This is a genomic window from Tenacibaculum mesophilum, from assembly GCF_003867075.1.
In the GTDB taxonomy this organism is placed as follows: domain Bacteria; phylum Bacteroidota; class Bacteroidia; order Flavobacteriales; family Flavobacteriaceae; genus Polaribacter; species Polaribacter mesophilus.
The window spans coordinates 2,595,071-3,344,078 of the sequence record NZ_CP032544.1 but is presented as its reverse complement, the minus strand read 5'-3'; the positions used below and the strand labels follow the sequence as shown (position 1 = coordinate 3,344,078).

Annotated in this window: 703 protein-coding genes, 10 tRNA genes, 1 other RNA gene, 2 pseudogenes and 2 riboswitches (1 of these 718 only partly in view); of the genes and pseudogenes, 337 read left to right on the top strand and 379 right to left on the bottom strand. The window is 31.7% G+C overall.

The features are described 5' to 3' along the window. Positions 1–51 precede the first annotated feature (51 nt). From rplF to rpsL, 20 genes are all read right to left on the bottom strand, one after another. Positions 52–597 carry a 50S ribosomal protein L6 gene (gene rplF, locus D6200_RS15230; RefSeq protein WP_047789825.1) on the bottom strand — a complete coding sequence of 182 codons (546 nt, stop codon included), beginning with the start codon at positions 595–597 and terminating at the stop codon, positions 52–54. A gap of 15 nt (positions 598–612) precedes the next feature. Continuing rightward, positions 613–1,011: a 30S ribosomal protein S8 gene (rpsH, locus tag D6200_RS15225; protein ID WP_047789826.1), complete on the bottom strand. Its 399-nt coding sequence runs from the start codon at positions 1,009–1,011 to the stop codon at positions 613–615. Positions 1,012–1,378: 367 nt separating this feature from the next. Beyond that, complete coding sequence (gene rpsN, locus D6200_RS15220) at positions 1,379–1,648, bottom strand: 30S ribosomal protein S14 (protein ID WP_028890738.1); 270 nt, start codon at positions 1,646–1,648, stop codon at positions 1,379–1,381. Positions 1,649–1,652: 4 nt separating this feature from the next. Further along, complete coding sequence (gene rplE, locus D6200_RS15215) at positions 1,653–2,204, bottom strand: 50S ribosomal protein L5 (protein ID WP_047789827.1); 552 nt, start codon at positions 2,202–2,204, stop codon at positions 1,653–1,655. A 2-nt stretch (positions 2,205–2,206) separates the two neighbouring features. After that, complete coding sequence (rplX, locus tag D6200_RS15210; protein ID WP_047789828.1) at positions 2,207–2,521, bottom strand: 50S ribosomal protein L24; 315 nt, start codon at positions 2,519–2,521, stop codon at positions 2,207–2,209. Positions 2,522–2,535: 14 nt separating this feature from the next. Beyond that, positions 2,536–2,904 carry a 50S ribosomal protein L14 gene (gene rplN / locus D6200_RS15205; protein WP_047789829.1) on the bottom strand — a complete coding sequence of 123 codons (369 nt, stop codon included), beginning with the start codon at positions 2,902–2,904 and terminating at the stop codon, positions 2,536–2,538. Between the two features lies 1 nt (position 2,905). Further along, positions 2,906–3,163, bottom strand: coding sequence for a 30S ribosomal protein S17 (gene rpsQ, locus D6200_RS15200; RefSeq protein WP_028890734.1), 258 nt, complete (start codon positions 3,161–3,163; stop codon positions 2,906–2,908). Between the two features lie 18 nt (positions 3,164–3,181). Then, positions 3,182–3,373 (bottom strand): 50S ribosomal protein L29, encoded by a 192-nt coding sequence (rpmC, locus tag D6200_RS15195; protein ID WP_028890733.1) that lies wholly within the window; start codon positions 3,371–3,373, stop codon positions 3,182–3,184. Between the two features lie 12 nt (positions 3,374–3,385). After that, the gene (gene rplP, locus D6200_RS15190) at positions 3,386–3,817 is read right to left on the bottom strand and encodes a 50S ribosomal protein L16 (protein ID WP_047789830.1); all 432 of its coding nucleotides are present in this window, start codon (positions 3,815–3,817) and stop codon (positions 3,386–3,388) included. A gap of 19 nt (positions 3,818–3,836) precedes the next feature. Next, positions 3,837–4,553, bottom strand: coding sequence for a 30S ribosomal protein S3 (rpsC, locus tag D6200_RS15185; RefSeq protein WP_047789831.1), 717 nt, complete (start codon positions 4,551–4,553; stop codon positions 3,837–3,839). Between the two features lie 11 nt (positions 4,554–4,564). After that, positions 4,565–4,969 (bottom strand): 50S ribosomal protein L22, encoded by a 405-nt coding sequence (gene rplV / locus D6200_RS15180; RefSeq protein WP_028890730.1) that lies wholly within the window; start codon positions 4,967–4,969, stop codon positions 4,565–4,567. Between the two features lie 9 nt (positions 4,970–4,978). Continuing rightward, the gene (gene rpsS, locus D6200_RS15175) at positions 4,979–5,257 is read right to left on the bottom strand and encodes a 30S ribosomal protein S19 (protein ID WP_028890729.1); all 279 of its coding nucleotides are present in this window, start codon (positions 5,255–5,257) and stop codon (positions 4,979–4,981) included. Positions 5,258–5,263: 6 nt separating this feature from the next. Continuing rightward, positions 5,264–6,088 carry a 50S ribosomal protein L2 gene (rplB, locus tag D6200_RS15170; protein WP_047789832.1) on the bottom strand — a complete coding sequence of 275 codons (825 nt, stop codon included), beginning with the start codon at positions 6,086–6,088 and terminating at the stop codon, positions 5,264–5,266. A gap of 11 nt (positions 6,089–6,099) precedes the next feature. Beyond that, a complete protein-coding gene (gene rplW / locus D6200_RS15165; protein WP_047789833.1) occupies positions 6,100–6,390 on the bottom strand; it encodes a 50S ribosomal protein L23 in 291 nt (96 codons plus the stop codon). A gap of 8 nt (positions 6,391–6,398) precedes the next feature. Continuing rightward, complete coding sequence (gene rplD / locus D6200_RS15160) at positions 6,399–7,028, bottom strand: 50S ribosomal protein L4 (RefSeq protein ID WP_047789834.1); 630 nt, start codon at positions 7,026–7,028, stop codon at positions 6,399–6,401. Continuing rightward, positions 7,028–7,645: a 50S ribosomal protein L3 gene (gene rplC, locus D6200_RS15155; protein ID WP_047789835.1), complete on the bottom strand. Its 618-nt coding sequence runs from the start codon at positions 7,643–7,645 to the stop codon at positions 7,028–7,030. The genes rplD and rplC overlap by 1 nt, the downstream gene beginning before the upstream one ends. 290 nt (positions 7,646–7,935) lie before the next feature. Continuing rightward, positions 7,936–8,241 carry a 30S ribosomal protein S10 gene (gene rpsJ / locus D6200_RS15150; RefSeq protein WP_024740605.1) on the bottom strand — a complete coding sequence of 102 codons (306 nt, stop codon included), beginning with the start codon at positions 8,239–8,241 and terminating at the stop codon, positions 7,936–7,938. Between the two features lie 5 nt (positions 8,242–8,246). Continuing rightward, the gene (gene fusA / locus D6200_RS15145; RefSeq protein WP_047789836.1) at positions 8,247–10,364 is read right to left on the bottom strand and encodes an elongation factor G; all 2,118 of its coding nucleotides are present in this window, start codon (positions 10,362–10,364) and stop codon (positions 8,247–8,249) included. Positions 10,365–10,370: 6 nt separating this feature from the next. Then, the gene (gene rpsG / locus D6200_RS15140; RefSeq protein WP_028890723.1) at positions 10,371–10,847 is read right to left on the bottom strand and encodes a 30S ribosomal protein S7; all 477 of its coding nucleotides are present in this window, start codon (positions 10,845–10,847) and stop codon (positions 10,371–10,373) included. A 32-nt stretch (positions 10,848–10,879) separates the two neighbouring features. Continuing rightward, complete coding sequence (gene rpsL, locus D6200_RS15135) at positions 10,880–11,260, bottom strand: 30S ribosomal protein S12 (protein WP_028890722.1); 381 nt, start codon at positions 11,258–11,260, stop codon at positions 10,880–10,882. A 340-nt stretch (positions 11,261–11,600) separates the two neighbouring features. On the opposite strand from rpsL, the gene D6200_RS15130 reads away from it, so the two are divergent. The 5 genes from D6200_RS15130 (at position 11,601) to rlmB (ending at position 22,110) form a co-directional block, all read left to right on the top strand. After that, complete coding sequence (locus D6200_RS15130) at positions 11,601–14,828, top strand: SusC/RagA family TonB-linked outer membrane protein (protein ID WP_073181431.1); 3,228 nt, start codon at positions 11,601–11,603, stop codon at positions 14,826–14,828. A 12-nt stretch (positions 14,829–14,840) separates the two neighbouring features. After that, positions 14,841–16,343, top strand: a complete 1,503-nt coding sequence (locus D6200_RS15125; protein WP_073181433.1) for a SusD/RagB family nutrient-binding outer membrane lipoprotein — start codon at positions 14,841–14,843, stop codon at positions 16,341–16,343. A gap of 130 nt (positions 16,344–16,473) precedes the next feature. Further along, entirely contained in the window at positions 16,474–19,755 is a 3,282-nt protein-coding gene (locus tag D6200_RS15120) for a SusC/RagA family TonB-linked outer membrane protein (RefSeq protein ID WP_125064443.1), read from the top strand. Between the two features lie 20 nt (positions 19,756–19,775). Then, entirely contained in the window at positions 19,776–21,287 is a 1,512-nt protein-coding gene (locus tag D6200_RS15115) for a RagB/SusD family nutrient uptake outer membrane protein (protein WP_073181435.1), read from the top strand. 85 nt (positions 21,288–21,372) lie between these two features. After that, entirely contained in the window at positions 21,373–22,110 is a 738-nt protein-coding gene (rlmB, locus tag D6200_RS15110; RefSeq protein WP_073181437.1) for a 23S rRNA (guanosine(2251)-2'-O)-methyltransferase RlmB, read from the top strand. 30 nt (positions 22,111–22,140) lie between these two features. Here the strand turns inward: rlmB and D6200_RS15105 are convergent, their stop codons facing one another. Continuing rightward, on the bottom strand, positions 22,141–22,902 hold the full coding sequence (locus D6200_RS15105) for a rhomboid family intramembrane serine protease (RefSeq protein ID WP_240627187.1): 762 nt from the start codon (positions 22,900–22,902) through the stop codon (positions 22,141–22,143). A 22-nt stretch (positions 22,903–22,924) separates the two neighbouring features. On the opposite strand from D6200_RS15105, the gene D6200_RS15100 reads away from it, so the two are divergent. The 3 genes from D6200_RS15100 (at position 22,925) to D6200_RS15090 (ending at position 26,097) form a co-directional block, all read left to right on the top strand. Continuing rightward, complete coding sequence (locus D6200_RS15100; RefSeq protein WP_047789843.1) at positions 22,925–24,196, top strand: replication-associated recombination protein A; 1,272 nt, start codon at positions 22,925–22,927, stop codon at positions 24,194–24,196. Between the two features lie 18 nt (positions 24,197–24,214). Continuing rightward, positions 24,215–25,096 carry a LysR family transcriptional regulator gene (locus D6200_RS15095; protein ID WP_047789844.1) on the top strand — a complete coding sequence of 294 codons (882 nt, stop codon included), beginning with the start codon at positions 24,215–24,217 and terminating at the stop codon, positions 25,094–25,096. A 77-nt stretch (positions 25,097–25,173) separates the two neighbouring features. Beyond that, positions 25,174–26,097 (top strand): YeiH family protein, encoded by a 924-nt coding sequence (locus tag D6200_RS15090; RefSeq protein ID WP_073181441.1) that lies wholly within the window; start codon positions 25,174–25,176, stop codon positions 26,095–26,097. 20 nt (positions 26,098–26,117) lie between these two features. Here the strand turns inward: D6200_RS15090 and D6200_RS15085 are convergent, their stop codons facing one another. The 6 genes from D6200_RS15085 to radC are packed head-to-tail and all read right to left on the bottom strand — an operon-like array spanning position 26,118 to position 31,517. Further along, complete coding sequence (locus tag D6200_RS15085) at positions 26,118–26,861, bottom strand: hypothetical protein (RefSeq protein WP_047789846.1); 744 nt, start codon at positions 26,859–26,861, stop codon at positions 26,118–26,120. Beyond that, the gene (locus D6200_RS15080) at positions 26,862–28,244 is read right to left on the bottom strand and encodes a DUF5723 family protein (protein WP_073181444.1); all 1,383 of its coding nucleotides are present in this window, start codon (positions 28,242–28,244) and stop codon (positions 26,862–26,864) included. Further along, positions 28,244–28,816, bottom strand: coding sequence for a hypothetical protein (locus D6200_RS15075; protein WP_125064442.1), 573 nt, complete (start codon positions 28,814–28,816; stop codon positions 28,244–28,246). The genes D6200_RS15080 and D6200_RS15075 overlap by 1 nt, the downstream gene beginning before the upstream one ends. Beyond that, positions 28,817–29,491: a YjjG family noncanonical pyrimidine nucleotidase gene (locus D6200_RS15070; RefSeq protein ID WP_073181445.1), complete on the bottom strand. Its 675-nt coding sequence runs from the start codon at positions 29,489–29,491 to the stop codon at positions 28,817–28,819. 5 nt (positions 29,492–29,496) lie between these two features. Next, positions 29,497–30,804 carry a polysaccharide deacetylase family protein gene (locus D6200_RS15065; RefSeq protein WP_073181447.1) on the bottom strand — a complete coding sequence of 436 codons (1,308 nt, stop codon included), beginning with the start codon at positions 30,802–30,804 and terminating at the stop codon, positions 29,497–29,499. 26 nt (positions 30,805–30,830) lie between these two features. Continuing rightward, positions 30,831–31,517, bottom strand: a complete 687-nt coding sequence (gene radC, locus D6200_RS15060) for a RadC family protein (protein ID WP_073181449.1) — start codon at positions 31,515–31,517, stop codon at positions 30,831–30,833. Positions 31,518–31,682: 165 nt separating this feature from the next. Between radC and trkA the strand changes: the two genes are divergently transcribed. From trkA to D6200_RS15025, 7 genes are all read left to right on the top strand, one after another. Next, positions 31,683–33,029, top strand: coding sequence for a Trk system potassium transporter TrkA (gene trkA, locus D6200_RS15055; RefSeq protein ID WP_047789852.1), 1,347 nt, complete (start codon positions 31,683–31,685; stop codon positions 33,027–33,029). Then, entirely contained in the window at positions 33,029–34,528 is a 1,500-nt protein-coding gene (locus D6200_RS15050) for a TrkH family potassium uptake protein (protein ID WP_073181451.1), read from the top strand. Before trkA ends, D6200_RS15050 begins: the two co-directional genes overlap by 1 nt. 281 nt (positions 34,529–34,809) lie before the next feature. Continuing rightward, positions 34,810–35,400, top strand: a complete 591-nt coding sequence (locus tag D6200_RS15045) for a phage tail protein (protein ID WP_047789854.1) — start codon at positions 34,810–34,812, stop codon at positions 35,398–35,400. Positions 35,401–35,593: 193 nt separating this feature from the next. Next, on the top strand, positions 35,594–39,337 hold the full coding sequence (locus D6200_RS15040; RefSeq protein WP_073181453.1) for a beta strand repeat-containing protein: 3,744 nt from the start codon (positions 35,594–35,596) through the stop codon (positions 39,335–39,337). Positions 39,338–39,360: 23 nt separating this feature from the next. Then, positions 39,361–39,543 carry a hypothetical protein gene (locus tag D6200_RS15035; protein ID WP_047789856.1) on the top strand — a complete coding sequence of 61 codons (183 nt, stop codon included), beginning with the start codon at positions 39,361–39,363 and terminating at the stop codon, positions 39,541–39,543. Positions 39,544–39,606: 63 nt separating this feature from the next. Further along, positions 39,607–40,728: a phosphoenolpyruvate carboxykinase (ATP) gene (locus D6200_RS15030; RefSeq protein WP_073181455.1), complete on the top strand. Its 1,122-nt coding sequence runs from the start codon at positions 39,607–39,609 to the stop codon at positions 40,726–40,728. Then, positions 40,718–41,785, top strand: coding sequence for a nucleotidyltransferase domain-containing protein (locus D6200_RS15025; protein WP_073181457.1), 1,068 nt, complete (start codon positions 40,718–40,720; stop codon positions 41,783–41,785). The genes D6200_RS15030 and D6200_RS15025 overlap by 11 nt, the downstream gene beginning before the upstream one ends. Here D6200_RS15025 and D6200_RS15020 read toward each other — a convergent pair. Then, positions 41,766–43,121: a UDP-N-acetylmuramate--L-alanine ligase gene (locus D6200_RS15020; RefSeq protein WP_073182646.1), complete on the bottom strand. Its 1,356-nt coding sequence runs from the start codon at positions 43,119–43,121 to the stop codon at positions 41,766–41,768. The genes D6200_RS15025 and D6200_RS15020 overlap by 20 nt on opposite strands. A gap of 197 nt (positions 43,122–43,318) precedes the next feature. Here D6200_RS15020 and D6200_RS15015 point away from each other — a divergent pair, with 197 nt between their 5' ends. The 4 genes from D6200_RS15015 (at position 43,319) to D6200_RS15000 (ending at position 54,019) form a co-directional block, all read left to right on the top strand. Then, the gene (locus tag D6200_RS15015; RefSeq protein ID WP_073181459.1) at positions 43,319–49,390 is read left to right on the top strand and encodes an alpha-2-macroglobulin family protein; all 6,072 of its coding nucleotides are present in this window, start codon (positions 43,319–43,321) and stop codon (positions 49,388–49,390) included. A gap of 42 nt (positions 49,391–49,432) precedes the next feature. Continuing rightward, positions 49,433–49,930, top strand: a complete 498-nt coding sequence (locus tag D6200_RS15010) for a hypothetical protein (protein WP_047789860.1) — start codon at positions 49,433–49,435, stop codon at positions 49,928–49,930. A gap of 265 nt (positions 49,931–50,195) precedes the next feature. Further along, entirely contained in the window at positions 50,196–52,943 is a 2,748-nt protein-coding gene (locus D6200_RS15005; RefSeq protein WP_073181461.1) for a TonB-dependent receptor, read from the top strand. Between the two features lie 2 nt (positions 52,944–52,945). Next, on the top strand, positions 52,946–54,019 hold the full coding sequence (locus D6200_RS15000) for a phytase (protein WP_073181463.1): 1,074 nt from the start codon (positions 52,946–52,948) through the stop codon (positions 54,017–54,019). 187 nt (positions 54,020–54,206) lie between these two features. On the opposite strand, the gene D6200_RS14995 is transcribed toward D6200_RS15000, so the two are convergent. From D6200_RS14995 to D6200_RS14985, 3 genes are all read right to left on the bottom strand, one after another. Then, a complete protein-coding gene (locus tag D6200_RS14995; RefSeq protein ID WP_073181464.1) occupies positions 54,207–54,722 on the bottom strand; it encodes a DUF4136 domain-containing protein in 516 nt (171 codons plus the stop codon). 102 nt (positions 54,723–54,824) lie between these two features. Continuing rightward, entirely contained in the window at positions 54,825–56,309 is a 1,485-nt protein-coding gene (locus D6200_RS14990; protein WP_073181466.1) for a S8 family peptidase, read from the bottom strand. 171 nt (positions 56,310–56,480) lie between these two features. Further along, entirely contained in the window at positions 56,481–57,479 is a 999-nt protein-coding gene (locus tag D6200_RS14985; RefSeq protein WP_073181468.1) for a M28 family peptidase, read from the bottom strand. A gap of 67 nt (positions 57,480–57,546) precedes the next feature. Between D6200_RS14985 and kdsA the strand changes: the two genes are divergently transcribed. The 3 genes from kdsA (at position 57,547) to D6200_RS14970 (ending at position 60,342) form a co-directional block, all read left to right on the top strand. After that, positions 57,547–58,365 (top strand): 3-deoxy-8-phosphooctulonate synthase, encoded by an 819-nt coding sequence (kdsA, locus tag D6200_RS14980; RefSeq protein WP_073181470.1) that lies wholly within the window; start codon positions 57,547–57,549, stop codon positions 58,363–58,365. A 39-nt stretch (positions 58,366–58,404) separates the two neighbouring features. Next, complete coding sequence (locus D6200_RS14975; protein ID WP_073181472.1) at positions 58,405–59,355, top strand: transglutaminase domain-containing protein; 951 nt, start codon at positions 58,405–58,407, stop codon at positions 59,353–59,355. Positions 59,356–59,445: 90 nt separating this feature from the next. Next, on the top strand, positions 59,446–60,342 hold the full coding sequence (locus tag D6200_RS14970) for a transporter family protein (RefSeq protein WP_073181474.1): 897 nt from the start codon (positions 59,446–59,448) through the stop codon (positions 60,340–60,342). A 94-nt stretch (positions 60,343–60,436) separates the two neighbouring features. On the opposite strand, the gene D6200_RS14965 is transcribed toward D6200_RS14970, so the two are convergent. Continuing rightward, complete coding sequence (locus tag D6200_RS14965; RefSeq protein ID WP_073181476.1) at positions 60,437–60,808, bottom strand: DUF1801 domain-containing protein; 372 nt, start codon at positions 60,806–60,808, stop codon at positions 60,437–60,439. Between the two features lie 78 nt (positions 60,809–60,886). Here D6200_RS14965 and D6200_RS14960 point away from each other — a divergent pair, with 78 nt between their 5' ends. Genes D6200_RS14960 through D6200_RS14945 form a run of 4 tightly spaced genes read left to right on the top strand, consistent with a single transcriptional unit; the run spans position 60,887 to position 63,707 of the window. Continuing rightward, complete coding sequence (locus D6200_RS14960; protein ID WP_073181478.1) at positions 60,887–61,495, top strand: hypothetical protein; 609 nt, start codon at positions 60,887–60,889, stop codon at positions 61,493–61,495. A gap of 32 nt (positions 61,496–61,527) precedes the next feature. Continuing rightward, the gene (locus D6200_RS14955) at positions 61,528–61,824 is read left to right on the top strand and encodes a winged helix-turn-helix domain-containing protein (protein ID WP_047789877.1); all 297 of its coding nucleotides are present in this window, start codon (positions 61,528–61,530) and stop codon (positions 61,822–61,824) included. 57 nt (positions 61,825–61,881) lie between these two features. Then, on the top strand, positions 61,882–63,267 hold the full coding sequence (gene creD, locus D6200_RS14950; RefSeq protein WP_073181480.1) for a cell envelope integrity protein CreD: 1,386 nt from the start codon (positions 61,882–61,884) through the stop codon (positions 63,265–63,267). Between the two features lie 59 nt (positions 63,268–63,326). Further along, positions 63,327–63,707, top strand: a complete 381-nt coding sequence (locus D6200_RS14945; RefSeq protein ID WP_073181482.1) for a ribosomal maturation YjgA family protein — start codon at positions 63,327–63,329, stop codon at positions 63,705–63,707. Here D6200_RS14945 and D6200_RS14940 read toward each other — a convergent pair. Both D6200_RS14940 and D6200_RS14935 read right to left on the bottom strand, forming a co-directional pair. Beyond that, a complete protein-coding gene (locus D6200_RS14940) occupies positions 63,687–63,902 on the bottom strand; it encodes a DUF3820 family protein (RefSeq protein WP_047789880.1) in 216 nt (71 codons plus the stop codon). The two genes, D6200_RS14945 and D6200_RS14940, sit on opposite strands and share 21 nt — an antisense overlap. 39 nt (positions 63,903–63,941) lie before the next feature. Then, the gene (locus D6200_RS14935) at positions 63,942–65,150 is read right to left on the bottom strand and encodes an NAD(P)-dependent oxidoreductase (protein WP_073181484.1); all 1,209 of its coding nucleotides are present in this window, start codon (positions 65,148–65,150) and stop codon (positions 63,942–63,944) included. A 230-nt stretch (positions 65,151–65,380) separates the two neighbouring features. On the opposite strand from D6200_RS14935, the gene ssrA reads away from it, so the two are divergent. Further along, positions 65,381–65,776: a transfer-messenger RNA gene (ssrA, locus tag D6200_RS14930) on the top strand. Positions 65,777–65,848: 72 nt separating this feature from the next. Here the strand turns inward: ssrA and D6200_RS14925 are convergent. The 24 genes from D6200_RS14925 to D6200_RS15470 form a co-directional block, all read right to left on the bottom strand. Continuing rightward, positions 65,849–66,868 carry a hypothetical protein gene (locus D6200_RS14925; RefSeq protein ID WP_073181486.1) on the bottom strand — a complete coding sequence of 340 codons (1,020 nt, stop codon included), beginning with the start codon at positions 66,866–66,868 and terminating at the stop codon, positions 65,849–65,851. Next, positions 66,855–68,561 (bottom strand): AAA family ATPase, encoded by a 1,707-nt coding sequence (locus D6200_RS14920; RefSeq protein WP_073181488.1) that lies wholly within the window; start codon positions 68,559–68,561, stop codon positions 66,855–66,857. The genes D6200_RS14925 and D6200_RS14920 overlap by 14 nt, the downstream gene beginning before the upstream one ends. Positions 68,562–68,656: 95 nt before the next feature. Continuing rightward, complete coding sequence (locus D6200_RS14915; RefSeq protein ID WP_073181490.1) at positions 68,657–69,616, bottom strand: phospholipase D family protein; 960 nt, start codon at positions 69,614–69,616, stop codon at positions 68,657–68,659. Positions 69,617–70,308: 692 nt separating this feature from the next. Further along, positions 70,309–70,893, bottom strand: coding sequence for a hypothetical protein (locus D6200_RS14910; RefSeq protein ID WP_073181492.1), 585 nt, complete (start codon positions 70,891–70,893; stop codon positions 70,309–70,311). Between the two features lie 96 nt (positions 70,894–70,989). Then, positions 70,990–71,547: a hypothetical protein gene (locus tag D6200_RS14905; protein ID WP_083574753.1), complete on the bottom strand. Its 558-nt coding sequence runs from the start codon at positions 71,545–71,547 to the stop codon at positions 70,990–70,992. A gap of 71 nt (positions 71,548–71,618) precedes the next feature. Continuing rightward, positions 71,619–71,843: a hypothetical protein gene (locus D6200_RS14900; RefSeq protein WP_073181494.1), complete on the bottom strand. Its 225-nt coding sequence runs from the start codon at positions 71,841–71,843 to the stop codon at positions 71,619–71,621. Between the two features lie 122 nt (positions 71,844–71,965). Continuing rightward, positions 71,966–73,726: a type VI secretion system tube protein TssD gene (tssD, locus tag D6200_RS14895; protein ID WP_073181496.1), complete on the bottom strand. Its 1,761-nt coding sequence runs from the start codon at positions 73,724–73,726 to the stop codon at positions 71,966–71,968. Positions 73,727–74,046: 320 nt separating this feature from the next. After that, positions 74,047–74,670 (bottom strand): JAB domain-containing protein, encoded by a 624-nt coding sequence (locus D6200_RS14890; protein WP_073181498.1) that lies wholly within the window; start codon positions 74,668–74,670, stop codon positions 74,047–74,049. 459 nt (positions 74,671–75,129) lie between these two features. Further along, positions 75,130–75,282, bottom strand: a complete 153-nt coding sequence (locus D6200_RS15365; RefSeq protein ID WP_159432105.1) for a hypothetical protein — start codon at positions 75,280–75,282, stop codon at positions 75,130–75,132. 620 nt (positions 75,283–75,902) lie between these two features. Beyond that, the gene (locus D6200_RS14885) at positions 75,903–76,586 is read right to left on the bottom strand and encodes a hypothetical protein (protein ID WP_073181502.1); all 684 of its coding nucleotides are present in this window, start codon (positions 76,584–76,586) and stop codon (positions 75,903–75,905) included. Between the two features lie 517 nt (positions 76,587–77,103). Next, positions 77,104–77,481, bottom strand: a complete 378-nt coding sequence (locus D6200_RS14880; RefSeq protein ID WP_073181504.1) for a hypothetical protein — start codon at positions 77,479–77,481, stop codon at positions 77,104–77,106. 103 nt (positions 77,482–77,584) lie between these two features. Continuing rightward, complete coding sequence (locus tag D6200_RS14875; RefSeq protein ID WP_073181506.1) at positions 77,585–77,863, bottom strand: hypothetical protein; 279 nt, start codon at positions 77,861–77,863, stop codon at positions 77,585–77,587. A 3-nt stretch (positions 77,864–77,866) separates the two neighbouring features. Continuing rightward, the gene (locus D6200_RS14870; protein WP_125064440.1) at positions 77,867–78,559 is read right to left on the bottom strand and encodes a hypothetical protein; all 693 of its coding nucleotides are present in this window, start codon (positions 78,557–78,559) and stop codon (positions 77,867–77,869) included. 132 nt (positions 78,560–78,691) lie between these two features. Then, entirely contained in the window at positions 78,692–78,922 is a 231-nt protein-coding gene (locus D6200_RS14865) for an RHS repeat-associated core domain-containing protein (protein WP_073181510.1), read from the bottom strand. A gap of 131 nt (positions 78,923–79,053) precedes the next feature. After that, the gene (locus tag D6200_RS14860) at positions 79,054–79,557 is read right to left on the bottom strand and encodes a metallophosphoesterase family protein (RefSeq protein WP_125064438.1); all 504 of its coding nucleotides are present in this window, start codon (positions 79,555–79,557) and stop codon (positions 79,054–79,056) included. A gap of 14 nt (positions 79,558–79,571) precedes the next feature. After that, a complete protein-coding gene (locus D6200_RS14855) occupies positions 79,572–86,180 on the bottom strand; it encodes a polymorphic toxin type 23 domain-containing protein (protein WP_073181514.1) in 6,609 nt (2,202 codons plus the stop codon). A gap of 12 nt (positions 86,181–86,192) precedes the next feature. Then, complete coding sequence (locus D6200_RS14850) at positions 86,193–87,983, bottom strand: T9SS type A sorting domain-containing protein (protein ID WP_159432106.1); 1,791 nt, start codon at positions 87,981–87,983, stop codon at positions 86,193–86,195. A 259-nt stretch (positions 87,984–88,242) separates the two neighbouring features. Then, positions 88,243–88,716 carry a JAB domain-containing protein gene (locus tag D6200_RS14845; RefSeq protein WP_317125564.1) on the bottom strand — a complete coding sequence of 158 codons (474 nt, stop codon included), beginning with the start codon at positions 88,714–88,716 and terminating at the stop codon, positions 88,243–88,245. A 1,284-nt stretch (positions 88,717–90,000) separates the two neighbouring features. Then, complete coding sequence (locus tag D6200_RS14840; protein WP_073181519.1) at positions 90,001–90,918, bottom strand: primase-helicase family protein; 918 nt, start codon at positions 90,916–90,918, stop codon at positions 90,001–90,003. Between the two features lie 6 nt (positions 90,919–90,924). Then, the gene (locus D6200_RS14835; protein ID WP_073181522.1) at positions 90,925–91,245 is read right to left on the bottom strand and encodes a hypothetical protein; all 321 of its coding nucleotides are present in this window, start codon (positions 91,243–91,245) and stop codon (positions 90,925–90,927) included. Between the two features lies 1 nt (position 91,246). Continuing rightward, positions 91,247–91,450 (bottom strand): helix-turn-helix domain-containing protein, encoded by a 204-nt coding sequence (locus D6200_RS15580; RefSeq protein WP_394364718.1) that lies wholly within the window; start codon positions 91,448–91,450, stop codon positions 91,247–91,249. A 320-nt stretch (positions 91,451–91,770) separates the two neighbouring features. Beyond that, entirely contained in the window at positions 91,771–92,682 is a 912-nt protein-coding gene (locus tag D6200_RS14825; protein ID WP_073181523.1) for a hypothetical protein, read from the bottom strand. Positions 92,683–92,696: 14 nt separating this feature from the next. Next, positions 92,697–93,065 (bottom strand): tyrosine-type recombinase/integrase, encoded by a 369-nt coding sequence (locus tag D6200_RS15475; protein ID WP_317039776.1) that lies wholly within the window; start codon positions 93,063–93,065, stop codon positions 92,697–92,699. Positions 93,066–93,149: 84 nt separating this feature from the next. After that, positions 93,150–93,941 (bottom strand): phage integrase SAM-like domain-containing protein, encoded by a 792-nt coding sequence (locus D6200_RS15470; RefSeq protein WP_240627186.1) that lies wholly within the window; start codon positions 93,939–93,941, stop codon positions 93,150–93,152. Positions 93,942–94,353: 412 nt separating this feature from the next. Here D6200_RS15470 and D6200_RS14815 point away from each other — a divergent pair, with 412 nt between their 5' ends. Beyond that, the gene (locus tag D6200_RS14815) at positions 94,354–96,495 is read left to right on the top strand and encodes a S46 family peptidase (RefSeq protein ID WP_073181525.1); all 2,142 of its coding nucleotides are present in this window, start codon (positions 94,354–94,356) and stop codon (positions 96,493–96,495) included. 161 nt (positions 96,496–96,656) lie between these two features. Here the strand turns inward: D6200_RS14815 and D6200_RS14810 are convergent, their stop codons facing one another. The 5 genes from D6200_RS14810 to D6200_RS14790 form a co-directional block, all read right to left on the bottom strand. Continuing rightward, entirely contained in the window at positions 96,657–97,421 is a 765-nt protein-coding gene (locus tag D6200_RS14810; RefSeq protein ID WP_073181528.1) for an MBL fold metallo-hydrolase, read from the bottom strand. A gap of 58 nt (positions 97,422–97,479) precedes the next feature. Then, the gene (locus D6200_RS14805; RefSeq protein ID WP_073182651.1) at positions 97,480–98,058 is read right to left on the bottom strand and encodes a Crp/Fnr family transcriptional regulator; all 579 of its coding nucleotides are present in this window, start codon (positions 98,056–98,058) and stop codon (positions 97,480–97,482) included. A gap of 7 nt (positions 98,059–98,065) precedes the next feature. Continuing rightward, on the bottom strand, positions 98,066–98,698 hold the full coding sequence (locus tag D6200_RS14800) for a transglutaminase-like domain-containing protein (RefSeq protein WP_073181530.1): 633 nt from the start codon (positions 98,696–98,698) through the stop codon (positions 98,066–98,068). 133 nt (positions 98,699–98,831) lie between these two features. Continuing rightward, complete coding sequence (locus D6200_RS14795) at positions 98,832–99,227, bottom strand: peroxiredoxin-like family protein (protein ID WP_240627185.1); 396 nt, start codon at positions 99,225–99,227, stop codon at positions 98,832–98,834. A gap of 48 nt (positions 99,228–99,275) precedes the next feature. After that, positions 99,276–99,869 carry an NAD(P)H-dependent oxidoreductase gene (locus D6200_RS14790; protein WP_073181532.1) on the bottom strand — a complete coding sequence of 198 codons (594 nt, stop codon included), beginning with the start codon at positions 99,867–99,869 and terminating at the stop codon, positions 99,276–99,278. A gap of 104 nt (positions 99,870–99,973) precedes the next feature. Here D6200_RS14790 and D6200_RS14785 point away from each other — a divergent pair, with 104 nt between their 5' ends. The 5 genes from D6200_RS14785 (at position 99,974) to D6200_RS14765 (ending at position 105,196) form a co-directional block, all read left to right on the top strand. Further along, the gene (locus tag D6200_RS14785; RefSeq protein ID WP_073181533.1) at positions 99,974–100,333 is read left to right on the top strand and encodes a winged helix-turn-helix transcriptional regulator; all 360 of its coding nucleotides are present in this window, start codon (positions 99,974–99,976) and stop codon (positions 100,331–100,333) included. 611 nt (positions 100,334–100,944) lie between these two features. Beyond that, on the top strand, positions 100,945–101,604 hold the full coding sequence (nfsB, locus tag D6200_RS14780) for an oxygen-insensitive NAD(P)H nitroreductase (protein ID WP_073181535.1): 660 nt from the start codon (positions 100,945–100,947) through the stop codon (positions 101,602–101,604). 10 nt (positions 101,605–101,614) lie between these two features. Continuing rightward, the gene (locus tag D6200_RS14775) at positions 101,615–102,457 is read left to right on the top strand and encodes a DUF4437 domain-containing protein (protein ID WP_047788398.1); all 843 of its coding nucleotides are present in this window, start codon (positions 101,615–101,617) and stop codon (positions 102,455–102,457) included. 243 nt (positions 102,458–102,700) lie between these two features. Next, complete coding sequence (locus D6200_RS14770) at positions 102,701–103,294, top strand: NAD(P)H-dependent oxidoreductase (protein ID WP_047788399.1); 594 nt, start codon at positions 102,701–102,703, stop codon at positions 103,292–103,294. A gap of 3 nt (positions 103,295–103,297) precedes the next feature. Then, entirely contained in the window at positions 103,298–105,196 is a 1,899-nt protein-coding gene (locus D6200_RS14765; RefSeq protein WP_073181537.1) for a monovalent cation:proton antiporter-2 (CPA2) family protein, read from the top strand. 128 nt (positions 105,197–105,324) lie between these two features. Here D6200_RS14765 and D6200_RS14760 read toward each other — a convergent pair whose 3' ends face one another. The 7 genes from D6200_RS14760 to prfA all read right to left on the bottom strand — a co-directional run bounded on the left by D6200_RS14760 (position 105,325) and on the right by prfA (position 114,807). Next, positions 105,325–105,999, bottom strand: a complete 675-nt coding sequence (locus tag D6200_RS14760) for an SDR family NAD(P)-dependent oxidoreductase (protein WP_073181539.1) — start codon at positions 105,997–105,999, stop codon at positions 105,325–105,327. 124 nt (positions 106,000–106,123) lie between these two features. Beyond that, complete coding sequence (locus tag D6200_RS14755) at positions 106,124–107,017, bottom strand: helix-turn-helix domain-containing protein (RefSeq protein ID WP_073181540.1); 894 nt, start codon at positions 107,015–107,017, stop codon at positions 106,124–106,126. A 75-nt stretch (positions 107,018–107,092) separates the two neighbouring features. Beyond that, positions 107,093–108,571: an efflux transporter outer membrane subunit gene (locus D6200_RS14750; RefSeq protein ID WP_073182654.1), complete on the bottom strand. Its 1,479-nt coding sequence runs from the start codon at positions 108,569–108,571 to the stop codon at positions 107,093–107,095. Positions 108,572–108,573: 2 nt separating this feature from the next. Next, the gene (locus D6200_RS14745; protein ID WP_073181542.1) at positions 108,574–111,714 is read right to left on the bottom strand and encodes an efflux RND transporter permease subunit; all 3,141 of its coding nucleotides are present in this window, start codon (positions 111,712–111,714) and stop codon (positions 108,574–108,576) included. A 121-nt stretch (positions 111,715–111,835) separates the two neighbouring features. After that, positions 111,836–113,023, bottom strand: a complete 1,188-nt coding sequence (locus D6200_RS14740; protein WP_083574757.1) for an efflux RND transporter periplasmic adaptor subunit — start codon at positions 113,021–113,023, stop codon at positions 111,836–111,838. 202 nt (positions 113,024–113,225) lie between these two features. Beyond that, the gene (gene rpsU / locus D6200_RS14735; RefSeq protein ID WP_047788404.1) at positions 113,226–113,414 is read right to left on the bottom strand and encodes a 30S ribosomal protein S21; all 189 of its coding nucleotides are present in this window, start codon (positions 113,412–113,414) and stop codon (positions 113,226–113,228) included. A gap of 316 nt (positions 113,415–113,730) precedes the next feature. Beyond that, positions 113,731–114,807 carry a peptide chain release factor 1 gene (gene prfA / locus D6200_RS14730; protein WP_047788405.1) on the bottom strand — a complete coding sequence of 359 codons (1,077 nt, stop codon included), beginning with the start codon at positions 114,805–114,807 and terminating at the stop codon, positions 113,731–113,733. 78 nt (positions 114,808–114,885) lie between these two features. Between prfA and D6200_RS14725 the strand changes: the two genes are divergently transcribed. After that, entirely contained in the window at positions 114,886–115,317 is a 432-nt protein-coding gene (locus D6200_RS14725) for a hypothetical protein (RefSeq protein WP_053056640.1), read from the top strand. A 46-nt stretch (positions 115,318–115,363) separates the two neighbouring features. Here D6200_RS14725 and D6200_RS14720 read toward each other — a convergent pair whose 3' ends face one another. From D6200_RS14720 to D6200_RS14685, 8 genes are all read right to left on the bottom strand, one after another. Then, on the bottom strand, positions 115,364–116,542 hold the full coding sequence (locus D6200_RS14720) for an AIR synthase related protein (RefSeq protein WP_047788406.1): 1,179 nt from the start codon (positions 116,540–116,542) through the stop codon (positions 115,364–115,366). Positions 116,543–116,648: 106 nt separating this feature from the next. Next, positions 116,649–118,148: a carboxypeptidase regulatory-like domain-containing protein gene (locus tag D6200_RS14715; protein ID WP_073181545.1), complete on the bottom strand. Its 1,500-nt coding sequence runs from the start codon at positions 118,146–118,148 to the stop codon at positions 116,649–116,651. Between the two features lie 11 nt (positions 118,149–118,159). Next, complete coding sequence (locus tag D6200_RS14710) at positions 118,160–119,506, bottom strand: CsgG/HfaB family protein (protein ID WP_073181547.1); 1,347 nt, start codon at positions 119,504–119,506, stop codon at positions 118,160–118,162. A 31-nt stretch (positions 119,507–119,537) separates the two neighbouring features. Further along, entirely contained in the window at positions 119,538–119,954 is a 417-nt protein-coding gene (locus tag D6200_RS14705) for a curli assembly protein CsgF (RefSeq protein WP_047788409.1), read from the bottom strand. 12 nt (positions 119,955–119,966) lie between these two features. Continuing rightward, on the bottom strand, positions 119,967–120,707 hold the full coding sequence (locus tag D6200_RS14700) for a CsgE family curli-type amyloid fiber assembly protein (protein WP_073181548.1): 741 nt from the start codon (positions 120,705–120,707) through the stop codon (positions 119,967–119,969). Between the two features lies 1 nt (position 120,708). Then, positions 120,709–121,164: a hypothetical protein gene (locus tag D6200_RS14695; RefSeq protein WP_073181550.1), complete on the bottom strand. Its 456-nt coding sequence runs from the start codon at positions 121,162–121,164 to the stop codon at positions 120,709–120,711. A 73-nt stretch (positions 121,165–121,237) separates the two neighbouring features. Beyond that, positions 121,238–122,146, bottom strand: coding sequence for a hypothetical protein (locus D6200_RS14690; protein WP_073181552.1), 909 nt, complete (start codon positions 122,144–122,146; stop codon positions 121,238–121,240). A 412-nt stretch (positions 122,147–122,558) separates the two neighbouring features. Then, entirely contained in the window at positions 122,559–124,742 is a 2,184-nt protein-coding gene (locus tag D6200_RS14685) for a glutamine synthetase III family protein (protein ID WP_073181554.1), read from the bottom strand. A gap of 184 nt (positions 124,743–124,926) precedes the next feature. Here D6200_RS14685 and D6200_RS14680 point away from each other — a divergent pair, with 184 nt between their 5' ends. Next, positions 124,927–125,937 (top strand): glutamine synthetase beta-grasp domain-containing protein, encoded by a 1,011-nt coding sequence (locus D6200_RS14680; protein ID WP_073181556.1) that lies wholly within the window; start codon positions 124,927–124,929, stop codon positions 125,935–125,937. A gap of 70 nt (positions 125,938–126,007) precedes the next feature. Here D6200_RS14680 and D6200_RS14675 read toward each other — a convergent pair whose 3' ends face one another. The 3 genes from D6200_RS14675 to D6200_RS14665 all read right to left on the bottom strand — a co-directional run bounded on the left by D6200_RS14675 (position 126,008) and on the right by D6200_RS14665 (position 130,584). Next, positions 126,008–126,949 carry a calcium/sodium antiporter gene (locus D6200_RS14675; RefSeq protein WP_073181557.1) on the bottom strand — a complete coding sequence of 314 codons (942 nt, stop codon included), beginning with the start codon at positions 126,947–126,949 and terminating at the stop codon, positions 126,008–126,010. A 78-nt stretch (positions 126,950–127,027) separates the two neighbouring features. Next, on the bottom strand, positions 127,028–128,110 hold the full coding sequence (locus D6200_RS14670) for a PepSY-associated TM helix domain-containing protein (RefSeq protein WP_083574758.1): 1,083 nt from the start codon (positions 128,108–128,110) through the stop codon (positions 127,028–127,030). Positions 128,111–128,199: 89 nt separating this feature from the next. Beyond that, on the bottom strand, positions 128,200–130,584 hold the full coding sequence (locus tag D6200_RS14665; protein ID WP_073181559.1) for a TonB-dependent receptor: 2,385 nt from the start codon (positions 130,582–130,584) through the stop codon (positions 128,200–128,202). A gap of 591 nt (positions 130,585–131,175) precedes the next feature. On the opposite strand from D6200_RS14665, the gene D6200_RS14660 reads away from it, so the two are divergent. From D6200_RS14660 to D6200_RS14645, 4 genes are all read left to right on the top strand, one after another. Then, positions 131,176–131,328: an SsrA-binding protein gene (locus D6200_RS14660; protein WP_073181561.1), complete on the top strand. Its 153-nt coding sequence runs from the start codon at positions 131,176–131,178 to the stop codon at positions 131,326–131,328. Positions 131,329–131,339: 11 nt separating this feature from the next. Then, positions 131,340–131,573, top strand: coding sequence for a putative signal transducing protein (locus D6200_RS14655; RefSeq protein WP_047788418.1), 234 nt, complete (start codon positions 131,340–131,342; stop codon positions 131,571–131,573). A gap of 75 nt (positions 131,574–131,648) precedes the next feature. Then, positions 131,649–131,722 (top strand) — tRNA-Arg (locus D6200_RS14650). Between the two features lie 186 nt (positions 131,723–131,908). Next, positions 131,909–132,352, top strand: coding sequence for a carboxymuconolactone decarboxylase family protein (locus D6200_RS14645; protein ID WP_073181562.1), 444 nt, complete (start codon positions 131,909–131,911; stop codon positions 132,350–132,352). A 73-nt stretch (positions 132,353–132,425) separates the two neighbouring features. Here the strand turns inward: D6200_RS14645 and D6200_RS14640 are convergent, their stop codons facing one another. From D6200_RS14640 to D6200_RS14600, 9 genes are all read right to left on the bottom strand, one after another. Beyond that, positions 132,426–133,004: a YdeI/OmpD-associated family protein gene (locus tag D6200_RS14640; RefSeq protein ID WP_073181564.1), complete on the bottom strand. Its 579-nt coding sequence runs from the start codon at positions 133,002–133,004 to the stop codon at positions 132,426–132,428. A 124-nt stretch (positions 133,005–133,128) separates the two neighbouring features. Further along, positions 133,129–133,575: a heavy-metal-associated domain-containing protein gene (locus D6200_RS14635; protein WP_073181566.1), complete on the bottom strand. Its 447-nt coding sequence runs from the start codon at positions 133,573–133,575 to the stop codon at positions 133,129–133,131. A 13-nt stretch (positions 133,576–133,588) separates the two neighbouring features. Next, positions 133,589–135,292 carry an efflux RND transporter periplasmic adaptor subunit gene (locus tag D6200_RS14630; protein WP_073181568.1) on the bottom strand — a complete coding sequence of 568 codons (1,704 nt, stop codon included), beginning with the start codon at positions 135,290–135,292 and terminating at the stop codon, positions 133,589–133,591. Between the two features lies 1 nt (position 135,293). Continuing rightward, positions 135,294–136,529 (bottom strand): TolC family protein, encoded by a 1,236-nt coding sequence (locus D6200_RS14625; RefSeq protein ID WP_073181570.1) that lies wholly within the window; start codon positions 136,527–136,529, stop codon positions 135,294–135,296. Continuing rightward, entirely contained in the window at positions 136,519–140,337 is a 3,819-nt protein-coding gene (locus D6200_RS14620) for an efflux RND transporter permease subunit (protein ID WP_073182661.1), read from the bottom strand. The genes D6200_RS14625 and D6200_RS14620 overlap by 11 nt, the downstream gene beginning before the upstream one ends. Positions 140,338–140,441: 104 nt before the next feature. After that, positions 140,442–140,861, bottom strand: coding sequence for an HYC_CC_PP family protein (locus D6200_RS14615; RefSeq protein WP_073181572.1), 420 nt, complete (start codon positions 140,859–140,861; stop codon positions 140,442–140,444). A 50-nt stretch (positions 140,862–140,911) separates the two neighbouring features. Continuing rightward, complete coding sequence (corA, locus tag D6200_RS14610) at positions 140,912–141,976, bottom strand: magnesium/cobalt transporter CorA (protein ID WP_073181574.1); 1,065 nt, start codon at positions 141,974–141,976, stop codon at positions 140,912–140,914. A gap of 9 nt (positions 141,977–141,985) precedes the next feature. Beyond that, a complete protein-coding gene (locus D6200_RS14605) occupies positions 141,986–142,363 on the bottom strand; it encodes a hypothetical protein (protein ID WP_047788426.1) in 378 nt (125 codons plus the stop codon). 2 nt (positions 142,364–142,365) lie between these two features. Beyond that, positions 142,366–143,199, bottom strand: coding sequence for a universal stress protein (locus D6200_RS14600; RefSeq protein ID WP_073181576.1), 834 nt, complete (start codon positions 143,197–143,199; stop codon positions 142,366–142,368). 94 nt (positions 143,200–143,293) lie between these two features. On the opposite strand from D6200_RS14600, the gene D6200_RS14595 reads away from it, so the two are divergent. From D6200_RS14595 to D6200_RS14565, 7 genes are all read left to right on the top strand, one after another. After that, entirely contained in the window at positions 143,294–143,821 is a 528-nt protein-coding gene (locus tag D6200_RS14595) for a mechanosensitive ion channel domain-containing protein (protein ID WP_047788428.1), read from the top strand. A 411-nt stretch (positions 143,822–144,232) separates the two neighbouring features. Continuing rightward, positions 144,233–145,624 carry a type III PLP-dependent enzyme domain-containing protein gene (locus tag D6200_RS14590; RefSeq protein WP_073181578.1) on the top strand — a complete coding sequence of 464 codons (1,392 nt, stop codon included), beginning with the start codon at positions 144,233–144,235 and terminating at the stop codon, positions 145,622–145,624. A 13-nt stretch (positions 145,625–145,637) separates the two neighbouring features. Next, positions 145,638–146,576: an agmatinase gene (speB, locus tag D6200_RS14585; RefSeq protein ID WP_073181580.1), complete on the top strand. Its 939-nt coding sequence runs from the start codon at positions 145,638–145,640 to the stop codon at positions 146,574–146,576. Between the two features lies 1 nt (position 146,577). Next, positions 146,578–147,357 carry an RMD1 family protein gene (locus tag D6200_RS14580; protein WP_083574760.1) on the top strand — a complete coding sequence of 260 codons (780 nt, stop codon included), beginning with the start codon at positions 146,578–146,580 and terminating at the stop codon, positions 147,355–147,357. Between the two features lie 74 nt (positions 147,358–147,431). Next, positions 147,432–148,400, top strand: a complete 969-nt coding sequence (locus tag D6200_RS14575; RefSeq protein WP_047788431.1) for a deoxyhypusine synthase family protein — start codon at positions 147,432–147,434, stop codon at positions 148,398–148,400. A 4-nt stretch (positions 148,401–148,404) separates the two neighbouring features. Next, positions 148,405–148,686, top strand: a complete 282-nt coding sequence (locus tag D6200_RS14570; protein WP_047788432.1) for a hypothetical protein — start codon at positions 148,405–148,407, stop codon at positions 148,684–148,686. A gap of 21 nt (positions 148,687–148,707) precedes the next feature. Then, on the top strand, positions 148,708–148,968 hold the full coding sequence (locus D6200_RS14565; RefSeq protein WP_047788433.1) for a hypothetical protein: 261 nt from the start codon (positions 148,708–148,710) through the stop codon (positions 148,966–148,968). A gap of 39 nt (positions 148,969–149,007) precedes the next feature. Here D6200_RS14565 and D6200_RS14560 read toward each other — a convergent pair whose 3' ends face one another. The 8 genes from D6200_RS14560 to D6200_RS14525 all read right to left on the bottom strand — a co-directional run bounded on the left by D6200_RS14560 (position 149,008) and on the right by D6200_RS14525 (position 153,984). Then, positions 149,008–149,433, bottom strand: coding sequence for a tellurite resistance TerB family protein (locus D6200_RS14560; protein WP_047788434.1), 426 nt, complete (start codon positions 149,431–149,433; stop codon positions 149,008–149,010). 2 nt (positions 149,434–149,435) lie between these two features. After that, positions 149,436–149,765: a hypothetical protein gene (locus tag D6200_RS14555; protein ID WP_125064436.1), complete on the bottom strand. Its 330-nt coding sequence runs from the start codon at positions 149,763–149,765 to the stop codon at positions 149,436–149,438. Positions 149,766–150,226: 461 nt separating this feature from the next. Beyond that, on the bottom strand, positions 150,227–150,499 hold the full coding sequence (locus D6200_RS14550) for a hypothetical protein (RefSeq protein ID WP_047788436.1): 273 nt from the start codon (positions 150,497–150,499) through the stop codon (positions 150,227–150,229). 2 nt (positions 150,500–150,501) lie between these two features. After that, a complete protein-coding gene (locus D6200_RS14545) occupies positions 150,502–150,777 on the bottom strand; it encodes an ATP-dependent Clp protease adaptor ClpS (protein ID WP_047788437.1) in 276 nt (91 codons plus the stop codon). A 5-nt stretch (positions 150,778–150,782) separates the two neighbouring features. Continuing rightward, positions 150,783–151,616, bottom strand: coding sequence for a 50S ribosomal protein L11 methyltransferase (gene prmA, locus D6200_RS14540; protein WP_073181584.1), 834 nt, complete (start codon positions 151,614–151,616; stop codon positions 150,783–150,785). Beyond that, the gene (gene tpiA / locus D6200_RS14535; protein WP_073181586.1) at positions 151,616–152,374 is read right to left on the bottom strand and encodes a triose-phosphate isomerase; all 759 of its coding nucleotides are present in this window, start codon (positions 152,372–152,374) and stop codon (positions 151,616–151,618) included. Before tpiA ends, prmA begins: the two co-directional genes overlap by 1 nt. Positions 152,375–152,433: 59 nt before the next feature. Then, positions 152,434–152,907 carry a TlpA family protein disulfide reductase gene (locus tag D6200_RS14530; RefSeq protein WP_073181588.1) on the bottom strand — a complete coding sequence of 158 codons (474 nt, stop codon included), beginning with the start codon at positions 152,905–152,907 and terminating at the stop codon, positions 152,434–152,436. Beyond that, on the bottom strand, positions 152,908–153,984 hold the full coding sequence (locus D6200_RS14525) for an ABC transporter permease (protein WP_073181590.1): 1,077 nt from the start codon (positions 153,982–153,984) through the stop codon (positions 152,908–152,910). Between the two features lie 63 nt (positions 153,985–154,047). Between D6200_RS14525 and pyrF the strand changes: the two genes are divergently transcribed. Then, positions 154,048–154,863 carry an orotidine-5'-phosphate decarboxylase gene (pyrF, locus tag D6200_RS14520; RefSeq protein WP_073181593.1) on the top strand — a complete coding sequence of 272 codons (816 nt, stop codon included), beginning with the start codon at positions 154,048–154,050 and terminating at the stop codon, positions 154,861–154,863. A gap of 108 nt (positions 154,864–154,971) precedes the next feature. Here the strand turns inward: pyrF and D6200_RS14515 are convergent, their stop codons facing one another. The 4 genes from D6200_RS14515 to D6200_RS14500 all read right to left on the bottom strand — a co-directional run bounded on the left by D6200_RS14515 (position 154,972) and on the right by D6200_RS14500 (position 164,849). After that, complete coding sequence (locus D6200_RS14515) at positions 154,972–156,636, bottom strand: RagB/SusD family nutrient uptake outer membrane protein (protein WP_073181595.1); 1,665 nt, start codon at positions 156,634–156,636, stop codon at positions 154,972–154,974. 11 nt (positions 156,637–156,647) lie between these two features. Next, entirely contained in the window at positions 156,648–159,716 is a 3,069-nt protein-coding gene (locus D6200_RS14510; protein WP_240627184.1) for a SusC/RagA family TonB-linked outer membrane protein, read from the bottom strand. Positions 159,717–160,195: 479 nt separating this feature from the next. Next, positions 160,196–161,683, bottom strand: a complete 1,488-nt coding sequence (locus D6200_RS14505) for a RagB/SusD family nutrient uptake outer membrane protein (RefSeq protein WP_047788445.1) — start codon at positions 161,681–161,683, stop codon at positions 160,196–160,198. 13 nt (positions 161,684–161,696) lie between these two features. After that, the gene (locus D6200_RS14500; RefSeq protein ID WP_231128381.1) at positions 161,697–164,849 is read right to left on the bottom strand and encodes a SusC/RagA family TonB-linked outer membrane protein; all 3,153 of its coding nucleotides are present in this window, start codon (positions 164,847–164,849) and stop codon (positions 161,697–161,699) included. A gap of 420 nt (positions 164,850–165,269) precedes the next feature. On the opposite strand from D6200_RS14500, the gene D6200_RS14495 reads away from it, so the two are divergent. Both D6200_RS14495 and D6200_RS14490 read left to right on the top strand, forming a co-directional pair. After that, positions 165,270–166,040: a LytR/AlgR family response regulator transcription factor gene (locus tag D6200_RS14495; protein WP_073182666.1), complete on the top strand. Its 771-nt coding sequence runs from the start codon at positions 165,270–165,272 to the stop codon at positions 166,038–166,040. Between the two features lie 33 nt (positions 166,041–166,073). Beyond that, entirely contained in the window at positions 166,074–166,832 is a 759-nt protein-coding gene (locus D6200_RS14490) for an ABC transporter substrate-binding protein (protein ID WP_073181601.1), read from the top strand. Here D6200_RS14490 and D6200_RS14485 read toward each other — a convergent pair. The 5 genes from D6200_RS14485 to D6200_RS14470 form a co-directional block, all read right to left on the bottom strand. Continuing rightward, a complete protein-coding gene (locus tag D6200_RS14485) occupies positions 166,815–167,012 on the bottom strand; it encodes a hypothetical protein (protein ID WP_047788449.1) in 198 nt (65 codons plus the stop codon). The two genes, D6200_RS14490 and D6200_RS14485, sit on opposite strands and share 18 nt — an antisense overlap. 150 nt (positions 167,013–167,162) lie before the next feature. After that, entirely contained in the window at positions 167,163–167,870 is a 708-nt protein-coding gene (locus D6200_RS14480) for a DUF4197 domain-containing protein (RefSeq protein WP_073181603.1), read from the bottom strand. Positions 167,871–167,923: 53 nt separating this feature from the next. Continuing rightward, positions 167,924–168,088 (bottom strand): DUF5522 domain-containing protein, encoded by a 165-nt coding sequence (locus D6200_RS15360; protein WP_159432107.1) that lies wholly within the window; start codon positions 168,086–168,088, stop codon positions 167,924–167,926. Positions 168,089–168,170: 82 nt separating this feature from the next. Then, positions 168,171–168,698 (bottom strand): DUF4136 domain-containing protein, encoded by a 528-nt coding sequence (locus tag D6200_RS14475; protein WP_073181605.1) that lies wholly within the window; start codon positions 168,696–168,698, stop codon positions 168,171–168,173. A gap of 11 nt (positions 168,699–168,709) precedes the next feature. Further along, positions 168,710–170,704: a urocanate hydratase gene (locus tag D6200_RS14470; RefSeq protein WP_073181607.1), complete on the bottom strand. Its 1,995-nt coding sequence runs from the start codon at positions 170,702–170,704 to the stop codon at positions 168,710–168,712. Positions 170,705–171,001: 297 nt separating this feature from the next. Between D6200_RS14470 and D6200_RS14465 the strand changes: the two genes are divergently transcribed. The 5 genes from D6200_RS14465 to D6200_RS14445 all read left to right on the top strand — a co-directional run bounded on the left by D6200_RS14465 (position 171,002) and on the right by D6200_RS14445 (position 177,196). Next, positions 171,002–171,325, top strand: coding sequence for a hypothetical protein (locus tag D6200_RS14465; protein WP_047788453.1), 324 nt, complete (start codon positions 171,002–171,004; stop codon positions 171,323–171,325). Between the two features lie 70 nt (positions 171,326–171,395). Continuing rightward, positions 171,396–174,836 (top strand): methylmalonyl-CoA mutase family protein, encoded by a 3,441-nt coding sequence (locus tag D6200_RS14460; protein WP_073181609.1) that lies wholly within the window; start codon positions 171,396–171,398, stop codon positions 174,834–174,836. 206 nt (positions 174,837–175,042) lie between these two features. Continuing rightward, complete coding sequence (locus D6200_RS14455; protein WP_073181611.1) at positions 175,043–175,969, top strand: M43 family zinc metalloprotease; 927 nt, start codon at positions 175,043–175,045, stop codon at positions 175,967–175,969. Between the two features lie 140 nt (positions 175,970–176,109). Further along, positions 176,110–176,592, top strand: coding sequence for an RNA polymerase sigma factor (locus D6200_RS14450; RefSeq protein WP_047788669.1), 483 nt, complete (start codon positions 176,110–176,112; stop codon positions 176,590–176,592). Further along, positions 176,576–177,196, top strand: coding sequence for a hypothetical protein (locus D6200_RS14445; protein WP_073181613.1), 621 nt, complete (start codon positions 176,576–176,578; stop codon positions 177,194–177,196). Before D6200_RS14450 ends, D6200_RS14445 begins: the two co-directional genes overlap by 17 nt. Positions 177,197–177,234: 38 nt before the next feature. Here D6200_RS14445 and D6200_RS14440 read toward each other — a convergent pair whose 3' ends face one another. Both D6200_RS14440 and recQ read right to left on the bottom strand, forming a co-directional pair. Then, the gene (locus tag D6200_RS14440; RefSeq protein ID WP_073181615.1) at positions 177,235–177,951 is read right to left on the bottom strand and encodes a hypothetical protein; all 717 of its coding nucleotides are present in this window, start codon (positions 177,949–177,951) and stop codon (positions 177,235–177,237) included. Positions 177,952–177,957: 6 nt separating this feature from the next. Further along, positions 177,958–180,063: a DNA helicase RecQ gene (recQ, locus tag D6200_RS14435; protein ID WP_073181617.1), complete on the bottom strand. Its 2,106-nt coding sequence runs from the start codon at positions 180,061–180,063 to the stop codon at positions 177,958–177,960. A gap of 129 nt (positions 180,064–180,192) precedes the next feature. Between recQ and D6200_RS14430 the strand changes: the two genes are divergently transcribed. Beyond that, the gene (locus D6200_RS14430) at positions 180,193–180,801 is read left to right on the top strand and encodes a TonB-dependent receptor plug domain-containing protein (protein ID WP_073181619.1); all 609 of its coding nucleotides are present in this window, start codon (positions 180,193–180,195) and stop codon (positions 180,799–180,801) included. A gap of 70 nt (positions 180,802–180,871) precedes the next feature. Here the strand turns inward: D6200_RS14430 and D6200_RS14425 are convergent, their stop codons facing one another. The 10 genes and pseudogenes from D6200_RS14425 to D6200_RS14380 all read right to left on the bottom strand — a co-directional run bounded on the left by D6200_RS14425 (position 180,872) and on the right by D6200_RS14380 (position 192,470). Continuing rightward, positions 180,872–184,039 carry a S41 family peptidase gene (locus D6200_RS14425; protein WP_073181621.1) on the bottom strand — a complete coding sequence of 1,056 codons (3,168 nt, stop codon included), beginning with the start codon at positions 184,037–184,039 and terminating at the stop codon, positions 180,872–180,874. A 66-nt stretch (positions 184,040–184,105) separates the two neighbouring features. Continuing rightward, positions 184,106–184,876, bottom strand: coding sequence for a tryptophan synthase subunit alpha (gene trpA, locus D6200_RS14420; protein WP_073181623.1), 771 nt, complete (start codon positions 184,874–184,876; stop codon positions 184,106–184,108). Positions 184,877–185,004: 128 nt separating this feature from the next. After that, complete coding sequence (gene trpB, locus D6200_RS14415; protein ID WP_073181625.1) at positions 185,005–186,180, bottom strand: tryptophan synthase subunit beta; 1,176 nt, start codon at positions 186,178–186,180, stop codon at positions 185,005–185,007. A gap of 10 nt (positions 186,181–186,190) precedes the next feature. Continuing rightward, positions 186,191–186,820 carry a phosphoribosylanthranilate isomerase gene (locus D6200_RS14410; protein ID WP_073181627.1) on the bottom strand — a complete coding sequence of 210 codons (630 nt, stop codon included), beginning with the start codon at positions 186,818–186,820 and terminating at the stop codon, positions 186,191–186,193. 115 nt (positions 186,821–186,935) lie between these two features. Beyond that, a complete protein-coding gene (gene trpC / locus D6200_RS14405; RefSeq protein WP_047788469.1) occupies positions 186,936–187,724 on the bottom strand; it encodes an indole-3-glycerol phosphate synthase TrpC in 789 nt (262 codons plus the stop codon). Between the two features lie 26 nt (positions 187,725–187,750). Next, positions 187,751–188,104: pseudogene (locus D6200_RS14400) on the bottom strand (four helix bundle protein). Between the two features lie 26 nt (positions 188,105–188,130). Next, entirely contained in the window at positions 188,131–189,120 is a 990-nt protein-coding gene (trpD, locus tag D6200_RS14395) for an anthranilate phosphoribosyltransferase (protein ID WP_073182668.1), read from the bottom strand. Positions 189,121–189,130: 10 nt separating this feature from the next. Continuing rightward, positions 189,131–189,724 (bottom strand): anthranilate synthase component II, encoded by a 594-nt coding sequence (locus D6200_RS14390; protein WP_047788470.1) that lies wholly within the window; start codon positions 189,722–189,724, stop codon positions 189,131–189,133. 83 nt (positions 189,725–189,807) lie between these two features. Next, positions 189,808–191,199, bottom strand: coding sequence for an anthranilate synthase component I family protein (locus tag D6200_RS14385; protein WP_073181629.1), 1,392 nt, complete (start codon positions 191,197–191,199; stop codon positions 189,808–189,810). Positions 191,200–191,405: 206 nt separating this feature from the next. Then, a complete protein-coding gene (locus D6200_RS14380; RefSeq protein ID WP_073181631.1) occupies positions 191,406–192,470 on the bottom strand; it encodes a hypothetical protein in 1,065 nt (354 codons plus the stop codon). Between the two features lie 95 nt (positions 192,471–192,565). Further along, positions 192,566–192,763, bottom strand: a riboswitch (cobalamin riboswitch). 251 nt (positions 192,764–193,014) lie between these two features. On the opposite strand from D6200_RS14380, the gene asnB reads away from it, so the two are divergent. Then, entirely contained in the window at positions 193,015–194,676 is a 1,662-nt protein-coding gene (gene asnB, locus D6200_RS14375) for an asparagine synthase B (RefSeq protein WP_073181633.1), read from the top strand. An 87-nt stretch (positions 194,677–194,763) separates the two neighbouring features. Here the strand turns inward: asnB and D6200_RS14370 are convergent, their stop codons facing one another. Continuing rightward, positions 194,764–195,942: a DUF3103 family protein gene (locus tag D6200_RS14370; protein ID WP_073181635.1), complete on the bottom strand. Its 1,179-nt coding sequence runs from the start codon at positions 195,940–195,942 to the stop codon at positions 194,764–194,766. Positions 195,943–196,371: 429 nt separating this feature from the next. On the opposite strand from D6200_RS14370, the gene gyrB reads away from it, so the two are divergent. The 4 genes from gyrB to mdh all read left to right on the top strand — a co-directional run bounded on the left by gyrB (position 196,372) and on the right by mdh (position 202,517). Beyond that, on the top strand, positions 196,372–198,309 hold the full coding sequence (gene gyrB / locus D6200_RS14365) for a DNA topoisomerase (ATP-hydrolyzing) subunit B (RefSeq protein ID WP_047788474.1): 1,938 nt from the start codon (positions 196,372–196,374) through the stop codon (positions 198,307–198,309). Between the two features lie 91 nt (positions 198,310–198,400). Next, positions 198,401–199,420, top strand: a complete 1,020-nt coding sequence (locus D6200_RS14360; RefSeq protein WP_073181637.1) for a DUF6588 family protein — start codon at positions 198,401–198,403, stop codon at positions 199,418–199,420. 124 nt (positions 199,421–199,544) lie between these two features. Then, on the top strand, positions 199,545–201,464 hold the full coding sequence (locus D6200_RS14355; protein WP_073181639.1) for an outer membrane protein assembly factor BamB family protein: 1,920 nt from the start codon (positions 199,545–199,547) through the stop codon (positions 201,462–201,464). 126 nt (positions 201,465–201,590) lie between these two features. Beyond that, a complete protein-coding gene (mdh, locus tag D6200_RS14350; RefSeq protein WP_073181642.1) occupies positions 201,591–202,517 on the top strand; it encodes a malate dehydrogenase in 927 nt (308 codons plus the stop codon). Between the two features lie 374 nt (positions 202,518–202,891). Here mdh and D6200_RS14345 read toward each other — a convergent pair. Then, positions 202,892–203,414: pseudogene (locus tag D6200_RS14345) on the bottom strand (cell division ATP-binding protein FtsE); the annotation flags it as partial. Positions 203,415–203,538: 124 nt separating this feature from the next. Between D6200_RS14345 and D6200_RS14340 the strand changes: the two are divergent. The 18 genes from D6200_RS14340 (at position 203,539) to D6200_RS14255 (ending at position 221,665) form a co-directional block, all read left to right on the top strand. Further along, positions 203,539–206,559, top strand: coding sequence for a tetratricopeptide repeat protein (locus tag D6200_RS14340; protein WP_083574761.1), 3,021 nt, complete (start codon positions 203,539–203,541; stop codon positions 206,557–206,559). 39 nt (positions 206,560–206,598) lie between these two features. Then, complete coding sequence (locus tag D6200_RS14335) at positions 206,599–208,380, top strand: TonB-dependent receptor (RefSeq protein ID WP_073181647.1); 1,782 nt, start codon at positions 206,599–206,601, stop codon at positions 208,378–208,380. A 49-nt stretch (positions 208,381–208,429) separates the two neighbouring features. Beyond that, the gene (locus tag D6200_RS14330; protein ID WP_073181649.1) at positions 208,430–209,869 is read left to right on the top strand and encodes a M20/M25/M40 family metallo-hydrolase; all 1,440 of its coding nucleotides are present in this window, start codon (positions 208,430–208,432) and stop codon (positions 209,867–209,869) included. 3 nt (positions 209,870–209,872) lie between these two features. After that, the gene (locus tag D6200_RS14325) at positions 209,873–210,232 is read left to right on the top strand and encodes a MauE/DoxX family redox-associated membrane protein (RefSeq protein WP_073181651.1); all 360 of its coding nucleotides are present in this window, start codon (positions 209,873–209,875) and stop codon (positions 210,230–210,232) included. Continuing rightward, positions 210,232–211,845, top strand: a complete 1,614-nt coding sequence (locus D6200_RS14320) for an amidohydrolase (RefSeq protein WP_073181653.1) — start codon at positions 210,232–210,234, stop codon at positions 211,843–211,845. Before D6200_RS14325 ends, D6200_RS14320 begins: the two co-directional genes overlap by 1 nt. Positions 211,846–211,896: 51 nt before the next feature. Beyond that, a complete protein-coding gene (locus D6200_RS14315) occupies positions 211,897–212,232 on the top strand; it encodes a DUF3703 domain-containing protein (RefSeq protein WP_047788484.1) in 336 nt (111 codons plus the stop codon). A gap of 260 nt (positions 212,233–212,492) precedes the next feature. Continuing rightward, positions 212,493–213,032 carry a sigma-70 family RNA polymerase sigma factor gene (locus D6200_RS14310; protein ID WP_047788485.1) on the top strand — a complete coding sequence of 180 codons (540 nt, stop codon included), beginning with the start codon at positions 212,493–212,495 and terminating at the stop codon, positions 213,030–213,032. Between the two features lie 116 nt (positions 213,033–213,148). Further along, on the top strand, positions 213,149–213,838 hold the full coding sequence (locus tag D6200_RS14305; RefSeq protein ID WP_073181655.1) for an NUDIX domain-containing protein: 690 nt from the start codon (positions 213,149–213,151) through the stop codon (positions 213,836–213,838). A 64-nt stretch (positions 213,839–213,902) separates the two neighbouring features. After that, complete coding sequence (prs, locus tag D6200_RS14300) at positions 213,903–214,739, top strand: ribose-phosphate diphosphokinase (RefSeq protein WP_073181657.1); 837 nt, start codon at positions 213,903–213,905, stop codon at positions 214,737–214,739. 19 nt (positions 214,740–214,758) lie between these two features. Further along, entirely contained in the window at positions 214,759–215,727 is a 969-nt protein-coding gene (locus tag D6200_RS14295) for an ADP-ribosylglycohydrolase family protein (protein ID WP_073182673.1), read from the top strand. Further along, the gene (locus tag D6200_RS14290) at positions 215,717–216,223 is read left to right on the top strand and encodes an O-acetyl-ADP-ribose deacetylase (RefSeq protein ID WP_073181659.1); all 507 of its coding nucleotides are present in this window, start codon (positions 215,717–215,719) and stop codon (positions 216,221–216,223) included. Before D6200_RS14295 ends, D6200_RS14290 begins: the two co-directional genes overlap by 11 nt. Continuing rightward, a complete protein-coding gene (locus D6200_RS14285; protein ID WP_073181661.1) occupies positions 216,216–216,689 on the top strand; it encodes a macro domain-containing protein in 474 nt (157 codons plus the stop codon). Before D6200_RS14290 ends, D6200_RS14285 begins: the two co-directional genes overlap by 8 nt. 11 nt (positions 216,690–216,700) lie before the next feature. Then, a complete protein-coding gene (locus D6200_RS14280; RefSeq protein ID WP_073181663.1) occupies positions 216,701–217,255 on the top strand; it encodes an RNA 2'-phosphotransferase in 555 nt (184 codons plus the stop codon). A gap of 5 nt (positions 217,256–217,260) precedes the next feature. Beyond that, positions 217,261–217,986 carry a metallophosphoesterase gene (locus D6200_RS14275; RefSeq protein WP_073181665.1) on the top strand — a complete coding sequence of 242 codons (726 nt, stop codon included), beginning with the start codon at positions 217,261–217,263 and terminating at the stop codon, positions 217,984–217,986. A gap of 66 nt (positions 217,987–218,052) precedes the next feature. Beyond that, the gene (locus tag D6200_RS14270; protein WP_073181667.1) at positions 218,053–218,706 is read left to right on the top strand and encodes a hypothetical protein; all 654 of its coding nucleotides are present in this window, start codon (positions 218,053–218,055) and stop codon (positions 218,704–218,706) included. Further along, positions 218,678–219,718 carry a hypothetical protein gene (locus D6200_RS14265; RefSeq protein ID WP_073181669.1) on the top strand — a complete coding sequence of 347 codons (1,041 nt, stop codon included), beginning with the start codon at positions 218,678–218,680 and terminating at the stop codon, positions 219,716–219,718. Before D6200_RS14270 ends, D6200_RS14265 begins: the two co-directional genes overlap by 29 nt. 78 nt (positions 219,719–219,796) lie before the next feature. Further along, entirely contained in the window at positions 219,797–221,269 is a 1,473-nt protein-coding gene (locus tag D6200_RS14260) for a nicotinate phosphoribosyltransferase (RefSeq protein WP_073181671.1), read from the top strand. Between the two features lie 141 nt (positions 221,270–221,410). After that, entirely contained in the window at positions 221,411–221,665 is a 255-nt protein-coding gene (locus D6200_RS14255; RefSeq protein WP_073181673.1) for a hypothetical protein, read from the top strand. Positions 221,666–221,699: 34 nt separating this feature from the next. Here the strand turns inward: D6200_RS14255 and D6200_RS14250 are convergent, their stop codons facing one another. Further along, positions 221,700–223,652: a YgiQ family radical SAM protein gene (locus D6200_RS14250; protein WP_073181674.1), complete on the bottom strand. Its 1,953-nt coding sequence runs from the start codon at positions 223,650–223,652 to the stop codon at positions 221,700–221,702. A 143-nt stretch (positions 223,653–223,795) separates the two neighbouring features. Here D6200_RS14250 and D6200_RS14245 point away from each other — a divergent pair, with 143 nt between their 5' ends. The 13 genes from D6200_RS14245 to D6200_RS14185 all read left to right on the top strand — a co-directional run bounded on the left by D6200_RS14245 (position 223,796) and on the right by D6200_RS14185 (position 238,180). Then, positions 223,796–224,353: a hypothetical protein gene (locus tag D6200_RS14245; protein ID WP_073181676.1), complete on the top strand. Its 558-nt coding sequence runs from the start codon at positions 223,796–223,798 to the stop codon at positions 224,351–224,353. A gap of 104 nt (positions 224,354–224,457) precedes the next feature. Beyond that, positions 224,458–226,956: a zinc-dependent metalloprotease gene (locus D6200_RS14240; RefSeq protein ID WP_073181678.1), complete on the top strand. Its 2,499-nt coding sequence runs from the start codon at positions 224,458–224,460 to the stop codon at positions 226,954–226,956. 72 nt (positions 226,957–227,028) lie between these two features. Next, positions 227,029–228,951, top strand: a complete 1,923-nt coding sequence (locus tag D6200_RS14235) for a CocE/NonD family hydrolase (protein ID WP_073181679.1) — start codon at positions 227,029–227,031, stop codon at positions 228,949–228,951. Positions 228,952–229,104: 153 nt separating this feature from the next. Further along, the gene (locus D6200_RS14230) at positions 229,105–229,902 is read left to right on the top strand and encodes a hypothetical protein (RefSeq protein ID WP_125064435.1); all 798 of its coding nucleotides are present in this window, start codon (positions 229,105–229,107) and stop codon (positions 229,900–229,902) included. Between the two features lie 65 nt (positions 229,903–229,967). Then, positions 229,968–230,576, top strand: a complete 609-nt coding sequence (locus D6200_RS14225) for a Pr6Pr family membrane protein (RefSeq protein WP_073181683.1) — start codon at positions 229,968–229,970, stop codon at positions 230,574–230,576. Between the two features lie 10 nt (positions 230,577–230,586). Then, entirely contained in the window at positions 230,587–231,012 is a 426-nt protein-coding gene (locus D6200_RS14220; protein ID WP_073181685.1) for an META domain-containing protein, read from the top strand. 3 nt (positions 231,013–231,015) lie between these two features. Beyond that, on the top strand, positions 231,016–231,819 hold the full coding sequence (locus D6200_RS14215) for an META domain-containing protein (protein ID WP_073181687.1): 804 nt from the start codon (positions 231,016–231,018) through the stop codon (positions 231,817–231,819). A gap of 18 nt (positions 231,820–231,837) precedes the next feature. Further along, entirely contained in the window at positions 231,838–232,305 is a 468-nt protein-coding gene (locus tag D6200_RS14210; RefSeq protein WP_073181690.1) for a hypothetical protein, read from the top strand. 18 nt (positions 232,306–232,323) lie between these two features. After that, the gene (locus D6200_RS14205; RefSeq protein WP_073181692.1) at positions 232,324–233,004 is read left to right on the top strand and encodes an aspartate/glutamate racemase family protein; all 681 of its coding nucleotides are present in this window, start codon (positions 232,324–232,326) and stop codon (positions 233,002–233,004) included. Between the two features lie 80 nt (positions 233,005–233,084). Next, entirely contained in the window at positions 233,085–233,744 is a 660-nt protein-coding gene (locus tag D6200_RS14200) for a VOC family protein (RefSeq protein WP_073181694.1), read from the top strand. A gap of 249 nt (positions 233,745–233,993) precedes the next feature. Then, on the top strand, positions 233,994–236,012 hold the full coding sequence (locus D6200_RS14195) for an NHL repeat-containing protein (protein WP_125064434.1): 2,019 nt from the start codon (positions 233,994–233,996) through the stop codon (positions 236,010–236,012). A gap of 198 nt (positions 236,013–236,210) precedes the next feature. Continuing rightward, positions 236,211–237,071, top strand: a complete 861-nt coding sequence (locus D6200_RS14190) for a helix-turn-helix domain-containing protein (protein ID WP_073181698.1) — start codon at positions 236,211–236,213, stop codon at positions 237,069–237,071. Between the two features lie 89 nt (positions 237,072–237,160). Then, positions 237,161–238,180 (top strand): alpha/beta hydrolase family protein, encoded by a 1,020-nt coding sequence (locus tag D6200_RS14185; protein ID WP_083574762.1) that lies wholly within the window; start codon positions 237,161–237,163, stop codon positions 238,178–238,180. A gap of 149 nt (positions 238,181–238,329) precedes the next feature. Here the strand turns inward: D6200_RS14185 and aat are convergent, their stop codons facing one another. Together aat and D6200_RS14175 are read right to left on the bottom strand one after the other, a co-directional pair. Next, positions 238,330–238,953, bottom strand: a complete 624-nt coding sequence (aat, locus tag D6200_RS14180; RefSeq protein ID WP_073181701.1) for a leucyl/phenylalanyl-tRNA--protein transferase — start codon at positions 238,951–238,953, stop codon at positions 238,330–238,332. Between the two features lie 159 nt (positions 238,954–239,112). Next, positions 239,113–240,492 carry a short-chain fatty acid transporter gene (locus D6200_RS14175; RefSeq protein ID WP_073181703.1) on the bottom strand — a complete coding sequence of 460 codons (1,380 nt, stop codon included), beginning with the start codon at positions 240,490–240,492 and terminating at the stop codon, positions 239,113–239,115. 66 nt (positions 240,493–240,558) lie between these two features. On the opposite strand from D6200_RS14175, the gene D6200_RS14170 reads away from it, so the two are divergent. The 3 genes from D6200_RS14170 to D6200_RS14160 all read left to right on the top strand — a co-directional run bounded on the left by D6200_RS14170 (position 240,559) and on the right by D6200_RS14160 (position 243,093). Further along, positions 240,559–242,115, top strand: a complete 1,557-nt coding sequence (locus D6200_RS14170; RefSeq protein WP_073181705.1) for an NAD(P)/FAD-dependent oxidoreductase — start codon at positions 240,559–240,561, stop codon at positions 242,113–242,115. Positions 242,116–242,196: 81 nt separating this feature from the next. Next, entirely contained in the window at positions 242,197–242,832 is a 636-nt protein-coding gene (locus D6200_RS14165) for a YqaA family protein (RefSeq protein WP_047788676.1), read from the top strand. Between the two features lie 12 nt (positions 242,833–242,844). Then, positions 242,845–243,093 (top strand): DUF1456 family protein, encoded by a 249-nt coding sequence (locus tag D6200_RS14160; RefSeq protein WP_073181707.1) that lies wholly within the window; start codon positions 242,845–242,847, stop codon positions 243,091–243,093. A 240-nt stretch (positions 243,094–243,333) separates the two neighbouring features. On the opposite strand, the gene D6200_RS14155 is transcribed toward D6200_RS14160, so the two are convergent. After that, a complete protein-coding gene (locus D6200_RS14155) occupies positions 243,334–243,699 on the bottom strand; it encodes a DUF3127 domain-containing protein (RefSeq protein ID WP_047788508.1) in 366 nt (121 codons plus the stop codon). Between the two features lie 7 nt (positions 243,700–243,706). Then, positions 243,707–244,567 carry a flavin reductase family protein gene (locus D6200_RS14150; RefSeq protein WP_047788509.1) on the bottom strand — a complete coding sequence of 287 codons (861 nt, stop codon included), beginning with the start codon at positions 244,565–244,567 and terminating at the stop codon, positions 243,707–243,709. 75 nt (positions 244,568–244,642) lie between these two features. On the opposite strand from D6200_RS14150, the gene D6200_RS14145 reads away from it, so the two are divergent. Beyond that, complete coding sequence (locus D6200_RS14145; RefSeq protein ID WP_073181709.1) at positions 244,643–245,791, top strand: sensor histidine kinase; 1,149 nt, start codon at positions 244,643–244,645, stop codon at positions 245,789–245,791. Here the strand turns inward: D6200_RS14145 and D6200_RS14140 are convergent. The 3 genes from D6200_RS14140 to greA form a co-directional block, all read right to left on the bottom strand. Beyond that, the gene (locus D6200_RS14140; protein WP_073181710.1) at positions 245,788–245,973 is read right to left on the bottom strand and encodes a hypothetical protein; all 186 of its coding nucleotides are present in this window, start codon (positions 245,971–245,973) and stop codon (positions 245,788–245,790) included. The two genes, D6200_RS14145 and D6200_RS14140, sit on opposite strands and share 4 nt — an antisense overlap. Positions 245,974–245,985: 12 nt before the next feature. Next, positions 245,986–246,378, bottom strand: a complete 393-nt coding sequence (locus D6200_RS14135) for an HIT family protein (RefSeq protein ID WP_073181712.1) — start codon at positions 246,376–246,378, stop codon at positions 245,986–245,988. Positions 246,379–246,479: 101 nt separating this feature from the next. After that, entirely contained in the window at positions 246,480–246,953 is a 474-nt protein-coding gene (greA, locus tag D6200_RS14130) for a transcription elongation factor GreA (RefSeq protein WP_047788513.1), read from the bottom strand. Positions 246,954–247,147: 194 nt separating this feature from the next. Between greA and D6200_RS14125 the strand changes: the two genes are divergently transcribed. The 8 genes from D6200_RS14125 to D6200_RS14090 all read left to right on the top strand — a co-directional run bounded on the left by D6200_RS14125 (position 247,148) and on the right by D6200_RS14090 (position 255,820). After that, positions 247,148–247,558: a Rieske (2Fe-2S) protein gene (locus D6200_RS14125; RefSeq protein ID WP_073181714.1), complete on the top strand. Its 411-nt coding sequence runs from the start codon at positions 247,148–247,150 to the stop codon at positions 247,556–247,558. A gap of 66 nt (positions 247,559–247,624) precedes the next feature. Beyond that, positions 247,625–248,782 (top strand): 5-(carboxyamino)imidazole ribonucleotide synthase, encoded by a 1,158-nt coding sequence (locus D6200_RS14120; protein ID WP_073181716.1) that lies wholly within the window; start codon positions 247,625–247,627, stop codon positions 248,780–248,782. Between the two features lie 38 nt (positions 248,783–248,820). Beyond that, a complete protein-coding gene (gene purE, locus D6200_RS14115) occupies positions 248,821–249,300 on the top strand; it encodes a 5-(carboxyamino)imidazole ribonucleotide mutase (protein ID WP_073181718.1) in 480 nt (159 codons plus the stop codon). Between the two features lie 82 nt (positions 249,301–249,382). After that, on the top strand, positions 249,383–251,410 hold the full coding sequence (locus D6200_RS14110) for a M3 family metallopeptidase (RefSeq protein ID WP_073181720.1): 2,028 nt from the start codon (positions 249,383–249,385) through the stop codon (positions 251,408–251,410). Between the two features lie 138 nt (positions 251,411–251,548). Beyond that, the gene (locus D6200_RS14105; RefSeq protein WP_047788517.1) at positions 251,549–251,887 is read left to right on the top strand and encodes a hypothetical protein; all 339 of its coding nucleotides are present in this window, start codon (positions 251,549–251,551) and stop codon (positions 251,885–251,887) included. A gap of 193 nt (positions 251,888–252,080) precedes the next feature. Further along, positions 252,081–254,441 (top strand): TonB-dependent receptor, encoded by a 2,361-nt coding sequence (locus D6200_RS14100; protein ID WP_083574763.1) that lies wholly within the window; start codon positions 252,081–252,083, stop codon positions 254,439–254,441. Between the two features lie 19 nt (positions 254,442–254,460). Beyond that, complete coding sequence (locus D6200_RS14095) at positions 254,461–255,285, top strand: hypothetical protein (RefSeq protein ID WP_073181722.1); 825 nt, start codon at positions 254,461–254,463, stop codon at positions 255,283–255,285. Positions 255,286–255,346: 61 nt separating this feature from the next. Further along, positions 255,347–255,820: a DUF4625 domain-containing protein gene (locus D6200_RS14090; RefSeq protein ID WP_073181724.1), complete on the top strand. Its 474-nt coding sequence runs from the start codon at positions 255,347–255,349 to the stop codon at positions 255,818–255,820. A gap of 3 nt (positions 255,821–255,823) precedes the next feature. On the opposite strand, the gene D6200_RS14085 is transcribed toward D6200_RS14090, so the two are convergent. Both D6200_RS14085 and D6200_RS14080 read right to left on the bottom strand, forming a co-directional pair. Continuing rightward, positions 255,824–257,053, bottom strand: a complete 1,230-nt coding sequence (locus tag D6200_RS14085) for a glycosyltransferase (RefSeq protein ID WP_073181726.1) — start codon at positions 257,051–257,053, stop codon at positions 255,824–255,826. A gap of 4 nt (positions 257,054–257,057) precedes the next feature. Beyond that, positions 257,058–257,528: a heme-binding domain-containing protein gene (locus D6200_RS14080; RefSeq protein WP_073181727.1), complete on the bottom strand. Its 471-nt coding sequence runs from the start codon at positions 257,526–257,528 to the stop codon at positions 257,058–257,060. 187 nt (positions 257,529–257,715) lie between these two features. Here D6200_RS14080 and lpdA point away from each other — a divergent pair, with 187 nt between their 5' ends. Next, positions 257,716–259,116 carry a dihydrolipoyl dehydrogenase gene (lpdA, locus tag D6200_RS14075; RefSeq protein ID WP_073181729.1) on the top strand — a complete coding sequence of 467 codons (1,401 nt, stop codon included), beginning with the start codon at positions 257,716–257,718 and terminating at the stop codon, positions 259,114–259,116. A gap of 119 nt (positions 259,117–259,235) precedes the next feature. Beyond that, positions 259,236–259,604, top strand: coding sequence for a hypothetical protein (locus D6200_RS14070; RefSeq protein ID WP_073181731.1), 369 nt, complete (start codon positions 259,236–259,238; stop codon positions 259,602–259,604). Between the two features lie 58 nt (positions 259,605–259,662). On the opposite strand, the gene D6200_RS14065 is transcribed toward D6200_RS14070, so the two are convergent. The 7 genes from D6200_RS14065 to D6200_RS14035 all read right to left on the bottom strand — a co-directional run bounded on the left by D6200_RS14065 (position 259,663) and on the right by D6200_RS14035 (position 267,275). Then, positions 259,663–261,780 (bottom strand): peptidylprolyl isomerase, encoded by a 2,118-nt coding sequence (locus D6200_RS14065; protein WP_073181733.1) that lies wholly within the window; start codon positions 261,778–261,780, stop codon positions 259,663–259,665. 105 nt (positions 261,781–261,885) lie between these two features. Next, the gene (locus D6200_RS14060; RefSeq protein WP_073181736.1) at positions 261,886–263,178 is read right to left on the bottom strand and encodes a hemolysin family protein; all 1,293 of its coding nucleotides are present in this window, start codon (positions 263,176–263,178) and stop codon (positions 261,886–261,888) included. Beyond that, entirely contained in the window at positions 263,178–263,375 is a 198-nt protein-coding gene (locus D6200_RS14055; protein WP_047788525.1) for a hypothetical protein, read from the bottom strand. The genes D6200_RS14060 and D6200_RS14055 overlap by 1 nt, the downstream gene beginning before the upstream one ends. Further along, positions 263,375–263,947 (bottom strand): LPS export ABC transporter periplasmic protein LptC, encoded by a 573-nt coding sequence (lptC, locus tag D6200_RS14050; protein WP_047788526.1) that lies wholly within the window; start codon positions 263,945–263,947, stop codon positions 263,375–263,377. Before lptC ends, D6200_RS14055 begins: the two co-directional genes overlap by 1 nt. 9 nt (positions 263,948–263,956) lie before the next feature. Next, the gene (locus D6200_RS14045; RefSeq protein ID WP_047788527.1) at positions 263,957–265,267 is read right to left on the bottom strand and encodes a hypothetical protein; all 1,311 of its coding nucleotides are present in this window, start codon (positions 265,265–265,267) and stop codon (positions 263,957–263,959) included. A 15-nt stretch (positions 265,268–265,282) separates the two neighbouring features. Then, on the bottom strand, positions 265,283–266,551 hold the full coding sequence (locus D6200_RS14040) for a hypothetical protein (RefSeq protein ID WP_073181738.1): 1,269 nt from the start codon (positions 266,549–266,551) through the stop codon (positions 265,283–265,285). Beyond that, the gene (locus D6200_RS14035) at positions 266,544–267,275 is read right to left on the bottom strand and encodes a type III pantothenate kinase (protein WP_047788529.1); all 732 of its coding nucleotides are present in this window, start codon (positions 267,273–267,275) and stop codon (positions 266,544–266,546) included. The genes D6200_RS14040 and D6200_RS14035 overlap by 8 nt, the downstream gene beginning before the upstream one ends. A 109-nt stretch (positions 267,276–267,384) precedes the next feature. Here D6200_RS14035 and D6200_RS14030 point away from each other — a divergent pair. The 6 genes from D6200_RS14030 to D6200_RS14005 all read left to right on the top strand — a co-directional run bounded on the left by D6200_RS14030 (position 267,385) and on the right by D6200_RS14005 (position 278,164). Further along, a tRNA-Phe gene (locus D6200_RS14030) sits at positions 267,385–267,457 on the top strand. Positions 267,458–267,521: 64 nt separating this feature from the next. Next, a tRNA-Phe gene (locus tag D6200_RS14025) sits at positions 267,522–267,594 on the top strand. A gap of 590 nt (positions 267,595–268,184) precedes the next feature. After that, entirely contained in the window at positions 268,185–270,005 is a 1,821-nt protein-coding gene (locus tag D6200_RS14020) for an AAA family ATPase (RefSeq protein WP_073181740.1), read from the top strand. A 4-nt stretch (positions 270,006–270,009) separates the two neighbouring features. Continuing rightward, entirely contained in the window at positions 270,010–270,645 is a 636-nt protein-coding gene (locus D6200_RS14015) for a 4Fe-4S single cluster domain-containing protein (protein WP_073181742.1), read from the top strand. Continuing rightward, positions 270,642–276,833, top strand: coding sequence for a protein kinase domain-containing protein (locus D6200_RS14010; RefSeq protein WP_073181744.1), 6,192 nt, complete (start codon positions 270,642–270,644; stop codon positions 276,831–276,833). The genes D6200_RS14015 and D6200_RS14010 overlap by 4 nt, the downstream gene beginning before the upstream one ends. Then, positions 276,830–278,164: a hypothetical protein gene (locus tag D6200_RS14005; protein ID WP_073181746.1), complete on the top strand. Its 1,335-nt coding sequence runs from the start codon at positions 276,830–276,832 to the stop codon at positions 278,162–278,164. The genes D6200_RS14010 and D6200_RS14005 overlap by 4 nt, the downstream gene beginning before the upstream one ends. Positions 278,165–278,280: 116 nt before the next feature. On the opposite strand, the gene D6200_RS14000 is transcribed toward D6200_RS14005, so the two are convergent. Continuing rightward, positions 278,281–279,261, bottom strand: a complete 981-nt coding sequence (locus tag D6200_RS14000; RefSeq protein WP_073181748.1) for an endonuclease/exonuclease/phosphatase family protein — start codon at positions 279,259–279,261, stop codon at positions 278,281–278,283. Between the two features lie 101 nt (positions 279,262–279,362). Here D6200_RS14000 and D6200_RS13995 point away from each other — a divergent pair, with 101 nt between their 5' ends. After that, positions 279,363–279,827 carry a hypothetical protein gene (locus D6200_RS13995; RefSeq protein ID WP_073181749.1) on the top strand — a complete coding sequence of 155 codons (465 nt, stop codon included), beginning with the start codon at positions 279,363–279,365 and terminating at the stop codon, positions 279,825–279,827. Between the two features lie 79 nt (positions 279,828–279,906). Here the strand turns inward: D6200_RS13995 and D6200_RS13990 are convergent, their stop codons facing one another. The 4 genes from D6200_RS13990 to D6200_RS13975 are packed head-to-tail and all read right to left on the bottom strand — an operon-like array spanning position 279,907 to position 284,061. Beyond that, a complete protein-coding gene (locus D6200_RS13990) occupies positions 279,907–280,422 on the bottom strand; it encodes a gamma carbonic anhydrase family protein (protein ID WP_073181751.1) in 516 nt (171 codons plus the stop codon). A 6-nt stretch (positions 280,423–280,428) separates the two neighbouring features. Continuing rightward, positions 280,429–281,163, bottom strand: a complete 735-nt coding sequence (locus D6200_RS13985; protein WP_047788537.1) for a LytR/AlgR family response regulator transcription factor — start codon at positions 281,161–281,163, stop codon at positions 280,429–280,431. Between the two features lie 2 nt (positions 281,164–281,165). Then, positions 281,166–283,355, bottom strand: a complete 2,190-nt coding sequence (locus D6200_RS13980) for a tetratricopeptide repeat-containing sensor histidine kinase (protein ID WP_073181753.1) — start codon at positions 283,353–283,355, stop codon at positions 281,166–281,168. Further along, positions 283,348–284,061 (bottom strand): hypothetical protein, encoded by a 714-nt coding sequence (locus D6200_RS13975; RefSeq protein WP_125064433.1) that lies wholly within the window; start codon positions 284,059–284,061, stop codon positions 283,348–283,350. Before D6200_RS13975 ends, D6200_RS13980 begins: the two co-directional genes overlap by 8 nt. A gap of 243 nt (positions 284,062–284,304) precedes the next feature. Here D6200_RS13975 and D6200_RS13970 point away from each other — a divergent pair, with 243 nt between their 5' ends. Next, the gene (locus D6200_RS13970; protein WP_073181754.1) at positions 284,305–285,435 is read left to right on the top strand and encodes a VWA domain-containing protein; all 1,131 of its coding nucleotides are present in this window, start codon (positions 284,305–284,307) and stop codon (positions 285,433–285,435) included. Positions 285,436–285,483: 48 nt separating this feature from the next. On the opposite strand, the gene D6200_RS13965 is transcribed toward D6200_RS13970, so the two are convergent. Further along, entirely contained in the window at positions 285,484–286,278 is a 795-nt protein-coding gene (locus D6200_RS13965) for a glucosaminidase domain-containing protein (protein ID WP_073181756.1), read from the bottom strand. Continuing rightward, positions 286,278–287,219 (bottom strand): 1-aminocyclopropane-1-carboxylate deaminase/D-cysteine desulfhydrase, encoded by a 942-nt coding sequence (locus D6200_RS13960; protein WP_073181758.1) that lies wholly within the window; start codon positions 287,217–287,219, stop codon positions 286,278–286,280. The genes D6200_RS13965 and D6200_RS13960 overlap by 1 nt, the downstream gene beginning before the upstream one ends. 606 nt (positions 287,220–287,825) lie before the next feature. On the opposite strand from D6200_RS13960, the gene D6200_RS13955 reads away from it, so the two are divergent. Further along, positions 287,826–289,586 (top strand): DUF262 domain-containing protein, encoded by a 1,761-nt coding sequence (locus D6200_RS13955; RefSeq protein WP_073181760.1) that lies wholly within the window; start codon positions 287,826–287,828, stop codon positions 289,584–289,586. A 217-nt stretch (positions 289,587–289,803) separates the two neighbouring features. After that, positions 289,804–290,436 carry a hypothetical protein gene (locus D6200_RS13950; protein ID WP_073181762.1) on the top strand — a complete coding sequence of 211 codons (633 nt, stop codon included), beginning with the start codon at positions 289,804–289,806 and terminating at the stop codon, positions 290,434–290,436. A 166-nt stretch (positions 290,437–290,602) separates the two neighbouring features. Here the strand turns inward: D6200_RS13950 and abc-f are convergent, their stop codons facing one another. Then, positions 290,603–292,519, bottom strand: coding sequence for a ribosomal protection-like ABC-F family protein (gene abc-f / locus D6200_RS13945; protein ID WP_073181764.1), 1,917 nt, complete (start codon positions 292,517–292,519; stop codon positions 290,603–290,605). A 119-nt stretch (positions 292,520–292,638) separates the two neighbouring features. On the opposite strand from abc-f, the gene D6200_RS13940 reads away from it, so the two are divergent. Then, positions 292,639–293,034, top strand: a complete 396-nt coding sequence (locus D6200_RS13940) for a DUF983 domain-containing protein (protein ID WP_047788549.1) — start codon at positions 292,639–292,641, stop codon at positions 293,032–293,034. Between the two features lie 47 nt (positions 293,035–293,081). Here D6200_RS13940 and D6200_RS13935 read toward each other — a convergent pair whose 3' ends face one another. The 7 genes from D6200_RS13935 to topA all read right to left on the bottom strand — a co-directional run bounded on the left by D6200_RS13935 (position 293,082) and on the right by topA (position 302,549). Continuing rightward, positions 293,082–294,131, bottom strand: coding sequence for an NAD(P)/FAD-dependent oxidoreductase (locus D6200_RS13935; RefSeq protein WP_073181766.1), 1,050 nt, complete (start codon positions 294,129–294,131; stop codon positions 293,082–293,084). Between the two features lie 76 nt (positions 294,132–294,207). Continuing rightward, on the bottom strand, positions 294,208–295,068 hold the full coding sequence (gene porN, locus D6200_RS13930) for a type IX secretion system ring subunit PorN/GldN (protein ID WP_083574764.1): 861 nt from the start codon (positions 295,066–295,068) through the stop codon (positions 294,208–294,210). Positions 295,069–295,088: 20 nt separating this feature from the next. Then, positions 295,089–296,624 (bottom strand): type IX secretion system motor protein PorM/GldM, encoded by a 1,536-nt coding sequence (porM, locus tag D6200_RS13925; RefSeq protein WP_073181768.1) that lies wholly within the window; start codon positions 296,622–296,624, stop codon positions 295,089–295,091. Between the two features lie 43 nt (positions 296,625–296,667). After that, positions 296,668–297,315 carry a type IX secretion system motor protein PorL/GldL gene (gene porL, locus D6200_RS13920; protein ID WP_073181770.1) on the bottom strand — a complete coding sequence of 216 codons (648 nt, stop codon included), beginning with the start codon at positions 297,313–297,315 and terminating at the stop codon, positions 296,668–296,670. Positions 297,316–297,366: 51 nt separating this feature from the next. Continuing rightward, complete coding sequence (gene porK / locus D6200_RS13915) at positions 297,367–298,746, bottom strand: T9SS ring complex lipoprotein PorK/GldK (protein WP_073181772.1); 1,380 nt, start codon at positions 298,744–298,746, stop codon at positions 297,367–297,369. A gap of 96 nt (positions 298,747–298,842) precedes the next feature. Continuing rightward, positions 298,843–300,003, bottom strand: coding sequence for a formimidoylglutamase (locus tag D6200_RS13910; RefSeq protein WP_073181774.1), 1,161 nt, complete (start codon positions 300,001–300,003; stop codon positions 298,843–298,845). A gap of 59 nt (positions 300,004–300,062) precedes the next feature. Then, entirely contained in the window at positions 300,063–302,549 is a 2,487-nt protein-coding gene (topA, locus tag D6200_RS13905; protein WP_073181776.1) for a type I DNA topoisomerase, read from the bottom strand. Between the two features lie 199 nt (positions 302,550–302,748). On the opposite strand from topA, the gene miaB reads away from it, so the two are divergent. From miaB to D6200_RS13860, 9 genes are all read left to right on the top strand, one after another. Further along, positions 302,749–304,203 carry a tRNA (N6-isopentenyl adenosine(37)-C2)-methylthiotransferase MiaB gene (gene miaB, locus D6200_RS13900; RefSeq protein WP_047788556.1) on the top strand — a complete coding sequence of 485 codons (1,455 nt, stop codon included), beginning with the start codon at positions 302,749–302,751 and terminating at the stop codon, positions 304,201–304,203. Between the two features lie 80 nt (positions 304,204–304,283). Next, the gene (locus tag D6200_RS13895; protein ID WP_073181778.1) at positions 304,284–305,516 is read left to right on the top strand and encodes a sigma-54 interaction domain-containing protein; all 1,233 of its coding nucleotides are present in this window, start codon (positions 304,284–304,286) and stop codon (positions 305,514–305,516) included. Between the two features lie 40 nt (positions 305,517–305,556). Then, positions 305,557–306,063 carry an LptE family protein gene (locus tag D6200_RS13890; protein ID WP_047788558.1) on the top strand — a complete coding sequence of 169 codons (507 nt, stop codon included), beginning with the start codon at positions 305,557–305,559 and terminating at the stop codon, positions 306,061–306,063. Positions 306,064–306,067: 4 nt separating this feature from the next. Further along, complete coding sequence (locus tag D6200_RS13885; protein ID WP_240627182.1) at positions 306,068–306,811, top strand: hypothetical protein; 744 nt, start codon at positions 306,068–306,070, stop codon at positions 306,809–306,811. Then, a complete protein-coding gene (secG, locus tag D6200_RS13880; RefSeq protein WP_047788559.1) occupies positions 306,812–307,156 on the top strand; it encodes a preprotein translocase subunit SecG in 345 nt (114 codons plus the stop codon). A 164-nt stretch (positions 307,157–307,320) separates the two neighbouring features. Continuing rightward, the gene (locus D6200_RS13875) at positions 307,321–307,596 is read left to right on the top strand and encodes a co-chaperone GroES (protein ID WP_047788560.1); all 276 of its coding nucleotides are present in this window, start codon (positions 307,321–307,323) and stop codon (positions 307,594–307,596) included. 98 nt (positions 307,597–307,694) lie between these two features. Next, on the top strand, positions 307,695–309,332 hold the full coding sequence (gene groL, locus D6200_RS13870) for a chaperonin GroEL (RefSeq protein WP_073181780.1): 1,638 nt from the start codon (positions 307,695–307,697) through the stop codon (positions 309,330–309,332). A gap of 103 nt (positions 309,333–309,435) precedes the next feature. Then, positions 309,436–309,864: a hypothetical protein gene (locus tag D6200_RS13865; protein WP_073181782.1), complete on the top strand. Its 429-nt coding sequence runs from the start codon at positions 309,436–309,438 to the stop codon at positions 309,862–309,864. A 77-nt stretch (positions 309,865–309,941) separates the two neighbouring features. Beyond that, positions 309,942–312,368 carry a hypothetical protein gene (locus D6200_RS13860; protein WP_073181785.1) on the top strand — a complete coding sequence of 809 codons (2,427 nt, stop codon included), beginning with the start codon at positions 309,942–309,944 and terminating at the stop codon, positions 312,366–312,368. A 47-nt stretch (positions 312,369–312,415) separates the two neighbouring features. Here the strand turns inward: D6200_RS13860 and D6200_RS13855 are convergent, their stop codons facing one another. The 14 genes from D6200_RS13855 to D6200_RS13790 all read right to left on the bottom strand — a co-directional run bounded on the left by D6200_RS13855 (position 312,416) and on the right by D6200_RS13790 (position 326,125). Then, positions 312,416–313,393 carry a polyprenyl synthetase family protein gene (locus D6200_RS13855; RefSeq protein WP_047788564.1) on the bottom strand — a complete coding sequence of 326 codons (978 nt, stop codon included), beginning with the start codon at positions 313,391–313,393 and terminating at the stop codon, positions 312,416–312,418. Between the two features lie 328 nt (positions 313,394–313,721). Then, a complete protein-coding gene (gene rlmN, locus D6200_RS13850; protein ID WP_172644833.1) occupies positions 313,722–314,762 on the bottom strand; it encodes a 23S rRNA (adenine(2503)-C(2))-methyltransferase RlmN in 1,041 nt (346 codons plus the stop codon). 70 nt (positions 314,763–314,832) lie between these two features. After that, positions 314,833–315,882: a tRNA preQ1(34) S-adenosylmethionine ribosyltransferase-isomerase QueA gene (gene queA, locus D6200_RS13845; protein ID WP_047788566.1), complete on the bottom strand. Its 1,050-nt coding sequence runs from the start codon at positions 315,880–315,882 to the stop codon at positions 314,833–314,835. Positions 315,883–315,949: 67 nt separating this feature from the next. Next, positions 315,950–317,179 (bottom strand): 3-phosphoshikimate 1-carboxyvinyltransferase, encoded by a 1,230-nt coding sequence (locus D6200_RS13840; RefSeq protein ID WP_073181788.1) that lies wholly within the window; start codon positions 317,177–317,179, stop codon positions 315,950–315,952. Between the two features lie 6 nt (positions 317,180–317,185). Continuing rightward, a complete protein-coding gene (locus tag D6200_RS13835; protein WP_073181790.1) occupies positions 317,186–317,434 on the bottom strand; it encodes a hypothetical protein in 249 nt (82 codons plus the stop codon). After that, positions 317,435–317,761, bottom strand: a complete 327-nt coding sequence (locus D6200_RS13830; RefSeq protein WP_073182681.1) for a nucleotide pyrophosphohydrolase — start codon at positions 317,759–317,761, stop codon at positions 317,435–317,437. 47 nt (positions 317,762–317,808) lie between these two features. Continuing rightward, positions 317,809–318,186, bottom strand: coding sequence for a VOC family protein (locus D6200_RS13825; RefSeq protein ID WP_073181792.1), 378 nt, complete (start codon positions 318,184–318,186; stop codon positions 317,809–317,811). After that, the gene (locus D6200_RS13820; RefSeq protein ID WP_073181794.1) at positions 318,177–319,394 is read right to left on the bottom strand and encodes an MFS transporter; all 1,218 of its coding nucleotides are present in this window, start codon (positions 319,392–319,394) and stop codon (positions 318,177–318,179) included. The genes D6200_RS13825 and D6200_RS13820 overlap by 10 nt, the downstream gene beginning before the upstream one ends. A gap of 507 nt (positions 319,395–319,901) precedes the next feature. Next, positions 319,902–320,651, bottom strand: coding sequence for a cyclase family protein (locus D6200_RS13815; protein ID WP_073181796.1), 750 nt, complete (start codon positions 320,649–320,651; stop codon positions 319,902–319,904). Between the two features lie 12 nt (positions 320,652–320,663). Beyond that, the gene (hemW, locus tag D6200_RS13810; protein WP_073181798.1) at positions 320,664–321,788 is read right to left on the bottom strand and encodes a radical SAM family heme chaperone HemW; all 1,125 of its coding nucleotides are present in this window, start codon (positions 321,786–321,788) and stop codon (positions 320,664–320,666) included. A 1-nt stretch (position 321,789) separates the two neighbouring features. Then, positions 321,790–322,341 (bottom strand): crossover junction endodeoxyribonuclease RuvC, encoded by a 552-nt coding sequence (gene ruvC, locus D6200_RS13805; protein ID WP_073181800.1) that lies wholly within the window; start codon positions 322,339–322,341, stop codon positions 321,790–321,792. Between the two features lie 8 nt (positions 322,342–322,349). Next, the gene (gene ade / locus D6200_RS13800) at positions 322,350–323,972 is read right to left on the bottom strand and encodes an adenine deaminase (RefSeq protein WP_073181802.1); all 1,623 of its coding nucleotides are present in this window, start codon (positions 323,970–323,972) and stop codon (positions 322,350–322,352) included. 93 nt (positions 323,973–324,065) lie between these two features. Continuing rightward, on the bottom strand, positions 324,066–325,658 hold the full coding sequence (gene pckA / locus D6200_RS13795; protein WP_073181804.1) for a phosphoenolpyruvate carboxykinase (ATP): 1,593 nt from the start codon (positions 325,656–325,658) through the stop codon (positions 324,066–324,068). Positions 325,659–325,744: 86 nt separating this feature from the next. Beyond that, positions 325,745–326,125 (bottom strand): DUF423 domain-containing protein, encoded by a 381-nt coding sequence (locus D6200_RS13790; protein ID WP_073181806.1) that lies wholly within the window; start codon positions 326,123–326,125, stop codon positions 325,745–325,747. An 80-nt stretch (positions 326,126–326,205) separates the two neighbouring features. Here D6200_RS13790 and D6200_RS13785 point away from each other — a divergent pair, with 80 nt between their 5' ends. The 6 genes from D6200_RS13785 to D6200_RS13760 all read left to right on the top strand — a co-directional run bounded on the left by D6200_RS13785 (position 326,206) and on the right by D6200_RS13760 (position 333,670). After that, positions 326,206–327,576, top strand: coding sequence for a saccharopine dehydrogenase family protein (locus tag D6200_RS13785; RefSeq protein WP_073181808.1), 1,371 nt, complete (start codon positions 326,206–326,208; stop codon positions 327,574–327,576). Positions 327,577–327,689: 113 nt separating this feature from the next. Next, entirely contained in the window at positions 327,690–328,259 is a 570-nt protein-coding gene (locus D6200_RS13780; RefSeq protein ID WP_073181810.1) for a Crp/Fnr family transcriptional regulator, read from the top strand. Between the two features lie 82 nt (positions 328,260–328,341). Then, positions 328,342–329,616, top strand: coding sequence for an NAD(P)/FAD-dependent oxidoreductase (locus D6200_RS13775; protein ID WP_073181812.1), 1,275 nt, complete (start codon positions 328,342–328,344; stop codon positions 329,614–329,616). Positions 329,617–329,623: 7 nt separating this feature from the next. Beyond that, positions 329,624–330,379: a DJ-1/PfpI family protein gene (locus D6200_RS13770; protein ID WP_073181814.1), complete on the top strand. Its 756-nt coding sequence runs from the start codon at positions 329,624–329,626 to the stop codon at positions 330,377–330,379. Positions 330,380–330,491: 112 nt separating this feature from the next. Next, a riboswitch (cobalamin riboswitch) is annotated at positions 330,492–330,678 on the top strand. 186 nt (positions 330,679–330,864) lie between these two features. Then, positions 330,865–333,189: a 5-methyltetrahydropteroyltriglutamate--homocysteine S-methyltransferase gene (metE, locus tag D6200_RS13765; RefSeq protein ID WP_073181816.1), complete on the top strand. Its 2,325-nt coding sequence runs from the start codon at positions 330,865–330,867 to the stop codon at positions 333,187–333,189. Between the two features lie 55 nt (positions 333,190–333,244). After that, positions 333,245–333,670, top strand: coding sequence for an acyl-CoA thioesterase (locus D6200_RS13760; RefSeq protein WP_073182683.1), 426 nt, complete (start codon positions 333,245–333,247; stop codon positions 333,668–333,670). Positions 333,671–333,709: 39 nt separating this feature from the next. On the opposite strand, the gene D6200_RS13755 is transcribed toward D6200_RS13760, so the two are convergent. The 4 genes from D6200_RS13755 to D6200_RS13740 form a co-directional block, all read right to left on the bottom strand. After that, positions 333,710–334,429 carry a tRNA1(Val) (adenine(37)-N6)-methyltransferase gene (locus D6200_RS13755; protein ID WP_073181818.1) on the bottom strand — a complete coding sequence of 240 codons (720 nt, stop codon included), beginning with the start codon at positions 334,427–334,429 and terminating at the stop codon, positions 333,710–333,712. A gap of 171 nt (positions 334,430–334,600) precedes the next feature. Beyond that, a complete protein-coding gene (mnmD, locus tag D6200_RS13750; RefSeq protein WP_073181820.1) occupies positions 334,601–335,260 on the bottom strand; it encodes a tRNA (5-methylaminomethyl-2-thiouridine)(34)-methyltransferase MnmD in 660 nt (219 codons plus the stop codon). 7 nt (positions 335,261–335,267) lie between these two features. Continuing rightward, the gene (locus D6200_RS13745) at positions 335,268–335,690 is read right to left on the bottom strand and encodes a hypothetical protein (RefSeq protein ID WP_073181822.1); all 423 of its coding nucleotides are present in this window, start codon (positions 335,688–335,690) and stop codon (positions 335,268–335,270) included. Further along, entirely contained in the window at positions 335,690–336,202 is a 513-nt protein-coding gene (locus D6200_RS13740; RefSeq protein ID WP_073181824.1) for a DUF4920 domain-containing protein, read from the bottom strand. Before D6200_RS13740 ends, D6200_RS13745 begins: the two co-directional genes overlap by 1 nt. Positions 336,203–336,322: 120 nt before the next feature. Between D6200_RS13740 and D6200_RS13735 the strand changes: the two genes are divergently transcribed. Continuing rightward, positions 336,323–337,372: a branched-chain amino acid aminotransferase gene (locus D6200_RS13735; RefSeq protein WP_073181826.1), complete on the top strand. Its 1,050-nt coding sequence runs from the start codon at positions 336,323–336,325 to the stop codon at positions 337,370–337,372. 67 nt (positions 337,373–337,439) lie between these two features. Further along, positions 337,440–338,321 (top strand): TlpA family protein disulfide reductase, encoded by an 882-nt coding sequence (locus tag D6200_RS13730; RefSeq protein ID WP_053056649.1) that lies wholly within the window; start codon positions 337,440–337,442, stop codon positions 338,319–338,321. 44 nt (positions 338,322–338,365) lie between these two features. Here the strand turns inward: D6200_RS13730 and D6200_RS13725 are convergent, their stop codons facing one another. After that, positions 338,366–338,752 carry a pyrophosphohydrolase domain-containing protein gene (locus tag D6200_RS13725; RefSeq protein WP_073181828.1) on the bottom strand — a complete coding sequence of 129 codons (387 nt, stop codon included), beginning with the start codon at positions 338,750–338,752 and terminating at the stop codon, positions 338,366–338,368. Positions 338,753–338,910: 158 nt separating this feature from the next. On the opposite strand from D6200_RS13725, the gene D6200_RS15355 reads away from it, so the two are divergent. Beyond that, on the top strand, positions 338,911–339,078 hold the full coding sequence (locus D6200_RS15355; RefSeq protein WP_159432108.1) for a hypothetical protein: 168 nt from the start codon (positions 338,911–338,913) through the stop codon (positions 339,076–339,078). 60 nt (positions 339,079–339,138) lie between these two features. Here D6200_RS15355 and D6200_RS13720 read toward each other — a convergent pair whose 3' ends face one another. Next, a complete protein-coding gene (locus D6200_RS13720) occupies positions 339,139–339,870 on the bottom strand; it encodes an SDR family NAD(P)-dependent oxidoreductase (RefSeq protein WP_073181830.1) in 732 nt (243 codons plus the stop codon). 39 nt (positions 339,871–339,909) lie between these two features. On the opposite strand from D6200_RS13720, the gene D6200_RS13715 reads away from it, so the two are divergent. Then, positions 339,910–340,122, top strand: a complete 213-nt coding sequence (locus tag D6200_RS13715) for a hypothetical protein (RefSeq protein WP_231128378.1) — start codon at positions 339,910–339,912, stop codon at positions 340,120–340,122. 81 nt (positions 340,123–340,203) lie between these two features. On the opposite strand, the gene D6200_RS13710 is transcribed toward D6200_RS13715, so the two are convergent. Both D6200_RS13710 and D6200_RS13705 read right to left on the bottom strand, forming a co-directional pair. Then, positions 340,204–342,237, bottom strand: coding sequence for a dipeptidyl-peptidase 3 family protein (locus D6200_RS13710; protein ID WP_073181832.1), 2,034 nt, complete (start codon positions 342,235–342,237; stop codon positions 340,204–340,206). A 45-nt stretch (positions 342,238–342,282) separates the two neighbouring features. Then, entirely contained in the window at positions 342,283–342,843 is a 561-nt protein-coding gene (locus D6200_RS13705) for a DNA-3-methyladenine glycosylase I (protein WP_047788590.1), read from the bottom strand. Positions 342,844–342,942: 99 nt separating this feature from the next. Between D6200_RS13705 and D6200_RS13700 the strand changes: the two genes are divergently transcribed. Both D6200_RS13700 and sppA read left to right on the top strand, forming a co-directional pair. Then, a complete protein-coding gene (locus D6200_RS13700) occupies positions 342,943–343,368 on the top strand; it encodes a DUF6146 family protein (protein WP_073181834.1) in 426 nt (141 codons plus the stop codon). 72 nt (positions 343,369–343,440) lie between these two features. Beyond that, complete coding sequence (gene sppA, locus D6200_RS13695; RefSeq protein ID WP_073181837.1) at positions 343,441–345,186, top strand: signal peptide peptidase SppA; 1,746 nt, start codon at positions 343,441–343,443, stop codon at positions 345,184–345,186. Positions 345,187–345,234: 48 nt separating this feature from the next. On the opposite strand, the gene D6200_RS13690 is transcribed toward sppA, so the two are convergent. After that, positions 345,235–345,999, bottom strand: coding sequence for a hypothetical protein (locus tag D6200_RS13690; RefSeq protein ID WP_073181839.1), 765 nt, complete (start codon positions 345,997–345,999; stop codon positions 345,235–345,237). A gap of 247 nt (positions 346,000–346,246) precedes the next feature. After that, positions 346,247–347,500, bottom strand: coding sequence for a methionine adenosyltransferase (gene metK / locus D6200_RS13685; protein WP_073181841.1), 1,254 nt, complete (start codon positions 347,498–347,500; stop codon positions 346,247–346,249). 321 nt (positions 347,501–347,821) lie between these two features. Here metK and trxA point away from each other — a divergent pair, with 321 nt between their 5' ends. From trxA to D6200_RS13630, 11 genes are all read left to right on the top strand, one after another. Beyond that, entirely contained in the window at positions 347,822–348,139 is a 318-nt protein-coding gene (gene trxA, locus D6200_RS13680; RefSeq protein WP_028892415.1) for a thioredoxin, read from the top strand. Between the two features lie 70 nt (positions 348,140–348,209). After that, positions 348,210–349,130, top strand: a complete 921-nt coding sequence (locus D6200_RS13675) for a DUF58 domain-containing protein (protein ID WP_073181843.1) — start codon at positions 348,210–348,212, stop codon at positions 349,128–349,130. A 54-nt stretch (positions 349,131–349,184) separates the two neighbouring features. Continuing rightward, positions 349,185–349,258 (top strand) — tRNA-Asp (locus D6200_RS13670). Between the two features lie 35 nt (positions 349,259–349,293). After that, positions 349,294–349,367 (top strand) — tRNA-Asp (locus tag D6200_RS13665). A gap of 261 nt (positions 349,368–349,628) precedes the next feature. Then, complete coding sequence (locus D6200_RS13660; RefSeq protein ID WP_073181845.1) at positions 349,629–350,453, top strand: prephenate dehydratase; 825 nt, start codon at positions 349,629–349,631, stop codon at positions 350,451–350,453. Continuing rightward, on the top strand, positions 350,450–351,592 hold the full coding sequence (locus D6200_RS13655; protein ID WP_073181847.1) for a pyridoxal phosphate-dependent aminotransferase: 1,143 nt from the start codon (positions 350,450–350,452) through the stop codon (positions 351,590–351,592). Before D6200_RS13660 ends, D6200_RS13655 begins: the two co-directional genes overlap by 4 nt. Beyond that, positions 351,592–352,458 carry a prephenate dehydrogenase gene (locus D6200_RS13650; RefSeq protein ID WP_073181849.1) on the top strand — a complete coding sequence of 289 codons (867 nt, stop codon included), beginning with the start codon at positions 351,592–351,594 and terminating at the stop codon, positions 352,456–352,458. Before D6200_RS13655 ends, D6200_RS13650 begins: the two co-directional genes overlap by 1 nt. A gap of 11 nt (positions 352,459–352,469) precedes the next feature. Further along, positions 352,470–353,552 carry a bifunctional 3-deoxy-7-phosphoheptulonate synthase/chorismate mutase type II gene (locus D6200_RS13645; RefSeq protein WP_073181851.1) on the top strand — a complete coding sequence of 361 codons (1,083 nt, stop codon included), beginning with the start codon at positions 352,470–352,472 and terminating at the stop codon, positions 353,550–353,552. A 65-nt stretch (positions 353,553–353,617) separates the two neighbouring features. Continuing rightward, on the top strand, positions 353,618–354,559 hold the full coding sequence (gene rsgA, locus D6200_RS13640) for a ribosome small subunit-dependent GTPase A (protein ID WP_047788599.1): 942 nt from the start codon (positions 353,618–353,620) through the stop codon (positions 354,557–354,559). Positions 354,560–354,632: 73 nt separating this feature from the next. After that, on the top strand, positions 354,633–355,085 hold the full coding sequence (dtd, locus tag D6200_RS13635; RefSeq protein WP_047788600.1) for a D-aminoacyl-tRNA deacylase: 453 nt from the start codon (positions 354,633–354,635) through the stop codon (positions 355,083–355,085). Positions 355,086–355,150: 65 nt separating this feature from the next. Further along, positions 355,151–355,795, top strand: a complete 645-nt coding sequence (locus D6200_RS13630; protein WP_073181853.1) for a YceI family protein — start codon at positions 355,151–355,153, stop codon at positions 355,793–355,795. 48 nt (positions 355,796–355,843) lie between these two features. Here the strand turns inward: D6200_RS13630 and lipB are convergent, their stop codons facing one another. Next, positions 355,844–356,548, bottom strand: coding sequence for a lipoyl(octanoyl) transferase LipB (gene lipB / locus D6200_RS13625; protein ID WP_047788602.1), 705 nt, complete (start codon positions 356,546–356,548; stop codon positions 355,844–355,846). A gap of 86 nt (positions 356,549–356,634) precedes the next feature. On the opposite strand from lipB, the gene D6200_RS13620 reads away from it, so the two are divergent. From D6200_RS13620 to D6200_RS13605, 4 genes are all read left to right on the top strand, one after another. After that, entirely contained in the window at positions 356,635–360,336 is a 3,702-nt protein-coding gene (locus tag D6200_RS13620; protein ID WP_073181855.1) for a reprolysin-like metallopeptidase, read from the top strand. 168 nt (positions 360,337–360,504) lie between these two features. After that, positions 360,505–361,119: a deoxynucleoside kinase gene (locus D6200_RS13615; RefSeq protein ID WP_047788603.1), complete on the top strand. Its 615-nt coding sequence runs from the start codon at positions 360,505–360,507 to the stop codon at positions 361,117–361,119. Positions 361,120–361,530: 411 nt separating this feature from the next. Continuing rightward, positions 361,531–361,758: a hypothetical protein gene (locus D6200_RS13610; RefSeq protein ID WP_047788604.1), complete on the top strand. Its 228-nt coding sequence runs from the start codon at positions 361,531–361,533 to the stop codon at positions 361,756–361,758. A gap of 76 nt (positions 361,759–361,834) precedes the next feature. Continuing rightward, entirely contained in the window at positions 361,835–363,079 is a 1,245-nt protein-coding gene (locus D6200_RS13605; RefSeq protein ID WP_073181856.1) for a radical SAM protein, read from the top strand. On the opposite strand, the gene D6200_RS13600 is transcribed toward D6200_RS13605, so the two are convergent. Continuing rightward, positions 363,076–363,810: a TrmH family RNA methyltransferase gene (locus tag D6200_RS13600; RefSeq protein ID WP_073181858.1), complete on the bottom strand. Its 735-nt coding sequence runs from the start codon at positions 363,808–363,810 to the stop codon at positions 363,076–363,078. The two genes, D6200_RS13605 and D6200_RS13600, sit on opposite strands and share 4 nt — an antisense overlap. 71 nt (positions 363,811–363,881) lie before the next feature. On the opposite strand from D6200_RS13600, the gene tamL reads away from it, so the two are divergent. The 6 genes from tamL to folK all read left to right on the top strand — a co-directional run bounded on the left by tamL (position 363,882) and on the right by folK (position 372,621). Continuing rightward, positions 363,882–366,335, top strand: a complete 2,454-nt coding sequence (tamL, locus tag D6200_RS13595; protein ID WP_047788608.1) for a translocation and assembly module lipoprotein TamL — start codon at positions 363,882–363,884, stop codon at positions 366,333–366,335. A gap of 95 nt (positions 366,336–366,430) precedes the next feature. Beyond that, positions 366,431–367,489 (top strand): class II fructose-bisphosphate aldolase, encoded by a 1,059-nt coding sequence (fbaA, locus tag D6200_RS13590; protein WP_047788609.1) that lies wholly within the window; start codon positions 366,431–366,433, stop codon positions 367,487–367,489. Between the two features lie 51 nt (positions 367,490–367,540). Next, positions 367,541–368,398 (top strand): acetyl-CoA carboxylase, carboxyltransferase subunit beta, encoded by an 858-nt coding sequence (gene accD, locus D6200_RS13585; protein WP_047788610.1) that lies wholly within the window; start codon positions 367,541–367,543, stop codon positions 368,396–368,398. A gap of 129 nt (positions 368,399–368,527) precedes the next feature. Then, complete coding sequence (gene rpsO / locus D6200_RS13580) at positions 368,528–368,797, top strand: 30S ribosomal protein S15 (RefSeq protein WP_047788611.1); 270 nt, start codon at positions 368,528–368,530, stop codon at positions 368,795–368,797. A gap of 187 nt (positions 368,798–368,984) precedes the next feature. After that, positions 368,985–371,213, top strand: a complete 2,229-nt coding sequence (locus D6200_RS13575) for a polyribonucleotide nucleotidyltransferase (RefSeq protein WP_047788612.1) — start codon at positions 368,985–368,987, stop codon at positions 371,211–371,213. A 277-nt stretch (positions 371,214–371,490) separates the two neighbouring features. Further along, a complete protein-coding gene (gene folK / locus D6200_RS13570) occupies positions 371,491–372,621 on the top strand; it encodes a 2-amino-4-hydroxy-6-hydroxymethyldihydropteridine diphosphokinase (protein WP_047788613.1) in 1,131 nt (376 codons plus the stop codon). 29 nt (positions 372,622–372,650) lie between these two features. Here the strand turns inward: folK and gldC are convergent, their stop codons facing one another. Both gldC and gldB read right to left on the bottom strand, forming a co-directional pair. Beyond that, positions 372,651–372,989, bottom strand: a complete 339-nt coding sequence (gldC, locus tag D6200_RS13565) for a gliding motility protein GldC (protein WP_047788614.1) — start codon at positions 372,987–372,989, stop codon at positions 372,651–372,653. Next, on the bottom strand, positions 372,989–373,951 hold the full coding sequence (gene gldB / locus D6200_RS13560) for a gliding motility lipoprotein GldB (protein WP_073181860.1): 963 nt from the start codon (positions 373,949–373,951) through the stop codon (positions 372,989–372,991). Before gldB ends, gldC begins: the two co-directional genes overlap by 1 nt. A 92-nt stretch (positions 373,952–374,043) precedes the next feature. Here gldB and nadE point away from each other — a divergent pair, with 92 nt between their 5' ends. After that, complete coding sequence (gene nadE, locus D6200_RS13555) at positions 374,044–374,832, top strand: NAD(+) synthase (RefSeq protein WP_073181862.1); 789 nt, start codon at positions 374,044–374,046, stop codon at positions 374,830–374,832. Positions 374,833–374,879: 47 nt separating this feature from the next. On the opposite strand, the gene dnaG is transcribed toward nadE, so the two are convergent. After that, positions 374,880–376,889, bottom strand: coding sequence for a DNA primase (gene dnaG / locus D6200_RS13550; protein WP_073181864.1), 2,010 nt, complete (start codon positions 376,887–376,889; stop codon positions 374,880–374,882). A gap of 137 nt (positions 376,890–377,026) precedes the next feature. On the opposite strand from dnaG, the gene D6200_RS13545 reads away from it, so the two are divergent. Then, positions 377,027–377,944 carry a leucine-rich repeat domain-containing protein gene (locus D6200_RS13545; protein ID WP_073181866.1) on the top strand — a complete coding sequence of 306 codons (918 nt, stop codon included), beginning with the start codon at positions 377,027–377,029 and terminating at the stop codon, positions 377,942–377,944. Positions 377,945–378,017: 73 nt separating this feature from the next. Here the strand turns inward: D6200_RS13545 and clpX are convergent, their stop codons facing one another. The 4 genes from clpX to D6200_RS13525 all read right to left on the bottom strand — a co-directional run bounded on the left by clpX (position 378,018) and on the right by D6200_RS13525 (position 381,891). Further along, complete coding sequence (clpX, locus tag D6200_RS13540; protein ID WP_047788619.1) at positions 378,018–379,256, bottom strand: ATP-dependent Clp protease ATP-binding subunit ClpX; 1,239 nt, start codon at positions 379,254–379,256, stop codon at positions 378,018–378,020. Between the two features lie 44 nt (positions 379,257–379,300). Then, positions 379,301–379,960, bottom strand: coding sequence for an ATP-dependent Clp endopeptidase proteolytic subunit ClpP (gene clpP / locus D6200_RS13535; protein ID WP_047788620.1), 660 nt, complete (start codon positions 379,958–379,960; stop codon positions 379,301–379,303). 129 nt (positions 379,961–380,089) lie between these two features. Further along, the gene (gene tig / locus D6200_RS13530; RefSeq protein ID WP_047788621.1) at positions 380,090–381,412 is read right to left on the bottom strand and encodes a trigger factor; all 1,323 of its coding nucleotides are present in this window, start codon (positions 381,410–381,412) and stop codon (positions 380,090–380,092) included. Between the two features lie 131 nt (positions 381,413–381,543). Next, on the bottom strand, positions 381,544–381,891 hold the full coding sequence (locus D6200_RS13525) for a phage holin family protein (RefSeq protein ID WP_047788622.1): 348 nt from the start codon (positions 381,889–381,891) through the stop codon (positions 381,544–381,546). A 196-nt stretch (positions 381,892–382,087) separates the two neighbouring features. On the opposite strand from D6200_RS13525, the gene D6200_RS13520 reads away from it, so the two are divergent. The 4 genes from D6200_RS13520 to D6200_RS13505 all read left to right on the top strand — a co-directional run bounded on the left by D6200_RS13520 (position 382,088) and on the right by D6200_RS13505 (position 384,387). Beyond that, positions 382,088–382,654 (top strand): Crp/Fnr family transcriptional regulator, encoded by a 567-nt coding sequence (locus D6200_RS13520; protein ID WP_047788623.1) that lies wholly within the window; start codon positions 382,088–382,090, stop codon positions 382,652–382,654. A 62-nt stretch (positions 382,655–382,716) separates the two neighbouring features. After that, positions 382,717–383,295: an NAD(P)H-dependent oxidoreductase gene (locus D6200_RS13515; RefSeq protein ID WP_047788624.1), complete on the top strand. Its 579-nt coding sequence runs from the start codon at positions 382,717–382,719 to the stop codon at positions 383,293–383,295. Between the two features lie 121 nt (positions 383,296–383,416). Then, entirely contained in the window at positions 383,417–383,911 is a 495-nt protein-coding gene (locus D6200_RS13510; RefSeq protein ID WP_053056652.1) for a DUF2867 domain-containing protein, read from the top strand. Next, on the top strand, positions 383,899–384,387 hold the full coding sequence (locus D6200_RS13505; protein WP_083574765.1) for a TlpA family protein disulfide reductase: 489 nt from the start codon (positions 383,899–383,901) through the stop codon (positions 384,385–384,387). The genes D6200_RS13510 and D6200_RS13505 overlap by 13 nt, the downstream gene beginning before the upstream one ends. A gap of 9 nt (positions 384,388–384,396) precedes the next feature. Here D6200_RS13505 and D6200_RS15350 read toward each other — a convergent pair whose 3' ends face one another. Further along, positions 384,397–384,543 carry a hypothetical protein gene (locus D6200_RS15350; protein WP_159432109.1) on the bottom strand — a complete coding sequence of 49 codons (147 nt, stop codon included), beginning with the start codon at positions 384,541–384,543 and terminating at the stop codon, positions 384,397–384,399. Between the two features lie 6 nt (positions 384,544–384,549). Further along, positions 384,550–384,768, bottom strand: coding sequence for a hypothetical protein (locus tag D6200_RS13500; RefSeq protein WP_073181870.1), 219 nt, complete (start codon positions 384,766–384,768; stop codon positions 384,550–384,552). 145 nt (positions 384,769–384,913) lie between these two features. Between D6200_RS13500 and D6200_RS13495 the strand changes: the two genes are divergently transcribed. Beyond that, complete coding sequence (locus D6200_RS13495) at positions 384,914–385,171, top strand: hypothetical protein (RefSeq protein ID WP_047788627.1); 258 nt, start codon at positions 384,914–384,916, stop codon at positions 385,169–385,171. Positions 385,172–385,245: 74 nt separating this feature from the next. On the opposite strand, the gene D6200_RS13490 is transcribed toward D6200_RS13495, so the two are convergent. Beyond that, entirely contained in the window at positions 385,246–386,013 is a 768-nt protein-coding gene (locus tag D6200_RS13490) for an alpha/beta fold hydrolase (protein WP_125064430.1), read from the bottom strand. A gap of 2 nt (positions 386,014–386,015) precedes the next feature. Next, entirely contained in the window at positions 386,016–386,729 is a 714-nt protein-coding gene (locus D6200_RS13485; RefSeq protein WP_073181874.1) for a pyridoxine 5'-phosphate synthase, read from the bottom strand. Positions 386,730–386,788: 59 nt separating this feature from the next. Between D6200_RS13485 and D6200_RS13480 the strand changes: the two genes are divergently transcribed. The 8 genes from D6200_RS13480 to murI all read left to right on the top strand — a co-directional run bounded on the left by D6200_RS13480 (position 386,789) and on the right by murI (position 394,729). Then, the gene (locus tag D6200_RS13480) at positions 386,789–387,448 is read left to right on the top strand and encodes a CBS domain-containing protein (protein ID WP_047788630.1); all 660 of its coding nucleotides are present in this window, start codon (positions 386,789–386,791) and stop codon (positions 387,446–387,448) included. Positions 387,449–387,479: 31 nt separating this feature from the next. Continuing rightward, positions 387,480–388,376, top strand: coding sequence for an NAD kinase (locus D6200_RS13475; RefSeq protein ID WP_082118619.1), 897 nt, complete (start codon positions 387,480–387,482; stop codon positions 388,374–388,376). A 104-nt stretch (positions 388,377–388,480) separates the two neighbouring features. Continuing rightward, positions 388,481–389,161, top strand: a complete 681-nt coding sequence (gene porG / locus D6200_RS13470) for a type IX secretion system protein PorG (protein ID WP_073181876.1) — start codon at positions 388,481–388,483, stop codon at positions 389,159–389,161. Positions 389,162–389,163: 2 nt separating this feature from the next. Then, positions 389,164–389,916, top strand: coding sequence for an isoprenyl transferase (locus D6200_RS13465; RefSeq protein ID WP_047788633.1), 753 nt, complete (start codon positions 389,164–389,166; stop codon positions 389,914–389,916). Next, on the top strand, positions 389,909–392,452 hold the full coding sequence (gene bamA, locus D6200_RS13460) for an outer membrane protein assembly factor BamA (protein ID WP_073181878.1): 2,544 nt from the start codon (positions 389,909–389,911) through the stop codon (positions 392,450–392,452). The genes D6200_RS13465 and bamA overlap by 8 nt, the downstream gene beginning before the upstream one ends. A gap of 63 nt (positions 392,453–392,515) precedes the next feature. Continuing rightward, positions 392,516–393,319 carry an OmpH family outer membrane protein gene (locus D6200_RS13455; RefSeq protein ID WP_047788635.1) on the top strand — a complete coding sequence of 268 codons (804 nt, stop codon included), beginning with the start codon at positions 392,516–392,518 and terminating at the stop codon, positions 393,317–393,319. A 37-nt stretch (positions 393,320–393,356) separates the two neighbouring features. After that, positions 393,357–393,866: an OmpH family outer membrane protein gene (locus D6200_RS13450; protein ID WP_047788636.1), complete on the top strand. Its 510-nt coding sequence runs from the start codon at positions 393,357–393,359 to the stop codon at positions 393,864–393,866. A gap of 74 nt (positions 393,867–393,940) precedes the next feature. Beyond that, positions 393,941–394,729, top strand: coding sequence for a glutamate racemase (gene murI / locus D6200_RS13445; RefSeq protein WP_073181880.1), 789 nt, complete (start codon positions 393,941–393,943; stop codon positions 394,727–394,729). Here the strand turns inward: murI and D6200_RS13440 are convergent. Further along, complete coding sequence (locus D6200_RS13440; RefSeq protein WP_073181882.1) at positions 394,726–395,706, bottom strand: PorP/SprF family type IX secretion system membrane protein; 981 nt, start codon at positions 395,704–395,706, stop codon at positions 394,726–394,728. The genes murI and D6200_RS13440 overlap by 4 nt on opposite strands. Before the next feature lie 93 nt (positions 395,707–395,799). Further along, positions 395,800–396,645, bottom strand: coding sequence for an AraC family transcriptional regulator (locus tag D6200_RS13435; RefSeq protein ID WP_073181883.1), 846 nt, complete (start codon positions 396,643–396,645; stop codon positions 395,800–395,802). A gap of 155 nt (positions 396,646–396,800) precedes the next feature. Here D6200_RS13435 and D6200_RS13430 point away from each other — a divergent pair, with 155 nt between their 5' ends. The 5 genes from D6200_RS13430 to D6200_RS13410 all read left to right on the top strand — a co-directional run bounded on the left by D6200_RS13430 (position 396,801) and on the right by D6200_RS13410 (position 403,599). Further along, positions 396,801–397,724, top strand: coding sequence for a dihydrodipicolinate synthase family protein (locus D6200_RS13430; RefSeq protein ID WP_073181885.1), 924 nt, complete (start codon positions 396,801–396,803; stop codon positions 397,722–397,724). A gap of 22 nt (positions 397,725–397,746) precedes the next feature. After that, positions 397,747–399,333 (top strand): aldehyde dehydrogenase (NADP(+)), encoded by a 1,587-nt coding sequence (locus tag D6200_RS13425; RefSeq protein ID WP_073181887.1) that lies wholly within the window; start codon positions 397,747–397,749, stop codon positions 399,331–399,333. 156 nt (positions 399,334–399,489) lie between these two features. Next, the gene (locus D6200_RS13420; protein WP_047788642.1) at positions 399,490–400,497 is read left to right on the top strand and encodes a 4-hydroxyproline epimerase; all 1,008 of its coding nucleotides are present in this window, start codon (positions 399,490–399,492) and stop codon (positions 400,495–400,497) included. Between the two features lie 59 nt (positions 400,498–400,556). Further along, positions 400,557–401,801, top strand: coding sequence for an NAD(P)/FAD-dependent oxidoreductase (locus D6200_RS13415; protein WP_073181889.1), 1,245 nt, complete (start codon positions 400,557–400,559; stop codon positions 401,799–401,801). A gap of 10 nt (positions 401,802–401,811) precedes the next feature. Beyond that, complete coding sequence (locus D6200_RS13410; RefSeq protein WP_073182687.1) at positions 401,812–403,599, top strand: aminopeptidase P family protein; 1,788 nt, start codon at positions 401,812–401,814, stop codon at positions 403,597–403,599. Between the two features lie 11 nt (positions 403,600–403,610). Here D6200_RS13410 and D6200_RS13405 read toward each other — a convergent pair whose 3' ends face one another. Continuing rightward, the gene (locus D6200_RS13405) at positions 403,611–404,684 is read right to left on the bottom strand and encodes a proline racemase family protein (RefSeq protein ID WP_073181891.1); all 1,074 of its coding nucleotides are present in this window, start codon (positions 404,682–404,684) and stop codon (positions 403,611–403,613) included. Beyond that, positions 404,684–405,637 carry a bifunctional Delta(1)-pyrroline-2-carboxylate/Delta(1)-piperideine-2-carboxylate reductase gene (gene lhpI / locus D6200_RS13400; protein WP_047788645.1) on the bottom strand — a complete coding sequence of 318 codons (954 nt, stop codon included), beginning with the start codon at positions 405,635–405,637 and terminating at the stop codon, positions 404,684–404,686. The genes D6200_RS13405 and lhpI overlap by 1 nt, the downstream gene beginning before the upstream one ends. A 97-nt stretch (positions 405,638–405,734) precedes the next feature. On the opposite strand from lhpI, the gene D6200_RS13395 reads away from it, so the two are divergent. Next, the gene (locus D6200_RS13395) at positions 405,735–407,075 is read left to right on the top strand and encodes a S28 family serine protease (protein ID WP_125064429.1); all 1,341 of its coding nucleotides are present in this window, start codon (positions 405,735–405,737) and stop codon (positions 407,073–407,075) included. An 18-nt stretch (positions 407,076–407,093) separates the two neighbouring features. Here D6200_RS13395 and D6200_RS13390 read toward each other — a convergent pair whose 3' ends face one another. From D6200_RS13390 to D6200_RS13350, 9 genes are all read right to left on the bottom strand, one after another. Beyond that, positions 407,094–408,191, bottom strand: coding sequence for an alanine racemase (locus tag D6200_RS13390; protein WP_047788646.1), 1,098 nt, complete (start codon positions 408,189–408,191; stop codon positions 407,094–407,096). Positions 408,192–408,193: 2 nt separating this feature from the next. Continuing rightward, on the bottom strand, positions 408,194–409,348 hold the full coding sequence (gene alr, locus D6200_RS13385) for an alanine racemase (RefSeq protein WP_073181892.1): 1,155 nt from the start codon (positions 409,346–409,348) through the stop codon (positions 408,194–408,196). After that, entirely contained in the window at positions 409,348–410,484 is a 1,137-nt protein-coding gene (locus D6200_RS13380) for an amidohydrolase (RefSeq protein WP_047788648.1), read from the bottom strand. The genes alr (D6200_RS13385) and D6200_RS13380 overlap by 1 nt, the downstream gene beginning before the upstream one ends. After that, positions 410,472–411,905, bottom strand: coding sequence for a sodium:solute symporter family protein (locus D6200_RS13375; RefSeq protein WP_073181893.1), 1,434 nt, complete (start codon positions 411,903–411,905; stop codon positions 410,472–410,474). The genes D6200_RS13380 and D6200_RS13375 overlap by 13 nt, the downstream gene beginning before the upstream one ends. A gap of 3 nt (positions 411,906–411,908) precedes the next feature. Continuing rightward, complete coding sequence (rpsU, locus tag D6200_RS13370; protein ID WP_073181894.1) at positions 411,909–412,103, bottom strand: 30S ribosomal protein S21; 195 nt, start codon at positions 412,101–412,103, stop codon at positions 411,909–411,911. 56 nt (positions 412,104–412,159) lie between these two features. Next, positions 412,160–413,023, bottom strand: coding sequence for a sigma-70 family RNA polymerase sigma factor (locus D6200_RS13365; RefSeq protein WP_047788651.1), 864 nt, complete (start codon positions 413,021–413,023; stop codon positions 412,160–412,162). Position 413,024: 1 nt separating this feature from the next. Further along, entirely contained in the window at positions 413,025–413,462 is a 438-nt protein-coding gene (locus D6200_RS13360; RefSeq protein WP_083574767.1) for a GNAT family N-acetyltransferase, read from the bottom strand. 541 nt (positions 413,463–414,003) lie between these two features. Continuing rightward, positions 414,004–416,001: a protein-disulfide reductase DsbD family protein gene (locus D6200_RS13355; protein WP_073181896.1), complete on the bottom strand. Its 1,998-nt coding sequence runs from the start codon at positions 415,999–416,001 to the stop codon at positions 414,004–414,006. 18 nt (positions 416,002–416,019) lie between these two features. Next, a complete protein-coding gene (locus D6200_RS13350; protein ID WP_047788654.1) occupies positions 416,020–416,466 on the bottom strand; it encodes a protein-disulfide reductase DsbD domain-containing protein in 447 nt (148 codons plus the stop codon). 465 nt (positions 416,467–416,931) lie between these two features. Here D6200_RS13350 and D6200_RS13345 point away from each other — a divergent pair, with 465 nt between their 5' ends. The 5 genes from D6200_RS13345 to D6200_RS13325 all read left to right on the top strand — a co-directional run bounded on the left by D6200_RS13345 (position 416,932) and on the right by D6200_RS13325 (position 423,065). Then, a complete protein-coding gene (locus D6200_RS13345) occupies positions 416,932–419,172 on the top strand; it encodes a tetratricopeptide repeat-containing sensor histidine kinase (protein ID WP_240627181.1) in 2,241 nt (746 codons plus the stop codon). Further along, positions 419,147–419,884 carry a LytR/AlgR family response regulator transcription factor gene (locus tag D6200_RS13340; protein WP_073181897.1) on the top strand — a complete coding sequence of 246 codons (738 nt, stop codon included), beginning with the start codon at positions 419,147–419,149 and terminating at the stop codon, positions 419,882–419,884. The genes D6200_RS13345 and D6200_RS13340 overlap by 26 nt, the downstream gene beginning before the upstream one ends. Before the next feature lie 128 nt (positions 419,885–420,012). Continuing rightward, positions 420,013–420,579: a hypothetical protein gene (locus D6200_RS13335; protein ID WP_073181899.1), complete on the top strand. Its 567-nt coding sequence runs from the start codon at positions 420,013–420,015 to the stop codon at positions 420,577–420,579. A gap of 28 nt (positions 420,580–420,607) precedes the next feature. Next, the gene (locus D6200_RS13330; protein ID WP_073181901.1) at positions 420,608–421,600 is read left to right on the top strand and encodes a hypothetical protein; all 993 of its coding nucleotides are present in this window, start codon (positions 420,608–420,610) and stop codon (positions 421,598–421,600) included. A 46-nt stretch (positions 421,601–421,646) separates the two neighbouring features. Next, on the top strand, positions 421,647–423,065 hold the full coding sequence (locus D6200_RS13325; RefSeq protein ID WP_073181903.1) for a cadherin domain-containing protein: 1,419 nt from the start codon (positions 421,647–421,649) through the stop codon (positions 423,063–423,065). A 26-nt stretch (positions 423,066–423,091) separates the two neighbouring features. Here the strand turns inward: D6200_RS13325 and D6200_RS15345 are convergent, their stop codons facing one another. After that, positions 423,092–423,244 (bottom strand): hypothetical protein, encoded by a 153-nt coding sequence (locus tag D6200_RS15345; RefSeq protein ID WP_159432110.1) that lies wholly within the window; start codon positions 423,242–423,244, stop codon positions 423,092–423,094. A 135-nt stretch (positions 423,245–423,379) separates the two neighbouring features. On the opposite strand from D6200_RS15345, the gene D6200_RS13320 reads away from it, so the two are divergent. The 21 genes from D6200_RS13320 (at position 423,380) to D6200_RS13220 (ending at position 434,897) form a co-directional block, all read left to right on the top strand. Further along, the gene (locus D6200_RS13320) at positions 423,380–424,324 is read left to right on the top strand and encodes a hypothetical protein (protein ID WP_073181905.1); all 945 of its coding nucleotides are present in this window, start codon (positions 423,380–423,382) and stop codon (positions 424,322–424,324) included. Between the two features lie 13 nt (positions 424,325–424,337). Further along, positions 424,338–424,679 (top strand): hypothetical protein, encoded by a 342-nt coding sequence (locus D6200_RS13315; RefSeq protein ID WP_073181907.1) that lies wholly within the window; start codon positions 424,338–424,340, stop codon positions 424,677–424,679. 8 nt (positions 424,680–424,687) lie between these two features. Further along, a complete protein-coding gene (locus tag D6200_RS13310; protein WP_073181909.1) occupies positions 424,688–424,942 on the top strand; it encodes a hypothetical protein in 255 nt (84 codons plus the stop codon). A 4-nt stretch (positions 424,943–424,946) separates the two neighbouring features. Next, on the top strand, positions 424,947–425,558 hold the full coding sequence (locus tag D6200_RS13305; RefSeq protein WP_073181911.1) for a hypothetical protein: 612 nt from the start codon (positions 424,947–424,949) through the stop codon (positions 425,556–425,558). Between the two features lie 20 nt (positions 425,559–425,578). After that, positions 425,579–426,838, top strand: coding sequence for a PA3715 family protein (locus D6200_RS13300; RefSeq protein WP_073181913.1), 1,260 nt, complete (start codon positions 425,579–425,581; stop codon positions 426,836–426,838). 50 nt (positions 426,839–426,888) lie between these two features. Continuing rightward, the gene (locus tag D6200_RS13295; protein ID WP_073181914.1) at positions 426,889–427,230 is read left to right on the top strand and encodes a DUF6678 family protein; all 342 of its coding nucleotides are present in this window, start codon (positions 426,889–426,891) and stop codon (positions 427,228–427,230) included. A gap of 106 nt (positions 427,231–427,336) precedes the next feature. Then, entirely contained in the window at positions 427,337–428,104 is a 768-nt protein-coding gene (locus D6200_RS13290) for a hypothetical protein (RefSeq protein ID WP_125064427.1), read from the top strand. A gap of 9 nt (positions 428,105–428,113) precedes the next feature. Next, positions 428,114–428,425, top strand: a complete 312-nt coding sequence (locus D6200_RS13285) for a hypothetical protein (RefSeq protein ID WP_073181918.1) — start codon at positions 428,114–428,116, stop codon at positions 428,423–428,425. A gap of 17 nt (positions 428,426–428,442) precedes the next feature. Then, positions 428,443–428,736 (top strand): DUF7677 family protein, encoded by a 294-nt coding sequence (locus tag D6200_RS13280; protein WP_073181920.1) that lies wholly within the window; start codon positions 428,443–428,445, stop codon positions 428,734–428,736. A 24-nt stretch (positions 428,737–428,760) separates the two neighbouring features. Then, the gene (locus D6200_RS13275) at positions 428,761–429,051 is read left to right on the top strand and encodes a pentapeptide repeat-containing protein (RefSeq protein WP_073181922.1); all 291 of its coding nucleotides are present in this window, start codon (positions 428,761–428,763) and stop codon (positions 429,049–429,051) included. Positions 429,052–429,108: 57 nt separating this feature from the next. Further along, positions 429,109–429,420, top strand: coding sequence for a hypothetical protein (locus D6200_RS13270; protein WP_073181924.1), 312 nt, complete (start codon positions 429,109–429,111; stop codon positions 429,418–429,420). A gap of 61 nt (positions 429,421–429,481) precedes the next feature. Then, complete coding sequence (locus tag D6200_RS13265; RefSeq protein ID WP_073181926.1) at positions 429,482–429,832, top strand: hypothetical protein; 351 nt, start codon at positions 429,482–429,484, stop codon at positions 429,830–429,832. A gap of 46 nt (positions 429,833–429,878) precedes the next feature. Further along, entirely contained in the window at positions 429,879–430,505 is a 627-nt protein-coding gene (locus tag D6200_RS13260) for a hypothetical protein (RefSeq protein WP_073181928.1), read from the top strand. A 43-nt stretch (positions 430,506–430,548) separates the two neighbouring features. Beyond that, complete coding sequence (locus D6200_RS13255) at positions 430,549–431,019, top strand: hypothetical protein (RefSeq protein WP_073181929.1); 471 nt, start codon at positions 430,549–430,551, stop codon at positions 431,017–431,019. 12 nt (positions 431,020–431,031) lie between these two features. Further along, positions 431,032–431,409 carry a hypothetical protein gene (locus D6200_RS13250; protein ID WP_073181931.1) on the top strand — a complete coding sequence of 126 codons (378 nt, stop codon included), beginning with the start codon at positions 431,032–431,034 and terminating at the stop codon, positions 431,407–431,409. Positions 431,410–431,505: 96 nt separating this feature from the next. Then, positions 431,506–431,727: a hypothetical protein gene (locus D6200_RS13245; protein ID WP_073181933.1), complete on the top strand. Its 222-nt coding sequence runs from the start codon at positions 431,506–431,508 to the stop codon at positions 431,725–431,727. A gap of 85 nt (positions 431,728–431,812) precedes the next feature. Beyond that, positions 431,813–432,109, top strand: a complete 297-nt coding sequence (locus tag D6200_RS13240; protein ID WP_073181935.1) for a hypothetical protein — start codon at positions 431,813–431,815, stop codon at positions 432,107–432,109. Positions 432,110–432,261: 152 nt separating this feature from the next. Then, the gene (locus tag D6200_RS13235; RefSeq protein WP_083574768.1) at positions 432,262–432,642 is read left to right on the top strand and encodes a DUF6210 family protein; all 381 of its coding nucleotides are present in this window, start codon (positions 432,262–432,264) and stop codon (positions 432,640–432,642) included. 23 nt (positions 432,643–432,665) lie between these two features. Beyond that, positions 432,666–433,172 (top strand): DUF6678 family protein, encoded by a 507-nt coding sequence (locus D6200_RS13230; RefSeq protein WP_073181939.1) that lies wholly within the window; start codon positions 432,666–432,668, stop codon positions 433,170–433,172. Beyond that, positions 433,159–433,878 carry a DUF6304 family protein gene (locus tag D6200_RS13225; RefSeq protein ID WP_073181942.1) on the top strand — a complete coding sequence of 240 codons (720 nt, stop codon included), beginning with the start codon at positions 433,159–433,161 and terminating at the stop codon, positions 433,876–433,878. The genes D6200_RS13230 and D6200_RS13225 overlap by 14 nt, the downstream gene beginning before the upstream one ends. Before the next feature lie 2 nt (positions 433,879–433,880). Continuing rightward, the gene (locus tag D6200_RS13220) at positions 433,881–434,897 is read left to right on the top strand and encodes a hypothetical protein (protein ID WP_073181944.1); all 1,017 of its coding nucleotides are present in this window, start codon (positions 433,881–433,883) and stop codon (positions 434,895–434,897) included. Positions 434,898–435,146: 249 nt separating this feature from the next. Here the strand turns inward: D6200_RS13220 and D6200_RS13215 are convergent. Beyond that, positions 435,147–435,219: transfer RNA gene (locus tag D6200_RS13215), tRNA-Met, on the bottom strand. A 368-nt stretch (positions 435,220–435,587) separates the two neighbouring features. Continuing rightward, a tRNA-Met gene (locus tag D6200_RS13210) sits at positions 435,588–435,660 on the bottom strand. Between the two features lie 140 nt (positions 435,661–435,800). Between D6200_RS13210 and era the strand changes: the two genes are divergently transcribed. Further along, positions 435,801–436,682: a GTPase Era gene (gene era / locus D6200_RS13205; RefSeq protein ID WP_073181948.1), complete on the top strand. Its 882-nt coding sequence runs from the start codon at positions 435,801–435,803 to the stop codon at positions 436,680–436,682. On the opposite strand, the gene D6200_RS13200 is transcribed toward era, so the two are convergent. Next, positions 436,679–437,191 carry an ABC transporter ATP-binding protein gene (locus D6200_RS13200; protein WP_047790734.1) on the bottom strand — a complete coding sequence of 171 codons (513 nt, stop codon included), beginning with the start codon at positions 437,189–437,191 and terminating at the stop codon, positions 436,679–436,681. The two genes, era and D6200_RS13200, sit on opposite strands and share 4 nt — an antisense overlap. A 104-nt stretch (positions 437,192–437,295) precedes the next feature. Between D6200_RS13200 and der the strand changes: the two genes are divergently transcribed. From der to D6200_RS13185, 3 genes are all read left to right on the top strand, one after another. Beyond that, positions 437,296–438,603 carry a ribosome biogenesis GTPase Der gene (gene der / locus D6200_RS13195; RefSeq protein WP_073181950.1) on the top strand — a complete coding sequence of 436 codons (1,308 nt, stop codon included), beginning with the start codon at positions 437,296–437,298 and terminating at the stop codon, positions 438,601–438,603. A 78-nt stretch (positions 438,604–438,681) separates the two neighbouring features. Further along, on the top strand, positions 438,682–441,456 hold the full coding sequence (locus tag D6200_RS13190) for an outer membrane beta-barrel protein (RefSeq protein ID WP_073181952.1): 2,775 nt from the start codon (positions 438,682–438,684) through the stop codon (positions 441,454–441,456). A 184-nt stretch (positions 441,457–441,640) separates the two neighbouring features. Further along, positions 441,641–443,038: a receptor L domain-containing protein gene (locus tag D6200_RS13185; protein ID WP_073181955.1), complete on the top strand. Its 1,398-nt coding sequence runs from the start codon at positions 441,641–441,643 to the stop codon at positions 443,036–443,038. Positions 443,039–443,117: 79 nt separating this feature from the next. On the opposite strand, the gene D6200_RS13180 is transcribed toward D6200_RS13185, so the two are convergent. The 4 genes from D6200_RS13180 to D6200_RS13165 all read right to left on the bottom strand — a co-directional run bounded on the left by D6200_RS13180 (position 443,118) and on the right by D6200_RS13165 (position 448,768). Next, a complete protein-coding gene (locus tag D6200_RS13180) occupies positions 443,118–444,416 on the bottom strand; it encodes a PepSY-associated TM helix domain-containing protein (RefSeq protein WP_073181957.1) in 1,299 nt (432 codons plus the stop codon). Further along, on the bottom strand, positions 444,407–447,142 hold the full coding sequence (locus tag D6200_RS13175) for a TonB-dependent receptor (RefSeq protein ID WP_073181960.1): 2,736 nt from the start codon (positions 447,140–447,142) through the stop codon (positions 444,407–444,409). The genes D6200_RS13180 and D6200_RS13175 overlap by 10 nt, the downstream gene beginning before the upstream one ends. Positions 447,143–447,264: 122 nt before the next feature. Further along, a complete protein-coding gene (locus D6200_RS13170; protein ID WP_073181962.1) occupies positions 447,265–448,173 on the bottom strand; it encodes a FecR family protein in 909 nt (302 codons plus the stop codon). A 67-nt stretch (positions 448,174–448,240) separates the two neighbouring features. After that, positions 448,241–448,768 (bottom strand): RNA polymerase sigma-70 factor, encoded by a 528-nt coding sequence (locus D6200_RS13165; protein ID WP_231128400.1) that lies wholly within the window; start codon positions 448,766–448,768, stop codon positions 448,241–448,243. 277 nt (positions 448,769–449,045) lie between these two features. Here D6200_RS13165 and D6200_RS13160 point away from each other — a divergent pair, with 277 nt between their 5' ends. After that, positions 449,046–451,430 carry a hypothetical protein gene (locus tag D6200_RS13160; protein WP_047790726.1) on the top strand — a complete coding sequence of 795 codons (2,385 nt, stop codon included), beginning with the start codon at positions 449,046–449,048 and terminating at the stop codon, positions 451,428–451,430. On the opposite strand, the gene D6200_RS13155 is transcribed toward D6200_RS13160, so the two are convergent. Next, positions 451,423–452,658: a Pycsar system effector family protein gene (locus tag D6200_RS13155; RefSeq protein WP_047790725.1), complete on the bottom strand. Its 1,236-nt coding sequence runs from the start codon at positions 452,656–452,658 to the stop codon at positions 451,423–451,425. The genes D6200_RS13160 and D6200_RS13155 overlap by 8 nt on opposite strands. Positions 452,659–452,755: 97 nt before the next feature. Between D6200_RS13155 and D6200_RS13150 the strand changes: the two genes are divergently transcribed. From D6200_RS13150 to D6200_RS13135, 4 genes are read left to right on the top strand one after another with little or no spacing between them, the layout of a single operon-like run. Continuing rightward, positions 452,756–453,775: an XdhC family protein gene (locus D6200_RS13150; RefSeq protein WP_073181966.1), complete on the top strand. Its 1,020-nt coding sequence runs from the start codon at positions 452,756–452,758 to the stop codon at positions 453,773–453,775. A 4-nt stretch (positions 453,776–453,779) separates the two neighbouring features. Then, complete coding sequence (locus D6200_RS13145) at positions 453,780–454,364, top strand: nucleotidyltransferase family protein (RefSeq protein WP_073181968.1); 585 nt, start codon at positions 453,780–453,782, stop codon at positions 454,362–454,364. 45 nt (positions 454,365–454,409) lie between these two features. Next, complete coding sequence (locus D6200_RS13140; RefSeq protein WP_073181970.1) at positions 454,410–458,069, top strand: ShlB/FhaC/HecB family hemolysin secretion/activation protein; 3,660 nt, start codon at positions 454,410–454,412, stop codon at positions 458,067–458,069. 12 nt (positions 458,070–458,081) lie between these two features. Then, positions 458,082–458,465, top strand: coding sequence for a DUF423 domain-containing protein (locus tag D6200_RS13135; RefSeq protein ID WP_073181972.1), 384 nt, complete (start codon positions 458,082–458,084; stop codon positions 458,463–458,465). Between the two features lie 42 nt (positions 458,466–458,507). Here D6200_RS13135 and D6200_RS13130 read toward each other — a convergent pair whose 3' ends face one another. The 6 genes from D6200_RS13130 to D6200_RS13105 all read right to left on the bottom strand — a co-directional run bounded on the left by D6200_RS13130 (position 458,508) and on the right by D6200_RS13105 (position 464,957). After that, positions 458,508–459,998 (bottom strand): M48 family metallopeptidase, encoded by a 1,491-nt coding sequence (locus tag D6200_RS13130; RefSeq protein WP_073181974.1) that lies wholly within the window; start codon positions 459,996–459,998, stop codon positions 458,508–458,510. A 13-nt stretch (positions 459,999–460,011) separates the two neighbouring features. Then, a complete protein-coding gene (locus D6200_RS15380; RefSeq protein ID WP_073181976.1) occupies positions 460,012–461,172 on the bottom strand; it encodes a DUF6882 domain-containing protein in 1,161 nt (386 codons plus the stop codon). 20 nt (positions 461,173–461,192) lie between these two features. Beyond that, positions 461,193–461,834, bottom strand: a complete 642-nt coding sequence (locus tag D6200_RS13120) for a hypothetical protein (RefSeq protein ID WP_073181978.1) — start codon at positions 461,832–461,834, stop codon at positions 461,193–461,195. 33 nt (positions 461,835–461,867) lie between these two features. Beyond that, positions 461,868–462,278 carry a hypothetical protein gene (locus D6200_RS13115; RefSeq protein WP_073181980.1) on the bottom strand — a complete coding sequence of 137 codons (411 nt, stop codon included), beginning with the start codon at positions 462,276–462,278 and terminating at the stop codon, positions 461,868–461,870. Between the two features lie 92 nt (positions 462,279–462,370). Further along, on the bottom strand, positions 462,371–463,120 hold the full coding sequence (locus D6200_RS13110) for a LytR/AlgR family response regulator transcription factor (RefSeq protein WP_047790718.1): 750 nt from the start codon (positions 463,118–463,120) through the stop codon (positions 462,371–462,373). A gap of 1 nt (position 463,121) precedes the next feature. After that, the gene (locus D6200_RS13105) at positions 463,122–464,957 is read right to left on the bottom strand and encodes a tetratricopeptide repeat-containing sensor histidine kinase (RefSeq protein WP_073181982.1); all 1,836 of its coding nucleotides are present in this window, start codon (positions 464,955–464,957) and stop codon (positions 463,122–463,124) included. 163 nt (positions 464,958–465,120) lie between these two features. On the opposite strand from D6200_RS13105, the gene D6200_RS13100 reads away from it, so the two are divergent. Then, positions 465,121–465,573 carry a hypothetical protein gene (locus D6200_RS13100; protein ID WP_053056785.1) on the top strand — a complete coding sequence of 151 codons (453 nt, stop codon included), beginning with the start codon at positions 465,121–465,123 and terminating at the stop codon, positions 465,571–465,573. Between the two features lie 69 nt (positions 465,574–465,642). On the opposite strand, the gene D6200_RS13095 is transcribed toward D6200_RS13100, so the two are convergent. Continuing rightward, a complete protein-coding gene (locus D6200_RS13095; protein WP_073181984.1) occupies positions 465,643–466,497 on the bottom strand; it encodes an SdiA-regulated domain-containing protein in 855 nt (284 codons plus the stop codon). Positions 466,498–466,821: 324 nt separating this feature from the next. On the opposite strand from D6200_RS13095, the gene D6200_RS13090 reads away from it, so the two are divergent. From D6200_RS13090 to D6200_RS15335, 6 genes are all read left to right on the top strand, one after another. Further along, a complete protein-coding gene (locus tag D6200_RS13090) occupies positions 466,822–470,229 on the top strand; it encodes a toxin VasX (RefSeq protein WP_073181986.1) in 3,408 nt (1,135 codons plus the stop codon). 9 nt (positions 470,230–470,238) lie between these two features. Beyond that, positions 470,239–470,961 (top strand): hypothetical protein, encoded by a 723-nt coding sequence (locus tag D6200_RS13085; protein ID WP_073181988.1) that lies wholly within the window; start codon positions 470,239–470,241, stop codon positions 470,959–470,961. A gap of 13 nt (positions 470,962–470,974) precedes the next feature. Further along, positions 470,975–471,274, top strand: a complete 300-nt coding sequence (locus D6200_RS13080; protein ID WP_073181990.1) for a hypothetical protein — start codon at positions 470,975–470,977, stop codon at positions 471,272–471,274. Positions 471,275–471,511: 237 nt separating this feature from the next. Next, positions 471,512–471,685, top strand: coding sequence for a hypothetical protein (locus tag D6200_RS15340; protein ID WP_159432111.1), 174 nt, complete (start codon positions 471,512–471,514; stop codon positions 471,683–471,685). Between the two features lie 13 nt (positions 471,686–471,698). Then, positions 471,699–472,409 carry a hypothetical protein gene (locus tag D6200_RS13075; RefSeq protein ID WP_073181992.1) on the top strand — a complete coding sequence of 237 codons (711 nt, stop codon included), beginning with the start codon at positions 471,699–471,701 and terminating at the stop codon, positions 472,407–472,409. 13 nt (positions 472,410–472,422) lie between these two features. Then, complete coding sequence (locus D6200_RS15335) at positions 472,423–472,563, top strand: hypothetical protein (protein ID WP_159432112.1); 141 nt, start codon at positions 472,423–472,425, stop codon at positions 472,561–472,563. On the opposite strand, the gene D6200_RS13070 is transcribed toward D6200_RS15335, so the two are convergent. The 7 genes from D6200_RS13070 to D6200_RS13040 all read right to left on the bottom strand — a co-directional run bounded on the left by D6200_RS13070 (position 472,550) and on the right by D6200_RS13040 (position 477,702). Continuing rightward, positions 472,550–472,867, bottom strand: coding sequence for a hypothetical protein (locus D6200_RS13070; RefSeq protein ID WP_073181994.1), 318 nt, complete (start codon positions 472,865–472,867; stop codon positions 472,550–472,552). The genes D6200_RS15335 and D6200_RS13070 overlap by 14 nt on opposite strands. Positions 472,868–473,146: 279 nt before the next feature. Further along, entirely contained in the window at positions 473,147–473,593 is a 447-nt protein-coding gene (locus D6200_RS13065; RefSeq protein ID WP_073181996.1) for a hypothetical protein, read from the bottom strand. A gap of 54 nt (positions 473,594–473,647) precedes the next feature. After that, complete coding sequence (locus tag D6200_RS13060; RefSeq protein WP_073181998.1) at positions 473,648–474,115, bottom strand: hypothetical protein; 468 nt, start codon at positions 474,113–474,115, stop codon at positions 473,648–473,650. A gap of 34 nt (positions 474,116–474,149) precedes the next feature. Further along, positions 474,150–474,482, bottom strand: a complete 333-nt coding sequence (locus tag D6200_RS13055) for a hypothetical protein (RefSeq protein ID WP_125064425.1) — start codon at positions 474,480–474,482, stop codon at positions 474,150–474,152. Between the two features lie 352 nt (positions 474,483–474,834). Continuing rightward, positions 474,835–475,158 carry a hypothetical protein gene (locus tag D6200_RS13050; protein ID WP_073182002.1) on the bottom strand — a complete coding sequence of 108 codons (324 nt, stop codon included), beginning with the start codon at positions 475,156–475,158 and terminating at the stop codon, positions 474,835–474,837. A 151-nt stretch (positions 475,159–475,309) separates the two neighbouring features. Continuing rightward, positions 475,310–475,789, bottom strand: a complete 480-nt coding sequence (locus D6200_RS13045) for a hypothetical protein (protein WP_073182004.1) — start codon at positions 475,787–475,789, stop codon at positions 475,310–475,312. A gap of 11 nt (positions 475,790–475,800) precedes the next feature. Next, complete coding sequence (locus D6200_RS13040; protein WP_073182006.1) at positions 475,801–477,702, bottom strand: hypothetical protein; 1,902 nt, start codon at positions 477,700–477,702, stop codon at positions 475,801–475,803. Between the two features lie 786 nt (positions 477,703–478,488). Between D6200_RS13040 and D6200_RS13035 the strand changes: the two genes are divergently transcribed. Then, complete coding sequence (locus D6200_RS13035; protein ID WP_125064424.1) at positions 478,489–479,214, top strand: DUF6261 family protein; 726 nt, start codon at positions 478,489–478,491, stop codon at positions 479,212–479,214. 275 nt (positions 479,215–479,489) lie between these two features. On the opposite strand, the gene D6200_RS13030 is transcribed toward D6200_RS13035, so the two are convergent. The 6 genes from D6200_RS13030 to D6200_RS13005 form a co-directional block, all read right to left on the bottom strand. Next, on the bottom strand, positions 479,490–481,193 hold the full coding sequence (locus D6200_RS13030) for an alkaline phosphatase D family protein (RefSeq protein ID WP_073182010.1): 1,704 nt from the start codon (positions 481,191–481,193) through the stop codon (positions 479,490–479,492). 86 nt (positions 481,194–481,279) lie between these two features. Continuing rightward, on the bottom strand, positions 481,280–482,128 hold the full coding sequence (locus D6200_RS13025) for a TPM domain-containing protein (RefSeq protein ID WP_073182012.1): 849 nt from the start codon (positions 482,126–482,128) through the stop codon (positions 481,280–481,282). A 22-nt stretch (positions 482,129–482,150) separates the two neighbouring features. Beyond that, positions 482,151–482,588, bottom strand: coding sequence for a TPM domain-containing protein (locus D6200_RS13020; RefSeq protein WP_073182014.1), 438 nt, complete (start codon positions 482,586–482,588; stop codon positions 482,151–482,153). A gap of 4 nt (positions 482,589–482,592) precedes the next feature. Then, on the bottom strand, positions 482,593–483,189 hold the full coding sequence (locus D6200_RS13015) for a LemA family protein (RefSeq protein ID WP_073182016.1): 597 nt from the start codon (positions 483,187–483,189) through the stop codon (positions 482,593–482,595). Between the two features lie 19 nt (positions 483,190–483,208). Then, positions 483,209–483,538 carry a MerR family transcriptional regulator gene (locus D6200_RS13010; RefSeq protein WP_047790038.1) on the bottom strand — a complete coding sequence of 110 codons (330 nt, stop codon included), beginning with the start codon at positions 483,536–483,538 and terminating at the stop codon, positions 483,209–483,211. Positions 483,539–483,559: 21 nt separating this feature from the next. Then, entirely contained in the window at positions 483,560–484,528 is a 969-nt protein-coding gene (locus tag D6200_RS13005; protein ID WP_047790037.1) for a M23 family metallopeptidase, read from the bottom strand. 153 nt (positions 484,529–484,681) lie between these two features. Here D6200_RS13005 and alaS point away from each other — a divergent pair, with 153 nt between their 5' ends. Together alaS and D6200_RS12995 are read left to right on the top strand one after the other, a co-directional pair. Then, positions 484,682–487,297 (top strand): alanine--tRNA ligase, encoded by a 2,616-nt coding sequence (alaS, locus tag D6200_RS13000; protein ID WP_073182018.1) that lies wholly within the window; start codon positions 484,682–484,684, stop codon positions 487,295–487,297. 51 nt (positions 487,298–487,348) lie between these two features. Beyond that, a complete protein-coding gene (locus D6200_RS12995) occupies positions 487,349–487,807 on the top strand; it encodes a hypothetical protein (protein ID WP_073182020.1) in 459 nt (152 codons plus the stop codon). Here D6200_RS12995 and D6200_RS12990 read toward each other — a convergent pair whose 3' ends face one another. The 27 genes from D6200_RS12990 to D6200_RS12860 all read right to left on the bottom strand — a co-directional run bounded on the left by D6200_RS12990 (position 487,808) and on the right by D6200_RS12860 (position 508,679). Further along, positions 487,808–489,094, bottom strand: a complete 1,287-nt coding sequence (locus tag D6200_RS12990; protein ID WP_073182021.1) for a cryptochrome/photolyase family protein — start codon at positions 489,092–489,094, stop codon at positions 487,808–487,810. After that, positions 489,084–489,569 (bottom strand): SRPBCC family protein, encoded by a 486-nt coding sequence (locus D6200_RS12985; protein WP_073182024.1) that lies wholly within the window; start codon positions 489,567–489,569, stop codon positions 489,084–489,086. The genes D6200_RS12990 and D6200_RS12985 overlap by 11 nt, the downstream gene beginning before the upstream one ends. Before the next feature lie 3 nt (positions 489,570–489,572). Further along, on the bottom strand, positions 489,573–489,971 hold the full coding sequence (locus D6200_RS12980; RefSeq protein ID WP_047790033.1) for a DUF2452 domain-containing protein: 399 nt from the start codon (positions 489,969–489,971) through the stop codon (positions 489,573–489,575). 2 nt (positions 489,972–489,973) lie between these two features. Beyond that, complete coding sequence (locus D6200_RS12975) at positions 489,974–490,516, bottom strand: glutathione peroxidase (protein WP_047790032.1); 543 nt, start codon at positions 490,514–490,516, stop codon at positions 489,974–489,976. Position 490,517: 1 nt separating this feature from the next. Further along, a complete protein-coding gene (locus D6200_RS12970) occupies positions 490,518–491,042 on the bottom strand; it encodes a CIA30 family protein (protein WP_083574769.1) in 525 nt (174 codons plus the stop codon). Positions 491,043–491,052: 10 nt separating this feature from the next. Continuing rightward, positions 491,053–491,730, bottom strand: a complete 678-nt coding sequence (locus tag D6200_RS12965) for an SDR family NAD(P)-dependent oxidoreductase (protein WP_047790031.1) — start codon at positions 491,728–491,730, stop codon at positions 491,053–491,055. After that, a complete protein-coding gene (locus D6200_RS12960) occupies positions 491,727–491,942 on the bottom strand; it encodes a hypothetical protein (RefSeq protein ID WP_047790054.1) in 216 nt (71 codons plus the stop codon). The genes D6200_RS12965 and D6200_RS12960 overlap by 4 nt, the downstream gene beginning before the upstream one ends. A 5-nt stretch (positions 491,943–491,947) precedes the next feature. Next, positions 491,948–492,643 carry a GTP cyclohydrolase I FolE gene (gene folE / locus D6200_RS12955; RefSeq protein ID WP_047790030.1) on the bottom strand — a complete coding sequence of 232 codons (696 nt, stop codon included), beginning with the start codon at positions 492,641–492,643 and terminating at the stop codon, positions 491,948–491,950. Next, positions 492,606–493,022, bottom strand: coding sequence for a 6-pyruvoyl trahydropterin synthase family protein (locus D6200_RS12950; RefSeq protein ID WP_047790029.1), 417 nt, complete (start codon positions 493,020–493,022; stop codon positions 492,606–492,608). Before D6200_RS12950 ends, folE begins: the two co-directional genes overlap by 38 nt. Further along, positions 493,023–493,289: a TIGR03643 family protein gene (locus D6200_RS12945; RefSeq protein WP_047790028.1), complete on the bottom strand. Its 267-nt coding sequence runs from the start codon at positions 493,287–493,289 to the stop codon at positions 493,023–493,025. It abuts the gene before it with no gap. Continuing rightward, positions 493,286–493,705, bottom strand: coding sequence for a hypothetical protein (locus D6200_RS12940; RefSeq protein ID WP_073182028.1), 420 nt, complete (start codon positions 493,703–493,705; stop codon positions 493,286–493,288). The genes D6200_RS12945 and D6200_RS12940 overlap by 4 nt, the downstream gene beginning before the upstream one ends. 4 nt (positions 493,706–493,709) lie before the next feature. Beyond that, positions 493,710–495,173 (bottom strand): cryptochrome/deoxyribodipyrimidine photo-lyase family protein, encoded by a 1,464-nt coding sequence (locus D6200_RS12935; RefSeq protein WP_073182030.1) that lies wholly within the window; start codon positions 495,171–495,173, stop codon positions 493,710–493,712. A 69-nt stretch (positions 495,174–495,242) separates the two neighbouring features. Then, positions 495,243–496,775 carry a cryptochrome/photolyase family protein gene (locus D6200_RS12930; protein WP_073182033.1) on the bottom strand — a complete coding sequence of 511 codons (1,533 nt, stop codon included), beginning with the start codon at positions 496,773–496,775 and terminating at the stop codon, positions 495,243–495,245. Then, positions 496,775–498,064 carry a DASH family cryptochrome gene (locus tag D6200_RS12925; protein ID WP_073182035.1) on the bottom strand — a complete coding sequence of 430 codons (1,290 nt, stop codon included), beginning with the start codon at positions 498,062–498,064 and terminating at the stop codon, positions 496,775–496,777. Before D6200_RS12925 ends, D6200_RS12930 begins: the two co-directional genes overlap by 1 nt. After that, positions 498,031–498,174 carry a DUF2256 domain-containing protein gene (locus D6200_RS12920; protein WP_073182036.1) on the bottom strand — a complete coding sequence of 48 codons (144 nt, stop codon included), beginning with the start codon at positions 498,172–498,174 and terminating at the stop codon, positions 498,031–498,033. Before D6200_RS12920 ends, D6200_RS12925 begins: the two co-directional genes overlap by 34 nt. Positions 498,175–498,185: 11 nt before the next feature. After that, positions 498,186–499,598 (bottom strand): SDR family oxidoreductase, encoded by a 1,413-nt coding sequence (locus D6200_RS12915; protein ID WP_073182039.1) that lies wholly within the window; start codon positions 499,596–499,598, stop codon positions 498,186–498,188. Between the two features lie 2 nt (positions 499,599–499,600). Then, the gene (locus D6200_RS12910) at positions 499,601–500,155 is read right to left on the bottom strand and encodes a flavin reductase family protein (RefSeq protein WP_240627180.1); all 555 of its coding nucleotides are present in this window, start codon (positions 500,153–500,155) and stop codon (positions 499,601–499,603) included. Between the two features lie 56 nt (positions 500,156–500,211). Next, positions 500,212–501,522 (bottom strand): ABC1 kinase family protein, encoded by a 1,311-nt coding sequence (locus tag D6200_RS12905; RefSeq protein WP_073182042.1) that lies wholly within the window; start codon positions 501,520–501,522, stop codon positions 500,212–500,214. Beyond that, entirely contained in the window at positions 501,519–502,172 is a 654-nt protein-coding gene (locus D6200_RS12900; RefSeq protein WP_073182044.1) for a TetR family transcriptional regulator C-terminal domain-containing protein, read from the bottom strand. The genes D6200_RS12905 and D6200_RS12900 overlap by 4 nt, the downstream gene beginning before the upstream one ends. 3 nt (positions 502,173–502,175) lie before the next feature. Next, positions 502,176–502,649, bottom strand: coding sequence for a TspO/MBR family protein (locus D6200_RS12895; protein ID WP_073182046.1), 474 nt, complete (start codon positions 502,647–502,649; stop codon positions 502,176–502,178). Next, a complete protein-coding gene (locus D6200_RS12890; protein WP_047790018.1) occupies positions 502,636–503,337 on the bottom strand; it encodes a lycopene cyclase domain-containing protein in 702 nt (233 codons plus the stop codon). Before D6200_RS12890 ends, D6200_RS12895 begins: the two co-directional genes overlap by 14 nt. Beyond that, the gene (locus D6200_RS12885) at positions 503,334–503,789 is read right to left on the bottom strand and encodes a sterol desaturase family protein (protein ID WP_172644857.1); all 456 of its coding nucleotides are present in this window, start codon (positions 503,787–503,789) and stop codon (positions 503,334–503,336) included. The genes D6200_RS12890 and D6200_RS12885 overlap by 4 nt, the downstream gene beginning before the upstream one ends. After that, positions 503,786–504,232, bottom strand: a complete 447-nt coding sequence (locus D6200_RS12880; protein ID WP_073182048.1) for a hypothetical protein — start codon at positions 504,230–504,232, stop codon at positions 503,786–503,788. Before D6200_RS12880 ends, D6200_RS12885 begins: the two co-directional genes overlap by 4 nt. Continuing rightward, complete coding sequence (locus D6200_RS12875) at positions 504,229–505,071, bottom strand: phytoene/squalene synthase family protein (RefSeq protein ID WP_047790016.1); 843 nt, start codon at positions 505,069–505,071, stop codon at positions 504,229–504,231. Before D6200_RS12875 ends, D6200_RS12880 begins: the two co-directional genes overlap by 4 nt. After that, positions 505,055–506,536 (bottom strand): phytoene desaturase family protein, encoded by a 1,482-nt coding sequence (locus D6200_RS12870; protein ID WP_073182051.1) that lies wholly within the window; start codon positions 506,534–506,536, stop codon positions 505,055–505,057. The genes D6200_RS12875 and D6200_RS12870 overlap by 17 nt, the downstream gene beginning before the upstream one ends. A 74-nt stretch (positions 506,537–506,610) precedes the next feature. After that, complete coding sequence (locus D6200_RS12865; RefSeq protein WP_073182053.1) at positions 506,611–507,564, bottom strand: fasciclin domain-containing protein; 954 nt, start codon at positions 507,562–507,564, stop codon at positions 506,611–506,613. Positions 507,565–507,761: 197 nt separating this feature from the next. Then, positions 507,762–508,679, bottom strand: coding sequence for a MerR family transcriptional regulator (locus tag D6200_RS12860; RefSeq protein WP_073182055.1), 918 nt, complete (start codon positions 508,677–508,679; stop codon positions 507,762–507,764). An 87-nt stretch (positions 508,680–508,766) separates the two neighbouring features. Here D6200_RS12860 and D6200_RS12855 point away from each other — a divergent pair, with 87 nt between their 5' ends. After that, positions 508,767–509,717, top strand: a complete 951-nt coding sequence (locus D6200_RS12855) for a GSCFA domain-containing protein (RefSeq protein ID WP_073182057.1) — start codon at positions 508,767–508,769, stop codon at positions 509,715–509,717. Positions 509,718–509,727: 10 nt separating this feature from the next. Here D6200_RS12855 and D6200_RS12850 read toward each other — a convergent pair whose 3' ends face one another. Beyond that, positions 509,728–510,009 (bottom strand): rhodanese-like domain-containing protein, encoded by a 282-nt coding sequence (locus D6200_RS12850; protein WP_073182694.1) that lies wholly within the window; start codon positions 510,007–510,009, stop codon positions 509,728–509,730. Between the two features lie 34 nt (positions 510,010–510,043). After that, positions 510,044–511,801 carry an aromatic amino acid hydroxylase gene (locus D6200_RS12845; protein ID WP_073182060.1) on the bottom strand — a complete coding sequence of 586 codons (1,758 nt, stop codon included), beginning with the start codon at positions 511,799–511,801 and terminating at the stop codon, positions 510,044–510,046. Positions 511,802–511,916: 115 nt separating this feature from the next. Here D6200_RS12845 and D6200_RS12840 point away from each other — a divergent pair, with 115 nt between their 5' ends. Next, positions 511,917–512,684 carry a M48 family metalloprotease gene (locus tag D6200_RS12840; RefSeq protein ID WP_047790010.1) on the top strand — a complete coding sequence of 256 codons (768 nt, stop codon included), beginning with the start codon at positions 511,917–511,919 and terminating at the stop codon, positions 512,682–512,684. 393 nt (positions 512,685–513,077) lie between these two features. Here D6200_RS12840 and D6200_RS12835 read toward each other — a convergent pair whose 3' ends face one another. Beyond that, positions 513,078–513,584: a hypothetical protein gene (locus D6200_RS12835; protein ID WP_073182064.1), complete on the bottom strand. Its 507-nt coding sequence runs from the start codon at positions 513,582–513,584 to the stop codon at positions 513,078–513,080. 120 nt (positions 513,585–513,704) lie between these two features. Between D6200_RS12835 and gpmI the strand changes: the two genes are divergently transcribed. From gpmI to D6200_RS12815, 4 genes are read left to right on the top strand one after another with little or no spacing between them, the layout of a single operon-like run. Further along, on the top strand, positions 513,705–515,222 hold the full coding sequence (gpmI, locus tag D6200_RS12830; protein ID WP_073182066.1) for a 2,3-bisphosphoglycerate-independent phosphoglycerate mutase: 1,518 nt from the start codon (positions 513,705–513,707) through the stop codon (positions 515,220–515,222). Between the two features lie 11 nt (positions 515,223–515,233). After that, complete coding sequence (locus D6200_RS12825; RefSeq protein WP_073182068.1) at positions 515,234–515,764, top strand: thioredoxin family protein; 531 nt, start codon at positions 515,234–515,236, stop codon at positions 515,762–515,764. Between the two features lie 29 nt (positions 515,765–515,793). Further along, the gene (map, locus tag D6200_RS12820; protein ID WP_073182070.1) at positions 515,794–516,612 is read left to right on the top strand and encodes a type I methionyl aminopeptidase; all 819 of its coding nucleotides are present in this window, start codon (positions 515,794–515,796) and stop codon (positions 516,610–516,612) included. Between the two features lie 3 nt (positions 516,613–516,615). Beyond that, entirely contained in the window at positions 516,616–517,386 is a 771-nt protein-coding gene (locus D6200_RS12815) for a class I SAM-dependent methyltransferase (RefSeq protein ID WP_073182072.1), read from the top strand. On the opposite strand, the gene D6200_RS12810 is transcribed toward D6200_RS12815, so the two are convergent. Further along, positions 517,383–518,354, bottom strand: coding sequence for an FAD:protein FMN transferase (locus tag D6200_RS12810; RefSeq protein WP_073182074.1), 972 nt, complete (start codon positions 518,352–518,354; stop codon positions 517,383–517,385). The genes D6200_RS12815 and D6200_RS12810 overlap by 4 nt on opposite strands. A gap of 130 nt (positions 518,355–518,484) precedes the next feature. Between D6200_RS12810 and D6200_RS12805 the strand changes: the two genes are divergently transcribed. From D6200_RS12805 to D6200_RS12750, 12 genes are all read left to right on the top strand, one after another. Continuing rightward, entirely contained in the window at positions 518,485–519,333 is an 849-nt protein-coding gene (locus D6200_RS12805; protein WP_047790002.1) for an OmpA/MotB family protein, read from the top strand. 314 nt (positions 519,334–519,647) lie between these two features. Next, the gene (locus tag D6200_RS12800) at positions 519,648–522,116 is read left to right on the top strand and encodes a TonB-dependent receptor domain-containing protein (RefSeq protein ID WP_047790051.1); all 2,469 of its coding nucleotides are present in this window, start codon (positions 519,648–519,650) and stop codon (positions 522,114–522,116) included. A 210-nt stretch (positions 522,117–522,326) separates the two neighbouring features. Continuing rightward, on the top strand, positions 522,327–522,782 hold the full coding sequence (gene rplM, locus D6200_RS12795; RefSeq protein WP_047790001.1) for a 50S ribosomal protein L13: 456 nt from the start codon (positions 522,327–522,329) through the stop codon (positions 522,780–522,782). Between the two features lie 2 nt (positions 522,783–522,784). Then, on the top strand, positions 522,785–523,171 hold the full coding sequence (rpsI, locus tag D6200_RS12790) for a 30S ribosomal protein S9 (protein WP_047790000.1): 387 nt from the start codon (positions 522,785–522,787) through the stop codon (positions 523,169–523,171). Between the two features lie 142 nt (positions 523,172–523,313). Continuing rightward, complete coding sequence (rpsB, locus tag D6200_RS12785) at positions 523,314–524,060, top strand: 30S ribosomal protein S2 (protein WP_047789999.1); 747 nt, start codon at positions 523,314–523,316, stop codon at positions 524,058–524,060. Between the two features lie 92 nt (positions 524,061–524,152). Further along, a complete protein-coding gene (tsf, locus tag D6200_RS12780) occupies positions 524,153–525,121 on the top strand; it encodes a translation elongation factor Ts (protein WP_047789998.1) in 969 nt (322 codons plus the stop codon). A gap of 110 nt (positions 525,122–525,231) precedes the next feature. Next, positions 525,232–525,942 (top strand): UMP kinase, encoded by a 711-nt coding sequence (pyrH, locus tag D6200_RS12775; RefSeq protein ID WP_047789997.1) that lies wholly within the window; start codon positions 525,232–525,234, stop codon positions 525,940–525,942. 47 nt (positions 525,943–525,989) lie between these two features. Then, positions 525,990–526,544 (top strand): ribosome recycling factor, encoded by a 555-nt coding sequence (gene frr / locus D6200_RS12770; RefSeq protein ID WP_047789996.1) that lies wholly within the window; start codon positions 525,990–525,992, stop codon positions 526,542–526,544. Positions 526,545–526,640: 96 nt separating this feature from the next. Beyond that, positions 526,641–529,004 carry an efflux RND transporter permease subunit gene (locus tag D6200_RS12765; RefSeq protein WP_073182076.1) on the top strand — a complete coding sequence of 788 codons (2,364 nt, stop codon included), beginning with the start codon at positions 526,641–526,643 and terminating at the stop codon, positions 529,002–529,004. A 147-nt stretch (positions 529,005–529,151) separates the two neighbouring features. Continuing rightward, a complete protein-coding gene (gene asnS / locus D6200_RS12760; RefSeq protein WP_073182078.1) occupies positions 529,152–530,585 on the top strand; it encodes an asparagine--tRNA ligase in 1,434 nt (477 codons plus the stop codon). 83 nt (positions 530,586–530,668) lie between these two features. Next, the gene (rpoN, locus tag D6200_RS12755) at positions 530,669–532,132 is read left to right on the top strand and encodes an RNA polymerase factor sigma-54 (RefSeq protein WP_073182079.1); all 1,464 of its coding nucleotides are present in this window, start codon (positions 530,669–530,671) and stop codon (positions 532,130–532,132) included. Further along, positions 532,132–532,731, top strand: a complete 600-nt coding sequence (locus tag D6200_RS12750) for a hypothetical protein (protein WP_073182081.1) — start codon at positions 532,132–532,134, stop codon at positions 532,729–532,731. Before rpoN ends, D6200_RS12750 begins: the two co-directional genes overlap by 1 nt. Here the strand turns inward: D6200_RS12750 and D6200_RS12745 are convergent. The 6 genes from D6200_RS12745 to D6200_RS12720 form a co-directional block, all read right to left on the bottom strand. Then, positions 532,726–533,394, bottom strand: a complete 669-nt coding sequence (locus D6200_RS12745; RefSeq protein ID WP_073182083.1) for a porin family protein — start codon at positions 533,392–533,394, stop codon at positions 532,726–532,728. The genes D6200_RS12750 and D6200_RS12745 overlap by 6 nt on opposite strands. 86 nt (positions 533,395–533,480) lie before the next feature. Beyond that, the gene (locus tag D6200_RS12740; RefSeq protein ID WP_047789990.1) at positions 533,481–533,951 is read right to left on the bottom strand and encodes an ExbD/TolR family protein; all 471 of its coding nucleotides are present in this window, start codon (positions 533,949–533,951) and stop codon (positions 533,481–533,483) included. A gap of 17 nt (positions 533,952–533,968) precedes the next feature. Further along, complete coding sequence (locus tag D6200_RS12735) at positions 533,969–534,595, bottom strand: ExbD/TolR family protein (protein ID WP_073182085.1); 627 nt, start codon at positions 534,593–534,595, stop codon at positions 533,969–533,971. A gap of 6 nt (positions 534,596–534,601) precedes the next feature. Then, the gene (locus tag D6200_RS12730) at positions 534,602–535,045 is read right to left on the bottom strand and encodes a hypothetical protein (RefSeq protein ID WP_073182087.1); all 444 of its coding nucleotides are present in this window, start codon (positions 535,043–535,045) and stop codon (positions 534,602–534,604) included. Positions 535,046–535,052: 7 nt separating this feature from the next. Continuing rightward, positions 535,053–535,781, bottom strand: a complete 729-nt coding sequence (locus D6200_RS12725) for a MotA/TolQ/ExbB proton channel family protein (RefSeq protein ID WP_073182089.1) — start codon at positions 535,779–535,781, stop codon at positions 535,053–535,055. 252 nt (positions 535,782–536,033) lie between these two features. Then, positions 536,034–537,065: an asparaginase gene (locus D6200_RS12720; RefSeq protein WP_073182090.1), complete on the bottom strand. Its 1,032-nt coding sequence runs from the start codon at positions 537,063–537,065 to the stop codon at positions 536,034–536,036. A gap of 94 nt (positions 537,066–537,159) precedes the next feature. Between D6200_RS12720 and D6200_RS12715 the strand changes: the two genes are divergently transcribed. After that, positions 537,160–537,858: a zinc metallopeptidase gene (locus tag D6200_RS12715; protein ID WP_047789985.1), complete on the top strand. Its 699-nt coding sequence runs from the start codon at positions 537,160–537,162 to the stop codon at positions 537,856–537,858. Positions 537,859–537,970: 112 nt separating this feature from the next. On the opposite strand, the gene lepA is transcribed toward D6200_RS12715, so the two are convergent. From lepA to D6200_RS12695, 4 genes are all read right to left on the bottom strand, one after another. Further along, on the bottom strand, positions 537,971–539,767 hold the full coding sequence (gene lepA / locus D6200_RS12710) for a translation elongation factor 4 (RefSeq protein ID WP_073182092.1): 1,797 nt from the start codon (positions 539,765–539,767) through the stop codon (positions 537,971–537,973). A gap of 167 nt (positions 539,768–539,934) precedes the next feature. Next, positions 539,935–540,132 carry a hypothetical protein gene (locus D6200_RS12705; protein ID WP_073182094.1) on the bottom strand — a complete coding sequence of 66 codons (198 nt, stop codon included), beginning with the start codon at positions 540,130–540,132 and terminating at the stop codon, positions 539,935–539,937. Positions 540,133–540,142: 10 nt separating this feature from the next. Then, positions 540,143–541,534 carry a radical SAM protein gene (locus D6200_RS12700; protein ID WP_073182096.1) on the bottom strand — a complete coding sequence of 464 codons (1,392 nt, stop codon included), beginning with the start codon at positions 541,532–541,534 and terminating at the stop codon, positions 540,143–540,145. Then, entirely contained in the window at positions 541,515–542,267 is a 753-nt protein-coding gene (locus tag D6200_RS12695) for a prolipoprotein diacylglyceryl transferase (protein ID WP_047790050.1), read from the bottom strand. The genes D6200_RS12700 and D6200_RS12695 overlap by 20 nt, the downstream gene beginning before the upstream one ends. A 65-nt stretch (positions 542,268–542,332) precedes the next feature. Here D6200_RS12695 and dusB point away from each other — a divergent pair, with 65 nt between their 5' ends. Next, positions 542,333–543,334: a tRNA dihydrouridine synthase DusB gene (gene dusB / locus D6200_RS12690; protein ID WP_047789981.1), complete on the top strand. Its 1,002-nt coding sequence runs from the start codon at positions 542,333–542,335 to the stop codon at positions 543,332–543,334. Between the two features lie 8 nt (positions 543,335–543,342). Here the strand turns inward: dusB and D6200_RS12685 are convergent, their stop codons facing one another. The 5 genes from D6200_RS12685 to D6200_RS12665 form a co-directional block, all read right to left on the bottom strand. Further along, positions 543,343–544,545 carry an ABC transporter permease gene (locus D6200_RS12685; protein WP_073182098.1) on the bottom strand — a complete coding sequence of 401 codons (1,203 nt, stop codon included), beginning with the start codon at positions 544,543–544,545 and terminating at the stop codon, positions 543,343–543,345. Between the two features lie 38 nt (positions 544,546–544,583). Then, a complete protein-coding gene (gene rbfA, locus D6200_RS12680; RefSeq protein WP_047789979.1) occupies positions 544,584–544,979 on the bottom strand; it encodes a 30S ribosome-binding factor RbfA in 396 nt (131 codons plus the stop codon). Positions 544,980–545,000: 21 nt separating this feature from the next. Further along, positions 545,001–545,648 carry a response regulator transcription factor gene (locus D6200_RS12675; protein ID WP_082118668.1) on the bottom strand — a complete coding sequence of 216 codons (648 nt, stop codon included), beginning with the start codon at positions 545,646–545,648 and terminating at the stop codon, positions 545,001–545,003. Positions 545,649–545,700: 52 nt separating this feature from the next. Then, positions 545,701–546,450: a sensor histidine kinase gene (locus D6200_RS12670; RefSeq protein WP_073182099.1), complete on the bottom strand. Its 750-nt coding sequence runs from the start codon at positions 546,448–546,450 to the stop codon at positions 545,701–545,703. A 595-nt stretch (positions 546,451–547,045) separates the two neighbouring features. Continuing rightward, a complete protein-coding gene (locus D6200_RS12665; protein ID WP_047789975.1) occupies positions 547,046–547,624 on the bottom strand; it encodes a hypothetical protein in 579 nt (192 codons plus the stop codon). A gap of 397 nt (positions 547,625–548,021) precedes the next feature. Here D6200_RS12665 and D6200_RS12660 point away from each other — a divergent pair, with 397 nt between their 5' ends. From D6200_RS12660 to truB, 8 genes are read left to right on the top strand one after another with little or no spacing between them, the layout of a single operon-like run. After that, positions 548,022–548,615 (top strand): DUF2589 domain-containing protein, encoded by a 594-nt coding sequence (locus D6200_RS12660; RefSeq protein WP_047789974.1) that lies wholly within the window; start codon positions 548,022–548,024, stop codon positions 548,613–548,615. A gap of 59 nt (positions 548,616–548,674) precedes the next feature. Continuing rightward, the gene (locus D6200_RS12655) at positions 548,675–549,346 is read left to right on the top strand and encodes a hypothetical protein (protein ID WP_047789973.1); all 672 of its coding nucleotides are present in this window, start codon (positions 548,675–548,677) and stop codon (positions 549,344–549,346) included. 2 nt (positions 549,347–549,348) lie between these two features. Then, entirely contained in the window at positions 549,349–549,891 is a 543-nt protein-coding gene (locus D6200_RS12650; RefSeq protein ID WP_073182101.1) for a hypothetical protein, read from the top strand. Positions 549,892–549,921: 30 nt separating this feature from the next. Beyond that, complete coding sequence (gene mce / locus D6200_RS12645; RefSeq protein ID WP_073182103.1) at positions 549,922–550,326, top strand: methylmalonyl-CoA epimerase; 405 nt, start codon at positions 549,922–549,924, stop codon at positions 550,324–550,326. Between the two features lie 58 nt (positions 550,327–550,384). Beyond that, positions 550,385–551,263, top strand: coding sequence for a cell division protein FtsX (locus D6200_RS12640; protein ID WP_073182105.1), 879 nt, complete (start codon positions 550,385–550,387; stop codon positions 551,261–551,263). Positions 551,264–551,270: 7 nt separating this feature from the next. Then, the gene (locus tag D6200_RS12635) at positions 551,271–551,513 is read left to right on the top strand and encodes a DUF3098 domain-containing protein (protein WP_047789969.1); all 243 of its coding nucleotides are present in this window, start codon (positions 551,271–551,273) and stop codon (positions 551,511–551,513) included. A gap of 2 nt (positions 551,514–551,515) precedes the next feature. Continuing rightward, complete coding sequence (locus tag D6200_RS12630; RefSeq protein WP_073182106.1) at positions 551,516–552,310, top strand: undecaprenyl-diphosphate phosphatase; 795 nt, start codon at positions 551,516–551,518, stop codon at positions 552,308–552,310. Further along, complete coding sequence (gene truB, locus D6200_RS12625) at positions 552,311–552,994, top strand: tRNA pseudouridine(55) synthase TruB (RefSeq protein ID WP_073182108.1); 684 nt, start codon at positions 552,311–552,313, stop codon at positions 552,992–552,994. Here truB and D6200_RS12620 read toward each other — a convergent pair. The 3 genes from D6200_RS12620 to D6200_RS12610 form a co-directional block, all read right to left on the bottom strand. After that, a complete protein-coding gene (locus D6200_RS12620; RefSeq protein WP_073182110.1) occupies positions 552,989–553,468 on the bottom strand; it encodes an ABC transporter ATPase in 480 nt (159 codons plus the stop codon). The two genes, truB and D6200_RS12620, sit on opposite strands and share 6 nt — an antisense overlap. 92 nt (positions 553,469–553,560) lie before the next feature. Next, on the bottom strand, positions 553,561–554,151 hold the full coding sequence (locus D6200_RS12615; protein WP_047789965.1) for a thioredoxin family protein: 591 nt from the start codon (positions 554,149–554,151) through the stop codon (positions 553,561–553,563). A 111-nt stretch (positions 554,152–554,262) separates the two neighbouring features. Further along, positions 554,263–555,228 carry an NAD-dependent epimerase/dehydratase family protein gene (locus D6200_RS12610; RefSeq protein ID WP_073182113.1) on the bottom strand — a complete coding sequence of 322 codons (966 nt, stop codon included), beginning with the start codon at positions 555,226–555,228 and terminating at the stop codon, positions 554,263–554,265. Between the two features lie 183 nt (positions 555,229–555,411). Here D6200_RS12610 and D6200_RS12605 point away from each other — a divergent pair, with 183 nt between their 5' ends. Continuing rightward, the gene (locus tag D6200_RS12605; RefSeq protein ID WP_073182115.1) at positions 555,412–555,936 is read left to right on the top strand and encodes a hypothetical protein; all 525 of its coding nucleotides are present in this window, start codon (positions 555,412–555,414) and stop codon (positions 555,934–555,936) included. Here the strand turns inward: D6200_RS12605 and D6200_RS12600 are convergent. The 5 genes from D6200_RS12600 to D6200_RS12580 all read right to left on the bottom strand — a co-directional run bounded on the left by D6200_RS12600 (position 555,923) and on the right by D6200_RS12580 (position 563,176). Then, a complete protein-coding gene (locus D6200_RS12600) occupies positions 555,923–556,393 on the bottom strand; it encodes a regulatory protein RecX (protein WP_073182117.1) in 471 nt (156 codons plus the stop codon). The genes D6200_RS12605 and D6200_RS12600 overlap by 14 nt on opposite strands. A gap of 70 nt (positions 556,394–556,463) precedes the next feature. Further along, positions 556,464–559,931 (bottom strand): efflux RND transporter permease subunit, encoded by a 3,468-nt coding sequence (locus D6200_RS12595; RefSeq protein WP_073182119.1) that lies wholly within the window; start codon positions 559,929–559,931, stop codon positions 556,464–556,466. Positions 559,932–559,953: 22 nt separating this feature from the next. After that, on the bottom strand, positions 559,954–561,138 hold the full coding sequence (locus D6200_RS12590; RefSeq protein ID WP_073182121.1) for an efflux RND transporter periplasmic adaptor subunit: 1,185 nt from the start codon (positions 561,136–561,138) through the stop codon (positions 559,954–559,956). An 11-nt stretch (positions 561,139–561,149) separates the two neighbouring features. Further along, positions 561,150–562,562, bottom strand: a complete 1,413-nt coding sequence (locus D6200_RS12585; RefSeq protein ID WP_073182123.1) for a TolC family protein — start codon at positions 562,560–562,562, stop codon at positions 561,150–561,152. Positions 562,563–562,567: 5 nt separating this feature from the next. Then, positions 562,568–563,176 carry a TetR/AcrR family transcriptional regulator gene (locus D6200_RS12580; protein WP_047789959.1) on the bottom strand — a complete coding sequence of 203 codons (609 nt, stop codon included), beginning with the start codon at positions 563,174–563,176 and terminating at the stop codon, positions 562,568–562,570. A gap of 126 nt (positions 563,177–563,302) precedes the next feature. Between D6200_RS12580 and D6200_RS12575 the strand changes: the two genes are divergently transcribed. The 7 genes from D6200_RS12575 (at position 563,303) to D6200_RS12545 (ending at position 569,351) form a co-directional block, all read left to right on the top strand. Next, positions 563,303–564,274 (top strand): polyprenyl synthetase family protein, encoded by a 972-nt coding sequence (locus D6200_RS12575; RefSeq protein ID WP_082118667.1) that lies wholly within the window; start codon positions 563,303–563,305, stop codon positions 564,272–564,274. 53 nt (positions 564,275–564,327) lie between these two features. Then, positions 564,328–564,401 (top strand) — tRNA-Ile (locus D6200_RS12570). Positions 564,402–564,737: 336 nt separating this feature from the next. After that, on the top strand, positions 564,738–565,895 hold the full coding sequence (locus tag D6200_RS12565) for a hypothetical protein (protein WP_073182125.1): 1,158 nt from the start codon (positions 564,738–564,740) through the stop codon (positions 565,893–565,895). A 19-nt stretch (positions 565,896–565,914) separates the two neighbouring features. Then, a complete protein-coding gene (locus D6200_RS12560) occupies positions 565,915–567,531 on the top strand; it encodes a BCCT family transporter (RefSeq protein ID WP_073182126.1) in 1,617 nt (538 codons plus the stop codon). A 3-nt stretch (positions 567,532–567,534) separates the two neighbouring features. Next, positions 567,535–568,404: a universal stress protein gene (locus D6200_RS12555; protein WP_053056727.1), complete on the top strand. Its 870-nt coding sequence runs from the start codon at positions 567,535–567,537 to the stop codon at positions 568,402–568,404. Between the two features lie 155 nt (positions 568,405–568,559). Next, complete coding sequence (locus tag D6200_RS12550; RefSeq protein WP_047789954.1) at positions 568,560–569,021, top strand: hypothetical protein; 462 nt, start codon at positions 568,560–568,562, stop codon at positions 569,019–569,021. A gap of 6 nt (positions 569,022–569,027) precedes the next feature. Beyond that, positions 569,028–569,351, top strand: a complete 324-nt coding sequence (locus tag D6200_RS12545) for a hypothetical protein (RefSeq protein ID WP_073182128.1) — start codon at positions 569,028–569,030, stop codon at positions 569,349–569,351. 20 nt (positions 569,352–569,371) lie between these two features. Here the strand turns inward: D6200_RS12545 and D6200_RS12540 are convergent, their stop codons facing one another. Together D6200_RS12540 and D6200_RS12535 are read right to left on the bottom strand one after the other, a co-directional pair. Beyond that, complete coding sequence (locus D6200_RS12540) at positions 569,372–570,916, bottom strand: patatin-like phospholipase family protein (protein ID WP_159432113.1); 1,545 nt, start codon at positions 570,914–570,916, stop codon at positions 569,372–569,374. A 29-nt stretch (positions 570,917–570,945) separates the two neighbouring features. Then, complete coding sequence (locus tag D6200_RS12535) at positions 570,946–571,536, bottom strand: riboflavin synthase (RefSeq protein WP_073182131.1); 591 nt, start codon at positions 571,534–571,536, stop codon at positions 570,946–570,948. A gap of 63 nt (positions 571,537–571,599) precedes the next feature. Between D6200_RS12535 and pdxA the strand changes: the two genes are divergently transcribed. From pdxA to D6200_RS12490, 9 genes are all read left to right on the top strand, one after another. Further along, positions 571,600–572,634, top strand: coding sequence for a 4-hydroxythreonine-4-phosphate dehydrogenase PdxA (gene pdxA / locus D6200_RS12530; RefSeq protein WP_073182133.1), 1,035 nt, complete (start codon positions 571,600–571,602; stop codon positions 572,632–572,634). Between the two features lie 74 nt (positions 572,635–572,708). Then, complete coding sequence (locus D6200_RS12525; RefSeq protein ID WP_073182135.1) at positions 572,709–573,245, top strand: YceD family protein; 537 nt, start codon at positions 572,709–572,711, stop codon at positions 573,243–573,245. 8 nt (positions 573,246–573,253) lie between these two features. Further along, positions 573,254–573,448: a 50S ribosomal protein L32 gene (gene rpmF, locus D6200_RS12520; RefSeq protein WP_047789948.1), complete on the top strand. Its 195-nt coding sequence runs from the start codon at positions 573,254–573,256 to the stop codon at positions 573,446–573,448. Between the two features lie 150 nt (positions 573,449–573,598). Then, positions 573,599–574,594: a beta-ketoacyl-ACP synthase III gene (locus D6200_RS12515; RefSeq protein ID WP_047789947.1), complete on the top strand. Its 996-nt coding sequence runs from the start codon at positions 573,599–573,601 to the stop codon at positions 574,592–574,594. 24 nt (positions 574,595–574,618) lie between these two features. Beyond that, positions 574,619–575,101, top strand: coding sequence for an acetyl-CoA carboxylase biotin carboxyl carrier protein (gene accB / locus D6200_RS12510; protein ID WP_047789946.1), 483 nt, complete (start codon positions 574,619–574,621; stop codon positions 575,099–575,101). An 87-nt stretch (positions 575,102–575,188) separates the two neighbouring features. Further along, positions 575,189–576,529, top strand: a complete 1,341-nt coding sequence (gene accC, locus D6200_RS12505) for an acetyl-CoA carboxylase biotin carboxylase subunit (RefSeq protein ID WP_073182137.1) — start codon at positions 575,189–575,191, stop codon at positions 576,527–576,529. A gap of 69 nt (positions 576,530–576,598) precedes the next feature. Next, positions 576,599–577,837, top strand: a complete 1,239-nt coding sequence (locus D6200_RS12500; protein ID WP_073182139.1) for a 3-deoxy-D-manno-octulosonic acid transferase — start codon at positions 576,599–576,601, stop codon at positions 577,835–577,837. Next, positions 577,837–578,397: a YeeE/YedE family protein gene (locus D6200_RS12495; RefSeq protein ID WP_083574772.1), complete on the top strand. Its 561-nt coding sequence runs from the start codon at positions 577,837–577,839 to the stop codon at positions 578,395–578,397. The genes D6200_RS12500 and D6200_RS12495 overlap by 1 nt, the downstream gene beginning before the upstream one ends. Before the next feature lies 1 nt (position 578,398). Continuing rightward, entirely contained in the window at positions 578,399–578,812 is a 414-nt protein-coding gene (locus D6200_RS12490; protein WP_073182143.1) for a DUF6691 family protein, read from the top strand. 38 nt (positions 578,813–578,850) lie between these two features. Here D6200_RS12490 and D6200_RS12485 read toward each other — a convergent pair whose 3' ends face one another. The 9 genes from D6200_RS12485 to D6200_RS12445 all read right to left on the bottom strand — a co-directional run bounded on the left by D6200_RS12485 (position 578,851) and on the right by D6200_RS12445 (position 590,862). Next, positions 578,851–580,158: a hypothetical protein gene (locus tag D6200_RS12485; RefSeq protein WP_083574773.1), complete on the bottom strand. Its 1,308-nt coding sequence runs from the start codon at positions 580,156–580,158 to the stop codon at positions 578,851–578,853. 40 nt (positions 580,159–580,198) lie between these two features. Further along, positions 580,199–580,801, bottom strand: coding sequence for a DUF4230 domain-containing protein (locus tag D6200_RS12480; RefSeq protein ID WP_073182145.1), 603 nt, complete (start codon positions 580,799–580,801; stop codon positions 580,199–580,201). A gap of 44 nt (positions 580,802–580,845) precedes the next feature. Further along, positions 580,846–581,436 carry a lipoprotein signal peptidase gene (locus tag D6200_RS12475; RefSeq protein WP_047789939.1) on the bottom strand — a complete coding sequence of 197 codons (591 nt, stop codon included), beginning with the start codon at positions 581,434–581,436 and terminating at the stop codon, positions 580,846–580,848. Between the two features lie 124 nt (positions 581,437–581,560). Next, on the bottom strand, positions 581,561–583,456 hold the full coding sequence (locus tag D6200_RS12470) for a M61 family metallopeptidase (protein WP_073182147.1): 1,896 nt from the start codon (positions 583,454–583,456) through the stop codon (positions 581,561–581,563). A 75-nt stretch (positions 583,457–583,531) separates the two neighbouring features. Beyond that, on the bottom strand, positions 583,532–584,179 hold the full coding sequence (locus D6200_RS12465) for a hypothetical protein (protein ID WP_152376945.1): 648 nt from the start codon (positions 584,177–584,179) through the stop codon (positions 583,532–583,534). Between the two features lie 47 nt (positions 584,180–584,226). Continuing rightward, the gene (locus D6200_RS12460) at positions 584,227–584,604 is read right to left on the bottom strand and encodes a TraR/DksA family transcriptional regulator (RefSeq protein ID WP_047790047.1); all 378 of its coding nucleotides are present in this window, start codon (positions 584,602–584,604) and stop codon (positions 584,227–584,229) included. Positions 584,605–584,608: 4 nt separating this feature from the next. Beyond that, entirely contained in the window at positions 584,609–588,016 is a 3,408-nt protein-coding gene (gene ileS / locus D6200_RS12455; protein WP_073182149.1) for an isoleucine--tRNA ligase, read from the bottom strand. 118 nt (positions 588,017–588,134) lie between these two features. Further along, positions 588,135–590,048, bottom strand: coding sequence for an OmpA family protein (locus D6200_RS12450; protein ID WP_073182152.1), 1,914 nt, complete (start codon positions 590,046–590,048; stop codon positions 588,135–588,137). A gap of 52 nt (positions 590,049–590,100) precedes the next feature. Continuing rightward, entirely contained in the window at positions 590,101–590,862 is a 762-nt protein-coding gene (locus D6200_RS12445) for a TerB family tellurite resistance protein (RefSeq protein ID WP_073182153.1), read from the bottom strand. A gap of 117 nt (positions 590,863–590,979) precedes the next feature. On the opposite strand from D6200_RS12445, the gene D6200_RS12440 reads away from it, so the two are divergent. Continuing rightward, complete coding sequence (locus D6200_RS12440) at positions 590,980–591,390, top strand: BrxA/BrxB family bacilliredoxin (RefSeq protein ID WP_073182156.1); 411 nt, start codon at positions 590,980–590,982, stop codon at positions 591,388–591,390. A 66-nt stretch (positions 591,391–591,456) separates the two neighbouring features. Here the strand turns inward: D6200_RS12440 and D6200_RS12435 are convergent, their stop codons facing one another. Both D6200_RS12435 and D6200_RS12430 read right to left on the bottom strand, forming a co-directional pair. Next, positions 591,457–591,915 carry a LexA family protein gene (locus D6200_RS12435; RefSeq protein ID WP_073182158.1) on the bottom strand — a complete coding sequence of 153 codons (459 nt, stop codon included), beginning with the start codon at positions 591,913–591,915 and terminating at the stop codon, positions 591,457–591,459. Positions 591,916–591,940: 25 nt separating this feature from the next. Further along, complete coding sequence (locus D6200_RS12430) at positions 591,941–593,197, bottom strand: Y-family DNA polymerase (RefSeq protein ID WP_073182161.1); 1,257 nt, start codon at positions 593,195–593,197, stop codon at positions 591,941–591,943. Positions 593,198–593,259: 62 nt separating this feature from the next. Between D6200_RS12430 and D6200_RS12425 the strand changes: the two genes are divergently transcribed. The 6 genes from D6200_RS12425 to D6200_RS12400 all read left to right on the top strand — a co-directional run bounded on the left by D6200_RS12425 (position 593,260) and on the right by D6200_RS12400 (position 597,991). Next, positions 593,260–593,721: an Lrp/AsnC ligand binding domain-containing protein gene (locus D6200_RS12425; RefSeq protein ID WP_047789927.1), complete on the top strand. Its 462-nt coding sequence runs from the start codon at positions 593,260–593,262 to the stop codon at positions 593,719–593,721. Positions 593,722–593,730: 9 nt separating this feature from the next. Next, the gene (locus D6200_RS12420; RefSeq protein ID WP_047789926.1) at positions 593,731–594,312 is read left to right on the top strand and encodes a HupE/UreJ family protein; all 582 of its coding nucleotides are present in this window, start codon (positions 593,731–593,733) and stop codon (positions 594,310–594,312) included. 65 nt (positions 594,313–594,377) lie between these two features. Next, positions 594,378–594,809, top strand: a complete 432-nt coding sequence (locus tag D6200_RS12415) for a deoxycytidylate deaminase (RefSeq protein ID WP_047789925.1) — start codon at positions 594,378–594,380, stop codon at positions 594,807–594,809. Next, entirely contained in the window at positions 594,796–596,367 is a 1,572-nt protein-coding gene (locus D6200_RS12410; protein WP_073182162.1) for a S41 family peptidase, read from the top strand. The genes D6200_RS12415 and D6200_RS12410 overlap by 14 nt, the downstream gene beginning before the upstream one ends. 207 nt (positions 596,368–596,574) lie before the next feature. Next, the gene (locus D6200_RS12405; RefSeq protein WP_073182163.1) at positions 596,575–597,165 is read left to right on the top strand and encodes a TetR/AcrR family transcriptional regulator; all 591 of its coding nucleotides are present in this window, start codon (positions 596,575–596,577) and stop codon (positions 597,163–597,165) included. Positions 597,166–597,235: 70 nt separating this feature from the next. Then, complete coding sequence (locus tag D6200_RS12400) at positions 597,236–597,991, top strand: HD domain-containing protein (protein WP_073182164.1); 756 nt, start codon at positions 597,236–597,238, stop codon at positions 597,989–597,991. Here D6200_RS12400 and D6200_RS12395 read toward each other — a convergent pair. The 9 genes from D6200_RS12395 to thiL form a co-directional block, all read right to left on the bottom strand. Beyond that, entirely contained in the window at positions 597,981–598,547 is a 567-nt protein-coding gene (locus D6200_RS12395) for an MOSC domain-containing protein (protein ID WP_047789921.1), read from the bottom strand. The two genes, D6200_RS12400 and D6200_RS12395, sit on opposite strands and share 11 nt — an antisense overlap. 9 nt (positions 598,548–598,556) lie before the next feature. Next, positions 598,557–600,053, bottom strand: a complete 1,497-nt coding sequence (locus tag D6200_RS12390) for a GH3 auxin-responsive promoter family protein (protein ID WP_073182165.1) — start codon at positions 600,051–600,053, stop codon at positions 598,557–598,559. Between the two features lie 13 nt (positions 600,054–600,066). Beyond that, positions 600,067–600,930, bottom strand: coding sequence for a M23 family metallopeptidase (locus tag D6200_RS12385; protein ID WP_047789919.1), 864 nt, complete (start codon positions 600,928–600,930; stop codon positions 600,067–600,069). Positions 600,931–600,978: 48 nt separating this feature from the next. After that, positions 600,979–601,563, bottom strand: a complete 585-nt coding sequence (gene nadD / locus D6200_RS12380; RefSeq protein ID WP_073182166.1) for a nicotinate (nicotinamide) nucleotide adenylyltransferase — start codon at positions 601,561–601,563, stop codon at positions 600,979–600,981. 24 nt (positions 601,564–601,587) lie between these two features. Then, on the bottom strand, positions 601,588–602,190 hold the full coding sequence (gmk, locus tag D6200_RS12375; protein WP_047789917.1) for a guanylate kinase: 603 nt from the start codon (positions 602,188–602,190) through the stop codon (positions 601,588–601,590). 2 nt (positions 602,191–602,192) lie between these two features. After that, entirely contained in the window at positions 602,193–603,059 is an 867-nt protein-coding gene (locus tag D6200_RS12370; RefSeq protein WP_231128374.1) for a YicC/YloC family endoribonuclease, read from the bottom strand. A 31-nt stretch (positions 603,060–603,090) separates the two neighbouring features. Continuing rightward, positions 603,091–603,990 carry a DMT family transporter gene (locus D6200_RS12365; RefSeq protein ID WP_073182167.1) on the bottom strand — a complete coding sequence of 300 codons (900 nt, stop codon included), beginning with the start codon at positions 603,988–603,990 and terminating at the stop codon, positions 603,091–603,093. A 152-nt stretch (positions 603,991–604,142) separates the two neighbouring features. Further along, positions 604,143–604,613, bottom strand: coding sequence for a peptidoglycan-binding protein LysM (lysM, locus tag D6200_RS12360; RefSeq protein ID WP_047789914.1), 471 nt, complete (start codon positions 604,611–604,613; stop codon positions 604,143–604,145). A 157-nt stretch (positions 604,614–604,770) separates the two neighbouring features. Continuing rightward, positions 604,771–605,820, bottom strand: a complete 1,050-nt coding sequence (thiL, locus tag D6200_RS12355) for a thiamine-phosphate kinase (protein WP_047789913.1) — start codon at positions 605,818–605,820, stop codon at positions 604,771–604,773. Positions 605,821–605,959: 139 nt separating this feature from the next. On the opposite strand from thiL, the gene D6200_RS12350 reads away from it, so the two are divergent. The 9 genes from D6200_RS12350 to D6200_RS12310 all read left to right on the top strand — a co-directional run bounded on the left by D6200_RS12350 (position 605,960) and on the right by D6200_RS12310 (position 615,453). Further along, positions 605,960–607,168: a choice-of-anchor B family protein gene (locus tag D6200_RS12350; protein ID WP_082118666.1), complete on the top strand. Its 1,209-nt coding sequence runs from the start codon at positions 605,960–605,962 to the stop codon at positions 607,166–607,168. After that, positions 607,169–608,494, top strand: a complete 1,326-nt coding sequence (locus D6200_RS12345; protein ID WP_073182168.1) for a hypothetical protein — start codon at positions 607,169–607,171, stop codon at positions 608,492–608,494. Between the two features lie 3 nt (positions 608,495–608,497). Further along, complete coding sequence (locus D6200_RS12340; RefSeq protein ID WP_073182169.1) at positions 608,498–609,256, top strand: MbnP family protein; 759 nt, start codon at positions 608,498–608,500, stop codon at positions 609,254–609,256. A gap of 2 nt (positions 609,257–609,258) precedes the next feature. Continuing rightward, positions 609,259–610,326 (top strand): cytochrome-c peroxidase, encoded by a 1,068-nt coding sequence (locus tag D6200_RS12335; RefSeq protein ID WP_073182170.1) that lies wholly within the window; start codon positions 609,259–609,261, stop codon positions 610,324–610,326. 136 nt (positions 610,327–610,462) lie between these two features. Further along, the gene (locus D6200_RS12330; protein WP_047789909.1) at positions 610,463–610,792 is read left to right on the top strand and encodes a HesB/IscA family protein; all 330 of its coding nucleotides are present in this window, start codon (positions 610,463–610,465) and stop codon (positions 610,790–610,792) included. Positions 610,793–610,825: 33 nt separating this feature from the next. Continuing rightward, positions 610,826–612,274 carry a Fe-S cluster assembly protein SufB gene (sufB, locus tag D6200_RS12325; RefSeq protein WP_073182171.1) on the top strand — a complete coding sequence of 483 codons (1,449 nt, stop codon included), beginning with the start codon at positions 610,826–610,828 and terminating at the stop codon, positions 612,272–612,274. Positions 612,275–612,365: 91 nt separating this feature from the next. Beyond that, the gene (sufC, locus tag D6200_RS12320; protein WP_047789907.1) at positions 612,366–613,118 is read left to right on the top strand and encodes a Fe-S cluster assembly ATPase SufC; all 753 of its coding nucleotides are present in this window, start codon (positions 612,366–612,368) and stop codon (positions 613,116–613,118) included. Positions 613,119–613,214: 96 nt separating this feature from the next. Next, positions 613,215–614,528 (top strand): Fe-S cluster assembly protein SufD, encoded by a 1,314-nt coding sequence (gene sufD / locus D6200_RS12315; protein WP_073182172.1) that lies wholly within the window; start codon positions 613,215–613,217, stop codon positions 614,526–614,528. A gap of 259 nt (positions 614,529–614,787) precedes the next feature. Further along, the gene (locus tag D6200_RS12310; protein ID WP_159432114.1) at positions 614,788–615,453 is read left to right on the top strand and encodes a LytTR family DNA-binding domain-containing protein; all 666 of its coding nucleotides are present in this window, start codon (positions 614,788–614,790) and stop codon (positions 615,451–615,453) included. 3 nt (positions 615,454–615,456) lie between these two features. Here the strand turns inward: D6200_RS12310 and D6200_RS12305 are convergent, their stop codons facing one another. Beyond that, a complete protein-coding gene (locus D6200_RS12305; protein WP_125064423.1) occupies positions 615,457–616,059 on the bottom strand; it encodes a hypothetical protein in 603 nt (200 codons plus the stop codon). Between the two features lie 7 nt (positions 616,060–616,066). Next, entirely contained in the window at positions 616,067–616,813 is a 747-nt protein-coding gene (locus tag D6200_RS12300) for an alpha/beta hydrolase (protein WP_159432115.1), read from the bottom strand. Between the two features lie 569 nt (positions 616,814–617,382). Here D6200_RS12300 and D6200_RS12295 point away from each other — a divergent pair. Then, the gene (locus D6200_RS12295; protein ID WP_073182176.1) at positions 617,383–618,102 is read left to right on the top strand and encodes a DUF547 domain-containing protein; all 720 of its coding nucleotides are present in this window, start codon (positions 617,383–617,385) and stop codon (positions 618,100–618,102) included. 42 nt (positions 618,103–618,144) lie between these two features. On the opposite strand, the gene D6200_RS12290 is transcribed toward D6200_RS12295, so the two are convergent. The 3 genes from D6200_RS12290 to D6200_RS12280 form a co-directional block, all read right to left on the bottom strand. Next, positions 618,145–618,516 carry a VOC family protein gene (locus D6200_RS12290; protein WP_047789902.1) on the bottom strand — a complete coding sequence of 124 codons (372 nt, stop codon included), beginning with the start codon at positions 618,514–618,516 and terminating at the stop codon, positions 618,145–618,147. Between the two features lie 208 nt (positions 618,517–618,724). Next, positions 618,725–619,933, bottom strand: a complete 1,209-nt coding sequence (gene odhB / locus D6200_RS12285) for a 2-oxoglutarate dehydrogenase complex dihydrolipoyllysine-residue succinyltransferase (protein ID WP_206337263.1) — start codon at positions 619,931–619,933, stop codon at positions 618,725–618,727. 117 nt (positions 619,934–620,050) lie between these two features. Beyond that, the gene (locus D6200_RS12280) at positions 620,051–622,777 is read right to left on the bottom strand and encodes a 2-oxoglutarate dehydrogenase E1 component (RefSeq protein WP_073182178.1); all 2,727 of its coding nucleotides are present in this window, start codon (positions 622,775–622,777) and stop codon (positions 620,051–620,053) included. 272 nt (positions 622,778–623,049) lie between these two features. Between D6200_RS12280 and D6200_RS12275 the strand changes: the two genes are divergently transcribed. Together D6200_RS12275 and D6200_RS12270 are read left to right on the top strand one after the other, a co-directional pair. After that, positions 623,050–623,123, top strand: a tRNA-Asn gene (locus tag D6200_RS12275). 60 nt (positions 623,124–623,183) lie between these two features. Further along, positions 623,184–623,257, top strand: a tRNA-Asn gene (locus D6200_RS12270). Positions 623,258–623,371: 114 nt separating this feature from the next. On the opposite strand, the gene D6200_RS15465 is transcribed toward D6200_RS12270, so the two are convergent. The 16 genes from D6200_RS15465 to tssD (D6200_RS12185) all read right to left on the bottom strand — a co-directional run bounded on the left by D6200_RS15465 (position 623,372) and on the right by tssD (D6200_RS12185) (position 636,305). Further along, positions 623,372–623,548 (bottom strand): RHS repeat domain-containing protein, encoded by a 177-nt coding sequence (locus tag D6200_RS15465; protein ID WP_240627179.1) that lies wholly within the window; start codon positions 623,546–623,548, stop codon positions 623,372–623,374. A gap of 410 nt (positions 623,549–623,958) precedes the next feature. Then, positions 623,959–624,513, bottom strand: a complete 555-nt coding sequence (locus D6200_RS12255; RefSeq protein WP_073182179.1) for an imm11 family protein — start codon at positions 624,511–624,513, stop codon at positions 623,959–623,961. 8 nt (positions 624,514–624,521) lie between these two features. Then, positions 624,522–624,977 (bottom strand): SMI1/KNR4 family protein, encoded by a 456-nt coding sequence (locus tag D6200_RS12250; protein ID WP_073182180.1) that lies wholly within the window; start codon positions 624,975–624,977, stop codon positions 624,522–624,524. 204 nt (positions 624,978–625,181) lie between these two features. Continuing rightward, positions 625,182–625,376, bottom strand: coding sequence for a hypothetical protein (locus D6200_RS12245; protein ID WP_073182181.1), 195 nt, complete (start codon positions 625,374–625,376; stop codon positions 625,182–625,184). A gap of 43 nt (positions 625,377–625,419) precedes the next feature. Further along, entirely contained in the window at positions 625,420–625,617 is a 198-nt protein-coding gene (locus D6200_RS12240) for a hypothetical protein (RefSeq protein WP_073182182.1), read from the bottom strand. A 48-nt stretch (positions 625,618–625,665) separates the two neighbouring features. After that, positions 625,666–626,046: an immunity 22 family protein gene (locus D6200_RS12235; protein ID WP_073182183.1), complete on the bottom strand. Its 381-nt coding sequence runs from the start codon at positions 626,044–626,046 to the stop codon at positions 625,666–625,668. Between the two features lie 132 nt (positions 626,047–626,178). Next, positions 626,179–626,415, bottom strand: a complete 237-nt coding sequence (locus tag D6200_RS12230; protein WP_073182184.1) for a hypothetical protein — start codon at positions 626,413–626,415, stop codon at positions 626,179–626,181. 17 nt (positions 626,416–626,432) lie between these two features. Continuing rightward, positions 626,433–626,618, bottom strand: a complete 186-nt coding sequence (locus tag D6200_RS12225) for an RHS repeat-associated core domain-containing protein (protein ID WP_262509478.1) — start codon at positions 626,616–626,618, stop codon at positions 626,433–626,435. A 24-nt stretch (positions 626,619–626,642) separates the two neighbouring features. Further along, positions 626,643–627,611, bottom strand: coding sequence for a hypothetical protein (locus tag D6200_RS12220; RefSeq protein ID WP_073182185.1), 969 nt, complete (start codon positions 627,609–627,611; stop codon positions 626,643–626,645). 3 nt (positions 627,612–627,614) lie between these two features. Then, positions 627,615–631,016, bottom strand: a complete 3,402-nt coding sequence (locus D6200_RS12215; protein ID WP_073182186.1) for an RHS repeat-associated core domain-containing protein — start codon at positions 631,014–631,016, stop codon at positions 627,615–627,617. 21 nt (positions 631,017–631,037) lie between these two features. Continuing rightward, positions 631,038–631,625 carry a hypothetical protein gene (locus tag D6200_RS12210; RefSeq protein ID WP_047790812.1) on the bottom strand — a complete coding sequence of 196 codons (588 nt, stop codon included), beginning with the start codon at positions 631,623–631,625 and terminating at the stop codon, positions 631,038–631,040. 6 nt (positions 631,626–631,631) lie between these two features. Beyond that, a complete protein-coding gene (locus tag D6200_RS12205; RefSeq protein ID WP_073182187.1) occupies positions 631,632–632,960 on the bottom strand; it encodes a tetratricopeptide repeat protein in 1,329 nt (442 codons plus the stop codon). An 11-nt stretch (positions 632,961–632,971) separates the two neighbouring features. Continuing rightward, positions 632,972–634,732, bottom strand: a complete 1,761-nt coding sequence (locus D6200_RS12200; protein WP_083574775.1) for a type VI secretion system Vgr family protein — start codon at positions 634,730–634,732, stop codon at positions 632,972–632,974. Positions 634,733–634,744: 12 nt separating this feature from the next. Next, positions 634,745–635,347: a hypothetical protein gene (locus D6200_RS12195; RefSeq protein WP_125064422.1), complete on the bottom strand. Its 603-nt coding sequence runs from the start codon at positions 635,345–635,347 to the stop codon at positions 634,745–634,747. Between the two features lie 3 nt (positions 635,348–635,350). Then, entirely contained in the window at positions 635,351–635,848 is a 498-nt protein-coding gene (locus D6200_RS12190; protein WP_047790808.1) for a hypothetical protein, read from the bottom strand. A 58-nt stretch (positions 635,849–635,906) separates the two neighbouring features. Further along, entirely contained in the window at positions 635,907–636,305 is a 399-nt protein-coding gene (gene tssD, locus D6200_RS12185) for a type VI secretion system tube protein TssD (protein WP_073182189.1), read from the bottom strand. A gap of 280 nt (positions 636,306–636,585) precedes the next feature. Here tssD (D6200_RS12185) and D6200_RS12180 point away from each other — a divergent pair, with 280 nt between their 5' ends. The 5 genes from D6200_RS12180 to bioA are packed head-to-tail and all read left to right on the top strand — an operon-like array spanning position 636,586 to position 641,099. After that, entirely contained in the window at positions 636,586–637,713 is a 1,128-nt protein-coding gene (locus D6200_RS12180; RefSeq protein ID WP_073182190.1) for an aminotransferase class I/II-fold pyridoxal phosphate-dependent enzyme, read from the top strand. Positions 637,714–637,721: 8 nt separating this feature from the next. Further along, entirely contained in the window at positions 637,722–638,102 is a 381-nt protein-coding gene (locus D6200_RS12175) for a putative signal transducing protein (protein ID WP_073182191.1), read from the top strand. Beyond that, on the top strand, positions 638,099–638,707 hold the full coding sequence (gene bioD, locus D6200_RS12170) for a dethiobiotin synthase (protein ID WP_047790665.1): 609 nt from the start codon (positions 638,099–638,101) through the stop codon (positions 638,705–638,707). Before D6200_RS12175 ends, bioD begins: the two co-directional genes overlap by 4 nt. Further along, positions 638,708–639,856, top strand: a complete 1,149-nt coding sequence (locus D6200_RS12165) for a hypothetical protein (protein ID WP_073182192.1) — start codon at positions 638,708–638,710, stop codon at positions 639,854–639,856. It abuts the gene before it with no gap. Next, the gene (bioA, locus tag D6200_RS12160) at positions 639,834–641,099 is read left to right on the top strand and encodes an adenosylmethionine--8-amino-7-oxononanoate transaminase (RefSeq protein WP_073182193.1); all 1,266 of its coding nucleotides are present in this window, start codon (positions 639,834–639,836) and stop codon (positions 641,097–641,099) included. Before D6200_RS12165 ends, bioA begins: the two co-directional genes overlap by 23 nt. Here bioA and D6200_RS12155 read toward each other — a convergent pair. Further along, positions 641,085–641,522 (bottom strand): cytochrome c oxidase assembly factor Coa1 family protein, encoded by a 438-nt coding sequence (locus D6200_RS12155; protein WP_047790668.1) that lies wholly within the window; start codon positions 641,520–641,522, stop codon positions 641,085–641,087. The genes bioA and D6200_RS12155 overlap by 15 nt on opposite strands. A gap of 88 nt (positions 641,523–641,610) precedes the next feature. On the opposite strand from D6200_RS12155, the gene D6200_RS12150 reads away from it, so the two are divergent. Together D6200_RS12150 and bioB are read left to right on the top strand one after the other, a co-directional pair. Next, positions 641,611–642,774, top strand: a complete 1,164-nt coding sequence (locus D6200_RS12150; protein WP_073182194.1) for a beta-ketoacyl synthase N-terminal-like domain-containing protein — start codon at positions 641,611–641,613, stop codon at positions 642,772–642,774. Positions 642,775–642,880: 106 nt separating this feature from the next. Continuing rightward, positions 642,881–643,978: a biotin synthase BioB gene (bioB, locus tag D6200_RS12145; RefSeq protein ID WP_073182195.1), complete on the top strand. Its 1,098-nt coding sequence runs from the start codon at positions 642,881–642,883 to the stop codon at positions 643,976–643,978. Between the two features lie 38 nt (positions 643,979–644,016). Here bioB and D6200_RS12140 read toward each other — a convergent pair whose 3' ends face one another. From D6200_RS12140 to D6200_RS12125, 4 genes are all read right to left on the bottom strand, one after another. Next, positions 644,017–644,598 carry a class I SAM-dependent methyltransferase gene (locus tag D6200_RS12140; protein ID WP_125064421.1) on the bottom strand — a complete coding sequence of 194 codons (582 nt, stop codon included), beginning with the start codon at positions 644,596–644,598 and terminating at the stop codon, positions 644,017–644,019. 112 nt (positions 644,599–644,710) lie between these two features. After that, positions 644,711–645,298, bottom strand: a complete 588-nt coding sequence (locus tag D6200_RS12135) for a porin family protein (RefSeq protein WP_073182196.1) — start codon at positions 645,296–645,298, stop codon at positions 644,711–644,713. A gap of 24 nt (positions 645,299–645,322) precedes the next feature. Further along, positions 645,323–646,096, bottom strand: coding sequence for a membrane metalloprotease (locus D6200_RS12130; protein WP_073182197.1), 774 nt, complete (start codon positions 646,094–646,096; stop codon positions 645,323–645,325). Between the two features lie 115 nt (positions 646,097–646,211). Continuing rightward, positions 646,212–647,264: a hypothetical protein gene (locus tag D6200_RS12125; protein WP_073182701.1), complete on the bottom strand. Its 1,053-nt coding sequence runs from the start codon at positions 647,262–647,264 to the stop codon at positions 646,212–646,214. 128 nt (positions 647,265–647,392) lie between these two features. Between D6200_RS12125 and D6200_RS12120 the strand changes: the two genes are divergently transcribed. The 4 genes from D6200_RS12120 (at position 647,393) to D6200_RS12105 (ending at position 652,347) form a co-directional block, all read left to right on the top strand. Beyond that, positions 647,393–647,902 (top strand): RNA polymerase sigma factor, encoded by a 510-nt coding sequence (locus tag D6200_RS12120; protein ID WP_047790673.1) that lies wholly within the window; start codon positions 647,393–647,395, stop codon positions 647,900–647,902. A gap of 49 nt (positions 647,903–647,951) precedes the next feature. Then, positions 647,952–648,863 (top strand): FecR family protein, encoded by a 912-nt coding sequence (locus tag D6200_RS12115; RefSeq protein ID WP_073182198.1) that lies wholly within the window; start codon positions 647,952–647,954, stop codon positions 648,861–648,863. Then, positions 648,853–651,381: a TonB-dependent receptor gene (locus tag D6200_RS12110; RefSeq protein ID WP_073182199.1), complete on the top strand. Its 2,529-nt coding sequence runs from the start codon at positions 648,853–648,855 to the stop codon at positions 651,379–651,381. Before D6200_RS12115 ends, D6200_RS12110 begins: the two co-directional genes overlap by 11 nt. A 96-nt stretch (positions 651,382–651,477) precedes the next feature. After that, a complete protein-coding gene (locus D6200_RS12105) occupies positions 651,478–652,347 on the top strand; it encodes a cupin-like domain-containing protein (RefSeq protein ID WP_073182200.1) in 870 nt (289 codons plus the stop codon). 493 nt (positions 652,348–652,840) lie between these two features. Here D6200_RS12105 and D6200_RS12100 read toward each other — a convergent pair whose 3' ends face one another. The 8 genes from D6200_RS12100 to D6200_RS12065 form a co-directional block, all read right to left on the bottom strand. Continuing rightward, entirely contained in the window at positions 652,841–653,122 is a 282-nt protein-coding gene (locus tag D6200_RS12100) for a Sec-independent protein translocase subunit TatA/TatB (protein WP_047790677.1), read from the bottom strand. A 102-nt stretch (positions 653,123–653,224) separates the two neighbouring features. Next, on the bottom strand, positions 653,225–653,518 hold the full coding sequence (locus tag D6200_RS12095; RefSeq protein ID WP_047790678.1) for a F0F1 ATP synthase subunit epsilon: 294 nt from the start codon (positions 653,516–653,518) through the stop codon (positions 653,225–653,227). A gap of 43 nt (positions 653,519–653,561) precedes the next feature. Further along, positions 653,562–655,073 carry a F0F1 ATP synthase subunit beta gene (atpD, locus tag D6200_RS12090; protein ID WP_047790679.1) on the bottom strand — a complete coding sequence of 504 codons (1,512 nt, stop codon included), beginning with the start codon at positions 655,071–655,073 and terminating at the stop codon, positions 653,562–653,564. Between the two features lie 170 nt (positions 655,074–655,243). Then, on the bottom strand, positions 655,244–656,599 hold the full coding sequence (locus tag D6200_RS12085; protein WP_047790680.1) for an OmpA family protein: 1,356 nt from the start codon (positions 656,597–656,599) through the stop codon (positions 655,244–655,246). Between the two features lie 119 nt (positions 656,600–656,718). Continuing rightward, positions 656,719–657,912, bottom strand: a complete 1,194-nt coding sequence (kbl, locus tag D6200_RS12080; protein ID WP_047790681.1) for a glycine C-acetyltransferase — start codon at positions 657,910–657,912, stop codon at positions 656,719–656,721. 46 nt (positions 657,913–657,958) lie between these two features. After that, positions 657,959–661,087 (bottom strand): UvrD-helicase domain-containing protein, encoded by a 3,129-nt coding sequence (locus D6200_RS12075; RefSeq protein ID WP_073182201.1) that lies wholly within the window; start codon positions 661,085–661,087, stop codon positions 657,959–657,961. Positions 661,088–661,176: 89 nt separating this feature from the next. Then, on the bottom strand, positions 661,177–662,013 hold the full coding sequence (locus D6200_RS12070; protein ID WP_073182202.1) for a ZIP family metal transporter: 837 nt from the start codon (positions 662,011–662,013) through the stop codon (positions 661,177–661,179). A gap of 26 nt (positions 662,014–662,039) precedes the next feature. Then, on the bottom strand, positions 662,040–662,699 hold the full coding sequence (locus D6200_RS12065) for a metal-dependent transcriptional regulator (protein ID WP_047790684.1): 660 nt from the start codon (positions 662,697–662,699) through the stop codon (positions 662,040–662,042). 133 nt (positions 662,700–662,832) lie between these two features. Here D6200_RS12065 and D6200_RS15535 point away from each other — a divergent pair, with 133 nt between their 5' ends. The 4 genes from D6200_RS15535 to D6200_RS12045 all read left to right on the top strand — a co-directional run bounded on the left by D6200_RS15535 (position 662,833) and on the right by D6200_RS12045 (position 671,388). Beyond that, positions 662,833–665,163, top strand: coding sequence for a TonB-dependent receptor (locus D6200_RS15535; protein ID WP_073182203.1), 2,331 nt, complete (start codon positions 662,833–662,835; stop codon positions 665,161–665,163). 135 nt (positions 665,164–665,298) lie between these two features. After that, positions 665,299–668,046: a TonB-dependent receptor gene (locus D6200_RS12055; RefSeq protein WP_073182204.1), complete on the top strand. Its 2,748-nt coding sequence runs from the start codon at positions 665,299–665,301 to the stop codon at positions 668,044–668,046. A 121-nt stretch (positions 668,047–668,167) separates the two neighbouring features. Next, positions 668,168–670,120: a hypothetical protein gene (locus D6200_RS12050; protein WP_073182205.1), complete on the top strand. Its 1,953-nt coding sequence runs from the start codon at positions 668,168–668,170 to the stop codon at positions 670,118–670,120. 149 nt (positions 670,121–670,269) lie between these two features. Next, a complete protein-coding gene (locus tag D6200_RS12045; protein ID WP_073182206.1) occupies positions 670,270–671,388 on the top strand; it encodes a thrombospondin type 3 repeat-containing protein in 1,119 nt (372 codons plus the stop codon). 157 nt (positions 671,389–671,545) lie between these two features. Here the strand turns inward: D6200_RS12045 and D6200_RS12040 are convergent, their stop codons facing one another. The 5 genes from D6200_RS12040 to D6200_RS12020 all read right to left on the bottom strand — a co-directional run bounded on the left by D6200_RS12040 (position 671,546) and on the right by D6200_RS12020 (position 674,550). Then, on the bottom strand, positions 671,546–672,187 hold the full coding sequence (locus D6200_RS12040; protein ID WP_047790689.1) for an O-methyltransferase: 642 nt from the start codon (positions 672,185–672,187) through the stop codon (positions 671,546–671,548). A 111-nt stretch (positions 672,188–672,298) separates the two neighbouring features. Then, a complete protein-coding gene (locus D6200_RS12035) occupies positions 672,299–672,559 on the bottom strand; it encodes a hypothetical protein (protein WP_047790690.1) in 261 nt (86 codons plus the stop codon). Positions 672,560–672,563: 4 nt separating this feature from the next. Next, complete coding sequence (locus D6200_RS12030; protein ID WP_073182207.1) at positions 672,564–673,136, bottom strand: sigma-70 family RNA polymerase sigma factor; 573 nt, start codon at positions 673,134–673,136, stop codon at positions 672,564–672,566. Between the two features lie 15 nt (positions 673,137–673,151). Beyond that, positions 673,152–674,072, bottom strand: a complete 921-nt coding sequence (locus tag D6200_RS12025) for a TolB family protein (RefSeq protein WP_047790692.1) — start codon at positions 674,070–674,072, stop codon at positions 673,152–673,154. 4 nt (positions 674,073–674,076) lie between these two features. Further along, positions 674,077–674,550, bottom strand: coding sequence for a nuclear transport factor 2 family protein (locus tag D6200_RS12020; protein ID WP_047790693.1), 474 nt, complete (start codon positions 674,548–674,550; stop codon positions 674,077–674,079). Positions 674,551–674,718: 168 nt separating this feature from the next. Here D6200_RS12020 and panB point away from each other — a divergent pair, with 168 nt between their 5' ends. The 5 genes from panB to D6200_RS11995 are packed head-to-tail and all read left to right on the top strand — an operon-like array spanning position 674,719 to position 677,710. After that, positions 674,719–675,537: a 3-methyl-2-oxobutanoate hydroxymethyltransferase gene (gene panB, locus D6200_RS12015; RefSeq protein ID WP_047790694.1), complete on the top strand. Its 819-nt coding sequence runs from the start codon at positions 674,719–674,721 to the stop codon at positions 675,535–675,537. A gap of 52 nt (positions 675,538–675,589) precedes the next feature. Then, entirely contained in the window at positions 675,590–676,528 is a 939-nt protein-coding gene (locus D6200_RS12010; RefSeq protein ID WP_047790695.1) for a 2-hydroxyacid dehydrogenase, read from the top strand. A 24-nt stretch (positions 676,529–676,552) separates the two neighbouring features. After that, entirely contained in the window at positions 676,553–677,011 is a 459-nt protein-coding gene (locus D6200_RS12005) for a DUF1801 domain-containing protein (protein ID WP_073182208.1), read from the top strand. Position 677,012: 1 nt separating this feature from the next. Beyond that, a complete protein-coding gene (locus D6200_RS12000; protein WP_073182209.1) occupies positions 677,013–677,405 on the top strand; it encodes a VOC family protein in 393 nt (130 codons plus the stop codon). 35 nt (positions 677,406–677,440) lie between these two features. Next, complete coding sequence (locus D6200_RS11995) at positions 677,441–677,710, top strand: TM2 domain-containing protein (RefSeq protein ID WP_073182210.1); 270 nt, start codon at positions 677,441–677,443, stop codon at positions 677,708–677,710. A 34-nt stretch (positions 677,711–677,744) separates the two neighbouring features. Here D6200_RS11995 and D6200_RS11990 read toward each other — a convergent pair whose 3' ends face one another. The 4 genes from D6200_RS11990 to rimP form a co-directional block, all read right to left on the bottom strand. Further along, entirely contained in the window at positions 677,745–678,167 is a 423-nt protein-coding gene (locus D6200_RS11990; RefSeq protein ID WP_073182211.1) for a hypothetical protein, read from the bottom strand. Between the two features lie 364 nt (positions 678,168–678,531). Further along, on the bottom strand, positions 678,532–681,387 hold the full coding sequence (infB, locus tag D6200_RS11985; RefSeq protein ID WP_047790700.1) for a translation initiation factor IF-2: 2,856 nt from the start codon (positions 681,385–681,387) through the stop codon (positions 678,532–678,534). Between the two features lie 137 nt (positions 681,388–681,524). Next, positions 681,525–682,781: a transcription termination factor NusA gene (nusA, locus tag D6200_RS11980; protein WP_047790701.1), complete on the bottom strand. Its 1,257-nt coding sequence runs from the start codon at positions 682,779–682,781 to the stop codon at positions 681,525–681,527. 12 nt (positions 682,782–682,793) lie between these two features. Next, positions 682,794–683,255 carry a ribosome assembly cofactor RimP gene (gene rimP, locus D6200_RS11975; protein WP_073182212.1) on the bottom strand — a complete coding sequence of 154 codons (462 nt, stop codon included), beginning with the start codon at positions 683,253–683,255 and terminating at the stop codon, positions 682,794–682,796. A 164-nt stretch (positions 683,256–683,419) separates the two neighbouring features. On the opposite strand from rimP, the gene D6200_RS11970 reads away from it, so the two are divergent. After that, positions 683,420–684,247, top strand: a complete 828-nt coding sequence (locus D6200_RS11970; protein ID WP_073182213.1) for a universal stress protein — start codon at positions 683,420–683,422, stop codon at positions 684,245–684,247. Positions 684,248–684,277: 30 nt separating this feature from the next. On the opposite strand, the gene D6200_RS11965 is transcribed toward D6200_RS11970, so the two are convergent. Beyond that, a complete protein-coding gene (locus tag D6200_RS11965) occupies positions 684,278–685,006 on the bottom strand; it encodes a glycosyltransferase family protein (protein ID WP_047790704.1) in 729 nt (242 codons plus the stop codon). 27 nt (positions 685,007–685,033) lie between these two features. Beyond that, positions 685,034–685,972 carry a hypothetical protein gene (locus tag D6200_RS11960; RefSeq protein WP_073182214.1) on the bottom strand — a complete coding sequence of 313 codons (939 nt, stop codon included), beginning with the start codon at positions 685,970–685,972 and terminating at the stop codon, positions 685,034–685,036. 101 nt (positions 685,973–686,073) lie between these two features. Between D6200_RS11960 and D6200_RS11955 the strand changes: the two genes are divergently transcribed. The 3 genes from D6200_RS11955 to mscL are packed head-to-tail and all read left to right on the top strand — an operon-like array spanning position 686,074 to position 688,237. Then, positions 686,074–686,688, top strand: a complete 615-nt coding sequence (locus D6200_RS11955; protein ID WP_073182215.1) for a thymidine kinase — start codon at positions 686,074–686,076, stop codon at positions 686,686–686,688. After that, complete coding sequence (gene alr, locus D6200_RS11950) at positions 686,681–687,784, top strand: alanine racemase (protein WP_073182216.1); 1,104 nt, start codon at positions 686,681–686,683, stop codon at positions 687,782–687,784. The genes D6200_RS11955 and alr (D6200_RS11950) overlap by 8 nt, the downstream gene beginning before the upstream one ends. A gap of 51 nt (positions 687,785–687,835) precedes the next feature. Beyond that, positions 687,836–688,237 (top strand): large-conductance mechanosensitive channel protein MscL, encoded by a 402-nt coding sequence (mscL, locus tag D6200_RS11945; protein ID WP_073182703.1) that lies wholly within the window; start codon positions 687,836–687,838, stop codon positions 688,235–688,237. A 69-nt stretch (positions 688,238–688,306) separates the two neighbouring features. Here mscL and D6200_RS11940 read toward each other — a convergent pair whose 3' ends face one another. Next, complete coding sequence (locus D6200_RS11940) at positions 688,307–688,897, bottom strand: carboxymuconolactone decarboxylase family protein (protein ID WP_073182217.1); 591 nt, start codon at positions 688,895–688,897, stop codon at positions 688,307–688,309. 120 nt (positions 688,898–689,017) lie between these two features. Here D6200_RS11940 and D6200_RS11935 point away from each other — a divergent pair, with 120 nt between their 5' ends. The 3 genes from D6200_RS11935 to D6200_RS11925 all read left to right on the top strand — a co-directional run bounded on the left by D6200_RS11935 (position 689,018) and on the right by D6200_RS11925 (position 691,561). Further along, on the top strand, positions 689,018–689,443 hold the full coding sequence (locus tag D6200_RS11935; protein WP_073182218.1) for an OsmC family protein: 426 nt from the start codon (positions 689,018–689,020) through the stop codon (positions 689,441–689,443). Positions 689,444–689,464: 21 nt separating this feature from the next. Then, positions 689,465–691,150, top strand: coding sequence for a single-stranded-DNA-specific exonuclease RecJ (gene recJ, locus D6200_RS11930; RefSeq protein WP_073182219.1), 1,686 nt, complete (start codon positions 689,465–689,467; stop codon positions 691,148–691,150). A 66-nt stretch (positions 691,151–691,216) separates the two neighbouring features. Next, the gene (locus D6200_RS11925; protein WP_047790766.1) at positions 691,217–691,561 is read left to right on the top strand and encodes a hypothetical protein; all 345 of its coding nucleotides are present in this window, start codon (positions 691,217–691,219) and stop codon (positions 691,559–691,561) included. Between the two features lie 32 nt (positions 691,562–691,593). On the opposite strand, the gene D6200_RS11920 is transcribed toward D6200_RS11925, so the two are convergent. Further along, positions 691,594–692,646 (bottom strand): endonuclease/exonuclease/phosphatase family protein, encoded by a 1,053-nt coding sequence (locus tag D6200_RS11920; protein ID WP_073182220.1) that lies wholly within the window; start codon positions 692,644–692,646, stop codon positions 691,594–691,596. A gap of 188 nt (positions 692,647–692,834) precedes the next feature. On the opposite strand from D6200_RS11920, the gene D6200_RS11915 reads away from it, so the two are divergent. Further along, on the top strand, positions 692,835–695,594 hold the full coding sequence (locus D6200_RS11915; protein WP_073182221.1) for a carboxypeptidase-like regulatory domain-containing protein: 2,760 nt from the start codon (positions 692,835–692,837) through the stop codon (positions 695,592–695,594). 14 nt (positions 695,595–695,608) lie between these two features. After that, positions 695,609–697,576, top strand: a complete 1,968-nt coding sequence (locus D6200_RS11910; RefSeq protein ID WP_073182222.1) for a DUF5689 domain-containing protein — start codon at positions 695,609–695,611, stop codon at positions 697,574–697,576. Positions 697,577–697,638: 62 nt separating this feature from the next. On the opposite strand, the gene D6200_RS11905 is transcribed toward D6200_RS11910, so the two are convergent. Then, positions 697,639–699,720: a M20/M25/M40 family metallo-hydrolase gene (locus tag D6200_RS11905; RefSeq protein ID WP_083574776.1), complete on the bottom strand. Its 2,082-nt coding sequence runs from the start codon at positions 699,718–699,720 to the stop codon at positions 697,639–697,641. Positions 699,721–699,914: 194 nt separating this feature from the next. Between D6200_RS11905 and D6200_RS11900 the strand changes: the two genes are divergently transcribed. The 3 genes from D6200_RS11900 (at position 699,915) to D6200_RS11890 (ending at position 704,605) form a co-directional block, all read left to right on the top strand. After that, the gene (locus D6200_RS11900) at positions 699,915–700,799 is read left to right on the top strand and encodes a metallophosphoesterase (protein ID WP_073182224.1); all 885 of its coding nucleotides are present in this window, start codon (positions 699,915–699,917) and stop codon (positions 700,797–700,799) included. Between the two features lie 308 nt (positions 700,800–701,107). Continuing rightward, positions 701,108–702,271, top strand: coding sequence for a porin (locus D6200_RS11895; protein ID WP_240627177.1), 1,164 nt, complete (start codon positions 701,108–701,110; stop codon positions 702,269–702,271). A 72-nt stretch (positions 702,272–702,343) separates the two neighbouring features. Continuing rightward, positions 702,344–704,605 (top strand): inorganic phosphate transporter, encoded by a 2,262-nt coding sequence (locus D6200_RS11890; protein ID WP_047787860.1) that lies wholly within the window; start codon positions 702,344–702,346, stop codon positions 704,603–704,605. Positions 704,606–704,665: 60 nt separating this feature from the next. Here D6200_RS11890 and D6200_RS11885 read toward each other — a convergent pair whose 3' ends face one another. From D6200_RS11885 to D6200_RS11855, 7 genes are all read right to left on the bottom strand, one after another. Beyond that, positions 704,666–705,538, bottom strand: a complete 873-nt coding sequence (locus D6200_RS11885; protein WP_047787861.1) for an acyl-CoA thioesterase — start codon at positions 705,536–705,538, stop codon at positions 704,666–704,668. A 29-nt stretch (positions 705,539–705,567) separates the two neighbouring features. Next, on the bottom strand, positions 705,568–706,536 hold the full coding sequence (locus D6200_RS11880; RefSeq protein ID WP_231128372.1) for a peptidogalycan biosysnthesis protein: 969 nt from the start codon (positions 706,534–706,536) through the stop codon (positions 705,568–705,570). A 284-nt stretch (positions 706,537–706,820) separates the two neighbouring features. Further along, on the bottom strand, positions 706,821–707,777 hold the full coding sequence (locus tag D6200_RS11875; RefSeq protein ID WP_073182227.1) for a hypothetical protein: 957 nt from the start codon (positions 707,775–707,777) through the stop codon (positions 706,821–706,823). 106 nt (positions 707,778–707,883) lie between these two features. Then, positions 707,884–708,351 (bottom strand): hypothetical protein, encoded by a 468-nt coding sequence (locus tag D6200_RS11870; RefSeq protein ID WP_047787864.1) that lies wholly within the window; start codon positions 708,349–708,351, stop codon positions 707,884–707,886. Between the two features lie 82 nt (positions 708,352–708,433). Further along, on the bottom strand, positions 708,434–708,886 hold the full coding sequence (locus D6200_RS11865; protein ID WP_125064420.1) for a hypothetical protein: 453 nt from the start codon (positions 708,884–708,886) through the stop codon (positions 708,434–708,436). Positions 708,887–708,993: 107 nt separating this feature from the next. Next, positions 708,994–711,975, bottom strand: coding sequence for a leucine--tRNA ligase (locus D6200_RS11860; protein ID WP_073182229.1), 2,982 nt, complete (start codon positions 711,973–711,975; stop codon positions 708,994–708,996). Positions 711,976–712,138: 163 nt separating this feature from the next. After that, the gene (locus D6200_RS11855; protein WP_073182230.1) at positions 712,139–712,789 is read right to left on the bottom strand and encodes a hypothetical protein; all 651 of its coding nucleotides are present in this window, start codon (positions 712,787–712,789) and stop codon (positions 712,139–712,141) included. A gap of 205 nt (positions 712,790–712,994) precedes the next feature. Between D6200_RS11855 and D6200_RS11850 the strand changes: the two genes are divergently transcribed. After that, positions 712,995–713,993: an SAM-dependent methyltransferase gene (locus D6200_RS11850; RefSeq protein WP_073182231.1), complete on the top strand. Its 999-nt coding sequence runs from the start codon at positions 712,995–712,997 to the stop codon at positions 713,991–713,993. Positions 713,994–714,070: 77 nt separating this feature from the next. On the opposite strand, the gene D6200_RS11845 is transcribed toward D6200_RS11850, so the two are convergent. From D6200_RS11845 to tyrS, 6 genes are all read right to left on the bottom strand, one after another. After that, positions 714,071–714,613, bottom strand: a complete 543-nt coding sequence (locus D6200_RS11845; RefSeq protein ID WP_073182232.1) for a DUF2911 domain-containing protein — start codon at positions 714,611–714,613, stop codon at positions 714,071–714,073. Between the two features lie 122 nt (positions 714,614–714,735). Further along, on the bottom strand, positions 714,736–715,722 hold the full coding sequence (locus tag D6200_RS11840; RefSeq protein WP_083574777.1) for a transporter family protein: 987 nt from the start codon (positions 715,720–715,722) through the stop codon (positions 714,736–714,738). After that, a complete protein-coding gene (locus tag D6200_RS11835; RefSeq protein WP_073182233.1) occupies positions 715,685–716,716 on the bottom strand; it encodes a cytochrome-c peroxidase in 1,032 nt (343 codons plus the stop codon). The genes D6200_RS11840 and D6200_RS11835 overlap by 38 nt, the downstream gene beginning before the upstream one ends. Before the next feature lie 98 nt (positions 716,717–716,814). Beyond that, complete coding sequence (locus D6200_RS11830) at positions 716,815–717,609, bottom strand: MbnP family protein (protein WP_073182234.1); 795 nt, start codon at positions 717,607–717,609, stop codon at positions 716,815–716,817. Between the two features lie 163 nt (positions 717,610–717,772). Then, positions 717,773–718,141 carry a hypothetical protein gene (locus D6200_RS11825; protein ID WP_239178205.1) on the bottom strand — a complete coding sequence of 123 codons (369 nt, stop codon included), beginning with the start codon at positions 718,139–718,141 and terminating at the stop codon, positions 717,773–717,775. 431 nt (positions 718,142–718,572) lie between these two features. Beyond that, positions 718,573–719,877, bottom strand: a complete 1,305-nt coding sequence (gene tyrS / locus D6200_RS11815; protein ID WP_073182235.1) for a tyrosine--tRNA ligase — start codon at positions 719,875–719,877, stop codon at positions 718,573–718,575. A 62-nt stretch (positions 719,878–719,939) separates the two neighbouring features. Here tyrS and D6200_RS11810 point away from each other — a divergent pair, with 62 nt between their 5' ends. Further along, positions 719,940–720,941 carry an SDR family oxidoreductase gene (locus tag D6200_RS11810; protein WP_073182236.1) on the top strand — a complete coding sequence of 334 codons (1,002 nt, stop codon included), beginning with the start codon at positions 719,940–719,942 and terminating at the stop codon, positions 720,939–720,941. Between the two features lies 1 nt (position 720,942). Here D6200_RS11810 and D6200_RS11805 read toward each other — a convergent pair whose 3' ends face one another. The 4 genes from D6200_RS11805 to D6200_RS11790 are packed head-to-tail and all read right to left on the bottom strand — an operon-like array spanning position 720,943 to position 724,003. Next, the gene (locus D6200_RS11805; protein ID WP_073182237.1) at positions 720,943–721,434 is read right to left on the bottom strand and encodes a DUF4296 domain-containing protein; all 492 of its coding nucleotides are present in this window, start codon (positions 721,432–721,434) and stop codon (positions 720,943–720,945) included. Then, positions 721,435–722,775 carry a dihydroorotase gene (locus tag D6200_RS11800; RefSeq protein WP_073182238.1) on the bottom strand — a complete coding sequence of 447 codons (1,341 nt, stop codon included), beginning with the start codon at positions 722,773–722,775 and terminating at the stop codon, positions 721,435–721,437. Between the two features lie 6 nt (positions 722,776–722,781). After that, positions 722,782–723,243 (bottom strand): GNAT family N-acetyltransferase, encoded by a 462-nt coding sequence (locus D6200_RS11795; protein ID WP_073182239.1) that lies wholly within the window; start codon positions 723,241–723,243, stop codon positions 722,782–722,784. Between the two features lie 4 nt (positions 723,244–723,247). Continuing rightward, the gene (locus tag D6200_RS11790) at positions 723,248–724,003 is read right to left on the bottom strand and encodes a polyprenol monophosphomannose synthase (RefSeq protein WP_231128370.1); all 756 of its coding nucleotides are present in this window, start codon (positions 724,001–724,003) and stop codon (positions 723,248–723,250) included. 45 nt (positions 724,004–724,048) lie between these two features. Here D6200_RS11790 and D6200_RS11785 point away from each other — a divergent pair, with 45 nt between their 5' ends. From D6200_RS11785 to D6200_RS11745, 9 genes are all read left to right on the top strand, one after another. Beyond that, positions 724,049–724,687: a DUF4271 domain-containing protein gene (locus D6200_RS11785; protein WP_073182241.1), complete on the top strand. Its 639-nt coding sequence runs from the start codon at positions 724,049–724,051 to the stop codon at positions 724,685–724,687. A gap of 14 nt (positions 724,688–724,701) precedes the next feature. Then, positions 724,702–725,448, top strand: coding sequence for a uroporphyrinogen-III synthase (locus D6200_RS11780; protein ID WP_047787881.1), 747 nt, complete (start codon positions 724,702–724,704; stop codon positions 725,446–725,448). 111 nt (positions 725,449–725,559) lie between these two features. Beyond that, entirely contained in the window at positions 725,560–726,261 is a 702-nt protein-coding gene (locus D6200_RS11775) for a TIGR04282 family arsenosugar biosynthesis glycosyltransferase (protein WP_073182242.1), read from the top strand. Positions 726,262–726,361: 100 nt separating this feature from the next. After that, a complete protein-coding gene (locus D6200_RS11770) occupies positions 726,362–729,577 on the top strand; it encodes a SusC/RagA family TonB-linked outer membrane protein (RefSeq protein WP_073182243.1) in 3,216 nt (1,071 codons plus the stop codon). An 11-nt stretch (positions 729,578–729,588) separates the two neighbouring features. After that, positions 729,589–731,013 (top strand): SusD/RagB family nutrient-binding outer membrane lipoprotein, encoded by a 1,425-nt coding sequence (locus tag D6200_RS11765; protein WP_073182244.1) that lies wholly within the window; start codon positions 729,589–729,591, stop codon positions 731,011–731,013. 38 nt (positions 731,014–731,051) lie between these two features. Then, entirely contained in the window at positions 731,052–732,401 is a 1,350-nt protein-coding gene (locus tag D6200_RS11760; RefSeq protein WP_073182245.1) for a sodium:solute symporter family transporter, read from the top strand. Further along, entirely contained in the window at positions 732,377–733,213 is an 837-nt protein-coding gene (locus tag D6200_RS11755) for a metallophosphoesterase family protein (RefSeq protein ID WP_073182246.1), read from the top strand. The genes D6200_RS11760 and D6200_RS11755 overlap by 25 nt, the downstream gene beginning before the upstream one ends. A gap of 34 nt (positions 733,214–733,247) precedes the next feature. After that, a complete protein-coding gene (locus D6200_RS11750) occupies positions 733,248–734,132 on the top strand; it encodes a sterol desaturase family protein (RefSeq protein ID WP_073182247.1) in 885 nt (294 codons plus the stop codon). Between the two features lie 90 nt (positions 734,133–734,222). Beyond that, positions 734,223–736,316, top strand: a complete 2,094-nt coding sequence (locus tag D6200_RS11745) for a S46 family peptidase (RefSeq protein WP_073182248.1) — start codon at positions 734,223–734,225, stop codon at positions 736,314–736,316. Positions 736,317–736,428: 112 nt separating this feature from the next. Here the strand turns inward: D6200_RS11745 and D6200_RS11740 are convergent, their stop codons facing one another. The 3 genes from D6200_RS11740 to D6200_RS11730 are packed head-to-tail and all read right to left on the bottom strand — an operon-like array spanning position 736,429 to position 739,612. After that, complete coding sequence (locus tag D6200_RS11740) at positions 736,429–737,727, bottom strand: POTRA domain-containing protein (RefSeq protein WP_083574778.1); 1,299 nt, start codon at positions 737,725–737,727, stop codon at positions 736,429–736,431. Next, on the bottom strand, positions 737,711–738,721 hold the full coding sequence (locus D6200_RS11735; RefSeq protein WP_073182249.1) for a glycoside hydrolase family 113: 1,011 nt from the start codon (positions 738,719–738,721) through the stop codon (positions 737,711–737,713). The genes D6200_RS11740 and D6200_RS11735 overlap by 17 nt, the downstream gene beginning before the upstream one ends. A 21-nt stretch (positions 738,722–738,742) precedes the next feature. Further along, complete coding sequence (locus tag D6200_RS11730; RefSeq protein ID WP_073182250.1) at positions 738,743–739,612, bottom strand: hypothetical protein; 870 nt, start codon at positions 739,610–739,612, stop codon at positions 738,743–738,745. A gap of 140 nt (positions 739,613–739,752) precedes the next feature. Here D6200_RS11730 and D6200_RS11725 point away from each other — a divergent pair, with 140 nt between their 5' ends. The 6 genes from D6200_RS11725 to D6200_RS11700 are packed head-to-tail and all read left to right on the top strand — an operon-like array spanning position 739,753 to position 746,725. Continuing rightward, a complete protein-coding gene (locus D6200_RS11725) occupies positions 739,753–741,096 on the top strand; it encodes an NAD(P)/FAD-dependent oxidoreductase (protein WP_073182251.1) in 1,344 nt (447 codons plus the stop codon). A gap of 1 nt (position 741,097) precedes the next feature. Beyond that, complete coding sequence (locus D6200_RS11720) at positions 741,098–742,720, top strand: 4Fe-4S binding protein (protein WP_047787892.1); 1,623 nt, start codon at positions 741,098–741,100, stop codon at positions 742,718–742,720. Further along, on the top strand, positions 742,710–743,186 hold the full coding sequence (locus D6200_RS11715; protein WP_047787893.1) for a toxin-antitoxin system YwqK family antitoxin: 477 nt from the start codon (positions 742,710–742,712) through the stop codon (positions 743,184–743,186). The genes D6200_RS11720 and D6200_RS11715 overlap by 11 nt, the downstream gene beginning before the upstream one ends. A gap of 3 nt (positions 743,187–743,189) precedes the next feature. Then, positions 743,190–743,882, top strand: coding sequence for a glycosyltransferase family 2 protein (locus D6200_RS11710; RefSeq protein WP_047787894.1), 693 nt, complete (start codon positions 743,190–743,192; stop codon positions 743,880–743,882). Further along, entirely contained in the window at positions 743,882–745,372 is a 1,491-nt protein-coding gene (locus D6200_RS11705) for a cellulose synthase family protein (protein ID WP_073182252.1), read from the top strand. Before D6200_RS11710 ends, D6200_RS11705 begins: the two co-directional genes overlap by 1 nt. Then, positions 745,373–746,725, top strand: a complete 1,353-nt coding sequence (locus D6200_RS11700) for a mannosyltransferase (RefSeq protein ID WP_073182253.1) — start codon at positions 745,373–745,375, stop codon at positions 746,723–746,725. 123 nt (positions 746,726–746,848) lie between these two features. Here the strand turns inward: D6200_RS11700 and D6200_RS11695 are convergent, their stop codons facing one another. The 3 genes from D6200_RS11695 to D6200_RS11685 all read right to left on the bottom strand — a co-directional run. Then, positions 746,849–747,430 carry an acyltransferase gene (locus tag D6200_RS11695; protein WP_073182254.1) on the bottom strand — a complete coding sequence of 194 codons (582 nt, stop codon included), beginning with the start codon at positions 747,428–747,430 and terminating at the stop codon, positions 746,849–746,851. A 48-nt stretch (positions 747,431–747,478) separates the two neighbouring features. Then, complete coding sequence (locus D6200_RS11690; protein WP_073182255.1) at positions 747,479–748,222, bottom strand: energy transducer TonB; 744 nt, start codon at positions 748,220–748,222, stop codon at positions 747,479–747,481. Between the two features lie 105 nt (positions 748,223–748,327). Further along, a protein-coding gene (locus D6200_RS11685) for an energy transducer TonB (RefSeq protein WP_047787899.1) crosses the window boundary here: on the bottom strand, positions 748,328–749,008 show its 3' portion. The gene runs 42 nt beyond the window's last position; the window shows 681 of its 723 coding nt (coding positions 43–723); the start codon falls outside the window, past its right edge; it ends in the stop codon at positions 748,328–748,330.

Sequence of the window (749,008 nt, the reverse complement as noted above, 5' to 3'; positions counted from 1 at the left end):
ATCGTTGTCTTTTTCAAGCTTTGATAATGCCATAATAATTTCTCTTATTTATTATGCAGATTTACCTGCTTTTCTTCTTAATACTTCTCCTACAAACTTAATTCCTTTTCCTTTGTAAGGTTCTGGCTTACGGAATGAACGAATTTTTGCTGCAACTTGACCAACTAATTGCTTGTCATGTGAAGTTAATTTTACGATTGGGTTCTTACCTTTTTCAGATACTGTTTCAACCTTAACTTCTGGAGCTAAATCTATTACAATATTGTGAGAGAAACCTAAGGCTAAATCTAATTTTTGTCCTTGGTTAGATGCTCTATAACCAACACCTACTAACTCTAACTCTTTAGTAAATCCTTTGCTAACACCTTCAACCATATTATTGATTAAAGCACGGTATAAACCATGTGCTGCTCTATGATCTTTACTTTCTGATGGTCTTTCTAAAGTAATGGTACCATCTTCAACTTTTACAGTAATATCAGACTTAATTTCTTGAGTTAACTCTCCTAATTTCCCTTTTACTGTAACCACATTTCCGTCTACTTTTACTTCAACACCTTGTGGCAATGCGATTGGATTCTTTCCTATTCTACTCATCTTACAAAATGTTTTTTAGTAAACGTAACATAATACTTCACCACCAACGTTCTCTTGTCTTGCTTTTTTGTTTGTCATTACACCTTTTGATGTAGAAACAATAGCAATACCTAATCCGTTCAATACTCTTGGCATTTCTTTAGCGCCAACGTATCTACGTAAACCTGGTGTTGAAATTCTTTGAATCTTTCTGATTACTGATTCTTTCGTGTCACGATCGTATTTTAAAGCTATCTTAATCGTTCCTTGAACCTTATCGTCATTGAACTGATAACTTAAAATGTAACCTTGATCGAACAAAATCTTCGTCATTTCCTTCTTCAACTTTGAAGCAGGAACTTCAACTACTCTGTGATTTGCTGCAATAGCATTTCTCACTCGAGTAAGAAAATCCGCGATTGGATCTGTATACATAGTTAATTAATTTTCGGTTTTGGTTTTTAGCATTATTATCTTATCAACGCAAATACTAAACCTGAAACCAGTTAATACTTATTTATTTGTTTTTTGAGTAAAATCTCATAAGCATTATACCATTTAAGTGGTATTTACTTACAAGGCGTAATTTACCCCATAAAAACAGAGTGCAAATATACATAAACTTTTTGAAAATCAAACCTTTTTGATGATTATCATTTTTAGTATCAAAATATTACGTTTTTGTAAGAGTATTTTTATTTTAAAATGAAATTAAAGTATGTATTAATTACACCCTTTTGTTAAGCAAAAAGGTGTACAACTTTGTTTAGTTATACACCTTTATTTTGTATGGAAGAGCTTCTTACCAGCTTGCTTTCTTTACTCCTGGAATTAATCCTTGGTTAGCCATTTCACGGAAAGTAACACGTGAAATTCCGAACTGACGCATATATCCTTTTGGACGTCCAGTTAGTTTACAACGATTGTGCATTCTAATTGGTGATGCGTTTTTTGGCAACTTTTGTAATGCTTCATAGTCTCCAGCTTCTTTTAAGGCTTTTCTCTTTTCTGCATATTTAGCAACCATTTTAGCTCTTTTGCGCTCACGCGCTTTCATTGATTCTTTAGCCATCTTATTAATTCTTTTTAAATGGTAATCCTAATTCTCCTAATAATGATTTAGCTTCCTTATCAGTGCTTGCTGATGTTACAAAAGTAATATCCATACCACTAATTTTTTTCACTTGATCAATATTAATCTCTGGGTAGATGATTTGCTCAGTAATTCCTAAATTGTAATTACCTCTACCATCAAAACCATTTGCTTTGATACCGTTAAAGTCTCTTACACGTGGTAAAGAAGCTGTAACTAATCTATCTAAAAATTCGTACATTTTATCTCCTCTTAACGTAACTTTTGCTCCAATAGGCATTCCTTTACGTAATTTGAAGTTTGCAACGTCTTTCTTAGAAATTGTAGGTACTGCTTTTTGACCAGTAATAGTAGTTAACTCATCAATAGCGTATTCTATTAATTTCTTATCTGCTATAGCTGCACCAACACCTTTACTTACAACTATCTTTTGTAATTTAGGCACTTGCATTACATTGCTATAACCAAATTCATCAGTAAGAGCTTTGATAACTCTGCTCTTGTACTCTTCTCTTAATCTTGGTACGTAACTCATTGTTATATTGCTTTATCTGATTTTTTTGAAACTCTGAACTTTTTTCCACTTTCCTTATCAAAATCATACCCTACTCTAACAGCTTCACCGTTTTCGATTAAGGCTACATTCGATATATGTAATGGAGCTTCCTTTTTTACAATTCCTCCTTGAGGGTTAGCAGCACTAGGTTTAGTGTGTTTAGACACCATATTTACACCTTCTACTACTACTCTATCCTTATCTTTAAGGATTTGTAAAACTTTTCCTTCAGATCCTTTATGATCCCCTGCTATAACTTTAACAGTATCTCCTGATTTAATTTTAAATTTTTTCATTTTAAAATCTGATTTTATAACACCTCAGGTGCTAATGATACTATTTTCATAAATTGTTTCTCACGTAATTCACGAGCCACAGGTCCGAATACACGAGTACCTCTCATTTCCTCTGAAGGATTTAAAAGTACACAAGCATTATCATCAAATCTGATATATGATCCGTCTTTACGTCTAACTTCTTTCTTAGTACGAACAACAACTGCACGAGATACTTGACCTTTCTTTACAGTTCCGTTTGGAGTTGCAGATTTTACTGAAACTACAATTTTATCTCCAACGCTAGCGTAACGCTTTTTTGTTCCTCCTAAAACTCTAATCACTAAAACTTCTTTTGCTCCAGTGTTATCTGCGACTTTTAATCTTGATTCTGTCTGTAACATATTATTTAGCTCTTTCTAGGATTTCTACTAATCTCCAACGCTTAGATTTACTCATAGGACGTGTTTCCATGATCCTTACAGTATCACCTTCGTTGCAATCGTTATTCTCGTCATGTGCAACGTACTTCTTAGTCTTCAATACGAACTTTCCGTACATTGGGTGCTTTACTCTTTTTACCTCGCTAACTACGATAGATTTCTCCATTTTGTTGCTAGATACTACACCGATTCTCTCTTTTCTAAGATTTCTTTTTTCCATCTTTAAAACTGACTAGAATTATTGTAATTCTCTTTTAGTTAACTCTGTAGCAATTCTTGCTACAGTTTTTCTTAAGCTACGTAACTCTAATGGGTTTTCCAATGGAGTTATGGCGTGAGCCATCTTAAGATCAGTATAATTTTTCTTCAACGCCCCTAGCTTTTCTTGTAAGTCAGCTGTTGATAATTCTTTAATTTCTGATTGTTTCATGATCTAATAGAATTAAGCGTTATAATCAAAATCTCTTGCTATTACAAACTTCGTTTTTACAGGAAGTTTTTGCGCTGCTAAACGTAAAGCTTCTTTTGCTACTTCCATTGGTACTCCACCAATTTCGAACAAAATTCTACCTGGTTTTACAACTGCTACAAAGTGATCTGGTGCACCTTTACCTTTACCCATACGTACCTCTAACGGTTTCTTTGTTATTGGTTTATCTGGGAAAATCTTAATCCAAAGTTGCCCCTCTCTTTTCATATAACGAGTTGCCGCAATACGAGCTGCCTCAATTTGACGAGAGGTAAGTAAGTTCTGGTCTAATGATTTGATACCAAACATTCCGTTAGAAAGTTGAGTACCTCTACCAGAGTTACCTTTCATATTTCCTTTCGCCTTCTGTACCTTACGGTATTTTACTCTTTTTGGCTGTAACATTGTTAATTTCTTTTAAAAATTATTTTCTTCTGCGAGGTTGACGTTTACCACCTCCTTTGTTTCCACTACCTTTTTGCTTAGATAGTCCAACTAATGGAGATAATTCACGTTTTCCATAAACCTCACCTTTCATAATCCATACTTTCACACCGATTCTTCCGTATGTAGTATGTGATTCAACAAGTGCATAATCGATGTCTGCTCTAAAGGTAGAAAGAGGAATTCTTCCTTCTTTGTAATGCTCAGAACGTGCCATTTCAGCTCCGTTTAAACGGCCTGATAATTGAACTTTAATTCCTTCTGCATTCATTCTCATTGCAGCAGCGATTGCCATTTTAGTAGCTCGCTTGTAAGAAATTCTATTTTCAATTTGACGTGCAATACTAGCAGCAACTAATTTTGCATCTAATTCTGGACGCTTAATTTCGAAAATATTAATTTGAACTTCTTTACCAGTAATTTTCTTAAGCTCTTCTTTTAACTTGTCTACCTCTTGACCTCCTTTACCAATAATGATACCTGGACGTGCAGTAGTGATAGTAACGGTTACAAGTTTTAAGGTACGCTCAATAATAATTCTTGATACACTTGCTTTAGATAATCTAGCATATAAATACTTTCTTATCTTATCATCTTCAGCAATCTTATCTCCGTAGTCATTTCCACCATACCAGTTAGATTCCCATCCTCTGATAATTCCTAAACGATTTCCTATTGGATTTGTCTTTTGTCCCATTTCTACTTTGATTAATTACTATTATTTTTAGTTCCTAACTCTAAAGTTACGTGATTAGAACGCTTACGAATTCTATGTGCACGACCTTGCGGAGCTGGTCTTAACCTTTTTAACATACCTGCGCTATCAACACAAATTGATTTTACGTATAATCCAGCATCTTCAATGCTTGCATCTTCATTTTTAGCTTGCCAGTTAGCAATAGCTGATAATAATAACTTTTCTAAGTTACGTGATGCTTCTTTTGGACTGAACTTTAAGATTTGTAAAGCTTTTTCAACTTCTACTCCTCTTACTAAATCTGCTACCAAGCGCATTTTCCTTGGTGATGTAGGACAATTAGTTAATTTAGCGAAAGCTCTAGACTTTCTAGCTTCTTTTAACTGTGTTGCCATGTTATGTTTACGACTTCCCATAATTTCCTACTATTTTTTACCTTTATTTTTTGCACCAGCATGTCCTCTAAATGAGCGTGTTGGTGAAAATTCGCCTAATTTATGACCTACCATGTTTTCAGTAACGTAAACTGGTACAAACTGACGTCCGTTGTGAACTGCAATTGTTTGTCCTACGAAATCAGGAGTAATCATACTTGCTCTAGACCAAGTTTTGATAACTGACTTACTACCTGCTTCTACGTTAGCTAACACTTTTTTCTCTAACTTATAGTGAACGTAAGGTCCTTTTTTTAATGATCTTGCCATGGTTTATTATTTCTTTCTACGTTCTACGATATACTTATTACTAGCTTTGGTCTTTGATCTAGTCTTAAATCCTTTAGCAGGAATACCGTTTCTAGATCTTGGATGCCCTCCAGAAGAACGTCCTTCACCACCTCCCATTGGGTGATCAACTGGGTTCATTCTTACTGCATTTGTTCTTGGTCTTCTTCCTAACCATCTACTTCTACCTGCTTTACCTGAAACTAATAATTGGTGGTCTGAGTTAGACACTACTCCAATTGTAGCCATACAAGTTAATAAGATAAATCTTGTTTCTCCAGAAGGTAATTTAACAGTTGCATATTTACCTTCTTTTGCAACTAACTGAGCAAAAGCTCCAGCAGAACGAGCCATAACAGCTCCTTGACCTGGGTGTAACTCAATACAAGAAATTGTAGTTCCTAAAGGAATTTCACTTAAATACATAGCGTTACCTACTTCTGGAGCTACTTCCTTTCCTGAAATGATTGTTTGACCTACTTTTAATCCGTTTTGTGCAATCACATAACGTTTTTCACCATCAGCATAACTAACTAATGCAATAAATGCAGTACGGTTTGGATCGTACTCAATAGTTTTTACTGTTGCAGGAATACCTTGCTTATCTCTTTTAAAATCGATAATACGGTATTTTTGTTTATGACCTCCACCGATGTTACGTGTAGTCATTCTACCCTGGTTGTTTCGACCTCCAGATCGTTTTTTCGGAGCTAATAAAGATTTCTCCGGCTTATCAGTAGTAATGGTGTCGAACCCATTTACAACTCTAAAACGCTGACCTGGTGTTATTGGTTTTAATTTTCTAACTGACATTCTGTCTTTTCTTAAAGATTGTTATAAAAATCAATAGTTTCTCCTTCAGCTAACTGAACGATTGCCTTTTTGTATCCACCTGTTAATCCAGTAACTAAACCTTTTTTAGTGTATTTAGTTTTTCTTTGTGCTGGATAATTCATTGTTTTTACAGATTCAATCGCTACACCATAAGCAGCTTCTACAGCTCCTTTGATTTCTAATTTGTTAGCTTTTTTATTTACAACAAATGTATAACGGTTGTTTAACTCGCTATCATTTGTAGCTTTTTCTGTAATAATAGGTTTAATTAAAATACTCATCTTGTTCCCTATTTACTTAAATTAGACTCAATTCCTTCTAGAGAGCTTTCTGAAATAACCACTTTATTAGCATTTAAAACGCTATACGTGTTAATACCTGAAGCATCTACTACTTTAGAACCTTTTAAGTTACGAGATGATAAGTAAACATTCTTACTTTCTTCACCTAATACGAATAAAGACTTTTTAGCGTCTAATTCTAAAGCTTTTAATACATTGATAAACTCTTTAGTTTTTGGAGCTTCAAAATTGAAATCTTCAACAACCACTAAATTGTTTTCTTTTGCTTGAATACTTAAAGCTGACTTACGTGCTAAACGCTTTAAGTTTTTATTTAACTTAAAAGAATAGTTTCTAGGTCTTGGACCAAACATACGTCCACCACCTCTAAAAACACCAGACTTGATACTACCCGCACGAGCTGTACCAGTTCCTTTTTGTTTTTTTATCTTTCTTGTACTACCAGCAATCTCAGCTCTTTCTTTCGATTTATGAGTACCTTGTCTTTGATTAGCCAAATACTGCTTTACATCTAAATAAATTGCATGATCATTTGGCTCAATTCCGAATACCTCGTTAGAAAGTTCAACTTTTCTACCAGTATCTTTTCCTGTAATATCTAATACTGCTACTTTCATTATTTCTCGATAGTTACATAAGAGTTTTTGTGACCAGGAATTGCTCCTTTTACAACGATAAGATTCTTATCTGCAACCACTTTTAAAACTCTTAAATTTTGAACTTTTACTTTGTCTCCACCCATACGACCTGCCATACGCATTCCTTTGAATACTCTTGCAGGGTATGATGCTGCACCAATTGAACCTGGAGCTCTTAAACGGTTATGTTGACCGTGAGTTGCTTGTCCAACCCCGCCAAAACCATGACGTTTAACAACACCTTGAAAACCTTTACCTTTAGAAACTCCTGATACATCAACGAATTCTCCTTCAGCAAAGTGTTCAACAGTAATTGAGTCACCTAATTTATACTCACCTTCGAATCCTTGGAACTCAACGACCTTTCTTTTAGCAGATGTACCAGCTTTTTTAAAGTGACCATCTAAAGCCTTGTTAGAGCTTTTTGCTTTTTTGTCATCGAAACCAAGTTGTAACGCGTTATAGCCGTCAACCTCTTCGGTTCTGACTTGGGTAACAACGCAAGGACCTGCTTCGATTACAGTACAAGGAATATTTTTCCCGTTTTCATCGAATAAGCTGGTCATTCCTACTTTTCTTCCTATTAACCCAGACATATTTGTTAATTTTCAGACGATAGATTTTAATTTATCCAGCGCGTCTATTAATAAAATAATTTTTTGAAACAAATGTTTCTTGTTTTCCTTCGAATTTCTCAAAAAAAAAGAGCGAAAAACATCTTCACTCTTTGAATTTGTTTTACCGTTTTTCCTTCGCGAAACCCTCAGGACATGTCATTTCTGAATACTTTTCAGAAATTTCCACACTCCGAAAACTAAAATTTCGGTGTGCAAAAGTATAAAAAACTTTCGGCTTAACAAAATTAAACCGAAAGTTATTGATTTACTTATACTTTGATCTCAACTTCAACTCCACTTGGTAACTCAAGTTTCATTAGCGCATCAATAGTTTTTGAAGAAGAACTATAAATGTCTAATAATCTTTTGTAAGCAGATAATTGAAATTGTTCTCTTGATTTTTTGTTTACGTGTGGTGAACGTAACACTGTAAAAATCTTTTTATTTGTTGGTAAAGGAATTGGTCCGTTTACCACAGCACCAGTACTCTTTACTGTTTTTACGATTTTCTCAGCAGACTTGTCTACTAAATTATAATCGTAAGATTTTAACTTTATTCTAATTTTTTGACTCATCTTAATTAACCTTTAGCGTTTGCGATTACTTCTTCTGAAATGTTACTTGGAGTTTCTGCATAGTGAGAGAATTCCATAGTAGAAGTTGCTCTACCTGAAGATAATGTTCTTAAAGAAGTAACATATCCAAACATTTCTGATAAAGGAACGATTGCTTTTACTACTTTAGATCCAGCACGATCGCTCATATCGTTTACTTGTCCTCTTCTTCTGTTTAAGTCTCCAACGATATCTCCCATGTTCTCCTCTGGAGTTAACACTTCTAATTTCATCATTGGTTCCATGATTACAGCTCTTGCAGCTTTTGCAGCAGCTTTATAACCTAACTTAGCAGCTAATTCGAATGATAATTGATCAGAATCTACAGGGTGGAAAGATCCATCCTTTAAAGTAATCTTCATCGAATCCATTTCGTAACCAGCTAAAGGACCATTCTTCATTGCCTCTTTGAATCCTTTCTCTACAGAAGGTACAAATTCCTTAGGAACGTTACCTCCTTTAATAATAGACTCAAATTGTAACCCTGTAACACCTTCATCAGCAGGCTCCATAGTAAATACAATATCAGCAAACTTACCACGTCCACCAGATTGTTTCTTATAAACCTCTCTGTGATCTGCAGTAGCTGTTAAAGCTTCTTTGTACTCTACTTGTGGTTGTCCTTGATTTACTTCAACCTTAAACTCACGCTTTAAACGATCAACAATAATATCTAAGTGTAACTCACCCATTCCTGAAATTACAGTTTGACCTGAAGCATCATCTGTTTTTACAGTAAATGTTGGATCTTCCTCTGCTAATTTACCTAAAGCCATACCTAACTTATCAACGTCAGCCTTAGTTTTTGGTTCAACAGCAATACCGATTACTGGATCTGGGAAATCCATTGATTCTAAAACAATTGGATTCTTTTCATCAGATAAGGTATCTCCTGTTTTAATATCTTTAAATCCTACAGCAGCTCCAATATCTCCAGCTTCAATAAAGTCGATAGCATTTTGCTTGTTAGAGTGCATTTGGTAAATACGTGAAATACGTTCTTTTTTACCTGAACGGTTGTTCAACACATAAGAACCTGCATCTAAACGACCAGAATAAGCGCGGAAGAATGCTAAACGTCCTACGAAAGGATCGGTAGCAATTTTAAATGCTAAAGCTGAAAATGGCGCTTTTGCGTCTGGCTTACGTGTTTCCTCCTCACCAGTATCAGGATTAGTTCCTACGATATTATCTCTATCTACTGGAGAAGGTAAATAACGACATACAGCATCTAATAAAAACTGAACACCTTTATTTTTGAATGATGAACCACATACCATTGGAATAATAGACATATCCATTACAGCAGCTCTTAATGCAGCGTGCACTTCTTCTTCTGTAATTGAATCTTCATCTTCCATGTACTTCTCTAATAAGTTTTCGTCATAAGCAGCAACCTCTTCGATTAACTTACCACGTAACTCACGAGCTTCTTCTTTTAATTCTTCTGGAATTTCTACAACATCGAAAGTTGACCCGTAGTTGTCATCATGCCATACAATAGCACGGTTTTTAACTAAATCAACAATTCCTTTAAAATCTGCTTCATCACCAATGTTTAATACGATTGGCACTGCATTAGACTTTAACATGTCTTTTACTTGCTGACATACAGCTAAGAAGTTTGCTCCTTGACGGTCCATTTTGTTAACGAAACCGATACGTGGCACTTTATAGTTATCAGCTAAACGCCAGTTAGTTTCAGATTGTGGCTCAACTCCGTCTACTGCAGAGAATAAGAACACTAACCCGTCTAATACACGTAACGAACGGTTTACCTCTACGGTAAAATCAACGTGACCTGGAGTATCAATAATATTAAAATGGTATCCCTTAGCATCAGCTGTAGGCTGTCCATTTTCGGTTGGAAATTGCCAAGTACAAGTAGTAGCTGCAGAAGTAATTGTAATACCTCTTTCAGCTTCTTGCTCCATCCAGTCCATTGTAGAAGCACCATCGTGAACCTCTCCAATTTTGTGAGACACCCCTGTATAGAAAAGGATACGCTCAGTTGTTGTTGTTTTACCAGCATCAATATGAGCAGCAATACCGATATTTCTTGTATATTTTAAATCTCTTGCCATTTCTTATTAAAATCTAAAGTGTGAGAATGCTTTGTTTGCTTCAGCCATCTTATGAGTATCAACTCTTTTCTTAACAGCAGCACCTTCTTCTTTAGCAGCAGCTAAAATCTCAGCAGCTAAACGTTGTGCCATTGTTTTTTCATTACGCTTACGCGCATAAGAAATCATCCATTTAATCGCCATAGAAACCTTACGGTCTGGACGAATTTGCATTGGAATTTGGAAAGTTGCACCACCAACACGGCGAGAACGAACTTCTACGTGAGGCATCACGTTAGACAAACCATCTTTCCACACTTCTAAAGCCGACTTTTCTTCGTCAGTTTTCTTTTCGTTTACGATATCCATTGCATCGTAAAACACTTTGAACGCTACAGATTTTTTACCGTCCCACATTAAGTTATTCACAAAACGTGTAACTAATTGATCGTTGAATCTTGGATCCGGTAACAAAACTCTTTTTTTAGCTCTTCTTTTCCTCATGTCTTTACATTAAAAAAGTTACTAATTAATTTTTACTTTTTGTCTTTTGGGCGTTTTGCACCGTACTTAGATCTACGTTGGGTTCTACCCTCAACTCCAGCAGTATCTAATGCTCCACGTACCACGTGATATTTAACACCTGGTAAATCTTTTACCCTTCCACCTCTAACTAATACTATCGAATGCTCTTGCAAGTTGTGTCCCTCACCTGGAATATACGCGTTGATTTCATTACCATTTGTTAAACGCACCCTTGCAACCTTACGCATCGCTGAGTTAGGTTTCTTAGGTGTAGTGGTATACACACGCGTACAAACTCCACGTCTTTGTGGACATGCTTGTAAAGCAGCCGATTTACTCTTCTTAGTTATTTTGGCTCTTCCTTTACGAACTAATTGTTGAATAGTTGGCATACTAAATTATTACTTGTTTTTAATTTGTACTTAAATTACTCTAATTTTAAGAGTGTGCAAATGTACGACAATTTTCTATTTATTCAAATATCAAGGAGTTATTTTTAACAAACCTCAAAAAAAAACTTCAAAAACTCAAACTCACAGCGCCTCTTACACCTTCTCTAAAACATAAAAAAATAAACAATATGTTAAAAAAAACAAACAATTTCAAAAAACAAACAACAACCTTACATTCCACACCAAAACAAACACTTTATTTTAGAATTATTTAACAAATACCTTGTTTTTTTAAGTTTTATTTATGATTTTTGGCTCAATTAATTCAAATAATTACATAATGAAAACAAAGTTTAATGGAATTTTAACGCTAATCTTAGCGTTAATTGTGCAAATATCCTTTGCACAAGAAAAAGTAATTTCAGGAACAGTTTCTGACGAAACCGGACCTCTGCCTGGAGTTAATGTATTAAAGAAAGGTACAACGATAGGTGTAGAAACTGATTTTGACGGAAAATACACTATTAATGCTAAAACTGGAGATGTTCTTGTTTTTAGTTTTGTTGGTATGAAAACTATCGAAAGAACAGTTACAAGCTCTAACACAATTAATTTAACAATGACTACTGACAATGTACTTGATGAAGTTGTTGTTACCGCACTTGGACAATCAAGAAGTGAAAGAGCTTTAGCCTTTGCAGCTCCTAAAGTAAAAGCTGCTGAATTAAATGCTGCTCAGAACGACAATGCCATAAGTGCTTTATCAGGAAAAGTAGCTGGTTTAAAAATCAATTCTCCTTCTGGTAATATAGGGGGATCTCAAAGAATCCTAATTAGAGGATCTAATTCTGTTACTGGTGAAAATCAACCTTTATTCGTTATCGATGGAATACCTATGGATAACTCAAATTTTAACAGCTCTAACGCCCAAAGAGGTGCTGGTGGTGTTGATTTTGGTAGTACTATTAATGATATTGACCCTAGTAATATTGAAACAGTTACTGTTTTAAAAGGAGCAGCAGCAGCTTTGTATGGGTCTAGAGCCTCTAATGGTGTTGTGTTAATCACTACCAAGACAGGTAAAAATTCAAAAAAACTAGGTGTAAGTATTAATTCTTCTATTACTTTTTCTGAAGTTGCTATCTTACCTGACCTTCAAAGAGAATATGGTGGAGGTTCTATAATTCCAGATTTTGATGACAAAGGTAACAGAATAGGTCGTAATGGTTTTGCTATACAAAATATTGGTGGAGCTGAATACATGTTAGTTCAATATAACACTGATGAAAGTTGGGGACCTAAATACAACCCTAATTTAAAAGTATTACACTGGGATGCTTTTGATCAAGCTAGTTTTCCTAATGATTATTTAAAACCAAGAGCTTGGGTAGCACCTGAAAACGACGTAGACTCATTTTTCAAAACAGGTATTTCTACAAACAACACCTTAACTCTAACTTCAGCTAGTGATAAAGGTAGCGTATTATTTTCTGCTGGTATTCAAGAAAATAGTGGTATAGTACCAAACACAGAGGTTAATCGTCATTTTGCAAAGTTTAGCATCAATCAAAAACTATCTGATGATTTAACCGCTGTTAGTAGTATAAATTATGTTCAAACATCTGGTTCTAGACCTGTTATTGGCTATGACGACAATAGTGTTACCCAAAAGTTTTTTCAATGGGGACAAAGACAACTAGACTATAAAAGGTTACAGAAGTATAAAAATGATGACGGAACCCAAAGAACCTGGAATAGAAATTCATGGAACAATCCTAAACCTAAATACTCTGACAACCCTTACTGGACAATTAACGAAAATCTACCTACCGACAGAAGAACTCGTGTATACGGAAATGCTAGTTTAAATTATCAAATAACAGATGACTTAAGTATTAAAGGTAGTGTATATGCTGACACATATAACTTTAGAAACACAGAACAAAAAGCTATAGGTTCTCAAGCTCAATCTGAATTCTTAGAAAGAGCCTACAATTTTAAGGAATACAACTATGAGTTTACTGCTAATTATAAAAAAGATTTTTCAGAAAACTTTAAACTATCCGCTTTGTTTGGGGCTAACAAAAGAAATCACACCTTAAATTATCGCTTCAACCAAACTACTGGTGGCTTATCAGTACCTAATATTTATAACATTAACAATGGTAAGGGACCTTTAGAGAAAAATGTTGATAATATAGATAAAGTAGTGAATAGTTTATTTGGAAGCGTTAGCTTATCTTTTGCTAATCAATTATTCATTGACTTAACAGGTAGAAATGACTGGTCTTCTACTTTACCAGAAGATAATAACTCATACTTCTATCCTTCTGCTTCTGTTGCATGGGTATTCAACGATGTTTTATTTCCTGAATCAAACTGGTTTAACTATGGTAAATTAAGATTTGGGTGGGCACAAGTAGGAAATGATACAGATCCATACAGAGTTATAAGCACTTTAACTTTAGACACTCCTTTTAAAGGTGATGGTAGAGTTACATCTCCTTCAAGCCTATTAAACTCTAACTTAGTTAACGAAACAACTACTACATGGGAAGTTGGAACAGAGTTAAACTTTTTAAATAGAAGAGTAAATTTAGATGTTACATATTACAGCAACGAAACAACAGATCAAATCATACCTGTTGACCTTTCTTATGGAACAGGTTATGGCTCTCAATGGATAAATGCGGGTAAAATGACTAATAAAGGGGTAGAAATACAACTAGGCTTAAAACCAATAGTTAATGAAAACTTCACATGGAACATTGATGTGAATTTCGCTAAAAACGAAAATGAATTGGTTGAATTAAAAGAAGGGCTAAACTCTATTCTTTTAACAAACGCTCCTTTCCAAGCTCAACTAGCTGCAACAGTTGGTAAAGCTTATGGTTCAATCATGGGTACTGACTTTATTTATGATGATCAAGGAAATAAAGTAATTACTAGTGATGGTACATATGCAGCGACTAATGATTTAGTTGCTTTAGGTTCTGCTAACCCTGACTTCAGTGCTGGTTTAAGAAATAGTTTTAAATACAAGAACTTTGACTTAGGAATTTTACTAGAAATGAGTAAAGGAGGTAAGTATTTTTCTACATCACACATGTGGGGAATGTACTCTGGTATGCTGCAAGAAACAGTTAACAATAACATAAGAGAAGATGGTATCGTATTACCTGGAGTAACTGGTACTGTAACTTATAATGACGATGGAAGCTACACTGTTACTAATACCGCTCCTAACACAACTAAAATATCTGGTCAAACTTACGGTACTTCACACTACGGTGGTTTTGGAACTCCAGATGCTCAAAATGTATTTGATGCTGACTTTTACAAAATAAGAGAGGTTTCTCTAGGATATACTTTTAAAGGAGAATTTTTAAAAGTTTTTGATAACGCTAGAGTTAGTTTATTTGGTAGAAATTTATACACCTGGGGGCTTGATTACGACGGAATTGACCCTGAAACAGTATCAACAGGTTCAGGTAACATTCAAGGTTTAGAAGGAGGTTTACAACCTTCTGTTAGATCTTTTGGTATGAACTTAAACTTATCTTTCTAAAACTAATATAAGATGAAAAAAATAAAATATATATTCGCTTCACTTTTGCTAAGTTCTTTTTTAGCATGTGATACAGATTACATTAATGACCCTGACAACCCTGAAACAGCACCTTCTACTCAGTTAGTAACTAGTGCTCAATTTAATTTAGCTTACGAATTAAATGATCAGTGGACTGGCGCGAGAGCAACATTAGCATTTGCTCAATTCTGGGCTGATGAATTTTATACTGACGAAAATAGATACGCCTTAAGAGTTTCGCAAGTAGATGATTTATGGCAGGAACCTTATTTAATTTTAACTGACTTAAAAAAAGTCATCGAATTAAATGAAAATCCTGAAACTGCTAATTTAATGTCTGCTTATGGCGACAATAACAATCAAATACAAGCTTCAAGAATAATGATGGCATTCACTTTTTCTAAATTAGTTGATGTTTTTGGAGATGTTCCTTATTGGAGTTATGGACAAAGAGATAATACTGCTTTTGAAGCTTTACGTCTAGAAGAAGGTATTAATAGTCCTGCTTATACTAGTGCTGAAACTATTTATGAAGACTTATTAGCTGAATTACTTGATGCCGCTAACAAAATGAATACCTCTAAAACTGTATTCACATCAGGAGATAATATTTACAATGGAGAGCCTGCTTTATGGGTTAAATTTGCTCACTCTATAAGACTTAGACTGGCAACTCATATTAATAAATATGATAACGCATTGGCTATGACAGTTTATAATGAATCTAATACCAAAGCTTTTACTTCTAATGCGGATAATGCTACTTTTGAATATGGTACTGATGATATAACTGGAGGCCCTTGGCATAACGCTTTTACTGTTGGAGCTCGTAAAGACTTTGGTCCTGCCCTATCTTTTACAGACTTACTATATAATCGTGTTGGACCATTCTCTTCAATCACAGAAGAAGACCCTAGGGTTACTAAATATTTTGATCCTTTAGGTACAACTGAAATTATTGGTATTCCTTATGGGTTTGGTAACGCTGTTGCACGAGCTGTGGAAAATGAAAGCATACCTAGCTCTGAAATAATCAAACCAGACTATAATCAGATTTTATTGTCTTACGCGGAAATGGAATTTATTAGATCTGAATTCAACGGATGGAACCAAACAAATTATGAAAATGGCGTTAAGGCTTCAATGCAGTCATGGGGAGTTCCTTCATCAGATGCTGATAACTATGTAGCAATGCTACCTGTTGCTAATGAAGAAAATGTCTTGACTCAAAAATATATTGCTTTATATATGGACGGGCTGGAAGCTTGGACTGAGTATAGAAGAACTGGATACCCTAATACTTTATCTGTGCCTGGAGATACTTTTGGTTCTGCTACCTTTACTACCTTAGTACCTGGATTAAACACGATACCTAACAGAGTTAACTACCCACAGAAAGAACAATTATTGAATAATTCTAATTGGGATGCTGCTAGGCAAGGTCTTTCTGATGGAGACACCATGATATCTAAATTGTTTTGGGATGTAAATTAATATACTACGACCTAAAACAAACACTTTTTATTAAAACGCCCTGATATCAGGGCGTTTTTTTATGTTAAAAAATTGTTTATTTAAGATATATTTATGATTTTAGCGATTAATTAATTCAAATAATTACATAATGAGAACAAAGTTTAATGGAATTTTAACGCTATTCCTAGCGTTGATTGTGCAAATATCCTTTGCACAAGAAAGAACGATTTCAGGTACTGTTTCAGATGAATCTGGTCCATTACCGGGAGTTACGATCTTAAAAAAAGGTACTGCACAAGGTACTGAAACTGATTTTGATGGAAATTACTCTATTCAAGCTAAAACAGGAGATGTTTTAGTTTTCAGTTTTGTTGGTATGAAAACTACTGAAAAAACTGTTGGAGCTTCTAACCAAATTAGCGTTGTGTTAGAAACAGATAATTTATTAGAAGAAGTAGTTGTTGTAGGTTATGGTACTACTACAAAAAAATCTTATGCTGGTACAGCATCTGTGGTTAAAGCTGAAAACATTGAGGCTAAATCTTTTTCTAACGTATCTCAAGCATTAGCTGGTGAGGTTTCGGGTGTAACAGTAATTAACACTTCAGGGCAACCAGGTTCTATTGGTACTGTACGTATTCGTGGTTATGGTTCTCCTTTAGGTAATCGTAGTCCATTATATGTGGTCGATGGAATCCCTTTTGCTGGAAATTTTGATTTGAACTCGATCAACCCTTCTGATATCAAAAACACTACGGTACTAAAAGACGCTACAGCAACAGCTATTTATGGTTCTAGAGGTGCAAATGGAGTTATTCTTATAACTACAAAAAGTGGTAGCAACAACTCTGAAAGAAGCTCTATAGAGGTTGATGTTAAAACAGGTATCAACACACAGCTTATACCTAGATATGATGTTCTAACATCTCCTGAAGAATATATCGGTTATACATGGGAAGGTATTTATAATGAGGGCGTTCTCGATAGTAGTACTGACCCTGTAGCTTATGCCAATGCAAGATTATTTACTTCAGTTGGAGCTGGTAACGGTTATAATATGTGGAATGTTGCTGATGCTTCTGCTTTAATAGATCCTGCTACAAAAACTGTTCGACCTGGTGTTCAACGTCTTTTTACTCCAGAAAAATATGCAGATTTAGCTTTTGGTACTGGGATAAGACAAGAAGCTAACGTACGTTTTTCAGGCGGTTCAGAAAAATCTAAATATTTTGCTTCATTTGGTTATCTTGATGACAGTGGTTATTCTTTAAACTCAGATTATAGAAGATATACTACAAGACTTAATTTAAACTCTGATGTTAAAGATTGGTTAAATATAGGAGTAAATATAGGTTATGCTTATTCTGAAAGCACAAATAATGGTCAGATTGAAGGAGCTGAAAATGTATTCGAATTTGCTGATAAGATGGCTCCTATTTATCCAGTATATGCGAGATACCCTAACTCAGGCCAATTAATTCCTGATCCTATTTATGGTGGCAACCAATTTGACTATGGTGCTCCAACAGGAACTACAAATGGTTTTGATAGAGATAGACCTATATCAAACTTGTTAAATCCTATTGGTTCTGCTATTTTAGATTTAGATGCATTTGATACTCATGCATTAAATGGTAGTTTTAGTGCTAATTTTAAATTAACTGATAAATTATCTTTTGAAACTAAATTTGGAGGTCAATACTCTATAGAACAAAGAAATAATGTTAGTAACCACGCTTACGGTACTGCTGCTGGAGTTAATGGAAACATTACTGTTAGAAACAGAGTTAGATGGTCTCAAACATTTTTACAACTTTTGCGTTATAAAACCTCTTTTGGAGATCATAATTTAGAGGCTTTGGCTGCTCATGAAACTTTTGAGAGAAGATTTGTACAAGATCAAGCTTTTAAACAAAATATAGTTGTTCCTGGCTTATATAACTTAAATAATTATTTAGAAGCTAGTGCTGCAGCCTCAGGCTATGAAGTTGGCTCGGGAATTGAGTCTTATTTTGGACAAGTAAACTATAACTATGCTGGAAAGTATTATTTCACAGGATCGTTGAGAACGGATGGTTCTTCTAGATTTGTAAACGATAAGTGGGGTGTATTTGGCTCAGTTGGTGCTTCATGGGTTGTTAGTGAAGAAGACTTTATGCAAGACAGTTTTATTTCTTACTTAAAAGCAAAAGCTTCTTGGGGTGTAACAGGAGATCAAGACGGTGCCTTAAATACTTCTGGTTTTGATATATTCAATGTTAATTTTATTGGAGGTGGTGCTGCTATTGATTTACGTTTAGCTGGTAACCCTGATTTAACTTGGGAAACAACTAGAATGTTCCAAACTGGTGTTGAATTGAGTTTAGGTAATTATGTTGATGCTAACTTTGACTATTATATAAGAAATACTGATAATTTATTTTTCAACAGAAGACTTGGACCTTCTTCAGGACTTTCTTCTATTTTGGTAAATGATGGAGAAGTTCAATATAACGGATTCGAGTTTGATGTTACTACACATATAATAAATAAAGAAAACTTTAAACTTGACCTGTCTTTGAACGGAGAAGTCTTAAGTAATGAAATGAAGACTATGCCTTTGGATCCTTCAACTGGTTTACCTAAAATTCTTGATTCAAATTCAAGTGAGGATGGAGGTTACGCTTATGCTCAAGGACGTTCTATTTTTGACTTTTATATGCAAGAGTGGGCTGGTGTAGACCCTAATGATGGTGCGCCATTATGGAATCAATACTATAATGATGCAAATAACAATGATGTATTAGATGCTGGTGAAGATGATTTTAGCACTTTAGAAAATGGAGATGACAGTACTACTGGTTCTCTTTATGAATATAGATTAAACGCATCAAATGCTAATATTAAAAAAACTACAACCAAAAACTACTCTAATGCAACTCAAGTATTTCTTAATAAGTCACTAATTCCTGATGTAAGAGGTGCTTTTAGATTATCTGGTAAATTAAGTGACTTTGATTTTTCTACTCAGTTTACTTATAGTTTAGGAGGATATGCATATGACAACACTTACGCAGAACTTATGTCTGGAAATAACAACTTTCACGTAGATATTAGAAATAGATGGCAAAATCCTGGTGACCAAACTAATGTGCCTCTTTTAGCTAACGATTCTGATGTTGTTGCTAATATTTCTTCTGCGTCTTCTCGCTTTATAACTAGTACTGATTTTATAGCATTAAACAATGCTAGAATTGGGTATACCTTACCTAATAAGTTCTTAGGAGAGTCTGGTATTGATTTATTAAATATTTGGATATCTGGAGATAATCTTTTTAACGAAACTACTAGAAGAGGTTTTAACCCTGCTGTTACAGAAACTGGAAGCTCTGCACGTAGAATATACGCTCCTGCTACTACGTTAACTTTAGGTGTAAGAGTTAAATTTTAAATTTTATTAACATAATAATTATGAAAAAAATAATAAAAATATCATTAGCAATTATGACTATAGGGTTTTCATATAGCTGTGCTGATGAACTATTAGATAATAGTGGAGTTTCTGGTGATAGTCAACCTACCCAGTACCTTACTAGTGCTCAAGCTGAATTTGGCACAAACACAAATCCAGATATACCTGCTGCTTTTGCTAATGGTATTTACGCACAAATGATTCAAGTTGGTAGTGGTGGTTCTGACTCTCAAACTGACTTTGGACAAAAAGGGCAAGATATTTATGCTGATATTGTATCTGGAGATATGGCTCTAACTGCTTCTGCTTTCCGCTGGTATAATAGAATATCTCAACTTGATGTTACTCAAAACTTCATAAGAGGTGAAAATAGAATCATTTGGAGATATTATTATAGAATCGTTAGATCAGCTAATACAGTTATTAAGAGTTTAGGTGGTAACGACTTTACTCCTACTATTGATGAAAACAAGTTTGCAATGGGACAAGCTAAAGCAATGAGGGCTTATGCTTACTTTTATTTAACTCAATATTATCAAAGAGAATATAATCCTAGTGAGTTAATTTTACCTATGCCTATTGAGGCTACTAGTACAAATCTTCCTAAATCTTCTGCTCAAGAAGTTTATGACTTGATGGAGAAAGATTTAACAGAGGCTATAGCTTTATTAGACGGTTTTGAAAGAACTTCTAAAAACCAAGTAAATAAAGATATTGCTCAAGCTTTATATGCATATGTTTTAGGTGCTAGGGGTACTGACTTCCCTAAAATGGCAACTCTAACGCAAAATGTTATTGATGCTAATAAGTTTATTATTAAGTCTGCTAATACTGTTACCGATGGCTTCAACAGTGTTAATGACCCTAGTTGGATGTGGGGTATTGACATAGTTCCTGAAAATGGATTAGGTTTAGTTTCTTGGTGGGGTCAAGTCGATGCCTTTTCCTATAGTTACGGATGGGCTGGTGATTATAAAGCCATTGATATAGGGCTTTATAACCAAATCCCTGCTAATGATGCAAGAAAAGCTCAATTTTTTGCGAACTCATCAAGTACTAGATATTTACAACCTTTATTTAAATTCTATTGGGCTCCTAATGTAGATGTAGGTTCTGGACCTCAAACTGGTCTTGGTGCTGATTATGTTTATATGCGTATTGAAGAAGTTTATTTATTAAACGCTGAAGCAAATGCTCGCTCTGGTAATGAAGGGGCTGCTAGAAATAGTTTGAAAGCTGTTATGCAAAATAGAGTTCCAGATGTTACTTATATTGATGCTTTAAGTGGTCAATCATTATTAGATGAGATATACTTGCAAACTCGTATTGAATTATGGGGAGAAGGTAAGAGTTATTTAGCAATGAAGCGTTTTAAAGCTACAGTAAATAGAGGTTCAAATCATATTTTCTTAGCTAATGAATCAATGGATTATAATGAAGAAAAAATGACTTTTGAAATTCCTCAAGATGAAATTCAAAACAATCCTTTCTTGAATGATCAAAATCAATAATTATAATAAGACATAATTATTCATAGTCTTAACCACCTCTAACGAGGTGGTTTTTTTATACCATAAAATCAACTACATTTGCAACATGGAACAAAACACAAATATTTTCGGTATTAGAGCCATTATTGAAGCTATAGAAAGTGGAGCTTCAATTAACAAGGTATATCTTCAAAAAGGTTTACGAGGAGAATTATTTTTTCAATTAGATAAGCTCCTAAAGAAGAATAAAGTATCAACTAGTGTAGTTCCTACTGAGAAGTTAGATCGTTTATCTAAACATAACAATCATCAAGGTGCTGTAGCTAAAATTTCACCTATTGACTTTTATGATTTAGAGAACTTAATTGAAGAAGCATTAGAATCTGATAAAACTCCCCTATTTTTATTATTAGATCAAGTTTCTGATGTAAGGAATTTTGGGGCCATTATTAGAACAGCAGAATGTACTGGTGTAAACGGAATCATCATTCAAAAAAGTGGTAGTGCTCCTGTAAATGCTGAAACCATTAAAACTTCAGCTGGAGCTGCTTTTAAAGTACCTATTTGTAAAGTAGATCATATTAAAGATGCCATTTTTCAACTAAAAGCTGCAGATATTAAATTAGCTGCTGCTACTGAAAAAACTGAAGATTCAGTTTTTGATGTTAATTTTAATCAACCTATGGCAATCATCATGGGTTCTGAACACAAAGGAGTAAGTAACTCTGTTTTAAAAATGGTGGACTATAAGGCTAAATTGCCACTTCTAGGTGAAATTGAATCTTTAAATGTTTCAGTTGCTTGTGGTGCGTTCTTATATGAAGCTGTAAGACAACGTTTATAATATTTTAAATCCTGCTTAGTGCAGGATTTTTTATTCCTCTTCCTTGTAGATATAACGGTATTTTATTTCCTTCAATTCTAACTCGGCTTCTTCTACAATTGGTGGAATATAGTTTCCATTTTTATCAAACATATCATCAAATTCTGTTTTAGAGAACTCAAACCTTTCCTTAATTATACCTTTATTTTTGTATAACAAAGCTAATACTATTCCTGTAATTAACCCTGATAAATGACCTTCCCAAGACATTTCTTCTTTAATCGGTAATACATACCAAACCATACTTCCGTATAAAAATATGGTGATAAAAGAAACAGCTACTAACCTGTAGTTTTTCTTTATAATCCCACTAAAAAGAACAAAACTAAAAAGCAAATACACAATTCCACTCGCTCCAATATGGTAGGATTCTCTTGCAATTAACCAAGTTAGTAATCCAGTAATAATCCCTCCAAATAACAAAACTTTAATTGCTACTTCCTTATAAAAATAAAAAAGACAAGCTGAGAGCACAAATAAAGGAACTGAATTATTAAAAAGATGCTTGGTGTCACTGTGAATAAAAGGAGAGCACAAAACCCCTTTTAAGCCACTAAAATTTCTCGGAAAAACTCCAAATTTATTGAAATTCCATCCAAATTTAATTTCTATCCAGTATACAAGCCAAATTGTAAAAACAAACAGGAAAGGAATAGTAAAAACTGTTGAAGAAAATTTTAGTTGCTGTTCTGTGTTCATAGCCTTTAAAATAACAAAAATAAATCCAAAGCAGTATTTCTGAAGTTCTGTCATAAATCTTTGCTATTTTTACATTATGAATCAACCTTTGGCAGAAAGAATCCGTCCACAAAGTTTAAGTGACTATATTAGTCAACAACATTTAGTGGGCGAAAATGGAATTTTAACCAATCATATAAAACAAGGAATTATTCCTTCACTAATTTTATGGGGGCCTCCAGGAATTGGAAAAACTACCTTAGCCAATATTATTGCAAATGAATCTGGACGTCCATTTTATACCTTAAGTGCTATTAGCTCTGGAGTAAAAGATGTTCGCGAAGTAATTGAAAAAGCAAAGAAAAGTGGCGGATTGTTCACACAAAAAAACCCTATTTTATTTATTGATGAAATTCATCGTTTTAGTAAATCACAACAAGATTCTTTATTAGGCGCTGTTGAAAAAGGTTGGGTAACTCTAGTTGGCGCTACCACTGAAAACCCAAGCTTTGAGGTTATACCTGCCCTACTCTCTCGCTGCCAAGTGTATATATTAAATTCTTTTGATAAAAATGATTTGGTTGCTTTGTTACATCGCGCAATGGAAAAAGATGAAATCATTTCTCAAAAAAAAATCAACTTAAAAGAAACCGATGCACTGCTTCAAGTTTCTGGCGGGGATGCGAGAAAACTTCTGAATATTTTTGAATTATTAGTTTCTGCTGATGATGAAATTGAGGTTACTAATGAATTGGTGTTATCTAAAATTCAAAAAAATACGGTTCGTTATGATAAAACAGGTGAACAACATTACGATATTGTTTCTGCTTTTATAAAATCTATCAGAGGAAGTGATCCCAACGCAGCAGTGTATTGGTTAGCTCGTATGATAGAAGGCGGAGAAGACGTGAAGTTTATTGCTCGTAGAATGCTTATTGCTGCTTCTGAAGATATTGGTAACGCAAACCCTACTGCCTTAATTTTAGCCAACAATACCTTTCAAGCTGTTTCTGTAATTGGCTATCCAGAGTCTAGGATTATTTTAAGCCAGTGCGCTGTATATTTAGCAAACTCTGCCAAAAGTAATGCTTCTTATATGGCTATAGGTGAAGCACAAAATTTAGTTAAAACAACTGGTGATTTGTCTGTTCCGTTGCATTTACGTAATGCTCCTACTAAATTAATGAAAGACCTAGACTACGGAAAGGAATATCAATACTCTCACAACTACGCTGGTAATTTCGTAAATCAAGAATTTTTACCCGATGAGATAAAAAACACAAAATTGTATGAACCAGGTAACAATGCTCGTGAAAATCAATTTAGAGAACTACTGAAGCAACGTTGGAAAGATAAATACAATTATTAGTTACAATACAAATAGGTTATGAATTATAAACTAAAAACTTTTATCAAAGTTGCTCAGTATTCAAGTTTTACAATCGCTTCTAAAGAGTTGAATATTTCACAACCTGCCGTTTCTAAAACTATTTCTAAATTAGAAGAAGAATACAATACAACTTTTTTTAATAGATCACGAAATTCTATTTCATTAACAAATGAAGGAAAAATTTTTCTTGATTATGCTTATAAAATTACTGAGTTATTTGAAGAATTAAAAAATTCTTTTCTTTTAAATGAAGAGAGCGTTTCTCTTGAATTTAATATAGGATTAAGCACCACAATTGCTACGTATGTGATACCAAAAGTACTTGCTAAAATACAACAAAACTCTAATAATATAAAGTTCAATATAATTAGTGGTAATACAAAAGATATTGAACATAAGATTTTAAATCAAGAATTAGAGTTTGGTATTGTAGAAGGAAAATCTTCTAATCAATTATTACGATACTCAAAATTTATAAAAGATGAAATTGTGCTGGTTACAAGCACTAACAATAGCAATAGTAAAAGCTCTATATCAAAAAAAGAACTAAGTGAAATACCTTATGTAAGTCGTGAAATTGGTTCGGGTACACGTGAGGTAATTGAAGAAACTTTAAAGAAAAACAACATTACTACACTAAACAGAGTAATAACATTAAATAACACAGAGGCTATTGAACAGTACTTACATTACTCTAACTCTTATGCTCTCTTATCTATCCATGCTGTAACGGAAAAACTCATTCAAAACAAATTAAAAATAGTTGATATTAAAGGGCTTTCTTTTGAGCGTGAGTTTGATTTTGTTTGTAGGACAAACTATCAATCAAAAAAAATGGACCTACTTTATAAATTAATTAAAACCAACTATAACTTTTAGTTATTCTGTATAACTATTTAATTTCCTTTTTAGCTATATTTCAGTCGTAGTTTTGTTTCATCAAATTCTTAGAAAAAATGAAACAATTCTATCTAATTATCTTTTTTATATTCTCTATAACACTAGCCTTGGCTGGCTACATTTCTAGCCCTTTTGCTTTAGTATTTGGCTTTATTTTGACATCTATTTTTGGTAATCCTTTTCCAGAAAAAACTAAAAAAACAACTCAAATTCTTTTAAAAACGTCTGTTATTGGTTTAGGTTTTGGAATGTCTTTAACTGAAACTATACAAACAAGCAAAGAAGGGTTTATTTTAGCTACTTTATCAATTATTTTAACCGTAACTCTAGGTCTCTTTTTTATTAATTTTTTCTCAATTGAGAAAAAGTTAGGCTTTTTAATTATTTCGGGGACTTCTATTTGCGGCGGAAGTGCTATCGCTGCTATTTCACCTGTAATTAAAGCTAATCATAAAACTATAAGTATCGCTATTGGAGTTGTTTTCTTTTTAAATGCTATTGCCTTATTTATATTTCCTCCTTTAGGACATCTTTTTGGTTTAACTCAACAACAATTTGGAATTTGGTGCGCCATAGCTATCCACGACACCAGTTCTGTTGTAGGGGCTGCTTTAGAGTATGGTGATGAAGCTTTGCAAATAGCAACTACTGTGAAACTTGCTCGTACTTTATGGATTATACCTTTATCTTTTTTTGCTATGCTTCTTTTTAAGTCTAGTGATAGAAAAATTAAAACCCCTTATTTTATAATTGGATTCATTGTAGCAATGCTATTCAACAGTTATCAAGTTGTTCCTGAAAGTTTTTCAATAAACATCGTAGAATTATCTAAAAGACTTCTCGTAGTAACCTTATTTTTAGTAGGAATGAATTTAACTGGTAAGGATTTAAAAGAAAGTGGTATTAAGCCTGTTATTGTTGCTTCTCTTTTATGGATATTTATAAGTGTTTTTTCACTACTCTTTATTATTGTTTCTTAAAGAGTAGTGAAAAATATGCATTAGAACTTTATTTGATATTGTTTTGTTGTTTTAGTTCCATCCATATAATACTCAGCAAACCAAAAATCTCCATTTTTATATAAAATTCCATTCTTATCTTTAATTACAAAAACGTCTTTTACATTCGTTTTTAATACTTGAAAAACAACTTCAGGTTTTGTGTTTACTAACTGGAATCCGTTAGTTGTTAATTGTGCATACAATACATTCTTTGTTGTGTTTTCTTCATTAGCCTGCACTGTTTTATTTTTTACTACCTCAACAGTTGAAACCACTGGAGCTACTTCTTCTTCTTTTACAGTAGTTACTTCTTTTGATGGTGTATACTTGTACTTTAATGCCTGTACTGATTTAAAAGCATTACGAATAGCTTCATGATAGGCCTTTTTGTAATCTTTCTCTTTACTTCTTCCTTCTTTAGATGCAAACACCACTTTGTTATTACAATCTTTTAACTCTACAATACTCTTTGTTGTAAATAATCCTGATTCATCTCTTACTGTACCTGTTAAAGCTAAACACCTATTATTTACAACTTCTTCTGGTAACTTCTCATCTTCTAATAGTGCTGTAAAGCCATACTTATTGAATAAGAATTTTGTTAATGAACTTGTTTGGTATTTATCTTTACCTTTTAAAAAGTCAAACTTTGTTGGTACAATAACATACTTATAAGTATTAATAGATTTTTGCGCAAAACTTGTTGCTGTGATTAATAATAAAACGTAAACTATTTTTTTCATTTATTTAAATATTAAATTAACTCCTAGTTGAAAAGAGGTTGTATTGGCATCAGCAATATCGGCAATTTTAAACAAATTGTCCACTACACCGTATATGTTTAACTTTCCTGTTTTTACTGATAATCCTAATCCAAAATTAGTGTATGAAAAATCATCAATTGTATAGGTTATTTTACTCCTCACTCCTTTTATTAAAATTCTTTCATAAAAACTTGTAAATGCGAATTTAGGTCCTGTAGGTCTAAAAACAGCAAACAACTGACCACCAATAGCATTGTTATAAAATTTATTATACGTCATATCGTAGCAAGTTTCTTCTCTTCTTGATTTTCCCCAACTATGTTTAACTGAACTATTAAACTTTATAGGGCGCATTACTGTATATGAATTTTTATCTTCTTCATTAGGTATTTGGCTTTCTATGTCGTTCTTTAAGTCTTCCCAATAATTACGATTTGTTCCATCGTATTTAAACTCAATACCAGAAAAATCATAACTTCCTTTTACAGATGCATTTCTATTTCCTTTTGAATAATTCACAAAACCTACATCTAACAAACTAGCTGTTAATTCAGTTTGTTTATTAATCTTATAGGTAATTCCAAAATCTATACCTAAGCCCAAGTTTCCTCCCAAAAGTGATCTACTAATGATATCTTTTGTAGAAATTTCAACATTATTATTTTCATTATAAATACCAGAGCTATAAAGCGCGGCATCAATATTATTTAAATGGTGTGTGTAAATATTATCTTGACCTAATTTTGTTGCAAAACTTCCTTTATTTTCAGTAGAAGTAACATTAGCTATTCCCGAATAAATTTTTAACCTCCCCCCTACTATTAACTTATCATTTACTTTTTTTGAAATACCAACATGGAGAACACTTAATACTTCAGATTTTACCGAAACTTCTGATGCCAAAAAATCTTTATTTAAGTTGGAAGCATTGCCATCATTAATTAGTTGTAATATATTTTTTGGCACCGCCATAAATGCGTCTACTTCTGTATAAAAACCTCCAGATATATAATACTTATCATTAAGTTTATAGCCTGCATTTAGTATTTCTATTTGTGTGTTTAACTGTACATAATCGTTAACTGATAATTTATTTAATGCATTCCTATACTTAACATTAAAATTAATCATGTCATTTCTAAAAACATCAGCTATTGTAACATCACCTGTTACTCCGGCTTGAAAAGACACTCCTGATAAAAAGGGAATTCCTACATGATATTTATAATTAACGGTTGCTCCTGGGTTTAATAATAATGTTTGTGGTATTTCATCGAACCCATATAAAACTTGTTTATTTTGACTGTTTATTTCGTGTATTACGATTATAAACAACAGCAATAAAATGTATAAATGTTTCATTAATTTATTTTAAAATAAAGGGTTCCTGCTGATTTAAAAGTAAACTTTTTGGGTTCGTTGATATCAATCACGGTACCGTCTGAACTTGGTAATAGCTCAAGAATTAATTCAATTTTAGTTGAATTTAAAATACTTGAATTACTCAAAACATCAATAACCTCTTGAAAGTTAAAAGCCTGAGTGTTTTTTGGAATATTAATTGATGTAACTCTATACGTTACTGCATTATTCTCGTCGAGAAAATTAAAATTAAGTTTAAAGTTTCTATCAAAAGGATTATTTATTTCAAAATTAAGTTCAATTTTATTTAAATCTTCAGCTCCTTCATTATTAAAAACTTCTAACCTTGAAACCTCTCTTATTCTTGCTATTTCAATTCCTGTTGGTGTAACTAATGAAGTTTGATCAAGATTGGCATACACTAATGATGCAACAATAACTGGTGTTATTTCTATATCTTCTGCTTGACTAAAATCAATATCTTTTATACATGACATATGTGTTATTAAAACAAATAATATAAAGAAGTGTTTTACTTTCTTATTTTTATTTATTTTCAGAATATTATTCATTTATAAATATTTTTTTAATTCAATTAATGAAGTTATTTGTTGGACATCTTTACTTTTTATTTCTTCTGAAAAGTGAATTACTTTCATTTCTGAATTTAGAGCACCAATAATATCAGCCTCATAATTGTCACCTATCATAACAGACTCTTTTGCTTTAGCTCCGGCTTTTTCCAATGCAAACTTAAAAACCTTCGAATTAGGTTTTTTAGCTCCAACACATTCAGATGTGATTACTTGTTTAAAAAAATTACTAATTCCTGACTTTTTTAGTTTTAATTTCTGCACCTCTTCAAAACCATTAGTAATGATGTGTAAATCATACTTCTTTTCTAAGTACTCTAGTACCTCTTTAGTATTATCAAATAGGTGGTTAAAGTTTGGTAAATATTCTATGTAATCTTTAGATATTTGGTTTATTAAATCATCAGAAACTTCATAATTTAAATTATCAAATGTTTCTTTTAATCGATAATACCTTAAAGCTGATTTTTCTATTTTATCTTCTCTGTATAGTTTCCAAAACTTAAAGTTCAAAGGCATATAAACTTTTAAAAAATCACCTACTGGAATAGTTATATTTTGTTCTTTAAAAATTTGATTAAAGGTTAGTTTAGAGTTTTTATCAAAGTCCCATAATGTATGATCTAAATCAAAAAACAAATGTTTTATATCCATATTATCTATGTATTTCTTACTATTTTTATCATTGAATTGTATAATCTATTCCAGCCTCTCCATCTTAAATAATTACTTAAACTTTCATTATGAAATACTGTTATAAAAGTACCATTTACCGCCTTTACTTCATTTTTTAAATCTCTAATTTTTCCTAATGACTGTTTTGGTGTTAACTTCATGTAATCGTTTAACGTTGTATCCATCAAAGCAAATGGGAATATTTTTAATGGTGTTTGAATTTCAAAATCTAAATCGTAAAAGTGAAAAGGTGTACATGTAGTTGCTCGAAAACCAACATGTGTTGTATATCCCATTGAATAGTCTTCATCTATCTCTAAATCTATTAACTGTTGATATGTTTCTGGTAAAGACACTCTTAAATAGTGTTGTCTTGAACGCTTAATAGGCATATTAGTTATGTTTTCTAAACGCTCTTTTTCCTTTTTTAACATAGCCGCATTATTAACGGTGTAATAAGAAGGATGTAAGCCTACACGAGCGTAATCAACCATATCTTTTATTAACAATTTAAATTTTCTTTTAGAAGCAGAAACATTAGTATCGAATGTAGTATAATCACCTATTAAAAAGAAAAATATAGTTCTTATGTTATATGTTTTCTTTACATCTATTATTTCTTTAAAGGTATCAAATGGGTCTTTTTTAATATTAAAAAAGACAGCAAATCTATCCCAAACTGTAAAAATCTTAAACTGAGAAATGTCTTTTAAAAAACCTCCCAATATCCTAATAAAACTTTTATACTTATATGCATAAGCATTATCCACATCTATTGTAGATATATACTTATATTTTCTTGTAGTATGTTTAAAATCAGGAAATTTTTGCTTTAAAGTATCGAGAAACTTATATGCCCATATATCAACAAGTGGCTTTTCTAAAAACCCATTTTGATATGCTATACTTTCTTTTACCGAAAAACGGCCATGCTCGTCTTTAATATGCGGTAAATATTCTTCATATCTTGATATTAAATAAAAACTAGCAGCAAAAATATCAAATGGGATCTCAGAAGTTTCAGCCGTTGAAAAAAAACAAGGAGCTTCATCCCATTTTTGAATAATTATTTCTACATCCTTTACACCTTGTTGAAACAACAACTCATTACTTTCAACAAAAAACTCTTTTCCTAAAGGAACATTTGTATATGAAAACTTAGGTCCATTATAAGCTACAAATTCCTCTACTTTCCCTGTAAAATCAATCTGAACTTGTAAAATACGAGTAAATATATGTTTAAAAATATAACGTACTCTAGGAGTAACTTTATGGGTATAAATAAGTATCATAAATAGTAACTAGAATCGTAAAACGACTATAAAATTCCTTCATCTGCAAAGCTAAAATAAGCTTTTTCAGTAACTATTAAGTGATCTAGTAATTTAATATCTAAGGTAACACCTGCTTGCTTTATTTTTTTAGTGATATCAATATCTGATTTACTTGGTGATAATTTTTCTGAAGGGTGGTTATGACAAACAATTACTCCAATTGCAGAAAGCTCTAAGGCTCTCTTATACAACAATCTTACATCTACCAAAGTAGCGGTAAACCCTCCTTTACTTAATTGGTGTTTTGCTAATACTTTATTTGAGTTATTAAGATATAATACCCAAAATTCTTCGTATTGTAAATCACCTATAAGTGGTTGCATAATTTTTGCTACATCAATAGAACTTTTTATTTTAGGCACACTTGCTCTTCCTACAAACTGTCTTCTTTTACCAAACTCTAAAGCAGTTACCACAGATATTGCTTTTGCCTCCCCTATTCCTTTAAATTTCATTAACTCCTCTATAGATAATTTTGCTAAAGCATTTAAGTCGTTGTTTACTGATAATAATATTCTTTTTGCTAAAGCAACTGCACTTTCATCTCTATTTCCAGAGCCAATCAAAATAGCTACTAATTCGGCATCTGACAATACTGTTTTTCCTTTAGACATTAACTTTTCTCTTGGTCTATCATCTAATGCCCACGATTTAATAGAAATCTTATTCATATTATTTTTTTTTCTTTTCACAGTCTTATAAATACGTAAATAAACGTAGTCGTTTAATTACAAAACTTTAATTGTTTTTTCTTTTAAATTTATAAATATAATTCATTTTTTGCACAACCAAAAGAAGCACAGTATCTTTGCATTCTATCTTTTTTAATTTTTAATATGAAGATTATTATAGCCGGGGCTGGAGACGTTGGTTTTCATTTGGCTAAACTCCTTTCTTACGAAGCACAAGACACATATGTAGTCGATTTTGATGGTGAAAAATTAGAATATCTAAACAATCATTTAGATGTTATCACCAAAAAAGGAGACGCTACCTCTATAAAGTTATTGAAAGAAATAGGTGTAAGCTCTGCCGATTTATTATTAGCAGTTACTGAAAGTCCTAATACAAACTTTACGATTTCTGTAATAGGTAAAGCATTAGGTGTTAAAAAAACAATTGCTAGAATTAGTAATCCTGAATTTTTAAATAACCCTTGTATTAATTTTAAAGATTATGGTGTAGATTTTATGATCTCTCCAGAAGAATTAGCTGCGGAAGAAATTAAGTCTCTACTAAATCAGTCTTCATTTAATGATACTGTTGCTTTTGAAAATGGAGTTTTCAATATCATGGGAACAACACTTGGGTATAAATCTCCTATTTTAGACCTTACTGTTAAAGAAACTAAAGAGAAATTTTGTTTGGTAGACTTCATTACTATAGCTATAAAACGTGAAGGGACTTCTCAAACAATTATTCCTCGTGGAGATACTGAGTATAAAATAAACGACCAAGTATATTTTTCTGTACCAAAATATAGTATTGATAAACTATACCCTATCATAGGAAAAGAATATATAGATATTAAAAATGTAATGATCTTGGGAGGAAGCCGTGTAGGAAGAAAAACAGCGAGAAAACTCTGCAAAGATAACTTTAAAGTAAAGCTAATTGAAAAAGACAAAGACAAAGCCTTACAACTTGCAGAAGATTTACGTAATACATTAGTTATTTACGGTGATGGTAGAGATTTAGAATTATTAGAAGAAGAAAGTATTAGAGAAATGGATGCTTTTGTGGCTGTTACTGGAGACTCTGAAACCAACATCATGTCTTGTTTAGTAGCTAAATCTAAAGGTGTTAAGAAAACAGTAGCTTTAGTGGAGAATATGGATTATATTAACATTTCTCAAACTATTGGTATTGATACATTAATTAATAAAAAATTAATTGCTGCAAGTAATATTTTCCGTCACATTAGAAAAGGGGAAATTGTAGCTTTAGCTAATCTGCATAATGTTGATGCTGAAGTTTTTGAATTTGAAGTGCATCCTGGTGCTAAAGTAACTCAAAAAATCATTAGAGAATTACGCTTTCCTAGAGAAGCCATTATTGGAGGTGTAATTAGAAATGGAGAAGCATTAATGTCTTTTGGTGATTTTCAAATGCAAAGCGGTGATAGAGCCATTGTTTTCTGCTTGCCTGAAGCTATAAATATCGTAGAAGACCTATTTAAGTAATGGAAAACCTTAATCTTAAATTAGTCTATCGTTTTTTAGGAGTTACAGCTATCCTGAATGGGTTATTTATGTGGCTTGCCTTACCCATAAGTTTTTATTACAACGAATCCGCCAAATTAGGAATTCTAAATGCCGGAATTATTACGATAGCAATTGGTTCTTTATTGTTTTTTTTCAATAAACCCGATAATAAAAACATTCATAAAAAAGAGGGATACCTTATTGTTACTTTAGGATGGCTTACCTTATCGTTCACAGGAATGCTTCCCTATCTACTCACAGAAAGTATACCGAACGTAACTAATGCTTTTTTTGAAACAATTTCTGGTTACTCAACCACAGGTTCCTCTATTTTAACCGATATAGAATCTATGCCTAAGGGTATTTTATTTTGGCGAAGTTGTACACACTGGATTGGAGGCATGGGAATTATTGTACTTACTATTGCTATTTTACCTTTATTAGGTATCGGAGGTATGCAACTTTTTATGGCTGAAGCCCCAGGTCCTTCTGCTGATAAACTACACCCAAGAATTACTGATACAGCAAAACGCTTATGGTTAATTTATGTATTGTTAACTGCTATTGAATTTTTACTACTAAAAGTAGCTGGAATGACTTGGTTTGATGCTATTAATCATGCTATGGCGACCGTAAGCACGGGTGGATTCTCTACTAAAAATGCTAGTGTAGCTCATTGGAATAATGCTCCATTAATTCAGTACATTATCATCTTTTTCATGTTTATTGCTGGTACTAATTTTGTACTCACCTATTTTGCATTAAAAGGAAAAGTTAGAAAAGTTATACAAAGTGAAGAATTCAAATACTACCTTTTTGGTATTCTTGGAATAGCTACCATTGTAGCTTTAATGATTATCTTTTTTCAAGATCCCAATCTACAAACTACTATAGAACATCCTAAAGTATGGGGTGAAGTAGAAAGTGCAATAAGACATTCTTTATTCTCTGTTATATCTGTAGTGACCACAACTGGTTTTGTTACTGCCGATTTTACAATGTGGAGCTTTTTTGTTACCGCAATATTTTTCTCTTTATTTTTTTTAGGAGGTTCTGCAGGGTCTACATCTGGAGGAGTGAAAATTGTTCGTCACATTATCATGTTGAAGAATAGCTTTCTTGAATTTAAAAAATCATTACACCCAAATGCCATAATACCTGTTCGTTATGACGGAAAAGCAGTTAATCAAACAATTATATTCAACATACTTTCATTTTTTGTACTCTACATGCTAATTTTTATAATTGGTACTGTTGTTCTAGCCCTTTTAGGTTTAGATATAAAGTCTGCTTTAGGAGCATGCGCTTCTTCATTGGGTAATATCGGACCTGCTATTGGAAGTGTTAGTCCTGTAGACAATTTTAACCATTTATCAGCAGGTGCTAAATGGTTTTGCTCTTTTCTAATGTTAATTGGTCGTCTAGAGCTATTTACTGTGTTAATTTTATTAACTCCTTTTTTCTGGAGAAAAAACTAACTTAAGTAATAAACTTACCTATAAAAAACATCTCTACTTATACGTATATACCTTAAAAGTACACGTTTGCATATTAATCGAATACGCTTAAACAATAGAATTAAAGTTTAGTGCGGTTTGTTTTTATATTTGGTTTATAGAAAACAAATATTCAACATTTAGCAATTTTACACACTTGTAACAAAAAACTATAACCAACAAATAATTAAACAGTTACACAAAGCATATTATTTTTTTTACTAAATTGTTGTTCTTAACATTAACTACTAAACTTTTTATTTATGGAACCATTTTTAGGTCAAATTACGATGTTCGGAGGAAACTTTGCTCCAAGAGGTTGGGCATTTTGCGATGGACAATTACTGGCAATTTCACAAAACTCTGCTTTATTTTCAATTTTAGGAACCACGTACGGAGGAGACGGAAGAACAACTTTTGCTTTACCCGATTTAAGAGGTAGAGCTCCAATAGGCCCTAGAAATGGCCCTGGCTTAAGTGATTATAGATTGGGTCAAAGAGGAGGGGTAGAAACGGTTACCTTAAACATTACTCAAATGCCAAGTCATAATCATGCAACTCAAAACAATACAGCTGCTGACCAACATATTCAATTAAGTGCTGATGCTGGTATTCGTAGTACTCCTCAAGCAGGAGATGTTCCTGCTGGAGCAAGTTTTGGATCTGGTATTAGTGCCACACCTGTAAATGCTTATGGACCAGCTAACAATACTGTTAATGGACAAACTATTAGTGCTAATGCTGGTTTGAATATACTTAATACAGGTGGAAACCTACCACATACTAATGTACAACCTTACTTAGCTGTTAATTATATTATTGCTTTGGTAGGTGTTTTTCCTTCCAGAAATTAACTTATTTGCTATAATTCATTTGATAAAATAAAACTCTAGTGAAAATCATTAGAGTTTTATCTGTAAAATTATTTAACCAATCATATACTAAATAAAAATGAAACATCGTTACTTTAAATTCTTATTGAATATACTTGTTTATTTTGTGCTTATTTTTTCTAATAAGCAATTGAACGCTCAGACCCCTAGTACTATGGAATTTGGTTCATCAACTGTGGTTTTAGCAACTGGTACAAATCCTAGTGCTGATCAATCAGTTAATTCTCTATTAAATAGCTTTGATATCTCTAGTACATCTAGTGGCAACATTGTTCTTGCCTTTGCCACAAATGGGAACGGAGTAGGTACTGATGCAATTGGTGGAGCCTCGGATGCTGTATTAGCTTGGGCAGGAAACGGTACTTTTTCTGTTAGTTCTGGAACACTATCAACAGATAGTGGTGGGGAAATAGGTATTACATCAATGCAATTTGCTTACCAACAAGCTATAGGTGGTAGCACACTTGATTTCACATTCATTGGTAAAAAAGATGGTGCAACAGTTGGTACACTTGTCTTAGTAGACCCTGCTCATAACTCTGCTATAAATATAAACTTAGCTTCACCTACTACAGGTTCTTTTTCAGATATTGACGAAATAGTTATAACACCTGCTACTCCTATTTTTGGGGGATTTTCAATAGATGGTATGGTAGTTACATCTGCTTTTTCCAATACAGCACCTGTAATTGGAGGAACAACCGCTGGTCAAAGTGTAAATGATAATAGTACTCTTTCTCCTTTTTCAAGTATCACAACTACAGATGCAGATGGAGATAACTTATCTGCTACCATTACATTAGATAATAATGCAAAAGGAACATTAACAGGTACCGGCCTTATTGGTTCTGGTCCTTATACAATTTCAAGTACTACTCCCGCAGACCTACAATCAAAACTAAGAGCTTTATCGTTTAATCCAACAGACAATAGAACATCAACAACAGAAACGACCACTTTTACAGTAGTTATTAATGATGGTACTGTTGATGATACGGATAACACAACAACTGTGATTTCAAGTGCAGTTGCACCTGCTGTTTCTAGTGTGAGTGTACCTACCAATGTAACTTACGTAACAGGACAAAATTTAGATTTTACCGTAAACTTTGACGAGGATGTAACTGTAAATACTACAGGAGGAATACCGCAAATAGCTATTACCATTGGAGCTACCATACGCCAAGCAACCTACATTAGCGGTAGTGGAACAAGTGCTTTGGTTTTTAGACATACGGTTCTTTCAGGGGATCTTGATACTGATGGTATTGCTGTTGGCTCTTTAGCTGCTAATGGCAGTACTTTAAAAGATTCTGGAGGAAAAGATGCTAATCTAACATTAAATAATGTGGGGGCAACTACTGGTGTATTAGTAGATGCAGTCGCCCCTACTGTAACAAATGTTAATGTACCTGCAAACGCCACTTACATATCAGGTCAAAACTTAGATTTTACTATTAACTTCAATGAAAACGTAATCGTAAACACTACTGGAGGAACTCCTCAATTAAGTATTACAGTAGGAGCAACTACTCGTCAAGCAACCTACATAAGTGGAAGCGGAACAAGTGCTTTACTGTTTAGATATACTATACAATCAGGTGATTTAGATTCTGATGGTATTGCTATTGGTACATTAGCTATAAATGGTGGTACTTTAAAAGACGTCGCTACTAATGATGCTAATCTAATTTTAAATAGTGTTGGAAACACAACCGCTGTATTAGTGGACACAGTTGCTCCCATTATAACAAGTGTTAATGTGCCTTCAAACGCTACTTATGTTACAGGTAATAATCTAGATTTTACCGTTAACTTTAATGAAAATATTATAATCAGTACTACTGGAGGAACTCCTCAATTAAGTATTACAGTAGGAGCAACTACTCGTCAAGCAACTTACATCAGTGGAAGCGGAACAAGTGCTTTACTGTTTAGATATACTGTACAGTCAGGTGATTTAGATACTGACGGTATAATGGTTTCTTCTTTAACTGCTAACGGTGGTACTCTAAAAGACACCGCTACTAATGACGCTAACTTAACTTTAAATAGTGTTGGAAGTACAACCGCTATATTAGTAGATACAATTGCTCCTATTGTAACAAGTGTTAATGTGCCTTCAAATGCTACTTATATAGCAGGTAATAATCTGGATTTTACTGTTAATTTTAATGAAAATATTACAATCAGTACTACTGGAGGAATTCCTCAAGTCGCTATTACTATTGGGGCTACTATACGTCAAGCAACTTACATCAGTGGTAGTGGAACAAGTGCTATAGTCTTTAGATACACAGTACAATCAGGTGATTTAGACACTGATGGTATAACGATTTCTACTTTAACTGCTAACGGAGGTACTTTAAAAGACGCCGCCACTAATGACGCTAACTTAACTTTAAATAGTGTTGGAAATACAGATGGTGTTCTTGTAGGAGTACAAACTATTACTTGGACAGGAGCTAGTGATAATGATTGGAATACAGCTTCAAACTGGGATTCTAATAGTGTTCCATCAACAAATTCTGATATTATTATTCCATCTGGATTAACAAATTATCCAACAGCTTCATCTGCTATTACTTTTAATTCTCTAACAATTAGTAATGGGGCTTCTTTTATACCTCAAAGTACTGTTACTGGTACCGTTACTTATAAAAGAAATTTACCAACTACAAACTGGTATTTAGTATCACCCCCTGTTGCTGGTGAAACTTTAGAAGATATTATTGCTAATCATACCTTGGCTTCTGGTACTGGTGGTAATTTAGGACTTGCTCCTTATAGCAATATTACTGGCCCTGCATGGTTATATGTTCAAAGTGGTAATACAGGAACCATTACTAATGGAATAGGTGTTTCTATTAAATTAGCTACTCCTGGAGAAGTTTCAATCAGTGGAACAGCTAATACTTCTAATATTACTAAAGCTATTTCTACAGGTAGTAGAACTAATTACAACCTTGTAGGAAATCCGTATACATCATACATTAATTCTGCTAGTTTTACAGCTGCTAATTCTGCTGTACTTACCAGCGAAACTATTTGGTTGTGGAATGGAACTCAATACATGACCAAAAACGCTATCAATCCAATTGAAATTGCTCCGGGGCAAGCTTTCTTTGTAGAAGCTGCGGTAAACAATAATGTTATCTTTAGTTCAGCCAACCAAAGTCACCAAAATTCAGATACATTCATGAGACAGGAACCTATTCCTTCAATTGAATTATCTATTGACAATAACGATGTTAAAAGATCTACAGATATCTTTTATGTTTCAGGAAAGACTACAGGATATGATAGAAGTTATGACTCAAAAATGTTTGGGGAAGATACTTCTAACTTAGCTGTTTTTACTGAGCTAATAACTAATAACCAAGGAAAACAATTAGCTATTCAAACATTACCAAACACTAATCATGAAAATATGATTGTTCCTGTTGGTATTAAAGGAAAAGCAGGTGAAAAAATAACCTTTTCAACTATTTCTAAAAATCTACCAGCTAATCTTAAAGTATACTTAGAAGATAGAACAAATAGAGTTTTTACTAATTTATCTGAAGATAATTATACTATAACTCTTACGAATGATACAAACGGTATTGGTCAATTCTATTTGCATACTAGCTCTAAAAAACTTGAAACACCTTCTGTTACCCCTTCATTAGATAATATTAGTATATATAGTTCTTCTAATAATGAAGTTACCATTGTAGGATTGCAAACTAAAGCCAATATAGTTGTTTACTCAATCTTAGGGAAAGAAATTTTAAATCAAAACATAAACTCTAACGGAGTAAGTAAAGTAAGCCTTCCTGAGGTATCTAGTGGTGTATATATTGTAAAGTTAAATTCTGAATTAGGAGAAATCACTAAAAAAATAATCTTAAAATAAGCTAGCTATAAAATCAAGTAATTATGAAGAAAAACATAAAAAAGACTGATACAGATTCTAAAAATATCACTCGCAAAGAAGCTCTAAAAAAAATTGGCGGTTATAGTAAATATGCTGCTTTAACGGCTTTAGGAACTTACATGATTTTAAATCCTCAAAAAGCACAAGCACAAAGCGCCCCAGAAGATCCTGGTAGTGGATTTTAATCTTAAAAACTTCATCCAAAAAACCTCGATAAAATTATCGAGGTTTTTTATCTTTAGTCAATCATGATAAATAAAATAATTAAACGAAATATAGATAATAAAAGTATTGTTTGGTTTCAAGATAACAATGAATATCTTGTTGTAGATCCTCTTGTGGCTGAAATACTCTCTCTTTTAGATCAAAACGTTGATAAGCAAGAGATAACTACTCAGATTACTAAGCAAGTTGATATTACTTATAAAGAAGCGCTCAGTTTAGTTATAGATATTGAGACTTTACTTATCTCTTCAAAAGAAACTAACAATAAAAGCAAAGTTCATCCTGTAGTTAAACCAACATCTTTTGCTTCAATAAAATATTATAAAATAAAGGATATAATTTTAGAGGTAAAATATGCTTCTGACATAGAAACTTCTCTAATTCATCCTAAGTTTGCTCATTTAGAAACTGAAGAAACTAAAAATATCAATCATAAATTTGAAATCTTTAGTAATGACAATAGCATTTCTCTTTCCGTAGATGATATTGTTATTGATACTTGGAGCTTGAGAGAAGTACATTATTTTCAGGGCAAATTTTCTATGGAATTAGTACAAAAAATCTATAAAAAAAATGAAGATGAATGGATAGGTGTTTTTCATGCTTCAGCAGTTAGCAATAACAATAATTCTATTTTATTTTTAGGAGACTCTGGAAATGGAAAAAGTACATCTTTAGCATTATTACAAGCCAATGGTTTTACTTGTTTAGCCGATGATTTTGTACCTGTTGACAACTCTTTAAATGTACACAGTTTTCCTTCTGCTATATCTATCAAGAAGAATAGTCTAAAAACCTTACTTCCAATATACCCTGAGTTAAAAACATCTGCCGAATATCATTTTAAAAGACTAAATAAAATTGTTCGTTATCTGCCTACAAATAATCATGATTACTCTTTAAAGTTACCTTGCAAAGCTTTAATTTTTATTAAGTATCAAAAAAACAGTGGTTTAATCATTGATAAAATTTCAAATATTACAGCCTTTGAACAGTTAGTTCCTGATTCTTGGTTGTCTCCAATATCTCAAAATGCAGGGCTTTTCTTGGATTGGTTTGAAAAGCTACCATGCTATCAATTAACCTATTCTGATAATCAAAAAATGATTACTACTGTCAAAAACATCTTTGCTGATGAATTATAAAGAAACCCTTTTATTTGTTGCAAAATGTTTAACAATCACTCATGAAAGAGACAATTGTAAACTGGTTGAAGAAAAAATAAAAAATAATACGGTTGATTGGAACACTATAGTTAAAGTAAGTACAGCTCAATATGTGTTTCCTGCTTTATATTGTAATTTAAAACGAGCTGACTTCTTACACTATTTACCAACTGATTTAGTAGAGTACATGCAACACATTACTGGTCTAAACAGAAAACGAAATGAACATATTATAGCTGAAGCTAAAGAAATCAACGAGCTTTTGCTCTCAAATAATATCACTCCTATTTTTTTAAAAGGAACTGGTAATTTACTTGAAGGGTTATATGAAGATATTGCTGAACGTATGGTGGGAGATATTGATTTTTTGGTAAACCCTAAAAGCTTTCACTCCACTGTCAACCTTCTTAAAAAAAACGGATATATAGAAAAAACTCCCCACTATATAGATAATACAGTCTTAAATAGACACTATCCAAAAATAACTAAGAAAGGTAAAATTGCTGCAATTGAAGTTCATTACAAAATGATTTCTAATGAGAAAGGGTTTGACTTTAATTTTATTGAAAAAAGTGTAAATAAACTAGCTAATAAGACCACCGTTCTTTCTTATGGGAACCAAGTTCTCTTAACTAGTTTTAACAAGCAAGTCAACGACAAGGGACAATGGACTAAAACTATCTCTTTAAGAAACTCTTATGACCTTTATAGGTTATCTAAAAAAACCTCTGTAAAAACCGTTTTAAACAATTTTGATCATTCAGAGTCCAGTTATTTAAAAAACTTTCTCGCAGCTACTAACTACATATTTAACTCTCCTCAATCATTAGAATATAACAAAACTCATAAATCTGAGAAATACATCAAAAAAGTGATTTTCTTTATGAATACCCCTAAAAAAAGCACTCATAATAAAAGAAAATGGGAATTATACTTTTTATACAAACACCGTTTTTCTATTATTTTAAAGTCTTTTTATGTAAAAGAATATAGGAAATATCTGTTTGATAAATTTTTTAATCAACCAAATCCCTAACCTCATCAAAGTCTAAACCGCCATAATTACCAGAACTCATTAGTAACAAAGCAGTATTTTCAAGATTTTTACTAAATAAGAAGTCTTTAAACTCTTGTGGATTCGTATATATAATCAAATCATCTTGTTCAAACGCTTTAGCTATTTGTTCTTCAGAAACTTCATCTAACTGTTTAATTTTTACAGCATGGGGAGAATAAAATACTACTGCTTTGTCTGCTTTATCTAAAGCTCCTTTATACTCCGATAAAAACTCAGCATTTAAGCTCGAATAAGTATGCAACTCTAAACATGCTAACAAAGTTCTATTTGAGTATTGATCTTTAACCGCTGCTGTCGTAGCCGCTACTTTAGATGGTGAATGTGCAAAATCTTTAAACACAACTGTTGAAGAATTTTCAGCAATCTTTTCCAAACGTTTACTTGCACCTTTAAAGCTTGCTATCGCTTCATAAAACTCATCTTCATCAATTCCCATGTGTTGACAAATCCACTTTGCTCCTGCCAAATTTTGTAAGTTATGTTCTCCAAAAATTTCTAACGGTAAATCTCCTTCTTCAGTTTCCAAATAAGTAATTCCATTATCAATAAAATAATCTGGGGTTTTATAAGGATATTTTTTTATCGGGTGATTAGAACTTTCTACAACTTCTTTTAAAATCGCATCTTCCTCATTATACACCATAATTCCACCATTCGTTAAAGAATCTGTAAAAATTGAAAACTGTTCAACATAGTTTTCAAACGTTGGGAACACATTGATATGATCCCAAGCAATTCCACTTAACAATGCAATATTCGGTTTGTACAAATGAAACTTCGGGCGCATATCTATAGGAGAACTTAAATACTCATCACCTTCCAAAACAATAAATTCATTTTCTTCGGTTAAATGTACCATTGTATCAAAACCATCTAGCTGAGCTCCTACCATGTAATCCACTTCTCTATCATGATAATTCAACACATGTAAAACCATAGAAGTAATTGTTGTTTTTCCATGAGAACCACCTATAACCACACGAGTTTTATCTTTAGACTGCTCATATAAGAATTCTGGATATGAATAAATTTTCACTCCAAGTTCTTGCGCTTTTAATAACTCTGGGTTGTCTTTTTTTGCGTGCATTCCTAAAATTACAGCATCTAAATCAGCGGTTATTTTTTCTGGAAACCAACCAAACTCATTCGGTAATAAACCTTTATTTGCTAAACGAGTTTTTGACGGGTCATGAATTGTATCATCACTTCCTGTTATTTGGTATCCTTTTTGTTGTAATGCGATTGCTAGGTTATGCATTGCGCTACCTCCGATAGCTATAAAGTGAATTTTCATAGTGTTGTTATCTGTAATGTAAGCGTCAAAAATACAAAACCAAGAGAGAATTTTAAGTATCTTTAAATCGAAACTCATTAAATAGCTATGTTAACTCACTCAAATAGTATCTTTACAAACTTTAACTTGTAAAAAACTACTGTTTTTAAGTGTTTTGTTCATATAAATTTACGATTAGCATCAAAAAATATAGATAAATGAAAAGAATAACCCCTATTTTACTAATGATTTTATTTTCAACCTTAGCACACGCCCAAGAAAACTATGCCAACCTATGGGAAAAGGTGCACGAGTTTGAAGCTGAAAACCTACCTAAATCTGCTTTAAAAATAGTAAACACTATTTACGATAAGGCTGAAAAAAGTAACAATGCTCCTCAAGTTATAAAATCATTGTTTTATAAAAGTAAATACGCTCTAACTTTAGAAGAAAATGCACAATTAAAAATTATTGATGAGTTTAAACAACAAATTAATCAACATAATTTTCCGACGAAAAATGTATTAGAAAATGTATTAGCTAACTTATACTGGCAGTATTTTAATCAAAATAGATGGAAATTTTACAATCGTACCCAAACACAAGAAAAAGTAGATGGAAATGATTTTAGAACATGGGACTTAAATACGTTGTTTGCAGAAATTCATTGTCACTATCAAAATTCTTTAGAAAATGAATCTGCACTACAAAAAACAGACATTTATACTTTTAAAGATATTATTCAAGCAGAAAAAGACTCTAAAAAATACCGCCCTACCCTATTTGATTTTTTAGCGCACAATACCTTAGAGTTTTATAAAACCACAGAAACTAACATCACAAAGCCTACTTATCAATTTAAAATTGATAACGCTTTATACTTAAGTGAAGCTGATAAGTTTTCTGCTTTAAACCTTACTACAAAAGATGATTTATCATTGCAGTTTAATGCCTTAAAAATCTATCAAAAACTCATTAACTTTCATTTAAAAAACAAGAATCTTAATGCCCTTGTGGATGCTGACATTCAACGATTACAGTTTGTTAAGCAGCATATAACTTTAAATAACAAACAAGAGTTATTATTACAAACACTAAAAACATCAGTTAATAATTACAAGAACAATGAAGTTTCTGGATTGTATAGTTATGAAATAGCTAGAAATTATAATCAACAAGCTGGATCTTATAAAACTAAAAAAAACGAAGACTTTCGTTTTAAAAACAAAGAAGCACTTGCTATCTGTAAAAAGGTTATTAAACAATTTTCTAAGAGTTTAGCTGCTGAAAAATGTGAAACTTTACAACAACAAATCACAGCTACATCTCTCAGTATTCTTTCTGAAAAATTTGTACCCATCCAATCTCACTCTAGGTTACTAGTTACTTACAATAATATTGACAAGCTGTACTTCTCTGCTTATAAAATTGATCATAAACAAATAGAAGAGCTTCAAAAAATTCACAAAGAAGAAGAACGCTTTAACTTTATAAAAAAGCTTACAAAAGCTACTTCATGGAATAGTAACTTACGAAATGAAAAAGATTATTTATTACACACAACTGAGGTAGTAGTTCCCGAATTAACTCAAGGAAACTATTTAATCATAGCACACCAGAATGATACTTTTAACTCTGAAGACTTATATGCTACTGCTCATTTACAAGCAACCAATTTAGTTTTGGTTGAAAACAATAATGATGGTGTAAAAACCTACCAAGTTGTTGATAGAAATACTGGAAAGCCTGTTAAAGACGCTGAATTATTATTACAAAACAAGCAACATAGGTATGGAAAATCGATTCACAAAAAAATAACAACTGATAAAAACGGATTTGCTTCTTTTAAAAGTGATGCTAGTTATGGTAATGTGTACGTTACTGTAACTCACAAAAACGATTCAGCAGTTTTTGGTAACTATTACCTGAATAAATATCAAAAACAAGCCTCTCCAACTACAAATGATAATCGTATAAATATTAAATCTTTTATTTTTACTGATAGAAGCATTTATCGACCAGGACAAACTGTATACTTTAAAGGAATTTCTATAAAATTTTCTAAAAACAACTCTAATGCTTTATCTAATAAAGATGTAAATATAAAAGTTGTCGATGCCTCTAGAAATAATGTTACAGACCTAAAATTAAAAACTAATGATTTTGGTTCTTTTTCTGGAACATTTGTTATTCCCAACAATGGGTTAACTGGCGAATTTTCTATTAGAACTAGTGTAGAAAATCAACTAAACTTTTTCCCTTTTCAAGTAGAAGAATATAAACGTCCTAAGTTTAAAACAGAATTTAAACCTGTAACAAAAACCTATAAGTTACATGACAGCATTACAGTAAACGGATTTGCAAAAGCTTTTGCTGGTTCAACTATCACAGATGCTAAAGTAGTATATCGCGTGCATCGTAAAGTACAATACCCTATTTGGTGGTACTGGCGTAAACCTCAGTTTACTTCAGAAGCACAAGAAATTACACACGGTGAATTAACAACTGATGCACAAGGTAACTTTTCAATTACTTTCAAAGCCTTACCTGATGAAAGTGTAAACAAAGAAAACTTACCTGTTTTTGAATATGAAATCACAGCTGATGTAACCGATGTTAATGGAGAAACTCGCTCAGCAACCTCTATTGTAAAAGTTGGGTATCATGCATTACTTGCTACTTTACAAATTCCTTCTACAATACATAAATCGGACAAGGAAACAACAATTGAAATATCAAGTAAAAATTTAAACGGGGAATTTGCACCTGCTAAAGGAAGCATTAAAATATACAAATTACAAGCTCCTAAAAATCCGTTACGTAAAAGATCTTGGGATACTCCAGATTATCAAGATATTTCAGAAAGTGAGTTTAGAAACTTATTTCCTCATGAAGCTTACACTTCGGAAGAACAAAATCCTCATAATTGGAAAAAAGAAAAATTAGTATTTGAGCAAAATTTCAATACAGAAGAATCTAAACAAATTATACTTAATAACTATAAAAAATGGGCTTCTGGTAAATACATAACCGTATTAAGTTCTAAAGATAAGTTTGGACAAGATGTTACAGACAAAGCTCTTTTTACAATAATTGATAACAAAGAAAAAAGTGTAACCGACAATCAGTTGTTCACGTATAACACAAATAAAACAACTTATAAGCCAAATGACATTGCTAAGTTACAAATTGGTTCTGCTTCAAAAGATGTTACGGTTATAGTTCAAATAGAAAAGAATCATACCATCGTAAACACAGAGCTTATTCATTTAAATAACAAAATCAAAACAATTGAAGTTCCTGTTACGAAACAAGATGTTGGCGGGTTTGTTATTAAATACTATTTTGTGAATTACAATAGTTTTGTAAGTGGAATAATTCCTATTTCTGTTCCAAATGAACAAGATAACATTACTATAGAAACCAATACATTTAGAGATAAATTACAACCTGGAACTCAAGAAACGTGGAGTTTTACCATTAAAAACGATAAAAACAACAAAGTAGCAGCAGAGATGCTTGCAAGTATGTACGATGCTTCTTTAGATGAATTTAAACCTCATAACTGGGAGTTTTCACCTATCTCTACTTCTACATATTACTCTTATAGCGGTAACGCTAATGCATATCAAAGTTTTGGTAATGAACGTTTCAGAGTTTTTAACAATACTTATCCATCATCTTTTAAAACTCAACGATATGACCAATTGAATTGGTTTGGTTTTTACTTCGGAATAAATAGAAATATTCGTTTAAGAGGCTTAGCTATGAGTGCTAAAATGCAACCTTCTCCAGAAAGAGAAATAATTGTTGAAGAGAAAGAACTTTTAGATGCTCAAGAAGCTGATTTGGCAAATGATTCAGTTATGACGGGATACGCTAAAAAAGAATCTAAACAAGAAAACGTTTCTTTAGATGGAGTTCAAATTCGTAAAAACCTTCAAGAAACTGCTTTTTTCTATCCTCATTTACAAACCGATAAAGAAGGGAATATCACCTTTAGCTTCACCACTCCAGAGGCTTTAACACGATGGAAATTGCAGCTATTAGCACACACAAAAGAATTGCAATCTGCTACCAAAACATTAACTACTGTTACTCAAAAAGAGTTAATGGTAATGCCTAATGCTCCTAGATTCTTAAGAGAAGGTGATCAAATTACATTCAGTACTAAAATTGCTAATATTTCTGATAAAAACTTAGAAGGTACAGCACAACTTATATTAACTGATGCTATTACCGGAAAAGAAATCAACCTGTTAAGTAATTCTTCTAAAAACCAGTCTTTCAGTGTTAATTCTAACGGAAACACGAATGTATCTTGGAACTTATCAATTCCTGATACTTATCAAGCAATTCAATATAAAGTAATTGCCAAGGCAGGGGATTTTTCTGATGGAGAACAAAATGTATTGCCTGTTTTATCAAACAGAATGTTAGTTACAGAAACACTACCTATGTGGGTTCGTTCAAATCAAACCAAAACATTCACATTAGATAAGCTTAAAAATCAAACTTCGACTACGCTCAGCCACCATAAATTAACGTTAGAAGTAACTTCTAATCCTGCTTGGTACGCTGTACAGGCTTTACCCTATTTAATGGAATACCCGTACGAGTGTAGTGAACAAACCTTTGCTCGTTATTATGCAAACACACTCGCTAGTCATATTGCAAATTCAAATCCAAGAATACAAGAGGTGTTCAATGCTTGGAAATCTTCAGATGCTTTATTGAGTAACTTAGAAAAGAATCAAGAGTTAAAATCATTGATTATCCAAGAGACTCCTTGGTTACGTGATGCTCAATCAGAGACTGAACAAAAAAAGCGTATTGCTTTGTTATTTGATTTAAACAAAATGAAAAACGAGCAACAAAACGCTATTAATAAACTATTGCAAATGCAATTAAACAATGGAGGGTTCCCTTGGTTTAAAGGGAATGATAATCCTAATGTTTATATCACGAATCATATTGCTACTGGTTTTGGACATTTACAAAAATTAGGTATCGATAATAAAGATGATTCTTTACAGAAAATGCTTGTGGATGCTATCCGCTTTTTAGATGCTGAAATTGAACATACCTACAAGAAGTTATTAGAAAGTGCTGAACGCATTAAAGCTGAAAAAGGACAAAAAGAATACACTAAGTATCTGAAAAAAAACCACCTAAACTACTTTATTATTCAGTATTTATACATGCGTTCTTTTTATACAAATATTGAAGTTAACGATACGGCAAAAACCGCTTTTGAATATTACAAAAATCAAACAGCAACTTACTGGAAAGAGTTTAGTTTATACGGAAAAGGACAAATTGCCCTAATACAGTTTAGAAACGATAATACATTAGTTGCTAATAAAGTTTTAAAATCTTTAAGAGAAAACAGTATTACTTCTGATGAATTAGGAATGTATTGGAAAGAAAATCAACCGAGTTGGTACTGGCACCAAGCCCCTATTGAAACCCAATCGTTGTTAATTGAAGCTTTTTCAGAAATTGAAAATGATATTCAAACTGTTGATAATCTAAAAATATGGTTACTAAAAAATAAACAAACCAATCGTTGGAAAACTACCAAAGCAACTACTGAAGCTGTATATGCATTATTATTACAAGGTAGTGATTGGATTTCGGTAACTGATATAGTGGATGTAACAATTGGAGAAAAAACAATCAATCCTTCTAAATTAGAAGACACAAAAGTTGAAGCGGGTACTGGTTATTTAAAAACCTCTTGGAATGGTTCTGAAATTACTCCTAATATGAGTACTGTTAGTATTTCTAAAAAAGGAAAAGGTATTGCTTGGGGTGGATTGTATTGGCAATATTTTGAAGATTTAGATAAAATTACCTCTGCTAAAACACCTTTACAGTTAAAGAAAAAACTATTTAAAAAAGTAAATACTAATGCGGGTAAACAACTTCAAAAAATTACAGAAAATACACAATTAAATGTAGGAGATTTAATGACTGTTAGAATTGAACTTCGCTCTGATAGAGATATGGAATTTGTACACATGAAAGATATGAGAGTAAGCGGAGTTGAACCTATTAACGTATTATCACAATACAAATGGCAAGATGGTTTAGGGTATTATGAAAGTACAAAAGATGCTGCAACAAATTTCTTTTTCGATCGTTTACCTAAAGGAGTATATGTATTTGAGTATGATGTTCGTGTAAATAATGCAGGAAACTTTAGTAACGGAATCACAACTATTCAAAGCATGTATGCTCCCGAGTTTAGTAGTCATTCAAAAGGAGAAAGGTTACTAATTAAGTAAAATAATTTATCTTAGCATTCACAAAACACTAAATTAAAAATTATGAAGAAAATCTTTTTATTCATCGGTTTTTTAACCATTTCATTTTTCACTGCAAATGCACAAGAAATTTCAAATAACGCAATAGGTCTTCGTTTAGGAGATAACGATGGTTTTGGAGCTGAAATTTCTTACCAGCGTAAATTAAGCAGTAACAATCGTCTAGAAATTGACTTAGGTTTAAGGAATGGTAAAAATTATGACGGCTTTAAAGCTACAGGTTTATACCAATGGGTTTGGCAAATAGAAAACCGCTTTAACTGGTATGCTGGTGCTGGTGGAGGTTTAGGATTCTGGAGTTTTGATGATGTTTCTTCTGGTGGAACAACTATAGAAGGAAGTTCAGAAACGTTTGTTTTCGTATCTGGAGTTGTTGGTATTGAATATAACTTTGATATTCCTCTTATCTTATCTTTAGATTTTAGACCTGAGATTGGATTTAATGATAGCTATGACGGGTTCAACTCTGACTTCGGTTTAGGTATCCGTTACCAATTCTAAAAAACGTTAAATACATATAACAAAAGCCTCCAAATTAATTTGGAGGCTTTTTTATTTTAAAACTTCAAAAGTTAAATATCAAATGTTTTTAAAAGGTAAATTTTATATTAAATAAAGAACACTTAAACATTATAAAAACCTCAACTAATTAACATATAATCAACCTTATGTATAAGTTTTAATAATTTTTTACTAACAAATTTGAAATCTTGTTGCTAGTTATCGTAAATAATTTCGCCGTGGACAATTCACTAAAGATTTCAAAATGAAAAAAATAATACTAATTACACTTTGCTTGGTAAGTATTTTAGGATACTCACAAAGCAAATCCGGTTTAAAAGGAAGAGTTTTAGACGAAACCAATCAACCTTTACCTGGAGCTACTATTAGCATTCCTTCTTTACAAGTTGGGTTTTCTACCGACTTTAATGGAAATTATGAACTTTTAAATATTCCTGTAGGAAATTACGAGGTTCAAATATCATTTTTAGGTTATCAAACCCTAACAGAAAACATTACGCTTACAAACAATATTCAATCTAAAAACTTTTCGCTAACACCTAAAATAGATAGGTTGGATGAAGTTGTTATTAAAGGAAGTATTGGGAAAGGGCAAGCTAAAGCCTTAAATCAACAAAAAAACAAAGAGAATATAACCAACATTATTTCTGCCGATCAAGTAGGAAAGTTCCCTGATGCCAATATTGGTGATGCCTTAAAACGTGTTCCTGGTATTTCTATGCAAAACGACCAAGGAGAAGCTAGAGATATAGTTATTCGCGGATTAGCTCCTCAATTAAACTCGGTAACCTTAAACGGTGACAGAATTCCATCTGCTGAAGGAGATAACCGTAGAGTTCAAATGGACTTAATTCCTTCAGACATGATTCAAACTATTGAAGTTAACAAAGCAGTAACTCCTGATATGGAAGGAGACGCTATTGGTGGCTCTGTTAATTTAGTTACACGTTCTGCTCCTACTACTTTTAGAGCTTTCGTTGCTGGTTCTTACGGACAAAATCCTGTAAGAAATACACCTAACTATAATGTTTCTGCTTTGGTTGCTAACAGAGCTTTTAAAGACAAACTAGGCTATGTAATCAATGCTTCATACAACTCTAACGATTATGGTTCAGATAATGTTGAGTTTGAGTGGGAAAAAGAAAATAACAAAACATACATTGGTGAACACGATATTAGACGTTACGATGTAAAAAGAAATAGAATGAGTGTTTCCGCCAACTTAGACTGGACACCTGACAACAACAATACACTTTTCTTTAAATCAATGTACAACCAAAGAAACGACTATGAAAACCGTTATAGAGTGCGTTTTAGAAAAATAGACGAACCAGATGCTACAGGAGTATCAAAAGCTGAAGTACGTCGTCAAACTAAAGGAGGTATCAACAATGATACGAATGACAACACACGTTTAGAGCGCCAAAGCACTTACAATATATCTGTAGGTGGAGAACACATTATTTTCGGAAACATTAAACTAAACTGGAAAACAGGAACTGCCAAAGCCAAGGAAGAACGTCCAGACGAACGTTATATTAGTTTTGAAAACGATGATATTGAAGTTATGCAAGACTTCTCGCGAACAAACTTCCCTGTATTACGACCAACAAACAATGACTTTAACGATCCTTCAACTTTTGATTACAAAGAAGTAACCCAACAACAAGGATTTACACAAGAACGTAAAATCAGTTCTAATTTTGATGTCTTGGCTCCTATCAATGCTACAGGAGCTTACAAAAACTCTTTAAAATTTGGTTTTAAGTACAAGTACAAAGAAAAAGTAAGAAACAATAGCTTTTATGAGTATGATTTAGAAGATCAATTTCCGACCATGAATACTACCACTACTAAAGACTATACTATTAATGGTTATTTAGCAGGTGATGATTATAAATCAGGTCTTTTCGTTTCAAAAGAATTTTTAGGAAATTTAAACCTAACAGGTGGTGAACTTGTATTAGATGAATTTGTTCCTGAAAACTACGATGCTAATGAAAACATTTATGCTGCATACGGAATGTTACAACAAAACTTAGGTAACAACTTTTCTTTTATAGCTGGTGTAAGAGTTGAAAAAACAACAATAGATTATAACGGTTTTGCCATTGATGTTGAAACAGCTGATGATTTAAGTGATGTAACTAAAACATCAGGAACTCGAAACTATACCAACTGGTTACCTAACCTACAAGTTAAATACAATATTAATAAAAATACTATTGTTAGAGCTGCTTGGACAAATACTATTGCGAGACCTAACTATTACGATTTAGTACCTTATAGAAACATTAATAGTGATGATATTGAAGCTGAGTATGGAAACCCTAATTTAGATCCTACTGAAGCAATGAACTTTGATTTAATGTTTGAACACTACTTTAGTAATGTCGGAATTATATCAGCTGGAGTTTTTTATAAAGATTTAGATAAATTTATTTACAATTCAGTTACTGAAGAATCAATTACCATTGGAGGTGTAACAGAAACTTATGATGTTACACGACCTTTTAACGGAGGTACTGCCGAAATTTATGGTTTTGAAGTGGCTTTACAACGTAAATTAAACTTCTTACCTGGCTTCTTAAGAAACTTAACAGTGTATGGTAACTATACCTATACAGATTCTAAAACAGATGGTATTGCCGACAGAGAAGATGGGTTACCTTTGGCTGGTGCTGTTAAAAACATGTTTAACGGATCGTTGGCCTATGAAAGTTCTAAACTATCAATTAGAGCCTCTTTAAACTTTGCTGATGATTATATTTTTGAATATGGGGACGATGCTTTTACAGATGTGTTTTATGACGAACAATTGTTTGTAGACCTAAATGCTTCTTACCGTATTACTAAAAACTTACAAGTCTTCGCAGAAGCAAAAAACTTAACCAATCAAGAATTACGCTTTTACCAAGGAACAAAACACCAAACAATGCAAGCTGAGTTTTATAACTATAACTGGAATGCTGGTTTAAAATACAATTTTTAAGAATGAATAATGTATACAAAATAACACTTACTTGCCTTATTTTAAGTGCTTGTAAAGTTGAAAAAATAGTCCATCAAAACCCGCAAGCCAAACCAGTAGTAGCTTTAGTTGCTGATGCTGAAACAGAACCCGTTACTTCTTTTGATGATGCTGCTGATGATCCGTGTGTGTGGATAAATCCCGCTGATGTAACAAAATCAACCATAATTGGCACAAACAAAAAAGAAGGTTTAGAAGTTTATAATTTAGAAGGAGAACGTTTGTATTCCTATAAAATAGGACGTGTAAACAATGTTGATATTCGTGATGGATTCTTATTAAACGGAAAAGAAGTTTCGGTTGTTACCGCTAGTAATAGAACCTACAATACTATTTCTATATTGATTGTAAAACCAACAGGTGAATTAGAAGATGCTGCTGCACGAAAAATAACTTCTAACTTAAAAGAGGTTTATGGTTTAGGGATGTACAAGAGCCCTAAAACTAACAAATTTTATGTTTTTATGGTTGGTAAAAAAGGCGGTGTTGAGCAATGGGAATTGTTTGAAAACAACACTCAAATTGATGCCAAGTTAGTTCGTGAATTTTCATTAGGAAGTCAAGGTGAAGGTATTGTTGCTGATGATGTACATGCCAAAGTATATATTGGAGAAGAGAACAAAGCCCTATGGAAATATGATGCAGAGCCTAATGCTTTAAACAACCGTGTAAAGGTTATCAGTACCAAAGACTTGAATATGAAAGATGATTTTGAAGGTGTTACCTTATACGACGCTGGAAACGGAAAAGGGTATATTATTTTATCGTCACAAGGAAATAACAGTTATGCTGTTTTTGATAGAGTTAGCAATCAATACCTAGGAAGTTTTTCATTAAAAGACGGTACTATTGATGGTACCTACGATACGGATGGAATTGATGTAACTTCTGTTAATTTTGGTACAAAATACCCTAAAGGATTCTTTATTGCGCAAGATGGTGCTAATACCCAAGGTAAGGACAGCTTGCATCAAAATTTTAAAATCATTGATTGGCAAAAAATTTCTAAAAGCCTACATTTAGATTCGTCAAATTAGTGTGTTTGTTGTGTAATTTGAAAAGCCTTTTGGTAAAACCAAAAGGCTTTTTTAATACTAAAAAAATTAGCTTAAAATATAGTCTTTAAAAAACACCTTGATGTTTTGATGAAAACATCAAGGTCTTTTTTGTAAGTCTTCTTAGTGTTTTGTTTTTATAGGTTGTTAAGTGTTAGAAAAGTAGCTGTTATTTTGGAGGATAATTATTAATCACTTTACCAATTACTTTTTGAAAATGTAATTTCTTTTGTTCTGGTGTTGCTTTTTCTCTTATTTCACTAGTAGCAATTCCTTGCCATATTAACTGGTTGTCTTTACTTTCAACAAAATCAATGGTTAACTGCTGGTTTATTTTTCTACTTTCAATAGGAATACCTCCTGATATTCCAAACCCTACATTTCTTCCTCCACTTCCTAAACCAACACCTATCGTATTTCTATTAAGAGACTCTCTTTCTTCAGCTAAAATATTAATATACATATCTGGGTTTTCAGTTAATCGCATCCCTTTAGCTTCCAAAGCAGTCGTTATTTCATAAGTGACTCTTTTTACATCTAATTCATTTAAACCTTTACCTGCATCTTCAAAAAAATTGAAGGTCTTATACTGACTAAAATCTGTTTGGCTATCGTAATCATATACCACTTTAGAAGAGGCACAACCAATAATAACTAACAGAAAAAAATATTTGTAATACTTCATATATAAATTCTTTACAGTGTACTTAATCAAAAACTATACCTCATAAAAATACAAAAAGCCTCGAGTAAACGAGACTTTTTTCTAAGGTTAGTTAGTTGTTTTTTATTGAACTGCTTTTAGAGCATCAATATTTCCATATCCAAACTCTGAATGTTTGTTCGGATAAAAATCAGCCGATTCTCTCATTTTTTGTAAAACTTGTTCTCTTGACCAACTTGGATGTTTTGCCCATACTAACGCTGCAATACCAGCAGTTGTTGCTGTTGCTACAGATGAACCTCCTACATAATTTGCTTGTCCATCATAATAACTCAATACAGGAATTTTATTATCCGTTCCGTTAGTACGTTGCATTTGTACCGTAAAATCTATTTGTGATCCGGTATGACATACATCACACTTACTATATTGTCCTTCTTTAACACCTGTTACCGCAACAGTTTCAGACATACTTGCTGGAAAAATTACTCCATACCAAGTAGTAAACGAAGTAGATGTTCCTCCTGCTGCTAAAATCATTTTTCCTTTGCTATGTGCATACTTTACTGCATCCGATACATTACCAATACTAAAAGGAGAACCTAATGACATAGAAATAACTTTTACATCACTTCTATTTGCCAAGGCTGTTAACGCCTCAACAATACCTCTTTTTTCATGATAATCATCAATTACTACATTTTCAACAGCCCTATACGTTACTAAGTTTGCATTGTAAGCAACCCCTACAGGTAAGTTGTCATTATTTCTTGGAGCAGTCGCTACTGCAGCCATTTTGGTTCCATGACCACACTTATCATTTACTCCATCATAATTATTAGACCACGCCCACCAAGAATCTACAAACGTTCCATATTTCTGAACTGTTCTTCCTGATGAATATCCATCGTTAAAATATTGATTCATCCATTTTTGTTCTGGTGATAGACCTGAATCAACTACTGCTACAGTAATTCCTGACCCAGTACTGTAATTCCAAGCTTGTGAAATATTGTGCGCATCAAAAGACCATGGTAATTTAGCTCCTGGTGCTACTGTTCTATAGTCATTGGTGCTTAAAGTAGCCGTACCATAGCCACATCCTGAAGAACCTGATGAACTTGACTTAGCTTGTGCAGTAGACTCTAAAAAACTATAACCTCCCGGTTCTATATAACGAACTCTACTATCTTTTAATAAGACATTTATTGTTTCCTTGTTAGTAACTCTAATATCTAATACATTAATATTTTCATTTACATACAGCTCCGTTTCTCCCTTAGCAGAAGTTGATTCAAAGCTTTTTACTAATGCTATTAACTCATCTTTTATATTAGTACTTTCTTCACTCCTAGCATAATTGTTTTTTGAAGTACCATAACCAATTGTTAAGATATTTTCTCCATGATTTACTGCACTCCATATAGTATGAGCATCTTGTGACATCCATTTGAAATCTCCAGTTTTTTGTAAAGATTCCTTAATTTTTGAATTAATTTCTTTTTTGGTAAGTAAATCTTGATCTTGTTTTATATCTAATGCTTCATCATTATTAGAACATGAGATCATAGTTAAAACAACCGTTAGGCTTAAAAGTGTTTTTTTCATTTTCGAAGGGGTTTAAATTAAAACTTTTCGAATATAGTAAAATTTTAATACAATTTTAACACTTTAAACAATTTAACCTATACAAAGTTAACATTTTATTAAAAACAAAACACCTAACCCCAATAAAAAAGGAGCTCATGGCTCCTTCTTTACTTTAAGTTTTCAATATGTTTACTCCATCTTTACTCTAGTAGGCGTGTCTTTTCCTTCAATAATACTTTGAGTTCCTCTAGCAACTGCTTTAACAGTTTCTGTTAATACAGTCATATTTAAGGTTTCAGCTTCATCTGTTACTTTATGATAATCCGCATCGATATCAATCGGAGTGGTTGAAAATGTATGAGACGGCACCCCTAAACGTGCTAGAGAAGCATTGTCTGATCGTAAGAATAATTGAAATTTAGGGTATGGATCTGGAAATAACTTATATCCTGACCCTTCCAAGTTCTTTTGAATTATTTTACCAAAATCCGATTTATCAAAACCAGTTAACCATGCTGTTTTTGGTCCTGTTTTAGGTTGTTTCCCTATTAACTCTAAATTAATTCCCGCTACAAACTTATTCGCATCAATTCCTTTTCCAAAGTACTCAGAGCCTACCAACCCCATTTCTTCAGCAGTAAAACATACAAACAAAATACTACGCTCATTGTTTCCTTTTTTAGCATAATATTCAGCCAATGATAATACACCAGTAACACCAGAAGCATCATCATTCGCACCATTAAAAATTCGATCTCCTTCCCCGTCTTTCTTTACCCCTAAATGATCGTGATGTGCAGATACAATAACAAACTCATCTTTTTTAGACTTCCCTTCTAACAAGCCTATAATATTACTCATCTTGATTCCTTTATACTCAAAATTTTGGCGATACGTAGTTAATGTATCAAAAGTTTTTAAACCAATTCTTTTGTATTCATTTTCTATATACTGAGTTGCTTTTTCCATTCCCTCAGTACCTGGTTTTCTACCTTCCATTTCATCTGAAGCAAGTGTATATAAGTGTTTTCTTACTAAAACAGAATCAATTAACTCTTCTTTATTTTCATTTTTCTGAGTTACCTCAACAGTATTCATAGCAACCTCGCTACTAGTATTTTTAGTTTGCTTACACGACAGTAAAATTGATACACTTACAAGTGCTAATGGATATAAAACTTTTTTCATTCTTTATTTATTTAAAAGCCTAAATATAGCCAATTTAATTTCTTAATTTTGTTGAAAATTTTTAAGGATGGCTTTAACTGATATTCCAAACATAAAACATACTGATTCAAACAACTTTTTCTTACTTGCTGGTCCTTGTGCCATCGAAGGAGAAGATATGGCAATGCGTATTGCTGAAAAGGCAATTACCATTACTGACAAATTAGAAATTCCTTATGTATTTAAAGGAAGTTTTAAAAAAGCGAATCGTAGTAGAATAGATAGTTTTACAGGAATTGGTGATGAAAAAGCATTAAAAATTTTACGTAAAGTTTCTGAAACTTTTAATGTTCCTACCGTAACCGACATTCATGAAGTTTCTGATGCTGAAAAAGCTGCTCAATATGTAGATGTATTACAAATTCCTGCTTTCTTAGTTCGTCAAACCGATTTAGTAGTTGCTGCTGCTAAAACTGGTAAAGTTGTGAATTTGAAAAAAGGACAATTTATGAGTCCTGAAGCCATGCAACATGCTGTAAAAAAAGTTCATGATGCAGGAAATAAAAAAGCGTGGATAACTGATAGAGGTACGATGTTTGGGTACCAAGATATGATTGTTGATTTCCGCGGAATTCCTACGATGCGTCAATACGCTCCTACTGTGTTAGATGTTACCCACTCCTTGCAACAACCAAACCAATCAAGCGGTGTTACTGGTGGGCGTCCTGATATGATTGAAACCATTGCTCGTGCTGGTGTAGTAAATAATGTAGATGGTTTATTTATAGAAACACATTTTGATCCTGCAAATGCAAAAAGTGATGGAGCTAACATGTTACACCTTGATTATTTAGAAAGTTTGTTAACCAACTTGGTTAGCATTAGAAAAACTATTAATAATTTATAGGCACAGTTTTTGTTTCATACAATTGTTTTTAGTTTATATATGAAACAACTTCTTTTTTTATTCTTTCTAGCTACTACTATCGTAAGTGCACAAGACTTTTCTTTAATTGAAGAGAAAGTAAATGGGTATTCTAAAATTAATGAAGTAGAACGTCTGGCTCAACAGATAGAAAGCGATTTTAAAACTAACGAACAACAAGTACAAGCTGCTTTTTATTGGCTTAGCCATAATATACGATATGATTTGGATGCATTTTATCGTCCAAAAAACAAACGAATTTCTTTTAGATACAGGAATGAGCAAGAGAAATTAGCAAAGCTACAGGCTATAAAAGACGATATTGTTAACCAAACTCTATTAACTCGTAAAGCAGTTTGTGAAGGTTATGCACAAACTTTTGCTAAAATATGCTCTATACTTCAAATTGAAAACGAAGTTATAAAAGGGTACATCAGAAATTCATCAAATGATATAGCTAATCCTAAAATCAATTCCAATCATGCTTGGAACGCTGTTAAATTGAATGGAAAGTGGATTTATATTGATGCCACCTGGGCAGCTGGAGTTGTAAATAATAACAGATGGCAACCTTTATTTAATGCTTACTACTATAACATTCCTAAAGAAAAATACTTTAAAACACATTTTCCAGAAAAAACACTTTGGCAGTTAAGAGTTGGTAGAATGGGGAAAAAAGACTTTTACAATCAGCCTATTTACGATGCTTCTTTTTTAAAATCTGACTTAGAGCTAATTTCACCTTTAAAAGGGATATTAGATAAAAAAGCTACTATTGAACTAAAAATTAAAAACATACACCCTAATCAATCAATATTCTTAGGCTATAGTGGATATCGATATGCTGTTAAACCAGATAAAATATCTACTAAAAATAATATTACTACAGTTACAACAACTCCACTTGATAATAGCAAACAGCTATTTTTAATCGTAGATAAAGAGGTAATGCTTGAATTTTTAATTGAATAACAATATTTTCTTCTTTTGATTTATTAAAGTAAATTTCTCTGTAATGATTTAAAAGAAAATCGACAAAGGGTGAAAACAAATTAACATTACATGAAAAAATTTTACACCCTCCTATTCTTTTCTATTTTATTAGGAATTTCAATAACCTCTTACGGTCAAGGTCTATATGATGGCTTTACTCCAAAGAAAAATAGTTTATCTATTACTACTTCTTTTACCAAAAGCGAGTATGAAAAATTTTATCTAGGTAAAACTAAACAAAACGCTACTCCTGTTCATGAAAAGATTAATCAGAATATTTATTCTCTTTATGCAAAATATGGTATCACTGATCGACTTTCAGCTATTGTAAGCATTCCTTTTATTGATGCTACAAATACTAGTAATCAACCAGACCCTGTAAACGGGTTAACCTCTATCTCTGAAGTTCAAGACATTTCAATAGCTTTAAAGTTTAATGCGCATAAGTTTCAGTTTAAAAGTGGAGATTTAAATATTATAACAGGTATTACTACCGTTATTCCTACAGGGTATGAGCCAAACGGAATATTATCTATTGGTAACGGAGGCTTCGGATTTGATTTAAAAGCTGGTTTACACTTAAACACAAACGTTGGCTTTTTCTCTACCATTTTTGCAGGTTACAACTTAAGAGGAAATGCTGATAATAATTTAACTCCTGGTGGTGACTTTGGTGTTCCTAATGCCTTTACCACTACTGGTAAAATTGGTTATGCTAGTAGCTTTATTTATGTAGAAGCTTGGGCAGATTATTATAACTCAGAAGAAGGAGTAGATATCGGAAGCCCTTCATTTAAAGGTAATTTCCCTGAAACTGATGTAGATTATAAGAGTGTGGGTATAACTGTTTATAAAAATATTCTTCCTAAACTAGGAATTGGAGCTGGTTACGGTAAAGTAATAGATGGTAGAAATATTGGTGAATCTTCTACTTACTCTGTAAGCCTAACGTATAATGTCCTATAATCAAACACAATTAGATAAAAAAAAGAGCTTTTAAAAAAAGCTCTTTTTTATAGATATTCTTTAACAAGATTAGTGACGTTATAAATTCAATTAGTTAATCTTTCCTCCAAAAACCTTTATGATTGTGTTTTGCTACTTCTCCTATAACTTGTAGTAGTATTTCTTCATTAATTTCTTCTATTGATGAATAACGAAGTGATTTTACAACTGCTCTTCCTTCTGAAACTAAAAAAGTATCAAAGTCCTGTAAAATACCTTTTGCCCAAAATCCAACGTCAACAAATCCTTTTTTATGGGATGCATTTATATAACATAATTGCTTACCATTAACATAATATACTGGAATTTTCCATTTGTATTTTAATTCTAAAATTTGAAAATTCCCTTCTATCAGTACTTGTAAATGCAGTAAAATAGACTTGAATGGTTCTGGCTGTTTAAGTATGTATTCTTCGGCTGGTTTCATTCTTTCAAAAATACATCAAATTTTTATTTGTATGTTTCATAAAATTAAGTTTACTTTGTTTTTCAAAGTTCTTTAAAAATGAGTTCAGAAGATTATTTAAAAGACATATCAGAAATTAAAAACTTAATGAATAAATCATCAAGATTTATATCATTAAGCGGCTTGTCTGGTATTTTAGCAGGAATTTATGCTCTAATCGGTGCAGCTTATGCCTATTGGTTAGTCAATATTAATTCTAGTGGTTATTTGATACTAGATGGAAAAACTTTCCAAATAGTCATCCTTGATTTATTGTTAGTTGGCTTTTTGAGCATTACTACCGCCATTTTTTTAACTACGAGAAAAGCTAAAAAAAACGGTGAAAGAATTTGGGATGCTACCACAAGAAGGTTATTATTGAATTTCCTTATTCCTCTGGTTTCTGGAGCTATCTATATCATTATTATTTTAGGACATCAGAAATATGGACAAACTGGGGCTTTGATGTTACTTTTTTATGGCTTAGCATTGATTAATGCTTCAAAATATACTGTAGGTGATATTAAGTATTTAGGGTATACTGAAGTTGTTTTAGGACTTATTGCTGCTATGCTTCCCGGTTATGGTTTTTGGTTTTGGGTTCTAGGGTTTGGAGTTATGCATATTGTTTATGGTACTGTCATGTATTTTAAACACGATAGAAAATAAGCACTATTTTCGTACTTTAAAATTTATCTTTTTTGAAAAACATTATTCTAAATATAAATAAAGCTTTTGATCATAGAATCAGACTCGGAATTATGTCTGTTCTTATGGTTAATGAATATGCTGAATTTACTACATTAAAAGAATTATTAGGTGCTACAGATGGTAATTTGGCAAGCCATACCAAAGCATTAGAAAAAGTTGAATTTATTAGGATAGAAAAACAATTTATTGGTAGAAAACCCAATACAAGATACTATGCTACAGAGCTTGGTAAGCAAGAATTTAAAAAACATATTGACGCTTTAGAAAAGCTAATTAAAAATAAATAAAAACTATTTTTTTATCATTAAACTTTGAAATTCAAAGTTCTTTTAAAACAACAAACTATGGAAATATCAAACAAACAAAACGGAAGATTCGGAAAGTGGGTAAAAACATCAATTACAGCTAGGATGCTAATGATTGGATTTTTAATTCTCATACTTTTAATTCCTTTATCTTTTATTAAAAGTTTAATTGTTGAGCGAATGAATCGACAGCAAGAAGTTGTACAAGAAATCAATCAAAAATGGGGTAAAGAGGTCTTGCTATATGGACCTATTTTAAAAATTCCCTACAAAACTTATAAAGAGAAATTTGTTCGAAATCAAAAGACAAAAGAAACTCAAACTGAGATTGAAGAAAAGATTAAATATGCTTACTTTTTTCCGAAGAAACTAAATGTCAAATCTTCTATAAACCCTGAAGAGAAAAAGCGTGGTATTTATAAAACAGCTGTATATAATAGTAAAATAGATATTGATGGCAGTTTTACAACACCTGATTTTAGTGAAAAAGATATTAATGAAAAAGACATACTTTGGAACAAAGCTCGTTTAATTATTAAAACTTCTAATTTAAAGGGGGTAAACAATTTAGTTGAAATAAAACTGAATAAAAACAACTACGCTTTTACTTCTAAATATGAAGATGATGCTAGTAATGAAAAAGCCTACTACAACTATTTAAACCTTCATAAATTAGAAAGTAAATTTTTAAATGAAGAAGACCTTCCTAAAAAATCAGACACGAACTTTAATCTATCACTAAGCATCAATGGTAGCAAACAAATTCGTTTTATTCCTATCGGAAAAGAAACAACTGTTCATATAAATTCTGACTGGAAAACCGCTAATTTTATTGGAGAATACCTTCCTTTTAACTCCGACAAAATCTCTGAAAATGGCTTTAATGCTAAATGGAAAATACTGGATATAAATAGACCTTTCTCTCAACAATCTTTTAACGGAATTCCTAACTTAAAAGAATATGCTTTTGGTGTAAACTTTATGATTCCTGTAGACGAATACCAAAAAAGTGAACGATCTGCTAAATATGGCTTTATGGTTATTGGACTTACATTCTTAATTTTCTTTCTAATTCAAACAATGAGTAAAATATCCATTCATCCCTTTCAATATTTAATGATTGGCGTTGCCTTAACTATGTTTTATACCTTACTAATATCAATTTCTGAACATAGTAGCTTTTTAAAAGCTTACTTAATAGCTTCGATAGCTGTTGTATTGCTAATTTCTTTGTATTCTAAATCCATTTTAAAAAGTAATAAATTTCCTTTATTTGTTGGAGCTTCTCTTACCACATTATATGCCTTTATTTTTGTAATTATTCAACTAGAAAATTATGCTCTTTTGGTAGGTAGTGTAGGACTGTTTATAATTCTTGCTTCAGTGATGTATGCTTCAAGAAAAATAGATTGGCAAAACGGTTAATTAACAACAATAAATAAGCAAACTATTATATTATGTAATAGTTTGCTTAATATATGATTATGAAATTCAATATAAAATACTTCATTGCCTTTATATTTCTTCTTTTGTTAGAAATTATAATAGCTCAAACTTCAGGGTTTATAAGACATACTTTTGGTGACTTTTTAGTCGTTATCTTACTTTTTTATTTGGTGAAAGCTTTCTTTAACTTCTCTGATAAAAACACTGGAGTTTCAGTACTTATTTTTGCTTATTTAGTAGAATTTTTACAGTTAACTCCTCTTCTAGAATTTCTCGGTTTAGAAAATAACCGATTGGCAGTAATCGTATTTGGTACTACTTTTAGTATTGGTGATTTAGTAGCTTATACCTTAGGAATTGTCACTGTTTTACTTTTAGAAAAATTTTTAACTCGCAAATTATCTTCTAATCTTTCGTAAAATGTCTTCTAGTCCGTTTAACTTCAATTCGTAAACTAGCTCTAGCATTGTGCCTAGTTTCCCTTGTGGAAATCCTTTATTCTTATACCAAACAATATAATACTCAGGAATGTCAATTAAATACGTTCCTTTGTATTTACCAAAAGGCATTCTCATGTTTGCTGTATCAATTAAGAACTGTTTGTCTGGTATCATATTAAATAAAAATCCCGCTGAAGCGGGAGTTATTAAGTGTTATTCTTTTCCGTCTACGTAATCCTGCAAATATGCATAACGTTCGGTTAATTTACCAGTATTTGTTGTCATTTTTGATCGAGCTAAAATTCCGTCTTTATCATCATTATAAAATGCTGGAATTACATGCTCCAAAAACATTTCTCCAAAACCTTCACTTGCATCTTTTGGTAACTCACAAGGTAAATTATCAACCGCCATTACTGTAATGGCTTTTTCGTCTTTAAAGTCAATTTCTGATTCTGTTTCTGGGTTGTAACCGTAAATAGGGTCTGCAATTGTTGACGCACGAAGTGTTGTTGCTACTGGTCCATCAATATCACATGAAATATCTGCTACATACTTTATTCTAAACTCAGGATGTTTTACATCTTCACGTGTAAATAAATACGGAGCTCCGTCTCCATAAAAATGCCCTGCTATAAAGAAATCAGTTTGTTTCGCATACGCCATAAAATTACTTTCGTACCCTGTTGGATCTTTATAAAACTCAAACTTATCTCCTACTTTACCATCTTTACGTTTGGCATACTCCATAACATCGGCTATACAATATACTGGTTCAGTAAACTCACTTGTTAAATATAAAGCATCGCTTACTTGTTTAATTTGTAAATGATCTAAAATTTCTTGGGCTCCTTTTGCTACTTTTCCTGTTCCTGTTAGTAAAATTTTGATGTTTGGTAAAGTTATTTTATCTAATTCAACTTTTACAGCATCTAAATCGGGTAACGTTTCTACTTTGGGTAAGTTGAACAATCCTTCACGTATGCCTAAGGCTCTAAAACCATTATAAGCACCTACCAAACCTGCATAACGACCAAAACCAATTAAACGAGCTCCATTTTCTTCAATAATGGTTTCATGATCAAACATTTCTATATTTCTATCAAGCATTGCTTTTAACAACTTACGATTATATGGTTGCTTTTTAATCGTATGACTAAAGAAAAAATATTTTTTATTTGGAATTAAATTGTCTACAGGAACTTCTTTTACTCCTAATAACACATCACAATCAGAAACATCATTGGTTACTTCAAAACCTGCTTTTGTGTAAGCCTCATCAGAAAAAACTCGGATATCAGAACTTTCCACGACTATTTCTGCTTGAGGAAACTGTTCTTTAAACTCTTGCAATTTTTCTGGAGAAAACACAACTCTTCTATCTGGTGGATTTTTACGTTCTTTAATAATTCCGAATTTCATAATTGACCTTTGTATTAAAATTAAACAATTTCACATATAATGTTATAGTTTATAACAATTGCAGCGAAAATACTTGTTTTAAAATGATTGTACAAGTAGTATTTTTTTATATTTGCATCCTCTTGTTTCAACAGTATTGTTTTATATTGCTGTTAAACGAAATTGCATAGAATCAAAAAGATTATCTGGTATATTTTTTGCACGGGTACATATAGCATCTTTGACATATTGGGGACGACTGGTTTTGACAGCAAGATTAGTAAAAATGTAAGCATACCGAGGAGTGAAATGACAACTCGTTAAACTTATTTCAAACATTTAAACGGCGAAGATAACTACGCTTTAGCTGCTTAATCTGAATTAATAGTAAGATAGAGCCTCGGCGCACAAGGTGCGCAAGCTAAATGTCCACGAAAAGCCTTGGTTTACGGCGTTTCACTTTTGGGCATCGTAAAAGTAAACATAGAAAACTTAGGGCTTCGATAGGTTTTCGAAACTAAAGAAGATAAGTTAAGATTGGACGGTTTTTGGTCAGGTCTTAATCGAAAATTAAGCAAAAACTAAGTATGTAGAAAGCCTTTGAGCTACTTGTTTGGACCCGAGTTCGATTCTCGGCGTCTCCACAAACAACCCCTGTAAACATTAAGTTTACAGGGGTTTTGTTTCTAAGGTGTCAATTTAGGTGTCATAAAAAGTAATTATATAACTCCTATTTGATTACAAACATCTCTTTTAAGCTTTCCTAAGCGCTTTTTATTAATATCATCAACATTAACGGGTACTCCTTGACTAGCTAATAAATTTTTCTTACTAATTAATACAGATGAACACAATCCTTTGAGTTGTTCTATTATTGTCCTCTGTATTTTTGGAGAATTATTTTTAAATAGTTTGACCATTTCAAAAATTTCTTCTTGAGCTGTACCTTGATTATATCGTTCAGTAATTTTTAAATCTTTTAATGTTTTATCTGAATGTGGTACCATACAATGAGTTTTTATTTCAGATTTATTAAATGGAAAAGATATATCTATTTTAAAAACAAAAAAATCATTAAAACTTTTATGAAAGGGATTAAAATGTGTTTCTATATTAAAATCTTTTTCCTTTTTTAATACTGCATTACAATTATTACACCCTGGAATTAAATTAAAAAAAGATAATGATAAATATGGATATCGTACTCTTGGGTAAAAATGATCTAACTGATGAAGTTTATTTATGATTTCTCCATCTCCTTCTTCATCAACTATTTCTATATTCATTACCTCCTCTTTATTACAATAAGGACAGAAATTAATTTCAAAAGCTTCAAAGTATTTTAATGGATTTACAGAACCTCTATACGTTTCGTAGTTAAAAACTTTTTTCACAATGGCACCAAAGCTCGTTAAGTTCGCATTATGATAACTTATGCTTTTTGATAATAGATTATTTCCAATTAATTTTTCAATCTCATTTATTATTTCATGTAACTCATCGGGTCTTCCTGTAATAACTCTATGTAAATTAAAGTAATCATTTTTTAAAAAATACTCCCAAAAAAGAACTCTTTTAGGGTAAACTATATCTTTTAAAAATTGTTTTTGAATTCTACCTATCAATGATTGACTAGCGTGATAAGAACCATCTTTTTTTCTAGCTTGTGATAAATTATTAAAATGATCCTGAGCTAAATCATCTAAATCTACACCTGTACCATTATCAATCTTTATCATAAGTTTCTTTTAAATTTTCAATTTGAATTTTAATAAAATCATCCCCTAATAAATCAAATATTTTTTCATCTTTTTCAGTAAAGCCTGTTTTTACTTTATTAATCAAGTTTTGAATTTTATTAGCAGCAAAACGACTTATTAACCCCCCATCCATAAAAAAGGCATCTATATATAATTCACCTATATTACCTCCAAAAGTTTTAATTTTATTATTATTACAAATCTCTTCTGAATAATTTTCAGAATTATTACTAAGAAAAACTATACTTTGCTTTGGTAAATCTGAAGCTAAGAAAGGAGAATGTGATGTTAACACAAATTGATAACTTGCTTCTTTAAATCTTGGTACTAAGTTTATCAGTTGATAAAAGAAATCAGACTGCCATTTAGGATGTAAATATAAATCTCCTTCATCAATGCATATTATTACATTATCTTCTCTTATCTTATTAAGTTCGTATCGTAATAAAGAAAACAAATTCAAATATGCTTTATTACCTGAACTTAACCCTAACCAATCCAAATATATTTTATTATTTGAGTCCAAGAAATTATAAAATCGTTGATCTAACCGACTTGAACTATTATTAAAGCCCAACACAAAACCTTCTGTTTTCCTAGCCCCAACACCTTCTTCTATTGTCTTTATGTTTTTTGTTTCAATAAACTCGTCAAAATCATCTAAAAGTTTAATGTTTGACTCAATAAATTTAATTTTCTTATAACTCCTATTACTCTTATCATAAAAACTAAAAGCGTGTTTAATAATATTACTACACCAATCTTTCCATCTATTTGCTTCTGCTAATTTACTCTTGTAAGTTAAAGATATTTCCTCAAGCTCCTCTATTAACCATTTAGTTTCTTTTTGTAAAGTATCATCAAACAAATCAGCTTCAAGACTAAGTCCTTGTATTAAATATAAAACCTCAACTATTTGAGAATAGATTAAAAAACCATATAATTTTTCTTTACTTGAACTAGATTTCTTTAAACTTGAGTAAAAAGACTTAAAAGCTAACACTAATCTTTTATCAAATTCAGAATTTGAGGTAAGTCTTTTTTCCCAATAAGATGAATTATGTGTATTATACTTAGGCATAACCAAAATTTCCTTTGGTAATGGAATCTCCGATGGAACAAAAGCTTCACTCCTTATAAACTGTAATTGTTTTACAAAGTCTGTAGTTTTTCTAGCTGAAGGTCTACCTGCGTATCTTTTGTTTGCTGATAAATCAGAAATTTTACTATTAAAACTTTGAATCCTTTCATCATAAATATTAGAAAAATAAATAACTTTTAAATTTTCAACTCTTCCCGAATAGTTAGATGTTTTTAATGTAAAGTTACTTTTAAAGACTATAACACCATTAAAATTATGATAACATTTATACTCTTTATCTTCTCTTATAATAATTAAGAATTCTGAAGTTATGCTTGTTTTCCCGTCTTTAAGAATCTTACAAACCAACTCTAACAAGTTACTTTTCCCTGACCCATTTCTTCCTAAAATACCCATGACGCTTGAAACATTTTCACCATAAAAATCATTAGGTATATTATTAATCATCTCCTTTTTTAAATTAAAGCTTTCCCTATCAAAGCTAAACTTTTCATAACTAGAAAGGTTAAATCCAAAATTTTCAAAGTTTCTAAACTTTTCAACCCATATATAGCATATTTTTAAACTCATAATAATTATTTCTTTACTTTATATTAGCGTTTTTCTCTTTCAACATCAACTAACAACTACTTTACAACAACTTGCTAACCACATGAAAATCTACCTTATTTATAAATCCCTTTTAATATTGGGTTTCCCATACTTGTTTTTCCGTGTGATTCTTTACCTGTTTTATGGCAATAGTTTTCTGGGTAATCGTAGTTTCCATATCTATCCCACATACGATATGCACTTAATGAAAATGGTTTCTCAGGATTAAAAGGAATTTCTTTTCCTGTTCTGATACAATAGCCTACTTCTTCTTCTTCATCATTTGTTGTTTTTGAAAATTGTAACTCTTTATCAACTTCAATTGTTTCTTTTAAATTCTCATTAGAGTTTACATTTTCTTTTGGAATTTTTGCATTTTTAACCTCTCTAGTAGGTTTAATGCTAAATTTCTTTTCTACAATAGATTCAACCTCTAAATCAAAGCTATCAAGAACTTTTTTTTCATAATTTTCGTTGTTTGTAAAGAAATCTTCTGAAATATCATATATGATTTTAGAATCTTGATACTTTTTACCTAAACCTAAAAGCCCCTTAGAATATTGCGGTTTTTTTAGATAAATAACATCTGACTTTTCATACAACAATTCATCTGTAAATGCTTCTGTTTCTCGAAAAAGTTTATCTGTACTTATAAGACTATCTGTAAAATGCACTCCATACTCTACGTTATTTATCATAGAATAATCATATAAATTTAAAGAGGTTATTAATCCCTCATTTTCATTGCAATAATGTTTTGCGTGTAAGTCTTTATTATAAAGAATGGTTATATTTTTAAATTCAGTAAAGTATTGAAAGTCTTCTTCGCTTATACTACGATTGCGACTATTCTCATTTTTACCAAATAATAAGTAAAACTTTATATCGTGATGCGTTTTTACTTTTTCTAGTATGTTTTTTACATAATCATCTAATTTGATAAATGGCGATACTATGATTATGTACCTTTTTGCGTTCCAGATTATATCTGTTAGTTTATCTTCTAATTGTTTTCCTGTTAAAAATTTACTCATTTTTTTTAGCTATTTTTATTACCTCTAAAATTACTTTAAAAAAAATAATGTGCAATTGTTATTAATAAGTTATTTATGATATTATTTTTATTCTTTCTGACAGATAAAAACCTATACCCTTTATTATAAACATAACAACTTATTTTGGTAATAAAGTAATGAATTAAACAGGTTTACTTAATTCCCATAATCTAAAATAAAATCACTAATTTTACACCATTAAGAGTTGTTTAAACCTTTGACAATTGGAGTCTTCTGGTAATTAAGCAACTCTTTTTTTGTTTTTAAGTCTAGTCCTTTACACAGGTATTGCGCTTTTTTATAAAACGCTATTAATAAAAACTTCTACACAAACAAACACAGCACACTATAAACAAATGAATTACTTACCTTTAATCTCTTTTGCGTTAAACGCAAAAGACGCAAAAAAAATTTGGTCGTTCTAAAACAATCAATAACATTAGCATCTTTTTTATTTAAGTAGACAACTATAATAAAATATTCTGTCTTCTCTAAAAATTACGATTCATAAAGTTTTGCTTAAAATTGCGCTTTCTTGCATTTATTTTATTTTTTTTAGAAAAGTCTCTATTAACTATTCTACTTCACATTTAGCTTTTAGTACTTAAAATATTTTTACAAAAATCAAAATTGTTTTGCGTTGCGCAATATGAGTTTCTTTTAGATTCTTTCTAAAAAATAAGTTGTTGAATCTTCCAAACTTTTTTCTTTTTATTATAACTATGTAAGATTAAAAAAACTTTTTCTTCTTCTGTAATGGAGTGTCGTTTAATATCTTTTGAGTCTTTTCCTATAAAATCATAATAATCTTCTTGTGTCAATTCGCTTATAGGCACATACAATACAATAGAACCTCTACAGATGCTCTGTTTGCTTGTTCCTATATTTTCATTAGCTAAATAATAAAGTGTCGTATCATTATTACTACCTTCCTGATAAAAGTATTCAAACATACTTACAGTATATGGATTTGGAACTGATATATTAAGATGTTTTGTAGTTTCTACAACTTCATTGATACCTTTATATAATTCTATCTCTAATTCATCATTAAAATGTATAATATTACCTACTTTGTTCTTTATACAATACGATGGGTTTAAAATATTCATAGAAACACTATTCCATATACAATTTCGCAAAGTATTTAGGATATGAAAGTCATATTTTGGTTTAGACTTATCCAACCCTTTTACATTTACCATTATCGTTGGCTCAAGTATTCTTTCTATAGTTTTATCTATATTCTTTTTCATAGAGACACATTATATTTTAGCTTAAAATCCTAATAAAGGATACATTAAAGTATTACATTTTATCTTCATTGCAATAATTTTTACTATTAATATTGCTTAATTACCTATAAACTCTAAATCTCTTCGTTTAATTTCTTTTCCTGTTTTTCCATCAAGTGTAACTTCTATATACTCATCTGTTTTAGGCTTGTAATAGCTTATTGTCCATACCTTTTTACCTTCTTCTTCATTCTTGTAAATTTCAGTTTTAATACCACCTCGTTTAGGATACCCCTTTTCTAATTGAATATCTTTTTTATGGCAATATTTTATAACATCTAACCAACCAAAATCGTAACCTTCATCTATATTTTCTTCTTCAGTTAAATTTCCTTTTTCATCGTAATGATACCATGTTCCATATTCTGAACCATTATTAAATCGAACCCCTTTAATTTCAATATTACCATTTAAGTAGTAATTATTCACCACACTAAATGCGCTTTTGTCATAATACACTGATTTACTATAACCATTTGAATAATCAAGAAGAATTATTAATTTATCATCTTCTTTTTTACGAACTTCTTCATTTAGTTTTTTGGTATTAAATTCTTTAATATCAAAAGTTTCAAACTCTTTAGTTATTTCTGGTATAATAATTTCTTGTTCCATTTTTAAGTTTTTTTGAGCTATACAGCTAGTGAAGCTTAGTATTATAAATATAAATACGAGTTTTTTCATTTTTAAATAGAATTATTAGCTTTAATCCATTGCCAATGAAATAGGCTACAACGATTATTGTTATTTCTTGGATTATGATGTGAATAATCTAACAGGTTATCTGTTTTACTATATTGATAGGTAAATTCTGCATTAGCAGAAGCTTCTATATTCGTAAAAGTATGCGCTAAATTTAATGAATGCAGAAACTCATGCGCAGCAGTTTGGTCGTTAGCCGACTTAAACACTACGACATAGTCTGCATTAGCAGCAGAGAAGCCGCTTAAATTACCGTTGGGATGATAACCATGCTCAGCAAAATAAAAAGCTTTAAAAAAGTCAGGGTTATCATATTTAGCATCTATACTTTTTAGTTTCTTTTTAAATAACTAACAATACTTTCTCTAGGAATCGCAGGTTTTGCAGGAGTGGTAGCAGTTGCAGGTATTGCAGCCACAGGAGTACTTACTTTTTGAATTTTATTATTTTTAATAAACCTTGAAAAATCAGAATCACTTGTTAAATCTAAAGTAACAACCACAGAATCTGGGTGCAATTGTATATAGGCTTGTTCTAAATATTTATTAATTCTATTTTTTTCTGGTAAAACATTTGATTTTTGAACACTGGCTGTTCTTGATATTTTTGTTTTTAATTGTACAAATACTACTTTTTTCTGTTTGTGCTTAGACGCATCGTTTGCCCATACATTAATTTTACCTGCCACAACACCTTCTTGCTGGTTTTCTTTATACGCTTTTATAATTATTTCTTGGCTGGCTGTAAACTCTTTATCGCATTTTATGGTAACAATATCACTTAGCTTTTTCTTTCCTCCCTTGTTTTTAATATCTACTTTTTTAGGAATAATGGTAAAATGTTCATTGTCTTCAAATAGTAAATAATCTCCTTTTTCGGTAACATCTATATGAATTTTAACCTTAGCTTCTTTACCTTTTTTTAAACTCATCCATTCTGTATAGTGCGTATAGTCAACTTGCTTACCACTAGCATCTGTAACCTTCTTCCATGGTACTTTGACAGAACCGTAATTTTTCTCTTTTAATTTTTTAAACTGATTGGGGTCTTTTTTAAAGTGTCCCTTGTATTGGTTTGGGTTTTTCTCTAAAATAGTGTGTGTACTATCCTTATATTGTTTAGATATAATATCTTCAAATTTAGTATCTCTAAACAAACTGGTATCATTTATTCTAATCCAATCAAACCCAAACTCTCCTTTCCAATTATCATTTGGTCTAAAGTTTACTAATATTTTAGGTTTTGGTTCTATCTTTAATTGTGTACTTTCTTTAGTACTATTAAAATAGGTTGCAGTAGCAACCAGTTCATCTATCTCTACATTTTTAAAATCTTCCCACTCTTTCTTTATTTTAAAGTCGGTTATAGTTACTTTATTACCAGTAACATGTTCTTCTAATACTATTTCTTTAGTATTATTATCAAAATTGGTATTATCTTTTTTTGCAATACTAATTTTTACCTTTCCTCCATTAGGATTATTCAAACCTATTTCAAGACCTAAGTTTTCTTCGTAATGACTACTATTTACTACTTCATTACTCTTATTAATCCAGTTTACTTTTACAACACGAGGTGTTGTGTCTTCTTGTGCCTTATGAGGAGTATCTTCTATAGGTCGTATAAAACTCTCTTGCCATGGTTTTATATAACGAGTTCTACTTTTTCTTCTCCAGTCAGTACTATTGTTAAAAAAACGATAGTCTTGCATTGCAGGCGATATAGTTAAGGTAACCTGCATACCTTTTTGATTATCAAAAACCTCATGGTAGTTTATAAGCACACCATCTTGAAAGTTGTATTGGAATAGCTCTACACCATCAAAATCATCTTCATAAAAAACTACTTTCCCATCCCTTAATAGGTAAAGATTAAAAGGGTGACGTATTTTTTTATTGTCTTTTCTATCGGCTATAATCCATTCAATAAAGGTGTCATCGTACATTTCTGGTTTAAAAGTAACGGTAAAAGTACCTCCCATTAGGGCTGATGTAGGTTTGCCGTTCCAGTCAGTAAGTCGAATGTAATTTAAACTGGTAGAGATTAATTCTCGCTCCTCTCCACATACAAAGAGCTTCGCTTTTATGTTCATAGATATATTTTTGAAGGGTTAACAATTTTTGACCCTAAATATATAAAAACATTTAGAAAAATAAGCAGATAGTTTTCTGACTCTTAAGCTATTTGCTATAAGACATTGTATTTTAAGGGCAACTAATCATATTTGTACGAAATTTGTGCGTACATAAATAATATTGTGTACTTAACAAGTTGTTAAGTAGTACTTGTCTTTTTGCTTCTTTAATTCAATTTCTGAGTACTTGAGTAGTTCTATCAGGAAAAATAAGAGTATTAACGAATTAATTTTGTTGCCTTTTGATTAGAATTTGTTCGTTAAAAATATGTATGCTTTTAAGACCTTTTTACACGCAACTTCTTCACTTCTTCTTCCGTTAAGCCTGTAGCATCTGCAATAGTAATTATATCAAGACCTTTTCTTTTTAAATTTTTAGCTATTTCTATTTTCTCACTACGTTTTGCTATTTCAGATGCCTCCTTTTTTAAACGCTGTTCTAACACATATTTAGGAACATATTTAGTGCTTTTTGCCAGCTCCTGCAAAAGACCATTATCAGCAAAACTCAAATAACTTTTATCAGAAATAATTAAATGGTCTATTACATGGGTATTTACTATAATACCAACTTGTATCAACCTATCTGTTAGGTTTTTGTCATTGTCTGACGGAGTTAATTCACCACTTGGATGGTTATGACATAATATTATTTTTACAGCTCTCTTTTGTAGCGCAAAGCTAAATACCTCCATAGGCTCTACCAAGGTTGCATTGACAGTTCCTAAACTTATTAGTTCAATAAAAAGAATACGGTTGTTATTTGCTAAACCAATAACCCAAAAATGCTCACGATTTTGGTCTATTTTATTATCTCTTAATAAAATGCGTTGCATAATTCCGTAAATATCATCGGAATTTAAGATTTTTATCTTTTCTTGTTCTGTCAATTTTATATCCATAAAAACAAAAATAAGATTTTATTTTGTTTCTTTTTACTGTAAATTATGTTCATTAATTATATATTAAATATTGTGTATAGTAATGCCATTCTTATCACAAGAATTAGTTATTGTTCCTTTTTGCATTTCGTTGCGTCTCTTAAAAGTCATTTTTCTCTTAGGATTCCATTATTTTATTTATACTCTTACGTTAAGTATACTAATATCATTTATCATAGAAACTATTCCGTAAGTTGGTTTACACATGGGAGAATATAATTTTTATGTTTCCTTGCGATTTCCATGATAAAACCCTCAAAAGTATAGCTTACACCATTTAAAAAACTATAATCAAGCACATTACATATATTTTAAAAACATAATTTACAGTTTTGCGTTTGTTGTTGCGCTTTTTTGCTTAATCATGAAATACATTCACAGCATTATTTAATTCTTCCTTTTTTGAGGTTTCCTTATTGATTAGTTTTCTCTTGCTTTTAAAGTTCTGTTTTTATTATTATGATGTATCGTAGCGGGCAATGCAAGTAGATAGCTATGTAGTAAGTCAACTTGTACATAGGTGTATAGTTCTTTTGCAGTATAATTGTCTTTTTTATATTTCTTGATAGCCATTGTAATTTTCTTTTGATAGGTGACTTTGCGCTTTCTTGCGTTTTTATTCAATTTGCGCAATTAACGCAAAACGTAATAATTTACCATTATGCAAAAACAAAATAATTAAATTTCTGTTGCCTTGTTGAACAATAACAATAACTGTTAGTAAAATGAAGGGGTGCAGGCTCAACAAAAAATCAACAGTTGGTCAACATCCGTTTTTGCGTTTTATGTTGACCAACTGTTCAACTCTTGTTTACCTCTGAATATTACCGTATCACTAGTTAATAAATATATTTGTCAACAATCAACAGTATTTCTATAAAATCTTTCTTTTTCAACCCCATAACACCTCACTTTAATAGTTTCAAAATCAACTATTTTCTCCTTTTACACTAAAAGAATCTTCTCAATAGTTACAGTAGAACTGTTTACTACATACCTTATCTTTAGGTATTTTTCATATGAAAATATTCTTACGGAACAAATATCTTATTTTGTATTTATTATAAACTCCGATTTTAGGTCTACTTTCCTTTGCTTATTACTTATTCTAACATACCCAGTAACTGATCTCTAATTTATAATTGATTTCTTTTTTTAAATTATAGAGATCATACAAACCATCTACTAAAAAATCAATTAATATACTTTTTATTCTTTTTAAGAACTTTAATTAATTTTTCTTTATCAAGATTAGTTATAACACCTTTTTCACTTATATACAAAACAGAATAAGAATATTTAGAATCACCAGTCCCATCATCTATATCATAGCCATCATCATACACTAGAACATTAACAATATTATTGTCTATAAGGTATGTCTTAAAAAAATAAGGATTCTCATTCATGCTTTCAAAAACTTTAACATAACCCAAAATACAATTGGAATTAGCCAATAACAAAAAACCTTCTGTTAAACCTCTAAATTCTTTAGAGTATAAATAGAGAAAAAGATTATTTTTAATTTTCTTTCTTCCATGGACAAAAGCATTTCCTCTACTAGGTATCGATTTTAAATAAGAATAAACCTTATCAATTCTTTGTTCTCCATGAATTGATTTTAAGGAAGCTATTTTTTTCTTCCTATTAATGAATTTATCATCTCTAACGTGTATTGATGTTAAAACAGGAACATTAACTTTATCTTCTATAAGAAAAATATTGATTTCTGCAGGTATTTCATTTTTAACTAGATTAAAATTATCAGGTAAAGGTTGACGAAAAGAGATAAAATTATTCTGAAAGATAATATAATTTTGTGAATACCCTAAAGAGCTAAAAACACAAAAAAATATTAGAAAAACTTTTTTTATCATGGTAAATGTTTTTTTACTTCTCTAAAGAAATCGTATAAAATAAGTATAAAATCTAAAAACATATTATTTTGTGTGTTTAATCATTGAATCTATTGAAATATTAATACCATCAAAATATTTATTTTTCTTAAAATTAAGGTTTTATTCCGATATCCGCTTTCCCGTTCTTTTTATAGCTTTATTATAGCCCCAAAATTATCATTATAATCCTATTCTACTATGGACATTTCTCATTCCTCAAGCTTTATAATTTTATTTGTTGAATTAGAATATACTCGTTAGGCAATATTACCTCTTCGTTGTCTATGTATATTTTCCCCATAAACTTAATTTTAAGTTCATATGATTGTGAGTTTTTAATGTTTGCATATATTTATATATTTCGTTTATTTTTTTCTCATAAGTAAATGAAATAGTTTGATTTGGTTTAAGAACAGCATATTTATCTTTACTAATAATAGGTTATAACTTTATAACTATATAATTCAATTTCTTCGTATAAATTATATTTGAAGTGTTACCAACGTAACTTGAAGACTTTATCTTCTTCTAAGTCCTTAATCTTTAACGTATCTATCCTGTAAAAGGAAACATAATCTCTGTCTGTGCGGATAGTATCTCTAAAAAAACGAATACTATAATCTCCTTTTTCACTGGTTTTAAAACTAATAAAGCCTTCATCGTTTGTTCTTAGTGTATGAAATAAAATAAACCTTCTCATTGAAAAGAGAGGATTCTTAACCTTTAACACTTCAACTTTTATATTCTTCCTAGGTTGATTTTTCACTATATCAATTGCCTGAATTTTCACTTCTATTGTTTCTTGTTTTGATGAGCAGGATGTAAAAGAAATAGCTAGCAAAATAAGAACTACTATTAAGTTCTTATTTTTCATTTTTTTTTAACATTTTTTATTTCTCTAAAGAAATCATACAGAGTAAGTATAAAGTCTAAAAACATATTATTTTGTGTGTTTAATGATTGAATCTATTGAATTATTAATCACCATAACCTATTTCAACAACTAAACTATCGTTTTTATTAAAAACTATTGAGTAGTCATCTGATGCTGTGAAAGGTGAATTATAGTAGTAAACAAACAAATTAGTATCCCAATAAGCGTCTTTTATTAACTTAGGATTATTTGTCATTATTGATTTTACTCTAGTTAGATGCATATTTATTTTTACTTTCTGTAAGTCTTCAAAATTTTTTTTCTCTGACGATACGCATCCTAAGCCTATAAGTATCAATCCTAAGACTATTCTTTTTTTCATTATCTATGGTTTGTAATTTTTAAATAATACCTTATACTGTGTATCTATAAATCTTTTAAAGTCGTACGCCCAACTATTACTAGACCAAGTTCCTACGCCTCTTAACTGATAAAAATAGGCGCCTATTTTATTTGAATAATAATCTTGAGGGTCGTAAGCACTTCCCCTTGTGCTTGAATGAATATTTTGGACATGTTCTACCAAATTACCTATACTTTCACCGTATCCATATCCTACAACAACCACATGTCTCATATCCATAACATTTCCATCAATAGGATTAAGTATATATCTCCATTCTCCTATAGGTCCTAAAGGTTGTCCCTGTTTCCATCCAGCTTCTGTAGCAATACTTAACCAACTCTTATCCTTATATCTTTTCATCCATTCTTTTAAAGTGTGTTTTACTTTATTTTTATGCTTTTTTAAAGGGTCAGTTATTTTCTTTTGAATTGTATGTGCCACATGATTTAAAGAAGAACTGATAGCTCCATTTCTAAATCCATCCCAAAATTTACCTCCAGAAATAACACTTCCAACCCCACCAGATAAAGAACCTGCCCCAATAGTTCCTGCTGCTTTCCAAAAATTACTTGCAGATTTTAATGCCGCTTGTGCACCAGAAGCAACCACAGAGCCAACAGCACCAGCTGCAAAACCACTAAAATAATCTCCTCCCATTGCTGCTGACATCATGCCTCCTAAATGCCCGTATGCTACAGCTTGTACACCAACTTTTAGAATCCCTTTAAGCCCTTGAACTGCATTACCTATTATCTTAGCAAAAGCTCCTCCAATTGCTCCTGTTATAGCAGCTAAACCAGCACCTTAGAAGAAAGGTCTACCTTCTATTATATTTATTATTCCATTGGTAGCTACACTAATTAAAGCTCCAATTAAAGCTGCTATAAAAAACTCACCACTAGGATCAGTGAATTTAAGAGGGTTATTCCAAGCATACCCAAAACGATTAAAACTTTGCGTATTAAAAGGTTCTTGTATATAATTATCAGGAGAAAAAAAACGACTTAATTCTACATTCTTTTGACTATCGCTCAAGATAAACTCCTATAGGACCATTCATATATTAAAGCAATTCTTATTGTAATCTTAACTTATGTTAAAGAACGTTTTACTTAAAACACTATATACCAATACACGAAAGGATTCGTGTGGTAGCAGGGTAATTATCAATAATCAGGTTTCCAATCCAACCATTCTCTTGGAACTTTCATCTTTTTAAAATAACTAAAAAACTCATCTTTTCCATTCTTAGAATATATAACCAATGTATCATCTTTCATTCTAATTTCTGATTGAGAAAAACCTCCTCCATCTATTATAGAATATGTCATTAAAAAATATTTCTTGCCTTTTTTTATAGTAAAACCAATATCTCCTTTTTTTGGGTTAAAGGATAATTTATTTAGGTTCTTACTTCCGTAATCATTAAAACGATAACATGTACCATTTTTGTAGAAACGAAAATAATCTTTCTTAGCATTTTCACTCTTAAATAGTTCGCCATTTTTGTAATAATGAGAATCTATATATATAATATCAGTTTTTATTTCTATAGTATTAGGATTAATTCTTTTATCAATATATCTCTTGTAAAAATTCTTACTTCTCAAACCATTCGAAGAAGTTAAATAGTGATCTCCACAAGAAGATATAATAAATATAATTATCAAAATTATTATTTTTTTTACCATAATGTGTAAGGATTATATGACTGATATTGAAAATAACTAGCTGGCTGAGTATTTAATACCTTAAACCATGGTTGGTAGGAAATTTTAGTATGGGCAACTTTATTTTGAATAGCATGTCTAATACCTTCTGAATTTCTACCAAATCTAAAACCTTTATAACTAAAATAAGCAGCACCTAACCTGTATTTATCAGCATTACCGCCATTATATTGTCCACCTTTTTTATTAGCACTTAAAGTAGGATGTCCAACAACTGATTCAGTTGATGCAATCTCTCTTTTTTGCAATCCTTCTCTAGGGTCTCCAGTAAACAAATTAAACCCAATACTATAGTCTTTATAGCTTAAACTCATAGCTGCGGTTCTATACCTATCACTGTTTTCTCCTGTAAATATATTTCCCAAATAACTAAAAGGGCTACCATCATTTTCGTATCGTATATTCCACTCTGCATACCCTAGAGAAAGTCCAGCAACTCTTTGAGTAGTTTCTCCACTTTTAAAATATGTTGAATATACAGAAATATTAAACTTTCCACTGTTATAACCTATGGCATAAGAAGTTCTATACTCCCATCCTTTATGACCTGTACCATGTGCTGAACCAAAATATGTAACTCCAAAACCTGCTGACATGTTAAAATTTCCATCGTTATAAGATACACTTACATTTGCTCCCACTCCAAAAGCTTTTCCAAAAGCGATAGCAGGGCTTAGTCTTAGGTTAAAATCTCCTATAGGAACGTTAAAACCAGGTAAAAAACTTGTGGCTACGCCTACGCCTACAAGTCCTAAAAATTGTCCTGTACTTAACATTACAGGAATATTGCCTGGTGCTATGAAGCCTGCTAATGCTCCTGTTACAGCACCTCCTAATATTGCCATTCCAAAACCTCCCCAACTCCAATTTCCTGTTATCGCAGCATTGACAACATAAGAGACTGCTCCTACAGTAGCACCAATAACAGCCCCAGCTATGATAGCAGCTAAAAAGATAAACTCACCACTTTGATCAGTGAATTTAAGCGGATTATTCCAAACATACCCAAAACGATTAAAACTTTGCGTACTAAAAGGTTCTTGTATATAATTATCAGGAGACAAAAAACGACCTAACTTTGCATCATACATACGCCCATTCATATGTATTAAAGCCACTCCCATAAAGTGTTCATGCCCTGTATAGCCTCTATTTAGTAGAGTTGTATCGTGTTCATAATCAATTTCACTATTTAAACTCTTAAATTTATCTACTTCTCCCCATGCACCAAATTGACGTTGTTCTTGTACTGTTCCATCACTCTTAGTTATAGCCAGAACACTACTTAAATAATCTCTATGCAAATAGTGATAGCCATTAGCGCTACCCGAAGCTGTTTGTTTTACATACATTAGGGGTGCTGAATAGGCATCTCCACCTATATAGGTAATAATTTTTGTGTTTCCTTGCTTATCTACTTCTATTTCAACAGGACTTATTGCTGAATAATGTTTTTGATACCTACGATCTAATTTATTAGTTTCATTACCTCCGTAATAGGCATGACTTCTATTTTGTAATAAACCATATTCAAAATCTACTTTGGCTTTATCCTTTACTGAAATTGATATAGGCTTTTTATAAGCATTGTATTTAATTTTTTGTAAAGGGTGGTTTTGATAATATAAATCTCCTTGAGTATTTAAGTCTACTTCTTGTAAACGATACGAAGTAGTACTGCCATAATTATACGTTCCTATTGTTGAATTGGAAGTAATACGACCTCGACCATCGTATTCTTGTGCTCTACTTACCGAACCAGAAATATTGGTTAAACGATCTAAGTTATCATAACTAAAGTTTTCATTCCAGCCTAAATTATTGTTCTTTCTACTGTTTAAATTCCCTCGAACTGTATTGAAGCTATAATCAAGATGTAAGGCTTTTTTTGATGCATCAGAAGTTTGGTCTAACATTTTTGTCAAAAAACCATATTGGTCATAGGTTCTTTTCTTAATCATGCCATTACCTAATAGCATCTCTTTGGCTTGTCCTCTTTCATTTACTTCTTTAATTTTCCACAGGGTAGTATTCGCATTAAAGTCTTGTATTTCTGTTAAAACACCCGAGTTAGCATCATGCACATTTTTAACCTTAACCGTACTACTTACATTATTTCCTGTATTTTTACTAACATAAGTTTCTGTATTTACTCTACCATAGGCATCTCTTGTTACTTTATGTTCAAAGTAAGCTTTGCCATTTTGCTCCTTAGTAATATAAGGTCTTTTCTGACTATCATATACATAGGTATAGGTATAATTCTCATTAGTACGAGCATTATTCCCTTGAATAGAAGTTAATAATTTAGTGGTTGAATTATAAGTGTAACTCAAATTCATATTTGTTTCTTCTCCACTAATTTTTTTAGTTGCTATTTTGCCATAAGCATCATAGGTGTATGTTGTTGCCCCTTTAGGCGTAGTCTCTTCTAGTACTTCTCCTAAATTATTGTAACGATAGGTATAGACACCAGCTGAAGGGTCTATTAGTTTTGTTTTCCTTCCCCAACCATCTATTTCAGTACTTACTACATGGCTACCATAATTCGTAGATTTCATGACTCCATTACCATAATAAGTATAGGTAATAGTTCCACCAGGGTCTTCCATTTTTATGATGTTACCACTACCATCTTTCGTAGTTTTTACAGTTTTAGTTCCATCATCAACTGTAGTTCTTAAACCACTATAACTAATGTTAGCTACTAAACCGTTGAAACTAGTTCTAGCTATTGCTCGACCATAATTATCATAAGAAGTAGTATTCCATTGACTTGGAAAACTAAAATAAGGTTCACTTTCCTTTATAACTCTTCCAACAACATCATATTGCACACTTTTGTATGTCCACTTATTATTAAGACCTAACATACCACTTTTGGTAACCCAACCCAAAGCATTATACTCTTCAATCTCATCAGCTCCTTGCGGATAGTTGGTTGTTTTTTTCAAACCACCTCCACTTAGTTTGGTATAAGAAAAAGTTGTTGTTTTTCCAAGGTAATTTTTTTCTGAAATTAAACGATTCCAGCCATCATAGGTAAATGTAGTAATTTGATTATACGGGTTGGTTGTCGTTAATGGATTGCCAAAAGCATCATAAGTAAATTTAGTTTTCAATCCCTCAATATCAGAAGATTCAATTAAAAACCGACCACTAGTATCGTACTTGAAATTTTCTATTCTTGCTGATAAACCACTTGGTATTAGCTTTTTTTGAGTCACATTACCAAAAGCATCATAGGTGAAAGACTCTGTATTCCAAGAAGTTCCATTTCCCTTTACTTTTTGTTGCGTTAAAAGGTTGTTACTGTATGTATATTGTTCTTCGGTTGCAAAAGCATTTCCTCCAATAGTATTTGTTTCTGCTTTTTTGGTAAGTCTACCAACATGATAGTATTCATTACTTACAGAAATATTATTACTGTATGTGTATGTAATACTTTCACTACCTCCACTATAGGTTGTATACTCTGTTAAAGGGTTTTTATAAGAGTCATAGGTAAGTGTTTTAGTAGTAGTTATACCAGTTAAAGCACTATGTTGTACTATTTTTGTAGGAGTTATGGTAAATATTTTATTGCTTGCTAAACTTGAATTATAGGTGTTTGTTGTTTTAGACATGTAATTACTTCCTTCATTGTAGGAAGTAGTAACCCATTGTTCAGTAAGTGCCCCTTTTTTTAAAGGGTCATATTTTGAAATTGTCCATAACGTACTTACACCATTTCCATACCAATTACTCCGTTTGGTCTTTAAAAAACCTTGAAATCCTATATCGACGTTAGAAACTGCACCTTCGTATCTAAAGTCTTGATAACGTTTTATTCCCGCTCCTTCTTCTGTCAACTTTTTTACCAGTTGAAAAGAGGGAGATTTGTTCACATTTATATAAGGATAAACTTGATTATAGTCCTCAGTATATATTACTGGGCCAAAATCATTTTCTGGCATCCCTAGGCGCTCATACTCTACAGTTGTTTTAACTCCATTGTTTGTAGCGCTTTTCAATAAAACATCTTTTCTATGGTCTTTCGCAAACTCATACATAAAGATATTATTCACACTTACATATCCATACTCTAAGTTCCCATTAGTACGATTAGATTCTAAAAAAATAGGAAAACCACGCTTTCCAACTTTTCCACTAGTATCAGTGTATCCTGTTTCATAAGAAAAAGTTGGGGTTGTACTTGAAGTACTTTGATTGTTTTTATATATGCTTATATACTCTACAGATCTATCGTATGCTGAATATGGTGCAATGGTATTATGCATGATTAAATCTGTCTTCCCATCTCCATTTACATCTTGTGCAGTATATCGATATTCATAATATGGATTTTTAATATAAACACCACTTTTTGTTACAGAACCAGGTATTAATTCATCTTGATAATAAGCTAAAGGTAGTGTCTTGGTTTCTTTATGAAATGTTTTTCCTTTGGATATGAAGTATTTCCAATTCTTAGACTTTTTCCCTGTAGCTATTAAAAAATCTGTTTTTCCGTCTCCGTTATAATCCCCTAAAAGAACTGGAATTAGATAGTTGCCATCTCTTAATTTTATTCCTGAATCTGTTTCTTCCCTAAGTAATGTTAAATTATTATTTGTATCTAACGTATAAATGTAAACTTTTCCTTCTTGAAAATGATATATATCTTGTTTTCCATCTCCATTATGATCTCCTACCTCAATTCTGTCTTTAGATCCAATCCCTTTTCTTAAATACCCTGAATATTTTGCAAAATTTGAAGTTTTTGTTCTATCTAAATCAATAAAATGAGTCCTTGCATTATATTGATTCTGTGTATAAGAATTACAATCACAACATTCCTCAATAGGTAGTCGTGCTAATTTGTCTTCGGCTTTGTTGCTTTCTTCTTTTTTTAACTCTATAGGCTCTAATCCACCACCTCCATTACAGTCTCTTGGATAACAAGATCTAGACGTATATTGTTTTTCAATAGCAATAACATCTGTTAAGCCATCTCCATTAAAATCTCCTGAAATATACTTTCTAGGTATAGTCCTATAGCTTGAACTTCCACAATAATTATCTGTTTTATATTTAGGAGTGCTCCAAACTTTATCATACTGATGAACTGGTCCATAGGCTGCCATAGCAAAGGTTCTAAAACGAATAGAACTAGATGACGAACTTAAGTTAGAAGTCTCCTTTGTTGTTGTTATAGCTTGTTGGCTTAAAATTTTATTATTATGAGATAATATAGAGGAAGAAAAAACTTCTGAAAAACCTCCTGTATTTATTTCGTAAGCAAGGCTAAGTTGATTCTCGTACAACCTACTATGGACGTATATTTTATCTTTAGCATTTTCTTTATAAAAAACAACATCTGTTCTACCATCTCCATCATAATCTCCAGCTATTAAACTACTTGTTTTAAAATCAAACCCTGGGTACAGATCTCCTGAAACAACCCTATCTTTAATCCATGCTGAAGAAGTATCATATCCAAAAGTAATAGGACTTAGTGCTTTATTATCTTTATTATACTCTTTGACTGAAGTTAGGCGTTGATACCCTAATGAAGTAGTACCATGCGTTAAATTATATTTCCTATATTGAGAACTACCAGAAGTTACTTGAATACTTTTTAATAAATTGGTTCTTTTAAATTGATATTCACCAACATAAACACTTTCTGGTCTAGTTCTGGTAGTGTATGTGAAGTTTATTTGGTTCTTTGATGATGTCGCGCCAACTCTCCCTCCATACTTAATTGTTTTTATACTTAATAATCCATTATCCGATTGGTAATTATAGTCAATATAATTTCCTTGTGGGTCTCGCCAACTAAAAATAGCCCATTCTAATCTACTTCTCGAATTTCCTGAACTCCCATACCAAGCTCTCGTGCCATTAGGATAATAGACTATAAAATATGAAGGACCATATGAAGCTCCGTAAGGAGAGGTTCCATGAGCAACTACTTTAATATTTGAGTAATTTTCTGTTTGATATATAGAGCCATTTGCTCCATATGTACCTGATTTTAAAATTAATCGTTGTCCATCAATGGAAAAACGATCGTCATTATAGTCTATTCCATCATGTTTATTATCATAATATTTCGTTGCAGGTATTCGGCTAATTGTAGACAGCCCTGAAATATTCCATCCCCAACCTGCTAAACCATTTGCTCCTTGACTTGAATAGCTAATAGCAATGTTAGGGGCTACATTCTTAATACTCGGAGGTATCATAATAGGTATTGAATAACTTGCACCACCTGTTAAGGAAACTGATAAACTACCTGCGGTACTTCCTGCTTCTGTTGTGGTTACTGGGTCAATTGGACCTGGATCAACACATTCTCCTGTGTTAGGATCCACAAGGCAAGGTTCAACGGGTGTTCTAGCAGCAACATTGCTCGAATTTCTAGCTTCATTAAATGTTTTTTCTGTCTTTAATTTTATTTTCTTGTACTTTATCTTAACAGAAGAATTACCCCCTACTACATTAGGGTCTTGTGCATTAGAAAATTGTATTCCTACAAACAATAAAAATAAAACACAAGTGTATAAATTTCTTTTCATCTTCTTGAACTTTTACTTTTTAACAATTTTTTTTGTAATACTTTTTCCTTTATTCAAATGAATATGAACAAAATACATTCCTACTGCCATAGTACTCATATCTAATTGAATGCTATTACTTGTTACTTTAATGTTTTTTAATAAAACTGAATTTGAATTGTATAGTTTTATAGAGTGTAGATTATTTAACAAATCATCACTTAAATTGAGAATGGTATAATCTGATGTTGGATTCGGGTAAATATGTACGTCATTATTGAAAACCTCTTTCTCCTTTTCTACATCTTCCTTTTCTTCTTTCTCATCATCATTACTCACAATTATTGAAGAAGGAGTTTCATCCTCTTCTTTTACTTTTTTAGCAGCTGGAGGCGAACAATATGAAGGGTCCCCACAATAAAAAGTTTGTGTTTGATTTCCAGCTACATCATAAGATACAATTAATTTCGATTCATTGTTTATTCTTAATAAATCTTCGATTGTTGGTTCATTACCTGTTATTCTATCTATTCTAGGGGCATAAAAATATTGTCTATCTAGTATATTTGTATCATAATACAAATATGAACGGTGTCTTAAAGCTGTTACTGTATTTTTAAGCTTATAATCAGTTATTGTTCTTATTTTTTCTCCTGTAGTACCGTCATAAATACCACCTGTATTTGTTGTTCCTGTATGACTACTTTTATGAACGTAGCCTACAATTAAATACCATCTATTTAATTTAGGTAAATCACCAGACCAGAAATAAGGGTTTTTATTATATGTCCCATCAAGTTTTAAAGAACCTTCATTATTGGCGTAAAAACCTAAATAAGTTGACCCATAATTAGAATTTGTTTTTTTTATCCATACACTAAAACGATAAGACACATCATCTGATGCATTAATCCATCCAGTACTCCAACCACCATCAGCATCGCTAGCCGATCCAGGAACAGCTTTCCATAATACAACTTCTTCTCCTACATGATTTTTTCCTAACTCTCTTACATTTTCATTTTCAGCTCCATTTCTAGTAAACCCTGAAGTACTACCTGTTCCTACAGCCCACTTAGAATAATCTAACATATTTGATGGATCATTACTTTTATTTAATCCTAACAGTTCTTGAATAGATGGTTCATTTCCATCTACTAACTCCATTCTTGGTGCGTAGAAATACTGACTATCAGAGGTGTTTGTGTCATAAAATAAATATGTTCGATGCCTTAACTTTGTTGTAGAGGAAGAAAATTTATAATCAGTAATATTCACAACTTTATTTCCTGTGAGAGGATCATAAATTCCACCGTAGTTTAAACCTGAATTATAATTGCTTCCATGAACATACCCTACTAACATATACCATTTATTGAGTTGGGGTAAATCTCCTGCCCAAAAATAAGGATTCTGCCTTATGTCTCCATTTAACTTTAAAATGGTATAATTTTGTAGACTCATATCTGAGCTACTTTGCCACTCTTGACAACCAAAATAACTACTCCCATCATTTGAGTTTGTCTTTTTTAACCAAACAACTAAGCGATAGGTTTTTGTATGATCTATGTTTGAATAAGAAGAGTTCCAGCCACCGTCAGCATTACTAGAAGCATCAGGGGTAGCTTTCCATAGTAATACACTTGCTCCTTCAGGTCCAATTCCATATTCTCTACTATTTTCTGAAGTAGTACCATTCTGACTAAAACCTGATACAGAACCTGTACCAACTGTCCACGAACTAGTATTCAGTAAGTTTTGAGAATTTGCAGTAAAAAAAGTTATACAACAGAGTATAACCACATAAGGTAGTCTTGTTTTCATAGAATTTTTTTTAAAAAAATCGTATAAATGTAATATTATTTTCAAAAAAAACAAATTTATTTTCATGATAAACAGCAACTTACTAACAAGACACACTATAAAGGTATTCGTAATCATGAAAAACAAAGAGGTTCATACTTTTAGCTACATCTACTATTTCAAACCAAATAGAGATGTTTTTAACGTTACAGTAAAGGAAGGTATATTAAATTGTAGTATAACTCTTAAAAGATAATTTTTAACTCATTGAAGTAATTTGTTATTTATTTTTAACACGCAACTTCTCCACCTCTTCGATAGTAAGACCTGTGGAGTCTGCAATGGTACCTGTATCAATACCTTTCCTTTTCAAGTTTTTAGCTATTTCTATTTTTTCATTACGTTTAGCAATTTCAGCAGCCTCTTTTTTAAGACGTTGCTCTAGTACATATTTAGGTACGTATTTAGTACTTTTCTCTAACTCTTGTAAAAGACCAGTATTAGCAAAACTCAAATAACTTTTATCAGAAATAATTAAATGATCTATTACATGTGTATTTACTATAATACCTACTTGTATCAACCTATCTGTTAGGTTTTTGTCATTTTCTGACGGAGTTAACTCACCGCTTGGGTGGTTATGACATAACATTATTTTTACAGCTCTTTTTTGCAATGCAAGACTAAAAACTTCCATAGGTTCTACCAAAGTAGCATTGATAGTACCTAAGCTTATTAACTCAATAAAAAGAATACGGTTGTTGTTTTCTAGCCCTATAACCCAAAAGTGTTCACGGTTTTGGTCTATCTTACTTTCACGAAGTAATATTTTTTTGCATTATTCCGTAAATATCATCGGAATTTAAGATTTTTATCTTTTCTTGTTCTGTCAATTTTATATCCATAAAAACAAAAATAAGATTTTATTTTGTTTCTTTTTACTGTAAATTATACTCATTAATTATTGTGTATAATAGTGCCATTCTTATCACAATAATTAGTTATTGTTATTTTTTCTCTTAGGATTGCATCATTTTATTTATACTCTTACGTGGAGCATATTAATATCATTTATCATAGAAACTATTCCGTAAGTTGGTTTACATATGTAAAGAATATAACTTTTATGTTTTCTTGCGCTTTTTGCGTGTATGCTCTTTTGTGTTGCTCTAAAAATCATCAAAAGTATAGCTAATACCATTTAAAAAACTATAAACAAACACATTACATATGTTTTAAAAACATAATTTACAATTTTGCGTTTATCGTTGCTCTTTTTGCTTAATCCTGAAATACATTTACCGCATTATTTAATTCTTCCTTTTTTTGAGGTTTCCTCATTGATTGGTTTTCTCTTGCTTTTAAAACTCTGTTTTAATTATTATGATGTATCATAACAGTTAATGCAATAGTAAGTCAGTTTGTACATAGGTGTATAGTTCCTGTAGCATAATTATCCTTTTTATATTTCTTGGTAGCCGTTGTAATTTTCTTTTGACAGATGACTTTGCACTTTCTTGCGTTTTTTATTCAATTTGCGCAATTAACGCAAAACGTAATAATTAACTTAATTAAGAAAGAAACTAATAATTAAATTTTTGTTGCTGTGTTGAACAATAACTATAACCCTATATAAAAGAAGGGTTACAGATTCAACAAAAAATCAACAGTTGGTCAACATGCATTTTTTGCGTTTTGTGTTGACTAACTGTTGAACTCTTGTTTACCTCTGAATGTTGCTATTTTACTCACGAATGAGTTACTTTGTCAACAGTCAACGAGCTGTCTATGAAATCACTTTTTAAAAACTCATAGTACCTCTCTTTTTTTATTTCAAAATCAGCTATTGTTTTTTGTGAAGTATTTAGAGTAAAATAGAATTTTTTATAACTTCCATTAAAAGGTTCTAACTTATAATCATTTTTCAAGCTTTTTGATATTTTTGACCGAGTGGTTCTTAATCCTTTACTTAACTTTTCAAATAAATCTGTTGCGGTGTAACGCAAAACATCAACTTCAAACGCAATGAAATCATCTGTTATAATTTCTTTATTTCCTGACTTAAATATGTTTTGTTTCCTTTTACAACTTTATCTAACGCAGGCGTATAAATCTGTTGTTTTGTAAACCACATTCTTGTTTTTCTTTCTGAAACAATTTTTCGTTTATTCAAGAAATGCAAAAAATGAGGAATTTCTTTTTTTAACTTCTCCAACATATCTACATCTTCAACTTGAAAAGAGTTTACTTTAATTACCCAATAGCGAATTTCGTTTTCATCTATTTGAATAAAATTTTCTTCATTATTAGAACACAATATAAACTTACCAAAGAAATTGGTTTCTAATTTGTCTTTTCCTTTAGATTCAATTTTATACGTGCCCGCAGTAGAAAGGTTTTTAATTCGCTCACTATCTTCTCTTCTATCTAAAAGAACTTCATCGACTGAAATAATTAGTTTAGATGCCCAGTCGCTATTAAATCGACTTCTAAAATCCTCATTTTTATTAATAGTCATATTACCTTGAAATATAAGTTTCAACCATTTTAAAAATGAAGTTTTCCCTGTGTTCCGAGAATTGCTAACCAAACATAAAACAGGTAAAATTTGCGTTGGAATTTGCCATAATAATGTAAGATAATCTAAACCTAACTCATATTGTTCTCCAAAAATATGTTTCAAAAACTCCTTTGTTTTATCAAACTTACCTTCCTCTAAATTATATTCTAACTTTTCATATTGATTATAAAAAGAATTTATCTCTTGTTTATAATTTTGATGATCTGGGATAGTAATAAAGCCATCATACTTCTTGATTGATTGCAAAAAGTCTTTGCCTTTATCTGTAATTATTTCACCTTTTGACCATTTAAACAATGTTCTATTTACGTCTCCACAATAAAGCGGTACACTACAGATCTTGTAATAATCTGTACCTATTCTAACATAATCCATAACAACCTATAGTTTAAAGTTTAGCACTACTCTATTAGGACTTACATCATGTTTCCAGTCGAAAAAAATATTTGCTCCCGTTAATGACTTATCTTTTTTAAAATTAGAGTCAATTTCTTGTTCTAAAAGTTGCCATTTAAACCTCGGATTATTTCCTATCAAACCTTTAATCTTATCTATTTCATTAGTATAAAATTCTAAATGTTTACTTAACAGAAAATCTGATACTCTGTTGACTTTCAATTTGTACATTTCTGACTGAAGATTATCAGCTATAAGAATCAAATTATTATTAAAGAACTCACTTTGCATATTAAAATCTTCCATACTATCTACGATATTTCAAAGATTTAACCTCCTTTAATGTATTCTCCAAAGCTTCAAGGTTTATAACAATTCTTCTTCCTATTTTTGAGGCATCAATCACTCCTTTTTTAATGTAGTTTCTTATCGTAAGTTCTGTAACGTTTAACCTTTTTGCTGCTTCTTTAACCGTTACATTTTCTTTTTTTGGATTTAACTTACTGTTGATTAAATCTTCTAATGGATTGATTCTTGTTGATACTGCTGTATCAATTAAACCTATAAGTTCTTCTGGTGTTGTTACTATTATATTTTTCAGAATATGTTTTTTTATTTTAATTAATATTTAAAAACATACCATATTCAGTAATTACTAATATCCATGGATTGAATATTTATGTTTTATTACCGCAAAGATTATTGGTTTAATGGTAAAATTAAAGAAGATAGAGTAAGCTCGGGGGGAAGCTTGGAGCAAAACAACAAATTAAATTTCAACAACTTAAACAATATTTAATTAATAAAATCAGTAACTTTTGGAGTAAAAAATTATATTTTTGAAAGCTGATTGTGTAAATATTGTGAGAATACTTTCAGTTCATAGGCTTCACATTTATCTATTAAAATATTTAATTTATTTCTCTTTTCTTTCTTCGAGACACTATAGTAATCATACCCTTTATGATATTTTTCATAAACAGTATCTTTAACTTTTTCGAGTCTTTTATCTGTAAATACCCCACAAGAAATTTTTAAAATTAGAGTTAATTCATAAACTGATAACTTCTTTTCTTGTGATCTTTCATGTTTAAACAAATAATGTATTAAAATAAATTTTTCCTCTTCGGTAAAAGGATTTTCATGTTTTTCTTTATTCAAGTTAACATTCTTTGTTTCTGCTTTTTTATCAACTTCTTGTAAAGTAAAGTTTTCTTTATTTTTATTTTCAGAAGTTTCTAAATGCTTTTTACTTATAGTCAATACATTTAAATCATCTTTAATATACTTTATATTAAAAAATTCATTTGCTTTTTCTTCATCTAATAAAGAATAAAAAAGCTTTCTGTTTTCGTTCAAAAAGCTTCTATAACTATGAAGAGTTAAGGACTTTGAAAAACACTGAATGAAATGACTAAAGTTTTTATACTGAGAACACTTTCCATTACTTAAAAAATATTGATACACATCTCTGTTTATTATATTTTCTACTCTATTAAATTTATACTCTTTACCATACATATAACCTAAGGATATACCAGTTAAAGATGATTCCTTCATACCTATATTATCCTTTTCTTTAAGATTATTAACCCTTCTTTGAATTTCGCTGTTATACTTAGAGTATAAATCATTTGCCATTTCAGGAGATCCATAGTCTTTTTCAATTCTTTCTGTAATAACTTTTTTAAAAGCAGAAAGTTCTTCATTGTATAGTTTTATAAACTCTTTTCCGTAATTCATTTTTTACTATTCTTTTAAAATTTTATATCAAAAGTTTCATTTACAGCATCTTTAACATCTTCATTTGAAACTTGGTAATATTGATTTAGTGTTTTCATATCATTATGTCCAGAAATTTCCGCTATTAGTTTATCACTCTTACCATTTCTTTTCATCATAGTAATAAAGGTTCTTCTAGCTGTATGAGAGCTTATCCTTTTATAAAATGGCTTTTCTTCTCGAAGTATTTCTTTACCTCTTGTAGATGTTTTTATAACATTATGTGTATATCCAGCTTTTTCAAAAACTTCTTTTACATAGTCATTAAATTTTTGATTACCTATTAGAGGTAAGGTATAATCATACTTGTTTAAAATATGTAAAGCGATATTGCTAAGTGGTATTTCTCTGCTTTTTTACCAGAGCCTTTTTCTTCTTTAAGTAATAGTATTTTACCGTTTATGGTATTTTTTGAAACAAACTTTAACTCACCAAAGCGCATTCCTGTTACACATGAAAAAAATAAATATGTCTTTAACTCGTTCTAATTTTTTAGACGGCATTTCCTTTTTTAATAGAAGTTGTAGATCTTCTTTTCTTAACGCAATTTGATTGGTTATTACTTTTGGTTTCTTTTTAAATTTTATAAAATCTGCCTTATAGGTATGACCATTTTTTAAAGCCCAGTAAAGAAATGTTTTAACCAATCCAACATTTCTAGTAAAAGTATTATTGATATGCCCTCTATGAACCATGCAAAAATCTGTAAACTCAGTATAAAACTTTTGATTTATGGTATTAAAAGTGATTTTATAGTTTTTTGTTTTTTCAAAATCTTCAAGTAGTGATTTAATATTATAATATCTCTTAATAGTAGCTTTAGACCATTCTTGATTTTTTTGCTTGAATAACATAAACTCATCATAAGCTTCATAAAACTTATTTTTTCCTTTAGCTACTCTTTTGAATTCCTTGTCAAATTCTTTTCTTACTTTTTCAACAGTTAATTCTTGATTTGTGTTTTTAAAAGTTTCAGTTACTTGTATAAAAAAGTTAGAATATCGATCAAGTTTCCTTTTTATTGTTCGATGAGAATTTGCTTTTGAAGTTCTTCCTGTAAGATTATTTGGCTGTCTGTTTTTTATATCCCATTCTTTTGGATGGATAAATTCTCCTGTTGAGTATACAAATCTTTTACCCTCATTTTTAAAATAGGCTTTCAAATAAATAAGTGTTAATCCATCTTTACTTTTTTCTTTTAGATTGAATGTATATGTCATAGCTATCAGGTGTCAATTTAGGTGTCAATTTAGGTAGTATTTAACATCTATTTCAGCATAAAAAGAAATATAAAAATTTTACAAATTCAGTATTAATAGTAGTTATAGCGTGGGTTAAGGTGTAATAAGGCAAAAGAAGGTCTATTCTCGGCGTCTCCATAACAATCCCTTACAAGTCTGGTTTTGTAAGGGATTTTTTTATTATAAAGCTCATTTCTACGCTATCTATTATGCTAAAATTAACATGCGTATCCTTATATTTTTTTAACGTTTACTTCCTTATACAAAATAAATTATTGAGTATTTTTACAAGCTGATTCTTTAATTGATTAAAGAACTTAATGTTTTTTAAAAGGAGATATTCTAAACTAAAAAACAAAATCAACCTAATTTTTATTATTCAAATTATATTATGAAAAAAACAAGTCTTTTTTTAATTGCTTTTTTAATCTTACTACCTGCTTCATTGTTCGCTAATGAAGGAATGTGGTTTTTAATGCATATTAAGCGTTTAAACGAACGTGATATGCAAAAAATGGGACTTCAACTAACCGCTGAAGAAATTTACAGTATCAACAATCAAAGTCTCAAAGACGCTATCGTTCAATTTAACGGTGGGTGTACAGCTAGTATTATTTCTGATAATGGATTAGTACTTACAAATCACCACTGTGGTTATGACGCCATTGCAGAATTATCTTCTGAAGAGCAAAATCACCTTAAAAATGGGTACTGGGCTAAAACATTAAAAGACGAGCTTAAACCAGAAAGTCTTTTTGTAAGATTCTTTGTGAGAATGGATGACGTTTCTAAACGTATTTTATCTAAAGTAAACGATTCTATGACAGAAAAAGAACGTGAAGCTGCTATTAACAAAGAAATTGCAAAAATAGAACAAGAAAATAATGAAGGTGGTAAATATACTGTTTCTGTACGTTCTTTTTTCCAAGGAAATGAATATTACTATTTTGTATATGAAGATTATAAAGATGTACGATTAGTAGGTACACCTTCTGATAAAGTTGGTAAATACGGTGGAGACACTGATAACTGGGAATGGCCACGTCACACAGGAGACTTTTCTTTATTTAGAGTATATGCAGATGCAGAAGGAAACCCTGCAGAGTATTCTGAAAACAACGTGCCATTGAAAGCAAAATATCACTTACCTGTTAACATTAAAGGGGTAAAAGAAAATGATTTTGCTATGATTTTAGGATACCCTGGTAGAACAAACCGTTGGATGCCTGCAGAAGGAATCGAACAAAACGTAAATTACGCATATCCTGCTTGGGTAGAAGGATCTAAACTTAGCATGGATGTAATGAAAAAATACATGGATAAAGATGCATCTATCAATTTAATGTATGCATCTCAATATGCTAGAATTGCCAACTATTGGAAAAACAGACAAGGTATGATTGATGCTTTAACAGCTCATAAAACTACCGAGGCTAAACGTAACGTAGAAAAGAAATTTGACAAATGGGCTAACAAAAAGTCTAACAAAGCAATTTACGGAGATGTTGTTACTAACATCAATAATTACTACAACTTAACCAACAACAAAGCAAAGCATGATAATTACTTAATGTTATTATTACGTTCTAGTAAATTTGCAGTTTTACCATATCAAATAGGTAAAGGATTTGAGTCTTATATTAATGCTAATGAAGCTGCTCGTAAGAATTTAATGCCTCGATTGAATGCTTTTATAGAAAGTAACTACACAAATTATCATTTACCTTTAGAAAAAGAAATTTTAACTGAGCAACTAAAGTTATATTCAGCTAAAGCAAATTACGAATTACCAGAGATTGTAGCTAAAATTGCTAAGAATGGTAATTTTAACGACTACGTAAATTCTATTTTTGAATTAAGTATTTTTACATCTAAAGAGCGTGCTACGGCTTTCTTAAAATATCCTAATAAAGAATTGTTAGCTAACGATCCTTTATATATCTTATCTTCTCAATTACTAGATAAGTATAGAGAGCAACCTGAAAACTTAGTACAACCATTAAACGATTATCAAAAATCATTTAGACTATTAGTAGATGGTTTACGTAAGTCTGGTCTAAGCAACATTAAATATCCAGATGCTAACTCTACTTTACGTTTAACTTACGGAAAAGTAAGAGCTTTACCTAAAGATTCTAGAAACGACGCTAGCATTAACAACTACACAACGTTAAAAGGAATGGTTAAAAAATATAAGCCAAACGATAGCGAGTTTGATTTATCTAAAGATATGTTAGATATCTATGAGAAAAAAGATTACGGAAGATATGCTAACAGTAAAGGTGAATTACCTTTAAACTTCTTATCTGATAATGATATTACCGGTGGAAACTCTGGTTCTCCAGTATTAAACGGAAAAGGTGAATTAATCGGGCTAGCATTTGATGGTAATATTGAAGCGATGGCTGGTGATGTTATTTTTGACAAAAACCTACAACGAACTATTAATGTAGACATTAGATATGTACTTTGGTTAATTGATAAGTATGCTGGTGCTAAACGTATTGTAGATGAACTTACTATTGTGAAATAAAGTATAACACTGACACGAACTAAAAAAACGTAGCTATTTCTTTAGCTACGTTTTTCTTTTTTAGATAATTCATGATTTTTTTTACACATAAGATATTTCTTTTAATAAACGTTTTATAAAAAAATCATATTTAAAATATTTACTAATTAATATAACTAACCTTAAAAACTTATAGTTTCTCCATCATCAGGTACATATACTTTTTTAGACAAATCTAAATTTAACACTTCTGCTCTCAATTCTTCACGCCTTGTAGGGCAATGATTTACTGCCTCCATATGATTGGCGATGACTTTACCTGGTGCATTTTTAGCAAATTTTAAAATATCATCCATAGTCATTAATAAAGGTTTAAAAATATCAAACTGAGCCGATCCTGCTGCAACTACGCTAATATCTGGTTTATAGTTTCTAAAAACTTTATCTACTGTATCTGTATAAACAGTATCGCTACTTAAATAAATTGATGGTTGATTAGGTAATTGTATAAAAAATCCCATAACATTACCTGCTGGTTTGGCTACAAAACCATAACCATGTTTTGCCGGAATTCCTTCTATACTACCATCTAAAAATTCAGATTTAGTCCAATATTCAATAGTTTTTACAATGTTTAAACCTTTCTTTGAAAATGTTTTTTCATCTTTTACACTACAAAACACAGGGATATTCTTCTCTTTTAAGAAATCTTCTGCAGGTTTGTCAATATGATCTGGATGGTTGTGCGTTATAACACAATGCGTAATTTTATCTAAAAAGGTTTTACTAATTTCTGGTAATTCTACAATAGGATTTTTAACAGGTTTAAACCTAAAAAATGTAAATGGAGGCAAAGATCCTTTTGAGCCTAACATAGGATCTATTAAAATAAAATGACTATTAGCTTCAATAACCATTGTGGCATTTCTAAAGTGATGAATTTTCATAATGCTTAAATGTTTTTGCAAAGGTTACAAACGTATTACACTTAAGCATTGATTCAAATCAAGAAATGCGTTTTCGAATACGACTTAAAGTTTCTGGTGTAACATTTAGGTAGGATGCAATGTGGTATTGTGGAATATTGTCTAGCCAGTTAGGTCTATAAATAATTAGCTCTTTGTATAGTTCATCTGCTGTTTTAGTAATACGATTATATTCAAAAAGTTCTTTTTGTTTCAATAATCGTTGAAACGAAATTTCTATAAACGATTTTCCGCATTCGTAATTATCCAACAGCTTTCTAAAGGCACTTTTTTCAACAGATAATAGTTCTACTTCTGTTATGCATTCTTGGTTTTTGTTAGTAGAGATATTATTAATAAACGAACTTAAGTCTGTGATAAATTGTGGTTCGGCGTAAAAATTAATGTTGGTCTCTTTGTCTGGTGTAGCATAATACTCTCGCACCACACCAGAATTAAGAAACCTTAAATAATTTTCAGTAGTATTTGCAGCAAGAAGCATTTCGCCTTTAGCTACTTTTTCAACTTTAAATAAACCGAATAATTCTTTTAAACCTTCTTGATTCAGAGGGTATTCGGTGTTAAAAAATGCTTGTATTTGACTTAGTTCTGATTGCAAATCATTCTTATATTTTGATATGATCCTGATCTTTAAATTTTTCATAAAGACTAGGATAATTTGATTTAAATGTTTCCTTTATAAATTCCAAAGGTACATCATCAAAATGACCATAATCTTCTATATAGGTCATAAATTTATGGTCGTCTTTATTGTATTCTTGCAACACTGCATCTTCGACACCATTAAAATCTAAAACATCAACATTGTAAATGGCACACAGTTCTTTATTAAACGCAGGCGAACATTTAACCCATTTATCATTATAAAATACATCTACCAAACCATGAGGAGCTAATTCATTAGTTCCAATCACTTTTTCTAAGCGCTCTGTAGCAATATGGTTGGATACTTTGGCTAAATGTAATCTTGCTGGAATATTGAAGGCACGTAAACAAGCAATGTATAAAATGGCTTTATCAATACAATGTCCATCTGGCTTTTTTGCAATATTACTAGCTTTAAAGTGCTCTTTAGTTAAACCAATATTAAAAGGTAAATAACGCCAACCATCTCTAACCTTTAGATATAATTGCTCTATAATATCTTGTTGAGAGGTAAAATGCTTAACGTCTTTTATAACATCTTCAATAACTGAACTATTATAATCGAAATAATAGGTTTTTTCGGTGTATTTCATATTACAAATTTATAACATTTCGCCTCTTGCAGGATAATCTGAAGACACAATATAATCTACAGCTTTTACAAATGAAGGTAAATAAGGTCTTCCCCAAGGATTACTATTCATAGCAGAATAATAGATTTGATTGTTATTGTCTTATTAAAAAAAGTCCTGGTTCACTAAATGTGTTTGGTTCACCATCTTTTATACCTTTGCTTAAATATAACCCCCAGTTTTTAGCAGTTTCTAAATCTAAGTTATACCCTAATTTTAATTCTGATAGCTCCCATTTTTGACGTGATAAGCGTGCTCTAGACTCAGAGTCCATACTTACAGCAACAACATTAACACCTCTTTCTTTAAATTCTGGTAATAACTCTTCTAATTGTTGTAAATATTTTTTACACAACGGGCAATGCAAACCTCTGTAAAAAACCACTAAAGTAAATTTTTCTGGTTGTTGATTGTTAATCTGCCATTCGTTACCATCTAATACTGGAAAAGTTAAATTTGGTGCTGTATGCTTTGGTGTTGGTCTGTTCATTTTATGTGTATTAGTTGTATTCTATTAAACGTGAAAACTTTCAATGGATTATATTTTTTGAAGTAATTCTTCATTAATATGTTTTTCAAATCTTACAAAGTCGCTTTCAATCTCCGGATTTTTCATCACGTCGTAAGCAAAAAATGTTTTTAAAGGTTCTAAACCAAACCATTTAAAGTTGAGATGCATTGGTAATAACAAGTCGTCTTCACTTTTACCAGCAAAAAAAGGCTCATCAGGATTGTTAAAAGCCTCTTTAGGCGCATTTGCAGTTACAGACATCATATATTTGCCTTTTAACAAACCACCTAAACCATAATTCTTTTTTGGTGCTTCAGAAGTACGACCATCACCTTGCGATAGTTTCCCCATCATACCTGCAGTGAATACATCATCCATATATTTTTTAAACGACCAAGTAATTCCCATCCAGTTTAAAGGCGTTTGTAAAAATACAACATCTGCCCAAAGAAATTTTTCTACTTCCTCATCTACATTATAGTCATTTTGAGTTACGGTAATCTTTATATTTAAGTTAGCTTCTTTTAATTGAGCTGATAGTTTTTCAATAAAAGATTGATTTAATTTTCCTTCTGCAAATGGATAATATTGATGACCATTAATGATTAAAATGTTTTTCATTTTTATAAAACTTTAAATTAGTATTGCAAAGAAACTAATAATAGTTTATTTTTGAAACCAAAATAATATAATCACATTAAATAGTGGTTACAAAATGGTAACTAATGGGAAGAAAAGTAATTGATAATCCAAATGTGTGTTCGTTAGTTCACGCGATGAACGTAATTGGAAATAAGTGGAAGCCTATTTTAATTTACTTATTAGCAAACGGAAGTTTACGCTTTGGAAAACTCTTAATATTTACTCCTACTATATCAAAAAAAGTGTTAACAGAGCAATTAAGAGAGCTTGAGGAAGATGGTATCATAATTAGAAAAAAATATGCTGAAATACCACCACGAGTTGAATATTCACTATCTAAAAAAGGTGAAGCTTTACTGCCAATTCTTAAAAGTTTGAGTGAATGGACTCAAGATAGTTTTAAGGACATTGAGTTTGAAGCCTGTAGAATAGTAACTTTATAAAATACCAGTAAAATTACTCTAATACTCTTCCCTTTTTAACAACAACTTCTCTCTACTTAACTATAGTAGCCAACAAAATTCTTACGACTTCTTCAAACGGAGTTTATTCGTACTTTACTTTTAAAGACATGTTTTTTGTATACCTTTTTCTAGTTATTAAGCCGTCTTTCTCTAACTATTTTAATTGAAGACTTAATGTATGTTATATAATGATGGAAGTTAACTCGTATAATTTGTTACAGCACTTTTTTCGTTCAAAAATAAATAAAAAATTATACTTTTCCTTTTACCTCCTATCAATTAAATAGTAATACTTGTAGAACTATAAAGCTCTCTATAATTATACTTAATTAATCTTTTATTTTGCCTGCTCCAAATGCTACTATAATTTAATGTTCCAAAAACATTATACTATCATTAATTATAAAACTTTACTTTTTATAGTAAATTTAACATTACCTATAAAGCTATTAAAAATAGTAGCTAACAGTGTTTTTTAACATAAAAAACATACTATCATTTTTGACCGTTATTGCAAAAACCTTAAACTATCAATACTTTTGACACTATACTTTTGATAGTCTGAATTAAACAAATAAAAAACAATTAAAATGAATTTAAAAGACATATTAAATTGGAGATATACCACAAAAGAATTTGATCCATCTAAATCAATTTCTAAAGAAAATATGGAGCAAGTAAAACATTTACTACAAATGAGTCCTTCAAGTGTTAATCTTCAACCTTGGCACTTTATTATCGCTGAAACTAGAGAGGGTAAAGCACGTATTGCAAAAGGCACTCAAGGTTTTTTCCACTTTAATGAACCTAAAGTAACTAATGCTTCAGCTGTTATTTTATTTTGTGTAAAGACTAATACTGATGAAGATTATTATAAATATATAGCGGAGGTAGATGATAAAAATGGACGATTTCCTAATGAAGATGTTAAAAATGGATTTATAGGCGCCGTTAAAACCTTTGCAGATATTCATAAATATGACTTAAAAGATCTTCAACATTGGATGGAAAAGCAAGTATACCTTAACGTAGGAAGTTTTTTGCTAGGTGTTGCAAGTTTAGGTATAGATGCCACACCAATGGAAGGTATAGATGTAAAAGCATTAGATGAAGAATTTGGTTTAAGAGAAAAAGGTTATACCTCATTAGTTGCTGTTTCTATTGGATACAGGGCAAAATCCGACTTTAATTCTACTGATAAAACTCCTAAATCAAGATTGTCACAATCTGAAGTTTTTACAGAAATCTAAAAATATTAAAATGATTAAAACTGTCCTGTTAGCTTCATTTTTTTTAATGTTTACAGTTAAAATCAATGCTCAGACTTCAACTATAGATCACACAAAGACTAAAAACGAAGTAGTAACCACTGAACAAATAGAATGGAGCTGGCTTAATCCGTTACGTGGAGACAAAAGTCCAGCTGCGGGAAAACTTTGGGGTGATCGTACCAAAAACGAACCTTCAGGTTTTTTAGTAAAATTTAAAAAAGGTTTTTCATCTCCACCACACATTCATAATGTCACTTATCGAGGTGTAGTTATTAAAGGGTTATTGCATAACGATGATGAAAACGCAAAAAAACAATGGTTACCTACAGGATCTTTTTGGATGCAGCCTGCAGGCGAAACGCATATTACTGCTGCCAATGCTGAAGACAATTTAGCATATATTGAAATTCAAGAAGGTCCATATTTAGTAAAACCTACAGATGAAGCTTTTGATAATGGTGAACGACCAATAAATGTAGACCAACACAACCTCGTATGGTTAAATGCAAACGATATTACTTGGGTTACAAATAAAAGTGATATTAAAACTGCATTTTTATGGGAAACACATAAAAACAATAAACTTCAGGCTATTTTAGTTAAATTACCTGCTGGTTTTAAAGGTAATATTAAAAACCTAAGCGAGAATTTTAGAGCTATAATAATAAAGGGTAAAATAGTGCATCAAATAGAAAATAATAAGGTTATAAATGTGCTTGAAGCAGGGAACTACTTTAGTTCTAAAAAAGGAACTAAACATACAATAGCTGTAAAAAACAACAAAGAGTCTATTCTCTACATAAGAAGCAACGGAGACTTTAAAATTCACTAACAAAAACCTAAAACACTAAATAACAGTGTTATAAATTTATTTTCATAATAAAAAAATATAAGAGCCACCAAATGTAAAACATTCTGTGTGGCTTTTATTTTTATAATTTATAAACTAGCTTAATAATTACTAAAAAAAATTACTCTTGCGCTTTTAGCATAAACAACAATGATTTTAAATTATTAACTTTATCAAAATACAATCATAAAAAACATATTTTCCAACATAAAACTAAATAAACTCATGAAAAAAGTACTTATTCTTTTTGCCCACCCAAAGTTTGAACAATCGAGAGTTAATTCAACTCTAGTTAATCGTTTAAAAAATAAAGTACATGTAACTTTTCATGATTTATATGAAAACTATCCTAATTTTCATATTAATATACAGCGTGAACAAGAATTATTACTCCAACATGATATTATTATTTGGCATCACCCTTTATATTGGTACAGCAGCCCTGCTATTTTAAAACAATGGAAAGATTTGGTGTTAGAGTTTAATTGGGCTTATGGTCCTGAAGGAAAAGTACTTCATAACAAAACTATTTTTAATGTTATAACCACGGGCGGTTCTCGAGAGGTATATTGTACCGAGGGTTATAATACCTATACAATTAACGAGTTTTTAAGACCATATGAACAAACTGCTAAATTATGTGGAATGAATTATTTATCTCCATTTGCAGTAATGGGTACACATAATTTATCTGATGAAGATTTACTGGATTATACCAACCAGTACGAACAATTAATAGATTTACTACAAGGTGATTTTAATACAACGCAATTATCAAATTGTTCTTTTCTTAACGATTTAGAAATTTTAACAACCTAAGGTATGTCTGGAAATTTATTATTTGAAGCTATTGTATTTCTTGCTGGTGCTATTATTTGCGTTTCTATAGCAAAACGATTAGGGTTAAGTTCTGTTATAGGTTATCTACTAGCTGGTGTACTTATTGGTCCATATGTACTTGGCTTTATTGGTGAAGAAGGTGAAGATATTCTACATTTTGCTGAGTTTGGAGTAGTTGTAATGCTATTTTTAATAGGATTAGAAATTGAACCTAAAAATTTTTGGAATATGCGAAAAACTATTCTCGGTATGGGGGGAATACAAGTCGCTTTAACAATTGGCTTAACTTATATATTGTTTACATTTATAGGTTATGAATGGCAAGTAGCATTGGCCATTAGTATGGCTGTTGCTTTATCATCCACCGCAATAGCTTTGCAGACCATTAAAGAAAAAGGCCTAATGAATACCACTTTTGGCTCTAGCTCCTTTTCCATACTATTATTTCAAGATATCATTGTAATATTTATGATTGGTGCTTTACCACTATTAAGTAATTCGTCGGAACACACAAGTAATGAAGCTTCTCATTCAGCATCAACTTTAATTCAAAGTTTACCTATTGGTTTACAAACATTGGCAATTATACTTTCTGTTGTGATTATTATTTTAGCTGGTCGTTTTATAGTGGTACCAATGTTACGCAAAGTAGCTAAAACTGGCGTTAGAGAGTTATTAATAGCTTCTGCTTTTTTAATCGTTTTTGGAATTTCATACTTAATGGAATTTGTTGGTTTAAGCCCTGCATTAGGTGCTTTTTTAGGTGGTGTTGTTTTATCTACTAGTGAGTTTAAACACGAGCTAGAAAGCACACTAGAACCATTTAAAAACCTTTTACTAGGACTCTTTTTTATGGCGGTTGGTGCGTCTATTAACTTTGTAGTTATTGCGAATAGCCCGTTAACTATTAGTGGTATTTTGCTCGTTATTATTATTATAAAAGCATTGGTTTTATTTATTACAGGTCGTATTTTTAATTTAAAAATAGACCAAAATATACTGCTTACTTTTAGTTTAGCTCAGGTTGGTGAATTCGCTTTTGTTTTATTGTCTTTCGCCTTTCAGCTTAATATTTTAGAACAAGAGCAAATGGACATAATGTTAGTGGTTACCGCAGTTTCAATGTCCTTAACACCTATTTTAACAGTAGTAAACGAACGTTTAATTCTTCCAAGAATTGGCACCAAAGAATTTATTAAACGACCTATGGATCATATAGCTAAATCTCAAAAAGTCATATTAGTAGGCTTTGGTCAGTTTGGTAGTACTGTTGGACGTTTTTTACGTTCACATGGTGTTGAAACAACTATTTTAGATTTTGATTCTAATCGTGTTGATTTTCTACGAAAAATGGGGTTTGAAGTATATTATGGAGATGCAACAAGAGAAGATTTATTAGAGTCTGCTGGAATAGCTGAGGCTAAAATTTTAATTTGCGCTACTAATGAAGTTTCTGTTTCTAAAGCAATTTCAAAAATTGTAAAAAGAAAGTATCCACATATAGAGTTAATGGTTAGAACTAAAAGTAGATTTGATGCTTATGAATTACTTAATTTAAATGTTAATAATATTTACAGAGAATCATTAGATACCTCTTTAGCATTAGCAAGTGATGCTCTTAATAAATTAGGTTTCAGAAAATACACCTTAAATCGTCAGGTACAGAACTTTATTAAATATGATGAAGCCAGTTTAAAAAGATTAGCAGCAGACCCTAATAGAAATGAAAATTATATTTTTAAAGTTAGAAAAGAACTGGAACAACAAGAACAATTATTGGAAGATGATTTTAAAAGAGGAATTGTTACCTTTGATAAACATTGGGATGGAGAACATATTCGAAATATATTAAGTAAAAATAAAAAAAGTAAAAACTCTTAATTTCTGAGTGCTTTATTTTGTGTGCATATAAAGTTAAATTTATCATATTTAACTCAGAATATAAAAGCCTTCGTTTTTTGAAACGAAGGCTTTTATACTTTATACTTACTTAAAAGTATAAATTTTATTTAACTCTTTTTTTCATAACTAATAAGCTCTAGTAATTCATCCATAACATCATTACATATTACCACTGAATTATGAGTACAATTTTTTAGAGCAATTGGGTCAAAACCTTTTACACTTATTCTTGAAGGACTAAATTCTTTACTCTGTAAATGTGTATACATATTTAAGGCTGCTTTGGAACTAGCATAAGCAGTCATACAATAATTAGAATAACAAAATGACTCATCCGACATTTTATTAAGGTCTCCCATAGCGCTTGTAACATTAATAATTCTAGGGTCTTCACTTTTCTCAAACAAAGACTTTAATATTTTTACAGTACGCATTACAGCAAAAACATTCATCTCATAAAGAGATTTTACCTCTTCAATATTTATTTGTTCTATTTTCTGACCAAAACCATTAGCTTTTTCAACATTGTTAAACAATAAATCTAAATGACCAAATGTATTAATAATTGTGTTTTTTAACTCAAAAACACTTTCGTCAGATGTAAAATCTGTTTTAACTAATTTGTATTTATGCAAATCATCTGTCTCTATAGACAGGTTATCAAAACTATCTTGGGTTGCAGCTAGAATAACGTTGTACTCATTTTTAAGTAAAGTATTGGCAAAAGTTCTTCCTAACCCATTGCCAGAATCTGTAACTACTGCTGTTCTTTTTACATTCATACATTCTAATTTTAATAATCAAATTTAAATATAAATTAACTTAAAAAATAACCACTTTCTTTACTAAGGCATTTAAAATTAAAAGCTCTATTTTTAAACTTTTGGTAAGTGGTTAAATAATAATTTACATGCCCTCTTGTCTAAAACGGTTTGGTGTAGTACCGCTTAATTTTTTAAAAAATCTGGTAAAATGCGTTGGCTCTTGAAAATTTAAACGATAGCCAATCTCTGCAATATCTAAATCTGAAAACTTCAGTAAACTCTTGCTTTCTAACAATAAACGGTTTTGTATAATATCTTTAGCGCTTTTGCCTGTTTGTTTTTTTATCATAGTGGTTAGATAACTTGGTGTAATATTTAATGCTCTAGCATAATCGCTTACATTTTTAGTATCAACATACATTTTTTCTACCAAATTTTCAAACTTCTGTGTAATAATTTGCTCTCTAGATAAATTGTTTTGAGTAGATTTATGTCGTTCATAAATAGCCTTACAATAGTAGAGTATCGACACCAACATACCTTCCAACATTTTTTCTTGATAAGGGTGTGGGTTTTCAAATACTGAAACCATACGTTTTACATCAAAAAGCAAAGAATTCATTTCATCTTCTGTCATCATCAACACTTGATTTTCAGTCATTTTTAAAAACGGAAAATCATCTGTTAACTTAGGTATTCCATTTATTAAAAACTCCTTTTTAAACATTATGTTATACCCTGCAATATCTTCATCTCTAATCCAAGACACCACTTGCCCTGGAACTGTAAACCACAAAGGGTGATTTCCTAAGTCTAACCAATCTGTATTAATGTTTAATCGGCTGTTACCAACATAGGTTAACAAAGCTATTTGAAAAAAATCTTGTCTATACGGAGGCATGCATCGACTAGAAGCAGGCTCTAACTCATCAATTGCGTGAACATCAAAATTAGGTATATGACTTCTATGAGGAAAACCAATAGCTTTATATAAATCATTACTATTTTTAAAAACAGGAACTTGTGTTTTAGACATATTGTTCTGTTGATTAAATACTTTTTTGGTAACGAAACGACCCTATATCGGTCGTTCCGTTTTGCATTTCATTACTTAATTTATTGTAGTTTCTTTTTGCTTTAATTGCATCATTTTCACATCTATATCTTCTTCTGTTATAATATCCCATCCACCACCTAAGGTTTTATATATAGCAATTAGATATGTAGTTGCTGCAATTTCGCTTGTTGCTAATGAATTTTCTGAAACCAACATGGTATTTTCAGCACTTAAATAATCTATAAAATTATCTAAACCTGCCTCGTAACGTTGTTTAGCTATGGTAGCTGCTTTAGCACTGGCTGCTGATGACGCGCGTAAATTTTCTCGTCGCTGTAACTCGTTAACATAATTTGTTAATGCAGTTTTGGTTTCTTCTAGAGCTTTTAAAACTGTTTTTTCGTACTTATTTAAAGCTGCAAGCGTTAATGCATCATTTTCTTTAATTCGTTGTTTTACACGACCTAAATTAAAGGCTTCCCAAGATATACTAGGTAAAATACTCCATGTAAAAGACTCTTTTTGTGCAAAGTTAGAAAAATCTACTGCCGAAAACCCAATAGAACCACCAAATTGTACTTTAGGATATAAATCAGCTACCGAGATATTGTATTTTGCAATCTGGATTTGCAAGGTTGCTTCGGCACTTCTAACATCTGGTCTGCGACGTAACAACTCGTTAATATTATCATCTAATGCAACCGATTCAGGTAAGCTTGGTAATGGCTGTTCTGTTAATAAGGTATCATCTATCTCCCCTGGTATTTCGCCAATTAACACATTTAAACTATTTTTTAAGGCTTCAATACGTGCTTTTAAAGGATGAATTGTAGCTCTGGTATTTTCTAATTGTGCCAATGCTCTTGAAACATCTAAATTACTACTTGTACCAGCTTCTAATAATTTTACTGTTAAATCGTAAGTATTTTGTTGACCTTTTAAATTACGTTCAGCAATACCTAACATGTGTTGTGTACCTCGTAACTCCATATAGTTTCTAGCAGTTTCTGCAAACATGCTAATGTATACGCTTTGCATATCTGCTAAAGCTAATTGACTGTTAGCATAAGCGCCTTTAATACGGTTAGACACACGACCAAAAACATCGGCTTCCCAAAATGCATCAAAACTACCATTAAAGTTATTGTACGTTGGGTTTGCACCGGGTACAAAAACATTTTCTCCTAATCGTGTTCTGGTATAATTACCGTTTAACGTTACCGTTGGAAAACGGTCTAATTTTGTGTTTTTTAAAAAGGCACGAGATGCTTCAAAATTAGCTACAGCAACATTAATATCTAAATTATGCTGCATAACTTTATTAATTAATGTATCTAAAATAGGGTCATTAAATTCTGTCCACCATTTTTGAGCAGTTTCTTTACTTACAAAAATACCCTCCTTTACATTATCTTTTAAAAAATAGTTAGATACATTCACACCAGACTGCACATTAAAATCGCGCTTTGTAATACCACAAGATGTTAGTATTATAGTTAGTACGACAAGATTTATATAGTTTATTTTTTTCATTATTATACTGTTTTTTTTGGGGTTGTCCATTTTCTACCTAAATAATAAAATACAGGTGTTAAAAAAATACCGAAGATGGTAACTCCTAGCATTCCACTAAATACTGCGATACCTAAAGATACACGTAATTCTGCACCAGCACCGGTTGAAATTGCTAATGGTACTACTCCAAGAATAAAAGCCATTGCTGTCATTAAAATAGGACGTAAGCGCAATTTTGATGCTTGTATAACGGCTGTTTTTAAATCTGTTCCCTGGTCTTCTAATTGTTTTGCAAACTCAACAATAAGAATCGCGTTTTTACTTGCTAAACCAACTAATACAATTAAACCAATTTGTACCATAATATTGTTGTCTAATCCTGCTAAATCAATACCAACAATTGCCGACAGTAATACCATAGGCACAATAAAAATAACCACTAATGGTAAAACTAAACTTTCAAATTGAGCAGCTAATAATAAGAATACAAACACCACAGCTAATAAAAAAGCGATACCTGCTGTGTTACCCGTTTGTTTTTCTTGGTAGGCCATTTCTGTCCATTGATATGAAATTCCCTGTGGCAAAATTTCTTTTGCTAATTGTTCCATACGCTCTAATGCCTGACCTGAACTGAATCCTGCAGCGACATCTCCATTTAAAGATGCTGAAGGATACAAGTTAAAACGTGGTATTCTAGCTGGACCAGAAATATCTTTCTGTGTAGCTATGGTTCCTAATGGTACCATTTCTCCTTTATTGTTACGTACTTTAATACGAGTAATATCGTCTGGTGTTAAACGGTTTGGTGAATCTGCCTGTGCTGTTACTTGAAAGGTTCTACCTAAATAATTAAAATCGTTTACAAATGCAGACCCCATATAGATTTCCAATGATTGAAATATTTCATTGATATTAACTCCTAATTGTTGCGCTTTGTTTCTATCGATATCTAAATACAACTGAGGTGTTTTATCGTTAAAAAAAGTAAACACATTACTTAAAACAGAGTCTTGATTGGCAGCCAAGGCTAAATTATTTGTAGCTTCTATTAACGCTGCTGTACCCAAGTTAGCACGATCTTGCAGCATCATCCTAAATCCACCAGCATTACCTATTCCTGCAACCGATGGAGGTGGAATAATAAATACAACCGCATCGTCTACAACAGCTACTTTACCACGCAATGTATTTAATAAATTGTGGTAATCAATTCCTTTTTTTGTTCTTTCATCAAAATCTTCTAATGTTATAAAAATAGCTGCTGCATTTGATGAATTGGTAAATGAAGGTGCATCAAATCCTGTAAAAGATACAGCTGTTTTTACACCATCAGTATCTAAGGTTAAATCTAAAATGTTTTTTACCACCTCATCAGTTCTACTTATTGAAGAACCAGGGGGTAACTGTACTACCGTTACAAAGTACTGCTGATCCATTGCTGGTACAAACCCTTGCGAAACACGACTGAACTCAAATCCTGTTAAAGCTATTAATCCACCATAAATTAGCATAACCATAGTACTTGTACGTATTAATTTTTGAACACTACTACCATACTTTTCAGAAACCGTATCCATAAGACGATTGAAGGTATTCCCCAAAAACACAAACGGCTTTAATACCAATGGTGTATTTTTCTTTTTAATTTTATCTTCGTGTCGCATTAATAAAGCTGCCATAGCTGGACTTAAAGTTAACGATACAAATACCGAAATAGCTGTTGCCACAGCAATGGTTACTCCAAATTGTTTATAAAACTGACCTGAAAATCCGTCTAAAAAAGCAGTAGGAATAAAAACAGCTATTAACACCAATCCAATTGCTATTAAAGCACCTCCAACTTCGTCCATAGTTTTAAAAGCTGCTTCTTTTGGTGAATAGCCTTCTTCGAGATAACGCTCCATATTTTCTACTACTACAATTGCATCATCTACCACAATACCAATGGCTAACACCAACCCAAATAAGGTTAAGTTGTTAAGAGAAAAACCAATACCTTGCATAATAGCAAATGTACCTACCAATGATACCGGAATTGCTAAAATTGGAATAATAGCTGCACGCCATGATTGTAGGAATAATAAAATTACTAAAATCACAAGGATTACGGCTTCTAAAATTGTACTGTATACTTGATCTACCGATTTTTGAATAAATTCAGTGGGGTTATATTCTATCTTGTACTCCAAATCTTCTGGAAAGCTTTTGGATAACCTTTCCATAGTTTCTTTAATACTTCTAGCGGTTTCTAACGCATTACCTCCTGGTTGTTGAAAAATAGGCATAGCAATTGCTGGCTTCTTGCCTAAATAGCCTTTTGTAGCGTAATTTTGTGCACCTAATTCAACACGACCAACATCTTTAAGTTTTACTATTCTGTTATCTTCTGCTGATTTAACGATCACATTTTCAAATTCTTCAGGTGTAATTAGTTTTCCTTGCGTCTGAATATTTACCTCGAATGCTGATTGCGTGCCTGATGGTAAGGTGTTTAATGTACCACTAGCTATTTGTACGTTTTGAGCACGTAAGGCTGCAACTACTTCACCAGCTGTCATATCTAAATTAGCAATTTTATCTGGGTCTAACCAAATACGCATGGCGTATTCTGCCGCTCCAAAAATTTGGATATCACCAATACCTTTTAATCGTGCCAACTCATCTTTAAGTTGTAACGTAGCGTAATTACCCATATAAATCTGGTCATAGGTCTCATTAGGTGAAATTAAGTTAACCAACAGTAAAATATCTGGTGATATTTTCTTTGTGGTGATTCCTAAACGTCTTACCGATTCTGGTAAACGTGGTTCTGCGATAGCAACTCGGTTTTGTACTTGTACTTGGGCGCGATCTAAATCTGTACCCAGTTCAAAGGCAATTTGTACTGTTACTCTACCATCAGCTGATGATTGGGAAGTCATATAAATCATACCTTCAACACCATTAATTTCTTTTTCTAAAGGCGCTGCTACAGTTTCTGACAGTGTCTTGGCACTCGCACCAGGGTACATAGCAACTACTTCTACCGTTGGTGGGGCTACATCTGGAAACTGTGAAACGGGTAATGAAAAATAGGATAAACCACCAACAATAAGTATGAGTACACTTAGTACTGCAGCAAATATTGGTCTTTTGATAAATATGTGACTAAATTTCATTGTATTTTGTTAAAATTTGAACATAACTCTAAGATTTTCATATCCTTATTTAAAGACATAAAACTATAAATGAGTTTATTTTTTAATATGGTTTTACTACTAACTTGTTATTGATTTACAGTTAGCTTTTTGGGATTTCTAAATTAGTTTCAACGGGGGTAACTACTGTACCTGGCCTAATTTTTTGAATATTATTAATTATCAACTTATCTGTTTCTAATAATCCTTCTCTAACAATACGAAATCCGTTAGAATGTAATGGTCCTAAAATGATGTTTTTACTGGTTACAATATTGTTTTCTCCTAAAACATAAACATATCGTAGTGACTGGTTGGTACCAATAATATCCTCTGGTATCATAATCGCTTTATGTGCTGTGCTTTCACTTATTCTAGCTTTACCAAACATTCCTGGCTCTAACAGTAAGTCTTTATTTGGTAAAATGGCTCTGTTTTCTATTGTACCTGTACTATTATCAATTTGATTATCTACGAAGTCTATTTTTGCTTCATGTAAAAACTCATCTTCATCTTGAAGTTTAATATGTACCGGAAGTCCGTCTGTGCGAACCGCTTTTCTTTCTCCATTATTTGCCAATCGTACATAACGCAAGTAATCAGACTCGCTGCTTGTAAAATAAAAGTGAATAGGGCTTGTAGCTACAATAGTGGTTAATAATGTAGAATTTGAAGAACCTCCATCTATAAGGTTTCCTTCGTTCACACGATCTCTACTCACTAAACCTGAAATTGGAGCTTTAACACGTGTAAACTCTAAATTTAATTTAGCATCAGCCACGTGTGTTTCCGACACCTGAATACTAGCTTTAGCATACTCTAGAGCTTGTTTTCTACGATTGAATTCTTCAATAGATACTGCACCTGTTTCCTTTAAATCTTCGACACGCTTAAAATTGTCTTGTGCAATTTCTAAATTTGCTTTGGCTTGAGCTAAATTGGCATTAGCTTTATTTAAGGCTATTTTAAAAGGTCTGTCATCAATAATAAAGAGCGTCTGTCCCTTTTTTACAATTTGTCCAGCTTTAAAATTTACACGCTCTAAAAAACCACTTACACGTGCACGAACTTCTACTTTATTACTTGCTTCGAAACGTCCTGTATACTCATCCCATTCCGTAATAGTTCTGTATATAGGTGTTGTAACTTTTACAGGTAACTTTTGAGAAACTAATTCTGTTTTTTTTACTTCTGAAGAACTAAATGCATAACTAGAAACTATAACTATAAATAAGCCTATAATTGTGTAAGTTAATACTTTATTTTTTTGGGAAGTATTCTTTTTTTTCATCTTAAATTAATCATTTATTATTTGAAGGGCAAAATTAATTTAGATGTTAATGTCTTTTTTAACCAAAATTTTTGCAGGAATGACCAAAATTTAATCTTTTGCTTATTTAGCTACTAAAAAAATACTATTAAATGTTAAAAGCTATTCTATAAAAAAACGCAACCCCTTCGGATTGCGTTTTATATTTTGTGTTGTATCAAAATTATTCTTCGTTAAATAATTGCTCTTTATAAGCTGCTTTTTGAATTTGAGCTCTTCTTGTTACTGATGGTTTTACATATTGCTTTCTTTCTCTTAATTCTTGTAAAACTTTTACGTCTCTAAATTTTCGTTTATAACGTTTCAAAGCTCTATCAATATTTTCGCCTTCTTTTACTACTATTCTTAACATATGATATGGTTTTTAATTATTAAATCTTACAACATGAAAGTAACTTCACAGCACTTCATAATAAGTTCTATGATTTTTATATGATATTATTTTTTTGATTAAAAATTCTATTGAAAATAAATTTATAAAGAAACTGAAGACTAAAAAACTGATGTATAACAGAAAAATAGTGTAGAGACTTGTAGATTTTCTCCTAAAAAAAGGATAGAACATTAATATTATGACAAAGGTAGGGTTTCTTTATTGGCTCTACAAGTATTCATAGTTCTAATTCTTTTCTATAAAAAAAGCGTTACCAATATGGTAACGCTTTTTACTAAATAGTTTCTCCTAATTCTTTTAGTTTAGAAGTATTTTCCGCAAGCATTAATTCGTCTATAATTTTTTGAATATCTCCATTTACAATATTTGATAAATCGTATAAGGTTAACCCTATTCTGTGATCAGTTACACGTCCTTGCGGGTAGTTATACGTTCTAATTTTCGCGGAACGATCTCCTGAGGTTACCATCGATCCACGTTTTGCAGCGTCTTCCTCTTGCTTTTTAGCTAACTCTAAATCGTATAAACGAGAACGTAATACCTTAAATGCTTTTTCTTTGTTTTTATGCTGTGATTTTTGATCCTGACATTGCGCCACTAACCCTGTAGGAATATGCGTTAAACGTACTGCTGAATAGGTAGTGTTTACCGATTGACCTCCTGGTCCTGACGAACAGAAATAATCAATACGTACATCTTTTGGGTTGATTTCTACATCAAACTCTTCTGCTTCTGGAAACACCATACATGTTGCTGCCGATGTATGTACACGTCCTTGGGTTTCGGTTTGCGGTACACGTTGTACACGATGTACACCAGCTTCAAACTTTAAAGTTCCGTATACATCTTCACCAGAAACTTCAAACTGAATTTCTTTAAATCCACCATTGGTTCCTTCAGAAAAATCTACCGTAGATACTTTCCATCCCTTGCTTTCACAGTACTTGGTGTACATTCTAAATAAATCACCAGCAAAAATACTTGCTTCATCTCCACCCGTACCTGCACGCAATTCTACTACCGCGTTTTTAGCATCTTCTGGGTCTTTAGGAATTAGTAAAAACTTAATCTCCTCTTCCAATTCTGGAATACGAGTTTTTGCTTCATCCATTTCCATTTTAGCCATTTCTACCATTTCTGCATCCGATCCGTCAGCAATAATCTCCTTAGCTTCTTCTATATTATTTAATAAAGTTTCGTACTCGTTTGCCTTTTTTACAACCTTTCCTAAGTCTTTATACTCTTTATTTAATTGTACATAACGTTTTTGATCAGAGATAACATCTGGTTGGATGATCAAATCTGATACCTCATCATAACGTTGCTTAACTATCTGTAATTTATCTAGCATAGTATCTTTTCTTGGGGTGCGAATTTACGATTTTTTATCGAATTTTATTCATATCTTTAATTCATTAAGGCTTTTGTTATGCGAATTTTAATCTTATTTTTTACTTGTACACTACTTTTTTCTTGTCTACAAGAAAAGAAAATTAAAAAACCTACTTGGCTGTTTGGTAAATGGAAACGTATTTATAACGAAGCTGGTAAAAGAACTTACGAGTTTTGGGAAAATGATTTTTCTGGAATTGGTTTTTCCTTACAAAAAAACGATACTGTATTTAAAGAAGTCTTACACATCATTACTAAAAATGATTCTTTGTTTTTACAGGTTACAGGCGTGAATGAAACCTCGACATTATTTGCTTTTACACAACAAACTGATACTTCTTTTACTGCGGAAAACAAACTAAACGAATTCCCTAAAACAATACAATACTGGAAAGAAAACAATCTACTAAAAGCTAACGTTAGTAACGATGAGTTTTCAATTGATTTTGTGTTTGAAAAAATGAAATAAAAAAATCCTCAGAGAAATCTGAGGATTATACTTTTATTTTACAGTATTAATATTCAAAAGTTCCATATTGACTTTTGATTGTTAATTTCTTTTTATCAGAAGTTTCAACTCTACCAACAATCTGTGCATTTACGTTAAACGTTTTTGAAATAGTAATAATCTCTTCTGCTATTTCTGGAGATACATATAACTCCATTCTGTGTCCACAGTTAAACACTTGATACATTTCTTTCCAATCTGTTTTTGATTGCTCTTGTATCAATTTAAACAATGGTGGAATTGGAAACATATTATCTTTTACGATGTGTAAATTATCTATAAAATGTAAAATTTTTGTTTGAGCTCCTCCTGAACAGTGAATCATTCCGTGCACTTCTTCCGAAGAAAATTTCGATAAAATTTCCTTGATAATTGGCGCATAGGTTCTTGTTGGCGATAACACTAGTTTACCAGCGTCAATCGGAGAGTTTTCTACTTCATCTGTTAATTTTGTATTTCCTGAATACACTAAATCTGACGGTACTGAAGCATCAAAACTTTCTGGATATTTTTCTGCTAAATAATTATGGAACACATCGTGACGTGCAGAAGTTAATCCGTTACTTCCCATACCTCCGTTGTATTCTTTTTCATACGTTGCTTGTCCGAATGACTCTAAACCAACAATTACATCTCCTGCTTTAATATTTGCATTATCAATTACATCGGTACGCTTCATACGAGCGGTTACCGTAGAATCTACAATAATAGTACGTACTAAATCACCAACGTCAGCAGTTTCACCTCCTGTTGAATGAATCGTAACTCCGAATTCTTTCAACTCATTAATTAACTCTTCTGTTCCATTAATAATTGCCGATAAAACTTCTCCTGGAATATTATTTTTGTTACGTCCAATAGTAGAAGATAACATAATGTTATCGGTAGCACCCACACACAATAAATCATCAATATTCATGATTAAAGCATCTTGAGCAATACCTTTCCATACCGAAATATCTCCTGTTTCTTTCCAGTACATGTATGCTAAAGACGATTTTGTTCCTGCTCCATCTGCATGCATTATTAAACAGTAATCATCATCATTTGTTAAATAATCTGGAACTATTTTACAGAAAGCTTTTGGAAATAATCCTTTATCAATATTTTTTATAGCATTGTGTACATCTTCTTTAGATGCCGATACTCCGCGTTGTGCGTAGCGTTTAGATACTTCGTTACTCATTTGTTGTGTTGTTGTTACCTGCAAATTTAGGTTTTATTACGCTTTTATCAAGAAAAAAGCGAACGTTTTTTATACGTTCGCTCTCTAAGTAATAGTTTGTTTTCTTTTATTCCCAATCTGGCATTGTCGCATTTTCAAACAATGCTGTTCTAGTTGTAGATCCTTCACTAAAAGGTACTTTATAAATTGTTTTTGTAGAAATACCATCATTGGATGTATTCACAAAGATAACTTCAGCCTCATTAGGTGATAAACGTGGGTCTAAATCATTTGTTCCATCTGCTTTTCCTTCTGATAAATCAGTAACTTCTGCCGTAGCAAATTCATATAAAAATAGATGACTGTTTAATTGCCTATAATTACTTGATTCATATCCAGAAATATCTCTAGTATACAACAGCGAGCTTCCATCTATTGTAAAATTAATTCCACCTGCAGCTCCTTGCATTCCTGTTAAAACAGTATCAATTATATTTCCTGCCATATCAATCGTATAGATTTGTGCATTATAGCCACTTGTGTTATTGGTTTTCAGTGCTATTTTAGATTCATCATTATTCCATTCACATTCAGTAATGTAACTACCGTCTGTTGTTTGATAAATTTGCTGTAAACCACTTCCATCTTTATTTATCAAGTATAATTTATCGTAATGCGGATATATAATTCGATCTCCGTTTGAAGACCACGAGAAATCAACTTCGTTTAAATCAAATGCAACTACAGGAACATTAGATGTAACTTTTTTAACATCTGAACCATCAGTTTTCATTGTATAAATATGAGTTTCGTTATTATCTGTTCGTAAGAAGGCTACCAAATTTGCCGCTGAGTTTTTTCTTGGTCTCCAAGAGTTTGTTGTTGGTAATGTTAACAGTAATTCATTTACAGAGGCTTCATTGATAAAATCTCCAGAGTATATTACATTATTTCCTCCCTCTTGTCGTGTATAAAAATATCTGTTATTGGGTGTTGATGTAATTTTAAATGTACTCACTGTACTTAATACTTCGGCATTAATACCATCTGATGCTCCTATTTGCCAAAAATATTTTACTCCGAATTTTAAATCGGAAACTGTGTATAAAGTGTCTTTTACATTTTCAAAAGATATAACATCATTATTTAAGTCGTTTTTAATTTCTATCCTGTATGTTATTTCATCTTCATCAGGATCAATTGATTTAAAACTTAATTCTACTGTATTATTTAAATCTTCTATGCCATTAGCTGGAGCTCTAAGCTCTGGTGCTGTTGGTGGGTCATTTAATGCTGTTTCTATATCTAATTCAAATACTATATTAATTTCTGTCCCTGCATCTAAACCTACAGGTTGAAAACCTGTTAAATACCCCTCTTTAGTGGCACTTACCGAATATTCTTGTGCTGGTACATCTTCCATTAAGAAGTAACCATCTTCATCGGTAAAACTTGTGTTATTGGTAGGTGATAATGCAATTTTTGCATTTGTAATAGGTTCGAAACTTTTCTTTTTAACTACACGACCTTTAATTGTTCCGAACTCTACATAATCTACAGTATCTTCACTACAATTAAATAAGGTTACACAAATTAAGAGTATTGTTATTTTTATTATTTTTTTCATTATTTCTTTTCTTAAAAATAAACATTTATACCTGCTCCTACTCTCCAAATAAAATCATTTCTCTTTCCTCTAACTAGCTTATCTAAGTTGTCTGAACCTAAAAGATAATTTTCTCCATAAAGAGTTAATCCTATTTTATTTGTTACTAAATACTCTAACCCTAAACCATATTGAAATTTAAACATAGGATTGTCTAGGTTTTTCTCTAAAACTGAACCTACACCTATGTATGCATACGGTGTTAACCTATCGTAAGGCATCATATTGTATTCTAGAAAAATACTAGATGTTAAAAAAGTATTTTTAAAAGATTGTTCGTTTTCTAACTCAAACCTTCCTATGCTTCCTCCAAAACTAAATCGAGGGTTCTTAAAAAAATATCTGTATTTTAAGTCAAAACCAAATCTTGCTACGGGTTTTGAATAATCTCCTGAAATTATTGAAGCGCCTCCCATTACAGTCATTGAATTTTTTGCTCTTCTTGTTTCCTGCTTTCTATTAAAAAGTAATGTGTTGTCTGCTTCATTTTTTTCTTTTAAATACTCTTTTTTAAAGAGGTTGACAACCTTATCACCTCCTTGAGGAGTCCATAAACCATCTACAACACCTTCTATAATCAACTGTTCAACTGCTTTATCTATCGCTTCTTTTACAGCTAATTGCATAGGTTCATTTTTGGTTACTCCTGTTTCTACTTCTAACAATCTTCTTAAAGAAACATATCTATATAAGTTTGCTGAAATTCCTTGAGAGAGTACTGTTTTTGATACGTAAATATTTTTTAAAATTTGTCCATTTGATGTAGATACGGCTCTTAAATAAACGGTTATTCTATCTTGTCTATATTGATTAGATGCTCCTGCTCCAAAATATCTAACTCCTGAACCTCCTGTAATAATATTAGAATCATAAGAAACCACACCTCCTTCTAAAATAATTCCAGCAAAAAGTAATGGTGGCATTTTTGTAGAGTTAACTCCTTGATATTCTTGCCTTGTTGACCTTATTATTTGTCGTTCATTTAATAAATTAGCGATATTTTCTCTTTCTATTGGAGTAAACCATTTTGACTCTTCTAGTGATTTTAATAGAATTGATGTACCTCCTTGCGTTACCGCGGTACTAAATGTAGAACCGTTTTCAGTCGGCTTGTATTGTCCTGTTTGATCTCTAAATTTATAAACTCCTACGATTACTTTTTCGACAGGTAGAATATTCTTAATTAAATCGTTTTGTAAAGAGGTGTTTTCCCCTATTCTAGCATTCGTTGTTTGGAATGGCTGATTTAGGTATGCTCCACAACTAGAAAACAAGATAAAACTTAAAGAGAATAGTAATTTGAATAATAATTTTCTCATAAAATTTAAGTTATGATTAGTCGTTTTGTTGTTAATTGTTTGGTATTATAATTTGTGTTTGTTCACCTGTTTGGGTATTTAAAATATTTACAGATAAACCTCCACTGGTAGGTGTTACTTCTACTACTAAAGATCCAAACACATAAGTTCCAACAGTTAATCCTTGATCTCCAAATTGTTCTTGAAATAAATCTTGAGATAATGAGTTTAGTAGTTGCCTGTTTAAACTATTAGTAAAGTTTTCTAAGTCTGATGGTTGTTGAAAAGGATCTTGTGTTTCTTCTTGAAAATCGTTTTGTGCATTTGCTGATGCCAAAATTTGCTGATACCCGAATGGATTATTTCCTCCAAAAAATGGATTAACTGGTTTATAAACTAGTTCTTGTGAAAAAGTAAATGAACTTATTAAAAATAAAACAATTGTTATAAGTTTGGTTGCTATTTTCATAACTTACTTTGTTTAAATTTTATAACTTAATAATGTATTTCTCTGTTTTGAGTAACTACTTAATCTTACCAAAGATGCTTTAACAGCTCGTTTAAGAAAATCTTCTCCTGGCATTGTCATGAACTCAAAAATCTTTTTATCATCAGCTTCAATAATTAAAACTGTAGTTCTTCTTAATCCTGGTTTCTCTTTTATTTTTATAATGAAAGGATACTTTAAGCCTGAGAGCAGGTATTCTTGGTAAAAAAAATCATAAAAGTCTTTCCCTATTTTTGTTATTGCTTCTTCAATAACCAATCCTTTTAACACAAAATTAGATTCGTCTATTTTTTCTTTTTTTATTATACCTACCTTTTTAGGTACTATTACTAAAGTATCTTTATCTATTAAAGTTTCCTTGTGCTTTATAAATAAATAAGCTCTTAGCTCTTCATCAGGGTTTAAGCTTAACCTTATTAATGAAAGTTCTTTTTTTTCATTAGGTTTTAAAGAAAATTCTCCTGATTGTTTATTGTTAGAGTAGCTTCCATCTTTATTCTTTTTTAACACCAATAAGTTGTAATTAAACTCATCTTTAAACAATACTCCTTCATTTTCAGCTTGTGCTTTTACTGCTATAAAATTGTCTTTTTTAAGAATAAGAATTTTGGCTTTTACCTGATTTATTTCTTGAGCATAACTTGTTGTTATACAAAGTAAAAACAGAATAATATATTTTATTTTTCTTTTAAAGAAATTAAACCTTAGCATCATTTTAATAGTTCCTAACTATAATTGTTTTATAATTAGATTTTTGAATGATTTTTACATTTTCCATTAAAGAGTTTGTTCCGTACACCTGTAATGAATTTGCATTCCCCTGTTGAAGAATATTCATTTTTGTAGAAGAAGCATTGTAATAATCTATAAAGCTATAATAGTTGTTTTTTCCCTTTTGCCCCACTAACTGTACATCTCTAACTCCACTTTTTAATTCTGCTACATTATTTATTCCTACTTGATTTATTGTTAGGTAATTTTGATTAGCTGCTGAATAGGTAAAATCTTGTGAATTATTTAATGAATTAATATTTTTCTCTAGTATTACAAAAGAAACATCATTTCCTATTTGAGGTACAGATACAAAATATGTAGATGTTTTTTGCTGTGACATAATAGTAAGATTAAAAGTAACCAGCATTATAAATAATATTGTTTTCATATCTTTCATTACCTTCATTTTAATAAGTTAAGAGAAGAGAGAAGAGTTCCTCCCTTCTCTTAAAGTTTTATTAATAAATAAATTATAGTCCTGTTTGTTCAACACAAGCTTTATTCATATAACCTGCTTGACCGATAAAGCTAGCATTTCCTGAACCTTGTGCGTCTTGAATAACAGACGCATGATTTTCTACACCAAACTGACTAATTAAACTTAAGTTAATACCAGCATCAGCGTTTTGATCAACACAAGCTTCATTCCCCGAACCTGTCTGTCCAATACCAGAAATATTTATCCCCCCTGTTGATGTTTGCGTAGTAGAAGCCATATTTCCGTTTCCAAATTGAGCTATTCCATCTATATTAAAACTACCTCTTTGTACTTGTTTAGCCTTATTATAGTTACCGACTTGTAAAATACCTGCTACACTACCTGGTGCACCATTAGTTCCTGTACTTTGATCTTGGTGAGCTAAATTTCTTCTACCAGATTGTGCTACAATAGCTACATTATTATCATAACGTTGTTTTTGAATAGAAGTATTTTGACGTCCTGTTTGGTAAGCATATGCTCTGTTATTTTCTGCCCAACCTACACCTACATCTTGTTGTGCGTAGTTTTTATATCCTACTTGATTTACAAAACCAGAATTGTAATCTCCATGTTGTTTAATGTCGGTTTCGTTCTTTCTTCCTCTTTGGTATACAGTCGCTTCGTTTCCTAAACCTCCAGAAAATCCTTGGTTTTGACCATCTTGATCGATATTTGATAAGTTACCTACTCCAGTTTGAACTACACTTGCATCATTCATGTGTCCTGTTTGATCTACGTAACTCGTGTTTATTGCTGCTCCTCTATCTCCATAAGAAGGACCTACTTGTGCTACTGAACACCCTAAACAGTTAGCTTTTGGTGTTGGTAATGGGTTTGCGAACTGTGCGAAAACGGTTCCTGAAGCTAAAAAAATAGCTGCTAATAAAAAATTTTTCATAATAGATAATTTTAAAATACGTTAATTGATTTTTAGCATACCCTATGTATGATATAAGCATACAAATACTAATAATGCTTATTATGGGAGAATGCTAAGTAAATAAGGGTAAGATAAAATTATGGGGTAAAATGTAAGATTAGTTTGGTAACTGTAATTACATCCATCAGTTTAAAATAAAACTGTAAGAATCTATATATAGACTGTTTGTTTAAACATAGCTAATATACAATTTTTTTTAGCTTCAAAAACCAATCAAGATTTCTATACTTAAAAAAATAAAATAAGAAAAAGCCAAAAACACGCTATAAACGTAGTCTTTGGCTTTGTTTTTTTCATTTTCATTTTTATTAAAAAAAGGGGTTTTCCCCCTTTTTTAATAAATGTTTTTTCTCATTCAAAATAGGTTATTTTATCTAGTAAACAAAAGCTCCCTGTACTTAGTTAAAGGCCATAAATTATCATCTACCATTAATTCTAATTTATCACAGTGATAACGAATTTCGTCAAAATAAGGTTTCACTTTGTTACAGTAAGCATCTGCATTTTTTTGTCCTTCTAGTTTATTTGCCTTTTTACGTTCTTCAATCATATCTTCTACTTTAGAGTTAATTTCAGCGATATGATTAGATATTTTCTGAATTAAATCGATTTGTTCGTTAGCGTATTTCTCAAAATTATTTCCAAAAATCTCTTTCAGTCCTCTTACATTTTCTATCAACGTATTTTGGTATTGAATAGCAATAGGTATAATATGGTTTCTTGCAATATCACCTAGCACTCTACTTTCTATTTGTATTTTCTTTGAATATTCTTCTAACTCGATTTCATGACGAGCTTCTACCTCAACCTTATTCATCACTTTCATTTCTTCAAAAAGAGAAATTGCTTTTTCAGAAACTTTTGCTTTTAATGCTTCTGGAGTTGTTTTGTTATTCGACAACCCTCTTTTCTTAGCCTCCTTTTCCCATGCTTCTCCATAACCATCTCCTTCAAATCGAATATTCTTTGATGCTTTAATATATTCTCTCAATACATTAAATATGGCTTCATCTTTTTTAAGTTTTTTGGTATCAATTAACTTATCAACTTCTTCTTTAAATTCATTCAGTTGTCTTGCTATAATTGTATTCAATACAGTCATAGGCCCTGCGCAGTTAGACCATGAACCTACTGCACGTAGCTCAAATTTATTTCCTGTAAAAGCAAAAGGTGAAGTTCTGTTTCTATCTGTGTTATCTAATAAAATTTCTGGAATTTTCCCTACAATGTTTAATTTTAAATCTGTTTTTTCTTCAGGTGATAGTTTTCCTTTCGTTACATTTTCTAGCTCATCTAATACCGATGATAATTGTGAACCTATAAAAACTGATATAATTGCTGGTGGTGCTTCATTAGCTCCTAAACGATGATCGTTACTAGCACTTGCTATCGACGCTCTAATTAATTCTTCGTAATCGTGAACTGCTTTGATGGTATTTACAAAAAAGGTTAAGAATTGTAAGTTTTTCATCGGGGTTTTCCCTGGACTCAGTAAATTAACTCCTGTATTGGTAGATAAACTCCAGTTATTATGTTTTCCTGAACCATTAATCCCTGCAAATGGCTTTTCATGGAATAACACTTTGAATTTATGACGTTGCGACACTTTCTCCATCACATCCATTAATAATGAATTGTGATCTACTGCTAAGTTTGCTTCTTCAAAAATTGGCGCTAACTCAAACTGATTTGGTGCTACTTCATTATGTCGTGTTTTAACAGGCACTCCTAAGAGCATACATTCATTTTCCAAATCACGCATAAAGTTCAATACTCTAGTAGGTATTGATCCAAAATAATGATCGTCTAACTGTTGTCCTTTTGCTGGTGCATGTCCTAACAATGCTCTTCCTGTCATCATTATATCAGGACGTGCTGCTGCTAATGCTGTATCAATTAAAAAGTATTCTTGTTCCCAACCTAAGGTTGCGTTTACTTTTGTTACATTTTTGTCAAAATATTTACAAACTGCTGTCGCCGCAGTATCAACCGCTTGTAATGCTCTTAATAAGGGTGCTTTATTATCTAACGCTTCACCTGTATATGCCACAAAAACAGTTGGAATACATAAGGTCGTACCATAAATAAACGCTGGTGATGTTGGATCCCATGCCGTATAACCACGTGCTTCAAAAGTATTTCTAATTCCTCCGTTAGGAAAACTTGATGCATCTGGCTCTTGTTGTACTAACTGACCTCCATCAAACTTCTCCATTGCTCCTCCTCCGTCAACAGTTTCAAAAAACGCATCGTGCTTTTCTGCTGTAGATCCCGTTAAAGGCTGAAACCAGTGTGTATAATGCGTTGCTCCTTTAGATAATGCCCAATCTTTCATGCTTACCGCAATCTGATCAGCGGTTTTCCTATCAATCTTAGTCCCAAATTCAATAGCATCCATTACACTTTGATATGCCTCTTTGGTCATATATTGACGCATTGCTTGCTCATTAAATACGTTTTTACCAAACAATTCTGAACGACGTTCGTTTTCTTCTACTACAACAGTTTTTCTATGTAAAACCTCTTGTAATGCACTGAATCTTAAAGTTGACATATAATAAAATATTAAATTAGACACTCAAAAATACAAACTTTAAACAAAACACCCCTAAAAAAACAGGGGTTAAATTAACTTAAAGTTAATTTTAAACAAAAACACCCTTAAAAATTTTGCCTTTCAACAAAAAATACTCAATTTTGCTTCGTAATTAACTCAAAACAACACAAAAACAAAAATCATGAGTAAATCAAAATTAGAATACATTTGGTTAGATGGTCATGAGCCAACTCAAAACATGCGTAGTAAAACTAAAGTTGAAGAAAACTTTAGCGGTAAATTAGAAGACTGTTCTATGTGGTCTTTTGACGGAAGTTCTACTGAGCAAGCATCTGGTGGTGCTTCTGATTGTTTATTAAAGCCTGTTGCTATTTATCCTGACCCGACTAGAAAAAATGGATTCTTAGTAATGTCTGAAGTTTTAAATGCTGATGGAACTCCACATGCTTCAAATGCACGTGCTAAGATTGATGATGATAATAATGACTTTTGGTTTGGTTTTGAGCAAGAGTATTTTTTAATGGATACTAAAACTGATTTACCTTTAGGATTCCCTCGTGGCGGATTCCCTGGACCTCAAGGGAAGTACTACTGTTCTGTAGGAGGAAGATACACTTGGGGAAGAGATTTTGTTGAAGAACATGCCGATTTATGTATTGAAGCAGGTTTAAACTTTGAAGGGATTAACCAAGAAGTTGCTCCAGGACAATGGGAATTCCAATTATTTGCTAAAGGAGCAAAAAAAGCTGGTGATGAAATTTGGGTTGCCCGTTACTTATTAGACCGTTTAACTGAAAAATATGGTTACTACATTGAATACCATCCAAAACCAGTAAAAGGAGATTGGAATGGTTCTGGTATGCATGCAAACTTTTCTAATACTACATTAAGAACTTGTGGTTCTCAAGAGACTTACGAAAAGATTTGTGAAGCTTTTAGACCTGTTACAGAAGAACATATTGATGTATATGGAGCTAATAATGACGAGCGTTTAACTGGTTTACATGAAACTGCTCACGTATCTGACTTTAGTTATGGAGTTTCAGATAGAGGTGCTTCAATCCGAATTCCTATCATTACTGTAGAAAAAGGATGGAAAGGTTGGCTAGAAGACAGAAGACCTGCTTCAAACGCTGATCCTTACAAAGTAGCTGGAAGAATTATAGAAACCGTAAAAGGTGCCAATATATAATTAACACAACAACAACACAACTAAAAAGCCGCTAATAGCGGCTTTTTTATACTTTCTTTCTCCCTCACTTTTAAGAGATCGTTAAATACACAAAAGTAATGTAAGAAACCAACAACAGCACTCCGTCTCTCCAACCTAAACGTAATCCTTTTGGAATAAATACTAAAGGTAATATGGCAAACGAAATTCCTAACATCCAATAAATATCATTATTAATCAAACTATAGGCATCTGGTTTTACCTGAACAGGCGTAATCATTGCTGTAATACCTAAAACGGCTAAAATATTAAACACATTAGATCCTACAAGGTTTCCTAATGAGATGGCTTTTTCTTTCTTTAACACTGCAATAATTGAGGCAGCCAATTCTGGAACACTTGTCCCTACTGACACTACAGTTACTCCAATAATCGCGTCACTTACTCCAAAATGTTGAGCCATAGCTACCGAACCATTAATCAATAGTTCTGAACCGCCCCATAAACCAACTCCTCCAACAGCTAGAAACAAGGCTATTTTATATAAGGGTAACTCTTCATCGTCTTCAGGCATCTCATCAACAACTGCTTGTTTTTGAAAACGTAATAAATAAATTAAAAATACTAGCAACATTCCAAATAATATAGCTCCTTCATAAAATTGAATAGTCTTGTCATTCGCTATAAAAAAATACAGTAGTACTGAAGCAATCATCATTACTGGCCAATCTGTTTTATAAAAACTTTTTTCTACATCAATTGACGATAATATAACTGTTATTCCTAAAACCAGACCTAGGTTTGCAATATTAGATCCAATAACATTTCCTACTGCTAACCCAGTAGCTCCATTTAAAGCAGACTTTATGCTTACAATTAATTCTGGTGCTGAAGTTGCAAACGACACTACTGTCATACCTATTACTATTTTTGGTATATGTAGTTTAAGTGATAAGCCTACCGCTGCTTTTAACAGCCAATTTCCTCCTAAAACCAACAATGTTAAACCAATAATAATATATAGAATGCTCATAAGATATTTTTTGGGCGAAGATAAGGTTTTTACCCAGCAAAAATGAAAACAAATTCAAGCTCCTGAACCAATAAAACCTTAATTAAGTTGCCTCTTTAATTTTTTGCGTTTTAAATTATAAACTTTAAAGCCTGTTATCAATAACACCAAAGGCACTAAACCAGATACAAATACTAAAACTCTACCCAATATCCCTCCTATTTCTCCTATATGTACTGGGTAAAACTGAGCCGCTATTCGATTATTATTTGCATCAAAATCAAAACTTGACAGTATTCGTAATTTACCTTGCTGATTTAACTCCATTTCTTTTGTTCTTCTAAATCCTGCTTTAATAAATCGATCTTTTATATACCGAAGTTTATATACTCCTAAGCTATTTTTCGGGTAATAAATAGCTCTTAAAGCATATTTTCCATCAGTTTGTAAAACTGCTTCTTCTAATGAAAAAACCTTTTCTTGTTTTATTTCTTCATTCATGATTACTTTATCTGAACTATTGAATATAGATAAAACAGATTTATAGGTTTTATGATACGTGAAGTAACCTCCTGTAAAGGCTATTACTAGCAAAGGCAACAAAAAATAAACTCCGAATACTTTATGTAGATTGAAGTAAAATCGTTTCTTTTTGGGTTTCCACTTCATCGTAAATCCTTTTGACAGATTGTTTTTATATATTTTCCACCACATATAAAACCCTGTTGTTAATAAGAAGAAACAAAACAATAAAGCACTTGTACCTATAACATACTTACCAATTGTAGGCATTCCTAACGTACGGTGTAACTTCAGGAGGGTTTCAAAAAACTGTATTGACACCGATTTTTCACCTAACAAAACTCTGGTTTTCGGGTGATAATACAATGTTTTACCGTTTTTATAATTTATTGAAATCGTTTGCTGCTCTCTATAAGGCAAAAAAACTTTATTTACTTTTCCCTTATTCTGTGTAGCTAAAAAATAAGCAGAACTTAAAATTGTTTTTTCGTTTATTTTAGAAAAATCTTCAACCTTTAATAATTTCGGATTTAGTAATGAAGTTATTTCAGGTTGCCAAACATACAATGCTCCCGTTAAACCAGAAAAAGAAGCAATAACCCCACAACTAAGACCTAACCATAGGTGTATTTTCCAAATTATTTTATGTATCTGCTGCAATTGGTATCTCCTATTTTTAAAACCCAGAACCTACAATTTAATAGGCACTGGGTTCTTAATTTTGCAAATGTAAGATGTTGTTTATTATTTTAGAAGCTATACAACACACTTAATTTAGCATTTGTCCCTTCTCCAGTTCCTGTAAAAGTTCTTAAAGGTGCTGCCCATTGTGATCTTGCTGGTAAATAATATTCGTTTAACAAATTATTTACAGCTAATGAAACCGATATATTTTCTTGCAATTTATAGTTCATAGACCAATTAAGTAAAGTGTATCCTTCTACAGGAAATTGTGTATGTCTAAACGTATAATTATCACTTGCATCTAAATACGGATTAAAACGATTTCTATCTCCTAAATTAGTCATACGTAAAGAAGTACTTATTTTCTTTGTTGGAACCCAAGTTACGTAAGCTGTTAATTTTGGAGCTGAAATTACATCACCTCCTAAATAAGTTAAATTATTTTCATCTCCCACATTATGAGTTAAACCTTCAACATAAGAATATGATGTTCCTACTTTTAGTTTACTATTAAAAGCAGTATAATCTATTGCTATTTCTCCTCCATAAATGTTCTGCGGCTTTTTAGATGGCACAAAAGAATTTATATTTTCATCAAATGCAACGCCTGTGCCTAAATTAGAAACACTATAATACCCTACAGCTTCTAACCTAAAGTTTTTAAACTTTGATAAAAATCCGAACTCATAATTTTTGGTTACTGCTGGTTCTAATTGAATATCTTCAATATTATCGGCAGTTGCAGAACGTAAAACAGAACCTAAATCGGCAATTGAAAAACCTTGTGAATAACTTACATAGGGGATAAACTCTTGATGCTTAATATACCTTACACCAGCATTAAACGCTAAATTATCAAATCCTATTTCACCTCCTGTTACCGCTACTGATGGATTAAAATTACCATCTCCTAAAGGTGAGTATGGTAACGTATTATAATCATCTATTGTAAGATTCATATCATCATATCTTAACCCTGCTTTTAAAACCCATTCGTCATTAAATTTTACTGTAGATTGTATGTATTGTGCCCAACTAAACATATCAATATTTGGCACCCATAATCTACCATCTAACAATCCTTGATTGGTTTTATCTTTTAACAAATCTAAACCATAGGTTAATGAAATCTCTGTTGATTCATTTGGAGTAAGTGTAGTGTTAAAATTTGGTCTTAAACCATACTTTTCTGCATTAATTACTGATTGACCTCCGTTTTCAAATTTATCTGAATAAAAGAATATGTTTTTTGTTTTTTGATAATACACATCAGCTGTAAAATCTGTTGTTCCATCAAAAATATTATTTAAATCATATTTCAAGTTACCATTATACAGTTTAGATCCTGTAGGTTCTTGTCCTTCAATAGAGCCTTCAACACCATAACCAGGTGTTAAAGTATAATCTCCATTCTCATTATACACTTCAAAAGATCCAAGAACAGGTACAAATGGAGTGTCTTGTAAAGAATTATACAAGTTTCCTCCAATACTTATTTTTTGTCTATCAGATATTTCATACTCTAACTTAGCTAAAGCTGTATAAATTCTTGTATTATCTAATCCATAAGTAGGAAGTATAACTTTACCATCTGCATCGTATTTATTTCCTGTTTCTTCATAACTACCACTTATGTAGTAATTAAACTTATCTATTTTTCCTCGTAATGACTGATAAGCCCCGAATCCAAAAGCATCCTTAGTCTTTGTTAAGTTAGAAGTTCCCCAAATATTAGTAGTTCCTTCAATTTTTTCATTACTATTAGGCTTTTTTGTTATATAATTAATAAAACCTCCATTTCCTCCATTTCCAAAAATAGAGGTTGCCCCTTTTATTACTTCTACGCGACTAATATCGTTAGGGCTAACAGATTTTATTCCTAATTGACCGTTACGTAAAGGAGTAGATTGAGGAACACCATCAATCATAACTAATAAAGAACGACCACGTAATGTTTGTCCCCAGTTAGAAAAGGTTCCTGTAGACACAGCTAAACCTGGAACAGTAAATTCTAAAATTTCATTAATATTAGTTGTTGAGTTTGATAAGTCTGTTAATTGTTTTTGGTTGACAACAGTTATTGATGCTGGTATCTCGGAAAGGTATTCTGAACGTCTACTAGCAGAAACAACAACTTCGCTTAAACTCTCCGAATCTTCCTTTAATGTTTGTAAAATCTCCACAGTGTTGTTTTGGGTAAATGCTATTTTACTTATTTCTGTTTTGAAACCCACCATACTAAAAGTTACCTTAAAAGCTCCTTCTTTTATATTTTTTAATATAAAGCCTCCATTTTCATCAGAGGTAGTACCTTTTTGAAGTTCTGAAATATGAATATTAACCCCATAAATTGGTTGACCTTGTTCATCCTTTATTTTTCCCTTTAAACTAGACTGAGCTGATACTCCTAAGGTTAAAAATAAAGCCACTGCTGCTATGTAAAATTTCATTATATTTATTTAGATTTATTTTAAATCGCGAATATATCTCCTCTCAAAATAGTAGCAAACATTTATTACAAAAAACTTATTTTTTTCTTTCTGAAGAAATGAAACACCTAAAAACTGCTTATTTTAAAGATACTTTTTCCTTTACTTTTCAAATTCCGTAAAAAAAGCCTCTTTAAAAGCTTATTAAACATGACTAATAGAACACTTTTAAGTTTCATTTAATAATTTAAACATAGATTATAAGGTTATAAATTAAAACTAATAGTGTTTTTATAGATTTAAATTCAAACTCAATCCAATTAAATTAGATTCCAAAGTTTGGTTGTAATATTTCCTTTCTCCTATATTGAAAAAACAATTCCGGAATTCATCATTATTTACTAACTAAAAACACATGAACCTAACATGATTATACTTGCTTTAAAACTAATTCTAATAACTATTAAAATTGCTTATTTATTACTGGATTTTATCTTTTAAGAAATTGACTAACCTTAGCTTATACTTTTCATTTTAAACTAAGTAAAAGTTTAGTTCTTCTTATCATATCAAATTATTTTTCGTTATTTTTGATAGTAAAATCAACTACTAATGAAAAAAAGTTTTTTTAAGTTTTTAGCCAAACTAAACAAGGCGCTACTACCTTGCTTTACTAAAAAGGAATTGGATATTTCGAAAGCATCAAAATTTCAATTGGCTATTATTGGATGGCGTGCTTATATTACAATAAATTCGTTGGATTAAAATTTACCATTATGAACAAGCATATTAAAGTTTTCTCAGGCTCTCAAATCTTTGTGAACAGATTAAGTCAGCTACTTAACGAAATTGAAGTTCCATATTTAGTAAAAGATAATAAAGAAGCCGGAAGAGTTGCTGGTTTTGGAACTTTAGGCAATTCTATTGACGTATTTATCTATGAATCAGACCTTGAAAAAGCTCAAGACACTATTGATAGTTTTAAAGAAGAAATAGCAGAAGAAAAATAAATTAAAAAAGGTGAAAAAATATTATTTTTTTGCTTTACAATTTAAAAAACATTCTTATATTTGCACCCGCAAAACGGCCTCGTAGCATAACTGAATAGTGCACTTGATTACGGCTCAAGAGGTTGCAGGTTTGAATCCTGCCGAGGTCACAAAAACCCTGTTAGAAATCTAACAGGGTTTTATTTTTTATAATATTTCCTACTCAAAACATACTACATAAAAATCAATTTGATTTTTTTAAATTACTTCTAATAGAAAAGTATTATTCTTTCTTAAACCAGCTTAAGTTGTAACAATAGTCATAATAATACCTTTGATTTTATAAAATAAAAATCATGAAACAAAGACTAAACATTCAAGAATTAGAGCCAAATTCTTACAAAGCTATTTTAGAAATTTTTAAATATCTTGAAACAACATCCCTCTCAAAAGACATTAAAAATCTTATAAAAATAAGAAGCTCTCAAATTAATTCTTGTGCTTATTGTATAGAAATGCATACTTCGGAGGCTCTAAAAAATGGAGAAAAACAAAACAGAATTTTTGCTTTAAGCGCTTGGAAAGAATCTCCTTTATTTTCTAAAAAAGAAAAAGCCTTGTTAGCTGCTACTGATGAAATAACACAAGTAAGTAATAATGGATTATCAGAAAACACCTTTCAGGAACTTAAGGAACACTTTACCGATAATGAAATAGCACAAATTATTATACAAATAGGAGAAATTAATATTTGGAATCGTATTGCAGTATCTACACTAATGTTTCATCAATCATCATAATGGTTTGTTATAAGATTAATAAATAAAGTCTTATCTAAATTTTCAATAAAGCTATTCTTTTTGAGTAGCTTTATTACCTTTCATTATGTCCTTTACCTTGGAACATTTTAGGTATGGACTTTTCTATTCTTGACAAACGTGTTTTTGATTGTTTAGCTTTAGAAAAATACAGTAAGTAACTTCTTTGTCTTCCTGGTGTTAAGCCTTCGAAAGCTTTTTGTAAATCTGAGTTTTCTTTTAGGGTTTCTTTAAACTCACTTACCATTTCAAATTCTGAAGTTTTCTTAGTTTCCACCTTTAAACCTGCTTTTTCAACTGCTATCGCTTCAAAAATATATTCTTTAATCGTTTTTGCTATAACAACTATTTCTTCTGGCTTTGTAAACCTAATTTGACGAGCAGATTGTACATTTTCTGTTTGTTGAATTAAAACCTCGTTTGTATCTTTTAACAATGCGCCTTTATGAAAAAGTAGTGCACAATAATCTTTAAAACCATGAATCAATACAATATTTTTTCCTTGAAAGGTATAACAAGGATGCATCCATTTAAAATCTTCTTCAAGACCACAGTCCAAGCAAATTTGTCGTAACAGCTTTGTTTCTTCTTTCCAGTTTTTTATTTTTTCTATGTATTTATCTACTTTCTCCATTACAACTTTTTGTGTTCTTTTTAAATATGCAGCTTCAACAGAAACTTTGCTTAAAGTTATTGATTTTTTAAGTATAACTTAAAAAAGTGTAACGATTTTAAACTTTCGTTACACTTTTTTCCAATTAGTGGTTAGACGTTTCGTCTGCTTTTACTTCACCTTTTAAGCTCATTTCCATTCCATGATCATATTGACAACATCCTGGTAAGTTTCCATAAGCTTCTTCATTTCCTGCTACCTTATCAGTATCATATCCTGAAGCTGCAATAGCATTATGAATTGCATCTACATTTGTTTTAGAGTCATCAAAAGATACGTTGATTTGCTTTCTTACTTTATCCCAATCTGCTGACGCTACTCCATCTATACCATTTACAGCTTTTTCGATAGTACTTTTACACATTCCACAGTTACCTCTTACTCCAAAAGTTGTAGTAGTCATTGCTACTTCCTGAGTAGTTGTTTGCTCTGTTTGTACTTCTTTTGTTTCTGTTTCTTTTTTAGCTTCGTTTTTACAACTTACTAAACCAATTGTAGCCAACATAGCTACTCCTAAGATTACTTTTTTCATTTTGATTTGATATTTAATTATTAGTAATTATTTCTTTTACTTCACCACATTTTAGCATACCCTCACCAAAATACGGATTTAACACTTGTTTTTCTTTACTTAACCAATAAGCTCCTTTATCACTATCTGCCATAGGACAGTATTGTTTATAGGTAACCTCATTTATTCCAAAAGATTGAACTGCTATAATAAAATGCTCTGATAATACTTTAAAATACTTTCGCTGAGCACTTACATCAGTAGTTTTTCCAATTTCTGCATTGCTTGACTTTAGCGCAGGAACTAATTGCATCCACTGCTTATGAGCTTCTTCATTCGTTAACAACTTCATATCAACCGATGTTAAGGCTTTTTGTAGGTTGCCTGCACTTATTTTTGCTGCATTTGCATCAGTTTTTACCAAAGCATCTTTTAAGACAATGTAGGCTTTATAAGCTTTTTGCAATTGCTCTTTAAACTTTTTTGATGTACTAAAAGATTCCATAATCTCTTTTGTATGATTCATCATTGACTTCTTCCCTTGTAATTGTGCTGATGCATCAATTGTGAACACACCATTCGTAACAATCTCTTCTCCTGACTTCAACTCTTTCTCTACTAAATAGCTCTCTCCTGCTCTTCTTCCTAATACCACTTCTCGCATTTCAAAAACTGGTTTACTTGCGTCAGGCTTTACGTATACAACTGAACGTTTTCCTGTCCATAAAACTGCTGTAACCGGAATACTTAATTGTTGTTCTGTTTGCTTTCCTGTAGCTTCCACCTTTCCTGTAACAAACATAGCTGGTTTAAACTTTCCTTTGTTGTTATTTAACACGGCACGCATGGTTATAGTTCTGGTTTCTGGGTTCATAACAGGATCTATAAATGAAACTTTAGCATTAAAAACTTTATTCGGATACGCATTCGTAGTAATCGATATATTTTGACCTACTTTAAAATTACTGATTTGATTCTCATATACATCAAAGTTTGCCCATACTGAATTCAAATTAGCTATTTTCAATAAGACCTGTCCTTGACTTACATAATCTCCTTGTTCTACTAGTTTTTCTGATACTGTACCAGAAACTGTAGCATACACAGGAAAGTTTTCTTTGACTTTCCCTGTTTTTTCAATTTGATTAATTTGGTTTTCAGACAGCTTCCACAATTTTAGCTTATTTCTAACTGCTTTATACAATGCTGGCTGATTTTCTTTTACTGACGCTGCTGTTAATAATTCTTGCTGTGCTTTTACCAATTCAGGAGAATATACTGTTGCCAACAACTGACCTTTACTTATTTTTTCTCCTGTAAAGTTCACGTTTAAACGTTCTATCCTTCCTGCAAAATAACTCACTTGTACTGCATTCGACTTTTCGTTTTCTGCTATTTTTCCTGATAGTGTAATTGTATTATCTGCACTCATAACATTACCAATCACAGTAGTTTGTACATTTGCTAGTGCCAATGCATTTTTAGTCAATTTAAACTGATTTGCAGCTAGTCCTTCAGCTCCTGCTTCCGCAGGGATTAAATCCATTCCACAAATAGGACAATCTCCTGGTTCTGTTTGCATAATTTGTGGGTGCATAGAGCATGTCCACATTTTACCTTTTTCTACTGCAGTATGGTCATGAGCTGCCTCACTTTTTGAGGGACCTCCACCAAAAAGTAGCCATCCTAAAAATATCCCAGCGATTAAAACTCCTATATAGATTATATATTTTTTCATTTTATTGTATTAAGTAATTAATGATAGTACTTTGTGTATAGTAATTTACCACCGACGTAATCATATTCGTTTGAAACTTTAACTGTAACTCCTGAATATCTAACACATCATTAAAATCGATTGTACCTGTCTCGTAACTTTTTACCAAAATTTGTTCAGCATTTTTTGCTTGCTCTAAATTTTTAAGTTGTGTTCTGTGACTTATCATCGCTGCATTTCTATCTGAAACTGCTCTATACAATACAGATTCTAGCGTATTATATCGTTGTTCTTTTTGCGATAGAATTTCCTCTTGCTGTAACTTATTTTGTTTGCTTATAGATTTATTTTTCTTATTGAAAATAGGAATTGACAACGATACCATTGGCATTATAATATCTTTTCCATTATCTACCATATTCATATCCGTGCGCTTCTCAACATTTACATAATCAAGCCCAAAACCAATCATAGGTTGTTTTTCTTTTTGGTTCAAGAACTCTGATTGTTCTACGGAAGTGTATAACTTATCAAACTTGATTAACTCTGGGTGTAACTTTAAAGTACTTGGTTGTATTTTATCAGCTTCTTTCGGGACTTGCAAACTATTAACCACAGAAATTGATGTATTAACTTCTTGATTCAATAATCTATTAAATGCTTTTTCTATCCCTGAAAATGTTTCTACTAATACTTCTTTTTGTTGATTCAACTCATTCTGTCTTATCTGTAACCTTAACACATCTACCGCTGATGCCTTACCTACTTCTACTGAAGTTAATGCTAACTTTTCATACGTTTTAAGCAATTCTATATTTTCATCCAATACTTTTTGCTTTGCTTTAATTTCATAGAGTTTATAATACAATTGCGCTACTGATGTTGCTAACTTACGTTTTACAATTACAATATCTTGATAAGCTGCATCAGCTAATGAGGATACATAGTTTTCCCGTGCTGTTATGGTTCCGAAGAAAGGAATCATTTGTTTTACAGACAACTTAAATCGTTGTGGACCTGTACGTGTTTCTGGTGTACTCACAAAATACCCTGCCCCAAACTCGGTATTAGGCAAAGTATTTACTTCTTCCTTTTTCTCAGAAATACGTTTATACTTCGTATCAAACTGTTGTACTTCTGGATTATTTTCTAAAGCAGTCTTAATATACTCCTCTAGATTTTGTCCTTGCATCGTAAAAGCAAAAAACACAGTAGCTAGAAATAAAGCTGCTTTTTTATTATTCCTTTTAAAACTCATCTCTTTTCATTTTACGTTTTAATAAAAATTCTTCACGCCAACTATATAATACAGGTACTATAAAGTATGAAGTCACATCTATAATCATTCCTCCAAAAGCAGGAATTGCCATCGGAATCATAATATCACTTCCTCTTCCTGTTGAAGTTAACACTGGTAACAAAGCTAAAATGGTTGTTGCTGTGGTCATTACACATGCTCTAATACGTTTATTTCCTCCATGTAGTGCTGATGCACGAATGGCTCCAATTGTTTGAGGTTTGTCTTTAGTAAATGTTTGTTTTAAGTACGTTGCCATTACTACACCATCATCAGTTGCGATTCCGAACAATGCAATAAACCCTACCCAAACAGCAACACTCAAGTTAATTGGATGCATTTGAAATAGCTCTCGCAAGTTTTCTCCAAATACACTAAAATTTAAGAACCAATCTTGCCCGTACAACCACATCATAATAAACCCTCCTGCAAAAGCAATAGTAATTGCAGTAAATACCATTAACGAAGTAGCTAATGAACGAAATTGAAAATACAGTATTAAAAAGATAATCATCAATGCTAATGGCACCACAATCGACAGTGTTTTTTCTGCTCTTAACTGATTTTCATAAGTTCCTGTAAATTGATAGGATATTCCTTTCGGAACAACTAATTCTCCTGAATCTATTTTTTGTTGAATTACATTTTGAGCAGTTTCTACAACATTTACCTCAGCAAAACCATCTAACTTATCAAACAACACATACCCGATTAAGAAAGTATCTTCGCTCTTAATCATCTGCGGTCCTTGCTCATAACGGATCGTTGCTAATTCGCTTAAAGGAATTGGAGTTCCTTTAGCTACAGGTACATAGATATTTTCTAAATCAGTCGGATTAGAACGTAACTCTCTAGGATAACGAACACGAATACCGTAACGTTCTCTTCCTTCTACTGTCTGCGACAACTGCATACCTCCTACCGCTACTTTCAACACATCTTGTACGGTTTGAATAGCAATTCCGTAGCGCGCTAATTTTTCTCTATCTATATCAATTAACAAATAAGGTTTCCCTACGATTCTATCCGCAAAAACAGCCTCTTTTTTAACACCTTCAACTTCTTTTAAAACTCCTTCAAGTTCCACTCCAAAAGCTTCAATTTGTTTTAAATCTTGTCCTTTCACTTTAATTCCCATAGGTGCTCGCATTCCTGTTTGTAACATTACCAATCGAGTTTCAATGGGTTGTAGTTTTGGCGCTGATGTTACTCCTGGCAGTTTGGTTACTTTTACAATTTCATTCCAAATATCGTTTGGAGATTTGATATGCGGACGCCAGTTACGATAAAACTCTCCGTTTTCATCAGGAATAAGTTCCATTTTTGCATCAATAGATTGCCACGCTTCACCATATTTCGCTCGCAATGACATTCCTTCTTTCAGTATAAAATCACCATTTTCATCAACCTTAAATCGCTGGCGTTCTCCATCAGAATTTAATGCGTATTCAGGCTTGTAGTTAATTACGTTTTCATACATCGACAGTGGTGCAGGGTCTAACGCTGAATCTGTTCTTCCTGCCTTACCAACTACCGTGGCTATCTCTGGTATATTAGCTACCGCCATATCTAACTGTTGTAATACCCGTTTATTTTCTTCTACACCCGAATGCGGCATAGAAGTTGGCATCAATAAAAATGATCCTTCATTTAATGAAGGCATAAATTCTTTTCCTGTATTTTTAAAAATAAGAAATCCACAGGTTAACACGGTCAACGGAATGATTAAAAACAACAACTTGTTATTCAACGCCCAACACAATATCTGATTGTAATATTTTTGAAGTAGACTAAAAAAACCTAGTAAACCAAAACAGATAAGTGCTACAAATAAAAGATTAGTAGCGATACTTTTGTCTACTCCTAAAGGCCTCCAATATTCTGCCAGTAAACCAACAATTACTAATGCTGATATGACAATATTAATTGTATTTATTGAAAACGTAAAACTATAATTGGAAAACGAAACATAAATTGTTGTTTTGCCTAAGTAATTACTCCAAAAACCTACGACTCCAAAAGCTACTAATGTGATACCTAACCAATATCCATAAAAAACGGCAATGATACCTAGAACTGATAAAACTCCATTTAAAATGTACTTAAAGTTTTTTGTCAGGTCTTTTTTTCTGAATAGAATAGCTGCAAACGGAGGTATTAAAAATAACGCAACTATAATAGCAGCGATTAACGCAAAGGTTTTTGTAAACGCCAATGGACGGAATAATTTACCTTCGGCTCCAATCATTGTGAATACAGGTAAAAAACTAATAATAGTTGTCATCACTGCAGTTACAATTGCTCCTGAAACTTCTGCTGTAGCATTGTAAACTATTTGGTTAATAGATAGAGATTCCTCATCACTCATACCTTGTTCTGTCGGAATGACATTACTAGCTCCTCTACTTTCTTTTTTCTCTTTTCTCTTTTCTCTTCTCTCTAAATGACTTATGATATTTTCGGAGAGTATAACCCCAACATCTACCATGGTTCCAATAGCAATAGCAATTCCTGATAAGGCTACAATGTTTGCATCTACTCCAAAGGCTTTCATTGCTATAAAAACCATCAACACTGCTACAGGTAATAACCCTGAGATTAGTACAGAAGCTCGTAAGTTGAAAACCATCACTACGATTACTAAAATGGTTATCAGTATTTCTAGTGTAAGTGCTTCGTTCAGCGTATCTAAAGTTTCATGAATTAACTCTGAACGATCATAAAATGGAACAATCGTTAATTGAGAGATTCTACCATCTTTTAATTTTTTACTTGGTAAACCTGCACTTAACTCTTTGATTTTTGCTTTAACATTTGTAATTACTTCTAAAGGATTAGCTCCGTAACGAGACACAACAACTCCTCCAACAACTTCTGCTCCTTCTTTATCTAAAATTCCTCTACGTGGTGCTGCTCCTAGTTTTACATTAGCAACATCTTTTACTCTAATAGATGTATAATTTTCCGACTTTACAACTGCATTTTCAATATCAGCAATTGATTTTATATAGCCTAAACCACGTACCAAATATTCTGCTTGATTTATTTCTATCGTTTGCGCTCCAATATCTTGATTACTCTGTTTAACCGCAGCTACTACTTGCTGCAAACTGATATTGTATTGACGCATCAATTCTGGCTTTACGTCTATTTGGTATTCTTGAACATAACCTCCTATTGAACTTACTTCTGACACCCCATTTGCAGATGAAAGTGCATATTTTACATAGTAATCTTGTACACTACGTAACTCATTTAAATCCCAACCACCTGTAACATTTCCATTCTCATCTCTTCCTTCAAGTGTATACCAAAAAATTTGACCTAAACCTGTTGCATCTGGTCCTAAAGACGGACTTACTCCTTCTGGCAATAAATTACTAGGTAGTGAATTTAGTTTTTCTAGAATTCTTGAGCGACTCCAATAAAAATCTATTCCTTCATCAAATATGACATAAATACTTGAAAGCCCAAACATAGAGGAGCTACGAATGGTTTTTACTCCTGAGATTCCTAATAAAGATGTTGTTAATGGATAGGTTATTTGGTCTTCTATATCTTGTGGTGATTGTCCATCCCACTTTGTGAAAACAATTTGTTGATTTTCCCCAATATCTGGTATGGCATCAACCGCTACAGGATCGCTCGGTAAAAAGCCTGTATCTAAATTAAATGGTGCATTTACAGTTCCCCATCCTACAAATAAAACGAGTAATATAACTGCTACCAGTTTATTTTCTATTAAAAATTTGATGCTTTTGTTTAGCATAAAAAATGATTTTAAACAATTAAACATTGATGTTAGAAAAACATCGAATACGACAAATCATCCTAATGAGTTTCTCAAAAGGATAACTAGTTATTGTTTAAAAATCATATTAAATATACTTCATCAAGTACATGAATGTCCTTGATGACCAGTGGAGGTGTATAATCTTTAAAAGGAATTACTTTATTGTGAATTCCTTCAAATAAATTAATATAGCTATAATAAAATGAAGCTATAAAGACTTGTTGATTAAAAGATAGTTGATCCAAAGATGTAATCTTTAAAGTATCTTGACCTTCAACTACTGAAGCCACATCTTGACAACAATTCTTTTTCATCACTGAACAGTCTTCAGATTTTATTTCTTGCTTCATATCCATTCCACAAGATTCAGCCTTTACAAAATAGCTTGTACCCACTAACATGTCTCCACAAAAGTGACTATTAACGGTAAATGACATTGTAGATAACAACACTACAAAAGCTATTACAATAGATGCTATTTTATGAAATACTTTTTTCATTTTACAACACAAAAGTACAAAAAATTAAATTTCAAAAACTTAAACAATCCTTAAAACCACTTTTTGTATTTAAAATACCCTAACATAATCAACACTGTAAGCAAGATAACTCCCCACATTACAAAATACCCACTACGGTACCTAAGTTCTGGTATATACTCAAAGTTTGTCCCATATATACCCGCTATAAAAGTAATAGGAATAAATATTACTGAAAATATGGTTAGTATTTTCATAATATCATTCAAACGATTATTTACATTCGTTGAATATACCGTTAATTGCTCACTTAACATGTTTTTATAATTTTCAACTGAGTCATAACTTCGTTGTACTAAATCATGTAAGTCATTAAAAAAAGGTTGTTCCTTTTTAGTAATTAATTCTGTTTTTAAAGCTTTAAAGTTATTTATTGCTTCTCGGGCTGGTCTTATTGCTTTTCTAAAGTAATTAAGTTCTATTTTATATTTATTAATTTCTTGTAATATATTTTTATTAGGTTGAAGTAAGATTTTATCTTCTAAATCTTCTACTTTTTCTCCAAAGGTTTCCATTAAGAAATTATAATTATCTACAATTACATCTAATAAACAATACTTTAAATATGTTACGTTATAACTTCTAACTCTTCCTTTTTTATTACGCAACCTTTCTCTTACCGGCTCAAAAACATCTCCCTTTCGCTCTTGAAAAGTAATAAGTATATTTTTCAATAAATACATAGAAACCTGTTCTGCCTCTAACTGATGCTTCTCTTTATTCAAAAACATCATTTTGATGCTCGTAAAAATATAATAATCCTCTATATCTACTCTTGGTCTTTGATCGGTATTTACTACATCTTCCAAAACAAGTGTATGGATGTCAAACAACTCCCCAACCTCTCCTATTAAATCCACGTCATGTAAGCCATCTATATTAATCCAAAGTCTCTTGTATTTATTTATATAATTTTCTAATTCATTTATTGTTTTTAACTCAACTTCTATAAACTCAGTTTCATCATACCCTATTAATCGTATTCTTGTATTTTCTTCTTTTTGACTGCCTACAAAAACTGGACTTCCAGGAATTACATGTTTTGTGTTTTTTTGTTTTATTATAAATCGAGTCATAATTTATTTTTAAGCAAGTTTTAATAGTTTATGCAACTTTGCCAAAATTATGAGTTCTGACTTATTTTTTCCAGCATAGGCATCAGAAATTTCGTGTGATGCCGCTAAAAGATCATGAATTACTTTTTTTGAAAATTCTTTTTTATGTGCCAAATAGTAAGCCTTAAAGTTTTCATAGGCTTCTTCAGAAGTTATTTTTTCTTTAATTAATCCTCTTATAGTCTCATAAATTAGTTCGCTATCGGATTTATTTTCTGAAGTAGACCAATTTATTTCTACTCTTTTAACAATGCTTCTTTTTTCTTCTACAGTCATATTCTTATCGGCCATAGAAACTGCATAGAACAGGTTAGCTATACATTTATAAAACTCTTCCGTAAATTTCATAATTAAGTTATTTCTGGTAGTATTAATATAGGAATTTTACTATTGAATGCTGATTTTTTTATTACATTTTCTTCTAACAATCGGTTAAAAAAATTATACTTATGGTTTATTAAAACCAATAACTCGCTTTCTGTTTCTTCTATATGATTTTCTAAAGTTAATGTCTCAGAGTCTTTCCAATCTATTTTTTTATATTCAACATTTAATTCATGGAATAATTCTCTCAATTTCACTTTATTCCTTTGCTGATTTTCTGATAAAAAACTTTCCTCTGAAAGATTCACAACTTCTAACATACATTTTTTAATTGTGATTAAATTAATTAAAAATTGTAATTCTTTCACTGTAAACAACCTTTTGTAGTTTGTTGAAAATACAATTTGATGTAATGGTTTATACTTATAATTCATAGGAACCACAAGTATTGGACATTTGTTAACTACATTAATCATTTTCATGGTATTTGTACCAATAAATGTTTCTGCTAAACTTTTTGCTCCTTTTGTACCCGTAATTACTACATCAATATTCCTCTCTTCAATTGTTTTAGTAACCGCTTTTGTTAATGAGTTTGATGCTACAACATACTCATAATTAAAACTGGTATTCTCTCTTCTTAAGACTTCAATTAGGTATTTTAATTCATCTTCAATTTCATTATCCATTTCATTAAACCATTTTTCATTTTCTTCGTCGCTCAATAATTCTGATGGTTGACTTACATACACATCTAATAAATAAATAGTTACCTCAACACCTTTAAACAGTTGTTTTGTGTAATTTAAAGCATTAATAGCTGCTTCTGAAAAATTATAGGGTATTAAAACATTCTTCATAACGATATATAATTATGGTTTTCAATCAAATATAATTTTTTATTTTGAGATTATATTTAAAAAACCAGAAGTATATTTGTATAAAAATATAATAATGAAAAATCGCTTTCTAGAGTTATCTATATACAATCCTTTTTTACAATTCTTGCTTTTGACAGCTTCATTATTTTTTTTAATTCATGTAACAAAAAAGTTAACTAGATCTTACATTGTAAAAAATGCTATTGAACCTCATAGGAGAAAACTGATACTAAACCTAAGTTACTTTTTATATTACACATTAGCTCTCTTTATTTCTTTAATTATTTTTGGTATTAATTTTAAAGAAGTAATTGTTTTTGCATCTTCAATACTTGCTGTACTTGGGGTTGGTTTCTTTGCCCAATGGTCTATCTTATCAAACCTAACAGCTAGTATCATCTTATTTTTTTATCATCCAATGCGTATAGGTGATACTATAAAAATTATTGATAAAGACTTCGATTTACAAGGTGTGGTAAAAAACATTACAGGTTTTTACGTTCTTTTATACATGCCAGAAGAAAAGAGAGAAATAACTATCCCTAATACTATTATTCTTTACAAAGGAATTGAGTTAATAAAAAGGCAAAACAACACTTAACACACTACACAACAAATATTTAAAAAAAATAAAAAAAAGTTTGTTGTATTAAAAAATAGTTTACATTTACGGCATCTTATTATATAAGTCGAATGTTACGTTTTACTTATTTCGGTAATAACTTTTACGGGAAGATTAAGGGTTATTTAGTGTTTTGGAAACACAACGAAAAAATTAAGGATTCTTCCATTCCTGAATACTCTCTACCACTGAATTTTTATAAACAGTGCGGTGATTGCTTAGCTTTAAGAGTCTAACTATTCATATTATTTTAGTTTAACAATCTTGTTTGTTATAACAACAACAATGATACTTGTTATACAATTTATTTAAAAAAGTTTTGGCGCATGCCTTAACTGCTTTTTGAATTATCTATCTGTACTCAAAAAACAGATACAACTAAAAATAATAATGAATACTAAATATAAAGACTTAATAGAACAAACGTTTGATTTTCCTCAAGAGGAGTTTCACACAGAAAACAACAACTTATTTTTTCATGGTATTGACTTAATGCAATTAGTCAAGCAATATGGTGCGCCCTTAAAGTTCACTTATTTACCAAAAATATCAGAAAATATAAATAAAGCTAAAGCTTGGTTTCATAATGCTATTGAAAAACACAATTACAAAGGAAACTACAATTACAGCTACTGTACTAAGAGTTCTCACTTTAAATACGTATTAGATGAAGCTTTAAAAAATGATATTCACATAGAAACATCATCTGCTTTTGATATTGACATTGTAAAGTCATTAAAAAAAGAAGGAAAGCTAAGTGATGATGCTTTTGTGTTGTGTAATGGTTTTAAACGCGATCAATACATCGCTAATATTGTTAGTCTAATTGATGGAGGGCATACAAACTGTATTCCAATCATAGATAACTATGAAGAGCTAAATTTACTTTTAGAAGAAACTAAAAGTAAATTTAAAGTAGGAATTCGTATAGCTTCTGAAGAAGAACCCAAGTTTGAATTTTATACTAGCCGTTTAGGTATTGGATACAAAAATATCGTATCATTTTATGAGCGTGAAATCGCTAATAACCCTCAAGTTGAATTAAAGATGTTACACTTCTTTATCAACACAGGTATTAGAGACAACGCATACTATTGGAACGAATTAATGAAATGTTTAAATGTGTACATCAAGCTTAAAAAAGTTTGCCCAACCTTAGACAGTTTAAATATAGGTGGAGGTTTCCCTATAAAAAACTCATTGGCTTTTGATTACGACTATGAGTATATGGTAGACGAAATTATAAACCAAATTAATGTCGCTTGTAAAGAGGCAGGTGTAAATGTTCCTAATATTTTTACAGAATTTGGAAGTTTTACTGTTGGAGAAGCTGGAGGTGCTATTTACGAAGTGTTATACCAAAAGAAACAAAACGATCGTGAAAAATGGAATATGATTAACTCATCTTTCATTACTACTTTACCAGATTCTTGGGCCATTAATAAACGTTTTATCATGCTTCCCTTAAATAAATGGAATCATAGATACGAACGTGTTTTATTAGGTGGTTTAACTTGTGACAGCGATGATTATTACAACTCTGAACAACACGTAAACGGAATATACCTACCTGTATATGAAAAAGAAAGTCCTCTGTACGTAGGCTTTTTCAATACGGGAGCATACCAAGAAACTATTGGTGGTTTTGGAGGATTACAACACTGTTTAATCCCAACTCCAAAACATATATTAATTAATAGAAACGAAAACGGTGATTTAACCACCAAACTATTTAAAGAACAACAAAAGAGTGAAGAACTATTATCAATTTTAGGATACTAGTAAAAATATTAAGATGAAAAAAAGAAATTACGCAGGAATACCTGATCAATACGCAAAATTAGAGAACGCTAAGGTTGTACTTATCCCTGTTCCTTATGACGGAACTAGTACTTGGCAAAAAGGAGCTGACAAAGGTCCTGAAGCTTTTTTAGATGCTTCAGAAAACATGGAATTATACGATATAGAAACTGATAGTGAAGTATATAAAGAAGGTGTTTATTTAGCGGATGCTGTTACAGAAGATTCTTCTCCAGAAGCTATGGTAGAAGCTGTGCATGCAACGACTAAAAAATTTATTAATAAAAATAAGTTTGTAACACTTTTTGGTGGAGAACATTCAATTTCTATAGGAACAATCCGTGCTTTTAACGAATGTTTTAACAACCTTACTGTTTTACATATTGATGCACATGCCGATTTACGTAAGGAATATGAAGGTAGTTCTTGTAATCACGCTTGCGCTGTATACGAAGCGAGTCAAACAACTAACTTAGTACAAGTAGGTATTCGCAGTATGGACATATCAGAAAAGTCATCTATGAATATGGATAAAGTCTTTTTTGCACACGATATGGCTGTAAATGAATACTGGATGGATGAAGTTATTGATCAATTAACAGGTAATGTTTTTATTACTTTTGATTTAGATGCTATTGATCCGTCGCTATTACCAAGTACAGGAACACCGGAACCAGGAGGATTATTTTACTATGAAACCCTAGAGTTTTTAAAAAGAGTGTTTACTGAAAGAAACGTTGTTGGCTTTGATATTGTGGAGTTATGCCCTAACGAAAATGAAAAATCATCAGACTTTTTAGCGGCTAAGTTATATTATAAAATGTTGAGCTATAAGTTTTCTTCTACTATGGAAGATGAAGAAGATTACGATGATGACGAAAGTTCTCCATTTAACAAATTAGCGAAGTTTAAAAACGACGACGACGATTACTAAAATGCACTTACAAACAATTGCATATCACCTTGAAAGACGAATAGCACTTAGTGCTATTCGCTCTCAGTTTGAATCGTATGAGTTAGTAAAAAGAGAACATTCTTTTTTACTATATAAAATCACAAACAATTCATACATCTATATAAAAGATTATGGAAGTGTTGTTTTTATGAACTGTACAAATGATTTAATTAATCAAATTGTTAGTTTTTTAATTAATAAAGAAAATTCAAATATCAACAACCTGCCCTCAGAAAAATACAACATCACTTTTTCTGATACTATAGAAGTTGATTTCGGAACTATTCAAATTAAAGAATTAAATGATGATGTAGCACATATCATTATGCTTAACCTAGCACAATCGGTAGCATTGATGAACTATGTAAACAAAACATCTTATTTGCACGATAAAACATTAGTGTATTCAAAGCAATTAGAAAAGACAGGAAGTTTTAAACTTTCTAAAATTCAAATGCGAAAATTTATTGGTAAAACCTTAAATTTAAAAAATAATATTGCTGAAAATTTATTTGTTTTTGACTCACCAGATGTTGCTTGGAATAACAAAGACTTGTCTGATTTAGATTATAAACTAAAAGATGAATTAGATATTTTAAAACGTCATCAAGGAATAGAAAATAGTTTAAACGTAATTAAAGAAAATTTAGATTTATTTAACGATATACTACAACATAAGTACAGTAGCATGCTAGAATGGATCATCATTCTTCTAATTCTTTTTGAAGTAGTACAGGTAATTATTGAAAAGCTAATTTAAAAAACACAAGGGCTTATAAAGTTATTACTTCTAGCATTAAAGAAGCAGTTTTATAAGCTTAAAAAAATAATAAGATGAACAAACCTATAACAAATTTTATAGAAAAATACTTTTTACACTTTAATGCAGCTGCACTAGTAGATGCTGCCAAAGGGTACGAAGCACAATTAGAACAAGGCTCTAAAATGTTAGTATCTCTAGCAGGAGCCATGAGTACTGCAGAATTAGGAAAAATTTTTGCAGAAATGATTCGTCAAGACAAAGTACACATCATTTCTTGTACAGGAGCCAACCTTGAAGAAGACATCATGAATTTAGTAGCGCACTCTCATTATAAAAGAGTTCCTAACTACCGTGATTTAACTCCACAAGATGAGTGGGATTTATTATTAAAAGGATTAAATCGTGTTACAGACACTTGTATTCCTGAAGAAGAAGCTTTTAGACGCCTACAAAAACATATTTTTAAAATCTGGAAAGATGCAGAAGAAGCTGGCGAACGTTATCTTCCTCATGAATATATGTATAAACTATTATTATCTGGAGTTTTAGAGGAATATTATGAAATCGATTTAAAAGATTCGTGGATGTATGCAGCAGCAGAAAAGAACTTACCAATTGTTGTTCCTGGATGGGAAGACAGTACTATGGGAAATATTTTTGCCTCTTATGTAGTAAAAGGAGAGCTAAAAGCATCAACTATGAAGTCTGGTATTGAATATATGACCTTCTTAGCTGATTGGTATACTGAAAACTCAGAAAACGGTATCGGGTTTTTCCAAATTGGTGGTGGAATCGCTGGAGATTTCCCTATTTGTGTAGTACCAATGCTATATCAAGATTTAGAAAGAGAAGACACTCCTTTCTGGAGTTATTTCTGTCAAATTTCAGATTCAACGACTAGCTATGGTTCTTACTCAGGAGCTGTTCCTAACGAAAAGATTACTTGGGGAAAATTAGACATCGATACACCTAAGTTTATTATAGAAAGTGATGCAACTATTGTTGCTCCATTAATATTTGCCTATTTATTAAAAATGTAACCTTATGAAGAGAGTTATTGTAGACTATGCCAAGTTAACTACTGATATTCTAGATTTATTGGTAGAAAGATATCCTGATGGATATGATCATTCAGATATTATTTCCTTTAAAAATAGTAAAGGAGAAACAATTAAAGCGGTAGAAGTAAATACCGAAGATACTCTTTTTTTAGTAAAAATAAGTTCTCAGTTACAACAGTCAATGGAGGACCATGAAACCGACGATGAAGAAAATGACGATACCTTTGATGAAATTGAAATAGCTGATGACTTTGATAATGAATAAATAGTAAACTGTATTTAAACCATGGCTTATTATAACTCACAACAAACAGTTACATTAGTCGGCGTTTATCAAGGATATACAAACGGCTATTATGTTTTTGAATTAGAAAATGGAGATATTATTGACTTTGAACAAATCAATAAAAAGAATCTTGAACATTTAGACTTGAAATCATCTAATTATAAAAACAAAAGTTTTGAAATTACGTACAAAGAAATTTTTGATGATGTAGACGATGAAGATCTTGTAATTTTTAAGTTAGAAAAATTACAGTTACTTTAAAAAACAAATCCCATTCTGTTTAGAATGGGATTTTACTTTTTATAGAATGTTTAATATCAATTTATACTGATCTAAATCAATTTTACCACTAAAAATTTTTATAGTTTTAGAAATAATTTCTTCTGCTTTTTCTTGTGAAAAACCGAGTTGAATAGCATATCGTAAAATTAATTTTAATTCTGCTTCATCAATTTGATGGTCTGAGTAAATTATTTTAAATAAATCTAACAAACGTTCTAACCTATCATCAGTTTTTGCTTGGGGCATTACAGGGTGTTTTTGTGAGTTTTTTATTATTTCATTATACTCATCTTCTGTTATATCTAGTTTCCTAGCAAAACGATTTATTAATTTTTCTTCATCTTCATTTAAATCTCCATCAACAATGGCTAAATTAAAAATAGCATTAAAATGCGCTACATTATTTCTATGTTTGCTTGATTCATATAAATCTACAATACTCATAATTATTTTACTTTTTTTATTGATTGTAATATAGGTTCTTCAATATCATCATCTGATTTTTTATACTCATATATGATTTCAAATTCTTCCTCTAAAAACTTATTATCTTTTAAATTATACATTTTTAATATTTTATCTGATATAGTTTCAAAAGTTACTACATCTTCATCTCCTTCTTCGTTTATAAACGAAAAAGTAAAACCATATTCATCATAGCCTTGAAAAGTTGCTAAAGTTTTAATAGGGTTTGTAAATTTATATTGTTTTGTAGTAAAAGATAAACTTGCTCCCACAAATAAAATAAAAACTGTTTTTATTATAATGTTTTTCATTTTCTTTAAAATTATAGTTATTAAACTTTTTCCTTGGATATTAACCACAACAAGTCCAAGCTTCTTTTAGCAAAAGCTACTCTTTAGCTTTGCTCGTGGTGTTAAAGAAAATGATATTACATAAGCGTTTATTTATCTATATAAAGATACATTATTTTTCATTCTTTTTTACTTTATCTTTATTTTTTTTTAGTTAAAAAAACAATAATAAAAAGACCTTAAACTTATAGTTTAAGGCCTCTTCGTCTAACCAAACTTAGTATAAAAACTAACTACTACTATTTTTAAAAATTAAATAACTTCCCTTTACAAGCTTTAGGCAAAAAAGAGAAGTTATGCATTTAAGAGGTAATATCTTTTAAAAAATTATATTCTTTTATTTTGCTTACATTATTATGACACTATATTTTTAATTTGGTCACCTAAAAACATAAAAAAAACTCAAAATAAATTTTGAGTTTTTAATATAAATATTTTCTAAGTACTATTCTGTGCTCTGGTATAGACTTATCGTAATTTTCTATCAATAGCTCCAGTATTTCTGGTGGCTCCTTCCCTATACTCTTTTTTGAGCTGTATTTTGATACGTACAAGTTATATTGTGAATCTTTTTTTTCAAAAATTAAAAAATGTTCTTTGTTCAGTTCCGAAAAACTTATTTCGTTTTCTTGAAACGTTCCTGAGTTATCTTTTAAAAAACCTGAAAATTCGTAATACCTAAAAATGTTCTCCATTCTTATATTATCTCTGCTGATAAACCTAATTCTAATAATTTAGAGCATCTTGGTTCTAAATCTTTATACTCTCCTGTTTTAACCGAACACTTACCTTTATAATGTACTAAGATAGTACATTGTTCTGCCTGCTCTAATGTATGATCACATACAGTTACAAGGCTATCAATTACAAAATCAAAAGTATTTACATCATCGTTATGCAAAACAATTTCATGCTTTCTTGTTTCATTTAATAAAACATCAAGCTCTTCTTGAATTTTTTCTATCGTACTCATTTGTTTTATTTTTGATACTGCAAAGCTACCCAATTATTTCTTTTTATGGTATCTTTTAATGTTAAACTGTACTTAGAAACCTCATTATCAATCACTGGAATATCTTCACTATAAAATCCACTTAATAATAAAACTCCTTTTTCAGTTAAGCAACTCGTGTAGGTTTCCATATCATTTAACAAAATATTTCGGTTGATATTCGCTATAATAACATCATATTTTTTCCCTTTTAATAAAGATGCATCTCCTTCATAAACCGAAATATGTTTACAGTTATTTCTTTCTACATTCTCTAATGAATTCTCATAACACCAAACGTCAATATCTATAGCATCAATAGGTTGTGCTCCTTTCATTTCTGCAAAAATTGCTAAAATCCCTGTACCACACCCCATATCTAGTACTTTTTTACTCGCTACATCTAAATTAATCAAATGTTGTACCATCATGTATGTAGTTTCATGATGTCCTGTACCAAAACTCATTTTTGGCTCAATAACGATATCGTACTTCAAGTTAGGGTTTTCATGAAATGGAGCTCGGATACTAACCAAATCGTCTACTTGAATAGGATTAAAATTCTTTTCCCATTCTTCATTCCAATTCGTTTGTTCTATCTCTTTGTGTTTATAGTCAATTGAAAACTCTTCTGAGTTTAAAACAAAAACATCATTTAAAATATCTTTATTCCAATCTTCTTTTTGGATATATGCTATAACTCCATTTTCATTTTCAACAAAACTTTCAAACCCTAAGGCACCTAACTCAGCGATTAGAATTTCTGTAGTTGGTTCTTTTGGTGTTACTTCAAAAGTATATTCTATATAAATATTGTCCATTAAATTGATTTAATTATTGCTGCAAAATCTTCAACTTTTAATGCCGCTCCACCTATTAAACCTCCATCAACATCTGGCTTAGAAAAAATTTCTTTAGCATTGGCTGGTTTTACACTTCCTCCATACAAAATTGAAATGGTATCTGCTATTTCTTTTCCATACTCTTTAGCAAAAATTTCTCTTACAAAAGCATGCATTTCTTGTGCTTGCTCTGGTGAAGCTGTTTCTCCTGTTCCAATAGCCCAAACTGGCTCATAGGCTAAAATAATATTCTTAAAAGCTTCTTCTTTTAAGTGGAACAATGCTTTTTTAACCTGACTTTCAACCACCCCAAAATGATTTCCTGACTTTCTATCTTCTAATAATTCTCCAAAACAAAAAATTACTTCTAATCCGTTCACCAAAGCAGCATCTACCTTTTGAGCTAATAACTCATCCGTTTCACCAAAGTATTCTCTACGTTCAGAATGCCCCAAAATTACTATGCTAACACCTAAATTTGTTAGCATATCTGCTGAAACCTCTCCTGTGAACGCTCCACTTTTAGATTGATGCATGTTTTGTGCGGCAACTTCTACAAGTGATTCTTCAGTGTTTTTTACTGCTGACTCTAGGTTTACAAAACTAGGAGCAACTATCACTCTAGTACCTTCTTCTAAACCAGTTTTTACTTCTTCCTTTATTCCCTCAATTAATTCTTTTGCTTCATCAAGGTTTTTATTCATCTTCCAGTTACCTGCAACTATTTTTTGTCTCACGTGTGTTATTTTTTCTGGTTATTGATTTTATGTTTGCAAAATTACATTTTTTCTAGGCTTTAACGAATTAATTTATCCGACACCTTTGACGATTTAAATATCTCAATACTTCCTTCTTCATCAACAATTAAAAATCGTGGAATTGTTTTTAGTTTTAAAAACTTTCCAAGTTCACCTTTACCTTTCTTCTGAATGTAATAGTGCTGTCCTTTAACAGGAATACTTTCTAAACCTCTTTTCCAATCATGGTACGAATGGTCTACCGATAAAAACACATATTCAAATTGTGAGTTTTTCTTTTGAAATGAAAGCACATCTTTAAAGCTCTTTTGACTATAGGGACAATAGGTTGCAAATATTTGTACAAATATCTTTTTGCCTTTATTTCGCTTTAAGATTTCCTTAAATGAAATTGACTCTCTTTCTAAAGTTAGTAATTCTTCATTCAAAGATGTTTCAGTAAAATGTTTTGGCTGAAAAACAGCGCAACTTGATAAAAAAACTATGATTGTTAATAAAAAAAATGTTCTCATTTATTGTAATCTTATTCGAGGGTCTAACCAGCTATATAAAATATCTACTATAATATTTATGATTATAAATAACGTAGCCACTACTAAAACAGCTCCCATAATTACGGGTAAATCAAGAGTATTTAGCGAGTTTACTATTTCTTTTCCTAATCCGTTCCAGTTAAAAATATACTCTACAAAAACCGCACCTGCTAACATAGATGCAAACCATCCAGAAATTGCTGTTATTACTGGGTTTAATGAGTTTTTTAAGGCGTGCTTTTTTATTACTTGATACATCGTTACCCCTTTTGATTTTGCAGTTCGTATGTAATCTTGACTCAGCGTTTCTAACAACGAGTTTCGCATTAACTGAATTACTACTGCTAACGGGCGAATACCTAACACTATTGCTGGTAGTATTAAATTTTTCCATTGAATATGCATTCTTTCACCAAAATCATCTACTTCGTACAAACTTCCAGTCATTTCTAAACTTGTGTACTTGTGTAATACAAAACCGAATAACCAAGCAAATAAAATTGCCGAAAAGAAAGAAGGAACACTCATTCCTAAAGTACTAATGACTGCTATGATTCTATCAAAAAATGTATCTTTAAATAAGGCTGAAAAGACTCCTAAAATAATTCCTAAAATTAAAGCAATGGTTATGGCTACCACCGCTAGAATTGCTGTATTGGGTAACGTTTCTTTAATTACTTCGGAAACATTTTTTCCATTTTTTTGAAATGATTGACGTAAATACGGCGTTTTTACAACCACCTCTGTATTCCCAACAGAAAACAAGGGTTGCGCATTGTATTTCTCTTCAGATAAGAAAGTATAATTCTCTTTATTATTACTGTGAAACGACAACGGAGAAACATCATTCAAATAATACAAATACTGTGTGAATACAGGTTTATCAAATCCGTATTTTTTTCGAATATTTTGTAGTTGTTCGGTGTCTTCTCTCTGATCTAACATCATACGAGCTGGATCTCCAGGTAAAATGTTAAACAGTAAAAAAATCACAGTAACTACACCAAACAGTGTTAAGAATCCGTAAAAAATTTTGTTAACGATATATTGAAACATATATAACAAAGATAACAGAAACTGCTAAATTTATGTACTTTTGCCTAACTTTTACAACAACACATGACAACACAACAACTTGTATCTGAAATTCAAAAAAAGAAATCATTTTTATGTATTGGATTAGATGTTGATTTAAACAAAATTCCAGCACATTTACTTCAAGAGGAAGATCCTATTTTTGCCTTTAATAAAGCTATTATTGATGCTACGCATCATCTTTGTGTAGCTTACAAGCCTAATACTGCTTTTTATGAAGCTTATGGAATTAAAGGCTGGAAATCTCTTGAAAGAACGATTAATTACTTAAACGAAAAACATCCTGAAATTTTTACCATTGCTGATGCTAAGCGTGGTGATATTGGTAATACTAGTACCATGTATGCAAAAGCTTTTTTTGAAGACTTAGCTTTTGACTCGGTAACGGTTGCTCCATACATGGGAAAAGATTCTGTTGAACCTTTTTTAGCTTTTGAAGATAAACATACCATTATGTTGGCTTTAACTTCTAACCAAGGCGCTTTTGACTTCCAAACAAAAACTGTTGATGGTAAAGAGTTATACAAACAAGTAATTGAAACTTCTAAATCTTGGAAAAACTCACAGAATTTAATGTACGTAGTTGGCGCTACGAAGGCTGAATATTTAACTGATATCAGAAAAATTATTCCTGAAAGCTTTTTATTAGTTCCTGGGGTTGGTGCCCAAGGAGGTAGTTTAGAAGAAGTTTGTAAATACGGGATGACTAAGAACACTGTAGGCTTATTAATTAATTCTTCTCGTGGAATTATTTATGCTTCTAACGAGAGTGATTTTGCTGAGGCTGCTGCTGCTAAAGCTAAAGAGTTACAACAACAAATGGAAAATATTTTAAAATAAAAGAAAGCCAAGGTTAATGACTCCTTGGCTTAAAATTAATTCAAATAACTACATTAAATGAAAACAAAAATTTAATGTAATTAGCTTCTTATTCTATTCACAACTCTTTTAGTTTTGATCACTTGGTGATATGTTTGGATTGGCATTTATCTCTGCTTGAGGAATTTTAAAAATCCAGTCATCATTTAAAGAAGGTTTTTCTATTTGATAAGCTCCTTGGTAAAGTACTGCTGAAGCTCCCGAACCTCCATTGGCTCCATGGTCTATCCCTTCATCCCAACGAATTTTATCTGTATATCCAAAACCTTCTCCCCATAATTCTACTCCTCTTTGAAACTTAATATGATCCATTAAAGATTCTTGTGTATTATAAACTGTTACATCATAAGCACTATCACGCTCTTCACCTAATGGCTTTAAAGCATTTTGTGCTCCTGTTATATCGTTCATCATTGCTTTTGCTTCAGCTTCAATTAAATACATTTCTGAGGCACGCATATAAATTATATCATCAGGATCAATAGATCCAGGATTCTTATTCTTCAATTTAAAATGCATATAAGGATGTTGGTTAAAACTATTCGTAATACCATACTCTGAATTTATTTCAGCTCTTCTGGCATTATATGCATCTAGATCACTTGCATAATTAGGATCTCTTGGTAATCCTGTATCTGAATCAAGTCCTCCTTCATTGTTTGCCGCAGAAAAATTCGTATTAGGTGCGTCAATTATGAATACATCTTTTCTATAATCTGTATCAGGAATTGCATCAACCAATCTTCTATCAGCTATTTTTGGATTATTTCTAATTTGACTTCCATTAAAAGTATTGCTAGCTAGATAAAAATATGAGCGGAAAAATGTTGTTTCTGTTTGAATAACATTACTTCCCCAAATAACTTCCGAAAGATCATTTGAATTAAATCCTGCTTTCCATTCTGATTCATTCATTAACGGATAATTTTGACGTGCAGCCACAGCAGCATCAGCAGCTGTTTGCCAGTCTCCTTTAGAAAGAGCCCATCTGGCTTTTAATCCATAAGCTACATCTATATTCAACTGAGATTTTACCTCTGGTCCTCCTGATGGTCTTGTAGATCCTTTTTCAAAAGCACTAATAGCAGCATCTAAATCTTGTCCTATTTGATTATAAATTTCTTCAACTGTTGATCTTGGTTCGCTAGTAAATGGTGATTCTGAAGAAAAAAGTAAAGGTACACCTGAATCAGTACTAGGGTTACCAATTAAATACCCTTTACCATAATGTTGTACTAAAGATAAATATGCATAGGCTCTATATGTATAAGCTTGCCCTAAAATTGAATTTAATGTTGGGGTTTCTGTTAAGTTCCCTTCTAAAATTCCATTAATCAAAAGGTTTGCATGTAAAATAATGTTATATCGATGATACCATAATAATTCATTCGTAAGTGATGTTGGTTGAGTATGAGAATTCCATTGCATCTCAGTTCTCCAACCTAAATTATTAGCATTAGCACTATGAATTAGTCCTCCAGACAAATTATCTCCTAATGGAACCCAATAATGATTGCCTGCTCTTTGAGAGTCTCCTCCTGGAAATATTGTTTGTGACTGAGAGTATAAACCTCTGTGCACTCCATCTAGTACTAATTGCATGTTGGTTTCGTTAGCTAACGCATCAGATGCAGAAATAGCATCCGTTGGGGTTCTTTCAAGAAAGTCTTCTTTACAAGATGTTATCGAAATAAGGATAACAGCTATTAATAAGTATTTTAATTTATTTAACATAATGATTTTTTTTAGAATGAAACATTAATACCAAAAGATATAATTCTTGGGGGAGAAAAATCATCACCAGATGGTGTACCTGCTAAATTATACTGAGGATCTAAACCTTTTCTCTCACTTCTTAAGAATAAATTCTCTCCTGATAAATTGAATCTTATGTTATCCATATTAAGTGATTCTACAACTTTTTTATCTAACGTGTAACCTATGTTCACGTTTTTTAATGCCCAGAAAGAAGCATCGGTTAAAAACCTATCTGACTGAGTTCTTACCAGATCAGGGTTTCCATTTTCTAACCTTGGAACATTTGTTATATCTCCAGGTTGTTTCCATGCATTCAATATATCTGGATGTAGAGACCTTCCGTAACTTCCACTATGCATCATAGATGAATATGCGTTGTCTAGCACTTTTCCACCTATACCATAGGTAACTAAAAAATCAAAAGTGAAATCTTTATATGTAATTTTATTTAAAACTGAACCTAAAAGATCTGGCACAGAAGAATCTCCAGTATATGCTCTTTCTGTATCTTGCCAATCATTTGTTGTTTCATGATTACCATTTGCATCTAAAACAGGAACACTTTCACCGTTTTCATCCTGTTCATACATATAGAACAACTGATCTCCATTATCAGGATCTACCCCTGCAGTTCTTAATAAAAAATAATCAAATCTCGATCTACCTTCAGCCCAACGTTTTGATCCATTTATAAATGGATCTGGTAATTTTGTGATTTCATTTTTGAATGTAGAAGCTTGTAATGTTAAGTCCCATTTAAAATTTTCTTTATTAAAAAGATAAGCTGTCAATCCTACTTCCCAACCTGAATTAAACATATCTCCTGCGTTTACCGGAACTTCATTCAATCCATTACTTGGTGCAATAGGTAATAGGTAAAGTAAATCTGTTGAATTTTTCTTATAATATTCTACAGAACCATCTAAAAAGTTATCGAATAGTGCAAACTCCAATGCTACATCAAAATTCTCAATGGTTTCCCACTGCAAATTAGCGTTACCTATATCTGTAAAAATGATGGCTGGATTAGCTGCATTAGATGTAATTGAAAAACGAGCCTGCGACAGATATGAATCTAGAAGATCATCATTCCCTACTTCTCCGTAAGATGCTCTTAATTTTAATTTATTTATAAAAGATACATTTTTCATGAACTTTTCTTGGTCAATACGCCAAGAAGCCCCTACAGAGTAAAAAGTACCCCATCTTTTATCCATATCAAACACAGAAGATCCATCACGTCGAACAGAACCACTAAAATAATATTTATTAGCATAATTATAATTAGCTCTAAAAAGATATCCTTCAATTGCTTTATCAAAAGTTGCTCCATCTAAATCTACAATATTTGAAAAATTGGCAAATTCAAAAATCCCATTTGCCGCTTGTATTGTTGCTAGTCCCTCAATATTAGAGATAGATCTTTCAAAACTCTCATGACCTGCAAGCAATTCTAAATTATGGTTACCAAAACTATTAACATAAGTTAAAATTTGATTAAAGTTTTGTACTTCTCCTCTTCCTCTGTCTTCACTCAATCTTCCATCTGGCTGAGCATCTCCAATAATTGCGTTTTCATACTCTCTTTCAAATAACTCATTTATATCTCTACCATAAGTTACTTTTAAATTAAGCCCTTCTAAAAGTTTAATGTCTCCATAAAACCTAAACCCATAAGTATTATTCTTATCACTTTCATTATTAAGTAACAATTCTTGAAGTGCGTGACGACCTTGGTTCGTGGGTCTGGAACCTATATTATACTCTGGGAAACCTTCACCTGAGTCAAAAACTGGATTTCCAAATTCATCCCTTACAATATTCCCTTGTAAATCATTTACATATACTGGGTAGACTGATCCCATGCCTAGTGCAAAACTAAACGGATTTACAATGCTTCCGGTTCCTGCTGAACTTGGACCTCTTGCTTCAGTAAGTGCAATATTGGCACTACCTCCTATTTTGATACTTTCGCTTACATCAAAATCAGCATTTAACCTTGCTGTTATACGCTCAAAACCAGATGTTACAACATAACTCTCTTCATCCAAGTATGACGCTGAAAAATATACTGTATGATCATCACCTCCTGCTGATATACCTACATTGTAGTTATTTCTAATTCCGGTTTGTTGTAGTTCATCAAACCAATCAAGACTCTTATATATAACGCTTGCATTAGGGTTTAACTTTCCATCCACTCCAACTATTTGATCATTTGGCACATTAAACGGATTATAACCTAATTGATTATAAATATTTGCACTAGCAAATGCAGGATCACCTCCACCAGCACTAGAATTCTTCAGAGCTTCCCACATAACTTCATAATACTGACCTGGCGACACTTGGTTATATGTTTGAACACCGTTTGCCACAACTCCAGATTGAGCAGTAAGGTTAACTCTTACTCCGCCTTTCTTTCCTTTTTTGGTGGTAATAATTACAACTCCATTAGCAGCTCTTGAACCATATAATGATGTAGAAGAGGCATCTTTTAGTACTGTAAAAGACTCTATATCTTCTTGATTTATTGTATTTAACTCTCCTTCATATTGAATACCATCCACTATAAATAAAGGATCAGTATCTCCATTTAATGTACCTACACCACGAATTACAATATCTGGTGATGCTCCTGGACCTGCAGATGATGTAAATTGTATACCTGTTGCACGACCTTCAATAGCTGCAATTGGAGAAGTTACGTTACGTGTGGCTAAATCTTTCACACCTAAAACACTCGCTGAACCTGTAAATGCTTCTTTAGTAGTGGTCCCATAAGCTACAACTACCACTTCGTCTAACAAGTTAGCGTCCTCTTCCATTTTAATATTTAAAATAGAAGTTACTCCAACTGTTCTTTCGATAGTTTTAAGCCCTACAAAACTAAAAACAAGTATATCTCCTTGGTTTACTTTTATGGCATACTTCCCATCAAAATCTGTTTCAGTACCTTTATTAGTACCTTTTATAATAACACTAACTCCTGGTAGTGCTCCAGTTTTATCAGTTACTGTTCCTGTAACCGTTTTTTCTTGTGCTAATATTGACATATTTACAAGTATTAATATTAGCAATAGGTAATTTTTTAATTTCATAAATTAAAATTTTTAAACTTAAAACTCTCACTACAAGAGCCTTAAAATTGATATCTTATAAAATTAAAAAAACAATAAAATAAAACTAAAAAAACTGTAATTTTAACATAAAAAAAGTTAAAAAAATAACAAAAAAAGACAAAAGAAGATAAAAAACAACAAAATAACTATTTATAAAACAAAAAAAGCCAAGGTTAATGACTCCTTGACTTTATAATAATTAATTCAAATAATTACACCAATGAAAACAAAGTTGGTATAAGTTACAGCAAATGTATTAAGCTTAACTTTTCATTATTATAACTTTGATTTGAATTACCTTTTATTTGAATTGAAAAACTATTACTATACTATAAAATGGGCAGAGAATTAATTCTCTGCCCATTTTTTTTAGGGGAACGCTTATTTTTTAGTAAATCGATTTACTAAAAAAATTAATTTATAAATGGATTATTTTGAACTTCTGCTTGTGGAATTTCAAGAACTAATCTATCATCATTATAATTCATAGAATCACCTGCTAAATATAAATGATTTGAACCTCTAGTTAAAGTTGCTTTATTTCTTTTTAGTGCTAAGTAACTTTTTCCTTCACCCCAAAACTCAATTCTTGTTTGTAAATAAATTTCATCTTGCAAAGCTTGTCCTGATAAACCATCAACGTATGCATAATCAGCTACGTCATCGTATCTTTCTGCTAATAAATCTTTTAAACGATTTTTAGCATCTCCCTCTAAACCTTCTTTGGCAGACATTTCAGCAGATAATAAATACATTTCATCAACTCTCATATAAATATAATCAGTATCTACATTTCGTTGACCTCTAAACTTTTTTGCTGGGTGATAAAACTTATTAATTGGCATTAAATAACTTCCTGAGTCTGTATCACCATCAAACTGAGTTTTTCTAACATCCTTATCTTTTATAGAGTTATATAAACCTAAATCTATTTGTTTTAAATCTCCAAACGACTGGTAACTGAATGTATAGTAATCCATTTGTCCCCACCAAGACACTAAATCTAGTCCGTTGTCAATAGTAAGATCAACTCCCCACATCCAACTCGGATTTTCAGCTACATTATTAAAACCTCCTGTAACTTTCTTTTTAGAAGTCAAAGGAAAACCTCCTTCAGTTATAACCTCTTCTGCTAATTCTTTAGCTTTGATATTGTCATCATTTAAACCTCTTGACGCATAAACATAAGCTAAGAGACCTTTTGCTACATGTTTATTTATTTGGTATAAATTACTTCTACTGTATGAATCTAGAAGAGAAATTGACTCCTCTAAATCTTTTATCATTAACTTATACACTTCTTCTGTTGTACTTTGTGGTTGAGCTTCAGAATTAGCTTCAGTATATATAGGTAAAACCTTAGATGTAGGTGTATATTCTGGAATATATAACTGAGTTAGGTAAAAATAACCATAGGCTCTTAAAGCTTTAGCTTGTCCCATTTGCTCTCTATTAGCATCAGTAATTGCAGCATCATTACCTCCTAATGATTTTATTACTAAATTACTAGAATTAATTATTCTATAATAATATCTCCAAGCTATAAAATTTGGAGTCGTAAACGTGAAATCATTAGTAGAAGTTAATTGGGCAACATTACTGTATCTATTATAGATATTTTGAGCTAATGCAATGTCACCAGACAAAATATCACTTATAAGGTCGTAGCCTTTTTGTCCATAATCTTCATGGTCTTCAGTCCCTCCTGTTTCTACCTGAAACATAGTTTCATATATACCTCTTAAAGTTCCATCTAAAATATCTGGGTAAATCTTTCCTGTTTCAGCCACATCGTTAACAGTCACATTTTCTGTAGGGCTTTCTTCAAGAAAATCATCACTACAGCTTACTGAAAAAGCTGTAATTGCTCCTAATAATATTGGTTTTATATATTTTTTCATATGTTTTTAAAATTTAAAATTTAGCTCTTACACCAAAAGTTATTGTAGATAATGGCTGATAGCGATATACACTTGATGAACCTGTCTCAGAAGTCATAGGATTAAAACCTTCTCTTGCACTTAATAAAAATAAGTTATCACCCGCTATCCATAGATTTAAAGATTTTACTCCTGAGTTTTCAATAAAACTACTAGGAACTGTATATCCTAATCTTACATTACTTAAAGCTAAATAGTCTGTTGACGTTATAAAGCGAGACGATACAGAGTTTACTTGTAAATTTCTATCACTTATTAATCTTGGTACGTTAGTAACATCTCCTGGGTTTTTCCAGCTATTTCGAATATCAGTATGCCAGTTATCTGACCCTACTTGACTATTATCCATTAAACCTGCATATACATTATCATATGAGTATCCTCCTAAACTATAACCAAATAAAGTGTTTATTGTAAAGTCATGTATTTTAGCATTCAATCTGAACGCTCCTCTAACTTTAGGAATAATAGATTTTCCTATAAACTTTTGAGTAGCATCACTGTACTCATTTGTTGTAGTTTTGCTAATTGCGTTATTTGGAAATTGTCTTTTATATTCAGTTAAACTTTTAATACCTTCACCAGCATCTACTGTTCCATTATTATTAGCATCATGGTAGTATTGATTCCAAAGAGGGTTCCCTGTTTGTGTATCTACCCCAGCCCATTCTCTTAAATAATAATCATAAATTCCTTTATCTTTAGCTCTACCATAACCTCCTGAAATATCTAAAACCTTTCTTTCTCCTGTAGATGGATCAATAGGCATTTCTGTTAACTTACTGTTAAACATCTCTCCATTAATACCAAAATCTAATTTATAATTTTCTTTATCTAATAAATGTGCAGTTAAATCAAATTCAAATCCAGAGTTTCTTAGCGTACCATCATTTACATCTAAAATTTCATTACCTGTAGATGGAGCTACACCTCTTTCAAAGATTAAGTCTTCTGTGTTCTTAACATAATAATCAAAAGCACCTTCTAACTTATTATTAAAAATAGTAAACTCTAAACCAGTTTGAAACATCTTAGAAGTTTCCCAAGTTAAATACGGGTTTTGTAAATCATTTGGTCTTAATGAAATTTCACCTCCTAAGTTACCAATAGTATATGTATTTCTCCCTGAGTATATATCAACTCCGGCTTGATCACCTAAAATACCATAACTTGCTTTAAACTTTAAAAAATCAATAAAATCTATATTTGAAATGAAATTTTCTTCAGATAAAACCCATGAAGCACCTACTGAACCAAAAGTACCCCATTTATCTTTTGCAAACCTTGAAGAACCATCACGTCTTATAGCTCCTGAGAAATAATACTTTCTTTTGTAGTTATATGATACTTGCCCGAAATAACTTTCTAAAGCTGACTTAGTTCTATACCCTGTTGGAGGAGCTGACACTACCACATAGTTATGAGGATCTTTTAATCCATTTTGTAAATTAACTACCTTATTTTTACTCAAAGTACTTGTTTCATACTCACTTTGGTTTGTTTCGTGTGCTGCTAAAGCAGAAAAACTATGGTTTCCAAATTTTTTATTAAATCTAAAAATATTTAAAAAGTTTTGTGTTAGAGCACTAGAGTTTCTTTTAAATAAAGTTCCTCTTTGCTGAACAGCAAAACCATAAAATGGGTTTTGAACTTCATTATAGATTCTACTATAATATTGAGCCCCATATTGTGTTTCAAATTCTAACCCTTCTAAAAGAGATACTTTAAATGAAAAATTACCATTTAATGAGTGACGATCAGAACCAATAAAATTATGTTGAGCATTACCTAAAGCATTTGTACCTCCACCAAAACCTCGGTCTCTATAATCGTATTTATTTCCTCCATATTTTGTATCTTTTATAGGATTACCTTCTGCGTCACGTTCGAATAAAGGATAAATCGAAGGGATATTATCTACAAACCAGAAAACACTACCTGAATCTTCCGACTGCCCATTTTGTGTTGTTCTTCCTAATGTATATCCAACATTAGCCTTAGCTGTTAACCATTCTGCTGGTTTATGTGTAATATTTAATCTTGATGCATACCTTTTATAACCTGAGTTAATCGAATATCCTTTATCGTCTAGATATCCAAAAGAACTAAAATATTTAGTATTTTCACTCCCTCCACTCATCTTAACATTTGCTTCAGTTCTGATTGATGATTGAAAAGCATAATCTGACCATTCTTCTGGAGTGTACTTTCTAGACACCCCAGGTCTTACTTTTCCTGTTACTGGGTCAATTATTTGAGAAACATCATTTGTTGAGAAATAATTAAAAACATCTCTTATACCTCCTCTTGAAAACAAATTTTGGTTTGCATAAGCTGCTCCATCATTTGTTTTTCCATCAAACAAACCTTGGTTAGCCATTGCGTGCCATGACAACTCTATATACTCATCTGGTGATTTTATTACATCATATCTTGGTAATAACTGAAAGTTAACCCCTGTTTTTAAATCAACTTCAACTGACGTTTTTCCTGATTTTCCAGTTTTAGTAGTAATCATAATCACACCATTTGCTCCTCTAGAACCGTAAATAGCTGTTGCTGACGCATCCTTTAAAACAGTTGTAGATTCAATATCTGATGGGTTTATTGAGTTAATAGAACCAGAAAAAGGCACACCATCTACTACATATAAAGGATCTCTGTTTCCATTAACAGAACCAAAACCACGAATACGAATAGTAGCAGCTGTTCCTGGTTGTCCTGATGTATTAATTACATTAACCCCTGCTATTTCTCCTGCTAAAGCCTGAGACACATTAGAAACACTTTTTGCTTCTAAATTTTCTGTTTTAACAACTTTTGCTGTACCTGTAAAAGATTGTTTAGTTGTTGTTCCATAACCAACAACTACTATTTCATCTAATATGTTAGCATCTTCTTTCATTAAAACATTTAGTTCTGATCCTGCTCCCACTGTTCTCTCAGTTACTTGCATTCCAACGAAACTAAAAACTAAAACATCTCCTGTTTTTGCGTTTAATGAATACTTACCATCAAAGTCTGTTTCAGTACCCATGGTCGTACCTTTTAAAATTACATTCACACCAGGTAAAGGTCCTGCACTATCAGATACCACTCCAGTGATTTTTTTCTCCTGTGCGCTCATATTCAGTAAAAAACTGAAGAATAAAAATACACAGATTACATTTTTCAAATGTAGATTCATAAATTATTAAATTTTTATTAATTAACAGTTGTAAATCTAAAGGCTATAAGTTTTTGTTAACACCTTTTTGAAGTTAACACCTTTTAATTTGATGTGAAAAAACAATTTTAAGAAGTTAACAACATGCTCATTAAAAAAAGCCACCTGTTAATTAATGTTAAAATATTAAAAGCCTACTATTTTTACTAGCTTTTAAAGGAGTTCTTCTTTATTTTTGCCACAAATTGTATTCAAATAGTAAGTTCCTTAAATTACTAATTTGGAAGTATAATTATTAAATCTCAACAATTGTTAAACAACTATGAAATTAGGGTATTCTATAACTTCAACTGTTACAGTTCCTAGGAAAATAAAATGAAAATGAAAATATCAATTCTAATCGTTGACGAAGAAAATTCTGCTAGACTTCGGTTTAAAAACTTAGTGAGCGATTACAGTTTTATAGAAACTGTTGATGAATCTTCTAATGGCTTAGACGCTATAAAGAAAATCAACACTTTAAACCCAGATGTTGTATATCTTGACACCAAAATAAACGATATGACTGGGTTTGATATTATCGAAAAAATAACTCTACCTAAAAAGCCTATTTTTATTTTCACAGCTTCTTCTAACGAACATGCTGTGAAAGCTTTTGACTACTTTGCTTTTGATTATCTTTTAAAACCATTAAAAGAAGATCGTTTTTATGCTTCTATTAAAAAGGTTATTGATTATAAGAAAATAGAAAAACTTTCAGATTTAGATAACATCATAGATCTAGTAAAAGAGAAGACTCCTATTGAAATGCCTGTAAAAGGAACCAAGATTAATATTAAATCGGGAAACAAAATAATTTTCTTAGAACGAAACGCTATTAAGTATATATCCGCTTCAGGTTATTATGTAGAAATTTTCACTACTGATAATAAAAAGTATCTACTACGTGAATCTTTATCAAGCATAATTAAAAGGTTAAACTCTAATTTTTTTGTTAGAATTCACAGATCTACTATAATCAACTCTAATTTTATTGATGAGATCATCACTTCCAATTATGGTGAGACAGATGTAAAAATTAACGATAACAAAACTTTTAGAGTAAGTAAAAGCTATAAAAAAGATTTTCAAGAACTTATGGGTGTTAAATAAAAATCCTTTCTTTTGAATCATTAATTTTGTTTAATGAACACTAACAAAAAATATAAAAGAATTATTTCTTTAGTTCCTAGTCAAACAGAACTTTTAGTTGATTTAGGTCTCGAAGACAATATATTAGGAATAACAAAATTTTGCGTTCACCCAACACACTTAACTAAAACAAAAACTATTGTTGGTGGCACCAAAAACATAAAAATAGATAAAATTAAAGAGCTTCAACCAGACATTATTCTTTGTAACAGAGAAGAAAACACCAAAGAAATAGTAGAAGCCTGCCAGCAAGTAGCGTTTACCCATGTTTCTGATATTTTTACACTTACAGACTCCATAGAGTTAATTTCTTTGTACGGAAGTTTTTTTGAGAAGCAAATTGAAGCTAAAAAAATAACTAATAAATTAGAGTCAAAAATAATTGATTTTAAAAAGTTTATTAAAAATAAAAAAAGTAGAAAAGTTGCTTATTTTATTTGGAGAAATCCTTGGATGGTTGCAGCAAGTAATACGTTTATAAATCACCTGCTAGAATTAAACAAATTTGAAAATGTTTATGCTAACGAAAAAAGGTATCCAGAAGTTGACATAAAAAATATCAATAAGAAAAAACCAGAATTAATTTTACTTTCTTCTGAACCTTTTCCTTTCAAAGAAAAACACATTCTTGAGATTATAGAACACACTAACAACCTGACTCCTATATTGGTTGACGGTGAATACTTTTCTTGGTACGGTAGTAGACTGTTAAAAGCTTTTGATTACTTTAAGGAGTTACACAACAGGGCTTGACATATCTTCATCTAAATATTTTATTCTATTTAGTTTTTCCAATATCTTCATCGCTTTGAATGCTGAGCGATCACTTTTGCACTCATCTTCATATTTATAATCATTAGCTGTCTCAACCAACCTTAGATATCTCTCTTCAAGATGTTTTCTGTATCTACGTAATTGATTAATTCTTGACATTTATAATTGGGTTAACACGGATTATAAATATACATATTTATTTGATTTACAGCAATATAAAAAAACAATTAAATATAAAATGGGGAAAACCCCTATTTTTAATATTACTAATAACAAAAAAGCTCTTAATTTCTCAAGAGCTTTTTAATTCTATTTACTATCCTGTAACGCAAATACCTGACGTAATAATGCTGTATTACGTAATCCTACTTTATTACGTATTCCTTTTTCTTCAACTGAAATCATAGTAAACACACCATCTAACGCTTCAGTTGTTACATAGTCTGTTAAGTCTGGATTCACTTTTTTAACAAACGGAATACTATTGTATTTCGTGATTAAGTTTGACCAAATTTTATCAGCTCCTACTTTCGAAAATGAGTTTTTAATAACTGGATTAAACTCAGCATATAATGCAGAAGTTGTTTTTCCTTCTAAATAAGAAGTCGCTGCGTTATCAGCTCCTAATAAAATATTTTTTGCATCTGTAAACGTAATTTCCTTAACGGCGTTCACAAAAATTGGAGTTGCTGTTTTTACAGCATCCTCAGCAGTTCTATTAATTGCTTTTAATCCTTCATCAGCTAAATTACCTAAACCTATCTTTCTCAACCCCTTGTCTACTGCTTGTAATTCCTCTGGTAATAAAATTTTTACCAAGTCATTTTTATAAAAACCATCTTTTGAAGTTAATTTAGTTACTTGATGCTGAATTCCGTTATCTAAAGCTTGACGCAAACCATTACCAATCTGTTCTTGTGTTAACACCCCTCCTTGTGGTAATTGATTTACTACTTTTTGTAATTCTGCACATCCCATAAAAGTAAGTGCAATAAAGAATACTGTAATTTTTTTCATGTCTACTTGTTTGATTTTATCTATTAGAAACAATAAACTATTTATTGTCACATTTATTTGAAACTATCGGTATTTTTATCATATCCATACGGACAGTGTTTACAACCACTTTTACAACAATATCCTCGTCGTAAATGATACGCTTCTTTAAAAACCCTATACCCTTGCTCATTAGTATAATACTCATCAGGAGTGGGTTTTAATATCTTATTTCTCATACTACAAATATCATAAAAAAATACGTTAAACAGACTTTATAGCTCTGCTTAACGTATTTGTATATCTTAAAAAATTTAAATCTTACTTTTTAGCGTTAGGTGGATACTCCGCCATAATCTCAGCCACAAATTCTTTAATACGAGCTTCCTTTCTTTCTACACTACTTGTACTCAAAGCTCCCGTTCCTATCCCTTGCCATACTAACTCTTTTTTGTCAGCATCTAACAAATCAATAAACAACGTACCTTCGGTATATTGAGAAACAGTTACTGGACTTGGTCCATAATACCATGGATAGTAAAATCCTCCATAGAAATTATCATTCACATTAATACGTTCACGAGACTTTGTAAACAAACTCACTAAAACATCTGGGGTAGCTGACTTTGTCATCCCTTTCGCCGTCAACTCTGCTTCAATAGCACGCATAATACGTTTTTTATCTAAATCAGAGATTGGAGCTTTGTCTATGCCTGTTTTGTAAAACGCAAACGTTTTGTATTTATTAAAATCTGTTTGTGTATCATAATCCGTTACTACTCTTACTGAACTACATGAAGTAATTAGTAAAGCTACAATTGGCAAAAAAAGTAATTTTAAATTTTTCATTTTCTAAGAGTTTACATGTTTTCTAATAACGCATCGTCCACTAAGTTTGGAAGTGTAACTTTTAGTTTCTTTTCAACTTCCATGGCACGTTTAATCGCAAAAACAGCTTCATTATTTCGTGCCCAACTACGTCTTGCTATTCCGTTATTCACATCCCAGAAAAGCATTGATTTTAAGCGCCTTGATGCATCTTTAGAACCATCAAGAAGCATGCCAAACCCTCCATTAATTACTTCTCCCCAACCTACTCCACCTCCATTGTGAATAGAAACCCAAGTAGCTCCTCTAAAACTATCTCCTATTACATTATGAATTGCCATATCTGCTGTAAAGCGCGAACCATCATAAATATTAGAAGTTTCACGGTAAGGTGAATCAGTTCCAGATACATCATGATGATCACGACCTAAGACTACTGGACCAATTTTTCCTTTCTTAATTACTTTGTTAAACGCTTCTGCTATTTTCATACGTCCTTCAGCGTCTGCATATAAAATACGTGCTTGTGAACCTACAACTAACTTATTTTCTTGCGCTCCTTTAATCCACTGAATATTATCTGCCATTTGTTGTTGGATTTCTTCTGGAGATTTTTTCATAATTTTCTCCAATACCTTACAAGCAATCGCATCCGTTTTGGCTAAATCTTCTGGTTTTCCTGAAGTACATACCCAACGGAAAGGCCCAAAACCATAATCAAAACACATAGGCCCCATAATATCTTGTACATAACTAGGATACTTGAACTCTCTTCCCAACGTCGGATTTGGGTTCATTACATCAGCTCCTGCTCTACTCGCTTCCAATAAAAAGGCATTCCCGTAATCAAAGAAATACGTTCCTTTTTCTGTATGTTTATTAATCGCTTTTGCGTGACGACGTAAGGTTTCTTGTACTTTTTCTTTAAACAACTCTGGATTATTCGCCATCATTTCGTTTGATTCTTCAAACGACATATCTACTGGATAATAACCTCCTGCCCATGGATTGTGCAACGATGTTTGATCTGAACCTAAATCAATATACACATTTTCTTCAGCAAACTTTTCCCAAACATCCACTATGTTTCCTAAATATGCTAACGAAACAACTTCTTCGTTTTCCTTTGCTTTTCTAACACGTGCTACTAATTCATCTAAGTCTGTGATTTTTTCATCAATCCAACCTTGATCTAAACGAACCTGCGTTATTTTCGGATTCACCTCAGCACACACTGTAATACAACCTGCTATATTTCCTGCTTTTGGTTGCGCACCACTCATTCCTCCTAAACCAGCAGTAACAAATAAATTACCTTTTGGAGACTTTCCTATTTTTCTGAATCCGTTTAACACAGTAATTGTTGTTCCATGTACAATTCCTTGTGGACCTATATACATGTAACTTCCTGCTGTCATTTGCCCATATTGAGTTACTCCTAACGCATTAAACTTTTCCCAATCATCTGGTTTTGAATAATTCGGAATCATCACACCATTGGTAACCACTACTCTTGGTGCATCTTTATGTGATGGGAATAATCCCATTGGGTGTCCTGAATACATTACCAAAGTTTGTTTATTGGTCATTTCAGATAAGTACTTCATGGTTAATAAATACTGTGCCCAATTAGAAAATACTGCTCCATTACCACCATAAGTAATTAATTCGTGAGGATGCTGTGCTACTGCATAATCCAAATTATTTTGAATCATTACCATAATCGCTTTTGCTTGCTCTGATTTCCCTGGATACTCTTCAATAGGACGCGCGTACATCTTATAATCAGGACGGAAACGATACATATAAATTCGTCCGTACTTTTCTAATTCTTCAGCAAATTCTGGTAATAATGCTGAATGATGTTTTTTATCAAAATAACGCAATGCATTACGTAAAGCCAATTTCTTCTCTTCATCAGTTAAAATTTCTTTACGTTTTGGTGCGTGATTTATGGTGGTGTCATACTCCTTTTTTGGAGGTAATGTAGTAGGTATTCCTTGTTTTATTTGTTCTTTAAAAGTCATTTTATACGGTTTATAGTTTCCAATTAAAAAATGAAAACTTATTAATTTTAAATCTGTTTATAATCGTAAAAATGAAGAAACTATGGATAACGGATATCGGCTCTGTGATACTGAGCTTCAATCCTCTTTTTATATTTTAGAGTTAAAAAATCCATTTCTTTGAAGTTTGCACAAATATAAGTCTATACAGTTAAAAACAGCATCTTTAAAAAGTATAAATTTTTCTTCTTCTTGTATTTTTACTCTTGTCCTAACAATAAATTGTACCTTTGGTAAGTTTATTGCATGAACAAGTTTATGATATTTATTTCAAAACATATAATACCAAAAGGATTTTCTGGAATGACATTATACCCTTTTATATTCTTAAAAAGAGAAGATTTAAAAGGTGATCCTGTTTTAATAAATCATGAAAAAATACACTTAAAACAGCAATTAGAGTTACTAATTGTCTTCTTTTATCTTTTCTATTTTTTAGAATGGCTTATTAAGCTATTAATTTATCGAAAAACATCATTAGCTTATAAAAACCTAAGTTTTGAACGAGAGGCCTATCAAAATGAACATAATTTAGAATATATCTCTACTCGAAAGAGATGGGCATTCCTTTCTTATTTATAATTGTTAAAACATCCGTCTATTTTTTAAGATTTCCGTAAATTGCGTACCCGAAAATTAAGACAATTTACGAATGGAACAAATAACTCCCTATAAACCTAAACACAAAGTACGAATTGTAACTGCGGCTTCTTTATTTGATGGACACGACGCTGCCATTAATATTATGCGCCGAATTATTCAATCTACTGGGGTTGAAGTAATTCACTTAGGACATGATAGAAGCGTTGAAGAAGTAGTAAACTGTGCTATTCAAGAAGACGCAAATGCAATTGCTATGACTTCGTACCAAGGTGGACATAACGAGTACTTTAAGTACATGTACGATTTATTGCAAGAAAAAGGAGCTGGACATATTAAAATATTCGGAGGTGGTGGTGGAGTAATTCTACCAGAGGAAATCAAGGAATTGATGGACTATGGAATTACTCGTATTTACTCTCCTGATGATGGTCGTGAACTGGGATTACAAGGAATGATTAACGATTTAGTTCAACAATCAGACTTTGCCATTGGAGATGCGTTAAATGGAGAAGTAGACAAATTAGCCGATAAAGAAGTTGGCAGTATTGCTCGTGTAATTTCTGCTGCGGAGAACTTCCCCGAAGTTGCTAAAGAAGCTTTAGAAACCATTCATAAAAAAAATAAAAACTCCAAAACTCCAGTATTAGGTATCACGGGTACAGGTGGTGCTGGTAAATCGAGTTTAGTTGACGAATTAGTCCGTCGCTTCTTAATTGATTTTCCAAACAAAACTATCGGATTAATTTCTGTTGATCCTTCAAAAAGAAAAACAGGTGGTGCTTTGCTAGGTGATCGTATTCGTATGAATGCTATCAACAATGAACGTGTATACATGCGTTCATTAGCTACACGTCAGTCAAACTTAGCATTATCAAAATATGTAAATGAAGCAGTAGAAGTATTAAAAGCTGCGGAATTTGACTTAATCATTTTAGAAACTTCAGGTATTGGACAATCAGATACAGAGATTATCGAACATTCTGATACTTCTTTGTATGTAATGACTCCCGAATTTGGTGCTGCAACACAGTTAGAAAAAATCGACATGCTTGATTTTGCTGACTTAGTAGCCATTAACAAATTTGATAAAAGAGGAGCTTTAGATGCTTTACGCGATGTAAAAAAACAATACATGCGTAACAACAATTTATGGGATGTTCATATGGATGACATGCCTGTTTTTGGAACCATTGCATCTCAATTTAACGACCCAGGAATGAATTCGCTATACAAAGCGATTATGGATAAATTAGTTGAAAAGGCGGGAGCTGATTTACAATCTACTTTTGAAATTACGAAAGAAATGTCTGAAAAGATATTTGTAATTCCACCTAGTAGAACACGTTATTTATCTGAAATTTCAGAAAACAATCGCGCTTATGACAAAAAAGTTGATGAGCAAGAAAAAGTAGCTCAGAAATTATACGGAATCCATCAAACCATCTTATCTGTCATTCCGAACGAAGTGACGGAACCTTTCCTTACCAAAAACGGAATTGACCAAGATGCCATTCAGAAACAAGTTCAGGAGGAAGAACAACCATTTGTAAAGTTATTATTTGCTCAATTCGATAAAGTAAAACTAAATCTTGACCCACATAACTGGGAAATTATTTTAAACTGGCAAGACAAAGTAAAAAAATATAAAGATCCTATTTACTCGTTTAAAGTACGTGATAAGGAAATTAAAATAGAAACACATACTGAGTCACTTTCGCACACACAAATTCCGAAAGTAGCGTTACCAAAATACCAAGCTTGGGGTGATTTATTACGTTGGAATTTGCAAGAGAATGTTCCTGGAGAATTTCCTTATGCTTCAGGATTATATCCATTTAAACGTACTGGGGAAGATCCAACACGTATGTTTGCTGGTGAAGGTGGTCCTGAACGTACCAACCGTCGTTTTCACTATGTGAGTTTAGGAATGCCAGCAAAACGTTTATCTACAGCATTTGACTCGGTTACATTATATGGTAACGATCCAGGACACAGACCTGATATTTACGGTAAAATTGGAAATGCAGGAGTATCTATTTGTTGTTTAGACGATGCTAAAAAATTATACTCTGGTTTCGATTTAAGTCATGCTATGACTTCTGTTTCTATGACTATTAATGGTCCTGCTCCGATGTTATTAGGATTCTTTATGAATGCTGCTATCGATCAGAATTGTGAAAAATACATCAAAGAGCACAAACTAGAGAAAAAGGTTGAAACAAAACTTAAAGAATTATATGACGATAAAGGTATAGAACGTCCTAAATATAATGGAGAACTTCCTGAAGGTAATAACGGATTAGGATTACTACTTTTAGGCGTTACAGGTGATCAAATTTTACCTGCGGATGTTTATGCTGAAATTAAAGCAAATACCTTAGCACAAGTACGTGGTACGGTTCAAGCAGACATTTTAAAAGAAGATCAAGCACAAAATACGTGTATTTTCTCTACGGAATTTGCATTACGTTTAATGGGTGATGTACAAGAATATTTTATTGAAAAAAATGTTCGTAATTTCTACTCAGTATCTATCTCTGGATATCATATTGCAGAAGCTGGTGCAAACCCTATTACACAGTTAGCCTTAACACTAGCAAACGGATTCACTTACGTAGAATACTACTTATCAAGAGGAATGGATATTAATAAGTTTGGACCAAACTTATCATTCTTCTTCTCTAATGGTATTGATCCTGAATATGCAGTAATTGGTCGTGTAGCACGTAAAATTTGGGCAAAAGCTTTAAAACACAAATACGGAGCGAACCCAAGAGCACAAATGCTTAAATATCATATTCAAACTTCTGGACGTTCATTACATGCTCAGGAAATTGATTTTAATGATATCCGTACAACCTTACAGGCGTTATATGCAATTTACGACAACTGTAACTCATTACACACGAATGCATATGATGAGGCCATTACGACGCCTACAGAAGAATCAGTACGTCGTGCGATGGCCATTCAGTTAATCATCAATAAAGAATTAGGATTAGCTAAGAATGAAAATCCAATTCAAGGTTCATTTATTATTGAAGAATTGACTGATTTAGTTGAGGAAGCAGTGTTAACTGAATTCGATAGAATTACGGAGCGTGGTGGTGTTTTAGGAGCAATGGAAACGATGTACCAACGTTCTAAAATTCAAGAAGAGAGTTTATACTACGAAACCTTAAAACATACAGGTGAATTCCCAATTATTGGAGTAAACACCTTCTTAAGTTCTAAAGGTTCTCCAACGGTAACCCCACAAGAAGTTATTCGTGCTACCGAAGAGGAAAAACAATTCCAAATCAAAACGAAAGAGAATCTGAACAAAGCACATGAAGATAAAATAGAACAGCTTTTATCTGAAATGCAATCGGCAGCTATTAACAATCAAAACCTTTTTGAAAAATTAATGGACGCTACTAAAGTTTGTTCGTTAGGTCAAATTACCTCAGCTTTATTTGAAGTAGGTGGTCAATACAGACGAAACATGTAAGAGGCAATGCCTTTAAATAAATATTTAAAGCCTCACTTAAATTTAAGTGAGGCTTTATACTTTTAAATATCTTCTTTATTAAAAAAGTTTCTATTCCTTAAACTTTTGTTTTAAAATAATAAAACGTTAAATAAAAAAATTACACGCAACCTTTCGCTTTCTATAGCGTCTAGTCAATAATAATTTGATACAACTCCATTAATTCTATGAAAAAAACCTTTTTAATAACTACTCTTTTCTCTTTACTATTTGCTTGCAGTAGTGAAACTAAAATTGATTTACCAGAAAATCCAGAACCTCCTTTAGATAACTTAGAAGTCTACACCTTACCCTTAGTCGTACACATAATACATGGCGGAGAAAGTATAGGCGAAGGCTTTAACCTAGCTACCGAACGTATTAAAGAACAAATTCAATCTTTAAATCACGACTTTAGAAGAGTAGCAGGCACTTTAGGAGAAAACAATTCCCCGCTTAGTAGTGACTCTTTTATTCAATTTAAACTTGCAGAAATAGACCCTAACGGGAACCCAACTAACGGAATTAACCGTATTAATTATTACGACAACACTCCCGTAAGAGGTGATAAAGACAGATTTGATTGGCTTCCTGAGTTTGAATATTGGAACCCTAATAAATATATCAACATTTGGGTATATAGCGGGTATGCCCCTAATACATTTGCTGGCGCAGCTTCTTTTCCTACCACTAACTTACCTGGAATAGAAGATGAGTTAAAAACCATAGGTGATGGTATTTTAATTAATGTTCATCACTTTGGAAAATCCGATGTTTCTGGAGGTCTCAATCTTGGTAAAACATTAACCCACGAAATGGGACATTTCTTAGGTTTATTACATATTTGGGGAGCTGTTCTTGAAGGAAAACCTTGTTATGACCATGACGATTTTATTGAAGACACACCACCTGTAAGTAGTTCTATTGATGGTTGTGATGGGACAATTCCTAAAGCCTGTGACGGACAACCTGCTCCTGTAAACAACTATATGAATCTTACTGATGATAGATGTATGAATGTATTTACCAAAGGACAAATTAAACGAATGAGATATGTACTTGAACATGCAGAAAGAAGAAAAACACTAATTACTTCTGATGTGATTAGCAGATAACCCATAAAATAGTATTTTCTATTACCTCATTGTCAAACTTCATCCTTACAATTAATTTTGTAAGGTTTTTTATTTTCAAAAAAAATAAACTTTCTTGTAATAATTTTACTTTTCAGAATACCTATCAAGAAAACCAAATTTTGAGTAACGATTTTTATATAACATCCATTTTACCACATGCTGGTATTATTATTAAAATATGTAGAGCTTATACAGACTCTCAAGAGGATTTTGAAGACTTTTATCAAGAGGCTTGTTTACAAATATGGAAAAGCAGAGATGCATTCCAAAATAAGTCGAAATGGTCTACTTGGATTTACAGAATTACGCTAAATGTTTGTTTAACCTTAGCGAAGAGAAATGCTAAAAAAGAATATTCTTTAGAGAAAACTCCCAATTTATCGGAGGATAATAAAGCTTTTCAAAACGAAGATTTAAACTTGTTATATGATGCTATTAAAAAATTATCTGAAGTCGACAGAGCGATAATTTTACTGCATTTAGAAGAAAATCCTTACAAAGAAATTGCTGCAATTATTGGAACTAGCGCTAACAATATTGCAGTACGTATTAACAGAATTAAAAAACAATTAAAAATAATATTAGATGGAAAAATCAATTGAAAAAAGATGGAATGAAGCTTTTATTAATGAACAATCATTAATAGCTCCAAAAATTAACGATATATACAACCAGAAATCTAAATCGGTTATTAATAAAATTAGAAGAACCTACGAGTTTGACAATAAAGGATTGCTTCCTATGGCAGGAATTGTAGTTATCGGTGGGATTCTTTTATCTGAAACTATTATTGGTGCATACGGTGCTTTTTTAATCCTAAGCTTGTACTTCTTTAATACAAGATTATTAAAAAGATTTAAGACTATTGATGTTAAATCTGACAACTTAACATATTTAAAGAACTACAGAAGTGTAATTAACTCGGTATCTAAAGCCACAAAAAAGTTATTTGTTTTTGCAATTCCACTAGCTATTGTATCTATTTTTGCTCTGGCTTACGGTGTGAAAGAGAAAAGTTTTTTATCTAACTATATTTCCAGTGACTCTTCATTCTTACATATTATAGGAGTTGGACTCATCGTAGCAATTGTGACTGGAGTTATTGGTTTCGTGGTATACAACATCTCTACTCGAATTTTATATCACAGTCTTATATCAAAACTAGACGATATTATTAAAGAAATGGAAGAATTAAAAACTTCTTAATTAATCATAAATCAGAATTGTTCTTTTATAATTCTGGTTTATTTTTTTGTTCTGGTTCGTTTACGAAGTTTAAAAATTCTATCGTCATAATAGACTTTTAGTTTCTCAACAAATGACATAGGATTTTTGTATGTTGTTAAAACTTTATAAGTATAACTATCTAACAAATTGGTTAATTGCTTTTCTAAACGTTCTACCTCATTTGTTAAATAAGTAGTGTTGCTAGTTGTTTTTTTTACTAATGTTATATCTTTATTAAAACTCAACGCTGTATTACCTCCAAAAATATGAGCATGAAAAGCCTCTAACTCTTCCAAGCTTCCGTTTTGATATATTTCAATCAGCTTTGTTGTTGTTTCTAATGCTTTTTGTTGCTCATTTTCTTGCATCGAAAACTTATCAGGATGCACATACAACATTGCTTCTTTATATAATCTCTTCTTCTCTTTTTGATTGACTTTCTCTACTTCTTCTTTTTTCAAAACAGGTACAATACCTGTAGGTTCTTTGTAATTTTTACCTTTTCGTTTTTGTGCTAACCTTTTTTCCTTTTTAGCTTTCTTTTGTGCTTTATATAAAATTGTTAACTCTCGTTCTTCTATTAACAAATCAGCAATTGAATTTCGTAACGATTGTTCAAAAGGAAATAGCTTGGTTTCAATTGCTTCAATCTTACCTTTTAACGCTTTTATTTTCTCTTCTAAGTTTAAAATAGCGTCTGAATTAGCATCGACAGGAAAACAGTTCTCGTTCATAATACACTATCCTTTCCTTTGTAAAATGGTCAATCCTACTCGTATTTTTTCATACGGAACTTTCTCTCCTAAAAACTCAAAATAAGGTTTTAAAGCTGTCTCATTTTTCAATACTTTTTTTGCATTAGCTACCAAAGCTAATGTATCTGCCTCTATAAACTCATCCAAGCTCACATCTTTTCCTTCTAGGTATAACTTAGATAAATGAGAAAAAATAGTGGTAGGTTTTAACCCTCGGCTCTCTGCTATTTCTTCAACCGTAAATCCTTCTTTATATAACTTAAACGTTTCTAAAGTGGTATCTTTTTTAGTTTTCTTCTTTTCGTTTAAAAAAGTTTTGATTTCTTCCATAAACTCAGCTCCATACACTTCTAATTTTCGCTGTCCCACTCCACTTATTGCTAGAAATTCTTCGTCAGATTGTGGTCTTTCATTCTCTATTTCTTTAAGTGTAGCATCATTAAAAACTAAATATGCTGCAATATCTTCTTCTTGGGCAATGCGATAACGCAGTTTTCTCAAACGCTCAAATAACGTGTCTTTAACTGCTTTTTTCTTTTTCTCTTTTGTTACCGTTTTTACTTCCTTTGTAAACGCTACTGGAGTTGTTAATTGTACTTTTTCTCCTTCAAAAAGCACTTTATTCGAAAACTCGGTAAGCTGTAAACTGTTGTTTAAATGAAAAGCTATTTGACAATATCCTTGATTGGTTAACTGAATTAAATAATGTTGCCAATCTCTCCAAGAAATATCGTTACCAACACCGTAGGTTTTCAATCTATCGTAGCTTTTATCTAAAACCGTGGCATTTTTGGCTCCTCTAAGTACATCAATTACAGTTCCCATAGCTTCTTTTCCTTGTAATCGATAAATAGCTGAGAGTCCTTTTTGCGCAATAACAGTTCCATCAAAAAATTGTGGAGGATTCTTACACACATCACAATTTCCGCAGTTTTCTTCAATTAGTTCTCCAAAATAACTGAGTAATATTTTTCTTCGGCAAACCGTAGCTTCCGCAAATTGCTTCATACGTTCTAATTTTGCCTCTTGAACTTCTTTATTTCCTGTGTTTTCTATAAACTGACGCAACTGAATAACATCCGCATAACTATGAAAAAGTAAAGCATTTGCTGGTAATCCATCACGACCAGAACGTCCAATTTCTTGATAATAGCCTTCAATGTTTTTAGGCATATTGTAGTGTATTACCCAACGAACGTTCGATTTGTCAATTCCCATTCCAAAAGCAATAGTTGCGCAAATTACTTCACAATCATCTTTAATAAAAGCCTCTTGAGTCTTAGCTCTTTCTTCAAAAGATAATCCTGCGTGATATGCCTTTGCATCAATATTGTTTTGTTGCAGTTTACTAGCTAATTGTTCTGTAGCTTTTCTACTTAAACAATAAATAATTCCTGCTTCATTAGGCCTTCTTTGGATAAACTTAATAATTTGTTGCACTCTATCATTTGCAGGACGCACTTCTAAAGCAATATTTTCTCTGTTAAAAGAACTTATAAATTGTGTAGCATTAGGTATTGTTAATTGCTCTAAAATATCCTGTTGCGTTGCTTTGTCAGCCGTAGCCGTTAACGCTACAATAGGAACATCTGGTAACGATTTTTTTAAAAATGCTAGTTGTTTATAAGAAGGACGAAAATCGTGCCCCCATGCAGAAATACAGTGCGCCTCATCAACCGCTATGCAACTTATATAAGATTGGTTCAATACATTTTGAAGCAATGATAAACTTTCTGGTGCGACGTACAATAATTTTATACTTTTTGAAGCCATTGCATCAAATACTTGTTGCTGCTCTTCAGTTGATTGACTACTGTTAAAAAAAGTAGCAGGAATTCCGTTTGCTTTTAAGCTATCTACTTGATCTTTCATCAAAGCAATTAATGGAGAAATCACCAACGTAACACCTTCAAAAAATAATGCCGGTAATTGGTAACAAATAGACTTTCCTCCTCCTGTTGGCATAATAACCAACGTATCTTTTTTTGCTAAAATATTTTCGATAATAGCTTGTTGCTCTAAACGAAAACTATCGTATCCAAAATTTACCTTTAATTTTTCTAACAATTCTTGTTCTGTAATCTGCATCATTTGGCAAAAATAGGAATAAAAAAGCATCAAGATTATACTCGACCACTGACTACCTCTTGAAAAAGACACAATAAAACATTAGAAACAAGTAATTTATTTTTTTATATTGTGATAATAAAAATAGATTACATGTATACAAAAATACTCTTACTTATTACTTCTCTCGTTTTTTGTTTTTCTATTAGTTCACAAACAAAAAAACTAACAATCAATGTTGTAAACAACAAAAGTCAGCCTATACCTGGAGCCATTATTCTTTTTGATAATGTGAGACAAAAAAGCTGGACAAACTCTAAAGGAGTTTTCAAAATAAAAATCTCTGAAGCTCCTAAAGAAATAAGTGCTTTCTCTCCTAAAGTAGGAATAAAAAAGATTAAGTATAATAATGAAAAGGAAATTACAATAACTATAGATGAAAAAAATGACTTAACCTTAGTAGGAAATACAAATGTAAAAAACATAAGTACTTCTCAATATAGAAATATTTACGATTATATAAGGGGAAAGGTTCCTGGTGTTCTTGTTGGTGCTGACAATACGATTTTAATAAGAGGCTACAATACAGTTAACGGAAACTCTACTCCTTTATTTGTAATAAATAATAATGCTGTTGACCAATCTGTTTTTTCAGATATTGTACCTTCAAATATAATATCAATAAGAATCCTCAAAGGACCTGAAGCAGCAAAATACGGCTCTAGAGGTGCCCATGGAGTTATTGAAGTTATTAGACATTAAACTCATTACTACTGTAAACTATTAAACAAAACCTGAATAAAAACTCAGGTTTTGTTTTAACTTATCCATATTACTTAATATCTTGTAACAGCACCTCCACTGCTTTTTTTAACTGAGCATCTTCTCCTCTATCTTTCCATCCTGGTGCATTTTTCACTAAGTAATCTGGTACTGCCGGTGCTTCGTTCTCCATGTTCTCTCCTGTTTTCTTTACAAACCATGCTCTAAAAGGCATACGAATCATTCCGTTAGCTAATCGTTTACCTCCTGTAGATACAACAGCTCCAAAAGTTGGCTGACCAACTAACTTCCCTAACCCTAAGCTCTTGAAGGCATGTGAGAAAATTTCAGCATTTGAATAACTATTTTCATTACATAATGCTACCACTGGTTTTGTGTTTACCGATAAAATAGCACGTTCATTAAACGGATAGTTATCTGCAAATTTTTGATGATTTTTTAAACTCTTTGCTGCTCCTCTTGGAATTGTATATGCATGTTGATCTACATTTAACACTGCCATTAATCTATCAGTAGTCCATCCACCACCATTGTAACGAACATCAATTACGATTCCTTTTTTACCATAACCACTTGCTTTTAGTTCACGTTCAAAACGCTCGAAACTTGGCATGTTCATTCCTTGAATATGAATATACCCTAACTGACCGTTAGAATATTCATCTACCAATTTCTTTCTAGAGTTTACCCATTCCTCATATTGTAAACTTCTTAACGACCTTTCTGGGCGTAATACTACCTCTTTACCGTTACCTAAACTCAACAAAATCTCCTTAGTTTGAGTATTCTTTAGTAAACTATAAAAATTCGTATTCTTTTTAATTTCTTGTCCGTTAACAGCAGTAATAATATCCCCCACTTTTAACTTACTGGTTGATTTATCTGCTACTGAATTTGGTAACACATAAGAAACCTTTACTCCTTTTTTAGTGTTCTCTACTTCTAAACCTAATACTCCAACTTTATCACTTGTATTTCTTGGAGCACTTCCTCGGTAGCCCATATGACTCGCATTTAACTGTCCTAACAACAAATTAAACATATAGGTATAATCTTCGTGAGTGGTTGCTGACAATACCCAAGGCTTGTACTTCTTTACTAAAGCATTCCAATTGTATCCGTGAAATTCTGGATCGTAAAAACCAGCTGTTAATGCACGAATTCCTTCTTCAAAAACCTGTTGATACACTTCTTTTCTATTTGTTGTGTACGTCGCACTGTGAGGCAATCTTGTTACTTTATCTGATTTTGTATTTAATTCAGCTAATTTTCCTCTTGAAGTAAAATAAATTTTCCCTTTGTTTTCAGTAAAGTTTCGTGCATTAGCAACTCCTTTTACTAATTTTGGCTTGCTACCATCCCATTTAACTTTATATGTACTTCTTTTTTCTGTAGCAGGGTTGGTTGCTGAAAAATAAATGAAATCACTATCTGCACTAAACACAGGACTATACTCATCATCTTGTAAAGAAGTAACTTGTACTAGACGGTCGTAAATTTTATCTTCATCTATTTTTACAACTACTTTTTTCTTCTTTTTCTTTCCTTTTTTTGCGTCTTTCTCTTTAGAAGGTTCTTCTTTCTTCTCAGGATAATAAGCTCCTTCTTCGTGATCTAGTTTTGACTTTTCCCAATCAGATTTTTCCAACCAAACCATCCAAACATCGTAATTGATTCCGCTTCTATTTGATAAAAATGCTAACTTTTTTCCGTCAGCACTCCAAACTGGATTTCGGTCACTTCTAGGATGCATAGACACATTCATTTTAGTAGAAGGATTCTCTACAGATTGAATAAAAATTTCGCTATCAAAATTTAAGTCTTCTTGAGAATAGGCTATGTATTTACTATCTGGACTCCATGAAACTCCTTCAGCAGCTGCCCAAGAATTAGAGTATTCTTTAGCATTTGTTATTTTTCCTTTTTTAATATCAGCAATCATTAAAATTCCTCTTCCCACCTGATAAGCTATCTTCTTTCCATCAGGAGAAACTAAGGAATATTCAATATCTTCTTTGCTATTTGTTAGTTTAGAAACTTTTGTTTTTAAACTACGGTGCAACCCCACCAAAGTATCTGTAGAAACTGCACTGTAGAATTGATAAACTCCGTCTCTATCTGAAGAAAAAACAACTGTTTTATCGTCTAACCACTGTGGATTAATATCTCTATATGGATGCTTGCTCACATTGTTTGAGCGCTTCTTTTCTTTATTATTCTCCTTTATAAAGATTTCTCCATTAATTTCTAATGCTACGTTTTTTCCATTAGGTGAAACTGCATAATTACCAATGTTTCCTGAAACTGTTTTAGTTTCTTCTTCTTCAAAACGATTATCTGAAACAATATCTAAGTTAATTTTTTGAGTTTTTCCATTTTCTAACTTGAAAGTATCTGCCCCACTGGTATAAACAATCGTTCCATTATTACTTACTGAGAATGTTTGTACACCGTCTTTTGTTTGATTTGTTAATTGAGTAGCTGTACCATTGGCAGTTCCATTTGCAGAAATTACTTGTTTATAAATATTATAACGTCCACTTTTTGCTCCGATGTAGTATAAATTCCCCACTGCATCCCAAACAGGAGAGTGATCATTCTTGTTACTTGTTGTTATTTGATGATATTCATCTGTTTCAGTATTATAAACCCAAATATCACGTTGCGCAGAACCTGAGTAATCTTCACGAGCAATACGGCATGCTCCTTTGGTAAAAGCAATTAATTTTCCGTTAGGAGATACCGAAGCCATTTCACCATAAGCAGTTAATAATCGACGAGGTGTTTCTCCCTTTTCATTAACTACATACATTTGTTTATCCCACTCTGGACCTCTTAACACACGACCAGTCGTAAAAACAATATCTCCTTCTTTTGTCCAATCTGTAGGAATATTGGCTGTAGGGTAGTATGTTAACTGTTTAGGAACTCCTCCTTTTATAGAAGTTACAAATACATTATCATTTCCTTTTCTATTTGATGAAAATGCAATCTCAGTTCCTTTTTCATTCCAAACAGGGTTACTTTCGTAGCCTTTATGAATAGTCAACCTTTTTGTTTGCTGATTGTTAAAGTTATATAGCCAAATATCGCCATAATAACTAAATGCCATTTGAGAAGCATCAGGGCTAATCACAGGCTTACGAATTAGTGTATGTTGGGCAAATAAAAAATTACTTGCTATTAAAGCCACCCCTAAGAATATCTTTTTAGTCATGTTATTTGATTTTAAATCACCAAATTACTTTATTATGACTAAAATTCTCTTAAAATTAGGAATATATTAACAGTTCTTAACAGTTCTCACAAAATTACTTATCTCTTCAATCCCATTTTTTTCTAATTCTTTAATAAAAGCTGAACCTATAATAGCTCCATTCATGTACTCGCAAGCTGTAGTAAAAGTTTTGTTATCTGAAATACCAAAACCAACAATTAACTTACTTTGCAAATTCATCGCTTGAATTCTTTTAAAGTAATTTATTTGTGCTGATGAAACTTCACCTTTGGCTCCCGTAATAGATGCCGAAGCAACTACATAAATAAAAGCATTGGTTAAAGAATCTATTTTACGAATGCGTTCTTCAGACGTATGTGGTGTAATTAAAAATACATTTGTAATTCCGTATTTTTCAAACAACTGTTGATAATGGTTCTCGTATTCAACCATAGGTAAGTCGGGAATAATTACAGTATCTATTCCGCAATCTCTTACTTCTTTACAGAACCTATCTTCCCCGTATTTAATAATCTGATTCAAGTATCCCATTAATACTAAAGGGGTTTTATTTGAACCTTTTATCGTTTGTAATTGCTTAAAAACCACGTCGAGATTCATACCGTTTCTCAACGCTACATCACTACTATGCTGAATAGTTGGTCCATCTGCAAGTGGGTCAGAATATGGCAAACCTACTTCTATAAAATCTACTCCACTATTACTTAACTTAGCAATAACTTTTGTAGTATCTTCTAATTTTGGAAAACCTGCGGTAAAAAAAATTGATAATAAATTGTTTTCCTTTTTATTGAATATATGTTGAATTGAGTTCATTTTCTATGGTTTTGTCAGTTCGAGTGATTTTCGACTTTAGGAGGAAATCGTATCGAGAACTTATTACATCTCGATACAAATTTATTCGTTCCTCTCAAATTCACTCGATGTGACATTCTTTTTAACTATTAGCTTAAATGTTTTATATACGTTTCTAAATCTTTATCTCCTCTACCTGATAAATTCACCACAATCACCTGATCTTTTTGTAAATCCATTTTTGGTAATACTGCTAATGCGTGTGCACTTTCTAATGCCGGAATAATTCCTTCTATTTTTGTTAGTTCGTAAGCAGCATCTAGTGCTTCTTTATCCGTAGCATTCATAAATGTTGCTCGTTTTGTTTCATGTAAATAAGCATGTAACGGTCCCACTCCTGGATAATCTAATCCTGCAGAAATAGAATATGGTTCTACAATTTGTCCGTATTCATCTTGCATTAAGATGGTTTTACTCCCATGAATAACTCCTACTTCTCCTAATTGTGACGTTGCTGCACTTTCTCCAGAACTCACTCCTAATCCTGCTGCTTCAACTGCGATTAGTTCCACTTCTTTATCTTCTAAATAATGATAAAAAGCACCTGCTGCATTACTTCCTCCACCTACACAAGCTATAATAATATCAGGATTTTCTTTCCCTGTTTGTTCTTTCAATTGCACTTTCATTTCTTCTGAAATCACTGCTTGCAATCGCGCTACCATATCTGGATACGGATGCGGACCTACCACAGAGCCTATTAAATAATAGGTATCTGGGTGTTGAATCCAATAACGGATGGCTTCATTCGTAGCATCTTTCAAGGTTTTGCTTCCACTAGTTGCTGGTATTACTTTAGCCCCCAACATTTTCATACGGGCTACATTCGGCGCTTGACGTTGAATATCAGTTTCTCCCATGAAAACAACGCATTCTAATCCCATTAAGGCACATACTGTAGCTGTAGCCACTCCATGTTGCCCTGCACCTGTTTCTGCTAAAATTTTAGTTTTTCCTAAATGTTTTGCGATTAGAATTTGACCAATGGTATTGTTTACTTTATGCGCGCCTGTATGATTTAAATCTTCTCTTTTTAAATAAATAGCTGCTCCATACTTTTCTGATAACCTTTTTGCTAAATACAGTGGACTTGGACGACCAACATAGTGTTTTAATAAATCTTTATATTCCTCTTGAAATTCTTCAGATTCTATAATTTTTATATAATTATCTTCTAATTCTTTTACGTTTGGGTATAACAATTCTGGTATAAATGCTCCTCCAAATTGTCCGTAATATCCGTTATTGTCTGGTTGAAATTTCATATAATTTGTTTTAGCTGTTAGCCGTTAGCTTTTTAAACTTTTTTATTTTTTCTACTGATTTTACTCCTGGCTTGGTTTCAAACTTGCTATTCACATCAATTGCATAGCAGTATTGTGATTCTTTTCTTTTAAGAAAGGATTGTAATTCTCCTACTTCTTCTAAGCCTATTCCTCCGCTTAAAAAGTAAGGTTTGGTTGAGTTATAGTTTTGTAAAATTTGCCAATTAAATGTTACTCCGTTTCCTCCGCGCTCTTTACCTTTGGTATCAAACAAAAAATAATCTATTACCTCTTCATAAGGTTTTAATATCTCAAAATTAAATTTGTCTTTGATTCCAAACACCTTAATAATTTCTAGTTTTGGTAAATGTTCCTTTAATTTTCGAATATATTCAACAGGTTCATCTCCATGCAACTGAACCGAATCCAGCTGATATTCTTCAACTAAAGAAACTACAATCTCCAAATACTCATTTACAAAAACACCTACTTTTTTGATTCCTTTAGGTAGTTTCGGAATGATGCCTTCAAAATTTCTTGATGATTTTTCATAGAAAATAAACCCTAAATAATCAGGTTGTAACTCAGCTACTTGCTGAATATTTTCTATAAACTTCATTCCACAAACTTTTAGTTTCATATTATTTATATTTCGTCATTTCGAGTAATTTTCGACTTTGTGAGAAAATTGTATCGAGAAGTACTTGTTCTCGACACTAATTTATTCGTTCCTCATAAATTCACTCGAACTGACATTATCTAATTTGATCGATAAACTCTTGACATGCTTGACCTGGATTTTCTGTTTTCATAAAGTTTTCCCCTATTAAAAAACCATGAAAACCATGTTCTTTTAATCCTGTTATAATCCTTGGATCTGAAATTCCACTTTCTGAAACTTTTACAACTGTATCTGGAATTTGACTTGCTAAATTTATTGAGTGTTCTAAATCAACTTCAAACGTCTTTAAGTTTCTGTTGTTAATTCCTATAATTTTATTATCCAAATCTCCAATTTTATCTAAGTCTTCTTGGGTATGGATTTCATATAAGACTTCTAATCCTAAATCTGTTGCTAATTGACCGTAATTCTTCAATTGTTCGGCTGTCAAACAAGTAGCTATTAACAACACCACATCAGCACCAATTGCTTTAGCTTCTACTATTTGAAACCCATCAACAATAAAATCTTTTCTTAAAATGGGTTTTTGTTGATTAATTACTCGTGCTTCCATCAAATCTGCCATGGTACCTCCAAAAAAAGAAGTATCGGTTAAGATTGATTGTGCTGCTACATTAGCATCTAAATATCCATTCGTTACTTCAGTAATCGTTGCTTTGTCATTGATAATTCCTTTAGAAGGCGATTGACGTTTAAACTCTGCTATAATTCCTGTTGAATAAGGCTCCAACAATGATTTTTTCAAAGAAATTGGTTGTCTTTTAAAATTCGGACTTTCAACCAGCTTTTTAACAGCAACTTCAGCTTTTATTTTTGCTACTTCCTGTTTTTTAAAGGCTATTATTTTATCTAGTATAGTCATTTCAATTATAAATTATGATTTTTTAATTATGAATTACGAATTGTCTTTTGGATACTTCCTATGATTCTAAGTATTTTCTCTGTATCATTTAAAAATGATTATGCTGTATCTTTTGAAAGAAAACTAGTGTCTTTTAACAAACGAATCCAATAATGTGTTTCTCTTGCTTCTTTATATGTTATGGTTAGTTTAGCATAAAAATCTTTTCTGCTCTGACCACCAATTGCTTCTTCTATATTCGCTCCAATTGATGTACCTGAACGTAATAATTGTTTACTTAAAACAAACACCTTTTTCTCTTGTGATAAATGTTTGTACAAGTTCACAACTCTCACAGCAAAATCATAGCTCTTTTCCTGAATAATATTACCCTTCTTCATAATTAACAACTTATAATTCGTAATTACTAATTCGTAATTAATTTATTTAAACATTCTTTCGCTCTTAACCCTAATAACGAATCTTTAGCTTCTTCAAATGCGATTTCAAAACTCTTATTTTTATTAAACGTTTTTAAGGCAAATGCTGCGTTAGTTAATACCACATTATTTTGCTCTTCTGTTCCTTTTCCATTAATAATATTTACGAATATTTCAGCAGCTTCTTTAACGGTATTCCCTCCAAAAATAGCTGATGGAGAAATTTGTTTTTGTCCTAAGTCAGATGGAGAAACTTGTTGCTCTGCCTCTTTTGTAAATAATTTAAAATCTCCTGTTAACGATATTTCGTCGTACCCATCTAATGCATGTACCACACCATAATTTACTTCAGATTGTTGCAACATATAATTGTACACTCTGGCAACCTCTAAATTAAATACGCCCACCAATTGATTTTGTGGACGACTTGGATTTACCAATGGCCCCAACATGTTAAAAAATGTTTTTACTCCTAATTCTCTTCGAATAGGTGCTACAACTTTCATCGCCGGATGAAATAACGGTGCGTGTAAAAAACAAATATTTGCTTCTTCTAACTGACGCTTTAACGTAGTCTCATCATTTGTGAAATTGTATCCTAAAAACTCTAACATATTAGAAGAACCTGATGCAGAAGACACACCATAATTTCCATGTTTTGCAACTTTATGTCCTGTTCCCGCCACAATAAATGAGGTTAATGTTGAAATGTTGAACGTATTTTTTCCATCTCCCCCTGTTCCGCATAAATCAATCGTATTAAAGTCTGATAAATCTACCTTTATCGCTAATTCTAATAAAGCTTCTCTAAACCCTGATAATTCATCAACCGAAACTGGTCGCATTAAAAACACGGTAATGAATGCAGCTATTTGTGAAGCATTGTATTTTTCTTGTGCAATATTTATCAAAACTTCTTTCGATTGTTCCTTGGTCAATCGTTTTTGTTCAAATAGGGTGTTTAGTATTTTTTTCATATCAATAGCTTTAAGCTTTTGGCTTTTGGCTTTCGGCAAAAGCAATAAAATTCTGAATCATTTTTTTTCCGTCTGGAGTTAAAATACTTTCTGGGTGAAACTGTACTGCTTCAATAGCAAATTCTTTATGGCGTAATGCCATAATGCTTCCTTCTTCATCAACTGCTGTTATTTCTAGTTCCTCAGGAAAGTTGTTGTGTGAAGCAATCCAAGAGTGATAACGTGCAGCTTCAAAAGTTTCTGAAATATCTTTAAAGGTAATTGCATTATTTTTAGTCACTTTCATTTCAGTAGCTACTCCATGAAATACATCGTTCAAGTTTTCTAACTTACCTCCAAAAACTTCCGTTATTGCTTGCAAACCCAAACACACTCCAAAAATTGGAATTTTACCTGCATAGGTTTTTATAGTTTCCTTTAAAATACCTGCTTCATCAGGAATACCTGGTCCTGGTGACAGAATAATAGCATCGTATTTTTTAATTTCATCTACTGAAATTTCATCGTTACGATACACATCTGGCAACTTTCCTGTTATATCCTCCACATAATGTACCAAATTATAGGTAAATGAGTCGTAATTATCTAATATTAATATCTTCATATTTATAGTATTGAGTATTGAGGTTTGAGTAATAATAAAACATGTATATCCTACATGTAAATACAAACATCTCAATTCTAATTTTATATTTCTTCTGCTAACACCAATGCTTTTTTAAGTGCTGCTAACTTATTATTTACTTCTTGTAGTTCGTTTTCTTCTTTAGAATTAATTACAATTCCTGCACCTGCTTGGTAAAACAAAGTATTATTTTTACTTACAAAAGAACGAATTGCTATGGCTTGATTTACATTTCCGTTCAGTCCAATAAAACCAACACATCCTCCATAAAATCCACGGGTTTGATTTTCGTATGTATCTATCAATTCCATGGCTTTGTATTTTGGTGCTCCACTTAATGTTCCTGCTGGAAATGTATCTCCAACAATTTCTATTGGGTTTCCTGTAATTTTACCTGTTACTGTTGATACCAAGTGAATTACATGACTAAAATATTGAACCTCTTTATAGGTTTCAACTGTTACATTGGTTGCATGTTTACTTAAATCATTTCTCGCTAAATCAACCAACATTACATGTTCTGCATTTTCTTTCGGGTCATTTGCTAACTCTTTCGCCAACTCTCTATCTTTTTCATCATCACCTGTTCTTCTAAAGGTTCCTGCAATTGGATTAATAATAGCCTGACCTTCATTTATCTTAATTTGTGCTTCTGGCGAAGACCCCATCAATTTAAAGCTTCCGTAGTCAAAATAAAATAAATATGGAGAAGGGTTTATAGAGCGTAATGCTCTGTACACATTAAATTCATCTCCTTTAAATTTTTGTTGAAATTGACGTGATAAAACCAACTGAAAAACATCTCCCCTTTTACAATGTTCCTTTGCTTTTGTTACACTTTGCTTAAATTCCTCATCCGTGATATTCGAAGTTTCTTCTCCTTGAAAAGCAAAGTCGTATTTAGCAAAAGATTGAGAATTTACCAAGTTTTCAATTTCTGATAATCGAGATTCTTCTCCTTCTGGTATATTTTCTATCAAAATCATTTCATTTTTAAAATGATTGATTGCTACAATAAATCGGAAAAAGCTATACTGTAATACTGGAATTTCAGAAGGTGCTTTATCTGATTTTAACTGAATTGTTTCAAAGTATTGAACCGCATCAAAAGTTGTATAACCATACAATCCATTAAATGATTTTATTTCCTCTGAACAATTTATCGAAATAACATTGCTATACGCATCAAACTTCTCATAAAAATTTCTTTGAATAGGCTCTCTTTCTAATTCTTCTTTTCGATACGACAATAACAATTCATCATTTTCTGCCTTGATGGTTATCAAAGGTTCTATACACAAAAACGAATAACTATTTTCTTTACTATGATAATCTGAACTTTCTAACAGCAAACTATTCGCATACTTGTCTCTTGTTCTTAAATACAAGCTAACTGGCGTTATCATATCTGCCAATTGTTTTTTTGCTATTGTTTTAAAGGTAATTTTTTTCATTTTATTTAATATGTAAAAAACAAAAAAGGCTTATCATGAGATAAGCCTTTTCGTTGTATTATAGATATAACAAGATGGTCTCACTAACGTAAGTTATGAGTTTTCCACCACCAGTTATTTAATTGTTGTTTTATCATTATGCTACAAATGTATAAAGTGATTTTGATTTTACAAACTTTTTCGTATTAAAAATAAATAAACAATACTTAATTTACAGAAAAATCTTCTTTAGAGAAGCAAATATCTATTGGCGAGTTACCTATTCCTTTTACAGTTTTAAAAACAGATTTATCTTCATTATAAATAGTAAGTATACTTTTATCTGTATCAAAAAAATCTTCTGCACCTAAAACATATACTTTTCCTGTAATAGGATGCTCTCTTATAACAGTTGTAAGCATTATTCCTTCTGTAGTTGGATTAATAAATTCTTCTGCTTTTTTTGTTTCTGTGTTAAAACGGTGAATCACTCCTGTTGACACTTCTGACCAATAAACATAACTACTTGATTCACTTACAGAAAGCATACTATTCTTATACAAATTCACTCCTGTTAATGTAACCGTTTCATCAATACCATAATCAGTTGCCAAACTTACAAACTTAGCATCTCCAACTCTTTTCTCAGTTCCTATCCAAATTTTATTGTTTTTATCTTTTAAGATTCCTGAAATTACATCATCAAATATTACTGTGGTTTTTATTGACTTATCTTTGATATTTAATACTTTCAACTCTTTATCGTCAGCAATCAATACGTTTTCTCCATCTACCAATACTCCTGATTTTGAAAACAATACTTTTGAAGAAACTCCATCAATCTTATCTTTCACTCCTTCACTTATATTAAAAAACGATAAATCATATGTTCTTCGTCTTCCTCTTCCACCAGTAGAAATGATTACTCCATCAGTTTCTGAGTACATAGCCAAGTACGAAGGACTACTTACCTTAGATGTAGTCACTGCTACTTCTTCTGCAAGATCTTTTAAGTTTAATTTTGTAACAAAATTAGGTCCGTCTTGAGACACTATGAATAAACTATTTTCAAAGTTTGTAAAAGATATTGAATTTTTATTTAGAGACTCATATACATTTGGGGTAAAAACTTGACTTTCATCTAAATGCCCTACCACTGTTTTGTCCCCCTCATAACTTAGTATAAAAGAATTATCATAAATTGGAGTTGGTTCTTGTTTCGTTGAATCACTTGAACATGAAAAAAAAACTGATATTAAACATACCAATACAATACTATAATTACGTATCATTATTATAATTAAATTTAAAGTTTCTGAAAACAAAAAAATACAAACATTATATTTCAAATGTTCTTTACTGCTTCTTCTTTTAACCCGAAAGAAAAGCAATGAATTAAATTTTGGCAGGTCTCCTGACTAACATCTTGCTACTACCTTCCCGTAAAAACAGTGGCGTAAGAAATAACAAGTATCTATAGTTTTAATAGACTAAGTTTACAGTTGCGGGTACAGTTTAGGATTCTCACCTAATTCCCTTTTAATTTTCTTTACAATAAAGAAAAACCGCGGCAAATATATTTTAGTCGTAGGAAAGAAACACTAATTTTACTGTTAAAATTACACTTCCTTCTTTTTCGATAAAAGTAAACTCTCATAATTGTTATAAGAATAATTAAAAAGTAGAATAATAATAGCTTAAAACGCAAATTAAAGTTAATTAAAATATGTTTTTCAACTTTTAAAGTTATAATATATAATCAAAAAAAGCATAATTGTTTAAAAATAAAAACATCATTCAGTTATTTGCATTATAATAAACAATAAAATTAAAATTATGTGTGGAATTGTATGTGCGTTTGATTTAAAACAATCTTCAGATAAATTAAGACCTCAATTATTAGAAATGGCTAAGAAAGTTCGCCATAGAGGTCCAGACTGGAGTGGAATTTATAGCGATGAAAAAACAATTATGGCACATGAGCGACTAGCAATTGTTGATCCTGCCTCTGGACAACAACCTCTATTTAGCCATGACCGTAGATTTGTCTTAGCTGCTAATGGAGAAATATATAATCATAAAGAAATAAGAAAACAACTTAAGGAAAAACATGAGTTTTTAACTAAATCTGATTGTGAGGTTATCTTAGCTTTATACAAAGAAAAGGGAGTTGAGTTTTTAGATGATTTAAACGGGATTTTTGGTTTTGCTGTATACGATTCAATTACAGATGAATATTTAGTAGCTCGTGACCATATGGGAATTATTCCTTTATACATGGGATGGGATAAACACGGAACTTTTTATGTGGCCTCTGAGTTAAAAGCGCTAGAAGGAGTTTGTAACAAAATCGAAATTTTTCCTCCAGGACACTATTATACGCGTGAAGACGGATTACAAAAATGGTATTCTCGTGATTGGATGGAATACGAAGCTGTGAAAGACAATAAGACCTCCATAGATGAAGTTCGCGATGCTTTAGAAGCCGCTGTTCATAGGCAACTAATGAGTGATGTACCTTATGGAGTATTACTTTCTGGTGGATTGGATTCTTCCATCACCTCTGCTATTGCAAAAAAATATGCTGCTAAACGCGTAGAATCTGGTGATAAAGATGCTGCTTGGTATCCGCAATTACATTCATTTTCTATTGGTTTAGAAGGTTCACCTGATTTAGCTGCAGCTAAAAAAGTATCGGAATATATTGATACTATTCATCATGAAATAACCTTTACTATTCAAGAAGGCTTAGACGCAATAAAAGATGTTATTTACAACTTGGAAACTTACGATATTACAACAGTTCGTGCCTCTACTCCAATGTATTTAATGGCACGTGTTATTAAATCTATGGGAATAAAAATGGTCTTATCTGGCGAAGGTGCTGATGAACTTTTTGGAGGATATTTATACTTCCATAAAGCCCCTAATGCAGAAGAATTCCATAAAGAAACTGTACGAAAACTAGATAAATTGTATCAATACGATTGTTTACGCGCCAATAAAAGTTTAATGGCTTGGGGAATTGAAGGTCGTGTACCATTTTTAGATAAAGAATTTATGGATGTAGCAATGCGTATTAACCCAGAAGACAAAATGATTAATGATGAACGTATGGAAAAATGGGTGTTACGTAAAGCTTTTGAGAGCTATTTACCAAAAGAAGTAGCTTGGAGACAAAAAGAACAATTTTCTGACGGAGTTGGCTACAACTGGATTGACACCTTAAAGGAAGTTGTAGAAGCTGCTATTACTGACGAAATGATGGCAAATGCTCCACATCGCTTTCCTACGCAAACACCAAGAGCTAAAGAAGAATACTATTATCGTTCAATATTTGAAGAGCATTTTCCAAGTGAAACTGCTGCTTTAACAGTTCCATCTGTACCTTCAATTGCTTGTAGCACTCCTACTGCACTGGCTTGGGATAAAAGTTTTCAAAACCAAAACGAACCTTCTGGTAGAGCTATCAAAGCTGTACATGAAGACGCTTACTAAGAAAAATTCTTAGTTTTTTTCAAATTTTAGTTGTAAAGAAAACCTCGCTTATTGGCGAGGTTTTTGTTATTCCTTTAAATTTATTTTTTAATTTGGAGCTACATAAAAAGGAGATAAGTTCACCTTTGCATTTCTTCTAGCTCCATAATAATTATAGTAACTCTTATTTTTTTCAATTGTATAAAACGAATCTACATAATCATCATTATTGGCATACCAGCTATCAGGCATCGCTTGAATTATTGCTCCAGCAATCTGACCCAAAACATTAACCCAAGGTTGTGTTGAAACTGTTCCTATAATTTGAAAAACTCCATTTACAATAGCAGAAACTAAGTCTTTATAATTTGTATTGTCATCTTTTTCAAATAACTGAATATTTGCAGCTTGGTATTGATAATCATCCCAAAACAATAATATTTGATTCGGATAATAATCAGTATCATCATGATCTAAATAATACATAGGTATTACCTTAATTTCAGGATTGTTTTTATCATCTTTAATACCTGATGTTATTGCATATACCTCAGCAGCACCACTTATCCAAGGTTCTTCATCGTCATTTAATCTTATTTTATCTAACTTCGTAGTTTCTAATCCAGTGTTTCTTGCAGATTTAGTACTTAAATCTAATGAAGACTTTAAAAACCTGTTGTTTTGAACTCCATTTTCTTGAAGATACTCATTCATATAAATTACCTCTCTCTTCAAGGCTTCAAAACCATCAGTTTCAATAACAATAACTGTTTGACTTGGTGCTTCTTTAGGATCAAGATAAACAACTTCTTTATCTATTGTATACGCTTCAACTCTCTCCCAAGTTTTCTCATCTCCTTCAGGAGCAAAAGAAAATAATACATTAGAAAAATCTTCTATTCTCTCTCCATTGTGCATCCAAACTTCCAAAATCTCTATCTTTTCAGGAGCGGCTTCTTTAGACGCCTTACCTTCTAACATAGTGGTTTTAGACATTAACATTTTATATGACTCTTCATCACTTACAAACTCAGAAGTTTGGTTTAAAATTTTAGACATCGCTACACTTGGTTGCTGATTATTCAACAACTCAAGAGTCTTTTCTTTAAAGCTTTGATTCTTCATCAAATCAATAAATTGAAAAGTAGCTTCTTTCTTATTTGTTAAACTAGAAATTTGCTCTTCTGTCAAACTTTCTGAACCAGTAACTAATTCTTCAGAATTGTTACAGCCAATAAACAACATAGAAGCCAATAAAGCTCCTAATAAAATTCGGGGGGTTTTCATTTTAAAAAAAATTTAATTTATTAATACTAGCTTCAATATTAACAAAAAACACAATAAAAACCTTAAAAAATGTTAATTTTTTACAAAAACATAAACAAAAAACCATCAAACACTAATTTAAATTCATTTATTTAACACCAAACAAACAATTTTATAACTTTACTTTTATAAAACATTTTTAAAGCCAAATAAGCTATTTTTATAAAAAAAGATTAAACCAAACTATCCATTTATCTTCAAATTCTAATTTAAAAGTGTTTTTAGCCGTTTTAAGGGCTTTTTTATTTCTTAAGCAATTGTTGATAAAACATCACAAAAACCTCTTAAAAACTTTATTTAAAGTTTATAAAATCGTAAATTTGTAATGTAACAATAATCGCTCCCGAGCGATTATTTTATGATAAAGACTTTAATTTAATTCTCTTTATAATGAGCGAAGAAAAAAAACATAATTATTCTGCCGATAGTATCCAGGCGCTAGAAGGAATGGAGCACGTACGCATGCGTCCTTCCATGTATATTGGAGATGTTGGAGTACGAGGATTACACCATTTAGTATATGAGGTTGTAGATAACTCTATTGACGAAGCCTTAGCTGGTCACTGTGATGAAATATCAGTAGATATTAATGAAGATAACTCTATTACAGTAAAAGATAATGGTCGTGGTATTCCTGTTGGAATTCATAAAAAAGAAGGAGTTTCTGCACTACAGGTTGTAATGACCAAGATTGGTGCTGGTGGTAAATTTGATAAAGATTCATACAAGGTATCTGGTGGACTACATGGTGTTGGGGTCTCTTGTGTGAATGCACTTTCTGATCATTTAACTGCAACTGTACATAAAGAAGGTAAAATTTGGCAACAAGAATATGAAAGAGGTAAAACTTTATACCCTGTAAAAACTATTGGAGATACAGATTTTACTGGAACTATTGTTAGCTTCTTGCCAGATAAATCAATCTTTCAACAAACAACAGAATACAACTACGATACCTTAGCTACACGTATGCGCGAATTGGCATACTTAAATAAAGGTATCACCATTACGTTAACTGACAAACGTAATCAGGATGATGAAGGAAATAATATTTCTGAAACATTTCATTCTGAGGAAGGTTTATCTGAATTTGTGAAATTCTTAGACGGGACAAGAACACAGATTATTCAAGATGTAATTTCTATGGAAGGTGAAAAAAATGGAATTCCTGTAGAAGTTGCTATGGTGTACAATGATTCGTATGCTGAGAATTTACACTCATACGTAAATAACATTAATACACACGAAGGAGGTACACACCTATCAGGTTTCCGTCGTGGTTTAACGCACACATTAAAAAAGTATGCTGATGAGTCTGGTTTACTTAAAAATGTAAAATTCGAAATTGCTGGTGATGACTTCCGTGAAGGATTGACAGCAATTGTATCTGTAAAAGTAGCAGAACCTCAATTTGAGGGTCAAACAAAAACAAAATTAGGTAACCGTGAAGTAAGCGCTGCTGTATCACAAGCGGTATCTGAAATGTTAACAGATTACTTAGAAGAAAATCCAAACGACGCTAAAACCATTGTTCAAAAGGTTATTTTAGCTGCACAAGCACGTCACGCAGCACGCAAAGCTCGTGAAATGGTACAGCGTAAAACAGTAATGAGCATCGGTGGTTTACCTGGTAAATTATCTGACTGTTCTGAAACTGACCCTGCTCAATGTGAAATATTCCTTGTTGAGGGAGACTCGGCAGGCGGTACTGCAAAACAAGGTCGTGACCGTAACTTCCAAGCTATTCTTCCTTTAAGAGGTAAAATCTTAAATGTAGAAAAAGCTATGCAACATAAAGTTTTTGAAAATGAAGAAATCAAAAACATGTTTACTGCATTAGGAGTTACTATTGGAACAGAAGACGACCCTCGTGAATTAAACTTAACCAAATTACGTTACCATAAAGTAGTTATTATGTGTGATGCCGATGTGGATGGTTCCCACATTGCTACTTTAATTTTAACATTCTTCTTCCGTTACATGCGTGAAATGGTTGAACAAGGATATATTTACATTGCTACTCCTCCTTTATATTTAGTTAAAAAAGGGCAAAAACGCGAGTATGCATGGGATGACAATCAACGTGATTTAATTGCTCAAAAAATGGGTGGTTCAGTAACTATTCAGCGTTATAAGGGTCTTGGAGAGATGAACGCAGAACAATTATGGGACACTACCATGAATCCTGAGTTTAGAACATTACGACAAGTTACTATTGACAACTTAACTGAAGCTGATAGAATATTCTCTATGCTAATGGGTGATGAAGTTCCTCCACGTAGAGATTTCATAGAAAAGAATGCAAAATATGCGAATATTGATGCATAAAACAATTTCTTAACGACAAAAAAGCTCAATAAAATTATTGAGCTTTTTTTTATTTTATATTTTTACCGCTTAAAACAACATCCTCATAATTATGAAAAAAATTCTTTTACCACTTTTAACTTTAATGGTAAGCTTTAGTGTTAAAGCTCAGGAATTAGAAACTATTTTATTAGCAAAAGAAGACGCTAGCAAACTAACAAATGCTTATTTAGATCCTGCTATGAAAGGTTTTATTTATAGCATGAACAATGGCTGGTATCATACTGCTAAAGTTCACAAAAAATTTGGCTTTGATATCACTATTGGTGCTAATGCTTCTTTTGTACCTTCTGAAGATGAAATATTTAATCTAACAAAAATAGGATTATCTAGTAATACTACCTATAACCAAAATACTACACCAACAGTTACTGGAAGCAATTCCCTAACTCCTGCAGAATTAACATATAGAACAACCGTTAATGGACAAGAAGTTGAAGCTAACTTTACAATGCCTGAAGGCGTTAAAGATGATCTACCTGCTAATGCCGTACCAGCTCCTTCTGTTCAAATTGGATTAGGACTTCCTTATAAATTTGAAGCAATGGTTAGATATGTACCAAAAGTAGGCTCTGATGATGTAAAAGGAGGATTGTTTGGAATAGGAGTAAAAAAAGAAATTACCAATTGGTTTGGTCCTATGGATAAAACACCATTGCATGTTTCTTTACTAGCTGCCTACACCAATATGAATGTTGATTATACAATAGGTGATGTTTCTGGTGATGTATCAACCGAAAATGCTTCTGCAGAATTTAAACTAAATTCATATACTGTACAAGCAATTGCATCTTTAAACTTTCCTGTTATTAATATTTACGGAGGTGTAGGATATAATGGAGGTAATACCAGACTAAATATGCTTGGAACCTACATTCTTAGATACGAATTCAATAATATTCCAGTAGATGAAGAAAGAGTTACTGACCCTTTATCTTTAAAGACTAATACAGGTAGCTTTAACACCACATTAGGTGCTCGTTTAAGTTTAGGTTTCTTTAAAATCTTCGGAAGTTATACCTTACAAGAGTATAACTCTGTTAATGCAGGTATTGCTTTTAGTTTTAGATAAAACTCACTTTATGAACCAATAATAAAAAAAACCTATTTTGTAAAAATAGGTTTTTTTTATTCTCTATATTCGCAACTAATTTTTTTACTTTAACAAAATTTTAACCTCTTAATTTTTAAGTGTTATGAAAACAAAATTATTCTTATTACTTCTATTAATCTCTATATTAGTATCTGCCCAAAAGGCCCCTGATCACACACTTACTCTCGATAGTAAAATTAGTGACGTTTACCTACACAACCTAACAGGGATTCCCGTGATTACAACAGACGGTGCCGTATATGGAGTTAATGGTGAAACAGGTCAAAAAATATGGGAGTTCAAAGAAAGTGGATTTATTAAAAATCTTAATGCTCTTGGTCAAGATGGAGGTTCTTCTTTTAGTGAAGTAGCATTATCTCCATTCGGAAAATTTAATCAAACAATTTTCAACATCAAAACGGGTCATAAAATTTTAGACGAAAAGACCAATGGATACAAAGGAATTTTTGATGACAAGTTTGTTTTTGGCAAAAATGCTATTTTATTTTTTGCAAAAACTGATAAAACTGAAGCTAAACTATTTTTAACTAGCATTGAAAATGATAACATCATTTGGGAAAGCTCTATAAAAACCAATAAGAAATTAGGAAGCTTATTATTAGGAGGTGCAGGTGCTTATAACTTTATCCAAAACGAAGATAAAATTGCTTTTACAGCTGGTAAAACTGTTTTTTTAATCAACAAATCTGATGGTAAAGTTATATTATCAGAAAAATACGACGCTGGTAAATTGTTTTTTACAGAAGATAATAAGTCTTTAATCGCTGTTGAAAACAAAAGTAGTTCTTTAGTTGGGGGAGCTATTAAAGCTGGTTTTACCATGGGATTATCCCTAATAGGGAAAAAAGTAATTGGTAAAGAGCTTATTGCTTTTGATGTAAATTCAGGTAAAGAAACTTGGAAAAAACCTATTAAACTAGATGAGGGGTTTGTAGACTATCAATTTGAGGATGGAAAATTATTTTTAATCCACGAAGACGGAGCTAAATTATTTGACTATCATACTGGTGAAGATGCTTGGAAAAAAGAATTCAAAAGAAAAAAAGTTAAAGGTGTTGAAAAAACTTCAGAAGGTTATATTGTTTATTACAAAAACAAAAAGCATTTGGTAGATAATACTGGTAAAAAAGTTTGGAAAAAACCTCAAAAGGTTATTAAAAATGTAGATTTTGAAGTAGACGACGAAGAAGAATTCACTACTTTCTCTTATGATAAAGGTACTATTTTTGTAACCCCATACAGAATAGAATATTTCCAAAACGGAGAAGAGAAAAGAGTATACAAAATTAAATTAGATGAAAAAAATGATAAACTAACCTATCATGAGAAAAACAACTCTTTAATTTTATTAAGTGGTAAAAAACTATACATTTTAAACCCTGACAAAGAACTTGGAAAAGACCAAGTAAAAAAGATTAATTTTAATGATGCTAGTAAAATAACCTCTGTTGAAATAAGAGACAATGGTTATTTCATCAACAGCAACTGGGAATATGTAATTACAGACTTCAAAGGTAATGTAATAAAGAATGAATACTTTAAACAACCTGGCGAAGGGTTTAGACATTTAAAGAATTTTGGTTCTTATGCATTAGGTTTTACTGGTTTTGGAATGCAAGGACTTGGATACGCTAACGCCACATATGGATCAGCACTAGTTGGATCAGGAGCTTTTGTAGGTAAACAAAACACAATAAATCGCGGTATAAAACATGCTAACAAAGGCGTATCTCAATTTAACGACGGAACAACGATTTCTGAAATAGGAGAGTTATTATGGGATGGAGACCGTCACAATGCTTTTAAAGCCACTAAAAATAATGCCTTCTTCTATGCAAACAAAGGAGGTAAAAAAGTTTTAGTGCAAGTTAACAAAGATTCTGGTGACACTGTTGAAACATATGAGTTTGGTGTAGATAAACCAAAATACAAAATTGACAAGCCCGCTAAAAAGATTTATTTTTCTAAAGGAAAAGACTTAAAAATATTTAGCTACAACTAACAATATAAAACCCGTTGAAATATCAACGGGTTTTTCTTTTATATCCATAGCCAAATCGCTATTTTTGTGCATCTTGTGCGGATTCCGCACTTATAAACATAATTAATTACAAAAAACATATATAAAATGAAAGTAACGGTTGTAGGAGCAGGTGCTGTAGGTGCTAGTTGTGCTGAGTACATTGCTATTAAAAATTTCGCTTCTGAAGTTGTTTTAGTTGATATTAAAGAAGGTTTTGCTGAAGGTAAAGCAATGGATTTAATGCAAACTGCTTCTTTAAATGGTTTTGATACTAAAATTACAGGAACAACAGGAGATTATAGCAAAACTGCTGGATCAGACATCTGTGTAATTACTTCAGGTATTGCTCGTAAACCAGGAATGTCTCGCGATGAGTTATTAGGAATCAATGCTGGTATCGTAAAATCAGTAGCTGCTAGTTTAGTTGAGCAATCTCCTAATACAATCATTATCGTAGTATCTAACCCAATGGATACTATGACATATTTAGTACACAAAGCAACTGGATTACCTAAAAATAGAATCATTGGTATGGGTGGAGCATTAGACTCTGCTCGTTTTAAATATCGTTTAGCTGAAGCTTTAGAAGCTCCTATTTCTGATGTTGACGGAATGGTTATTGGTGGTCACTCTGACAAAGGAATGGTACCGTTAACTCGTTTAGCTACTCGTAACTCTGTTCCTGTATCTGAATTCTTATCAGAAGAAAGATTAGAGCAAGTAAAACAAGATACTAAAGTTGGTGGTGCTACCCTAACTGGTTTATTAGGTACTTCTGCTTGGTATGCTCCAGGTGCTGCTGTATCTGGTTTAGTACAAGCAATTGCTTGTGACCAAAAGAAAATATTCCCTTGTTCTGCTTTATTAGAGGGAGAATATGGTTTATCTGATTTATGTATTGGTGTACCAGTAGTATTAGGTAAAAACGGAATTGAAAAAATCGTTGAAATTAACTTAAGCGAGGAAGAAAAAGCTGCTTTAACTTCTTCTGCTGAAGCTGTTAAAAACAACAACACTACTTTAACTTTCTAGGAAGTTAAAAACGTAGAATCTAAAAGTCCTGAGTAATGAATTTACTCAGGACTTTTTTGTAATTTTTTGTTAAAATTCAAATAGTGGTGTAAGATTCTGCTAATCTGAACGTCTTTATTATGGAGAAGCATTAGTAGTGTTTCTTTTCATAGTTTTTCATAGCAATTTTCCCACTTCATTCTTGAAGTGGGTTTGTTTTTTTTTTATAAAAAATTAAACTGCTTGCTGTACTACTTCAAACAATTCTCCACCTTCGCATTTAATTACTTTTTGTTTAAACTTTACAATCAATTGATAATCGTGCGTAGCCATAAGAATCGTTTTTCCACTTTGGTGAATTTCATTCAATAACTCCATCACCTCTAGTGAAGTTTTTGGATCTAAGTTCCCCGTAGGTTCGTCTGCTAAAATTAATTCAGGATTATTTAATAATGCTCTTGCAATTGCTACGCGTTGTTGCTCTCCTCCAGACAATTCAAAAGTTTTTTTATAGTACTTTTCCTTCATTCCTACCTTATCTAAAACTTCATGAATTTTATCTTTCATTTCAGTTTTATCTTTCCACCCAGTTGCCTTTAATACAAACTCTAAATTTTCAAATACGTTTCTATCGTTTAATAGTTTAAAATCCTGAAAAACGACACCTAATTTTCTTCTTAAAAAAGGAATATCTTTTTCTTTCATTTTCTTTAAATCAAAATCAACGATGCTTCCTAAACCACGTTGCAAACGTAAATCACCATACAAGGTTTTTAACAAGCTACTTTTCCCACTTCCAGTTTTACCAATTAAATAATAAAAATCACCTTTATTTAAGGTAAAGTTTACTTTTGATAACACTAAATTGTCTTGTTGATAAATATCTGCGTTTTCTAGGTGTAAAACAGGATTTTCCATGGAGTGTAGTTTTTTACAAATCTAAAATTTTATAACGTAATTCTCTAACATTTCTTACTTTTGATAAAAAGTCTCCCAACAAAAATAAAAAACTAACGTTATAGTTTCTAGATAACTAAAAAATATGAGATTTAACTGTTTCAAAAAAAGCTGCTACTTATTTCTTTTTTTAACCATTACAACAGCGGTAATAGCGCAAGAATCAGCTATAAATACTGATGTAAATGCCAATTTTCATAAAGCAATGCGCCTGTATAATAATAAAGCTTACGCTGCTTCTCAAGAAGTTTTTCGCGAAGTTTCTATAAACTCTGAAAAACATCATAACTTAAAAGCTGATGCTGACTATTATGATGCTATGTGTGCAATAAAATTACAACAAGATGATGCTGATTATAGAGTTAATCAGTTTGTTGAAAACTACCCTTACAACAATAAAAAAGAAAAAGCATTTTTAAATGTTGGTAATTATTATTTTGCCAACAGAAAAGCTGCTCACGCCCTAAAATGGTATCAAAAAGTAAATGAAAAACTATTGAGTCCAGAAGAAAAAAATGAACTCAATTATAAAATGGGCTATGCATTATTAGTTTCTAACTATTTAAAAGATGCTAAATCTCGTTTTCAAACTCTGTTAGGAAATCCTATTTATGGTAACGACGCTCGTTACTATTACGGATACATAGCCTATAAAGAAGAAAACTTTGGAGAAGCAGAAGACAATTTAAGTCAACTGGCTAATGATGCTACTTACCAAGCAAAAGCAAATTACTATATATTAGATATTAGTTTTAAAGCTGGAAGGTTCGATAAATCAATTCAAATTGGAGAACAATTACTAAAAACTACGAAAGATCAAAAAGAGATTTCTGAAATTTCTAAAATTGTTGGTGAAAGTTATTTTAACCTTAAAAAATACGAAAAAGCTATTCCGTTTTTAAAAGCCTACAAAGGAAAAAATGGTCGTTGGACAAATACCGATTACTATTATTTAGGCTATGCTTATTATCAACAAAAAGATTATGAAACTGCTGTTAGTAATTTTAATAAAATTATTGGTGGAAATAACAAAGTAGCGCAAAATGCTTACTATCATTTAGGAGAGTGTTATTTAGAATTAGATAAAAAAACGGAAGCTTTAAACGCATTTAAAAATGCAAGTGAAATGGATTTTGATGCTCAAATTACTCAAAGTTCTTCTTTAAATTATGCGAAGTTAAGTTACGAAGAAGGAAATCCGTACGAAAGTGTTCCTGATGTTTTAAAAGGCTTTTTAGCTAAATACCCAACATCTCCATACGCTGCTGAAATTAGCAATTTGTTAGTGACTTCATACTTGCATCAACAAGATTATCAAGGTGCTTTGGACTTTTTAAATACTTCAGAGACTCCAGAAAGTAAAAGTATTATTAATGAAGTTTCTTTATACAGGGGAATTCAATTATATAACGAAACTAAAATAACAGAAGCCAAACCATACTTTGTAAATGCAACTCAGTCAGAGAACGCTACTGTGAGTAACAAAGCTGCTTACTGGTTGGCTGAAACCGAATATTCTTTAGGAAATTATCAAAGCGCTCTTAAACACTTCTTATCTGTTACTGATAAGGATATTAACGAGGCTAAGATGCTTAATTACCAAATTGGATACACAAACTTCAAACTAAAAAGTTATCCGAATGCTGCAAAATATTTTCAGCAATTTTTAGAACAAAATTTGGATGATAACGATTTAAATGATGATGCTTCCAATCGCTTAGGAGATTCTTTTTATGCTTCAAAAAGCTACACAAATGCTATTAAGGCATATAATAAGGTAATACAAGAAGGTGGTGTAGGATCAGATTATGCACAATATCAAACAGCTATGAGTAATGGTTTCTTAGGTAAAAACGATGTAAAAGTTCAAAACCTTGAAACTTTAATTAGTAACTATGATGGTTCTCAATTAAAAGACGATGCTTTATTTCAGTTAGCAACAACCTATACAACCATGAATAATGCCTCAAAAGCACAAAAAACTTACGAACGTTTATTAAAGAATCATCCAAAAAGCAACTACGTTCCAAATGTATTATTACGCCAAGGATTATTATATTATAGCAACAACAATAATAGAAAAGCTATCGAAAAATATAAAGAAGTTGTTGCGAAGCATCCTAATTCAAACGAAGCAAAACAAGCAGTAACCAACGTTAAAAATGTATATATCGATATAGGTAAAGTAGATGAATATGCTGCTTGGGTTAAAAACATACCTTTTGCTAATGTTAGCAATGCAGAATTAGATAACGCAACCTATCAATCTGCTGAAAATAAATTCCTAGAGAACGACAACACTAAGGCTATTGAAGGATTCAATAAATACTTACAACAATTTCCTAACGGGATTAATGTCTTAAAAGCTCATTTTTACTTAGCTCAAGCGTATAACAACACAAAGTTATTTGATAAAGCTATCCCTCACTACACCTATGTAAACAAACAAACAAAAAGCGAGTTTACAGAAGAATCTTTAACGAAGTTAGCTAATATTTATTTACAAAAAGAAGATTGGAGCAACGGTATTGTAGTACTCCAACAACTAGAAAAGGAAGCTAACTACCCACAAAACATCATTTTTGCTCAAAGTAATTTAATGAAAGGGTACTATAAAAAAGATGATTACACCAATGCTATTACTTATGCTGAAAAAGTGTTACTCAAAGGAAAGGTAGATACTAATATTGCTGAGGATGCTAAAATAATTTTAGCACGCTCTTCTTTCAAAAACAATGACTTTTTAACTGCTGAAGAATATTTTAACGAAGCTAGTAAAAAAGCTACTGGTGAACTGAAAGCCGAATGTTTATACTACAATGCTTTCTTTTTGCATGAGAATAAAGAATATGAAGCATCTACCAAAGCTGTACAAGATTTAATTGCCAACTACTCATCATATAAGTACTGGGGAGTTAAAAGTTATATAATAATGGCTAAAAACTATTATGCTTTGAAAGATGCATATCAAGCAACATACATCCTGGAGAACATCATCAAAAACTTTACACAGTATAAAGATGTAATTGAAGAAGCAAAAAACGAGCTTCGTACCATTAAAAATAAAGAAGCAAAAACAAACGAATCAGTAACTACCCAAAACTAAAATTTGTTAATAACAAACGAAAGTTAAATGACTAGATCGATGAAAAAGCACTTAAGTTTACTTGTTTTATTTGTAGTAGCATACACAAATGCACAAGAAAAAAACACCACTAATAAAGCTAAAGACACTATTATAAAAACCGAAGTTGTAAATGTTGTAACTTCATATGTTCCTAAAATTACTGATGCTTTTAAAATAAAGCAAAAACCTGTAATTGAACACACAAAAGAAACTCAGAAAAAAGCTTTAGAATATCAAATATTTTCGGTCCCTGTTGCCTCTACCTTTATCCCCAAAAGCGGAACAATGAAAAAAGTTGACTTGGGCAAAAGAGAAAAGTTATATCCAAACTACGTATCAGTTGGATTTGGAAACGTCCTTTCACCTTTTTTAGAAGCATATGTAAGACGTAGCGAAAGTTATAATAGCGAATTAGGAGCGCATTTAAAGTTTTTATTATCATCCGACCCTGTAGCTGACACAGAATTAAGTAGTACTTTTTATAATATTGACCTAAACTTAAACTATATCCAACAAGAACGTTATTTTCAATGGTCAGCAGGTTTAGATGCTGAAAAAGACAAATACAACTGGTACGGTTTACCTACAAATATTACGTTTACAGAAGCTACTTTAAATGCTATTGAAGAAGCCCAAAGTTACAATCACATAAAAATATTTGGTCAAATAAAACCAGATGACTCTTTTTTAGATGAAGCTAATGGGTCAATCGCTTTTTTCTCTGACTCGTTTGAAAGTGCTGAATTTTTAGTTGATGGTAATGCACAATTTCGTTTTCCTTTAGATAATTTTCATCGCCAATTAAACGATTTGTATATAAATACCACTATTAATTACTTAGGAGGTTCTTATGCTTACGCATACGATGCAATTACTCCGATAGATTATAACTTCATTACACTTGGAGTACATCCTACTTACAAATTCAATGTACAAGATTTAGCTATTCAATTGGGAGCAAAAAGTTACTTCTCAATGGATACAGAAAATAGCGAAAATAACTTTTTTATCTACCCTGACGTGGAGATTTCTTATCCTATAGTTAAAGAACTAGCAAATGTATTTCTTGGTGCTTCCGGTGATTTAACCACAAATATGTATCAATCTTTTACAGATGATAACCCATATTTGTCTCCTACTCTTGACATGAGACAAACTAATAAAAAGTTTGATGCTTTCGGAGGAATTAGAGGTAAACTAAATCATCAATTCAGTTATAATGCAAAAGTAAGTTATGCTGACATAGAAAATAATCCATTTTTTGTACTGAATCAATCAAAATCGGAGGGTGATAACATTGCTGGAACTAATGGATTTACATTCTATGGATATGAATATGGGAACTCTTTTAAAGTAATTTATGATGATATTAAGTTAATGACCTTCTTTGGTGAAGTTGCCTTTGATGGCATTAAAAATCTTACTATTGGAGCGAATGCTCAGTTTAATAAATTTACCTTAACCAATGAAGAAGAAGCTTGGAACACGCCTAAAATAAAAGGAGAAGTTTTTGGAACCTACAAAACCAATAAATGGTTTGCTGGTGCTAACTTATACTTCGTAGGAAATCGTAAAGGAAGAGTTTATGACACTTTACCTGCTGAGACCTTTACTTCAGTAGACTTAAAAAGTTATTTTGATGTAAACTTTAATGGTGGGTATCATTTTGATGATTCGTTCTCTGTTTTCTTAAACTTAAACAATGTTTTAAACAACAGCTATCAACGATTCAACAACTTTAATGTACAAGGATTTCAAGCAATGGGCGGCTTAACCTGGAAGTTTGATACACTGTTCTAAAAATTAAAATATATAACTTACATTTAGGGTGTTAAAACTAATACCCTAAATGAAAAAACTAACTTTTTTATTACTTACAAGTATTACTTTTTTTGCTTGTAAAACAGAACAAAAACAACCTACAACAGCTTCAAACACCTACACAGAAGCAAACTACAAACAAGATTCAACACAAGTAAAAAAACTATTCAACACTGCACTTACCCAAGGTAAATCATATGAATGGCTACATGATTTAACACAAAATATTGGAAGCCGTTTATCTGGTTCAGAAGGTGCAGCTAAATCAGTTATTTGGGGAGAAAAACTCATGAAAGAAGTTGGTTTAGATTCTGTTTGGCTACAACCCATTATGGTGCCTCATTGGGTTCGTGGAGAAAAAGAAGTTGCTAATTATGAATTTAACGGAGAAAAAATAAATGTCCCTATTTGTGCTTTAGGAGGCTCAATTGCAACACCTTCTAACGGAATTATAGCAAAAGTTATCGAAGTAAAAAATATTGAAGAAGCTAAAAACTTAGGTGATAAAGCCAATGGTAAAATTGTATTTTTCAATGGTGCTTTTGACAACACTCTTATTAATACCTTTCAAGCTTATGGAGGTTGTGTAGGACAACGCTATGGAGGAGCTGCCATAGTTGGAAAATTTGGAGCAAAAGCAGTCATTGTTCGCTCTATGACTAATGGAATTGATGATTATCCACACACAGGTTCTATGGGGTACGGTGATATTCCAAAAGAAGAATACATTCCTGCAGCTGCTATTAGTTCTCGTGCTGCTGAAAACTTAAGCAAGCATTTAAAAGAAAACCCTAACTTACAGTTTTATTTTAAACAAAGTTGCGAAAACTTACCTGATGCCCCTTCACACAATGTCGTAGGAGAAATTAAAGGAAGTGAATACCCTAATAAAATTATGGTTGTTGGCGGACATTTAGATTCTTGGGATTTAGGGGAAGGCGCACATGATGACGGAACCGGAATTGTACAATCGTTAGAAGTTGCTTATTTGTTTAAAAAGAACAATATTAAACCTAAAAACACAATCCGTATTGTATTTTTTATGAATGAGGAAAATGGTTTACGTGGCGCTACTGAATATGCTCGTTTAGCAAAGGAAAATAACGAATTACATATTGGAGCTTTAGAATCTGATGCCGGTGGGCATACTCCAAGAGGTTTCTCTATCGATGCTAATGAAAGAAACTTGCAATTAGTTCAAAGCTGGAAAAAGCTTTTAGCACCTTACGGATTACATGATATTACTGCTGGAGGTGGCGGTGCTGACATCGGACCTTTAAAAGACGACCATGTTACCTTAGTAGGCTACCGACCAGATTCACAACGCTATTTTGATTATCATCATGCAGCTACAGATACATTTGATAAAGTAAATAAACGTGAACTTGAGTTAGGAAGTGCTTCTATGGCTAGTATTGTATATTTAATGGATAAATATTTATATAATGAAGAAGCTTTAAAACCTTAATTCATGGATACTTTTACCGTAGTATTAAAAATTATTTTCGGAATATTTTTCGCCTTTGCGGGTATTATGCACATTGTAAAACCTAAGATTTTCAATCGCTTTATTCCTGATTTCCTTCCCAAATTAGTTGTAAACTACATAGCTGGTTTATTAGAACTGCTTATTGGTATTGGATTACTAATTAATCAAACTACCAAACAAGCAGCCTTAGCAATGTTTTTATTAATGTTAATTTTCTTACCTATTCACATTTGGGATGTTTTTAGAGAAAAACCTGCAATTGGATCTAGGAAAATAGCCATTATAAGAGTGCCTCTTCAGTTTTTGTTATTATATATTGCCTATTTAATTTACACACACTAATGAAAAAAACACTACTCCCTCTACTTGTTTTTAGTTTCCTACTTTCTTGTAAACAAAAAGAAAAAGTAGATACTATTGTTATTAATTCCTATACATACACGGTAAACTCTAATTTTGACACCGCTGAAAGTTTTGCTATTAAAGATGGAAAATTTATAGCCATAGGAAACAATAAAGAAATACAAGAAAAATACACAGCAACTAATCTTATCGATGCTAAAAATAAACCTGTTTACCCCGGATTTATCGATGCACACTGTCATTTTTTCGGATTAGGTTTACAACAGCAAAAAGTAGATTTGGTAGGAACTGAAAGTTATGATGAAGTATTACAACGATTAATTGATTTTCAAAAAGAAAAGAATACAACCTACATCACAGGTCGTGGTTGGGATCAAAATGATTGGGAAGTAAAAGAGTTTCCTACCAAAGAAAAATTGGATAGTATATTTCCAAACACACCTGTTGCTATTCGTAGAATTGATGGTCATGCAATGTTAGTCAATCAAGCTGCTATTGATTTAGCTGGAATAACTCTTGACTCAAAAATTAACGGAGGAGAATTTATAAAAAAAGACGGCAAGCTAACAGGAGTGCTTATTGACAATGCGATGAATTTTATTAATAATCCAAAACCATCAAAAAAGGAGCAAATTCAAGCTTTAAAAGATGCTGAAAAAATCTGTTTTGATTTAGGATTAACTACCGTTGACGATGCTGGTTTAGATAAAGAAGTTATTGAGTTAATTGATAGTTTACAAAAATCGGGGGATTTAAAAATGCGTATATACGCTATGATTTCTAACAATCAAAAAAACCTTGATTACTACCTCAACAATGGCATCATTAAAACGGATAGATTAAACGTTCGTTCAGTAAAAGTTTATTCTGACGGAGCTCTAGGTTCTCGAGGAGCTGCTCTTAAAGACGAGTATTCTGATAAAAAAGGACATTATGGTGCTTTGGTAAACTCTTATGAGAACTTACAAAAATTAGCTAAGAGAATTGCTGCCTCCAACTATCAAATGAATACCCATGCAATTGGTGACTCTGCCAATTATGTGATGTTAAAAACCTATAACGAAGTATTAAAAAACAAAACTGACAGACGTTGGCGTATTGAGCACGCTCAAATAGTAGATGTAAAGGATTTTAATCTATTCAAAAATGTACTTCCATCTATACAACCAACACATGCCACTTCTGATATGTATTGGGCTGAAAATCGTGTAGGTACTGAAAGAATTAAAGGCGCTTATGCTTATAATGATTTATTAAAAGAATACGGAAAAGTTGCCTTAGGAACGGACTTTCCTATTGAACATGTTAGTCCATTATATACATTTTACGCAGCAACCATCAGAAAAGATTTAAAAGGATATCCCGAAAAAGGTTATCAAATGGAAAACTCTTTATCCAGAAAAAATGCCTTAAAAGGAATGACTATTTGGAATGCTTATGCAAACTTTGAAGAAAAAGAAAAAGGAAGTATAGAAGTTGGTAAAGTAGCTGATTTTATCATTTTAGACAAAGACATCGTGAAAATCGACGGAAAAGAAATTCCGAATACAAAAGTTTTAGCAACCTATATTAATGGTGAAAAAGTAAATTAAAAATGCATCTTTTTCTATTCGTTATAGTCTGATTTACAAAATCAATAAATCATGACACAACTACAACGAAAACAGGAGTTTTACAAGCAGTTAACTTTAGCTAAAAAGGCACTTAAAAGCAAAAGCTTTCAGGTGTCTTTTTATCATTTAGAAAACGCTCATGTATTAGGACAAAAACATGTTTATAGACACTCTATATCTCATTATTACATGTTAGTTTACGGAATAAAAACAAACAGCAGTAAAGAAATTATTGGCCAACTTTTTAGAATTATAGCCTCTATTTTATTTACTTTAATTTGGGTACCTACAGGAAACACAGGTGGCTCTAACATATCTGCAATTAAACCTATTCCTGTTAGAAAAGAACTTCAAAAATATTTTTAAAAATAAATGCATCTTTTTACCCTTTTCCTAGTCTATTATATAAACACACAAAACATATAATATCATGAAAAATAATAATCAATGTACCTGCACTTGCGAAGGATGTAAAACAAATGACTGCTCAAATTGTACATGTGAAAACTGCACATGCAACAACTGTAACTGTTAATTAAATCAATTTTTAAATGTTTTGTCACGCTGAATAAAATGAAAAACAAATGTTTATTTATTCAACGTGGCATTTTTCGTAAATTTATAGAATGACAACGCAACAAGTTTGGAAAAAATACGCAGATGATATAAAACACTTTATTTTAAGTAAGGTGAAAGACACTACTGTGACTGATGACCTCTTACAAGAAACATTTATAAAAGTTCACACTAAACTTCATACATTAAACGATATCACCAAACTAAAACCTTGGATTTTTACGATTGCTCGGAATACGATGATGGATTACTTCAAGAATACTAATCAAACAATTGAATTTAAAAATTTTGAAGTTCAAACAGACATAAAAGAACAAGAGCATACCGAGAAAGATTGCTTACGTGGAATCTTACAAAGCTTGCCTAAAAAGTATAGAGATCCACTATTTTTATCAGATATAAAAGGCTTAAAACAGCAAGAAGTTGCTGACATTTTAAAACAAAATTTACCAACCACTAAATCTCAAATTCAACGTGCTCGTAAATTAATTGCTCAAGGTTTTATGGATTGCTGTGGATTTTCACTTAACGAAGAAGGAAAATTAGTAGGTGAAATTCAAGACAAAGAAGATTGTAAAGTTTGTAAGTAGATTTTATTATTCAAATTGCACAAGCTACATTAAAAAAACAATTAAAAAGTACCTTGTTTAAAATATGAATCTATAATTTTTAAAACTTTCGTAACTTTGTGTAAATTCAACACTAAATGAAGATATCACAAAATATAAAAGTTGCTGTAGATGCTGTTGTTTTTGGCTACCAACAAAAAGAACTTTCTGTCTTATTAATAAAAAGAGGCATCGAGCCTTTTAAAGGAGCTTGGGCATTGCCTGGTGGATTGGTTTTAGAAAACGAATCACTAGAACATGCAGTTGAAAGAGAATTATTAGAAGAAACAGGAGTTACTATCGATTATCTTGAACAACTATATACATTCGGAACTCCCAAAAGAGACCCAAGAAACAGAGTTATTTCTGTTACCTATTTTGGTTTGGTAAGTCCCAATCATTTTAAAATTAGTGCTGATACTGATGCCGCTGAAGTACAATGGTTTCCTATTCATGAACTCCCCAAACTAGCATTTGATCACAATCGTATTTTAACCACAGCTTTACAAAGACTTCAAAACAAAATAAACTACCAACCTATTGGTTTTGAATTACTAAAAAAAGAATTTCCTTTTTCTGATTTAGAAAATTTATATCAAACAATCCTTAATCAAAAAATTGATAGACGTAATTTCAGAAAAAAAATTATGAGCTTTGGAATACTTACCGAAACCGACAAAATACACCAGCCTTCTAGTGGTAGACCTGCAAAACTTTTTAAGTTTAATGCTAAGAAGTATAAAGAACTAGAAAAGAAAGGATTCCACTTCGAAATTAAGTTTGCGTAAAAAAAACACTAAAACATTTTTTATTTTAAAAAACCGCATTATATTTGTGTAAAAATTACGCAATATGATTTTAAACTTAGATAAAAGCTTTGCTCCTTACGGAACAGAAAACAATGTAGACTATAATTTCTTTACTTTTTCAGGAGGGGAACCACATATTAAAATCATTTCTGAACTTGAAAATGTGTCAGAAGTTACCATTACACATCGTATTCAGTCTTTTAATGATATAGGTACGCTTTTATTGGCTACTAATGCATTAAAAAACATGGGGATTACAAAGTTAAACGTTGTCCTTCCCTATTTTCCAGCCGCTCGTCAAGACAGATTAATGGGATCAGGCGAACCATTATCGGTAAAAGTATATGCAGATATTATAAATGCGCAAAACTTTAAGTCAGTAACTGTTTTCGATCCACATTCTGAGGTAACTCCTGCCCTATTGAATAACTGTAAGGTTATCGATAATCACAAATTTATAGAGCTAGTTACACAACAGCTTTCAGAAGATTTGACATTAATCTCTCCTGATGGCGGTGCTTTAAAAAAGATATACAAAGTTGCTGCTTACCTTCAAAACTATGAAGTAGTTGAATGCTCAAAAAGCAGAAACGTAAAAACAGGTCAGTTGACAGGTTTTAAAGTATATACTGATGACTTACAAGGAAAAGATTGTTTGATAGTAGATGATATTTGTGATGGTGGAGGTACTTTTCTAGGGCTAGCTAAAGAACTAAAAGCTAAGAATGCAGGAAACTTATACTTAGCGATAAGTCACGGAATATTTAGTAAAGGTTTTGATGAACTTGAAAAACACTTCACCAAAATTTTTACAACAGATAGTTTTAAAACTATAGAAAACGATAATTGCATACAGATTGAATTGGGAAAATTGCTATGAAAATCATAAAAAAACTACTATGAAAAATAACATTATAAAGTCAACATTTATTGGATTAGCTGTAGCTGATGCTCTAGGGGTACCTGTGGAGTTTAAAAACAGGCAAGAGTTAAAACAAAATCCTGTAATAGACATGAGAGAGTTTGGAACACATCACCAACCAAAAGGAACTTGGTCTGATGATAGTTCTCTTACATTTTGTTTAGCTGAAAGTTTATGTCAAGGGTACGATTTAGTGGATATTTCATATAAATTTATCCAATGGATGAATGCTGAGATATGGACTCCACACGGTAATGTTTTTGATATTGGAATCCAAACAAGAAAAGCGATTGAACAACTTTCAAAAATCATAAATAAAGAAGACTATAAAGAACTAGAAATTTTAAAATATTCTGATGATGAATATACCAATGGTAACGGTTCATTAATGAGAATTATTCCTTTACTCTTTTACATAAAGGGTAAAAAAATAAAGGACCAATTTAATATTATTTGGCATGTTTCATCACTAACACATCCACACATAAGGTCGGCAATTTCTTGTTTAATATATTTAAAATTAGCTGAACATATTTTAAATGGATTTTCAATTGTAGATTCATATAAAAAGATACAAAAGGAAATTACTGTCTATTTTTCAGAAAGAAGTATTTCTTCTTACGAGCAAAATCATTTCTCTAGAATTTTAAAGCAAGATATATCTAACTTAAAAGAAAAAGATATCAATTCCAGTGGCTATGTTATAGATACATTAGAAGCTTCACTTTGGTGTTTGCTCAACACTACTAATTATAGTGAGGCAGTTTTAAAAGCTGTAAATTTAGGGGATGATACTGATACCACAGCTACTGTAGTTGGAGCTATTGCTGGTATGTATTATGGAATAGATAATATATCTCAAGAATGGGTAGATTCATTAGTAAGAAAAGATGATATTCTTCAATTAAGTCTACAATTTGCTAAAAAATACAACTATGACAATTAAAATTATAAAAGGAGATATTACAAAAGTAAGAGTTGACATTATAGTTAATGCTGCTAATTCAAGTTTATTAGGAGGAAGTGGTGTCGATGGAGCTATACACAGAGCGGGCGGCTCTTCTATTTTAGAAGAATGCCAACAAATTAGGAACAAACAAGGTAAATGTAAAACTGGGGAAGCTGTAATTACAACTGCAGGAAATCTTCCTGCTAAAAAAGTTATACATACTGTTGGCCCTGTGTACCAAGAAGGAAAAAATAACGAGAAAGAATTATTAGCCAACTGTTATAAAAACAGCCTGTTACTTGCTAAAGAAAACAATTTGCATTCCATCGCTTTTCCTTGCATTAGTACAGGGATTTATCGCTTTCCTAAACAAGTAGCAGCTGAAGTAGCTCTTTCAACAATAAAAAGTACTCCAATATTAGATGAAGTAATTTTTGTATGTTTTGATAATGAAAGCTACATGATATATAAAAAAATATTAAATGATGAGTAATATCAACTATATAAAAGGAGACGCAACCCTACCAAAACAAGAAGGTAGTAAAATTATTGTTCATGTTTGCAATGATATTGGTGGTTGGGGAAAGGGTTTTGTAATGGCAATTTCTAAAAGGTGGAAAGCTCCTGAAAAAGAATATCGTAACTGGTATAAAACTAAAGAAAATTTTAGTTTAGGAGAAGTTCAATTTATACAAGTTGAAGAAGATTTATGGGTAGCAAATCTTATAGGGCAACACAAAATTAGAAAAGATGAAAATGGTAATCCTCCAATTCGTTATAAAGCTATTCAACAAGGATTACAAAAAGTACATGAAAAAGCAAAAGAGTTGAACGCATCCGTTCATATGCCAAGAATTGGCTGTGGATTGGCTGGGGGAAAATGGGGTAAAATAAAACCCTTAATTATAAAAGAACTCATTGAAAATTCTGTTTCTACTACAGTATATGACTTTGAATAAAATTGAAAAAAATGAATGAGAGAAATACAAAAAGAATAAGTAAGTTTTTAAGCCTGATATTAAGGCATCAGCCTGAAAAAATTGGGCTAAAATTAGACATCAACGGATGGGCTTCAATAGAAGAACTTTTGAACAAATCAAGTAACAACGGAGTTACTTTTACAAAAGATGAATTGGAGTTTATCGTAAAAAACAATGACAAACAACGATTTTCATTAAATGAAAATCAAACAAAAATAAGAGCCAATCAAGGACACTCTTTAAAAAATGTAACCATAGTAACTGAAACAAAGACTCCTCCTCCCTTTTTATATCATGGAACAGTAGCTAAATTTATTCCTTCCATAAAAGAAAACGGATTACAAAAAATGAGTAGGCAACATGTTCATTTGAGTTCCGATGTAGAAACTGCTAAAAAAGTAGGCAGTAGAAGAGGTAAACCTATAATTTTGACTGTTCAGTCAGGTGTTATGCATAAAAAAAATTATGAGTTCTTTTTATCTGAAAATGGAGTTTGGCTAACTAATCTTGTTCCTACTGAGTTCATTAATTTTGAAGATTTATAATAGATATGAGAACATTAGTCATTGGTGATATTCATGGAGGCTTAAAAGCCTTACCCCAAGTTTTAAAAAATGCCAAAATCACTATAGAAGATGCCTTAATTTTTCTTGGTGATTATGTGGACGGTTGGAGTGAATCTGCACAAGTCATTGATTTTTTAATAGAGTTAAACAAAAAGCATGAATGTATTTTCATTAAAGGAAATCATGATTTGTGGTGTGAAGATTGGTTGAGAACTGGTGAAGGTGAAACCATTTGGTTAGCACATGGTGGAGAAGAAACCAAAAAGAGTTACGAATCTTATTCAGAAGAACAAAAAAATGAACATCTAGCATTTTTTCAACAAATGAAACCTTACCATATCGATAGTAAAAATCGTTTGTTTATTCATGCTGGATTTACCTCTATGCACGGAGTTGAAAAAGAGACATTCAAATTAAATTATCATTTTGATAGAACCTTATGGGAAACAGCGTTGGCTACTGATAAAAACTTATCTGAAAAATCTGAACTATATCCTGAAAGGTTTACACACTACTCAGAAATATACATTGGTCACACCCCAACTATACGCTATAGTTCATCAATACCTATAAACGCCTTAAACTTATGGAACATTGATACAGGAGCTGCATTTACAGGATGTTTAACAATTATGGATATCAACAACAAAGAGTTTTGGCAAAGTGACCAAGTAAAAAATTTGTATCCAAATGAAAAAGGGAGAAATTAAAAAGATCTTTTAACTTATCCAAAAAGGAAACATTCAATAATTTTACGAAATATCCTTAGAAGTAACATGCTAGAACAAAATCATTATCAAAAGCTCAACTTAAAATATAATCCTTTTTCATTTCTAAATGAACAAGAATTACTAAAGGTTACAGAAGAACGAATCAACCTTAACGATTTGGCTTTAAAAATAATGTCAACCAGTTCTTGTTTTATTGAGTTTTATGGTAAAAAAGGAAGGGGAAAATCAACTCTTTTGCAATCATTACACTCAAAACACTTAGCTAACTCAACTTTCTTCAAACTAAAGAAGAAAGAACATTCATATATAAATACAATCCCTGGCATTCTCATTATAGACTCCTTTCAACTCTTGTCCACAAAAAACAAACTGGAACTACTTACAAATCAAGACAAGCTAATTATTGGTGCACATTACTCTCATAAAATTCCGTATTTCCCGAAAAGAAAATTATATAAAAAAATAAATTTTAGCAAACTAGAATTAAACATAAACCTTTTTAGAAAAATTGTACATAAAAGAATTGAACTCGCCTGTTTAGATTCTCATAAAGAATCTATAAAAATTAAAGATGCACATCTTCAAAAATTATTAGAAGATCACGGTAATAATTTACGAAAAATTCAACTATCCTTGTATGATTTTTTCTTAAACCCCAATAACGAACTATATGAGTTATCAACAATTTGTAGATATTAAGGTTACACTTGACAAAAACGAGTTTCAAGCAAATGAGACAATTTCTGGTGAAGTTTTTATTAAAAACCATAGTCCTATTCACTTAGATATTGAAAACATTCAAATTAAATTATCTATAAAACACCAAGGCAAGGGGGAAACTGATGAAATTACCTTGGACTATTATTCCATAAACGATTGTGAAAAAATTTCTAAAGGCCAAACCATAGCTTCTACATTTACCTTTAAACCTGTTTATAACGTTTCTTTTATCGGGGAAAATATGACACAAACGGTTTTGCTAACAGCTAAAGTCGACATAAAAAAAGAAAGTGAAAAACAGTTACGAAAAGAAAAATTATCTGACTTTAAAATAGGAGGTTATTTAAAAGGGCTCATTCGTCCTGATTTTTATCATGAAATTCCCATCTTACTAATAAAAGGAAACTCCACTTATAAATTTAAAAAAACTTCAGGTAGCATCAAACCCGGTATCAAAAAAGCGCAAACAATTTTATTTTTTGGTCTTATAATAACAGGAATTATAAGTGCTATAATTTATTCACAACTAGGTAGATTAGAGGTTTTTTATGTCTTTTTAAGCATATATGCCATACTGTGCGGAATAGTTTATTTTTATAAAATACAACCTTCACTGGCTATTGGAGCAATTAACTACAAACTAGAAGCGTTAGATGAACACTACTACAAAACTAACTTCAGGTTAAAAAAAAGAACAAATACAATACAACATATAAACTGTCAGTTAATAGGAAAAGAAAGAGTTACCTATGATAACGGTAGTAGTAGATCAACCAGTATTAAAACTTTTTATAAAGGAGAAAAAACAAAAGTAACCCCTATAAATATTTCATCTTTTAAATCTAAATTCCCCGAAGAATCCCTCCCTATCTCTATTAAAAATAACGATTTTGAAATTATGTGGTATCTTAAAATAGAGGTGCTTACGAGAAACAATAAACGCATAGAGGGAGAAGACTTAATTCTTATAGACTTCGAAAAATTACTATAATTATTTATAAAAAAAATAAGATTCTATTGTGAAGTAAAATTAATTTGCGTAAATTTGACACAAACAAAATGACATACTATGAATCCATTATTATATACAGACGGTTACAAAGTAGACCACAGAAGACAATACCCTAACAATACTACCTTAGTATATTCAAACTGGACACCAAGAAAAAGTAGAATTCAAGGAGTTGAAAAGGTAGTCTTTTTCGGACTACAATACTTCATTAAAAAATATATTATTGAAGAATTTCAAACCAACTTCTTTAACAAACCAAAAGAAGAAATTTGCAAACAATACAGTAGAAGAATCAATAATTATTTAGGTGAAAATTCAGTAGGTATAGAACATATTGCTGCATTACACGATTTAGGGTACATTCCTATGACTTTTAAAGCATTACCTGAAGGTGTCGAGGTTCCTATTAGAGTACCCATGTTTACCATGTATAATACATTGCCAGAATTCTTTTGGTTAACCAATTACTTTGAAACCTTATTATCTACCACGGTTTGGTTACCATGTAATTCTGCAACCATTGCAAAACAATACAGAAAAATATTAGACAAATACGCACAAGAAACCTCATCTGTTCCTGAAATGGTAGATTGGCAAGGACACGACTTTTCTATGAGAGGAATGGCTGGTTTAGAAGCTGCTAAAATGAGTGCTGCTGGTCACTTACTAAGTTTTACTGGTACAGATACAATTCCTGCTGTAGGCTTTTTAGAAAAATATTACAATGCAGATTCTGATAATGAATTGATTGGTGGTTCTGTTGCAGCAACTGAACACTCTGTAATGTGTATGGGAACCAATAGTGGTGAAGAAGATACTTTTAAAAGATTAATTACTGAGGTATATCCAAACGGTATCGTTTCTATTGTTTCTGATACTTGGGATTTATGGAAGGTTCTTACCGAATACTTACCTAATCTAAAAGAAGAAGTCTTAGCCAGAGATGGAAAAGTAGTCATAAGACCAGACAGTGGTGATCCTGTGGATATTATTTGCGGAAATCAAAACGGTAAGACAGAAGTAGAACAAAAAGGGGTTATACAGCTGCTTTGGGAAGTTTTTGGAGGAACAACCAATACAAAAGGATATAAAGAACTAGATACTCATATTGGAGCTATTTATGGCGATAGCATTACCCTTGAAAGAGCCACACAAATTTGTGAACGTTTAAAACAAAAAGGGTTTGCATCTACCAACGTAGTCTTAGGAATTGGTTCTTTCACCTATCAATACAACACCAGAGATACCTTTGGATTTGCCATGAAAGCTACTTACGGAGAAGTAGATGGAGAAGGAAGAGAAATCTTTAAAGATCCAATTACTGATGACGGAACTAAAAAATCTGCTAAAGGGTTATTAAAAATAACACTAGAAGATGGAGAATATACATTACACGATCAAGTAAGTTGGAAAGAAGAACAAAAAGGCGAATTACGAGAAGTTTTTAAAGACGGAAAATTGTTGGTTGATGAAAAACTAAGTGAAATAAGACTCCGTACTAAAAACAACGTATTAGAATTTTCAGAATAACAAAAAAGCAGGAATTTTACTCCTGCTTTTTTGTTATTTAAAAACCTACTAAAAACACTAAATACCAACACCTTACAAACTACCTAATTTGCTTAACTCTTGATTTTTTCATATCTTAATTGCAACTAAAAAAAGAAACTTATGACAGATCAAGAACAGAAAAGACTCGATACAATGAACTCTGTTTTAGTTAAAATGGAAGACATTAAAAACACGCAAAAAAGTTTAATTGAAAAAATTGGTGTGGTTGAAGTTCAACTATTCGATATCCAGTCAAAAGACTTAGACAAAGAGTTGGAAAATGTAATGGTAAGAGCTTCTGACACCTTAAATATTATAAAACAAGCTACCGAAGCTTTTGAAATGAAACGAAACCGTTTAGAAAACGAAGCATAAATAAAAAATCCGCCTAACAGCGGATTTTTTATTTTTATCGTCTCTTCTTTTTAAAACCTTTATTCTTTCTTCTAGAAGGCTTTGATGGTTTATACGTCACAGTATCATCAAAGGTGTTTTTAGCTTTTCCTGCTTTATTTTTTCGCCAAGAAGTGTCTTCTGGAAGTAACTTTTTCAATAAATCAGTACGTCCAACTTTGTTTAACGTATCTTTAATCCATTGCTTATTTTCCTTTTTATACCAAAAGAAAAACTTATGCTGATCTTCCTTCTCCTTTTTTGTTTTCGGAGTTTTCACCTCTTTTAAAGTATACGGATGATATCCACTGTAATAAATTACCGTAGCTACCGTCATAGGTGTTGGCGTAAAGCCTTGTACCTGTTCTAGCTGAAACCCCATATCTTTAGTCTCCGCAGCTAAGTTTGCCATGTCTTCTGCCTCACAAGCTGGGTGACTCGAAATGAAATACGGTATTAATTGAAGTTTTAATTTCTTTTTAATATTAATACGATCAAACCTATCTTTAAATAAATGAAAATACTTAAACGACGGTTTACGCATTAACTTTAGTACGGGATCAGAAGTGTGTTCTGGTGCTACTTTTAATCGCCCAGAAACGTGTTTTGTCATCACCTCTTCTGTATAGGCATCTAACTCTTTAGGGTCCGCATTTTTATTGAACTCAGGCACTAACATATCGTGTCGAATACCACTACCAATAAATGATTTTTTCACCTTCGGATGTGCATCAACAGCTTGATATAATTCAGTTAATGGTTTGTGTGAGGTATCTAAATTACTACAAATTACGGGTGAAATACACGACGGAGCAACACATTTGTCGCAAATCGATTGTACTTTACCTTTCATTTTATACATATTCGCAGAAGGCCCACCAATATCAGATAAGTACCCTTTGAAATCATCCATTTGAGCAACTTGATCTACTTCTTTTAAAACAGATTCCTGACTTCTACTCGCAATAAACTTTCCTTGGTGTGCTGAAATAGTACAAAAACTACACCCTCCAAAACATCCACGGTGAATATTTATGGAAAACTTAATCATTTCAAACGCAGGAATAGGTCCGCGTTTGTTATACTTTGGATGCGGTAATCGTGTAAAAGGCAAATCAAACGAAGCATCAATTTCTTCCTCTGTCATTGTTGGAAACGGCGGATTAATCATCAACTTTTTATTCCCAACCTTTTGAAAAATACGACGTGCATATAGTTTATTTGACTCCTGCTCTATCACTTTAAAATTAGAAGCATAGGCTTTCTTATCCTTCAAACAAGTTTCATGCGAACTAATTTCTACATCATCCCAGTTCTTGTTTTTAGGAGTCTTTTCATTCTCTTCTAACAAAACTGCTGTCTGCTTAATCGTTTTTAAACTCGAAAACGGCACACCCTTTTGCAACAACTCAACAATTTCTCTTAGTGGCTGTTCTCCCATTCCGTATACTAACATATCGGCTTTAGAGGTTTCTAAAATCGTTGGTAGTAATTTATCGGACCAATAATCGTAATGCGTAACACGACGTAACGAAGCCTCAATTCCTCCAATTAATACAGGAACATCTGGAAACTTTTCCTTTAAAATTTTAGAATATACTGAAGTTGCATAATCAGGTCTAAACCCTTTATCTCCATTAGGAGTATAAGCATCTTTATCACGACGGCGTTTACTAGCCGTGTAATTACTAACCATTGGATCCATACAACCACCTGTTACTGCAAAGAATAATCTTGGAGTTCCTAGCTTCTCAAAATCTTGCAAATTGTCATGTACACTTGGTTGCGGAACAATTGCCACACGCAAGCCGTAACTCTCTAAAATACGTCCAATTACTGCAGGACCAAATGATGGATGATCTACATATGCATCTCCACTGAATAGGATTACGTCTAATTCATCCCATCCTCTTAACTTCACCTCCTTTTTCGTAGTCGGTAACCAATCTGAAAGTCGTCTAATTCTCATGCCGCTGCAAAGGTACGGGGTTTTATTTACACTGCAATACAGTAAAAAACTGAAAACTACATTATAAACATATCTAACAGAAAAATAAACTCATAATTTTTAACTAGATTTATCTCCTAATTAATTTAAATAATACCCAAAAAATGAAAAAAAGCATTACTTTTCTATTACTATTATTTTTATCACTTCAAACCTTTTCTCAAATACAAACCGAAAAAATTGTCCCTCCAGCCAAAGGTAAGTCGGTAATTTACTTTCTTAGAACAAGCGGTTTAGGTGCCCTAATGAACATTAGATATTTTGATAAAGAAGAATACTTAGGAAGATTTAATGGTATTAACTATTTACGTTATGAATGTGATCCAGGAGAAAAAGTTTTTTGGATTAAAGCAGAAAACATTGATGTCTTAGAAGCTAATTTAGAAGCCGACAAAGTTTATTTAGTTGAAACCAATGCTGTAATGGGAGCTTTTTCTGCTGGTGCGAAATTTAAACTAGTTGATTTCAACAAAAAGAATCAAGTTAAAAGAATTAATAAGCTTTTAGAAAAAAAAGAACCTAAGACTTTTACTCAAGAAACTCTACAAGAACAACTACAGAAAATGAAAGATGTTGTAAACAAGGGACTAAAAAAAGTAAGAAAAAAGATAGATCGTAAAAAGACAACTAAGTTACCATCTGATATGAATTATGAAGTATAAACTACTCACACCATTTAGTTTAACTTCCCTTTAACAATTAATTAAGATAATACCGAAAGTAGTTTTACTAATTTCCGCCCTTATTTATTCTTATAATTTTTACAATGACTAAAAAAATACTTTCAACTATTTTAGTAGTATTTCTTGTTTTAGGATTTTCTTTGAATGCAGAAGCACAACGAAAGAAGAAAAAAGACACAAAAAAAGAAACTACTGCTAAAAAAGACAAACTTAAAAAGGGCGGCATACAACCTTATGAAAAGGTAGTTACCAAAAAACACAAAACAGACGAAGGTTTGTTTAAAGTTCACTCAAAAGATGCTAACTATTTATTTGAGATTCCAGATTCTCTTCTGAACCGTGAAATGCTAATGGTGACTAGAATTGCCAAAACAGCTAGCGGAATTGGCTTTGGTGGTGGAAAACAAAACACACAAGTGCTACGCTGGGTAAAAAACAAGAAACAAATTTTACTAAAAGTAGTTTCTCACAATGTTGTAGCAGATACCATTTTACCGGTACACGAAGCCGTTGTAAACTCTAATTTTGAGCCTATTTTATTTGCTTTTCCAATCAAAGCATTTAGCAAAGACTCTACAGCTACTGTAATTGATGCTAGCCCTCTTTTTGAAGGTGATGTAAAAGCAATTACTTTTCCACAAAGAAGCAGAAAACGTTATAAGATTTCTAAAATGGATAAAACAAGATCTTATATTGACAGAATTAGCAGTTATCCTCAAAACATAGAAATTAGAAATGTAAAAACTTACATTGCTGGGAACCCTCCATCAAACTCAAGTGTAGGTTCTGTAACTATGGAGTTGAGTAACTCTATGATTTTACTTCCTAAAACCCCTATGAAAAGACGTTATTTTGATGAGCGTGTAGGATGGTTTACGAGTTCTCAAACAGATTACGGTTTAGATGTTCAAAAAAGTAAATCAGTTACCTATTTAGACAGATGGCGTTTAGAAGTAAAAGACGAAGATTTAGAAAAGTTTAAAAGAGGTGAATTAGTAGAGCCTAAAAAGCAAATCGTTTATTACATCGACAGAGCTACTCCAAAAAAATGGCGTAAGTACATCAAACAAGGTATTGAAGATTGGCAAATTGCTTTTGAAGCGGCTGGATTTAAAAATGCCATCATCGCTAAAGATGCTCCTACTAAAGAAGAAAATCCTGATTGGAGTCCTGAAGATGTACGTTATTCTGTAGTTCGTTACTTAGCATCTCCAATTCCTAATGCAAATGGACCTCACGTTAGTGACCCTCGTTCAGGAGAGATTTTAGAATCAGACATTAACTGGTACCATAATGTAATGACTTTATTACACAACTGGTTTTTTGTACAAACAGCTGCAATCAATCCAGATGCAAGAGGAAATCAATTTAAAGATGAAGTTATGGGACGCCTTATTCGTTTTGTTTCTTCTCATGAAGTTGGACATACTTTAGGATTACCTCACAACATGGGAAGTTCTGTTGCATATCCTGTAGATTCTTTACGTTCTGCTGAATTCACTAAGAAAAACGGAACAGCTCCTTCAATCATGGATTATGCTCGTTTTAACTATGTAGCACAACCAGAAGACAAAGGAGTTGCTTTAATGCCTAATATTGGACCTTACGATAAATATGCTATCAACTGGGGATACAGACCAATCTTAGATAAATCAGCTAAAGATGAAAAAACAATCTTAAATCAGTGGATTAAAGAAAAAGCAGGAAATCCTGTGTATAGATTCGGACACCAACAAGTTCGTAATATCATTGACCCTAGTTCTCAAACAGAAGATTTAGGTGACGATGCCATGAAAGCAAGTGCTTATGGTATTAAAAACTTACAACGTATTTTACCTCGTTTAGAAGAGTGGACTACTGAAGATGGTGAAACTTACGAAGAGTTAAAAACTATGTACGGACAAGTAGTTGGGCAATTTAATAGATATATGGGACATGTGAGTTCTAATATTGGTGGTGTATATGAATACTTTAAAACTGCCGATCAAGACGGTGCTGTATATATTCACGTTCCAAAAGAGCATCAAAAAAGAGCGTTAAAATTTGTAAATAACGAATTGTTTAAAACTCCTACTTGGTTAATTGATGAAAACATCATCAGTAAAACACAACACTCAGGAATTATTGAGCGTATTAGAGGTTTACAAGTACAAACCTTAAATAGGGTTTTAAAAACTGGAAGGTTAACTCGTATGATTGAGAATGAAACTTTAAACGGAACTAAAGCATATTCTCTTATTGAAATGATGGGTGATTTACGTAAAGGTATTTGGAGCGAAGTATACGCTAACAAAACCATTGATCCGTATCGTAGAAACTTACAACGTGCACATTTAGACAGATTGGACTTTTTACTAAACAAAGCAAAAGACCAAAAAGCACCAAGAAGTGATAGAGGCTATTTTAAACAAACAGCGGTTACTATTAATCAATCAGATATTAAACCTGTGGTAAGAGGAGAGCTAAAACGTTTACAAAAAGATATTAAACGTAGTATTCCTTCAGTTCGTAACACAATAACCCGTTACCACTTACAAGATGCAGCAGATAGAATAGACACTATTCTAAACCCAAACAACTAATTTTTCTTACATAACAGCAATCTACTAGATTGCTGTTATTTTTATACTTTTATTATACATCAACAAAACCAAATGAAAAAAAACTTAATTCTATTCTTTATAGTTGCAATTTCATTTGCTAGTTGTACTAAAAAAACAACAGTAAAGAAAGCTGAAAAGAAAGAAAACACTTACGTTAAAGACCATTACACTAAAAAAGAGGTGAAAATTACAATGAGAGATGGTGTAAAACTACACGCCACTATCTATTCACCAAAAGACACTAGTAAAACCTACCCTATTTTACTACAACGTACTCCGTATAGTTGTCAACCTTATGGAGAAGATAAATTTAGAAGGAAAATTGGTCCAAACCCAGTTTTAATGAAAGAAGGAAACATCATAGTATATCAAGATGTTCGCGGACGTTGGATGAGTGAAGGAGTGTATGACAATATGCGTGCTTACATTCCTAATAAAACAGAAAAACAAACCGATGAAACTACCGATACCTATGACACTATCGATTGGCTAGTGAACAATGTAGCTAACAATAATGGTAAGGTAGGTACATGGGGAATTTCATACCCTGGTCATTATGCTACTGTTTCAACCATTGATGCACACCCTGCTTTAAAAGCTGCTTCACCACAAGCGTGTATTGGTGATTTCTTTTTTGACGATTTTCATCATAACGGAGCTTTTTTATTAAGCTATTTCAAAGCTATTTCTTTATTCGGAACTTACAAAGATCAACCAACTGATTCAGCTTGGTACTCTTTCCCTGATATGAAAACTCAAGATCAGTATCAGTTTTTCTTAGATAAAGGACCTCTTAAAAACTTAAACGAATATTTTCAATACGATAAGCTAGACACCAAAGTTACCGACAATAAGGAGCGTATTGATGATTTCTTTTGGAAGGAAATTGTAGAACATCCTAATTACGACTCTGTATGGCAAAGCAAAGGAATCATTCAACATTTAGATAAAGTTCCTTCTACCGTAGCAACAATGATTGTTGGAGGCTGGTTTGATGCAGAGGACTTATACGGACCTTTAGAAACTTACAAAAACATTGAAAAAAATCAACCAAACAACTATAATACAATTGTTTTTGGACCTTGGGATCATGGCGGATGGTCTAGAAATAAAGTAGCTAACAAAGTTGGTAACTACTACTTTGGAGATTCTATCTCTTTAAAATTCCAAAAAGAAGTAGAAACAAAATTCTTTAACCACTTCTTAAAAGGTGATGGTTCTAAAAACTCTGGATTACCAGAAGCCTATGTTTTTGATACAGGTAAAAAAACGTGGAAATCATACGATGTATGGCCACCAAAAAATGCTCAAAAACAAACATTTTTCCTTTCAGAAAACCAAGAATTAACGGCAACTCAAAAAGGAAATAATAAAGTTAGCTTTATTAGTGATGTTAAGCGACCCGTACCCTATTCAGAAGATATTAAAACGGTATTTACTCCGCGTAAATATATGACAGATGATCAGCGTTTTGCTGCTCGAAGACCTGATGTATTGGTATTTGAAACAGAGGTATTAACAGAAGATTTTACCCTTGCTGGTGATATTTTAGCAAAGCTACAAGTAGCTACTACAGGTTCAGCAGCCGATTGGATTGTAAAGGTTGTTGATGTGCACCCTGCTGATTTAAAAAACGACAACAAAGAAATGCAATCACATTTAAAACTAAGCAACTACCACTTAATGGTACGTAGCGAAGTAATGCGTGGACGTTTTAGAAATAGTTTTTCAAACCCAGAACCATTTACTCCAAATCAAAAAACAGCCGTAAATATTAAACTACAAGATGTTTTCCACACGTTTAAAAAAGGACATAAAGTGCAAATACAAGTACAAAGTACTTGGTTTCCTTTAATTGATTTGAATCCGCAAACCTATGTAGATAATATTTACAAAGCAGACGAAAAAGATTTTAAAACACAAACACACTCAGTATTTACCGATTCTAGTATAGAATTTACTGTGTTAAAATAACAACAAACTTTTTTTCTATTTAAAAACTCACAACACTTAAGTATTGTGAGTTTTTTTAATCAAAAAAACAGCTTATTTATTACTAGATTTTCTACGCAACCTTTTTACACTTTAAGCATCTATTTTAAAATGTATAAACTCTTAATAAGTAATATGATAAAGCAACTACTACTTTCAATAACCATCGGAGCTTTTTTCTCTTGCTCCAAAGACAATCATAAAGTTATTGATGATATACCAGACTCAAATAACATAGAAGAACAAATAGTAGGCAGGTGGATGCCAGTACAAACACTCCTAAACAATCAGGTGACATACGATAGAAATATCCATACTGGATTAGAAAATGACACACATTACGAACGCAGATTATATAAAGAAGATAAAACAGTTCGCTTATCTAATAGCGACGGTAGTATTAATTTGTTTACTTGGGAGCTAAATCCAGCAGCCGACTCTATCACCATAGCTAAAGGTTTATCTAATGAACGACGTTATTTAATAGAATATCTTTCAAAAGATAGCTTATCCTTTTCTATAGAACCTTTCTCGGGTCATAAAGTAGTGTATAATTTTAGTAAAGAACATAATGAAGCCATACACCGAAGCGACTTAATAGCCAAAGACTGGAAATACGATTTCGTTTGGGCTCGCTTATTTAGTATGGATGGATATAAATATGTTAGAAACGGTTCTGTTTCTAACGATTTTTATGAAAATGCAAAAGTAAGTTTTCACGACGATGGTTCATTTATCATAACTTCTGGTAATAATACTATACACGAACAAGGAACTTGGCATCTTAACTTAGATGACATGCAACTGGTAATTGAAGGTGATTACAAAAGAGAAGCAACCTTATTAGAACTGAACGAACATAAAATGGTTTTTGTGTTTAAAAACCCACAAGACAATAACACAAACTATCAAATGGATTTCTCCACTTATTAAACAGTAAAATTCATCACTTTAAAATAAAACAGTATATTTAAGACACTGATAAATAAAGGTCTTAAATGAAAAGGAAAGCTGAAATCATTGGGTTTTGTATTACCTGGTTTGCCATTATTACTCAGTTTGTTTTAATGATTATAAACAGACAAACTGATGTCCAAGAAGCAATTATTCGTTTTTTCAGCTTTTTCACTATTCTAACCAACACACTCGTCGCTTTATTCTTTACTAATAAGATTACAAGAAAAATGAATACTTTTAATAAAAACGGCGCTTTAACAGCTATTACTTCCTTTATTTTAATAGTTGGACTAGTATATCAAGTTGTGCTTAGAGCAACATGGAACCCCACAGGGTTACAATTAGTTGTTGATGAATTACTCCATACTATTATTCCCACTTACATGTTTATATATTGGTTATTATATGCAAAATCAAATAATTTAAAACTCAAATATATTTTACCTTGGTTAACCTACCCTATTTTCTATATCGTTTATATAATGATTAGAGGTAACCTATCTGGATTTTATACTTATCCTTTTCTAAATGTTACAAAAATAGGGTTGCAACAATCAATAATTAATATTTCAGTAATACTAATCGTTTCACTCATTCTTATGAGTCTATTAATTTTAATCGGAAAAAAACTAAAATCAATAAAACTATAAACCACTAATAATGAAAAAAAACATTTTCATAACACTTTTTGTATTCTCTTTAATTTCTTTTTCTTGCGCTTCGTTAAAAGATGCGAACAATAATAAACTTTACGAATCTACTTGGGAGTTAGAATATATTTCAGGACCTCGAATTGCTTTTCAAGGCTTGTATCCTAACAAAAAGCCTACCATTTCTTTTAACAAAGAAACCCAAAAAGTTGAAGGAAATAATAGCTGTAACGGATATTCAGCTCCATACACTTTAGAAGCTAACTCAATTTCTTTTGGTCAACCAGGACCTACTACTTTAATGTTTTGTGGGCAAGGTGAACAAGTGTTTTTAAAAACAATAAAAAAAATTAATAAGTATAACATTGATGCTGAAGGTAAGCTTAACCTAATGATTGATGACGTGCCAATGATGCGATTTAAAAAAACCAAATAAAACATGAAAAACCTTATACCAATACTACTAAGTGCTTGCCTAGTAATTTCAGCATGCTCAAATAAAAAAGAAAAGAAAACTTCTGAAGAAAAAACCGTTACTACTACCGATTCTGTTTCAAAAACGCCTACAGCTACTAAAAATACTATAACAGATGCTTATTTTAAGGGGCATGGTGTTGAACCTTTTTGGAGTGTGACAATTTCTGACAAAATGATTACCTTCAAAACACCTACCGATTCTATTTCTACTCCACACATTGAGCCTATCTATGCGCAAGACAGTAACGTAAAACTATATACTTTACACACCGAATTGGCAGCTCTTAAAATAGAAATCATTCAAATGGAATGTATTAATGCGATGTCGGGTAAATCATTCCCATATTCGGTAACTTTAAAATACAAAAAAGGAAAAGAAACGGAGTTTACAACCCTAGAAGGATGCGGACAATACATTACCAATTATCGCCTACATGATATTTGGGCTTTAGAAGAATTGAACGGTGTAAAAGTTAATAAAGATGATTTTGGTAAAGAATTGCCGTATATAGAAATAAATGCTGCTGAAAATAGTTTTATGGGAACTTCAGGTTGCAACAGAATTATGGGTAAACTATTTTCTGAAAGAAATAAAACTCGATTTACCAATATTGCTTCAACAGAAATGTTATGTGCTAAAGGAAATGAAAAAGAGCAAGAGTTTACAAAAGCGCTAGAAAGTACTATATCTTACACAATTGCTAATAATCGATTAACACTTTTAAATCCTGATAAAACCTTATTGGTTTTTAAAAAAGTAGACTAACCAATTAAACTATAAAAGATGAAAAAAATTCTAATTCTATTCTTAGTCACTACACTAGCTATAAGCTGTAAAAAGAAAGAACCTAAAAATGATGCAACCAAAGAACCTGTAGAAGTTGTCGTTGAAACTCCAACAACTTTAATACAGATAGGATGTTACGAATACAATAAAGATGGGAACCAAATTTTATTCGAAATTACAGAAATTAATACTACCGTAGAAGGGACTATCAACTATGCTTTAGCAGAAAAAGATGCAAACACAGGTACTTTTTCAGGAACACTAACCGATAATAAATTAATTGGTATCTACACCTTTTCTTCTGAAGGAACAGAAAGCACAAGAGAAGTTGCTTTTATGGTAAAAAACGGTCAATTAATAGAAGGCTTTGGTGAATTAAATGAAACAGGAAATGCTTTTAAAAATAAGAACAATATTAGTTATACTTCTACAATGCCATTAACCAAAACTGATTGTACTAAATAAATTAAAAATTAATATAAAATGAAAAAAATAGGATTGGTAGGTGGCATTAGCTGGACCTCTACTTTAGATTATTACAAATACATTAATGAAGGAATCAACCAAAGGTTAGGTGGTTTAAATTCTGCTGAATGTTTAATTTACTCACTAAACTTTTCTGATGTTCAAAACAAAGGTTGGACAAACTCTTTTGATCTAATTTATAATGCCTGTTCAAACTTAGCATCTAGTAATGTTGATGCTATAGTTTTAGGCGCTAACACAGCTCATTTATTTGCTGATGAAATTCAATCAAAAATTAATATTCCAATTATCCATATTACAGAAGCAACCGCCAAAGAGATAAAAAAAGAAAAACTACATACAGTAGGTTTATTAGGAACAAAGTTCACAATGGAAATGGACTTCTATAAAAACAAGCTAAAAGAAAATAATATTGCAACCATTATTCCCTCTGATAAAAAAGACATTGAAGAAATACAACATATTGTTAAAAATGAACTTGGGAAAGGAATTGTAAGTAAAGAATCTAAGCTTAAATTTATGCAATACGCAAACGAATTAGTAGAACAAGGAGCCGAAGGAATTATTTTAGGATGTACTGAAATTCCCATGCTAATTGGACAAAATGATTTTGACTTCCCTGTATTTGATACTACTAAAATTCATGTTGAGAGTATTATAGATTTTGCTTTAACATAATTAGCTAATCGTCATTATTAATGTATTTTTACATTGGTTTAGGTATATGAAAATAGATACATTCATTAAAAACCACCAAGATGACACTAAACGAAATAGAAATAAAAACTGCCAATATACAAACAGTCAAGGCTTTTTATACAAATGTCTTGGAGCTCCCAACTACGCAGATTAACAACAAATCGATACGTATCAAAATTGGTACTTCCTATTTAAAATTCATAGAAGATTCTAAAAACCCTTCACCTGCCTACCACTTGGCTTTTAACATTCCTGAAAATAAATTACAAGAAGCAATCGAGTGGTCTGCTGGCAGGTTCGAATTTGTAAAAAAAGAAAACGAGGTACTGATTACTAACTTCGAAAACTGGAATGCCAATTCGGTATATTTTTATGATGTTGACGGAAACATATTAGAGTTTATTACTCGACACGATTTAGACAATGCCACTACAGAACAGTTTAATAGCAATCAAATTTTAAACATAAGCGAGTTTGGAATTGTTAAAAACCGTCCTGATATATACGGAAAGTATTTGATTGACACTTACGGACTCCGTTTATTTGAAAAAAATCATAACAGTGAAACATTCACCGCCCTTGGTGATGACAACGGATTATTAATCATCGTTAAAACCAACCGAAATTGGTACCCAACAGAAACCCCATCTAAAGCTAGTACAGCAACTATTAAACTTAACAATTCGGGTACCGATGTTATTCTAAAAACAACAACATAAATAGCTTTGACTTCACTCTAAAAGCTTATTAAAAGCATTATTAGCAAACCTACTGCTCCTCTCATTTTATACTTAAAAAAAGCACTTTTATTCCTTTATATTAAGATGTAAGAACATCAAGAGTATATATGTAAACTAGTTATTAGTAACTTGGAGAATGTTTTCGCTATTAAATTCACGTATTATAAATTCACTGACTATTTAATTGCTAAAACAAATTCTTTTTCAACTTTAAAACTAACTAAAACTATGTCTAATCAAACCACTATTAAAGGAGATGTATCGTTTAACCAATCTAATAATATTACTGCAATTGTAAAATTGTGGGAGGCAAATAATAAAGCAGCAATTGGTGAACACATCATTTCACCTGAAGCAAAAGGAAGGTTCACCATAAAAGCAACCCCTAAATCAAAAGATACTGTTCTCTATATTACTGCTGAACTGCAAAACTCTAAAGTAATGCTACTCTCTGTACTGTCACCTAATTTTGAAGAAGACATTACAAAAAAAGGTGCTGTTGTAAATGAATTAACTACAGTAGCCTCTGCCTTTACCTGTGCTCAGTTTTTTAACGGACTTCAGTTAACAGGGAATCTACACGGAATAAGAATTGCCGCTAAAAACACTCCTAACCTCATCAATCCTGTAACAGGAAGTTATGGAGAAGTTTTAATGGATCCTTTCAATATTACACAAAACGAAACACTCGCGCGATTAAATACATTAGCCGCATTAATCACAGCCTACGGAACGGTAGAGATTGAAGGGTACAACTGGAAGGAAAGTTTCATGAAGTACACAACACCGTTAGGTGGTAAAAAACCACAAAATACTGCCGAAGCTATGATTGGTGTCGCCCAATCTCCTTGGTTATATCCAACGAATTTATTTCATCTTTTTGATAAAGCCTATCCATCACCAGAAGATGGTTTCCCTGCTAAACCTAATAGCAAAGTTCCTACGAGTCGACGCAATGCTCCTTTTGTACCTTATCTAAGTTTTGCTCCAGAAGATTTCGCTATGATTTTAGCTTTCGGTCAAGGAGGAATTTGCGCTCCTGGAAAACTGTCTCTTGACAAAGAAGGAAACTTATGGACGGGGTTAAACTGGATGCCAGGAGCACAAAATGGCGTGTATCAAGGTATCGGGGGCGGACTTGTAAAATTGGACTCTACTGGTAAATTAGTATCTCCACCAGTTACGGGTTATACCGGAATGGGCGTTGATGGTGCTGGTTGGGGTACAGCTGTAACCAAAGACGGTACTTGCTGGGTAACGAGTTTTAACGGTTCTATTGGAGTGTATAAATTAGAAGACGGTTCACCAGTGGTCGAAAAAGCTCCAGAACATATAGCGGAAGCTTTAGATGAAATTGGAGGCTTACAAGGTATTGGAGTAGCTCCAAACGGTGATATTTGGATTGTTGGAACCTCATCTAACATCATGCTTCATTTTCCTGATGGAGATCTTACCAGAGGTAGAGTTGTTATAAATGAAAAACTTAATGAATCTCTTTCTGCTCCGTTTGCTGCTTCGATAGATACTAACAATCGTGTATGGATTAGTAATACCAACGGTGTATCGTTAGTACGTTATGCTCCAAATGAAAAAAACAGGCCTGTAGAACGTTTTATTCTTGCAGGTGGCGGACGCGGTGTTGCTTTAGATTCAAAAGGAAATTGTTGGGTAGCCTGCAATACGAGTCCAGACTTCCCTCATACCACTACTACAGATGGCGTTTCTATTATTGAAGGATTTGCGCTTGGATATCCGCACTTACAACAAACAGTGGGACGTAAGCATAAAACAGGTTCCGTTTTTATGATTCCTGCGGATGCTACACCTATAGATACGATTGATAAAATTACCCATAAATCTAACTTAACACCTTACGGAGATGGTGAACTAAATGCTCCTTGGGGAGTATCAATTGATGGAAATGATGATGTTTGGGTTGCCAATTTTATGGGAAGAGGTGTATCGTTTATGGCTGGTGCTTCACCAACTGGACGAACTGAAGATTTTACTACAGGAGAGGTGATTCACACCATTCATTCAGGTAGTATACAAATGCTAACCGATGTAGTAGTTGACCAAGCAGGGAACCTTTGGTGTGCCAACAACTGGAACCTACCTCAAACGGTGATGGAAGCAAAACCTGACCCTGCTTATTCTACTTGGGGTGGTGGCTCTGGTGTCGTAGTAGTTTACGGAATTGCTAAACCTGCTCAAACTCCGCTTGCTGGTCCTGTGAGTGCAGTATAAAATTTATAATACTAAATAAGCGTCTTTAAAACAGACGCTTATTTCTTCAACACTTTTTTAGATTCTTCTTCTCTTTTATCTTTATATTTGGATAAAATAGCACGTATATATATAAACAAGCTTGCGGTAATTTCGGAAAACATCTAAAATTTAGTATTTTTCTTCAAAAAAAGACAAATCCTTATTAACAAAAAACTATTGAACCAAAAATATAACATACCAGATTTTGCTAAATATCTAAATATAGATAGCCCAAAAGACGAAGATATTTTAATGGTTCTCTATGATTATAAAAGTAAAGTTCCTCTTAAGTCTGAACCAATAAAAATAGACTTTTACCTTTTGGCTATAAAATTGGATTTTGACGAAAGTATTAATTACGGACAAACAAACTTTGACAAAACAGACTCACTTCTTTATTTTGATGCACCAAATAATAATATAGAATGGGATTTGGAAAAACCTATGACTGGTTATAACATCCTAATCAGCTCTAATTTTTTCGACAAATATGCAAAGCGATATAGTTTTATGCACTATAATAATCACGAAGCTTTGTTTGTAAGAGATGAAGAGAAAAAAATTTTATTAGATTTATTTGAAAAAGCATACTCTGAATACAATAAAACACAGTTTTCAAAAGAGATTATAACATCGTATGCTAATTTAATTTTAACGTATATTGAAAAGTATTATAAACGACAGTTTGATACAAGAAGTTCATTATACAACAAAGTAGTAGCCGATTTTCACAAAAATTTAGATGCGTATTTTAATGATGCTACAGAAATCAAAAAACTACCAACTGTAAGTTATTTTGCAAACAAATCTAATCTCTCTTCAAATTATTTTGGGGATTTAATTAAACATTTCACAGGAAAATCAGCTCAAAACTATATTCAGCAATACATTTTACAGATTGCCAAATCAAAATTAAAACAAACAACACTTTCAATAAGTGAAATTGCTTACAGTTTAGGTTTCGGTTATCCAACTTATTTCACTCGATTTTTTAAAAAAGAAGTCGGTGTAACACCTACTATTTTTCGCAATCAGTAATTTGTTTCAGTCTTCAAGTAATCTGTTTTAGTACTAAACAGATATCTCACTGTAATTTTGTTGTATTATTAATTTAAAATTAAAATACAATGGAAAATCAAGTAAATTTTGCAGGAAGCGAAAGAGCTTCAACTCATAAATCAAGAATGTCTAAAGAAAGAATAGAAAATGCTATTAAACAGTTAAATGAAATTTCAGAAGCAGATTATGAGAAAGTAATAGGATTGGCTAATGTTTGTAAACCCTTTAGAAGTGTAATTCATAAAACACCAGACGACTATGGAATGACAGATTGGGAAGATGTTTTCCTTAAAGGTGTTGATGGTGTGCCTTTAGATGGTTGGTACATTCCTGCAAAAGGCGGAGAAAGTAACAAATTAGTAATCTTCAACCACGCATTACCTATGTGTCGTTCAGGATTTCAAGGGCATTTTGGTTTACCTTTTAGTGGATACGATAATGTTGAGATTGACTTTGTAGTACAAATGAAACATTTAACAGATGCTGGTTATAACGTATTGGCTTATGACATAAGAAATCACGGAAGGAGTGGCTCATCTAACAATGGAATAAGTGGAATAGGTCAATTAGAATGGAGAGATTGCGTTGGTGTAAAACAATATGTAGACAATCATCCAAGATTAAGCAAAATGAAAGTTGCTCTTTATAGCCAATGTATGGGAGGAAATTCACAGTACGAGGCAATTAGTCGCTACCCTGAATTATTTGAAAATGTAAAATGTATGGTAAGCCCAATGGTGGTATCTATGAGAGCTATCTACGAAGCTTTTTCTGGACTACAAGGTGTAAGTCAATATTTAGATTTGGTTGACTTCGAACTATTAAAAATGGGAGGATGGTTAATGGACGAAATGACACCACATACAGCAGCACCAAATGTAAAAATGCCAGTATTTATGATACAAGTAAAAGACGATGCTTGGACTAAAAATCCTGAAGATGGACAAAAAACTTTTGACCTTCTTGGTAGTAAAGAAAAGGAAATCCATTGGATTGAAAATACGCCTTTTAGATTTAAAGATGGTTACAATTACTTTGGTAGAAATCCCGAAAAAGTTCTTTCGTTCTTGGATAAGTATATGAACTAAATTAATAGGCGAAAAAAACTACCGCTAACAAAACGTATAAGCAATAGCGGTTCGGGTGACAACTCGAATCGCTATTTCATTTTAAAAAGATATATTACATTCCGAAAAGTAGTTGCGTAAAACCCGCTACTACTCATACACAAAACCGTTCACAACCACTTCAAAAACTCCTCTCTAGGAATTTCTCTCGCGCCTAAACTTGCTAAATGGTCATTATATACTTGACAATCGATGAGTTTGTAGCCTCCCTTTTGAGCTAAATGGATAAACGCAACTTTACTCATATTGCTTACTTTACTAAACATACTTTCGCCACAAAAAACGCCATTTCCTAAATCTACTCCATACAAACCTGCAACCAGTTTGTCGTCCATCCATACCTCAATAGATTTTGCATAGCCTTTATCGTGTAGGTTTATATAAGCATCTTCCATTTCATCGGTAATCCAAGTACCTAATTGGTCAAAACGATTGATGTGTCGGCAATTAAAAATCACCTCATCAAAAGCTTTGTTTTCCGTTATCGTAAAACCACCTTTTCGCAATACCTGTTTCATTGATTTGGAAATTTTCACTTCCTCAGGAAATAACACCATACGCTCCCATGGAGAATACCAAACAATCGGCTCCCCTTCATTAAACCACGGGAAAATTCCATGTTGGTAAGCATACACCAATCGTTCAGCCGATAAATCACCGCCCAAAGCCAGTAAACCATCATCAGTAGCCAACTCATACGGAGGAAACTCTATTTTTTCAGAAAGCCAAATCATTCGTTACATTCTTTTTTACAAAAATACTATATCCGTGAATTCAACATCAACGTTTTATTAATAAAAACGTGGTATAGTCGCCATCAGCGAAGTTCGTTGGCATTTCCTCAACACAACGAAACCATCAACGTGACGCGCTGATGTTTCCTCAATAAACTCTTAAAACAAGGTAAGTCCTAACAAATAAATTACGCTACCTACCACCATTGCAATTAACGTATAGGGTAAAATTTCTTTTGCTTTTAGTTTCGTAATTCCTAATAAGGGTAATGCCCAAAAAGGCTGTAACATATTCGTTATTTGGTCTCCGTATGCTAATGCCATAATTGCTTTAGGCAACGGAACCCCTAATTTTAACGCACTTTCTACCACAATAGGTCCTTGTACAATCCACTGCCCTCCCCCACTTGGCACAAAAACATTGACCAAACCAGCACTAAAAAATGTAAATATGGGTAAGGTCGTTGCAGTTGCTATCGACACGAAAAAATCAGAAATTAAAGTAACCATCCCCGTACTTTTCATCACGCCCATAATACCAAAATACAATGGAAACTGAATTAAAATTCCAGATACATCACTAATTGACTCTCCCACAGCATTGGTAAACTTTTTAAAACTTCCGTGTAGTATAATTCCTAATCCTAACATAAAAAAGTTAATTAGGTTAGGCGTAATTTTTAACTGCTGAATGTCTGCCCAATAACGATAACCAAACGCCACTAAAATCAACACACCAAAAGCAATGGCTAACCATTGAGAACTATCCAATCTTTCTGCTTGTGTACTAACCTTTTCATCGGTATGCATTTGATATTCTGGTAAATTAATCGCTGTTGGAGCTGCTTTCTTTCCTAAAAAATAAAAGGTTGCCGATACCGCCGCTACTACCACGAAAAAAATCAGCAAATTCCACCAACTAAAAATCGTTTGAGAATAATCAATCACATCAGGTATTTGAGCTAAAACCTCATCCGAAGAAACCGATTGCATAATACTTTTAATATGTCCGCTTTCGTTAATTTTTATCGGTGCCGATCCTGAAATTCCACCATGCCAAACCATCAATCCCATATAACCCGCCGCTCCAATCATTGGATAATTTAGTTTGATATTGTGTTCTTGTGCATGTTCTGCTACTTTACGTGCCAACAAAGCACCAAAAATGAGTCCTAGCCCCCAATTAAAAAAAGCTACCAACATAGTAGTACAACTTACAATAGCTGCGCTGTTTGCTGTGTTGGTACAGAATTTTGTTACTTTTAAAATTAAATTACTCACAGGCTTACTCAACACCAATACATGCCCTAATACCAAAATCAACATCATTTGATAGGCAAAAACAAGTAATCCGTTAGACCAAATTCCGTTTTCCCAAAATTGTAACACCTCTAAAGAATAATTAACCACAGAACTTTCTTCTGGTTTTGTAAAAAACAGTGCTAATAAAAGAGTTAACAGTGTTAATAATATAGCGATGGTAAAAGGTGAGGGTAAATATTTTTTAAAAACATTTTCTATAACCTGCGTAATCTTCATTGTTTAAAGTTTGATTTGCTAAAAATAATCAAATAGAATAAATAGTTTTTTACCTAGTTTTGCAATATGGTAAAAGAACTTCAATTACGTGTTAATTTAGTAGAAGAACGCAAAGACAATATTTTACAGCTAAAAGCTGCTAAAAAGCTAGGTATTAGCATTGCTGATATTACTAGCGTAAAGGTGTTACGTAAATCGATTGATGCACGTAAAAAGGAAGTTATCTTTAATTATAAAGTAGCGGTGTACATTAACAAACCGCAACCTGATACTCCTGATTATATTTTTGAATATCAAGACGTATCAAATGCGAAAGAAATTCATATTGTAGGTTTTGGTCCTGCGGGAATGTATGCAGCACTTCGCTGTATTGAGTTAGGCTATAAACCTATTGTACTTGAACGTGGTAAAAATGTACAAGATCGTCGTAGAGATTTACGTGCTATTAATCAATTTCATGAAGTAAACCCAGACTCTAACTATTGTTTTGGTGAAGGTGGTGCAGGAACGTATTCGGACGGAAAGTTATACACCCGTAGTTTAAAGCGTGGTGATGTTCGTAAAATATTTGAAAATTTAGTATATCACGGTGCTACCGATCAAATTTTAGTAGATGCGCATCCGCACATAGGAACGAACAAACTTCCGAAGATTATTCAAAATATTCGCGAAACGATTTTAAAACATGGTGGTGAAGTTCATTTTGAAACTCGTGTGACCGATTTTATTGTTAAAAACAATAAACTACAAGCTATACAGTTACAAAACGGGACTGAAATGGCTGTAAATGCTGTTGTTTTGGCTACTGGGCATTCTGCAAGAGATATATACGAGCTATTGCATAAAAAAGACATTTTGCTAAAAGCGAAATCGTTTGCTATGGGGGTTCGTGTAGAGCATCCGCAAGAAATTATCGATCAAATTCAATATAGTTGTTCAGGTCAACGTGATGAGTTATTACCTGCTGCTGCATATAGTTTAGTACACCAAGTAGGAAACCGTGGAGTGTATTCATTCTGTATGTGTCCTGGTGGATTCATCGTTCCTGCTGCAACTGCTAATGGTGAAGTGGTGGTAAACGGAATGTCACCATCGCGTCGTAATAACAAGTTTGCAAATTCGGGTATTGTCGTTGAAATTAATGTTGATAAAGACTTACCGAAGTATGAGAAATATGGAGTTTTAAAAGGCTTACAATATCAAAAAGATTTAGAAAAGTTAGCGTTTAACGCAGGTGGAAGAAGTCAAGTTGCTCCAGCACAACGTTTAACCGATTTTGTGGAAGGTAGATTGTCTTCTTCTTTAAATGACTGTTCGTATCAACCCGGATTAAATTCTTCTCCGCTACATTCGTTACTTCCTAAATTAATTGGAAGCAGATTACGTAAAGGTTTTGCGGCTTTCGGACAAAAAATGCACGGGTACTATACTGCGGAAGCAAACATTGTTGGAGTGGAGTCTAGGACTTCATCACCTGTAAATATTCCAAGAAAAGAAAACCTTGAACATCCACAAATTGAAGGGCTTTTTCCTTGTGGTGAAGGTGGTGGTTATGCCGGTGGTATTATTTCAGCTGCTATGGACGGTGAACGTTGTGCTGAGGCTGCTATTACAAACCTGTAATAATTAACAACTATTTGTTAGTGTAATTTCTAATTACCTCGTACTTTTGCTATTCCTAAAAATTAGATGCTTTTTTTAGCGATGAGTAAAAAGAATAAAAAAAATAACAAAAAGAAAATAGATAAACCGCATTATAAACGTTTACACAACTATTATAATCGCACTGGTTTTTATATGTTTATATGGGTAAGCTTAAAAAAAGCTTTTTGGCCAATTGTAGGCGTTATTGTAGGGTTATTATTATTTAACAAGTATGTTTATAATATTAACGATGGTTTACAAACCATGACCGAAACCTTTTCTAGAACAGGAGTTTTAATTACTTTTTTTATCTCTGAAACAATTTTAGGATTAATTCCGCCAGAAATTTTCATCGCATGGTCTAAGAAAACTGAAGATCCTATTGTAAATATTTCTTTGTTAGCGACACTATCTTATTTAGGAGGTTTGTGTGCTTATTTTATAGGAAGAGCTTCTTTAAAGATTGACTCTGTAAGAAATTATTTAGAGGTTAAAATGGCTAAAAACCTTAAAAACACAAGTAAATGGGGAGGTTTTTTAATTTTGGTAGGTGCACTATTACCACTACCCTTTGCCATTAGCTGTTTAACTGCTGGTATGATTAAATATCCTTTTAAAAATGTAGTTTTTGTAGGTTTATTTCGTTTTGCTCGTTTTGCTATTTATGCATGGGCTATTTTTTCAGTAGTAAATTAACTTAAAATAATTATGGGACTAACTAACAACGATATTTTTAAAAAGCTACGAGTAGCACATAAATTAAGAGATACTGATATTATTGACATCTGCTCTTTGGTAGATTTTAAAGTTTCTAAATCGGAAATCAACGCTATTTTTAGAAAAGAAGATCACCCTAAGTATATGGAATGCGGTGATCAGTTTTTACGTAACTTTTTAAACGGATTAATTATTCATTTAAGAGGTCCGATGCCTGAGAAAAAGCCAACAAAAAAGTAACCACACCACTAACACTTATATAATTAAAAAACCTTCTGATTTAATATCAGAAGGTTTTTATTTCCCCTTAAATTTTTCAATCAATAATTATTTATTGAATGATTATACTACAAATATATAACTGATTTTTAACTTATTAAAAGGGATAACCGTAAGTAAATATGTAGTTTTCCGCAAAACATAAAAAGAGCGCAAATTTTGCGCTCTTTTTTGTTGTATTCATATTTTTTCTAAGTATTCTTAGAAAGGTAGGTCATCTGGTTCGTTTGCAGATAAATCTGGAGCTGGTTCAAATTGATCAGCAGGTGGAATGTTTTGAGGAGCTGCTTGTGCTAAGTTTTCAATTCTCCATCCTTGAACAGAATTAAAGTATTTTGCTTCTCCTTGTGGGTTAATCCATTCTCTTCCTCTTAAATTAATAGAAACCTTTACATCTTGCCCTACTTGATAATTATTTAATAAATCACATTTATCTTGAATAAACTCAATCATTATCATTTGTGGGTACTGCTCATCAGTAGTTACAACCATTTCACGCTTTCTAAATCCGTTAGATCCAAATGTTTGCGTTTCGTTAATTAATTTGATTTTCCCTATTACTTCCATTTCTTATCTATTTAATTAAAAGTACCTTCCAAGCACTTTCTACATCATTGTTTTGTAAATACTCTTGTGCAAAAGTATGTTTTTTTTCAGTTGAAATACCCACAAATTGTGAATGTTCTTTTGCAAAGTTATTAACAGCTTCTTCTGTAGGTAGCTGTTCTACATTACCTAACATCCCTAAATTATTTCCTGTTAATATACTACTGTTTCTTATTTCAGCAGGTATTTGGTCTACTCCAATTCCTAAGGTAGTTAGTGGTTTTGGTATTTCAAAAAAGCCATCTCTGGCTCTACTGTAATAATTTCCTCCTGCTCTGGCTACTAAATCTATTTTATGTTGATCTATACTGCCATCTTCTGCTAACACATTTTCGTTTACGTGTAGTTTTACTACTTCACACACAATTAAGTTTCCTGCTCCGCCTTCTTCACCTGTATAAATAATGTCTTTTACTTTACACTCAAATTGTACAGGAGATTCTGCTACTCTAAACGGCTTTACCTCATCTGAAGGTAACATTGTAAAACCAGCTTTTATAAATTCATTAACTCCTTTAGGATACATCGTACTACTCAACGACATTTGCTGAACAATATCGTAATTCACAATATTAATAACCACTTCTTTTGTAGCTTCAGCATTATCTAACGTATGTTTGGTTTTATTTCCTCTTACACTACGTGCTGGAGAAAAAATCATAATTGGTGGGTTTGCCCCAAATACATTAAAAAAACTAAATGGTGATAAATTTGGGTTTCCATCTGCATCTACAGTACTTGCAAAAGCAATAGGTCTTGGTGCTACTGCTCCTAATAAATATCCATGCAGTTTAGAAGTTGGTATATCTTTAGGGTTTATTGATAACATTCTATATAATTTTAGTGTAAATATACTACCTATTTATAAATTTAGTTATTCTAGAGAATAGTTTATATTTGATTGATGGCTTTTTTTACAAACACTTATTGGGTAAAGCGAATTGCAATTAGTATTTCCTTACTTATCGTTTTATTTATTTTATGGAATACCTATGTGTTTTTTCAAAAATTTAAAAAAGATGAACGCGCTAAAATGGAGATTTATGCTACTGCAATTAAGGAGGTAGCTTCAAACCCTGACTCTAATGGTAGCTTTAATTTAGTAAACAAAGTTTACGAAACCATAGAGAACATTCCTTCTATTTTGGTTGGTAAAGATGGCGAAATAAAACAGTTCCATAACTTAGACTCTATAAAGTCTACGGATCCTAAATACCTTCAAAAGCAATTGAGCATCATGAAAAATCAAAATGAGCCAATTGCGATAGAATACTTAGGAATTAAAGAACATATCTACTATAGAAATTCTGACCTTTTATACAAGCTCAAATACTATCCGCTTGCCTTAGTACTAATTTTAGGGTTGTTTCTTACCATCATTTACATGGTGTACAAGTCTAACAAAGTAGCTGAACAAAATAAGTTGTGGACAGGAATGGCTAAAGAAACGGCACACCAAATAGGAACGCCACTTTCTTCATTATTAGGCTGGATAGCTATTTTACGTGCTGAAAATGTAAGTAACGATTATGTTGATGAAATTGAAAAAGATGTGCGACGCTTAAATACCATCGCAAATCGTTTTTCTAAAATAGGGTCTCTTCCTGAGTTAAAACCCAATAACGTTGTATCGATTACTAAAACTGCTTATGACTACTTAGAAAATAGAAGTTCTAAACAAATTTCTTTTTCTTTTACTACCGAAACTGAAGAAATCCGAATCAATATAAATACCGAATTATATGGTTGGGTAATAGAGAACTTAATTAAAAACGCTATTGATGCTATGCAAGGCAAAGGAAGTCTATCTGTTAGCATTAGTGAAAGTTCTAAAAATGTAAAAATCTTAATTTCAGATACTGGTAAAGGGATTCCTAAAACACAATTTTCACAAATATTCAACCCAGGATTTACCACAAAAAAACGTGGCTGGGGTCTGGGTTTATCGCTCTCTAAGCGTATTATCGAAGATTACCATAACGGAAGAATACATGTGTTAAAATCTGAACTAGGAAAAGGAACTACTTTTGAAATCTTATTGAATAAGGTTTAACTGTCTCTCTTTAGTTTGTTCATTAAAAAACCGTAAAAGAAGCCTCCTGCTCCCCATATAAGCGCTCCTACAAGCATTCTTTTTAATGTAATTTCCTCTCCATCATACCACGGAAAGAATATTACCATTATTATAAACATAATTACTCCCCAGGTTAAACCTTCTTTAACCCACTTTTTCATAACTCTTTTTATTTATTCAAAATTCTTAGTAATTTCTTCTGCCACTGCTACAAACTCTTCATTTGTTAATTTTTCCTTCTTTATAAAACGGATATCCTCCATCGTTTTCAACGGAATTAAGTGTACATGTACATGAGGCACTTCTAAACCAATTACACTCATTCCTACGCGTTCACACGGAATTGTTTTTTCAATAGCTTTGGCTACTCTGTAAGAGAAAGACATTAATCCGTCGTACTCTTCTTTCGATAAATCAAATAGTTTATTTTCTTCACGTTTAGGAATTACTAGCGTATGTCCTTTTGCATTTGGATTGATATCTAAAAAAGCAAAATAGTTGTCATCTTCAGCTATTTTATACGATGGAATTTCTCCGTTTATAATCTTTGTAAAAATACTTGCCATGTCTCTTTAATTTAATTTTACAGTAAAAGTAAAAAAGAAATCGGGTTCTAGCGAAGCTAAAACCCGAATAAATCTTTACTCTTTTGTATTTGTTTTTTCTCTTATCGAGAAATCTCCATTACTTCAAACTTCATAATTCCGTTAGGCACTTGTATTTCGGCAACATCACCTACTTTTTTACCTAACAATCCTTTACCTATTGGTGAATTAACAGATAACTTTCCGTTTCTTACATCACTTTCGCTATCTGCTACTAGCGTATACGTAAACTCCATTCCGTTTACTGTATTTTTAATCTTCACTATTGAGTGGATTAAAATTTTAGAGGTGTCTAACTGACTTTCATCAATAATACGAGCGTTAGCTACTACGTTTTTTAATTTTGCAATTTTTGTTTCTAACAACGATTGCTCTTCTTTTGCAGCGTGATATTCTGCATTCTCACTCAAATCTCCTTTATCACGAGCATCTGCAATTTCTTGAGAAACACGTGGTCTTTCTACTTGCTCTAAATGCGCTAATTCTTCTTTAAGTTTCTTTAATCCTTCTTCCGTATAATATGATACATTACTCATCTCTTCTCTCTTTTTAAAATCAACAAACTTTTATACACTTTCTTTAACGTTTTGTAAGAAGCATATAACTTTTCTTCCTATAACCCTGTGGGTTAAATTTAAAAATCTCACGCCGTTAGGAATGAGATTGTCTTACAAATGTACAAAATATTTGTAACTTCGTTGCGTTACAATAACAACTTCTATACTAAAAAATGAAAAAAATATTTTATTTATTTCTTGTTATAATTTGTTTTAGCTGTAGTGATAACACTCCTATTAACAACTGTTTTTCTGGAATAAAAATGAATGCTATTATTGATTTATCTCTTCCAGAATTTAGTGGTTTATTAGTTCCTGGAGGAGAATCGCAAAACGTAATACAAGGGCGAAATGTTTTTATTTTTAGAACAGGAACTTCTGGTTACAGAGCTTTTGATCAACAATGTCCTGAACAAAACTGTAACTCTTTAATGACTTTCAACGGAGTGGAAATAACCTGTCCGTGTGATGATAAAAAGTATAACTACCTTTCAGGTGGTACTCCTTTAGATGGTGAGGGCTGTAATGCATTAATGTATTTTGTTACTCCTATTAGTAACAATCAGTTAAGAATATCTCGTTAATACTATTTGTACTAACAATTAGATTCTTATTTTTGCAGCAACAACAACACAATTAACACATTTATCGTGAAAAATTACTTTTCTTCAAACTTTAAATTGGGTGTACTCGGAGGCGGCCAATTAGGAAGAATGTTACTTACCGAAACGCAAAAATTCGACATTTATACTGTTATTTTAGACGGAAACGCTGATGCTCCTTGCGCTCAGATATGTAACGAATTCCATCAAGGAGATTTATTAGATTATGATACTGTTTACAATTTTGGAAAGCAAGTAGATTTGTTAACCATAGAAATTGAAAACGTAAATATTGATGCTTTAGATGCTTTAGAAGCTGAGGGACTAACCATTTTTCCAAAGCCTAAAAACTTAAGAACTATTCAAAACAAAGCACATCAAAAGGTGTTTTATCACGATAATAACATCCCTACTGCTGACTTTTCTAGGTTTACTTCTTTAGAAGAATTAAAACATGCTATAAGTAATGAAGCTGTTAGTTTTCCTTTTGTATGGAAATCTGCTCGATTTGGATACGATGGTAACGGAGTAAAAATAGTTCGTGCCATCAGCGATTTAGAAAACCTACCTACTGGTGAGTGTATTTCTGAAAAACTAGTTCCTTTTAAAAATGAATTAGCTGTTATTGTTGCAAGAAATGCAAGCGGAGAAACTAAAACTTACCCAGTAGTTGAAATGGAATTTCACCCAGAAGCAAATCAGGTAGAGTATGTAATTTGTCCTGCTAGAATTGAAGATGCAGTTGCTAAAAAAGCGCGCGAAGTTGCTTTAAAAGTTGCGGATGCATTTGATTTTGTTGGATTGTTAGCTGTGGAAATGTTCCAAACTGAAAATAACGAAATTTTAGTTAATGAAGCGGCTCCAAGAACTCATAATTCAGGGCATTATTCTATTGAAGCAAGTTATACTAGCCAATTTGAACAACACTTACGTAGCATCTTAAACCTTCCGTTAGGAAATACCGAAAGTAAAGTAGCTGGAATTATGGTGAATTTAGTGGGGGCAGAAGGCTATACTGGTGATGTAGTATACGAAAACATTGAAGAAATTTTAAAGATTGACGGCGTTACTCCTCACATCTACGGAAAAAAGACAACCAAACCTTTCCGTAAAATGGGACACGTAACTATTGTGAATGAAGATATAAATGAAGCGAGAAAAGTCGCTCAACAAGTAAAAGAAACTATTAAGGTAATAGCAAAATAACCTCTCGACTACGTTCGAGATGACAAAAACATAAATTTATGGTAGGAATTATCATGGGAAGCGATTCAGATCTTCCAATTATGCAAGAAGCAATTGATATTTTAGAGAGTTTTGATATTCAAGTAGAAGTAGATATCGTATCTGCACACAGAACTCCTGAAAAATTATTCGATTACGCTAACAATGCACACAAGCGTGGCGTACAAGTTATTGTTGCCGGTGCTGGTGGTGCTGCTCATTTACCTGGAATGGTAGCCAGTATGAGTCCGTTACCAGTAATTGGAGTTCCTGTTAAAAGTAGAAACTCTATTGATGGTTGGGATTCTGTGTTATCTATTCTTCAAATGCCAGGGGGTGTTCCTGTGGCTACAGTTGCTTTAGATGGGGCAAAAAATGCAGGAATCTTAGCAGCTCAAATTATTGGAGCTTCAGACAAATGTGTGTTAGACAAAATTATCGCTTATAAAGAAGGCTTAAAACTGAAAGTTGAAAAAGCTTCTGAAAGCGTAAAAAAATAAGTACCTTAGTACAATATTAACTTGAAGGCCTCACAGATTTTTTTATTTGTGAGGTTTCTTCAATTTTTTAAACTAAATTTTCATGACTAAAAATCCACTTTTACAAGATTTTAATACGCCCCCTTTTTCTCAAATTAAAGAAGAAGATTATAAACCCGCTATAAAAGAAGCTATACAAATAGCTAAAGACGAAATTGATGCTATTGTAGAAAACTCTGAAACTCCAACTTTTGAAAACACTACAGTCGCTTTAGACAATACAGGTAATAAGTTAGATAGAGCTACTTCTATCTTTTTCAACTTAAACTCTGCCGAAACAAATGAAGAAATTCAAAAAATAGCTAAAGATATTTCTCCTTGGTTAAGTGAGTTTAGAAACGACATGATTTTAAATGAAAGGTTGTTTAAACGTGTAAAAACTGTATACAATCAATTGTCTGATTTAAACTTGACTCCTGAACAAGAAATGTTGCTAGATAAGCAATACAAAAGCTTTGCGCGTAACGGAGCAAATTTAAATGAAACTGACAAAGCTGAGCTTCGCAAAATTGATGCTGAGTTAGCAAAATTATCGTTACAGTTTGGGGAGCATGTATTGGCTGAAACCAATGCTTTTGAATTATTAATTACCAATGAAGATGATTTAGCTGGCTTACCTGAAAGCGCTAAAGAAGCTGCTAAAGAACTTGCGAACTCAAAAGGTAAAGAGGGTTGGATGATTACCTTAGATTATCCAAGCTATATTCCTTTTATGACCTATGCTGATAATAGAGAATTGAGAAAAAAGTTAGCAATAGCTTTTGGTAAAAAAGGTTTCCAACAAAATGAATACAACAATGAGCAAATTGTAAAAGATATTGTAACCTTACGCCACAAACGTGCCAACCTATTAGGTTATAAAACCCACGCTCATTTTGTATTAGAAGAGCGTATGGCTGAAACTCCTGAAAAGGTTATGGAGTTTTTAAATGAATTGTTAGAAAAAGCGAAACCTGCTGCGCAACGTGAATTTGATAATTTAGAGGCCTATGCTAAAAAACTAGACGGAATAGACCAGTTACAAAAATGGGATGGTGCTTACTATTCTGAAAAACTAAAAAAGGAGTTGTTTAACTTAGATCAAGAATTATTAAAACCTTATTTTAAGTTAGAGAATGTAATTGATGGTGTATTTACTGTAGCTAACAAATTGTATAATTTACAGTTTGAAGAAATTGACACTATTGATAAGTATCATGAAGATGTTAAGACGTATGCTGTAACTGATACTGATGGTAATTTTGTTTCGTATTTTTATGCTGATTTTCATCCAAGACCAGGAAAACGTAACGGTGCGTGGATGACTTCTTACAAATCACAATATAGGAGTAACGATACTAACGAAAGACCACAAGTCTCTATCGTTTGTAACTTTACCAAACCAACACAAACCAAACCTTCTTTATTAACTTTTAACGAGGTTACTACCTTATTCCACGAGTTTGGTCACGCCTTACACGGAATGTTGGCAAATACTACTTATAAGAGCTTATCAGGAACTTCTGTTTCTTGGGATTTTGTGGAATTACCTAGTCAGGTTTTAGAAAACTGGTGTTACGAAAAAGAAGCGTTGGAATTGTTTGCAAAACATTACGAAACTGGAGCAATTATTCCTATGGAATACGTTGAGAAAATTAAAGAATCTGCGAGTTTCCATGAAGGAATGCAAACCTTGCGTCAATTAAGCTTCGGATTATTAGATATGTCTTGGCACTCTGGAGATTCTCCTGAAACCATTACTGATGTAAAAGAGTTTGAAACGAATGCTTTTGCTGAGACTAAATTATATCCTGATGTAGCAGAAAATTGTATGAGTACTTCTTTTTCTCATATTTTTCAAGGCGGATACTCAGCTGGATATTATTCATATAAATGGGCAGAGGTTTTAGATGCCGATGCTTTTGAATATTTTAAAGAGGAAGGTATTTTTAATAAAGAAGTTGCAGATAAATTTAAAAACAATGTATTATCTAAAGGCGGAACAGAAGAGCCTATGGAGTTATACAAACGTTTTAGAGGTAGAGAACCAAAACCTGATGCTTTATTAAGACGTGCTGGATTAATGAGCTAAATCTCTTTATTACTTTATCTAACAAAAACAGCTTCCTCTTATTAGAAAGAAGAAGCTGTTTTTTTAATAAAAATTAACATAATTTAATATAAAAAAATACAACAAGCATTTATTTTTGCCATTTATCAGTTATAAAAAATGAGCTTATATAAAAATAGCATATTTCGTAAAATCACCTCTTTATCATTGGTGGTTCTTCTTATGCTTCCTATTCTTATAAAAGCTACTCATCATCATGATAATGAAGCACACCACCATAACTGTAAAGAAAAATCTACTCACTTACACGAATCGGTAAACGACCATTGTGATATTTGTTATTTTTCTTTTGCTTCTTTTGATGTACCTACACAAAATTTCTCACCAGCTTTAGCTATTCTTCCTAGCAAGACGATAGTAGATAATTACAAGTCAATTATCTTACCTTCTTACCAATGTCTGAATAGAAAGCTTAGAGGACCTCCAACTTACTCATAACATACTAAATTTAGAACATACTTAACTTTCTTGTATTAAGAATTGTTGTAAATATATATGCATATAAACCTACTAAGTCTGTACTGTATTTACCATTTACTTTTTCTATTAGTTAACTATCTGTTCTATATTATTTAATCAATAGTTGAGCGCTTACAGTTCAACTACTACAATTCGTTTAATTCTATTTACAATGACAAAACAAAGCTTAGGTGCTTTATTTTGTGTATTGTTTCATACTATTCTTTTTGGTCAGAACACTAATTCTGTTACTATTAAGGTTATCGATGCAACAACACAAAGTGAGTTACCCAATGCTCACGTGAGTATCGGTTCAAAGCACGCATACACAAACACTAGAGGAAGTAGTACTTTTTTTAAACTTTTAAACAAAGAATACCTCTTAACTGTTACTCATGTTGGGTATGTTACTTATAAAGAAAGTATTTCTCCTACTAATTCAGTAATAGTTATTCCTCTAATACAAGACAATTCAGTATTAAATGAGGTGGTTATTGCACAAAACCCTAAAAAAACACTAACAAAGTTCTCTAGCAACACACAAAGGATTGATGTTGATTTTTTAGAGAAAAACAGGGATAATAGTTTAATGCAAACTCTTAAAGACATACCAGGAGTTAGTACAATAACTATAGGTTCTGGTCAATCCAAACCTACCATTAGAGGTTTAGGTTTTAATAGAGTTGTTGTTGTTGAAAACGGTATAAAACACGAAGCACAACAATGGGGAGCCGATCATGGTTTGGAAATAGACCAATATAATATTGACAATATAGAAGTTACTAAAGGAGCTGCTTCTCTACTCTATGGTTCAGATGCAATATCGGGTGTAATTAGCCTGAAAAACAATTTACTACCTGATGTTAATTCCTTTACTGGTGAACTAAACCTTACCAATAGAAGTAACAACGATTTTTATGGAGTTTCTTTAGGTGTTAAACAACGTTATAATCATTGGTATTACAAAGCTAGAATAACTCATGAAGATTATGGCGATTATAAAGTTCCTACCAAAAAAATAACGTACGATAATTACATTTTTGATTTGCATAAAAATTACTTACGTAATACAGCAGGATTTAATCATAATGTTGGAGTTTCTATAGGTTATGTATCTGATAATATAAGCTCTATAACTTCTTTTAGTAATGTTAATTCTAAAAACGGTTTTTTCGCTAATGCTCATGGTCTGGAAGTGAGAACTTCTAAAATAGACTACGATGTTGACAATAGAGATATTGATTTACCATATCATAAGGTCAATCATTTTAAAATAACAAATAATACCAGTTTTCTATTCCCCAATTATACGTTAGATGTTGAGCTTGGGTTTCAAAATAATCATCGCGAAGAACACTCAGAACCTGTTCCACATGGTTATATGCCCAAGCCGTCATCTACAATGGAACGCTTATTTAAAAAGAATACCTATAGTCTTAATGTAAAAAGTCAATTACATAACTTTAATAAACATAAAGTTACTACAGGTGTTAATTTAGAGTATCAAGATAATACTATTGATGGTTGGGGGTTTCTTATTCCTGAATATACTCGTTTTACAGCTGGGGCTTTTGTGTACGATCAAATAAAACTCAACGACAAATTATATTTAGATGGTGGTATACGTTACGATTATGGTATAATAAAAACACAGCCATATTACGAGTGGTTTTTATCTCCTGTTACTGACGAAAACGGAAACACTACTCAGCAACAACTACAGCGATCAAAAAGAAAGAGCTTAACTTTTGGAAGCTTAAGTGCTTCAGCTGGATTAAGTTATGGACTTAAAAATACATCATATAAAATAAATATAGGCAAGAGCTTTAGAATTCCACTGGCAAACGAATTGGCTTCAGACGGAGTAAACTATCACATGTATCGATACGAAGAAGGAAGTCTTGACTTAGAACCTGAAAGTTCTTATCAAATAGATGGAGAGTTTAAAGCTAACTTTAGTAGAGGATCTATTCAAATCACGCCATTTGTCAATTATTTTGATAATTATATTTATTTAAGTCCAACGTCAGAGTATTACGAAACACTTCAGAAGTATCAATACAATCAAAGTCGTGTTTTTAGATATGGTGGCGAAATTATGGCGCAATATGAACCTATTGATAAATTATCTATTACAGGTTCTTTAGAATATGTAAAAGCAAGACAGTTAAGTGGAAAAAAGAAAAACTTCACACTTCCTTTTTCCCCTCCATTAACAGGAGTTGTTTCGCTTGAATACACATTGAATCCTTGGTCTACTTTTGGAGAAACTAAAATATTCTCTAGTGTACGATTAGTTTCAGATCAAAACAATATTGTTCCTCCTGAAAAAACTACAGGAGGGTATTCTTTATTTAACATCGGTTTACATACTAGTGTAGATCTTTTCTCAAAAAAGCAGCCTCTTAAAATTCAAGGTAGGCTAAATAATATTTTAAACAACAAAGTATTCGACCATACAAGCTTCTACAGACTGATAGAGGTTCCTGAACCTGGAAGAAACTTTTCAATAACAATTATACAAACATTTTAATTATTTAATTTTTTTAATCATGAAAAACACATTTAAATCAGCAATCTTATTTTTCGTAAGTCTTTTAATCATTTCTTGTAGTGATGAAGATAACATCCCAGATACTTTTGATGAAAATATTAATACAGAAAATTTCAAAGGCTTGGAGTTAGGTAATTCTGATTTTGTTTTACCACAATCGAACATAGATGTTCATATTGAATTTGGCTATGAGGGTACTAGCAAAGTTTCTAAAATTTATTTTGACGTAGAATCTTACGATGTTCCAAAAGTTAAAAACGGTGAACTAATTTGGGAGTTAAAAAACCATTTAGTACCTGTTGACCGATATGAAGGCCAATTAAACCCTCATATACATTACCATGTATATTTTGATGAAGAGAACAAGTACACTCCTTCTTTTACACCTGCTGAAGGGATTTATAAATTCAAAATTACTGTTGAACATGAAGACGGAACTAAAAGTGCTATTACTAAAAAGTTACATATCATTCAAAAATTTAAAGACTTAGAAATTGGGGAGAACAACTCAATCGCTTTTGGAAAAGATGAGTTACACACAGAATTTGAATATGTTTCTGGTAATAATACTGTTACTGAAATTAAATATGAGTTTTGGTTCGAAGAATGGAGAGAAGGACAGAATGTTGAAGTTGGAAAGTGGGACAAAGTAATTACTGTTTTACCTAAAAATTTATATGAAGGAGTTAAAAACCCACACATACATTATCACTACGATTTAATTCCTGGAGCTCCTGTAGGAAACTACTGGTTAAACATTTACGCTAAAGAAAGTGGTGAAAGTGAAACAGTAAAGCTGTCTATTCCTCTTGAAATAAAATAATTATAACTAATTAAAGACTACTTGATTTTCTCAAGTAGTCTTTTATAAATAATAAACTACCATGAAATTATTAAAAATAACAAGCGCTTTACTCTTCTTAACTTTGGTAAACTTTGGTTGTAGTAGTGATTCTGAAGAACCAGATACTGAAAAACCAACTATTACCATAAATTACAACGAAGGGTTTCCTAAATCGTGTGCTGTATTAGAAAAAGGAAAAGAGTACACAATACGTGTAAAAGTGTCTGACAACATAGCTTTGGCCACTTATGCTATTGATATCCACCATAATTTTGATCATCACACGCACGATGACCAAGGTTCTAATTGTGAATTATCTCCTATAAAAGATCCTGTTTCTCCTTTAATTTTTATGGAAAATTACACAATTGATAATAATCGTAAAGAATATGAAATAGCACAAAACATTACAATTCCTACTGATATTGATTCTGGTGATTACCATTGTCAAATTTCTGTAATTGATGTTACTGGATGGCAAAGTAGAACCTCTGTAGATATTAAAATTGAATAAGTTCTATTTTTTATTCTTCTCTTCAATCCACTTGCTCATAAACTTAGTAGTCTGTAAAGTTTGATGTTGCAACAAACTTCCAAGAAAATTTTGTGTACGATGTATTTCAAAATTTTCTTGGATTTTTTTAATCCCCCTAATAAAAGTAACACCTAACTTGTCTTTATCATATAGTGAATTAATTATTTCTATACCTTTTTGTTGAGACTTTTTCCAAAGAATATCATAAGTATATAACTCTATAGCTTTGTTAGCAAACTTCTCAAAATTATCTTCTATAAATCCGTTCCAAGGTAAGTTGTCATACATTCCTTCTGCTCCTATCGAAGTAGTAACACTTGGAGTTCCACATTCCATTGCTTCGGTTAACTTTCCTTTAATTCCCGCACCAAAACGAATGGGAGCTAACACGACTCTAGCATTTTTAACTACTTCGAGCGCATCTTCTGCAAAACCTTTAATTATAAATCCTTCTTTTGGTTTATGCAATTGTTGAATTTGTTGCGTAACATAGGCTCCGTAAATATGTACTTCTGCTTTGGGTAGTTGTTTTCTGATCTGCTTCCATATTGTTTTTAATTGCAAAACAGCATCAACATTTGGAGCATGAAAAAAGTTACCTATAAACACAAAATGTTTTCGTTCTTCAAAAGATTTCCATTTCTGAGTAGTTTCAGCATCTATTGTATCCAACAAAAAAGGCAAATGATATAGTAAAGATTCATCAACTTTAAAAACGTCTTTTAATAACTGCATTTCGTAAGTTGAAATAATCAAACTCATATCACAACGTAAAATAGCAGCGATTTCTCGTTTTGCTTCATTCGACTTCAACAATGCTTCTGTAGAAAATTGTTTTCCTTTTTTTAATTGTTTATGGCGTGTTTTACGTAAAAAGTGTAAATCTTCTGTATCTAAAACCCGTAAAGCTTTCGGGCAATGTTCTGCAACACGCCAACCGAATTGTTCTTCCATCATAAAACGATCGAACAACACAACATCAGGTTGCAGTTCTTTAACAAAATCATCAAAAGAACTTGAATTCAATTCGATAGCTTTTTCTTCAATTCCTAATTCAGCTAAGTTTAGAGAGTTTTCAGTTTTTTGAGCTGGTGTGGCAAAAGTAATGATATAATTATGGTTTTTAAAAACATTGATTAGCTGTAACATTCGGTTACCAGCTCCTGTTGTTTTTTCTATCCAAACATACCCAATAATTAAAAGTTGTTGCATTAATTTAGTTCGCTAATTGCGTTTGGTAGTTATTTTGAACGCTTTTTGCCCACTCAGTGATTTGTTGTACTTCTTCTTTAGACAAACGAGCATCGGCATGCGTCCAAGTATATGAATCTAATGGCATTTTTCCTTTTTCAACTTCTACCCAAACCTCTTTCATTTTGTGTTCCTTTCTTTTTAAAGAATAGGTAGCCCATTCAGAAAAATTCAATTCTTCTTTTCCGTGATTTACATGATCTGCCAACCAATAATTCACAGGCGTAATACTGCTATACCAAGGATAACGTGTTGAGTTACTATGACAATCAAAGCAAGCCGTTTTTAAAATTTTATGCACTGCATCATTTGGCTTGGTTTCTTCTATAAAATACTGAACAGAAGTAATTTCTCCTTCATTTTTTTCTGGTTGAAAAAATTGTACTATTACTAACAATAGTAATAAAACTATGATTATTTTTTTAAAAATTTTCATACAATGCGTTTAAGTTTTAAAGATATGAAAACTAATTTTATCGACAAATAATTGTACTTTTGTACTTCATTTTTACGAAAGCCCAAAATGGGCAATTGCAAACAATGGTTAACATAAACACAAATAGTTGAACTATTAGTAATGGACATTGTGCAATATAAATAGATGAAATTATAAAACACAACTCATGAAATACGATTTAATCGTTATTGGTTCTGGTCCAGGAGGATATATCGCTGCTATCAGAGCCGCTCAATTAGGTTCTAAAGTTGCTATCATTGAAAAATACTCAACTTTAGGTGGAACTTGTTTAAATGTTGGATGTATTCCTTCAAAAGCTTTATTAGATTCTTCGCACCATTACTATGATGCAGTAAATCATTTCGAAGAGCACGGTATCTCTGTAGAGAAACCTTCTTTTGACTTCGGAAAAATGGTAGCTCGTAAAGCAAATGTAGTAGAAACTACTACAGGAGGTATCAAATATTTAATGGACAAAAATAATATTGAAGTTTACGAAGGTTTAGGATCTTTTGAAGATGCTACGCACGTAAAAATCACTAAAAATGATGGTACTGAAGAAGTAATTGAAGGTACTAACATTATTATAGCTACTGGTTCTAAACCATCTTCTTTACCATTTATTACTATTGATAAAGAGCGTGTAATTACTTCTACAGAAGCTTTAAAACTTCCTGAAGTTCCTAAGCACTTATTAGTTATTGGTGGTGGTGTTATTGGTTTAGAGTTAGGTTCTGTTTACAAGCGTTTAGGTGCTGAGGTAACTGTTATCGAATACGCTCCTACGATTACTCCAACCATGGATAAAGATGTTTCTAAAGAACTGACTAAAGTTTTAAAGAAACAAGGAATGAAAATTAATGCTAGCCACGGAGTTACTTCTGTTGAAAGAAATGGTGACGAGGTTGTAGTAAAAGCTACTAATAAAAAAGGTGAAGAGGTTACTTTCACCGGAGATTACTGTTTAGTTTCTGTAGGTCGTCGTCCGTATACTGAAGGATTAGCTTTAGAAAAAGCGGGTGTAAAAGTTACTGAAAGAGGAATGGTTGAAGTAAATGATCATTTACAGACTAATGTTTCTAACATTTATGCAATTGGTGATGTAGTTCGTGGAGCTATGTTAGCGCATAAAGCAGAAGAAGAAGGTGTTGTGGTTGCTGAATATTTAGCTGGACAAAAACCTCATATTGACTATAACTTAATTCCTGGTATTGTTTACACATGGCCAGAAGTAGCGGCTGTTGGTAAAACTGAACAAGAATTAAAAGATGCTGGTATTGATTATAAGTCTGGAAAATTCTCAATGCGTGCATTAGGACGTTCTCGTGCAAGTGGAGATTTAGACGGATTTGTAAAAGTATTGGCTGATAAAAACACTGATGAAGTATTAGGAGTTCACATGGTAGGTGCTCGTGTTGCTGACTTGATTATGGAAGCAGCTGTAGCAATGGAATACAGAGCTTCTGCGGAAGATTTAGCTCGTATTTGTCATGGACATCCAACCTACTCTGAAGCTGTAAAAGAAGCAGCGAAAGCAGCTTGGGATGGTAAACCATTAAACGCTTAATAAAAAAGCTTTAAACATACTTTAAAAAGCAATCTCGTATGAGGTTGCTTTTTTGTTTTACTTAAATTAACTTCGTTAATATAAAAACAAGAATCATTCTTTTAAAAGTTATAATAAATTTGATATTAGAAACTATTCATAAATATTTAAAATATATTTCTAACGAATGTGACAGACATTTAAGAGATAAAGAGGTTAATTACGATGAAATCAATCAATTGAGTATTGAGCTAGAAAGATTTATTAATATGGTAAACGAAAGTGAACTTTCAAAAGAAACTAAATCTCTAATCAATGAACTTTCATTTGAGACTGACAATAAAAGTATTCGAAAAAGCTGGATTAAAAATTTAATAAATAGTTTGTTATTAAACGATGAATCTCCAACGAATATATCATACTACAACACTCAAAAAACTAGAACAGAAAGTCTCAAAAAGTTGAAAAATGATGTTTTAAATTTAAGTTTGAAATTAAAGATAAAATAACAAATAAAAATCCCGAACTGAATAGTTCGGGATTTTTTTATTGGTATGACGTTATTTCTTATTGAATTCCGTAAAAAGAACTCATGTTATCTTTAATTTCAGACGCTTTTTTAACCGCCTCATACATTTGAAATGTCTTATTCTGTCTTTCAGCAACAATACGCTTTCTATACGTGTCGTAGTTAGGTAATGCTGTTGGCTCTTCTCTCTTTTCTACTACAAAAGCAAATACACCTTTATCTCCTGCAACATTTTTAACCACCTTGTTTTCTTTAGCGTTCATCATTGCTCCTACTACTTTAGGCTCAAATCCTACACCAGAAATTGTTGGTGATTGTAAGTTTACATCGGTTGCTGCTCTCACTGACTGATTCACAGATTTTGCGATTTCTTCTAAAGTAGCTCCGCTCATCTTATCTTCAATCATTTTGGCTTTTCTTTCGTTTGTTAATATAGGACGAACAGAAGTAATTGCCTTATCAACAGGCATTAAACCTTTAGCTGTTTTTGCTGTTAGTACCGCTACAATATATCCTCCTTCAACATCAAAACGCTTGTAACTTCCTTCTTCAGTCTCTGGTTCAAAAGCCCAAGTAATAATTTGTCTTTCGTTACCAACTCCTGGTACGTTTTCATCTAAAGATTTTAATCCTACTGCTGGTAGTGAAGTTAAGTTTTTTTCTTTTACAGCTTCTTCAAAAGCTTTTCCATTAGCTAATTCTAAAGCTAATGTTTCTGCATTTTGGAATACTGCATTCTCCGTTTCTTCTGAAGCTTCTATCTTACGTCCAAAAGTAGCTAACTTCACTACTGGTTGGAAATTCTTTTGCCCATCAATTTTAATTACATGGAACCCAAATTGAGTCTTTACAACCCCCATATCTCCTTCTTTACCTTCAAAAACGAAATCTCTGAATGATGGTACCATTCTATTGTAAGCAAACCAATCGTAAAATCCTCCTTTTTCAGCAGAACCTTGATCAGATGACATTTTTTTAGCTAAATCTGCAAACTTAGATTTATCTGCTTTAACAACAGCTAATAAGCTATCTGCTGTTTTCTTAGCTTCCCCTTCCGTTTGAACAACAGTAGCATCAGCACTAGCAGAACCAACAAAAGGAATTAAAATATGACTTGCTTTCGCAGAGTCTGGTAATTGTTTTACCTCAGTAATTTTAGATAACTTAAAGAATCCTGCATCTTTGTATGGTCCGAATACATCACCTTCATTTCCATTGAAAACCTCTTCTGCAATTACTTGAGGAACTTGTATTTTAAATTTATAACTATTATCTAATCTTAAATCAGAATCATTTTCTTCTAAAAATTCATTGTAGTTAGTAGTATTTTTTAACCCTTTAACTGGAGTGTTATTTACTACAGAATCATCAATTAATTTGGCCACATTAGCCTTAATAGCTTCTTCATCTTTTGCTGAAGGTTCGATATTAAATTTTACAAAGTTAATGTCTCTTGAAGCTTCTACTTGAAAAGCATCTTGATGTTCGTTTATATAATTTTGAATATCGCTTTTCTTTAAAGTTACTAAGCTATCTGCAATTGTTGTATAAGGTACATATACATACCTACCAGATACTTTTGTGTTTTCAGTTAAATATCTAGACTCCCCTTCTTTTAAAGAAGCTCCTAAACCAGCAGCTACTAAGTTGTCGTATGTTGTTTTTTCTATGTTACTTTTAATAGAAGCCATGTAATTTTGCCATGCAGCCCATTCTTGTCCATTTTCTTCTTTTATAGTAGCTAAATGTTCTTTTAACTTGTTTTTATCGAAAATACCTGAAGTTTGGAATCTAGCATCATTTTGAACTACAGGAGTTTCATATAAGGCATTTAAAATATCTACATCTCCTACAGTAATTCCAGCTTCTTCTAATTGTTTTTTGTATATTTTTTGACGGATTAAATTATTCCATACTGCCTTTGCTGCTTGCATCTCAGACATACTATTTCCTGTTTGCGCTTTGTAAGCTTCTAGTGCTTCAGCAAACTCTTGACGAGAAATGGCTTCTCCATTTACTTCACCTATTTCGTTTACTTTACTTGCGCTGAAAAAATCTGATATTGTAGAAGGGTCTAATACAAAAGCAAAAAGTGCTAAACCAATTACAAGAATTAAGAACATTGAACGTTCTCTAATTTTCGATAAAATTGCCATACGTAATTTATTTTATTAACAGTGTGCGAAAATACAATTTCACATTAAATAATGCAATGTTTTTTTACGCTGTTTTTGAGGGAGTTCTAAGTAAAAGAGGCTAGCTTAATCTTCTTTGTAAATTACTTTAAAATAAATTTCATCAATCTTAGTTGCACTTACTTTTAAAATTTTGATTTGGAAATTTTCTATATCTAATACCTCATCTTGTAATGGTATTGTTTCTGTATGGTTTAAAATAAAGCCTCCTAAGGTTTCATAAGCTTCTTCTTTAGGAATTCCTAAACCATATTCTTCATTTAAATAATCTACCTCTAAACGAGCTGAAAAATTAAATTCATACTCACTAATTCGTTCTTCTAATAATTGTTGCGTATCATGTTCATCTTCTATTTCTCCAAATAACTCCTCTACAATATCTTCAACTGTAATAATACCTGAAGTTCCTCCATACTCGTCAACTACAACAGCAATACTTTTACGCTTTTTTATTAAATTATTAAGTACATCATTAATAATCATTGACTCAGGAACAAACTCTACTGGTAACAAAATCGACTTAATAGAACGTGGTTTTTTAAAAAGCTCAAAGGCATTTACATACCCTAAAATATCATCTAATGAATTTTTATAAACCAAGATTTTCGATAACCCAGTTGTAATGAACATTTTTTTGAGATTACTTACCGTTTCGTGTAAATCAACCGCAACAATTTCTGTCCTAGGCACCATAATTTCACGAGATTTAACCTTATGAAACTCTAATGCATTTTGAAATATTTGAATTTCTGAATCAACTTCTTCTTCATCGTTTCCTGAATCTAATTGTTCTAAAATATAATTTCCTAATTCTTCTTTACTAAATTCGGTCTGAATTTCATCTTCTTTTGTTCTAAAAAATACATGTAGAAAAAAATCTGATATTCTGGTAATTACCCATGTAACCCCATAAAAAATAACATAAAAAATATAAGCTGGTAGTGCAAAGAACTTTAGCATTTCGTTTGCATAAATTCTAAAGATAGCTTTTGGCAAAAACTCTGCTGTTACCAATATAATTACAGTCGAAATAAGGGTTTGAGTTAATAAACTTACGTCTGATAACACATAGTTTACAACCGCATAATCTGATGGTAAAAAAGATTGAAACCATTTCATTAACAGCTCTCCCATAAAGTAACTATAAATAACTAAAGCTACATTATTACCTACTAACATAGTGGTAATAAACTTTGAGGATTTTTCAGTTAGCTTAGTTAGAATTTTAGAGAGCAAACCGTCTCCCTTTTTTTCTAACTCTATGTGAAGTTTATTTGCAGATATAAAGGCTATTTCCATCCCAGAAAAAAAGGCTGAAAATAAAATAGAAGTAAGAATTATTAAGAGTTCGGGTTGCATTAACGTTCTTTGTTTCTTTTTTCTACTTTTCTTCTAAAGTGTCGTTTGAAGAAGAAAATTAATATGATAAAGATAGCAAATCCAAACATAATAAATGCTTCTTGTCTGTCTGAATTCCATTTAAAGATTCCTTCAACAAAAAAGATTATTCCTATAATCAAGTATCCGTATTGTAAATATTTCCAAAGTATGTTCATTATATATCTTTTTGTGTAGTTTCTACATCTCCAGTAATATCTTTAGCTATCCATTTAGTTAAGTCTTCGCTCGACTCAAATCCAAAACCATTAATTACAGATTCAGGTGTTGTAAATCGAAAACCGTCTTCTGTAAAAAAATAATGCTCCTTTTGATCCCAAAACAACTGGTTAGTTTCTAATTTTGTTTGATTGCTATGGTTAGTGATAACAACATTACCTCTAATTTCAGATATTTTTGTTTTATTATAGGTTAATGCATAATTACCAGAAATTGTTGTTGAATCTGCTCCTTTTTTTTCTATTGTTACTATTTCTATTCCTTTTGGAAACTCACTGTAAGGGTGTTCTTTTCTATTTGAATAGTCATAAAAAATAGGTGCTTTTGTTTTTGAACTTATTCTTCCAGAATCTTTGTGAACATGATAAATATTTACTGCCGAACCTACTGGTAAATTTTTATCAGCAAGAAAATCTCGCACCTCCTTTTTAGAATTAGTACAAGAAAAAAACATTGCCACCAAATAAATGGTAGCAATGCTATTGTATATATGTTTTGCTCTTTTAAGCATTAACTTCTATTAAGGTACACGAACAGTTTCTCCAATCCAACATCCTACTCTATAACTTGCACCTGAAGACATTCCTTTTTGGAAAATTAACTTTTTAGATGGTACATTTTTTTTGTAACTAGAAATATATCTTCCTGCTCCACATCCTGGATCAACTTTTTGTGCTTTTAAAGCTTTATTTAAGGCTGCTACATATACCATTCTTTTTTCAAACTCGTCGCTACCACATGAATTTGCGCTTCTTTGGTATAAACTTGCAATAAACAAATATGCTTTACCCATATTAGGATTGTATTTCAAAGCTTCGTAAGCTAAAGCTCTTCCTCTACTTCCACCAGCATTTTGGGCTTCTCTTAATTTATACTTAGCTTTTTTAAATGGATCTGTTTCTAAGTCAAATGCTTTTTTTCTCATCTCAGCAGCTCCACCTTTATCTCCATTTTTAGCCAAAACTCCTGCTAAGAAGTTATATGCATCTGCAGACTGTGTTACTTTAGCATACTCGTTTGCTAATTTTTCAAATAAAGGATCTGTTTGACACTCTTTGTTATACATTCTTGATACTGCTCTTTTTAACCAAACACCATCAGTTTTATTTTCTTCAAAATCTCTAGAATAAATAGGTATTAATCTCTCGCAAGTTGCTATCTTAGATATTTTAGCATCTAAACCACCTTCTACTTGACCTAATGAAGAAGAGTTAATAGTATATGCTCTTAAAAGACTCTTTTCTCTTGATGTAATAGTACCCACAGAATCTTTCTCTTGTAACTTTGCTATCTTCTTACTGTAATCTTCCAGCTTTTCATCAACCGATTCCATTACATCATCATAAGTATCAAATACTTTTTGTGGATTTGTATCTTGATACTTATCAGCTATCATTTGGAAGTATCTAAAGATATTTTTTACCCCCATATCTTTAGGAGAAATATCATAAGCCTTTTTTAAGATTTCAAAAACTTCATCATCAGAAGCTAATTTATTATCTATTAAAAACTCAGCGTAATCACTATGCGCTTTTGCTGCCCCTTTCTTTGGATAATTAGCTAATCTTGTTTCATATACTTTTTTAGCTAAAACAGGATCTTTTAAGTTCTCTGCAACTTTTGCTCCATACTTATATATGTTAATAGACAATGTAGCACAGTTATCTAATAAGTATTCTAAATTAGGTTTTGCTTGGTCATATTTTTTAGTTGTAGCATCTCCTTTAAAAAGATTGTATTTAATATGACACTCTTGACTTGCTTGCGCTTTCGCTCCACTTACGGCTACAAACAAAAATAATCCTGTTAGTAAATACGTAATTTTTTTCATCGTTCTCAGTTTATGTTAATCTATTCGTGTTTTTTGGAACCACTTAATACTATTTAAAGATAAACTTAATCTTACATTAAAGTAGTCTTCTTTTATTAAGTTATTGTTAGTAGTACCTCTTTGCCCATACTCAAACCCTATATTAACGTTTGATAGTTGTCTTGGCAACGGTAATCCTAATCCAACATTTATGCCAAAGTCTTTCACAGAAGTAAAATTATCGGTAGTTTTAACTAGCAATCCTGTATCTTCAAAACGCAAACCAGCCCTATAAGTAACTCTATCCCAATAACTTGAAATAGAATTTATTTTCGGTATAAAATATCCTCCTATTGCAAATTTATTTGAATCTTCATATTTATGAGATGATCCATCTGCTATAAAAACACTATTACTTTCTAAAGCTGTTTGAAATTCTTGATTAATTCCTACATACCATTTATTTTCTTTTCCTAAACCAAAACCATAAATACTTTTTAAAGGCATGTTGATATTACCATTTAAAGTTCTATTGAATAGTTCATTTCTAGGAACTTCTTGCCCTGATCCATTAAATGACAATGAATACATTTTCTCAGATCCTTTAGCAGATAAATCTGTAGACAAAATAAATGATGCTCCTGTAGATAGTTGTAGTTTATTTTTAAGTTCTGTTTTATATTGTATACCTAACTTAAACTGTCCTCCTCTTAAATTGAAAGACTCTTCATGTTTAGTTGCTAATGCTACATCTGCTCTTTGATTTAAAACGCTATTATCTATGCTTCCAAAAATAAATCCCGCTTCAGCACCAATAGACAAGCCTTTATAAACATACATACCATAACTAGCATATATCTTATTGGCTCCTCCTTCACCTGTGAATAAAGTAACATTATCAGCATTTTCATCATTTAGCAAAGAGTAGCCTACAGATGAAAAAGGTTGCAAACCAATAGATAAACCTGCATTTTTTCCTACAGGAAAACCTAACGATATATATCTTAAGTTTGTTGAGTTACCTGTTTGAGAAGCATTTTGTTCTTTAACTGTTAAAAAAGTCAAACTACCACCTATTGCGTAGGTTGCTGCTTTTAAATCAGCATTTGAAGCTGGGTTTGTAAAATTTAGGTGATGATAATCTTTCATTGCAACACCTATACCTCCCATAGAAGCTTGTTCTACTGTTACTGCCTCAAAACTCTCACCAATACCAAAATAAGAATAAGGTGATGCACTATTTCTTTGTGCTATTATTACTGATGAAGTAAGTACAAAAACTCCTAATATAAATCTCTTAATCATTCGCTAAATTGTGTATCAAAATAGTATGTAACCCCTCCAAAACAAAATTTGGATGGGCAAATATGACACTTTTTAATTGTTTTGACAAAAAATATGTATCTCCTCCTGTTAAAACTACTGTTAAATGTGGATATTTTTTTTGATATTGTACTATAATCCCGTCTATTTCATTACAAACTCCATTGATAATCCCTGAATGAATTGAACTTTCTGTATCTGTACCAATAAAGTTTTCTAATTCTTTTGCTTTTAATAACGGTAATTTAGAAGTAAAAGTATGTAGTGCCTTATACCTCATAGTTATCCCCGGTGAAATAGCCCCTCCAAGATAATTTCCTTCATCTGTGATAAACTCATATGTTATACAAGTACCAGCATCTAGTACCAATACATTTTTATTTGGATATTTTTTTATCGCTGCTGATGCCAATGCTACCCTGTCTACTCCTAATGTTTTTGGCGTTTTATATAAGTTCTTAAATGGAACTTTGGTATTTGAGTCTAAAAAAACCGGATTCAAAAGTTCAGCTATTTTTTTCGTTTCCTCATCTGTAAAATTAGCTACAGACGATATAATACTATTCGAAATTGAAAAATTTGAAATTATTTTTTTTAGCTCTGAAATTATATTTGTTTTTTCAAAAGTAAAGACTTCTTTAATAGTATCTATTTCAAAAACAGCTACTTTAACTCTTGTATTTCCTACATCTATAATTAGGTACATATTTCATTTCTTAGAGCTTGTAAATTTACGTTACATTTTTTTAAAGTTTTTACTTTGTATAATTAAAAAACGATTGTATATTTGCATCCGCTTAACGAAAGTAGCAACTGGTGCCTTAGCTCAGTTGGTAGAGCAAAGGACTGAAAATCCTTGTGTCCCTGGTTCGATTCCTGGAGGCACCACAATAAAACTAGTAAAATTAGTTGCGAGTTTTATTTTAAAGATGTTACTTTTTAAGTTATGACTGGTGCCTTAGCTCAGTTGGTAGAGCAAAGGACTGAAAATCCTTGTGTCCCTGGTTCGATTCCTGGAGGCACCACGATAAAAACCCGAACAAAATTGTTCGGGTTTTTTAGTTTTAACAATAAATCAAAATGTTCTCATACATTTTTATTTTTAATACAAATTCTTGCAAAATTCTATCATCTAAGAGGTCTTAATATTTATTTCAGTTTCAAAAAATCAGGATATATAAGTAAGACTATGCATCTACCGCTGAACACCTCACTAAACATGATTTATAAATACTTACTTTTTGAAAAAACTTATATATTCTTTAATTTTCTTTAATCGTTTTTGTAATTATATATTTGTTTATTTTTAAATTGGTCATGTTAAAACAAGACCAATAAATACTTAGGAACCTTATCGTATGAAAAGAACAATGAGTCATACTCTTGAGATACTTCTCAGGTAGTCGAGTCTTGATAGTGTGTTAATTAGTAAGGTTAAGGAAGAAGAAAAAATTGCAAGACATAAAAATATTAATCAACTCATTTAGTTTCCAATCTAAATACAGTAAACGCTATGATACTTTAATTAACAAATTAAGCGATATATAACAGTTAATTTAGATTAAGTATTAAACGCTTCAAAAATTGTAATAAATGAGTTAAAACAAAAACAAGAATGAATAACACCAAACCTCGATGGCTACAAGACTTTAGAAGGTTTGTTCCTTTAAAAAGTCAATTTTTTCTTTCGGGTAATATTAAGGATTTTCAGTTACTGGAGAACGATTTTGGCAGCTACAGTTGGCATCGATTAGAAAATGTAATAGATTCTGAATTAAAAAACATAGGGTATACACATGTGGTTTACTATAACCCGTTAAGTGGTTTTGACATTCCCTTTTTTACAGGAAATTCAGATGAAAAAAAAGTGTTTTTTCAAAAACTTCAAATTCCTCTTCAGCAAGAAGGTGTCTATAACGATTTACAAACCTTTAATACGGTACTGCAAAAGATTATTCACTATCCTGATGAACCCATTGGGTTGATTGTCGATTTCGCTTCTCAGTTTTTAATGAATCCTGAAAATTTGGTAAAAGCAGAACACGATTCTTTTAGTATAGCTCATATCTTATCTCAAACCACAGAAACCAAACCTTACGGTAACCCTCCTAATCCGTATTACAACATTGTAATATGGTTAGTTGATAAAGAGGGAGACTTACCCGATTGGATGGTGGTTAACAACCCTAAAATAAGACATATACCTATTGGAAAACCTAATCACATTGCTCGTAGAAGATTGGTTCACCCGATTGTGGAGAGCCTAAGCAAAGATAAAGCTAATGTAGATGCTTTAGTTACTGAATTTGTGGAAGAAACTGAAGGTCTTTTATTGTTAGACTTAGTGGCAATTATAGAACTAGCAAGGTCAGAAAACATACCAATATCTATGATAGCAGATGCAGTACGGCGATACAAAGTAGGTGTAACTGAAGACCCTTGGATGAAAATTCAACGTAGCAAAATTGAAAACGGAGAAGCTTTTATCAAAGAACGTGTTATTGGACAAGATCATTCTGTACAACATATCATGGATATTGTAAAGCGAGCCATCACTGGAGTGGGTAATTCTAAAAGAAATAATCGCCCAAGAGGTGTAGTTTTCTTAGCAGGGCCTACTGGTGTTGGAAAAACTGAATTAGCTAAAACCTTAACCAGTTTATTATTTGGTGATGAAAGTGCCTATATTCGGTTTGATATGTCTGAGTTCAGCGCTGAACATTCCGATCAACGGTTAATCGGTGCTCCTCCAGGATATGTGGGTTACGATGTTGGTGGCGAACTCACCAATGCTATAAGAGAAAAACCATTTAGTGTAGTCTTATTTGACGAAATTGAAAAGGCACACCCTAGAATATTAGATAAATTTCTTCAGATTCTAGATGATGGGGTTCTTACGAGTGGACGAGGAGACACCGTTTATTTCTCTGAGACACTAATAATTTTCACATCAAACCTTGGAATTTATAAAAATTCAACTACTGGTGAACGATTACCAAATGTGACTTATAAAGATAGTTTTGAAACTGTTGAAAAGAAAGTACGACATGAAATTGAGCGCTATTTTAAGTTTGAACTCAATCGACCTGAACTCCTCAATAGAATTGGAGACAACATTATTATTTTTGATTATATACGTAAAGATGTTGGTGAAATGATTTTTGATATGATGATGAAAAATAATATCAAAGGGATTCAAAAACAATTAAATATTACACTAAATATTCACCCCACAGTGATGCAAACATTAAAAGAATTATCTGTTGCTGATTTAAACAATGGTGGTAGAGGCATTAGAAATAAAATTGAGTACCATTTTATCTCACCTTTCTCTAGAGCTTTGTTCTCTTTAAATCCAGACAAGGGAGAAACGGTAGAAGCAACTTCTATTTCTTTTGAAAACCGAAGTACTACCATTCATCTAACTAAAAAATAATTGAATGAAAATAGGAATCTCTCGTTTACACTTTCCAGTAACTACACTTGGTCCAGGGCAAAGAGTTGGCATTTGGTTTCAAGGCTGCTCTCTACATTGTGAAGGATGTATCTCAGCAGATACCTGGCAATTCAAAACCAATTCAATAAATATAGAAGAAGTAAAAAATCTATTAAAAAAGTGGCTTCCAACATGCGATGGAATTACTATTTCCGGCGGAGAACCCTTTGATCAAGAACCTGCTTTACAAAATTTGCTAAAATTTCTTAAACCTTATAAACTTTCCTTGTTAGTTTACAGTGGATACTCTTTCCAAGAATTAAAATATAAAAAAGTTGTTCAGGAGAAATTAATCGATGTGTTAATTTCTGAACCTTATGACTATACAAAAGCCCAAACCCGAGCTTTATTAGGAAGTGACAATCAACAAATTCATTTTCTTACTAATTTAGGAGCGCAAAGCTTTGCTAAATATTTAAACAAAAAACCCGAAAGTAAATTAGACATTCAGTTTAATAATGAGACTCTTTGGATGGCAGGCATACCTATTAATGGAATGAATAAAATAACTGAAAGTTTTCGACAAAACAACGTTGAAACAACCAATACTCAAGCGGTGATAAAGCAACATAAGAAATGAAACACATACGACTTTGTCCTGCATGTAATACTGAACGACCAGTAACCGAAATGTATTGCCAAAACATAATCAGTAATTCAACATGTAGTTGGTTATTAATGAATGTACCCCAAACTCCAGTAGGCGGTCGAATCGAAATTCATCCTGAAGCTGAAGAATCAATCAAACGCCTTTGTGAAAACGGGCATGAAGTTGGAGAAGACGATTTTATGTGCATGGAATGTGGTGCTGACATTCAAGAATTAACAATTAAAGAAGAAGCCCTCAAGAAAATTGATGCATACACCATTATTGAACCTATCGAGATTTCAGGAGCTACCAAAGAATGTTTTTTAGTTAAAGACACTAATGAAAAACACTTTTTTTTAACTTACTATCATGAAAATTCTGAGCCTGATAAAACAATTTATGATGTACTGCACCGAGCAGATGTTGATCATATTGCTAGATTAGTAAAAACAGGTTATTGGAACAATCGATTTTTTGAAGTTTCTGAGCATATCGAAGGAGGATCACTCAATGATTTAGGATATATAAAAGAAAACAGACTCGAAACTTTAGTAAACGAAATCGGTCGAGCACTACGAGATTTCTCAGAAGCTGGTTTTAGACATCGTAATTTATGTCCTAAAAACATTCTAATCCGTGATAATGAAACCTTCGATTTGGTAATTATCGATTACAGTTCTGCAAGGTTATCAGATTATGATCTTGATACCGATACCCCTATACAATTAACTCGGTATACAGCTCCGGAAGCTATCATTGGCGGAGTAAGTCCTGCCTCGGATTGGTGGAGTTTAGGAATGATAGTTTTAGAGCAAATTACCAAAGGAGCGTTCTTTGAAAACATTAATGACAAGGCGTTCATGATCCATTTGGTAACCAGAGGCGTTCAAATTCCAGAAGGTATTGATGAACGTATACTTTTATTGCTAAAAGGCTTGTTATGTAGAGACCCTCTTAAACGTTGGCGCTGGGAACAAGTAGAAAAATGGCTGAATAAAGAATATGTTGCTCCTCCTATAGAAGCTACTTCGGGGACTGATCAAAAAAAGGAAAAAACCATCCAACTTGGAGATACAACTTACACCAATGTAAGCTATTTTGCACTTGCGGCAGCAGAGGAAAATAATTGGAAAAAAAGTTTGACCTTATTTACTTCTGGTGAAATTTCAAATTGGGTAAAAGAAATCCTTGGAGAAGGAAAAATAGCTGCTACTATTAGAAACTTACGCTCTAAAGAAGATATCGATTTGGAGTGGAGGTTTTCCTTAGCTTTAATGCACCTCAATGAAGCTTTACCACTTACTTGGCGAGGACAAATTATTATTCCTGCATGGTTACTTGGCAATCCAACACTCGCTTCAGAGCTTATAGAAGGAAACATTCCTGATTATTTAAACACACTTTCACGTGAAAAATGGTTGGTTAACCTCAAGAGTAGAAAACAAAATGTTTTGCAAAAAGCAAAGAGTTTAGGTATTGAATTGGATAATGACAAGCTCAAGATTAATACACTAAGTACTTCTAGGGTACGATTAAAATCTGAATTGAATCTGTTACGTCAAATTTATCCTGATGCCAAAAACATCAGTTTATCTGATTTAATGGGAGACATCCGACTTAGTGAAGAAGATTTGATACTTATTTTAAGCGCTCAACAAGATCAATTTATCTCCTTAAATCAATTAGTAAAAGAAGCTACTAATTTGGCAAGAGAAATAAAAATTGAATCTAATGAAAGTTTTTTTAGAGAAACTCTAATAAAATCCAGACTAGAAATTTACGAATCTCTACACGAGCTTTTAGAAGGGTTTTCACTAAGTGATAACAATAACTTAAATCGTTGGGCAGATCGTTTCAGGATAGAAAGACGATTACCCATATTGCAATCAATTTTATGTTTATCTATTCCCAAAGATAAATGGATTACACCACCAAAGCATGAATATGCTTCTAGTTTATTAAACTTTTTTGAAAAAAAGATTATTCATACTTCCTCTAGAGGTCCTTTAGTTAGATTAGTTATTTCTAAACATTCACCTCGTTTAGATTTAAAGACATTAGGAACCTCATTAAAACCTTCAGAAAAAATACTCAATAGTATTATTAATCGCTCATCTAGTACGGAAAAAATAGATCCATTAAGTTTCAGCCAAAACCCATTACTTAGTTACCGAACAAGGAGGTTAGTTTTAAGAACAGCAAACTTTAAACGCGATACCGGTTTAGACTCTTTATATTTAGGGTTTCCGTTCCTAATTAGTCAGTTCAAAAAAAATAATCGTCCCCGAATATTACCTATTATTTTATGGCCAATTACACTGGAATTTAAATACCGATCAAACCCTACACTAAAAATTGGTTTCGACAAAGTTCGTGAAGAAATTCGACTAAACCCAGCTCTTTCAAGCTCCTTAGAACCTGAAAATTACAAAAGAATAACACAAATTTATAATGAGGTTTTAAGTAGGCAATCTCTAAGTGTTTCTGAGGTTATCGATGCCTTCGGTTCATTTGTAAAACACAAAACTTCAAAACTTGTTACTCATCCTGAAGTTACTTACATGATGGAAGATATAGGTCTTGAACTACATAGCTCTGGAGTAATTTTTAATGCCAATTTTACAGGTCAATCAATTAGTGAAGATTTGCGTTTACTTCAAAAATTACCACATTCGGGAACAGCTATGGAACCAATTTTAAAAATAAGCACGCCACAAACACCCGAATATAAGCCCATACAATCAGAAAATAATCGATTTACTGTCGTTAATGTAGATCCTTCACAAGAACACGCAGTAATGCATAGTCGATTAAAACCAGGTATTGTCATTGAAGGTCCACCTGGAACAGGGAAAAGCCAGACGATTGTTAATATTATTTCCGATTGTATTGGTAGAAAGGAAAAAGTATTAGTAGTCTCTCAAAAAAGAGCAGCAATTCAGGTAATTATGAAACGGTTAGAGGCTGTAGGTCTAGAAAAAAGAGCTCTTTCTATCACTGATATTGCTAAAGATAGACAAGAAATTATTCGAAGTATTCGTGAACAGGTTTCTTTCGATTTAAACAAATCTGAGCAACAAAATATTCTTGAAAAAATCACATTCAAGCGAAATAACTTGGCAAAACAAATTGATAGAATCGAATCGAAATTGAATATAATTTCTAAAGAGATTCATGTACTGGACGATCAAGCAGGCGCAAGTTATCGAAACATTTTATCTGAACTCATTGAAATTCAACATAGTGATTATATTGATATTCCTGAAGCCCGAAATTTTCTAGAAAATACTTCAGCAGATGATTTGAACATTCTTGAAACGGAAATCAGTACGTTAATGCGTGAATGGGTGCCTTCAAAATATGAAAATAATGCGCTTTCCAATTTAAAAATAACACAATATGATGACGCAACAAAAAAAGCAATTAAGCAAGATATAGAGCTTTTTAATGAGATTGAAGAAAAAAGAGTAGATTGTATAAAACAAACCACAGGAGTCTATGATAATGAACACGCTCAATTTTATAAAGCATGGCTGTATAAAAACGAACAAAAACTCCTAAATATTACTGATACAGAAGCTAAAAATGCTAAAATTTGGCTTGATTTTATTTGGGATGAATTCAATGAAAAGTCCATTGGTGACGATATTCTTGATGAACTAAAACAATTACTATCAGACCTCAAAATACTGATTTTCAAATACAAAAAAATCTATTTTTCGAGTTGGTTAATACAAACTGATAATGAAATCCTAGAAGAAGTAATTCGAGCTTGTGACAGCTATCTAAATACATCCATTTTTAAGTTTCTTAATCCTTTAACATGGAAACATCAATTTCTATTGAAGAAAGTCTTAAAAGAACTTGAACTTCACTCCAATAAAGAAAATATAAAACTATTAAAAACAAATTCTGAGTACGAAATTACTTTTAGAGCTTACCGAAATCACTTTAATGATATATTAATAAAGTTAAACAATACAGTAGAAACCATTACAAACCCTAAGTTTCTTGCTGTGAAAATTAGTGATAAAATCAGCGAACTATTAGACACGATTGTTTTAGTAAAAGCATTAAAAAAATGCCCTTTAAAAGATGAAGCTAAAAAAGTTTTAAAATCCGGAAAAGAATCTGAATTTCAAAATTTCATAAAAGAATTAAGCAGTGCTAGTAATCGTTTTGAAAAAAGACAAGAATCCTACGAAAAACTAACTGACTTAAAACAATGGTTAATAGATTCTAGTTTTAATTTTTTCCATTCAAACATAAAAAATAACAATACCGATTTATCTGTCATTCAAAAAATGTCCCAAGACATAAACCACTTTATTCCATATCAAAAATTTAGGATAAGACTAGGAGATAAACTTCAAGAAGACAAAACATTACAACTTTTAGCAATTTTTAGGAATTACGAAAATAAAATTACTCAATACACCTCTGAACGTTGGCCTAAAATTATCCAAAAAACAATACGACGAGAAGGTTTATTGGGTTGGAAACAACGTATTGAAAAAGAAACACCAGCCTTACTAATGGCTGATAGTGAAATTGACCAAAATGTACGATTGTTAGAAAATAGTTTAGCTGAAATAAAAACATTAAACAAAGAACTACTTAACTTAAACTATGACTTTGAAAAAATTGGCTCAAAGTCACAATGGCATGGTATTACACGTCTACGAGGGCAGAACTATAAAAAACTACGAGAATTTATTCATTTAGGCAACAATTTAGGCTTAATGAATATTCGTCCAATTTGGTTGATGAGCCCAGAGGTAGTTTCACAAGCTTTACCTTTACAAGCGGGATTGTTTGATGTAGTAATTTTTGATGAAGCTTCTCAAATGTTAATTGATCATTCAATCCCTTCACTTTATCGTGCAAAACGTGTAATTGTAAGTGGTGATGAAAAGCAAATGCCTCCGGCAAACTTCTTTGGTCATAAAATGGATGATGACGAAAGTGAAGGCATAAATATCGAACTCAGTGAGGATAATTCCGAAGAAGAATTAACTCTATATGAAGAGGCTTGGAATAAAAAAGAAGTCAAAGATTGTCCAGATTTATTAACATTAGCCAAAACGGTTCTTCCCACCACAACACTTCAAATTCATTACCGTTCTCAATACAAAGCACTTATCAACTTTTCTAACCATGCCTTTTATGCTGGTCAATTACATATTCCTGCTTATCATCCTAAAAACGAAATTAAAAAAGTAAAACCTCTAGAAGTCATTCGAGTTAATGGTGTTTATAATGAACAAACCAACGAAACTGAAGCTGAAGTGCTAATTGAATACTTATATAACCACTGGCAATTAACTGAAAATGAAATTTTAAGTACAGGTATTGTAACCTTCAATAAAAAACAAGCAGATCTTATTGAAGATAAAATTGAAGAAAAAGCGCTTTCAGATGATGCTTTTATGGAAGTTTTAAATCGTGAACGTAACAAACAACAAGAAGGAGAAGCCATGGGCTTTTTTGTTAAGAATGTAGAGAATGTTCAAGGAGATGAACGTGATATGATTTTATTTAGCACTACATTTGGTTTTAATAAACAAGGAGTTTTCCGCCGCAATTTTGGAGCTTTAGGGCATCGTGGTGGAGAAAGAAGACTCAATGTAGCTATTACAAGAGCAAGACATAAAGTAGTTATTGCCACCTCAATGCCCATCAAAGATATTTCTGATATGCTTTCTACAGGACGATCTCCATCAAAACCAAGAGATTATATTCAGGGCTATTTGAAATATACCGAAACACATTTTAGTAATCAAATAGAGGTTGCTAATCAATCGTTAAAAAGGCTTTCATCAAGAAAAATAGAAGAAAGTAAAACACTAAATAACGATGGTTTTAAAAATACTGTTAGAAATTACATTCACAGCTTGGGTTATGAAACCGTGGAAAATAATGATAACAATGTTTTTTATTTAGATTTAGCCATTGAAGATAAAAACACAGGACGATTTGTTATTGGAATTGAATGTGATGTACCTCAAAACTCATTACTTAAAGATGCAAGACATCGTGAAATATGGCGCCCATTGATTTTAAAAAAATCGATTCCTCATATACATAGAACTACCTCTTATAAGTGGTTACAAGATACAGATAATGAAAAATTAAGGCTGAAACACGCCATACAAAATGCTTTAAACAACACACCATGAGCGGACCAAAAGTTGTACGAATCGTTACCCCAGCTGAGCGAAAATTGATAAAGAAAAGGTGGTTAACTAGATTAAAAAACAAAATAGAACACGTGAAGGCTTATGCCATCAAACATAATATGTTTACAGAAGAACTTCAAGGTGCTTTGGATGAAACATTGGAGTATTACCAAAATATTTCAGAAGATGATTATAGAAAAATAGAGCGAGAAGTTTCGGGACAAATCGAGTTTCTAGATAAGGAAAAAAAGAATTTGGTAAAAAAAGTAGTTAAAATTAGGACTTCTAAATGGGAATCTTTTAAGAACCTAAAGAGTACACATAACGAATTACGCTTTTTACTTAAAAACAAAAGCATTGATTTCCAAGATTTCGACACTCCTTCAAATATAAATGAAATAGAAGAATATCGTGAAAAAGTAGATTATTTGTATAGCCTTTTAAAAGAAGCTTCTTTTAATTCTCAAACACTGACAAATGAACAAAAAGCAATTCAAGAACGATTATCTTCTGGTGACAGTTTGCTGTCTGTACAAAAATGGCGTTCCAATCGTCCTAAAGTAATTTCCAGACTAAAAAAATTGGAAAACGCGTTAAAGGAAATGTATATTTCTGAAATTCCTCAGAACAAAATACACGAATTTATGAATCGTTGTGCCGAATTAGAAGAAGAAGCTCCTAATTACGATTTGTTATTGGATTCATTAACTATTCAGGTAGCCGAGTTCAGTAAAAATCAATTGGCATTACGGGAAGCTAAAGAAAAGCTCAAAACAGCCATTGACCAATTAGAATCTTTAGAATTGAATCTGAGTTTTATTGATAAATGGATAGCCTTACTTAATTCAGATAATCTAAATGATGTAAAAGATGCCTTAGAAAAAGCCAAATACTTGTATACTGAAGTTTCGGAGAAAATCATTATTGAAACTCGACGAAAGGCTATTAAAAAGGCATTACAAAATGCAGGTTATGAAGTTAATGACACAATGGAAACTGCATGGGTTGAAAATGGGAGCTTAGTGGTAAAAAAAGCTAAAAATTCGTTATATGGTGTAGAGTTTATGAGTCCCAAAAACCTAAGCCGCATTCAAGCACGAGTTGTTGCCGATAAAAATAGAAATAATGAACGAAGTCCAAATCTAGACAAAAATCAGGAAGAAATTTGGTGTGATGAATTTTACGATATTAAAACTATTTTAGAAAGCCAAAATTTATCTATTGTTGTGGATAAAGCAGAAGAAGCAGGTGCAGTAAAAATGAAAGAAATTGCTCTAGGTAATGATTATGTAAAAAGAGAAAATCAATCCAAGAAAAGAAAAAATGTTTAAATTCAATACAAAAATATGTATAACTACATACCACTATAGACAGTATCTTATTGTAAGGTAGCTATGAAAACAACTCTATATTTAAATAAAGAAGCTTGGAGCTTTACCAAGCTTCTTTATTTTTTTAATTTAAACTTCATTTCAATAGGCAAATGATCTGATGCCTGTCCGAACTTTTTTAATACACTTCCCTCTACATACTCTATAAAATCCTTGGTGTAAAAAATATAATCAATACGTTCTTCTGGATTTTTTGTATCAAAAGTATTCTCAGGATTTTCAGTTGAAAAAGCAGCATTTCCTACTCCATCCATTGCAAACATTTTTTGAATAACGGCTTCACTATCTCTAGCTTTTGAGTTAAAATCTCCTAATAAAATTGTAGGGTATTGACTCTTATACTTATTAAAAAGATTCAATACGTACTCAAACTGTCTTACTCTCGTTGCTTTATCAAATGCTTCTAAATGTAAATTTATTACTACCACTTCTTTTCCTTCTACCTTAACTTTTACCACTTGTACCAACCTGTCTAAATACAAAGCGTCTCTATAAAAAGGGTTATCAGCTACTCGTTCTAAAACGATACGCTCATAGTCTTTTAACTCATATTTACTTAAAATTGATTGACCTGAAACTATTTTACCAAAGTGCATACTTGGTGGCCAGTATGGAAAAGGCACATAATTCTCATCCCAGTTTACACCTCTTGCTACATAATTATAACCTAGTTCTGCTAGTTTTTCTTCTTGGTTTACTTTATAAGATCTAGCTGCATTGTAATCAACTTCTTGAAGCGCTATAATATCTGGATTTACTTTTTTTATTTCAGTTAATACCTTTTTCATATTTCCTTCAAACAATTGCTTAGGTTTTGCTACTGCTCGGTTATTTGTCATCCCACTTAAGTACCCAATATTGTAGGTTACTATGCTATAGATTGAATCATTATCAGTTGTACTCGCATACTCATGCGTAATAACTTTAGCATACTCTGCTTCATCCATTGTTGGGGATGATGCCCAGAAAAAAAAGATTGCAAACACTCCTATAACCACCAATAAAAACCTTACAGCAATTCTGAAAATTAACTTCATAAAAAATAAAAAAATGTTAAATATAGTTTCAAATTTAAACTTTTTTAATCTGCAACGGTCTTAGAAGCGTAAATAATTAATAAACCTTAAAATTTAACAACATGAAGAAAGCACTAACACTCTTGATTTTAGCAGTTGGTTTTACTGTTACTACTCAAGCTCAAAAGAGAGATAAAACTAAACATGAAAAATTAACTGTAGAGCAAAAAACAGAATTAGCTGTAAAAAAAATGACCTTACAGCTTGATTTAACAGAGTCTCAACAAAAACAAGTGAAGCCTTTAGTAGCAGAGCAAATTTCTGAAAGACAGGAAATGTGGGCTAAAAGAAAAGCTATGAAAAAAAGCGGTACTAAACCTACTGCTGATCAGAAATATGCTATGAAAAGTAAAATGCTTGACAAACAAATTGCTTACAAAACTGAAATGAAACGTATTTTAAATGAGCAACAATATGAACGTTATGAAAAAATGGCTGCTCGAAAAATAAAGAGACATAGCAAGAAAGGTGATCGCAAAATACACAAAAAAAGAAAGCATCATAAAGAAAATAAAAGCGATAGGTAATATCGATTTATAGTAGATTAGTTTTTGATTGAAAAAAAAGCTCGGTTTTGGAAACAGAACCAGGCTTTTTTATTTTTCATTATTCTTTAAACCAACTTGAATATTTCACATAATTATTGGCAATTCGATCAATTTCATCTGAAATAAGTTCTTTGGAAATATCTTTTACTTTTTTTGCTGGAACCCCAGCGTACACACTTCCACTTTCAATATGTGTATTTTTAGTAACTACAGCACCTGCTGCAATAATAGAATTTGACTCTACTACACAATCATCCATGATAATACTTCCCATACCTACCAACACATTATCATGAATAGTGCACCCATGTACTAAGGCATTATGACCAATAGACACATTATTTCCAATAGTTGTTGGTGATTTTTGATATGTTGCATGTATTACTGCACCATCTTGTACATTTACTTTATCTCCCATTTTTATATAGTGTACATCTCCGCGAATCACTGCATTAAACCATACACTACACGACTCCCCCATTTGTACATCGCCTACAATAGTTGCGTTTTCTGCAATGTAACAATCATTTGGAATTTGTGGGTGTTTTCCTCTTACTGGTTTTATAATTGGCATAAATTTTTATTTAAAATATGATAATAAATTTGCTTTTTTTGATGCTGAAACCATAATTTCTTTCTCGTTTGATAGCACAACACTTCCTCCTTTTCCTTTTTTATACTTTACTATTTCATTAACGTTGACTAAATACGATTTATGTACCCTAACAAAAGAACTGTCTTTTAAAGCTTCTTCAAAATATTTAAGTGTTTTACTTACCACTTTTTTAGAATTATCAAAATAGATTTCCGTGTAGTTATCATCTGCTTTGCAAAATAAAATTTCCTCAACAGCTACTACTTCAAATCCATCTTGTTGCGGAATCGTAATTTTCCCATTTACTTGATGAGTCATTTTGGGAGTTAACACATTAGTTTCTAACTCATTTTCTTTCTCTTTAATTTCAGTTACAATACCTACTGCTTTAATCAACTCGTCGATTGAAATTGGTTTTAACAAATAATAAGTTGCTTGATTATTTAATGCCTCAATCGCGTAATGATCGTAAGCAGTTACAAAAACTGTTTCAAAAGTTTGATTTTCTACTTTTTCTAACAAGTCAAAAGCATTTCCAAAAGGCATTTCTACATCTAAAAACACCAAGTCCAATTCGTGTTTTTCAATTAGTTTTAGTGCTTCTTCAATATTACTTGCTTCTCCTAACAAGGTTACATTAGGACAGTATTTAGTAATATAGTTTCGTAAAATATCTCTACTTATTTGCTCATCTTCAACTATAATTGCTTTTATTTTCATTGCTAATTTTTATCCTTTTTTAGTATCAATGCTACTTTAGTTCCGCTTCCATCTTCAAAAGCATTTAAAACCACCACAGATATTTTATCCTGATACATATTATTTAAAATAGCAATTCTATTTTTTATTGTACTCATTCCTTTTGATTTTTGTTTGAGTTGGTTCTTCGTCTTCATTTTTATTGATTTCTCTCTTCCAACCCCATCATCTTCAATTAAAATAGTAATAGAATCATTATTTTTTGGAAGCATTGAAATTTGAAGTTTTCCCTTTTCTTGTTTGTATCTAAGTCCATGCCAAATTGCATTTTCTATATACGGTTGCAATAACATTGGTGGAATCGAATATTCATCTAAAGGTATACTTTTGTCTATATTAATAGTATAATCAAACTTATCTTTAAACCGGTTGTGCTCTAACTTCACATACAATTCTAACAACTCAATTTCTTTGGTTAACGGTATGAAATCTTCATCTGAATTTTCTAATACCGAACGCATTAATACCGAAAACTCTGACAAATATCTATTTGCGCTTCGCTCGTCACTTACTGCAATAAAACTGTTAACTGAATTCAATGCATTGAAAATAAAGTGCGGATTCATCTGTGACCGCATCGATTTTAAAGCCAATAAATTATTGGCTAACTTTTGTTGTTTATTCGTTCTAAACATAAAATACACCAATAAAACCATTAATAAAAAACCTCCAATTAATGAATAAATAATCCATTTTTGACGTCTATTACTCTCCTCTACCAATTGCTGGTCTTTGTATGCTAAACTTATTTTACTATCTGTTAATTCTTTGTCTTTTTCTAAACTTACTATTCTGTTTTGGTTATCTGAAATTCGTTTACTAAAACGTTTTACTTGTTGAATTTCCTGTTCTTTTCGTGAATATAAAGTATCTACCAATTTTACATAATCTTGATACGTTTTTAGAGCTTCTGTGTAATCTCCAACCGTAGCATATACTTCCGATAAACGCTTAGTCGCGTCTTTTTGAATAATTAAGTCTTTGTTTTTATCCGCATCTGCAATACTCTTTTTTAAATACGGGATTGCCTCTTCATATTCAGATTTTTGCATGTAGGCATTTCCTATTTTATAGTTGATTTTTTGTGAGGTAATTGAATCTACCAAAGATTCGTTGCTTTCCGCTTCTACAACTATATTATCTGCTTCTTTTAGGCTTTCTTTTCGCAACTGAATTTCTTCGTCGTATCGTTGAGATTTATTATAAAAATCGGCTACTTTTTGCTGTTCTTTTAACGAGCGCTTTTTGTTTTCTTCGGATGCTAATTTTAATGAGTTTTTAAAATAGCCATCTGCTTTTTGTGTGTTTCCTTGGGCTGCAAAAACTTCTGCTAGCTTAGAGTTTAAGTCTGTTATTTTAGGTGTGATTAAATTCTTTTTCGCAATTTCTAATCCTTTTTCGTAGTTTGCTTTAGCCTTGTTATAGTTTTTTTGAGCTAAGTACACATCTCCCAATCCTTGGTATGCAGTTAAACGTAAGTAATTATTAAGCACCCCGCTTTGTAGGCTTTGTATATAGTTTTGTTCACTACTGTTATAATCTTCCGATAAAAATGCTGCTTTTGCCAGTTTCAAACGAACCCTAGGCGAGTTTACTTCTTGTAAGGAAATTTGATAATTCTCAACCGCTAAATCGTACTGTTTCCAATAAAAGTACACCTCAGCTAATTCTTTAAACACAGTAGCTCTTTGGCTTTTATTTGGGTCTATCAACAACGTCTTTTCAACAAAAGACAAGCTCTTATCAATATTTTTCTTTTTGTAAAACTGAACAGAATCTAAATATTGTGAATATAAACCTGTTTGTTTTCTTGTACTATAAGAGCTTAGTTTTGATTTTTTTTGGGGCGTAAAATCTTCTACTTCCACCTTTATATCTTCATCATCTCTAATTGTATAAAAAACACGATTAAAACTAGGATGTGATACTTCTAATTGGCTTCCTACTGTGGCTTTTACTGTATAGCTTCCCGTTATTTCAGAAAATCGATATGTTCTTCCATTTACTTCTACACTCGCATCTTTTATAGGCTCACGCGTCTCTTTACTAACTACTTGAACTTTTACTAAAAAATCTTTAGCTGTATTTTCCTTTGTTTGAGAAAAAGCAGCGAATGAAAGGAAAAGAAATACTATGTATATTTTTTTAATCATTTACTGGAAAATATTCAACCACATTAAAATTTTCATTAGTTAAATCAACATAAAAATAATGTATTTGTAATTTATCTTCTTCTGATTTTATTTTTTCTGTTGTTTTAAAATACAGTCTTTTATTTTCAACTAACTCCTTAACATTTATTACTTTTTGTTTTTGAGGTGAAATTTTAATAAAATTTGTACCATCAATTTTACTTAAGTACAAACTTATATCATCCTCATAACCGAGTTTTTTATCATCATTAGTATCGCTATCAATAACTTTATACATTAATATTTGCTGTTTTGTAACATTAAATATCTCTCTTAAAAAGCTTACAGAAGATATATGGATATTTTCTTTCGTTAATGATGTAAACTTATCTGACCCTAATTTTTGAAATTTAAGGTTAATCATCATTCCATTAATTTCATTATCATAGAAATCTGTCAAATGATATGTTTTTCCTCCTTTGCTTAATGAAAAATAGCTTTTATTTACTTCCTTATTATTTCCATATCCTACAGGGTGTATAAGATAATTTGTACTATCAATATGTATAGGTAAATCAGCTATTTTAATTAAAGAAGTATCGACTTTAATTTCTTTTTTAGTTTTATCTAAAACAGTTATTTCATTAGTTTCATTTCTGGTTTTCGGCTCACAACTCAAACATATAATTCCTAAAAAAAGGAATATTAAAATTACTTCTTTTCTCATGTTTATTAATTTTTTATTTGTGTAAACATACTCACAAAAAGCCATACAAAAAAACACCTAAACCATTAAAACTCCACAAAAAACAGTCAAAAAATAGATGTTGCTCATTTAACTTGTTATTTCCCTAAATGAAACAACCTATTCACTCATTCTGTATTTTTTAAGAAGAAAGTTGGAAGTAATTTTGAATAGAAATTAACACCAATCAAACTTATACCCAATTAATAACTAAAAATAAAAATTATGAAAACGTACACATTAAAAGTATTTTTCTTTTGCTTAATACTACTAACAACAACTACATTTGCCAACAAAAACACCCCTATAAGAAAGGTAAAAAAACAAACTGTTAAAGTTGCTTTGTTACTGGATACCAGTAATAGTATGGATGGACTTATCAATCAAGCAAAAGCTCAACTATGGGAGATTGTAAATGAGTTATCATATGCTAAATGTAATGGCATTACTCCTAACTTAGAAATTGCTTTATACGAATACGGAAATTCAAGTTTATCTCCTAAAGAAGGATATATCCAACAGGTTTTACAATTTACGAGTGATTTAGATGAGATTTCTGAACATCTTTTTTCTTTAAGCACTAATGGCGGAAGTGAATATTGTGGTCAAGTAATACAAACTTCTTTAAACGAATTGGATTGGGGAACTAATAAACGTGATTTAAAAATGATTTTTATCGCCGGAAACGAGCCTTTTACTCAAGGAAAAGTAAACTATAAAGATGCTATTACTAATGCTAAAGAAAAAGATATTATAGTTAACACAATATTCTGCGGTGATTATAACCAAGGGATTACTGGAAGATGGCAAGACGGAGCTATTTATGGAGATGGTGATTATATGACTATTAATCAAAACAAACACATTGTACATATTGTAACACCTTATGACAACGATATTATTATTTTAAACAAACGTTTAAATGCCACCTATATTCACTATGGTTCTTATGGATATTCTAAATATAGTAACCAAGCGAAGCAAGACATGAATGCTGAGAGTTTAGATGAAGCTGTAGTTGTAAAACGTGCCGTAACTAAAAGCTCTAAACTATATAAAAATGCTGAATGGGATTTGGTGGATGCTTCAAAAGAAAAAGAAATTGATTATGGTTCTTTAAAAAAGAAGCAGCTTCCTAAACAGTTACAAAACAAATCTGCCAAAGAAATTAAAATGTATGTGGAGAAAAAACGTAAAGAGCGTACTGAAATTCAACAAAAAATTCAAGAATTAAATAAAAAAAGAAAAACGTATGTAGCTAAAAAACAAAGGGAAAGTTCTAAAAAAAATGAGTTAGAAAGTGTTATGATTAAAGCTATTAAAAAACAAGCAGAAAAGAAAAATTACTCTTGGTAGTTTTAATTGGGGTTTGGTTAGTTAAAGCGGAGTAAAACTCCGCTTTTTTTATTTTACCAATAGATCTTGCCCAATACTAATGTTATTATCACTTAAACCGTTCATCTTTTTCAATTGTTGTACCGAAACATTATATCTTCTTGATATAGAGTATAGCGTATCTCCTTTTTGAACTTTATGTGAAGTTGTTTTATACGTTGGCGTTTTTACTGCTAAAGAACCATCTCTTCTAACTCGATCGTATTTATCTAAGTTATACTTTGTAATAATAGAAATTAATTTTTGAGGATATTTTCTGTCCGTTGCATATCCTGCTCTTTTTAACCCGTATGCCCAACCTTTATAATCTGTATGCCTTAATCTAAATAAACTTGCATATCGTTTACGAGTTAGTAAAAACTGTGAGTGATCTTCATACGAAGTTTCAGGGTATTTATATTTTCTAAAACATTCTCCTTTTTCATCATCATCATGAGTTACACTATTACCTTGCCAACCTCTATGACATTTAATGCCAAAGTGATTGTTTGATCTTCGAGCTAAAGGGCTTCTTCCACTCCCCGATTCCAATACTCCTTGCGCTAAGGTAATACTAGCAGGAATACCATGTTCGTGCATTTTCTTCACTGCAATTGGTGCAAATTTTTGAATATAGGCCTCGGTATGGTTTGTAGTTGTTGATATTGGCTTTTGTATTTGCTCTAACTGTGGTAACTCAGGCATTTTTTCTTCTCTAGGTTCTAAAACCACCTCTTTTGGTGTATTTTTTACCACATTTTTACCCGACCCGCAACTTGTAAATATTGCCGCACAAACTACTAAAAAAACTACCTTTATTTTCATTAAACCTTTATTAACTCTTTATTTTTATTCTTTAATTTCTGGTTTACTCCTGCTATTCCTTGTAAACCTCCTGTATGAATTACTAGTATTTTACTGTTTTTCGAAAACATATCTCTTGCTACTAAATCTAGTATTCCAAATAACATTTTCGCTGTATAAACTGGATCTAATAAAATACCTGTTTGCCCTTTAAATTCATTTATAAAACGGATTAACTCTTCAGTATATTTTCCGTAACCTCCAAAATGATAGTTGGTTTGCAAGTTCCAATTTTTACTTTCTTTTGCATAAGGTGTTATTTCTTCTGCTAAGAAATCACCTTTTAGTGCAGGAAACCCAATTACCTTTTGATTCTTTTTGGCCGAATTTATCAATCCAGAAATCGTTCCTCCAGTACCTACTGCGCAGCAAATATAATTGAATTTTTCATCTTCATTTGTTAAAATCTCCTCGCAACCTTTTACAGCTAAAGCATTTGTTCCTCCTTCAGGAATTAGGTAAAAATTACCAAATTCTTTTTTTAACTGATTAATAAATTCTTCAGATGTTTTACTTCGGTAGGCTTCTCTAGTAATAAACTTAAATTGCATACCACTTTCGTAAGCTTTTCTCAAGGTTTCGTTTTGTAAAAGTGTTTTGGCTACATCCTTTCCAAGTTCATCACCTCTAATAATTCCTATTGTTTTAAAACCTGCCATTTTTCCTGCAGCAGCAGTAGCTGCAATATGGTTTGAAAAAGCGCCTCCAAAAGTTAATAAGATTTCTTTTTTTTGTTGTTTTGCTTCTGCAATATTATACTTCAGTTTTCTGAATTTATTGCCTGAAACGAATGGATGAATAGTATCTTCTCTTTTTATAAAAAGTTCAACCTCTTTTGTTGTTAAAATAGGTAAGTGAATTTGTTGGTTTTCTGGTATGGGAATTTCTAGTTTAAACAGCATTTTAAAAAGTTATCAATGCAAAAATAAGCCTTTAATCTATTTTAGTTTATCCCCTACTATACCAATGGTAATTTTTAAAAAAAATAACAACATAGTAGTGAAAAGTATTAACTAATCGTGCCGTGGTGTCTTCGGAGCATGCCGTAATATCAGCGACCCATGCCGTGGTGTCTTCGGAGCGTGCCGTGATATCAGCGACCCATGCCGCAGTGTCAACGGAGCATGCCGTAATATCAGCGACCCTTGCCGCGGTGTCTTCGGAGCACGCCGTGATATCAGCGACCCATGCCGCGGTGTCTTCGGAGTATGCCGCGGTGTCTTCGGAGCACGCCGTAATATCAGCGACCCAATAAGGAGACTATTCAATAAAGTGTGTCAACTTGTTTAAAGTTGCTCCTATTACTGAAAGGGAAGACAACCCCTATTAGACTTCGTTTATAATCCCGATAAAAAAGTTACCCTTTTTATCTTATTTCTTTATATTTGAAAGTGTTAATAAAATTGCTAAAAGTTACGCATATCCTACCGTAAAAGGAATATATAAGTAATTTTATTACGCATATAAACTAGTTAGCACACATTTGAACAAAACCAACAGAAATAGAAATGTCATACGAAACAGCTTTGAAAATATCGGATGTTGTAAATAGCATCCACAAGAAAAAATACTTACTTCCAGCAATCCAAAGAGAATTTGTTTGGAATACCTACCAAATTGAAAGACTGTTTGACAGTATAATGCGAAATTATCCGATAAGTTCCTTTCTGTTTTGGCAAGTGGACAAAGAAAGTGTGAACGATTATGAATTTTACGAGTTTCTACGAGAATTTCACGAAAGAGACAGACGACACAATTCAAAAGCTGACGTTAGCGGAGAAGAAGGAATTACCGCAATTTTAGACGGACAACAAAGATTAACTTCAATTTACATTGCATTAAAAGGGAGTTTTGCAGAAAAATTACCTCGAAAAAGATGGGATAATGATTTAGCATATCCAAAGAAAAAACTCTATCTAAATTTAGTAGGCAAATCAGAAGATTCCGAACTTGAATATGATTTTACCTTCTTGACAGACGAAGAAGCATCAGAAAATGACGAGAACAGTTATTGGTTTAGAGTTGGCGACATTTTAAATTTAAAAGAGCCAGGAGAAGTAAATTCATACCTAATAAGAAATCAAATATTTCAAAATTACACGCCCGAACAGGCAGAATTTGCAAATAACGCCTTGTTCAAACTTCATAACGTCATTCACATAACGCCTTTGATAAGCTACTACAAGGAACAAAGTCAATCTTTGGATAAGGTGCTTAACATCTTCATTAGAATTAACAGCGGTGGAACTGTTTTGAGTTATTCAGACCTTTTACTGTCTATCGCAACGGCTCAATGGGAAGAAAAAGACGCAAGGGAAGAAATAATAAAGTTTGTAGATGAAATAAACGATATTGGTGGTGGTTTTAACTTTAATAAAGATTTTGTACTAAAATCAAGTCTCGTAATTAATGAATTTTCAGATTTTGCATTTAAAGTAGATAACTTCAACAAAGCCAATATGCTCAAAATTGAGCAGAATTGGGATGCTCTTACAAGTGCAATCAGAATAGCTGTGAAACTTGTTTCAAGTTTTGGCTACAACCGAGAAACTTTAACTTCTAACAATGCTATCATTCCAATTGCATACTATCTGTATAAAATCGGAGCAACTGATAGCTATCCAACTTCAACAAAAAATTTAGCGGACAAAGAGAAAATTAAGAAGTGGTTAATTCTTTCACTTGTCAAAAGAGCATTTAGTGGACAACCTGACAACGTTTTAAGACCAATTAGAAAAATAATTCTTGAAAACCACGATAATTTCCCGACAGAATTAATAATTGACAAGTTTAAAGGAACAACCAAATCATTGCTCTTCTCGACAGAAGACATCGAAAATTTGACACATTACAAATACGGACAAGGATTTACGTTTTCAATTTTATCATTGCTTTATCCTCAATTAGATTACAGCAATCAATTCCATATTGACCATATATTCCCAAAAAGTCTTTTTACAAAAGCAAAATTGCGAAAACGTGGAATTTCGGAAGAAGATATTGAAACGTTTTATGATTGGTTCAACTACATCGGAAATCTGCAATTAATCGGAGCAATTCCAAACATTGAGAAAAAGGATATTGAATTTAAAATTTGGTTAAACAAAATTTATCCAGACCAAAGAAATCAAGACCAATTTAAAGAAGTCCATTACATTCCGAACGTAGAATTGGACTTTGAAAATTTTATCGAATTCTTTGAAGAAAGGGAAAAATTGTTGACAGAAGAGTTCAGTAAAATATTGCTGACCGAAGAAACTGTTGAATAAAAAAAACGTGTGCTAACAATGGCTATAAGTAATGCGGGTTTAAGTGCTAAATCGAAGTTTCGGGCTTCCATTCCGCCAAAGCTACGCTTTGACGTTTTCGGAAAAATAAAAGGTAAAACGCAAAGCGTAGCTTTGGCTACCGTCCGTACCAAACCGAAAGTTTTCGGCTCTGAAATCCCGCACTACTCATAGCCTAGACCGTTGCCAGTAATTTAAAATGACCGAAATTTTAAAGAAATATTTAGTTACAAAATGGAGGATTCCAATATTGCTTTTCGGAATTTCTATTATTCTTTTTATTAGTGGAGCGATTTTTCCAAATACCGATTTCGGATTTTATCTTCTCATATTTTTTGGATTTGTATTACTAATTTCATCGGTTTTGCAATTTTTCAAAAGAAGAATCTTAATTGGATTTTTTCAATTATCATTTTTGGCAGTACCAATTTTGTTCTTTGGATTTATGGCATATATGTTTGCTGGAATAATGAACAAACCTGATGGAGAATTAGCTTTGGACAGAATTGAACCGTTAATTGAAGAAAAAACAGACTTAATTATCCCAGAAGATTTTAAGGTTTTGGAAAATCTTATTGAACACACAGAAGGAGCTTTTGATTCTGATTATTCAATCGGACTGACAATCGAATACAAACAATCTGACGAGAAAAAAATTGTAGAACAAATTCTAAAAAGTACGGAACTGGAATCGAACAAAGGCTCGTGGAAAAAATACGATAGTGGATTTAATTTTGAACATAATAACAACGAAATAAATAGAGCTGAACCGTTTTATTTCAAAGTAGATACTTTAACCAACATAATGGAATTGAATTTAAGTCACTTATGAATAAAAAACTACTGGCAACAAAGAACTGAGGTAAAAAACAAGTAAATTTTATACTTTTTTAAACCAACGTACTTTTATATTTACTACTTTTTACTATGGCAAAAGATTCTTTTAGTAGCTTATTACACACCGTTATTAAAACAAGTTTTTACTTTTATTCTTAATATTAAAAATCAACTAACTGCTCCTCAACTTGTTCCCACTCTTCCATTAGTGCATCAACTTTCGCCTTTTTTGCTTTGTAGTTTTCGAAGAAGTTAGGACGTGAAGATACTTCATCGTAGTTCTGTGCTAATTCTAAATCTATTTTTTCTATTTCAGCCTCTAAATTTGCTATTTGTGTTTCAATTTTATTTAGCTTATTTTTTAACTTTTTTAATTCTTTTTCTTGCTCTCTTGATAATTGATAGGCTTCTTTTTTAGAAGTATCTTTTTCTTTAGTTACTACGGTTCTTTTCTCAGCATCGCGCAAACTTTCCATTTTGTGTTGCTCTAAGAAATAATCAATATCTCCTAAATATTCTTTTATTTCACGGTCTTTAAATCCGTAAACCGTAGTTGTTAATCCTTGTAAAAAATCACGGTCGTGAGATACGACGATTAACGTACCGTCAAAATTTTGTAGTGCTTTTTTCAACACATTTTTAGAAGCAATATCTAAGTGGTTGGTAGGCTCATCCATTATTAACACATTAAATGGCGATAGCAACAACTTACACAACGCCAAACGATTTCGCTCACCTCCTGATAGTACTTTGGCTTTTTTATCTACCGCTTCTCCACCAAATAAAAACGAACCTAACATGTCTCTTACACGCATTCTATTACTATCCGTAGCAGCATCTTCCATAATTTCTAGCACCGTTTTCTCTGGTGGTAATTCTTCCGACTGATTTTGTGCAAAGTAACCTATTTCTACATTGTGTCCTAGTTTTAAGTCTCCTTCAAACGGAATTTCCCCTACCATCATTTTGGCCAAGGTAGATTTTCCTTGTCCGTTTTGTCCTACAAAAGCGATTCTACTATTGCGCTCAATCAATAAATTTACATCTTTTAAGACCTCTTTTTCTCCGTAATTCTTGGTTAAATTTTCAGCTTCAACAATAATTTTACCAGGTTCTTTTGATATAGCAAAACGAACATTCATTACTGAATTATCATCTTGGTCTACTTCAATACGTTCTACTTTTTCTAACTTTTTAATTAACGATTGTGCCATGGAAGCTTTGCTAGCTTTTGCACGGAATTTCTCTATTAATTTTTCGGTATGTTCTATTTCCTTCTGTTGATTTTTCTGTGTTTGCAGCTGCTTTTCTTTAATCTCTGCTCGCAGTTTTAGGAACTCAGAGTACGGTTTTTTATAATCGTAGATTTGACCTAACGAAATTTCTATAGTACGATTGGTTACATTATCTAAAAACATCTTATCGTGCGATACTAAAACGATAGCTCCTGCATAGTTTTTTAAAAAGTTTTCTAACCAAATAATCGACTCAATATCTAAGTGGTTTGTGGGCTCATCGAGTAATAAAATATCATTATTCTGAAGAAGGAGTTTTGCAAGTTCAATACGCATACGCCAACCTCCAGAAAAAGTATCAGTTAACTTATCAAAATCTTCTCGTTGAAAACCTAACCCTTGTAAAATCTTTTCGGTTTCTCCTTGGTAGTTATATCCACCAAGTAACTCGTAACGTTCAGTTTTCTCGTTTAAATCAATAATTAATTGATTATACGCTTCACTTTCATAATCAGTTCTTTCTGCTAGTTGACGATTAATTTCATCAAGCTCTAGTTCAATTTCTTTAATTTCAGTAAATGCTTGGTATGCTTCTTCTAAAATAGTTCTTCCATGTACAAAATCAATATCCTGTCGTAAAAACCCTATACGTACATCTTTATCAAATGCCAGTGTTCCGCCACTACTTTCAATATCTTTTGATAAAACTTTTAATAAGGTAGATTTTCCTGCTCCATTTTTTCCAATCAATCCAATTCTGTCTCCTTTTATTAACTTAAAAGTGATTCCAGAAAACAAATCTGTTCCCATAAATGAAACTGATACATCGTGTACGTTTAACATATTTTTAGCAAATTACTTTAGTTTTGTAACTAGAGTTACAAACGATAGTTTTATTTTTGTTGAAATTTGTACAAACTTACAAAAAGCAAATAGTTAATCGAACTTAATACCCATAAGAAATGTTTGGAAAAGGAAGTAAATTGTATAGTATTTTTAATAGTAAATGTCCTCGATGTCATGAAGGAGACTTCTTTAAATACAAACTTAACTTCAACCCTAAAAAAGTAACTACTTTACATGAAAATTGTCCTCAATGTAATTTTAAGTACATGATGGAGCCTTCTTTTTTCTTTGGTGCGATGTATGTAAATTACGCGCTTGCAGTAGCTCTTTTTGTTGCTATTTTTATTATTGCTAAAGTTTTTATTGGCTTATCTATTTTACATAGTTTCATAGCTATAATAGTTGTTTCTTTAATATTAACACCTATTACATTAAGACTTTCAAGAATTATTTGGATTAACCTATTTGTGGGTTATAAAAAGAACGCCAAAGAATTACAATCAGAAAAATAACTCTACTAGGAATAAGTTTATTATTTCTTAAAATATAAAAAGGTTCGTTATTCAACGAACCTTTTTATATTTATTTCTTTATCCAACTCTTCACCCTTCTCGAGATGATTATATAAGTTTTCTGCAACAGTTGGGGCAATCATTACACCACGTGTTCCTAAGCCGTTTAAAATAGCTAATTTTTGATATTCTGGATGTTTTCCTACTAAAGGTCTTCTATCTTTTACTGTAGGGCGTATTCCTGCTGATTGTTCAATTACTGTATATGGAACTGATATTATCTTTTGTAATTTTTCTTCCAACTCTTTTCTTCCTTCTTCTGTTGGAACTGATGTTTTATCTGTCCAATTAAAAGTAGCTCCTACTTTATATGTATCGTCACCTAACGGCATTATAAATACACTGCCTTTTAATAAAAAATCTATTTTTAGTTCGGGAGCATGAATTGTTATCGTTTCTCCTTTCGTTCCATTTAAAGGCAAATAATTAAAAAATGGGTTTTTCTTTAAACCAAATCCTTCACTAAACACAATTCTTTTTGCTGTAATATTATCATAACTTACTTTATCTTCTTGAATAGTAACTTTTGAATAGTCAAAGGCTTGTTCTAGGAGACTTTTTAATGATTTTATATACTCTTTATAAGACTTTACTAATAAAGGGGTATCAATTCTTCCTGTTCCTTTTAATTCTCCAAATCCATAATTACCTATAATTCCTTTTATTTTTTTTTTTGATATTTTTGGATTCATATAGTAAGACAACATTGGTTTATCTGATGCAATGAACCAATTGTTTTCATCTCCTACACTTGAAAATACTTTTTTAGTAGTAAATTTATAATCTAAGTTAAGTTGTAACTTTTCTTCTAGTTCTTCATAAAAAGGGATTGCCTTTTCTAGTTGTTCATGTCCATTCCAAACTGGCGTAAATCGTTTTAAGATTACAGGATTGTATACTCCACCAGCAACTACTGAAGATACTTGTGAAGTATTTTCAAAAACAATAAAACTTTTATTGTTTTTAATTAATTGTTCTGTAAAGGCTATTCCTGATAACCCTAAGCCAACGATGATATAATCTACCTCTTTATTCATAATTCAAAAGTACTACTATTGTAATAAAAAAGAGCTTGCAATGCAAGCTCTTTTTTGTTTATACTGAAAAGGAATATTAATAATTCCACATATCCATTTCTCTATTACGAATACCTTCTTTAATTCTATTTGCTTCTAACAATTGAAATAAAGAGTTACCACGAACATAATCAGAAATAGCTCTGTCTCCATAAATGTTCTCTTCTCTCAAAATGGTTGAGTTAAAACGTCTTGCATTTAACAAGTTGTCATAAGAAAGTGGTTGTGCTGAATTTTCTGGGTTGAATACTTTCGAACTATGTAACGTTTCACGAGCATCTGGGAAAAACACCCAAAATAATGGATATACATTTTCACTATCGTCAATTTCTTCAACTCCCATTACTTGTACATCTGGCCCCATAGGTGCTAAGGCTAATAAACGATATTTTAACTCACCTTGGCGTTTGTCAAAATACCAAATACCTTTCAATTTAAATCCTTTAATATCCTGAGACTGTACATAATAATCATCCACATAATCTCCATTTTGACGTTGATTATGAACCATCATTTCTATATCGTTCATACCAATCTTTGTAGTAAAATAAGAGTCGTTATAAACCTCAGTTATTTCACCGTTTTTGATACCTTTTAATAAAGTATCAAATAAAGAACGTCTTGTAAGACCTGCATTCATAGTATCAATTGGGTAATAATAAGGTAGATTTATTTTCTGGTTTAAATCTACATATTCCCACACCACTTTAGACCATAACACATCTCTATCACTAATGTAGCCATAAGGAAGTGGTTTGTCATCTTCTGAAGCTATTTGAGCTTCAGATTTAACTCCAATTTCATCTACCTTTTTAGCATTTAAAAGGTTAGCTTGTGCACTTGCATAGCTTGTCGCAGCAAACGCGAATAAAACCATATAAAAACGCTTCCAATTCATACTTTCTTATTTTTTACTTATTAATTTGTAATTTCTACGCTAACAGGTAATACTTTTTTAATTTTGTAGTTAGAACCTGATACTGATGCTTTGATATCAAAAATCGTAATTACATCATTTCTTCTAGCCTTATTTATAGCTGCTTTAGCTCTAGAGTTTAAGCCTCTACCACTAACTGAAATAGCTACTTGTCCTGGTACTTTAACCTTAAAGCTAGATACGTTTAGTTTTAAATCAAATAAGAAGTCTGGTAATCCTGCAGCTACGCTTATTCTTCCTAAACTAGCTTTTGGCATTTTTACGGTACCATATTGACCTCTAACCATACCTACTGCTGGTGGTATGTCTTTAATTCTAAATTTCTTAACAGAACGTACACCTTTTGATGCACCCGTTGGAGTTCCTGTAACTACGATGTTTACCTCACTACCTTTTCCTGGATACATAGTATACTTGTCTCCTCTAACTCTTTTCAATCCTGGAGCTTTTGCAGAAACTTTATTTCCTGGTACTCCTGGAATAGAAATAGTTAACGGGTTAGCTAAACCACGGTATACTACATTCATTTTATCTGCAGAAACTAGAGCTTCATTTGGTCTAGGAATAACAGCATAAGCTCCTTTAATATCTATTTTTACAATAGAATCTCCTTCTTTAAATTGGAACTCTCCTTTTAATTCCTTATCTCCTACATTACCTGCTGGACCGTCTAGAATAACTTGTCCTGCTTGAATTTTTTCTTGCTCAACTTCTTTATCATTAATAATAACTTTCTCTGCAGTTAAATTAGGATCTTTTTTTCCTAATACAATTCTACCTGATAAGTTTTCTCCAGGATAATAAGCACTCTTATCAAAAACAACCATTGCTTCATATTTGGTCATAGATACAGCACTTTGTAATTCTCCTTGTAATAAAGCTGTTAAAGCATCAGATTCTGTAGCTTTAATATCTGCTTGGATTTGAGTTAACTTAGTTAAAGACGCAATTAAAGGGAAACCTTCAAAATGATATTTTAACCAGTCAATTTTTTTACCGTCTTTATTTTCTACTTTACTTGTATTAAAACGAGCGGCTATTACATCTGCTACTTCTGTACCTTCTAAAGCAGCAACAGCATCATTTCTGAAAGCATCTATCTTAGCAACAAATTCTTGTCCTTTTTTTGATATTTTACCTCCTTTAAAGAACAATTCATCTAAAAATTTAGACTTATCCATTGTTTCATATGCTTTTTTATCTTCTAAATCACCAGTCATTTGGCTCTTTAAATCTCCTACGTAAGCATATAATTCATCAGCTGCTACTTTTAACTTATCTGTTTTCTCCTTAGCTTCACCGTATTGCTTAGCTTGTTCTGCTGCCTTTTGAGCTAACGTTTCGTAAGCTGTTTTATTTTTCTCTGTTGCTTTTTGGTTAGCTACTGTTAACTTTTCATTCATTAATCCAAAGGCAGATAATACTTCCTTACTCATGTTCATTGCTAACATTGCAATAAACACTAAGTACATAAGGTTAATCATCTTCTGCCTTGGTGATAGTTGTCCTCCTGCCATATTAATTAGTTTGTTTAGTTAATAATTAGATTAAACTAATTAATTATTTGTTAGACATTGCAGTTAACATTCCTCCATATACTCCATTTAATGAAGATAGGTTTGTTGCTAACGATTGCATTTGCTCTTGTAAACGTTGAGAGTTTTCTACCATAGCTGAGTTTAAATCGGCTTGTTTACTAGCATTTTCTACTTGAGTTTGGTATAAACTATTTAATGATTCCATTTGAGCTGCTGCTCTAGACATTTGTTCATTGTAACTATTAGTAGCTGAAATTGATTGAGAAGCTGAAGCTAATGGCTCTACTGCTCCTTGGAAGCTTTTAATACTGTCTCCTAAACGAGATACTAATTGAGCATCTAATTTAGCTTCACTTAGTATATTGTCTAATTTTTGAGATAACATGCTTTGTGCTTCTTCTGGTGAAGCAGAAACTTTTTTATCTCTTTTGTTACCTGATGATTGTCCATCTGCTAACTCTGGGTATACTTTTGTCCAATCTAAATCGTCTTCAACTGCTTCAAACGCTGACAATGCGAAAACTGCTGCTTCAACAATCATACCTACCATTAATACTTCATTTCCAAAAGGCCAGTGTAAAATTTTAAATAATGCTCCAATAATAACTACTGCGGCTCCTAAACCGTAAGCCATGTTGAACATTTTTTTAGTTGATTTTGATTGTGCCATAATTCTTGATTTTTAAAATTTGGGGATTAATATTTATTCTTGTTTTCTTGTTTAATTACTTTTATTGGTACCTAAATAATCTTGTACGGTTCTAAATCCGATATAACTTCTTGCGGTGTCAGCGTATTCCCAATCACGAGAACTTACCTCTAAGAAATATGCTACATCTTTCCAAGATCCTCCACGTATTATCTTTCTTCTATTTTCTTTTATTTCAACATTAGGGTTCATGGTAGACCCCATATAATAAGACATTTGATTGTAAGCTGTATTTGTCCATTCTGAAACATTACCTGCCATATTAAACAATCCATACTCATTAGGATTATAAGACATTGCTTCAACTGTGTAAAGGGCTCCATCAGCTGCATAATCTCCACGAACTGGTTTAAAGTTTGCTAAAAAACATCCTCTATCACTCGTTGTACTAGGTCCTCCCCAAGGATATTTACCATAATCTAATCCTCCACGTGCTGCATATTCCCACTCTGCTTCTGTAGGCAATCTGAAAGCAGGCACTAAACCTAACTTCTTTCTAGATCTTTGAAAATTATTTTTTGTTTGGGTTCTCCAATGACAGAATGCTTTTGCTTGATTCCATGTTACCCCTACTACTGGGTAATTCTCATACGCTTTGTGTCCGAAATACTCTTGATGCATTGGATCATTGTATGAATAATTAAAGTCTTTTATCCATACTGTTGTATCTGGATACACATTTATAACTTCGTCTTTTAAGAAATCTCTTCTATTCTTACCTGTTCTTGCTGCAGCTTCATTATCAAACCAATAATACCTATAGTTTAATAATTTTGTATTAAATGTTCTAATTCCATTTAAAGCCTCATCTTTTCTAATATATAAAGAGTCCATCACCTCTACATAATCAGCATCAGGATATTCTTGTGAATCCCAAATTAACTCTTCTTCCCAGTTTAATGGTTTTAGTGAATCTAATCCTTCTCCTAATTCGTAATAATTTTCACGCATGTACTTATCATACGGAGTTTCATTAACAGTATCTTTTGATGCAAAAGCATATAATTGTATTCCTTGTGCATTTTTACCTGTATTAGCTGCATCCTCTCCTCCTAAAGAAGCAAATTCTGCTTGATAAGCTAATTTAGTTCTTGTTATGGAATCTCTTACCCAATGAACAAAAGCTTTATACTCACTGTTTGTTATTTCAGTCTCATCCATGTAAAATGGTTGTACCGTAACTGTTTTAGTTGGAGCATTCATAGCCCCCATAGGGTCTTCATCTTGTTTTCCCATAGTGAAAGATCCTCCTGGGATTTTAGCCATACCATATGGTTTTTCAGCAAACCATTTCCTTTTAGATTTCACTCCTACTAACTCTCCCCTATCACCACTTGAACCACAAGAGTAAATGATAGATGCTAACAATGCAAGTACTGTTATTTTTTTCATATTAAATCTTTCTTATAAAAGAGGCGTAAACCTATTATTTTTTTTATTAAAAAACAATTACGAATTATTATTTTTTACAGAACATACAACTTTCTTTTAAACAAGCTTTTGCAAAGCCTTATACCACCTTTCTGGTATTTTTTGTTGTAATGCTTGTTCATAATCTCGATAGTTACATGGTATTAACGCATGTCTTTTGTGTTTATTATTTGATATTAAATTTATTTCCATCCACCAACGACCGCTTTTATCACTCTTATAAAAGTTTATTGGATCATCATCATTTAAAAGTACCGTAAACTTTTGGTAACTTTCTTTGGTTACAAATGGGTAATCTTTAGCTCTTGAATTTACTCCTTCTATGAAATACCAAATTACTTGAGCTATTAATTTTGCTGTTTGATGATTTAAATCTAAAAGGCTATTGTACTCGTATATTCCAAAAGATGTTACCTTATCACTTATCCCTGCATAACGTGCAACAGCACATAACTCTTCTCCATAAAATCCATTTGGCGAAGCATTTTTATTTGCAGGAGCATCGCTTTGACGTACACTGCCTATATCTACGCTTACAACATCTGCGTCACGCATTATTGGCTCTACCAATGTTATGTTTTTAACTTCTCCTAATCTGTAGGCTTCAAAATATAATTTATCTAATAGATTTATTTCTTCTTGAGAATTAAAGTAGGTTTGGTACCCTATATTACTGAAGTTAAACAGATTATTAGGTTCCTCCATTACAATTCTACTTAAATAAGATTGAGAGTTTAATTCTTCTTCTATTGAGCCTAGATCAAACCGACTATCAACAACTACTAAGTTAACTGTTTGCTCTAGTTCGTCGTAAGCTCTATAATTTGCGTAAGTTAAATCTTGTCCTCCTCCAATTATTACAGGAAGTATATTTTTTTTTAGTAAAAATGCTACTGATGATTTAACAGCAAAGTAGGTATCTTCTAATGTATTTCCTTTCTCTATGTTTCCGAGATCTGCTATACGAGTATGCCAGTTACCAGGAAATAATTGATACAAATGTTTACGAATTTCGTGTAATTCTTTACCACTCCCTAAATTACCTGCTGCTCCTCTATCATCTTTAACCCCTAAAATTGCGATAGTTACTTCTGTTAAATCTGGAAAACCATCTTGAACAGTATGTAGTTGAATAGTTCTTCCTAATACAGAAGAAGGCTGTAAAACTACACTAGTAGCTACAGAATCTTCAATAGGGGAAAAGAAGTCTATATTCATTTATTAGGGGAATTTTTGGAGTCGCAATATACTAAACTATTTTTTTTCTGAAAGCTTCTTTATTTTTTTTTGGTTGCTTTCTTTTTAGCTGTTTTTTTCTTAGGTGTTTTTGCTTCAATCATTTTAACAGCCTCTTCTTGTGTTAGTTTTTCTATCTCTGTTGTCTTTGGAAGTTCTACCTTTATCTTTCCTTTTATTACATTAAAACGTCCCCAGCGTGCTTTTTCTACACGAATACCAACCTCTTCAAAATTGTGGATTAGCTTTTCACGCTCTTTTCTTTTTTTATCTTCTATTAATTCTTCTAAATCTGCTTGACTTAAATTATCAAAGTCGTATTTTTTATTTACGTTGATAAAAATAGAGTTCCATTTAATAAAAGGGCCAAAACGCCCTACTCCCTTTTGAATTGGCATTCCTTCATATTCTCCAATAGGAGCATCTGCTTTTCTTTTTGCTTCAATCAATTCAATAGCTCTATCCATATCTACAGACATTGGATTTTCTCCTTTATCTAACGATACATATTTACCATCAAATTTAATATAAGGACCAAATCTTCCATTAGCTACAACTACTTCTTTCTCTTCATAGTCTCCCAATGTTTTTGGCAACTTAAATAAATCCATTGCCTCTTCATAGGTAATTGAATTCATTGTTTGGTCACCTTGTAAACTTGCAAAACGAGGTTTCTCTTCATCAGTTGCCTCTCCTATCTGCACCATTGCTCCGTAACGCCCTAAACGCACATACACATTCTTTCCACTTTCAGGATCTACACCTAATAAACGTTCCCCTTTTGCTTTTTCTGCATTTGCAGCAACATCTTCTACAACAACATGAAAGTTTTTATAAAAGTCTTTAATCATTGCTATCCAATCTTCTTTTCCGTCTGCAATTTCATCAAATTCATTTTCTACTTTAGCTGTAAAACCATAATCTAAAATTGCATCAAAATTTTCTACTAAGAAATCATTTACTATATTTCCTATATCTGTTGGCACGAGCTTTCCTTTATCTGAACCTACTCTTTCAGTTAAAATTTGCTCTGACACTTCTTGATTGGCTAAACTTAATTGAGTGTAATTTCTTTCTTTTCCTTCTACAGTCCCTTTTTCAATATACTCTCTTCTTTGAATAGTTGAAATGGTTGGTGCATACGTAGAAGGGCGACCAATACCTAACTCTTCTAATTGTTTTACCAAGGATGCTTCAGAAAACCTTGCTGGCGGACGTGTGTAACGTTCAGTTGCTGTTATCAACTCGTTTATTAATTCTTCATTTACTTCCATTTTAGGTAACATTCCTGCCTGTTCTTCCTCTTCGTTGTCTGTCCCTTCTAAATATACTTTTAAAAATCCTTCAAAAGTAATTACCTCTCCATTTGCAGTAAACTGCTTTTTATTCTTATTGTTATCTATTTTTACGACGGTACGTTCTAGCTTAGCTTCACTCATTTGTGAAGCTAATGTGCGTTTCCAAATTAAGCTATACAACCTTGTTTGATCATACTCACCTGTAATTTCATGATTCTCCATGTTAGTCGGACGAATTGCCTCATGCGCTTCTTGTGCTCCTTTAGACTTAGTTGCATAATTACGTGGCTTGCTATATTCTTCACCATAAGAAGCTATAACTTCTGCTTGAGCAGCTTTTTTTGCATCATCAGATAAGTTTACACTGTCTGTTCTCATGTAGGTTATTAACCCTGCTTCATACAAACGTTGTGCTACCATCATAGTTTTGGCAACTGGAAAACCTAATTTTCTTGATGCTTCCTGTTGCAACGTCGATGTAGTAAATGGCGGTGCTGGAGATTTTTTTGCTGGTTTTTTTTGTAAATCAGCAACAGAAAATTCTGCTCCTAAACAAGAATTCAAGAAATTTTCAGCTTCTTTTTTTGTTGAAAAGTTCTTTGCTAATTTTGCTTTAAACTTTTTTCCTTCTGCATTTACAAACTCTGCATCAACACGATAAGAAGCTACTGGTGTAAAACCTTCAATTTCTCTTTCACGTTCTACAATTAAACGTACTGCAACCGATTGTACCCTACCTGCTGACAATCCTGGTTTTACTTTTCTCCATAATACAGGAGATAATTCATATCCTACAATTCTATCTAACACACGTCTTGCTTGTTGAGCATCAACAAGATTATAATTAATTGTACGTGGGTTTTCAATTGCTTTTAAAATTGCATTTTTAGTAATAGAGTTAAAAACAATACGCTTAGTGTTTTCATTTTTCAACTTCAATTGTTCCGCTAAGTGCCATGCTATAGCTTCTCCCTCGCGGTCTTCATCGGATGCTAACCAAACAGTTTCTGCTTTCTTTGCTAAGTCTTTCAGTTTTTTTACTACCGCTTTTTTATCGGTAGAAACTATATACTTCGGTTTGAAATCTCCTTCTACATTTACTCCCAACTCCTTAGATGGTAAGTCTGCAATGTGTCCAAAACTCGATTCAACCTGAAAGTCCTTTCCTAAAAACTTTTCTATCGTTTTCGCCTTAGCAGGTGACTCAACTATTACTAAATTTTTTGCCATACGTCTTATATCTCTTATCTCATTTTACACTTTTGTAATATAAGTGTAATTCAGTTTGCAAAAGTATATAGTTTTTTTTTAATGGGTCTTTTTTAACAAAATTTTACTTTTTCTTAAAAAAACAATCCATGTCAATTTGTCACAAATTACACTTTTTGGTTGTATCTTTGCAGCCTATTTTAGTACGATTTAAGGATTTATGGAACACGTAGAGAAAGTAATTGATGAAAAAAAACAAGGAAAAGCCCTTGTTACAGAACACAAAGAAGGAAACAACAAAAAACTTTTTATAGAAAGTTATGGTTGCCAAATGAATATGAACGATAGCGAAATTGTGGCGTCAATTTTAGCAGAGCAGGGTTTTAATACCACTCAAAATTTAGAAGATGCTGATTTAGTATTGGTAAATACATGCTCTATTCGTGAAAAAGCAGAAACCACTGTTCGTAACAGACTCCAAAAATACAATGCTGTTAAAAAGGTAAATCCAACGATGAAAGTTGGTGTACTGGGTTGTATGGCAGAACGATTGAAAGAAAAGTTTTTAGAGGAAGAAAAAATCGTTGATTTAGTTGTTGGTCCTGATGCTTATCGTGACTTACCTAATTTAATTGAAGAAGTTGATGCAGGTCGTGATGCTGTAAATGTAATATTGTCAAAGGAAGAAACGTACGCTGATGTTTCTCCTGTTCGTTTAAACTCTAACGGAGTTTCTGCATTTGTATCAATTACTCGTGGTTGTGATAATATGTGTACATTCTGCGTAGTTCCTTTTACTCGTGGTCGTGAACGTAGTCGTGATCCTAAGAGTATTATTGAAGAAATTCGCAGTATGCAAGAAAAGAACTTCAAAGAAATTACTTTATTAGGTCAAAATGTTGATTCTTATTTATGGTATGGTGGTGGATTGAAAAAAGATTTCAAAAAAGCATCTGAATTGGCACAAGCTTCTGCAGTAGATTTTGCTCAATTATTAGACATGTGTGCTACTGAGTTCCCAAAAATGCGTTTCCGTTTTTCTACGTCTAACCCACAGGATATGACACTGGATGTAATTCATGTTATGGCTAAACACCAAAATATTTGTAAGTACATTCACTTACCTGTTCAAAGCGGGAGTAACAATATGTTAAAAGCTATGAATCGTCAACACACTCGTGAAGAGTACATGGAGTTAGTTGATAATATTTATAAAATTGTTCCTGAAATGGCTTTAAGTCAAGATATGATTGCGGGGTTCTGTGGAGAAACCGAAGAAGACCATCTTGACACTTTAGACATGATGAACTATGTAAAATATAGCTTCGGGTTTATGTTTGCTTATTCAGAAAGACCAGGAACCTTGGCTGCTAAGAAAATGGAAGACAATGTTCCTTTGACTATTAAAAAACGTCGTTTACAAGAAATAATTAATCTACAACAAGAACATAGTTTATACAGAGCTAAAGAGCATGTGGGTAAAATTCAGGAAGTTTTAATCGAGGGAACTTCTAAAAGAAATGAAAACGAATGGAAAGGTCGTAATACACAAAACACTGTTGTTGTTTTCCCTAAAGAAAACTACAAAATGGGTGATTTTGTAAATGTAAAAATTGAAGATTGTACTTCTACTACCTTAAAAGGTACGGCTGTTGGATATTCTGACAATAATTAATTTATAGAAAAGAGTGTAAAGAGAAAAGAAAAAGGTATAAGCTTTTCTCTCTGCTCTTTTTTCTTTATTCTAAAAAAGAAATGGAAAATTTACAAGCTATAAAACAACGCTTTGGCATTATCGGTAACGATATGCAACTAAATCGTGCTATTGAAAAATCGATTCGTGTTGCTCCCACTGATATTTCGGTATTAGTTACTGGTGAAAGTGGTGTTGGAAAAGAAAGTATACCAAAAATAATTCATCAATTATCACACAGAAAACATGCAAAATACATTGCAGTTAACTGTGGAGCGATTCCTGAAGGAACAATTGACAGCGAATTATTTGGACATGAAAAAGGAGCTTTTACAGGAGCTACACAAACCCGAAAAGGCTATTTTGAAGTGGCTGATGGCGGAACTATTTTTTTAGATGAAGTTGGTGAACTGCCGTTAACCACGCAAGTACGTTTATTACGTGTTTTAGAAAATGGAGAATTTATAAAAGTAGGATCTTCACAAGTACAAAAAACAAATGTTCGTATTGTAGCTGCAACCAACGTTAATATGCACGAAGCCATTTCTAAAGAGAAATTTCGTGAAGATTTATATTACCGTTTAAGTACTATAGAAATTCCACTACCTCCTTTGAGAGAACGTGGTGAAGACATTCATTTATTATTTAGAAAGTTTGCTGCCGATTTTGCACAAAAATACCGAATGCCTACCATCAGGTTAAATGAGAATGCTGTAAAGGTTTTATTGAACTATCATTTCCCTGGTAATATTCGTCAATTAAAAAACATTGCCGAACAAGTATCAATAGTTGAGGAAGATAGGCTAATTACCCCTGAAAAACTAATTCAATATTTGCCTGAAAACCGTAGTAATCTACCTGCTGTTGTAGGTGACAGAACTACAAGTCAATCAGATTTTGCTAATGAACGAGACATCATGTATAAAATCTTGTTTGATATGCGTAATGACATTAATGATCTAAAAAAGCTAACGCTAGATTTAATGCAAAACGGAGACTCTGAACAGGTACAAGAAGACAATCATCGTTTAATTGAACGTATTTATCAAGATCAAGATTTATCAGAAGCTTCAAACATTGAGGTAGTACAAATTCCAAAATCAACTTCTCATCAAAATGATTATGATTATGCGGAAACCATTGAGGAAGATGAAAGTTTATCGTTACAAGAAAAAGAAATAGAAATGATAAAAAAGTCTCTCGAAAAAAACAATGGTAAGCGTAAATTAGCTGCCAAAGAATTAGGAATATCTGAGAGAACCTTATACAGAAAAATAAAACAATACGATTTATAATAGCTACATTGTTTACTTTTAAAAAATTATTCAACTTTAAATGAAAAAAACTCTTTATATAGTATCGTTACTTATTACTTTTACAACCATTATTGGTTGTGGAGCATACTCTTTTACTGGTGGAAACACAGGAAATGCAAAAACAATTCAGGTTGATTTTTTTCCTAACCAAGCACCTTTAGTTGAACCAATACTTAGTCAAAAATTCACACAAGATTTACAAGACTTATTTACACGTCAAACTAATTTAACCTTGGTTAGCACTAGTGGTGATTTACATTTTTATGGTGAAATTGTTGATTATCGCATTACACCAATGAGTGCCACAGCTCAACAAACAGCTGCTCAAAACCGATTAACAATTACTGTAAATGTTAACTTTGTTAATGCTTTAGAAGAGAAAGATAATTTTGAAAAACGTTTTTCTTTTTACTACGATTATGGAGCTAATCAACAATTAACTGGAGGAGTTTTAGAAACAGCTTTAAATGAAATCATAGAACGTATTACGCAAGATATTTTTAATGCCTCAGTGGCAAAATGGTAATTTTTTGAATAAGGATTTATACATACAGTTATTAGAAAAGCCTGAATTAATTTCGCAAGAACATCTTTCAGACATTACTGATATTATTCAAGAATATCCTTTTTTTCAATCAGCTAGAGCGCTTCGTTTAAAAATTTTAAAAAACCAAGAAAGTTATAAATACAACAACGAGTTAAAAATAACGGCAGCTCACACCAGTGATAGAACTATTTTATTTGATTTTATTACCTCTGAAGCTTTCAAAGAAGCTCCTATAAAAGAAGAAAAGATTAGTTTAAAAGACAAAATTCTTCCTAAAAGGAAACAAGTAAAAGTTTCAGCAATAGAAGAAGATTTAGCTATTGGCAAACCTCTTTCTTTCACACAAAACGAAACCTTTTCTTTTAATCAATGGTTGCAACTATCATCTAAAAAAACTATTGTTAGAACTTTAGATAATAAAATTTCAGAAAAACAAGCTAAAGAAATGCCTGTTAAGTCTGAACATGAAGCTATTATTGATCGTTTTATTGAAACTGCTCCAAAAATTTCTCGTCCTAATAAAACAAATACTTCGGATATAAAAATATCCGAAAATCAACAGAACAACCAATTAGCTACTGAAACTTTAGCTAAAGTATATTTAGAACAAAAGAAATACGACAGTGCTATTCAAGCATATAAAATATTAAGTTTGAAATATCCAGAAAAAAGTGGTTTCTTTGCAGACCAAATTAAAAGAATACAAATTTTACAAAACAATAAATAGATGACAACGTATACTTTACTTTTAGTTTTAATATTGATTGTTGCAATAGCATTAATCTTAATTGTAATGGTTCAAAATCCTAAAGGTGGAGGATTATCTTCATCATTTGGAGGCGGTGGAGCTCAAAATATTGGAGGTGTACAAAATACAAATAGCTTTTTAGACAGAACTACTTGGACATTAGCTATTACTATGTTTGCTTTAATTTTATTAGCAAACTTCGCTATTCCAAGAGGAAATGCAGCTGACGCTCCTCAATTAAATGAAACCTTAAACAATATTGAAACTACAACAACTCCTGCTACACCAGCAGCAACAGATACAGCTAAAGACAGCGCTCAGTAGTTTTTCAAAAAATAGAATATAAAATGCCAACGTAAATGACACGTTGGCATTTTTTTTTATTTATTAATCCAATGTATTAGAAAAATTGTCAGCAAAAATCTAATGGCATAATTTCTGACAAAATACTACCAGTAAAATTAATTTAATCAATCAAAATATATAAAATGGGATTAAACATTAAACCTTTAGCAGACAGAGTTCTTGTTGAACCAGCTGCAGCAGAAACTACTACAGCATCAGGAATCATCATCCCTGACAACGCAAAGGAAAAACCACAAAAAGGTACTGTCGTAGCCGTAGGGAACGGAACAAAAGATGAGCCTTTAACTGTAAAAGTTGGTGATACTGTTTTATACGGAAAGTACGCTGGTACAGAGCTTAAATTAGAAGGAAAAGATTATTTAATTATGAGAGAAAGCGACATTTTCGCTATTATCTAAAATTTCTTTGCTATTAGCTTTTCGCTATTAGCCTATTAAACAAAAAATTTAAAACCAAGCCAACAGCTATATGCTAACGGCAAAAAACTTAAACAAACATGGCAAAAGATATAAAATTTGATGTAGACGCTCGCGATGGATTAAAACGCGGGGTAGATGCATTAGCGAATGCAGTAAAAGTAACTTTAGGGCCTAAAGGACGTAACGTTATTATTTCTAAATCTTTCGGAGCTCCTCATGTAACTAAAGATGGAGTTTCTGTAGCTAAAGAAGTAGAACTAGAAGATGAGTTAGAAAACATGGGAGCTCAAATGGTAAAAGAAGTAGCTTCTAAAACTAACGATTTAGCAGGTGATGGTACTACTACTGCTACAGTATTAGCACAAGCTATCGTAAAAGAAGGTTTAAAAAACGTAGCTGCGGGTGCTAATCCCATGGATTTAAAACGTGGTATTGATAAAGCTGTAGCTGCTATTACTGAAGATTTAGCTAAACAATCTAAAGAGGTTGGTGATTCATCAGAGAAAATCAAGCAAGTAGCTGCAATCTCTTCTAACAACGATGCTATAATTGGTAACTTAATTGCTGAAGCTTTTGAAAAAGTTGGTAAAGAAGGAGTAATTACTGTAGAAGAAGCTAAAGGGACTGACACTTATGTTGATGTTGTTGAAGGAATGCAGTTTGACCGTGGATACTTATCTCCATACTTCGTTACAGATGCTGATAAAATGATTGCTGATTTAGAAAATCCATATATTTTATTATTTGATAAAAAGATTTCTAACTTACAAGAAATCTTACCTATTTTAGAGCCAGTTGCTCAATCAGGAAGACCTTTATTAATCATTGCTGAAGATGTTGATGGACAAGCATTGGCTACTTTAGTTGTGAACAAACTACGTGGTGGATTAAAAATTGCTGCTGTTAAGGCTCCAGGATTCGGAGACAGAAGAAAAGCAATGTTAGAAGACATCGCTATTTTAACTGGTGGTACTGTAATTTCTGAAGAAAGAGGTTTCTCTTTAGAGAATGCTACTTTAGATTTATTAGGAACTGCTGAGACAGTAACTATTGATAAAGACAATACAACTATCGTAAACGGATCTGGTGATGAAGAACAAATTAAGGCTCGCGTAAACCAAATTAAAACACAAATTGAAACTACTACTTCTGACTACGATCGTGAGAAATTACAAGAACGTTTAGCGAAGTTAGCTGGTGGTGTTGCTGTATTATATGTTGGTGCTGCTTCTGAAGTAGAAATGAAAGAAAAGAAAGACCGTGTTGATGATGCTTTACATGCTACAAGAGCCGCTGTAGAAGAAGGAATTGTTGCCGGTGGTGGTGTTGCTTTAGTACGTGCTAAAAAGGTATTAGAAACTATTACTACAGAAAATTTAGACGAAACTACAGGTATTCAAATTGTTAATAGAGCTATTGAATCTCCATTACGTACGATTGTTGAAAATGCTGGTGGTGAAGGTTCTGTTGTAATTAACAAGGTATTAGAAGGTAAAAAAGACTTTGGATATGATGCTAAATCTGAACAATATGTAGATATGTTAGAGACTGGTATTATCGATCCTAAGAAAGTAACTCGTGTAGCTTTAGAAAACGCTGCTTCTGTTGCTGGAATGATCTTAACTACTGAGTGTGCTTTGGTTGACATTAAAGAAGATGCTCCTGCAGGTGGTGGAATGCCTCCAATGGGTGGTGGAATGCCAGGAATGATGTAAGTCGAGAAGCTCGACACCTAGATAGTAAAAAACCTCGAGAAAAATTCTCGAGGTTTTTGTTTGGCGTGATTTTTGCTTTTTTTAAAATTAAAAACTTAATAGTATGAAAACAAAAAAATATTTACTACTAATTCTTGCTTTTATTTCTTTAAACTTATCTGCTCAAGAAGAGAAAAAAACAAAGAAAGAATCATTTGATATTATAATCAATAACAACGAAATCAAATCAAACCAACTGCTTTTAGACTTTTTACAAAGAGATTCTAGACTTAAAGACATGCAGATAAGTAAATTAATTGATTACCAGAGAAAAAACAACACAAGCAACTTCGAAAACGCAAATACAAGGAAATTAAAAAAGTTTGGTAAGCCAAGTCCAACGGTTACTACAATTATTGTTGATAATGAAGTTATTTTAGGAGACGGTATTAACAGACTTTATCTTTTAGATCAAGTAAGGATGAAAAATATAAATAAAATAACTAGATCTAATCCTAGTTTTGATCAAGAAATTCATATTCATATGTTATAAAAAATAAATCCATAAGAAACTCGAGAGCTTCTCGAGTTTTTTATTTACATAAATTTTCTTAGTTTTAAGAAAAATTTATGCAAAAAATAATACTCTATCTAGTTCTTTTCTCTAACATATTTACTTTCTCTCAAGGACCTCTTATTACTCAAAGCTATTCTTCTTATTTTGAAAACACCAGAGAAATACCTTTCTTACATATAAATAAAACTACATTTTTAACAGGACAAGAGCTTTGGTTTAAAGCTTATATACTTGAGCAAAATTCACAAAAGCTACACCCAACAACATCGAACCTATACGTATCTATTTTTGATTTAGAAGGAAAGTTAAAAACTCAAAAATTAATACATATTAAAAACGGGCTTGGTACAGGTAATATTTTATTAGACTCTACTTTTGTAGATAATTCTTATTACATAAAAGCCTCTACAAATTGGATGAAAAACTTCAAAGAAGACAATTCTTTTATTCAAAAAATTTCCATCATAAACAGTAATAATAATAATAATAATAATAATGATAGTAAAATAATAAAAGAGAGTGCTTCATATGAATTTAAACTGTTTCCAGAAGGAGGCCATATTCTTTCCAATACAATTAACAACTTTGGTATTCTAATAAAAAATAAAAACGGAGAAGGAATTAAAATTAACAAAGGAGTAATAAAGAATAACTTAAACGAAATAGTCAAAAACTTCTCTACTAACTCTTTTGGGTTGGGTAATACAAATTTATTAATTAGAGGAGGTGAAACTTACGAATTTGAAGCTGTATTAGAGAATGGACAAACTATAAAATCATCAACCCCGTTACCTAAAAATAAAGGAGTAACTCTCAGAGTTATTAATTCAAATCCAAATTTTTTCTTAATTAATATACTTACTAATAAAAACTCTTTAAATCAACTAAAAAACCGCTCTTTTAAAGTTCTAATTCACAACACAAGGAAATTTATATCTTATAATTTTAATTTTAACTCTAAAGACACTAAATACTCTTTGTTTATTAACAAAAATGATATTGATAAAGGAGTTAATATAATCACAGTTTTTGATTATAAAAATACTCCTATCTTAGAGCGACTTATTTTTATTAATTCTCCTTCCCTTTTTACTGATATAAATATAAAAAACACTCCTGATAACTTAAGTGATTCCACCTCTATTCACTTAAAAAACAACACAAATGAAAAGGTTTTCTTAAGTTCTTCTTTTCTTCCTATAAAAACAAAAAGCTATTCCCCTGAAAACAACACAAATACATCTTTTTTATTAAAACCCTATATTAAGGGAAACATAGAGAACCCTAGTTATTACTTCAATAACATTAACAATAAAAAACTTAGAGAACTTGACCTATTGTTGATAACACAAGGCTGGAGTAAATATAATTGGTTTGATATATTTAATAATCCTCCTAAAACTAATTATTCATTTGAAAATGGTATCAATATTGTTGGAACTCTTTCTAGTTCTTTAAATCAGAAACAGTCACTTTTAATATATTCTTCTAATAATAATATTATTAGGGAGATTAAAGAAAAAAATCAATTCATATTAAAAAACACATCTATTAAAAAAAACACTTACATAAATTTTGGGATAAAGACTAAAAATAATATTCAAAAAGTATCTCCTTATCTACAGTTTTCCAATACTATTTTAATTGATTCAATCAATAAAAATAATTTGCTTTCTAATAGCTTTGAAAATTCAAGCACTGAATTACCTAACTCTATGTTTCAATTAAAGAAATTTGAAACTTTAGATGAAGTTATAATCAACAAAAAGAAAGATATTAAGTCTGAAAATAACCCCTATGGTGCAGCTACAATGCTAACTAGAAAAGTCATCGATAATACAACTATAGCTTCAGGTGAAACAATTTTAGATTATTTAAAAAGCAAAAACTACAAAACAACAACAAAAGATGGCTACCTATATATAAGATCTAGGGGGTTAGGAAAATCTACTTCTAACCTATCACAATTAAGAAAAAACACTGAAGGAGGTGATACTTCCATTAGTCCAGTAAATTCTAGAGATCGTCTTAAATTAGACGTACGAGTTTTTTTGGATGAAAACGAAATAAGTTATGACTTATGGATGCTTGAGAGTATTTATCTTAATACAGTAAAAGAGATTTATTATGGTAGAGTTCATGATGTTAGGTCTAATGAACATATTTATATTTACACCTTATCTCCAAGAGAATATAGCAAGAATAATACTTCTTTCTTTAGTGAGTATAAAGTAGAAAAAGGATTCTCTATCGAAAAAGAATATTACACTCCTGAATATAACTCTTACGTAGACAATACTTATAAATATTATGGTGATATCTTTTGGGAACCAAATATAGAAATAAAAGCAAACTCTAAATTTGATTTTAAAATCCCACAGAATTTACAAGAAAAAGTCATTGTTTATATTGAAGGGGTTTCTGAGTCTGGAAAACTAATATCTAAAAAATATATTATTTCAAAAAAAACTAATCCGTAACAAAAATCTCGAGAAATTCTCGAGGTTTTTTATTTCTAGTACTTTTTTTAAATCTTTCGCTCTACTACATAATCAATCATTTGCAGTAGGGAATTTTTATAATCTGAGTCTGGATAATTGTCTAAAATGGCTAATGCCTTATTTTTATAGTCGTGCATTTTAGCAGTAGTATACTCCAATCCCCCATTTTCTTTGACAAAAGCAATAACTTCTTTTACCCGTTTTTTGTTTTTGTTATGCTTCTTAACGGAATTTATTAACCACGATTTTTCTTTTGGAGAACAAGTATTCAAGGTATAAATTAACGGAAGTGTCATCTTTTGTTCTTTGATATCTATTCCTGTTGGTTTACCTATTTTGTCTTCAGTGTAATCAAATAAATCATCTTTAATTTGAAAAGCAATACCAATATACTCTCCAAACTTACGCATCTGTTGCACTGTTTTATTATTTGCTCCTACCGAAGCAGCACCAATACCACAACAAGCTGCTATTAGCGTAGCTGTCTTTTGACGGATAATTTCAAAATAAACTTCTTCAGTAATATCTAGTTTGCGAGCTTTTTCAATTTGTAATAACTCCCCTTCACTCATTTCTCTAACCGCAATAGAAATCAGTTTTAACAAATCAAAATCTTCATTATCTATAGAGAGTAATAATCCTTTGGATAGTAAATAATCACCTACTAAAACAGCTATTTTATTCTTCCAAAGTGCATTAATTGAGAAAAAACCTCTACGTCTATTACTATCGTCAACTACATCATCATGTACTAATGTTGCTGTGTGGATTAATTCTACTACTGAAGCTCCTCGATATGTACGTTCATCAAAACCACCATTAGAAACCATTTTTGCTACCAAAAACACAAACATTGGTCGCATTTGCTTTCCTTTTCTGCGGACGATATAATAGGTAATTCTGTTTAATAATGGAACTTTAGACAACATCGAATCTTTGAACTTTGTTTCAAAGAGTTCCATTTCTTTAGCAATCGGAAGTTTTATTTGCTCAACTGGCTTCATATAGTGAACAAAAATAAGAATAAAAAATGTTTACTTTTGATTAAAAACAAAATATGAAACACTTAAAGACAAGAGCGATTGTTTTTCTTATAATCTGCACCTGTTTAATATTATTAGGAAGCTACATTTCTGACGGTAATCAACGCTCTTGTTTAGGTAATCCAGTTATTTTACCATACATTTTTTTAGGTCTCCCTTTTGTATTTTTGTTAGGTATACTGGATATTATCGTTTTAACTTTTTTAAAGAAACTAAGACTTTATAAAATTATTATTAACTTAAGTTTAATTCTAGTTTCTTTTCTCATTGCTTTTCTATTTATAGAGTACTAAGATTTATTAGCTAATTGCCCACAAGCAGCATCAATATCTTTTCCTCTAGAACGACGCACATTTACCACAATATCGTTCATTTCAAGATTAGAAATATAATTGTTTAAAGCTCTATCTGATGCTTGTTGAAACTCTCCGTCATCTATTGGGTTGTACTCAATTAAATTAACCTTACACGGAACATATTTGCAGAATTGCACCAAGGCATCAATATCTTCTTTTCGATCGTTAATTCCATTCCAAACAACGTACTCATACGTTATTTTTCGTTTAGTCTTTTCATACCAATACTCCAAAGATTCCCTTAGATCTTTTAATGGAAAAGTAGCATTAAATGGCATAATAGATGTTCGAACCTCATCAATAGCGGAGTGTAATGAAACTGCTAAATTAAAACGTACTTCATCATCTGCCATTTTTTTAATCATTTTAGGCACACCAGAAGTTGATACGGTAATTCTTCGAGCTGCCATTCCCAAGCCTTCTTCTGAAGTTATTTTATCAATAGCTTTAATTACGTTGTTGTAATTCATTAAAGGTTCTCCCATTCCCATAAAAACAATATTTGACAATTTATGATTATGGTATAACCTACTTTGTTTATCAATTGCTACAACTTGATCGTAGATTTCATCCGCATTTAAATTACGCATACGTTTTAAACGAGCTGTTGCACAAAATTTACAATCTAAACTACATCCTACTTGACTAGATACACAAGCTGTAGTACGTTTTTCTGTAGGAATTAAAACTGACTCTACAATTAATCCGTCATGAAGTTTAATTGCATTTTTTATAGTACCATCATTACTACGCTGCATTGTATCAACTTCAATATGATTGATTACAAAGTTCTCATCAAGCATTTTTCTTGTTACTTTAGATAAACTTGTCATATCATCAAACGAATGTGCTGCTTTATGCCATAACCATTCATATACTTGGTTACCTCGAAAGGCTTTATCTCCGTTTTCAACAAAAAAGTCACGGAGTTGTTCTTTGGTTAATGCACGTATGTCTTTTTTCTTTACTATCATCATCAGGTACAAAAATACACAAAACCTCACAAGTAACTTGTGAGGTTTTGTAAATGGTTTAAAAACTGTTTTATAAAATTAACATCGCATCTCCGTACGAGTAAAATTTATATTTTTCTTTAATTGCTTCATGGTATGCTTCCATAATAAAATCGTGCCCTGCAAATGCAGAAACCATCATTAACAATGTAGATTTAGGCGTATGAAAATTCGTTACCATAGAGTTAGCTATACTAAAATCATAAGGAGGAAAAATAAACTTATTCGTCCATCCTTCAAAAGCGTTTAATTGATTGCTTGAAGAAACAGATGATTCTATAGTTCTCATTACAGTAGTTCCAATTGCACATACTCTTTTTTTGTTGGCTATAGCATTATTTACAATATCTGCACTAGCTTGTGGGATAATAATTTGCTCAGAATCCATTTTGTGCTTAGATAAATCTTCAACCTCAACTGGATTAAATGTACCTAAACCTACATGCAATGTTGTTTCAGCAAAATCTACTCCTTTAATTTCTAATCGTTTCATTAAGTGCTTAGAGAAGTGTAATCCTGCTGTTGGTGCTGCTACTGCTCCTTCGTGCTTAGCAAAAATAGTTTGGTAACGATCTTCATCTTCTGGCTCTACCTCACGTTTTATGTATTTTGGTAATGGAGTTTCTCCTAACTCAATTAATTTTTTTCTAAATTCATCGTAAGGTCCATCAAATAAGAAACGTAATGTTCTACCTCGTGAAGTAGTATTGTCAATAACTTCAGCTACTAAACTTTCATCGTCTCCAAAGAATAATTTATTACCTATTCTTATTTTTCTTGCTGGATCTACTAATACATCCCACAAACGATTTTCAGCATTTAATTCACGTAATAAAAATACTTCAATACGGGCTCCTGTTTTTTCCTTGTTCCCGTACATACGAGCTGGAAAAACTTTCGTATTGTTCAACATCATTACATCTCCTTCATCAAAATAATCGATTAAATCTTTAAATAGTTTATGCTCGATTTTTTGTGTGTCACGGTGCAATACCATTAATCGTGCTTCATCTCTATGCTCTGAAGGATATTCTGCCAATAATTCTTTTGGCAATTCAAAATTAAAATTTGATAATTTCATTTGTAAAATTTTCTTAACGGTGGCAAATATACAATTTCAACATAGGGGTTGTCAAGCTATTGCCCTATTATTTTATGGTAACATTCTGAATTCCTACACTCAGCATATCTTTCCAAAAACTTCTATACGATTTAGTTACTACTTCTGCTTCTAAAATTTCTATGGAAACTTTTAATGCTAACGGAGCAAATGCCATTGCCATACGGTGATCATTATAAGTGGCTATTTGAATATTCTCTTTAATTTTTATAGATGATTTTAAGTGTAAACTTTCATTAGTAACAGAAATATCTGCTCCTAATTTTGTTAACTCTTCACGTAATGCTTCTAAACGATCAGTCTCTTTAATTTTTAAGGTATGTAGCCCTGTTAAATCACAAGTAACACCTAATCCGAAACATGTAACTGCAATAGTTTGGGCTATATCTGGTGCATTTTTTAAATTTTCTTTCAATACAGCTGAACTATGTTCTTTTTCTTTGGTTAAAAGAATTGAGTTGTCTTTAAAAGTAGTCGTTACTCCAAAGTGTTTATAAATTTTTTCCAAGCAACTATCTCCTTGCAGACTATCTTTTTTATACGCTGATAATTTCACAAAGGAACCTACTTTACTCAACGCTATAATCGAATAAAAATAAGACGCTGAACTCCAATCAGACTCAACTACAACTGTTTGTTTCTCTAAAGTTAATTTAGGTTTTATTTTAATAACCTGTCCTTTAAACTCAGCTTCAACCTTCAATTGATGTAATAGCTGTAAGGTCATATTGATGTAAGGGACAGACGTTATTTCACCTATTAACTCAATCTCTAATCCGTTTTGTAAACCTGGAGCAATTAACATTAATGCTGAAATATATTGACTACTTACATTTCCATTAATCGAAACCTTATCCTTTGCTAGTTTTTTCCCTGATATTTTAAGTGGCGGGTATCCTTCTTTTTCAACGTACTCTATAGTTGCTCCTAAATCACGGAGCGCATTAACCAAAATTTCAATCGGTCGATTATGCATGCGGTCTGATCCTTGCAATATTTTTGTAACGCCTTCTTGTGTTGCAAAAAAAGCAGTTAAAAAGCGCATCGCAGTTCCTGCATGTCCAATATCTGCAACTATATCATCAGAGGTTAACGCTCCTTGTAAATGGTGTGTATCGTCAGAATCTGATAAATTTTCTATCCGTAAACCTGAATATAATTGCTGTAAAATCAACAATCTATTCGATTCACTTTTTGAACCTGAAATGGTTATGTGAGTACCTGAATTAAATTCTTCAGTTTTTAATCTTAAATCCATAAAAAACTATTTCGTTTTTTTATTTACAATGTATACACTATAAATAAGTGCGATTACTATTTTGCTCAACCAAAAACGAATCCACTGTTTATTTGCGAAATGTACATTGTACACAGTTTCAAAGTCTCCTGAAAAAATAGCCCCTCCTGTTTTAAATAATAAAGAAAATACCGCTACGATTATTAAAAAAGGAGTTCCTACTTTTAAAACATTAATCCAAAAACTTCCTTTTTGTATATTATTAATGAGACTCATTTATTGTAGTTTTTTGTTATTGTGATGACGATCGTGATCTCTTTTAGTTTTAATATCCAACTTCTTATCAAAGGCTTCTTGCAAATTTACGCCTGTTTGATTTGCTAAACACAACACTACAAACATTACATCGGCCAATTCTTCTCCTAAATCTTTGTTTTTATCACTTTCTTTTTCACTTTGCTCTCCATAACGACGCGCAATAATTCGAGCAACCTCTCCAACTTCTTCTGTTAGTTGCGCCATATTTGTTAACTCGTTAAAGTAACGTACTCCGTGATTTTTAATCCAATCATCTACCTGTTTTTGTGCGTCTTGTATATTCATATTTTCTGCTTTCTTATTAAACATTCAAAGATAAAAACTTCTATTTCTTAATCGATTCGCCAAGGCGGATTTTTTCTGTGTTCTCCTGCTTTAAACAGAATTAATTTATTACCATCTGGATCTAACAAGTGGGCTTCTCTCCATAACCATGTTTGATCTTTGGGTAATTGGGTGAATTGAACTCCCTTTTCTTGTAGTTTCTCTACTAATTCATCTAAATTTTCATCTTCAAAATACAATGTAACACCCTCTCCTTTAGGCAGCTTCTCTACTTGATGAATTGAGAAAGTTGTATTACCATCTGGCACTTCAAATCGGACATATCTAGGGCTTGCATCTACAATGAGAAGCAAGCCTAGTTTTTTATAAAATATTACAGATTCATTTACATCTATAGACGGAATTGTTACTTGATTTAAGTCCATGCGATTACTTTCTCTCTTTTTACAATTCGTATTAACATTAATAAAAATAATACTCCTATTCCCGATAATACAATCATAAAATTCCATGTATTATCAAATCCAATATTATCAATTAATTGCATTCCAGAATTGTGTCCGAAAATATGCGACATAGAAAATGCAATACTATAATACGCCATATATTCTCCTTGATTTCCTCTTTTGGCTCGTTCCATTACAAAGGCGTTTGAAAAAGGGAAAGCTATCATTTCTCCAATAGTCATTAACAACATTCCTACAATTAAAATTCCAGCCCAACCTGTTAAATTGATTACTACAAAACTTAATCCTGTAAGTGATAAGCCAAAAAACATTAAGAATTCTTTAGTATACTTACTTTTTTCTAACCAAGTAATCAGCGGCATTTCTAATAGGAAAATGAAAAAACCGTTCATGCCCATTAACAGTCCTATTTCTAACTCTGTTAAATGATGTATATCTTTATAATATAATGGCATGGTAGAGAAATATTGTAAAAAAATAAACCCGAACACAAACATTCCTACAAAAAATATCCAAAAAGCCTTATCTGAAAAAATCGACTTTGGATTTTCTACCTTTACTTCATCTAACACTCTTGCTTTTTTAGGATGTAATACATTTATCAATAATAAAGTTGCTAAAACACAAGTAACTCCATCTACCCAAAACAGCCCGCTATACCCCATTGAGGTAATTATTAATCCTCCAACTGCTGGACCTGCAGAAAACCCCAAGTTAATTGCCAGACGGATTAAGGTTACTGAACGTGTTTTATTTTCTGGTTTACTATAAGTATTTAAGGCTACAAACATAGCGGGTCTAAAAGTATCTGCTACTAGCATCACCAAAAAGATACCAATACAAAACCCCCAGAAAGTTTCTACAAATTGTAAGGATACAAAGAGTAATCCTGTTAAAAACAAACTGGTTTTCATTACCTTGTAAAAACCTATTTTATCTGCTAATTTTCCTCCCAACCAAGAGCCTACAACAGAACCTAATCCAAAGCAAGTCATAATCCAACCTACATCTTTTAAAGTAAACTGTAAACTTTCTCTTAAATACAAAGACATAAACGGAATTACCATTGTACCTGCCCTGTTTATTAGAGTTATTAAAGCGAGCCACCATACTTCGATTGATAAACCTTTAAAGGTATCTAAATAATTAAAATAGAGTTTTTTCATGTGGTTTGGTTTTAGTGTTGATGTTGATATAAAAATAAAAAGTCCGACTATGAAGTCGGACTTTTTATTATCGTTATATTTTATGTGAACATAATTATAATACATACATTGCCCGATCGTCTTTGTGTCTTACCACAGTCGATTTACATTGCTTATATGTATTAAAAATTGTCATTACTTTAATTCTACGGCTGTAAATTTATAAAAAAACAAATTGTTTCTACAAAAATTTTATTTTTTATTTTTTTTAATAGTTTTTACACACTTAAAAGTTTACTTTTAACCATTCGTCTACAGTAACACTCTTTTAATCTTATTTTTTATTTTCACTTTAATATCTACATTATCTTTGAAGTGTAAGTGAAACATAAAGTAAATCTCGCCGAACAGATAGAGATCCCTAAAAAGAAACATTTACTAAGTAACATCAATAAACTATTCTATTTTAAATATTCAGAAAAGCATGCTTATCTAAAACTTTTCAGTAGTTTGTTTTTATCATAACAATTAACACAATTTATAAAGAATTGGCTTACTTGGAGTAGCATCATTTTCAAATGGTGCTATCATAAGGTTCAAAAAGTAAGTTCCATCCTCTATTCTATTAGGTACATATATAAATTCTGTTATTGTTGCCTGCATTCTAATTTCTCCTTGTGTATCCCAAAAAGCATTATGTGCTAACAATTTTCCTTCGTCTTTTTCTTTATCTACAGATGGTAAGTCAATTAATAAATGTTCTATTCCTTTTTCTTTTAAGTATATAGCACCTTCTTCTAACAAATAGGTTGGATTTGTGTTTGAATACCGCATCGATTTTTTGTCTGAAAGGTTTGGTAAGGTTCTGATTACAATTGCATCACGCTTTTTGTTCCCTAAAACATTTTGTAATTGTTTTTTTGAAATTACAAAGTCCTTATTTTTTAACTGCTCAGGAGCAATAGTCACTACTTCTGCTAAGAAGAAAAATTTTGATAGTTCTTTGTTTACTGAATAAACTTCTTCTGTTATATGCCCCACACATTCGGTATGTGTAATATGTGAGTGCGGATTAAACTGTATGTTATTAAAATTTACATCAGCTCCTTGTTGTACACTTCCAATCCAATTCCCATCTGAAACAGGAAAAATTTTAGGATCATCAAGATACCATGCATTTATATTTTCTTTTGAGGTATCAATTGCTATTGAAATGTCTAGTGGTTTTGATAAATCTATTTTGTATTTTCTTGAGTTGTATTCAATTGTTGCAATCATACTCAAATATACTTAAATAATAAATAATTCGGAAGCCAATCCATCTGCTAAGAACTTTCCCTTTTCTGTAGTCTTCAAAACTTCATTTGTAATGACTAGTAGCTCTTGCTGGATAAACTTCTCAGCATTTTTAAGGAGATTTTTTCTAAATTCTTCCCCGAAATCTTCCTCTATTTTCTCTAACGACACTCCCCAAATGGTTCTTAATCCTGTCATCAAATATTCATTAAACTGATCTTTCTTAGTGAGTTTTTCTTCTTCTAAAGGGAGTTTTCCTTCTTGAATTGCTTTTATATATTTTGCATTGTTAGCTACATTCCAACTACGGTGTGTTTTATTAAACGAGTGTGCAGAAGGACCAATTCCTATATATTTTTTTCCTAACCAATAACTAGTATTGTGCTTTGAAAAATAATTAGGTTTTCCAAAATTGGAAATTTCGTAATGTACAAATCCGTTTTTAGTGGTTTCTGCTACCAAAACATCAAAATGTTCTTTGGCTACTGTTTCGTCAACATCAGGATATTTTCCTTGCTTGATAAATGAATCTAATGCTGTTTTAGGTTCTACCGTTAACGCATATGATGAAATATGATTGATCTCGAAATCAAAAGCTATTTGCAAATTTTCTCTCCAACGTTCATTATTCATATTCGGAACTCCGTAAATCAAATCAATAGTAATATTATCAAAGTAGCGTGTCGCGACAGACAAGCAGTTTTTTGCTTCTTGTGCATTATGAACTCGATTCATCAATTGTAAATCTTCTTCAAAAAAAGATTGTATTCCTATGCTTAAGCGATTAACAGGGGTTTTAGATAATTCAATTATTTTTTCTTCTGATAAATCATCTGGGTTCGCTTCTAAGGTGATTTCTGGGTTGGCTATTACTACATAGTTTTGATAAATAGTATCTATTAACAACCTCAATTCTTCATATGACAACAAACTTGGGGTTCCTCCTCCAAAATAAATCGTTTCTATTTCTTCATTTTGTAACTCTTCCTTTCGCAATTCTAGCTCTTTCACCAAGCAAGAAACTAACTCCTCTTTCTTTTTTAATGAAGTAGAAAAGTGAAAATCGCAATAATAACATGCTTGCTTACAAAATGGGATATGTAGATAAATTCCTGCCAAATTATTTCACTTTTCCAGGGTTCTGTTTTACAAACGCTGCCCAACCTGTATAGTTCTTACCTCCTACTTTTGTTCCTGAATTATAAAAATGACATACCGCAGCTGCTAAACCATCCGTTGCATCTAAGTTTTTAGGTAGCACTTTTAAATTCAATAACGATTTTAACATTAAGGCTACCTGTTCTTTACTTGAAGTTCCTTTTCCTGTAATGGCCATTTTTATTTTCTTGGGCGCATACTCGGTTACTGGTATTTGTCTTGACAATCCTGCTGCCATGGCTACTCCTTGTGCACGCCCTAATTTCAACATGGATTGTACATTCTTCCCATAAAAAGGAGCTTCCAACGCTATCTCATCTGGATGATAAGTATCAATCAATTCAATGGTACGTTCAAAAATAATTTTGAGTTTTAAATAATGATCGTCATATTTTTTTAAGAGCAATTCATTCATTTGAACAAATTCCATCTTTTTCCCTACTACCTTTATAATTCCAAATCCCATAATGGAAGTTCCTGGGTCAATCCCTAATATAATTTTTTCTGTCTTCAAACTCTCGTTTATTTAACTTCTAAAGAAGTAAATTTAAATGTGTTCCCATCAAACAAGCCTTTGTCTGATAGTTTTAAGGATGGAATTACCAACAACGCCATAAAAGATAAGGTCATGTACGGAGCTCGTAATTTGCTACCTAGTTGTTTTGCCATCACATCTAATTCTGCATAGGCTTTTCCTATTTCAACTGCTGGTTTATCTGACATGATTCCAGCCACAGGAAGTGGAACAACTTTTTCTTCAGAAGATGTTACAGCACAAACCCCTCCTTTATTTTCAATCAATAAATTTACCGCCTTACAAATCAATTCATCCGATACTCCTACAGCAATAATATTATGAGAATCATGTCCTACAGAACTTGCTATCGCCCCTTCTTTTAATCCGAAGTTTTTGATAAACGCAATCGAAGGCTCTGCATTTTGATAACGATTTACTACCGTCATTTTTAGCACATCGTTCTCTACATCAGAAACTAAATTTCCTTCTTTTATCAACGAATCTGCTTCTATTTCATTTGTCACTAATTCTCCATCTAGAGCTTCTATAACTCGAATCTTTTCAGATGCTGAATGGAATTCAAAATCGGAAACGTTTTTTGCATCAGTGTCAAAATTATTCAACACTTCAAAATCTACATGCTCTACAAATGATTTTCCGTTTTCAGCCACTAACTCACCATTAATATACGTTTGTAGTATTTCAAACTTTTGTAAGTCTTTCACCACAATAAAATCAGCATCATCTCCTTCGTTTAAAATCCCAACATCCAAATTGTAATGCTCTACTGGGTTTATACAGGCTGCTTGCAATACTTTAAAAACATCTATTTCTTTCGCTACTGCGCGCTCACATAATTGGTTAATATGTCCTAATAACAAATCATCGGGATGTTTATCATCGGAACAGAACATCATGTTCTCATAATGCTCAGGTAGTAAATCAATTAATGCTTCAAAGTTTTTTGCAGCACTACCTTCACGGATAATGACTTTCATCCCTTTTTCTAACTTCTCCAATCCTTCTTCATAGGTAAAGCATTCGTGGTCGGTATAAATTCCTGCCGCTATGTATTTATCTAAATCTTCTCCACGTAGTCCAGGTGCATGACCATCTACAGGTTTGTTGTAATGTTTTGCCCAAGCTATTTTTTGCAACACTTCTTCATCTTGATAAATAACCCCCGGATAATTCATCATTTCTGCTAAATATTTGATATCAGGATTCTCCATCATTTTTTTTATGTCTTCTGAATCAATTACTGCTCCTGCACTTTCAAAAGAAGTCGCTGGCACGCATGATGGTGCTCCAAAATTGAATTTCAACGGGACTTTCTTTCCGCTTTCAATCATAAAATCAACCCCTTTTACCCCTAGCACATTGGCTATTTCATGCGGATCAGACACCGTTGCTACCGTACCGTGTGTTACGGCTATTTTAGCAAATTCTGAAGGCACTAACATTGAACTTTCAATATGAATATGTGCGTCTACAAATCCAGGTAAAATATAGTTTTCTACAGTATGTTCTACTGCTCTAATTTGTGTAATCTTTCCTTCTTTAACCTCAACTTCTCCTTTAAATATTCGTTTGTTTTGAATATCGACTATATTTCCCTGTACAATCATGCTAAAATTTATTTATTGCTAAAGTACTGAGTATTTTTCACAAAAAAAGCACCCGTAACGGATGCTTTTTTGATAAGTATATTTTTTTTAAGGTTACGCTATTGGTCCTCCTTTAATAATTTCCTCGCTTGCCATTTCTTCAAACTGAGCAAAGTTCTTTCTAAATGAATTCGCTAATTCCATAGCTTTTGCATCATAAGCATCTTTGTCTGCCCATGTTTGCTTTGGATTTAATACTTCATCAGGAACATTTTCACAAGTAGTTGGCATTGATAATCCAAAAATTGGGTGTTGTACAAATTCAACATTTTCTAAATTACCTTCTAAAGCTTCTGTAATCATAGCACGAGTATACTTTAATTTCATTCTGCTACCAGTACCGTAAGCACCACCTGTCCATCCAGTATTAATTAACCAAACGTTTACACCTGCTTCTTGCATTTTCTTACTTAACATTTCAGCGTAACGCGTTGGGTGTAATGGCATAAATGGAGCTCCAAAACAAGCTGAGAAACTTGGTAATGGTTCGTTAATTCCAGCCTCTGTACCTGCTACTTTTGCTGTGTACCCAGAAATAAAGTGATATGCTGCCTGCCCTGGTGTTAATTTAGAGATTGGAGGCAGTACTCCAAAAGCATCTGCTGTTAAGAAGAAAATATTCTTTGGGTTTGCACCTTTAGATGGTTTTTGAATATTTTCAATGTGATAAATAGGATAACTTACACGAGTATTTTGTGTAATTGATGTATCATGAAAATCTACATTTCCTTTATCATCCATCACAATGTTTTCAAGGATCGCTCCTCTTTTAATTGCTCCGTAAATTTCTGGCTCTTTCTCTTGAGATAAGTCAATTACTTTTGCATAACATCCTCCTTCAAAGTTAAAGATTGTGTTTTCAGCAGTCCAACCATGCTCGTCATCACCAATTAAACTACGGTTTGGATCGGTAGATAAGGTCGTTTTACCTGTTCCTGATAATCCAAAGAAAATAGCTGTATCACCATCTTTACCAACGTTTGCAGAACAATGCATTGGTAACGTGTTTTTGAATACAGGTAAAATAAAGTTTAATGCAGAGAAAATTCCTTTTTTAATTTCCCCTGTGTATCCTGTACCACCAATTAACGCTACTTTTCTAGTAAAGTTTAAAATAGCAAAGTTGTGTTGGCGTGTTCCATCCACTTCAGGATCTGCCATAAAACCTGGAGCGTTTACTACTGTCCACTCTGGAGAAAAGTTTTTTAACTCCTCTGCGGTAGGACGTAAAAACATATTGTGCGCAAACATGTTACTCCAAGGGTATTCATTTACAACACGAATATTTAATTTATAATCTTCGTCTGCACATGCATAACTATCACGTACAAATACTTCTTTGTTAGATAAATAATTAGTTACTTTATCGTATAGCTTGTCAAATTTTTCTGAATCGAAAGGAATATTAATATCTCCCCACCAAACTTGGTCTTTAGTTATATCGTCTTTAACAATAAAACGATCCATTGGAGAACGTCCTGTGAACTCACCTGTTTTAACAGCTAATGCTCCAAAACTGGTTTCTACTCCTTGTTCTTTTTCAATAGTGATGTCGTGTAACTCGTCTGAAGTTAATTGATAACGAACCGTAGCGTCTTTTATGCCTAAGTTATCTAACGATATCGTTTTCGTATCAAGATTTGTCATCTTAAAAGATTTTAGTTGTGTTTAATTTTGGACAAAAATAGTTCTTTTTGATTAAACAGCTATATCATTAAATGATTTTATCAACTTTAACCTTTAATAACTTTTTTAAAAAAGCTATATGCTAAAAGGCTCCAACCAACGATTAATAACACTCCTCCTAACGGCGTTACAAACCAAATTGCTTTTGCAGGAACATTCGCTAAGTAAATTAAATATATAGACCCAGAAAACAATAAAATCCCAGCTATTAAAAAATAACTAATTCTGTTTTTTTCTTTGTTAGTAAGCTCAGTAAACATATTTACAAAAAGTAATAAAAACACATGAAAAAACTGATAGCGTACAGCGGTTTCAAAACTCTCTAAAGCTTCTGGTGTTAATCTTGTTTTTAAAGCATGAGCTCCGAAGGCACCTAAAATCACAGCAATCATTCCCAAGACTGCAGCTATTGTTAAATTTTTATACATTATTTTAATTTTTGTTTAAATTTAAACTTTTTTAGCGATATTGTCGCCTCAAATTTTATACACAACAAAAATAATTATAAATGAGAAATATATTGATTATTGGTGCTGGTAGATCGAGCTCTTCACTTATAAAATATTTATTGGATAAATCTTCACAAGAAAACCTACATATAACTATTGGTGATGTTTCGTTAGAAAGCGCTCAATCTAAAATTCACAATCATTCAAGTGCTACAGCAATACAGCTAGATGTTTTTAATGCTGAGGAGCGCTCAAATGCAATTCAAAAAGCTGACATTGTTATTTCAATGTTACCTGCTCGTTTTCATATTGAAGTAGCTAAAGATTGTATTACTTATGGAAAACACATGGTTACTGCGTCTTATATTTCTGATGAAATGAAAGCTTTAGATGAAGAAGCTAAAGCTAAAGGTTTAGTATTTATGAACGAAATTGGTCTGGATCCAGGAATTGACCACATGAGTGCTATGCAAGTTATTGATCGTATAAAAGAACAAGGAGGAAAAATGCTATTATTTGAATCTTTTTGTGGTGGATTAGTAGCTCCTGAAAGCGATACCAACTTATGGAATTATAAATTTACTTGGAACCCAAGAAATGTAGTATTAGCTGGTCAAGGTGGAGCTTCAATGTTTATTCAAGAAGGAACCTATAAGTATATTCCATATCAAAAATTATTTAGAAGAACTGAATTTTTAACTATTAATGGCAGTGGAAGATTTGAAGCGTATGCAAACCGTGATTCTTTAAAGTATAGAAGTATTTATGGTTTAGAAGATATTAAAACCATGTATCGTGGAACTATTCGTAAAGTTGGTTTTTCTCGTGCTTGGAATGTTTTTGTCCAGTTAGGAATGACTGATGACACTTACACTATTGAAGATTCTGAAAACATGAGCTATCGTGATTTCACTAACCTTTTCTTAGCCTATTCTCCTTCAGATTCTGTTGAATTAAAATTCCGTTCGTATGCAAAGATTGATCAAGATGATTTAATGTGGGATAAATTTGTAGAGTTAGACATCTTCAATCCGAACAAAAAAGTAGGCTTAAAAAACGCTACCCCTGCTGAAATTTTACAAAAAATATTGATGGATTCTTGGACTCTTGAAGCTGAGGATAAAGATATGATTGTAATGCATCATATTTTTGGGTATCAATACAAGGAGGAAAATCATCAAATAGAAAGTAGTATGGTTATTAAAGGTGATGATCAAACCTATACTGCTATGGCAAAAACTGTTGGCTTACCTGTAGCTATGGCTACGGTACGTATTTTAAACGGTGACATCACAACTCCTGGAGTTCAATTACCGATTAACGAAGAGGTGTACGAACCAATTTTAAAAGAATTAGAAGATTACGGAATTACTTTTGTTGAAAAAGAAGTTCCGTATTTAGGCTATAACCCTGAGAGTATAAAAGGATAAAGTCTTCCAAAACGAACACAAAAGGCATCAATTTATTTGGTGCCTTTTTCTTTTAAAAATAAAAGGAATCTCTATAAAGTTGGTATTTTTACCTTTAAATACTAAACTAAGATATGGGTAAAAGCATTTTAAAAAATCATATTAAAAATTACACAAATCTTTCTGAAGAAAAATTAACGGAAATACTTTCTTTTTTTGATTGTCAATCCTACAAAAAAAAAGAAATTTTATTACTCACAAATAAACGTTGTAATAAACTATTTTTTGTTACCAAAGGTTGCTTACATTTATATTTTATTGATAGTTTGGGCTACAAAAAAACTACACAGTTTGCTCTAGAAAATTGGTGGTTAACTGACTTTTTAGCTTTTCGGAACCAAAAACATGCTAACTTTACCATAGAAACAGTTGAAAACTCTGAAATTTTGTCAATCTCCTTTTCAAAATATAACGAGTTATTAAATAAGTTTCCCTTATTAGAAAAATATTTTAGAAGTATATATGAAACCGCATACGGAGCTGCTTTAATGCGTTTAAAATACATTAACAGTTACTCTAAAGAAGATATCTTTTTTAGATTTAGAAAAGACTTCCCTGATTTTGTACAACGAGTACCCCAATATTTATTAGCTAGTTTTTTAGGATTAACTCCTGAATATTTAAGTGAAATTAAAAGAAAATAGCTATTCTTAAGTTAGTTTATTTTTTACTAAAACATACTTAACTACCTTTGCATTTATATTAATTTAAGGGCATAATAGCATTATGAAAAACATGAAAAAAATTGTCGTTGTTGGCGGCGGTTTTGCTGGGTTAGAACTTATAAAAGGGTTAGGAAATTCTGAAAATTATCAAATTATTTTAGTAGATAGTAATAACTATAATTTCTTTCCTCCTTTAATCTACCAAGTATCCACAGGTTTTATGGAACCTTCTGCAATTAGTTATCCATTCAGAAAAATTTTAAGAAAATTTAAAAATGCTCGTTTTCGTCTGGGTACACTTGAAAAAGTTGTTCCAGAAGAAAATAAAATAGTGGTAAGTAATGGAGAAATAGCATATGATATCTTAGTAATGGCTACTGGTACAGAAAGTAATTTTTTCGGAAACAAAAACATTGAAAAGTACAGTTTACCAATGAAAACTATTAGTGACGCCTTGTCACTTAGAAATGTTATTTTAACTCGATTTGACCGTGCTACTAGAATTCACAATCCTGAAGAAAGAAAGAAGTGTTTAACTTTTGTAATCGCTGGAGCGGGTCCTACTGGGGTTGAACTTTCTGGTATTTTATCTGAAATTAAAACTTCAATTATCATAAAAGATTATCCAGAGTTAGATAAAAATGATTTTGGAGAAATTCATCTTATTGATGGTCAAAGCTCTGTATTAGCTCCTATGTCTGAAAGAGCACAAGAATATACCTCTAAAAAGTTAAGTGAACTCGGAGTAACATTAACGATGAACACCATGGTTAATGATTTTGATGGTGAAACTGTATATTTATCAAACGGAGAAGAAATACATACTAAAAACCTTATATGGGCTGCCGGTGTATCTGCTAAAACATTTGATGGTTTTTCAAAAGAAAACTTTGGTGCTGGTAGAAGGTTAAAAACAAATCAGTTCAATCTAGTACACTCATATGATAACATTTATGCTTTGGGTGACTGTGCTTTGATTTTAGGAGACGAAAGCTATCCTAAAGGGCATCCTCAATTAGCACAACCTGCATTACAACAAGCTAGAAACTTAGCTAAAAACCTTTCTAGAAAAGATACAAACTGGAAAACTTTTCAATATAATGATAAAGGTTCATTAGCTATTATTGGAAGAAATAAGGCTGTATTAGATTTCCCAGGACAAAAACAATCATTAAAAGGTTTTGTTGCATGGTTAATTTGGATTTTTGTACATATTATGGGGCTTGTAAACTTCAAAAATAAAGTAAGAACTCTATACAACTGGTTAGGCTATTACATATACAAAGACCAATATTTTAGAATGATTATTAAACCTACTCAAAGAGATACTAAATAAAATACGCATGAAAAATTTAAGCATTGTAGTAATACTACTTTTTACAATTATTACTGTTGGTTGTAATTCAGAAAAATCGAAAACCAATAAAAAAACAGAAGGAGTTGAACAAGTTGTATCTCCATCTGACACACTAACTAAACACCTAAAACCATTTAATCCTAATTTACCAACTATTGGACTTTTAATGTTTAATGGGGTTTTACAAGGAGAAGTTATAGCAACGTCAGATGTATTTGGAAAAGCAGATAAAGATGGCAAACAACTTTTTAATGTAGTAGCTATTGCTGAAACAGCTAAACCCATTACTACTGAAGAAGGAATGCATTTTGTTCCCGACTATACTTTTGAAAACTGTCCTAAACTAACGGCTTTGTTTGTACCAAGTGCTTACGACATGTATGCACAAGTACATAATAATAAAGTTGTAGATTTTATAAAAACAAAAAATCAAGAAACCCAATACACTGTTAGTAATTGTGCTGGAGCTAATTTAATTGGTAAATCTGGTATAGCAGATGGTCATAAAATTGTAACATGGATTGGCGGCGGTGAGCAACTACAAAAAGACTACCCAAATTTAAAAGTGCAAAACGACAGCTTGGTAACTTTTGTTAAAGACGGTAAGTTTTTATCTTCAAACGGAAATTTAGCAAGTTATATTTCAGCGTTAGAACTTCTCGAAATTATGACAAATACTGAACATAGAAAATTTGTTGAAAGCTATTTATACTTGGATCAACTTAAAAACTGGAAAAAATAAACATTAATTATAAATTTTCTTTTTCAAACATAAGCATCAATTTATTGGTGCTTTTTTTTATTACCAGTTCTAAAAAAATAATACATACATTTACCCCGATAAGTTCTTTACATACTTCATCAACCGAAAAGGTTTTACTTAACTGTAGATTAATAGGGAATCGTGTGCAAATCACGAACTGTCGCGCAACTGTAAGTAACACACCAAAAGTTTTTATCCTAGTATATCCACTGCCAAAAGCGGGAAGGATGATAAAAGCTGTTATAAGTCAGGAGACCTGCCTATTCGGATATTGACAATGCTTTCGCGATTTGAAGCTTTTGGGTCATACCGATGATATATTTTTAACGCACACTTTCTTTATGAAATGCTGTGCTTTTTTGGTATGTCATTATTTTTCCTCAAACATCTTATCGTTTTTAGCATTGCGAAGCATCTAAAAGAGCTTTTAAAATTAATGTTTAATTATAAAAGTTTAAAAGAAAATGCAAACGCACATTCTTGGCTATCCGCGTATTGGTAGCAACAGAGAACTCAAAAAAGCCTGCGAGCAATATTGGTCAGGCAAAACTAGTTTACAGGAACTTCTTGAAACAGGAAGAAATATCTGTCAACAAAATTGGAAAACACAACAAGAAGCAGGCATAGACCTTATTCCTTGTAATGATTTTTCTTATTACGATCAGGTGTTAGACATGACGCTTACTGTTGGAGCTATTCCTAAACGTTACAATGAAGTAATGTTAAAAACTTCAAATTCTGAACTTGACCTTTACTTTGCTATGGCAAGAGGATATCAAAAAGATGATCTTGATATCACTGCTATGGAAATGACTAAATGGTTTGACACCAATTACCATTATATCGTTCCTGAATTTTATAAAAATCAGGAATTCAAACTATTTTCTAGCAAAATTGTTAATGAGTTTGTCGGAGCTAAACAAGCAGGGATTAATGCTAAGCCTGTAATTATTGGTTTGGTTAGCTACCTTCTTTTAGGTAAAGAAAAAGAAGAAGGTTTTGATAAATTAGATTTAGCCCCAAAACTACTCCCTGTATATATTGAAATTCTACAAGAACTTCAAACACAAGGTGCAGAATGGATTCAATTTGACGAACCTTTTTTAGCATTAGATTTGAGTGAAAAAGCCAAAGAAACCTATCAATTTATCTATAATGAGATTAGAAAAAAGTTTCCTAAACTAAAGTTTATAGTTACTACTTATTTTGAAGGTTTAAAAGACAATCTTTCATTAGCTAACATACTTCCTTTAGACGCATTGCATATCGACTTAGTTCGCTGCGAAGAACAGCTAGATGATGTATTGAATACTCTTCCTAAAAATAGAATCTTATCGTTAGGTGTTGTAGATGGAAGAAACATTTGGAAAAATGACTTTGAAAAGTCATTACAGCTAATAAAAAAAGTCACTGATAAGTTAGGTTCTGAAAAAACCTTTATTGCTTCTTCTTGTTCTTTGTTGCATTCTCCTTGTGATTTAGATTTAGAGATCTCTCTTGACACTGACATTAAACAATGGCTTTCTTTTGCTAAACAAAAACTTACCGAAGTAAGCTTATTAAAAGAGTTATCTGAAAACACTAGTGATGAAAATATTTTAAATGCTTATGAAGAAAATAAAAAAGCTATTGCCAATAGAAAATCTTCAGCATTAATCCATCATAACGATGTAAAACTACGTGTTGATTCCATTAACGAAACAGATTCTAGAAGAAAAAATAGTTTTTTAATTCGTAAAGAAGCACAAGAAAAAGTATTGAATTTACCGCTATTCCCTACTACAACCATTGGCTCCTTCCCTCAAACTAAAGAAGTAAGAAGCTGGAGAGCTCAATTTAAAAAAGGTATCTTAAGTAGTGAAGATTACAAGTATTTGCTAAAAGAAGAAACTCAAAAAACCATTCAATGGCAAGAAAAAATAGGGTTAGATGTATTAGTTCATGGTGAGTATGAGCGAAACGATATGGTAGAGTATTTTGGTGAACAACTTGCCGGAGTTACATTTACTAAAAAAGGTTGGGTTCAAAGTTATGGTAGTCGTTGTGTAAAACCTCCTATTATTTATGGGGATGTACACAGACCACACCCAATGACTGTTTATTGGTCACAATATGCACAATCTTTAACTGACAAATGGGTTAAAGGAATGCTTACAGGCCCTGTTACTATTTTACAATGGTCGTTTGTGCGTGACGATCAACCTCGTAGCATTACTTGCCAACAAATTGCACTGGCTATACGTGATGAAGTTAGAGACCTAGAAAATGCTGGTATTAGAATTATTCAAATTGATGAGCCTGCTATAAGAGAAGGTTTACCATTACGAAAATCAGGGTGGAATGATTATCTAAAATGGGCTATTGAAGCTTTTAAAATTTCTTCTTGTGGTGTAAATGACGCTACACAAATACATACACATATGTGTTATTCAGAGTTTAACGACATTATTCAAAGCATTGCTGAGATGGATGCCGATGTAATTACTATTGAATGTTCTCGCTCTCAAATGGAGTTGTTAAACGCTTTTGCAGATTTCAAATATCCGAATGAAATTGGACCTGGGGTTTATGACATCCACTCACCAAGAGTTCCTTCAAAAGAAGAAATGGTTGAATTACTACAAAAAGCACAAAAAGTTATTCCAGCTTCTCGTCTTTGGGTAAATCCTGATTGTGGTCTTAAAACTAGACATTGGGATGAAACTGAAAAAGCTTTAATAGCTATGGTTTCAGCTTCAAAAGAAGCCTCTTTAAGCTATAATGCTAACACCTTAGAAACTGTAAATTAATAATAAAGTGCCTGAAAAGAATATTTCAGGCACTAATTATACTAACATATATAAAATGACCACAGAAGAAAAAATAACAAAGTCGGAAACACGTATTTTCAAAGCCGTATTTCCAAATACAACCAATCATTATGACACCCTTTTTGGAGGAACCGCTATGCAACTAATGGACGAAGTTGCTTTTATTACAGCAACACGATTCTGCAGGCAAAAAGTTGTAACCGTAAGTAGTGATAAAATTGATTTTAAAAAGCCTATCCCTGCTGGAACTATTATTGAATTAGTAGGAAAAGTAAGTTATATAGGTAACAAAAGTTTAAAAGTTACTGTTAAAATTTTTACTGAACAGATGTACTCTCAACATAGAGAAAAAGCCATTGAAGGTGAATTCACCTTTGTTGCTATTGATGAAAATAAAACCCCTATTGCTGTCATAAAAACTGGCACTGAAGAACTACATTACTCACAAGAACATAGTTAAAACTAAATAGAAATTTTGAAAGTATACCCTCATAAGAGATTACATCTTCAAATAAAAATCTTTCGTAAGGTTAATATAGGCATCAGTGTACTGGTGCCTTTTTGTTTCTATTATCAACTCTTCTTCTTGGATTGTAGTCTCTACAAAGGACATTTCTAATAAACTACGTTTGATTTCAGTAGTAGGAGTTCCTTTTACTCGACAAACTCTGTGTAGGTATAAATTATGATTTTTAGCTAGTTCTATAAAATTTTCTTCTTCTTTAAACGGTATAATAGTTGAAAACTTTCCATACTCCGACAATATTTCACTCACTCCTTTCAATAACTCTTCAAAAGATAATGAACTCGTAAAGCGCGCTTTGTTTCGCGATACATCTTCTGTTTCGTAGTTATCAGTATAAAATGGTGGATTGGATACAATTATATTATACTCTTCTTCATCTTCAGACATTTCTTCTGCAAATTCCACAAAAGAAGCATTGTAACAAAAGAGTCTATCTCCCCAATCAGACTGCTCAAAATTCTCAACCGTTTGCTCATAAGCGTTTGTATCAATCTCAACTGCATCAATAGTCATCGCATCACTTCGTTGTGCTAACATTAACGAAATGATTCCTGTACCAGAGCCAACATCTAATATTGTGTCTGGAAACTCTCCTAAATTACACCACGCTCCTAATAATACTGCATCGGTACCAACTTTCATCGCTGTTTTGTCTTGATGCACTGTAAACTCTTTAAATTTAAATGGTTTCATTTATAAAAATTTTCCAAGAATTTTTTCTGCGTTGAAAAATAAGTACAACACAACAATTAATAAAACTACTAAAAACAACCCTCTTTTAGGATTCCCTCTTTTTCGATTACCGAAACGTCTTTTAAACTCCATTTCTTTATTTTCTAATTTCTACATTAATCACGTAAAATATCACGTTATAATTTTTGTTCCTCGTAACATTTCTCTTTTACCTGGAGGCCCGGGTAAACGCTCAACATCAAAACCTACTGCTTGCATTGCTCGTCGTACACTTCCCTTTGCTGAATAAGTTACTAAAACACCCTCTGGTTTTAACGCAGCAAACATAATTCTAAAAATATCCTCAGTCCACAAATCGGGTTGTACTCTTGCTCCAAAAGCATCAAAATAAATCAAATCAAAACTATTCTCATCGGTAATTTCAGCAAAAAATTGTTTGCGTTTAGTTAATGAAAAATTGGGAGTAATGTTGTGTTTTTCTTCCCAAGAAACTTCGTGAATTTTTTCAAAAAATTCTCTTTTATCATCGGCGTCCAACTCCGCAACATAATTTAATTTTGCTACTTCTTCTTTAGCTACAGGATATGCCTCTACTCCAACATAATCAATCTCCTTTTTAGCTTCCAATAACGTGATAAAAGAATTAAGTCCTGTACCAAAGCCTATTTCTAGAATAGAAACACTTTTAGTGTCTACATACTTCAGTCCATTTCTAATGAATACATGATATGCTTCTTGTATTGCTCCGTGTTTAGAATGATATTGTTCATTCCATTCTGGTAAATGAATGGTTGTAGAACCATCTGACGTTATGATAATTTCTCGTTTTATAACTAAACTATTTAATTAGTAATTTTTTAATCCTAGGTATTGGTCCAGTGCAAGTTGTTTTATGGCAGGCAATACAACTATTTACAGCTTTGTTGAAATTTTGCTTTATAGAATCTTTTGAACCCAAATATACTTGCTGTATATTTTGAATATATAATTTTGAAAAAGCTTCAAAACTTGCATTTCTATCTGCTGGGTCTGTTAAAACAGCACTATGAATATTCAAGTAAGTTTCAGGAAAGTCACCTATTGGCTCTCCTTCTAAAATCTTATTTTTAACGGTCATATTCCCTTCGTACATAGCATTCATTAAAGCTGCCATTTCAGAAGACTGATACATTATAAGTTCCTCTTTTGGTTGTTTCTTTTCCTCTTTTTTGCAAGAAAAAAGCACCAAAGACATCAATAAAACAATAATTAATTGTTTCATTATTTTTTCATTAACACTCCATCTGCTTCAAAAGCATAGGTGTATTTTGGTTCTATAATTTTTGCTATTTCTTCTTCTGATTTTCCTGCATCTTTAGCATAATGTTGTAATTCATCAACAGAAATCTCAGTAACAAAAGCTTTACCGTTTACTACCACTTCTTTATTATCTGCATTTAAAGGCATGAAAAAACCATAATCTTTAAAACGCACCATTGACTCTTGTTCTTCCCCTAAATCTAACTTCATCCAACACCCTTTTTTCTTACACACTTCATTTATCGTTGAAGTAAATTTTATGTTTAGAGTATCCCCTTTTTTTAAGTTTTTGAATTTTATTCGCATTTCTTCAGCAGAAATAGCATTGCTATCTGTAATCTCATCTCCAAAAGACGCATAGGCAATCTTTTGTTCTTTAATACCATTCGCAGCAGGAGCTGCATCTTTCTTTTCAGTTTTACAAGCACTAAACATTACGCTTAAAAGCGTAGCAAAAACTAGTAGTCTTTTCATTTTCAAAAAATTAAAATTAACATATCAACAAATATACTCATATTTCTTCAAGCTGGTAGTTAACCTCAAAACATACCACTAGATTTCGTATCTTCGTAGCACTTCTAAAACAATCACATAATGAATATTGATATTGAGCTTATACAAGAGTCTAAAATAAATACGGTAGATTTTAACAACTTAGTGTTCGGTCGCACTTTTACTGACCATATGCTAGTTTGTGACTTTGCTAATGGAGAATGGAAAACACCTAAAATTTTACCTTATGGACCTTTAACTTTTGAGCCTTCTGCTAGGGTTTTTCATTACGGGCAAGCTGTTTTTGAAGGAATGAAGGCTTATAAAGATGAAAACAATGATGTCTTTTTATTCCGTCCAGATGAAAATTTTCATAGAATTAATAAATCTGGGGCTCGTTTAGCAATGCCTCCAGTTCCTGAAAATGTATTTTTTGAAGGGTTAAAAAAACTTCTTGAGATAGATGATGCATGGATTAAGAAAGGAATAGGAAACTCGTTATATATTCGTCCGTTTATTATTGCTTCAGAAGGAGCTATTGCTGCTTCACCTGCTGAAGAATATAAATTCATAATTATTTGCTCACCTGCTCAATCATATTATGCTGGTGAAGTTAGAGTACTATTTGCTGAAGAATATAGTCGTTCTGCTGACGGTGGTGTTGGTTTTGCCAAAGCCGCTGGTAACTATGCTGCTCAATTTTACCCTACTAGTTTAGCACATAAGGAAGGGTATCAACAAATTATTTGGACTGATGCAAACACCCACGAATACCTTGAAGAAGCAGGTACAATGAATATCTTTTTTAGAATAGGTAATAAACTTATAACTGCTCCTACTAATGATAGAATTTTAGATGGTGTTACTCGTAAATCAATTATTCAACTTGCAAAAGATTATAATATAGATATTGAAGTTAAAAGAGTTTCAGTTGCTGAAATTAAAGAAGCTGCTAGACAAGGTGAACTGTTGGAAATTTTTGGTTCTGGTACTGCTGCTGTTATAAATCCTATAAAAGGATTTAAACACCAAAACGAAACTTTTGAATTACCTGAAACAAATGATTCTTATGCTTCTTTCTTTAAAGAAAAACTACTCAACATTCAGTATAACAAATTAGAAGACAAGCACAACTGGAGAGTTAAAATTTAATCATTTCATTTAAAAAAGCTATATTAGTAAACGGAATTAAGTTATTTTAATAAAAAATTCTAAAGAAATGAGAAATATTATACCTGCTTTATTATCAATAGGAGTTGGTTTTGTTATTTCATTTTTTGGATTGGATTTCTATTCTAATTCATTAGAAAATGAAAATAATATCATAGCCCAAAGTAATAAAATTACTTCTTCTAAAGAAGACACTCCTGAAGAGCCCTTATCTGTTGATAATTCCTCAACAGGTTCTTTTTCCGTTGACATCGAAGACATTCAAAAGAACTTTGATAACTGGGAAGCTTATGCAAAGGAAAACATTGATTTAATGTCTACCTTTATTCCTCTAGATGATGAAGGTGCAGCTATGGAAAAAGGTATCTTTTTAACCTTACTACGCACAGGCGCTTATATTCCGATTAAATCGGAAAAAAAAGGTAAAGTACAATACCAGCTTACTGGTATTGATGCTTCTTCTGATGAAAAAATAAAAAAATCAATCGTTAGTAAGGCTTCAATAGCACATCAATATTTTAAGATGGAAGGCAAAAAACTTCCTGATTACAATTTTGTTGATTTAAATGGTAACGCTCACAATAAAGCGGATACAAAAGGAAAATTATTAGTGCTAAAGTGCTGGTTTATTACATGTAAGGTATGTGTAGAAGAGTTTCCTGAATTAAATGAACTGGTTGATAAATACAAGGATGATAAAATAGAATTTGTTAGTTTGGCTTTTGATAAAAAAGATGAATTGATTAAATTTTTAGAAACTAAAGAATTTAAATACCCTACTATTCCTGAACAAAAGGATTATATGGCTAAGAAACTAAAGGTTAAACAATATCCTACACATTTAATTGTAGATGCTAATGGTATTATTATTAAAATGGTTAATAATGTAAAAACATTAACATCAGAATTAGAAAGAATTATGGGTAAATAAATAGAAAAACAAAATGTAAAAAAGCTCCTTAATAAGGAGCTTTTTTATTTATCTAAAATTTCTTTAATGTTTGGTTTAAAGTAATTTGGTCCTTTCAGTACTTTACCATCTTCACGATAAATAGGTTTACCGTCTTCTCCTAACTTACTCATGTTACTTCGTTGTATTTCATTGAATACTTCTTCTATTTTATGTTGCATACCGTGTTCTATTATAGTTCCACATAAAATATACAATATATCGCCTAAAGCGTCTGCTACCTCAACCAAATCGTTATTTTGTGCTGCTTCTAAATACTCTTCATTTTCTTCTTTCATTAAATTATAGCGAAGTAAGTTTCGTTCTTCTCCAATGTTTGCTGTTGGTTCATTTTTTATTCCTAACCCGAAAGCTGAATGAAATTCGTGTACTGCTGCTATTCTTTTTTTCATTATAGTTATGATTTTAATTCAATAGTTATTAGTCAATAATGTTTTTATTTATATCATCATTTGACACATTTTATGGTTTTACCATACTTTTTTTAGTTTTTTTATTCCTTTATATATTTTAAGTTATTTAACTTTAAGAAACTCAAAAAAAATAAATTATGTTAAAAGAGATTTCTAAATTAGGTTCAACCCTAAATAAAACTGAACAAAAATTAATAAACGGTGGTACAGGTCGACCTTTACCCTGTAGCTCTGCCCCAACTTATTACAATGGATATTGTTACTTATGTGGTGAACAATACGAGATAGGCTCTAGTTACTGTTAGAATTAATAGAAAAGCGGACTTGTTTCGCTTTTTTGTTTACACTTTAACTTATCTAAAGTATTATGTTGCCATTTTTAAAATTCTTGCTGGTACTATTTTTAGTACCCAAGCTATTAACCTCCATCTTTTTGAGATATAAGCTACTCGTTTTTTTCGTTTTATTGCTACATAAATTTGATTAACTGCTTTTTCTAGAGGAACCATCCAAAAAATACCATCACCTAAAACCATTGCTGTATCAACAAACCCCGGACGGATATCTGTAATAAAAACTTTTTTTGTTTTAATAGATTTTGTTTTGATATACAAACTCTCTAAATACGCTTTTTGATATGCTTTAGAAGAGAAATAATCTGGTGCTGCTCTATTTCCACGTAGTGAAGCGATAGAAGAAATACCAACTAAATGACCAAAACCTTGTTTTTTAAACAATTTATAAGCTAATGCATATAGTTTTGTTACACCTAAAACATTCGTGTTTATAGTTTGCTCTTGTTTATCCCAGTCTAACTTTGGGTTTACAAATCCAACTCCTGAAGATTGTATCACCAAATGAACTTCTCCTAATTCATTTACTAACTCATTAAACACTTTTTCTACCTCATCTACTTGTTGGATATCATTTTGCTTAATAAGTATTTGATTAGAATACCTCTTCTTTAACTCTTCCAATTTTTCAAGCCTTCTCCCGGTTACCGCTACGATATAATTTTCTTGTATTAGTTTTTCTACAAGTCCTTTTCCAATACCAGAAGTGCCTCCAAAAATAATTGCTGTTTTAGTTTTTTTCATTCTAAAATCATTCTTTAACTTTGCTAAAAATACAATTTTATGTTTATACTTATTGCTGCAAAAATGTTTACTACAGGTAGAATTATTTTTGCGAGTTTATTTGTTATAGCTTTTATTCTTTTAATGTATTTTAGTTATAAAAAAGATGCTAAAAACAATAAAAAGCATTATCAAAATGGAGCTTTATACGTTGCCATAGCAATAGCGGTAGTAATTGCGTTATTGTTTTTATCAAAATTATTAACTAAATAATAAAACTCTTAAGAGTTTCTTATAAAAGCAAAAAACCGATTCTTTTCAGAATCGGTTTTTTTTATTCAAGTTTATAACTTTTTAATTTTTTATTGGTAAGAAGTTATAGTTTTTAGCGTAGAACTTCATTTGCTCTTCAAACGTTTCTGGTTGCTTAATCTTAATATCAGTAATATTTCCTTCAGTATCAGTTACTGGCTCTAATACTGGATTTACAAATCCGCTATAAGGAGCTGATGTAAATTGAGCATTACGATCTAAAACTTCTTTATGAATATCTTGATCTACTTTTACTCCATAACCTTCCACTAATGCTTTTGCCGCTTCAAAATCTCCTTCAGATTTAATTCTTTGTGTTTCTTTTAATAAACGCCCGAAAATTTCACGAAGTTTTTTATAATCATTAATATTATAAAAAGTTTTTCCATCTCTGGTAACTTTTTCAATTACATTATCTTTCGCTCCTTGCTCAAAAGCCCAAGCTGAAACCCATTGACGGTTTACCATGTGATCTTCTTCAATATCGTCTCCTAAATTAATTCTAATTAACTGTGTCATTAATCCATTTCTGATATACCCGTCATAAGCAGCTTTTCCTACTTTTTGCCAATCATCAACTAATCCTAATTCTTGTAATTTAGGATCCATTAAGTAATAAAGTCCAACTAAATCTGCTCTACCCTCTTCCATTGTAGAAGCGTAGTTTTTCAAAGTTTCTTTTGGTTGACCAACTCCGTCGTTAATTACACCTGAAGCATGCCCAATTACCTCGTGTAATGCCGTGTGTAATTTATCTGCTAACTTCCCATATTTAATCTCTAAATCAATTTCTTCTTGATCGTTAGCAAACTCTGTTAAACGTCCAGTTCCTCCAGCATTATTATAAGATCCTATGATATTTCCTAACGATACCGATTTAGAACCGTGTTGTTGACGAATCCAGTTATTGTTTGGCAAATTCACTCCAATTGGAGTACTTGGAGATGCATCTCCTGCTTCACCAGCGACATTTACTGTTTTATACGAAACCCCTACAACATCTTTCTTTTTGTGACTTGGATCTAACGGAGAATTATCTTCAAACCATTGTGCTTTGTCTGATAATACTTTCATCTTTTTAGACATATCAAAGTCTTTGATTTGTACAATTGTTTCGTACGAACCTCTATACCCTTTAGGATCATTATAAACTTCAATAAAACCATTAATCCAATCAATATTTCCTTCTGTAGATTCAACCCAAGCAATTGCATATTCATCCCAAGTATGTAAATCTCCTGTTTTATAGTATTCGATTAATAACTCTAAGGTTTTTGCTTGCTTTTCATTTTCTGCTACTTCTTTAGCTTTTTCTAACCAATAAATAATTTTATCGATTGCTTGTCCGTACATTCCACCAGACTTCCAAACTTTCTCCACTAGTTTTCCATTCTCACGAACTAGCTTCGAGTTTAATCCTGCCTCAATTGGTTGCCCTTCTGGTCCTTTATCAGCTTTCGCATAAAAGTCTTCTACATCTTTACTTGTAATATCTGCTCCGTAAAAATTTACTGCTGATGCTAATACATTATCCACTCCAGCTTTCTTGTTTACTTTTTTAGCATCTTTATCATTAAAAATAACTTCTAATGCTTCCGTAGATAACTCAGTATTAGTTTCTTTTAACAACGTTTCTAAATACTCTTTAGAAAATGTAGGTTTTAACTTATCGTTAGAGTAATGATGATGGATTCCGTTAGAAAACCACACTCTTTTCAAATAGGTAGTGAATGCTTTAAAATCTTCACTTTCTTTATCTCCTTTGAAGCTATTGTTAATATTTTCTAAAGCTGCTCTAATTTCAAGATTGTGACGGTAGTTTTGATCCCACATAATATCACGTCCAGATAAACCAGCTTGTGTTAAATAGTACACTAATTTTTTTTCTTTTAGTGTTAACTCATCAAACCCTGGAATTTGATAACGTAACACTTTTATATCAGCAAATTGCTCAACAACATATTCAAATTCTTTTGCCTTTTTTTCTACTACTTTAGGCTCTTTTTTTGCGTCTACACCACAAGAAGTTAATACTCCTGCTGCTGCAAACACAAAAAGCATTTGTTTTAGTTTCATTTATATATTTTTAAATTTATTTTTTGAACGCTAAAATTACGAAATTTAAACTTCATGATATCGGAAACAGTCGGTTGTATGGTCGTTTACCATTCCTGTCGCCTGCATATGTGCATAAATTACTGTTGAACCTACAAACTTAAATCCTCGTTTTTTTAAATCTTTTGAAATCGCGTCAGAAAGCTCTGTTGTTGCCGGTACTTCTTCTCTCTTTTCAAACCTATTCACTATCGGTTGTCCATTAGTAAAAGCCCAAATATATTTTGAAAACGTACCAAACTCTTCTTGTACTTTCATAAAAGCCTGAGCATTGGTTATAGTCGCTTTTATCTTTAATTTATTTCTTATAATTCCAGCATCTTGAAGCAATTCTTCATATTTGTCTTCAGAGTATTTTGCTATTTTTTTATAGTCGAAATTATCAAATGCCTTTCTAAAGTTTTCTCTTTTCTTCAAAACTGTAATCCAACTCAAACCTGCTTGGAAAGTTTCTAATATTAAAAACTCAAACAGCTTATCGTCATCATATACAGGCACTCCCCATTCATTATCGTGATACTCAATATATAGTGGGTCATCACTAACCCAAAAACATCTTTTCTTCATTTTCTATTATTTAATGCTGAAAATTACTGTTAAACAAATTAAAAATCAATGAAAAATGGAATAATTTTTGCAACTTTATAATTACAAACCACACTGATTATGAAAACCTTACAACATATTCTTTTTCTTAGTATTATTGGAATTATGATATGGGCTTGCAGTTCCTCGCCTATAAAAAATACTTCTAACACTCCTAAAGAGGAACCAGTTGTAATTGCTAATGATAGTTTAGAATATGAAATTATAATTATTGACCCTGGTTTTACTACTTATTTAAACAGTATAGCCAAACCAGAAGGCTTTTACTCACAACAATACCTCGAAAATAAAAACCGTTTGTATGTAAATACATGGAATTACCGAGCTAGAAATCCTTTACAATTTAATTCAAACGTTTATGAAAACGTAATTGATTATAGTCCACACGTTGATTATGGCTATGAAGTAAACTATAAACTTTTTAATTATTTTGAGTTCGCCCAACGAAAATACCGCATGAATTTGGGTGTAGGAATAAATCGTTAGAACTAGTAAAACCTTAGTAAAAGACGTCTTTCGAAAAACTGTATATTTGCTCAAAAAAATTAACCATACAACATGAAGTTTTTAAGAAATTTACTCGCCTCTATTCTAGGTTTTTTTATTGCCCTATTTTTACTGTTTGTTTTCTTTTTTATTATTGCTTCTTTTATTGGAGCTGAAGAGGAAATTGTTGTAAAATCAAACTCGGTTTTAGAATTAGATTTATCAACTCCTATTAAAGATTATGCTCCAAAAGAAGACAATCCTATTGCTGAAGCTCTAGAACTAACAGATGAAAAATTGGCTTTAAACAAAATTATCAACGCTATTGAAAATGCAAAAACTGATGATAAAATAAAAGGAATAAGTATTAAAACACCTTTTGTTAATGCTGGTATTGCCCAAACACAAGCCATACGAAACAAAATTGAAGAGTTTAAAGAAAGTGGTAAGTTTGTATATGCATATAATGACATTTATACTCAAAAAAATTACTACCTAAGCTCTGTTGCTGACAGTTTATTCTTAAACCCAGTTGGAGCTATTGACTTTAGAGGTTTATCTACCGAAATTTTATATTTCAAAGACTTTGAAGACAAATATGGTATTAAAATGGAGGTTATTCGTCACGGAAAATATAAAAGTGCAGTTGAACCTTTCTTGGAAAATGAAATGAGCGAAGCTAACCGCGAACAAACCACTTCATTTTTAAAATCAATTTGGTCAGAAATCACAGATGATATTAGTAAGAGTAGAAACATTTCTATTGAAAAACTAAACCTTATTGCTGATAATTCTAATGGAAGAAATATTACTGTAGCAAAAGAAAATAATTTAATAGATGCTTCTATTTATGAAGATGAATACGAAAAGAAGTTAGCTATGGGTTCTGATAAGAAAGTAAATACTATTTCTATTGAAGACTACATAAACTCTGGAAAAGGAAGAATTTCTTCTACTGCTAAAGATAAAATCGCCGTGATTTATGCACAAGGTGATATTGTGTATGGAGAAGGAAGCGAAGACTATATAGGACAAGGAATTATAAACAAAGCTATCAGAAAAGCCCGAAAAGATGATAATGTAAAAGCTATCGTACTTCGCGTAAATTCACCTGGAGGTAGTGCTTTAGCCTCTGAATTAATTTGGCGTGAACTAGAATTAACAAAAAAAGAAAAACCTTTAGTAGTTTCTATGGGTAACTATGCAGCTTCTGGAGGTTACTATATTGCTTGTAATGCTAACAAAATTATTGCAGAACCTACTACAATTACAGGATCTATTGGAGTTTTTGGAGCCATTCCTAACTTTAGTCAATTTACCGATAATATTGGTATCAATGCAGAACAAGTATCTACTAACAACAGCGCTTCTTATAGTGTTTTTGAGCCAATGAACCAGAAATTCTACGATGTAACTAAAGAAGGTGTTGAACAAATCTACACTACTTTTGTTAACCGTGTTTCTGCAGGGCGTAACATGACTTTTGAGCAAGTAAACGAAATTGCACAAGGTAGAGTTTGGACTGGTAAAGAAGCTATTGAAAATGGCTTAATAGATCAATTAGGAGGATTAAATGACGCTATTAAAGTTGCCGCTGAATTAGCAGAAGTTCAAAATTTTAGAGTTCGTAATTACCCTAATTACAAAACTGACTTAAAAGAGGCTCTAAAATTCTCTCCATTCATGAAAGCTTCAAAAGAAGAAATACTTAAAGAAACTTTAGGTGATGAAAATTACCAATTATACCATAATATTCACAAAATGAAAAACCTAAAAGGAATTCAAGCTAGAATACCCTTTGTATTTCAAGTGAAGTAAAAAAGAAAAGCCTCGACAATGTCGAGGCTTTTTTTATTATAATCTAGTTTATTCGTAACTATAAGTAGTATTTATAGCAATTGATTCTTCACCAGCAACAGCTACTCCTTTTCCTATTAAAGGGTACCCATCCGAATCATAAGTATAATCTACAGTTAAAGTACCTATAACGTTATCACCTCCGTCTTTATAGATAATCTTCGTTACGTTATTTAATGGTAATAATCTTCTAGCTTTAATTACTTCTGATGCTTGAGGACTTACACCAAAACTAACATCAACTCCATCTAAAATTTCAATAAGCCCAGCAGATTCTAAAGTAGAAAAATACATATTTGGCTTATTGTCATAAAATATTTCTGCTGTATAATTTTCAACAACATTCATTTCAGTTTCCCAATCATAAACCTCAACTTGAAATAAAACTTTACTAGGATTTTTGTTAGAATCATATTCTAATGCCATTCCTGTTTCATAAATATTATATGGTGATTGATACAACTCTTCTATTGAAAGGCTTTCTGAAAGATCGCTGTCTTCTGTCACCTTAATAGTACTCCCGTCATTGCTATAGTTTATTAAAGTAGCGTCTGTTCCATTTGTTCCAGAAACACTTACCAATTCTTTTTCAGCATTATACATAAACTGTGTAGTAATTGTTTCATTTTCTTGATTTGTCGCTGCAACAGTTTTTAATCTTTTCTTTTTAGCTTCTCCGTTAACCTCATCAAAATCGTCTGAAGCAGAGCTACTACATGAGGTTAATAATACTACTCCTAATCCAATAGCAAAAACATACTTTAATTTTTTCATTTTTTGTGATTTTTAATGAACTTATTTTTATTGTTCAAGCAAAAACTAAGTATTTCCCCCTACATAAAATCTTTAAGACAATTAATAGAAATGAGTAAAAGAAGAGAACAGCAATTTTTAGCAATTTGAAAAATATAAAAAACAAGTTCGGTTTATATTGTTTTTAAATTTCATACAAAAATAGCTGTATAAAAAAATACCTGCAATAAAATTACAGGTATTTTTCACTATGTTTTTATTTCGTTTATTACAAACTGAAACTCTCTTTTACTTTAGACACATAATCTAATTTTTCCCAAGTAAACAATTCAACTTCCATTGTTTTACTTTCTCCATTAGGTTGTGTAAATGTTTTAGAAACTACTTCATTTTTTCTTCCCATATGCCCGTAAGCTGCTGTTTCACTATACATTGGATTACGTAACTTTAAACGATCTTCAATAGCGTGTGGACGCATGTCAAAAATTTCAGAAACTTTTTGAGCAATTTCTCCATCAGTTAAATCCACTCTTGAAGTTCCGTAAGTATCTACAAAAATACCCATCGGTTCTACTACTCCAATAGCATACGATACTTGTACTAAAACCTCATCAGCCACTCCAGCAGCTACTAAATTCTTAGCTATATGACGTGTTGCATACGCTGCAGAGCGATCTACTTTACTTGGATCTTTTCCAGAAAATGCTCCGCCACCATGTGCTCCTTTTCCTCCATAAGTATCAACAATAATCTTACGGCCTGTTAACCCTGTATCTCCATGAGGTCCACCAATTACAAACTTTCCTGTTGGATTAATATGATATTTAATATCATCATTAAATAACGCTTGAATTTCTGGAGTTAATTGTGCTTTTACTCTAGGAATTAAAATCTCAACAATATCTTTTCTAATTTTAGCTAACATTGTTTTATCATCAGCAAAATCATCATGTTGAGTAGAAACTACAATTGCCTCAATGCGTTGCGGTACGTTATCGTCAGAATACTCAATAGTTACCTGACTTTTAGCATCTGGACGTAAATAAGTAATTTCCTTATTCTCTCTACGGATTGCTGCTAATTCCTTTAAAATTATATGTGATAAATCTAACGCTAACGGCATATAATGCTCAGTTTCGTTTGTCGCATAACCAAACATCATTCCTTGATCACCTGCTCCTTGCTCTTCTTTTGAAGCTCTATCTACTCCACGGTTAATATCATCTGACTGTTCATGAATTGCTGATAACACTCCACAAGAATTACCGTCAAACATATACTCACCTTTGGTATATCCAATTTTATTAATTACCTCACGAGCAATTTTTTGAACATCTAAGTAAGTAGAAGACTTAACTTCTCCTGCTAATACTACTTGACCAGTTGTTACTAATGTTTCACATGCTACTTTTGAATTTGAATCAAAAGCTAAAAAATTATCTATTAGAGCATCAGATATTTGATCTGCTACTTTATCTGGATGTCCTTCAGAAACACTTTCTGAAGTAAAAAAATATGACATAAATACTTTTTTTTTAAATTTAACTAAAAGAAAAAATCTGAATTGCTAAGTCGCTAAAAGGAGTAGAAATTACTGCTTTAGCATTTTTATTTTGAATCATTGTTCAATGAGGTTGCAATCAGTCAAATTTTTCCTCAAAATATATTTGACAAAGTTATAGATTATTTTACATACACAAAAACAAACTTACACGTAAATAAATAGAAAGTATTGATATTATGATAATAAAAAGTAATTTTTGTAAAATTGTATTGGTAAAATATTTGTTTACATTTGTACGTAAATAAATAAGAAAATAACTTTAGATAAAACATAAATAAAATGGCATTAGAAATTACAGATGCTTCTTTCGAAGAAGTAGTATTAAAATCTGACAAACCAGTATTAGTAGATTTTTGGGCAGCTTGGTGTGGACCTTGTAGAATGGTATCTCCTATCGTTGATGAAATTAGTAATGAATACGATGGTAAGGCTGTAGTTGGAAAAGTAGATGTAGATGCAAACCAAGAATTTGCCGCTAAGTATGGTGTAAGAAACATACCAACTGTATTAATCTTCAAAAACGGAGAAGTTGTAGACAAACAAGTTGGTGCTGCTCCAAAAAAAGCATATACAGATAAAATTGATGCTGCTTTATAAGTAAAGATATTATTTGATATTATAAAAAAGGTTTGGCTATCGCCAAACCTTTTGTTATTTTCGGTAATCTATGATTGATTTAAACAGTACTGCTTCAAAAATTAACAACCTTGAGCTACTTGCTAAACAAGTGGTAGAAGGCTTTATTACAGGAATGCATAAAAGTCCATTTCACGGATTTTCAGTTGAATTTTCTGAACACAAACTCTACAACAAAGGAGAAAGTACTCGACATATAGATTGGAAGCTATTTGCCAAAACTGAAAAATTGTACACTAAAAAGTACGAAGAAGAAACGAATCTTAGGTGTCATATAATCATTGATAATTCTGCGTCGATGCATTATCCTCCAAGCAATAATGAATCAATAAATGATTTAAATAAGATTGGTTTCTCTGCAGTAGCAGCTGCCTCTTTAATGGATATCTTAAAGCGACAACGTGATGCTGTTGGTTTAAGTATTTACTCTGACACTTATGAATACTATGCTCCAGAAAAAGGTAGTGAACGTCATCGTAAAATGTTATTACATCAATTAGAGCATTTATTATCATCTAATTCTACTTCAAATACAAAAACCTATCAATACTTACATGAAATAGCAGAGAAGATTCATAGAAGGTCTTTAATTTTCTTATTTACCGATATGTTTCAAACTTCAAAGAATGAAGAAGAACTTTTTAATGCTTTAAGACATCTAAAATTTAATAAACATGAAGTAGTATTGTTTCATACATATGATAAAAAAACAGAATTTTTGTTTGATTTTGATAACTCACCAAAAAAATTTGTGGATGTTGAAACTGGAGAAGAAATAAATTTATACGCAGAAAATGTACAGCAAAAATATCAAGAATTGAGCTCCTTTTTTTTCAAAAACCTAAAAAACAAATGCTTACAATATAAAATAGATTACATTCCTGTAGATATTAGTGAAGGTTATGATAAAGTGCTTATAGCTTATCTTATCACTAGACAGAATTTTTTATAAATAACTCTTTTTTATTTAAAAAAAGGTTATATATTTGCATCCGCTTAGAGCAACGGTCTGGTAGTTCAGCTGGTTAGAATACATGCCTGTCACGCATGGGGTCGCGGGTTCGAGTCCCGTCCAGACCGCTAAAGTTTCTCTAAAACATATTGCTTAAAGCAACGGTCTGGTAGTTCAGCTGGTTAGAATACATGCCTGTCACGCATGGGGTCGCGGGTTCGAGTCCCGTCCAGACCGCAAAAAGCTTCTCATTTTGAGAAGCTTTTTTCTTTTTTACACTTTTTTAAAAAAAAATTTGGTTTAGTTAAATTTATTTCTAAGATTTGTTCCGTACAAAAAACACAAATACAATGATGTTACAAAACGTATGGCAAGGTTTCTATTTTTACTTTTACTTTTTTAGTAAGAGACGAGACTTTGTATCATATTGTTAACCTAACAAAAAATATATACCCAATCAAAGTCTCGAATTTATCGAGGCTTTTTTTTTGATGTAAAATGAAAAAAATAGCCATTCAAGGAATACAAGGAAGCAACCACCATATTGTTGCAAACAACTACTACGGAGAAAACATCGACTTACACAAGTGCTTATCTTTTGACGTATTGGTTGATAGCCTTATTAATTCAAGAAGTGAGCAAGCAATTATGGCTTTAGAAAACACCATAGCAGGCTCAATCATACCCAACTATGCCCTAATTGACAAGTACAATTTGCATATTTCTGGTGAGTATTACTTGTCTATACATCATCATTTAATGGCGTTACCTGACCAACGAATTGAAGACATTACTGAGGTTTGTTCGCATCCGATGGCATTACTACAATGTAAAGAATTTTTCAAACAACATAAACACATTAAGTTAGTTGAAGATGTTGATACCTCTGCTGTTGCAAAAAGAATCGCAGACCAAAAATTAAAAGGAGTTGCAGCAATTGCACCTAAAATGGCTGCTGATATTTTTAAATTATCAGTTATTGAAGATGAAATTCAAACGATTAAAAATAACGCAACTCGATTTGTATTTCTTCAAACAAGTCTTCCAAAAAATGGTAAAAGTGAAATCAATAAAGCTTCATTAAAATTTGAACTAGATCACAAAAGAGGAAGTTTAGCTACAGTGCTAAATGTAATGAGCGACTGTAAATTAAACCTTACTAAAATACAATCGCTCCCCAAAATCGAGACGCCTTGGAAGTACTCTTTTTTCGTAGATGTAACTTTTGAAAAATATGAAGATTACGAAAAAGCAAAAGCCATCATACAAATTATGGCAGAAGAATTTAAAATATTAGGCGAATACAAAAACGGAAGATTATGATACAGTTTGCCAATCGATTACAAACCGTGCAAGAATACTACTTCTCTAAAAAATTACAAGAAGTACGTCAATTAATTTCAGAAGGTAAACCAATTATAAATATTGGAATTGGGAGCCCTGATTTACAACCTCCAACATCAGTATTGAAAGCTATTCAAGATAGTTTACAAGATACTGGAGCACATAGTTATCAGAGTTATCAAGGCTTACCTGAATTTAGACAAGCTGTTTCAAGTTTTTATCATAAAAACTATCAAGTTAGTATTAATCCTGCTAACGAAGTACTTCCCTTAATGGGAAGTAAAGAGGGAATTATGCATATTTCATTGGCTTTTTTAAACGAAGGAGATCAGGTATTAATTCCTAATCCAGGATACCCGACCTATAGTTCTGTGACCAATTTATTAGGAGGAGAACCTATTTTTTACGAGTTAGAAGAAACAACTAACTGGCAACCTAACTTTGAAGCTTTGGAAAAACTCGATACTTCAAAAATAAAGTTGATGTGGGTAAATTATCCACACATGCCAACAGGTGCTGATGCTACCAAAGAAACTTTTCAAAAGTTGATTGACTTTGGAAAAAAACATAACATAGTTATTGTAAATGACAATCCGTATAGCTTTATATTGAATGAACACCCTCAAAGTATTTTACAAATTGAAGGCTCAAAAGATGTTGCTTTAGAATTAAACTCAGTAAGTAAATCTTTTAACATGGCTGGATGGCGTGTTGGAATGTTATTAGGCAAACCTGAATTCTTAACTGAAATTTTAAAAGTAAAAACTCAAATGGATTCAGGTATGTTTTATGGAATTCAGAAAGGAGCTACCAAAGCATTAGAACTAGATAAGGATTGGTTTACTCAACTAAACAACACCTATAAAAAAAGGCAAAAACTAGTGTTTGAGTTAGCAGAAAAATTAGGATGTACCTACGATAAAAACGCATCTGGAATGTTTGTTTGGTGCAAACTTCCTGATGGAAAAACATCTGAAGAAATGATTGATGATTTATTATATAATAAACATATTTTCGCTGCCCCAGGAACTATTTTTGGCAGTCAAGGCGAAGGTTACATTCGTTTTTCATTGTGCGTTCCAGAAGAAAAGATTAACGAAGCAATCAACAGAATATAATGAACGTATTTATCATAGGACTAGGATTAATCGGCGGAAGTTTTGCCTTAGATATTCAGCTAGGATTTAAAAATGCTACTATCTACGGAATAGATTCCAACGAAGAGCATGGAGACCTTGCTTTAGAAAGAGGAATCATCCATCAAAAAGCGACTCTTTCAGAGTTAAAAAATGCAGATATAGTCATTATTGCTATTCCTGTTGATGTTTCACGAGAGGTTATTTTGAAAACATTGGATAATATCTCTGATACCTGTTTGGTTTTCGATGTAGGTTCGACTAAAGAACTAATTTGTGATGCTGTTAAAAACCATCCGAAAAGAAGAAATTTTTTAGCAACACACCCTATTGCTGGAACTGAGTTTTCAGGACCCAATGCAGCATTGACAAATTTATTTAGAAATAAAACTAATATTATTTGTGAGGTAGAAAAAACAGCTTTCAAATTACAGGAAAAAGCATTAGATATATTTTCAAAATTAGGAATGCGTATTCGATACATGGATCCAAAATCGCACGATAAGCATATAGCCTATGTATCACATTTATCACATATCAGCTCTTTCATGTTAGGTAAAACAGTTATTGAAAAAGAGAAAAACGAGCGTGATATTTTTGATATGGCTGGTAGTGGATTTGCTTCTACTGTGCGTTTAGCAAAAAGCTCACCAGCAATGTGGACACCTATTTTTGAGCAAAATAAAGAAAATGTTATTGAGTCTCTGAATGAATATATTCATAACTTACAACAATTCAAAACTTTATTAGAAAACAACGATTTTCCAGAAATCTATATAGAAATGGAAAACACCAATCATATAAAACAAATATTAAATGGAATTTTAGAGGGAATACCTCAACAATAAGAATATCAAAAATGGAGAATACAAAAGAGTTAAAAAAATGGTTAGATGCTTTCGGGTTAGGGCATCCACTAGTAATTGCAGGACCTTGTAGCGCCGAAACAGAAGAACAAGTACTACAAATTGCACACGAATTAAAAGATACAGATGCTACTGTTTTAAGAGCTGGAATTTGGAAACCTCGTACAAGACCAGGTAATTTTGAAGGTGTGGGTGCTTTAGGGCTAAAATGGTTACAAAAAGCAAAGCAAGAAACAGGAATGTTAATTGCTACTGAAGTAGCCAACAAAGATCACGTAAAACTTGCAATTGAGCACGACGTAGACATCTTATGGATTGGTGCTCGCACTACCGTAAGTCCTTTTATTGTTCAAGAAATAGCAGATGCTTTAGAGGGTACAGATAAAATTGTTTTAGTAAAAAACCCTGTAAACCCCGATTTACCATTGTGGTTAGGTGCCATAGAACGCTTGTACGCTAAAAACATTAAAAAACTAGGGGTTATTCATAGAGGATTCTCTACTTACGAAAAAACAAGATACCGTAACAATCCTGAATGGCAAATTCCTATTGAATTACAAAACCGTTTCCCTGATTTACCACTGATTTGTGATCCGTCACACATCGCTGGTCGTCGTGATATTATTTTTGATGTTTGCCAAACTGCCTTAGATTTAAACTTTGATGGTTTAATGGTTGAAACTCATTACGATCCAGATAATGCATGGAGCGATGCAGCTCAACAAATTACTCCTAAATCATTAATTCAAATGATGATTGATTTAAAAGTTAGAAAAGCCACAGATACAGAAACTGAATATAGAAACGCATTGAACACCTTACGTACTCAAATTGACGTAGTAGATCATCAATTAATTGAAATGTTAGGTAAACGTATGAAAATAGCAGATTCAATTGGTAAATTGAAAAAAGAGAAAAACGTTGCTATTTTACAAACCAAACGATGGAACGAAATACTAGGTAAAATGATTTTAGAAGGTGATGAACGTGGTTTAAGTGAAGAGTTTGTACTTAAAATGTTCAAAGCAATACATCAAGAAAGTATCAATCATCAAGAAAAAATTATCAACAACTAAATATTAAATCCCGCAAAAGCGGGATTTTTACATTGAGTTTTCTAATTTATTCTCATCTTTGTTTTATGATAGGAACAGTTTACAAATCTACAGGAAGTTGGTATTGGGTAAAATCTGAAGGCGAGCTATATAAGTGTCGTATTAAAGGAAAGTTTCGTATCAAAGGAATTAAAAGTACCAATCCCATCTCTGTAGGTGATATTGTTGATTTTTCGTTAGAAACTAAAAATGATGAAGAAACAGGATTGATTACTAATATTCATGAACGAGAAAACTATATCGTTCGCAAGTCTGTTAATCTTTCAAAACAAACTCATGTTATTGCTTCTAATATTGATCAGGTGTTTTTATTAATTACTATTGACAACCCTCCTACATTTACGACTTTCATTGATCGCTTTTTAGTTACTTCCGAAGCCTATTCAATTAAAACTATATTAGTTTTCAATAAAATTGATTCTTACGAAATTGAGCAGCGTGCCGAAATTTTGTATTTAAAAGATATTTATGAAGCCATCGGTTACGAATGCATTGAAGTTTCCGCGACTAAAAACATCAATATTGATAAAATAAAAGAGATGATGACAGACAAAGTAAGTATGTTTGCAGGTCATTCAGGAGTTGGAAAAACAACCTTAGTTAACGCTATTGAACCATCTTTAGACTTAAAAACGAAAGAAATTTCTGAACAACACAAACAAGGACAACACACTACTACGTTTGCTGAAATGTTCGATTTAAGTTTTAATGCTCGTATTATTGACACTCCCGGAATTAAAGGTTTTGGTGTAGTTGATATGGACAAAGATGAATTAGGCGATTACTTTCCTGAGTTTTTTGCTTTAAAACAAAACTGCAAATTCAACAATTGCATTCATATTAACGAACCACAGTGCGCAGTTAAAGAAGCCCTAGAAAATGAAGAAATAGCTTGGTCTCGTTATAAAAGTTATCTACAAATTTTAGAAGGCGAAGAAGAACACTACAGAACCGACATTTGGGAGTAATATAATTTTTTAGTCTAATCTCCACTAAGGTTCAAAACATTCAAATATTTAAAAATTCAACAATTTATATAAAATGAAAATTGTCATTCAACGTGTTTCAAAAGCTAGCGTTACTATTGAAGGTGAAAGAGTAGCTAAAATACAACAGGGGCTTTTAATTTTACTTGGAATTGTTACTGAAGATACACCTGATGATATTAAATGGCTCTCAAACAAAATAACAAACCTTCGTATTTTTAATGACGAAGAAGGTGTTATGAATAAATCGATTAAAGATATAAATGGAGATGCTATTATAGTAAGTCAATTTACTTTACACGCTTCTACCAAAAAAGGAAATCGTCCTAGTTATATTAAAGCTGCCAAACCTGATGTTGCTATTCCTTTATATGAAAAGTTTGTTCAACAAATTGAGGTTGATTTAGGTAAAAAAGTACAAACAGGTCAGTTTGGTGCGGATATGAAGGTAGAGTTGCTAAATGATGGACCTATAACTATCATTATTGATTCCAAAGATAAAAAATAATTTCCATGGGAATTATTTTTAATTATATTTGTATCTGATTAAGTATCATTATTAAAAACACAAAAATGAAAAAAACAATTTTAGCTATTGCATTTGTTGCAATTGGAGCTGTTTCTTGTAAAACAGATAAAAACAAGACTACTGTTAGTGACGAAATTAAAGAAGTTGCAAAAACAGAGAATGTTATTAATACTTATAAGGCTAACATCGCTGAATCTTCTGTTGCTTGGAAAGGTAGCAAACCTACTGGTTCTCATAATGGTGTCGTAAGTTTAAGTAAAGGAACGTTAGAAATCGAAAACGGAAACGTAAAATCTGGTGAGTTCATTATTGACATGACTACTATTTCTTGTGAAGATTTAAAAGCTGGAGACGGTAAAGAAGATTTAGAGGGACACTTAAAAAATGCTGATTTCTTTGATGTTGAAAAATTCCCTACTGCTAAATTTCAAGTAGCTAGCTCTGAAGTAAAAGGTGGAAAAGTACACGTTACAGGGAACTTAACTCTTAAAGACGTTACTAAAAGTATTACTATACCTGCTACTATTACAGAAGCTGATGATATGGTAACTTTTAAAAGTGATACTTTTAGTATTGATAGAACTGACTTTGGTGTTACTTACAAGTCTAAAAAAATTGACGCTGCTTTAAAAGACAAATTCATCAATGATTTAATGGAAATTTCTTTTGAAATCAAAGCTAAAAAATAATTTTTAGTTCTAAAGCATAAAAAAAGGTTGACAATTGTCAACCTTTTTTTATGCTTTTATAAACTCTTCCACTTCAAACAGTTCTTTAAAATGTTTTATAATTTTCTCTTTTACCTCTTCTTCCGAGACCTTTCTACCTAATTCAACTTCCATTGAAGTAACAGCTTTTCCACGTATTCCACAAGGAATAATATTATCAAAATAGCCTAAGTTAGCATTCACATTTAAAGCAAAACCGTGCATAGTTACCCATCTACTGGCTCTAATTCCCATGGCACAAATTTTTCTAGCAAACGGCGTACCTACTCCAAGCCATACACCTGTTTCTCCTTCACTTCTTTCTCCTTCCAACCCATACTCTGCTATTGTTAAAATGATTGACTCCTCCAACAAACGTAAATATTTATGGATGTCTGTAAAAAAATTTTCTAAATCTAAAATTGGATAACCAACAATTTGTCCTGGTCCATGATAAGTTATATCCCCTCCTCTATTAATCTTATAAAAAGTTGCTTCTTTCTCTTTTAATTTTTCTTCATTCAACAAAAGATTTTTTATATCTCCTGATTTTCCTAAGGTGTACACATGCGGGTGCTCTACAAACAAAAAGTAATTAGGAGTTTCTATTTCACTATCTCCATTTCTTCTTTCTCTTTTTAATGATACTATTTCATCTAAAAGATTCGTTTGATAATCCCATGTTTCCTTGTAATCTTTTCTTCCTAGATCACTAATTCTTATTTTTTTATTCATAAATTGTGGCGCTAAACTACCCTACAAAGGTAGGGAAATTTAGAGTTTTACTGTTATAAACTAAACGTATATCAATAACAAAAATCATGTTTAAAAAAAGTACCCTTCCTTTTTTATTTGCTTTCTATTTATCAATAGCTAGCTTGTTTTCACAACAACTATGGACAAGGAGTCATAAAGACGCCATTACTCAACAAAAGAAAGAAATTTTTAATACAAATAATACTTTACCTAAAGAATACATTTTAATGAGTTTAAACTTAGAAGGCTTTAAAAATACATTGCCTAACTCATTATCTAAAAATACACCTAATTCAAAAATTATCCAGCTTCCTAATGCTAACGGACAACTAGAAAGATTTTCTATAAAAGAAACTTCTTATTTAGCTCCTTCCCTAGCTGAAAAATATCCTATGATTAAATCTTTTTCAGCTCAAGGAATTGACAATCCTTCTTCTTCGGCTAAGATAAGTATTGGAAAAGATGGAGTTCACGTAATTATTTCTTCAGCAAATGAAGGTACTTCCTACATAAATCCATACACCAAAGACTATAAAGAATATATTGTTTATAAAAAAAGTAGTCTACCTCCAAGCAAAGATGAATTTTCGTGTAAGGTAGAAGACACTGTACAAAAAAATAACATATCACCACATCAACGAAGAAATGCTGATGATGGCAATTTAAGAACCTATAGAATGGCCATTGCTTGTACAGGTGAATATGCTCAGTTTCACATAAACAACCAAAGAGTACCATCTACAGCTAGTGATGCAGAAAAAAAAGCAGCTGTACTATCTGCTATGAATACTACAATTACTCGTGTTAATGAGGTTTATGAAAGAGATTTAGCTGTAAGAATGGTTATCGTGGACAATAATGATGCTTTAATCTTTTTAGATGCTGATACAGATGGCTTAACAAATGATAGTGCCAGAACCTTGATTGATGAAAGTCAAGAAAAATGTGATGAAATTATTGGTGATGCTAATTATGATATTGGACATACGTTTAGTACTGGAGCAGGAGGACTAGCTCAGCTAAACTCTGTTTGTGCTACAAACTATAAGGCTCAAGGAGTTACAGGAAGAAGCCGACCTATAGGAGATACTTACGATATAGATTATGTTGCTCATGAAATTGGACACCAATTCGGAGCTACTCATACATTTAATAATTCATGTGAGGGGAATAGAAGCTCTAGTACTGCTGTTGAACCAGGTAGTGGTTCAACAATTATGGGATATGCTGGTATTTGCGGTCCAAATGTACAAAATGTAAGTGATGACTATTTTCATGCGGTTAGCATTGCTCAAATGTGGAATCATATTCGAGGTTCAGGGAATTGTGCCAGCACTTCAAACACAGGTAATACTGCTCCTACAGCTAATGCGGGAAATAATGTTAGTATTCCTAAATCGACACCATTTGTTTTAAAAGGAACCGCTACAGATGTTGATGGAACAGAATCTTTATCTTATACCTGGGAACAAATTGATAATGAAGTAGCAACCATGTCTCCATTATCTACAAATACAGGAGGTCCTATGTTCAGATCATTACTTCCTTCTTCATCAGCTGATAGATACATGCCTGCACTATCTACCGTATTAAGTGGTAATACTTCTACCACATGGGAAGTTCTTCCTTCTGTGGCTAGAGAATTAGATTTTGCTTTAACTGTAAGAGATAATCACGCAGGTGGAGGTAGCTCAGCTAGAGATGATATAAAAGTAACTGTAACAGATGCAGAGGCTTTTATTGTAACAAGTCCTAATTCTGCCGTATCTTGGGGAGTTGGTTCTACCCAAACCATTATATGGAATAAAGGAACTACAGACCAATCACCTATTAACTGTGCTAATGTAAACATAAAACTTTCAACAGATGGAGGCCTTACTTACCCTATCATTCTAAAAAACAATACACCGAATGACGGTTCAGAAGATATTATTATACCTGATACCCCTACTACAAATGCACGAATATTAGTAGAAGCTTCAGATAATATTTTTTATAACATAAACAATAGCAATTTAACCATTTTCCCTACAGCTCCAACGTATTCAATAGCTAATAATACAGGAGATTTATCTGTATGTAATATAGCTACAAATGAGCTTGTTTTTGATTTTGACTACAATGCTTTATACGGATTTAATGAAACAGTAAATTTGTCTTACTCAGGAGCTCCTGCTAACTCTACTGTTACGTTAAGTAATTCTTCAATAAGTAGTAGCGGTAAGTTTACCTTAACCGTAACTAACCTTACAAATATTTCAAAAGGAGATTATACAATTACTGTTACAGCTACGTCAGGTTCAATAACTAAATCTGTTGATATACTTTTAAACGTAAATGACAATCTTTGTAATTCTTCTGGAAATATTGCATCGCAATTGAGCATTACGAATGTTACCTTTAATAGTATTAACAATAACTCTACTAAAACAACTGGTTATTCTAACTTCACCAGTCAAAACACTGAGGTAGTTAGGGGTAACAACTATAATTTAACAACTACTATTAATACAGCTGGAAATGATAATGTAAAAACATTTGCTTGGATTGACTGGAACCAAAATTGTGTTTTTGATACTAATGAAACTTACGACTTAACCTCTACTAGCGCTATTTTAATCACGGTTCCTGAAGGCATCCCAACAGGAGAAACTATTATGAGAGTTTCTACAAGGTCAGACGCTGACCCAAATTCTTGTAACTTGGGCTTTAATGGTGAAGTTGAAGATTATACTATTACAGTTTTAGAACCTACTTTTTCTATTTCTAATAGTACAGGAGACCTATCTGTATGTAAACAAGCTACAAATGAAGTAACCTTTGATTTTGATTATACAGCTTTGTATGGGTTTAATGAAACTGTTAACCTTTCTTATTCAGGAGCTCCAACTAATTCTACTATAACATTAACCCCTACTAGTATGAATGCTAGTGGAAAATTTACCTTAACAATAAGTAATTTAACCGCCGAAGAAGAAGAAGTAGTAGTAGTAGATACAGGAGATTACACAATTACTGTTACTGCAGCATCAGGTTCAATGGCTAAATCAGTAAATATCCTTTTAAACGTAAACAACAGCCTTTGTAATTCTTCAGGTAACACTGAGTCTCAATTAAGTATTACTAATGTTACTTTTAATGGTATCAACAATAATTCTGATAAAGCAAATGGGTACTCTGATTTTAAATCAGTAACAACCCAAGTAGTTAGAGGAGAAACTTATGATTTAACAACCACTATCAATACAGCAGGAAACAGTAATACAAACACATTTGCTTGGATAGACTGGAACCAAAACTGTGCATTTGATGCTAATGAAACTTATGACTTAACTTCTAATACTCTTTCTATTATCGTTCCTGAAGATGCTTTATTAGGTTCTACAACTATGAGAATTTCTACAAAAGTAAATAGTAACCCTAATTCTTGTGGATTAAATTTTAATGGTGAGGTAGAAGACTATACTATTACCGTTGAAGAGAGTTTTGCTACCGATAACACTTTATTTGATGACTTAGAGATAGGTCCAATCCCAATAGATTCTGGAAAAGCTTTTGAAAAATTTAAATTCACTGTAAAAGATAAAAAATCAACAATTATTAGACTTTTTGATTTTAGGGGAAGATTACTTGAAACACAAAAATTTTCAACTATTTCTAGTCAGTTTAATGAAGAAATACAATTAACCAAAGCTGCAAGCGGACTTTATTTATTACAAGTTGAAAATGCGGGTAAACAAGTGACAAGAAAAATAGTTGTTAAGTAGGTTATAAACTATGTCTGAAAAGTAAAAAGCAAGCTAATTGGCTTGCTTTTTATTTTTATCTAATATTCATTTATTAAACTTGTTTCTTAATTCCTTTTTTTATGTAATTTTACCACCCCCTAATCTGGCTGTGCCAGCAATATTAAAAACATTTTTACACAAACAATTATGCACGTAGCAATTGCCGGAAACATAGGCGCGGGAAAAACCACTTTAACTAAATTATTAGCAAAACACTACGATTGGGAAGCTCATTTTGAATCGGTTGATGAAAATCCATACTTAGATGATTTTTATGGAGAAATGGAGCGTTGGTCTTTTAATTTGCAAGTATACTTTTTAAATAGCCGTTTTCGTCAAGTTTTAGAACTTCGTAAATCTGGTAAAAAAATAATTCAAGATAGAACTATTTATGAAGATGCTCATATTTTTGCTCCAAACCTACATGCAATGGGGCTTATGACCAATAGAGATTATAGTAACTATTCTTCATTATTTGAATTAATGGAAAACTTAGTAACCCCTCCTGATTTATTAATTTATTTGCGTGCAGATATTTCTACACTCGTAGGTCAAATTCATAAGCGTGGTAGAGAATATGAAAACTCTATCAGTATTGATTATTTAAGTAGGTTAAATGAACGCTATGAAGCTTGGATTAGTCAATACAATAAAGGTAAATTATTAATTATAGATGTTGATAATTTAGATTTTGTTGATAACCAAGAAGACTTAGGTTTTATTATCGATAGAATAGATGCTCAAATAAATGGATTATTTTAAGTTTTAAAGAATTTAAGCCTACAATAACAACCTCTTTGTTTTTTAGTAAAAACGAAGAGGTTTTCTTTTATCAATCTATATCTTTATAGCGTATTCGCTATCCTAAAAAATAAAAATCTACCTTCAAACAGAAATCTTACTCTCAAATCTCTTCTCTTCAGAAACAAGTTAATTACCCCTCTAAAAGGGTGTTATAATTTTTAAATTATGCATCCATTTTTTATAAATAGTCACCTAGTCACCTTACTTTTTCATCTCAAATCATTAATATTTGTTGCAATTCATTTAAGAAACTTGTTTAAAAACAAGCCTATTAACTTCTATTAGTTTAATGATTTACAGGTAGCTGAAAATGTAATCTTTTAAACTTAAAAAGAAATAGAGTAAGCAATTAACTTAAAATTAATAATTATGAAGAAAACATTTTTTTTACCAAAGGGATTAGAAAAGTTCACAAACTTACAAGCTGACAATCTAGACCTTATTAAAGGAGGAGCTATTTATGTGGAAGAAGAAATTTATTACCCTACTAGTGGAGGAGGAAGAGTATGTCCTGACGGATTAGTTTGGAGTAACAAGCTACAAAAATGTGTGAAATTAATAGAAGTTGAAGCTGAAAAAGAGCACTTCAGATTATAACACAGAATTTTAAAATCTTCTCAAGGAAATTGTACACTGTATAGTTTCCTTGTTTTAACCAACACCTTTTCTAATTATGAATTTTAATTCTTTAGCTATAAAAATTGCTAGTAGATGTAATCTTAATTGTTCATACTGTTTTATGTATAATCTTGGAGACACTACCTATAAAAACCAACCTAAATTCATGTCTTCAGAAGTTGTTGATAATATTATTGAAAAGACTAAAAATTATATAAAAAAGTATAATAAAAAAGAATTTTCCTTTATTTTCCATGGAGGCGAACCTCTACTCGCTTCTAAAGATTTTTATATTAATTTTATAAATAAAGTGCACAAAGTACAACAAGAACTAACCGATGTATCTTTTTCTTTTGACTTGCAAACAAACGGTGTTCTTTTAGATAAAAGTTGGATACAGCTATTCAAAAGCTTGAACATTTACCCTAGTGTAAGCGTTGACGGAACTAAAAAGGCACACGATATGTATAGAGTAGACCATAAAGGAAATGGCAGCTACGACACAGTTTTTGAAAGTGTCAAGTTATTAAAAAATGAAATGAATTTTGCTGACATAGCTTGTGTTATTAATATTGAAGAAAGCCCAAAAGAAATTTACGATAGTTTTAAAAAAATGAATGTTAGTTATGTAAACTTTTTAATTCCTGATTACACACATGACAATTTTCCCTTCGATAAAGACAAAACCTTAATGGCCGATTGGTTAATTAATTTATTTGATATTTGGATTAAAGATACAAAGCGATTTAAAATCCCATTATTTTTAGGCTTGTTAAATTCTCTAATGAGAGTTAACGAAAAAGCAAAAAATGAATCAACCGTTTTAGTTATCGAAACAAATGGAGAAATCGAGGCTATTGATTCTCTTAAAGCTTGCGGTCATGGTTTTACTAAAACAGGTCTTAATATTAAAAAGAACAATTTTCAAGACATACAACATACCTCTTTAGGTAAATTATATTTTAATGATTTTAACACAAAGCTTTGTACACAATGCTTAGAATGTCCATTAAATGAAATTTGTAAAGGTGGTAGATTGGTTCATCGTTATAGCAAAAAAAATGGTTTCAATAACCCTTCTGTTTACTGTAATGATTTAATTAAGCTTATTGCTCACATACAAAAGTTCTTTATATCATGTTATCCAGAGCTACATAAAAAAGAGAACATCCAACCAATAAAACCTATAGAAATTACAAATTACCTTTCAACTTTTGCTCAAAGCACTTACACTCCTTACAAAAAAGAATTGGAAGCTTTCTCTAAGAAAAATAAAGCATTAGCTAATCAATCATATTAAATCAAGTTTCTTTTAAACTCACTTAATAATATAGCTGTAGCAGTGGCAACATTTAAACTCTCCGTTTTTTGTAAATCGCCAAACCTTGGGATGGTTACAGTGTTTTTTACAATATCAGCAACTTCAAGAGAAATTCCATTTGCCTCATTTCCCATTACTAAAACTGCTTTTTGGGGTAATGGAGTAGTATAAACATTATCACCATGCATATCTGCTGTATAAACAGGCAATGGAGTACTCTTTAAAAACTTAGGCAAATCAACATATGAAACCTGAACTCTAGTTAACGACCCCATGGTAGACTGTACCACTTTTTGATTATAACAATCAACCGTATTTTTAGAACATACCAACTCAGAAATCCCAAACCAATCACATAAACGAATAATTGTTCCTAGATTTCCTGGGTCATTAATACCATCTAAAGCAACTATAAAATTGCCCTTATTAACCTCTTTTTTGTTTGGAATTTTAAAAATTCCTAAAACTTTGTTTGGTGTTTTTAAAGTACTAATCTTTTTTAACTCATTTTCAGAAATCAAAATAACCTCTACATTTTTTGAAGAAATAAAAGACTCTTCTGTAGTATATAATTGTTCTACTACCAAAGAAGACGCTAGTAATTCATTAACCACCTTTACACCTTCTGCTACAAATAATTGATGCTTTTGTCTATACTTTTTTTGCTGTAAACTAGTTATTAACTTTATGTTGTTTTTAGATAAATTCATTAAATTATTTTTAACACTCTAAAACCACTAAAAAATAGTATTTTTGATTCTTAATACGAGGCGTAAAGTTAATGAAAAAACTTTCTTTCTTCTTTTTATTAGTAGGCTTATTCAGCTCATGTAGCACAATTAAATATGTTAAAAAAAATGAGTTATTACTAGCTAAAAACACAGTATATATTGATAGTGTAAAAAACTCTAGTGATAATATTGCTGAATTATTATTACAACGCCCTAACGCTAAGGCTTTGGGTATACCATTATCATTACATTTTTATAATTTAGGAAATCCCGAAGCTCCAAAAACACCTAGTGAATGGGCTAAAAAAAATCCAAAAACCTATAATTTTTACAAAGATGTATTTTCAGAAAAGCAAAGTATAGCTGTAGCTAAAACACTTATTGGTTTTAATAATTGGTTTTTAACTAGTGGGGAACCCCCAATTATTATTGACGATAAAAAAACAGATAAAACTGTAGATAACTTAAAAGCTTACTTTCAAACTGAAGGATATTTTAGAGCTAAAGTTTTCTCTAAAAAAGATACTATTGGTAAGAAAAAAGGAGAAATTAGCTACCATATTACCAAAGGGAATCCTTCTTATTTAGATAGTATTAAAACTTTTATTACATCTCCAGTTCTTGATTCTTTATATCAACTTACAAAAAAGAAAAGCTACCTAAAACCTGGAGATCATTATAAGAATGACAACTTTATAAAGGAAGCGAATCGACTTGTAAAACTTTTTAGGAATAAAGGAATATATCAATTTAATGAAAATTATATCTCCTTTGAAAATGACACTTTAAAAAATTATGAAAAAACCGATGTAGATATCAATATTTCTGATAAAACTATTCCTTTTCAAATTCAGAAATTAAGAAAAGTAAACGTTTATACCGACTATAATTATAGCACTAGAAACTCTAAGCATAAAGACAGTGTAAGTTATAATGGAATTAATTTTTACGCACTTCGAAAACTAAAATACAATCCTAAGTACTTATCTCAATCTTTATTCATAAAACCAAATACCGTTTATAGTGACTCACTAAGAAATTTAACACGCACACATTTAAGAGGATTAAAAAACTTCAAAGCAACCTCTATTCGATATAATGAATTAAGCGAAAACGAACTGGAAGCCAATGTATATTTAACCCCTATAGAAAAATACACTTTAGGTTTTGAAACAGAATTATCACGTTCCAACATTCGTAACTTTGATGTTTCTTTAAAGTTTTCATTAACTAATAGAAATACATTTAAAGGTGCTGAGCTTTTTAAACTCTCTACTTTTGGTTCTTATTTTAACTCCAATAATGGACCCGGTTGGGAAATTGGTTCGGATATTTCACTAGAAGTTCCTCGATTTATGGCTCCTTTCGGATTGCATAAATTGGTTCCAAAAAGAATGTTTCCTAGAACTAAGTTTTACTCAGGAATAGGAATTCAAAAAAACATAGGATTGGATAAACAAAATATATCTATTGGTATAGATTACAAATGGGACTATAACAAAAGAAAATCCATTCAATTAGAACTATTAAATACTCAATATATTAGAAATCTAAATGTTGATAATTATTTTTCTATATATAATTCTGAATATCGAAAATTATCTGAAGTCGCTGAAATTTATGATCCTTCATATACGTTTCCAGACAATACCCCTAGTAACTCAGGTGAAATAATTAATTTCATTTCAGGCGTTCTTACCGATGCTAATTTTGCAGCATCAAACCCAATTGAGTTTCAAAACGTCTTAAACCTTGCTAACAGATATAATATTGTAACATCCGACTTTTTAATTCCAGAAATAGCCTATAGTTATACCTATAATAATCAAGAAAGTATTAAAGATGCTAGCTTTTCTTTTTTTAAGTTTAGAGTTGCTAACTCAGGAAATATTATGGGGCTTTTATCAAATAAGAGCAATAGTTCTGGACAAAAAACTGTTTTTAAAATTCCTATTGCTCAATATTTTAAAACAGATATTGAGTATAAAAAATATTGGGATTTAGGTGATAACAATGTTTTAGCGCACAGAACTTTTCTTGGAGCTATTTTTACTTATGATAATTCTGGCGTTCCTTTTTCTCGTAGTTATTTTGCAGGAGGTTCTAACGACATACGTGCATGGAGAACCTACGATTTGGGTCCTGGTACTAGAGCACCTCTTCTTGAATACAACATTGGTAGCTTAAAATTTTTAACTAGCTTTGAATACCGTTTTAACGTTTTTGGTTCTTTAAAGTCTGCTTTATTTATTGATGCAGGAAACATTTGGGATATAACCAACACAGAATTTGTTGATGATCCAGCTAAATTTAATGGTTTTAAATCGTTAAAAGATATGGCTGTTGGTGCTGGTTTCGGGCTTCGTTACGACTTTAAATTTTTAATTGCAAGATTGGATTTAGGATTCAAAGCACATGAACCATATTTAACTAATAATAAGTGGTTCCAAAACTTCAATTTCTCTAACTCTGTGCTAAATATAGGTATTAATTACCCCTTTTAACAAAGTACTTTCTAATAAAAATTTATCGCAACTTGTATAAAAAAGTGTAGATTTGTTCCTTAAACTAAGTAACACACTACTAAACAAAATAAAAAATGATTAAACCTGGAGTTGCCACCGGAAAAGAAGTTCAAGCAATTTTTAAATTAGCAAAACAAAAAGGTTTTGCTTTACCTGCTGTTAATGTTGTAGGATCAAACACAATTAATACGGTTTTAGAAACAGCTAAAGAACTTAACTCGCCTGTAATAATCCAGTTCTCTAATGGAGGTGCTCAATTCAATGCAGGTAAAGGCTTATCAAACGATAATGAAAAAGCTGCTATTGCTGGTGCAGTAGCTGGCGCTAAGCATATACACTTATTAGCTGAAGCATATGGTATTCCTGTTATTTTACACACCGACCATGCTGCAAAAAAATTATTACCTTGGATTGATGGTTTATTAGATGCTAGTGAGCAATTTTATAAAGAAACAGGAAAACCTCTATACAGTTCTCACATGATTGACTTAAGTGAAGAACCAATAGAAGAAAATATTGAAATTTGTAAAGAATACCTTGCTCGTATGAGTAAAATGGGAATGACTTTAGAAATTGAATTAGGAATTACTGGAGGTGAAGAAGACGGTGTTGATAATACAGATGTTGATAGCTCTAAATTATACACACAGCCAGAAGAAGTGGCTTATGCTTATGAAGAATTAATGAAAGTTAGTCCACAATTTACTATTGCTGCTGCCTTCGGAAATGTTCACGGAGTATATAAACCAGGAAACGTAAAATTAACTCCAAAAATTTTAAAGAACTCACAAGAACACATTTCAGAAAAATATAACGTTCCTCATAACACAATCGACTTTGTTTTCCACGGAGGATCTGGTTCTACTTTAGAAGAAATTCGTGAAGCAATTAGTTACGGAGTTATAAAAATGAATATCGATACTGATTTGCAATATGCATTTACCGAAGGTGTTCGTGATTATATGAAAGAAAAATCTGCATATTTGCAATCTCAAATCGGTAACCCTGAAGGAGATGATATTCCTAACAAAAAACATTATGACCCTCGTAAATGGTTACGTGAAGGAGAACAAACTTTTAAAGCTAGATTAAAGAAAGCTTTTGAAGACCTAAATAATGTAAACACATTATAAAATTCTTTGAAAAAAGAAAAACCAAACAACTAAAGATTAAAAAACTAAATTATGGCTTGGTTTAAACGTACAGACAAAGGGATTCAAACCCCAACAGAAGAAAAGAAAGACACACCAAAAGGCTTGTGGTATAAAACCCCAAGCGGAAAGATAATTGACACAGACGAACTTAAAAAAAATTTATACGTAAGTCCAGAAGATGGATATCATGTACGTATAGGGAGTAAAGAATATTTTGAAATATTTTTTGACGATAATAAGTTCACAGAACTTGATCCAAAATTATCTGCTAAAGACCCATTAAAATTTGAGGATACTAAAAAGTACCCTGAAAAACTAAAAGCTGCTCAGAAGAAAACAGGATTAAAAGATGCTGCTCGTGCTGCTGTTGGTAAATCAATGGGAAAAGATTTAGTAATTGCTTCAATGGATTTTGCTTTTATTGGTGGATCTATGGGAAGTGTTGTTGGTGAAAAAATAGCAAGAGCTATTGATTATTCTATCAAAAACAATATTCCTTTCTTAATGATTTCTAAATCAGGAGGAGCTCGTATGCAAGAGGCTTTACTTTCTTTAATGCAATTAGCTAAAACTTCTGCAAAGCTAGCGCAATTAGCAGAGGCTAAAATTCCATACATATCTTTATGTACCGATCCAACTACTGGAGGAACCACAGCTTCATTTGCCATGTTAGGAGATATAAACATTGCTGAACCAAATGCTTTAATTGGATTTGCAGGACCTCGTGTAGTAAAAGACACTACTGGTAAAGATTTACCAGAAGGCTTCCAACGTTCTGAATTTTTATTAGAACACGGTTTCTTAGATGGTATTTACGAACGAAAAGACTTAAAAAAACAGGTAAACTTGTATTTAGATTTAATACAAAATCAACCTGTAAGAGCATAACAAAAAAGCTAGCGATTGCTAGCTTTTTTGCTTTCTAACTTTTTCGTTACCATTCAAAAAAATAATCGTACATTTGCATCTTCAATGTAAATGCATTGAGTACATAATAATCATTTAAATAATATTGGCATGTATTTAACAAAAGAAGTTAAAGAACAAATCTTCGCAAAACACGGTAAAGGAGCAAATGATACTGGTACTGCAGAAGGTCAAATCGCGTTATTTACGCACAGAATTAACCACTTAACTGAGCATTTAAAGAAAAATCGTAAAGATTTTAACACAGAACGCTCGTTAGTACGTATGGTAGGTAAGCGTAGAAGCTTATTAGATTATCTAAAGAAAAAAGAGATTAATAGATATCGTGCGATTATTAAAGAATTAGGAATTAGAAAATAATTCTACAAGAAAAGAGGCTCTATAAACGTGCCTCTTTTTTATTTTTACATGAAGTTTATTTCTGACTAACAAACAGAAATTTATATATAAAAAGCTCAAAATTACTAACAACAATTTTGATTTTCCATTGGAGCAACAACAACACAACAACAAACAAAAACGAATTAAAATTTAGAAGAATTAATTTATGATTCCAAAAGTATTTAACCAAGTAATAGAACTTGGAGATGGAAGAACCATCACATTAGAAACAGGAAAATTAGCAAAACAAGCAGATGGTTCTGTTGTTGTAAGAATGGGAGATACAATGTTATTAGCAACAGTTGTATCAGCAAGAACTGCAAATCCAGGTATTGACTTTTTACCATTAACGGTAGATTACCGTGAAAAATTTGCAGCTGCAGGTCGTTACCCTGGTGGATTTATGAAGCGTGAAGCACGCCCTTCAAACGAAGAAATTTTAACAATGCGTTTAGTAGACCGTGTATTGCGTCCACTATTCCCAAAAGATTACCACGCAGAAACTCAGGTAATGATTCAATTAATGTCTCATGACGAAGAGGTAATGCCAGATGCCTTAGCTGGTTTAGCCGCCTCTGCTGCAATTCAATTATCAGACATCCCTTTTGAAGCACCAATTTCGGAAGTACGTGTTGCGCGTATTAATGGTGAATTCATTATCAACCCTAGTGCTACTCAATTAGCTGAAGCGGATATCGACTTAATGGTTGGAGCTTCTAATGACTTTGTTGCAATGGTTGAAGGAGAAATGGATGAAGTTTCTGAAGAAGAAATGGCAGAAGCAATCCGTGTGGCACACGAAGCTATTAAAGTACAATGTGATGCTCAGGTAGCATTGGCAGAAGCTTTTGGTAAAAAAGAAACTCGTGAGTATGAAGGAGAAGCTGAAGACGAAGAGTTAGCACAAAAAATTCATGATGCAGCTTACCAAAAATGTTATGACATTGCTAAAAAAGGAACTTCTAAACAAGAAAGAGGATTAGCTTTTTCTGAAGTTAAAGAAGAGGTTATTGCAATGTTCACCGAAGAAGAATTAGAAGAATACGGTGATTTAGTAGGAAAATATTTTAGTAAAGCACACAAAGCTGCTGTTAGAGATTTAACTTTAAATGAAGGTTTACGTTTAGACGGACGTACCACTACTGATATTAGACCTATTTGGTGTGAGGTAGATTACTTACCAAGAACTCATGGTTCATCAATCTTTACACGTGGAGAAACTCAAGCATTAGCTACAGTAACTTTAGGTACTTCTAGAGATGCAAACATGGTAGATTCTCCAACAATGCAAGGAGAAGAGAAATTCTACTTACACTATAACTTCCCTCCTTTTTCAACTGGAGAAGCACGCCCTTTAAGAGGAACTTCTCGCCGTGAAATTGGTCATGGTAACCTAGCTCAAAGAGCTTTAAAAGGAATGATTCCTGAAGATTGCCCTTATACAGTTCGTATAGTATCTGAAGTATTAGAATCTAATGGTTCTTCTTCAATGGCTACTGTTTGTTCGGGTACAATGGCACTGATGGACGCAGGGGTTCAAATGAAAAAACCAGTTTCTGGTATTGCAATGGGGTTAATTTCTGATGGTGATCGTTATGCAGTTTTATCTGATATTTTAGGAGATGAAGATCACTTAGGAGACATGGACTTTAAAGTAACTGGTACTGCTGATGGTATTACAGCTTGTCAAATGGATATTAAGATTAAAGGATTATCATATGAAATCTTAGTAAAAGCTTTAAAACAAGCTCGTGATGGTCGTTTACATATCTTAGAAAAATTAACGGATACTATCGCTACTCCAAATGACGATGTTAAATCTCATGCACCTAAAATGGTAAATAGAGTAATTCCTAACGACTTAATTGGAGCATTCATTGGTCCGGGTGGAAAACATATCCAAGAGTTACAAAAAGAAACAGAAACTACGATTGTTATTAACGAAGACCCTGTTACTGAAGAAGGTATCGTTGAGATTTTAGGAACAAATCAAGAAGGAATTGATAAGGTTATCGCTCGCATCGATTCAATGATGTTTAAACCTGAAAAAGGTTCTGTATATGAAGTAAAAGTAGTGAAGTTATTAGATTTTGGTGCTGTTGTAGAATATACTGAAGCTCCAGGAAATGAAGTTTTACTACACGTTAGCGAATTGGCTTGGGAACGTACAAACAACGTAACTGACGTTGTTAATTTAGGGGATATTTTAGATGTAAAATACTTCGGAATTGACCCAAAAACACGTAAAGAAAAAGTATCTCGTAAAGCCTTATTACCTAAACCAGAAGGTTATGTAGCAAGACCACCTAGAGATAACAACAAAGGAAGAGATAATCGTAATCGCGATAATCGTCGTGACGATAGAAAACCTAGACAGGATAAAAAAGAATCATAAAATTCTTTAGATATAAAAAAGCAACCTTATAAGGTTGCTTTTTGTTTTTATACACCTCTTTAAATAAAGAAAGGCTGCTAAAATTAGCAGCCTTTAACTTTAGAGTTATTTCAGATCATTCCCCAATAATCATATAAAAATCTTACTCTATAAAGAAATCCATTACTACAACAGTTGAAAAATAAAATACCCTACTTTTTTTTTGAAAAATTTATTTAAATAAAAATCTTTTTTTAGCCTTTCTTTTTTTAGTTTTAGTTTTCTTTGCATCCCATTCATGAAAATACAACGAATCACATACATTTCTATAGGAACCAACCAAGGAGATAAGCTAGCTAACATTCAGAAAGCAATTAACTTAATTGCAGATAAAGTAGGTGCTGTATTAAAAGTAGCATCTGTATACGAAACTGCTTCATGGGGATTTGACAGTAATAATTTTTACAACACTTGTATTAAAGTTTCAACATATTTACCTCCTGAACAATTAATACTTAGGTTACTCTATATCGAGAAAGAGCTTGGAAGAACTAGAAAAAATGCTGAAGAATATTCTGACAGATTGATTGATTTGGATATTTTATTATTTGATGATGAAATTATATTTTCAAAAACCTTAATTGTTCCACATCCACGAATGTTAGATCGTAAATTTGCTTTAGTTCCTTTGGTTCAAATTGCTCGTAATGTTATTCATCCAATTGAAAAAAAGCATTTATACATTTGTTTAGAAAACTGCGCAGACACTTCTGAAATTATCAAGTTAGATGTAAAATTAGAAAGGCCAATTCCTATTACCGAAAAGTATAATTATATAGCTATTGAAGGTAATATTGGTGCCGGAAAAACATCATTAGCCAATATGATGTCTGATGAATTTAATGCAAAAATTGTCTTAGAACGTTTTGCGGACAATCCGTTTTTACCAAAGTTTTATAACGACAATGAACGCTATGCTTTTCCTTTAGAAATGAGTTTTTTAGCAGATCGTTACCAACAGCTTTCTGATGATTTAGCACAGTTCGATTTATTTAAAAATTTTATTGTTTCAGATTACTACATTTTTAAATCACTTATTTTTGCTCAAATTACTTTACATAGTGATGAGTATAAATTGTACAGAAAAATGTTTGATTTAATGTACAAAGAAATCACAAAGCCTGATTTATATGTGTACTTATATCAAAATACTGAGCGTTTATTAGAAAACATTAAAAAACGCGGGCGCGATTACGAACAAAATATAGAAGCAAGTTATTTACAAAAAATCCATGATGGTTACAGTAATTTCATTAAAACACAACCTGATTTAAACATCCTAATTGTTGATGTTTCTGATTTAGATTTTGTAAACAATTCTAATGATTATGAAACAATTATTAATAAGATAAAAAATTACAACGCATAAAAAAAAGCAGCTTTTAAAGCTGCTTTTTTTTATTTCTGAATTAACTCAAGCTTTTCAGCAAAGTAGTCGCAAAAATCGCGCATGGTAGCACTCATTTTTTCATCATTTGTAGCTCTTTCAAAAGAGTTTGCCATAGACACTAAGGTTTGATGAAAAAACTGCTTCATTTCATCTACAGGCATATCTTTAGTCCATAAATCCATACGTAACGTATCTTTTTGTTTATGATCCCAAACAGATAGCATAATTGCTTTTGAAGCTTCATCTTTTATACCTCCGTCTTCTGCATTCCAAGTAATTTCTTCTGGAATTCTATTTTCGTCTAGCCCTACTTTAAATGTTATTTTTGATGTATGTTCTATCGCCATTATCTTTTTGGTTTATATCTTGAGTTTTTGAAAATCTCCTCTTCACTCGTTTGTAATAATTGATGCAAAGATACATCATTCTTTTGCATGTACGAACTTACGATTTGCCAACCAATCCACTCTCCTATTCTTCCTGGAGATTGACTATCTTCTTCCATATAAAACTTAGAAAAAGGAGCTAAATCTAAAAAGCGTTTATCTACATCTTTACTAGTACTGTACAACAAATCTTTTTCTATAAAATACATCCATATTTGTTCTTCATTACTCTCTGCCCACTCTAGTTTTTTTTGTGAATACCCTATTTTTACAGCATCGGCTACGTTAGGTAAATAAGCATCTAGCAAATACATTTTTTTTCCTCGATAAATCATTTTATCTATGAAACTCCTTGCCATACTAGGTAGCATTTGTTTACCTACTATAGCCTTGGCAACGTCAACTACGATGTGCTTTTTAGTATTATTTTGTTTTACATAAGCTGGATAATCATTATAAAACTCATGTTTTTCACCTAAATAAGCATCTAAAGAAACCAACAACAAACTATCTGTATATACAATTCTGTTATTATAATCAATATTTGTTAGCATGGTAATCACTTTCGGACTAACAAACCTTGGATTATAATATTTTACATGTTTAAATAATGATATTAACTGCTCCTTTTCTTCTTCGACATCAGAAAAAACCTTTTGAGTTTCAGTAAATAATTCTTGCTCATCTTTATTATTAATCTTATTTATCCAAACACTATCAGGTTGTGGAGGGAAAAGCATCGGGTACTTTTCTTTTGTCTTAGTAAGCTCGTTTGTTTTAGTTGTATAAAAGTCAACATCAAAACGTTCTAAATTGACATTTACACTAATATTAGATACATCAACATCTAACTTATTACTTTCTTCGTTTTTACATGAAAAACTTATAAAAACTAAGGCAACTAGTGCTAAAATTTTTCTCATGAACTTTAGTATATTTACATTCTAAATTACAACGTCGAAATTACTAAATTAGTTTTTACCTCTTAACTGTAAACTCTTAAAATATCACAAAAATGAATACTCCTAAGGTTGCTGAACACATTATAAATTGGTTAAAAGATTACGCTACTAATGCAAAAGTGAATGGTTTTGTTGTAGGAATTTCTGGTGGTATTGATAGTGCAGTTACCTCTACTTTGTGTGCTAAAACTGGTTTACCTACGTTGTGTGTTGAGTTACCTATTCATCAAGCTAAAAGTCAGGTAAACAGAGCTAATGAACACATAAAACAATTAAAAGAACGTTTTAGCAATGTGAGTGAAGCAGAGGTAAACTTAACCTCTACTTTTGAAGATTTTAAAACGGTGGTTCCTCCAATAGAGTCTTCTCCTAAAGTTGATTTAGCTTTAGCAAACACTCGTGCTCGTTTACGTATGACAACCTTATACTATTTTGCTGGGTTGCACGGTTTATTAGTTGCAGGAACTGGAAACAAAGTGGAGGATTTTGGTGTTGGGTTTTATACCAAATACGGTGATGGCGGTGTAGATTTAAGTCCTATTGCTGACTTAGTAAAATCAGAAGTATATGAATTGGCCGCATATTTAGATGTTCCTTCTTCTATTCAAAAAGCACAACCTACCGATGGTTTGTTTGGAGATAGTAGAACTGATGAAGACCAAATTGGAGCTTCATATGATGAGTTAGAATGGGCAATGGAAATGCAAGATGCTGGTAAAACTGTGGATGAATTTTCTGGTAGAGAGTTAGAAGTATATAAAATATACACACGTCTCAACCGAATTAATCAACATAAAATGATACCTATTCCTATTTGTGAAATTCCTAAAGAATTTAAATAATAAAATAATTTTACTTTTCTATTAATTTTATTCTTAGTGAGTGATATTTAGATTACACGGTTTAATTTTTCAAAAAGACGTTTTTTCAACCCTGTATAATTACTTATTTCTTCTAGATTTGGAACTGCTTTTTGCTCTTGGCTTTCTTGTAGGATTTCTTTAATTTTTTCTTCAATCAAAACTCTACGTAAGTTTAAAATAGCATCCGTTACCAACTTTGGAAGAATTTTTACGGTTTCCGTTACAAAAACTTCTTTACGCTCCCAATCGCTTAGATTGTATTTTTCTTCATCCATCAAAATATTCGTTACTAAGCTAGATATTTGTGGATTTTCGTGCATTACCAAATGATCTACTTTAATTTTTTCATCTTGATTTAATTGATGAATTAACTCATAATAGGTTAATCGAAATATTTCGTTGGTAAACTCTATTTCGTCTTCTTGTAAGTTCAAGTACAACTCGTTTGAAACCGTATTTTGATATTCTTCTTTTTCTAAAAATGGACGCCCTCTTTCATCAACTGCATCTACCCAGTTTACAAAATCAACAACTTCATTTCCGTATAACAACAATATTCTAATAACTTCTTTTTCAAGAATATTTAATTGGTTGATATTGTGTTGCAACTTCCCTTTTCCTCCTTTTATTGCTTCCATTGAAGCTTGTCCTTGCTCTTGAAAGTATTCTGAAGGTGGTTGGTTAGGGTCTTGCCCTGCACTACTCTTTCTCATTGCTGTTGCTCCTTTTTTTAACAACTGGGCTAACTCACTAAATAATACTCTCTCGGAAATGTCCATAATACGTGCACACTCTTGCACATACACTTCCCGTTGAATACCATCAGGAATTTTAGAAATACTTGTAACTATATCTCGAATTAAACCTGCTTTTTTTACAGGGTCGTTCGCCGCTTCTTTCATTAATAAAGAAACTTTAAACTCTATAAAGTCTTGTGACTTCTCTTCTAAATACTGTTTTAATTCAGCATTTGAATGTGCTTTGGCAAAACTATCAGGGTCTTCACCTTCAGGGAAAGCCACTACCCTTACATTCATTCCTTGCTCAAGAATTAAATCTATTCCACGAATTGAGGCTCTAATTCCAGCTGCATCACCATCAAAAAGCACAGTTATATTCTGTGTTAATCGATTTACCAAACGAATTTGATCGGGTGTTAATGCTGTACCAGAAGAGGCTACGACATTTTCAATTCCTGATTGATGAAATGAAATTACATCAGTATATCCTTCTACTAAAAAACAGTTATCTTCTTTCGCTATTTCTTTTTTAGCTTGATATAGACCGTAAAGAATTTTACTTTTATGATAGATATCACTCTCAGGAGAATTGAGGTATTTTGCGGCCTTTTTATCGTTAGTAAGTATTCTACCTCCAAAACCTAAAATACGACCAGACATACTGTGAATAGGAAACATCACACGCCCTTTGAATCGGTCGAACTTCCTATCTTCTGCTCCTCCTTCTTTTACAATCGTTAAACCTGTAGATTTTAGATATTTTAAATCATACCCTTTGTCCAATGCTGCTTTGGTAAAATTATCCCATTCGTCTTTACAATACCCTAAATCAAATTTTTCAATAGTATCTTCTCTAAATCCTCTCTCTTTGAAATAAGACAGCCCAATTGCTCTTCCGTTTTGTGTATTCATTAATACATCATGAAAGTAGTCTTTGGCAAATTTTGAAACCAGGAACATACTTTCTCGCTCATTCATCTGCTGTTTTTGTTCATCAGACTGCTCGGTTTCTTCAATTTCAATATTGTATTTTTTAGCTAACCACCTTATTGCTTCTGGGTAGGTATAATGCTCGTGTTCCATTAAAAATGAAATTGCATTCCCTCCTTTTCCCGTACTAAAATCTTTCCATATTTGTTTTACAGGCGATACCATAAACGAAGGAGTACGTTCGTCTGTAAACGGACTTAACCCTTTAAAGTTACTTCCTGATTTTTTTAACTGAACGAATTCTCCTATCACCTCTTCTACTCGAGCGTTCTCAAAAACTTTATCAATGGTCTGTTGGGTTATCATATACTACAGAAATACAGCAAACAAATATACTACTAGTTTTAAAAGTTATTTTATTGTTACAAAACTCTAGGCAAATTTAATTTGCTAAAAACATATAATTACATAATTTTGACAAAAATTTCCCCAAATACAAATTAATGAAAATAATTACTTCAGCTTGTTTTGCAACTTTTTTTGCATTTAACATATATTCACAAGAAACAATTCGTATTCCTGATATTGGCTTAGAAGAATGTTTAATTAACTTAAAAATTGACTCGAATGGTTTGAATGGTAGTATTACAATTAGTGATGCTGAGTATGTTACCAACTTAAATGTTAATGATCCTGTTACTAATAAAGATTTACCTAATGTATATTCTAAAATTAAAGACTTAACAGGCTTAGAAAGTTTTCCTAATTTAAGACGTTTAGATTGTTTTGGCAATGAAATTACTAAAATTGATTTATCACAAAGCTCTTCTATTAGTTTTTTAAACTGTAGTGAAAATAAAATTGAACGTTTGGATGTTAGCAAAAATCATAATTTAACTTATATAAGTTGTGATTATAACAAATTAACATCTTTAATACTTGGTGAAAACCCAAACATTCAAAGTTTATACGCTAGTTACAATCAACTTACTACGTTAGACGTTTCAAACTGCCCTAACTTAGAAAGTATGGATGTTACTGGTAATAAAATTAAAACTATAATTGTTAGTGAAAAGCAATTAGCTAACATTCCTCAAGGATGGTATAAAGACGAAAAAACTACATATACAACCAGTAATGGTACTGTTTCTGATAACAAGGTAGCAAAAGAAGAGATTGTTGTAGAACAGGAAGAAAATAAAGTAGAATCTACTGAAAACAAACCTAAGGAAATAAAAAAACCTGTACAAAAGTATGCCGAAAGCTTTATAAAATTGGTTGTTTCTGAATATGAAAAAAGTGTATTAAACGAAACATATTTAAAGCAGATAAGAGAAGATCTTATGTACAAATATGATATTAAAGACGAAGAGATTACTAAATGGATACAGCAATATAGTAAGCTTCATAAAACAGAATAACATATTTAGTTTCAAACGTACTAAAAAAGCCATCAAATTTGATGGCTTTTTTTATTTCTTTCAATTAATATTTTTAAGATGCTGCTCTTAATTTTTTTAATGCCGATTTTGTTAGTTTAGATTCAGCATATTCTTTTGTTACCTTAAATTCTTTTTCTTCAGAACTTGGCATATCGAACATCGCATCGGTTAAAATAGCTTCACATAACGAACGTAATCCTCGAGCTCCTAGTTTATACTCTACTGCTTTATCAACAATAAATTGCAATGCATCTTCAGTCATTTCAAACGTTACATCATCCATTGCAAACAGTTTTGTATACTGTTTGATTATTGAGTTCTTAGGCTCTGTTAAAATAGCTCTAAGTGTTTTTTCATCTAACGGATTCATATAACTCAATACTGGTAAACGACCAATGATTTCTGGTATTAAACCAAAAGACTTTAAATCTAGAGGTGTAATGTATTGCAATAAGTTATCGTGGTCAATTTTATCTTCTTCTACCGAAGCACTATAACCAACTGCTTGCATATTTAAACGCTTACTAATAAATCTATCAATTCCAGAAAATGCTCCTCCTGCAATAAATAAAATATCTTTAGTATTTACTTCAATAAACTTTTGTTCTGGATGCTTTCTTCCTCCTTTAGGAGCCACATTTACAACTGCTCCTTCTAATAACTTTAATAAAGCTTGCTGCACACCTTCTCCAGAAACATCTCGTGTAATTGATGGATTGTCTCCTTTACGAGCTATTTTATCTATTTCATCAATAAATACTATACCTCTTTCTGCTTTTTCAACATCGTAATCTGCTGCTTGTAACAAACGACTTAAAATACTTTCTACGTCTTCTCCTACATAACCTGCTTGTGTTAATACAGTTGCATCTACTATAGAAAATGGTACATTTAGCATTTTAGCAATTGTACGAGCCACTAAGGTTTTTCCTGTTCCAGTTTCTCCTACTAAAACAATGTTCGATTTTTCTATCTCTACCTCATCTTCATCATCTCTAGTTTGTAACAATCTTTTATAATGATTGTATACAGCTACAGACATAGCTCTTTTGGTTTGATCTTGCCCTATAATATATTCATCTAAAAAAGCTTTGATTTCTCTTGGCTTTTTCAAGGTTAAATCTTTTGATAAATCGCTTGTTTTAGCTTCAGCTATTTCCTCTTCTACAATTCCATAGGCTTGCTCTATACATTTATCACATATATGTGCATCTAAACCAGCAATTAATAAATCGGTTTCTGGTTTTTTACGCCCGCAAAAGGAACATTGTAAATTTTCTTCTTTCGACATCTTATCAGCTTATTGCCAATAGCTCAGTGCTATTAGCTTGTTTATTATTTTCTAGTTAAAATTTCGTCTACCATACCGTATGCTTTTGCTTCGTCGGCCTTCATCCAATAATCTCTATCAGAATCTTTGTTTACTTTTTCTACTGTTTGACCTGAGTGCTTAGCTATGATTTCATACAACTCATCTTTTAATTTTAAAATTTCACGAGCTGTAATTTCAATATCAGATGCTTGTCCTTGTGCTCCACCTAGTGGCTGATGAATCATAATACGAGAGTGTGGTAATGCTGAACGCTTTCCTTTTTCTCCTGCACACATTAATACAGCTCCCATTGAAGCAGCCATACCTGTACAAATTGTTGCTACATCTGGTTTAATAAATTGCATAGTATCGTAAATACCCAAACCAGCATATACACCACCTCCTGGTGAATTAATGTAAATTGAAATATCTTTTGATGCATCTACACTTTCTAAAAACAATAATTGTGCTTGAATTACATTGGCTACTTGGTCATTAATTCCAGTACCTAAAAAAATAATTCTATCCATCATTAAACGAGAAAAAACATCCATTTGAGTAATGTTCATTTGGCGTTCTTCCATAATATATGGAGTTAAGCTACTTGTTATTTTTCCTAAGTAATTACTATTTATTCCGTGGTGTTTTGTTGCGTATTTTTCGAACTCTTTTCCGTAATCCATTTTTAAAATGTTTTTGGGTTATAAAGATGTAAATATAAGAACTATTTCTTTAGTATTTTGTTACTGTTAATGGCTAAAAAAACCTGAATGTACATTCAGGTTTTTATTTATAATTTTAGTAATTAACTATTACTTGTATACTTCTTTAATGAAATCTTCGTAAGAAACTTCTTTTGTATCAAAGCTCATGTTTTCTTTATAAAAAGCTAATAATTTTTGGCTTATTAATTGAGATTGTAATTTTTGAGCTTCGTCTTGATTTTGTAAGATTCTTCCTGCGATATCATCTAACTCTTTTTCTTCTGGATTCATGTTTCCAAATTGAGCCATTTGAGCTCTAATAAATCCTTTTGCATAGTCTACTAACTCTGCATAGTCTAATTTGATGTCGTTATCTTTCATAATCTTTCCTTCGATTAATTGGTAACGTAATCCTTTTTCAGACTTGTTATATTCTTCAACAGCTTCTTCAGCAGTTAATTCTTTTTCTCCTGCAGTTTGTAACCACTTTTGTAAGAATTCAACTGGTAAATCAAACTTTGTGTTATCCACTAAGTTCTCGGTAATTGCGTTTAACAATTGTTGATCTGCTTGTTGTTGGAATTGCTTTTCTGCGTCTTCTTTAATTTTATCTTTTAATTCAGTTACAGTTTTTACACTTCCATCAGCAAATAACTTATCAAATAACTCTTGATCTAATTCTGCTGGTTCTATCTCAGTAATTTCTTCAATAGTAAATGTTACAGGAATATCTAAGTCATGAACCTCTTCGTGAGATACTCCTAAAGCCCCTTGTAACTTGTGCTCGTCTTCAAATAAGTTTTTAGTTTTTAATTCTAAAACGTCTCCAACTTTAGCACCTACAAACTTCTTTAAGTTTGTTTTTCCTTTAATATCTTTTACAGAAATTGTAGATTTTTTGTTGATTTCTTTCTCTTCGTTTACAAAAGTACCAGTTACATTAGTTTGTTCAGCAACTTCGTCTTTAGCTGACATTTTACCGTAACGAGATTGGATGTTTTCAACTTCTTTCTCGATTAACTCGTCTGTAGCAACAATGTTATATTGAGTTACTTTGTTTTTTGGTTGTAAGTTTACGTCGAACTCAGGAGCTAATCCTAATTCGAATTCAAAAGAGAATTTATCTGCATCCCAATTGAAATCTTCTTGAACTCTTGGTAATGGGTTACCTAAGATATCTAACTTCTCTTCAACTAAGAATTTGTTTAACGACTCTTGTAAAAGCTTGTTTACCTCATCAATCATTACTGATTTTCCGTACTGCTTCTTTACCATTCCCATTGGTACATGACCTTTTCTAAAACCAGGAATGTTAGCTGTTTTACGGTAATCGTTTAATACTTTTGTTACTTTATCTTGATAATCTTCTGCAACAATATCAACTTTTACAACTGCATTTAATGCATCTACGTTTTCTTTTGTTATATTCATCTTAAAAATCTGTTTCTTAAAAAATCGGGTGCAAAATTACTACTTTATTTATTGATAACCAAGACTTTTAGTTATAAGAATATTATCTTTTTTACTTCCCTTATTTTCTAGTTTTTAATGTTTTAGGTTACTTATTCGTCTCCTTCTTTTAATAGTGAAAACATTAACGATCTGAAAATTGACAGCAACACACTGAACAAGAGTGCTGTAAAAAATCCGCTAACTGCAAACCCTGACACTAATTTATCTGCCAATAATATAATCACTGCATTAATCACAAATAAGAATAACCCTAATGTAACGATGGTTGCTGGTAGTGTAAAAAATACTAACAACGGACGTACAAACAGGTTTAACAACGCAATTACTACTGCTACAATTACTGCAGTTGTATAACTAGCTACTGTTACTCCTGGTAAAATATTTGCCAATACAATTACTGCTAATGCCGTTAACAATACTTTTAAAAATGTTTTCATATTTCTTTTTTATTTAATTGGTTATGAATTATAAATTTACTCTTTTTCACTGAAACTATTAATTCGTAACACTTCATATACTTTACCATAACCATACCAAAACAGAAACCTGCTGTTTTGACAGGTTTAAAGCTTTGTTTTAATTTTTGATGGATTTTTATTTTAACTTCGTCTTATTTTTAATTAAAACAATAAAATGCTCAAAAAACACTTGGCCTCTTATAATATTCTTTCCGAAGAAGAAATAGACAACTTTGTAAATTTAGTTAGATATAAAAAACTTAACAAAGGTGATTTTTTTATTCAAGAAGGTAACACTTGCAAAGAAGTAGCTTTTATAACTTCTGGTATTTTTAGGTCGTTTTATCATTCGTCTGACGAAAAAGAAGCTACTTATTGTTTTTTATCAGAAAACTCATTTGTTACTGCATATTCATCTTTTATTTCTCAAACAAAAACTAATGAAAATATTCAAGCGTTAACCAACGCTGAACTATACATCATTACCAAAGAACAATTTGTAGCACTAGAAAACTCAAGTACCAATTGGCTACGCCTTTTTAAAATATTTGCTGAACAAGAATATATAAATCTTGAAAACAGAATATTTGTTTTGCAAAATGAAAGCGCTGAAAACCGTTACAAAAAACTGTTAGAAACGCACCCAAACTACCTAAAAACCATTCCATTACAGTACCTAGCTTCTTATTTAGGAATTACACAACGACATTTAAGCCGAATTAGAAAATCGGTTTTTTATTAGACAATTGTCCTTTTTAAGCTTATAAAACCACCCGTACTTTGCTTTATAATCTTAACTATATTATGAAGCATATTTTATTAATAAACGGACATCCTGATAAAGAAAGTTTTAACCATGCACTGGCAGCTTCTTACAAAAGAGGCGTTTTGGAAACCGATGCTATTATTGAAGAAATTACCATCACTGACTTAAACTTTAATCCCAACCTTAAATTTGGTTACCGAAAAAGAACGGAACTTGAACTTGATTTACAAGAAGCTTTAACTAAAATTAAAAAAGCAGATCATATTGTATGGTTTTTTCCTATTTGGTGGGCTGGTTACCCTGCTATAATGAAAGGTTTTATTGATAGAGCTTTTTTACCAGGAATAACTTTTCAACCTATTGAAGGAAAACCTTTTCCTAAAAAACTTTTAAAAGGTAAAACTGCTCGACTTATCATTACTTCTGACACCCCAAGCTGGTATGATTATCTTTTTATGAAAAGACCCGCTATTAGACAGTTTAAAAAGGGAACCTTAGAATTTTGCGGTATAACTCCTGTAAAAACTACTTTCTTTTCAGTAATAAAAGATTCAACTCCTAAACAAAGAAACTTATGGTTACGTAAAGCATATACTTTAGGTAAAAACAAACAATAACTCAACTTTCTTTTTTTGGTTAAAAAAATACTAGTTTATGTTAAAATTTAAATAGCTATATACTAAAATTCTACAATTACTATTTATATATTTACATTCATATTTTTATGAGATTAGTAATATGAAAAAAGTTAAAGAAGATAAAACTCTTTTGAATAAAGACATTAAAAAACTACTTCCTACAATAAATTTTCATGACACATTCTCTACCACTAATCATACAAACACAATAGAAGAAATTGTAAATTTAATTTTTAATAAACCTCCAGTTTGGGTAGACTTTTTATTTAAATTACGTAATAAAATTGCTGCTTTTTTTAATTTAAAAAACAACTACCCTGATGATTATAACGAGCGGTTTGATGTTGGCGGATATGTAAGTTTCTTTAAAATTTTTTCTATATCAAGTAATGAAGTTGTATTAGGTGCTAATGACACTCATTTAAATTTTAGAGCAATCGTACACAACAATCACGATCCTTTTTATAACATCAAAGTTATTACGTTAGTTGAATACAATAATAAAAAAGGTGAAGTATACATGAAGCTTATAAAACCTTTTCATAGGTTAGTTGTTAAGAGAATGGTTAAAAATGCTTATAAATTAAACAATTAACTTTTTGTACTTTTGAGCTATTAAAAAATAACTCTATCAAACCTGTAACCTCAATAAAAGTAACCGATTTTAATCAAAACGAAGTTAACTTACTTGAAAAGTATGCTAACAAAATTCTATTATTGTTGTTTTACAACAATGCTTGTTTAGGTTGCACTGGTAGAGCCATTCCACTAGCCTATAAGTTTAAACAAACATATAAGGATATTGAAGTTATTGGTATTCATAGTAACTTTAGCAGTAACAATGTTACCAGGGATGATATCTTGAGTATTTTTACTATAAACGAACTCCCGTTCCCTATTTATATAGATAACAACCACAAAATGTATGATTTTTTTAATTCGGAAGGAACACCTCAATGGGTACTAATAACCCCTAATGGTGAAGTGTATAGATCTATCTTTGGATCGCAAGATAATGCTCAAAATAGATTATATTACGCCTTAGAAAGTTTAACCAAAACAAGTAATTAGATTAGCTAGTTATTCTTTTAACACCTTCGCTACTTGACTGGCTATTGCCTCTTTAACTTCTTTATCTTCTTGTAACAAATACAACAAACTATCTTTTAAACGACTATTAATATCTTTGATTTTATATATTGAAGAAGGTTCGTTTGTTACTGACAAAAGCATTTATTCTTTACCTGTTAATAACCAAGTTGGGTTTATTTCAGGAAAAGAATGTAGAATTTTGTTTAAAACATTACTTTTAAATGATGATTTTCTTCGTATTGCCGTTCCAATAGAGTTGTTAGAAACATCAATAATTTCTTCAAAAGACCTTATATTTAACCTTTTATAGTTAATCACCTCCTCTACCCTTTTATATGTTTCATCTACAAAGTCGCTCATTAAAAATAACTTTTTTCTAAAATTTATTTAATTTTGTTTTCGTATTTAGATTTTTGTTTGTATTTTTACTTCGTAATAAGTACACAATACGTACAAATATAAATTAAAAAGTGCTATCAACTTCTAAAAAACAACTTGAGTTTTTATGATAACTGCTACACAACGAAAAGAATTAGAAAAAATTAAGCCACCTAAATACCGCGACAAGGTAAAAAACTACTTGAGTAAAAACGGTCATGATTTCTCTTTAGAAACCATACAAAAAGTATACTCAGGTAAAAGGAAAAACTTAATTGTTGAAAAAGCTATAGTAAATGTTTTTTACAACTACATGAAAAACCAACAAATAATTGATGACAATATCAACTATTTAATTGACGAGATAAACAGTGATTTCCCTTAATAATTTTTTTGTTTTTCGCCGGGGGGCGATTATTTTAAGCGAGGGACTAGGGATTAATAAATTCCTCCTCGCTTTTATTTTAAAAAAGTTACAGCTTCTTTATAAAAATATTCTGGATTTTCAGCATGCAGCCAGTGTCCAGCATTGAGTATTGTTTTTATCACTGCTTTTGGAAAATGTGCCTGAATTAATGGCTCATCTTCTTTTGATATATATCCTGAATTCGATCCACGCAAAAACAACGTTTTTCCTTCAAAAACTGTAAAAGACGGCAACGCAACACCTACTTCACTATTATTTTCTGTTAACGACTTTAAATTAAAACGAAACCCTAATTCGTCTTTCGTTTTTCTGTACACATTCTTTGCTAAAAATTGACGGATTCCTTTTTCTGGAATTAACTCAGCTAATTTTTCATCTACTAACTTACGTGAAGTTTGCACCGAAAAATCTACGGAGTTTAACGCCGCTAAAATTTCGTGATGATGTGGCGGATACATTCTTGGAGAAATATCAGCTACAATTAGTTTATTTACTAACTCAGGGTATTCGGTTGCAAATAACATTACTGTTTTTCCTCCCATAGAATGCCCTAACAAATCTACTTTTTTAAGATTATGATATTGAATGTAATTATACAAATCTCCTACCATTAACTCATAATCAAAAGCGTCCGAATGAAAACTTCGCCCATGATTACGTTGATCTATTAAATGCACCTCAAAACCATCTTCTGCAAATTTATTGGCATGCGACTTCCAATTGTCTCCCATACCAAAGTATCCATGCAAAATAAGTAACGGGGATCCTTCTCCAATGATTTTTGAATGTAATACTTCCATAATTATTGCAAACGATGTAAATACATATTCACAACATTTTCTAAGCCTAAATATAAACTTTCAGATATTAACGCATGCCCTATAGACACTTCAGCCAAATGAGGAATATTTTGTTTAAAAAATTGAATATTATCTAAGCTTAAATCATGACCTGCATTAACTCCTAAACCTAATTCATTTGCTAAAATTGCAGCTTCCGCGTATGGTTTTACCGCTTCTTTGTTTCCTTTTTCGTACTGCGTGGCAAACTCCTCTGTATACAACTCAACTCTATCGGCTCCTGTTTTAGCAGCAGCTTCAATTAACTTTAAATTTGTATCAATAAAAATTGATGCTCTAATTCCTGCTTCTTTAAACTCAGCAATCACATCTTTTAAATACGATTGATGTGTTATAGTATCCCAACCAGCGTTAGATGTAAGTTGATCAACGCTATCAGGGACCAACGTTACTTGTGTTGGTTTAATTTCTAACACCATTTGTTTAAATTTATCAATTGGATTTCCTTCAATATTATATTCAGTTGTTACAATTGATTTTAAATCATAAGCATCTTGGTAACGAATATGACGTTCATCTGGCCTTGGATGAATTGTGATTCCTTCGGCCCCAAAACTTTGTATGTCAGTTGCTACTTTTAGTAAATTAGGCACGTTACCACCTCTAGAATTACGAAGTGTAGCTATTTTATTAATATTAACACTTAACTTTGTCATGTTGTAAAATTATAGGACAAAGGTAACGCATTCAAACATTTTAAACTATATTCGTAGTAATGAAAATCAATGATTTTATATTAAAAGAAATTAAAGCACTTACGCTAAACGACACAGTGAAAAGTGCTCAAAAGCTGTGTAATGATTTACCTATAACTCATATTCCTGTTGTTGAAAACGACAGATTAATAGGTTGTTTACCTGAAAGTGATATTCAAACTATTGAAAATAAAAATCGTACACTGAGTGAATACTCTTATTTACTAGATCATTTTTACACAAATGAAAATGCTACACTACTCGATTTAATTACTTTATTTGCTGATAACGACTCGAATTTAATTCCTGTTATAGATAAAAACCTGCATTATGTAGGCTATTATGAATTGAGTGATATTTTAGATGCTTTTGCTAACAGCCCTTTTTTACATAATGAAAGTGATACTTTAATTATTGACAAGAATAAAACAGATTATTCTATGGGGCAAGTAGCTCAAATAGTTGAAGCCAATAACGGTAAATTATTAGGTGCATATATTTCTTCAGAAAACATAAATAGCATTGAAGTAACCCTTAAAGTTGTTTCAGAAGAAATAAATGAAATTATTCAAACATTTCGTAGGTACGGTTACAACGTTATTACACAACACGAAGATGATTTTTATTTAGAAGAACTTAAAGATAGAGCTGCTTATTTAAGAAAGTACTTGGATATGTAATTTTTTCAATAACCAACACAAAATTTTAACAGTGAAAAAAGTCGCTATTTACGGTCAAGCATATACTACACTTGCAGATAAAGAGGTTAAAATTCTTTTAACTATCTTAGAAAAACATAATATTGTTGTTTTTTTTGAACAACAATTCTATAATTTATTTCTTGAAAAGAATTCACTAAATAAAAAGTATCCTACCTACGCACATTTTAATGACTTATCAAACACTTTTGATGTAATGTTTACCATAGGTGGAGATGGTACTATTTTGAGAGCTGTAACCTACATTAGAGATTTAGATATTCCTATTATGGGTATTAATACGGGGCGTTTAGGTTTTTTGGCCACCATACAAAAAGATCAAATTGAAGAAGCAATTAACTTAATGCTTAAAAAAGAATATACACTTCAAGAACGATCTTTATTACAAATAGAAACTTCTCCTACAACTGAAGATTTTTCTGAACTTAACTTTGCTCTTAATGAGGTTACTATTGCTAGAAGAAACACAACTTCTATGATTGGAATTAAAACCTCATTAAACGAAGAATATTTAACAAATTATTGGGCTGATGGATTAATTATAGCAACACCAACAGGTTCTACAGGATATTCACTTAGTTGTGATGGTCCTGTTATTTTACCTAATTCAAAAAGCTTTGTTATTACTCCCATTGCACCACATAATTTAAATGCGCGTCCAATGGTTATTCCAGATGATACTGATATTCTTTTAGAAGTAAGTGCTAGAGAAAAAGATTTTTTAATCTCTCTAGATTCACGCATTACCACTGTTTCCTTAGGAACTGAAATAAAAATACAAAAAGCACCATTTACCATAAAAAGTATTTTACCAAAGAATCAATCTTATTTAAATACCTTGCGCGGAAAACTTTTATGGGGAGAAGACATACGAAATGAATCGTTATAACTATAATGATTACAATAAAACCGTAAAAAAAAAGTTAATCAAAAAGACAGATTATTAACTTTTTAAAGCAAATTCAATTCCCTATATTTGCACGCTATTTTACAATGAGAGGACTTATTTTATTAATATTATTGGCTTGTGTAGTAACACCTCTACAATCACAAACACACGAAATTGGTTTCTTTGCCGGTGGTTCTAACTATGTTGGTGATATTGGTAGTACCAATTACATACACCCTAATGAGTTTGCCGGTGGTCTCATATACAAGTACAACCTAAACCCAAGAATTGCCTTAAGAGGAACATATACTTACATTCCTATTTCTGGTAATGATAACAATGCTGATAATGCTTTTCGCCAAAATAGAGGTATTAGCTTTTCAAACACCATTCATGAATTTGCAGCTGGAGTAGAATTTAATTTCTTTGATTATAACATCAGCGATTACAGAACTTCATTTACACCTTATATATTAGCTGAAATTGCTGCTTTTAATTACAAAAGTCCAGAACCAACTTCATCAAGTAATACAGTTCTCTTAAAAAACAAATTTTCTTATACTATTCCTGTAGGTATTGGATTAAAAGGAAGATTAACCGATAATTTTGCCATTGCTTTTGAAACAGGTATACGATTCACATTCGTAGACGATTTAGACTTTACAACAGATAAAATAAACTCACTAGATTTTGGGGGTAATGGAAATGACTGGTATGTATTCTCAGGAGTTTCTATCGTATATACCTTTGGAAGACCACCTTGTTTTGGTGGAATAGCACAATAATTATGGAAGAAAAACTACAGCGTATTAATTTACAAAAAGTACCAAACCATATAGCCATTATTATGGATGGTAACGGTAGATGGGCAAAAGGTAAAGGTATGCAGCGTGTTTTTGGACATAGAAATGCTTTAACAGCTATTAGAGAAACAGCTGATACTGCTTCTGAACTTGGTGTTAAATTTTTAACCCTGTATGCCTTTTCAACCGAGAATTGGAATCGCCCAAAACTAGAAGTAGATGCTTTAATGAGTTTATTGGTAACTACTCTAAAAAAAGAACTCCCCGAATTTCAACGTAAAAATGTAAAAGTCAATGCTATTGGTAACTTAGCAAATTTACCAAGCAATGCCCAAAAAGTATTGAGTAAGGTTATTGATGCAACTAAAAACAATACTAAAATTACTTTAACCTTTGCTTTAAGCTACGGTTCAAGAGAGGAAATTGTTAATGCTATCAAAAACATATCAAAAAAAGTTGTTAATAACGAGATAGAAATTGAAAAAATTAACGAGAAAATTATAAATAATCATTTATATACGTTTAATTTGCCCGATGTTGATTTAATGATACGTACAAGTGGGGAACAAAGAATAAGCAATTATTTACTGTGGCAAATGGCTTATGCTGAGTTATATTTTACTGATGTACTATGGCCTGATTACAGAAAACAACATCTTTATAACGCAATAATTGATTATCAAAATAGAGAAAGAAGATTTGGAAAAACCAGTGAACAGATTGAAACAAATGAATAAATATTCGTATTTACTAGTATTTTTTATCACCCTATTTGTGGTGAGTACTCAAGCGCAAGACACAACTCCTAAAGAGAGTACTGTCACAAATATTATTTCCTACGAAAAAGGAAAAGAGTATATTTTAGGAGGTATAACTGTAACTGGCTTACAAAAATTTAGCGAACAAACAGTAAGAGTATATACTGGTTTAGTTGAAGGACAACCAATTAAATTACCAGGAGACAAACTTACAAGTGCCATTAAAAAGCTATATGAAAGTAAACAATTTAGTGAAGTAGATGTTTATTTATCTAAACGCGATGGTGAAACAGTATATCTTCAATTTGATGTAACTGAGTTACCTCAATTAACTGGAGTTACCATTTCTGGGATAAAAAAATCACAAATTAAAGAGATAAAAAAAGAAACAGAATTAAAAAAAGGGGTAATGGTCACAGACAACCTTATTGTTACCACTCGCAACTTTATTAAAAAGAAATATACAGATAAAGGTTTCTTAAAAACAAAGGTTTCATTAGATACTAAAAAAGACACTTCTGATGTTAACACTGTTAGCATGTCTATTTTTATCGATAGGGGTAATCGTATAAAGATTAAAGAAATTAATTTTACTGGCAATAAAGCCATGTCTAACGCTACTTTGCGTGGTGCCATGAAAAACACCAAACGTAAAGTTTTTGGTCGTTTTTGGAAAGCTTCTAAATATATTTTAGATGATTATAAAGAAGATTTAAAAAGTATTCTTGAAAAATACAGCGAAAACGGATATCGTGATGCTAGGATTTTATCTGACAAAGTTGTTTGGAATGATGACAATACCATTAATCTTGAAATTGAAGTTGAAGAAGGCCGTCAATACCGTTTTGATGAAATTGTTTTTATTGGTAATAAACAATATACAGATGAACAGTTAAGTAACATACTCCGAATAGACAAAGGAGATATTTACAATGGAAAGGTTTTAAAAGAGCGTATCTCTGGAGATGGTACACCTACTTCTCAAGACATACAAACTCTCTATCATAATAATGGTTTCTTATTCTCTCAAGTAAACGCTGTAGAAACTAAAGTAGAAAATGACTCCATTACCGTTGAAGTTCGTATTAGAGAAGATGAACCTGCAACAATAAAAAAGGTAACAGTAACGGGTAACGATAAAACAAACGACCATGTAATTTATAGAGAATTACGTGTTAAGCCGGGAGATTTATTTAGCCGTGAAAATATTATTAGGTCTATTCGTGAAATTGGACAATTAGGTTTCTTCGACACTAATGTAACACCAGATGTTAAACCTGATTATCAGAATAAAACTGCTGATATTGATTTTTCTGTTGTTGAAAAAGGAGGAAGTCAAATTGAGTTACAAGGAGGTTATGGTGGTGGTTCCTTTATAGGTACTTTAGGTCTTTCTTTTAACAATTTCTCAGTTAGAAACATCTTTAATAAAGATGCTTATAAGCCACTACCTATGGGAGATGGTCAAAAACTTTCTCTTCGTTTACAAGCAAGTAGAACTTACAATACCTATAGTTTTTCTTTTACAGAGCCATGGTTAGGCGGTAAAACACCTCAATCTTTATCTTTCTCTGTATATTTTTCAAATCAATATCGTTATGATTTTACTACGAACGATGTAAATAAAGATGAAAGTCTTAGTATAATTGGTGCATCTATAGGTTTAGGTAAACGTTTAAAATGGCCTGATGATTATTTTACTCTTTCTCAAAACATTAGTTATCAAAGAATAGAATTACAAAACTATGGTTATCGTGTAGGTTCTTCTAATAATATTCTTAGCCAAGGAGATTTAAACAACTTAGCATATACAGTAGCACTTAGCCGTAATTCTGCAGGTCCTAGTTTAATTTTCCCTACTTACGGTTCTGAATTTACTTTAAAAGCTAAAGCTACTTTCCCTTATTCATTAGTTAATGGAAAAGACTACACTGAGCCTACGAACCCAACTTCTGATGAAAGACAAGCTTATTTAGCTGATAAATACAGATGGTTAGAATACTATAAAATTTCTGCTAAAGGTAAGTGGTATACAGCCTTAGCTAACAAGTTAGTATTAATGTCTAATTTCGAAGTAGGTTATTTAGGTTCTTACAATGATGAATTAGGCTTAACGCCAGTTGAAAGATACTTTGTGGGAGGAGACGGTATTGCACAAGGTCAATTAGATGGTCGTGAAACAATTGGATTAAGAGGATATGAGAACAACCGTATCTCTTCTATTGATGGTGGGGCTATTTATAACAAATTTCAATTAGAACTGCGTTATTCTATTACAGATAAGCCTACTGCATCGATTTACACTGTAGGCTTTTTAGAAGCAGGTAATTCTTATGACAATTTTAGCGAATTTAATCCGTTTAAGTTAAAGCGTTCAGCTGGAGTAGGTGTTCGTATATTTATGCCTGCATTTGGATTATTAGGTATTGATTTCGCTCATGGTTTTGATCCTTTACCTGGCTTAACCGAAAAATCTGGTTGGCAAACCCATTTTATAATTGGAAGACAGTTCTAAAATCATGCATTCATAATGCGTCTAGGTTTTGGCACGGTTTTTTCTAAACACATTATATCAAAGATGAAAAAAAGTATTTTATCAATCGTTCTTTTACTTATAGCAAGTATAACCGCTGCCCAAAAAAATCAACGTATAGCTTACATTGATATGGAGTATATTCTTCAAAGTATCCCAGCATATTTAGAAGCACAAAACTCTTTAGATGCTAAAGTAGAAAAATGGAAATCTAAACTAGATAAAGAGGCTCGTGCTATTGAAGTTTTGAAAGTTGATTTAACTAACGAAAAAGCCATTTTAACTAAAGATTTAATTGAAGAGCGTGAAGAAGACATCACCATTAAACAAGAATCTTTAAGAAGGTTAGAGTCTTTATATTTTGGTCCAAACGGTGACATGTACAATTTAAGAAAGCAATTAGTAAAACCCGTGCAAGACCAAGTATACAATGCTGTACAAACGATTGCTTCTAGAAAAAAATACGATTTTGTTTTTGATAAATCTAGCGATTTAGTTATGCTATATTCCAACAAAAAACACGATATTAGCGACCTTGTTGTACAAATGATTAATATCGATCAAAGAAGGCAAGCTAAAAAGGATAAAATTGAAGCTAAAAAGTCATTACTTAAAAATGATAATTTAAGTGACGAACAAAAAGAAAAAATAGCTAAAAGAGAAGAATTAAAAAAGAAAAAAGAAGCTGATAGACTTGCTAAAATTAAACAAATAGAAGAAAAAAGAAAACAACGTTTAGAAGAAAGAGCTAATAAAAGAAAACTTTTACAAGAAAAGAGGAAGGCCTTATTAAAAGCACAAGAAGAAGCTAGAAAGAAAAAAGAAGAGGAAACAAAACAGAACAAATAAATCAAGAATAAAATAACATTAATTAAATTAAACAAAGATGAAACATTTAAAAACGTTATTATTAGTTGCAATTTTTACGGTTGGATTAGGTGGTGTGGCGAATGCACAGAAAACTGCACATATTAACACTGATAAATTATTAGCTGAAATGCCTGCTACAAAAGCTATGAAAGCAGAACTAGAAAAGCTAAACAAAACATATCGTGATGACATTGAAACAATGTATAAGAAACTTGAGGCTAAAATGAAGAAATATGAAGCTGAAGGTAAAAGTCAAACACAAGAGGTAAACCAAAAAAGAGCTGTTGAAGTTCAACAAGAAAGATTAAGAATTAGCCAAGCTGAACAAGCTGCTGGTAAAGAAATGCAAAAGAAATATCAAGAAAAAACTATTCCTATTTTAAAGAAAGCTGAAGATGCTATTAAAGCTGTTGCTTCTGAAAAAGGAATTATATACGTTTTCGATGCTGCACCAGGTAAAGGTTTAATCGTTTACGACAAAGGAGAAGATATTTATGATGCTGTAAGAGCTAAATTAGGATTCTAAAAAGAATACATATATTTATATAAAAATCCTGCTGTTTAAACAGCAGGATTTTTATTTTTGTTATACGTATGAAAATGATTACACAACAACCTATTGGTATTTTTGATTCTGGTATTGGAGGTACATCTATTTGGAAAGAAATCCATCAGCTTCTGCCAAAAGAAAACACTATTTATTTATCAGATAGTAAAAATGCTCCATATGGTCAAAAATCAACACAAGAAATAGTTAATTTATCAATAAAAAATACTGAATTTTTAATTGATAAAGGAGCCAAAATTATAGTTGTTGCTTGTAATACAGCTACTACTAATGCCATTGAATATCTAAGAGCTAATTATAAAATACCTTTTATTGGTATAGAACCTGCTATAAAACCAGCTTCATTACAAACTCAAACGGGTACTATTGGTATATTGGCTACTAAGGGAACCTTAAATAGTGCTTTGTTTGAAAAAACAACCTCAAGTTTAAATGATCAAATTAATATTATTGAACAAGTAGGAGAAGGATTAGTTGAACTTATAGAAAATGGAAACATCTATTCTAATAAGATGACTTTATTATTAAAAAAGTACCTAACACCAATGCTAGATAAAAAATGTGACTATATTGTTTTAGGCTGTACTCACTATCCTTATTTATTACCTCAAATACAAAAAATTACGGGTGAAAATGTAAAGATTATTGACTCTGGCGAAGCTGTAGCCAGACAAGTTAAAAATGTTTTACTTCAACAAAATTTACTAAATAATAGTAATGAAGTTACCGAAAACACATTTTATATTAACAAAGAGGCTGATGTTTTAAAATCAATGTTGAAAGACTATAAAAATAGTACAATAAAATTCTTAAATTTTTAATACGTAAAACTTCCATTAATATTAGGACACGCAGCTGCTCTTCTTTTAGTACAGAATAGATTTACACCTAATGATAATTGATGAAAACCTCCATTTGAAAATACTACATCACCTGTTTGCTGTGTATAAGTATAAGCAAACATCCATTTTTTATAATTAACTCCAACTATTGGAGTTACGTATTGTGAATCTCCAAAGACATTTCCTCCAAAGCTCTTTCTATAAGATAAGGCAGCCCATATTTGAGTTGTATTTAGTGTTTTGTATACTTTAAAATTTATGTCTGCTATTTTTTCTTTAGTCTGTTCTTTGTATTGAAACATTAATGAGGGCTCAAATTGTAACTTTTCTTTATCACCAAAAAAGTATCCTCCTCCAAGAATATAATTTCTAAGATTATATGATTCAAAATCTGGGTTTAAATTGTTTTTTGCTGATAAGAAAATATTTTTTATAGTAAAATAAGATGACAGCCCATTTTTATGATATGCCATTCCGAAATCAGCATTAAAATAAAAATCACTTTCTATAACCTGACTTACTGTAGGATCGTTTATAAAAGCCCTTTGATCTCTTTCATTCTGAACCACAGAAAAAGACAATCCAAAAGATAACTGATTAAAAAGGTTTTCATTTCCCATATCTATATGATAAGCATAGGTACCTTGAACTCCCTTTTGTGAATGATATCCATTTTTATCATTAAAAAGAATTACTCCAACTCCTGTGTTAGAGTATTCTCCTAGCTTTGTATGAAAACTTGCTGTTTGTAAAGCAGGAGCATCATCAACCCCTAACCATTGTTGACGTGCTGTTAATCTTATTTTCCCACAATCTCCTATACCTGCAGCTGCAGGATGTAATAAATATACATTATCTGACAAATAATCAGCATAAATTGGTAATGTTTCCTGTGCTGAAACATTGTAAACTAAACTTAATAATAAAAAAAAAACAGAAACAATTACCCTCTTCATAATTTTTTGAAAATAAAAAACAAATATAACTAAGAAATATTGCTTTTTATGTTAAATTTTAAGAAACAAAATAACTATTATTCAAAAAACTATTTATATATTTTTATGTCTAAAAATTGAAGGGCTTATTCCTTTAACTTCTTTAAATTTTCTATTAAAATTAGATAAATTATTGAATCCTGATTTATATGCTATTGAGCTAATTGGAAGGCTTTTGTCTGACACTAATAATTTACAAGCATTCTCTACACGCAATTCATTTAAAAAAGTAAAGTACGTTTTATTTGTTCTTTGTTTGAAATATCTGCAGAAAGCATTGGGAGTCATATTTGCTTTTTCTGCTATTTCATATAAATCTATATTTTTTTCAAAATTATTTATTGTAAAATCCATTACATCACGCATTCTTTTTCCTTCATTATCTGTATATCTTTTAGGGTAGATAAAGCTAGCAAGCTCTATTGTATCAGAATCAACTAAAATTTTTAAAACTCTTAGTAAACCTATGAAACGATTAAGATTACTTGATTTTTGTAAACTTAATAAAATTCTTATAACTTTTTTTTTGTTATTTAAGAGTTTAAATCCTGATATAGATTTTTCAAAAAAAGGAATTAATTCTTTAAAGTCATCTAACTGGAAAAAACTCTTCCCAAAAGATTCTTTTGTAAAAAAAAGGGAAATCATAAAAGACTCTTTAATAACGGAAGCATCACTTTTAAAAACATGTGGTAAATTACCTCCTATAACTAAGACATCTCCAGATGAATATTTATTAACAGTATCACCAACAATTAAAGTTCCCTCTCCCTTCACTATTACACATAATTGTATTTCCTCATGCTGATGGAATTTATCATAAAAGAATTGTTCTTTATCCTCCTGATAGATCAAACCAATATTATGAGTTTTTGGTATTTTAAAGGGTAAAACTTTCATTAATAAAACTACTATTAGTATTCAAAAATATGCAAATACTACTAACAAATACTAATCAAAATAATTAATAAGGTAATATTATACCAGTATTAGGTAATTTGAAGCTAAGACAGTCACTTCTTCACTTATAACTTTGCCAAAAAAACAATACTAAAATGAGTATAAATTGGAACGGTGTAATGCCAGCAGTAACTACAAAGTTTACAAATGATGATGCCCTAGACTTAAACATGTTTGAAGTGAACATAAAAGCACAATTAGATGCTGGTGTACACGGCATAGTATTAGGCGGTACGCTAGGAGAAGCTAGTACTTTATCTGATGATGAAAAAAGGATATTAACCCAAACTACCGTAAAGCTTGTTAATAATAAAGTGCCTGTATTAATTAACATAGCTGAACAAACTACAAAAGCAGCCATAGAAGCAGCTCAAAAAGCTGAAGAAGATGGGGCAAAGGGTTTAATGATGCTTCCTCCCATGAGATACAAGTCTGGGGACAGAGAAACAGTAGAATACTTTAAAGCTGTAGCAAAAAACACTTCACTTCCAATTATGGTTTATAACAATCCTGTTGATTATAAGATTGAGGTTACACTAGATATGTTTGAAGAATTATTAAAACATGATAATATTGAAGCTGTAAAAGAGTCTACAAGAGACATTTCTAATGTAACTAGAATTAAGAACCGTTTTGGTAATCGATTAAAGATAATGACTGGTGTAGACACAATAGCTCTGGAAAGTTTATTAATGGGTGCTGATGGTTGGATTGCTGGTCTTGTTTGTGCTTTTCCTAAAGAAACAGTAGCTATTTATGAACTACAAAAAGCGGGGCGTATACAAGAAGCTTTAGAAATTTATCGTTGGTTTTTACCGTTGTTGGAATTAGATATAAACCCTAAATTAGTGCAAAACATTAAACTAGCAGAAGTAGCTACAGGTATCGGTACTGAAAACGTAAGAGCACCAAGGCTACCATTAATTGGTGAAGAGCGTAAACACGTTTTAAGCGTAATAGAAACAGGCTTAAAAAACAGACCAACTTTACCCAATTATAAAACTTTAGCTACTCACTAATTAACTCTTTGTCAATTTAAATATGATTACAGGAAAAAACTATATAGGAAATCAGTTATCGAATTTAGGAAGTACAACTTACAAAACATTTAACCCTGAATTAAACCAGGAAAATGAATATATTTTTACCGAAGCGACTCCAGAAGAGATTAATAATGCTGTCGATTTAGCTACAACAGCGTTTAAAGAATACCAAACTATTTCTGGTAAAAGAAAAGCTGAATTTTTAAATGCTATTGCTGATGAAATTTTAGCCTTAGGTACTAAATTGATACAAACATATTGTGCTGAATCTGGATTACCAGAAGGTCGTGCAAAAGGAGAACGAGGAAGAACTGTATTTCAATTACGCTCTTTCGCTGATTTAGTTGAAGAGGGCTCATGGGTAGAGGCTACTATCGACACTGCAATTCCTGATAGAGAACCAAGTCCTAAATCAGATTTACGTAAAATGAATATTCCTTTAGGTCCTGTAGTTGTTTTTGGCGCAAGTAATTTTCCTCTTGCCTATTCTACAGCAGGTGGAGATACTGCAGCTGCTTTAGCCGCTGGTTGTCCTGTGATAGTTAAGTCGCACCCAATGCATGCAGGTACGGGTGAACTTATAGCTTCAGCAATTATTAAAGCTGCTGAAAAAACTGAAATGCCTAACGGTGTTTTTTCTAACTTAAACTCTAGTGGTATTGAAGTAGGTCAGCAATTAGTAGCTCACCCTAAAGTAAAAGCTGTTGGCTTTACAGGTAGTATCCGCGGAGGAAGAGCTTTATTAGATTTAGCTGCAAAACGAGAGGAGCCGATTCCTGTATTTGCTGAAATGGGAAGTATTAACCCAGTTATTATGCTTCCAAAAGCTTTACAAAATAAAGCCAAAAGCATAGCAAGTACTTATGCCAATTCTATTACGTTAGGTACAGGACAATTTTGTACGAATCCTGGATTGATCTTAGGAATAGAAAGCGATAGTTTAGATAATTTTATTAATTCTTTAGCTAAAAAAATTGTAGAAATAAATCCAACTTGTATGCTACATCCAAACATTGTTGGAGCATACGAGAGTAACAAATCTAAAGCTATTGCTCAAGAAGGATTAACTGTAGTTACTAACTATAAAGAGGAAACACAAGCCAACTATGCTTCTCAAATAGTTACAACTGTTAAAGGAAAAACATTTTTAGACAATCCTACTTTACACCAAGAAGTATTTGGCCCATATTCTATTGTGGTTCAATGTAAAAACGAAAAACAGTTAGAAGAAATAATTTCGAGCTTAGAAGGGCAACTTACAGGAACAGTTATTTCAGATGATAATGAAGTAGCTAACTACCCTACTATAGTTTCAGCTTTACAAAACAGGGTTGGAAGAATTATTTTTAACGGTGTTCCTACTGGTGTAGAAGTTTGTCCATCAATGGTTCACGGAGGTCCATACCCTGCATCAACAGACAGCAGATTCACAGCAGTAGGAATCAACTCTATTAAACGTTGGGTACGTCCATTTAGCTATCAAGACTGGCCTAATTATCTGCTTCCTCAAGAACTAAAAAACGAAAACCCTTTATATATTTTACGTTCTGTTAACGGTACATTAACAAAAGAGAAAATAGTATAATAAAATTTAATAATTTCTTTAGAAAACCTGTAAGTTCAAAACCTTACTTTTGGAGCATCTAAAGAAATTGAAATAAAGCCAGCTTCGTCTTTCCAAAATAGAAAAATTTGAAGGGTTTTTTCTACTACAGAATACAAGCTGGCAATTCAATTTAAGATGAAAAAAACTTTTTTTTGTGTAGATGCACACACTTGTGGTAATCCTGTGAGAGTTGTTGCAGGAGGTGGTCCTAACTTAATAGGAGCCAACATGAGCGAAAAACGTCAACACTTCCTTAGAGAGTATGATTGGATTCGTAAAGGTTTAATGTTTGAACCTCGTGGTCATGATATGATGAGTGGCTCAATCTTGTTCCCTCCTCACAACCCAAAAAATGATTTTGCTATTTTATTTATTGAAACTTCTGGATGTTTACCTATGTGTGGTCACGGAACAATTGGAACAATCACTATAGCAATTGAAGAAGGCTTAGTTACACCTAAAGTTCCAGGAAAGATTAGAATGGAAGCTCCTGCTGGCTTAGTTGAAATTGAATATCAGCAAACCGGAAAAAAAGTAGATTGGGTTCGTTTGACAAATGTAAAAAGTTATTTAGCAGCTGAAGAACTCACAGTAGATTGTCCAGATTTAGGAGAAATTACTTTCGATGTAGCTTATGGTGGAAATTATTATGCAATTGTAGATCCTCAAAAAAACTTTTCGGGTGTACACAATTTTACAGCATCTAAAATTATTCAATACTCTCAAGTTGTTCGAAATCGAATAAATGAAAAATATCCTGACATGTTTATTCATCCAGAGAATAAAACTATTAGAGACGTTACACATATGCTATGGACAGGTGATCCAATAAACCCAAGCTCATCAGGAAGAAATGCTGTATTTTATGGTGATAAAGCAATTGACAGAAGCCCTTGTGGTACTGGTACATCTGCTAGATTAGCTCAATTATTTACAAAGGGAAAATTACAAATTGAAGAAGACTTTATACATGAGAGCTTTATAGGTAGTAAGTTTATTGGTCGTGTAGAAAAAGAAACAACTTTAAATGGTAAACCAGCTATTATTCCCAGTATACAAGGATGGGCAAAAGTATATGGGTATAATAACATTATAATAGATGATAAAGATGACCCATATGCTTATGGTTTTCAAGTTATTTAAATCATTAATTTTAGGTTATTGGTAAAAAACAATTAATAAACAATTAAAACGTTACATTATTGAAAGATTGTATTATAATTGGTGGAGGAATTATAGGTTTATCTACTGCGTATTTCCTTCAAAAAGAAGGTCATAAAGTAACTGTTATAGATAAATCTAACTTTTCTTCGGGTGCTTCCTATGTTAATGCAGGTATTATAACACCTAGTCATATTATTTCACTAGCCGCACCAGGCATTATTAATAAAGGTATTAAATGGATGTTTAGCTCTACAAGTCCTTTTTCTATTAAACCTCAGCTAGATTATGACTTTTTTCAATGGGCATGGTTATTTAAAAAATCTGCTACACATAAAAAAGTTTCAACTTCTATTCCTATTATCAAAAATATTAATGTATTTAGTAAAGAGCTTTATGAGGAAATTAAAACTTCTAATGATTTTGATTTTCATTATCAACATAAAGGTTTATTAATGCATTATAAAACTGATAAAATGGGGGAAGAAGAGTGGAATATAGGAAAATTAGGCATAAAAGAAGGGTTAAAAGTAGAACATTTAACTAAAGAACAAACTCAAAAATTAGAGCCTAATATTAAACTAAATATTAAAGGTTCTATCTACTATCATTCAGATGCTCACATGACACCTAATGAGTACATGAACCAGTTAAAGCTATATTTAACACAAAATAATGTAACTTTTTTAGCTAACGAACAGGTTACTGATTTTCATATCAAAAACAATAAAATACAATATATCAATACTCTTAATGATACAATTACTGCAGATGAATTTATATTAGCAACTGGCTCATGGACACAAAGAATAGCTAAAAAACTTGGTATTAATATTCCTATTCAAGCAGGTAAAGGCTATCGGGTTAATGTAAAAGAGAATACGGGTATTACAATTCCTGCTATATTAACTGAGGCAAAAGTAGCTGTAACACCTATGAATGGTTTTACTCGTTTTGGTGGCACCATGGAAATTGCTGGTATTAACAATAAAATAAACCTAAAAAGAGTACATACAATTACTCAAGCCGCTAAACAATATTACGACAATTTACAAATTACAAAAAAAGACATTGATAATGTAGAGAGCGGACTCAGACCTTGCTCTCCAGATGGGTTACCATATATTGGTAAACTCTCAAAAATTAAAAATGTGACAGTAGCTACTGGTCATGCGATGATGGGATGGAGTCTAGGTCCAGCAACGGGTAAATTAGTTTCTGAAATCATAAGTAATAAAAAAACAAGTTTAGATATAAAACCGTTTAACATTGAACGTTTTTCTTAAAAAAGCTATTATGGTTAATGAAAGATTAAAAGCTTTACGTGACTTCATGTCTATTCAAAAGATTGATGCTTTTATAATTCCTTCAACTGACCCTCATCAATCGGAATATGTGGCTGATCATTGGAAACTTCGTGAATACTTTTCTGGTTTCACAGGGTCTGCTGGAACTCTAATTGTCACAAAAGATAGAGCTGCTTTATGGACTGATTCTCGATATTTTTTACAGTTTGAAGAAGAGTGCAAAACTTCTGAAGTACAACTACATAAACAATCTATTCCTCATGCTCCAGAACATGTAGCTTGGTTATGTAATTTACTGAATACAGAAACTTGTATTGGCTTAGACTTTAGGTTGTTTTCCATATCACAAATAAATTATTTAACATCACATACAACTTTAAAAAACATACAACTTAAAAATCAACCTAATTTTGCAAAAAATATATGGATAAATAGGCCTAGTTTACCTAATACACCTATTTACCATCATTCAATTAAATACAGTGGAGCTTCAACTTTATCTAAAATTAGAAAAATTCAGGAAAGGTTAAAAGATAAAAATGTAGATTTTTATTTCTTCTCATCATTAGATGAGATTGCCTGGTTATTTAACATTCGTTCTAGTGATGTCGACTATACCCCTTTGGTTACAGCTTATGCTCTTATAGGTAAACAAGATATTTATTTTTTTTGTGATAAAAAGAGATTTACACCCCCGGTTATTAATGATTTTGACGCTAATAATGTTTTTATAAAAAACTATGATGAAGTCATAACTTATCTGTCTGAAATAACTTATAATAAAAAAACCATTGTTGACTTTTCTACTTTAAATTATGAGTCTTTTGTTAATTTAAAAGGAACCCTTATTTCTGAAAAATCTTATGCTAAAACTCTTAAATCAGTTAAAAATATTACTGAGATTGAAGGTTCCAAAAAGTGTATGATCAAAGATGGAGTTGCTTTAACTAAGTTTTTTATTTGGCTTGAAAAAAAACTCTGTAAAAATGTTGTTTCTGAATATGAAATAGGACAAAAACTTAATTATTTTAGGCAACAACAAGATTTATATAAAGGTGAGTCATTTGCTACAATTGTAGGCTATAAAAAAAATGGAGCCATCATTCACTACACTGCTACTAAAGACAATTGTTTGCTTGTAAAAAATGAAAATATTTTATTGTTAGATAGTGGTGCCCAATATGAAGATGGAACTACTGATATTACCAGAACTATTTGGCTTGGAGGCACACCTTGTAAAAAAATAACAACAGCATACACAGCTGTTCTAAAAGGTTATATTGGACTTGAACAACTTGTTTTTCCTAGAGGAACAACAGGAGTACAATTAGATGCTTTTGCTAGAGCTCCATTATGGAAAAATGGATTAGATTACCCACATGGAACAGGACATGGTATTGGTAGTTTTGGTATGGTACACGAACCTGACCAAGGATTTGCTAGCACTACAGTAACTGAAAGAGGTACAAGTTCACATTTTGAAAACCAACTAACAACTATTGAACCAGGATTATATATTTCTGGAGAATTCGGTATTAGGATAGAAAATATAGTTCTTTCAAAAATACAAAAAACTTCTAGTTTTGGTATTTTTTTAGAGTTTGAACCACTAACACTATGCTATATTGATACCACATTAATTAATGCAAACTTACTTACTATTGATGAAAAAAACTGGTTAAATGCTTACCATAGTAAAGTTTACCAAACACTTTCTCCTTTCTTAACTAAAGAAGAAAATATTTGGCTAGCTAAAAAATGCACAAAAATTAATTAATATTTTGGGGTTTATCGAAGTATAAACCCTTTTTTCATTGGATCTTTTGGGTCTATTATAAAAGTTTGTACGGCTGTTATATATGCGGTTCCCTCAACTTGAGGAATTACAGCTTTAAATGCTCCATAATTTTCTTCGGAGATTACAGAACCTTTGAAAGTAGAACCTGTAATACTTTCAATACTCATTACTTGATTAAAATCTATTTCTTTCCTTGCTTTGTGAATTGCCATTCGCCCTGAAACACCTGATCCTGTAGGGCATCTATCTACTTCTCCTTCTGCAAAAACACATACATTTTTACTATCATTACCAGACATTTGTTTAGTATTATCAATAAATATAGTTCCGTATAAAAAGCTTAAATCATCCTCAAAAGGATGTAAAATTTCTTTGTCTTGCAACATTACTTCATTTTTAATAGCCATTCCTGCGTTTATTAAATTTCTATAGTTTCTTGCAGATAAATCAAAATCAAAATTATTTTTACACATGTCTACATATGCATAAAAAGCTCCACCATAAGCTAAATCATATGTAACTTCTCCTAGCCCTTTTACATTTACTGTACGGTCTAAGCCAACAACAAAACTAGGTACACAATGAAATTTTACACCTATTACTTCATTGTTTTTCACCTCTGTATAAGAAACAATTCTACCACAAGGGGCATCTATTTTCAATATATTCTCTCCTTCTACAACCTCTATCCATTTCATGTGTATTGCAAGAGTAGAGATTGCAATAATGGCATGACCACACATAGTTGAGTACCCTTCATTATGCAAAAAAATAATACCAAAATCTCCTTCATCATCATTTGGAGGCAATAAAATACATCCATACATATCTGCATGTCCTCTTGGTTCAAACATTAAAGCTGTTCGTAAATAATCATAATTTTCTTTACAAAATCGTCTATAATCTAAAACTGATTTCCCTTCTAAGTCTGGAAATCCTTTTATTATTACTCGTAACGGTTCTCCCCCAGTATGCATGTCGATAGTTTCTATCTGTATCCAATCTTTGGGAATAGTAAATGTTGTTTTTTGTATAATATTTTTATATGTTTTACTCCTATTCATTATATGTATTGTTTATAATAATAATTTGCCGCTATTAAATCTTCTAAAGCATGACCTACTGATTTAAAAAGTGTAATTTCTTCTTCTGATGTCCTAGCTAAAATGTTATTAGCACACAGCCTAAATAAATCTGCTTTAATATCTTTTTCTTCTATTATCCCTTGGTTTAATGGAATTACAATATCTCCACTCTCTTTAAGCCCTCCTTGAAAAGTATCCACAAAAACTGTTGATTTAAGTATAGCTGAGTTGTCAGCTTCTCTCATGTCTTTTTTGTAAGCTCCTACAAGATCTATATGTTGCCCTTTTTGTAATAAATCACCATTAATTAATGGCATTTTAGATAATGTTGCTGAAGATATAATCGCTACTTCCTTTATTTTTTCTTCTATTGTCTCTACTGGTACTACTTTTACAATATTACTATTACACTGCTTTGCTATTTTTTTCGCTTTTTCATAGTTTCTTCCCCAAACATATACCTTTTTTATTGGTCTAACTGTACAATGCGCTTTTATTAAATTAGTAGCTAAAGCTCCTGTACCTATCATTAATAATGAATCTGCGTTCTTTCTTGATAAAAAAGAAGATGCTAAAGCAGAAGCAGCCGCGGTTCTTTTTGCTGTTAAGCTTTTAGCATCTAAAATTGCTTTAATAGTTCCGTTTACAGAATTTAACAAAATATATGTTCCATGAATAGCTGGTAAGTTAAATTGATGATTCTCTGGACTAACGGTAACTATTTTTATTCCTGCTGTTTTTCCTGGGTTCCAAGCAGGCATTAAAAGTAAGGTTGAATCTTGAGTTGCTTTAGGATTTGTAAAATCATGATGGTGCCTTAAAGGTACTTGTACCTTGTTGTCCGAAAATGCTTTTTTAAGTTCATTTATTAACTCTTGAAAAGATGTATTACTTTCTATAAACTGATTATTAATTTGTACAATTTGTTCCATAGCTAAATGTACGTTTTTTAAAATCTTGCGATAGAATCTACCCTTAAACTACTTAATATTTGCACACTGTTAGATAAAATAGTATCAATTTAAAAAAATGAAAGCCTATAATTTTATACAAAATTATTTTATGAAGTTAATTCCTACTTTTCTTTTTACTTTTATTATTACTGTTTTACTTTCATGTAACACAAATAATAATAAATCTTTTAAAAGTAAACTACAAGAAGTTTTTCCTAATGCTAAAATTAATACTATAAAAACTGAAGATCATTTTATAGAGTCTTATCAAGTTATTTTAAATCAATTTTTGGATCATAAACATCCGGAAGAAGGTACTTTTAAGCAATATATTTACATATCACATAGTGACTATAATAACCCTACTATTTTGGTTACAGATGGGTATGCTTCCCATAATAGAACTACCGAATTAAGCAAGATTTTTAAGGGTAATCAAGTTATTGTAGAATACAGAATGTACGGAAAATCTAGACCTGATGAAATTCCTTGGAAATATCTAACAAATGATAATGCCACAAACGATTATCACTTTATTGTTGAGAAGTTAAAATCTTTGTACAAGAATAAATGGATTTCTACGGGTATTAGTAAAGGAGGAGAAACTGCATTAATTTATAAATATAATTTTCCTAATGATATTGATGTAACTGTGCCTTACGTAGCTCCTTTAATAAACGGTACAGAAGATATTAGAACTAACGATTTCATAAATACTATTAAGAATGAAACTTGTAGAGATAGAATTAAAACATTTCAACGTGCTATTTTACATAAAAGAAGCGATATAATCCCATTACTAAAAGAATATGCTACGACTAATGAGATTACTTTTAATGAAGTTCCTTTTAATGAAGTTTTAGAATATGCTGTATTAGAATTTCCTTTTTCTTTTTGGCAATGGGGAGATGGCAAGTGTGATAAAATACCTGAGAATAATGATGATATCAACGTATTATTTAACTTTTTAATAAAGAACTCTGATATTACTGTTTATAGTGATTGGGGATATAACTATTACCTTCCTTCCTTTTATCAACATATGACAGAATTAGGGTATTATGGATATGACTTAACACCTGTTAAAGATTTGCTTCAAGTGGTTACCAGTAGTTCTAATAAGCGTTTCGCTCCTAAAAATATTGATATAAGCTACAACCCAAATTATATAAAAAAAGTGCGCAATTATGTAGAAAATAAAGGGAATCGAATTTTATACATTTACGGCGAAAATGATCCTTGGTACGCTTGTGCTCCTATACCTAAAAAAGAGGTTGATGCCTTAAAAATGGTATTACCTAATGCAAATCATGCTACTAGAATAAGACATTTTTCTGACGAAAAACAAAAAATCATGTATGATAAATTACAAGCATGGTTAGGTAATACCATTACTATCTACCCCCTAAAAAAGTAGAGGGTAGATATCTTTATTTTATACATAAACTTTATCTATAAATTTAGAACTTAACAATCTTGCTACCCCCATATAGCTAAGTGTAAACTTTACTTTATCACCTACTTTATATTTTGTATCTCCTGCTTCATTTTTATTCAACCCAACATCAATTACTAACATATCAGAAGTAATTCCCACAAAAGATATACTTTTATCCTCAACTTCAATATCATTTTTATCTACATCTAATAAACCAAAATCTAAAATTGCCTTGTACGATGTTTCTTGTACATCGTTTTCATCATAAGTAGATGTATGTCCAATACTTGCTTCACTTATAATGCCATCGGGAACTATTTTTTTCTTTTCCAACTCTATTACATTAGCATAAAACTCAAATGTTTCTGTATGCAAATCTTTAAACTGCTTATTCTCTAACGGACTTACTCCAAAGAATGCAGCTTCTCCAATTCTAAAATGGTTTATATCTTTAGGAGCGACTCCATTTTCCACCAATGGTAACGTAATTGATGTACCGCCTGACACATATTTTAAATCCTTATTAAATTTAGCCGATATTAATTCTTTATATAACGATAATTGCAATAGCTTATCATAAGTAGGCTCTACTCCGTACATACATCCTAAATTTGAACCTATACCTATTACTTCAATATTCGGTAGATTGAATACTTTTTCATAAAACCCTAAAATATCATCTCTTTTTACTCCTTCTCTTAACTCACCCATTTCAATCATGATAATAATTTTATGAATTTTATTTTTCTTCTTCGCTGCTTCATTAAGTGACTCTATAGTAGATAAAGAGCTGTTTAAAGAAATATCTGCGTACTCTACCACATCATCTGCATAAATATTTGCTGGGGGTTTTATGTAAATAGTACGTAAATCTGGATTCACCTCTCTTAAGTTTCTTAAACTTGTTAATCTAGAATCTCCAATCGAGTTTATTTTTTCAGTTACATCCGGAGTTAAAATTGCTTTTAAAAATGTTTTATCTCCCGAGAAAACTTTTGTTACCAAGCTCCATTCGATATGATTTTTTTCAAAGAAATTACTTAGTTTTTTTATGTTATCTTTTATTCTTTCAGAATATATAATTAATTCTGCCATAATTATTTTGTTATTATTCTTGGTAAATTCTCAGGAAGTCGTGTTAATAATTCATAATTAATTATTTGTATTGAATCGTTGAATGATGAAACTGTTATTTCAACATCACCTTGACCCCCTATTAATACAACCTCATCTCCTTTTTCAATAGTATCGGCATGTGTTATATCTACTGCCATCATATTCATATTAATGGATCCTACTATTTTATGTCGTTGTCCTCTTATTAAAACTTTTCCTTTATTACTAAGAGAACGGCTATATCCTGAAGAATATCCAACTGGTATAATTGCTATTTTGGTTTCTTGGTTTGTAAAGTATGATGTACCATAGCCAATAAACTGACCTGCTTTTATCGTTTTAACATCCATAACTTCTGTTTTCCAAGATATGATTCTTTTTAACGGATTCTCTACAATTTTTTCTTTGGTTAAATAATGAACCAATATCTCTTTTGTTGGAAAAAATCCAAACTGTAAGATACCAACTCTTACCAAATCTAACCTTGTTGTTGGGTATCTAATTGTAGCTGCTGAACTTGCTAAATGGTAATTTGGATTGAATAAATCAAGTTCTTTTACTCTCTTTCTTACATTTTTAAATTTTTTCTTTTGATCGGTTATTCTCTTGTAATTTGATATACTTTCTGCTCCTGCTAAATGAGAACAAATTCCTTTAACATCAACAAACTCTTTATGTGTCTCAATATATTTAAGAACTTTTGTTGTTTCTTTTGGAACAAAGCCTGTTCTGTTCATTCCTGTTTCGATTTCTAAATGAATTTTAGCTCTTCTTTTTACTTTTTTTGCTGCTTCTATCGCTTTTTGTAGTCTATTTTCTTCAAAAACAAAAAACTCTATCTCATTTTCAATTGCCCATGGTAACTGGCTATTTTCAATCATTCCCATTATCATAATGGTTACATCTTCATAAGGTAGTGTTTTTTTTATATCAAAAGCCTCATTCGCATCAGAAACGCTAAAATGTCTTACTCCGTATTTGTATGCCAACATACAATAGGTTTTAATTCCATGACCGTAAGCATTTCCTTTTACTACAGATGAAAAAATAGTAGTATCTCCTATTATTTCACGTATAAAATTGATGTTATTTTTTATTGCTGATTCAGATAATTCTAAATAAGATGTATGAGTCATTATTGTTGAACTTCTTTTAAAATATTATAAAATAATTGTGCTCCTGTTACTGTTATATCATCAGGAAAATCATAATCTGGATTATGTAGTGCAGGAGTGTTTTTCCCAGCTCCTAGTCCAAACATAGCTCCTTTATATTGTTGTGTAAACAACCCGAAATCTTCGCCCCATTTAAACGGGCTATTTATTTCGTTAATTGATAAATTTAGTTGTTCCGCTACCTTTTTTATATACTCAACAGCTTCTTTGTTATTTTTATTTGCGTAAAACTCTTCAAACCAAGAAGTATTAATACTTAACTTTTCTTTTTCTTGAAGCTTTTGAAGTAATTGTTCGAGGTTATTCTGTTTTTCTTTCATTAAACGCGTACTCCAACTTCTTAATGTAAGATGTACTTCTCCATATCCTGCTGATACTCCATAGGCTTTTTCTCCCATTGTTACGTATATGGGAGTAGCTAAAAAGAAATCAGAATCTTCTGGTATATTTTTTGTTTCTTGTCTTACAAAATGAAGAATTTCAGCAATTGCATTAGCTGGGTTGTAGCCTTTTTCTGGCTCTGCTGCATGTGCTGTTTTTCCTTCCAAAGTAATTATAACACTTTTTACATTGCTAGTAAACTCATGTTCTTTTACAATTATTTCTTGTTTGGTAAAACCTGGTAAATTATGTAGCGCAAAAACATAATCTATATTAAGTTGTTTAAAATAAGTATCTTCTAAAATAGACTGCGCTCCTCTTCCATTTTCTTCTGAAGGTTGAAAAAGTAATACTACTTTTCCTTTAGACAACGGTTTTTCCGTAAGAAGCTTTGCTACTCCAAGTAAAATAGTTGTATGCCCATCATGTCCGCATTTGTGAGAGACTCCTTCATTTACAGATTTATGTTCGAAACTATTTATTTCTTGAATAGGCAACGCATCAATATCAGCCCTTAGCATAACTGTTTTCCCTTCTTTTTTTCCATTGAAGATTGCTAACAAACCTGTTTTAGCCACTGGTTGTATCTCACAAAATGTGTGTTCCTCTAAAAAAGTTTGTATTCTTTTTTTAGTTTCATATTCTTCTTCAGAAACTTCAGGAAACTTATGTAATTCTTTTCTTACCTTCTCTAAAGTATCCTTTAGGCTTTCCATGATTTTGGATTATTAATTAACTGAATTATTGAAAATACAATAGCTGATAATGTAATTCCGAAGAAATTTGCATCCAAACCAAAAGGTAATTTTACCTCTAAAATAATTAATAGTAAAGTGGTCAATCCTCCTGAAATCATTGCATAAAAAGCAGCAATTGGTGATGGTTTTCTCAGTAATAATGTTCCTAAAACAGGAACTAACAACCCTGATACCATAAAGGCATACGAATACAGCATTAACTCTAATACATTTTGCATTTTTGTTGCCAATACAATAGCTAAGCCACCTATTAAAAAAGTTATTAATTGTGAGTTTTTTATACTGATACTTTTCTTGAAATACCCAAAAATATCTGTTGTTAAGTTTCCTGAAGCTGCCATTAAACAACTATCGGCTGTAGACATAATTGCCGAAAAATAAGCCGACATCATTAACCCCATTAAACCCACTGGTAAAATACTTCTCAGCAACAATGGAAGTCCCAATTCTGCATCCAATTCTACTCCTGGGGCATACCCTATACTAGCAAACATTCCTTGCTCATAGGCTACTCTTGAAAATAACCCTAAGGCAACTCCCATAAACGCCATTATTGGGTACTCAAAAAGTCCCGCTATTTTCCATGCTTTTTTTGCTGTTTTTTCATCTTTACAAGCATAAATTCGTTGGTATAAAGTCATTCCAACAAACCAAATAGGTACTATTGTGATTATCCAGTTAAACATATCAATAAACGAAACATTGGTTAGTGATAAAAAACTGGCTGGTAATATTTCTTTAATGCCACTCCACCCTCCTATTTCAGCATAACCGATAGGGATTCCAATTCCTATTAGCCCTATCATTAGAATTATCCACTGAATGGTATCTGTATAAATCACAGCTTTTATTCCTCCAATAACTGTATACACCACTGCAATGACTCCCATAATTAAAACTGCATTAGTAATAGATATAGAAGGAAATGTAGCGGATGCTAGTTTTGCTCCTGCTAAAATTTGTGAGCTTGTAAAACCTATGTACCCTATTAACGAAATAATTCCTGCCATTAGAGCGACTTTTGCATTGTAGTGAAAAGCTAATGACTCTGGAAACGTTAGAAAATGATGTTTTTTTGCTATTGGATATACTTTAGGGATTAAAAAAACGGCGCTTATCCAAGCACCTAATAACCCTGTAAAAAGCATCCAGCTACCGGAGAGTCCCATTAAAAAACCAAGACCTCCTAAGCCAATAGAAAAGCCCCCTCCAACATCAGTTGCAACAACAGATAACCCTATATGACCTGCTGACATGTTTCTTCCCCCTACATAGTAATCGTCTTTTGATTTGTTTTTATTCATGAAGTATACTCCTACTCCAAGCATAAAAACTAGATATAACACAAATATTAATAGATCAATAAAATGTATATCCATATCTTATTTTTCCTGCTCTAATAAAAACTGCTCTTTATACTGAGCCTTTTTTAATTGCTCCCTTCTGCTTACAGATGGTTTTGTGTACTCTTTTCTATCTCTTATTTCTTGTAAAACTTTTGTATTTCTATATTTTCTTCTGTAGCGTTTAATCGCTCTATCGATATTTTCACCTTCTTTTACTTGTATTATTAACATATTTAGATCTTTTTAAAATTATTATTTCTGTTTTTATGGATTAAACAAAGTCGAAACTAGCCTAAATAAGTTTGTAACACTTTAGTTCTCGATCTTTGTTTGAGTCTTCTAAGTCCTTTTTCTTTAATTTGGCGTACGCGCTCCCTTGTTAAGTCAAAAGTTTCTCCTATTTCAGTTAAACTCATAGGGCGGTAATCTTCTAAACCATAAAATAGCTTTATGATATCAGATTCTCTTGGAGATAATGTTTCTAAACTTCTACTAATTTCCAACTGTAAAGATTCTTGCATTAAATCTTTATCTGGTTTAGGAGCTTCTGAAGCTTTCATTACATCGTATAAATTTGATGTTTCTCCTTCTTTTAAAGGTGCATCCATAGAAATATGTCTTCCAGAGTTTTTCATTGACTGTTTTACATCTGAAACAGTCATATCTAAAACTTTAGCTATTTCTTCTGGAGTTGGCATTCGTTCATTACTTTGTTCAAGCTTAGAAACTGCTTTATTAATTTTACTAATGCTTCCTATTTTATTCAACGGTAAACGAACCACACGAGATTGTTCTGCTAAAGCTTGTAAAATAGACTGACGTATCCACCAAACGGCATACGATATAAACTTAAATCCACGCGTTTCATCAAAACGTCTTGCTGCTTTAACCAAACCTATATTTCCTTCATTAATTAAGTCAGAAAGGCGTAATCCTTGATTTTGATATTGTTTTGCCACCGACACTACAAAACGTAAGTTAGCATTTACCAAAGTTTCTAATGCTCTTTGGTCACCTGTTTTGATTTTTTGAGCTAACTCAACCTCTTCATCTGCAGTAATCAAATCAATCTTACCAATTTCTTGTAAGTACTTCTCAATAGATTTTGATTCTCTATTGGTAACTTGTTTTGTTATTTTTAACTGTCTCATATTATCTCTTTAGTCTCATTTCTAAATACGGAGTGGTAAATCCTAGCTTTTCGTACAAAAACTTTGCTGGATTATCTTTTTCTACATGTAAAGCAATATCTCCTTTACAGTTTTCTATAGCATGTGTCATTATTTTTCTTCCTACTCCTTTCCCTCTATATTCATTATGAGTGGCTATGTACACTAAAATGTTTTCTGGGATATACTCATCCATTCCAGTTTTATTTATTACCACTGCACCTATAATTTCACCTTTATCTTCTATCGTAAAAACATATCCACCTAATCCTGTTCGCTCTTTTGCTGCATAGTCTATTGCTTTACGAATTGCTGATTTTTCATCTCCATATTTTTCAAGATGTTTGTATAAAAAGTTAGTTACTCTTTCTATTTCTAGAGGGGTTATACGATTAAATGCATCGTAAGTTTTTATTGTCATAATTTGATTTTTATAAAAAAGAATAGGTATGTAATAATTGTAAGTTTCTTTAGTTTTTTCTACTGAAACTTAAATAGCAATAAATACAAAACCTATTTATTTTGGTATTTGTCTTTTAATGCGGAATACTTTTTAGAAAAGTGTACGATTATCTATAAACGGATACTCGTAAGGTCAAAAAAAACATTTTATAAATCTATTTTTTAACTGGTAAATAGTTCTACAAAGTGTTTTTAAATATATTAGAGAAACTTCTCACAAAGGAGGAGTTATTGTAAACTTAAATTAGAACCCTGGTGGGATAAACTTGTCCGATTGATTACGGAACACAAGGTAGTTGAATGTAAAAACTCGTTGATTTTTTTTCTCGTGTGTAGTATCTACCATATCGTACAAAGGTACGAATTTTATAGATAATTTCAAAACAGCTACTGTAAAAGAACCCTTTACAATGTTTTCTAGGTTTATAGCACAATATAATTAAACAAAAAAACACTTCAGATTTTTCTGAAGTGCCTTTTAATTATGATATAATTTCTAATTACTTTTTGAAATTAGTAATCCCATTTTCAAGCCAGTTATAATATTCATCTACATCTGGTGTGTATGCTATAGGGTCTATTATATTTGATTCATCATGATTCATTAATACATAAAATGGTTGTGAGTTTGCTTTATACTTAATAGTTTGCATTTCACTCCATTTTTGACCAATATATTTTAGTTTTTTTCCTGGGTTTAACTTTGATTCTACCACCTCGTCTTCTTCTAATGGTCTTTTATCATCTACATACAAAGAGATTAAAACTACTTTGTTTTTCAACACGTCTAAAACCTTTGGTTTCACCCAAACGTTTTGTTCCATTTTTCTACAATTTACACAAGCATGTCCTGTAAAATCTAACATTACTGGCTTTCCTACTTTTTTAGCATAAGCTAATCCTTTATCATAATCATGAAACGACATAATATCATGTGGTGGCATTAAATGTGCTCCTTCTGGCAAACGCTCATGTCCATTTTCTTGATTACCTGAACTTACTACTGCTTGTTTTGTAAATCCTACTCCATAAGGTGACTCACTATAATGTTGTGGCGGTGGAAATGCACTGATTAAATTCAACGGTGCTCCCCATAACCCAGGAACCATATAAATGGTAAAAGATAATACAATCAACCCTAAACTTAATCTTCCTACAGAAATATGACTGATTGGACTATCGTGTGGTAATTGTATTTTTCCGAAAAGATAAAAAGCTAAGGCTCCAAAAATAGCTATCCATATAGCAATAAACACCTCTCTTTCTAGTAGATGTAATTGTAATACTAAATCGGCATTTGATAAGAATTTAAATGCTAAGGCTAATTCCAAGAACCCTAAAACTACTTTTACCGTATTTAACCATCCTCCTGATTTTGGCAATGAATTTAACCATCCTGGAAAAGCTGCAAATAAGGCAAATGGTAGTGCAATAGCTGAAGAGAACCCTAACATTCCAACAATAGGTGCTATTCCTCCTTTAGAAGCTGCTTCTACTAACAAAGTACCTACGATTGGTCCTGTACACGAAAAGGATACAATTGCCAAGGCTAACGCCATAAAAAAAATTCCAATTAACCCTCCTCTATCAGCTTGAGAATCTACCTTAGTTGCCCATGAACTTGGTAAAGTAATTTCAAAAGCTCCTAAGAAAGACACAGCAAAAATCACTAAGATTAAGAAGAAAACTATATTAAACCATACGTTCGTTGATAATGCGTTCAAAGCATCAGCTCCAAAAACAGCAGTTACTACCGACCCTAATAATACATAAATCCCTATAATAGATATTCCGTAGATAATTGCATTTCGAATTCCTGCTGATTTACTTTTGCTTTGTTTTGTGAAAAAGCTTACTGTCATCGGTATCATAGGAAATACACACGGAGTTAACAATGCTGCAAACCCAGATAAAAAAGCAATGAAGAAAATTCCCCATAAACCTTTCTTTTCTTCCTTTTCACTTTCTTTTGAAGCTTCTTTATCTGTTGTTTTTGTTTCTTTAACGTTATCTGAAGAAACTTTAACTGCTGTCGCTTTAGTTAAATCAAACACTAAATCTACCTCTTTTGGAGGCAAGCACATCTCATCTGTACAGGCAATAAACTCTACAAATGCGTTTATTTGAGTTAAACTAGCATCAATCAACTCTACTTTCTGCTTAAAAACTGCTTTGTCTGCAAAGGATTTAATATTCATTCCTTCTTCACCAAAAAGTGTGGTAAACTTAATTTCTCCTTCTGGCTCTGTAGTATTTCCTACAATTTTAACTTTCCCTCCATCATCATCATACGTAAAAGTTGTTGGAATAGGCCCTCCACTAGGAACTTGTTGTGCATACAAATGCCAACTTCCTTGTATTGTCGCAGTACTTACTAAGTTATATGTTGTTTCAGAAATTTTCTCTACACTCGTTTTCCATGCTATTGGATTGTGAATTTGGCTCATTGCCGAAAACCCAACAGTAAAACAAAACAAAAATGCTAGTATTTTTTTCATCTTATTTGGGGAAAGGGATTAATTTACATTAAAAGTTAATTCTACTTCTTTTGGAGGTAAGCAGTTCATTCCTGTACACACCATATATTCTACCACTCCTTTAACTGTAAACTTTTCTGTAGTTTTTAAACGGATTCTCTGAGTAAAAGTAGCTTTAGTATCGAAATATTTAATTTTCATTTCAAAGATTGGATCGTCCACTACATGTCCTGCTTCTTCTTTAGTATTTCCTTTTTTCAAGTATTTAGTATCTCCTTCAAAAGTAAATAAGGTTGGAATTGGTCCTCCTTTTGGAATCTCTTGTGAATACAAATGCCAATCTTTTTGAATTGTTGCGGTAGCTACTAACTCTGCTTCTTTATCTGATATCTTTTTTACTGAAGTACTCCACTTTACTGGATCGTGCACTTGGGCAAATGTAGTAGTACAAACAGCCAATAATAGAATTAAAAATAATTTTTTCATTGTTTTATTTTAGTTGCATTATCTTAAACCTGTAAATGTAACGCCTTTATTTGCTAAAAAACAAAAGATTAAAAAAAGTTTAACATTAACAACTAAGCACAAAACAAAAAAGGTTTTCAATTTAATTGAAAACCTTTGCTTAGTAACGGGAACAGGACTCGAACCTGTGACCTTCGGGTTATGAGTTCGAAGGAATGCCAATTTTCTCGCTTTTTTATAATTAAAACTTACAAAATAGTTTACGATATTGTTTACTGTAAATTAAATATTATTCTAAACCAAATTTAGAATAATTTTATATGGTATTTACAAAACTGGTTAAATTTTTTACTAGATTTAATTTTTAACGAATATTTAATGAGTCCTAGCAATTATTATTTAACCTATTTCAAAAAATAATTATTGTTTTTTTTTATATACTTAAAAAGTTATTTTTAAATTTTTGCTATAAAACAAATCAATAATTTGTTTGAAATCTATGCTACTTTTACCATGAGCCTAACCTTAAAATGTATTTCTGTTTTAATCAGTTTTTTTCTTTTACCTGTAAGTTTAATATCTCAAAACAAAAAAATAGATAGCCTTAAAATTGAATTAGAAAATTATAAGTTTAATGATACTATTCGTGTTAACTTATTATATGATTTGTCGCGTGCTAATTTTAGAAAGGATATTGGTGCAACCGATCGTTACCTAAATGAAGCTGATAGCCTAAGCACTATTTTAAATTATGAAATGGGAAAGGCTCGTGTTTATTATTTAAAAGGGATGCTTGAGAATATCAAAGCTAATTACACAGAAAGCTTACATTTTTTTAATAAATCGCTTAAGTATTATGAAATTATTCAAGACAAAAAAAGAGTTGCTGATGTATATGTAGCTTTCGGAATTACCAATTATGATTTATCCAGATATGATGAAGCTATAAAAAATTATCAAAATGCAACCAAAATTTACAGGGAGCTAAACAACAAAAGAGAAATTGTCACAAGTCTTATAAATACTGGAAATGTATATTCGGAAATTGGAAATTACAATGATGCCATTTCTAACTATAAGGATGCTCTTATTATTAGTGAAGTTATTAATGATGAAGATGGTATTTCTTATGTTCATAGCAATTTAGGTGTTGTTTATAAAGTGCAAGGTAATTACCCATTAGCTATCGATAATTTTAATAAAAGTCTTGATTATGATAAAAGGATAGGAAATATATTAGGTATGGCTAGAATGCATAATAATTTGGGTGAAACATATATTTCTATAAAAAAATATGATAAAGCATTACAACATCTTTATGAGTCTTTGAGCTTATCTCATAAAACTAAAAATAAGAAGCTTATATCCGTTAATAAGAGTAATATCGGCAATGTTTATTTTTACAAGAAGGAGTATTTAAAAGCTATTGAATATTTTAGTGAATCTTTGCAAGTAAGTCAAGAAATTAATGATTTAAAGCATACTTCAATAACCTACATCAATATTGGGAACGTCTATTTAAAACTTGGTAAACCAATAATTGCTCGTAAAAATTACACAAATGCAAAAAGCATAAGTAAAAAAACAGAAAACAAACGTATTTTGTCCACTAGCTTTTTAGGTATTGCAGAAACTTACTTACATGAAAGGCTTTATTTGCAAGCGCTTACTTTTGCTTTGCAAGGCCAACAGATAGCCAAAGAATTAGACTTGTTAGAATCTCAAAAAACAGCTGTAGACATACTCTCTGAAGTTTATCAAAATACAGGACAATACAAAAAGGCTTTTGAAAGCCATCAAGAGCTAAAAAAGCTAAATGATAGTTTGTTTAACAAAGAAAATATTGAAAAAATTACTCAAATAGAATACGAGTACAAATACAAGCAAGCTTTAGATTCAGCTAGTCTTAGAGAGCTGAAATTAACAAGAACAGTACTTGATACCTCTCAAAACTTAAAAAAGTCTCAACGAAATTTACTGTTCGGTATCGTTTCTTTTTTAATAACAACATTAGTTTTAGGTATCATCATTCTATTCTTAAAACTGAGGAATCAAAAATCAAAAACACAAAATGTAATCATCGAGCAAAAACTATTGCGTTCGCAAATGACTCCACATTTTATTTTTAATTCACTTTCAGTTTTACAAGGCATGATTTTGAACAAAGAACAGAAAAAATCAGTTTCTTATTTATCTAAATTTTCAAAATTACTTAGAACTATTTTAGAAAATTCTCGAGATAGAACTGTATTACTTTCTCAAGAATTAATAGCTATAGAAAACTATTTAGCACTTCAAAATTTAGAAAATGAATCATATACTTATACCATTTCTGTAGAAGAAGATATTGATACATCGCTTTTTAAAATTCCTCCAATGCTTATTCAACCATTTGTAGAAAATGCTATAGAACATGCTTTTGTTAACCTAATAGGAAATAGAACTATTAATATAGAACTCAGTTATTCTAACCAAGAGTTAATTTGTGTTATTAAAGATAACGGCGTAGGTATAGATTATTTAAAGAAAGATAAAAATCAAGACAAAAAATCATTATCGACAACGATTACTTCAGAGCGATTAGAAATACTATCAAAAGATTTTAAAATGAATGGCTCTGTTATTACGGAAGATAGAAAAAAATATAATGAACAAGGGACTGTAGTTACCTTGACAATCCCTTATATAAAAATAGAAAGTATTGAAAACATTAATAATAGAAGATAAAGAATACATTAGGAAAGGTTTACGAAATCTATTGCAGTTACTTGATACTGAAATAACTGTGTTAGGTGAATGTGAATCCGTAAAAGATGCCATAGTAGTTGCTAATGCTTGTAAACCTGAATTGGTTTTTTTAGATATTAATCTTACCGATGGTACAGGGTTTGATTTTTTAGCACAAACCGAAAACCTAAATTTTAAAGTAATCTTTATTACTGCTTATGAAGAGCATGCCTTACGTGCTTTAAAAATTGGAGCAGTAGACTACTTGTTAAAACCTGTTGATATAGATGAATTACAAATAGCACTTCAAAAAGTAGCTCATCTTCCAATAGATCAACAAAAGCAACAAGTACAAGTAGCAAAACAGGCTTGGAATAATGAAGATTCAAAACTAATTTTATCATTACATGATAGTTTTCAAGTAATTGATTTAAACGAATTGTTGTTTTGTGAATCAGACAAGGGTTACACTACATTTTATTGTAGTAACAATAAAAAATATATGGTTTCAAAAACCTTAAAAGAGTTTGAAGAACGTCTGTGTAAAGCCAATTTTACACGCCCGCATCAATCTTACATGGTTAATTTAAAGTTCATAGATAAATATGATAAAACCGGAGTTATTCATTTAAAATGTGGCAAAAAAATACCAGTTTCTTCTAGAAAAAAAGAACATTTTCTAAATACTTTTTTAAACTGGACAAATAATTAACCTCCTGTTTTACGGATATTTTATAAAGTATTTCACTTATTTATTCAAAAACCTCAGAAATAGATTCTCTATTTCCTACTTCACTTTAACTATATACTTTTAGTCGTGTAATTATAAAAAACACGAAAATGAAAGTAGTAAAATTCATAGTAATCATAGCAGTATTTACTTTGTTGGTTTCTTGCGGAAATTCGACAAGTAAGCAAACAGCCAATAAAGAAGGATTCACTGCTATAGAAAAAGAACTCAAAAACGAATTTGGTAATAAGGCATATTATACAGATTTAACAATTACTCATAATAAGTCAATAGGGAATATTATTGGAGTAACGGTTACTTCAGCTCCTGAATCTTTAAAAATGGAACAATGGAATCATATGCAAGATAACTGGAAGCAAAACTCAGAAATTTCTTTAGAAGTACCTCAGGGAAGTAACGCAGCAGATTTTATGTTTCAATTAAATAACAGCATCAACTTATCTATACTAGGTGAATTGGTTGAAAAATCGAGTACTCAATTAACTGCAGAAAAAAGTATAGAAAATCCTGTTTTAAATATGGCATATATCAAATTTCCAAAGAATGGAGATGTGACTAAAACCGAATATGTGGTCATGTTAAACCCTGAGAACGGAGGTACAACATTTACATTCAGGTATAAATTAAATGGAGATTTTATTGAAATGGATTATTAAAATATAATAAACTTAAAAATTAGATAATATGAAAAATGTAAAATTAGCTATAAGCTTACTAGTGATAACTTTATCTCTTTTTGTAAGCTGTTCACAAGATGAGAATAACCCTACAAAAGTAAGAGCAACCTCTACAGAGTTTAGTCTGCTTAAAGCAGCAGCTATGCAAAGTAAAATGCAAGATTTTCAGTTAAATGTAAACCAAACACAAGTACTTACAACAGAAAACGGCGTGCAATTTGTTATCAATGGAAACTGCCTTTCCAACAATGGAAATCCTATTACAGGAATTGTTGATATAAAAGTGATTGAACTTTTTAAAAGTGGAGGTATGGCAATCACAAATAAACCTACTATGGGGAGAATGGAAAATGGAGATAAGGCACTTTTAATTTCAGGAGGAGAATTTTTTATCAATGCCACTCAAGGAGGAGTACAATTACAATTGGATTGTCCTATACAGGTTCTTGTGCCTACTAGCCTTACTGGACAAGTAGATAATGAAATGATTTTATGGAAAGGAATAGGTATAGATGAAGACTGTGATTTACCCATAATCTGTGACAATATAGTTTGGGAAGAAATTGAGAACAAGGAAGTAGAAATTGCTAATGGAGATAATGGAGAAACGTTTTATGTTGCTGATTTTGGTGAATTTGGTTGGACGAATGTCGATAGATTTTCCCAAGACTCAAGACCTAAAACAACATTATTGGTAGATGTTCCCAACGGTTTTAATAACACAAACAGCAGTGTATATATATATTATAATGGAGAGCCAAATGCTTTAGGTGAGTTAGATACCTATATTGAAGAACAACAACTTTTTAGCGAGCATTATGGTCAAATTCCCATTGGTCTTGAATGTCACATCATTTTCACTAGTGAAGATAGTGGTAACTGGCTATATGCTATAAAACCTGCTACCATTGTAGATGGAGAGATAATCACTATTTCTGATGCCGATTTAAACACGGCAACGGCAAATGAACTGGAGTCCCTAATAAATGACTTGCCATAACCATAGTTTAAAGAAAATTTTTTAAAAAACAATAAAAAATAAACTGATGAAAAACATAACTAAATTTACAAAAACATTAATTCTTACACTATTAATAATAACCTATAGTTGTAGTAAGGACGACGATCCAATTATTATTAATCTTCAAAATTTAGAGGTTACAATAGATGAAAATCCTACGGTTGGACAAGTTATAGGAACCGTTGAAAGCGATAATAATGCTTCCTTAATCTTTAGCATTACTTCGCAAACACCAAATGGAGCTATCGAAATAAATGAAAATACAGGAGAATTAACCGTTGCCGATGCTACCTTATTCGATTTTGAAACAAACCCTACAATTACAGCAACTATTGCTGCGGATAAAGCTCAAAACACCGCTACGGTAACCATTACTGTAAACAATACAAACGAATTAAGCGTTCAAGATTTTTCTACAACTATTGATGAAAATCCTACCGACGGACAATCATTAGGAACTATTTCAGCAAGTGGTGATGCAACTTTAACTTATAGTATTACTGCTCAATCACCAAATGGAGCCTTAAATATAAATTCTAACTCAGGTGAATTAACCGTTGCAAATCCTACTTTGTTCGATTTTGAAACCAACCCTACAATTACCGCTACAGTTTCTGTTGATAATGCAGGTACCGTTCAAACAGCAACCGTTACCATTAATCTTAATGATATAGATGAAGTATCTGCTCAAAATACAAACCTAACTATTAATGAAAATCCATCAAACGGAGATGTTGTGGGGGCTTTACAGGCAAGTGGTTCTAACTTAACATATACTATTACCTTTCAAAATCCTGCTGGAGCTTTTAACATCAATGCAAATACAGGTGAATTGAGTGTTGCAGATGCTACTTTGTTTGATTTTGAAACCAATCCTAATATGTTAGCCACTATTTCGGTAAGTAACGGTACCCAATCGGTTTCTGCAAATGCTTTTGTTGCTCTTGCCAATATCAACGAGGTAGGCGACTATAATCATGGAGGGGTGGTTTTTTGGGTAGATCCCGCAGATAACAGCCATGGCTTGGTGTGCGCTCTTGACGAACAAGGCTCAGTTCAATGGGGCTGTGAAAGTGTTTTTATAAATGGCGCTACGGGAACCGCAATTGGAACTGGTCAAACCAACACCCAAGAAATCATTGCCGTATGTCCCGAAGTACCCATTGCAGCCAAACTTACTTCAGATTTATCCTTGAACGGTTACGATGATTGGTTCTTGCCCAGTAAAGATGAGATTCACGAATTATACATCAATAAAAGTATTGTAAACGAAACGATAACCGCCTATGGGGGAAGTCCTTTTACCAATACGACCCATTGGAGTTCTTCCCAAGATAGCACAACTACAGGGTGGGCATTTTATCAAGCCTTTAATGGATTTGAAGGCAGTGAGCAAAAATCACTAGAACTTCATGTAAGGGCCGTTAGAGCGTTTAACCAGTAATAAATAAAATATTATCACCCCTACAACTATCTATGTTGTAGGGGATGTTTTAAGAATGGTTTCAATAAAGTAGCGCCAGATATTCCAATATTACTATGAATAAAGTCGACACCTATTATCCACCCATACACCCCAAAAAAGGCATCCACCAAATAAGATAAAAAATGGGATGATGCCATTGCGTTTTTTAATAGCAAAAACTACAAAATGGTAATACTAAACTTATTAAAATATTTTCACCAAATTTAATTTATAAGATTTCTCAATTTATACGATTTTTCATTTACTTTAAAATTTTTAACTCATTTACAATCATGATAGACTTTTTTAATCAATACCCAATTGTGAAATGGATACTAATAGGATTAGGAATTCTTTACTTTTTAGACAAATATGGCATTTTTAGTCCTGTAGATAATTTAATAAACCTCATAGGTAGGTATAAATTTAAAAGTCATGCACATTTAAACGACCTAAAACTTAAAGAAGTAATCATCTTTTTTAATAAAAGACAATTTAGCAATGTAGAGCAAACTTTAAAAAGTATGAATTCTAGCCAACGTTCGTTTGCTTTTGAAAGTTTGGGGCAATATGGAAACATTAAGATAAGTGATGAATGGATTACTAAAGACAATAATAACGATTTACCCAAAATAATTAAAGGATATCAATTAATTCATAAAGCTTGGCAAATCCGTGGTCGCGGAACTATTGATAGTGTATCAAACGAAAAGTTAGCATCTTTTAAAAAACACCTAAAAAAGGCCGAAGCTATTTTAATTGAAGTTAATAATAAAAACAGCAGTTTTAAAACCAATATAATTTCTTGTTTATTAGATGTTTACAAAGCCATCAATGCAAATAGACAATATGTGCATCAACTTTTCGAAAATGTGATAAATGAATTTCCAGATGATGCCGAATTGCATAAAAATTATTTAGCGTTTGTATCTCCCAAATGGGGAGCAAGTGTTGAAGAATATGAAAATTATTTAAATCGTATGAATGAATGGGCACCTTTTATTCAGCAATTAATATTAGCTCAATATTATTTTGATTTGATTTATTTTCATAACTATCAAGATGACGAAGGGAAAATAGAACAATTAATGACCGAGGTTAGAACAGCGCCTATTGAAAACATTAATTTACATCGATATGAACTGTATAAGTTATTATATTGGGCAGCAAGTAATTTAGGGCTAATTGAACATGAAACATATTATAAAGAAAAGGCATTACCTTATTTAGAAGATTAACCTGTTTGAAAATTTGAAAAAACTAAAACAACTTTTTACTTATATATTATGGACAATAGTTTCCATAACATTAGGTATAACCTATATGCGGATTGTTTTAGGGGCTAATAATATACCTAAAGAAGGATTGGGGTATTTAGCCCATATGTTCTACAACTGGGGCTTAGTTACCGTTGGAGGAATCGTTGGATTGGTCATTGCTGTTCTATTTATTCTTTTGGATGTTTTTTACTTAAAAAAGAAGTTAAAAAATAAAGGTAAACTAATTTCTATTCAGTTTGGAGTTCTTATGATAGTTACTGCTTTTGTAATAGTAGTACATTACCTGTTAGAAAAAGTGATTGATATAATTTAAAAAAATAAATGACCAACAAGCAACTATATAAAACCTTATTAGAACTTGCTAAACAAGGCAATTGTTTTAACGAAGAAGTTAGAAAAGTATTGTTTACTTTTAAAAACTCTGGAAGGACACAAAATATAGCTATTGAAATATTAAAAAAAATAAAAATTGAACCTCCAGCCAACCAAACCTTGCAAGGCGGAGCTGATGATATTTTAGATATGGTCACAGGATATTGTAATACTACAATGCGTGTTTGGGAACAAATAAAATAGTAAAATGGAAATACTCCTCATCATTTTTTTACTCCTATTAGCTGGTTTAGTTTTATTTCTACTCTACAAAATTTTAAAGTGGATTGCAGCAAAAAGAGTGAGAATTATTGTGGCAGCAGCATTGTTAGTTATTGCTATAATTGGCAACACCCTCAACCGTCTATTTTTCACCAAAATGGAAATGATTCAATCTACCGTTTATCCCAATTTATATTTGGTGAAACACCCCATTAAAGATCGAGATTCCTTAAACAATATTATAAAAAGCAAGGTAATTGAAGTAATAGGTAAAAACCCAATAATCAATCAAAAAATATATTCTGAGAACACATACGAAGCACCTTATGCTACATTGGCATTTTACACATATAGCAAGAACTCAAAACTATCTATATTTCAAGATTACGGAACGTCTTATTTTATAGATAACCAAGAAGATTTAGGCGGTATGATTGTGGAAGATTTGAGCATGTATCAAACTCAAAAATTGGCAACCTATAATATCAAAGCTTATAAAAATGATATCACTCGCTATTACGGTGCGTTAACGTATTTCAAAGATGCATATCCGGTTAAAACAGATACCATTAACAACAATGTCCTAATCAAAGACTAACACTACTTAATTAACTAAAAATGAAATTTCTTTACCTCATAATTATCTTACTAATCTTTTGTTCTTGCAATAATAACATCAAAGAAAAGAAGGTAGAAACTGTAGAAGTAGAAAACGCTGTTGAAGCGGCAGCAGAACCGTCAAAACACACCACTACAACCTTTAAAGAAGAATTTCTAAAACTGAAACTAAAAAATCTCCCTGTTATCGAAAACTCTTCGTTTGATAGCCATACAGATAAAGGCGATTATCAAGAAGTAAATACCGAAGCATTAAATCTGGCTCTAGTTTATAAAAATTGGAATATCCTCAAATCCAATTATCGTATCATTGACGCATACCGATTAAAGTTATCTAAAGATTTTTATACTGTAGTCATAACAGCAATACAAAGCGATGAGGAAATAGAATCGAGACTTATCAACTATGACATAGAAGGAAATATCATTGCTTCAGAAATGGTTGCTTACGATGCAAAAATACAAAATTGGACTAGTACAAAATCAAAAATTGAAGCAAATCGCATTACGATTAATTACCATTTTAAGGCAGGTGAAGAAACCGGTATTATTAGAATAGAACCCAACGGAAAACTTAAAATATTAAACACCAAAGAAATATTTTATGAATTGGTGATAAATGAATTAAACATAGACCACTCAAAACTAATACCAAGCTTACAAGCATTTAAAATACTGCCTAACCGTCCGCACGAAGCCATAGTGGTTATTCCCGAAATCGTAGAAGGCAGCGAAGAAGAACATTTCTTTTCGCTCGATACTCATATTGCTTATGTGAATATAGAAAACAAACAGGTTTTATTTCACTATTTTGAAAGTGCTGAAACAAACGGCTGGACGTCAGATGCCATAGTGCTACTAGAAATAGTCATAGACACAGCACCCTGTACCATTACAGAAAACGAACGTGCTTTTGGCGTTAAAACCCATTTTGTTGGTAGTTCGCGTGTAAATCCTTACGAAAGTGAGCAACTTTCCTTGTTTATAGTAGCCAATAACAATTTACAGAAAGTCCTACATAATTTTGAAATACTGGACAATAGAGGTGAATGGGATGGTAATTGCGAAGGTGAATTTATAAACGAAAAAAGAACACTCATTATTTCAGAAGAAAAAAACAATGGTTATTTTGATATTTTAGTGAAACATAAAATCACCAATAATATAGTTTTTGAAGATGAAAATAGTGGTTGTATTAGTAAAGATACCATTACTACTAAAACATCGGTATTAAAATTTGATGGTAAAACCTATAAATAAAGGAAACGAAGCGAATTAACATCATCATTGATGAATCTGAAATTAATACGATGTCAACCCCTAATACATATCAACTGAAACTACAAGAAGAAATCATAAAAAAAGTTAGTTTTATGAACACTACAAAGTGGCAGAAGTTATTTTCAATTGTAAAAGAAATAGACCCGAAATGCATAGTGAACATAAAACTTTTATTAGACGATAACGCAAAAGAGATGGTGATTCCCAACATAGAAGATATCATCAACAAAAAATTTATTGAAGCATATTGGGGTATTTTTGATTTAAAAGAAATTGAATGGTTATTTATTCCTTCCATAATACAAACAGAACAAAAAAATAGAGAAGAACGGCTTACACCTAAAACTCATACCCAAAAAACACCAAACTAATTGCTAAAGCATTGCAAGTAGGAACACAATTTGAATACGAAGAATCCAGTGAAGGAATAAAAATATATGGATACAAATAGATTAAAATCAACTATAAAAAAACAAAATGAAAACTAAAACCACTCCACTTTTACTCCACATATTCTTGCTTATTATTGGCTTAACATCTTGTAAAAACACATCAAAAAAATCTACTGAAACAGAAATTAACACCATAATTAATACAGCGGAAGACAATAAAGACACAATAAACCTTCTTTCAAAAACAGAAGAAAACAAGATTCCAGACCATTTTACAAGTCGCCTAAGACCTAATGAACAATTGAAATGGGGAAGAATTTATACTGATACGGTTGTCTTTGTAGATTTCAACAATATGGATTATGACGATGTACTATTTAGAGTAAAAAACAATGACAAAACAGTTGTGTTGATTAGTGATGATAAATGGGAAGGAACGTTTAGTAATGAACAAAAAATTATGATAAACTGGAGAATAGATAGTATTAGACCTGCTGGTGATCCTGAGTATTTAGAGTTTAGAGAATTTTTGGTCTCAGCAACGAATGTAAATAACCCAACCAATGAAAATCATTCATTTGTAATTTCCTGCGGTTCTGGTTGTGCAATCACCTATACTCAAAACAAAATTGTAAGCAACAACAACACGCACGAAGTTACCTTTAAAGTAAAAATGTATGTCAATGAGCTTCTATCAGAGGAATATTACGAATCTTATTTTTTTACCTGTACCCCTTCAAATGGCGATGCTGGAATAAAATTAAAAGAAGATAACGAAGTGAATAGCGATAATGTAAACCCAGAAGTATTAAAACAACTGAAATTATATATCCCTAAATTGTGTAAAAACTAACATCGCAATATGAACTTTCAAGAAGCTAAAAAACACATTGCTAAAGAGTATCAATCAGACGATGGATTAGACACCTTGTTTAGAATGAGTGCCGATGTAGAAGAAGAACGAATTGCTCGGTTTCTTCAAGCATTACGGTGTTTACAAGAACATTACACAGAAAAACCGGTTATAGAAAAAGAAGTGGCATTTCAACTGTTTAGCATCAACGAAACTTTAAAAGCAAGCATGGGGCATTGGAAAGTAAACAGGCCTAAGGGATTAGACCATAATACTTGTTGGAAAATTATTGAGAGTATAAGATGTATTTTTAGTGACTAACACAACCAAAATTATATATGAAACTAAGCGAATCATTTAGCGGAGCACTCAGAAGTTTTGCCTATTTTATGGCAAGTGGTACGCATTACCAATTAAAAGGTATTGATTACCTAAAACTATATGGTGAAGAGCCCAGTGCCATAGAACAAGCCTTTGCCATTTTTGCCAACGTTATAGAAATGGATGAAAACGGAGAAGTGCTCAATGCAAAATATGCTGAAAAACGAGCAACAGATTACATCCGTTCGTATTGCGATGCTAACTTTAAAGTAGAACCTCCGTACGAAGATTGGGAAATAGAGTTGTATTAAAAGAATACATTGAAACTAGAAATTATGAAGAATGTAAGTAAATTAATGATAACGTCAAATAAAGAGTTTAGTGCAAAAACTTTTATCAATCAGCATTATTACAGCTCTTTTATTGAAAAATCATCATTCTTCGGAATAGAATTTAGAAATATAATTTTTGCTAAAGTATCCTTCAAACAATGTGAATTTAAGCAGTGTCAGTTTAGAAATTGTGACTTTGATAATGTTACTTTTTGGGAATCACATTTTTGTGAAACCAACATTAAAGATTGCAGTTTAGAAAATATTATTTTCTCAAAATCATCCGTATGCTAAAAAAGCATAGAAGATTCCTCTGATTTTTTAAGCCTGTTACAACAAGACATTTGAAAAATGACAATAAAAGAATTTGAAAAACGTGCAGAATATCAAAACGGATATGATAGAGAATTTGATAACTGGAAGATAATTAACATTCATCAAATACCTGATGAATTTATGGAAAACCACGAAATTGATTTTTATTGTTCTAATGGGCTTAAGGTTTATTTATTAAGATTTAGAAATAGAACAACGGAATCCTATGTAATAAATGATGACTCTAAAGATTCAGGTTATCCTCCTTATTTGATTGCAGATTTTCCGATTCTAAGATTAGATAATGAAGTTATAAAAATGACATTAGAAAAGTTTAATTTAATATAATACACTGTTTTAATATGCTAACTTTCGTGAATTTTAGCATCGTCAGTAATTAAAAATTATAATGAACAATTATCGTAAATATAAAAGAACAATTTTAGAAAATCTTGAGAACAAAGAACGTAAATTAATGTTGGAAAGATTGGAAGTTGATTTGACTGAGAGATTGAAATCATTTACAAATTGGGATGAATACTGGCAAGAAGTGGATGAAATAATAACCATATTAAAAAACAACGGACACGACTTATGGAGTCATGATTATGATGGAAATGGCAAACATTTATGGGGATGGGATTATATGAGAATGGAGACAGCTGGTTTTTTACAAATACGGTTTGATTTTAATGGAACAGTAAAAATATTTTGGAGAGAAGATAATCCACAACTTGGAATAAAGAGTAAAGATAATTAAACCAAACGCAGCAACATAAATTTTAGTGTTGGTTAGAATTGAAATAATGAAACTAAAAACAGAATTTCAAAAAATAAAAGAGCTTAGAAACAGATTGTCAATTCCTATGGATTTAGCCAAAGAATTGATAATTAATAACGATGGTGATTTATTGACTTGTGAACAAGAGTTTCATAGAAACAATATCAATTCTATATGCAGACTCGCAGAGTGCAATGAAACAATAGCTAAAAAATATTATAGAATTTGTGGATTTGACATAGAGAAATCTATAAACAAAATTCACGAACAATTATTTTACTTGACAGTTACACCTAATGAACCAATTGATAAAATTGGATTTATTTTATGGGCAGAAAATGAAAGCCTTGATAAGTATATAACCTTAAGAGATAAAAGTCTTTTTATTCAAACTAAAGATTTTGAATATGTTATCGATGCTTTTAAATCAGTTTTTCCATTAACTAATTCTAACACTAGAGAAACACAAAATTGTTTTAATATCGTTAGTGGAAACTTTTTTGATAATAAGACAAGTAGAATTATTGTTGGAAGAATAGCTACGATCAAAACAAAAGACCCAAACGTAGAAATGTTTTTAAGAGATTTAATTAAATGGTTTAATACTCAATTGAGATATGCTGACGAAATTGTTGTGTACGGAAATTTATAAAAACGAATTTTAATCTCCCAATTATAGTAAATTTAAGAAAAACATGAATTTTGCAGAAACTGAAAGCTGGATAAAAGAAAGTATTATAAAAGGTGGAAATTTTTCACTTAATGCTTTTATAAAGGGAAACAAAATTTTTGAAAGCCCATTTAATTATGTTAAAGAGGATTTTGCATCAACCAATCTTAATGTTTTCCTGAAAAAAATCGGAAAATCATTAAAAAAGAGTAAAAATATTGACTCTGTTTATTGGTTTAAAATAAATCTAATTGACAATGCAGTAACCGACTTAGTTGGATTAGGGGAATTATCTGATTTTGAAGACTTAAGTTTTATGTCTAGTCTCGTAAAATATGATAAAGCTGATCAGAGTGGGGATGTTACAGTTGGAATTTTTGACAAAACAAAAGAGTGGTTAATAAAGTTAACAAATAATCAAGATAAAAATCGAGTTTATATTCGTTTGTATGGGAAAGGGAAAATAATCGAGTTGTTGAAAGAATTATCTCGATAAACAAAAATATTTATGAGCGAAGGAAACAAAACGCCACAAGATAATATATCATTTAAAGATGAAGACGAAAGCCTTGTTTTTAATCACTATTCGTTTTGTGAGTTAATTAAGCACATTATGGTAAAATATGGAAAAATCTCCTATAAAAATGCTAACGAAAAGCTAAAGCAAAGCTTCTTAAGAAATACTCCAAACACTTTAGAAGATGTGTACCAGCTAATCCATGAGTTAGAATATCATTGGGCTATGTTGTTGGTTCACGGAAACATGTATTGGACCAAAGGAATACCAAGTGATATTAACAGTTTTAAGGATGAATATTTAGCATGGGAAAAAGAAATTATAAAAAAATATAACCTTAAGAAGACTTGTGAATATAACAGTTGTTAAACTCAATTTATCTTTTACTTTTTATGTAACATTAACAAAACAAACTAAAAACATTGAACCTATATTGAATAGAATCCTGTAATCATAAACAAACCTATGGCATTAGATTTTCACAGACTTGACAACCAAGAATATTTGTTCGGACTTAATGATAACAAGTGTAAAAATCTTTATGAAGTTTTTACTGAATATAAAAATTGGACAGGCGTTTTAATTGACCCATATAGCGACATAAAATTGACCATTGAAAATCAAAAAATGTTTGTAAAGATAATTGACATTTATATTGAGAAAACAAACTTAAACATGGATAAGTAAAAAATAATCGACATTTTAGAATTTAGAACATTATTGAAATATTTTTCAGACAAAAATTTAGATATCAAAATATTAGGCGACTAAAATGGGGTTCGAATATAAATTAAGAGCAAAACTTCCTAACAAACAAACTAACGACATCCAATTTTTGCTTTTGGACAATATAACTTTTGACAAAAAGTACAAGTTTGACAATAAGGTATTTTGGGAATTCAGAGAAGCTGAAAATAATGGAAAATTACCAAACGTAACTATCGTCTTTGAGAATGACGGCATTTATATTTGTCAATACGGTTCCTCTTATTTGTGGACAAACCTTGACAAACTAAAAGATTACATTAAAAGCAATAAAATTGAATATCAATCAATTAACTATCAATAATAAACAAACAACTATTACTTACATGTTGTGTAAGTAATAATGATATATAAGATAAGACAAAATAAAATAAAATAAAGAAAATGAATCAACCTTTAATTGAAATATGGGATTCTGTTGGACTCGGAATAATAATTGAGTATCCGACTGGAATAATGATTTCAAACCAAACTGGTGGAACTGCTTGTTTGCATCCGAAAATTGAAGGAATATTTTTGCCATTATCTAATGACTACTCTAAAGAGAATTTGGAGTTTAAAAGTCCCGAAATAGAATTAATAAATTACTTTATTGGTACAAAATATAATGGTAATGGAGCAATAAAAGGAATTGACTATGAAGATGTAGACAAAATAAATTCGATTTTATTCAGATATGGATTAAACGAAATAATAGAGGTTGATGTAAATAGATTAACAGAATCTCACGAGGCTTGGATTAGAATAAAAATCAATAAATCTCAAAAAAATGATGTAATGAAAGGATTTAATAAATATCCTCTAAGCGGAATATTAACTTGGTCAAATAGTGATTAAAACACCCAATAAAAATTAAACCTATGAAAACCGAGGAAAAGCATAATATTTATGCAACTGTAGATTCGCTTGGCTTATCATTATTCGAAAAGTACAAATACCTGACAGAAAACGATAAAGATATTGTAAAACTGAAACAACAAGTAAACAAAATTGTTGAAAGCCGAAACCTCTCGTCTGTAATGAATGATACCAAGTGGCTCGAATTACAACAAAACATAGATTCGTTACCATTTCCTCCAGCGTATAACGAAAAATTAATCTTACAGGAAAAAGCTGCATTCACTTTTAAAGACTTTAAAGACCCACCCAAATACCAAGGAGATTGGTCAAGTTTTTGGGAAGAAGGCTTGCCTACATTTTTTACTATTGAATGGCTAGAAATCAGAGCAACCCAACAAATACACCAAGGTCGCTTAGTACCATCAAAAATTATTGATGCTACCAAAGAATTGATTCAATTATTAAATAAACTAAACATTCCTTTTGAGCAAGATGGCGATATTATCACTATATATGGATATAAATAATAGGTTAATGCGTCAATACAAAGCCACATACCAAGACAAAAGAGGAACAGAAAAAATTATCATAAAATCTAATGGTAGTGTGTTGTTTTCAACCATTAGAGGCATTGATTTTTATGGAGGAGATTTTGATCAACTCACGACAAACAGCATTGACAATACCAAGTTTGATTACAATATGTTTGCCGATGGTTCGGGAGATATCACCAATTTTAGTCTCAAGATTATATTTCTTATTCAATTCTTTAATGCCACAACTAACCAAACAGTTACAGAACACTTAATTGTAACTGTAGTAGTTGGAGAGCACGCAACTATAGACAGCTTGGATCATGAAATTAACAGCTTAACCCTAAACGCTTCTTTCGGAAAATTTATAGTCGAAAATAAGTTGGAATGGATGGAAGAGGCCCTCATTGCACTTCAAAATCAACTACCACCAAATATTTATTTAAAAACCTGTTTAAGCTGTAAGTTCTCTAACTATCATCCTGTAGGAAACGGGATATTCGGGTCATTGTGTTGTTTTAAAAATTATAAAAAGCAGCTGAAACAAATACAAAGTAAATTCGATTTATTAGACTTATGGACAGAAGAAAGAATAAAAGCCAATAAATTATTCTTTGTACAGGAAACTTTTGATTGTAAAGAGCATCAAATCCCAACAAAAGCGGATTGGTTCTATAAAAATTGGACTAAAACAATCTAACTATGAATGGACTAGAAAACGTAAAACGTAGTAAATTTTATACTGAACTTAATGCCTTATTACGAGCAGAACTGCCAAAATTGAAAGAAGATATTAGTCCTTTATTCAACAAAATACTTAAAGAAAAGAAGTTTCGAAATCCATTACCTATTGTTCATAAATCTGAATATGCTGCTTGGGGACGCAATAGTCAATGGCGATTAGAGTTGGATTTTGATGATTACCAGTGGTCATACAAAACAGGGAAACCTCACTTTCTAGCCGCTTTAATAAGTATGGATATAGGGGATGAGATGATTCATTTTAAATACCAACTTTGTAGTTCTTTTAACGATGAATTACAACCCCAACAAGCAGAAAAAATAGCGCTTTCAAAACTCAATAATTTAGAATTTATTTCATCAAAAATGAAAGCCGTAAAACAATTTTTAGACCTATTGCCTGAACACTTTATAGCAGAAGTAGAACACATAGATTTTAATGATTTAGAATATACAATGCACCCCAAAATACAACAAAAATGGCAACAAGGCTATCTTCCTGGTTATGATTGCATCATTATGGGTGATGGCGAAATCATAATTGGAAACACAAATAGCGTTTGTTATTCAAACACTAAAAAAACAAGACAATATTGGTCACCATTATGTGATACATCTATTGAAAGTTTAGAAAAATACAATGATGATATTTGGACAGAGATTGATATTGTGAAAGGCGCTTTTACACATAAAAATCAAGAATTTGTGTTTGGTAGTGGTGCTATGGGCAACGAAGGATTTATAGCGTCAATCTCTCCAAACAACATTTTAGATTGGGCAATATTTGAAGATTGCGTTTTACTAGCATCACCGAAAAGTTCAGCTTCTAGCTCTGAATTATCTATATATGGATTAAATCCTGCTTGTAATAACTCTAGTAACGCTTTTTGCATTGTTCGTAAAAATGCGATTCGTTCTTGCTTTGTCTTTAATTTATTAACTCCTGCCTTAATATGTGGCTGCCTTTGTAATTTTTGAGTTTTAGGGTTTCTATAAGAATAATATACAAACCAATCCTTTTTTAATGCAATTTCTTTTTCAGATTTTGTCAACTTCGACCACTCTGAAATTCGTACTCCACCTGTATATATTTTAGGCTCTGAAAAATTCAATTTCATATTAAAAACGTTTACGCTAGCATTTACGGTACGTAAAAGTAAGAAAGATAAAGACATAAAAAAACGGATTGTGGTAAACAATCCGTTGATTTAACAAGCTTTAGCTTAGTAGCGGGAACAGGACTCGAACCTGTGACCTTCGGGTTATGAGCCCGACGAGCTACCTACTGCTCTATCCCGCGATTTGCGGTTGCAAATATACATCTTTTTCTTTGTACTATCCAAATAAAAAGCAAATAATCCTTACTTTCATTCTAAAGATGGAACTACATCTTAACAAACTAAACAGAAAATCAACATTTCTCTTAATAAAATATAATAAAAGATGGTTATTACTTGGTTACACTCAAATCATAAAACAAAAAAATCAACACTATTATCAATACAATTCAGTAAAACATAATCAAATGGGAACAAATTGAGATGGGTTTAGGCTTTCTAAGACTTGAAATAAAATTTCATAAGAATTGTGTTTAAATATTAAAACATGTCAACACGAATTTTTAATCACAAAAAAAGGTTTTCAATTTAATTGAAAACCTTTGCTTAGTAGCGGGAACAGGACTCGAACCTGTGACCTTCGGGTTATGAGCCCGACGAGCTACCTACTGCTCTATCCCGCGATTTGCGGTTGCAAATATACATCCTTTTTCTTGTTCTGCCCAAATAAAAAAGCATTTATTTTTCATATAAATATATCCCTTTAAATAACAAGCATGTAAAAAATAAATACTCCTTACACAAAACAACCTATCTTTGCATCATGACACATAAAGCAGGATTTGTAAATATTATTGGAAACCCAAATGTTGGGAAATCTACCTTGATGAACGCACTAGTTGGTGAAAAACTATCTATCATCACTTCAAAAGCGCAAACTACTAGACATCGTATTTTGGGGATTGTCAATGGAGACGATTATCAAATTGTTTTTTCGGATACTCCAGGAATCATAAAACCAGCTTATGAGTTGCAAGAATCTATGATGGATTTTGTAAAATCTGCCTTTGAAGATGCCGATGTTCTTATTTACATGGTAGAAGTTGGTGAAACAGCTCTTAAAAACGAAGCTTTTTTCAACAAAATAATTAATAGCAAAATTCCAGTAATTTTGCTGTTAAACAAAGTTGATAAATCGACTCAAGAAGAGGTTGAAGCTAAAATTGAATACTGGAAAAAGAAGGTTCCAAATTCTTTTGTGTATGTAATTTCTGCTCTTGAAAACTTTAATGTAGATACCGTTTTTTATAAAATTATTGAGCTTTTACCAGATTCTCCTCCTTTTTACCCAAAAGATCAGTTAACCGATAAACCTGAACGTTTTTTTGTGAATGAAAAAATTCGTGAAAAAATTCTTCAACATTATAAAAAGGAAATCCCTTATTCTGTAGAAGTTGAAACTGAAAGCTTTGTTGAAGAAGATAATATTATAAAGATTCGTTCTGTTATTATGGTAGAACGTGAAACACAAAAAGGAATTATTATCGGACATAAAGGAAGTGCAATCAAACGTGTTGGAACTGAAGCTCGTAAAGACCTTCAACAATTTTTTGATAAAAAGGTTTTTTTAGATTTACATGTAAAAATCAATAAAAATTGGCGATCTAACGAACGTCAATTAAAACGATTTGGATACAAAGACTAGCCTCTTTTTATTGTTCGTAATAACTGTTTCGTATACTCTTTCAATTCATCCATTTGTTTTTTTCCTGTTGATTTCCCTAGGCTTCCTAACAAGTATAAAGCAACCCATACAATAGGTAAAACAACCAGCATTACTATAGGCAGCATCGTTATTTTTTTTAACGTCCAATTGCTGTAAGCTATAATGGCAAAAATCACAAAAGCTGTTCCCACCAAAAAGTGTAAAAACATGAAAAAAGTCCACACTTGAGGTTTGGGACCAAACAAACCTTTTATATTTGATGAAGTTTCTGAAACCTCTTCTATTTCAATATGCAATTGCGGTGACCATAAATGCGATTCCTTCTCAGGTACATCAATAACCACATGATTATCTACAACCTTCATTTTGTACTTAGAAACATCGTTTAAATGCTTCTTTATTTCTTCTAACAAAACCTGAGAATTTATTTCATACTCTAATTGAAAACGAGGTTTTAAAAAAATCTGGTTGTATAATTTATCATCCATTAAATAAAACATTAGGTGCCAACAATATAGCAAAAACTATATACTATCTAAAAAACATTACAAATCATATACTAAATTGTATCTTTGCACAAATTTTTTGCAAAATGAGTATTATTGCGATTGTAGGAAGACCAAATGTAGGTAAATCCACTTTATTTAACCGATTAGTAAAACGTCGTGAAGCTATTGTTGATTCTGTTAGTGGAGTTACAAGAGATCGTCACTACGGAAAATCTGAATGGAACGGAAAAGAATTTTCTGTAATTGATACTGGTGGTTATATTGTTGGATCTGATGATATTTTTGAAGGAGAAATACGTAAACAAGTTCAGTTAGCTATTGATGAAGCTGATATTATTGTTTTTGTAGTTGATGTTGAACAAGGTATTACCCCTATGGATGCTGAGGTTGCCAAAATTTTACGTCAGGTTGAAAAACCATTATTTATGGCTGTAAACAAAGTTGACAATGCAATGCGTGATGCTGATGCTGTTGAGTTTTACAACCTTGGATTAGGAGACTATTACACTATTTCTTCCATTAACGGAAGCGGAACAGGAGAGTTATTGGACGCTATTGCAGAAGAAATTCCTGAACCTGAAGAAGATGAAGAAAAACAAGACGAATTGCCTCGTTTTGCTGTAGTTGGACGTCCAAACGCAGGAAAATCATCGTTTATTAATGCTTTAATTGGAGAAGACAGAAATATTGTAACCAATATTGCAGGAACCACACGAGATTCTATTGATACAAAATACAATCGTTTTGGATTTGAATTCAACTTAGTCGATACCGCTGGAATTAGAAAAAAATCGAAAGTAAAAGAAGACTTAGAATTCTATTCAGTAATGCGTGCTGTACGTGCTGTTGAGCATTGTGATGTTGCGGTATTGGTTATTGATGCAACTCGTGGATTTGAAGGACAAGATGAAAAGATTTTTTGGTTAGCAGAGAAAAACAGAAAAGGTATTGTTATTTTAGTAAATAAATGGGATTTAGTTGAAAAAGAAACCAATACTATGCGTGATTTTGAAGCTAAAGTTCGTCAGGCAATTGCTCCTTTTACAGATGTTCCTATTGTCTTTATTTCTGCATTAACCAAGCAACGTATTTTTAAAGCTATTGAAACTGCTGTTGAAGTTTTTGAAAATAGAAAACGTCGCATTCAAACAAGTAAGTTAAACGAAACGATGTTAGAGATTATGGAGCATAATCCTCCTCCAGCAACGAAAGGTAAATTCATAAAAATAAAGTACTGTATGCAGTTGCCAACACACACTCCTCAGTTTGCTTTCTTTGCTAATTTACCTCAATATATTAGAGATCCTTACAAGCGTTATATTGAAAATCAGTTACGCGAACATTATAACTTTAATGGAGTACCTATTAGTATTTATTTCAGACAGAAATAAGTTTAACAATATTTAACTCTTAGAAAGTAGTTTTTTCTTTTTATTTGTAGCTCTTTGAAAATCATTTTGCTATAAACAATGAAAAAACTACTTTTTATTTTTACCTTATTACTTACCAGTTCAATTTTTGCTCAATCTTATCCGTTTAAAATTACTGGTACTATTAACTCTGAAAAAGATAAAACTACTATTGAGGCAGCTACAGTTCATCTTGAGAGAGCTAAAGACAGCTCGATTGTTACTTACACTATTTCTAACGACAAAGGAAAGTTTTCTTTAGAAGGAAAATCTTTTAGTAAAGACGTAAAACTCTTTATTTCTTATGTTGGCATGGATAGTTTCTCTAAACTTATAGAGCTAGACAAAACCTCTAATCTCAATTTAGGTACAATTTTTTTAAAAGAAGAAAGTAATGTGCTTAGTGAAGTAGTTATACAATCACGAGCTCCAATTACTGTTAAAAAAGACACTTTAGAGTTTAATGTAAAATCTTTTAAAACTAAAAAAGACGCTAATGTTGAAGATCTTTTAAAGAAACTTCCTGGTGTTGAAGTAGATGAAAATGGAAAAATTACTGTAAACGGGAAAGAAGTCAATAAAATTTTGGTTAATGGTAAACCTTTCTTTGGAAATGATCCTAGTATTACCACTAAAAATTTAACAAAAGATATTATTGAAAAAGTTCAAATAACAGATACCAAATCTAAATCAGAAGCTTTTACTGGTGAAAAAGGAGATGCAAATAACAAAACTATAAACCTTACCATAAAAAAAGAAAATAATAAAGGTTGGTTTGGTAGAGTATCTGGTGGCGCTGGAACCGACAAACGCTTTGAAGGAGCTGCCATGGTAAACCGTTTTGATAACAATCAACGATTTAGCATATTAGCCAGCACAAACAATATCAATTCTCCAGGTTTTAGCTTTGGAGAAATTCAAAAAATGTTTGGAGGAGGTGGTAATATTTGGATAGGTGGAAATGGTAGTTTTAATGTTAATGGAAGAAGTTTTGGAGGCGGTAGCGGTATTATAAAATCAAAAACTGCTGGTGCAACCTATGCTGATGAATTTGGTAAAGGTTTAGATGTAAACGCAAACTATTTTTACTCAGGAAGTAATTCAAACAACGAATCGAAAAGTAATAGAGAGTACACACTTCCTGATAGGAAGTATTTTTCCAACTCTACTACTACTTCTGATGATGAAAATCACAATCATAGTTTTGATACAGAGTTTGACATTGAAATAGATTCTACTCTTTTAATTAATGTTAGACCTACGTTCATTTTTAACAAACGTGAAAGTAATAGCCGTAGACAAGAAGAATCTTTAAATGAAAATAATACACTTACGAATAGCTACGTGAGTTCAACCTATTCTAAAGCAACAGCAAACAATTTTCAAAACAAATTAGATATTACCAAAAAAATTGGAGCTAAAGGTTCCTTTATTAAAGCCTCTATAACTAACAGTATTGATAAAACAGATACCGAAGAATTTAACAAGTCTATAATTGAAACTTTTGGAAATAATGCTAGCACAGAAAATAGAGACCAAAAAAGCATTATTGAAAATAACTTAACAGGACTTTCCTCACGTCTAACCTATCGTTTTCCTCTAATTGCTAAGAAATTATTTTTAGATACTAAGTATAGTTATCAACGTGATGAACGAAAAAACCAAGAAAACACTTTTGATTTTAACTCAACAACGCAACAGTACAGTGACTTTAATACTGAATTGAGTTCTGACTTTACATATAATGATATTACTAAAACCCCTTCAGTAGATTTAGTGTATAGATCTAAAAAGTGGCGTTTAAATTTTGGTACTGGTTTTGTTAACAGAACCTTAGAAAACAATGATAAATTGCGCCCTGAATTAAGCTTAAAAAAAGAATACAATAATTTAGATTTAGATGCTAGTTTCAGATATAGATTTGACTCCAAAGCCTCTATTTACTTTGATTATCGTTTAAACAATAATGCTCCCAGCATTAATCAAGTTCAACCTTTTTCTGATGTGACCAACCCTTCCAATATTGTTACCGGTAATCCAAATTTAAAACCAGCTCAAAATCACAGAGCATATATTAATTTTAACAAGTTTAACTGGCAAGCTCGTACTGGTTTTTGGTTTTATATAAGTGGTACTCTTTATGAAAATCAAGTAATAACAAACACCTCTATTGACGATAATTTAGTCAGAAAAACCTCTTATGAAAACAATGATGGGGGTTATGATTTATGGGGTGGTGGTAGCTATACAAAAAAAATAAAACTAGACTCCATCTCTAGTATTAAATTTAGAGCTGGTGGAAACATTGGCTCCAATAAAAACTTTAATATCTTAAATAACATAAAAGAAGGAGCTAAAACAACTTCGTTAACCCCTAATTTTGGAATCACATTAGAGTGGGACAAACTGGCTTCTATAGAAACACAGTATCGTATTTCTTTTTCAAATACTAAATACGACGTTAACACTGATCAAAATCAAGACTTCACTAGACATTCTGTTAATATAAGAACAAAAACAAACATCCCAAAAAAGTTAGAATGGTTAAATGACATTCGTTACACATACAACCCTAACGTAATTGGATTTAATAAAGCTGCTTGGTTTTGGAATGCTACATTAGCTTATTCTATTTTAAAAGATCAAGGTACTATTAGCTTAAAAGCATATGATTTATTAAATCAAAACACCAACGCTCAACGTAGAGCAACCTCAAACTACATAGAAGATTCCGAAAGCACCGTATTGCAACAATATTTTATGCTTGGGTTTAGTTGGAAATTTAATAGTTTAGGTAAAAAAGGTAAAATACAAAACTACGATTTCCGTTTTTAAATCTCCATTCAAAAGAACTATAAATCCCTTATCAAAAACTGGTCAGGGATTTTTTATTTTTTACTCCAATACCTAAGCATTATATTTAACATATAATTTAACTTTTCACGCCATTTATATCGTTTCCTTTTTTTGTTAATTTATCCCAATATTTACTTAAATAAAATTAAAAATTAGCTATACAATGCCCAAATACAATTTATATAAATTAATAGTTATAATCCTACTCTTTACATCTTGCTCTAAATCAGAAGAAAACCAACTACCTCCTTCTACACAACTAACTGTAAAAATTAGTTCAACTAATCCGTTAAACAGCAAAATAGAATGGACTAATACTGATAATTCACAAAACAAAACCACCTATTACGACCTTTACTTAGGCGATGAACTAATAGCTGAATATATTGACGGTAACACTTTCGAATTTGAAGAGCTTAAAGGCTTAACTGAATACCAAGGTAAAGTAATCGCCAAGGACATAAATAACAAAACTATTACTTCTACTGAATACAAATTTTTTACTGATAAAAAACAATTTGAAGGTAATATAGAGTTAAAAAGTCAAGAAGATATTGATAACTTTACCTCTAAAGGGTACAATGCTATCAAAGGAAATCTAATTATAAACGGTAAAACTTCCTCTGTAAAAAGTCTTTCTAATTTTAATGACCTTAGTCAAATACATGGAGACTTGTTTATTATAAATACCTCTCTTAAAAACTTAAGTGGTTTTGAAGGTGTAACATTAACTTCTAATGAAGCTAGACTCGTTATTATTAACAACAATGAGCTTACCAATGTTGAAGCTTTATCAACAATTACGGCTTTGGGTTCTCTTCGTATTCTAAACAATAAGTCGTTACAAAACTTAAGCGGATTTCATAAACTAAAAACTATTCGACAAGAGTTATCAATCAGTTTGAATCCTTCTATAAATAATCTAACTGCTTTACAGAATCTTAGTAAGCTTCATAAAGTTAATATTATTGGAAATGATTCTTTAGAAAACTTAAACGGTTTAGAACAAATAACAGAAGTCAACGCTGTTGTAATTAAAAATAATACTTCTTTAAAAACTATGGAAGGTTTACAGAACTTAACATCTTGTGAACTTTACTTTACTATTGAAAACAATACTAAACTTACTAAGTTAAATGGTCTTTCTAGTTTAAAGAGTGTTGGCGCTATTAAAATTATTAACAATGCTTCTTTAGCAAGTATTTCTAACTTATCATCTTTAACGTCTGTTAGTTATTTAATAGAAGTAAAAGATAATTCTAATTTAACTTCTCTTAATGGAGTACAAAATATAGTTTACGATAACAGCCCCACAAATAAGGAACTTTTTATTCAAAACAATCCTAAAATTACAACCTTAGATGCTCTTTCAAACTATACTTTTGAAAGAGGTGTTATAGACATTTCAAATAATAAAAAACTTGTTAATTTTTGTGGATTAAAAAAGCTACTAACCGAAATTAAGCATAAAGATTTTGATGAAAACAACTTTATTTATAACAATGCGTATAACCCCAGTATAAATGACATTTTAGGTAAAAAATGTAATTCATCATTATAATTTTACAAAATACACCTCATAAAAAAAAACACGCTGTTTAAAAATATACAGCGTGTTTTTTTATTACTTCTTTTAAAAATTATTTTACTTTTTTCATCCAATAAGTAAGTATACCTATTGTTGTTACTCCCCATAAAACAATAAAACAAACTATGGGAGCGGGTGTTTTAGGTAAACTACCGTTAACTCCATAGCGAGTTATTTCTTCAACTCCTCCCCAAAAAGACAACCCTAAAATTATCACAGTAATACTGTATGCTATAATTATTGATATTCTATATTTTTTCACCCCTGACTTCAGCTTTTGGCGCTTTGCTTGTAAGTACGCTCCTGTTAAACACAGCACAGACAATGAAAGTCCGAAAATAAAATACAACCATTTAGACCACAATCCTGCAAAATTGCCAAAATGTAAAACATCTACAGTTTCCCACCATCTATGATACATGGTTAACTCCTCAGGTTTTTGAATCTTAATTACATCTCCTGTTAAAGTATTCAGAGTAATATGTGCTGTTCTTTTTCTTACAAGTAATGCTCCATTATCACCTTCAAATGATAAAAGTCCTTTATTGTAATTGTAAAAAAACAAACGCTGAATTTCCAATTCAGGAAACTCTTTTTCTGCTTTTTCTACCAGTTCATTAATACTTAAATACTTTTCCTTATTTTTTTGTGTAATTTGTGAAGTATCAATATGTGGCGGCTCTGGAAGCCACCATTCCAACAAATACCAAGTTCCAGTAAGTCCTATTAATAAACCAAACCATAGTGACCATAATCCGATTAACTTATGAGTATCTGACCAAAGCCTTCTAGCTCCTTTTTTAATATTTAACTTAAAAAAACCTGATCTCCATTTTTTGTAAAATAAAAAACCTGTGAGAGTTGAAAGAACTAAAACAAACCCTAAACATCCCACTATGAAGTACCCAAAATTTACTCCAAAAATACGTGATACATCTGGATCAAAAAGAGACATATGGAAACTTCTAAAAAAGCGTTGTACATTAAAATATGTTGTTTCTTCTTGTATATTATAAGATGAAGGGTTCATATAAAAACGAAAAAGTTCACCACTTTGCTTCCTTCCCCACCCATGCAATGTATAACCACTTTTTTCTGCTTCAGCTAACTCTCCTAATTCAGATTTTGGATATTTTATATGAAAAGAATTATATGCTTTTTGCCAATTAACTTCTTTTTTATCGTTTTTTATGTAATCACTTTGAAGTTTAGAATTTAGTAACCAATCTATTTCATGAGAAAAAACGGCAATACTGCCAGACCAACATATAACAAATAGTAAAAGTCCGGCAGTAATACCTATCCAAGAATGAATAGTAAAAAAAGTTTTTTGCTTAATTTTTAAAGCCATTTTTTAGTTAATGTAATTTGAAAAAGACGCCTATCTCCCACTCCAATTTGATCGGATCCTCTTAAAATATTGTCTTGTGCCGAGGTATAATAAGTTGTATCAAAAACATTAAACACATTATAACGTATTTGTAAATTGTTTTTAAATGTGTAACCTAAAGCAAAATCCATACGAGTATACCCTGGTAGTTGATATTGATTTCCACTGTTAGCTTCACGTTTTCCTTGATGTACTACACCCAAACCAATATCTAACCCTGATAAACCTATACTTTTTCCATTATAATTAGAAAACCCGCTAAATTGAAACTCTGGGATGTTTGCAAACTTGTTTCCTATAATATCTTGATCACTTTCTGTTATTTCAGAATTTTGGAAACTCATACCTCCCATAAAAGATAAATCTCTAGTTAGCTTTCCTGTTAATTCAAACTCTATTCCTTTTATTTCTGCGCTTCCTAACGGTAACATAAAGCGTTCTTCAGGCGTATTGCTTGGATCTGAAATAGCTATGTTTTTTCTTTCTAAAAAGTAAGCAGATGCTGTTGCTAAAGCTTTTCCGTTAAACAGTTGCCATTTTAAACCTCCTTCAAAAGAGTTTGCTCTAATAGGTTTAATTCCATTTCCTTTACGAGTTACTCCATTTTGTGGTTGTGCTGATGATGAATAACCTACAAAACCTGTTAATGTTGATGTTACGTCATATGATGATCCTAACCTAAATGAAAATAAATCATCATTATAATTACGGTTAATTAAGTTAATTGGATTAGGTGCAGATTGTGCTTCTAATTTTGCTAATACTTCTGGGCTAATACCATTTAAGTTTTGTTCTGTTATCTTTTTTACATCATCATATCTCATACCTACAACTGTTCTAAACTTAGGTGTCCATTTACCCAGCCATTGCCCAAAAACTGCATTAATTTTATCTCCAACTCTAAAGTTTGGGCGTATACTTTCTCCTACAACATTAGGCTCTTGATTATTATCTGGATTAAAAACATCTAAAGTATTTTCAAAACTTCTATACACAAAGTCTCTATCAGCATCAGTATAAGTAGCATCACTAACTGCAGTGCTTCCTCCAAAATTAAAAGCATGTCCAACACCTTCTTCATTTGTAAAGTCTCCGTTAAAATTTACCTGTACCGTTTCTGTACCAATGTCAGCTCCAACTTCAGCAAAAAATATTGGTACTACTGAATTTCCTGAAAAAGTGACTCCATCTTCTTTAAAAAGAGGCCCCCAACCACCTTCTGCATCAGCATTTCTAAATGAATGTTCTTCTGATTTTTGAGAAAAATTATGATATTGTACCGTTGCTGAAATTTTATCGTTGAATTTATGATTTAACGTTATATCAAACCTATTAGAGCCTATTTTATAATCGTCCTTTTCTCCATGAAAAGTAAAATTTCTAGGTAAAAAATTATTTTTCAATCCAGCTCCTTCAATATAAATAGTTCCTCTATCTAAAGGATCATTAGCCCAATTATATTCATATTCTACAATAAGGTTTGTTTTATCTGTTATTTTCCAATCAAACGATGGGGCAATAGTTACATACGGCCTATCATCCTGTCCATTTCTCCAAAATTGCCTTTTTTGATAACCTGCAATTAAACGACCATTTAATTTTCCTTCAACTAAAGGGCCTGTAACATCTCCAACTACACGCATAAAATTATGATCTCCTCCTCCTAAAATTACTTCAGCAGCAAAAGTGTCTTTTGGTTTTTTTGTGATAATATTCATAAAACCTCCTGAAGAAGTTAATGACGCTTCAACACCAGAAGGTCCTTTTAATATTTGAACTCTTTCTATCGTTTCTATAGCTCTAACTCCTTCTGGAGCTCTTTGTTGTCGAATACCATTTATATAAGATTCTGATTGTGGAAAACCTCTAATTATCACATTTTCTACTTGTCCTCCACCATTATCGGCATTACTAACACCTGGCACAAATGTTATAATTGTGCTTAAATTTCTAGCTCCAATATCCTCTAAAAAATTGTCACTTAAAACAGCTATTGAAGCTGGAGCTTTTAGTGTTTTTATTGGTGTTTTTAATGCATTAGTTAACGGAACAATATACCCTTGATTTCTTGTTCCTGTTATCACAATTTCATTTAAACTTTCAGCAGTTTCAGTTAAAGAAAAATCTAATGTATTCTTTTGATTTGCTAAAATTGTTACTGTTTTTTGTTCATTACCAAATCCTACTGAAGACGCTATAGCAATGTAATTTCCTTCTGGTGCATAAAAACTATACCTACCATCTTTATCAGAAGATGCCCCAAAACTAGTTCCTTTTAATACTATTGATGCATAAGGTAAAGGAAGTCCTTTATCATCTAAAATAGTTCCTGTTATTACACCTTTTTCTGCTTGATTTTGTATTAAAATAGTGTTTCCTCTTACCTTATAATAAATGTGATATTTAACTAATACTTCATTAAGTATTTCTCGTAATGTTACTTTTTTATACTCTTTGGTAATAATGTTTTTCCTCTTTTCATCGATAGACTCAAAAGCGAATTTACAACTTGCTTTTTCTTCTATTTTTCTTAAAGCAGTTGGTATCGTATTATTTATAAAGTTTATTGAAATTTTTTTATCTAATATAGATTCTTGTGCAAATGAACTTTGAACTGTAATGCAAAAAACTATTATTAGTATACTTTTTACAGTTCTATGAATAGCTGTATAATTTATTTTATTCATATATTTATAGTTTGTGATTTAATCGTGTTTTTGGTTGAATTACTTTTAACCAGTATGAAGTTTTGCCGACAGAATACTGGTTTTTTTATTTTGTTTTCTATGTCATTTGTATTTATTTTTTTTTAAAAAATTATTATTCTATCCCCTGTCTTTTTGAAATTAAAATTCAACACAAAACCAATATCTTTCATTACTGTGTCTATTGATTCTTTTGTATGAATTCCGTTATATTTTCTCCTTTTTAACTCTTCTTTTTTTATCTCTATGCTACAATTATAAAATCGTTCTAACACTTTTATTACACTACTTAAGGTTTCATCTTTAAAAATTAATTTTTGTTGCATCCATGCCGTATGGTCATTTTCTTTAAAAACCTTCTTTACCAACCTTTCTTTAACAAGTATTGCTTTCTCTTTTGGATTTAGTGTCATTCCTTTTTCTTTTCCTTCTTTTTTTGAGAAAAAAAACACTTTTCCTTCATCTAAAAATATAACGTTATTCTCTCCTGTATAAGCAGATAAATTAAATTTAGTTCCTAAAACTTTTGTTACTGTTTTTTCTGTTTTAATTACAAATGGAAGTTGAGCGTTCTTTTCTACTTTGAAGTAACCTTCTCCTTTCAATATTACATTTCTATGTGTTTTTCCATACTCTCTTGATACTTCAAGAGACGATAATGCATTTAAGGTAATTCTCGTACTGTCTTTAAGTACTATTGTTCTTACTTCACCTGCCTGTGTTGTATATATTATTGGTTTGTTAACAACAAAAAAGGCTGACACTAATAAAAAAACAGTAAATGTTGCTGCTACACTCCATCTAAAAAAGAAGTTTCTTTTTGTTGACTTTATTGTATCTTTTGCAATGGCATTCCAAAGTTTCTCTTCAATATGTGATGATGTCTCAATATTGGTTTCAGGAAATTTGATCTCGTTTTCGGTGGTATTCACCCATTCCTCTATTCTTTTTCTTTCAGTTTCTGTACACTTTCCTTCTGCATATCGTGTTAAAAGTTCAGGTGTTATTTCCATATAAACTACTTTGGTTTATATATAGGAACGGATATAGTTTGACAGAGTCCTAAGCGATAATCAAATTTTAAATAATTTTTAAGTTTTCATGAATAAAAGCCAAAGCTTTAGTAAGGTGATTCTTTACCGTTTTTGGTGATATCTCTAACTGAATAGCTATTTCTGCTGTAGAAAGTTGTTGCTCTCTACTTAATCGATATACTTCTTGGCATCTATTTGGTAATCGATTAACAACTAATTGTAAATCATTCTCTAAAAAATTGGTAACTGCCAGATTATGCTCTATTGACTTTGTTTCTTTTAAAACACAATCTGATGTTACTTCCTCCAATTTTTTTTTATTCTTATAAGAATTTTTAGAGCGATAGTAGTCTACAATTTTATTGCGAGCAGATTTTAATAAGTAATTTTGAGTTTGACTAGTAAATTCTATTTTATCAACCCTTTTCCATAAAGAAATAAATACATCTTGAACAATCTCTTCTGCTGCCTCTTTACTATTGGTTTTAGAATAACATAAGAGGTATAAGCTCTTCCAATGAGTTCTATAAAGTTTTTCAAAACTTTTCTCTTTTGTAAGCCTATATGTTTTTATTCTTTTAATGGGAAAAACTTTTGTTAAATTAACTCAGCAAATATAACAATCATTACTTATTTAGATTTATTAAAAATAAATTTTATTTGAATTTATAACCCTATTTGTCAAAAGTTATTTAATGTTTTGTAAAAACATTACTTCTACTCTAAAACATAATTGTATTAAAAATAATTTTAAAGCTTTTAAAGTTATTGTTTTTGAAAGGGAGTAGTAATAAAAACGACTGATTACTTACAATTTTGTAAATTTGTATTGATTATTTTTTTATTACTCTATGAACATAAGACGAACAAAAGACATTCAAAATCTAGAACTTCCTTTTAAACTAAAAATAAGTTTTGAAAAGGTAGTCGCTTTATTTCAAAAATATGCTTCTAAAGAGTATGAAAAACATCCTTATCATCAATCATCAATAAACATAGTTCGAGAGGCAAAAAAAGCTCCTGAATTGATTAATGGGTTTTCTGATGAATCAATATTAGAAAAACATAAAGAAGCTATTGACTTATTGCTTGAACCTTTGTTTCCTGAATTATTATTAGAAAATGAAATTAAAGCAGTAAGCATTCCATTTACATTTACTTCTTTCAAGTTTACTACTCGATTTGAAAAAATTTTACAAAATGCTGGAAATGATTATGAATTAAAAGTTCGAAACTTTGAAAGTGATTTAATGTATATTTATGCATGTAGTTTAATTTTAGCCAGTGTTTACGATTATCCTATTGATTTAAAACGACCTTTTTTCTTTGATATCCCTGATAAAACAATTAATACTATAAAAAAATATCGCGCAGCTTTTAATGCTGATTTTATGGAAATTTTTCCCGCAGAAGGCACTCCTAAAATCACTGAAGAGGATATAAAAATATTACTTGATAATTTTGAAGATATAAATATTTGGAAAGAAAAATTCCCTCCTAAATCTTATATTTTTAAAGGTTTTGGGATTATGAACTTGTTTGACGTTACAACAGATGAAATTATTTCAGAAATAAGAACTAGCCTTATAAAAAAAGACGATAATTTAGTTCATACCTTAGAAGGCATCTTTCAAAGGTTTTTTGGAATTCCAGACCTCTCTTTAGGGTTTTCTATTTTTGAAACAGATTCTAATAACTTTTCCTCTTCACACATAAATAAAGAAGAAAGTTTAGTATTAAATTACGATAAAGATGTTTCTTGTGATTGCATTTTTTGTAATTACACTTTAGAAAAACTTTTCATAAACAATGAAACTCTTGCTATTTCTGATGTAGAAAAGTATGGAAATCAAGCTGAAAATAAAAACCTTTATCAACGTTTAAAAGACAAAAATATTGGCAGTATAATTTTGGTTCCTATACAAGCATCAACAAAAAACAGTATAGCTATTATTGAGTTTGCTTCTCCTAGACCTTTTGAACTAAACTCTATTAATCAAAATAAATTACAAGACTTAATTCCACTGTTTAAAATTGCGGTTGATCGTTTCTCTGAAGAACATAAAAACATCTTAGAGGCTACAATTCAAGAAAATTATACATCTATTCATCCTACTGTAAAATGGCGTTTTTATGAAGCCGCTGAAAGGTTTCATAGAGAATCATATGAAGCAAAGGAAAAAGTTAAAATTGAGGATATTATTTTTCCTGACGTACACCCTTTATATGGACAGTCTGATATTAAAGGTTCATCGGTAGCTAGAAACGCTGCTATTAAAGAAGACTTAATAACCCAACTTTCTCTAGCTATTTCAGTATTATTAGAAGCCTGTAAAGTTGAGAGCCTCCCTATTTACAAAGAGTTACAATTTAGAGTTCAAGAATATTTATCAGATGTAAAAGAAGGTTTAAAAGCTGGTGATGAAATTGCTATTTTAGATTTTTTAAAACGTGAAATTTATCCTGTTTTTAACCACATAAAGGAAGTAAACAATGATTTAAGCATATTAGTAAAATCTTATATCAATCGTTTAGATCCTGATTTGCAGGTTGTATATGAGAAAAGAAAATCTTATGAAGATAGTGTTACTTTATTAAACGATAAACTAGCTTCTTTTATAGATATTAGGCAAGAAGAAGCGCAAAAGATGTTTCCTCATTATTTTGAACGCTATAAAACAGATGGTGTTGAGTATAATATGTACATAGGACAATCTTTAACAAAAGAAAAAAAATATGACGACTTATATTTATACAACCTTAGGTTATGGCAACTACAGGTGATGTGTGAAATGGAAAATATAGCTTTAAAAGCTGCTGAAAAAATGGAACATAAACTTAGAGTAGCTTCTTTAATTTTAGTTCACAGCAATCCTTTAGCTATAAAATTTAGAATGGATGAAAAACAGTTTGACGTTGATGGTGCTTATAATATTCGTTACGAAATTATTAAGAAACGTATTGATAAGGCTCACATTAAAGGAACTGAAGAACGATTAACAGTCCCTGGTAAGATAGCAATTGTGTACTCTCAAGACAAAGATGCAGATGAGTATTACAAATATATCAAGTACTTACAATCTAAGAAACTATTAGGTAATATAGAAAAATTAGATATTGAAGATTTGCAAGGTGTTTCTGGATTAAAAGCCTTACGTGTAGAGGTTATTTACAACAAAGACTTTGATACTCAAAAAACAATGACTATTGACGAACTTATTCAGGAGTTTAAATAGCACACATTACAGAAACAGTTTCTCCTAACTTTGTTGCTTGTTCTTGTTGATAAAAAGCAAATACAAAAGCAACAACACTTACCAAAATACCAATCATAAAAACTGTGTATGTAATACGCAACAACTTATACTTTCTATTTAACACTAATCCTAAGAAGTATAAGTCTTTAGTAAGTGATCCATATAAATAATCACGATCCTTCATCATTTCGCTCATTGCCCAATCAAAATCAGGCAATTGCATTTGATGAAAATTCCCAAAAAACAAAAGATTTACTTTTTTATTAGCTACATCTTCTTTTGTGAATTTCCCTTCAGTAACATTGGGTCTTGTTGCTAAAACCGATAACACAATAGATATTACCGTAAAAATTGAAAAAATTAACGTAGGTATTATTAGGTAGTAATTAGATGGATTATCTAATTTAGGGATTAACGTTGACAATGTCATCGAAATAATGATTGCATTTACGGATAGTAAAATATTTGCCTTTGTATCTGCAATATCACTTAACGTAATATGATTACGGAGTGCTACACGAAACATAGTTTCAATACCCCTCTCTGGTAATTCAATCTTATTTTTTTTATATGCTAACTCTTCTTTTTTCTGTTTAAGTTTAGCGGCTTCTTGCAACTCTTTTTGTTTTCTCTTTAAAAGTTGAGCTATATTTTTACTTTTTTGTTTTTCCCAAAGCTTAGAAGCTTTGCTTGTATAAAAACGATGTTTTGTTAAAAACTCAAGATTAGCGTCATCCCATTCAACAGTTTTAATTTTTCTCTTACATACTAGTTCTCTTTCCTTTCGTAATAATTCATTAAAGTCTGTATAATTTTTACTTCCAACATGAGAACAATCCGCATCTCTTAAAACCTTCTCTAATTGTCTTTTAGGTTTTGCTCCCATTTTAGTTGAAGCTATTAATTTAGATACTTCATCTATAACACTTCCTAATACTTTTTTACTCTTTAAAAACTCTGTTGCTATTTTTATACCTTCCTCTTCATGATTTTCAGGATTAACTGTATATCCAACATCATGAAACCATGCTGCTAATGTTAAAATTTGTTGCTGCTCTTCTGAGAAATTTTCTCCTTCAATTAATTCGAGTGACTTCTCAACCACTCGTTGAGTATGGGCAATATTGTGATATACAAAGTTTTTATCTAAATTTTCATTTAATAAATCAATTACAAATTGCTCTGTTTCTTGTATCAAACTGTTCATGAAAAAGGTTTTTGCTAAAATAATAAATTATTAACCAGTATTAATTTTTAATAAAGTGATAAAAAAGCGTACTTTTAAAAGAGTATTTTTACACGAAATGACACACGAATTTAAAGAAATAATACAACAAGCCTCTATAAATCAACAACAAGGCATACAAAATATTTTAGCAACGGTTGTAGATTTAGATGGCTCTTCTTACAGAAAACCAGGAGTTAGAATGTTACTATCTTCTAATGGAAAAATAATCGGTGCTATTAGCGGTGGTTGTGTTGAAAAAGAAATACAACGTAGAGCACAATCTGTTTTTGAAAACAACAAACCAAAAATAGTGACCTATGATGGTCGTTACCGTTTAGGTTGTGAGGGAATATTGTATGTTCTTTTAGAACCCTTTTATCTTTCAACTGAATTTATTGATGCTTTTTCTAAAAATAGTAAAGAAAGAAGACCATATGATATTATATCTTTTTTTCAAAAAGAAGATGAAGCACACGGAGATTTCGGTTCCATAATTCAGTTTAACAATCAACAAATATTTACTTTCAGCAAAGAGTTTAATACTGAAAAAACAGGTCAGTTAGCTAATTTTAAACAAACTTTACAACCACTATTTCGTTTGCTTATTATTGGCGGAGAGCACGATGCTGTAAAACTATGTACACTAGCCACTCAGTTAGGCTGGGAAGTCGATGTAATTACCTCTATAAAAGATCCAAAAGAATTAATCGATTTTCCCGGAGCTAAATCGGTAGTTGCACAAACTCCAGAATTAATTCAACTTTCTCAAGTAAATAACAATACTGCTATTGTTATTATGAATCATAATTTCACTTACGATTTACGTTGGCTTATTAAATTACAAGAACAAAATCCTATTTATATAGGTATTTTAGGTGCTGCTAAACGACGAGAAAAACTATTTAACGAACTGTTTGAATTTTCACCCGATATTACTGATGAATTTTTAGATAAAATTCATACTCCCGCTGGATTAAATATTGGAGCAGAAACCCCAGAAGAAATTGCTTTATCAATCTTAGCAGAAATACTATCCGTAATTCGTAACAAAGAAGTTTTTTCTCTAAAAAAGATTACTGGACGAATCCATGAATAAATAGATGCAAAAAACAGCAATTCTCATATTAGCTGCTGGAAGTGCTTCTCGAATGGGAAAAATAAAGCAACTGCTTCCTTATAAAAACACTACGTTACTGGAATGGACTATTGAACAAGCTCAAAAATCGACCATAAAAGATGTTTTTTGTGTATTGGGAGCTAATAAAAATGTGATTGAAAAGCAACTTTCAACAAAAACTGTTGAAGTCATTTACAACCCTAATTATAAAAACGGATTAAGTACTAGCATAGTAGAAGGAATTAATCTTTTACAAAAACACTGTTTTGACAATGCTCTAATAATGTTAGCAGATCAGCCTCATGTTACATCTGAATATTTGAACTCCTTAATTAAAGTTTCAAAAAAAAATCCTTCTAAAATAATTACTTCCAATTATCAAGGAAGTGTTGGAGTTCCTGCCGTATTTCCAAAAGAATATTTTAATAAGTTACTAAACTTAAAAGGTGATAAAGGAGCTAAAAATTTTCTATTACAACATGACGATAATATTTTCAAAGTAAACTCCTCTTTAAACTTACTAGATATTGATACTCCTGAAGATTATCAGTATTTATTAAAACAGTAATTTTACTCTAAAAAGCCTTATTTTTACATAACTAAAAAATAAGACATGAACTTTACCAAGTTTTGCATGTATCTAACTATAATTGTTGTAGTTAGTGCTTGTGCATCCTATAAAGCTAAGTACGCAGATAAGACTTCACCAAAAACAATTCAAATAAATAAAGAATTGTTACACTCCTTTTATTTAATTGGAGACGCTGGTAATGCCGAAATGGGACAAACAACTCCTACCTTAACTTATTTTCAAAAAGAATTAACCAAAGCTCCTAAAAAATCAACTACATTATTTTTAGGAGATAACATTTACCCTTACGGAATACCAAGTAAAGAACACAAAGATAGAGCCTTGGCAGAGCATCGTTTACAAACACAAATTGACGCTCTGAAAGACTTTAAAGGAAATACAATTTTTATTCCTGGAAATCACGACTGGTATAATGGTGTTGATGGCTTAAAAGAGCAGGAGCGATTGGTTGAAAAAGCTTTAGGTAAAAACTCCTTTTTACCTGAAGGTGGTTGTGGACTAGACAAAGTAAAAATTAACGATGACCTTACTTTAATTCTTATTGATAGTCGTTGGTTTATTATGAACTGGGACAAAGAGCCAAAAATGAACGATAACTGCGACATTAAAACTCGTGAACACTTTATTCAAGAGCTTTCTAGTTTATTTAAAAAAAATAGATATAAAAATGTTGTAGTAGCTGTACACCATCCTTTATATAGTAATGGTCCACATGGAGGAAGTTTTTCTGTAAAAGATCACATGAGTCCACTACCTGTTCTAGGTACTTTAAAAAATGCGTTACGTTCACACGTAGGTATACAAACCGATATTTTTAATAAAAGTTATAGTGACTTTGTTACTCAAATACAAACAGTATCTAATGATTTCACAGACAATGTTGTATTTGTTTCTGGTCACGATCACAACTTACAATACATAGAACAAAACGGGTTTAAACAAGTAATTAGTGGCTCGGGTTCAAAGCAATCAGCTGCTTTGGTTGGTTATGGAGCTCAATTTACCTATGGTAATCATGGATATGCTAAATTAAATTACTACAAAGATGGTTCAGCTGTTATTGAATACTATGCTGCCAATACCACAGATGGTCACAAACTTTTATTCAGTAAAGAAATTGTAAAACCAAAACAAACAAAAAAATATACTAGCTTTCCTGAATACGAAGAGCATAAGAAATTTGTAGAAACCTCAATTTATCCTCCAGAATCCACAGAGGTTAGTGGTTTTCATAAATTTATGTGGGGAGATTTAAACAGAGATAAGTACGGAAAAACAGTAAGAGTTCCTGTTTTGGAGTTAGAGAATGTCTATGGAGGCTTAACTCCTATCAGAAGAGGTGGTGGTAACCAAACCAATTCGTTACGATTAGAAAACCCTGATGGTAAACAATACGTGTTACGCTCAATGGTTAAAGATGGAAGTCGTATTATGGGTGGTATTCTAAAAGGAACATTTTTAGTTGATGTAGTTCAAGATATTTTTACCATGTCGCACCCATATGCTGCTTTTGTTCTTCCTGATATGGCAGAATCCGTAAATATTTACCATACCAACCCCAAATTATACTACATGCCTAAGCAACCCGCTTTAGGTAAGCATAACGACATCTTTGGCGGACAGTTATACTTGTTAGAAGAACGACCTGCTGATGACCGTAGTGAATTAGACAACTTTGGAAATTCAGACGATATTATTAGCACATTTGATGTGTTAGAAAAAATTAGAAAAAACGGTAAGCACTCTATCGACCAAGAATGGGTAATTCGCTCTCGCTTATTTGATATGGTTATTGGTGACTGGGATAGACATGAAGATCAATGGCGATGGGCTTCTTTTAAAACCAAAGATGGTAAAAAATATTATCGCCCAATTCCAAGAGATAGAGACCAACCTTTTTCTAAGTTTGATGGAGTTATGATTCCGCTTTTTCAACAGTTTGCACCCTTAGTAAGAAATATGCAAACTTTTGACAACGATATCAAAAACATGAAATGGTACAACAATTATGCTCGCTTTTTTGATGCTGCTTTTTTAAATGAATTAACACTAGATGACTGGAATAAACAAGCTAAGTACATTCAACAACATTTAACTGATGAAGTAATTGAAAAATCAATCCAACAATTACCAAAGGTTATTTATGATATTGATGGAAAAGAAACCATTGCTAAAATTAAAGCTCGAAGAGATAAATTAAAAGAAATTGCTAAACGTTATTACACCAAACTAAACAAAGTTGTACATGTAGTTGGTACAGATAAAGACGATAAATTCATTATTAAACGTTTAAATGATGAAGAAACTAGCGTTGTTGTTTTTAGAAAAGATAATGAAATTTATAACCGTGTTTTCAAAACAAAAGAAACCAAAGAAATACAACTTTATGGTTTAAATGGAGATGATGAGTTTTTAATTTCTGGTGATGTACATGATGGTATTTTACTACGAATTATAGGGGGACAGAATCACGATGTATACACTGATAAATCATCTGTTGCAGGTTGGGGAAAGAAGACTAAAATCTACGATTTTAAATCAAAGAAAAATACAATAAACCCTAGTTCTGAAACTGCGGATTTACGTTCAAATAGTTACTTCAAAAACACCTATGATGCGCATGACATTAACAACAACACTACTGTTGTTTATCCGAGCTTAGGTAGCAATCCAGATGACGGTTTCTTTTTTGGTGCTTCGGTTACACATACACAACAAGGCTTTAAAAAACAACCCTTCGCTAGCCAACACACATTAGCGGCAAACTATTATTCTGCGACTAGTGGCTACGATTTAGAATACAATGGTGAATTTACAGAGTTAATTGGCAATTGGAGCTTACACTTACGTGCCAAAGCCACTAGCGATAACTATTCCTTTAATTTCTTTGGATGGGGAAATGAAAGTATTTACGACCAAAGTTTCAATTTGGATCATTATCGTGTTAAAAAAGAAGAAATTAGTTTTTCTCCTTCTTTATTAAAGCGCTTACGAGGTGGAAGTACCTTTAAAATTTCAGGTCTTTTTGAGGCTATTGAGATTGAAGATACACCTGGTAGATTTATTAATAATTTTGACAATCAACCTACAGCTATTTTTGATACTAATTATTTTTGGGGAGGTGAATTGAACTTTAATCACAACCGAGTAGACAATAGTAGTTTTCCTACCAAAGGTATGAACTTCGATTTAGCTGTTGGAGCTAAAGCCAACTTAGACGATTTCGACAGACGCTTTGGTTACATTAAAAGTTCTTTGGCTATGTATCAAAACCTAGTATTCAACCGCTCATTAGTTTTTGCTTCTGAAGTTGGAACTCAAATTAATGTAGGGAATCGTTTTGAAATTTACCAAGCGGCTACTTTAGGCGGTGACCGTAATTTACGTGGTTTTAACAGAGAACGTTTTTCTGGAACCGAAAGTTTTTATCATAGTAACGATTTACGTTTACGTTTTGGACGTATTCATACAGGAGTTATTCCTATAAAAGTTGGTATTACTGGTGGTTTTGATTACGGTCGAGTATGGTCTCCATATTCACCTAATTCAACGAAATGGCATACTAGTTATGGTGGTTCTTTTTGGCTAAGCGGAATCGACTTATTCACAGCTAATATTTCATACTTTAGAGGAACTTCTCAAGAAGACAGGGTAGCTTTTAGTATTGGTTTTTCTTTTTAATTGTTAAAAAACATGACACAACAAATTGTATTAATTACAGGAGCTTTATTTGGTATGCTTGCTGTAATATTTGGAGCTTTTGGAGCACATGCTTTAAAGAAAATTTTAAATGAAGAGCAATTAAAATCATTTGAAACAGGTGTAAAATATCAAATGTATCATGCACTCGTTTTATTATTCGTTGGAAGTTATTTTGACGCACCTAGCTCAGCAGTATATTACGCTTTTCTAATTGGAATTATACTGTTTTCCTTTAGCATTTATGGTTTAGTATTATCTGGCGCTAAAGGTAAAAAAATGACCTTTTTAGGTCCTATTACTCCTTTAGGAGGTCTACTACTTATTGTTGGATGGGGTCTTTTAATATATAACATAAGCCAAACCATACACAGTTAAATATGTATAGTTTGGCTAGCATGGTAAACAAAAATTATGTTATTAATCAACGCCTTGGGCGTCGCTGATAATTCTATCAATAAATTCTGTTTTTATATATAATTGTCTTGCTAAATTGTAAAGTACATCAACTTCAGCAGCATCTATGCTTCCATCCGCATAAGATATAATAGATAAATCTCTTAGAATATTTAATTTTTGCATCACAGAAATTACAATATCCAACTCTTTTGCTAGCGCTATAATCTCATCAATAATATCTTGCTCTGTTAATCCTTTAATAGTTAACATACACTGAGCAAAAACTGATGGAGACACCACACTACTCAACGCCTGTATTTCAGAATCATCCACAACTCCATCTGCCTTTGAAATCATATAACCACCTAAGAACATAAAACGTTGAATTTTTTCTGAATGCTCAGTTTCATTTCCTAAGTCTTCTGGTTCCATTAACGACATAATTCGTTGTATTTCTAGCTCCATCGCTTCCTCTGTTATTTCTCCTTTAACTTCAGGGTTGAATAACTCATACGTTTTACTCTTATTGAATAACTCTAAAGCTTTAATACGAAGTGGACTAAACGGGTGACTGCTATACCAATCTGACGGATCATGTGTGTCATCATTTAAAACTTCTTCTAAATCTGAAAACTGATTGATATACTCGTTTAGTTTAAAATCTAAAGAATCAGAAGTTACTCCAGACGATAGCTTAAAGAATGTTCTTGCTGCTGCCTCAAAGCTCTTACAACATAATAAACCAGCTCTATCGGCACTAATTTCAGCGTTACGATTCCATGCATATAACTTCATCGCATGAATTGGCGCTAAATCGTTTGCTCCTTCGTCTAAAATATGTTTTACTGGATAATTAAAGTGTTCGAATAATACATGCCCTATTTCATGACCAATGACAAAAGCTAACTCGTCTTTTGTAAAACGTTCTAAAATTCCTGAAGTTAAAATAATATACAGTTTATCTTCATCTGGCGGATAACATGACGCATTGAATTTATCGTTTTGATACACAAAAAACTCAATATCAGCTTTCAATTTTAAAACCTCTTTACAATGCTCTCCAATTTCGTGAAGCACTGGAGCTAACATTTTTGTTAATCGTAAACTTGATTTCAACAAATGTCTTCTCGATTTAAAAACTGGATTGTTTTCTTTTATTCTTTCTAAGGTTTTTTGAATTAACTCATCTTCTTGAAACTCTAAAACATAATCTCGATCACCGTCATATACCAATGCGTTTAAGTCAATATCTGCTCTAGAATTATCATACACCTCTTGAATGTTTTCTGTTACATTTTTAAGGTTTAACTCATTAATTTCTTCAATACGTTTAGTGTATTGTTCTGCTAATTCTTTAGCTACGTTTTGAAAATGAACACTTGCTTGGTGAATTAAATCGTTATCACCGTTCTGTTGTGCAAGATTCAAATCTTCCATCATCTTATTTTGCGCCTGAGTTAATGCGTCTTGATGCTCTTTTTCTAATTCTGATAGTGTGGTAGATTGATACATACTTTTTCTTTTTTTAAGCTCCTACAGGAACTGTTGAGTTAGACAACTTTAATAATCTTCCTTTTAGGTCAAAAATTCCTAAAATTTGATCTTCTCCTTTTTTAGCAACGATATTATTTCCTGATACCTCAACTTCATATCCTTTTTGAACTAAATAGCAAAACAATGCATGCTTGTGTTCAAAATCCATACGAGTAGTTGTTTTTGAGAAGTGTGAACAAATTAAAGCAGGAATGTTTATCTCTTTTTCATCAACTATATCCGTATATAATAATACATACACAGTAAGCCCTTTAAAAGGTAATGGTGCATAACAACTTGCCTGATTTACTCCTGTTGCTACGAATGAGAAATAATGTCCTGGATCGTGTTCTGTTTCTATTTTTGAGGAAAGTAAGTCTTCTATTCCATGGCGTTCTCCTAGAGCTTTCATTTGTAATGAAGCTTCTAAAAATTGTTCTGGAATACCGCTTTGTTTATTTGCCCAAGCCCATAACCATGATTTTTCATTGTGAGAGTAGGTTCCTAATACCTGCATTTTAAAAGTTAAATCACCGTAGGTTACCGTTCCTTGAAGCATATCACAAGTCCAAGGTAAATCCTCAACAATATCTGCTAAGTTATCTTGCTTTTCAAAAGCTAAAGCTACATATTGGTTGTGCAACTGAGGTAAGCTCAACTTTATAGTGTTATCTACCTTCCCTCCTACAATATTATTTGGGTTTTCTGTACTTTCAACACTAGCTTCACTTCCTGCAAATTCTTCTAAATGAGTTTCTAAAAGGTGTACAATTCTTTCTGTTTTTTCTTCCACCTTATCTGCATTCATAATTGGGCTGTGATTAATAGTTAACACCCCATCTACAAAAGTGATTGCTCTTTCTAAATTGTGCTCGTTATTTTCATTAACAATTTTTACTTCTTTTAATCCATTTTTTAGCAATTCTCCCCCAATTTCATCAATGTTTACAGCTTTGATTGCTTCAATTAACGGTTGAAAATATATTTTTGGAAACGTATCATTGTAAAGGTGAGAAAACTTATCTTCTACCAACGTATCCCATGCTATGTTTAATAATACATTAAATCCTGCTTTATTGTTTATTTCCGCTTCTAATGCTGGAAATGATTCGTTTTTAAATGTTTGAACTGCTCTTTTTTCTTTAAGACCCATTTTTTAATAATTTTAGTATTCTACAATATTTCTTCTATCTTTTCAACAAAAAGATGCTCTAACTCTTTTGGTAGAGCTTTGGTAATTTCAATACCAATTTTTAATACATTTCCTTCTTTACTTACCTGCAATTTTTCTGTATTAGTAATAGCTACAGTTTTTATTTCTTTCCATGCAGCTAATCCCATTTCATCCTCTATTATTAATTGTTTTGCTTTTAACAAACTTGCAATAACATCTTTACTATTTAATCGAGCGTTTGCTTCTTGCAATACTGATTTTTCTAACGATAAGTTGATTGTTGCATCTAGCAACGATTCTTGATCTACAATCCATCTTCTTAATTGTAAAGCACTTATGGGCTCCTCTCCTAACGGGCGACTGATACTTCCTTTAGATAAAGAAACAGCTATTTTTTTAGGGTGTTTAATTCGTAAAACGGATACTTCTTGGAGGTCGAAAAACAATACTTCTTGTTCTTCGGTTTTCATACACACAAATGTTTGGTATTCTTCCTTAGCAACATCAACCACAAAACCTTCTATATAAACTCCATTTTTTAATGACAAAGCAACTTTTAGTTGTTTCTTTTCATTAAACATATCTTGAATTATAGCCGCTGGTGATTGCGCTTTAAATTGATTGATATAATCTGTTTCCATAGCAATTTTTATTTTTTGTTATATCTTATTAGACTATAAGTTGTTTTCTAATAAATCAACAAGTGCATCTGTTCTGTCTTGAACTTTATCTGCGTTTAAAATTGGGCTATGGTTTACTTGTAAAACTCCTTCTTCAAAAGTATAAGCATGCGTTGGGTTGTGGTGATCGTCTTTGTTGGTAATAACCACTTTCTTTAACGATTCTGCTAATGCTTCTTTTCCCATATCATCAGTTGCTATGGCTGAAAAAGCATCAATAAGTGGTTGGAAGTAAATTTTAGGGTAACTATCATCATATAAGTGTAAAAACTTATCTTCAAACATAGTGTCCCACTCTACATCTATTGTTACATCAAAACCTGCTGCATTGTTTATTTGTTCTTTTAATGCAGGATATTTTTCTTCTTGAAAAGCTTTTGTAAATCTTTTTTCTTTAAGTCCCATATGATTGTTTTTTTAAGGTTACTTTCTATTATTTACCTCAAAATTACAGGGAACTTTAGTACTCTTTTAATGAGTTTTATATGTGTTACTTTCTATTTTGTATTCGTATTAAAGTTCTCTAAAAACTGCTTTAAATACGTCTTCTTTCTTGATGATAAAGGAACGTTTTCACCACTTGATAATTTAACTGTATTGGCACTTACTGAAGCTAAATATTTTATATTAATTAAGTGAGATTGGTGTACCCTAGCAAAGGCATGTGTGCTTAAAATATTTTCGTAATACTTTAAATTTCTAGCACTCATTATTTTTTTATCTGTAGTATAAAAAACGGTATAACTTCCATCAGATTGGCAACGTACAATATCATCTACATGCAAAAAATGTTGCTCTTCAGTAGTTTTAATAAGCAATGTTTTTTGAGCTTCTTTTTTATCTAATTCACTTATTTTATGTAGCGCTTGTGTATATTTTTTATCTTTTTCAAATTCAGTTCTAAAACGACCTATACAAGCATTTAACTCATCAGAATCTATGGGTTTTAATAAATAATCTACCGTATCAAACTTAATTGCTTTTATAGCAAACTCATCGTAAGCTGTGGTAAAAATCATTTTAAAGTTTATGGTTTCTAAAGCTTCTAATATTTGAAAAGCATTTCCACCAATCAACTCAATGTCTATAAATACCAAGTCTAAATTGTTGTTACTTAAAAAATCTATAGCTTCATCTACATTATCAATTTTAGCTACAATTTCTATATCTTTTTGCGTGTATTGCAACAGCTTTGTTAAAGTGTTTAGCGCATTAAACTCATCTTCTATTATAGCAGCTTTTATCATTTTATAACTTTAATTTAAATACAACTTTTGTTCCTGATGGATTTCCTTCTTTATCGTGTAAATCTTCTATGGTAAAAGATTTTTCTTCCCCTTTATTTCTTATCTGTAGTCTTTCAATAAAAATATCGGTAGCGTGTAAATCTTTTGCTATTTTTTCTTGACTCTTTTTTTGCTTTCTTCCTACTCCATTATCTTCAATTTCAAAAAACAGTTCTTGTGCTGTTTTTCGAATATTGAGACTCAATATTCCTCCTGATTTCTTTTCTTTCAAACCATATTCAATAGCATTTTCTACAAAAGGTTGTAATAGCATTGGAGGTACTTTTACTTGTTTTGTATCACAGTTTTCAGAAATATGTATGTGATAACTAAAACTATTGTTAAAGCGTAATTGCTGTGTATCTATATAGTTAGAAATCATAGCTAGTTCTTCTTCTAAACTAATTTCTTCTTTTCGAACATAATCAAAATTTTGTCGAATGAGTTTTGAAAACTTAGCTATATAGTTTGAAGATTTTACTGGGTTTCCTTCTAACGTTATGTTTTGTATCGCCGCTAAGGTGTTGAATATAAAGTGTGGATTCATTTGGGCTCTAAGCAATCGCTGTTCTAATTTAGATGCTTTATTGGCTGCTCTTAATTTATTATTATATCCAATAAACAATGCTATAATTAAAATAAGTACCAACGAAACAATTACACTAATTCCTAACCACCAATTTTGTTTATTTATTTCTTTTTGATGTGTTAACGCTATTTCTTTTTCTTTTATTTTATAGTTTACATTGGCAAAATGAAGTAGTTTTTTATTTTGTTTTTTATTTTTTACCACCTCTATACTATCTCGTATAATTTGATGGTTAAGTGCTACTTCATACTGTTTTTTAAGTATGGCTATTGATATTAATTTATCTCGTATTTCTACTTCTTCTGAAAGGTTGTTTTTACTTTTGTAGATTGACATTGCCTTATTATAATTTACTGCTGCCGAATCTAACCTATTCGTTACCAAAAAAAGGGTTCCTAATCCTTTATACGGAGCTCCGTTAATTGTTTTAATTTTTTGGTTAAGTTTTACTGCTCCTCGTAAGAACTTCTCCGATTCTTCAAAACGTTTTGCTTCCAAATACGTATATCCAATATTATTAAGAACACTTACAATTGTCTTAGGGTCTTTTGCAGACTCACCCAAAGCCAATGCCTCTGAAAATTGTTCTAGGGCTTTGTTATATTGCTTTAACATTAAATAGACGCCTGCAATATTACTTTTAATTGCTATAATTGAATTAGGATCATTTGGATCGGTAAATAATTCTTCAGACCTTTTTATGTAAAACAATGCCTGTTCGTAGTCTTTTAATATAAAATGAAGATTGAATAGCTGATTATTTGCCTTGGCTTGTAACCTTGTGTTTTTTATTTTTTTTCCTATTTCTAAAGCTTCTAATGCGTACTTCTGAGCCTCCTCTAGCTCATTTAATTTCATACAAGTAGCACTTAATGTTATTAAGCTCCTACCTTTATTATAATCGTCTTTTAGTTTTGTAAATAACCTATACGTTTCTAAATGAATATTTTTAGCCTCTACTAATTTATCGTTTAAGTAAAATAATTCTCCTTTACTAAATAATAATAGCGCTTCGTTTTTAGAATTTTGTTTCTTTTCTAATAAACTATCAATTTTTCTTAACCCTTCATTGGGTTTTTGCTGAGAAATGCTATCAATAGTATATAAATATTCTTGTAGTTTTTTATCTACTTTATTTTTCGTACAAGCTGCAAAAAAAACACAAATACTAATAGCGTATAAAAAGTTGGTTCTGGTTACCAAAAACATTTTCTGTAAAAAATTAAGCAACTAAAGTAGTTATATATTTTTATTCTGCCTTCATCTCATTCACTTTAACAAAGCACTTATAAAATTAACATCTACGCATACAAAACATTTATAAAACAAAAATCTATTTTCTAAGATATTTGACTAAAATAAAATGATAAAAATGAGTACAGTTGAAACTATAGAAGAAGTTATTAAAACAGGATCTTGTGATTTAACAAGTTTTGAAAAGATTGAAGAGATTTCTAAACCTAAAGTTAGTATTGATGGAGCCTACTTATTAATTTATAATTGGCCAGATGATCCTAGTGGTGCTAATACTACTATTCACGTTGATCTTACTTATTTGTTTATACATAACAACCAAGAATACAAAGCTATTACAAGAACTAAATTTTATGATTTTGATGTTGCTAAGTTTGAAAACTTACCTAAAAAATACTTTATAACCGAATATCATAAATTGGTAGAGCAGGCTTTAATGTTATCTAAACAAACAATAGAAGAGAAGCTTAAAGAACCTTTAAGCTCTGTTATTCCGTTTAGTTTTAGCCGAGAAGATTCCATTTTATTGGCTATAAATGCGGGTTATTCTAGGCAAATAGATTACGTGTAAGTATTTAACAATATACAATTCCCCTCCCCTTTTCAGTTATCATTGCACATAGCTTTGGTAACTGTTTTTTTAATCTTTTATTACAAATTCATATAGCTTGCTGTTTCCTCCTTTAGCGGCTTCATCAGTTATGTAAAGCGTTGTATTATTTTTAAAAGTAACCCCTTCTTTTTGAGAAACATGGTTAAAAGAATACTCTTTTACATCTCCGCTAAAAAAATCATCTTCTTTAAAATTGGCATATACTAATACGGATTGATGTGTTAACAAAACTACTTTTTGTTTATCAGGAGATATTGCTGCTGCTGTAATTGCACAATGTAAAGCATCGCAGTTTGTATACTCGGAAATATATTTAGCAGTATACTCTCCTTTTGTTGCCGGAACTTTATACAACATTGTTTTACCTTGCTTATTTTTAACCCTACTTTTGGTAAAAATATACAGAAACCCATCTTTATAAATTAACGATTCTGCATCAAAAAAACGGTCTTTCTTTTTGGGCGGAAACTTAGTTTGATTGGGATATGAAAATTGTATTTTTTCTACCTCAACATTGTCTCCTTTTAGCAATTCTTCTTCCTTAATTTTTAGAATTACTAAGTTCTTTCTTTTGTTATTATTGTTACCAAAATCGGCGATGTATATGTTTCCATTGATATCAGAAGTTATGTCTTCCCAATCGTGATTTTTCACTGCTAATGCTCTTTTTTGTAAAATTTTTCCTTGCGTACTAACTTTAAATAATTCCGCTGCATTACCACTGTCGTTATGCATCCATAGTACATTTAAGTCGTTACTTTTCTCTACTCCAGAAACTTCTTTTAAATCTTCCGATAAGTACGACACTAGCTTCAGTTGCCCATAATTGGTACAACTAGTAATTAATAAAATGGTTAACAATGGTAATAATAGCTTTTTCATATCATAAGTTTTGTAGCTGTAAAAATAAAAAGATTTATGTTAAGATTCTTTCTTCCGTCCTAAACACCTCATCTCTTTATAACACATGAATTCCTTTAACAAAAACAACATTATTTATAAAAAAACAAACTTTTTTTGATTAATAAACTTTCTATCTATACATTTGAAACATCAAAAGAGTACTTATTTAAAAAATTGCTAGCGTGCTTTTTTGAAAAATTGTAATCCAAAAAAATATTCTCCCCCTGTGCTATGCTGTAGCTATTATTGCTATGGTCATGTTTTTGCTATGCAAAAAACATGAAAAAAAGAAAATAATAAATTATGAAAGAAAACATTGCATTAGAAAAATTTCAAGAAGACGCCTATAATGATAATATAGGTACTTATAAATTTGAAATAAAAGGACCGGACGGAAAAACCAACATTAGTTCTGACTTACAAGCTAAGAAACAAGGAATTGAATTACACTTTTTAAGATACGGGATTTTTAATCCATTTCCCTACTATATACAAGACAACAAGTTTGTTAGAGCCCCTGATATTGAAGTTGAAGTTGAGCCACACGATAAGAATGACAAAAAAACAATTGATTATAAACTTAGTGAAGTTGTTGTATCTGCAAAACGAAAAAGTGCCAATCCTTCTAATTTAGCTCCCAAACTAACCCATAGTTGTTACGAAAGAACAGGTTTAAGACATGGATATTTATATATTTTACATGACGAGGAACCTAAAAAATGGCTTGAATACGAAATAGATACAAGTGGGCTTTTAAATCCTATTTATTGGAAAGACAACAAAGAAAATGGAGAATATAACGATATACGAGACGCTACAAACACCTCAGGTAAAGAAACTTACATTGTAGCACCAGATTCTGTAATTTGGGTAGCCTATTCTCATGTGCAATGGTCTATGCAACAATTGGAACAAATTGCTTCTTCGCCAGAAGAAAACGAACGAATGATAAAAGTTGAGTGCAAAGGCTACGAAAAAGGGAAAGAGTTAAAAAAAGCAGAAGTTATACACGACCGTCCCTATCATTCTTTTATTGCAGTATTTGATTACAAACACTTTCCAGAAGCTACTAGACTAGAAGAAAAACTAAAAACCATTCATGCTATTGAAAATGCCGACGACCCTAATAATGAAAACACGTTATTAGAGGATATGTTTATTACACTCCCAGACCCTGTTGGCTGTGCCTATGACCTCGTAGATATCATTTTTTATAAACTAGATTATTTACGTTCTATGGTAGAGTGTTTAGCTACCTCTGTACACCATATGGATTTATATAAGTACAAATTAGGGCTTATAGACTATGGAGAAATACAAAATGATGAAATTTCTGAAGAGGAAGCAGAAGAACTAAAATACATCTTCTCAATTGCCTTAACTACCTATAAGTTTGTTTACAACAATCCTGAACTAAAAGAAGACTATACACGTAAAAGAGGAGAATGGTATTTAAACCATGGTATATCGCACGATAAATTAGACCACATACTCGCTATTGAAGAACGCAAACGTATTCGTAAAGTAATAAACGGATTTAGAAACGATTTAGGAAACCTCTTAAAAAGCGAGTACTACAAAACCGCTATTGACGTTTGTTATGAAAATAACCCTACCCCATTAGCTAGTATAGAGGGTAAAAATATAATTTCAGACCACTTATTGTGTTTGGCACATTACCCCGAAATGATAGACAGGCAATTACTACCCGAAAGTGAATACAAACCGTATGAAGATACTTGGGTACAAGAAATTATAAAAACCAGTAAAGGTAAAAGTTCTTTAAAACATATAAACGACGTACTCTTCTACCCAATTGAAGTTACCGATTTAGAAAAACAAGACACCAAAGACTGGAAATACATAGTTAAGTTTGAAAAAAAATTATTTAGTCACTTTCAAAAAGTGAGTAAAACCTACATTGGCTTTGGTAAAGCAATAAAAGTTGAATTACTGAGAAACCAATTTGATTTAATAACTCGTACTAACAACGGAATTAAAGAAACCCACTTAGTTACAGCAGGTAAAAATTTAATTTATAAAGAGTTTTTAAACGATTTTGAAAAAGTTAAGAAAAACATAGCTTCTAAACACCCGCAACATAAACGTATTGATGCTATAAAACACGCCAAGGTACCCGTTACTTATTGGTTATTGGTAGAAGAACAATTTAAAGGAGAAATAGACGCTAAAATGGCAACCGCCAAAACTAACCCTGAAAAACTAACTATACATATTAGAAATGGTAAAAAACTTCCTTATGCTCACAAGTTAGAAAGCATTATAGAGAGCCAACAATTCAGAAGTGCCTTATTAGTTTTTGAAATGTTTTCACTAACAAGTCACATAGATAGCATGTTGAAAAAAAAGATTACTGGAACTGAAGACTACATAAAACTTTTTGGTATTGGTATAAAAGTAATTTCATCAGGGTTAAACCTAGCCGAAAGTATATCTAACGATATTGCCCAACAAAAATTTAAGATATTTGTCACCACACAACCTAAGGCTACTGCTACAGAAGTAAAAGATGCAGTAGATAAAATAAAACGATCTTCTTTTGCTACTAAAGGTTCAGGATTTATAAAAGTTTTTAAAGGTTTGGGGTCTGCTTATACCTTATATGCTACCGTTGAAGATGTAAATAAAAGTTTAGCAAAAGCTGACAACGATGCCGCCTTAGCGTATAGCGGTGCTGCAGTGCTTTCAGCAGTATCTTTACTAGGGTCATTAAAATTAATTTCGTTAACAGGAGTCACTGGTTTAATTGTGGGAGGATTAGGGTTGGCCTTTTACGGATTAGCATACTATTTAACTGATGATGAGTTAGAAACTTTTTTTAAGTTTTTTCCGTTTAGTAGCAAAACCTATATGAAAAATCCAAGTTATTACAATCCATACTACAATGCACGCTTAATGTACAGAGGCAAAGAAAAATTAATTAACCCCTATAAAAAAGAGTACTTACCATCAAGCTTTGATGAAAGCTATAAAAGTGTGTATGTACGCTTACTAAATTTAATAGTTGGTAGTGCCATTACTATAAAAGCAAATAGTACACGGTATGCTTCTCCCAAAAGTACCACTCCAACTTTTCGTGCCGCTAACCAAGACTTGCATAAAAACTGGATTGACAACAGTGCTACCCTTTGGAGTAACCTAGCCATTGATATTTCGTTTGGGACGTTTTTTAACAATCCAAGCGGACTAACCTACGAGCTTTATTTGGTACAATACAATGATCCTTTATTAGGTAATAAAAGCTACAAGCTACCTAAACATTGTTACGACACCGTAGTTACGGCTCCCTCTACAGTTGATGACAAACCAGAATTTAAAGAACAATCGTTACGCAACGGAAACATGGACGCTTCATTTAAACAATTTCACATTTGGGTGCGAGTACCCAAATACTTACAAGTAAAACACCAACTGGCTGCCAATAATATCGTTAAGCAAGAATACGAAGGAAACAAAGTGTATCTAAACAAATACTCACATATTGCTGTATTATGTAAGTACACCGATGCACAAATACAATTACCTTTACACCCAAAAGATAAGCAAGGCTATTTATGGAATATTATGCCTTTGGTAAAAGACAATAAAAAAGAAGAGGAATACATTACCTTTAGAAACGTTAAAGCAGGCAAAGCAACCATCATCGAAGATGCATCCTTGTTTTTTAATAAATTTCCCTTACAACATTAAAATAATACTATGAGTTTTTTAAAAGCCAAACCCCTACCACATGAAATAGTTGACTACCCTATTACCCAATTTGCAGAAGATTTACAACCGAATAAACCTGAAAAAACTCAAGAAGCCAACGATGAATATTTTGTCCTAAACATGGCAAGAGGTTTTAGTTTGTTTAAAATATATACATTCTTTGTAGGGGGGGGGGGGCTTTTATTATTATTCTTAATTCAGTTTATAATAAAGAAACCTACCCCATTACATGTTTATTTAATTCCCTTACCTTTTATTATCATAGGTTTATTTCATTTAGCGGTATATTATTACAACCCACATAAAGAACTAGTCTTAGACAGAATGAACGGTACCATAAGTTATCCCCGTTTATTTTTTAGCAGAAAGCAAGAAACCGTGCCTTTTTGGTTGGTTACAGTATATAAAAGTTTAGATACTGGAGGAGATTTTGCTCCTACAGGCTTTAGTTTGGTATTACGTGACCGTAAACAAGACTTTGCTTGGACACTAGCTAATAGCGACGTAGAACGTTATTGGAGCTTTATGGTATGGTATATGGACAAAAACAGACCACTCCCATTTGGCGATGTTTTCCATCCATACAGGCAAGCAGATTTTGACCGTAGATTAAAAGAAGGCTTTCCAAAACCTTTGTATCCAAGCTTTGTACCAACCGATGAACACACACCAGAACAACAAGCTATGCGTAGGCATATGGCGGGATGGTAAATAGTTGTAAAAAATGAGTAAACACCACCAACCTTTTAAAATTTTAACTCAACCTACTTTGGTAAATGTAGAAAGAGTATATCCTAGTAGAAAATATGTTATTAAAGAAGCTAACGATAAGTTTTATAGAACAGATGAAATGACGTTACCAAAAGTATATGGTTTTTTTGGGTTACTTGGTATATTTTGTGGGATTTGGTTATTGAATAGTAATGATATAGATATTTATTACGGTTCTTTCTCTGTTTTGATGATATTAGTCGGTTCCTTTTTATTTATTTATCGTCTTACAGTTAAAAGCAAACATAAATAACTGGTATTAGACAGGTTAAATGGTACGGTTAGTTATCCTGATTTTTTTTATAGCAAACCTTTACAAGGTAAGTTTTCAGAACTAAAAGCTGTAATCTCTATTAGTGGAGATATTGATGGTGCACCAGGTGATGAAAAACTAAAGTTTGTAAATACCTTTAGACCTCGAAAAATAGATATTTTACGTACTATTAGTTACGATGACCCTTACCAAGAATGGAGTTTATTTGTCTGGTATATGGATAAAAACCGCCCCTTGCCACCGGGTACTGCTTTTGACCCATACAGACAGCAAGATTTTGAGCGCAGAAAAGCATTAGGTTTCCCAAAACCATTATATAAAAGTACCATACCAACACCCGAATTTACGAAAGAACAACAAGCAGAGCGTAGGCGCATTGCAGGATGGTAAATAGTTGTAAAAAATGAGTAAACACCACCAACCTTTTAAAATTTTAACCTCACCTACTTTGGTTAATAAAGAAGATGTTTTCCCAAACAAAGGAGTGTTAGTTAAAGAAGCAAACGATAAGTTTTATAGAATAGATGAAATGGCGTTACCAAAAGTATATGGTTTTTTTGGATTGCTTATGCTAGGTTTTGGGTTAGTTCTTTTAAGATATGAACATATTGGATTTTGGGAATATTTTCAAACATATTCCTTAATTTTAATAGGTTTCTTTTTATTTATTTATCGTCTTACAGTTAAAAGCAAACATAAAGAACTGGTATTAGACAGGTTAAATGGTACGGTTAGTTATCCTGATTTTTTTTATAGCAAACCTTTACAAGGTAAGTTTTCAGAACTAAAAGCGGTAATTTCTGTTAGTGGTGATATTGATGGTGCACCAGGTGATGAAAAACTAAAGTTTGTAAATACCTTTAAACCTCGAAAAATAGATATTTTACGTACTATTAGTTACGATGACCCTTACCAAGAATGGAGCTTGTATGTCTGGTATATGGATAAAAACCGCCCCTTGCCACCGGGTACTGCTTTTGACCCATACAGACAACAAGACTTTGAGCGCAGAAAAGCATTAGGCTTTCCAAAACCATTGTATAAAAGTACTATACCAACACCTGAATTTACGAAAGAGCAACAAGCGGAGCGCAGACGCATTGCAGGATGGTAAATAGTTGTAAAAAATGAGTAAACACCACCAACCTTTTAAAATCTTAACTCAACCTACTTTGGTAAATGTAGAAAGAGTATATCCTAGTAGAAAATATGTTATTAAAGAAGCTAACGATAAGTTTTATAGAACAGATGAAATTACGGACATTTAGTACTTTTCGCATCACTTTTTGCATATCGTTCATTGTTAATTATTTTTTGAATTGCTGTTTTATTTGGTAGCTTTTTATAAGCATCCGACGATTCTAATCCTCCCCAGCTCATGGCTATATAATAGTCCATGCTTTGCTGGTGATTGTCGTAAGCGGATAGAGAGTATGCCATTGCTTCTATATACTGACTTATAAATTTGTGTTGTGTTAGATTATTAGCAATATCATGTGGGTAATTTTCTCTAAACTCTTTGTAATAATTAGCTATGGATGTATAAAGGTCTGATCTTCTATTAGTTTTCATAATATAATTAATATATACATGTAAACTTTCATGTATTAAAGTTTTGGCTATAGAAAGTTGGGTAGCGCAAGTACCGTCATAATATTCTTCTATAAGTTCTTTAAACTCTTAATAAAAATGCTCAATAGTTATGCTACTAGTATTACAATCTCTTTAATGTTATTGATATATAAAAACAAGAAGATTTATACCAATTTTTCTTAAAAGATAAAAGTTAAGAACTAAAACAGGGTTTAGCCCTTAACTATTATTTTTATATACCGTGTTATAATTTGTATTTTATTCGATATTTTCCCAATCTAATTTTACTTCTCTTATCAGAATTTTATTGTTTTTAACTTCAGCTTTATCAATTAAAAAAATTATTTTTGCACCTAATAATAGTTTAAAAGATTCTTGCCCACCTATTTTGTCTAAAATTTCTTTGGTAAGTATAATTTCCTTATTCTTTTTAAGAAAACTTTTATCTACTTCAAAAATGATACTTTTATTGATTTGTGAAATAGCATCATCAAAATCGTGGTAATCGGAATAGTTTAAATTGAATAAAGCCCTCTTAAAATTATTCTCTTTAAAACTATAAAAATAAGAGTAATTATAAATTGTGGTATCTTTTTGTATTCTACCCACTGGAAATTTTCTAGTCGATTCGGATTTTTCAAAAAGTATGAATAATGTTTCACCTTTTAAATCTTTAGTATATCTATTTGTAACCGTACAACTCAAGGTTATAAGACTACAAAAAGCTAGAAATATATAACTCTGTGTTTTCATAATTTATTAATTACAATTTTTACTGAAATTTCTTCCTTTAGCCCTGTAATGATTATACAGAGCATATTTTTTAGTATGACTTTTAATTTCTGTTTCAAAAGATTCTGTTTCGTGTAAACCTTCTAATACACTATAATAATAAAAATCTTGCCAATTCCAATCAGTCATAATACCCTGTACGTCATATGGAGTACTTTCTATATAATCAATATTACTTTGTGGTATTAAATCATCTCTAACTTCAGTAAAAATTTTTGATAATGTTGGTACCATATAATCAAACATAAATTCATGTTGTTCTTGTTTGGTAGCGCAAGTACCGTCATAATATTCTTCTATAAGTTCTTTGAACTCTAAATTATTTAAATAATCAATTGTTATGCCAGCATTATAATCTTTTCTTTTAACACTTAAAAAAGCATGGATACTTTCATGTACAATGGTTTTAGCCATTAAAACATTAGAGAGTTGCATACTTGTAGCAGTAAGTTTATTTTAAGGAATACATTTATTCTTCAGAAAAAAAGTAAGGTTTAACGTGTCTTATTAAAACTTTACCTTCTTTAATTTCATCTTTATCTATTAAAAAAATAGTTTTCGAATTACCTATTAGTTTACTAAATTCATAATACCCTATTTTTTTTATAAAACTTGGTGTAACTATAATGTCTTTATTTCTATTTATAAAACTTTGATTTATTTTAAATTTTATTCTCTTATTAATATTTTTGTCATAATCGTCATAATCATCATAATCTGAATATGTTAAAAGAAAGGATGCATGTTTTTTTTCGTCTTTAAAATGATAACTATAAGTGATTGCTTTAAATGATTTATTCATTGAAAAACTTTTAGTCGAAACTTGAGAATTTTTATAAAGTACAAATAATATTTCTTTGTTTTTCAACTCTTTTAGTTTTGGTAAAGACGAGCAACTAAAAAAAGATAAAATAATGAATAGTAAATATATTTTTTTCATGATACTAATTGTTCATAGCTTTTAAAAACGGTTTTAGAAGTATAATCCTTGACTTTAAGAAATAAATGTTTATTCCTCAGAAAAATAACTATATTTTACTTGTCTTACTAAAACTTCACCTCCCTTAATTTCATCTTTATCAATTAAAAAAATTGTTCTAGCATTATAAAGTATCCGTCTTATTCTATTAACTCCAAACTGATTTATAAGGTCATTAGTAATTATTCTTATTTTTATTAGCTTTTAAAAAACTTTTATTGATTTTAAATTTTATTTTTTTTCTTATATCTTTTTCTAAATCAGTTAAATCATCATAGTCTGTATATGTTAAGAAAAAATCAGATTTTTCACCTTTTTTATTATTAAATTGATAATAATAGGAGACACCATTCATCAAGCTAAATTTACTTTTTTTTATAAACTCTGATTTTTCATAAAGTAAAAATACTACTTCATGATTTTCTATTTTTTCTAAATTTCTTGTAGAAGAACACCCTCCAAAAAGTATTGCTATTATAATTATATTCAAATATTTCATAGTTTAATTACAGTTTTTATAAAATTTTTAGCGTAATAATTGACATGTTTTTTTTAAAGCATCATATTTATATCATTTGCTATTTTGTCCTTATAATACTTTCTGTACCGTATGACCCCTAAAAAAATAAGCCTCATTTTTGAGGCCTATTTTACTCTTCAGCATAAGATTGATATTTAACTTGTCTTACCAAAACTTTATTACCTTTTATTTCCTTTTTGTCAATTAGAAATATATTCTTGGAACTGCCTAAAAGTTTAAATACTTTATTTACCCCTACTTTGTCAATTAATTTTTGGGTAATAATAATATCCTTATTTTTTTGAAGAAAACTTTTATTCACATAAAACACAATACTCTTATTTGTTTTGTTTAACATATCATTAAAGTTTTCGTAATCAGAATACTTTAAAAATGGAGTGAAAATCCCATTAATCTCGTATTTTAAATAATTTAATCCTTTATAGTTTTTTGTTTTCTTTCTAATCTCTATATTTTTATAATTTTCATCAGAGCTTTTTTCTAAATAAATAAATAAAGTATTTTTATTTTTTAGTTCTTCAAATTTTGGTAAAGAGGAACAACTACTAAAAAAACTAATAAATAATATTAATAAAATTATATTCTTCATGATGGTTTATTTTAATTACAGTTTTTACTGAATCCATATGCTCCTGAAATATAATGTTCAAAAAGCGCTTTTTTCCTAGAGTCTTTTTCTATTTTATTTTTAAAAGCTTCTGTATTGTGTAATCCTTCTAAAGATAAATTATAGAAAAAATCATTCCAATTCCAATCTGTCATAATACCAAGTACTGGATCTGGGTTATTTTCAACATATGTAATTTGGCTAGCAGGTATTACATCGTCTTTAACCTCGGCAAGAATTGGAGCTAATGTTCCTACTAAATAATTAAACATAAACTCGTGTTCTTCTTGAGCAGTGGCACATGTGCCATCGAAATATTCTTTTATGAGTTCTTCAAATTCTAAGTTATTTAAATGTTCAATAGTTGTGCCAGCGTTACAATCTTTTCTTTTAACATCTAAAAAGGCATGGATACTTTCGTGTACAATGGTTTTAGCCATTAAAATACTAGATATTTCTCTTCCACTACCTGTTGTTAATTTGTTCTTATTTATTTTAATCACCACATTGGCTGTTTTAATAGAGCCATCTGCGTTTAATGAGTAATTTTTTAAACCGCAATTACCATTAGCTTGTCTTCCATTAGGTTTTGTTACAAAATCATCTGCAATTTCAAATGTTACATTAATATCTTTATTTGTTCCGAAAAGGTCAATAAATAAGTCTTTAAATTTAGGTGATTTTGTTACTTTATCATAAATACATTTAAACTTTTCGGCAGCGATTTTATTTTCTGGGTTTACATTAGGTAGTATTATAGAATCGAGCACCTGGGTCATGTCTACTTTAAAGGGAGATTTTAGAGTAAGATTAAAATTTTCTTTAATATTTTTTATAGATCTATTTTTAATAGCTTCATTAGTAAAAGCTTTAGCTTCTGGAGAGGTGTTTTCAAATAAAAAGGACTCTACCTCTATAGTAAGGTTTAAATTATTACTATCTGATAAATAGTACAAATCTGAAGGTGATAAGGTATTATCTAAAGCTCTATTAATATTATTAGCTCTAATTTGTGCTTCTGTATAAGTATTTCCATCAGCATCTTCTACAGGGGTTGTTATTATAGGGTCTCCTCCTGTTGAACTTCCTGAACCTCCACCTCCTGATGAAGTATCATCTGTTGGTATATCGTTTGAAGGGCCACCTGGTGGGGTATAGTTTGTACAGTGTGAAAAGTCTATAACATAACCTGTTAATTGACTTCTGCTACAATATGATCCATCCCATTGTTTTTGTGGAGAATGACCATCTGCATTTCCTCCTGCATCACAGCTTTTATATTCAGGTATCCATACTCCATTACATGGTGTACTTCCTCCACCACCTCCATAATCACCATCGTCCTCTCCTGGTGTATCAAAAGAGTCGCTCCTTGCTTGTATATCTAGTTCACTAAAATCAAAATCTTCTTTTGATAGGCTATACAATAACGACTTTTCTGTATTCTTTCCGTTATTAGTATTATTTTCTCCTTGGTACGAAACCAAAAAATAGCTAAACTCATTATTATACTTTCTTACTAGTAAGTTCTCAAAAACAGAAGCTTCTTTTAATGTGTTTTCAAGTTTAAACGTCCAAGAAATTGTTGTTTTGGTTTTTATTTTAGCAATTTGATTGGTTAAAATAGAGAGTCTTTTTTTACCTGTACTTCCTTTACTACTTACATTTTTAGTACTCAGGTTTTTTTCAATTTTCTTTAAGGATTTTGAAAATTCGGCATCGTGAGTAAGTTCTTTATAATTTAATGTTGCTAGTGTATATGGTTTTGTTGTATTATCTGTGTGGGTATTAGGTATAATTTCATCTTTCTCACAATTCCACAGCAACAGTGAAATCCCAAACAGGAAAACGCCTAGTTTTAAAAGATTAGCAATTTGTTTGTTTCTTTGTTCCATACTATTTATAGTTTTAAAATTAGTTACAATTTTTTATTTAAAAGTAGTTGCTCATGGTTTTTTACACAATAAGGGGTTTCCCTTGTTGTTTTAACTTCTTCTCAGGGATACCCCTGAGTTTTCTTTAACATTTTTAGCATAAAAACCTAATATACTGCTACTTGACTCCAAAGTAAAACATAAAAAATTAGAAACAGGTAAGTCAGTGACTTACTAAAAGTAAGTCACTGACTTACTTTTTCAGTACGTCAATTGTACGATTATCAGTATTTTAACTCTCAAAAAAAGGCTTTTTTGTACATTTTTCATAGAAACCATCAGCGTGATGCGCTGAACATTCCTCAACACAACGGAACCATCAGCGTGATGCGCTGAGCATTCCTCAACACAACGGAACCGTCAGCGTGACGCGCTGAACGTTCCTCAACACAACGGAACCATCAGCGTGATGCGCTGAGCATTCCTCAACACAACGGAACCGTCAGCGTGACGCGCTGAACGTTCCTCAACACAACGAAACCATCAGCGTGACGCGCTGAACGTTCCTCAACACAACGAAACCATCAGCGAAACTCGCTGAGTGTTCCTTTAAATAACAAAATTCTCCACAAGTTTCCTTACAGTGCACCCTGTTAACTATAGTAACCTATGTAAACCTCGCTTAGTGAGTAAATTTTAACAATTGTTAACTTTTTTAAAAACTTTTATACTCTTAAATTGCTAATGCTATGAAAGTTACCAAATCACTTTCTACAAATATTTAATATTAATTTAAAAAATTAGCTTATGAACAGTCCGTATTTAAACCGGTACCGTAATGGTGAATATCTACAGTACATGAAAGATATTTTACAACTTGTAAACTTACAAGACGTTGATGCGTTAGCATTGACAAACCCCACTAACGAATTAACAACCATTGTTAATCGTATTGATTCTTTATACCAACAAGTGCAGGGAAGCACCCTAACACAAGAAATTATAACTCTTGACACTAGAAGGGATAAAGCTATTTCTGGAATTAAAATGATTTTAAATGGTTATGAGAACCATTTTAATGAAGCTATAGTAAGTGCCGCCAAAGCACTACTTGCTACTATAAATGCACATGGTACTAATATTATTCGTAAAAGCTACCAAGAACAAACCGCTATTTTAGATAGTATTTGTAAAGATTTTGAAACTGAACCTGAGCTTATTCAAGCCATTTCTTTACTTGATATAGCTACTTGGGTTGCTGAATTAAAAAATGCCAATACCGAGTTTTCTACCAAGTATATTGAGCGTGTAGGTGAAACTGCAGCTTCACCAGAAAACAATATTGAAGAGTTGCGTACTGAAGCTACGCTTGCTTACAGAAAACTTGTATTACATATTGAAGCGCATACAACACTTTCAGATAATGAAGCCTACCCAACATTACTTAATGAGATTGATGTGTTGGCTAAGCAATATAATTTAGTAGTGGATAATAGGTCTAAATCTAGTACTCCAACTACCGAAGAAGTATAACATTAGTTGATTTCGTATTTCTTTTATAGCATACAAAAGGCTCCTGAATAATTCAGGAGCCTTTTAATGTATTGGTAATGTTATGTAAACCTTGTACATTTTGAGTAAAATTTGTCAATTCGAGTGAATTTTGCGGGTAAAAACCCGTAAAATTAGTATCGAGAATAAAATTTTACAACTTAGACTATTGTTCTCGATACGATTTTCTATCGAAAATCACTCGAACAGACATTCTTTCGGCTAAAAACTTCAAAAATGCACAACAGGTTATGTAATTATAAGGTTACAGTTTTTCCTATACTATTTGAATAGGTTTTGTTGGTAACGGTATCTACATAGTTCCAGTCAGTTTGTATACCTGCTGCTGTTACTGTAAGTTTCATATAGCCTCTTTGAGAGAAATTACTGTATTGTAAATCGTCTATTAACAAGCCTAAAGCGCCTTCTAATTCTGTTGCAGATGCTCCTAAGTAAGTTTCTAATCCTGGTGATGATACTGAACTTGTAGCTACCTCTACGGCTACTTTTTCTCCAGAATTATCTTTTAAATCGCTATACCACGCATTGTGAGTGTCTCCTGCCAGCACTACTACATTTTTACTTTTAAAGCTCGCTAAAATGCGTTCTCTCTCCATAAAATAACCATCCCAAGCATCTAAGTTATATGGTAATACGGTTTGTACTCTTGCTTTTTCTTCTGCTGTTAACGTAGGGTCGTTTTGTAAAACTCTTGTTTTAATCGTTACTAATTCTGTTATCGTTTTTTTAAATTGATTAAAAGTTGCTTCACTTGCCCCACCTGTTGCCGATGCTTCTGCCACCACTGTTGCTAACAGTGTTAATAATTCAGCAGGAACTAACATTTTTCCCATTAATACTTGCTGCCCTATTAGTTGCCATGTACTATTGCTTGCTGCTAACTCACTTTCTAACCATCCTAATTGGGTAGTTCCTAAAAGGGTGCGTTGTGGGTTTAACCATGCTTGCTGAAAAGCCGCTGCATCAAACGCTCCTTTTTCATCATAATACGCTGAATACTCTAGTTGCTTATCTCTACCAACAATACGCGTATCTAACATAATTAAATCTATCAAACTTCCAATTTTCAAGTTTCTGTAAATAATTGAATTATCTACCAAATTCGTCATGTTAGGTAAGTATTCGCTATACGCTTTTAAGGCACTTTGTTTTCTTGAACTAAAGCTTCCTTCATTTTCTTGATGGTTTTCCGCTCCGTCTTTATACGCATCGTTAGTTACCTCATGGTCATCCCAAACACAAATAAAAGGTTTGGTTCTGTGCAATTCTTTTAATTGCTCGTCTGAACGGTATTGGCGGTAGCGGATACGATAATCGTCTAACGAAATAATTTCTCCTTTTGGTTCTGGTGTTCTAAACGAACCGTAAGTGTTCTCTCCGTATTCGTATATATAATCTCCTAGGTGGATGACAACATCTGCATCCGATTTTTTTATTTCTTCATATACGTTAAAGTAACCGTAGGCAAAGTTTGCACAAGATGCTACTGCTAGTTTTACTTCACTAATTGATTCGCTAAATGTTAGGGTTTCTCCTATTGGTGATGTTGCTTTATCGTCAACACTTACAAAACGGTAGTATAGTTTTTGTCCTGCATCTAAGTCTTTAATTTCAACAGCTACGGTAAAATCTCTTGAAGCGTCGGTAGTTACTTCTGCTTGACGAACAATGTTTTTAAAATTTTTGTCTTTTGCGAGTTGCCAAACTAAGGCTACTGAAGCGTTTTGCGTGGTGTAACGAGTCCAGATAATAACTTGCGAGTTTGTGGGGTCAAAACTAGCAACTCCTTGCTCAAAGTTTTTCTCTGCTAAGTTATCTGGAATAGGTAGCTCATCAATATCATCATCTTTACAACTAATAAAGTTAGGGACTAAAAGTAGTCCTCCAGTTGCTAATAATGAGTTTCTTAAAAAGCTTCTTCTTTTAATGTTAGTCTTCATACATAGGGGTCTTTTAATTTCCCTGCATAAGTACTATTTCAACGTTGCTTTAACGTTAACTAACCTTTACCAAATAAATGAAGTTACTACCAGCCTCCTGTGGCTCCACCACCACCAAAGCCTCCGCCTCCGAAACCTCCGCCGAAGCCACCTCCGCCACCAAAGCCTCCTGACGATCCTCCACCGAAGCTTCCTCCGCCAAAACCACCTCTTCCTGCGTTGCTTAAAATAATGGTTTCTAAAATACCTCTTGCTACATCCGATTTTCTATAACCTCTTCCTCCTCCACGGTTTCCTCTACTTCCGCTTGAAATAATGATAAAGAATACTACCAGAATGATGATAAAGATAATAAAGCTAAAGTCTGTTTTTTTAGATTGTTTTCTAGAGCCTTTGTATTCACCACTCATTACTTTAAAAACAGCATCTACACCACTGTTTAACCCAGCGTAATAGTCACCTTGTTTAAAGTAAGGAATAATGTCGTACTCTATAATTTGTCGAGAAACATAATCTGTTAATAAATGTTCGGTTCCATAACCTGTTCGGATGGTTATTTTGCGATCGTCTTTTGCCAGTAACATGAACACTCCGTTATCCTGCTCTTTGCTTCCTCCTATTCCCCATTCATGCGCCCAATTGGTAGCTAAATAGCCTATTTCTTCTCCTTGGGTTGAGCTTATAATTGCTACCACTACTTGAGTTGAAGTAGTATCAGCATACTTAATCAGCTTGTTTTCTAAGCTTTTCTTTTGATTGGGTGATAAAAGGTTGATATAATCGTAAACACTTGTTTGCTCTTTAGGTGTCTCAGGGATTTCAAATCCTTGTGAGAAAAGAGTGTGTCCACATAAAAATGCAATAAAAAAAAGAACAACTTTTACCTTCTGTAACTTGTTTGTTCTTTTATATAATGACGTTATATTTTTTATCATATTTCTTCCTTCTATGAAGGTTTTAGCCTTTTGAAATTTCGTTGCTCAGCTCATCTTCATCATCTGTAGTCCATGGAAAGTGAGCTTGTAATTCTTTTCCTGCTTTTAGCACACCATCTATAATTCCTTGTTTAAAGTTTCCTTGTTTAAATTGGTTTTGGATGGCTTCTTTGGTTGTTTCCCAAAAGTTATCGGGAACTACGTTGTTAATACCTTCATCGCCAAAAATTACAAATTTATGATCGTCAACAGCGATGTACAATAACACACCATTTCGTTGTTGGGTATTAAACATTTTTAGCATTTGAAATACTTCTAGTGCTCGGTCGTAGTGAGAACCTTCCGTAGTTCTCTCTATATGTACACGAATTTCACCAGAAGTATTTCGCTCTGCTTGTCGAATAGCCTGAACGATTTCCTCTTCTTCTTTGGCAGTAAGAAAATCTTCTACGTTAGACATATTGTTAGAATTTAAAATCTACATCAGGCGCATTCTCTGAACCTGCATCAGCCTTGTAACGTGCCATTTCAGTTAAGTTAAACATCCCCGCTAGCAAGTTACCGGGAAACATTTTAATATGCTTGTTATATTTATTAACGCTTTCGTTATAACGATCACGTGCTACGTTAATTCTGTTTTCTGTTCCTTCTAACTGACTTTGTAATTCTAAAAAGTTTTTATTTGCTTTGATATCTGGATAACGCTCTACAGATACTAATAACTTAGATAAAGCTCCGCTTAACCCTGTTTGTGCTTGTTGAAATTGTGCCATTTTCTCTGGCGTTAAATCTCCTGCATTTATATTTACTGAAGTTGCTTTTGCTCTTGCGTTAATTACGTCTGTTAACGTGCTTTTTTCAAAATCGGCAGCTCCTTGTACCGTTTTTACTAAGTTGCCGATTAAGTCGTTTCTTCGTTGGTAAGAACTCTCTACATTAGACCATGTAGTTTTGGCGTCTTCTTGGTATGTTACTGCTGTATTATAAAATCCTTTTGCCCATGAATAAATTCCAAATACTAGAACTCCTATAATAATTAAAGGCACTAACCATTTTTTCATAATTCTTGATTTTTTGTAATTATAATTGATTTTTAATTTTAATTAATTCTGCTTTTACAGTTTCTAATCTACTAATAATTTCCTGATTATTTAAGACTCCCTCTGGGTTTTTCTTTAGTTTTTGTTTTGCGCCATCTAAGGTAAAACCTCTTTCTTTTACAAGGTTGTAAATAATTTTAAAGTTTTTTACGTCTTCTTGTGTAAACAATCGATCGCCTTTGGCATTTTTTTTAGGATTGATAATTTCAAACTCTTTATCCCAAAATCGTATAAGTGAACTATTCACCCCAAAAGCTTTAGCAACTTCTCCTATTTTATAATACCGTTTATCGGGTAAGTCTACATACATTTTTCACAGCTTGTTACGTGTTTAGTCATACGACTGACCTTTTTGTTGCGAAGCTTTTTGCATGGCTACAAATTCTTCTGGAGTTAAATCTCCGTAGTAATAGTAAATAGGATTTACAGGTCTACCATTTTTATGTACTTCGTAGTGTAAATGTGGTGCTGCAGAACGTCCTGTATTTCCTACATACCCTATTAAATCACCACGTTTTACTTTTTGTCCTTTCTTGGCAAGTATTTTACTCATGTGAGCATAAACAGTTTCGTAACCATATCCATGGTTTATGTAAACTACTTTACCAAAAGTAGAGCTTCTATGTGCTTTTTTTACAATACCGTTTCCTGATGCAAAAATTGGTGTACCCGTAGGTGCTGTAAAATCCATTCCATTATGCATACGCCACGACTTTAATATAGGGTGCAAACGCATACCATAACCCGATGCCATTCTTTTTAAATCTTGATTTTTTACTGGCTGAATAGCAGGTATTGAAGCCAACATTTTTTCTTTTTCTTTAGCTAGCTCAACAATTTCATCTAACGATTTAGATTGTACTACCATTTGCTTTGATAAAATATCTAACTCTTTTGTTACCTTTTTTACCATTGAGCTATTATCAAAACCATCTAAGTGTTTATACCTATTTACACCACCAAAACCTGCTTTTCGTTGCTCTTCTGGTATTGGACTTGCCTCAAAGTATGTTCTGTAAATATTGTTATCTCTTTCTTGTAAATCGGTTAAGATTTGAGCACTTTCTTCCATTTTTTTAGAAAGCAACTCGTAATGTAATTTTAAGTTTTCTAATTCTCTCTTTTGAGCACGCTCTTTTGGAGACATTAAAAACTGGCTAAAACCTATAAAACCGAAAAAAGCAATTAATAAAAAACTAAGTAGTCCCAAGATAGTTTTCTTATATTTTTCACTTCTTTTAACCTCTATCTTTCTATATGATAAAGTGTCTGGGTCATAATAATATTTTACTTTTGCCATAATGCTAAATGTACTATTTTTGTGCTTTTTAAATGAAGCATCCTAAGGGGATGTACAATTTGAAAACTCACAAATTTACAAAATCTTTTAAAACTTCTTTTTACAAGAGGTTTTTTAAATATATTTTAACAAAACACAGATACCCAGAGTTGTATGAAATCTCAAGATATTAGAGCTAAATTTTTAGATTTTTTTAAATCAAAACAACACGAAATAGTTCCTTCAGCACCTATGGTGTTAAAGAACGATCCTACTTTAATGTTTACCAACGCTGGTATGGTGCCATTTAAAGAGTTTTTCTTAGGAAACTCAACTTCTAAAAATGGTAGAGTTTCTGATAGCCAAAAATGTTTACGTGTTTCTGGTAAACACAACGATTTGGAAGAGGTTGGTTACGATACTTACCACCACACCATGTTTGAGATGCTAGGTAACTGGAGTTTTGGTGATTATTTTAAGAAAGAAGCTATTGCTTGGGCTTGGGAATTATTAACTGAAGTTTACAAAGTAGATAAAGACATTTTGTATGTAACTGTTTTTGAAGGTGACGAGAGTGACGGTACAAAAATGGATCAAGAGGCTTACGATATTTGGAAACAGTACATTGCTGAAGATCGCATCTTAATGGGTAACAAAAAAGATAACTTCTGGGAAATGGGTGAACAAGGTCCTTGTGGTCCGTGTTCTGAGATTCATGTTGATATTCGTTCTGCTGAAGAAAAAGCTAAGGTTGATGGAAAATCGCTAGTAAACGAAGATCATCCTCAGGTTGTTGAAATCTGGAACTTGGTATTCATGCAATACAATCGTAAAGCAGATGGTTCTCTAGTAGAGCTTCCTGCGAAACATATTGATACCGGTATGGGATTTGAACGTTTATGTATGGTGTTACAAGGTGTTCAATCGAACTACGATACTGATGTATTTACTCCTTTAATTCGTGAGATAGAAACAATTACTGGTACTAAGTACGGAAAAGATGAAAAAATTGATATTGCTATTCGTGTAGTTGCTGATCACGTTCGTGCTGTTGCTTTTGCGATTGCAGATGGTCAGTTACCTAGTAATAATGGTGCGGGTTATGTAATTCGTCGTATTTTACGTCGTGCTATTCGTTACGGATTTACTTTCTTAAACCAAAAAGAGCCTTTTATTTATAAGTTAGTAGAGACTTTAGCATACCAAATGGGAGGTGCATTCCCTGAAATTAGAAAACAAAATACTTTAGTACACAATGTTATTAAGGAAGAAGAAACTTCTTTCTTACGTACATTAGATCAAGGGTTATTATTATTAGATCAAGTTATTGCAACTACTAATGGTAAAACTGTTTCTGGTAAACGTGCTTTTGAATTATATGATACTTACGGATTCCCTCTTGATTTAACGCAGTTAATTGCTCGTGAAAAGGGGTATGAAATTAATGAAGAGGAATTTAATGCTGGTATGAAAGCTCAAAAAGAGCGTTCTCGTGCAGCTTCTGCTAGTGAAACGGGTGATTGGGTTACTTTATTAGATGATGATGTTGAAGAGTTTATCGGTTACGACATATTAACCACTAATGTAAAACTAACTCGCTACAGAAAAGTTAGTACCAAAAAAGGCGGAGACCAATATCAACTGGTATTCAACATGACTCCTTTTTATCCAGAAGGTGGTGGACAGGTTGGTGACAAAGGATATATTGAATCTCCTAATGGTGATATTATTTATGTGCTTGACACCAAAAAAGAGAACAATGTTATCATTCATTTTGCTAAGAATTTACCTAAAAACTTACACGAAACTTTTAAGGCTGTTGTAAATAAAGAACATAGAAGTTTAGCTGCTAGTAATCACTCAGCTACTCACTTATTACACCAAGCGTTACGTACTATTTTAGGAGACCATGTAGAACAAAAAGGTTCATTGGTGAGTCCTGATTATTTACGTTTTGACTTTTCTCACTTTTCTAAAGTAGACAATGATCAACTAGAAGCTGTTGAAGAGTTTGTAAACGCTCGTATTCGTGAAAATCTTCCATTACAAGAGCAAAGAAATATACCAATGCAACAAGCTATTGATGAAGGTGCTGTTGCTTTATTTGGAGAAAAGTATGGAGATAGTGTTCGTACCATCCGTTTTGGACAATCTATGGAATTATGTGGAGGTACGCACGTACAACAAACAGGTGATATTTGGTATTTCAAAATAAAATCGGAAGGTGCTGTTGCTGCTGGAATTAGAAGAATCGAAGCAATTACTAATGTAGCTGTTGGCGATTACTTTGAAGATGTTGAGCGCAACTACGATGCAGTAAAACAGTTATTGAAAAACCCTAAAGACGTTGCTAAATCAGTAAGTAGTTTACAAGATGAAAATGCTACTTTAAAAAAGCAAGTTGAGCAACTATTAAAAGATAAAGCTAAAAACATGAAAGGCGAACTTAAAAACCAATTACAAGAGGTAAATGGAGTTCAGTTTTTAGCAACTAAAGTAGATTTAGATCCTAACAGCATTAAAAACTTATTATTTGAGTTAGGAGGAGAAGTTAACAATTTATTTGTGGTATTTGCTACCGCTCCTTCTGCTGAAAAAGCAATGTTAACGTGTTATATTTCTAAAGATTTGGCTAATGAAAAAGGCTATGATGCTGGAAAGGTAGTTAGAGAATTAGGAAAGCTAATCCACGGTGGTGGTGGTGGACAAAATTTCTTCGCAACCGCTGGTGGTAAAAACCCTGGAGGAATTCCAAAGGCATTAGAGAAAGCAAAAGACTATATTGCTTAATACATACTAAAAAGGTTCAGAAAATTCTGAACCTTTTTTTATATATGAAATATGGAATATATTACTAAAGGAGAGTTAAATTCTAATCTTGAAATTTTCCTCAAATCAAAAAGGATTTATCATTCAACGTTGACTAAAAAATGGTTTAAATCAGATATAATTAAAGTATATAATTCAGAAAACTCTTTGCTTGTTGAAATAAAAATTAAACCCTTTACCAATGAGTATATTCTAAGCTACATTAATAACAATCTACTAAATGGTAAATTATTTTTAAAAAACTCTAAGAAAATAATAGTAAATGACAAGCTAACTTTCAATTATGTAAAAAACTGTATACCATATAAATCAAATATACTTTTAAATCAAAAAGAAATTGCCAAGGTAGAAACCAAACTTTTAAGTTTTAACCACAATCATAAAATTACTTTCAGTAATGAAAACAAAGAACATGTCAAATACTCTTTAATTTTATTTCTCATCTCTAATACTTTCTTAGACTTAGAGTGATTATTGCAGTGCTTTTTTATAGGTATTGATCGCTCGTTCTCTCGCAAACTTGTGTTCTACCATAGGTTGTGGGTAAGTTAATTCATCAAGGTCTTTTACCCATTTTCTAACATACTGTAAATCTTTATCAAACTTTTTTAATTGAGATTCTGGGTTAAACACTCTAAAATACGGGGCTGCATCGCAACCCGTACCTGCAGCCCATTGCCAATTTCCGTTATTTGCTGACAGGTCATAATCCAACAGCTTTTCTGCAAAGTACGCTTCTCCCCAACGCCAATCTATTAATAAATGTTTGCATAAAAACCCAGCAGTAATCATACGAACTCTATTATGCATGTATCCAGTTTCATTTAACTCTCGCATGCCCGCATCAACCATAGGGTACCCAGTTTTACCTTCACACCATTTTTTAAATTCTTCTTCGTTATTTCTCCAAGGAACAGCATCGTACTTTTGCTTGAAATTCTGAGTAACTACTTTCGGGAAATGATATAAAATTTGCATAAAAAACTCACGCCAAATTAACTCACTTAAAAAAGTTTGATTGGTTTTTAACGCAAAACGAATCATTTTTCGTGTACTAACCAATCCAAAACGTAAATAAGGTGATAAATACGAGGTTTTATCTTGCGAGGGAAAGTCTCTCACCTCATCATACGAATCCAAACTAGATAGGTTGTATGGTTTTACTTTAATCGTACTTTCTTCAAAACCTATGAAAGCTAATGATGGAAATTCAGATAAAAACTGATAAAAATTAGCAAAGTCTATCGTAAAGTCTTGCGTATCTTTTTTTTCAGAGAAGTTTTGCAACCACTTGTTTTTATAGGGTGTGAAAACTGTATATGGAGTTCCATCGTTTTTCAAAACTTCGTTTTCTTCAAAAATTACTTGATCTTTAAAAGCATTAAATCTTATTCCTTTTGATGTTAAAAAGTCAGCTATTTCCTTGTCTCTTTTAATGGCGTAAGGTTCATAATCTTTATTTGTGTAAACTCCCTGAATCGGATATTCTTCTATAAGCTCCCTCCAAACTTCTAGAGGTTTTCCTTTTTTAACTATAAGAGATGATTGATGTTTTCTTAACTCTTTATCAAGTTGTTGTAGCGTTTGATAAATAAACGTTACACGCGCATCATTTTTAGGAAGGTTTTCTAAAATATCTTTATCAAAAATAAATAATGGTATTACCTTATGACCTGATTGTAGCGCTTCATGCAAACCTTTATTATCTTCTAAACGTAAGTCTCGACGAAACCAAAAAATAGATACTTTATCTTCCATTAAATAATTTTTCTAACGCACTATAGCGATGTTCAAAAATTTCTTTTAACTGCCTTTTTATAAAGATTGATTGGGCGATATGTCCTAAAAAACCAAAAGGTATCTTGTATGAAATTTTGTCTTTCATTAACGTTTTTCCATTTGGCAACTCTTCAAACCAGTGCTCGTGATGCCACATGCTATAAGGACCAAATCGCTGTTCATCTATAAAAAATTGTTGTTCTTTTACTTGTGTAATTTCGGTAACCCAACTAGACTTAATACCTGGTAAAATTCCTACTTTGTAGGTAATTATTTGTCCTGCATAGGCTTTTTTATCAACCTCTGAAGTAATTTGAAACCCCATATGTGAAGGGGTTATTTTTTGCAAATTTCCTGGAGCACTGAAAAATTCCCATGCTTTTTCTAACCGAACGTTTAATATTTGTTCAGTAGATAAGGTATAAATACCCGAATGCTTTTTAAATAGTACCATTGTTTATTTTACTTTTTTCCAGACTTTGTCTGAGTTAAGTTGAAAACTACCAACAAAATTGAAACCACATTCATTAGGGCTTAATATTGATAAAAATAACGTGTTTTTTTCTTTTCTATACAAATGATAGACCTTACCTACAATTGGCTCAAAGTTAAACTTAGCACTATAAATAAGCTCATTATATTGATACTCTTTTACAAGATTGTTGTATTGTTGTTTTATTTCTTCAAAAGATGCTAAAAATTGAGCATTTGCCTGGTAAATGTTTTGTTTTTTCCAGCTTATTGAATTACTTTCTTTAATAACTGGTGCTGTAAAATTAGTTGCATATGGTTTTAAATACGCATCATATTCATTTGTTTCCTCATTAAAAACTACATTATCTGGTTTTTTCTTCATTTTTATATTAATTTGGTAATTTTCTTACTCATTGGTTTGGTTATTGAGTAAAAAACATCAATTAACTTTCCTTCTTCATCTACCAAGTATTTTTGAAAATTCCATTTTACTGAAGAACTCATTTTTCCATTTTTATCTTTTTGTGTTAACCATTGATATAACGGGTGTTGATTTTCTCCTTTAACTTCAATTTTTTCTGTCATAGGAAAATCTACTCCATAGGTTACACTACAAAACGATTGAATTTCTTTTATTGTTCCTGGTTCTTGGCCTCCAAATTGATTACAAGGTAATCCTATGATTACTAATTTATCTTTGTGTTTTGAATACAGTTCTTGCAAACCTTCATACTGATTGGTAAAACCACATTTCGATGCTACATTTACAAATAATATTTTTTTCCCTTTAAACTTGTTGAGGTCTAAGTTTTCTCCATTAATACCTTCAATATTTATGTCGTATAACGATTCTTTAGGAGTTACTGTTTGCGCTTTACCTGATAAACTAAATAGTGCCATGATTAAGAATATTTTTACTGTGTTCATTTTATTGAATTGCTATTTTTATGATTTCTAACGAAAAATCTTCGTCTTTTTTATTTCCTATTAAAATTGCTACCTCTTCTATTTGATTATCAGAGAAATTACCAAAATTTAACTTTCTACCCCTAAAGGTAGGATAAAATCCTGTTAATGGTAATGTAATTTCTTGTTCTTGTGTATTTGTTCTAAATACTTGTACGTATGAGTAACGTTGAGACTCATTTGATTTTAATCGTAGTTGATATTGTTTACCATCTCCTTTTACTTTTAATACAATTTTTGAATGTTGTTTGTTTAAACCTATGGCTATTGGCATTCTCGTCATCGAAAATCCACCATTATTTTCAGTAGATACTTTCCCCGAAAAGATTAAGTTTCCCTTATCATTAATTTTTACAGCTGATGTAGAAATTCCTCCCATCACAGTATCATTAACAACATACCAATTTTGGGTGTTATTATCTTTGTCAAAAATTATAATTTCATCATTTAAACACATAAGAAAACTTAAAATTAAAAGCCATTTCATTATTTACTTTTTAAATTTTTACACTTACAATTCCTGCATCTACAGGAATTACTTGTCCAGTAATTGCTGATGCTTCGTCAGACAATAAATAGGTAGCTAAACTAGCTACTTCTTCTGCTTTTAGGTATTTTTTTAATGGGTGTCTGTTCTGCATACTCTCTTGTTGTTTTTCATTTCGTAATAAGCGAGCTGCTAAAGGTGTATCAGTAACCGTAGGAGCAATTGCATTGAATCTAACTTTCGTAGCGTATTCTGCTGCCAACGATTTGGTTAACCCTTCTACTGCTGATTTACTAGTTGCTATGCTTGCATGATAAGGCATTCCTAAAAATGACGCTACCGTACTAAATAACACTACACTTCCATTGTTTTGAGTTAGCAAACTTTCATAAGATTTTAGCGTTTTAATTGCTCCAAGAACGTTAATATCTAAATCAGATTGAAAGTCTTCTAATTTTAATCTTGAAAAGGATTTTAGATTAATGCTTCCGGGACAATAAACTAATCCATGAACTTTTTCTAATTCTGGAAGTTCGTCTTTGGTAACATCGCATGCATAATGTTTTATATTTTCAATATTAGACGGTGCTGTTCTACTAATGTTAATTATTTTATGTGTGTGTTTTAATTTGGTTATTATCGCCTTACCAATACCACTACTACCACCAACTACAACAATTGTTTTCATAATCGTCCTTTTAATCGTTTTTCTACTTTTTGTTTAACAGTTGTTATGCGTTTCATAACATCCATCAACTTTTTATCTTTACTCTTTTTATACACTTCATTAATTGATAAAATAATTTCTTTCGCTTTCCTTGATGCTAAAATTTTTTCATTTCTTGTTTTAAAAGATTTGTAATTTTTCTCAAATTCTAAAGCTTCTTGAAGTAAGTTTATTGTACTCATTTTAAATAATTTTGAAGTTCAACAATTTTTTCTGAGGTATTAAAAATGCCTCCATAAAAACAGGTAACTGTTGATGACGAATCATCTTTAACTCCTCTAGAAGAAACACATAAATGCTTTGCATCTATAATTACAGCTACGTCTTCTGTTTGTAATATCTCTTGTAAATCTCTGGCTATTTGATTAGTTAAGCGTTCTTGTACTTGGGGTCTTTTAGCATAAAACTGAACAATTCTGTTTAATTTTGATAAGCCTATAACTTTTCCTGATGAAACATAAGCCACATGTGCTTTTCCTATTATTGGTACAAAATGATGTTCGCAATTAGAATAAAACTGTATGTCTTTTTCTACCAACATTTGGTTATATTGGTACCTATTTTCAAACAATGCTATTTTAGGCTTATTGGCTGGATTTAAACCTGAAAAAATTTCATCTATATACATTTTAGCTACTCTTTGTGGAGTACCTTTAAGAGAGTCATTATTTAAATCAAGCCCAATAGTTTGCATTATTTCTGAAAATAATTGTGCTATTTTTTCTTTTTTTTCCTCATCAGAAATTAAAAAAGCATCTTCTACCATAGGCGTTTCAATTCCTGTATAAATATGATCATCTCCAATTTCTTCAACCGATAAGTTCTTTATATTATCGCTAACAGGGGTATTCAACAAAGTTTCTAGGTGTTTCATAAAGTTTTATTTTAATTTCTAAATGATTATTTATCACTAACCTTAGTTTGTTATAAATTACAATTGCTATATTTTCTACTGTTGGATTGAGTGTTTTAAATTCTTCTACTTCTTTATTTAAGTTTTTATGATCTAAACAATCTATTATTTCTTTTTGTATATGGTTAGATAAAACTTTTGTATCAATTACATATCCTGTGTTTTCATCTACTTCTCCTACAATAGTTACTTCTAACTCATAATTATGGCCATGAAAATTTGGATTATTACATTTGCCAAAAACTTCTTTGTTTTTTGCTTCAGACCATTTCGTATTATGCAACCTGTGGGCTGCATTAAAATGTTCTTTTCTCGTAATAGCCACTTTTGCTTGCTTCATTTATCGTTTTGCTATTTTATTATTACTTATACTTCTTTGTCTGGTACATTTAAACCTTCCTTTATTAAATATTCTTTTTGCTTGATGTTTTGTTCTTCTACCCTGTACTCTTTTCCTCCATAATTTAAAACTTGATGGTTTTAATTCTCTTCGCATTAAATTAATTACTTCTTGTTCTTTTAAGTCAAATTGAAGTTTTATAGCGTCAAAAGTTGTTCGATCTTCCCAAGCCATTTCAATAACTCTATCTATCTCTCTTAATGTCATAAAAAATAACTTTGTGTTGATGTCATTTTCAAATCCATCATTTTTTTTATAAATTTTTTATTCTGATTATATTTATTATCTTTTCTAAACCTAATAAAGTGGTTATCGGAATGAATACTAAAGAATTCATGATTAAAAACCACTATTTTATAAAAAGGTATTACCCAGCAAAAGCGTTGTAATTTATTAGTTATGTAAACTATAATTCCTTTAGGACGTATTTCTATACTTCCGTAATTTAAATCGCTAATTGTTGTTAAAATACTTTTAAAGCTTTCACTTACTCCTTCAACAATCATTCTACTTGAACCAACTCCTTTAATTTTTAAAGATTGTAAAAAAGACATAGGCTCTCCTACTAATTCATTGATTTTTAATACACTTTCTTTATTATTGTATGTTATATCAAACAACATTTTTTTATTTAACTACATGTTTGTTTAAAATTCTATAGCTTTCTTTTATCACCTCTGGATCTTTACGCATTTTCCAAATAGTATCTGAGGCATTTTTTCTAGTTACACCTATATCTACTATTGGTTTTGGGTAATCATTACCAAGAGTAAACCCATACATTTTTTGTTCTAAAGCTGTCATTTTGTATGGTTCGTGCTTAAACGCTAATGGTAATCCTTTAAGTTCTGGTATCCATTTTGAAATAAAAACTGCTTCAGGATCGTGCTCTAAACCATTTTTTACTGGGTTATAAATTCTAATCGTATTAATTCCAGTTTCTCCTGCCTGCATTTGCAACTGAGGAAAGTGAATTCCTGGTTCAAAATCTAAAAACAATTTTGATAAATATTTTGATGCTTCTTGCCATGGTTGCCAAAGATTGTGTGTAAAAAAAGACACTAACATAGCTCGCATTCTAAAATTCAAATATCCTGTATGAATTAAACAACGCATACACGCATCAATAAATGGAATACCTGTTTTTCCGTTTCTCCATGCATATATGTATTTTTTAGTAATATTTTTCTTTAACTTATGAAACCCTTTATTGATACTTTCTTGCTCCATTATACATTCCATTTCGAATTTCTGGATGAAATGTGCCTGCCATTTAAGTCTTGAAATGAAAGCATCTATTGCTCTTTTATTTCTTGAACCAGAACGAATACTTATTGCTAACTGATATACCTCTCTTACTGAGATATTCCCCCAAGCAATATAAGGTGACAGTCTGCTACAGCTCTCTCTTGCTTCTGTTGGCTTTGAAATATTTTTTGCATACCCCTTATACCTTTTGTTAAAAAAACTATGTAAATACTTAAGAGCCGTAGCTCGTCCTCCTTTTTGAAATAGCTTTTCTTCTTCTGTATCTAAATTTACAATTGTCAAGTTTTTTGCTATTTCTTTTATTTCTGTTATTGTTACAAAAGAAACATTTGTTGAATCAAATATTATCTGACTTGATTTCATGTAGTTTTCCCAATCCTCTTTCCAACCTTCTCTGTTTTCTCGCCCCCTAAATACTCCATTATGAATATTTTCTTTCCATTCTATTACATTATTCTTACAAAACCTTTTAAAGGTTTTATCTCTATTATAAGTTGCAAGAATACCTGTTTCTATATGAGAGTAGACATTAGTAACATTTGACACCGACATTAAATACCTAAAAAAAGAAAGCACCTCTGAGTTTACTGTTAAAACCTGTGTATTATACAGCAACAACTCTTGGTTTATATCTCGTATAGATTCTTTAACAAAATCCCAATGTCTTTTAGAATAATGTTCATCTTGTATAATGCTTTCTTCAAAAATATAAACAAATAATATTTTCTTACCTGAAGTTATTGCATTAAAAACAGCCTCGTTATCCTGCAACCGAAGATCTCTTTTAAACCAAACCACTGCTATTTCTCCTGTTATTTTCAATCCAATGTGCGCTTTGAATCAAAAATACAATTTTTGTTTAATTAATAAAAGAAATAATTAAACAAAAAGTTAATAGCTATTAATTTTTTGTTTAATTGTTTTTGCTTTTTCTAGAATTTCTGAGAAGTCTTTTGATATTTCCATTTTTTGCATTAAAGTATACATCATACGCATTCGGTGGTTATTTTTCAACTTCTCTTTATTTTTGTAAAGAAACTCCCAATACAAAGTATTATACGGACACGAATCTTCTTCTGTTTTTGTTTTGTAATTATAAAAGCATTCTTTGCAATAATTACTCATTTTATTAATATAACTTGCGCTAGATACATAAGGTTTTGTGGCCACTATCCCTCCATCCGCGTACTGACTCATCCCTCTTGTATTTGGTAATTGCACCCACTCTACAGCATCTATATATACTCCTAAATACCAAGCATCTACCTCATCTGGATGAACCTCTAACAATAACGCTAGGTTACCTAAAATCATAAGACGCTGTATATGATGCGCGTATGCATTATTTAACGAGTTTTTTAACGATTGCTTCACACAATTCATTTTTGTTTTTCCTGTCCAAAAAAAATCTGGCAATGAAACTTTATTATTAAAAAAATTCTTTTTTTTAAAATCTTCTCCTAATTGCCAATAAACACCTCTCATATACTCTCTCCATCCTAATACTTGACGAATAAAGCCCTCTGCCTGAGAAACGGCTATTGAAGGTTTCTTATAAAACACATCAACAACCTTCTCTACAACTTCTCTCGGGGTTACTAATTTTAAATTAAGAGCAAATGATAATCGAGAATGAAACAGAAAATCTTGTGATGAATGCATTGCATCTTGATAATCTCCAAAAAACTCTAACAAATTGTCACAAAAAAAATCTAGTTGCTTTATTGCTTGTTCTCTATTTATTGGATAAGTAAAAGTTAATGTTTCTTCTCCAAATGTAACCACTTCTGCTTCATTAAGCTCTTTTAATAATGCTTTACAGTCAATATTAGTCTCATAAGGCAAAGGAACTAATTCATCTTGATTCCATTTTTTTCTGTTAGATGCATCATAATTCCATTTACCGCCAACTGGTTCATTATTTTCTACAAGTATCTTATGCTTTTTCCTCATATAGCGATAAAAATCTTCCATAACTGTTTTCTTTCTACCTTCAGAAAACTCTTTTAACTCATTCCTTGTAGTGTAAAAATGTTCTGTATCATACGATTTAACTGGTATCTGTAAGCTCTTGAGTTCATTTTTAAATTGCACATCTAAACGAAACTCGTCAGGCAACTGATATTCAATTTTTGTAATTGAGTATTTTTTTTGTAATACTTTAATATTTTTTATAAGATTGTGCGTGTTATGCGAATCTGATATTTTAAAATACTCTACTGCGTGACCTTTCTCTTCTAGTTTTTTAGCAAAACTCCTCATTGCTAAGAAAAACCCTACAACTTTTTGTATATGATGTTTTACATACTCCGTTTCTTGCTTCATTTCAAACATAGCATACACTACTTTTTTGTTTTTTTGCTTAAACCAGCTATGAGATTCGTTTAACTGATCACCTAAAAGCACTCTAAGTATTACGTCCATTACTTATCAATCCATTTAGCTCTAAATTCCCCATACTTATCATATGTATTAGCTTGCCATTCTATATCAAACTTTTTACTCTCAGAACTATTTCCTACTCCTGCTATATACATCCAGTTACCATAATTACTGTGCGGATCATAATCTACTAACAAAGATTCAAAGTAGGCTGCCCCAATCCTCCAATCTTGCTGTAAGTTATGTACAAAATAAGATGCTACGTTTTGCCTTCCTCTATTACTCATCCAACCTGTTTTTCTTAACTCTATCATATTAGCGTTTACAAAATCAGATGTAGTATTACCTAAAACCCAATTTTTTATCACCTTATTATCATGAATACTTAGTATCGTTTTTTTCTGAATACCCCCTAATTTGAAGAAGTTATTTTTGTGATAACGAACTGCATGTTTAAAGAACTCTCTCCATAACAACTCAAAATACACCCAATATGTTGATGAATTTGCCTCATATTCGTCTTCAAATCTCTTTAGTTCTTTATAAATTGTTTTTACACTAATAGATCCATTAGATAACCAAGGTGAAAATTTTGTACTACAATTTATTCCTAATAAATTATTTCGTGTTTTCTTGTAGTCAATCACTTTTTTTGTTTCAAAAAAATAACTTTTCAACCTTACTGACGCTTGCTTTTCTCCTCCTTTAAAAGGAAAAGAATTTCCTAAAAATTTTTCTGCACGAGAACAGTTTGGTATTTCAAAAAATGCCTGAGAATATATATCCTGATAGGGTAAATGATAATTTAATTCTGTGTCTACATCTAATTTTTTTTCAACTTTATTTCTAAAAGATGAAAAAGACAACGGGTATTTTTTGTTAAATAACGTATCTATTTGATGTGGCTCATACAAATATTGATTTGTTACCCTTATCTTTTTTACCTTACTACCAACTACTTTTCTTACTCTCTTTTCTATATCTTTTTCATCACTAGTTTCATCTTCTTGATAAACTAGCGTAGTAATTAAGAAATCGTTTTGAATCTCTCTAACAACGGTTTCTGTTTTTTTTAACCCTACATAAAAAGGTATATTATATTTAGCTAAATTCTCTTTTAATTCTTTTAATGTTTCAATTAAAAAACAAAGACGGAATTTTCCTGTTCTCTCAAAAGAATATTGACGTTTAAAAAACACAGGATCAAACGCATAAAAAGCCACCAAATAACGTTTAGTCGCTATTGCTTCTTTTAACAGTTTGTTATCACGAACTCTTAAATCGTTTCTAAACCAAATTAAGGTGCATTCTTGTTTTTGTTTTTCCTGCATTTTTTACTACAGTATTTTACTTCACTCCAACTAGCTTCCCATTTCTTCCTCCATGAAAAAGAAAGCCCACAAACTTTACAAATTTTGGTTGGTAAGTGCTGTTTTTTCAATTTTGTACAAATTATTTTGATAAAAAATTAATGAGTTGCTTAAATATAAGTCCATGAAACGGTAAAACAGCAAACCAATAAACTCTACCCCATATTCCTTTAGGTCTGAATACTGCTTTTTGATAAAGTAAGCCGTCTTTAATAACATACTCTAACCATGCCTCTCCTGGTAGTTTCATTTCTGCAAAGAGCAATAAACGTTTATTATCTTTATCCGCTAATAATACACGCCAAAAGTCAAGCGCATCTCCTGGCTCTAACTCAGTCGGATCTCTTCTACCTCTACGCAACCCAACACCTCCAAAAACTTGATCTATAAAACCTCTTACTTTCCATAAAAAAGTAAATTTATACCAACCTCGCTTACCTCCTATTTCCCATATTTTCTTAAGTGTTATGTTTTCATCTGAAACTTTTCTGATTCTTTCATCAATAAAGCACCCATACTTAGGAAGGTTTATGTATTGAAAATATTCTTTTCTAAAAACACCACTTACCTTAGCATCTTTCCAACTTGATATAACGGAATTTTGCGCTATTTTAACAAAAGCTTTTTTTACCGCCTGTTTATAAGTAATAGGTGTTACTTCAATTATTTCATTAATATTGCTTTTACTCCCTATAACCTCAACAGTCATACTATCTACGAGTGATTTTGCCAAATTAAACGAAGTTGAGGTAACAAAGTACAACCAATAAGATGATAGCTTTGGTGATAAAAATGGCACTGTGAATATAATTCTATTTAACTTTCTTACCTCAGCAAACTGTAATAACATTTCTTTATATGTGAGAATTTCTGGACCATAGATATCAAATGATTTATCGTACACTCTCTCTTCTAATAACGATTTTGTTAAGTATGTTAAAACATCTCTTATTGCAATAGGCTGTGTTTTTGTATACAACCATTTTGGAGTTATCATAATAGGAAGTTTTTCTACAAGGTCTCTTATAATTTCAAATGACGCACTACCACTTCCTACTATTATTCCTGCTCTAAAAGTTGTTACTGTATACGTTTTTGATTGTAGTATTTTTTCTACCTCATATCTCGATTTTAAATGCTTTGACAATGAATTATCGTTTACAATACCACTCAAATACACAACCTGCTTACACATAGTTTTTTCTAATAGACTCTTAAAATTATTTGCACAATCCGATTCTAACTTAGAGAAGTCACTACTACTTGTAGACATAGAGTGTATCAAATAATAAGCTGCATCAATATTTTTAGGCAGCTCTTTTTTAGGCTTTAAGAAATCTATTTCTAGAAAAGATATTTGTGTATTATCTTTAAATTCTAATGGAATTCTACGTACATCTCTAACACAGCATACAAGTTCATGCTGTTCTGACAACAGCATAGGTATTAATCTTTTACCTATATAACCCGTTGTTCCTGTGATTAGAATCCTCATTATTATTTTGGTCTTTGATAAGACAGTCTTTTATAATTCTCTGCTACCATATAGGTATCCAACCCATTAATTGCAGCTACTTTTTCTTTTGATAAGTTTAAAAAACCATCTTCTGAAAGCATAGAGTCCTTAAAATACAAATCAGTAACTTCACCTAACACTAAAATAGTTCCATTAACTTTTATATAGTGCTCTTCTAAAAACTTCATCCCTATTTGTAAGGGTGATTCCGCAACAAAAGGAGCATAAAAACCATTCTTAAACTCTTCTGACAATGTTGTTTTATCAAATTCTGAAATCTCTGACGGGTATTTAGCAGAAGTATGATGTGCCTCCTCAATCATTACTTTATTAATAGCATTAATAGTATAATACCCTGTTTCTTTTATATTGTTATACGTATTCCTAACAACGGTTGTGGGACGTAATACAAACCCTAAAATTGCTGGACTTGAACCATAATGCACCACCGAACTAAAAACTGCAACATTGGTTATATTATCAGTTGATTTTGTTGCAATAAGGTTTGCTGGTTTATAACCAGAAATACTGTTCATCAAATTTATTTTATACAGATGAGGAAACTCGTCTATTTGCTGACGTGTAATGTGCATTATATCTTATTAAAATTATTAATTTTTACCTTGTTTGCTTTTAAATCGTGCATTAGGTTATATAAACCAAAAAAAGTTCGATTAATGTAAATGAAGTGTTTTGACCCTCTATTTCCGTTCATCTTTTTAAGCTCGGTACTCTTGGCATATTTCTGACCTAAATCTGCTATTTTCCCGAAGAACTCCCCATCTGAAAAATCAAATTCTTCTTGCTGAAAAGGTTGTGTAAAGAGTGATAACATTTCATAAAACAATGCTTTAAAAAAGGTTATTTCTTCTGGTGTATCATCTTTTCTCAAGATTTCTAACTCATAGAGTTTACTTTCAAAAAAAGCTGGATTATCTATATTTTCTCTTTTTGCTAGTTCGAAATAAGGCACATAAAAACTTTCAGGAACTTCTTTCATACATCCAAAATCGATAACGATCAATTCATTTGATTTGGACACTAAAAAATTCCCTGGATGCGGATCTGCATGTACCTTTTTTAACTTGTGCATTTGATACATGTAAAAGTCCCACAAAGCTTGCCCTAGTTTATTTGCAACACCTTCAGGTTGCTCATTTTTAGTAAACTCTGACAGGTGAACTCCATCCATCCAATCCATCGTTAAAATTCTATCTGATGACAAATCTGGATAGTATTTTGGAAATTTTAAGTTTGGAATATGTTTACAGGCATCAGCAATTTCATTACTCTGCGCAAGTTCTAATTCGTAATTAGTTTCTTCCAAAAGCTTTTCTTCAACTTCTTTAAAATATTCATCTGAACCTTCTCCTCTAATGTTAAACATTTTCATCGCAATAGGTTTCACCAATGCTAAATCGGTTGAAATACTATCAGCAACCCCTGGATATTGAATTTTTACAGCTAGTTCTTTTCCATCTTTAGTGGCTTTATGAACTTGTCCTATACTTGCTGCATTTACTGATTCTGCTGTAAACGTATCAAAAACTTCGTTTGGTGTTTTACTGAAGTATTTTTTAAACGTTTTGATTACTAAAGGTCCTGATAATGGTGGAACTGAAAATTGTGATAATGAAAATTTTTCTACGTAAGCATTGGGCAAAATATTTTTTTCCATGCTTAGCATTTGTGCTACTTTTAATGCTGACCCTTTTAGTTCTTTTAATCCATCGTAAATATCAGCAGCATTATCTTCATTAAGTTGCTTTTTAGCTTCCTCTTCTGATTTAGTGATTTTATTGCCGTAGTACTTGGCATAATTTACACCAACTTTCACTCCTGTTGAAACCAACTTGGTAGCTCGTTCTATTTTTGACGTAGGTATTCTGTTTAAGGTTTTCATGTCATTGGTGATTTTTCCTTCCACAAAAATTTCGCTAAATCAATCACACTTTTTACAGGTGCTATTTGTTGAATATCAAAACTTACCTTTACTGATTTTTCTATAAATAAATCTGTTTTCTCAAAGTTTGATGACTCATCTTCTATCCAAAACTTTAAAATAAGCAATAGCTGCATCCAATACCCCTCTGCAATAGTTTTATCTTGAATTTTGTTGATTTTATCATTTTTAAAATCAATTTTTTCAAGGCTTATTTCATTTACAAAATGAATAAACTCAGTACGCAGTTCTTGCAATACTTTTAATTTCGAAAAATCTGTTTTTATCCTTTTTAACTGCGCCAATACATACGACCTATTTATTGTTAATAATTCAAAAAAGGTAAAATAGAAACTTAATAGTTTATCTTTTGGCAAATAGTCTTTATAAGCTTCTGTTTTGTGTAGTAAATGAATGGTTTCTTTAGCGAAAATTCCGAAAACAGCTTTTTCTAAGCTTTCAAAGCTTGAAAAGTGTTTATAAAATTCCGCTTCTTCAAAGTTATTTTCTTTCGCAAAAGAAAATATTGAATTCGGTTGACCTGATAATAGTACCGTATTCATATACCATTCTATTATTTTTTCTTGTGTTATGTTCTTTTTTTTGGCCATAGTTTAATTATTTAATACAATATATGCGTTGAGACTAGTTGCAATCGTCATCCATATTAAATATGGAAGTACAAATAGAGTATACCACCTTACTTTTTTTAAATACTTAAAAGTGAAATAACCAATAAGTAGCCATAATAAAGCGATTACAACCAAGCCTAATTTTGTTAAATGTTGATTAAAGAAAATATAGTTCCAGCTTACGTTTAAAATCCACTGATCTACATATAAAATGAGTACCTTTTTGTTTAAAAATTCATGCTGAAAACTCACTTTTGTCATGTATACAGAAAACAATACCATAATGATTGTCCAAGCTACTCCAAAAACCCAGCCTGCTGGTGTCCATGGAGCTTTATTTAAAGACAAGTACCAATCTGTTCTTGGTCCTTCATTCATTAACCAAACACCAATACCTAAGGCTGAAAGGTTAGCTATTAAGAATATTAAAAAACGTATGTATTTATTTTCTTTCAAGTTTTCTGTTTTTTAAGAAATTAAAAATTAACTGTACTGAAAATAACATTGTAAATGCATAAAAAGCATCTTCTATAGGTATCGTAAAAATTCTAAAATCTAAATTCTCTGCGTTATTGTACCAAACTACCGGTTCTTCTATAAAGCTTCCTGTTAAAATTCCATTGACTAGTAGAAAAGGAATTAATATTACCAAGAAGCTAGGGTAGTATTCTTGCAATGTATTTAAATGATTCTTTAGCGCATAACCTAACAAAAGTAAAAACAGCACAAAATTTACTGTGGTGTACCACTTTCCGAAGTTAAAGATCAACAATAAGCTCACTAAAAAAATGAGGAAAAAGCTTACAATTACTGTCCCAGGTTTTGACATTTTAAATTTTGGAAATAAAAACTTCAACGCTTCATGTGTAAATAAACATGCATAGGGTATACAGAAAAAAAACATCCATTCTTCTATTGGCATATTCAGCAGTTTTAGCGATAAATGATAATCTGGATTAAATCCCCATACTCCCATTTGCGTAAACCAACTGTCCCAGATTAAAAAAAACAAGGCGACTAACAAAATACTAAGCGCTGCTTGTTTGAAATATTGTATAAAGTGTAGTTTTTTTTCAAAAACACTATACAATAGCGGAATACTTAAACTGCCTAGATTTAATATTAGATATAAATACTGACTCACTGTCTTTTATTAAAATATTTAAAGGGCACAAACAACATACCGAAACATTCTCCGTCGTGTTTCCCCAAATGTTTATGATGAATTTTATGTGCTTTTCGCAATCCTTTTAAGTATTGATTGTTTGTTTTGTCGAACCACTTGAACCTTCTGTGAATTAACACATCATGCACCAAGAAATAAGCAATACCATAAAATAATATTCCCAGACCTATGAAAAACAAAAAGTTTAACTCTGGTCGAATTCCGAAGTAAAATAATAACATACTAGGTATTGCAAAGACAACAAAAAAAGCATCGTTTTTTTCAAAAACATGCGGATACCCTGGTTGATGATGATCTTCATGTAAGTACCAACCAAACCCATGCATCACATATTTATGCGTGCACCAAGTAACCCCCTCCATGACAATAAACGTTAGTGTAGTTACTGCTATGTAAATTACTATATTCATAATGATGTATTGTTAATTATATATGTATGTAAATAACTTACACTGTCTTTTTTTTGAAGCACTTCTTTTAAAAACTGCTTGTCTTTTTTAATAGAAGATGTATATCCTAAAACACTTGGTGTATTTTCTTGTATTATTAACCTTAGATACCTTAGGTGAACATTATTAGGATTCTTTAAAATCAACTCTTCTAATTTGTTTTTATTTGTGTTAAAAACTTTTAGTTTACTCCAAGGCATTATTTTATATTTTGCCTGTTTCATTTCAAGAGAAATTATATAGCCTTGAATACTCACTTCTTTACTATTTTTATAATTGGCTATATAGGCTAACTCAGCTTCTTTTGTAACTAATTCATGGTATTTTTTAACATGATTAGGTACATTATTGAAGCTTATTATCGACATAAATAACAGTACTCCTAAGATACCATTTTTTATCATAAAAAGTTTAATTTATACCTTACATAACTTCTTGCTAGAAGATTAATTTTCATCGGGTTTGAAATTCGAATCCTTGTGTCCATGATTTTTGTTGAAGGTGTATTTTTTAGCTTTTTTAATAGTTTTTTGTAATACCTGTATGCCATATATACTCCAAATTTTGCTTCAACAGGCAACTTTAAAATCCCGTTTTTATAAGCAACATCAAAATCATCTTCTATTTCTTTAATAATTGCATTTTTTCCTTCTGTACTTAAATCTCCAAAATTGATATTTGGAAAGTAAGACCTATTCAATTCGTTAAAATCTTCTTTTAAGTCTCTTAAAAAATTTACTTTTTGAAACGCTGACCCTAAACGCATTGCAGGCTCTTTTAGCTCCTCATATTTTTGCTGATTCCCATTTACAAAAACCTTTAAACACATTAACCCAACAACATCAGCAGAACCATATATATATTCATTATACTCTTCTGTAGTTGTATATGCTGTTTTATACAAATCTGCTTTCATACTTTTTAAAAAAGCCTGAACCTGCTCATCAGAAATTTTGTACTTATTTACAGTATGTATAAACGAGTTTAAAATAGGGTTTAAACTAATTCCTCTATTTTTAGATTCGTAATAATCTCTTTCGAACTTTAATAATAATTGTTTCTTATCGTACTGATGAAAAGAATCTACTATTTCATCCGCAAAGCGTACAAAACCATAAATATTATAAATATCTGTACGTATTTTTGGTGATAACATCTTCGTAGCTAACGAAAATGAGGTGCTGTATTTTTGAGTTACTAACTTACTACATGCATAAGAAACCTCATCAAATAATTGTTTCATCTTTATACGTTTTTAAAATTAAATCTGATGCTATTTTTCCTGAAATTAAAGACGGAGGAACTCCTGGTCCTGGTACCGTTAATTGTCCTGTAAAAAATAAATTCTCTACTTTTTTACTTTTTATTTTTGGTCTTAAAAATGCTGTTTGTGTTAAAATATTTGCCAAACCGTAGGCATTTCCTTTATACGAATTATATTCCTTAATAAAATCATTTACACAAAAGCTTTCTTTAAACAACACATGTTTTTTTACTGATTGATTTGTTAGTCTTTCTAACCTCTCTATTATAATATTAAAATAACGTTCTCTTAGCTCCGGAGTATCTTCTATACCAGGCGCCAATGGAATTAAAAAAGTAGCAGCCTCTTTTCCATTAGGCGCAAAAGAACCATCTGTAATTGAGGGAAAGCTAGCATAAAACAATGGTTCTTTTGGCCAACAAGGAACATCATATATTGTTTTCGCATGCGCATCAAAATCTGTATCAAAAAACAAGGTATGATGACATACATTTTTTAACTTCTTGTCAAACCCTACATAAAAAAGCAAAGATGAAGGCGCAAATGTTTTTTTATCCCAATAACTTTCTGAATATTGCCTTAAATATTTAGGCAGTAAAGTTTCAGTATGATGATAATCTGCTCCACTTAACACTACATCAGATTTCATTAATTTTCCATCTACCGCAACCCCAACTGCTTCACCTTTATCGTTTACTACAATTTCTTCAACATTTACATTGGTTTGAAATTTTACACCTAAGCTCGATGCTAGTGTAGTCATAGCCTCAATTACTTTATACATTCCTCCTTTTGGGTGCCATGTACCTAAGCCAAAATCAGCATAATTCATAAAATTATAAAACGCTGGGGTGTTACTTGGTTTTGCCCCCAGAAACAACACTGGAAATTCTAAAATTTGAATTAGTTTTTTACTTTTAATTTTCTTTCTTACCTCATGTCTGATAGTAGAAAAAAACTGAAATATCTTCCCCATAGTAACTGGAGTTACCAATTCTAAGGGAGAAACTCCTGGCTTATAAACTAAATCATTTATAGAAACATCATAATTATATTTTGCTGATTTTAAAAAAGACTTCAGGTGTTTTGAACTTCCTTTTTCTTCTTTTTCAAAAACCTCATAAATCTCCTCTAATGTTCCTGGAATTACTATTGAATCTTTTTCTCCAAAGTATACTTCATAAGCAGGGTTTAATCTTTCTAACTCATAGTAATCTGAAGGTTTCTTTTCAAAGTCTGCAAAAAACTTTTCAAAAACATCTGGCATCCAATACCATGTAGGTCCTATATCAAAAGTAAAACCTTCTCTTAATAACTGCCTTGCTCTACCACCAATTGTGGCATTTTTTTCCAAGATTACCACTTTATATCCAGCTTTTGCTAAATAGCAAGAAGCTGATAAAGAAGAGAAACCTGAACCTATTATATATACCTTTTTTTTCAAATTATTTCTTATAAAGATAATTAAAATTAATTGCGAACAAAAAAATCGCTCGCAATCAATACATTAAATTAAGTTTATGGTAAAAGAACACTATCTACTACATGAACTACACCATTTGTTCCTTGTACATCTGTCAATGAAATTACAACAGATTGTCCTGAACTTGTTTCTAATTTTGCTCCATTTGATAAATCAACAGTCACTATACTTCCATCAAACATTGTGATTTCTTGATTATCACTTAATTCATCTGATTGCACATTTCCTCCAGCAAATACATGATATTTTAACACTGCCTCTAATGTTGCGATTGGAATATCTGCTAACGAATTCCAAGAATCGTTACTATCTAATAACGCTTGAAATGCATCATTTGTTGGAGCGAATATTGTATAAGGTCCTTCTTGACTTAACAAAGAAACAAAATCAGTAGTATGACGGCTATCTGTTAAAGCTGCAACCAAAGAGGTAAAACTACTATTATTCAACGCTAAGGTTACTACATTAGCTGGCAACATTACCTTATCAATTGTGTGTATAACTCCATTTGAAGCCATAATATCTGTAGCAATTGGCTTTGAATCTCCATTAAACTCTACTGCTCCATCAACTTCCACTTGCAATGACAACATTTCATCGTTTGGACCTGTTGACAATGTATTTACGTAGGCATTGGATAAATCAGCTGCCTTTACTTCTCCACTTATTACATGAAACAACAATACTGACTTTAGTGTTTCTGCCGGAATATCATCTAAAGTACTCCACGAATCATTGCTATCCAATAAGTTTTGAAATGCTGTATTTGTAGGTGCTAGAACCGTAAAAGCTCCATCAACTTCCAAAGCCGATACTAAATCTGCTTTTTGTAAAGCAGACACAAGAATACTCAAATTTGCATCTGCAACTGCTGTATCAACTATATTTTTCTGCTTTTCTACCACAGGATCATCACTACATGACGTCAAAAGATTAAAACTTAAAAAAAGTCCTAAAAAAAATACCAATGTTAATTTTTTTGATTTCATAATTACACTCTTTAGATTAATTGCATACTCTTTTATTTTTTTAAGTCTGTTTTTCAGCTACCGCAGACTTTGTTTATCTTAAAACAAAAAACATTAAACAAAAATAGTTTTTGCCAAAAAAATGTGCTTTAATTTTAAAACACACTTCAAAGTTACTTATTTTGTTTAACAAAAACAAAAAAAAGTTAAACACAATATTAAAACCGCTCTAATAACGCCACCAAAGAAGGATACATGGTTATTTTCGCTTTAAAATCAATATGACTAACCGTCATCGCTTTATTTCCTATTGCTATTAGCTCATGATTAGTATTTTCTAACATTTTGTCTATTTCAAAAAAATATTCTTCTACTTTATCTTCATATGGCTGAACAGTCATGGAAGTAATAAAACAAATTTTTGTTTCATTTTTAAAAAAGTAATTTAAGTTATCCAAGGGTAAACTTTGCCCTAGATAAATAGTATTATACCCCCTTAATATGAGCTCATAATTTAAATACATAAGCCCTAATTCATGAATTTCATTTTCTGGAAGAAACAACACATAACTTGTATCTGAGTTATTACTAACGTACTCTAACTTCTCTATGTTAATCTGAATTTTTTGTATGATTAAATTAGATATGAAGTGTTCATGTGCTGGCAATAAGGTATCTGTTTGCCATAATAACCCTACATGATTTAAAAAAGGAATAAAAACATCTTTAAAAACCTCTCTAAAAGTCTTTGTTTTCAACAATCTATTGTAAGCATTGTTAAATAATATTTTATCGAATTGAAACATTGCTAACTTAAAAGAATTAACAGCTTCATCGTTTACTGCCATTTTAAAAGCTAACTCTCTTGCTTTCAAAACAATAGTATCATCAGACATTTCTGCTATTTTAGAAATCTTTATACTATTTTTATTCAACAAGACAACATTAAGTAATTTCTGTAAATTTTCTGAAGAGTAATAACGAATATTGGTATCGGTTCTCTCTGGCGATAACAGATTGTAGCGTTTTTCCCAAATTCTAATTGTATGAGCTTTTATTCCTGAAATATTTTCAAGATCTTTAATTGTAAAAACTGATTTTATATTGTTCAATGTATTCTTAATTCTTTTGAACAAAGATACAAATTTTAACTAATTACAAACCTACACCACTTCTTATGAAGATTTTATACTTATTTTTGATTGTTATTTTTCTTTAAATTTATGAATCTTCAAACGCGAATACCACTTACGAAGCAAAAACATAATCAAATTAATTATCAGTCAAAACTACTTTTACTTGGTTCTTGTTTTTCTGAAAATATTGGCGACAAACTTAACTACTACAAGTTTCAATCAAAACAAAACCCTTTTGGTATTTTATTCCACCCTAAGGCTATTGAAAACTTAATTACAAAAGCATTAAACAAAGAAGAATATACCGACAAAGATGTTTTTTTTCACAATGAACGATGGCACTCTTTTGAAGCACATTCAAGTTTAAGCGCTATAAATAAAAATGGATTATTAAACAGCTTAAATTTATCCATACAACAAACTTTTGAGCAACTACAAAACACCACACATCTTATCATTACACTAGGTACAGCATGGGTATATAGAGAAATTGCCTCGGATAATTTTGTAGCCAATTGCCACAAAGTTCCTCAGAAAAAATTTTTAAAGGAATTATTAAGCGTTCATGAAATTTCTGAAAGCTTAGAAGCTATTAACTCTCTTGTTAAGTCAGTAAATAAAAACATTTCAGTTATTTATACGTTATCTCCTGTACGACATTTAAAAGATGGTTTTACAGAAAACCAACGTAGTAAAGCACACTTACTTTCAGCTATTCATGAAGTAGTGGAACCGAGAAATGCTATTTACTATTTTCCTTCATATGAAATTATGATGGATGAATTACGTGATTATCGTTTTTATAATGAGGATATGATTCACCCAAATAAAACTGCTGTGAATTACATATGGGAAAAATTTAAACAGGTTTGGATTACAGAAGATTCATGCAAAACGATGCAGCAAGTCGAAACCATTCAAAGAGGAGTAAACCACAAACCTTTTAACTCAGAATCTGAAGCTCATCAGTTATTTTTGAAAAAACTACAACAAAAAAAGGAAACACTTTTACAAGCATTTCCTTTTATGAATTTTTAATCTTCTTATTTTATTTCACTAAATATTGATCAACATTTTGCCAAGGCCCTCCGTTAATTACATCAATCCCATGGTTTTGTAAAAACTCTGCTGCTTGCCCGCTTCTACCACCACTTCTACATACTGCAATTACTGGCTTATCCCACGATTTAATTTCCTCTACATTTGTAGGAATCGTAGCTAAAACAATATGCTTAGCTCCTTCACTATGCCCTTCATTCCATTCCGCTAAAGTCCTTACATCTAAAACAACTGCTCCTTTAGCTAAATATTCCTGTATTTCGTTACTCATATTCTTCTTTCTAAATAAATTAAATAATCCCATTTTATACTTCTTGGTAATTTTCCAACAAAAGTAAACCGTTTTCTATTAACGTAGTGTAACTCTTGTTACTTTTCATTTCTTCAAGATATTCACGTAACGCTCCTTTTATTGAAAAATTGTTTAGTGTTGCCAATTCTAACAGCTCTAACGACAACAACCAATCATTTTTATAATTTGATTTTACTTCTGTAAAAATTTCCTCAATGTCTTCCTCAGAAACCGTACCACCTTCCCTTAGTTCTCTTACTCTGTCATATAAACTATATAACTTTCTATCTGAATCAGAATATTGAATTTTGTGCGTTTTGGTTTCCGATACTTTTCCTACATCCCCAAATGAAGCCACATCTGCAGGACCTGCAAAAGCAGATACCACCTCTACACCCACAGCCATATCGTATACTCCCCAATCTGGGTGAAATAACAACGTGTCTCCATGAGTTACTGTACAGTTTTTAAAAGAAATTAGTAAAATCCTACCTCTTAAATCCCTTGTTCCTGTAATTACTTCTCCTACTACTTTTACTCCACCTTCAAACTCTAAGGTAACCTGCTCTCCTTCATAAATACCATAAGCTTTCAAATCTCGCGGACTCATATTCTCTATTGGAATATTAATCCCTTTTAACTTTCCTATTGGACTTCCAAAACCTTCTGCATGATAATTTGTTCCGTGACCTATTAATTCTTTATCTCTATTTGCTAACGCAGTAGGACCAGTTGTTTGTACATAAATGGCTTTATTATTCTCATCAGTTATTACATTGGTAAAAATCCCTGACACTTGAATACCTGTACTCAACTCGATAGTTCCTAAATTTTTAGAATCTATCAATTTTTCTATTCCTTTTAATCCACCAGTTCGTATTGCCATTTTATTAGCAAACTGCTCCAACACTAAACTTAAATGAGCAAAATCTGGAGTAACAAACAACTGAGGTTGAGGTTTTGTAATATCAAAACTTACATTCGCAGCATCTAATGTATATGAAACTTTTTCGACCTCATCTTTCATACACCATTTACTCTCTCCAATAGAAGACAATAACCCTGCTCCATAAATTTTTGGATTTTCTAGGGTCCCTATCAATCCATACTCCACTGTCCACCAGTGTAAATTTCTAATTTGAGCCATTTCTGAAAGCTCTCCCATGTTATTTTGTAACCACTCAACTTGTTCTTGTGCTTCATCAATATCTTTTTGAGTAGAATTAGGATCTTCTTTTAAAATAGACAACAAACGAATAGCTTCATACATTTCGTAATCTTTTGCTGAAGAAATCGCTTTTGCGCCAATTTCACCAAAACGGCGTAAATATTCAGCATACTCTGGATTTGCTATAATTGGTGCATGTCCTGCAGCTTCATGAATAATATCAGGAGCTGGCGTGTATTCAATATGATCTATCGTACGCATGTCAGACGCAATCACTAACACATTGTACGCTTGAAATTCCATAAAAGCATTCGGTGGTATAAATCCATCAACAGATACTGCCGCCCAACCTATTTCTTTTAAAATACGATTCATTCCTTGCATGTGAGGAATTTTCTCAACGGAAATGCCTGTCTTTTTCAATCCATCTAAGTACGAAGCATGCGCTACTTTCCCTAAATAATCTACATTCATACGCATTACATAACGCCATACAGCTTGGTTTTGAGCCGTATATTCATCATACGGTTGTTTTACCACGAACTTATGTAAATGCTTGGGTAACTTCTTAGTAACTTCGTTTAACTCAAAGTGAGGCTCCATAATGTTGTTTGTTTTGCTGTGTAAATTTAAGTTTTTTATAGTTCACAAAAAATTGATATCCGTTAAATTATATATTTTGTACTTTTACTTTCGGGACTAATAAAATAACTTATTGATGAAAATTAAAGGAGGTTTAAAAACTCGTTTGCTTGTAGGTATAGCTATTGTTGCTTTTGCTTATCTACGTAAATGCAGTCAACAAGAGGTAAACCCTTATACAGGGAAAACACAAGCAGTTAGTTTATCTCCAGAACAAGAAATTGCTATTGGACTACAACAAGCTCCTATGATGACTCAGCAACACGGAGGCTTGTATCCTAATGAAAATGCTCAAGTACTTGTAGATAAAGTAGGTGCAAAGCTCGTAAACAACACGGTAGCTAAAAAATCAGGTTACCAATTCGATTTTCATTTATTAAGAGATGAAAAAACAATCAATGCTTTTGCCTTACCTGGAGGGCAAATTTTTATAACTCATGCTTTATTCACTCAATTAAAAAACGAAGATCAACTAGCAGGTGTACTAGGTCATGAAATAGGACATGTCTTAGGAAAACATTCTAACGAACGAATTACCGATGCTAATTTTTGGAAACTTTTAACCATGGGAGCTTCTGTCGGCGCTGATTTAGGAGAACTGGCGAATAGTATTGGACAACAAACTTTATTAAAAAACGGTCGTGGTGATGAATTAGAAAGTGATGAGTTAGGTGTTAAATTAATGATTGATGCAGGTTATAACCCTGAAAACTTGATTGGCGTAATGGAAATTTTAAAAGCTGCAGCTGGTCCAAATAGAGTTCCTGAATTTCAAAGCACCCACCCTGACCCTGAAAATAGAATTGAAAAAATTAAAGAAGCTATACGTAAATATAAAAAGTAATGTTGTTACTGTAACATTTAATTAATCGAGTATACTAATAATTATATATTTAAATTAGTTGCTATGAGTTTCAGTGGGTCAGTATCGTCAATGATTACGAGTTTAAAAAACAATAAAAGAAAAAGAACTAGCGCTTTTGAAAAGTTAGAACGTTTTCAAAAAGAAAAAAACGACAAATTATTTTTTAAAAAAACTGCTAATGAAAAGCAGCTTAAAAACATTCGTTTAAAGATAAAAAGACAACAACAAGTTAATTTTATAAAAAACATTCTGGCTTTGATAGCCACCTTTTTAACATTACTTTATATTATCTCATTAGTTTAATCAATATAAAAAGGTTGAATTTTATAAAAAATCCAACCTTGTGTTAATAACAGATCCCCTATCTTCTTGTTACTTACCTTGAATAATATTGTAATTTATTCCAACACCTACAGAAGAAGGAGAAATACCATCAGACGAAACCCCTTGGTAATACCCGAAAATATTCCACTCGTCGTTGTGATACCCTATTTCTGGCCTGTAATAAAATCCACCAGTTTCACTTCCTTCAGTAAAAAAAGCATACCCTAAATCCGTTCCTAAAAAGAAGTTTTTTGTTGGGTAAAACCTAAACAATCCTGCTACAGGGATTAGTCCTGAATCAGAGAATTCAATAACACCTTCTTCTTTCCCAAAATAATGAGTATACCCTGTCGAAGCTCCTATAGCAAAACTTTCTGCATTTAAAAACTGATATTTCAAATCAACCCCCAAAACAAAAGAAGAAACATCAGAAGCATCACCAACAGGAGCACCTCCATGGATCCCTAATTTCAACCAATTTGTACCTTCTCCCACTTGAGCATTCGCAACTGAAAAACTCGTTATCGCTATTACTAATAAAATTGTTTTATTCATATTATTGTTTTTTTAGTTACGTAGCAAAACTACCTCAATAACTTTTTCAATTTTACCTCTTTTGACATAATTATTAACCCAAAAGATTTTACTTTTAATACAAAGAAGTAAATTTGTAACATGAACAAGAAAGTAATTTTAATGATTTTGGATGGATGGGGGATTACCCAAGACCCAAAAGTATCGGCTATATACAACGCAAAAACTCCATTTATAAATTCGTTATACAATAAATTTCCACATGCACAATTAAGAACCGATGGAGAACATGTTGGTTTACCAGTAGGACAAATGGGAAATTCTGAAGTCGGACATATGAATTTAGGTGCTGGTAGAATTGTATATCAGAATTTAGCCAAAATTAACAAAGCTGTAAAAGAAGGAACTTTAGCACAAGAAAAGGAACTTCTAAACGCTTTTGAATATGCTAAAACAAACAATAAAAATATCCATTTTTTAGGATTGGTTTCTAATGGAGGAATTCATTCTCATATTGATCACCTGAAAGGTTTGCTATCTGCAGCTAACAATTTTGGTTTAGATAATGTATACCTACACGCTTTTACTGACGGTCGTGATTGTGATCCTAAATCAGGAAAGTATTTCATCAACGATATTCAAGAACACATGCAAGAAACTACGGGTGAATTGGCAACAATTACTGGTCGTTACTATGCAATGGATCGTGATAATCGTTGGGAACGTGTGCAACTTGCTTACGAAGCTTTAGTAAACGGAAAAGGAACTTTTTCTTCGGATGCTCCAGCTAGTATTCAACAAAGTTATGATGCAGATGTTACTGATGAGTTTATCAAACCAATAGTAATGGTTGATGAAAGTCAACAACCAAAAACTGTAATTAAGGAAGATGACGTTGTTATTTTCTTCAATTTTAGAACAGATAGGGGTCGTCAATTAACAGAAGCTTTGAGCCAAAAAGATTTTCCTGAATTCAACATAAAAAAACTACCGTTATATTTTGTTACCATGACAAGCTATGACGATACTTTTAAAAACACCCATGTTATTTACGATGGAAAGAACATTGAAAACACTTTGGGTGAAGTATTAGAGTCAGCTGGAAAAAGTCAAATTAGGATTGCTGAGACAGAAAAATATCCACACGTTACTTTCTTTTTCTCTGGTGGAAGAGAAGATGAATTTACAGGAGAAAAACGTTTGCTTTGTCCATCTCCTAAAGTAGCTACCTATGATTTAAAACCTGAAATGAGTGCTTATGAAATTCGCGACGCTATTGTTCCTGAACTACAAAGCGGTAATGTTGATTTTGTATGTTTAAACTTTGCTAATGGTGATATGGTAGGACACACAGGTGTTTTCGAAGCTGCTGTTAAAGCTTGTGAAGCAGTTGACAATTGTGTTGAAGACGTAGTAACAACTGCGTTAAATAATGGCTATACCACTATTTTAATTGCAGATCATGGAAACTGTGAAACAATGATTAACCCAGATGGAACACCACATACAGCGCACACCACCAATCCTGTCCCTATGATTTTAATTGACAAGGAGTTAAAATCAATAAAAAGTGGTATTTTAGGCGACATTGCTCCAACTATTTTAAAATTAATGGGTATTGAACAACCTAAAGAAATGACACAACATTCGCTTATTTAAAAATATATTTCATGAAAAAAATCGTATACCTTTTTATAGCCTTACTTATTATTTCTTGTGCATCGACACCAAAGAGCCTAGCAACAAAAAATGAAAATGGAAATTTAGTTGGTATTGCCACTAAAAAAGACTTCCAACAAGAGCCATACGGAAGTGAGTGGTTTAACGATTTTTATTCATATTACCAAACAGATAAAGCTACCGTAGAAAAACTAAAACCATATTTAAAAGACATAAAAATAAAAGGTTTTATGGGAACTTGGTGTGGAGATAGTAAAAGAGAGATTCCTAATTTTTATAAAATCTTAGACGAAGCCGAATTCGATTATAAAAACCTTGAATTAATTACAGTAAACCGTCAGAAAAAAGCTAATGGTTTAGAAGAAGGTTTCAATGTAATTCGAGTTCCAACCTTCATTTTTTATAAAGACGGAAAAGAAGTTGGTCGTTTTGTAGAACACGCTATTGAAGGTAGCTCAGTTGAAGAAGATTTCTTAAAAATACTATCTGGTCAAGAATACAAACATCCATATCTAAAATAACTGTAAATTTGCGCCTCAATATTTTTACCATGATTAAACCAAAAACTAGAGAAGAAATTGAATTAATGCGCGAAAGTGCTTTAGTAGTATCAAAAACCTTAGGTATGCTTGCCAAAGAAGTAAAACCTGGTGTTACTACATTACAACTTGATAAACTTGCTGAAGATTTTATTCGTGAGCAAGGAGCTATTCCTGGTTTTTTAGGTCTATATGATTTCCCTAATACACTTTGTATGAGCCCAAACTCACAAGTGGTTCATGGAATTCCAAATAACACACCTTTACAAGAAGGTGACATCATCTCTATTGATTGTGGTGCTATAAAAAATGATTTTTACGGAGATCACGCTTACACGTTTGCTGTAGGTGAAATTGCCCCTGAAACTCAAAAACTACTTGATATCACTAAAGAAAGTTTATATGTAGGCATTCGTGAACTTAAAGTAGGGAATCGTGTTGGTGATGTAGGTTTTGCTATTCAAAACTTTACTGAAAAACATGGCTACGGTGTTGTTCGTGAACTGGTAGGGCACGGTTTAGGTCGTAAGATGCACGAAGATCCAGAAATGCCTAACTATGGACGTAGAGGTCGTGGTAAAAAATTTATTGAAGGTATGGTAGTTGCTATTGAGCCTATGACCAATATGGGAACTCATAAAATCCGTCAACATATTGATGGATGGACAATTACCACTTTAGATGGTAAACCATCAGCACACTTTGAACATGATGTAGCCATAGTTGATGGTAAACCAGAGTTACTATCTACCTTTAAGTATATTTACGATGCTTTAGGTATCGAAAGTAATGAAGAAGACGAATTTAGACAACAACCATTAGTTATATAATTTGTGTCTTTATTTAAAACGATACTTAATACTATTCCTAGACCTATATTAATCAAAGCCAGTTATTGGGCTCGTCCCATTATTACTTGGTGGTTAAAAGGAGATAACTTTACAGATCCGATTGACGGAAAATCATTCAAAAAGTTTTTACCTTACGGATATGGAGTTCAACGTAAAAATGCACTTTCTCCTTCTACACTGTCACTAGAAAGACATCGTTTAATGTGGCTTTTTTTACAAGAGGAAAGCAACTTCTTTTCTTCGGATAAAAAGTTAAAAGTATTACATATAGCTCCAGAGCAATGTTTTTTAGATCTTTTTAGAAAACAAGCGAACCTAGAGTACACTACTTCTGATTTAGAATCGCCTATTGCGGATGTAAAAGCCGATATTTGCGATCTTCCTTTTAAAGATAACTCTTTTGATGTCGTATTTTGTAACCATGTATTAGAACACATTCTTAACGACACAAAGGCGATGCAAGAATTGTATCGAGTAATGAAAGTTGGTGGATTTGGTATTTTTCAAATTCCGCAGGATTTATCAAGAGAAGTTACTTTTGAAGATAATTCTATTACCGACCCTAAAGAACGCGCAAAAATATTTGGTCAGTACGACCATGTACGTGTGTACGGTCGTGATTATTTTAATAAACTACGTTCTGTAGGATTTAAAGTTGATGAAATAGACTACACAAAAAAAATCGCTCCAGAAAAACTAGAACGATTTGCTTTAATGAAAGGCGAAATTTTGCCTGTATGTTACAAAAACTAGTTTACGAATTCTGCTAGTTCTCCTACTTCATTATGATATAACAACACCACTTTAAGCTCTGGATGTTCTTTTAGAAACTCTTTTGTTTTTTCTAAACCCATTGCTAAAAAAGCCGTTGCATAAGCATCTACATCGGCACAGTCACCTTTTAATCGAACTGACACACTTAACAAATTACTCTCTTCTGCTAGTCCTGTTTTGGCATTTACCGTGTGTACTATCTTTTTTCCTTCAGTATTTAACTTGTACTTTCTATAATTCCCTGAAGTTGCCATAGATTCATTATCCAGCTCAATTATTTTTTGAACAGAACGTGTTCCATCAGCATTTGGCTTTTCAATCGCTACTTTCCAAAGCTTTCCGTCTTTCGTTCCTCTAGCTCTAATCTCTCCTCCTATTTCTACTATGTAATCATCAATGTTTTTCGACTCTAAAAACCTCCCAACAACATCTACTCCATAACCTTTAGCAAAAGCATTAACATTAAACTCTATATTTTCACTATCTCTATGAACTTTTCTGTTTTTTAACACAACTTTATCAAATCCTACATTCTCCATCAAAGCCGCTATTTCTTCAGAGGTCAAATCTTTCTTTTCTTTTCCTGAGCCAAAGCCGTAAGCATCTATCAATCTACCAATCGTCGGATCAAAATAACCATCAGTTTTCTTGTAAATTCTTTTAGCCTTTTCAAAAACTTCTACAAACATATCATCAACTATTACAGTGGTGTCTCCTTGGTTAATTTTTGAAATATCAGAAGTAGGCATGTATGTAGACAATGATTTGTTTACCAAATTAAACAAACTATCAATAGGTTTTTGATAATCAACCTTATTCAAATAGGTTATATGATATGTAGTCCCAAAAACAGCTCCTTGTAATTTAGTTATCTTTTCTTTTTTTTCTTCCTTACAAGCTATTACTAACAATAATGAAACTACTAAAAGCGTTATCCTTTTAATCATCTTTAAAAAATTTAGTCACAAAAATAATGTATTCACACTTCATAAAAGATTGTTAATTCTCTTTTTTGTGTCTTCATTTTTATAAATTTGCTTAACTTTTAATAAATACATCTAAAAAAATCAGAATAAAATGAGAAAAATATTTTTATTCCTTACTGCTTCAATTTTACTAGCATCTTGTGCTTCAACAAAAGAATTAGAAGCAATAAAAGCTAAACACGAACAAACAAAAGAAGAGTTACTAGCCGTAAAAGCTAACTTAACAAAATGTTTAGTTGAAAAAGAAAACTGTGAAGACAAAGCATTTTCTTTAGAGTCAAGAGTAACAGAACTAAAGAGAGATAAAGAAAATACTTTACAACAAGTTGAAAACTTAACAGTTTTAACTAAAGGCGCTAATGATAACATTAAAGAGACATTATCTCAATTAAGCAAGAAAGATAAGTACATCAACAAAATTAGAGAAGCTGCTTCTAAAAAAGATTCTTTAAACTTAGTAGTTGCTTTTCACTTAAAAAGAGAATTACAAGACGGTATTGATGACGAAGATATTGAAGTAAATGTTGAAAAAACAGTTGTATTCATTTCAATTTCCGACAAGTTATTATTTAAAAGTGGAAGTTACACTATTAACGACAAAGCTTCTAAAGTGTTAGAAAAAGTTGCTACTGTAGTTAACGGACAGCCTCAAATGGATGTAATGGTTGAAGGACATACAGACAACACTCCTGTTTCAGCTGGATCAGCCTTAAAGGATAACTGGGGATTAAGTGTTTTACGTTCTACTGCTATCGTTCGTGAGTTACAGGGAAAGTATAATGTTGCTCCTGAAAGATTAATCGCAGCTGGTAGAAGTAGTTATGTTCCTTTAGTAGAAAACAACAGTCCTGCTAACAAAGCCAAAAATAGACGTACAAAAATCATCATTTTACCAAGATTAAATCAGTTCTTTGATTTATTAGATCAAAAAGTAGAATAGTATTCTATATAGATACTTTTATTAAATACCCTCAAAAGTTAAACACAATTTTGAGGGTATTTTTATACCTAAAAAACAACACACATTTGAATTTAGATATAAGTGTATTCAAAAACACATAGAAGAATGTTCTTCTATTAAATTTCTTCAGCATCAAGAAAAATAAGCTAATAAAAACCTAAACTCATACTATAAAAACAACTTTTGTTGGATAATCTAAATATAAGCACTTTTCTTGTTTAACATTCTTTTAACTAACCTCCATTAAACTTTTAGGCAGATTTGTTGTCAAACAAGCTTTATAAATTAACATGATGAAAAAACTTACACTACTTTTTATTTTACTTATTAGTTTTACAGCTGTTGCTCAACGTACTACAAAAGGTATCGCTTCTAAAATCACTTTAACGGGTAAGGTCTTAGAAACAAACTCTAAGCAACCTTTGGAATATGCAACTTTAGTACTAACAAACACCAACACAAACCAAGTTATTGGAGGTGTTACAGACGTTAACGGAAACTTCTCTATCGATGCTTCATCTGGCACGTACAATATAAAAGTTGAATTTATAGGGTTCAAAACTAAAAGTTTAGGAAATCATGATTTAAGTCAAAATAAAAACTTAGGAAATATATTACTATCCGAAGACGCAGAGACATTAGATGAAATTGAAATAATAGCAGAAAAATCGACAGTAGAAATACGTTTAGATAAAAAAATATACAACGTTGGTAAAGATATGACTGTAAAAGGAGGAAATGCATCTGATGTTTTAGATAACGTCCCTTCTGTTAATGTAGACGCAGAAGGAGCTATTAGTCTACGCGGTAACGAAAATGTTCGTATTTTAATAGACGGTAAACCTTCTGCTTTAGTAGGCTTAACAGGAACAGACGCTCTTAGAAATTTACCCGCAGACGCTATTGAAAAAGTAGAAGTTATCACTTCTCCTTCTGCTCGTTACGACGCTGAAGGTACAGCTGGTATTTTAAATATTATTCTTAGGAAAGGAAAAATCACAGGTTTTAATGGCTCTGTAAACCTAACTTTAGGAAATCCTGATATGGTAAGTATTTCTCCAAATCTCAATTATAGAACAAAAAAGTTTAATCTCTTTTCAAACCTAGCTTATTCCTACAGAAACGGACCTGGTAACTCTAATAGTTTTTTCACAAACTTCAACAAAGATGGTGATATTACTAGTTATAGAGATGAAGACAGAGTTTTTGATAGAAAGAGTAATAACTATAACGGATCCTTAGGGCTAGAATACTACATTAATGATAAAAGTTCTATTACCGGAACTTTCTTTTATAGAGATTCTAAAGATGATGATGTAGCTACCAACAATACTACTTTTTTTGATAATAATAGAGTTATAACGAAAGAACAGGTAAGAATAGAAAACGAGAAAGAAGAAAATACAGATATACAATACTCTTTAAACTATACAAATAATATTGATGATAAAGGACAAAAACTAATTATAGATTTACAATACGGTGAAAGTGATGAATTTGAGCCTGCCGATATTTTTGTTGACAGAAACCTTTCTGAGCGAAATAGACAAACAACAACCTCTAAAGATCGCCTTTTTCAAATAGATTATGTATTGCCTATTGGAGAAAAAAGTCAGTTTGAAGCTGGACACAAAGTCACCTTACAAGATTTAAATTCAGACTTTAGAGTACGTGATGCCCTCGGAAACCCATTGCCTAACGATCCTTCAAATGCAATTGAATTCAAACAAAATATTTATGCATTCTATACTCAGTTTGGAAGTAAAGTTGATAAGTTTTCATACCTGTTAGGTTTAAGAGCAGAAGTTACTGATATTGATTTAACAGTGTTTACAACCGACCAGTTTAAAGAAAAGAATTATACAGAGTGGTTTCCAACAGTAAACCTAGGGTATGAAATCAATGATAGTGATAACATTTCATTAGGGTATAGTAGAAGGTTACGTAGACCACGTCATTGGTTTCTAAACCCATTTGAAACCAGAAGTTCTGCAACCAATGTATTTAGAGGAAACCCTGACTTAGATCCTACCTTTACTAACTCTGTAGACTTTGGCTATAACACACGTATAAGTAAGCTAAACTTAGGAGCTTCTTTATATTATCAATACTCTACCGATATTATGCAAGGTGTATCTATTTTAGAACAAAGAGTTATAGAAGGAGAAACAACTAACGTAACAGTTAGACAACCAGTGAACCTTAACAATGAAAGTCGTTATGGATTTGAATTTACAACTAACTATAATCCTACTAAAAAGGTACGATTATCAGCTTCATTTAATTACTTTAAATTTAATACAGATGCTTTTACATACGTATATACCGCTGCTAATGGAGACCAAGTAACAACCCCTTTAGACGAGGTAAATGAAAGTAGCTGGTTTGCACGTTTTAACTCAAGGATTACCTTACCTTGGAAACTACAATGGCAAACACGCTTAATGTATCGTGGAGCACAAGCAACAGCTCAAGATAATAGAAAAGGAATGTTTTCTGCTAACCTTGCCCTGAGTAAAGACTTGTTTAAAGAAAAAGCTTCATTGGTATTAAATGTGAGCGATTTATTTAACACTCGTAAGCGAGAAAGCACTACTTTTCTATATGATGATGAGGGATTACTTAACACTATTAACGACGGTTCTTTCCAATGGCGTGAGCGTCAAATAACATTAAGCTTTACCTATCGTTTTAACCAAAAGAAAAAAAGAGATCGTCCAGAACAAAATGGTGACTTTGATGGAGGTAGTGAAGGTTTTTAACCCTATTAATTTAACCGATAAAAAACAACCTCATTATAAAAATACCCTTAAACTGTTAAACACAGTTTAAGGGTATTTTTCTTGGTAAAACAAGCTAGTTGTAAATTAAACTAACACGCTATTTGTCAATCAAATAATTAATCGTACATTTGCAGACCTTTTTAAAGGATAAAATTTAATTATTAATAAACAAAAACTAATCGTGTAATTATGAACACATTAAGTTACAAAACAGTATCAGCTAATAAGGCTACCGTAAACAAAGAGTGGGTTTTAGTTGATGCGGACGGGCAAACATTGGGTCGTCTAGCTTCTAAAGTTGCAAAACTTATTAGAGGTAAGTACAAGCCAAATTATACTCCTCACGTAGATTGTGGAGACAACGTTGTTATTATCAACGCTGAAAAAATTAACCTAACTGGTAAAAAGTGGACAGACAAGTCTTACATTCGTCACACAGGTTATCCAGGAGGCCAAAGATCATTAACTGCTTCAGAAATGTTCGAAAAAGATCCTACAAGATTAATCGAAAAAGCAGTTAAAGGTATGTTACCTAAAAACCGTTTAGGTAGCGCGTTATACAAAAACTTATATGTTTACGCAGGTACAGAGCATGGTCAAGAAGCTCAAAAACCTAAAACTATTAACCTTAACGATCTTAAATAATTATGGAAACTGTACACAAAATAGGTAGAAGAAAAACAGCTGTTGCTCGTGTTTATGTTTCTCAAGGAAGTGGAAACATCACTATCAACAAAAGAGAGTTTAAAAACTATTTCACTACACCAACTTTACAATACAAAGTTCAACAACCTTTAATGTTAACTGAAAACTTAGAGGCTTACGATGTAAAAGTAAACGTATACGGTGGTGGTGTTACTGGTCAAGCTGAAGCTATTCGTTTAGCAATTACTAGAGCATTAGTAGCTATTAACGAAGAAAACAAAGCTGTATTAAAACCAGAAGGATTATTAACTCGTGATCCAAGAATGGTTGAACGTAAAAAATTCGGTCAGAAGAAAGCACGTAAGAAATTCCAGTTCTCTAAACGTTAATATTTTACTGAACTTGTTTCAGTATTTAAATGTTTCGAGACTGTTATTTATAAATCAATTTTTAACAGTTTAGTATCTAAATATTTCAGACTTAATAACTACTGAAATATTGCGAAAACAGAACGTAAACACATTTATTAAAATGGCAAACATTCAAGAATTATTAGAAAGTGGTGTTCACTTTGGACACTTAACTAGAAAGTGGAACCCTAACATGGCTCCATACATTTATACAGAGCGTAATGGTGTTCACATCATCGATTTGTACAAAACTTCAGCTAAAATTGACGAGGCTTCTACTGCGTTACAAAAAATAGCTAACTCAGGACGTAAAATCTTATTCGTTGCTACTAAAAAGCAAGCTAAAGATATCGTTGCTGAAAAAGCTAAAGCTGTAAACATGCCTTACATTACTGAGCGTTGGCCAGGTGGTATGTTAACAAACTTCGTTACTATCCGTAAAGCCGTTAAGAAAATGACTTCTATTGATAGAATGAAGACTGATGGTTCTTTTGATGCATTATCTAAAAGAGAAAAATTACAAATTACTCGTCAACGTGAAAAATTAGAAAAGAACTTAGGTTCAATTTCTGATATGACTCGTTTACCAGGAGCTTTATTTGTAATTGATGTAAAGAAAGAACACATTGCTGTTGCTGAAGCACAAAAATTAAACATTCCAATCTTTGCAATGGTTGATACAAACTCGGATCCAAGACCAATCGACTTTGTAATTCCTGCAAATGATGATGCTTCTAAATCTATCGATAAAGTATTATCGTATGTAACTGATGCAATTGCTGAAGGCTTAACAGAAAGAAAAGCTGATAAGGAAAAAGCTAAAGCTGAAAAAACAGCTGACGCTCCAGCAAAAGAAGAAGCAAAATAATTTTTTAATTTAAAGGTTTCATTACATTGGAACCTTTAAATTTTTACAACTTTGTACAACAATATATTTACAACTAAAAAATAACGATAGAAATGTCAGTAAAAATTAGCGCTGCAGACGTAAAGAAATTAAGAGAAACTACCGGAGCTGGTATGATGGATTGTAAAAAAGCATTAGTAGAAGCTGAAGGTGATTTTGATAAAGCTATTGAAATTTTACGTAAAAAAGGACAAAAGATTGCTGCTAAAAGAGCAGATCGTGAGTCTACTGAAGGTGTGGCAATCACTAAAATTAGCGATGACAACACATACGGTGTTGCTATCGTATTAGCATGTGAAACAGATTTCGTAGCTAAAAACGATTCATTCAAAGCATTAGCGCAAGAATTTGTTGACATCGCTTTTAACCACAAAACAAAAGAAGAGTTCTTAGCTGCTGATTTTGGTGGTGTAACTGTTGCTGAAAAATTAATCGAGCAAACAGGAGTTATCGGTGAAAAAATCGATATCACTGCTTTCGAAAGAATTGAAGCACCATACGTAGGAGCTTACACTCACGTTGGTAAAATTGCTGCAATGGTAGGTTTAACTGCTGCTGTAGATAATGCTGCTGAGTTAACTAAAGACTTAGCTATGCAAGCTGCTTCAATGGGTGCAACTTCTTTATCTTACAAAGATTTTGATCCTGCTTATGTAGCTTCTGAAACTGAAGCTAGAATTGCTGCGATTAAAAAAGACAACGAAGAATTAGTGCGTTTAGGTAAAACTTTAAAGAACGTTCCTCAATTTGTTTCTCGTTTACAATTAACTGATGAAGCTTTAGCGAAAGCTGAAGGAGAAGCTAAAGAGCAATTAAAAGCTGAAGGTAAACCAGAACAAATCTGGGACAAAATCTTACCAGGTAAAATGGAAAGATTTATCTCTGACAATACTACTTTAGATCAAGAACAATGTTTATTAGATCAAAAGTTTATTAAAGACGAAAAGAAAACTGTTGCAGAATACGTTTCTTCTTACGGTGATGTTGAAGTTAAAAACTTCGTAAGGGTTACTTTAGGATAATTCTCAACGACAATTTTATATGAAACCATCCATTTTTGGATGGTTTTTTTTTATGTGTTAAAATTAGAATAAAAAAAATATGTAGCTTTGCACAACTTTCAACAAAACAAATGCAATACAAAAGAATTCTTTTAAAATTAAGTGGTGAGGCACTAATGGGTGAGCGTCAATATGGAATTGACCCAAACAGACTTAAAGAGTATGCCCAAGAGATAAAACAAGTTATAGATAAGGGTGTAGAAGTAGCCATTGTAATTGGTGGTGGAAATATTTTTAGAGGAGTTGCTGGTGCTAGCCAAGGTATGGACCGTGTACAAGGTGACCATATGGGAATGTTAGCTACTTGTATTAATGGCTTAGCTTTACAAAGTGCCTTAGAAGACCAAGGAATTCACACTCGTTTACAAACTGCTATTGAAATTAAAGAAATTGCAGAACCATATATTAAGCGTCGAGCTAATCGACACTTAGAGAAAGGACGCGTAGTAATTTTTGGTGGAGGAACAGGAAATCCGTATTTTACAACCGACACTGCAGCTGTTTTAAGGGCTATTGAAATAAATGCAGACGCCATTTTAAAAGGTACACGTGTTGATGGTATTTATACAGCAGATCCAGAAAAAGATAAAGATGCTGTTAAGTATGAAAACATTACATTTAAAGATGTTATTGAAAAAGGCTTAAAAGTAATGGATATGACAGCCTTTACCTTGAGCGAAGAAAACAAATTACCAATTATTGTTTTTGACATGAACACACAAGGAAACCTTCTAAAACTTGTTTCTGGAGAAAATATTGGAACAATAGTTGACAACGAATAAACCGAAAAATTATCCTCAACCTATTTGAGGTTTTAAATACGAACAAAATGAACGAAGAGATTGATTTTATTTTAGATTCGACTAAAGAGGCAATGGATAAAGCTATTAGCCACTTAGAAAAAGAATTAGCAGGTATTAGAGCAGGTAGAGCTACTCCTGCTATGTTAAGTACGATTATGGTAGATTACTACGGTTCTCAGACACCATTATCACAAGTGGCAAACGTAAACACTCCTGATGCTAGAACCATATCAGTTCAACCATGGGAAAAAAACATGTTACAAGAAATCGAAAAAGCAATAATGCTTGCTAACATCGGTTTTAACCCAATGAATAATGGAGAAAATATTATAATTAATGTTCCACCATTAACAGAAGAGCGTCGTAAAGGATTAGCTAAACAAGCAAAAGCTGAAGCTGAACACGCTAAAGTAGGTGTTCGTAATGCTCGTAAAGACGCAAACAATGAAATTAAAAAAGTTGATATTTCTGACGATATGAAGAAAAATGCTGAAGCTGATGTTCAGAAATTAACTGACGATTACGTAAAAATAATCGACGAAAAGTATACTGTTAAAGAAAAAGAAATTATGACTGTATAATTTCTTTTAAGAAATAGTTAAAAAAGAGCATCATATGATGCTCTTTTTTTCGTTTAATTAATTCATTTAGCATAACTTTGCTGAAATTTTTTTTGGATGACTTTTTGGACTAAAATCGCAGGCTTCTTATTGCGAAATCGTTACTTAGTTTTAATTACTATTGCTATAATTACAGGGCTTTTAGTCACTCAAATGAAACATATGCGCTTCTCCTATACAGAAGCCAATTTACTTCCTACAGACCATGAGGTTAATATAGAATACAATAAGTTTTTAGAAATTTTTGGAGAAGAAGGCAACCTCATTATATTAGGAGTAAAAGATTCTACAATATTTACTCCTCAAAAATTCAATGCTTGGAATAAACTTGTTAAAGATTTAGATAGTTTAACACAAGTGGATTTTACTGTTTCTATTGCTGATGTTCAGCAGTTAAAAGCAGATAGAAAACAAAGAAAATTTGTTGTTGAACCACTTTTTGAACAAGCTCCTTCGACTGATGAAGAAATAAAAAATATAAAAAAACAACTTTTTGAGAAGCTACCTTTTTATAACAACCTATTATACAACGATAAAGGCACTTTACAAACAGCAATTTATTTAAACAAAGATATTGTAAACACCCCTATTCGTAGAGATTTTGTGTTCGACATTCTAATTCCAACTATAAACTCTTTTGAAAAAGATCATAATATTGATGTTCGTGTTTCTGGTATGCCCTACATTAGAACCTTAAACTCTCAGAATATAACTGACGAAATGGGAATTTTTGTAATTGGTGCATTATTAATAACAGCCATTATCTTTTTCTTCTTTTTTCGTTCATTTAGAGCCACTTTTATTACACTACTTGTAGTTAGCATTGGAGTTACATGGGCTTTTGGGTTTATGGGATTATTCCGCTATGAGATTACAGTATTATCTGCTCTAATTCCACCATTAATTATTGTAATTGGTGTACCCAATGCAGTTTTTCTAATTAATAAATATCAGCAGGAAGTAAAGAAACACGGAAACCAAGCAAAATCTTTACAACGTGTAATTTCAAAAGTTGGAAATGCTACATTAATGACCAATATTACTACCGCTTCTGGTTTTGCCACTTTTATATTTGTTAAAAGTAGACTAATGCGAGAGTTTGGTGTTTTAGCCTCTGTAAACATCATCAGTATTTTTATTCTAGCATTATTAATCATTCCAATTATATATAGTTTTATGCCTCTTCCAGAGCAGAAACATTTGAACCATTTAGAAAAAAAATGGATGGGAAATGTTGTTTCTTGGATGGAACGTATGGTAAAAAAACAACGAATTGCCATTTATATCACTACTGTTTCCATAATAATTTTAAGTATGATTGGCCTTTACATGATTCGTGTATCAGGTAGTTTAATTGAAGATATGCCTAAAGGAAAACAGTTTTATAAAGATATTAAGTTTTTTGAATATGAGTTTGGGGGAATTATGCCTCTTGAAATTTTAATTGACACCAAAAAAGAAAAAGGTGTTATGAAGCTTTCTACTTTAAAAAAGATGGAAAAACTCAATGAAACTATTGAAACTTTCCCTGAATTATCCAAACCTATATCTATAACCAATCTTGTAAAATACTCTAAGCAAGCCTACTATAACGGAAATCCTAAATACTATCAACTTCCAACAAGTCAAGAAAAAAGCTACATTTTTTCGTATACTAAAAACTCAGATAGTAACTCTGGAATGCTAAAAAATTTTGTGGATAGTACTGGTCGTTATGCACGTATTACCACTTTTATGAAAGATATTGGTACTGATAAAATGGATATTATCCAAGAACGACTACAAGCTGTAATCAATAAGCAATTTCCTGATGAAAAATTTGATGTTTCATTAACAGGGAAAGCATTAGTGTTTTTAAAAGGAACCAACTATTTAATTAAAAACTTAGTTATTTCACTATCATTAGCTATTATATTAATATCTATTTTTATGGCGTGGATGTTCCGTTCACCTCAAATGATATTAATATCATTAATTCCTAACATGCTTCCTTTATTAATTACTGGTGGATTGATGGGATTCTTTGATATACCTATTAAACCTTCAACAATTTTAGTTTTTAGTATTGCTTTCGGTATTTCAGTAGATGATACTATTCACTTCTTAGCTAAATATAGACAAGAGTTGCTGGCCAATAACTGGAAAATAAAACCTGCTGTTTATTCAGCATTAAGAGAAACTGGAGTAAGTATGTTCTATACTTCAATAGTCCTTTTCTTCGGTTTTTTAGTATTTACTGTTTCAAGTTTTGGAGGTACTATTGCATTAGGAGGTCTAGTTTCAATTACATTATTATTAGCTATGGTTTCAAACTTACTATTATTACCTTCTCTTCTACTTTCTTTTGAGAAAAGAATAGCTAATAAGAAAGTTTTAAAAGAAACTAAATTTAAAATACTACCTCCAAAAGAAGACAAGTAAATATTCAAAAACAACCATTTTAAATAAATATGGTTGTTTTTTTATTAAAGCTAACTTATAAAAGTTAACTCTTTATTCTTGGGTCTCTTTGTTGCTAATTAACAGCAAAAAAGTATCTTTGCTTGATTTTATTGAAGATATAAAGACATGAAAAGAAGTAGCGTTAAAGATTTATTACAATCTGACAAATTTTTACAAGAAGTACACGTAAAAGGGTGGGTAAGAACTTTTAGAAGCAATCGTTTTATTGCTTTAAATGATGGTTCTACTATTAATAATATTCAGTGTGTTGTAGATTTTGAAAATACCGACGAAACTTTATTAAAAAGAATAAATACTGGAGCAGCTGTAAGCATTCAAGGTACTTTGGTTGAAAGTCAAGGTAGAGGACAAACAGTAGAAATTCAGGTAAACAATTTGGAAATCTTAGGAGATTCAAATCCTGATGAATATCCAATTCAGCCCAAAAAACACAGTTTAGAGTTTTTACGTGAAAATGCTCATTTACGCGTAAGAACTAACACTTTTAGTGCTGTAATGCGTTTACGTTCTGCATTATCATTTGCAGTACATCAGTACTTCCAACAAAACGGGTTTTACTATGTAAATACTCCAATTATTACAGGTTCTGATGCTGAAGGCGCTGGAGAAATGTTTAAAGTAACTCAGTTTGAAGCAAACAAAGCTCCTGTAAACGAAGAAGGTAAAATTGATTATTCTAAAGATTTCTTTGGAAAAGAAACTAACCTAACAGTTTCTGGTCAATTAGAAGGTGAAACCTATGCGATGGCATTAGGTAAAATATATACTTTCGGGCCTACTTTTAGAGCTGAGAACTCTAATACTACACGTCATTTAGCAGAATTTTGGATGATTGAACCAGAGGTGGCTTTTAACGATTTAGATGCTAACATGGATCTTTCTGAAGACTTTATTAAGTATGTATTACAATATGTATTAGACAACTGTAAAGATGATTTGGCTTTCTTAGACAATCGCTTAGCGCAAGAGGAAAAAACGAAACCTCAAGCGCAACGTAGTGAAATGGGCTTAATAGAAAAATTAAAATTTGTTGTAGACAATAACTTTAAGCGTGTAAGCTATACAGAAGCAATAGATATTTTAAGAAATTCTAAGCCTAACAAGAAGAAGAAATTTCAATTTCCTGTTAACGAGTGGGGTGTTGATTTACAATCAGAACACGAGCGTTATTTAGTAGAAAAACACTTTAAATGCCCTGTAATTTTATTCGATTATCCAGCAAATATAAAAGCATTTTACATGCGTTTAAATGAAGATGGTAAAACAGTACGTGCTATGGATGTTTTATTCCCTGGAATTGGAGAAATGGTAGGAGGTTCTGAAAGAGAAGAACGCTTAGACGTTTTAAAAGAAAAAATGGCTGAACTAAATATTCCTGAAGAAGAATTATGGTGGTACTTAGACACTCGTAAATTTGGTACAGCTGTACACTCTGGATTTGGTTTAGGTTTTGAACGTTTAGTTTTATTTGCAACTGGAATGAGCAATATTCGTGACGTTATTCCTTTTCCAAGAACACCACAAAACGCTGAGTTTTAAAAAAATCATAAAACTTATAAATATCAATCGTCATTCCTTTACGAATGGCGATTTTTTTTGTCCTATTTCATATCTTTGTATATATGCTAAAACAAAGTTTACATCAAAAATTACTTCAAAAATTATCTCCACAACAAATACAGTTGATGAAGTTAATTCAATTGCCTACGCAAGCTTTTGAAGAACGTTTGAAACAAGAAATTGAAGAAAATCCCGCATTAGATACTGGTAAAGACGAGCCTGAAAATTTTGAGGATAGCTTAGCCAATGATGTTGATTATGACGATTCGGGTAATGAAAAAATAGATGCTGAAGATATAAACATTGATGAGTATTTAAGTGATGATGAATACCCTAGTTATAAAACGCAAACTAACAACTATTCTTCAGATGATGAAGACAAGCAAATTCCTTATGCAGCAGGTACTAGCTTTCATCAATCTTTAAAAAATCAATTAAATACTTTTAGAATTGACGAAGAAGAACGTGCTATTGCTGAGTTTTTAGTGGGTAGTATTGATGATAGCGGTTATATACGTAGAGATATTATAGATCTAGTTGACGACTTAGCTTTTACCCAAAATGTTTTTACTACTGAGGAAAAAGTACAAAATGTTTTGATAAATGTTGTTCAAAAATTAGACCCTACTGGTGTAGGTGCTTTAAATTTAAAAGAGTGTTTAATCATTCAATTAAAAGCTAAATCTGAGAATGAAAGCAGAGCATTAGCAATAAGAATTTTAGAAGAAGCTTTTGATCATTTTGTTAAAAAGCACTACAAGAAGCTTCTAGAAAAATTCAATATTTCTGAAGAACAATTAAAGGAGATTATTAGCGAAATAAGCAAACTAAACCCAAAACCTGGAAGTTCTTACGCTGGAAATAATAAAATAGCAGAGCAAATAGTTCCCGATTTTTCAATTAAAATTATTGATGGGAACTTAGATTTAACTTTGAACTCTCGTAACGCTCCAGAATTGCATGTTTCTAGAGAATACAACAATATGTTAAAAGGGTATCAAGATTCTAAAGAGAAAACTAAATCTCAAAAAGATGCTGTACTCTTTATAAAGCAAAAATTAGATGCTGCAAAATGGTTTATTGATGCTATAAAACAACGTCAGCAGACCCTTTTAGTAACAATGAATGCGATTATGCATCGTCAGTCAGCATATTTTTTAACAGGTGATGAGCGTAAGTTAAAACCTATGATTTTAAAAGATATTGCTGACGAAATTGGTATGGACGTCTCAACTGTTTCTCGTGTTGCTAGTAGTAAGTATGTTTCTACACCTTACGGTACAAAATTGATTAAGGAATTCTTTTCTGAATCGATGAAAAACGACCAAGGAGAAGATGTTTCAACTAGAGAAATTAAGAAAATTTTAGAAACTGTAATTACAGAGGAAGACAAACGAAAACCTCTTACCGATGAAAAATTATCTAAAATTTTAAAAGAAAAAGGATACCCTATCGCTAGAAGAACAGTTGCTAAATATCGTGAACAATTAGACATTCCTGTCGCGAGGTTACGCAAAGAAATTTAATGCGATGGCATAAATTCATATCAACCATTCTTCACCCTATTGTAATGCCTACTATAGGAGTTATATTGTATTTCCTACTTTCTCCAATAAGCTTAAATAAACAACAACAATATACTATATTGGCAATAGTATTTGTAGCTACATACATTATACCTATGCTTCTGCTAGTTTTCTTAAAGTCTATTGGTCACATAAAATCTTTTCGCGTATATAGTATAAACGAACGAAAATTTCCAATTTTCTTTATGATGACTTTATTTTTAATTCTAGGAAAAATGTTTGCTAGTATGAGTATTTTAAAAGACGTTAGCTACCTCTTTTACGGAACTGTATTTGGTTTAGGCTTTATTTACTTGCTATTTCCTTTTAAAATTAAAGGAAGCCTCCATTTGTTTTCTATGGGAGTTGCAGTTGGATATTTCTTATTGTTTCAACAAATACAAGCTGTTTATGTACTCCCTATAATTATATCATTTATTTTTTTAGCTGGCATTCTTGCAAGCTCAAGATTACATTTAAAAGCTCATAAGGTAAGAGAAGTATACTTAGGTTTTTTTATTGGCTTATTAAGTCCTTTTATTGCCTATTGTGTATTATAGTAAATAAAAGCTTAGGCCTAATTTAACTATTTTACTATCTATTGATTTTCCATTCAGAGTTACATTTTTAAACATAGGTGACAATCCGTAATATACATGGAAATTAAATGTACCATAACCTGCAGACAAAGTTAATCCTGCTTGCCATTTATTGTATTTTTCAATATTTGAAAAACTAACTCTTCCTGTTGGTGAGTCGTATCGAAAGCTATTACTTATGTTATAAGAGACTTTAAAACCCGCATAAAAACGCCAAAATGAATACGTATTTGCATCTGAAGATCGCCATCTAAACTGAATAGGCATTTCTAAATTGTGAAGTTTTATTTTGTTGGATGAAATGTCTGGGTCAGTTTCATACTCTTTTACATTTCCTTCTAGCACTTTTAACCCATGACTGAATGAGTCATAATTATACCCTAAACCTATAGCCATTGCTGTTCTACCATTTATATTAAAGGGTATATCCTTCATGTAACCGACACCTAGACCATAAGAGAAACCAGTCTTCCCGATTCCATCTGGTTGATCTTTTAATAAGTTATATGTTATATCAATGTATAACTGATCTTCCCAATACTTATCCCCTAACTGTAAAGAATCTTTCTGGCAAAAAGTAGTTAATGACAGAAAAAACACGAAAAAACTTACTATATACTTCATAGATAATTAACTAACGATAAAGATACTTTTTTTGTATAAAAAAAGAGCAATCTATTGATTGCTCTTTTTGTTTTATTTAAAAGTAATTACTTCTTAATAACATCTCCCTTGTGAGTAGATAAACTTAATTTAAGAGCGTTAACATCTCTTAATTTCTCACGAATGTCAGCTAATGTACCTACACTCGATTCTCTATCTGCTTTTATAGAAGTTGTCATAAAAGGTACTTCTGCTTCAGAAACATTATCTCTTTCAAGATAGATAAAAGAAGGAACTTCATCTGGAGTCGCTATTTTATCATTTAACTGTATTCTATTGTACCCTGTTCCATACTTTGGGTCTTTAGCTTTACCAACATAAATTGTACTCACCAAACTTTTACGCTCAAGCTTCTTTACCTCACTGGCACTTGGTAAACGAGGTGAATCTATTTGTAAATCTGTTTCTCTCATGGTAGTAGTTACCATGAAGAAGAATAATAACATGAAAACAATATCTGGTAAAGACGCCGTGGATAATGCTGGCAATCCTTTTTTCTTCTTTTTAAATTTAGACATATTCTATTGTTTTACTATTATTGAACATTTGTTGGTTCAGAATCAGATATAATTTGAGGATAACTCGCTTTAATATCTTCAACTTTCTTTCTTAATGACTCATCTTTTCTTGCGCTGTCTTTAAAAGCTTGTTCTAACTCAGTAAAGCTCATACCATATTTCTCTTGGCACAATCTATCACGCAACTCTGTATAAGCCCTTAATAACTCATTCTGTACAGCTACATACGTACCGAATTCAGTACCTCTATCGCTTTCAACAGAAATTACTGCTTTGTTTGGATGATCTGACGACTCAGGGTCTTTTTCACCTTTACAGTAATCACAAGCAGCTCCTGCTTCTTTTCCTGGCATTGGATTACCAATACCTCCACCATTATCTATAAATTTGATTGCTGCATCTTTTAAGTCTTTCAACTCCATAATTTCTTCTTCAACTAAAAGTTGATTATTACGGTTGATACTAACTTGAAAAATATTTTTCTCTTTAATAATTGGTGGCTCTACATCAGTTTTTTCAGCTAACTTTTTTGGGATACCTGAATCAACATCCATTGTAGTTGTTACAAGGAAAAAGATAAGTAGCAAGAAGGCAATATCTGCCATCGAACCTGCATTAATTTCTGGGTTTTCTCTTCTTGCCATATTAACTTATGATTTAACTATTCCTTTTAATAAATCCCAAACAAAGAAACCTCCTGCGATTACTATTAATATAATACTTAGCCAAATACCTGTACTTGTGTATTTAGAAACACTACTACCTGCTTCAGCTACAACCTCTTTAGTAGCCCCTAAAACTTGGCTATCACTAGCAAGCATATAAGAAATTACTAATAACACTCCCATCGCTAATAAGCCAAGTAATGACTTCTTCAAAGCTTCTGGATTCTTAAATAAACTCAAAATTGAAGCTAAAACTGTAACTCCTGCTGTTAATATTAGTAATATCAGCGAATAAGTTACTAACGGAGAAACTGCCTTTGATAAAGCAATTGGATCCTCTTCATCAGCTCCCATTGTCATAATAAACAAGACTATCCCTACTAGAGAAAGCAATGCTACTATTATTGTTATTAATTTACTGTTCTTCATTCTTTAATTATTTTTTATACTTAGCTAGTAAGTCGATTAAAGAAATAGATGCATCTTCCATATTATTAACAATACTATCTACCTTAGAGATAATGTAGTTATAAAAAATTTGTAAGATAATTGCTACTATTAATCCAAATACTGTAGTTAAAAGTGCTACTTTAATACCAGTTGCTACTACTGCAGGAGAAATATCGTTAGCTACAGCAATCGAATCAAATGCTCCGATCATACCAATTACAGTCCCCATAAATCCTAACATTGGTGCTAACGCAATAAATAACGAAATCCATGAAATGTTCTTTTCTAATAAGCCCATTTGTACACCACCGTATCCTACAACAGCTTTTTCAGCAGCTTCTAATCCTTCATCTGCTCTTTCTAAACCTTGGTAAAAGATAGAGGCAACAGGACCTTTTGTATTTCTACAAACTTCTTTAGCAGCTTCTACACCACCTGAACTTAATGCTTCGTCAACGCTAGCTACTAATTTTTTAGTATTAGTTGTAGCCATGTTTAAATAAATAATTCTTTCAATTGCAATGGCTAAACCTAAAATTAAGGCTACTAATACAATTCCCATAAAACCAGGCCCACCATCAATAAAGTATCTTTTTAAGATTTGGTGAAAAGTTTCTGATCCTTCTGCCGCTGCTGCGTCTTGAGCATAAGTTGACTGAATAGCTCCTAAAAACATAAATCCTGCAATAGTTAGGATATTTACTACTTTTTTCATTTTGTTATAATTAATTTTAAATAGTTAACGGGTTAAAAATACAAATTTTACCATGAAAAACTTAATTTTTTACAAATAAGTAATTCTTTACTTGTACTTATTACGCTTTTAATTTTACAGAGTGGCAAGTAACAAAAAAATGTTGGTACATTAAAAAAAATCTCTAGGATTTCTATTAATCACTCCTTTTTTAACTCTTTTCTATACTATTTCAAGCAGTTACAAGCACAAAATTAACGATTTATTTACAAACTATGCCATTTCTCCCCTTAGGGGTGTTTGAAAATAATGCGTAAAATCTTCTTTTGAAAGCTTTTCTCCTAACAAATACATCATTTTAGCAATGGCTGTTTCTGTTGTAATATCCTTACCATCAACAATACCAATGCGTTTTAATTCTGAACTTGTTTCATAATGTCCTAAAATTACACTTCCTCCTTTACATTGAGTTACGTTAACTATGTAAATTCCTTTGCTAACCGATTCCTCTAATAAATCAACAAACCATTTTTCGGTTGGTGCATTTCCTGATCCGTAAGTTTCTAAAATAATACCTTTTAAATCTGGGATATTCATAAAACTTCTCACTACAGATTCTGTAATACCTGGAAATAACTTTAAAATAGCCACGTGATTATCAAGGTTCTTTCTTACTACTAAATCACTTTGATTTTCTTTAGGTTTAAGTAATAATGGATAATTAAAGTTTAAATGCACACCACTTTCTGCTAAAGGGGGATAGTTCATAGAAGCAAATGCTTCGAATTGTTCAGCATTTATTTTTGTAGTTCTGTTTGCTCTATATAATTTATATTCAAAATATAATCCTACTTCTTGAATTACTGGTTTGCCATTTTCATAGGCTGATGCTACTTGTATAGATGTAATTAAATTTTCTTTAGCATCTGTACGTAAATCTCCAATAGGCAATTGTGATCCCGTAAAAATCACAGGCTTTTGTAAATTTTCAAACATAAAACTTATTGTAGACGATGTATACGACATGGTGTCTGAGCCCGTTAGCACTACAAATCCGTCAAACTTGTCATAATTATCGGAGATTATATCTGCTATTTGTATATAATAATGTACACTCATGTTTGATGAATCAATTGGTTCATCAAACGATATTGTATTAATTTCGCAATTAAGCTGCTGTAATTCTGGAATTTTACTTGAGATTTGACTAAAATCAAATGCTTTTAACGCTCCCGTATTATAGTCTTTAACCATACCAATAGTTCCGCCTGTGTAAACTATTAAAATTTTAGGTTGATTTGCCATTTTGACATTTTTTTATACCGTTAATAATTTGGAATAATTTATGTTGTAAATTTAACCAACAAAAATGATACAAAATTTTAAAACTATATAGATTATGATAGGATTTTATATTCTAATTGGTATTATATCTCTTTTCAGTTGGTTAGTGAGTAATACGTTAAAAAGAAAGTTTAAAAAATACTCTCAAGTTCATTTACGAAACGGTATGAGTGGTGCTGAAATTGCACAAAAAATGCTAGCTGATCACGGTATTTACGATGTTCAGGTAATTTCTACACCAGGTATGTTAACCGATCATTACAACCCTCAAAACAAAACTGTAAACTTGAGTGAAGCTGTGTACAACCAACGAAATGCTGCCGCAGCTGCTGTAGCTGCTCACGAGGTAGGGCATGCTGTACAGCATGCTAGAGCTTATCAATATTTACAAATGCGATCTAAACTAGTACCTATGGTAAGTATTACTTCTCGTTTTTCTCAATGGATGGTAATTGGTGGTATTGCTTTTGGTGCTGCTTCTGGTAGTACAGGTATTGGTTTTTATATTGCTTTAGCTGGTTTAGCATTTATGGCTTTAGGTACTGTTTTTAGCTTTGTTACCTTACCTGTTGAGTATGATGCGAGTAATAGAGCCTTAGCTTGGTTAGAAAATAAAAACATGGTTACTCGTGAAGAACTAGCTGGATCTAAAGACGCTTTAAAATGGGCTGCAAGAACGTATTTAGTAGCTGCTCTAGGTTCTTTAGCAATGCTATTGTATTGGGCTTTGCAAGTTTTAGGAAATAGGGATTAAAATTTAATGTAACAATTTGGAAATTTGATAATCTAATATAAAAACCCCGTTTTGATTTCATCAAAACGGGGTTTTTATATGTTCTTGTTTATCTATTCTAATTTCAAAAAAACTAGTCATTCAACTTCAACACTGCCATAAACGCTTGCTGTGGAATTTCTACATTTCCTACTTGACGCATACGTTTTTTACCTTTTTTCTGCTTCTCTAATAATTTACGTTTACGAGAAATATCTCCTCCATAACATTTTGCAGTTACATCTTTACGTAAAGCTTTTACAGTTTCACGAGCAATAATTTTTGCTCCAATTGCTGCTTGAATAGGAATATCAAATTGTTGTCTTGGAATCAATTCTTTTAACTTTTCACAAATACGTTTTCCTATTGAATACGCATTACTATCGTGTAATAGAGCTGAAAGCGCATCAACTATTTGTCCATTAAGTAACATATCTACACGAACTAACTTTGACTTTTGCATTCCTATTGGATGATAATCGAACGACGCATATCCTTTAGATACTGTTTTTAATCTATCGTAAAAATCAAAAACGATTTCTGCCAACGGCATATCAAAAATTAACTCCACTCGCTCTGGAGTTAAATAAGTTTGATTTACAATTTGTCCGCGTTTTTCAATACAAAGCGACATTACTTGTCCTACAAAATCGGCCTTTGTAATAATTGAAGCTTTGATAAATGGTTCTTCTACCCTATCTAACTTTGATGGATCTGGTAAATCTGATGGGTTATTCACTATAATAACCTCATCAGGATTTTTCTTCGTGAATGCATGGTAACTTACGTTAGGAACCGTAGTAATTACCGTCATATTAAATTCACGTTCTAGACGCTCTTGAATAATTTCCATGTGTAACATTCCTAAGAATCCACATCGGAAACCAAAACCAAGTGCTGCTGAACTTTCTGGTTGAAAAACTAAGGAAGCATCATTTAATTGTAGCTTTTCCATTGAAGCACGTAGTTCCTCGTAATCTTCAGTATCTACAGGGTAAATTCCTGCGAATACCATTGGTTTTACATCTTCAAATCCTTCAATTCTATCTGTAGTTGGATTGGCAAAATCGGTAATAGTATCTCCTACTTTTACTTCCTTCGCTGCTTTAATTCCTGTAATTAAATACCCTACATCACCTGTTTTTATTTCGTTTTTTACAACTTGGCTTAGTTTTAAAGTTCCTACTTCATCGGCTCCATACTGCCTTCCTGTAGCCATAAACTTTATTTGTTGATTCTTTTTAATAGAACCATCAATTACTCTAAAGTAGGTTTCAATTCCACGATACGAATTGTATACTGAATCGAAAATCAATGCTTTTAAAGGTGCATCGGGATTTCCACTCGGTGAAGGAATTTTTTCAATAATTGCCTTTAAAATATTATCTACTCCAAAACCTGTTTTTCCACTTGCGTGAATTACATCTTCTGGCTCACACCCTAATAAATCAACAATATCATCTGTTACTTCCTCTGGGTTTGCTGAAGGTAAATCTACTTTATTTAATACTGGAATAATTTCCAAATCATTTTCTAACGCTAGGTATAAGTTAGAAATAGTTTGTGCTTGTATACTTTGTGCCGCATCTACAATTAGCAATGCTCCTTCACATGCTGCAATAGAACGAGAAACTTCATAAGAAAAATCTACGTGACCTGGAGTGTCAATTAGGTTTAATATATAATCTTCACCTTCATAAACATAGTCCATCTGAATAGCGTGTGACTTAATGGTAATTCCACGTTCACGTTCTAAATCCATGTTATCAAGTAACTGATTTTGTTTTTCACGCTCAGTAACCGACCCTGTATAGTCTAATAATCTATCTGCAAGGGTACTTTTACCATGATCAATATGTGCAATTATGCAAAAATTTCTAATGTTCTTCATTCAATGTAAAGTTTCTCAAGCCATTTCTAAACATGTAACATAAACTTTTATTAGCTCAATATCTAGAATGGATTCATTCGTCGTAATTCTAACTACTTGTAATTTGCAAAGATACTTTATTTGCAGGCTACTACAAACAAAATAAATAGCGAAAATTATACTCTTATTTAGGTAAGCATACTACCACATATACCTAATCCAATTATCAGATACAAAACAGCTAGTATGTAAAATATTTTTGAAGCTGTTTTACTTTTTTTTCTAATAGCTGCTCCAATAACAGCTAGTAACACGGGTGGACCAAACATAATTAAACCTATAATTACGAATAAACCTGAAAGATCGCCTACTTCTAAAAATACCATATCCTTTTTCTTATATTTCTTGTCTTAACTTTTCTAAATATTCTTTTTTATCATCCCTATAAAAGAGATTCATTGTTTCAAAAGGAATAATTTTATTGTCTTTATCTACTATGTGTACACATGATTTTTTTACCGCTCGTACATCAAAATTATAAGCATCAATAAACTGCATGATTATAACTCTAAATAAATTATCGTACCCTAACTCTGGCGCATCAATATTTGGTAAACAACACATGATTGATTTTAAATTTTCTTCTGCCACTTCAACAGAATTCCCCGTACTAAATAACTCTATCATTTTTCCGTGTAGCGCTTCATCTTGCTCATAAATAATGGTGTTTTTACTATTATCTAACAAATCATTGGGATTAATATACCTAGTTAACGGAAACACTTCTCCTCCCAATTTTAGAGCATATCCCATTACCAAAGCATCAGGATTACAAGGTACTGGAATTAAATCGTCAGCGTTGAAAACATCTGTTTGTTCCATTATTTTTCTTCTAACTTCAGTAAGCGTCATTCTATCCGTTTCTGGATTAAAGCCTTCTAACCTTCCAGCTATTTGTGTTGGTTGAAACGTAACCCCTCTCACACACTTTTGCTGCAAGGCATAATCAATTACTTTACCTATTTCGTGATCATTTAATCCTTTTTGAAGCGTAACTACTAAAGTTGTTGATAGATTTAACTTATTCAAGTTTTCGATTGCTTGTCTGCGAATTTCATTCAAGTCTGCTCCTCTCAACTCTCTCAACACACTATCTTCAAAGGAATCAAACTGTAAGTAAATTTCAAAATCGGGTGTATAGGTTTTCAATCGTTCAGCAAAAGCAACGTCTTTCGCTATTTTAATCCCGTTAGTATTCAACATTAAATGTCGGATAGGAAGTGATTTTGCATAGTCTAAAATTTCCCAAAATTGAGGGTGTATCGTTGGCTCTCCTCCACTGATTTGTACTACATCAGGTTCTTTTTCATTTTTCACCACAGCATCTAACATCGCTTTTACTTCTTCTAGTGTTCGATGGCGTCCATACGTAGGTGATGAACCTGCATAACAAGTAGGGCAAGTTAAATTACATCTATCGGTAACCTCAACAACGGTTAAACATGAATGCTGTTCATGATCTGGACATAATCCGCAATCATAAGGACATCCATAATCTGTTTTTGTATTAAACGTATAGGGCATTTCACTAGGTTTGTTATAGTTTCTGATATTTTTATAATATTCAATATCATCTGCTATTAACACTTTTGAACTTCCATGTTCTCTACAACGCTTAAGCATATAAACCTTGTCGTCTTCAAATACTATTTTGGCATCTACTCTTTTTAAACATTCAGGACATAAACTCAATGTAAAATCGTAGTAGTTATATTTTCTTTCTGGCATTTTTTATTTTTAGAATTATAAATTTTGTGTAATATACATAACAAACTATACATAGTATTTGAATAGTGCTTAAACCAAAAATTAAAAAAGTATTGGGTTTTAAAAACTCTATACAAAAGCGAAAACCAAAATAAGCTAACATAAAAAACTTAAAAAGTTCTCCTGATTGTAAAATGTATTCTTTCTTTAGGTATTTTAAACTGATGAATAACCCTACTAAAAACACAAGCTCATATAATGCAACTGGGTGCCTTAATACTCCATCCCCTAAATCCATACCTAAGAAAGAAGCAGTTTCTCTTCCATAAGTAAATTCATTAATTCCAGAAAGAAAACATCCTATCCTTCCTATAAAAATTCCTACAATTATTGGGAGCACAAACAAATCACCCGACGATTTTGTTTCTCCTATTATTTTTTTCGCAATTTCAACACCTAACAAGCCACCAAACAAGCCTCCCATAATTGTTTTTGTATTCAAAATTTGAATTATGTTTTCTGTAGAAAAAGAGACTAAAGGATTTTCTAACACTCCCACCAATCGAGAACCAATTAAAGCTCCAGCTGCAGCTCCTAAAATAATTGACAACCTATTCTGAGAAGAAATATCGTCTTCTTTTTTCTTACGCAAGAAAACATAATAACGAAAAGCTAAAAAAAATGCTAAATATTCTAAAACAAGATGAATATTAATCGTGTAACCGAACAAAATAGGCTCAAAAGGAAGTTTCAATAAAAAAGTTTGTGAGTTAAAAAGCGAAATATACATAATTACTTAAAAAAAAGTAACTTTGCAGCATGATAAAAATAGGTAACATAGAACTTCCTGATTTCCCGCTGTTATTAGCGCCAATGGAAGATGTGAGTGATCCACCGTTTAGAGCTTTATGTAAAGAAAACGGTGCTGATGTGGTGTATACTGAATTTATTTCTTCGGAAGGATTGATTCGCGATGCAGCAAAGAGTGTAATGAAGCTAGATATTTACGAAAAGGAGCGCCCCGTGGGGATTCAAATTTTTGGCGCAAATTTAGATTCTATGTTACGTTCAGTTGAGATTGTTGAAAAAACGAATCCAGATATTATTGATATCAATTTCGGTTGCCCAGTAAAAAAAGTAGTTTCTAAAGGAGCTGGGGCTGGAATTTTAAAGGATATTGACTTGATGGTAAAACTTACCGAAGCAATGGTTAAACACACCAACTTACCTATTACTGTAAAAACTCGTTTGGGTTGGGACCATGATTCTATTCGAATTGTTGAAGTTGCCGAACGTTTGCAAGATGTTGGCTGTAAAGCAATCTCTATTCATGGGCGTACGCGTGCTCAAATGTACAAGGGTAATGCTGACTGGGCTCCAATTGCTGAAGTAAAAAACAACCCAAGAATGCATATTCCTGTGTTTGGAAATGGGGATGTTGATTCTCCTGAAAAAGCCATGGAAATGCGTGACAAATACGGATTAGATGGTTGTATGATTGGTCGTGCTTCTATTGGATATCCTTGGTTTTTTAATGAGGTAAAACATTATTTTAAAACTGGCGAACATTTATCTAAACCAACAATTTCTGAACGTGTTGACATGGCTCGTCGTCATTTAGAAATGTCTATTGACTGGAAAGGTGAACATTTAGGTGTTGTAGAAACAAGAAGACACTATACAAACTATTTTAAGGGAATTCCACATTTTAAAGAACACAGAATGAAAATGGTTACTTCTGACGATCCTAAAGATGTTTTTGCAGCTTTTGACGAAGTACAAGCTAAGTTTGGAAATGCAACGATTCCTGAAATAGGGTAAATAAAAACTTATCGTTCAATAAAACTTTTTGAAATCCTTGAACTTGCAATTTTTGCTGCTAAATATCCTAAAGCTGAAATTGTAACAACCACTACCAATAAGTTTATCCACTTAAACTCTACTGGGTATGCTAGATTTTGTGTAATCATTAGCAACTCAAAACGTTGTTGTATTATTACAATGATAACACCTAAAGCAATTCCTATTGTCATTCCTACAAGTGTTAGTAAGAAACCTTGCAGTACGAATATCTTTTTTATATCGTTTATACTACTTCCTAAATTAAACAGCGTTTTTAGGTTTTGACGTTTATCGATAATCATCATGATAATTGACCCTATCACATTAAACAAAGCTATAGCAACAATTAACGTAAAGATTAAATACGAAATGAAGTTTTCGGTATTAATCACTTTATAATATAACGTATTTAACTGTGCGCGGGTTTGCACTTTTAATTCATCTCCTAAAACATTTTGTAAGTTATTTTGGAATGTATCAAGATTTACCCCTTCTTTTAAGCGAAGTTCAACACCCGTAATTTGATTATCGTCGTATCCTAACAATTCTTGAGCAAGTGAAGTTTCAGTAAACACATATTTGTTCTGAAATTCTTCCGCACCTGTATATACTCCTACTATTTGTGTAGAAACAGATCGAAAAGCATTATTAGCATTGATAAATCCTTTTCCTGGTTTAGGCACTAAAATTTGAAGTGCTTCCCCAAAATTAAAAATACCCAGTGATAGTTTATACGATATTCCATACCCAACTACCGCCGTATTTTTATACTCTTCGTCAATCCAAGTACCTACTGTCAGCAAAGAATCAGTCGGAATAATTCTTGGATAATTAGAATCTACTCCTTTAATTTGAGCTATGTGCTCTTTGTTTTTATACTTTAAAAAAACACGTTCTTCCACTACTTTTGATGCAGCTTCTATCTCTTTGTTTTGCTGTAAAATACTATCTATTTTTTGAGAGTACAGGAAAGTCTTTCCTTTAGATGCGGTAATTTTTATATCGGGATCAGAAGCATTAAGTAATGAATCACTAAACGTTTTTAATCCTGAGAAACCAGATAATACAACAAACAAAGCCAAGGTACCAACTACAACACCAAAAACAGCTATTGCTGTGATTATATTTATTGCATTAGTACTTGTTTTAGAAAATAAGTATCTCTTAGCTATGTATAAAGGAAAGTTCAAGCATTCATAAATTTAGCTAGCCAAAGTAACAAAAATTATTAACGTTTTTGACGACGAGGCAGAACATCTGGATTTTTTATTGGGTCTACATCTTCTCCTTTTAAAGACTTATCAATATCCTCAATATAATCCAAACTATCATCTCCAAAGAACAACAATTCTGGCATTCTTCGTAATTGATTTTTTGTTCGTTGTGCTAATTCATGACGAATTAAGGGTGTATTAGATTTTACTCCTTCAATAATTTCATCTCTTTTTTCTGAAGGGAAAACACTTAAGTATACTTTTGCTACTCCCAAATCGGCAGTAACCGAAACTTTAGAAACCGATATAATCACTCCCTTCATTCCATCTTGAGCAGCACGTTGTAAAACGTCTACCAAATCCTGTTGCAACACTCCTGCTATTTTTCTCTGTCTATTTGTTTCTTCCATGCTGCAAATTTAAGCATAAAATTACGGAGTGTAAATTTTATTTTTTATGGCATACATAACCAAGCCCACTCTATTTCTTACATTTAACTTTGTAAATAGACTATCTCGATAACCATCAATTGTTTTTGGGCTTAAAAACATTTTTTCAGCAATCTCTTTGTATGTTAATTCCGAGCATGCTAGCTTCATAAAAGTTATTTCATTATCCTTAAACGCTAGGTTATTTCGTGAGTTCTTTCCTGAAACGGAATCTAACAATAACGTGGTAACATTTCTGGTATGATAAAATCCGTTGTCCATCATTTCTAACAACGCTTTCTCTAAAATTTCTTTCTTAGTATCTTTTAGCAGGTACCCTACAGCACCAGCTTTTAACATTTTTAAAATAGTGCCGTCAGCGTCCTCTACAGACAATGCCATAACATGTACTTGTGGGTAGTTATTCACTATCCACTCTGTAGTTTCAATACCGTTCATCACAGGCATATTAACATCTACTAAAACTAAATCTGGTATATTTTTAGGTGATGCCAAAAACTTTTCTTCAACTTCTTTACCATTTTTGCAAGTGTAAAGCACCTTGAATTTATCAAAAGTATTTACCATACCTTCAATAGCTTGTGATAATAACGTATGATCATCTACAACAACAACTGAGTATTTCATAATTTTTGTGGGTTATATTTCGTTATTAGTTGTTGGGGAAATACACTAAAGTTCTTTAAATATAGTAATTTATTATTAAACCTGTACCTTTTTGGGGCTCTGACATAAACTTTGTTTCCGCATTAATTAGTTTTGCTCTTGCTTTTATATTCTGCAATCCTAAGCCTTTAAATCTAGCTCTTTCCATATCAAAGCCTACTCCATTATCTTGAGCTTTTACCTCTATTGAATCTTCTTTATAACTCAAAAACACATTTAATTTAGATGCTTTAGAATGCTTTATAGTATTAGAAAAAAACTCTTGAAGGATTCTAAAAATTACTATTCCATGCTTTTGATTTATTTCTATTTCTTCTCCTATTACTCTTAAACTTGCTTCGATATAATTCAATCTATTGAATCGTTCAATCTCTAATTCTAAAGCTTTTCTTAATTTTATATTATTAATAAAATCAGGATTAATTATTTTTGATAAGGCTCTTACTTCTGTTAAACTTTTTGCTATAATTTCTGAGATTTCTCCCATATTGTCAGGAGAGGCATGTTGTAATTGTATTTTTGCTAAAGTTAGGAGTTGACCTATATTATCATGCAACTCCCAACTAATATTTCTTAAAGTCTCTTCTCTTATTTCTATCTGAGTTTCAGCAATTTCTCGTTCATAACGTTTTTTGTTTTTATCTCTTTCTTGCAACAGTTTATTTTTACGGCGTTGAAAAATTGTAAACAGTACAATTAAAAAAACAATAACAATTATTATAATTAATGTCGAAATAATTAATATCTCTCCTTCTTGTTGCTGCATAATAATCCATAAATTATAAGTAATCCCATTAAAATTGTTAAAACATCTAATACAAAAAATAATTTTCTATTTTGCATATACTCAAGAATTATAAAAAAAGGGATTGATGGAAGATAGAAAACCATAAAACCTATTGAAATCCAAAAAGACAGGGATTTTTTATAACTAAGAATTTTATCAGATAGCAGTAAATTTCTTAAAAAAAGTAAAACATAAACACCAATTACTATTGATTCTACTAACAAACAATATCTGAAAAAGTCACGATTTATCCATACAATAAGCCATGATATTAAAAAAAACAGAAAAAATAACTTATGAATCTTAATTGTCTTGTTATCTGTTGCTAAATTTATGTACATCAAAGTAATTAAGCTACATTCGACTAATGTAAATATATAATAATATATAAAATTTGATGTTCCATTTTTAACATGATAATCTCCAATCACCTCTACAACCACTGTACTAAAACATAAGATAGTCAAAAGCATTAAAAAAATCGTGTTATACTTCTTTAACATAACTAAAGAGACAATCAGAGTAATTACTTGGATAACCAATGAGAAATAAGAAATCATAAATATTCTAAAAATTAATCGTGTGGTGGTGCTATTTTTGTCTTATTCCCTACTCCACTTTCTGAATCTTCAAGAGTTATTTCAGTACGCATCATCATAGTTTTAGTTTCATGTTTCTGTGTCTCTTTTTTCTTTCTTGAGTCATAACGCCACTCATAACCGTTATGTTCTAAGACTTCTTTTAAAGTAACTATTTTTCCTTTTTTTGACTTTAAAACATCTATAGCAACTTCAACACCATCAACAATTGCTGTTGGAGTATATAGTAAGTTTTCGTAACCTTCATATTTATCAATATGTGTGTTTTCTTTATTATAAACACCTTTAATAAAGCTAATACCCTTTAATTGAATTCCTTTTTTATTAGCTATCTTTTCTACATAGTCTAAGTAGTTCTTTAACTCTTGAAACCCAAATGTATTAACTCTAGTATCTTCAAAACCTAACTCATTAGTTAAAATTTTTAAACGTGTTTCATCATACTCTGAAAGCATCAATACGATTTCTTTATACGTGAGTAATGTTTTTGGTTTGGATGGCTCTTGTGGTTTTGGGCATATAAGCCCTAAAATACTTTGTAAAATTTTTCTCATAATTCTTAAATTTCGCTAATTTTATTATATCTCAAAAATACTTACATTTTTTTAACTAGATTAAAACATTTACTTCTACAAACAACAAATCAGACAGTTAACAACATAAATACAGGAAAAACCCCTTATACCTATAAATGTTTTAACTATTACTTTTTCATGACATAGACTCTTGTTTTTTTTCTTTCTTTTTAAAATATATCTTATTTTTTACTCCTCAAAGCCTACAAGGAGAAAAACCTTCTTAAAAACCTAGGTTTATTACAATGTTTTTACCGTGATACTCCTCAAAACTAAACTCTAAATTTCATTCAATTTTGCCATCAGTTATTTCGAAATACTGGGCGACAACCGAAAAGCCTAATTATAAACAGAGTAGGTACACAAAATAAAAAATATGCCAAATTTAGTTCCAGAATTAAACAGTTTGGATTTCAATGTATATGTTGGAGGTCCTTTACAAGCTGCGATACAAGCACAAACAGCAGCTTCGATGGCTACTGTAAACTTTATTAAAGAAGTAGGTTTTGAAAAAAGCAATGACCCTGCCAATCCAGACTCTTTACGTTACGTTGATTTTCAGTATGAAAAATCAGTACCTAATCCTGATTATGATCCTGACAAGGCTGTTGATGCTAACAATCCAAAGTTTATAAAAAGTGAAATTGAAATCAAAGTACCATTTCTAACAATGCTTACCATTCCATCAATCCGTATTGATGAAGTAAACATTGATTTTAATGCTCGTTTAAGCTCTACTGAAACGAGCAACGTATCATCTGAGTTTGCAGCTAGTGCAGAATTAGGAATCAATTACAAAATTGTAAACTTTAAAGCTTCAGCATCTTACAAAAGAAACACATCTCAAGGTGTTAAGGTAGATAAGACATATAACCTAGGTGTAAAAGTTCGTGCTGTAAACGACGAGTTACCAGAAGGGTTAAGTAGAATCTTAAATATGTTAGAGGATAGTATTGCTGCTGTAGCTTAACATTTATAACGGGGTTGTACCGTACCAAACCGTACAACCTCTTTTTTAAAATTTTTATTATGGTAAATTTAAATGAATATTTAGGTGGAATTGCCACCAGCATTGCAGAAGCACGTTTAATGTCTGATTTGAAATCTTTAGAGATTGCTGAGAAGTTTTCACGTCATGAGCTCTTAAAACACTTTTCTATTCCTCGTTTTAAAGCACAAAATATTGAACTCACCATTCCTGTAGCCATTGGAGAATTAGAAGAGACTTATGAAGCCGATTACGAACCTATTGATAATGTTGCTTTCAATTCACAAGCCTATACAATTTTAAAAGATGCTTCAAAAATTACTTCTTTTGATAGAAAGACATCTACTATGCTTCGCTCAATAATAGCACAAAGAACAGATGAACTTGAAAAAAACATAAAAGCAACTGGTGAAGTTGACCCTGTGTTATCAAGGTTTTCACAACAATTATCTAAAGAGTTTATCTCTATTTATAGTGAAAAGGTGAGTTACGACGTATTAGTTAAAAAGCTTAATTCAGAATTAAGACCATCTATTAAAAGTAGACAAATAACACAAAAAAACACGAAAGTTATTGTAGAAGCTCATAAACTAAACGAAATCAAACCTGAAAATATAGTTCAGATTAAAATGACTTTAAATGAAGAAGGCATGGAGTGGTATACTTCAGAAAATGAAGATGGTGTAAGAGAAACCAAACTATTACCAGAATAGTTATGAGAAAATCAATTACAAAAATAACCAATCAACTCAAAACTCAATTGAACGAAATACATGAGTTAGCGAATCAAATTGAGAAAAAAAATACACAAAGCGCTAAAAATATTCGCAATTGGTTGTTAGCTACAGAAGAAGTATTGAAAGCACTTAATTTACCAGATTCATCAAAATTTGCAGTTAAAAGAGCCATGTTAAGTTCATTCATCCCAAATAGTAGAAATAAGAAAAAAGAGACTCTACAATTAGGAGCTTCAACATTAACAGAAGCTCAACAAGACTTATGGGAAGTATACACTCCCTATGCTACCATTTTAGATAATTCAACAACCTTGATAGAGCAACTTTTAGCAGTAATTTACCAAACCAAGCAGTTTAAATACGACACAAATGAAGATTTTACGCAATTCCTAGAACAAGTTTGGAGGTTTTGTTGTAATCATGAACAACTTAAAGGAATTAGCTCACAAATACTTTCAATGATAAATCAATCAGATGTACTTATTATTATGGCTGAAAAAATAGCAATAGAAAGTTTATAGATAGTTCTCTATATTTTTTACTTTTACGTTATGAACAAAATTGAACATATTGGTATCGCCGTTAAAGATTTAGAAAAATCTAACTCATTATTTGCTTCTCTTTTTGGAGAAGCACATTATAAAATTGAAGAAGTTGCTAGCGAAGGTGTAAAAACTTCATTTTTTAAATCTGGTCCTAATAAAATTGAATTATTAGAAGCTACAAAGCCTGATAGCCCTATAGCCAAGTTTATAGAAAAAAAAGGAGAAGGAATTCACCATATTGCTTTTGCAGTTGACAACATAAAAGAAGAAATTAAGCGTTTACAAGGTGAAGGTTTTACAGTTTTGAATGAGGTTCCTAAAAAAGGAGCCGATAATAAACTAGTAGCTTTTTTACATCCTAAAACTACCAATGGTGTACTTATAGAGTTATGCCAAGAGATAGAAGAATAGGAAGTATTTAAAAATTAAATATTTGTATCTTGCAACGCCTTAAAATCAGTATTTACTAATGACAACTTCTTTTGATTCTTTTCAAAAACGCCGATTACAATCTTCATACATATCAGTAGTAGTAAGTATTGCACTTGTACTTTTTATGATTGGTGTTTTAGGCTTAGTTCTTTTAAAATCAACAAAAGTTGCAAATCATTTTAAGGAAAAAGTAGTTATGACACTTTTCTTAAAAGATGAAGTTGCTGATAAAAATATTAAAAGTCTTAAAGAATCTATTAAAAAAGAAGAATTTGTTAATAAGGTGGTTTATATTTCTAAAGAAGATGCCGCCAAAGAGTATAAAAAAGATTTAGGTGAAGATTTTTTACAATTTTTGGGAGATAATCCCTTAAAAAATGGAATAGACATTTATCTAAAAGCAGATTTTGTGACTCCTGAAAAAATGAGTGAGCTTGAAAAATCTTTTGATAAAAACAAGTTTGTAGACGAAGTAAGTTACGACAAACCGTTAGTACAATTACTTACCAAAAATATTCAACGTATTAGTTTTTGGCTCTTAGTATTAAGTGGTTTTTTCGGGTTGGTTGCTATTATTTTAATAAACAGTTCTATCCGATTATCGATTTATTCAAAACGATTCAATATAAAAACCATGCAAATGGTAGGTGCTACAAAAAGCTTTATTCGTAAACCTTTTATTTGGCAAAGTATAAAACTAGGATTACTAGGAGCTTTTATAGCAATAAGTGGATTAGGTATTCTAATTTATTATGTAGATAAATACATACCTACATTAGAGCTACTAACAGATTACGTTGCATTAGGTTATGTAGCTGGTGGAGTTATATTGGTTGCATTTTTTATTACATGGATTAGTACCTTCTTTGCTACACAACGATTCTTAAATTTACAAACTAACGATTTGTATTACTAAAATATTTATGAAAAAAGACAATTCACCAAAACAAGAATTTCTATTCGGTAAACGAAATTATATCATTATGCTTATTGGTATCGCTGTAATTGCCTTAGGATTTATTTTAATGGCAGGTGGCGGTAGTGATGATCCTAATGTGTTCAATCCAGAAATATATAGTTGGCGTAGAATTCGTTTAGCTCCTACCTTAGTTATTATTGGATTAGGTATAGAAATTTATGCTATTTTTGCCAATCCTAAAAAATAAGCATGGATTTATTAGAAGCAATTATCCTTGGAATTATCCAGGGTCTTACTGAATTTTTACCTGTATCCTCTAGTGGTCATTTAGAATTAGCAAAAGCTTTATTTGGAGACACTTCTGTACCTCAAGAGAGCTTAACTTTCACCGTAGTTTTACATGCTGCAACAGCCTTAAGTACTATCGTAGTGTTTAGAAAAGAAATTGCTGAGATTTTTAGAGGTTTATTTCAGTTTCAATGGAATGAGGAAATGCAGTTTTCTGTAAAAATTGTGCTGTCTATGATTCCTGCTGTGGTAATTGGTTTAGCCTTTGAAAAAGAATTGGAAAGTTTTTTTGGAGGAAAAGTTTTATTAGTAGGTTTTATGCTTTTAGTAACTGCTGTATTACTTTTATTGGCTGATAAAGCTAAAAACACAAACAAAAGTGTTTCTTTTAAAAGCTCAGTAATTATAGGAATCTCTCAAGCTATTGCCATGTTACCTGGAATTTCACGTTCAGGAGCTACTATTTCAACATCTGTATTATTAGGTGTAGACCGAACTAAAGCTGCTCGTTTTTCTTTTTTAATGGTGGTACCTTTAATTTTAGGAAAAGTTGCTAAAGATATTTTAAGTGGAGATATTAACTTTCAAAGCTCAGAGATCGTTCCATTATCTGCTGGATTTGTTGCTGCTTTTATCTCTGGATTATTAGCGTGTACTTGGATGATAGCCTTAGTTAAAAAGAGTAAATTATCATATTTCTCATTATACTGTGCTATTGTAGGTTTAATTGCCATTGGCTATTCTTTATTTTTCTAGATGACTGCAGAAGATTACAAAAACGGACAGGTTTTACTAATTGATAAACCTTTAGAATGGACTTCCTTTCAGGTAGTGAATAAACTTCGCTGGCATATTCGTAAGCATTTTAATATCAAAAAAATTAAAGTGGGACATGCTGGAACTCTTGATCCTTTAGCTACTGGCTTGTTAATTATTTGTACTGGAAAACAAACCAAAAACATTAACAAATATCAAGGGCAAGTAAAAGAATACACAGGTACGTTTGTTGTGGGTGCTACCACTCCTAGTTATGATTTAGAAACTGAAATTAACGAAACATTCCCTACAGAGCATATAACAGAAGAGTTACTACACAAAACTACTGAGCAGTTTATTGGTAAAATTCAGCAAAAACCACCAATTTTTTCAGCTATTAAAAAAGATGGAAAGCGTTTATATGAATTAGCTCGAAAGGGTGAAACTACTGAAATTAAGGCTCGCGAAGTGGAAATCAACGAGTTTGAAATCACCAAAATTGATTTACCTAACGTAGAATTTAGAATTGTGTGCAGTAAAGGAACTTATATTCGCTCTATTGCCAACGATTATGGGGAAGCGTTAAATTCTGGAGCACATTTATCTGTATTACGAAGAACCAAAATTGGAGATTTTTCTGTTGATAACGCACAAAGTGTTGATGAGTTTATCAATAGCCTATAAAAATCTACTATACCAGCTTTCTGTAATAGGTACTTCCCAATAATTTTCTAATTCTATTTTAGTTTGCACTAAATTATCAAAAACTATTGTTTTAGCTGATACAGACTTCTTTTTAAGCAGCTTTTTAAACTCTTTGACGTCTTTGTACTGAATAAATTCTCCTTGCTTAAAACACACATTCATTTTATCTAACAACTCCACTTCATGTTCCTTTTGTAGTTGTAAAATAAATGCCACTTGTTTATCAATATCTTCATTCGTTAATACTAAACCTTCTTCAACAGAAAAAATAATGAAACGATTGTATTTTAACTCAAAAGAAGCTTTGAAATCAGTATCTTCAGGCTTCCACTCTTCTACAAAATGGTGTAATTTTTCTTTTAGCCCGTCAATTTCTTGTGGGTAAAATTTTCGACTTGATGGGTATACCCAAACTTTTGCCTCTTCTGATAAACTACTGAATTCTACAAACATATTTATTCATTATGAGCGCAAAGATACAGAAAACAATTCCCCTTTTTGATGAAAAACAAAAAGGGGAATTTCTAGCTTGATTATACACTTTATTACTGAAGCATTGATATAAGATCTTCTTGTGTATTTTCTCCTTTATTTTTATTGTACCAAACTTGTAAATCTGTTTTAAAATCAGCATCTAAACTACCATGTTTTTCTTTATAATCAACAACCATTTTTGTTGCTTCGGTAGGTCTTGGTCCCCAAGTATTGATTACTTCGTTCTCTTTATTTAAAGCAATCAATTTAGGAATTGATCTTCCTCCATTCGTTAAAAATTCATCCATCAACTCTAAGTTTTCGTCTCGTAAAACTAGTTTTAAATTAATGTTTGGATTTTCTTCTGCTATTTTATTTATTACCGGTAGGTTTTGCGCTGCATCACCACACCATCCTTCTGTTAACACTAACCAAGTTTGCGGCTCTTTTACATCTTTAATTTTAGCTAGTGTTTCTTCAGTTAATTTTACCGTTTTGTCTAAACGCTTCATACGTTTATCATTTAACTTACTATAGTTTAATAAATCATCTGATTGATTAGGTCCTGTAGATTTTCCTTGTGCTATTAAGTCACTTACTAAATCTCTATATTCACTATAAGAGAATGCCTTTTCTAAGCTATTTTGAATAATTTTTTTCATCGTAAATGTATTGTTATTACAAAAGTATTTTATCTATAATAAATCTTAGGTAACCTAAGTTACAATTCATTATAAAACTTGAATAACATAGACGAAAACATAAATACAACCTTACACTTTTGCTGATTCTTCAGTCTTAGCTTGTAAATTGGTAATAATATCTTTAGTCATAGAAGCTAAGTCAAACTGATGTCTCCATCCCCAATCTTTTCTTGCTGCTGAATCATCAATTACTTGAGGCCAACTATCAGCAATGGCTTGTCTAAAGTCTGGATTATAGGTGATGGTAAACTCTGGAATGTATTTTTTAATTTCTGCAGCTATTTCAGCTGGTGTAAAACTAATTGCTGCTAAGTTGTATGAAGTTCTTGTTTTAATATTTTCTTCATCTGCTTGCATTAACTGGATAGTTGCATTGATAGCATCGTCCATGTACATCATTGGTAAACGTGTATTTTCTGACAAAAAGCACTCAAAAGTTCCTTTTTTCAATGCATCAAAGTAAATATCAACAGCATAATCAGTCGTTCCTCCACCTGGTAACGTTTTCCAGCTTATAATTCCTGGATAACGAATGCTTCGTACATCTACCCCATATTTATCATGGTAATAATTACACCAATGCTCTCCTGCTACTTTACTTATTCCATAAACCGTAGAAGGTTCCATAATGGTTTGCTGTGGCGTATTCATTTTTGGTGATGTTGGTCCAAAAGCAGCCATTGAACTAGGCCAGTATATTTTTTGAATATATTTTTCTCTTGCTAACTCTAACACCGCTAATAACGAAGTCATGTTTAAATCCCAACCTTTTAATGGGTACTTTTCAGCAGTTGCTGATAACATTGCAGCCATTAAATACACTTGGGTTACTTTATATTTTTGAACAACATTTAAAATTTGCTCTTGATTGGTAGCGTCGATAATTTCAAAAGGTCCTGAACTCATCATTTCTGCATCCCCTTCTCTAATATCGGAGGCTATTACATTATCTGTCCCATAAATAGCACGTAATTTTTGGGTTAATTCTGTTCCTATTTGCCCGCAAGCTCCTAAAATTAATATCGTTTCACTCATTTTAAATTATTCAAAAATAGATGTTTGCAAAGTTATTAAATTTAAGATTTCGCAAAAAGCATTTGCTCTTTTTTAACTATCTACAAAAGGGATAGCTAATTTACTGATTTCAAACTTCTAATTTAATTCTGTAAAGAATACCAAGTAAAATATGTACTTTTATCGCTTAATTATTTTATTAAAATGAGTCGTTTTTTATTTGTTATTGCTTCATTATTAATTTCAGTTACTTCTTGTAAAAAAAAGAATGAGCAAAAAGAAGAGTTACCTACCAAAACTGAAATGAACATTTCGATTGAGCATACTGATTACTCTAAAATAAATGAAAAGTACGTTGACGAAATTAAGCCTTGGAAAGAATATTTTATTGTTGAGGATTTTTTACAAGAGTTGAAAAACACAACTCCTACTGAAGCTTTAAACAATGCTTTAGAGTTAAAAACACTTACAAAACAACTAAAGGACAGTTTAAATATAGAAACTCTAAAAACACCTGCCTTTAAAGCTCGTATTAATGTTTTTGAAAATGAAACTTTACGTTTAGCAGATATGACCTTTATTCCATCAATTTCTGCCAATCAGGTTAACAGTCAGGTTGAAAAAATTATGATGCTTTTTAGCAGTGTTAACGATAAGATTAATACAGTTTACACTAAGAAAAAGTTTGATAGTGAAATAAATCTTGATAGTCTATTTAAGAATCAATAGTTTTTAAGGCTTCGTATATTAAACAACTTTCAAACCCTCTGTATAAAAGGTAGTCAACAATTTTCTTTTTTCTTTTGAAGTGATTTGTTTCAGAGACTGATACATTCTTTTTTTCGACCAAATTATACAAGGTTTTGATATATTCCTCTTCGTCGATTTCTTTCAGAGCTGATTTAATATTATAAGTAGAAATATCTCTAAACTTCAATTCTCTAACTATTCGATCTTTCCCCCATTTTTTTATTCTAAATTTCCCTCTTGCAAAGCTTTTTGCAAAGCGTTCTTCATTTAAAAAATTATGCTCTAGCAAGTGTAATAAAATATGTTCTCTTGCTTCTGGAATTAACTTGTACTCTTTTAATTTCTGTTCTACTTCTTTATGACATCGGTCTTGATACACACAATACTGCTCAATCTTTCTTTTTATTTCTTCAACTGTAAAAACGGGTTTATTCATAGCACGAAAATATAAAAAAGGGTTAAAAGCAACTTACTTTTAACCCTTTTTACAGTTAACAAAAAATCAATTATAAAACGCTACGTAACCACATTTTAAACTTAGTGATTAAGTAGAATAATATCGGTACTACAATTAATGTTAAGAAGGTTGCTATGAATAATCCATAAATAACTGTCCACGCTAATGGCCCCCAGAAAATCACATTATCTCCTCCAACATATATGTGCGGATTTAACTCACTAGCTAAGGTAAAGAAGTTAATATTCAACCCTGTTGCTAATGGAATTAATCCTAAAATAGTTGTTATTGCTGTTAATAATACTGGGCGTAAACGTGCTTTACCTCCTCTAATAACAGCTTCACCTAAAGTATCTACATCTACAAATTCATCAGAAGATAAACCATGCTCTACTTTCTTTCTATCTATCAGTAACTGGGTATAATCAAGTAATACCACCCCATTGTTTACTACAATACCAGCCAGCGAAATAATTCCCATCATGGTCATCATAATTACAAACGGCTTAGCTGTTATAATTAATCCTCCAAATACACCTATTAAACTTAAGAAGATTGCTAGCATGATGATTGCTGGCTTAGAAACTGAGTTAAACTGGAAAATTAAAATCAAGAAAATTAATCCTAACCCTCCAAAAAATGCTTTCATTAAGAACGCCATTTGCTTGTTTTGTTCTTCAATTTGCCCAGTATAATCTACTTTTACTGAATCTGGTTGTTCAGTAAACGTCTTCATTTCATTTTGAATTTTTGATACAATTGCAGCTGCATCTGTATATCCTGGAGCTAAAGCTGAATATACTGTTACTACTCTTTTTACATCTTTATGTTTAATAGCGCTAAACCCAGAAGTATTTGTTTGTTCTGCTACTGCAGATACAGGAATTTCTTTAATCATCCCTGAAGACATGTCTCTAAAAGTAATTTTTTGGTTAAAAATTGCACTTTTATTATACCTGTTTTCTTTATTAAAACGAACGTAGATATCAAAATCATCACCATCTTCTTTATAAATTCCCGCTTTAGAACCAAAAATAGCATTACGCAATTGGTTTCCTACTTGCGATGAACTTACCCCTAATTCTCCTGCCTTTTTACGATCAACGTTTACTAACATTGATGGTTTAGATTTGTTTACATCAATCTTTAACTCATCAATACCTGCAATACTTTTTGAGTTGATAAAGTCTCGCATTTTTTCAGCAGTGTTGATTAATTCTGCGTAATCTTCTCCTTCCAATTCGATATTAATTGGATATCCTGCTGGTGGACCTACTGCTTCTTTTTCTACAGAAATTTCTAATCCAGGGTAAATTCCTCTTAGTGCTTCGGTTACTTTTCTTTGTAATTCTTTACTATCTGCTCCTCTACGGAATTTATATTCACGCATAGAAGCCGTAATTTTTCCTCTATGAGGCATTTCTGCGGTTGAACCTCCATCAGTTTGTGGATTTCCCGACCCTGCTCCTACTTGAGATACTGCACTTTCTACTAAGAAATTATAACCATTATCTATGTATTCTGGTGAGTTTAATACTTTATATACACGCTCTTCCAAATCTTTCATAATCAGATTTGTCTTTTCAATATCTGTTCCTTGTGGGTACTCGATATACACAATAATCTGATTCGGTGTATTATCAGGGAAAAACTCAACTTTAGTACGTTGACTTCCTATTGAGGCTCCAAAACCTCCAAAAGCAATAAACAATAAAACTAACGTACCTAACGAAATAATGTAAGGTCTCCAACCTCTTAGAGCTCCTCTTAACATTTTTTCATAAAAACGTTCCCAACGCGGTAACACCGTATTTTGAAAACGATTTGCCCAAGGACGTAGAGCTAATCGATACACCCACAACATAATAGCTGTAAATATCATTACCGTTCCTAACGCCCTGTACGTTCCTCCTAAAAGTACTATCAATAACCCTATCACCGCCATTACTGACGACAAGATTATAATACGTCTTAATGGCATATTTTTATCTTCAACACTCATAAATTGTGATACTAACACTGAGTTAAAAAATATTGCCACAAATAATGACGAACCTAATACTACAGATAATGTTACAGGGAAATAAATCATAAACTGCCCCATAGTTCCTGGCCACATTCCTAATGGAACAAAGGCTGCCACTGTAGTTAAGGTTGAGATAATAATTGGAAAAGCAATTTCACCAATACCTTTCTTAGCTGCCTCAATTCTAGGCATGCCTTCATCCATTAAACGGTATACGTTTTCAACAACAACAATTCCGTTATCTACTAACATTCCAAGTCCCATAATTAATCCAAAAAGAATCATGGTATTCATGGTATATCCCAGCCAACTCAATATCATTAATGACATAAACATTGACATTGGTATTGCAAATCCAACAAATAGGGCATTTTTGAACCCTAAGAAGAACATTAATACTAAAACTACTAGGATAACCCCAAAGATGATATTATTTACCAAATCATCTACCTGACCAATAGTTTTTGAAGATTGATCATTAGCGATAGTTACTTTTAAATTACTCGGAAATACATTGGCTTTGGTATCTTCTACTATTCTTTGAATTTTCTCAGCAGCCTCCACCATGTTTTTTCCTGAACGTTTTTTAACATCCAGCATCACTACTGCTTCTCCAAACTCACGTGCATAGGTAGTTTTATCTTTATCTTTAAAAGAAACTTTTGCTATGTCTTTAAGGTAAATTGAGTTTCCTTTTTCTGATTTTACGACAAAGTCTTGTAATTCTTGTGGATCTTCAATCTCTCCTAAAATTCTAACAGTACGTCGCTGTCCACTAGCAATTAAATTACCGGCCGACATTGTTAAGTTACCTCCATTTATCGAATTGATAACATCTTGGAAACTTACTTGTGCTGCCATCATTTTGTAAATATCAACAGCTACCTCAACTTCTTTTTCTTCTGCACCACGGATATCTACTTTTTTAATCTCTTGTAAATCTTCAATTTCATCTTCTAAATACTCACCAAATTCTTTTAATTTATCTACTGGATAATCTCCCGATATATTAATGTTTAAAATTGGCATTTCTTCAGAGATACTTAGCTCAAAAACATTTGGCTCTACTTTAGCTCCGTTAAATGTAGGCCAATCTTCACCTGAAGTTTCTTGATCTATTTCATCTTTTACCTTTTGTTTAGCTTGATCTACTGATATGTTTTCATCAAACTCAACAATTACCATTGAGTAATCTTCCTGCGATGTAGATGTAATTTCTACTACATTACTTACCGTTTTAAGTCTATCTTCTAACGGATCAGTTATCAACTTCTCAATGTCTTCTGCTGTATTTCCTGGATAGAGAGAACTTATATAAATTTTGGTTTCTCTAATTTCTGGGAAATTTTCTCTTGGCATACTTAAAAAGGCAGAAATACCTGTTATAAGTATCATAACCATCATTACATAGATAGTTGTTTTATTATTTATTGCCCAAGAAGATAAACCAAACTCTTTATCTACTTGCTTTTTTTGTTTTTTATCAGTCATTAGACGAATAATTTTTGGTGTCTTATTTTGCTTCTTCTGAAAGAGTTAATACCTTAACCTCTTGTCCGTTTTTTACACTACGAGCTCCCTCTTCAATAATTTTTGTTCCGCTTTCAATTCCGCTTAAAACTTCAATAATATCTCCTTGCGTTTTCCCTGTAGTTATAATTGTTTGCTTAGCTGTTCCTACCTCATCTTTGATATCTTCTACCACATACACATACTGTTCTCCATTAGCATTTTCTGAAATAATACTTTGAGGAATTAAAATTGCTTTCTCATTAGAGTAATCGTTGATTTTTAACTTTGCTGTTAAGTTAGGTTTAATCTTACCCTCATGATTAGGTACACCTACTTCTACCTTGAATGTTCTATTTGCTGGATTAATAAAGTTACCTGCTTGACGAATTTTAGATGTTAACTTTTCTCCTAATACTGGGAATTCAACCTCTACATTTTTTCCTTTTTTAATAGAAGTAATATAACTTTCAGGTACATCTGTTTCGATGTACATGTTTTTTAAGTTTACAATTCTAAAGACTTCTGACCCCATTCCTGGAGCAACTACTGTTCCTTGCTCTTTAATTACATCATCAATTACTCCTGAAAAAGGTGCTGTAATTACCGATTTTGCTAATTGTCTTCTTAATTGACTAACCGCATTGGTTTGTGCTTCATAATTAGTTTTTGCCTGTAAAAACTGAATTTCAGATCCTATTTTTTGATCCCACAAACGTTTTTGGCGTTTATATGTTGTTTCTGCTAATGCTGCTTGTGCTTCAATTTGCGCTAATTGATTAGCCAAACCTCCATCGTCAATTTTTGCTAAAGCTTGTCCTTTTTTAACATACTGTCCTTCTTTCACATAAATACGTACTAGAAGTCCAGGCATTTCTGGATAAATTAACACATTTTGTTTTGTTTGTACAGCTCCTTGCAATTCTAAATAATGATCAAAAACCTCTTCTTTTGCTGAAAGAACTGTAATTAATGGAACTTTTTTATTCGTGTCTAACTCAGAAATTTTATCATTTAAAACCTTAATTTCATCAGATAGTGTTTGCATTTGTGTATCTAACGACGCTTTTTTCTCTCTAATTTTAGCTAAATCGTTAGATGCTATTACGTCTTGTACAGATTGCTCTTTTTTACCTCCACATGAGGTTAAAAGCAATGTAATTGCGAATAGTGAATATATTTTTCTCATTATAGTTGATTTTATTTTAGTGGTATGTTTAATGCGTTTTCTAATTGTGCTTTCTTAGCAATTACGTTCAACATTGATTGTACGTAATTGTTTTGCTGTGTGTATAACTGATTTTGTGCTTGTAGTAAATCGAAGCTTGAAGAAATCCCTTCAAAAAACTTTACTTGTTGCTTTTTTTCTATTCGTTCAGCTAATGCTAAGTTTTTCTTCGCTGTTTCGTAATTTTCAATTCCTAATTGATACTCGCTTTTAGCTCTTTGTACTTGTAAGTTTAACTTTTGCTTTGCTTCTTCTAATCGAATGTCTGCATTTTCCAATGCTATTTTTGCTTGCGCTGTTCTTGAACTTCTTCCCAAACTACTAAAAATAGGCACATTTAAGGTTACTCCAAATAACGAATAGTCAAACCACTTTTGATTTCTCTCTAAGAAATTAAAATCGTCTGAATTGGCATTAGCTCCATAGTTTATAAACGCTGATAAGCTTGGTAAAGCTTTACTCTGCTCCAACTTCATTAGCAAACGCTTACTTTCTCTATCATTTTGAGCAATTTTAAAATCTATATGATTATCAATATTAAATTGAGTAGCTAATAAACTTAAATCGGTATTATCAATAACCAGATTATCTAAGGAAGAAGTTAGTGTTAATTTTGTTTCAATCGAGTTTCCTAAAGAAACATTCAGCATTTGGTATGCTATTTCTTTTAATCGTTCAGCGTTTCTTAAGTTACTCTCAACATTACCTAAAGTAATTTGTAATTGCTCTACGTTTTCTAATTCTGTTAACCCATTGTCATAGGTTTTCTGGGTTTCATTCAAGTTTTTCTCTAATATCTTTTTGTTATTTTCTAAGATTTCAATTGACTTTTCTGTAACTAATACATTTCCATAAGCATTAATAACAGCTTCGCGTGTTGCTAACTCTGTTTTTACCTTTGCTTGTTCTGAAATTTTCAAGTATGTTTTTGCTGATTGCAGCCCTACTAAATATGACCCGTCAAATAACAGCTGTGTTAATGTTACTGAAGCATTCATTGTTTGTTTTGTTCCAAACCTTAAAGGAACGAATCCTGTTGGAGTTACAACTTGTTTTCCGTTTCTAATTACTCCATCAAAATATTCCTCTACCACATCTATTGTGCTTTGAGTATTATCAAAAGCTGCTACTGGTAATAAAGACACCTGTTGTTTTAGCCAATTTTGATATTCTACTTTCCCGTTTATTTGTGGTAAACCAATAGTAGTAGTTTCCCATTTTTTCTTCTTAGCTGCTTCAATATCGTTTAAAGATACTTTATTATCGTAACTGTTCTTTATAGCATAATCAATTGCCTCTTGCATTGATAAACTCATTTCTTTTTCTTGAGCAATTATATACCCTGTAAAAAAGAACACAAATACACTATATATGTATTTCCTCATTATTTTTAGTTTTTGTTTATGTTTTTTAATTGTTTCTCTAATTCTTTTACTCCTTTTGGAGTCGCTATCGCTCTAATATGATATTCTAAAATTTCATATTCAATTTCCATAACCTCTTGCATATCGTTGCTGTACAATTCACTTTCAAACACACCAAAAACTAATGTAAAGTAAAAATTTACTAAAAGGTCTCCTTTTATGTTTGTTCGGTACAAACCTTGTTCAACTCCCTTTTTTAAATTATCTACGTTACAATCTCTAAACATACAAACTTCTCGTTCTATTAGTTTTGTATAGGTTTCTGGATAGTATTTTTTTAGTTGGTACATAGGGGAAGTTTTTGCATTTTTAAACATTTCTTTAAAAATTGCCTTCACAGCAAACTCCTCTTCTACAGCATTGTAATTTTGGCTTTTGACCATCTCAATCGTTTCACTTATTGTATTATGAACCGATTCTGTGCTAGCATCTACCAAAGCTGTTTTATTTGAAAAGTACTTGTATAATGTTTTTTTAGACATGCCAAGTTCTTTCGCTATATCATCCATCGTTGTGCTTTTAAACCCTAAGGTTAAAAACATTTCTCCTGCTTTATTAATTATTTTATTTCTCATAATCGGATGCAAATGTACAACAGGAAACTTCAGAAACAAAAAAAGTTTCCAAGGTTTTAAACTTTTTTAACATGTAGGTTATAGTTAAAATTTATCTTTACCTTATTTTTACAAAAATTTTCAGATTTGGACATATTATCATATCAATCAGACTTTATAACTTTTTTAGAATCTCAGAAGTTTACAAAAGAACCTAAAAATCTTTATCAACCAATAGATTACATCTTGAGATTAGGAGGAAAAAGAATTCGCCCAGTCTTAACTTTAATTGCTGCTGATATTTTTTCTAATAACTATCAAAAAGCTCTACCTGCTGCATTTGCTGTTGAAGTTTTTCATAACTTCACTTTAGTACATGATGACATAATGGATGATGCTCCTTTAAGAAGAGGAAAGGAAACTGTACACGAAAAATGGAATATAAATACAGGTATTTTATCTGGTGATGCTATGCTTATTTTGGCATACCAATATTTTGAAAATTATGAGCCTGAAGTTTTTCAAAAGCTTGCACAATTATTTAGCAAAACTGCTTTAGAGGTTTGTGACGGTCAGCAATTAGACGTTGACTTTGAAACTAGAAATGATGTAACCATTAATGAGTACATTGAAATGATTACATTAAAAACATCTGTTTTAGTTGCTGCTGCTTTAAAAATGGGCGCTATTGTTGCTAAAGCTGACGAAGAACAAGCTCAACATTTATACAATTACGGTTTAAATTTAGGAATCGCTTTTCAACTACAAGACGATTATTTAGACACCTTTGGTGATCCAGATTCTTTTGGAAAACAAGTAGGAGGAGATATTATCGAAAATAAGAAAACATATCTTTATTTAAAAGCTTTAGAAGTTGCAAATAGTTCTGACAAAGAAAATTTACTAGATCTTTACAATAGAAAGCAAAAAAATAACACTGAAAAAGTAGCTATTGTTTCATCTATTTTTAGGAAAAACAACATCCCAGAAGAAACACACAAACTTATTGAGTACTACACAGATAAGTCTTTCGAAAGCTTAAATCACCTTAACATTTCTGATCAACATAAAGAAGGGTTACGTACTTTTGGAAAAAATTTAATGAGCAGAAAAGTGTAAAAAAATAGGTGTTTATTTAAAAAAAGTTTTATTTTTGCAATCCAAATTTAACAGGTCCTATAGCTCAGTTGGTTAGAGCACCTGACTCATAATCAGGGGGTCCATGGTTCGAGCCCATGTGGGACCACCTTTAAAGCTTCACTTTTTGTGAAGCTTTTTTTGTTTATACAAAACACATAAACAAGCACTTACATATCATTTGCAAGTGCTTTTTATAAAATTTTTCTTTTACCTCCCCTTTTTAATCAGTACCTTTGCGGCCTTATGATAAAAAAACTCAAAGACAAAAAGAACAAACGAGTATTCAGTTTTAACTTTTTAGTTTTTAGGAATCAATCAGATAAATTCATTCCCCCTTCAAGACAACCATCATTCTTTTAAGCTAAAAAGAGAACTCTCTTCTCCTTTCACTTGAGCATGTACTTTTACAAGTACACTTCCTTTACATTTATCAATATTAATAATGAATTTCACAAAAAAAAGCCTAATCTTGGTTGCTTTTTCTTTTGTTACAGTTATGTTTTCACAAGAAAAGCCTGAGGTTAAAATTGGCGGAGCACTACGATTTAACTATAACCTATCTTCTTGGAAAGATGGTCAAAAAAAACGTGGAGGCGATTTCGGTTTCGACGTCTTCAGAATTAACGCTAAAGCAAAATACAAAGGAATAAAACTTAATGCTGAGTACCGTTTTTATTCTCAAAGTTTTGGAGGAGGTATGCTTAAACAAGGTTGGCTAGGGTATGATTTTAATGAAAAAGACAACATTCAATTAGGATTAACGCAAGTACCTTTTGGTATTACTCAATACAATTCTCATAGCTGGTTTTTTGGTATTAACTATTACCTTGGTTTAGAAGACGATCATGATATGGGTTTAAAATTCACACACAAAGGCAAAAAATGGGAATATGCTTTAGCTTTTTTCAAAAATGCTGAAGAACTTAATTTTGGAAGTAACTCTGATGTTTCCGATAGTCGATACTCATACGATGTTGCTTCTATAGACATTAATGGGGATGGCTCCTTAGACTTAAGGTATAAAGAAACAAACCAATTAAATGGAAAAGTAAATTATCACTTCGGAAATAAAAACACACAACACAAAATAGGTTTTTCTGCACAATATGGTGGTCTCTATAATCTAGACACCGAAGACACCTCTAGCCATCATGCCTTTGCCTTACACTATCAATTAAACGTGAAAAACTTTGATACTAAAGCGCAAGTATCTAAATACAAATACAACACAAAGAATACTACTTATAAAGATCTTATAGCCTTAACTGCTTATGGAGCTCCTTACCTTACTGCAACAGAAGCAACAACATATACTTTAGGCGCTGCATATACCTTCCCTGTAAAATGGAAACCTATTTCTAGCATACAAGTTTATAATGACTTTGGTTATATGGATAAAACAGCTGAGAATTTTGAAGACAGTATTATGAATGTTTTTGGGCTCTTGGTAACAGCTGGTAATGTTTATACCTATATAGACTTTGCAGCAGGAAAAGATCATCCTTGGTTAGGACCTGTATGGACAAATGCTTTAGCCAACGGAACTCCTAATGCTAATTGGGACATGAGATTTAACATAAATATTGGATATTATTTTTAATAGAACAAAACATTAACACATGAAGAAAGCAAAAAAAATAATTAGAAGTGACGAACGGAAATCAATTTTTGGACTCAATGTTAACGGACCTGTATTCTTCACATCTTCAATTGTAATTATACTTAGTGTAGCTTTAACTTTGCTTTTTAAAGAAAGAGCTCAATCATATTTTGATATAACACAAAATTTTATAGCTAACAAAACTGGTTGGCTATTTATCTTGGCGGTAAATATTTTTGTTGCGTTTATGCTTTACTTAGCTTTTAGTAAATACGGAAGCTTACGTATTGGTGGAGCAAAAGCTAAACCAGAGTTCTCAACCACTTCTTGGTTCTCAATGCTCTTTAGTGCTGGTATGGGTATTGGATTACTCTTTTGGAGTATTGCTGAACCTGTTTATCATTTTTCTTCTCCTCCTTTAGCTGACCCTAATACAGCTGCTGCTGCCAAAGAAGCCATGAATGTTACTTTTTTACATTGGGGATTACATGCTTGGGGTATTTACGCTTTGGTGGGGTTATCTTTAGCTTATTTTACGTATTCCAGAGGACTTCCTTTAACAATCCGCTCTGTTTTCTACCCATTTTTAGGAGATAGAATTCATGGTAGAATTGGTGATATTATAGACATTTTTGCTGTTTTAGCTACTGTTTTTGGTTTGGCAACCTCTCTTGGCCTAGGTGTTAAACAAGTTGCCGCAGGTTTAGAGCATGTTTTTGGTTTAAATTCAGGAATTTCGCTACAAATATGGTTAATTGTAGGAATTACATTAATTGCTACCATTTCTGTAATCTCAGGAGTTGACAAAGGTGTTAAATTTTTAAGTGAAATGAATATGCGCATTGCAGTACTTTTATTACTTGCTGTAGTAATTCTAGGGCCTACTATTTTCATTTTAAAGTCATTTGTACAAAATACAGGTAGTTATGCAAATGATTTAATTAGCCTTTCCACATGGGCTGAAGCTTATACTGGAACAGAATGGCAAAACTCATGGACTATTTTTTATTGGGGATGGTGGATTGCTTGGTCTCCTTTCGTAGGTATGTTTATTGCCCGTGTTTCTAAAGGAAGGACTATTAGAGAGTTTATTCTTGGAGTATTGATTGTTCCTACATTGATTACCTTATTTTGGATTACGGCTTTTGGAGCAACCTCGTTACATGAGATTTTAGGTGGAGATACAACTATTGCAGACGGTGTAAATGACAATGTTGCTACCGCTCTTTTTGTCTTCTTAGAAGATTTCCCTTTTTCCATGGCACTAAATATTATCGCTATTGTACTTATTGCTAGTTTCTTTGTTACCTCATCAGATTCTGGTTCTTTAGTGGTAGATAGTTTAACTTCTGGAGGAAAAATTGACGCCCCAGTAGGTCAACGAATATTTTGGGCACTTGCAGAAGGTGCTGTGGCTGCCGTTTTATTATTAGGAGGTGGCTTAAAAGCTCTTCAAACAGCATCTATTGCAACCGGACTTCCTTTTACCTTACTTTTGTTATTAATGTGCTATTCTCTTTTTAAAGGATTAAAAGAAGATTATAAAGAACATCTCAAACGTCTAAACCAAAAAGAAAAGGAAGAATACCAGGAAACTGTGAAAAGATTAATAGATTCGAAAAAACAAAAATCTTAAATTATGAAAATTAAAAATATACTAGTTGCCTTAGATCTTTCCGAACTAGATGTTACACTTATTAAGTATTGTAGCATGCTTGCAAAAAACCATGAAACAGAGAATGTATATTTTATTCATAATGTAAAAAAGTATGAAATAAGCAACTTATTTTCTGAACAGTTAGAAAACATTAGTATTGAAGATATTATTGAAGAGGAGTTAGACAACAGCATCAACAAACATTTTGATGCCGATTGTAATTATGAGTTATTAGTTTCTGACGATGCTTATACAGAGAGCTTAATTAGCTATGTTGCTAATAAATATCATGCTGATTTAATTATTTTAGGTAATAAAAACACCTACAAAGGATCTGGATCGGTTTCAGGAAAACTATTACGAATGGCAAAATGCAATATTCTTTCCATTCCTAAAGAAGCCAATCTAAATCCAGAAAACCTAATGATTGCAACCGATTTTTCTTCGGCCTCTCTTAAAGCTTTCAACACCGCTTCTTCCATTAACAAAAAGAAAGAGCAACCTACATTAAAAGTATTAAATGTTTTTAAAATCCCTCAGTTATTTTTTCCTTACATTAAAATAGATAAAGCTCGCGAAAAAGTGGAAAAACACGTTAGCTTGCAATTTGAGAAACTACTTAATAAAACAAAAGCTTCAAACGTAGAAACAATAAAAGCTTCTGCTGGTGATGACAGTATTCCTGAAAAAATAAGAGCTATTGCAGAAAAAGACAAAACTGATATTTTATTTGTAGCAGATAAAGGGCATAATAACTTCACTTCTCTTTTAGTAGGAAGTGTAACAGAAGAGTTATTTACACAAGATTTACATATTCCTTTATGGGTTGTAAAACACTATATTGCCTCATAAAAAAGGGAGTTGAAAATTCAACTCCCTTTTTTATAATACTATTCAAGTTTATTTTTAAAACATCTACCATTAAAACCCTATGAAATTTTCAGGGTTTTATCTCTAATTCTTTTTTTAGAAATTATTAAATTTATTCGGTAAAAATTAACTTAACTATGAAAACTAACAAACTCTTCTTTATTTTAATCCTCATTACTGCTTTTCTTTCTTCTTGTAGTATTCTTAAAACAGCTCCATACGATCAATACTCATTTCAAAAAACTATTGAAATAAAAATAGATGCTACTCAACTTATAGACAAAGCTGAAAATCCTTACGAAGAAAACAGTAAAGAAATTGAAAAACTACAAAATGAGATTGCTAAAATTGTTGAATACGAGAAATACAAGCCCAACAACGAGATAACCTATAAAATGTGGTTGTTATTAGCTGACCAAGACAAAAACTTACTTGCTGGTTTTTTAAAACGATGGAAAGAAAAAAATAAGCTTTCTCCTTTTTTTATCACGGAAGCTAAAGGGCAAATAACTGAGGCATTTAATCTGTTACTTGAATACGAAAGTAAAAAAGAACCTGCTACAAAAAACAAATTACTACAACTTCTTTCAAACAATTAATACGCTATGGATTTCGAAAAAATATTACAAGAATTAAAAAAATCACTAATCTCTTTATTTAGTGATAAGTTTAGTGAATTTTCACAAGAATCTAAAAAAGACATTGAACTATTCTTGAATGATTCAAAAGACAAACTAGAAAGATGGACGTCTTTATTAGCACAAGGAAAACTTACCGTAGAAGATTTTGAATGGCTTGTAAAAAGCCAGAAAGACTTATTCCAAATGAAAGCTTTACAAGCCGCAGGTATTTCAAAAATAAGCTTAGGTCATTTTAAAAATAAAGTTCTTAATACTATCGTAAGCACAATAAAAACTTTAATTTTTTAAAACTAGAAAACGATGAATATTTACCCTTTCATCGTTTTTAATTTTTCTTGACGCTCCTCTACTAAAAAATGGGGGTTTTCTTGAAATTTCTTCCAAAGAGATAATAATTTTTTAAAAATTAGCATTTCAGTAGCTCTGTCACCATATTGAATAATTAGATATGATAACAAATTATAACAAGCAGTATACTCCCCACATGCAATAACACTGTTTAACATACCATTTGCCTTATCTTTTTTCGTGAACCATAAAGTAGTGCCGAAAGATGTGCTTTTATTTGAATTTTTAATAATTGCTTCGCTTATACCCCCTGTATATTTCTTTATTTCCCCCCAACCTCTCTCGTTCTCTGGTCGGGTTGTTTGATTTCCTGAAGCATCTTTACATCGTAACTCATACACTGTAGATGTAATTATTTTATTTGGAAAAGTACTATAAATCGCATTTGCATGTTGCCTCCTATCATTTTTAAGAAAAACTACACTTGCCATGCGAACCAACGATTTTGCTCTGTTAAGTATATAAAAACCAACTCTTCTTGGTGGTAAATATAACCTTTGATCTACACCTGTTTCATTTTGCATTAATTTAGATAATGAAAAAAACAGAAAGTGAATAAACACCAAAAAAGCTAATATTACAACACTCACTGTGTACCAAACCATCATCTTTTGTACTCCAAAAAACACGGTAACTATCAACATAAACAACAAGGTAAAAGCGCTAGACACATAGGACACATACTTACTAAACCAAGAATCAGAAGCAAATTTAAAACCCTCTCCTGGATATGGTGATGAAACATCACACAAAAAATATAAGTCATGAAGTTCAGGTTTTCCTTCACATTGATTTTGCGCTTCAGACACAAAAACAGAAGCACCTTGATTATCTACAATACCTCCATCCATCAATCCTATTTCCTCTAAATCATTATGCTTCGGAGTAAAATCGTACGGAAAACCTATAGGCTCAAATCCTCCCGGAAATGCTGTAGAAGCAGCTATTACATCTCCTAATTTTATATCATTAATAACTCCTTTATATTTGCTATGTGCTTTTCCATTTCCAAACCTTTTTTGATTTCCTTTTATATTTTGAAACCTAAACTGATGTGTACTATCAAAATCTGTTGCATTAAAAATCACCCTTTCTAAATGCGTTTTTCCTTCGCTAATTGCATCTTGAACCTCTCCCAAAGTTGCATTATCTGTTAACTTATTATACTCTATAGCAAACGCATTAATCGGATTTTTTCGCTTGTGCTTATTTTCGGGCTGATTCCAAATTAAAGGCCATCTCAAGTGACTAAGTGCATTACTTGTTAACTCATCCTTTGCTAACCACGCATAATACTCATCAAAAAAAGTTTGAAACTCTTTTCCTTCAATTTGAGATTGTGCATACTTAACCCCGGTAATTGTTCCTCCAGAAACGGTAGAAATTGCTTTTACATTTTCTAGTAAACCTACTTTTTCTAATAAAGACAATGTTCCTAATGAAAAACAAGCAGCTCTATATCCTCCTCCAGAAAAACATAAGGCAATAGACTTAAATAGTTCCATGGTTTTCATGCAATTTTTATAATTTTATCTTATCCTCTTAAAGCGTGTAATCTAGCAACATATTTCCCAATCACATCAAATTCTAAATTCACTTTGATACCTATTTTAAAGTTTTTAAAGGTTGTATGCTCGTAAGTATATGGAATAATAGCCACACTAAACTCATCCTTTTTAGAGTTTACCACAGTTAAACTTACTCCGTTTATAGTAATCGAACCTTTTTCAATCGTAACATTAGAGCCATTAAAATCATATGAAAAAGTAAAAACTGTACTCCCTTCAGCATCTTCTATATTTTTACAAACCCCTGTTCCATCTACATGTCCCTGTACTATGTGCCCATCTAATCGAGCCCCTAACTTCATTGCTCTTTCAAGGTTTATCTCATCTCCTACCTGTAAATCACCTATATTCGTTTTGTCTAGTGTTTCTTTTATAGCTGTAACTGTATACTCATCCTTATCAATTGCAACAACTGTTAAGCAAACACCATTATGTGCTACACTCTGATCTATTTTTAATTCATTGGTTATTGTACTTTTTATTGTAAGGTGTAAATTCTCTTTTTCACGCTCAATCCCTTTTACAATTCCAAGAGTTTCTATTATTCCGGTAAACATTCTATAAAAATTTAGTTACTTTTGTTAGCATCAAAAATACAACTTTACCTACGAAAGTAAACTATGGATAAAGCAAACAAAATTATTGTCGGAATTTCGGTTGGGGACATCAATGGAATTGGTATCGAAATTATTTTAAAAACATTTGAAGACAAACGAATGCTTGATTTTTGCACTCCAGTTTTATTTGCTTCAAACAAATTGATTTCATATCATAAAAAAACGTTAAGACTTAACACCAGTATTCATGGAATTACTTCTTTAGATAAACTTGTTCATGGTAAAGTTAATTTATTAAACAGTTGGAAAGAAGAGGTTAAGGTAGACTTAGGTAAAACTACTGAAGAAGGTGGTAAATTTGCCTTAAAATCATTACAAGCAGCTGTTGGAGCTTTAAAAAAGAATCAAATAGATCTTATTGTTACAGCTCCTATTAACAAAGAAAATATTCAATCTGAAAAATTTAAGTTCCCAGGGCACACAGAATATCTAGAAGAGAACTTTGATGGAAGAAGTTTAATGATTTTAATGACAAATGAATTACGTATTGGTTTAATAACTGGTCATATTCCTGTTTCTAAAGTTTCTGAAACCATTACTCCTGAGCTTATAAAATCTAAAGTTGAAATCATGTGCAACTCTTTAAAACAAGATTTTAATATTAGTAAACCTAAAATTGCAGTATTAGGGCTAAATCCACATTGTGGTGACAATGGGATAATTGGTACTGAAGATGACGAAATTATTCGCCCTACTATTACTGAAATTAAAGAAACTGGTAAATTAGTTTTTGGCCCGTATGCAGCCGACGGTTTCTTTGGTTCAAAAACCTATGAACAATTTGACGGAGTTTTAGCCATGTATCACGACCAAGGTTTGGCTCCATTTAAAGCTTTATCTTTTGGAAATGGTGTAAATTTCACTGCTGGTTTGAGCAAGGTAAGAACCTCTCCAGACCATGGAACTGGATTTGATATTGCTGGTAAAAATAATGCTAATCCCACATCTTTTAAAGAAGCCTTATTTACCTCATTACAAATATTTAAGAACCGAAAAGAGTATCAAGAACTTACAAAAAACGCATTAAAAGCAAAATAGTTCATTTTTTTTACTCAAAACATAAAAGTAAAAACATTTTTTATATCTTTGCACGCTCAAATTGATAGTTGTAGATGAAAGACTTAAAACAATTCAACATACCTTTTGTAGGTTTAAAAGAAGGAAGTCATTTGTTTGAATATCAAATTGACAAAACGTTCTTTGAAGCATTTCAGTTTGACGAGTTTAACAACGTTAACATAAAAGCTGATGTTACATTTGTTAAAAAAAGCACTTTATTAGAGCTTGCTTTTAACATAAGCGGAACAGTTAATGTTCCTTGTGACATTACTAATGAATTATTTGATTTACCAATCAATGGTAATTTAGATTTAGTTGTTAAGTTTGGACCTGAGTTTAATGATGAACACGATGAAATCTTGATACTTCCACATGAAGCTTATCAAGTAAATGTTTCTCAATATATATATGAGTTAATTGTGTTATCAGTACCGAGCAAAAGAGTACACCCAAATGTTGTTGATGGTACTATGCAATCAGATGCTTTAAGAAAATTAGAGGAATTAAAAATAAACGAAGAAAAAACTGTTGAAGAAACATCAACAGACCCTAGATGGGATAAATTAAAGGATTTACTAACAGATAAATAAGACATAAAATGGCACATCCAAAGAGAAAAATATCTAAAACTAGAAGAGATAAAAGAAGAACTCACTATAAAGCTTCTGTACCTCAAATAGCTGTTGATCCTACAACTGGAGAAGCTCATTTATACCACAGAGCTCACTGGCATGAAGGAAAACTTTATTACAGAGGTCAAGTAGTATTAGAAAGTGCTGCTGCTGAGGCTTAAAAACTAGTTTAAAAAATAAAAAAACCCTCTACTTTGAGGGTTTTTTTATGTTTTTACATCAAAAAATACTCTTTTTGATGTTTTTTTCTATAAAAAAGTGAAATAATTTTCATTACTTTGAAAACTCGTTTTACTACAAAACAAACAACTATGACTAAAATAACTGCAGCTATAACAGCGGTAGGAAAATATATTCCAGAACATGCTCTAACTAATAAGGAGCTAGAAACAATGGTAGACACCAATGATGAGTGGATTACTACGAGAACAGGAATCAAAGAAAGAAGAATTTTAAAAGGCGAAGGTCTTGGAACTTCTTTCATGGCAATAAAAGCAGCAGAAGATTTACTTCAAAAATCAAATACAAACCCTGAAGACATTGACATGGTTATCGTAGCAACTGCTACTCCAGATATGCCTGTAGCTTCAACTGCAGCTTATACAGCTTCTAAAATAGGAGCCGTAAATGCTTTTTCTTATGATTTACAAGCGGCTTGCTCTAGTTTTTTATACGGTATGTCAACTGCCTCTAGTTATATTGAAAGCGGTAGATATAAAAAAGTATTGTTAATTGGTGCCGATAAAATGTCATCAATTATTGATTATAGCGATAGAGCTACTTGTATCATCTTTGGAGATGGGGCAGGTGCTGTTTTATTTGAACCTAATAACGACGGTTTAGGGTTACAAGATGAGTATTTAAGAAGCGACGGAATTGGTCGAGAATTCTTAAAAATCGATGCAGGTGGATCAATTTTACCAGCATCAGAAGACACTGTTAAAAACAAGCAACATTTTGTTCATCAAGAAGGAAGAACTGTATTTAAGTTTGCTGTTTCTAACATGGCAGATGTTTCTGAAAAAATGTTAACCAGAAACAACTTAACAAAAGATGACATTCAGTGGTTAGTACCACACCAAGCTAATAAAAGAATCATCGAAGCTACTGCTAATAGAGTAGGCTTAGAAGATGATAAAGTAATGATGAACATTCATAAGTATGGAAATACAACGTCTGCTACTTTACCGTTGTTACTTGCTGACTATGAAAAAGAGTTGAAAAAAGGAGATAATTTAATTTTTGCCGCATTTGGTGGAGGCTTCACATGGGGAGCTATCTATTTAAAATGGGCCTATAACTCATAAACTAAACAACTAAAATTTAGGAAAATGGACATTAAAGAAATTCAAAGTCTTATAAAGTTTGTAGCTAAGTCAGGTGCAAGTGAAGTAAAGCTAGAGATGGAAGATATTAAAATCACCATTAAAACTGGAAGTGACACTCCTGAAACTACTATTATTCAAGCCCCTGCTCCTGCAGCAGCTACACAAATGATGGCTCCTGCACCAGTAGCACAACCAGCTACACCAGCTGCAGCCCCAGTAGCAGCTGAATCTACTGACGACTCAAAATATGTAACTATAAAATCACCTATCATTGGTACTTTCTACAGAAAACCTTCCCCAGATAAACCTAATTTTGCTGAAGTAGGAACAGAAGTAAAAGTTGGTGATACTGTTTGTATCATTGAAGCAATGAAATTATTTAACGAAATTGAATCAGAAGTATCTGGTAAAATCGTTAAAGTATTAGTGGATGATTCTTCTCCAGTAGAATTTGATCAACCATTATTTTTAGTAGACCCATCATAATTTTTGGTTTAGAAGTTTTAAGTTTAGAAGTTTAGCTATGCTAAACTCTTAAACAACTAAACCCAATAAACTCATAAACTAAAAGACATGTTTAAAAAGATATTAATTGCCAATAGAGGCGAAATCGCGCTACGTGTAATTAGAACCTGTAAAGAGATGGGGATAAAAACAGTAGCTGTTTACTCAAAAGCAGATGCTGAAAGTTTACACGTACGATTTGCTGATGAAGCTGTTTGTATTGGACCTGCTCCAAGTAGCGAGTCTTATTTAAAAATGGATCGCATCATAGCAGCTGCAGAGATTACAAATGCTGACGGAATTCACCCAGGATATGGTTTCTTAGCAGAAAACGCTAAATTCTCAAAACTATGTGAAGAGCACGAAATTAAATTTATCGGAGCTTCTCCTGAGATGATTGATAAAATGGGAGATAAAGCGAATGCTAAAGCTACCATGAAAGCTGCTGGAGTACCATGTGTACCAGGTAGTGACGGTGTAATTACCACATTTGAAGAATGTGAAAAAGTCGCTGTAGAAACAGGATACCCTGTAATGTTAAAAGCATCTGCCGGTGGTGGAGGTAAAGGTATGCGTGCTGTTTGGAAAGCCGAAGATTTAAAAGATGCTTGGGATTCTGCAAGACAAGAATCTAAAGCTGCTTTTGGAAACGACGATATGTATATGGAGAAGTTAATTGAAGAACCTCGCCATATTGAAATCCAAGTAGTAGGTGATGCTTATGGTAAAGCTTGTCACTTATCTGAAAGAGATTGTTCAGTTCAACGTCGTCACCAAAAATTAACTGAGGAAACTCCTTCTCCATTCATGACAGAAGAATTACGTGATGCTATGGGAGCTGCTGCTGTAAAGGCTGCTGAATATATTAAGTATGAAGGTGCTGGTACAGTTGAGTTCTTAGTAGACAAACACCGTAACTTCTACTTTATGGAAATGAATACTCGTATTCAGGTAGAGCATCCAATTACTGAAGAAGTTGTAGACTATGATTTAATTCGTGAACAAATCTTGGTTGCGGCTGGTGTGCCAATTTCAGGTAAAAACTACAAGCCACAATTACACTCAATTGAATGTAGAATTAATGCAGAAGATCCTTATAACGGATTTAGACCTGCTCCAGGAAAAATAACTTCATATCACGCTCCAGGTGGTCATGGTGTTCGTATCGATACTCACGTGTATGCTGGGTACATGATTCCACCAAACTACGATTCAATGATTTCTAAGTTAATTGTTACTGCACAAACTCGTGAAGAAGCGATTAACAAGATGAAACGCGCATTAGATGAGTATGTTATTGAAGGTGTAAAAACAACAATTCCTTTCCACAGACAATTAATGGATCATCCAGATTACGTAGCAGGTAATTATACCACTAAGTTCATGGAAGATTTTGAAATGGAATCATAACATATTTCAACGTAGAATAAAAAATCAGTGAGTAACTTCACTGATTTTTTTATTTCATAAATTCGCATAATGAATTTTTTATACAATTTACTTCTTTCTGTAGTATCTATATTACTCCCATTAATAGCTTTATTCAACAAAAAAATAAAGTTATTTTATGAAGGGAGAAAAGAAACATTTTCAAGAATAAACAGTATTTCCAAAACTGATAAAGTAATTTGGTTTCATGCTGCTTCTTTAGGGGAATTTGAACAAGGAAGACCTATTATTGAAGAGTTAAAACAGCTTTATACAGGTTACAAAATAGTTGTTACTTTTTTCTCCCCCTCTGGTTATGAAATCAGAAAAAACTATCCATTAGCTGATGTTATTTGCTATTTACCATTAGACACAAAATCGAACGTTAGAAAATTCATCAAAAAAGTACATCCAGATATGGCTATTATGATAAAGTATGAGTTTTGGCCTAATCTTCTTTCAGAATTAAAAAAACATAATGTTCCTACGATTTTAATTTCAGGAATTTTTAGAAAAAAACAATCCTTTTTTAAATGGTATGGAGGTTTTATGCGTGAAAAACTAACTGTTTTTAATCACTTTTTTGTACAAAACAAAACTTCTAAAGACTTATTAAATTCTATTAATTTTAATAACGTAACCATTGCTGGTGATACACGATTTGATCGCGTATACGATATTTTACAACAAGATAACTCGTTAGATTTTATTTCTGAGTTTAAAAATAATAATTACACTGTTGTTGCGGGAAGTACTTGGAAAGAAGATGAAGAACTTATTGTAGATTATTTAAATAATCACGCAACTGATGATGAAAAGTTTATTATTGCTCCACATAACATCAATAAAAAACAGATTAAAGAGTTACAAAACTCAATCAATAAAAAAACTGTTCTTTACTCTGAAAACCTAAACAAAGAGTTATCAGGATATCAAGTTTTTATAATTGACACTATTGGCTTACTTACAAAAATATATTCATACGCTGATGCTGCCTATGTAGGTGGTGGACTCGCTACTGGTTTACATAATATTTTGGAACCAGCAACATATGGTGTTCCTGTTATTTTTGGTGGTAATAAATACAGTAAGTTTCAAGAAGCAATTGATTTACTAGAAATAGGAGGTGCAAAGACCGTTACAAATACTAATGAATTTTCCAGTAATTTTGCTTTATTACAATCAGACAAAAAACTAAGAGAGCAAATGGGGAAAGTTAACCACAATTATATTTTAAAAAATGTGGGAGCAACAAAAAACATTATCACTTATTTAAAAAACATATTATAATGGATTTTATATTACAACCATGGTCGTGGTATGTATCTGGGCCACTTATCGCCTTTATACTATTTTTATTCTTTTATTTCGGTAAAAATTTTGGAGTATCAACTAATTTAGAAACCATGTGTACCATGGTTGGAGCAGGTAAAGTATCTGATTATTTTAAGAAAGATTGGAAAGAACGTGATTGGGCTATTGTTTTTTTAATTGGTTTAGTAATTGGAGGATATATAGCCATTAACTACCTCTCTGCTACACCAAAAATTGATTTAAACCCAACAACTGTAAATGAATTAGCTAATTTAGGTTTTCAAAATGCAGGAGAAACCTATGTACCTAATGAAATTTTCAGCATTGAAAACATGTTAACCTTAAAAGGTTTTACAATTTTATTAATTGCTGGAATTTTAATTGGATTTGGAACTCGTTATGCAGGAGGATGTACCTCAGGACATGCCATTACAGGACTAAGTAGTTTTCAATTACCTTCTTTAATTGCAGTAATTGGTTTTTTTATTGGTGGTTTAATAATGACTTGGGCTCTATTCCCTTTAATATTTGGTTAAGATGAAGAATATAAAATTTTTAGTTATTGGTATAGTTTTCGGAATTATTTTATCTAAATCAGAAGCTGTTTCTTGGTATCGAATTTATGAAATGTTTAGATTCCAATCTTTTCACATGTATGGTATTATTGGTTCTGCCGTAGCTATTTCTGCAATACTTATGTATTTCTTTAAAAGTGGAAAGGTTAAAGATTATTTAGGGAACCAAATTAACATTAGAGAAAAGAAAAAAGGATTTATTAGAACTTTAGTTGGCGGCACTATATTTGGGTTAGGTTGGGCACTAGCAGGCGCTTGTCCTGCTCCTATTTTTGTTTTGATTGGACAAGGAATAATCCCAATGATTATTGTACTCTTAGGAGCTCTTATAGGGGCTTTTATTTATGGTTTATTGAGTAAGAAGTTACCTAATTAATATAAAAAACCTTGGATAATTTAGTCCAATGTTTTTTGTTACTTCGTCGTTATATCTATAAGGTATGGTTGTAATGGATATCCTTTATTAGATTGAAATACATCACTAACTAACAACTGTTGCCTTAAGTTTGACTTTAATGAGACTTCATAAACTAATTTAGTTTTATCTTTTGACCATCCTTTAAAACTTGTCACACTTAACAAATTTGATTCTCCTAACGGACCTAATCTTAGATTCATTATTTTTTCATTCATTGGTTTAGAAAATTCAATAGTTAGTGTTTTTATAGCTGGGTCTACATCAGTATCATTATTCTTAAATTCTTTTATAGAAACGACATAAGGTCTATGCTTTTCATTTTCTTTTCTTATTTCAGAAATTGGTTTATCAAAAAATTTAACTGAATCTACAAATTCAATGATGGTTTCGTTATTACCATAATCTAACTCTATAAGATTTTTTATTGCTAAATTTTTATCTTTATCAAAATCATCATAGTATTTTTCAGCAATTTTATATCCAATAAAATACCCTAAATCTCTCTGATTAAATTTATTTGACATCGAACTCCACAACCAATAAGAATAAGCTTTGTTGAACATTTCTATTTCAAATTGATCTTTAATAACTTGAGTATTTTTCTTACCGTATTCTATACCTTCCATACTAGACTTTTCTCCTAAAGCTTTTTCAGCAACAAACTCTGCTACTCCTTCATATAGGCTTGCTACTAATAAACTCTCTGTTGAAAAAGGTTTTTGTTGTGTATGAACAAACTCATGAACTCCTGTAAATTTTACATTATTGATTGGATTTGTTTTTTGAAATTTTTTTACATTATCTAGGCTTTTTTTTAACTCAGAAGTATTAATGTTTTCATCCAACATTTGCATATCTACACCAAAAATCACTAAACTATCTACTGCTGTTCCTCCAGTTCTAAATGCTCCAACAGTAAAGTACACTTTAGCCGGTTTTAAGTCTGGGTAAATTTGCTTTAATTTTTGTAGTCCATTGTCTATCTCTGAACTTAAACCTTTACTTTTTATAGTATTTTCCTTAATAGAGTTCCAAAATTTGGGATAATCATTAATGTTTTCTATGTACTCTTGAGGAGTGCAGTTTCTAACTTTAAACATTGTTTTTTGCCCAATAGAAGCTTTATCTAAAAATTCCTCTTTTAAATATTTTGATTGTAAAACTGAATCTTTGGTAGAAGTTATCTTATCGTACGCTTTCCAATAATTGTCTACATCTTGGGTATAAATTAGCTTTTCTTTTTCTTCTTTTTTACATGCCATTAATACCAAAAATAGCATAGCAATTCCATATATTTTTCTCATAACTTATTTTTAAACTACATCAAATATACTTTTAAAAAAATTAATCTTTTAACAACAACGATTCAAACATCTTTGAGTTAGTATTATCCACCACTTTCCAATTATAAATTTTAGAAAGTTGGTAAATCTTAGATAGTTCTTCAAACAAACGTGTTTTAGCATCTTTTTGTAGTTGAGAAACCGTTATTGTTGATTTAATCTTTTCAATAGCTTTAGTGTTGAGCTTGTTTAGTTCTTGCTTAGAAAAAGTATTAAACTGACTTTGCTGCAAATCAAAATACTTAATATCAGGGGAAATTAGAATTTCTTCCTCAGGAATTTTTTTAATAATAATTTGTTTATCAACACTATCTATTTGAATTTCTAATTTCGATAAGTCGTAACCAACCTCAACCTTTGCATTCACAGAAAGCATTGCTTTTTTTTCAAATGTAAGATATCCATAAAAGTATTTTTTAGCATCCGTAAAACTGTACATTTCAGAGAAATTTCCTTCTGAAACTACTAATTTACTTAGGTTTTGGATTCCGTTTAAAACCACCTGAATTTCTTCTTGCTCGTACTTTTCTTCCTTCTTCTCATACCAGAATTTTGCAATTAAAAATCCTAGTACAAAAACAGCAAGATATTTTAATAAACGCATCGTTTTCTTTTTCTATAAATATAGGAAAAGTATCTAAAGTACTTTTATGAAGCTTGTTTTGTTTCTTCTTCTTTTGGAAATGCTTGCTTATTAAATAAAAATAGTAAAGCTACTCCAATCGTTATCCAAGAATCTGCACCATTAAAAATAGCATTAAAAAAGGTAAAGTTTTCTCCTTCGTAAATAGGAAAGTATAACATATCTACTACTTTTCCATGAAATAATTCTCCGTAAGGATTATCTGAAAAAAGTGTAGCAACATTATGATAAGAAGAGTCGAAAATTACACCATAAAAAACAGAATCGATGATATTGCCTACTGCTCCTGCTAAAATTAATGCAATAGCGACAATAACAGCGGTATGTGCCTTTCGTTTTATTGTTTGCCATAACCAATACACAATACCTGTAACTGCAACAACTCTAAATAAAGTTAAAAATAACTTCCCTGTTTTCCCTCCAAATTCAAAGCCCCATGCCATACCATTATTCTCGGTAAAATGAATTCTAAACCAATCATTAAAAACAACTACTTCTTCTCCTAGCTGAAAATGTGTTTTGATGTAAATTTTACTAATTTGATCAATTAAAATTGCCAGAATTACGGTAAGTATTGCGATGTGTTTTTTAGACATTTTTTTTATTTAATGGAAACAAAAATAAGAAAACTATTTTTATGTTTTTCTTCTGATTTATAGAAAGAAAAAGACCAATAGACTTTTAGTCATACTGGTCTTAATTTATATTAATAAAAAGAAACTATCCTTTTAACCAAGCTTTTCTTAGTTCTTTTTGCTTTTGTGTTGCATTAGGATCATCTTTTAAACTAGTTCCTTTTGTATATGATTGAGTTAAAGTTGTTTTAATAACCACCTCTTTACCATCTCTTTCTAATTTTACTTCAACTTCGTTTCCTGGTTGCCACATAAACATTTTCGTAAAAATTTGATTTGCACTTTCCTTTGTCACAGCCACTCCATCAACTTCTTTGATTGCATCATTAGGTTGTGCTCCATTTTCAGCCCAAAAGCTGTTGTCTTTTACAGCTTCTGTAAATCGGATAGTTTGTGTCGCTTTATCTGGTCTAACAATCATAGCTCCATCATTTTGGATATAATTTGTTTTCACTTTTGATTCATCTAACACTAATCCTGCTTTAGCAAAAAACTCATTATAATTAATTGGTGTACCTCCTACTACGTGTGTGTTTAAAAATGCTCCTATTGATGGATAGGTCATTTCAGTAATTTCTCCAATTAACTTATCATCTTCAAATGGTTTGTTTTTCCCATATTTTAATGACAACTCTTTCATTAATGATAACACACCTCTATTTCCATTACTTTCTTCACGCATTAAAATATCAATACACATACCTATTAAAGCTCCTTTTTGATAAACATTATAGTACTGAGAAGCATACGGTTCTTCCAATACATTTTCACTCATCTTTGTAAAACTCATAGCGTCGTTCATAGTGGATGCTGTTTTAATTTTACCCATAATTTTGCTGTAAAATTCATCTTCTGTTACCAAACCTTGGTTTATTTGAAATAATGTAGCAAAGTATTCTGTAATTCCTTCATACATCCATAAGTGTTTTGAAAATGTTGGTTGATTGTAATCGAAATAATGTACGTCTTCTGAATGTACACTTAACGGAGTTACAATATGAAAAAACTCATGAGATACTACATCAATCATACTTTTTGCCAATGCTTCATCTGGCATTGCTTCTGGTAACACTACTACTGTTGATGTATGATGTTCTAAAGCCCCAAATCCTTTAGGCGCTTTTTCAGTTCCGTCAGATAAGTATAAATAAATATCGTAGCGTGCTGTACTGTTAATACTTCCTAAATATGCTTTTTGTGCTTGCATCATTTTCTCCATAACTTTCTTAAGCTTTTCAGCTGAGTGCTTCTTATTTGGAGAGTATACACTTAATACAATTTTAATATCACCTACTTTAAACTCTTCAACATCTAATTCTCCATAAAACATAGGATTATCGGTAATATCAAAATAACGTGGTGCAAAATAGCTCGACGTTAAAGTTGAGCCGTCTTCACTTGTTTTTGTTCCAACTTCTTGTAAAGCGGAAGTTCTTTTAAAATTGGTAGGCGAAACAACATCTAACTTATATTGATTGTTTTTTAAAGAATCAAAATACCCCACAAATCCGTGAAGGTTAAGCACATAATTTGTAGACTCTATATTTGTTCCTGCGGGTGAAAATGGGGTTTCTCCTCCAATTCCCCCTGAAACTTCCATATCAAAAGTATCGTTTACTAAATACGTTACTTTATCTAATTTTTCAGCATTGGTAATTGCCCAAGTATTCGTATCAACTTTTGTTACCTCTAGTTCATTTCCTTCATAATCTAAAGCCTTAAAGCTGTCTACATATTTACCAAAATCACTCACAGAATAGGTTCCTTGGACAACTCTTGGCAATCTATATGTTACTTTTTCAATTGTAAACCTGCCTGGATTAACAGTTACTGGTACTTTATCATTGTCTACTTTTGTTAAATCTAAAGTCGTTACAATGGGAGTTTGAACAGCTAAATCGTTTGTTGTCTTTTTAGTAGAATTACAGCTTGTTAAGAGTAATGCTGCAATGGTTGCTGTGGTTAGTATACTTTTATTCATTTCTTAGTTTTTAATTAACCATTAGACAAAATGAAACTTCTTTTGTTACGTCTAATTTTTATAATTTTTTGTTAATTACTTTAATTCAATATTAATATTCGCATGAATAGAATTTATAGTAAGTATTTTAGAAACAGGTGTCACTTCTTTAGAAAATGGAGATATTTTTCTTTTTCCATTTATAATGATTGTTCCGTTGTTAGTTTTTAAACCCAAACCTGTTTGTTTATCAATATTAGCAAAAACATTGCCTTGGAAAAGATCTATATTTGAGTTTCCTTTAACTGTATTTAACTTTATATTTCCTCTTTCTATATAAATATTTACATCTCCTTTATAACTTTTTGAAGTTATTCCGATAGTTTTTCCATGAATGCTTATATGTTTGTTTTTGGGAACTTTTATAACTGCTCTGGCTCTTTCTAGCCTCCTCGTTATATATTTTCGAAAGACTTCGTTTTTTAATGTTGGAATATTTAATTCAAATGCTATTGTAAAGACTTCTCCTTCTTTTTTGAATAGGATATTGTGTGTATGTGGATTTTCATCTAATAAAACTACTTCGAGTTGTCCATCTTTTGAATTTTCAATTACAATATCATCCAAACCGTAAGTAACAACTTCGAGTTCGTTTACTAACATTTTTCTTTTCTGTATTATTTTTTCTTGACAGTAAAGAAACTGGATACTTAGTATAAGTAATAACAATAGATGTTTTTTCATACAAAAAAAGCCTCTAAAAGAGGCTCTATTTATTTTAACTTTAAAAGTTATTGTTTTCGTTTTGCTTCGATACTTAAAGTAGCATGTGGTACTAACTTTAAACGTTCTTTTTGAATTAGCTTACCAGTAACTCTACAAATACCATAGGTTTTATTTTCAATACGAACTAAGGCATTTTTTAAATCGCGAATAAACTTTTCTTGACGAATAGCTAACTGCATATTTGCCTCTTTAGCCATTGTATCAGATCCTTCTTCAAAAGATTTAAATGTTGGCGACGTATCATCGGTTCCGTTATCTGAACCGTTTTTATATGATGCTTGTAGCAACCTTAAATCTTCTTCTGCTTTTTCAATTTTCTTTTGAATGATTTCCTTAAACTCTTGTAAATCACTGTCTGAATATCTTATTTTAACATCATCCATAATGCTATATTTTTTCAATTAACATTCTACTTTTAATGGTATCAAACTCAATTTCTGTACCATTACTTAAAACATCAACAAAAACTAATTCGTTTGTTAATGTTTCTGCTTTAATGTAGTTTTCATTTGCCAATACCGATTCTTTTAAATCATCAGCCTGCAAAATGGTTAATTTTATTTTATCGGTTACTTCTAAACCTGTGTCTTTTCGTGCGTTTTGAATTCTATTAACTAATTCTCTTGCCACACCTTCTTTGCGTAATTCGTCGTTTATTGTAACATCTAAAGCTACAGTTAACCCTTCTGCGTTGGCTACCAACCACCCTTCGATATCTTTCGATGAAATCTCCACATCAGCGGTTCCTAAAGTAATCATTTTATCGTTAATTTCCACAGAAATTTCACCTTCTTTTTCTATTTTAATGATATCTTCTTGTGTAAATCCTTGTATCTTATTAGCTATCAACTTCATTTCCTTACCAAATTTAGGCCCTAATGCTTTAAAATTTGGTTTGATTTGTTTTACTAAAATTCCTGAAGCATCGTCCAATAATTCGATCTCTTTAACGTTTACTTCTGACTTGATTAAGTCTGCAACTGCTAAAATTTCTTCCTTCTGAACTGCATCTAATACAGGAATCATTATTTTTTGTAACGGCTGGCGCACTTTAATTTTCTCTTTAGCCCTTAGAGATAGAACTAATGACGAAATTGTTTGTGCATTTTCCATTTTACGCTCTAACGACTTATCAACTAGATCAGCATTGTATTTTGGAAACTCTGCTATATGTACACTTTCAAAACTTTCTTTTCCTGTAGCATTCACTAAATCTTTATATAAACGATCCATAAAGAAAGGAGCTACTGGAGATCCTAATTTAGCTACCGTTAACATACAGGTGTATAACGTTTGGTATGCAGAGATTTTATCTTGTGCATACTCTCCTTTCCAGAAACGTCTTCTACATAAACGTACATACCAGTTACTTAGGTGATCTTGCACAAAATCGGAAATAGCTCTGGTTGCCTTGGTAGGCTCATATTCAGCATAGAATTTATCTACTTTTTGAACTAAGGTATTTAATTCAGATAAAATCCAACGATCAATCTCTGGTCGTTCATTAATAGCTATTTCAGCTTCGCTATACCTAAAGTTGTCAATATTTGCATATAGTGAGAAGAATGAATAGGTGTTATATAAAGTTCCGAAGAATTTACGTTTTACCTCTTCTATTCCTGCAATATCAAATTTTAAGTTGTCCCATGGGTTCGCATTCGAAATCATATACCAACGCGTAGCATCTGGACCGAACTCTGACAATGTTGTAAACGGATCTACCGCATTTCCTAAACGCTTTGACATTTTTTGCCCGTTCTTATCTAACACCAATCCGTTAGATACTACATTTTTATAGGCTACAGAGTCAAACACCATTGTTCCTATTGCATGTAAGGTATAAAACCATCCACGAGTTTGATCTACGCCTTCAGCAATAAAGTTTGCAGGGTAACTTTCTTTATCTTCTATTAATTCTTTATTTTCAAACGGATAATGCCATTGTGCATATGGCATAGAACCAGAATCGAACCAAACATCAATTAAATCACTTTCGCGCTTCATTGGTTTTCCTGATGCCGAAACTAACGTGATTTTATCGACTACATTTTTATGTAAATCGATTTTATCGTAGTTATCTTCAGACATATTTCCTACTTCAAAATCAGCAAAAATATCTTCAGACATTACTCCTGCATCCACTGACTTTTGGATTTCTTCTTTTAATTCAGCTACAGAACCAATACAGATTTGTTCTGTTCCGTCTTCTGTTCGCCAAATAGGTAATGGAATTCCCCAAAAACGAGAACGTGATAAGTTCCAGTCATTCGCATTTTTTAACCAGTTACCAAAACGTCCTTCTCCTGTTGATTTTGGTTTCCAGTTTATCGTTTCATTTAAATCGAACATCTTATCCTTTACATCGGTTACCTTGATAAACCAAGAATCTAATGGATAGTATAAAATTGGTTTATCGGTACGCCAACAATTCGGATAACTGTGCACATATTTTTCAACCTTAAAGGCTTTATTTTCTTCTTTTAATTGAATCGCTAACTCAACATCTACTGATCTTTCAGGAGCTTCTCCATCAGCATAGTACTCGTTCTTCACATATTTACCTGCAAATTCTCCCATTTCTGGACGGAATCTACCTTGTAAGTCTACTAACGGAACTGGGTTCTCATTTTCGTCTAGCACCAACATTGGCGGAACTTCTGGAGTTGCTTGTTTTGCAACTAACGCATCATCGGCTCCAAAGGTAGGTGCTGTGTGTACGATACCAGTACCATCTTCGGTAGTAACAAAATCTCCTGAAATTACTCTAAAAGCATTTTCTGGATTTTGATATGGTAAAGTAAATGGTAATAACTGTTCATATTTGATACCTACTAAGTCCTTTCCTATAAATTCTTTTATAACTGCATATGGAATTTGCTTATCTCCTTTAGTATAATTTGCTAATTCCGCTACATCTTCAACTTCATTAAACTTCTTCCCTGCAAATTGTTTTGATACTAAGTTTTTAGCCAACACCACTTGAATTGGCTCAAAGGTGTATTGGTTGAATGTTTTTACTAAAACATACTCAATCTTTGGGCCAACCGTTAATGCTGTATTTGATGGGAGTGTCCATGGAGTTGTTGTCCAAGCTAAAAAATGTACATCTCCTTCAACTTGTAAAAACTCTGGTAACGTTTCTTTGATTGTTTTAAACTGAGCTACTACTGTAGTATCTGTAACATCTTGATACGTTCCTGGTTGATTTAACTCATGCGAGCTTAATCCTGTTCCTGCTTTTGGTGAATACGGTTGAATAGTATATCCTTTGTACAGTAAATCTTTATCATAAATTTGCTTTAACAACCACCAAACCGACTCCATATATTTTGGTTTATAAGTAATATATGGATCTTCCATATCTACCCAATACCCCATTTTTTGAGTTAAGTCATTCCAAATATCAGTGTAACGCATTACAGCTTTTTTACAAGCTTCATTGTATTCTTCAACCGTAATTTTTGTTCCAATATCTTCTTTGGTGATTCCTAATTCTTTTTCAACCCCTAATTCTACAGGTAAACCGTGTGTATCCCAACCTGCTTTACGCTTAACTTGGTATCCTTTTTGGGTTTTATAACGACAAAAAATATCTTTAATGGCGCGTGCCATTACGTGGTGAATTCCTGGCAAACCGTTTGCTGAAGGTGGTCCTTCAAAAAACACAAATGGTTCGTTTCCTTCACGTGTAGTAATACTTTTTTCAAAGATGTTGTTTTCTTCCCAATAGTTTAATATTTCTTCAGCTACTTTTGGTAAATCCAATCCTTTGTATTCAGTAAACTTCTTACTCATTTTGTCGGTTTATTAATTGAATGTGCGAAATTACGTATTTTCTTGTAATTGTTGAATTTGAGATATAAAAAAACACCTCAAAATTGAGATGTTTTTGATACTTTATAGGTTATAATTGTTATTTTTTAACTATATAAAAATAAGATCTTCTATTTTTTTGATGCTCTTTTGTAGAGCAGCTTGTTGTATCGTCACAATTATTTAATAGTTTTTCTTCCCCATAACCTACTGCTTTTTCTATTCTTTCTGAAGAAATCCCTCTAGAAACAATGTAAGCTTTTGTTGATTTTGCTCTTTTATCAGATAGCTTTTTATTGTATTCTTTCGATCCTCTACTATCTGTGTGTGATTCTATTCTAATTATCATTTCTGGGTGATTTTTCATTACCGAAACAATATGTTCTAACTCATATTCTGCATCTTTTCTTATTGTATGTTTATCAAAATCAAAATAAATAGGACTAATCACAATTTGATCTTCTATAATCAATGGTTTTAACGATAAATTTACTGTAACAAGCTGTTTATTTACATCAAGAGTTTGTAATTGTTTTGGGTAAGCTTTATAATCTTCTTTTTCTGCTATAACTGTAAATTTTTTCTCACAATCAACTTCAACAAACCTATAGTCTCCATTTTTTCCCGTTACTTGTTGTGCTTGAACCTTACCATTAGAATCAATTAATTTAACTGTTGCTCCTAATATTGGTTTATTGCTTTTTTCTTCTGATACTACACCTGTTATATCTTCTTTACAGTTATATAAAATAAAGCTATAAATGTCATCGTCTCCTTTTCCTCCTTTTCTATTAGAAGAGAAGAAACCTTTGTTCTTTTCATCGTCTATCACAAAAGCAAAATCGTCATACGATCCATTTATTGGAGCACCTAAATTATTTGGTTTTTGATAAGTACCTGAATTATTTTTTGATTCAAAAATATCAAGGGCACCTAAACCTAGATGTCCGTCTGAAGCAAAATACAAGGTATTATCTTTAGCGACGAAAGGAAACATTTCTCTTCCTTCAGTATTTATTTCTTTTCCCAAATTTACTGGTTCTCCGTAAGTGCTATTTTCTAAAAGTGCAACCTTGTATATATCTGTTTTCCCAAAACCATTTGGCATATCTGAAATAAAATACAATGTTTTCTCATCTGCGCTTAAAGTTGGATGTCCCGCAGAATAATTATCATTATTAAATGGAAGTTCCTTTATATTTCTCCACTCTCCATTTTCAAACTCTGCTTTATATATTTTAAGATATGCTATTTGATTATCTCCTCCTTCTAATTTCTTTCCATTGAAATTTGTTCTGGTAAAGTACATTGTTTTACCATCTGAAGTAATTACAGCATTGGATTCGTGATATTGTGAACTTAATGATGAAATTATTTCTTCTTTTTCTAAATCTATTAATTGTTTTTCTTCATTATAAACTTCATTTGCTTTGTAGATATTTAAATGCGGTTGATTGTTCCATTTATATAGTTTGTCATTTTCTCCAACAGGTTTTGTAGAGGCAAAATAAAGTTTATTATCATAGGTAAACCCACCAAAATCAGAATACTGAGTATTGACTGAGAGATTGGTTATATTTATAAATGTTTTCTTTTTTCCATTACTATATTTATTAAAATAACCTTCATTTTTCTCTAAAGCTTGCCCTCTTGAGTCATTCTCTTTAATTTCACTAAACTTTAAAAGCCATTTATCAGATTCTTTAATTTTTCTATTACTTTTTAAAGATTGTGCATATCTAAAAAAATATTCTGGCTCTGTAATACTCTCATAGTTTTCCATTAAAATTTTATACCATTTCTCTGCTTCTAAAAACTCTGAGTTATAATAATGAGAGTCTCCTAAACGACTAACAATTTCGTACGAATTATTTCCTTTATCATAAATTTTCTCATATAGTTCTGCTGCCTTTTTATAAGCAAAAACTTCAAAATATTTGTCGGCTGTGTATTTTCTTTGCCCTAAGCAAATGCCACTAAGAAAAATAAATATTACTACTAACTGTTTCCCCATGTCTCTTATCTTTTGTAGTTAAATAACACTAAAATAATTATCTTTTTTTATTCTAGCTTATTCCTCGCTCTTTTTTTATCTGTTCATAAGCTGCTTGTATTTTTTGGAATTTTTCTTTAGCTCCTTTTTTATGTTCTTCTCCTAAATTTTGAAGTTTATCTGGATGGTATTTTTTTGCCATTCTTCGATATGCTTTCTTTACCTCATCGTTAGTGGATTCTTTTGTTATTTCAAGCATTTTATAAGCACTATCAGATTCGTCATAAAACATTGCCTTTATTGAAGAATAATCATATTCGTTAATATACAAGTAACTTGCTATCTTTCTAATCTCTTCTTCCTCTACACTAGTTACTTGTCCATCTGCTTTTGCTATTCCGAATAAAAAATGTAGTAACTGTAATCGTGTAGCATGTGACATATACTGACGTATTTGTAAACAAACTTGTCGTGTAGATACTTGTTTCTTAATAATACCGTTGAATAATTTAAACGCATGATTTGCTCGTTCTTTACCATACATTTTCACAAAATACATACGAACATAGTCCAGTTCACGCCTATCTATTTTTCCGTCAGATTTAATAACTACCGAAGCTAATATTAACAAGCTTATTTCAAAATCTCCTGATGTAGCTCTTCCTCTTCTTGGTTGTCCCCCTGTCTTTTTTTGATATTCTTGCTGTTCTTGTACAAAATCTTCTACAGAAATTCCATCAATAAGACTTCCTACAGCAAACCCTATAATAGCTCCTATTGGACCTCCTAATGTAAAACCGGCTCCTGCTCCAAGCCATTTTGCAAATTTTCCCATTGTTTGTTTTTTAGAAGCCCCAAAGATAAAACATTACCAATCTATCTACCATACTTATTTCGGGTTGATTGTTGGCACTAAAAGAAGTATCTTTGCCTTAAATTTTAATTCAAAAATATGTATCCAGAAGAATTAGTAAAACCAATGCGTGATCAATTAATTGACGCTGGTTTTGAAGCTTTATATACTGCTGAAGATGTTGACAATGCTTTAGCCAAAGAAGGAACTACATTAGTAATGGTAAACTCTGTTTGTGGATGTGCTGCAGGTACTGCAAGACCTGGTGCTATTGCTTCTTTAGGAGCAGATAAAACTCCTACGAACTTAACTACAGTTTTTGCAGGTGTAGAGAAAGAATCTACAGCGAAGGCAAGAGAATATATGATTCCTTTCCCTCCATCATCTCCTGCAATAGCTTTATTCAAAGATGGTAATTTAGTGCACATGTTAGAACGTCATCATATCGAGGGGCGCTCTGCACAAGCTATTGCTCAAAATTTAGCAGCTGCTTATGACGAATTTTGTTAATCTTTTTAAGCAAAAGGTTTCAAAACAAAAAACAACTAAAAAATCCAGTAATTTTACTGGATTTTTTTATACTTTCTTAATTACATTAGTTACAACTCCCCAAATAATAAAATTATTTTCTTCTGTAATTTTTATGATTGGGTAGTCTGGATTTTCAGGCTGCAACCAAACTTCACTTCCTTCAACTCTTAATCGTTTTACCGTAAACTCTCCATCTAAAAAGCAAACCGCTATCTTATTATTTGTTGGCGGAATACTTCTATCAATTACCAGTAAATCATTATCATCTAAACCTGCACCAATCATCGACTGACCACTTACTCGTGCAAAAAAAGTGGCTTCTTTATTTCTAATAAGTTCTTCATCTAATGAAATACGCGTTTCCCTGAAATCATCAGCAGGAGAAGGAAAGCCCGCAGAAATACCTGTATCCATAAAGATAGCTCCCTCGCTTTCATTTAACTCTTTTGGTAAGAAAAAAGTCAATGCTTCTGATGCTTTTACTGGTTTTAATTTTCGTAACATCTTATTATTTGTTATTTAACTAAGCTTATTTTACTTTAATAATATCGTTAATATTTGTAGTATATTTTGGTGATAATCGCTCTTGACGCATCTTCCAAGTACGTTGTAAATCTTGGTTTGCTAATTTAATCTTATCTGCTTTATAAGTCTGGTTAATTTTATCTATTGCATTCATTAAAGAAGCGTGCTTCGGGTCTTCCTTTGCAAACATATCTAATTGATAATTGTCTGAAGGCACCAACCCTGTTACAATTACTCCTGCTCTTTTATACTTTATTCCCTCCTTAAAAATAGTAGTTACAGCTTGTACTGCACTTTTACTTATTGTTAATGTAGAGTTTGTCGGATATGGAAGTACAATAGTTTTACTTGCTCGATGTTGTTTAGTCTCTTTTTTATGATAATCACTACGCAATAACACTATTACCATATGGCAACTTGAGTTTTGCTTACGTAATTTTTCTGCACAACTTACAGCAAACGTTGAGATTCTTTCTTTAATATTATCTAGATCCGAAAATGTATATTCAAAACTTCGGGTTGTTGCTATTGCTTTTTTGTTAGTAGGCTCATCTAGTTGTATTTTAGGATCTCCTTCTAAATCTTTTTTCAACTTCCAACCTGTAATCGATAAATTTTTCAGCACCCAATCGTCATTTAACTGTGTAAAATCATACGCTTTTATACATCCTTTAGCTTGTAGTCTTTTTTGTATACCTCTTCCAATTCCCCAAACACTTTCTATAGAAGTCCATTTTAATGCTTTTATTCTTTTTTCTTCGGAATCAATCACACACACTCCACCTGTTTCTTTCAAGAATTTTCGAGCAATTTTATTAGCTACTTTACTCAATGCTTTTGTTGGTGCAATTCCTACACAAGTTGGAATACCCGTCCATTGTAAAATTCTACTTCTTATTTCAGTTCCATAAGAATTAAAATTATATTCATTAAAACCTTTGAATTGTAAAAATGCTTCATCAATAGAGTATACTTCCACATCTGGAGAAAATTGTTCTAAAATTTTCATCACTCTAGCGCTCATATCACCATACAACGGATAATTTGACGATAGCACTGAGATATTATTGTTTTTACAAAACTGATCCCACTTAAAAATTGGAGCTCCAAATGGAAGTTGCAAGTCTTTAGCTTCATCACTCATTGAAATAACACACCCATCGTTATTACTTAAAATAGCCACAGGTTTTCCTTGCAAATTCGGATTAAAAACCCGTTCGCAAGAAGCATAAAAGTTATTACAATCTACCAACGCATACATAGTTGTAAAGGTACAGAATATTGAAAAAATGAACTCTAACTAACTTTCCTTATTTTTGTTTCATGGTTAGAAAATTAAAAATTGACGGAATTGATAAAATAATTATCAAACGTCTTGTAAAAGATGCTCGTACACCTATTTTAAGCATTGCCCGAGAAGTAGGTATATCTGGCGCTGCCATTCATCAACGATTACGAAAGTTAGACGAATCTGATTTAATTGATGGTTACAAAATGATATTAAATCCAAAAGCATTAGGCTATACCACTACCGCTTTTGTTGGTGTATTTTTAGATTCTTCTAGCTTATACTCTTCTGCAATTAAACGTTTAAAAGAAATTCCTGAGATCGTAGAAAGTCATTACACTACAGGTAACTATGCTATTTTCATTAAAATACTGTGTAAAAACAACGAAGACTTAATGCATTTGTTAAATAAGGATATTCAAACCATAAAAGGAGTTTCAAGAACCGAAACTTTTATATCTTTAGACCAACAAATAGATCGACAAATAAAAATTTAAAAACCCCTAATGAACGATTTTATCTTCTACTTTAAAATGGGCTTGTTTCATGTATTAGACTTTAAAGCCTATGACCATATTTTATTCTTAATTGTATTAGCTGTTGTGTATCAATTTAAACAGTGGACAAAAGTTTTATGGTTAATTACTTTGTTTACTATTGGACACTCAATAACTCTAGCGCTTTCAGCATACGGAATTTTAAATGTACGAGCAGATTTAATTGAGTTTTTAATTCCGTTAACTATTTTTATTACGGGATTAATGAATGTATTAACCGCAAAAAAAGCATCGGTAGGAAAAGAAAACCAAAATTTATTTTTTGCTTTGTTTTTCGGGTTAATTCACGGACTTGGTTTTTCTAACTATTTTAAAATTATGATTGGAAAAACTTCTGATAAATTTTTACCTTTATTAGAATTTGCCTTAGGTGTAGAAGTAGCACAAATTATTATTGTATTAGGTATTTTACTAATTGGAGCACTAGTGCAATCAATCTTTAGTGTAAATCGTCGTGATTGGATTTTAATCATGTCATCAATCGTAATTGGTTTTGCTTTACAAATGATGTTTGACCGTGTTTTTTGGTAAAAAATTAACGCCTAACTAACACAAATCTAACTACCTTAGCTTATCTAAGAAAAATCGTACTGAAAATTTTGAAGAAAAAACAATTAAAATATGACATTGCCTATTTAAAAATGGCAAATGAATGGGGACAACTTTCACACTGTATTCGTAAAAAAGTAGGCGCCTTAATTGTTAAAGATCGAATGATTATTTCTGATGGTTATAATGGTACTCCTTCTGGTTTTGAAAATTATTGTGAAGACGAAGAAGGGTACACCAAATGGTATGTGTTGCATGCCGAAGCCAATGCTATTTTAAAAGTAGCTTCTTCTACACAATCATGCAAAGGTGCTACTTTATATATTACACTTTCTCCTTGCCAACAATGCAGTAAATTAATACATCAAGCAGGAATAAAACGTGTAGTATATGCACAAGCATACAAAGACCGATCAGGATTAGATTTTTTAGAGAAAGCGGGTGTTGAACTGACTTATTTACCTTATGAACAAGAATAATTTACCTATATATTTATCTATTGCAGTTATTTTCGGTATTCTTATTGGGACCTTTTTTAGCAACGGAAAATCAAGCAATCTTATTGGAAAAAGCTCATCAAGTGAACGAAAAATAAAGCGTTTAATTGACTACATTCAAAGTGATTATGTTGATGCTGTTAACACAGATGATTTATTAGATGGAGCCATTGCAGAGATGTTAGGTAAATTAGATCCTCATTCAGTATACATTCCTAAAGAAAACTTACAATTGGTTACCGAAAACATGCAAGGTAATTTTGTAGGAATAGGTGTTCAATTTCGTATGATTGGTGATACTATTACCGTTATAGAACCTATTAAAGGAGGACCAAGTATTGAAGCAGGAATTAAAGCAGGTGATAGAATTTTACTTGCAGACAAGGATACACTCTATGGGAAAAAACTGCAAACTTCCCAAATAATGAAAGCTTTAAAAGGAAAGCCAAACACTAAAGTTGATTTGCAAATTTATAGAAAGACCAATGATAGTATTTTTAACACTACTATTAATCGTGGTAAAGTAAATATTAAAAGTGTTGATATTGCTTACATGTTAAACGATAGTATTGGCTATATAAAACTAGATCGTTTTGCACGTAACACCTATATTGAGTTTAAATCTTCTTTAAACAAATTACTTACAAAAGGAATGACTGATTTGGTCTTAGATCTTCGCGGAAATGGTGGTGGTTTTATTGATATTGCTAATGATATTGTTGACGAATTCTTAGAAGATGAAAAACTGATTGTATTTACAAAAAATAACAAAGGTGATATTGTAAAATCTTTCGCTACTGATAAAGGTGATTTTGAGCACGGTGGGTTATATGTACTAATTGATGAAAACTCCGCTTCTGCTTCTGAAATTGTAGCTGGTGCCTTGCAAGATAATGACAAAGGTATTATTATTGGACGTCGTTCTTTTGGAAAAGGGCTAGTACAGCAAGAAATGGACTTAGGAGATGGTTCTGCGGTTCGATTAACTACGGCTAGGTATTATACTCCAACAGGGCGTTCTATTCAAAAGCCTTATAAAAAGGACGCAGATTCTGAAGAATATAGTCATGATTTTGAACATCGACTAGAAAATGGGGAGTTGTTTACCAAAGACAGTATTAAAACTATTGATAGTTTGAAGTATACGACTCCTAAAGGTAAAGTAGTATATGGTGGCGGTGGAATTATTCCTGATTATTTTGTAGCGGTAGATACCTCAGCTTATATTCCTACAATTTTCTTCCGTCCTTTAAATGATTTCGCTTTTTCATATGTAGATGATAATCGTAAAAAACTCGCTTCATTAACCGTTGAGGATTTTATTAATAATTTTGATAAAGACAATAAGATTTCTAATAAATTCTTAGCAGAACTCAAAGATTTTAGACTTCCTGAAAGAACAAAAAATCAACTTCGCAATAACTTAAAAGTATTGATAGCTCGTGAACTTTTTAGTGACGAAGGTTTATACAAAGTAGATCAGCGAGATGATAAAATGCTGCAAAAAGTATTTGAGTTAGAACAAAAGCAAAATGAATAAGAAAATATTTAAAGTAATCATAGCGCTTTTTGTAATAGTGTTGACTTTTAAATTCTTCAGTTTTATTACTGAGAACTTCATACACGGATGGAATGCTCCTAACTAAAACTTCTTTTTAACCTAAATTGTAGTCTTTACACTACTTTGTTATATACATAATAGTAAATTTGTGCTGTATGTAAATTAATAAAGAGCAAGCTACAACAAATGAAGAAATCCGCGAACACCAGAGCAACTATTTTACAACAAGCTTTTGAACTTATTTATAAGAAAGGATATCAATCTACAAGTATTGATGAAATTATAGCGACTACTAAAGTAACAAAAGGTGCTTTTTATTATCATTTTAAAAATAAAAAGCAAATGGGAATTGCTGTTATTAAAGAGGTAATACAATCCAAAACCATTGATTTTTCTGTAAGTTTTCTTTCTTCTTCTACCAGTTTACATGATTCTTTATATACAATGATTGAAGAATTACTTTTACAAAATTCTTTTTTAACCATAGAATATGGTTGTCCTCTAGCTAACTTAATTCAAGAAATGTCGCCTTTAGACAATGATTTTAAAGAAGCTCTTGATGAAGCAAAGTCATTATGGACAAATGCTATTGCTACTTCTATTACCAAAGAACAGCAAAATAATACTTTTAACTCAAGTATTAATGCTGAAGAAGTTGCTGATTTTATTATAGCTAGCTATTGGGGAGCTAGAGCTTTAGGAAAATTAAGTAACAAGACAGATACTTACACCCATCATTTAAATCAATTAAAACTTTACTTAACTACTTTAAAATAATCTTAAGTCTAAAAAACATACCAGTTAGTATGTTTTTGTTTTATCTTTGCTTTGTTCTAAAAAACAAGCAATGCAAATACATAATAATTATAGTCCATCTGTACTCAACAGAAAAGAAATCCAACAGTTTAAAAAGCTTTTAATTACCTCAAAATTAAAAGAGAGTTTCACTAAAACATTATATAAAATCGGTATTAAATCTAAAATAAAGTTTGATCTTGATACTATAAAAATTCCTGACTCTAAGCTATCTAAACTAGCTTTAGAAGAAGCAAATGATTTATGTAACCCTATATTACTTTACCATTCTTATAGAACCTTTTTTTGGTCTGCTGGTATTGCTCTTTCAGAAAAACTACACTATGATGAAGAGTCACTATTTGTTTCCTCAATACTACATGATATTGGTTTAACAGATACCCACAACCATGTGTGCAGTAAACAATGTTTTGCCAATTACGGAGGCTCTTTCGCAAATGAATTTGTGAAGAAAAACGATAGTGAAGATAAAGCTTCCACTATTAAAACTGCTATTGATATGCACTTATACCCTACTGTCGACAAGAAGAAGTTTGGTAACGAAGCTTACCTACTTTCAAAAGGTGCAGCTATGGATGTAATTGGTTCACACTATTTTCAAGTTCCAACTTCTTTTATTAAAGAAGTTCATAAAACATATCATAGAAATGGTTTTAAGGAAGATATTATTGAAACTATGGAAACATTAAACCATAAAGAAAATACTAGAGCCGATATTTTATATAAAATGGGATTTGCCTCTATGGCTTCAAAAAATATTTTAGATTCTAAAAAATTTATTTTTTAGAGGTAAACTTAGCTTCCCTCTTAGTCTTATATACCTCTTCGATGGTTGGATTTTGAGGGCAGCTTTTTATTTGCTCAAACTTATCACCTGATTTTACATAACCTGTTTGCAATATTTTAAAGTAAACTCCTGGTATGTTTTGTTGCCAAAATTGTTTTACGATTTTCATATCATTAAAACGCACTCCTAGCTTCATGCATGGTTGACGTGGTTTAGTTACTTCAATAATAACCTCTCCTACTTTAAAAGTATCTCCCACGTGCAATTGACTTTCCTCTAAATCTGAAACAGTCAGATTTTCACCAAACATTCCATGTTTCCAATCTAAACTTGGGTATAACTCTTTCCAATATGCATAATGCTTCTCTGAATAGGCATACACTGCTTGATCTATTCCTCCATGATATTCTCTATCACAAATAGCATCATCTTTTACTTTTTCAACATCTAAAAAGATAGGTTTCTCAACAGGAAACTTAAAAATACCTGTAGTAACGGTTTTCCCTTTCCAATCGATTTCTTTTCTTTCTCCTATGTTGGTGGCTACAATTTTCATTTTACTTCTTTATTCAATTAAAAAATTCTGCAATACATCCGCAATTTTTCGGTTATCTGATAATTGTGGAATCTTATTCTGACCTCCAAACTTTCCTATGGATTTCATATATTCATGGAAACCTCCTTTTTTCACTTTTCTAATGATAAGAGGACGTAAAATTTTGCCTTCAATTAAATCGAAGTAATATACATTTTGCTCTTGCATAGAAGCATCAATTTTAGATGCTAACTCATCCAAATTCTCAGGTTCATTTTCAAACTCAATAAACCACTCATGATATGGTAATCCACTTTCAGGATTTACTTGCGGAGCTACTGTAAACTCGCTTACATTCACATCAGTTCCTTTTATAGCATCATTCAACGCTTTTTCTACCTCTTTCCCTATTACATGCTCACCAAAAGCAGAGATAAAGTGTTTTATACGTCCTGTTACTTTTATTCTGTAGGGTTTTAAAGAAGTAAATTCTACAGTATCACCAATATTATACCCCCATAAACCCGCCGAGGTGTTTAAAATAATAACATAATTCACCCCTAATTGAACGTCTTTTAATGATATTCTTGTTGGATTCTCATCAAAAAATTCATTTGCTGGAATAAATTCATAAAACATTCCTGAGTTTAACTGCAATAACATTCCTTTTTCGGTTTGAGAGTCTTGATATGCAATAAACCCTTCAGATGCTGGATACAATTCTACATAGTCTATTTTTTTCCCAATTAACGCTTCAAACTTGTTCTTGTATGGCTCAAAATTTACACCTCCATACACAAAGAAATTGAAGTTTGGAAAAATTTCAGAAACTGTCTTTCCAGTTTTCTCAATCAGTCGTTCAAAATACATTTGTACCCATGATGGAATTCCGCTAATTACCGACATGTTTTCTGGCAAGGTTTCTTCAACTACTTTATCTACTTTGGTATCCCAATCTTCAATACAGTTGGTTTCCCAACTTGGTAAACGATTTTTTAAGAGATAATTTGGAACATAATGCGCTGCTATTCCACTTAACCGCCCTAGTTTCACGCCGTTTTTATCTTCTAAAACTGGACTTCCCTGTAAAAAAATCATCTTCCCATCAACAAAGCTAGCATCGTTTGTTTCTGTGATATAAAACAACAAAGCATTTCGAGCTGCTTTAATATGTGTGGGCATAGATTCTTTACTTATAGGAATATATTTGGCTCCTGAAGTAGTTCCTGAAGTTTTGGCAAAATACAAGGGCTTTCCTTTCCACAAAACATTCTCTTCTCCTGCTACAACTCTATCTACATAACTACGTAAACCTTCATAGTCGTTAATAGGCACTCTTTTTTTAAAGTCTTCGTAATTGTTGATTGATACAAAATCATGATCTTTTCCAAATGCTGTTTTACATCCTTCTGTAACCAAATATTGAAAAACTTTTTCTTGTGTTTTATGTGGGTTGTTTGCCCATTTATATACTTGTTTACGGACAATTTTTGCAAATGGAATTGCTAATATTGATTTTATACTCATGTTCTTTTTCTATTTACTGAAAATCTATATAGTTTGTTGGGTTAACAGGAAATCCATTATTCCACAACTCAAAATGTAAATGAGGTCCGGTAGTTAATTCTCCTGTGGAACCTACACTTGCTATTGCTTCTCCAGACTTTACGACGTCTCCTTGTTGTTTTAACAAAGTTCCGTTATGTTTATATACTGATATAAATTCGTTAGAATGTTGTATCGTTATTACATACCCTGTTTCTGCTGTCCATTCTGCTAAAATAACTGTACCGTCTGCTACGGCTTTTACAGGCGTGCCAGTTTTAGCTACAATATCGATCGCATAATGTTTGTCATTAACGTCGAACGGTTGTGATATGTTTCCTGTTAAAGGTGAAAAGAATACATTTTTAACTCTATTTGCCCCTCCGTTATGCAAAGGAAATAAGTCTTTGCTCTCTACTTTTTCTCTAAATAAAGAATCCTCCTTTGATGCTTGTAATTTACTTTCATCAAAAGCTATTGTTTTCATTTCTTTAGTTATGGAGTCTATCTTTTCGGGCTCAATTTGACCTGTTAAAACTGGCTTTAAAGCTTTAGTGTAACTTTCAATAACTGACAGTCTAGTTTTTAAAGAATCTGCTTCGTATGTTAATCTGGTAGCTTTTCTTTTTAAGGCTGTTGATGAATACCCTGGTATATATTCACGTATACCCGTAAAAGCAATTAACAAAGTGGTGAGTACTATAAGAAGTATAGAAAACACTCCTCCAAATACAAAAACATTTAATCGTGATAGCTTTAAAGAAAATCGTTCTTGAAACGTATCTTCATTAATTATTACTAGACGATACTTATCGGTAAGTTTCTGTTTAAGTTTTCGTTTTTTTTTATTTTTTGCCACGTTTTATACTTGTTTGGATTTCAAATATACAACGAAAAAACGGCGAAACTATTTTTTATAAAAATTCATCTCATCAATATACTTCCAAACCTTTTGAGACAACAAAGGTTTACAGTTTTTTTCTTCTTTTATGGCTTTGCGAATCATGGTTGAAGAAATTTCTATTATTGGAGCTTCAACTCTATGAATTTTTTTGTGATTTTTAAACTGGCTTTCAACAATTCCTTCAGAAACCCTAGGGTAAACATAAATATTATAATCTTCTAAAATTGCCTCATAGTTTTTCCATTTATGCAAACTTTTTAGGTTGTCTTCTCCCATAATTAGGCTAAAGTTATAACTAGGGTGTTTTTCAGAAATATGTGCTAAGGTATTTATAGTATAATTTGGTTGAGGAAGCCTAAACTCTATATCTGATGGTTGAATCTTCTCATATTCTTCTGTAGCAAAATATACCATATCTAAACGATGATGGTTATCTAACAGTGAGCTTTTCTTTTTAAAAGGGTTATGAGGCGTAACCACCATCCAAATTTCATCTAAATCAGAATACTCAACCATATGATTGGCTATAATTAAATGCCCTATATGAATTGGATTAAAAGTTCCGAAGTATAATCCGATGTTTTTCATATTTATAGATACTAGACTTATTCTTTATCCGTTTTTCACTTTCTTTTTTATTCCTAAAAAATCATCTACTAAATCTTCCGCTTCTTGTAATGCTACAGGTAAGTCGTAGTTTTTAATGATTTTATCAAACTGTGGTGCTGTTGCTAATTCTACCGAAGCTTTAGCAATACGCATGTTAATCTTGTCTTCGCTTTCGGTACTTCTTTTCTTTAAACGAATTTTTAGCTCATCAACACTTGGTGGCTTTACAAACACAGCTAAGGTTTCTTCTGGAAATTTCTTCTTAATACGTAAACCTCCAACAACATCAATATCAAAAATTACATGTTTTCCTTGCGCCCAAATTCGTTCAACTTCTGTTTTTAACGTTCCATAAAAGTTATCACGATACACTTCTTCCCACTCTAAAAACTCGTCATTTTTTATTTTTTGCTTGAATTCTTTTGCAGAGATAAAATAATAATCTTTTCCATCAACTTCTTCTCCTCTTGGAGCTCTTGAAGTAGCTGAGATTGAAAACTCCAAATTAAAACGTTCTTTTGCCAACAAATGACGTACAATAGTAGTTTTACCTGAACCTGATGGTGCTGAAAACACAAATAATTTCCCTTTAAACTCTTTCGACATTTTTATAAAACGTTTAAAATTTGTTCTTTTATTTTTTCTAACTCGTCTTTCATTTGGATGACTAATTTTTGCATTGGTGCAAAATTAGCTTTTGATCCTGTTGTGTTGATTTCTCTTCCGATTTCTTGTACGATAAATCCTAATTTTTTTCCATTGGAATCTTCTGTTGCTAATTGCTGTAAAAAATACTCTAAGTGATTAGCTAAACGTACTTTTTCTTCGTTAATATCTAACTTTTCTAAATAATAAATCAGCTCTTGTTCAAAACGATTTTCATCAACCTCAACTTTTAAATCTGTTAATGCTTTTTGTAAGCGTTCTTTAACATGCTCTATTCTATCACCATCTAACTTTTTAACTTCTTCTAAAGCAGATTGAATATTTAGTATTCTTGTTTTAAAATCTTCTTCTAACGATTTTGCTTCGTCAGTTCTATATTGAATAATTTCTTTTAAAGCTTCGTCAATATGAGTATCTATTTGCTTCCACTCTTCTTCATCTAACTCTTCACGCTCTGTTTTTAAAGCATCTGGCATTCTAACAGCCATTTTCATTAACTCAACATCATCTGAAGTTCCTACTTGAGTTACATTTCTTAATTGCTGCATGTACTCTCGTACCACACCTGTATTCACCGTAGTTGAAGTTTCATCTGCAGTCATTTCCACATAAATAGAAAAATCCACTTTACCTCTTACCAAGTTACTTGCTAGTTTTTTTCGAACATTGAGTTCTTTTTCTCTGTAATATGAAGGAATTCTAGTATTTAAATCTAAGTTTTTACTGTTTAAAGATTTAATTTCGATTGTTACTTTTTTAGAGGGTAAATGTAGTACGGATTTACCGTAACCCGTCATTGACTGTATCATAACTTCGGTTTAATAATCCGCAAAGATACGTTTATTTATTGGGAGTTTCTGTTGGACGTTTGGTTACCAAAAATACTCCTAAAAAGATTAATAATGCAGCTCCTATTTTAACCAAATCTAAATGATCACTACCTACAATCAATGCGTAAATAGCTGCTACCACAGGTTGTAAATACATAAAAACACTTACTGTGGTTGGTTTTAATTTTGATAATGCAAATAAGTTAAACAAGTAAGTAATACAAGTAGTGAATAATACTACAAAACCTACTTTTAAGAAAATTGAAACAGGCATTGTTTGCCACTGTACCTCTAACAGTTCAGAAAAACCAAAAGGTAGTACCATTATCAATCCAAAAAGATATAACCACTTAACAAAAACAATAGGGTTGTATTTTGCTATTAGTTTTTTTACAACCACCAAATACATACCATACGATGCTGCATTAATGAATACTAAAAAGTTTCCTAGCACCATATTAGTTGCATCTCCTTTAAGTGGATTCCCGTAAGCTATTAAAATTATGGCTCCTACCATACCAACTATAACTCCTGCTATTTTTCTTAAAACTAATTTCTCTTTTAAAAGAATACTAGCAAAAATTAATACTAAAATAGGAGTAGTTACCATCATAACTGATGCATTGATTGGTGTGGTATAACTTAACCCTTTAAAAAACGTAAGCATATTGAAAGCAATGCCAAAAAAAGCTGCCATCGCTACTTTTTTATAATCTGCTTTCTCAATAGATGGTGCTTTTACAAAAAGTCCTAACAGCCAAAAAATCATAGTAGCCCCACCAACACGAAGCAATATAAAACCAAATGGTTGAATATATCCCTCCATCACTTCTTTAGCTACTGTAAATGTAACCCCGTAAATAAGTGTTGCGATTGAAGCTGCTGTAAGTGCTAACGCTCTTTGATTCATTTTTATGGTTTTAAAAACAGGTGCAAATATGATGATAATTTTATTCTTTTTTACTACTATTTTACCTCATACCAATCTTTAAATATCATTTTTACTTAAACTAAAAAAGCACTGCAAATGCAGTGCTTTTCCTTTGGCTGATTAACTTTTGATTAGTCCACTAAAGGTGGTATTCTTAATACTTGTCCTGGATAAATTTTATCAGGGTGTGTTAACATTGGTTTATTTGCTTCGAAAATTACTGGATACTTCATAGCATCTCCATAAAATTCTTTTGCAATTTTACTTAATGAGTCTCCACTTACTACAGTGTGAAATTGTGCCATAGCAGCTTCTTCGATAACTTCAACTTCTTTAACGGTCATATTGTCTTCTACAGAAGCAATCCCCTCCGTATTACCCACTACTAAAACTACTTTTTCTTTAGTAGCTAAATCTGCTGCTTCTCCTGTTACTGTGGCCTTATCATCTTCCACATTAACAGCTAAGTTTTCAACAGAAAGCTCTAATTTATTTACTGCATCTACTAATTTTGCAGCTTTCTCTGTAGCTTCTTCTTCAGTTGTTTTCCCGATACCGAATACTTTTGCCCCGGCATTTTTAATAAATGAAAAAATTCCCATTCTCTTTTTTGATTTTTTGTTAATATTCTTTTTACTGTCTGACTAAGATACAATTTTTATACCAAAATTCGTATTCCAAAATAATTAAAAAAAAGCCTCTTTAGAACTAAAAAAGCACCCAAACATGGATGCTTAACCTATTATATCTTGTTCTCCTCTACTCTTTATTAAAAGAATTCCAACCTTGTGCTTTTAATTCAATTTCTTGGTTTGCACGTGTTACTAAGTTTATTCCTTCATTTTCTTCAGTAATATGACCTATAACTGTTAAATTAGGATTTCCTTTTATCTTATCATAATCAGCAATAGAAACCGTAAATAACAACTCATAATCTTCTCCTCCACTTAAAGCTATCATCGTACTATCCATATTAAATTCTTCAGAAGTAGAAATAACCTGTGGATCTAATGGTAATTTATCTTCATATATTTTACATCCTGTTTTACTTTGCGTACAGATATGCATAATTTCAGAAGATAATCCATCAGAAATATCAATCATCGAAGTTGGCTTTACCTCTAATTCTTCTAATAACTTAGGAATGTCTTTACGTGCTTCTGGTTTTAATTGACGTTCGATTATATAAGTATACTTGTCCAAATCTGGCTGATTTTGAGGATTTACTTGAAACACTTGTTTTTCACGTTCTAATACTTGTAACCCTAAATATGCTCCTCCTAAATCTCCCGAAACTACAATTAAGTCAGTAGGTTTAGCCCCATTTCTATAAACAATTTTCTCTTTATTAGCAGTACCAATAGCTGTAACAGAAATTAATATTCCTCTTGTTGAAGATGTAGTATCTCCTCCCACTAAGTCTACCTTATATGTATCGCATGCTAGTTGTATTCCTGCATATAATTCCTCAATAGCTTCTAACGGAAAACGATTAGATACAGCGATAGATACGGTTATTTGTTCCGCATTAGCATTCATTGCATAAACATCTGATAAATTAACCATTACCGCTTTGTACCCTAAATGCTTTAAAGGCATATAACTTAAGTCAAAATGCACTCCTTCAACCAATAAATCAGTTGTAATTACAGTTTCTTTGTCCGATGTATTAATCACAGCTGCATCATCCCCAACTCCTTTCACAGTTGAAGAATGATACATTTTAAAATGTTTTGTTAAATGGTTTATTAACCCAAACTCTCCTAGCTCAGCTAACGAAGTTCTTTCTTGATTTTTATCTTCTAACATACTGCAAAGATAACGACTAACAAACAAAAAGAAGTATTCTGCTTAAGCTAATCTATACAAAATAAAAATAGGGTTTTGCTATTTTTATATGTTATATAAATAGTTAATTACTTAATTTAGTGATTTTAAACCCCAATTTATGGAAAACTTTAAAACCTTATTCGTTTTAGTTGGAATGCTGTTTTTAGCTTCTTGCACATCCTCTTCTAGCGAAACTCCAATAAAAACCAATAAAACTGCGTGCTCTAATGGAAAAGCAGGAATTTATTCTTGTGATGGCTATGATTTACTATTAAACATACCTCTAAGCACATTTGATGCTGTTAGCGGAAGTGACTGTTGGGGATGGACAGATCCAACAACCAACAAAGAATACGCTATTATGTGTGTAGATAATGGAACTACTTTTGTTGATATTACCGATACAGAAAACCCTATTTATTTAGGCAAACTTCCAACTGCAACTACGAGTAAAAGTTGGTGGGATGTGAAGGTATATAACAACCATGCTTTTATTGTTAGTGAGGCTACAAATCATGGTATGCAAGTATTTGACTTAACAAAACTTAGAAATATTACAAACCCTCCAAAAACGTTTGTAGCTGACAAGCATTTTACTGGTTTTGGTAGCGCACACAACATTGTTATTAATGAAAATTCAGGATACGCATACCCTGTGGGTACAAATAGATCTGGAACATATAGAGGAGGTCCTTTATTTATCAATATACAAAATCCTCTAAATCCAATAAATGAAGGTGGATGGGGAATGGACAATTATAGTCATGATGCACAAGTGGTAACCTACAATGGACCAGACACAAATTACATAGGTAAAGAAATACTAATAGGAAGTAATGAAAATGAGGTCGTAATTGTTGACATTACTGATAAAGCAAACCCTGTAAACATTTCTAAAGTTTCATATGCAAACGTTGGTTATACACATCAAGGTTGGTTTACTGAAAATCAAAAATATTTTATTTTAGGAGACGAGTTAGATGAACAAAATTTCGGTCACAATACAAGGACTATTGTTTTTGATTTTTCTGATTTAGAGAACCCTAAACAACACTTTATATACACAGGACCTACTTCGGCAATTGATCATAATGGATATATTAAAGGAAGTACTTTTTATTTAGCAAACTATAATGCTGGTGTACGTTTTATTGACATTTCAAATATAGAGAGTAAAACTATTACCGAAACAAATTTCTTTGATACACACCCTGAAAATGATAATGCTGATTTTAATGGTGTTTGGAGCGTATACCCCTACTTTAAAAGCGGAAAAATTGTGGTAAGCGACATTAATAGAGGTTTATTTATCCTTAAAAAACAATAAATGCTTAAAAAACTCCCATTATTAATTTTCTTATTAATTATTTACAGCTGTAATAAAGATGATGGTATACAACTTAATTCTACAACCAAAATCCCTAAAGTTAGTTTGGTTCAAACTTTGGGCGGTTCTATAAATGAAAGCGGTAGAAGTGTAATTAGCACTACTGATGGAGGCTATATTATAGCTGGTTATACTCAAAGTATTGATGGAGATATAGAAACCACTAAAAATATAATTCAATACGACTTTTGGATTTTAAAGTTTGACTCCAATGATAACCTTATATGGCAAAAAACCTATGGCGGTTCAAAAGATGACAAAGCATCTAAAATTATTAAAACAAAAGATAATGGTTTTGCTATTGTAGGTTACGGAAAAAGTGATGATGGAGATGTAAATACAAACGAAGGGTTTGATGACGTTTGGGTATTAAAACTAGACAACAACGGCACAATAGTATGGAAAAAAACTACTGGTTTTTCTGGAGCTGACCAAGGTTTTTCAATTATTCAGACTTCTGATGGAGGTTATTTTGTTGGAAGTATTCTAGATGTTACAGCATCTGGAGGCTTAGGTAATTCAAAACAAGCAGCCAAACATGCCGGTGGAGACTATTGGGGAGTTAAACTCAATATTAACGGAGATATTGAATGGAGAAAATACTTTGGAGGCACAAATACTGATACTTGTTACGACGTAGCAGAAGCAGCTGACGGCTATTTATTAATTGGTTCTTCAGACAGTAATGATGTAGATATAAAAAACAACAAGGGCTCTTATGACTTTTGGGTTGTTAAGATTAATAAAAGTGGAAATTTATTTTGGGAAAAATCTTTTGGTGGTACAGAAATTGATGAAGCTAGAGCAATAACAAAAACCAATGATGGAAACTTCATTATAGTAGGAGATACACGTAGCTTTAATCAAGACATTTCTCAAAACAATGGTGGTGCCGATTTATGGGTTGTAAAAATAACAAGTCAAGGAGCATTGCTTTGGCAAAAGAACTATGGCGGTTCGAGTTTTGATGTTGGCAGATCGATTAAAAAAACATTGAACGGAGATTTTTTAATCTCTGGAAGTTCAAGAAGCGCTGACAACAATTTCATCAATAAAGGTCAAAATGACGCATTGATTATGAAAATTGATACAGATGGAAATCTATTATGGCAAAAAACCGTTGGAGGAACAGAAATAGATTTTTGCTACGATGCTGTAGAATTAACAAATGGTAGTATTATAGCTGTAGGCGATAGTAGCAGCAATAACCAAGATATAACAACAAACAAGGGGTTTTCAGACCTACTAATTATCAAACTAAAATAATAAATGAAATACTTTTTAACTTTTTCCCTTAGTCTATTACTATTTTCTTGTAGCTCAGATAATGATGAACCTATCAAAGAAGTTTCAGTAAAACTAAAATTTAGTCAAAATTGGGATGGTACTTTAATTGAAAAATCTGACTTAGAAAGCACTGAATTCACTAATAAAAAAGGAAGTAAACTCTCTATAAGCAGATTACGCTATTTAATCTCACGTATTAGCCTTGTTAATGGTGCAGGAGATACAACTAAATTTGACAGTTACAAACTAATTGACCTAAGTAAACCAGACAGTTTAACCTACGCTCTTTCTAAAAAAATATCAGAAGGAAGCTATAAACTACTTTTTACCTTCGGTTTTAATAATAGTAACAATTTAAGTGGAACATATCCAGATTTAAACTCTGCTGATTGGAATGTACCAGATATGATGGGAGGAGGATACCACTTTATGCAATTAGACGGTAAATACAAAGACACCTTAGGGGTAGAAAACCCATATAATTTTCATGCTGTAAGAGCTTATGACAAAGAAAAAGATTCTATTTTAGATACTTCTTTTGGAATTGAAACTGGCTCTATCCTCTTAAAAAACAATGCTACAATAGAAATTAAAATGAATGTAGCTGGATGGTTTAAAAGCCCTAATGACTGGGATTTAACCAAAAAAAGTGTTGACTTAATGATGGATTTTGAAGCTCAGAAAGAAATTTCTGAAAATGGGAAAAGTGGTGTATTTAGTTTAGGAAATATTTCTCAATAATAATGATGCTAAAAAGTATATATCTTTCTTTTCTACTGTTTCTTTTACTTAGTTGTTCTTCTAAAGGAGAAGAAGAAAGTATATATACTCCTGTTCCTACCAGTTTAGAAATCCCTAAATTATTTCAACAAAAATTAATAGCTCCTGTTATTCCAGCTAACAATCCTCTAACAAAAGAAGGAATAGCTTTGGGTAAAAAATTGTTTTTTGACCCTATTTTATCAAAAGACAACACACAATCTTGCGCTAGTTGTCACGACCCTAAAAATGCTTTTACCGATGACACTCGTTTTAGTGAAGGAGTCGATGGTAAATTCGGAACGCGAAACTCAATGCCGCTATTTAATTTAGCTTGGAATTTTGATGAACGTTTTATGTGGGACGGAAAAGAACTCAGTATTGAACGTCAAGTATTCTCTCCTGTTCGTAATCCAATTGAAATGCACAGTGATTGGAAAAATGTAACTAAAAAACTACAAGAACACGCTGAATACCCGACCCTTTTTCAACGAGCTTTTGGAGCATCAAAAATAGACTCAACATTAGTTACCAAGGCAATCGCTCAGTTTGAAAGAACTCTAATTTCTGGAAATTCAAAATTTGACCAACACCTTTTAGGTAAAGTAGAGTTAACTCCTGAAGAACAAAATGGGTTTAATGTGTTTATGGACGAAACTAGAGGAGACTGTTTTCATTGTCATGGAAGCGACAACAACCCTTTATGGACAGATAACAAATTCCACAACAACGGTTTAGATGAAAATTTTACCGATTTAGGATTAGGCACCGTTACAGGTGACCCTAATGATAACGGAAAGTTTAGAAGCCCCTCTCTACGAAATTTAAAATTTTCCGCTCCTTACATGCACGATGGACGGTTTACTACTTTAGAAGAAGTTATAAACCATTATTCTGAAGGTTTAAAATTATCTTCTACAATAGATCCCTTAATGAAGAAAGCCAATCAAGGAGGAGTACAACTCTCAGATAAAGATAAAGCAGACTTAAAAGCTTTTTTGCTAACCCTTTCTGATGATGATTTTGTAAATAATACTGATTTCAAACAATAATCTTCTAACAATCAACCTGTAGATTTAAAGTATAAACAATTTTTATTGCTTAATAACTATATTCATTTCAAAAAATGATATAAATCATATTTTGTCATTATCTTTGCAGTCACTTAGATTTAATCTATTTAAAACGATGATAAAAGTTTCAGACACAGCAAAAAAGAAAGTCATTGAACTAATGACTGATGACGGATTTGACACTACAACTGACTTTGTTCGTGTTGGGGTAAAAAGTGGCGGTTGTTCAGGATTATCATACGACTTAACTTTTGACAAAACCCAACAGGAAAACGACAAGGTTTTTGAAGACAACGATGTAAAAATTATTGTTGATAAAAAGAGTTTTTTATACCTAGTTGGAACAACTTTAGAATATTCTGGAGGTTTAAACGGTAAAGGATTCGTATTTAACAATCCTAATGCTAACAGAACTTGTGGTTGCGGAGAGAGTTTCTCTTTATAAACCTATACATCACAAAAAGAATACAAAAAACTGATGAGTAAATACACCGAGGACGATTTAAGAGAAGAATTAAAAACCAAAGAGTACGAATATGGTTTTTATACTGATATTGAAAGTGAAAAGTTTCCTAATGGAATAAACGAAGATATCGTTCGTGCCATTTCTAAAAAGAAAAATGAGCCAGAATGGATGACTGAATGGCGTTTAGAAGCTTTTAGAATTTGGGAACAAATGGAAGAACCAGAGTGGGCTAATGTTACCTACAAAAAACCAAGTTTTCAAGATATTTCTTACTACTCAGCTCCTAAACAAAAACCTAAATTAAATAGTTTAGATGAGGTAGACCCTGATTTATTAGCAACTTTTGAAAAATTAGGAATTTCTTTAGAAGAACAAAAAAGGTTAGCAAATGTAGCTGTTGATATTGTAATGGATTCTGTTTCTGTTGCTACTACTTTTAAAGAAACCTTAGCTGAAAAAGGAATTATTTTTATGCCAATTTCTGAAGCTATTCAAGAGCATCCAGAATTAGTACGAAAATATATTGGTTCTGTTGTACCACCAACTGACAACTTTTACGCTGCGTTAAACTCGGCTGTATTTTCAGATGGATCTTTTTGTTATATTCCAAAAGGAGTTCGTTGTCCAATGGAATTATCTACTTACTTCCGTATTAACGAAGGAGGAACAGGACAGTTTGAGCGTACGTTAGTAGTTGCTGATGAAAGTAGTTACGTTTCTTACTTAGAAGGATGTACTGCTCCACAACGTGATGAAAATCAATTACACGCAGCAGTTGTTGAGCTTATTGCTTTAGACGATGCTGAAATAAAATATTCAACAGTTCAAAACTGGTTTCCTGGAGACTCAGAAGGTAAAGGAGGAGTATATAACTTTGTTACCAAAAGAGGTTTGTGCGAAACCAATGCTAAAATTTCTTGGACGCAAGTTGAAACAGGGTCAGCAATTACATGGAAGTACCCAAGTTGTATTTTAAAAGGAAATAATTCTGTAGGTGAATTTTATTCAATTGCTGTAACAAACAATCATCAACAAGCCGATACGGGCACTAAGATGATTCACTTAGGAAAGAATACCAAATCAACTATTATATCAAAAGGAATTTCAGCAGGTAAGTCGCAAAACAGTTATCGTGGTTTAGTTCAAATAAATTCAAGAGCAGAAAATGCACGTAACTTCTCTCAATGTGATTCTTTATTAATGGGTAATGAGTGTGGTGCTCATACTTTTCCTTATATCGAAGCTAAAAATAAATCGGCTCAAATAGAACACGAAGCTACTACTAGTAAAATTGGTGAAGATCAATTATTTTACTGTAATCAACGTGGTATTGATACTGAAAAAGCTATTGCATTAATTGTTAATGGGTTTAGTAAAGAAGTATTAAATAAGCTTCCAATGGAATTTGCTGTAGAAGCTCAAAAATTATTAGAAATTTCGTTAGAAGGTTCTGTAGGATAATTAACCTAATGTGTTAATTATAAACACAACAATTATTAAAAATTAAACGTACGCTTATAGTCAACAGCTTAAAGCCAATAGTATAAGAACAATGTTAAAAATAGAAAACTTACACGCACAGGTAGAAGACAAAGATATTCTTAAAGGAATTAACTTAGAAGTAAAAGCAGGAGAGGTTCATGCAATTATGGGACCAAACGGTGCAGGTAAAAGTACCTTATCATCTGTAATTGCCGGTAATGAAACTTACGAAGTAACTTCTGGTTCTATTGAATTAGAAGGAGAAGATATTAGCGAATTAGCTCCTGAAGAAAGAGCCCATGCTGGTGTATTCTTATCATTCCAATACCCTGTAGAAATACCTGGTGTTACTGTTACAAACTTTATTAAAACAGCCATTAACGAATCTCGAAAAGCCCAAGGTTTAGAAGAAATGCCTGCTAAAGATATGCTTAAAAAGATTCGTGAGAAATCAGAATTATTAGAAATCGATCGTAAATTCTTATCTCGTTCTTTAAACGAAGGATTTTCAGGAGGTGAGAAAAAACGTAATGAGATTTTCCAAATGGCTATGTTAGAACCTAAATTAGCTATTTTAGATGAAACTGATTCTGGTTTAGATATTGATGCTTTACGTATTGTGGCTAATGGAGTTAATAAGTTAAAATCTAAAGATAACGCTGTAGTAGTTATTACCCACTATCAACGTTTATTAGAATATATCGTTCCTGATTATGTACACGTTTTACATGATGGAAAAATTGTTAAAACTGGAGATGCTTCTCTTGCTTTAGAGCTTGAAGAAAAAGGATACGATTGGATTAAAGCAGAGGTAAATAGTTAAAAAGTTGAAAAGTAAAAAGCGAAAATTTGCTCATAAGATAAGCCACTTTTCAGTTTTACAAACTTTTATACTTTATAAACTTTACAACTAAAAACAATGGAGTTGAGAGAAAAAATATTATCATCATACGTAGCTTTTGAAGACAATGTAAATATTAATTCAGATTTACATGAAATAAGAACAAAAGCACTACAAAATTTTGAAAAATTAGGCTTTCCTACAAAAAAATTAGAAGCTTGGAAATACACTTCTTTAAATTCAGTTTTAAAAGAAGATTATAGTATTTTTCCTGATAGAGATGCTTCTGTAGAGTTTGCTGATGTAAAAAAATACTTCATTCATGAAATAGATAGCTATAAAATAGTTTTTGTGGATGGTAAATACAGTTCTTTTTTATCAACTACTACTCATGATGGAAAAGATATTTGTTTATTATCTGCTGCTTTTTCTAAAGAAAAGTATAAGCCTATTATTGAAAAATATTTTAACAAAATTGCTAAACAAGACAATTTAACGTCTTTAAATACAGCTTTTGCTACAGAAGGTGCATTCATTCACATCCCAAAGAATGTTGAAGTTGAAAAACCTATTCAGATAATTAATTTTACTACAGGTAAAGAACATGCAACCATGTTACAGCCTCGTAACTTAATTATTGTAGAGCAAAATGCACATGTTCAAATTATAGAACGTCATCAAAACCTTAACAATAATGCTGTATTAACAAATGCCGTAACTGAGATTTATACAGATACACATGCTACAGTAGATTATTACAAGATTCAGAATGACAATAATGATGCTTCTTTAGTTGATAATACATATATCGAGCAACAGAAAGAAAGTACATGCTCTGTACATACTTTTTCTTTTGGTGGCAATATTACTAGAAACAACTTAAACTTCTACCAAAAAGGAGAATATATTAACTCTATTTTAAAAGGAATTACCATTATTGAGGGGAAACAACACGTTGACCATCATACCTTGGTAAACCATATAGAGCCTAACTGTGAAAGTCACCAAGACTATAAAGGTATTTATACCGATCGTTCTACTGGTGTGTTTAATGGTAAAGTTATTGTTGAGAAAGAAGCTCAAAAAACAAATGCTTACCAACAAAACAACAATGTTTTAATAAGTGATAAAGCAACTATAAATGCTAAACCTCAATTAGAAATTTTTGCTGATGATGTAAAATGCTCTCATGGTTGTACCATAGGTCAATTAGACGATCAAGCTTTATTTTATATGCAGCAAAGAGGTATTCCAAAGAAAGAAGCAAAAGCTTTACTTATGTACGCCTTTGCAAATACTGTTTTAGAGAGTGTTAAAATACCAGAGGTTAAAAAAAGAATTACCAAATTAATTGCCAACAAATTAGGGGTTAATATTGGTTTTGAACTATAAAACAAACAAAAGGCATTATATTTAATAATGCCTTTTTAATTCTTTAAATGTTATGAAGTATAAGTTTTTAAAAAGCTTATCAACCCCTTACCCATATTTATTTCATACCAAAAGAAACCTTATTATTGCTTGTATACTAAGTATTTTAATATTCTTAGTTAACTATTACTTTTCTCAAAATACTGTTACAAACAATTTTTTTCCATGTTTAACGGCTAGCATAGTTACTTTTTTGAGCATCTTATTTTTTACTGAATTGGTGCCCACCATTTTTTTTACTTCTGAAATTAAAGAAAATTGGAATACTTTAAGAGAATTTTTCTTTACTCTTGGTATTCTTATTTCAATAGCTCTTTTTCAAAATAGTTTTCTGTACCCTATTAAAAATAGTGTTAATAGTAATTTTTTTTTAAGTTTTATTAATACTTTCTCTTATGTTATTTTAATCGGTACTACACCTATACTCATTATTATTTGGATAAACTATGTGGTTATTTTAAAAGAAAATTTAAGAAGTGTTAAAGCGTACAATAAAGAGCTCGAGAAAGAATTAAAACAAAAAAACAAAGAGATTGTTTTATCTATAAAAACGAATAATATAAATGAGACATTAATTCTTGATTTGGCTACTTTTTTATTCGCTAAATCCGAAGGGAATTATGTAGACATATACACTAAGACTCTTAACTCTGTAGACATTAAACCATACAGAATATCTATTCAAAAATTACTTAATAATTTATCTGATTATCCCTTTATTTTAAGTACACATCGTTCTTATATAATTAATATTAAAAATATTAGAAGAACCTCTGGAAATGCGAGGAACTATAAAATATCATTTCCTAATGTTTCCCATGAGGTTCCTGTATCTAGAAATAAATTTAAATTATTTAAAGAGAAGTTTGACAAGTTTTATAAATAGAATTTATAATGTATATCCTACTCCCATTCCAAAAAACAATCTTGAATCAAAATCACCTGGTCTAAACCTTCCGCTATCAAGAATTCCTTTTAGTGAACTCCAAACATCAAAGGTTATAGTTACTCTATTAAAAGTATAACCTAGAGAATTTATCATTCCGTAATTAAAGTAAGAATGTGAGTTTTTATACTTTTCATATACACCTATGTGATCTATATATAAACTTCCTTTTGATTTTAAGTTAGTATAGCCAAGAAAAGGTTGAATTGACATGTAAAATCTTCTTTTATTAAAAGGATAAAAACTAAAATCTACCAAACCAACAACAGATAAGTCTCTTGTGTAGCCATCAACAAAACCTGTAAACATATTTTCGTCTTCATTAATAAAACTGTTTTGATAGGCTGCTCCTACCATTAAGGTAATCTTCTTACTTTCCAACAATTTCCTTTTCGCTTTAAAAACAAAACCATAATGCTTTCCAAAACTTGTATTAATTATATCAGTCGTATAGCCCAATTCTAATTTCCACTTTCTTGTAGTATCATGTTCTTGAGCATTCATAAAAAAACTACTTAACAATAGTATGTATAAAATTTTCTTCATTTTTTTCTTATTCAATAATTTGTAATCCATTTTTAAATCCTATGATTGGACTATTTCTGTGAGAAATATTTTCTAATCTTTCATAACTGAAATTAAAATCATTATAGTTATTCAATTTTAGTCGCTTAACCATTGCTTTAAATGATGCGTTCATACCAACTCCTTCAAGGTCTCCCATAGCCATGTAAAAAGATTTGCCATCTAACAAACTCAACTTCTTAGCTTTTTCTTCTAAATCGAAAATAAATGAGTTATACCACATTAAATTAGGGCTTACCACAATTGCATTATCAAAAGGGTTTTCTTGTTCTTCTTGCAGCATAACATATAAAGCAAAATAACCTCCAAGTGAATGCCCATAAATTGTTTTTGTTAAACTCTTTATTTCATAATCCTCTTCAATCACAGGGATTAACTCAGAGTTTAAAAAGCTAATAAACTTCTTTGCTCCTCCTGAATCTCCATCAAAATCTCTGTCATATGGGTAAGAATAATCTGTACCTCTTTCATTATCGCCCGCATAACCTATGCTCACTATAACGGTATTTTCTTTTTTTTCTAAGCTTAACATTTGCATACATTCATTATAATAGTCGTCACCATCTAATAAATAAATCACGTGATAATCTTTAGTTACATCAACTTCTTCAATGCTCCCTATTTTAATAGCATACTTAAAATTTGTTGAGTTCGATTTTAGAGTGAATTTTTGCTGCTTAATGTTAGAGGGTAAATCTTCTTCAGTGCAACTCATAAAGAAAAAGAGTATAAAACTTAAAAATACAAAAGGTTTTTTTGTGTAAGAATGCGTAATCATTTTTTATGTTTTTTATTAATCCGCATCAAAAATATCTCTCTCACTTGCCTTTAAATATTGTAAAAAGATATATGGTATGAAATGTTCTTTATTTGTGACAAATGGACTCTTCATAGTATAGTTTATATAGTGATTTTTCTTTTAAACCATACTTTTTTAAACCTGATTAAAAATTTTTCTTTATTTTGATGAAGCCTATTAAATAAGTATTACTAATCACTGATGTTGTATAGAAAACTTACACTCTTGTACAATCGAAAATACAAGTTTTTATGAGTGACATAAACTTAACCAAAGCGCAAAACAACACTACTTTTTATATGATGATTAGTATTATTGTTATTTATTTAAGCTCACTTTATTGTAAAAAATAATAATAACAATTTCTCTTTTTTAAAACCTCTCCAAAAGGTCTTTTTTGCTTCAATGAAATATTTGTGTAATGAATTAAATTTATCTACGTCAAAAGTATTGTAAACTAATTTATTTACTTAAAATTTAAAAAAATGCGAAAAACAATTACTCTCACTTTTACCTTCATACTAATTTTTGTGAGTATTCAAACACAAGCACAAACTGATGTATATGATGCTTTATTAAAAACCTATGTTGACTCTCAAGGCAATGTGGATTATAAGGGACTAAGAAAAAATCGGGCGGTTTTAGATATATATATAAAGCATTTGGATAACACCATACCTAGTAATAAATGGTCGCAAAATAAAGCAAAAGCTTTTTGGATTAACGCTTACAATGCTTATACAATCAAATTAATTTTAGATAGTTATCCTTTAAAAAAAATTACCGACATTAAACGTAAAGGAAGAAATGCTTGGAAGATTCCTTTTGCTTCTGTTGGTAAAAAACTATACTCGCTAGATTATATTGAGCATAAAATACTTCGTAGATGGCATGATGACCCTAGAATTCATGTTGCCTTAAATGCAGCATCTAAATCTGGACCTCGATTTGTAAATTTTGCTTTTACTAAAGAGAATATAGAAGAAGCGTTGGAAAACTTAATGAAAGCTTTTATAAACGACTCCACAAAAAATAAGATTACGTTAACTAAAGTTGAAGTTTCAAAAATATTTCAATGGTACCAAGAAGACTTTACCTCTCGTAATACTTTAGTAGATTATATAAATAAGTACTCTCACATTAAAGCTAATGATAATGCCGAAGTGCTATATTTGGACTACGATTGGAGCTTAAACAACAAATAGATTACGTTTAAAGGATGAAAGACACATCTTGTTTTTCATCTTTTAAACATGCTGGTCTATTAAAATCATGTTTCCATCAGGATCAAAGAAAACGATGCTAGAAGGGCCCGAAGTCTCTTCATCTGCCTCACTTTTCAATTTGATGTGATTTTCTTTTAAATGTTGTTGAATGGTTCTTACATCGTCAAAGTCATCTAACTCATTGGCATTTTCATCCCAACCTGGATTAAAAGTAAGAATATTATTTTCAAACATACCTTGAAACAACCCAATTAACGAATTACCATTTTTCATAATCAAATAATTGCTTTCTATTTGACCTGCAAAAACAGTGAATCCCAACGTTTCATAAAATTCTTTCGACTTATTAATATTTTTCACTGATAAACTAATTGAAAAGGCTCCTAGTTTCATAATTTTATAGCTTTAATTTTTTTCTTCAAAAAATATAATACTCCCTTTTTACAAATAAATTTTTAGTCTGTTTAATAACAATTTATGACAGTAAGAAGAGTGTATAAGATAATCATTTTATTTTATTCAATTCATCCTTTTAAAAATAAATAAAAAAATCCCACACAAGTTGTGTGGGATTTTTTTATTTATCTGTATAAACTTTATACTACATTTCTAAAGCTTTGGTAGGGTTATTATTCATTAATAGCTCTACAGGATTTTCTAACGCTTCTTTTACAGCTACTAAGAATCCAACAGACTCACGACCATCAATAATTCTGTGATCGTATGATAATGCTACATACATAATTGGTTGAATCACTACTTCGCCATTAACTGCCATTGGGCGATTTACAATATTATGCATTCCTAAAATCCCACTTTGTGGAGGGTTGATAATTGGTGTAGATAACATAGAACCAAATACACCACCATTCGTGATAGTAAACGTACCTCCTGTCATTTCATCAACTGTAATTTGTCCGTCACGTGCACGTAATGCTAAACGCTTTACTTCGCTCTCAACTCCTCTAAACGTTAAATTTTCAGCGTTTCTTATTACTGGCACCATTAATCCTTTAGGACCTGATACTGCAATAGAAATATCTTGGAAATCGTGACTTACTTTGTAATCTCCATCAATCATAGAATTTACATCTGGATACATTTTTAAAGCTCTTACTACTGCTAAAGTAAAGAATGACATAAATCCTAAACCTACACCGTGTTTTGCTTTAAACGCTTCTTTATATTCGTTACGTAAGTCGAAAATTGGTTGCATATTAACCTCATTAAAAGTAGTTAACATCGCTGTTTCGTTCTTTACAGAAACTAAACGTTGCGCTACTTTACGACGTAACATTGATAACTTTTTACGCTCTGTACCACGAGATCCCATTCCTGGAGTTCCCATTGAAGGCACTGCTTTTACAGCATCTTCTTTTGTTACACGACCGTCTTTACCAGTTCCTTTAACATCAGATGGATTCATCCCTTTTTCAGCTAATACTTTCTTAGCTGCTGGAGATGCTGTACCAGTTGCATATGTTTCTTTTGCTGGTTCAGCCTTAGGTGCTTCTTTTTTCTCCTCAGTTTTTGGTGCAGCTGCTTTTGGTGCTCCAGCTTCATCTGGCTTTGCAGCATCCATATCAATATGACAAACTACTGCTCCTACTGCTACTGCATCACCCTCTTCAGCTTTTAAAGTGATTATTCCGCTTTCTTCCGCAGGTAATTCTAACGTTGCTTTGTCAGAATCTACTTCGGCAATTGGTTGATCTTTCTCAACGTAATCACCATCTTCAACTAACCAAGTTGCGATTTCTACTTCTGTAATTGATTCCCCCGGAGAAGGAACTTTCATTTCTAAAACCATCAGTTCTAAATTTTATATATCTGAATTATTTTATTTCTTTTATTTGGGCGTTTCCCTATCGGGTCGGGCTTTTCGCACTACACGGTAGTTTGCTTCTATCCCTAACGCATTTATTTTTTAATCAAAAACCTTATCTATAATAGCTTGATGACGTCTTTTAAAACGTGCACTTGAACCTGCTGCTGGCGCCGAACGGTACTCTTCCGAGGCACATTCTAACCTAGCTAATTCAAAACGTTCTAACATATAACTCCAAGCTCCCATATTTTTAGGTTCTTCTTGCGCCCAAACATAACGTTCTACATTTGGATACTTGTCCATTACTTCTTTAATTTTATCATTATGTAATGGGAACAATTGCTCTATACGAACTAAAGCTACATCTTCTCTTTCTAACTTTTCACGTTCTGCTAATAAGTCATAATAAAATTTACCTGTACAGAACACCATTTTCTTAACTTTTGATGTATCGATAGTATCATCAATCACTTCTTGGAAAGTTCCGTTTGCTAAATCTTCAATAGGATTTACTGCTTTAGGTAAACGTAATAAACTTTTTGGTGTGAAAACAATTAATGGTTTTCTAAAATCACGCTTCATCTGACGACGCAAAATATGATACATATTTGCTGGTGTAGAACAGTTTGCTATTGTCCAGTTATCAGTTGATGACGATTGTAAGAAACGTTCAATTCTACCTGATGAATGCTCTGGTCCTTGACCTTCATACCCGTGAGGTAGTAACATTACCAATCCGTTTTGTAACTTCCATTTATCTTCTGCTGAAGAAATATACTGGTCGAACATAATTTGTGCTCCGTTGGCAAAATCACCAAACTGAGCTTCCCAAATGGTTAGGGTATTTGGAGCTGCCATTGCATATCCATAATCAAAACCTAACACTCCATATTCTGATAAGTGAGAGTTGTAAATAGTCATCTCTCCTTTATTCTTAGGGTTTGTGTTTAATAAATTTACACGCTCTAAAGTTTCTTCATCACGCATAATTGCATGACGGTGAGAGAATGTTCCTCTTTCTACATCTTCTCCTGAAATACGAACATCGTATCCTTCTTCTAACAACGTACCGTATGCTAAGTTTTCAGCTGTACCCCAATCTAATAAGTTATCTTCAAAAACCATTTTTTCACGACCTTTTAAGATACGTTCTGCTTTACGAACAAACTTGTGTCCTTCTGGTGTTTTTGAAATAACTCTTGCAATGCCTTTTAAACCATCTACTGAATAGGTTGTATCTACAGGCTGTAACATATCTTGTAATTGCTTACGTACAAACCCATCCCATACATCAGGCATGAACTCTTGAATTTTAGACGTTTCTTTCTTTTTAGATTCTGTAAATTCAGCCTCTAAATGCGCCTTAAATTCATCTGTTATTTTCTGTAAGTAGTCCGTTGTTATACTTCCTTCTTCTATTAATTTATTAGCATAAATTTCTCTTGCATTTTTATGCTTAGAAATTGCCTTATATAATTTTGGCTGAGTAAAACGTGGTTCATCTCCTTCGTTATGACCGTATTTACGGTATCCTAATAAGTCAATAAAAATGTCTTTGTTGAATTTCATACGATATTCAACAGCCATTTCCATAGCGTGACAAACAGCCTCAGCATCATCAGCGTTTACGTGTAATACTGGAGATAACGTTACTTTAGCTACATCAGTACAATACGTACTTGAACGAGCATCTAAATAATTGGTTGTAAAACCAACTTGGTTATTTACTACAATGTGTATAGTACCTCCTGTTTTGTATCCGTTTAATTGTGCCATTTGCACAACCTCATACACAATACCTTGAGCTGCCACAGCGGCATCTCCATGTACTAAAATTGGTAATATCTTATTTTCGTTTCCTTCGTAGTCTTTATCAATTTTAGCTCTAACTATTCCTTCAGCAACTGCATCAACAGTTTCTAAGTGAGATGGATTTGGAACTAAATTCATCTTCATTTTTTGTCCACCTTGATACGCTTTGCTTAAGGTTAAACCTAAATGATACTTAACATCTCCATCTATATCTTGATCTTCAAAATCTTTTCCTTCAAACTCACTAAATAAATCGCGAATAGGTTTTTTAAAGATGTTTACCAAAGTGTTTAAGCGTCCACGATGTGCCATTCCTAACACGCATTCTTCCACTCCATACAATTCAGCCGCGTCTCTAAGCGCTACACTTACCCCTGGAATTAATGTTTCTCCTCCTTCAACAGAGAATCGTTTTTGACCTACATACTTTGTTTGCAAAAAGCTTTCGAAAGTTGATGCTTGATTTAGTTTCGTAAGAATATACTTCTTAGACTCTACATCATAACTTGGATGGTTAGCATTCTTATTCAAACGCTCATTCCACCACTTTAACTCTTCAGGGTTGCGTACATACATATACTCAACTCCAATGCTTTCGCAGAAAACAGACTTTAAATAGTTTATAATTTCTGCTAAACTTTTAGGTCCTATTCCTAAAATCTCTCCTGCATTGAAAACAGTGGATAAATCTGATTGATTTAATCCAAAATTTTCAATATCTAATGTTGGAGTATATGTTCTTCTATTTCGTACTGGGTTTGTTTTGGTAAACAAATGGCCACGGGTACGGTAACCGTTAATTAAATCGATTACTAAAAATTCTTTACGTACTTCTTCAGGGACTTCTACCGAAACTTCTTCATCTGTTAATGAGTATTTCTCGTTAGCCAAATCATATCCTTGAAAAAAACTTCTCCAACTTGGTTCTATCGCATCAGGATTTTTTTGATATTTTTCATACAAATCACCTATAAAACCTGCATGTGCTGCGTTTAAGAACGAAAACTTGTCCATATATTTTGTTATACTTTTCTATCAATAAGAATAATGGAGACAAAAGTACAACTTTTACGAAAAATACCATTCCTTTTTAGTCTAATTTTAAACTCTTTAACGAGTATTAGCTTTTTGTTAAATTTCAGTTAAAAACATAATTCCCTTAAAAAATAAACAACTGAAATCCAGAGATAAGTAATTTTAATCTTACTTTTTTTAAAAAATAATTTGCAGATATAAAAAATCCCCTTAAATTTGCACTCGCATTTTAAGACAAGTATGTTTTAAATTCCTCCTTAGCTCAGTTGGTTAGAGCATCTGACTGTTAATCAGAGGGTCCTTGGTTCGAGCCCAAGAGGGGGAGCAAAGGCAAGGTAGAAGCCGATAATTTCTACAGTACATATATATTGTTCTACATGAACATTCCTCCTTAGCTCAGTTGGTTAGAGCATCTGACTGTTAATCAGAGGGTCCTTGGTTCGAGCCCAAGAGGGGGAGCAAAACAAAAAAAATCAATCTTTTTTAGATTGATTTTTTTGTTTTAATGATTTTCACCAACTGCTCTATTCATTACATCTTTTTTTATATTTATCTTCTCTATAAATGTCTTTTTCACCTCAAAATACACAACATTGTAATACAATCTAAGAATACTATAGTATCAGATAAATAACACCTAAACCTATTGTAATATAATCCCGTTTCTTCATCTTCATACTGCCCCTGATATCTAAAAGGAATGAACGTTTTTTCTCCCGTAAAACTACGAGCTTTTCCGTATATATCCAACTCACATTCCCATACTTTTTTACCACTACTATGATATGCTTGTATAGGTGTACCTATAAGTTTTTTTGAAATTTTATAAGCGAAGCAGATAGCATAATGCGAAAAAACTACAGCATCGCTGCTGTGCTTTATATTTTCTTGACCCTTTGCCGCTTACTCATACACGACACGAGCGTGACGCTCGCGCTAGCGGGAGGGAGATATCTAACTATAACAAAGCTGTTTTGCAACGCATTAACGATATAGAAAAATTAGATAATAGCACTAAAAGTATCTTATTTAACCTTATTGATACCCACATACAAAACTTTAAAACTAAACAAGCATTTGCGCAATAAAAAACCACAGCTTAAAACTGTGGCTTTTCTATTTTTAAATATTATTTAAGGTGGCTTTGATTACACAACTAATTAAACATCTGTATAAATAGAATGTCCTTCTTCTATAAAGTTAATTCCTTTTAAGTTAGCTTTTTCACACTTATTTTTAAAAACTTCTGTAACTATAATATAAGATTTATGTTCTTCCATTCTTACTATATCCATATTTTTCAAAGCACCTTTAATAAAATGAAGTTTTTTAATTTTTAAAGTACCATATCTGGTTTTTTCTGTAATTGATTTTTCTTCATCCATACAAGAAATTACATTTAGAATATTCAAAGCTAAAAAGTTAGTATTTTTATTTTGCTTATCATCTCTAATTATAACAGGAATAAACTCTATTTGGCTTTTAGTTAAATCAAGAAAAGTATCTCTAAATTTTTCACTTACTAATGGTAGACCAATAGTTGGTAATAAATCATAAGAGTTTATATAGCTATCTATTTTATCAACTGTATATAAAAAGGGGGATGCAAATTGTATTTTTTTTCCTTCATTTAAAGTAGAAAAGTCTATATCGTTTTCATCATCGAAAACAAAACTAACATCTCTTTTGTAGAAATCTGAAAATTGATAATTCATTAATATAATTAGTCTGATAAATTATCAACAAATGTTTTGAAATGCTCTTTAAAGCTATCAGAAACTTTAACAGGTTCAGCCAATTTATTATCATATTTTATATCAAAACTAAAAATTGGTGAATCCTCTAGTTCTTCATCTGAAGAACACTTTAACGCATACAAATTTTCATAATCTTGATATTCAATAACCACAAACTCACCCCCAAGAGAAAATTCATCTCTTGCAAATAAAGTATCCCCTAAAACTGTACCTCTTTCTTCATTTTCTCCATCTGAATCTAAACCAAGTAATATACTATCACCAAAACCTATATATCCACATTCTGAAATATATTTTTTGTACTCTTTAGGTAATTTTAGACCAAGAATCTTTTCACATTCATTTATTATTCCACCTGATACATTTCCATCACTATAAAAAGTATCATCTTCTATGTTTTTTATAACATCAATATAACTCATGTTCTATAAAATTATTAACAACAACTTAATCCTTTAGCTCTTTCTTTCCAATATTTTTTTCTAAAACTTTCATAAGCATTATGCAATGCTTTATTGTTTCTATAACTTCTAAAATAAAAGAATAAAAATTCGACAACGACATTACTAAATTTATTCGAGACATTAATTACAACTTGTTTTTACTTTTGAACGATAATCAGAATCTTAACCATAAGCTTCAAAACTAACATCTTCACCTACATCCAAAACGTCCTTTAAAACTTCTCTTTCTCTTATTGTACCAGTTTTACCATCTGCAAGACTCCTTCCTACGTTTATGTGATATACACTACCATCTGCCCTTTTAAAAGAAGCATCCATACGTCTAATATCTTTTAAACCTCCCGTAGTGTCAATCATAACTTCTGTTTTTGAGCCACCTCCAATGCGTTCAATACCTGGTTTAGCTTTTTTCTCTAGCTATAATCTCATCTATTTTAGCATTGTGGTCTCCCGTTCCTTTAGCTTTAGGACCTGGTTTTCTATAAGGTGTTCCATCACTTTTTGTCTTACTCATCCACCTTTGACTAGCTAAACCTAAAACATCAACATAACTATTGCTATCGTGAACATATGCATAGAAGTTATCACCACCAGCCAATCCAATGGGGTCTTGATATTGGTCAGGTTAAAGTATACTGTAATTAAATCAATCCCAATCAAACACCCCTAAATATTTCAACCCTTTAAAACTATCATCTAAATCATTAACACTTAAATCTTCATCTCCATAATACAAAATAGCATTAGGTTTTAAAATATTTTCTTCTTCACATTTTCTCAAAACTTTTTCTGCTAAATCAGAATCTGGCAACGTATTAAATAACAACTCTTTAATTCCAATATCCCCTATTTCAAAACCAATAAAATCATTATCATAGGAGTCATCATCTATGTATTTACAAAATTCACAACGCTCAAAATTATTTCCTGACTCATAATTGTTATAAAAATCTGTTAAGTCAAAAAATTTCTCAAATGTTTCTAGTGAGCCCTCAAAACTACCAACCCACACATGTAATTCATCCATAGCTATTTACAGTTTATTTTTTTTAATTTCTTCACATATTTACCATGCATTTCAGATATAATATTCTTTGCCTCTTACTTACTTGTTGCTGCCTGCAACTTGGTTATTAACTCCTGATGAAACATGAGGACCTCAGAGCAAACTTCCTTTCCCATCAGATACATTTTCAAAGAACACATCTGAAGTTTTGATTGTCCTTTCTGACAACTCATCATAAGAAAATCCTAGTTTTTTTGCTTTCACCGCCTGAGAAACAGGAAACATTTCATGATTTCCACCACCATGCATTGCTCTCATTGCATTTTTAACAGATTTCAAATTATCTTTCACATCACTTTCTAATGCTGTATCCCACCACTTTTTAAACACTCCTCTCTCCCAAGGAACTAATCCAAAACATCAACCCAAGAGTTAGAATCACTAATATAAGCATACATATTAGGATTGTTTCCTAATAGTCCAATCGGGTCTTGAGAAATATAAGCCCCTGACTCTGGGGAGTAATACCTAAACCTATTGTAATACAATCCTGTTTCTACATCTTTGTATTGACCTTGATACCTAAAAGAAATGAGTAACTTTACTGAAATATCTTATTAAGAATATAGTAAATCAACATTAAGTAAAGGCTCATTTTTCTCTAATGTACCTTCTTCTCTATATACAAGAAACGAAGTAATTACAGTTTCTGAATCATCGTTTTTTAAACAAAAAGGTTTTAAGTATGTTTTTTTTCCTTTTCCTTGTAATTTAATTTTTGGCCACTCTTTTTCTAAAAATTTAGGCCAAGTACTTAATTCATATCCTGGAACAATACTTAACTCATTTATCTTTTCGTCAATATTAAAAATACCTTCTTGTTTGAACTCTTCTCCCAACAAGGGTTTTATTAACTTTGAATATTCTGAACTATATATAGGGTATGTATAAGGGTTAATCCCCCATACGATCATAATTATCTCTTCTTCAAAAAGTTTATCTATGAGTTCAGAGGTAGAGAACTCAACCACTAAGTCCAATTCTTTTTTACCGTACTCTAACTCAATTACTTTTTTCATTCTAGGTAAATCAACAAGGAAAAACCCCAAATGATTATACCCATCAAAAACATATTGAATATCGTCAGTCTTCTCGTTTATTTTTTTTGTTTCCGAAAAATAAACATATACATTTATAATGTCTGTAGGCACTGGTATTACTTCTAAGGCTCCATGACTATTGATTGGATTACTTTCATAAATTTTCACTCCAACAAAACACTCTTTATCAAAAGCTAAATTAAAGTTCAATTTATTATTAAATGAAGAATCCTCATTAGATAATATTATTTCTGAATCTGGTTTAATTAAAAATTCTCCAAGCGAACTATCCACCAACTTATCCCCTAATATTTCGTCTGTATATGATAATTTTTCTTCAACTATTTCTATTATAAATCTAATATTATATTGCTTATTTAATACTCTATCACAACTAATACTATTCTTTTTACCATCTATGGTAAGATAAAGTTTATTTAGTATATTTTCTCCACCTCTTGTGGCAATTACTTTTGTAGTATTCATAAATTACTTACATTTAACTTCAATTCCTTGTTCTTTAGCCCATTTTTTTGTTAACTCCCATGCTTCTTGAGGAGATACATTCGTTTTTATTAACTTACCCTTTGTTCCGTCGCTATTAATTAGATGAAGGTCTCCTTTGTATTTCTGAATTGCTGGATTATTGTAATGTTTCTGTAATGAAGTTAACCATTCATCGTTTGACATTCCTGCTTTTTTGATCTGATCTGCTTTAACCAAAGGCTTGGTATCTGACCCTAAACCGTTATACCCATGCATAGCACTGTGATTATTACCAGAAGAGAATTGTGAATCGCTCCAATACATACTTGGCACACCTGTTTGTTTATTAAATGGTTCTATACCCAAATCAGTAGCTGCCTTATGTGGAACTATGTGATGTCCTTGGTTTACGGGATTACTCAAAGGCATTAACCCAAAAACATCAACCCAGTTATTAGAATCTGCTACATAAGAATACATGTTAGGCATTCCCCCAACTAATCCTATTGGATCTTGAGAAATATACCCCCCCGTTTCAATCGAATAATAACGAAGCCTATTATAATACAATCCCGTCTCCTCATCTTCATACTGCCCTTGGTAACGAAAAGGAATGAACGTTTTTTCTCCCGTAAAACTACGAGCTTTTCCGTATATATCCAACTCACATTCCCATACTTTTTTACCACTACTATGATATGCTTGTATAGGTGTACCTAAATGATCGGTAATAATAGAATAAGTTTCATTGTTTTGTATTTTTGCTTGCGGTACAAAGCTGTCTTCTTCAAAAATCCAAGTAACTAAATCTTCCTTTTCCAACAGACTCCACTCGTGTAAAGGCACATTTTTATCGTACACCCAATAGGTTATTTTTTGGTCGTTGTATTGTTTACTTATACGCCTGCCTAAAGCATCGTACGTAAATGAAATAACATCTTTATTAGGTTTTATTACCTGAGAGAGCATTCCGTTTTCTTCCCATGTATAACGCCAAACCTCAACACTTTTTTTAGCTCTTTTTTCTACTAAATTACCATTAGCATCATAGCTATATTCAAAATCTGGGCACGATAGTAACTGACCTGCTTTACCATAGGTTCGTTCATTTTGAGCTTCGGTTTGGTATAAATTACCTACTGCATCGGGTAGTTTATAGTCAAAACTACCATCTGAATACCCTGCTTTGGCTAAGTTATTAAAAGCGTCATAACTAAAAGCAACTCCTTTGTTTGCTATATTGTCAAAAATTCGTGTAAGCTTGTCGTTTATATCCCAACTATAGCGCCTATGTGTGGTTTGTTTTTCATTTACTGAAACCGCATGTACTTCAGGTTTTCCGTCGGGTCTTCTTTGCCAAGTATTGGTTACTCCTCCTGGTAAGTTACGTTCTATTTCTAAACCTAAAGCATCATAGACATATTGTGCTTGCCAACTCACTTCTTCTGTTTTGGCTACCGTATTGGCTATTGAGTTGTCTTTATTACGAGTAATAGCTATATTGGCTCCTAAACTACTTTCTAAATGGGTACGATAACCCATAGCATTATAGGTGCTTTTTACCTCAATACCGTTTTGGGTTTCGGTTATTATATTTCCTGTTTCATCTCGTTTAAAAACAACAGTAGCGTTTTTATTTATAGCCTGAACTAAAAGTCCGTTTTTATCGTATTGATAAGTTTCTTTATCTCCGCTTGGGTAAACTACTTCGCTTACTTTTCCTAAACGATCGTATGTTATTTTGGTACTTACTCCTAAAGGGTCTATTTTTTCAACTACATTTCCTACTGGATTTGTTAAATAACGTTGAGTTTTTCCATCAAACCCTATTTCTTTAACAATGTGTCCTGCTGCATTGCGCTTAAAGCTATATACGTTTTTTTCTTCGTTAACTATGGCTTTTAAGTTATCGGCTCTGTCGTATTTAAAAAGTATTTCTGTATTGTTTTGTTTGCGACTTAAGAGTTTGCCTGCAGAATTGTATTTAAAATTTATATTATGTTGAGCGTCTTTTAGTTGTATTAAATTACCTAGGGCATCATATTTTAAGTTAATACGGTTGGCTTCCATAGTAACAATGCTTGTTACGCGCCCTAAACTATCGTATCGATAATTTTCTGCTATATTTTCGCTGTTTTTTATCGTTAGTACTCTACCTAACTCATCATATTTCCACTCGGTTACTACTTTATTATGATCGGTTATGGTATTTAATTGATAGTTTTTAGTATATGAGATATAGGTTCGTAAACCATTGGGGTTAATAACCGTGGTTAGTAAATTGTTTTTGTATTCGTAACGTGTTATATCGTTAGTATATCCTATTTGTGTTACAAGTTGCCCAATTTCGTTATATTCTAACAACATAACAGCTCCCATAGCATTGGTTACGCTTGTTAGTTTATTGTTTTCATAAGTATATAAGAGTTCTGCTCCGTTTGGCAACCGAATATGAGTTTGGTTTCCGTATACATCGTAACCGTAATAGGTGTTTTGCCCAAGAGCATCTGTATAACAAATTAGGTTATCGTTTAAATCATATTCCCAATATTCGCTGTGCCCTAAGGGGTTTTGTACTTGTACTATTTTTTCGTCATTAATATAATACGTAGTCGTGTTTCCTTTTCCATCTGTTATTTTAGTAATGCCCTTTTCGTATGTAAACTTCTCTACACTTGTACCATCGGTGAATCCTCGTTTGATACATTTTGGTTCGTCTGTTTTATTTTCATATTGCCAATAAAATACGCTTCCATTACCATCTATTTTTTTCGTTAAAAAGTTGTTATTGTATTCGTATTGCTCTGTAATACCTTCACTATTTGTTACCGAAGTTAATCTATTTTCTTCATCGTATTCATAGCTCACCAACGTATGCATTTTTCCTTCTGCCAGCACTTGCACCTGTACTATAAGATTATTTTCGTTACGTAAAAAGGTAATTTCACGATTGGCGGTATCGGTAATAAGCGTTAACATTCCGTTTGTATAATTCAAATCAATACTAAATTGATATTTTTGAACATTCGTTAGCTTATAATGGTTGTTTCCTAAAAAATTATCTTTGGTAAACACATACCATAAGTCTTCTTCGTAATTTTCTAGAATAATTTGATTTCCTTTACGTTGATAACTAATTTTTTCGTCTTTAAATACGTTTTCTTCTCCGTCTTCTACATAAGGTATGGATACAATGCTTCCATTGTTTTTTTTCCAGTTAATATATTGTTCGTGAACAACTAACTCTAAATATTGGTCAAAATTATGTGTCCAAATAGTACCTAAATCACTTTTATTGTAGGTTACCCAAGATTGGTTATTTCGTTTCCATTCAAACGGAATAATTCCTGGCAATTCAAAATCGGTATTTTGGATGTTTAACTGTCCGGTTGGGATGTGTAACATAGCTTTTTTCTTTTTTAGGTTTTATGATGGGCAATTACAACCTTTCTTTAATTTTTTAGCAAGTTTTTTAAAGGTTTTACCTCCAAATTTCATTAAAAACTTTAGGCCTCCTAGCATAGCGAGTTTCATAACAACTCCCATTAAATCGGGTACTTGAGGTCCACCTACAATAACAGGAGGTCCTGCTGGAATAGGTATTGTAGTAGTGGTAGGTGTGTACATATTTGGCGATCCTAAAGGAATCCCTATACAACTACAAGTCATCATATTATAACTTGCAACACTAAAATAAGAGCTATCTACTTCTACTGTTTTACTACCAAAAAAGTGCAATCCTTCATGGTCTATTAACGGCATAGTAGCAGGATAAAATCCGGCTCCTAAAGGAAAGTGTTTTATGGTTCCTAAAGTAGCCATAGTACCTGCATTTGCTCGTTTTTGATTGTTTACATACACATTGGTTCCTATAACAGGAATATAATCCATTGGGTCGAAAATCATTCCTATAAAAGGGTGTGGTATAGGAATTGGTGCTGGTGATGGTGGTATAGTTACAAAATGAATATCTATACCCATTGCTATATTTGTATGTTTTGATGCTGGCTGCATATTTTTTTAGGTATTTGTTATCATACTAACTGGTTGTATCATTTCTTCTGGCTTAGGTTTTTTCCAATGTTCTCCCCAAATACTCTTTGCCAAATTTTCAACTGTTATTGCTGCATCTTTCTCATTGTTTGCATGGTATTTATCATACAGTTTTTCGCACACTAAAAAAAAAGTTGTGTAACGTAACATTGTTTTATCCAACTCTTTTACCGTTTCAAAACAGTTGTTAAGTAACTTGTAGGCTTCTTTACTGTTAAATTGTTTTACTGATAATTCGGAAGCTAACCTGATTGATTCTATATAAGTTGGATATACTTGATAGCTTTTAGCTGTTTCTGCTGTTTTTAAATAGTATTCAATAGCTTCACTTTTATTTCTTTTTACATGGTAAGTGGCTGCTGTAAAATTGTATCCCTGAATTAATAAACTCTCACAAACTGTATCGTCTTGAGCAATTCCATCATAGCAAACTGTTAAAGCGTTTTTAAATTTAACCAATGCTTTATCGTACTTTTTAAGCTGAAAGTATGCACTACCATAAGTAATAAGCACCGTTGCCTCTAAACTTTTACTGGCTGCTTCTTTAGCTACTTCAATACCTTTATTTCCCCACAATTCAACTCCACGTATGTTTTCTTTTTGAAGCTCTTCAAATATGTTTAAAAGACAGGTATTTATAGCTATTCCTGGTTCATGAGCATCTCCAGAAGAAGCTACTATTTCTTTCATAGCCTGAAACATCTTTAAATTGGCTTCTATACTTACTTCTTTTACCTCGTTTGGTATATACCTAAAAGCTTTACTATCTTTATAATCTACAACCATTATTTGTAAATTATCTGGAAGCTTTTCAGTTAAAGACAACACCCAATTTCCCCATTGTTTTCCTAATTGTTTTAAATTTTGAGGTAATAAAACTAGCACCAACCTAGCATTATTAGAAATAGCTTGTGCAAAAGAACTCATACACTCCAAGAACTCTTGTTCTCTATTCTTTACAGCTGTATTCTCATAAGGCTGACTTTGCCATTGTGGTAAAAGTTTTTTAGGAACTTCATCTCTATACTGTTTATTATTCCATGTGTCAATCCAAGCATTTTTTAGGTTTAAAGCAAAAGATTCCTCTTTGTTATCGAAAAAAGGTATTGTAAACGGGAAAAAGAATTCTGACAAAACTCCATGTTCTCCCGATTCTAACAACACAAAAGCTTCTAGCATTCTATACTCATTTTCTTCAATCAGCCATCTTACCAGTTTTGTATCTTCTTTTACTTTTCTAAACCATTTTGTTTGTAGTTGTGTAATTCTATGTGTTATAGCATTATTCTCCTGCATAGCTAATTAATTTAGTTTAAGCTTAGCTTAACATTTCCTTTTACACTAGTATTCATTCCTTGAATATCTACACTTTTCCCTTCTACACTATATTTACTCGACTTAGTTTCTTGTGTTTTAGATTCTATTTTAAGGTTCGATTTTGTTTTTATTTCTACTAAATCACTTCCCTCTTGTACTATTTTCTTAGAGTTTACAGAAACTTCGTCTTTACCATCTATAGTTACAGATTTACTAGCTTCTATTTTAATTTCTTCTGAACTTAGCGTTATACTTTTAGGTGCACTAATGCTAATGGTTTCATCTCCATTCAATGTAACCGTGCTTCCACTTGGATCACTAACTGTTATTTTTCCTTTTCCTTCATCATCATTAAACGTTATGGTACTTCCACTACGAGTTGTAATCCTTTTTATTTTATTGTTATCACTTCCTCCTGCTCCTGTTTTTCCATTAAAAAAACTTCCCATTACAAATGGACGATTAGGAGTATTATACCTAAACCCTATCATTACTTGATCTCCTTCTTCTGGAACAAAAACAAACCCTCTATTAACATTCACTTGATCACTTTTACCACCATCGGGAGTTAGTACTGGTATCCAACTAGATTTCATATTATCTACTTGCCACTGGAATTTTACTTGAACTCTTCCTTTATTCTCTGGATCTTTGTTGGATACGACTGTAGCTAGCTGTGGTTCAGCAATTGGGAAATTAACTTCAAAATTGGTAGGTAAAACTTCTACACTAGAAGCTATTGCGGTAAAACTATTTTCATATCCATCTTTAAAGGCTTCATGCTCTATTTCAGTTATAATATACTCTCCATAAGGCTTCTGCTCTTTTGCTCCCTCTCCATCTTTAAACCCTGTTGCTAAAACTTTAATTATAGATCCTACAGTTAAACTTTGTTTGTTTGATTTACCTTTAATTACATGACTATTTGCCATTTTTGAAGATCGTAAAGCTTCTATCGCTTTTTCTATTTTAGATTTGTCGTTAAAAACACCATTTAAATGTTGATTAGACGCTAATTTAAACACGTCTTTAGACGCTTTAAATGAATGAGCTCCTAATTCGTTAAGACCTTTTACATTTCCTTTTACTTTTTCTGAATGTTTTTCATCTAATAAACTGTTATAGGAAAATGCACTAAAATTATTTGGTTTTGTTTCAATACCTATATGTAAAGAAGGTAAATCTTTTCCATAAATAAGCTCTATAGCTGCTTTTTGAGAAGAAGGCTTGCCAAATAATAGTTTTTGACCATCGTAATATAACCATTCATTATATTGTTTTGCTAAACGTTTAATTAGTGTATAATGACTTTCGTTATACTGACATTCATATTCTATCTCTTCTTTAAAAACTGGGGTTACCTCAGCTTTAACACTAGCTTGCTCTGTTACATCTTTTATTATGGTAGATAACTCTTTTTTTAACCAAGACTGCAAGTGTTTACCTGCCTCTAACAAAATGGTTTTTGAATAGCCTGATACATGCAACCTACTCTCAAACCCATTGTTATGTACTAACTCTATATTAGTTATTACTCCTGAAAAGCTATAATCTTCAAAAACAATCATCATATCTTTTCCTAGCCATTTTTTAGAAGCATCTATTGTATGTGTTCCTAACTTTTCAATAACTTGATAATCTAATTCAACACAGAAAAAGTGATGATTATATATTTGTTGCGCCAAGCTTATTGATTCATAATAATCAATAAACTGCCCGTCTATACTAATTTTAGTATCAAATTTTTTCATAATTTATTTTTTTTATTCGTAAAAGGCAAAATCTTTAACATTACCTTTCTTTTTTAATAAAGACGTTAAACTTTTTTTTACTCTAACCATCTCCTCATTAGTAACACTATGATTATCTGAACTAATCCTATAAATACGATTATCATATGTTACCCATATCCAATTTATTGTATTGAATTTTATTTCTTTTTCTCTGTACTTTTTTAGATTATTAAAAACTGTGTGTGCATCGCTAATTTTATCAAAATCCCATTCTTCAATACTTATACACAAATCATTGTATTCTTGTTTTTCTTTTAACGATAAAACAGAAAGCGTTTTTAAACTTTTAACTTTTAAAAAAGACGTGTTTTCAAAACTTCGTGCTAATTCTTCTAAAAAAACTTTAGGATATTTTTTATAAATCTTTTTTTGAGATTCAGTAACCTCACAAAGATTAAAATCATCTTTTAGCTCCTTAAACAATTCATTAAGATAGCTATTGTCTTCTTTCAATTCAGAAAACACTGTATAATACTTGTTGTCTTTCTTTTGACCTAACGATGATGTACTTTTACATGCAAACAAGAAAAACAATAAGATATATATGTAACTATATGATTTTTGAAAAATCATTTATTAAGGTATTAGTTTTAGTATCGGTCTAGTAGCTTTTTTATAAATAACTTTTGCCAATTTATTCAAACTAACTTCTTCTTCACTACTACACTTTGTAATTTGCTTAATTAAAGTATTGAATCTTTCCCATTCTCCAACTCCACATATTTCAACACAACCTATTGAACCAAAACCCGCTAAAGGGTTAGCAGGACCTCTATGTATAAAAAAGCCTGAATAAACTCTCCAAGCCATTTCTCGCATTGTAGTTATATAACTCCACTGCAGTGTATATTCTTGATTATCTTGAAGACCTACAACATGCGCTGCTTTAAGTTTTGTACGTTTTACACCAAACCTAATAGCTTTAAATTCATGTGTTTTTTGAGTTTCAAGATTTTTTACATACACTTTATATAAAGGAACCTCATATCTTTTTTTATCAGGACGATAAGGATAACTAGTGATTCTAGCTAATCCTTCTTTTTCATTTGTAACAACTATCTCTACCTTTTTCATATAGCTTAGGTATTAAAAAAGGCAATGCCTAAGTTTAAAACTTAGGCATTGTTTTATATTAAGCTACTGGCCAACGATTGTCTAAGTTAGCGTTACCAATTAATAATTCTTCAGCTGAGAAAGTAACTGTTAATTTCATTGGAATTTCGTTGTTTACATCTAAATCTTCTTTGAAATAAACGATATAAGCGTTTTTAAACTCCACTTCTTTCATTTTTGAATCTTCTTCTGTTTTCTTGAAAACAATTTTTCCATCTACAGACTTAAATTGGCTATTCACCATTGCCTCGATAACAGAAGTATCTGATGTAGATTCAATAGTTAAAGTAACTCTTCCTCCGTTTACACTTGAAGATGGTTTACCTTTTGTGTCTGTGTTTCTGTTTAAGCTGTACTCAGCTTGTAATACGTCGAATTCTTTTCCTGCGAATTCGAAACTTGCTCTAAATGATCCCATAGTTTCTTTTTTTTGGGTTGAATAATTAATTTAAAACACTTTTAGAGCTTTCTCAATAAAAAAAGAGAAAGCTTTAAACAATATAAAACCTTCTCTTTTTTTATTTTTTGGCGCCATTCTATAAGAAGAAAGAAGATAACAAATATTGCCTTGTGTCGTAACAAATATAAAACTAAATAACTAACTTCCAAACGTTTCATTTAAAAAAATAATTGTTTTTTAGTAATTTTAATATAAAAACTAGTTTTAAAGACATATTATTTTCCTCTATTTTTGCACTATGCAGCTCCCTAATAAACTTAATAAAAAACTCAATCAACGAAAAATAAATAACGCTTTAAGAAACCTCGGTAAAGAGAATTCTTTTGTCGATTTTTCTTCCAATGATTATTTAGGATTTGCTAAATCAGAGATGATCTTTGATAAAACACATCAGTTTTTAGTTGATAACAATCATAAGGTTAACGGAGCTACAGGATCTCGCTTACTTTCTGGAAATCACAAACTATATACAATAGTTGAAAAACAGCTAGCTAAACTTCATAATTCTGAAACTGCTTTAGTTTTCAACTCTGGTTACGATGCTAACATCGGTTTTTTTGCTTCGGTACCTCAACGTGGTGATATTATTTTGTTTGATGAACTTATTCATGCTTCTATAAGAGATGGAATTCAATTATCTAATGCAAAATCTTTTAAGTTCAAACATAATGACACAAAAGATTTAGAAGAAAAAATACTTCGGTTTACTCAGAATAACGATTCAGAAATTTATGTGATTACCGAATCTATTTTTTCTATGGATGGTGACTCTCCTGACTTGACAGCAATGTCACAAATTATCAAAAAATATACAAATGTACATTTTGTTGTAGATGAAGCACATGCTTTGGGGGTATTTGATTTTGGGCTCATTCAAAAATTACATTTAGAAGATGTGGTTTTTGCCCGAATTATTACCTTCGGAAAAGGTTTAGGCTGTCATGGAGCAGCCATTTTGGGAAGCAAGCAACTACAACAGTATCTTATTAATTTTTCTCGTAGTTTTATTTACACTACTGGTTTACCGCCACATGCCCTAGCTACAATAAAAATTGCTTACGACGAATTAATTATTAGCGATTCTAAAGCACAACTTCAACAAAACATTCAACATTTTATTTCAGAATCCAATAGGTTGCGATTAAACTTCATTCAAAGTACTTCTGCCATTCATTGCTGTATTATCTCTGGCAATGAACATGTAAAAAATATGGCTTTGCAATTACAACAACATGGTTTTGAAGTAAAGCCTATTCTATCCCCTACCGTCCCTACAAACCAAGAACGATTACGTTTTTGTTTACACGCTTATAATTCTAAAAAAGAAATTACAAATGTTTTAGAGAACCTTGCTACTTTTGTTTAAAAAATACAATGCAAGATAATTATACCATTTTAGCTGTATTTGAATACTCTACTGAGGCACAAGTTGTAAAGGCTAAATTAGATTCAGAAGGTATTAGAACCATGTTAATGGATGAAAAAACAATTGATTCTGATCCTTTAATTAGTCAAGTCATTGGTGGAGTTAAGCTATTGGTACACAATAATGATTTAAAAAAAGCTGCTACTGTTTATAACGAAATAAGAACTTACGTAAAGGATGAAGAAGGAAACGACATTCATTGTCCAAAATGTAATTCTACAAAAATATTAGTTGCCGATTTACAACGTAAAAACATCTTTTTTATGCTCTTTCCTTTTTTTGAAAGTAAGAAATTCATCTGCAACGATTGTAAAACAATTTTTAAATGAAAAAATATTTTATCACAGGAATCTCTACAGAAGTAGGAAAAACCGTTGCTGCTGCTATTGTCACAGAAGCTTTGCAAGCAGATTATTGGAAACCTATTCAGTCAGGTGACCTAGAACATTCTGATACTCATAAGGTAGAAAAACTAATTTCTAACTCAACCACTGTTTTTCATCCAAACGCATATGCGCTACAAACACCAATGAGTCCACACGCATCCGCAGAAATTGATGGAGTGACTATTGAAATTGACAACATAAAAGAACCTTCGACTAAAAATAATTTAGTTATTGAAGGGGCTGGCGGATTGTTAGTTCCTCTTAATGATAAAAACACCTTGTTAGACATTATCAAACCTGATTATAAAGTTGTTGTTGTGTCTCGTCATTATTTGGGAAGTATCAATCACACCCTATTAACAGTTAACTTATTAAAAGAAAAAGGATTTGAAGTATCATTGATTTTTTCAGGAAACGAACATAAAACAACGGAAGACATTATCAAAAAAATGACAGATGTTCCTGTAATTGGACGGATTGAAGAAGAACCTTATTTCGATAAGAATGTGATTAAAGAATACGCTGAATTATTTAAAAGTAATTTATAAATGAAACCTGTTACCGCAAAACATCTTTGGTCTTTTCCTTTAATTTTTGGTTTTTTAGGAGGAGTTATAGGGCTGGTTTTGCGTTATGCTTTTACAGGAAGCATTGCTAACTTTCCGTTTAAGTTTGTATTGCACTCCCATTCTCACATTATGTTATTGGGTTTTGTTTTCAATGCTTTAATTCTACTCCTTTTTACAAGGTTTACGAATGGAATTGATAACACTTCTTATCGATTATATCTTGCTTTACAGGTTTGTGTTGCCATTTTGTTAGTAGGGTTTATTATCCAAGGGTATGCATTGGTTACTATTACATTCTCTACCTTACACTTGTGGATTAGTTACTGGTTGGTAATTAGACTATGGAAACGATTAATTGGTAAAAAATCAACTTTAACATTAATAAAAGTAGGAATTATCTTTCATTTTATTTCTTCCATTGGTCCGTATGCACTTGGACCTTTAATGGCAATGAAAATGCAAAGTTCCCCTTGGTATCAACAAGCTATTTTTTTCTACTTACACTTTCAGTATTTCGGTTCCTTTTTTCTTTGGATGCTTGCCATTCTTTTTCAAAGAACAACTGTTGAGCTATCAAAAAAACAAACCATCTTAATTATTAGTGCTCTTGTACTATTATATACACACTCATTAAAGTATAGTTTTAATCATCTGGCTATTCAAATTATAGGAGGTATTGGCTCAATAATTTTGACACTATTTTTCCTAAAACTAAAGAAATCATTTTCAAAGCAAAAGCTTACATACCAATTGTTTTTTGGGATACTACTATTTATCGGAATTATGAATTGCTTTGGCAGTATTCCTTACTTTTCTAACTTAGTTATAACGAATAGGTTTATGCTCATAGCTTGGTTACATTTACTATTTTTAGGAATGTACCTGCCTTTTATTTGGATGGAATTGGAAACAAAACCCCATACAAGCACCTGGATTGTTTACACCTTTTTCTTACTCACTTCAGAAGCTTTTTTAGTTTTTCCTGCATTTTTTTCTGAATTGTTTTCAACCTCAATTATGTGGCTACTGTTTATTGCCTATTTCGGAGTGGTTTTATGTATTTCTATTGTACATTTGACAGCTCTTTTTCAAAAGAACGAAACCTATGAACTTACAAGAACGCGATAAAAAACATTTGTGGCATCCGCTAAAACAACATCAAACACATCCAAACAGTTTGGGAATTGTAAAAGCCAAAGGATGCATGCTAACCGACGAACACGGTAACGAATATATTGATGCTATTTCATCTTGGTATACCTGTATGTTTGGGCATTGTAATGATTACATTACAAGTCGCGTATATGAACAAATGCAAACATTAGATCAAATAATGTTTAGTGATTTCACCCATGAACCCGCCGTAAAATTATCAGAAGAATTGATTAAAATTCTTCCTGAAAATCAAAATAGAATCTTTTTTAATGATAATGGATCTACTGCTGTAGAAGCGGGAATTAAAATGGCATTACAATACTATTTTAACAAAGGTGAAAAGCGTACTACCTTTATTGCTTTTGAAGATGGTTTTCATGGAGATACCTTCGGAGCGATGTCTGTTTCTGGATTATCAGTATACAATGGCCCATTTGAAGATTTTTTAATGGATATTCAACGTATTCCTGTGCCAAACGGTGAAAATAATGAAACTATCGAACAAAAATTGCAACAGATTATTTCAGAACATAATGTTGCCGGATTCATATACGAGCCTTTAGTTCAAGGAGCAGCTGGAATGAAAATTCATAAAGCAGAAAATTTAAATAACATCTTAGCAATTTGCAAAGAAAATAACATTTTAACTATTGCTGATGAAGTAATGACTGGTTTTGGAAAAACTGGTAATCATTTTGCTTCTGATGAAGTCGCTACCAAACCAGACATCATATGCTTAAGTAAAGCATTGACCGCTGGATTGGTTCCTATGTCAATTACTTCATGTACCGAAGAAATTTATAGGGCTTTTTTAGATAATGATATTGCCAAAGGTTTTTTCCACTGCCATACCTATTCTGCAAATCCAATAGCTTGTAGTGCTGCATTGGCTAGTATTGAGTTATTACAAACCAAAGAGATTCAGGACAACATCCAATTTATTGAAAACTCTAATATCTCTTTTTCCGAAAAGATAGAAAATCACCCAAAAGTGAACACAACAAGATGTAAAGGTGTCATTTTGGCGATTGATTTAAACACCAATTCTGGTCGTTATGGAACGCTTCGAGACCAACTTTTAAAGTCTTTTATGGATGAAGGCGTTTTCTTACGTCCGTTAGGAAACACTATTTACATTCAACCACCTTACGTAATTACGAAAGAGCAACTTGAAAAAATATATACAACTATTGAAAAAGTTCTAGATAGTCTCTAGAACTTTTTCCTTTTCTAATAAATTAATCTCTTCTTGAGTTTCTTTAATATGAACGTATAAATCTTCGTAAACCCATTCTCCATCTATCTTAATTCCTCTAACAATAAGAGTTCCTTCTCCTTTATCTCCTCTTATCGGAATAGAAAAATCTACATTTCCATCGTCATTGGTAAGAGAAATATTTCCTGATGGAATTCCATATTTTTCAATAGGTTGACCTAAGTTTTCAATAACCAACTCGTTTTTAGATGCCTGCTCAATAGCATATTCAACAGGAGTAGAACTTGTCATTATTTTCGACACTCCAAAAAATGCTGCACCTACACCTAAAACAATCAATAAAATAAACCCTAAACATCCTGTTAATGGTATAAACCACAACCAATTTCTTCCAAACCAACTTTTTTGACGTTGCTCACTCATAACTTCAATAATTTTATCCCAAGATAAATATTTTTATTTTCTTTAGAATACTTGATTTTACTTTTATTTTTGCTGAAATTTTATCGTGTTGAAAGAACTTATCTCTATAACATCATTTGCATCTGTTTCAGCCTTGGGAAGCACTACTGAAAAAATTTGGAAAAACTATCTAAATAAGCAACATTTTTTAAGCTCTAAAGAATTTGAAGATTCTAAAGCATGGGTAGCACAATTGACTGATGAGGATAAACACGCTATTGAGGAGGTTCAAAATTCAGATAATAAATATAAAAATTTAGACCCATCTGTTTTATACACGTTGTTTGTTGCTAGAAAAGCAATGGAACAAACAGACTGGAAATCTTCGGATAACTTTGGAATTAACATTGGTTCTTCTCGCGGTGCTACTTCTTTGTTTGAAAAATATCACAAAGAGTTTTTAGCTACAGGAAAATCATCTACCTTAAGCTCTCCAACTACCACTTTAGGGAATATTTCTTCTTGGATTGCGCATGATTTACAGAGTAACGGACCAGAGATTTCACATTCTATTACTTGTTCTACTGGCTTGCATTCGTTACTTAATGGAGTGGCTTGGTTACAATCGGGAATGTCAGAGAAATTTATGATTGGCGCTAGCGAAGCTTCACTAACTGATTTTACCATCGCTCAAATGCAAGCATTAAAAGTATATTCTAAAGAAAATGATGAATATCCATGTAAGGCTTTTGACCTCAACAAAACCAAAAACACCATGGTATTGGGAGAAGGTGCTTCTGTATTTTGTTTAGAGAGTGGAAGTAAAGAAAATGCTATCGCTTTTATTGAAGGGGTTGGATATGCTACTGAAGTTTTGAAACACAATACTTCTGTAACAACAGATGCAGAATGTTTTCAAAAATCAATGAAAATGGCTTTAGGAACAATTTCTCCAGATGAAATTGACGCTATTGTAATGCATGCTCCTGGAACTATTAAAGGAGATCAATCGGAAATTAATGCGATTCAAAAAGTATTTTCTAACAAAGTACCTTTTTTAACTACCAATAAATGGAAAATCGGTCATACGTTTGGTGCTTCTGGCTTGTTAAGTTTAGAATTAGCCGTACTAATGCTACAACACCAACAAGTTATTGAAGTTCCCTTTGCTGAACCTCAACACACTCCAAAAAAACTCAATAAAATACTGGTAAACGCTGTTGGTTTTGGAGGAAATGCGGTTTCTATTTTAATCACAACGAAGAACACTTAAAAACAATCGATAAGAGAGATTCTCTTGACAAAGAAAAATAAGAGTCATAAAATTCCGCTTTCGAAGCGGAATTTTTTATTTTTACCACCACAAACAACTCGAATTTATGACTGAAATTAGACACGATTGGACGAAAGAGGAAATTCTAGAAGTATACAATAAGCCTTTAATGGAGCTTTTGTACGAGGCTTCAACTATGCATAGAAAATATCACGACCCAAATACAGTACAGGTAAGTACCTTAATTTCTATAAAAACTGGTGGGTGTTCTGAGGACTGTGGGTATTGTCCGCAGGCAGCACGTTATCATACCAATGTTGAGGGAAATGATTTGATGACTGTAAACCAAGTTAAGGCACAAGCTTTACGTGCCAAAGAAGGTGGATCATCAAGAGTTTGTATGGGTGCAGCTTGGAGAAACGTAAAAGACGGACCAGAATTTGACCAAGTGTTAGAAATGGTACGTACTATTAACAAACTAGACATGGAGGTTTGCTGTACCTTAGGTATGGTTACCGAAAATCAAGCAAAACGTTTAGCGGAAGCTGGTTTGTATGCTTATAACCACAATATTGATACTTCAGAAGATTATTACGATGATGTAATTTCTACACGTGCTTTTAAAGATAGAGTAGACACTATTGAAAATGTACGTAAAACAAATGTAACTGTTTGCTCAGGAGGTATTATTGGTATGGGAGAATCTTTAGAAGACAGAGCTGGAATGCTTGAAACTTTAACTCGCTTCTCTCCACACCCAGAATCTGTACCTATCAATGCATTAGTTGCTGTTGAGGGAACTCCGTTAGAAGAGCAACCTCCTGTAAACATTTTTGAAATGGTTCGTATGGTAGCTACTGCTCGTATTGTATTACCAGATTCACAAGTACGTTTATCAGCAGGTAGAACGCAAATGAGTAGAGAAGGTCAAGCAATGTGTTTCTTTGCTGGTGCAAACTCAATTTTTGCAGGAGACAAATTATTAACTACTCCAAATCCTGATATTAATGAAGACATGAAAATGTTTGAAGATTTAGGTTTAAATACACAAAAGCCTTTCTTTAAGCATGAACAAAGAGAATCTGTTGAAGCAGAAAACTCACAATACCAATCGTTAGGTGAAAAACCAAAATGGACAAGACCAGACCATAAAATTGAGCGTAACGAACAAAAGAAGCAAGAGGCTAAAGAAATAAGAGCCTAACATCAAATAAGAAATAACCGTTGAATTAAATTTAACGGTTATTTTTTTATCATTTTCACAAACAGCTCCATACCTTTTCTTCCTCCTGATGAATTGTAACAAGGTTCCATACTTCCTGTAAAATAGGGTGCGAAGTATTTTTCATATTCATTTTTATTCCCTCCAAAAGGTGGATGGTCTTCATTTAGTACTGCATCAAACAGCAAACCAACTAGTTTACCTTTATTAGTTAGTAATTCATGTGCTTTTTGTGCATACTTTAGTCTTAACCCTGGATTGATAGCGCAGAAAAAAGTCTGTTCTATAATCAAATCAAAAGTGCCTTTTAATTCAAAAAAATCAGCATGAATTAAATTTTCCTTTGGGAAGTTAGGAACTCTTTTTTGAATTCTTTTTAACGGTGTTGAAGCAATATCTACTACAAAAACATTCTTAAATCCTTTATTAAATAAACACTCCGCCTCGTATGAGTTTCCTCCTCCAGGTATTAAAACCTGAATACTTTTATCTTCTAATTGATCAACATATTCTTTTAACGGGTTGGATATCTTTCCTAAATCCCATCCTGTTTTATTATGTAAGTACTTATTATTCCAAAATGTTTCTGACAACTCTATCATTTCTTCTTACTTTTATTTTTACAAATTTAAAAATAAAGCTTCTTTAATTTAACTACTGTTAAGATGATAACTTAATATCAAAAAAAGCGATGCTTAAACATCGCTTTTTTTACTAGAAGTCAAACCCTATGTAAAATTGCCAGACTCTATTTTTGGGTTTGTCTTCATCGTAAATATCATTCAATCCTAAATGGTACCTTACTCCTAAACTTACTCCACTATTTGTTTTAAAACCTCCACCAAAATTTAATCCCCAATCAAAATTCCTAGGATCAAACTCTTTTGAGGTATCATACAGAATAAAGCCACTATCAAAGGTTTCTTTATGTGCTATTGAAAGTCCTATTTGAGGTCCTGCCTCTAAAAAAAAGTTTTCAGAAGGATACAGTTTTACCATTAAAGGAAGATTTATATAATCTAGCTCTTGCTTATAAGTACCTCCTCCATCTATAATTTTATACCCTTGTTGTGAGTATAATAGTTCCAATTGAAGTGAAACACTATTTCCTATAAATGACTCTCCATAAAAACCTAAATGAAATCCATGTAGCTGCTCTGTTTCCGAATCTCCATTAAAACTCACTGCAGACAAGTTATATCCTCCTTTAATACCAGCTTTGGACTTTTTACTACTATCTTGTGCAACTATAGATGCACTAATCATTGTTATAAATACTATTACTAACTGAATTTTTTTCATCTTTTATTGATTTAATTTTACGATCTACTTTCCACCATTAGCTTGTAAATCTGCTATACATTGGCTATCTAATGTTGGAATTTTATTTGATGAGAATACGTTTCCAATACCATGACTAGTTTCTGCTGCCCAATACATTAAACAACTTTCTTCGTTACAATGTTTTGGATGATCTGCATCTTCATGGTCTGTTTGTAAAGGGGTTCCTAAATTTGTAAGTCCTAAAATATGTCCGAATTCATGATGGATTACACTAGACTCTAATAAGCTTCTTTCTGGCTCAAATGTTCCATTACTTAGTTCTCTAATAGTTTCTTCAAAAATTACAAACGATGTATTATAATATGCAGTGCCTAAAACAAAAGAAGAATCGGAATCTTTTGAAGATTTACCATTTATAAACAATGCCCAAACCGTTATGGTATTTTGTGTGTTATAATAAGTTCTATGCTCGTTTTCAATCGTTACAATATCATTGATTGTATATACTTCTTTTCCTATAGTAGGTATTGATTTCGTATATAATTCTACACCGTTTGGTTTGAAAGTTCTTTCTTTAATAAAGTTTTTAAAGTTATTCTTTGCCTCTTCAGTTGGTTCAAATCCTTCAACATAAGCTAACTCTACAATCATTTTTTTATAAACATTGTCTGATAATAACTCATTTGCTGATGCTCCCGTAGGTTTTCTATTCTCTTTTGCAACCTCAACACCATCATTAATTATTGGTTCACTTTCTTTGGAACATCCCCAAATCAAAACACTGAATAGTAAAACTGTAAAAAACTTTTTTCTCATTATTCTTTCTTTATCTTACTTACGTAATTTGAATATCATTGGTTTTTTAAAACTTTAGGCTACTACTAGCGTAGCCATAAAGTTCCAAAATCAACTAGCTTAAAATATTTTTTCTTTATATCTTTTTAAATGTTAATGTTATTGAAGTATCTGTTGTACTTTGTAATGTAAGTAAAGTGCTTGTATAAGTAGTTACAATCCATTCATTACCTAAAGCGCTTACAACAGTTCCCGCTTCAAACTCAACTTCTAAAAGGACTCTTGTATCTGATTCTACATCATATTCTCCTTCGATATTTTCTAAAGTTGTGTTTACTATATTTCTTGCTATTAATTTCCCTTCATTTGTAAATTCTATAGTATATGCAGCATATTCGTCAGCTTTTTCTACTCCTGCCTGAATAAAGCTTTCTACCTTAAATTTAGCTTTACTGATAATGGTTTCTAACTCGTCGGCTGCTACTTCTGCTGCTTCCTCTTCTTCTTCATAAGAGGTACACTCTTCAATAGCGTCTTCAAATTCAGAATCACTATTAACTTTCACAGAACTGCCGTTATTTAAAGTTATAGTTATTGGATACTTAACAGAGAATAATTCGCTTGAATCTAAGCTATCTACAAAGTTGTACAATTGTTTTTCCGATTCAATTACAACAGTACCTGTTTGTTCTAAATTAACATCATAAGTTAGCATTGATATTGGAAATTCTATTTTTGCACAAGAGATAGCATCTTCCATTTCATCTGATGCTTCATCACATTTTCTATTTAATTCTTCCAATTCTGTTTGCGAAGTTATAGTTACTTCTGTATAGTTATTTAACTTTACTGTTATTGGAAAATTAAAAACTACGGTATCATCATCATCATTAAACTCGTCCATTATTTCAAGAACTAAACTATAGTCTAGTTCATTTATAATAGTTACTTCTTTACCATTTACAGTTGCTGTCACTGGAAACAATAACTCAGCACATGAATTTCCATCTAAAAAATCATCTTCTGATCCATCGTTCATACCTGTTCTTTTATACTTCTTTGCCGTTTCAGAAGTAGGTGCATTTGCATTTGGATTTGTTCCTACCTGTTCGTTTTCTTCAGATTGACATGAAGTAAAAATTGTTAAAGTAACTAGTGCTAGTATGCTTATTAATTTTATTGTTTTCATCTTAATAAATTTTAATTTTTTAAACATTTGTTTTTTGAGCTCTTTCTGTCCTTTAGAAAACTATAAATCGTTTTACCCTACCTTTGTTTTCGATTTTTTTTCTATTTTAACTCTATAAAAGCATTCATATGACTAAAAAATCACTGTGTAATGAGGAAGACTTTAATGCGTTTTACAAATCTAATATTCAATTCGTTACTAACTTCTCATCTTATAAATCTAACGATAAAGATACTGCCCTAGATTTAATACAAGAAGCTTTTTTAAAAATGTGGGAAAAATGTTCAGAAATATCATATGAAAAGGCAAAATCGTACTTATTTACTAGTGTAAACAACCTTTTTTTAAACAAATTAAAGCATGAAAAAGTTGTTTTAAATTATGCTAAAAGCGCTCCGTATTTGGATATAAATAATCAAAGTCCGGAATATTTATTAGAAGAAGAAGAGTTTAAAAACAAACTAAAAAATGCTATTGAAAATTTAACAGAGGCTGAACGAGAGGTTTTTTTAATGAATAGAATAGACGGTAAAAAATATCGAGAAATTGCTGAGTTACTAAATATCTCGCAAAAAGCTGTTGAAAAAAGGATGTCTTCAGCATTAAAAAAATTGAGATCAAAAATAGAATTATTGTAAGGGTAGGGAAATTTACTTCTTTATTGTCTAAAAGTTAGTTAAGCACAAAATGAAAGATGAACAATACATATTAAAATGGTTAAACGGAGAAATCTCCGATGAAGAACTGTTTCTATTAAAACAAGATAAAAACTTTAAAAATCTTGAAAAAATAGCGCATTATTCTTCTCACATAGAAACTCCTAAAGTGGATATTGAAAAGGCTTTTAAAGAATTTGAATTGAAAAAAGCTACTACTAAAAAAAGTAAGGTTGTTCCATTAAACTACAAGAACTTTTATAAATATGCTGCCGCAGTTATTGTTTTACTAGTTTCTTCTTATTTCTTACTTTTCAATAATTCAGTAAACTTTAGTACGCAATATGCAGAAACAAAAACCTTTAACTTACCAGATGAATCTGAAGTGATTTTAAATACAAATTCCACTGTATCTTTCAACAAAAAGGATTGGAAAAACAGCAGAGACATACAACTTAAAGGAGAAGCTTTTTTTAAAGTTAAAAAGGGAAAATCTTTTACCGTTAATACTTCTGTTGGAAAAGTTACTGTTTTAGGGACCCAATTTAACGTTAAAGAAAGAAAGAATTATTTTGAAGTAAAAACCTACGAAGGTTTAGTTAGTGTAGACTATAACAACTCATTAATTAAATTAGCTAAGGGAAAAATATTTAAAGTTGTAAATGGTAAAATTGACACTTTAAATACTTTTAATATTAATAATAAATCTTGGTTACAAGATGAGTCTAATTTTAAAAGTACTCCTTTACAATTTGTGCTAGACGATATACAAAACCAATATGGTTATGTTATAAAAACTAAGGATGTTAATTTAGAACAACTTTATACTGGTGGTTTTACCCATAAAGACATAAATGTAGCTTTGCAAGCAGTTACAATTCCTTTACAGTTATCATATAAAATAGAAGAAAAAAACATTACTATTTACAAGAATGGTCAATAAAAAAACTACTTTTTTATTTCTCTTCCTATTTTCCTTTGCTATCAAAGCACAGGACATTATTACCAAAAATTTACTGAAAGATGTCTTAGTTGAAATTGAAAAAAAACATCAGGTAACTTTTACGTATTCCGATAAGGATTTAGAAAGTGTATACATTGACAAACCTGATGATAGTTTATCATTATCTGAAACTATAAACTACTTAGAATCTGTTACTATCTTTAATTTTAAAATTTTAGATAATCGGTTTATTACTGTATCGTACTTAAAAAAGAAAATTCCTATTTGTGGAAAAATAGTAGACAGTAATACACTTGAACCATTGGTTTTAGCTACCATCTTAGTTAATAATACTAGTAATGGAACTACATCTAATACTAACGGTGAATTCAACATCAACTCAGTTCCTGCAAATGCAAACATTACTATTTCTTACATTGGATACAAACCTATTATACTACCAGCCAAAGATTTATTCTCTCAAAACTTGTGTAAAGAAATATATCTAGAAAGTTTGTCAGAAGAGTTATCAGAAGTAATTATTCCTAACTTTTTAACTACTGGTCTCCAAAAGAACATCGATGGAGGTACCGTTTTAAAAACTAAAAATTTCGGAATTCTTCCAGGGTTAATAGAACCAGACATTTTAAAAACGATTAAAGTACTTCCTGGTGTAGAAAGTGTGAATGAAAGTGTATCGAACATTAATGTGCGAGGTGGAACAAACGATCAAAACTTAATGCTTTGGGATGGAATTAAGATGTACCACACTAGTCATTTTTTTGGTTTAATTTCTGCATATAACCCATATTTAACAGAAAAAGCTACAGTGACCAAAAATGGTACTAGTACAAAGTTTAGCGATGGTGTTTCCAGTACCGTAAACATGCAAACCAACAACAAAATTACTAACACATTCTCTGGAGGTGCTGGTTTTAATTTGCTAAGTGCAGACGCTTTTTTACAGGCTCCTATAACTAAAAAACTCGAAATTCATGCTTCAGCAAGGAGGTCTTATACCGATTTTTTTGATACCCCAACCTACGACAAATATTTTAGTAGAAGCTTTCAAGAAAACTCTATAGCTTCCAATAAAGAAAGTGAAGCCTCTACTGATTTCTACTTCTATGATTACTCTTTTAAAGTGTTATATGACATCAATAAAAATCATTCATTAAGAGCTAATTTAATAAGTATAAAAAATAACTTAGAATACACAGAAGAATATACAAACAATGGTTCAACAGTAGAAGAAAACAGTAATTTAAAACAAGAGAATCTTGGAGCTAATATTAGTTGGAATGCCAATTGGTCGCCCAAATTTTCTACAGAACTCTCTACTTTTATTTCTGATTATACAATAAATTCATCAGACTTTAACAGAGAAACTGATCAATTTCAAACTCAATTTAACAAGGTTTTAGAGTCTGAAATTAGGCTTATTACTAATCATCATTTTTCAGATGTTTTTCAACTTACAAACGGTGCTGTTTTTAATGAAATAGGTGTTTCTAACAAAACAACAGTTAATGCTCCTACATTTTCTAAATCTGTAAAAGAAGTTTTACTTAAATCTGCTCTTTTTTCTGAGGTAGTTTATCGTAAGAATAACACTTATGCTAGAGTAGGTTTTCGTGCTAATTATTTTCATGATTTTAATAAACTTATCATAGAACCAAGGATTAACTTAAGACAACAACTTTATAATAGTCTATTTTTAAAATTAGAAGGAGAGTTTAAAAATCAAACAACTGCACAGAAGATAGATTTTCAAGACAACTTTTTAGGTATAGAAAAAAGAAGATGGATTTTGGCTGACAATGATAAAACGCCTATTATTAAAAGTAAACAAGTATCTTTTGGAGCAGAGTATTCAAAAAATAACTTACAAATAGATCTTACTGGTTTTTATAAATTTGTTGATGGTATAACTGTTGCCAATCAAGGTTTTTATAACAATGTTCAAACACTAAACTCTATAGGAAACTATAAGGTAAAAGGTATTGAATTTTTAATTAATAAAAGAACAAAAAAACTTAGTAGTTGGTTAAGCTACACCTTTACGGAAAATAATTATACATTTGAAACTTTTACTCCTGATACTTTTCCTAGTAGTTTAGATATCACACACTCTTTTAGTAGTGCCATTAACTATAACATTACCAATAATTTTAAGCTCTCTTTAGGTGCTATTCTACGTTCGGGAACTCCATACACAAAACCTGTAAAAGACAATGAAACCATTCAAGACGGTAATAGAGTTATTGTAAATTATGATACTCCAAATAAAGAAAGGCATTCTAATTTCTTCAGAATTAATGCTTCTGGAAGCTATAACTTTAATTTCACAAAAAATCTAAAATCAACTATAAGAGTTGGTTTCACTAATATTAGCAACAGAAAAAATATAATAAACACCTATTATATTGTTGATGAAAATAATACAGATAATGTAAAAGAAATAAATACGTATTCTTTACCATTCACCCCCAACCTTAGCTTTAGAATTAACTTCTAAGATTATTAATTATAAACTTCATTTAATTTTTAACATTATTCACTTCAAAAAACATCGTAACATTTTCTTAACTTTGCTCCTCTAAAAATTGAATGTATGGGATTACAGTTGCAACAAATAGACAGAGTAGAAACCATTACTAAAGAAGACTTTATTAAAAATTACTTCAAGCCTCAAAAACCTGTGGTTATTGAGCGTTTTATTGAAGATTGGCCAGCTTATAATAAATGGTCTTTAGATTATATGAAGCAGATAGCAGGAGATAAGACTGTTCCGTTATATGATGACAGGCCTGTAGATTATAAAGATGGTTTTAATGAACCTCACGCAACAATGAAAATGAGTGAATATGTAGATTTACTAAAACGCGAACCTACTAAGTTTAGAATTTTCTTATGGAATATTTTAAAGGAAGTACCTCAGTTACAAAAAGATTTTACCTTTCCTGATTTTGGTTTACGTTTAATGAAGGGCTTACCAATGCTGTTTTTTGGTGGGCGTGATTCGTATACATTCATGCATTATGATATTGATTTAGCCAATATCTTTCACTTTCATTTTGAAGGGAAAAAGAAATGTATTTTGTTTGATCAAAAGCAAAATAAATTCCTGTATAAGATTCCTCACTCATTAATAACCCGTGAAGATATTGATTTTAACGAACCAGATTTTGAAAAATGGCCTGCGCTTAAAAATGCCAAAGGACATGTTGCAGAGCTTGAGCACGGGAACGTTTTGTATATGCCTGAAGGATATTGGCATTATATGCGTTATGTAACACCTGGTTTTTCAATGAGTTTACGTGCTATTGCTCGTAATCCTAAAAACTTAGGAAAAGCTATTTATAATGTTTTTGTTATGCGTACTATAGATAATATTATGCGCCGCATTAAAGGACAAAAATGGATTGATTGGAAAAATGAGCAAGCTATAATTAGAACAAATAAAGCTAATAAGATTGTATAAATCTCTTATAAACTATGTAAACTTTTACAAGCGTTTATCTATATATATCAATTTAGTTTTACAAAAAATTTATTGAAGAGTTATTTCTACAGCTTAAATACTCTAAAAATGATATTTTTAGTAAAAATCATAAAACTTACTTAAAAAAATAGAAACATAGACATCAAGAAGTCTTAATAGCTTCACTACATCTTTTTATACTTACTCGTATTTAAATAGTTCCAAATTGAATGTTATTGTGTTTTTTATTGTATTGGATGTTATTTGGTTAAACACACCTTGATATTTTGTCATCCCAAAACTTAATTAAAAAAACTTAAAGAGAGCCTTAAAGGAATAAGCTCTCATTTTTCACAAATGATGTAGTAATAAGAAAATCTAAGCTGTTAATAAAACACTAAAAACAATGTTTAACGTATTATACGCTGTGGAACTAAACTAAGTAACCATTATGCCTATTTAAATAACCCTTTAAAAGGGCTATAAAGCAGTTTTAACGACTTCTTTTTATTGGCCCTGTAAAATCGTCAATATTATCTTTTACTTCGTTTACTTCTCTATTTATATCTTTAACAAAGTCTGTATCTATACCTTGTTTTTTGGCACTGTCATTAATCTCTCTTTTTATATCATTCGTAGCGTCTTTAATTTGACGCATACCCTTTCCTAACCCTCTGGCTATTTCAGGAATTTTATCTGCACCAAATAACATAACCACTATTAATAAGATTACAAAAATCTCAGGTCCACCAATAAATAAAAATATTCCATTCATTACTGCAAAGATAATTAATTTAAGCTTCTTATATTTTTTTGAATTAAAAAAAAGCAACCAAAACTTGGTTGCTTTTAATTGTATAATGATAAAAGTAATTTTTTAGTCTGCTAAAATAATTACTTTATTATCTTTCATTTCAATAGTACCAGATTTTATTTTCATAATTAAAATCTTATCATCTTCTGGTAGTCTTTCTATACTTCCATGTAAATCATCAAAAACTAGGTGCTCTTGAGTATGGACGTGCACTTTAATTTTACCTTGACTTAAAATAGATACTACTGGTGCGTGGTTATCTAATATTTGGAACTCTCCATTTATACCCGGAACTGCTACAGAATCAACTTCTGATGAAAATAAGATAGCTTCTGGTGTTACAATTTCTAAATACATATTTTAATGCTTTAGGCTTTAAGCTTTTGCTTAAAGCAATTAATTATGCTTCTGCTAACATTTTTTCTCCAGCATCAATTGCTTCTTGAATTGATCCTTTTAAGTTGAATGCTGCTTCAGGATATTTATCTAATTCACCATCCATAATCATGTTGAATCCCTTAATAGTGTCTTTAATATCTACTAATACACCTGGAATTCCTGTGAATTGCTCAGCTACGTGGAATGGTTGAGATAAGAAACGTTGTACACGACGTGCTCTATGAACTACCAACTTATCTTCTTCAGATAATTCTTCCATACCTAAGATTGCAATAATATCTTGTAATTCTTTATAACGTTGTAGTATTTCTTTTACTCTTTGTGCACAGTTATAGTGCTCATCTCCTAAAACATCAGCAGTTAAAATTCTTGATGTAGAATCTAATGGGTCTACCGCTGGATAAATACCTAACTCAGCAATTTTACGAGATAATACTGTAGTAGCATCTAAGTGAGCAAACGTTGTTGCTGGTGCTGGATCCGTTAAATCATCCGCAGGTACATAAACCGCTTGTACAGATGTAATAGATCCTTTCTTAGTAGAAGTAATACGCTCTTGCATTGCTCCCATCTCTGTTGCTAATGTTGGTTGATATCCTACCGCTGATGGCATACGTCCTAATAAAGCCGACACCTCTGAACCTGCTTGTGTAAAACGGAAAATATTATCTACGAAAAATAATACATCTTTCCCTTGTGCTTCACCAGCTCCGTCACGGAAATACTCAGCAATTGTTAATCCAGATAAAGCTACACGAGCACGTGCTCCTGGTGGCTCATTCATCTGACCGAATACGAAAGTTGCTTTAGAATCTCTCATTCCTGGTTTATCAACTTTAGATAAATCCCATCCTCCATCTTCCATAGAGTGCATAAAATCATCACCATATTTGATAATTCCAGACTCTAACATTTCACGTAATAAATCATTACCTTCACGAGTTCTTTCACCTACACCTGCAAATACAGATAAACCTCCGTGTCCTTTTGCAATATTGTTAATTAACTCCTGAATTAAAACTGTTTTTCCTACTCCTGCTCCTCCAAACAATCCAATTTTACCTCCTTTTGCATAAGGTTCAATTAAATCAATTACTTTAATCCCTGTAAATAGTACTTCGGTAGAAGTTGATAATTCTTCAAATTTTGGTGCTTGACGGTGAATCGGTAAACCAGCTTCACCTTCTTTAGGTAAATCTCCTAATCCATCAATTGCATCTCCTGTTACATTAAATAAACGACCGTAGATATCATTACCTATTGGCATTTGAATTGGGTTACCTGTAGCAATTACTTCTTGCCCCCTTTGTAAACCATCAGTTGCATCCATAGAAATGGTACGAACTGTATCTTCACCAATGTGTTGTTGAACTTCTAAAACTAAAGTTGAACCGTCTGCTTTTTTAATTTCTAACGAGTCATAGATCTTTGGTAATTCAGCATTTTCTGTATTAAACTCAACATCGATTACTGGACCAATAATTTGAGAAACTTTACCTGTTATTGTAGACATTACTATATGTAATTAAAGTTATTTTATTTACTATATGAGTTTTAACTCATTTTTTCAAGGTGCAAAGGTAATTTTTTTAGTGGAATTTAAAAAACCTTTCGTAAGTATTTTTACATAAAAAAAAGCCTCACATTTGTGAGGCTTTTATTGATATTGTGATTGTAATTAAATTACTTTACTAATTTAATCTCAACACGTCTGTTTTCAGCTCTACCAGCTCTTGTTTTGTTATCAGCGATTGGATAATCTTCACCAAAACCTGCAGAAGTTAATCTTTTTGAATCAATTCCACCTTTAGTGATTAAGTAATCTAAAACAGCCTTAGCTCTTTTTTCTGATAATCTTTGGTTTAACTTGTTTGACCCTGAACTATCAGTGTGACCTTGAATGCTAAAGTTAGCTTTTGGGTACTCCTTCATAATTCCTGCGATTAAATCTAATTTACCAGTAGTACCAGTTCTAAAAGAAGTTTTTCCTGAATTAAAATAGATAGCTCTTGCAAACTCGTTTAATTTCTTAACAGCTTCTTCCTTAATTACTACTTCAGGACATCCGTTGTTAGATGCTACACCTGCTTCATTTGGACATTTATCGTCTTTGTCTAATACTCCGTCTCCATCAGTATCTGGCCAAGGACAACCATTGTTTGCAGCTGGACCAGCAGTATTTGGACACTTATCTTTTCCGTCTACAACACCGTCTCCATCAGCATCTGGACATCCGTTGTTAGCTTTAGTTCCTTTTTCAGTTGGACAAGCATCATCTTTATCAGCGATACCATCTCCATCAGCATCAGGACAACCATTTAAAGCAGCTAAACCAGCAACTTCTGGACATGCATCGTCAGAATCTTTAATTCCGTCTCCGTCAGTATCAGGACACCCGTTGAATTCTTTTAATCCAGCAACTTCTGGACATGCATCATCCTTGTCATATACACCATCTCCGTCAGTATCTTTTCCTCCGAATTTAAATACTAAACCAATAGAGTGTTGGAAGTGATCTTGCACCTTATCAGCAAATTCTTTTTTCCCTCCAGATTGGAAGTTTAACCCTAAGTTATCGTTAAACCAAGTATTAAATCCTAAACCAGCATTTAACATTCCTTCTCCTTCGTCAGCTAAAGAAGTATAACCTCCACCAACATATACATAAGGATCGAACCATCCTGTTTCACCGAATAAGTTGTTTAAGTCATACTTTACGTTAGCATCGATAGCCCAGTAAAGCTCATCCATATCATCCTCCTCACGGAAAGTTTCAATTTTATTTAATGATCCTGCTAATTGTAATGTAAACCCATCGTTTAAGTATCTATCAACAGTTACTCTTGAAATTGATGGTAAGATATTCCAGTCACTAGTACCGATGTAATCTTTAGCATAATCTCCAAATTTCGTAGGAATCCTAACGTCTACTGCGTTAACTCCGAAACCAACCGCCCAAGGGTTGTCTGAATCCTGTGCGCTAACGTTTACAGCAGCAAACGCAAATAAAGCCATCACAGCTAATTTTAATTGTTTCATTATTAAAAATTTAAATTAAAAGTTCGTTTATATATTACGCAAATGTAAGTTGTTCAAACTTATTTACAAAAACAAATCTACAAAAACTTACAATAAATACAAGTTTTTGAAGGACTAATTTATATCACTTTCAGCTCTTTCCCAACCTTTACAAATGCTTTTATAGCCTTGTCTAGATGGTCTTTATCATGAGCTGCAGACAACTGTACTCTAATTCTCGCTTGTTCTTTTGGAACTACTGGATAAAAGAAGCCAATGACATAAATGCCTTCTTCTAACAACCTATTTGCCATTACTTGTGATAATTTAGCATCGTACAACATAACTGGAACAATTGCAGCATCAGCTCCTACTAAATCAAACCCTGCTTTTTCCATTTCAGTACGGAAATAGTTAGTATTCCACTCTAGTTTATCACGCAATGTAGTATCATTAGCTAATAAATCAAATACTTTTAAAGATGCTCCTACAATAGCAGGTGCTAATGAGTTTGAAAATAAATATGGACGTGAACGTTGGCGTAAAATTTCTATAATTTCTTTCTTTCCTGTGGTATATCCTCCCATGGCTCCACCAAGTGCTTTCCCTAAGGTTCCTGTAACAATATCAACACGATCCATTACATTTTTTAACTCTACAGTTCCTCTACCTGTTTTTCCAATAAACCCAGCTGCATGACATTCATCTACCATTACCATAGCATCGTACTTATCTGCTAAATCACAAATTTCATCTAACTTCGCTACGATTCCGTCCATAGAAAAAACTCCATCAGTTACAATAATTTTAAAACGATGTCCTTGCTTATTTGCCTCAATTAATTGCTCTTCTAATGATGCCATATCGTTATTATCATAACGATAACGTGCTGCCTTACACAAACGCACTCCATCAATAATAGATGCATGGTTTAAACTATCAGAAATAATAGCATCTTCTTTGGTTAATAATGGCTCGAAAACACCTCCATTGGCATCAAAAGCTGCTGCATATAAAATAGTGTCCTCAGTAGTATAAAAATCAGCAATCTTTTTTTCTAGTCGCTTGTGAATATCTTGCGTTCCACAAATAAAACGTACGGATGACATTCCAAAACCATGCGTATCCATTGTGTCTTTTGCTGCTTGAATTACTTCTGGATGATTTGACAACCCTAAGTAGTTATTAGCACAAAAGTTAATCACTTCTTCTCCTGTAGATATTTTTATCACTGCGTCTTGTGATGAAGTAATAATTCGTTCTGACTTATATAATCCAGCATCTTTTATATCCTGAATTTCTTGTTGTAATTGTTCTTTTATTTTTCCGTACATAATTTATGTTTGAAAGTTGTTTGCTATAATGGGTCAAAGTTAGTTGTTAAACTTCTTCAACCAAAATTTCTTCGTCAATATATACAAGTAGTTTTTTCAACACCTTAAAATTCAATGCTTGTAATACTCTTCCATATCGCAATAATTGCTGATGATATGCTTTAGAGGGCTTCCCTGTTTTGTAATCTATAATCACGACTTCGTCTTTCGAATAAAAAACTAACCTATCTGGAATTACTATTTGCCCATCAATATCTACAATTTCTCTCTCGTTAAACACTACAACTTCTTCAGAAAAATATTCTTTTAACTCAGAGTGATTTGCTATTTGTTGTATATTTTTTATTACTTCAGATGATTTTTCTCGTGGCAATACTCCTTGCTGTTCATAACGATAAACCACTTTCTCAACATCTTCTTTCGTCTTTATTTCTGCCATCATTTCATGAACCAAATTACCAAACTCAATAGCTTTTCCTTGTTCTGTATCCCATAATTTTGATGCACTTGCCAGCATATGTATATTATGTTCTTTCCAAGGTGTAGATATAAAGCACTCTTGTATTTGAACTCCTGATGCTTTCTCTTTTAAAATACTTACCCTTTCTTTATTTCCAAAGGAATACTCCAAAACTTCATCATTCCATTCACCTACCTTTTTTAGGTAGTTAATAAATACTCCCGAGTAAAAATTCGTATTTTCTTCTCCTTTGGATGAAATTTTATTTTCTGTTACAATATATAATTGCTCAACAGCCCTAGTGAGTGCTACATATAATAAATTGAAATTATCTAATTCCAGCTCTTCTCTTTGTTGTTCATAAATCTCAAAACCTCTATCATTCACATAATTCAACTCTTTATTAAAAGGAACGAGTAATTCTTTAAACTTGTCGTAATTCTCTGGTAATTCATTTAACCAAACCTTAGGATTTACTTGTCGGTAAATGTCCAAATCGTATGGAAAAATAACTACTGGAAATTCTAAACCTTTTGATTTATGAATTGTCATAACCTGTACCGCATTTCCACTCTCAGGAGCTACAATGCTCAGCTTATCTTTTTTTTCCGACCAATAATCTAAAAATTCTTGAATACTTGTTCCTTTTCGTTGTTGTTCTAAAACCACATCTAAAAAGAATTGCACATAGGCATCTGATGAAGCTATTAGCTGAAAACTTCTAATAATTTCCTCTATTTTCTCGTAAAAAGGTAACTGATGAAATGTAGATAAATCAAAAGATGTTCCATATTCTTTTAACTCTAAAAAGAGTTTTTCATTTGGTTGTTGTATTAAACTATCGATAAACAAGTGTTTATCTTTAGCTACTTTTAAATGTTCTTGCAAAAAATAAAGCATTTCCAGACAGGTTTCCTTATCATTTGGATGCTGAATTACTTGCAAAACATTTACTATAAAATTGACTTTAGAACTATTTTCTAACAGTAATGTTTCCGAGGAAACTATATCAATTCCGTTTTCAGATAAGTAATTTGCTACTGCAATTCCATCTTTCTTTTTACGAACTAAAATACAAATCTCATTCAGCGTAAAGTCAGCTTCTAAATTTTTAACAAGCTCTAAAACTTTCTTTGGATACTTAATTCCTTCCTCTTCTTTATTTTCTTCTTTCCTTAAAAAAGAAAGCGAGACATATCCCCCTTTTTTAGCAGTTGTTAATTGTTTATTTCCTTCAATAAATAATTGTTTATATGATTCGTTTTGAAGAAAATTTGCTGTATGTTGAAAGAACTGATTATTAAAATTAATCACCTCAGCATAACTTCTAAAATTAGTTTCTAAAGTCCTTACTTCTTTAGAAATTTGAAACGGATTATCTTTTTCTGAACCCAATCCTATAAATTGTTCTGATTTACCTCCACGCCAACGATAAATTGCTTGTTTTCCATCACCTACCAACAACAAATTACTACTTTCTTGTGCTAGCGCATTATCTATTAACGGTATTAAATTTTGCCATTGTAAGGTTGATGTATCTTGCATTTCATCAATAAAATAATGCATAAATCGTTGCCCGATTCGCTCGTAAATAAACGGAGCAGGTTGGTCTTTGATGTTTTCAGAAATTAAATGATTGAACTCTGCATTCAATCGTAAATTATTTTCTTCTTTTAAGTGTGTTAATTCTTGATTGATATTGTTTAAAACTGCTAATGGAATAATACTTTTCAACGCTAGCTTATTCATTGAAAACTGTTGATATAACTTTTCCGATTCAGTGTACAAACTCAATAACTTTGGCAAAACCCCCTCAATTGCAGATTTTATATCCTCTGATTTTGATTTTGAATAAAAGTTACCCTCCTCAATTCGTTCCCTTAATTTACTTTGATCAAAAAACTTTGCTTTTTCAGGATTTTTAGACAGTGCTACAAAATGATTTGGCAACATTGATCGGTAAAAATCTTTATGATCTAGCTGTACTGATTGAATAGCTTGCAAAGCTTCTTCTCCAATTTCTTTCCAACGTTTTTTTATTTGCGTTTGATGTTTTGACAACTTTGTTTTTAGATTAGTAAAATCGGCAAGTTCGTTATCAGCTAGGTTTTTAAAATGCTTGGTATCATCTTCATTCAACAAAATTTTAGCAAACTCATTTAATTCACGAGAGATATCCCATGATTTATCATCATCTGCTTTATCTAGAGAAAAATCAATAAGTAATTTAGTCAACGCTTCATCACTTCCTATTTTTGAAATCAGTACATCTACTGCTTCATTTAGCAAAGAAACAGCATCCATTTCCACTTCAAAATTAAGTGGTAGCCCTAAATCATAAGCAAAACTCTTAATAATTTTATGTGTAAAACTATCAATCGTAGTAATTGAAAAAGCAGAATAATTTCGAAGAATTTCATTTAATATTTTTTTACTTCGGTCTTTTACAACACTTCTATCAAGTGAAGTTTCTTCTATTATAATTTCTAGTAAGTCATTTGCTTCTCCTTCTGCAAAAGCTTGTAAGTTATTTAATACACGCTCTTTCATTTCACCAGCCGCCTTGTTGGTAAACGTAATTGCTAATATTTTTTGAAAGCGAAAAATATCTTCAGATTGGAGTAACACCTTGAGGTATTCTTTTACTAATGTAAAAGTTTTACCACTACCAGCAGAGGCATTGTATACTTGAAAAGTTGACGGGTTTTCTAACAAAGTAAAATATAATTAGGTAAGCAATTTAACCAAAAAAAGATTCCCGCTTTTGCGGGAATTGTACTTTTATGTTTCATACGAGGTTTTTTCTATCCTAAACCAACATCTAACGACATCATTACTATAAACCCACCAATAAAACCTAAGGTAGCAATATCAGTATATTTATCTCGTTGGGTTTCAGGAATTACTTCTTCAACTACTACAAAAATCATCGCTCCTGCAGCAAATGCTAATGCATAAGGTAAAATTGGCGTAAAAAAAGATACCGCTACTGCACCTAGAACTGCTGCCATAGGCTCAACGATAGCTGATAATTGTCCGTACCAAAAACTTTTAAAACGACTTACGCCTTGTCTTCTTAATGGCATTGCAACTGCAAATCCTTCTGGGAAATTTTGAATTCCAATACCAATAGCTAGCGAAATAGCAGCAATTATCATTTCGGTTTGCTCTACCCCAACCATGGTTGAAGCTGCTCCAAACAACACTCCTACTGCCAAACCTTCTGGAATATTGTGTAAGGTAATTGCCAAAACCAACAAAGTTGTTTTATGCCAATTTGTTTTAACTCCTTCAACTTCGTCTTCTTTAAAATTAATATGCAAATGTGGCAACCATTTATCCATTCCAAAAAGCGCCAAAGCCCCCAGAGCAAACCCTATTGCCGAAGGAAGTACTTTTACAAATCCTTCACCCGGACTGTTATCAATTGCAGGTGATAGCAAACTCCAAAAACTTGCTGCCACCATTACTCCTCCTGTAAAACCAAGCATTCCATCTAAAACAGCTCTATTCATTTTTTTAAAAAAGAATACTAAACTTGCTCCTAAAGCAGTTAAGCCCCAAGTAAATAACGAGGCATACAATGCTGCTTGAATTGGGTGTTCTTTACCAAAACTTACTAGTTGATTAAATAAATCCATTTATAAAATTATTTCTTATTATTTGCTTAACGTGGTTTTTGAATATATAGATTGCTTGCTATTTTATTAGATACTGTAAGAGTTTTCCCGTCCATTTCTATGACTAAAGAACCATCAAAAGGCTCTTTTTCTACCACTTTTATTTGTTTCCCTAATGCTATTTCTTGCTTATCTAAAAATCGTAAAAACTCTGAAGAACTATCATCAACACCAACGCAAACACCTATTTCATTTTTCTTTAAAGTAGACAACAAACTTTTTTCTATTATTTGCAAGTTTCCTTCTTTGTCTGGAATAGGGTCTCCATGCGGGTCTCTTTTTGGATAATCTAAAAAAGCATCTAATTCGTTAATTAGTTTTGGGGATTTAATATGCTCTAACTGTTCTGCTACTTCATGCACTTCATCCCAAGAAAAATTAAGCTTATCTACCAAGAAAACTTCCCATAACCTATGTTTACGAACAATATTTGCTGCTATTTTCTTTCCAAAATCAGTTAATGTTACTCCTTGGTATTTTTTATAGCTAACTACGTTTTTTTCTGATAATTTTTTAACCATATCAGTTACTGAAGATGCTTTTGTATCTAACTTCTTTGCAATCGCATTCGTGCTAATTCCTTTTTTGTAATCAGCAGCTAAATGATACATTGTTTTTATATAGTTTTCTTCAGATTGACTAAACATTATATTTTTTTTAGGTATGCAAATATATAGTTTTTGATTTAATTAAACATATTTTTAGTCAAGACTAAAAATTAATTTATATTTGCAAAAATATTTAATTTTAAAAACTGTTTAACAGTAAACTATTTTCAACATGAAAAATCATATTACCTTAGTAATTATATTATTATCAACTATTGTAAGCGGACAAACAATTAAAGGGAAAGTCACTTCATCTTCAGGAGAAACTATACCTTTCGCTAATGTATTTATAAAGGGAACAGAAAACGGAACAACTACAGATGAATCTGGAAACTACACATTAAAAACAGCTAAAAACAAATTTGTTTTAGTTGCTTCATCTATTGGTTTTTTATCAGAAAGAAAGACTATTACAATAAACGCTAACGAAGAAAAAACTGTAAATTTCATACTGACTGAAACTGCAGAAATTCTAGATCAAGTTACTGTTACTGGAACACGTACTGATAAACGCAGAACTAACAGCCCAGTTATAGTTAATGTTATCAATAGCCAAACCTTATCAGATGTACAAGCTTGTAACTTATCTGAAGGGTTAAAATTCCAAACTGGTTTACGTGTAGAAACAGATTGCCAAACTTGTAACTATACCCAACTTCGTATGAATGGTTTAGCTGGCGGGTATTCACAAATTTTAATTAATGGTCGTCCTATTTTTAGTCCGTTAACTGGGTTATATGGTCTAGAGCAAGTACCTACTAATATGATTGAACGTATAGAAGTAGTCCGCGGTGGTGGCTCTGCCTTATATGGTTCAAGTGCCATAGGAGGAACTGTAAATGTAATTACAAAAATTCCGAAGAAAAATAATTACAGCATTGGTTATACTTATCAAAATATTAAAGGAGTTTCAGATCACATAATTGCTGGAAATGCTACAATAGTAAATGAAGACAGAAATGCTGGTGCTTCGTTTTTTATCAATAATAGAAAAAGAGACCTGTATGATGCTAATGGTGATAATTTTTCTGAATTACCTGAATTGAAAAATAATTCCTTTGGAACTAATTTATTCTTCCTTCCAACAGACAATCAAAAAATAGAGGTTAACTTTAGTAAAATGAATGAATATCGTTATGGTGGTGAAATGGTAGATAAAGCTCCTCATTTTGCGCTACAATCAGAAGAACGTGTGCATGATGTTTATGTAGGAAATATTGATTATCAAATTAATTTTAATGATGACAAAAGCTCTATAATTTCCTATTTAGCTACACAATATACCGATAGAGAACACTACACAGGAATTCGCCCTGACACAAACACTCCTGAAGACACAGAACATTTAGCTAAACCACCATATGGTAACTCTACGACAACGACTTTTCAAGGAGGTTTACAATTCAATCATAAATTAGAGAAATTTTTAGGTGGAAATAATGTACTGACTTTAGGTGGTGAATTTGTACAAGATGATGTTTTTGATGTTATAGAAGCATACGAGTACAAAGTAGATCAATTAACACAAAACTTCGGATTCTTTTTTCAAAGCGATTGGGAAATCAACAAGCAATTAAATTTACTAACAGGTATTCGTTACGACAACCATAAATTAAACGCTTTAAAGCAAGACGGAACAGAAAAAACTATTGTAAACAACGTAGCTAGTCCACGAGTATCTTTACTATACAAGCCTTTTGAAAACACACAAATTAGAGGAACTTGGGGAACTGGTTTTAGAGCTCCACAAGCTTTTGACACCGATTTACACATAGCTTTTGCTGGTGGTGGAATTTCTCGAGTATTATTAGCAGATGATTTAAAAAGAGAACGCTCTAACAGCTACACACTTTCATTCAACTACGACAAGCCTACTGAACATTATATTTACGGATTTACTTTTGAGAGTTTTTACACTAACTTAAAAGATGCTTTTTATTTAGAGTCTATTGGAGAAGATGAGTTTGGTGAAGTTTTTGAAAAAAGAAATGGTGATGGCGCCGTAGTAAAAGGAATTACTTTAGAAACACGATTAAACTACGATGGAATTCTACAGCTAGATGCTGGGTTCACCTACCAATCTAGTAAATACAACTCAGCTGTAAACAACTCAGACGAACTACCCTTAAAAAAAGAATTTTTACGTACACCAAACACTTACGGATATGCTACTGCGACTTATACTCCAAACCAAAAATTTAAAACAGCTCTAAATTTAGTATATACTGGAAGTATGGAAGTACTACATTTAGCTTCTCCCAAAAATTTAACAGAAGACGAATACTTTAGTTCTCCTTCTTTTTTAAATTTAGGGGTTAACGCTAGCTATACATTTAATTTAGAAAAACTAAACACGAACCTAGAATTTACTACTGGAATCAAAAATCTTTTTGATGAATACCAGTCAAAATTTGATATAGGTAAAGAGCGTGACAGCAATTTCATTTACGGTCCTGCTACACCGAGAACCTTTGTTTTTGGTATAAAGTTTACAAACAATTAATGCTTTGATAACATATAGAAAGTCCGTTAACATTAACTAAACATTCTAATAATACAAACGTAATTTACACCTAACATTAGCTTTACTATTTAACTTGAATTTTGCGGGATAAATAAACAGAATTCAAAGATTAGAATGAAAAAAATATTATTTATAGCTTTTTTAAGCTTATGTAATCTAGCATTTTCTCAAAGCAAAGGTACTGTTACTGGTACAGTTACTGACAAAGAAATGAGCGGAGAGGCGTTACCTTTTGCTAATGTCTTTATTAAAGGAACTTCTATCGGGGGGACAACCGATATGGACGGTAAGTACACACTTAGTGTACCTGCAGGAAACCAAACCATTGTGTTTAGTTTCGTTGGTTATCAAACTATTGAAAAACAAATAGTAATAAAAGAAAACGAAACACTTATAGTAAACCAAGAATTAGGCGCTAATGAAGGGGTAGCACTTGACGAGGTTAAAATTAACGCAACTGTTAGTAGAGAAAAAGAAACTGCTTTACTATTAGAACAAAGAAAAGCTACAATAATTAAAGAAAGTATTGGAGCCCAAGAATTATCTAAAAAAGGAGTTTCTGATGCTGCTGCTGCAACTACAAAGATTTCTGGTGTTAATAAAAGTGAAGGCTCAGGTGATATATACATTCGTGGTTTAGGTGACAGATATTTATCTACTACTATGAATGGATTACCAATTCCTTCAGACGATGTAAGTAATAAGAATGTTAACTTAAGTTTATTCAACACAAATGTTATTCAAAACGTAGGTATTAGCAAAACATACTCAACTGGAGGTTATGCTGACCAAGCTTCTGGAAATGTAGACATTGCGTCTAAAGAATATACAAAAGATATGTTTTCTATAGGTGTTAGTGGAGGCGTTAACACAAATGCTATAGATGTTGATAACTTCAGAAGTACTATTATTAATGATGATGTAACTTTTGGATTCCACCAAAAGAAGTTTGCACTTCAAAACCAAATGACCCTACAAGGATGGGATACTAAAAAAGGAGAAACTCCAATTAATTATGGAATCTCATTATCAGGAGCAAAAAGATTCAACTTATTTAATAAAGAATGGAAAATCTTAGCTTCTGCTTCACATTCTAAATCATCTGAATATAGAAATGGTTTATTTAAAGCATACAGATCTAACGTATTAAACAACTCGTTTACTGATGTTGAAAACTTCATTGCTAAAACAAACTCTACTGGTTATATAAGAGTTGATTTAAAATTAAACGACAACAATAAATTAAAGTACAACACTTTATTTGTGAACAAAGGTGAAGATGGATTATATGAACAAGGTAGAAATGGAGAAGGATATGTGTTTGATCAAGACCCACAAGAAAATGGGGCTTTTGTAAGAGACCAAAACTTTAAACAAACAACTATGTTTGTTAACCAATTAATGGGGGAACACAAGTGGAATAAAAACAATGAATTAAACTGGGCTGCAGGTTATAATTTTGTTTTGGCAGAAGAGCCAAACCGTATTAGAAATGAAGTAAACATTTTAGATGTTAATTCTAGTCCATTAATTCAATTCGCTCACGTTGGAGATTACCAACAAAGAAAGTCTTCTCAAAAAATTGAAGATACTGAATATAATGCTTTTATTGAAAATCACTGGTCTTTAGGCAATGTTGCTGATGAATACGAAGAAAAGCCTTATAAGTTAAACTACGGATTAAACTTCCGTAAGAAAGAAAGATCTTTTAACTCTTTATTTATTGGATTTAGAGCAAAGGATTTTACAGCTCCTTCTGTTGATCAAATTTCAGAAACATTACAACAAGGAACGAACGCTGGTTTAATTTTAAGAGAACAACAACCAGATTTATACCAAGGTGAGTTGTTGGTTTTAGCTGCTTATACCAACTTTGACTTCAAATTTGACAACAAATTATCTGGTAATATCGGCTTGCGTTTTGAGAGAGATGAAATTGACATGGCTTGGAATGTAGCTAACCGTCCTGGTAGATTTGGATCAACAAATAGAGTTTACGAAAGCTTATATCCAAGTGTAAACTTAAAATATGAATTAAACGACAGAAACTTTATCCGTTTTGCATCAAGTGTAACTCAAACGTTACCTGAATTTAAAGAATTATCTCCTTTCGAATACGTTTCTCCAACTGGTCGTGTTATTGGGGGTAACGAAGATTTAGAAAAATCTGACGTATATAATGTTGATTTAAAATGGGAGTTTTTCCCTAGCAGAAGCCAATTAGTTTCAGCTACCGCTTTTTACAAACAAATCAACAACCCTATAAACTTAACACAAGATCAAGGTTCATCAGGTTACTTTAAATTCTTCAATACAGGTGAACAAGCTGATATTATAGGTTTCGAAGTTGAAGGTAAATTAGATCTTTTAAAGAATGAAGACGAAGAAACTGTATTAAATGCTACAGCTAACTTAACTAAGATGTGGTTTAATCAAGATTTAGCTCCTAGATACCAATTTAAAGGAAAATCTGAATCTGAATTACAAGGAGCTTCAGACTTTATTGTTAATGGTTCCTTAAGTTATTCTAACAATAAAGAAAATGAATTTATCGCTACTTTAACAGGTAACTACGCTTCTGATAAGATTTATGCATTGGGTGCTCCTGAAGATTTTGACAATAGCGCTACCCTATATAATGATGAAATTATTGAAAAAGGTTTTGTAACTCTAGATCTTGTATTAAGCAAGCAAATTTTTAAAGGATTTACTGCTAAGTTAGTTGGTAAAAACTTATTAGATCCAAAAATTGAACAAACTCAATTAGTTCGTGATTTAAACACTTTAATTGAAACTAATGAAACTGTACTGTCTTACAAAAAGGGAAGGCAAGTTTCTCTGAGCTTAAATTACACATTTTAAGCTTCATTAACCTTAAATTAATATTCATTGCTTTATATAACAATCAATTAATATTCAGTTAAAAGAAACAAAAAATACAGGCTCTTAATTTGCAGAATAAAATTAAACTAAAGAAGTCAAAATGAAAAGATCATTTAAATTATTAAGTATAGCAGCTCTTTCTGCTGCAGCTTTAACTTTTACAAGTTGTGGTAGTGACGACCCAGCTATTTTACCTCCAGATGTTTCTGATGTTGTAGAAAAATTACAAAACGGAATCATGAGTGGTGAGCTTTCAGAAGATTATACATTATCAAATGCCTCTTATTCTTTAACTAGCTCTTTCGTTATTAAAGACGGGGCTACATTAACTATTCCTGCAGGAACTAGTATTGTTGCAGATGCTAAAGGAACAGATGTTTATATTGCTGTTTTACAAGGTGGAAAAATTAACATTAACGGAACTAACAGCAACCCAGTAGTTATGAGTTCTAGTGATGGTAAACCAGGTGACTGGGGTGGTTTAACTATTTGTGGTAAAGCTACCACTACTGCAGGTACAAATGTTACTGCTGAAGTTGGTGGATTTATTTATGGTGGTACTCAAGATGATGATAACTCTGGAGTTATCAAAAACTTAGTAATTAAAGGTACTGGTGCTCAAATTAACACTGAATCTCAATACAATGGAGTTTCTTTCTATTCAGTAGGTTCTGGAACTACAGTTGAAAACATTGCTGTATTTGATGGAGCTGATGATGGAGTTGAATTCTTTGGAGGAACTGTTTCTGCTAAAAATATATATTTAGAAAACTTAGAAGATGATGCTATTGACTGGACTGAAGGATGGAATGGTACAGTTGAAAACTCTTATGTAGTAAATACAAAAGCTGGTTTCTCAACTGTTGTAGAAGCTGACAAAGACAACAAAAACCCTAAGTTAGTTAACTTAACAGCTAAATCAATTGTTGGTGGTACTGCTTTACAATTTAAAAAGCAATCTGGTGCTACTATTACAAACTTATTCTTAGAAGGATATGATGACAATATAGATATGAAAGACGGTGGCCCTTTAGCAAACGTTATTATCGAAGGAGAAGCTGCAAAATTAGATACTGAATACAAAGCAGGAACTAAAGTTGACATCTCTGGCTGGTCATTTATCAATGGTGAAATCGTTGAAATTACTCCTTTAGTAGGTGAAGTTACAGGAAACGTAACATTAACTTCTGATAAGACTTATAACTTAACTGGATCTTATATCGTAAAAGACGGAGCTACGTTAAATATTGAAGCGGGTACAAAAATTATTGTTGATCCAAAAGGAACTGATGTATATATAGCTGTTTTACAAGGTGGAAAAATCAACATTAATGGAACTGTTGATGCTCCTGTAGTAATGGCTTCTGCTGCTGGAAAACCAGGAGATTGGGGTGGTTTAACTATTTGTGGTAAAGCAACAACTTCTGCTGGTACAGATGTTACAGCTGAAGTTGGAGGATTTATCTACGGTGGTACTCAAGATGACGATAACTCTGGAGTTATTAAAAACTTAGTAATTAAAGGTACTGGTGCTCAAATTAACACTGAATCTCAATATAACGGAGTTTCTTTCTACTCAGTAGGGTCTGGAACTGTTGTTGAAAATATCGCTGTAATTAACGGTGCTGATGATGGAGTTGAATTTTTTGGAGGAACTGTTTCTGCAACTAACCTATACTTAGAAAATAACGAAGATGATTCTGTAGATTGGACAGAAGGATGGAACGGAAAAGTAACAAATACTTACATTTCTCACACTATTGCTGGTTTCTCAACTGCTTTTGAAGGAGATAAAGTAAATAACAATCCTCAGTTTGAAAACTTAACAGCTATTTCAACTGTTGGTGGTACCGCTTTACAGTTTAAAAAGACATCTGGAGCTACTATTACTAATATTTGGTTAGAAGGGTATGACAAAAATATTGACATGAAAGATGGTGGTCCTTTAGCTAACGTTGTAATTGACGGAGAAGCTGCCTCTACTACAGCTGATTACAAAACAGGAACTAAAGTTGATATTTCAACTTGGTCATGGAAAGAAGCTGGATTATAATAGCTTACCTAATAAATCATTTATTAAAAACCGAGCAATATGCTCGGTTTTTTTATTTCTATTTATTTACTTTTTGATAATCCCAGGTTAACTTATGAATAAGAAAAAAACTTGATTTTTATGATGATTAATTATAAAATATAAAAACTATGAAAAAAATTACCTTATTATTTTTATTCACTATTCCTTTATTCTGTTTTGGTCAATCATACAAATACCACAGAGTTAAAGATTTAGGAAACTCAATTTCTGTTGCAACTGAATCATTTTGTAATGATCTAGGTTCGAAACACCATAAACTAAATATATATTTAGTTTCTAAATTAGAAATAAATGAAGTTTACTATTTTCAAGATGTAGATGGTCAAAATTTTTATGGAAAAATAATACAGGCTGAGGATAGTTCAGATCAAGATGCTGATGAGTTCATAAATGAGAGCAATGTTAGTGATATAATAGATATTACTTGTAATACGGACACCGATGGAGATGGAATAAATGATACTGAAGACAACTGTCCTAACACTTCAAATGCAAATCAAAATGATATGGATAATGATGGAATTGGTGATGCATGTGACTCACAAGACAATAGAGACTCAGATGGTGATGGGGTACAAAACTGGCAAGACAACTGCCCTAACCAAGCAGGTCCTTCTTCTAACAATGGATGTCCTGTTGGTGACCCTGATTTTGTTGTCGCTAGTATGTCTATCAATGCAGGAGGAACCTATACGAGTACAGACACATCTGGAGCATTAACTCTAAGAACCAACCAAAACCATAAATTCTGTGTTAATATTAAAAACATAGGAGCTGCAACCGGTACAATTAATAATACAGCTTTAATTCTAACAAACAGCTCGAGCTTGAATAGTTCAAGTATTGTAGCTAACCTTCCTTATCCTAGCTCTTCGTTAAACATAGCTCCAAACCAAACTAAAGAGATGTGCTCAGAAATATATATATGGGATAATTACTTAGGATATAACCTTTCAAACTTTAATTATTTACATGCTATAGCAGATTATCATGGAAATACGTCTGAATCTAATGAGAGTAACAATCAGGCTTACGCTAGCGTTAACTCCTCTTCTTCTAAAAGCCCTGCTACCCAGTTGACTATCCATGATGTAAACGGGAATAAGATTAAAGAAACTACTATCAACAATAAAACAGAAGAAACTGATGTTATTAAAAGCCTACCTGAAGGTTTCTATTTTATTGATAAAGACGGTAAAAAAAGTAAAATTTATAAAAAGAATTAATATCCTTTCTTTAAACAAAAAACCGAGCAAATTGCTCGGTTTTTTGTTTATTCTTTTACATCGGAAAGCTTATATAAAAATCTTCTAGCTTTTTTAATTCTTTTGGTGGGTTACCTGCATCAAATGTACTTGACCTATATTCCTTATCAACTATTTTTTAAACAATTCTACTAATAGTTAATCCATCTCTTATAGGCAGTAATACAGTTTCTAAACGACTATCTTTATTTAAAAGTCTATTATATTCTAAAAGAGTCTTAGTATCAATATCCTTAGTATCTAGCTTTTCAACAACTTTTCCGCTCCAAAGTACATTATCAGATAAAATAACACCTCCTTTATTCATCTTTTCAATAATCAAGTGAAAATAGTTTACATAGTTAGATTTATCTGCATCGATAAATACTAAATCAAATTTGGAATCTATAGTTGGAATTATATCTAAAGCATTACCAACATATTGAGTTATTTGGTTTTTATGGTCAGATTGCTGAAAGTATTTATGTTGGAGCTCCTCTAACTCTTCATTTTTATCAATCGTATGAATCATTCCATCTTTTGAAAGTCCTTCAGCCAAGCATAAAGCAGAATACCCTGTGTATGTACCAATCTCTAAAATTGATTTAGGTTGAATTAATTTTGAAATCATAGATAAAACTCTTCCTTGAAAAGCCCCACTTAACATGCGAGGATTTAAAACCTTTTGCCAAGTTTCTCTACTTAATTCTTGTAGTATTTTTGGTTCTGCTTGAGAATGTTTAACAACATAATTATCTAATTCTTCAGGTAAAAAGTTCATGTAGGTTGTTTTTAATGGGCAAAATTAAAAAAACGGAATTTATCACTATAATAAATTCCGTTTCAATCTAACAAAAAATCAAAAAATGGTTCTTTAAAAAACCAAAATTGTCTAATTAAATTTACTTAACTGTTCTTTTAATTTTTCTTTGTCTTTACTTGATAAACAAGCGGTATGTTTTTTACAATCTTCTGATTTTAACTTGAAGATATCAGACATTTTTCTATTTTGTTTTGTATACAAGGCACAAATCTTACAAGTTAATAAATGCCAAGTAAGTTGCATTCTTTCATATATAGAAGCTTCTCCATATTGACTTTTGTCACAAATGGTAGTAGCTTCATCACATGTAATTTTTAAAAATTTAAACATTTTTTTACTTATTAAACCAGTTCTTTTCCATACAGCTTCTTAACTGTGTTCTTGCTCTATGTATTATAACCCATAAATTGGACGGAGAAATATCTAACTCCTTACAAATATCTTCAGTTTCAAATTGTTGAATTGTTTTCATTTTAAAAACCATGGCATATTTTTCAGGAAGGCCATCAATACATTTATCTAATTGATTTTTTAACTCTTCATTTTCAATATTCCTATCAGCATCATTATCCCATGTTTGTGGTACTCGCTCCTCAATCCAGTTTCCTTCATTTTCTCCACTATCATAAAAACTCATTCTAACTTCAGCTTGTCCTTTTTTAGAATTTATTTTTCGATAATAATCGATTATTTTTCTCTTTAAGATTGAAACTAGCCATGTTCGTTCTGTAGACTTTCCTTCAAAGTTTTTAGCAGATTTTAATCCTGCAAAAAAAGTTTCTTGCACTAAATCTTTAGCTATGTTTGAATTATTTACACGAACAACAGCATAATTGAATAAATAATCTGCATAATTGTCTACCCATTTATCAGGAGATATAGTATTTGAAGGATTTGTTAGATTCATTAAATCAAAGATAAGTTATTTTTTGTGGAAATAAGTAACATAAATTCTACTTAGTCCATTAGGAGTATTTTTAATAAAATTAATTATTTCATCTAAACTTTTCTTTTTACTTAACTTATTTGAAATTTTACTTTTATTTGTTGTATAATAAATTTTATTACTTGAAAGGTCTACAAAAGGGCAATAATCTAATTTGTTAGAGTTAATATTTGTTAAATGCCTAGAAGCTAACCATTCGTTATTTCTTCCTTTTTTACTTATGTATAGGTCACCTCTACCTAAATCATCTTTTCTTCCATACGAAGTGAAAATGATAAAACTTTCATCTGGAGCAACAAAGGCATTAAACTCGTATTTTTCAGAATTTACTCCAGGACCAAGAGAAACAGGTTTGGAGTAAACACCATTAATAAGTCTACTTACATAAATATCTTCTTTACCTTTAGAGTTTTCATATTCTGCAGTAAAAAATAGGTCTCCTTTTTTTGTCACTGACGGATAAAATTCATCCGCAGGAGTATTAACTGGCGACCCAATATTTATAGGCTTAGACCAATCATGAGAAAAAGACTCACGTGTTACATACCAAATATCCATATCTTTCTTTACCTCACCAGAGGTATTATTCATTCTGTTAGAAGCAAAGAAAAGCTTCAATCCGTCAGGAGACAAAAAGGGCTCTAAGTCTTTATGCCTACCAGAAAAGTTAACAACTCCAGGTTTCTGCCATTTTCCATTTACTTTTTTTGAAAAAGCTATAAACGAATATTCTTTCAAGTAGCTTTCAACAGTGAAATAAAATTCATCTTGATTTTTGCTTATTGAAAAATCTCTGACGTTTGGTAAATCACTAAATAACTCTGGGTGAAATAATTCAGGTTCTTGAGCAAAACTAAAGCAAGAAACAAATAAAAAAAGAAATCCAATTTTTTTCATAAAACTATTGTTTAAGGGCTTTACAATTGTTTCTACGTCTCATATCAACTAAGTATATAATCTCCCATTTTCCATTATTATTAAAAAGTTGGAGAGAATTTGCTCCACAATGACTAAACTTTCCGTTTAAATAAAACTCATAAGGTGTCCATACAGAAGCTAAATTACCATCCACTTTAATATCCCATGACACTAATTTTTCTAAATAAGTATGTTCTGGTTTTTTATTAGCAATATTAGTAAGTAATTTGGCTTTACTTTCTGTAACCAAAACTTTTTTGCCTTCCTTATTAGTAAAAGTAGTTTGAATGTTAATTGTAGAATTAAGAGTTGAGCTTACTAATGTACTATCACCTTTATGAAGCCCTTCAAAAAAAGTTTCAATAGTTTTTTTAATGTCTTTTTTTTCTGAGCTTTCTTGTGCACTTATCACAGTTGTAAGAGCAAAAACAATTAATAAAGTAAAAACCTTTTGCACGTTAGTTTGATTTAGTTAGGTAAAGCTATTAAAAAAATAAAAGGCTAAAATTTAATTAACAGAAGATTAACGGCATTAAAAAAAGTAAATTAAAGAGATTATGAAAATATAATAAATAAAACCAGTGAATAATAATTATGTATTTTTACAATCCATAAAAAAAAAGAAATGTCAGTAGCAAAAAAACAATATAAAAGAATTACCACTAAATCTCTTGTTGAAATGAAAGCAAATGGAGAAAAAATCTCAATGCTTACGGCTTACGATTATACTATGGCAAAAATTGTTGATGGTGCAGGAGTAGACGTAATCTTAGTGGGAGATTCAGCATCAAATGTAATGGCTGGTCATGAAACTACATTGCCTATTACATTAGATCAAATGATATATCATGCAAGTTCTGTAGTAAGAGGAATAGATCGTTGTTTAGTAGTGGTTGACTTGCCTTTTGGTAGTTATCAATCAGATCCAAAAGAAGCATTACGTTCGGCTATTCGAATTATGAAAGAAAGTGGAGCACACTCAATAAAACTAGAAGGAGGAAAAGAAATAAAAGACTCTATTAAACGAATTTTAAATGCAGGTATTCCTGTAATGGGTCACTTAGGGTTAACTCCTCAATCTATTTATAAGTTCGGAACTTATACAGTAAGAGCAAAAGAAGAAGCTGAGGCAGAAAAGTTAATGACAGATGCTTTAATGTTGGAAAGATTAGGTTGTTTTGCTATTGTATTAGAAAAAGTTCCTGCTAAGTTAGCACAAAAAGTTGCTGAAGCTTTAACAATTCCAGTTATAGGAATTGGAGCAGGTGCAGGTGTAGATGGACAAGTATTAGTAACTCACGATATGTTAGGAATGACACATGAGTTTAATCCTCGTTTCTTACGTAGATACTTAGATTTATATACAGGAATGACAAATGCATTTGAACAGTACATTACAGATGTTAAAAGTCAAGACTTTCCAAACGAAGAAGAACAGTATTAATGTAAAAGTCTTCCTTTTGGGAGACTTTTTTGTTTAAGATTATATTTTTAAAATGAAAATACTTCATTTAGACACTAATCACTCTCTGTTAATAAATAAACTAAAGAATTTAGGTTTTGAAAACTATGAAGATTATATCTCTTCAAAATCAGAAATTGAAGCTAAAATTCATTTGTATGATGGAGTTATTATTCGTAGTCGATTTACCATTGATAAACAATTTTTAGATAAAGCAACAAACCTTAAATTTATAGGACGAGTAGGAGCTGGATTAGAAAACATTGATTGTGATTATGCTGAAAAGAAAGGAGTACACTTAATATCAGCACCAGAAGGAAATCGAAATGCAGTAGGAGAGCATACGTTAGGAATGTTACTTTCTTTGTTTAACAAGCTTAATAAAGCAGATAAAGAGGTACGAGAAGGTAAATGGTTAAGAGAAGAAAACAGAGGTGTAGAGTTGGATGGAAAAACTGTTGGAATCATCGGTTATGGTAATATGGGAAAAGCCTTTGCTAAAAAACTCCGTGGTTTCGATGTGGAAGTAATATGTTACGATATTAAGCCGAATGTTGGTGATAATAATTGTAAACAAGTTTCTTTAGAAGAACTTCAAAAAAGAACTGATGTTTTAAGTTTACATACTCCACAAACAGAATTAACGATGAATATGGTTAATTCAGACTTTATTAATGGTTTTTCAAAACCATTTTGGTTGTTAAATACTGCCAGAGGAAAATCAGTAGTAACAAAAGATTTAGTAGTCGCTTTACAATCAGGAAAAGTTTTAGGAGCAGGATTGGATGTATTAGAGTATGAAAAAAAATCGTTTGAAAACCTATTTACAAACCAAGAAATGCCCGAGGCATTTCAGTATTTAATAAAAGCAGAAAATGTGTTGCTTTCTCCTCATGTTGCTGGTTGGACCATAGAAAGTAAAGAAAAGTTAGCGCAGACTATTGTAGATAAAATTAAAGAAAAATTTTGTTAACTTGATGCTTCAAAATCATGTAACATGAAATATGAAGCAGCTACAGTAGAAGAATATATTTCTCAAGTCCCAGAAGAAAGACAAGAAGTTTTACAAAAGCTTCGTAACCTTATTAAGGAAAACCTACCTAAAGGATTTGAAGAAGGAATCAATTATAATATGATTGGGTATTATGTTCCACATTCAAAATATCCCGATGGTTATCATTGTAATCCAAAATTACCACTTCCTTTTATGAATTTAGCTTCACAAAAAAACTCAATAAATCTATATCATAGCGGAATTTATGCTAAAAAAGAGTTATACGATTGGTTTGTGACAGAATATCCTAAGTATTCAAAAAGGAAATTAGATATGGGAAAAAGTTGTATTCGTTTTAAAAAGCTGGATGATATTCCGTATAAATTAATTACTAAATTATGTACAAAAATGACTGTAGATGAATGGATTTCTATCTACGAATCAGTTGTAAAAAAGAAATAAAATGAAGAAAAAAGGTAAAGTAATAGGAATAGGAGGAGTTTTTTTTAAAACAGAAGACCCGAAAGCAACGAAAGATTGGTATAAAAACAACTTAGGTTTTAACACAGATGACTGGGGTTGTACGTTTTGGTGGAAGGATAACGAAGGTAAGAAGGCATCAACACAATGGAGTCCGTTTGCGAATGATACAAACTATTTTGAACCGTCTAAAAAAGATTTTATGTTCAATTACCGAGTAGAAAACTTAGTGGAGTTGTTAGAAGAGTTAAAAGAAAAAGGAATTACAGTGATGGATAAAATAGAGGAGTATGATTATGGTAAGTTTGGATGGGTTGTAGATTTAGATGGAAATAAAATTGAATTATGGGAGCCAAAAGACGAAGCTTTTTTATAAATTTAGCACCGTCTAATAAATAAAAAAATAAAAAAATGGATGTAATTGATGAAAACGGGAATACTGTTCCTAATCAAGAAAGTAAACGTGTATTAGCTGGTATTTTAGCGATTTTAATAGGTTCAATAGGAATACATAAGTTTGTATTAGGATATACCAAAGAGGGTATTATACAAATTATAGCTACGATTATAACTTGCGGTTTTGCAGGAATCATTCCTTTTATAGAAGGGATTATTTATTTAACAAAATCTGATGAAGAATTTGTTGAAACATATCAGGTAAACCAAAAAGGATGGTTCTAATCATCATATAAAAAAGCGCCTTGAGGCGCTTTTTTTATTTCAATTCAGAAAGGTTGTATAAAAAACCTTCCAGCTTTTTTAATTCTTTTGGTGGGTTACCTGCATCAAATACACTTGACCTATATTCCTTATTAGCTATTTTAATAGTAAACTTCGCATGCAAAGCTGCGTCTGTTATTCTTTTTTCACTTGGTGCTTGTAAATCGCTTATTTGTTCTAAATTCAACTCATTTACTATAGTGTTTAATTCTTCTAATTGTTCTTTAGTTACTTTTTTACTCCCTTCTTTTTGATTTATTTTGTACGATAAGTTATTTCCTTCAATAGTTAACTGCACTATACTTCCTCTTGTTTGAGCTTCATAAGCTATTTTATCAAACTCTTTTATTTTATTTTGTGCTGCACAGTTCATCATTAATAAAAATACTACAGGAGTTATTATTTTTAGGTATTTCATCTATTCTTACTTTCTAGTTAATCATAATAAAAAGACGCTCTTTTAAATAAAGAACGTCTTAATATATGAATTTCGTATTAAAATAAAGTTAGTCTGTTATAGTAGACTCTAAATTCTACTGGAACAAATACTACACACCTATTCTAGTTTTTTATCTTCTGTAAACACATATATACAGGTATCATTAAAATAATAATCCACAGAGGGTTTATAATCTTTGCAAACATTTTAAAAACATTAATTATGAATAATAATTAACACTTTAAAAACAACTAGTGATAAACAAGTAAAATATCTGCTTAAATACCAAATATAAAAAGACACCTAAATTAGGTGTCTTTTTATACTATGTTATATTAAATAACTATTTAAGCTTTTTCTTAACTGCTACTTCAGTATATGCTTCTAATGTATCTCCTTCTTTAATATCGTTATATCCTTTAATTTGAAGACCACAATCGTATCCTTTAGTTACTTCCTTAACATCGTCTTTAAAACGTTTTAACGAAGCTAACACACCATCATGAACTACAATTCCATCTCTAATTACACGAACTTTAGAGTCTCTTGTAATTTTCCCTGTCATCACCATACATCCTGCAATGTTACCAATCTTAGAAATTTTATAAACTTCTCTAATTTCAACATTACCAAGAACTTCTTCTTTCATTTCAGGAGACAACATTCCTTCCATTGCATCTTTCAGGTCGTTGATAGCGTCATAAATGATTGAGTAAGTTCTGATATCAACTTCTTCTCTATCTGCTACCGAACGCGCATTTCCTTGCGGACGTACGTTAAATCCAACGATAATTGCATCTGAAGCTGTTGCTAATAATACGTCAGATTCTGTAATTGCTCCAACTCCTTTGTGAATAATATTCACTTGGATTTCTTCTGTAGATAGCTTTTGGAACGAATCTGTTAACGCTTCAACCGAACCATCAACATCTCCTTTTAAGATGATATTTAACTCTTTGAAGTCTCCTAATGCAATGCGACGACCAATTTCTGCAAGTGTTAATGTTTTTTGTGTTCTAACAGATTGTTCACGTTGTAATTGAGAACGTTTTGCTGCTATTTGCTTAGCTTCACGCTCATCTTCAAATACATTGAACTTATCACCTGCTTGTGGTGCACCATCTAAACCTAAAATTGATACTGGCGTAGAAGGTCCTGCCTCTTTTACTTTCCTTCCTTTATCATCAAACATAGCTCTTACTTTACCACTATGCTTTCCGGCTAAGATATAATCTCCAATTTTTAATGTACCTGCTTGTACCAATATTGTAGATACATATCCTCTACCTTTATCTAATAAAGCTTCTACTACAGCTCCGTTTGCGTTTTTATTAGGGTTTGCTTTTAACTCTAATACTTCCGCTTCTAATAATACTTTTTCTAATAACTCATCAACCCCTTGTCCTGTTTTAGCAGAAATTTCTTGCGACTGAATGTTACCTCCCCAATCTTCTACTAATAAATTCATAGAAGAAAGTTGTGTTTTAATATTATCTGGATTCGCGTTAGGCTTATCTATCTTGTTTATTGCGAAGATAATTGGCACTCCTGCTGCTTGTGCGTGAGAAATCGCCTCTTTTGTTTGTGGCATTACATCATCATCTGCAGCTACTACAATAATAACTAAATCCGTTACTTGAGCACCACGAGCACGCATTGCTGTAAAGGCTTCGTGACCTGGAGTATCTAAGAAAGCTATTTTATGTTCTCCTACCTTCACTGCGTAAGCACCAATGTGTTGTGTGATACCTCCTGATTCACCTTCAATAACATTCGCGTTACGGATGTAATCTAACAACGATGTTTTACCGTGATCTACGTGTCCCATCACTGTGATAATAGGTGCACGAGTTATTAAATCTTCTGGCTTGTCTTCAACTTCTTCTATAGATTCCTCAACTTCAGCTCCAACAAACTCTACAGTATAGTTAAATTCTTCTGCTACAATTTGTAATGTTTCAGCATCTAATCGTTGATTCATCGTTACCATCATTCCTAACATCATACATGTAGAAATAATTTGGGTAACGGGAACATCCATCATAGTTGCTACTTCACTAACCGTAACAAATTCTGTTACTTTCAACACCTTACTCTCTGCTTGTGCTGCCTGTAATTCAGCTTCACTTTGCTGGCGGTGGGCATCTCTTTTATCTCTACGGTATTTTGCTCCTTTTCCTTTTTTAGATTTACCCTGAAGTTTTTCTAAAGTTTCTCTAACTTGTTTTTGGATTTGTGCTTCTGTTAGTTCTTCTTTTGGAGCAGCTGCTGGTCTTCTACCTCTTTGACCTCCTCGGTTACCACCTCTCTGGCCTCCTCGGTTTTGACCTCCTCGGTTATTTCCTTGAGGTTTAGCGCCTGTTCCAGGACTTCCTGGTTTGCTAATTCTTTTACGCTTCTTTTTATCTCCATCAGCCTTATTAGCTTCAGGTTTCTTCTTTTTTGGTCTTTCAAATTGTTTTAAGTCAATTTTTTGACCTGTAAAATTAGGACCTTCTAATTTTTTGTACTGAGTTTTAATTTTCTCAGCATTTTCTGGAGTTATTTCTACCTCCTTTACTGGTTGCTTCACCTCTTTAACCTTATTTTCAACAGTCTTTTTAACTTCTTTAGGCTGTTCTTTCTTCACTTCCTTTTTAGGAGTATTAACTGTTTGTTCCTTTGGTTTTTCAGTTTTAGGAGGCTCTGGCTTTTTCTCTTCGACCTTAACTGGTTCTTCAACTTTTTTAGTTTCTTGAACTGGTTTAATAGGCTCTTCTTTCTTTGGTTCCTCTATTTTCTCCTCTTTTTTAGTAGGCTCCGGTTTTACCTCTTCAGCTACTTCTTCAATAGCCTTACCAGTTTCAACATCTATTTTACCTACTGTTTTAAGTTCTAACTTTTCAGCTTTGGCTTTTAAAACTTCTTGTTTTTTAGCTTCCTCTTCTAATCTCTTTCTTTCTTGCTCTTGTTCTAATTGCTGACGAATTGCCTCTTTCTCTTTTTTCTTTTCTTCGCTCACTTCCTTAGAGGCCACCTTTTTAGATTTATCAGTTTGGAAACCATCAAATAAAATTTGATATTCTGCATCTGATATTTTGGTAGTAGGGCGAGCTTCAATCTCATAGCCATTTTTAGCTAGGTGTTCAACAGCTCTATCTAAAGAAATGTTTAGTTCTCTTAAAACCTTATTTAGTCTTAATTTTTTGCCTTCAGCCATATATTATTTTATACTTTTTATTGAAAAAACACACTTTACACGTCTCTAGTACGTATAGTTATGCTCTTTTTCTTCTTTTTGCTAGATTTTATACAGTTTCCTATATTAGGACACTAGCTTCCTTTTTTGTGTTATATTTAATCTTCGAATTCTTCTCTTAAAATTCGTTGAACATCTAAAATTGTTTCTTCCTCTAAATCTGTTCTTTGTACTAACATTGATACATCTTTTTCCAAGACACTCTTTGCTGTATCTAAACCTATTTTCTTGAATTCTTCAATTACCCAAGCTTCAATTTCATCAGAGAATTCTGTTAATTCAACATCTTCTTCTTCAATACCTTCTCTTTGAACGTCAATTTCGTAACCTGTCAACTCACTTGCTAAACGAATATTTACACCAGCTCTACCAATTGCTTTTGATACTTCTTCTGGTTTCAGCAAAACATTAACACGTCCTTTCTTACCATTCTTTTCTTCATCAAACATTTCAATGTCTACTGAAGTTACTTTTGCAGGACTTAAGGCTCTTGCTACAAATAACTGTTCGTTCTTTGTATAGTTAATTACATCAATATTTTCGTTTCCTAATTCACGAACAATACCGTGAATACGAGATCCTTTTACACCAACACAAGCTCCAACAGGGTCTATTCTATCATCGTAAGAATCTACTGCTATTTTTGCTTTATCTCCAGGAATCCTTGCTACGCCTTCAATAGTAATTAAACCATCGAAAACTTCAGGGATTTCTTGTTCAAATAATTTCACTAAGAACGCTGGTGAAGTTCTTGATAAAATAATAGCGGGTTTATTACCTCTTAACTCTACAGATTTTATCACTCCTCTAACTGCATCTCCTTTTCTAAAGAAGTCTGAACGAATTTGTTCACTCTTTGGTAAAACAATCTCATTTCCTTCATCATCCAACAAAATTACAGCATTATGACGAATATGGTGTACTTCTGCACTATAAATTTCTCCTTCTAAATCTTTAAATTGTTTAAAAACGTTTGTACTATCGTGCTCGTGAATTTTAGAAATTAAGTTTTGGCGTAATGCTAAAATAGCACGTCTACCTAAATCTACTAGCTTTACTTCTTCAGAAACATCTTCTCCAATTTCAAAATCTGGTTCAATTTTCCTTGCTTCTGCAAGTTCTATTTCCTCATTATCATCTTCAGACATTCCATCTGCCACCACCACTCGATTTCTCCAAATCTCTAAATCTCCTTTATCAGGGTTTATAATGATATCAAAATTCTCATCTGACCCAAACCTACGCTTTAAGGCTGCACGAAATACTTCTTCTAAGATAGACATTAATGTTACTCTGTCTATACTTTTATTATCTTTAAACTCCGAAAATGATTCTATTAACGCAATATTTTCCATTTCATTCTCTAATTAAAATATGATCTTCACTTTTGCTTCTTTAATATCCTGATACGCTAGTATTTTTGTTTTTTCTACCGTATGCTTTCCTTTACCTATTGGCTTAGGCTCTCTTGCTTTCCAAAATAGGGTAATGGTCTCTTCTGTTACCTCAGTTAACGTTCCTTCAAATTCTTCTGTTGCTGTTTTAACTTTTAGAATTCGGTTGATATTCTTTTTATACTGACGTTTTACAGCTATTGGATGTGCAATATCTGGTGTTGTCACTTCTAACGAAAAATCTTCTTCTTCTCTATCTAAATTATGCTCTATATTCCTACTAATACGAATACACTCACTTAGTGGCACACCTGAATCTCCATCTACTATTACCTTTATTTTGTTATCCGACAAGAATTGTAAATCTATTAAATATAAAGATTTGTTTTCTTCTAAGGCTTCTTGTAATAATTCTCTAACTCGTTCTTGATTCATCTTAGGTATAAAAAGAGGGGACTAACGTCCCCTTCATCTATCTGATTAATAAATTTGGTGCAAATATAGTAAGTTATTCATTAACACACAAATATCAACCCTCTTTCTTTATAACATTGTTTTTTGTATCTTTAAGAAACTATCTCTCTTAAAACTTTCTTATTATGAAAAAAATATTAGTACCTACTGATTTTTCGAAGTCTTCTGAATATGCTTCGAAACTAGCTTCTAAAATAGCTAGCAAAGCCAACAGTGAAGTACACTTACTTCATATGGTTGAACTTCCTACAGGAATCGTTGACATGGGGGCTGGAACTAACTTTAGTATTCCAGAAAGCATGTTATATATTAGAAAGGTTCGTGACAGACTCCTGGATTACAAAAAGGATTTTTTTCCTAAAATTAAAAATGTTAAACATGCTATCAGATTTCAAAGTCCATTTGAAGGTATTAGAGATTATTCTAAAAAAAACAGTACAGATTTAATCATTATGGGATCTAAAGGGCATACAAACCTTGAAGAAATCTTAATTGGGTCTAACACTGAAAAAGTTGTACGAAACTCTGAAATACCTGTCATTGTTACAAAAAAGAATAACGACAGTTTTACACCAAAAGATATCGTCTTTGCATCTAGCTTTAAACCTAAAAAAAATAAGGCTTTTGAACGATTTCTTGATTTTAGTAATAATTTTGATTGTACAATACATTTACTAAAAATAAACACTCCCCAGAAATTTGAAAACTCTCAAGACACTAACGAAAGAATTAAAAAAATTACAGACACATATGGTTTAGAAAATTACACTATTAATATTTACAATGACTCTTCTGTTGAGAAAGGAATTCTTCATTTTGCTAATAAAATTAACGCAGATATAATTGCTTTAGCTACGCATGGAAGAAGTGGCTTATCTCATATTTTTAATGGCAGCATTACTAAAAGCCTCTCTAAAAGTGCTATGCGACCAATGCTAACATTTAAAGTATAAAAAAGTGCACTATTAAGTGCACTTTTCTTTTTATTTCCAATATTTCTCAACCCAAGGAGCAGCTTTTACATATCTATACCATTTTCCTCTACCACCTTTTATTGCTTTATGTGGGTTAATTTCCCCATGAAAAATAATAATTTTTGCTCCCTTAGGTATAGCTGGTGTTTTCCAAAAAGCTAAAGGAAATCTAGATACACAATCATATTTAAAACTGGGGCACCATTCTTTTGGCCAATATTCTAAATACCCTCTATCATTAATACTATGAGTTAAATACTCTTGTTCATTCCTATGTATTTTTCTTATTTCTTCAAACTTCTCCAAAAAATCATTAAATACATATCCATGTTTCCCAATTTGAAATCTATATACCGATGAATTTCCTGTAATTCTCCAACTTCTCCAACTATGATCTTTAATTATTCTAAAAGTTCCATCAACTTCAAAAAAACAATCGATATTATCAACAATAACTATATCTAAATCTAAAAAAAGAGCCGTTCCTTTTAAACCATAAAGATCTTCTTTTAAAGTTGTTAGTTTCTTCCACATTCTTTCTGGAATATCCGTACGAATATTCATTTCAGGTATTTCATAACAGTCAATCTCTCCAATAATTCCTTTTTTATCATCAGTAAAACAAACCATTTTAAAATCATAGGTTAAATTTCGTTTCACCATCGAATATAATCGGTTTACATATTCTGCTCCGTACAATGTACCCCACTTCATGCAAAAAATATACTTCTGCTCCATATTTTTGTTATTAATCTTAATTATGTTTTAAGCAAATCTTCTTTCAATAATTTCTAACAGTCTATTTTCATATTCTTCTTTATCAGACCAATCATAATCTGGTTTAATCATTTTATTGATAAATTTTTTTGCTTCTTTTTCTGTTTTAAAAGTATTTAATTGAGAAATAACCCTATTAAAATCATTTTGATTTCCTTCAAAAAGGTGTTTTACAAAAGCAATTCTATCGTTTAAATCAATTTGAATTGTATTTAGAAAGTGATCATTAATTGTTTTCTTAGGTGCTGCCTTAGTAAATAAATCTGTAATTACATCAACTGATATAGTATCTTGCAACTCATCTTCTAAAGTAGGAGTTTTCCTATCTCCAACATCTTTCACATCATTTTTCAAATCTTCTCCATCACCATGTAGCAGTTCTTCTAATTCATCAAAAGGCTGTTCAATAATTTCATTAGTAATTATTTCTTCATTAATTCCTTCTATTACTTTTTCAACTATTTCATCTGCTTCTTGCTCAAAACCTTCTTTTAAGTCTTCTTCTAAGTGATGTACTTCCCTACTTTCTATAGACTCTTGTTCCTCCTTTTGTATCTTTTCTTCTGTAGACTTCTCTACTTTTACCTCTTCTTGAATTGGTTCTTTCTTTTTTTCAACCTCAGCATCCAAATCATCTACAACTTCTTTCTTTGTCTCTAAACTTACCTCTTCTATCTTAGGTAAAATTTCTTCAACAGCTTCAGCTTGCTTTTTTTCTTCGGCAAGTAAAACATCTTTTAACAGTTCCTCTTTAGTTTTTGTAGGATTAGGAGTATTATTTATGTATTCTTCTACATACGCTAAAACCGAAAGTTTTTCGTAAACCTCATATGCCTTTTGCTTTAACTCAAACACATCTTCTCTATTTTTCATCTGTAAAATACTGTGTGCTAAACTGGTTAAATCTGATGCTAGTTTTTTGTGCATAAGTTGTCGTTTGATATTAATTTTTGCTGTTAAATTTTAATAAATTTGTTCCTCATTCGAAAGTAATACAAAAATCAATAATTAGAGCTTAAAATTACAAAATGTTTCTTGAAAATACAGTAAATCATACAGAACAATTTGGTTGGATTGAGGTAATTTGTGGCTCAATGTTTTCGGGGAAAACCGAAGAATTAATTCGTAGACTTAAACGTGCTCAGTTTGCTAAACAACGTGTTGAAATTTTCAAACCTGCAGTTGACACAAGATACGATGAGGAGGAAGTAGTTTCCCACAATAAAAACAGTATTCGTTCAACACCTGTTCCTGCATCTTCTAATATTAGATTATTAGCCAATGATGTTGATGTTATTGGAATAGACGAAGCCCAATTTTTTGACGATGAAATTGTAGCTGTTTGTAACGACTTAGCAAATAGAGGAGTTCGTGTTATCGTTGCAGGTTTGGACATGGATTTTAAAGGTAAACCTTTTGGACCAATGCCTGCGTTAATGGCTACTGCAGAATATGTTACTAAAGTACATGCCGTATGTACTCGCACAGGAAACTTAGCCCATTATAGTTATAGAAAAGCACAAAGTGAAGATCTAGTTTTTTTGGGCGAAACTCAAGAGTATGAACCACTAAGCAGAGCTGCTTATTACAAAGCCATGAAGGAACACGAAACACAAAATAAAAAAGAAAGCACTAATGAATAACAATCATGTTACCGTATTAGAAATTAATACTAAAGCTGTACTACACAATTTAGCTTATTTTAAACAGAAGCTACAACCTACTACAAAAATTTTAGTTGTTGTCAAGGCTTTTGGTTACGGAAGTGAGTCTACTGAAATTGCTAAAATTGTACAAGACCATGTTGATTATTTTGCTGTTGCTTATTCTAATGAGGGAATGGCTTTACGTGAGGCTGGAATTACAACGCCTATCTTGGTTTTAAACCCTCAAATTCAAAACTTAAAAGATATTGTTAAATATCGCTTAGAGCCTAATCTATATAATTTTAAAATCTTCGATGCTTTTTTAAAACTTGCAGATGAAGAGCCTTTAATGAATTACCCTATTCATTTAAAATTTAACACAGGATTAAATAGAGTAGGCTTTTGGCATACTGACGTTCCAACTATTGTAGCAGAGCTAAAAAAATCAAACAATGTAAAAGTTGAATCTATATTTTCTCATTTAGCAGCTAGTGAAGATTTAAACGAACAAGAATTCACCATAGGTCAAATAAATAACTTTGCTTACATAGTAAAACAAGTTTATGAGCACTTAGGATACCAACCTATGATACATATCTTAAATACATCTGGTATTATCAATTATCCACAAGCTCAATTTGACATGGTTCGCCTAGGCATAGGTTTATATGGTTTTGGAAATGATGAACAAGAAACTACTCAACTTAAAAATACACATACGCTTAAATCTATAATTTCTCAAATCAATATAGTTCAACCAGGTGAAACAGTTGGATACAATAGAGCTTTTGTTGCTAGTCAACCTACGCGAAGCGCAACCATTCCTATAGGACATGCAGATGGTATATCAAGAAAACTAGGAAATAAAAATGGATTTGTGTTCATTAATAATCAACCAGCTCCTATCATTGGAAATGTTTGTATGGATATGATAATGGTTGATGTTACTAAAATTGATTGTAATGAAGGTGACGAGGTTATCATTTTCAACCATCAACAACACGTAGAATATATGGCTCATAAGTGTGAAACTATTTCGTATGAAATACTTACTGCCTTATCTCAACGTATAAAAAGATTGGTTAAGAGCTAATTTTTTTATATTTTTCAGTTCAATTAACTATTAAAAATCAAAAATATGGGAATGCTCAAAGAGTTTAAAGACTTTGCAATGAAAGGAAATTTAGTAGACATTGCAGTAGGTTTTGTAATGGGTGCTGCTTTCAAACAAGTAGTAACCTCTTTCACTGGAGGAATTGTTTCTCCTTTAATAGGACTTATTTTTAAAGCTAATTTTAAGGACATAAAGTATGTAATTAAAGAAGGAGTAACTGATGAAGCTGGTAAAGTAACAGGCGAAGTTGCTATAATGTATGGTGAGTTTTTAACCAATGTTATTGATTTTATTATTGTAGCTTTTGTTATGTTTATGGTGGTAAAAGCAGTAAATGCTATGAAGAAAAAAGAAGAACCTGCTCCAGAAGCTCCAAAGGGACCTAGTCAAGAAGAACTATTAGCAGAAATTAGAGATTTACTAAAAAAGTAATCCGATTAAATATTAAATAGAAAAGCTCGCAATTGCGAGCTTTTCTATTTTCTAATAGTTCTATCTAATTTACACATGCTTTCCTTTCTCCCAACCATGTTTTCCTAAATACTGTTCACCACTTTCAACCGCACCATCTTCAATACTTGTTCCCATAGAATCATTCCAACGATTTAAATACCCGAAAAGAGAAATCACACCTAACATTTCAACTATTTCACCTTCATCCCAATATTTATACAATTCTTCTTTTATCTTTTCATCTACCATATTTGGAACCATAGAAGCTGCCAATGAAAAATCTAACGCAGCACGTTCAGCATCATAAAAGGCAGAGTGTGTTTTATATTCCCATATATTATCTAATTGTTCTTGTTCTGCACCATAACGCTCAGCAGCACGAATTGCATGTGCTTGACAATAACGACAACCTGTAGCATTGCTACTTACCCAAGCAATCATCCGTTTTAAAGCAGAAGTTACGCGACCGTGATTAGCCATTACTGCTTTGTTTAAATTGATAAATGCTTTGGAAATTTCTGGTCGTCGTTGCATGGTTAACACTGAATTCGGACAAAAACCTAAGGTTTCATTATAAAAATCAGATAATTGTTTCGTTTCCGCATCATGATTCGGATCTAAAGGAGTTACTAAAGGCATAGATTTATTTTTTAAGTTTTTAATACTAACTTTTTACTGTAAGTTTGTGTTACTATTTAAATGTACTAAGTCGAAATACACACAGACTTACTTACGCAATAAACAAAAAATTATCAAGATATGGCAACAAACACAGTTACAACCGTTTGGAAAGAAAACATGCAATTTGAAAGTGACAACCCTAGTGGACACTCAATAGTTATTGATACTTCTGAAGAGCATGGTGGCAATAATTCTGGATTACGACCTAAAGCTATGATGCTTTCATCGTTAGCAGGCTGTTCTGGTTTAGATATCGTACCTATGCTAGAAAAAATGCGTGTAAAAATTGATGATTTTAAAATTGTTGTTACTGGTGAATTAACTGAAGAACACCCAAAATATTATCATAAAGTTTTAGTGGATTATCATTTTTACGGAAGTGATTTAGACGAGAAAAAAATTAACAAAGCAGTAGATTTATCGATAGAGAAATACTGTGGTGTTATGGAAATGTTTAGAAAATTTGCTGATGTAACTACCGCTATTCATTTACATAATAACTAATCTATTTTCGATAAAATTGCTATGCGCTGGACATTAAAACCGCAACCAGACACTATTAAAGTAAAACAATTAGCCAAAGAACTATCTATCGACACAACCTTGGCTAAAATTTTAGTACAACGTGGTATTGAAACCTTTGATGAAGCAAAACATTTTTTTCGTCCTTCATTGAGTGATTTACATGATCCTTTTTTAATGAAAGATATGGAAGTTGCTGTACAGCGTATAGAAACTGCTATTACTAATAACGAAAATATTTTAGTTTTTGGCGATTACGATGTTGACGGAACTACCGCTGTTTCTTTGCTATCTTCTTACCTAAAAACAATTCATCCTAATATTGCAACCTATATTCCTGATCGATATGAAGAAGGATATGGTGTTTCTTTTCAAGGAATTGATTTCGCTGAAGATAATGGTTTTTCACTTATCGTAGCTTTAGACTGCGGAATTAAAGCTATTGATAAAGTTGCCTATGCTACTGAAAAAAATATTGATTTTATTATTTGTGACCACCACAAACCTGGAAATGAAATTCCTAAAGCAGTTGCTGTTTTAAATCCTAAGCAAATAGATTGTAACTATCCATATGATGAACTGTGTGGCTGTGGTGTTGGTTTTAAATTAATTCAAGCATTAGCTTCAAAAAGAAATCAAACAATTGACGATTTAATTCCATATTTAGATTTAGTAGCTACTGCAATTGCAGCTGATATTGTTCCGATGACTGGCGAAAATAGAGTATTAGCGTATCACGGATTACAAGTCATCAATTCACAACCCAGAAATGGTATTAAGGCTATTATTCATCAGTTACAAAAAAAAGAACTCACTATTACCGATGTTGTTTTCATAATCGCTCCGCGGATAAATGCTGCTGGGAGAATGAAACACGGAAACTACGCTGTTGAATTGTTAACCGAAATGGATTTTGATTCAGCAGTTGAATTTGCTTCTGCAATTGAAAAGTTCAATTCTGACAGAAAAGAACTGGACAAAGCAATTACACAAGAAGCCTTACTTCAAATTGAAAATAACAACGAGCAAGAGGAATACACCACAGTAGTTTTTGATGAAAATTGGCACAAAGGAGTCATTGGTATTGTAGCTTCTCGTTTAACTGAAACTTACTACAGACCTACCTTGGTTTTTACTAAAAGTGGTGAAAAATTAGCTGCCTCAGCTCGCTCTGTAAAAGGATTTGATGTATATAATGCTTTAGAAGAATGCTCAGAATTTATTGAACAATTTGGTGGACATAAATATGCAGCGGGTTTAACGCTCTTACCCGAACAATATGAAAATTTTAAAAACAAGTTTGAAGAAGTAGTGAAAGCCACTATTGATAAAGACTTGTTAACTCCAGAAATCACTATTGATGCTGAGCTTGACCTATCAGAAATTACACCTAAGTTTTTCCGTATAGTCCAACAAATGGCACCTTTTGGTCCGCTAAACATGAAACCAATTTTTACTACTTCAGCAGTAAGAGATAATGGATATGGTAAACAAGTTGGCGCAGACAAAAGTCATTTAAAATTAAACCTTATTTATGGTTCAGACCAAAAAACATATAATGCCATAGGTTTTGGTCTAGGAAATAAAATAGCCATCGCTCAAAACGATTTTGACATTGTATATACTTTAGATGAAAACACATGGAACGGACACACAACTATACAATTGATTTTAAAAGACTTAAAATAGCTTCTACTTTTATTTAGAATAATTCCAAATAATCTTATATATTTGTTACGGTAATAAAATATAGTTATGGACGGAATTACTAAAATATACGACAACAACATAGGTATTTCATTTCACTGGAAAGATAACAACTCTAAGCTAGTTCAATTAATATTTAGAGATACAGGGTTTCATTTAACTGAAGAAGAAATTGAATTATTTTTAGAAAAAGTTACTGATTCAAAACTTCAAAAAAACTGCGCTACTTGTAGTAAAGGTAAAGACTGTAGATCCATTCTACTACAAACACCTTCTAATAAAGTTAGCATGGCAGTTTCTTCAGTCGAACTGTGGCAGATAGACGACCTTTTAAAAGGCACACTATTTCAACTAAGAATGAATAATTATCTAAATGAGCTATGTAGAAATTAAGAAGGCTTGCAAAATTAGCAAGCCTTCTATAATTATTTATCTTCTTTAATTAAGTACATATATACCGGATAGTGATCACTATATCCTCCTGTATACTTTCCATAAGAGAAACTTCTGAAAGGATACCCTTTATAACGACCACTTTTTTGTGTTAAAAAACGTTTATTAAAGATTCCTGATTTAAACATTTTATAGGTTAAAAAATCTTTTTCTCCCTTATCTAATAGTGGAGAAGTAAACATAATTTGATCAAATAAATTAATATTATCTCTATACCCTAATGTATTAAATCCACGACGGAACATATCTTCATAAGGGTTATAAATATCTCCTTCTTTTACATTTTTCTTTTTACTCTTTGTTTGTAAAACAGTTTTAAAGCTAGAGTTGATAGGATCATCGTTAAAATCACCCATAATTAACACTTTTGGATTTGGGTCGTTCAGCTTAATTTTTTCTATAATTTGTTTCACTTTATAAGCGGCTTTTTCACGCAATGGTCTACTCTTCGCTTCCCCTCCTCTTCGAGATGGCCAGTGATTTACAATAACATGTATTAACTCGTCATCTAAATAACCCGATACTAATAAAATATCGCGTGTATATACCTTTCTGTTTTGACTGTAAATATTAGGATTAAAAACCTCAAAATGAATTGGCTTAAAATAACGTGGTTGATACAACAACCCAACATCAATCCCTCTTTTATCAGGAGAGTCAAAATGAATAATACTATAACGCTTCTTTTTTAACCTTTCCGATGCTACTAAATCTTCTAAAACTTTCTTGTTTTCAACCTCAGCAACGCCTAAAATTACTGGACTCGTTTTTGTCTTTTCAGCTCCTAACTGTGAGATAACTTCTCCAAGTTTATCTATTTTATCTATATATACCTCTTCTTTATCTCCTTTCATTTCCATGATGGGACTTGCTTCATCATTCTTTTCAGGATCATTTTCGGTATCAAAAAGGTTTTCTAAATTATAAAAACCAACAGTTCTTATTTTATATTTTTTTGCTCCTTGTTGCGCATATGAAGAAAAAACAACAAGAGTTAAGACTAAAAATAAAGCTATATTTCTCATTTAATAAATTTTACGCAACAAAAGTAAAAACAATTTTCAAGCCAAAATCTATAATTTACATAAAACCATTTTTAGTAACTTTAACTTAATATTAACACAATTAGAATTTTCGTAGTTTTGCCTCCCTTTCGCTTTATTTTTTAGCTATGGGAAACAAATGTATTTAAATATTTTACAAACAATCATTTATGAAAAATTTTACGATAACAATGTTATTACTTTTTTCAGGTTTATTTGGCTTGAATGCACAGAACATTGTAAAGGGGATTGTAATAAACGGCGATTCTGAAAATCCTATGCAAGGTGTTTCTGTAAGTATAAAAGAAGTAAGCGTCTCGAGTACTACAGACGCCAGCGGGGCTTTTACACTAAATGGTTTACCAAACGGAAGACAAATTGTAACGGTATCATTAAACGGGTATGAAACCCAAAATTTTCCAGTTGAACTATCTGGAAAAACAGTAAATTTAGGCACAATCTTTATGTATGAAGATTTATCTGAAGATCAAGATTTAAGCACCATCACTATTACAGATGATGAGTTAAATGATGACACTAGTGCTGCTGATAACATTTCTGGTTTACTACAAGCCTCTAGAGATGTATATTTACGTACTGCCGCTTTTGAATGGAGTGGCTCTTTTTACAGAGTACGTGGTTTAGATTCTGAAAATGGTAAAGTTTTGATTAATGGAATTGAAATGAACAAACTATACAACGGAAGACCTCAATGGAGTAACTGGGGAGGTTTAAACGATGTATTGCGTAACCAAGAGTTTAGTAATGGACTAACTCCTTCAAACTATGCTTTTGGTGGTGTTTTAGGTTCTACAAATATTAACACAAGAGCTTCTGAATATAGTGAAGGTGGACGTATTTCTTATGCTTCTTCTAATAGAAGTTACAACCACCGTCTAATGGCAACATATTCTTCTGGTTTATTAGCTAATGGATGGGCAATAACTGTTTCTGGTAGTAGAAGAGCTGGTAACGAAGGATATATTGATGGTACTTTTTACGATGCCAACTCCATCTTTTTGTCACTTGAAAAGCAAATTAACGATGCTCATAGCTTAAACTTAACTGTGATTGCTGCAGAGAACGAAAGAGGAAAATCTTCACCAAATACTCAAGAGGTTTTTGATATTAAAGGAATTCGTTATAACTCATATTGGGGAAAACAAGGAGACAAAAACAGAAACTCAAGAGTTAAGAGATTATACGAACCAATTGTTATGTTGAACCACTATTGGAACCTTTCTGAAAACACTACATTAAACACTAATATTGGTTTTCAGTTTGGAGAAATAGGTAACAGTCGTTTAGATTATAACGGTGCTAACAATCCTGACCCTACGTATTACAGAAAGTTACCAAGCTGGTATTTATCAGATCCTAATGGACCAGATTATGAAAATGCATACAAATCATTAACTGGTTTCCAAAATGATGGACAAATTGATTGGGATGAGTTATACTTTGGAAATCAAGGAAGTCCAGAAAATGCTCGTGTAATTTTATATGAAGATAGAAACGATGATCAGCAATTAACAGCTAATATGATTTTATCTTCAGAGTTAAATGAAAATATTACACTAACTGCTAGTGGTGAATATAGAAAGTTAAAGTCTGAAAACTTTGCTTCTCCAATAGACATGCTTGGAGCTGTAGGTTATTTAGATGTAAATACTTTTGGTGATAATTTTAACCAACAACAAAGCAATCTTTTAACTCCTAATAGAACAATTGGATTAGGAGACCGCTTTAAATACAACTATATCTTCAATTCTGAAGTATATGGTGGTTTTGCTCAGTTACAGTTCAAATACAACAAAGTTGATTTTTATGTAGCAGGACAAGCGAACAATACTACACACCAAAGAGAAGGTTTATTCCAAAACGGATACTTTCCAACTAACTCTTACGGAAAATCAGATAAGTTAGATTTCTTTAACTACGGAGCTAAAGGAGGATTAACCTATAAAATTTCTGGTCGTCACTTAATTGATGTAAACGGAGGTTATATTACAAAAGCACCTTCTCTGCGTAACTCTTTTGCCAACTCAAGAGCTAACAATGTTACAGTTGCTGATGTTGCTGAATTAAATAGTGAAAAAATATTATCTGGAGATGTTAGCTATGTTTTTAGAAGCCCTTTAATTACTTCAAGAGTTACAGGTTACTATACAGATATTAAAGATGCTACTGAAATTTCATTCTTCTTTGCTGATGGTATTGGAGGAGATACTTCGGCATTTATTCAAGAAATCTTAACTGGTATAGATAAAAGACATTTTGGTGTTGAGTTTGGGATTGAAGCGCAAGTTACTCCTACAATTAAATTAAAGGGTGCAGCTAATATTGGTCAGTACACCTATAATAATAACCCAAATCTTGTAATTACTACCGAAAACGCTAATACAGAAGGTTTCGTTGATGGTAAAAGAGATATGGGGCTTGCTTCTCTTAAAGGTTATAAACTTGCTGCTGGACCTCATAAGGCTTATTCTTTTGGTTTTGAATATAGAGACCCAGATTATTGGTTTGTTAGCGTTACTGCAAACTATATGGATGAAGCTTATGTAGATGTTTCTCCTATTAGAAGAACTGCTAATTTTATAAGTGATGCAGACGGAGCTGCTTTTGCAGATTACGACCCAGTGTTAGCTAGACAATTATTAACTCAAGAGCAATTTGATGATTATATGGTTGTAAACGTTATCGGAGGGAAATCATGGAAAGTAGGCGATGGTAAATACATTGGCTTATTTGCTAGTGTTAGTAACTTATTCAACGAAGAATATAAAACAGGTGGTTTCGAGCAAGGAAGAAATGCAAATTATCACCAATTACGAGACGATAATGCTAACGGAACACCAACCTTTGGAAATAAATACTGGTACGGTAGAGGTACTACTTATTTCTTAAACTTAAATTATAGATTCTAAAAAAAACACTTAAAATGAAAAAAATAAATTTATACAAGATTTTTGCAATACTTTATATTGCAATTTCTGCTTCATGTGTTGACAATAACGATTTTGAATTACCAACTATTGGACCAGACAAACAGTACGAAAACTTAAAGTCTTTAGACGAAGTTATAGCACAATATAACGGTAATATAGTTGAATTTAATGACGACACCACTATCTTTGGTTATGTTGTTTCTGACGACAGAGAAGGAAATTTCTATAAAGAATTAGTTATTCAAGACAAGCCTGAAAATCCCACAGTAGGAGTTGTAATTAAAATTGATGATGCTAACTTAGGTGCTAGATATAATATAGGAAGAAAAATATATGTAAAACTAAAAGGTTTAGCCTTAAGCAAACCATATTCAGCTTTTGAAATAGGTATCAAAGGTACTGGTAATCGTACTGATAGAATAAGTGCTAACGATTATATAAGTAAAATAGATAGATCTTCTGAAATCGTTGATATTATACCAACTACTTTAACAATTGGTGAGTTAACTGAAAATCAAATCAATACCTTAGTTAAAATTGAAAACCTTCAATCTGAAACAAAAGGATTACAGTATGCTTACCCTGAAGACAATAGTTATATTACAAGAACCATGACTTCTTGTGAAACTTTTGAAAAAATTGATATTTCAACAAGTAAATTTGTTAGCTTCAAAGAATACTATATCCCTGATAACAAAGGTAGCATTACTGCTATTTTAGATGAATTTGCTGGTAACTATCAATTAGTTCTTAGAAACACTAATGATATTAACTTTACCGATGAATATGGTTGTAACGCACCTCCTATTGACGCTACTCTAAATGAAGTTAAAGCCTTTTATAAAGGTAGTGGAGAAGCAACAATTACAAAAAACTTAAAAATAAAAGTAGTTATTACTTCTGATTTAGCTTCTGGTAACTTACATCCCTTAAGTGCATTTGCTCAAGATGCTACTGCTGGTATTGCTTTACGTTTTAGTGGAGATCATAACTTAAACTTAGGAGACGAAGTAGAAATCGCTGTTGGAGGAACTAAACTAAGTGAATATAACGATTTATTACAATTAAACATTTCTCCTTCTAGTATTATTAAATCTACAGCAGGCACTTTACCAACCCCTGAGACTATCACTTTTGCTCAAGCTTTAACTGGTGATTACGAAAGTAAATTAGTACAAATTGATGGAGTACAATTCAAAGACAATACCAAAATTTATGACGGTAACAATGAGTTAATTGCTGAATGTGATGGTACTCCTTTAACCACTTATGTTAGAAAAGAGGCAACTTTTGCTAACAATAATGTAAATGATAAAAAAGGAGCTATAACAGGTATTATGACTGTTTATGAAGGTACTCCTCAAATCTATTTAAGAAACGAAGCTGATATTAATTTTACAGAAGACTATGTTACATGTGGAGGTACTACTACTAATGCTATTTTCTTTTCAGAATTAGCAGACCCTAACAATAATGCTAATGCTAGATTTATAGAGTTATATAATTCTGGAACAGATCCAATAGACTTAACAGGTTGGACAATTAGAAGATATACAAATGATGCTACTTCATCAACATCTTCAATTGACTTATCTGGTAAAACCATAGCTGGAACTAGTACTTTTGTAATTGCCAAAAATGCTGCAGAACTCTCAAGTATATATGGTGTTACTGCTGACATGGAGTCTACTTCTGCTGCAGCAGATTCTAACGGAGACGACCAATTAGAGCTAGTAGATCCAAGCGGAACTGTAATCGATATCTTTGGAGTTATTGGGGAAGATGGATCTGGTACAAATCACGAATTTGAAGATGGTAGAGCTTACCGCAAAGCTTCAGTAACACAAGGAAACCCAACATATACATTTGCAGAATGGGATATTTGGAATGACACAGGAGATGCAGGTACTACAAATGCACCTCAAGATGCCCCTGGTGCTTTTACACCTGGAGTGAGATAATCCCTTTTTTGATATAAAAAACCCAAGGTTTAAACCTTGGGTTTTTTCATTCCTTATAACTCCTACTTTTTAACCAATTGTCTAGTATACCTTTTCCTTGTATCGTCTAAAGACACAAAATAAATTCCTGCTGATAGTTTTGAAACATCTATATTACTATTTCTAGAACTCATTTTTACTTTTGTAAGCAACCTTCCGTTAGCATTATAAATAGCAACTTCTCTATTTTTCCACAACTCATTATTTACTTGTAAAACTATAGAATTTCCTTCGATAGGGTTAGGTGAAAAGACAATTACATCTTTATCATTTACTAAAACTTGCCTTACATTTAAATTATCGGTTTTAGCACTACCACAATTTCCTATATTATTCCATCCATTTGAAGTTCTCTCATACAAAACATTAAAATAAACAACCTTATCACCAACCTGATAGTTTTGGGAAGAATCATATTGAGGCACACCATCACAAATATTAGTATTAGTACCTCCATCTCCTTCTACAATATTTATAGTATAATCTTCAACCTCACCATAATCAAATGAACCACAAGAAGCAGGAGTATTATTGTATCGCATAGACACTCTCATTCTTGTGACACCTAATTTTGCAGTAGTAGGTACAGTAAAGCTTCCATTAACTGAATTATCAGTAGAAGCACTTTTAACCCACACTTGCTCTCCGTTATCTTCAAAATCAGAATCCTGATTATAATCAATCCAAACAGTATATCCTTCTTTATAAACTGTACCTGTCCATTTTGGAGTAACGGTAATTGTGTTGGAACTCCCTTGTTCTAAATCAGTAGAAATACTAGTAAAATCTTGATATCCATTTGTAGCTCCTGAATTATTATTAATTGACCCAAGTGTTACATTCTGAATATATTCATCATTTACATTATTTCCTTTTGATTCACAATACGTTGGTACACTAACGCTTCCTTTACTTTTAGCTACTTCAATTAAATACTCCAAACCAAGTTTCGCAAATTTTGCCGCATGCGTAGCATTTGCAGTTGGAAATCGGTCAGACGTATCGTTCACTGTATGAATATATGGACTCGAACCATTAAATGAAGCTTCAAAAGGAAAAGCTGCATCATACCCTTGTTGTGCCCAACTATAATGATCTGAACAACCATAATTACATCGTGTATAATCGTAAGTAAATTGATGACTTCCTGAAGCATTGTAATGATCCATAAGGCTAGCTAAAAAAGCATTAAGGGTACTGCTATTATAACTATCATCAGAAATATAAACATCCTTTGGTGACCCTTTGTAATTCGTCATATCAAACTGCACATACGACAACACATTAACATTTCTATTTTTATAATCCTGAGCAATTTCTTTTGAACCTCTTAAGCCAACTTCTTCAGCAGCAAATGCCATAAACTCTATAGTTCTTTTTGGTTCAAAATTCATTTCAAAAAGTACTCTTGCCATTTCAGTAATCGTAGCAATACCAGAAGCATTATCATCAGCACCAGGCGCATTCGTTTCTCTTTCTGGGCTAACAGAATCAATATGCCCACCTATAATTACATATTCATTAGGAAGATCACTTCCTTGAATAGTCATAACAACCGAAGGCATTGTGGTACTATTGTGATTAACTATTCTCACACTAACATCAGACCTGCCACTAGCCATGGTTTCCCATTTCTGTTTTAAATCCAGAACAGCATCTTTTGCCTTTTGTGTAGTATGATATCTAGTACCATAGTTTTCAAGCTCTACTATTTGATTCGCAATATTTGTATTATTCACCAAACCCAAACTTTGATTTACAAGTTGGTCTTCACTAATAGTGTAAGAAGCTCTTTTATAATGCGATTTTTTACTTTGTAGCTTCTGAATTGTTTGTAAAGCATCTTTTTCAGAAGACTCATAAATAAACCCAGGACCATGAGTTAAAATCATATGGTGTAACTTTTCTGCCGCATAATCACTTAACTTAACAGCACTGAAGGCATTAGCAGAGGAAATAATTTTAATATCAGAAGGAGCAACTTCTTGCAGTTTTAAGGCGTCTTTAGTTTCAATGGTACCATAAAACATCTTTTTTTGGCTGTAAATAGTAGAAAAACTAAGGCACAGCAATAGTAGCGAAAGTAGAAAATACTTTTTTTTCATTTTTGAAGGGTATTAATATTAATTTAAAATTTTACGTAAGTTATTAAAAATTAACATTATAGAGTAATAATTGTTTTTTTAATTATCTTTTAGTTATAAACTTAATTCTAAAATTTATTCATTCTATCGCTCAACCAGTTTTGCAGTATATTCCTTTTTTTGCATCTTTATATACACACAAATTTTTGCTACAAATGTTTTCAAAACATAGGATAACCAAAGCTTTTAAGAAAGCAAAAGAACTACCTTTAAACAAGGATTCTAAATACATTTTATTTTCTGATTGCCATAGAGGTGATAACAGTTTTGCTGATGATTTTGCTCACAATCGAAAAATATATCACTATGCATTATCTCAATATTTACAAAAAGAATTTACTTATATAGAATTAGGAGATGGTGATGAGCTTTGGGAAAATAAATTTGCAAATATTTTCAATGCAAATAAAAACATCTACTTATTACTTCAAAAGTTTCATCAACAAAACAAACTACATTTTATTTGGGGGAATCATGATATGAATTACAGAAAACCTAAAAACGTTGCTAAAAACTTTAACTCTTATTACGATACCATTGACGGAAAAAAGAAAGAATTAATGCCCAATGCTTCCTTTTCAGAAGCAATTAAATTGATACAAGAAAATGGGAAATCTATTTTTTTACTTCACGGTCATCAAGCAGATTGGTTTAACTATACTTTTTGGAAATTAAGTAGGTTTTTAGTTCGTTTACTATGGCGACCACTACAAATACATGGAATTAAAGACCCTACAAGTCCCGCTCAAAACTTTAAAGAGCTCATAAAGGTAGAGAAACGTTTGGAAAAATGGATTAAAAACAATAATAACCAAATGATTGTTACAGGACACACACACCGTCCTCGATTTCCATCAGAAAACGAGCTTCCACATTTTAACGATGGTAGTTGTGTACACCCAAGATGCATTACTGGTTTAGAAATTGAAAACAATGAAATAACTCTTATTAAATGGCATGTAATTACTAATAAAGATGGTACCATGCAGATAACAAGAACAGTTCTTGAAGGACCTAAAAAAATAACTAACTACATTTAAAACCTTAACTCTTTCTTAACTTCAGGTGTTACATCATATAACAATTTATTAAATTACACTTAATATTTACATTAAAAAAGAGAAATACTTTTGAATTACCTCTAACTTGAGGTGTATGGTCAATATAAATTTATTAGTTTTTGTCGACTATTTATTTGACTTACCATATACTGCCTTGAAAACAAGGCAGTTTTTTTAATATTTGCTTAACTTTAAGTTAACATTAGGGTTAGTAATTTGTCTCGACAAAAACTAATAAATTATCCTTAATGTATTACAAAAAAATACTTACAGCTGTAAGTATATTTATGTTGACGCATATATATGCACAACAAGGAAAAGACTCAAAATTTGGTAATGGCTTATTTAATATCATAGGGAAAGATAGTACTTGGTCTATGAAAATGAGTGCCAGAATGCAATTCTTAGCAACTGCCGAATGGGATTCTAACAAAGATGGTTTATATAACCCAACATCTTCAATGTTAGTAAGAAGAGCTCGTTTAAAATTTAAAGGATTTGCTTTTTCCCCTAAATTAAAATATAAAATGGAGCTTGGGTTATCTAATAGAGATATTAGTGGCGCTTCTGTACACACAGGAAATGCACCAAGATATATATTAGATGCTGTTATAAAGTGGAATTTCTTTCAAAATTTTGAATTATGGTTTGGGCAAACCAAACTACCTGGCAACCGTGAGCGTATTATTTCTTCAGGTGATATGCAATTAGTAGATCGCTCTCTATTAAACAGCCGTTTTAATATTGATAGAGATATGGGAGTACAATTAAAACACCATTTTAATTTATCTGACAAGTTTATTGTAAAAGAAGCACTAGCCTTTTCTCAAGGTGAAGGAAGAAATGTTACTGTAGGAAACTTAGGTGGACATCAATATACCGCTCATCTAGAACTTTTACCTTTTGGAAAGTTTGAAGGTAAAGGAGATTATGTAGGTGGTGACTTAAAAAGAGAACAAACACCTAAACTTGCTATTGGTATGAGTTACGACTTTAATAACAATGCCGTAAAAACTAGAAGTAACCAAGGTACTTATATGGTTAATGATGAAGGATACTATCAAACAAACATATCAACCTTTTTTATGGATGCTATGTTTAAATACAAGGGATTCTCTTTTATGGGAGAATATTCATTCAGAGATGCAAAAGATCCTGTTGCAAAAAATTCAGACGGCACACTTACTGGAGAAATTGTACAAGTAGGAAGTGGTTTAAACCTTCAATCAGGATATTTGTTTTCTAAAAACTGGGAAATATCTGGTCGTTTTACTAATATTTCTTTAGATAAAAAAATCACAGGAAAAGGAACTGAAAATCAATATACAATAGGATTATCAAAGTATATTGTTGGTCATAAATTAAAAGTACAAACCGACATTAGTTACTTAGATATAGCGACAGCTACTAATCAATTAATGTATAGATTACAGGTAGACATACACCTTTAAATGATAACATAAACATAACATGAGAGCATTCTTGTGTAACTAAATTTGCAAAACTTAATTAAAAACTAAAAAATGGGAGATCCATATATTTTGATGCTAGTCGCTTTGGCTGTTTTAGCTATTGTAGACTTGGTTGTTGGAGTTAGTAACGATGCTGTAAACTTTTTAAATTCAGCAATCGGTTCTAAAGCAATTAAAGTAAGAAATATTATGATAATTGCGAGTGTTGGAGTATTTTTTGGAGCAGTTACTTCAAGCGGAATGATGGAAGTTGCGCGTAAGGGGATATTTAATCCTAACATGTTTATGTTTCAAGACATCATGTTTATTTTTATGGCAGTTATGATTACTGATATTTTACTATTAGATATCTTTAATTCATTGGGTATGCCTACATCAACTACTGTTTCTATTGTATTTGAATTATTAGGAGCCGCAGTTTGCATTTCGTTAATTAAAATATCTGCTAATGATTCACACTCAATTTCTGATATATGGAATTATATAAATCATAAAAAAGCAGTTCAAATTATAAATGGTATACTACTCTCTGTTGTAGTAGCATTTTCTGTTGGTGCTATAGTACAGTTTTTTTCTCGTTTAATTTATTCATTTAACTTTGAGAAAAGACCTACCTATATCAACTCTTTATTTGGTGGTTTTGCTATTACTGCAATTACTTATTTCATAATTATAAAAGGGATGAAAGGAACACCTTTTTATAGTGATGTTAAACATTTAATTGAAGGAAATACATTGCTCATTATTACTGGAAGCTTTATTTTTTGGAGTGTAGTATCTCATATATTAATACAGTTTTTAAAAGTTAATATTTTAAAATTAATTATTGGTATTGGTACTTTCTCTTTAGCTATGGCTTTCTCTGGTAACGATTTAGTAAACTTTATTGGTGTACCAATTGCTGCTTGGAACTCATACCAAGCTTGGGAAGTATCTGGTGTTGCTCCTGATGCTTTTTCTATGGGGATTTTAGCTAAAAAAGTACCTTCTAACGTATGGTTATTATTGTTAGCTGGAGCTATTATGGTGGTTACTTTGTGGACTTCTAGTAAAGCGAGAAATGTTATTAAAACTGGGATTGACTTATCACGTCAAGGAGATGGGCATGAAAAGTTTCAACCAAATCCATTATCAAGAATTGTAGTACGAAGTGCTATGGGAATTAATGCGGTTGTTAGTTTTATTGTACCTAAGAAAACTTTAAACTTTATAGATTCTAAGTTTCAAAAACCTGTAATTGAGTTACCTAAAGACAAAACGTATGAAATGCCTGCTTTCGATTTAGTAAGAGCATCTGTAAACTTAATTGTTGCTGGTATTTTAATTTCTATTGCAACCTCTATGAAGTTACCTTTATCAACTACTTATGTTACGTTTATGGTAGCAATGGGTACTTCTTTAGCTGATAGAGCTTGGGGGCGTGAAAGTGCCGTTTATAGAGTTGCTGGTGTAATTAATGTTATTGGAGGATGGTTCTTAACAGCCATTACAGCTTTCTTAACTGCTGCTTTAGTAGCTTATTTAATTAGCTGGGATATGGTAATGATTCCTGTATTGTTATTGGTGGTTGCTCTTTTAATTGCAAGAAACACATTACAACACAGAAAGAAATCTAAAGAAGAAAAGAAACAAGTACATATGGAAAGAGCAGAATTAATCACTATTAACGGAGTGATTGAAGAAAGCTCAGATCATATTGCTGGTGTTGCTCATCGTATTAACAAATTATACTCAAGCGTTGTAAAAGATCTTGCTACTCACGATTTAATAAAATTACGTAAAACTGATAAGCACGTTACTAAGTTAAACGATGAAATCGATAACTTAAAAGACGGAGTTTTCTATTTTATTAAGTCGTTAGACGATACTTCCGTACAAGCAAGTAGGTTTTATATTTTAATTTTAGGGTATTTGCAAGACGTTGCTCAGTCTATTAGTTATATATCTAGAGCTACTTATAAGCACGTTAACAACAATCACAAACACCTTAAAAAAGGGCAAATTAAAGATCTTAAGAGTATTGATAATACACTTTCTAAGTTATTAACTGATATTGGAGATACTTTTGAAAATAGAAGCTTTGATAATTTAGAGCATATTATTAATGAAAAGAAAGAATTATTAAAGGATGTATCTAAATCTATTGAAAAACAAGTAGATCGTATTAGAACAGACGAAACAAGTCCAAAAAATACTACATTATACTTTAGTATTTTAATAGAGACACAAGATTTAGTTTCTGGATTAATGAGTTTACTAGAAACCTACGAAGAGTTTCATATTAGTACAAAATCAGCAGAAATAGAAGCTTAATCAAACAAAAGCCGAGGGATTACCTCGGCTTTTTTATTTCTCTATTTTTATAAACTATAATTATTCCTTCTTCTTCATGGGGCGCATTAAACCTTCTTGTGCTACCGAAGCAATCAGTTTACCTTCCCTTGTATAAATATTTCCACAAGCAAAACCTCTTGCACCATTAGTGTTTGGGCTTTCTACCGAGAACAACATCCAATCGTTAAAATCAAAATCGCGGTAAAACCACATCGAATGATCTAAACTTGCCATTTGTGTGTTTCCGAAATTAGCTACACTTGCATTTGGGTTTAAACAAGCCGTTAAAATATTATAGTCTGATATATACGTTAATATTTGTTGTTTAATTCCTAACGATAATTCAGAAGCTTCTCCTTTTAATTTAAACCAAACATCTACTACTGGAGGTAAATCTTTTCGGTCTAACGGATTTACGATCTGCACTGGTTTAAAATCAATAGGTCGCTCAATACTTAAAAAATCTTTCATTTTCTTTGGTAAAAAAGCTCCAAATTGATCTAACATATCTGTCCAACTCAACAACTCTTCAGGTTGTTTTAAGTCTTTTTTTATAGGCATTTGATGCTCATATCCTTCTTCTTCTTTATGAAAAGAACAAGACAGTATAAAAATCGTTTTATCTTTTTGATGTGCTGTAACTCTACGTGTAGAGAAACTACCTCCATCACGAATAGTTTGCACGTTGTAAGTTATAGGCAACTCTAAATTTCCTGCCTCTAAAAAATACGAGTGTAGCGAATGTAATATACGTTCTTTAGGTGTCGTTCTATACGCTGCATTTAGTGCTTGTGCTAATACTTGGCCTCCAAAAACATTTGGACTTCCTATATCTCTACTTACTCCATTAAAATTCCCTTCACCTAAATCGTCAAGGGTAAGTATATTTAATAATTCTTGTGTGTTTTTCATTTGTTAATACAGTAAAAAGGGTTAATTCTTTATACTTGTTTTGTTTTAAAAGGCTTTATTAACCTAAATTCTGTTGGTTGAATTCTGTTCAAAAATAAGCTTAAAATACGATTTGGAATGCTTTTTCTATGTCGTAAATAAATTGTTAAGTCCTGTGGTGTTGCTCCTACTGAACTTTTTATTTCGCTAGCTGTTCTTCCAAAATTTATCGTTTTTATATTATAGTCTATACCCAATAATATATAATCATATAGCATTCGTTGGTAAATAGCATAGGTTTTATTTACGGTATAATCAATTCCTACAAAATGGGCATCTAATGAGTTTTTATTTTTTATTCCTGACAAAAACCCAACTAACTTGGTTCCTAACCAATATACTTTAATAACATAGTTATCTTTTAAATTTTCTTTTAAAGATATATACGTTTCTATATTAAAATACCCTAAATTAAAGCTTGCCTTGTTTGATACATTTTTATACAATGACGTCACACTTGGCAATAATTGTTTCAAAACGTCAATACTTACTTCTTCCGTTCGTAAGTCTTTACTCTTCTGTAACGCTTTTTTTGCTTTTACTCTATACTTTGTTTTTAATGCTGCTAAATAATCATCAAAAGTATTCCAATTATCATCTAACGTTAACATCATATTTGGATCTACATTAAACGAATTATATCCTACACTATGTAATGCATCGGTAATAAAAAGCGATTCGTTTACAAAATCTTTCAACATAAAAGCATCAATTGTTTCTTTTGAAATGTCTTTTTCAAAGGCTACAATAGCTTTAGCTAGCTGTTTTACAATTCGCTTTTTATCTTTATTTGGTTTAATAAATATTCCGTGCTCTCCACTTACAAAAGTATTACCGCATGTAAGTATTTTAAATGGTTTTTGAGGAGACAACAAATGTAGTTTCCTCCCTATACATCGTATCCATTCTACAACCGATTGTAAATTATTTTGAACACTTTCTAAATAAAAATCTACCAATTGAATAGTAGCAAAGGCTATTGATTCTTTGTTTTCATCAAATAATAAAATATAAGAAAACTGTATTTGTTGATTGTTCTTTTCTAAAGCTTCTAAATACGCTGGCTGAAGGTATAAATTATCTACACAGTCAAGCTCTTTCCAAACATTTTCAGGTATCTCCCTTACTGAAGAAAAGTAGCGTATATTGGATGATTTTTTTTTACAGGATAAAATAATAGTGTTTTTTACGATTTGTATTCGTGTAAATTAGTAAAAGTTTGTTAATTACTCTATAAATTATTTTAAATGACACCATTATTCCAAACAGGCACTTTTAAAAATCTACTTATTTTTACCATATCGCTCAACAAGTATTCTTTATCTCCATGATTTAACAAGTTATAACGTTCTCCACTTTGAGTAACTAAATTCACCTCGTAACAATGGTAACCTCCAGACTTGTTTCCTTGAATAAATTTTGATAAAACTTGTAAAGCATATACTTGCTGAAAAGATATAATTTCACCATCTACTAATACCTTTCTTTTTTGTGAGTTTAAAAAAGCTTTAGCTCCAAAAGAAAACAATAAAAAAACTCCTATTAATACAAAGGGACCTCCTGAGATGAAAAACATTTTTCCTCCTTGCATAAAGGTTAATGGCTCTTTTGAAAACTCAAAAAACTCTATATAAGACCAAGCCACATAATTTAATCCCATCAAAAAGAAACTCCAAGCCATAAATTTCATATAAGTACTCGAAGTAATTTTATATCCAGAACTCGTTTTTCGTAAACGTTCGCTTAAAAAATTACTCCCTGACCCTTTAACTGGATCCCAAGAAATGTATTGCCCTATAGTATCTGTTGTAAAATCTTCAAAAGAAAATTCTATTTGTTTATTATTTGACGAGTTTTTCTTTCTTTTTGCCCAGTAACTAGAACCAAACATACCAATAAACATAAAAGCTAATACTGCCAGCATTCCGCCTGTTTTATAATAGGTGTACCGTTGTTTATCTATACTCAACTGATGAATTGGAACTGTAATTTCTAGACGTTTTATATTGTTTAAATCTTCTCTTGTAGGTTTAGTAAGTTGTTGTAATGAGTCCAGTTTTCGTGCACTTTGTTGTACTTCAATTTCTCTCTTATGAAATGATTCATACATGTTTTGTAACTGAGGAAATACTACAAAAAAGAAAATTCCGATTGGAATTATTGCAAAAACCCAAGAGCTGGTGAGAGATACTTTTTTCATGTTTTATTTTTTGGAAAGCAAATTTGAGAAAAGTTTTTGGTTTTGTCGTATAAAAAAAGACCTTTACATAAATGTAAAAGTCTTTCTAAATTATATTTTAAAAACTCTATTTGCAGTATTCTACTTCAAATGAACCAGATACTTTATTTTGTTTATCGATTGATTTAGCTTCTATTTTTAAATTAATTTTAGAATCTGAAATACTTACAACTTCAACATTTGATCCCAAAACATTAACTAAGTTTCCTTCTCCATCTTTGAAAACAACATTTACATCATTATACGTTCCTACTTTACCTTCTACTAATAAAGAAACTTCTAACTTATAATCAAAAATATCTGAATCACAACCTACCTCTTCGTTTGTAATATTAATTGAAACTTCTCCATCTTTTCCTGATGCAAATGACTTCCCTCCTTTAGCAGTAAAATCTTTTCCATATACCTTTCCTTTTAAAATAGTACTGGGTATTGGAGTACCTATGTTGTCCGTATTATCATCATCTGAACAACCAGTCATTACCAATGTTAAACATACTAAAGTTACATAACTAATTTTGAAAAAATTTTTCATTTATTGAATATTTATTATTTTTTAATAAGCGCTAATATAACCTAAAATAAAAAAGCACTAAATAAATAGTTTATTGTTATTGTTACTCACAAAAAGGAACCGTAAAAAAGCCTTCTATTGAATTATCTGAACTTGAATTTGCTTTTATTTTTAAGGTAACTTCATTACTTGTTAACCTTACAACCTCAACAGCTCCTTGAAGGTAATTTAAAGGATTCGCTCCTTTCTTATTAAAAACTACATTCACATTATTATAAGTTCCTAACTCTGCTTTCACATAAGTTGTAATTTTTAATTCGTAGTTGAGAACATCAGAAGTGCAATCTGCTTGAATATTGGTTACATTTACTGAAAGTTCATTATTTCCAGACATAAATGCTTTACCTCCTTTGGCCGTAAAACTTGTTCCTAATACTTTTCCTGATAATTTTGTGTTTGCGATTCCTTCTGGATCATTATCGCTATCAGAACAACTACTCATTACTAAAGTAAGACACATCAAAACCGCATAGCTAATTTTAAAAATCTTTTTCATTTGTTTAAATTTTAATTTGTTTTTATAGGTTGCGAATTTAGCTTAAAAATAAAAACCCACAAACAAATTAATTGCTTGTGGGCTTTCTATATTTATTTAAGGTTAACTTACCCTACAATGTTTATAATTTTTCCTGGAACAATAATTACTTTTTTAGGCTCTCTTCCTTGTAATTGTTGTTGTGTTTTTTCATGTGCCATGACTGTTTTCTCAATTTCATCTTTGCTCATGTCTAACGGTAATTCTAAAGTAAAACGCATTTTTCCATTGAAAGAAACTGGATAGTTCTTTGAGCTTTCAACTAAATGTTTTTCTTCAAATTTCGGAAAAGTTACAGTTGCAATAGACTCATTGTGCCCTAACTGACTCCATAATTCTTCTGCAATATGCGGAGCATACGGAGAAATTAGCACTAATAAAGGTTCTAAAATTTGTCTCTTATTACACTTTTGAGCAGTCAACTCGTTTACCGCAATCATAAAGGTAGAAACTGACGTATTGAACGAGAAGTTCTCAATATCTTCTTCTACTTTTTTAATGGTTTTATGTAAGGTTTTTAACTCGTCTTTAGTTGGTTCTGCATCAGAAACGTTGATACCGTTTTCATCAGTAAATAATTTCCATAATTTCTTTAGGAAAGAATACACTCCTGAAATACCAGATGTTTTCCAGGGTTTGGTTTGCTCTAACGGCCCTAAGAACATTTCAAATAAACGTAAACTATCCGCACCGTATTCTTCACAAATCAAATCTGGATTTACCACATTGTATTTCGATTTCGACATTTTTTCCACCTCGCGATATACTTTATATTCATCCTCAATCAACTCGCAGCTAACATTTTCACCTAACCACTTTTGTAAATTAACTTTTGAAACTAAATCAGAACTATCAACAATTGAAACATCAATATGAGTTGGTCTAATACTATGATGTGATAGTAACTCAAAATCTATATCTATATTCTCATCATTTAAAACATCTCGTTTGAAACCCTCTACCTTTTCTAAAACGTCATACAATAATTCTGAGTCAAAATTACTTTGCAAAATAGAGTCTTTTAATTCGTTTGTTATCACGAACTGAAAAACAGCTGTTTTTAAAAAATGTGTCTTATCATGAGCTCCAACCTGTTTTATATTTATTGAAAGAATATCTGCAAAAGCAGAAGTTCCTAAAATCATACCTTGGTTAATTAGTTTTTTAGCAAATTCATCCACAGGTAACAATCCTCTATCAAATAAGAATTTTTGCCAAAAACGTGCATATAATAAATGCCCAGTAGCATGTTCAGAACCTCCAATATATAAATCTATTTGTTTCCAATAGTCAACCGCTTCTTTACTTACAAATTCTCCTTCATTATTCGAGTCCATATAACGGTTAAAATACCAAGAACTTCCTGCCCACCCTGGCATTGTGTTTAACTCCAAAGGAAATACAGTTTCATTATCTATTAACTCATTACTCACTACTCTATTCTCAATACTATTCCACGCCCAAACTTCAGCATTTCCTAACGGTGGCTTTCCGTCTTCAGTAGGTAAATATTTCTCTACTTCCGGTAATACGATTGGTAAATGCTTTGCTTCAATCATTTGCGGCATTCCGTCTTTATAGTATACTGGGAATGGTTCTCCCCAATAACGTTGACGACTGAATACTGCATCGCGTAAACGATAGTTTATTTTTCCGTAACCAAATCCACGTTTTTCTAATTCGTAGATTACAGTTTTCATTCCTTTCTTATAATTTAAACCATCTAAGAAATCAGAGTTTGCTAATTTAATTCCGTCTTTAGCATCGTTTGCCTTTTCAGAAATATCAACATCTGCAAAAATATTCGGAATCTCTAACCCGAAGTGTTTTGCAAAATCATAATCACGTTGGTCACCACATGGTACCGCCATAACAGCTCCTGTTCCGTAGCTTGCTAATACATAATCACCAATCCAAATTGGCACTTGTTTTCCTGTAAACGGGTGCAACGCATACGCACCAGTAAACACTCCTGAAATAGTTTTTACATCTGCCATACGATCACGCTCAGAACGTTTTGCTGTAGCTTCTACGTAAGCTTCTACAGCCTCTTTTTGTTCTGCAGTGGTAATTTTCGCTACTAAATCGTGCTCTGGAGCTAAGGTCATAAAAGACACTCCGAAAATAGTATCAGGACGTGTTGTAAATACATCTATTTTAGCATCGTGACCATCCACATCAAAAGCAACCATCGCTCCTTGCGAACGACCAATCCAGTTGGTTTGAGAGTCTTTTAAAGGTTGTGGCCAATCGATATTTTGTAATCCGTCTAACAAACGTTGTGCATACGCAGAAATTCGCATAGACCATTGGGTCATTTTTTTACGCACTACTGGGTGCCCACCACGTTCTGAAACTCCGTTTACAATTTCATCGTTTGCTAATACCGTTCCTAAAGCTGGACACCAGTTTACTTCGGTATCTGATAAGAATGTTAAACGGTATTGTAATAATATTTCTTGCTGTTTTGTATCTGAGAAGTTTTTCCATTCTTCTGCAGAAAAAACAGCAATATCTTCATCAGAAACAGCATTTACGTTCGCGTTTCCTTCTGCTTCAAATTTAGCTACTAAGGTTGCAATACCTTCTGCTTTATCTGTGTCTTTATTATACCAAGAGTTGAACAACTGGATAAAAATCCACTGTGTCCATTTGTAATACTCAGGGTTTGAAGTACGAACTTCGCGAGACCAATCAAATGAAAATCCGATATTGTCTAACTGACGACGATAGGTTTTGATATTCGTTTCGGTAGTAATTGCTGGATGTTGTCCTGTTTGAATCGCATATTGTTCAGCTGGCAACCCGAAAGAGTCATATCCTTGTGGATGCAATACATTAAACCCTTTATGACGCTTGTAACGTGCATAAATATCAGATGCGATATATCCTAACGGATGCCCAACGTGTAATCCTGCTCCTGATGGATAAGGAAACATATCTAACACATAATATTTTGGTTTATCAGAATTATTTTCAGCTTTAAATGTACCTTGATTTGCCCAGTACTTTTGCCACTTTTTTTCTATCTCTTGGTGATTGTATTGCATTTGTAATCGCTTGTTTTAAAGGATGCAAATTTACAGTTATTGTTGATAAGTAAAAAGTTTAGTTCTTTTAATACAGCATGAAAACTTAAATAAATACAAAAAACCTCACAAGCCTTATAAGCTTTGCAAGGTTTAAAATTGAAATAAGAGAGAGTTTATTATATTATCCTAATGATGTATCTGTTAAAATTACTTTTAATGTTCCCCCACGTTCCGATCGCTGAATGTTACATATCCTTTCTTTTTGAGGTGGTCCATAAGGTAATGTAGGGCATGGTTTATCGCCTTTTAATTGAATACAATCGGTGCAGTTTACAGGAAACACTCCTGGATTACCTGAATTTTTCTGTAACTTTTTATTATAAATTCTACTAATAGGTGTTTTATTTGGTCCGTAATTCCACCCCCCATCCTTGTCTACCTCCATGGCAATAAAGCTATTTATTCCATTAACACAGCTTATATCAAAAGCTTCAGCACATGAGGTATTTGGGTTTAATGTAAACTCTGCAATACTCGTTCCTTGTGCTCCGTGGTTAAAGTCTGCTCCTTTTACAGGACACTGTGGTTCTATATAAAAACAAATATTTCCACTAAAACATTCTCCTTTCGGATCAAACTCTTTAGTATCCTTAGCTCCTAATTGAAATTTTCCCATGAGTTTATTCACTTTGGTTAAAAAACTAAAATCTGACACTCCAACAGGAGATGGACAGCATTTATTAGCAGCATTTGATGCTGCAAAAGTTACGTAAACCTCTACTGGTTTTGAGGTTTGATTTGTAACGGATAGCGTTGTGTAATTTGTAGACATTTTTTAAAGTTTAAAGTTAATTGTAAACGTATTGGTAAAATACTTTCTGGAAGATATTAATTGTATGTTTATAAACATTTTAAAATGTCTTTACTGATTGTTTTTGAGTAATGAGCGATTTAATTTAAGTTTCAAAAAAGCTTGGTGTAGCTAGCCTTACTTGGCTATATTTTTATAATTTAGGAAACTTAACAACTAACCTACTATGAACGAAAATATAACGGCTTTAGATATTAAAGAAAAAGTATCTACTTTACTTAAAGACTCTATTGAACAATCTGAAATTGAAAATTTAATAAACGAAATACATACTTACTTTAAAGAATTAACTCAGCTCACTGGATTTGAAAATCATATAGAGCACTTAGCAGCTATAACAACTTCAAAAGGAAAGGCTTTAGGATTAAACCATGCTGCACAGTGTTTGTTAGATTATAAACGAACTGTGAAGTTTTTAAAAGCTATGGTGATGGCGATTAAAGAAAAACAACAAGACCATCCTAATGAAACAATTCATATTTTTTATGCTGGTTGTGGACCTTATGCTCCGTTTGTTACTCTAATTGCTCCGCTTTTTAGTCCTGAAGAAATACAGTTTTCTTTACTAGAAATTAATGATAAGTCTTTAAAATATGCGAAAATCCTTATTCAAAAATTAGAACTTACCAATTATGTAACGAACTATTATACTGCAGACGCTGTTACTTTTAAAATACCTGAACCTGAAAAGTTTCATATACTCTTTAGTGAAACATTGGATGCTTTGTTGTACAGAGAGTGTTATGTTCCTATTTTATTTAATCTACTACCTCAACTATCAGAAGATATTGCTGTAATTCCAGAAAATGTTTTGATAAAAATGAGCTTATCGGTTAATTCAATTACAGATTCTAAACATATAACTGAAGAAATTGACACCATTATAAATGTTAGAGAGGTTATTTCATTAAACAAATCTGATATTATTTCTACTCAACTACCCGATAAAAAAGTAGCTGTAAAATCATTAAATATAGAACAGTACAATTACTTACTATTAGACACATTGGTGCATATTTATGATAATATCTGGCTAACAAGAAACGAGTCTTCTTTAACAATTCCTCTTGAAATGGGAATTGAACATCCTTTCCTATTTAATTCAATTGTTTACACTTACCAAATGCATCCAGATATTGAGCTAAAATACAAACTAGAGCAATAATATTTCTTAGATTATTTTAAACAAAAAAAGCATAACCAAATTAGTTATGCTTTTCTTATTTCTGAAATTTCTTTTGCTTATCCTTTTATAGGAACAGTAACAATAATGTTGTCCCAACCAATGTACATGTTAAATGTATCATCTTCTCCTTCAAAAACAATTGAAAAAGCTTCAATTGTTTCGTCCGACTTAGAAGTAGGAGCAGTAACTCTAGCTACATCTTCACTTTCGTTATAAAAGTAAGACCCCCAAACATTTTTAGCTGTATTTAAAATAAGAGTCCATTCTTTTTCCCCTGGAATTGTAAATAAGGTATAGGTTCCTGCTTTTACTTTTTTACCTCCAAAAGTTATATCTTTATAAAATGTAATTTCAGCTGCTTCATTCGCTCCTGTTCTCCATACTTTTCCCATAGGAGCTAGTTTTGCTAACGATCTTCCTTTTAATTGTGGACGGCTATAAACAACTTTTACTTTTTTATCTGAAATTCTATAACTACTAGGAAAAGCAGCTGCATCCATTGGACTTTTATCTAAATTCGCAAATTTTTGAGCTGTTACTTCGTTTGAAAAAACTAAAGCTACAGCGAGCACGATAATTGATAAAATTGATTTTTTCATGTTCTTATTTTTAATTATTAATTGAGGGTTTTGTCATCAAATTTAAGAATCCTTACGTAAAATTCACTCTTTTTTTAAAACAATCCTATTTTTTGACTCTAAACAAGCAAAGAATAATTTTCTTAAAAATTGTAATTCAAGTAAATAGATGTTCTATATTCTACTTCTATAGTTCCTTGTGCTAAATTTTGCTGTATTGGATACATTGCTAAGGCTCCTACTGTTAATTTTTTTGCATTATACTCGGCACCTAAGCTAGAAAACAATGCATGACCTTCAGTATTTTTAACTTTTAATCCAATCATTTTATTACTTTCATAGAATTCTCCTGAAACTCCTATTGAAGGCACAAAACTATTTTGCTTACTATCTTTAAAAGCATAAAAGAAAGTACTATTGAAATTAAATTGATTTCCAAATCGATATTCTTCTTTATTTGTAGTTTTTATGTAATAATTAAGATAATTTGTAACTCCAAAATTATTTCTCTTAAATACGTACTGAAGGTTCGTTATTACATCAACACTTCCTGTTCCTAATTGAAAACTAGGGTTTATTGAATTATTAATTGCTTCGTTGTAAGTTCCTGTTGGTAACTTTAACCCTCCACCAACTTTTAATAAATGATTAGAAGATATAACCTTATCTTTTTCTTCTTTATAACTTCCTGTATTTTTATTTAAAACGGTATAATTAATTAAAAAAGATATATCTCCTAAACCTTCAATAGCTGTTGTTTTATCAACATAGTCTCTTGAATGAAAATGAAAAGGAACAAAAATTTGGGCTTCTAAATACTCTTTAATAATTGGAATTCGAGACCAAACTTGTACTGTATTAAAATACTCATTTATAATTGGAGAGTTGTTAAAAATCCCATCTTTTGATTGGTATTTTTGGTGTAAATAACGTACACCAACAAAATTATTATCTATTATTCCTCCCATTCCTAAACTACCTCCGCTGTTACTACAACCACAAGCATCGCAGTCTAAAAATAGCTCATATCGCTTAGGGAATGTGTCCGCTTGTATTTGTCCTGAAATTAATAATACTAATATGAGTAGTACTTTATTCGGCAAATCTTTTATCTGTGATAAATTCTTCATCTGTTAATGTTTTTAAAAAGGCTATAATGTTTTCTTTTTCTTGCTCGTTTAATGCTATTCCGATTGTTCCATTCTCATTTTTAAGAATTGGATCTAGGTTTTGGGTTTCTTGAACTCCTGTTGCATAAAAATTCAATACCGATTTTAAAGACCCAAATCGACCGTCATGCATATACGGAGCAGTAAGTTCAATATTTCTTAGACTAGGCACTTTAAACTTGTATTTATCTTCTTCTAATAAGGTAACCGTCATTCTTCCTAAATCGTTAATTTCTGGGTTTATTGGTAAACCATTATTTCTAAAAGCATCATCTGTAAACAAGTCAGATGTATGACAAGAAGCACATTTTGATTTAAAAAGCTCTAGTCCCTTTCTTTCTTGCTCAGAAAACTCTCCTCCTTTTTCCACTCGAATATATTTATCGTACTTTGAATTGGCTGAAACCATCATTAACATAAATTGAGACATCGCCTTAAACGTGTTGTCAGCATTGATTTCTCCATCTTCAAAAGCTTGACTAAACAATTTTCGGTAAGCTGCATCTTGTTGTAGTTTTTCCAAAATATTGGTTACTGTTTCGTCCATTTCAACGGGATTGGTAATTGGTATTATTGGAAATATATCTAAGTGAAAAGCAGCTCCATCCCATGAAAACTGTTTTTGGAAAGCCATATTTTGAATTGGAGGCGTATTTCTAGTCCCTACTCTATCTTCTACACCGTGACTTAATTGATGTCCATGGTGTGTAAACGCAAACTTTTGCTGATGACAAAAAGCACAAGAAACTACTCCGTCTGACGATAGTTTTCCTTCATAAAAAAGCTTTTTCCCTAACTCAAATCCCTTTTCTGTAATTGGGTTTGAGCTTAAATTATAATGAGGTTCAGGAAAGTTGCTCGGTTGTTCAAAAGCTAATTCAACATTAGTATACACATCTTCCTGCTTACAACTAAAAAAAGAACATACTAGCAAGACAATCATTATTTTTTTCATTACATACGGTATTAATAGCTAATTTTTTTCAATTAGCCTATTACACTTAAAAGAATAGAGTGAACTTTCACCCTATTCTTTTTGATTAGATGTGTTAATTAATGATGGTTTGTATGATGTACATGGTGAACCATGAACATCTCAGTATAGTTTTCTGCTATGGTAGCTGCTTTATCTCCCCCCATAATAGTTGCACCTTCTGAAAGTTTAATTTTAGATTTACCATCTAACATTGTATTGGCATCTACTTTAATATGCAATTGTGGTGATTGTTCTTTACTCACAATAGCAGCATCCATAGGTAATTCTACTTCCTTATATAAATCTACTGTTGTTCCTCTACTTGCAATATGAAGCATATATTGTTTTTCATCACTAGTAGTGTTTTCTTTGTAATTTCCTTCTAAAACCACAAACTTATAACCCGCTTGCCAACTCCAAGTTAAATTGTATTTTTCTGCTAAAGTCCAGAAATCTTGCTGAACAGCTTGTCCTTCTTTAAATCGTTCTTGATCTACACCAATTCCGAATTTAACTTTTGTATACTTTCCTGCTGGTACGTCTTTAAGTGATATTTGAATTTTCTTAGGTTTGTCTCCTCCTCCTTCACTAATTATAAAGTAACTTTCTTCTTTAGGGTATACAAATTCTTCTCCTTCTTCTGTTACAAGCACAAAGTTACTTACGATATAATCGAAAGAATTTACAGTTAATACTTCTCCATTTCCGTTCGTGTATGTTGAAGTCCCTAATAAAAGCTTGTCTTCAGCAAAACCGTTATCGAATTCTATTACTACTTCGTTTTTTCCTTCTAATTTATCATTAATTATTTCATCGTCACTACATGAAGTGAACACCATAGCAAAAGCTATGATAGCTAATATTTTTTTCATCTTTTAATTTTTATATACTACAGTACTTCTTTAACAATGCTGAGCATCATTAAAGTTTTTGCCTGTAAATTGTGTTTTAATCTTGTTTTTATTTTACAATAGTCTACTCTTTTGATTACCTTATTTGTAACCAATTAGTAGTAATTTTAGCCAATTATGAAGATTAAATAATAGGAGGATGAAATACTTCTTTATTAAATAAGTAGTGATAGTTTTTTTTATAAGAAAATGTTCCTTTCTCTTTTACAAACTGTTTTTCTTCTAAATTTATATTAAGAATAGAAACAAACCCAATAGGATATTCTTCCATCGAGATTCGTAGCGATTTAAAGTCGTCGTCTTGTTGTTTTTCAAGCTCCATCATTAACTGACACTTACCGTTACAGTTTAATTCTGGCTTATCTTTATTAATACATAAAACTTTTGATATATAATCATAATTTATTGCATACTCAACAAAAGGAGCTATTGGGCGCAACATGGCTATCATGTAGAGTGCAACAAAAAAATATATGCTTAGTTTTTTTATCAAAAAAAGGACTTTTTTCTCACGCAAAGATACGATTATCCCTACTTATAATCAATAATAAAAATACATGTTTTTTGTTTTATTTTAATTTGTTCTAAATAAAAAACTTATCTTTGCAAAGATTTTATTGAAGAATAATGATTGTTTTTTATACTGAAACCAAGAAAGTTACCTCTAAAACTTCTATTAAGAGACTAGAAAAAGTTACTTTTTGCAGCTCCGCATGTACAAGTAATTGTATTAAGCCTAAAAGTAAATGCTGTAACAAATATCAAAAGAAAGGTGTTAATTGTAAAAGGTGCCCTTTAACATTTGATTTAAAAGCAGTTTCGTAATTAACAACTATTTTCTCACGTTTGTTTATATATTATAAACAAAAGCCCTTAAAAGAAATTTCTTTTAAGGGCTTTTTTAGTTTTTGCCTACGATTTTCTTTATGCTACCTTTAATAAAAAGTAATTTTTCTTACCTCTTTGTAATAACACGTATTTATCAGCAATAAGGTCTTTTGAAGTGATAACAAAGTCTTCACTTACTTTTTCTTTATTTACTGATATTGAATTCTCTTTTAAAGCTCTTCTTGCATCACCGTTTGATTTTAAGAATCCAGTTTTAGCGGCTAAGGCTGCAATCATATCTAAGCCTTCAGCTATGTCTTCCGATGTTACCTCAGCTTGCGGTACACCATCAAACACATCTAAAAAGGTTTGTTCATCTAAATTCTTTAAGTCGTCAGCTGTTGACTTTCCAAATAAAATATTTGAAGCAGCAATCGCTTTATCTAACTCTTCTTTAGAATGTACGAAAATTGTTACTTCTTCAGCTAACTTCTTTTGTAATGCTCTTTGGTGTGGTGCTTCTTTATGTTCAGTAATTAAAGCATCAATAGTTTCTTTATCTAAAAACGTAAATATTTTAATATACTTTTCAGCATCTTCATCCGAAGTATTTAGCCAAAATTGGTAAAACTTGTAAACTGACGTTTTATCTGCATCTAACCAAACATTTCCTCCTTCAGACTTTCCAAATTTAGAACCGTCAGCTTTTGTTATTAATGGGCAAGTAGCTGCAAATGCTTTTGCATCCTCTCCTGGTGTCATTCTACGGACTAGTTCAGTACCTGTGGTAATATTACCCCATTGGTCAGAACCTCCCATTTGTAATTTACAGTTTAAGGTTTTATATAAGTGATAGAAATCATACCCTTGAATTAATTGATACGTAAACTCTGTAAAACTCATCCCGTTACCCGCTTCTCCTGTAATACGTTTTTTTACAGAATCTTTTGCCATCATGTAGTTCACAGTGATTCTCTTACCAACATCACGTACAAATTCGATAAATGAAAAGTCCTTCATCCAATCGTAATTGTTTACTAATAAAGGAGAATTTTTAGTTCCGTTATCAAAGTCTAAAAAGCGACCTAATGTTCTTTTTAAACCTGCTACGTTTTTAGCTAAAGCCTCTTCATTTAATAAATTACGCTCATCTGATTTTCCTGTTGGATCACCGATCATACCTGTTGCACCTCCTACTAAAGCTACTGGCTGATGCCCTGCTTTTTCAATGTGAACTAGTAAAATAATTGGAACTAAACTACCAATGTGTAACGAATCTGCAGTTGGATCAAAGCCAATATAAACCGACGTCATTTCTTTTTGAAGTTGTTCTTCGGTTCCTGGCATAATGTCGTGAATCATTCCACGCCATTGTAATTCTTCTACTAAATTCTTGGTCATTTTATTCTATTTTTAAAGAAGCAAAGATAAGTTTATCAACCAAAATAAACTAAATTCGCTTTATGATTTTAGTTACAGGAGGAACAGGTTTAGTAGGCTCACATTTATTATATCACTTAAGCCAAAAAAACGACAAGATTCGAGCTATTTTTAGAACTGAAGAAAAGCGTGAATATGTTAAGAAAATCTTTTCTTTTTATACAGATAATGTGCAACAGTATTTTTCTAAAATTGAGTGGATACAAGCTGACATTACTGATATTCCTTCCCTAGAACCTGTATTTGATAACATCACACAGGTTTATCATTGTGCTGCATTGGTTTCTTTTAACCCAAAAGATTATAGAAAAATGCGTCAGGTAAACATTGAAGGAACTGCCAACTTAATCAACTTTGCTATTGATGCTAACGTAGATAAATTCTGTTTTGTAAGTTCCATCGCTGCGGTTGGTAACGCTATTAATGGAAAACCGATTAACGAAGAAAACGAATGGCTTGATAGTGATGAAAATCATGGATATGCAATTACCAAGTATGGTGCTGAAATGGAAGTTTGGAGAGGTAGCCAAGAAGATTTAAGTGTAGTAATTGTGAATCCTGGTGTAATTTTAGGAGGAGGTTTTTGGAATGAAGGCTCTGGTAAAATGTTTACTCAAATAAGTAATGGATTTAACTTTTACACTGAAGGTGTTACTGGCTTTGTTGGAGTAAATGATGTGGTGAAGGCTATGATAGATCTAATGAATTCTAACATAAAAAATGAACGTTTTATTCTTGTTTCAGAAAACAAATCGTTTAAAGATGTTTTATTTAGTATTGCTGATAATCTAAATAAAAAAAGACCTTCAAAAAAAGTAGGACAGTTTGTTACCTCAATATTTTGGAAAATTGACTGGTTTTTAACAAAGCTTACTGGTAAGGAGCCTTTACTAACTAAGAACTCTGCAAAATCTGCTCACAACAAATCGTTCTATACTGCTAAAAAAATTATAGAACAACTTAATTTTGATTTTGAATCAGTGAATGATGTAATTACTAGAGTTTCTAAAGAGTTTAAAAGGTAAGTTACTTAATTTTCTTTAAGTCCTTTTTTTCAAACTCTCTATCTTCTCTTTTTATTAATTCTTTAGGAAGATCATTCAATAATAGTTCTTTATCTAAAATTGTATCTCTTTTTAATTTTCCTTCCTTTTTAATTCCTTTTATTGAATCTTGAACCTCTTGCTTTTTTCTATATAAAACGTCTAATGAATCAATGTTCTTTTTTACTTTATTTAAAATTTCAGTATACTCATCAACCATAGAAGTGTAATATGTATTACTAGCATCAAAGCGAGTACTGTCAATTCTATACTTTTCGTATACCAAAAACATATAGTTTTTTTCTCTCTTTAAAAACTTATTTTTTTGATTTTTGGCAGAAGAAGCAATATACATATCGGTTAGTAACGAAATCATAGAATCTTTCGGAATTAAATTATCAGGCTTTTTGTATATCGTATTACTTGTACACGACACCAAAAAAAAACCAATACATATGTAAAAAAAAGACTTCATTTATCTGTTAAATAATAATCGTTTCCCTTTAATTTCTTCGTTAAAAATTCCCTCGTTATACATTAAGTTACCATTTACAAAAGTGTGTGTTATTTGATTTGAAAACTCAACACCTTCAAACGGAGACCATCCGCATTTAAATAACACATTCTCTTTATCTACCGTCCATTTCTTATCTGCATCAACTAAAACCAAGTCAGCATAGAAACCTTCTTTTATAAATCCTCTTTTTTCAACTTTGAAGATTTTCGCTGGATTGTGGCTCATCTTTTCTACTGCTTTTTCTATTGACAGTACTCCTTCTTTCACCTTTTCTAGAATAGCTGGAACTGCATGCTGTACTAATGGACCTCCACTAGGTGCCTTTGTATACATATTATCCTTTTCTTCTAAGGTATGCGGTGCATGGTCGGTTGCAATGATATCAATCCTATCATCTAACAACGCCTTCCATAATCCATCTTTATCTTTTTGTGTTTTCACAGCAGGATTCCACTTAATGTGTGTTCCTTTTTTATCATAATCTGCATCGGTAAACCATAAGTGATGTACACAAACCTCTGCCGTAATTTGTTTTTCCTCTAACGGAATATCATTTCGAAATAAGTGCGTTTCTTTTTCTGTAGATAAGTGGAAAATATGTAAACGTGCTCCTGTTTTCTTTGCTAATTCAATTGCTTTTGAAGATGATAAATAACAAGCTTCTTCACTACGAATTAACGGATGGTATTTTACAGGAATATCATCACCATATTTTGCTTTGTACTCTTCTGTATTTTTCCTAATGGTTGCTTCATCTTCACAATGCACAGAAATTAACATCTTAGTTGATGAAAATATTTTTTCTAATACTTCTTCATTATCAACTAACATGTTTCCTGTTGAAGAGCCTAAGAATAGTTTAATTCCCGCAACGTCTTTTGGATTCGTTTTTAACAATTCTTCTAAGTTGTCATTAGTTCCACCAAACATAAATGAATAGTTAGCATACGATGTTTTACTTGCAATTTCAAACTTATCAGCTAATAATTCTTGAGTTGTTGCTTGAGGTACTGTATTTGGCATTTCAATAAAAGAAGTAATTCCTCCTGCAATTGCAGCCTTACTTTCTGTAGCTATATTTGCTTTGTGTGTTAAACCTGGCTCACGAAAATGTACTTGATCGTCAATCATACCAGGAATTAAAAACTTTCCTTCTGCATCTACCATTAATACATCACCTGTAGGAATTATGTTTTCTCCTATTTCCTTAATAAATTCTCCTTCTATTAAAACATCGCCTTTAAAAACCTTGTTTTCGTTAACGATTTGTGCGTTTTTAATTAAATATGATTGTTTCATTTTCTACTAAATTTCCATTTTCATGTTAATCAAACTTTTGTTAAAACCAAAGCGTTCGTACGCCTTTATTGCTGATAAATTGTCGTTGTAAACATCAAGTCTTAACTCTCGTATTTCTTTGCTTTTTGCCCAATTTTTTAACGAATTCAAAATTAAAGCACTTATTTTTTTACCTCTAAAATTAGGTTTTACATATATAAAACCAATATATCCATTATGTTCATTTTTACGATAACTTCTAGATTTTTCTATTCTGAGATAACCTGAACCCACAATTTCATCACCAGATACTGCTACAATTAAATATACATTGTCAGCAAAAATCATTTCTTCCAGATTATAGTAACTAATTTTTCCTTCTTTCAATGATGAATCAAAAGGTCTTTCAGCTTCTATTACACCCTGTTCAAACCCTAACAAGATTTCTAAATCTTCTTTCTTTGCTTCTCTTGTCGTAATTGTGGTCATTCTCCTATTTCGGTAATCCGTTAATTCTCATTTTTATCACACCAAAGACAGCTTCTTTAATAATTCCTTTACTTAGTTTCGACTTTCCTAAAACTCTATCAGTAAAAATAACTGAGACTTCTTTGATATTGAATTTGTGCTTCCATGCCTTGTATTTCATTTCAATTTGAAAAGCATATCCTACAAATTTAACTTTATCTAACTTAATTGTCTCTAAAACTTTTCTTTTATAGCATACAAAACCAGCTGTCGTATCATGAATAGGCATTCTGGTTATTAACCGTACGTATTTTGATGCAAAATAAGACAATAACACTCTGCTCATTGGCCAATTAACAACATTTACCCCTACTGAATATCTTGAACCAATAGCTACATCTGCTCCATTATTAACACATTCATTGTATAATTTGATAAGATCTTTTGGATTATGTGAAAAATCAGCATCCATTTCTATAATATAATTGTATTTTTTGGAAATTGCCCATTTAAAACCATGAATATACGCAGTTCCCAATCCACTTTTCCCTTTTCTTTTTTCAATAAAAAGCTGATTAGGAAATTCTTTTTGTAACTTTTCTACAATTATTGCAGTTCCATCAGGGGAACTATCATCTACAACCAACACATGAAACACCTTTTCTTGACTAAAGGCTGCTCGAATAATAGCTTCAATGTTTTCTTTTTCATTATACGTAGGAATTATGATTAAAGCGTCTGACTTCATGTAATTTTCATATAAATCTGGGCAAAGATACATTTATTTATTACTAATTTTGTGTTAATTAAAAAAGTATAAAAACAATTGAAAGCAATAGAAAGAGTTATATATAATGATAATTGGGTTACTTTAGTTATCATACTAGCTATTGTATTATTGGCTATGATGAAGCTACTAAAACCTACTAAGTTATATGGATATACTATTGCTTTTGTAACTCCTGGTTTTTTTCATAAAAGAATGGAAGAAGGTGTTTCTTTTTTCACACCTTTTAAATTGTTACTGTTTTCTTTTTCTATAATTGTTATTTCTTTATTTTTATTTTTCACTTTAGTATCAGAAATATATTCTCATAGTTTTCTAGCTTTTTTAGGACTCTTCTTGTTTGTTTCTGTATATTTTTCTGTTCGTTTTTTTTTAGATTATGCATTGGCAAATATTCTTGGTTTATCTAAAACCGTAAACTATTTTTTATATACAAAATCGGGTTATTTATATGTTCTTAGCATTTGGTTATTTCCCATTATCATACTGTATCAATACACTTTTACAAATAAACTTTTCTTAATTTATTCTTTCTGTATCTTGCTTGTTTTTAGGGTCTTTTTAATTTTAACAAATAATAAAAAACTTGTAATTAGTAAGTTGTTTTATTTTATTTTGTACTTTTGCACCCTTGAAATAGCACCGCTATTAATTCTTTATAAAACAACAACTACGTAATAAAGAGAAAGTTTATGAAAGTTAAAACTATTTTAGTCTCTCAACCAAAACCAAAAACAGAAACATCGCCATATTTTGACTTGGCAGAAAAGCAAAAGGTTAAGGTTGACTTTCGATCGTTTATTCATGTCGAGGGAATACCTGTAAAGGAAGTAAGAGCTCAAAAAGTTGATTTAAACAATTACACAGCCATTATACTTACCAGTAGAAATGCTGTTGATCATTTTTTTAGAATCGCTGAAGAAATGCGTTTTACTGTCCCTGATGATATGAAGTACTTCTGTCAATCTGAAGCTGTAGCCTATTATTTACAGAAATACGTTGTGTACCGTAAACGTAAAATTTATGTTGGTAATAGAACATTTCCTGAATTAACTAAATTAATCAAGAAACATAAAGACGAGAAGTTTTTACTTCCTTCTTCTGATAAATTAAAATCTTTAATTCCTGAAGAATTAGATAAATTGGGAGTTAACTGGAAACGTGCGGACTTATATAGAACTGTAGTCAGTGACTTATCTGATTTAGAAAATGTTTTTTATGATATTTTGGTATTCTTTAGTCCATCAGGGATTGATAGTTTATTTGAAAACTTTCCTGATTTCAAACAAAACAATACTCGAATAGCTGTTTTTGGAAACACTACTATTAAAGCTGTTGAAGATAGAGGTTTACGTGTAGATATTGCTGCTCCGACACCAGAAACACCTTCAATGACTATGGCTTTAGAAAAATATATTAAAGAAGCTAATAAAAAATAAATAGCCTACTTGCTTTAAAAAGCCGCTAATTAAATTAGCGGCTTTTTTTTGTAATGCAAATATATTTCTTTCGACTTTTCCATTTTATTCTAATTAATGGAAAGTCCATAAATGTCAAAACAACCCAATATAGCTATTCTTATTTTTGCAAACTCTTCTAAAAGAGAGGCTGAAAATAAGTTTTTAGAAAAAGGGGAACAGTTATTTGACTATTTAAATAAAAAGATTGTTTTTGAAGCTTCAAAAACAAACGCTCAAATATGTATTTGTAATGAAACTCACCAAATAGGAGCTACTTTTGGTCAGCGTTTTACGAACGCTATAGAAAACACTTTTGCCAAAGGGTTTCATAACATAATTGTTGTAGGAAATGACAGTCCAAATTTAAACGCTTCCCACCTACAAAAGGCTATTGACCATCTTCAAAACGACCTTCCTGTTTTAGGTCCTTCAACAGATGGAGGCATTTATTTACTCGCCATTAATCAAAAACATTTTAACAAGAAAAGTTTTGCAACACTTCCTTGGAAAACTCCCGATTTATTTAGTACGCTAAAAAAAATACTTGAAAAAAACGAACATTCTGTATCACAACTCGCATACTTAAAAGATATTGATTCAGAAAACGATTTAATCTATTTTTTAAATCGTTATTCAACGAACAGTTTCCTAAAATATCTAATTAATAAGATATTTCTCTTATTGAGAAAAAGTTTTTACAACACCTCATACACATACAGATATCAATACACCTCAGTACTTTACAACAAAGGTTCTCCTACAACTTCACAAAGAACTTCCATTTTTTCTTAAGTACAACAATATCATAACAATCATTCATTTAGTAGTAAAATGCTTCGCTTTTTATTTACTCTTTGATGATTCTCAATATGAAACAAAATTTATAAAATACATGAAACAAATCTTACTGGGGTTGTTATTATGCCTAACCACCTTTGCGAATGCTCAATATACAATTAGAGGAAAAGTAACCTCAAAAAAAAATGGAACTCCCATTCCTTTTGTTAACGTAACTATCAAAAACACCACGAAAGGAACGGTTACAGATAATAGTGGCAATTACTCTTTAAAAATAAAGAGCAAAAACGATATACTAATTTTTTCTTCTATAGGCTATAAAACAGCAGAAATTAAAGTTGGGAATCAAAAGAGTATATCTATTTATTTGCAAGAAGAAAATACAGGGTTAGACGAAATAATTATTACTGCTTTAAATAAAAAAAGAGAGTCTAAAGAGCTAGGATATGCTATTCAAAGCATCCAACAGAAAGATATTTCAGAAGTTAAATCGGTAAATTTTTTAGATAATTTATCAGGAAAATTAGCGGGTGTTAACATTACCAGTGGTGGGGCTACTGGCGTTGGCTCATCTTCAAAAATCGTTATACGAGGCGAACAATCTTTCACCAATAACAATCCACTTTTTATTGTAGACGGTACCCCCATAAACAATAATACTATTTTTAATAATACTAATGAGGCAGCTGCAGGTTTTCAAGAAGCTGATTTTGGTAACGGTGCTATGGAAGTTAACACCGATGATATTGCCTCTGTTTCTGTATTAAAAGGAGCTAGTGCTGCTGCTTTATATGGTACTAGAGCTTCTAATGGAGTTATTATCATCAACACAAAAAAAGGAAGCAATGCTTTTAAAATGAGTGTTAATTCTTCTTTATTTATTGACACAGCTTTCCAACTTCCTCAGTTTCAAAACGAATACGGACAAGGAAATTCTGGACGTTTTGAATTTGTTAATGGGTTAGGTGGAGGAACTAACGACAATATTTCCTACAGTTGGGGACCAAGATTAAACCAAGGTACTTTAATTCCTCAATTTGACAGTCCAGTATCTCTACCCGATGGCACTACCGTTAGAGGAGGTGATACTGCTTTGTACAATGGACTTCCTATCACCCCCACTCCATTTATAGCACACCCTAACAACTTAATAAATTTTTATAAAACAGGTATTACAGCGATTAATAACATTGCCATAGCATCGGGATTTAACAAAGGGAATTATCGTTTGTCATTGACCGATGTTAACAGTGAATCAATTATACCAGGTGTTAATTTACATCGTAAAACAATTGCTACTAATTTGCAATTCATCCCTTCAAAAAACACTACCATTACTTCGCATGTTAATTATGTAAATAGCAATAGTGATAACAGACCTTCTAATGGATACGGATCTGAAAACGTGAATTATTCATTAGTAGCTTGGGGGCCTCGATCGTTAAACATTAACAGTTTAAAAAATTATTGGCAGCCAGGATTGGAGGGTAAACAACAATATTCGTTCAACTATACTTTTTTTGACAACCCATATTTCATATTACACGAAAATAGAAATGAATTTAACAGAGACCGTGTTTTTGGTAATATTTCAGCAAAACAACAAATTACCAACAACCTAAACCTAACACTAAGAACAAGAATGGATTACTCTAGTGAAAACAGGCGTTTTTTAAGAAACTTTAGTTCCAATCGGTTTAGGAATGGTGCATATGCTGAACACAAAGTAACCTATAGAGAAATTAACACCGATTTTTTAATTAATTATACCCCTAAAGTTAATAATATTACTCTTGACATTTCCTTAGGAGGAAATCGTCTTGATCAAAAAGCTAGTACACAACAAACACAAACTACACAATTAGCACAACCCGGTATTTTTAGCTTTAACAACGCTGCTTCTCCCATTGAAACTTTTAATTTTTTATCAGAAAAAAGAATCAACAGTTTATATGGCTTAATAAAATTAGGATATAAAAATATTTTCTTTTTAGACATTACAGGTAGAAATGATTGGTCTAGCGCGCTTGCTACTCCAATTACCACCACTAATACTTCTTTCTTTTACCCTTCGGTTTCTACCAGCGTCATTTTAAGTAAATTATTTCCCCTTCCTACAACGGTTTCATTTGCAAAAGTTCGTGCAAGCATTGCTCAGGTTGGTAACGACACCAATCCATATCAAACTTCAAGAACCTTTATCCCCACAACAAATGTACATGCACAACCCGCATTTACAAGTCAAGATTTTATTGCCAATCCTAACTTACGCCCAGAAAAAACAACTTCTTTTGAAATAGGGGCTGATCTTCGTTTTTTTAATGATCGCTTAACTTTTGATATTACTTATTACAACGCACTTACCAAAGATCAAATTTTATCACTTCCAATTCCTATTTCATCAGGTTTTAAACAACAAGTAGTTAATGGCGGAAAAGTACGTTCTGAAGGGGTAGAGCTTGTTATAAATGCCACTCCTTTTAAAACCAATAACTTCAAATGGAATACTACTGTGAACTTTAGTAAAAATGTTGCCACCATTGAATCGTTACCTCAAAACAGTGGACGAATTACATTGGCGTATTCAAGAGTATACAACAATCCAGATCAAACAGTTTGGTTTCAAGTAGAAGAAGGCGGACGCATCGGTGATTTTTACGGAACTGGTTACTTAAAAAATGAAAAAGGTGATTTTGTCTTAACATCAGAAGGAAATTTTATTGCAGACCCTACACTTAAAAAACTAGGAAATTACAATCCTGACTTTACAATGGGACTCAACAATAGTTTTTCGTACAAAAACTGGAATTTAAACTTCCTTTTTGATTGGCGACAAGGGGGAGAATTAGTTTCAAGAACCTTAGCTTTAGCAGGAGTTGCTGGTCAGTTAAAAGAAACAACTTACCGACCAACATCGGGTATTATTGCACAAGGGGTTGTAAATACTGGTACTCCAGAAAACCCAATATACACCCCAAATACAACTGCAATAACTCCCGAAAGTTATTACAGACAATTTTACGACAGAAATCATGAAGAAAACAATGTCTATGACGCCTCTTATTTAAAGTTACGACAATTTGCCTTCAGTTATACCTTCAATTTAAAAAACAATGCCTTTGGTTTCGTTAAAAATGGAGCTGATGTAACTCTTTCTTTTATAGGTAAAAATGTATTTGCAATTAGTAACATTCCTCATTTTGATCCAGAGCAACTAGCAGTACAGGGAAATAGAATTGTTAGTGGTGTAGAAGATATGTCGTATGCTACCACCAAAAGCTTCGGATTTAAACTAGGTGTAACCTTTTAAAAAACAATATCATGAAAAATTACATATCTCTCTTCCTATTAGCACTTATAACAAGTTGTACTAGTGATTTTGAAAAAATAAATACAAACCCTAACTTTCCTGTTGATGTAGAACCCAATTTATTATTTCGTAAAGTTATTTACAATTATGGAGAGGCAATGTCGTATGAAGGTTTTGTTGCAGGTAATTTATTAAGTCAACAACTTACTGCTTTAGATTTTAATTTATTTGATCGTCATGCTTTAAAATCACCACAATTAGGAGGGAATCCATGGCCTGTATTTTACACTAATTTAAGGGACAATGAAATTATCCTAAACAAAGCCAAAAATAATCCAACATTTAAAGTGTATGAAGGCCCTGCTTTAATTTTTAAGGCATATATGGCTATGGCTTTGACAGATCTTTTTGGAGATGTTCCCTATAGTGATGCTTTTAATGGAGATAACAAAACTGTTACTCCCAAATACGACACACAAGAAGCTATTTACTTAGCAGATGGAGGTATTTTAGATAGTTTAAAAAAGGGAATAATAGCAATTGAAAATTACACGGGTAGTTTACCGCTAACTGGCGATGTTTTATACAACGGAAATCTAGATAGCTGGATTTTATTTGCCAACTCATTACGAATAAAAGCACTCATCCGTATTTCATCAAAACAAGATACAAGAAAAGAACTTCAAGAAATTGTAACCGATGGCAACTACATTGCCAACAATGCTCAAAATGCTGTTTTTAATTTTACAGATGGAGAGCCTAATAACTTTAGAATGGCACGTTTACGAGTAGGAGATTTTAACAACTTTGTAATGTCTAAAACTATTGAAGAAATTTTAAAAGAGCTAAATGATCCTAGAATTCAAACTTTTTTTAGGCCTTCTAGTAATATTCCCAGTAATTATAACGGGTTAATTAACGGAATAGACGCTTCAAAAACCACTATTTCATTGGGAGATTATTCATTAGCTGGTTTTATTTTTAGAGAACATTCCGGAAATTTGCAAGCCAATTATATGACCGCTTGGGAAACTAATTTTTTATTAGCAGAAGCAGCTCATAAAGGTCTTATTACCCACGATGCCAAATCACTATACGAATTAGCTACCAAACAAGCCTTTAGTTATTGGAACACCAACATACCTAATGATTACCTTACAACAACTGCTAGTTTTGACGACACAAAAGCCCTTGAGCAAATTATTACACAAAAATGGATTGCTAATATTATTAACGGCTATGAAGGGTGGATAGAATATCGTAGAACTGGGTTTCCTAATCTGAACCCTATTTCAGCAAGTTTAAATAACAATTTAATTCCTGTAAGAATGCCCTATCCTGCAGAAGAAGCCTCTTTAAATAAGATAAATTACGAATTAGCTGCTCAAGCTACTAATGGTAATAGTATTAATTTTGGTGTTTGGTGGAATAACTAAAGTAAGAAATTAAAATTTTCTCAGAACATGTACAACCAATGAAAGAAATAATATACATTTGGCAATGGGGTTTGCTACTTAGTACCAGCTTAGTATTTTTAATATTAGCACCTTTTGCCCAAACCAATCAAACTTTCTTTAAAGCTACACACAATAAAAAAGCACCTAATACATTATTACTCACAGGTAGCTTAGTCATCTCTTGGATTTTTGCTAAAAGTATTACCAATGCCGCTAATTTAGGCTTACAATTTGGACTTGTAGGAGGGGTTGCATATGCACTGTATTACCTTTCGTTTGCCGTTGCTGGAATAATTATATATCAACTACGTACCAAAGGAGGTTTTAAAAGCATTCATGACTTTTTAGGTATTCGATTTGGTAATACCGCTATTCTTGTATTTTCAATTTTAATTCTCATTAGACTATTTAACGAAGTTTGGTCAAACACCATGGTTATTGGTTCTTATTTTGGAGCTGTAGGTAGCTCTTCATACTACACTTCTATTGTGGTTTTTACACTTTTAACCTTGACTTACGCTTTAAAAGGAGGTTTGAGTAGTAGTATTTTTACTGATGCAATTCAAATGTTATTTTTCTCTGTACTTTTGGCTATTATTCTTTGGAATATTTATTCTACTAAAGGTATAAATTACGAAACCGTTTCAAATTCTGGTGAGTGGACGATGGCTTTAGGAGGAAACTTAGCTATCGCTGCTTTTTTACAATCGTTTAGCTATCCTTTTCACGACCCAGTGTTAACCGATCGTGGTTTTATAAGTAATCCGAAAACAACCCTAAAAAGCTTTCTTTGGGCTACTGTTATTGGGTTTTTATGTATTGTTTTATTTAGTTTTGTAGGTATCTTTGGAAAAATCAATGGCCTTAACGGTCAAGCAGCTGTTGCTTTTAGTAAAACCTTAGGCGTTGGAATGTTATTAGTTGTTAATTTTATTATGATTACCTCAGCTGCATCTACCTTAGATTCTACATTTTCATCAACAGCTAAGCTTTTTGCTATTGATTTAAACATTAACCCCTCTGTTTCATTTGGTAGAATAATAATGCTACTCATTGCTATTATAGGAACTCTTCCTGTGTTCTTAAACGCTTCAATTTTATCAGCAACCACTATTAGCGGTACTATGGTTATTGGACTAGCTCCAGTTTTTATATTATGGAAGTTAAAACCTCCTAAAATTAGTTACTACTTATCTGTAGGCACTGGTATTATCATTGGATTTTTATTAGTTTTTGATGCCTTTCCTTCTTTGTTAATTTTTACTTCTGGCAAGTATGCCAATTTACTTTGGAGCAATGTTTGGGGAAGTATTCTTTGTTTTACTCTTTATTTAATTCCGTTATGGATACAAAAACAACATACATAAATACCGTTAAAGGAAAAGTACTTTTGTTTGGGGGTGTTTACAGTAATCTACAAGCTTTAGAAGCTTTAATTAAAGTCGCTGAAAAGGAAAATATAGCACCTGAAAACTGTTTTTGCACAGGTGATATTGTTGGCTATTGTGCACAACCAGAAGAAACAGTACAAGCCTTTATAAACTGGGGAGCACATAGTATTATTGGAAATGTAGAACAACAGTTACGAAATAGAGAGGTTAATTGTGGTTGTGATTTTACAGAAGGTTCTCGTTGTGATGTTTTTTCAAAAGCGTGGTATCCTTTTGCTCAAAACCAACTTTCGGAAGCTTCAATTAATTGGATGCAAACCCTACCCAATTATATCTCTTTTACTTATGCAAATAAAAAGATTTTCATGGTACATGGTTCATACCATTATATTTCTGAATTTATTTTTAAATCTACTCCATGGAAAAATAAAATTTCATCATTCAATGAAACTAATTGCGATGTAATTGTTGCTGGACATTCCGGACTTCCTTTTACAGATGAAAAAGACTCGCTTCTTTGGTTAAATCCAGGAGTTATTGGCATGCCTGCTAACAATGCAAAACCACATGTTTGGTATGCCATTTTAAATGACACTAATGGTTTTTCATACTCTTTTCATACTCTTTCTTATAATTATAAAAAAGCAAATACATTAATGACTGAACAACAGCTACCTCCTGCTTATGCACAAACATTACTTACAGGTTTTTGGGACAATATGGAAATTTTGCCCCAAGAAGAACGACTATGGAAAGGACGAGATTTATTTAAAATTATAAATCATTAATTCATTATTTTTATTGCTGAAATTTATAGCTCCTATGGAAAGATACCTAGAAATCGTAAAAAACTCCTACACTGGTTATTGGAACTACTTAAAACAATCTGTTTTGTTTGAAATTCAATGGGAAAATTATTTTTATGGTTTAATTATAATTTCTCTTATTGTTTGGGGATTAGAAATTATCTTTCCTTGGCGCAAAAACCAACCTTTATTTCGTAAAGATTTTTGGCTGGATACTTTTTACATGTTTTTCAATTTCTTTTTACTAAACCTCATCGTTCTTATTGCCTTATCAAATACAGCAGAGCAGTTTTTTAATGATATTTTAGGTTTGGTTGGATTATCGGTTGCTAATTTTCAATTATTCGACATCAACACATTTCCTTATTGGGCGAGACTCTTAGTATTTTTTATTAGTATTGATTTTGTACAGTGGTTCACTCATACATTATTACATCGATATGAATTTTTATGGAACTTTCATAAAGTGCACCATTCCGTAAAACAAATGGGGTTTGCTGCCCACTTACGTTACCATTGGATGGAACCCGTAGTATATAACTCTATGAAGTATATTCCGCTTGCTATTATGGGCGGATTTACAGCACAAGACGTTGCTATTGTTCATTTTTTCAACATTACTATTGGTCATCTTAATCATGCCAATATTAACTGGGATTACGGTTGGTTAAAATATATTCTGAACAATCCAAAAATGCATATTTGGCATCATGCAAAAGAACTTCCTGAAGACAGAAAAATGGGAGTAAACTTTGGAATTACGCTAAGCATATGGGATTACATTTTTAAAACTGACTACATTCCTTACAATGGGCGTGATATTGAATTAGGTTTTGAAGGGGATGAAAAATTCCCTAAAGACTTTATTCACCAAGAAATATATCCAATAGGAAAAAAATAACATTTTAAGTCTTTTTTAACCTATTACTTAATACTTTCAATTAGCTGTTTTGCTACCAATTTGTATCTTTAGCTTTTTAAAAATAAACAGATGAAGTATATAAAAATTCTATTCTTATTTATTGTCGTTCAAGTTACTGCACAGCAAGGAGGTATGTGGATTCCTTCTCTTTTAGAAGGAATGAATGAACAAGAAATGACCTCTTTAGGAAGTAAACTTACCGCTAAAGACATTTATGATGTAAATAACTCAAGTTTAAAAGATGCTATTGGGCATTTTAACGGAGGTTGTACTAGCGAAGTGATTTCTCCTGAAGGATTAATTTTAACCAATCACCACTGTGGTTTTGGACAAATTCAATCTCACTCATCTTTAGAAAATGATTACCTAAAAGATGGTTTTTGGGCGATGAATAAAAAAGAAGAATTACCTAATAAAGGGCTATATGTTGAATTTATTGTTCGTATTGATGATGTAACTACCAAAGCATTGAATGGGGTTACTGATACTATGACTGAACGTGAAAAACAATCGACTATTGATAAAAACATCAACGAAATTCAAAAAACAGTACAAAAAGAAACATGGCAAGGTGTTAAAATAAAGCCATTTTACAAAGGCAATCAATATTTCTTATTTGTTACAGAAAAATTTGAAGACGTTCGTTTAGTAGGTGCACCACCAAGTAGTATTGGAAAATTTGGTAGTGATACCGATAACTGGGTTTTCCCTCGTCATACAGGAGATTTTTCATTATTCAGAATTTATGCTGATAAAAACAATCGTCCTGCTAAATACAGCAAAGACAACGTTCCTTACAAACCAAAGCACTTTTTACCAGTTTCTTTAGATGGAATTGAAGAAGGTGATTTTACTATGGTTTTTGGTTTCCCAGGTCGTACTAATGAATATTTACCCGCTGTTGCTATTAAACATATTACACAAGAGTTTAATCCGAGTAACATTGCTATTCGTGAAGCTGCATTAAAAGAAATTGATGCACAAATGAAAGCTAGTGATGCTGTTCGTATTAAATATGCTTCAAAACAAGCACGTATTGCAAATGCTTGGAAAAAATGGATTGGTGAAAATCTAGGAATTAAAAAGAGTAATGCTATCGCAGAGCGTCAAGCTTTTGAAGCTACTTTCAAAAAAGCATTAAAAGAAAAAGGATTAGAAAAAACCTACGGAAATATTCTTCCTGAGTTTGAAAAATTATATATAGACTTTGCTGATATTAATATTAAAAGAAGAAACTTTATTGAAGTTTTCTTAGTTACCAACGAGTTGATGCAAATGACTTTTAGAGCGTATCAGTTAGAACAAGTAGCTTTAAATAAACCTAAAAAGTTTGAAGAAGCTAGAACTTCTTTGGTAAATCGAATTAAAGGAATTCATAAAAACTTTGATGTAAATGTTGATAAAGGAGTGTTTAAAAATGTAATGCCTTTATACAATCCTACTAATGTAGATGCTTCTATTTATGACAAAACAAATTTTACTGATTTAAATAAAGCTTTACAATTATTAGAAGGAGACGCTAAAAAGGTGGTAAAAAACTTAAACAAAGATGCTGCTTACCAATATGCTAAGCCTATGATTGAAGAGTTTTACACAAAAATAAATCCTGAGTTTCAACAGAAAAACCAGCCAATTACAGCGTTACAAAAAACATACATGAAAGCATTAATGGAAGCATTACCAAATACACGCTATTTTCCTGATGCTAACAGCACTTTACGTGTTACTTACGGTCAAGTTCGTGGATACTCTCCTAGAGATGCTGTATACTACAATCCTGTAAGTTATTTAGATGGTGTTATTGAAAAATACGTTCCTGGTGATTATGAATTTGATGTACCTCAAAAGTTACGCGATTTATACGACGCTAAAGATTTTGGACAATACACTGATAAAAACGGAAAAGTTCCTGTTTGTTTCTTAGGAACCAATCATACCACAGGTGGTAACTCTGGTAGTCCTGCTATTGATGCACACGGAAACTTAATTGGATTAAACTTCGACCGTGTATGGGAAGGAACGATGAGTGATATGAATTACGATCCTGAAATTTGTAGAAATATTATGGTTGATGTTCGCTATGTATTATTTATTGTAGATAAATATGCAGGAGCAAAACACTTAATTGAAGAAATGAAGTTAGTACACCCAAAGAAAAAATAAAACGTTTTTCTACATAAGAATAGCTTAAAAAGCGAGGTTTGTATTTCACAACCTCGTTTTTTTTTATGCAAATAAACAACTCATTCTAGATTAAACTCTAGGCTATCTGTGATTAAAAATATTGACCTATACCAAACACAAATCCTTTTGATCCATTCTTTGTAAGCCCATGCCCATAATCAATTCTAAAAATTGCATTGAATATTTTTTTATTAATGAAACGTAAACCTATACCTGAATAAACTTTCATATTATCACTATTGATAAAATCATCAAAACTTCCTCCTGGATTACGCCATGTTCCAGCGTCTACAAACACATTACTTTGAATAACAAACCATTTTTTTTCATACAGCGTATGCCTATATTCGGTATTCCAAACAATACTTCCAGTACCTCGATCAACTAAAATACCAACTCCTCGTAAATTCAAATTATTATCTAAAGCAAATGGAGCAAATGGAGTATCATCATTAGATGACAAACCAAAACGCAATCTGTTTGCCCAATTTCCTTTTTCACCTATTCTTTTAAAGTAAAAAAAGTCATTCCAAAAAATTAAAAAATCATTCTGATATTCATTTTCAGAAGTTACATATTGTCCATGAAACTCATTTTTTATTCCGTTAATGTATTGATAATTATAATCTAGATTATCAAAAACATAAATTAGCTTCAGTAGCTTTTTATCTACATTTAACTCAGTAGGAACATCCGATGAAGTACTTCCTCTTAAATAATTATACTTTTCCTCAAAAAAATTAATTCCAAATTGAAACTGATTTTTAAAATTGTGTTGGTATAAAGCCAAAGCTTCATAAGAGATATTCTGATACTTATAATTGGCTGATTCACTACCAAAATAAAGTGGTTCTTCACTCGTCCAGTTTTGATGACTTAATGACACTCCCCATTTTGCTGAAAATAACGTAGGAGCCCTAAAGTTAATTCCATAAGAATCAAAACCATTGTATTGGTAAAACGCACCTAAGGTCATGTTCCTTCCCAAAAAGTTATACTCACCCACTCCTATTCTGTAGGCTAATTTTTGATTGATCGTTTTGTGAAAATTAACTTCTGGAATTATTGTAAAGTTCTCTTCTACAGTTACAACAACATTACATTTACCCTCAGAACATGATGCTTTAAAATACGCATTAGAAATTGCTGGTAAGCGCTTCAAACGAATCATATCTTCTTTTAATACCATTGAATCAAGCACTTTATTTTCTTTTGATTTCAGTATTTTCTTTAAAACATGTGCTTTCGTTTTTTTAGCTCCTGAAAAAGTAATTTTTTCTATACTTTTTTCTTGTGAATAACAGTTTACAGACAACCAAAATGTTGCAAGAATTATTGTCTTCAAGAAAAATAGATACTTATTTTTATATTTTTCATTTACTATTTTCATACATCTTTTTTATAGTCAATTCTGCTGGTTTGTTTTGAGGTGTAAACCTATTGTTATCTTCCCCTCCAACTTCTTTATGATTATGAAACCATTTCCAAACAAAACCACCAGCAAACCAATCTTCTTTCCAAAATTGATTATACAAAGCTTGTAATGCTTTTTGTTGGTTTTCTAAATTGATATCTCCTTCTATTCTATCTGATTTCCATGGCTCTTTTCCAGTAAAATTTACACTTCTGTACCCATACTCGGTAAATAAAACAGGCTTATTAAACTTACTTTGAACCTGAATAATTTCATTTTTGTGAGGTTGCCAACCTTTTTCAAAATCTTTAAGAGTTGGGGATTTTTGATCACTTAACGGAAAATAAGCATCAATTCCTATAAAGTCTAAATCCTCCCAAAAGTCTACTCGCTTAAATTCGTCCCAATTTGCTGCATAGGTCAATTTTCCAGAGTATACCTTTCTAATTTTTTTAATGAGTTTTTTCCAGTATTCTGGTCTGTTTATTACAAACTGCTCCAATTCTGTTCCAATACAAAAAATTTCTGCATTAATTTCTTCTGCTACTTTGGCAAAAACGAGGATAAAATCTTCATACGATTGTTCTAACTCTCTCCATTCATCTTCAGATTTCATTTTTATAGTTCCTGTATACACCCCATTCCAAACCCAAATTTGTGGTTTCAACATAATCTTTATTTTACTTTGTTGAAACTCTTTGGCATATTGTTTTACACCTTCTTTTGTCTCTCCAAACCATTGCTTTTTGGAGTCATAAATTACATTTGGAGAAGACAAGCTTTTAACAAAAGCAAAAGGCATCAACGTTACATAATTTGCTGATACCTTTTTTACATCATTAATATGTTTACTTGTTATCTTCTTTGAAGAAGCAACAAAACTAACACCGTTTATCTTTTTTGATTGGCTCGTACAAGAGCTTACCAAAAAAACACAACTTATTATAAAAAGGAGTTTTAGAGTTTTCATTACTCCTCTAATTTACTATTTTTAAAATAATGCCCTTAATCCTACATTAAAACTTTGTCCTAGCCCATTGTTGTTTCCTCTAACAAAGTTACTGTACAAAACCTCCAAGTTTAAAACACTGGTTAATTGATATTTTCCTCCCAAACCTAAAGCTGTATAATCTTGTGTAAAATCTCCAAATCTTTGTGAATGTTGAGAAAACACTAATACGGTAGACTTTTCGTTGGGAAAATAACTAAAGAAAACACCAGGAGTTAACAAAAAAGTATTGTTCGCAAAGCTATCCTCATCACCAAAATTGTACTCCGTATTTAACTCTGTAAATAACTGCCATTTTCCACTAGAAAAAGTATAATCGTAAAAAAATCGATTCTGAAAAGTCAATGCTGTTTGATCTAAAAAGACACCATTTTCTGTTTCATTACTCACCAAAGGAATATGTATTGCTGATTGAACGGAAAAGTTTCCTACATTTTTTAATGGTTGAAACTTAATAGCTGGTGCAATTGATGTAATTCCTTTTCTTTCAGAATTTGGGTTATCTTCTAAACTAAATACTGATAATGCTTGACGCCCTCCTATTGTGTTGGAACGAAACTCTACAATTGCTCCTACGTTAATACGGTTATTTTTAGAAATTCCAGTGAAAGCTTCCAACGTTGAAGTAAAGTAATTCTCTCTTGCTTTCGATTTGGTGTTACCATCTGCATCTGCAAATTTTGTTTCAGTATATAGGTTATTAAACCATTTAATATCCCACTGACCATTATTTAAAAGCTTAGATGGTGTATATGTTTGAATATTTGATTTTTCTGCTTTATCATCTTGAGCATTTGAAAGTTGCACTACAAAAAACAGTAAAACTGTAAGGCTTGCTAATTGTCGTTTCATAAGGTTAATTTTTTATATAGATCTTAAGTCGCTTAAAAAAAACTTCTCTTACAAAGCTCTTTTATTTAAAATCATTCTAAATTCAATTCCTTTATTAAGTTCTTAACTTTAGCAACGACCTAAACAGCAAATCAACATTTATGGAGCACGTTGTTATTATTGGTAATGGAATTTCTGGAGTTACAGCCGCAAGGCATATCAGAAAATTATCAGACAAAAAAATTACCCTTATTTCTTCTGAAACTGATGAGTTCTTTTCAAGAACAGCTTTAATGTATGTGTACATGGGACACATGAAATTTGAACATACACAACCTTACGAATCTTGGTTTTGGAAAAAAAACAGAATCAATCTCAAAAAAGGGTTTGTTTCAAAAGTACATTCATCAGAAAAAGAAATAGCCTTTAGCACTGGAGAAAAACTGTCTTACGATAAGTTAATTATAGCCACTGGCTCTAAACCTAACAAGTTTGGTTGGCCTGGACAAGACTTAAAAGGTGTTACGGGAATGTATCATAAACAAGATTTAGAGGCTCTTGAACAATATGCTCCAAACAACAAAATATGTAAAAGAGCTGTTATTGTTGGTGGAGGTTTAATTGGAATTGAACTTGCCGAAATGCTTCATAGCAGAAATATCCCTGTTACCTTTTTAGTTCGTGAAAATAGTTTTTGGGACAAAGTGTTACCCAAGGGAGAATCTGCCATGATAAATCGTGAAATTATAGAAAATCATATCGATTTACGCTTAGGTGTGAACTTGAAGGAGATAAGGTCAGATAAAAACGGGCAAGTTACATCTGTAATTATTGAAGAAACTGGTGAAGAAATACCTTGTAATGTTGTTGGTTTGACTGCTGGTGTTTCTCCTAATATTGACTTTTTAAAAGATTCGAAAATTGAACTTGGTAGAGGAGTTAAAGTCAATCGTTTTTTAGAAACCAATATCAAAGATGTGTATGCAATTGGAGATTGTGCAGAACAACATGAAGCAATTGGTTTACGTCGTCCTATTGAAGCTGTTTGGTACACTGGTAGAATGATGGGAGAAACTGTTGCACAAACTATTTGTGGCAATCGAATTCAATACAAACCAGGGCACTGGTTTAACTCAGCAAAATTTATTGATATTGAATACCAAACTTATGGTTGGGTATGGCCGCAACCTAAAGAAAATGAAGCTCATTTTTACTGGGAGCACGAAAGTGGTAAAAAATGTATTCGAATTAACTATGATAAAAACACGCAAGAATTCCTTGGTATAAATACATTAGGGATACGAATGCGTCATGAGTTTTTTGACAAAATTTTGAATAAAAAGCAGTCTGTAACTTATACTTTAGAACATTTAGCAGATGCAAACTTCGACCCAGAATTCTATAAACTTCACGAATCAGAAATTGTAGCAAAATTCAACAAAGAAAACAACACCAATATTCAATTAAAAAAGAAAAGCTGGAAGCGAATTTTCAGCAGAGTTTAGGATGAAAATAATAAAACAAACAGGTCTACTTCTATTCTTAATAGGGTTAATCATTTTTTCAGGAGTAATTTTTACGGGTTCTTTTAATTTAAATCAATCAGAACTAGATTCATTTATTACTGAAAAAGGATATAAAAGTGAAATCATAAAAGAGGAACTCAGTAAAGCTATTGTTACCGATGAAAGCTTTAATATTTTTGAATTTTCTAGTCGGGTTAGAAATGCTTATGAAGCATCTAACAATCATTATAATACTCTAATTGCTAAATACGACGCTGAAAAAAATTGGGATAAAAAAGGTGAACAATACCAATATTTAATTTATGGGAAACCCCATACCTTAAGTTATGAGTTAGCTAAAAAAGCTGGAAATGGTTTTGTTAGAAACAACTCAAGTTTGCTATGGTTACTCACTTTTGGTTTAGGTATTTTGGGAGCACTGTTATTTATACTTCCTAATTTTATTTTACTTGGTCCAAAAGGAATAAAGAATAATGGTATTTATTTAGAAGCTAGTACAAATCGAGGATGGATAGCTTGGTTAGTTTTAATTTACTTAGTTGTTTTTTACTTGTTGCTTTATTTTTTTCCTGATTATGTGGTTAACTGGACTTTTATATTAGACCCTATCAGTAAATTTTTAAACGGCGGTGAGGCAAGCCAGTGGTTTGTATACGGTTTTTTATACTGTGTGATTATGCTTACAATGGGAGTAAGAATGTATATAAAGTATAGACACAACAAATACCAAGTTATAAGAACAACTTCTGTTTTATTTTTTCAGATTGTATTTGCCTTCCTTATTCCAGAAATCATGACCAGTTTAAATATGCCTGGGTATGATTTTAAAAATGCTTTTCCGTTAGACTATGATTTCTTTTTTGAATGGAATTTAGATAGCTTGAGAAATAGCGGAGCTATTGGTTTATTTATTTTAGTTTGGGGTATTGTACTTACGCTTATCATTGTTCCTGTAATGGTATATTTCTTCGGAAAAAGATGGTATTGCTCTTGGGTTTGTGGTTGTGGTGGTTTAGCTGAAACTTTAGGTGATCCATACCGTCAGCATTCTAACAAAAGTATGAATGCATGGAAACTAGAGCGCTGGTTAATACATAGTGTTTTGGTGTTCTCGTTAATAATGACCGTTGTAACGTTATACTGTTACTTTACTGGTGCACAATCTTTCCTTGGAATCAACTCTCAATGGATAAAAGACACCTACAGCTTTTTAATAGGAGCTTGGTTTGCAGGAGTTATTGGTACCGGGTTTTATCCAATTTTTGGAAACCGTGTTTGGTGTCGTTTCGGTTGTCCGTTAGCCGCTTATTTAGGAATTGTACAACGTTTTAAATCTCGATTTAGAATTACTACCAATGGCGGACAATGTATTTCTTGTGGAAATTGTTCTACGTATTGTGAACAAGGTATTGATGTACGTGCATATGCCCAAAAAGGAGAAAATATAGTGCGTGCAAGTTGTGTTGGTTGTGGTATTTGTTCGGCAGTATGCCCTAGAGGAGTATTGAAGTTGGAAAATGGTCCGGAAAAAGGACGTATCAACCCAACAGAGGTTTTATTAGGTAACGATGTTGATTTAATGAAATTGGTAAATGAAAAATAATGTTTTCATACTATGCTTTTTTATTACTTTCTCTTTAGTTGGGCAAAAAACATATCATAAATCATTTTATGAAGAAGGAACACTAAAAGAAGAAGGCTGGCTTGAAAATAATAAAAAAACCGATTATTGGATTTTTTATTACAAAAATGGAAACATTAAAAAAGAAGGAAGTTTTAAAAATAACCTTCCTGTTAAGTATTGGCATTTTTATTATGAAAACTCTTTTAAAAAAAAGGAAGGACATTTTATTAATGGATTACCAAACAAATGGTGGGTCTTTTACAATAATAAAGGAGGTATTTATCAAAAATGTCAAATCAAAAACAATAAAAAAAACGGTTACTGTTTATTATACAAAAAACATAAGGTAACAAAAGCTATAAAGTTTAAAGAAGGACTAAAGCTAAAAGAATGGAATAATTTGTCTTCTTTTGCAAAAGAAAACAATCTCAACGACTTAAAATAATTAATGAATCCACTTATAAAAGTTATCATCCCCGCATATAACGAACAAGATTCCATTGCCCATGTAATCAATGACATTCCTTCCATAGTAGACGAGGTAATTGTTATTAGTAACAATTCAACAGATAATACTGAAACCATTGCTAAAAACGCAGGAGCAACAGTACTTTCTGAAAATAGAAAAGGTTACGGATATGCTTGTTTGAAAGGGATGGAATATATTTCTATTAAAAACGAAAAGCCAGATATCGTTGTTTTTTTAGACGGAGATTATTCTGATTATCCTGAACAACTTACTGAGCTTGTTGCTCCAATAATGAATGATAACATTGATTTTGTAATTGGTGCTCGTGTACAACGACTACGTGAAAAGGGCTCTATGACTCCTCAACAAGTTTTTGGTAATTGGCTAGCAACTACTTTAATGAAGTTGTTTTTTGGTGCAAAATTCACTGATTTAGGTCCTTTCAGAGCAATAAAATATGATAAACTACTAGCTTTAAACATGGAAGACAAAACGTATGGTTGGACAGTAGAAATGCAATTAAAGGCTTTGAAACAAAAATTAACTTATACAGAAATTCCTATGAAATATAGAAATAGAATTGGCGTTTCAAAGGTTTCAGGAACTGTAAAAGGTAGTATATTAGCCGGCATAAAAATTTTAGGTTGGATCTTTAAATATAGCTTTAAATAATGGTCTTAGAATACATAATAATTACACTATACACTATATCATTAGTACTTATATTGTTATACGCTATAGCTCAGTTAAACCTGCTTATCAACTATTTGAAAGCTCAGAAAAAAAAGGAAAGCGCACCCAAATTAGATTTATCTGACATTAACAAAGTTCCGTATGTAACAATACAGCTACCTGTATATAATGAGCTATATGTAATGGAGCGTTTATTACACAACATTGCTCAATTAGAATATCCACGCAAAAAGTTAGAAATTCAAGTATTAGATGATTCTACCGATGAATCAATTGAGAGCACAGCTAAACAAATTAAAGAGCTTCAAAAAACAGGTTTAGACATTCAACATATTAGACGTGAAAACCGTCAAGGATTTAAGGCTGGCGCCCTAAAGGAAGGACTTAAAACGGCCAAAGGTGAATTTATTGCTATTTTTGATGCCGATTTCTTACCTAAGGAAAATTGGTTACTGGAAACCGTTCCGTATTTTAAAGATCCTGAAATAGGCGTAGTTCAAACTCGTTGGGGACATATTAATAGAAATTATTCAACCTTAACAAAAATTCAAGCGTTTGCTTTAGATGCTCATTTTACTTTAGAACAAGTAGGTAGAAATAGCCAAGGACATTTTATTAATTTTAATGGTACTGCAGGTATTTGGCGTAAAGAGTGTATTTACGATGCTGGAAACTGGGAGGGAGATACTTTAACAGAAGACTTAGATTTAAGCTACCGTGCACAATTAAAGAATTGGAAATTCAAATATTTAGAAAATGTTGTTACTCCTGCTGAATTACCTGTAGTTATTAGTGCTGCTCGTTCTCAACAGTTTAGATGGAACAAAGGTGGGGCAGAGAATTTTCAGAAAATGTTAAAGAGGATTATTACAAGTTCTACTATTCCTTTTAAAACAAAACTTCATGGAACGCTACACTTACTAAATAGCTCTATGTTTACTTGTATCTTTTTAGTTGCTGTTTTAAGTATACCTATGTTGTATATTAAAAATGAATATGCGCATTTGAAAATTTACTTTATAGTCATGAGCTTTTTTATTGTAAGCACCTTTATTTTCTTTATCTGCTACTGGTTTATGTATAAAAGGACTTACGGAGGAGGTTTCTGGAATTTTATCAAATATATTGGCGCCTTTTTCGCTTTTTTCTCTATTGCCATGGGCTTCTCTTTACACAATACAATTGCTGTTTTAGAAGGTCATTTAGGTAAAAAAAGTGAATTTGTAAGAACCCCTAAATTCAATATTAAGTCGTTAAAAGATAGTTGGAAAAACAATAAATATATTCGTAAAAGACCCTCTTTACATGTAATCATAGAAGGTTTATTAGCTTTATACTTTGCTTTTGGTATGTATAGTGCTTTTACTGTTGGTGATCAGGGTGGAGACTTTGGTTTGTTCCCTTTTCATTTAATGTTATTTGTTGGTTTTGGATATGTCTTTTTTAAATCGATTTTCTCAAAAGCTTAAATGTCTTTTTTTAAAAAATATAGCTCAATTATACTAACCTTTGTTAGTGTTGTTCTTTATTTTTTATTTGCTTATACAATTGAACGTACCGAATTTAACAAGTTACTTTTTCTCTGGATTAGCCTATTTACTTGTTATTTTGCTCTTTTACGAGATAAAGAATTATCGTTTGCTCATTTAGCTGGAATTTCGGTCTTATTTCGATTGGTTTTCTTTTTTGCTATTCCTAATCTATCTCAAGATTTCTATCGTTTTATTTGGGATGGACGTATGATTTTAGAAGGAATAAATCCTTATTTATCATTACCTCAAACGTTTATTGAGCAGCATAACTACCCTATTAACCAAGCTAAGGATTTGTATGAAGGAATGGGAGCCTTAAATGGTAGTCATTACACCAACTATCCTCCAGTTAATCAACTTTGCTTTTTAATAGCCGCCTTGTTTGCTAAAAACAGCATTATTGGGAGCGTTATTGTAATGCGAACACTTATTATCTTGGCTGATGTTGGTATTTTATACTTTGGTAAAAAGCTTTTAGAAAGATTACAATTACCCGTTAAAAACATTTTTCTATATGTTTTAAACCCATTTATTATAATTGAACTTACTGGAAACTTACATTTTGAACCTGTTATGTTATTCTTTCTGGTTTGGAGTATTTATACACTACATAAACAGAAGTGGTTTTTAGCAGCTATACTAATGGCTTGTTCAGTTTCTGTAAAACTCATTCCTTTACTCTTTTTACCTTTATTTTTTCAATGGTTTGTAAAGAATGATTTTTCACTCCTTAAAGGATTACAAAAATTAGCATTTTTTTACGGAACTGTAGTTCTAACAATTGTGTTACTTTTTCTTCCTTTCTATTCTCCAGAGTTAATTTCAAACTATACTAACTCTGTTGGTTTATGGTTTAGAAGCTTTGAGTTTAATGCTAGTTTTTACTATTTAGCTAGAGAAATTGGTTATCAATTTAGAGGCTATAATGAGATTGCCATTATTGGTAAAATAATACCTATTCTTACCGTTTGCTTTTTATTAATTCTTACTTTTTTCAAAAAGAACAAGTCAACAAAACAATTAATTCTAAGTATGCTATTTGCTTTGTCGTTCTACTATTTTTCAACAACAACAATGCATCCTTGGTATATAGCAACGCTTTTAATTTTATCTGTATTTACTCAATATCGTTATGCTGTTTTGTGGAGTTTAGTTATTATTCTAAGTTATCAGGCATATGCTAATTCTCCATGGAAAGAAAATCTTTGGTTAATTACTTTAGAATACATTATTCTATACAGTTACTTTATTTGGGAAGTTTTTATAAAAAGAAAACCCACTCAAAATTGAGTGGGAAAAATTGCTATGAAAAAGAAAAAGAAAGTGGTTTAAAAACCACTGTTCAAATATAAATAAGATTTTTCTTTTCACAAATATTTTTTTTAAGTTTTTTCACTTTTTTTAAACTTTAACTTAAAGTTTTCTTAACTCATTGTTTTTCAAGATATATTTATCTCCACTTTCTGAGCAAGTAGCCAAACCTTCATCATCAAAATTTAACCGATGTCCGTACTCACTAATCCACCCTATTTGTTTTGATGGGTTTCCTACAACTAACGCATAAGGTTTAACTTCTTTAGTTACCACTGCTCCTGCTCCTATAAAAGCGTATTCTCCAATATTGTTACCGCATACAATTGTTGCATTTGCTCCTATACTCGCTCCTTTTTTAACAATTGTTTCTAAATACTGATCTTGTCTTTTTATGGCGCTACGTGGATTAATTACATTGGTAAAAACCATAGAGGGTCCTAAAAAGACATCATCTTCGCATCTAACACCCGTATATATAGAAACATTATTTTGAACCTTTACATTATTCCCTAAAACAACCTGAGGCGACACTACTACGTTTTGTCCAATATTACAATTATTACCAATGTTACAATTAGGCATAATATGGCTAAAGTGCCATATTTTAGTTCCTTCTCCAATTATGCAACCATCATCAATAACTGCTGTCTCATGTGCAAAAAACATTTTATCTGTATCCATATATAACAAAAATAAAAAAACTCAACCAGTTGGCTGAGTTTTTACTTTTTATTCCACTCTAAAAGTAATTGGTAGCGTATATTTTACTTTTACTTCTTTATTATTCTGTTTTCCTGGAGTAAATTTTGGAATTTTATTTACTACTCTGTTTGTTTCCTTTTTTAATTTAGTATGTGGTGCCCTAATTTGAATATCCGTAACATTACCTAACTTATCAATAACAAACTGTGTCAATATTTTATATTTACCAGAATTTAATCCTACATCTTGCGCCAATTCAGAATTAAAATTACGTTGTATATGCTGTTGTATTTTTCTTTCAAAACATTTTATGTTTTCTTCTTCTGAGAGTCCTTCACAACCTTTAAAAACCGGAGTGTTTTGGACATTCTTAATTGAAATTGGATCATCACTATCTTCTATAGTTTCAGTTTCTTTTAACTCTGGAATTTGATTTAAATCAATAGGTGCTTCATCTACAGGTAAATCTATTACAGTGGTATTTTCTGTATTATTATCTACTACTTCGGGTTTAAATATTTCTTTAATTACACGCTTCTTCTTTGGTTTTACAATTTCTTTTACTTCTCTTTTTACAATAACAGGAATGTCAAAAGTGTAAACTTTCTCATAATCTTGTGCATTAGTAGGTTCAACTACCGCTGTATCTTTAACTGTTTCGTGCTCTAAAACAAGAAAAACGACAAACAAAGTTAGCACTAAGCCTAATTGTGTAAAAATAGTTGAAAATTTTTCTAATTGCTTTTTAGCATGCTTCTTAGGTGTTTTCATAGTATTTGTTTTTTATGTTAATACTATGTTAAAAACAAGAAACGTGCCAATAAAAAAAGACAATCCGTTTTGGATTGTCTTTTTTTATCTTTTAGTAAGTTTCTACTACTCTACATTAAATGTAATAGGTAACGTATAACCTACTCTTACTGGTCTACCTCTTTGTCTACCTGGTTTCATTTTAGGTATTTTCTTAGCAACTCTTTCTGCCTCTTTTTTTAATCTTGGATGAGGAGCTCTTGCCGCTACACTAGTAATAGTACCGTCCTTATCAATTTTAAACTGTACATAAATTCTTTTCTTACCTGGAGATAAACCTAATTCATTTGCTAATTCTGCATTAAAGTTACGTTGAATATGCTTCTGTAACTTTTTATTCAAACATGCTTTCTTTTGAGCTTTTGTTCCACTACAACCAGGAAATACAGGAACTTCCTCAATAATAGCGAATGGTACATCTTCTACCACTTCTTCAACCTCTTCAACCTCTTGAATATCTTCTACCTCTACAGCTTCAGATTCATCAGTTTCAGTTGATTCGATAACTGTTTCTTCAATCTCTTCTTCGTCTTCTACTACTTCAATTTTTTCAGGAGCTGGTGGTGGAGGTGTATTTGGTTTTGGCTTTGGTGGCTCAATTTGAAGCTCAATAGTTTCTTCTTCAATATCAGTAGCCATGTTAGCCATACCTAACTCTCCATACTCTTTATCATATGTCTTATTCTCAATAGCAACATACGTTACAAATAAAGCTAAAACCAAACCTATTTGCATAAATAGTTTACT

Excerpts from the sequence above, each read along its gene's own strand:
- rplF (WP_047789825.1), bottom strand. The coding sequence starts at position 597 with ATGAGTAGAATAGGAAAGAATCCAATCGCATTGCCACAAGGTGTTGAA.
- rpsH (WP_047789826.1), bottom strand. The coding sequence starts at position 1,011 with ATGTATACAGATCCAATCGCGGATTTTCTTACTCGAGTGAGAAATGCT.
- rpsN (WP_028890738.1), bottom strand. The coding sequence starts at position 1,648 with ATGGCTAAAGAATCAATGAAAGCGCGTGAGCGCAAAAGAGCTAAAATG.
- rplE (WP_047789827.1), bottom strand. The coding sequence starts at position 2,204 with ATGAGTTACGTACCAAGATTAAGAGAAGAGTACAAGAGCAGAGTTATC.
- rplX (WP_047789828.1), bottom strand. The coding sequence starts at position 2,521 with ATGAAAAAATTTAAAATTAAATCAGGAGATACTGTTAAAGTTATAGCA.
- rplN (WP_047789829.1), bottom strand. The coding sequence starts at position 2,904 with ATGTTACAGACAGAATCAAGATTAAAAGTCGCAGATAACACTGGAGCA.
- rpsQ (WP_028890734.1), bottom strand. The coding sequence starts at position 3,163 with ATGGAAAAAAGAAATCTTAGAAAAGAGAGAATCGGTGTAGTATCTAGC.
- rpmC (WP_028890733.1), bottom strand. The coding sequence starts at position 3,373 with ATGAAACAATCAGAAATTAAAGAATTATCAACAGCTGACTTACAAGAA.
- rplP (WP_047789830.1), bottom strand. The coding sequence starts at position 3,817 with ATGTTACAGCCAAAAAGAGTAAAATACCGTAAGGTACAGAAGGCGAAA.
- rpsC (WP_047789831.1), bottom strand. The coding sequence starts at position 4,553 with ATGGGACAAAAGACAAATCCAATAGGAAATCGTTTAGGAATTATCAGA.
- rplV (WP_028890730.1), bottom strand. The coding sequence starts at position 4,969 with ATGGGAAGTCGTAAACATAACATGGCAACACAGTTAAAAGAAGCTAGA.
- rpsS (WP_028890729.1), bottom strand. The coding sequence starts at position 5,257 with ATGGCAAGATCATTAAAAAAAGGACCTTACGTTCACTATAAGTTAGAG.
- rplB (WP_047789832.1), bottom strand. The coding sequence starts at position 6,088 with ATGTCAGTTAGAAAATTAAAACCAATAACACCAGGTCAGCGTTTTAGA.
- rplW (WP_047789833.1), bottom strand. The coding sequence starts at position 6,390 with ATGAGTATTTTAATTAAACCTATTATTACAGAAAAAGCTACAAATGAT.
- rplD (WP_047789834.1), bottom strand. The coding sequence starts at position 7,028 with ATGAAAGTAGCAGTATTAGATATTACAGGAAAAGATACTGGTAGAAAA.
- rplC (WP_047789835.1), bottom strand. The coding sequence starts at position 7,645 with ATGTCTGGGTTAATAGGAAGAAAAGTAGGAATGACCAGCTTATTCGAT.
- rpsJ (WP_024740605.1), bottom strand. The coding sequence starts at position 8,241 with ATGAGTCAAAAAATTAGAATAAAGTTAAAATCTTACGATTATAATTTA.
- fusA (WP_047789836.1), bottom strand. The coding sequence starts at position 10,364 with ATGGCAAGAGATTTAAAATATACAAGAAATATCGGTATTGCTGCTCAT.
- rpsG (WP_028890723.1), bottom strand. The coding sequence starts at position 10,847 with ATGAGGAAAAGAAGAGCTAAAAAAAGAGTTTTGTTACCGGATCCAAGA.
- rpsL (WP_028890722.1), bottom strand. The coding sequence starts at position 11,260 with ATGCCAACTATTCAACAATTAGTTCGTAAAGGAAGAGCCAAAATAACT.
- D6200_RS15130 (WP_073181431.1), top strand. The coding sequence starts at position 11,601 with ATGAAAACAAAGTTTAATGGAATTTTAACGCTAATCTTAGCGTTAATT.
- D6200_RS15125 (WP_073181433.1), top strand. The coding sequence starts at position 14,841 with ATGAAAAAAATAAAATATATATTCGCTTCACTTTTGCTAAGTTCTTTT.
- D6200_RS15120 (WP_125064443.1), top strand. The coding sequence starts at position 16,474 with ATGAGAACAAAGTTTAATGGAATTTTAACGCTATTCCTAGCGTTGATT.
- D6200_RS15115 (WP_073181435.1), top strand. The coding sequence starts at position 19,776 with ATGAAAAAAATAATAAAAATATCATTAGCAATTATGACTATAGGGTTT.
- rlmB (WP_073181437.1), top strand. The coding sequence starts at position 21,373 with ATGGAACAAAACACAAATATTTTCGGTATTAGAGCCATTATTGAAGCT.
- D6200_RS15105 (WP_240627187.1), bottom strand. The coding sequence starts at position 22,902 with ATGACAGAACTTCAGAAATACTGCTTTGGATTTATTTTTGTTATTTTA.
- D6200_RS15100 (WP_047789843.1), top strand. The coding sequence starts at position 22,925 with ATGAATCAACCTTTGGCAGAAAGAATCCGTCCACAAAGTTTAAGTGAC.
- D6200_RS15095 (WP_047789844.1), top strand. The coding sequence starts at position 24,215 with ATGAATTATAAACTAAAAACTTTTATCAAAGTTGCTCAGTATTCAAGT.
- D6200_RS15090 (WP_073181441.1), top strand. The coding sequence starts at position 25,174 with ATGAAACAATTCTATCTAATTATCTTTTTTATATTCTCTATAACACTA.
- D6200_RS15085 (WP_047789846.1), bottom strand. The coding sequence starts at position 26,861 with ATGAAAAAAATAGTTTACGTTTTATTATTAATCACAGCAACAAGTTTT.
- D6200_RS15080 (WP_073181444.1), bottom strand. The coding sequence starts at position 28,244 with ATGAAACATTTATACATTTTATTGCTGTTGTTTATAATCGTAATACAC.
- D6200_RS15075 (WP_125064442.1), bottom strand. The coding sequence starts at position 28,816 with ATGAATAATATTCTGAAAATAAATAAAAATAAGAAAGTAAAACACTTC.
- D6200_RS15070 (WP_073181445.1), bottom strand. The coding sequence starts at position 29,491 with ATGGATATAAAACATTTGTTTTTTGATTTAGATCATACATTATGGGAC.
- D6200_RS15065 (WP_073181447.1), bottom strand. The coding sequence starts at position 30,804 with ATGATACTTATTTATACCCATAAAGTTACTCCTAGAGTACGTTATATT.
- radC (WP_073181449.1), bottom strand. The coding sequence starts at position 31,517 with ATGAATAAGATTTCTATTAAATCGTGGGCATTAGATGATAGACCAAGA.
- trkA (WP_047789852.1), top strand. The coding sequence starts at position 31,683 with ATGAAGATTATTATAGCCGGGGCTGGAGACGTTGGTTTTCATTTGGCT.
- D6200_RS15050 (WP_073181451.1), top strand. The coding sequence starts at position 33,029 with ATGGAAAACCTTAATCTTAAATTAGTCTATCGTTTTTTAGGAGTTACA.
- D6200_RS15045 (WP_047789854.1), top strand. The coding sequence starts at position 34,810 with ATGGAACCATTTTTAGGTCAAATTACGATGTTCGGAGGAAACTTTGCT.
- D6200_RS15040 (WP_073181453.1), top strand. The coding sequence starts at position 35,594 with ATGGAATTTGGTTCATCAACTGTGGTTTTAGCAACTGGTACAAATCCT.
- D6200_RS15035 (WP_047789856.1), top strand. The coding sequence starts at position 39,361 with ATGAAGAAAAACATAAAAAAGACTGATACAGATTCTAAAAATATCACT.
- D6200_RS15030 (WP_073181455.1), top strand. The coding sequence starts at position 39,607 with ATGATAAATAAAATAATTAAACGAAATATAGATAATAAAAGTATTGTT.
- D6200_RS15025 (WP_073181457.1), top strand. The coding sequence starts at position 40,718 with ATGAATTATAAAGAAACCCTTTTATTTGTTGCAAAATGTTTAACAATC.
- D6200_RS15020 (WP_073182646.1), bottom strand. The coding sequence starts at position 43,121 with ATGAAAATTCACTTTATAGCTATCGGAGGTAGCGCAATGCATAACCTA.
- D6200_RS15015 (WP_073181459.1), top strand. The coding sequence starts at position 43,319 with ATGAAAAGAATAACCCCTATTTTACTAATGATTTTATTTTCAACCTTA.
- D6200_RS15010 (WP_047789860.1), top strand. The coding sequence starts at position 49,433 with ATGAAGAAAATCTTTTTATTCATCGGTTTTTTAACCATTTCATTTTTC.
- D6200_RS15005 (WP_073181461.1), top strand. The coding sequence starts at position 50,196 with ATGAAAAAAATAATACTAATTACACTTTGCTTGGTAAGTATTTTAGGA.
- D6200_RS15000 (WP_073181463.1), top strand. The coding sequence starts at position 52,946 with ATGAATAATGTATACAAAATAACACTTACTTGCCTTATTTTAAGTGCT.
- D6200_RS14995 (WP_073181464.1), bottom strand. The coding sequence starts at position 54,722 with ATGAAGTATTACAAATATTTTTTTCTGTTAGTTATTATTGGTTGTGCC.
- D6200_RS14990 (WP_073181466.1), bottom strand. The coding sequence starts at position 56,309 with ATGAAAAAAACACTTTTAAGCCTAACGGTTGTTTTAACTATGATCTCA.
- D6200_RS14985 (WP_073181468.1), bottom strand. The coding sequence starts at position 57,479 with ATGAAAAAAGTTTTATATCCATTAGCACTTGTAAGTGTATCAATTTTA.
- kdsA (WP_073181470.1), top strand. The coding sequence starts at position 57,547 with ATGGCTTTAACTGATATTCCAAACATAAAACATACTGATTCAAACAAC.
- D6200_RS14975 (WP_073181472.1), top strand. The coding sequence starts at position 58,405 with ATGAAACAACTTCTTTTTTTATTCTTTCTAGCTACTACTATCGTAAGT.
- D6200_RS14970 (WP_073181474.1), top strand. The coding sequence starts at position 59,446 with ATGAAAAAATTTTACACCCTCCTATTCTTTTCTATTTTATTAGGAATT.
- D6200_RS14965 (WP_073181476.1), bottom strand. The coding sequence starts at position 60,808 with ATGAAACCAGCCGAAGAATACATACTTAAACAGCCAGAACCATTCAAG.
- D6200_RS14960 (WP_073181478.1), top strand. The coding sequence starts at position 60,887 with ATGAGTTCAGAAGATTATTTAAAAGACATATCAGAAATTAAAAACTTA.
- creD (WP_073181480.1), top strand. The coding sequence starts at position 61,882 with ATGGAAATATCAAACAAACAAAACGGAAGATTCGGAAAGTGGGTAAAA.
- D6200_RS14945 (WP_073181482.1), top strand. The coding sequence starts at position 63,327 with ATGAAATTCAATATAAAATACTTCATTGCCTTTATATTTCTTCTTTTG.
- D6200_RS14940 (WP_047789880.1), bottom strand. The coding sequence starts at position 63,902 with ATGATACCAGACAAACAGTTCTTAATTGATACAGCAAACATGAGAATG.
- D6200_RS14935 (WP_073181484.1), bottom strand. The coding sequence starts at position 65,150 with ATGAAATTCGGAATTATTAAAGAACGTAAAAATCCACCAGATAGAAGA.
- D6200_RS14925 (WP_073181486.1), bottom strand. The coding sequence starts at position 66,868 with ATGATAAAGATTGATAATGGTACAGGTGTAGATTTAGATGATTTAGCT.
- D6200_RS14920 (WP_073181488.1), bottom strand. The coding sequence starts at position 68,561 with ATGAGTTTAAAAATATGCTATATATGGGTTGAAAAGTTTAGAAACTTT.
- D6200_RS14915 (WP_073181490.1), bottom strand. The coding sequence starts at position 69,616 with ATGAGTAAATTTTTAACAGGAAAACAATTAGAAGATAAACTAACAGAT.
- D6200_RS14910 (WP_073181492.1), bottom strand. The coding sequence starts at position 70,893 with ATGAAAAAGAATATAGATAAAACTATAGAAAGAATACTTGAGCCAACG.
- D6200_RS14905 (WP_083574753.1), bottom strand. The coding sequence starts at position 71,547 with ATGGAACAAGAAATTATTATACCAGAAATAACTAAAGAGTTTGAAACT.
- tssD (WP_073181496.1), bottom strand. The coding sequence starts at position 73,726 with ATGAACATAAAAGCGAAGCTCTTTGTATGTGGAGAGGAGCGAGAATTA.
- D6200_RS14890 (WP_073181498.1), bottom strand. The coding sequence starts at position 74,670 with ATGGATATAAAATTGACAGAACAAGAAAAGATAAAAATCTTAAATTCC.
- D6200_RS15365 (WP_159432105.1), bottom strand. The coding sequence starts at position 75,282 with ATGGCTATCAAGAAATATAAAAAAGACAATTATACTGCAAAAGAACTA.
- D6200_RS14885 (WP_073181502.1), bottom strand. The coding sequence starts at position 76,586 with ATGATAAAAAAAGTTTTTCTAATATTTTTTTGTGTTTTTAGCTCTTTA.
- D6200_RS14880 (WP_073181504.1), bottom strand. The coding sequence starts at position 77,481 with ATGAAAAATAAGAACTTAATAGTAGTTCTTATTTTGCTAGCTATTTCT.
- D6200_RS14875 (WP_073181506.1), bottom strand. The coding sequence starts at position 77,863 with ATGAAAAAAAGAATAGTCTTAGGATTGATACTTATAGGCTTAGGATGC.
- D6200_RS14870 (WP_125064440.1), bottom strand. The coding sequence starts at position 78,559 with ATGATGTCAGCAGCAATGGGAGGAGATTATTTTAGTGGTTTTGCAGCT.
- D6200_RS14855 (WP_073181514.1), bottom strand. The coding sequence starts at position 86,180 with ATGAAAAGAAATTTATACACTTGTGTTTTATTTTTATTGTTTGTAGGA.
- D6200_RS14850 (WP_159432106.1), bottom strand. The coding sequence starts at position 87,983 with ATGAAAACAAGACTACCTTATGTGGTTATACTCTGTTGTATAACTTTT.
- D6200_RS14840 (WP_073181519.1), bottom strand. The coding sequence starts at position 90,918 with ATGGATTATGTTAGAATAGGTACAGATTATTACAAGATCTGTAGTGTA.
- D6200_RS14835 (WP_073181522.1), bottom strand. The coding sequence starts at position 91,245 with ATGGAAGATTTTAATATGCAAAGTGAGTTCTTTAATAATAATTTGATT.
- D6200_RS14825 (WP_073181523.1), bottom strand. The coding sequence starts at position 92,682 with ATGAATTACGGAAAAGAGTTTATAAAACTATACAATGAAGAACTTTCT.
- D6200_RS15470 (WP_240627186.1), bottom strand. The coding sequence starts at position 93,941 with ATGACATATACATTCAATCTAAAAGAAAAAAGTAAAGATGGATTAACA.
- D6200_RS14815 (WP_073181525.1), top strand. The coding sequence starts at position 94,354 with ATGAAAAAAACAAGTCTTTTTTTAATTGCTTTTTTAATCTTACTACCT.
- D6200_RS14810 (WP_073181528.1), bottom strand. The coding sequence starts at position 97,421 with ATGAAAATTCATCACTTTAGAAATGCCACAATGGTTATTGAAGCTAAT.
- D6200_RS14800 (WP_073181530.1), bottom strand. The coding sequence starts at position 98,698 with ATGAAATACACCGAAAAAACCTATTATTTCGATTATAATAGTTCAGTT.
- D6200_RS14795 (WP_240627185.1), bottom strand. The coding sequence starts at position 99,227 with ATGAACAGACCAACACCAAAGCATACAGCACCAAATTTAACTTTTCCA.
- D6200_RS14790 (WP_073181532.1), bottom strand. The coding sequence starts at position 99,869 with ATGAAAAACATTTTAATCATTAATGGTCATCAATATTATCCATTTGCA.
- D6200_RS14785 (WP_073181533.1), top strand. The coding sequence starts at position 99,974 with ATGGGAAGAAAAGTAATTGATAATCCAAATGTGTGTTCGTTAGTTCAC.
- nfsB (WP_073181535.1), top strand. The coding sequence starts at position 100,945 with ATGAATTTAAAAGACATATTAAATTGGAGATATACCACAAAAGAATTT.
- D6200_RS14775 (WP_047788398.1), top strand. The coding sequence starts at position 101,615 with ATGATTAAAACTGTCCTGTTAGCTTCATTTTTTTTAATGTTTACAGTT.
- D6200_RS14770 (WP_047788399.1), top strand. The coding sequence starts at position 102,701 with ATGAAAAAAGTACTTATTCTTTTTGCCCACCCAAAGTTTGAACAATCG.
- D6200_RS14765 (WP_073181537.1), top strand. The coding sequence starts at position 103,298 with ATGTCTGGAAATTTATTATTTGAAGCTATTGTATTTCTTGCTGGTGCT.
- D6200_RS14760 (WP_073181539.1), bottom strand. The coding sequence starts at position 105,999 with ATGAATGTAAAAAGAACAGCAGTAGTTACAGATTCTGGCAATGGGTTA.
- D6200_RS14755 (WP_073181540.1), bottom strand. The coding sequence starts at position 107,017 with ATGTCTAAAACACAAGTTCCTGTTTTTAAAAATAGTAATGATTTATAT.
- D6200_RS14750 (WP_073182654.1), bottom strand. The coding sequence starts at position 108,571 with ATGAAAAAAATAAACTATATAAATCTTGTCGTACTAACTATAATACTA.
- D6200_RS14745 (WP_073181542.1), bottom strand. The coding sequence starts at position 111,714 with ATGAAATTTAGTCACATATTTATCAAAAGACCAATATTTGCTGCAGTA.
- D6200_RS14740 (WP_083574757.1), bottom strand. The coding sequence starts at position 113,023 with ATGAAAAAAAAGAATACTTCCCAAAAAAATAAAGTATTAACTTACACA.
- rpsU (WP_047788404.1), bottom strand. The coding sequence starts at position 113,414 with ATGTTAAGAATAGTAGTAAAAGAAGGCGAAAATATTGATAGAGCTTTG.
- prfA (WP_047788405.1), bottom strand. The coding sequence starts at position 114,807 with ATGCTAGATAAATTACAGATAGTTAAGCAACGTTATGATGAGGTATCA.
- D6200_RS14725 (WP_053056640.1), top strand. The coding sequence starts at position 114,886 with ATGCGAATTTTAATCTTATTTTTTACTTGTACACTACTTTTTTCTTGT.
- D6200_RS14720 (WP_047788406.1), bottom strand. The coding sequence starts at position 116,542 with ATGAGTAACGAAGTATCTAAACGCTACGCACAACGCGGAGTATCGGCA.
- D6200_RS14715 (WP_073181545.1), bottom strand. The coding sequence starts at position 118,148 with ATGAAAAAAATAATAAAAATAACAATACTCTTAATTTGTGTAACCTTA.
- D6200_RS14710 (WP_073181547.1), bottom strand. The coding sequence starts at position 119,506 with ATGAGAAAATTATTATTCAAATTACTATTCTCTTTAAGTTTTATCTTG.
- D6200_RS14705 (WP_047788409.1), bottom strand. The coding sequence starts at position 119,954 with ATGAAAATAGCAACCAAACTTATAACAATTGTTTTATTTTTAATAAGT.
- D6200_RS14700 (WP_073181548.1), bottom strand. The coding sequence starts at position 120,707 with ATGATGCTAAGGTTTAATTTCTTTAAAAGAAAAATAAAATATATTATT.
- D6200_RS14695 (WP_073181550.1), bottom strand. The coding sequence starts at position 121,164 with ATGAAAGATATGAAAACAATATTATTTATAATGCTGGTTACTTTTAAT.
- D6200_RS14690 (WP_073181552.1), bottom strand. The coding sequence starts at position 122,146 with ATGAAAAATTTTTTATTAGCAGCTATTTTTTTAGCTTCAGGAACCGTT.
- D6200_RS14685 (WP_073181554.1), bottom strand. The coding sequence starts at position 124,742 with ATGTCAACTTTAAGATTCAGTGCATTACAAGAGGTTTTACATAGAAAA.
- D6200_RS14680 (WP_073181556.1), top strand. The coding sequence starts at position 124,927 with ATGAGTAAATCAAAATTAGAATACATTTGGTTAGATGGTCATGAGCCA.
- D6200_RS14675 (WP_073181557.1), bottom strand. The coding sequence starts at position 126,949 with ATGAGCATTCTATATATTATTATTGGTTTAACATTGTTGGTTTTAGGA.
- D6200_RS14665 (WP_073181559.1), bottom strand. The coding sequence starts at position 130,584 with ATGAAATTTTACATAGCAGCAGTGGCTTTATTTTTAACCTTAGGAGTA.
- D6200_RS14660 (WP_073181561.1), top strand. The coding sequence starts at position 131,176 with ATGAAAAAAAGTTTTTTTAAGTTTTTAGCCAAACTAAACAAGGCGCTA.
- D6200_RS14655 (WP_047788418.1), top strand. The coding sequence starts at position 131,340 with ATGAACAAGCATATTAAAGTTTTCTCAGGCTCTCAAATCTTTGTGAAC.
- D6200_RS14645 (WP_073181562.1), top strand. The coding sequence starts at position 131,909 with ATGAAACAAAGACTAAACATTCAAGAATTAGAGCCAAATTCTTACAAA.
- D6200_RS14640 (WP_073181564.1), bottom strand. The coding sequence starts at position 133,004 with ATGGAGAAAGTAGATAAATACATAGAAAAAATAAAAAACTGGAAAGAA.
- D6200_RS14635 (WP_073181566.1), bottom strand. The coding sequence starts at position 133,575 with ATGAAAAAAGTAATCTTAGGAGTAGCTATGTTGGCTACAATTGGTTTA.
- D6200_RS14630 (WP_073181568.1), bottom strand. The coding sequence starts at position 135,292 with ATGAAAAAATATATAATCTATATAGGAGTTTTAATCGCTGGGATATTT.
- D6200_RS14625 (WP_073181570.1), bottom strand. The coding sequence starts at position 136,529 with ATGAGTTTTAAAAGGAATAATAAAAAAGCAGCTTTATTTCTAGCTACT.
- D6200_RS14620 (WP_073182661.1), bottom strand. The coding sequence starts at position 140,337 with ATGCTAAACAAAAGCATCAAATTTTTAATAGAAAATAAACTGGTAGCA.
- D6200_RS14615 (WP_073181572.1), bottom strand. The coding sequence starts at position 140,861 with ATGAAAAAAGTATTTCATAAAATAGCATCTATTGTAATAGCTTTTGTA.
- corA (WP_073181574.1), bottom strand. The coding sequence starts at position 141,976 with ATGACTCGATTTATAATAAAACAAAAAAACACAAAACATGTAATTCCT.
- D6200_RS14605 (WP_047788426.1), bottom strand. The coding sequence starts at position 142,363 with ATGAAATTTACGGAAGAGTTTTATAAATGTATAGCTAACCTGTTCTAT.
- D6200_RS14600 (WP_073181576.1), bottom strand. The coding sequence starts at position 143,199 with ATGAAGAATGTTTTAATACCCTATAATTTTTCAGAAGCAGCTATTAAT.
- D6200_RS14595 (WP_047788428.1), top strand. The coding sequence starts at position 143,294 with ATGAAAAATCGCTTTCTAGAGTTATCTATATACAATCCTTTTTTACAA.
- D6200_RS14590 (WP_073181578.1), top strand. The coding sequence starts at position 144,233 with ATGAATACTAAATATAAAGACTTAATAGAACAAACGTTTGATTTTCCT.
- speB (WP_073181580.1), top strand. The coding sequence starts at position 145,638 with ATGAAAAAAAGAAATTACGCAGGAATACCTGATCAATACGCAAAATTA.
- D6200_RS14580 (WP_083574760.1), top strand. The coding sequence starts at position 146,578 with ATGCACTTACAAACAATTGCATATCACCTTGAAAGACGAATAGCACTT.
- D6200_RS14575 (WP_047788431.1), top strand. The coding sequence starts at position 147,432 with ATGAACAAACCTATAACAAATTTTATAGAAAAATACTTTTTACACTTT.
- D6200_RS14570 (WP_047788432.1), top strand. The coding sequence starts at position 148,405 with ATGAAGAGAGTTATTGTAGACTATGCCAAGTTAACTACTGATATTCTA.
- D6200_RS14565 (WP_047788433.1), top strand. The coding sequence starts at position 148,708 with ATGGCTTATTATAACTCACAACAAACAGTTACATTAGTCGGCGTTTAT.
- D6200_RS14560 (WP_047788434.1), bottom strand. The coding sequence starts at position 149,433 with ATGAGTATTGTAGATTTATATGAATCAAGCAAACATAGAAATAATGTA.
- D6200_RS14555 (WP_125064436.1), bottom strand. The coding sequence starts at position 149,765 with ATGAAAAACATTATAATAAAAACAGTTTTTATTTTATTTGTGGGAGCA.
- D6200_RS14550 (WP_047788436.1), bottom strand. The coding sequence starts at position 150,499 with ATGGAGAACATTTTTAGGTATTACGAATTTTCAGGTTTTTTAAAAGAT.
- D6200_RS14545 (WP_047788437.1), bottom strand. The coding sequence starts at position 150,777 with ATGAGTACGATAGAAAAAATTCAAGAAGAGCTTGATGTTTTATTAAAT.
- prmA (WP_073181584.1), bottom strand. The coding sequence starts at position 151,616 with ATGGACAATATTTATATAGAATATACTTTTGAAGTAACACCAAAAGAA.
- D6200_RS14530 (WP_073181588.1), bottom strand. The coding sequence starts at position 152,907 with ATGAGAACATTTTTTTTATTAACAATCATAGTTTTTTTATCAAGTTGC.
- D6200_RS14525 (WP_073181590.1), bottom strand. The coding sequence starts at position 153,984 with ATGTTTCAATATATCGTTAACAAAATTTTTTACGGATTCTTAACACTG.
- pyrF (WP_073181593.1), top strand. The coding sequence starts at position 154,048 with ATGACAACACAACAACTTGTATCTGAAATTCAAAAAAAGAAATCATTT.
- D6200_RS14515 (WP_073181595.1), bottom strand. The coding sequence starts at position 156,636 with ATGTTAAATAAATTAAAATACTTATTAATAGCTGTTATCCTTATTTCG.
- D6200_RS14510 (WP_240627184.1), bottom strand. The coding sequence starts at position 159,716 with ATGTCAATATTAGCACAAGAAAAAACGGTTACAGGAACAGTAACTGAT.
- D6200_RS14505 (WP_047788445.1), bottom strand. The coding sequence starts at position 161,683 with ATGAAAAAATATATAAAACCAATATTATTAGGAGCAATTACAGCTTTT.
- D6200_RS14500 (WP_231128381.1), bottom strand. The coding sequence starts at position 164,849 with ATGAGCGCACAGGAGAAAAAAATCACTGGAGTGGTATCTGATAGTGCA.
- D6200_RS14495 (WP_073182666.1), top strand. The coding sequence starts at position 165,270 with ATGAAAATATCAATTCTAATCGTTGACGAAGAAAATTCTGCTAGACTT.
- D6200_RS14490 (WP_073181601.1), top strand. The coding sequence starts at position 166,074 with ATGAACACTAACAAAAAATATAAAAGAATTATTTCTTTAGTTCCTAGT.
- D6200_RS14485 (WP_047788449.1), bottom strand. The coding sequence starts at position 167,012 with ATGTCAAGAATTAATCAATTACGTAGATACAGAAAACATCTTGAAGAG.
- D6200_RS14480 (WP_073181603.1), bottom strand. The coding sequence starts at position 167,870 with ATGAAAAAAATTACAGTATTCTTTATTGCACTTACTTTTATGGGATGT.
- D6200_RS15360 (WP_159432107.1), bottom strand. The coding sequence starts at position 168,088 with ATGAGAAATAAGATATTAAAACCCACTCCTGATGAGTATTATACTAAT.
- D6200_RS14475 (WP_073181605.1), bottom strand. The coding sequence starts at position 168,698 with ATGAAAAATTTAAAATTACTTTTTTTGCCAATTGTAGCTTTACTAATT.
- D6200_RS14470 (WP_073181607.1), bottom strand. The coding sequence starts at position 170,704 with ATGACTTTTAAAGAACAAATAAAACAAGGAATACCTACTACATTACCT.
- D6200_RS14465 (WP_047788453.1), top strand. The coding sequence starts at position 171,002 with ATGATATTTATTTCAAAACATATAATACCAAAAGGATTTTCTGGAATG.
- D6200_RS14460 (WP_073181609.1), top strand. The coding sequence starts at position 171,396 with ATGGAACAAATAACTCCCTATAAACCTAAACACAAAGTACGAATTGTA.
- D6200_RS14455 (WP_073181611.1), top strand. The coding sequence starts at position 175,043 with ATGAAAAAAACCTTTTTAATAACTACTCTTTTCTCTTTACTATTTGCT.
- D6200_RS14445 (WP_073181613.1), top strand. The coding sequence starts at position 176,576 with ATGGAAAAATCAATTGAAAAAAGATGGAATGAAGCTTTTATTAATGAA.
- D6200_RS14440 (WP_073181615.1), bottom strand. The coding sequence starts at position 177,951 with ATGAACGAGAACTGTTTTCCTGTCGATGCTAATTCAGACGCTATTTTA.
- recQ (WP_073181617.1), bottom strand. The coding sequence starts at position 180,063 with ATGATGCAGATTACAGAACAAGAATTGTTAGAAAAATTAAAGGTAAAT.
- D6200_RS14430 (WP_073181619.1), top strand. The coding sequence starts at position 180,193 with ATGTATACAAAAATACTCTTACTTATTACTTCTCTCGTTTTTTGTTTT.
- D6200_RS14425 (WP_073181621.1), bottom strand. The coding sequence starts at position 184,039 with ATGACTAAAAAGATATTCTTAGGGGTGGCTTTAATAGCAAGTAATTTT.
- trpA (WP_073181623.1), bottom strand. The coding sequence starts at position 184,876 with ATGAACTCAATTCAACATATATTCAATAAAAAGGAAAACAATTTATTA.
- trpB (WP_073181625.1), bottom strand. The coding sequence starts at position 186,180 with ATGAAATTTCAACCAGACAATAACGGATATTACGGACAATTTGGAGGA.
- D6200_RS14410 (WP_073181627.1), bottom strand. The coding sequence starts at position 186,820 with ATGAAACTAAAAGTTTGTGGAATGAAGTTTATAGAAAATATTCAGCAA.
- trpC (WP_047788469.1), bottom strand. The coding sequence starts at position 187,724 with ATGACTATACTAGATAAAATAATAGCCTTTAAAAAACAGGAAGTAGCA.
- trpD (WP_073182668.1), bottom strand. The coding sequence starts at position 189,120 with ATGAAAAAAATACTAAACACCCTATTTGAACAAAAACGATTGACCAAG.
- D6200_RS14390 (WP_047788470.1), bottom strand. The coding sequence starts at position 189,724 with ATGAAGATATTAATATTAGATAATTACGACTCATTTACCTATAATTTG.
- D6200_RS14385 (WP_073181629.1), bottom strand. The coding sequence starts at position 191,199 with ATGAAAAAAATTACCTTTAAAACAATAGCAAAAAAACAATTGGCAGAT.
- D6200_RS14380 (WP_073181631.1), bottom strand. The coding sequence starts at position 192,470 with ATGATACGTAATTATAGTATTGTATTGGTATGTTTAATATCAGTTTTT.
- asnB (WP_073181633.1), top strand. The coding sequence starts at position 193,015 with ATGTGTGGAATTGTATGTGCGTTTGATTTAAAACAATCTTCAGATAAA.
- D6200_RS14370 (WP_073181635.1), bottom strand. The coding sequence starts at position 195,942 with ATGAAAACCCCCCGAATTTTATTAGGAGCTTTATTGGCTTCTATGTTG.
- gyrB (WP_047788474.1), top strand. The coding sequence starts at position 196,372 with ATGAGCGAAGAAAAAAAACATAATTATTCTGCCGATAGTATCCAGGCG.
- D6200_RS14360 (WP_073181637.1), top strand. The coding sequence starts at position 198,401 with ATGAAAAAAATTCTTTTACCACTTTTAACTTTAATGGTAAGCTTTAGT.
- D6200_RS14355 (WP_073181639.1), top strand. The coding sequence starts at position 199,545 with ATGAAAACAAAATTATTCTTATTACTTCTATTAATCTCTATATTAGTA.
- mdh (WP_073181642.1), top strand. The coding sequence starts at position 201,591 with ATGAAAGTAACGGTTGTAGGAGCAGGTGCTGTAGGTGCTAGTTGTGCT.
- D6200_RS14340 (WP_083574761.1), top strand. The coding sequence starts at position 203,539 with ATGAGATTTAACTGTTTCAAAAAAAGCTGCTACTTATTTCTTTTTTTA.
- D6200_RS14335 (WP_073181647.1), top strand. The coding sequence starts at position 206,599 with ATGAAAAAGCACTTAAGTTTACTTGTTTTATTTGTAGTAGCATACACA.
- D6200_RS14330 (WP_073181649.1), top strand. The coding sequence starts at position 208,430 with ATGAAAAAACTAACTTTTTTATTACTTACAAGTATTACTTTTTTTGCT.
- D6200_RS14325 (WP_073181651.1), top strand. The coding sequence starts at position 209,873 with ATGGATACTTTTACCGTAGTATTAAAAATTATTTTCGGAATATTTTTC.
- D6200_RS14320 (WP_073181653.1), top strand. The coding sequence starts at position 210,232 with ATGAAAAAAACACTACTCCCTCTACTTGTTTTTAGTTTCCTACTTTCT.
- D6200_RS14315 (WP_047788484.1), top strand. The coding sequence starts at position 211,897 with ATGACACAACTACAACGAAAACAGGAGTTTTACAAGCAGTTAACTTTA.
- D6200_RS14310 (WP_047788485.1), top strand. The coding sequence starts at position 212,493 with ATGACAACGCAACAAGTTTGGAAAAAATACGCAGATGATATAAAACAC.
- D6200_RS14305 (WP_073181655.1), top strand. The coding sequence starts at position 213,149 with ATGAAGATATCACAAAATATAAAAGTTGCTGTAGATGCTGTTGTTTTT.
- prs (WP_073181657.1), top strand. The coding sequence starts at position 213,903 with ATGATTTTAAACTTAGATAAAAGCTTTGCTCCTTACGGAACAGAAAAC.
- D6200_RS14295 (WP_073182673.1), top strand. The coding sequence starts at position 214,759 with ATGAAAAATAACATTATAAAGTCAACATTTATTGGATTAGCTGTAGCT.
- D6200_RS14290 (WP_073181659.1), top strand. The coding sequence starts at position 215,717 with ATGACAATTAAAATTATAAAAGGAGATATTACAAAAGTAAGAGTTGAC.
- D6200_RS14285 (WP_073181661.1), top strand. The coding sequence starts at position 216,216 with ATGAGTAATATCAACTATATAAAAGGAGACGCAACCCTACCAAAACAA.
- D6200_RS14280 (WP_073181663.1), top strand. The coding sequence starts at position 216,701 with ATGAATGAGAGAAATACAAAAAGAATAAGTAAGTTTTTAAGCCTGATA.
- D6200_RS14275 (WP_073181665.1), top strand. The coding sequence starts at position 217,261 with ATGAGAACATTAGTCATTGGTGATATTCATGGAGGCTTAAAAGCCTTA.
- D6200_RS14270 (WP_073181667.1), top strand. The coding sequence starts at position 218,053 with ATGCTAGAACAAAATCATTATCAAAAGCTCAACTTAAAATATAATCCT.
- D6200_RS14265 (WP_073181669.1), top strand. The coding sequence starts at position 218,678 with ATGAGTTATCAACAATTTGTAGATATTAAGGTTACACTTGACAAAAAC.
- D6200_RS14260 (WP_073181671.1), top strand. The coding sequence starts at position 219,797 with ATGAATCCATTATTATATACAGACGGTTACAAAGTAGACCACAGAAGA.
- D6200_RS14255 (WP_073181673.1), top strand. The coding sequence starts at position 221,411 with ATGACAGATCAAGAACAGAAAAGACTCGATACAATGAACTCTGTTTTA.
- D6200_RS14250 (WP_073181674.1), bottom strand. The coding sequence starts at position 223,652 with ATGAGAATTAGACGACTTTCAGATTGGTTACCGACTACGAAAAAGGAG.
- D6200_RS14245 (WP_073181676.1), top strand. The coding sequence starts at position 223,796 with ATGAAAAAAAGCATTACTTTTCTATTACTATTATTTTTATCACTTCAA.
- D6200_RS14240 (WP_073181678.1), top strand. The coding sequence starts at position 224,458 with ATGACTAAAAAAATACTTTCAACTATTTTAGTAGTATTTCTTGTTTTA.
- D6200_RS14235 (WP_073181679.1), top strand. The coding sequence starts at position 227,029 with ATGAAAAAAAACTTAATTCTATTCTTTATAGTTGCAATTTCATTTGCT.
- D6200_RS14230 (WP_125064435.1), top strand. The coding sequence starts at position 229,105 with ATGATAAAGCAACTACTACTTTCAATAACCATCGGAGCTTTTTTCTCT.
- D6200_RS14225 (WP_073181683.1), top strand. The coding sequence starts at position 229,968 with ATGAAAAGGAAAGCTGAAATCATTGGGTTTTGTATTACCTGGTTTGCC.
- D6200_RS14220 (WP_073181685.1), top strand. The coding sequence starts at position 230,587 with ATGAAAAAAAACATTTTCATAACACTTTTTGTATTCTCTTTAATTTCT.
- D6200_RS14215 (WP_073181687.1), top strand. The coding sequence starts at position 231,016 with ATGAAAAACCTTATACCAATACTACTAAGTGCTTGCCTAGTAATTTCA.
- D6200_RS14210 (WP_073181690.1), top strand. The coding sequence starts at position 231,838 with ATGAAAAAAATTCTAATTCTATTCTTAGTCACTACACTAGCTATAAGC.
- D6200_RS14205 (WP_073181692.1), top strand. The coding sequence starts at position 232,324 with ATGAAAAAAATAGGATTGGTAGGTGGCATTAGCTGGACCTCTACTTTA.
- D6200_RS14200 (WP_073181694.1), top strand. The coding sequence starts at position 233,085 with ATGACACTAAACGAAATAGAAATAAAAACTGCCAATATACAAACAGTC.
- D6200_RS14195 (WP_125064434.1), top strand. The coding sequence starts at position 233,994 with ATGTCTAATCAAACCACTATTAAAGGAGATGTATCGTTTAACCAATCT.
- D6200_RS14185 (WP_083574762.1), top strand. The coding sequence starts at position 237,161 with ATGGAAAATCAAGTAAATTTTGCAGGAAGCGAAAGAGCTTCAACTCAT.
- aat (WP_073181701.1), bottom strand. The coding sequence starts at position 238,953 with ATGATTTGGCTTTCTGAAAAAATAGAGTTTCCTCCGTATGAGTTGGCT.
- D6200_RS14175 (WP_073181703.1), bottom strand. The coding sequence starts at position 240,492 with ATGAAGATTACGCAGGTTATAGAAAATGTTTTTAAAAAATATTTACCC.
- D6200_RS14170 (WP_073181705.1), top strand. The coding sequence starts at position 240,559 with ATGGTAAAAGAACTTCAATTACGTGTTAATTTAGTAGAAGAACGCAAA.
- D6200_RS14165 (WP_047788676.1), top strand. The coding sequence starts at position 242,197 with ATGAGTAAAAAGAATAAAAAAAATAACAAAAAGAAAATAGATAAACCG.
- D6200_RS14160 (WP_073181707.1), top strand. The coding sequence starts at position 242,845 with ATGGGACTAACTAACAACGATATTTTTAAAAAGCTACGAGTAGCACAT.
- D6200_RS14155 (WP_047788508.1), bottom strand. The coding sequence starts at position 243,699 with ATGGAAGTAATAGGGAAAATCAAATTAATTAACGAAACGCAAACATTT.
- D6200_RS14150 (WP_047788509.1), bottom strand. The coding sequence starts at position 244,567 with ATGTTATCAATAAACCCTAAAGATATACCAACTTCTAAACTGCATGGA.
- D6200_RS14145 (WP_073181709.1), top strand. The coding sequence starts at position 244,643 with ATGGCTTTTTTTACAAACACTTATTGGGTAAAGCGAATTGCAATTAGT.
- D6200_RS14140 (WP_073181710.1), bottom strand. The coding sequence starts at position 245,973 with ATGAAAAAGTGGGTTAAAGAAGGTTTAACCTGGGGAGTAATTATGTTT.
- D6200_RS14135 (WP_073181712.1), bottom strand. The coding sequence starts at position 246,378 with ATGGCAAGTATTTTTACAAAGATTATAAACGGAGAAATTCCATCGTAT.
- greA (WP_047788513.1), bottom strand. The coding sequence starts at position 246,953 with ATGAGTAATGTATCATATTATACGGAAGAAGGATTAAAGAAACTTAAA.
- D6200_RS14125 (WP_073181714.1), top strand. The coding sequence starts at position 247,148 with ATGAAAAAAATATTTTATTTATTTCTTGTTATAATTTGTTTTAGCTGT.
- purE (WP_073181718.1), top strand. The coding sequence starts at position 248,821 with ATGGTAGGAATTATCATGGGAAGCGATTCAGATCTTCCAATTATGCAA.
- D6200_RS14110 (WP_073181720.1), top strand. The coding sequence starts at position 249,383 with ATGACTAAAAATCCACTTTTACAAGATTTTAATACGCCCCCTTTTTCT.
- D6200_RS14105 (WP_047788517.1), top strand. The coding sequence starts at position 251,549 with ATGAGCTTATATAAAAATAGCATATTTCGTAAAATCACCTCTTTATCA.
- D6200_RS14100 (WP_083574763.1), top strand. The coding sequence starts at position 252,081 with ATGACAAAACAAAGCTTAGGTGCTTTATTTTGTGTATTGTTTCATACT.
- D6200_RS14095 (WP_073181722.1), top strand. The coding sequence starts at position 254,461 with ATGAAAAACACATTTAAATCAGCAATCTTATTTTTCGTAAGTCTTTTA.
- D6200_RS14090 (WP_073181724.1), top strand. The coding sequence starts at position 255,347 with ATGAAATTATTAAAAATAACAAGCGCTTTACTCTTCTTAACTTTGGTA.
- D6200_RS14085 (WP_073181726.1), bottom strand. The coding sequence starts at position 257,053 with ATGCAACAACTTTTAATTATTGGGTATGTTTGGATAGAAAAAACAACA.
- D6200_RS14080 (WP_073181727.1), bottom strand. The coding sequence starts at position 257,528 with ATGAAAATTTTTAAAAAAATAATCATAGTTTTATTACTATTGTTAGTA.
- lpdA (WP_073181729.1), top strand. The coding sequence starts at position 257,716 with ATGAAATACGATTTAATCGTTATTGGTTCTGGTCCAGGAGGATATATC.
- D6200_RS14065 (WP_073181733.1), bottom strand. The coding sequence starts at position 261,780 with ATGGCAATTTTATCGAAAATTAGAGAACGTTCAATGTTCTTAATTCTT.
- D6200_RS14060 (WP_073181736.1), bottom strand. The coding sequence starts at position 263,178 with ATGCAACCCGAACTCTTAATAATTCTTACTTCTATTTTATTTTCAGCC.
- D6200_RS14055 (WP_047788525.1), bottom strand. The coding sequence starts at position 263,375 with ATGAACATACTTTGGAAATATTTACAATACGGATACTTGATTATAGGA.
- lptC (WP_047788526.1), bottom strand. The coding sequence starts at position 263,947 with ATGCTTAAAAGAGCAAAACATATATACAATAGCATTGCTACCATTTAT.
- D6200_RS14045 (WP_047788527.1), bottom strand. The coding sequence starts at position 265,267 with ATGAAAAAAATTACGTATTTACTAACAGGATTATTTTTGTTTGTAGCC.
- D6200_RS14040 (WP_073181738.1), bottom strand. The coding sequence starts at position 266,551 with ATGATTAAGAGATTTATATTAGGAGTTTTTGTACTTACTTCATCAGTA.
- D6200_RS14035 (WP_047788529.1), bottom strand. The coding sequence starts at position 267,275 with ATGTACCTAATTATAGATGTAGGAAATACAAGAGTTAAAGTAGCTGTT.
- D6200_RS14020 (WP_073181740.1), top strand. The coding sequence starts at position 268,185 with ATGAATAACACCAAACCTCGATGGCTACAAGACTTTAGAAGGTTTGTT.
- D6200_RS14015 (WP_073181742.1), top strand. The coding sequence starts at position 270,010 with ATGAAAATAGGAATCTCTCGTTTACACTTTCCAGTAACTACACTTGGT.
- D6200_RS14010 (WP_073181744.1), top strand. The coding sequence starts at position 270,642 with ATGAAACACATACGACTTTGTCCTGCATGTAATACTGAACGACCAGTA.
- D6200_RS14005 (WP_073181746.1), top strand. The coding sequence starts at position 276,830 with ATGAGCGGACCAAAAGTTGTACGAATCGTTACCCCAGCTGAGCGAAAA.
- D6200_RS14000 (WP_073181748.1), bottom strand. The coding sequence starts at position 279,261 with ATGAAGTTAATTTTCAGAATTGCTGTAAGGTTTTTATTGGTGGTTATA.
- D6200_RS13995 (WP_073181749.1), top strand. The coding sequence starts at position 279,363 with ATGAAGAAAGCACTAACACTCTTGATTTTAGCAGTTGGTTTTACTGTT.
- D6200_RS13990 (WP_073181751.1), bottom strand. The coding sequence starts at position 280,422 with ATGCCAATTATAAAACCAGTAAGAGGAAAACACCCACAAATTCCAAAT.
- D6200_RS13985 (WP_047788537.1), bottom strand. The coding sequence starts at position 281,163 with ATGAAAATAAAAGCAATTATAGTTGAAGATGAGCAAATAAGTAGAGAT.
- D6200_RS13980 (WP_073181753.1), bottom strand. The coding sequence starts at position 283,355 with ATGATTAAAAAAATATACATAGTATTTCTTTTCCTTTCATTCGCTGCT.
- D6200_RS13975 (WP_125064433.1), bottom strand. The coding sequence starts at position 284,061 with ATGAGAAAAGAAGTAATTTTAATATTCCTTTTTTTAGGAATTATATGT.
- D6200_RS13970 (WP_073181754.1), top strand. The coding sequence starts at position 284,305 with ATGAAAACGTACACATTAAAAGTATTTTTCTTTTGCTTAATACTACTA.
- D6200_RS13965 (WP_073181756.1), bottom strand. The coding sequence starts at position 286,278 with ATGAAAATAAAGGTAGTTTTTTTAGTAGTTTGTGCGGCAATATTTACA.
- D6200_RS13960 (WP_073181758.1), bottom strand. The coding sequence starts at position 287,219 with ATGCTGTTTAAACTAGAAATTCCCATACCAGAAAACCAACAAATTCAC.
- D6200_RS13955 (WP_073181760.1), top strand. The coding sequence starts at position 287,826 with ATGTCATACGAAACAGCTTTGAAAATATCGGATGTTGTAAATAGCATC.
- D6200_RS13950 (WP_073181762.1), top strand. The coding sequence starts at position 289,804 with ATGACCGAAATTTTAAAGAAATATTTAGTTACAAAATGGAGGATTCCA.
- abc-f (WP_073181764.1), bottom strand. The coding sequence starts at position 292,519 with ATGTTAAACGTACACGATGTATCAGTTTCATTTATGGGAACAGATTTG.
- D6200_RS13940 (WP_047788549.1), top strand. The coding sequence starts at position 292,639 with ATGTTTGGAAAAGGAAGTAAATTGTATAGTATTTTTAATAGTAAATGT.
- D6200_RS13935 (WP_073181766.1), bottom strand. The coding sequence starts at position 294,131 with ATGAATAAAGAGGTAGATTATATCATCGTTGGCTTAGGGTTATCAGGA.
- porN (WP_083574764.1), bottom strand. The coding sequence starts at position 295,068 with ATGAATTGGAAGCGTTTTTATATGGTTTTATTCGCGTTTGCTGCGACA.
- porM (WP_073181768.1), bottom strand. The coding sequence starts at position 296,624 with ATGGCAGGAGGACAACTATCACCAAGGCAGAAGATGATTAACCTTATG.
- porL (WP_073181770.1), bottom strand. The coding sequence starts at position 297,315 with ATGGCACAATCAAAATCAACTAAAAAAATGTTCAACATGGCTTACGGT.
- porK (WP_073181772.1), bottom strand. The coding sequence starts at position 298,746 with ATGAAAAAAATAACAGTACTTGCATTGTTAGCATCTATCATTTACTCT.
- D6200_RS13910 (WP_073181774.1), bottom strand. The coding sequence starts at position 300,003 with ATGAATATAGACTTCTTTTCCCCTATTGAAGATTCTGTAGCTACTAGT.
- topA (WP_073181776.1), bottom strand. The coding sequence starts at position 302,549 with ATGGCAAAAAATTTAGTAATAGTTGAGTCACCTGCTAAGGCGAAAACG.
- miaB (WP_047788556.1), top strand. The coding sequence starts at position 302,749 with ATGGAACACGTAGAGAAAGTAATTGATGAAAAAAAACAAGGAAAAGCC.
- D6200_RS13895 (WP_073181778.1), top strand. The coding sequence starts at position 304,284 with ATGGAAAATTTACAAGCTATAAAACAACGCTTTGGCATTATCGGTAAC.
- D6200_RS13890 (WP_047788558.1), top strand. The coding sequence starts at position 305,557 with ATGAAAAAAACTCTTTATATAGTATCGTTACTTATTACTTTTACAACC.
- secG (WP_047788559.1), top strand. The coding sequence starts at position 306,812 with ATGACAACGTATACTTTACTTTTAGTTTTAATATTGATTGTTGCAATA.
- D6200_RS13875 (WP_047788560.1), top strand. The coding sequence starts at position 307,321 with ATGGGATTAAACATTAAACCTTTAGCAGACAGAGTTCTTGTTGAACCA.
- groL (WP_073181780.1), top strand. The coding sequence starts at position 307,695 with ATGGCAAAAGATATAAAATTTGATGTAGACGCTCGCGATGGATTAAAA.
- D6200_RS13865 (WP_073181782.1), top strand. The coding sequence starts at position 309,436 with ATGAAAACAAAAAAATATTTACTACTAATTCTTGCTTTTATTTCTTTA.
- D6200_RS13860 (WP_073181785.1), top strand. The coding sequence starts at position 309,942 with ATGCAAAAAATAATACTCTATCTAGTTCTTTTCTCTAACATATTTACT.
- D6200_RS13855 (WP_047788564.1), bottom strand. The coding sequence starts at position 313,393 with ATGAAGCCAGTTGAGCAAATAAAACTTCCGATTGCTAAAGAAATGGAA.
- rlmN (WP_172644833.1), bottom strand. The coding sequence starts at position 314,762 with ATGATAGTAAAGAAAAAAGACATACGTGCATTAACCAAAGAACAACTC.
- queA (WP_047788566.1), bottom strand. The coding sequence starts at position 315,882 with ATGAAATTATCAAATTTTAATTTTGAATTGCCAAAAGAATTATTGGCA.
- D6200_RS13840 (WP_073181788.1), bottom strand. The coding sequence starts at position 317,179 with ATGGATTTAAGATTAAAAACTGAAGAATTTAATTCAGGTACTCACATA.
- D6200_RS13835 (WP_073181790.1), bottom strand. The coding sequence starts at position 317,434 with ATGAGTCTCATTAATAATATACAAAAAGGAAGTTTTTGGATTAATGTT.
- D6200_RS13830 (WP_073182681.1), bottom strand. The coding sequence starts at position 317,761 with ATGAATATACAAGACGCACAAAAACAGGTAGATGATTGGATTAAAAAT.
- D6200_RS13825 (WP_073181792.1), bottom strand. The coding sequence starts at position 318,186 with ATGGACTTAAATCAAGTAACAATTCCGTCTATAGATGTAAATGAATCT.
- D6200_RS13820 (WP_073181794.1), bottom strand. The coding sequence starts at position 319,394 with ATGAAAAAACTCTATTTTAATTATTTAGATACCTTTAAAGGTTTATCA.
- D6200_RS13815 (WP_073181796.1), bottom strand. The coding sequence starts at position 320,651 with ATGATTGCAACAATTGAATACAACTCAAGAAAATACAAAATAGATTTA.
- ade (WP_073181802.1), bottom strand. The coding sequence starts at position 323,972 with ATGATTGTACAGGGAAATATAGTCGATATTCAAAACAAACGAATATTT.
- pckA (WP_073181804.1), bottom strand. The coding sequence starts at position 325,658 with ATGACAAATCTTGATACGAAAACGATATCGTTAGATAACTTAGGCATA.
- D6200_RS13790 (WP_073181806.1), bottom strand. The coding sequence starts at position 326,125 with ATGTATAAAAATTTAACAATAGCTGCAGTCTTGGGAATGATTGCTGTG.
- D6200_RS13785 (WP_073181808.1), top strand. The coding sequence starts at position 326,206 with ATGAGAAATATATTGATTATTGGTGCTGGTAGATCGAGCTCTTCACTT.
- D6200_RS13780 (WP_073181810.1), top strand. The coding sequence starts at position 327,690 with ATGGGTAAAAGCATTTTAAAAAATCATATTAAAAATTACACAAATCTT.
- D6200_RS13775 (WP_073181812.1), top strand. The coding sequence starts at position 328,342 with ATGAAAAACATGAAAAAAATTGTCGTTGTTGGCGGCGGTTTTGCTGGG.
- D6200_RS13770 (WP_073181814.1), top strand. The coding sequence starts at position 329,624 with ATGAAAAATTTAAGCATTGTAGTAATACTACTTTTTACAATTATTACT.
- metE (WP_073181816.1), top strand. The coding sequence starts at position 330,865 with ATGCAAACGCACATTCTTGGCTATCCGCGTATTGGTAGCAACAGAGAA.
- D6200_RS13760 (WP_073182683.1), top strand. The coding sequence starts at position 333,245 with ATGACCACAGAAGAAAAAATAACAAAGTCGGAAACACGTATTTTCAAA.
- D6200_RS13755 (WP_073181818.1), bottom strand. The coding sequence starts at position 334,429 with ATGAAACCATTTAAATTTAAAGAGTTTACAGTGCATCAAGACAAAACA.
- D6200_RS13745 (WP_073181822.1), bottom strand. The coding sequence starts at position 335,690 with ATGAAACAATTAATTATTGTTTTATTGATGTCTTTGGTGCTTTTTTCT.
- D6200_RS13740 (WP_073181824.1), bottom strand. The coding sequence starts at position 336,202 with ATGAAAAGACTACTAGTTTTTGCTACGCTTTTAAGCGTAATGTTTAGT.
- D6200_RS13735 (WP_073181826.1), top strand. The coding sequence starts at position 336,323 with ATGAATATTGATATTGAGCTTATACAAGAGTCTAAAATAAATACGGTA.
- D6200_RS13730 (WP_053056649.1), top strand. The coding sequence starts at position 337,440 with ATGAGAAATATTATACCTGCTTTATTATCAATAGGAGTTGGTTTTGTT.
- D6200_RS13725 (WP_073181828.1), bottom strand. The coding sequence starts at position 338,752 with ATGAAAAAAAGAATAGCAGCAGTACACGAATTTCATTCAGCTTTCGGG.
- D6200_RS15355 (WP_159432108.1), top strand. The coding sequence starts at position 338,911 with ATGTTAAAAGAGATTTCTAAATTAGGTTCAACCCTAAATAAAACTGAA.
- D6200_RS13720 (WP_073181830.1), bottom strand. The coding sequence starts at position 339,870 with ATGAAAAAAACTAAAACAGCAATTATTTTTGGAGGCACTTCTGGTATT.
- D6200_RS13715 (WP_231128378.1), top strand. The coding sequence starts at position 339,910 with ATGTTTATACTTATTGCTGCAAAAATGTTTACTACAGGTAGAATTATT.
- D6200_RS13710 (WP_073181832.1), bottom strand. The coding sequence starts at position 342,237 with ATGAAACTAAAACAAATGCTTTTTGTGTTTGCAGCAGCAGGAGTATTA.
- D6200_RS13705 (WP_047788590.1), bottom strand. The coding sequence starts at position 342,843 with ATGAAGAAAAGATGTTTTTGGGTTAGTGATGACCCACTATATATTGAG.
- D6200_RS13700 (WP_073181834.1), top strand. The coding sequence starts at position 342,943 with ATGAAAACCTTACAACATATTCTTTTTCTTAGTATTATTGGAATTATG.
- sppA (WP_073181837.1), top strand. The coding sequence starts at position 343,441 with ATGAAGTTTTTAAGAAATTTACTCGCCTCTATTCTAGGTTTTTTTATT.
- D6200_RS13690 (WP_073181839.1), bottom strand. The coding sequence starts at position 345,999 with ATGAAAAAATTAAAGTATGTTTTTGCTATTGGATTAGGAGTAGTATTA.
- metK (WP_073181841.1), bottom strand. The coding sequence starts at position 347,500 with ATGTCATATTTTTTTACTTCAGAAAGTGTTTCTGAAGGACATCCAGAT.
- trxA (WP_028892415.1), top strand. The coding sequence starts at position 347,822 with ATGGCATTAGAAATTACAGATGCTTCTTTCGAAGAAGTAGTATTAAAA.
- D6200_RS13675 (WP_073181843.1), top strand. The coding sequence starts at position 348,210 with ATGATTGATTTAAACAGTACTGCTTCAAAAATTAACAACCTTGAGCTA.
- D6200_RS13660 (WP_073181845.1), top strand. The coding sequence starts at position 349,629 with ATGAAAAAAATAGCCATTCAAGGAATACAAGGAAGCAACCACCATATT.
- D6200_RS13655 (WP_073181847.1), top strand. The coding sequence starts at position 350,450 with ATGATACAGTTTGCCAATCGATTACAAACCGTGCAAGAATACTACTTC.
- D6200_RS13650 (WP_073181849.1), top strand. The coding sequence starts at position 351,592 with ATGAACGTATTTATCATAGGACTAGGATTAATCGGCGGAAGTTTTGCC.
- D6200_RS13645 (WP_073181851.1), top strand. The coding sequence starts at position 352,470 with ATGGAGAATACAAAAGAGTTAAAAAAATGGTTAGATGCTTTCGGGTTA.
- rsgA (WP_047788599.1), top strand. The coding sequence starts at position 353,618 with ATGATAGGAACAGTTTACAAATCTACAGGAAGTTGGTATTGGGTAAAA.
- dtd (WP_047788600.1), top strand. The coding sequence starts at position 354,633 with ATGAAAATTGTCATTCAACGTGTTTCAAAAGCTAGCGTTACTATTGAA.
- D6200_RS13630 (WP_073181853.1), top strand. The coding sequence starts at position 355,151 with ATGAAAAAAACAATTTTAGCTATTGCATTTGTTGCAATTGGAGCTGTT.
- lipB (WP_047788602.1), bottom strand. The coding sequence starts at position 356,548 with ATGAATAAAAAAATAAGAATTAGTGATCTAGGAAGAAAAGATTACAAG.
- D6200_RS13620 (WP_073181855.1), top strand. The coding sequence starts at position 356,635 with ATGTTTAAAAAAAGTACCCTTCCTTTTTTATTTGCTTTCTATTTATCA.
- D6200_RS13615 (WP_047788603.1), top strand. The coding sequence starts at position 360,505 with ATGCACGTAGCAATTGCCGGAAACATAGGCGCGGGAAAAACCACTTTA.
- D6200_RS13610 (WP_047788604.1), top strand. The coding sequence starts at position 361,531 with ATGAAGAAAACATTTTTTTTACCAAAGGGATTAGAAAAGTTCACAAAC.
- D6200_RS13605 (WP_073181856.1), top strand. The coding sequence starts at position 361,835 with ATGAATTTTAATTCTTTAGCTATAAAAATTGCTAGTAGATGTAATCTT.
- D6200_RS13600 (WP_073181858.1), bottom strand. The coding sequence starts at position 363,810 with ATGAATTTATCTAAAAACAACATAAAGTTAATAACTAGTTTACAGCAA.
- tamL (WP_047788608.1), top strand. The coding sequence starts at position 363,882 with ATGAAAAAACTTTCTTTCTTCTTTTTATTAGTAGGCTTATTCAGCTCA.
- fbaA (WP_047788609.1), top strand. The coding sequence starts at position 366,431 with ATGATTAAACCTGGAGTTGCCACCGGAAAAGAAGTTCAAGCAATTTTT.
- accD (WP_047788610.1), top strand. The coding sequence starts at position 367,541 with ATGGCTTGGTTTAAACGTACAGACAAAGGGATTCAAACCCCAACAGAA.
- rpsO (WP_047788611.1), top strand. The coding sequence starts at position 368,528 with ATGTATTTAACAAAAGAAGTTAAAGAACAAATCTTCGCAAAACACGGT.
- D6200_RS13575 (WP_047788612.1), top strand. The coding sequence starts at position 368,985 with ATGATTCCAAAAGTATTTAACCAAGTAATAGAACTTGGAGATGGAAGA.
- folK (WP_047788613.1), top strand. The coding sequence starts at position 371,491 with ATGAAAATACAACGAATCACATACATTTCTATAGGAACCAACCAAGGA.
- gldC (WP_047788614.1), bottom strand. The coding sequence starts at position 372,989 with ATGGCGATAGAACATACATCAAAAATAACATTTAAAGTAGGGCTAGAC.
- gldB (WP_073181860.1), bottom strand. The coding sequence starts at position 373,951 with ATGAGAAAAATTTTAGCACTAGTTGCCTTAGTTTTTATAAGTTTTTCA.
- nadE (WP_073181862.1), top strand. The coding sequence starts at position 374,044 with ATGAATACTCCTAAGGTTGCTGAACACATTATAAATTGGTTAAAAGAT.
- dnaG (WP_073181864.1), bottom strand. The coding sequence starts at position 376,889 with ATGATAACCCAACAGACCATTGATAAAGTTTTTGAGAACGCTCGAGTA.
- D6200_RS13545 (WP_073181866.1), top strand. The coding sequence starts at position 377,027 with ATGAAAATAATTACTTCAGCTTGTTTTGCAACTTTTTTTGCATTTAAC.
- clpX (WP_047788619.1), bottom strand. The coding sequence starts at position 379,256 with ATGTCGAAAGAAGAAAATTTACAATGTTCCTTTTGCGGGCGTAAAAAA.
- clpP (WP_047788620.1), bottom strand. The coding sequence starts at position 379,960 with ATGGATTACGGAAAAGAGTTCGAAAAATACGCAACAAAACACCACGGA.
- tig (WP_047788621.1), bottom strand. The coding sequence starts at position 381,412 with ATGAATATAACAAAAGAAAACGTAGATGCATTAAATGCAGTTGTAAAA.
- D6200_RS13525 (WP_047788622.1), bottom strand. The coding sequence starts at position 381,891 with ATGAAAACATTTTTAAAAGTATTGTTAACGGCATTAGCAGTAATTGTA.
- D6200_RS13520 (WP_047788623.1), top strand. The coding sequence starts at position 382,088 with ATGCTCAAAAAACACTTGGCCTCTTATAATATTCTTTCCGAAGAAGAA.
- D6200_RS13515 (WP_047788624.1), top strand. The coding sequence starts at position 382,717 with ATGAAGCATATTTTATTAATAAACGGACATCCTGATAAAGAAAGTTTT.
- D6200_RS13510 (WP_053056652.1), top strand. The coding sequence starts at position 383,417 with ATGAAAAAAGTTAAAGAAGATAAAACTCTTTTGAATAAAGACATTAAA.
- D6200_RS13500 (WP_073181870.1), bottom strand. The coding sequence starts at position 384,768 with ATGAGCGACTTTGTAGATGAAACATATAAAAGGGTAGAGGAGGTGATT.
- D6200_RS13495 (WP_047788627.1), top strand. The coding sequence starts at position 384,914 with ATGATAACTGCTACACAACGAAAAGAATTAGAAAAAATTAAGCCACCT.
- D6200_RS13490 (WP_125064430.1), bottom strand. The coding sequence starts at position 386,013 with ATGGAAGTATTACATTCAAAAATCATTGGAGAAGGATCCCCGTTACTT.
- D6200_RS13485 (WP_073181874.1), bottom strand. The coding sequence starts at position 386,729 with ATGACAAAGTTAAGTGTTAATATTAATAAAATAGCTACACTTCGTAAT.
- D6200_RS13480 (WP_047788630.1), top strand. The coding sequence starts at position 386,789 with ATGAAAATCAATGATTTTATATTAAAAGAAATTAAAGCACTTACGCTA.
- porG (WP_073181876.1), top strand. The coding sequence starts at position 388,481 with ATGAGAGGACTTATTTTATTAATATTATTGGCTTGTGTAGTAACACCT.
- D6200_RS13465 (WP_047788633.1), top strand. The coding sequence starts at position 389,164 with ATGGAAGAAAAACTACAGCGTATTAATTTACAAAAAGTACCAAACCAT.
- bamA (WP_073181878.1), top strand. The coding sequence starts at position 389,909 with ATGAATAAATATTCGTATTTACTAGTATTTTTTATCACCCTATTTGTG.
- D6200_RS13455 (WP_047788635.1), top strand. The coding sequence starts at position 392,516 with ATGAAAAAAAGTATTTTATCAATCGTTCTTTTACTTATAGCAAGTATA.
- D6200_RS13450 (WP_047788636.1), top strand. The coding sequence starts at position 393,357 with ATGAAACATTTAAAAACGTTATTATTAGTTGCAATTTTTACGGTTGGA.
- murI (WP_073181880.1), top strand. The coding sequence starts at position 393,941 with ATGATTACACAACAACCTATTGGTATTTTTGATTCTGGTATTGGAGGT.
- D6200_RS13440 (WP_073181882.1), bottom strand. The coding sequence starts at position 395,706 with ATGAAGAGGGTAATTGTTTCTGTTTTTTTTTTATTATTAAGTTTAGTT.
- D6200_RS13435 (WP_073181883.1), bottom strand. The coding sequence starts at position 396,645 with ATGAAAGTTTTACCCTTTAAAATACCAAAAACTCATAATATTGGTTTG.
- D6200_RS13430 (WP_073181885.1), top strand. The coding sequence starts at position 396,801 with ATGAGTATAAATTGGAACGGTGTAATGCCAGCAGTAACTACAAAGTTT.
- D6200_RS13425 (WP_073181887.1), top strand. The coding sequence starts at position 397,747 with ATGATTACAGGAAAAAACTATATAGGAAATCAGTTATCGAATTTAGGA.
- D6200_RS13420 (WP_047788642.1), top strand. The coding sequence starts at position 399,490 with ATGAAAAAAACTTTTTTTTGTGTAGATGCACACACTTGTGGTAATCCT.
- D6200_RS13410 (WP_073182687.1), top strand. The coding sequence starts at position 401,812 with ATGGTTAATGAAAGATTAAAAGCTTTACGTGACTTCATGTCTATTCAA.
- D6200_RS13405 (WP_073181891.1), bottom strand. The coding sequence starts at position 404,684 with ATGAATAGGAGTAAAACATATAAAAATATTATACAAAAAACAACATTT.
- lhpI (WP_047788645.1), bottom strand. The coding sequence starts at position 405,637 with ATGGAACAAATTGTACAAATTAATAATCAGTTTATAGAAAGTAATACA.
- D6200_RS13395 (WP_125064429.1), top strand. The coding sequence starts at position 405,735 with ATGAAAGCCTATAATTTTATACAAAATTATTTTATGAAGTTAATTCCT.
- D6200_RS13390 (WP_047788646.1), bottom strand. The coding sequence starts at position 408,191 with ATGGCAGAATTAATTATATATTCTGAAAGAATAAAAGATAACATAAAA.
- alr (WP_073181892.1), bottom strand. The coding sequence starts at position 409,348 with ATGACTCATACATCTTATTTAGAATTATCTGAATCAGCAATAAAAAAT.
- D6200_RS13380 (WP_047788648.1), bottom strand. The coding sequence starts at position 410,484 with ATGGAAAGCCTAAAGGATACTTTAGAGAAGGTAAGAAAAGAATTACAT.
- D6200_RS13375 (WP_073181893.1), bottom strand. The coding sequence starts at position 411,905 with ATGGATATACATTTTATTGATCTATTAATATTTGTGTTATATCTAGTT.
- rpsU (WP_073181894.1), bottom strand. The coding sequence starts at position 412,103 with ATGTTAATAATACAAGTAAAAGAAGGTGAAAATATCGATAGAGCGATT.
- D6200_RS13365 (WP_047788651.1), bottom strand. The coding sequence starts at position 413,023 with ATGAGACAGTTAAAAATAACAAAACAAGTTACCAATAGAGAATCAAAA.
- D6200_RS13360 (WP_083574767.1), bottom strand. The coding sequence starts at position 413,462 with ATGACAATAAAAACTTACGATGCATTTAATCGTATAACCCCTCTAGAA.
- D6200_RS13355 (WP_073181896.1), bottom strand. The coding sequence starts at position 416,001 with ATGAAAAAAATACTAGCATTTTTGTTTTGTTTTACTGTTGGGTTTTCG.
- D6200_RS13350 (WP_047788654.1), bottom strand. The coding sequence starts at position 416,466 with ATGAAAAAATTATTTTTAATTCTATTATTGGCTGTTTGTACTACTACA.
- D6200_RS13335 (WP_073181899.1), top strand. The coding sequence starts at position 420,013 with ATGAAAGTAGTAAAATTCATAGTAATCATAGCAGTATTTACTTTGTTG.
- D6200_RS13330 (WP_073181901.1), top strand. The coding sequence starts at position 420,608 with ATGAAAAATGTAAAATTAGCTATAAGCTTACTAGTGATAACTTTATCT.
- D6200_RS13325 (WP_073181903.1), top strand. The coding sequence starts at position 421,647 with ATGAAAAACATAACTAAATTTACAAAAACATTAATTCTTACACTATTA.
- D6200_RS15345 (WP_159432110.1), bottom strand. The coding sequence starts at position 423,244 with ATGGCATCATCCCATTTTTTATCTTATTTGGTGGATGCCTTTTTTGGG.
- D6200_RS13320 (WP_073181905.1), top strand. The coding sequence starts at position 423,380 with ATGATAGACTTTTTTAATCAATACCCAATTGTGAAATGGATACTAATA.
- D6200_RS13310 (WP_073181909.1), top strand. The coding sequence starts at position 424,688 with ATGACCAACAAGCAACTATATAAAACCTTATTAGAACTTGCTAAACAA.
- D6200_RS13305 (WP_073181911.1), top strand. The coding sequence starts at position 424,947 with ATGGAAATACTCCTCATCATTTTTTTACTCCTATTAGCTGGTTTAGTT.
- D6200_RS13300 (WP_073181913.1), top strand. The coding sequence starts at position 425,579 with ATGAAATTTCTTTACCTCATAATTATCTTACTAATCTTTTGTTCTTGC.
- D6200_RS13295 (WP_073181914.1), top strand. The coding sequence starts at position 426,889 with ATGTCAACCCCTAATACATATCAACTGAAACTACAAGAAGAAATCATA.
- D6200_RS13290 (WP_125064427.1), top strand. The coding sequence starts at position 427,337 with ATGAAAACTAAAACCACTCCACTTTTACTCCACATATTCTTGCTTATT.
- D6200_RS13285 (WP_073181918.1), top strand. The coding sequence starts at position 428,114 with ATGAACTTTCAAGAAGCTAAAAAACACATTGCTAAAGAGTATCAATCA.
- D6200_RS13280 (WP_073181920.1), top strand. The coding sequence starts at position 428,443 with ATGAAACTAAGCGAATCATTTAGCGGAGCACTCAGAAGTTTTGCCTAT.
- D6200_RS13275 (WP_073181922.1), top strand. The coding sequence starts at position 428,761 with ATGAAGAATGTAAGTAAATTAATGATAACGTCAAATAAAGAGTTTAGT.
- D6200_RS13270 (WP_073181924.1), top strand. The coding sequence starts at position 429,109 with ATGACAATAAAAGAATTTGAAAAACGTGCAGAATATCAAAACGGATAT.
- D6200_RS13265 (WP_073181926.1), top strand. The coding sequence starts at position 429,482 with ATGAACAATTATCGTAAATATAAAAGAACAATTTTAGAAAATCTTGAG.
- D6200_RS13260 (WP_073181928.1), top strand. The coding sequence starts at position 429,879 with ATGAAACTAAAAACAGAATTTCAAAAAATAAAAGAGCTTAGAAACAGA.
- D6200_RS13255 (WP_073181929.1), top strand. The coding sequence starts at position 430,549 with ATGAATTTTGCAGAAACTGAAAGCTGGATAAAAGAAAGTATTATAAAA.
- D6200_RS13250 (WP_073181931.1), top strand. The coding sequence starts at position 431,032 with ATGAGCGAAGGAAACAAAACGCCACAAGATAATATATCATTTAAAGAT.
- D6200_RS13245 (WP_073181933.1), top strand. The coding sequence starts at position 431,506 with ATGGCATTAGATTTTCACAGACTTGACAACCAAGAATATTTGTTCGGA.
- D6200_RS13240 (WP_073181935.1), top strand. The coding sequence starts at position 431,813 with ATGGGGTTCGAATATAAATTAAGAGCAAAACTTCCTAACAAACAAACT.
- D6200_RS13235 (WP_083574768.1), top strand. The coding sequence starts at position 432,262 with ATGATTTCAAACCAAACTGGTGGAACTGCTTGTTTGCATCCGAAAATT.
- D6200_RS13230 (WP_073181939.1), top strand. The coding sequence starts at position 432,666 with ATGAAAACCGAGGAAAAGCATAATATTTATGCAACTGTAGATTCGCTT.
- D6200_RS13225 (WP_073181942.1), top strand. The coding sequence starts at position 433,159 with ATGGATATAAATAATAGGTTAATGCGTCAATACAAAGCCACATACCAA.
- D6200_RS13220 (WP_073181944.1), top strand. The coding sequence starts at position 433,881 with ATGAATGGACTAGAAAACGTAAAACGTAGTAAATTTTATACTGAACTT.
- era (WP_073181948.1), top strand. The coding sequence starts at position 435,801 with ATGACACATAAAGCAGGATTTGTAAATATTATTGGAAACCCAAATGTT.
- D6200_RS13200 (WP_047790734.1), bottom strand. The coding sequence starts at position 437,191 with ATGGATGATAAATTATACAACCAGATTTTTTTAAAACCTCGTTTTCAA.
- der (WP_073181950.1), top strand. The coding sequence starts at position 437,296 with ATGAGTATTATTGCGATTGTAGGAAGACCAAATGTAGGTAAATCCACT.
- D6200_RS13190 (WP_073181952.1), top strand. The coding sequence starts at position 438,682 with ATGAAAAAACTACTTTTTATTTTTACCTTATTACTTACCAGTTCAATT.
- D6200_RS13185 (WP_073181955.1), top strand. The coding sequence starts at position 441,641 with ATGCCCAAATACAATTTATATAAATTAATAGTTATAATCCTACTCTTT.
- D6200_RS13180 (WP_073181957.1), bottom strand. The coding sequence starts at position 444,416 with ATGGCTTTAAAAATTAAGCAAAAAACTTTTTTTACTATTCATTCTTGG.
- D6200_RS13175 (WP_073181960.1), bottom strand. The coding sequence starts at position 447,142 with ATGAATAAAATAAATTATACAGCTATTCATAGAACTGTAAAAAGTATA.
- D6200_RS13170 (WP_073181962.1), bottom strand. The coding sequence starts at position 448,173 with ATGGAAATAACACCTGAACTTTTAACACGATATGCAGAAGGAAAGTGT.
- D6200_RS13160 (WP_047790726.1), top strand. The coding sequence starts at position 449,046 with ATGAACATAAGACGAACAAAAGACATTCAAAATCTAGAACTTCCTTTT.
- D6200_RS13155 (WP_047790725.1), bottom strand. The coding sequence starts at position 452,658 with ATGAACAGTTTGATACAAGAAACAGAGCAATTTGTAATTGATTTATTA.
- D6200_RS13150 (WP_073181966.1), top strand. The coding sequence starts at position 452,756 with ATGACACACGAATTTAAAGAAATAATACAACAAGCCTCTATAAATCAA.
- D6200_RS13145 (WP_073181968.1), top strand. The coding sequence starts at position 453,780 with ATGCAAAAAACAGCAATTCTCATATTAGCTGCTGGAAGTGCTTCTCGA.
- D6200_RS13140 (WP_073181970.1), top strand. The coding sequence starts at position 454,410 with ATGAACTTTACCAAGTTTTGCATGTATCTAACTATAATTGTTGTAGTT.
- D6200_RS13135 (WP_073181972.1), top strand. The coding sequence starts at position 458,082 with ATGACACAACAAATTGTATTAATTACAGGAGCTTTATTTGGTATGCTT.
- D6200_RS13130 (WP_073181974.1), bottom strand. The coding sequence starts at position 459,998 with ATGTATCAATCTACCACACTATCAGAATTAGAAAAAGAGCATCAAGAC.
- D6200_RS15380 (WP_073181976.1), bottom strand. The coding sequence starts at position 461,172 with ATGGGTCTTAAAGAAAAAAGAGCAGTTCAAACATTTAAAAACGAATCA.
- D6200_RS13120 (WP_073181978.1), bottom strand. The coding sequence starts at position 461,834 with ATGGAAACAGATTATATCAATCAATTTAAAGCGCAATCACCAGCGGCT.
- D6200_RS13115 (WP_073181980.1), bottom strand. The coding sequence starts at position 462,278 with ATGGGACTTAAAGAAAAAAGATTTACAAAAGCTTTTCAAGAAGAAAAA.
- D6200_RS13110 (WP_047790718.1), bottom strand. The coding sequence starts at position 463,120 with ATGATAAAAGCTGCTATAATAGAAGATGAGTTTAATGCGCTAAACACT.
- D6200_RS13105 (WP_073181982.1), bottom strand. The coding sequence starts at position 464,957 with ATGTTTTTGGTAACCAGAACCAACTTTTTATACGCTATTAGTATTTGT.
- D6200_RS13100 (WP_053056785.1), top strand. The coding sequence starts at position 465,121 with ATGAGTACAGTTGAAACTATAGAAGAAGTTATTAAAACAGGATCTTGT.
- D6200_RS13095 (WP_073181984.1), bottom strand. The coding sequence starts at position 466,497 with ATGAAAAAGCTATTATTACCATTGTTAACCATTTTATTAATTACTAGT.
- D6200_RS13090 (WP_073181986.1), top strand. The coding sequence starts at position 466,822 with ATGAAAGAAAACATTGCATTAGAAAAATTTCAAGAAGACGCCTATAAT.
- D6200_RS13085 (WP_073181988.1), top strand. The coding sequence starts at position 470,239 with ATGAGTTTTTTAAAAGCCAAACCCCTACCACATGAAATAGTTGACTAC.
- D6200_RS13080 (WP_073181990.1), top strand. The coding sequence starts at position 470,975 with ATGAGTAAACACCACCAACCTTTTAAAATTTTAACTCAACCTACTTTG.
- D6200_RS15340 (WP_159432111.1), top strand. The coding sequence starts at position 471,512 with ATGGATAAAAACCGCCCCTTGCCACCGGGTACTGCTTTTGACCCATAC.
- D6200_RS13075 (WP_073181992.1), top strand. The coding sequence starts at position 471,699 with ATGAGTAAACACCACCAACCTTTTAAAATTTTAACCTCACCTACTTTG.
- D6200_RS15335 (WP_159432112.1), top strand. The coding sequence starts at position 472,423 with ATGAGTAAACACCACCAACCTTTTAAAATCTTAACTCAACCTACTTTG.
- D6200_RS13070 (WP_073181994.1), bottom strand. The coding sequence starts at position 472,867 with ATGAAAACTAATAGAAGATCAGACCTTTATACATCCATAGCTAATTAT.
- D6200_RS13060 (WP_073181998.1), bottom strand. The coding sequence starts at position 474,115 with ATGCAACTCTCTAATGTTTTAATGGCTAAAACCATTGTACATGAAAGT.
- D6200_RS13055 (WP_125064425.1), bottom strand. The coding sequence starts at position 474,482 with ATGAATAAATCATTTAAAGCAATCACTTATAGTTATCATTTTAAAGAC.
- D6200_RS13050 (WP_073182002.1), bottom strand. The coding sequence starts at position 475,158 with ATGAAATATTTGAATATAATTATAATAGCAATACTTTTTGGAGGGTGT.
- D6200_RS13045 (WP_073182004.1), bottom strand. The coding sequence starts at position 475,789 with ATGAAGAATATAATTTTATTAATATTATTTATTAGTTTTTTTAGTAGT.
- D6200_RS13040 (WP_073182006.1), bottom strand. The coding sequence starts at position 477,702 with ATGGAACAAAGAAACAAACAAATTGCTAATCTTTTAAAACTAGGCGTT.
- D6200_RS13035 (WP_125064424.1), top strand. The coding sequence starts at position 478,489 with ATGAACAGTCCGTATTTAAACCGGTACCGTAATGGTGAATATCTACAG.
- D6200_RS13030 (WP_073182010.1), bottom strand. The coding sequence starts at position 481,193 with ATGAAGACTAACATTAAAAGAAGAAGCTTTTTAAGAAACTCATTATTA.
- D6200_RS13025 (WP_073182012.1), bottom strand. The coding sequence starts at position 482,128 with ATGATAAAAAATATAACGTCATTATATAAAAGAACAAACAAGTTACAG.
- D6200_RS13020 (WP_073182014.1), bottom strand. The coding sequence starts at position 482,588 with ATGTCTAACGTAGAAGATTTTCTTACTGCCAAAGAAGAAGAGGAAATC.
- D6200_RS13015 (WP_073182016.1), bottom strand. The coding sequence starts at position 483,189 with ATGAAAAAATGGTTAGTGCCTTTAATTATTATAGGAGTTCTAGTATTT.
- D6200_RS13010 (WP_047790038.1), bottom strand. The coding sequence starts at position 483,538 with ATGTATGTAGACTTACCCGATAAACGGTATTATAAAATAGGAGAAGTT.
- D6200_RS13005 (WP_047790037.1), bottom strand. The coding sequence starts at position 484,528 with ATGGCAAAAGTAAAATATTATTATGACCCAGACACTTTATCATATAGA.
- alaS (WP_073182018.1), top strand. The coding sequence starts at position 484,682 with ATGAAATCTCAAGATATTAGAGCTAAATTTTTAGATTTTTTTAAATCA.
- D6200_RS12995 (WP_073182020.1), top strand. The coding sequence starts at position 487,349 with ATGGAATATATTACTAAAGGAGAGTTAAATTCTAATCTTGAAATTTTC.
- D6200_RS12990 (WP_073182021.1), bottom strand. The coding sequence starts at position 489,094 with ATGGAAGATAAAGTATCTATTTTTTGGTTTCGTCGAGACTTACGTTTA.
- D6200_RS12985 (WP_073182024.1), bottom strand. The coding sequence starts at position 489,569 with ATGGTACTATTTAAAAAGCATTCGGGTATTTATACCTTATCTACTGAA.
- D6200_RS12980 (WP_047790033.1), bottom strand. The coding sequence starts at position 489,971 with ATGAAGAAAAAACCAGATAATGTAGTTTTTAATGAGGAAACAAATGAA.
- D6200_RS12975 (WP_047790032.1), bottom strand. The coding sequence starts at position 490,516 with ATGAACACAGTAAAAATATTCTTAATCATGGCACTATTTAGTTTATCA.
- D6200_RS12970 (WP_083574769.1), bottom strand. The coding sequence starts at position 491,042 with ATGAAATGGCTTTTAATTTTAAGTTTTCTTATGTGTTTAAATGATGAA.
- D6200_RS12965 (WP_047790031.1), bottom strand. The coding sequence starts at position 491,730 with ATGAAAACAATTGTTGTAGTTGGTGGTAGTAGTGGTATTGGTAAGGCG.
- folE (WP_047790030.1), bottom strand. The coding sequence starts at position 492,643 with ATGAAACACCTAGAAACTTTGTTGAATACCCCTGTTAGCGATAATATA.
- D6200_RS12950 (WP_047790029.1), bottom strand. The coding sequence starts at position 493,022 with ATGAAGCAAGCAAAAGTGGCTATTACGAGAAAAGAACATTTTAATGCA.
- D6200_RS12945 (WP_047790028.1), bottom strand. The coding sequence starts at position 493,289 with ATGACATTAAGAGAGATAGATAGAGTTATTGAAATGGCTTGGGAAGAT.
- D6200_RS12940 (WP_073182028.1), bottom strand. The coding sequence starts at position 493,705 with ATGTTGTTTGATATAACATACAATAATAAAGAAAGTGTATTAAAAATC.
- D6200_RS12930 (WP_073182033.1), bottom strand. The coding sequence starts at position 496,775 with ATGGACGTAATACTTAGAGTGCTTTTAGGTGATCAGTTAAACGAATCT.
- D6200_RS12925 (WP_073182035.1), bottom strand. The coding sequence starts at position 498,064 with ATGCAGGAAAAACAAAAACAAGAATGCACCTTAATTTGGTTTAGAAAC.
- D6200_RS12915 (WP_073182039.1), bottom strand. The coding sequence starts at position 499,598 with ATGAGGATTCTAATCACAGGAACAACGGGTTATATAGGTAAAAGATTA.
- D6200_RS12910 (WP_240627180.1), bottom strand. The coding sequence starts at position 500,155 with ATGAACAGTATTTCTGGTTATAAACCAGCAAACCTTATTGCAACAAAA.
- D6200_RS12905 (WP_073182042.1), bottom strand. The coding sequence starts at position 501,522 with ATGAAAACCTTAAACAGAATACCTACGTCAAAAATAGAACGAGCTACC.
- D6200_RS12900 (WP_073182044.1), bottom strand. The coding sequence starts at position 502,172 with ATGGCCAAAAAAAAGAACATAACACAAGAAAAAATAATAGAATGGTAT.
- D6200_RS12885 (WP_172644857.1), bottom strand. The coding sequence starts at position 503,789 with ATGAATATAGTAATTTACATAGCAGTAACTACACTAACGTTTATTGTC.
- D6200_RS12880 (WP_073182048.1), bottom strand. The coding sequence starts at position 504,232 with ATGATAAAAAATGGTATCTTAGGAGTACTGTTATTTATGTCGATAATA.
- D6200_RS12875 (WP_047790016.1), bottom strand. The coding sequence starts at position 505,071 with ATGAAACAATTATTTGATGAGGTTTCTTATGCATGTAGTAAGTTAGTA.
- D6200_RS12865 (WP_073182053.1), bottom strand. The coding sequence starts at position 507,564 with ATGAAATCAAAAAAATTAACATTGGTATTTTTTTTAGGACTTTTTTTA.
- D6200_RS12855 (WP_073182057.1), top strand. The coding sequence starts at position 508,767 with ATGAATCTTCAAACGCGAATACCACTTACGAAGCAAAAACATAATCAA.
- D6200_RS12850 (WP_073182694.1), bottom strand. The coding sequence starts at position 510,009 with ATGAGTAACGAAATACAGGAATATTTAGCTAAAGGAGCAGTTGTTTTA.
- D6200_RS12845 (WP_073182060.1), bottom strand. The coding sequence starts at position 511,801 with ATGGAGCCTCACTTTGAGTTAAACGAAGTTACTAAGAAGTTACCCAAG.
- D6200_RS12840 (WP_047790010.1), top strand. The coding sequence starts at position 511,917 with ATGAAAATTAAAGGAGGTTTAAAAACTCGTTTGCTTGTAGGTATAGCT.
- D6200_RS12835 (WP_073182064.1), bottom strand. The coding sequence starts at position 513,584 with ATGAATAAAACAATTTTATTAGTAATAGCGATAACGAGTTTTTCAGTT.
- gpmI (WP_073182066.1), top strand. The coding sequence starts at position 513,705 with ATGAACAAGAAAGTAATTTTAATGATTTTGGATGGATGGGGGATTACC.
- D6200_RS12825 (WP_073182068.1), top strand. The coding sequence starts at position 515,234 with ATGAAAAAAATCGTATACCTTTTTATAGCCTTACTTATTATTTCTTGT.
- map (WP_073182070.1), top strand. The coding sequence starts at position 515,794 with ATGATTAAACCAAAAACTAGAGAAGAAATTGAATTAATGCGCGAAAGT.
- D6200_RS12810 (WP_073182074.1), bottom strand. The coding sequence starts at position 518,354 with ATGATTAAAAGGATAACGCTTTTAGTAGTTTCATTATTGTTAGTAATA.
- D6200_RS12805 (WP_047790002.1), top strand. The coding sequence starts at position 518,485 with ATGAGAAAAATATTTTTATTCCTTACTGCTTCAATTTTACTAGCATCT.
- D6200_RS12800 (WP_047790051.1), top strand. The coding sequence starts at position 519,648 with ATGAAAAAACTTACACTACTTTTTATTTTACTTATTAGTTTTACAGCT.
- rplM (WP_047790001.1), top strand. The coding sequence starts at position 522,327 with ATGAACACATTAAGTTACAAAACAGTATCAGCTAATAAGGCTACCGTA.
- rpsI (WP_047790000.1), top strand. The coding sequence starts at position 522,785 with ATGGAAACTGTACACAAAATAGGTAGAAGAAAAACAGCTGTTGCTCGT.
- rpsB (WP_047789999.1), top strand. The coding sequence starts at position 523,314 with ATGGCAAACATTCAAGAATTATTAGAAAGTGGTGTTCACTTTGGACAC.
- tsf (WP_047789998.1), top strand. The coding sequence starts at position 524,153 with ATGTCAGTAAAAATTAGCGCTGCAGACGTAAAGAAATTAAGAGAAACT.
- pyrH (WP_047789997.1), top strand. The coding sequence starts at position 525,232 with ATGCAATACAAAAGAATTCTTTTAAAATTAAGTGGTGAGGCACTAATG.
- frr (WP_047789996.1), top strand. The coding sequence starts at position 525,990 with ATGAACGAAGAGATTGATTTTATTTTAGATTCGACTAAAGAGGCAATG.
- D6200_RS12765 (WP_073182076.1), top strand. The coding sequence starts at position 526,641 with ATGACTTTTTGGACTAAAATCGCAGGCTTCTTATTGCGAAATCGTTAC.
- asnS (WP_073182078.1), top strand. The coding sequence starts at position 529,152 with ATGAAAAGAAGTAGCGTTAAAGATTTATTACAATCTGACAAATTTTTA.
- rpoN (WP_073182079.1), top strand. The coding sequence starts at position 530,669 with ATGCTAAAACAAAGTTTACATCAAAAATTACTTCAAAAATTATCTCCA.
- D6200_RS12750 (WP_073182081.1), top strand. The coding sequence starts at position 532,132 with ATGCGATGGCATAAATTCATATCAACCATTCTTCACCCTATTGTAATG.
- D6200_RS12745 (WP_073182083.1), bottom strand. The coding sequence starts at position 533,394 with ATGAAGTATATAGTAAGTTTTTTCGTGTTTTTTCTGTCATTAACTACT.
- D6200_RS12740 (WP_047789990.1), bottom strand. The coding sequence starts at position 533,951 with ATGTCTAAATTTAAAAAGAAGAAAAAAGGATTGCCAGCATTATCCACG.
- D6200_RS12735 (WP_073182085.1), bottom strand. The coding sequence starts at position 534,595 with ATGGCAAGAAGAGAAAACCCAGAAATTAATGCAGGTTCGATGGCAGAT.
- D6200_RS12730 (WP_073182087.1), bottom strand. The coding sequence starts at position 535,045 with ATGAAGAACAGTAAATTAATAACAATAATAGTAGCATTGCTTTCTCTA.
- D6200_RS12725 (WP_073182089.1), bottom strand. The coding sequence starts at position 535,781 with ATGAAAAAAGTAGTAAATATCCTAACTATTGCAGGATTTATGTTTTTA.
- D6200_RS12720 (WP_073182090.1), bottom strand. The coding sequence starts at position 537,065 with ATGGCAAATCAACCTAAAATTTTAATAGTTTACACAGGCGGAACTATT.
- D6200_RS12715 (WP_047789985.1), top strand. The coding sequence starts at position 537,160 with ATGATAGGATTTTATATTCTAATTGGTATTATATCTCTTTTCAGTTGG.
- lepA (WP_073182092.1), bottom strand. The coding sequence starts at position 539,767 with ATGAAGAACATTAGAAATTTTTGCATAATTGCACATATTGATCATGGT.
- D6200_RS12705 (WP_073182094.1), bottom strand. The coding sequence starts at position 540,132 with ATGGTATTTTTAGAAGTAGGCGATCTTTCAGGTTTATTCGTAATTATA.
- D6200_RS12700 (WP_073182096.1), bottom strand. The coding sequence starts at position 541,534 with ATGCCAGAAAGAAAATATAACTACTACGATTTTACATTGAGTTTATGT.
- dusB (WP_047789981.1), top strand. The coding sequence starts at position 542,333 with ATGATAAAAATAGGTAACATAGAACTTCCTGATTTCCCGCTGTTATTA.
- rbfA (WP_047789979.1), bottom strand. The coding sequence starts at position 544,979 with ATGGAAGAAACAAATAGACAGAGAAAAATAGCAGGAGTGTTGCAACAG.
- D6200_RS12670 (WP_073182099.1), bottom strand. The coding sequence starts at position 546,450 with ATGCAGCAACAAGAAGGAGAGATATTAATTATTTCGACATTAATTATA.
- D6200_RS12665 (WP_047789975.1), bottom strand. The coding sequence starts at position 547,624 with ATGAGAAAAATTTTACAAAGTATTTTAGGGCTTATATGCCCAAAACCA.
- D6200_RS12660 (WP_047789974.1), top strand. The coding sequence starts at position 548,022 with ATGCCAAATTTAGTTCCAGAATTAAACAGTTTGGATTTCAATGTATAT.
- D6200_RS12655 (WP_047789973.1), top strand. The coding sequence starts at position 548,675 with ATGGTAAATTTAAATGAATATTTAGGTGGAATTGCCACCAGCATTGCA.
- D6200_RS12650 (WP_073182101.1), top strand. The coding sequence starts at position 549,349 with ATGAGAAAATCAATTACAAAAATAACCAATCAACTCAAAACTCAATTG.
- mce (WP_073182103.1), top strand. The coding sequence starts at position 549,922 with ATGAACAAAATTGAACATATTGGTATCGCCGTTAAAGATTTAGAAAAA.
- D6200_RS12640 (WP_073182105.1), top strand. The coding sequence starts at position 550,385 with ATGACAACTTCTTTTGATTCTTTTCAAAAACGCCGATTACAATCTTCA.
- D6200_RS12635 (WP_047789969.1), top strand. The coding sequence starts at position 551,271 with ATGAAAAAAGACAATTCACCAAAACAAGAATTTCTATTCGGTAAACGA.
- D6200_RS12630 (WP_073182106.1), top strand. The coding sequence starts at position 551,516 with ATGGATTTATTAGAAGCAATTATCCTTGGAATTATCCAGGGTCTTACT.
- truB (WP_073182108.1), top strand. The coding sequence starts at position 552,311 with ATGACTGCAGAAGATTACAAAAACGGACAGGTTTTACTAATTGATAAA.
- D6200_RS12620 (WP_073182110.1), bottom strand. The coding sequence starts at position 553,468 with ATGTTTGTAGAATTCAGTAGTTTATCAGAAGAGGCAAAAGTTTGGGTA.
- D6200_RS12615 (WP_047789965.1), bottom strand. The coding sequence starts at position 554,151 with ATGAAAAAAATTATTCAAAATAGCTTAGAAAAGGCATTCTCTTATAGT.
- D6200_RS12610 (WP_073182113.1), bottom strand. The coding sequence starts at position 555,228 with ATGAGTGAAACGATATTAATTTTAGGAGCTTGCGGGCAAATAGGAACA.
- D6200_RS12605 (WP_073182115.1), top strand. The coding sequence starts at position 555,412 with ATGAGTCGTTTTTTATTTGTTATTGCTTCATTATTAATTTCAGTTACT.
- D6200_RS12600 (WP_073182117.1), bottom strand. The coding sequence starts at position 556,393 with ATGAATAAACCCGTTTTTACAGTTGAAGAAATAAAAAGAAAGATTGAG.
- D6200_RS12595 (WP_073182119.1), bottom strand. The coding sequence starts at position 559,931 with ATGACTGATAAAAAACAAAAAAAGCAAGTAGATAAAGAGTTTGGTTTA.
- D6200_RS12590 (WP_073182121.1), bottom strand. The coding sequence starts at position 561,138 with ATGAGAAAAATATATTCACTATTCGCAATTACATTGCTTTTAACCTCA.
- D6200_RS12585 (WP_073182123.1), bottom strand. The coding sequence starts at position 562,562 with ATGAGGAAATACATATATAGTGTATTTGTGTTCTTTTTTACAGGGTAT.
- D6200_RS12580 (WP_047789959.1), bottom strand. The coding sequence starts at position 563,176 with ATGAGAAATAAAATAATTAATAAAGCAGGAGAAATGTTTTTAACCTTA.
- D6200_RS12565 (WP_073182125.1), top strand. The coding sequence starts at position 564,738 with ATGAATTTCACAAAAAAAAGCCTAATCTTGGTTGCTTTTTCTTTTGTT.
- D6200_RS12560 (WP_073182126.1), top strand. The coding sequence starts at position 565,915 with ATGAAGAAAGCAAAAAAAATAATTAGAAGTGACGAACGGAAATCAATT.
- D6200_RS12555 (WP_053056727.1), top strand. The coding sequence starts at position 567,535 with ATGAAAATTAAAAATATACTAGTTGCCTTAGATCTTTCCGAACTAGAT.
- D6200_RS12550 (WP_047789954.1), top strand. The coding sequence starts at position 568,560 with ATGAAAACTAACAAACTCTTCTTTATTTTAATCCTCATTACTGCTTTT.
- D6200_RS12545 (WP_073182128.1), top strand. The coding sequence starts at position 569,028 with ATGGATTTCGAAAAAATATTACAAGAATTAAAAAAATCACTAATCTCT.
- D6200_RS12540 (WP_159432113.1), bottom strand. The coding sequence starts at position 570,916 with ATGGAACTATTTAAGTCTATTGCCTTATGTTTTTCTGGAGGAGGATAT.
- D6200_RS12535 (WP_073182131.1), bottom strand. The coding sequence starts at position 571,536 with ATGTTTACCGGAATAATAGAAACTCTTGGAATTGTAAAAGGGATTGAG.
- pdxA (WP_073182133.1), top strand. The coding sequence starts at position 571,600 with ATGGATAAAGCAAACAAAATTATTGTCGGAATTTCGGTTGGGGACATC.
- D6200_RS12525 (WP_073182135.1), top strand. The coding sequence starts at position 572,709 with ATGAAAGACTTAAAACAATTCAACATACCTTTTGTAGGTTTAAAAGAA.
- rpmF (WP_047789948.1), top strand. The coding sequence starts at position 573,254 with ATGGCACATCCAAAGAGAAAAATATCTAAAACTAGAAGAGATAAAAGA.
- D6200_RS12515 (WP_047789947.1), top strand. The coding sequence starts at position 573,599 with ATGACTAAAATAACTGCAGCTATAACAGCGGTAGGAAAATATATTCCA.
- accB (WP_047789946.1), top strand. The coding sequence starts at position 574,619 with ATGGACATTAAAGAAATTCAAAGTCTTATAAAGTTTGTAGCTAAGTCA.
- accC (WP_073182137.1), top strand. The coding sequence starts at position 575,189 with ATGTTTAAAAAGATATTAATTGCCAATAGAGGCGAAATCGCGCTACGT.
- D6200_RS12500 (WP_073182139.1), top strand. The coding sequence starts at position 576,599 with ATGAATTTTTTATACAATTTACTTCTTTCTGTAGTATCTATATTACTC.
- D6200_RS12495 (WP_083574772.1), top strand. The coding sequence starts at position 577,837 with ATGGATTTTATATTACAACCATGGTCGTGGTATGTATCTGGGCCACTT.
- D6200_RS12490 (WP_073182143.1), top strand. The coding sequence starts at position 578,399 with ATGAAGAATATAAAATTTTTAGTTATTGGTATAGTTTTCGGAATTATT.
- D6200_RS12485 (WP_083574773.1), bottom strand. The coding sequence starts at position 580,158 with ATGAGAAAAATATATGGAATTGCTATGCTATTTTTGGTATTAATGGCA.
- D6200_RS12480 (WP_073182145.1), bottom strand. The coding sequence starts at position 580,801 with ATGCGTTTATTAAAATATCTTGCTGTTTTTGTACTAGGATTTTTAATT.
- D6200_RS12475 (WP_047789939.1), bottom strand. The coding sequence starts at position 581,436 with ATGTCTAAAAAACACATCGCAATACTTACCGTAATTCTGGCAATTTTA.
- D6200_RS12470 (WP_073182147.1), bottom strand. The coding sequence starts at position 583,456 with ATGAATAAAAGTATACTAACCACAGCAACCATTGCAGCATTACTCTTA.
- D6200_RS12465 (WP_152376945.1), bottom strand. The coding sequence starts at position 584,179 with ATGAAAAAACATCTATTGTTATTACTTATACTAAGTATCCAGTTTCTT.
- D6200_RS12460 (WP_047790047.1), bottom strand. The coding sequence starts at position 584,604 with ATGGATGATGTTAAAATAAGATATTCAGACAGTGATTTACAAGAGTTT.
- ileS (WP_073182149.1), bottom strand. The coding sequence starts at position 588,016 with ATGAGTAAGAAGTTTACTGAATACAAAGGATTGGATTTACCAAAAGTA.
- D6200_RS12450 (WP_073182152.1), bottom strand. The coding sequence starts at position 590,048 with ATGGGGAAACAGTTAGTAGTAATATTTATTTTTCTTAGTGGCATTTGC.
- D6200_RS12445 (WP_073182153.1), bottom strand. The coding sequence starts at position 590,862 with ATGGGAAAATTTGCAAAATGGCTTGGAGCAGGAGCCGGTTTTACATTA.
- D6200_RS12440 (WP_073182156.1), top strand. The coding sequence starts at position 590,980 with ATGTATCCAGAAGAATTAGTAAAACCAATGCGTGATCAATTAATTGAC.
- D6200_RS12435 (WP_073182158.1), bottom strand. The coding sequence starts at position 591,915 with ATGTTACGAAAATTAAAACCAGTAAAAGCATCAGAAGCATTGACTTTT.
- D6200_RS12430 (WP_073182161.1), bottom strand. The coding sequence starts at position 593,197 with ATGTATGCGTTGGTAGATTGTAATAACTTTTATGCTTCTTGCGAACGG.
- D6200_RS12425 (WP_047789927.1), top strand. The coding sequence starts at position 593,260 with ATGGTTAGAAAATTAAAAATTGACGGAATTGATAAAATAATTATCAAA.
- D6200_RS12420 (WP_047789926.1), top strand. The coding sequence starts at position 593,731 with ATGAACGATTTTATCTTCTACTTTAAAATGGGCTTGTTTCATGTATTA.
- D6200_RS12410 (WP_073182162.1), top strand. The coding sequence starts at position 594,796 with ATGAACAAGAATAATTTACCTATATATTTATCTATTGCAGTTATTTTC.
- D6200_RS12405 (WP_073182163.1), top strand. The coding sequence starts at position 596,575 with ATGAAGAAATCCGCGAACACCAGAGCAACTATTTTACAACAAGCTTTT.
- D6200_RS12400 (WP_073182164.1), top strand. The coding sequence starts at position 597,236 with ATGCAAATACATAATAATTATAGTCCATCTGTACTCAACAGAAAAGAA.
- D6200_RS12395 (WP_047789921.1), bottom strand. The coding sequence starts at position 598,547 with ATGAAAATTGTAGCCACCAACATAGGAGAAAGAAAAGAAATCGATTGG.
- D6200_RS12390 (WP_073182165.1), bottom strand. The coding sequence starts at position 600,053 with ATGAGTATAAAATCAATATTAGCAATTCCATTTGCAAAAATTGTCCGT.
- nadD (WP_073182166.1), bottom strand. The coding sequence starts at position 601,563 with ATGAAAAACATCGGATTATACTTCGGAACTTTTAATCCAATTCATATA.
- gmk (WP_047789917.1), bottom strand. The coding sequence starts at position 602,190 with ATGTCGAAAGAGTTTAAAGGGAAATTATTTGTGTTTTCAGCACCATCA.
- D6200_RS12370 (WP_231128374.1), bottom strand. The coding sequence starts at position 603,059 with ATGATACAGTCAATGACGGGTTACGGTAAATCCGTACTACATTTACCC.
- D6200_RS12365 (WP_073182167.1), bottom strand. The coding sequence starts at position 603,990 with ATGAATCAAAGAGCGTTAGCACTTACAGCAGCTTCAATCGCAACACTT.
- lysM (WP_047789914.1), bottom strand. The coding sequence starts at position 604,613 with ATGGGAATTTTTTCATTTATTAAAAATGCCGGGGCAAAAGTATTCGGT.
- thiL (WP_047789913.1), bottom strand. The coding sequence starts at position 605,820 with ATGTTAGAAGATAAAAATCAAGAAAGAACTTCGTTAGCTGAGCTAGGA.
- D6200_RS12350 (WP_082118666.1), top strand. The coding sequence starts at position 605,960 with ATGGAAAACTTTAAAACCTTATTCGTTTTAGTTGGAATGCTGTTTTTA.
- D6200_RS12345 (WP_073182168.1), top strand. The coding sequence starts at position 607,169 with ATGCTTAAAAAACTCCCATTATTAATTTTCTTATTAATTATTTACAGC.
- D6200_RS12340 (WP_073182169.1), top strand. The coding sequence starts at position 608,498 with ATGAAATACTTTTTAACTTTTTCCCTTAGTCTATTACTATTTTCTTGT.
- D6200_RS12335 (WP_073182170.1), top strand. The coding sequence starts at position 609,259 with ATGATGCTAAAAAGTATATATCTTTCTTTTCTACTGTTTCTTTTACTT.
- D6200_RS12330 (WP_047789909.1), top strand. The coding sequence starts at position 610,463 with ATGATAAAAGTTTCAGACACAGCAAAAAAGAAAGTCATTGAACTAATG.
- sufB (WP_073182171.1), top strand. The coding sequence starts at position 610,826 with ATGAGTAAATACACCGAGGACGATTTAAGAGAAGAATTAAAAACCAAA.
- sufC (WP_047789907.1), top strand. The coding sequence starts at position 612,366 with ATGTTAAAAATAGAAAACTTACACGCACAGGTAGAAGACAAAGATATT.
- sufD (WP_073182172.1), top strand. The coding sequence starts at position 613,215 with ATGGAGTTGAGAGAAAAAATATTATCATCATACGTAGCTTTTGAAGAC.
- D6200_RS12305 (WP_125064423.1), bottom strand. The coding sequence starts at position 616,059 with ATGAAGAAAATTTTATACATACTATTGTTAAGTAGTTTTTTTATGAAT.
- D6200_RS12300 (WP_159432115.1), bottom strand. The coding sequence starts at position 616,813 with ATGAGTTGCACTGAAGAAGATTTACCCTCTAACATTAAGCAGCAAAAA.
- D6200_RS12295 (WP_073182176.1), top strand. The coding sequence starts at position 617,383 with ATGCGAAAAACAATTACTCTCACTTTTACCTTCATACTAATTTTTGTG.
- D6200_RS12290 (WP_047789902.1), bottom strand. The coding sequence starts at position 618,516 with ATGAAACTAGGAGCCTTTTCAATTAGTTTATCAGTGAAAAATATTAAT.
- odhB (WP_206337263.1), bottom strand. The coding sequence starts at position 619,933 with ATGGTTTTAGAAATGAAAGTTCCTTCTCCGGGGGAATCAATTACAGAA.
- D6200_RS12280 (WP_073182178.1), bottom strand. The coding sequence starts at position 622,777 with ATGGACAAGTTTTCGTTCTTAAACGCAGCACATGCAGGTTTTATAGGT.
- D6200_RS12255 (WP_073182179.1), bottom strand. The coding sequence starts at position 624,513 with ATGAATTATCAATTTTCAGATTTCTACAAAAGAGATGTTAGTTTTGTT.
- D6200_RS12250 (WP_073182180.1), bottom strand. The coding sequence starts at position 624,977 with ATGAGTTATATTGATGTTATAAAAAACATAGAAGATGATACTTTTTAT.
- D6200_RS12245 (WP_073182181.1), bottom strand. The coding sequence starts at position 625,376 with ATGATTGACACTACGGGAGGTTTAAAAGATATTAGACGTATGGATGCT.
- D6200_RS12235 (WP_073182183.1), bottom strand. The coding sequence starts at position 626,046 with ATGGATGAATTACATGTGTGGGTTGGTAGTTTTGAGGGCTCACTAGAA.
- D6200_RS12220 (WP_073182185.1), bottom strand. The coding sequence starts at position 627,611 with ATGAATACTACAAAAGTAATTGCCACAAGAGGTGGAGAAAATATACTA.
- D6200_RS12215 (WP_073182186.1), bottom strand. The coding sequence starts at position 631,016 with ATGTTACACATCCCAACCGGACAGTTAAACATCCAAAATACCGATTTT.
- D6200_RS12210 (WP_047790812.1), bottom strand. The coding sequence starts at position 631,625 with ATGCAGCCAGCATCAAAACATACAAATATAGCAATGGGTATAGATATT.
- D6200_RS12205 (WP_073182187.1), bottom strand. The coding sequence starts at position 632,960 with ATGCAGGAGAATAATGCTATAACACATAGAATTACACAACTACAAACA.
- D6200_RS12200 (WP_083574775.1), bottom strand. The coding sequence starts at position 634,732 with ATGAAAAAATTTGATACTAAAATTAGTATAGACGGGCAGTTTATTGAT.
- D6200_RS12195 (WP_125064422.1), bottom strand. The coding sequence starts at position 635,347 with ATGATTTTTCAAAAATCATATAGTTACATATATATCTTATTGTTTTTC.
- D6200_RS12190 (WP_047790808.1), bottom strand. The coding sequence starts at position 635,848 with ATGAAAAAGGTAGAGATAGTTGTTACAAATGAAAAAGAAGGATTAGCT.
- tssD (WP_073182189.1), bottom strand. The coding sequence starts at position 636,305 with ATGGGATCATTTAGAGCAAGTTTCGAATTCGCAGGAAAAGAATTCGAC.
- D6200_RS12180 (WP_073182190.1), top strand. The coding sequence starts at position 636,586 with ATGCAGCTCCCTAATAAACTTAATAAAAAACTCAATCAACGAAAAATA.
- D6200_RS12175 (WP_073182191.1), top strand. The coding sequence starts at position 637,722 with ATGCAAGATAATTATACCATTTTAGCTGTATTTGAATACTCTACTGAG.
- bioD (WP_047790665.1), top strand. The coding sequence starts at position 638,099 with ATGAAAAAATATTTTATCACAGGAATCTCTACAGAAGTAGGAAAAACC.
- D6200_RS12165 (WP_073182192.1), top strand. The coding sequence starts at position 638,708 with ATGAAACCTGTTACCGCAAAACATCTTTGGTCTTTTCCTTTAATTTTT.
- bioA (WP_073182193.1), top strand. The coding sequence starts at position 639,834 with ATGAACTTACAAGAACGCGATAAAAAACATTTGTGGCATCCGCTAAAA.
- D6200_RS12155 (WP_047790668.1), bottom strand. The coding sequence starts at position 641,522 with ATGAGTGAGCAACGTCAAAAAAGTTGGTTTGGAAGAAATTGGTTGTGG.
- bioB (WP_073182195.1), top strand. The coding sequence starts at position 642,881 with ATGACTGAAATTAGACACGATTGGACGAAAGAGGAAATTCTAGAAGTA.
- D6200_RS12140 (WP_125064421.1), bottom strand. The coding sequence starts at position 644,598 with ATGATAGAGTTGTCAGAAACATTTTGGAATAATAAGTACTTACATAAT.
- D6200_RS12135 (WP_073182196.1), bottom strand. The coding sequence starts at position 645,298 with ATGAAAAAAATTCAGTTAGTAATAGTATTTATAACAATGATTAGTGCA.
- D6200_RS12130 (WP_073182197.1), bottom strand. The coding sequence starts at position 646,096 with ATGAGAAAAAAGTTTTTTACAGTTTTACTATTCAGTGTTTTGATTTGG.
- D6200_RS12125 (WP_073182701.1), bottom strand. The coding sequence starts at position 647,264 with ATGAAAACAATAAAATTAATAAGCATACTAGCACTAGTTACTTTAACA.
- D6200_RS12120 (WP_047790673.1), top strand. The coding sequence starts at position 647,393 with ATGACTAAAAAATCACTGTGTAATGAGGAAGACTTTAATGCGTTTTAC.
- D6200_RS12115 (WP_073182198.1), top strand. The coding sequence starts at position 647,952 with ATGAAAGATGAACAATACATATTAAAATGGTTAAACGGAGAAATCTCC.
- D6200_RS12110 (WP_073182199.1), top strand. The coding sequence starts at position 648,853 with ATGGTCAATAAAAAAACTACTTTTTTATTTCTCTTCCTATTTTCCTTT.
- D6200_RS12105 (WP_073182200.1), top strand. The coding sequence starts at position 651,478 with ATGGGATTACAGTTGCAACAAATAGACAGAGTAGAAACCATTACTAAA.
- D6200_RS12100 (WP_047790677.1), bottom strand. The coding sequence starts at position 653,122 with ATGAATGGAATATTTTTATTTATTGGTGGACCTGAGATTTTTGTAATC.
- D6200_RS12095 (WP_047790678.1), bottom strand. The coding sequence starts at position 653,518 with ATGTATTTAGAAATTGTAACACCAGAAGCTATCTTATTTTCATCAGAA.
- atpD (WP_047790679.1), bottom strand. The coding sequence starts at position 655,073 with ATGTCTACAATAACAGGTAAAGTTTCTCAAATTATTGGTCCAGTAATC.
- D6200_RS12085 (WP_047790680.1), bottom strand. The coding sequence starts at position 656,599 with ATGAAACAATTAAAATTAGCTGTGATGGCTTTATTTGCGTTTGCTGCT.
- kbl (WP_047790681.1), bottom strand. The coding sequence starts at position 657,912 with ATGTACGGAAAAATAAAAGAACAATTACAACAAGAAATTCAGGATATA.
- D6200_RS12070 (WP_073182202.1), bottom strand. The coding sequence starts at position 662,013 with ATGGATTTATTTAATCAACTAGTAAGTTTTGGTAAAGAACACCCAATT.
- D6200_RS12065 (WP_047790684.1), bottom strand. The coding sequence starts at position 662,699 with ATGTTTAGTCAATCTGAAGAAAACTATATAAAAACAATGTATCATTTA.
- D6200_RS15535 (WP_073182203.1), top strand. The coding sequence starts at position 662,833 with ATGAAAAATCATATTACCTTAGTAATTATATTATTATCAACTATTGTA.
- D6200_RS12055 (WP_073182204.1), top strand. The coding sequence starts at position 665,299 with ATGAAAAAAATATTATTTATAGCTTTTTTAAGCTTATGTAATCTAGCA.
- D6200_RS12050 (WP_073182205.1), top strand. The coding sequence starts at position 668,168 with ATGAAAAGATCATTTAAATTATTAAGTATAGCAGCTCTTTCTGCTGCA.
- D6200_RS12045 (WP_073182206.1), top strand. The coding sequence starts at position 670,270 with ATGAAAAAAATTACCTTATTATTTTTATTCACTATTCCTTTATTCTGT.
- D6200_RS12040 (WP_047790689.1), bottom strand. The coding sequence starts at position 672,187 with ATGAACTTTTTACCTGAAGAATTAGATAATTATGTTGTTAAACATTCT.
- D6200_RS12035 (WP_047790690.1), bottom strand. The coding sequence starts at position 672,559 with ATGTTTAAATTTTTAAAAATTACATGTGATGAAGCTACTACCATTTGT.
- D6200_RS12030 (WP_073182207.1), bottom strand. The coding sequence starts at position 673,136 with ATGAATCTAACAAATCCTTCAAATACTATATCTCCTGATAAATGGGTA.
- D6200_RS12025 (WP_047790692.1), bottom strand. The coding sequence starts at position 674,072 with ATGAAAAAAATTGGATTTCTTTTTTTATTTGTTTCTTGCTTTAGTTTT.
- panB (WP_047790694.1), top strand. The coding sequence starts at position 674,719 with ATGTCAGTAGCAAAAAAACAATATAAAAGAATTACCACTAAATCTCTT.
- D6200_RS12010 (WP_047790695.1), top strand. The coding sequence starts at position 675,590 with ATGAAAATACTTCATTTAGACACTAATCACTCTCTGTTAATAAATAAA.
- D6200_RS12005 (WP_073182208.1), top strand. The coding sequence starts at position 676,553 with ATGAAATATGAAGCAGCTACAGTAGAAGAATATATTTCTCAAGTCCCA.
- D6200_RS12000 (WP_073182209.1), top strand. The coding sequence starts at position 677,013 with ATGAAGAAAAAAGGTAAAGTAATAGGAATAGGAGGAGTTTTTTTTAAA.
- D6200_RS11995 (WP_073182210.1), top strand. The coding sequence starts at position 677,441 with ATGGATGTAATTGATGAAAACGGGAATACTGTTCCTAATCAAGAAAGT.
- D6200_RS11990 (WP_073182211.1), bottom strand. The coding sequence starts at position 678,167 with ATGAAATACCTAAAAATAATAACTCCTGTAGTATTTTTATTAATGATG.
- infB (WP_047790700.1), bottom strand. The coding sequence starts at position 681,387 with ATGGCTGAAGGCAAAAAATTAAGACTAAATAAGGTTTTAAGAGAACTA.
- nusA (WP_047790701.1), bottom strand. The coding sequence starts at position 682,781 with ATGGAAAATATTGCGTTAATAGAATCATTTTCGGAGTTTAAAGATAAT.
- rimP (WP_073182212.1), bottom strand. The coding sequence starts at position 683,255 with ATGAATCAAGAACGAGTTAGAGAATTATTACAAGAAGCCTTAGAAGAA.
- D6200_RS11970 (WP_073182213.1), top strand. The coding sequence starts at position 683,420 with ATGAAAAAAATATTAGTACCTACTGATTTTTCGAAGTCTTCTGAATAT.
- D6200_RS11965 (WP_047790704.1), bottom strand. The coding sequence starts at position 685,006 with ATGGAGCAGAAGTATATTTTTTGCATGAAGTGGGGTACATTGTACGGA.
- D6200_RS11960 (WP_073182214.1), bottom strand. The coding sequence starts at position 685,972 with ATGCACAAAAAACTAGCATCAGATTTAACCAGTTTAGCACACAGTATT.
- D6200_RS11955 (WP_073182215.1), top strand. The coding sequence starts at position 686,074 with ATGTTTCTTGAAAATACAGTAAATCATACAGAACAATTTGGTTGGATT.
- alr (WP_073182216.1), top strand. The coding sequence starts at position 686,681 with ATGAATAACAATCATGTTACCGTATTAGAAATTAATACTAAAGCTGTA.
- mscL (WP_073182703.1), top strand. The coding sequence starts at position 687,836 with ATGCTCAAAGAGTTTAAAGACTTTGCAATGAAAGGAAATTTAGTAGAC.
- D6200_RS11940 (WP_073182217.1), bottom strand. The coding sequence starts at position 688,897 with ATGCCTTTAGTAACTCCTTTAGATCCGAATCATGATGCGGAAACGAAA.
- D6200_RS11935 (WP_073182218.1), top strand. The coding sequence starts at position 689,018 with ATGGCAACAAACACAGTTACAACCGTTTGGAAAGAAAACATGCAATTT.
- recJ (WP_073182219.1), top strand. The coding sequence starts at position 689,465 with ATGCGCTGGACATTAAAACCGCAACCAGACACTATTAAAGTAAAACAA.
- D6200_RS11925 (WP_047790766.1), top strand. The coding sequence starts at position 691,217 with ATGGACGGAATTACTAAAATATACGACAACAACATAGGTATTTCATTT.
- D6200_RS11920 (WP_073182220.1), bottom strand. The coding sequence starts at position 692,646 with ATGAGAAATATAGCTTTATTTTTAGTCTTAACTCTTGTTGTTTTTTCT.
- D6200_RS11915 (WP_073182221.1), top strand. The coding sequence starts at position 692,835 with ATGAAAAATTTTACGATAACAATGTTATTACTTTTTTCAGGTTTATTT.
- D6200_RS11910 (WP_073182222.1), top strand. The coding sequence starts at position 695,609 with ATGAAAAAAATAAATTTATACAAGATTTTTGCAATACTTTATATTGCA.
- D6200_RS11905 (WP_083574776.1), bottom strand. The coding sequence starts at position 699,720 with ATGAAAAAAAAGTATTTTCTACTTTCGCTACTATTGCTGTGCCTTAGT.
- D6200_RS11900 (WP_073182224.1), top strand. The coding sequence starts at position 699,915 with ATGTTTTCAAAACATAGGATAACCAAAGCTTTTAAGAAAGCAAAAGAA.
- D6200_RS11895 (WP_240627177.1), top strand. The coding sequence starts at position 701,108 with ATGTTGACGCATATATATGCACAACAAGGAAAAGACTCAAAATTTGGT.
- D6200_RS11890 (WP_047787860.1), top strand. The coding sequence starts at position 702,344 with ATGGGAGATCCATATATTTTGATGCTAGTCGCTTTGGCTGTTTTAGCT.
- D6200_RS11885 (WP_047787861.1), bottom strand. The coding sequence starts at position 705,538 with ATGAAAAACACACAAGAATTATTAAATATACTTACCCTTGACGATTTA.
- D6200_RS11875 (WP_073182227.1), bottom strand. The coding sequence starts at position 707,777 with ATGAAAAAAGTATCTCTCACCAGCTCTTGGGTTTTTGCAATAATTCCA.
- D6200_RS11870 (WP_047787864.1), bottom strand. The coding sequence starts at position 708,351 with ATGAAAAATTTTTTCAAAATTAGTTATGTAACTTTAGTATGTTTAACA.
- D6200_RS11865 (WP_125064420.1), bottom strand. The coding sequence starts at position 708,886 with ATGAAAAAGATTTTTAAAATTAGCTATGCGGTTTTGATGTGTCTTACT.
- D6200_RS11860 (WP_073182229.1), bottom strand. The coding sequence starts at position 711,975 with ATGCAATACAATCACCAAGAGATAGAAAAAAAGTGGCAAAAGTACTGG.
- D6200_RS11855 (WP_073182230.1), bottom strand. The coding sequence starts at position 712,789 with ATGTCTACAAATTACACAACGCTATCCGTTACAAATCAAACCTCAAAA.
- D6200_RS11850 (WP_073182231.1), top strand. The coding sequence starts at position 712,995 with ATGAACGAAAATATAACGGCTTTAGATATTAAAGAAAAAGTATCTACT.
- D6200_RS11845 (WP_073182232.1), bottom strand. The coding sequence starts at position 714,613 with ATGAAAAAATCAATTTTATCAATTATCGTGCTCGCTGTAGCTTTAGTT.
- D6200_RS11840 (WP_083574777.1), bottom strand. The coding sequence starts at position 715,722 with ATGAAGAATTTATCACAGATAAAAGATTTGCCGAATAAAGTACTACTC.
- D6200_RS11835 (WP_073182233.1), bottom strand. The coding sequence starts at position 716,716 with ATGAAAAAAATAATGATTGTCTTGCTAGTATGTTCTTTTTTTAGTTGT.
- D6200_RS11830 (WP_073182234.1), bottom strand. The coding sequence starts at position 717,609 with ATGAAAAAAATATTAGCTATCATAGCTTTTGCTATGGTGTTCACTTCA.
- tyrS (WP_073182235.1), bottom strand. The coding sequence starts at position 719,877 with ATGACCAAGAATTTAGTAGAAGAATTACAATGGCGTGGAATGATTCAC.
- D6200_RS11810 (WP_073182236.1), top strand. The coding sequence starts at position 719,940 with ATGATTTTAGTTACAGGAGGAACAGGTTTAGTAGGCTCACATTTATTA.
- D6200_RS11805 (WP_073182237.1), bottom strand. The coding sequence starts at position 721,434 with ATGAAGTCTTTTTTTTACATATGTATTGGTTTTTTTTTGGTGTCGTGT.
- D6200_RS11800 (WP_073182238.1), bottom strand. The coding sequence starts at position 722,775 with ATGAAACAATCATATTTAATTAAAAACGCACAAATCGTTAACGAAAAC.
- D6200_RS11795 (WP_073182239.1), bottom strand. The coding sequence starts at position 723,243 with ATGACCACAATTACGACAAGAGAAGCAAAGAAAGAAGATTTAGAAATC.
- D6200_RS11790 (WP_231128370.1), bottom strand. The coding sequence starts at position 724,003 with ATGTATCTTTGCCCAGATTTATATGAAAATTACATGAAGTCAGACGCT.
- D6200_RS11780 (WP_047787881.1), top strand. The coding sequence starts at position 724,702 with ATGAAAGTTAAAACTATTTTAGTCTCTCAACCAAAACCAAAAACAGAA.
- D6200_RS11775 (WP_073182242.1), top strand. The coding sequence starts at position 725,560 with ATGTCAAAACAACCCAATATAGCTATTCTTATTTTTGCAAACTCTTCT.
- D6200_RS11770 (WP_073182243.1), top strand. The coding sequence starts at position 726,362 with ATGAAACAAATCTTACTGGGGTTGTTATTATGCCTAACCACCTTTGCG.
- D6200_RS11765 (WP_073182244.1), top strand. The coding sequence starts at position 729,589 with ATGAAAAATTACATATCTCTCTTCCTATTAGCACTTATAACAAGTTGT.
- D6200_RS11760 (WP_073182245.1), top strand. The coding sequence starts at position 731,052 with ATGAAAGAAATAATATACATTTGGCAATGGGGTTTGCTACTTAGTACC.
- D6200_RS11755 (WP_073182246.1), top strand. The coding sequence starts at position 732,377 with ATGGATACAAAAACAACATACATAAATACCGTTAAAGGAAAAGTACTT.
- D6200_RS11750 (WP_073182247.1), top strand. The coding sequence starts at position 733,248 with ATGGAAAGATACCTAGAAATCGTAAAAAACTCCTACACTGGTTATTGG.
- D6200_RS11745 (WP_073182248.1), top strand. The coding sequence starts at position 734,223 with ATGAAGTATATAAAAATTCTATTCTTATTTATTGTCGTTCAAGTTACT.
- D6200_RS11740 (WP_083574778.1), bottom strand. The coding sequence starts at position 737,727 with ATGAAAATAGTAAATGAAAAATATAAAAATAAGTATCTATTTTTCTTG.
- D6200_RS11735 (WP_073182249.1), bottom strand. The coding sequence starts at position 738,721 with ATGAAAACTCTAAAACTCCTTTTTATAATAAGTTGTGTTTTTTTGGTA.
- D6200_RS11730 (WP_073182250.1), bottom strand. The coding sequence starts at position 739,612 with ATGAAACGACAATTAGCAAGCCTTACAGTTTTACTGTTTTTTGTAGTG.
- D6200_RS11725 (WP_073182251.1), top strand. The coding sequence starts at position 739,753 with ATGGAGCACGTTGTTATTATTGGTAATGGAATTTCTGGAGTTACAGCC.
- D6200_RS11720 (WP_047787892.1), top strand. The coding sequence starts at position 741,098 with ATGAAAATAATAAAACAAACAGGTCTACTTCTATTCTTAATAGGGTTA.
- D6200_RS11715 (WP_047787893.1), top strand. The coding sequence starts at position 742,710 with ATGAAAAATAATGTTTTCATACTATGCTTTTTTATTACTTTCTCTTTA.
- D6200_RS11710 (WP_047787894.1), top strand. The coding sequence starts at position 743,190 with ATGAATCCACTTATAAAAGTTATCATCCCCGCATATAACGAACAAGAT.
- D6200_RS11705 (WP_073182252.1), top strand. The coding sequence starts at position 743,882 with ATGGTCTTAGAATACATAATAATTACACTATACACTATATCATTAGTA.
- D6200_RS11700 (WP_073182253.1), top strand. The coding sequence starts at position 745,373 with ATGTCTTTTTTTAAAAAATATAGCTCAATTATACTAACCTTTGTTAGT.
- D6200_RS11695 (WP_073182254.1), bottom strand. The coding sequence starts at position 747,430 with ATGGATACAGATAAAATGTTTTTTGCACATGAGACAGCAGTTATTGAT.
- D6200_RS11690 (WP_073182255.1), bottom strand. The coding sequence starts at position 748,222 with ATGAAAACACCTAAGAAGCATGCTAAAAAGCAATTAGAAAAATTTTCA.